The 922746-nt window shown below is 70.7% G+C and carries 785 protein-coding genes, 9 tRNA genes, 29 pseudogenes and 1 riboswitch (2 of these 824 running past the window's edge); of the genes and pseudogenes, 486 read left to right on the plus strand and 337 right to left on the minus strand.

The window, feature by feature from the left end; genetic code table 11:
* The 3 genes from PCA76_RS06080 to PCA76_RS06090 form a co-directional block, all read right to left on the minus strand.
* A protein-coding gene (locus tag PCA76_RS06080; RefSeq protein ID WP_272615907.1) for a ferredoxin crosses the window boundary here: on the minus strand, positions 1-9 show its beginning. Its footprint begins 195 nt before the window's first position; 9 of the gene's 204 nt are visible here — the first part of the coding sequence; it begins with the start codon at positions 7-9; the stop codon falls past the left edge of the window.
* Positions 10-20: 11 nt separating this feature from the next.
* Entirely contained in the window at positions 21-1232 is a 1212-nt protein-coding gene (locus PCA76_RS06085; RefSeq protein WP_272615908.1) for a cytochrome P450, read from the minus strand.
* A 101-nt stretch (positions 1233-1333) separates the two neighbouring features.
* Positions 1334-2032: a response regulator transcription factor gene (locus PCA76_RS06090; protein ID WP_272615909.1), complete on the minus strand. Its 699-nt coding sequence runs from the start codon at positions 2030-2032 to the stop codon at positions 1334-1336.
* A gap of 271 nt (positions 2033-2303) precedes the next feature.
* On the opposite strand from PCA76_RS06090, the gene PCA76_RS06095 reads away from it, so the two are divergent.
* Positions 2304-4784 carry a M14 family metallopeptidase gene (locus PCA76_RS06095; RefSeq protein WP_272615910.1) on the plus strand — a complete coding sequence of 827 codons (2481 nt, stop codon included), beginning with the start codon at positions 2304-2306 and terminating at the stop codon, positions 4782-4784.
* Between the two features lie 91 nt (positions 4785-4875).
* On the opposite strand, the gene PCA76_RS06100 is transcribed toward PCA76_RS06095, so the two are convergent.
* Complete coding sequence (locus tag PCA76_RS06100) at positions 4876-6555, minus strand: Na+/H+ antiporter (protein ID WP_442930207.1); 1680 nt, start codon at positions 6553-6555, stop codon at positions 4876-4878.
* A gap of 421 nt (positions 6556-6976) precedes the next feature.
* Between PCA76_RS06100 and PCA76_RS06105 the strand changes: the two genes are divergently transcribed.
* On the plus strand, positions 6977-9961 hold the full coding sequence (locus PCA76_RS06105) for a glycoside hydrolase family 3 protein (protein ID WP_272615912.1): 2985 nt from the start codon (positions 6977-6979) through the stop codon (positions 9959-9961).
* A gap of 72 nt (positions 9962-10033) precedes the next feature.
* Here PCA76_RS06105 and PCA76_RS06110 read toward each other — a convergent pair whose 3' ends face one another.
* The 5 genes from PCA76_RS06110 to PCA76_RS06130 all read right to left on the minus strand — a co-directional run bounded on the left by PCA76_RS06110 (position 10034) and on the right by PCA76_RS06130 (position 13387).
* Positions 10034-11245, minus strand: coding sequence for a DUF1996 domain-containing protein (locus PCA76_RS06110; protein ID WP_272615914.1), 1212 nt, complete (start codon positions 11243-11245; stop codon positions 10034-10036).
* Positions 11246-11377: 132 nt separating this feature from the next.
* Complete coding sequence (locus PCA76_RS06115) at positions 11378-12043, minus strand: hypothetical protein (RefSeq protein WP_272615915.1); 666 nt, start codon at positions 12041-12043, stop codon at positions 11378-11380.
* Between the two features lie 187 nt (positions 12044-12230).
* The gene (locus tag PCA76_RS06120; RefSeq protein ID WP_272615916.1) at positions 12231-12632 is read right to left on the minus strand and encodes a nuclear transport factor 2 family protein; all 402 of its coding nucleotides are present in this window, start codon (positions 12630-12632) and stop codon (positions 12231-12233) included.
* A 115-nt stretch (positions 12633-12747) separates the two neighbouring features.
* Positions 12748-12969, minus strand: a complete 222-nt coding sequence (locus tag PCA76_RS06125; RefSeq protein ID WP_272615917.1) for a hypothetical protein — start codon at positions 12967-12969, stop codon at positions 12748-12750.
* 127 nt (positions 12970-13096) lie between these two features.
* Complete coding sequence (locus PCA76_RS06130) at positions 13097-13387, minus strand: amphi-Trp domain-containing protein (protein ID WP_272615919.1); 291 nt, start codon at positions 13385-13387, stop codon at positions 13097-13099.
* Positions 13388-13549: 162 nt separating this feature from the next.
* Here PCA76_RS06130 and PCA76_RS06135 point away from each other — a divergent pair, with 162 nt between their 5' ends.
* A complete protein-coding gene (locus tag PCA76_RS06135) occupies positions 13550-14764 on the plus strand; it encodes an FUSC family protein (RefSeq protein WP_272615920.1) in 1215 nt (404 codons plus the stop codon).
* A gap of 17 nt (positions 14765-14781) precedes the next feature.
* On the opposite strand, the gene PCA76_RS06140 is transcribed toward PCA76_RS06135, so the two are convergent.
* Positions 14782-15207, minus strand: a complete 426-nt coding sequence (locus tag PCA76_RS06140) for a VOC family protein (RefSeq protein WP_272615921.1) — start codon at positions 15205-15207, stop codon at positions 14782-14784.
* Positions 15208-15373: 166 nt separating this feature from the next.
* Here PCA76_RS06140 and PCA76_RS06145 point away from each other — a divergent pair, with 166 nt between their 5' ends.
* Positions 15374-17206 carry a glycoside hydrolase family 15 protein gene (locus PCA76_RS06145; RefSeq protein ID WP_272615922.1) on the plus strand — a complete coding sequence of 611 codons (1833 nt, stop codon included), beginning with the start codon at positions 15374-15376 and terminating at the stop codon, positions 17204-17206.
* Positions 17207-17215: 9 nt separating this feature from the next.
* On the opposite strand, the gene PCA76_RS06150 is transcribed toward PCA76_RS06145, so the two are convergent.
* On the minus strand, positions 17216-18043 hold the full coding sequence (locus PCA76_RS06150; RefSeq protein ID WP_272619209.1) for a DUF72 domain-containing protein: 828 nt from the start codon (positions 18041-18043) through the stop codon (positions 17216-17218).
* Between the two features lie 125 nt (positions 18044-18168).
* Here PCA76_RS06150 and PCA76_RS06155 point away from each other — a divergent pair, with 125 nt between their 5' ends.
* Positions 18169-19185, plus strand: a complete 1017-nt coding sequence (locus tag PCA76_RS06155) for a glycosyltransferase (RefSeq protein ID WP_272615923.1) — start codon at positions 18169-18171, stop codon at positions 19183-19185.
* Between the two features lie 3 nt (positions 19186-19188).
* Here PCA76_RS06155 and PCA76_RS06160 read toward each other — a convergent pair whose 3' ends face one another.
* Complete coding sequence (locus tag PCA76_RS06160; protein WP_272615924.1) at positions 19189-20052, minus strand: sigma-70 family RNA polymerase sigma factor; 864 nt, start codon at positions 20050-20052, stop codon at positions 19189-19191.
* A gap of 151 nt (positions 20053-20203) precedes the next feature.
* Between PCA76_RS06160 and PCA76_RS06165 the strand changes: the two genes are divergently transcribed.
* Positions 20204-20668 carry a carboxymuconolactone decarboxylase family protein gene (locus tag PCA76_RS06165; protein WP_272615925.1) on the plus strand — a complete coding sequence of 155 codons (465 nt, stop codon included), beginning with the start codon at positions 20204-20206 and terminating at the stop codon, positions 20666-20668.
* Positions 20669-20813: 145 nt separating this feature from the next.
* Positions 20814-21530 (plus strand): Clp protease N-terminal domain-containing protein, encoded by a 717-nt coding sequence (locus PCA76_RS06170; protein ID WP_272615926.1) that lies wholly within the window; start codon positions 20814-20816, stop codon positions 21528-21530.
* 10 nt (positions 21531-21540) lie between these two features.
* Here the strand turns inward: PCA76_RS06170 and PCA76_RS06175 are convergent, their stop codons facing one another.
* The gene (locus PCA76_RS06175; protein ID WP_272615927.1) at positions 21541-22056 is read right to left on the minus strand and encodes a hypothetical protein; all 516 of its coding nucleotides are present in this window, start codon (positions 22054-22056) and stop codon (positions 21541-21543) included.
* A 143-nt stretch (positions 22057-22199) separates the two neighbouring features.
* A complete protein-coding gene (locus tag PCA76_RS06180) occupies positions 22200-22397 on the minus strand; it encodes a DNA repair protein (protein WP_272615928.1) in 198 nt (65 codons plus the stop codon).
* Positions 22398-22567: 170 nt separating this feature from the next.
* On the opposite strand from PCA76_RS06180, the gene PCA76_RS06185 reads away from it, so the two are divergent.
* Positions 22568-23230, plus strand: coding sequence for a GNAT family N-acetyltransferase (locus PCA76_RS06185; protein WP_272615929.1), 663 nt, complete (start codon positions 22568-22570; stop codon positions 23228-23230).
* 232 nt (positions 23231-23462) lie between these two features.
* Here PCA76_RS06185 and PCA76_RS06190 read toward each other — a convergent pair whose 3' ends face one another.
* From PCA76_RS06190 to PCA76_RS06205, 4 genes are all read right to left on the minus strand, one after another.
* On the minus strand, positions 23463-24161 hold the full coding sequence (locus tag PCA76_RS06190) for a TetR family transcriptional regulator (protein ID WP_272615931.1): 699 nt from the start codon (positions 24159-24161) through the stop codon (positions 23463-23465).
* A complete protein-coding gene (locus tag PCA76_RS06195) occupies positions 24124-24618 on the minus strand; it encodes a thiol-disulfide oxidoreductase DCC family protein (RefSeq protein WP_272615932.1) in 495 nt (164 codons plus the stop codon). The genes PCA76_RS06190 and PCA76_RS06195 overlap by 38 nt, the downstream gene beginning before the upstream one ends.
* Positions 24615-25184 (minus strand): hypothetical protein, encoded by a 570-nt coding sequence (locus PCA76_RS06200; RefSeq protein WP_272615934.1) that lies wholly within the window; start codon positions 25182-25184, stop codon positions 24615-24617. Before PCA76_RS06200 ends, PCA76_RS06195 begins: the two co-directional genes overlap by 4 nt.
* A gap of 73 nt (positions 25185-25257) precedes the next feature.
* Positions 25258-26712, minus strand: a complete 1455-nt coding sequence (locus tag PCA76_RS06205) for a glycoside hydrolase family 3 protein (RefSeq protein ID WP_272615935.1) — start codon at positions 26710-26712, stop codon at positions 25258-25260.
* Between the two features lie 170 nt (positions 26713-26882).
* Between PCA76_RS06205 and PCA76_RS06210 the strand changes: the two genes are divergently transcribed.
* Positions 26883-28058 carry an ROK family transcriptional regulator gene (locus PCA76_RS06210; protein WP_272615936.1) on the plus strand — a complete coding sequence of 392 codons (1176 nt, stop codon included), beginning with the start codon at positions 26883-26885 and terminating at the stop codon, positions 28056-28058.
* A gap of 124 nt (positions 28059-28182) precedes the next feature.
* Here PCA76_RS06210 and PCA76_RS06215 read toward each other — a convergent pair whose 3' ends face one another.
* Both PCA76_RS06215 and PCA76_RS06220 read right to left on the minus strand, forming a co-directional pair.
* Positions 28183-29199 (minus strand): ABC transporter permease subunit, encoded by a 1017-nt coding sequence (locus PCA76_RS06215; protein ID WP_272615938.1) that lies wholly within the window; start codon positions 29197-29199, stop codon positions 28183-28185.
* Positions 29196-30203, minus strand: coding sequence for an ABC transporter ATP-binding protein (locus tag PCA76_RS06220; protein WP_272615939.1), 1008 nt, complete (start codon positions 30201-30203; stop codon positions 29196-29198). The genes PCA76_RS06215 and PCA76_RS06220 overlap by 4 nt, the downstream gene beginning before the upstream one ends.
* Before the next feature lie 131 nt (positions 30204-30334).
* Here PCA76_RS06220 and PCA76_RS06225 point away from each other — a divergent pair, with 131 nt between their 5' ends.
* Positions 30335-31177 (plus strand): ABC transporter ATP-binding protein, encoded by an 843-nt coding sequence (locus tag PCA76_RS06225; RefSeq protein ID WP_272615941.1) that lies wholly within the window; start codon positions 30335-30337, stop codon positions 31175-31177.
* Positions 31178-31200: 23 nt separating this feature from the next.
* Entirely contained in the window at positions 31201-32097 is an 897-nt protein-coding gene (locus PCA76_RS06230) for a ribokinase (RefSeq protein WP_272615943.1), read from the plus strand.
* An 11-nt stretch (positions 32098-32108) separates the two neighbouring features.
* On the opposite strand, the gene PCA76_RS06235 is transcribed toward PCA76_RS06230, so the two are convergent.
* On the minus strand, positions 32109-33041 hold the full coding sequence (locus PCA76_RS06235) for a helix-turn-helix domain-containing protein (protein ID WP_272619212.1): 933 nt from the start codon (positions 33039-33041) through the stop codon (positions 32109-32111).
* A gap of 166 nt (positions 33042-33207) precedes the next feature.
* On the opposite strand from PCA76_RS06235, the gene PCA76_RS06240 reads away from it, so the two are divergent.
* Positions 33208-33666 carry a rhodanese-like domain-containing protein gene (locus PCA76_RS06240; protein WP_272615944.1) on the plus strand — a complete coding sequence of 153 codons (459 nt, stop codon included), beginning with the start codon at positions 33208-33210 and terminating at the stop codon, positions 33664-33666.
* 36 nt (positions 33667-33702) lie between these two features.
* Here PCA76_RS06240 and PCA76_RS06245 read toward each other — a convergent pair whose 3' ends face one another.
* From PCA76_RS06245 to PCA76_RS06260, 4 genes are all read right to left on the minus strand, one after another.
* Positions 33703-34431 carry a hypothetical protein gene (locus tag PCA76_RS06245; protein ID WP_272615945.1) on the minus strand — a complete coding sequence of 243 codons (729 nt, stop codon included), beginning with the start codon at positions 34429-34431 and terminating at the stop codon, positions 33703-33705.
* A gap of 46 nt (positions 34432-34477) precedes the next feature.
* Positions 34478-34867 carry a DoxX family protein gene (locus tag PCA76_RS06250; RefSeq protein ID WP_272615946.1) on the minus strand — a complete coding sequence of 130 codons (390 nt, stop codon included), beginning with the start codon at positions 34865-34867 and terminating at the stop codon, positions 34478-34480.
* Complete coding sequence (locus tag PCA76_RS06255) at positions 34864-35346, minus strand: DUF6232 family protein (protein ID WP_272615947.1); 483 nt, start codon at positions 35344-35346, stop codon at positions 34864-34866. The genes PCA76_RS06250 and PCA76_RS06255 overlap by 4 nt, the downstream gene beginning before the upstream one ends.
* A 99-nt stretch (positions 35347-35445) precedes the next feature.
* Positions 35446-35925 carry a DUF6232 family protein gene (locus tag PCA76_RS06260; RefSeq protein WP_272615948.1) on the minus strand — a complete coding sequence of 160 codons (480 nt, stop codon included), beginning with the start codon at positions 35923-35925 and terminating at the stop codon, positions 35446-35448.
* A 98-nt stretch (positions 35926-36023) separates the two neighbouring features.
* On the opposite strand from PCA76_RS06260, the gene PCA76_RS06265 reads away from it, so the two are divergent.
* Positions 36024-36797 carry an enoyl-CoA hydratase/isomerase family protein gene (locus PCA76_RS06265; protein WP_272615949.1) on the plus strand — a complete coding sequence of 258 codons (774 nt, stop codon included), beginning with the start codon at positions 36024-36026 and terminating at the stop codon, positions 36795-36797.
* A 12-nt stretch (positions 36798-36809) separates the two neighbouring features.
* Here PCA76_RS06265 and PCA76_RS06270 read toward each other — a convergent pair whose 3' ends face one another.
* Complete coding sequence (locus tag PCA76_RS06270) at positions 36810-37835, minus strand: helix-turn-helix transcriptional regulator (protein ID WP_272615950.1); 1026 nt, start codon at positions 37833-37835, stop codon at positions 36810-36812.
* A gap of 186 nt (positions 37836-38021) precedes the next feature.
* Between PCA76_RS06270 and PCA76_RS06275 the strand changes: the two genes are divergently transcribed.
* The 3 genes from PCA76_RS06275 to PCA76_RS06285 all read left to right on the plus strand — a co-directional run bounded on the left by PCA76_RS06275 (position 38022) and on the right by PCA76_RS06285 (position 41587).
* Positions 38022-39644 (plus strand): acetolactate synthase, encoded by a 1623-nt coding sequence (locus tag PCA76_RS06275; RefSeq protein ID WP_272615951.1) that lies wholly within the window; start codon positions 38022-38024, stop codon positions 39642-39644.
* Between the two features lie 165 nt (positions 39645-39809).
* Positions 39810-40781, plus strand: coding sequence for an ATP-binding cassette domain-containing protein (locus tag PCA76_RS06280; RefSeq protein ID WP_272615952.1), 972 nt, complete (start codon positions 39810-39812; stop codon positions 40779-40781).
* Positions 40778-41587 (plus strand): ABC transporter permease, encoded by an 810-nt coding sequence (locus PCA76_RS06285; protein WP_272615954.1) that lies wholly within the window; start codon positions 40778-40780, stop codon positions 41585-41587. Before PCA76_RS06280 ends, PCA76_RS06285 begins: the two co-directional genes overlap by 4 nt.
* A gap of 68 nt (positions 41588-41655) precedes the next feature.
* Here the strand turns inward: PCA76_RS06285 and PCA76_RS06290 are convergent, their stop codons facing one another.
* The 3 genes from PCA76_RS06290 to PCA76_RS06300 are packed head-to-tail and all read right to left on the minus strand — an operon-like array spanning position 41656 to position 42794.
* On the minus strand, positions 41656-42072 hold the full coding sequence (locus PCA76_RS06290; RefSeq protein ID WP_272615956.1) for a PLD nuclease N-terminal domain-containing protein: 417 nt from the start codon (positions 42070-42072) through the stop codon (positions 41656-41658).
* 27 nt (positions 42073-42099) lie between these two features.
* The gene (locus tag PCA76_RS06295; RefSeq protein WP_272615957.1) at positions 42100-42405 is read right to left on the minus strand and encodes a DUF202 domain-containing protein; all 306 of its coding nucleotides are present in this window, start codon (positions 42403-42405) and stop codon (positions 42100-42102) included.
* Positions 42402-42794 carry a YidH family protein gene (locus PCA76_RS06300; RefSeq protein ID WP_272615959.1) on the minus strand — a complete coding sequence of 131 codons (393 nt, stop codon included), beginning with the start codon at positions 42792-42794 and terminating at the stop codon, positions 42402-42404. The genes PCA76_RS06295 and PCA76_RS06300 overlap by 4 nt, the downstream gene beginning before the upstream one ends.
* Before the next feature lie 41 nt (positions 42795-42835).
* Between PCA76_RS06300 and PCA76_RS06305 the strand changes: the two genes are divergently transcribed.
* From PCA76_RS06305 to PCA76_RS06320, 4 genes are all read left to right on the plus strand, one after another.
* A complete protein-coding gene (locus PCA76_RS06305; protein ID WP_272615960.1) occupies positions 42836-43633 on the plus strand; it encodes a GNAT family N-acetyltransferase in 798 nt (265 codons plus the stop codon).
* On the plus strand, positions 43630-44043 hold the full coding sequence (locus PCA76_RS06310; RefSeq protein WP_272615961.1) for a hypothetical protein: 414 nt from the start codon (positions 43630-43632) through the stop codon (positions 44041-44043). The genes PCA76_RS06305 and PCA76_RS06310 overlap by 4 nt, the downstream gene beginning before the upstream one ends.
* Before the next feature lie 187 nt (positions 44044-44230).
* The gene (locus PCA76_RS06315; RefSeq protein WP_272615962.1) at positions 44231-45010 is read left to right on the plus strand and encodes an electron transfer flavoprotein subunit beta/FixA family protein; all 780 of its coding nucleotides are present in this window, start codon (positions 44231-44233) and stop codon (positions 45008-45010) included.
* Between the two features lie 14 nt (positions 45011-45024).
* Positions 45025-45984 carry an electron transfer flavoprotein subunit alpha/FixB family protein gene (locus PCA76_RS06320; RefSeq protein WP_272615964.1) on the plus strand — a complete coding sequence of 320 codons (960 nt, stop codon included), beginning with the start codon at positions 45025-45027 and terminating at the stop codon, positions 45982-45984.
* Between the two features lie 98 nt (positions 45985-46082).
* Here the strand turns inward: PCA76_RS06320 and PCA76_RS06325 are convergent, their stop codons facing one another.
* Together PCA76_RS06325 and PCA76_RS06330 are read right to left on the minus strand one after the other, a co-directional pair.
* Positions 46083-46916 carry an anti-sigma factor gene (locus PCA76_RS06325; protein WP_272615965.1) on the minus strand — a complete coding sequence of 278 codons (834 nt, stop codon included), beginning with the start codon at positions 46914-46916 and terminating at the stop codon, positions 46083-46085.
* Entirely contained in the window at positions 46870-47472 is a 603-nt protein-coding gene (locus PCA76_RS06330) for an RNA polymerase sigma factor (RefSeq protein WP_272615966.1), read from the minus strand. Before PCA76_RS06330 ends, PCA76_RS06325 begins: the two co-directional genes overlap by 47 nt.
* Positions 47473-47704: 232 nt before the next feature.
* Between PCA76_RS06330 and PCA76_RS06335 the strand changes: the two genes are divergently transcribed.
* The 7 genes from PCA76_RS06335 (at position 47705) to PCA76_RS06365 (ending at position 54316) form a co-directional block, all read left to right on the plus strand.
* Positions 47705-48535: a DUF4397 domain-containing protein gene (locus PCA76_RS06335; protein ID WP_272615968.1), complete on the plus strand. Its 831-nt coding sequence runs from the start codon at positions 47705-47707 to the stop codon at positions 48533-48535.
* Positions 48532-49194 carry a class F sortase gene (locus PCA76_RS06340; protein ID WP_272615969.1) on the plus strand — a complete coding sequence of 221 codons (663 nt, stop codon included), beginning with the start codon at positions 48532-48534 and terminating at the stop codon, positions 49192-49194. Before PCA76_RS06335 ends, PCA76_RS06340 begins: the two co-directional genes overlap by 4 nt.
* Before the next feature lie 115 nt (positions 49195-49309).
* Positions 49310-50638 carry a cysteine desulfurase family protein gene (locus PCA76_RS06345; RefSeq protein WP_272615970.1) on the plus strand — a complete coding sequence of 443 codons (1329 nt, stop codon included), beginning with the start codon at positions 49310-49312 and terminating at the stop codon, positions 50636-50638.
* Positions 50639-50745: 107 nt separating this feature from the next.
* The gene (mnmA, locus tag PCA76_RS06350; RefSeq protein ID WP_272615972.1) at positions 50746-51819 is read left to right on the plus strand and encodes a tRNA 2-thiouridine(34) synthase MnmA; all 1074 of its coding nucleotides are present in this window, start codon (positions 50746-50748) and stop codon (positions 51817-51819) included.
* 49 nt (positions 51820-51868) lie between these two features.
* The gene (locus PCA76_RS06355) at positions 51869-52873 is read left to right on the plus strand and encodes a methionine synthase (RefSeq protein WP_272615974.1); all 1005 of its coding nucleotides are present in this window, start codon (positions 51869-51871) and stop codon (positions 52871-52873) included.
* Between the two features lie 36 nt (positions 52874-52909).
* Entirely contained in the window at positions 52910-53275 is a 366-nt protein-coding gene (locus PCA76_RS06360) for a VOC family protein (protein WP_272615975.1), read from the plus strand.
* Positions 53276-53305: 30 nt separating this feature from the next.
* On the plus strand, positions 53306-54316 hold the full coding sequence (locus PCA76_RS06365; protein ID WP_272615976.1) for an ADP-ribosylglycohydrolase family protein: 1011 nt from the start codon (positions 53306-53308) through the stop codon (positions 54314-54316).
* A gap of 180 nt (positions 54317-54496) precedes the next feature.
* On the opposite strand, the gene PCA76_RS06370 is transcribed toward PCA76_RS06365, so the two are convergent.
* The gene (locus PCA76_RS06370; protein ID WP_272615977.1) at positions 54497-55042 is read right to left on the minus strand and encodes a type II toxin-antitoxin system PemK/MazF family toxin; all 546 of its coding nucleotides are present in this window, start codon (positions 55040-55042) and stop codon (positions 54497-54499) included.
* Positions 55043-55354: 312 nt separating this feature from the next.
* Here PCA76_RS06370 and ligA point away from each other — a divergent pair, with 312 nt between their 5' ends.
* The 7 genes from ligA to PCA76_RS06405 all read left to right on the plus strand — a co-directional run bounded on the left by ligA (position 55355) and on the right by PCA76_RS06405 (position 66359).
* Complete coding sequence (ligA, locus tag PCA76_RS06375) at positions 55355-57490, plus strand: NAD-dependent DNA ligase LigA (RefSeq protein WP_272615978.1); 2136 nt, start codon at positions 55355-55357, stop codon at positions 57488-57490.
* 157 nt (positions 57491-57647) lie between these two features.
* A complete protein-coding gene (locus PCA76_RS06380; protein WP_272615979.1) occupies positions 57648-59753 on the plus strand; it encodes a GGDEF domain-containing protein in 2106 nt (701 codons plus the stop codon).
* Complete coding sequence (locus tag PCA76_RS32780; RefSeq protein ID WP_272619214.1) at positions 59657-60385, plus strand: EAL domain-containing protein; 729 nt, start codon at positions 59657-59659, stop codon at positions 60383-60385. Before PCA76_RS06380 ends, PCA76_RS32780 begins: the two co-directional genes overlap by 97 nt.
* A 157-nt stretch (positions 60386-60542) precedes the next feature.
* A complete protein-coding gene (gene gatC, locus PCA76_RS06390; protein ID WP_007456314.1) occupies positions 60543-60848 on the plus strand; it encodes an Asp-tRNA(Asn)/Glu-tRNA(Gln) amidotransferase subunit GatC in 306 nt (101 codons plus the stop codon).
* Positions 60849-60924: 76 nt separating this feature from the next.
* Positions 60925-62400, plus strand: coding sequence for an Asp-tRNA(Asn)/Glu-tRNA(Gln) amidotransferase subunit GatA (gene gatA / locus PCA76_RS06395; RefSeq protein WP_272615981.1), 1476 nt, complete (start codon positions 60925-60927; stop codon positions 62398-62400).
* 13 nt (positions 62401-62413) lie between these two features.
* Positions 62414-63913, plus strand: coding sequence for an Asp-tRNA(Asn)/Glu-tRNA(Gln) amidotransferase subunit GatB (gatB, locus tag PCA76_RS06400; protein WP_272615983.1), 1500 nt, complete (start codon positions 62414-62416; stop codon positions 63911-63913).
* Positions 63914-64001: 88 nt separating this feature from the next.
* Positions 64002-66359, plus strand: a complete 2358-nt coding sequence (locus PCA76_RS06405) for a transketolase-like TK C-terminal-containing protein (RefSeq protein WP_272615985.1) — start codon at positions 64002-64004, stop codon at positions 66357-66359.
* A gap of 21 nt (positions 66360-66380) precedes the next feature.
* Here PCA76_RS06405 and PCA76_RS06410 read toward each other — a convergent pair whose 3' ends face one another.
* The 3 genes from PCA76_RS06410 to PCA76_RS06420 form a co-directional block, all read right to left on the minus strand.
* The gene (locus tag PCA76_RS06410; protein WP_272615986.1) at positions 66381-67967 is read right to left on the minus strand and encodes a metallophosphoesterase; all 1587 of its coding nucleotides are present in this window, start codon (positions 67965-67967) and stop codon (positions 66381-66383) included.
* A gap of 61 nt (positions 67968-68028) precedes the next feature.
* On the minus strand, positions 68029-69201 hold the full coding sequence (locus PCA76_RS06415; protein ID WP_272615988.1) for a PQQ-dependent sugar dehydrogenase: 1173 nt from the start codon (positions 69199-69201) through the stop codon (positions 68029-68031).
* Between the two features lie 92 nt (positions 69202-69293).
* Positions 69294-71111 (minus strand): SpoIIE family protein phosphatase, encoded by a 1818-nt coding sequence (locus PCA76_RS06420; protein ID WP_272615989.1) that lies wholly within the window; start codon positions 71109-71111, stop codon positions 69294-69296.
* Positions 71112-71297: 186 nt separating this feature from the next.
* Between PCA76_RS06420 and PCA76_RS06425 the strand changes: the two genes are divergently transcribed.
* Complete coding sequence (locus PCA76_RS06425) at positions 71298-72224, plus strand: 2-hydroxyacid dehydrogenase (protein ID WP_272615991.1); 927 nt, start codon at positions 71298-71300, stop codon at positions 72222-72224.
* Here PCA76_RS06425 and PCA76_RS06430 read toward each other — a convergent pair.
* A complete protein-coding gene (locus PCA76_RS06430; RefSeq protein ID WP_272615992.1) occupies positions 72218-72610 on the minus strand; it encodes a PH domain-containing protein in 393 nt (130 codons plus the stop codon). The genes PCA76_RS06425 and PCA76_RS06430 overlap by 7 nt on opposite strands.
* A gap of 1326 nt (positions 72611-73936) precedes the next feature.
* On the opposite strand from PCA76_RS06430, the gene PCA76_RS06435 reads away from it, so the two are divergent.
* The gene (locus tag PCA76_RS06435) at positions 73937-75223 is read left to right on the plus strand and encodes a GGDEF domain-containing phosphodiesterase (RefSeq protein WP_272615994.1); all 1287 of its coding nucleotides are present in this window, start codon (positions 73937-73939) and stop codon (positions 75221-75223) included.
* An 18-nt stretch (positions 75224-75241) separates the two neighbouring features.
* On the opposite strand, the gene PCA76_RS06440 is transcribed toward PCA76_RS06435, so the two are convergent.
* Entirely contained in the window at positions 75242-76261 is a 1020-nt protein-coding gene (locus PCA76_RS06440) for a LacI family DNA-binding transcriptional regulator (protein WP_272615995.1), read from the minus strand.
* Between the two features lie 111 nt (positions 76262-76372).
* Between PCA76_RS06440 and PCA76_RS06445 the strand changes: the two genes are divergently transcribed.
* Together PCA76_RS06445 and PCA76_RS06450 are read left to right on the plus strand one after the other, a co-directional pair.
* Positions 76373-78823, plus strand: coding sequence for a glycoside hydrolase family 2 protein (locus tag PCA76_RS06445; RefSeq protein ID WP_272615996.1), 2451 nt, complete (start codon positions 76373-76375; stop codon positions 78821-78823).
* A 202-nt stretch (positions 78824-79025) separates the two neighbouring features.
* Positions 79026-79562, plus strand: a complete 537-nt coding sequence (locus PCA76_RS06450; RefSeq protein WP_272615998.1) for a hypothetical protein — start codon at positions 79026-79028, stop codon at positions 79560-79562.
* A gap of 75 nt (positions 79563-79637) precedes the next feature.
* Here the strand turns inward: PCA76_RS06450 and PCA76_RS06455 are convergent, their stop codons facing one another.
* The 6 genes from PCA76_RS06455 to PCA76_RS06480 are packed head-to-tail and all read right to left on the minus strand — an operon-like array spanning position 79638 to position 84637.
* On the minus strand, positions 79638-80381 hold the full coding sequence (locus PCA76_RS06455) for a copper homeostasis protein CutC (RefSeq protein WP_272616000.1): 744 nt from the start codon (positions 80379-80381) through the stop codon (positions 79638-79640).
* Complete coding sequence (locus PCA76_RS06460) at positions 80378-81397, minus strand: asparaginase (protein WP_272616001.1); 1020 nt, start codon at positions 81395-81397, stop codon at positions 80378-80380. Before PCA76_RS06460 ends, PCA76_RS06455 begins: the two co-directional genes overlap by 4 nt.
* Complete coding sequence (locus tag PCA76_RS06465; protein WP_272616002.1) at positions 81394-82263, minus strand: amino acid ABC transporter permease; 870 nt, start codon at positions 82261-82263, stop codon at positions 81394-81396. Before PCA76_RS06465 ends, PCA76_RS06460 begins: the two co-directional genes overlap by 4 nt.
* Complete coding sequence (locus PCA76_RS06470; protein ID WP_272616004.1) at positions 82260-82904, minus strand: amino acid ABC transporter permease; 645 nt, start codon at positions 82902-82904, stop codon at positions 82260-82262. The genes PCA76_RS06465 and PCA76_RS06470 overlap by 4 nt, the downstream gene beginning before the upstream one ends.
* Positions 82905-82920: 16 nt before the next feature.
* Positions 82921-83889, minus strand: a complete 969-nt coding sequence (locus tag PCA76_RS06475) for a glutamate ABC transporter substrate-binding protein (RefSeq protein WP_272616006.1) — start codon at positions 83887-83889, stop codon at positions 82921-82923.
* A gap of 19 nt (positions 83890-83908) precedes the next feature.
* Positions 83909-84637 (minus strand): amino acid ABC transporter ATP-binding protein, encoded by a 729-nt coding sequence (locus PCA76_RS06480; protein WP_272619216.1) that lies wholly within the window; start codon positions 84635-84637, stop codon positions 83909-83911.
* Positions 84638-84800: 163 nt separating this feature from the next.
* On the opposite strand from PCA76_RS06480, the gene PCA76_RS06485 reads away from it, so the two are divergent.
* Positions 84801-85961, plus strand: a complete 1161-nt coding sequence (locus PCA76_RS06485) for an ROK family transcriptional regulator (protein ID WP_272616008.1) — start codon at positions 84801-84803, stop codon at positions 85959-85961.
* A 123-nt stretch (positions 85962-86084) separates the two neighbouring features.
* Here the strand turns inward: PCA76_RS06485 and ilvD are convergent, their stop codons facing one another.
* Positions 86085-87932 (minus strand): dihydroxy-acid dehydratase, encoded by a 1848-nt coding sequence (gene ilvD / locus PCA76_RS06490; protein ID WP_272616010.1) that lies wholly within the window; start codon positions 87930-87932, stop codon positions 86085-86087.
* 128 nt (positions 87933-88060) lie between these two features.
* On the opposite strand from ilvD, the gene PCA76_RS06495 reads away from it, so the two are divergent.
* From PCA76_RS06495 to serA, 5 genes are all read left to right on the plus strand, one after another.
* Entirely contained in the window at positions 88061-90415 is a 2355-nt protein-coding gene (locus PCA76_RS06495) for a putative bifunctional diguanylate cyclase/phosphodiesterase (RefSeq protein ID WP_442930245.1), read from the plus strand.
* A 188-nt stretch (positions 90416-90603) separates the two neighbouring features.
* Entirely contained in the window at positions 90604-92487 is a 1884-nt protein-coding gene (locus tag PCA76_RS06500) for an acetolactate synthase large subunit (protein ID WP_272616014.1), read from the plus strand.
* The gene (ilvN, locus tag PCA76_RS06505; protein WP_124815780.1) at positions 92487-93002 is read left to right on the plus strand and encodes an acetolactate synthase small subunit; all 516 of its coding nucleotides are present in this window, start codon (positions 92487-92489) and stop codon (positions 93000-93002) included. Before PCA76_RS06500 ends, ilvN begins: the two co-directional genes overlap by 1 nt.
* Positions 93003-93095: 93 nt before the next feature.
* Entirely contained in the window at positions 93096-94109 is a 1014-nt protein-coding gene (gene ilvC / locus PCA76_RS06510; RefSeq protein ID WP_272616017.1) for a ketol-acid reductoisomerase, read from the plus strand.
* Positions 94110-94607: 498 nt separating this feature from the next.
* Positions 94608-96206: a phosphoglycerate dehydrogenase gene (gene serA, locus PCA76_RS06515; protein WP_272616020.1), complete on the plus strand. Its 1599-nt coding sequence runs from the start codon at positions 94608-94610 to the stop codon at positions 96204-96206.
* 75 nt (positions 96207-96281) lie between these two features.
* On the opposite strand, the gene PCA76_RS06520 is transcribed toward serA, so the two are convergent.
* Complete coding sequence (locus PCA76_RS06520; protein WP_272616022.1) at positions 96282-96638, minus strand: hypothetical protein; 357 nt, start codon at positions 96636-96638, stop codon at positions 96282-96284.
* A 344-nt stretch (positions 96639-96982) separates the two neighbouring features.
* Positions 96983-97825, minus strand: coding sequence for an FAD:protein FMN transferase (locus tag PCA76_RS06525; protein WP_272616024.1), 843 nt, complete (start codon positions 97823-97825; stop codon positions 96983-96985).
* Between the two features lie 224 nt (positions 97826-98049).
* Between PCA76_RS06525 and PCA76_RS06530 the strand changes: the two genes are divergently transcribed.
* Complete coding sequence (locus PCA76_RS06530; RefSeq protein WP_272616026.1) at positions 98050-99081, plus strand: 3-isopropylmalate dehydrogenase; 1032 nt, start codon at positions 98050-98052, stop codon at positions 99079-99081.
* 163 nt (positions 99082-99244) lie between these two features.
* On the plus strand, positions 99245-100342 hold the full coding sequence (locus tag PCA76_RS06535; protein ID WP_272616028.1) for a branched-chain amino acid aminotransferase: 1098 nt from the start codon (positions 99245-99247) through the stop codon (positions 100340-100342).
* A gap of 155 nt (positions 100343-100497) precedes the next feature.
* On the opposite strand, the gene PCA76_RS06540 is transcribed toward PCA76_RS06535, so the two are convergent.
* The 4 genes from PCA76_RS06540 to PCA76_RS06555 form a co-directional block, all read right to left on the minus strand.
* Positions 100498-101250 carry a tyrosine-protein phosphatase gene (locus tag PCA76_RS06540; RefSeq protein WP_272616029.1) on the minus strand — a complete coding sequence of 251 codons (753 nt, stop codon included), beginning with the start codon at positions 101248-101250 and terminating at the stop codon, positions 100498-100500.
* Positions 101251-101305: 55 nt separating this feature from the next.
* Entirely contained in the window at positions 101306-101764 is a 459-nt protein-coding gene (locus PCA76_RS06545) for a PRC-barrel domain containing protein (RefSeq protein ID WP_272616031.1), read from the minus strand.
* A gap of 209 nt (positions 101765-101973) precedes the next feature.
* Complete coding sequence (locus PCA76_RS06550; RefSeq protein WP_272616032.1) at positions 101974-102504, minus strand: carboxymuconolactone decarboxylase family protein; 531 nt, start codon at positions 102502-102504, stop codon at positions 101974-101976.
* 2 nt (positions 102505-102506) lie between these two features.
* The gene (locus tag PCA76_RS06555) at positions 102507-103067 is read right to left on the minus strand and encodes a peroxiredoxin (RefSeq protein WP_272616034.1); all 561 of its coding nucleotides are present in this window, start codon (positions 103065-103067) and stop codon (positions 102507-102509) included.
* Between the two features lie 336 nt (positions 103068-103403).
* On the opposite strand from PCA76_RS06555, the gene cimA reads away from it, so the two are divergent.
* Positions 103404-104987 carry a citramalate synthase gene (cimA, locus tag PCA76_RS06560; protein ID WP_272616036.1) on the plus strand — a complete coding sequence of 528 codons (1584 nt, stop codon included), beginning with the start codon at positions 103404-103406 and terminating at the stop codon, positions 104985-104987.
* Between the two features lie 147 nt (positions 104988-105134).
* On the opposite strand, the gene PCA76_RS06565 is transcribed toward cimA, so the two are convergent.
* The gene (locus PCA76_RS06565; RefSeq protein WP_272616038.1) at positions 105135-106148 is read right to left on the minus strand and encodes an endonuclease/exonuclease/phosphatase family protein; all 1014 of its coding nucleotides are present in this window, start codon (positions 106146-106148) and stop codon (positions 105135-105137) included.
* A gap of 335 nt (positions 106149-106483) precedes the next feature.
* On the opposite strand from PCA76_RS06565, the gene PCA76_RS06570 reads away from it, so the two are divergent.
* From PCA76_RS06570 to arfB, 7 genes are all read left to right on the plus strand, one after another.
* Positions 106484-106993 carry a hypothetical protein gene (locus tag PCA76_RS06570; protein ID WP_272616039.1) on the plus strand — a complete coding sequence of 170 codons (510 nt, stop codon included), beginning with the start codon at positions 106484-106486 and terminating at the stop codon, positions 106991-106993.
* Between the two features lie 363 nt (positions 106994-107356).
* The gene (locus tag PCA76_RS06575; RefSeq protein ID WP_272616041.1) at positions 107357-108406 is read left to right on the plus strand and encodes an AAA family ATPase; all 1050 of its coding nucleotides are present in this window, start codon (positions 107357-107359) and stop codon (positions 108404-108406) included.
* Positions 108403-109428 (plus strand): DUF58 domain-containing protein, encoded by a 1026-nt coding sequence (locus PCA76_RS06580; RefSeq protein ID WP_272616043.1) that lies wholly within the window; start codon positions 108403-108405, stop codon positions 109426-109428. The genes PCA76_RS06575 and PCA76_RS06580 overlap by 4 nt, the downstream gene beginning before the upstream one ends.
* Positions 109425-110384, plus strand: a complete 960-nt coding sequence (locus PCA76_RS06585; RefSeq protein ID WP_272616044.1) for a VWA domain-containing protein — start codon at positions 109425-109427, stop codon at positions 110382-110384. The genes PCA76_RS06580 and PCA76_RS06585 overlap by 4 nt, the downstream gene beginning before the upstream one ends.
* Positions 110385-110422: 38 nt before the next feature.
* Positions 110423-111277 (plus strand): S1C family serine protease, encoded by an 855-nt coding sequence (locus PCA76_RS06590; RefSeq protein ID WP_272616046.1) that lies wholly within the window; start codon positions 110423-110425, stop codon positions 111275-111277.
* A 110-nt stretch (positions 111278-111387) separates the two neighbouring features.
* The gene (locus tag PCA76_RS06595) at positions 111388-111684 is read left to right on the plus strand and encodes a hypothetical protein (RefSeq protein WP_272616047.1); all 297 of its coding nucleotides are present in this window, start codon (positions 111388-111390) and stop codon (positions 111682-111684) included.
* A gap of 247 nt (positions 111685-111931) precedes the next feature.
* Positions 111932-112357 carry an alternative ribosome rescue aminoacyl-tRNA hydrolase ArfB gene (gene arfB, locus PCA76_RS06600; protein WP_272616049.1) on the plus strand — a complete coding sequence of 142 codons (426 nt, stop codon included), beginning with the start codon at positions 111932-111934 and terminating at the stop codon, positions 112355-112357.
* A gap of 200 nt (positions 112358-112557) precedes the next feature.
* Here arfB and PCA76_RS06605 read toward each other — a convergent pair whose 3' ends face one another.
* Both PCA76_RS06605 and PCA76_RS06610 read right to left on the minus strand, forming a co-directional pair.
* Positions 112558-113424, minus strand: a complete 867-nt coding sequence (locus tag PCA76_RS06605; protein ID WP_272616050.1) for a 3-methyladenine DNA glycosylase — start codon at positions 113422-113424, stop codon at positions 112558-112560.
* Positions 113425-113458: 34 nt separating this feature from the next.
* Complete coding sequence (locus PCA76_RS06610; RefSeq protein ID WP_442930208.1) at positions 113459-114997, minus strand: hypothetical protein; 1539 nt, start codon at positions 114995-114997, stop codon at positions 113459-113461.
* A gap of 174 nt (positions 114998-115171) precedes the next feature.
* Here PCA76_RS06610 and PCA76_RS06615 point away from each other — a divergent pair, with 174 nt between their 5' ends.
* The 4 genes from PCA76_RS06615 to PCA76_RS06630 all read left to right on the plus strand — a co-directional run bounded on the left by PCA76_RS06615 (position 115172) and on the right by PCA76_RS06630 (position 116600).
* Complete coding sequence (locus tag PCA76_RS06615) at positions 115172-115975, plus strand: fumarylacetoacetate hydrolase family protein (protein ID WP_272616051.1); 804 nt, start codon at positions 115172-115174, stop codon at positions 115973-115975.
* A gap of 108 nt (positions 115976-116083) precedes the next feature.
* Positions 116084-116155, plus strand: a tRNA-Gln gene (locus tag PCA76_RS06620).
* A gap of 136 nt (positions 116156-116291) precedes the next feature.
* Positions 116292-116364, plus strand: a tRNA-Glu gene (locus tag PCA76_RS06625).
* A gap of 163 nt (positions 116365-116527) precedes the next feature.
* Positions 116528-116600 (plus strand) — tRNA-Glu (locus PCA76_RS06630).
* Positions 116601-116791: 191 nt separating this feature from the next.
* Here PCA76_RS06630 and PCA76_RS06635 read toward each other — a convergent pair.
* The gene (locus tag PCA76_RS06635) at positions 116792-117478 is read right to left on the minus strand and encodes an IclR family transcriptional regulator (protein WP_007456408.1); all 687 of its coding nucleotides are present in this window, start codon (positions 117476-117478) and stop codon (positions 116792-116794) included.
* Between the two features lie 49 nt (positions 117479-117527).
* Between PCA76_RS06635 and leuC the strand changes: the two genes are divergently transcribed.
* The 4 genes and pseudogenes from leuC to PCA76_RS32615 all read left to right on the plus strand — a co-directional run bounded on the left by leuC (position 117528) and on the right by PCA76_RS32615 (position 122560).
* Complete coding sequence (gene leuC / locus PCA76_RS06640; RefSeq protein WP_272616055.1) at positions 117528-118973, plus strand: 3-isopropylmalate dehydratase large subunit; 1446 nt, start codon at positions 117528-117530, stop codon at positions 118971-118973.
* A 14-nt stretch (positions 118974-118987) separates the two neighbouring features.
* Positions 118988-119575 (plus strand): 3-isopropylmalate dehydratase small subunit, encoded by a 588-nt coding sequence (gene leuD, locus PCA76_RS06645; RefSeq protein WP_272616056.1) that lies wholly within the window; start codon positions 118988-118990, stop codon positions 119573-119575.
* 172 nt (positions 119576-119747) lie between these two features.
* Positions 119748-120446 (plus strand): HU family DNA-binding protein, encoded by a 699-nt coding sequence (locus tag PCA76_RS06650; RefSeq protein WP_336298050.1) that lies wholly within the window; start codon positions 119748-119750, stop codon positions 120444-120446.
* Positions 120447-121868: 1422 nt separating this feature from the next.
* A pseudogene (locus PCA76_RS32615) lies at positions 121869-122560 on the plus strand (endonuclease/exonuclease/phosphatase family protein).
* Here the strand turns inward: PCA76_RS32615 and PCA76_RS06665 are convergent.
* The 5 genes and pseudogenes from PCA76_RS06665 to cofC all read right to left on the minus strand — a co-directional run bounded on the left by PCA76_RS06665 (position 122537) and on the right by cofC (position 128255).
* Complete coding sequence (locus tag PCA76_RS06665) at positions 122537-123415, minus strand: NUDIX hydrolase (RefSeq protein ID WP_272616060.1); 879 nt, start codon at positions 123413-123415, stop codon at positions 122537-122539. The pseudogene PCA76_RS32615 and the gene PCA76_RS06665 overlap by 24 nt on opposite strands.
* Positions 123403-124922, minus strand: a pseudogene (locus PCA76_RS32620) (CYTH and CHAD domain-containing protein). Before PCA76_RS32620 ends, PCA76_RS06665 begins: the two are co-directional and overlap by 13 nt.
* Positions 124923-124946: 24 nt before the next feature.
* Positions 124947-127307 carry an RNA degradosome polyphosphate kinase gene (locus PCA76_RS06685; protein WP_272616064.1) on the minus strand — a complete coding sequence of 787 codons (2361 nt, stop codon included), beginning with the start codon at positions 127305-127307 and terminating at the stop codon, positions 124947-124949.
* 54 nt (positions 127308-127361) lie between these two features.
* Complete coding sequence (locus tag PCA76_RS06690; RefSeq protein ID WP_030335323.1) at positions 127362-127559, minus strand: cold-shock protein; 198 nt, start codon at positions 127557-127559, stop codon at positions 127362-127364.
* 49 nt (positions 127560-127608) lie between these two features.
* Positions 127609-128255: pseudogene (gene cofC, locus PCA76_RS06695) on the minus strand (2-phospho-L-lactate guanylyltransferase).
* A 127-nt stretch (positions 128256-128382) separates the two neighbouring features.
* Here cofC and PCA76_RS06700 point away from each other — a divergent pair.
* From PCA76_RS06700 to PCA76_RS06720, 5 genes are all read left to right on the plus strand, one after another.
* Positions 128383-129120 carry a lysophospholipid acyltransferase family protein gene (locus PCA76_RS06700; protein WP_272616065.1) on the plus strand — a complete coding sequence of 246 codons (738 nt, stop codon included), beginning with the start codon at positions 128383-128385 and terminating at the stop codon, positions 129118-129120.
* Entirely contained in the window at positions 129117-130124 is a 1008-nt protein-coding gene (locus tag PCA76_RS06705) for an NAD(P)H-dependent glycerol-3-phosphate dehydrogenase (protein WP_272616066.1), read from the plus strand. The genes PCA76_RS06700 and PCA76_RS06705 overlap by 4 nt, the downstream gene beginning before the upstream one ends.
* A 7-nt stretch (positions 130125-130131) precedes the next feature.
* Entirely contained in the window at positions 130132-131250 is a 1119-nt protein-coding gene (locus tag PCA76_RS06710; RefSeq protein WP_272616067.1) for a cystathionine gamma-lyase, read from the plus strand.
* Between the two features lie 8 nt (positions 131251-131258).
* Entirely contained in the window at positions 131259-132047 is a 789-nt protein-coding gene (locus tag PCA76_RS06715) for a putative protein N(5)-glutamine methyltransferase (RefSeq protein WP_272616068.1), read from the plus strand.
* A 342-nt stretch (positions 132048-132389) separates the two neighbouring features.
* Positions 132390-133439 carry an ROK family protein gene (locus tag PCA76_RS06720; protein ID WP_272616069.1) on the plus strand — a complete coding sequence of 350 codons (1050 nt, stop codon included), beginning with the start codon at positions 132390-132392 and terminating at the stop codon, positions 133437-133439.
* 97 nt (positions 133440-133536) lie between these two features.
* On the opposite strand, the gene PCA76_RS06725 is transcribed toward PCA76_RS06720, so the two are convergent.
* Complete coding sequence (locus PCA76_RS06725; protein WP_272616070.1) at positions 133537-133737, minus strand: DUF397 domain-containing protein; 201 nt, start codon at positions 133735-133737, stop codon at positions 133537-133539.
* Positions 133738-133742: 5 nt separating this feature from the next.
* Complete coding sequence (locus tag PCA76_RS06730) at positions 133743-134588, minus strand: helix-turn-helix domain-containing protein (RefSeq protein WP_272616071.1); 846 nt, start codon at positions 134586-134588, stop codon at positions 133743-133745.
* A 279-nt stretch (positions 134589-134867) separates the two neighbouring features.
* Here PCA76_RS06730 and PCA76_RS06735 point away from each other — a divergent pair, with 279 nt between their 5' ends.
* Complete coding sequence (locus tag PCA76_RS06735) at positions 134868-135086, plus strand: hypothetical protein (protein ID WP_272616072.1); 219 nt, start codon at positions 134868-134870, stop codon at positions 135084-135086.
* Positions 135087-135281: 195 nt separating this feature from the next.
* On the plus strand, positions 135282-136382 hold the full coding sequence (locus PCA76_RS06740; protein WP_272616073.1) for a D-alanine--D-alanine ligase family protein: 1101 nt from the start codon (positions 135282-135284) through the stop codon (positions 136380-136382).
* 44 nt (positions 136383-136426) lie between these two features.
* Here PCA76_RS06740 and PCA76_RS06745 read toward each other — a convergent pair whose 3' ends face one another.
* Both PCA76_RS06745 and PCA76_RS06750 read right to left on the minus strand, forming a co-directional pair.
* Positions 136427-137110 carry a DUF3515 family protein gene (locus PCA76_RS06745; protein ID WP_442930209.1) on the minus strand — a complete coding sequence of 228 codons (684 nt, stop codon included), beginning with the start codon at positions 137108-137110 and terminating at the stop codon, positions 136427-136429.
* Positions 137111-137119: 9 nt separating this feature from the next.
* A complete protein-coding gene (locus PCA76_RS06750; RefSeq protein WP_110562464.1) occupies positions 137120-137353 on the minus strand; it encodes an Lrp/AsnC ligand binding domain-containing protein in 234 nt (77 codons plus the stop codon).
* A gap of 153 nt (positions 137354-137506) precedes the next feature.
* Here PCA76_RS06750 and PCA76_RS06755 point away from each other — a divergent pair, with 153 nt between their 5' ends.
* Both PCA76_RS06755 and PCA76_RS06760 read left to right on the plus strand, forming a co-directional pair.
* Complete coding sequence (locus tag PCA76_RS06755; RefSeq protein WP_272619220.1) at positions 137507-138439, plus strand: thiamine-phosphate kinase; 933 nt, start codon at positions 137507-137509, stop codon at positions 138437-138439.
* 29 nt (positions 138440-138468) lie between these two features.
* Positions 138469-138930 (plus strand): GNAT family N-acetyltransferase, encoded by a 462-nt coding sequence (locus PCA76_RS06760; protein WP_272616075.1) that lies wholly within the window; start codon positions 138469-138471, stop codon positions 138928-138930.
* A gap of 188 nt (positions 138931-139118) precedes the next feature.
* On the opposite strand, the gene rpmB is transcribed toward PCA76_RS06760, so the two are convergent.
* The gene (gene rpmB, locus PCA76_RS06765; protein ID WP_007456456.1) at positions 139119-139310 is read right to left on the minus strand and encodes a 50S ribosomal protein L28; all 192 of its coding nucleotides are present in this window, start codon (positions 139308-139310) and stop codon (positions 139119-139121) included.
* A gap of 286 nt (positions 139311-139596) precedes the next feature.
* Here rpmB and PCA76_RS06770 point away from each other — a divergent pair.
* Positions 139597-141209: pseudogene (locus tag PCA76_RS06770) on the plus strand (DAK2 domain-containing protein).
* Positions 141206-143404 (plus strand): ATP-dependent DNA helicase RecG, encoded by a 2199-nt coding sequence (gene recG, locus PCA76_RS06775; protein ID WP_272616076.1) that lies wholly within the window; start codon positions 141206-141208, stop codon positions 143402-143404. The pseudogene PCA76_RS06770 and the gene recG overlap by 4 nt, the downstream one beginning before the upstream one ends.
* 181 nt (positions 143405-143585) lie before the next feature.
* On the opposite strand, the gene PCA76_RS06780 is transcribed toward recG, so the two are convergent.
* Positions 143586-144539 (minus strand): cell wall anchor protein, encoded by a 954-nt coding sequence (locus PCA76_RS06780; RefSeq protein ID WP_272616077.1) that lies wholly within the window; start codon positions 144537-144539, stop codon positions 143586-143588.
* Positions 144540-145007: 468 nt separating this feature from the next.
* On the opposite strand from PCA76_RS06780, the gene rsmD reads away from it, so the two are divergent.
* The 9 genes and pseudogenes from rsmD to PCA76_RS06825 all read left to right on the plus strand — a co-directional run bounded on the left by rsmD (position 145008) and on the right by PCA76_RS06825 (position 152957).
* Positions 145008-145571 (plus strand): 16S rRNA (guanine(966)-N(2))-methyltransferase RsmD, encoded by a 564-nt coding sequence (rsmD, locus tag PCA76_RS06785; protein WP_272616079.1) that lies wholly within the window; start codon positions 145008-145010, stop codon positions 145569-145571.
* Positions 145568-146050: a pantetheine-phosphate adenylyltransferase gene (gene coaD / locus PCA76_RS06790; protein WP_272616080.1), complete on the plus strand. Its 483-nt coding sequence runs from the start codon at positions 145568-145570 to the stop codon at positions 146048-146050. The genes rsmD and coaD overlap by 4 nt, the downstream gene beginning before the upstream one ends.
* Before the next feature lie 225 nt (positions 146051-146275).
* Positions 146276-146773, plus strand: a complete 498-nt coding sequence (locus PCA76_RS06795; RefSeq protein WP_272616082.1) for a hypothetical protein — start codon at positions 146276-146278, stop codon at positions 146771-146773.
* A gap of 110 nt (positions 146774-146883) precedes the next feature.
* Complete coding sequence (locus PCA76_RS06800; RefSeq protein WP_272616083.1) at positions 146884-147447, plus strand: YceD family protein; 564 nt, start codon at positions 146884-146886, stop codon at positions 147445-147447.
* 5 nt (positions 147448-147452) lie between these two features.
* Complete coding sequence (gene rpmF, locus PCA76_RS06805) at positions 147453-147626, plus strand: 50S ribosomal protein L32 (protein WP_030335284.1); 174 nt, start codon at positions 147453-147455, stop codon at positions 147624-147626.
* A gap of 114 nt (positions 147627-147740) precedes the next feature.
* Positions 147741-148727: a phosphate acyltransferase PlsX gene (locus PCA76_RS06810; protein ID WP_272616087.1), complete on the plus strand. Its 987-nt coding sequence runs from the start codon at positions 147741-147743 to the stop codon at positions 148725-148727.
* Positions 148724-149431: pseudogene (rnc, locus tag PCA76_RS06815) on the plus strand (ribonuclease III); the annotation flags it as partial. The gene PCA76_RS06810 and the pseudogene rnc, both read left to right, overlap by 4 nt.
* Positions 149432-149657: 226 nt before the next feature.
* Positions 149658-150515: a bifunctional DNA-formamidopyrimidine glycosylase/DNA-(apurinic or apyrimidinic site) lyase gene (mutM, locus tag PCA76_RS06820; protein WP_272616088.1), complete on the plus strand. Its 858-nt coding sequence runs from the start codon at positions 149658-149660 to the stop codon at positions 150513-150515.
* Positions 150516-150737: 222 nt separating this feature from the next.
* Positions 150738-152957 (plus strand): MMPL family transporter, encoded by a 2220-nt coding sequence (locus PCA76_RS06825; RefSeq protein ID WP_272616090.1) that lies wholly within the window; start codon positions 150738-150740, stop codon positions 152955-152957.
* 563 nt (positions 152958-153520) lie between these two features.
* Here the strand turns inward: PCA76_RS06825 and PCA76_RS06830 are convergent.
* Positions 153521-154363, minus strand: a complete 843-nt coding sequence (locus PCA76_RS06830; RefSeq protein ID WP_272616092.1) for an endo alpha-1,4 polygalactosaminidase — start codon at positions 154361-154363, stop codon at positions 153521-153523.
* Positions 154364-154479: 116 nt separating this feature from the next.
* A complete protein-coding gene (locus PCA76_RS06835) occupies positions 154480-155652 on the minus strand; it encodes a CAP domain-containing protein (protein ID WP_272616093.1) in 1173 nt (390 codons plus the stop codon).
* Positions 155653-156024: 372 nt separating this feature from the next.
* Here PCA76_RS06835 and PCA76_RS06840 point away from each other — a divergent pair, with 372 nt between their 5' ends.
* The 3 genes from PCA76_RS06840 (at position 156025) to PCA76_RS06850 (ending at position 160812) form a co-directional block, all read left to right on the plus strand.
* Positions 156025-156219, plus strand: a complete 195-nt coding sequence (locus PCA76_RS06840; protein ID WP_007456482.1) for a hypothetical protein — start codon at positions 156025-156027, stop codon at positions 156217-156219.
* Positions 156220-156577: 358 nt separating this feature from the next.
* Complete coding sequence (gene smc / locus PCA76_RS06845) at positions 156578-160192, plus strand: chromosome segregation protein SMC (RefSeq protein WP_272616101.1); 3615 nt, start codon at positions 156578-156580, stop codon at positions 160190-160192.
* Complete coding sequence (locus PCA76_RS06850; protein WP_272616102.1) at positions 160192-160812, plus strand: HAD family hydrolase; 621 nt, start codon at positions 160192-160194, stop codon at positions 160810-160812. Before smc ends, PCA76_RS06850 begins: the two co-directional genes overlap by 1 nt.
* A 7-nt stretch (positions 160813-160819) precedes the next feature.
* On the opposite strand, the gene PCA76_RS06855 is transcribed toward PCA76_RS06850, so the two are convergent.
* The 5 genes from PCA76_RS06855 to PCA76_RS06875 form a co-directional block, all read right to left on the minus strand.
* Positions 160820-161350 carry a DinB family protein gene (locus PCA76_RS06855; protein WP_272616104.1) on the minus strand — a complete coding sequence of 177 codons (531 nt, stop codon included), beginning with the start codon at positions 161348-161350 and terminating at the stop codon, positions 160820-160822.
* A gap of 45 nt (positions 161351-161395) precedes the next feature.
* Positions 161396-161890 (minus strand): universal stress protein, encoded by a 495-nt coding sequence (locus tag PCA76_RS06860; protein WP_272616105.1) that lies wholly within the window; start codon positions 161888-161890, stop codon positions 161396-161398.
* Between the two features lie 9 nt (positions 161891-161899).
* Complete coding sequence (locus PCA76_RS06865) at positions 161900-163519, minus strand: MDR family MFS transporter (protein ID WP_272616106.1); 1620 nt, start codon at positions 163517-163519, stop codon at positions 161900-161902.
* A 144-nt stretch (positions 163520-163663) separates the two neighbouring features.
* The gene (locus PCA76_RS06870) at positions 163664-164104 is read right to left on the minus strand and encodes a MarR family winged helix-turn-helix transcriptional regulator (protein WP_272616107.1); all 441 of its coding nucleotides are present in this window, start codon (positions 164102-164104) and stop codon (positions 163664-163666) included.
* Positions 164105-164114: 10 nt separating this feature from the next.
* Complete coding sequence (locus tag PCA76_RS06875; RefSeq protein ID WP_272616108.1) at positions 164115-165842, minus strand: alkaline phosphatase D family protein; 1728 nt, start codon at positions 165840-165842, stop codon at positions 164115-164117.
* A gap of 83 nt (positions 165843-165925) precedes the next feature.
* Between PCA76_RS06875 and ftsY the strand changes: the two genes are divergently transcribed.
* The 9 genes from ftsY to PCA76_RS06920 all read left to right on the plus strand — a co-directional run bounded on the left by ftsY (position 165926) and on the right by PCA76_RS06920 (position 177142).
* Entirely contained in the window at positions 165926-167110 is a 1185-nt protein-coding gene (gene ftsY / locus PCA76_RS06880) for a signal recognition particle-docking protein FtsY (RefSeq protein ID WP_272616109.1), read from the plus strand.
* Positions 167111-167116: 6 nt separating this feature from the next.
* Entirely contained in the window at positions 167117-167980 is an 864-nt protein-coding gene (locus PCA76_RS06885) for an aminoglycoside phosphotransferase family protein (RefSeq protein WP_272616110.1), read from the plus strand.
* A gap of 276 nt (positions 167981-168256) precedes the next feature.
* The gene (locus PCA76_RS06890; RefSeq protein WP_272616111.1) at positions 168257-169660 is read left to right on the plus strand and encodes an ammonium transporter; all 1404 of its coding nucleotides are present in this window, start codon (positions 168257-168259) and stop codon (positions 169658-169660) included.
* A gap of 25 nt (positions 169661-169685) precedes the next feature.
* Entirely contained in the window at positions 169686-170024 is a 339-nt protein-coding gene (locus PCA76_RS06895) for a P-II family nitrogen regulator (RefSeq protein WP_172862163.1), read from the plus strand.
* Positions 170025-170038: 14 nt separating this feature from the next.
* Entirely contained in the window at positions 170039-172315 is a 2277-nt protein-coding gene (locus tag PCA76_RS06900; protein ID WP_272616112.1) for a [protein-PII] uridylyltransferase, read from the plus strand.
* 168 nt (positions 172316-172483) lie between these two features.
* Positions 172484-173650: a sensor histidine kinase gene (locus PCA76_RS06905; RefSeq protein WP_272616113.1), complete on the plus strand. Its 1167-nt coding sequence runs from the start codon at positions 172484-172486 to the stop codon at positions 173648-173650.
* The gene (locus PCA76_RS06910) at positions 173647-174303 is read left to right on the plus strand and encodes a response regulator transcription factor (RefSeq protein WP_272616114.1); all 657 of its coding nucleotides are present in this window, start codon (positions 173647-173649) and stop codon (positions 174301-174303) included. The genes PCA76_RS06905 and PCA76_RS06910 overlap by 4 nt, the downstream gene beginning before the upstream one ends.
* Positions 174304-174427: 124 nt before the next feature.
* The gene (gene ffh / locus PCA76_RS06915) at positions 174428-175993 is read left to right on the plus strand and encodes a signal recognition particle protein (RefSeq protein WP_272616115.1); all 1566 of its coding nucleotides are present in this window, start codon (positions 174428-174430) and stop codon (positions 175991-175993) included.
* A gap of 69 nt (positions 175994-176062) precedes the next feature.
* On the plus strand, positions 176063-177142 hold the full coding sequence (locus PCA76_RS06920; protein WP_272616116.1) for an amidohydrolase family protein: 1080 nt from the start codon (positions 176063-176065) through the stop codon (positions 177140-177142).
* Positions 177143-177359: 217 nt separating this feature from the next.
* Here PCA76_RS06920 and PCA76_RS06925 read toward each other — a convergent pair whose 3' ends face one another.
* Positions 177360-177962 carry a TetR/AcrR family transcriptional regulator gene (locus PCA76_RS06925; protein ID WP_272616117.1) on the minus strand — a complete coding sequence of 201 codons (603 nt, stop codon included), beginning with the start codon at positions 177960-177962 and terminating at the stop codon, positions 177360-177362.
* A 128-nt stretch (positions 177963-178090) separates the two neighbouring features.
* Between PCA76_RS06925 and proS the strand changes: the two genes are divergently transcribed.
* From proS to PCA76_RS06985, 12 genes are all read left to right on the plus strand, one after another.
* Positions 178091-179497, plus strand: coding sequence for a proline--tRNA ligase (gene proS, locus PCA76_RS06930; protein WP_272616119.1), 1407 nt, complete (start codon positions 178091-178093; stop codon positions 179495-179497).
* Between the two features lie 254 nt (positions 179498-179751).
* On the plus strand, positions 179752-180399 hold the full coding sequence (locus tag PCA76_RS06935) for a DUF402 domain-containing protein (protein ID WP_272616120.1): 648 nt from the start codon (positions 179752-179754) through the stop codon (positions 180397-180399).
* 229 nt (positions 180400-180628) lie between these two features.
* On the plus strand, positions 180629-181153 hold the full coding sequence (gene rpsP, locus PCA76_RS06940; protein ID WP_272616121.1) for a 30S ribosomal protein S16: 525 nt from the start codon (positions 180629-180631) through the stop codon (positions 181151-181153).
* 1 nt (position 181154) lies between these two features.
* Positions 181155-181388: an RNA-binding protein gene (locus tag PCA76_RS06945; protein WP_013284588.1), complete on the plus strand. Its 234-nt coding sequence runs from the start codon at positions 181155-181157 to the stop codon at positions 181386-181388.
* Positions 181388-181954 carry a ribosome maturation factor RimM gene (gene rimM, locus PCA76_RS06950; protein WP_272616126.1) on the plus strand — a complete coding sequence of 189 codons (567 nt, stop codon included), beginning with the start codon at positions 181388-181390 and terminating at the stop codon, positions 181952-181954. Before PCA76_RS06945 ends, rimM begins: the two co-directional genes overlap by 1 nt.
* 10 nt (positions 181955-181964) lie before the next feature.
* On the plus strand, positions 181965-182738 hold the full coding sequence (gene trmD / locus PCA76_RS06955; protein WP_272616127.1) for a tRNA (guanosine(37)-N1)-methyltransferase TrmD: 774 nt from the start codon (positions 181965-181967) through the stop codon (positions 182736-182738).
* A gap of 142 nt (positions 182739-182880) precedes the next feature.
* Entirely contained in the window at positions 182881-183237 is a 357-nt protein-coding gene (gene rplS / locus PCA76_RS06960) for a 50S ribosomal protein L19 (protein WP_074317771.1), read from the plus strand.
* A gap of 181 nt (positions 183238-183418) precedes the next feature.
* Positions 183419-184288 (plus strand): signal peptidase I, encoded by an 870-nt coding sequence (lepB, locus tag PCA76_RS06965; RefSeq protein WP_272616129.1) that lies wholly within the window; start codon positions 183419-183421, stop codon positions 184286-184288.
* Between the two features lie 10 nt (positions 184289-184298).
* A complete protein-coding gene (gene lepB / locus PCA76_RS06970) occupies positions 184299-184934 on the plus strand; it encodes a signal peptidase I (RefSeq protein ID WP_272616130.1) in 636 nt (211 codons plus the stop codon).
* 54 nt (positions 184935-184988) lie between these two features.
* A complete protein-coding gene (locus PCA76_RS06975; protein ID WP_442930246.1) occupies positions 184989-185522 on the plus strand; it encodes an NUDIX hydrolase in 534 nt (177 codons plus the stop codon).
* Positions 185516-186328, plus strand: a complete 813-nt coding sequence (locus tag PCA76_RS06980) for a ribonuclease HII (RefSeq protein ID WP_272616134.1) — start codon at positions 185516-185518, stop codon at positions 186326-186328. The genes PCA76_RS06975 and PCA76_RS06980 overlap by 7 nt, the downstream gene beginning before the upstream one ends.
* On the plus strand, positions 186325-186648 hold the full coding sequence (locus PCA76_RS06985; protein WP_007075222.1) for a DUF2469 domain-containing protein: 324 nt from the start codon (positions 186325-186327) through the stop codon (positions 186646-186648). The genes PCA76_RS06980 and PCA76_RS06985 overlap by 4 nt, the downstream gene beginning before the upstream one ends.
* A 64-nt stretch (positions 186649-186712) precedes the next feature.
* Here the strand turns inward: PCA76_RS06985 and PCA76_RS06990 are convergent, their stop codons facing one another.
* Positions 186713-187855 carry a sulfite oxidase gene (locus PCA76_RS06990; protein WP_272616142.1) on the minus strand — a complete coding sequence of 381 codons (1143 nt, stop codon included), beginning with the start codon at positions 187853-187855 and terminating at the stop codon, positions 186713-186715.
* Between the two features lie 99 nt (positions 187856-187954).
* Positions 187955-188587, minus strand: a complete 633-nt coding sequence (locus tag PCA76_RS06995; protein ID WP_272616143.1) for a class I SAM-dependent methyltransferase family protein — start codon at positions 188585-188587, stop codon at positions 187955-187957.
* Between the two features lie 144 nt (positions 188588-188731).
* On the opposite strand from PCA76_RS06995, the gene PCA76_RS07000 reads away from it, so the two are divergent.
* Complete coding sequence (locus tag PCA76_RS07000) at positions 188732-189346, plus strand: murein hydrolase activator EnvC family protein (protein ID WP_272616145.1); 615 nt, start codon at positions 188732-188734, stop codon at positions 189344-189346.
* Here the strand turns inward: PCA76_RS07000 and PCA76_RS07005 are convergent.
* Positions 189340-189732 (minus strand): nuclear transport factor 2 family protein, encoded by a 393-nt coding sequence (locus PCA76_RS07005; protein WP_272616146.1) that lies wholly within the window; start codon positions 189730-189732, stop codon positions 189340-189342. The two genes, PCA76_RS07000 and PCA76_RS07005, sit on opposite strands and share 7 nt — an antisense overlap.
* Before the next feature lie 80 nt (positions 189733-189812).
* Between PCA76_RS07005 and PCA76_RS07010 the strand changes: the two genes are divergently transcribed.
* Positions 189813-190580: a helix-turn-helix domain-containing protein gene (locus PCA76_RS07010; RefSeq protein WP_272616147.1), complete on the plus strand. Its 768-nt coding sequence runs from the start codon at positions 189813-189815 to the stop codon at positions 190578-190580.
* A 7-nt stretch (positions 190581-190587) separates the two neighbouring features.
* Here the strand turns inward: PCA76_RS07010 and PCA76_RS07015 are convergent, their stop codons facing one another.
* The 5 genes from PCA76_RS07015 to PCA76_RS07035 all read right to left on the minus strand — a co-directional run bounded on the left by PCA76_RS07015 (position 190588) and on the right by PCA76_RS07035 (position 196354).
* Positions 190588-191769: an aminotransferase class V-fold PLP-dependent enzyme gene (locus tag PCA76_RS07015; RefSeq protein ID WP_272616148.1), complete on the minus strand. Its 1182-nt coding sequence runs from the start codon at positions 191767-191769 to the stop codon at positions 190588-190590.
* A 43-nt stretch (positions 191770-191812) separates the two neighbouring features.
* Positions 191813-192814, minus strand: a complete 1002-nt coding sequence (locus PCA76_RS07020; protein WP_272616150.1) for a tyrosine recombinase XerC — start codon at positions 192812-192814, stop codon at positions 191813-191815.
* 367 nt (positions 192815-193181) lie between these two features.
* Positions 193182-194438 carry a DNA-processing protein DprA gene (dprA, locus tag PCA76_RS07025; protein ID WP_272616152.1) on the minus strand — a complete coding sequence of 419 codons (1257 nt, stop codon included), beginning with the start codon at positions 194436-194438 and terminating at the stop codon, positions 193182-193184.
* On the minus strand, positions 194435-195955 hold the full coding sequence (locus PCA76_RS07030) for a YifB family Mg chelatase-like AAA ATPase (RefSeq protein ID WP_272616154.1): 1521 nt from the start codon (positions 195953-195955) through the stop codon (positions 194435-194437). The genes dprA and PCA76_RS07030 overlap by 4 nt, the downstream gene beginning before the upstream one ends.
* Positions 195956-195994: 39 nt before the next feature.
* Positions 195995-196354, minus strand: a complete 360-nt coding sequence (locus PCA76_RS07035) for a YraN family protein (protein WP_272616156.1) — start codon at positions 196352-196354, stop codon at positions 195995-195997.
* Between the two features lie 299 nt (positions 196355-196653).
* On the opposite strand from PCA76_RS07035, the pseudogene PCA76_RS07040 reads away from it, so the two are divergent.
* The 8 genes and pseudogenes from PCA76_RS07040 (at position 196654) to PCA76_RS07075 (ending at position 205698) form a co-directional block, all read left to right on the plus strand.
* A pseudogene (locus PCA76_RS07040) lies at positions 196654-197653 on the plus strand (hypothetical protein).
* A gap of 353 nt (positions 197654-198006) precedes the next feature.
* Positions 198007-198951, plus strand: a complete 945-nt coding sequence (gene rpsB / locus PCA76_RS07045) for a 30S ribosomal protein S2 (RefSeq protein WP_272616159.1) — start codon at positions 198007-198009, stop codon at positions 198949-198951.
* A 134-nt stretch (positions 198952-199085) separates the two neighbouring features.
* Positions 199086-199913, plus strand: coding sequence for a translation elongation factor Ts (gene tsf / locus PCA76_RS07050; RefSeq protein WP_272616160.1), 828 nt, complete (start codon positions 199086-199088; stop codon positions 199911-199913).
* Positions 199914-200074: 161 nt separating this feature from the next.
* Positions 200075-200842: a UMP kinase gene (pyrH, locus tag PCA76_RS07055; protein ID WP_247667234.1), complete on the plus strand. Its 768-nt coding sequence runs from the start codon at positions 200075-200077 to the stop codon at positions 200840-200842.
* Positions 200843-200924: 82 nt separating this feature from the next.
* Positions 200925-201482, plus strand: a complete 558-nt coding sequence (gene frr, locus PCA76_RS07060; protein WP_272616161.1) for a ribosome recycling factor — start codon at positions 200925-200927, stop codon at positions 201480-201482.
* A 343-nt stretch (positions 201483-201825) separates the two neighbouring features.
* Complete coding sequence (locus PCA76_RS07065) at positions 201826-203244, plus strand: phosphatidate cytidylyltransferase (protein ID WP_272616162.1); 1419 nt, start codon at positions 201826-201828, stop codon at positions 203242-203244.
* A gap of 104 nt (positions 203245-203348) precedes the next feature.
* Positions 203349-204506, plus strand: a complete 1158-nt coding sequence (rlmN, locus tag PCA76_RS07070) for a 23S rRNA (adenine(2503)-C(2))-methyltransferase RlmN (RefSeq protein ID WP_272616164.1) — start codon at positions 203349-203351, stop codon at positions 204504-204506.
* 31 nt (positions 204507-204537) lie between these two features.
* Positions 204538-205698 carry a DivIVA domain-containing protein gene (locus PCA76_RS07075; RefSeq protein WP_272616166.1) on the plus strand — a complete coding sequence of 387 codons (1161 nt, stop codon included), beginning with the start codon at positions 204538-204540 and terminating at the stop codon, positions 205696-205698.
* A gap of 84 nt (positions 205699-205782) precedes the next feature.
* On the opposite strand, the gene PCA76_RS07080 is transcribed toward PCA76_RS07075, so the two are convergent.
* On the minus strand, positions 205783-206004 hold the full coding sequence (locus tag PCA76_RS07080) for a DUF2631 domain-containing protein (protein ID WP_272616168.1): 222 nt from the start codon (positions 206002-206004) through the stop codon (positions 205783-205785).
* Between the two features lie 197 nt (positions 206005-206201).
* On the opposite strand from PCA76_RS07080, the gene PCA76_RS07085 reads away from it, so the two are divergent.
* Positions 206202-207782, plus strand: a complete 1581-nt coding sequence (locus PCA76_RS07085) for a Rieske 2Fe-2S domain-containing protein (RefSeq protein ID WP_272616170.1) — start codon at positions 206202-206204, stop codon at positions 207780-207782.
* Between the two features lie 64 nt (positions 207783-207846).
* Here the strand turns inward: PCA76_RS07085 and PCA76_RS07090 are convergent, their stop codons facing one another.
* Complete coding sequence (locus PCA76_RS07090) at positions 207847-209451, minus strand: phytoene desaturase family protein (RefSeq protein ID WP_272616172.1); 1605 nt, start codon at positions 209449-209451, stop codon at positions 207847-207849.
* 119 nt (positions 209452-209570) lie between these two features.
* Positions 209571-210413 carry a YhjD/YihY/BrkB family envelope integrity protein gene (locus tag PCA76_RS07095; RefSeq protein ID WP_272616174.1) on the minus strand — a complete coding sequence of 281 codons (843 nt, stop codon included), beginning with the start codon at positions 210411-210413 and terminating at the stop codon, positions 209571-209573.
* A 51-nt stretch (positions 210414-210464) separates the two neighbouring features.
* Between PCA76_RS07095 and PCA76_RS07100 the strand changes: the two genes are divergently transcribed.
* From PCA76_RS07100 to ispG, 5 genes are all read left to right on the plus strand, one after another.
* Positions 210465-211016: a GNAT family N-acetyltransferase gene (locus tag PCA76_RS07100; RefSeq protein ID WP_272616176.1), complete on the plus strand. Its 552-nt coding sequence runs from the start codon at positions 210465-210467 to the stop codon at positions 211014-211016.
* A 456-nt stretch (positions 211017-211472) separates the two neighbouring features.
* Positions 211473-215444 carry a CARDB domain-containing protein gene (locus PCA76_RS07105; RefSeq protein WP_272616178.1) on the plus strand — a complete coding sequence of 1324 codons (3972 nt, stop codon included), beginning with the start codon at positions 211473-211475 and terminating at the stop codon, positions 215442-215444.
* Positions 215445-215597: 153 nt separating this feature from the next.
* Complete coding sequence (gene dxr / locus PCA76_RS07110) at positions 215598-216809, plus strand: 1-deoxy-D-xylulose-5-phosphate reductoisomerase (protein ID WP_272616180.1); 1212 nt, start codon at positions 215598-215600, stop codon at positions 216807-216809.
* Positions 216809-218059 carry a M50 family metallopeptidase gene (locus PCA76_RS07115; protein ID WP_272616182.1) on the plus strand — a complete coding sequence of 417 codons (1251 nt, stop codon included), beginning with the start codon at positions 216809-216811 and terminating at the stop codon, positions 218057-218059. The genes dxr and PCA76_RS07115 overlap by 1 nt, the downstream gene beginning before the upstream one ends.
* A 9-nt stretch (positions 218060-218068) precedes the next feature.
* Entirely contained in the window at positions 218069-219241 is a 1173-nt protein-coding gene (gene ispG, locus PCA76_RS07120; protein ID WP_053652478.1) for a flavodoxin-dependent (E)-4-hydroxy-3-methylbut-2-enyl-diphosphate synthase, read from the plus strand.
* 109 nt (positions 219242-219350) lie between these two features.
* Here the strand turns inward: ispG and PCA76_RS07125 are convergent, their stop codons facing one another.
* Positions 219351-219947: a PadR family transcriptional regulator gene (locus tag PCA76_RS07125; RefSeq protein ID WP_272616184.1), complete on the minus strand. Its 597-nt coding sequence runs from the start codon at positions 219945-219947 to the stop codon at positions 219351-219353.
* 112 nt (positions 219948-220059) lie between these two features.
* Here PCA76_RS07125 and PCA76_RS07130 point away from each other — a divergent pair, with 112 nt between their 5' ends.
* Together PCA76_RS07130 and PCA76_RS07135 are read left to right on the plus strand one after the other, a co-directional pair.
* A complete protein-coding gene (locus PCA76_RS07130; RefSeq protein WP_272616186.1) occupies positions 220060-221283 on the plus strand; it encodes an MFS transporter in 1224 nt (407 codons plus the stop codon).
* Between the two features lie 57 nt (positions 221284-221340).
* Positions 221341-222180, plus strand: a complete 840-nt coding sequence (locus tag PCA76_RS07135) for a GNAT family N-acetyltransferase (RefSeq protein ID WP_272616187.1) — start codon at positions 221341-221343, stop codon at positions 222178-222180.
* A gap of 235 nt (positions 222181-222415) precedes the next feature.
* Here PCA76_RS07135 and PCA76_RS07140 read toward each other — a convergent pair whose 3' ends face one another.
* Positions 222416-223441: an IS30 family transposase gene (locus PCA76_RS07140; protein ID WP_272611387.1), complete on the minus strand. Its 1026-nt coding sequence runs from the start codon at positions 223439-223441 to the stop codon at positions 222416-222418.
* 189 nt (positions 223442-223630) lie between these two features.
* A complete protein-coding gene (locus PCA76_RS07145) occupies positions 223631-224185 on the minus strand; it encodes a hypothetical protein (protein ID WP_272616189.1) in 555 nt (184 codons plus the stop codon).
* A gap of 1333 nt (positions 224186-225518) precedes the next feature.
* On the opposite strand from PCA76_RS07145, the gene PCA76_RS07150 reads away from it, so the two are divergent.
* Positions 225519-229034, plus strand: a complete 3516-nt coding sequence (locus PCA76_RS07150; RefSeq protein WP_272616191.1) for an ABC transporter ATP-binding protein/permease — start codon at positions 225519-225521, stop codon at positions 229032-229034.
* 61 nt (positions 229035-229095) lie between these two features.
* Here the strand turns inward: PCA76_RS07150 and PCA76_RS07155 are convergent, their stop codons facing one another.
* From PCA76_RS07155 to PCA76_RS07170, 4 genes are all read right to left on the minus strand, one after another.
* Entirely contained in the window at positions 229096-230160 is a 1065-nt protein-coding gene (locus PCA76_RS07155) for an NADH:flavin oxidoreductase/NADH oxidase (RefSeq protein WP_272616192.1), read from the minus strand.
* A 68-nt stretch (positions 230161-230228) separates the two neighbouring features.
* Positions 230229-231533, minus strand: coding sequence for a dicarboxylate/amino acid:cation symporter (locus PCA76_RS07160; protein ID WP_272619222.1), 1305 nt, complete (start codon positions 231531-231533; stop codon positions 230229-230231).
* A 271-nt stretch (positions 231534-231804) separates the two neighbouring features.
* Complete coding sequence (locus PCA76_RS07165) at positions 231805-232398, minus strand: DUF998 domain-containing protein (protein ID WP_272616193.1); 594 nt, start codon at positions 232396-232398, stop codon at positions 231805-231807.
* Positions 232391-233356, minus strand: a complete 966-nt coding sequence (locus PCA76_RS07170) for a glutathione S-transferase family protein (RefSeq protein WP_272616195.1) — start codon at positions 233354-233356, stop codon at positions 232391-232393. The genes PCA76_RS07165 and PCA76_RS07170 overlap by 8 nt, the downstream gene beginning before the upstream one ends.
* A gap of 106 nt (positions 233357-233462) precedes the next feature.
* Here PCA76_RS07170 and pcaF point away from each other — a divergent pair, with 106 nt between their 5' ends.
* From pcaF to PCA76_RS07230, 12 genes are all read left to right on the plus strand, one after another.
* Positions 233463-234668 (plus strand): 3-oxoadipyl-CoA thiolase, encoded by a 1206-nt coding sequence (gene pcaF / locus PCA76_RS07175; RefSeq protein WP_272616196.1) that lies wholly within the window; start codon positions 233463-233465, stop codon positions 234666-234668.
* 159 nt (positions 234669-234827) lie between these two features.
* Positions 234828-235640 carry an SAM-dependent methyltransferase gene (locus PCA76_RS07180; RefSeq protein ID WP_272616197.1) on the plus strand — a complete coding sequence of 271 codons (813 nt, stop codon included), beginning with the start codon at positions 234828-234830 and terminating at the stop codon, positions 235638-235640.
* A 4-nt stretch (positions 235641-235644) separates the two neighbouring features.
* The gene (locus tag PCA76_RS07185; RefSeq protein ID WP_272616198.1) at positions 235645-237810 is read left to right on the plus strand and encodes a putative bifunctional diguanylate cyclase/phosphodiesterase; all 2166 of its coding nucleotides are present in this window, start codon (positions 235645-235647) and stop codon (positions 237808-237810) included.
* Positions 237807-238307, plus strand: a complete 501-nt coding sequence (locus tag PCA76_RS07190; RefSeq protein WP_272616200.1) for a DUF456 domain-containing protein — start codon at positions 237807-237809, stop codon at positions 238305-238307. Before PCA76_RS07185 ends, PCA76_RS07190 begins: the two co-directional genes overlap by 4 nt.
* Before the next feature lie 66 nt (positions 238308-238373).
* The gene (locus PCA76_RS07195) at positions 238374-239120 is read left to right on the plus strand and encodes an MBL fold metallo-hydrolase (RefSeq protein WP_272616202.1); all 747 of its coding nucleotides are present in this window, start codon (positions 238374-238376) and stop codon (positions 239118-239120) included.
* A gap of 298 nt (positions 239121-239418) precedes the next feature.
* Positions 239419-241005, plus strand: coding sequence for an amino acid permease (locus PCA76_RS07200; RefSeq protein ID WP_272616204.1), 1587 nt, complete (start codon positions 239419-239421; stop codon positions 241003-241005).
* A 126-nt stretch (positions 241006-241131) separates the two neighbouring features.
* Positions 241132-242496 carry a glutamine synthetase family protein gene (locus tag PCA76_RS07205; RefSeq protein WP_272616206.1) on the plus strand — a complete coding sequence of 455 codons (1365 nt, stop codon included), beginning with the start codon at positions 241132-241134 and terminating at the stop codon, positions 242494-242496.
* A 117-nt stretch (positions 242497-242613) separates the two neighbouring features.
* Complete coding sequence (locus tag PCA76_RS07210; protein WP_442930247.1) at positions 242614-243960, plus strand: aldehyde dehydrogenase family protein; 1347 nt, start codon at positions 242614-242616, stop codon at positions 243958-243960.
* A 5-nt stretch (positions 243961-243965) separates the two neighbouring features.
* Positions 243966-244733, plus strand: coding sequence for a 3-oxoacyl-ACP reductase (locus tag PCA76_RS07215; protein WP_272616208.1), 768 nt, complete (start codon positions 243966-243968; stop codon positions 244731-244733).
* On the plus strand, positions 244730-245524 hold the full coding sequence (locus tag PCA76_RS07220; RefSeq protein ID WP_272616210.1) for a gamma-glutamyl-gamma-aminobutyrate hydrolase family protein: 795 nt from the start codon (positions 244730-244732) through the stop codon (positions 245522-245524). Before PCA76_RS07215 ends, PCA76_RS07220 begins: the two co-directional genes overlap by 4 nt.
* Positions 245484-246035 (plus strand): pyridoxamine 5'-phosphate oxidase family protein, encoded by a 552-nt coding sequence (locus PCA76_RS07225; protein ID WP_272616212.1) that lies wholly within the window; start codon positions 245484-245486, stop codon positions 246033-246035. The genes PCA76_RS07220 and PCA76_RS07225 overlap by 41 nt, the downstream gene beginning before the upstream one ends.
* A 192-nt stretch (positions 246036-246227) precedes the next feature.
* Positions 246228-249887: a SpoIIE family protein phosphatase gene (locus tag PCA76_RS07230; protein WP_272616215.1), complete on the plus strand. Its 3660-nt coding sequence runs from the start codon at positions 246228-246230 to the stop codon at positions 249885-249887.
* 28 nt (positions 249888-249915) lie between these two features.
* On the opposite strand, the gene PCA76_RS07235 is transcribed toward PCA76_RS07230, so the two are convergent.
* Positions 249916-250230, minus strand: a complete 315-nt coding sequence (locus PCA76_RS07235; RefSeq protein ID WP_272616216.1) for an STAS domain-containing protein — start codon at positions 250228-250230, stop codon at positions 249916-249918.
* 95 nt (positions 250231-250325) lie between these two features.
* Between PCA76_RS07235 and map the strand changes: the two genes are divergently transcribed.
* Entirely contained in the window at positions 250326-251183 is an 858-nt protein-coding gene (gene map / locus PCA76_RS07240; protein ID WP_272616218.1) for a type I methionyl aminopeptidase, read from the plus strand.
* Entirely contained in the window at positions 251180-251893 is a 714-nt protein-coding gene (locus PCA76_RS07245) for a VIT1/CCC1 transporter family protein (protein ID WP_272616220.1), read from the plus strand. The genes map and PCA76_RS07245 overlap by 4 nt, the downstream gene beginning before the upstream one ends.
* Positions 251894-251899: 6 nt before the next feature.
* Here the strand turns inward: PCA76_RS07245 and PCA76_RS07250 are convergent, their stop codons facing one another.
* From PCA76_RS07250 to PCA76_RS07280, 7 genes are all read right to left on the minus strand, one after another.
* Positions 251900-252637: a nucleotidyltransferase domain-containing protein gene (locus PCA76_RS07250; protein ID WP_272616222.1), complete on the minus strand. Its 738-nt coding sequence runs from the start codon at positions 252635-252637 to the stop codon at positions 251900-251902.
* 209 nt (positions 252638-252846) lie between these two features.
* Positions 252847-253347 carry a nitroreductase/quinone reductase family protein gene (locus PCA76_RS07255; protein WP_272616224.1) on the minus strand — a complete coding sequence of 167 codons (501 nt, stop codon included), beginning with the start codon at positions 253345-253347 and terminating at the stop codon, positions 252847-252849.
* Positions 253348-253466: 119 nt separating this feature from the next.
* On the minus strand, positions 253467-256250 hold the full coding sequence (locus PCA76_RS07260) for an FtsX-like permease family protein (protein ID WP_272616225.1): 2784 nt from the start codon (positions 256248-256250) through the stop codon (positions 253467-253469).
* Positions 256247-256981, minus strand: a complete 735-nt coding sequence (locus PCA76_RS07265; protein WP_272616227.1) for an ABC transporter ATP-binding protein — start codon at positions 256979-256981, stop codon at positions 256247-256249. Before PCA76_RS07265 ends, PCA76_RS07260 begins: the two co-directional genes overlap by 4 nt.
* On the minus strand, positions 256978-257580 hold the full coding sequence (locus PCA76_RS07270; RefSeq protein ID WP_272616228.1) for a PadR family transcriptional regulator: 603 nt from the start codon (positions 257578-257580) through the stop codon (positions 256978-256980). Before PCA76_RS07270 ends, PCA76_RS07265 begins: the two co-directional genes overlap by 4 nt.
* A gap of 52 nt (positions 257581-257632) precedes the next feature.
* Positions 257633-258070, minus strand: a complete 438-nt coding sequence (locus PCA76_RS07275; protein ID WP_272616229.1) for a ferritin-like domain-containing protein — start codon at positions 258068-258070, stop codon at positions 257633-257635.
* The gene (locus PCA76_RS07280; protein ID WP_272616231.1) at positions 258067-258594 is read right to left on the minus strand and encodes a hypothetical protein; all 528 of its coding nucleotides are present in this window, start codon (positions 258592-258594) and stop codon (positions 258067-258069) included. The genes PCA76_RS07275 and PCA76_RS07280 overlap by 4 nt, the downstream gene beginning before the upstream one ends.
* Before the next feature lie 154 nt (positions 258595-258748).
* Between PCA76_RS07280 and rimP the strand changes: the two genes are divergently transcribed.
* The 17 genes and pseudogenes from rimP to PCA76_RS07365 all read left to right on the plus strand — a co-directional run bounded on the left by rimP (position 258749) and on the right by PCA76_RS07365 (position 276523).
* Positions 258749-259438 (plus strand): ribosome maturation factor RimP, encoded by a 690-nt coding sequence (gene rimP / locus PCA76_RS07285; protein ID WP_272616233.1) that lies wholly within the window; start codon positions 258749-258751, stop codon positions 259436-259438.
* Positions 259435-260478, plus strand: a complete 1044-nt coding sequence (nusA, locus tag PCA76_RS07290) for a transcription termination factor NusA (protein WP_272616234.1) — start codon at positions 259435-259437, stop codon at positions 260476-260478. The genes rimP and nusA overlap by 4 nt, the downstream gene beginning before the upstream one ends.
* A 16-nt stretch (positions 260479-260494) precedes the next feature.
* Entirely contained in the window at positions 260495-260827 is a 333-nt protein-coding gene (locus tag PCA76_RS07295) for a YlxR family protein (RefSeq protein WP_336298051.1), read from the plus strand.
* A 93-nt stretch (positions 260828-260920) separates the two neighbouring features.
* A pseudogene (infB, locus tag PCA76_RS07300) lies at positions 260921-263949 on the plus strand (translation initiation factor IF-2).
* Between the two features lie 90 nt (positions 263950-264039).
* Complete coding sequence (locus tag PCA76_RS07305) at positions 264040-264336, plus strand: DUF503 domain-containing protein (protein ID WP_272616236.1); 297 nt, start codon at positions 264040-264042, stop codon at positions 264334-264336.
* 126 nt (positions 264337-264462) lie between these two features.
* Positions 264463-264954 (plus strand): 30S ribosome-binding factor RbfA, encoded by a 492-nt coding sequence (rbfA, locus tag PCA76_RS07310; protein ID WP_272616238.1) that lies wholly within the window; start codon positions 264463-264465, stop codon positions 264952-264954.
* Positions 264951-266009, plus strand: a complete 1059-nt coding sequence (locus tag PCA76_RS07315; protein ID WP_272616240.1) for a DHH family phosphoesterase — start codon at positions 264951-264953, stop codon at positions 266007-266009. The genes rbfA and PCA76_RS07315 overlap by 4 nt, the downstream gene beginning before the upstream one ends.
* 109 nt (positions 266010-266118) lie before the next feature.
* Entirely contained in the window at positions 266119-266526 is a 408-nt protein-coding gene (locus tag PCA76_RS07320; protein ID WP_272616242.1) for a hypothetical protein, read from the plus strand.
* On the plus strand, positions 266526-266735 hold the full coding sequence (locus PCA76_RS07325) for a DUF6186 family protein (RefSeq protein ID WP_203151123.1): 210 nt from the start codon (positions 266526-266528) through the stop codon (positions 266733-266735). Before PCA76_RS07320 ends, PCA76_RS07325 begins: the two co-directional genes overlap by 1 nt.
* A gap of 554 nt (positions 266736-267289) precedes the next feature.
* A complete protein-coding gene (locus PCA76_RS07330) occupies positions 267290-268603 on the plus strand; it encodes an MATE family efflux transporter (RefSeq protein WP_272616243.1) in 1314 nt (437 codons plus the stop codon).
* Positions 268604-268633: 30 nt separating this feature from the next.
* A pseudogene (truB, locus tag PCA76_RS07335) lies at positions 268634-269589 on the plus strand (tRNA pseudouridine(55) synthase TruB).
* A gap of 76 nt (positions 269590-269665) precedes the next feature.
* Positions 269666-270595 (plus strand): bifunctional riboflavin kinase/FAD synthetase, encoded by a 930-nt coding sequence (locus tag PCA76_RS07340; RefSeq protein ID WP_272616245.1) that lies wholly within the window; start codon positions 269666-269668, stop codon positions 270593-270595.
* Positions 270596-270793: 198 nt separating this feature from the next.
* Positions 270794-271063 (plus strand): 30S ribosomal protein S15, encoded by a 270-nt coding sequence (gene rpsO / locus PCA76_RS07345; RefSeq protein WP_030337594.1) that lies wholly within the window; start codon positions 270794-270796, stop codon positions 271061-271063.
* 226 nt (positions 271064-271289) lie between these two features.
* Positions 271290-273683: a polyribonucleotide nucleotidyltransferase gene (locus tag PCA76_RS07350; protein ID WP_272616248.1), complete on the plus strand. Its 2394-nt coding sequence runs from the start codon at positions 271290-271292 to the stop codon at positions 273681-273683.
* 47 nt (positions 273684-273730) lie between these two features.
* Complete coding sequence (locus PCA76_RS07355) at positions 273731-275128, plus strand: M16 family metallopeptidase (protein WP_272616250.1); 1398 nt, start codon at positions 273731-273733, stop codon at positions 275126-275128.
* Between the two features lie 71 nt (positions 275129-275199).
* A complete protein-coding gene (gene dapB / locus PCA76_RS07360) occupies positions 275200-275967 on the plus strand; it encodes a 4-hydroxy-tetrahydrodipicolinate reductase (RefSeq protein ID WP_272616252.1) in 768 nt (255 codons plus the stop codon).
* Positions 275968-276037: 70 nt separating this feature from the next.
* Positions 276038-276523: a GNAT family N-acetyltransferase gene (locus PCA76_RS07365; RefSeq protein ID WP_272616254.1), complete on the plus strand. Its 486-nt coding sequence runs from the start codon at positions 276038-276040 to the stop codon at positions 276521-276523.
* A 45-nt stretch (positions 276524-276568) separates the two neighbouring features.
* On the opposite strand, the gene PCA76_RS07370 is transcribed toward PCA76_RS07365, so the two are convergent.
* Positions 276569-277153, minus strand: a complete 585-nt coding sequence (locus tag PCA76_RS07370) for a GNAT family N-acetyltransferase (RefSeq protein WP_272616256.1) — start codon at positions 277151-277153, stop codon at positions 276569-276571.
* Between the two features lie 35 nt (positions 277154-277188).
* On the opposite strand from PCA76_RS07370, the gene PCA76_RS07375 reads away from it, so the two are divergent.
* Positions 277189-278463, plus strand: coding sequence for a glycosyltransferase family 87 protein (locus tag PCA76_RS07375; RefSeq protein ID WP_272616257.1), 1275 nt, complete (start codon positions 277189-277191; stop codon positions 278461-278463).
* Here the strand turns inward: PCA76_RS07375 and PCA76_RS07380 are convergent.
* Positions 278362-278913, minus strand: a complete 552-nt coding sequence (locus tag PCA76_RS07380; RefSeq protein ID WP_272616258.1) for a GNAT family N-acetyltransferase — start codon at positions 278911-278913, stop codon at positions 278362-278364. The two genes, PCA76_RS07375 and PCA76_RS07380, sit on opposite strands and share 102 nt — an antisense overlap.
* 79 nt (positions 278914-278992) lie before the next feature.
* Here PCA76_RS07380 and PCA76_RS07385 point away from each other — a divergent pair, with 79 nt between their 5' ends.
* The 5 genes from PCA76_RS07385 to PCA76_RS07405 all read left to right on the plus strand — a co-directional run bounded on the left by PCA76_RS07385 (position 278993) and on the right by PCA76_RS07405 (position 284407).
* Positions 278993-280222: a winged helix-turn-helix domain-containing protein gene (locus PCA76_RS07385; RefSeq protein WP_272616260.1), complete on the plus strand. Its 1230-nt coding sequence runs from the start codon at positions 278993-278995 to the stop codon at positions 280220-280222.
* Positions 280223-280286: 64 nt separating this feature from the next.
* Positions 280287-280799, plus strand: a complete 513-nt coding sequence (locus tag PCA76_RS07390) for a DUF2752 domain-containing protein (protein WP_272619227.1) — start codon at positions 280287-280289, stop codon at positions 280797-280799.
* Between the two features lie 152 nt (positions 280800-280951).
* Complete coding sequence (gene thyX, locus PCA76_RS07395) at positions 280952-281692, plus strand: FAD-dependent thymidylate synthase (RefSeq protein ID WP_272619229.1); 741 nt, start codon at positions 280952-280954, stop codon at positions 281690-281692.
* A 47-nt stretch (positions 281693-281739) separates the two neighbouring features.
* Positions 281740-282666, plus strand: a complete 927-nt coding sequence (dapA, locus tag PCA76_RS07400; RefSeq protein WP_272616261.1) for a 4-hydroxy-tetrahydrodipicolinate synthase — start codon at positions 281740-281742, stop codon at positions 282664-282666.
* Positions 282667-282718: 52 nt separating this feature from the next.
* A complete protein-coding gene (locus PCA76_RS07405; RefSeq protein WP_272616262.1) occupies positions 282719-284407 on the plus strand; it encodes a ribonuclease J in 1689 nt (562 codons plus the stop codon).
* A gap of 65 nt (positions 284408-284472) precedes the next feature.
* On the opposite strand, the pseudogene PCA76_RS07410 reads toward PCA76_RS07405, so the two are convergent.
* Both PCA76_RS07410 and PCA76_RS07415 read right to left on the minus strand, forming a co-directional pair.
* A pseudogene (locus tag PCA76_RS07410) lies at positions 284473-286165 on the minus strand (YbjN domain-containing protein).
* Complete coding sequence (locus PCA76_RS07415; RefSeq protein ID WP_272616263.1) at positions 286162-286641, minus strand: YbjN domain-containing protein; 480 nt, start codon at positions 286639-286641, stop codon at positions 286162-286164. The pseudogene PCA76_RS07410 and the gene PCA76_RS07415 overlap by 4 nt, the downstream one beginning before the upstream one ends.
* Positions 286642-286754: 113 nt before the next feature.
* Between PCA76_RS07415 and PCA76_RS07420 the strand changes: the two genes are divergently transcribed.
* Complete coding sequence (locus PCA76_RS07420; RefSeq protein WP_272616264.1) at positions 286755-289214, plus strand: DNA translocase FtsK; 2460 nt, start codon at positions 286755-286757, stop codon at positions 289212-289214.
* Positions 289215-289286: 72 nt separating this feature from the next.
* Here PCA76_RS07420 and PCA76_RS07425 read toward each other — a convergent pair whose 3' ends face one another.
* Positions 289287-289532: a hypothetical protein gene (locus PCA76_RS07425; protein ID WP_272616265.1), complete on the minus strand. Its 246-nt coding sequence runs from the start codon at positions 289530-289532 to the stop codon at positions 289287-289289.
* Positions 289533-289614: 82 nt separating this feature from the next.
* Positions 289615-289929, minus strand: a complete 315-nt coding sequence (gene sugE / locus PCA76_RS07430) for a quaternary ammonium compound efflux SMR transporter SugE (RefSeq protein WP_272616266.1) — start codon at positions 289927-289929, stop codon at positions 289615-289617.
* A 61-nt stretch (positions 289930-289990) separates the two neighbouring features.
* Positions 289991-290063: riboswitch (guanidine-III (ykkC-III) riboswitch) on the minus strand.
* Positions 290064-290155: 92 nt separating this feature from the next.
* On the opposite strand from sugE, the gene PCA76_RS07435 reads away from it, so the two are divergent.
* The 7 genes and pseudogenes from PCA76_RS07435 (at position 290156) to pspM (ending at position 296505) form a co-directional block, all read left to right on the plus strand.
* A complete protein-coding gene (locus tag PCA76_RS07435; RefSeq protein WP_272619231.1) occupies positions 290156-291079 on the plus strand; it encodes an ornithine cyclodeaminase family protein in 924 nt (307 codons plus the stop codon).
* 89 nt (positions 291080-291168) lie between these two features.
* A complete protein-coding gene (gene rimO / locus PCA76_RS07440; protein WP_272616267.1) occupies positions 291169-292677 on the plus strand; it encodes a 30S ribosomal protein S12 methylthiotransferase RimO in 1509 nt (502 codons plus the stop codon).
* 77 nt (positions 292678-292754) lie between these two features.
* On the plus strand, positions 292755-293345 hold the full coding sequence (pgsA, locus tag PCA76_RS07445; protein ID WP_272616269.1) for a CDP-diacylglycerol--glycerol-3-phosphate 3-phosphatidyltransferase: 591 nt from the start codon (positions 292755-292757) through the stop codon (positions 293343-293345).
* Positions 293346-293487: 142 nt separating this feature from the next.
* A complete protein-coding gene (locus PCA76_RS07450; protein ID WP_272616271.1) occupies positions 293488-294051 on the plus strand; it encodes a CinA family protein in 564 nt (187 codons plus the stop codon).
* A 152-nt stretch (positions 294052-294203) separates the two neighbouring features.
* Entirely contained in the window at positions 294204-294644 is a 441-nt protein-coding gene (locus PCA76_RS07455; protein WP_272616272.1) for a helix-turn-helix domain-containing protein, read from the plus strand.
* A gap of 181 nt (positions 294645-294825) precedes the next feature.
* Positions 294826-295698: a PspA/IM30 family protein gene (locus tag PCA76_RS07460; RefSeq protein WP_272616274.1), complete on the plus strand. Its 873-nt coding sequence runs from the start codon at positions 294826-294828 to the stop codon at positions 295696-295698.
* Between the two features lie 23 nt (positions 295699-295721).
* Positions 295722-296505, plus strand: a pseudogene (pspM, locus tag PCA76_RS07465) (phage shock envelope stress response protein PspM).
* A gap of 30 nt (positions 296506-296535) precedes the next feature.
* Here the strand turns inward: pspM and PCA76_RS07470 are convergent.
* Both PCA76_RS07470 and PCA76_RS07475 read right to left on the minus strand, forming a co-directional pair.
* A complete protein-coding gene (locus tag PCA76_RS07470; protein WP_442930210.1) occupies positions 296536-300234 on the minus strand; it encodes a hypothetical protein in 3699 nt (1232 codons plus the stop codon).
* 74 nt (positions 300235-300308) lie between these two features.
* On the minus strand, positions 300309-301118 hold the full coding sequence (locus PCA76_RS07475) for a DNA-formamidopyrimidine glycosylase family protein (RefSeq protein WP_272616277.1): 810 nt from the start codon (positions 301116-301118) through the stop codon (positions 300309-300311).
* Between the two features lie 486 nt (positions 301119-301604).
* Between PCA76_RS07475 and PCA76_RS07480 the strand changes: the two genes are divergently transcribed.
* Positions 301605-302492: a hypothetical protein gene (locus PCA76_RS07480; protein ID WP_272616279.1), complete on the plus strand. Its 888-nt coding sequence runs from the start codon at positions 301605-301607 to the stop codon at positions 302490-302492.
* A gap of 26 nt (positions 302493-302518) precedes the next feature.
* Here PCA76_RS07480 and PCA76_RS07485 read toward each other — a convergent pair whose 3' ends face one another.
* Positions 302519-302761, minus strand: coding sequence for a CPCC family cysteine-rich protein (locus tag PCA76_RS07485; RefSeq protein ID WP_272616280.1), 243 nt, complete (start codon positions 302759-302761; stop codon positions 302519-302521).
* Between the two features lie 162 nt (positions 302762-302923).
* On the opposite strand from PCA76_RS07485, the gene PCA76_RS07490 reads away from it, so the two are divergent.
* Positions 302924-303487, plus strand: coding sequence for a hypothetical protein (locus PCA76_RS07490; RefSeq protein ID WP_272616281.1), 564 nt, complete (start codon positions 302924-302926; stop codon positions 303485-303487).
* 28 nt (positions 303488-303515) lie between these two features.
* On the opposite strand, the gene PCA76_RS07495 is transcribed toward PCA76_RS07490, so the two are convergent.
* On the minus strand, positions 303516-308180 hold the full coding sequence (locus tag PCA76_RS07495) for an Lhr family helicase (RefSeq protein ID WP_272616282.1): 4665 nt from the start codon (positions 308178-308180) through the stop codon (positions 303516-303518).
* 179 nt (positions 308181-308359) lie between these two features.
* Here PCA76_RS07495 and PCA76_RS07500 point away from each other — a divergent pair, with 179 nt between their 5' ends.
* The 10 genes from PCA76_RS07500 to PCA76_RS07545 all read left to right on the plus strand — a co-directional run bounded on the left by PCA76_RS07500 (position 308360) and on the right by PCA76_RS07545 (position 318970).
* Entirely contained in the window at positions 308360-308746 is a 387-nt protein-coding gene (locus PCA76_RS07500) for a hypothetical protein (RefSeq protein ID WP_272616283.1), read from the plus strand.
* 183 nt (positions 308747-308929) lie between these two features.
* Entirely contained in the window at positions 308930-311764 is a 2835-nt protein-coding gene (locus tag PCA76_RS07505; protein ID WP_272616284.1) for a Na+/H+ antiporter subunit A, read from the plus strand.
* Between the two features lie 291 nt (positions 311765-312055).
* Complete coding sequence (locus tag PCA76_RS07510; protein WP_272616285.1) at positions 312056-312535, plus strand: Na(+)/H(+) antiporter subunit C; 480 nt, start codon at positions 312056-312058, stop codon at positions 312533-312535.
* Positions 312535-314040: a Na+/H+ antiporter subunit D gene (locus PCA76_RS07515; protein WP_272616286.1), complete on the plus strand. Its 1506-nt coding sequence runs from the start codon at positions 312535-312537 to the stop codon at positions 314038-314040. The genes PCA76_RS07510 and PCA76_RS07515 overlap by 1 nt, the downstream gene beginning before the upstream one ends.
* Positions 314037-314648 (plus strand): Na+/H+ antiporter subunit E, encoded by a 612-nt coding sequence (locus tag PCA76_RS07520; RefSeq protein ID WP_272616287.1) that lies wholly within the window; start codon positions 314037-314039, stop codon positions 314646-314648. The genes PCA76_RS07515 and PCA76_RS07520 overlap by 4 nt, the downstream gene beginning before the upstream one ends.
* Entirely contained in the window at positions 314645-314908 is a 264-nt protein-coding gene (locus PCA76_RS07525) for a monovalent cation/H+ antiporter complex subunit F (protein WP_272616289.1), read from the plus strand. Before PCA76_RS07520 ends, PCA76_RS07525 begins: the two co-directional genes overlap by 4 nt.
* The gene (gene mnhG / locus PCA76_RS07530) at positions 314908-315267 is read left to right on the plus strand and encodes a monovalent cation/H(+) antiporter subunit G (protein ID WP_272619233.1); all 360 of its coding nucleotides are present in this window, start codon (positions 314908-314910) and stop codon (positions 315265-315267) included. Before PCA76_RS07525 ends, mnhG begins: the two co-directional genes overlap by 1 nt.
* Positions 315268-315449: 182 nt before the next feature.
* A complete protein-coding gene (locus tag PCA76_RS07535) occupies positions 315450-316805 on the plus strand; it encodes a hemolysin family protein (protein WP_272616291.1) in 1356 nt (451 codons plus the stop codon).
* On the plus strand, positions 316802-317866 hold the full coding sequence (locus tag PCA76_RS07540; RefSeq protein ID WP_272616292.1) for a hemolysin family protein: 1065 nt from the start codon (positions 316802-316804) through the stop codon (positions 317864-317866). Before PCA76_RS07535 ends, PCA76_RS07540 begins: the two co-directional genes overlap by 4 nt.
* A gap of 174 nt (positions 317867-318040) precedes the next feature.
* A complete protein-coding gene (locus PCA76_RS07545; protein WP_272616293.1) occupies positions 318041-318970 on the plus strand; it encodes a sporulation protein in 930 nt (309 codons plus the stop codon).
* 147 nt (positions 318971-319117) lie between these two features.
* Here PCA76_RS07545 and leuE read toward each other — a convergent pair whose 3' ends face one another.
* Both leuE and PCA76_RS07555 read right to left on the minus strand, forming a co-directional pair.
* The gene (gene leuE / locus PCA76_RS07550; protein ID WP_272619235.1) at positions 319118-319789 is read right to left on the minus strand and encodes a leucine efflux protein LeuE; all 672 of its coding nucleotides are present in this window, start codon (positions 319787-319789) and stop codon (positions 319118-319120) included.
* Complete coding sequence (locus PCA76_RS07555) at positions 319789-321030, minus strand: bifunctional pyridoxamine 5'-phosphate oxidase family protein/GNAT family N-acetyltransferase (protein WP_272616295.1); 1242 nt, start codon at positions 321028-321030, stop codon at positions 319789-319791. The genes leuE and PCA76_RS07555 overlap by 1 nt, the downstream gene beginning before the upstream one ends.
* A gap of 34 nt (positions 321031-321064) precedes the next feature.
* On the opposite strand from PCA76_RS07555, the pseudogene PCA76_RS07560 reads away from it, so the two are divergent.
* The 9 genes and pseudogenes from PCA76_RS07560 to rny all read left to right on the plus strand — a co-directional run bounded on the left by PCA76_RS07560 (position 321065) and on the right by rny (position 330738).
* Positions 321065-322403 (plus strand): annotated as a pseudogene (locus PCA76_RS07560) (aminotransferase class I/II-fold pyridoxal phosphate-dependent enzyme).
* Positions 322404-322733: 330 nt separating this feature from the next.
* On the plus strand, positions 322734-323438 hold the full coding sequence (locus tag PCA76_RS07565) for a UdgX family uracil-DNA binding protein (RefSeq protein WP_272616297.1): 705 nt from the start codon (positions 322734-322736) through the stop codon (positions 323436-323438).
* Between the two features lie 68 nt (positions 323439-323506).
* Positions 323507-323860, plus strand: coding sequence for a hypothetical protein (locus PCA76_RS07570; protein WP_272616298.1), 354 nt, complete (start codon positions 323507-323509; stop codon positions 323858-323860).
* A 323-nt stretch (positions 323861-324183) separates the two neighbouring features.
* Positions 324184-325518, plus strand: a complete 1335-nt coding sequence (locus PCA76_RS07575; RefSeq protein ID WP_272616300.1) for an MFS transporter — start codon at positions 324184-324186, stop codon at positions 325516-325518.
* Positions 325519-325523: 5 nt separating this feature from the next.
* The gene (locus tag PCA76_RS07580) at positions 325524-325724 is read left to right on the plus strand and encodes a DUF3046 domain-containing protein (RefSeq protein WP_030489422.1); all 201 of its coding nucleotides are present in this window, start codon (positions 325524-325526) and stop codon (positions 325722-325724) included.
* 184 nt (positions 325725-325908) lie between these two features.
* The gene (recA, locus tag PCA76_RS07585) at positions 325909-326955 is read left to right on the plus strand and encodes a recombinase RecA (protein ID WP_272616303.1); all 1047 of its coding nucleotides are present in this window, start codon (positions 325909-325911) and stop codon (positions 326953-326955) included.
* Positions 326956-326969: 14 nt separating this feature from the next.
* Positions 326970-327671, plus strand: a complete 702-nt coding sequence (locus PCA76_RS07590) for a regulatory protein RecX (RefSeq protein WP_272616305.1) — start codon at positions 326970-326972, stop codon at positions 327669-327671.
* A 16-nt stretch (positions 327672-327687) separates the two neighbouring features.
* A complete protein-coding gene (locus PCA76_RS07595; protein ID WP_272616307.1) occupies positions 327688-328401 on the plus strand; it encodes a 3-keto-5-aminohexanoate cleavage protein in 714 nt (237 codons plus the stop codon).
* 570 nt (positions 328402-328971) lie between these two features.
* Positions 328972-330738 (plus strand): ribonuclease Y, encoded by a 1767-nt coding sequence (gene rny, locus PCA76_RS07600; RefSeq protein ID WP_272616308.1) that lies wholly within the window; start codon positions 328972-328974, stop codon positions 330736-330738.
* Between the two features lie 70 nt (positions 330739-330808).
* Here rny and PCA76_RS07605 read toward each other — a convergent pair whose 3' ends face one another.
* The 4 genes from PCA76_RS07605 to PCA76_RS07620 are packed head-to-tail and all read right to left on the minus strand — an operon-like array spanning position 330809 to position 334214.
* A complete protein-coding gene (locus tag PCA76_RS07605; RefSeq protein ID WP_272616310.1) occupies positions 330809-331777 on the minus strand; it encodes an amino acid ABC transporter permease in 969 nt (322 codons plus the stop codon).
* On the minus strand, positions 331774-332481 hold the full coding sequence (locus PCA76_RS07610; protein ID WP_272616311.1) for an amino acid ABC transporter permease: 708 nt from the start codon (positions 332479-332481) through the stop codon (positions 331774-331776). Before PCA76_RS07610 ends, PCA76_RS07605 begins: the two co-directional genes overlap by 4 nt.
* A gap of 41 nt (positions 332482-332522) precedes the next feature.
* Positions 332523-333401 (minus strand): glutamate ABC transporter substrate-binding protein, encoded by an 879-nt coding sequence (locus PCA76_RS07615; protein WP_272616312.1) that lies wholly within the window; start codon positions 333399-333401, stop codon positions 332523-332525.
* Positions 333402-333458: 57 nt separating this feature from the next.
* The gene (locus PCA76_RS07620) at positions 333459-334214 is read right to left on the minus strand and encodes an amino acid ABC transporter ATP-binding protein (protein WP_272616313.1); all 756 of its coding nucleotides are present in this window, start codon (positions 334212-334214) and stop codon (positions 333459-333461) included.
* Between the two features lie 195 nt (positions 334215-334409).
* Between PCA76_RS07620 and selD the strand changes: the two genes are divergently transcribed.
* Together selD and PCA76_RS07630 are read left to right on the plus strand one after the other, a co-directional pair.
* On the plus strand, positions 334410-335399 hold the full coding sequence (gene selD / locus PCA76_RS07625) for a selenide, water dikinase SelD (protein WP_272616314.1): 990 nt from the start codon (positions 334410-334412) through the stop codon (positions 335397-335399).
* Positions 335400-335645: 246 nt separating this feature from the next.
* The gene (locus tag PCA76_RS07630; RefSeq protein ID WP_272616316.1) at positions 335646-336125 is read left to right on the plus strand and encodes a hypothetical protein; all 480 of its coding nucleotides are present in this window, start codon (positions 335646-335648) and stop codon (positions 336123-336125) included.
* Between the two features lie 51 nt (positions 336126-336176).
* Here the strand turns inward: PCA76_RS07630 and PCA76_RS07635 are convergent, their stop codons facing one another.
* Positions 336177-336425 (minus strand): DUF2277 family protein, encoded by a 249-nt coding sequence (locus PCA76_RS07635; protein ID WP_272616317.1) that lies wholly within the window; start codon positions 336423-336425, stop codon positions 336177-336179.
* A gap of 382 nt (positions 336426-336807) precedes the next feature.
* Here PCA76_RS07635 and PCA76_RS07640 point away from each other — a divergent pair, with 382 nt between their 5' ends.
* Genes PCA76_RS07640 through fxsT form a run of 5 tightly spaced genes read left to right on the plus strand, consistent with a single transcriptional unit; the run spans position 336808 to position 345768 of the window.
* Entirely contained in the window at positions 336808-339114 is a 2307-nt protein-coding gene (locus tag PCA76_RS07640) for an FxsB family cyclophane-forming radical SAM/SPASM peptide maturase (protein WP_272616318.1), read from the plus strand.
* Between the two features lie 7 nt (positions 339115-339121).
* A complete protein-coding gene (locus PCA76_RS07645; protein ID WP_272616319.1) occupies positions 339122-339922 on the plus strand; it encodes an aminoglycoside N(3)-acetyltransferase in 801 nt (266 codons plus the stop codon).
* A gap of 52 nt (positions 339923-339974) precedes the next feature.
* Complete coding sequence (locus PCA76_RS07650) at positions 339975-340634, plus strand: TIR-like protein FxsC (protein WP_272616321.1); 660 nt, start codon at positions 339975-339977, stop codon at positions 340632-340634.
* Complete coding sequence (locus tag PCA76_RS07655) at positions 340631-341902, plus strand: TIR-like protein FxsC (protein ID WP_272616322.1); 1272 nt, start codon at positions 340631-340633, stop codon at positions 341900-341902. The genes PCA76_RS07650 and PCA76_RS07655 overlap by 4 nt, the downstream gene beginning before the upstream one ends.
* Complete coding sequence (fxsT, locus tag PCA76_RS07660; protein WP_272616323.1) at positions 341899-345768, plus strand: FxSxx-COOH system tetratricopeptide repeat protein; 3870 nt, start codon at positions 341899-341901, stop codon at positions 345766-345768. The genes PCA76_RS07655 and fxsT overlap by 4 nt, the downstream gene beginning before the upstream one ends.
* Before the next feature lie 72 nt (positions 345769-345840).
* Here the strand turns inward: fxsT and PCA76_RS07665 are convergent, their stop codons facing one another.
* The gene (locus PCA76_RS07665) at positions 345841-346749 is read right to left on the minus strand and encodes an alpha/beta fold hydrolase (protein WP_272616325.1); all 909 of its coding nucleotides are present in this window, start codon (positions 346747-346749) and stop codon (positions 345841-345843) included.
* A 220-nt stretch (positions 346750-346969) separates the two neighbouring features.
* On the opposite strand from PCA76_RS07665, the gene miaB reads away from it, so the two are divergent.
* Positions 346970-348463, plus strand: coding sequence for a tRNA (N6-isopentenyl adenosine(37)-C2)-methylthiotransferase MiaB (miaB, locus tag PCA76_RS07670; protein WP_272616326.1), 1494 nt, complete (start codon positions 346970-346972; stop codon positions 348461-348463).
* Positions 348464-348512: 49 nt separating this feature from the next.
* Here miaB and PCA76_RS07675 read toward each other — a convergent pair whose 3' ends face one another.
* From PCA76_RS07675 to PCA76_RS07685, 3 genes are all read right to left on the minus strand, one after another.
* The gene (locus PCA76_RS07675; protein ID WP_272616328.1) at positions 348513-349877 is read right to left on the minus strand and encodes a pectate lyase family protein; all 1365 of its coding nucleotides are present in this window, start codon (positions 349875-349877) and stop codon (positions 348513-348515) included.
* A gap of 234 nt (positions 349878-350111) precedes the next feature.
* Entirely contained in the window at positions 350112-351701 is a 1590-nt protein-coding gene (locus PCA76_RS07680; protein ID WP_272616329.1) for a cellulase family glycosylhydrolase, read from the minus strand.
* Between the two features lie 760 nt (positions 351702-352461).
* Positions 352462-353670, minus strand: coding sequence for a DUF349 domain-containing protein (locus PCA76_RS07685; RefSeq protein ID WP_272616330.1), 1209 nt, complete (start codon positions 353668-353670; stop codon positions 352462-352464).
* 150 nt (positions 353671-353820) lie between these two features.
* Between PCA76_RS07685 and PCA76_RS07690 the strand changes: the two genes are divergently transcribed.
* Genes PCA76_RS07690 through dapF form a run of 3 tightly spaced genes read left to right on the plus strand, consistent with a single transcriptional unit; the run spans position 353821 to position 356430 of the window.
* A complete protein-coding gene (locus PCA76_RS07690; protein ID WP_272616331.1) occupies positions 353821-354651 on the plus strand; it encodes a hypothetical protein in 831 nt (276 codons plus the stop codon).
* Positions 354636-355571 (plus strand): tRNA (adenosine(37)-N6)-dimethylallyltransferase MiaA, encoded by a 936-nt coding sequence (gene miaA / locus PCA76_RS07695; protein WP_442930248.1) that lies wholly within the window; start codon positions 354636-354638, stop codon positions 355569-355571. The genes PCA76_RS07690 and miaA overlap by 16 nt, the downstream gene beginning before the upstream one ends.
* 7 nt (positions 355572-355578) lie before the next feature.
* Entirely contained in the window at positions 355579-356430 is an 852-nt protein-coding gene (dapF, locus tag PCA76_RS07700; RefSeq protein ID WP_272616333.1) for a diaminopimelate epimerase, read from the plus strand.
* Between the two features lie 85 nt (positions 356431-356515).
* Here dapF and PCA76_RS07705 read toward each other — a convergent pair whose 3' ends face one another.
* On the minus strand, positions 356516-357982 hold the full coding sequence (locus tag PCA76_RS07705) for an NAD-dependent malic enzyme (protein WP_272616335.1): 1467 nt from the start codon (positions 357980-357982) through the stop codon (positions 356516-356518).
* A 183-nt stretch (positions 357983-358165) separates the two neighbouring features.
* On the opposite strand from PCA76_RS07705, the gene hflX reads away from it, so the two are divergent.
* Both hflX and PCA76_RS07715 read left to right on the plus strand, forming a co-directional pair.
* Positions 358166-359620, plus strand: a complete 1455-nt coding sequence (hflX, locus tag PCA76_RS07710) for a GTPase HflX (RefSeq protein WP_272616336.1) — start codon at positions 358166-358168, stop codon at positions 359618-359620.
* A 50-nt stretch (positions 359621-359670) separates the two neighbouring features.
* Positions 359671-361395 carry a hypothetical protein gene (locus PCA76_RS07715; protein WP_272616338.1) on the plus strand — a complete coding sequence of 575 codons (1725 nt, stop codon included), beginning with the start codon at positions 359671-359673 and terminating at the stop codon, positions 361393-361395.
* 74 nt (positions 361396-361469) lie between these two features.
* Here the strand turns inward: PCA76_RS07715 and lexA are convergent, their stop codons facing one another.
* A complete protein-coding gene (gene lexA / locus PCA76_RS07720; protein WP_272616339.1) occupies positions 361470-362255 on the minus strand; it encodes a transcriptional repressor LexA in 786 nt (261 codons plus the stop codon).
* Between the two features lie 539 nt (positions 362256-362794).
* Here lexA and nrdR point away from each other — a divergent pair.
* Both nrdR and PCA76_RS07730 read left to right on the plus strand, forming a co-directional pair.
* Positions 362795-363298 (plus strand): transcriptional regulator NrdR, encoded by a 504-nt coding sequence (nrdR, locus tag PCA76_RS07725; protein ID WP_272616340.1) that lies wholly within the window; start codon positions 362795-362797, stop codon positions 363296-363298.
* A gap of 29 nt (positions 363299-363327) precedes the next feature.
* Complete coding sequence (locus PCA76_RS07730) at positions 363328-366231, plus strand: vitamin B12-dependent ribonucleotide reductase (RefSeq protein WP_272616341.1); 2904 nt, start codon at positions 363328-363330, stop codon at positions 366229-366231.
* Between the two features lie 309 nt (positions 366232-366540).
* Here the strand turns inward: PCA76_RS07730 and PCA76_RS07735 are convergent, their stop codons facing one another.
* Entirely contained in the window at positions 366541-367092 is a 552-nt protein-coding gene (locus PCA76_RS07735) for an FAD-dependent monooxygenase (protein ID WP_272616343.1), read from the minus strand.
* 72 nt (positions 367093-367164) lie between these two features.
* On the opposite strand from PCA76_RS07735, the gene PCA76_RS07740 reads away from it, so the two are divergent.
* Positions 367165-368100, plus strand: a complete 936-nt coding sequence (locus PCA76_RS07740; protein WP_272616346.1) for a DUF2332 domain-containing protein — start codon at positions 367165-367167, stop codon at positions 368098-368100.
* 13 nt (positions 368101-368113) lie between these two features.
* Here PCA76_RS07740 and PCA76_RS07745 read toward each other — a convergent pair whose 3' ends face one another.
* Both PCA76_RS07745 and PCA76_RS07750 read right to left on the minus strand, forming a co-directional pair.
* Positions 368114-369055, minus strand: a complete 942-nt coding sequence (locus PCA76_RS07745; protein ID WP_272616348.1) for a MerR family transcriptional regulator — start codon at positions 369053-369055, stop codon at positions 368114-368116.
* Between the two features lie 34 nt (positions 369056-369089).
* Positions 369090-370364: an MFS transporter gene (locus PCA76_RS07750; RefSeq protein ID WP_272616349.1), complete on the minus strand. Its 1275-nt coding sequence runs from the start codon at positions 370362-370364 to the stop codon at positions 369090-369092.
* A gap of 212 nt (positions 370365-370576) precedes the next feature.
* Between PCA76_RS07750 and PCA76_RS07755 the strand changes: the two genes are divergently transcribed.
* From PCA76_RS07755 to PCA76_RS07765, 3 genes are all read left to right on the plus strand, one after another.
* The gene (locus PCA76_RS07755; RefSeq protein ID WP_272616350.1) at positions 370577-371566 is read left to right on the plus strand and encodes an asparaginase; all 990 of its coding nucleotides are present in this window, start codon (positions 370577-370579) and stop codon (positions 371564-371566) included.
* Between the two features lie 34 nt (positions 371567-371600).
* On the plus strand, positions 371601-371855 hold the full coding sequence (locus PCA76_RS07760) for a DUF5522 domain-containing protein (RefSeq protein WP_272616351.1): 255 nt from the start codon (positions 371601-371603) through the stop codon (positions 371853-371855).
* A gap of 111 nt (positions 371856-371966) precedes the next feature.
* Positions 371967-372515: a hypothetical protein gene (locus PCA76_RS07765; RefSeq protein ID WP_272616352.1), complete on the plus strand. Its 549-nt coding sequence runs from the start codon at positions 371967-371969 to the stop codon at positions 372513-372515.
* Positions 372516-372748: 233 nt separating this feature from the next.
* Here PCA76_RS07765 and PCA76_RS07770 read toward each other — a convergent pair whose 3' ends face one another.
* Positions 372749-373438 carry a metal-dependent transcriptional regulator gene (locus PCA76_RS07770; RefSeq protein ID WP_272616353.1) on the minus strand — a complete coding sequence of 230 codons (690 nt, stop codon included), beginning with the start codon at positions 373436-373438 and terminating at the stop codon, positions 372749-372751.
* 101 nt (positions 373439-373539) lie between these two features.
* On the opposite strand from PCA76_RS07770, the gene PCA76_RS07775 reads away from it, so the two are divergent.
* The 3 genes and pseudogenes from PCA76_RS07775 to PCA76_RS07785 all read left to right on the plus strand — a co-directional run bounded on the left by PCA76_RS07775 (position 373540) and on the right by PCA76_RS07785 (position 378209).
* Positions 373540-374400, plus strand: a complete 861-nt coding sequence (locus tag PCA76_RS07775; RefSeq protein ID WP_272616355.1) for a sulfurtransferase — start codon at positions 373540-373542, stop codon at positions 374398-374400.
* Positions 374401-374448: 48 nt separating this feature from the next.
* Complete coding sequence (locus PCA76_RS07780) at positions 374449-375630, plus strand: acetoin utilization protein AcuC (RefSeq protein ID WP_272616356.1); 1182 nt, start codon at positions 374449-374451, stop codon at positions 375628-375630.
* A pseudogene (locus PCA76_RS07785) lies at positions 375627-378209 on the plus strand (bifunctional acetate--CoA ligase family protein/GNAT family N-acetyltransferase). The gene PCA76_RS07780 and the pseudogene PCA76_RS07785 overlap by 4 nt, the downstream one beginning before the upstream one ends.
* A gap of 10 nt (positions 378210-378219) precedes the next feature.
* Here the strand turns inward: PCA76_RS07785 and PCA76_RS07790 are convergent.
* The 4 genes from PCA76_RS07790 to sigB form a co-directional block, all read right to left on the minus strand.
* Complete coding sequence (locus tag PCA76_RS07790; protein WP_272616358.1) at positions 378220-378627, minus strand: VOC family protein; 408 nt, start codon at positions 378625-378627, stop codon at positions 378220-378222.
* Entirely contained in the window at positions 378624-379121 is a 498-nt protein-coding gene (locus PCA76_RS07795) for an SRPBCC family protein (RefSeq protein ID WP_272619237.1), read from the minus strand. The genes PCA76_RS07790 and PCA76_RS07795 overlap by 4 nt, the downstream gene beginning before the upstream one ends.
* A 5-nt stretch (positions 379122-379126) precedes the next feature.
* Positions 379127-379504 (minus strand): ArsR/SmtB family transcription factor, encoded by a 378-nt coding sequence (locus PCA76_RS07800; protein WP_272616359.1) that lies wholly within the window; start codon positions 379502-379504, stop codon positions 379127-379129.
* A 124-nt stretch (positions 379505-379628) separates the two neighbouring features.
* Entirely contained in the window at positions 379629-380645 is a 1017-nt protein-coding gene (gene sigB, locus PCA76_RS07805; RefSeq protein ID WP_272616360.1) for an RNA polymerase sigma factor SigB, read from the minus strand.
* A 231-nt stretch (positions 380646-380876) separates the two neighbouring features.
* Here sigB and PCA76_RS07810 point away from each other — a divergent pair, with 231 nt between their 5' ends.
* On the plus strand, positions 380877-381665 hold the full coding sequence (locus PCA76_RS07810; RefSeq protein ID WP_272619239.1) for a sporulation protein: 789 nt from the start codon (positions 380877-380879) through the stop codon (positions 381663-381665).
* A 115-nt stretch (positions 381666-381780) separates the two neighbouring features.
* On the opposite strand, the gene dtd is transcribed toward PCA76_RS07810, so the two are convergent.
* Complete coding sequence (gene dtd, locus PCA76_RS07815) at positions 381781-382203, minus strand: D-aminoacyl-tRNA deacylase (RefSeq protein WP_272616361.1); 423 nt, start codon at positions 382201-382203, stop codon at positions 381781-381783.
* 88 nt (positions 382204-382291) lie between these two features.
* Entirely contained in the window at positions 382292-383776 is a 1485-nt protein-coding gene (locus PCA76_RS07820) for a DUF7782 domain-containing protein (protein ID WP_272616362.1), read from the minus strand.
* 95 nt (positions 383777-383871) lie between these two features.
* Here PCA76_RS07820 and PCA76_RS07825 point away from each other — a divergent pair, with 95 nt between their 5' ends.
* Positions 383872-384462: an HhH-GPD-type base excision DNA repair protein gene (locus PCA76_RS07825; protein WP_272619241.1), complete on the plus strand. Its 591-nt coding sequence runs from the start codon at positions 383872-383874 to the stop codon at positions 384460-384462.
* 9 nt (positions 384463-384471) lie between these two features.
* On the opposite strand, the gene PCA76_RS07830 is transcribed toward PCA76_RS07825, so the two are convergent.
* Together PCA76_RS07830 and PCA76_RS07835 are read right to left on the minus strand one after the other, a co-directional pair.
* A complete protein-coding gene (locus PCA76_RS07830; protein ID WP_272616363.1) occupies positions 384472-384783 on the minus strand; it encodes a hypothetical protein in 312 nt (103 codons plus the stop codon).
* Positions 384784-384796: 13 nt separating this feature from the next.
* The gene (locus PCA76_RS07835; RefSeq protein WP_074318059.1) at positions 384797-385084 is read right to left on the minus strand and encodes a hypothetical protein; all 288 of its coding nucleotides are present in this window, start codon (positions 385082-385084) and stop codon (positions 384797-384799) included.
* A gap of 104 nt (positions 385085-385188) precedes the next feature.
* Between PCA76_RS07835 and PCA76_RS07840 the strand changes: the two genes are divergently transcribed.
* Positions 385189-385548: a DUF3099 domain-containing protein gene (locus PCA76_RS07840; protein WP_272616364.1), complete on the plus strand. Its 360-nt coding sequence runs from the start codon at positions 385189-385191 to the stop codon at positions 385546-385548.
* Positions 385549-385628: 80 nt separating this feature from the next.
* Here the strand turns inward: PCA76_RS07840 and PCA76_RS07845 are convergent, their stop codons facing one another.
* Positions 385629-386528, minus strand: a complete 900-nt coding sequence (locus tag PCA76_RS07845) for a carbohydrate kinase family protein (protein WP_272616366.1) — start codon at positions 386526-386528, stop codon at positions 385629-385631.
* Positions 386525-387468: pseudogene (locus PCA76_RS07850) on the minus strand (pseudouridine-5'-phosphate glycosidase). Before PCA76_RS07850 ends, PCA76_RS07845 begins: the two are co-directional and overlap by 4 nt.
* Positions 387469-387549: 81 nt before the next feature.
* Between PCA76_RS07850 and PCA76_RS07855 the strand changes: the two are divergent.
* The 3 genes from PCA76_RS07855 to PCA76_RS07865 all read left to right on the plus strand — a co-directional run bounded on the left by PCA76_RS07855 (position 387550) and on the right by PCA76_RS07865 (position 390373).
* The gene (locus tag PCA76_RS07855) at positions 387550-387768 is read left to right on the plus strand and encodes a DUF3039 domain-containing protein (RefSeq protein ID WP_088946800.1); all 219 of its coding nucleotides are present in this window, start codon (positions 387550-387552) and stop codon (positions 387766-387768) included.
* A 40-nt stretch (positions 387769-387808) separates the two neighbouring features.
* A complete protein-coding gene (locus PCA76_RS07860; protein WP_272616369.1) occupies positions 387809-388471 on the plus strand; it encodes a trimeric intracellular cation channel family protein in 663 nt (220 codons plus the stop codon).
* A 168-nt stretch (positions 388472-388639) separates the two neighbouring features.
* Positions 388640-390373: a DEAD/DEAH box helicase gene (locus PCA76_RS07865; protein WP_272616371.1), complete on the plus strand. Its 1734-nt coding sequence runs from the start codon at positions 388640-388642 to the stop codon at positions 390371-390373.
* Between the two features lie 845 nt (positions 390374-391218).
* Here PCA76_RS07865 and PCA76_RS07870 read toward each other — a convergent pair.
* Positions 391219-391452, minus strand: a complete 234-nt coding sequence (locus PCA76_RS07870) for a DUF7455 domain-containing protein (RefSeq protein ID WP_272616373.1) — start codon at positions 391450-391452, stop codon at positions 391219-391221.
* A gap of 245 nt (positions 391453-391697) precedes the next feature.
* Entirely contained in the window at positions 391698-393296 is a 1599-nt protein-coding gene (locus PCA76_RS07875) for an RNA polymerase sigma factor (protein ID WP_272616375.1), read from the minus strand.
* A gap of 289 nt (positions 393297-393585) precedes the next feature.
* Between PCA76_RS07875 and PCA76_RS07880 the strand changes: the two genes are divergently transcribed.
* On the plus strand, positions 393586-394407 hold the full coding sequence (locus PCA76_RS07880) for an inositol monophosphatase family protein (RefSeq protein WP_272616377.1): 822 nt from the start codon (positions 393586-393588) through the stop codon (positions 394405-394407).
* Positions 394408-394445: 38 nt separating this feature from the next.
* Here PCA76_RS07880 and PCA76_RS07885 read toward each other — a convergent pair whose 3' ends face one another.
* Positions 394446-394961 carry a LytR C-terminal domain-containing protein gene (locus PCA76_RS07885; protein ID WP_272619243.1) on the minus strand — a complete coding sequence of 172 codons (516 nt, stop codon included), beginning with the start codon at positions 394959-394961 and terminating at the stop codon, positions 394446-394448.
* Between the two features lie 433 nt (positions 394962-395394).
* Between PCA76_RS07885 and PCA76_RS07890 the strand changes: the two genes are divergently transcribed.
* Together PCA76_RS07890 and PCA76_RS07895 are read left to right on the plus strand one after the other, a co-directional pair.
* Positions 395395-395691, plus strand: coding sequence for a DUF4193 domain-containing protein (locus PCA76_RS07890; protein WP_007075406.1), 297 nt, complete (start codon positions 395395-395397; stop codon positions 395689-395691).
* Between the two features lie 116 nt (positions 395692-395807).
* On the plus strand, positions 395808-396605 hold the full coding sequence (locus tag PCA76_RS07895) for a hypothetical protein (RefSeq protein ID WP_272616386.1): 798 nt from the start codon (positions 395808-395810) through the stop codon (positions 396603-396605).
* A gap of 22 nt (positions 396606-396627) precedes the next feature.
* Here PCA76_RS07895 and PCA76_RS07900 read toward each other — a convergent pair whose 3' ends face one another.
* Entirely contained in the window at positions 396628-397158 is a 531-nt protein-coding gene (locus tag PCA76_RS07900; RefSeq protein ID WP_272616388.1) for a DUF3093 domain-containing protein, read from the minus strand.
* A gap of 90 nt (positions 397159-397248) precedes the next feature.
* Here PCA76_RS07900 and dut point away from each other — a divergent pair, with 90 nt between their 5' ends.
* From dut to PCA76_RS07920, 4 genes are all read left to right on the plus strand, one after another.
* On the plus strand, positions 397249-397785 hold the full coding sequence (gene dut, locus PCA76_RS07905; RefSeq protein ID WP_272616389.1) for a dUTP diphosphatase: 537 nt from the start codon (positions 397249-397251) through the stop codon (positions 397783-397785).
* A 25-nt stretch (positions 397786-397810) separates the two neighbouring features.
* A complete protein-coding gene (locus tag PCA76_RS07910; protein WP_272616390.1) occupies positions 397811-398470 on the plus strand; it encodes a DUF3710 domain-containing protein in 660 nt (219 codons plus the stop codon).
* 114 nt (positions 398471-398584) lie between these two features.
* A complete protein-coding gene (locus PCA76_RS07915; protein WP_272616391.1) occupies positions 398585-398965 on the plus strand; it encodes an OB-fold nucleic acid binding domain-containing protein in 381 nt (126 codons plus the stop codon).
* Between the two features lie 25 nt (positions 398966-398990).
* On the plus strand, positions 398991-399674 hold the full coding sequence (locus tag PCA76_RS07920) for a DUF3159 domain-containing protein (protein ID WP_272616393.1): 684 nt from the start codon (positions 398991-398993) through the stop codon (positions 399672-399674).
* 60 nt (positions 399675-399734) lie between these two features.
* On the opposite strand, the gene PCA76_RS07925 is transcribed toward PCA76_RS07920, so the two are convergent.
* Both PCA76_RS07925 and PCA76_RS07930 read right to left on the minus strand, forming a co-directional pair.
* Positions 399735-400424 (minus strand): potassium channel family protein, encoded by a 690-nt coding sequence (locus PCA76_RS07925; protein ID WP_272616394.1) that lies wholly within the window; start codon positions 400422-400424, stop codon positions 399735-399737.
* A gap of 3 nt (positions 400425-400427) precedes the next feature.
* On the minus strand, positions 400428-401093 hold the full coding sequence (locus tag PCA76_RS07930) for a potassium channel family protein (protein WP_272616395.1): 666 nt from the start codon (positions 401091-401093) through the stop codon (positions 400428-400430).
* A 163-nt stretch (positions 401094-401256) separates the two neighbouring features.
* Between PCA76_RS07930 and PCA76_RS07935 the strand changes: the two genes are divergently transcribed.
* The 4 genes from PCA76_RS07935 (at position 401257) to dxs (ending at position 407867) form a co-directional block, all read left to right on the plus strand.
* The gene (locus tag PCA76_RS07935; protein WP_272619245.1) at positions 401257-403341 is read left to right on the plus strand and encodes an APC family permease; all 2085 of its coding nucleotides are present in this window, start codon (positions 401257-401259) and stop codon (positions 403339-403341) included.
* Positions 403334-404611: a class I SAM-dependent RNA methyltransferase gene (locus PCA76_RS07940; protein WP_272616397.1), complete on the plus strand. Its 1278-nt coding sequence runs from the start codon at positions 403334-403336 to the stop codon at positions 404609-404611. Before PCA76_RS07935 ends, PCA76_RS07940 begins: the two co-directional genes overlap by 8 nt.
* A gap of 8 nt (positions 404612-404619) precedes the next feature.
* Entirely contained in the window at positions 404620-405780 is a 1161-nt protein-coding gene (locus PCA76_RS07945; RefSeq protein WP_272616398.1) for an anhydro-N-acetylmuramic acid kinase, read from the plus strand.
* Between the two features lie 140 nt (positions 405781-405920).
* Positions 405921-407867, plus strand: coding sequence for a 1-deoxy-D-xylulose-5-phosphate synthase (gene dxs / locus PCA76_RS07950; protein ID WP_272616399.1), 1947 nt, complete (start codon positions 405921-405923; stop codon positions 407865-407867).
* Between the two features lie 185 nt (positions 407868-408052).
* Here the strand turns inward: dxs and PCA76_RS07955 are convergent, their stop codons facing one another.
* Positions 408053-409246, minus strand: coding sequence for a hypothetical protein (locus tag PCA76_RS07955; protein WP_442930211.1), 1194 nt, complete (start codon positions 409244-409246; stop codon positions 408053-408055).
* A 338-nt stretch (positions 409247-409584) separates the two neighbouring features.
* On the opposite strand from PCA76_RS07955, the gene PCA76_RS07960 reads away from it, so the two are divergent.
* Together PCA76_RS07960 and PCA76_RS07965 are read left to right on the plus strand one after the other, a co-directional pair.
* Positions 409585-411357, plus strand: a complete 1773-nt coding sequence (locus tag PCA76_RS07960; protein WP_272619247.1) for a hypothetical protein — start codon at positions 409585-409587, stop codon at positions 411355-411357.
* The gene (locus tag PCA76_RS07965) at positions 411357-413153 is read left to right on the plus strand and encodes a hypothetical protein (RefSeq protein ID WP_272616402.1); all 1797 of its coding nucleotides are present in this window, start codon (positions 411357-411359) and stop codon (positions 413151-413153) included. Before PCA76_RS07960 ends, PCA76_RS07965 begins: the two co-directional genes overlap by 1 nt.
* On the opposite strand, the pseudogene PCA76_RS07970 reads toward PCA76_RS07965, so the two are convergent.
* Positions 413154-415042, minus strand: a pseudogene (locus tag PCA76_RS07970) (hypothetical protein).
* A gap of 127 nt (positions 415043-415169) precedes the next feature.
* On the opposite strand from PCA76_RS07970, the gene PCA76_RS07975 reads away from it, so the two are divergent.
* Both PCA76_RS07975 and PCA76_RS07980 read left to right on the plus strand, forming a co-directional pair.
* Positions 415170-416450 carry an outer membrane protein assembly factor BamB family protein gene (locus PCA76_RS07975; protein WP_272616403.1) on the plus strand — a complete coding sequence of 427 codons (1281 nt, stop codon included), beginning with the start codon at positions 415170-415172 and terminating at the stop codon, positions 416448-416450.
* Complete coding sequence (locus tag PCA76_RS07980; RefSeq protein ID WP_272616405.1) at positions 416447-417733, plus strand: outer membrane protein assembly factor BamB family protein; 1287 nt, start codon at positions 416447-416449, stop codon at positions 417731-417733. The genes PCA76_RS07975 and PCA76_RS07980 overlap by 4 nt, the downstream gene beginning before the upstream one ends.
* Here the strand turns inward: PCA76_RS07980 and PCA76_RS07985 are convergent, their stop codons facing one another.
* Positions 417734-418891: a peptidase C39 family protein gene (locus tag PCA76_RS07985; RefSeq protein WP_272616406.1), complete on the minus strand. Its 1158-nt coding sequence runs from the start codon at positions 418889-418891 to the stop codon at positions 417734-417736.
* A gap of 143 nt (positions 418892-419034) precedes the next feature.
* Here PCA76_RS07985 and PCA76_RS07990 point away from each other — a divergent pair, with 143 nt between their 5' ends.
* From PCA76_RS07990 to PCA76_RS08005, 4 genes are all read left to right on the plus strand, one after another.
* Positions 419035-419703 carry a response regulator transcription factor gene (locus PCA76_RS07990; protein ID WP_272616408.1) on the plus strand — a complete coding sequence of 223 codons (669 nt, stop codon included), beginning with the start codon at positions 419035-419037 and terminating at the stop codon, positions 419701-419703.
* Complete coding sequence (locus PCA76_RS07995; RefSeq protein ID WP_272616409.1) at positions 419700-420875, plus strand: sensor histidine kinase; 1176 nt, start codon at positions 419700-419702, stop codon at positions 420873-420875. The genes PCA76_RS07990 and PCA76_RS07995 overlap by 4 nt, the downstream gene beginning before the upstream one ends.
* A gap of 160 nt (positions 420876-421035) precedes the next feature.
* Positions 421036-421443, plus strand: coding sequence for a VOC family protein (locus PCA76_RS08000; RefSeq protein WP_272616410.1), 408 nt, complete (start codon positions 421036-421038; stop codon positions 421441-421443).
* Complete coding sequence (locus PCA76_RS08005; protein ID WP_272616411.1) at positions 421440-421859, plus strand: VOC family protein; 420 nt, start codon at positions 421440-421442, stop codon at positions 421857-421859. The genes PCA76_RS08000 and PCA76_RS08005 overlap by 4 nt, the downstream gene beginning before the upstream one ends.
* Positions 421860-421982: 123 nt before the next feature.
* Here PCA76_RS08005 and PCA76_RS08010 read toward each other — a convergent pair whose 3' ends face one another.
* The 3 genes from PCA76_RS08010 to PCA76_RS08020 are packed head-to-tail and all read right to left on the minus strand — an operon-like array spanning position 421983 to position 423417.
* Positions 421983-422609 carry a dihydrofolate reductase family protein gene (locus tag PCA76_RS08010; RefSeq protein ID WP_272616412.1) on the minus strand — a complete coding sequence of 209 codons (627 nt, stop codon included), beginning with the start codon at positions 422607-422609 and terminating at the stop codon, positions 421983-421985.
* Complete coding sequence (locus PCA76_RS08015) at positions 422606-423082, minus strand: SRPBCC domain-containing protein (RefSeq protein WP_272616414.1); 477 nt, start codon at positions 423080-423082, stop codon at positions 422606-422608. Before PCA76_RS08015 ends, PCA76_RS08010 begins: the two co-directional genes overlap by 4 nt.
* Entirely contained in the window at positions 423079-423417 is a 339-nt protein-coding gene (locus PCA76_RS08020; protein ID WP_272616415.1) for an ArsR/SmtB family transcription factor, read from the minus strand. The genes PCA76_RS08015 and PCA76_RS08020 overlap by 4 nt, the downstream gene beginning before the upstream one ends.
* Positions 423418-423645: 228 nt before the next feature.
* Here PCA76_RS08020 and PCA76_RS08025 point away from each other — a divergent pair, with 228 nt between their 5' ends.
* Complete coding sequence (locus tag PCA76_RS08025) at positions 423646-424149, plus strand: levansucrase (RefSeq protein WP_272616416.1); 504 nt, start codon at positions 423646-423648, stop codon at positions 424147-424149.
* 140 nt (positions 424150-424289) lie between these two features.
* Here the strand turns inward: PCA76_RS08025 and PCA76_RS08030 are convergent, their stop codons facing one another.
* From PCA76_RS08030 to PCA76_RS08045, 4 genes are all read right to left on the minus strand, one after another.
* Entirely contained in the window at positions 424290-426359 is a 2070-nt protein-coding gene (locus tag PCA76_RS08030; protein WP_272616417.1) for a 3-hydroxyacyl-CoA dehydrogenase NAD-binding domain-containing protein, read from the minus strand.
* Positions 426356-427549 carry a thiolase family protein gene (locus PCA76_RS08035; protein WP_272616419.1) on the minus strand — a complete coding sequence of 398 codons (1194 nt, stop codon included), beginning with the start codon at positions 427547-427549 and terminating at the stop codon, positions 426356-426358. The genes PCA76_RS08030 and PCA76_RS08035 overlap by 4 nt, the downstream gene beginning before the upstream one ends.
* Before the next feature lie 284 nt (positions 427550-427833).
* On the minus strand, positions 427834-429192 hold the full coding sequence (locus PCA76_RS08040; RefSeq protein ID WP_272616421.1) for a ribonuclease D: 1359 nt from the start codon (positions 429190-429192) through the stop codon (positions 427834-427836).
* Between the two features lie 255 nt (positions 429193-429447).
* Positions 429448-430020, minus strand: a complete 573-nt coding sequence (locus tag PCA76_RS08045) for a DUF3000 domain-containing protein (RefSeq protein WP_272616423.1) — start codon at positions 430018-430020, stop codon at positions 429448-429450.
* 150 nt (positions 430021-430170) lie between these two features.
* Here PCA76_RS08045 and hemE point away from each other — a divergent pair, with 150 nt between their 5' ends.
* The 3 genes from hemE to hemQ are packed head-to-tail and all read left to right on the plus strand — an operon-like array spanning position 430171 to position 433382.
* Positions 430171-431268 (plus strand): uroporphyrinogen decarboxylase, encoded by a 1098-nt coding sequence (gene hemE, locus PCA76_RS08050; protein ID WP_272616425.1) that lies wholly within the window; start codon positions 430171-430173, stop codon positions 431266-431268.
* Between the two features lie 6 nt (positions 431269-431274).
* Positions 431275-432684, plus strand: coding sequence for a protoporphyrinogen oxidase (gene hemG / locus PCA76_RS08055; protein WP_272616427.1), 1410 nt, complete (start codon positions 431275-431277; stop codon positions 432682-432684).
* The gene (gene hemQ, locus PCA76_RS08060; protein ID WP_272616428.1) at positions 432681-433382 is read left to right on the plus strand and encodes a hydrogen peroxide-dependent heme synthase; all 702 of its coding nucleotides are present in this window, start codon (positions 432681-432683) and stop codon (positions 433380-433382) included. The genes hemG and hemQ overlap by 4 nt, the downstream gene beginning before the upstream one ends.
* 179 nt (positions 433383-433561) lie before the next feature.
* Here hemQ and PCA76_RS08065 read toward each other — a convergent pair whose 3' ends face one another.
* The 3 genes from PCA76_RS08065 to PCA76_RS08075 form a co-directional block, all read right to left on the minus strand.
* Positions 433562-434659 (minus strand): lytic polysaccharide monooxygenase auxiliary activity family 9 protein, encoded by a 1098-nt coding sequence (locus tag PCA76_RS08065; RefSeq protein WP_272616430.1) that lies wholly within the window; start codon positions 434657-434659, stop codon positions 433562-433564.
* 118 nt (positions 434660-434777) lie between these two features.
* Positions 434778-435278 carry a GNAT family N-acetyltransferase gene (locus PCA76_RS08070; protein WP_272616432.1) on the minus strand — a complete coding sequence of 167 codons (501 nt, stop codon included), beginning with the start codon at positions 435276-435278 and terminating at the stop codon, positions 434778-434780.
* A complete protein-coding gene (locus PCA76_RS08075; protein ID WP_272616433.1) occupies positions 435253-435513 on the minus strand; it encodes a Prokaryotic metallothionein in 261 nt (86 codons plus the stop codon). The genes PCA76_RS08070 and PCA76_RS08075 overlap by 26 nt, the downstream gene beginning before the upstream one ends.
* 312 nt (positions 435514-435825) lie before the next feature.
* On the opposite strand from PCA76_RS08075, the gene PCA76_RS08080 reads away from it, so the two are divergent.
* Both PCA76_RS08080 and PCA76_RS08085 read left to right on the plus strand, forming a co-directional pair.
* Positions 435826-436572 (plus strand): lytic polysaccharide monooxygenase, encoded by a 747-nt coding sequence (locus PCA76_RS08080; protein WP_272616434.1) that lies wholly within the window; start codon positions 435826-435828, stop codon positions 436570-436572.
* A gap of 236 nt (positions 436573-436808) precedes the next feature.
* Positions 436809-437243: a DUF305 domain-containing protein gene (locus PCA76_RS08085; RefSeq protein WP_272616436.1), complete on the plus strand. Its 435-nt coding sequence runs from the start codon at positions 436809-436811 to the stop codon at positions 437241-437243.
* Between the two features lie 37 nt (positions 437244-437280).
* On the opposite strand, the gene msrB is transcribed toward PCA76_RS08085, so the two are convergent.
* Positions 437281-437685: a peptide-methionine (R)-S-oxide reductase MsrB gene (msrB, locus tag PCA76_RS08090; protein WP_272616437.1), complete on the minus strand. Its 405-nt coding sequence runs from the start codon at positions 437683-437685 to the stop codon at positions 437281-437283.
* Positions 437686-437732: 47 nt separating this feature from the next.
* Between msrB and ligD the strand changes: the two genes are divergently transcribed.
* The 3 genes from ligD to PCA76_RS08105 all read left to right on the plus strand — a co-directional run bounded on the left by ligD (position 437733) and on the right by PCA76_RS08105 (position 440452).
* Positions 437733-438770 (plus strand): non-homologous end-joining DNA ligase, encoded by a 1038-nt coding sequence (gene ligD / locus PCA76_RS08095; protein WP_272616438.1) that lies wholly within the window; start codon positions 437733-437735, stop codon positions 438768-438770.
* Positions 438771-438925: 155 nt separating this feature from the next.
* Positions 438926-439114: a hypothetical protein gene (locus PCA76_RS08100; protein ID WP_272616439.1), complete on the plus strand. Its 189-nt coding sequence runs from the start codon at positions 438926-438928 to the stop codon at positions 439112-439114.
* A gap of 87 nt (positions 439115-439201) precedes the next feature.
* Positions 439202-440452, plus strand: coding sequence for an HNH endonuclease signature motif containing protein (locus PCA76_RS08105; protein ID WP_272616440.1), 1251 nt, complete (start codon positions 439202-439204; stop codon positions 440450-440452).
* Positions 440453-440458: 6 nt separating this feature from the next.
* Here PCA76_RS08105 and PCA76_RS08110 read toward each other — a convergent pair whose 3' ends face one another.
* The gene (locus tag PCA76_RS08110; protein WP_272616441.1) at positions 440459-441853 is read right to left on the minus strand and encodes a hypothetical protein; all 1395 of its coding nucleotides are present in this window, start codon (positions 441851-441853) and stop codon (positions 440459-440461) included.
* Between the two features lie 122 nt (positions 441854-441975).
* On the opposite strand from PCA76_RS08110, the gene PCA76_RS08115 reads away from it, so the two are divergent.
* The 8 genes from PCA76_RS08115 (at position 441976) to PCA76_RS08150 (ending at position 451259) form a co-directional block, all read left to right on the plus strand.
* Positions 441976-442590 (plus strand): YdeI/OmpD-associated family protein, encoded by a 615-nt coding sequence (locus PCA76_RS08115; protein WP_272616442.1) that lies wholly within the window; start codon positions 441976-441978, stop codon positions 442588-442590.
* A gap of 61 nt (positions 442591-442651) precedes the next feature.
* On the plus strand, positions 442652-443131 hold the full coding sequence (locus PCA76_RS08120; protein WP_272616443.1) for a DUF2975 domain-containing protein: 480 nt from the start codon (positions 442652-442654) through the stop codon (positions 443129-443131).
* A complete protein-coding gene (locus PCA76_RS08125; protein ID WP_272616444.1) occupies positions 443131-443346 on the plus strand; it encodes a helix-turn-helix domain-containing protein in 216 nt (71 codons plus the stop codon). The genes PCA76_RS08120 and PCA76_RS08125 overlap by 1 nt, the downstream gene beginning before the upstream one ends.
* Entirely contained in the window at positions 443343-443507 is a 165-nt protein-coding gene (locus PCA76_RS08130; RefSeq protein WP_272616445.1) for a hypothetical protein, read from the plus strand. The genes PCA76_RS08125 and PCA76_RS08130 overlap by 4 nt, the downstream gene beginning before the upstream one ends.
* 130 nt (positions 443508-443637) lie before the next feature.
* Positions 443638-446820 carry an ABC transporter permease gene (locus PCA76_RS08135; RefSeq protein WP_272616446.1) on the plus strand — a complete coding sequence of 1061 codons (3183 nt, stop codon included), beginning with the start codon at positions 443638-443640 and terminating at the stop codon, positions 446818-446820.
* Positions 446817-449525 carry an FtsX-like permease family protein gene (locus PCA76_RS08140; protein ID WP_272616447.1) on the plus strand — a complete coding sequence of 903 codons (2709 nt, stop codon included), beginning with the start codon at positions 446817-446819 and terminating at the stop codon, positions 449523-449525. Before PCA76_RS08135 ends, PCA76_RS08140 begins: the two co-directional genes overlap by 4 nt.
* Position 449526: 1 nt before the next feature.
* On the plus strand, positions 449527-450522 hold the full coding sequence (locus PCA76_RS08145; protein ID WP_272616448.1) for an ABC transporter ATP-binding protein: 996 nt from the start codon (positions 449527-449529) through the stop codon (positions 450520-450522).
* Between the two features lie 11 nt (positions 450523-450533).
* On the plus strand, positions 450534-451259 hold the full coding sequence (locus tag PCA76_RS08150; RefSeq protein ID WP_272619249.1) for an ABC transporter ATP-binding protein: 726 nt from the start codon (positions 450534-450536) through the stop codon (positions 451257-451259).
* A gap of 112 nt (positions 451260-451371) precedes the next feature.
* Here PCA76_RS08150 and PCA76_RS08155 read toward each other — a convergent pair whose 3' ends face one another.
* On the minus strand, positions 451372-451824 hold the full coding sequence (locus PCA76_RS08155) for a GNAT family N-acetyltransferase (protein WP_272616449.1): 453 nt from the start codon (positions 451822-451824) through the stop codon (positions 451372-451374).
* Between the two features lie 73 nt (positions 451825-451897).
* Between PCA76_RS08155 and PCA76_RS08160 the strand changes: the two genes are divergently transcribed.
* Positions 451898-452410 (plus strand): potassium channel family protein, encoded by a 513-nt coding sequence (locus tag PCA76_RS08160; RefSeq protein WP_272616450.1) that lies wholly within the window; start codon positions 451898-451900, stop codon positions 452408-452410.
* Here PCA76_RS08160 and PCA76_RS08165 read toward each other — a convergent pair.
* Both PCA76_RS08165 and PCA76_RS08170 read right to left on the minus strand, forming a co-directional pair.
* On the minus strand, positions 452337-453878 hold the full coding sequence (locus PCA76_RS08165) for an alpha/beta hydrolase (RefSeq protein WP_272619251.1): 1542 nt from the start codon (positions 453876-453878) through the stop codon (positions 452337-452339). The two genes, PCA76_RS08160 and PCA76_RS08165, sit on opposite strands and share 74 nt — an antisense overlap.
* Positions 453879-453966: 88 nt before the next feature.
* Positions 453967-455082 (minus strand): ATP-dependent DNA ligase, encoded by a 1116-nt coding sequence (locus PCA76_RS08170; RefSeq protein WP_272616451.1) that lies wholly within the window; start codon positions 455080-455082, stop codon positions 453967-453969.
* Between the two features lie 135 nt (positions 455083-455217).
* Between PCA76_RS08170 and PCA76_RS08175 the strand changes: the two genes are divergently transcribed.
* The gene (locus PCA76_RS08175) at positions 455218-455430 is read left to right on the plus strand and encodes a hypothetical protein (protein ID WP_099851492.1); all 213 of its coding nucleotides are present in this window, start codon (positions 455218-455220) and stop codon (positions 455428-455430) included.
* 131 nt (positions 455431-455561) lie between these two features.
* The gene (locus tag PCA76_RS08180; protein WP_272616452.1) at positions 455562-455984 is read left to right on the plus strand and encodes an SRPBCC family protein; all 423 of its coding nucleotides are present in this window, start codon (positions 455562-455564) and stop codon (positions 455982-455984) included.
* Here the strand turns inward: PCA76_RS08180 and PCA76_RS08185 are convergent.
* On the minus strand, positions 455959-456453 hold the full coding sequence (locus PCA76_RS08185) for a GNAT family N-acetyltransferase (protein WP_272616453.1): 495 nt from the start codon (positions 456451-456453) through the stop codon (positions 455959-455961). The two genes, PCA76_RS08180 and PCA76_RS08185, sit on opposite strands and share 26 nt — an antisense overlap.
* On the opposite strand from PCA76_RS08185, the pseudogene PCA76_RS08190 reads away from it, so the two are divergent.
* Positions 456434-456937: pseudogene (locus PCA76_RS08190) on the plus strand (DUF1990 family protein); the annotation flags it as partial. The gene PCA76_RS08185 and the pseudogene PCA76_RS08190 overlap by 20 nt on opposite strands.
* A 35-nt stretch (positions 456938-456972) precedes the next feature.
* Here the strand turns inward: PCA76_RS08190 and PCA76_RS08195 are convergent.
* On the minus strand, positions 456973-457893 hold the full coding sequence (locus PCA76_RS08195; protein ID WP_272616454.1) for a DNA-3-methyladenine glycosylase family protein: 921 nt from the start codon (positions 457891-457893) through the stop codon (positions 456973-456975).
* 493 nt (positions 457894-458386) lie between these two features.
* On the opposite strand from PCA76_RS08195, the gene PCA76_RS08200 reads away from it, so the two are divergent.
* The 5 genes from PCA76_RS08200 to PCA76_RS08220 are packed head-to-tail and all read left to right on the plus strand — an operon-like array spanning position 458387 to position 467917.
* Positions 458387-460267 carry a stealth family protein gene (locus PCA76_RS08200; protein ID WP_272616455.1) on the plus strand — a complete coding sequence of 627 codons (1881 nt, stop codon included), beginning with the start codon at positions 458387-458389 and terminating at the stop codon, positions 460265-460267.
* Positions 460257-462248, plus strand: a complete 1992-nt coding sequence (locus PCA76_RS08205) for a PIG-L family deacetylase (RefSeq protein WP_272616456.1) — start codon at positions 460257-460259, stop codon at positions 462246-462248. Before PCA76_RS08200 ends, PCA76_RS08205 begins: the two co-directional genes overlap by 11 nt.
* Positions 462245-463894: a stealth family protein gene (locus PCA76_RS08210; protein WP_272616457.1), complete on the plus strand. Its 1650-nt coding sequence runs from the start codon at positions 462245-462247 to the stop codon at positions 463892-463894. The genes PCA76_RS08205 and PCA76_RS08210 overlap by 4 nt, the downstream gene beginning before the upstream one ends.
* Positions 463891-466134, plus strand: coding sequence for a glycosyltransferase (locus tag PCA76_RS08215; RefSeq protein ID WP_272616458.1), 2244 nt, complete (start codon positions 463891-463893; stop codon positions 466132-466134). The genes PCA76_RS08210 and PCA76_RS08215 overlap by 4 nt, the downstream gene beginning before the upstream one ends.
* Positions 466135-466159: 25 nt before the next feature.
* Positions 466160-467917 (plus strand): stealth family protein, encoded by a 1758-nt coding sequence (locus PCA76_RS08220; protein ID WP_272616460.1) that lies wholly within the window; start codon positions 466160-466162, stop codon positions 467915-467917.
* A 77-nt stretch (positions 467918-467994) separates the two neighbouring features.
* Here PCA76_RS08220 and PCA76_RS08225 read toward each other — a convergent pair whose 3' ends face one another.
* From PCA76_RS08225 to PCA76_RS08260, 8 genes are all read right to left on the minus strand, one after another.
* On the minus strand, positions 467995-468642 hold the full coding sequence (locus PCA76_RS08225; protein ID WP_272616462.1) for a hypothetical protein: 648 nt from the start codon (positions 468640-468642) through the stop codon (positions 467995-467997).
* A 203-nt stretch (positions 468643-468845) separates the two neighbouring features.
* Positions 468846-469628 (minus strand): anti-sigma factor family protein, encoded by a 783-nt coding sequence (locus tag PCA76_RS08230; protein WP_272616463.1) that lies wholly within the window; start codon positions 469626-469628, stop codon positions 468846-468848.
* Positions 469625-470317: a sigma-70 family RNA polymerase sigma factor gene (locus PCA76_RS08235; protein WP_272616464.1), complete on the minus strand. Its 693-nt coding sequence runs from the start codon at positions 470315-470317 to the stop codon at positions 469625-469627. Before PCA76_RS08235 ends, PCA76_RS08230 begins: the two co-directional genes overlap by 4 nt.
* Positions 470318-470441: 124 nt before the next feature.
* Positions 470442-471299, minus strand: a complete 858-nt coding sequence (locus PCA76_RS08240; protein ID WP_272616465.1) for a spermidine synthase — start codon at positions 471297-471299, stop codon at positions 470442-470444.
* 18 nt (positions 471300-471317) lie between these two features.
* The gene (locus PCA76_RS08245) at positions 471318-472277 is read right to left on the minus strand and encodes a hypothetical protein (protein ID WP_272616466.1); all 960 of its coding nucleotides are present in this window, start codon (positions 472275-472277) and stop codon (positions 471318-471320) included.
* Between the two features lie 114 nt (positions 472278-472391).
* Positions 472392-474866: an AAA family ATPase gene (locus tag PCA76_RS08250; protein ID WP_272616467.1), complete on the minus strand. Its 2475-nt coding sequence runs from the start codon at positions 474864-474866 to the stop codon at positions 472392-472394.
* On the minus strand, positions 474866-476014 hold the full coding sequence (locus PCA76_RS08255) for an exonuclease SbcCD subunit D (RefSeq protein WP_272616468.1): 1149 nt from the start codon (positions 476012-476014) through the stop codon (positions 474866-474868). The genes PCA76_RS08250 and PCA76_RS08255 overlap by 1 nt, the downstream gene beginning before the upstream one ends.
* A gap of 75 nt (positions 476015-476089) precedes the next feature.
* The gene (locus PCA76_RS08260; protein WP_272616469.1) at positions 476090-477844 is read right to left on the minus strand and encodes an ATP-binding protein; all 1755 of its coding nucleotides are present in this window, start codon (positions 477842-477844) and stop codon (positions 476090-476092) included.
* A 234-nt stretch (positions 477845-478078) separates the two neighbouring features.
* Here PCA76_RS08260 and PCA76_RS08265 point away from each other — a divergent pair, with 234 nt between their 5' ends.
* The gene (locus PCA76_RS08265) at positions 478079-478597 is read left to right on the plus strand and encodes a SigE family RNA polymerase sigma factor (protein WP_272616470.1); all 519 of its coding nucleotides are present in this window, start codon (positions 478079-478081) and stop codon (positions 478595-478597) included.
* Between the two features lie 20 nt (positions 478598-478617).
* Positions 478618-479427, plus strand: a complete 810-nt coding sequence (locus tag PCA76_RS08270) for a hypothetical protein (protein WP_272616471.1) — start codon at positions 478618-478620, stop codon at positions 479425-479427.
* On the opposite strand, the gene PCA76_RS08275 is transcribed toward PCA76_RS08270, so the two are convergent.
* A complete protein-coding gene (locus PCA76_RS08275) occupies positions 479365-480111 on the minus strand; it encodes a pyrimidine reductase family protein (RefSeq protein WP_272616472.1) in 747 nt (248 codons plus the stop codon). The two genes, PCA76_RS08270 and PCA76_RS08275, sit on opposite strands and share 63 nt — an antisense overlap.
* A gap of 150 nt (positions 480112-480261) precedes the next feature.
* On the opposite strand from PCA76_RS08275, the gene PCA76_RS08280 reads away from it, so the two are divergent.
* The 6 genes from PCA76_RS08280 (at position 480262) to PCA76_RS08305 (ending at position 486917) form a co-directional block, all read left to right on the plus strand.
* Positions 480262-480825 carry a plasmid pRiA4b ORF-3 family protein gene (locus tag PCA76_RS08280; protein WP_272616473.1) on the plus strand — a complete coding sequence of 188 codons (564 nt, stop codon included), beginning with the start codon at positions 480262-480264 and terminating at the stop codon, positions 480823-480825.
* Between the two features lie 321 nt (positions 480826-481146).
* Positions 481147-482436, plus strand: a complete 1290-nt coding sequence (locus tag PCA76_RS08285; RefSeq protein WP_272616474.1) for an ABC transporter substrate-binding protein — start codon at positions 481147-481149, stop codon at positions 482434-482436.
* 109 nt (positions 482437-482545) lie between these two features.
* Positions 482546-483517: a carbohydrate ABC transporter permease gene (locus PCA76_RS08290; RefSeq protein ID WP_272616475.1), complete on the plus strand. Its 972-nt coding sequence runs from the start codon at positions 482546-482548 to the stop codon at positions 483515-483517.
* Between the two features lie 10 nt (positions 483518-483527).
* Positions 483528-484370, plus strand: coding sequence for a carbohydrate ABC transporter permease (locus PCA76_RS08295; protein ID WP_272616476.1), 843 nt, complete (start codon positions 483528-483530; stop codon positions 484368-484370).
* The gene (locus PCA76_RS08300) at positions 484367-485788 is read left to right on the plus strand and encodes a GH1 family beta-glucosidase (protein WP_272616477.1); all 1422 of its coding nucleotides are present in this window, start codon (positions 484367-484369) and stop codon (positions 485786-485788) included. Before PCA76_RS08295 ends, PCA76_RS08300 begins: the two co-directional genes overlap by 4 nt.
* Before the next feature lie 82 nt (positions 485789-485870).
* Positions 485871-486917 carry a LacI family DNA-binding transcriptional regulator gene (locus PCA76_RS08305; protein ID WP_272616478.1) on the plus strand — a complete coding sequence of 349 codons (1047 nt, stop codon included), beginning with the start codon at positions 485871-485873 and terminating at the stop codon, positions 486915-486917.
* Positions 486918-487073: 156 nt separating this feature from the next.
* Here PCA76_RS08305 and PCA76_RS08310 read toward each other — a convergent pair whose 3' ends face one another.
* Entirely contained in the window at positions 487074-488294 is a 1221-nt protein-coding gene (locus tag PCA76_RS08310) for an acyl-CoA dehydrogenase family protein (RefSeq protein WP_272616479.1), read from the minus strand.
* Positions 488294-489373: a phosphotransferase family protein gene (locus tag PCA76_RS08315; RefSeq protein WP_272616480.1), complete on the minus strand. Its 1080-nt coding sequence runs from the start codon at positions 489371-489373 to the stop codon at positions 488294-488296. Before PCA76_RS08315 ends, PCA76_RS08310 begins: the two co-directional genes overlap by 1 nt.
* A 149-nt stretch (positions 489374-489522) precedes the next feature.
* Here PCA76_RS08315 and PCA76_RS08320 point away from each other — a divergent pair, with 149 nt between their 5' ends.
* The 3 genes from PCA76_RS08320 (at position 489523) to PCA76_RS08330 (ending at position 492451) form a co-directional block, all read left to right on the plus strand.
* Entirely contained in the window at positions 489523-490224 is a 702-nt protein-coding gene (locus PCA76_RS08320) for an amino acid-binding protein (protein ID WP_272616481.1), read from the plus strand.
* Between the two features lie 63 nt (positions 490225-490287).
* Positions 490288-491247, plus strand: coding sequence for a hypothetical protein (locus PCA76_RS08325; RefSeq protein ID WP_272616482.1), 960 nt, complete (start codon positions 490288-490290; stop codon positions 491245-491247).
* Between the two features lie 139 nt (positions 491248-491386).
* Entirely contained in the window at positions 491387-492451 is a 1065-nt protein-coding gene (locus PCA76_RS08330) for a GNAT family N-acetyltransferase (protein ID WP_272616483.1), read from the plus strand.
* Between the two features lie 11 nt (positions 492452-492462).
* Here the strand turns inward: PCA76_RS08330 and PCA76_RS08335 are convergent, their stop codons facing one another.
* From PCA76_RS08335 to PCA76_RS08345, 3 genes are all read right to left on the minus strand, one after another.
* Positions 492463-492861 carry a VOC family protein gene (locus PCA76_RS08335; RefSeq protein ID WP_272616484.1) on the minus strand — a complete coding sequence of 133 codons (399 nt, stop codon included), beginning with the start codon at positions 492859-492861 and terminating at the stop codon, positions 492463-492465.
* Between the two features lie 67 nt (positions 492862-492928).
* Positions 492929-494494, minus strand: a complete 1566-nt coding sequence (locus tag PCA76_RS08340; protein WP_272616485.1) for an aldehyde dehydrogenase family protein — start codon at positions 494492-494494, stop codon at positions 492929-492931.
* A gap of 266 nt (positions 494495-494760) precedes the next feature.
* A complete protein-coding gene (locus PCA76_RS08345; RefSeq protein WP_272616486.1) occupies positions 494761-495285 on the minus strand; it encodes an isochorismatase family protein in 525 nt (174 codons plus the stop codon).
* Positions 495286-495502: 217 nt separating this feature from the next.
* Here PCA76_RS08345 and PCA76_RS08350 point away from each other — a divergent pair, with 217 nt between their 5' ends.
* The 5 genes from PCA76_RS08350 to PCA76_RS08370 all read left to right on the plus strand — a co-directional run bounded on the left by PCA76_RS08350 (position 495503) and on the right by PCA76_RS08370 (position 500818).
* Positions 495503-498403 carry a glycoside hydrolase family 9 protein gene (locus tag PCA76_RS08350; RefSeq protein ID WP_272616487.1) on the plus strand — a complete coding sequence of 967 codons (2901 nt, stop codon included), beginning with the start codon at positions 495503-495505 and terminating at the stop codon, positions 498401-498403.
* Between the two features lie 95 nt (positions 498404-498498).
* A complete protein-coding gene (locus tag PCA76_RS08355; protein WP_272611387.1) occupies positions 498499-499524 on the plus strand; it encodes an IS30 family transposase in 1026 nt (341 codons plus the stop codon).
* 116 nt (positions 499525-499640) lie between these two features.
* On the plus strand, positions 499641-500006 hold the full coding sequence (locus tag PCA76_RS08360; RefSeq protein ID WP_272616488.1) for a hypothetical protein: 366 nt from the start codon (positions 499641-499643) through the stop codon (positions 500004-500006).
* Between the two features lie 23 nt (positions 500007-500029).
* Positions 500030-500188, plus strand: coding sequence for a hypothetical protein (locus PCA76_RS08365; RefSeq protein ID WP_272616489.1), 159 nt, complete (start codon positions 500030-500032; stop codon positions 500186-500188).
* Between the two features lie 102 nt (positions 500189-500290).
* Positions 500291-500818: a DUF488 domain-containing protein gene (locus PCA76_RS08370; protein WP_272616490.1), complete on the plus strand. Its 528-nt coding sequence runs from the start codon at positions 500291-500293 to the stop codon at positions 500816-500818.
* Positions 500819-500827: 9 nt separating this feature from the next.
* Here PCA76_RS08370 and PCA76_RS08375 read toward each other — a convergent pair whose 3' ends face one another.
* The 3 genes from PCA76_RS08375 to bioB are packed head-to-tail and all read right to left on the minus strand — an operon-like array spanning position 500828 to position 502531.
* On the minus strand, positions 500828-501334 hold the full coding sequence (locus PCA76_RS08375; protein ID WP_272616491.1) for a GNAT family N-acetyltransferase: 507 nt from the start codon (positions 501332-501334) through the stop codon (positions 500828-500830).
* Positions 501335-501338: 4 nt separating this feature from the next.
* Positions 501339-501530 carry a biotin synthase auxiliary protein BsaP gene (gene bsaP, locus PCA76_RS08380; protein WP_272616492.1) on the minus strand — a complete coding sequence of 64 codons (192 nt, stop codon included), beginning with the start codon at positions 501528-501530 and terminating at the stop codon, positions 501339-501341.
* Between the two features lie 5 nt (positions 501531-501535).
* Positions 501536-502531 carry a biotin synthase BioB gene (bioB, locus tag PCA76_RS08385; RefSeq protein WP_272616493.1) on the minus strand — a complete coding sequence of 332 codons (996 nt, stop codon included), beginning with the start codon at positions 502529-502531 and terminating at the stop codon, positions 501536-501538.
* Between the two features lie 158 nt (positions 502532-502689).
* Here bioB and PCA76_RS08390 point away from each other — a divergent pair, with 158 nt between their 5' ends.
* From PCA76_RS08390 to PCA76_RS08405, 4 genes are all read left to right on the plus strand, one after another.
* Positions 502690-503826 carry an 8-amino-7-oxononanoate synthase gene (locus PCA76_RS08390; protein WP_272616494.1) on the plus strand — a complete coding sequence of 379 codons (1137 nt, stop codon included), beginning with the start codon at positions 502690-502692 and terminating at the stop codon, positions 503824-503826.
* 173 nt (positions 503827-503999) lie between these two features.
* Complete coding sequence (gene bioD / locus PCA76_RS08395) at positions 504000-504725, plus strand: dethiobiotin synthase (RefSeq protein WP_272616495.1); 726 nt, start codon at positions 504000-504002, stop codon at positions 504723-504725.
* Between the two features lie 54 nt (positions 504726-504779).
* Entirely contained in the window at positions 504780-506360 is a 1581-nt protein-coding gene (locus PCA76_RS08400; RefSeq protein WP_272616496.1) for a sensor histidine kinase, read from the plus strand.
* A complete protein-coding gene (locus tag PCA76_RS08405; protein ID WP_272616497.1) occupies positions 506360-507037 on the plus strand; it encodes a response regulator in 678 nt (225 codons plus the stop codon). Before PCA76_RS08400 ends, PCA76_RS08405 begins: the two co-directional genes overlap by 1 nt.
* A gap of 37 nt (positions 507038-507074) precedes the next feature.
* Here the strand turns inward: PCA76_RS08405 and PCA76_RS08410 are convergent, their stop codons facing one another.
* The 5 genes from PCA76_RS08410 to PCA76_RS08430 all read right to left on the minus strand — a co-directional run bounded on the left by PCA76_RS08410 (position 507075) and on the right by PCA76_RS08430 (position 511597).
* The gene (locus PCA76_RS08410; RefSeq protein WP_272616498.1) at positions 507075-507845 is read right to left on the minus strand and encodes an ABC transporter permease subunit; all 771 of its coding nucleotides are present in this window, start codon (positions 507843-507845) and stop codon (positions 507075-507077) included.
* The gene (locus tag PCA76_RS08415; RefSeq protein WP_272616499.1) at positions 507842-508774 is read right to left on the minus strand and encodes an ABC transporter ATP-binding protein; all 933 of its coding nucleotides are present in this window, start codon (positions 508772-508774) and stop codon (positions 507842-507844) included. Before PCA76_RS08415 ends, PCA76_RS08410 begins: the two co-directional genes overlap by 4 nt.
* A gap of 89 nt (positions 508775-508863) precedes the next feature.
* Positions 508864-509706 carry a polysaccharide deacetylase family protein gene (locus tag PCA76_RS08420; protein WP_272616500.1) on the minus strand — a complete coding sequence of 281 codons (843 nt, stop codon included), beginning with the start codon at positions 509704-509706 and terminating at the stop codon, positions 508864-508866.
* A 10-nt stretch (positions 509707-509716) separates the two neighbouring features.
* Positions 509717-510919 carry a cytochrome P450 gene (locus tag PCA76_RS08425; protein WP_272616501.1) on the minus strand — a complete coding sequence of 401 codons (1203 nt, stop codon included), beginning with the start codon at positions 510917-510919 and terminating at the stop codon, positions 509717-509719.
* 9 nt (positions 510920-510928) lie between these two features.
* Positions 510929-511597, minus strand: a complete 669-nt coding sequence (locus PCA76_RS08430; protein ID WP_272616502.1) for a class I SAM-dependent methyltransferase — start codon at positions 511595-511597, stop codon at positions 510929-510931.
* 151 nt (positions 511598-511748) lie between these two features.
* Here PCA76_RS08430 and PCA76_RS08435 point away from each other — a divergent pair, with 151 nt between their 5' ends.
* Positions 511749-512642, plus strand: a complete 894-nt coding sequence (locus PCA76_RS08435; protein WP_272616503.1) for a hypothetical protein — start codon at positions 511749-511751, stop codon at positions 512640-512642.
* Between the two features lie 92 nt (positions 512643-512734).
* On the opposite strand, the gene PCA76_RS08440 is transcribed toward PCA76_RS08435, so the two are convergent.
* From PCA76_RS08440 to PCA76_RS08450, 3 genes are all read right to left on the minus strand, one after another.
* Entirely contained in the window at positions 512735-515650 is a 2916-nt protein-coding gene (locus tag PCA76_RS08440) for a M36 family metallopeptidase (protein ID WP_272616504.1), read from the minus strand.
* Positions 515651-516129: 479 nt separating this feature from the next.
* Positions 516130-516711, minus strand: a complete 582-nt coding sequence (locus tag PCA76_RS08445; RefSeq protein WP_272616505.1) for a TIGR03086 family metal-binding protein — start codon at positions 516709-516711, stop codon at positions 516130-516132.
* Positions 516712-516792: 81 nt separating this feature from the next.
* Positions 516793-517395 carry a TetR/AcrR family transcriptional regulator gene (locus PCA76_RS08450; RefSeq protein WP_210913457.1) on the minus strand — a complete coding sequence of 201 codons (603 nt, stop codon included), beginning with the start codon at positions 517393-517395 and terminating at the stop codon, positions 516793-516795.
* A gap of 380 nt (positions 517396-517775) precedes the next feature.
* Here PCA76_RS08450 and PCA76_RS08455 point away from each other — a divergent pair.
* The 3 genes from PCA76_RS08455 (at position 517776) to PCA76_RS08465 (ending at position 518041) form a co-directional block, all read left to right on the plus strand.
* Positions 517776-517848 (plus strand) — tRNA-Gly (locus PCA76_RS08455).
* Positions 517849-517882: 34 nt separating this feature from the next.
* Positions 517883-517953, plus strand: a tRNA-Cys gene (locus tag PCA76_RS08460).
* A 13-nt stretch (positions 517954-517966) separates the two neighbouring features.
* Positions 517967-518041: transfer RNA gene (locus PCA76_RS08465), tRNA-Val, on the plus strand.
* A gap of 60 nt (positions 518042-518101) precedes the next feature.
* On the opposite strand, the gene PCA76_RS08470 is transcribed toward PCA76_RS08465, so the two are convergent.
* Both PCA76_RS08470 and PCA76_RS08475 read right to left on the minus strand, forming a co-directional pair.
* The gene (locus PCA76_RS08470) at positions 518102-518596 is read right to left on the minus strand and encodes a winged helix-turn-helix domain-containing protein (RefSeq protein ID WP_272619253.1); all 495 of its coding nucleotides are present in this window, start codon (positions 518594-518596) and stop codon (positions 518102-518104) included.
* A gap of 93 nt (positions 518597-518689) precedes the next feature.
* Positions 518690-518878: a hypothetical protein gene (locus tag PCA76_RS08475; protein ID WP_272616506.1), complete on the minus strand. Its 189-nt coding sequence runs from the start codon at positions 518876-518878 to the stop codon at positions 518690-518692.
* 93 nt (positions 518879-518971) lie between these two features.
* On the opposite strand from PCA76_RS08475, the gene PCA76_RS08480 reads away from it, so the two are divergent.
* The gene (locus PCA76_RS08480; RefSeq protein ID WP_272616507.1) at positions 518972-519553 is read left to right on the plus strand and encodes a TetR/AcrR family transcriptional regulator; all 582 of its coding nucleotides are present in this window, start codon (positions 518972-518974) and stop codon (positions 519551-519553) included.
* A 73-nt stretch (positions 519554-519626) separates the two neighbouring features.
* Positions 519627-520583, plus strand: coding sequence for an NADP-dependent oxidoreductase (locus PCA76_RS08485; RefSeq protein WP_272616508.1), 957 nt, complete (start codon positions 519627-519629; stop codon positions 520581-520583).
* 48 nt (positions 520584-520631) lie between these two features.
* Here the strand turns inward: PCA76_RS08485 and PCA76_RS08490 are convergent, their stop codons facing one another.
* On the minus strand, positions 520632-521612 hold the full coding sequence (locus PCA76_RS08490; protein WP_272616509.1) for an ArsR/SmtB family transcription factor: 981 nt from the start codon (positions 521610-521612) through the stop codon (positions 520632-520634).
* Between the two features lie 70 nt (positions 521613-521682).
* On the opposite strand from PCA76_RS08490, the gene PCA76_RS08495 reads away from it, so the two are divergent.
* Entirely contained in the window at positions 521683-522498 is an 816-nt protein-coding gene (locus tag PCA76_RS08495) for an isocitrate lyase/PEP mutase family protein (RefSeq protein WP_272616510.1), read from the plus strand.
* A gap of 135 nt (positions 522499-522633) precedes the next feature.
* Here PCA76_RS08495 and PCA76_RS08500 read toward each other — a convergent pair whose 3' ends face one another.
* Positions 522634-522876, minus strand: a complete 243-nt coding sequence (locus tag PCA76_RS08500; protein ID WP_272616511.1) for a DUF6458 family protein — start codon at positions 522874-522876, stop codon at positions 522634-522636.
* A 147-nt stretch (positions 522877-523023) separates the two neighbouring features.
* Between PCA76_RS08500 and PCA76_RS08505 the strand changes: the two genes are divergently transcribed.
* The 4 genes from PCA76_RS08505 to PCA76_RS08520 all read left to right on the plus strand — a co-directional run bounded on the left by PCA76_RS08505 (position 523024) and on the right by PCA76_RS08520 (position 525030).
* Positions 523024-523096: transfer RNA gene (locus PCA76_RS08505), tRNA-Gly, on the plus strand.
* A 48-nt stretch (positions 523097-523144) separates the two neighbouring features.
* Positions 523145-523219: transfer RNA gene (locus PCA76_RS08510), tRNA-Val, on the plus strand.
* Positions 523220-523313: 94 nt separating this feature from the next.
* The gene (locus PCA76_RS08515) at positions 523314-523961 is read left to right on the plus strand and encodes a TOPRIM nucleotidyl transferase/hydrolase domain-containing protein (RefSeq protein WP_272616512.1); all 648 of its coding nucleotides are present in this window, start codon (positions 523314-523316) and stop codon (positions 523959-523961) included.
* 76 nt (positions 523962-524037) lie between these two features.
* The gene (locus PCA76_RS08520) at positions 524038-525030 is read left to right on the plus strand and encodes an NAD-dependent epimerase/dehydratase family protein (RefSeq protein WP_272616513.1); all 993 of its coding nucleotides are present in this window, start codon (positions 524038-524040) and stop codon (positions 525028-525030) included.
* Positions 525031-525049: 19 nt separating this feature from the next.
* On the opposite strand, the pseudogene PCA76_RS08525 reads toward PCA76_RS08520, so the two are convergent.
* Positions 525050-526023 (minus strand): annotated as a pseudogene (locus PCA76_RS08525) (Acg family FMN-binding oxidoreductase).
* A gap of 305 nt (positions 526024-526328) precedes the next feature.
* Between PCA76_RS08525 and PCA76_RS08530 the strand changes: the two are divergent.
* Positions 526329-526967 (plus strand): response regulator, encoded by a 639-nt coding sequence (locus tag PCA76_RS08530; RefSeq protein WP_272616514.1) that lies wholly within the window; start codon positions 526329-526331, stop codon positions 526965-526967.
* A gap of 9 nt (positions 526968-526976) precedes the next feature.
* On the opposite strand, the gene PCA76_RS08535 is transcribed toward PCA76_RS08530, so the two are convergent.
* Positions 526977-528653 (minus strand): sensor histidine kinase, encoded by a 1677-nt coding sequence (locus PCA76_RS08535; protein WP_272619255.1) that lies wholly within the window; start codon positions 528651-528653, stop codon positions 526977-526979.
* 97 nt (positions 528654-528750) lie between these two features.
* Positions 528751-529746, minus strand: coding sequence for an Acg family FMN-binding oxidoreductase (locus PCA76_RS08540; protein ID WP_272616515.1), 996 nt, complete (start codon positions 529744-529746; stop codon positions 528751-528753).
* A gap of 250 nt (positions 529747-529996) precedes the next feature.
* Between PCA76_RS08540 and PCA76_RS08545 the strand changes: the two genes are divergently transcribed.
* A complete protein-coding gene (locus PCA76_RS08545; RefSeq protein WP_336298053.1) occupies positions 529997-532342 on the plus strand; it encodes a heavy metal translocating P-type ATPase in 2346 nt (781 codons plus the stop codon).
* Between the two features lie 53 nt (positions 532343-532395).
* Here PCA76_RS08545 and PCA76_RS08555 read toward each other — a convergent pair whose 3' ends face one another.
* The 3 genes from PCA76_RS08555 to PCA76_RS08565 form a co-directional block, all read right to left on the minus strand.
* Positions 532396-533253: a universal stress protein gene (locus tag PCA76_RS08555; protein WP_272616516.1), complete on the minus strand. Its 858-nt coding sequence runs from the start codon at positions 533251-533253 to the stop codon at positions 532396-532398.
* Positions 533254-533263: 10 nt separating this feature from the next.
* Positions 533264-535657 carry a phosphoketolase family protein gene (locus tag PCA76_RS08560; protein ID WP_272616517.1) on the minus strand — a complete coding sequence of 798 codons (2394 nt, stop codon included), beginning with the start codon at positions 535655-535657 and terminating at the stop codon, positions 533264-533266.
* A gap of 379 nt (positions 535658-536036) precedes the next feature.
* Positions 536037-536897 (minus strand): universal stress protein, encoded by an 861-nt coding sequence (locus PCA76_RS08565; protein WP_272616518.1) that lies wholly within the window; start codon positions 536895-536897, stop codon positions 536037-536039.
* Between the two features lie 154 nt (positions 536898-537051).
* On the opposite strand from PCA76_RS08565, the gene PCA76_RS08570 reads away from it, so the two are divergent.
* From PCA76_RS08570 to PCA76_RS08600, 7 genes are all read left to right on the plus strand, one after another.
* Positions 537052-537288: a helix-turn-helix domain-containing protein gene (locus PCA76_RS08570; RefSeq protein WP_272616519.1), complete on the plus strand. Its 237-nt coding sequence runs from the start codon at positions 537052-537054 to the stop codon at positions 537286-537288.
* Entirely contained in the window at positions 537288-537866 is a 579-nt protein-coding gene (locus PCA76_RS08575; protein WP_272616520.1) for a Clp protease N-terminal domain-containing protein, read from the plus strand. Before PCA76_RS08570 ends, PCA76_RS08575 begins: the two co-directional genes overlap by 1 nt.
* A 93-nt stretch (positions 537867-537959) precedes the next feature.
* Positions 537960-538964, plus strand: coding sequence for a diacylglycerol/lipid kinase family protein (locus tag PCA76_RS08580; protein WP_272616521.1), 1005 nt, complete (start codon positions 537960-537962; stop codon positions 538962-538964).
* A complete protein-coding gene (locus PCA76_RS08585; RefSeq protein WP_272616522.1) occupies positions 538957-539958 on the plus strand; it encodes a YihY/virulence factor BrkB family protein in 1002 nt (333 codons plus the stop codon). The genes PCA76_RS08580 and PCA76_RS08585 overlap by 8 nt, the downstream gene beginning before the upstream one ends.
* Positions 539959-540027: 69 nt before the next feature.
* Entirely contained in the window at positions 540028-541518 is a 1491-nt protein-coding gene (locus tag PCA76_RS08590; RefSeq protein ID WP_272616523.1) for a phosphatase PAP2 family protein, read from the plus strand.
* 7 nt (positions 541519-541525) lie between these two features.
* Positions 541526-542329: an endonuclease/exonuclease/phosphatase family protein gene (locus tag PCA76_RS08595; protein ID WP_272619258.1), complete on the plus strand. Its 804-nt coding sequence runs from the start codon at positions 541526-541528 to the stop codon at positions 542327-542329.
* 87 nt (positions 542330-542416) lie between these two features.
* Positions 542417-543406: a hypothetical protein gene (locus PCA76_RS08600; RefSeq protein ID WP_272616524.1), complete on the plus strand. Its 990-nt coding sequence runs from the start codon at positions 542417-542419 to the stop codon at positions 543404-543406.
* A gap of 164 nt (positions 543407-543570) precedes the next feature.
* Here PCA76_RS08600 and PCA76_RS08605 read toward each other — a convergent pair whose 3' ends face one another.
* Together PCA76_RS08605 and PCA76_RS08610 are read right to left on the minus strand one after the other, a co-directional pair.
* Positions 543571-544359, minus strand: a complete 789-nt coding sequence (locus tag PCA76_RS08605; protein ID WP_272616525.1) for an alpha/beta fold hydrolase — start codon at positions 544357-544359, stop codon at positions 543571-543573.
* An 83-nt stretch (positions 544360-544442) separates the two neighbouring features.
* Positions 544443-545405 (minus strand): TIGR03557 family F420-dependent LLM class oxidoreductase, encoded by a 963-nt coding sequence (locus PCA76_RS08610; RefSeq protein ID WP_272616526.1) that lies wholly within the window; start codon positions 545403-545405, stop codon positions 544443-544445.
* A 376-nt stretch (positions 545406-545781) separates the two neighbouring features.
* On the opposite strand from PCA76_RS08610, the gene PCA76_RS08615 reads away from it, so the two are divergent.
* Positions 545782-547143 carry a cellulase family glycosylhydrolase gene (locus PCA76_RS08615; protein WP_272616527.1) on the plus strand — a complete coding sequence of 454 codons (1362 nt, stop codon included), beginning with the start codon at positions 545782-545784 and terminating at the stop codon, positions 547141-547143.
* Between the two features lie 55 nt (positions 547144-547198).
* Here PCA76_RS08615 and PCA76_RS08620 read toward each other — a convergent pair whose 3' ends face one another.
* The 7 genes from PCA76_RS08620 to PCA76_RS08650 form a co-directional block, all read right to left on the minus strand.
* Positions 547199-547519, minus strand: coding sequence for a DMT family transporter (locus tag PCA76_RS08620; RefSeq protein WP_272616528.1), 321 nt, complete (start codon positions 547517-547519; stop codon positions 547199-547201).
* Between the two features lie 275 nt (positions 547520-547794).
* Positions 547795-549045: an RNA polymerase sigma factor gene (locus PCA76_RS08625; RefSeq protein WP_272619260.1), complete on the minus strand. Its 1251-nt coding sequence runs from the start codon at positions 549043-549045 to the stop codon at positions 547795-547797.
* A gap of 3 nt (positions 549046-549048) precedes the next feature.
* Positions 549049-549432, minus strand: coding sequence for a YciI family protein (locus PCA76_RS08630; protein ID WP_272616529.1), 384 nt, complete (start codon positions 549430-549432; stop codon positions 549049-549051).
* 110 nt (positions 549433-549542) lie between these two features.
* Positions 549543-551678, minus strand: coding sequence for an alpha-galactosidase (locus tag PCA76_RS08635; RefSeq protein WP_272616530.1), 2136 nt, complete (start codon positions 551676-551678; stop codon positions 549543-549545).
* Positions 551675-552589 carry a carbohydrate ABC transporter permease gene (locus PCA76_RS08640; RefSeq protein WP_272616531.1) on the minus strand — a complete coding sequence of 305 codons (915 nt, stop codon included), beginning with the start codon at positions 552587-552589 and terminating at the stop codon, positions 551675-551677. Before PCA76_RS08640 ends, PCA76_RS08635 begins: the two co-directional genes overlap by 4 nt.
* On the minus strand, positions 552586-553542 hold the full coding sequence (locus PCA76_RS08645; RefSeq protein ID WP_272616532.1) for a carbohydrate ABC transporter permease: 957 nt from the start codon (positions 553540-553542) through the stop codon (positions 552586-552588). The genes PCA76_RS08640 and PCA76_RS08645 overlap by 4 nt, the downstream gene beginning before the upstream one ends.
* Before the next feature lie 21 nt (positions 553543-553563).
* Positions 553564-554892 (minus strand): ABC transporter substrate-binding protein, encoded by a 1329-nt coding sequence (locus tag PCA76_RS08650; RefSeq protein WP_272616533.1) that lies wholly within the window; start codon positions 554890-554892, stop codon positions 553564-553566.
* A 284-nt stretch (positions 554893-555176) separates the two neighbouring features.
* Here PCA76_RS08650 and PCA76_RS08655 point away from each other — a divergent pair, with 284 nt between their 5' ends.
* The 4 genes from PCA76_RS08655 (at position 555177) to PCA76_RS08670 (ending at position 560098) form a co-directional block, all read left to right on the plus strand.
* The gene (locus PCA76_RS08655; protein ID WP_272616534.1) at positions 555177-557180 is read left to right on the plus strand and encodes a beta-galactosidase; all 2004 of its coding nucleotides are present in this window, start codon (positions 555177-555179) and stop codon (positions 557178-557180) included.
* Positions 557181-557216: 36 nt separating this feature from the next.
* Positions 557217-557993 (plus strand): DeoR/GlpR family DNA-binding transcription regulator, encoded by a 777-nt coding sequence (locus PCA76_RS08660; protein WP_272616535.1) that lies wholly within the window; start codon positions 557217-557219, stop codon positions 557991-557993.
* Positions 557994-558118: 125 nt separating this feature from the next.
* Positions 558119-559021, plus strand: a complete 903-nt coding sequence (locus tag PCA76_RS08665) for a HEAT repeat domain-containing protein (protein ID WP_272616536.1) — start codon at positions 558119-558121, stop codon at positions 559019-559021.
* A gap of 126 nt (positions 559022-559147) precedes the next feature.
* Positions 559148-560098: a sporulation protein gene (locus PCA76_RS08670; protein WP_272616537.1), complete on the plus strand. Its 951-nt coding sequence runs from the start codon at positions 559148-559150 to the stop codon at positions 560096-560098.
* A gap of 64 nt (positions 560099-560162) precedes the next feature.
* On the opposite strand, the gene PCA76_RS08675 is transcribed toward PCA76_RS08670, so the two are convergent.
* Positions 560163-560534: a hypothetical protein gene (locus PCA76_RS08675; protein WP_124775572.1), complete on the minus strand. Its 372-nt coding sequence runs from the start codon at positions 560532-560534 to the stop codon at positions 560163-560165.
* Between the two features lie 392 nt (positions 560535-560926).
* On the opposite strand from PCA76_RS08675, the gene PCA76_RS08680 reads away from it, so the two are divergent.
* Complete coding sequence (locus PCA76_RS08680) at positions 560927-561349, plus strand: hypothetical protein (protein ID WP_272616538.1); 423 nt, start codon at positions 560927-560929, stop codon at positions 561347-561349.
* A gap of 78 nt (positions 561350-561427) precedes the next feature.
* On the opposite strand, the gene PCA76_RS08685 is transcribed toward PCA76_RS08680, so the two are convergent.
* The gene (locus tag PCA76_RS08685) at positions 561428-563722 is read right to left on the minus strand and encodes a HelD family protein (protein WP_272616539.1); all 2295 of its coding nucleotides are present in this window, start codon (positions 563720-563722) and stop codon (positions 561428-561430) included.
* A gap of 146 nt (positions 563723-563868) precedes the next feature.
* Between PCA76_RS08685 and PCA76_RS08690 the strand changes: the two genes are divergently transcribed.
* Positions 563869-564504, plus strand: coding sequence for an SGNH/GDSL hydrolase family protein (locus PCA76_RS08690; RefSeq protein WP_272616540.1), 636 nt, complete (start codon positions 563869-563871; stop codon positions 564502-564504).
* Between the two features lie 71 nt (positions 564505-564575).
* Here the strand turns inward: PCA76_RS08690 and PCA76_RS08695 are convergent, their stop codons facing one another.
* Positions 564576-565718, minus strand: a complete 1143-nt coding sequence (locus tag PCA76_RS08695; RefSeq protein ID WP_272616541.1) for a LolA family protein — start codon at positions 565716-565718, stop codon at positions 564576-564578.
* A gap of 95 nt (positions 565719-565813) precedes the next feature.
* Between PCA76_RS08695 and PCA76_RS08700 the strand changes: the two genes are divergently transcribed.
* Both PCA76_RS08700 and PCA76_RS08705 read left to right on the plus strand, forming a co-directional pair.
* Positions 565814-566470: a response regulator transcription factor gene (locus PCA76_RS08700; protein WP_272616542.1), complete on the plus strand. Its 657-nt coding sequence runs from the start codon at positions 565814-565816 to the stop codon at positions 566468-566470.
* 74 nt (positions 566471-566544) lie between these two features.
* A complete protein-coding gene (locus PCA76_RS08705; protein WP_272619262.1) occupies positions 566545-567927 on the plus strand; it encodes a sensor histidine kinase in 1383 nt (460 codons plus the stop codon).
* A gap of 286 nt (positions 567928-568213) precedes the next feature.
* Here the strand turns inward: PCA76_RS08705 and PCA76_RS08710 are convergent.
* A pseudogene (locus PCA76_RS08710) lies at positions 568214-569814 on the minus strand (tetratricopeptide repeat protein).
* A gap of 57 nt (positions 569815-569871) precedes the next feature.
* Entirely contained in the window at positions 569872-570333 is a 462-nt protein-coding gene (locus PCA76_RS08715; protein ID WP_272616543.1) for a MarR family winged helix-turn-helix transcriptional regulator, read from the minus strand.
* Positions 570334-570382: 49 nt separating this feature from the next.
* On the opposite strand from PCA76_RS08715, the gene PCA76_RS08720 reads away from it, so the two are divergent.
* Positions 570383-570904 (plus strand): VOC family protein, encoded by a 522-nt coding sequence (locus PCA76_RS08720; protein ID WP_272616544.1) that lies wholly within the window; start codon positions 570383-570385, stop codon positions 570902-570904.
* Between the two features lie 24 nt (positions 570905-570928).
* The gene (locus PCA76_RS08725; protein WP_272616545.1) at positions 570929-571813 is read left to right on the plus strand and encodes a hypothetical protein; all 885 of its coding nucleotides are present in this window, start codon (positions 570929-570931) and stop codon (positions 571811-571813) included.
* Between the two features lie 69 nt (positions 571814-571882).
* On the opposite strand, the gene PCA76_RS08730 is transcribed toward PCA76_RS08725, so the two are convergent.
* Positions 571883-572062 (minus strand): DUF4236 domain-containing protein, encoded by a 180-nt coding sequence (locus PCA76_RS08730; RefSeq protein WP_030333600.1) that lies wholly within the window; start codon positions 572060-572062, stop codon positions 571883-571885.
* 247 nt (positions 572063-572309) lie between these two features.
* Here PCA76_RS08730 and PCA76_RS32785 point away from each other — a divergent pair, with 247 nt between their 5' ends.
* The 7 genes from PCA76_RS32785 to PCA76_RS08760 all read left to right on the plus strand — a co-directional run bounded on the left by PCA76_RS32785 (position 572310) and on the right by PCA76_RS08760 (position 577732).
* Positions 572310-572387, plus strand: a complete 78-nt coding sequence (locus PCA76_RS32785) for a putative leader peptide (RefSeq protein WP_349881247.1) — start codon at positions 572310-572312, stop codon at positions 572385-572387.
* Between the two features lie 86 nt (positions 572388-572473).
* A complete protein-coding gene (locus tag PCA76_RS08735; RefSeq protein ID WP_272616546.1) occupies positions 572474-573505 on the plus strand; it encodes an ABC transporter substrate-binding protein in 1032 nt (343 codons plus the stop codon).
* Positions 573502-574347: an ABC transporter ATP-binding protein gene (locus PCA76_RS08740; protein ID WP_272616547.1), complete on the plus strand. Its 846-nt coding sequence runs from the start codon at positions 573502-573504 to the stop codon at positions 574345-574347. The genes PCA76_RS08735 and PCA76_RS08740 overlap by 4 nt, the downstream gene beginning before the upstream one ends.
* On the plus strand, positions 574340-575200 hold the full coding sequence (locus tag PCA76_RS08745) for an ABC transporter permease (protein ID WP_272616548.1): 861 nt from the start codon (positions 574340-574342) through the stop codon (positions 575198-575200). The genes PCA76_RS08740 and PCA76_RS08745 overlap by 8 nt, the downstream gene beginning before the upstream one ends.
* Before the next feature lie 11 nt (positions 575201-575211).
* Complete coding sequence (locus PCA76_RS08750) at positions 575212-576546, plus strand: LLM class flavin-dependent oxidoreductase (RefSeq protein ID WP_272616549.1); 1335 nt, start codon at positions 575212-575214, stop codon at positions 576544-576546.
* On the plus strand, positions 576543-577112 hold the full coding sequence (locus tag PCA76_RS08755) for a flavin reductase family protein (RefSeq protein ID WP_272616550.1): 570 nt from the start codon (positions 576543-576545) through the stop codon (positions 577110-577112). The genes PCA76_RS08750 and PCA76_RS08755 overlap by 4 nt, the downstream gene beginning before the upstream one ends.
* Positions 577109-577732: a malonic semialdehyde reductase gene (locus tag PCA76_RS08760; protein WP_272616551.1), complete on the plus strand. Its 624-nt coding sequence runs from the start codon at positions 577109-577111 to the stop codon at positions 577730-577732. The genes PCA76_RS08755 and PCA76_RS08760 overlap by 4 nt, the downstream gene beginning before the upstream one ends.
* Before the next feature lie 67 nt (positions 577733-577799).
* Here the strand turns inward: PCA76_RS08760 and PCA76_RS08765 are convergent, their stop codons facing one another.
* On the minus strand, positions 577800-579512 hold the full coding sequence (locus PCA76_RS08765; RefSeq protein ID WP_272616552.1) for an exo-alpha-sialidase: 1713 nt from the start codon (positions 579510-579512) through the stop codon (positions 577800-577802).
* Positions 579513-579873: 361 nt separating this feature from the next.
* On the opposite strand from PCA76_RS08765, the gene PCA76_RS08770 reads away from it, so the two are divergent.
* From PCA76_RS08770 to PCA76_RS08780, 3 genes are all read left to right on the plus strand, one after another.
* On the plus strand, positions 579874-582216 hold the full coding sequence (locus tag PCA76_RS08770) for a beta-galactosidase (protein ID WP_272616553.1): 2343 nt from the start codon (positions 579874-579876) through the stop codon (positions 582214-582216).
* A 192-nt stretch (positions 582217-582408) separates the two neighbouring features.
* Positions 582409-583188, plus strand: a complete 780-nt coding sequence (locus tag PCA76_RS08775; protein WP_272616554.1) for a DeoR/GlpR family DNA-binding transcription regulator — start codon at positions 582409-582411, stop codon at positions 583186-583188.
* Between the two features lie 150 nt (positions 583189-583338).
* Entirely contained in the window at positions 583339-586113 is a 2775-nt protein-coding gene (locus PCA76_RS08780; RefSeq protein WP_272616555.1) for a discoidin domain-containing protein, read from the plus strand.
* Between the two features lie 85 nt (positions 586114-586198).
* Here PCA76_RS08780 and PCA76_RS08785 read toward each other — a convergent pair whose 3' ends face one another.
* Genes PCA76_RS08785 through PCA76_RS08795 form a run of 3 tightly spaced genes read right to left on the minus strand, consistent with a single transcriptional unit; the run spans position 586199 to position 591839 of the window.
* On the minus strand, positions 586199-588406 hold the full coding sequence (locus PCA76_RS08785; RefSeq protein WP_272616556.1) for an RICIN domain-containing protein: 2208 nt from the start codon (positions 588404-588406) through the stop codon (positions 586199-586201).
* A complete protein-coding gene (locus tag PCA76_RS08790) occupies positions 588388-590721 on the minus strand; it encodes a family 20 glycosylhydrolase (RefSeq protein WP_272616557.1) in 2334 nt (777 codons plus the stop codon). Before PCA76_RS08790 ends, PCA76_RS08785 begins: the two co-directional genes overlap by 19 nt.
* 44 nt (positions 590722-590765) lie before the next feature.
* A complete protein-coding gene (locus PCA76_RS08795; RefSeq protein WP_272616558.1) occupies positions 590766-591839 on the minus strand; it encodes a right-handed parallel beta-helix repeat-containing protein in 1074 nt (357 codons plus the stop codon).
* Between the two features lie 374 nt (positions 591840-592213).
* On the opposite strand from PCA76_RS08795, the gene PCA76_RS08800 reads away from it, so the two are divergent.
* From PCA76_RS08800 to PCA76_RS08810, 3 genes are read left to right on the plus strand one after another with little or no spacing between them, the layout of a single operon-like run.
* Positions 592214-593233 carry a 1-phosphofructokinase family hexose kinase gene (locus PCA76_RS08800; RefSeq protein ID WP_272616559.1) on the plus strand — a complete coding sequence of 340 codons (1020 nt, stop codon included), beginning with the start codon at positions 592214-592216 and terminating at the stop codon, positions 593231-593233.
* The gene (locus PCA76_RS08805; protein ID WP_272616560.1) at positions 593209-594105 is read left to right on the plus strand and encodes an SIS domain-containing protein; all 897 of its coding nucleotides are present in this window, start codon (positions 593209-593211) and stop codon (positions 594103-594105) included. The genes PCA76_RS08800 and PCA76_RS08805 overlap by 25 nt, the downstream gene beginning before the upstream one ends.
* A 9-nt stretch (positions 594106-594114) precedes the next feature.
* Positions 594115-594957 (plus strand): class II fructose-bisphosphate aldolase, encoded by an 843-nt coding sequence (locus PCA76_RS08810; protein WP_272616561.1) that lies wholly within the window; start codon positions 594115-594117, stop codon positions 594955-594957.
* Positions 594958-594984: 27 nt separating this feature from the next.
* Here the strand turns inward: PCA76_RS08810 and PCA76_RS08815 are convergent, their stop codons facing one another.
* Together PCA76_RS08815 and PCA76_RS08820 are read right to left on the minus strand one after the other, a co-directional pair.
* Positions 594985-596175 (minus strand): ROK family transcriptional regulator, encoded by a 1191-nt coding sequence (locus PCA76_RS08815; protein WP_272616562.1) that lies wholly within the window; start codon positions 596173-596175, stop codon positions 594985-594987.
* A 102-nt stretch (positions 596176-596277) separates the two neighbouring features.
* Positions 596278-598710 carry a family 20 glycosylhydrolase gene (locus PCA76_RS08820; protein WP_272616563.1) on the minus strand — a complete coding sequence of 811 codons (2433 nt, stop codon included), beginning with the start codon at positions 598708-598710 and terminating at the stop codon, positions 596278-596280.
* Positions 598711-599082: 372 nt separating this feature from the next.
* Here PCA76_RS08820 and PCA76_RS08825 point away from each other — a divergent pair, with 372 nt between their 5' ends.
* Genes PCA76_RS08825 through PCA76_RS08850 form a run of 6 tightly spaced genes read left to right on the plus strand, consistent with a single transcriptional unit; the run spans position 599083 to position 603771 of the window.
* On the plus strand, positions 599083-599847 hold the full coding sequence (locus tag PCA76_RS08825) for an ABC transporter permease (RefSeq protein WP_272616564.1): 765 nt from the start codon (positions 599083-599085) through the stop codon (positions 599845-599847).
* Positions 599844-600626, plus strand: a complete 783-nt coding sequence (locus PCA76_RS08830; RefSeq protein ID WP_272616565.1) for an ABC transporter ATP-binding protein — start codon at positions 599844-599846, stop codon at positions 600624-600626. The genes PCA76_RS08825 and PCA76_RS08830 overlap by 4 nt, the downstream gene beginning before the upstream one ends.
* Positions 600623-601624 (plus strand): aliphatic sulfonate ABC transporter substrate-binding protein, encoded by a 1002-nt coding sequence (locus PCA76_RS08835; RefSeq protein ID WP_272616566.1) that lies wholly within the window; start codon positions 600623-600625, stop codon positions 601622-601624. Before PCA76_RS08830 ends, PCA76_RS08835 begins: the two co-directional genes overlap by 4 nt.
* Before the next feature lie 28 nt (positions 601625-601652).
* Complete coding sequence (locus PCA76_RS08840) at positions 601653-603065, plus strand: sulfatase family protein (RefSeq protein WP_272616567.1); 1413 nt, start codon at positions 601653-601655, stop codon at positions 603063-603065.
* Complete coding sequence (locus PCA76_RS08845; RefSeq protein WP_272616568.1) at positions 603062-603451, plus strand: YidH family protein; 390 nt, start codon at positions 603062-603064, stop codon at positions 603449-603451. Before PCA76_RS08840 ends, PCA76_RS08845 begins: the two co-directional genes overlap by 4 nt.
* Positions 603451-603771: a DUF202 domain-containing protein gene (locus PCA76_RS08850; protein ID WP_272616569.1), complete on the plus strand. Its 321-nt coding sequence runs from the start codon at positions 603451-603453 to the stop codon at positions 603769-603771. Before PCA76_RS08845 ends, PCA76_RS08850 begins: the two co-directional genes overlap by 1 nt.
* Before the next feature lie 59 nt (positions 603772-603830).
* Here the strand turns inward: PCA76_RS08850 and PCA76_RS08855 are convergent, their stop codons facing one another.
* The 4 genes from PCA76_RS08855 to PCA76_RS08870 all read right to left on the minus strand — a co-directional run bounded on the left by PCA76_RS08855 (position 603831) and on the right by PCA76_RS08870 (position 614507).
* Complete coding sequence (locus PCA76_RS08855; RefSeq protein WP_272616570.1) at positions 603831-606464, minus strand: discoidin domain-containing protein; 2634 nt, start codon at positions 606462-606464, stop codon at positions 603831-603833.
* 75 nt (positions 606465-606539) lie between these two features.
* Positions 606540-608810 carry a family 20 glycosylhydrolase gene (locus PCA76_RS08860; protein ID WP_272616571.1) on the minus strand — a complete coding sequence of 757 codons (2271 nt, stop codon included), beginning with the start codon at positions 608808-608810 and terminating at the stop codon, positions 606540-606542.
* 32 nt (positions 608811-608842) lie between these two features.
* Entirely contained in the window at positions 608843-611629 is a 2787-nt protein-coding gene (locus PCA76_RS08865) for an alpha-L-fucosidase (RefSeq protein WP_272616572.1), read from the minus strand.
* 91 nt (positions 611630-611720) lie between these two features.
* Complete coding sequence (locus PCA76_RS08870) at positions 611721-614507, minus strand: glycosyl hydrolase family 95 catalytic domain-containing protein (RefSeq protein WP_272616573.1); 2787 nt, start codon at positions 614505-614507, stop codon at positions 611721-611723.
* Between the two features lie 263 nt (positions 614508-614770).
* On the opposite strand from PCA76_RS08870, the gene PCA76_RS08875 reads away from it, so the two are divergent.
* Together PCA76_RS08875 and PCA76_RS08880 are read left to right on the plus strand one after the other, a co-directional pair.
* Entirely contained in the window at positions 614771-615625 is an 855-nt protein-coding gene (locus tag PCA76_RS08875; protein ID WP_272616574.1) for an amidohydrolase family protein, read from the plus strand.
* A 50-nt stretch (positions 615626-615675) separates the two neighbouring features.
* Positions 615676-616347: a FadR/GntR family transcriptional regulator gene (locus PCA76_RS08880; RefSeq protein WP_272616575.1), complete on the plus strand. Its 672-nt coding sequence runs from the start codon at positions 615676-615678 to the stop codon at positions 616345-616347.
* A gap of 169 nt (positions 616348-616516) precedes the next feature.
* On the opposite strand, the gene PCA76_RS08885 is transcribed toward PCA76_RS08880, so the two are convergent.
* Entirely contained in the window at positions 616517-617248 is a 732-nt protein-coding gene (locus PCA76_RS08885) for a FadR/GntR family transcriptional regulator (RefSeq protein ID WP_272616576.1), read from the minus strand.
* 137 nt (positions 617249-617385) lie between these two features.
* On the opposite strand from PCA76_RS08885, the gene PCA76_RS08890 reads away from it, so the two are divergent.
* From PCA76_RS08890 to PCA76_RS08925, 8 genes are all read left to right on the plus strand, one after another.
* A complete protein-coding gene (locus PCA76_RS08890) occupies positions 617386-619014 on the plus strand; it encodes an ABC transporter substrate-binding protein (protein WP_272616577.1) in 1629 nt (542 codons plus the stop codon).
* 105 nt (positions 619015-619119) lie between these two features.
* The gene (locus PCA76_RS08895; protein ID WP_272616578.1) at positions 619120-620076 is read left to right on the plus strand and encodes an ABC transporter permease; all 957 of its coding nucleotides are present in this window, start codon (positions 619120-619122) and stop codon (positions 620074-620076) included.
* Complete coding sequence (locus tag PCA76_RS08900) at positions 620076-622034, plus strand: dipeptide/oligopeptide/nickel ABC transporter permease/ATP-binding protein (protein ID WP_272616579.1); 1959 nt, start codon at positions 620076-620078, stop codon at positions 622032-622034. Before PCA76_RS08895 ends, PCA76_RS08900 begins: the two co-directional genes overlap by 1 nt.
* Complete coding sequence (locus tag PCA76_RS08905; protein WP_272616580.1) at positions 622031-623110, plus strand: oligopeptide/dipeptide ABC transporter ATP-binding protein; 1080 nt, start codon at positions 622031-622033, stop codon at positions 623108-623110. Before PCA76_RS08900 ends, PCA76_RS08905 begins: the two co-directional genes overlap by 4 nt.
* A complete protein-coding gene (locus PCA76_RS08910; RefSeq protein WP_272616581.1) occupies positions 623107-624045 on the plus strand; it encodes a dihydrodipicolinate synthase family protein in 939 nt (312 codons plus the stop codon). Before PCA76_RS08905 ends, PCA76_RS08910 begins: the two co-directional genes overlap by 4 nt.
* Before the next feature lie 2 nt (positions 624046-624047).
* Positions 624048-624998 carry an ROK family protein gene (locus PCA76_RS08915; RefSeq protein WP_272616582.1) on the plus strand — a complete coding sequence of 317 codons (951 nt, stop codon included), beginning with the start codon at positions 624048-624050 and terminating at the stop codon, positions 624996-624998.
* Complete coding sequence (locus PCA76_RS08920; protein ID WP_272616583.1) at positions 624995-625675, plus strand: N-acetylmannosamine-6-phosphate 2-epimerase; 681 nt, start codon at positions 624995-624997, stop codon at positions 625673-625675. Before PCA76_RS08915 ends, PCA76_RS08920 begins: the two co-directional genes overlap by 4 nt.
* Positions 625676-625774: 99 nt before the next feature.
* Positions 625775-626740 (plus strand): acetylxylan esterase, encoded by a 966-nt coding sequence (locus PCA76_RS08925; protein WP_272616584.1) that lies wholly within the window; start codon positions 625775-625777, stop codon positions 626738-626740.
* 42 nt (positions 626741-626782) lie between these two features.
* On the opposite strand, the gene PCA76_RS08930 is transcribed toward PCA76_RS08925, so the two are convergent.
* Positions 626783-627238, minus strand: a complete 456-nt coding sequence (locus tag PCA76_RS08930) for an RrF2 family transcriptional regulator (protein WP_272616585.1) — start codon at positions 627236-627238, stop codon at positions 626783-626785.
* A gap of 7 nt (positions 627239-627245) precedes the next feature.
* Positions 627246-628232: a helix-turn-helix transcriptional regulator gene (locus tag PCA76_RS08935; protein ID WP_272616586.1), complete on the minus strand. Its 987-nt coding sequence runs from the start codon at positions 628230-628232 to the stop codon at positions 627246-627248.
* Between the two features lie 202 nt (positions 628233-628434).
* On the opposite strand from PCA76_RS08935, the gene PCA76_RS08940 reads away from it, so the two are divergent.
* Complete coding sequence (locus tag PCA76_RS08940; protein ID WP_272616587.1) at positions 628435-629211, plus strand: glucose 1-dehydrogenase; 777 nt, start codon at positions 628435-628437, stop codon at positions 629209-629211.
* Positions 629212-629326: 115 nt separating this feature from the next.
* Here PCA76_RS08940 and PCA76_RS08945 read toward each other — a convergent pair whose 3' ends face one another.
* Positions 629327-629758, minus strand: coding sequence for an SsgA family sporulation/cell division regulator (locus PCA76_RS08945; RefSeq protein ID WP_007457244.1), 432 nt, complete (start codon positions 629756-629758; stop codon positions 629327-629329).
* A 294-nt stretch (positions 629759-630052) separates the two neighbouring features.
* Here PCA76_RS08945 and PCA76_RS08950 point away from each other — a divergent pair, with 294 nt between their 5' ends.
* The gene (locus tag PCA76_RS08950) at positions 630053-630694 is read left to right on the plus strand and encodes a TIGR02611 family protein (RefSeq protein ID WP_272619264.1); all 642 of its coding nucleotides are present in this window, start codon (positions 630053-630055) and stop codon (positions 630692-630694) included.
* Positions 630695-630744: 50 nt separating this feature from the next.
* Positions 630745-630816 (plus strand) — tRNA-Val (locus PCA76_RS08955).
* 77 nt (positions 630817-630893) lie between these two features.
* Here PCA76_RS08955 and PCA76_RS08960 read toward each other — a convergent pair.
* Genes PCA76_RS08960 through PCA76_RS08970 form a run of 3 tightly spaced genes read right to left on the minus strand, consistent with a single transcriptional unit; the run spans position 630894 to position 633873 of the window.
* Complete coding sequence (locus tag PCA76_RS08960; protein ID WP_272616588.1) at positions 630894-632114, minus strand: tyrosine-type recombinase/integrase; 1221 nt, start codon at positions 632112-632114, stop codon at positions 630894-630896.
* Positions 632114-632311, minus strand: coding sequence for an excisionase family DNA-binding protein (locus PCA76_RS08965; RefSeq protein WP_272616589.1), 198 nt, complete (start codon positions 632309-632311; stop codon positions 632114-632116). Before PCA76_RS08965 ends, PCA76_RS08960 begins: the two co-directional genes overlap by 1 nt.
* Positions 632308-633873: a replication initiator gene (locus tag PCA76_RS08970; RefSeq protein WP_272616590.1), complete on the minus strand. Its 1566-nt coding sequence runs from the start codon at positions 633871-633873 to the stop codon at positions 632308-632310. The genes PCA76_RS08965 and PCA76_RS08970 overlap by 4 nt, the downstream gene beginning before the upstream one ends.
* Positions 633874-635239: 1366 nt before the next feature.
* Here PCA76_RS08970 and PCA76_RS08975 point away from each other — a divergent pair.
* Together PCA76_RS08975 and PCA76_RS08980 are read left to right on the plus strand one after the other, a co-directional pair.
* Positions 635240-635521 carry a hypothetical protein gene (locus tag PCA76_RS08975; protein WP_272616591.1) on the plus strand — a complete coding sequence of 94 codons (282 nt, stop codon included), beginning with the start codon at positions 635240-635242 and terminating at the stop codon, positions 635519-635521.
* Between the two features lie 298 nt (positions 635522-635819).
* Entirely contained in the window at positions 635820-636347 is a 528-nt protein-coding gene (locus tag PCA76_RS08980) for a hypothetical protein (protein ID WP_272616592.1), read from the plus strand.
* Between the two features lie 58 nt (positions 636348-636405).
* On the opposite strand, the gene PCA76_RS08985 is transcribed toward PCA76_RS08980, so the two are convergent.
* Together PCA76_RS08985 and PCA76_RS08990 are read right to left on the minus strand one after the other, a co-directional pair.
* The gene (locus tag PCA76_RS08985; RefSeq protein WP_272616593.1) at positions 636406-637638 is read right to left on the minus strand and encodes a hypothetical protein; all 1233 of its coding nucleotides are present in this window, start codon (positions 637636-637638) and stop codon (positions 636406-636408) included.
* Positions 637635-638204 carry a DUF4365 domain-containing protein gene (locus PCA76_RS08990; protein ID WP_272616594.1) on the minus strand — a complete coding sequence of 190 codons (570 nt, stop codon included), beginning with the start codon at positions 638202-638204 and terminating at the stop codon, positions 637635-637637. Before PCA76_RS08990 ends, PCA76_RS08985 begins: the two co-directional genes overlap by 4 nt.
* Positions 638205-638678: 474 nt before the next feature.
* Here PCA76_RS08990 and PCA76_RS08995 point away from each other — a divergent pair, with 474 nt between their 5' ends.
* Positions 638679-639848 carry an LAGLIDADG family homing endonuclease gene (locus tag PCA76_RS08995; RefSeq protein ID WP_272616595.1) on the plus strand — a complete coding sequence of 390 codons (1170 nt, stop codon included), beginning with the start codon at positions 638679-638681 and terminating at the stop codon, positions 639846-639848.
* A gap of 987 nt (positions 639849-640835) precedes the next feature.
* Here the strand turns inward: PCA76_RS08995 and PCA76_RS09000 are convergent.
* The 5 genes from PCA76_RS09000 to PCA76_RS09020 all read right to left on the minus strand — a co-directional run bounded on the left by PCA76_RS09000 (position 640836) and on the right by PCA76_RS09020 (position 643438).
* A complete protein-coding gene (locus PCA76_RS09000) occupies positions 640836-641333 on the minus strand; it encodes a hypothetical protein (protein WP_272616596.1) in 498 nt (165 codons plus the stop codon).
* A 379-nt stretch (positions 641334-641712) separates the two neighbouring features.
* Positions 641713-641898: a hypothetical protein gene (locus PCA76_RS09005; RefSeq protein WP_272616597.1), complete on the minus strand. Its 186-nt coding sequence runs from the start codon at positions 641896-641898 to the stop codon at positions 641713-641715.
* Between the two features lie 313 nt (positions 641899-642211).
* On the minus strand, positions 642212-642445 hold the full coding sequence (locus PCA76_RS09010; protein WP_272616598.1) for a hypothetical protein: 234 nt from the start codon (positions 642443-642445) through the stop codon (positions 642212-642214).
* 238 nt (positions 642446-642683) lie between these two features.
* Positions 642684-643109, minus strand: a complete 426-nt coding sequence (locus PCA76_RS09015) for a hypothetical protein (RefSeq protein WP_272616599.1) — start codon at positions 643107-643109, stop codon at positions 642684-642686.
* A 113-nt stretch (positions 643110-643222) separates the two neighbouring features.
* Complete coding sequence (locus PCA76_RS09020; RefSeq protein ID WP_272616600.1) at positions 643223-643438, minus strand: winged helix-turn-helix domain-containing protein; 216 nt, start codon at positions 643436-643438, stop codon at positions 643223-643225.
* A 657-nt stretch (positions 643439-644095) separates the two neighbouring features.
* On the opposite strand from PCA76_RS09020, the gene PCA76_RS09025 reads away from it, so the two are divergent.
* Positions 644096-644269 (plus strand): hypothetical protein, encoded by a 174-nt coding sequence (locus PCA76_RS09025; protein ID WP_167362340.1) that lies wholly within the window; start codon positions 644096-644098, stop codon positions 644267-644269.
* Positions 644270-644727: 458 nt separating this feature from the next.
* On the opposite strand, the gene PCA76_RS09030 is transcribed toward PCA76_RS09025, so the two are convergent.
* Positions 644728-645222, minus strand: a complete 495-nt coding sequence (locus PCA76_RS09030) for an excalibur calcium-binding domain-containing protein (protein ID WP_272616601.1) — start codon at positions 645220-645222, stop codon at positions 644728-644730.
* Positions 645223-645782: 560 nt separating this feature from the next.
* Between PCA76_RS09030 and PCA76_RS09035 the strand changes: the two genes are divergently transcribed.
* Positions 645783-646007, plus strand: a complete 225-nt coding sequence (locus tag PCA76_RS09035) for a hypothetical protein (RefSeq protein WP_272616602.1) — start codon at positions 645783-645785, stop codon at positions 646005-646007.
* Positions 646008-646176: 169 nt separating this feature from the next.
* Here the strand turns inward: PCA76_RS09035 and PCA76_RS32790 are convergent.
* Together PCA76_RS32790 and PCA76_RS09040 are read right to left on the minus strand one after the other, a co-directional pair.
* Positions 646177-646311: pseudogene (locus PCA76_RS32790) on the minus strand (helix-turn-helix domain-containing protein); the annotation flags it as partial.
* Positions 646312-647022: 711 nt separating this feature from the next.
* Complete coding sequence (locus PCA76_RS09040; RefSeq protein WP_272619830.1) at positions 647023-647325, minus strand: hypothetical protein; 303 nt, start codon at positions 647323-647325, stop codon at positions 647023-647025.
* Between the two features lie 549 nt (positions 647326-647874).
* On the opposite strand from PCA76_RS09040, the gene PCA76_RS09045 reads away from it, so the two are divergent.
* The gene (locus tag PCA76_RS09045; protein ID WP_272616603.1) at positions 647875-648711 is read left to right on the plus strand and encodes an IS5 family transposase; all 837 of its coding nucleotides are present in this window, start codon (positions 647875-647877) and stop codon (positions 648709-648711) included.
* 39 nt (positions 648712-648750) lie between these two features.
* Here the strand turns inward: PCA76_RS09045 and PCA76_RS09050 are convergent, their stop codons facing one another.
* Both PCA76_RS09050 and PCA76_RS09055 read right to left on the minus strand, forming a co-directional pair.
* Positions 648751-649329, minus strand: a complete 579-nt coding sequence (locus tag PCA76_RS09050) for an HD domain-containing protein (protein ID WP_272616604.1) — start codon at positions 649327-649329, stop codon at positions 648751-648753.
* The gene (locus PCA76_RS09055; RefSeq protein ID WP_272616605.1) at positions 649326-650453 is read right to left on the minus strand and encodes a helix-turn-helix domain-containing protein; all 1128 of its coding nucleotides are present in this window, start codon (positions 650451-650453) and stop codon (positions 649326-649328) included. Before PCA76_RS09055 ends, PCA76_RS09050 begins: the two co-directional genes overlap by 4 nt.
* A 404-nt stretch (positions 650454-650857) precedes the next feature.
* Here PCA76_RS09055 and PCA76_RS09060 point away from each other — a divergent pair, with 404 nt between their 5' ends.
* Together PCA76_RS09060 and PCA76_RS09065 are read left to right on the plus strand one after the other, a co-directional pair.
* A complete protein-coding gene (locus PCA76_RS09060; RefSeq protein WP_272616606.1) occupies positions 650858-651037 on the plus strand; it encodes a hypothetical protein in 180 nt (59 codons plus the stop codon).
* Positions 651038-651248: 211 nt separating this feature from the next.
* On the plus strand, positions 651249-651422 hold the full coding sequence (locus tag PCA76_RS09065; protein ID WP_272616607.1) for a hypothetical protein: 174 nt from the start codon (positions 651249-651251) through the stop codon (positions 651420-651422).
* Between the two features lie 515 nt (positions 651423-651937).
* Here PCA76_RS09065 and PCA76_RS09070 read toward each other — a convergent pair.
* Both PCA76_RS09070 and PCA76_RS09075 read right to left on the minus strand, forming a co-directional pair.
* Positions 651938-652540, minus strand: a complete 603-nt coding sequence (locus tag PCA76_RS09070) for a TetR/AcrR family transcriptional regulator (RefSeq protein ID WP_272616608.1) — start codon at positions 652538-652540, stop codon at positions 651938-651940.
* A gap of 75 nt (positions 652541-652615) precedes the next feature.
* Entirely contained in the window at positions 652616-653509 is an 894-nt protein-coding gene (locus PCA76_RS09075) for an SDR family oxidoreductase (protein ID WP_272616609.1), read from the minus strand.
* A gap of 648 nt (positions 653510-654157) precedes the next feature.
* Here PCA76_RS09075 and PCA76_RS09080 point away from each other — a divergent pair.
* A complete protein-coding gene (locus PCA76_RS09080; RefSeq protein WP_272616610.1) occupies positions 654158-654733 on the plus strand; it encodes an ArsR/SmtB family transcription factor in 576 nt (191 codons plus the stop codon).
* Positions 654733-656061 carry an MFS transporter gene (locus tag PCA76_RS09085; protein ID WP_272616611.1) on the plus strand — a complete coding sequence of 443 codons (1329 nt, stop codon included), beginning with the start codon at positions 654733-654735 and terminating at the stop codon, positions 656059-656061. Before PCA76_RS09080 ends, PCA76_RS09085 begins: the two co-directional genes overlap by 1 nt.
* 110 nt (positions 656062-656171) lie before the next feature.
* On the opposite strand, the pseudogene PCA76_RS09090 reads toward PCA76_RS09085, so the two are convergent.
* The 5 genes and pseudogenes from PCA76_RS09090 to PCA76_RS09115 form a co-directional block, all read right to left on the minus strand.
* Positions 656172-657239: pseudogene (locus tag PCA76_RS09090) on the minus strand (IS256 family transposase); the annotation flags it as partial.
* Between the two features lie 126 nt (positions 657240-657365).
* Positions 657366-658346 carry a zinc-binding dehydrogenase gene (locus PCA76_RS09095; protein WP_272616612.1) on the minus strand — a complete coding sequence of 327 codons (981 nt, stop codon included), beginning with the start codon at positions 658344-658346 and terminating at the stop codon, positions 657366-657368.
* Between the two features lie 882 nt (positions 658347-659228).
* Positions 659229-659999 (minus strand): transposase, encoded by a 771-nt coding sequence (locus PCA76_RS09100; protein WP_336298054.1) that lies wholly within the window; start codon positions 659997-659999, stop codon positions 659229-659231.
* Positions 660000-660489: 490 nt separating this feature from the next.
* Positions 660490-660819, minus strand: coding sequence for a hypothetical protein (locus PCA76_RS09110; protein WP_272616613.1), 330 nt, complete (start codon positions 660817-660819; stop codon positions 660490-660492).
* A gap of 24 nt (positions 660820-660843) precedes the next feature.
* Positions 660844-661191, minus strand: coding sequence for a hypothetical protein (locus tag PCA76_RS09115; protein WP_272616614.1), 348 nt, complete (start codon positions 661189-661191; stop codon positions 660844-660846).
* A 339-nt stretch (positions 661192-661530) separates the two neighbouring features.
* On the opposite strand from PCA76_RS09115, the gene PCA76_RS09120 reads away from it, so the two are divergent.
* Positions 661531-661887, plus strand: coding sequence for a hypothetical protein (locus tag PCA76_RS09120; protein ID WP_272616615.1), 357 nt, complete (start codon positions 661531-661533; stop codon positions 661885-661887).
* A gap of 2 nt (positions 661888-661889) precedes the next feature.
* On the opposite strand, the gene PCA76_RS09125 is transcribed toward PCA76_RS09120, so the two are convergent.
* The gene (locus tag PCA76_RS09125) at positions 661890-662963 is read right to left on the minus strand and encodes an IS630 family transposase (RefSeq protein WP_272616616.1); all 1074 of its coding nucleotides are present in this window, start codon (positions 662961-662963) and stop codon (positions 661890-661892) included.
* A gap of 646 nt (positions 662964-663609) precedes the next feature.
* On the opposite strand from PCA76_RS09125, the gene PCA76_RS09130 reads away from it, so the two are divergent.
* From PCA76_RS09130 to PCA76_RS09170, 10 genes and pseudogenes are all read left to right on the plus strand, one after another.
* Entirely contained in the window at positions 663610-663990 is a 381-nt protein-coding gene (locus PCA76_RS09130) for an NUDIX hydrolase (RefSeq protein ID WP_336298074.1), read from the plus strand.
* Positions 663991-664053: 63 nt separating this feature from the next.
* Positions 664054-664488: pseudogene (locus PCA76_RS32795) on the plus strand (transposase); the annotation flags it as partial.
* A 153-nt stretch (positions 664489-664641) separates the two neighbouring features.
* Complete coding sequence (locus PCA76_RS09135) at positions 664642-665175, plus strand: RICIN domain-containing protein (protein ID WP_272616617.1); 534 nt, start codon at positions 664642-664644, stop codon at positions 665173-665175.
* A 1156-nt stretch (positions 665176-666331) separates the two neighbouring features.
* Positions 666332-666646 carry a hypothetical protein gene (locus tag PCA76_RS09140; protein ID WP_272616618.1) on the plus strand — a complete coding sequence of 105 codons (315 nt, stop codon included), beginning with the start codon at positions 666332-666334 and terminating at the stop codon, positions 666644-666646.
* A complete protein-coding gene (locus PCA76_RS09145; RefSeq protein WP_272616619.1) occupies positions 666565-667560 on the plus strand; it encodes an outer membrane protein assembly factor BamB family protein in 996 nt (331 codons plus the stop codon). Before PCA76_RS09140 ends, PCA76_RS09145 begins: the two co-directional genes overlap by 82 nt.
* 16 nt (positions 667561-667576) lie before the next feature.
* Positions 667577-668086, plus strand: coding sequence for a hypothetical protein (locus PCA76_RS09150; RefSeq protein ID WP_141908475.1), 510 nt, complete (start codon positions 667577-667579; stop codon positions 668084-668086).
* A gap of 304 nt (positions 668087-668390) precedes the next feature.
* Positions 668391-668554 (plus strand): annotated as a pseudogene (locus tag PCA76_RS09155) (IS701 family transposase); the annotation flags it as partial.
* A 378-nt stretch (positions 668555-668932) separates the two neighbouring features.
* Positions 668933-669842: pseudogene (locus PCA76_RS09160) on the plus strand (IS701 family transposase); the annotation flags it as partial.
* Between the two features lie 676 nt (positions 669843-670518).
* Positions 670519-671718, plus strand: coding sequence for a low temperature requirement protein A (locus tag PCA76_RS09165; RefSeq protein ID WP_272616620.1), 1200 nt, complete (start codon positions 670519-670521; stop codon positions 671716-671718).
* 262 nt (positions 671719-671980) lie between these two features.
* Positions 671981-672319 carry an ArsR/SmtB family transcription factor gene (locus PCA76_RS09170; protein ID WP_272616621.1) on the plus strand — a complete coding sequence of 113 codons (339 nt, stop codon included), beginning with the start codon at positions 671981-671983 and terminating at the stop codon, positions 672317-672319.
* A 696-nt stretch (positions 672320-673015) separates the two neighbouring features.
* Here PCA76_RS09170 and PCA76_RS09175 read toward each other — a convergent pair.
* The 3 genes from PCA76_RS09175 to PCA76_RS09185 form a co-directional block, all read right to left on the minus strand.
* The gene (locus PCA76_RS09175) at positions 673016-673210 is read right to left on the minus strand and encodes a hypothetical protein (RefSeq protein WP_272616622.1); all 195 of its coding nucleotides are present in this window, start codon (positions 673208-673210) and stop codon (positions 673016-673018) included.
* A gap of 23 nt (positions 673211-673233) precedes the next feature.
* A complete protein-coding gene (locus PCA76_RS09180) occupies positions 673234-673722 on the minus strand; it encodes a hypothetical protein (protein ID WP_272616623.1) in 489 nt (162 codons plus the stop codon).
* Positions 673723-674168: 446 nt separating this feature from the next.
* Complete coding sequence (locus PCA76_RS09185; RefSeq protein ID WP_272616624.1) at positions 674169-674297, minus strand: hypothetical protein; 129 nt, start codon at positions 674295-674297, stop codon at positions 674169-674171.
* 610 nt (positions 674298-674907) lie between these two features.
* Between PCA76_RS09185 and PCA76_RS09190 the strand changes: the two genes are divergently transcribed.
* The 3 genes from PCA76_RS09190 (at position 674908) to PCA76_RS32800 (ending at position 677181) form a co-directional block, all read left to right on the plus strand.
* On the plus strand, positions 674908-675480 hold the full coding sequence (locus PCA76_RS09190) for an RNA polymerase sigma factor (protein ID WP_272616625.1): 573 nt from the start codon (positions 674908-674910) through the stop codon (positions 675478-675480).
* Entirely contained in the window at positions 675477-676622 is a 1146-nt protein-coding gene (locus tag PCA76_RS09195) for a hypothetical protein (RefSeq protein ID WP_272616626.1), read from the plus strand. The genes PCA76_RS09190 and PCA76_RS09195 overlap by 4 nt, the downstream gene beginning before the upstream one ends.
* A 160-nt stretch (positions 676623-676782) precedes the next feature.
* Complete coding sequence (locus tag PCA76_RS32800; RefSeq protein WP_442930249.1) at positions 676783-677181, plus strand: DUF7919 family protein; 399 nt, start codon at positions 676783-676785, stop codon at positions 677179-677181.
* An 836-nt stretch (positions 677182-678017) separates the two neighbouring features.
* Here the strand turns inward: PCA76_RS32800 and PCA76_RS09205 are convergent.
* On the minus strand, positions 678018-678383 hold the full coding sequence (locus PCA76_RS09205) for a winged helix-turn-helix transcriptional regulator (protein WP_272616628.1): 366 nt from the start codon (positions 678381-678383) through the stop codon (positions 678018-678020).
* A 98-nt stretch (positions 678384-678481) separates the two neighbouring features.
* Between PCA76_RS09205 and PCA76_RS09210 the strand changes: the two genes are divergently transcribed.
* Positions 678482-679117, plus strand: coding sequence for an NAD(P)-dependent oxidoreductase (locus tag PCA76_RS09210; protein ID WP_272616629.1), 636 nt, complete (start codon positions 678482-678484; stop codon positions 679115-679117).
* The gene (locus PCA76_RS09215) at positions 679117-679539 is read left to right on the plus strand and encodes a nitroreductase family deazaflavin-dependent oxidoreductase (RefSeq protein WP_272616630.1); all 423 of its coding nucleotides are present in this window, start codon (positions 679117-679119) and stop codon (positions 679537-679539) included. The genes PCA76_RS09210 and PCA76_RS09215 overlap by 1 nt, the downstream gene beginning before the upstream one ends.
* A gap of 210 nt (positions 679540-679749) precedes the next feature.
* Here PCA76_RS09215 and PCA76_RS09220 read toward each other — a convergent pair whose 3' ends face one another.
* From PCA76_RS09220 to PCA76_RS09235, 4 genes are all read right to left on the minus strand, one after another.
* Positions 679750-680298 (minus strand): aspartyl/asparaginyl beta-hydroxylase domain-containing protein, encoded by a 549-nt coding sequence (locus PCA76_RS09220; RefSeq protein ID WP_272616631.1) that lies wholly within the window; start codon positions 680296-680298, stop codon positions 679750-679752.
* A gap of 1321 nt (positions 680299-681619) precedes the next feature.
* A complete protein-coding gene (locus PCA76_RS09225; protein WP_272616632.1) occupies positions 681620-681781 on the minus strand; it encodes a hypothetical protein in 162 nt (53 codons plus the stop codon).
* A gap of 83 nt (positions 681782-681864) precedes the next feature.
* Positions 681865-682020 carry a hypothetical protein gene (locus tag PCA76_RS09230; protein WP_244200224.1) on the minus strand — a complete coding sequence of 52 codons (156 nt, stop codon included), beginning with the start codon at positions 682018-682020 and terminating at the stop codon, positions 681865-681867.
* Between the two features lie 279 nt (positions 682021-682299).
* A complete protein-coding gene (locus tag PCA76_RS09235) occupies positions 682300-683223 on the minus strand; it encodes a trypsin-like serine peptidase (protein WP_272616633.1) in 924 nt (307 codons plus the stop codon).
* A gap of 547 nt (positions 683224-683770) precedes the next feature.
* On the opposite strand from PCA76_RS09235, the pseudogene PCA76_RS32630 reads away from it, so the two are divergent.
* Both PCA76_RS32630 and PCA76_RS09245 read left to right on the plus strand, forming a co-directional pair.
* Positions 683771-684176, plus strand: a pseudogene (locus tag PCA76_RS32630) (transposase); the annotation flags it as partial.
* A gap of 223 nt (positions 684177-684399) precedes the next feature.
* Positions 684400-685857, plus strand: a complete 1458-nt coding sequence (locus tag PCA76_RS09245; RefSeq protein WP_272616635.1) for an SMI1/KNR4 family protein — start codon at positions 684400-684402, stop codon at positions 685855-685857.
* A gap of 36 nt (positions 685858-685893) precedes the next feature.
* On the opposite strand, the gene PCA76_RS09250 is transcribed toward PCA76_RS09245, so the two are convergent.
* Both PCA76_RS09250 and PCA76_RS09255 read right to left on the minus strand, forming a co-directional pair.
* Positions 685894-686250 (minus strand): nitroreductase/quinone reductase family protein, encoded by a 357-nt coding sequence (locus tag PCA76_RS09250; RefSeq protein ID WP_272616636.1) that lies wholly within the window; start codon positions 686248-686250, stop codon positions 685894-685896.
* Positions 686247-687026, minus strand: a complete 780-nt coding sequence (locus PCA76_RS09255; protein ID WP_272616637.1) for an SDR family NAD(P)-dependent oxidoreductase — start codon at positions 687024-687026, stop codon at positions 686247-686249. The genes PCA76_RS09250 and PCA76_RS09255 overlap by 4 nt, the downstream gene beginning before the upstream one ends.
* A 161-nt stretch (positions 687027-687187) precedes the next feature.
* Between PCA76_RS09255 and PCA76_RS09260 the strand changes: the two genes are divergently transcribed.
* Positions 687188-687793 (plus strand): TetR/AcrR family transcriptional regulator, encoded by a 606-nt coding sequence (locus PCA76_RS09260; protein ID WP_272616638.1) that lies wholly within the window; start codon positions 687188-687190, stop codon positions 687791-687793.
* Between the two features lie 334 nt (positions 687794-688127).
* Here the strand turns inward: PCA76_RS09260 and PCA76_RS09265 are convergent, their stop codons facing one another.
* Both PCA76_RS09265 and PCA76_RS09270 read right to left on the minus strand, forming a co-directional pair.
* Entirely contained in the window at positions 688128-688469 is a 342-nt protein-coding gene (locus PCA76_RS09265) for a hypothetical protein (protein WP_336298055.1), read from the minus strand.
* 147 nt (positions 688470-688616) lie between these two features.
* A complete protein-coding gene (locus tag PCA76_RS09270; RefSeq protein WP_272616639.1) occupies positions 688617-689480 on the minus strand; it encodes an SDR family oxidoreductase in 864 nt (287 codons plus the stop codon).
* A gap of 320 nt (positions 689481-689800) precedes the next feature.
* Between PCA76_RS09270 and PCA76_RS09275 the strand changes: the two genes are divergently transcribed.
* Positions 689801-690667: a helix-turn-helix transcriptional regulator gene (locus PCA76_RS09275; RefSeq protein WP_272616640.1), complete on the plus strand. Its 867-nt coding sequence runs from the start codon at positions 689801-689803 to the stop codon at positions 690665-690667.
* A 192-nt stretch (positions 690668-690859) separates the two neighbouring features.
* Here the strand turns inward: PCA76_RS09275 and PCA76_RS09280 are convergent.
* Both PCA76_RS09280 and PCA76_RS09285 read right to left on the minus strand, forming a co-directional pair.
* Positions 690860-691278 (minus strand): annotated as a pseudogene (locus PCA76_RS09280) (site-specific integrase); the annotation flags it as partial.
* A complete protein-coding gene (locus PCA76_RS09285) occupies positions 691278-691493 on the minus strand; it encodes an excisionase family DNA-binding protein (protein ID WP_272619268.1) in 216 nt (71 codons plus the stop codon). The gene PCA76_RS09285 and the pseudogene PCA76_RS09280, both read right to left, overlap by 1 nt.
* Positions 691494-691717: 224 nt before the next feature.
* On the opposite strand from PCA76_RS09285, the gene PCA76_RS09290 reads away from it, so the two are divergent.
* Both PCA76_RS09290 and PCA76_RS09295 read left to right on the plus strand, forming a co-directional pair.
* On the plus strand, positions 691718-692590 hold the full coding sequence (locus PCA76_RS09290; protein ID WP_272616642.1) for an SDR family NAD(P)-dependent oxidoreductase: 873 nt from the start codon (positions 691718-691720) through the stop codon (positions 692588-692590).
* Between the two features lie 19 nt (positions 692591-692609).
* On the plus strand, positions 692610-692942 hold the full coding sequence (locus PCA76_RS09295) for a MerR family transcriptional regulator (RefSeq protein WP_272616643.1): 333 nt from the start codon (positions 692610-692612) through the stop codon (positions 692940-692942).
* Between the two features lie 351 nt (positions 692943-693293).
* On the opposite strand, the gene PCA76_RS09300 is transcribed toward PCA76_RS09295, so the two are convergent.
* Positions 693294-693929, minus strand: coding sequence for a response regulator transcription factor (locus tag PCA76_RS09300; RefSeq protein ID WP_272616644.1), 636 nt, complete (start codon positions 693927-693929; stop codon positions 693294-693296).
* A gap of 108 nt (positions 693930-694037) precedes the next feature.
* Positions 694038-694703, minus strand: a complete 666-nt coding sequence (locus tag PCA76_RS09305; protein WP_272616645.1) for a hypothetical protein — start codon at positions 694701-694703, stop codon at positions 694038-694040.
* A gap of 139 nt (positions 694704-694842) precedes the next feature.
* Between PCA76_RS09305 and PCA76_RS09310 the strand changes: the two genes are divergently transcribed.
* Positions 694843-695331 (plus strand): hypothetical protein, encoded by a 489-nt coding sequence (locus PCA76_RS09310; protein ID WP_272616646.1) that lies wholly within the window; start codon positions 694843-694845, stop codon positions 695329-695331.
* A gap of 3 nt (positions 695332-695334) precedes the next feature.
* Positions 695335-695634 (plus strand): annotated as a pseudogene (locus tag PCA76_RS32805) (WXG100-like domain-containing protein); the annotation flags it as partial.
* Here the strand turns inward: PCA76_RS32805 and PCA76_RS09315 are convergent.
* A complete protein-coding gene (locus PCA76_RS09315) occupies positions 695586-696449 on the minus strand; it encodes a hypothetical protein (protein ID WP_272616647.1) in 864 nt (287 codons plus the stop codon). The pseudogene PCA76_RS32805 and the gene PCA76_RS09315 overlap by 49 nt on opposite strands.
* 656 nt (positions 696450-697105) lie before the next feature.
* Here PCA76_RS09315 and PCA76_RS09320 point away from each other — a divergent pair.
* From PCA76_RS09320 to PCA76_RS09345, 6 genes are all read left to right on the plus strand, one after another.
* Entirely contained in the window at positions 697106-704284 is a 7179-nt protein-coding gene (locus tag PCA76_RS09320) for a hypothetical protein (RefSeq protein WP_272616648.1), read from the plus strand.
* Positions 704285-704407: 123 nt separating this feature from the next.
* Complete coding sequence (locus PCA76_RS09325; RefSeq protein WP_272616649.1) at positions 704408-705235, plus strand: hypothetical protein; 828 nt, start codon at positions 704408-704410, stop codon at positions 705233-705235.
* Positions 705236-705346: 111 nt separating this feature from the next.
* Positions 705347-706147, plus strand: coding sequence for a hypothetical protein (locus tag PCA76_RS09330; RefSeq protein WP_272616650.1), 801 nt, complete (start codon positions 705347-705349; stop codon positions 706145-706147).
* A 34-nt stretch (positions 706148-706181) separates the two neighbouring features.
* Complete coding sequence (locus tag PCA76_RS09335) at positions 706182-708890, plus strand: right-handed parallel beta-helix repeat-containing protein (protein WP_272616651.1); 2709 nt, start codon at positions 706182-706184, stop codon at positions 708888-708890.
* An 8-nt stretch (positions 708891-708898) separates the two neighbouring features.
* Positions 708899-712915 carry a type VII secretion protein EccCa gene (gene eccCa, locus PCA76_RS09340; RefSeq protein ID WP_272616652.1) on the plus strand — a complete coding sequence of 1339 codons (4017 nt, stop codon included), beginning with the start codon at positions 708899-708901 and terminating at the stop codon, positions 712913-712915.
* A 7-nt stretch (positions 712916-712922) separates the two neighbouring features.
* Positions 712923-714281: an EsaB/YukD family protein gene (locus PCA76_RS09345; RefSeq protein WP_272616653.1), complete on the plus strand. Its 1359-nt coding sequence runs from the start codon at positions 712923-712925 to the stop codon at positions 714279-714281.
* A gap of 18 nt (positions 714282-714299) precedes the next feature.
* On the opposite strand, the gene PCA76_RS09350 is transcribed toward PCA76_RS09345, so the two are convergent.
* A complete protein-coding gene (locus PCA76_RS09350) occupies positions 714300-714821 on the minus strand; it encodes a helix-turn-helix transcriptional regulator (protein ID WP_272616654.1) in 522 nt (173 codons plus the stop codon).
* Here PCA76_RS09350 and PCA76_RS09355 point away from each other — a divergent pair.
* The 6 genes from PCA76_RS09355 to PCA76_RS09380 all read left to right on the plus strand — a co-directional run bounded on the left by PCA76_RS09355 (position 714764) and on the right by PCA76_RS09380 (position 731020).
* A complete protein-coding gene (locus PCA76_RS09355; RefSeq protein ID WP_272616655.1) occupies positions 714764-719656 on the plus strand; it encodes a beta strand repeat-containing protein in 4893 nt (1630 codons plus the stop codon). The two genes, PCA76_RS09350 and PCA76_RS09355, sit on opposite strands and share 58 nt — an antisense overlap.
* A 28-nt stretch (positions 719657-719684) precedes the next feature.
* The gene (locus PCA76_RS09360; protein ID WP_272616656.1) at positions 719685-720005 is read left to right on the plus strand and encodes a WXG100 family type VII secretion target; all 321 of its coding nucleotides are present in this window, start codon (positions 719685-719687) and stop codon (positions 720003-720005) included.
* A 23-nt stretch (positions 720006-720028) separates the two neighbouring features.
* On the plus strand, positions 720029-720340 hold the full coding sequence (locus PCA76_RS09365) for a WXG100 family type VII secretion target (protein ID WP_272616657.1): 312 nt from the start codon (positions 720029-720031) through the stop codon (positions 720338-720340).
* A 122-nt stretch (positions 720341-720462) separates the two neighbouring features.
* Positions 720463-720777 carry a YbaB/EbfC family nucleoid-associated protein gene (locus PCA76_RS09370; protein ID WP_272616658.1) on the plus strand — a complete coding sequence of 105 codons (315 nt, stop codon included), beginning with the start codon at positions 720463-720465 and terminating at the stop codon, positions 720775-720777.
* 34 nt (positions 720778-720811) lie between these two features.
* Positions 720812-723022, plus strand: a complete 2211-nt coding sequence (locus PCA76_RS09375; RefSeq protein WP_272616659.1) for a hypothetical protein — start codon at positions 720812-720814, stop codon at positions 723020-723022.
* 42 nt (positions 723023-723064) lie between these two features.
* Positions 723065-731020 (plus strand): hypothetical protein, encoded by a 7956-nt coding sequence (locus tag PCA76_RS09380; RefSeq protein WP_272616660.1) that lies wholly within the window; start codon positions 723065-723067, stop codon positions 731018-731020.
* A 41-nt stretch (positions 731021-731061) separates the two neighbouring features.
* On the opposite strand, the gene PCA76_RS09385 is transcribed toward PCA76_RS09380, so the two are convergent.
* The 9 genes and pseudogenes from PCA76_RS09385 to PCA76_RS09420 form a co-directional block, all read right to left on the minus strand.
* Positions 731062-731505, minus strand: a complete 444-nt coding sequence (locus PCA76_RS09385; protein WP_272616661.1) for a hypothetical protein — start codon at positions 731503-731505, stop codon at positions 731062-731064.
* Positions 731506-732267: 762 nt separating this feature from the next.
* Positions 732268-732387: pseudogene (locus tag PCA76_RS32810) on the minus strand (zf-HC2 domain-containing protein); the annotation flags it as partial.
* A gap of 43 nt (positions 732388-732430) precedes the next feature.
* On the minus strand, positions 732431-734275 hold the full coding sequence (locus tag PCA76_RS09390; RefSeq protein WP_272616662.1) for a S8 family serine peptidase: 1845 nt from the start codon (positions 734273-734275) through the stop codon (positions 732431-732433).
* 162 nt (positions 734276-734437) lie between these two features.
* Entirely contained in the window at positions 734438-734845 is a 408-nt protein-coding gene (locus PCA76_RS09395; protein WP_272616663.1) for a hypothetical protein, read from the minus strand.
* Positions 734846-734871: 26 nt separating this feature from the next.
* Positions 734872-735225, minus strand: a complete 354-nt coding sequence (locus PCA76_RS09400; RefSeq protein ID WP_272616664.1) for a zf-HC2 domain-containing protein — start codon at positions 735223-735225, stop codon at positions 734872-734874.
* A gap of 16 nt (positions 735226-735241) precedes the next feature.
* Positions 735242-736828: an RICIN domain-containing protein gene (locus PCA76_RS09405; RefSeq protein ID WP_272616665.1), complete on the minus strand. Its 1587-nt coding sequence runs from the start codon at positions 736826-736828 to the stop codon at positions 735242-735244.
* 154 nt (positions 736829-736982) lie between these two features.
* Entirely contained in the window at positions 736983-737594 is a 612-nt protein-coding gene (locus tag PCA76_RS09410) for a sigma-70 family RNA polymerase sigma factor (protein ID WP_272616666.1), read from the minus strand.
* Positions 737595-738290: 696 nt separating this feature from the next.
* Positions 738291-739631: a carbohydrate-binding protein gene (locus PCA76_RS09415; RefSeq protein ID WP_272616667.1), complete on the minus strand. Its 1341-nt coding sequence runs from the start codon at positions 739629-739631 to the stop codon at positions 738291-738293.
* A gap of 130 nt (positions 739632-739761) precedes the next feature.
* Complete coding sequence (locus PCA76_RS09420) at positions 739762-740616, minus strand: DUF1963 domain-containing protein (protein ID WP_272616668.1); 855 nt, start codon at positions 740614-740616, stop codon at positions 739762-739764.
* Between the two features lie 505 nt (positions 740617-741121).
* Here PCA76_RS09420 and PCA76_RS09425 point away from each other — a divergent pair.
* From PCA76_RS09425 to PCA76_RS09450, 6 genes are all read left to right on the plus strand, one after another.
* On the plus strand, positions 741122-742243 hold the full coding sequence (locus PCA76_RS09425) for a carboxypeptidase-like regulatory domain-containing protein (RefSeq protein WP_272616669.1): 1122 nt from the start codon (positions 741122-741124) through the stop codon (positions 742241-742243).
* Between the two features lie 294 nt (positions 742244-742537).
* Complete coding sequence (locus tag PCA76_RS09430; protein WP_272616670.1) at positions 742538-743566, plus strand: hypothetical protein; 1029 nt, start codon at positions 742538-742540, stop codon at positions 743564-743566.
* A gap of 135 nt (positions 743567-743701) precedes the next feature.
* Positions 743702-744463: a cyclase family protein gene (locus tag PCA76_RS09435; RefSeq protein ID WP_272616671.1), complete on the plus strand. Its 762-nt coding sequence runs from the start codon at positions 743702-743704 to the stop codon at positions 744461-744463.
* Positions 744464-744476: 13 nt separating this feature from the next.
* Entirely contained in the window at positions 744477-746135 is a 1659-nt protein-coding gene (locus tag PCA76_RS09440) for a thiamine pyrophosphate-binding protein (RefSeq protein WP_272616672.1), read from the plus strand.
* Positions 746136-746244: 109 nt separating this feature from the next.
* Entirely contained in the window at positions 746245-747354 is a 1110-nt protein-coding gene (locus tag PCA76_RS09445) for a low temperature requirement protein A (RefSeq protein ID WP_272616673.1), read from the plus strand.
* Between the two features lie 140 nt (positions 747355-747494).
* On the plus strand, positions 747495-748901 hold the full coding sequence (locus PCA76_RS09450) for a glycoside hydrolase family 6 protein (RefSeq protein ID WP_272616674.1): 1407 nt from the start codon (positions 747495-747497) through the stop codon (positions 748899-748901).
* A gap of 147 nt (positions 748902-749048) precedes the next feature.
* Here the strand turns inward: PCA76_RS09450 and PCA76_RS09455 are convergent, their stop codons facing one another.
* Positions 749049-749600, minus strand: a complete 552-nt coding sequence (locus tag PCA76_RS09455; RefSeq protein ID WP_272616675.1) for a hypothetical protein — start codon at positions 749598-749600, stop codon at positions 749049-749051.
* Positions 749601-750041: 441 nt separating this feature from the next.
* On the opposite strand from PCA76_RS09455, the gene PCA76_RS09460 reads away from it, so the two are divergent.
* Positions 750042-750485, plus strand: a complete 444-nt coding sequence (locus PCA76_RS09460) for a hypothetical protein (protein ID WP_272616676.1) — start codon at positions 750042-750044, stop codon at positions 750483-750485.
* A 343-nt stretch (positions 750486-750828) separates the two neighbouring features.
* Here PCA76_RS09460 and PCA76_RS09465 read toward each other — a convergent pair whose 3' ends face one another.
* On the minus strand, positions 750829-751632 hold the full coding sequence (locus tag PCA76_RS09465; RefSeq protein WP_272616677.1) for an SGNH/GDSL hydrolase family protein: 804 nt from the start codon (positions 751630-751632) through the stop codon (positions 750829-750831).
* Positions 751633-751841: 209 nt separating this feature from the next.
* Between PCA76_RS09465 and PCA76_RS09470 the strand changes: the two genes are divergently transcribed.
* Positions 751842-752273 (plus strand): Imm32 family immunity protein, encoded by a 432-nt coding sequence (locus tag PCA76_RS09470; protein ID WP_272616678.1) that lies wholly within the window; start codon positions 751842-751844, stop codon positions 752271-752273.
* A 210-nt stretch (positions 752274-752483) separates the two neighbouring features.
* On the opposite strand, the gene PCA76_RS09475 is transcribed toward PCA76_RS09470, so the two are convergent.
* Positions 752484-752792, minus strand: a complete 309-nt coding sequence (locus tag PCA76_RS09475) for a DUF6959 family protein (RefSeq protein WP_272616679.1) — start codon at positions 752790-752792, stop codon at positions 752484-752486.
* A 766-nt stretch (positions 752793-753558) separates the two neighbouring features.
* Here PCA76_RS09475 and PCA76_RS09480 point away from each other — a divergent pair.
* Positions 753559-753954: a VOC family protein gene (locus PCA76_RS09480; RefSeq protein ID WP_442930212.1), complete on the plus strand. Its 396-nt coding sequence runs from the start codon at positions 753559-753561 to the stop codon at positions 753952-753954.
* A gap of 233 nt (positions 753955-754187) precedes the next feature.
* Entirely contained in the window at positions 754188-754613 is a 426-nt protein-coding gene (locus PCA76_RS09485; protein ID WP_272616681.1) for a hypothetical protein, read from the plus strand.
* A gap of 122 nt (positions 754614-754735) precedes the next feature.
* Here the strand turns inward: PCA76_RS09485 and PCA76_RS09490 are convergent, their stop codons facing one another.
* On the minus strand, positions 754736-755254 hold the full coding sequence (locus tag PCA76_RS09490) for a MarR family winged helix-turn-helix transcriptional regulator (protein WP_272616682.1): 519 nt from the start codon (positions 755252-755254) through the stop codon (positions 754736-754738).
* A 31-nt stretch (positions 755255-755285) separates the two neighbouring features.
* Here PCA76_RS09490 and PCA76_RS09495 point away from each other — a divergent pair, with 31 nt between their 5' ends.
* A complete protein-coding gene (locus PCA76_RS09495; RefSeq protein ID WP_272616683.1) occupies positions 755286-756362 on the plus strand; it encodes a bifunctional NAD(P)H-dependent oxidoreductase/GNAT family N-acetyltransferase in 1077 nt (358 codons plus the stop codon).
* A 226-nt stretch (positions 756363-756588) separates the two neighbouring features.
* Here the strand turns inward: PCA76_RS09495 and PCA76_RS09500 are convergent, their stop codons facing one another.
* The 7 genes from PCA76_RS09500 to PCA76_RS09530 form a co-directional block, all read right to left on the minus strand.
* A complete protein-coding gene (locus PCA76_RS09500; protein WP_272616684.1) occupies positions 756589-757488 on the minus strand; it encodes an ROK family protein in 900 nt (299 codons plus the stop codon).
* A 98-nt stretch (positions 757489-757586) separates the two neighbouring features.
* Entirely contained in the window at positions 757587-759047 is a 1461-nt protein-coding gene (locus tag PCA76_RS09505) for an argininosuccinate lyase (protein WP_272616685.1), read from the minus strand.
* A 27-nt stretch (positions 759048-759074) separates the two neighbouring features.
* Complete coding sequence (locus PCA76_RS09510; protein WP_272616686.1) at positions 759075-759965, minus strand: creatininase family protein; 891 nt, start codon at positions 759963-759965, stop codon at positions 759075-759077.
* Entirely contained in the window at positions 759953-761701 is a 1749-nt protein-coding gene (locus PCA76_RS09515) for an ABC transporter permease (protein WP_272616687.1), read from the minus strand. Before PCA76_RS09515 ends, PCA76_RS09510 begins: the two co-directional genes overlap by 13 nt.
* Entirely contained in the window at positions 761698-762771 is a 1074-nt protein-coding gene (locus PCA76_RS09520; protein WP_272616688.1) for an ABC transporter ATP-binding protein, read from the minus strand. Before PCA76_RS09520 ends, PCA76_RS09515 begins: the two co-directional genes overlap by 4 nt.
* Positions 762772-762833: 62 nt before the next feature.
* Positions 762834-763886: an extracellular solute-binding protein gene (locus PCA76_RS09525; protein ID WP_272616689.1), complete on the minus strand. Its 1053-nt coding sequence runs from the start codon at positions 763884-763886 to the stop codon at positions 762834-762836.
* A gap of 282 nt (positions 763887-764168) precedes the next feature.
* Positions 764169-765317: an ROK family protein gene (locus PCA76_RS09530; RefSeq protein WP_272616690.1), complete on the minus strand. Its 1149-nt coding sequence runs from the start codon at positions 765315-765317 to the stop codon at positions 764169-764171.
* Between the two features lie 523 nt (positions 765318-765840).
* Between PCA76_RS09530 and PCA76_RS09535 the strand changes: the two genes are divergently transcribed.
* Positions 765841-768576 (plus strand): sugar-binding protein, encoded by a 2736-nt coding sequence (locus PCA76_RS09535; protein ID WP_272616691.1) that lies wholly within the window; start codon positions 765841-765843, stop codon positions 768574-768576.
* A 104-nt stretch (positions 768577-768680) separates the two neighbouring features.
* Here PCA76_RS09535 and PCA76_RS09540 read toward each other — a convergent pair whose 3' ends face one another.
* Both PCA76_RS09540 and PCA76_RS09545 read right to left on the minus strand, forming a co-directional pair.
* Positions 768681-769343, minus strand: a complete 663-nt coding sequence (locus PCA76_RS09540; RefSeq protein WP_272616692.1) for a response regulator — start codon at positions 769341-769343, stop codon at positions 768681-768683.
* Positions 769331-770491, minus strand: coding sequence for a sensor histidine kinase (locus PCA76_RS09545; RefSeq protein ID WP_272616693.1), 1161 nt, complete (start codon positions 770489-770491; stop codon positions 769331-769333). The genes PCA76_RS09540 and PCA76_RS09545 overlap by 13 nt, the downstream gene beginning before the upstream one ends.
* A gap of 130 nt (positions 770492-770621) precedes the next feature.
* Here PCA76_RS09545 and PCA76_RS09550 point away from each other — a divergent pair, with 130 nt between their 5' ends.
* The 7 genes and pseudogenes from PCA76_RS09550 to PCA76_RS09580 all read left to right on the plus strand — a co-directional run.
* The gene (locus PCA76_RS09550; protein WP_272616694.1) at positions 770622-771023 is read left to right on the plus strand and encodes a DUF6069 family protein; all 402 of its coding nucleotides are present in this window, start codon (positions 770622-770624) and stop codon (positions 771021-771023) included.
* Positions 771020-771493, plus strand: coding sequence for a hypothetical protein (locus PCA76_RS09555; protein ID WP_272616695.1), 474 nt, complete (start codon positions 771020-771022; stop codon positions 771491-771493). Before PCA76_RS09550 ends, PCA76_RS09555 begins: the two co-directional genes overlap by 4 nt.
* Positions 771494-771742: 249 nt before the next feature.
* Positions 771743-772630 carry an ABC transporter substrate-binding protein gene (locus tag PCA76_RS09560; RefSeq protein WP_272616696.1) on the plus strand — a complete coding sequence of 296 codons (888 nt, stop codon included), beginning with the start codon at positions 771743-771745 and terminating at the stop codon, positions 772628-772630.
* Positions 772627-773595: an amino acid ABC transporter permease gene (locus PCA76_RS09565; RefSeq protein WP_272616697.1), complete on the plus strand. Its 969-nt coding sequence runs from the start codon at positions 772627-772629 to the stop codon at positions 773593-773595. Before PCA76_RS09560 ends, PCA76_RS09565 begins: the two co-directional genes overlap by 4 nt.
* On the plus strand, positions 773592-774356 hold the full coding sequence (locus tag PCA76_RS09570) for an amino acid ABC transporter ATP-binding protein (protein ID WP_272616698.1): 765 nt from the start codon (positions 773592-773594) through the stop codon (positions 774354-774356). Before PCA76_RS09565 ends, PCA76_RS09570 begins: the two co-directional genes overlap by 4 nt.
* Positions 774356-775972 (plus strand): N-acyl-D-amino-acid deacylase family protein, encoded by a 1617-nt coding sequence (locus PCA76_RS09575; RefSeq protein WP_272616699.1) that lies wholly within the window; start codon positions 774356-774358, stop codon positions 775970-775972. Before PCA76_RS09570 ends, PCA76_RS09575 begins: the two co-directional genes overlap by 1 nt.
* A gap of 38 nt (positions 775973-776010) precedes the next feature.
* A pseudogene (locus PCA76_RS09580) lies at positions 776011-776601 on the plus strand (serine hydrolase); the annotation flags it as partial.
* A gap of 47 nt (positions 776602-776648) precedes the next feature.
* On the opposite strand, the gene PCA76_RS09585 reads toward PCA76_RS09580, so the two are convergent.
* The 4 genes from PCA76_RS09585 to PCA76_RS09600 form a co-directional block, all read right to left on the minus strand.
* Positions 776649-777668: a LysR family transcriptional regulator gene (locus PCA76_RS09585; RefSeq protein WP_272616700.1), complete on the minus strand. Its 1020-nt coding sequence runs from the start codon at positions 777666-777668 to the stop codon at positions 776649-776651.
* Between the two features lie 95 nt (positions 777669-777763).
* Entirely contained in the window at positions 777764-779578 is a 1815-nt protein-coding gene (locus PCA76_RS09590; RefSeq protein WP_272616701.1) for a glycoside hydrolase family 15 protein, read from the minus strand.
* 70 nt (positions 779579-779648) lie between these two features.
* Positions 779649-780125 (minus strand): hypothetical protein, encoded by a 477-nt coding sequence (locus PCA76_RS09595; protein ID WP_272616702.1) that lies wholly within the window; start codon positions 780123-780125, stop codon positions 779649-779651.
* Position 780126: 1 nt separating this feature from the next.
* Positions 780127-780297: a hypothetical protein gene (locus PCA76_RS09600; RefSeq protein ID WP_272616704.1), complete on the minus strand. Its 171-nt coding sequence runs from the start codon at positions 780295-780297 to the stop codon at positions 780127-780129.
* Positions 780298-780737: 440 nt separating this feature from the next.
* Here PCA76_RS09600 and PCA76_RS09605 point away from each other — a divergent pair, with 440 nt between their 5' ends.
* The 3 genes from PCA76_RS09605 (at position 780738) to PCA76_RS09615 (ending at position 781910) form a co-directional block, all read left to right on the plus strand.
* Positions 780738-781097: a hypothetical protein gene (locus PCA76_RS09605; RefSeq protein WP_272616706.1), complete on the plus strand. Its 360-nt coding sequence runs from the start codon at positions 780738-780740 to the stop codon at positions 781095-781097.
* Between the two features lie 87 nt (positions 781098-781184).
* A complete protein-coding gene (locus PCA76_RS09610) occupies positions 781185-781331 on the plus strand; it encodes a hypothetical protein (protein ID WP_272616708.1) in 147 nt (48 codons plus the stop codon).
* 144 nt (positions 781332-781475) lie between these two features.
* Entirely contained in the window at positions 781476-781910 is a 435-nt protein-coding gene (locus PCA76_RS09615; RefSeq protein WP_272616709.1) for a VOC family protein, read from the plus strand.
* Positions 781911-781964: 54 nt separating this feature from the next.
* On the opposite strand, the gene PCA76_RS09620 is transcribed toward PCA76_RS09615, so the two are convergent.
* The 3 genes from PCA76_RS09620 to PCA76_RS09630 form a co-directional block, all read right to left on the minus strand.
* Positions 781965-783419 (minus strand): alkaline phosphatase PhoX, encoded by a 1455-nt coding sequence (locus tag PCA76_RS09620; RefSeq protein WP_272616711.1) that lies wholly within the window; start codon positions 783417-783419, stop codon positions 781965-781967.
* A 172-nt stretch (positions 783420-783591) separates the two neighbouring features.
* A complete protein-coding gene (locus PCA76_RS09625) occupies positions 783592-786708 on the minus strand; it encodes a hypothetical protein (RefSeq protein ID WP_272616713.1) in 3117 nt (1038 codons plus the stop codon).
* A gap of 56 nt (positions 786709-786764) precedes the next feature.
* Positions 786765-787808 carry a LacI family DNA-binding transcriptional regulator gene (locus PCA76_RS09630; protein ID WP_272616715.1) on the minus strand — a complete coding sequence of 348 codons (1044 nt, stop codon included), beginning with the start codon at positions 787806-787808 and terminating at the stop codon, positions 786765-786767.
* A 195-nt stretch (positions 787809-788003) separates the two neighbouring features.
* On the opposite strand from PCA76_RS09630, the gene PCA76_RS09635 reads away from it, so the two are divergent.
* From PCA76_RS09635 to PCA76_RS09665, 7 genes are all read left to right on the plus strand, one after another.
* Positions 788004-789929: a glycoside hydrolase family 127 protein gene (locus tag PCA76_RS09635; RefSeq protein ID WP_272616717.1), complete on the plus strand. Its 1926-nt coding sequence runs from the start codon at positions 788004-788006 to the stop codon at positions 789927-789929.
* A gap of 21 nt (positions 789930-789950) precedes the next feature.
* Complete coding sequence (locus PCA76_RS09640) at positions 789951-791246, plus strand: ABC transporter substrate-binding protein (protein WP_272616719.1); 1296 nt, start codon at positions 789951-789953, stop codon at positions 791244-791246.
* A gap of 6 nt (positions 791247-791252) precedes the next feature.
* Positions 791253-792257, plus strand: a complete 1005-nt coding sequence (locus PCA76_RS09645; RefSeq protein WP_272616721.1) for a carbohydrate ABC transporter permease — start codon at positions 791253-791255, stop codon at positions 792255-792257.
* Between the two features lie 14 nt (positions 792258-792271).
* The gene (locus PCA76_RS09650) at positions 792272-793081 is read left to right on the plus strand and encodes a carbohydrate ABC transporter permease (RefSeq protein WP_272616723.1); all 810 of its coding nucleotides are present in this window, start codon (positions 792272-792274) and stop codon (positions 793079-793081) included.
* Positions 793082-793168: 87 nt separating this feature from the next.
* The gene (locus PCA76_RS09655) at positions 793169-795655 is read left to right on the plus strand and encodes a glycoside hydrolase family 127 protein (RefSeq protein WP_272616725.1); all 2487 of its coding nucleotides are present in this window, start codon (positions 793169-793171) and stop codon (positions 795653-795655) included.
* 49 nt (positions 795656-795704) lie between these two features.
* On the plus strand, positions 795705-797168 hold the full coding sequence (locus tag PCA76_RS09660; RefSeq protein WP_272616727.1) for a family 43 glycosylhydrolase: 1464 nt from the start codon (positions 795705-795707) through the stop codon (positions 797166-797168).
* A gap of 40 nt (positions 797169-797208) precedes the next feature.
* A complete protein-coding gene (locus tag PCA76_RS09665; RefSeq protein WP_272616729.1) occupies positions 797209-800517 on the plus strand; it encodes a galactose-binding domain-containing protein in 3309 nt (1102 codons plus the stop codon).
* 92 nt (positions 800518-800609) lie between these two features.
* On the opposite strand, the gene PCA76_RS09670 is transcribed toward PCA76_RS09665, so the two are convergent.
* Entirely contained in the window at positions 800610-801266 is a 657-nt protein-coding gene (locus PCA76_RS09670) for an HAD family hydrolase (protein WP_272616731.1), read from the minus strand.
* A gap of 145 nt (positions 801267-801411) precedes the next feature.
* Here PCA76_RS09670 and PCA76_RS09675 point away from each other — a divergent pair, with 145 nt between their 5' ends.
* The gene (locus PCA76_RS09675; RefSeq protein ID WP_272616733.1) at positions 801412-801939 is read left to right on the plus strand and encodes a SigE family RNA polymerase sigma factor; all 528 of its coding nucleotides are present in this window, start codon (positions 801412-801414) and stop codon (positions 801937-801939) included.
* Positions 801936-803378, plus strand: coding sequence for a hypothetical protein (locus tag PCA76_RS09680; RefSeq protein ID WP_272616734.1), 1443 nt, complete (start codon positions 801936-801938; stop codon positions 803376-803378). Before PCA76_RS09675 ends, PCA76_RS09680 begins: the two co-directional genes overlap by 4 nt.
* Positions 803379-803433: 55 nt before the next feature.
* Here PCA76_RS09680 and PCA76_RS09685 read toward each other — a convergent pair whose 3' ends face one another.
* The 4 genes from PCA76_RS09685 to PCA76_RS09700 all read right to left on the minus strand — a co-directional run bounded on the left by PCA76_RS09685 (position 803434) and on the right by PCA76_RS09700 (position 808309).
* The gene (locus tag PCA76_RS09685; protein ID WP_272616736.1) at positions 803434-804153 is read right to left on the minus strand and encodes a VOC family protein; all 720 of its coding nucleotides are present in this window, start codon (positions 804151-804153) and stop codon (positions 803434-803436) included.
* 499 nt (positions 804154-804652) lie between these two features.
* A complete protein-coding gene (locus tag PCA76_RS09690) occupies positions 804653-805846 on the minus strand; it encodes a hypothetical protein (RefSeq protein ID WP_272616738.1) in 1194 nt (397 codons plus the stop codon).
* 524 nt (positions 805847-806370) lie between these two features.
* Positions 806371-807381: a mechanosensitive ion channel family protein gene (locus PCA76_RS09695; RefSeq protein WP_272616740.1), complete on the minus strand. Its 1011-nt coding sequence runs from the start codon at positions 807379-807381 to the stop codon at positions 806371-806373.
* A 313-nt stretch (positions 807382-807694) separates the two neighbouring features.
* On the minus strand, positions 807695-808309 hold the full coding sequence (locus PCA76_RS09700; protein WP_272616742.1) for a class I SAM-dependent methyltransferase: 615 nt from the start codon (positions 808307-808309) through the stop codon (positions 807695-807697).
* 204 nt (positions 808310-808513) lie between these two features.
* Here PCA76_RS09700 and PCA76_RS09705 point away from each other — a divergent pair, with 204 nt between their 5' ends.
* Positions 808514-809068, plus strand: coding sequence for an alpha/beta hydrolase (locus PCA76_RS09705; protein WP_272616744.1), 555 nt, complete (start codon positions 808514-808516; stop codon positions 809066-809068).
* Between the two features lie 143 nt (positions 809069-809211).
* On the opposite strand, the gene PCA76_RS09710 is transcribed toward PCA76_RS09705, so the two are convergent.
* Positions 809212-810687 carry an arabinofuranosidase catalytic domain-containing protein gene (locus PCA76_RS09710; RefSeq protein ID WP_272616746.1) on the minus strand — a complete coding sequence of 492 codons (1476 nt, stop codon included), beginning with the start codon at positions 810685-810687 and terminating at the stop codon, positions 809212-809214.
* Positions 810688-810905: 218 nt separating this feature from the next.
* Here PCA76_RS09710 and PCA76_RS09715 point away from each other — a divergent pair, with 218 nt between their 5' ends.
* Entirely contained in the window at positions 810906-811919 is a 1014-nt protein-coding gene (locus PCA76_RS09715; RefSeq protein ID WP_272616748.1) for a LacI family DNA-binding transcriptional regulator, read from the plus strand.
* Between the two features lie 10 nt (positions 811920-811929).
* Here PCA76_RS09715 and PCA76_RS09720 read toward each other — a convergent pair whose 3' ends face one another.
* The 5 genes from PCA76_RS09720 to PCA76_RS09740 form a co-directional block, all read right to left on the minus strand.
* Positions 811930-813642, minus strand: coding sequence for an amylo-alpha-1,6-glucosidase (locus PCA76_RS09720; protein ID WP_272616750.1), 1713 nt, complete (start codon positions 813640-813642; stop codon positions 811930-811932).
* Between the two features lie 32 nt (positions 813643-813674).
* Positions 813675-814499, minus strand: a complete 825-nt coding sequence (locus tag PCA76_RS09725) for a carbohydrate ABC transporter permease (protein WP_272616752.1) — start codon at positions 814497-814499, stop codon at positions 813675-813677.
* On the minus strand, positions 814496-815335 hold the full coding sequence (locus PCA76_RS09730) for a carbohydrate ABC transporter permease (RefSeq protein WP_272616754.1): 840 nt from the start codon (positions 815333-815335) through the stop codon (positions 814496-814498). Before PCA76_RS09730 ends, PCA76_RS09725 begins: the two co-directional genes overlap by 4 nt.
* Positions 815336-815485: 150 nt before the next feature.
* Entirely contained in the window at positions 815486-816724 is a 1239-nt protein-coding gene (locus PCA76_RS09735) for a sugar ABC transporter substrate-binding protein (RefSeq protein WP_272616756.1), read from the minus strand.
* Positions 816725-816737: 13 nt separating this feature from the next.
* Positions 816738-816902, minus strand: a complete 165-nt coding sequence (locus PCA76_RS09740; RefSeq protein ID WP_272616758.1) for a hypothetical protein — start codon at positions 816900-816902, stop codon at positions 816738-816740.
* 121 nt (positions 816903-817023) lie between these two features.
* On the opposite strand from PCA76_RS09740, the gene PCA76_RS09745 reads away from it, so the two are divergent.
* Positions 817024-818859: an RICIN domain-containing protein gene (locus PCA76_RS09745; protein ID WP_272616760.1), complete on the plus strand. Its 1836-nt coding sequence runs from the start codon at positions 817024-817026 to the stop codon at positions 818857-818859.
* Between the two features lie 99 nt (positions 818860-818958).
* Positions 818959-820521 (plus strand): arabinofuranosidase catalytic domain-containing protein, encoded by a 1563-nt coding sequence (locus tag PCA76_RS09750; RefSeq protein ID WP_272616762.1) that lies wholly within the window; start codon positions 818959-818961, stop codon positions 820519-820521.
* An 81-nt stretch (positions 820522-820602) separates the two neighbouring features.
* Here the strand turns inward: PCA76_RS09750 and PCA76_RS09755 are convergent, their stop codons facing one another.
* Entirely contained in the window at positions 820603-821952 is a 1350-nt protein-coding gene (locus tag PCA76_RS09755; protein ID WP_272616763.1) for an extracellular catalytic domain type 1 short-chain-length polyhydroxyalkanoate depolymerase, read from the minus strand.
* Positions 821953-822230: 278 nt separating this feature from the next.
* On the opposite strand from PCA76_RS09755, the gene PCA76_RS09760 reads away from it, so the two are divergent.
* The 3 genes from PCA76_RS09760 (at position 822231) to PCA76_RS09770 (ending at position 826587) form a co-directional block, all read left to right on the plus strand.
* Positions 822231-823190 (plus strand): PaaX family transcriptional regulator, encoded by a 960-nt coding sequence (locus tag PCA76_RS09760; RefSeq protein ID WP_272616765.1) that lies wholly within the window; start codon positions 822231-822233, stop codon positions 823188-823190.
* 416 nt (positions 823191-823606) lie between these two features.
* Complete coding sequence (locus PCA76_RS09765) at positions 823607-825073, plus strand: endo-1,4-beta-xylanase (protein ID WP_272616767.1); 1467 nt, start codon at positions 823607-823609, stop codon at positions 825071-825073.
* 128 nt (positions 825074-825201) lie between these two features.
* Positions 825202-826587, plus strand: coding sequence for an RICIN domain-containing protein (locus PCA76_RS09770; RefSeq protein WP_272616769.1), 1386 nt, complete (start codon positions 825202-825204; stop codon positions 826585-826587).
* Positions 826588-826656: 69 nt separating this feature from the next.
* Here PCA76_RS09770 and PCA76_RS09775 read toward each other — a convergent pair whose 3' ends face one another.
* Complete coding sequence (locus PCA76_RS09775) at positions 826657-827427, minus strand: FadR/GntR family transcriptional regulator (RefSeq protein ID WP_272616771.1); 771 nt, start codon at positions 827425-827427, stop codon at positions 826657-826659.
* A 147-nt stretch (positions 827428-827574) separates the two neighbouring features.
* Here PCA76_RS09775 and PCA76_RS09780 point away from each other — a divergent pair, with 147 nt between their 5' ends.
* The 8 genes from PCA76_RS09780 to PCA76_RS09815 all read left to right on the plus strand — a co-directional run bounded on the left by PCA76_RS09780 (position 827575) and on the right by PCA76_RS09815 (position 835624).
* A complete protein-coding gene (locus PCA76_RS09780) occupies positions 827575-828837 on the plus strand; it encodes an ABC transporter substrate-binding protein (RefSeq protein ID WP_272616773.1) in 1263 nt (420 codons plus the stop codon).
* Positions 828838-828841: 4 nt separating this feature from the next.
* A complete protein-coding gene (locus PCA76_RS09785) occupies positions 828842-829822 on the plus strand; it encodes a carbohydrate ABC transporter permease (RefSeq protein ID WP_272616775.1) in 981 nt (326 codons plus the stop codon).
* Positions 829822-830649 carry a carbohydrate ABC transporter permease gene (locus PCA76_RS09790; RefSeq protein ID WP_272616777.1) on the plus strand — a complete coding sequence of 276 codons (828 nt, stop codon included), beginning with the start codon at positions 829822-829824 and terminating at the stop codon, positions 830647-830649. Before PCA76_RS09785 ends, PCA76_RS09790 begins: the two co-directional genes overlap by 1 nt.
* Before the next feature lies 1 nt (position 830650).
* Positions 830651-831868: a mandelate racemase/muconate lactonizing enzyme family protein gene (locus PCA76_RS09795; protein WP_272616779.1), complete on the plus strand. Its 1218-nt coding sequence runs from the start codon at positions 830651-830653 to the stop codon at positions 831866-831868.
* 120 nt (positions 831869-831988) lie between these two features.
* A complete protein-coding gene (locus PCA76_RS09800) occupies positions 831989-833014 on the plus strand; it encodes a zinc-dependent alcohol dehydrogenase (RefSeq protein ID WP_272616781.1) in 1026 nt (341 codons plus the stop codon).
* Positions 833011-833772 carry an SDR family NAD(P)-dependent oxidoreductase gene (locus PCA76_RS09805; protein WP_272616783.1) on the plus strand — a complete coding sequence of 254 codons (762 nt, stop codon included), beginning with the start codon at positions 833011-833013 and terminating at the stop codon, positions 833770-833772. Before PCA76_RS09800 ends, PCA76_RS09805 begins: the two co-directional genes overlap by 4 nt.
* Positions 833769-834647 carry an amidohydrolase family protein gene (locus PCA76_RS09810; RefSeq protein WP_272616785.1) on the plus strand — a complete coding sequence of 293 codons (879 nt, stop codon included), beginning with the start codon at positions 833769-833771 and terminating at the stop codon, positions 834645-834647. The genes PCA76_RS09805 and PCA76_RS09810 overlap by 4 nt, the downstream gene beginning before the upstream one ends.
* Complete coding sequence (locus PCA76_RS09815) at positions 834644-835624, plus strand: aldo/keto reductase (RefSeq protein ID WP_272616787.1); 981 nt, start codon at positions 834644-834646, stop codon at positions 835622-835624. Before PCA76_RS09810 ends, PCA76_RS09815 begins: the two co-directional genes overlap by 4 nt.
* 110 nt (positions 835625-835734) lie before the next feature.
* Here the strand turns inward: PCA76_RS09815 and PCA76_RS09820 are convergent, their stop codons facing one another.
* The gene (locus PCA76_RS09820; RefSeq protein WP_272616789.1) at positions 835735-839283 is read right to left on the minus strand and encodes a ThuA domain-containing protein; all 3549 of its coding nucleotides are present in this window, start codon (positions 839281-839283) and stop codon (positions 835735-835737) included.
* A 521-nt stretch (positions 839284-839804) separates the two neighbouring features.
* On the opposite strand from PCA76_RS09820, the gene PCA76_RS09825 reads away from it, so the two are divergent.
* The 6 genes from PCA76_RS09825 to PCA76_RS09850 all read left to right on the plus strand — a co-directional run bounded on the left by PCA76_RS09825 (position 839805) and on the right by PCA76_RS09850 (position 847856).
* The gene (locus PCA76_RS09825) at positions 839805-841316 is read left to right on the plus strand and encodes a sugar ABC transporter ATP-binding protein (protein ID WP_272616791.1); all 1512 of its coding nucleotides are present in this window, start codon (positions 839805-839807) and stop codon (positions 841314-841316) included.
* 55 nt (positions 841317-841371) lie between these two features.
* Positions 841372-842346, plus strand: coding sequence for an ABC transporter permease (locus tag PCA76_RS09830; protein WP_272616793.1), 975 nt, complete (start codon positions 841372-841374; stop codon positions 842344-842346).
* A 2-nt stretch (positions 842347-842348) separates the two neighbouring features.
* Positions 842349-843332 (plus strand): ABC transporter permease, encoded by a 984-nt coding sequence (locus tag PCA76_RS09835; protein ID WP_272616795.1) that lies wholly within the window; start codon positions 842349-842351, stop codon positions 843330-843332.
* 12 nt (positions 843333-843344) lie between these two features.
* Positions 843345-844526, plus strand: a complete 1182-nt coding sequence (locus PCA76_RS09840; protein WP_272616797.1) for a substrate-binding domain-containing protein — start codon at positions 843345-843347, stop codon at positions 844524-844526.
* A 6-nt stretch (positions 844527-844532) separates the two neighbouring features.
* Positions 844533-845384 carry a sugar phosphate isomerase/epimerase family protein gene (locus PCA76_RS09845; RefSeq protein WP_272616799.1) on the plus strand — a complete coding sequence of 284 codons (852 nt, stop codon included), beginning with the start codon at positions 844533-844535 and terminating at the stop codon, positions 845382-845384.
* Between the two features lie 111 nt (positions 845385-845495).
* Positions 845496-847856, plus strand: a complete 2361-nt coding sequence (locus PCA76_RS09850) for an RICIN domain-containing protein (protein WP_442930250.1) — start codon at positions 845496-845498, stop codon at positions 847854-847856.
* A gap of 63 nt (positions 847857-847919) precedes the next feature.
* Here PCA76_RS09850 and PCA76_RS09855 read toward each other — a convergent pair.
* Positions 847920-848888 (minus strand): annotated as a pseudogene (locus PCA76_RS09855) (family 43 glycosylhydrolase); the annotation flags it as partial.
* A gap of 60 nt (positions 848889-848948) precedes the next feature.
* Positions 848949-849974, minus strand: coding sequence for a LacI family DNA-binding transcriptional regulator (locus tag PCA76_RS09860; RefSeq protein WP_272616803.1), 1026 nt, complete (start codon positions 849972-849974; stop codon positions 848949-848951).
* A 410-nt stretch (positions 849975-850384) separates the two neighbouring features.
* On the opposite strand from PCA76_RS09860, the gene PCA76_RS09865 reads away from it, so the two are divergent.
* The 4 genes from PCA76_RS09865 to PCA76_RS09880 are packed head-to-tail and all read left to right on the plus strand — an operon-like array spanning position 850385 to position 854648.
* Positions 850385-851701 carry an ABC transporter substrate-binding protein gene (locus PCA76_RS09865; RefSeq protein ID WP_272616805.1) on the plus strand — a complete coding sequence of 439 codons (1317 nt, stop codon included), beginning with the start codon at positions 850385-850387 and terminating at the stop codon, positions 851699-851701.
* Positions 851698-852669: a carbohydrate ABC transporter permease gene (locus PCA76_RS09870; RefSeq protein ID WP_272616808.1), complete on the plus strand. Its 972-nt coding sequence runs from the start codon at positions 851698-851700 to the stop codon at positions 852667-852669. Before PCA76_RS09865 ends, PCA76_RS09870 begins: the two co-directional genes overlap by 4 nt.
* Entirely contained in the window at positions 852666-853490 is an 825-nt protein-coding gene (locus tag PCA76_RS09875) for a carbohydrate ABC transporter permease (RefSeq protein ID WP_272616810.1), read from the plus strand. The genes PCA76_RS09870 and PCA76_RS09875 overlap by 4 nt, the downstream gene beginning before the upstream one ends.
* A 3-nt stretch (positions 853491-853493) precedes the next feature.
* Positions 853494-854648: a serine hydrolase domain-containing protein gene (locus PCA76_RS09880; RefSeq protein ID WP_272616812.1), complete on the plus strand. Its 1155-nt coding sequence runs from the start codon at positions 853494-853496 to the stop codon at positions 854646-854648.
* Positions 854649-854887: 239 nt separating this feature from the next.
* Here PCA76_RS09880 and PCA76_RS09885 read toward each other — a convergent pair whose 3' ends face one another.
* Positions 854888-856201, minus strand: a complete 1314-nt coding sequence (locus PCA76_RS09885; RefSeq protein WP_272616814.1) for a prolyl oligopeptidase family serine peptidase — start codon at positions 856199-856201, stop codon at positions 854888-854890.
* 496 nt (positions 856202-856697) lie between these two features.
* Between PCA76_RS09885 and PCA76_RS09890 the strand changes: the two genes are divergently transcribed.
* Positions 856698-858251, plus strand: coding sequence for a pectate lyase family protein (locus tag PCA76_RS09890; RefSeq protein ID WP_272616816.1), 1554 nt, complete (start codon positions 856698-856700; stop codon positions 858249-858251).
* A 119-nt stretch (positions 858252-858370) separates the two neighbouring features.
* On the opposite strand, the gene sodN is transcribed toward PCA76_RS09890, so the two are convergent.
* The 4 genes from sodN to PCA76_RS09910 form a co-directional block, all read right to left on the minus strand.
* Positions 858371-858775 (minus strand): superoxide dismutase, Ni, encoded by a 405-nt coding sequence (sodN, locus tag PCA76_RS09895; RefSeq protein ID WP_272616818.1) that lies wholly within the window; start codon positions 858773-858775, stop codon positions 858371-858373.
* Between the two features lie 156 nt (positions 858776-858931).
* A complete protein-coding gene (locus tag PCA76_RS09900; RefSeq protein WP_272616820.1) occupies positions 858932-859606 on the minus strand; it encodes an HAD family hydrolase in 675 nt (224 codons plus the stop codon).
* Between the two features lie 64 nt (positions 859607-859670).
* Positions 859671-860477, minus strand: a complete 807-nt coding sequence (locus PCA76_RS09905) for an inositol monophosphatase family protein (RefSeq protein ID WP_272616822.1) — start codon at positions 860475-860477, stop codon at positions 859671-859673.
* Between the two features lie 22 nt (positions 860478-860499).
* On the minus strand, positions 860500-860949 hold the full coding sequence (locus tag PCA76_RS09910) for an iron chaperone (protein WP_272616824.1): 450 nt from the start codon (positions 860947-860949) through the stop codon (positions 860500-860502).
* Positions 860950-861067: 118 nt separating this feature from the next.
* On the opposite strand from PCA76_RS09910, the gene PCA76_RS09915 reads away from it, so the two are divergent.
* Positions 861068-861232 (plus strand): hypothetical protein, encoded by a 165-nt coding sequence (locus PCA76_RS09915; protein ID WP_272616826.1) that lies wholly within the window; start codon positions 861068-861070, stop codon positions 861230-861232.
* Complete coding sequence (locus PCA76_RS09920) at positions 861229-861618, plus strand: hypothetical protein (protein WP_272616828.1); 390 nt, start codon at positions 861229-861231, stop codon at positions 861616-861618. The genes PCA76_RS09915 and PCA76_RS09920 overlap by 4 nt, the downstream gene beginning before the upstream one ends.
* Positions 861619-861658: 40 nt before the next feature.
* Here PCA76_RS09920 and PCA76_RS09925 read toward each other — a convergent pair whose 3' ends face one another.
* The 3 genes from PCA76_RS09925 to PCA76_RS09935 are packed head-to-tail and all read right to left on the minus strand — an operon-like array spanning position 861659 to position 864494.
* Positions 861659-862375, minus strand: coding sequence for an NADPH-dependent F420 reductase (locus PCA76_RS09925; protein ID WP_272616830.1), 717 nt, complete (start codon positions 862373-862375; stop codon positions 861659-861661).
* 45 nt (positions 862376-862420) lie between these two features.
* Positions 862421-863452: an LLM class flavin-dependent oxidoreductase gene (locus PCA76_RS09930; protein WP_272616831.1), complete on the minus strand. Its 1032-nt coding sequence runs from the start codon at positions 863450-863452 to the stop codon at positions 862421-862423.
* Positions 863445-864494, minus strand: coding sequence for an LLM class flavin-dependent oxidoreductase (locus PCA76_RS09935; protein ID WP_272616833.1), 1050 nt, complete (start codon positions 864492-864494; stop codon positions 863445-863447). The genes PCA76_RS09930 and PCA76_RS09935 overlap by 8 nt, the downstream gene beginning before the upstream one ends.
* Positions 864495-864600: 106 nt before the next feature.
* Here PCA76_RS09935 and PCA76_RS09940 point away from each other — a divergent pair, with 106 nt between their 5' ends.
* From PCA76_RS09940 to PCA76_RS09950, 3 genes are all read left to right on the plus strand, one after another.
* Positions 864601-865092, plus strand: a complete 492-nt coding sequence (locus PCA76_RS09940; RefSeq protein ID WP_272616835.1) for a MarR family winged helix-turn-helix transcriptional regulator — start codon at positions 864601-864603, stop codon at positions 865090-865092.
* A gap of 155 nt (positions 865093-865247) precedes the next feature.
* Positions 865248-867233, plus strand: a complete 1986-nt coding sequence (locus PCA76_RS09945) for an ABC transporter ATP-binding protein (RefSeq protein ID WP_442930213.1) — start codon at positions 865248-865250, stop codon at positions 867231-867233.
* Positions 867234-867498: 265 nt separating this feature from the next.
* Positions 867499-867879: a hypothetical protein gene (locus tag PCA76_RS09950; protein ID WP_272616837.1), complete on the plus strand. Its 381-nt coding sequence runs from the start codon at positions 867499-867501 to the stop codon at positions 867877-867879.
* Position 867880: 1 nt separating this feature from the next.
* Here PCA76_RS09950 and PCA76_RS09955 read toward each other — a convergent pair whose 3' ends face one another.
* The 3 genes from PCA76_RS09955 to PCA76_RS09965 form a co-directional block, all read right to left on the minus strand.
* Positions 867881-868546 carry a class I SAM-dependent DNA methyltransferase gene (locus tag PCA76_RS09955; RefSeq protein WP_272616839.1) on the minus strand — a complete coding sequence of 222 codons (666 nt, stop codon included), beginning with the start codon at positions 868544-868546 and terminating at the stop codon, positions 867881-867883.
* 8 nt (positions 868547-868554) lie between these two features.
* Positions 868555-869043, minus strand: coding sequence for a nitroreductase/quinone reductase family protein (locus tag PCA76_RS09960; protein ID WP_272616841.1), 489 nt, complete (start codon positions 869041-869043; stop codon positions 868555-868557).
* Between the two features lie 261 nt (positions 869044-869304).
* A complete protein-coding gene (locus tag PCA76_RS09965) occupies positions 869305-870069 on the minus strand; it encodes a hypothetical protein (protein WP_272616843.1) in 765 nt (254 codons plus the stop codon).
* A gap of 349 nt (positions 870070-870418) precedes the next feature.
* On the opposite strand from PCA76_RS09965, the gene argS reads away from it, so the two are divergent.
* Positions 870419-872137, plus strand: coding sequence for an arginine--tRNA ligase (gene argS, locus PCA76_RS09970; protein ID WP_272619272.1), 1719 nt, complete (start codon positions 870419-870421; stop codon positions 872135-872137).
* A 19-nt stretch (positions 872138-872156) separates the two neighbouring features.
* Here argS and PCA76_RS09975 read toward each other — a convergent pair whose 3' ends face one another.
* From PCA76_RS09975 to PCA76_RS09985, 3 genes are all read right to left on the minus strand, one after another.
* A complete protein-coding gene (locus tag PCA76_RS09975) occupies positions 872157-872498 on the minus strand; it encodes an ArsR/SmtB family transcription factor (RefSeq protein ID WP_272619274.1) in 342 nt (113 codons plus the stop codon).
* A 224-nt stretch (positions 872499-872722) separates the two neighbouring features.
* A complete protein-coding gene (locus PCA76_RS09980) occupies positions 872723-873916 on the minus strand; it encodes an endo-1,4-beta-xylanase (RefSeq protein ID WP_272616845.1) in 1194 nt (397 codons plus the stop codon).
* Positions 873917-874364: 448 nt separating this feature from the next.
* On the minus strand, positions 874365-875195 hold the full coding sequence (locus tag PCA76_RS09985) for a PIG-L family deacetylase (RefSeq protein WP_272616847.1): 831 nt from the start codon (positions 875193-875195) through the stop codon (positions 874365-874367).
* Positions 875196-875399: 204 nt separating this feature from the next.
* Here PCA76_RS09985 and PCA76_RS09990 point away from each other — a divergent pair, with 204 nt between their 5' ends.
* Positions 875400-876311 carry an alpha/beta fold hydrolase gene (locus PCA76_RS09990; protein ID WP_272616849.1) on the plus strand — a complete coding sequence of 304 codons (912 nt, stop codon included), beginning with the start codon at positions 875400-875402 and terminating at the stop codon, positions 876309-876311.
* Between the two features lie 9 nt (positions 876312-876320).
* Here the strand turns inward: PCA76_RS09990 and prfH are convergent, their stop codons facing one another.
* On the minus strand, positions 876321-876956 hold the full coding sequence (gene prfH, locus PCA76_RS09995; protein WP_272616851.1) for a peptide chain release factor H: 636 nt from the start codon (positions 876954-876956) through the stop codon (positions 876321-876323).
* Entirely contained in the window at positions 876953-878140 is a 1188-nt protein-coding gene (locus PCA76_RS10000) for an RNA ligase RtcB family protein (RefSeq protein ID WP_272616853.1), read from the minus strand. Before PCA76_RS10000 ends, prfH begins: the two co-directional genes overlap by 4 nt.
* 171 nt (positions 878141-878311) lie before the next feature.
* Here PCA76_RS10000 and PCA76_RS10005 point away from each other — a divergent pair, with 171 nt between their 5' ends.
* Both PCA76_RS10005 and PCA76_RS10010 read left to right on the plus strand, forming a co-directional pair.
* The gene (locus PCA76_RS10005; protein WP_272616855.1) at positions 878312-878842 is read left to right on the plus strand and encodes an adenylate kinase; all 531 of its coding nucleotides are present in this window, start codon (positions 878312-878314) and stop codon (positions 878840-878842) included.
* A 260-nt stretch (positions 878843-879102) separates the two neighbouring features.
* Entirely contained in the window at positions 879103-879489 is a 387-nt protein-coding gene (locus PCA76_RS10010; RefSeq protein ID WP_272619832.1) for a hypothetical protein, read from the plus strand.
* 55 nt (positions 879490-879544) lie between these two features.
* Here the strand turns inward: PCA76_RS10010 and PCA76_RS10015 are convergent.
* Together PCA76_RS10015 and PCA76_RS10020 are read right to left on the minus strand one after the other, a co-directional pair.
* A pseudogene (locus PCA76_RS10015) lies at positions 879545-880162 on the minus strand (ice-binding family protein); the annotation flags it as partial.
* 302 nt (positions 880163-880464) lie between these two features.
* Positions 880465-881118, minus strand: coding sequence for a class I SAM-dependent methyltransferase (locus PCA76_RS10020; protein ID WP_272616857.1), 654 nt, complete (start codon positions 881116-881118; stop codon positions 880465-880467).
* 129 nt (positions 881119-881247) lie between these two features.
* Here PCA76_RS10020 and PCA76_RS10025 point away from each other — a divergent pair, with 129 nt between their 5' ends.
* Positions 881248-882003: an SDR family oxidoreductase gene (locus PCA76_RS10025; RefSeq protein ID WP_272616859.1), complete on the plus strand. Its 756-nt coding sequence runs from the start codon at positions 881248-881250 to the stop codon at positions 882001-882003.
* A 9-nt stretch (positions 882004-882012) separates the two neighbouring features.
* Here the strand turns inward: PCA76_RS10025 and PCA76_RS10030 are convergent, their stop codons facing one another.
* Both PCA76_RS10030 and PCA76_RS10035 read right to left on the minus strand, forming a co-directional pair.
* A complete protein-coding gene (locus tag PCA76_RS10030; protein WP_272616861.1) occupies positions 882013-884244 on the minus strand; it encodes a hypothetical protein in 2232 nt (743 codons plus the stop codon).
* 233 nt (positions 884245-884477) lie between these two features.
* On the minus strand, positions 884478-884684 hold the full coding sequence (locus PCA76_RS10035) for a hypothetical protein (protein ID WP_272616863.1): 207 nt from the start codon (positions 884682-884684) through the stop codon (positions 884478-884480).
* On the opposite strand from PCA76_RS10035, the gene PCA76_RS10040 reads away from it, so the two are divergent.
* From PCA76_RS10040 to mmsB, 18 genes are all read left to right on the plus strand, one after another.
* A complete protein-coding gene (locus PCA76_RS10040) occupies positions 884683-885858 on the plus strand; it encodes an FUSC family protein (protein WP_272616865.1) in 1176 nt (391 codons plus the stop codon). The genes PCA76_RS10035 and PCA76_RS10040 overlap by 2 nt on opposite strands.
* Positions 885859-885922: 64 nt before the next feature.
* The gene (locus tag PCA76_RS10045; RefSeq protein WP_272616867.1) at positions 885923-886450 is read left to right on the plus strand and encodes a hypothetical protein; all 528 of its coding nucleotides are present in this window, start codon (positions 885923-885925) and stop codon (positions 886448-886450) included.
* A gap of 73 nt (positions 886451-886523) precedes the next feature.
* Positions 886524-887366 carry a DUF4097 family beta strand repeat-containing protein gene (locus PCA76_RS10050; protein ID WP_272616869.1) on the plus strand — a complete coding sequence of 281 codons (843 nt, stop codon included), beginning with the start codon at positions 886524-886526 and terminating at the stop codon, positions 887364-887366.
* A 31-nt stretch (positions 887367-887397) separates the two neighbouring features.
* Positions 887398-888375, plus strand: a complete 978-nt coding sequence (locus PCA76_RS10055; protein ID WP_272616871.1) for an ATP-binding cassette domain-containing protein — start codon at positions 887398-887400, stop codon at positions 888373-888375.
* Entirely contained in the window at positions 888372-889160 is a 789-nt protein-coding gene (locus tag PCA76_RS10060) for an ABC transporter permease (RefSeq protein WP_272616873.1), read from the plus strand. The genes PCA76_RS10055 and PCA76_RS10060 overlap by 4 nt, the downstream gene beginning before the upstream one ends.
* Positions 889161-889737: 577 nt before the next feature.
* Positions 889738-891417 (plus strand): ribulokinase, encoded by a 1680-nt coding sequence (gene araB, locus PCA76_RS10065; RefSeq protein WP_272616875.1) that lies wholly within the window; start codon positions 889738-889740, stop codon positions 891415-891417.
* Positions 891414-892106, plus strand: a complete 693-nt coding sequence (locus tag PCA76_RS10070) for an L-ribulose-5-phosphate 4-epimerase (protein WP_272616877.1) — start codon at positions 891414-891416, stop codon at positions 892104-892106. Before araB ends, PCA76_RS10070 begins: the two co-directional genes overlap by 4 nt.
* 130 nt (positions 892107-892236) lie before the next feature.
* Positions 892237-893241: an ABC transporter substrate-binding protein gene (locus tag PCA76_RS10075; protein WP_442930214.1), complete on the plus strand. Its 1005-nt coding sequence runs from the start codon at positions 892237-892239 to the stop codon at positions 893239-893241.
* A 188-nt stretch (positions 893242-893429) separates the two neighbouring features.
* Positions 893430-894971, plus strand: coding sequence for a sugar ABC transporter ATP-binding protein (locus tag PCA76_RS10080; RefSeq protein ID WP_272616879.1), 1542 nt, complete (start codon positions 893430-893432; stop codon positions 894969-894971).
* Positions 894968-896038 carry an ABC transporter permease gene (locus PCA76_RS10085; RefSeq protein WP_272616881.1) on the plus strand — a complete coding sequence of 357 codons (1071 nt, stop codon included), beginning with the start codon at positions 894968-894970 and terminating at the stop codon, positions 896036-896038. The genes PCA76_RS10080 and PCA76_RS10085 overlap by 4 nt, the downstream gene beginning before the upstream one ends.
* Positions 896035-897024, plus strand: coding sequence for a galactofuranose ABC transporter, permease protein YjfF (gene yjfF, locus PCA76_RS10090; RefSeq protein WP_272616883.1), 990 nt, complete (start codon positions 896035-896037; stop codon positions 897022-897024). The genes PCA76_RS10085 and yjfF overlap by 4 nt, the downstream gene beginning before the upstream one ends.
* 26 nt (positions 897025-897050) lie before the next feature.
* Positions 897051-898553 carry an L-arabinose isomerase gene (araA, locus tag PCA76_RS10095; RefSeq protein ID WP_272619278.1) on the plus strand — a complete coding sequence of 501 codons (1503 nt, stop codon included), beginning with the start codon at positions 897051-897053 and terminating at the stop codon, positions 898551-898553.
* A 342-nt stretch (positions 898554-898895) separates the two neighbouring features.
* Positions 898896-900995 (plus strand): RICIN domain-containing protein, encoded by a 2100-nt coding sequence (locus PCA76_RS10100; RefSeq protein WP_272616885.1) that lies wholly within the window; start codon positions 898896-898898, stop codon positions 900993-900995.
* A 411-nt stretch (positions 900996-901406) separates the two neighbouring features.
* Positions 901407-902393: a LacI family DNA-binding transcriptional regulator gene (locus PCA76_RS10105; protein ID WP_272616887.1), complete on the plus strand. Its 987-nt coding sequence runs from the start codon at positions 901407-901409 to the stop codon at positions 902391-902393.
* Positions 902394-902637: 244 nt separating this feature from the next.
* Positions 902638-904293, plus strand: coding sequence for a glycoside hydrolase family 27 protein (locus tag PCA76_RS10110; RefSeq protein ID WP_272616889.1), 1656 nt, complete (start codon positions 902638-902640; stop codon positions 904291-904293).
* 314 nt (positions 904294-904607) lie between these two features.
* On the plus strand, positions 904608-905750 hold the full coding sequence (chvE, locus tag PCA76_RS10115; protein WP_272616891.1) for a multiple monosaccharide ABC transporter substrate-binding protein: 1143 nt from the start codon (positions 904608-904610) through the stop codon (positions 905748-905750).
* An 80-nt stretch (positions 905751-905830) separates the two neighbouring features.
* Positions 905831-907369: a multiple monosaccharide ABC transporter ATP-binding protein gene (mmsA, locus tag PCA76_RS10120; RefSeq protein ID WP_272616893.1), complete on the plus strand. Its 1539-nt coding sequence runs from the start codon at positions 905831-905833 to the stop codon at positions 907367-907369.
* On the plus strand, positions 907366-908616 hold the full coding sequence (gene mmsB / locus PCA76_RS10125) for a multiple monosaccharide ABC transporter permease (protein WP_272616895.1): 1251 nt from the start codon (positions 907366-907368) through the stop codon (positions 908614-908616). The genes mmsA and mmsB overlap by 4 nt, the downstream gene beginning before the upstream one ends.
* A gap of 270 nt (positions 908617-908886) precedes the next feature.
* Here the strand turns inward: mmsB and PCA76_RS10130 are convergent, their stop codons facing one another.
* Positions 908887-910266 (minus strand): CBM96 family carbohydrate-binding protein, encoded by a 1380-nt coding sequence (locus tag PCA76_RS10130; RefSeq protein WP_272616897.1) that lies wholly within the window; start codon positions 910264-910266, stop codon positions 908887-908889.
* Positions 910267-910488: 222 nt separating this feature from the next.
* On the opposite strand from PCA76_RS10130, the gene PCA76_RS10135 reads away from it, so the two are divergent.
* The 6 genes from PCA76_RS10135 (at position 910489) to PCA76_RS10160 (ending at position 918512) form a co-directional block, all read left to right on the plus strand.
* Positions 910489-911769, plus strand: coding sequence for an MFS transporter (locus PCA76_RS10135; protein WP_272616899.1), 1281 nt, complete (start codon positions 910489-910491; stop codon positions 911767-911769).
* Positions 911766-912749, plus strand: coding sequence for a hypothetical protein (locus PCA76_RS10140; protein WP_272616901.1), 984 nt, complete (start codon positions 911766-911768; stop codon positions 912747-912749). Before PCA76_RS10135 ends, PCA76_RS10140 begins: the two co-directional genes overlap by 4 nt.
* A gap of 118 nt (positions 912750-912867) precedes the next feature.
* On the plus strand, positions 912868-914394 hold the full coding sequence (locus tag PCA76_RS10145) for an alkaline phosphatase D family protein (protein ID WP_272616903.1): 1527 nt from the start codon (positions 912868-912870) through the stop codon (positions 914392-914394).
* Between the two features lie 14 nt (positions 914395-914408).
* Positions 914409-915725 (plus strand): hypothetical protein, encoded by a 1317-nt coding sequence (locus PCA76_RS10150; protein WP_272616905.1) that lies wholly within the window; start codon positions 914409-914411, stop codon positions 915723-915725.
* A 179-nt stretch (positions 915726-915904) separates the two neighbouring features.
* A complete protein-coding gene (locus PCA76_RS10155) occupies positions 915905-917071 on the plus strand; it encodes a peptidoglycan DD-metalloendopeptidase family protein (RefSeq protein WP_272616907.1) in 1167 nt (388 codons plus the stop codon).
* A gap of 64 nt (positions 917072-917135) precedes the next feature.
* A complete protein-coding gene (locus PCA76_RS10160) occupies positions 917136-918512 on the plus strand; it encodes an N-acetylmuramoyl-L-alanine amidase (RefSeq protein WP_272616909.1) in 1377 nt (458 codons plus the stop codon).
* An 83-nt stretch (positions 918513-918595) separates the two neighbouring features.
* On the opposite strand, the gene PCA76_RS10165 is transcribed toward PCA76_RS10160, so the two are convergent.
* From PCA76_RS10165 to PCA76_RS10175, 3 genes are all read right to left on the minus strand, one after another.
* Positions 918596-918853 (minus strand): winged helix-turn-helix domain-containing protein, encoded by a 258-nt coding sequence (locus PCA76_RS10165; RefSeq protein WP_272619280.1) that lies wholly within the window; start codon positions 918851-918853, stop codon positions 918596-918598.
* Positions 918854-919388: 535 nt separating this feature from the next.
* Positions 919389-919970 (minus strand): TetR/AcrR family transcriptional regulator, encoded by a 582-nt coding sequence (locus PCA76_RS10170; RefSeq protein ID WP_272616911.1) that lies wholly within the window; start codon positions 919968-919970, stop codon positions 919389-919391.
* 52 nt (positions 919971-920022) lie between these two features.
* Positions 920023-920694 carry a hypothetical protein gene (locus PCA76_RS10175; RefSeq protein ID WP_272616913.1) on the minus strand — a complete coding sequence of 224 codons (672 nt, stop codon included), beginning with the start codon at positions 920692-920694 and terminating at the stop codon, positions 920023-920025.
* A gap of 120 nt (positions 920695-920814) precedes the next feature.
* Here PCA76_RS10175 and PCA76_RS10180 point away from each other — a divergent pair, with 120 nt between their 5' ends.
* Together PCA76_RS10180 and PCA76_RS10185 are read left to right on the plus strand one after the other, a co-directional pair.
* Positions 920815-921477, plus strand: a complete 663-nt coding sequence (locus PCA76_RS10180; RefSeq protein WP_272616915.1) for a M23 family metallopeptidase — start codon at positions 920815-920817, stop codon at positions 921475-921477.
* 73 nt (positions 921478-921550) lie between these two features.
* Positions 921551-921781 (plus strand): DUF2188 domain-containing protein, encoded by a 231-nt coding sequence (locus tag PCA76_RS10185; protein ID WP_272616918.1) that lies wholly within the window; start codon positions 921551-921553, stop codon positions 921779-921781.
* Between the two features lie 113 nt (positions 921782-921894).
* Here PCA76_RS10185 and PCA76_RS10190 read toward each other — a convergent pair whose 3' ends face one another.
* On the minus strand, positions 921895-922746 hold the 3' portion of the coding sequence (locus PCA76_RS10190; RefSeq protein ID WP_272616920.1) for a DUF4331 family protein. It continues 171 nt past the right edge of the window; 852 of the gene's 1023 nt are visible here — the last part of the coding sequence; its start codon lies off the right edge, out of view — the gene reads right to left on this strand; the stop codon is at positions 921895-921897.

The following is a 922746-nucleotide window of genomic DNA, read 5'->3' on the forward strand; positions in this document are numbered from 1 at the left end:
CAACGTCATCTCGGTGCCTCTCACCAGGTGACCGGCAGGGACTTGAGGCCGTAGGCGACGCCTTCCATGGCGAACTCGACCTCCTCGAACGGCACCGCCAGCGCCAGGGTCGGAATGCGCTTGTAGAGGGTGCCGTAGACGACCTGCAACTCCACCCGGGCGAGCGACTGCCCGAGGCACTGGTGGGCGCCGTAACCGAACGCGTGGTGCTGACGGGCGGGCCGCCGCAGGTCGAGCCGCTCCGGGTCTGGAAACTCCTCGGCGTCCCAGTTGGCGCCGGACAGGTCGAAGATGACGCCGTCACCGGCCTTGATGACCTTGCCGTGCAGCTCGATGTCCTCGTTGGCGATGCGTCGGATCCCGGTGTGCACGATGGTCAGATAGCGCAGTAGTTCCTCGACCGCGTTGGCCACGAACTTCGGGTCGTCGTTCTCTCGCAGCAGGGCCAGCTGGTCCGGATTCCGCAACAGCGCGAGAGTGCCCAGGGAGATCATGCTCGCGCTGGTCTCGTGGCCGGCGATGAGGATGGCCATGGCCATGGTGATGGCTTCCTGAGGGGTCATCTCCCCTACTTTGACCCGACCCGCCATCTCCGACAGCACGTCGTCGCCGGGGTCGGACAGCCTGCGCTGGAACAGGTCGCCGATGTATCCGCCCAGCGCCTGGGCGGCCTCCTGAGCCTCCTCGGGCGTCGCCTCATGGCTGACCAGCTTGTGGCTGGTGGTCTGGAAGAGCTCATGATCCTCGTACGGCGCGCCGAGGATCTCGGTGATGACCATGGTGGGTACCGGCAGACCGAGTGCCTGAACCAGGTCGGTCGGGTTCGGACCAGCGAGCATCTCGTCGATGAGATTGTCGAGGACCTCCTGGATCCGCGGTCGCAGTGCCTCCACCCGCTTGACCATGAAGGGAGCGTTGACCGTGCGGCGCAGACGGGTGTGCTCGGGCGGGTCCGTGTTCGTGATCAGCGCGGGGTGGTGCGGGGCGCCCGCCGCACGGCTGCGGGTCATGTGCGGATAACCGGGGCGCTTCTCGTTGATGCTGAGCCGTGGGTCGTTCAGCAGGGCGCGCTGGTCGGCGTGGCGGGTGATGAACCACGGTGTGCTGCCGTCCCAGATCCGCACCTTCCCGACCGGGTTCTCCCGGGTCATCGCGAGGATGGTGGCAGCGGGGGCGAAGGGGCACGCCGACTCACGCGCCGTCGGGTATTCGGGCACTGTGGTTTCCGACATGGGTCTCCTCGGATCGTCACGCGCAGACTGGTGACCCATGCAAACAAAGGGCGCTGACGGAACCTGGACGCGAACCTGACGGATCCCTGACGTGACTCAGGTCACTGTGGGGTGCCGAGCCAGTACCCGAATCCCCGGTGGGTGTGGATCAGATGGGGCGGCGTCTCGTCCACCTTCTGCCGCAGTCGGGACACCAGCCGTTCGATGGCGTTGACGCCGCGGGCTTCGCTCCAGACCTGCCAGGCCATCTGCTCCTTCGACAACACCCGGCCAGCATTGAGCAACAGGTGACGCAGGAGCCGGTACTCCGCAGGGGTGACGTCGAGCACCCGATCACCCCGCCACGCCCGGCAGGCGACCTCGTCGAGCAGCAGGTCACCGTGCCGCAACACGGTTCCCGATCGCGTGTTGGTCCTGTCGCGCAGAAGCACCTGCACGCGGGCCAGCAGCTCCGCGCTCCGGCACGGCTTGGTGATGTAGTCCTGGACCTCGGTGCCGAGCGAGGGCACCAGAGCCTCCAGAGACTCGCAGGTGGCAAGGCACAGGACCGGGGGACGGTCGGTGAGGGTCGGACGATCACGGGCGAGGGCTTGAACATCGGGGATCTCCACGTCGACCACGATCAGATCGACGTGATGCTCCCCGAGCAGTCGCAGCGCGGCGGCACCGGTCGCGGCAGAGGTGACCAGATAGCCCGCAAAGCTCAACTGGGCCGTGAGCGAGGCACGCAGGTCCGGGTCCGGAGCCACCACGAGTAGGCGGAAGTCGTATGGAGACCTCGCTGTCTGGACCACGCGCATGGTGCGGACCCACCTTTCCAAGACACCGTCCCTCGGCGGGTTGGCGTCGCGCAATGCCTCAAGTAATGCTCAAATTCGGTTCACCTGCGCCAATGCCGCCGAAAACGCACATACGCTCACCGAACTCGGCTCGCGCACGGCCCTCCCAACCCTTCTCGCAATGCCAACCACCGTCGTACCCAGGCCCAACGTACGCGAGTAACCACCGTCTGTCCTTTTTGGATAGCTGGCGAGTACGTCAATCACACCTCGCAAGCAGAAGGAGGGGAGAATGCGACACATACAACGGCGCATCGCGTTTCTGGCGCTGCCCGCCCTGGTGGCGGGCGTCCTCGTGGCGACCGGGCCCGCGGGCGCGGATCCCACGGAGTCGACCGCCACGGCCGGTTCCGGACGATCCCAGCTTGAGGATCGGGAGCAGGTAAGCCTCGTACACATCAAGCTGGCCGGCGCCGACATGCTGGACAAGGTGGTCGCCGCCGGCTTCGACATCGAGCACGGCCTCAAGCGGGTGCCGACCGGCATCGAAGGTGAGGCGGTGGTCACCGCCGAGCAGATCACTGAGCTGAAGGCGATGGGTGTCGAGGTCCTCGGCGATGACGTGGGCTTCGCGTGGAGCGACGAGGCCGACGGCGGCATCCAGGGCGCTGCCGCGCGGGCCGTCCAGGCTTCGAGCCACGAGGCGGCGGTACGCATCGCTCGTGCCGACTGGTTCACCACCAAGGGCCAGGGCTTCCTCTATGTCGAGGCACGCACCACCGAGGGACAGCAGGCAGACCCGATCGTCGGGATGCAGCTCGAGAACGACTCGGGCAAGGGCACCCCGTTCGGCTTCGCGCGGACGATGAGCCGGTTCGTGGACTCCGGGCAGTACATGTTCCACCGGAACCTGTTCAAGCTCGACGCGCGTCCGAACCAGATCCGGGTCACGAGTTCCACCGGTGGCGTCGGCACCGGTGTCGTCTCCAACTGGCTCGAGGACGCCCCGCCGCCGTTGACGGCGAACCCGTCCTACAAGTCGGACTTCGTGGACGGCTACCGGCACCCGCAGCAGCTCTACAGCCGCGCCAAGGAGATTGCCCGCCAGTACCCGGACATCGCCGAGATCGTCTACCTGCCGAACCAGACGAACGGCTACCAGCGCAAGGCGCAGGCCACGATCGGCGGTACCGGGCAGGCGGCGGTCGTCGTCAGCTCGGCGGCGTGGGGCCACGAGGGTGGCAACGACGTCACGGTCGAGTTCGCGGACCGGCCGGGGGCGGACCTCCCGCTCGCGGTGGAGGTCGCGGGCAAGGCGGTCCGCGTCCTCCTCGCGAAGGACGCCTCCGGTGGGCTGACGAGTACGGCCACCCAGGTGGCGGACGCACTGCGGACCCAGTCCCAGGGTCTGATCGACCGGTCGCACCCGTATCGCACCAACGCGGGCACCGGCATCGTCGCGCCGACGGCCGGCCCGATCGCGCTGACCGACCTCCTCGACCAGAAGCGCGCCGGCGCACCGGAGGGCGAGGTGCCGCGAGGCCCGGTGACGATCCCCGTCCTGCGGATCGGCAAGCACCGTGACGGCAAGAAGCCCGGTGTGCTGATCCAGGCCCAGGACCACGCCCGCGAGTGGGTGCCGGCGACGACCAGCCTGGAGTCGGCCGAGCGTCTGGTGCACAACTACCGATCCGACCGGGAGACGAAGAAGATCGTCGACAACACCGACGTCTTCTTCATCCTCTCCAACAACCCCGACGGGGCGAACTACAGCTTCTACAACTTCGCCTCGCAGCGTAAGAACATGACGAACCACTGCCCGGACGCGAACGCCGATCCGGCGCAGCGGAACTCCTGGGGCGTCGACCTGAACCGGAACTACCGGGTCGGGTCGGGCCACGACGGTTACGCGGGAGGGTCGACGAGCTGCGTCAGCGGCACCTACCAGGGGCCGGAGGAGCTGTCCGAGCCCGAGTCGAAGAACATCATCTGGCTGGTCGAGAAGTACTCGAACATCAAGTTCATGATGTCGGTGCACTCCAACGGCGGTCAGTTGTTCTGGCAGCCCGGCGCGTACATCGCTGACGGACGGATCACGACGCCGCGCCCGCCGCTGGGTGACGAGGCGTTCTACTGGCAGTCGGCCGCCAGGATCCTGTCGCAGGTCAAGGCGCACCGGGAGACCGTCGTCACGCCGGAGAACGTCGGCGGCTCGTCCGACGTCCTCTACTCCTCGGCGGGCAACGTGCGCGAGGACCTGTACTACACCTACGGGATCTACGCCTTCGGCTGGGAGGTCGGCGGCTCCGTCTACAACCCGGCCACCGGCGACTGGCAGGGCGGTTCGTTCCAGCCAGAATGGGTGGGCAATCCCGACCTTGTCAGCGGCCACGCCGAGACGATGGAGTACGCCAACGGGATCATGGAGATGTTCCGGGTCGCGGCGGACTGGGGCAAGGACAAGAAGGACCCGACGTCCCGGCTCATCCCCGGCGACGGGAAGTACCGCGGGCCCGTCGACGTGCGCTTCGAGACAAGCGAACCGGCCACCATCTACTACACGACGGACGGCAGCCGGCCCACGCTCCAGTCGCCACGCTATGCGGCGACCGAGTTCCGTGAGCCGGGGCAGGTGTTCCACGTGACCGAGACGACGACGTTCCGTTGGTTCTCGGTGGACAGCGCCGGCAACATCGAGAAGAACTACGACCCGACGAAGAACGACAAGCGCAACAACTACCGCACGGCGACGATCAAGATCGCCAAGAAGTAGCGCTCATCCCGTGATCATTGCCTCGTCAGTGGGGTCCACGCACTGGCGAGGCAATGATCACGCAGAACGCTGAGGGTGCCGCCGCGACGCGTCAGCTGGATGCCCGCTTCGGGAGCAGAAGTTCCTCGTGATCGAGTTCACGCTCCAGAACGCGGAGTTCCTCGTCGGGCAGCCGGCCGGAGTCGCGCCAGCGCACGAGCTCCTCGCGCTGCGCGTCGATGGTGGTCCGCCGGACACGAAGCGCCGTCTCGTACTGCGGCGAGGTGGGCATCTCGGAGGACTCGCTCTGCTCCAGAAGGTCGAGCCGGCCGCGGTAGCGCGCCAATCGGGCCAGCAGCTGTGTGCGGGTGGTGTTGACGGCGACCTTGCTGTCCGGCTCGTCGGCGGCAACTTCGTCGAGGCGGGCCAGGGCGGCCTCGACCGCAGCCGATCGGGCCTCGTTGCGTACGCGGGCCTGGTCGGTCTCGTTGGCGCGCAGGCCCAGCCTCCGCACGAGGGGCGCGAACGTCAGGCCCTGCCCGACGAGTGTCACCAGGACGACCACGAAGGTGCAGAACAGCAGGAGGTCACGGTCGGGGAAGGGCGCGCCGCTGGTGGTGGTCAGCGGAAGGGTGAAGATCGCGGCCAGGCTGATGACGCCACGTGTGCCCGACCAGCTCAGCGCCACCACTTCGCGGGGGGAGAGCCGGCGGGCGTTGCGGTCCGTGCGCGCGACCTGTCGAGCACTCGCTGGCTCGTCGGGATCGTCCTGCTCCGATACGCCGCCCAACCGGGTGTGCAGTGACCGGGGGAGGGACTGGGTCAACACCAGCCACGCGGGGCGCAGCAGCAGCACCGCGCCGACCGAGATCGCGACGGCGATGACGATGGTCGACGTGTCGTACTGCCGCAGGCCCTTGACGACCTCGGGAAGCTGCTGCCCGATCAGCAGGAAGACGAAGCCTTCGAGGAGGAAGTCGACCAGCCGCCACACGGCGCTGGTCTGCAGCCGGGCCGCCCCGGACCCGAGCTGGGGCGTCTGGTGGCCGACGATCAGCCCGGCGATCACCACGGCGAGCACCCCGGAGACGTGTAGCTCCTCGCCCAACAGGTAGGCCACGAAGGGTGTCGCGAGCGAGATGGCGTTGGACATCAAGGGGTCTGTGGTGAGCGGTCGGGCCAGACGTACCGCCCAGGCCACGGCCGCCCCTACGGCTACCCCACCGACGGCGGCCAGCACGAACTTCGCAACGGCCCCCGGGAATGAGAACTCGCCACCCACGGCGGCGGCCACCGCGACGCTGAGCATCGTCAGCGCGGTGGCGTCGTTCAGCAACCCCTCGCCCTGGATGATCGTGACCATCTTCGGCGGCAGGTTGACCCGGCGGCCCACCGCCAGGGCGGCCACCGGGTCGGGCGGCGCGATAGCGGCGCCGACCGCGATTCCGGCAGCCAGTGTCGCGCCGGCGACGAACAGGTGGAACCCGACTCCGACGAGGAGCCCGGTGAGGAGCACCAACAGGACGGACAGGCTGACCACGATGCGCAGGTTCCGGCGGATGTCCAACAGCGAGGAGTCCAGGGCGGCGCTGTAGAGCAGCGGCGGCAGCACGACCATGAGCACAAGGTCGGGATCAAGCTCGACGTTGGGGCCGGGGAGCAGCGCGTACGCGATGCCGATGAGCGGCAGAAGCGCCGCCGCCGGGAGGCCGGTGTGGGCGGCCACCCACCGCACGGCGACGATGACCGCGACGGCGGCGAGCACGAACAACAACATCGAGTGGGTGCTCACCTGGTTACTTCTCCCTGGAGCGGCGCGAGTCGCGAGATTCTTCGGGTCGACTGCGGGCTCGCGGCCGAGCCGGCCAGTCGCATCCGATCGGTGACACCCGTCAAGGCTGTTAGTGCCGGGCAGCGCGGCCTGCAGCGCTGACGAGCCTACCCGTTTGATCAAACGGACCGCTCGTCGGCGGCCGGGGGAGAGCGCCACCGCGCTTCGCCCGGTGCGAAGCCGCCGGACGATCGCGCTGGTGCCATCTATCGGCGCACGTCTATAGTTGCGCGCATCACAACAATCATGGCCGTGGTTACGCGGCCAGATCGTCGAAGCGCTTCGACGATCCGTCGTTCAGGCCCGTCAGCCGGGTGTCGAGCCTGGCCACGCCGGTCTCGGCGCCCACTGGGCGCCTGTCGTACGACATGAGGAGAACCACATGCGGAACAGGCGCCTCCGGCGCGGAATCACCGCGCTCGCGCTCGCCCTGCTGGCCCTGCCGGCCGTTCCCGGCACTGCGCTCGCCGAGCCCACCTACCCGTTCCGAGATCCACACCTGCCCGTGAACGCTCGGGTCGACGATCTGCTCGGGCGGCTCACCCAGGACGAGAAGATCTCGTGGCTGCATCAGTACCAGCCGGCCATCCCCCGGCTGGGCATCGGCTTGTTCAAAACCGGCACCGAGGCGCTGCACGGGGTGGCCTGGTCGACCGACATCGACAACAACGGCGCGGTGGTGAAGGCCCGCGGTACGTCCTTCCCTCAGCCGGTGGGCATGGCCAGCACCTGGAACACCGACCTGATCCAGCAGGTCGGTTCGGCCGTCGGAGACGAGGCACGCGGCTACCACGCGCAGAACCCCCGAGTCTGGGGTCTCAACCTCTGGGCCCCGGTGGTCAACCTGCTGCGCGACCCCCGCTGGGGGCGCAACGAGGAGGGCTACTCCGAGGACCCGCTGCTCACCGCCGCGATCTCCACCGCGTACGGCTCGGGGATGACCGGCGGGGACCCCGACCACCTGAAGAGCGCCCCGACCCTCAAGCACTACCTGGCCTACAACAACGAGGTCCGTCGCGACGTGACCTCGTCGAACGTGCCCCCTCGGGTGCTCAACGAGTACGACCGCGCCGCGTTCAGGCCGGCCATCGCCGCCGACGCGGCGACCGGGGTGATGGCCGCGTACAACCTGGTCAACGGTCGTCCCGCGACGGTGGACCCGGACCTGGCCACGGTGGTGCGCGGCTGGACCGACCAGCCGCTGATGAACGTCACGGACGCTTGGGCGCCGAACAACCTCGTCGCCTCCCAGGGGTACTACGCCACCCAGGCCGAGGCGAACGCCGCGATCGTCAAGGCCGGCCTCAACAGCTTCATCACCGATGACACGAACGCGCAGCCGACCATCACCGCCATCAAGCAGGCGCTCGCGACCGGCCTGCTCACCGAGCGGGACATCGACGCCCGGATCCGGGAGATCCTGAACGTGCGGTTCCGGTTGGGTGAGTTCGACCCGGGCGGCGGCCGGCACGGCGGCATCACCCCGGATGTCATCAACAGCCCGGAACACCAGCGACTCGCCCGGCAGGCCGCCGGAGAGGCCATGGTGCTGCTGAAGAACTCCCGGCAGGCACTGCCGCTGGACCCGGCGCGAACCCGCAAGGTGGCCGTGCTCGGTCCGCTGGCCGACACTCTCTACTCGGACTGGTACGGCGGCGACCTGCCGTATCAGGTGACTGCGCTCGATGGCATCCGTGAGCGGCTGGGCGGCTCTGCCAGTGTCACCGGGCTCGACGGCGCGGACCGGATCGCCCTGAAGGACGCGGCCACCGGCCGGTACGTCACGGCCACCGGCACCACCGACGCCGACCCGGTCACCGCCACCGGTGCCACCGCGTCGCTCGCCGCCCAGTTCGACGTGGTGGACTGGGGCCAGGACGTGGTGACGCTGCGCAACGCCGCCAACAGCCGATACCTCGGCTACAACTGGGGGCCGTTCCTCACCCGCGACGAGCAGCCGAACGGCTGGTATGTCCAGCAGCAGTTCAAGGTGGAGCCGCAGGCCGACGGGACCGTGGTGTTGCGCTACGTCGGCTACGAGACCAAGGAGAGCTGGTTCGGCGCCGAGACGTACGTGACGGTCGGCGACGATGGTGCCCTCAAACTCGGCGCGTCGACCCCGGCCGCCGCGACCCACTTCAGTCGCGAGGTGGTCAGCAGTGGGATCGACCGTGCCGTCGCGGCGGCCAAGGCGGCCGACACCGCCGTGCTGGTCGTCGGCAGCAACCCGTTCATCAACGGACGCGAGGCGCACGACCGGACCTCCACGGCGCTGAGCGCCGGCCAGGAGGCGCTGGTCAAGGCCGTGGTCAAGGCAAACCCGCGGACCGTGCTGGTGCTCCAGACCAGCTACCCGGTCACCATGACCTGGGAGCAGGAGCACGTCCCGGCCATCGTCTGGACCACCCACGCGGGCGCCGAGACCGGGCACGCTGTCGCCGACGTCCTGTTCGGCGACCGCAACCCATCCGGCCGGCTCACCCAGACCTGGTACCGCTCGGACGGGCAACTGCCGCCGGACCTGCTGGAGTACGACATCATCTCGTCCGGACAGACCTACCTGTACGACACCGCGAAGCCGCTCTACCCGTTCGGCCACGGGCTGTCGTACACCCGTTTCCGGTATGGCCAGCTCCGCACCGGCGCACAGTCGGTCGCGGCCGACGGCACCATGACGGTCAGTGTCGACGTGACCAACGTCGGCAGCCGGGCCGGGTCGGAGGTGGTCCAGCTCTACACCCACCAGCGCACCTCGCGGGACAGGATGCCGATCCGCCAGCTCAAGGCGTTCCAGCGGGTGCACCTCGCACCCGGGCAGACCCGGACCGTGACGCTGCGACTGCCGGCCGCCGACCTGGCGCACTGGGACGTCACCCGCAGCCGGTGGGTGGTCGAGTCGTCGACCTACGACCTGTCGGTCGGCGCGTCCGTCGAGCACATCCGGGCCCGGACCGAGGTTCGGGTGCGCGGCGAGACGATCCCGGCCCGTGACCTGTCCCGGCCCACCAGGGCGGAGAACTTCGACCGGTACGCGGGGGTCCGGCTGGTCGACGAGACGAAGGCTCGCGGTACGGCCGTCGGTGCCACCGCCGCCGGCCAGTGGATCTCCTTCGCCGGTTCCGCCCTGCGCCCTGGTGTCCACACCTTCACCGCGAATGTCGCCAAGGCCGGCGCGGACGCTGGCACGATCCAGATCCGGCTGGGCTCGCCCACCGGCCGGCTGCTGGGTACGGCCACCGTGCCCGGCACCGGTGACGACTACCGGTATGTCAGCGTCAGCACCGACCTGGCCCGGGTTGCCGGCACCCACGACGTGTACCTGGTGTTCGAATCCGCGCTGCGGCTGGCCGACTTCTCCATCAGGTGACCGGAACCCACGGCCGGGTCGATCGTCGACCCGGCCGTGGGCCGGCCCCGAGGAGCGCTGCTGATGTGTCGCCTACTTCTGGTACCCGTAGTTGTCGCAGGTCCGGCGCCCCTGGACGCAGTTCCTGGTGCGCTTGTTCATGGTGTTGACGTCCCACATCACGAACGCGTCGCCGTGCATCGACGAGGCGCTCTTACCCTCCCTGTCGGAGGCGAGGTAGTAGCCCGCCGGGGTGCCCTTCGCCGGGTACTGGATGTCGAAGGTGATCGCCGGGATCCTGACCGGGTGGCTGGTCGGGCAGCCGTTGCCGCTGCCGTACGCCACATGGTCCTTGTGGTTGGGGCTGTCCAGGTTCTTGCCGTCCCAGCAGTCGGGGAACTGCATCATGAAGTGCAGCGTCGCGTTCCCACCACAGATGGGCCAGTTGCCGTTGGTGCTGCGGGCCACGCCGTCGAGGTCGCCGGGGCCGTAGAAGGCGCAGTAGAACTGGCCGCTCGTACCGCGCGGTGTGGGCTTCTTCTTCTTGGCGTCGCCGGAGATCATGCGCAGGCCGTTGGGCATCGGCATCTGACCGGTCGAGTTCTTGGCGAGCGAGCGGTAGTAGACCCGGAAACCCGTGGTCTCGACCGGCCTGCCGGTCGCGTTGTCATAGAGCGTGGGCACCCAGTAGGCCGAGTGGTCCTGGACCGGCTTGCAGGAGGTGGCCGTGAACTTCGTCAGGTCCCCCGCGACGGTGTTCGCGTCGACGGCCTTGTTGCCGACGAACGAGTGCATGTGTGAGGCGCCCGGGAGGCCGGGGGCGACAATCGGGTCGTCCGGCAGTCGATGGCTGTACTGGCAGTCCGCCCGGAACTCGGGGAGGTTGCCCACGCCGGCCGGGACGGGGTCGATCTTCAACGCCTTGTACGCGTCGGCCTGCGCCGTCCAGACCGCGCGGTCGACCGGGACCCAGCCGGTTGCGGGGATCTTCGGCGTGGCAGCGGTCGACGGCGTCGCGGGTGTCGACGGGGTCGTGGACGTCGACGGCGTCGCGGAGGCCCACGGCGCCGCGCCGGGCGACTCTGCCTGTGCGGCCGACGGCGACGTGTATTCGAGGGCGTTGGCCGCGTTCGACGGTTCGGGCTCGTCGGCGGCGGTGGCCAGGTACACGCCGCCGGCCGCGACGACGAGCACGACGGCCACGCTCGCGGCCATGCCCAACTTGTTGCGGGCGAACCGGCCCGCGAGACCAGGACGCGACGGCGGCGGGCTCGCGTCCGGTTCGTGGAACGAGGCGTACGACACGGGTCACTCCCAACGAGCAGACGGCAGGCTGACCCGGACGGCCACGGCCGCCGTATGGTAGGCGTTTCCCGCCCGTACGCCCAAGGTCCTTAAACCACCCTTAAGGTCGCGGACCCGGAGCGCGCTTCCCGTTCAACGCGGTGGCGAGACGTACAGCCCGGTCCTGCACCCCATCTCGCCCGGCTCCAGCCAGATCTGGTCGTACCCCGGTAATTCAATGGCTCCGCCGGGAGTCCGGACCAGCAGGAGGCACTCCCGCTCGGCGGGTACGCCCACCGCGGCGACGAGGGCATTCTCGTGGGTGACCGTGTCGACGGTGATGTGCTGCTCGGGAAATGCGGCCCGCACCGCGCCCGCGAGGGTGTCGGGTGTGGCGGTGCGCAGAACTGCGGTGAGACGGTCACGCGCATCGGGTGGCAGCGTCGGGAACGGCACGGCGGTGGGCACCGGAGGCGTCGCCACCGGCGGGCAGTCGATCTCCTCGATCCTTGTCTGGCGAAAGAGTTCGAGCAGGTAGCGGTAGCAGCGCGTGGCCTGGCCCGCGGAGTTGCCGAAGTCGCCGAAGGACGCCCCGTAGTCCTCTTCCACTGTCACCACGAACCGGACGTCGATGGTGGCCTGCTCGTCTCTGGCAGTCCGACCCGACCAGGCCAGCGGCTCACGTCGGACGTTCGAATTCTCGCCCTCCGCCGCGTTGAGGATCTCGGTCGCGGCGATGTACTCGGCGTCCCGCACCCGACTGTGATGAAGGTCCTTGGCGAGGAGCTTCGCTTCGGTGGCGGCGAGGTCCCGCGCCATCGAGTCACCATCGCGGTATTCCGAGCATCCGGCCGACACCAGACAGAGCACCACCGCAGCGCAAGCCAGAGGCGTGGATCCGAGGCGTCGGCGGGTGTGGTGACGAAAGGTCATGACGTCGAGCATGCCGGCCGCCGGTGGCGACAGGATGAGTGCTCGTACTCATCCTGCTGGCGTGCCGATCCCGTCAATCGAACAGGCCGGCCGGGGGTACGTGGTGGCCCTCCTTGGCGTGCGAGTAGTCGCGGGCGTCGGCCACGAGGCCTGCCTCGTCGAACCTCAGCACCGTACAGCCGGAGATCGTCACGGGTTGATCCTCGACGGACGTCACGGCCCAGTACTCAACGGTTGCGACATCGCCGTCGACCCGCGGCTCGGCGAACCACACCTGAGCGGGACGCGACTCGGCGGCGAAGGCGTCCTCCAGATAGGTCCGAAGCCCGGAGCGCCCACGGTACGGCCGGAACATGGAAGCCCAGTGGTCACCATGCTCGCCCTGCAGGGCGACGATCGCGTCCACGTCCCTGGTTGGCCAGGCATCGGCCCACGTCCTGGCCCACCGGCGCGCCGACTCTCGAATGTCCACCATGGCTCATCGCCTCGATCCTGGTCATGGTCGTGGGCACCTGGATGTTACGGACCATCGCTCCCGCTGGCCGCCGGACCCGGTCGGGTCCGGCGGCTACGTCCGTCAGCCGGTCTGACTACTTGTTGGAGGTCAGGGCGACCAGGGCCTGGGCGGTACGGAAGTACGGGTTGCGACCGAGGTCGGCGACGGTGGTGATGTTGAAGGCCTCCTTGAGCAGCTTGGCGTCGCCCTCGCTGACCCCGGTGAGAGCGTTCACCGGGCAGTCGACCAGCTCGGCGAGGCTCTTGTCCTGGTAAGCCTTGACGACCAGCTTGGAGAAATCGGCGGCGACGGTCATGTGTGCTCCTTCGATCATTGCGGGTGGGCATTCCGCCCAGGAGTGGAAATAGATCATCAATGCTCGCGTCGCTCGGGCTACGCCACCGACATCGATGGCCGCCGCGCGACGTGTCGTCGCGGTGAGGTCACGCCTCCGGCGTCGCCTCGACCTGCTCGTCCTCGCCGGTGGGCTTCTCCACCTCATCCGCCGCCTGCACGGGTGCCGGGACGGTCCAGGAGAACTCGATCTCGACGGACAGCTCCGTCTCGTTCTCGCGCTCGATCTCCAGCTCGCACCGCACGGTGTCGGCGACGGTCACCGCACCTGCGGCGCCGTAGAAGATGCGCCCATCAGACTCCAGCTGGTTCGCCAGTTGGCGCAGCCAGGCTGCCAGGTCGGCGCGCGGCACGGTGCGGGCGTCCTCGTAGATATCCATGCCGGCCATGCTGGCACTCCACAAAGGATGGTCGGGTGGACGGGTGCAACGGCGTGCGCGCCGAGTCCGTGATATGGATCTTGTGGGGCGAGGTGCGGAGCGGCTCACACATTTCGACGCTTCCCGCCGGATAGGTTCGCCTCGGGTGGGTAAGCGGCGCGGATGCCCGCGAAGCAGGAGCCGGCAGCCGGCACCGACCCGGCCCGGGACAGGCCGCATTGGGCCGGCCGAGCGTGGGCCGGCCTGCGCGAGCGGGTGCGGCACGCGCTGCGCGCCCGCGTCTGGCGGTTGCGCCTCTTCTGGCTGCTCGCCGTGCAGGCCGGTGTCGCGGCGGCGCTCGCCTGGTTCGTGGGGTACCAGTTCCTGGACAATCCCACCCCGGTCTTCGCGCCCACCGTCGCGGTCGGCATCGTGGCCGCCGCGATGGGATCACGCCTGCGGCGCACCGTCGAGCTGCTGATCGGGGTGGTCCTCGGGCTCGCCGTCGGTGACACGCTCATGCCGCTGTTCGGCATCGGAGCCTGGCAGACGGGCGTGGTCGTCGTGCTGGCGATCATCGTCGCCGTGTTGTTCAAGGGCGGTGGTTCGCTGCTCACCCAGGCCGGCGGCACCGCGGTGCTCATCGCCACCCTGGAACCGCCCGTGCGTGACCTGTCCGTCCCCCGCTTCGTCGACGCCGCGGTCGGAGGATTGATCGGGCTGGCGGTCGGTCTGCTGCTGGTGCCCATCCACCCGCAGCGGACAGTGCGTCGGTTGGCCGAACCGGTCATCGACCCGGCGGTCGCCGCCCTGCACGACCTGGCCGCAGCGCTACGCCGTCGGGATCTTGGCGGCGCCGAGCAGAGCCTGGCCACACTGCGGCAACTCGGCCCCCGGCTGACCGCACTGGACGAAGGGCTCGACGCCGCCCAGGAGGTGGTGCGACTGGCGCCGATACGCTGGCGTGAACGCCCGTCCCTGGCCTACTACACCAATGCCGTCCGACATCTGGAGCGCAGCCTGTACAGCTGCCGGGCCATCACGAGGCGACTCACGAGAGCACTCAAGGACGATGAGCCGATACCGGAGGAGTTTCCCGCGGCCATCGACCTGCTGGCCGCCAGTGTGCAAACCCTGAGATCCGCGATCCGCGCCCACGCGGAGCCGCGGGAGGTGCGCCAGGAGATCCTGACGGCCATCGAGTTGGTCGGGAAGGCCCAGGGGCCGGCCGCGCGGGATCCCACCCGCCCGCACACCCACCGGTTGGGCTACTCGGGCATGATCGCCGCAGGCGAGTTCCGCACGGCCGCCCACGACCTGCTCATGGCCAGCGGGTTGGACGCCGACGGAGCGGCAGCGCTGGCGAGGCAGGCGGCGGAGGGGAACGAGCGGGACTGAGTCGGTGGCACGGCACGTCAGATCGCCTTCAGCGCTGCGAGGACGTCCAGGTAGTGCGGGTTCTTCATGACGCCCAGCACGTTGCCGAACGGGTCGACGACCGCTGCGGTGATGAACCCCTCGTCCCCGTGTGGAGTGATCGGCTGGTACTCCGTGGCTCCCATCGCCAACAGCCTCTCGACGGTGGCGTCGAGATCGTCGACGTGCCAGTGCATGACCGCGCCGCCAGGCCCCGTCGCGGCACCGGGCGGCGCGTACCTGCGGTCGATGATGCCCAGCTCGGCCTGGTAGTCGCCGATGCGGAACTCGGTGTAGGCCGGGCGTCCGTCGGGCCCCGGGCGCATGAAGTACGCCTCCGTGCCGAGGAAGTCCGCGTACCACGCGGTGGCTGCCGCCACGTCGTCTGCCCAGATGTTGAGTGTGGCAAATCCTCGCAGGCTCACCGGATGTCCTCTCGTTGATGTCTTCGGTGTCGACGCTATCGACGATTGCGGAAGGTGCGCTTCCGCAATGGCCGGCGAGTTCACCATCAGGCCGGACGTCGATGGCGTGTAATCCGCCGTGCCCCGGGTAGTCGCGGCCGTTGCCACGACAACGGTGGGAGACGGCGTGCAGACGACCTATCCGGCGGTCGAGGATCACGGTCTGATCGGTGACCTGCAGACCGCCGCGCTGATCAGCAGAGACGGCTCGGTCGACTGGTTCTGTGCGCCCCGCTTCGACTCGCCGAGCGTCTTCGGCGCGCTGCTGGACAGCCGCAAGGGCGGCCATTTCCAGCTCGCACCCGACGGTATCGAATACTCAAGCAAGCAGCTCTACCTTCCCGGTACGCCGATCCTGATCACCCGCTTCCACAGCGCCGACGGTGTGGGGGAGTTGTTGGACTTCATGCCCGTCACCGGCGAACGCGCCACCGATCAGCACCGGTTGATTCGGCTGGTCCGGATGGTCCGAGGGAGCATGCGGTTCCGCTTCGACTGCCGCCCACGGTTCAACTATGGGCGAGATCCGTACGAGCTTGAGGTGCACCCCGAGGGCGACGTCTTCCGGAGCCCGACTCTGACCCTCACCCTCGCCGCCTTCAAGAACGTGGAACGGGCGTTCGACGCGGGGGACTTCCAACGCGATGATGAGGGCGTGTCCGCGCGGTTCACACTGCACGGGGGTGACATCGGCGGGGTCGTCCTGGAGACTGCCTGCCCCCATGCACCCCGAGCGCTCACCACCGATGAGGCGTGCGATCTTCTCGCCCAGACCCGGGACTACTGGCGGCGGTGGGTGGGCGGGTCCCGCTACACCGGCCGCTGGAGGGAGGTGGTCGAGCGGTCGGCGATGACGCTCAAGCTGATGACGTACGCGCCGACCGGCGCCCTGGTCGCCGCACCCACCGCGGGGCTACCGGAGCAGATCGGCGGTCAACGGAACTGGGACTACCGCTACACCTGGGTCCGGGACGCGTCCTTCTCCGTGCACGCGCTGCTCCGCCTGGGCTTCACCGCCGAGGCCCAGAAGTATCTGCTCTGGCTTGAAGCGCGCATCCGTGACGCCCGGGACGGCGATCTGCCTCTCCAGGTCATGTACCGGATCGACGGCTCACCGCACCTTGAGGAGGAGGTGCTGGGCCACCTGGAGGGGTACCGCGGGTCGGCGCCGGTGCGAATAGGGAACGGCGCGGCGGGCCAGCTGCAACTCGACATCTACGGCGAGGCGCTCGTCGCGTTGGACCTCGCTGACCGCAACGGGCTGATCGCACCGTACGAGGGGTGGCGGAAGACGGCGGGGCTGATGGACTGGCTCTGCGAGCACTGGGACCAGCCCGAGGACGGCATCTGGGAGACCCGGTCCGGTCGGCAGGATTTCACCTACGGGCGAATGATGTCCTGGGTGGCGCTTGACCGTGCCATCCGCATCGCGCAGCGCCGGGGGCGCCCCAGCGATGTTTCCCGGTGGACCGCCCAGCGTGACGCCATCTACGAGCAGGTCATGACCCGTGGGTTCCACCCGGAGCGTCGCGCGTTCGTGCAGCACTACCGCACCGACATCCTGGACGCGTCGCTGCTCGCGATGGCCGGGCTCGGCTTCATCGCGCCGACCGACCCGAGGTGGGAGTCGACGCTACGGGCGATGGACGCCGAACTGGTCTCCGACAGCCTGGTCTACCGCTACGACCCGACCGCCTCGCCGGACGGCCTCGCCGGCACCGAGGGCACCTTCAACATGTGCACCTTCTGGTACGTCCAGGCGCTCGCCCAGGCCGGCCGGCTCGACGACGCACGGTTGACCTTCGAAAAGATGCTCACCTACAGCAGTCCGATCGGCCTCTACTCCGAGGAGATCGCCCCGACCGGTCAGCAGATCGGCAACTTCCCGCAGGCGTTCAGTCACCTCTCGCTGATCAGCACGGCGACCCACCTCGACGACCTGCTCGACGAGCAGAGCTGACCGCCCGGGTCAGAACAGCGTCAGGGGCTCGACCGGTATCGGCTCGGGCAGCGCGTCAAGCTCGGGTACGCGTGCCCGTACCTCGTCGTGGAACCGGCGAGCGAGCACGGGCGCGTCCGCGTTGTCCGGGGTGTGGATGAACATCGTCGGCGAGCGTCCCTCGCGTAGCCAGGCGACGGTGACGTCGACCCACCGTTGCCACCCCTCGACCGTCCGCGCCGGGTCGTCCCGGCCGAGGTAGCGGACGATTGGCCGGTCGGTCAGCGCGAGCGACCGGAGCGGCACTCGCGGCTTCTTGGTCCAGGCGTCCCGTTCCGCGTCGCTGGTCGGTCGGCCCGCGAAGAAGGCGGTCGTGTCGAAGGGGATCCACTCGGCCGACGCGGCGGTGAGGGTCGCCTCGAGTAGCCGGGTCGCGCGGGCGTCGGTGAAGAACGCGGGGTGGCGGACCTCCACCGCGTACCGGTGCGACGGCGGGAGTTGATCCAGGAAGCGGCTCAGGGTCGGGACGTCGGCGGGAGCGAACGAGCCGGGCAGTTGGATCCAGAGGGCGTGGGCGCGCGGGCCGAGCGGCTCGATCGCGTCCAGGAAGGCACGCAGCGGTTCGCCGACGTCGGTGAGTCGGCGTTCGTGTGTGATGACCTTCGGAAGCTTGAGGACGAACCGGAAGTCGGGATCCGTCTGTGCGGCCCACGACGCCACGGTGTCCCGGGCCGGGGTCGCGTAGAACGTCGTGTTTCCCTCCACGGCGTCGCACCAACCGGCGTAGTGCCGCAGGCGCTCCGCGGGCGGCAGCGGATGCGCCAACAGGCGACCCTGCCATAACCGGTGGGTCCACATCGCGCATCCCACGTGAAGACGCATGGCCGCCCCTCCCGTCGGTGAACCGCGCCTGACCGCAGCCCACCGTATACGCGTCACCGGACGCGACCGGACCGACGGTGCGGCAGGTAGGGTCCGGCGCCATGCGTGTCCTGTTCGCCAGTCTTGCGTCCGTCGGTCACACCTATCCGCTGATTCCGCTGGCGATCGCCGCCCGGGAGGCCGGTCACGAGGTGCACTTCGCCGCCGGTCCGGCGGTGCACGCGCCGCTCGCCGCGAACGGCCTACGACCGTTCCGCCCCGGCGACGCCTTCTACGAGATGTATGCCGAGGATCTCGAACCGGAGTTGGCGCGGCTCCGCCCCGACCTGGTGGTGCATGAGTGGGGGCTGCCGGGGGCGGCCATCGCCGCTCATCGGGCCGGCATCCCGGGCATCTGGCACGGGTTCGGCCGATTGTTCCCCGACGGCATCGGCCTCGAACTCCCCACGAGGAACACCGAGGTCACCGGTCGGCCGCACGTCGACATCTGCCCGCCTTCCCTTCAGGACAGGCACTTCCTCGCCACGGAACGCCGGATCGCGCTGCGACCGGTCCCGTTCTCGACACCGGCCCCGCTGCCCGGGTGGGCGAGCCATCGGACGTCCCGACCGTTGCTCTATCTGACCCTCGGCAGCGCGTTCGGCACGCCGGAGCTGCTCAGCACGGCCATCGCCGGGTTGGCGACGCTGGACGCGCAGGTGATCGTCGCGGCAGGCCAGGTGCCCGTGGAGCAGCTTGGCGAGATCCCGGACCAGGTGAGCGTGTATCCATGGGTGCCGCAGGCGGAGCTGCTGCCGCACGTCGACGCCGTCGTGCACCACGGGGGCAGCGGCACCACCCTCGGCGCGCTCGCGGTTGGCGTACCGCAGCTGCTGTTGCCGCAGGGGGCCGACCAGTTCGCCAACGCCGATGCGGTCAGCGCCACGGGTGCCGCCCTGCGTCTCCTTCCCGACGAGGTGAACGCTGACGCCGTCGCCGAGCAGGTCCACAGGCTGCTGCCGCAGCACGGCAACGCCGAGCATCGCGACGCGGCCCGCGTGATCGCCGAGGAGATCGGCCGCATGCCCGCACCCGCCGCCGTCGCCCGCCGGCTACCGGAGTACGCCGAGACCGCTTGAACCTCAGTCCGCGAACAGCAGTGTCGCGAGCTGCGCCGGGTCGGCCACCACCTCGATGCCGATGATCCGGTCGGTGACGATGAAGCTGATCGCGATCCGGACGCCGCCGCCGAGTGCCACGACCGCACCGGGCAACCCGTCGACGTACGCCGGCACGGCCGCCTGGGCGCGGCCGTTGAAGAAGCCGGCGATGGCGGCCGAGCCGCGCGTCTCGACGGCCGGCCCCAGGGCCGCGGCCACCGCGTCGGCGCGCATGACGACGTGCGGGTCCAGCAGACTGACCAGGTCGTCGAAGCGGCCCTCGCGGGAGGCGGCGAGAAACGCCTCGACCACCCGCCGCTGGCGGGCCGGATCGGCCTCCCGGACCGTCCCGTCCTGGTGCACCCTGCGTCGGGCCCGGCTGGCGATCTGGCGGACGGCGGCCGGGGTGCGGTCGACCACGGTGGCGATCTCCTCGAACGAGACCGCGAACATGTCGTGCAGTACGAACACGAACCGCTCGGTCGGCGCGAGGGTGTCGAGGACGACCAGGAGCGCTCGCCCGACCGACTCGGCCAGCAGGGTCTCCCGTTCCGGGTCGACCGGCCCGTCGCCCGTCGGGTCGGGCTCCGGGCCGGCGCTGTCCCACGGCTGCTCCGGCCGGACGCTTCGCGTGCGCAGCCGGTCCAGACAGACCCGGCCGACGGTGGTCGTCAGCCAGCCGGGCAGATTGTCGATGCTGGCGGCGTCCGCCCGGCTGAGCCGTAGCCAGGTGTCCTGGACGGCGTCCTCGGCCTCGGTGCCGGAGCCCAGCATCCGCTGGGCCACCGCCCACAGCCGTGGCCGGTTCCCCTCGAAGCGTCGGGCCAACTGGTCGGCCTCGCTCATGACCTCTCCACCTCCGGACGCAGGTGAGTCGTCCTGTGACCGCCGTCATATCTGTCACGCCGTCGGCTCGCCCTGCGACATCCCAGTGACAGCAACCGGGACGTCGCGCCGCGACGAACGCCGGGCAGCCTAACAGGACGGAACGATAGGAATGGTCATCGAACCGCGCATCCAGAACCCCGCCAACCTGCTGCCGGACGCCGTGAAGGCGATCAATCTGCTCTACAAGGCCGCGCATTCGGCCGGGGTGCCGGACAGCACTCTGGAGCTGGTGCACCTGCGGGCCAGCCAGATCAACGGATGCAGTGCCTGCGTCGACGCGGGTGCCCGGAGTGCCCGGAAGGCCGGTGAGACCGAGGAGCGGTTGTTCGCGGTCGCCGTCTGGCGGGAGACCCCGTACTTCACCGAGGCCGAGCGGGCGGCGCTCGCGCTCGCGGAGGCCGCCACCCGGCTCGCCGACAGGGCCGACGCCGTGCCCGACGACATCTGGGCGGAGGCGGCCCGGCATTTCGGCGAGAAGGAGCTTGCCGCGATCGTGCTCTGGGTGGCCACCACCAACTTCTTCAACCGGATCAACGCCACCACCCGCCAGCCGGCTCCGCAGACGTGGGGCTGATCAGGCCGTTGATGCCCCGAGCGTGATCACTTGGTGCTCGGTAGTTGGCGCGGGCCCTCGCTGACTGCTGAGCGTCAAGTGATCATTCTTGAACAATCGTCAACTTAAGGTTGACGGACCGGCGGCGTCAACCTATGGTTGACGCATGACGGAACCTATCGAGATGAGCAACACGGTCAAGCTCGACGACCTGATCCAGGCGATCAAGAAGGTGCACCACGACGCCCTCGACCAGCTCACCGACGCGGTCATCGCCGCCGATCACCTCGGCGAGGTCGCCGATCACCTGATCGGGCACTTCGTCGACCAGGCCCGGCGTTCCGGCGCCTCCTGGACCGACATCGGCCGCAGCATGGGGGTCACGAAGCAGGCCGCCCAGAAGCGCTTCGTGCCGAAGGCGACCGACGCCGCGGCGCTCGACCCGAACGCCGGCTTCGGCCGGTTCACCCCCCGGGCCCGCAACGTGGTGGTGGCCTCGCAGGAGGAGGCCCGTGCCAGCGGAAACGCCGAGATCGGCCCCGAGCACCTGGTGCTGGGCCTGCTGGCCGAGCCGGAAGGGCTGGCCGCCACAGTGATGGCTGGTCGGGGCGCTACCGCCGAGGCGGTGCGGGAGACGGTCGGCGCCGCCCTCCCGCCACCGGCCGACCAGGTCCCGGACCTCATCCCGTACGACGCGCGCGGCAAGAAGGCGTTGGAGTTGACCTTCCGGGAGGCGCTGCGCCTCGGGCACAACTACATCGGCACCGAGCACATCCTGCTCGCCCTGCTGGAGCAGGAGGACGGCGCCGGCGTGCTCACCAACCTGGGCCTGGAGAAGGCGGCGGTCGAGGCCGACCTGGCCGCCGCGCTCGCGCCGAAGTGACCTCCGACGGTCAGGGGGTCGGGAAGCCGTAACGCAGGGCGTGCTCCGGATCGGCCGGGTCGATCTGGCGTACGCCCGCGTCGGCGAGCCGCTTGTTGACCTCGTCGAGTTGGTCGCGTACCAGTCGGGCCTCCTCCTCGGTGACCCGGCCCCGGTGCGGCCTGCCGGCGTGGTCCAGCGTCCCGTAGTCGATCTTTTCGGTGCTCTTGCGGGCCTTCGGTGGGCGGACCCGCTCGGCCGTCCTCAGCAGCTGCGCCATCGGCACGTCGGTGGCCATCGCGTCGAACTCGCTGGCGGTCAGCACCACCTGACGAGGCTCACCGCCGCCGTGCCGGTCGTGGATCTCCACCACCGCCACGTCCAGGGCGGCATCGTCGATGTTCTCCACCTCGCCCGGGGTGGCGTCCAACTGCACGGGCCCGGCGACCAGGTCCGGGTGCTCCAGCACGACGATGCGGACCACCTCGTCGTCCTGCTGCAGAACCGTGCCGGTGAAGTCGGAGACGTGGATCGTCTTCTTGCCCATGCGCGGAGCTTCTCCTGTCGTAGGCCGGGATTCCGGACCACAAGAAATTACCCGACAGGTGTGCGAAAGCCGCCGCTGGACCTCCTCCGGTGTGTCGCCCAGCTCGTGAACGTCAGAGGCTGCGATCGGGTTACGCGTTGGTGTCAGTGGGTGTTGAGGCGGTGCCTGCTGGAGCTGCCGGCGGGCAGCTTGTTCAGTCCGGCCCACGACAGGGCGTTGGTGCCGCCGGCCGCCCGGGGGTTCCGATAGCGCGGCTGGGGCGGGTTGCCTCCGACGGTCTCGGCCGCCTGCCAGAGTCGCTCGGGGTCCTGCTGGTAGTGGTCGTTCGGCTGAATCGGCATGGCCCTACCGTCCCAAACAAAGGTGTCCAGGTATGGAAATACATATGACGGTCGATCGGGACACCTGGTTCCTGCACCCCCGGCCCTCCCGGCCCTGGAGGATCGTCCGCCCGGTCGGGCCGCCCGGCGTACGGTGATCCACGACGGGCCGGGGTGACGGGGAGGTGCGCATGCTCGACCGGCGGCTCCACCTGCACCTGGCCACCTGGCTCGGCCAGTGGCCGGCCAGGCCGGGGCTGCACGTGGTCCCCTCGTACCGGCGGGCCATACCGGCCTGGGACGGCCGACTTCGCCCCGCACTCGCCGTGGACACCGGGCAGAGCACCGTGCTCTCCGTGGCGCCGGACCGGGTTGCGGCGATCCGCGCGCTGGCCGGGCGCCCGACGGGCCAGTTGCTCGCCGCGTTGCCAGAGGCGGTCGGGCTGCCCGACTGGTGCGTACACGACGGCCCCTTCCGATGGAGCGTGGCACCCGCGCCGTTGCCCGACGTGGGGGAGTGGACCGAGCCGACGGCTCCGGGGCTGCCACCCTGGCTGCGGCTCTTCGACCGGCCGGTGCTGGTGGTCCGTGACCCGGACGGCACCTACCTGGCCGGTGCCGGGATCAAACGGCACGACGCGTACGGGCACGAGTTGGCCGTCGGCACCATTCCGGCTGCCGAGGGGCGCGGCCTCGCCCGTCGACTGGTGGCACAGGCCGCGCGGCGGGTGCTCGACGAGGGTGCGGTGCCCACCTATCTGCATGAGCGGGACAACCACGCCTCGGCCCGGGTCGCTGCCGCGGCCGGTTTTCCGGATCGGGGTTGGCGCGCGTACGGGGTCTATCCGCGCTGAGCGGGCCACCGAACCGGCACAGAGCGCGGACCGTGGATCCCGGGCCGGATCCACGGTCCGCAACCTCCCCCCAGGCCCCGGTTTCGGGTGTACCGGCCGCGCTCTGTGCGGGCCGGTACGTGTCGATCACGCTACGTATCGAACAGGTTCGGGGCAAGGTCCGAGCTGTCGGTTCGGAGTGTCGAAAAGTGGACTTGACCTGCTGCTTCGCCGGTTGAGGGCGTCGGCCGGGTCAGTGACGTAGCGTGCGAATGAGGTCGAGCACCTGTCGGGTCACGGGGCGGAGGACCCGGAGCCGGGACAGCGCCACGAGCCGGTCGATCAGTGGCACGACCCCGTCGATCAACTGGCGGGTCTTGGCCTGGCCCGGCGATCGGTCGTGCACCCAGTAGAGGATCACGCCCATGTACGCGAGCCAGAGCAGCTCGGGTAGCTGTGGGCGCAGCTCGGCGTCGACCTTGGCGGTCGAGCCCGTCAGCACCTCGGCGAAGAGCTCGATGGCCGCCTGTCGGGGGCCGGAGGACTCCGCGGAGAAGGGGCTCAGCGGGGAGGTGGGCTCGGCCGCCGTCTTGAAGAAGGTCGCCGCGAATCCGTGCGACGGCGTCAACACGTCGACCCCGGCGTGCAGCACGCCCGCCAGCCGGGGACCGAACGCCTCCTCCCGATCGAGCACGGGCTGCGCGGCGGCTCGGTGCTCGACCTGGGACTGGGCGTAGAACTCCTGGATCAGGTGGTCCTTGGAACCGAAGTAGTAGTAGGCGTTGCCGACCGCCACGCCGGCCTCCTGCGCGATCGCCCGCATGGTGGTCTGGGCGTAACCGCGCTCGCGGAACAGCCGCATCGCGGTGTCCCGGATCAGCTGCCGGGTCTGCTCGCCTCGGGCGGTGGCAGGGTCACCCGCAGTGGTCGTCGGCGCAGGCTGCTCGGTCATCGGGGTCACCGTATCCCGCCAGTTCGTCTGTCGGCTCGGCCCAGGGGTCGCGGACCCGCTCCCGTATCGCCGAGGCGGCGGCCACCGTCTGCCGGGCGAGCGGCAGCAGGTGCGGTCGGGCCAGCCGCTCGGCCGTGGACCGATGGTCGGCCAGCGCCCAGAGGCAGGCGAACCAGGCGCCGTCGCCCGCGTACACCTCGCCCGTGTCGGCGATCACGGTGAGGTCGCGCAGCGTCGCGTCGTGGTTCAGGGCGGGGAAGCGCCGCCGGGCCTCGGCGGACCCGGCCGGCACGAACTCCAGGGGTACGAGCTGGGCGCGGGACGCCAACCATCGGCGGGCGGCGCGGCAGAGCGGGCAGGCCGCGTCGAACAGGACGGTGAACCCCCGGATCCCACCGCCGGAGTGTGCGGTGGGATCCGGGAGCCGACCGACGCCATCGGCCGGTGGCACGGTCATCGGGTCGGTGGGTTGATCGGCGGTCCGGCGCTCGGCTGTGGTCCGGCCGGCTGTGGTCCGACCGGGTATGCGCCGGCTGGCTGTGGTCCGACCGGCTGTGGTCCGGCCGGGTATGCGCCGACCAGCTGCGATCCGTGGGGAGCGGACGGCATGGGGAGCCGGCCGATCGGGGCGATGGGAGGGTGGGTGGCGAGCTGGCGGAGTCGGTTTCGGCGGTAGCGGCCCAGTGCGAAGACGTTGAAGAAGTGCAGCGCGCCCAGCACGAGGAGCACGAAACCGATCTTGAGAGACAGCTCCTCCATTGCCTGGCTGGTGGAACGCACCGGGTCGGGGTGCTTCATCGCCACCGTGACGTAACCGAAATTGAGCAGGTAGAAGCCGACCACCAGGAGGCTGTTGACCGCTCGGGCGAGCCGTTCCTCGGCGAACACCTCCTCGAGAAAGACCTGGCCGTTGCGCGACAGTGCCCTGGCCACCCAGATGGTCAGGCTGACGCTGACCGCGAGGTAGATCACGTACATCCAGACCTTGATGTCCATGCGGACGCCCTTCTTGAACGTGTTCAACTACCGACGGTGTCAGCGTAGGGCAGGTTTTGAACATGTTCAAGAGTGGGTCACAGGCGACTGTGGACGCCGCTCAGCCGGAAAGACCGAGCGCCTCGGCAGCCGCCCGCCCGTTGGCGTGGCTCGCGCCGTACGTGGTGACGAAGGCGCGTACGCCCGTGGGGCGCCACTGTGCCGGCCAGCCCATCTCCACCACGGTCACCGGATGCTGGGCAGCCAGCCCGGTGACCAGGTCCGGGCCGCCGGGCAGGCGGTGCAGGTGCCGCCCGACCAGCACGATGGGACGGTCACCGGCCAACCCACGCAGCGTCGCCGCGTCGGTGTCGGCGGCGATCACGCGGATCTCCTGCGTCCCGTTCAGGTGTGGACCGAGACCCCACGGCACCCGGCCCTCGGCGATCGTCGACTCGGTGTGCAGCTGCACCACCAGTGGGCGGCCCAGGCCGGCGAGCACCCCGTCCACCCGGACCGCTCGGCGCGCTGCCGCGTACCCCAGCTCGGCGTCTCCGGTGGCCGACGACCTGACGGCGGCCCGGGTCCAGGCGGCGAGCTCGGCGGCGCGGCCGGCTGCCTGCTCGACCCGCGCGGTCGTCAACCGGCCGTCGGTGAGGGCGTCGACGATCTCGGCGGCCACCCGCTCGACCAGTTGGGCGTCGACCTTCGCGCCGATGCAGAGCAGGTCGGCGCCGGCGTCCAGGGCCCGGACCGCGGCCGGCCCGACCCCGCCGGCAGCCACCGAGGCGCCCTTCATCTCCAGCGCGTCGGTGATGACGGCGCCGGTGAAGCCGTACTCGGTGCGGAGCAGGTCGACCAGGACGGCCCGGCTGAAGGTGGCCGGGTCGGCGCCGGTCAGCGCCGGCACCCGGATGTGCGCGGTCATCACGGCACGCGCCCCGGCGGCGACGACCGCCGCGAACGGCGGCAGGTCCCGCTGGCGTAGCAGGCCCAGCGGAGCGTCCACTGTGGGCAGCTCGTGGTGGGAGTCGGAGACGGTGGCGCCGTGGCCGGGGAAGTGCTTGGCGCAGGCCGCCACTCCGGCGGCCTGCAACCCGGTCACGGCGGCGGCCGAGTGGGCAGCCACCCGCACCGGATCCGCGCCGAAGGACCGGGTGCCGATCACCGGGTTGTCGTCGGCGGTGTTGACGTCCACCGTCGGGGCGAGGTTGACGGTGATGCCGAGCGCGGCCAGCTCGGCGCCGATCGACTGGTAGACCCGTCGGGTGAGCGCCACGTCGCCGATCGCGCCGAGGGCGGCGTTTCCGGGGTACGGGCTGCCGGTGGCGTGCGCCAGCCGGGTCACGTCGCCACCCTCCTCGTCGATGGCGATCAGCGCGTCGGGGCGGCCGGCGCGTAGCGCGGCGGTGCTCGCCGCCACCTGGGCGGGGTCGTGCACGTTGGTGCCGAACAGGGTGTGCCCGGCCAGCCCGTCGGCCAGCAGGTCAACAGCCCAGTCCGGTGGGACCGGTCCCGGGTACGCGGCGAGCAGCGTGCCCAGCGCCAGCCGGCGCAGTCCTGGATCCAGCCCCACGTGATCTTCCCCCTTCGGTGCCCCAGCGGGTGCGAAACGTCGTACCGGTGGTGGTGTTCGCCCTGCCGAGTCGGCCGAGCGACCTAGCTCCGGGTGGCCGATACGCTACGGCTACCCGTTTGCAGGGCAGTTTACAGTTAGCAAAGTTTACTAAAACTAGAGGACGTGTCATGAGTGCGACCCGGCTGCCCGGCACCCCCCGCCTGTTGCGGGCGCTCAACGACCGTGCCGCGCTGGAACTGCTCCTCGAACGCGGCCCGCTGACCAGGGCCCGCCTCGGCGAGCTGACCGGGCTGTCGAAGGTCACCGCCTCGCAACTGGTCGAGCGGTTGGAGGAGCGCGGCCTCGTCACCAGGGTCGGTGAGCAGGCCGGTGGCCGGGGGCCGAACGCCCAGCTCTACGCGGTCCGCCCAGCCAGCGCGTATGTGGTCGGCGTGGACGTCGGGCCGGACCGGGTGGTGGCCGCGTGCGCCGACATCACTGGTGAGGTCATCGGCCGGGTGGAGCAGTCGACCCGGGACACCGACGACCCGGTGGGCGTGGTGCACAACGCCGTGGTGCAGGCCGCGAGCAGCGCCCAGGCGCAGCTGAGCAGCGTCCGGCGGATCGTGCTCGGCACGCCGGGCCTGGTCGACCCGGGCACCGGCGACATCACGTTCGCCTTCAACCTGCCGCGTTGGCACAGCGGCCTGCTCGCCGCGCTGCGCGACGACCTGCACACCCCGGTGGTCTTCGAGAACGACGTCAACCTGGCCGCGGTGGCCGAGGCGCAGTCCGGCGCCGCGCAGGGGCTGGCGGATTTCGTGCTGGTCTGGGTGGGCGCCGGTGTCGGCCTGGCGATCATGCTGGGTGGACGGTTGCACCACGGCAGCAGCGGCGCGGCCGGTGAGATCGGCTACCTGCCGGTGCCCGGTGCGCCCATCCCGCGCGACGTCTCCCGCCGCGCCAAGCCGGCCTTCCAGCAGTTGGTCGGCGCGGACTCGGTGCGCGCGGTGGCCCGCGAGCACGGCTACCCGGACGCCGACGCCGCCGAGGCGGTCCGCGCAGCCGTCGCGGCCGGTGACGACGGCGGCCCCATGCTCGACGAGCTGGCCCGTCGGCTCGCGCTCGGCGTGGCCAGCACCTGCGTGGTGCTCGACCCGCCGCTGGTCGTGCTCGCCGGCGAGGTGGGCCAGGCCGGTGGTGCTGCGCTCGCCGACCGGGTGCAGCAGGAGGTCGCCGCCATCACGCTGGTCCAACCTCGGGTGGTGCCGACCGGGCTGACCGAGGAGCCGATCCTGCACGGCGCGCTGCGCACCGCACTCGACGCCGTGCGCGACGAGGTGTTCGGCTCCACCGTCGGCTGAGCCCCCTGCGGCGGTCATGTGAAGAAATACTTCACCGCACGTTGGCGAGTTGCAAGCTCTTGCCGTACTCCCTCCGGTCCACCGGGCAGCCCGCAGCTGGGCGGGCGGCCCGGTGGAGCGCGACTCAGATCAGGTCGCGTCGGCGGAACACGGCGAACGCCGCCGCGGTCAGCCCGCCGGTGAGCACGAGCAGCACCAGCAGTGCCGGTCCCCAGGTCAGGCTGTAGAAGCTCTCGCAGTAGCCGTTGCCGAAGTTGCCGGCACAGACCTGCGGGTCGAAGAAGCGCGCCTCACCGGTGAGCCACGCGCCGATGTGGCTGGAGAGCATCAGCTGGTCCGGCCGCCGAGCGTCGACGATCTCCAGGACCAGTCGACCCCCCAACTCCCACACCACCGCGTACGCGGCCGCCGCCCCCAGCGCCGCCGACGTGTGCCGACCCAGCGTCGCGATCGCGAAGCCCAGCGCCGAGGCCAGCAACACCAGCACCAGGCCGCGGCCGTGCACCGCACCGAGTGAACGCCAGAAGTCACCATCCAGCCGGCCAGGCAACCCGGCGGTCTGCCCGATCACCCAGAACGTGGCGAGGTAGGCCAGCGACGCCAGCAGGGCCAGGACCAGCACCGTGCCGAGCAGGGTGCACAACTTGGCCGCGAGCACCGTCAACCGGCGCGGTCGCCAGAGCAGCAGGTTCACCACGCCACCGGAGTTCAGGTCGGCACCGATGTAGGAGGCGCCGACCAGAAACCCGAACAGCACCAGGAACGCGATGAGGAAGTAGAGCAGCGGGAGGGCCTGCTGGCCGAAGCTGAACACCCCCGGCAGGAAGTCGGCCGCGATCGGCAGCCGATCTTGCCGAATAGGGTCGATCTCCGAGCAGTCGGCGGGGAAGTACTCGCTCACGTCACTCGACGGGATCGTGCCGTTCTGGCGCGCCAGGCACTCCCGGTGCGTGGCCTCCAGGCTCTGCCGTGCCTCAATGGCCTGCGCCCGCGCCGAGCTCAGCTCGGACGCGTTCGGCTTGTGGGAGCCAGCCAGCGTGGTCGCCGCTGTCACGGCGAACGCCAACGCCAGCAGGACGACCATGAGCTGTACGAAGCGACGCGCGGACAGCCGCTCCAACTCGGCACGAAGCAGGTTCACGCGTCCACTCCCCGATCGAGATCGATCACAGCTTCGCCCTGATCGCCGTACGGCAGCGCCGAGTCGTCGACCTGCCGGGGGACCGACGGACGCTCGTACGCCCCCGTCAGCTCCAGGAAGACGCTCTCCAGATCCGGCCGGAGCGGCGTCAGCTCGCCCACCCACAGCCCCTGCTCGCCGAGCACCCGGCTCACCACCGTCGGGTCGCTCACCCCGCTCACCACCAGCGCCCCACCGTCCACGACCGCTGTCAGCTCGGCCGCGTGCAGCAGCTCGACGGCGCGCTCCGGCTCGGCCACCCGCACCAGGAACTCATGCCGGTCGTGACCCGCCAGCACCTCGTCGACCCGGCCGGTCGCCACCCGCCGCCCCCGCGAGATGATCGTGACGTGGTCGCAGATCAGCTGGATCTCGCCCAGGATGTGACTGGACACCAGCACGGTCACCCCGGTCGCCGCCAGCGACCGCATCAGATCCCGCATCTCCCGGATGCCCGCCGGGTCCAGCCCGTTCGCCGGCTCGTCCAGGATGAGCAACTGCGGGTCCTTCAGCAGCGCGGACGCCACCGCGAGGCGCTGCTTCATCCCCAGCGAGTAGGCCTTCACCCGCTCATCGCCCCGGTCGCGCAGGCCCACCAGATCCAGCGCCTCGTCGACCCGCGAGACCGGCACCCCACCGGCACGGGCCAACAACCGCAGCGTGCGGTAACCGGTGAAGTTGCCGAAGAACTGCGGGCTCTCGACGATGGCGCCGACCTGGCCCGCCACCCGGGGCAGCAGCTCCGGCGACGGTTCGCCGAGCACGGTCATCCGCCCGCTGTCGGCGCGTACCAGCCCGAGCAGGGCGCGCAGGGTGGTGGTCTTGCCGGAGCCGTTGGGGCCCAGAAAGCCGTGGACCTGGCCCGCCTCGACCAGCAGGTCGAACCCGTCCACTGCCACCCGCCGGCCGTTGCGCATGCTGTGGAAGGTCTTGCGCAGACCCTCGATCTCGATGACCGCGCTCATCCGCGCGGCTCCGTACCTCGACGGGGCATGAGCCGTCCTTCGGTTGTGGTGATCAACGACACGGCGCTTCACCCTATGGCTGAGGCGCCGCCCATGGGGGGCGCCCCGTCGCTGCGTGGTTGGATGGTGCGGTGACTGGTGACCTGATCCCCGGCGCTGCCGGCGCCGCGCCTGCCGCCGCCCCCGTGGACCCGGATCTGGTGGTCAGCCTCGACGGCGTCGGTGTACGCCGGTCCGGCACCGCCCTTCTGCAGGACCTGACCTGGCGGGTCGAGCTGGACGAGCGTTGGGTCGTGCTCGGCTCCAACGGTGCCGGCAAGACCACACTGCTCAACCTCGCCGCGGGCCGGCTGCACCCGACCACGGGTGTCGCGCACGTGCTCGGCGAGCGGATCGGCCGCACCGACGTCAACGAGCTGCGTACCCGGATCGGGCTCTCCACCGCCGCGCTCGCCGAGCGGCTGCCCGCCGACGAGCAGGTCAGCGACGTGGTGGTGACCGCCGCCTGGTCGGTGGTCGGCCGCTGGCGGGAGAGCTACGAACGCGGCGACGAGGTGCGGGCGCGGGCGCTGCTGAGTCAACTCGGCATCGGCGGCCTCGCCGAGCGCCGCTACGGCACCCTCTCCGAGGGCGAGCGCAAGCGGGTGCAGATCGCCCGTGCCCTGATGACCGACCCGGAGCTGCTGCTGCTCGACGAGCCCGCCGCCGGGCTCGACCTGGGCGGTCGGGAAGACCTGGTCGCCCGGCTGGCCGAGCTGGCGCACGACCCGGACGCCCCGGCGATGGTGCTGGTCACCCACCACGTGGAGGAGATCCCGCCAGGGTTCACCCACGCGCTGCTGCTGCGGGAGGGCGCGGTCGTCGCCCAGGGCCTGCTCGCCGAGACGCTGACCGGTGACAACCTCTCCAAGACCTTCGGCCTCCCGCTGGTGGTCGAGCGGGTGGGCGATCGCTACACCGCCCGGGCCGCCTGAGCCCGGACAGAGCGGAGACGGCCGTGCCGCAGACCCGGGTCGCCGTGGTGGGCAGCGCCAACATGGACCTGGTGGCGATGGCACCCGAGCTGCCGCGACCGGGCGAGACCATGCTCGGCACCGACTTCGTGATGGTCCCCGGCGGTAAGGGCGCCAACCAGGCCATCGCCGCGGTGCGGGCCGGCGCCGACTGCGCCTTCCTCGGCGCGATCGGCTCGGACGCCTTCGGCGTCACCCTGAAGGCCCGCATCACCGCCGCCGGGGTGGACACCAGCCAGCTGCGCGTGGTCTACGGCACCTCCGGGGTGGCGCTGGTGATGGTCAACGCCCAGGGGGAGAACGCCATCATGGTGACCCCCGGCGCCAACGACACGCTGGTCGGCCTCACCGAGGAGGAGCTGGCCACGGTGCGCGCGGCGGACGTCCTGGTCGCCCAGCTGGAGATCCCGGTGCCGACCGTGACAGCCGCCGCGGTGGCCGCCCGCGCCGCCGGCACCCGGGTCATCCTGAACGCGGCCCCGGCCCGGGATCTCCCGCCCGAGCTGCTCGCCGCCGTGGACGTGCTCGTCGTCAACGAGGGGGAGGCGCAGGCACTTGCCGGCCGCGGTCGGGAGGAGCCCCGGGCGCTGCTCGACCTGGCCCCTCGGGCCGTGCTCACCCTCGGCGGCGAGGGCGCCTGGTACGTCGACCGGGACGGCACCGAAGTGCACGTGCCGGCGGTACGGGTCGAGGTGGTCGACTCCACTGCCGCAGGTGACGGGTTCACCGCCGCGCTGGCCGTCGGCTGGGGCGAGGGGCGCGACCTGGTCGACGCGGTGCGCTGGGCGTCGGCGGCCGGCGCGGCCTGCGTACGCAAGCTCGGCGCCTCGGTGGCGCTACCCCAACGCGCCGAGATCGACGAGCTGTACGCGCCGGCCTGACCACACCCGCGCTACGCCGGTCGGCCCGTGCCGGTGCGGAAGGCCCGGCGGTACGCCGACGGCGAGGTCAGCATGACCCGGCCGAAATGGTGGCGATAGGTGACCGGCGTGTCGAAGCCCACCGCCCTGGCGACCTGCTCGACCGGGGCGTCCGTCTCCTCCAACAGGGCCAGGCTGGCGCGGATCCGCTGGTCGATCAGCCAGCGGATCGGGCTGGTCCCGGTGGCACGGGCGAAGTGCCGTAGGTAGGTGCGGGGCGACATGTGTGCCTGCCCGGCGAGCTGGGCCACGGTCAGCGGCGTCGCGAGACGTGCGAGCGCCCAGTCGATGCTGCCGGCGATCCGGTCGTCGTCCGGGTCGGCCGGCACCGGCGCCTCGACGAACTGGGCCTGCCCGCCGTCGCGGTGCGGCGGGATCACCAGCCGCCGGGCGACCGCGTTGGCGATCGCCGCGCCATGGTCGCGCCGGATCACGTGTACGCAGAGGTCCAGCCCGGCAGCGCTGCCGGCGCTGGTGAGCAGGTCGCCGTCGTCGAGATAGAGCACGTCCGGGTCGACCTGCACCCTCGGGTAGCGCCGCGCCAGCAGCTCCGCGTACCGCCAGTGGGTCGTGGCCCGCCGGCCGTCCAGGAGCCCGGCGCCCGCCAGCGCGAACGCGCCCGAGCAGATCGACATGATTCGGGCACCGCGCCGGTGCGCCCGCCGGAGCGCGGTCACCAGCTCGGGTGACGGGTCACCGGTCACGTCCGGCACGCCGGGCACGATCACCGTCCGTGCCACCGCCAGCTCCGCCAGGCCGTACGGGGTGTGCAGGCTGGCCCCGCCGACCACCGGCACCGACCCCGGCCGCTCGGCGCAGACCACCAGGTCGTACCAGTCGACGTCGAATTCGGGCCGGGGCAGCCCGAAGACCTCGGTGACGATGCCGGTCTCGAACACCGACATCCCCGGGTACGCGAGCACGGCGACGCGGTGCGCGGCTGCCGGCCGTCGGGGTGCCGGCAGCAGGCGCGGGCCGGTGGTGGTGGCCGGGATCGGCATGGCGGGATGTTAGCGCAGGACGTCGTTCCCGCCACTCGCCCCGATGCGGCGGACTGGCGAGGATCGGTGCATGACCTTCACCTTCGCGGTCCCGCCGGCCGATTCGGCCGCCGCCGCCGCCCACTTCCTCAGCCGGCTCAGCGTCGAGACCGACGTCAGTGACGTGCATGCCGATTTGTCCGCCCGTACCCCGGGTCTGGTGGTGGTCGATTCCCGGGGCGCGGCGGCCTGGACACAGGGGCACCTTCCGGGCGCGGTGCACCTGCCCACCGCCGAGATCGCGACCCGGGCCGCGGAGTTGATCCCGTCCGGCTCGGCGGTGGTCACCTACTGCTGGGGGCCGGGCTGCAACGGCGCGACCCGCGCAGCGTTGGAGTTCGCCCGGCTCGGCCACCCGGTCAAGGAGATGCTCGGCGGGTTCGAGTACTGGGTGCGGGAAGGGCTGCCGGTGGTGACGGAGACCGGGCTGACCCGGCGTCCGGTGGACGACCTGACCGCGCCGACCGCCACGATCACCTGCGACTGCTGATCCGACTGCCGATCAGAGGCGCGGGCAGGCGAGGGCTCAGCCGGCGGGTTCGTCGCTGAGTTTCTCGCCGCGCCGGCGCAGCATGCCCAGGCCGGGGATGCCGGCCACGGCGAGCTTGAGGTCGCGGGTGACGTCCAGCAGGTCGTGTAGATCGGGCCCGACCCGGTCGAGGGTGGCAAGGATCGGCAGGATGTCGGCGGTCAGGTGTTCCTTGAGCTTGGGCAGCTCGTCGATCAGGTGGATCGCCGCGGTGATCTCCTCGTGGCTCAGCTCCTCGACGAACCTCCCGGCCATCGGGGCGGCCCGCCGCAGAGCCGGCTCGTACGCCGAGAGCAGCTCGGCCGCTGTGGCGGCGGCCTCCGCAGCGGTGCCCACGGTGACGGCGGCCCGGCCGGCCACGGTCTCGGCCTCGGTGACCACCGTGCCGGCGACCCGGGCGACCTGCTCGGCCTCCCGGACGACCACGGCGGCGGCAGTGGCCACCTCGGTGGCCGTGTCGATGGCGGTCGTCGCGGCGGCGCTGATGACGGCCACCTCGCGGACCGCCCCCTCGGCGTCGGTGAGCACCTGATCCGTCCGGTCCAGGGTCGTCTCGATCCGATCCACCACGCCGTTGATCCGGGCCAGCAACGCCTCCACCCCGTCCAGCACCGCGAACGCGCGGGCGGGCACTGCGGCGAACGAGGCGGCCGAGCCGAGCGTCTGGTCGAGAGCGGAGCGGGTCAGGCCGACCAGGGCGGCCGGTGTGGGGAGGGGAATCGCCATGGGATCAAGTGTGCGTCGGCCGCGCCGCAACCGCTCGACGGAGTTGTCAGCGTGGCGCTGAGCCGGTCGTGTCGGCGCGGGCGACGCGCAGGGCCCACCAGATCAGTGGCACCTGCATCGGCACCCGGCCGTAGGCGATGGCACGCCTCGCCGGCCGCCGGTGCCGCCAGTCCACCGCCATCTTCACGTTCGCCGGCAGCACGGCGATGAAGAGAGCGGCTGCGGCCTGACCGCCGGCCCGTCGGGTGGCCGGGTTCGCCACCGCCGCCGCCACCGCCAGTTCGGCGACCCCGCTGGCGTACGTCCAGAATCGAGCGGGGCCGGGCAGCGCGCTCGGCACGATCGGGTCGTAGAAGCTGGGGCGCAGCAGGTGGGTGACGCCGGCCGTGGCGAGCAGCCCGGCCAGCGCGACGGCCTCGCCGCGACGGGTGGTCATCGATGGTCCCCCTGCTGTTCGACGGCGCGTTGCACGGCCCGGTAGATCTGCCCGAACCGTAGCGCGTCCGGGGTGCGCACCAGCAGATCCTCCCGGCCGTGGTGCTGCACCCACAGCTCGTGCACATGGTTGCCGCGCTCGTAGGAGCGGTCCAGCCAGCCCAGGGGGATCTCCAGGAACGGGGTCAACGCCAACGCCCCCACCGCGCAGGCGGCGAGGATGATCAGCGCCAGCTTCCAGTTGCCCCGGTCCTGTGCCGACCAGGCCAGCGACAGCACGCAGACCACCGCGACCAGCGGCGGCAGCGAGAGCAGCAGGACCAGGACACCGCGACCCAACACCCGGCCCCGCACGGCGAGGGACGTGGGCCCGCGCGCGTGCCAGACGAACGTCACGTCGGACAGGGCGATCACGTGACCGCCCGCCCGGATCGACTCGGAGGTCACCTGCACCGCGTCGTCCCGGTAATAGAGGGTCATCACTAAGCCTAACCACCGGCAGGCAACCCTCGCCTCGCAGAGGCAAGCACCTTGGCGCCCTGCTGTGGGACGAGCCGATCAGGCCCGACCCGGGGGTGGCTAGCGGCGGATGCCGGGGCGGGCCGGTTGGCTGTGCTCGACCGCGCGCTGCACCGCCCGGTAGATCTGACCGAAGCGCAGCGCGTCGCCGGTGTGCAGCAACCGCACCGGCTGGCCGCGCCAACGGGCCCAGATCTCCAGTTGGCGGCTGCCCCGGGCGTACGAGCGGTCCATGTGTTCGAAGAGGAAGTCGGCGACCGGCCCGACGGCCAACCCGACCAGCACCGACGCGCCGACGATCGCGATCGTCACGGTGGGCGAGCGGTGCAGCCAGACGGCCACGCCGATGCCCAGGACCGCCGCGACCAGTGGACCGGCCAGTGCGGCGCCGATCGCGCCCCGCCCCACGAGCACGCGCCAGGATCGGGTGCCGCGGCGGTGCCAGATCATGGTGATGTCGGCCAGCGCGTAGCTGCGGCCGTCGACCGAGATGGTGGTGGAGGTGACCTGCACGGACCTGTCGTCGAAATACGTGATCATTGCTGGACTCCCGCCCACGGGGCTGACACCACACTACTTACCCAAACGAGCCGGGTCGTAAGGTTGGCACGCGACTTCGACGAGGAAGTGAGGGCAGCGTGGGCGAGTTCGTTCGGCTGGAGATCAAGGACGGCATCGGCACCATCCGGCTGGAGCGGCCGCCGATGAACGCGCTCAACACCCAGGTGCAGGAGGAGTTGCGGGCCGCCGCCACGGCGGCCACCGCCGACCCCGACGTCCGCGCCGTCATCGTGTACGGCGGGGAGAAGGTCTTCGCCGCCGGTGCGGACATCAAGCAGATGGCGGAGATGTCCTACGTGGACATGGCCGACCGGGCCGCGAACCTGTCCAGCGCGCTCGGCGCGATCGCCCGGATTCCCAAGCCGGTGGTCGCCGCGATCACCGGGTACGCCCTCGGTGGTGGCTGCGAGCTGGCGTTGGCCTGCGACTGGCGGGTGGTCGCCGAGGACGCCAAGCTCGGCCAGCCGGAGATCAAGCTGGGCATCATCCCCGGCGCGGGCGGCACTCAGCGGCTTGCCCGCCTGGTCGGCCCGGCCCGTGCCAAGGACCTGATCATGTCCGGGCGGATGGTGGACGCGCAGGAGGCGCTGCGGATCGGCCTCGCCGACCGGGTCGCCCCAGCGGCCGAGGTGTACGACACGGCCGTCGCGCTGATCACTCCGTACCTCACCGGGCCTGTGCAGGCGCTGCGCGCGGCGAAGCTGGCGGTCGACGGCGGCCTGGACATGGACCTGAACTCGGGCCTGGCCTGGGAGAGTCAGCTCTTCGCGGCGCTGTTCGCCACCGACGACCGTCGTGAGGGCATGGCGGCCTTCGTCGAGAAGCGCAAGCCGGGCTTCACCGGCCGCTGACCGACCCGAGGGTCAGACCCAGCCGCGCCGGACCGCTTCCATCCCGGCCTGGAAGCGGGTCTCGGCACCGACCAGGGCCATGATCCGGTGGACGTGCCGGTGCACGGTTCGGACGCTCCAGCCCAGGGTGCGGGCGATCCGCTCGTCGGTGGCACCGCCGGCCAGCAGGCCGACCAGTTCGATGTCGCGGTCGGTGAGCCGGTCCGGGTGTGCCTCGGCGGTCGGGTTGCTCGCGCCGGGGGCCGGGTCGACCGGTCCGTTCCGCCCGCTGCCGATGGACCGGTTGATGGCGACGGCCCGCTCCCAGAGCGCCTCGAACAGCCCGCCGACCGCGTCCAGCAGCGACGACGGGTGCACCAGGTATGCGGTGTCGGTCAGCTGCCCGGCCGCCATGACGGGGATGACCGCGAACCTGTCGTCGCAGAGCAACATCTTCATCGGCACGTTGCTGGCGACCCGGGCGCGTTCGCCGGACTGGATGCCCCGCCAGATCTCCGCCATCCGCCCCGGGATGGCCAGCGCCGACCGGTCGTAGATCACCCGATAGGTCAGGCCACGGTCGGCGAGCTGCTGGGTCTCCTCACTGTTGCCGCTGGCTGGATTGTCCAGATAGGGCGGCCGGTCCATGCCGCGGATCTGCACCCGCGCCTCACGTTGCAGTCGGACGAGGGTGGCCCGGAGGTTCGCGGCGCCCTCGATGACCTCGACCAGCTCCGCCGGGTGCCGGCCCGGCCCCTCGCGCCGTCGGATGTCCTTGGCCAACTCGTCGGCGTGGCTACGGAGGCGAAGCAGGTCGCGCTCCTGCTCGGCGATCAGGAAGTTGGCGACCTGGTCGGGTGACGTCGCCGCGTAGCGGGCGGGACGTCCGGGTAGCCGGCTGGCCAGACCGCGGTCGACCAGGCGGCTCAGCGTGCGGGTCAGCTGTGCCCGGGAGAGCGCGACGTCGCCGAGGAGATCGCTCAGGGTCGCCTGCCGGCGCCGGGCCAGCGCCTCGTACACGAGCCCTTCGGGCTCGGGCACGCCCACCGCATGCCACATCCGAAGCCTCCGTCGGAAACCGGCCAGCTGTCCGAAAAATGAATGTCCCGGGACATTGTCCGCCCTTTCGCGCCCGTGCCAAGATCGCCCCTCGACGTACGCCGAATTCGTGTCACGGGGCCACGGTCGGGGCTGCAGGTGACTGGCCGGTAACCTGTGATTCCGGCCACGGACGATGGGAGCGACATGACGGAGCGGATCGAGGGTCACGGCGGCGAGTTGGCGCTCGCGGCACTACGCGCGCACGGCGTACGGGAGATGTTCACGCTGTCCGGCGGGCACGTCTTCCCGCTCTACGACGCCGCGTACAAGAGCGACTTCCCGATCTACGACGTCAGGCACGAGCAGTCCGCGGTCTTCGCCGCCGAGGCGGTGGCCAAGCTGCAGCGTCGCCCCGGCCTCGCCGTGCTCACCGCCGGCCCCGGAGTCACCAACGGCATCTCCGGTATGACCAGCGCGTTCTTCAACGCCTCCCCGGTGCTGGTGCTCGGGGGCCGCGCGCCCGCGTTCCGCTGGGGCTCCGGCAGCCTGCAGGAGATGGACCACCTGCCGCTGGTCGCCCCGGTCACCAAGTACGCCGAGACGGTGTTCAGCACCGACGACATCCCGCGCGCGGTGGGCGCCGCGCTCAACGCCGCGCTCACCCCGCACCGCGGCCCGGCCTTCCTCGACTTCCCGCTCGAGACGGTCTTCTCGATCGCGGAGGCCGACCTGCCCGCCGTGACGGGCGTCGACCCGGTCGTGCCGGACCCGGAGGAGGTCGGCCGCGCCGCGATGCTCATCGCCGGGGCGCAGCGACCGGTCATCATCGCCGGCTCCGACGTGTACGCGGGCGACGCGGTCGCCGCACTGCGCGAGGCCGCCGAGGCGTTGCAGGTGCCGGTCTTCACCAACGGCATGGGTCGCGGTTCGCTCCCACCGGAGCACCCGCTCGCGTTCGCGAAGGCCCGCCGGGCCGCGCTCTCCGGCGCCGACGTGGTCGTGGTGGTCGGCACCCCGCTGGACTTCCGGCTCAGCTTCGGTGACTTCGGTGACGCCAAGGTGGTGCACATCGTCGACGCGCCCACCCAGCGGGCGACGCACGTGCAGCCGGCCGCCGCTCCCGCCGGTGACCTGCGCCTGATCCTCTCCGCGCTCGCCGACCACGCCGGCGACCGGGCCGACCACGCCGACTGGATCGCCGACCTGCGGGTCACCGAGGACGCGGCGAAGGCTCGGGACGCCGCGGAGATGGCTGCCGAGACCGACCCGATCCGCCCGGCCCGGATCTACGGCGAGCTGCGCCGGGTGCTGGCCCGCGACGCGATCACCATCGGTGACGGCGGCGACTTCGTGTCGTACGCCGGGCGGTACCTGGAGCCGGCGCAGCCCGGCACCTGGCTGGACCCGGGCCCGTACGGCTGCCTGGGCACCGGCATGGGCTACGCCATGGGGGCCCGGGTCAGTCACCCGGACCGGCAGATCTGCGTGCTGATGGGCGACGGTGCCGCAGGCTTCTCGCTGATGGACGTCGAGTCGCTGGTCCGCCAGAAGCTGCCGGTGGTGATCGTCGTCGGCAACAATGGCATCTGGGGGCTGGAGAAGCACCCGATGCGGGCCATGTACGGCTACGACGTGGCCGCCGACCTGCAGCCGGAGCTGCGCTACGACACGGTGGTCAGCGCGCTCGGCGGGGCGGGGGAGACGGTCGCGAAGGCCGCCGACCTGGGTCCGGCCCTGCAGCGGGCGTTCGACGCCGGAGTGCCGTACCTGGTCAACGTGCTCACCGACCCGACCGACGCGTACCCCCGGTCGTCGAACCTGGCCTGAGTCGCACCCGCCGCCGTCGCCCCCCAGCGGGCGGCGGCGGTCGCGTCTCTGCGCAGCTAAATCAGCGGAATCTTAGCGCCAGCCGTCGTACCGTCGTCCCGGGATCGGCGGGATGTCAGCCTGTCGCCCATGGTGGCCCCACCACCGGAGACGACAGGAGCTGCGATGGACTACGCGATCCGGGCCGAGGGCCTGGTGCGGCGTTTCGGCGTCACCACCGCCCTCGCCGGCGTCGATCTGGCGGTTCCGACCGGGACCGTCTTCGGACTGCTCGGGCCGAACGGCGCCGGCAAGACCACCGCGGTACGGGTGCTCGCCACCCTGCTGCGCGCCGATGAGGGGCACGCCACGGTGGGCGGGTTCGACGTCGTGCGCGACGCCCACCGGGTGCGCCAGCTGATCGGTCTGACCGGCCAGTACGCCTCGGTCGACGAAACCCTGACCGGCGCGGAGAACCTGCTGTTGATCGGCCGACTGCTCGGGCTGAGCAGGTCCGACGCCAAGCAGCGCGCCCGCCAACTGCTCGCCGACTTCCAGCTCAGCGACGCGGCGGATCGGGCCGCCAAGACCTTCTCCGGTGGGATGCGTCGCCGACTGGACCTTGCCGCCAGCCTGGTGGGTCGACCGCAGGTGCTCTTCCTCGACGAGCCGACCACCGGCCTGGACCCGCGCAGCCGCAACGACCTGTGGGACATGGTCCGCACCCTGGTCTCCGACGGTGTGACGGTGCTGCTCACCACTCAGTATCTGGACGAGGCCGACCAGCTCGCCGGGGAGATCGCCGTGGTGGACCACGGCCGTGTGATCGCCCAGGGCACGCCGGAGGAGCTGAAGGCCAAGACCGGCGGGCAGACCCTCACCGTACGGCCGGTCGACATGACCGACCTGGGCACCGTGACCGCCATCGTCGGCGAGGTGTCCGGTGTGACCCCCGAGGTGACCCAGACCGCCGCCACCGTCGCCGTGAACGATCCGGGTGTCCTGCGCGCGGTGGTCAACCGCCTCGATGCCGCCGCGATCCCGGTCGCCGAGCTGGCGCTACGCGGTGCCAGCCTGGACGAGGTCTTCCTCTCGCTCACCGGCCACCGGGCCGAGGATTCGTCGGCCAAGTCCGATCTGGAAAGGACTCCGGCATGACCTCTGCCACCCTCCCCGCCCGGCTGGCACCGGCCCGCCGGCTCAGCCCGGCCGCTGGGCTGCGGCACACCTTCACGCTGGCCTGGCGCAGCCTGGTGCAGATCAAGCACAACCCGATGGAGCTAGTCGACCTGAGCATTCAGCCGGTGATGTTCGTGCTGCTGTTCACCTACGTCTTCGGCACCGCCATCGCCGGATCGTCCAGTGAGTACCTCACCTTTATGCTGCCCGGCATCATGGTGCAAAATGCGCTCTTCGCCACCATGACGACCGGGTTCGGGTTGAACAACGACCTCACCAAGGGCGTGTTCGACCGGCTCCGGGCGCTGCCCATCGCCCGGTGGGCGCCGCTGGCTGGCCGGATCCTCGCCGACACCGTCAAGCAGGCCTGGTCGATCGCGCTGCTGCTGGGTGTCGGGTCGATCCTTGGTTTCCGGGTCGGCAACGGGCTGCTCGGGGTGGTCGGGGCGTTCGCCTTGCTGCTGGCGTTCACGCTGGCCGTGTCCTGGATCTCGGTGCTGGTCGGCGTCCTGGTGAGCGAGCCGGACAAGGTGCAGATCTTCGGCTTCACGGTGATCTTCCCGCTGACGTTCACCAGCAACATCTTCGTGCCGACCGACCGGATGCCGGGCTGGTTGCAGAGCTGGGTCGAGGTCAACCCGGTGACCGTGGTGGCCGACGCGCTGCGCGGGCTCCTGGTCAGTGGTCCGGTAGCCAGCCCGGTGCTCCAGACACTGCTCTGGGGCTCCGGCATCGCGGTGATCTTCGCGCCGTTGGCGGTGCGCGCGCTCAGGCGACGAGTGTGACCCGCTGCACCTCGTCCAGCTGATCCAGGCGCGCCTCCCGGCCGTCCACGGCATGACGGGCGGCGTGCTCACACCTCCGGGCGGTCACCCTCGCGTGGCGGCTCGCCGTCGCGGTGGCGCAGGTCGTCCTCGCGCCGGCGGAGGTCCTCCTCCCAGCGGCGGAAGAGCTCCTGGTCCTGCTGCTTGGCGCGGTCCTGCACGGAGCGCAGGAACTCCGGGTCGTCGTCGGGGGCGAGTGGCCGGGGGCGCTGCCGCTCGGCGGGGCCGGGGACTCCCGGCCAGCCCTTGCGGGCGCCGGAGCTGGGCTGCCGGCCGGCGAGGAACCAGGCGATCGAGCCGACCAGCGGGAAGAACAAGATGATCAGCACCCAGGCGATCCGGGGCAGGGCGCGAATCTGGCCCTCCTCGGCGGAGAGGCAACTGATCAGTGCGCAGACGGCGAGGACAATCTGCACCAGGAAGAGGAGTACGCCAAGCCGGGCCATGCACCCATGATGACTCACCGGATCGCGTCACCCTAGTCCGCGAAGAACCAGCAGCACTCCCAGTAGTGCGAGCCCCATGGTGCCGAGCGCGACCAGTGGCAGTGTCCGGCCGCCGGTGCGGGCTGAACCGGTGCCGGTGCCCCGGGGCCAGCAGAGCACCAGCAGGGCGCCCCACAGCAGAACGGTGACGCCGGCGACCAGTGCCCCGACCGGGTCTCCGGCCGACGCCAGCCGGACGGTGAGCGCGGTCACCACGGTCAGCGTCAGCAGGGTGCGCCGCCAGGCCAGCCGGGTCCGCTCCGGTTGTAGCCCCGGGTCGCGTCCGGCGCTCACCGTCCCCCGATCGCCCGGACCAGCACCGCGATCACCAGCAGCACCGCGCCGGCACCGACGGCGAGGGCGAGGACGGCGGGGAAGCGGGAGGCGGGCAGCTCCTCACCGAGCCGGATGGCCCGCTCGGTACGCGCCCAGTGGTCCACGGCGCGGACCGCGACGACGCCGCCGAGCAACAGCAGCACGACCGCGATGATCTCCCGCAGGTGGTTGACCGCCAGCGGTGGCAGGAACTGCGCGGCGGCCAACCCGCCGCCGACCAGCGCCAGGCTGGTACGCAGCCAGGCGAGGAAGGTCCGCTCGTTGGCCAGCGAGAACCGGTAGTCCGGTGTCTCGCCGACGGCCCGCAAATCCGCCGGGTCGAACCAACGCCTGATCGCCTCCCACACGGTGCCGATTATCCGCTTCCCCTCCCGCTTAGCCTGGGTCGGTGACTGATCTCGACGTGATGACGCTGCGCACCGCCTACGACAACCAACTCCGTCCGGACATCCCCGACCCGGTCCCGGCCGGGGTGACGGTGGAGCGGGACGGGCCGTTGGTCCGGATCGTCGGGCTCGACGCTGGCGGGTTCCTCACCTACCGCGACCTGGGCGGGCTGACCGGCGACGCGTTGGACGAGCTGGTCTCTCGGCAGGTGGAGCTGTTCCGCCAGCGCGGCCAGTCGGTCGAGTGGAAGACCTACGCGCACGACGAACCCGCGGACCTGGCGGACCGCCTCCGCGCCGCCGGCTTCGTGCCAGAGGACCCGGAGACCGTCGTGGTCGGGCCGGTCGCCCCGTTGGCCGCCGCGCTGCCGGTCGCCCCCGAGGGGGTACGCCTTCGTGAGGTGACCTCCCGGGCCGACCTGGAGCGGATCGCCGCCATGGAGGAGGAGGTCTGGCAGGCGGACCGCTCGCACCTGGTGTGGGGGCTGGCGAAGGAGATCGACGCCGACCCGCACTCGATCACCGTGGTGGTGGCCGAGGCGGGGGAGACGGTGGTGAGCGCCGGTTGGGTGCGCTTCCCGTCGAACACCGGATTCGCCACCCTGTGGGGTGGGTCCACCCTGCCGCAGTGGCGTCGCAAGGGCATCTACCGTGCGCTGGTCACCTACCGGGCACGGCTGGCCGAGCAGCGGGGCCGGACGCTGTTGCAGGTCGACGCCTCCGAGGACAGCCGACCGATCCTCCAGCGACTCGGCCTCGTCCCGATCACCACGACGACCCCGTACGTCTACACTCCGTGATCATGGAGCAGCGGTTGACGGACGAGGAGCGGCTGACCCTCAAGACCGGTGCCTTCGGTGCTGTCTTCCTGGTCTCCAACGCCGACCCGGGGGTGCTGGGGGTGATCCGGGAGAGCATCGCCGCGTCCGGCGCGCTCGCCGACGCCAGCGGAACGGTCAAGGAGGCGCTGACCACCGGCCCGCTGCCGCGGCTTCCCCGGGACTCGCAGTTGGAGATCGAGTCGGTGGTGCTGCCGGCGCTGCGTGAGGCGGTGCGGATCCTGAGCGAGAAGTCACCGCCGGACGTGGAGGCGTACCGCTCGGTGGTGTTGACCGCGGCGGACCGGGTGGCCCGGGCGCACGACGGGGTTGCGCCCACCGAGGCGGCGGCCATCGAGCAGATCCGGGGCGCGTTGTACGAGCTGGCCTGATCGTTGACCGGTCGGTGAGCTGTGTCACTCTGTGTGCCTCGGGAGTGCAACCTACTGGCAGGTAACATTGCGTCGTGGGCAACTGCACAGCAGCCCGCGGTTGACCTGGCGTCGACCGACGCGCGACGCTGCGCCCCATACCGGGCGAGCGAATCGCCACACCACACAGGAGGGTCGTCGAAGCGCGATGAATATCGTCGTACTCGTCAAGCAGGTGCCTGATTCGGGCGCGGACCGCAACCTGCGCAGTGACGACAACACCGTCGACCGCGGTTCGGCGAACAACGTGATCAATGAGATGGACGAGTACGCCATCGAGGAGGCGCTGAAGATCAAGGAGGCGCACGGTGGCGAGGTCACCATCCTGACCATGGGTCCGGACCGGGCGACCGAGTCGATCCGCAAGGCGCTCTCCATGGGCCCGGACAAGGCCGTACATGTGGTGGACGACGCCCTGCACGGCTCCTGCGCCGTCGCCACCTCGAAGGTGATCGCCGCCGCGCTCGGTCAGCTGAATGCCGACCTGGTGATCTGCGGCGCCGAGTCCACCGACGGTCGGGTCCAGGTCCTGCCGCACATGATCGCCGAGCGACTGGGCGTCGCGGCGCTCACCGGCGCCCGCAAGCTCACCGTCGACGGTGCCACGCTGACCGTCGAGCGGCAGACCGAGGAGGGGTACGAGGTGGTCACCGCCTCCACCCCGGCCGTGGTCTCCGTCTGGGACACCATCAACGAGCCGCGCTACCCCTCCTTCAAGGGCATCATGGCCGCCAAGAAGAAGCCGGTGCAGACGTTCTCCCTGGCCGACCTCGGCGTCGCGTCCGCCGAGGTGGGCTTCGATGGTGCCACCAGCGCCGTCATCGAGCACACCAAGCGCCCGCCGCGCTCCGGCGGTGCCAAGATCACCGATGAGGGCGAGGGCGGCGTCAAGCTGGTCGAGTTCCTCGCCACCGAAAAGTTCGTGTGAGAGCGGGTCTGGACATGTCTGAGGTTCTCGTCGTCGTCGAAGCCACCAAGGAATTCGGCGTCAAGAAGGTCACCCTGGAGATGCTCACCCTCGCCCGCGCGCTGGGCACCCCGAGCGCGGTGGTGCTCGGCGGAGCTGGCGCCGCGGAGGCGCTGAGCGGCAAGTTGGGCGAGTACGGCGCGGAGAAGATCTACGCCGCCGAGGGTGACGAGATCGACGGCTACCTGGTGGCCCCCAAGGCCACCGTGCTGGCCGAACTGGTCAAGCGGGTGCAGCCGGCCGCCGTGCTGCTGGCCTCGGCCCAGGAGGGCAAGGAGATCGCCGCGCGGCTCGCCGTCAAGCTCGACAACGGCATCCTGACCGACGTGGTCGGCCTGGACGCCGACGGCACCGCGACCCAGATCGCCTTCGCCGGCTCCACCATCGTCAAGTCCAAGGTCACCAAGGGCCTGCCGCTGGTCACCGTCCGGCCCAACTCGGTCACCCCCTCCCCGGCGGCGGCCACCCCGGCGATCGAGCAGCTCACCGTGTCGGTCACCGACACCGACAAGCTGGCCAAGGTCGTCGAGCGGGTCGCCGAGCAGAAGGGCTCCCGCCCCGAGCTGACCGAGGCCGGCGTGGTCGTCTCCGGTGGTCGTGGTGTCGGTAACGCCGACAACTTCAAGCTGGTCGAGGAACTGGCCGACCTGCTCGGCGGCGCCGTCGGCGCGTCCCGGGCGGCTGTCGACTCCGGCTTCTACCCGCACCAGTTCCAGGTGGGCCAGACCGGCAAGACGGTCTCCCCGCAGCTCTACGTCGCGCTCGGCATCTCCGGTGCCATCCAGCACCGGGCCGGCATGCAGACCTCGAAGACCATCGTCGCGGTCAACAAGGACGGCGAGGCGCCGATCTTCGAGCTGGCCGACTTCGGCGTGGTGGGCGACCTGTTCAAGATCGTCCCGCAGGCCGCGGAGGAGATCCGCAAGCGCAAGTGACCCTGCGACAAGAACAGTGGCCGCCCACGTACCGTGGGCGGCCACTTCTTTTCGTAAAGAGCTGATCGGCGGGCCGGGGAGCTGATCCGGCCCGCCGATCAGCCCGTCAGGGTGCCCCTCAACAGGCTGTCGCCGGAGTGCCGGGTGTTGTTGTCGAATTGCTCTGCGGAGACGTCGACCACCGAGTAGCTCTTGAGGTCGACATTCGGAGGTAGGGGCAGGAGGGCATCCGAGCCGCCACCGAGGGTGCCGACCGAGAACATCTTCATCGTCGTCGGATTGATGAGCCAGACCTCGTAATACCCCGGGACGCTCGGGAGATTCGCCACATGCAGATGTAATTGGCCGTCCTGGAGAATCCGGGCGTCACCCTTGGCCGCTGGTGGCGTCGATCCGTACGCCGCCAGCGGCGCGCTCGCCACCACCACCTGCGTCGGAGTGGGTGCCGGGTCGTCCGGTCGCAGCACGGAAACCGTGCCCACCACACCGACCGCCGCGGCGGCGGCCGCGGTCACCGCGGAGGTAGCCCAGCGGGACCAGCCACGGCCCCGGCGGGACCGGCGCGCCGAATCCAGCCGGCTGACCGACGACTCGGCCGTCGTGCCGGTGGTCGACTCGACGGTCGTGCCGGGGGCCCGCACGGCCGTCGCGGTGCTGATCTGCTCGGGCACCTGCTGCCGACGGGTCTCGGTCAGCGACGGCAGGGCCTCCGCCGCTCTGACCTGGGCGGCGATGCCCTGCCAGACGTGCTCCGGCGGGTCGGGCAGGTCAGTCAGACCCTGCGTCTCGGCGCCGAGCCCAGCCACCCGCTGGAGGGTCGCCAACTCCAGGCGGCAGTGCGCGCAGGTGCCGAGGTGGGTGCTCTCCCCGTTGTCCGCCTCGCTCTCACCGAGCGCCAGAAAGACCAGCCGGTCGTGCTCCAGGTGCTGCACCGTCCACCTCCCATCTGCGTTTCAAGCTCGCCATGCCGCGCCGGATGTGGCTCTTCACGGTGCCCAACGGCACTCCGGTCACCGTGGCTATCTGCTGGTGTGTCAGGTCGTCGTAGAAGGCCAACTCCAACATGCGCCGCTGGTCGTCCGGGAGACGGGCCAGCTCGTCGGCGATCACCAACCGGTCCACCACCCGATCCGGGTCGGGGCTGGTCTGTGCCGGCTCGGGCAGCTGCCGGACCGTCTCCACCACCCGGGTCTCCCGGGCCGACGCGCGCATCCGGTCGATCACCTTTCGCCGGCCGATGCCGAGCAGCCAGCCGATCAGCGAACCCTTGGCTGGATCGAAGGTGTCCCTTCCCAGCCAGGCGGCAACGAACGTCGCCTGGGTCACGTCCTCGGCGTCGGCGCGGTTGGCCAGCATGGAGGTGGCCAGGTGGAGCACGGCACGGCCATACCGGTCGTACGCCTCGCGGAGCGCCACCTCGTCACCCGCGCGGAAGCGGAGGTCGAGGTCGTCCACCGGAGGGTCCGGTTCTTGTTGGAGGGCCGTCATCGGGCGGCTCGCCTTCGATGGGGCATACCCGACTGTAGCTGCCACAGCCTTCGCCCCACTCTCCCGGTCGATGTCATCTCACCAGCTCTTCGTCTCGGGAGCCCGATCCGGATGCGGTCCGGGCCGGAAAAAGAAATCGCGTCGAGAGCGCATCCACCCGTCGTGCAGCCGGCGTAACCCGTTCTGCAAGCCAGGCCTGACGAATCAGCAGTAATCACCAGGAGGCAGACACATGCAGCTCTCGTACTTCCGTCGGGTCGCCGCCGGCGGCGCCGTCGCCGCGTTGGCCTTCGCCGGCGTCGGCGCGTTCACCGCCACCCCCGCGTACGCCGCCACGTCGAAGGTCTCCGTCGTGCACGGCATCCCGGACACCCCGGTCGACGTCTACGTCAACGGCAAGAAGACGCTGGACAACTTCAAGCCCGGCGACGTCGCCGGCCCGCTGAACCTGGAGGAGGGCGACTACGACATCGCGCTCACCAAGCCGGGCGAGCCGATCGGCAGCGCGATCCTCAAGGTCGACAACGCGGCCGTGCCGGGCGGTGCGAACATCAGCATCGCGGCACACCTCGACGCCGCCGGCAAGCCGAAGATCACTCCGTTCGTGAACGACGTCTCGAAGGTCGACGCCGGCAAGGCCCGGTTGATCGTCCGGCACACCGCCGCCGCCCCGGCGGTGGACGTACGCGCCGGCGGCACCCCGGTCTTCAAGGGCCTCACCAACCCGAACGAGGCCAAGGGCGACGTCGACGCGGGCAGCGTGAAGGCGGACGTGGTGCTGGCCGGCACCGACACCGTGGCCATCGGCCCGGCGGACCTCAACCTCAAGGAGGGCACCGCGACGATCGTCTACGCGATCGGCTCTGCCGAGGGCAAGACCCTCGACGTGGTGGCCCAGACCATCACCGGCCTGCACTCCGCCCCGGGCGGCGTGCCGAGCGGTGACGGCGGTCAGGCCGGCACGGGCGTGAACACCTGGTGGTTCGTGCTCACCGGCGCCGGCGTACTCCTGCTGCTCGGTGGTGGGGTGCGGATGGCGACCGCGCGGACCGGTCGCAAGTGACGGTGCGCAACCGCGGCGCGCTGGCGGCCATGGCCGCCGGCGTTGCCGCGCTCACCGTCGCCACCCTGGTGGCCTGCGGTTCCCAGCCAGCCGAGGACGTCGGCGCGGAGGAGGCGAGCACCCTGGCCACCTCCACCGCAACCCCGCCGTCCAGCGGCGGCGACCCGGCGGTCCCGGTGACCGCCGGTGAGCTGCCGGCCGACGCGAAGATCGTCCCCCCGGTAGGGCTGGTGATCCCGGAGATCGGCGTCACCGCCACCGTCAACCCGGTCGGCATCAACGAGCGGACGAACGAGTTCGAGGTGCCGCCGAGCGTCGACCAGATCGGCTGGTACCGCTACGGTCCTGGCCTGGAGGCTGACGCCGGCTCGGTGGTCATCGCCGGTCACGTGGACAGCGCCAAGCAGGGCAAGGGAGCGTTCTTCCGACTGCGGGAACTGGACCAGGGCGACACCCTGACCGCGACCGGCAGCGACGGCGAAGCCCGGCGGTACCGGGTCGTCGCCCGGGAGGAGTACGCCAAGACCAAGATCCCGTTGGACCGCTACTTCGCCCGGGACGGCAAGCCGCGGCTGACCCTGATCACCTGTGGCGGGCCGTTCGACGCCAAGGCTCGCAAGTACCGCGACAACATCGTCGTCACCGCGGTGCCCGCCTGAGCGGGTCCGCCGGCACCGTGCCGGGGCGGGGAGTCCCGCCTCGGCACGGCCTGCCGTTCACCGGAGTCCCCTCCGGCATCCGGTCCCCAAGGTGTCGGCCGTAGGCTGAACGGTGATGGCTTACCTGGATCACGCGGCGACGACTCCGATGCTCGATGAGGCACTGGAGGCGTACGTCGCTACCGCCCGCGAGGTCGGCAACGCGTCCTCCCTGCACGCGTCGGGTCGCCGTGCCCGCCGCCGGGTCGAAGAGTCGCGCGAGCGGGTGGCCGCGGTCCTGGGTGCCCGGCCCTCTGAGGTGATCTTCACCGGTGGCGGGACGGAGAGTGACAACCTCGCGGTCAAGGGCATCTTCTGGGCCCGCCGGGGAGCCGGCCCCGACCGCCGACGAGTGGTCTCCAGCGCCGTCGAGCACCACGCGGTGCTCGACGCGGTCGACTGGCTTGCCCAACACGAGGGCGCCGAGGTCGGCTGGCTGCCGGTGGACGCCGCCGGCCGGCTCGACCCGGCGGACCTGCGCGCCGAGTTGGCCGCGCACGCCGACCGGGTGGCCGTGGTCACCGCGATGTGGGCGAACAACGAGGTGGGCACCGTCCAGCCGGTCGCCGAGCTGGCCGCCGTCGCAGCCGAACACGGAGTGCCGTTCCACACCGACGCCATCCAGGCGGTCGGTCAGGTGCCCGTCGACTTCGGCGCCAGCGGGGTCTCCGCGCTGACCGTCACCGGGCACAAGATGGGCGGCCCGACCGGCGTGGGCGCCCTGCTGCTCGCCCGGGACGTGGCGGCCACGCCACTGCTACACGGCGGCGGCCAGGAACGCGACGTACGCTCCGGCACCCTGGACACCGCCGGCATCGTCGCCTTCGCGGTCGCCGTCGAGACGGCGGTGAAAGGCCAGCAGGAGTACGCGGCCCGGGTGGCCGCGCTCCGCAACGACCTGATCGAGCGGGTCCGCCGGGCGGTGCCCGAGGTGATCTACAACGGTGATCCGGACGACCGGCTGCCCGGCAACGCGCACTTCTCCTTCCCGGGCTGCGAAGGCGACGCCCTGCTGCTCCTGCTCGACGCCCAGGGGATCGCCTGCTCGACAGGCTCGGCCTGCTCCGCGGGTGTGGCCCAGCCGTCGCACGTGCTGCTGGCGATGGGCGCGGACGACGACCGCGCCCGCTCCTCGCTGCGCTTCACCTTGGGCCACACCAGCACCCAGGCCGACGTGGACGCCCTGATAGCGGCCCTCCCCGCAGCGGTGGACCGAGCCCGCCGAGCCGCCGCCCTCCGCACCCCCGCTAAACCCACCCCCGCTAAACCCACCCCGCGCAGCCCGCCCTGCCCCCGCCCCGCCCGCCCGCGCCTGCCGCGCGCCCTGCCCCGCGCCGCGCCCTGCCCCCGTCGATCTAGGGCAAATCGTCGTTGGATGATCTCTGACCACAACGATTTGCCCTAGATCGACGGAGGTCGGCGGGTGGGGCGCGTGGGGCGGGGCGCGTGGGGCGCGGGGTGGGGTGGGGTGGGGTGGATAGGGTTGGGTTGGGTTGGGGAAGGGAGTGCCTGGTGAGGGTATTGGCAGCTATGTCGGGCGGGGTTGACTCGGCCGTGGCGGCGGCGCGGGCGGTGGCGGCCGGGCACGACGTGACCGGTGTGCACCTGGCGCTGGCCCGCAACCCACAGACCTATCGGACCGGGGCGCGCGGCTGCTGCACCCTGGAGGACTCCCGGGACGCCCGGCGGGCCGCCGACGTGATCGGCATCCCGTTCTACGTGTGGGACATGGCCGACCGCTTCCACGAGGACGTGGTGGACGACTTCGTCGCCGAGTACGCGGCCGGCCGTACGCCGAACCCCTGCCTGCGCTGCAACGAGAAGATCAAGTTCGCGGCGGTGCTGGACCGGGCGGTGGCCCTGGGTTTCGACGCGGTCGTGACCGGGCACCACGCCCGGCTCGGTTCGGACGGGCTGCTGCGGCGCAGTGTCGACGTGGCCAAGGATCAGTCGTACGTGTTGGCCGTGCTCACCCGCGAGCAGCTGGACCGTTCGGTCTTCCCGCTGGGCGACTCGACCAAGGCGCAGGTCCGCGCGGAGGCGGCCGAGCGTGGCCTTGCGGTGGCCGACAAGCCGGATTCGCACGACATCTGCTTCATCGCCGACGGTGACACCCGCGGCTTCCTGGCTGGCCGCCTCGGCGAGGCACCCGGCGACGTGGTGGACGCCAGCACCGGCGCGGTGGTCGGCAGTCACAGCGGCGCGTACGCGTACACGGTCGGGCAACGTCGCGGGCTGCACCTGGACCGGCCCGCCCCGGACGGTCGGCCGCGCTACGTGCTCTCCATCACGCCGAAGACCAACACGGTGACCGTCGGCCCCGCCGAGGCGCTTGAGGTGTCCGAGGTCCGCGCCGTTCGTCCGGTCTGGACCGGGGGCGCGCGTCCGGACGCGCCGGTCGAGTGCGAGGTGCAGTTGCGCGCACACGGCGACGTGGTGCCGGCGACCGTCGCCCTGGACGGCGACCTGCTGCACGCCGAGCTGCGCCGGCCCGTACGCGGTGTCGCCGCCGGTCAGGCCGTGGTGGCGTACCGGCCGGACCCGGCCGGGGACGTGGTCCTCGGCTCGGCGACCATCAGTGGCTGACCGCGCGGTCGCCGCACTGCCTGCGCGTACGCCGGGATAGCCTTCGGCCGTGACAGATCAGGCGTGGCCCTGGCCGGCCGGCGCGGCAACCGGAATTGGTTCGCTGCCCGGCACCGACATCGCCGAGGCCCAGCGGGTGGTCCTCGGCGAGCTCCCCGAGCTGCCCCACCTGCCCGAACTGCCGGCGCGTGGCCCCGGCGCCGACCTGATCGGCCGCAGCGCCGGGCTGTTGGTCGAGCTGCCCGTCGAGGTGTACGCCGGGCGGTGGCAGGTCGCCCCGCGTCCGGGCCGCGACCTGCGCCGGGCCCGTGACCTGATGGAACGCGACCTGGACCAGCTCGCCGAACAGGCCGAGGAGTACGCCGGGCCGATCAAGGTGCAGGCCGCTGGCCCGTTCACGCTGGCCGCCTCCCTGGAGTTGCCGATCGGTGGCCGCCTGTTGCGCGACCCCGGCGCGGTCCGCGATCTGGCCGGCTCCCTCGCCGAGGGGCTGCGCGCGCACGTCGCGGCGGTGGCCCGGCGGCTGCCTCGGGCTTCGGTGTTGCTCCAGTTGGACGAACCGTCGCTGCCGACCGTGCTGGCCGGGCGGGTGCCGACGGAGAGCGGGCTGGGCGCGTACCGGGCAGTCGATCCGGTGGACGCGGCCGCGCTGCTGCGCACGGTCGTCGAGGCGGTCGGCGTGCCGACGGTGGTGCACTGCTGCGCCCCGGACGTGCCGCTGGAGCTGATCCGCTCCACCGGTGCCGTCGCGGTCGCCCTCGACCTCGACCTGGTCACCAAGCTTGACCCGCTGGGGGAGGCGATCGACGCCGGCCTCGGGTTGCTGGCCGGGGCCGTGCCGACCCGGCCGCCGTCGGCCGGTGGCGCGCCGACCTCCGCGCAGATCGCCGATCGGGTACGCCAAATCTGGGACCGCCTCGGCTTCCCTCGTCGACAGTTGGCCGAGCAGGTGGTGGTCACCCCGGCCTGCGGTCTCGCCGGTGCCACCCCGGAGTACGCGCGGGCGGTGCTCGCGGCGTGCCGTGACGCCGGGCGGCGGTTCGCCGAGGACTGAGGTTTTCTGTCGTACGCGGTGGGCAGGATGACGGTCATGATTGGACAGCTGCGTTCAGTGGTGATCGACTGCCCGGATCCGCGGGCGCTGGCGGCGTTCTACGCCGAGTTGCTCGGGGTGCCTCTCTCCGAGGGTGACTCCGACGACGACTGGGTGGTGCTGGGTGGCCCGCCCGGGCACCAGCCGCGCCTCGCCTTCCAGCAGGCGCTCGATCTGCGACCGCCGGCCTGGCCGGACCCGGAGCGCCCCCAGCAGTTCCACCTGGACGTGACGGTTGACGACATCGAGAGCGCCGAGAAGGCCGCGCTCGCGCTCGGCGCTCGGCGGCTGCGCGGTGAGGGCGAGGGTTTCCGGGTCTACGCGGATCCGGCCGGCCACCCGTTCTGCCTCTGCTGGGACTGAGCCTGGCGTGAATCACGGTGGCCGGGCATCATGGCCGCCGTGATCCACACCCCCACGCTGCGTGCCTCCGGCTCGCTCTTCGGCCTCGCCTACGGTGATGCGCTGGGCAAGCCGACCGAGTTCCTGACCGTCGCCGAGATCGAGCACCGGTACGGCCCGACCGGTCCGCGTGAGCTGTCCGGCGAGCCTGCGCTGGTCACCGACGACACGCAGATGGCGCTGGCGGTGGGTTGGGCGCTGCACGAGGCACCCTCGTTCACCCCGGAGGTGGTGGAGCCGCTGCTGCGTCGGCGCTTCGTCGCCTGGTCGGTCAGCCCGGACAACAACCGTGCCCCGGGGATGACCTGCCTGCGCGCCTGCGCCGAGCTGAGCCGTGGGCTGCGCTGGCAGGAGGCGACCGTGGCCGGGTCGAAGGGGTGCGGGGCCAACATGCGGGTCACCCCGGTCGGGTTGCTCGACGTGGATCTGGACACGCTGGCCGGGTTGGCCCAGTTGCAGGCCGGGTTGACCCACGGTCACCCGACCGGGCTGGCCGCCAGCGAGCTCACCGCGTACGCGGTCTTCGCGCTGCGCGCGGGTGCCCCGCTGCCCGAGCTTCCCGCGATTCTCACCGAACGGGCGCTGACCCAGCGGGAGGTGTACCGGGAGCAGTGGCTGGGTGACCTCTGGCAGCGCCCCGGGGTCCGTAGCGCGGAGGAGTTCATCGCCCGAGGCTGGGACGAGTGCCTGCTGGCGCTGGGTCGACTGACGGCCGCGCTGGGGGAGCCGGACGACGGCGGTGACCCGTGCCGGGCCACCGGGGAGGGCTGGATTGCCGAGGAGGCGCTGGCCACCGCGTTGCTCTGCGCCGTACGGCATGCCGTCGACCCGGTCGCGGCACTGGCCCGGGGCGCGACCACCGCCGGCGACTCCGACTCCATCGCGGCCCTGGCCGGCGCCTTCGTGGGCGCGGCCCTCGGGATGGCCGCCTGGCCGTCCGGGTGGGCCGACCGCATCGAGTACGCGGACCAGCTCGCCGCGCTCAGCGCCGCCTGGGACTGACCCGCCGGCCCGTGATCGACTCGGTTTCCTGAAAGGTGGGGTATTCCTGGGCCTGGATACCCCGGTTTCCGGGAACCCGAGTCGATCATGGACAGGGGTGGGCCACAAGTGGCCCAGCCGTGGCGGGTTGGCCCTGCCGGGTGCCTGTGGCGGGTCGGCCCCGCGGGTTGCCGTGCCGGGTTAGCTGGTGGGCAGGTGGCGCAGGCTGCGGACGCGCCGCCAGAGGTCGGCGTCGCACCGGCCGGCGCGATCGGCGAAGGCGGCCGAGCTGATCCGGGTCGGCTCGGTGAGGCTCAGGTAGCTGTCGTGCTCGGCGTCGGGATCCCAGTCCCGGGTGGGGATCCGTACGTGGTCGTCCCGGTCGCTCTTGTCCTGGCTGGTGATCTTCAGGACGTCGGCGCCCCGGGAGTCGGCGCGTAGCACCAGACAGGGACGCACCTTCGACCCGGTGCCGTCGGCGTACGGGACGTCGGCCCACCAGATCTCGCCGGGTGCCGGGGCGTCGCCGTGTCGAGCGGTGTCGCGCGAGCGGGGCTTGGCGGTCGAGCCTTCGGCGCCGCGCGGCCGGGGCGGGGCCGGACGACGGCCGCCGGTGCGGGAAGTGGTGCCCCGACCCGGTCGGGTTCCGGGGCGCCGGTTCGCGACCCGGTGTCGCCAGCTGTTCCACGCCCAGCCAGCGGCAACCGCCAGCAGGATCGCCACCGCCCAGAGCAGTGCGTCCGGCATCGCTATCTCCGCCTCCCTGCGGCCCACCGGCCGCCATCGTCCGGCGATCCTCGCACGCCGCCGCCCGCGCCGCCCGCCAACCACACCGCGGCAGCCCCACCGCCCCGAGGCACTCCACCGCCTTCCTTGATCACTTGATGCTGAGCAGCTGGACCGGCTCGTCGACGACTGCCGAGCATCAGGTGATCACGGGAACTCGGCGGAGGGTGACGTCGCTTCCGACGCGGGTGGGCGACGGATTGTCCCACCGGCCCGATACCGTGCCGGAGTAGCGTGATCAGGGAGGTCGCAGGCGTGTCCGAAGGTGGCGGGGTGTCCGAGGAGCAGGTCGGTCAGCAGGTCAGCCCGGCTCAGGAGGCGGCGGCCGGCGCCGAGCCGACGCCGCAGGCGCGGGAGCGGCACGCCACGCTCAGCCGTGAGCTGACCGAGCATCAATATCGTTACTACGTGCTGGACGCGCCGACCATCGCCGACGCCGAGTTCGACAAGCAGCTACGCGAGCTGGAGGCACTGGAGGAGGAGTTTCCGGCACTGCGTACGCCGGATTCGCCGACCCAGCGGGTGGGCGGCACGTTCTCGACCGACTTCACCCCGGTCACCCACGCCGAACGGATGCTCTCGCTCGACAACGCCTTCGCCGACGAGGAGCTGGCAGCGTGGGCCGAGCGGGTCGAGCGGGACGCCGGTGGCCTGGTGCCCTACCTCTGTGAGCTGAAGGTCGACGGGCTCGCGATCAACCTCACCTACGAGGCCGGCCGGCTGGTCCGGGCGGCCACCCGGGGTGACGGCCGCACCGGTGAGGACGTCACCGCCAACGTGCGCAGCATCCGGGACGTGCCCGGCCAGCTCACTCCCTCGGCCGACTTCCCGGACATCCCCGAGCTGGTGGAGGTCCGGGGCGAGATCTACTTCCCGATCGCCGAGTTCGCCGATCTCAACGCGAGTCTGGTGGAACAGGGCAAAGCGCCGTTCGCCAATCCCCGCAACGCCGCTGCGGGCAGCCTGCGGCAGAAGGACCCACGCGTCACCGCGTCCCGGCCGCTGCGCCTGGTGGTGCACGGCATCGGCGCCCGTCGTGGGTTCCAGCCCACCGCCCAGTCCGAGTCGTACGCGGCGCTCAAAGCGTGGGGGCTGCCAACCAGCGACCGGTGGCGGGTCGTGCCGGATCTGGCCGGGGTGGCGGAATACATCGCCTACTACGCCGAGCACCGGCACGACGTCGAGCATGAGATCGACGGCGTGGTGGTCAAGGTCGACCCGGTCTCCATCCAGGGCCGGCTCGGCTCGACCAGCCGCGCCCCGCGCTGGGCGATCGCCTTCAAATACCCGCCGGAGGAGGTCACCACCAAGCTGCTCGACATCGACGTCAACGTGGGGCGTACGGGGCGGGTCACTCCGTTCGCGGTGCTCGAACCGGTGCGGGTGGCCGGCTCCACCGTCGCGCTCGCCACCCTGCACAACGCCCGTGAGGTCGAGCGCAAGGGCGTGTTGATCGGCGACACGGTGGTGCTGCGCAAGGCCGGCGACGTGATTCCCGAGGTGCTCGGTCCGGTGGTCGATCTGCGGCCCGCCGACGCACGTCCGTTCGTCATGCCGACCAACTGCCCGGCCTGCGGCACCCCGCTCGCGCCGGCGAAGGAGGGCGACATCGACATCCGTTGCCCCAACACCCGCAGTTGCCCGGCCCAGCTGCGCGAGCGGGTGTTCCACCTCGCCGGTCGCGGTGCCTTCGACATCGAGGTGCTCGGTTACAAGGGCGCGGCGGCCCTGCTGGACGCGGAGACCATCGCGGACGAGGGTGACCTGTTCCAGCTCGACGCCGAGCAGTTGTCCCGGTCCCCGTTCTTCATCAACAAGGACGGCAGCCTGGGCAGTAACGCAGTCAAGCTGCTGGACAACCTCGCGGTGGCCCGGGAGCGTGACCTGTGGCGGGTGCTGGTGGCGCTCTCCATCCGGCATGTCGGCCCCACCGCCGCGCAGGCGCTCGCTCGGCATTTCCGCTCGATGGAGGCCATCGACGCGGCCAGCGAGGAGGAGCTGTCCTCTGTCGACGGGGTCGGGCCGACCATCGCGGCCAGCATCCGGGAGTGGTTCGCCGTGGACTGGCACCGCGAGGTCGTCCGCAAGTGGGCCGAGGCAGGCGTACGGATGGCCGAGGAGGCGGTCGACGAGGGGCCGCGCCCGTTGGAGGGGCTGACCGTGGTGGTGACCGGCACGCTCGCCGGCTTCTCCCGGGACCAGGCCGCCGAGGCCGTCCAGACCCGCGGCGGCAAGGTCAGCGGGTCGGTCTCCAAGAAGACGAGCTTCGTGGTCGTGGGGGACAACCCCGGGTCCAAGGCCGACAAGGCGGCCAGCCTCAAGGTGCCGGTGCTCGACGAGGACGGGTTCCGGGTGCTGCTGGACGCGGGTCCGGACGCCGCACGGGAAGTCGCCCAGCTGGCCGGCTGATCCCGCCGAGGGCTTGACGCGGCGACTAGCCGCGTATACCAACTTAATTACGACTACGACCGATTCGTGACTGTCATACCGGGAAACCGGGGGCCGAGGGCGTTTCATTGGGTCACGGCGTGCGCACCGGCACGCCGACTGTCGGTCGGGAGGTGTGGTGGAGGTCGCCGATCCACGCAACTCGCTCCCCCCGGGACGGGTGGCACCGTTCGCCACCTTCGTCGTCGGCATCCTGGTGGTCGCCGCGCTGACCGCCGCCGTTCCACTCGCGACGCTCCCGGGTGAGGTGTCCCGACTGCCGGTGGCGTTCTGGACGATGGCGGCGCTCGCCGTGGTCTGCGACGCGCGCCCGTTCGTTCCGCCGGGGCGCCGGCAGACCTCCGCCGTGTTCCCGTCCACCTGCTTCACCTTCGCGATCCTGCTCGGCTGGGGCCTCGGCCCGGCGGTGGTGGTGCAGGCGCTGGGGGTGATCGTCTCGGGCTGGCGGATGCGGCACGCACCGTGGCGGACGGCGTTCAACGTCGGCCAGTACGCGTGCGCCCTCGCCGCCGCCTACGGGGTGATCCAGCTCGGGTCGGGCGCCATCTTCTCCGGCGGTCGGCTGCACTGGACCGACGTGGCTGCCGTCGGCGGCGCCACCCTGGCCTGGTTCGTCGTCAACTATGGGCTGGTCAGCTGGGCGGTACGGCTGCGCTTCGGTGACCGGTGGTGGCCCACCCTCCGCCAGGGCCTCGGCTTCGAGTTGCTCTCCACCGGCTCGCTGCTGCTGCTCGCCCCAGTGCTGGTCGCCGCCGCGCGTGTCAGTGCGGCGCTGATCCCGCTGGTGCTGGTGCCGCTCTTCGCCGTCTACCGGATGGCCCGGCTGACCGTCGAGCAGCAGCACCTCGCCGCCGCCGACCCGTTGACCGGGCTGCCCAACCGCAAGGCGTTGCTGGTCGAGGTGGCCGAGCAGGTGCACCTGCACGCCGAGCGGACGGCCCGCGGCGAACCCGACGGCCAGTTGGCGCTGCTGCTGATCGACCTGGACCGCTTCAAGAACGTCAACGACGCCCTCGGGCACGCCGTGGGCGACCGGCTGCTGGTCGAGGTCAGCGCCCGGCTCTCCGACGTGCAGCCGCGACCGCAGATGATCGCCCGGCTCGGGGGCGACGAGTTCGCCATCGTCATGACCGGGCTGACCGACGTCGGTCAGGCGCGGGAGTTGGCCGACCGGGTGGTCCAGGCACTGGACGAGCCGGTGCCCCTCGACGGGCTGCCGTTGGACGTGGGCGGGTCGATCGGGATCGCCCTCTTCCCGGAGCACGGCGAGGATTTCGCCACCCTGATGCGCCACGCCGACGTGGCGATGTACGACGCCAAGCACCGTAACGACACGGTGGCTGTCTACGCGCCGGAGTCCGACCACAACTCCGCCGAGCGACTCGGTCTCCTCGCCGACCTGCGCCGGGTGCTGGAGTCCAGCCCGTCGGCCGAACTGTTCGACGCCGAGCAGGCGGGTCAGCGCCACGCCGAGGGCGCACCCGAGCAGGTCCAGCATGCCGAGCACGGCCAGCACGGCCAGCACGGCCAGCACGGTCAGGACGCCGAGCAGGGCGAGCACGGCGAGCAGGCTGACGCTAACGGCCGGGACGGTGTGCCGGGCGAGGTGGCCGGCGCGGAGCGGATGGTCGACGTACCCCTCGCCGTGACGGCGGAGGTGCGCGGCGGTGACGGGGCGGCGCTGCCCACCGGTGCTCCGGCCGAGGCCGCGCCACACGCGGACCCGGCGTCGGTGATCGCCACGACACCGCGGGCCGGCGGCCGGTGGTGGGGACGCCGTCGGCGCAACGACGCCGAACTGGTGCACGCCGATGAGCTGATCAACCGGATCGCCACCGGGGCCGACCCGATCCGGGGCCGCAACACCCGTGCCACGGTCACCGGCACCCGCCCGGGCCCGGCCGGGGGCGGCGCGCCGGGGGCGGGAACGGTCGGTGGTCATCGAACGGAAGCGCGGTGGCCGCGATGGGCGACGGCGGCCCCGGGTCTCGGAGCGACGTCGGGCCGGGCGCACCAGGGCAACCGCTCGAACCGACCGGGTGGGCGCACGCGGACGGTGAGCCGGCCGACGACGCCGGAGAGATCACCATGTACTACCAGCCGCAGATCGCGATCGCGACCGGCGAGGTGGTCGGTGTCGAGGCCCTCCTGCGGTGGCGGCACCCGCGGCGGGGCATGGTCGACCCGGAGGAACTCATCCGGGTCGCCGAGCAGAGCGCCGTGATGCGGCTGCTCACCCGTCGGGTGGTCGACGACGTGGTCGAGCAGCTCGCCAAGTGGTCAGCGGCCGGTATCGGCCTGCGCGCGGCGTTGAACGTCAGCGTGCGCGACCTGCACACCGGCGAGATCGCCGACCAGATCGCCGACCGGCTGGCCCGCTACGGGGTGCCGGCCGAGCGGCTGCAGGTGGAGATCACCGAAGGTGCGTTGATGGCCGACCCGCGCCGGGTGCTGGCCACCATCTCGCGGCTGCACCGGATCGGGGTGGGCATCGCGCTGGACGACTTCGGCACCGGTTACTCCTCCCTGCAGCACCTGCGGCGGTTGCCGCTGTCCGAGGTGAAGGTGGACCGGTCGTTCGTGCTCGGCATGGCGGACGACGCCGACGACGCGGCGATCGTCCGGTCGATGATCGAGCTGGCCGGCGCTCTGGGGCTGCGGGTGGTCGCCGAGGGCGTCGAGGACGAGCGGACCTGGCGGATGCTGCACGCCGCCGGCTGCGACGCCGCTCAGGGCTGGTTCTACGCCCGGCCCATGCCCGCCGAGGAACTGGTCACCTGGCTGGCCCGGTACCGGCCGGTTCGCCCGACGGGCGGGCACCCGCAAGCGGACGCGGCGCGTCGACCCACCCGCTGACCCGCCCGCCAACACGGCACGAGGGCCGGCGAAGGGGGAGTCGGGGACGCGGCACCGGAGCGGAACAATAGACTCGCTCCGGTCACCGCGCGTCACGCTCCACCCATCGCGCGGCCGGCACACCGCCCGACCAGCAGGACATCAGAAGGGGGCACGGATGGCCGCCATCTCCCGCGAGGAGGTCGCGCACCTGGCGCGCCTGTCGCGGCTCGCCGTCACCGAGGAGGAGCTGGACACGTTCGCCGGCCAGCTCGACGTGATCCTCCAGGCGGTCGCCCAGGTCGGCGAGGTCGCTGCCGCGGACATTCCGCCGACCTCGCACTCGGTGCCGCTGACCAACATCTTCCGCGAGGACGTGGTCACGCCGTGCCTGACCCCGCAGGAGGCGCTGTCCGGCGCGCCCGACGCCGAGGACCAGCGGTTCCGCGTACCGCGGATCCTGACCGAGGATGTGGCCTCATGAGCGAGCGTGAGCGAGCGAATCATCGATGCAGCGCGCTGGTGCCTCATGGCGTCGCGGAGCGAAGCGGAGTGACGGCATGAGCGATCTCACCAGAATGACCGCGACGGAGATCGCGGCCCTGGTCGCCGGCGGCGAGACCTCCGCCGTCGAGGTGACCCAGGCGCACCTGGACCGGATCGCCGCGGTCGACGACCGGGTGCACGCCTTCCTGCACGTGGACACCGACGGCGCGCTCGCCGCGGCCCGCGCGGTGGACGAGCGCCGGGCCGCCGGCGAGGACCTGGGCCCCCTCGCGGGTGTGCCGGTCGCGGTCAAGGACGTGCTCGCCACCCGGGGTGTGCCGACCACCGTGGGGTCGAAGATCCTGGAGGGCTGGCGCCCGCCGTACGACGCGACGATCGTGCAGCGGTTGCGCGAAGCCGGCACGGTGATGCTCGGCAAGACCAACATGGATGAGTTCGCGATGGGCTCCTCCACCGAATACTCGGCGTACGGCGCGACGCACAACCCGTGGGACCTGAGCCGGATCCCGGGTGGCTCGGGTGGTGGCAGCGCCGCCGCGCTGGCCGCGTACGAGGCGCCGCTGGCGATCGGCTCGGACACCGGCGGCTCGATCCGCCAGCCCGGCGCGGTCACCGGCACCGTGGGCGCGAAGCCCACCTACGGCGGCACCTCCCGCTACGGGCTGGTCGCGTTCTCCTCGTCGCTCGACACCCCCGGCCCGTGTGCCCGGACGGTCCTCGACGCGGCCCTGCTGCACCAGGTGATCGGCGGGCACGACCCGCGTGACTCCACCTCGATTCCGCAGCCCGTGCCGGACGTGGTGGCGGCGGCGAAGCTCGGCGCGACCGGCGACCTGACCGGTGTGCGGCTCGGCATCGTGACCGAGTTCGTCGGCGAGGGCGCCGAGCCGGGTGTCATGGCCGCGTTCCGCGAGTCGGTGGACGCCCTCGCGAAGCTGGGTGCGGAGATCGTCGAGGTGTCCTGCCCGACGTTCGCGTACGCGCTGCCGGCGTACTACCTGATCGCGCCGAGCGAGTGCTCCTCCAACCTGGCCCGGTTCGACGGCGTCCGGTTCGGCCTGCGGGTCGGCGACGACGGCAACCGGTCGCTGGAGGAGGTCATGTCGCTGACCCGGGAGGCCGGCTTCGGCCCGGAGGTCAAGCGCCGCATCATGATCGGCACGTACGCGCTGTCGTCGGGTTACTACGACGCGTACTACGGGCAGGCGCAGAAGGTCCGGACGCTCATCACCCGGGACTTCAACGCCGCGTTCGAGCGGGTCGACGCGCTGATCTCGCCGACCACCCCGTCGGTGGCGTTCCCGATGGGCGCACGGACGGCCGACCCGTACCAGATGTACCTGGCCGACCTGTACACCATCCCGACCAACCTGTACGGCGGGCCGGGCATCTCGGTGCCCTGCGGCATCTCCGAGGGGCTGCCTGTCGGCCTGCAGGTGATGGCTCCGACGATGGCCGACGACCGGATGTACCGGGTGGCCGCCGCGCTGGAGTCCGCCATCGGCACGTTCACCCCACCGGCACTGTGAGGCAGGAGCCCAGATGACGACGACGCTGCCCGCGTACGACGAGGTCGTTGCGCGTTACGAACCGGTGATCGGCCTGGAGACCCACGTCGAGCTGGGCACGAACACCAAGATGTTCTGTGGTTGCCCGACCGACTTCGGTGGCGAGCCGAACACCCGGGTCTGCCCGGTGTGCCTGGGCCTGCCTGGTTCGCTGCCGGTGGCCAACAAGGCGGCCATCGAGGCGATCATCCGGATCGGCCTGGCGTTGAACTGCTCGATCGCCGAGTGGTGCCGGTTCGCGCGGAAGAACTACTTCTACCCGGACATGCCGAAGAACTTCCAGATCAGCCAGTACGACGAGCCGATCTGTGTCGACGGTTACCTGGACGTCGAGGTCAACGGCGAGACGGTGCGGATCGAGATCGAGCGGGTGCACCTCGAGGAGGACACCGGCAAGACGCTGCACGTCGGTGGCGCGACCGGCCGCATCCACGGCGCGACCGAGTCGCTGGTCGACTACAACCGGGCCGGCATTCCGCTGGTCGAGATCGTCACCAAGCCCATCCCGGGCACCGGCGCGCTCGCCCCCGACGTGGCCAAGGCGTACGTCACCGAGCTGCGGGACGTGATCCGCACCCTCGGCGTCTCGGACGTGCGGATGGAGGAGGGTTCGCTGCGCTGCGACGTGAACACCTCGCTCAACCTGCCGGGGCAGGAGTGGGGCACCCGCACCGAGACCAAGAACGTCAACTCGCTGCGCTCGGTGGAGCGGGCGGTCCGCTCGGAGATGTTGCGGCAGGCTTCGGTGCTCGACGCGGGCGGCCGGATCACCCAGGAGACCCGGCACTTCCACGAGGACACCGGCGACACCACCTCCGGGCGCTCGAAGGAGACGGCCACAGACTACCGGTACTTCCCGGAGCCGGACCTGGTGCCGATCGCCCCGGACCCGGCCTGGGTCGCCGAGCTGAAGGCCGCCCTGCCGGAGCTGCCCCGGGTGCACCGGCGTCGGCTGCAGCAGCAGTGGGGGCTCTCCGACCTGGACATGCAGTCGGTGCTGAACGCCGGTGCGGTCGAGCTGATCGAGGCCACCGTGGCCGCCGGCACGACTCCGGCCGCGGCCCGCAAGTGGTGGCTGGGTGAGCTGTCCCGCCGGGCCAACGAGAGCGGCGTGGAGCTGGCCGAGATCGGTGCGACTCCGGCGCAGGTCGCGGAGCTGCAGGGGTTGGTCGACGCCGGCAAGCTCAACGACAAGATGGCCCGCACGGTGCTGGAGGGTGTGGTCGATGGTGAGGGCTCGCCCACCGAGATCATGACCAGCCGGGGCCTGGAGGTCGTCTCGGACACCGGCGCGCTGACCGCGGCCGTGGACGAGGCGATCGCCGCCAACCCGGGCATCGCCGACAAGATCCGCAGCGGCAAGGTCGCGGCGGTCGGCGCGCTGGTCGGCGCGGTCATGAAGACCACACGCGGTCAGGCCGACGCGAAGACCCTGCGGGAGCTGATCCTGGAGCGCCTCGGCGTCGAGGGCTGACCGGCACACCGCACCCCCGGCCGCCTCGGGCGGCGTGATCCGCACCCCCTCGCGAGGGCGTCAACGGCGACGCCTGGATGGAGCCACCGTGACCCAGCACGACCTCGATGTCCTCGGCGAGATCCAGCGGCGGGTGCTCTGGCTCGCCACCCGGATCGTGGACGCGGCCAACCACGACCGGGCCACCGGCGACGGTGTGAAGGTCGGCGGCCATCAGGCGTCCAGCGCGTCCCTGGTCACGGCGATGACCGCGCTCTGGTTCGCGCATCTGGACGCCGAGGACCGGGTCGCGGTGAAGCCGCACGCGTCCCCGGTGTTCCACGCCATCCAGTACCTGCTCGGCAACCTGGACCGCTCCTACCTGCCCCGGCTGCGGGCCCGTGGCGGTCTCCAGTCGTACCCGTCGCGCACGAAGGACCCGGACGAGGTGGACTTCTCCACCGGGTCGGTCGGCCTGGGCGCGGCGGCGCCGCTCTTCGCCGCCGCCACCCGGCGGTACGTCGACGCGCACTTCGGTGCCCGCCCGCACTCGCGGTTCGTGGCGCTGATCGGTGATGCCGAGCTGGACGAGGGCAACATCTGGGAGGCGGTCGCCGACCCCGCCACCACCGGGCTGGGCAACGTCATGTGGCTGGTCGACTTCAACCGCCAGTCGCTGGACCGCGTGGTGCCGGGCATCCGGATCAACCAGTGGCGGGGTCAGTTCGAGGCGGCCGGCTGGCACGTCGTGGAGGTCAAGTACGGCCGCCGGCTCGCCGAGGCGTACGCCCGACCGGGTGGCGAGGCGCTGCGCGACTGGATCGACGCGATGCCCAACGAGCAGTACCAGTCGCTGTTCGGGCTGGCCGGTCCGGCGCTGCGCAAGCAGTTCCTGGACGGCGCGCCAGCCGGCATCGACGAGCTGATCGGCCACGTCGACGACGAGGAGTTGGGCCCGCTCGTCACCGACCTGGGCGGGCACGACCTGCAGGCGATGCTCGACGCGTACGCCCAGTGCGACGCGGTCACCGACCGGCCCAGCGTCGTCTTCGCGTACACCGTGAAGGGTTGGGGGTTGCCCATCGCCGGCAACCCGCGTAACCATTCCGCGCTGCTCAGCTCCGAGCAGGTCGACACGCTGCGCGCCGCGCAGGGGTTGACCCGCGAGACCGAGTGGGACCGCCTCGACCCGGCGTCACCGGCCGGGATCCGGGCCGGCGCCCGCCGGGAGGCGCTGTCCCGCGCGCCCCGCGAGCGCGCGTTGGGGGTCACCGTTCCGGAAAGCACGGGAGTACGCGCAACCAAGCCGATCTCCACGCAGGAGGTCTTCGGTCGGGTGCTGGTGGACCTGGCTCGGGACCGGGAGGTAGGCCGCTACCTGGTGACCACCGCCCCGGACGTGGCCACCTCCACCAACCTGGCCGGCTTCATCAACAAGACCGGGGTGTTCGCCCCCACCGAGCAGCGATCCTGGACCGAGGACCGGATGCTGCGCTGGACGGAGAGCCCTTCCGGGCAGCACATCGAGCTGGGCATCTCGGAGATGAACCTGTTCCTCCTGCTCGGCCAGCTCGGCCTGTCCTGGGACCTGTCCGGGCAGCCGCTGCTGCCGGTGGGAACGGTCTACGACCCGTTCGTGCTGCGGGGCCTCGACGCGTTCCTGTACGGCACGTACTCCGGCTCACGGTTCGTGGTGGCCGGCACCCCGTCGGGCATCACCCTGGCTCCCGAGGGTGGCGCCCACCAGTCCACCATCACCGCGTCGGTCGGCCTGGAGCTGCCCGGCGTGACCTTCGTCGAGCCGGCGTACGCCGGCAGCCTGGACTGGCTGCTCTGCGACGCGCTCGGGCAGATCGCCGGCGGATCGTCGCCGGCCGCGACCGCCGCGCCGGCCGAGGACGGGGCGTACTACTTCCGGCTGAGCACCCGTCCACTGGACCAGGCGCCGTTCGAGGCGGCCCGGGCCCGGCTCGGCGATGCGGTGCTGCGCCGACAGGTGGTCGCCGGGGCGTACCGGCTGGTCGACGCGCATCAGGCGTACCCGCACCTGGCCGACGCCCCGGTGGTGCAGCTGGCCGCCTCCGGCGCGGTGCTGCCCGAGGTGCTGACCGCTGCGGCGGAGCTGGCCGAGGAGGGCGTCGCCGCGCACGTGGTCGACGTGACCTCGCTGGATCGGCTCTACCGGGCCTGGCAGCGCACCCTGCGTCAGGGCGTGCGGACGGCCACCGTGCCCAGCGTGCCGGGCGCGCTGCGGTCCGCGTTCGCCGATCGGGTGCCGGTGGTGACCGTGCACGACGCCGCGTCGCACGCCATGGCCTGGCTCGGCTCGGCGGTCGGCGCGCCGGCGGTGCCCCTCGGGGTGGACGAGTTCGGCCAGTCCGGCACCGTCTCCGAGCTGTACGAGTTGCACGACCTGCTGCCCGGCAGCATCGTCAACGCCGCCCTGGCCGCCATCGCCCTGCGCTGACCCCCGACTTCCGGCCCGCGTTCAGCTGGTCGGGGTCGGGGTCGGGGTCGGGGTCGGGGTGCCCGAGGGGGGCGTTGCGGCGGTGGGGTTCTCCACCACGTGCCGTTCCAGGTTGACCTGGGCCTGCCCGGTGCCGCCCACGGTTATGTCGTCGTACGCCTGGAGCATCTTCTGCTGGTCGAAGTAGAGCACGCTCATCGACAGTGGCGTCGGATTCTCGCCCTCCAGGCCACGCAGCCCGGCGCCGCCGGTGGAGCCCTCCACCATCAGCGTGGTGGGCTGCTGCCCGGGCGTCTGCGGCAGCTTGGAGATCTGCCGGGCGTGGGTGTGCCCGGCCAGCACCAGTGGGCAGGTGCCGGCGAGCGGTGCTGCCGACGCCGGGTCGTGCACGAGAGCGATGTTGACCGGTCGCGGCGAGCTGCGGACCGTCGCGGCGAGCTGGTTGCCGACCCCGATCACCTGATCGGCCACCTCCTGGGTCAGCCCGCTGCCAGCGGGGGAGGTGTTCTTGTCCGGGGTGAAGCGCGGGTCGCCGATGCCGGCGATGGTCAGCCCGGCGACAGTCGTCGTCGAGTTGTTCAACACGATCGCGTTCGGCTGCCGGGCCACCGCGGCGGCGGTCCGGCCCGAGTCGTGGTTGCCCCGGATGAAGACGTACGGCTTCTTGAGCAGACCGATCGAGCCGACGAAGGACGCCTCCGGTTCGCTGCCCCAGTCGGTGATGTCCCCGGTGTCGACCACCACGTCGATGCCGAACTGCTCCACGACCGTCCGGATCAGCTGCCAGCCGGTCGGGTTGAGATGCATGTCGGAGACGTGCAGGACCCGGGTGGTGCCCGGGGCCGGCTCGTACACCGGGAGCGCCGACACCGTGGTGTAGAGCTGGCTGACGTTGCCGACGAGGCGTTGCAACTGCTCGGCGTACTTCGTGTAGTCGTTGGCGATCCGCCGGGCGTCACCGACGATGGCCGGCGCGTTGACCAGCAGCCCCTCGTAGCGTGGCTCCTCGATCGCCTGGGGACGCAGGGTGGCCGCCGCCGTGCCGAGGCTGCCGGCGGTGATCAGCAGCGCCAGCCCGCCCGCCCAGGCGGTCCGTCGGACGTTACGGAAGATCAGCCCAGCCAGGATCAGGGTGACCAGCACCGACGCGCCGAGGGTCCGCAGGCCGAGCCGCATCACACCGGAGCGGACGTCCTCCACGGCGCTCTGGCTGGCCCGGCTGATGCTGGCGGGATCGTCGAGCAGCGCCTCGGTGCGCCCCTGGTCGAGGGCGCCCAGCCGTACGGTGAGGTGGGTCGGCCCGTCGTGGCTGTCGAGCAGCAGCGCGCCGAGCGGCGGTATGTCGACGGTGGTGCCGCCGTCACGGGCGGGGGAGATGCTGAGGTTGGCCCGGAACGGCCCGATGTCGGTGTCCACCTGACCGCCCGCCAGCACCCCCAGCACCGCCCCGGCGAGGGCCACGGCGAGCACGGCGACGATCAGCCCGATGCGGCGCAGCGGCCCGGCGGACCCGACCCGCCAGCCGGTCGGGCGTGGCCGATCACCGCTGGTCACCGGGTCGCCCCGGTCACCGGCGTCGTCGTGCTGCTCGTCGCGCTGCCCGTCCATGCTGAAAGTCTGACCTGCCCGTCGGAAGATCTTGGCGAACCTGAACGGATGGTGACGAACGTCAGCTCCGGCCGCCGTCGCCGCCGGCGAAGACCACCCGCAGGAGCCGGTCGTCGTCGCCCGCCGGGGTGCCCCGCCCGTCGTGGTTGGAGGTGCTCACCCAGAGCGACCCGTCCGGTGCCGCGGCCACCGCGCGCAGCCGGCCGTACCGGTTGGTGAGCAGTTCACTGGGCTGACCGAGCAGCGTGCCGGTGTCGGTCAGCTCCAGCACCCAGAGGCGCTTGCCGCGCAGGCAGCCGGTGACCAGCAGCCGGTCCGTGGCGGCCAGACCGGAGCAGGACGCGTCCGCGGTCGCCCACTGCGTGATCGGGTCGGTGAACCGCTTGTCACCGGCACGACCCTCGACCTCGGGCCAGCCGTAGTTGCCGCCCTTGGTGATCTGGTTGATCTCGTCCCACGTGTTCTGGCCGAACTCGACGGCGTACATCCGCTTGGCGGCGTCCCAGGCGAAGCCCTGGACGTTGCGGTGGCCCAGTGACCAGACCGGGGAACCGGGATACGGATTGCCCGCGGCGGGCTTGCCGTCCGGGGTGATCCGCAGGATCTTGCCGCCGAGGCTCTTCACGTCCTGGGAGAGGGGGCGCTGCCCGGCGTCACCCGTGCTGACGTAGAGCTGCCCGTCCGGGCCGAAGCCCAACCCGCCACCGTTGTGCACATTGGCCTTGGGGATGCCGGTGAGGATCGGGGTGGGCTGCCCGCCGAGTTGCAGCCGGGCGACCCGATTGTCCTGCTCGGCGGTGTAGTAGACGAAGACCGTCCGGTCCTGGGCGTAGCCGGGGGAGACGGCGATGCCGAGCAGGCCACCCTCACCCGCCGCCGCCACGTCGGGGATCGTCTGCACCGCGCGGACCCGCAGGCCGTCCGGCCCGGATTCGGGGCCGACCTGCACGATCCGGCCGTTGTCCCGTTCGGTGACCAGAGCGCCGCCGTCCGGCAGGAAGGCGATGGCCCAGGGCACCCGCAAACCCTTGGCGAGCACGGTCGCCACCGCCTGCTGGCCGGCGCCGCCGGGGCCTGCCGACGCGGACGGGGTGGGCAGGTTGGGCGGCTCACCGGCCGGGTCGGGCTCCGGTTCGCCGAAGCTGCAACCGGCGGTGAACAGCAGCGCCGCGCAGGACGCCGCGAGGGCCACGCGGAGGCGGCGGGTGCGAGGGTACGGGGGACGGGCTCTCACCCGGCCCAGGGTAGCCCGCCGAACGGCCCGGCCGGGCCCGTCGGGATCCGACGCGTGCCGGTGACACCGGCGGGTGGTCCCCGGCGGACCGCTCACCGCGCCCGTACGGCCAGCAGTGCGGTGTCGTCCTCGCGGTGGCGGATCGAGGCGAGCAGCAGGTCACACAGCTCGTCGAGGGGCAGCGTGTCGGCGCCGGTCAGCCGGTCTGCCAGCTCGGCCAGCCCTTCGTCGATGGATCGGTCCCGTCGCTCGATCAGCCCATCGGTGTAGAGCAGCAGGGTGTCGCCGGTGGCCAGGCTGGTCGACTGGCTGGTCCGTGGCGACGGCCGGGCCAGGCCGAGCAGCGGCTCCGGCGTCGCCTCCAGGGCCTCGACCGCCCCGTCGGCGCGGACCACCAGGGCTGGCGGGTGCCCGGCGTTGGACCAGGTCACCGCGTGGACGCCGGCGCTCTGCGGACGGATCCGGACCAGGGTCGCGGTGGCCGCGATCGGCAGCCGCAGGCCACGAATCGCGCCATCCAGGTTGCTCATCAGCGCCCCGACCGTGTCCGGCCGGCCGAAGGCGTTGCCCCGCACCAGGTTGCGCAGCTGGCCCATGGTCGCCGCCGCCTCGATGTCGTGACCGGCCACGTCCCCGATTGCCACGATCACGTCGCCGTCGGGCTGGACGAAGGCGTCGTACCAGTCACCGCCCACCTCCACCCGGTCGGCCGCCGGCTGGTAGCGGGCCGCCAGCTCCAACTCGTTCAGGACCGGCAGCCGCGGCAGCATGCTGTGTTGCAGAACCTCGGCGACGTGCCGCTGCTCGCCGTACATCGAGCTGTTGCCGATGGCCTGGCCGGCCCGGCGGCCGATGTCGACCGCGGTGAGCAGGTCGCGGTCGTCGAACTGCTGACGTTGGGAGTCGTTGACGAGGGTGATCGCGCCCAGCACGGTGCCGCCGGCGCCCGGCACCGGCACGCTCAGGTAGGAGGCGATGCCCAGGCGACCGGCGATCGACGCCATCTCCGGGTGTGTGGTGCCCCTCGTCACGTCGGCCAGGGACGCCACGCTGCCGAGTCGGGGCTGGCCGGTCCGCAGCACCGCCCGGACCATCGACTCTGGGCTCAGCCCGGTGCGCAACAGCTCACCGAAGCGGTCGACGTCCGCCGCCCGGGCCGGGTCGCGGTGCACCGAGACCACCTCGCGGGGCAGGCCGGTCGGCCCGATCAGGGTGAGCAGGCACCAGTCGGCGAGCAGCGGAACCATGGTGGCGCCGAGTCGGCGCAGCGCGATGTTCACGTCCAGTGTGCCGGCCAGCGTCTCGCTCACCCCGGCCAGCAGCTCCAGTCGCTCATGGGCCTGCACGACCCGGCGCCGTGCCTCCTGCGCGCCGTCGAGCGCGATCCGCAGTCGCAGCTCCGATGAGCAGGCGGCTGCCAGGTCGGCCAGTGTCCGCAGCTGCGCGGCGGTCCAGGCGCGGGGCTTGCTGTCGATGGCGCAGAGCGAGCCGAGCACCCGGCCGGAGAGGTCGGTCAGCGGCATCCCGGCGTACGCGACCACGCCGAGGTCGTCGATGGCCAGGTTGTGCCGGACGCGCGGGTAGAGCCGGGCGTCCGGCAGCACCATCGGCACCTCGGTGTCCACCACGTGCTGGCAGAAGGAGTGGCTCAGCGGGGTCTGCCGGCGCTCCGACCAGGGGTCCGGCAGCCCGACCGCGCCCGGAAAGAACTGCCGGTCGGCGGAGACCAGGGACACCAGCGCGACCGGCACGTCCAGCAGGTCGCTGACCAGCCGGGCGAACCGGTCGAACGCCTCGTCCGGGGCGGCGTCCAGCCCGGTGTCGGCGAGCGCGCGCAGCCGCGCCGGGTCGCTGAGCGCCGCAGGTGGGGCGATCGGACGCCGGGCGGTGGCGGGGGAGCCGTCGGTCATCGAGCACCTGTCTGCCGGGGCGGAGGCCGACCGGCCCTCCGATCCTTCGTTATACCTCGTCCAGGCCCTGGCCGAACATCGGTGTGCTGAGTCTCGCCTGCACCGGCTCGGCGCGCCATCCCCCGGGACGTCGGTTCGCCGCCGTGCCCGCGCCGGCTGCCGCGTCGGGGACTATCGTCGGCGGACGTGAAGGTATGGATCCCGCACCGCGCCGGCCTGAACCTCATGGGCGAGCTGCCCCCGAACGTGACGGTGGAGGTTGCCGAGCACGCCGACCAGTTGCCCTCGGAGGTGACCGACGTCCGCGTCTGGGTGCCACCGTTCCTGAGCGGGACGGACGCGACGGCGTTGCTCCATCAGCTGCCCGACCTGGCGGTGGTGCAGTTGCTCTCCGCCGGGGCCGACGCCTGGGCCGGCCGTACGCCGCCGGGTGTCACGCTCTGCGACGCTCGTGGTGTGCATGACCCGTCGACTGCCGAGTGGGTGGTCACCGCGATCCTCACCCAGTTGCGGGCGTTCCCGGCGTTCGTCCGGGCGCAGGCCGAGCGGCGCTGGGCGTTCGAGGGGAACGCCCCGACCGACGAGCTGACCGGTAAACGGGTGCTCATCATCGGAGCCGGGTCGATCGGCACCGCGGTGCGCGACCGGCTCGCGCCTTTCGAGGTGACCTTCACCCTGGTCGCGAGGTCGGCCCGCCCGGAGCAGGGGGTGCACGCCGTCGAGGAGTTGCCCCGGCTGCTGCCCGAGGCGGACGTGGTGGTGGTGCTGGTGCCGCTCACCGACCAGACCCGTGGCCTGATCGACAAGGATTTCCTGGCCGCGATGCCGGACGGGGCGCTGCTGGTCAACGCCGCCCGGGGGCCGGTGGCGCACACCGAGGCGCTCGTCGCCGAGCTGGGCACCGGTCGGATCTCGGCGGCGTTGGACGTCACCGATCCGGAGCCGCTGCCCTCCGACTCGCCGCTCTGGGCGATGCCGAACGTGCTGCTCACCCCGCACGTGGCCGGCTCGGTGCGCGGCCTACTGCCGCGGGCCTACCGGCTGGTCGGCGATCAGGTACGCCGGTTCGCCGCCGGGCAGCCGCTGATCAACACGGTGGTCGACGGCTACTGACCGGGGGACTCGGCCGCGTCGTCGGGCAGCGTCTGGCCGGTGACTGAGATCAGCCGGGGCAGATCCTCCCCGCGGACGGCCGGCAGCGTGAGCTGCTGGCCGTCGTCGAGCCGGGCGACCGCCCGTCCGCGCTCGTCGGTGGCCAGCTCGAGGACCTGGTCCCAGTCGATCCGGCGTTGCCCCGCCAGTGCCCGTACGCGCAGCTCCCGCGCGTCGGCGTCGGTGCCGGCCCGCCAGGCCCACACCGCGACGGCGAGCGGAACGAGCAGCACCGGCAGCAGGTAGGTCCGGGCGTTGGCCAGCGGCAGGGCACCGAAGAAGGCGATGACCGCGGCGACCAGGATGGCTTGGTTGAACCGGAAGCGGACCGTGTCGGGCTTACTCACCCTCCGATGATCCCACCCCCGGCCGGTTCGGCTCGCGGCGGGCGGTGCCGCCGGGGTGCCGCACGCCGTACAGTGACACAGGTCTTTGTCTCTTCCAGATGACCGAGAAGTAACCGATCCGGCCGTCGATCGTTACCAACTTTTGAACAGCGGACCCGCAACGTCCGATGTCCCGCACCGTCGCACCGCCCCCGTGCCCCCTCACGAAGGCGACCGCCGTGCTCCTCGCGTACCCGTTCCGCGTCCTCGTCCCCCGCCGTGCGGCACCGGAGGCCGCCACGTCCACGGCGGTGGCGCTGCTCCTGCTCGCTGGTGCCGCCGAACTGGTCCCGACCTCGGTGGTGATCGCGCTGGCCGCCGGGGCCGGCGCCACGCTCGCCGGGGTGCGACTCTCCCGGCTGGCCACCCGGCGCCCCACCGATCCGTCGCCGCGTGCGGCGGGCGTGCTGCTCGACGCGGCGGTGGTGGCGGCTGGTCTCGCCGCCGTCGTGCTGCCCCTGACCGACATCGGGCACACCGTCGCCGTGCTCGCCGGGTCGCTGGTCGTGGCGGCCCTCTCCGTGACCGGCCTGTGCCGGCTCCCCGGCCGGACGCGGTCGTCGGCCGGGGTCCGGCTGCGTTGGCTTGTCGAGTCGACCGGCCCGGCCGTCGGTCTGGCCCTCGCCGGCTGGCTGCTGCTGCCGCCCCGTGACGGCCTGCCGGCCCCGGCCCGGCTGGTGGCCGCGTTGGCGCTCGGCGGGCTGGGCATGGCCGCGCTCACCGCGTTCGCGGGGCCACGGCGACGCTCGGGCGCGGCGGTGTGCCGGGGCGGCGTCCTGCTCACCCTGGGCGGGCTGGTGCTGCTGGCCACGCTGCCGGCTGGGCGGGCGACGCTGCTGGCCGTACCCCCGCTGGTGTTCGGGATGCTGCTCGTCGCGGTCGGTGCGGCCGACGCGGCGGACGTGGGCGACGCGGAGCCGGCGGAGCCGATCGCTGCGGCCTGGCCCCGGTCGGTGCTGCCGGCGGCGGTGCTCTTGCTGGCGACGGGCCTGCACCTGGGTGCCGGCCGCGCCCCGGATCGGACGAGCGTGTTGTTGGCCCTGGCGGCGGTGCCGCCCCTGGTGTTGCGCGAGCTGCTGCGAGCGGGTGATCCGCCCACCCCCGAGCGGCGCGCGGCGCATCGCCGCCGTGCCGGCGCCGCGATCCGGCATCGCCGTGCGGCGCAACCACGCTGGCTGGGTACGTCGGATCCTCCACCCGCTCCGCCCGAACACCGCCATCCCGACCGTGCCGGTGACCTGGATGACCCGGCCACCGCGAACGGTGTCGGCTCGACCTGGTCGTCTGATGGCGACGCGGCCTGGGCGGCGCTCAACCGGCGGCCCGTTCCGGGGAGGCGGTGGTCCGGGCGACCGGGCGGCCCTGCTGGACGCCCTCGCCGCGATCGGCGACGTGCCGGTGCCGACCGGTGCGCTGCTGCTGGTGGACCTGCACGGCACCGACGGGATCGGCCCGACGGCCCGGGAGGACGTGCTGGCCGAGGCGGTGCATCGCGTCCGCGCGGTCATCGCACCCGACGATCTGGTCACCGGGTGCACGGCTGCCGGCTTCGCCGTGGTCACCGCCGCCGGCCCGGTGCTGGCGTACGCGCTGGGCACCCGGCTGTTGACCGTGCTCACCCCGCCCTACCGGCTGGCCGGTGCGGTGCTGCGTGTCCAGGCGAGCATCGGGTTGGCCGAGGTGAGCGGTGCCGGGCCGGCGGACGTGCTCCGCCAGGCCGAGCTGGCTCGACGACGGGCCGTGCAGCTGGGCCGGGATCGGGTCGAGTGGTACGACGCGTTCCTGGAGGAACAGCTGGTTCGCCGGCTCGACCTGGAACGCGAGCTGCCCGGTGCGGTGGCGCGCGGCGAGTTGGATCTCGTCTACCAGCCGGTGGTCGACCTGGTCGACGGGCAGCCGGTGGGGGCGGAGGCGCTGCTGCGCTGGCGCAGCCCGGTGCTCGGCACGGTGCTCCCGGCCGAGCTGCTGCCGGTCGCGGAGGACCTGGACCTGGTCGGCGAGTTGGAGTGGTGGGTACTGGATCGGGCCTGCCGGCAGTTGTCCAACTGGTCGGTGGGCGCCCGCGAGCTGTGGATGGCGGTCAACGTCACGACCCGGGAGCTGACCACCCCCGACTTCGTCCAGCGGGCCGCGGCCGTGCTGGCCGCGTACGGGGTGCCGCCGGAGCGGCTGGTGGTGGAGGTGAGCGAGCCGAGGGTCGCCGGTGACCTGCCGACCGTGGTGGCCCGGCTGGCCGGGCTGCGGTCGCTGGGCGTACGCACCGCGTTGGACGACTTCCGGGCCGAGCACGCCTCGCTGGCTCAGCTTCGCCGGTTGCCGATCGACCTGCTCAAGGTGGGCCCGGAGTTGGTGGGCGCGCGGCCGGACGGGCAGCCGCCGCTGATCGACGTGGTGGTCAACGTCGGTGAGCGGCTCGGTGTCGAGATCGTCGCCGAGGAGTTGGAGTCGTCGACCCAGGTCGAGGGGGCGCGTCGGGGCGGCTGCCGGTACGGGCAGGGGTTCGCGCTGGCCCGCCCGGCGACGGCGGAGCGGGTCGAGGCGTACTTCGAGGAGTTTCCGTCGGCGTCCCGCTGAGCTGACAGGTTAACCGGTTCACCTATCTCGGGGAGGTGCGGTGCTGCCCCGCGGGGTGAGGTGGGGCGTCTCGTCCTGCACCCGGCTCGCGGGTTGTCCGCCGATGACGGCGAGCAGTTGCCGGGCGGCGTGCGCGCCGTACGCCGGGATGTCCCGGCCCAGCGCGGTCAGCGGCGGATGCACGAGGCGGCACAGCGGTGAGTCGTCCCAGGCCACGATGGACAGATCGCCCGGCACGGTGAGCCCCATCTCCTGGGCGACGGACAGCCCGGCGATGGCCATCACGTCGTTGTCGTAGATGACCGCGGTGGGCCGGTGGGCGGAGCTGAGCAACCGGCGGGTGGCCCGACCGCCCTCCTCGCCGGTGTAGTCGGACCAGACGGTGACCGCGTCGACCAGGTCGAGCCGCTGGCAGACCGCCGCGAAGGCGTCGGTGCGGATCTCGGTGTGCCGCAGGTCGGGCAGGCCAGCGACCCGCGCGATCCGTCGGTGCCCGAGCGCGACCAGGTATTCCACCGTCTCGGTCAGCGCGGCGGTGTCGTCGGACCAGAGGCTGGCCAGGTCACCGGTGCCACCGGGCCCGCCGATCACCACCGCCGGCAGTTGCAGCTGCTCGAGTGCGGGGATGCGCCGGTCGTCGGTGCGCAGGTCGCAGACGAGCACCCCGTCCACCCGACGTTCGCCCCACCAGCGCCGGTAGACCGCGATCTCGGCGTCGTGGTCGGCCACCACCTGGAGGGTCAGCGCGTACGAGCGGGCGGAGAGTTCGGCCTCGACACCACTGATCAGCGCCATGAAGAACGGCTCGATGCCGAGTATCCGGGCCGGTCGGCACAGGGCCAGTCCGACTGCCCCGGCGGTGGCGGCGGAGAGGGCGCGGGCGGCGCTGCTCGGGCTGAACCCGATCTCCGTGGCGATGCTCAGGATGCGCTGCCGGGTGGCCTCGGAGACGCCGGGCTGCCCGTTCAGCGCGTACGAGACGGCGCCCTTGGAAACCCCGGCGCGTCGGGCCACGTCGGCGATGGTCGGCCGCTTCACCGGCGTGCTCCTCCACTCTCCGGCCGTTGACAGTCCGGATTCCGAACCGTACGGTGGCTCAGCTTATCCGGTTCAGTCAACGTCTTTCGATGCAGAAGGTGCGGTGAAACCTTGAGCCGACAGGCACTCTACGACGGTTGGACCCTGCGGGCGGCACCCGGAGCGCAGGTGCCGGCCGAAATCGCCGGGCAGGCCGTGCCGGCGACCGTGCCCGGTTGCGTGCACACCGACCTGCTCGACGCCGGGCTGATCCCCGACCCCTACCTCGACGACAACGAACTGGCCCTGGCCTGGATCGGTCGCACCGACTGGCACTACCGGACGAGCTTCCGGCGCCCGGCCGGCGACCACGACCGGGTCGACCTGGTCTGCGCCGGCCTGGACACCGTGGCCACGGTCACCGTCAACGGCGCTGAGGTCGGCCGCACCGAGAACATGCACCGCGGCTACCGGTTCGACGTCCGGCCGCTGCTGCGCGACGGCGACAACGACCTGCTCGTCGCGTTCGACTCCCCGTACCGCTACGCCGAGGCGCAGCAGGAGCGGCTCGGCGACCGGCCCAACGCCTACCCGGAGCCGTTCCACTTCATCCGCAAGATGGCCTGCAACTTCGGCTGGGACTGGGGGCCGACCCTGGTCACCGCCGGCATCTGGCAGGAGATCAGCCTGCACGCCTGGTCCACCGCCCGGCTGGCCACCGTCCGCCCACTGGTCACCATGGACGGCCGTGACGGGCGGGTCGAGCTGCACGTCGAGGTCGAGCGTGTCGCGGACGTCCCGCTGACCGTCCGGGCCGCCGTCGCCGACGCCCGCGCCGACGTGGTCGTCCCGGCCGGGCAGAGCACGGCCGTCCTGACCCTCACCGTCCGCGAGCCCGCGCTCTGGTGGCCCCGGGGGTACGGGGAGCAGGTGCGCCACCCGATCGAGGTGACCCTGCACGCCCCGGACGGCGACACCCTCGACAGCTGGTCCCATCGGATCGGCTTCCGCTCGGTGCGACTGGACACCACTCCCGATGAGCACGGCACCCCGTTCGCGCTGTCGGTCAACGACGTGCCGGTGTTCGTACGCGGGGTCAACTGGATCCCGGACGACGTGTTCCCCACCCGGATCACCCGGGACCGGCTGGCCGAGCGGTTCGACCAGGCCGCAGCGGCCAACATCAACCTGCTGCGGGTCTGGGGCGGTGGCCGGTACGAGTCGGCGGACTTCTACGACCTCGCCGACGAGCGCGGGCTGCTCGTCCAGCAGGACTTCCTCTTCGCCTGCGCGGCCTACCCGGAGGAGGAGCCGTTCGGCAGCGAGGTGGCCGCCGAGGCCGCCGAGCAGGTGACCCGGCTGGCGCCGTACCCGTCGTTGGTGCTCTGGACCGGCAACAACGAGAACATCTGGGGCTGGCACGACTGGGACTGGCAGCAGGCCCTCGCAGGGCGCACCTGGGGGCGCGGCTACTACCTCGACGTGTTGCCCCGGATCGTCGGCGAGCTGGACCCGACCCGCCCGTACTGGCCGGGCAGCCCCTGGTCGGGCACCGAGGCGATCCACCCCAACGACCCGGCGCACGGCACCACGCACATCTGGGACGTGTGGAACACCGACGACTACACCAAATACCGGGAGTACGTGCCGCGCTTCGTCGCCGAGTTCGGCTACCAGGCCCCACCGGCGTACGCGACCCTGCGTCGGGCACTGAGCGACGAGCCCCTGGCGCACGACTCACCGGGCATGGCTCACCACCAGAAGGCGGCCGACGGTGACGGCAAACTCCAGCGGGGCCTGGACGCGCACCTGCCCGCCCCGGCGGACTTCGACGACTGGCACTACCTGACGCAGCTCAACCAGGCCCGCGCGATCCAGTTGGGGGTGGAGCACTTCCGTTCACACCGGGGCATCTGCGCGGGCACCATCGTCTGGCAGCTCAACGACTGCTGGCCGGTCACCTCCTGGTCGGCCGTCGACGGCGACGGCCGCCGCAAACCCCTGTGGTACGCGCTGCGCCACGCGTACGCCGATCGGCTGCTCACCGTGCAGCCCCGCGACGGCGGCCTGGCCCTGGTCGCGGTCAACGACGGCGGCACGCCCTGGCACGCGTCAGCCTCGGTGACGCGGCTGACCCTCACCGGTGAGCCACGGGCGAAGACGACGATGGAGCTGGCCGTTCCCGCGTACTCGGCGGTGACGCTGGCGCTGCCGACGGAGCTGAGCCGGCCGGAGGAGTCCCGGCGTGAGCTGCTGGTCGCCGAGGCGGGCCAGAGCGCTGAGCGTGCGCTCTGGTTCTTCGCCGAGGACCGGGACGTGGACTGGCCCGCGGCCGCGTGGGAGGCGACGGTCGAGTCGTTCGACGGTGGGCAGCGGGTCCGGGTCACGGCCGCTACGGTGCTGCGCGACCTGACGCTCTTCGCGGACCGGTTGGACCCGACAGCTTCCGTGGACAAGGCCCTGGTCACCCTGCTGCCAGGCGAGTCGACGACCTTCACCCTGCACGCCGACGCCCCGCTGGACGCCACAGCCCTCGCCGCCCGCCCGATGCTGCGCTGCGTGAACGACATCGGACGCGGCTAGCTCGCGCCTCATGATCGTGCTCGATCCAGGAAGTAGTGGTCTCCGTCGGCGAGGGAGGCCACTATTTCCGTGTTCGAGCACGATCAGAGTGCTCACGAGACGGATAGGGCAAGATCTACCGCGTCACGGGCCGCTGCTCAAGAAAGCGGCTGACGGGCAGGCGACGACAGTCGTCGAGCCACGCGGTATCCCGGGGAGCACAATGATCACCGAACATGTCCGAGATGCGGCCGCGACGGCGTTCGTCTTCGGGTTCTTCGCCACCAGTTGGTTCGGCTGGGCTCAGGAAGCGCCCCCGAAACCCTGGCGGCCGGTGCTCATCGCCGGTTCGGTTCTGTCGCTGTTCACCGCCGTCGCCGGAGCGCTCCTCGCGTGGAGTCACTGGTCGGACGGTACGGCGTTCGACGCCGACACCAGCCGGACCTTCGGCATCGTCGTCGGTGTCGAGTTCGCGGCCGCCGCCGTCGGTGCCGGGTTGCTCGCCCTGCTGAAGCGCCGTGAGCTGACCGCCCCCTGGATCGCCCTCGTCGTGGGCGTGCACCTCTTCCCGGTGGCGGCGCTGATCGACTACCCGCTGATCCATCTGGTCGCCGCGCTGGTCACCGTGGTGGCGCTCGCGGCGGTCCCGGTGGCTCGGGCCCGCGCCGTGGCGGTGAGTGCGGTGGTCGGGCTCGGCACCGGCGTCGTGCTCCTGGTCGCCGTGGTGTCCTCGCTGCTCATCGCCCTGATCGCGTACTGAGATTGGCACGAGCGGTGGGCCTGAAGGAGATGGCAGCCTCCTCCAGTCCCACCGCTCGTCAGAGCGCGCGGCGGGTCAGGCGCGAGCGGCGGCGAGCACCTGGCCGACCAGGGCACCCGAGGTGCCCGATCGCTCGTACTCGGGCCGGTTGAGGCTGCCGCCCATCAGCGGTGCCGGGTTGCGGTGCACGGCCGGGCTGTCCGAGCTGACCAGGGCCGCGAAGTGGTACTCGTCGGCGCCCGTCGCCTCGACGATCCGGGCGATGTTGCGCGGGGTGATGCCACCACCCGGCATGATGACGATCCGCCCGGCGGCCCGGCGCACCAGGTCGGCGATGAGCGGAGCACCCTCCAGCACGCTGACCTCCTGGCCCGAGGTGAGCACCCGGTGCACGCCCAACTCGATGAGCTGCTCCAGTGCGGCGTGCGGGTCGCGGGTCATGTCGAACGCACGGTGGAAGGTGATGCTGGCGTCGCCAGCGGCGGCGATCAGACGACGGGTGGTCGGCACGTCGACGTCACCCTCGGCGGTCAGCGCGCCGATCACGATGCCGGGCGCGCCGGCCGCGACCGCAGCCCGTACGTCCCGCTCCATCGCCTCGATCTCGAACGGCGAGTAGATGAAGTCGCCGGCCCGTGGCCGGACGATCACGTGCACCCGGATGCGGGTGACGGCGCGCAGGGTCGTCTCGATGGTGCCCAGGCTGGGGGTCAGCCCTCCGTCGAAGAGCGCGGAGCACAACTCCACCCGGTCGGCGCCCGCCTCCTCGGCGGCGACCGCCCCCTCGACGCTGTCGATGCAGATCTCGAATGTGTTCATGACTCTTCCTTTTCGCTGCGGGACGATGCCGCTTCGGTACGAGACGGTGCCGCGGTCCAATCGATGACGGCGGTGACGGCGCCGACTGGTTCGCCACCGCCGAGCACCGGCACCCGGCGCAGCGCGTCGGCGCCACCCACCGGTACGCCGACCGCGTCGAGGGCGGCGAGCGCGATGGCGGTGGTGGCGCGGGGTGAACCGTCGATCACCTTCACCGCCACCGCGTGACCGTCCGGGGCGGCCACCGCGAGCACGCCCTCCGCACCCCCCTTGGCGAGCACGCCGGGCAGTGCCCGCATCAGGTCGGTGTTCGGGTGGCCGTGCCAGCCGCCCACGTACTCCGGGTGTTGGCGCATGGCCTGCGCGACAAGCGCCTCGTCGGTGCCCGCAGGCGCGGTGACCAACGCCTGGAACGTGCGGGCCAGGCCGGTCAGCGGCAGGCCGAACAACGGTGCGCCGCAGCCGTCGACCGCGTGGTGCGCGAGCGGCGTGCCGGCCAGGCGGGCGACGATGGCGGCGGTTTCCCGCTGGAGCGGATGGTCGGGGTCGAGGTAGTCGTGTGTGCTCCAGGACCGGGCGACGCAGGCGACGAGCATCGCGGCGTGCTTGCCGGAGCAGTTCATCCGGATCCGGTCGCGCTGCCCGCCGGCGCGGATCAGCCGGTCCCGGGTCGGTTCGTCCTCCGGCCAGTCCACCGGGCAACCGAGCGCATCCTCGGTGAGGCCGGCACCGGTCAGCATCGCCCGGACGACCTCGACGTGCCGGTCGTCGCCGGTGTGGCTGCCGGCGGCGAGGGCCAGCGCGGGGCCGGTCAGCTCGTCGCCCGCCACGACCCGACAGGCCAGTGCCTGCACCGGTTTGAGGGTGGAGCGGGGAAGCACCGGCTCGTCGGGTACACCGGCGGCGAGAACGACCTCGCCGTCCGGCGCGAGCACCACGACGCTGCCGTAGTGCCTGCTCTCGACGAAGCCGTTACGGACGACCCGGGCCAGTTCGGCGTAGCGGAAAATGGTCACCGGGTGCTGTTCCCTTCGATGAGCGGCGGGGGCAGATCAGCGGTCCGTCGTCCGCGCCGGCCGCCGAAGCGGCCGTTGCGGGCCTGGAGTACGCGGGCGAACTTCGACAGCGAGGCGTTGACCACCAGGTAGATCAGCGCCACCACCAGGAACGTCTGGATCAGCAGGTGGGTGTACGAGGAGAGCACCTGGCCGCTGTAGAGCAGCTCGGTGTAGCTGACCACGAAGCCGAGCGAGGTGTCCTTGAGCAGCCCGACGAGCTGGCTGACCAGGGACGGGGTGAGCTGGAGCAGCGCCTGGGGCAGGACCACCAACGCCATCACCTGCCCGCGGCGCAGCCCGACGGCGAGGCCCGCCTCGGTCTGCCCCCGGTCCAGGGCCAGGATGCCGGCCCGGAAGATCTCCGCGAACGCCGCCGAGTTGGACACCACCAGCGGCACCACGAGCTTCCAGAACAGCGGGAAGTTCATGCCGTACTGCGGCAGCGCGAACAGCGTCACGTAGATCAGCAGCAGCGTGGGGACGGTCCGGAAGATCTCCACGTACGCGCCGGCCAGCCACCGCAACGGTCGGTGCGTCGACAACCGGCCGAGCGCCAGCAGCAACCCGAGCGTGGCGCTGAGCACGGCCGTCGCGGCGGCGGCACGCACCGTGGCCCACAGGCCGTTGAGCAGGTACCGCCAGATCGGCCAGGTGGTGAAGGGTTCCCACCGGGCGGCGGTCAGCTCGCCGTGGCTGGCGAACTGGTACACGGCCCCGACCGCGGCGCCGGCCAGGAGGATGGCGCCCAGCACGGTGGCGATCCGGATCCGCCGCCGGGCACGGGGGCCGGGCTCGTCGAAGAGGATCTGTTGGGTCTGGTTCATCGGACGATCGCCAGCCTTCGTTCGAGCAGGCCGGTGACCTGACCGATGATCAGCGCCAGCAGCATGTAGGCGAGGCCCGCGCCGGTGAAGACAGCGATCGGCTGAGCCTCGATGAGGTTCACGGTGTTCGCCGCCTGGGTCAGCTCGACCACCCCGACGGCGGCGGCCAGCGACGTGTTCATCAGCAGCGCGATGCAGATGTTGCCGATCGGCTGGATCACCGCCCGCAGTCCCTGCGGCAGGATCACGTGCCGCAGGGACTGGCCGAAGGTGAGCCCGATGGCGCGCGCCGCCTCGGCCTGGCCGACGCCGACCGTGTTGATCCCGGCGCGGATCGCCTCGGCCAGGTACGCCCCCTCGTACACGGCGATGACGATCGCGGCCGAGGTGAACAGCGGGAACGTGATGCCGATGGTCGGCAACGCGAAGACGAAGAGCACCAGCAGGGCCAGCAGCGGCAGGTTCTGGAACACCTCGACGTACGCCGTGCCGATGGCGCGCAGCAGCGGCACGGGGGCGATCCGCAGGGTGGCCACGACGATGCCCAGCAGCATCGCGCCGACCGTGGTCACGACGGTCAGTTCGACCGTCGTGACCAGGCCGTGGCCGAGCTCGCTCAGGTGGGCGGTGAGGGCGTCCATCGGTACGAGAGGATTCTCAGGAGCCGTCGGCGGAACCGAGGGCGGGCGGGGTGGGCGCCCCACCCTCCACGACCGAGCCGAGGGTGCCTTCCCAGACCTTCGCCCACGTGCCGTCGGCCTGGATCTTCTTCAGCCAGTTGTTGACGAACTCCTTGAACTGCGTGTCCTCCCGGTTGAGGCCGATGCCGTACGCCTCGGTGGTGAACGGCTCGCCGACCACCTTCATCCCCGGGTTCGCCTTGGCGCCCGAGGCGAGCAGCGTGAAGTCCTGCACGTACGCGTCGCCGCGCTTCTGCAGCAGAGCCTGCAGCGCCTGCGGGTCGGTACCGAAGGCGATCTGCTTCGAGCCGGGAGCGGCGGAGGGCAGCGCGGTGACCGCGGGGGTGTTCGCCCCGACGATGACGGTCTTGCCGGCGAGGTCCTTGACGCTCTTGATCGAGGTTTCGTCCTTGCGGACCCCGACCGCCAGGCCGGAGGTGAGGTACGGCCCCGCGAAGGCGACCTGGGTGGCCCGCTGCGGGGTGATCGTGTACGTCTGGAAGACCGCGTCCACCGACTTGGCCTGGAGCATGGCCTCCCGGGTCTGGGTGCCGATGGTCGTCGTCTTCACCTCGGGCTTGCCGATGATGTACTTCGCCAGCAGCTTCGCCATGTCGGCGTCGAAGCCCTCGATGGTGCCGCTGACCGGGTTCTGCTGGGCGAGCAGCGGCGCGTCCAGGGATCCGCCGATGTTCAGGTAGCCGCGCTTGCGGATCGCGTCCATGGCCGAGCCGGCCGGGATGTCCGCGTCGGTGGCGACCGGGGCGGCGTCGTACACCGACTGGGCGATGACGCCGTCGCCGCCCAGGCCGGTGTTGCCGGGCAGCGTCGGAGCGCTGCTGCCGCTGTCGCCGCCGCAGCCGGTCGCGGCGAGGGCCACCGCCACCGCGGTGGCGGTGAGGGCGAGCGAGCGCCGCCCGGTGAAGCTCATCTTGAGGATTGACATGACACCCTCCCGTTGGGGGCTAGTGCTGGAGGATCTTGGACAGGAAGTCGCGGGCCCGCTCGGTGCGCGGAGCTGCGAAGAAGTCGTCGGGAGCGCCGGATTCGACGATGCGGCCGTCGTCCATGAAGACGACCCGGTCGGCGGCGCGGCGGGCGAAGCCCATCTCGTGGGTCACCACGATCATGGTCATCCCCTCGGCGGCGAGGGAGACCATCACGTCGAGCACCTCGTTGACCATCTCCGGGTCGAGGGCCGAGGTCGGCTCGTCGAAGAGCAGCACCTTCGGCTGCATCGCCAGGGCTCGGGCGATCGCGGCCCGCTGCTGCTGCCCGCCGGAGAGTTGGGCCGGGTGGTGGTCTGCCTTGTCGGCGATACCGACGCGCTCCAGCAGGGTCATCGCCTGCTGTCGCGCCTCGGGCCGGGCGATCCTGCGGACCCGGGTGGGGCCGAGAGTGATGTTGTCCAGCACCGTCTTGTGGCCGAAGAGGTTGAAGGACTGGAAGACCATGCCGACATCGGCGCGCAGCCGGGCCAGCGCGCGGCCCTCGGAGGGCAGCGGCTCACCGTCGATCTCGATGCTGCCCTCCCCGGCGGTCTCCAGCCGGTTGAGGCAGCGGCACAGGGTCGACTTGCCGGAGCCGGAGGGCCCCACCACGACGACCACCTCGCCGGCGGCCACCGTGAGGTCGATGTCCTTGAGCACGTGCAGCGGACCGAACCACTTGTTCAGGCCGCGTACCGACACCATCGGTCGGTCCGCAGCCGTCGTCCCCGGTGCCACCAGACGCACCCACTTTCTTCGACAACCAAACTAAGTCGGCTTCATTTCGAACCAACAGCGCCATCTAAAGGTAGCCAGGAAACTAAGTCAACCGGTTGCTTGAACAAACTGTGGATGCTAAGAACCTGACGTGACGATTGACGACGCGCCACGCGAAGCCCTCCGGGGCGGCCCCCGGGAGCTCCTGCGCTGGGTGGCCACCGGAGCGGCCGTCAGTCGTGCCGACCTGTCCCGGCTCTCCGGGCTGTCTCCCTCGACCGTTTCCCAGCGGGTCGAGTCGTTGATCAACCAGGGGTTGCTGGAGGAGACCGGTGCCGGGCGGTCCCGGGGCGGGCGACGGCCACGCCAGCTCGCCGTACCCACCGGTGGCGCCGTGGTCGGCGCCATCGATCTCGGTGCGCATCACGCGCGGGTCGGCACACTGGACCTCTCCGGGCGGGTGGTCCAGGGCCGCACCCTGCCGGTCCGCATCGAGGACGGCCCGGAGGCGGTGCTCGGCGCGCTGCTGAGCGAGGTCGCCACGCTGGCGAGCGGTGGCGGATCCGCGGCGGGCATGCTCCGGGGCGTCGGTATCGGCATCCCCGGCCCGGTGCAGCACGCCACCGGTCGGATCGTCAGCCCCTCCCGGATGCCCGGGTGGAACGGCTTCGACGTCGCCGCGTTCTGCGCCGGCCGGGTCGAGGCACCGGTCATCGTGGACAACGACGCCAACCTGATGGCGCTCGGCGCGCACCGCACCGCGCATCCCGAGTTGGACCACGCCGTCTACATCAAGGCTGGCACCGGAATCGGCTCCGGTGTCATCTCCAGTGGACGGCTGCACCGGGGCGCGCAGGGATCGGCCGGGGATATCAGCCACTGCCGGGTGGTGGCTGATCCCGCGCCACCCTGCACCTGCGGCAACGCCGGTTGCCTGGAGGCGGTGGCCAGCGGCGCGGCCCTGGTCACCGCGCTACGTGACCAGGGTGTGCCGGTCGACGACCTGACCGGCGTGATCCGCCTGATCGACGACGGCGACCGCCATGCCACGGCGCTCGCCCGGCAGGCCGGCCGGGCCATCGGCGAGATCCTGGCCGTCGTGGTCAACTTCTTCAACCCGCAGGTGGTGGCCATCGGCGGCCGGCTCGCCGACTGCGAACCCCTGCTCGCCAGCATGCGGGCCACCCTCTACGAGCGGTGCCTGCCGCTGGCCACCCAGACCCTGCTCATCGAGCGGGTCGACAGCGGCCAGGACATCGGCATCACCGGTGCCGCCCACCTGGTGATCGACCATGTCGTAGCGGCCAGCTGACCTCGCCACCGCGATCGTGGCGCGCATGACCGATACGAGATCGCTGATACCGCGGTGTCCGGGCGGACTTGATACCCCGGTATCGCTGATCCCGTGTCGATCACGCAGGCGCAGCCGGGTGCCTTACTCCGGGACGCGGCGGTAGGCGCCGTCGCTGGCTGAGGTGGCCATCGAGGCGTACGCGCGCAGCGCCGCCGACACCGGGCGCTGCCGGTCGGTCGGGGTGTACGGCTTGTCGCGCTTCTCCTCGGCCACCCGACGCGCCTCCAACTCGTCGGACGGCACGTTCAGCTCGATGGTGCGGCCGGGGATGTCGATGACGACCTCGTCCCCGTCGCGGACCAGGGCGATCAGCCCACCGGAGGCCGCCTCGGGGGAGACGTGCCCGATGGAGAGCCCGGAGGTGCCGCCGGAGAAGCGGCCGTCGGTGAGCAGCGCACAGGAGCGGCCCAGCCCACGTCCCTTGAGGAACGAGGTGGGGTAGAGCATCTCCTGCATGCCGGGGCCGCCCTTGGGTCCCTCATACCGGATCACCACCACGTCCCCGGCGACCACCTGCTTGGCGAGGATCGCGGTCACCGCGTCGTCCTGCGACTCGTAGACCTTCGCCGGCCCACGGAAGGTCAGGCAGTCGTCGGGCACGCCGGCGGTCTTCACCACGCTGCCCTCGGGTGCCAGGTTGCCGTGCAGGATGGCCAGCCCACCGTCGGCGGAGTAGGCGTGCTCGCGGTCCCGGATACAGCCGCCCGCCGCGTCGGTGTCCAGCGACGACCACCGGTTGGTGGTGGAGAACGGCTCGGTGGTGCGCACCCCGCCCGGGGCGGCATGGAACAGCTCGACGGCAGTCGGTGTCGGGGAGCCGCCGCGCACGTCCCAGTCGGTCAGCCACTGCGCCAGCGAGGGGGAGTGCACGGCGTGCACGTCCCGGTTGAGCTGCCCGCCCCGGTCCAGTTCGCCGAGGATCGCCGGGATTCCGCCGGCGCGGTGCACGTCCTCCATGTGGTAGTTCGGCGAGTTCGGAGCGACCTTGGCCAGGCACGGCACCCGCCGGGAGATCGCGTCGATGTCGGCGACGCCGAAGTCCATCTCCGCCTCACGCGCTGCGGCGAGCAGGTGCAGCACCGTGTTGGTGGAGCCGCCCATCGCCACGTCCAGGGCGACCGCGTTCTCGAAGGCGGCCTTGGAGGCGACCGTGCGGGGCAGCACCGAGTCGTCGTCGCCGTCGTACCACCGCTTGGAGATCTCCACGACGGTGCGGCCGGCCTCGACGAAGAGGGACCGGCGCGCGGCGTGGGTGGCCAGCGTCGAACCGTTGCCGGGCAGCGCCAGCCCGATCGCCTCGGTGAGGCAGTTCATCGAGTTGGCGGTGAACATCCCGGAGCACGAGCCGCAGGTCGGGCAGGCGGAGCGTTCGATCTCACCGAGCTGCTCGTCGGTGACCGCCTCGTTCGAGGAGGCGATCATCGCGTCGATCAGGTCGATCTTGCTGTGCACGACGCCCTCGATCGCCATCGTCTTGCCGGCCTCCATGGGACCACCGGAGACGAAGACGGTCGGGATGTTGAGCCGCAACGCGGCCAGCAACATCCCAGGGGTGATCTTGTCGCAGTTGGAGATGCAGACCAGGGCGTCCGCGCAGTGCGCGTTGACCATGTACTCCACCGCGTCGGCGATCAACTCCCGGCTGGGCAGCGAGTAGAGCATGCCGCCGTGGCCCATCGCGATGCCGTCGTCGACAGCGATGGTGTTGAACTCCCGACCCACCCCGCCGGCCTCCGCGACCGCGTCGGCCACCAGGCCACCCATGTCCTTGAGGTGTACGTGACCGGGCACGAACTGGGTGAAACTGTTGGCGATGGCGACGATCGGCTTACCGAAATCGTCGTCGGTCATCCCGGTGGCCCGCCAGAGGGCCCGGGCGCCGGCCATCGTCCGACCGTGTGTGGAGGTCCTCGACCGCAGCTCAGGCATGCGTACCAGCATGACACCGCCGCCGCGCCAACCCTCCCGGGTGTACGCCGTGTCCCAACAGATGCACACCCAGCCCCCCACGGCGAGCGCGCATCCGGCACTCTTGGAGCGTGCATCTCCCCCCGGGCATGGTCGCTGTCGCGGCGCTCAGCGGGCTCGTCGCCGTGGTGGCCGTCGTGCTGCTGACCGTGGTCGCCCGACGGCGCACGGGGCCGCGCCGACCGGCGCACCTGCTGCTCGCCGCAGCCGCCGGGGTCGCTCTGCTCAGCCTGCTGGGAGGGGTGGTCGCCGCACTCGGCGCGCACGACCACTGGGCCCACGAGCAGGGGCAGCGGACGAGTTGGGCGACCGTGGTGGCGATCGGCACGGCGGTGAGCGGGCTGGCCTTCGCCGCCGGTCTGCTCCGGCTGCCCGGGGTGGCCGCCACGGCGGCGGGGACGGCCCGGCTCGCCCTGGACGGGTTGGTCATGGCGGCCGCGCTGTGGTTCGTCGGCTGGGTGCTCTTCTCCGAACCCACCCGGCTGCTCGGTGCCGCGACCCCGGTGGCCTGCCCGGCGATCCTGCTCGCCACGGTGAGCGCCGCTCTCGGTGCCGGGCTCGCCGTGATCGTCGTCTTCCGGGCCGCCGCTCCACGTCGACGGCTCGCCGCGCTGGGCGCCGGCATCAGTGCGGTGACCTGCGGCGGCCTGGGTCTCAGCGCCGGGCTCTGCCAGGCCGGGCCGACCATGGCGCTGACCGGTGCGACAGTGCTCGCCGCCGGCCTGCTGACCGTGGCGCTCGCGGTACACCGGGCCGACCGGCCCGGCCAGGTCGAGCTGGACCTGATCGGTCGCGACGGCGAGTACGCGATCGCCCCGATGCTGGCGATGGCCGCCTCGGCGATGTACCACCTCGTCCAGGACGGCCGGTTCACGGCGGCGGGCATCGTGGCCGGCAGCGTGGAGGGCTTCGCCCTGGTGGCACGGCAATACCTCACCCTCCGCGACGTCCGGGGGTACGCGGACCGCCTGGCCGAGCGGGAGGCGCACTTCCGCGAGCTGGCGCACACCGATCCGCTGACGTCGCTGGCCAACCGGCGCGGGCTGCTCCGCACGCTTCATCAGAGCGCCGCGGCGCGCACCCCGTGTGTGCTGCTCGGTCTCGACCTGGACGGCTTCAAGCACGTCAACGACATGCGTGGCCACGACGTGGGCGACGCCGTGCTGGCCGAGGTGGGCCGACGGCTGCGGGGCAACCTACGCCCCGGCGACGTGGCGGCCCGGCTGGGCGGCGACGAGTTCGCCGTACTCATGCAGGGCCGGCCGGTCGAGGCGGACCGCGTCGCCGAACGGTTGCTCGGGGTGCTCAACCGACCGTACGACCAGCAGGAGGGCCCGGTCTTTCTGTCGGTGAGCATCGGGGTGGCCGGGTGGGCCGGCGAGCCGGACGTGGAGCTGCTGCTGCGCCACGCCGACCTGGCCCTGCGCTACGCCAAGCAGCGCGGCAAGAACCGGATCGAGCGGTACGACGCCGCGTACGACCAGCTGTTGCGTCGGCGTACGACGGTGGAGCACGAGCTGCGCGGTGCCATCGACCGCGACGAGCTGCGGTTGGCGTTCCAGCCGGTGGCGTCGCTGCCGTCGGTGCGGCCGGTGGGCGCCGAGGCCCTGCTCCGCTGGCACCACCCCGAGCTGGGCAACGTCCGTCCGGACGAGTTCATCCCGCTCGCCGAGGAGTGCGGCATGATCGCCTCGCTCGGTGCCTGGGTGCTGCATCAGGCCTGCTACCAGCTCTCCCGTTGGCTGGCGGACGGGCACGACGTGTGGGTGTCGGTCAACGTCTCACCGCGCGAGCTGCACGCCCCGGAGTACGTGGTCCAGGTGGCCGAGGCGCTGCGCGCCCACCACGTGCCGCCGCAGCGGCTGGTGCTGGAGGTCACCGAGCACGCGGTCGCCACCGACCTGGACGAGCTGATCCGACGGCTGACCGCCCTGCGGTTGACCGGTGTCCGGATCGCGCTGGACGACTTCGGGGCCGGCTATTCGTCGCTGGGGCAGTTGCGCCGGCTGCCAATCGACATTCTGAAGATCGACCACAGCCTGGTGGCCGAGCACGAGCCGGTCCACCCGGTCGGTCAGGACGGCCCGGCGTTCGCGCCGATGGTCGACATCGTGATGCGACTGGGCCACCAACTGGGGCTTGAGGTGATCGCCGAGGGGGTGACCAACCCGACCGAGCTGGCCGCGGTGGTGGCCGCCGGCTGCCGGTTCGGCCAGGGCGCGCTCTTCGGCTGGGGGGTGCCCGCCGAGCACCTGGAGGCGATGTTGGAGGCGGCCACCTCACCAGGTGCGCGGCCTGCTCCGCTGCCCACGCCGCGCCGGGTTCCGGGTGGTTCCGGGCAGCTCAACCCGCCTGCCGATGGCGCGTCGTCGGCCAACGCGCCGACCTCCGTTAACCAACATGTGGGATCAGTTGACTCATCGCGTGAGATGCGTCAGGCTTAGCCGCATGTCGTCGTACCGGTCGCTGCGAGTACTTACCTGAGCGCACTCTCCCTCGTTGAGAGTGCGCTGGCCCCGTGCATCTGCACGAGGGCCGTTTTTATTGCCATCGGAACCTGGCGAGGCGGGCCCCGCCCGTGTCGCAACGCTTGACTAGCCACCAGCCACTCCAGCCGAAGGCCAGAACCGCCATGACGAAACCCACGCCCGAGACCCTCGCCCACACCGCCCGCCGGGCCCGCGCGGCCGCCGACCCGGCCGTCGACGTCGACCCCACCGCCGCACGTGGCGCGGCCACCCCGGCCGTCCCGGCGGTACGGCCCTCCGCTCCGGCCCAGGTTTCCGGGGCCGGCTCGCTTGTGCGGTCCCTCGAGGCGCTCGGCGTCGAGGTCCTCTTCGGCATCCCGGGCGGCGCGATCCTGCCGGCGTACGACCCGCTCTACGACTCCACCGTCCGGCACATCCTGGTTCGGCACGAGCAGGGCGCGGGGCACGCGGCGACCGGGTACGCGCAGGCCACTGGCAAGGTCGGCGTCTGCATGGCCACCTCCGGCCCGGGCGCGACGAACCTCGTCACCCCGATCGCGGACGCGTACATGGACTCGGTGGCGATGGTGGCGATCACCGGGCAGGTGGCCAGCCCGTCGATCGGCACCGACGCCTTCCAGGAGGCGGACATCCAGGGCATCACCCTGCCGATCACCAAGCACAACTTCCTCGTCCAGACCGCCGAGGAGATCCCGCGGGTGCTGGCCGAGGCGTTCCACCTGGCCAGCACCGGCCGGCCCGGCCCGGTCCTGGTCGACATCCCCAAGGACGTGCTCCAGGCACCGACCACCTTCGCCTGGCCGCCCGTCCTGGACCTGCCCGGATACCGGCCGACCCTGCACCCGCACGGCAAGCAGATCCGGGAGGCCGCGCGGCTGATGGCCGGTGCCCGCCGTCCGGTGCTCTACGTGGGTGGCGGGGTGCTCAAGGCCGGGGCCACCGACGGGCTGCGCCGGTTGGCCGAGCTGACCGGCATCCCGGTCGTCACCACGCTGATGGCGCTCGGCGCGTTCCCCGACTCACACCAGCAGCACCTGGGGATGCCCGGCATGCACGGCACGGTCGCCGCCGTCTACGGCCTGCAGAAGGCGGACCTGATCGTCGCGCTGGGCGCGCGGTTCGATGACCGCGTCACCGGCAAGTTGGACTCGTTCGCCCCGGACGCGACAGTGGTGCACGCCGACATCGACCCCGCCGAGATCGGCAAGAACCGGCACGTCGACGTGCCGATCGTCGGAGACGCCAAGCACGTCATCGACGAGCTGCTCGCCGCGGTGACCGTCGAACGGTCGGCGGGGCGCACCACCGACCTGGGTGACTGGTGGACCCAGCTGGACGACCTGCGCAACCGTTACCCGCTGGGCTACGACGAGCCGGCCGACGGCACGCTCTCCCCGCAGTACGTGATCAAGCGCCTGGGCGAGATCGTCGGCCCCGACGCGATCTTCGTGGCCGGGGTGGGCCAGCACCAGATGTGGGCGTCCCAGTTCATCTCCTACGAGAAGCCGAACACCTGGTTGAACTCCGGCGGCCTCGGCACGATGGGCTACGCGGTGCCGGCGGCGATGGGCGCCAAGGTCGGCAAGCCGGACACGGTGGTCTGGGCGGTGGACGGTGACGGCTGCTTCCAGATGACCAACCAGGAGTTGGCCACCTGCGCGTTGGAGGGCATCCCGGTCAAGATCGCCGTGATCAACAACGGCAACCTCGGCATGGTCCGGCAGTGGCAGACACTGTTCTACAACGAGCGCTACTCCAACACCGAGCTCGGCACCCACAAGCACCGCATTCCCGACTTCGTCAAGCTGGCCGAAGCGCTGGGCTGCGTCGGGCTGCGCTGCGAGAACGCCGCCGACGTGGACAAGACCATCGCCGCCGCCATGGAGATCAACGACGCCCCGGTGGTGATCGACTTTGTGGTCGGCAAGGACGCGATGGTCTGGCCGATGGTCGCCGCCGGCACCAGCAACGACGAGATCATGTTCGCCCGTGGCGTCCGCCCGGCCTTCGACGAGGATGACATCTGATGACAATGCACACTTTGTCGGTGCTGGTGGAGAACAAGCCCGGCGTACTCGCCCGGGTTTCGGGCCTGTTCTCCCGGCGCGGGTTCAACATTGACAGCCTCGCCGTGGGCGAGACCGAGAACCCGGACGTCTCCCGGATCACCATCGTGGTCAACGCGGAGTCGTCCCCGTTGGAGCAGGTCACCAAGCAGCTCAACAAGCTGGTCAACGTGCTCAAGATCGTTGAACTGGATCCGCAGGTCTCGGTTGCCCGGGAGTTGCTGCTGGTGAAGGTTCGCGCCGACCGGTCCGCGCGGTCGCAGGTGCTGGAGACCGTCAACCTGTTCCGCGCCCGGGTGGTCGACGTCGCACCGGACACGCTGACCATCGAGGCCACCGGCACCCCGGACAAGCTCGACGCGCTCCTGCGCGACCTCGAGTCCTTCGGCATCAAGGAAATGGTCCAGTCCGGGCTGGTGGCGATCGGGCGCGGCTCGCGTTCGATCACCGCCGGTCCCGCGCTGCGGGCCGCCTGACCCGCCGCCGGTCGGCCCCAGCGGGCCGTCCCGGAATCCATCCGCACAGACCACGACGGGCCGCCCCGGCCGTCGTACGAAAGGGAAGTTCTCATGAGCGTTGAGGTGTTCTACGACGACGATGCCGACCTCGGCCTGATCCAGGCCAAGAAGGTCGCGGTGATCGGCTACGGCAGCCAGGGCCACGCCCACGCGCTGTCGCTGCGTGACTCCGGCGTCGACGTGGTGATCGGCCTGCCGGAGGGCTCGAAGAGCCGTTCCAAGGCCGAGGAGCAGGGCCTGCGGGTGGTCACGCCGGCACAGGCCGCCGCCGAGGCCGATGTGATCATGGTGCTCGCGCCGGACACCGCCCAGCGCGCCCTCTACACGGAGTCGATCGCGCCGCACCTCGCCCCCGGCAAGGCGATCTTCTTCGGCCACGGCTTCAACATCCGGTACGGCCTGATCAAGCCGCCGGCCGAGGTGGACGTGGCGATGGTCGCGCCCAAGGGCCCCGGCCACCTGGTCCGCCGCCAGTACGCCGACGGCAAGGGCGTGCCCTGTCTCGTCGCCGTCGAGCAGGACGCCAGCGGCAACGCGCTCGCGCTCGCCCTCGCGTACGCCAAGGGGATCGGTGGCACCCGGGCCGGCGTGATCAAGACCACCTTCACCGAGGAGACCGAGACCGACCTCTTCGGCGAGCAGGCGGTGCTCTGCGGCGGCGCCTCGGCGCTGGTGCAGACCGGTTTCGAGGTGCTCACCGAGGCGGGCTACGCCCCGGAGGTCGCCTACTTCGAGTGCCTGCACGAGCTGAAGCTGATCGTCGACCTCATGTACGAGGGCGGCATCGCGAAGATGCGCTACAGCATCTCCGACACCGCCGAGTACGGCGACCTCTCCCGTGGCTCGCGCATCATCGACTCCCGGGTAAAGGACGAGATGCGCAAGATCCTGGGCGAGATCCAGTCCGGCGAGTTCGCCCGCGAGTGGGTCGCCGAGGACGAGGCCGGCCGGCCCAACTTCACCAAGTGGCAGGCCGAGGGTGCGGCGCACCCGATCGAGGAGACCGGCAAGAAGCTGCGCGGCATGATGAGCTGGGTCGACCGCCCGATCACCGAGACCGCCTGACCGCCCGGCCCAACCGGACGACATTTCCCGACGGTCCGGGCCGGTGCTCTCCCAAGCGCCGCGCCCGGGCCGTCCGGCATGCCACCTGTCGAGGCGCCGCCCGCCCGCAGGCCGGGCTGAACGGGCAAGATCCGCACAACAGCAGGAATGTTGGCCCCTCAGGCTCCCCTGAGGCAGCACTTTCCCTGCTGTTGCGCGGATCTTGGCACGGCGGGCAGGCGCGAGCGCGCCCACGGCCGGTGCGCGCGAGCGCGCGGGCACGACATCGACGTCTTGGCGCAGCGACCGTATCGGTCAGGTGAACGGCCGATGTCCGCCGTCCGACCCCGCGTGTGAGGGCCCTCACCCCGCAGACCGGAACACGTCGACCAACGAGGCCCCTACGATCGCGGGTAGGTGCGCAGCCGGCACCTGACGGCCACGGCACGGATCAGCGCGGGGCGCAGTGCGGCACCCCGTCGGCCGGGCCGATCGCATACACGACCTCTACGAGGACCGATGACTCCTGTCGTACTGATCGCCGAAGAACTCGCCCCCGCCGCCATCGAGGTGCTCGCCCACGACTTCGACGTCCGCCACGTCGACGGCACCGACCGTCCGGCTCTGCTCTCGGCGCTCTCCGAGGCTGACGCCGTCATCGTGCGTAGCGCGACCCAGATCGACGCCGAGGCGGTCGCCGCCGCGCCGCGACTCAAGGTTGTCGCTCGGGCCGGCGTCGGGCTGGACAACGTCGAGGTGCCGGCCGCCACCGCGCGGGGCGTGATGGTCGTCAACGCGCCCACCTCCAACATCGTCTCCGCCGCCGAGCAGGCCGTCGCGCTGCTGCTCGCTGTTGCCCGCAACACCGCGAGCGCCAGTTCCGCGCTCAAGGCGGGGGAGTGGAAGCGGTCGAAGTACACCGGCGTCGAGGTGCAGGGCAAGACCGTCGGCGTGGTCGGGCTCGGTCGTATCGGGGTGCTCTTCGCGCAGCGCATCGCCGCGTTCGGCACCCGGCTGATCGCGTACGACCCGTACATCCAGCCGGCTCGTGCGGCGCAGCTCGGCGTCCGCCTGGTCGGGCTGGAGGAGCTGCTGCGGGAGAGCGACTTCATCTCCATCCACCTGCCCAAGACGCCGGAGACGGTGGGCCTGATCGGTGAGAAGGAGCTGGCGATCGTCAAGCCCGGCGTTCGCATCGTCAACGCCGCCCGTGGTGGGCTGGTCGACGAGCAGGCGCTCGCGAACGCGATCGCCGAGGGTCGGGTCGCCGGCGCCGGTGTCGACGTCTACAGCAAGGAGCCGTGCACCTCGTCCCCGCTGTTCGCCTTCGACAACGTGGTGGCCACCCCGCACCTGGGTGCCTCCACCCACGAGGCGCAGGACAAGGCCGGTCTCGCCGTGGCCAAGAGCGTCAAGCTGGCGTTGCAGGGCGAGTTCGTCCCGGACGCGGTCAACGTGCAGGCCGGCGGTGTGGTCGCCGAGGACGTCCGGCCGCTGCTGCCGCTGGCGGAGAAGCTCGGCCGGGCGTTCACCGCGGTCGCCGGTGGGATTGCCGCCAGCGTCACGGTCGAGGTACGCGGCGAGATCGTCAGCCACGACGTGTCGGTGCTCAAGCTCGCCGCCACCAAGGGCCTGTTCAGCTCGGTGGTCGAGGAGCAGGTCACCTACGTCAACGCCCCGCACCTGGCCGCCGAGCGTGGCGTCGAGGTCACCCTGGCCACCGTGGCCGAGACGGCCGAGCAGCCCACCCTGGTGACGGTACGCGGAGCGCTGCCGGACGGCCGCACGGTCAGTGTCTCCGGCACGGTGACCCACTCCGGCACTCGGGACGTCCTGAAGCTGACCGAGGTGGACGGCTTCGATGTGGAGATCGGCGCTGAGGGCATCCTGCTCTTCCTGCGCTACGCCGACCGGCCCGGCGTCGTCGGCACGGTTGGCACCCTGCTCGGCGAATCGGGCATCAACATCGCCGCCATGCAGGTGGCTCGGCGTGAGGCGGGCGGCGAGACGCTGATGACGCTCACCGTCGACCAGGCGCTCGGCGCCGACCTGCTCACCTCGGCCGCCGACTCGATCGGCGCCACGGCGGCCAGCGCCGCGGACCTGCGCGACGAGTAGTAGACGAGAAGCACCGTGGGGGGCCTGGCGATTCGCCGGGCCCCTCGTCATTTCCCGCCCGTGCCGCCGGTCAGGTCAGCCGGGCAGTCGGGCCGGGGGTGGGTAGACCGAGCCGTCCTGCGGGTCGAAGAGCATCAGCCCGTGCTCGCCGGCCAGTCGCTCGATGTCCAGCAGCACCTGATCCGCGCAGGTCGGGTGCAGGTTCAGCTCGACATGGTCGTGGGCGGCGTGCAGTGGCGCCACCGCCCACGGGCTGTCCCGGCCGGGGTGACGGTCCGGATAGGAGGCGGTGATCGCCCGGTAGAAGCTGACCACCCTCGGGTCCGGGTAACGGTCCACGTGTCGCCCCTGCCGGCAACCGTTGACTGCTGTCCGCACGTCCTCGGGCGTCGCCCCGTCTTCCAGGGCCCACACGCTCAGATCGAAACTCACGGCGGATAGCGTGCCATCCGCCGTTCACCATGTCGAAACTGCCTCACCGCCGGTTCCCGCACTCTCCGGTGACGACGGTCCGCTGTGGAGACTCTTGCGTAGAGTTGCGTCGATTCGCTAGCGTACGCACTGCGGTCACTGGCCGAGTTCGAGGCGCCGGCCCGTCTTCGGGTGGCGCGGTCGACGTCCGGCCCGACCGGTCCGCACCCCTCGGTTGTGCGAGCCACGCGCACTCGTCGCTGACCGGCCCCCACGGTCGTTGCCGAGATTGTGGGGGCCGATCGCATGCCCGACCGAGGTGCGAATCGCCCTGGGGAGACGGGCTCGGTGCGTTGACGTTCCGCTCAGCGCCGGTGTGCGAAGAGCGCGCGATAGTCGGAGTTGCCACGGAACCACGCCAGACCGGTGGGGCCGGCGGCGTAGAGCGCGGTGGCGTAACCGTCCGCGATCGTGAGGTCGGGGCCCACGACGGTGGCGGCGACGAGGTGGTCGGCCGGCTCGCCGGTGTGCGGGTCCACCACGTGCCCCTGCCGCCCGGTCACCCCGGAGGTGCCGACCGCGCCAGCGGTCATCTCCAGCACCAGCGGCGCGCGCTCCGGTGCGGTCGGGTGGTGCACCGCGACCCGCCAGGGCCCACCGTGCGGCGCGTGGCCCCGGACGACGAGGTCGGCGCCGGTGAGTACGGCGTAGTCGTGGATGCCGGCGGCACGAAGCCTCTCGGCGGCGCGTTCCACCGCCCAGCCGCCGAGTAGACCGCCCGGGTCGAAGCCGCCGGGCACCGCCCAGGCGTCGAACCACCCGTCGGTGGCGGCGCGCATGGCCGAGCAGCGGTCCACGAGGTCGGCGAGCGGCGGGTACGAATCGGGGCTGATCTCGCCTCGGCGCAGCCGGGAGACGAGGCTCTCGGGCCGGTTGGGGCTGTAGGTGAGGTCGATGGCGCGCAGTTCCGCGACGCTGTCCCGCAGTGCCTCGCCCACGCCCCGGCGCCCGAGCCACTCGGGGGCGTTGAGGAGGAGGGTGTACTCGGCGGTCGCGGTGCGTACGGTGTGCTGCACCGCGATCCGGCCCTCGGTGGCGGTGGCCGGGTCGATTCGGTGCCTGCGGCTGCCGAGTCGGAGGTCCGGCCGGCGGTTGCGAAACGCGGACGGGTCCGGCCAGCGGGTCCGCGGCTGCTCGTCGATGCGCATGGCATCTGCCCCCTCGCATGTGGCGCCGCGTCGTCGCGACCCCGATCAGCGGGCCCCCTGACCCACTGACCACCACGGTATGCAGCGGAGATGATCGCCCCATGAGTCTCAGCTGAGAGGGTGCTGTGCATCCGCCAGTCCCAAATACTGGAAGCCGCGTACCGGGAGGCGGGACGGGGACGTACCGTTGCCCGGACGGAACCGTTGAACAGAGGAGTGCGGTCGTGGCGCGGATCGCGGTGGTGGCCGGGGACGGCATCGGACCCGAGGTGGTCGCGCAGGCCCGCAAGGTCCTCGACGCGGTGCTACCCGACGTGCAGGCCACCGAGTACGACCTCGGTGCCGCCCGCTGGCACCGTACCGGAGAGGTGCTGCCCGACTCGGTGCTGGCCGAGCTGGCCGGGCACGACGCGATCCTGCTCGGCGCGGTCGGTGACCCGACGGTTCCGCCGGGTGTGCTCGAGCGGGGGCTGCTGCTCAAGCTGCGGTTCGCCTTCGACCAGTACGTCAACCTGCGCCCGTCCCGGCTCTGGCCCGGGGTCGCCGGCCCGCTGGGCAACGTGAAGCCGGGCGAGGTCGACCTCGTGGTGGTGCGCGAGGGCACCGAAGGTCTCTACGCCGGGGCCGGCGGCTCGCTGCACCGGGACACCCCCGCCGAAGTCGCCACCGAGGAGAGCCTGAACACCCGGCACGGCGTGGAGCGGGTGATCCGCGACGCGTTCGCCCGCGCCGGCCGCCGGGAACGGCGCAAGGTCACCCTGGTGCACAAGACCAACGTGCTCACCCACGCCGGCTCGCTCTGGGCGCGTACCTTCGACGCGGTCGCCGCCGAGCACCCGGACATCGCCACCGAGTACCAGCACGTCGACGCGGCGGCCATGTTCCTGGTCACCCAGCCGCAGCGCTACGACGTGGTGGTCACCGACAACCTCTTCGGCGACATCCTCACCGACATCGCCGCCGCCGTCACCGGCGGGATCGGGTTGGCAGCCAGTGGTTGCATCAACCCCGAGGGCGCGTACCCGTCGATGTTCGAGCCGGTGCACGGCTCGGCGCCGGACATTGCCGGGCAGGGCATCGCCGACCCGGTCGCTGCGGTGCTCTCCGCGGCGCTGCTGCTGGAGCAACTCGGCCACGCCGAGTCCGCGGCCCGGGTCAACGCGGCAGTCGCCGCCGAACTGGCCAGCCGGACTCCAGGCGTAACGCTGCGTACCGAAGAGGTCGGCGACCGGCTCGCCGCCCACGCCGTAGCCTGACCGCCCCGGCCCGACCGGCGCCTGGTCCCGCGTCGGCCTGACCTGGCAATTCGTCGCGGCCGCCCGGCGTTACCCGCTGAACGACCGTTCGGGGTAAGTTTCTGGGCACAGCCATGTCGGTGTGCGGTCCCGCATGCCGTTGTCCCGCAGGGAGGTCAGCGCGATGAGCGGTGGTGACAAGCTCGACTTCGAGATCCGTCCGAATCCCGCGCCGGTATCCGCCGCCGATCGGGCCGCCCTGCTGGCCAACCCCGGGTTCGGCCGCGTCTTCACCGACCACATGATCACCGTCCGCTACGCCGACGGCAAGGGTTGGTACGACGCCCGGGTGGAGGCGCGCGGCCCGATCCCGATGGACCCGGCCAGCGCGGTGCTGCACTACGCGCAGGAGATCTTCGAAGGGCTGAAGGCATACCGGACGGCCGACGGTGGCGTGACGATGTTCCGGCCGGACGCCAACGCCGCCCGCTTCGCCGCATCGGCGCAGCGGATGGCGATGCCGGTGCTGCCGCCCGAGGTGTTCGTCGACTCGCTGCACAAGCTCATCGAGATCGACAGGGAGTGGATTCCCACCGGCGAGGACGGCAGCCTCTACCTACGGCCGTTCATGTTCGCCAGTGAGGTCTTCCTCGGCGTCCGCCCGGCCAACGAATACCTCTACATGGTGATCGCCTCACCGGTCGGGGCGTACTTCACCGGTGGGGTCAAGCCCGTCACCGTCTGGGTCTCTCCGGACTACACCCGGGCCGCGCCCGGCGGCACCGGCGCGGCCAAGTGCGGCGGCAACTACGCCGCGTCGCTGGCGGCCCAGGCGGAGGCCATCGAGGCCGGCTGCGACCAGGTCGTCTTCCTGGACGCGGTGGAGCGCCGGTTCGTCGACGAACTGGGCGGCATGAACGTCTTCTTCGTCTACGACGACGACACGGTGGTCACCCCGCCGCTGACCGGCACGATCCTGCCGGGCATCACCCGCGACGCCATCCTCACGCTGGCCGGGGCCGCCGGGCACCAGGTCGAGGAACGGCCGGTCACCTTCGCCGACTGGCAGGCCGACGCTGCCAGCGGTCGCCTGCGCGAGGTGTTCGCCTGCGGCACCGCCGCGGTGGTCACCCCGATCGGCGGCGTCAAGTTCCCCGACGGCGAGTTCCTCATCGGTGGCGGCGAGCCCGGCCGGGTCACCATGGCACTGCGCCAGCAGTTGGTCGACATCCAACGCGGCAAAACCCCCGACACCCAAAACTGGGTACAACGAGTCCTCTAACCCCCGCCCCCGCCCTCCCCGCCCCCGCCCCCGCCCCCGCCCCCGCCGTCGATCTAGGGCATATCGTCGTGGATGGAGATCCACTGACAGCGCTTTGCCCTAGATCGACGAGGTTAGGGACGGGGGAGGGGGAGGGGGACGGGGAGGGGCGAGGGCTAGGGGAGGGGCTTGTGGAGCAGGTGGTTGCGGAGTGCGGCTAGCTGCTCGTCGGTTACTCCCGCGTGGCGTAGGTACGCCTCGATCGAGCCGTGCCCTTCGCGCAACTCGTCCAGGAAGATCTGCATCGCCTCGGCGGGTGAGGCCAGGAACGGTGCCGGCAGCTGCGCGCCGTCCGGGTCGATGGCCGCCAGCCAGGCACTGAACCGCGCCGACGCCTCGCTGCTCAGCGCGTAGTCCGCGACGATGTCCGCGTCGTCGACGCCGAGCACGGCGAGGGTCAGCGCGCAGACGATGCCGGTGCGGTCCTTGCCGGCGACGCAGTGCACCACCACCGGGGCGTTGGCGGAGTCGGCGATCAGCCCGACCGCCTCGGCCAGCCCGGCGGTGCCGGTCTGTGCCAGGTCGGCGTAACGGTCCGCGAGGTATCGGGCCAGGCTGGCGCCCTCCTCGTGCGGCGTACCCGACCAGTCGTCGTGCTCCGGGTGGATGTGCCGGTAGGTCAGCCCCTGGTACGCCGGCACCCGACCGTCCCGCTCCACCTCGGTGGGGCGGCGCAGGTCGATGACGGTGCGGATCCCGATTGCGGCGAACGCATCCCGGTCCTGCTCGGTGAGGCGGTGCAGCGAGTCGGAGCGGTAGAGCCGGCCATGGCGTACGGAACGGTCGCCGTGACCGAGGTAGCCACCGACGTCGCGGAAGTTGAAGGTGGCGGGCAGCGAGATCTGGCGGTTGTCGTCGATGGCGTCCACGCTGACACGGTAACGGCCGGCGGGGCCACGCCCCACCGGCCGTCGGGCCGAACAGTTACCGTGCCGTGCCGGGTGGGAGCGCGCCGTACGTCTCGTCGTAGTAGCCGCCCAGCTGATCCCGGTAGCTCGGGTCGCTGTGGCTGGTCTCGTCGTACTCGGGGGCGGCCTTGATCTGGTCCCGGGTCCGGTCGACGGAAACGGTGCGCTGGTCGTGGTCGACAAGGTTGACGGTGCCGGCCGGCAGCATCACCTTCTTGCCGAAGATCCACGGGCCGGTGTCCACGACCAGGTAGCTGCCGTCCACCTCGTGGCTGGCGCTGTCGATCTTGCCGATTCCACCGTCGGTGGCCTCGACCTTGTAGCCGACCAGGTCAGCGTCGGCCACCCCGGCGTGGTCCCGGTAGCGCCAGGGGTCGAAGATCCCGGCGGGCGCACCGCCGGGCACGGTGCCCTGGTCGCCGCCGCGCAGCGGGTCCGGCCCGGCGTGAGTGGCGTGCGGATCGATCCTGTCCATGCCGTTCACTCCTGACTGTCGCCGATCGTCTCGGCGTCGGTGGGTGCGTCCCCGCAGGAGCTACCCGGCCGTCGGGGCCCGGAAACGGCGAGAGCCTGAGGCCGCGGTACGGCGAGAGGCCGCGGTGCGGCGAGAGCTTCAGGCTGCGGTACGGCGACGGGCCGACGCCGCGAGCTGCGGCATCGGCCCGTCGGGGCGTACGTACGTGCTCAGGCCAGTGCGGCCTCGGCGTCCAGGGTGACCGCCGCGGCGTGCACCACGGCGGAGATCCGCAGGGCCTCGTGCATCTGCTCCCGGGTGAAGCCGCTGCCGCGCAGCGCCTTCTCGTGCGAATCCAGGCACACACCGCAGCCGGTGATCGCCGACACGGCGAGGCACCAGAGTTCGAAGTCGCCCTTGTCCACACCGGGCCTCGCGATGATCTGCATCCGCAGTCGGGCCGGCATCGAGGCGTACTGGTCGTCGCCGATGAGGTGCTTGGCCCGGTAGTAGATGTTGTTCATCGCCATGATCGCCGCGGCGCCCTTGGCCGCCTCGACACCCTCCGGCCCGAGGTGCCCGAGCGCCTCGGCCGCGATCTCCCGCAGCACCACCGGGTTGCGGGCGGTCACCGCACAGGCCAGCGCGGTGCCCCAGGTCTGCACCGGAGTCAGCATCGAGGTGCCGACCGTGGAGCCCAGGTTGAGCTTGATGTCCTTGGCGTACTCGGGCAGGGCCGCCTTGATCGCGTCAAGACCCATGGTCAGACCCCGGCTGAGGCGAGGAGCGCGTTGGCGTCGAGGGTCTCGCCGCCCTTGTTCCAGTTGCACGGGCAGAGCTCGTCGGTCTGCAGCGCGTCGAGCACCCGCAGCACCTCGGCGACGTTGCGGCCGACCGAGCCGGCGGTGACCATGGCGAACTGGATCTCGTTGTTCGGGTCGACGATGAAGGTCGCGCGCTGGGCCACGCCGTCTTCGCCGAGCACGCCGCACGCGGCGGACAGCTCACGCTTGATGTCGCTGAGCATAGGGAACGGCAGCTCCCGAAGGTCCGGGTGATCCTTGCGCCACGCGTAGTGGACGAACTCGTTGTCCACAGACGCCCCGAGGACCTGTGCATCCCGGTCGGCGAACTCGCCGTTGAGCCGACCGAACTCGGCGATCTCCGTCGGGCAGATGAAGGTGAAGTCCTTCGGCCAGAAGAAAACCACCCGCCACTTGCCCTCGTGGGACTTGTGGTTGATCGTCTCGAACGCCTTGTTGGCGTCCAGCGATACGCAGGCGGTGAGTTCGTACTCAGGGAAGCGGTCACCGACAGTGAGCACAGGTCCTCCTTCTAGGCGGCACGGTGGCCGTAACTAGATCCGTTCCAGATGCTTCCGCACTGCTGTTTTCGCCGGTAGGCGGCCTGATGGTGTGTGAACCCGATCACGAGGGACGGGACCTGACCGAAGCTGGACGACGGCCGGGCTGAAAACACCCTCCGTTACCGTCCCGCTATGTGGATTGGTCCTCCCAAATTCCGGTGAAGGGTGGAAGAGTGGCGATCGTGACCAGCACCGTCCTGATTATTGCGACCTAGCGCGCCGGCCCCCTCCGCCGAGCGCGCAGACCTCCCGCATCCGCGGGAGGTCTTTTTGTTGCTCCGAGAAAGGATCCTGATGACGTTCCAGGTCTACGACACGACGTTGCGCGACGGCGCTCAGCGCGAAGGGCTCACCTACTCGGTGGTCGACAAGCTGGCGGTGGCCCGGCTGCTCGACGAGTTCGGCGTCGGCTTCATCGAGGGCGGCTGGCCGGGTGCGGTGCCCAAGGACACCGAGTTCTTCCGCCGGGCGCGAACCGAACTGGACCTGCGGCACGCCGTACTGGTCGCGTTCGGCTCCACCCGCAAGGCCGGTGTCGCGGTCGCCGACGACCCCCAGGTGCGCGCCCTGCTGGACGCGCAGACCCCGGCGGTGGCGCTGGTCGCCAAGGCCGACACCCGGCACGTCGAGCGCGCGCTGCGTACCACCGGCGCGGAGAACCTCGCGATGATCCACGACACCGTCAACCACCTCGTCCGGGAGGGCCGACGGGTCTTCGTCGACGGCGAGCACTTCTTCGACGGCTACCGGCACGACCCCGCGTACGGCGCGGCCGTTGTGCAGACCGCGTTGGCCGCCGGCGCCGAGCGGATGGTGCTCTGCGACACCAACGGCGGCATGCTGCCGTCCCAGGTGGGCGCCGTGATCGTCGATCTGACCGACAAGCTGGGGGTCGACGCCGGGCTGCTCGGCATGCACGCCCAGAACGACACCGCCTGCGCGGTGGCCAACACGATCGCCGCCGTGGAGGCGGGCGTCCGCCACGTCCAGGGCACCGCCAACGGGTACGGCGAACGCCCGGGCAACGCCGACATCTTCGCGGTCGTCGCCAACCTTCAACTCAAGCTGGGCATGCCCGTCCTACCGGAGGGCTGCCTGGCGCAGATGGTGCGGGTCTCGCACGCCATCGCCGAGATCGCCAACATCGCCCCCGACACCCACCAGGCGTACGCCGGGGCCGCCGCCTTCGCTCACAAGGCGGGGCTGCACGCGAGTGCGATCAAGGTAGACCCGTTGCTCTACAACCACGTGGACCCGTCGGTGGTGGGCAACGACATGCGGATCCTGATCACCGAGATGGCCGGCCGGGCCAGCGTCGAGCTCAAGAGTCGCGAGCTCGGTCTGGACCTGGCCGGCAGTCCGGATGCGTTGACCCGGGTCACCAAGCGGGTCAAGGAGTTGGAGGCGGGCGGCTGGTCCTTCGAGGCCGCCGACGCCTCCTTCGAGCTGCTGGTCCGCTCCGAACTGCCGGAGGGCGGCCCGGTCCGACCGTTCACTCTGGAGTCGTACCGGGTGTTGGTCGAGCACCGCGAGGACGGCGCGGTGGTCTCCGAGGCGACCGTCAAGATCCGGGTACGTGGTGAGCGGGTGATCGCCACCGCCGAGGGCAACGGCCCGGTCAACGCGCTCGACGAGGCGCTGCGGGTGGGGCTGGCCCGGCACTACCCGCAGCTGCGCGACTTCGAGCTGGCCGACTACAAGGTGCGCATCCTGGAGGGCAGCCACGGCACGGGCGCGGTGACCCGGGTGCTGCTGGAGACGGCCGATGGCACCGGCCAGGACTGGACCACAGTAGGCGTGCACCCCAACGTGGTCGAAGCCAGCTGGCACGCCCTGGTCGACGCCCTCACCTACGGCCTGGCCCCCACTCCCGTCTAACCCCCACCCCCACCCCCCCCCCACCCTCCCCAGCTCCCGCCCCGCGATCTTGCACTTTATGTCGTCGGTATAAGTCTTCTGCCCGCCATGTCGGGACAGTAAGTGCAAGATCGCGGGGCGGGAGCGGGGCAGGGGCGCGGGGCGGGGTTAGGGGGTTGGGAGGGTGAGGGTGGCCAGGACGGGGCGGTGGTCGCTGCCGGGGAGGGCGAACACTCTTACCGAGCGGACCGCGATGCGCCGGTCGACCAGTACGTGGTCGATGGTGACCGGTGGGATGAGGTCGCCGTCGTATGGACCCCAGGTGCCGGTCAAGCCCTTCCCGGTGGCGTCGGCGGCGTCGACGTAACCGGTGCGCAGCAGGGCCCGCAGAGGGCTGTGGTCGAGGGTGGCGTTGAAGTCCCCGGCGAGGATCTGCAGGCCACCGTTCGGGGTGGCCGGTGGTTGGGCGGTCAGGTCGGTACGCCAGGCGTCGACCTGGTCCAGCGCGTACGGCGCTGAGGGGTGGGCCGACTCGACCCGGACCGGAGGTGCGCCGGGGACGGCTACCGTCCCGTACGCCTGGGTGAAGCCCCAGCCGTTGAGGTTGCGCCGGACGCCGACGTCGGTGACCGGCCACCGCGAGTAGAGCCCCGAGCCGGGTGTGCCGATCTCCGCGTGCAGCTGCCGGTGCGGCAGTAGCCGGTCGAGGCCGAGCTGATCCAGGGCGGCCTGCGCGTCCGGCGTGAACTCCTGCACGGTGAGCACGTCCACCTCGTACCGCCGGACCAGCTCGACCAGCGTCCGCGCGTCGCCGGAGCCGGCGAGCAGGTTCGCGGTGAGCAGCCGCACGGGCCGCCCGGCGGTCGTCGGCTGCGGGGCGGCCAGCGCCCGGGGTACGACGGCGCCGAGCAGCGCCACCGCCGCCAGGGCCGCGACCGCCGCCGGACACCAGCGCCGCAGGGCGAGTGTGAGGGCCAGGGCCAGCATGCTGAATCCCGCGACGTACGGCGTGAAGGCGAGCGCCTGTACCAGCGGCCCGCGGTCCAGGCCGACCAGTCGGACGGTGGCCCAGAGGGCGGTTGGTGCGACTGCCAGCCAGCAGAGCGCCGTGCCGAGCCGAGCGCTCCGGTACCACCCGGGCGTGGGCGTGGAGGTGAGCGAGGACGGCCCGCCGACAATCATGGCGTGATCTTAGCGGGTCCCTCGAAACCATTTCATGAATGGTGATGCGCTCACATTTCACAATTATCTGACGGTTGATTGACAGCTCGGCAAAGCGAGATCACCTATTGACTCCCGGCTTTTTTCGGTGCTACGTTCCATCTGGCTCAACGACGCAACTCTGAGTAGTAATGCCAGCTCAGAGGGGATGCAGACCGTGGAGAAATCAACCTCACCGGGTGCAAGTGAGTGGGCTTTTCCCCGCCCCGCTGTCGTCGTCCGCCTATTTATGGGCAGTCATCCGTCCCGCCCCGCGGGTCGGCCGAATTCGCACGGTCACACAAGGGGGACCTGTCATGAGCACATTCTTCCGACGTAAGGTGGCGGCGGTAACGTTCGCCGTCCTGGCGCTCAGTCTCGCCGGTGGGGGCATCGCTATCGCCCAACCGTCGGCGAAGGCGCCGCAGGAGGCCGTCCAGCCGGCGGCACGCAGCACGAACTCCCAACCGCCGGTCACCGCCGAGTCGGCGCGTATGGCGAAGGCCGCGCTGAAGGCCAACTCGACGCTCGTCGCCACCACCACCACCAACATCGTCGTCGTCAACTCCAACGGCACCAAGGCACGCGGCGTCGGCACCGTCATCAAGTACGGTGTCGGCCAGTACGAGGTCCAGTTCGGTCACATCGTCACGGCTGGCGTTTTCGTGGCCACTGTCGGGCGGGCTGACGCCTGCTGCATCCCGCCGGCTGGCGAGATCTCGGTCGCACCCCGGCTCAGCACGCCCAACGCGGTCTTCGTGCAGACCCGCACCTCGGCCGGCACTCCGACCGACCTGGGCTTCCACCTGGTCGTCCACCTTTCCTGACCGAGCCGACGTCCGGCCCTCGCGCTTCGTGCGCGAGGGCCGGACCCTGTCTGCTCGCCGTCGCCGGGCACTCTGGCCGCACCTCGGCCAGCTCCGGTTTTGATCCACTCGGCTTCCTGGAAGTCGGGATGTCCCGGGCATGTGGACACCCCGGTTTCCGTGACACCGAGTCGATCAAAGTCCTCGGTCGCGGCCTGCCGGTCGTGGTCGCCCTTGGCCCGTCGTGGGACGGTTGTGCTCGCCTCGACGGGCTCGCGCCGGTCGTCACCCTTCCGCGCGGCTCATCCCCGTTCGGGCTACTCCGGGCCCGTTCGGGCCGCACAATCCGACGTTTGCTGGGCCTGTGCCAGGGAAGCAAGCACCGTGACGGACATCTCGGACACCCTGGCCAGCATGCCCAGCTCGGTCGATCCCGAGCCGACCGGCGTCGAGCTGGAACAGACCCTCTTCGAGGTCAAACGCGTGATCGTCGGGCAGGATCGCCTCGTCGAACGCCTGCTCACCGCTTTGATCGCCAACGGGCACTGCCTCCTGGAGGGTGTCCCCGGCGTGGCCAAGACCCTGGCCGCGCAGACCCTCGCCACCGTGGTCGGCGGCACCTTCTCGCGAATCCAGTTCACCCCGGACCTGGTGCCCTCCGACATCGTCGGCACCCGGATCTACCGGGCCTCGAAGGAGACCTTCGACATCGAGCTGGGTCCGATCATGGCCAACCTGGTGCTGGCTGACGAGATCAACCGTGCCCCGGCGAAGGTCCAGTCGGCGCTGCTGGAGGCGATGGCCGAACGGCAGGTCTCGATCGGCGGGCGCAGCTGGCCGGTCCCGCAGCCGTTTCTGGTGCTGGCCACCCAGAACCCGATCGAGTCCGAGGGGGTCTACCAGCTCCCGGAGGCACAGCGCGACCGGTTCCTGATGAAGGTGGTGGTCGACTACCCCAGCGACGCCGACGAACTGGCCATCCTCTACCGGATGAGCACCGACCGGCCGAGCCCGCGCCGGGTGCTCGACGCGCAGCGGCTGCGGGACCTCCAGATTCACGCCGAGAGGATCTTCGTCCACCACGCGTTGGCCGAGTACGTGGTGCGGCTGATCCTCGCCACCCGTGACCCGGGCCGGTTCGGGCTGCCGGAGATCGCCCCGCTGTTGGCGTACGGGGCCAGCCCCCGGGCGACCCTGGGCCTGGTCGCGGCCGCCCGGGCGCAGGCCCTGCTGCGCGGGCGGGAGTACGTGCTGCCCGAGGACATCCGGGATCTGGCCGTCGACGTCCTCGCCCACCGGCTGGTGCTCTCCTTCGACGCGGTGGCCGACGGGGTGTCAGCCGAGAGCGTCGTGCGACGGCTCGTCGACGCGGTGCCACCGCCCAGGCTGGCCAGCGGACACCCGCTACAGGCGCCGGATCTGGCGGCGGCATGAGACGCGTGCACGTCGCGCCGGCCGCCGCGCCCGGCGACCCCGGCCTGGCCGAGCTGGCGCCGGACCAGCGGCTGCGCCGCCTGGAACTGACCGTCACGCGCCGACTGAATGGTCTGCTGCACGGCCAGTACCGCGGCCTGCTGCCCGGACCGGGCAGTGAACCCGCCGGCAGCCGCGAGTACCGGCCGGGCGAGGACGAGGTCCGACGGATGGACTGGGCGGTGACAGCTCGCACCGCCGTGCCGCACGTCCGTCAGGTCGACGCCGACCGGGAACTGACCACCTGGCTGCTGGTCGACGGCAGCGCCAGCATGGAGTTCGGCACCGCCGAGTTGGACAAGCGGGAACTGGCGGTGGCCGCGGTCGCGGCGGTCGGCTTCCTGACCGCGGGCGTCGGCAATCGTCTGGGCGCCCAGGTGCTGCGGGCCGACGGGGTACGCCGCTTTCCGGCCCGCAGCGGGCGTACCCATCTGCTTGCTCTGCTTCGCACGCTGCTCGCCGCCCCGCGCGCGACCGCGCCCGACGGTCGACCTGGGCGCGTGCCGGCGGCCGCGCCGCCGGATCTGACGGACGGGCTCGACGCGCTGCACCGGGTCGCCAACCGGCGCGGGTTGGTCGTGGTGGTCTCCGACTACCTCGACGGCCTGCCCGACGATCCCGGCCAACCAGCGCCCTGGGAGCGGACCCTGCGTCGGCTGGCCGCCCGGCACCAGGTGCTGGCGATCGAGGTGACCGACCCGCGTGAGCTGGAGCTACCGGACGTCGGCCTGATCACGCTCGTCGACCCGGAGACCGGGCAACGCCGCGAGGTGTGCACATCGGACCGTCGGCTGCGCGAGCGGTACGCCGAGGCCGCCGCCGCCCAGCGGGATCAGGTCCACGAGGCGTTGCGCCGCAGCGGAGCCACCCACCTGGCGCTGCGCACCGACGGGGACTGGAGCGCGGACATCGTCCGGCACGTACACGCCCAACGTCGGCTGGCCGCCGCGCCGGTCGGCCAGCCACGGGGAGGTGCCGCGTGATCTGGCAGTCGCCACTGCGACTCTGGCTGCTGCTCGGCGTGCTCGTCCTGGTCGTCGCGTACCTGGTCATGCAGCGCGGACGCAGCCGGTACGCGGTCCGCTTCACCAACCTGCGGCTCCTGGACCGGGTGGCGCCGGAACGGCCCGCCTGGCGTCGACACGTACCCGCCGGGCTCTTCCTGGCCATGCTGGCGCTGCTCGTGGTCGGTTTCGCCCGCCCCAGCGCCGAGGTCCGGGTGCCCCGGGAACGTGCCACGGTGATGGTGGCGGTGGACGTCTCCACGTCGATGCTCGCCACCGACGTGGAACCGGACCGGTTGGCCGCGGCGAAGCAGGCGGCTCGGCGCTTCGTCGAGGGCCTGCCCGACGAGTTCAACGTCGGTCTCGTCGCGTTCGCCGGCAGCGCCGCCGTGCTGGTGCCGCCGGGCACCGACCGGGACGCCCTCGACGAGGGGATCGACCGGCTCGCCGAGGGGATTACCGGCGTGCAGGGCACCGCGATCGGCGAGGCCATCAACACCTCACTCGGCGCGGTCAAGAGCCTGGACAGCGAGGCCGCGAAGGAGACGCCGCCGGCCCGGATCATCCTGCTCTCCGACGGCGCCAACACCTCCGGGATGGACCCGATGGAGGCGGCGGCGGAGGCGGTGAAGGCGGAGGTGCCGGTGCACGCCATCTCCTTCGGAACACCGTCCGGGTTCGTGGACCGCGGTGGACGGCCCATCCAGGTGCCGGTCGACGGGCAGACCCTCAAGGCGGTCGCCGAGGAGACCGGCGGCATGTTCCACGAGGCCAGCACCAACGACGAGCTGCGCGCGGTCTACGACGACATCGGCAGCTCGGTCGGCTACCGCACCGAGCGGCAGGACATCTCGGCCCGGTTCATCGGCCTTGGCCTGGTGTTCGCGATGGGTGCCGCCGCCGGTTCGATGCGCTGGTTCTCCCGGCTGCCCTGACCGCCGCACACAACCGACGTCGACCGTGAGGAGTACGCATGGCAGTGCAGACCGGACTGGGCGAACCGCGCGGGCCCTGGTTCATCTCACCGGAACTCGACCCGGACGGGCGCGGGTGGTGGGACACGCCCGAGCGTGACCCGGGCGGGCGACGGCCCCGACGGCTGCTCGCCGCGCTGGCGGTGGTGGCGGTCTCCGCCGTCTCGGGCGCCGTCGCCGGTGGCGTGGTGGCCGGCCGGGACGGGGCTCCGGGCCCGGCCGCGGCGTCCGCCGCTCCGGTGCCGGCCGAGTTGGTCACCGCGGCCGCGCGGACCGTACCCGGGGTGGTGTCGGTGCTGGCCGGAGGCGGAACCGGCGGCTCCGCGACCGGCTCGGGCTTTGCCGTGGACGACCAGCAGCACCTGATCACCAACGATCACATCCTGGCCAAGGGGGGTGGCGGGCCGGTGACCGTGGAGCTGCCCGACGGCCGACGGTTCGCCGCCGAGGTGGTCGGACGGGAACCGCGCAGCGACCTGGCGGTGCTGAAGGTGCCGGCATCGGCCGGTCTCACCCCGTTGCCGATGGCCAAGCCAGGTGCGACCCGGGTCGGTGAGCCGGTGCTCGCGGTGGGCTCACCGCTCGGTCTGGCCGGGACGGTCACCGCGGGCATCGTCAGCGCGTTGGACCGCGAGGTGCGGCTGGGCAACAACCGGCACAGTGCGGTGCAGACCGACGCGTCCATCAACCCCGGCAACTCGGGTGGGCCACTGGTCAACGCCCGGGGGGAGGTGGTCGGGGTGAACACCGCCATCGCCACCATCGACGGAAACGGTTCGATCGGCATCGGATTCGCCATCCCGATCGACCAGGTGCAGCAGACCGCCGACACGATCATCGGCAAGGGTGGCTGAGCTGCTCGAACGGCCTGGCAGCGGGCAGTGACAACGCTGCCTCTGTCAGATATCCGGCCCCGCAGCATCGGGCCATGGAAATATTACGCTGGGTATGGATACTGGCGGAGGTGGAGCGTCCTCTTCTCACGGTCCTCCTGCTGGTGGGCCTGATCATCGGATGTGCAGTGGGGTCGGCGTACGCCCGGGCACGACGCGGGTGGAACGATTACCAGACCGTCAAGAAATCGGTGCCGGGCGCCCGTCGAGGCGCCTGGTCGCTGATCCGTGGGGTCACCGTGAAAGCCGGGGTGATCGCGCTGCTGCTCTTCGGCGCGGTCGCGTACGCGGCGGTCGGCTCCGACAAAGAGACCGCCGGACCGGCGCCCAGCCAGTCCCCGACGCAGAGTGAGCCCCCGCACCGATGACCCCCTCCGCGGGTGAGCCCCGCCTCAGATAGCGAGGTTCTCCGCGCGAACGGGGCCACTCCAAACCGCCGCGCCGATCTTGCAGTTTCGGTCGCCGAACTGCGTGGAATGCCCCTTACGTCGAGGCAGCAATCGCACGATCGCGGGGCTCACTTGGTAGCCCACCGCAACTGCAGGATCGGCGAGCGGGGCGGGTTGATGGACAGCCGCTCCACCTGATGAACGGCGTTGGCGTTAGCCTCGGGGCGTGGACGACGGACTGCGGGTGACCGACCGGTGGGTCGTCCCCGCCGGGGAGCTGCGGGAGCGCTTCTCCCGCTCGTCGGGGCCGGGCGGGCAGGGCGTGAACACCGCGGACTCCCGGGTTGAGCTGAGCTACGACCTGGCCAACTCGCCGGCCGTGCCCGAGTGGCTGCGGCCGCGGGCGCTGGCCAGGCTGGCCAACCGCCTGGTCGACGGGGTGCTGACGATCGCCGCCAGCGAGCACCGGGCCCAGCTGGCCAATCGGGAGGCGGCCCGCGCACGGATGACCGCACTGCTGCGGGAGGCCGCCGCGCCCCCACCTCCGGCCCGCCGAGCGACCCGCCCGTCTCGTGGGGCCAAGGAACGCCGGCTGGCCGAGAAGAAACGCCAGTCCCAGCGCAAGCGCGACCGCCGCGCCGACGACGACTAGCCCCAACGCCGTGGCGGGCGACAAAGTGCCCGTACAGGCCATACCCCCATGCCCGACGCGGGGCCAGCCTCGCGATCTTGCAGTTACTGCCTCGACATAGGGAACATTCCACGCATCTCGACGACCGAAACTGCAAGATCGGCGTGGGGTGGGGTGGGGTGGGGTGGGGTGGGGTGGGGGTGAGGGTGGGGTGGGGTGGCTTAGGCGGGGATGGCGGCGAGGAGTCGGGCGCGCAGTACAGCGGCACGGTCGGCGAACGCGCGTTGGGCCGCTGCGTACTCCGCCCGACCCTCCGGAGTCTCCACCCGCACCGGCGGATAGCCGAGTGCGGCCAGGTCGTACGGGCTGGCCCGCATGTCCAGCGTGCGGATCTCCCGGGCCAGGTCGAACGTGTCGGCCACCAGTTCCGAGGTGACCAGCGGGGACAGCTTGTACGCCCACTTGTACAGATCCATGTTGGCGTGCAGGCAGCCCGGCTGTTCGAGTGCGTGCTGCGACTCCCGAGTCGGGGTGAGCAGGTTCAACGGCCGGGCCGGCGGTGTGAAGAACCGGAACGCGTCGAAGTGGCTGCACCGTACGCCCCGCTCGTCGACGACCTCGGCGGTCTGCTCCGGGGTCAGCCGCAGCGGCCAGGCGTTGTGTCGCAGCTCCTCACGGGTCTGCCGGTAGACCATCGCCCACTCGTGCATCCCGAAGCAGCCGAAGTGCGGAGCCCGTCCACCGGTGGCCGCCAGTAGGGAGCGGATCCAGGCGATCGATTCGCCGCGGCGCGCGCGTACCGCATCGGTGTCGAGGGTGACCCCGGCGGCGGTGGCGCGGTAGTCCCGGCCGAACTCGGCCGGATCGGCGTCGCGCAGCTCGACCCGGGCCCCCGGATGCCAGCGTCGTAGCTGGGCCGGGCGGTGCGAGTAGTAGGTGAACAGGAAGTCGGCCACCGGATGCCGCTCACCGCGCCGTCGGCGGGCCAGGTGCGGGGTCAACCAGACGTCCACCCGCTCCTCGTGGGCCCGCCGGCGGGCCTGCCACTGCGCCACGTCGAGCACGGCAGGGGCGAGGGCGGCGGTCACGCACCCAGGGTACGACCGCCGCCCACCCCGCCGGTCAGGGCATCTGCACCCGAACACCGGCCGAGAACACACCGCTGCGCAGCTCCAGCTGCTGGGGCGGGTCCCGCCCGTCGACGGTGAAGACCAGCGGGAGCACCATCCGAGTGCCCGCTGCCATCGGGTCGGCGAAGACGTCCCGACCCAGGTTGGCCGTCCGTGTGGCCGGCTCGTCGGTGCTCACCCAGCGCCCGCCGGGCAGGTACGCCCGTTGCAGCTGGCCGTGCCAGGGCTGATGGTCGCCGGTGACGTTGCGCACGCCCACGGTGGCCTGACAGCGTCGGCCGTTCGCTGGTGCGGCACCGCCACCAGCGTTCCCGGCGGTGCCGGGCGCGCCGCAGGACATCCGGTAGACGGTGAACTCGAACGCCGACTCGCGCAGCGGCACGCCCACCGGCCCGCTGACTCCGGTGCCGCTCCACGCGCCGCTGGTGGGCTGTTTCTGCGTGTCGATCGCCGAGACCTGCCGGGTCGCCGTCCATCCCGCGGTGCCGACGACGCCGGCCAGCACCACCACGGCCGCACCCACCAACAGCCAGACCGGCGGGGTACGCCGACGCCGCACCGTGCTCGGGGCTGCCGGGCGTGGATAGATCGTCCCGCCGCCACCGTCTGATCCGCCGCTGCTGGCCAGTGCGGCAGCCGTCACCCGACGACCGCGCCGACGACGCCACACCCACACCAGGGCGGCGCTGATGAGCAGCAGGACCGCCAGTCCGGCGAGCAGCACCGGGTACCGGCGCCAGGGCGGCGCCTCGGTGACCTCGGCTGCCGGTACTGCGGCGGCCTTCCAGGTGGCCGTGGCGCAGTCGTACGGCCGGCTGCCGTCACTGGTGAACGCGCACGCCGGCGCGGTCAGCGGTTGGCCAGGCGCGGTCGCGGCGAGCGCGGTGCCCAGCGTGGTGGTGCTGTGTGCCGGCAGCCGCAATCGCCAGGTCACCTCGGTGGTGGACCCGTCTGCTCGAGTGGACCGGCCGCCGGCGCTGATCGCGGTCGGCGACGAGCCGGGCGGCAGCTCCTGACGCACGGTGGTGTCGACCGGCGCGTTGCCCACGTTGCGCACCTGGATCCGGTACCTCGGTGCCGGGCTGCTCTCCGGGGCGACCGCCACCGTGACCTGTTGCGGGGGCGCCGACGCCGGTGGCCGGGTCGGTGGTGCCACCGCCGGTGGCGCCGAGGGCGGGGTGGGTTCGGCCACCCGCGCGACCACGGCAACGGGTGGTTGCGTGGCCTTGGCCAGCGGGGCCATCGGGACCCCGGGCGTCGCGGCGGCCGTTTGTGTCACCCCGGCCGTTGGTGGCGTGGCAGCCGTTGGCGGTGTGGCGCCCGGTGGCCGCGTGACCGCCGGTGGTGTCGTGGCTGCCGGTGGTGTGGCTGCCGGTGGTCTTGTGGCGGCCGGTGGTCGTGTGGCGGCCGGTGGTCGTGGCGCGGCCGCCGCCTCCGGGGCCGCCGTCGGCAGGGCCGGCACGGCGGCGAGGATGCCGAGGCAGTGCACAAACACTGCGAGGGCTCTGTGGTGTCGTGTCGATGCAGGCATACGAACGAACCTCCGGAGCCGACGCTAGGGGCGACCCGGCTCCGTGCGGGTACGAAGTCGGGAAGCGCGCCCCGCTCACCCGCAGCCCCGATAGGGTGCCGCGCGCTGACGTGTTGAGCACACCCGACGGCCGGTCCTGGCCGGTGCGGGTGTCGGCGGGGCTAGATTGGCCGGGTGCGTATCGCTCGTTTTGCCCATGCCAAGGGAATGTCGTTCGGTGCCGTCGAAGGCGAACCGGAGGCCGGGCCGCAGGGCCTGACCATCGCCGAGATCGAGGGTCACCCGTTCGGCAAACTGTCCTTCACCGGGGCCCGTTGGGCCCTCTCCGACGTCCGGCTGCTCTCGCCGATCCTGCCCAGCAAGGTCGTCTGCGTCGGTCGCAACTACGCCGACCACGCCGCCGAACTCGGCAACGAGGTGCCCAAGGAGCCGCTGCTCTTCCTCAAGCCGTCCACCTCGGTGATCGGCCCCCGCGACGCCATCCGACTGCCGATCTTCTCCAAGCAGGTCGAGCACGAGGCCGAGCTGGCGGTCGTGATCGGAGCGCCGGGCGCGCGCCGCGCCGACCGCGCCGCCGCCGAACGCGCCATCTTCGGCTACACCTGCGCCAACGACGTCACCGCTCGGGACCTCCAGCGGTCGGACGGGCAGTGGACCCGGGCCAAGGGCTTCGACTCGTTCTGCCCGATCGGCCCGTGGATCACCACCGGTCTGGACGTCTCCGACCTGGAGATCCGGTGTGAGGTGGGTCGCAATCCAGAGGAGATGGAGGTACGCCAGCTCGGCCGGACGAAGGACATGGTCTTCGACGTGGTGGGCCTGGTGTCGTACATCTCGCACGTGATGACATTGCTGCCCGGCGACGTCGTTCTCACCGGCACTCCCGCAGGGGTTAGCCCGCTCGTCGAGGGGGATACGGTCACCGTGCGGATCGAGGGCATCGGAGAGCTCACCAACCCGGTGGTTCCCGTCGCCTGATCCGTCTGATGCCCCTGTTTCCGCAGCTCGCAGGCGGTTCGGGGGGATCGGATTTGGCCTGTCGGCACCGGGAGGGTAAAGTTCACTCCCGGCACCGCAAGGGGCCAATGGGGTATGGGGTAATTGGCAGCCCGACTGATTCTGGTTCAGTTAGTCTAGGTTCGAGTCCTGGTACCCCAGCGCTGCTGGAATTCGCGAGAAGTCCAGACGCTGGATTCTGACGGAGTTTCGACTCCGCCCCTCCGGGGGCGGAGGGTGGTCTCCGGTAGAGTGCAGCTCCTCCGCCCGTCAGGGTGGGGGAGCAAGAAGTAGTTCTGGCCCCGTCGTCTAGTGGCCCAGGACGCCGCCCTCTCAAGGCGGTAGCGCCGGTTCGAATCCGGTCGGGGCTACATTGTGCACAGCCCGTCTCACCTGGTGAGGCGGGCTGTTTCGTTGTCTGTTTCTTCCGCGCCGCCGCGCTGCTGCGGGCCTGTACCCCGCGCTCACCCCAACCGACGGTGCCGCTAGACTACAGCCGCACCGCCCGCGAGGGCGGTGAACGGAAATAGTTCTGGCCCCGTCGTCTAGTGGCCCAGGACGCCGCCCTCTCAAGGCGGTAGCGCCGGTTCGAATCCGGTCGGGGCTACAAACCAAAGGCTCGTCTCGCAACGCGAGACGAGCCTTTCTGTCCCCTGCCCTCCTGCCCCCGCCCCACCCCCTTCCCCCGTTGATCATGAAGTTATTGCCACCTGCCTCGGCGTGTCTTGGCAACAACTTCATGATCAACGCGGGGAGAGGTTGGGGAGGGAGGGGGAGCGCGGGTGGGGTGGGGTGGGGTTAGAGGCCGGAGAGGCGTTGGCCGGCTCTTACTACTGCCATGGCGTGGCGTTCGCCGGGGCGGCGGCCCAGGCGCTCGATCGGGCCGGAGATGCTGACTGAGGCGATCACACGGCCGGTGCGGTCGCGGATCGGGGCAGAGACGCTCGCCACACCGGCCTCCCGCTCGGCGACGCTCTGCGCCCAGCCTCGACGGCGTACCTCGGCCAGGGTGCGGCCGGTGAACTTGCTGCGCGGCAGTAGCGGCATCACCGCCTCGGGCGGCTCCCAGGCGAGCAGGATCTGGGCGGCCGAGCCGGCGGTCATCGGCAGCACCGAGCCGACCGGAACAGTGTCCCGTAGTCCGCTGGCACGCTCTGCCGCCGCCACGCAGATCCGCTCGTCGGCGCGGCGCAGGTAGAGCTGTGCGCTCTCACCGGTGGCGTCGCGCAGCGCGGCCAGCAGCGGCTCGGCGGCGGTCAGCAGAACGTCCGGTGCGGCGTTGGCCAGCTCGCCCAGGCGGGGGCCGGGGCGCCATCTGCCCTGTGTGTCCCGCACCAGCATCCGGTGAATCTCCAGAGCCTGTGCCAGCCGATGCGCGGTGGCTCGGGGCAGCTTGGTGCGTTCGACGAGTTCGGCCAGGCTGGCGCCGTCGACGCAGGCGGCCAGGATGACCACCGCCTTGTCGAGAACGCCGACACCGCTCATACTGTGTCCCACAAGCCGAAACTTACCTCCCAGAATTTAGGATGTCCAGATGGTGGGAGTCACTCCTGAGCCGAGGACCCTGGCCGAGAAGGTCTGGGACGCGCACGTCGTACGGTCCGCCGCTGGTGAGCCGGACCTGCTCTTCATCGACCTGCACCTGCTGCACGAGGTGACCAGCCCGCAGGCATTCGACGGGCTGCGGCTCGCCGGGCGCCCGGTGCGTCGTACCGACCTGACCCTCGCGACCGAGGACCACAACACCCCGACCGGGTACGCCGACCCGGCATTCCGCCTCCGCCGTGGTGACCTGCTCACCATCGCGGACCCCACGTCGCGTACGCAGATCGAGACGCTGCGCCGCAACTGCGCCGAGTTCGGGGTGCGGCTGCACCCGCTCGGCGACGACAACCAGGGCATCGTGCACGTGATCGGCCCGCAGCTCGGCCTCACCCAGCCGGGCATGACGATCGTCTGCGGCGACTCGCACACCGCCACCCACGGCGCGTTCGGCGCGCTCGCCTTCGGCATCGGCACCAGCGAGGTGGAGCACGTACTCGCCACCCAGACGCTGCCGCAGAGCCGGCCGAAGACGATGGCCGTGAACGTCACCGGCAGCCTCGCTCCCGGCGTCACCGCCAAGGACCTGGTGCTCGCTCTGATCACCCAGGTCGGCACCGGCGGGGGCCGCGGGCACATCGTCGAGTACCGCGGTGAGGCGATCCAGGCCCTCTCCATGGAGGGGCGGATGACCATCGCCAACATGTCCATCGAGTGGGGTGCCAAAGCCGGCATGATCGCGCCGGACGAGACCACCTTCGCGTACCTCAAGGGTCGACCGAACGCGCCGCAGGGCGCGGACTGGGACGCGGCGTTGGCGTGGTGGCGGACGCTGCCCACCGACGAGGGCGCGCGCTTCGACGCCGAGGTGACCCTGGACGCCAGCCGGATCACCCCGTTCGTCACCTGGGGCACCAACCCCGGCCAGGGAGCGCCGCTGAGCGCGCCGGTGCCGGACCCGGAGGAGTTCGCCACCGACTCGGAGCGCGCCGCCGCCCGCCGCGCTCTGGAGTACATGGATCTGCGCCCCGGCACGCCGCTGCGGGAGCTGCCCATCGACGTGGTCTTCGTGGGCTCCTGCACCAACGGTCGGCTGGAGGACCTGCGGGCCGCCGCCGACGTGCTGCGTGGCCACCAGGTGGCCGACGGCGTCCGGATGCTCGTGGTTCCCGGTTCCGCCGCCGTGCGGGAAGCCGCCGAGGCTGAGGGGCTGGACAAGGTCTTCGCGGACGCCGGGGCCGAGTGGCGGTTCGCCGGCTGCTCCATGTGTCTGGGGATGAACCCCGACACGCTGAAGCCGGGCCAACGATCCGCCTCCACCTCGAACCGCAACTTCGAGGGCCGTCAGGGCCGGGGTGGGCGTACCCACCTGGTTTCCCCGCCGGTCGCCGCCGCCACCGCCGTGGTCGGCCGGCTGGCCGCCCCCGCCGACCTGTAGAAGGGACCGAGGAGATGGACCAGTTCACCACCCACACCGGCACCGCCGTGCCGCTTCGGCGGTCCAACGTGGACACCGATCAGATCATCCCGGCCGTGTACCTCAAGCGGGTGACCCGGACGGGTTTCGCCGACGGGCTGTTCAGTGCCTGGCGGGAAGATCCGACATTCGTGCTCAACGATGAAACCTATTCCGGGGCGTCGATCCTCATCGCCGGCCCGGAGTTCGGCACCGGCTCCTCCCGGGAGCACGCCGTCTGGGCACTGCGGGACTGGGGCTTCCGGGCGGTCGTGGCTCCGCGCTTCGGTGACATCTTCCGCGGCAACGCCCTCAAGGAAGGTCTGTTGCCGGTCGAGTTGGAATTGAAAGCCGTCGAAGAATTGTGGGACCTCGTCGAGGCGGATCCGACCACCCTGGTGACCGTCGACCTGACCGCCCGCCAGCTCCGGGCCGGGGACGCCAGCTGGTCGTTCCCGCTGGACGACTTCAGCCGTTGGCGCCTGCTGGAAGGCCTCGACGACATTGGACTCACCCTCCGGCACGCCGCCGACATCGACTCCTACGAGGCGCGCCGACTGCCGTTCCTGCCCTCCGTGGCATAGCCGTACGCCCCATCGCGCAGCGGATTTCACCCCCATCGGTCCAACCGGTGGGGGTGAATCCGTTACGACACAAGGGATTTTTTCTACCGAATGTTTGTGTCCCGGCAGCACAGGGCATAACGTGCGCGCAGAATGGCTCGCGACGAGTCAGTTGCACAATCGGGAGGAAGTCGTGAACAAGGCCGAGCTCATCGAGGCGCTCGCCGTTCGCCTGGGGGACCGGAAGACGGCGACGAACGCCCTAGAGGCGGTCCTCACCGAGGTCCAGGCGGCGGTCACCAAGGGCGAGAAGGTGGCAATCACCGGATTCGGAGCATTCGAAAAGCGTGTGCGTGGCGCGCGAACAGCGCGCAACCCGCGTACCGGCGAGGCGGTGAAGGTCAAGAAGACATCTGTCCCGACCTTCCGCGCCGGCGCCGGATTCAAGGAGATGGTGGCCAGCGGCAAGGTGCCGAAGGCCACGGTGGCGTCGAAGAAGACCGCCACCACCACCGCCACGGCCAAGGCGGCCGGCACCAAGGCGGCGGGCACCAAGACGACTGGCACCAAGGCGGCCAGCACCAAGGCGGCGGGCACCAAGGCGACCGCGACCAAGGCGGCCAGCAAGAAGACCGCCCCGGCCAAGGCGACCAAGACCGCCACGGCGACCAAGGCGGCCAGCAAGAAGACCGCCCCGGCCAAGGCGAGCAAGAGCACCACGGCGACCAAGACGGCCGCCAGCAAGAAGACCACCGCGGCGGCGAAGAAGACCACCGCGGCGACCAAGTCGTCCGCGGCGAAGAAGACCACCGCGGCGGCGAGCAAGAGCACGGCGGCCAAGAAGGCGCCGGCGAAGAAGGCTCCGGCCAAGAAGGCGGCCAGCAAGCGCTGACCGACCTCTACGAAAGGGCGTCCACCCGTTGGTGGGCGCCCTTTCGGCGTACGGGAACCGTTGACCCCGGTCGGCTCGCTCGCGCAGAATCGCCGTGCCGGCCACCTCCGCCGGCCCGCCGACGGAAATGGGGCGCCGGTGCGCTACCGCCAGCTCACCACCGGAACGCTCGCGCTGGGCGTCATTCTCCTCATCGACGTGCTGCGGGTCTGGCTGCCCGGCATCATCACCATCTTCGGCCAGGCGGCGTCCACGCCGGCCGAGCTGATGGGAGCGTTCGCCCTCGGCTGGTTCGTGCTGGCGATGGGCGCACCCGCAGTGGTCCGCCGGGTCGGTGCCCGCCCGGTCACGGTCGCCGCCGCTGTTGCGCTCGCCGTCGCCCGGCTCATGCTCACCGCCGCGCCCGGCGGGCGTACGCAGCTCTGGCTGGCCACCGCCGGCTTGCTCGCCGGGCTGGTCTGGCTGGTCGGCGTCGCCGCCGACACCGACCGACCGATCCCGGGGCTGGCGTTGGGGTTCGCGGTCAACGCGGCCCTGCACGCGGTGCTGGACACCTTCGACCTGGTCTGGCGGGGCGACTGGGTGGCCTGGCTGCTCAGCTCCGTTGCGGTGGCGCTGTTCCTGCTCGGCACGGCGCGGTCCGCCCGGCGGGTGGGCGCCGGTGGCACCCCTACCGGTCCCGCTGGCACGCGAGCCTGGCTGCTGGCCGGGCCGGCGCTGCTGCTTACCGGAATGGTGGCGCTCTCCCCGGCGCTGGCCCGGACCGGGATGTCGTACCTGGTCGCCGGCGACGGGGTGGCGCGTTCGCCGTTGTTTGGCCTGGCACCGGTACCGGTGGCGGTTGCCGCGTTCCTGTTCACCGCGTTGACCCGTCCGCCCCGGCGGTGGGGCCGAGCGTACGGGCCGGTGGCACTGTTGGCCGGCGCGGTGCTGTTCGCCCTCAACCGGGGCGACCTGCTCCTCCCGGCCATCCTGCTCGCCGCCGTCGGTCTCGGCGCCTGCCTCGCCCTGACCGACGACGCCAGCCTGAACGCTGGCACCGCCGAGGCGGCCAGCGACACCGCTAACGCCGGCACCGCCAGCGACAGGGCGGGTGACCGGCGGTTGGCGGCCCGCCGGGGGTACGCGGTCGCCGCCGGCATGCTCGTCTTCGCGCTGGGGGCGGTCGGGTACTACTCCGCCTACGACCTCGGCTACCCCAACGCGGCGGTGCCCGTGGTGGTGGCCGGGCTGGTCGCCGTCGTGGCGTTCGTCGCCCGTCCCGTCGTCGACCGGGTCCCCGGGCCGTTTCCGCCGCTACGGGCCGTCGCCGCGGTCACCGCGCTGGCCCTGCTGGCACCGGTGCTCGCCGACGAGGTGCCGGTGGCCAGCAACCGGGACGGCCCACCGGAACGGCTGACCGTGGTGGCGTACAACATCCGGATGGGCTTCGGGCTGGACGGTCGGTTCGACCTGCCCGGGCTCGCCGAGGCCGTCGGCCGGCAACGGCCCGACGTGGTGCTGCTCAGCGAGGTGGACCGGGCCTGGCTGCTCAACGGTGGGCACGACACCCTGGACCTGCTGGCCGACCGGCTCGGTATGCCGTACGTCTTCGGGCCTGCCGCCGACCCCGTCTGGGGTGACGCGGTGCTCAGCCGTTGGCCGGTGAGCGATCCGCGGACCCTCCCGCTGCCGGCCGTCGGTGCGCCCACCGGTGCGCAGGCACTCGCCGTCACGCTGGACCTCGGCGACGGCGTCCGCGCCGCCGTGGTCAGCACCCACCTGCAACCTCCGCCGGGGCGGGGCCCGGTGGTCCAGGCCCGCGCGGTCGCCGACTTCGCCATTCGGTACGCGGCCGGCCGGCCCTGGTGGTGGCCGGCGACCTGAACACGGAGCCGGGCGACGAGGCGTTCGGGCAGTTCATCAACGCGGGCCTGGTCGACGCGTTGGCGGCGGCCCGGCCGCTGGCGACCAGCCCGGCCGACGACCCGCGCGAGCAGATCGACCACATCTTCGTCTCGCCCGGTCTCACTCCCAGCGACCCGGTCGCGCCGCGCAGCACGGCCAGTGACCACCTGCCGGTCGCGGTGACCCTGACCCCTTCCGCCGCGCTACAGGCGGTCGGCGGCCAGTAGCCGGTCGGCGGTGAAGGCGAGCAACCAACCGCCGCCCTTGGGGGTGGTGAAGTCCGCGTCGGCGCGGCCGGTCAGCCGCTCCAGGGCACCCGGCAGCACCTTGCCCTGGCTGCACACCGCCACCTGCCCACCGGCGGTGGCCAGCTCCAGCAGCCGGGCGGCGGTGGCCAGGATCCGCTCGTCGCTCTGCTGGCCGGGCTGTGGCTCGTCCAGGTCGCCGCAGATCTCGATCGGCAGGTCGAGCAGCGCGGCGGCCGGGTCCAGGGTCTGCACGCACCGTCGCGGTGACGCCGACACCAGCCGGGCCGGCCGGATCAGGGCGACCAGTTCGGCCAGCGTGCTCGCCTGGGCCCACCCCTCGGCGTCCAGGGGCCGCCCGACGTCGGGGCCGGACCAGGTGGCCCGCTTGCCGGCGTGCGCGTGCCGGACCAGCGCGACCGTCGCGGTCACCGACGGCAGCGCGGCGAACGCCGCCAGCACCTCGGCATCGTGGGGGTAGCTGACCAACTGGATCGCGTCGTCCACCGCGAGCCAGCGCATGTCGTCCACCTCGGTGCCCGGTTGGAAACCGCCGCTGGCCACCGCGAGCATGGACCAGTAGTCGACCAGCTTGGCCTGCCCCTCGCTGCGGTACCGCACCGACGGCAGCCGGACCTGCGGCACGCCCCGCACGTCGGCCTCCTCGGCCACCTCGCGGACCGCCGCCGCCAGCGCGTGCTCGCCCGGCTCCAGCTTGCCCTTCGGCAGCGTCCAGTCGCCGTAGCGGGGGCGGTGGACCACACAGACGCGTACGCCATCGGGGGACGGCCGCCAGGCCACCCCGCCCGCCGCCCGGATGCCGGTCACGGCAGCCAACTGGTCCGCCGCCGCCGGGTGGCCCGGTGCCAGGCGGCCGGGAAGAGATCCCGCATCCGGCGTACCGACTCCCGATCCCGTTCGGCCAGCCGCCCGGCGGTGACCGCCAGCTCGTGGTCGCCCGGCCGCTCGGCGGCGATCTCCAGCCAGGTTTCCGCTGCCACTGCCGCATCCTGGTGCTCGCCGAGCACGTCCTGCACACGGGAAAGGGCACGGGACAGCCGGCGTGCGCCTTTGCTGACCGTCGGTGCCACCGCGTTGACCGCGTACCGGGCCTGCTTGCCCTCCTTGCGAACGGCGTGCCAGCGTTCGTCCGGCGACCGTGCGTCGAGCCCGGCGACGCCGTCCGGCCCGGCCAGCCGCCCCCAGGGCCGGGCCACCAGCGCGGGCAGCGCCTCCGCCCGGGGGCAGCCGACGCGCTGGTGAGCCGGGGCGCGCGGGCGGCCGCCACCAGAGTGTCCACCAGGGCCAGGTAGCGCGCGGAGCGCAGCGCTTCGTCGATGGCGGTGAGCGCCAGCCGTTGCCGGTCGGCGAGCACCTCGTCCAGCCGGTCCACCGCGCCCTGGTCGAGAGGGCTGAGCGGATCGGCGCTCGCGGTGCGGCGCAGCCGTTCGCGCAGCACCTCGGCGTCGCGGGCCGCGCCGAGGACACCGGCCAGCCACCGCAGCTCGGTGCGCAGCGGACGGGACCAGGTCTTGCGGATCAGCGGCTTGAAGGTGCGCAGATCACTGCGGAGGCGTCGACAGGCCACCCGCATCTGGTGCACGGCGGTGTCGCCACCGGCGGCCGGGGCACGCAGCCGGACCAGCGGATCGTGCGCCAGCAGTCGCCGGATCTCCTTGCGGACCGCCTCGGTCACCACCTCGCCGGCGGTCGGCTCGGCGGTCAGCCCGGCGGGCGCGATCAGGTCCGGATCGGCCTGCGCCGTCGCGCCCAGCGCCCGTACGTGCTTCGGGGTGAACGACCCGCCCTGGGCGCCCGATTCGCGTAGCACCGCGCCGACCCGGTCGAGCAGCTTCCGGTCGCCGGCCTTGAGCTCCACCTCCAGCTCGCGGAACGTGCCAGTGGTGGCGCCGGAGTCGTCGAGCACGGTCACCCGGTCGTCCACCACCTCGGCGAGCACCGAGTCGGCCTTGTCGCACACCTCGTACGCGTGCCGGACCGTCCGGACCACCGTCACCGGGGCCAGCGGTGCCCCCCGGTGGAGGACGGTGACCAACTCCACCAGCTCCGGTGGCGGCTGCCCCTTCGGCCCGGGGCGGGAGATCTCGTGCCGGACGCCCGGCGTCCCGGTCGGCAGCTTCACCGTCCAGGGCAACTCGTCGCCCCGGCGGTGGCGCAGCGAGGCACCGGCGCGGGCCAGCCGCAGGTCCACGGTGTCGAGGTAGCGGGCGACCAACGTCGCCGGTGGCAGCGCCCGGATCCGACCTCCGGCCGGGGCCGTGGCGGCCAGGTCCGGCAGCACGTACGCGTCGTCCACCTCGTACTTCTGCTCCTCCTCGACCATCAGCTCAGCCTATGCGCTGATCGGTCAGCTGGCCCTGCCACCGACGCGGTGCAGCAGCAGTTCCTGCAGATGCGTCCGGGCGGTGTCGTCACCGCCGGTACGCCGGGTCCAACTGCCGTCACCGGCCAGGTCGAACGCGTCCACGTCGGGGCTCATCGCGGCGGTCAGCATGTGGTCCAGCTCGGCGCGGGCGACCGGGTCACTCACCCGCACCAGCGCCTCCACCCGACGGTCGAGGTTGCGGTGCATCAGGTCGGCCGAGCCCATCCAGAACTCGGCCTCGCCGTTGTTGCCGAACCGGAAGACCCGGGAGTGCTCCAGGAAACGGCCGAGGATCGAGCGGACCCGGATGTTCTCCGACAACCCCGGCACCCCGGGGCGCAGCGTGCACATGCCACGGATGAGCAGGTCGACGTGCACACCGGCCTGGGAGGCTCGGTACAGCGCGTCGGTCACCCCCTCGTCGACAAGTGAGTTGACCTTGAACTGGACCAGGCCGGGCATGCCCAGCCGGACGTGGGAGATCTCCCGCTCGATCCGCTCGATGAGGCCACTGCGGATGCCCTGCGGGGCGACCAGCAACCGCCGGAACGCGGTCTGCCGGCTGTAGCCGGTGAGCACGTTGAACAGGTCGGTGAGGTCGGCGCCGATTTCCGGGTCGGCGGTGAGCATGCCGAAGTCCTCGTACATCCGGGCGGTCTTCGGGTGGTAGTTGCCGGTGCCGATGTGGCAGTAGCGGCGGATCTGGTTGCCCTCCTGGCGGACCACCAGCGCGGTCTTGCAGTGCGTCTTCAGGCCGACCAGGCCGTACACCACGTGGCAGCCGGCGCGCTCCAGCGTGCGGGCCCAGCCAATGTTGGCCACCTCGTCGAAACGAGCCTTCACCTCCACCAGCACCACCACCTGCTTGCCGGCGGCGGCCGCGTCGACCAGCGCGTCGACGATCGGGGAGTCGCCGCTGGTGCGGTAGAGGGTCTGCTTGATGGCCAGCACGTCCGGGTCGGCGGCGGCCTGCTCGATGAAGCGCTGCACGCTGGTCGCGAACGAGTGGTACGGGTGGTGCACGAGGATGTCCCCGTCGCGCAGGGTGGAGAAGACGCTGCGCGGCACCTCCCCCTCGGCGAGCCGGGGGTGGGTGGACGGCACGAACGGCGGGTCCTTGAGGTCCGGCCGGTCGGCCTCGCCGTAGACCTGCCACAGAGCGGAGAGGTCCAGCAGCCCGGGCACCCGCTGCACGTCCTGGTCGTTCATGTCCAGCTCGCGGACGAGTAGTTCCAGCATGTGGTCGGAGATGGACGCGGCCACCTCCAGGCGGACCGGCGGGCCGAACCGCCGCCGGGCCAGCTCCCGCTCCAGAGCCTGGAGCAGGTCCTCGTCGCGGTCCTCGTCGACCTCCACCTCGGCGTTGCGGGTGACCCGGAAGAGGTGGCACTCGACCACCTGCATGCCACTGAACAACTGGCCGAGGTGCACCGAGATCAGGTCCTCCACCGGCAGCATCCGTACGCCCGGCTGGTCCCGGTCCACCCGGACGAAGCGGGGGACGTTATTGGGCACCTTCACCCGGGCGAACAGCTCAGAACCGCCGTCGGGGTCGCGAACCGCCACCGCCAGGTTCAGCGACCGCCCCGAGATGTACGGGAACGGGTGCGCCGGGTCCACCGCGAGCGGGGTCAGCACCGGGAAGATGTGCTCCCGGAAATAGGTGCGCAACCGCTCCCGCTCGGGGTCGCCCAGATCGGCCCAGCGCAGTATCCGGATGCCCTCGTCGGCCAGCTTGGGCAGCACATCGTCGACGAAGCAGGCGGCATGCCGCGCGCCCAGTTCGGCGGTGCGCTCGGCGATCAGCGCCAGCTGGGTACGCAGAGGCAGGCGGTCCCCGCCGCGTACCGGCAGGCCGGCGGAGAGTCGCCGCTTCAGCCCGGCGATCCGCACCATGTAGAACTCGTCGAGGTTGCTGGCGAAGATCGCCAGGAACTTGGCCCGTTCCAGCAGGGGGGTCCGCTGGTCCTCGGCCAGGGCGAGCACCCGGGCGTTGAAGTCGAGCCAGGAGAGCTCCCGGTTGAGGAACCGGTCCTCCGGCAGCGGAGTGGCCGCCGGCGGTTCCTCGTCCTCGTCCTGGGAGCCGGTCGGCAGATCGCTCGGCAGGACCTGATGGACGTCACCGGCGGCCGGGCCGTCCGGGTCGGTGGTCGGCTCGGAGTCGAGGACCTCGTCCAGTCCGGAGGAGGCGGCGCCCGGGTCGTCGGCGAGGGTGTCGGCGCGGGCGGCGCCGGCCCGCTCCGCGCGGGAGGGCCGAAAGCGGCCGTCGGTGCCGCGGACGCGGGAGCCGTTGCGGAGGTCGGTGGCCGGCGGGCGGGCGGGGTGCTCGCGAGGGGTGCTCACCTGCTCATAATCACCCGATTCCGGTAAACGCAAAATGAACTTGGGCCCGCCGGCTCAGATCATCGTCGGCAATGTCACTCGGACGACCTCGCCGTCGGGATCGGTGTCGATGCGAACCCGCTGGCCGAGCCGGAGCAGCCGCAGCCCGGAGGCGTCGAAGGCCCGGGCGGGGAAGCGCATCTCGGTGCCGTCGTCGAGCAGCAGGACACCGCTGCGCGTCGCCGCGTCGTAACTGGCCACCGTGCCCTGCATGCTGGCAACGTACACCCGGGGGGTCAGGTTGCGACGCGGGCCGGACGGGTCAGCCCGCGGAGCGGGCCGGGCGGCCGGCGGCGACGAGCGCGGCGGTGCGCGGCCCCAGCCCGAGCCGGGCCGCGGCGGTCAGGTCCGCGGCGGTGTCCACGTCCCGGCGCAGGCTGGGCCAGTCTCCGCTGAGCGGCAGTGCCCCACTCGCCGCGTGCGCGACCGCCGAGCCCACCCCGAAGCGGGGATCCAGCGGTACGCCCGGTGGGGCGGTGAGCAGCACTGTGCCGCCGCCGGGTGCGTCCGGCACGAACCGGCGTACCGCTGGTCGGCCGTTCTGCGCCGCGAGCAGTGCGCCCGCCAGCTCGGCCGGGCGCAGCGCCGGCAGATCCGCGGTGAGCCCGGCCACCCAGGCGGCGATGGCCCCGGCCGCGCCGTGCCGGAAGGCGGCGTTCAGGCCGGCGTCCGGCCCGTCGGGGAGCACCCGCGCGCCGGCGACCCGAGCCGCCGCCGCCACCCGGGCGTCGTCCGTGACCACCAGGGCCTCGGCGACCGCGGGCAGGCCAGCACCGCGCGGAGCGTGTCGGCGGCCAGCGCCAGCGCCAGCTCCTCGTGCGGTACGCCGGACAGCGCGCCCCGCAGCCGGCTCTTGGCCGCGGTCAGATGCTTCACCGGCACCACCACGGCCCACCTCGGCTGACTCACGCCCGCAATCCTGCCAGCCGGACGGCGGGACCCTCACTGGCCGTACCGGGGGCGAGCAGGCATGATTTCCGCTGCGGGTGTCGCGGGCGGGGTTTCGCGGCGGGTTGGGGCGCGACGAGGAGGCACAGTGGCACGGCGGAGGCTGGGGTTCTGGCAACGGTTCGCCGTGGTGCTGGTCAAGCCCGTGATGACCGTGTGGACCCGGCGTACCTGGCGTGGCCAGGAGCACCTCCGCCGCGACGACGGCGTGATCATCGTGGCGAACCACATGTCGCACGCCGACCCGCTGGTCTCCGCGCATTTCATCTACGACTCCGGGCGCTGGCCGCAGTACCTGGGCAAGGCCAGCGTGTTCCGGGTGCCGGTGGTCGGCTGGATCCTGCACCGGTGCCGACAGATCCCGGTCGAGCGGGGCAGCGTCGACGCGGTCCGCTCACTGGACGCCCTGGTCGCCGCGCTCGATCAGGGCGGCGCCGTGGTGATCTACCCGGAGGGCACCATCACCCGACAGCCGGAGCTGTGGCCGATGAAGGCCAAGACCGGCGCCGCCCGGCTGGCCCTGGCCACCGGCGCCCCCGTCGTACCGGTGGTGATGTGGGGGCCGGAGCGGATCTTCGACCCACGGACCAGCCGCGTCAACCTGCGCCCCCGGATTCCGGTGACCGTTGTCGCCGGGGAACCGATCGACCTGAGCCGGTGGGCGGACGACCAGCCGACCCGGGCCACCCTCGAAGAGATGACGGACACCATCATGTTGCGGCTGCGGGACATGCTCGCCGAGATTCGTGGCGGCACCCCGCCGCCGCTGTGGGAGCGACCGGACCGGTCCTCCGCCGGGCACGAGCAGCAGGGTGACAAGGCATGAACGGGCACGTCGCGGTGCTCGGTGCCGGTTCCTGGGGCACCGCGTTCGCCAAGATCCTCGCCGATGCGGGGCGGGACGTGACGGTGTGGGCCCGTCGTGCGCCGGTCGCCGAGAGCATCCGGGTCGAGCGCCGTAACCCGGAGTACCTGCCCGACCTCCTGCTGCCGGCCCGTGTCACCGCCACCGCCGACGCCGCCGAGGCGATCACCGGCGCCGAGGTGGTGGTGCTGGCTGTGCCGTCGCAGACCCTGCGCGGCAACCTCGCCGAATGGGCCGGGTACCTGCACCCGGACTCCACCCTGGTGTCGCTGATGAAGGGCATCGAGCTCGGCACGACCAAGCGGATGAGCGAGGTCATCGTGGAGACCGCCGGGGTCGCCGCGAACCGGGTGGTCGTCGTGTCCGGTCCGAACCTGGCCCCGGAGATCGCCGCCGAGCAGCCCGCCGCGACCGTGGTCGCCGGGACCGACAGCCACCGCACCGTGCTCGTGCAGTCGTCGATCCGGACGCCCTACCTGCGCCCCTACACCAACGACGATGTGATCGGCTGCGAGCTGGGCGGGGCCGTCAAGAACGTGATCGCCCTGTCGTACGGCATCGCCACCGCGATGGGCTTCGGCGACAACACCCGGGCCATGCTGATGACCCGAGGGCTGGCCGAGACGGCTCGGCTGGGTGTGGCGCTGGGTGCGGACCCGATCACCTTCGCCGGCCTCGCCGGCATGGGCGACCTGGTCGCCTCCTGCTCGTCCCCGCTGGCCCGCAACCGCACCTTCGGGGAGCATCTGGGCCGGGGGGAGACGCTGGAGCAGGCCCAGGCCGCCACCCGGCAGACCGCCGAGGGCGTGAAGAGCTGCCTGGCCATCCGCGACCTGGCCCGGGCGCACGGTGTGGAGATGCCGATCACCGAACACGTCGAGCGGATCTGCCACGAGGGGATGGACCCGCGCCTCGCCGTGGAGGCACTGATGAGCCGGACCGCCAAACCCGAGTCGTACGAGTGAGGATCCGATGAGCGATCTGGGAGACGGCACCCGCTGCGTACGCGCCGGGCTGCCCGCGCCGGCACCGGGGGACCCGTTCCTGCCGGGGCCGGTCTTCGCCGCGCCGTACCACCTTGACCCGTGGGAGGGCCCGGCCGGCTCGCCGAACGGCTACGGCCGCCCCGACAACCCGACCCGGCGGCTGCTGGAGGCGGCCGTGGGCGAGTTGGAAGGCGGTGACTGTCGGGTCTTCTCCACTGGTCAGGCGGCCATCACCGGGATGCTGCTCACCCTGTTGCGCCCGGGGGACACCGTGGTGCTGCCCGCCGACGGATACTTCTCGGTCCGGGCGTTCGCCACCGACGTGCTGGAGGCCATCGGCGTCCGGGTGCTCTTCGTGCCGACCGTGGGGCCGTACCCGTCGCTGGAGGGCGTCCGGCTGGTGCTGGTGGAGACCCCGGCCAACCCGGGCCTGGACGTGGTCGACGTGGCCGCCCTGGCCGAGCGGGCGCATGCCGCTGGCGCGCTGCTCGCCGTGGACAACACGACGGCCACCCCGCTCGGCCAGCGCCCGCTGGACCTCGGTGCCGACCTGGTGGTCGCCTCCGGCACCAAGGCACTCACCGGCCACTCCGACCTGCTGTTGGGCTACCTGGCCAGCCGGTCCGCCGAGCTGATCGAGGCGGTGACGGCCTGGCGCGCCACCACCGGGGCGGTCCCAGGGGCGTTCGACGCCTGGCTGGCCCATCGGTCGCTGGCCACCCTCGACCTGCGGCTGGCCCGGCAGAGCGCGAACGCCGCCGCGATCGCCGACCTGCTCGCCAGCCGGTCGGACGTGACCGGCCTGCGCTGGCCGGGGCGGCCGGACGACCCCGCGTACCCGGTGGCCTCGGCGCAGATGCGCCGGATGCCCGGGGTGCTCTCGTTCGACCTGGGCGACGCCGACCGGGTGGCCCGCTTCATCGAGGCCGCCCGACTGGTGGCGGCGGCCACCTCCTTCGGTGGCCTGCACACCACCGCCGACCGGCGGGCGCAGTGGGGCGACGACACCTCGCCCGGCTTCGTCCGGTTCTCGTGCGGTGCGGAGGACACGGCCGACCTGGTGGCCGACATCGCCGCCGCCCTGGACGCGGCCGGGCCGGCTTGAGGGGACCCATGGCATCACCGTTCCCCACCGACCGAGCCGCCCTCGTGGGTCGGCTGCGTGCCGCCGGCTGCGTCTACGCCGAGGACGAGGCCGAGCTGCTGCTGGCCGCTGCGGACACCCCGGCGGCGTTGGCTGACCTGACCGACCGCCGGGTGGCCGGTGAACCGCTGGAGTACCTGCTCGGCTGGGCCGAGTTCTGCGGGCTGCGGATCGCCGTCGACGCGGGCGTCTTCGTTCCGCGTGGGCGGACCGCGCTGCTGGTCGAGGTGGCCGCCGAACTGACCGGCCCGGCCCCGGCCGTGGCCGACCTCTGCTGCGGCTCCGGGGCCACCACTGTCGCGCTGGCGCACCGGCTCGCGCCGCGCTGGCTGGCGGCCGCCGACATCGACCCGGCGGCCGTGGCATGTGCGCGCCGCAACCTCGCCGGGCTCAACGCCGAGGTGTACGAGGGTGACCTCTTCACACCGCTGCCCCGGCAGTGGCGGGGTCGGCTGGACCTGGTGGTCGCCAACGCCCCCTACGTGCCGACCGACGCGGTGGCGCTGATGCCCCCCGAGGCGCGGCTGCACGAGGCCCCGGTGGCGCTCGACGGTGGTCCGGACGGGCTTACCGTGCTGCGCCGGGTGGCCGCCACCGCGGGCGACTGGCTGGCACCGGGCGGGCACCTGGTGGTGGAGGTCAGCGTCGGGCAGGCGGAGGCGCTCTGCGCGGCGCTCAGCGCGGCCGGGCTGGTGCCGGGCGTGCGGCACGACGACGACCTGGACGGCACCGCGGTGACCGCCCGCCGCCCCGACTGAGCCCGCTCGCCACGGGCCCGCCGCCCGCAGCCGTGTTCCCGGGCACGCCGCGTCGCGCATCCCGCCGCATCGGCCCGCCCCTCCTCTGAGGCCACGGGGTTGGCCGTACCACTTGCTCGCCCTTTGCTCTGCTTCAACGGAGGCAACAGAAAGATGCCGTCAGTGTTGCGCCGGTTGAAGCAGAGCAAAGGCGGGACCGAGCGGCGATGCAGCGGCCAAACGGGACGTGAAGCGCGGTGCCAGCGGGTACCTCTGCCATCTGGTTGGGCGGCCGGGCATGGCGGGGGGAGAGGGCTTGGCACTAGCCTCGGCTCACACTCATGACGGCGGGAGGCGGTTTCGGTGGGCAGCGCAGGGGTGCCGGTGGTCGTCGGGCTGGACAATGGCGGCACCAGCAACAACGCCACCGTGCTGACGGTGGACGGCCGGTTCCTGGTGGACGGGCTGCTGGAGATCCCCAGCGAGGTGCGGTCCGGGCCGGAGGCGGCGATCGAGGCACTGGCCCGGGCGCTGGACGGCGCCCTGGCGCAGACCGGTGTGCCGCGTGACCTGGTCCGGGCGGTTGGGCTGGACACTCCCGGCCCGGCCAGCGCCGACGGCGTCATCTCGTCGCGGGGTTCCACCAACTTCTCCCAGCCGGCCTGGCGGGGCTTCGACGTGCGGGGCGCGCTGGAGCGACGGCTCGGCCTGCCGGTGGTCTACCACAACGACGGCAACGCGGCCGCGCTCTACGCCCACCACGTGTACTTCGGCACCGACGCGATGAAGCGCTCGTCGGTCTCCGCGATCGTCGGCACCGGCCTCGGTGGCGGCGTGGTCGAGAGCGGCCGGGTGATCGCTGGCGCGGCCGGCATGGCCGGGGAGCTGGGTCATGTGCACATCCCGCTGAACGGGCTGCTCGGCCCTGGGCAGCCGGAGCCCACCTGCGCCTGCGGCTTCACCGGGGACGTCGAGAGCGTCGCCTCGCTGACCGGCATCGAGCGCAACCTGCTGCCGTACTGGCTGACCCGCTTCCCCGACCACCCGCTCGCCGCCGAGCCGGTTGCCCGGGCGGCCAAGCTGGTCCGCGGGTACGGCGAACGGGGGGACGCCCTCGCGCGGGACCTCTTCGCCCAGCAGGCGATGGCGTTGGGCCGGCTGTTCACCGTGGCGGCGAACTTCACCGACCCGCACGCGTACTTCGTCGGTGGTGGGGTGGTGGAGGCGGCACCGGAGTTCCGCGACTGGTTCCTGGCGACGGTCCGCGAGCACACCGTGCTCCGCGAGGAGCAGGCAGCGGTTGCCACCTTCGCGCTGGTACCGGAACGGGACATGGCCGGTGCCCGGGGCGTGGCGATCGCCGCGCTGGAGGCGCTACGCGCCGCCCCGGAGCCCGGCCCGCTGGTCGCCTGAGCCTGATTCCGCCCCGGCCCGCCGCGCCCTCGTCGGCGGCGCGGCGGGCGGGCCGACCGGGCGGCAACCCGGCCTGGTCAGCGGCGTGACGGCCTGGTCAGGAGCGGGGTGGAGCCTGGGCGAACGCGGCCCAGGCGGCCGTTGCGAACAGCAGGGCCGGGCCGGTCGGGTCCTTGGAATCGCGGACGGCCACCAGCCGCGGTATCGCGGCCACCTCCACGCAGGCGCCCTCGTCGCCGCTGCGGCTGCTCTTGCGCCACGCCGCCGCGGCCAAGGCCGCTGTGATCATCGGTGTCATCGGTCCTACCGTCCCTTCAGGACTGACAGGAGCATCTCGCGGCTGTCCGCCGGGCTGAGCGCCACGCTTCGGAGATGCTCCATGATCTTGGTGCAGGTACGCGTTTCCCCGGCCCGGTCGAGGATCATCTGACCTGCGACGGTCTCCACCGAGGCGATGATCGGGTCTTCCGGGTCGGCGAACTCCAGGATGTGCAGCGAACCCCGGGTGCCCCGGTGGTAGCCGGCGGAGAGCGGGATCACCTGGACGCCGATGTTCGGCAATTCGGCCATCTTGACGAGGTGGCGCAGTTGCCCGTCCATCACCGACTTGTCACCGACCGGGCGCAGCAGCGCGCCCTCGTCGATGATCGCGTCGAAGATGGGCGGCCGGTCACCGGTGAGCCGCTGTTGTCGGTCGAGCCGGACCTTGACCCGCTGCTCCACCAGGTCGTCGCCGAGGGTGTGCGGCCCGCCGCGCATCACGCCACGGATGTAGTCGGCGGTCTGTAGCAGGCCGGGCACCACCGAGGGCTCGAAGTTGGCGATTGCGGTCGCCTCGGCCTCCAACGCGATGAAGTCGATGGTGCGCGGATCCAGCAGGTAGGAGTACGACACCCACCAGCCCGGCTTGCGGGCGTCCTTGGCGAGCTGCACCGCCGCCGCCACCTCCTCGGCACCGACCCCGTACGACGTGAGCAGGGCGCGCACGGTGGCCGGGGTGATCAGGGTCTGGGCGTTCTCGTACCGGGAGAGGGTGCTGCGGGTGCTGTTGATCTCATCCGCCGCAGTCTCCAGTGTCAGTCCGGCGGCTTCCCGGTGGTGGCGCAGGGCGATGCCGAGCCGACGAGCACGGGCAGTCTTCGGAGCCATGCATCGATGGTCGCACACATTTGCGGGAACGTCTGCATGAGAGAACGTCGATGAGAGTTGCATTCACGGCTGTATACGTGTCAATCTGTCATCACGTCCTCACCGCCGGTTGTCGTGGCGACGGTGGTGGTGAGCGACCGGAGGGGATGGGGCACGCGGCGATCGGGTTTCTCCCCCGTACCCGATCGTCGCGTGCCGCCGCCATCCCGGCCCGCCGGAAGGAGACGACGTGCGAACCGGTCCGGAGCCCCCCGCCGCCGTGCACTCGGACGGCCTTCGATGACCCGCTTCCTCGTGGTGCTCACCGACGTGCGTCCCGTCGAGGGCGTCGACCGCAACGAGCGGATCACGCCGGAGCGGCGCCGCCAGGTGGTCGGCGCCAGCAGTCGAGAGGCCGCCGACCGAATCGCCGGAGCGTTCATGGCGCTGGGCATGGTGCGGGCCGGCCGGCAGCGGGTGAAGGTGATCGCGGTGGGCCGCCGGCACGCCCGCGACTGAGTAGGCCCAGGTCACCGGCCTGCGGCACGGCTACAGTCCGATCACACACCGTATAACCTCTGTTGACCGATTCCCGTGTCGCGCTGTGGCTCGCCGGGTATCGCCTCGCCCTACCGCCACGCACAGTAAGGTCAACCGGGTGAGCGCCACCGGCGAGCACGACCAGCCGCAGTCGCGTACGAAGAGGTGACCGGAGTGACCACCCCAGGCAAGACCCGCGTGGCAATCGTCTTCGGCGGCCGCAGCCCGGAGCACGGCATCTCCTGCGTCAGCGCCGGCAGCGTGTTCGGTGCGCTCGACCCGGACGAGTTCGAGGTGGTGCCCGTCGGCATCACCCGGGCCGGCCAGTGGGTGCTGACCAGTGGAGACCCCGCCCAGCTCGCGATCAACGCCCGTGAGCTGCCGGAAATCACCGCCGACTCCGGCGACGACATCGTGCTGCGCGCCGACCCCACCGGCAACGGGCTGATGGTGCTCGACCCGACCGAGGGTCCCCGGGTGCTGGCCGACGTGGACGTGGTCTTCCCGGTCCTGCACGGCACGTACGGCGAGGACGGCACGATCCAGGGGATGCTGGAGATGGCCGGCATCCCCTACGTCGGGGCGAACGTGTTCGCGTCCGCCGCCGCCATGGACAAGGAATTCACCAAGAAGCTCTGTGCCGTCGAGGGCATCCCGGTCGGCACGTACGCCGTGCTGCGCAATGGGATGACGCTCAGCGAGCAGGACAAGGAGCGGCTCGGCCTGCCGGTCTTCGTCAAGCCGTCCCGGGCCGGGTCCTCGTTCGGCGTCAGCAGGGTCAGCGACTGGGCGCAGCTGGACGCGGCGGTCGCCGCCGCCCGGCAGTTCGACCCGAAGGTCATCATCGAGGCCGCGTTCATCGGCCGTGAGGTCGAGTGCGGTGTGCTGGAGGGCGAAGCCGGTGGCGCGCCCGAGGCGTCCGTGCTGGCCGAGGTGCGAGTCGTCGCCGACCACGACTTCTACGACTTCGAGGCGAAGTACCTCGACGACTCCTGCGAGTACGACGTTCCGGCCAACCTGCCGGACAAGGTGACCCGCCAGGTGCAGGAGTACGCCGTCCGCGCGTTCACCGCGCTGGACTGCGCCGGCCTGGCCCGGGCCGACTTCTTCGTCACCGACGAACTGGACGTCTACCTCAACGAGATCAACACGATGCCCGGGTTCACCCCGACGTCGATGTTCCCGCGGATGTGGGCGGCCTCCGGCCTCGAATACCCGAAGCTGGTCAACCGGCTGATCCGCACCGCCCAGCGGCGCGGCGTCGGCCTGCATTGAGCCACTCGGCCCCGCCCGCCTACCTCAGTCGGCGCGGGGCCGGCTCAGCGCTGGCAGCCGGACGGGATGGCGCCGCCGGAGGGCACGGTCGCCACGATCTTGCTGGAAATCGTCGGCACCCACTGCAACGCCTGCTCGTACGCGCGCGGAACCCGCACCGTGATCAGCGTCTCCCGGTCGACCGTGCTGAGCACGGCCCCGTCGGCCTGTTCGGCCAGATGCCAGCAGACCCGGTTGACCGTCCAGACCTCGTCGGTGGCGGGGAAGGTCGGCTCGGCGCCGCCGCAGGCCACGGTGAGCGCCGGGTCGCCATACGCGGCGTTCTGCTCCGGGCCGGCGGTGACCGGCCGCTGGGCCAGGTCGCGGATGCTCGCCGGAAGCTGGGAGAGCAGGGCCCGGCAGACCGTGGCCGGACGGGCGGCCAGGGCCGGGGCGGCCATCTCCACCGGGGCGGTGGACTGCACCCGGGCGGTGGTCGCGGAGGGTGTCGGCGCGGCGGCCGGTGCGTCCGGGGTGAGCTTGGTGAAGGCCAGCACGGCCACCAGCAGCGTGATCGGCAGCGCGATCACCGTGGCCAGCAGGGCGGCGCCGCGAATGGTCCGGTCTCGGCCGGCCGGCGCGGCGGCGGCTGGGTCGGCCGGTTCGCGGATACCGTCAGCCGGCTCGCGCGTCCCGTCGGCCGCGCCACGCGTCCCGTCGTCGTCCAGACCAGCGGAGGAGGTCGTCATCTCGTCCACTTACAGTCGCACCACCGAACACGTGAGGGTGCGAGTGATGCCGGGCACCATCTGCACCTTGCTGACGATGAGTTTGCCCAGCTCGTCGACGGTGTTCGCCTCGGTGAGGACGACCACGTCGTACGGCCCGGTGACGGCGTCGACGCGCACCACGCCGGTGATGTCCGCGATGAGACCCGCCACGTCACGCGCGCGGCCGACCTCGGTCTGGATGAGGATGTACGCCTGTACCACGACTCGACCTCCGTCCGTCGCCGCCCGGGAGCGGCCCGAAGGGTGAAACTACCTTACGGAGCAGGTCGGATCCCTATCGGTGGTCAAGGAGCAGCGGTGAGCGAGCACGGCGGAGCCGGGCAGCACGGGCGGAACGCCGGCAGCGGCGCCAGTGTGTCCGCGATCGGGGAGTTCGGGCTGATCGGGCGGATCACCTCCCGACTGTCGTACGGACCGACGACCCTGCTCGGCCCAGGCGACGACGCGGCGGTGGTGGCCGCGCCGGACGGCCGGGTGGCGGCCTCCACCGACGTGCTGGTCGACGGGCGGCACTTCCGGCGGGACTGGTCCTCGGCCCGTGACGTCGGGCACCGGGCGGCGGCGGCCAACCTGGCGGACGTCGCGGCGATGGGCGCCACGCCGACCGCCCTGCTTGTCGCTCTCTGCATGCCGGCCGACCTGGACACCGGCTGGGCGGAGGAGTTGGCCGATGGGCTCTCCGCCGAGGCGGCGACGGTCGGCGCGAGCGTCGTCGGCGGGGACATGTCGGCCAGCCCCACCCTGACCGTCGCCGTCACCGCGCTGGGCGACCTGGAGGGCCGCCCGCCCGTGCTGCGCTCGGGTGCCCGTCCCGGGGACGTGCTCGCCCTGGCCGGGCGCACCGGGTACGCGGCAGCCGGGCTGACCGTGCTCACCCGGGGCTTCCGCACCCCTCGGCTGCTGGTCGAGGCGTACCGGCGGCCGCAGGTGCCGTACCAGGCCGGCCCGCAGGCTGCCCGGCTCGGCGCCACCTCGATGATCGACGTGTCGGATGGGCTGCTCGCCGACCTCGGGCACGTGTCGGCGGCCAGCGGGGTGGCGATCGACGTACGCCGGAACGCGTTCGAGGTGCCCCGGCAGATGGCCGATGCGGCGCAGGCACTCGGCGTCGACCCGTACACCTGGATCCTCGCTGGTGGCGACGACCACGCGCTGGCCGCGACCTTCCCCCCGGCGGTGGTGTTGCCACCGGACTGGCGGCCGATCGGCCTGGTCACGGACGGTGGTGGCGTGACGGTCGACGGTGCGCCCTACGACGGCCCGACCGGCTGGGACCACTTCCGGTGAGGTCCGGAGCCCGCCGTATTCTGGATACCGTGAGTGAGATCGAGATCCGGGTGGTGCGGTTCGACGCATCGGTGGCGCAGCAACTGATCCATGCCGCAATGGCCGACCTCGGTGCCCGCTACGGCGGCTCCGGCGACGACACCCCGGTGGACGCGACCGAGTTCGAGGCACCCGACGGCGCGTTCCTCGTCGCCTATCTGGCCGGCGAGCCGGTCGGCTGCGGTGGCTGGCGCAGCCACGGCGCCGACACCGCGGAGCTGAAGCGGATGTACACGGCCCCGGCGGCACGTGGGCGGGGCGTGGCCCGCACGGTGCTGGCGGCCGTCGAGCGCTCGGCCCGCGAGCACGGCCGCAAGCGGATGGTCCTGGAGTGCGGCGACAAGCAGCCCGAGGCGATCGCCATGTACGGCTCCGCCGGTTACGAGCGGATTCCGAACTTCGGCTTCTACAAGGACGAGGAAGGCTGCGTCTCCTTCGGCCGCGCCCTCTGACCTGCGGGTCTCCGGCGGGGCCTGTGTTGATCGACTCTGTTTTCCTGCCGTCGGGCTATCCGCAGCGCCGGATGCCCGGGGTTCAAGGAAACCGAGTCGATCAAGCGGCGGCGGCACGCGGACACGACAGAGCCGGCGGACCTCAGGGTCCGCCGGCTGAGCCGTACGAGAAGGTGGGTGCTACCGCGTCAGGCGCGGGTGACCTTGCCGGCCTTGATGCACGAGGTGCAGACCTGCAACTTCTTGGTGTTGCCGCCACCGGCCGGGGTACGCACCGACTGGATGTTCGGGTTCCAGCGGCGGTTGGTCCGCCGGTGCGAGTGGGACACGTTGTGGCCGAAGCCCGGTCCCTTGCCACAGACGTCGCACACGCTAGCCACGGGATACTCCTGGGATTGATACGTTCATGAGGTCGCCGGCAGGTGCTGCCCGGGCAACCTGGTCAGGTTACCCGATGACTCGCCGACCCGGCCAACCGGCCTGGTCCGGCGGTCGCCCGTGCCCCGGCTCGCGCCTGGTCGTGGGCCTGTCCGCCCGACGGTGGACCGGCCCGGCGGCAAGGCTACCGGAGGCGCCCGTCCCCGCCACGAGCACCGGCGGACCGGGGCGGGGAGGACACGCCGGACGAGTCCGACGGGTGTCGGTGTGCGCCAGTAGGCTTCTGCCGTGCTGGACACCCTCGACGCCGCCGCGGTCCGCCGCTGGTGCGCGAGCGGATTGGCCGCGCTGAAGCGGCACCAGGGTGAGATCGACCAGCTCAACGTCTATCCGGTGCCCGACGGCGACACCGGCACCAACCTGGTGCTCACCCTCACATCGGCCCAGCAGGCCCTCGCGATGAATCTGGACACCCTGCCCGACAGCGGGCCGACCGCGCACGGGCACGCGCTGCGGCTGATGGCCCAGGGCGCGCTGCTCGGCGCGCGGGGCAACTCCGGGGTGATCCTGTCGCAGATCCTGCGTGGTTTCGCCGACGAGGTCGCCGTGGTGCCAGCGGTGCACGGCCGGGAGTTCGCCGCCGCGCTGCGGTCCGGCACCGCCGCCGCGTACACCGCGGTTGCCCGGCCGGTCGAGGGCACCCTGCTCACCGTGGTCGCGGCAGCCGCCGCCGCGCCGAACGGGCGGACAGCGGCGACCTGCCGGCGGTGGCCCGCGTCGCGGCCCGGGCCGCGGCCGAGGCGCTCGCCCGCACCCCGGAGCAGCTGCCGGCGCTGGCCCGCGCGGGCGTGGTCGACGCGGGCGGCCGAGGGCTCTGCGTGCTGCTCGACGCCCTGGTCGAGGTGCTCACCGGGGAGAGCGTCGCCCGGCCCGCGCCGACGCCGCGCTCCGCCCGCCCGGCGGCCAGCGTCGCACGGGAGACCGGTTCCGACGAGTACGCGTACGAGGTGCAGTTCCTGCTCGACGCCGGGGCCGAGGCGGTGGCCGGGATGCGGCGGGCGCTGGACGCACTGGGGGACTCACTGGTCGTCGTCGGCGACGGGCGTGAGCCGGAGGGCACCTGGAACGTGCACGTGCACGTCAACGACGTCGGGGCGGCGGTCGAGGCGGGTGTCGCCGCCGGCCGCCCGTACCGCATCTCGGTGACCCGCTTCGCCGACCAGCCCGAGCCGCCCCCCGTCCCGGTGGCGGACGGCCGCGCCGCAGTGGTGGTGGCCACCGGTGGCGGCATGGCCGAGCTGTTCGCCGCGGAAGGGGCCACCGTGGTGCCGGGCAACCCGTCCACCGGTGAGCTGCTGGACGCCGTCCGCAGCACCGGTGCGGCCCGGGTGGTGGTGCTGCCCAACGACGCCAACACCGAGGCGGTGGCGAGCGCGGCGGCCCGCGAGGCCCATCGGCACGGCATCAAGGTGAGCGTGGTGCCCACCCGCTCGCCCGTGCAGGCGCTCGCCGCCCTCGCGGTCCGCGACGGCGACCGCCGCTTCGAGGACGACGTGATCGCGATGGCCGAGGCGGCTGGCGCCTGCCGTTACGCCGAGGTCTGCCATGCCAGCCGGGAGGCGCTGACCGTGGCCGGCCCGTGCCGTCCCGGCGACGTGCTGGCGCTGGTCGAGGGCGAGGTGCACCTGATCGGCACCGACCTCACCGACACGTGCGCCGCCGTGGTCGACCGGATGCTCGGCGGCGGTGGCGAGATGGTCACCCTGCTGGCCGGCGCGGACGCTCCGGCCGGGCTCACCGATGCCGTCCGCGCGCACGTCGCGAGGCGCTGGCCGTTCGTCGAGGTGCACACGTACCCGGGCGGCCAGCCGTTTTATCCGCTCCTGGTAGGGATTGAATGAGCGAACCAGCCACGGTGGACACTCCGCTGAAGAAGCTGGTCGGGGACAAGACGGCCAAGGCATTGGCCTCGCACCTCGACCTGCACACCGCGCGTGACCTGGTCTACCACTTCCCGCGTCGCTACGACGAGCGTGGCGAACACACCGACATCCGCTCGCTGGACGTCGGCGAGCAGGTCACCGTGCTGGCCCAGGTGCAGCGCACCGCGGTGCGCCCGATGCGTCAGCGGCGGGGCAACCTGCTGGAGGTGACCGTCGGCGACGGCTCCGGCGGGATGTTGACGTTGACCTTCTTCGGCAACCAGGCGTGGCGCGAGCGGGAGCTGCGCCCCGGTCGGTGGGGGCTGTTCGCCGGCAAGGTCACCGAGTTCCGGGGCAAACGGCAGCTCAACGGCCCGGAGTACGTCCTGCTCGGCGAGGGCGGTGACGGCGAGGCGGCGGTCAGCGACGAGATCGAGGAGTTCGCCGGGGCGCTGATCCCTGTCTACCCGGCCGCCGCCGCCGTGCCGACGTGGGTGATCGCACGCTGCGTGCGGGTCGTCCTGGACACGTTCACCCCGCCGGACGATCCGTTGCCGAGCAGCGTGCGGGCCAGCCGCAAACTGGTCGGGCTGGGCACCGCCTTGACGGAGATCCACCGGCCGTCCAGCAAGGAGGAGCTGCACCGGGCGCGGCGGCGACTCAAGTGGGACGAGGCGTTTGCCGTCCAGTTGACCCTGGTGCAGCGCAAGCACCGGGCGGCCGACTGGCCGGCCCGGCCCCGCCCGCCGCGCCCGGGCGGGCTGCTGGACGCCTTCGACGCCCGACTCCCGTACGAGCTGACGGACGGTCAGCGCGATGTCGGCGTGGAGATCGCCGCCGACCTGGCCGCCCCGCACCCGATGCACCGGTTGTTGCAGGGTGAGGTGGGCTCGGGCAAGACGGTGGTGGCGTTGCGGGCCATGCTCCAGGTGGTCGACGCGGGCGGGCAGGCCGCGCTGCTGGCGCCCACCGAGGTGCTGGCCGCCCAGCACCACCGCGGCATGCTCGACCTGCTCGGGCCGCTCGGTCGGGCCGGTGAGCTTGGTTCCGCCGAGCACGCCACCCGGGTCGAGCTGGTCACCGGCTCGCTGGGCGCGGCGGCCCGACGGCGGGCGCTCGGCGAGGTGGCCAGCGGCGCCGCCGGCATCGTGCTCGGCACCCACGCCCTGCTCTACGAGGGGGTCGACTTCGCCGATCTCGGCCTCGTTGTCGTCGACGAGCAGCATCGCTTCGGCGTGGAGCAGCGCGACGCTCTGCGGGCCAAGGCCGACCAGCCGCCGCACACGCTGGTGATGACGGCCACCCCGATCCCGCGCACGGTGGCGATGACCGTCTACGGCGACCTGGAGGTCTCCACCCTCTCCCAGCTGCCCCGGGGTCGGTCGCCGATCGCCTCGCACGTGGTGCCGGCCGCCGAGAAGCCGGCCTACCTCGACCGGGCCTGGCGTCGGCTGCGCGAGGAGGTAACCGCCGGCCATCAGGCGTACGTGGTGTGCCCGCGCATCGGCGATGGTCCGGCGTCGGAGGAGGAGCCGCCGCCGGTGGACGACAACGGTCGTCGCCCGCCGCTGGCGGTGACCGAGGTGGCACCGCTGCTGGCCGAGGGGCCGCTGCACGGGCTGCGGATCGGGGTGCTGCACGGTCGCCTGCCGGCCGACGAGAAGGACGCGGTGATGCGCTCCTTCGCCGCCGGTGACCTGGACGTCCTGGTGGCGACCACCGTGGTCGAGGTCGGCGTGGACGTGCCGAACGCGACCGTGATGATCGTGCTGGACGCCGACCGCTTCGGTGTCTCCCAGCTGCACCAGTTGCGGGGCCGGGTCGGTCGGGGTGCCGCCGCCGGGCTCTGCCTGCTGGTGAGCGAGGCCGCCGAGGGCTCGTCGGCGCGGGAACGGTTGGACGCGGTGGCGTCCACGAGCGACGGTTTCAAGCTCGCCGAGCTGGATCTGGAGCAGCGCCGCGAGGGCGACGTGCTGGGCGCCACCCAGTCCGGGCGCCGCTCGCACCTGCGGCTGCTGTCCCTGCTCCGCGACGCCGACCTGATCCGCGACGCCCGCGCCGAGGCGATAGCCGTGGTCGAGGAGGACCCGGAGCTGGCCCAGCAGCCGGCGCTGGCCGCCTCGGTAGCCGCACTGGTCGACGAGGAACGCGCGGAGTACCTGGAAAAGGGCTGAGCCCCGCCCGGATACGAGGCGCCTGGGCCGGTGATCCACTCCGGTTTGATGAAACCGGGGTATCCCCGCCGAGGTCATACCCCGGTTTCACTGACCTTGAGTCGATCACGCACACCATTACATGCCTGAGGGCGCGCCGACCGGTTGGTCGACGCGCCCTCAGTTGTCAGAGCGGGTTGTCTCAGGCGGTGAAGCGCACCCGACGACGACGGGCCATCACGAACAGGACAGCACCGGCCGCGAGCAGCGCCACGGCGCCGACGATGATGCCGCCGGTCGCAGCACCGGTCAGCGGCAGGGCCGGCTCATCCTTGTCGCAATCGGCCGGCTGCTCCCAGGCGATCGGCGTGGTGTCGTCGAGGCCCTCGGCGGCCGGCGTGACGATGAGACCCTTCGTCGCGTCGAAGGAGACGGATCCGGTCTCGCCCGGCTTGACGGTCAGCGTCTTCGCCTCGCCCTTGTTCGGGGTCAGCGTGAGGACGACGGTCTCACCGTCCGCGGGGTTCTCGATGGTGAAGGTCAGCTTGTCGCAGGTCGACTCAACGGTGCCCACCGGCTCGGCCGGAGGCGTGGTGGCAGTCGGGGTCGGGGTCGGGCTCTGGGTCGGAGGCTGACTCGGCGACGGAGAGACGGTGGTGGGGCTGGGGGTCGGGGACGCCGTCGGAGTGGCGGTCGGGGTCGGGCTGCTCGGCGAGGGCGTGGGCTCCGCCGCGCAGGTGCCCGCCGGGGTGGCGGCCACCGTCCGCTCCTCGGTCACGATCCGGTTGGGGCGCTCCCACCGGGCCTCGACGGTCAGCTCGATCTTCGGCTGCCGCTCGGCGAAACGGTGGCTCTGGGTGGAGGTGAGGACACCCTCGCCCTTGGCCGGGAGGGTGGCGTCCTTCGCCAGGTCGCCGCCGCTGAACTCGGTCGGGACGGTCGACACGAGCTTGGTGATCGTCGCGTCGATGTTCTCGCTGTTGCTGACCTTCCAGGTCACCGTGACCTGACCGTCGGAGGCCAGGCAGTAGGTGCCGGAGGGCTCGGGGTGGTGGGCGCTGGCGGGGGACGCGACGGCACCGACGCCGGCGAGGCCGATCAGCGCGCCCGCGGCGATGGCCGCGAGGCGCCGGAACGGAGACTTGGGAGGGTTCACGCCTGCTCCTGATGAGGGGGGTACGGATCGCGTGGCGGGAGGGTCGGGAGCCATCGCGACCGGGGGGTCGCCTGCTCACCGGGGTATCGCGCGACGCGGTGGTGTTCCCGCGGCGAAAGCGGGGACAGGGGGTGACTGTACTGACGGGTGGTTAATGAGGGGAGTTCAGATCATTGCCATCGGGCAATGTAGTAAATTCGTGATCTTTGATATACCCAAGGTGTCAGTCCGGTCACCGGGGACGGCCCGCCCTCGCTGAGATCCACAGTGGATATCAGCCCGTCGGCGCTGGTCACGCCCTCCGTGGACCCGCGCGGCGGCGTGCTTGCGGCAGCGGTACCCGGTACGTGGCCCGGGGTGAGCGGAGCCGCCGTGCCACCGCCAGCCGGCAGGCTCGTCGGATACGCGCCGTGGTGACGGGGGCCGCGCCCCATCGCGTAGCGTCGCGGGCATGAGCAGGAGGAGACGGTGACCCGGATCGTGGCCGGGACGCTCGGTGGCCGGCGGATCGCCGCGCCTCCCGGCGCCGGTACCCGACCCACCTCCGACCGGGTCCGCGAGGCGCTGTTCAGTGCCGTCCAGACCGAGGTCGACCTCGACGGCGCCCGCTTCGCCGACCTGTACGCCGGCTCCGGCGCGGTCGGGCTGGAGGCGCTCTCCCGGGGGGCCCGGCACGTGCTGCTGGTCGAGTCCGACCCACGAGCGGCCCGGGTGATCCGGGAGAACGTGGCCGCCCTGCGCGCCGGCCCGGCGGCCCGCCTGGTCGCCGGCAAGGTGGCGACGGTGCTGGCCGCCGGTCCGGGCGACGAGCCCTACGACGTGGTCTTCGCCGATCCGCCGTACGCGGTGCCGGACGCGGAGATCACCGCGCTGCTGGCCGCGCTGGTGGACGGCGGTTGGCTGGCGCCCGACGCGCTGGTGGTGGTGGAGCGGTCCACTCGCACGAGGCAGTTCGACTGGGTGGAGGGGATCACTGCCGAGCGCAGTCGCCGTTACGGCGAGACCACCCTTTGGTACGGTCGCCGATCATGAGACGTGCGGTGTGCCCCGGTTCGTTCGACCCGGTCACCAACGGACACCTCGACATCATCGGACGAGCCAGCCGGCTCTTCGACGAGGTGATCGTCGGCGTACTGATAAACCAGTCGAAGAGTGGCCTCTTCACCGTCGAGGAGCGGATCGACATGCTCCGCGAGGTGACCTCCTCGTACGGAAATGTGCGGGTCGAGTCGTTCCGAGGGTTGCTGGTGGACTTCTGCAGGGCCCAGCAGGCCAGTGTGCTGATCAAGGGTCTGCGGGCGGTCAGCGACTTCGACTACGAGTTGCAGATGGCTCAGATGAACATCGGGCTGGCCGGCGTCGAGACGCTCTTCATGCCGACCAACCCGCTCTACTCGTTCCTCTCCTCAAGCCTGGTCAAGGACGTGGCCAAGTGGGGTGGCGACATCTCCGCGCACGTCCCTGACCCGGTCCGCGAAGCCCTCCAGGCCCGCCTCGGCCCCCGCCCCTGATCTCCGATCCCCACGATCTGACACCTCCGGTCGCTCCAACGCCCCTTTTGCGGCAGATTGACGCAGCAGTGGGCGCCAGATCGGCGCGGAGTGACGATGTCGCGACGCGCCGGGTCGGGGTGGATGGGGCGCGTGTGGGGCGAGCACGACATGATTGGTGGCGCGGGGAACGGCCGTAGCCCGCATCATGGAGGTCGGCCGACGAACGACAGGAGTGAGGTACCGGTGGACCCGCTCGATCGCATCGACGAACTGATCGCCATGGTGGAGCAGGCCCGCTCCGTCCCGATGTCGCGCAACAACTGCATGGTCGACCGGGGTGAGATGATCGCGGTCCTCGACGAGATGCGCGCCGACCTTCCCGCCGACCTGCGCCGCGCTGCCGCACTCCTCGAGGAGCGCGACAAGATCATGGACGCAGGCAAGCGCGAGGCCGACCGGATCATCAGCGAAGGTGAGGCAGAACACGCCCGCCTTGTCTCCGTGAACGAGATCACCGTGTCGGCCGAGCACGAGGGTGCCCGGATCATCGGGGAGGCCCGGGCCGAGGCGCAGCGCCTGCGTGAGGAGGTCGACGACTACGTCGACACCGCGCTGGCCAACTTCGAGCAGTTCCTCACCCGGGCGCTGGCCTCGATAGAGCGTGGCCGGGACAAGATGCACGCACTGCGGGAGATCGGCACCTTCGCTGGGGATGAGGCGGAACGCCCGCTACCCTTCTGAGCGGCACCTCACCAGCCGACATTCTCGGGCGGGGGTCGCCCCCGGTTCGACGGTCGGGCGGTCGCCCAGGTAACCTTTTTTGTCGGCCTCTCACCGGCCGGAGTCTGACTATGCCCAAGCGCTCGCCATCGACACTCAACCCCAAGTCGCCGCTGGTCCTCGACACGAGGGACCTGCCGCGTCGACCTGGCGCGTTGCGTGAAGTCCAGCGGGTCGTGCCGGCACCGGCGGACCTCGGTGTGGAGTTGATCGGCGTGCCGGCGGGCGCGGACCTCGACCTCGATCTGAGGTTGCAGTCGGTGTCCGAGGGCGTGCTCGTCTCCGGGACCATCACCGGTCCCATCCGGGGCGAGTGCGGCCGTTGCCTGCGCGAGATCAACGACTCGATGGGCGTGACGATCCAGGAGCTGTACGCATATGAGGACAGCACCACGGACGCCACGACCGACGAGGACGAGGTGGGCCGGATGCAGGGCGATCTGATCGACCTGGAGCCGGCGCTGCGGGACGCGTTGGTGCTCACGCTGCCGACCAACCCGCTCTGCCGGGAGGACTGCCCAGGGTTGTGCCCCGAATGCGGGGCCCACTGGGACGATCTGCCGGCCGACCACAGTCACCAGCAGATCGACCCGCGTTGGGCGGGCCTGTCGCAACTGACCGTTACAGAGGAGTAAGAACCGTGGCCGTCCCGAAGCGCAAGATGTCGCGCAGCAACACCCGGTCCCGCCGGGCGAACTGGAAGGCGACCGTGGTCGCGACCGTCGCGTGCCCGCAGTGCAAGTCCCCGAAGCTGCCGCACGCCGCCTGCTCCGTCTGCGGCACCTACAACGGCCGCCAGGTTCTCGAGGTCTGACCTGGACGCCCAGTGACGCCCCCGACCTCAGGTCGGGCGGCGCGCGGACCCTGGCATTCGCCCGGTGCTCCGGCTCCTTCCGACGCCGTCCGGCCCACTCCGGCCGGCGTTCCGGTGGAGCCGGGCACCGCGCGGATCGCCGTTGACCTCCTCGGCGGGGACGACGCTCCCGCCGTCGTGGTTGACGGCGCTCTGCGGGCCATGCGCGCCGACCCTGACCTGCACCTGCTCCTCGTCGGCCCGACCGAGGTCGCCGACGAGTTGATCGCTGCCCTGGATCCGGCGCAACGCGCCCGGATCACGGTGCGGCCCGTTCGCGATGTCGTCGGCATGGCCGATTACCCCAGCGCCGCCCGCGCGGAGAGCACCGTCCGGGCAGCGGTCACCGCCGTCCGCGACGGGACCGCCGACGCCCTCGTCTCCGCCGGTGCCACCGGTGCCACCGTCACCGCCGCCGTACTCGGCCTCGGCCGCTGGCCGGAGATCCGCCAACCCGCCCTGGTCGCCACCCTGCCCGCCGTAGCCGGGCCGGTCGTCCTGCTCGACGTTGGCGGCTCCCTGGAACCCCGCCCGGCCACTCTCGCCCGCCACGCCGTGCTCGGCGCCGCGTACGCCGAGGTGGCGCACTCGATCGCCGCGCCGCGCGTCGGGCTGCTCTCGGTCGGCACCGAGGCCGGCAAGGGCGACCGGGTCCGCCGGGCCACCGACCCGTTGCTCGCCGTCGAGCCGCTGCCCGGTGGGGCGCGCTACGTCGGCCTGGTCGAGGGGTACGACGTGACCCACGGCGGGCGCGCCGATGTGGTCGTCACCGACGGCTTCACCGGTAACGTGCTGCTCAAGGCCATCGAGGGCGCGTACGCGATGGCTGGCGGCCCACCCGCCGAGGGCGGCGCGCCCCGCGCGGCCGCCCTGCTGGGCGTTGCGGGGACCGTGGTCGTCTGTCACGGTTCCGCCCTTGCCGCCGACGTCGCCTCCGGCATAGCCCTCGCCGCTCACCTGTGGCGGCGGCGCGCCACCGATCTGGTCTCCGCGTTGCTGGACGGCAACGCCGCGACGGACCGCACCGACCGTTCCACCGACACCGAGGTACGCACATCATGAGCAACGACAAGCGGCGGCGGGCGTCCGTCGGTCACCTGGAAGCCGCGTTCGGCGTGAGCCTGGAACCCGAGCTGCTGCAGCGCGCGCTGACCCACCGCTCGTACGCGTACGAGAACGGCGGGCTGCCCACCAACGAGCGGCTGGAGTTCCTCGGCGACTCGGTGCTCGGCGTGGTGATCACCACGGCGCTCTTCCACAACCACCCGGACCTGCCCGAGGGGCAGTTGGCCAAGCTGCGCGCCAGCGTGGTCAACATGCGGGCGCTCGCCGACGTGGCCCGTGGCCTGGGCCCGGACGGCCTCGGCGCGTACCTGCTGCTCGGCAAGGGCGAGGAGACCACCGGTGGCCGGGACAAGGCGAGCATCCTCGCCGACACGCTCGAGGCGCTGCTCGGCGCGATCTACCTCCAGTACGGGTTGGACACCACGGGGATCGTCATCCACCGGCTCTTCGACCCGCTGATGGCCGAGTCGGCTGGTCGGGGCGCCGCACTGGACTGGAAGACCAGCCTGCAGGAGCTGACGGCGGCGCTCGGGCTCGGCGTCCCGGAGTACCGGATCGAGGGCACCGGCCCCGACCATCTCAAGACGTTCACCGCCTGGGTCGTGGTGGCCGGCAACCGGTACGGCGGCGCCGAGGGGCGCAGCAAGAAGGAGGCCGAGCAGCGGGCCGCCGAGGCTGCCTGGCGGACGCTCGCCGAGCAGAACGGGCGGGCCGCGGACGCCGGCCAGACCAGCCCGAGCGGCGACGACCGCCAGGACGGGCGGACCGACCGGGACGGTGCGACCGACCGGGACGGTGCGGCCGACCGGGATGATCCGTTCGGGCCGCTGGAGCGTGCCGAGCGGGCGGCCGAGGCCGAGCAGGCCGACCACCTGGCGCAGGCCCTGCCGGCCGGGGGTGCCGACGGCCACGAGACGGGGTTGCGGCGTGCCTGAGCTACCCGAGGTGGAGACCGTCCGGCAGGGGCTGGCGCAGTGGGTCGTCGGCCGCCGGATCACCTCGGTCGAGGTCCGGCACCCGCGCGCGGTTCGCCGGCACGTCCCGGGCGGCGTGCACTTCGCCGACGTGCTCGCCGGTCGGACCGTGCTGGACGTCCGCCGTCGCGGCAAGTACCTGTGGCTGCCGCTGGACAGCGGCGACGCGATCATCGGGCACCTCGGTATGTCCGGTCAGCTGCTGCTCCAACCACCCGGCACCCCGGACGAGACCCATCTGCGGGTCCGGTTCCGGTTCGCCGACGACGGGCCGGAGTTGCGCTTCGTCGACCAGCGCACATTCGGCGGGTTGTCGGTGAGTGAGGGCGGTGCCGAGCTGCCGGACGAAATCGCGCACATCGCCCGCGACCCGATGGACCCGGAGTTCTCCGACGCGGCGTTCGTCGCCGCGCTGCGAGGCCGGCACACCGAGGTGAAGCGGGCCCTGCTCGACCAGACCCTGATCTCCGGGGTGGGCAACATCTACGCCGACGAGGCGCTCTGGCGCGCCGGGCTGCATGGCGGCCGACCCACCGACGCGCTGACCGGCCCGGCCGCGCAGCGCCTGCTCGGCCACGTCCGTGACGTGCTCGCCGAGGCGATCAGGGTGGGCGGAACCAGCTTCGATGCCCTCTACGTCAACGTCAACGGGGAGAGCGGCTACTTCGACCGGGCGCTGAACGCCTACGGCCGCGAGGGCGAGCCGTGCCGTCGGTGCGGCGCGCCGATCCGCCGCGAGGCGTTCATGAACCGGTCCTCGTACAGCTGCCCGCGCTGTCAGCCCCGGCCCCGGGGTTCCCTTCGGGGATGACCCGGAGTCGGCTCCGGGTCGGTGCCGGCGGGTCGCGGCCAGCCGCTCCGGGCTGGACCCCCGGCGTACGTCCGAATGGGGGTTGATGCCCGCCGAACGGACCCCCCGCGCCCGATGCGGCGATTCCGGGGAGGGCCGGGGCGGATCCCCGATGTGACCGTCTCGTCACGCACCTAACGTCAGCACCGTTGACAGGGGGTTGACGTGACAGGGGGACCCGAGATGGGGACAAGACCGGTGACGGTGCGGCTGGCGCGGTGGAGCGCCGAGCACCCGTGGCGGGCGATCGCACTGTGGGCCGTGTTCGTGGCGGTGTGCTTCGTGGGCGGCAACGCCGCCGGCCTCAACGAGGCCACCAGCGGCGACCAGGCGATCGGCGAGGCGGGGCGCGCCAGCCTCATCGTGGACGCCGGCGACTTCAACGACCCGGCCGTGGACAACGTCCTCATCACCTCCCGCGGCGGTTCGTTGGACCAGGCGGCGGCGAAGGCGGCGGCCGACGACGCGGCGGCCCGACTGCGTACGGTCGCCGGGGTCGCCGAGGTGGGCCAGCCGGTCACCGCCCGGGACGGCTCGGCGCTGCTGCTGCCGGTCACCATGTCCGGCGACCCGGAGACCGCCTCGGACCGGGTGCAGCCGTTGCGCGACGTCACCGCCAACGTGCAGGCCGCGCACCCGCAGCTGCGCGTCGAACAGGTCGGCGGACCGTCGATCGGCCAGGCCCTCGACGACACCCTGGGCAAGGACTTCAAGCGCGCCGAACTGCTCAGCCTGCCGGTCACCCTGGCGATCCTGATCCTCGCGTTCGGCGCACTGATCGCGGCCAGCGTGCCGGTGCTGCTGGCGTTGTCCTCGGTCGCCGCCGCGATGGGTCTGTCCACCCTCGCCTCGCACCTGGTGCCGGCCACCGACACCACGGCCCCGGTGATCCTGCTGATCGGCATGGCGGTCGGGGTCGACTACTCGCTGTTCTACATCCGTCGGGAGCGGGAAGAACGCGCCAAGGGCCGATCCGGCCTCGACGCGGTGGAGATCGCCGCGGAGACGTCCGGACACGCCGTGGTGGTCTCCGGCCTCGCGGTGATGATCTCGATGGCCGGGCTGCTGCTCGCCGGCGACGTGGTCTTCTCGTCCCTGGCGGTCGGCTCGATCCTCGTGGTCGCCGTCGCGGTGACCGGTTCGCTGACCGTGCTGCCCGCCCTGCTGGCGAAGCTCGGCCGCTGGGTCGACCGGCCGCGGGTGCCGCTGCTCTGGCGGCTGACCGCGCCGCGCACCGGCCGGCACGGCGGCCCACGCTCGCCCCGGCTCTGGCCGGCGGTGCTCCGACCCGCGCTGCGCGCCCCGGTGGCCACGCTGGTCGTCTCGGTCGGGCTGCTGCTCGCGCTGGCCGCGCCCGCGCTCGGCATGAAGTTGAAGTTCCCCGGCATGGAGGACCTGCCGCGCACCACCCCGGCCATGCAGGCGTACGACCGGCTCACCGTTGCCTTCCCGAGCACCGGCACCAATCACGTGGTGGCCGTCCAGGCGCCGGCCGAGCAGGCCGAGCGGGTGCGCGCCGCCCTCACCGACCTGTCCACCCGGGCCGCCGGCGATCCGTTGTTCGCCCCGGCCGAGGCGGACGGCCCCAAGATCGAGGTGTCGGCCGACCGGCGGGTGTCGGTGTTGGACGTCCCCACCCCGTACGCCAGTCGGGACGACCGGTCGGTGCAGTCGCTGGAGAAGCTGCGCGGGGACCTGGTCCCGGCCGAGCTGCGCGGCATCCCCGGCATCGAGTACGCGGTCGGCGGCAGCGTGGCCGACAGTGCGGACTACGCGTCCCACGTCCGCGACAAGTTGCCGCTGGTGATGGGCTTCGTGCTGGTGCTGACCTTCCTGGTCATGGTGCTCACCTTCCGGTCGGTGGTGATCGCGGCGAGCTCGATCGCGCTGAACCTGCTCTCCGCCGGTGCCGCGTACGGGCTGCTGGTGCTGGTCTTCCAGGGCGAGTGGGCCCAGGGGCCGCTCGGCTTCACGTCGATGGGCGCGATCGTGTCCTGGCTGCCGCTGTTCCTCTTCGTGGTGCTCTTCGGCCTCTCGATGGACTACCACGTCTTCGTGGTCAGTCGGATCCGCGAGGGGATCCGGGCCGGCATGCCCAACCGCGACGCCGTGTCGTACGGGATCACCTCGTCGGCCGGGGTGGTGACCAGCGCGGCGATCGTGATGGTCGGCGTCTTCTCGATCTTCGCCACGCTGAGCACGATCGACATGAAGCAACTCGGCATCGGCCTGGCAGCGGCGATCCTGTTGGATGCCACGATCATCCGGGGTGTGGTGCTGCCGGCGCTGATGACCCTGCTCGGCGACGCCAACTGGTGGGCCCCGCGCTTCCTGCGCCCCCGCCCGACACCCGCCCCCACCGATCCGCCCGCCCCCGCCCCGGAGCTGGTGTCAGTGCCCTGACCCAAGCCCCCAACCCCGCCGCCCGCGCACCCCGCGCACCCCGCCCGCGCGCCCCGCCCGCGCGCCCCGCCCGCGCGCCCCGCCCGCGCCGTCCGCGCGCCCCGCCCGCGCGCCCCGCCCGCGCCGTCCGCGCGCCCCGCCCGCGCGCCCCGCCCGCGCCGTCCGCGCGCCCCGCCCGCGCCCAACCTCCGCGTCGATCTAGGGGAAATCGTCGCTAGTGGATCTCCATCCACGATGATTTTCCCTAGATCGACGCGGAGGAGGCGGGGGACGCGGGGGACGCGGAGGAGGCGGGGGACGCGGGGGACGCGGAGGAGGCGGGGGACGCGGGGGACGCGGAGGAGGCGGGGGACGCGGGGGACGCGGAGGAGGCGGGGGACGCGGGGAACGCGGAGGAGGCGGGGGACGCGGGGGACGCGGAGGAGGCGGGGGACGCGGGGGACGCGGAGGAGGCGGGGGACGCGGAGGAGGCGGGGGACGCGGGGGACGCGGAGGAGGCGGGGGAGGCGGGGGACGCGGGGAGGCGCGGGGAGGGCGGGGAGGCGGGGACGGGGAGGCGGGGGTTAGGGGAGGGGGCAGGCTTGTCGCCACGCATTCAACGTGCGGTCCTTGCGGATCGACGCGAAGCCGTAGCCGACGGTGGTCACGCAGAAGTCGTCGGTCGACCCGGTGTACTCGACGTGGAAGACCGGCTTGCCGTCGTCGGCGAACGGCAGCAGCTTGGCGCACTGGTTCAGCCGGACGCACTCCTCGTTGACCGCGAAGTCGAAGTCCGGGGCCAGCGCGGCGAGCTGCGGCACATCGTTGAGCAGCCCGGGGGAGAGGCTCAGGGAGCGGGCCAGCTGGGCCAGCCGGCGGTTGAACAGCAGCTGGTCGTCGAAGTCGAGCGGGAAGCCGGTGCGAGACGCGTACCCGTCGGCGTCGGCGAACGCGACCGCGCCGAAGCCCTTGCCCCGGCAGAGCCGGAACCGGTCGGCCAGCACCGGCTCGAGCGCGTCCCAGCCCCGGACGTCCAGCCACCGGCTGTCGGGGCGGCGCCCGGCCGAGCCCTGTACGACGGCCGGGATCCGGCTGGCGTCCGGGTCGGCGGCGCGGATCGACCCGACGTGCACCTGGCAGATCAGCCGGCGGTCCCGGGAGCGCAGCTCGGCGGTCTGCGCGGCGGTGGTGGCCACCGGGTCGAGCAGGAAGACGTCCGCGTCTGTCGCCGCGTCGAGGGGGCCGCTGAGCTGCCACTGCCACTGCCAGTGGCGAGCCTGGGCGGCCGGCCACGCGGTGGGCGCGCCGGGCGGGGTCAGCTCGGCTCGGCACCCGTACGCCGGTACCACCAGGACGAGTGCGACGCCGGCAGACAGGACGCGGCGCAGTGGGCGTACGGCGGCGCGTCTCCGCGGCCGGTTCCGCATCGGCAGCTCCCGGGTCCCGGACGGCCCGTCGCCGCCCTCACCGGTACGCCGCCCCCACGCTCCGGCCCGACGTACCTCACCGGGTCAACGAGCGCGGGGGCGTGCACGACGCGCGGTCAGCGCGGCGCCGCGAAGACCTGCGTCCAGTACGGTCCGTTGCTGCTGGCGATGCCGACGCCGATCTCGGTGAACGCGCAGTTCAGGATGTTGGCCCGGTGGCCGGAGCTGTTCATCCAGGCGTCCATCACCGCAGCCGGGGTCTTCTGGTTCCAGGCCACGTTCTCGCCGTACGTGCGCCAGGCGTAGCCGACGCGGTCCAGCCGGACGCCGCTGTTGCTGCCGTCGCTGCCGGTGTGCGACATGTTCTGGTGGTCGGCCTGGTCCTGGCTGTGCCGCTGGGCGGCGGTCATCAGCTTGTCGTCGATGCCCAGCGCCTTGCAGCCGGCCTTGGCTCGCTCGGCGTTGACCAGGTTCACCACCTCGCGGGCCTGGGCGCTGACGGTGCCGCTGGAGCCGCTGGAGCCGCCGGTCGTGCTCGGCGCTTTGCTGCGCTCGACGCTGCGTCGCGACGCGGCGGTGGTCCGCGATGGCGTCGGGGTGGGCTTGACCACCTTGCTCGGCGATGGGCTGGGCTGCGCCGGGGTGGGCGTGGCGGACGGGGAGGGAGCGGCGAGGGTGTCGAGGGCCGGCTGTTCGGTCGGCACCGCCGACGCGGCGAAGGTGTCGTCGACGGCCGTCGGCTGACCGGTCCCCTGGTCACCGCCGGGGAGGGCGAGCGCGCCGACGCCGAAGCTCACCACGAGAGTGGCCGCCGCGGCGGCGCCGCCGATCATCAGGGGCCGGCGCCAGCGGCGCGGGGAGCGGTGCCGACCATCGCCGGTTCGGCCGGTGACGCCGGCACCGGCGTGCCAGCCCTCGGTCGTCTCCGGGTCAGCGTCAGCGTCGGTGTGCCAGCCGCCGGTGGTCGCCGGGTCGGCGTCGGTGTGCCAGCCGCCGGTGGTGTTCTCGACCGGGTGGCTGTTTCCCCGGATGCCGGTCTCGCCGTCCGGCTGGTGGGCCGGCCAGGCGGCGGTGTGGGCGTCGGTCGACCCGGCAGGACCTGTCGGGTTCGACTGCGGGCCGGTGGGCTGCTCCCGGTGCCACTCGTCGCCGGGCTGGTCGGGTTCGTCACCGAACAGGTAGGCCGAGCGGGGCTCCGGGCGGTCGTGCAGCCAGTTCGGCTCGTCGGTCGGCCGCTCGGCGCGCCGGGGGGCGCCGTTCGGGTCCATCGGGTCGCTCCAGCCGTACACGCCTATGCCTCCACTGGGTCGGTTGCGGGCCGGGGTGACGCTACGGCGCGTCCGCGACGTGCGGCAATGTGGCTAAGGAAGAGTTAAGGGGAAGTCGGACGCGAGGGTGCGGACTTCCGCGGATCCGGGCGTAGAGTAAAGGTGTCCGGACAGAGCGTGTCCGTGCCTTGAGGCAGCCCCCCGACAAGTGGACAGGTCGACGTGGAGATGATCTACGGCCTGCGAGAACTTGACGAAGGAGGGGTTTGCGGCTCAATATATAGGTGTCGCCAGTCGCGCCCGGTCATGCCCAGATACAGCCTGGAATGACAGCCGCGTACAAATGGGCGCGCGTTGGCCGGCCTTTCCGGCAGCGCATATCAAGGAGTCAGCATGGCGAAGGCCCTCTACGGCCACGTAGGTGCAGCGCCCGACCGGCGTCTGCTCGACGAGGTCACCCGACTGCGTGCCAGGGTTCAGGCACTGGAGTTCGAGATCACGCGTCTGCGTGCCGACAATGATCGGCTCGCGGCGGCTGCGGCGGAGGCGGACGATCTTCTCCGTCTGGCCGAGCCGGCGCTGACCTGATCTCCGTATCAAAAAACTGAATCGCACCATCGCAAAAATGCGCGCCGACACGTCTGTGCCGGCGCGCAACACTGTCCGGCCCCCTTTCGGCGCCGACGATTCATGATCTTGCTTTCGGTCGCGCGGGAACCCTGTCTGCGGTATCCGAATAGCGCGCCGACCGATAGCCGATCATGAACGACGCTTGTGTTTGTCGCGGCCGGCAGAACACCAGTGCGGTCGCGTCTCGCGCCCTCGACGTACGCGACCCGGGGCGGGTCGCGTGCCGGCCCGTTCCCACCACCGGGTTAGTCTGCGAGTTCACCCAGGTCCCCACAGCCGGCGACGGTACGGCGGCCACCGGACGAGGATCGAGAAGGTGTATCTCAAGAGCCTGACGGTGAGAGGGTTCAAATCCTTCGCCTCCGCCACGACGTTGAAGCTGGAGCCCGGGATCACCTGCGTGGTGGGCCCGAACGGCTCGGGCAAGTCCAACGTCGTCGACGCCATCGCCTGGGTTCTCGGCGAGCAGGGCGCCAAGGCGCTGCGCGGCGGCAAGATGGAGGACGTCATCTTCGCCGGCACCGCCGGCCGGGCGCCGCTGGGACGCGCCGAGGTCACCCTCACCATCGACAACACCGACGGCGCGCTGCCGATCGAGTACACCGAGGTCTCCATCACCCGCCGGATGTTCCGCTCCGGCGAGAGCGAGTACGAGATCAACGGCAACTCCTGCCGGTTGCTCGACATCCAGGAACTGCTGTCCGACTCCGGCATCGGCCGGGAGATGCACATCATCGTCGGGCAGGGCCGCCTCGACGGCATGCTGCACGCCAAGCCGGAGGACCGCCGGGCGTTCATCGAGGAGGCGGCCGGCGTCCTCAAGCACCGCAAGCGCAAGGAAAAGGCCCTGCGCAAGCTCGATGCGATGCAAGTGAATCTCAATCGCTTGACCGACCTGACGGCCGAACTGCGCCGCCAGCTCAAGCCGCTGGGCCGGCAGGCGGAGGTGGCCCGCCGCGCCGCCGCCATCCAGGCCAACCTGCGTGACGCCCGGCTGCGCCTGCTCGCCGACGACCTGGCCACCCTGCGGAACACCCTCGACCGGGAGATCGCCGACGAGACGGCACTGCGGGAGCGGCGTGAGCAGTTCGAGGGCGAGCACGCCGAGGTGCAGGGCCGGCTCGGTGAGCTGGAAGCGGCGCTGGCCGAGGACGCGCCGCTGCTCGCCGCTGCCCAGGACACCTGGTACAAGCTGTCCGCCCTGCAAGAGCGCTTCCGCTCGATCGAGCAGTTGGCCCGGGAGCGGCTGCGGCACCTCAGCGCCAGCGGCGACGACGAGCGGCCCGGCCGGGACCCGGAGCAGCTGGAAGCCGAGGCGGAACGGGTTCGTGAGCAGGAGGAGGAGCTGCGCGGGGCGCTCACCGACGACCAGATCCGGCTGGCCGAGGCGGTCGAGCACCGTCAGGAGCTGGAGCGGCAGCTCGCCGCCGCCGAGCGGGAGTTGGTCGCCGCGGCCAAGGCCATCGCGGACCGGCGGGAGGGGATGGCCCGGCTCACCGGCCAGGTCAACTCGGCCCGGACCCGGACCACCAGCGCCAGCGAGGAGATCGAACGGCTCGCCGTCGCACACGCCGACGCGCTGGGCCGCGCCGAGCAGGCGCAGGCTGACCTGGACGCGGTCGCTGCCCAGTCCACCGAGGCCGACCGGGACAACGCGGACCTGGACGCCCGGCACGCCGAGGCGGTCGCCGTGCAGGAGCGGGCGCAGGCCACCGTGCGATCGCTGGCCGACGCCGAGCGGGCGGCGGAGAAGGACGCCGCCACCTGGAAGGCGCGGGAGGAGGCGCTCGCGCTGGGTCTGCGGCGCAAGGATGGCGCGGGGGCGTTGCTCGCCCGTGCCGGCGACGTGCCCGGCCTGCTCGGCAGCCTCGCCGGGCTGCTCACCGTCGCGCCGGGCCACGAGGCCGCGCTGGCCGCCGCGCTCGGCGGCCTCGCCGACGCGGTCGCCGTCAGCGGGGTGGACGAGGCCGTCGAGGCGATGCGGCTGCTGAAGATCTCCGACGCCGGCCGGGCCGGCCTGCTCGTCGGCAGCCCGGCGGGACCTGGCATGACCGGCTCCGCCGACGCGCTGCGCCCGAAGTTGCCCGACGAGGCCCGGTGGGCCCCAGACCTGGTGGAGTGCAGCGCCGAGCTGCGTCCGGCGGTGCACCGGGCATTGCGGGACGTGGCGCTCGTCGACGATCTGGCCGCTGCGGCCGAGTTGGTCGCCAGTAATCCTGAGCTGCGGGCGGTCACCCCGGACGGTGACGTGGTCGGGGCGTACGCGGCGGCGGGCGGCTCGGCCAAGGCCCAGAGTTACATCGAGGTGCAGGCGGCCGTCGAGGAGGCCCGCACCAACCGGCTCGTCGCCGAGCGCTCCGGCGCGGAGCTGCGGGACCAGCTCGTCGAGGCGCGCGCCGAGGTGGCTGCCGCCAAGGAGACCGTGCAGCACGCCGCCGCCGAGAAGCGCGAGGCGGAGAGCCACCGCAACGCCGCCGCCCGCCGCCTGGCCGAGCTGGGTGCGGCGGCCCGCTCCGCGAAGGCGGAGACCGACCGCCTCGGTGAGTCCCGAGCCCGCGCCGAGGCGGCCCGCCAGCGGGACCTCACCACGCTCGACGAGTTGGAGGAGCGGCTGCGGCTGGCCGAGGAGACCCCGGTCGACGCCGAGCCCTCCGCCGAGGAGCGGGACCAACTCGCCGCGATGGTGCCGCAGGCGCGGCAGAACGAGATGGAGGTTCGGCTCGCCGTGCGTACCGCCGAGGAGCGTGTCTCCTCGATCGCCGGCCGAGCCGACTCGCTGGCTCGGCAGGCCAGCGCGGAGCGGGCCGCCCGGGAACGCGCCGCGGCCCGGCGGGCCGCGCGCACCCGGGGCGCGGGCATCGCCCGGGCCGTCGCCGGTGGCGCCCGAGAGGCGCTCACCCGGCTCACCACCTCGATCGCGACGGCCGAGGAGCACCGCGACGCGGTCGCCCTGGAACGCGCCGCGCGTGAGGCAGAGCTGCAGGAGGTACGCGGGGCAGCCAAGCGTCTCGGTGCGGAGCTGGAGCGGCTGACCAGCCAGGTGCACCGCGACGAGGTAGCCCGCGCCGAGCAACGGCTGCGCATCGAGCAGTTGGAGGCGAAGGCCGCCGAGGACTTCGGGTTGGACGTGGAGACCCTGGTCGCCGAGTACGGCCCCACCCAGCCCGTCCCTCCCACCCAGGTCGACGTCGCGGCGGCCGAACGCGACGGCCTGCCCGTGCCCGAGCCCGTGCGCTACGAGCGGCCGGTGCAGGAGAAGCGGGCCGCCAAGGCGGAACGCGAACTGGCCCTGCTCGGCAAGGTCAACCCGCTCGCGCTGGAGGAGTTCGCCGCGCTGGAGGAGCGCTTCAAGTTCCTCTCCGAGCAGTTGGAGGACCTCAAGGCCACCCGTCGGGACCTGCTCACCGTGGTGAAGGACGTGGACGAGCGGATCCTGGAGGTCTTCGCCAGCGCATTCGAGGACACCGCGCGGGAGTTCGAACAGGTCTTCACCGTGCTCTTCCCCGGAGGCGAGGGCCGGCTGATCCTCACCGACCCGGATGACCTGCTCACCACCGGAGTCGAGGTGGAGGCCCGCCCGCCGGGCAAGAAGATCAAGCGGCTGTCGCTGCTCTCCGGTGGCGAGCGGTCGCTGACCGCGGTGGCCATGCTGGTGGCGATCTTCCGCGCCCGGCCCAGCCCGTTCTACATCATGGACGAGGTGGAGGCGGCCCTGGACGACGTGAACCTGGGCCGGCTGATCACGTTGCTGGCACAGTTGCGGGAGAAGAGTCAGCTGATCGTCATCACGCACCAGAAGCGGACGATGGAGATCGCCGACGCGCTCTACGGAGTGACGATGCGCAGCGGGGTCACCCAGGTGATCAGTCAACGGCTCAACCGGGCCGACGAGGACGACCAGCGGCACGGCCGCGGCGAGGAGAACGGGTAGTGGCTCGGGAACGCGCGACGGCGCTCCTGCTGGATCTGGACGGCGTACTGCGCCGGTTCGACCCGGCGGTGGCCGCCGGGGTGGAGCGGGAGTACGGCCTCGCCGACGGAGTGCTCACCGAGATCGCGATGCAGTGGGGTCGGCTGCAGCCGGTGCTCACCGGCCAGGTCAGCCACGCCGACTGGGTGAGCAGCGTGTCCGACGCGCTCGCCGAGCCGGCCGGTGGCCCGGACCAGGCCCGGGCGGCGGTGGAGCAGTGGCAGCGCTACCGGGGCGAGGTGGACACCGAGGTGCTCGACTTCGTCCGGGAGGTGCGCGCCGCCGGGATCAAGGTCGGTCTGGGCACCAACGCCACCGACCTGCTCGACGCCGACCTGGCCGCCCTGGGCCTGGTCGGCGAGCTGGACGTGGTGGTCAACTCGTCGACGCTCGGGGTGCACAAGCCCGCCCCGGAATATTTCCAGGCCGCCTGCGTGGCCCTGGCCACCCCACCGGCCCGGGTCCTGTTCGTCGATGACGAGGACTGGGCCGTGCGGGGCGCCCGGTCCGCAGGGCTGTCGGCGCACCGGTGGGGCGGCCACGCCGACCTCCGCTACCTGCGGGCGGCCCTGAACTACTGAGCGCCGGTCAGTCGCCGGTGACGCCGTCGATGCGTTCCCGGATCAGGTCGGCGTGACCGTTGTGCCGGGCGTACTCCTCGATCATGTGGACGTACGCCCAGCGCAGGCTGAAGGTGCGGGTCCCGTCGCTGCGGGTCAGCAGGAACGTCTCGTCCAGGGACCGTCCCTCGGTCGCCGCCCGTGCCGCTTCGACCTCGGCTCGGAAGGCGGCGAAGGCGGCCTCCGCGTCGGCGCCCGCCGCAGCGTGGAAGTCGGCGTCGTTGTCGGTGGCGTAGTCAAAGAGGTCGGGCAGGTCCTGGCCGGCGAAGCGCTGGCGGAACCAGGAGCGCTCGACGTCGGTCATGTGCAGGACCAACCCGAGAAGGCTCAGGCCGGAGGGCTCGACGCTTGCCGTGCGCAACTGCTCGGCGGTCAGACCGGCGCACTTGTGCAGCAGGGTGTCGCGGTGGTAATCGAGCCAGCCGTCCAGCATGGTGCGCTCATCAGCGACCAGGGGCTCGTGGCTGCGGTCGATCTCCGGTGCTCTCCATGTCGTCATCGGGTCATCCTGCGATGTGGGTACGACAGTCGCGACCGGGTTTTTTCAGGGCACCACGACGACGGGCCAGCGGCCGGCGCGGACCAGACGGGTGGCGACCGACCCGACCAGCCGGTGACCGGCCTGCTCGGAGGCGCCCACCACCACCATGTCGGCCTGGAACTCGTCCGCCGCCGTGCGCAGCTCGGCGTACGCGTCGCCGCGCCGGCACAGGAAGGTCACCCGCAGGCCCAACTCCTCGGCCCCGCGCCGGCACTCCCGGCGCAGCTCGTCGGCCAGCTCGTCGTGGGTCCGCTGCACCGCGCCGGCGTCCATCCCGGGCACCAGGGCGGTCAGCCCGCTCGCCGAGCTGACGAAGACCACCACGAGGGAGGCGCCCTGCCGGCGGGCCAGGCCGGCGGCGTACGAGCCGGCCCGCTCGGAGGTGCGGGTGCCGTCCACGCCGACCATGATCACCCGAGGGCCGTCCGTGCCCCTTTCGAAGGGCAGCGGACGGGTCCTGGGGCCGAACTCCTCGCGGTCCGGTGCTCCCACGCTCATGGTGCTACCTCACCTCTGCTCGCCGGTACGGACCATGGCTGCGCCAGCGCCGGCAGCGACGTTCGATTCCCGCTCGACCTCGCCGGAAACCGGGTTGCCGTTGTGCTGCCGCAGCGGCACCTCCTTGATGAAGCTCACCGCGATCAGCGCGATCAGCGCGAAGGGGGCGGCGGCCAGGAAGATGTCACCAGCGCCGTGACCGTACGCGCTCTCCACCACCGCCCGTAGCGGGCCGGGCAGGGTGTGCACGTCGGGCAGGACACCACCGCTGCCCGAGCTGGACGCGGGGATGCCGAGCCGGGCCAGGCCCTCTGAGGTGTAACCCGTGACCTTGTGGGCGAGCACCGCGCCGAGCACGGAGACGCCGATCGCGCCGCCCAGGCTGCGGAAGAACGCCACCGTCGAACTGGCCACGCCGAGCTCGTGCGTGCCGACGGTGTTCTGTACGGCGAGGACCAGGTTCTGCATGGTCATGCCCAGGCCGATGCCGACCAGCGCCATGTAGACGCTGAGCAGGGTGAAGCTGGTGTCGGCCCGGAGCGTGCCCATCAGTGCGAAGCCGGCGGTGAGCAGCGCCGTACCGATCACCAGGAACCGCTTCCAGCGGCCGGTACGGGTGATGATCCGGCCGCTCAGCGTCGAGGACACCAGCAGGCCGAGGATCATCGGGAGGGTCATCAGGCCGGACATGGTCGGGCTCTGGCCGCGGCTGATCTGGAAGTACTGGCCGAGGAAGACCGAGGCGCCGAACATGCCCACGCCGACAGCGATGCTGGCGACGACGGCCAGGGTGATGGTGCGGTTGCGGAACAGCCGGGGCGGGATCATCGGCTCGGCGGCCCGGGTCTCCACCCGGATCGCCAGCGCGGCGAGCACCAGGGCGCCGACCACCATGACGGCGCTCTGCCAGGAGGCCCAGGCGAACTGGCCGCCGGCGAGCGAGACCCAGATCAGCAGCAGCGAGACGGCCGCGGTGATCAGGGTGGCGCCCCACCAGTCGATCTGCGCCTTCCGCTTCACGACCGGCAGGTGCAGGGTCTTCTGGAGCACGACCAGCGCGGCGATGGCGAACGGCACACCGACGTAGAAGCACCAGCGCCAGCCGAGCCAGGAGGTGTCCACGATCACGCCGCCGATCAGCGGGCCGCCGATGGTGCCGACGGCCATCACGGCACCGAGGTAGCCGCTGTAGCGGCCCCGCTCGCGCGGAGTGATCATGGTCGCCATGATCACCTGGGCCAGCGCGGTGAGACCGCCGGCGCCGATGCCCTGGAGTACCCGGCAGGCGATCAGCTCACTGGTGCCCTGCGCGGCACCGGCCAGCACCGAACCCAGTACGTAGATCCCCAGGGAGATCTGGACCAGGAGTTTCTTGCTGGTCAGGTCGGCGAGCTTGCCCCAGATGGGGGTGGTCGCGGTGGTCGCGAGCAGGGCCGAGGTGACCACCCAGGTGTACGCGGACTGACCGCCACGCAGTTCGGTGATGATCCGCGGCAGCGCGTTCGAGACGACCGTGGAGGAGAGGATCGCGACGAACATGCCCAGCAGCAGGCCGGAGAGGGCCTGCAGAATCTGCCGGTGGGTCATGTCGACGCCGGTCGCCCGGGTGGGCGCTGTCGCCTGGCTCATCGTTGCTGCCTCCGGGTGGAGTCGAGGTGGACCGGCGGAGCCGCTGAGCGGCGATCGCCTGAGAGTTGCCTGAGGCAACCATAGGTTTTGGTTGCCCAAAGCAACAACTTGTCGGAGGGGAGGAACATTCCAGGTCGGCGGGGGTCACTTCCGGGTGTCGTTGAACCGGCCGAGAAGCCGGGCGAACTCCTCGACGTCCCGGGCCGGCCAGTCGTTCAGGGTCCGCAGAAACTCTCCCACCCGTGCCGACCGGGCGGCATCGAACCGGCGCTGGCCCTCCTCGGTGAACCTGATCTTCGCGGCCCGCCGATCGCTCGGATCGGGGTCGCGGCGGACCAGACCGAGCGCTTCCAACCCGTTGATCTGCCGGCTCAGCGTCCCCTTGCCCACACCGAGCCGCGCCGCCAACTCGGTCAACCGGATCGAGCCGCTGCGTCGCAACCAGAGCAACAACCCGTAGGTGTTCGGCTCAAGGTTCGGGTGTACCTCCCGGGCGATCTCCCAGGAAACCGCCCGCCCACGACGCAGCAGAGCGGTCAACTCGTGCTCGACCGCCCGGATTGGTTCCGGCAGGTGCTCATCCACGGCGTAGAGACTACGGCGAGGTCGGTTGACCGGTGCCCGAGAGTCGGCGTCGCATCACCGGGCGTAGGTGGCCGTCCTTGGTGGTGCCCTCGATGGTCACGTCCGCCCCGCGCCCCTCGTGGGTCAGGGTGGCGACCGCGTTGCCGAAGTAGGGGCCGGCCAGCTTGCGCCAGCGCAACCCCGGACGGCGTACCCCCGCGGAGCGAGCCAGCGCCCGAGTGGCGCCAGCCGGACCTGGCGACCAGCCCAGCCGCATCAGCGGACGGATACCGGCCGGCACCTGGTTGTGGATCGGCGAGCAGGTGAGCTGGTGCACGGGAGTGACCACCGCCGGGTCGGCGAACCGGGCCCGGGCCACGTACGAGTGGTGCACGTCCCCGGAGAGCACACTGATCGACGCTGGCGGGGCGTACGCCGGACCGGCGCCGACCCGCGCGCCAGACTGCCGCGGGGTGCCGGTGCCGATCCGGGCGAAGGTCTCCGCGAGTCCCTCGAAGGAGCGCCGGAACGCCGCCCAGTGCTCCAGGTCCAGAGCGCGGCGCAGCTTCTCCGCCCCGCGTGCGACCCACGGGCGGCGCGATTCGGCGAGCTTCTCGTTCCACGCCTCGATGTGATGGATGCCCTGCGGCAACAGCCAGGGCAGCGAGGCGCCGACCACCAGGTGGTCGTAGACCCCGTGCGCCTGGTCGAGGAACCAGGACCACTCACCCGGCGGCAACATCGCCCGTTGGCCCGGCTCCAGGACCCGGCTGCACCGGTTGTCCAGCATGACCAGCCGGGTCCGGCCCAGGTCCAGGGCGTAGCTCCACTGATATTGCACGGCCCGCCAACGTTCGGTGTCGTGCGCAAGGTCCGACTCCTGGTCGACCCGGTGCCCGAACTCGCGCAACACGCTGGTCGCGTCCTCGGCGGCGGCGACCTTGGCGAAGACCGGGTCGGCGGCGATCTCGTCGGGGGAGAGGTTGCCCAGGTGCTGGTAGACCCAGTACGAGGCGAGCCCGCTGCCGATCCGCTCCTGCCACCACGGCTGTTCGCGGACCTCGGCACGCCACGCCGCCGACGTGTTCCAGTCGTCGATGATCTCGTGGTCGTCGAAGATCATCACGCTCGGCACGGTGGAGAGCAGCCAGCGGATCTCCGGATCACGCCACGACTCCAGGTAGAGCTTGGTGTACTCGTCGAAACTCACCACCTGGTCGGCCGGGGCGCCCTTCGGACGCCGACGACGCCGACGCAGCAGCCGCCGCACCGTGGGCGAGGTGACGTCGGCGTACACCTGGTCGCCGAGCAGCACCAGCAGGTCAGGCTGCGGGTTCGACTCCGGGTCGGCCATCAACCGCCGGGCGTACGCGTCCAGCGCGTCCGGCGGCAGCTTTCGGGTGGTGGCGTGCTGGGTGGTCTCCCGGCACGAGCCGAAGATCAGGTTGACCGGCTGGTCCCGGTCGTCGGCCGCCCGGGTGCGGATCACGCTCGGCGGAAAGCCGCTGCTCGGCACCGGCCAGACCAACTCGTCGTCGACCAGCACCTCGTAGGTGGTCTCGCTGTCCGGAGTGAGCCCCTCCACCACGACGAGGGCGTAGTGGTGGTCGTACGCCGAGAAGGTGGGTGCGGTGCCGGTGGCGCCGCTGGCGGTGCGGACGGTGACCACGGCGGGCGCTGCCGTCTCCACCCAGATGGTTGCCCGGGTGTCCACCACTCGCCGCAGGAGTGGGCCGATGAGGAGGTGTGCGGCGGGCATGCGGCCGAGCCTACCGCCGGTTCCTGGCACCGGCCGGGTGCGGTGGCTGGGACGCCGCCGCCCGCATCTGACAGGATTCCGGCATGGCCGAATATCTCGTCCTCGTATTGGTCCTGCTCGGTGTGCTGATCGCCGGCACAGTCGGGCTGGTCGTGCCGCGATTGCGGCGGCGGCCCGAGCCTCCGTTGCCACGCACCGAGGTCGACACCAGGGCTGAGGAAGATCTCGCCGGCCCGCCGGTCGAGGCAACGGAGTCCGATCTGTCCACCGGCGTCCTGGTCGAACCGCCGCCGGTGATCGAGGCGCCCGCCGTGGAGGTGCCCGAGCCGACCGCCGGGCGGCTGGTCCGGCTCCGCTCGCGGTTGTCCCGCTCGCAGAACGTCTTCGGCAAGGGCCTGCTCGGTCTGCTCGCCCGCGACCACCTCGACGAGGACGTCTGGGAGGAGATCGAGGACAGCCTGATCACCGCCGACGTCGGCGTCGACGCCACCCGGGACATCGTCGACCGGCTCCGTGAGCGCACCAAGGTGCTCGGCACCCGCTCGGCCTCCGAGCTGCGGGCACTGCTCGCCGCCGAGTTGGTCAACGCGCTCGACCCGAGCCTGGACCGGTCGTTGCGGACCGCCCCGAAGGACGGCGTGCCGGCGGTGGTCCTGGTCGTCGGCGTCAACGGCGCCGGCAAGACCACCACCTGCGGCAAGATCGCCCGGGTGCTGGTGGCCGACGGCCGCACGGTGCTGCTCGGCGCCGCGGACACCTTCCGGGCCGCCGCCGCCGACCAGCTGGAGACCTGGGGCTCGCGCGTCGGTGCGGAAACCGTCCGTGGGCCCGAGGCCGCTGACCCGGCCAGCGTCGCCTTCGACGCGGTCAAGCGCGGCATCGACACCGGCGTGGACACCGTGCTCATCGACACCGCCGGCCGCCTGCAGAACAAGGTCGGCCTGATGGACGAGCTGGGCAAGGTCAAGCGCGTGGTGGAGAAGCAGGGCCCGATCGACGAGACACTGCTCATCCTGGACGCCACAACAGGGCAGAACGGCCTGGAACAGGCCCGGGTCTTCACCGATGTGGTCAACGTGACCGGCGTGGTGCTGACCAAGCTCGACGGCACCGCCAAGGGCGGCATCGTGATCGCCGTGCAGCGCAAACTCGGCATCCCCGTGAAGCTGGTCGGCCTCGGCGAAGGCAAGGATGACCTGGCCCCGTTCGACCCGGCGCAGTTCGTTGACGCGTTGCTGGGGACCGAGGCCACCGGACGGGACGCGTAGTCTCGGGTGACCAGTGACAACCGCGCGTACGCGGGCTGGCGTGAGCCCGGCCACCCTTCGCAGCGCCTCGGGAGACCGTACGTGACTTCGCAGGAGATCCCGCTGCACGGCGGCAACGTGAGCACCGTTGTCCGCGTCGGTGACACGGTCCGCCGCAACGCCGGGCCGTGGACACCGTCCGTGCACGCCCTGCTGCGGCACCTGGAGTACGTCGGGTTCACCGGCGCCCCACGGGCGCTCGGCATGGACGAGCGCAACCGTGAGGTGCTGTCGTACCTGGAGGGGGAGTGCGGAGAATATCCGCTCGCTCCGCACTGGGTGACCGACGAGGCGCTGGTGACCGTCGCCACCATGCTGCGGATGTTCCACGACGCGCAGTACGGCTTCACCCCGGCCCAGGGGGCGGTCTGGCGTTCGTTCGGACCCCCACCACCGGACACCGAGGTGATCTGCCACCACGACGCCGCGCCGCACAACGTGATCTGGCGGCCGGACGGCACCCTCGGGCTGATCGACTTCGACCTCGCCTCGCCGGGAGCGCGGATCTACGACGTGGCGTACGCGGCCTGGACGTGGGTGCCGATCTTCGCGGACCGGGACTCGATCACGCTGGGTTGGAAGCACCCGGACCGGCCGCGCCGGCTACGGCTCTTCGCCGACGCGTACGGGCTGATCCCCCGGGACCGGCACCGGCTGATCCGGACCATCCGCAAACGGATCGTGGACCACGTGGAGGGGATCCGTCGAATGGCCGCCGCCGGTGAGCCGGCGTTCGTCCGGATCGTGCACAAGGGCCACCTGCGCCGACCGATGCGCGACCTGCGGCTGCTCGACTACGAGCGGCACGCCCTGGAGAACGCCCTCCGCTGAGAGCGGACCAGTCGATGCTCGGCCGGTCCCGTCAAGCGCACCGGTCGATGGGTCTGGCCGGTCAGCCATCGACCATCGCCATCTGGGCGATCCACCCCTGTCCATACCGCTCACTGTGCGGAGTTCGTGACACGTACGAAACAACCCGTCACGCAACGGAAACCCGCACGGGACCCTGGGTGAAACAGCCGGCCGCGAAGCTTCCGCGCAACCGGCCTACGGGCGACGCTGCCCCGGAAAGCCGCGAAGGAGGACTTCACCCTTTAGGAGGCCAGCGTGCCTGAAGCACCGACGATCGACGGCGCCAATACCACGTGGCTGCTGGTTTCGACCGCGCTCGTGCTGCTCATGACCCCGGGACTGGCGCTGTTCTACGGCGGCCTCAACCGGGCCAAGGGCGTACTCAACATGATGATGATGAGCTTCTCCGCCATCGGGCTCATCTCTATTCTGTGGTGGTTCTACGGATTCAGCGTCGCCTTCGGGGCTGACGTGAACGGACTCTGGGGCGACCCCGGCACGTACCTCGGCACCAAGACCTTCCTCGCCGAGACCGACCTGTGGGGTGCCACGGCGGAGAACCCCAGCGGCATCGGGATTCCGCTCTACGTGTTCATGGCCTTCCAGATGGTCTTCGCGGTGATCACCGTCGCGCTGATCAGTGGTGCCATCGCCGACCGGGCCAAGTTCGCCGGCTGGCTGCTGTTCGCCTTCGGCTGGGCCACCCTGGTCTACTTCCCGGTCGCCCACTGGGTGTGGGGCGGCGGCTTCATCGGCGCCGACATCCACGCGCTCGACTTCGCCGGTGGCACCGCGGTGCACATCAACGCCGGTGCGGCGGCCCTGGCCGTGGCCCTGGTGCTCGGCAAGCGGCTCGGTTGGCCGCGTGAGGGCATGAAGCCGCACAACATCCCGCTGGTCGCGCTCGGCGCGGGTCTGCTGTGGTTCGGCTGGTTCGGGTTCAACGCCGGCTCGGAGTTGACCGTCGACTCGGTCGCCGGCCTCGCCTTCATCAACACCCAGCTCGCCACGGCGGCGGCGGTGCTCGGCTGGATCGCGGTCGAGTGGATCAAGTCGCGTAAGCCGACCATGGTCGGTGCCTCGTCCGGCGCGGTTGCCGGCCTGGTCGCCATCACCCCGGCCTGTGGTTTCATCGCACCCTGGGCCGCGGTCCTGCTCGGCATCGTCGCCGGCATCGTCTGCGCGCTCGCCGTCAGCCTCAAGTACAAGCTCGGCTACGACGATTCGCTCGACGTGGTCGGCGTGCACTTCGTCGGCGGCTGGATCGGCTCGCTCTGGCTCGGCCTCTTCGCCACCAACTCGGTCAACGCGGCGATCAGCGACGTGGTGGGTGCCTCCGACGGTCTCTTCTACGGCGGCGGCCTCACCCAGCTCGGGCGGCAGGCCCTTGCCGGCCTGGTCGTCACCGTATGGTCGTTCGGCGTCGCCTGGGTGCTCGCCTTCGTCATCGAGAAGACGATCGGCTTCCGCGTCAAGGGTGAGGACGAGGTCGAGGGCATCGACATCGCCGAGCACGCCGAGAGCAGCTACGACCTGTCCCCGGCGGGCGGCGGCACGGGCAGCGCGTTCGCGATGGCCGGCATCGGCACCCCCGGTGGCGGTGGTGCCAAGCCGGAGGCGGACTCCGCCGAGCCGGTCAGCGAAAAGGTCGCCGGTTAACGTTCCTGGGATGGAGGGGTTGGACATGAAGCTGGTGACCGCGGTCATCAAGCCGTACCAACTGGACGCGGTGAAGGAGGCCCTGCACGCCCTCGGGGTGGCCGGGCTGACCGTCAGCGAGGTTCAGGGGTACGGGCGGCAGAAGGGGCACACCGAGGTCTACCGGGGTGCCGAGTACACGGTCGAGTTCCTGCCCAAGATCCGGGTTGAGGTGCTCACCGACGAGATCGACGTCGACAAGGTCGTGGACGCCATCGTCGGGGCAGCCCGTACGGGCAAGATCGGCGACGGCAAGGTCTGGGTCACCGGTGTCGAAGAGGTCGTCCGGGTACGTACCGGCGAGCGCGGCCTAGACGCACTCTGACCTCGACGACTGACATGACCTCGTTGATCAAGAAGAACGCGTCAGGACACGCCGTTGACGGCGACGCGAACCTCTTGATCAACGAGGTCGTCGGCGTTCCCGGGGGGATCGGGGAGGCGGCTCGGTTGTCGCGGGCTGCGGCTTACGACTCGTTCTTGCGCGGGTTGTTGCCTGCTCGGGAGGGCGTGGCACTGCTGGCTGTCGGGGGGTTGGGTCGGCGGCAGTGCGCCCCGTACAGCGATCTCGATCTGGTTCTGCTGCACGCGGGTGTGCCGGGCACGGACGAGTTGGCCGCCTCGATCTGGTACCCGATCTGGGACGCGGGCCTACGGCTCGACCATTCGGTACGCACCGTCGCCGAGGCGCTCTCGGTGGCCCAGGACGACGTCAAGGTCGCCCTCGGGCTGCTCGATGCCCGGCTTGTCGTGGGCGACCAGGCGCTGGCCGACGCGCTGATCCGCACCGCCGCCGATCATTGGCGGCGCACCGCCGTACGTCACCTGCCCGGCCTGCGGGAGGTCACCGAGGCCCGCTGGCAGGCGCACGGTGAGCTGGCGTTCCTGCTGGAGGGCGACCTCAAGGAGGCCGCCGGTGGCCTGCGCGACGTGGGTCTGCTGCGGGCGATCTCCGCCGCCGGCATCACCGACGCGCTGCGGCCGGCCGTGCACGCCGCCCACCTACGCCTGCTGGACACCCGCGACGCCCTGCACCAGCAGGTCGGCCGGCGGATCGACCGGTTGGTCGCCCAGGAGCGCGACGGAGTGGCCGCGCTGCTCGGTCTAGAAGACGGCGACGCCCTCCTGCGCCGGGTCGCCGGTGATGCCCGCACGGTCAGCCACGCTCTGGACGACGCCTTCCGTGCCGCCGACCGGTTGCGCTCCGGCCGGTCCCGAGGCGGCAACGGTCGCCCCGCGCGCCGCCCGGTGGCCCGCGACGTGGTCGAGCACGACGGCGAGCTCGTGCTGGCCCGGACGGCGATCGGGGCACGCCCCGACCCGAGCCTCTCGCTGCGGGTGGCCGCCGCGGCGGCCACGACCCGACTCCCGATCGCCCGGGCCACCTGCGAGTGGCTGGCGGCCTACTGCCCGCCACTGCCCGCGCCCTGGCCGGCCGAGGCCCGGGCCGCACTGACCACCCTGCTCGGCGCCGGTCCCGGTCTGGTGCCCGCCTGGGAGACCTGCGACCGGTACGGGCTGGTCGACGGCTGGCTGCCCGAGTGGACCCGGCTGCGCAGCCTGCCCCAGCACAACCCGGTGCACCGCTACACCCTCGACCGGCACCTCGTGCAGACCGCCCACGAGGCCAGCCGGCACGCCCGCGAGGTGGAACGCCCCGACCTGCTGCTCCTCGGTGCTCTCCTGCACGACATCGGCAAGGGCCTCACCGGTGATCACAGCACCGTCGGGGTGCCACTGGCCCAGGCGGTGGCGACCCGGGTCGGTCTGCCGCCCGCCGAAGTCGAGTTGATCGGCACGCTGGTCCGGTTGCATCTGCTGCTGCCCGACGTGGCCACCCGCCGGGACCTGTCCGACCCGGTAACCATTGCCTCGGTGGCCGAGGCGGTCGGTGACACCGGCACCCTCGACGTGCTGCACGCGCTGGTCCGCGCCGACGCGGCGGCGACCGGGCCGGCGGCCTGGTCGGACTGGAAGGGCCGACTCGTCGCCGAGCTCGTCGCCCGGGTCCGCACCGCACTGGACACCGGCGTACTGCCCGAACCGCCCGCCCCGGACCCGGCGCTGCTGGCCGGGCCACTGCCGGTCGTCCACCTGACCGGGGACCGGGTGTCGGTCGCCGCGGCCGACCGGCGTGGCCTGCTCGCCACGGTTGCCGGCTGCCTGGCCCTGCACCGACTGGAAGTGATCTCCGCGGATGCCTCGGTGGTGGACGGCCGCGCCCTGGTCGAGTGCCGGGTGCAACCCCGCTACGGCCTCGAGCCGGACCCGGTCCCGCTCCGCGCCGACCTGCGTCGGGCGGTCGGCGGTGATGTGTCGGTCACCCAGCGCCTACGCGGCCGTGCGCTCGCCGCCCGTGGCGGCGGCGCTGCTCCCCGGGTGGTCTGGCACCGCGAGGCGGCCACCGACGCGGTGCTGCTGGAGTTGCGTGCCGCCGACGCCGCCGGGTTGCTCTACCGGGTCGCCTGCGCGCTCGACGACGCGGGTGCCCTGGTCCGCGCGGCCCGCATCTCCACTCTCGGGGCCGACGTGGTGGACGCCTTCTACCTGGTGGGCGGTTGGCCGGACGACGAGGCCCGAGCACGCCTGGAGGCCGCAGTCCTCGCCGCCGTCTGACGCGTCGATCTTGCACTTTGTGTCGCCATTATGCGGCTTTCGCGCGCTACGCCGGGACACAAAGTGCAAGATCGCGGGAGTTGGGGGTGGGGGTACGTCTGGGGGCGTAGGTGCGGTCACGCTCGTGGACGGACGTCGGGGCGCGTCGGCGCGGGCAGAATGACGGCCATGTGGCGCAGCGGACAGCGGGGGTGGCAGGGGGCGGCGGCAGACGTCGCGCTCGCCCTGGTGCTGCTCGGGTTCGGGCTGCTCGCCACCGGCCTGGCCGGGAACAACCAGCCGGGGTCGAGGCCGGTGGACGCCGCCTGCCGCGCGCTGATCGCGGTCGCCGCGCTCGCCCTGCTGGCCCGGCGGCGCGCCCCGGTCGCCACCCTCGCCGCCGTCGCCGTGGCCATCTCGACGTACCTGGTGCTCGGGTACCCGTACGGGCCGATCCTGCTCACGTTCCTGATCGCGGTGTACACCGTCGCCGCCCGGCTGCCGGTGCGCCCGGCGGCGCTGGCCACCGCCGGGGCGTTCGTCCTGTTGTTGCCGCACGTCTTCTTCTCCCGCGGCCCGGCCCCCGGGTGGACGGGAGTGCTGCCCGCGTCGGCCTGGGCGGTCGTACCGTTCGCGGTGGGGGTGGTGGTGCGGGTCAACCGGGAGGCTGCCGCCCGTGACCGTGTCGAGCAGGCCCGTAGTCGCGCCGAACAGGCCCGGCGTCAGGCCGACGAGGAGCGGTTGCGCATCGCGCAGGAGGTGCACGACGTGGTGGGCCACGGGCTGGCCGCGATCAGCATGCAGGCGGAGATCGCCCTGCACCTGCTGCCGAAACGGCCGGAGCAGGCGGAGACCGCGCTGACCGCGATCAGTCGGACCAGCCGGGAGGCGCTGGACGAGCTGCGGGTCACCCTGGGCGCGGTACGGCGGGGTGCGGACCGTGGGCCGGTGCCCGGTCTGGCCCGGCTTCCCGCGCTGCAAGATCGGCTCGCCGGGGCTGGGCTCGCCGTGGAGCTGCGGGTGTCCGGTGATCATCGAGAGTTGCCGGTGCTGGTGGACCTTGCCGCGTACCGGGTGGTGCAGGAGGCGTTGACCAACGTGCTGCGCCATGCCGAGGTGGCCAGCGCCGAGGTGACCGTCGACTACCGCGCCGACGACGTGACCGTCGAGATCGTCGACCGGGGCAGCCTCGCCGCCCGGGGCGGGCTGGATTCGGCCGACGACGAGACCGCCGGGCACGGCCTGGCCGGGATGCGGGAGCGGGTGACCGCGCTGGGTGGCCAGTTGGCCATCGGGCCGCGGGCCGACGGCGGGTTCCGGGTGTACGCCCGGCTGCCCGTGGAGCCGGTCGCGTGATCCGGGTGCTGATCGCCGACGACCAGGACCTGGTCCGGCTCGGTCTGCGCGCGCTGGTGGAGAGCGAGGACGACCTGGCGCTGGCCGGCGAGGCGGCCGACGGGCTGCTGGCGGTCGAGCTGGCGCGTCGGGAACGCCCGGACGTGGTGCTGATGGACATCCGGATGCCCGGCATCGACGGCATCGAGGCGACCCGACGGATCGTCGCGGACCCGGACCTGACCGGTACGCGAGTGGTGGTGCTCACCACCTTCGAGCTGGACGAGTACGTCTTCGACGCGCTGCGGCACGGCGCGAGCGGGTTCCTCACCAAGGACACCCGGCCGGCCGAGCTGCTGCGCGCGATCCGGCTGGTCGCCGAGGGGGAGGCGCTGCTGTCGCCGTCGGTGACCCGCCGGGTGGTGCGGGAGTTCGCCACCCGGCCGTCCCGGGTGCTTCGTCCGCACCCCCGTCTGGACGCGCTGACCGACCGGGAGCGCCAGGTCGTCGGCCTGGTCGGCGAGGGCCTGAACAACGAGGAGATCGCCGCACGGTTGGTGGTCAGCCCGGCGACCGCGCGGACCCATGTCAGCCGGGCGATGGGCAAGCTGGGAGCCCGGGACCGGGCCCAGCTCGTCGTCTTCGCGTACCAGTCGGGGTTGGTATCGGGTTGACCGCGTCGGCGGGCCGGGCCGGGCGACAGCGGCCCTGCGGCCGGGCGGTTACCCTAGCGGTGGCCGGACTCCGCAGTGCCGGCCGCGTTGTGCCCGCCGGAACACTGACAAACGGGATGTTCGCGTGTTTGACACCTTGAGTGACCGCCTGTCCGGGATCTTCACCAAGCTCCGCGGCAAGGGGCGGCTCACCGACGCCGACATCGACGCCACCGCGCGCGAGATCCGCCTCGCGCTGCTGGAGGCGGACGTCGCGCTGCCGGTGGTCAAGGGCTTCATCGCGGCCGTCAAGGAGCGGGCGCGCAGCTCCGAGGTCTCGCAGGCGCTGAACCCGGCCCAGCAGATCATCAAGATCGTCAACGAAGAGCTGATCAACGTGCTCGGCGGTGAGGGGCGACGGCTCCAGTTCGCCAAGCAGCCGCCGACGGTGATCATGCTGGCCGGCCTCCAGGGTTCCGGTAAGACGACCCTCGCCGGCAAGCTGGCCCGCTGGCTCAAGAGCCAGGGGCACCAGCCGCTGCTCGTCGCCGCCGACCTCCAGCGCCCCAACGCCGTCGGGCAGCTCCAGGTGCTCGGTGGCCGGGCCGGCGTCGAGGTGTACGCCCCGGAGCCCGGCAACGGCACCGGTGACCCGGTGCAGGTGGCGCGGGCATCGATCGAGCACGCGAAGCGGGCGGCCCGCGACATCGTCATCGTCGACACCGCCGGCCGGCTCGGCATCGACGCCGAGATGATGCAGCAGGCCGCCGACATCCGTGACGCGGTCCAGCCGGACGAGGTCATCTTCGTCATCGACGCGATGGTCGGTCAGGACGCCGTTCGCACCGCCGAGGCGTTCCGCGACGGCGTCGGGATCACCGGCGTGGTGCTCTCCAAGCTCGACGGCGACGCCCGCGGTGGTGCCGCGCTGTCGGTACGCGAGGTGACCGGGCAGCCGATCCTGTTCGCCTCCACCGGAGAAAAGTTGGAGGACTTCGACGTCTTCCACCCCGACCGGATGGCCAGCCGGATCCTCGGCATGGGCGACGTCCTCACTCTGATCGAGCAGGCCGAGCAGGCCTTCGACTCCGATCAGAAGGAGAAGATGACCGCCAAGCTGATGGGCGGTGAGCAGTTCACCCTGGAGGACTTCCTCGACCAGCTCATCGCGGTGCGGCGGATGGGCCCGATCGCCAACGTGCTGGCCATGATGCCCGGCATGGGGCAGATGAAGGACCAGATCGCCGACCTGGATGACACCCACTTCGACCGGGTCACCGCGATCATCCGGTCGATGACCCCGGGTGAGCGGACCAACCCGAAGATCATCAACGGCTCCCGCCGGGCGCGTATCGCCAACGGCTCCGGGGTCACCGTGATGGATGTCAACCAGCTGCTCAACCGCTTCGCCGACGCGCAGAAGATGATGAAGCAGATGGGCGGCATGATGGGCCTGCCCGGTGGCGGCCGGCGTAAGGCGACCAAGAGCCCCAAGAACAAGCGCAAGGGCACCAAGGGTGGCGGTCGGCCGCGTACCGGGGCCGGAGCCGGAGCCGGCCTGCCGGGCGGCTTCCCGGGCGGAATGCCGCAGCTCCCGCCGGGAATGGACCCGAACGACCTCGCTGGTGGACAGGGCCTGCCGCCCGGCTTCAAGCTTCCGAAGATCGACTTCAACAAGCTTGGCAAGGGCGGCGACAACCGTCCCCGCTGACGCGTGTCGGTGAGGGCGGACGACGGGCTCCTCGCGCACGAAGGAGCTTGATCGGGTAGGACTGTGCGCATGGCTCTTCACGTGCGCGGTGTGCTGCTCCCCGACGACGAGGTACGGGATCTCTGGCTGGTCGGCGACCGGGTGACCTTCACCCCGGTGCCGGGTGCGGAGACGGTCGTCGACGGTGGTTTCGTCCTGCCGGGGCTGGTCGACGCGCACTGCCACCTCGGCATCGCCCGTGGTGGCGCCCCGATCACCTCGCTCGACCAGGCCCGCGAGTTGGCCCACGTCGACCGGGACGCCGGGGTGCTGGCGATCCGCGACGCCGGCTCGCCGTACCCGTACCCCGAATTGGACGACGATCCGGACCTGCCGCGACTGGCCCGCGCCGGCCGCCACGTCGCGCCGCCGAAGCGCTACCTGCGCGACATCGGCGTGGAGGTCGACGCGGCCGAGGTGGCGTCCACGGTGGCCGCGCAGGCGCGGGCCGGCAACGGCTGGGTCAAGCTGGTCGGCGACTGGATCGACCGGGGCGTGGGTGATCTGTCGCCGGCCTGGGACGCGGACACCCTCACCGCCGCCGTCCAGGCCGCGCACGACGCCGGGGTACGCGCCGCGGTGCACACCTTCTCCGAGTCCGCTGTCGAGATCATGGTGCGGGCCGGTGTCGACTCGGTGGAGCACGGCACCGGGTTGAGCCTCGACCTGATCGACGAGATGGCCCGCCAGGGCACCGCACTGGTCCCCACGATGATCAATATCGCCACCTTCGGGGGTATCGCCGAACAGGCGCGGGACAAGTTCCCCGGGTACGCCGAGCACATGCTCGCACTGCGGGACGGCTTCCCCGAGGTGGTGCGCGCCGCGCACGAGGCGGGCGTGCCGATCTACGTGGGCACCGACGCCGGTGGCGGCATCGACCACGGGCTGGCCGCCGAGGAGATGCTGCTGCTGCACGAGCGGGCCGGCATGGCACCGATCGACGTGCTCGCCGCCGCCTCCTGGGGCGCCCGGGAGTGGCTCGGCTTCCCCGGCCTGGTCGAGGGTGGCCTCGCCGACCTGACCGTCTACCCCGAGGACCCCCGCCGCGACCTGCGCGTCGTCCGCGCGCCCTCCCGCACGATCCTCCGCGGCCGCATCGTCCGCTGACCCGCTGACCTGTGTCGCGCCGCGCTGGCCTGTGTCGCGCTGGTCCGCGCTGGTCCGCGCCGCGCAAGATCGCGCTCGATCCAGGAAGTAGGGGCCTCGGCGTCGTGGGATGCCACTACATCCAGGATCGAGCGCGATCTTGCAGGGGTGGGCTCGCTGGGGAAGGTTCCGCGCAACATCAGGGATGTTGCTGCCTCCCGCGCGCGGGGCGTGGGGGTCAGAGGGCCGGGCGGGCCGCGGCGCTGAAGAGGCGTACGGCGAGGTCGGCCAGGGCCGTGGCGGTCTGCTCGATCGGGTCCTGGGGAAGCACGATGTGGCTGACCACCAGGCGGACGATGGTGTCGGCGGCGAAGGCGAGTGCGGCCGCGTCCGCCCCGGGCAGGTGGTCGCCGGCCCACTCGATCAGCGCGCCGGACGCCTCGGTGAGCACCACCTCGGCCCGGGTGGTGAGGTACGGCAGCAGCTCGTCCGACCCGCCTCGGGCACTGGTCAGGATTGCCTTGACCAGCGGGTTGTCGGCCGCTGCGGCGAGGGTGTGCGCGATGGCCGCGTACGCGCCGGCCCGCACGTCGGTGCCGTGGGCGAGCAGCGCGGCACGGACGTCGCCGACGAAGCGGTCCACCTCAGCTCGGGCGAGGGCCTCGGCGAGCCCCGCTTTGCTACCGAACTCGTTGTAGACGGTCTGCCGGCTCACCCCGGCCGTGGTGGCCACCCCGCCCATCCGGACCGCGTCCCACCCGGCGGCGATGGTCCGCGCGCGGGCGGCGTCCACGATCGTGTCCCGCAGCCGCTGGCGCGGCGAGTCCGTCGAGGTAACCATGGTGGTCGAATTCTACGGGTGCACCGTCGACCCGCCAGCGCCGTCACGACCGCTGCGCGAAGCGGGCGACACGGCGCGGCGACTCCCGGACGCGGTGTCCCCCCGCGTGGCGCATAGGATGTGCGGTCATGGCACGCGTGCTCACTCCCCGTGCGGAGGATTTCCCCCGCTGGTACCAGGACCTCATCGCCAAGGCAAAGCTGGCCGACAACGGCCCGGTTCGCGGCACGATGGTCATCCGACCGGCCGGCTATGCCATCTGGGAGCGTATGCAGCTCGAGATGGACGCCCGGATCAAGGCGGCGGGAGCCGAGAACGCGTACTTCCCGCTGTTCATCCCGGAGAGCTACCTCAAGCGCGAGGCGCAGCACGTCGAGGGCTTCTCGCCGGAGCTGGCGGTCGTCACGCACGGTGGCGGCAAGCCCCTCGCCGAGCCGGTGGTGGTGCGCCCCACCAGCGAGACGGTGATCGGCGAGTTCATGGCCAAGTGGATCGACTCGTACCGGGACCTGCCGCTGCTGCTCAACCAGTGGGCGAACGTGGTCCGGTGGGAGCTGCGCCCGCGGATCTTCCTGCGTACCAGCGAGTTCCTCTGGCAGGAGGGGCACACCGCGCACGCCACCCGTGAGGACGCCCGTGCGTACGCGCGGCGGATCCTGCACGAGGCGTACGAGGACCTGATGGTCAACGTGATCGGCATCCCGGTCGTGGTGGGCCTGAAGACGGCGCGTGAGCGGTTCGCCGGCGCGACGGCCACGTACACCTGCGAAGGCATGATGGGCGACGGCAAGGCGCTCCAGCTGGGCACCAGCCACGAGTTGGGCCAGAACTTCTCCAAGGCGTTCGACATCAGCTACTCCTCGGCCGAGGGCGGCCGCGAGCACGCCTGGACCACCTCCTGGGGCACGTCGACCCGGATGCTCGGCGGCCTGATCATGGCGCACGGCGACGACAACGGCCTGCGCGTGCCGCCGAGGCTGGCGCCGATCCAGGCGTACGTCATGGTGGTCAAGGATGGCGAGGGTGTCGCCGAGGCGGCGGCCAAGCTGCGCGACAGCCTGCGCGACGCCGGTGTCCGGGTCGCGCTCGACGACCGGACCGACACTCCGTTCGGCCGCCGGGCCGTCGACGCCGAGCTGCGTGGCTATCCGGTACGCGTCGAGGTCGGCCCCCGTGACCTGGTTGCCGGCAACGCGGTGGTGGTGCGTCGCACCGACGGGTCGAAGTCCCCGACGCCGGTGGCCGACGTGGTTGGCGCGGTGCTGGCCGCGCTGGAGACCGACCAGCAGGTGCTGCACGACCAGGCGCTGGCCAACCGCGAATCGCGCACGGTGGAGGTGGCCACCCTCGCCGAGGCGATCGAGGCCGCCGCAACCGGCTGGGCGCGGGTGCCGTGGTCGGCGGTCGGCGTGGCCGGCGAGGCCGAGGCGAACGGTCAGGGCGTCACGGTGCGCTGCCTGCTGCGCGCCGATGGTTCGGTGCCGGATTCCGAGGACGAACCCGACCTGATCGCCATCCTCGCCCGCGCCTACTGAAGTGCGCCCCTAGCGAACACCCCCGCGATCACCCCCCGCCCCCGCGATCGCCCCGCCCCCGCCCCCGCCGCCCTCCGCCGCCCCCCCGGCCTCGTCGATCTAGGGCACACGGTCGTTAGTTGATCTCTGTCAACAACGATATGCCCTAGATCAACGGGGTGGGGGTGCGGGGAGGGTGCGCGGGGAGGGGTGGGTGCGGCGGGGTGGGTGCGGCGGGGTGGGTGCGGCGGGGTGGCGTGGGAGGGGTGTGTGGGGTGGGGTTTGGGGTTGGTCGGCTGATTTTGCACCGGAACGTGCGGCACGGTCGGATCGGGTGGGTACGGCCGGGCCGCGTGGTCAGCGACGACGACCGGGGCCTGCTGATCTGGATCGCCCGGGACTCGCCGGTGGCCCACGAGGTCACCGAGGCGGGGCTGGGGATGCGGGCGATGCCGTTCGCCCAGTGGATCTCGTCGACGTACCGGTTGGCGGGCGGGCGCTGGGACGGCCCGCCGCTGCTGAAGTTCCTGCCCACCGGGGCGGCGCACTCCGTCTGGTGGTTCCGGGACGCGCGGGGCCGGTTCGCCAACTGGTACGTCAACCTGGAAGAGCCTGGTGTCCGCTGGGACGACGGCCCGGTGGCCGGCATCGACGTGGTTGACCAGGACCTGGACGTGGTGGTGCGCCCGGATCTCAGCTGGGACTGGAAGGACGAGGACGAGTTCGTCGAGCGGCTCGCCTTCGGTGACGACTACTGGGTGACGGACGAGAAGGCGGTTCGCGCCGAGGGGGAGCGGGTGATCGCGCTCGCGGAGGCCGGCGAGTTCCCGTTCGACGGCACCTGGTGCGACTTCGCACCCCCGCCAGACTGGGACGTACCGGATGAACTTCCACCGGGATGGGACCGTCCGCCGGTGCGTTGAGAGGTGTTCCAGGTCACCGGTGACGCGGTGTCCGGGTCCGATGCGTGCGATCGGCATCGAGTCTGGCAGAATGGGTCGCTGGTATCCGGCGCGCGTCCGGCGCCCTCTAACCCGGGCACGTCGCTAGTCCACCGAGTAGTCTCCGGCCCAACCCCACGGGTCCGGTCGGCGCTCACCCATGCACACCGCCCGTACGGGCTGGTGAGATCGCAACAGGAGCGAAACAACTGTGGCCGTAAAGATCCGGCTCCTGCGGATGGGCAAGATCCGCAACCCGCAGTACCGCATCGTCATCGCCGACTCGCGCACCAAGCGTGACGGTCGGGCGATCGAGTTCGTCGGGATTTACCAGCCCAAGGAAGACCCTTCGATCATCGAGGTCAAGTCGGAGCGGGTCCAGTACTGGCTGTCCGTCGGCGCTCAGCCGAGCGAGGCGGTGCAGCGGCTGCTGGAGCTGACCGGTGACTGGCAGAAGTACAAGGGTCTGCCGGCCCCGCCGCCGCTGTTGGTCGCCCCCGAGCGGGCCGACCGCAAGGCGGCGTACGAGGTTGAGGCGAAGGCCGCCGCCGGGCTCGCCCCGGAGACCCCGGCCAAGCCGGCCAAGAAGGCCGCCAAGGCTGCTGAGGCTCCGAAGGCTGAGGATCCGAAGACCGAGGCTGAGGCTGAGGCTCCGAAGACCGAGGCTGCGGCTGAGGCTCCGAAGGCTGACGCTTCTGCTGACGCCCCGGCCGCCGCTGCCGGTGAGCAGGCCTGACATGCCTCTGCGTCCGGCGTTGGAGCACCTGGTCAAGGGAATCGTCGACCACCCGGACGACGTCCGGGTGCGGATGGTCGATTCCCGTCGGGGCAAGCGGCTCGAAGTCCGCGTGCACCCCGAGGACCTCGGCACTGTGATCGGGCGGTCCGGTCGGACCGCCAAGGCGCTGCGCCAGGTGATCGGCTCCATCGGCGGGCGCGGGGTACGCGTCGACATCGTCGACTCGTACTGATGCAACTCGTCGTTGGCAGGATCGGCAAGCCGCACGGCATCCGCGGTGAGGTCACCGTGGAAGTGCGGACCGACGAGCCCGAGGCACGGTTCGCCCCCGGCACAGTGCTGCGCACTGAGCCGGGGGCGACACCCCCGACGGCCGCGACCGCGCCTGAGGATGAGCCCGGGGTACCGTTCCGGGTTCCGGCGGAGCTGACCATCGAGGAAGCCCGCTTCCACCAGGGCCGGATGTTGGTCGCGTTCGACGGCATCCCGGACCGCAGCACCGCCGAGGCGCTACGCGGGACGCTGCTCGTGGTGGACAGCGCCGACGTGGCCCCGCCGGATGATCCCGAGGAGTTCCACGATCACCAGCTGGTCGGGTTGGCCGTGGTGACCCTGGCCGGCGAACGGCTCGGCGAGGTTGCCCGGATCGACCACGCACCCTCCTCCGACCTGCTGGTGCTGCGGCGCCCCGAGGGGCGTACGGCGTTGATCCCGTTCGTCCGGGCGATCGTTTCGGAGGTCGACCTCGCCGGTGGACGTGTGATCGTCGACCCGCCAGCCGGACTGCTCGACCTTTAGGACCACCCCCATGCGCGTCGACGTCGTGTCGATCTTTCCGGAGTACTTCGCCCCGCTGGACCTGTCGCTGATCGGGCGGGCGCGGGCCAACGGCGTACTCCAGCTTGCCGTGCACGACCTGCGGACCTGGACCCACGACGTGCACCGCACGGTCGACGACACCCCCTACGGCGGTGGTCCGGGGATGGTGATGCGCCCGGAGCCGTGGGGTGAGGCGCTGGACGCGCTCGCGCCGGCCGAGGCCCCGCCGCCCCGGCTGCTGGTGCCGTCGCCGGCCGGTGCCCCGTTCACCCAGGCGATGGCGTACGAGTTGGCCGCCGAGTCGCATCTGCTCTTCGCCTGCGGGCGCTACGAGGGGATCGACCAGCGCGTGCTGGCGCACGCCGCCACCCGGATGCCGGTCACCGAGGTCTCGCTCGGTGACTACGTGCTCTTCGGCGGGGAGGTCGCGGTCCTGGTGATGCTGGAGGCGGTCACCCGGCTGCTGCCGGGGGTGCTGGGCAATGCGGGCTCGCTGGACGAGGAGTCGCACGCGCACGGGCTGCTGGAGGCGCCGATCTACACCAAGCCGCCGAGCTGGCGTGGGCACGACGTGCCGGAGGTGCTCCGCTCCGGTGACCACGGCAAGATCGCTCGCTGGCGGCGCGAAGAGGGTCTGCTGCGGACTGCCGCCCGACGTCCGGACCTGCTCGCGGCGCTGCCCGCCGATCGGCTCGACAAACGGGACATCGCTGCCCTGGACCAGGCCGGATTTCAGCCACCGGCGGGGGATGTGGCAAAGTAGGGGGGTTGCCGCATCCGTCCGCGCCCGCGGGCGGCTGCGAGGATTCCCGATCGGGGTCGGCACGCCGGCACCACCCGGGGATCAGAACCACCCACCCGCGCACCGAATGACGGTGCGCCGTGAGCCTTACGAGGACGCAGCGATGAACATCCTGGACGCCCTTGACGCCCAGTCGAAGCGGACCGACCTTCCCGACTTCCGGGCCGGTGACACCGTCAAGGTGCACGCCCGAGTCGTCGAGGGCAACCGGTCCCGTGTCCAGATCTTCCAGGGCGTCGTGATCCGTCGCCAGGGTGACGGTCTGCGCGAGACCTTCTCGGTCCGCAAGGTCAGCTTCGGTGTCGGCGTCGAGCGGACCTACCCGCTCAACGGCCCGGGCATCGACCGGATCGAGATCGTGACCCGTGGTGCCGTGCGCCGCGCCAAGCTGTACTACCTGCGCGAGCTTCGCGGCAAGAAGGCCAAGATCAAGGAGAAGCGGGAGAAGCAGCCCAGCTGACTTCCCGCTCGCCACGCCGCCCGAGCTGCGCGTATGCCGTACCGCCCAGACCGCACTACCCTGGTCGTACGGGCGCAGCGAGGCGGCAGGCCCACCCCTGTGGTGGGCAGCTGTCCACTACCGCCCGTGGGGCCTCGACGAGGCTCCCGGGCGGTGGTGTTTCTGCGGACCGGGGAGTGGCGTGGTGCAGACGCTTGACGAGGACGGCACCGTCGATCCGTGGCGCCGACGGGCCCGGCGTGGCCGCCGGCAGATGCCCCTCTGGCAGGAGCTTCCGCTGCTGCTGGTCGTCGCGTTCTGCCTGGCGGTGCTGATTCGCACGTTCCTGCTTCAGGCGTTCTTCATCCCGTCCGGCTCGATGGAGGACACGCTCCTCATCGGGGACCGGGTGCTGGTCAACAAGGTCGTCTACGACGTCCGTGACCCGGTGCGTGGCGAGGTGGTGGTCTTCCGGGGCACCGACCGCTGGGCACCGCAGGTCGACGAGCAGCCGGCGCCGGGCTTCGCCGGCAAGCTCACCCGGACTGTCGGCGATCTGGTCGGCGTGAGCCGCCCCGGTGAGAAGGACTTCATCAAGCGGGTGATCGGCCTCCCCGGCGACCGGGTCAAGTGCTGCGACAGCCAGGGTCGGGTGACCGTCAACGGCACGCCGCTCAACGAGCCGTACGTCCTGCGGAACTCTCCACTGGACCTGCCGCCCAACCCGTCGGAGTGCCGCTCCCGGCGCTTCGACGAGGTCGTCGTACCGCCCGGTCAGATCTTCGTGATGGGCGACCACCGTGAGGTCTCCCAGGACGCACGCTGCCAGGGCCCGGTGCCGATCGACAACGTGGTCGGCCGGGCCTTCATGGTGGTCTGGCCCTCGTCGCGGTGGAATCCGCTGTCGGTGCCGTCGACGTTCGACGACGTGTCCGGGCCGGCCACGGCATCCTCCGGCGCACCCCCGGTGCGACCCACCCCGCAGGGCGGTGCGCTGCTGATTCTTCCGTTGGCAGCCGCACTACGGGGTTACCGCGCGTTCCGGACGGTGCCGTCCAGTCGGGCAACGTAGGCTCCTTGGCGTGATTGACGAGCAGACCGACAAGCCGCGCAGCTCCTTCTGGAAGGAGCTGCCGATCCTGCTGGGTGTGGCGATCCTGGTCGCGGTGCTGGTCCGCGCCTTCGTGCTGCAGACCTTCTTCATCCCCTCCCCGTCCATGGAAAACACTCTCAAGATCGATGACCGGGTGTTGGTCAACAAGCTGGTATACGACTTCCGATCGCCGCATCGCGGTGAGGTGATCGTGTTCAAGGCTCCGATCGAGTGGAGCGGCAACCCCGACGGTGAGGACTTCATCAAGCGGGTCATCGGCACCCCCGGCGACCACGTGGTCTGCTGCGACCCGCAGGAACGCCTGATGATCAACGGCAAGTCGCTGGACGAGCCGTACATCTTCTCGATGGACGGGATCCGCGACAAGCCTGCCGACCAGGAGTTCGACATCACCGTGCCGGAGGGCCGGCTGTGGGTGATGGGCGACCACCGCTCGGCCTCCGGTGACTCGCTGGAGCACTGGCAGCAGTCCGGGCAGAACATCACCGAGGCCACCATCCCCGAGGATGACGTGGTCGGGCGGGCGTTCACCGTCTTCTGGCCGTTCAACCGGGCCACCTGGCTGACCGTGCCGGATCAGTACGACGGTATTCCCAAGCCGTAGACCGACGGGGGCGTGGGCGATCCGCCATCGGTCTGGCAGGCTGGGGCGGTGAACGTGAGCGCGAGGAGTGAGCTTGCGAGCCCCGCAGTCGCGAACAGCAGCAACCGTGTCTACACCCCTCGACGCGCGGCTCGCGTGCTGCTCGTCGACGCGGCCGGCCGGGTCCTGCTGTTCGAGGGCTTCGACCCGGCACGACCCGGGCACCGCTACTGGTTCACCCCGGGCGGCGGGCTCGACCCGGCGGAGTCCCCGGCCGCGGGCGCGGCTCGGGAGTTGGCCGAGGAGACCGGCCTGCGACTCGACCCGGCCGAGTTGGGTGAGCCGGTCTGGTCCGACACGACCGAGTTCCCGTTCGACGGCACCTGGTACCGCCAGGAGCAGGACTTCTTCCTCTTCCGGGTGCAGTCCTGGCAGGTGGACACCGCAGGCTTCAACGACATTGAGCAGCGCAGCATCGCCGGCCACAACTGGTGGCTGCCCGACGAACTGGCGGCCAGCGGTGAGCGCTTCTACCCGTCCGAGTTGCCCGCCCTCCTGACCCGGCTGGGGCAGTCGAGGACACCCGATCAGGGTGGGGCGCCGTGCTGACCCCGCCGCGCACCGTCGTGCGGCGCGAGGCCGGGCTGTACGCCCTGGAACGGGCGCTGCAGCGGCGCGGCTTCCGGCACGTCGCCGGTGCCGACGAGGCGGGTCGGGGCGCCTGCGCCGGTCCGCTGGTCGCCGCCGCGGCGGTGCTACCCGAAGGTCGGCGTGGCGAAATCGAGGGCCTCGCCGACTCGAAGCTGCTCACCCCGGCGAGCCGGGAACGGGTGTACGCGGAGGTGGTGGACCGCGCACTCGCGTACGCCGTGGTGGTCATCCCTGCGGAGGAGGTCGACGCCCGGGGTCTGCACGTGTGCAACCTGGCGGCGATGCGCCGGGCGCTCGCCTCGCTCACCACGCGCCCGGAGTACGTGCTGACCGACGGCTTCGGCGTGGACGGCCTGGGTGTGCCCGGGCTGGCGGTGTGGAAGGGCGACCGGGTGGCCGCCTGCGTGGCCGCGGCCAGCGTGCTCGCCAAGGTCACCCGTGACCGGATGATGGTGGAGATGGACGGGGTGTTCCCGGCGTACGGCTTCGCCGAGCACAAGGGCTACATCACCCCGGAGCACTCCGCGGCGCTGCGGGAGCACGGGCCGTGCCGGGAGCACCGGTTCTCGTACGTCAATGTCGCCGCGGTCTCCGGCCGCGACGGCCGGCCGCCGCGCGCCCGACGGCCCGGCGGCCACAGCACGCAAGAGCCGATGGAGCGCTTGTGGGCGTCAGGGGGTACCGTCGGCGTGGCGTTGGGCGAGCAGCTTCGGCCTCCGACGTCGGTGGGGGAAGATGTGGCCATGGAAGGCGGAGTGCGATGAGCGCGGAAGATCTCGAGAAGTACGAGACCGAGATGGAGCTGCAGCTCTACCGGGAGTACCGCGACATTGTCCGCCAATTCTCGTACGTGGTGGAGACGGAGCGTCGGTTCTACCTGGCCAACCAGGTCGACCTGCACGTGCGCAACTCCGACGGCGAGGTCTACTTCGAGGTCGAGATGCACGACGCATGGGTGTGGGACATGTACCGTCCCGCCCGCTTCGTGAAGAACGTCCGGGTGATGACCTTCAAGGACGTCAACGTCGAGGAGCTGGAGAAGCCCGACATCTCGCTGCCCGCCGACTCCGGCTTCGGCGGCTGACCGCGCCCGAGCCGGCCAGCCGCACCACGGGCCCCCCACCCGTGGCGTAGCACCTGCCGGACGATCACTCGGCCGGCACCACGACCTCGACCCGCTGCACCAGGTTGTTGGCGAAGCCGCCCCGGTTCCACGGCTGCTCCACCGGCTGGGTCCGCCCGGACGCGTCGGTCGCCCGCGCGCCGAGGACGTACCGACCGGGCGTCGCGACCCACTCGTGTCGCCAGCGCCGCCAGGCGAAATCCCCACCCTCCGCCGGGTCCAGCTCGGCCGGTGCCCAGCTCTCCCCGCCGTCGGTGGTGACCTCCACGGCAACCACCGGCGCGTGCCCCGACCAGGCCCGACCGTCCAGGGTGCACGGTCCCGGCCGCAGCACCCGGCGACGGGACATGAAGTCGGGAAAGCCGGGCGGTCGGACCAGCGCACGCGGCTCGATCCGCGTGACCGGCACGCCCGGGTCGTCGGCGTCCCGGCGCACCCGGTAGGCCACCGCGTTCTGGTACCCCTCGAACGGTTCGGTCCGAATCTCGATGGAGTGCACCCACTTCACGTGCGCCATGCCGTACCAGCCCGGCACGATCAGCCGCAGCGGCGCGCCGTGCTGCGGCAGCAGGGGAGCGCCGTTCATCTCGTACGCCAGCAGCACCTCCTCGCGCAGCGCGTCGGCGACCGGCAGCGCCCGCTGGTAGTCCTGCTCAATCCCGCGCTCGACGCCGTGATCGGCGCCCGTGAAGACCACGTCGATTGCGTCCGGCCCGAGGCCCGCCTCGCGCAGCAGCGGCGCCAGCGGGGTGCCGGTCCACTCGGCGTTGCCGACCGCCTCGACCAGCCACGGCTGGCTGACCGGTCGGGGGTGCAGCAGGGCTCGACCGTTGCCGGCGCACTCCAGCGTCACCTGGTGGGTGACCCGCGGCCGCTCGCGCAGCTCGGCAAGCGTGACCGTCAGCGGCCGGTCCACCGCGCCGCCGATGGTCAGCGTGTGCCTCGCCGGGTCGAGCTCCGGGATGTCGTAGTGGATCAGCAGGTAGTGCAACCCAGCCGGCGTGACGTCGTAGCGCAGCGCCTCCAACGGGATGCCGTGGTTACGGGCGGCGAGTTGCAACTCCTCGGCGCTGATCGCCTCGTCCGGCTCCGCGAGCCGCGACGGGCCGCTCACCTCGGCCACCGTCGGCCCGTTCGGGGGCGGCGTCCGGTCGTCGACAGTGGTCATGCGGGCCTCCCGGTCCAAACGGCGGCACCCGCCGTACGCGGCCCAGCCTAGGCCCTCGGCGACGGCCCGAAAACGGCCCGGCGGCACGGCTGGGTGGGGTCAGCGGGGGAGGAAATGGAACATCGTCACCCCGGAGGGCAGCCGCCGGGGATGGCCGAGGTGCCGGTGTACGCCGACACCCACCTGTGCCGCCGGGGTGCTGGCCGCGATCTGCGCGAACCCTTCCTGCGCGAACCAGTCGCAGATGACCGGCACCAGATCGGGCTCGCGCCGGTGCCGCGTCCAGATCACCGTGCCGCCGTTCGCGCAGAGTGCGGCGCAATGCCCGACGGTGGCCCTGACGTCGGCGTCCGACACGTTGCCGAACACCCCGCAGAGCAGCACCAGGTCGGCCGGGACCAGATCGGCGTACGCGTCGGTCAACGCGGCGTCGCCCACCACCACCTGCACCCCGGTCAGCCCGGCCGCCCGCGCGGCGTCCTCGGCTGTCGCGGCGTTGCGCCGGTCCAACTCGACCAGGCGGGCGGTCACCTCCTCGCGGCGCGGGTGCGTTGCGAGCACCGGGATCAGGTCCCGACCCTGACCGGCGCAGGCGCTGACCATCCGCAGCGGCCCGGCCGGCGCCCGGTCCAGGGCCGCCCGGACCTGCTCCTGCACCTCGGTCAGTCGGGCGGCCAACGCCGACCCCGGCTGGTCGTAGTCCTCGTGCCAGGAGAGCCAGTCCCGAGTCATCGGCCCAGCATAGGCAGCGCCCACCAACCCCTGGACATAACAGATCATCGAAGCCTTCGGGTGGTCGTCCACAGGTCCTCCGGTCATCCACAGCTCGGTCTGCCGGGCTGGCGGACGACCCGGCTCTGGCCGAAGGCTGCCGTCATGCGACCGCCATCCGCGCCGTGCGTCGGCTCGATCCGCCGTACCGTGCTGCTCTGCACCGCGTTGCCACTCGCGCTGACCGTCCAGCTCTGCGGGCTGGCCGTGCTGGTCGCCGCCGTGCCCGGCAGTCCACCGTCGGGCGCGGTGCCGGTGCCTGTCGCGGCGGGCGTCGGGCCGGGGCGGTTCCGCTGGCCGGTCGACGGGCCGCCTCGTCCGGTGCGCCGCTTCGACCCGCCGCCCCGGCCGTGGCTTCCCGGCCATCGGGGTGTCGACCTGGCCGCCCCGGCCGGAGCGGTGGTCCGCAGCGCCGGCCCGGGCACCGTGCTCTTCGCCGGTCTGGTGGCCGGCCGCCCGGTGATCACCGTGGGGCACGCCGACGGGCTGCGGACCACCCACGAGCCGGTCCGACCAGCCGTGCGCCCCGGACAGCCGGTCGCCGCCGGCGCACCACTGGGTGAGCTGCTGCCCGGGCATCCGGGTTGTCCAGCCGAAGCGTGCCTGCACTGGGGCCTGCGCCGGGGCACGGAATATCTGGATCCGCTGGCACTGCTCGGCCTCGGTCCGGTGCGACTGTTCCCGGTCGGCGGTGCCGGTGCCAGGGGATTCCGTCAGTGATGAGCAGGTTCCCACCACGTCACATTGGCGGCTGCGTGGGCCACCGGTTCGATGATTTCCCATATCTCTGCGATGGACCCGTCGGCGATGCGCAAGACGTCGACGACCACGATCTCCGGTCCCCCGTCGGGCAGCCGGCGTCGCGAGTGCACCACGACGTGGTCACCGTCGGCCAGCAGGTGAAGGATTTCGACCTGCATGCCGACGGTCGGGCCCAGCAGCGCGGCGCGGACTGCGGCGAGCCATTCCGCCCTGGTCGAGGTTGTCGAATCCGGTCGGTGGTGGATGAAGTCGTCGCTGAGGGACGAGGCGAGCGTGTCGACGTCGCCCTTCTCTACCAGCCCTGCCAACGCCTGCTGGACGATGCTCTTGTTCTCAGTGGTCATGGACCCAAGTGTTTGCCCGGCCCGTTCGGCTGTCGATGAACTCGCACTTCATGGCGTCCGTCGCGACGATGAGTACGCTCATGATCGTGTATACGGTCGGGCAACTCCTGCGGCAGTGGCGGCAGCGCCGGGGGATCAGCCAACTCGACCTGGCGATCGCCGCGGATGTCTCGGCCCGTCACGTCAGCCTGGTCGAGACCGGCAAGTCCAAGCCGAGCGCGGACATGATCCTCCGGCTTGCCGACCAACTCCACGTGCCGCTGCGGGATCGCAATCAGCTGTTACTCGCCGCCGGCTTCGCGCCCCGATACACGGAGCGTCCGCTCGACGACACCGCCCTGTCGGCTGCCCTCGACGCGGTCCGCAGGGTGCTTCGGGCGCACGAGCCGTATCCGGCGCTGGTCTTCGACCGCCGGTGGAACATCGTGATGACCAACCGCGCGGTCGACCCGTTCTTCGCGCACGTCGCACCCGACCTGTTGCGGCCACCGGTGAACCTCGTTCGGCTGGGCCTGGACCCGCGCGGGCTCGCTTCCATGGTCGTCAACCTGGCAGACGTGCGTGCGGTGTTCCGCAGCCGGATCTCGCGCCAGCTCGCCACCGCTCCCGACGCGGAGCTCAGCGCACTCTACGAAGAACTGCTGAACCCTCTGCCCGAGGACCCGACGGGCCAACGGGTCGACGCCGACGTGGTGATCCCGATGATCCTCCGAATCGGCGGACGAGAGCTGCGGCTGTTCTCGACCATCACCACCTTCGGCACCCCGATGGACATCGCGATCGACGAAATCGCGATCGAGTCCTACTACCCGGCAGACCCGGAGAGCGCCGCCTACTTCACGGGATAGCGCACTGTCAGCGCTGGGCGAGCAGTGCGGGCAGCCGCACGGCCAGCCGTTCGTACTCGTCGACGGTGTTGTAGACCTGACCGGTGAGCCGCAGCCACCCCCGGCCGGTCCAGCTCATCACCGCCACCTCGGCGGCGAGTCGCTCGGCGATCCGCGTCTGCAACGCCCGCGCCGCGTCGATGGTGGTGGCCATGCCAGCCGGCAGCGGCATGATGCGCAGAGACACCGCCGGCCCGCCGGGGTCGGGCAGTTGGGCGGGCGGCACCCCCAGAGCGTCCCCCACCACCCGCTGGCCGTACGCGGCGAGCGCGGCGTTGTGCGCCTGCACCCGGTCGACGCCGAGGCTCCGCAGCGTGAACAGGCCCGCCGGGGCGGCCAGCCAGGACGTGTAGTCGAGGGTCGCCTGCCATTCGACCCGGGCCGGGAAACCGGACTCCTGCTCCCAGGAGACCACCAGTGGCTCGATCCGGTCCCGCCACTGCGGCGCCACCGCCAGCAGGGCGGTCCCGCGCGGGGCGTACGCCCACTTGTGCAGGTTGCCCACCCAGAAGTCGGCGCCGATGCTGGCCACCGGTGTGGGCAGCATGCCGGGGGCGTGGGCGGCGTCCACCAGGACCGGCACGCCGTGTTCGTGGGCCACCCCGACGATGGCGGCGGCCGGGAAGAGCCTGGCGGTGGCCGAGGTGAGCTGATCGACGACGAGCAGTCGGGTCCGCCCGGGGCGCAGGCCGGCGCGGATGATCTGCACGAGCTGCTCGTCGGTGGCGTCCAGTGGAATCGGCAGGACCCGGCTGACCGCCCCGGTACGACGGCACTCGCGCTGGATGGCCAGGCTCACCGCCCCGTACCCGTGGTCGGTGCTGAGCACCTCGTCGCCGGGTTGCAGGCCCATCGACTGGAGCACCACGGCGACGCCGGTGGTGGTGTTACCCACCAGGGCGCTGCCGTCGGGGTCGGCGCCCAGGAACCCGGCGAGGTGCCGGCGGGTGTGCGCGATCCGGTCGACCAGCCCCTGGGTGAAGAAGCGCAGGGGGTTGGCCTCCATCTCGTCGCGCAGCCGCTGCTGGGCTCGCTGCACACTGATCGGGACCGCGCCGAACGACCCGTGGTTGAGGTGGCTGACCGCCTGGTCCAGTGAGAAGAGCAGGCGGGCGCCCGGGATCGGCTCAGGGGGCTGCGGGACGGTCACCCGATGATCGTAACCGCCGGGTCTCTCGCCCTCCGGCCCTTGATCAGGCGCGCGGATGGGCCTGGCGGTAGGCGGCGCGCAGCCGCTCCACCGAGACGTGCGTGTAGATCTGCGTGCTGGCCAACGACGAGTGGCCCAGTAGCTCCTGGACGGCACGCAGGTCCGCACCGCCCTCCAGGAGGTGGGTGGCCGCGGAGTGGCGCAGACCGTGCGGACTGGTCCGGGGCAGGCCAGCAGCCTCGGCGTACGCACCGACGATCTGACGCGCGGTCGTCGGGTTGAGCCGACCACCCCGGGTACCAAGTAGCAGCGCGTCGCCGGAGCGGGCGCCCACCATTGCCGGGCGGCCCCGGCGTAACCAGTCGTCCAACGCCCGCTGTGCGGGCACCCCGTACGGCACCGAGCGCTCCCGTCCGCCCTTGCCGAACACTCGGATCACCCGCCGGCCGTGGTCGACGTCGCCGACATCCAGCCCGCAGGCCTCGCTGACCCGTACGCCGGTGGCGTAGAGCAGTTCGAGCAGCACCCGGTCGCGCAGCGGCACTGCCTCGGTCGTGGCCTCTTCCGTTGCGTTCGATCCCGGTCCCGCTGGTGGTGATTCCGCAGTCGGCGCCTGCCGGGCTGGCGCCTCGACCAGAGCGGCCGCCTGGTCGGCGCGCAGAACGCTGGGCAGCTCCCGGTGTGCGCGCGGGCTGGCCAGCGCGGCGCCCACGTCGGCGGGGAGCAGCCCGGCCCGGTGCGCCCAGGCGCTGAACGCCCGCGCCGACGCGGCCCGCCGGGCCAACGACGTGCGGGCCGCACCGGTGGTGCGCTGCCGCGCCAGCCAGCTACGCAGCACCGACAGGTCCAGGTCGGGCAGGTCGACGCAGCCCATCCGGACGGCGTGGTCGAGCAGGGAGACGAGATCGGTGACGTACGCGCGGACGGTGTGCGCCGACCGGTTACGAACCCGGGACAGGTGCTCGGCGAAGTCGTCGACCGCCTCACGCAGCGCCGGCGGTAGTGCCTGGTGCATGGCCCGGGTCCCCCGGTCCGGCCGGCTCATCGCGGTGGCACCGGTCGTAGCGGTCGCGCCCGGGTGCTGGCCCGTCGATCGGCCCAGGCACCCTCACCAACAGCTGACACGGCACCAGAGTACGGCCGATCGTTGTGCGCGACCGGCCGCGACGGGTGCCGGTGTTCGTCGGCCCGACTAACGGCGGTTGGTCTTCTTGATCAGGAGTATGACCAAGCCGCCAATGAGTGCGGCGGAGGTTACGAGACAGCACAGCGTGGCGATGTGCCACGGCTTGATAGCACCCATGACCGCGCACGGTACCGATAACACCGCCTGTCGGGGTGCCCGCCCGCTGCAGAGATCCCCTCGCTGCCCTCGGCGCCGAGGGGGCGGCGTGACCATTCGCGCAAAGGGGCTAGACGAGGGGTCGTCCCCCGCCAGCACCCTGGGCTGACCCGGACGTTTTCGCCGCCGACGGCGCAGAGGCCCCGCGCTTCGGTTTGGCGGGCGGGGTGAGGGTGTAGCCGTCGTCGCGACGGACCACCATGGACAACTCCTCCAGCAGGGACAGCTTGCGCAGCGCGGTCCGCAGGTCGACACCGGCGCGGGCGGCGAGCCGGTCCACGTCCATCGCCCCCCTGCGCGGCAACGCCTCCAGCAGCGACCGCGCGTCGTCGTCGAGCGTGTCGGCCGCCCGCTGCGGTCCTCGTGCCGGCGGGGCCAGGTCCGCGCCGATCCGGCCCACCTCCTCGAGCACCTGCGCCACGCCGGTGACCAGCCGGGCCTTGGTGGGGAACTCGCGGAGTAACTCGTGCGCGCCGACGGACATCGCCGAGGTCACCGGCCCCGGCACCACCATGGCCACCCGATTGGTGAAGATGGCTCGCCGAGCGGTCTGCGTCGCGCCGCTGCGGGCCGACGCCTCCACCACGACGGTCCCCAGGGTGCCTCCGGCGATCACCCGGTTGCGGATCAGGAAGCGGGGCCGCAGCGGCTCGGCACCGGGCGGCCACTCGCTGACCAGCAACCCGGTGTCGGCGATCCGGTCGAAGAGCGCGGCGTTGCCCATCGGATACGGCCGGTCCAGTCCACAGGCGAGCACCGCGACCGTCAGGCCGCCCGCGTTGAGGGCACCCCGATGGGCGGCAGCGTCGATGCCGAACGCGCCACCGGACACGACCGTCCAGTCCCGCTCGGCCAGCCCGTACGCCAGCTCAGTGGCGACGTGCTGGCCGTAGCCGGTGGCCGCCCGCGCCCCGACCACGGCGACCGAGCGCTCCAGGGCCTCGCCCAGCGGCCAGCTTCCGCGTACCCAGAAGCAGAGCGGTGGGGCGGTCTCACCGTCCACCCGGCGGGTGACGTCCGGCAGGTGCAGCGTGGCCAGGCCAGCCACCCGGGCTGGCCACTCCTCGTCGTCCGGCGTGACCAGCCGGGCACCGAGCCGGTCCGCCCGGTCCAACGCCTCCGCCGCCACCGCCCGGGCGTCACCGGCCGCCGACCGGGCGGCCACCGTGGTGTGCAGCCAGCCGTCCGGGCTGCCGCCGTCGAGCAGCAGGTCCAGGGTCGCCACCGGTCCGAGCCGTTCGACCAGGTGGTGCACCGCGCGGGTGCCCGGCTCGGCCAGCCAGGTCAGGGCGACCCGAGCAAGCCTGCGTTCCTCGTCGGCGCTCACGTCGCCTCCCCCGTTCGTAGTTGGATCGCTTCCCGGACGTCGTTCAGGTCTGGCCGGTCCCGGCCGTCCAGGTCAGCGATGGTCCAGGCCATCCGGATCACCCGGTCGAAGCCGCGTGCCGACAGCGAGCCGGAGTCGAGCCGGCCACGCAGTTCGGCGGTGACCTTCGCGGGCAGCCGCCACGGCGGTCGGCGCAGGAGCGGACCGTCCACCTCGGCGTTGAGCCGCCGGCCGAGACCGGCCCAGCGGGTGGCCGCCGCCTGTCGGGCCGCCGCAACCCGGGCGGCGACCGTCGCCGAGGGCTCGGCGTCACCGTCGGGTGCCATCAGCTCCGCCGCCCGCACCGGCATCAGCCGCACCTGCACGTCGATCCGGTCGAGCAGCGGCCCGGAGAGCCGGCCCAGGTAGCGGCGGCGGGCCAGCGGGGTGCACTCGCAGTGCGCGTCGCCGGCCGGCTTGGCACAGGGGCAGGGATTGGCGGCCAGCACCAACTGGGTCCGGGCCGGGTAGACGGTGCCGCCCCCGCTGCGACTCAGGTGGATGCGGCCGTGTTCCAAGGGCTGGCGCAGTGCCTCCAACGCGCCCTTGGTGAACTCGGGGGCCTCGTCGAGGAAGAGCACGCCGCGGTGCGCCAGCGACACCGCCCCGGGTCGGGCCAGCCCCGAGCCCCCACCGACCAGCGATGGCACCGTCGCGGTGTGGTGCGGTGCCTGGAACGGTGGGCGACGCAGCAGTTGACCGCCCGGTGGCAACAGCCCGGCGACCGAGTGCAGGGCGGTCACCTCCAGCGCCGCGTCGTCGTCCAACTCGGGCAGGATCGACGGCAGCCGTTCGGCGAGCATCGTCTTGCCGGCACCCGGCGGGCCGAGCAGTGCCACGTGGTGCCCGCCGGCGGCGGCGACCTCCAACGCGCGCCGGCCCATCTGCTGCCCGGCGACCTCGGCGAGATCCGGCCCACCGACCATCGGTGCCGGGGTGGCCGTTGGCGGCTCGATCAGCGGGGTCCCGTCACGAACGAAGGCGACCAGGCGGTGCAGGGTGTCCACCGCGCGCACCCGTACCCCGGGGATGACCGCGGCCTCGGCGGCGTTGCCGACCGGAACGATCACGCGACCGACGCCGGCCTGGGCTGCGGCGGCGACCATCGGGAGCACGCCGCGCACCGGCCGGACCGTCCCGTCCAGCCCCAACTCGCCGAGGACCACCACCCCCTCCAGTGGGAGCAGAGGCAGCTCACCCGAGCCGCCCAGCAGCGCCGCGGCGATGGCCAGGTCGAAGGCCGAACCGAATTTTGGCAGCGTGGCGGGCAGCAGGTTGAGGGTGATCCGCCGGTTGGGCCAGCGCTGGCCGGAGTTGACTACGGCCGCGCGCACCCGGTCGCGGGCCTCGTGCAGGGCGGTGTCCGGCAGACCGGAGATCACCACCGCCGGTAGGCCGGCGGCCAGGTCGGCCTCCACCTCGACCAGGTGGCCGGTGACCCCGACCAGGCCCACGCAGAGCACCTTCGCGTAGCTCATGGCGCGGCACCGCCAGCTCGACGTCCCGGTCCGCGCATGTCAGAACGCGCCCTTGAGGTGGTCGACCTGCGCCGGACCGGCATCGGGCAGCCGCACCGACAGCACGTCGAAACGCACCTCCTCGGCGGTCGTGCCGGTCTCGGTCAGCCAACGCGCGGCGAGCCCACGCAGCCGGCGGGCCTTGGCCGGTACGACAGCCTCGGCCGGTGTGCCGAAGTCATCGCCCCGGCGGGTCTTCACCTCGCAGAAGGCGAGCACCGGCCCGTCCCACGCGATGATGTCGATCTCCCCGGCCGAGCAGCGCCAGTTTCGGGCGATGGGGCGCAGCCCCGCCTCGGTCAGGTGCCGGGCGGCGCACCGCTCGCCGTACGCGCCAACCGCCTGGTTCCGCTTAGTCATGGACGGCACGGTGCCCGCCAGGGTGCGATCGCCGCGACCCCGGCGATGGCCCGTCTGTGGACAAAGGGTGTCCTGTGGACAACCGAACGATCAAGCCGGCGCTGTGCTACCGACGCCGTCCCACCCCACGGCGATCTTGCAGTATCGGTCGCCGGAATGCGTGGAATGTCCCCTACATCGGGGCAGTAAGTGCAAGATCGCGGACAGGGGCTGGCCGGGGAGCGGTGGAGGGGGGAAGGCGTGGATCGTCGAGCACCGGTCCCACCAGGCGCGAGACACGGACCAGGACGCGCGCTGAAATGGCGCGGGCGCAGCCGGTCGCATACGGTGCCTGACGTGGACGGACGACGGAGCTTTCCGGAAGATCAGGAGTCACGCTGGTATCCCGACGAGCAGGGTCGCGGGTACGGCGAGTCAGATTGGCGTGGCGCGGGCGACCCGCGGTACCGGGACGGCGAGATCCCCGAGCAGCGTGGCGCCGACGAGGCCCGCTCCGTCGAGGACACCGGCGTTGGCCGGCGCCGCGAGCCGGACTCCAGTCGCTTCAGCGCCCTGGACGCCCAGCCCGGCCGGTTCGGTGCGAGTGAGGGCGACTCGGGACGGTTCGGCGCGGTGGATCCCTTGAGTGACGCCCGGCCGGAGGTCGACGGTTACCGGGCGACGCGTTCGCGGCGGGCGGACCGGGACCCCTCGGAGATTTCCGGTGAGCTGCCGGGACGCCGGGCCGCGCGGGAGTCGACCGGGACGGCTTCCCCGCTGGCCACCGGCGCGTCCGAGGCCACCCGCGACGCCTCGCTGGCGGCCGACCCGCTGGCTGGCATGCTCGCCGACCAGACCCGGCCCGCCGTGCTCGGCGGGTACCCGATCATCGAGCCGACCCGGGGCGGCGGCGAGACGCCGCACCCGCTGGAGATGCCGACCGGCCCGATGCCGGGGATCGGACCCCGCACGGACCTGCCCGCGACGGAGCCGACGGTGTACCCACCGGCCGCCGATGGCGTCTACCGGACCCGTCGACCTGTGTTGGCCGTACTCTTCGCGCTCTTGGTGTTGATCTTCGAGATCCCCGCGCTGCGGGTGCTGCTGGCCGGCGCGACCGGTGATCCGGTGGACGCCGGGAACGTGGTCGTGGGCATCGCCCTCGTCGCTGGGCTGCCGATCTTCGCGACCGGGCTGTATGGGCTACGAACCGGTGGTTTGGCGCTTTCCGACGGTGGACGGGGCTGGCTGCGCCCACCGACGGCCTACCTGACCGTCGGCCTGGTGCTCTTCCTCGCCGCAGCGCTCGCCGCCGGCTGACCCGCCGCGCCTTGATCGACTCGGTTTCCGTGAAGTCGTGGTGTCCGGACCAGTGCGACGCACCGATTTCCAGGAAGCCGAGCCGATCAGCCCAGGAAGCCGTGCCGCGACACGCTGCGGCGCCGCGCCCCGCGCGCACCCCGGGGCAGCTGAACGGGGGAGGGGCGTACACTGGCCAACTGGCGACCGCCTTGCGCGGTCGACCTCGCGCGCCCTCTTCACGAATCGTCGTGGAGCGACGGCCTCCCTGGTCCCGATCTTGATCGGGTCCACCATGGGCCGGCGATCAGGCGCCAGGACGCCCGGCCACCGGCCGGGCGTGACAACCAGGGACCTTGAGGAGTACCCCAACCATGGCCGTCGTGACCATGCGCCAGCTGCTGGAGAGCGGTGTCCACTTCGGGCACCAGACCCGGCGCTGGAACCCGAAGATGAAGCGCTTCATCATGACCGAGCGCAACGGCATCTACATCATCGACCTGCGCCAGACCCTCGAGTACATCGAGAAGGCGTACGAGTTCGTGCGTGGGACCGTCGCCGAGGGCGGCAGCATCCTGTTCGTCGGCACCAAGAAGCAGGCCCAGGAAGCGATCGCCGATCAGGCGACCCGGGTCGGCCAGCCGTACGTCAACCACCGCTGGCTCGGTGGCATGCTGACCAACTTCCAGACCGTGTACAAGCGGCTCCAGCGGATGAAGGAGCTGGAGGGCCTGGGTGACCTCAGCGGCACTGCCGCCGGTTACACCAAGAAGGAGACCCTGCAGCTCTCCCGCGAGAAGATCAAGCTGACCCGCACCCTCGGTGGTCTGCGGGACATGCAGAAGCTTCCCGCCGCGGTCTGGATCGTCGACACCAAGAAGGAGCACATCGCCGTCGACGAGGCCCGCAAGCTGGGCATCCCGGTGATCGCGGTGCTGGACACCAACTGTGACCCGGACGAGGTCGACTTCCCGATCCCGGGCAACGACGACGCGATCCGGTCGGCCGAGCTGCTGACCAAGGTCGTCGCGGCCGCCGTCGCGGATGGTCTGATCGCGCGTTCCAGCCGTCGTCGTGGCAACGACGAGAAGCCCGAGGGTGTCGCGAGCGACGAGCCGCTGACCGAGTGGGAGCGCGAGCTGCTCGAGCCGAAGAAGGCCGACGAGGCCGCCCCGGCCGAGCAGCCTGCCGCTGCCGCCGCCGCCGAGCAGCCCGCTGCCCCGGCCGAGCAGCCCGCCGCTGCCGCCGAGCAGCCCGCCGCCCCGGAGCAGCCGGCGCAGGTCGCCACCGAGCAGCCGGCGACCGCTACCGCGGAGTGATTGCACCGTCGCTGCCCCGCCGTCCGTTTTTTCGAACGGGGGGCAGCGACGGTACTCCGGGCACGATTCGCCCGGATCCGGGTAACCGGCACCTCTGACCATCCACACGCCGCCTCAACATCGAAGAGAGAGCCATGTCCCAAATCACCGCCGCGGACGTCAAGAAGCTCCGCGACCTCACCGGCGCCGGCATGATGGACAGCAAGAAGGCGCTGACCGAGGCCGAGGGCGACTTCGACAAGGCCATCGAGATCCTGCGCGTCAAGGGCGCCAAGGACGTCGGCAAGCGGGCCGGCCGTACGGCCGCCAACGGGCTGGTCGCCCACTCCGGCAAGGCGCTGCTCGAGGTCAACTGCGAGACCGACTTCGTCGCCAAGACCGAGTCGTTCATCGCGTTGGCCCAGCAGCTGGTCGAGCACGGCGAGCGCGCCGGCGTGAACAGCGCCGAGGAGCTGCTCGCCACCGAGCTCGACGGCAAGGTCGTCGCGGACCTGATCCAGGAGCAGTCCGCCAAGATCGGCGAGAAGCTGGTGCTCAACCGGTTCGCCCGGGTCGAGGGCACCACCGCCGTCTACCTGCACCGCAAGGCCCAGGACCTTCCGCCGGCCGTTGGTGTGCTGGTGTCGTACACCGGCAAGACCGACGAGGCGGGCGACGCCGATGCCCGTGGTGTGGCCATGCAGATCGCCGCGATGCGGCCGAAGTACCTCACCCGGGACGAGGTTCCGGCTGAGGTCGTCGAGTCCGAGCGGCGCATCGCCGAGCAGACCGCCCGCGAGGAGAACAAGCCCGAGGCGGCCCTGCCGAAGATCATCGAGGGTCGGGTGAACTCCTTCTTCAAGGACTACGTCCTGATCGAGCAGTCGTCCGTGTCTGACAACAAGAAGTCGGTGAAGCAGCTGCTGGCCGAGGCCGGCATCGAGATCACCCGCTTCGTGCGGTTCGAGGTCGGCCAGGCCTGAGCCGCCACCGGGCGCCGCGGGCGCCCGTGGGCAGGAGACGTCGATGAGGAGGCCGCCGGTGTACGTGTCAGGCACCGCGGCCTCCTCGTCACATAGGGTCGGCAGCGGCAGGTTCGCGGTACGCGCCGCACGGGGCGTGCGCGTGGGGAAGGGCGGGGCGGATGACGCAGGTTGTGAGTGACCGAACGCTGGCGGTGGACGATCCGACGGCACCGCCGCTGGGGCGTGCCCGGCGGGTGGTCCTGAAGCTCTCCGGTGAGGTGTTCGGTGGCGGCGCGATCGGCGTCGACCCGGACGTCGTCCAGGCCATCGCCCGGCAGATCGCCACCGTGGTCCGCCGCGGCGTGCAGGTCTCCGTCGTGGTTGGCGGCGGCAACTTTTTCCGCGGCGCGGAGCTGCAGAAGCGCGGAATGGACCGGGCCCGCGCCGACTACATGGGCATGCTCGGCACCGTGATGAACTGCCTCGCGCTTCAGGACTTCCTGGAGAAGGAAGGCATCGAGACCCGGGTGCAGAGCGCCATCACCATGGCCCAGGTCGCCGAGCCGTACATTCCGCTGCGGGCGATCCGGCACCTGGAGAAGGGCCGTGTGGTCATCTTCGGCGCCGGCGCCGGGATGCCGTACTTCTCCACCGACACGGTGGCCGCCCAGCGGGCTCTGGAAATCCGTGCCGACGTGGTGCTGATGAGCAAGAACGGCGTGGACGGCGTCTACACCGCCGACCCCCGGATCGACCCCACCGCCAGCAAGCTCGACTCGATCACCTTCTCCGAGGCGCTGCGCCGCAACCTGCGGGTGGCCGACGCGGCGGCATTCAGCCTCTGCATGGAGAACGGCCTGCCGATGCTGGTCTTCGGTGCGCAGGGTGACGACACCATCATCCGCGCGGTGGGTGGCGACAAGATCGGCACCCTGATCACCGCCTGAGTCCCGCCAACGGCGACGACAGCGGTGGTCTGACGACTTTCAGCAGAGCCCACGACGAGCACAGAAGGAGGCGAGGAGACCGGTGATCGACGACACCCTCCTCGAGGCCGAGGAGAAGATGGAGCGTGCGGTTGAGCACGCCAAGGAGGAGTTCGGCGCCATCCGCACCGGTCGCGCCAACCCCGCCATGTTCTCGAAGGTCATCATCGACTACTACGGCACGCCCACGCCGCTGACGCAGATGGCGTCCATCGCGATCCCTGAGCCGCGGATGGCCATCATCAAGCCGTACGACAACTCGCAGATCAATGCGATGGAGAAGGCGATCCGCGACTCGGACCTCGGGGTGAACCCGAACAACGAGGGCACTCAGCTGCGCATCCTGCTTCCGCAGATGACCGAGGAGCGCCGCCGCGACATGATCAAGGTGGCCCGGCACAAGGGCGAGGAAGCCAAGGTGGCGATCCGTAACGTCCGCCGCCGTGGCAAGGAAGAACTGGATCGGATCGTCAAGGACGGCGAGGCTGGCGAGGACGACGGTCGCCGCGCCGAGAAGGAACTCGACGACCTGACCCAGCGCTACGTGGCCAGCATCGACGACCTGGTCAAGCACAAGGAGACCGAGCTGCTCGAGGTGTGATCGTCCGCCCGCTTGCCGGGTGAGATGCTCCGAGGCCCGGCCCCCACGCGGGGGCCGGGCCTCGTGCCGTTATCCGGATGCTGCCGGTCGTCTCGGCCACCTGCTCACCGGTGTACGCGTCGGGCAGCGTGGGCCGGTGGCCTGGGCGACGTCCGTCGCCGTGCCTCGTCCGCCGTGCCCGCGCGGCGGGTGCAGTAGGCTCGGCAGGATTCCCGGCCACCGGACGGTGAACACCGGGAATCGACCGACCGTCGGGGCGGTCAATCGGAGGAACATCGCACGTGTAGGGGATGCTTGTGGTCTTGCGTCATGTGGTGGTTCTCGTGCCCCGTTGCGGTGCGTGATGTCCCACCCCGACCCCTACGGCAACGAGCCTCGCGGCTGGGACCGTCCGGAGAGCCCTGTGACACTGCCCTGGCCCGATCAGGACCTGGATGCCGGCCAGTGGAGCCGCCGTCCGGCTGCCGGCCCTGAGCTGTACGCCGACCCGCACACCCGGCCGTACGCCGACCCACGCCCGACGGACCCGTACGACGAGAATGGCCGGGCGGTCCGTCCGGACGACCGGGACCGCTTCGACGACCGCGACCGGCACGATCGTTTCGACGACCGCGACCGGTACGAGGAGGACCGCAACCAGCCCGGCCGGTACGACGATCTGGGTCGCGGCGACCAGTACGCCGACCGCCTGCCCGACACCGCCGACGGTCCGGCCCGGTTCGACGGCCCGGACCGAGGGCGCTTTGACGAGCCCGCCCGTTTCAACGGCCCGGAGCACCCGGCCCGAGACTTGCCCGCCCGCCTCGACGACCCCGGTTATCCGACCGAGCAGCTCGCGCCCGTTCGGGCCGAGCTGGCGCCGGACGATGCTGCGGCGACCGGTCGACGGTCGAGAGGTCGACGCCGGGCCAGCGCCGATCGACCCGCCACCCAGCAGTTGGGCAACGGACGGGCCGGCCGTAACCTCCCGGCGGCGATCGGGGTGGGGCTCGGCCTCGGCGCGCTGATCGTGGTGCCGCTGGTCTTCTACCCGTTGGCGTTCCTGCCGGTGATCGCCCTCGCGATCGCGATCGGCATCTGGGAGATGGCCCGGGCGGTCCGGCGCAGCGGCGCCCACCCACCACTGGTGCCGTTGATCGCCGGTGGCGTGCTGACCGTGGGTCTGGCCTGGTTCGCCGGTCCGGACGCGCTCAGCCTGGGGCTGCTGGTCACCGTGCTGGGCACCATGATCTGGCGGCTGGGTGACGGTCCGGCCGGCTTCCAGCGGGATCTCACCGCGGCCACCCTGATCGCCGTCTACGTGCCGTTCCTCGGCGGGTTCGCGGCGCTGCTGGCGGCGGCCCCCGACGACGGTCGGCTACGCATCCTGGCCACCCTGATCGCGGTGGTCCTCTCCGACACCGGCGGGTACGCGGCCGGCGTCACCTTCGGTCGACACCCGATGGCCCCGTCGATCAGCCCGAAGAAGTCCTGGGAGGGTTTCGCCGGCTCGGTCACCGCGGCGGCTTTGGGCAGCGCGCTGCTGCTGTGGCTGATGTTCGAGGTGGCCCCCTGGTGGGGTGCGCTGTTCGGGGTGGCCGTCTCCTGCGCGGCGGTCCTCGGCGACCTGGCCGAGTCGATGATCAAGCGGGATCTCGGTGTCAAGGACATGAGCAACCTGCTGCCCGGCCACGGCGGTCTGATGGACCGACTGGACTCGATCCTGTTCGCGGTGCCGACCGCCTACCTGCTGCTGGCGGTCTTCGTGCCGGTGGTGAACTGAGGTATGAATCACGGCGTCCCGGTCATCCGACTCCGACGGTCGCGGCCCGTTCGACACCTCCGGACCAGCACCTGTCGCCGACGGCGTGACACACTGGACCAGCCATGACGAGCTTGCCCTTGATCCCCGCCATCTCGGTCGCCCCCGCCGCGCGCCGGGCCTCCATGCCCCCTCAGCACCTCGCTGACCTGGACCTGGCCGGCCGCCAGGCGCTGGTCACCGAGTTGGGTGAGCCGGCATTCCGCGCCAAGCAGGTCTCGAACCACTACTTCGGGCGGCTGGTCCGCGACCCGCAGGCCATGACCGACCTGCCTGCGGCGACCCGGGAACGGCTGTCCAGCCAACTGCTCCCCACGCTGCTCACCCCGGTGCGCGAGCTCGCGTGTGACGACGGCGCGACCCGCAAGGCGCTGTGGCGGCTGCACGACGGTGCGCTGGTGGAGAGCGTGCTGATGGGCTACCCGGACCGGGTGACCGTCTGCATTTCCAGCCAGGCGGGCTGTGGCATGGCCTGCCCGTTCTGCGCGACCGGCCAGGCCGGGCTGACCCGCAACCTGTCCACGGCCGAGATCGTCGACCAGGCGGTCTACATGGCCGGGGTGGCGGCCTCCGGCGTGGTCGCCGGCTCCCCGCCGCGGCTGTCGCGCGTCGTCTTCATGGGCATGGGCGAGCCAATGGCCAACTACTCCCGGGTCATCGCCGCCATCCGTCGCCTGGTCAGCCCGGCTCCGGAAGGGCTCGGCCTGTCCCAGCGGCACATCACCGTTTCCACGGTCGGCCTGGTTCCGGCCATCCGCCGACTGGCCAGCGAAGACCTCTCTGTGACCCTTGCGCTGTCGTTGCACGCGCCCGATGATGATCTGCGCGACGAACTCGTGCCGGTAAACCAGCGCTGGAAGGTAGCCGAGGTGCTGGACGCAGCGTGGGACTACGCCGCCCGGACGGGCCGTCGCGTGTCGATCGAGTACGCGATGATCAAGGACGTGAACGACCAGCCGTGGCGAGCCGACCTGCTTGGGCGGCTGCTGGCCGGCAAATTGGCCCACGTGAACCTCATCCCGCTCAATCCGACGCCGGGCAGCCGCTGGGACGCGAGCCCGAAGCCGGTTGAGCGGGAGTTCGTCCGGCGGTTGCGCGACGCCGGGGTGTCCACGACAGTACGAGACACCCGAGGTCGCGAGATCGACGGCGCATGTGGCCAGCTCGCCGCCGCCCAGGACAACGACACCAACACCGACCGCGCCGGAGAGGCACCGGCGTGACCGGGCGTGGCGAACGAGACCAGGAGACATAGTGGCGAGTCAGGGTCAGCGTTTCCGGCGCAAGGCGCTCCGCCGGGGATACAAGGTCGACGAGGTGGATGCCTTCCTCGACCGGGTCGAGGCGACACTCGACGGCCGACAGGTCGGCGCGCCGGTGGCCTCCCAGGAGGTCCACGACGTCGTCTTCCGGGTCCGGTTCAACGGCTACGACGAGTGGCAGGTCGACCTGCACCTGGACCGGGTCGAGCGGCAGTTGGCCGAGTTGGAGGAGCGCAACAGCGCCGCGCGCCCCGGCGACCCCCGAATGGCTGACCGGATGGGCCCACCGGACCGGATGGGGCCGCCGATGCGCGACGACCGGGGCATGGTTCCGCAGCCGATGCCGCCCCGGCCGATGCCCGCGCAGGCCGGTCCGCCCGCCGACCGCTACGGCCGTTACGACGAGCCGACCGGTGCCTTCGCCGGTGGGTACGACGCTCCCCGCGGCGGTTACGACGCGCCGCGAGGTCCGGGCGGCCCTGGCCCGATGGGCCCCGGCGGCCCGATGGGCCCTGGGCCGATGGGTGGCCACGGGGTTCCGCAGCGCGGCCTGCCGGCCGGCCCCACGGGTTACGGCCCCCCGGATGACCAGCGCTCGCCTGGTGGGTACGGCCCGGATGACCAGCGCGGTGGGTACGGCCCCGACGACCAGCGCTCGCCCGGCGGCTATCCGCCGGAGGAGCCGCGCTTCGACGGCTTCGAGGCCGGGCGGCACGGCCGCGCCGACATGACGGCCGAGATCCGGATGCCGGAGCGGGACCTGCGCGACATGCGCCGTGGCCCGGCCGGTCCGCCTCCGCAGCAGGGCATCGGTGGCCCGCCGATGGCCGGTCCGCCCGCTGTGGCCGGCCCGCCGATGGGTGGCCCGCCGATGGGTGGCCCGCCGATGGCCGGTCCGCCCGGCAGTGACCTGTACCGGGTCGACCAGATCCGCCGTAGCTTCCAGGTGCGTCGGTTCGGCAGCGGGTACGACCCCGACCAGGTGGACCGGTTCTTCGACACCCTGCTCGGCGGCATGCAGCGCCGCAACCCGATGCCGGTCGACCCGAAGGACCTGGACACGCTCCGGTTCGGCCTGGTGCCCGGTGGCTACTTCGAGGCTGAGGTCGACGCCGCGCTCAAGGACGTGCAGGACATCCTCTTCGGGCGCTGACCCGACGCGTACGGACGAGGGCCCGTCCCCCGGGTGGGGGCGGGCCCTCGGCGTTGTCGGTCGGTCGTCCGGCGGTCGGTCGGGTCAGGAGCGCAGACCGTTGCGCCGCAGCACGACGTCGCCGATCACAATGATCAGCAGCAGTGCGGCCAGGCCGATCAGCCAGATGTCCTCGACCTTGCCCTCGTGGTTGCCGCAGATCATCGCCAGCAGCGCCAGTGCGGACAGCACCGCGCCGATCTGCCCGGCCTTGCGGTGCCCGGGCTTGTGCTGGTCTGGCGACGTTACCGGCTCGCTTCCTGCCACTGTCGGTCCTTCCCTCGCGATCGGATCTTTGGTTAGTCTGGCACGCCTCCTGCTCGGTGCGGCGGGGTGGGGGTTTCCCGGCGTTCGGCCCTGCCCACCTGGGTCGAACGGCACTACGGGCGTCGCGGGGCGGCGGTCAGACTCACTCCGGTAGCGTTTGGCGTACACCTGATTGTCTGTTTGAGGGGGACTGTGCGGTGCGAGTGACCGGAACCGGGCACGCCAGCATGCGGATCGACACGGCCGCGGGCAGCATCCTGTGCGACCCGTGGGTCAACCCGGCCTACTTCGCGTCGTGGTTCCCGTTCCCCGACAATTCCCTGCTCGACTGGGAGACGCTGGGTCAGGTCGACTACCTGTACGTCTCCCACCTGCACCGGGACCACTTCGACGCGAAGCACCTGCGGGACTTCGTCTCCAAGGACGCCACCGTCCTGCTCCCGGAGTTCCCCACCTCGGAGATGGAGGACGAGTTCCGGGCGCTGGGCTTCACCAAGTTCCGGAAGGCGCCCAACGAGCAGGTGGTGGAGCTGCCCGGCGGCCTGAAGATCATGATTCAGGCGTTGACCAGCCCGACCGACGGGCCGATCGGCGATTCCTCGCTCTGGGTCGAGTACGACGGGGTGCGGCTGCTCAACCAGAACGACGCCCGCCCCACCGACCTGGGCGTCTTCGCCGAGTTGGGGCACGTGCACGCACATATGCTCCAGTTCTCCGGGGCGATCTGGTACCCGATGGTCTACGAGCTGCCGCAGGCGGCGAAGACCGCGTTCGGTAAGCAGAAGCGCGACCGGCAGTTCGACCGGACCTGGCGCTACATCGACGACCTGAAGGCGTCGCACGTCTTCCCGATCGCCGGCCCGCCGTGCTTCCTCGACGACTCCCTGTGGCAGTTCAACGACATCCACGGCGACGAGGGCAACATCTTCCCCGACCAGTCCGTCTTCCTGTCGGAGTACGCGAAGGTCGGCGGCACCAACGGCATCGTGCTGCTGCCGGGCAGCGTCGCCGAGGTCACCACCGAGGGCGCGACCACCACTCACCCGGTGCCGGTGGAGGAGTTCTTCGCGAACAAGGTCGCTCACCTGGAGGAGATGCGGGAGCGTAAGCGCCCCGTCATCGAGGCGGAGAAGGCGTCCTGGCGGCACCCCGAGGTGGACGTGCTCGGCCAGATGAAGCGCCGGATCGAGCCGCTCCTCGACGAGTCGATCTACCTGGCCAAGGGCGTCGGCGGTCCGGTCCGTTTCGACCTGGTGGGTTACGACGGCGAGAGCGTCGAGTCGATCGTGGTGGACTTCCCGGGCAAGGAGGTCCGGCCGTACGCCGACGAGAAGGTGCGCTACCGGTTCCGTACCGAACGGTCGTTGATCGAGCATCTGCTCTTCATCGACGAGGTCGACTGGGTCAACTCGCTCTTCCTGTCCTGCCGGTTCTCGGCGGCCCGGATCGGCCAGTACAACGAGTTCGTCTACGCGTTCTTCAAGTGCCTCTCGGAGGAGCGACTCCAGTACGCCGAGGGCTGGTACGACGAGCATGAGCGCTCCACCGACGCCGAGGACGTCACCCTGGGCGACTGGGTGGTGCAGCGGCGCTGCCCGCACCTGAAGGCGGACCTGACCCGGTTCGGCATCGTCGACGGTGACCAGTTGACCTGCCAGCTGCACGGCTGGAAGTTCGACCTGCCCAGCGGTCGGTGCCTGACGAGCGTCGGCCACAAGGTCCGCGCCCACCGGGTCGACGCGGAAACCCCCGCCCCCGCCGGCGAGGCCGTGATCTGACCCCCGTCGTCGATCATGAAGTTATTGTCGTGACTCGCCGCCACGGCAGGCGATAACTTCATGATCAACGGGGTTGGCGGCCCAGGTCCGACAGGATTCGGCGGGCGGCGTTGTGGCCGGCTGCGCCGATCACGCTGCCGGCCGGGTGGCAGCCGGCGCTGCCGGCGTACACGCCGTCGATTCCGGTGGCATAGGGCATCCGGTCGGTGAACGAGACCGTGTTGTCGACGTGGTGGATGTGCCCGCCGGTGATGCCGAAGTGCTCCTCGATGCCGGGCGGGGGCAGTGGCACCGCGTCGGCGATCAGGTCGCCGGTGCCGGGCGCGTACCGCTCGACGATCTCGATGAGCCGGTCGACGTAAGCGGGCAGCGCCGCGTCCCAGGTGGTGCCGGCCAGCTCGTAGGGGACCGACTGGACGAAGAGCGCCGACGAGTGGTGCCCGGCGGCGTCGGAGAGCGACGGGTCGACGGTGGTGTGCAGGTACCACTCGATGGTGGGCTCCGCCGGCAGCAGCCCGGCCTGCACATCCGCCCACATCGCGCGCAGCGCGGTCATCGGCGAGGTTGCCTCACCGCCGACCAGCGACGCGGACCCGGGCAGCAGGTGGATGGTCGAGCCGAACGGGCTCGGTGTGCCGACCGGCAGGCAGGAGAACTGCGGCAGCCCGGTGAGCGCCAGGTTGAGCTTGAGGGTGGTGCCGGGGCGGCGGACCGCCGCCATCCGTTCGCCGAGCGGCGCCGGGAGCGCACCGTCGGGCAAGAGGTCGATCAGCCTGTACGGGTCACACGCGCCGAGCACCACCCGGGCGGCGACCTGCCGCCCGTCGGCCAGCACCACTCCGCTCGCCGCGCCGCCGTCCAGGGTCACCGCGCGCACCGGCGTACCGGTCAGAATTGTCGCCCCGGCGGCGCGTGCGGCCTCGGCGAACGTGCGCGAGACGGTGCCCATCCCGCCTTCGGCGATCATCCAGGTGCCGTCCGAGCCGGGTAGCCGGCACATGTTGTGAACCAGGAAGTTGTGACCGGTGCCGGGGTCGTCCGGGCCGGCGTTGAGCCCGGACAGCCCGTCGGTGACCGCGTACATGCTGACCAGCAGCTCGGAGCGGAACTCGAACCGGGCCAGGTAGTCGGCTACCGAGCCCTGGACGAGGTCGACGAAGACCTGCCGCAGCGCCGGCCGGACGTGCCGCTCGGCGGTCTCCTCGGCGCTCAGCGGCTCCGCCAGCCAGGCCGGGGCGAGGTCTTCGCGCAGCGCGGCCAACTCGGCCTGCATGGCATCGTCGGCGGCCACGTCAGCGGGAGAGAAGAACTCGGCGAGCTGCGCCCGGGTGGCGGCGGTGTCACTGCCGAAGAGCAGGTACGGCGAGCCGAGGCCGCCCGGCGTGGGTAGGAAGTAGTGCGGGTCGCGGCGCAGCACCGGGATCCGCACGTCGAGCGTGGCGAGCAACTCCGGCGGCATCAGCCCGAGCAGGTACGAGCCGGTGGAGTGCCGCAGCCCCGGCACCTTCGGGAACGGGTTCTCGGTGCGGGTCGCGCCGCCGATCACGTCGGCGGCCTCCAGCACCAGGACGTCCAGGCCGGCGCGGGCCAGCAGGACTGCGGAGACCAGGCCGTTGTGCCCGGCACCGACGATCACGACGTCGGCCCGAGCCGGAATCTCACTGCTCATGCCGCCGCAGCCTAGTCCGCACCCCCGCCCCATGCCCGCCCCCGGCCCGGCCCGGCCCTCGCCTGGTGATCAAGAGGTTTGCGTCATGGGAGGCGCTTTCGGTGACGCAAACCTCTTGATCAACTCGGCTGGGGGGTGGTGCGGTGGGCGCGCCAACGGGAGAGAGCCAGGGTGGCGGAGTAGCCGGCCAGGACGATCACGTGGAACAGGTAGAGCCAGAGGAGTACGGCCACGCCGCCGCCGATCTCGTCGAAGCCACCGAACGGCACCCCCAGGTTCAACGGGAGCGAGGCGAACAGCACGAAGCCGTGCAGGAAGCCGGAGAGGTTCGCCGCGGTGAACGACCCGATCGCGAGCGTGGAGAGCCAGTCCGGCGAGGCCGGCCCGACCACCCGGAACACCCACATCAGCACCGGCGTGAGCACCAGCCAGACCCCCAGGAACGACAGCACCACGCCCAGTACGCCGAGCCAGCCGCCCTGCCGTACGAGACGGGTGGTGAGCGGCAGCGCCAGCAGGATCGACAGCAGCAGCGCGGGGGCCGGCGCGAGCAGCGGCAGCAGGAGCAGCCGGCCCCGCCAGCCGACCAGGTGCTCGTCGGAGCGGGAAGCGGCCACCGAGACGAATGCCCGACGCAGACCCTCGCCGTACAGCGACGCGGGCAGCAGTGCGGCCAGCGCCAGCAGCGGGGTCAACTCCACCCCGGCGTTGACCAGCGCGTCCACCGCCCGGGGCGCGCCGATCGCGGTGGGCAGGGCCTCGACGGCGTACGAGGTGAGCCGGCGTACGCGGTCGGCCCCGGCCAGCAGTGCGGTGAGCCAGATCGCCAGCAGGGCGACCGGCACCACCGCGATCGCCCCGTAGAAGGTGATCGCGGCGGCGTGCAGCGACAGGTCCCGCCCGCGCACCGGGCGGAACGCGGCGCTGGTGATCCGCTTCGCCCGATGCCATCCATTGCCCATCGGGATCTCTTTCCCTGTCGTCGGGGCCGTCACTCCTTAAGATCGCCGGTCATGACTGTTCTCACCACCGAACGCCTGATCCTGCGTGATTGGACCGCCGATCCGGCCGATCTGGCCCGGATTTACGACATCTACTCCCGCCCCGAGATCACGCGATGGCTGGGCGTGGCACCCGGGCTGCCGTTGACCGACCCGGGGCAGGCCGCCGACCGTCTGCGGATCTGGCGCGAACGGCATGCCGCCGACCATGGCCGGTACGGCACCTGGGCGATCGAGGTGCGGGACACCGGCCTGGTGGCGGGCACGGTGCTGCTCAAGCCGCTGCCGGGGCGGGACGAGGCGCGGCGTACCGACGACATCGAGGTGGGCTGGCACCTGCACCCGGATTCGTGGGGTCACGGCTACGCCACCGAGGCCGCCCGTGCGGTCATTGGGCGGGAGTTCGCCGCCGGCACCTCGGAGATCTACGCGGTCGTGTCGCCGGGCAACGAGCCGTCGATGGCGGTCTGCCGGCGACTCGGCATGGCGCACGTGGGCCGGCGCACCGACTGGTACGGCGGCGAGGACCTGGAGACCTTCGTCCTGGCGGCGCCAGACGCGTGACCGTTCCAGGATGACCTGACGCAAGATCCGCGCAACTTCGGGGAAGGTGTGGCCTCCGCTCGTCGGGAGGCGGCACCTTCCCCGAAAACTGTGCGGATCCAGACGCGGGGCGGCGGCCCCAGGGTGGGCATGTCCATCAATAATCACCACGGTCGAAGTGTTGACGCTCCCGTAGCACGTCAGTAACCTTTGGTCAAAGTCACGCAAGATTTCGACAAAGGCGTGCACGATTTCGCGCATGCTCCCGGAAGATTCAACGGGCCTCCTGGGGAGGCCCGTTGATGGTCGTACCCATCTGGTGTCCCCGGGTCGAGCGGTGCCCCCGCGCCGCCCGCACCTCGTCTCCTCGGGACGCCTCGACACCGGCCCGCTCCCGTCGGCCGGCGACGCACCGCCGCACACCCCACCCCGTGGTCAAGCCGCCGCGGCAACCGTCCCCCGACGACAAGGACAGTGATGAGACGAACGAATCTGTTCAGGATGGTGGCGGCCACCGCCGCGGCCACGCTGATCGCCACGGCCGGGGCGACCGCCCTCGCGAACCCGGCCGGTGCCGCCCGCCCCGCCGATGCGGCAGCCGCGCCGAGCAGCGGCTTCGCCCCGGCCGCCACCAACCTCGCTCAGGGCCGCCCCACCCAGGAGAGCGGCCACGCCGACGTCTACGACTCGTCGAAGGTCGTCGACGGCAACGCCGGCAGCTACTGGGAGAGCGTCAACAACTCGTTCCCGGAGTGGGTGCAGGTCGACCTCGGCTCATCGCAGAGCGTCAACCAGCTCGTGTTGAAGCTGCCGACCTCCGGTTGGGGGACCCGTACGCAGACGTTGAGCGTGCAGGGCAGCGCCAACGGTTCGTCGTTCACCGACCTGGTCGGGTCGCAGACGTACACCTTCAATCCGGCGAGCGGCAGCACGGTCACGATCAACGTCAGCCAGACCGCTACCCGCTACGTGCGGATCAACATCACCGCCAACAGCGGCTGGCCGGCCGGGCAACTGTCCGAGCTGGAGGTGTACGGCAGCGGCGGCACCACTCCGGACACCACCGCGCCGAGCGTGCCGGGCAACCTCTCGTTCACCCAGTCGGGCACCACCATCAGCCTCAACTGGGTCGCGTCGACCGACAACGCGGGCGGCAGCGGCATCGCCGGCTACGACGTCTATCGCAACGGCGCGTTCCTGCAGTCCATCGGGAACGTGACCACCTTCAACGACACGCAGCCAGCCACGGCGACCGTCTCGTACCACGTCCGGGCCCGTGACGTCGCGGGCAACGTCTCCGGCAACAGCAACACGGTGACCCGCACCGGCAGCGGTGACACCACGGCGCCGAGCGTCCCGGGGACGCTGTCGCACAGCACGTCGGGCAGCACGATCACGCTCAACTGGGGCGCCTCCACCGATTCCGGTGGCAGCGGCCTGGCCGGCTACGACGTCTACCGTGGCGGCAACCTGATCGCGACCCTGGGCACCGTCCTCACCTACCAGGACACCCAGCCGGCGACGGCGACCGTGTCGTACTACGTCCGCGCCCGCGACGGCGCCGGCAACCTGTCCGGCAACAGCAACACGGTGACCCGGACCGGCACCCAGCCTCCGGCCTGCACCAACGTGGCGCAGGGCAAGAGCATGACGGCGAGCGGCTCGACCTTCAGCTTCACCCCGGACAAGGCGAACGACGGTCAGCTCACCACCTACTGGGAAGGCGCGGCGAGCTACCCGCAGAACCTGACCGTGGCGCTGGGCGCGAACCACTCCATCAGCGGCGTCACCGTCAAGCTGAACCCGGACCCGGCCTGGGGCACCCGTACCCAGACCATCCAGGTTCTCGGCCGCGACCAGGCGTCATCCTCGTACACCAGTCTGGTGTCGGCGGCGAGCTACCAGTTCGTCCAGGGCACCAACGTGGTGAGCATCCCGGTCACCGCGACCACGGCGGACGTGCAACTGCGGTTCACCGGCAACACCGGCGCCCCGTCCGGTCAGGTGGCCGAGTTCGAGGTGTGCGGCATCCCGGCACCCAATCCGGACCTGGTCGTCAGCTCGGTGACCTGGTCGCCCACCTCGCCCAGCGAGGTAAGCCCGGTCACGCTCTCGGCCGTGGTCCAGAACATCGGCTCGGCGGCTGCCGGCGCCACCACGGTGAACTTCAGCCTGGCCGGAGCGGTCGTCGGCAGCGCCACGGTGGGCGCGCTCAGCGCGGGCGCCTCGACCACCGTGTCGTTCAACGCCGGTACGCGACCGATGGGCAGCTACGCCGTCTCGGCGGTGGTGGACCCGACGAACACGATCGTCGAGCAGAACAACGGCAACAACAGCTTCACCGCACCGTCGCCGCTGGTGGTCGCGCAGGCTCCCGGGCCTGACCTGCAGGTGCTGAGCATCGCCTCCAACCCGCCGAACCCGGCCGTCGGGGCGTCCGTCACCTTCACCGTGGCGGTCCGCAACCGCGGCACCACCGCGACCGGCGCGACCACCGTCACCCGGTTGGTGGTGGGCAGCACCACGCTCAACACCAACACCGCCTCGATCGCGGCCGGCGCGACGGTCAACGTGGCCGTCACCGGCAGTTGGACCGCCACCAGCGGCGGCGCCACCATCACCGCCACCGCCGACGCCACCAACGCGGTCACCGAGACCAACGAGACCAACAACGCGTTCAGCCAGGCCATCGTGGTCGGGCGTGGGGCGGCCGTCCCGTACGTCTCCTACGAGGCGGAGGCCGGCCGTTACCAGGGCACGCTGCTGGAGCCCGACCCGCTGCGCACCTTCGGCCACACCAACTTCGCCACCGAGTCCTCGGGCCGCAAGTCGGTACGACTCAACAGCACCGGCCAGTTCGTCGAGTTCACCTCGGCCAACCAGGCCAACTCCATCGTGGTACGTAACTCCATCCCGGACGCGCCTGGTGGTGGCGGTATCGAGGCGACCATCAGCCTCTACGTCAACGACGTCTTCTCCCGGAAGCTGACCCTGTCGTCGCGGCACAGCTGGCTCTACGGGAACACCGACGGGCCGGAGGCGCTGACCAACACCCCGCAGGCCGACGCCCGACGGCTGTTCGACGAGTCGAACGCGTTGCTGTCGCAGTCGTACCCGGCGGGCACCCGCTTCAAGTTGCAGCGCGACTCGGGCGACAACGCCTCGTTCTACATCATCGACATGATCGACCTGGAGCAGGTGGCACCGGCGGCGAGCCAGCCGGCCGGCTGCACCTCCATCACGTCGTACGGTGCGGTCCCGAACGACGGACTCGACGACACCGCCGCCATCCAGCGGGCGGTGACCGACGACCAGAACGGCGTCATCAGCTGCGTCTGGATCCCCGCCGGGCAGTGGCGTCAGGAGCAGAAGATCCTGACCGACGACCCGCAGAACCGGGGTACGCACAACCAGGTCGGCATCAGCAACGTCACCATCCGGGGCGCCGGGATGTGGCACTCGCAGCTCTACACGCTGACCGAGCCGCAGAACGTGGTGGGCGGCATCAACCACCCGCACGAGGGCAACTTCGGCTTCGACATCGACAAGAACACCCAGATCTCCGACATCGCCATCTTCGGTTCGGGCCGGATCCGGGGCGGTGACGGCAACGCCGAGGGTGGCGTCGGTCTGAACGGTCGCTTCGGTACGGGCACCCGAATCAGCAACGTCTGGATCGAGCACGCCAACGTGGGTGTCTGGGTCGGCCGCGACTACGACAACATCCCCGACCTCTGGGGGCCGGCCGACGGGCTGGAGTTCACCGGCATGCGGATCCGTGACACCTACGCCGACGGCATCAACTTCAGCAACGGCACGCGCAACTCGCGGGTGTTCAACTCGTCCTTCCGCACCACCGGTGACGACGCCCTCGCCGTCTGGGCCAACCCGTACGTCAAGGACCGCAACGTCGACATCGCCCACGACAACCACTTCGTCAACAACACCATCCAGTTGCCCTGGCGGGCGAACGGCATCGCCATCTACGGCGGCTACGACAACTCGATCGAGAACAACCTGATCTACGACACGATGAACTACCCGGGCATCATGCTGGCGACCGACCACGACCCGCTGCCCTTCTCCGGGACGACGCTGATCGCCAACAACGGGCTCTACCGGGCCGGTGGTGTCTTCTGGAACGAGGACCAGGAGTTCGGTGCCATCACGCTCTTCCCGGCCACCCGGGACATCGTCGGGGTCACGATCCGGGACACCGACATCTACGACTCGACGTACGACGGCATCCAGTTCAAGAACGGCGGCGGCAACATGCCGAACGTCGCCATCACCAATGTGCGGATCGACAAGTCCAACAATGGTGCCGGCATCCTCGCGATGAGCGGCGCGCGCGGCAACGCCAACCTGACCAACGTGACCATCACGAACTCGGGCGACGGCAACATCGTCATCCAGCCCGGTTCGCAGTTCGTCATCAACGGCGGCTAGTCCCCCGCTTGATCAACACGGTTTCCATGAAGTCGGGGTGTCCAGCTGCGGCGGACACCCCGACTTCCTTGAACCCGAGTCGATCATCGCCACCGGACGGCGAGGGCTGAGGCTCCCAGCGGGCGTGCAGCGGGGGTGGGGAACAATGGCCGCGTGACTTCCCCCCGCGACCTCGTCCTGCTCGGGTCCACCGGCTCGATCGGCACGCAGGCCATCGACATCGTCCGGCGCAACCCCGACCGGTTCCGGGTGGTCGCGGTCGGTGCGGGCGGCGGCAACGTCGAGCTGCTCGCCGCGCAGGCCCTGGAGTTGGGCGTCGAGGCGGTCGGGGTGGCCAAGGCGTCCGCCGCACAGGACCTCCAGCTCGCGTTCTACGCCGAGGCGAGCCGGCGCGGTTGGGCCACCGGCGACTTCAAGCTTCCCAAGATCGTGGCCGGCCCCGACGCGATGACCGAGCTGGCGCAGTGGCCGTGCGACGTCGTGCTCAACGGGGTGGTCGGTTCGCTGGGCCTCGCTCCTACGCTGGCCGCGCTGCGTGGTGGTCGTACCCTCGCGTTGGCCAACAAGGAGTCGCTCGTGGCCGGCGGCCCCTTGGTCAAGGCTGCGGTGACGCGGCCGGGGCAGATCGTCCCGGTCGACTCGGAGCACTCGGCGCTGGCCCAGTGCCTGCGCTCCGGGACGCGCGGCGAGGTGCGTCGGCTGATCGTCACGGCCAGCGGCGGCCCGTTCCGGGGCCGCGGCCGTGACGAGTTGACGCAGGTCACACCCGAGCAGGCGCTCGCACACCCGACCTGGAACATGGGGCCGGTCGTCACGATCAACTCGGCGACCATGGTCAACAAGGCTCTTGAGGTGATCGAGGCGCACGAGCTGTTCGACGTGCCCTACGCCGACATCACCGTCATGGTGCACCCGCAGTCGGTGATCCACTCGATGGTCGAGTTCGTCGACGGTTCGACGATCGCCCAGGCCAGCCCACCGGACATGCGGCTGCCGATCGCGTTGGGTATCGGCTGGCCGGACCGGGTGCCCGAGGCCGCCTCCGCCGTCGACTGGACGGCCGCGCACACCTGGGAGTTCGCGCCGCTCGACGACGAGGCGTTCCCGGCCGTCGCGCTGGCCAAGGCCGCCGGGGAAGCCGGGCGCTGCCGTCCGGCGATCTACAACGCGGCCAACGAGGAGTGCGTGGCGGCGTTCGTGGCGGGCCGGCTGCCGTTCCTCGGCATCGTCGACACCCTGGAACGCGTGTTGGAGGACGCTCCAGACTTCGACGAACCAGGTACCGTCGAGGACGTGCTCGCGGCCGAGTCGTGGGCGCGCGCGCATGCGCAGGAGATCATCGCGGGTTCGGTGGAAGGAGCTTGATGTCGTACCTGCTCGGGGTGGTCCTCTTCGCCCTGGCCATCCTCATCTCGGTGAGCCTTCACGAGGCGGGTCACCTGCTGACCGCCAAGGCGTTCGGGATGAAGGTCACGAAGTACTTCGTCGGCTTCGGCCCCACCATCTGGTCGTTCCAGCGGGGTGAGACCGAGTACGGCCTCAAGGGCATCCCCCTCGGCGGCTTCTGCAAGATCGTCGGGATGACTCCGCAAGACGACGACGTCGAGCCCGGTGACGAGTCGCGGGTGATGTGGCGCTACCCGGTCTGGAAGCGGACGATCGTGATGGCCGCCGGGTCGATCACGCACTTCGCGCTCGCCCTCGTCACGATCTGGATCCTCGCCGTCTCCGCCGGCCTGCCCAACCCGGACTTCCCGACGACCGACACGCAGGCCCGCGAGGAGCCCGCGGTCATCCAGCTCAGCCCGTGTGTAGTGCCGGAGAACGCCGTGCGCGCGTGCACGCCCGCCGACGCGGCCAGCCCGGCCGCCCAGGCGCAACTGCGCAACGGTGACCGGATCACCTCGATCAACGGCACCCCGATCGGCTCCTACGGCGATCTGCTCACCAAACTGCGCGCGCTCAAGCCGGGAGAGACCGCGCAGATCCAGTACGTCCGCGACGGGCAGACGGCAAGCACCAGCACGGTGCTCGCGCAGACCCAGCGTCCGCCGCTGGACAACCCGACCGGTGCCGCCGCGCCGGTGGCCGCCCTCGGCGTCGGCCTCGTCCCCACCACGCCCACCCGCGTGACGTACGGGCCGATCGGCGCCTTCGGCGCCACCGCCGACTTCACCGGTCAGTTGGCCGTCGGCACCGCCCAGGCGTTGCAGCGCCTCCCGCAGAAGGTCCCCGCCCTCTGGACCGCCCTCACCGGCGGCGAGCGGGACATCGACACCCCGATCAGCGTGGTCGGCGCCAGTCGACTCGGCGGCGAGGCCGTGGAGAACAACGCCTGGCTGGTCTTCTTCATGCTCTTCGTGTCGCTGAACTTCTTCATCGGCGTGTTCAACCTGCTGCCGCTGCTCCCGGTGGACGGCGGCCACATCGCCATCGCCTGGTTCGAACGGGCCCGCTCCTGGGTCTACGCGCGGATCGGCCGGGCCGACCCCGGCCGGGTGGACTACCTCAAACTGATGCCCTTCACGTACGCAGTGATCCTGATCGGTGGCGCGTTCACGCTGCTGACGATCGCCGCGGACGTCGTCAACCCCATCACGCTCTTCTCAAGGTGAGTGCCTGAAGTGACCGCTATCAGTCTCGGTATGCCCGCCGTGCCGCCCCCGCCGCTCGCTCCCCGTCGGGCCAGCCGCCAGATCATGGTTGGTTCGGTGCCGGTCGGTGGCGGTGCGCCGGTGTCCGTGCAGTCGATGACCACGACCCTCACCTCCGACGTCAACGCCACCCTTCAGCAGATCGCCGAGCTGACCGCGTCCGGTTGCCAGATCGTCCGGGTGGCCGTGCCGTCCCAGGACGACGTCGAGGCGCTGCCCGCGATCGCCAAGAAGTCGCAGATCCCGGTGATCGCCGACATCCACTTCCAGCCCAAGTACGTCTTCGCGGCGATCGATGCCGGCTGCGCGGCGGTCCGGGTCAACCCGGGCAACATCCGGCAGTTCGACGACAAGGTCAAGGAGATCGCCCGTGCCGCGGGGGCGGCGGGAGTGCCGATCCGGATCGGTGTCAACGCCGGGTCGCTGGACAAGCGGCTGCTGGCCAAGTACGGCAAGGCGACCGCCGAGGCGCTCGTCGAGTCGGCGCTGTGGGAGTGCTCGCTGTTCGAGGAGCACGGCTTCCGCGACATCAAGATCTCGGTCAAGCACAACGACCCGGTCGTGATGATCCGCGCGTACCGGCAGCTCGCCGAGCAGTGCGACTACCCGCTGCACCTGGGCGTCACCGAGGCCGGCCCGGCCTTCCAGGGCACCATCAAGTCGGCGGTCGCCTTCGGTGCCCTGCTGGCCGAGGGGATCGGCGACACCATCCGGGTGTCGCTGTCCGCCCCGCCGGTCGAGGAGATCAAGGTCGGCAACCAGATCCTGGAGTCGCTCGGCCTGCGCGAGCGGGGCCTGGAAATCGTCTCCTGCCCGTCCTGCGGGCGGGCACAGGTGGACGTCTACAAGCTCGCCGAGGAGGTCACCGCCGGTCTGGAAGGGCTGCCGGTGCCGCTGCGCGTGGCCGTGATGGGCTGCGTCGTCAACGGTCCGGGCGAGGCCCGCGAGGCCGACCTCGGTGTCGCCTCCGGCAACGGCAAGGGCCAGATTTTCGTCAAGGGGCAGGTCGTCAAGACGGTGCCCGAGGCGCAGATCGTGGAGACGCTGATCGAGGAGGCGCTGCGGATCGCCGACGAGATGGGCGCCGAGCTTCCCGAGGAGCTGCGCGGGCTGGTCACCGGCCCGACCGTCACCGTGCACTGATTTTCCAAGTGGAAAAAGCGGCCGTTCCCCACGGGGAACGGCCGCTTTTGTGGTGTCCCGGCCCGTCGGTGTCGGCGGGCCGGGTGTGGTGCTGAGGTGCGGCCCGGCGTCACTCGGATTCGGCGAGGATCGCGTACAGCTTGCGTCGGGTCTCGTCGAGCACCTGGGCGGCGCGCTCGCGCTGGTCGTCGGTGCCGTTCATCATCACCTGGCGCAGGGCGTTCATCGCCTGCGCGCCGGAGTCACGGATGTCGTGCCAGCTGCTCACCGTGCCCTGGGCGACGTCCGCCCAGGGCGGGGTCTGCGCGGCCTCGGTGGCCTCCGCCTGACCTGCCTCGGTGACCGTGAACCGCTTTCGCCCGCCGCCGGACTCCTCCGTGCTGGCGACGATCACGCCCTCGTCCTCCAGTAGTTGGAGGGTGGGGTAGATCGAGCCCGGGCTCGGCCGCCACGCACCGCCGGTGCGGGAGTCGATCTCCTGGATCATCTCGTAGCCGTGCATCGGCCGCTCGGTGAGCAGGGCCAGCACGGCACCCCGGACGTTGGGGCGTCGGCCCCGACCCCGTCCACGGCCTCGACCGCCCCAGGGGCCGCCGTGTCCGTGCTCGTGGCCATGGCCGCCATGCGGACCGGGCGGGACCGGCGGGAAGCCGAACCCACGCATCCGGGCCTCGTGCATCGGGTGGTGCTGTCGGTGGAACCTCATCGGGTTCTTCCTCTCTTCGTACTGTCGCTGATGCATCAACGATATATCGGCAATGCATCGCCGACAACCTCTTCTTTGCAAACCGTACGTACGTCTTGCTAGAGTGCCGATCATGCGCCTGCTTCCTCCGCCGGGCCCGGCCCGGGTCCTCACCCTCGGCACCCTGGTCAAAACCGTCGGGCGTGGGCTGTGGCTCGTCGCCAGCGCGCTCTTCCTCACCCGATCGGTCGGCCTGTCGGCGACCCAGGTGGGCATCGGGCTGACCATCTCGGCGCTGGTCGGTGTACTGGCCAGCACACCGAGCGGCTACCTGGCCGACCGCGTCGGCCCACGGGGTGTGCAGGTCGGCGCGCTGTTCGCCGCCGGGATGTTGACCACCGGCCTGATCGCCGTCCGGTCATTCCCCATGTTCGTGCTGGTGGGAGCCGCCACGGCACTCGCCGACGCGATCGAGCGCGGCGCCCGGGGCGCGCTGATCGCCGGAGCGATCCCCGCCGACCAGCGGGTACGCACCCGCGCCTACCTCCGGGCCACCACCAACGTCGGGATCTCCATCGGCGCCGTCCTCGGCGGATTCGCCATCGCCGCCGACACCCGCACCGGATACGTCGCGCTGATCCTGACCGCGGCGGCGGCGTCAATGGCCGCAGCGGCGGTCTTCCTCCGACTGCCCGCCGTCGCCCCGGTCGCCGCCCCGACGCACGGCCCCCGGCTGATCGCCCTGCGGGACCGCCCCTTCCTCGCCTTCACCCTGGTCGACGGGCTGATGTCCATGCACTTCAGCCTGCTCACCATCGCCCTGCCGCTGTGGATCGCCGGGCACACCCGGGCACCCGTCTGGATGATCTCCGCGTTGACGCTGGTCAACACCGTGCTGGTGGTGCTCCTCCAGGTACGCGTCGCGGGTAGCGCCGCCACCCTGCCCGGAGCCGCCCGCGCCGCCCGTCGAGCGGGCGTGGCCATCGCCCTTGCCTGCGTACTCTTCGCTGCCAGCGGTGCGCTGCCCACGGCCGGTGCCATCGGCCTGCTCGCCTGCGGGTCGCTCGCCCATGTGACCGGGGAACTGTGGCACTCCGCCGCCGGCTGGGGAATCTCCTTCGGGCTGGCGCCAGCGGACGCCCAGGGGCAGTACCAGGGGGCGTACGGCATGGGCTACGAACTGGGCAAGATGCTCGCGCCGGTAGTGGTCACCAGCCTCGCGCTCGGCTGGGGCGTACCGGGCTGGCTTGTGCTCGGTGCCCTGTTCCTCCTGCTCGGGGCCCTGGTGCCCCCGGTCGTCCGGTGGGCCGGGCGGACCCGGCCGATCAGCGAGCCCGCAGAGCCGGTGACCGTCTGAGAGCGGCCTCGTCACTCGACCGGCGGAGCGGGGGGTCGATCTGGCAGGCTGGTAGTCGTGCTGACGGTGCCGGTACGGCAACTGGGGGAATCGGAGCGCCGCGCGGTCGAGCGACTGCTCGACCATGACCCGTTCGCGGGCGCGCAGGTCGCCGAGCGCATCGCCGCGCGCGGACTCTCCTGGTGGAGGGCAGAGGGCAGGATCCTGGGGTACGGCGCACGGCGCAACCTGGAATCGCTCTGCTGGCTCGGCGGCAACCTGACCCCCGTGCTGGCCACCGACGCCGCGGTGGCCGCCTTCGCTGACCTGCTCGCCGGCGAGGAGCGGCTCTGCTCCTCCATCGTCGGCCGGGCCGATGCCGTCCTCGGGCTGTGGGACCGGCTCTCCGACACCTGGGGGCCAGCCCGAGACGTTCGCCCCAACCAGCCACTGCTCGCCGCCGACACCCTGCCCTCCGTACCGGCCGACCCGGAAGTCCGCCAGGTCCGCTCCGGCGAGGTCGACCGGCTCTTCCCGGCGGCGGTGGCCATGTACACCGAAGAGGTCGGCGTCTCCCCACTGGCCGAGGACGCCGGGCGCAGCTACCGCCGGCGGGTCAACGACCTGGTCCGAGCCGGTCGGGCGTACGCCCGCTTCGTCGACGGCAAGGTCGTGTTCAAGGCCGAGTTGGCCGTGGTGACCAAGCGGACAGCGCAGGTCCAGGGCGTCTGGGTGGCACCCGAGTGGCGAGGCCGAGGGATCGCCACCGCCGCCATGGCCGCCGTGGTCCGCGACGCGCTGCTGCGGGTCGCTCCCACGGTCAGCCTCTACGTCAACGACTTCAACCTCCCGGCCCGCCGGGTCTACGAACGCTGCGGCTTCCAGCCGATCGGCACCCTCGCCACGGTCCTCTTCTGACCGTTGGCTGCTGGGCTGCTGGGCTGCTGGGTTGCTGGGTTGCTGGGGCGCGCTGGGGCGCGCTGGGGCGCGCTGGGGCGCGCTGGGGCGAAGGCTGTTCGCTGCTGGGCGCGAGGTCTGCGTGCGGGTGGTCGCGGTGTAGTTGCCCGCTGCGGTGTGCTGGCTGCCGGCGCTGAACCCGGCCGCTTCGCTTCGGACCTGCAGATCTTGGACAGTTTCCGTTCGCGGGGCGGGCTCAACCGGTGGTTGCAACACTGAGTAGCTGGGTCATCTTCTCACCTGGGGTGGCCCAGCCTAGGGTCATGCGGGGGCGGTCGTTGAGTTCGTCGGCGACGTGGTCGAGGCCGGCTTGGTCGATGGTGGTGAAGTCGAATTGGCCTTTGGGGAAGTACTGGCGCAGCAGTCCGTTGGTGTTTTCGTTGCTGCCGCGTTGCCAGGGACTGTGTGGGTCGCAGAAGTAGACCGGGCAGTCGGTGGCGATGGTGAAGTCACGGTGTCGGGCCATCTCGACGCCCTGGTCCCAGGTTAGCGAGGCTCGTAACCGTTGCGGGAGCCAGGTCATCGCGGCGGCCAGCTGAGACACGACGTGTTCGGAGACCTTGCCCTCGGGCAGCCCGACCAGGATCACGAACCGGGTAGCGCGTTCCACCAACGTGGCGATCGCGGAACCACCGCACCCACCCCGACGGACTCCTTCGAGCAGGTCACCCTCCCAATGCCCCGGCACCGCCCGGTCGGCGACCTCGGCCGGCCGGTCAGCGATGCGCAGGTTCACCCAGGGCCGAGCCGAACGCACCGCCCCAGCGCTCGCTGCCCGACGGCGGCGAGCGGCGCGACCCGATCGCAACGCCACCTGCCGCGTCAACTCCGCGCGTAGATTGCCCCGCGCCTGCAGGTAGATCGCCTGGTAAATCGTCTCGTGCGACACCCACATCTCCGGCGTGTCCGGGAACTGCGCCCGCAGGCGGGCACTGATCTGCTGCGGCGAACGACGTCGCCGCAGCATATCCAGCACTATCTGACGCAACGGCCCGTCACCAGCCAACCGCGGCACCCGCCCGGAGCGGTTATGCCGCAGAAACGACGCCCACTGCGCCATCGACGGCTGATACCGCTGCCCGTAGCGCTCGAACCGGCCTACCTCCCGCGAGATCGTCGACACCGACCGCTCCAACCTGCGCGCGATCGACCGCAACGACTCATTCGCAGCCCGACCCAACCCGATCTGTTCCCGCTCCAGCGGGCTCAACCTCGACGCCATAACCACCCCAACGAAGATCACCGAAGGGTGTTGCAACCACCGGTTGAGCCCGCCCGGATAACGGAAACTGTCCAAGATCTGCAGGGTCGTCGCGACCTGCCAAGGAAACGCCGCTGGCCGGCACCCCGGGGTGGGGTGCCGGCCAGCGGTCGGTGTTCTGCGGTGCTGTTCTGCGGGTCGCGCGGTGGGTCAGCTGTTCCAGTGCTGGGCGACGAGGTCGGTGGCCTGCTGCTCCCACTGGGCGTAGGCGTCGGGGTAGGCGGAGACCTGGACGGTCTGCGCGGCCTGGGTCAGGGGCATGTCCTGCCACCCGTCGACCTGCTTGAGGCCCTTGAGGAATGCGGTGGTGGAGTAGGCGGGGTCGGTGATCTGTTCCGGGGTACCCCAACCGCTGGTCGGGCGCTGCTGGAACAGGCCCAACGAGTCGTGGTCGTTGGCGTCGCCGAGGTGGCCCAGGTTCTCCAACTTCGACTCCTGCAGACTCGTCGCGATGGAGATCACCGCGGCGCGCTCGGGCAGGCCGGCCTTCTTCGTGGCGGCGATGATCGCCTTGACGTTGGCGGTCTGCTCGTCGTTGAGGGTGATGCGGGACTGGTCGCCCTGAGGCGTGGCTGTCTGCACCGCGACCGCGACCGGCTTGGCGTCCGGGGTGGCGGCGTGGGCGGTGATCGGGCCGGCGAAGACACCGCCGGCGAACGCGAGACCAGCAACGGACAGCATGCTCTTACGAATGATCGTGTTCATGGGGGTTAGCTCCTTCGGGGGTAGGAACACCCGCCCGCCGATGGGGGTCGGTGGTGCGGGTGTGAGCACCTCGTCCGGCGCTGCACATACATGGGGGAAAGTCTTAAAGGTCGGTGCCTACGGGCCGGGGGTGGCGTGTGCCGCCGGTGGCGGTCTACGAGCGCGGGGCTCATGGCGCCGGGGCGGCGGCCTGGAGCGGTGGCTCATGGCGCCGGGGGTCGGCGGCCTACGGGCGGTGGCTCGTGGCGCCGGGTTCAGGTGTAACGACCGGGGGCCGGGGGTCATTCCGGGGGTGGCCCATCCATCGGCAGCCTCGTGGAGGCGGTGGCCGGGCGGTCGTGGGGACTGTAACGACCGGGCGGGGCCCGGCATTCCAACCCCGGGGGGATCGGCTTTCCAACCCCTGGGGGTGGGGTGGCGGGCCGGTGGTGCTGCGATCGTCAGAGTGTGTAACGACCCCCGGGCCGGCCATGATTCCGGCCCACGCGTGCGACCGGTCACAACCCAGGGGCAACGCAGACCGGACAAACCGCCCATGTGGCCCAACGAGCGCGCCCTCAGACCATCCAATCCGTCATGATCCACTCGACGTCCTTGATGTCGGGGTGTCCGGGGCTGCGCGATACCCCGACATCACCGAAACCGAGTTGATCACCGAACGCCGATCATGCTGCGGCGTAGCAAATGCGGACAAAAGCCCGATCGGGGCGTGCTGTCTCCGGCGTGGGTGATCCATCGCGGCTTGGACGATCGCCTTCTGGTCCGGCCGGGGGCGTCCCCGGGGCCGAGGGCATGACACGTGGCCGTGGCCGAGGGCGTGGCCGTGGCCGAGGGCGTGGCCGAGGGCGTGGCCGAGGGCGTGGCCAAGGGTGCGGGCGTGCGCGTGGCGTAGGGCGTGGGCGTGGCCGAGGGCGAAGGGTGCGGGCGTGGGCGTGCGCGTGGCGTAGGGCGTGGGCGTGGCCGAGGGCGAAGGGTGTGGGCGTGGGCGTGCGCGTGGCGTAGGGCGTGGGCGTGGCCGAGGGCGAAGGGTGCGGGCGTGCGCGTGGCGTAGGGCGTGGGCGTGGCCGAGGGCGAAGGGTGCGGGCGTGCGCGTGGCGTAGGGCGTGGGCGCGGGCTTGGGCTCGAAGGTTGAGGGGGCTGACGGCGTGGGTGAGGCGGCTGGCCGTCCAGCTCGATTGTTCGACCTAAGGGTGCGTCAGGGGGCGCTCGGCGTTGCGCGCTCGGGTTGTCAGACTTGGCTGACGCCCTGCTCAGGGCCGGGAAAATCGGTTGAGTTGACGGGTTGGCGCCGGCAGGCTGGGGTCTCCGCCACCCCACGTCCGGAGGACTTTCCATGCGCCTGCTCCGAGATCTGTGGGGCACCTCGACACGTCGTATGACGATCGTGGCCGTCCTGATCGTGCTCGGCGCAGCCGGTCAGGCGGGCGCGTCGGCGCTGGCCGGCGCGGTGCTGGTGCACCGCTCGGCCGGGTTCTTCGCTGTGCTGGCCGGGGCGCTGGTCGCCGTGGTCCTCACCGACCTCGCGGTGAGCCTGCTGATGGCTGGCCTGACCGCTGACTGGTCCGCCGACGTGCGCCGCCGGCTCTGCCAGGTGGCTTTCGGGCAGGACCTGCCCACCCTGGAGACCACTCCGGTGGGCGAGCTGCTCGACCGTATCGACGGGGATGTCTACCAGGTGGCGTCGGCGATCCGTAACCAGGGCACCCGGCTCGCCCAGGGCCTCTGCGTCGGCCTGTTGTCGATGGTCGTCGCGCTGGCCGTGTGGTGGCCGGCCGGGATCGCGATGCTGCTGCTCACGGTGGTGCTCGCGGTTGGACTGCGCCGGCCCACGGCGCGGATCGCCCCTGCTCGGATGGCTGAGGAGGAGGCGTGGTCCGACCTGGCCGCGGTGATGGAGGAGGCGGTGCACGGCCAGGACGACGTACGGACCAGCCTGGCTAGGCCGTACGTGTTGCGGCTGTACGCCCGGCGGGCCGCCGCCGTGCTGTCCCGGGGCAAGCGGGTCTGGGTGATGTCCGCCTGGGTGGCCACGGCCGCCACCGCGACGATCCGGGCTGGCATCGGCGTGGTGGTGCTCGGCGGGGCCTGGGCGTTCACCACCGACCGGGTCGACGCTGCTCGGCTCACCGCCATCTGGCTGCTCGCCCTGGCTTTCGGGGCCACCGCGGAACACGTCAGCCGGATGGTGCCGGAGATTCAGGAGGCCCTTGGCGCGTGGGCCCGGGTGCAGTTGCTCCATCAGGCCCGGCAGGAGCCCCTTGGCGGCGCCAGCCCGACCGAGGGTGACCTGCGCATCCGTGATCTGACGTTCGGGTACCAGGTGAGTGGCCCGGAGAGTGGCCGAGGTGCCGCGCTGCGCGGGCTCAGCCTCACCTTCACGCGCGGCCGCTCGTATGCGCTTATCGGGCGTACCGGTTCGGGTAAGTCGACTCTGGCGAAGGTGCTCACCAGGGCAGTCGACGTGCCGTCGGGAACGGTCTTCCTCGGCGGCACCGATCTGTGCGACCTCGACGTCGAGCAGCTGCGCCGCTGGGTGGCGTTGGTACCGCAGCGCACCGAGATCCTGGCCGGCACGCTCGCCGAGAACGTCGCGCTCTTCGACCCGGAGCTGCTCGACGCCGCAGCACAGGCGTTGAACGAGCTGGGCCTGGCCGGCTGGATCGCCGAGCTGCCGGAGGGGTTGGCGACCCGGCTGGGGGAGGGCGGGCACGTGCTCTCCGCCGGTCAGGAGCAGTTGGTGGCGTTCGCCCGGATCCTGGTCCGTGACCCGCATGTGGTGATCCTCGACGAGGCCACCGCGCGGCTGGACCCCGTCACCGAGGCACGGGTGCAGCGGGCCACCGAACGGCTGCTGCGCGACCGGATCGGGATCGTCATCGCGCACCGACTCTCCTCCGTGCGCCGCTGTGACGAGGTGGTGGTGCTGGCCGACGGCGCGGTGGTCGAGGCTGGCCCGCTGGAGACGTCGACGCGCTTCGCCGAACTGCTGGCGACGAGTCACGCCGCCGCGTACGCCGCGGCGGTGCCGGTTGGCCGCACCGGCGTCGGCACCGACCTGCTGGTCGGCCCCGACCCGGCCGACGCCTGGCCGACCGAGCCGGCGACCGCGCCGGTCGGGCTGGTCGGGTCGGTCGTGCCGACTCGTGCCGACCCGCCGCCACTGCCGCCCGTGCCGCCGGCCCGGACGCTGCGGGAGATCGTCCGACTCTGCACCAACGATCCCCGGTACGGGCTGGCCGCGATCGGGCTGTTCCTCGGGCTCAGCCTGCTGGGTCTGGACGGGCCGGTGCTGCCCTGGCTCTGGGCCGACCTGGTCGACGGGACGGGTAACCCGTACCTGCCGGCGGTGGGGATCGTGGCCGGGCTGCTGGTCACCCTGCCGCTGCCGTACTACACCCACGTCTGGTTCCCCCAGTGGTGGGTGCGGCAGATGCTGCGGATCGGCCTGCGCCTGGTGCACGGCCAGACCGGGCCGCGCCGGGTCAGCTCGCACACCCCGGCCGAGGTGGTGGCGCAGGGCGGCGACACCGAGCGGGTGGTCCAGCTCGCCGACAACGTGCTGGACCAGGCCGTGGCGCTGGTCCTGGTGGTCGCCATGACGGCGGTCACCGGCAGCGTCGTACCGGGGCTGTTCTTCCTCGGCACGATGGTGGTCTCCGGGCTGGCCGCGACGCTGTTCGGGCCGAAGCTCGAGCGTGCGGCCCGGGCGACGGTGGCGGCGCGGGCCGCCTTCGCAACGGCGCTGGTCTCCGCGCTCTCCGCAGCGCGGACGGTGAAGCTGGCCGGCGCGACCACGGCGGTGCTTCGCCACCTGGCGGCCCTGGACGTGCTGCGCAGCGACCGGCAGCGGCGGGAGATCTCGGTGCAGGTGTGGTCACGTTCCACGCCGTCGGTGGCCAGCGGGCTGTTGCCGATCGGCGCGTGGGCGCTCTACCTGAGTGGCGGACTCTCCGCCGGGGCGGTGCTGGTGGCCGTCTCGACCCTGGGCGCGGCCCGCTGGTTCGCCTGGACGACGGCGTCGTTGATCTCCCAGCTGCCCTCGGCGCGGGTCTGGACCCGACGCACGGTGGCGATGACCGGGGTGAACGCGTACTCCGCGGGGGTTTCGGCGGTCGACCTGGCCGCCGGGACGGCGCCCGCGCCGACGCCACCGCCCCGGCATGCGCTGCGCCGGCTGGAGTTGCGGGGCTTCGGGGTGGTGCACTCCGACGGTACGGTCGCCGTCCGGGATGTGGACCTGACCGTGCAGCGTGGGCAGTTGGTGCTGGTTGTCGGACCGGTGGGGTCGGGCAAGTCCTCGTTGCTGCGGGCGCTGGCCGGGATCGTGCACCACACCGGCGAGCTGGCCTGGAACGGCGACCCGGTCACCGAGCCGGAGCTGTTCCTGCGCCCCAACCAGGTCGGCTACGTCGGTCAGTTGCCTCGGGTGCTCTCCGGCACGGTGGCCGACAACATCGCACTCGGGCACCAGGTGGACGCGGCCGGGGCGGTCAGCACCGCTCAGCTCGACCATGACCTGGCCGCCGCTGGCGGTGGGCTGGGCCTGCTCATCGGGCACAAGGGCACCCGGCTCTCCGGCGGGCAGTTGCAGCGGTTGGCGTTGGCCCGGGCGCTGGCTCCGCGTACCGAATTGTTGGTCGCGGACGACGTGTCGTCGGCGCTGGACGTCACCACCGAGCTGGCGCTGTGGCAGGCGTTGCGCGGCCATGGGGTGACCGTGGTCGGCTCGACCGCGAAGCGCGCCGCGTTGGTCCGGGCCGACCACGTGGTGGTGCTGCTCGGCGGCACGGTGGCGGCCCAGGGCACCTGGCAGGACCTGGAGGGCGACTGGTCGCACCTGGCTGGTTGACGGTCGGGCGGCGGACGGTCGGGCGGCTGCACGGTGCGGCAGTCGCCCGACCGGCCCGGAATCAGGCGCGGGCGTACTGGGCGGGCCCGGTGTACGTGACGCCGAGCTTGGCGGCGGCCCGACGCGGCCAGTACGGGTCGCGCAGCAACTCCCGGCCGAGCAGCACCAGGTCGGCCTCGCCGCTGGCGATGATCTGCTCGGCGTGCTCGGGCTCGACGATCAGGCCCACCGCGCCGGTGGGTACGCCGGCCTCGCGGCGGATCTGGGCGGCCAGCGGCACCTGGTAGCCGGGGCCGAGCGGGACGCGCTGGTCCACGCTGACGCCGCCGGAGGAAGCGTCGACCAGGTCGACGCCCACGCCGGCCAGTTCGCCGGCGAGCACCACGCTGTCCTCGATCGTCCAGCCGCCCTCGACCCAGTCGGTGGCGGAGATCCGGGTCAGCACCGGGACGTTCTCACCGACCGCGGCGCGCACCGCGCGAGCCACCTCCAGGGTGAGCCGCATCCGGGCGGCCCGGTCGCCGCCGTAGGAGTCGGTGCGGTGGTTGGTCAGCGGGGAGAGGAACTCGTTGAGCAGGTAACCGTGGGCGGCGTGGATCTCCACGGCGGCGAAGCCGGCGGCCAGCGCACGTTCGGCGGCGGCCGCGAACGCGTCGACGACACCGGCGATACCGGCCTCGTCGAGGGTGGTCGGCGTCCGGTAGCCGGCGGTGAACGGCTCCGCACCGGGGGCGACGGGCGTCCAGCCACCGTCGGCGTCCGGCACACCGCCGCGTTCCGATGCCCACGGCCGATAGGTGGAGGCCTTGAACCCGGCGTGCGCGAGCTGCACGGCCGGCACCGCGCCGTGGGCGGCGACGAACCCGGTCACCGGCCGCCACGCGTCGACGTGCGCGCCGGACCACAGCCCGGTGTCCTGCGGGCTGATCCGGCCCTCGGGCAGTACGGCGGTCGCCTCGGTCAGCACCAGACCGGCGCCGCCGACCGCGCGGGTGCCGAGGTGGATCAGGTGCCAGTCGGTGGGCAGACCGTCCGGGCCGGCCGAGTACTGGCACATCGGCGCCATGGCGATGCGGTTGGGCAGGTTGACCGCGCGTAGGGCCAGCGGTGTGAACAGGGAGCTCATGTGGTCATCCTCTCGGAAACGTCGACGGACCCCTCGGCGCGGGGTCCGTCGACGTCGATATGCCGGGGTCAGGCGGGGACGGGGCTCAGCTCGTCCTGCCGGTCGGGTCGGGCGAGCGGGGCCGGCTCCGGGTCGGTCAGATCGCGGCGGCCGGCGGACTCGTACGCGACCCGGTCGAGGGTGCCCTCGCGGGCGGCGACCACGGTCGGCACCAGTGCCTGCCCGGCAACGTTGGTGGCGGTGCGGATCATGTCCAGGATCGGGTCGATGGCCAGCAGCAGACCGGCGCCGGCCAGTGGCAGGCCCAGCGTGCTGAGGGTCAGGGTGAGCATCACGATCGCGCCGGTCAGGCCGGCGGTGGCCGCCGAACCGACCACCGAGACGAAGGCGATCAGCAGGTAGTCGGTGACGCCGAGCTGCACACCGAACACCTGGGCCACGAAGATCGCGGCGAGGGCCGGGTAGATCGCGGCGCAACCGTCCATCTTCGTGGTGGCGCCGAAGGGCACCGCGAACGAGGCGTACTCACGCGGCACGCCGAGCCGCTCGACGGAGCGCTGGGTCACCGGCATGGTGCCGACCGAGGAGCGGGACACGAAGGCCAGCTCGATCGCCGGCCAGGCGCCGGCGAAGAAGCGCAGCGGGTTGAGGCGGCCGGCGAGGATCAGCACCAGCGGGTAGACCACGAACAGCACGATGGCGCAGCCGACGTAGACGGCGGTGGTGAACTTGGCGAGGGGGGCCAGCAGGTCCCAGCCGTACGAGGCGACGGCGTTGCCGATCAGGCCGAGGGTGCCGATCGGGGCGAGGCGGATGACCCACCAGAGCGCCTTCTGGACGATCTCCAGCAGGGAGCGGTTCAGCGCCACGAACGGCTCGGCGGCGTCGCCGACCAGCAGGGCCGCGGCACCGACCACGAGCGCGAGGAAGACGATCTGAAGGACGTTGCCCTCGACGAACGCGCCGACCGGGTTGGTGGGCACGATGCCGGTGAGGAAGTCGGTCCAGGAGCCGGTGTTCTTCGGCGGCGCCGCGCCACCCAGGTCGAGGGTCACTCCCTTGCCCGGGTTGACGAGCAGGCCGAGGCCGATGCCGATGCTCACCGCGATCAGCGCGGTGATGCCGAACCACATCAGGGTCTTGAGCGCGAGCCGGGCCGCGTTGGCCACGCCGCGCAGGCTGACCACGCTGACCACGATGGCGGTGAAGACCAGCGGCGGCACGGCCAGCTTGAGTAGCTGGATGAAGAGGCCACCGACGGTGTGCAGGGTGCTGGTCAGCCAGCTCAGGTCGTTGGTGCGGGCCAGGAAGCCCAGCGCGACGCCGAGCACGAGGCCGAGCAGGATCTGCACGGAGAAGGGAATCTTGCGCAGGCTGAAGGGCATGAGTACGTGTCCAATTGTCTGGTCTGATCGGGGCAGGCGTAGGAACGCAGCTAGCCCGGACAGATGCCGCTGGCCTGCAGTCGGAGATCGACATACAGGCGGACGGTGAGGCCCCAGACATTGGTCATCGCCAGACGACGATACGCCGATTGCCGCGCTCTGGAAGGGGCGCTAGGCGTGACGCTCCTTACGTCCTAGCGGCGGGCCAGCGCCAGGGCAGTGGCGGTGGCCAGGCCCCACAGCACCGCGAGCACGAGGATCAGCCGCTCCAGCACACCCACCACCGCGCCCCGACCCACGATGAGCATGGCCAGCCCCACCGTGGCGCAGAGCGGCAGGGCCAGCGCGGCGGCCCCGCCGGCGAGCCGACGCACCGCCGGCCCGGCCGGCCCGGAAAGGCGAGCGCGACCATGGCGAGGACCACCGCCGCGGTCGCCGCGATGCTCGCGCCACCGTGCACCAGATCCGCCGTCGTGGCCCGCTCGAACGGCGGCAGCGGACAGCCGGCGGAGCAGGTCACCGCCCCGGACACCGCGGTGAACACGGCACCGGTGGCGAGCAGCGCCGGCGCTGCCGCCCACACCCCGGGAGGCAGCGCCGCGCCGACCAGCAGCAACGCGCCGGCCAGGGCGAGGACCCCGATCCGGTACGTCGCGGCGTGGCCACTGCCGGCGATGCCCGCCTCGCTCACGTACCCGGTGAGACCCGGACCCGGACCGGCGACCACGGCGACCGTCACCGCGACCGCACCGGCCAGCGCGCAGCCGGCCGCGGCGGACCCGGCGACCCGGCGGGCGACGTCCGAGCCAGCCCTCGGCGCGGTCGTCGTGCCGGGCCGACCCGGCTCAGCCACGGCCGTGTGGCGTGCTCCAGCCGGACTCGTCAGGCCCGAGCGGCACGATGCCGCTCGGGTTGATCTCCCGGTGGGTGCCGTAGTAGTGCCGCTTGATGTGGTCGAAGTCCACCGTCTCACCGAAGCCCGGGGTCTGGAACAGGTCCCGGGCGTACGCCCACAGCACCGGCATCTCGGTCAGCTTGTTGCGGTTGCACTTGAAGTGCCCGTGGTACGCGGCGTCGAAGCGGACCAGCGTGGTGAACAGCCGCACGTCGGCCTCGGTGATCGCGTCACCCATCAGGTAACGCTGCCCGGCCAGCCGCTCGGAGAGCGCATCCAGCCGGGCGAAGAGAGCCCGGAACGCCTCGTCGTACGCCTCCTGCGAGGTCGCGAACCCGCACCGGTAGACGCCGTTGTTGACGTCGGTGTGGATCTCGGCCATCAGCGTGTCCATCTCCGGGCGCAGCTGGACCGGGTACAGATCCGGCGCGTCGGGAGCGTGCAGCCGCCGCCACTCGGTGGAGAGGTCGAGGGTGAGCTGCGGGTAGTCGTTGGTGACGACCCGGCCGGTCAGGCTGTCGACCAGCGCCGGCACGGTCACCCGGCCGGTGTAGTCCGGGTCGGTGGCCACATATGCCTCGGAGAGGAAGCTGACGCCCAGGACCGGGTCGAAGCCGTCCGGGTCGAGGGCGAACGCCCAGCCCCGCTCGTCCCGGATCGGATCGACGGTGCCCAGCGAGATCGCGTCGTCCAGGCCGAGCAGGCCGCGCACGATTCTCGCCCGGTGCGCCCACGGGCAGGCGCGGCACCAGATGAGCCGGTACCGGCCGGCCTCCAGCGGCCAGCGGCCCTGCTCGTCGGGGCCGCCGCCGGGCAGGGCGGTCGAGTCCGGGGTGACCCGGCCGGTGAACCGGTTGGGCTGGCGGACGAACGCGCCACCGCCGCTGGTCTCTGCGCTGAACTGTGCCCGGGTCATGCCGTCAACCTATCCGCTGCGCGCGCGGATATCCTGGCGCCCAGAAGCCCACCTGACCACGGTGGGCGGCCCCACCCCCGCCGTCTGCACCCCCTAAGGACTCGCGATGACCGTGGCATACCTGGTGGCCGGTGTCCGTACCCCGATCGGCCGGTACGCGGGCGCGCTGGCCGGCGTCCGCCCCGACGACCTGGCCGCGCACGTGATCCGTGAGCTGGTCGCCCGTCACCCGTCGGTGGACTGGGCGCGGGTGGATGACGTGGTGCTCGGCTGCGCCAACCAGGCCGGCGAGGACAACCGCAACGTGGCCCGGATGGCGGCGTTGCTGGCCGGCCTGCCCGAGGAGGTGCCGGGCACCACGATCAACCGGCTCTGCGGCTCCGGGCTGGACGCCCTCGCCACCGCCGCCCGGTCCGTCGTGGCCGGGGACGCGGAGCTGGTGATCGCCGGCGGGGTCGAGAGCATGAGCAGGGCGCCGTTCGTCATGCCGAAGGCGACGTCGGCGTACTCCCGCTCGGCCGAGGTGTACGACACCACCCTGGGCTGGCGGCTGGTGAACCCGTTGATGCGGGACGGGTGGGGGGTCGACTCGATGCCGGAGACGGCGGAGAACGTGGCCGCCGAGTACGGCGTCAGCCGGGCCGATCAGGACGCCTTCGCGTACCGCTCACAGCAGCGCGCGGCCAAGGCGCAGGCCGACGGCCGGTTCGCCGAGGAGATCGTGGCGGTGTCCGTGCCGGCCGGCCGTCGAGAGACCCGACTTGTCGAGGTCGACGAGCACCCCCGGGAGACGTCGCTGGAGAAGTTGGCCGCGCTGCCCACCCCGTTCCGGGAGGGCGGCACGGTGACGGCCGGCAACTCCTCAGGCGTCAACGACGGCGCGGTCGCGCTGCTGGTGGCCAGCGAGGCGGCGGTGCAGCGGTACGGCCTGACCCCGCTGGCTCGTATCGGCGGTGCGGCGGCGGCCGGCGTGCCGCCCCGGATCATGGGGATCGGCCCGGTGCCGGCCACCCGCAAGTTGCTCGACCGGGTCGGCGTCGAGCTGGGCGCGGTCGACGTGGTGGAGCTGAACGAGGCGTTCGCCGCGCAGTCCGTGGCGGTGCTGCGTGAGCTGGGACTGCCCGTGGACGCCGAACACGTCAACCCGAACGGCGGTGCCATCGCGCTGGGGCACCCGCTCGGCGCCAGCGGCGCGCGGCTGGCGCTGACCGCCGCCCTGGAATTGCGCCGTCGCGGAGGCCGCAGGGCTCTGGCCACCATGTGCATCGGCGTCGGTCAGGGCATCTCGCTCCTGTTGGAGTCGACCGACTGAGCGCGGAAAGAGCCTGAACGAGTCTCCCGACTCTGGAGTCGGCCGCCTAGAGTGGTCCACACCACACGACCCGCGGGTCGACCGGTGCTCGCGCGTGCCCGGGTACGCGGCGGCGTCGGTGCCGTCCCGCGCCGCGGCGATGAACTGGGGAGCACGCTGATGCCGGACGGACTGCCGACCGAGATCGATCTGACCAGGCCGAGCGCGGCCCGGGTGTACGACTACTTCCTGGGCGGGGCGCACAACTTCGAGATCGACCGGCAGTTGGCTGAGCAGATCGCCAGCATGACCCCGAATCTCGCCGCCACCATGCGTTCCGGCCGGGAGTTCCTGCGTCGGGCCGTCCGGGTGCTGCTCGACGCCGGCGTCGACCAGTTCCTCGACATCGGCTCCGGAATTCCCACCGTGGGCAACGTTCACGAGGTGGCGCAAGGGCTGAACCCCAAGGCCCGGGTGGTGTACGTCGACATCGACCCGGTGGCGGTCGCGCACAGCCGGGAGTTGCTCGCCGGCAACGAGTTGACCGGAGTCATCCACGCTGACCTGCGCGAGCCGGATCGGATCCTCGCCGAGACCCGGCAGCTCGGGCTGATCGACTTCAGTCGGCCGGTGGGCATCCTGCTGGCCGGGGTGGTGCACTTCATCCCCGACGGCGACCGGCCTGAGGAGATCCTGGCCACCCTGCGGGCCGCCGCCGCTCCGGGCAGCTTCCTGGTCGTCTCGCACTCCACCTTCGAGGACCAGCCACAGGAGATGCTGGACGCCCAGCGGCTCTCCGCACGGACGGACACCGAGATCACCCTGCGCTCCCGCGCGCAGGTCACCGGTTTCTTCGGCGATTGGACGGTCCTCGAACCGGGCGTGGTGCACATGCCGCTGTGGCGCCCGGACTCGCCGTCCGATGTGGACGAGCACCCGGAGCGGTTCGGCGCTTTCGGGGGCGTCGCCCGGTACGACCAGCCCGCCGGCTGATCCCGTGGCCGCCGTCCCGGACCCCGCCGGGGTCGACGCCGGCCGGGCCGACGCCCAGGGGTACGCCGCCGACTGGGCGCGCGCGGTACGCCGCCTCGGGTTCGTGCCGTTCAGCGCGGCCGAGACCGAGCGGCTGCTGCTGGTGCACACGATCCGGCTGGCGCAGGCGGTGCGGGCGGAGCCATTCACCGCCGGCCCTGCCGAGGAGGTCGGGCGGGCGCTGGTGGAGGCGCACCTCACCGAGCCGCAGACCCTGGACTGGACGCTGCACGCCCTCGGTGCGGCCTTCCCGCGCCAGGTGCTGGGCGTCGGTGACCGACCGCCGGACCTCGCCGACCGGATCGCGTCGGTGCAGGGCGGGCTGGCCGCCGGGTTCGCCCGCGCGCTGCGCGACCGCACCTTCAGCCAGCAGGAGCGAATCGCCCGCTCGGCCTGGCAGGCGCGCGACGAGGTCGAACAGGCGCTGCGCAACAGCGAGGCCCGGTTCCGGGCGGTCTTCACCGGCGCCGCGATCGGGATCGGCATCGCCGGCGTGGATGGTCGGATCATCGATGTCAACCAGGCGTTCGCCGACATGCTCGGCTACTCGATCGAGGAGTTGCGCGGGACCAACGTGGCGGCGCTGTTCCACGCCGACGACGCCGCCGGGATGTGGGAGCTCTACCGGGAGTTGACCGAGGGCAAGCAGGACGCGGCCCGGGTGGAGAAGCGTTACCACCGCAAGGACGGCAGTGTGGTCTGGACGGATCTGGCCGTCTCGCTGATCCGACAGGACGGCCGGCCTCGATTCACCGTCGCGATGATCGAGGACATCACCCAGCGGTACGAACTCCAGCAGCGGCTGCGATTCCAGGCGCTGCACGACCCGCTGACCGGTCTGCCCAACCGGACGTTGTTCTTCGAGACGCTGGGCCGGGTCCTCGACACGGCGGGCGCCGGGCAGCGGGTCGGGGTGTGCTTCCTCGACCTGGACGGCTTCAAGGCGATCAACGACAGCCTCGGCCACGACCTCGGTGACCGACTGCTGGTGATGATCGCCCGGAGGCTGGCCGCGTGCGTGGCCGACCGAGGCCACCTGGTCGCCCGGATGGGCGGCGACGAGTTCGTGATCCTCGTCGACGAAGGAGACGACATCGACGACGCGGTGGCCGTCGCGGAGGCCGCGCTGGCCGCCGTCGCCGCCCCGGTGCACGTCGGCAACCACCAGTTGGCCGTCTCGGCCAGTGTGGGCATCGTGCAGTGCCCGGCCGCGGAGACCACCGCGTCCGAGCTGATGAAGGCCGCGGACACCACGCTCTACTGGGCCAAGGGGGCGGGCCGGGGCCGGTGGGCGGTGTACGACCCGGAGCGCAGCGCCCGGGACATCGCCCGGTCGGCGCTGGTCGCCGGGCTGCCGGCCGCGCTGGACCGGGGTGAGTTCGTGCTGCACTACCAGCCGATCGTGTCGCTGCTGGAGGGCAGCATGCTCGCGGTGGAGGCGTTGGTCCGGTGGGAGCACCCGGAGCTGGGCCTGATCGGGCCGGACCGGTTCATCGGCCTGGCCGAGGAGACCGGTCTGATCGTCCAGCTCGGCGAGTGGGTGCTACGACGGGCCTGCCACGACGCCGAGCAGTGGCGGCGGGAGTTCCCCGAGGCCAAGCTGGTGGTCAGCGTCAACCTGGCCGCGCGGCAGGCCGACGACCCGGCAATCGTGGACACCGTGGCCGACGCACTGCTCACGACCGGGCTGCCGGCGGAGCTGCTTCAGCTGGAGCTGACCGAGAGCGCCGTGATGGGCAGCGCCGGTGAGCCCCTGCGCAGCCTGCACCGACTCGCCGCGCTCGGCGTCCGGTTGGCCGTGGACGATTTCGGCACCGGGTATTCGAACCTGGCGTACCTGCGGCGGCTGCCGATCCACTGCCTGAAGCTCGCCGGCCCGTTCGTCGAGGGCATCCGCGCCGACGGGTCCGACGTCGAGGCCGACCACCGCGACGAACGAATCGTCGACGCGTTGGTGCGGTTGGCGCACGCCCTGGAGTTGTGGGTCACCGCCGAGGCGGTCGAGACCGGGGTGCAGGCGGAACGGCTGCGGGCGCTGCGCTGCGACACGGGTCAGGGGCGATACTTCGGCGCCCCCGCCCCGGCCGAGACGATCACCGCGCGGCTGCGCGGCAGAGAGGTGACGCAGTGAGCGTGACGGACGCCTCGGCGGTGGTCACCGTGCTCGCCGGACTGGCCATCCTGGCCGGGTTGGCCGGCGTGGTGGTGCCCGGCTTGCCGGCGCTGCCGCTGTGCTGGGGTGGGGTGCTGATCTGGGCGATCTTCGGCGGTGCCGGCATGGGTGGCTGGGCAGTGTTCGCCGCTGCCACATTGGTCGCCGCGAGCGGCACCGTGATCAAGTACGCGTGGCCGGGGCGGAACCTGAAACGCACCGGCGTGCCGACGTCCACGCTGCTCGCCGGTGGGGTGCTCGGCATCGTCGGGTTCTTCGTGGTGCCGGTGGTCGGTCTGGTGCTCGGCTTCGTCGCGGGGGTGTGGGCGGCGGAGCGTCTGCGGCTCGGCGACTCCAGACTGGCCTGGCCGTCCACCAAGCAGGCGGTCAAGGCCGCTGGTCTGTCGATGCTGGTCGAGTTCGCCGGCTGCGTGGTTATCGCCGCGCTCTGGCTGGCTGGCCTGGTACTGACGTGACCCGCTGCCCTCGGTCGGACGAGTTCGGGGCGGTACGGCGGAGCCGAAACGGCTAAGGTCGCTCCCGTGCGCGTCGTGGTGCTTGGCGGTCTTGGCGCCTGGCCCTCCGCCGAGCAGGCGTGTGCTGGCTTTCTGGTCGAGCACCAGGGCTTTCGGCTGTTGATCGATCCTGGCTACGCGACTCTGCAACCGCTGCTGACCCGGGTGGCCGCCTCGGCGGTCGACGCGGTCTACGTCAGCCACGGCCATCCCGACCACTGCGCCGATCTGCAGCCACTGCTGCGGGCAAGGGTGTTGCCCGACCGGTCCGCGCCGGCCCTGCCGGTGTACGCGCCCACCGGCAGCCTCGGCCCGCTGTTGGCGATCGACGAGCCAGGGCTCATCGACACGGCGTATCGACTGCACGAGTTCACCCCCGGCGACGGCTTCGACGTCGGCCCGTTCACCGTGCGGACCTGGTCGTTGCCGCACTGGGTGCCGAACGCGGGGGTCCGCTTCGCCGCTGGTGGCACGGTGCTGGCCTACACCGGGGACACCGGGCCGAGCCCAGAACTGGTCGAGTTGGCCCGCGACGCCGACCTGCTGATCGCCGAGGCGACGTACGTCGACGAGATCCCGGACCGGCATGTCGGATTCCTGTCGAGCGCCGCCGAGGTGGGTCGCTACGCCACTGCGGCACGGACCAGAGCGGTCCTGCTGACGCACCTGTGGCCTGGCACGGACTCCGACGCGGCGGTCGCCGCGGCACGGCGGGCGTACGGCGGTCCGGTCGGTGTGGCCCGATCGGGCCTGGTGGTCGACCTGCCCTCCTGAGGTGAGGCTCGTCGTGGCGGGGTGGGGGCGCGGGGCACTTGTCGGGTACGGCGGATCGCCGTACTGAGAGAGAGGTTGTGCCCCGCGCCGCCGCGGTCCGGGCGGTCCGAGCGCCCGGGGGTGGCCCGTCGCGATCGGGCCTGGTCACGAGGTCAAGGATGCGGTCGGGGTGGCCGTAGTGGCAACACAATTAGCCGCGACGTCGGTGAGATTCCCACGGACTACGTATTGACCGCCTTGATCGGCCGGGACGACACTTTGCGCACTCGCACGCGGAACCACCTCAGGGAGGTGTGCAGTGGCAACGACCCCCGTGCCAACCGCCGAGCAACCGATGGACGACGACGCCCGACGGCTCGCCGAACTCGGCTACAAACAGGAGCTGCGCCGCAAGTGGAGTGGCTTCTCCAACTTCGCCATCTCGTTCTCGATCATCTCGATCCTGGCCGGCTGCTTCACCACCTTCGGTCAGGCGTGGAACAACGGCGGGCCGGTCGCCATCTCCTGGGGCTGGCCGCTGATCTCGCTGTTCATCCTCATCATCGGCTTCTGCATGGCGGAGCTGGTGTCGGCGTACCCGACCGCGGGCGGGATCTACTGGTGGGCGGCCACCATGGGTCGTCCGGTGCACGGCTGGTTCACCGGCTGGTTGAACCTGATCGGTCTGGTGGCGGTCACCGCATCGGTCGACTACGGCTGCGCGACGTTCCTCAATCTCACCCTGTCGGCGCTCTTCGACGGCTGGGCCGGGACGTTGCGTCAGGCGTTCGTCCTCTTCGTGATCATCCTGGTGCTGCACGGCCTGATCAACATCTTCGGGCACCGGATCATCGACGTACTCCAGAATGTCTCGGTCTGGTGGCACGTGGCCGGCGCGGCCGTCGTGGTGGCCATCCTGGTCTTCGTGCCCGACAACCACCAGAGCTTCCAGTTCGTGTTCACCGAGCGGTTCAACAACTCCGGCTTCGGTGACGGGGACATCGGCGGGCTGACGTTCTGGTTCTACGTGCTGCCCCTGGGTTTCCTGCTGACCCAGTACACGATCACCGGCTTCGACGCCTGCGCGCACGTCTCCGAGGAGACCCGGGGCGCCTCGCAGGCCGCGGCCCGTGGGCTCTGGCAGTCGATCTTCTATTCGGCGGTCGGCGGCTGGATCCTGCTGCTGGCGTTCCTCTTCGCGGCTACCGACGTCGAGGCGGTCAACGCCGCTGGTGGCTTCTCCGGTGCCATCTTCGAGTCCGCGCTCACCCCGGTCTTCTTCAAGATCGTCATCATCATCTCCACCATCGGCCAGTTCTTCTGCGGAATGAGTTGCGTGACGTCGATGAGCCGCATGGCGTACGCGTTCAGCCGCGACCGGGCGGTCCCGGGATGGCGACTCTGGTCGAAGGTCGACCGCAACGGCACCCCGGCGAACGCGATCATCGGTGCCACCCTGGCGGGGCTGGTGCTGACCCTCCCGGCGCTCTACGAGAGCTCGGCCGGCATCCCGATCGCCTTCTACGCGGTGGTCTCGGTCGCGGTGCTCGGGCTCTACCTGTCCTTCCTCATCCCGATCGCCCTGCGGCTGCGGATGGGCGACAGGTTCGTGCCCGGCCCGTGGACGCTCGGCCGCAAGTACAAGCTGTTCGGCTGGATCGCGGTGATCGAGATCGCGGTGATCGCGGTCTACTTCGTGATGCCGATCGTGCCCGCCGGGGTGCCCGGCAACGACGGGTTCACCTGGTCGGCGGTGAACTACGCGCCGCTCGCCGTCGGCGGGGTGCTGCTGGTGGTCGCCGTCTGGTGGTACGCCTCAGCCCGCAAGTGGTTCACCGGTCCGGTCCGTACCGTCGAGGAGCGTGCGCCGGCGGCCGACCCGGCGCCGGTCGACGGCCCGGTCTGACCCGCACCCGGCGGGACGGGCGCCGCTGCCATCCCGCCGGGTGGTCGTCGGGTTTGCCGCCCTCGCCACCGGGGGCATTGACGGTGATCCGGTTTGCCAGTAGACCTTGGTGATGGAGGCCCGCACATGAGGAAAGCGCCGCTCACGCTGGAACAACTGCGGGTCGCCGTCGCCGAGGGCGAGATCGACACGGTGGTGCTGGCCCTCGTCGACATGCAGGGCCGGTTGCAGGGCAAACGATTCCACGCGCCCTACTTCCTCGACCAGGTGGTGGCCAACGGCAGCGAGGGCTGCAACTACCTGCTCGCCGTGGACGTCGACATGAACACCGTCGACGGGTATGCGATGTCGAGTTGGGAGCGCGGCTACGGCGACTTCGCGATGGTGCCGGATTTCGACACGTTGCGTCGGATGCCCTGGCAGCCGGGCTCCGCGTTGCTGCTGGCCGACCTGACCTGGCTCGACGGCTCGGGTGACGTGGTCGCCTCGCCCCGGCAGATCCTGCGCCGCCAGCTGGACCGACTGGCCGAGCACGGGCTGACCGCGTACGCCGGCACCGAGCTGGAGTTCGTGCTGTTCCGCGACTCGTACGAGGAGGCGTGGCGGCGCGGCTACCGCGACCTCACCCCGGCCAACCAGTACAACGTGGACTACTCGCTGCTCGGCACCGCCCGGGTGGAGCCGCTACTGCGCCGCATCCGCACCGAGATGGCCGGCGCCGGGCTCACACCGGAGAGCGCCAAGGGCGAATGCAACCTCGGCCAGCACGAGATCGCCTTCCGCTACGACGAGGCGGTCGCCTGCGCCGACCACCACGTGATCTACAAGAACGGCGCCAAGGAGATCGCCGCCCAGGAAGGCGTGGCGATCACCTTCATGGCGAAGCCGAACGAGCGGGAGGGCAACTCCTGTCACATCCACTTCTCGCTGCGCGACAGCAGCGGTGGCTCGGCGATGCTCGGCGACGGGCCGGCGCACCTGTCGCAGACCGGGCAGCGGGTGCTCGCCGGGCTGCTGGCCACCATGCGGGAGTTCAGCCTGCTCTTCGCCCCGAACATCAACTCCTACAAGCGCTACCAGCCGGGATCGTTCGCCCCGACGGCGCTGCGGTGGGGAGTCGACAACCGCACCTGCGCGCTGCGGGTGGTCGGGCACGGGCAGGGCATGCGGGTGGAGAACCGGGTGCCCGGCGCCGACGTCAACCCCTACCTGGCGATCGCCGGGCTCGTCGCCGGGGCGCTGCACGGCATCGACCGGGAGTTGGAGCTGGGTGAGGAGTGCAGCGGCAACGCGTACGACGACCCGGAGGCCGAGCGCGTCCCCGGCACCCTGCGCGACGCCCTCACCCTCTGGGAGTCCTCGACTGTCGCCAAGGATGCGTTCGGCCCCGAGGTGGTGGCCCACTACGCCAACCAGGCAAGGGTGGAGCTGAAGGCCTTCGACGCGGCGGTAACGGACTGGGAGCTGACCCGTGGTTTCGAACGCCTCTGACATGCCCCGCCGCGTCGATCATGGACTCGTGGTGGGCGAAGTGCCGTATCAGGCGGCTTTTGTACGGCACCACAACTCCATGATCGACGGGCGTCTGGGGGTGGGGGCGTGACCCTTTTGGTGGATCCGGCTTCTGGGGTCGGGTTTCGGGAGGTGTTGGGGGCCTCGGTTGCGGAGGTGGATGCGGCGATTTCGCGGGCTGCGGCTGCGTTTCAATCGTGGCGGGCCGTCGCTCCGGGGGATCGGGCTCGGTTGCTGCGGCGGTTCGCCGCTGTCGTGGACGCGCACCTGGAGGAACTTGCCGCGCTGGAGGTCCGCAACTCCGGTCACACCATCGGCAACGCCCGGTGGGAGGCGGGCAACGTCCGAGATGTCCTGGACTACTACGCCGGGGCGCCCGAGCGGCTGACCGGGCGGCAGATCCCCGTGCCCGGCGGGTTGGACGTCACCTTCCACGAGCCGCTCGGCGTGGTCGGCGTGATCGTGCCCTGGAACTTCCCGATGCCGATCGCCGCCTGGGGGTTCGTCCCGGCCCTCGCCGCCGGCAACACCGTGGTGCTCAAACCCGCCGAGCTGACCCCGCTCACCGCGCTGCGGCTGGCCGAGCTGGCCCGCGAGGCGGGCCTGCCCGACGACGTGTTCATCGTCGTACCGGGTGCGGGCGGCGTGGTGGGGGAGCGGTTCGTCAGCCACCCGGCGGTCCGCAAGATCTGCTTCACCGGCTCCACCGAGGTCGGCACCCGGATCATGGCCGGCTGCGCCGCCCAGGTGAAGCGACTCACCCTGGAGTTGGGCGGCAAGAGCGCGAACATCGTGTTCGCCGACGCCGATCTGGAACGCGCCGCGGCGACCGCGCCGGGCGCGGTCTTCGACAACGCCGGCCAGGACTGCTGCGCACGGTCGCGGATCCTGGTCCAGCGTCCGGTGTACGACCGCTTCCTGGCACTACTCGAACCAGCGGTACGCGCCGTGCGGGTGGAGGACCCGTCCCGGGACACCGCCGAGATGGGTCCCCTGATCTCCGCGGCTCAGCGGGACCGGGTCGCCGGCTACCTGGCCGGGGCGAAGGTCGCCTTCACCGGTTCCTGCCCCGACGGCCCCGGGTTCTGGCACGCGCCCACGGTGCTGCTGGCCGACTCGCCGACCGACCGGCACTGGCGGGAGGAGATCTTCGGCCCGGTGGTGTCGGTGCTGCCGTTCGACGACGAGGCCGACGCGGTCCGGCTCGCCAACGACACGGAGTACGGCCTCTCCGGCTCGATCTGGACCCGGGACGTGGGTCGCGCCCTGCGCCTGGCCCGCGCCGTCGAGGCGGGCAACCTCAGCGTCAACTCGCACTCCTCGGTGCGCTACTGGACCCCGTTCGGCGGGATGAAGCGTTCCGGGCTCGGCCGTGAGCTGGGCCCGGACGCGCTGCACTCCTTCACCGACGTCAAGAACGTGTTCATCGCGACAGAGGAGTGACACCAGTGCAGGGACGGTTGCAGGACCGGGTGGCCGTGGTCACCGGAGCGGGCAGCGGCATCGGGTTGGCCACCGTTCGGCGGTTCGCCGCCGAGGGGGCCCGGGTGGTCTGCGTGGACATCGACGCGGCGGCCGGCGAAAAGGCGGCCGAGGAGTGCGGAGGCGAGTTCGTGGCCGCCGACGTGGCCGACGAGTCGGCGGTACGCGACCTGTTCGACGGGGTGGCGGACCGGCACGGCCGGGTGGACATCGCGTTCAACAACGCCGGCATCTCACCGCCGGACGACGACTCCATCCTGGACACGGGCCTCGACGCGTGGGAGCGGGTGCTGCGCGTCAACACCACGAGCGTCTACCTCTGCTGCAAGTACGCCATCCCGCACATGCGTCGACAGGGCAAGGGGTCGATCATCAACACCGCCTCGTTCGTGGCGTTGATGGGCGCGGCGACGTCGCAGATCGCGTACACGGCGAGCAAGGGCGGCGTGCTGGCGATGACCCGGGAGCTGGGTGTGCAGTTCGCCCGCGAGGGCATCCGGGTCAACGCGCTGTGTCCCGGCCCGGTGGCCACCCCGTTGCTGCTGGAGCTGTTCGCCGCCGACCCGGAGCGGGCCGCCCGCCGGCTGGTGCACGTGCCGATGGGCCGCTTCGGGCAACCGGAGGAGATCGCGGCGGCGGTGGCGTTCCTGGCCAGCGACGACGCCTCGTTCATGACCGCCGCGCAGTTCGTGGTCGACGGCGGCATCACGGGCGCGTACGTCACACCGCTGTGACCCGGCCGCTGATCGGGATCAGCGCGTACGTCGAACCCGCCGACTGGGCGGTCTGGCGGGGCGTACCGGCGGTGCTGGTGCCGGAGGCGTACGCACGGGCGGTGACGGCCGCGGGTGGCCGGGCGGTGGTGTTGCCTCCGGACGACGAGGACGGCGACGTGGTGGCCGCCCTCGACGGGCTGTTGCTGGCCGGTGGAGCGGACGTCGGCCCGGGGCGGTACGGGCAGCCGGCCGATCCGCGTACCGAGGACCGGCCGGATCGGGACGCCGGCGAGCTGGTTCTGTTGGCCGCGGCGCTCGCCGCCGAGTTGCCGGTGCTGGGGGTGTGCCGGGGGATGCAGTTGCTGGCCGTCGCCTACGGCGGTTCCCTGCATCAGCACCTGCCCGACGTGGTCGGTCATGACGCGCACCGTCCGGCCCCGGGGGTCTACGGGTCCCACGCGGTGCGCTTCGCGCCGGGAAGCCTGGCCGCGACGGTGTTGGCCGGGGTGGACCAGGTCAACTCGTACCACCATCAGGCGGTCGCCGATCCGGGCCGGCTCTCGGTCACCGGTTGGGCGGAGGACGGCGTGGTGGAGGCGGTCGAGGACCCGACCCTGCCGTTCGTGCTCGGCGTGCAGTGGCATCCGGAGAATGAGCCGGATCCCCGTCCGATCACCGCGCTGGTCCGGGCCGCCGGCTGGCGGGTCGACGGCGGGTGTGACGCAGGTCGCCCCCGACCCCTGGCGTCGCCGGTGGGAGGATCGACGCATGGGCAAGGTGTATCCGGAGATCGACGATCGACTGCGTGACTTCATTGCGGCCCAGCCGATGTTTTTCGTGGCCACCGCGCCGTCCGGCGCCGAGGGGCACGTCAACGTCTCACCGAAGGGCATGCGGGGCACGTTCGTGATCCTCGGCCCGCACCGGGTGGCCTACCTCGACTATCACGGCAGCGGGGCCGAGACCATCGCCCACCTGCGGGACAACGGTCGGATCACGCTGATGTTCTGTGCCTTCGACGGGCCGCCCAAGATCGTCCGGTTGCACGGCCGGGGCAGCAGCGTCGCGGTGACCGAGCAGGCGTTCGCCGACCGGCTCGCCGAGTTTGCCGCACCGCCGGATGTGCACGCCGTCCGGGCTGTGATCACCGTCGAGGTGGAGCGGGTCAGCGACTCCTGCGGCTACGCGGTGCCATTGATGGACTTCCGCGCCGAACGCGACCTGTTGCTCACCTCACACTCCCGCCGTACCAGCGACGACCTGGTGGTCTACCGGGCCACCAAGAACGCGGCGAGCATCGACGGGCTGCCGGTCTTCTGACTCGTCGGGGTGCTTCGGCAACCGTCACTCGACGTACCTGCACCCGCACTGTCCGGTGCCTGACGGCTCACGCGTACGTAAGCAGCGTCCAACTGTCGTGATGCGTTACGTTGCTGGTCCGCTGGGGTACAAGTCGGAGCACGGCTGGTGAAGATCGACGGTCGCGGGGGTATGGCCGGAGCGGGAGGCTGCATGAGCTCGGCCCAGGGGGGCGCGGACGTCGGGCAAGTTCCCGCGTCCGGCCGGGAAATCCCTCCGATGCTGGTGGCCGCGTTCGCGGCCGGTGGCGAGATGGGCGAGCGGCTGAGCCGCTTCGACTGGTCCGCCGGTCCGCTGGGCGAGCCTGGGGACTGGCCTCTGGCGCTTTCCAACGCGGTCGGCATGATGCTCGCCTCCAGCGCGCCGATCGTCATGTTCTGGGGCGACGAGCAGTTCGCCTTCTACAACGACGCCTACCGGCCGACCATCGGCAGCAAGCACCCGGACGCGCTCGGCCAACCGGCCCGCCCGACCTGGGCGGAGACCTGGACGGTGCTCGGCCCGCTGCTCGACGGCGTCCGGAGCACCGGGCGTTCCTATCGCGGCGAGGACCACCCCTTCCTGCTCGACCGGCACGGCTTTGTCGAGCAGACCTACTTCAACGTCTCGTACGACCCGATCCGGGGTGACGACGGCTCGGTCAGTGGCGTCTACTGCATCGTCAACGAGACCACCGGACGGGTGCTCGGCGAGCGCCGCCTGCGGGCACTGGCCGAGTTGGGTGCCGAGCTGACCGACATGGGCAGTGCCACCGAGCTTGGTCGGACCGCCGCCGGGGTGCTCGGCCGGCACGGGGCCGACGTGCCCTTCGCGTTGATCTACCTGGCCGACGACAGCGGCCAACTCACTCTGGCCGGGCACACCGGCACCGCCCCGGGCACCGTCGGTGTCACGTCGCAGCTGCTGGCCCAGGTGATCGCCGACGGTGCGCCCGCCACGGTCGAGGTGGCCGATCTGCTCGACCCGCCGCCGGTCGACGCCGCCGACCAGGCACTCGTGCTGCCCCTCACGGCGACCAACCAGACGGTCGGCGCGCTGGTCGTCGGCGTGGCCCGCCGGCTGCCGCTCAGCGACGAATACCGCGACTTCCTCGACCTGGTCGCGGCCCAGATCTCCCGCGCGGTCGGCACACAGCGGGCGTACGAGCAGGAACGGGCCCGCGCCGCCGAGTTGGCCGCGTTGGATCGGGCGAAGACCAACTTCTTCGCCAACGTCAGCCACGAGTTCCGTACCCCGCTGACCCTGGTGCTCGGCCCGCTGGAGGACATGCTGGCCGACCCGGCGCTACCCGCCGCCGAGATCGACCGGCTCACCATGATGCACCGCAACGCGCTGCGCCTGCTCAAGCTGGTCAACACCGTTCTGGACTTCTCCCGGCTGGAGTCCGGTCGGCTCGCCGCCCGCTACCAGCCCACCGACCTCGCCGGCTACACCGCCCGACTGGCCAGCACCTTCCGTTCGGCCACCGACCGGGCCGGGTTGCGACTGGTGGTGGACTGTCCGCCCCTGCCGGCGCCGATCTTCGTCGACCGGGACATGTGGGAGAAGATCGTCCTCAACCTGGTGTCGAACGCCGTCAAGTTCACCTTCGACGGCGAGATCCGGGTGCGGGTCCGGGCCGTCGCCGGCGCGGCCCGGCTGGAGGTCACGGACACCGGCGTTGGCATCGTTCCGGACGAGCTGCCGCACGTCTTCGAGCGGTTCCACCGGGTGCCCGGTGTGCGCGCACGCACCCACGAGGGCACCGGGATCGGCCTGGCGCTGGTCCGGGAGCTGGCCGAGATGCACGGCGGTGAGGTTGGGCTGACCAGCCAGGTCGATGCGGGCAGCACCTTCACGGTGACCGTCCCGTTCGGGTCGGCACACCTGCCCGCGGACCGGGTGGCGGCGTTCGGCACCCTGCTCGCCGGCGAGCCCGAGCAGGCCCGGCTCTACGTGGCGGAGACCGCACTGTGGACCGGCGTCGAGCCGGCAGCCGCGTTCGACAGCCGGCCGACGAAGGGCGCCCCGGCCGGCCGGATCCTGGTCGTCGACGACAATGCGGACCTGCGCGAGCACGTCTCCCGGCTGCTCTCCCCAACCTGGGAGGTGGTCACCGCGAGCGACGGGCTGATCGCCCTGCCGCTGGCCCGCGAAGGCGGGTTCGACTTGGTGCTCGCCGACGTGATGATGCCCCGACTGGACGGGTTCGGGCTGGTGACCGCGCTGCGCGCCGACCCGCGTACCCGACATGTGCCGATCGTGCTGCTCTCCGCCCGGGCCGGCTCCGCGGAGGCCGTCGCCGGCCTCTCCGTCGGTGCCGACGACTACCTCACGAAGCCGTTCTCCGGCCAGGAGTTGATTGCCCGGGTCCGGGCCAACGTCGAGCTGGGCCAGCTCCGTGGGCAGATCATCCGTCGGCTCCGGGCGCTGGCCGACGCGGCGGTGGCCGTGAACACCGCACGGTCCACCGGCGACGTGCTCCAGGTCGCCGCCCGGCATGCGCTCAGCCTCGCCGAGGCTGCCCGGGTGGTGGTCACCGCGGCCGGGGCCCGGTCCGAGGCGGACACCGGTGGTGCCACCGCCACCGACCCGTCCTTCGTGGCCGAGCTGACCGGCACCGCCGGTGAGCCGCTCGGAGAGCTGCAGGTCTGGCGGCAGGCCGGCGACGACGCGCAGGCCGACGAGGCCGCGTTGACCCAGCTGGCCCGGCTGGTCGGGGTGCGCCTGGAGAACGCCCAGCTCTACGAAGCCGAACACCGCATCGCCACCACGTTGCAACACAGCCTGCTGCCACGGTCACTGCCTCAGTTGCCCGGAGCGGTGCTGGCCAGCCTGTACCTGCCCGGTAGCGCCGACGTCGAGGTCGGCGGTGACTGGTACGACGCGATCACCCTCGATGACGACGAACTGGTGCTGGTCATCGGCGACGTGGTCGGTAAGGGCGTCCAGGCCGCCGCGGCAATGGGCCAACTGCGCAACGCGCTGCGGGCGTACGTGCTGGAGGGCTACGACCCGGGCGAGTCGCTGACCCGGCTCAACCGGCTGGTCGAGTCCACCGAGCGCCGCTCCTTCGCGACGGTGGTCTGCCTGCTGTTCAACCCGCGCACCGGCCGTCTGCGGTACGCGAGCGCCGGTCACCCGTCCCCACTGCTGATCACCGGAAGTGATGTCGCGTTCCTGCACGACCGTGCGCTCGGTCCACCCGTCGGCGCCATCCCCGACATGACGTACGAGGCGGTCGAGGGGGAGCTGACGCCCGGCAGCCGACTGTTGCTCTACACCGACGGGCTGATCGAGGACCGTCAGCTCGGCATCGACGCCGCGCTGGCCCAGCTTCGCGTCGACGCGGCGACCCCCAGCGAGCACGTGGTGGACCTGATCGACGCGGTGGTCGAACGGGTCGATGGGCGGCTGCGCCGCGACGACGTGGCGATCCTCGCCCTGGAGGCGGCGGAGCTGAACCGTTTCGCGTTGCGGCTGAGGGCGGACCCGACCCGGCTGAGCGTGCTGCGCAAACGCCTGGAGGACTTCCTTGTCGCGCACGCCGTCGGTGAGACGGACGTGTTCGACCTGACCGTCGCGGTCTCCGAGGCCGCCGCGAACGCCATCGAGCATCCGATCCACCCCGCCGAGGCGGTGATCAGCGTGGAGGTGGCCATCGAGGGTCGGACGGTGACGGCCACGGTGCGCGACAGCGGGCAGTGGCGCGAGTCGACCGACTCCGGTTTCCGGGGGCGTGGCCTGGCCCTGATCAAGGCGCTGGGCGACCTGTCGGTACGGCGTACCGATGAGGGCACCGAGGTGACGCTGCGTCGGCAGCTGCGGGACTGACCGTGCGCCCGGCGGCGGCCGGGGTGTCTCAGGCCGGGCTGAGCCAGCTCTGCTCGCCCAGGCCGGAGATCTCCAGCACCCGGCGGACCTGCCGGGACGGCAGGACGGTGAGCGTGCCTGGAAACTGCTGGGCGAGCCGGACCAGGGCGTGGATGGCGGCCGAGTCGAAGAACGTGACCGCGCTCAGGTCGAGGGTGATCTGCCCGGCGGGCTCGCGCAGTGCGGTCTGGAGCATGGTGTCGGCGGTCGCCATGTCGACCTCACCGGCCACCACCACGTGGAGGTGATCACCGTCGATCTCCGCGCTGGCGGAGAAGACAGGTGGTGCTCCCCCTTGATCCACGCAGACACCATGGCACAGCCGACCTGGCAGGGCAACAACCGGCCCGGAGCGGCCGTGGCGCGGGTCACCAGCGCCCCCGGCGATAGGCTTGAGGCATGACCGTCCGTCCGCCGCTGACACCCGGCACGCTCTCCCCGATGCGACCGGTGCCATCCCAGATCGCCCGACCGGAGTACGTGGGCAAGAAGCGTCCGCAGGAGTGGCGTGGCTCGCACGTGCAGACGCCGGAGACCATTGAGAAGATGCGGCTCGCGAGCCGGCTCGCCGCCCAGGCGACCCAGCTCGCCGGCGAGCACAGCAAGCCCGGTGTGACCACCGACGAGATCGACAAGGTGGTGCACGAGTTCCTCTGCGACCACGGCGCGTACCCGTCGACCCTGGGCTACAAGGGCTTCCCGAAGTCCTGCTGCACCAGCCTCAACGAGGTCATCTGCCACGGCATCCCGGACTCCACGGTGCTGCAGGACGGCGACATCATCAACGTCGACGTGACCGCGTACATCGGTGGGGTGCACGGTGACACCGATGCCACCTTCTGCGTCGGCGAGGTCAGCGACGAGGCCCGGCTGCTGGTCGAGCGGACCCACGAGGCGATGATGCGCGGCATCCGTGCGGTCAAGCCGGGTCGCCAGATCAACGTGGTGGGCCGGGTCATCGAGTCGTACGCCAAGCGGTTCGGCTACGGCGTGGTCCGCGACTTCACCGGCCACGGCATCGGCGAGTCCTTCCACAGCGGGCTCTACGTGCCGCACTACGACAGCCCGCGCCCCACGGACATCATGGAGCCCGGGATGACGTTCACCATCGAGCCGATGATCACGCTCGGCACCTACCAGTACGACATGTGGGACGACGGGTGGACCGTCGTCACCAAGGACCGCAGGTGGACGGCCCAGTTCGAGCACACCATCGTCGTGACCGACGACGGCCACGAGATCCTGACCCTGCCGTGACCGACACCCCAGCGGCCCTGCGCGAGGCGCACCACGCGGACGTCTCCGGCGGCTGGCTGCGCCCGGCGGTCTTCGGAGCGATGGACGGACTGGTCACCAACATCGCCCTGATCGCCGGTGTCGGCGGCGGCGGGGTGTCGCCACGAAGCATCGTGCTGACCGGCTCCGCCGGCCTGGTGGCCGGTGCGATCTCGATGGGGCTCGGCGAGTACACCAGCGTGCGTTCCGCCAACGAGCAGGTCGCCGCCGAGGTGGCCAAGGAGCGACGGGAGCTGGAACGGCACCCCGAAGCGGAGGCCCGGGAGTTGGCCGACGCGTGGGTGGCCCGTGGCCTTCCCCGGGATCTCGCCACCCAGGTCGCCGAAGCGGTACGCCGCGACCCCGAAGAGGCGCTGCGGGTGCACGTCCGCGAGGAGTTGGGCGTCGACCCCGACGACCAGCCCAGCCCGTGGACCGCCGCGATCTCGTCCTTCCTGTTCTTCTCGGTGGGCGCGTTGGTCCCGCTACTGACGTACCTGTTCGGCGCCACCGAGCTGTGGCTGGCACTCGCCGTCGGCGGGCTCGGGCTGTTCGCCGCCGGTGCGGTCGTGGCCCGCTTCACCAACCGGCCCTGGTGGACCAGCGGGCTGCGTCAGCTGCTGCTGGGCGCCGCGGCCGCCGCCGCCACCTACCTGATCGGCTCGCTGATCGGCGTGCAGGGCGGGCTGTGACGCCGGTCAGGCCGTGAGTAGCTCGTCGATCGTGCCGTCGACCCCACGACCACGGGCGGCAAGCTCCTCGGCCTGCCGGGCCAGCACCACACCGACCTCGGTCATGTCCGCGCCGGCCAACCCGGTGCGTCGCACCGCGTCCCCGGGGTCACGGAAGTAGGTGCGGCTCAGCAGACCGGTCACCGTGGCCGCCGCCAGCCGGGCCTCACCGAGCATCAGCAGGGCCTGGTCGGTCTCATACCACTCGGCGAGCCGGGCGGCCCGGGCGTGCGCCGCGCTGCCCCGGTACCAGGCCTGCCGAGCCGCGGTGCTGAACTCCGCCGGCCGGGCCCGGGCCAGCCGGCCGAGATGCTCGTCGCGCAGCGTCCGCAACCAGCCCGTCGGATCGTGCAACGCCTGCGTGGTGACGTACCGGTCGGCGGTCAGCGGCCAGAGCGGGGAGAGCACCCGCGCCTGAGTCAGGTAGTCCTCCGCGGCGGCCACGGTCAGATCGACCAGCACCCCGTCCACACGCCGGGTCGCTGGCGGCGGGCCGGTGCGGGGCCGGTAGGTGACCACCAGCATTCCCGCCTCGCGGTCCCCACCGCCGTCGTCGTCGCCGTGCGCCAGGGGCCCGTGCACCGCGACCGTGAGCACGTCGGCCGGGAACCGCCGTCGGACCGCTTCGGCGACCCGCTCCGCGACCGTCCACCGTCGATCGTCGAGGCCCCGGTCGACACCGGCCTGTTCGCTGTTCGCGCTCACCCGGCCCCCACTGTTCGCGACTGCGGGGCTCGCAACCCCGGCTCACTCCTCGCGCTCACCCGGCCCCCACTGTTCGCGACTGCGGGGCTCGCAACCCCGGCTCACTCCTCGCGCTCACCCGGCCCCCACTGTTCGCGACTGCGGGGCTCGCAACCCCGGCTCACTCCTCGCGCTCACGGGACCGCCTGCCTCCGCTACCGAGCGTCAGCCTAGCCAGCCGACGGGGGAGCGGCCGGCGCGCCGCGCCCGGTCGGCACCAGCCGGAAGATGCGGATCTCCCGGCCGCCGGCCCGCTGCACGTACGTGCGGTACGCGGGCCACTCGGTGACCAGCAACTGCCACAGCCGGTCCCGTTCGGCGCCGGTGGCCGGATCCGCGCGCACCGGAACCCGCAGACCCTTCACGTCCACCTCGGCGGCAGGATCGGCGAGCAGGTTCATCGCCCAGCTGGGCTGCTGGGTCTGCCCCCAGTTGGAGCCGATCACCACGTACGCGTCGCCGTCCGGCACGTAGAGCAGCGGATTGCTGCGAGGCTTGCCGGAGCGGCGGCCGGTCGTGGTGATCACCAGGGACGGGATCAGGCCGAGCGCGACCACCCGGCCCCGGGTGAGTCGACCGACCACCCGGTCGGCGGGGACCAGCAGGCGTGCGGCGGCGCCGAACCAGCGGTGATGACCGACTCGACGGGTGAGAGTTCCCAGCACTGACACGCGGACCAGTCTGCCGGCTGTCGGGCCTTGGCGGCACCCCCGTACGCGCCCGGATTGTCAACCGGCCGGCTCGCGCTGTGTGGCCAACGGCTGCCAGCCGGGTGGCTACGCCACCGGAGTCAGTCCAGCCGTCGTTCGATCGGCAGCCGGGCGCGGGTGAACAGGCCCGCCCCCAGCATCGCCACCACCGGCACCAGCACCAGGACCCCGAGCGCGGGCCACGGCACCAGAAACGGGTACGGGTCGGGTACCGGCCAGTCGGTGGCGTACTGCCGGTTGACCGAGAACAGCACGATCGCGGCGGTGCCGAGCCCGGCCACGATGCCGAGCACCGAACCGAGACCGGCGATGACCCCGGCCTGGCAGATCGCCAGCACCCGGCGTAGCGCTGGTGCCGCGCCGACGGCCGCGAGGGTGGTCAGCTCGGCGCGTCCCTCGGCGGCGGCGAGCGCGGTGGCGATTCCGGCCGCCCCCACCGTGATCAGCCCGGCCGCCGCCGCGAGCAGCAGGAGCAGCGGTGAGACGTCGCGGGGTGCGCCGCCGTACTCCACGGTCAGCGAGATCGTCCCGAAGGGCCGCAGGGCGGCGGCGAAGCGCTTCCGTTGGTCCTCGTCGGGCGGGGTCGTGGTGCCGATCACCCAGCCGGCCGGGGACGGGTTCAGACCCAGCTGGCGGGCCGCCGACGTGGACAGCAGCAGGCGGGGCTGGCCGGCAGCCTCGGGCAGCGCGTACCCGGGAAGGTCGCGGGCGGCCTTCGGCCGGTCCAGCCCGTCGTCCACCTGGTTGACGCGTACGGTCACCACGCCGTCGTGCAGGTAGCGCGGGTCGGTCACCACCACGCCTCCGGCGTGCAGCACCGCCGCCGCGGCGGCGGTCGTCGCCGGTTCCACGCCGGTGAGGAGCGGCAACGCGGTCCCGTCGTCGACCACGGTCTGCACGTAGCCGCCGAAGTAGTCCGCCTCGCGGATCCCGCAGCGCGGGTCGGCCCGGGCCTGCCGGCGGTGCGACTCGGACAGGGCGTCCTCCGGCTGCCAGGGGCAGACCTGCGCCGGCGGGAGCACCGGCGCGACGTCGCAGTAGTCGGTGCCCGCCGGCCCACAGCCCACCGCGTACACCGGGGCGACCGCGCCGACACCCAACTGGTCCCGGGCCGCGGCGGCGACCTGCGCCAGCGTGGGCTGCCGGGCCGACTCGTTTGGATTGACCAGCATGTGGCCGGTCGGCAGCGCCGGCCGGTAGGCGCGCATCTCGCGCTCGCCGTCGCTGGCCAGGTACGCACCGAGCGCGACGCTGCTGGCGACAGCGGCCATCACGGCGCAGATGGCCGGCGCCGCGGCGGCCCGATTGCGGCTGGCATCGCGCAGCGCGATCCGCGGCGCCAGCGGCAACACCCGGCCGAGGCGGGCGAGCGCCCCGATCAGCGTGGGTGTGCAGCACACCAGGCCCAGTTCGCCCAGGATCAGACCGGTGAGGATCACCGCCGGGGAGGTCTGCGTGGCCCCGAACGCCGCCAGTCCCGCGCCGCCGGCCACCAACGCCAGCCCGAGGGCCAACCACCGGGCCCGGGTCGTGGGTGGGGTGCGTCGGCCGGCGAGCCCGGCGCTGACGTCCTGCCGGGCGGCGGTCCAGGCCGGTGCCAGCGCGGCGAGCACCCCGGCCAGCACCGCGACCCCACCGAGCAGCACCAGTGCGGTCGGCCAGCAGCGGTAACCGCCGAAGCGGGCGCCGAAGACGTACTGCTCCACCAGCGGACGCCCGGCGAACGCCGCGCCGACGCCGACAAGCAGGCCGGCGGCGGCGCCCAGCACACCCAGCACCACGCCGTCGGCCAGCACGACCCGGCGAAGCTGAGCGGCGTCCCCACCGGCCACCGCGACCAGCGCCAGATCCCGCCGTCGTCGACGGACGCCGACCGCGAAGGCCGGCCCGACCAGCAGCACGACCTCCAGCAGCCCGAGACCGGCGATCAGCACGCCGGTGCTCAGGTCGCCGGCTTCGCTCGGGCCGATCGAGCCGAGCCACATCCGCTTCCGTTCGGACGTCGAGTCCTCCGGAGGACGCGGGGCGACCACCACCCCGCGATCGTTGAGCCGGGCCACCAGCGCGGCATCGACGGCGCCGGGCACGTCCGCCAGCCAGACGCTGTCCGGCTCGGGACCGGTCGGTGCCACGGCCCCCGGGTGCAGCGCCACCACCGCGCCGAGATCGTCCGAGAACTCGACGACCCCCACCACGGTGTACGCCCTGCTCCCGTCCGCGACGGCCACGGCGTGGCCGAGGCGCAGGTCCAGGCGGCGCAACGCCACCGGACTCACCGCGACCTCGCCGGGCTGCTGCGGCGCCCGGCCGGCCCGGAAGCGCACCAGCCCGCGGGCCAACGGGTCGTTGAGGTCCAGCACCCGCCCATCCACGTCCTCGTCGCGGTGTGGACCCCGCAGCGTCAGCGGAACGTGGGGGCGCACCTCGGTGACCCGACTGCCCGGCCCGAGCAGTGCGGTCACCTGCGCGGCGGTGACCCGGACAGCGGGGACGTGCTCGCCGTCTGACGTGTTCCAGCCGTCACCCCACTCGTCCTGTACCACCGGGTTGTCGGCGACCCAGCGCAGCTCCGCGTCGGCCACGCCGAGCCGGCGTTCGACGCGTTCCCGCGGGGTCAGGTCGGCCATGTCGTAGCTCGCCGCCAGGAAGGCCAGCACAGCCACCGGCAGGGCGATCATCGCGAGCACGAGGGCGGTCCGTCGCCGGGCCCGGCGTGACTCCCGTCGGGCGATCCGCAGCGCCGTCCGCCAGGAGCCGGTCAGTTCGGCGATCCGCCGACGGCCGACGTGGGCGGGTGGCGCGGTCGGCCGCGCCGGGGAGGTGTCGACCCCGCCAGGTTTCCGCAGGACACGCCGGATGGTCACCGCTCGCTTCCGGACAGCAGCTGGTCGACGCTGCTCAGCGGTGCCGTCGTGTCGACCAGCACGCCGTCGCGGAGGAACACCACCCGGTCGGCCCAGCCGGCGTGCCGCGCCTCGTGGGTGACCAGCACCCCGGCGGCGCCCGCGTCGATCCGGCGGCGCAGCAGGTGCAGCACCGCCTCACCGGTCTGCGAGTCCAGTGCCCCGGTGGGCTCGTCGGCGAGCACCAGCCGTCGCTCGCCCACCAGCGCGCGGGCGATGGCCACCCGCTGCTGCTGCCCGCCGGAGAGCTGGTCGGGGAAGCGGTCACCCAGCGCGGGCAGGCCCACCTCGGTGAGCGCGGCCATGGCCAGCGCCCGGGCGCGGCGTCCGCTGACACCGTCGAGTTCCAGCGGGAGCGCCACGTTCTCCAAGGCGCTGAGGCTGCCCAGCAGGTTGAGCTGCTGGAAGATGTAGCCGATCCGGCGGCGGCGCACCTGGGCCAGCCCACGACGGTCCAGTTCCCCGAGCGTCTGCCCCTCGACCCGTACCTCGCCGTCGGTCGGGCGGTCCAGCCCACCGGCGAGGGCCAGCAACGTCGACTTGCCAGAGCCGGACGGGCCCATGACGGCGACCAGCTCGCCGGGCCGAACGACCAGGCTGACGCCCCGCAGCGCGTGCACCGCCGCCGGTCCTGCGCCATGGGTGCGGTGGACGGCGCGTAGCTCCAGCACCGCGTCGTCCGACCCGCTCACCGTCGTGCCTCCTCGCCGGCCCATCGCGCCGCGTCACGCGCGGCGGCGTCATCCGGTCGGGGTGGGGGAGGTGCCGGACCGCTGGGCTGGTGCCGAACCAGACTGGTCTCGCAGTGGTCCAGCCAGCGCACCTCCGCCTCGGCCTGGAACACCATCGAGTCCAGCACGAGGCGCCAGGGGAGGTCCTCCGGCCGGTTGCTGCCGTACTTCAACCGGGTCAGCTCCTGCAGCGCCCGCATCGTCGCGCTGCGCTGGGCCTGCACCACCGAGCGGACGTCCACGCCGGGGGTGGTCAGCGCCAACGCCAGCTTGATCGCCAGCTCGTCGCGGGGCCGGTCGGTACGGCTGACCGGGGTGGCGAACCACAGCGCCAGGTCCGCCCGGCCCGCGTCGGTGATCTCGTACGGGCGCTGCCCGGCCTCGCTCTCCGGCAGCGGGCGCACCAGACCGTCCCGTTCCAGCCGGGACAGCGTGGTGTAGACCTGCCCGATGTTCAGCGGCCAGGTCGAGCCGGTCGACTCCTCGAACGCGGCGCGCAGCTGGTAGCCGTACATCTGGCCGCGTTCGAGCAGGGCGAGCAACCCGTGACGGATGGACATGGCAACGGAGTATGCATACCTGGTATGCGCACCGCAACCGGAGCGGCCCGGTTCAGGTCGGTCGACCGGGAAACGGGACAGTCAGCGGGGTCAGCCCGCCCGTCTTTCGCCACCGGGTGGCCCGTACGGCGTACTCGACAAGGGCGGCCAGCGCCTGGTCCCGGTCGGCGCCGGTGGTGGACGCCAGAGCTGCTCGCCAGTGCGCGGCCGTGCGCTCCTCGATCTCGGCGGCGAGCCGCAGAGCGCTTGCCCGGTCGGTGACCGGGAATGGCAGCGCGTACCCGGCGCGGTCCGGCGGCACGACACCGCCGGCAGTGCTGAGCTGCACCACCAGCGTGTCGCGTCGGCGTCGATGCGCGGTCTCGGCCTGGTGTGCCGCGTCCCGTGCCGCCCCGGTGAGCTGGACACCGATCCGCCCGTAGGCGTAGATGGCCGCGTACTCGGCGGACAGGGCGGAGGCGAGCGCCTCCCCGGCGGACGGCTGCCTCACTTCAGTGCCTCCTGGTGGGTGGCCCGGGCGGCGACGATCGACCCGAGCAGTGCCGCCCGCTCCGCGGGTGCCGCGGCGCAGGCGACGGTGGCCGACTGCTGGGCGGTCTTCTCCAGGGCGCGCAGGGCGGCGAGCGCGCCGGCCGGGTCGGCCGCCGGGGCGGTGGTCGGGGTGGCGGCGACCGCCGAGGGCAGGGCGACGCCGATCACCCGGGCCAGCTCGGTGGCGTGCGCGGTGTGCGCCTCGGCGATTGGGTCGAGTCGGCCGGCCAGCTCGGGGTGCGCGGTGGCGTTCGTCCGGTATTCGGCGGCCAGCGCGAGTGACTCGTCCACCATCGGCCGCAGCGGGTCCGGCGGTGGTGCTGGTTGATCGTCGCGGTCGAAAAGATCACAGCCGGTCAGCGGCGCCGTGGTGCCGCCGAGCACCAGCAGCGACCCGACGCTCAGGAGCTTTCGCCGGGAATGTCCGGATGCTTGGTCGCGCTGTGTCGTTCTGCCGTTCCCCACCGGGCAAGTCAACACCATGCGCGCCGGTCCGGGGGCCACCGGCGTCGGTGCGCCGCCCGGTCCGCCGCCGGGCAGGCGCGTTACGCTCTGCGCAGCCACCGGCGTGTCCGCTCCGGTGGCGTGCCGGCATGGCGAGACGACCGGTCGCCGTCGACCAGGGAAAGGTGCGGAGATGACGCAGCGTGGCCGTGCCACCAGGCCGACGGGTCGACCCCGCGATGGCGCGGGTCCCCGTGGCGGTGACCTCGCCGCGCGGCGTGCCCGCTTGCGGGACGTGATCGAGCCCGTGGTCAACGACGCCGGCTACGACCTGGAGGACCTGTCGGTTTCCCGGGCCGGTCGCCGGCACGTGGTGCGGGTGATGGTGGACGCCGACGGCGGGATCGACCTGGACGCCGTCGCGGACGTCTCCCGCGCCGTCTCGACCGCGCTGGACGCCGCGGAGGAGGCCGGTGGCGACATCGTCGCCGGGGAATACCAGCTGGAGGTCAGCTCGCCGGGCGTCGACCGGCCGCTCACCCTGCCCCGCCACTGGCGGCGCAACGTGGGCCGGCTGGTCAAGGTCACCGTCCGGGGCGCGGCCGCGCTGCCTGGCCAGCGTGGCGAGCAGCCCGCCGGTGACCGCCAGCTGACCGGCCGGGTGGTCGGGGCCGACGACGAGGGCGTGCAGCTGGAGACCGACGACGGCCGTGCCTCCTGGGCGTACGCCCAGCTGGGCCCGGGTCGCGTGCAGGTCGAGTTCACCCGGCTCGCCGAGCTCGGTGAGCCGGACGAAGAGTTCGACGACGCGGACGATTCAGACGAGATCGACGATTCAGACGACATCGACGACGAAGATGATGTGGAGGACGAGGAGAGGTGAACATCGACCTCGCGGCGCTGCGCGCACTCGAGCGCGAGCGGGAGATCCCGTTCGACACGATTCTCGCGGCGATCGAGACCGCATTGCTGACCGCTTACCGGCACACCGATGGCGCCGAGGCGCACGCCCGGGTGGAGATCGACCGCAAGTCGGGCGCCGCCCTGGTGTACGCCCAGGAGATGGACGAGGACGGCAGCCTGGTGCGGGAGTGGGACGACACCCCGCACGACTTCGGCCGGATCGCCGCCATGACGGCCAAGCAGGTGATCCTCCAGCGACTGCGGGAGGCCACCGACGAGGTGCACTTCGGTGAGTACGTGGGCCGCGAGGGTGACCTGGTCACCGGCGTGGTGCAGGCGCACGAGACGCGTACCGAGAAGGGCATCGTCAGCGTCGACCTGGGCAAGCTGGAGGGCGTGCTGCCGCAGTCCGAGCAGGTGCCCGGCGAGCGGTACGCCCACGGCGAGCGGGTCCGCTGTGTCGTGGTGCACGTGGCCAAGGGCATGCGCGGGCCGCAGATCACCCTGTCCCGGTCGCACCCGGCGCTGGTCAAGAAGCTGTTCGCGCTGGAGGTGCCGGAGATCGCCGACGGCACGGTGGAGATCGGTGCGATCGCCCGTGAGGCAGGTCACCGTACGAAGATCGCCGTGCGCTCCACCACCCCCGGTGTGAACCCCAAGGGTGCGTGTATCGGCCCGATGGGCCAGCGTGTGCGCGCCGTGATGAGTGAGCTGCACGGTGAAAAGATCGACATCATCGACTGGTCGGACGACCCCGCCACTTTCGTCGGCAACGCTCTGTCGCCGGCCAAGGCACTGCGGGTCGAGGTGGTCGACCTGGCCAACCGGGCCGCTCGGGTGACAGTTCCCGACTTTCAGCTCTCGCTCGCGATCGGCCGGGAGGGGCAGAATGCCCGACTCGCGGCCCGATTGACCGGTTGGCGAATCGACATTCGGTCCGATGCGGAGCAGACGGCACCGGCCGCGCGGGGGGCAGCTGATCACGTGCGGGAGCCGGGCGGCGCGATCTCGGGCAGCTAGGGGTAGACTTCCTCCAGTGGTACGACGCGCAAAGCCGGAGCGCACCTGTGTGGGTTGCCGGCAACGTGCGCCGGCCAGCGAATTGCTGCGGATCGTCGCGGTCAGGGACGAGGCTGGTTACAGTCTCCGGCCTGATCCGCTCCGCAGGCTGCCGGGTCGGGGAGCGAACATGCACCCGGATCCGGCCTGCTTCGCGCTGGCGGTGCGGCGCCGCGCCTTTGGGCGTGCGCTGCGAATCACCGAGGTCCTTGACCATGGTGTGCTGGCCGAGCACGTCGATGCGCCAACCACTACGTCCGGTCATCCCGATCGGGCGAGGGTCGCTAGCAGGGTAGGACGACCGACATGAGCACACGATGAAGTCCCTGAAATGACCAGGCTTCAAGTGCACGAGTGAGGTCGCTGCGGGTGCTGCCCGCACGACCTCGGAGTGAGGAGTGCAGTGGCAGGCAAGGCCCGCGTACACGAGCTTGCAAAAGAGCTCGGGGTCGAGAGTAAGACCGTTCTCGCCAAGCTGAAGGAAATGGGCGAGTTCGTGAAGTCCGCGTCCAGCACCGTCGAGGCGCCCGTCGCCCGCCGGCTGCGTAACGCATTCGTCGCGTCCGCCGGAGCTCCGGCACCGGCCGCCCCGTCGGCGCCCGCGTCGACGCCGGCTTCAACCACGACCCCGACGCCGTCCACGACCCCGGACGCGCCACGGGTTTCGGCACGGCCGATGCCGCCTCGGCGGCCGACCGCCCCGGCACCTGGCCCGAAGCCGAAGGGTCCGGTGCCCGCTGCACCGCAGCCCGCGGCTCCGGTCGCCAAGCCGGCGAGTGCCCACGACATCGAGGTGGCGGCCGCGGAGGCGCGTGCCGCCGCGCTGAAGGCTGAGCAGGAGGCCGCGGTCAAGGCCGCGCAGGCCGCCCGTCAGCAGCAGCGGGACAACCCCGTTCGCCGGGAGCCTCCGGCAGACGGCAGCAACCGCCCCGGCCCTCGGCCGGGTCCCGCCGCGATGCCCCCCGTCCCGGTTCGCCGGCAGCTCGTCCGAGCACGCCGGCTCCGGGTCCAGGTGCCCGGCCGGGCGGTCGCCCGCCGGCGCGCGGCGCCGGTAACAACCCGTTCGGTATCCAGGGTGGCCAGCAGCAGCGGCCCCCGGCTGCGGGCGCTGGTGGCCCCCGGCCCAACAGCCCGGCGGGCATGCCGCCGCGGCCGAGCCCGAACTCCATGCCGCCGCGGCCCAGCCCGGCGTCCATGCCGAGTCAGCGTCCGGCTGCCGGTCGTCCCGGTCCCGGTGGCGCTGGTCGTCCCGGTGGTGGCGGCGCAGGTCGTCCCGGTGGTGGCGGCGGCGGTGGCTTCCGTGGCGGTCCCGGCGGTGGCGCCGGTGGCGGTGGCGGTTACCGCGGCGGCCCTGGTGGCGGCGCGGGTGCCGGCGGTGGCGGTGGCTACCGTGGCGGCCCTGGTGGCGGCCCCGGTGGCGGTGCTCCCGGTGGCGGTTTCCGTCCGGGTGCTCCGTCCGGTGGTGGCGGTCGTCCGGGTGCGGGTGGTCGTGGCCGTGGCGGCGGCGCCGCGGGTGCCTTCGGGCGTCCGGGTGGCCGGCCGACGCGCGGTCGCAAGTCCAAGAAGCAGCGCAGACAGGAGTTCGACAACCTGTCGGCTCCGACCATGAGCTCGGGTGCTCCCCGGGGTCAGGGTCAGGTCGTCCGGCTGTCCCGTGGCGCCTCTCTGTCGGACTTCGCCGACAAGATCAATGCCAACCCGGGTTCGCTGGTCCAGGAGATGTTCAACCTGGGCGAGATGGTCACCGCGACCCAGTCCTGTTCTGACGACACCCTGCATCTGCTGGGTGAGCACCTGGGCTTCGACATCCAGATCGTCAGCCCGGAGGACGAGGACCGCGAGCTGCTCGCGCAGTTCAACATCGACCTCGACGCGGAGGTGGCCGAGGAGCGTCTGGTCAGCCGTGCGCCGGTGGTGACCGTCATGGGTCACGTCGACCACGGTAAGACCAAGCTGCTCGACGCGATCCGTAAGGCGAACGTCGTTGCCGGTGAGGCGGGTGGCATCACCCAGCACATCGGTGCCTACCAGGTGCACGTTCCGCACGACGGCGTGGACCGCGCGGTGACCTTCATCGACACCCCGGGCCACGAGGCGTTCACCGCCATGCGTGCTCGTGGTGCCCAGGTGACGGACATCGTGATCCTGGTCGTCGCGGCCGACGACGGCGTGATGCCGCAGACCATCGAGGCGTTGAACCACGCCAAGGCGGCCGACGTGCCGATCGTGGTCGCGGTCAACAAGGTCGACAAGCCGGACGCCAACCCGGACAAGGTCCGCCAGCAGCTGACCGAGTACGGCCTGGTCGCCGAGGAGTACGGCGGCGAGACCATGTTCGTCAACGTGGCGGCCAAGCCGGGCATCGGCATCGAGGAACTGCTCGAGGCTGTCCTGCTGACCGCCGACGCGTCGCTGGAGCTGACCGCTCCGATCGACGGGCCGGCCCAGGGTGTGGCCATCGAGGCGCACCTGGACAAGGGCCGCGGTGCGGTGGCGACGGTGCTGGTGCAGAAGGGCACCCTGCGGGCTGGCGACTCGATCGTCGCCGGTGGGGCGCACGGCCGGGTTCGGGCGATGCTCGACGAGAACGGCAACCAGCTCACCGAGGCCGGTCCTGCGCGTCCGGTCATGGTGCTGGGTCTGACCGCGCCTCCCGGTGCGGGCGACACGTTCCTCGCCGCGGCGGACGACCGTACGGTGCGGCAGATCGCCGAGCAGCGCCAGGCACGGCGGCGGGCGGCGTCCTTCGCCAACTCCCGCGGTCGGGCCACCCTCGAGACGCTCATGGAGCAGCTCAAGGAGGGCGAGAAGACGTCGCTCAACCTCATCCTCAAGGGCGATGTCTCCGGTTCGGTGGAGGCCCTCGAGGACGCGCTGTTCAACCTCGACATCCCCGAGGAGGTCCAGCTCAAGGTCCTCGACCGGGGCGTCGGCGCGATCACCGAGAGCAACATCATGCTCGCGAGTGCGTCGTCCGAGCCGGTCACGATCATCGGCTTCAACGTGCGGGCCTCGAACAAGGTCCGTGAGATGGCCGACCGCGAGGGCGTGGAGATCCGGTACTACACCGTCATCTACCAGGCCATCGAGGAGATCGAGGCGGCGCTCAAGGGCCTGCTCAAGCCGGAGTACGAGGAGGTCGAGCTGGGCAGCGCGGAGATCCGCGACGTCTTCCGCTCGTCCAAGATCGGCAACATCTCCGGTTGCATCGTCCGGTCTGGTGTCCTTCGCCGCAACGCGAAGGCGCGCCTGCTGCGGGACGGGGCGGTCGTGGCGGACAACCTCACGATCAGCTCGTTGAAGCGGTTCAAGGACGACGCCACGGAGGTCCGCGAGGGCTTCGAGTGTGGTCTGACCCTGGGTGGTTACAACAACGTCCAGGTTGGCGACGTCATCGAGACCTTCGAGATGCGGGAAAAGGTTCGCGCCTGATCCGGCAGTGACACGCTGATCAAGGGGTTTACGCCGACCGGCGTAAACCCCTTGATCATGCGGGGTGGCTTGGCGGTATCGTCCGGGGCGATGTTTACCGGAACCGCGGTCTTCGACCTGCTGCTGCCGGGCGACTCCCGGTCGCTCAAAGCCAAGAGATCATATGTACGGCCGATCGTGGCGGCGCTGCGCCGCTTCGAGGTGTCGGCCGCCGAGGTGGGAGCGCTCGACCTGCATGGTCGAGCGGAGATAGCGGTGGCCGTGGTGGCCGCCGAGACGGCGCACGTCCGCGAGGTGCTCGACTCCTGTGAGCGTCTCGTGGCCGGCCGCCCCGAGGTCGAGTTGCTGTCGGTCCGACGCCGGCTGTACGGCGTGGACGACGACTGACCGAGGTGCCGGCGGTGCCGGGCGACCGGTGCGGCCGCGAAGGTAGTGTTCGAGATGTTGGCCGGTCGGCCGGCGGCCCCCGGGTCGCCGGGTCGACCGGGAGCAGGACGCCGTGGAGGTGGCGAGATGTCTGATCCGGCCAAGGTACGCCGGCACGCGGAACGGGTGCGTGAGCTGGTCGCGTCGGTGGTGCGGAGCCAGATCAAGGACCCGCGGCTCGGGATGATCACCATCACCGACGCCCGGATCACCGCTGACCTGCGCGACGCGACGGTTTTTTACACGGTGCTCGGCGACGCGGTGGCCCAGGCGGACACCGCGGCGGCGCTGGAGAGCGCCAAGGGGCTGCTGCGCAGCACGGTCGGTAAGGCGCTCGGGTTGCGGCACTCGCCGACCCTCACGTTCGTCCTCGACGACGTGCAGGACCAGGTCAAGCACATCGACGACCTGCTCGCCGCCGCCCGCAACGCTGACGCCGAGGTGCAGCGGATCGCCGCCCAGGCGAAGTACGCGGGCGAAGCGCAGCCGTACCGGGTGGATGACGAGGACGACGAGACGGAGGAGGCCGACGAGGCCACCGACGTCAAGGAGACCCCGCGGGGTGGGGAAACGCGGTGACGAGCACCGCCAGCGCCCCGCTCGCCGGGGCTGCCGGGATCGGCCCCGCCGAGGCGGACTGGGCTGCGGCCGAGGCGCTGGTGCGGGCTGTCCCGCCGAGCGGTCGGGTACTGCTGATCTGCCACGTCAACCCGGACGGCGACGCGCTGGGCAGCATGCTCGGCTTCGGTCTGGGTCTGCGGCAGATCGGCGTACGCGAGGTGCAGGCGACCTTTCCCGGGCCGCCGGAGGTGCCCGAGCCGTTCCGTGGGTTGCCCGGTCTGGACCTGCTGGTTCCGGCGAGCGCCGCGGATCTGGCACCCGATCTGGTGATCTGCTTCGACGCGGCGAGCGAGTCGCGCCTCGGCGAGTTGGCGGGGCGGTTGTCGTCCGCGGGCGCGGCGCTGGTGCTTGATCACCACGCGTCCAACCCCGGCTTCGGCACGGTCAATCTGGTCGACCCGGGTGCCGCGGCGACGTCGGTGGTGGCCGAGCAGTTGTTGGCTCGGCTCGGTGCCGTGGTGGATCCGGCCATCGCCGAGTGCCTCTACGTGGCGCTGACCACGGATACCGGCTCGTTCCGGTTCGATGCGACCACTCCGGCGGTGCATCAGATGGCAGCCCGGTTGCTGGCCACCGGCATCTCGCCCGGTGACATCTCCCGGCGGGTCTTCGACACGCGGCCCTTCGGCGCGGTCCGCCTCTTCGGTGAGGTGCTCGGCCGGGCACGGCTGGAGCCGGCCGCTGCTGGCGGCCGAGGGTTGGTCTGGACCTCCGCCACCCTGGACGATCTGGCCCGGCACGACCAGCGGCCGTACGTGCTGGAGGCGCTGATCGATTCGGTGCGCTGCACCGCCGAGGCGGATGTGAGCTGTGTGTTGAAGCAGACCACGCCGGGCGAGTGGGCCGTGTCGATGCGCAGCAAGGGCGCGGTGGACGTCAGCCGGGTCGCGGTTGCGCTGGGCGGTGGTGGTCACCTGTTCGCGGCCGGGTTCACCGGTCGGGGCACCGTCGAGCAGGTGGTCGAGTCGATCCGTGGCCAGCTGGACGCTGCGCTGATCCGCCCCGGCAGCTGACGCTGACGCCGGCTATTCGCCTCCATCGATCTGCCGGTTAGGAAGATCAGGGTCAGCTCCGGGGAGTGTCGGTCTTCCCGCGCTCTGCGAGACCGGGAAGAATTGCGGGATGGAGCAGCCGCACGACCTCACCGTGGAGGCCCCCCGCGCCTGGGACCGGCCCGCCGTCTCCGTTCCCGTCCTCGTCTGCCTTTCGCTCGTCGGTGGCCGGTTCGCTTCGTTCTCCACCGAGGCGAATCTGTTCACCATCGGCACCGGCGGGGTGCTGATCTGGCTCGGTCTGAGCAATCGGGTGCCCCGCCGACCGGCGCCACGGCGTCTGGGCGCGGGGGCGGCCTGGTGGGCGGTGCCGGTGGTGGTCTTCGGGGTCTTCGAGGGCGTCACCTTCGTGATGGCGGCCGGCGATGACTTCCCCACCTTCTCCCGGCTGGCCGACCCTCTCCTGGAAGATCACCTGACCCGGTCGGCGGTCTGGTTCGCCTGGTTGGCCGCCTTCTGGGGGCTGGTGCGGCGATGATGCGAGCGCTCGCGATCGGCGGTTTCCTCACCGCGCTGGCCCTCTTCGCGGTGGTCGAGTGGATGGCCCGGCGGGAGGGTTCCCGGATCCCGACCCTGGGCGAGGTCTGCGCGTACGTGATGCGCTACGAGGTGGGCCCGGTGCCGGTGGGCCGGATCGGTCTGTTCGGGTTCTGGTGGTGGCTGGGCTGGCATTTCCTGGCCCGCTGAGCCGGGTTGCCACCTGTCCAGATGGCGGGAACCACGAGCAGCATGTGGACCTGAACGATAGCTTGGGAGATGGCCGGTGTCGCCTGGCGGCGCAGGTCATGGGCGGTGGTGCAACACCTCGCGCCGCTTCCCTCCAGGGTCGGACCGACCCGGGCTCACGCTGCCCAGCCGGCTGCTCCGGTAACCCCGGACCGCCGTGGGGCGCTCAGCACGACCGCCCGTGAGGGCCGCCGCGTGTCGGCGGCTCACACCCTGGAAGGAGCGCCACCATGCCGAACAAGCCCAAGCCCGAGACCACCGACGACGCCCGCGAGCAGGCCCGCCGCGCACTGCAGACCTCGATGGACACCCGTCAGTGACCCGGCCCGTCCGGCGGTGATGCCGCCGACGGTCTCCGTCGATCGCGTCACCGCCCGACCGGCCCTCTTCCGCGATCGTGTCGCGGGACAGGCCCACTGATCCCTCGTCGCCCGCCCAGGCAGCGTCATCGTCAGCGCTGGTAAGTGCTGCCCTTCCTTGCGATCCTTACGGGGGTCGTGACAGGATCGCCGACGATGAACACCAGCACGCTCGCTGCGTCCCCCCGGCGGATCGCCAGCCTCGCCCTGCCGGCCCTCGTGGTGCTCGCCGCCGAACCGCTCTACGTGCTGGTCGACACGGCCGTGGTCGGTCACCTCGGCCGGGTGCCGCTCGCCGCGCTCGCCATCGGCGGCACGGTCATGACGCTCACCGCATGGGTCGGCACCGTGGTCGCGTACGGCACCACCGGGCGCGCGGCCCGCCGCTTCGGGGCAGGTGACCGGGCAGCAGCGGTGGCCGAAGGTGTCCAGTCGTCCTGGCTCGCGTTCGGTGTCGGCCTGCTGATCGCGGTCGGCATGCAGTTCGGCGGAGGCGCGCTCGCGCGTACCCTCGCCGGGGGTGGTGGCGAGGTGGCCGACGCCGCCGCGCACTGGCTGCGGATCGCGGCCCTCGGCGCTCCCGGCCTGCTGCTCGCCGCCGCCGGCAACGGCTGGCTGCGCGGTGTGCAGGACACTCGCCGGCCGTTGGTCTTCGTGCTCGGCCCCAACCTGATCTCCGCGCTGCTCTGCCCGCTGCTGGTCTACCCCGGCGGGCTGGGCCTGATCGGTTCGGCGGTGGCCAACGTCGTCGCGCAGACGCTCTGCGGGGTGCTCTTCGCCGCCGCGCTGGTCGGCGAGCGGGTGTCACTGCGACCCCGGCCCCGCGTGATCCGCCAGCAGTTGGTGCTCAGCCGGGACCTGCTGATCCGTGGGCTGGCGTTTCAGGCCAGCTTCCTCTCCGCGACCGCCGTCGCCGCCCGCTTCGGCGCCGCCGCGGTCGGCGCCCACCAGATCGCTCTGCAGCTCTGGTTCTTCACCGCGCTGGTGCTCGACGCGCTGGCCATCGCCGCGCAGTCCCTGGTGGGCGCCGCGCTCGGCGCTGGCGACGACGCGGGTGCCCGGGCGCTCGCCCGCCGGATCGGGCTGCTCGGCGGCGTCTGCGGCGTCGGCTTCGCGCTGCTCATCGCCGCCGGCGCCGGCGTCGTACCGTCGTGGTTCAGCTCCGACCCGGAGGTACGCGAGCAGGCCATGGTGGCCTGGCCCTGGTTCGTCGTCATGCTGCCGCTGGCCGGGGTGGTGTTCGCCCTCGACGGCGTGCTGATCGGCGCCGGCGACGTGCGCTACCTGCGCAACCTCACGATCGTGGCGGCGCTCGGCGGCTTCCTGCCGGCCATCTGGCTGGCGTACGGGCTCGACCTCGGGCTGGGCGGCATCTGGGCCGGGCTCACCCTGTTCGTGGTGATCCGACTGGTCGCCCTGCTGCTGCGACTCCGCGACGGCAGGTGGGCGGTGACCGGCGCGGTCCGCTGAGCGGCCCCTCCTGGCGCTGCCGGTCCGGCGCTGGTCGCCCGGGTCACGCACGGGCGTGCCCACGCACTCCCGGGTACGGGCCATCTGGCAGGCTTGGCCGACGTGAGCACCGATGGTCTGATCGTGGTCGACAAGTCCGGCGGCATGACGTCGCACGACGTGGTGGCGCGGATCCGCCGATTGGCGAAGACCCGGCGGGTCGGGCACGGCGGCACCCTCGACCCGATGGCCACCGGTGTGCTGGTCATCGGCGTGGGCCGGGCCACCCGCCTGCTGACCTACGTGATCGGCGCGGGCAAGAGCTACGCCGGCACCATCCGGCTCGGACAGGCCACCGTCACCGACGACGCCGAGGGCGACGTGATCGCCACCGCGCCGGCCGGTCAGGTCACCGACGAGGCGATCCGGTCGGCGCTGGGCGCGCTCAGCGGCGAGGTCGACCAGGTGCCGAGCGCGGTCAGCGCCATCAAGATCGACGGGCAGCGCGCGTACAAGCGGGTCCGTGACGGGGAGAGCGTCGAGCTGCCCGCGCGGCGGGTCACCATCTCCCGGTTGGAGGTGCTGGCGATCCGCCGCACCGAGCCGGACGTGGTGGACGTGGACGTGGACGTGACCTGCTCCTCCGGCACGTACATCCGGGCCATCGCCCGGGACGCGGGCCTGGCGCTCGGTGTCGGTGGGCACCTGACGGCGTTGCGGCGGACCGCGGTGGGTGGCTTCACCCTCGCCGAGGCGGCGACCCTCGACGAGTTGGACCAGCGTGCCCCGGACGTGGTGAACCTGCCGCTGGACGCGGCGGCCGACCGGTTCTTCCCGCGCCGAGAGGCCACGGCCGAGGAGGCGCGGGTGCTCGCCCACGGCGGGCCGCTGGACCCGGCCGGCCTCACCGGCCCGTACGCCGTCTTCGGGCCGACGGGGGCCTGATCGCTATCGTCAGCGAGCGGGACGGGCGGGCTCGCGCGGAGATCGTGCTCGCCCCGGCCTGACGGCGGGGAGCAGGTCCGCCGGCCCGTGGCCGGCGGTGTCGACCCGCCGGTCGGCGGGACAGCAGGGAGGAACGGCATGCAGCGGTGGCGGGGGTACGACGCGGCGCCCGGTGGGTGGGGACGCTCGGTCGTCACCATCGGCGTCTTCGACGGCGTGCACAGGGGGCACCAGGCGACCATCGGGCACACCGTGGCCCGAGCCCGGGAGTTGGGCGTGCAGTCAGTGGTGGTCACCTTCGACCCGCACCCGGCCGAGGTGGTCCGCCCCGGTTCGCATCCGGCGGTGCTCACCGAGCCGGCCCGTAAGGCGGAGCTGATCGAGGAACTCGGCGTGGACGTGCTCTGCGTGGTGCCCTTCACCCCGGAGTTCTCCCGGCTGACGGCCGAGCAGTTCGTGCACGACGTGCTGGTCGAGCACCTGCATGCGGCGTTGGTGGTGGTCGGCCGCAACTTCCGCTTCGGGCACCGGGCGGCCGGCGACGTGGCGCTGTTGGAGCGGCTGGGTCAGACCTTCGGCTTCGGCGTGGAGGGCGGCCCGCTGGTCGCCGAGGACGGCACCGTCTTCTCCTCCACGTACATCCGCTCCTGCGTCGACGCGGGAGACGTGGGCGCGGCGGCCGCCGCGCTGGGTCGCCCGCACCGGCTGGAGGGCGTGGTGGTCCGCGGTGACCAGCGGGGGCGGGAACTCGGCTTCCCCACCGCCAACCTGCTCTGCCACCGGTACGCGGCGGTGCCCGCCGACGGGGTGTACGCGGCCCGGCTGATCCGCCGAGGGCAGCGTGAACTGCTGATGGCGGCGGTGTCGGTGGGCACCAACCCGACCTTCTCCGGCCGGGAGCGGCGGGTGGAGGCGTACGCGCTGGACTTCTCCGGCGACCTGTACGGCGAGCGCCTGGCCCTCGACTTCGTGGCGCACCTGCGCGGTCAGATCCGGTACGACTCGATCGAGCCGCTGATCGCCCAGATGGAACAGGACGTGACGCGCACCAGGCGCGCTCTGGCCTGATCATCGTGGGTGACCTGGCCGCCATCGAGGCCCTTCGCCGGGTGTTACCGGCGAGTGCTGGTAGTCTTGCCGGGACGTCGGGTGACCGGCGTGGGGCCTCGCGTGCCTGCTCGACGCCGCGGGTGCGAGGTACCGGTCCGTTCCCGGTCCACGGGACGACGGACACCTACTTGATCAACCCATCGAAACAGGGAGAACATGGCGCTCGACCAGGAAGCCAAGGCCAGCATCCGCGCGGAGTACGCAACCGCCGAGGGCGACACCGGTTCGCCGGAGGTTCAGGTCGCGGTCCTCACCAAGCGGATCGCCGAGCTGACCGAGCACCTGAAGGTGCACAAGCACGACCACCACAGCCGCCGTGGGCTGCTGCTGCTGGTCGGCCGGCGCCGTCGGTTGCTCAACTACGTCCAGAAGAAGGACATTGCGCGCTACCGGTCGCTCATCGAGCGGCTCGGCCTGCGCCGGTGACGTGACGGGGGAGTGGCCGACCGGCTGCTCCCCCGTACGGCGTCCCACTTGAAGAAACACGGGCCGCGCGACCACCCGAGAGGGAGCCGGTCAGCGTACCGGTCTCCGGTAGTGGCCCCCGGGAACCCGGCATCACGCCGGCCACCCGGGCGCTTCGATCGAAGACCGGCCGGCTGAGCAGCTCCCCGATGTCGTGGGCCCACGACGCGAAGGAGCACGACAGCACATGACCGAGACCAAACTCGGCACCGAATCCCGCACCGCCGTGATCGACAACGGGTCCTTCGGCACCCGCGAGATCACCTTCTCCACCGGCCGGCTGGCTCGCCAGGCCGCCGGTTCCGTCATCGCCCAGCTGGGCGAGACGGTCGTTCTCTCCGCCACGACCGCCGGTAAGCACCCGAAGGAGCAGTTCGACTTCTTCCCGCTGACCGTCGATGTCGAGGAGCGGATGTACGCCGCGGGCCGCATTCCCGGCTCGTTCTTCCGCCGTGAGGGTCGGCCCAGCGAGGACGCGATCCTCACCTGCCGGCTGATCGACCGGCCGCTGCGCCCGTCCTTCGTCAAGGGCCTGCGCAACGAGGTCCAGGTCGTCGAGACCATCCTCGCGCTCGACCCGCAGCACCCGTACGACGTCGTGGCGATCAACGCCGCCTCGATGTCGACCAAGCTGTCCGGCCTGCCGTTCTCCGGCCCGATCGGTGCGACCCGGGTCGCCCACATCGACGGCCAGTGGGTCGCCTTCCCGACCCTGGAGGAGCTGGCCCGCGCCACCTTCGACATGGTCGTGGCCGGTCGCACGCTCGAGGACGGCGACGTCGCGATCATGATGGTCGAGGCTGAGGCCACGCCGAACGCCGTCGCCCTGATCTCGGCCGGGGCCACCGCCCCGACCGAGGAGATCGTGGCCAGCGGCCTGGAGGCCGCGAAGCCGGCGATCCGTGAGCTGTGCCGCGCGCAGAGCGAGCTGGCCGAGGTCGCCGCCAAGCCGGTCACCGAGTTCCCGGTCTTCCTGGACTACCAGGACGACGTGTTCCAGGCTGTCGCCGACCTGGCCCGCAGCGAGGTGGCCGAGGCGATCACCATCGCCGGCAAGGCCGACCGCGAGGAAGCCCTGGACCGGGTCAAGGCCCGGGTCGCCGAGGAGCTGGGTGGTCGGTTCGAGGGTCGGGAGAAGGAGCTCAGCGCTGCCTTCCGGTCGCTGACCAAGTCCGAGGTGCGCAACCGCGTCCTGCGCGAGCAGGTCCGTATGGACGGGCGTGGCCCGCGTGACATCCGGGCACTGACCGCCGAGGTCGGCGTGCTGCCTCGGGTGCACGGTTCGGCGTTGTTCGAGCGGGGCGAGACCCAGATCCTGGGCGTCACCACGCTGAACATGCTCCGCATGGAGCAGATGGTGGACACGCTGTCCCCCGAGAACCGCAAGCGCTACATGCACAACTACAACTTCCCGCCGTACTCGACCGGTGAGACCGGCCGGGTCGGCTCGCCGAAGCGTCGCGAGATCGGCCACGGTGCCCTCGCCGAGCGTGCGCTGATCCCGGTGCTGCCGTCGCGTGAGGAGTTCCCGTACGCCATCCGGCAGGTGTCGGAGGCGCTCAGCTCCAACGGCTCCACCTCGATGGGTTCGGTCTGCGCGTCGACGCTGGGCCTGCTCTCCGCGGGTGTTCCGCTGAAGGCGCCGGTCGCCGGCATCGCGATGGGGCTCATCTCCGACGAGGTGGACGGCAAGACCCAGTACGTGACGCTGACCGACATCCTCGGTGCCGAGGACGCGTTCGGTGACATGGACTTCAAGGTCGCCGGTACGCCGGACTTCGTCACCGCGCTCCAGCTCGACACCAAGCTCAACGGCATCCCGTCGGACGTGCTGGCCGCCGCGCTGCAGCAGGCTAACGAGGCCCGGCAGGTCATCCTCGGGGTCATGAAGGCGGCGATCGAGGCTCCGGCCGAGATGTCCGACTACGCGCCGCGAGTCACCACCGTCAAGATCCCGGTGGACAAGATCGGCATGGTGATCGGCCCGAAGGGTCAGACCATCAACGCGATCCAGGACGAGACCGGCGCCGAGATCTCCATCGAGGACGACGGCACGATCTACGTCGGTGCCACCAACGGCCCGTCGGCCCAGGCGGCCGTCGACCGGATCAACGGGATCGCCAACCCGACGCTGCCGAAGCAGGGCGAGCGGTTCCTCGGCACGGTGGTCAAGACCGCCGCGTTCGGCGCGTTCGTCTCGCTCCTGCCGGGCCGCGACGGCCTGCTGCACATCTCCAAGGTGGGCGACGGCAAGCGGGTCGAGCGCGTTGAGGACTTCCTCAACGTCGGCGACCGGGTCGAGGTCGAGATCGCGGACATCGACGCCCGCGGCAAGATCTACCTCGACAAGGTCCGCCCGGAGGGCACCGAGGCGCCGGCCGCAGGTGAGGCCGCCGCTGGCGACCGGCCGGCTGGTCGGGACCGGGGCGACCGGGCTCCGCGTGACCGCGGCGACCGTGAGCGCGGTGGCGACCGGGGCGGGCGTGGCCCGGAGCGCGGCGAGGGCGGCAACGGCAACGGCGGCGGCGAGGGTGGTGGCGAGGGCGGCGAGCGTCCGCGCCGCCGGACCCGGAACAGCTGATCGTCGTACATCGCATCACCCACCCCTCGTCGAACCGGGAGCAGTACGTGAGTCGGGCCATCAGCGCGCCGTTTCCACCGGATCGACGGGGGGTGGCCGCGTCTCGGGACACCGGGGCGGGCCGCTCCGGCGGCACCGCCCGCGCGGTGACCCGAACGCTCAGCGACGACCCGCTGGGCGGCACGGTACGACGTACCGTGCTGCCCAGCGGCCTGCGCGTGCTCACCGAGGCGATTCCAGCGATGCGTAGCGTCTCGTTCGGCATCTGGGTGGCGGTCGGCTCGCGCGACGAGACCGGCCCGCAGGCCGGTGCCGCGCACTTCCTCGAGCACCTGCTCTTCAAGGGCACCCACAAGCGCACCGCACTGGAGATCTCCTCGCAGATCGAGGCGGTGGGTGGTGAGACCAACGCGTTCACCACGAAGGAATACACCTGCTACTACGCCCGCGTGCTGGACGAGGATCTGCCGCTGGCGATCGACGTGATGTGCGACCTCGTCGCCGACTCGCTGTTGGAGCCGGCCGACGTCGAGACCGAGCGCGGCGTGATCCTGGAAGAGATCGCCATGCACGACGACGAGCCCGGTGACGAGGTCCACGACCTCTTCGTCCAGGCCGTCTACGGCGACCACCCGCTGGGTCGGCTGATCTCCGGCACCGCGGAGACCGTCACGCCGATGACCCGGCGGCAGATCCAGAGCTTCTACCGGGGTCGCTACACGGCGCCGCAGATCGTCATCGCCGCCGCCGGCAACCTCGACCACGCCGCAGTGGTCAAGCTGGTCCGTCAGGCTGTGCGTGGCACCCCGCTGGACAGCGACCCGGCCGCCCCGGCGCCGCACCGCGCGGCGACCCCGGCGGTGCCGACCAAGGCGGCGACCACCCTGGTGGAGCCGAAGGAGACCGAGCAGGCGCACGTCATCCTCGGCTGCCCCGGCATCGACCGTCTCGACGAGCGGCGCTTCGCCCTCGGGGTGCTCAACAACGTGCTCGGGGGCGGCATGTCCAGCCGCCTGTTCCAGGAGATTCGCGAGCAGCGCGGCCTGGCGTACTCGGTCTACTCCTACGCCAGCCAGTACGCCGACAGCGGCCTGTTCGCCGTCTACGCCGGCTGCGCGCCGGGCAAGGTGGACGAGGTCCTGGCCCTGACCCGCGCGGAGCTGGCCCGGGTGGCCGCCGACGGGTTGACCGAGGCCGAGGTGGCCCGGGGCAAGGGGATGAGCAAGGGCTCGTTCGTGCTCGGCCTGGAGGACACCGGTTCCCGGATGAGCCGGCTGGCCAAGGGTGAGCTGCTCTACGGTGACCTGATGCCCGTGGACGAGCTGCTCCGTCGGGTCGACGAGGTCACCGAGGAGGACGTGAACGTCCTCGCTGGCGAGCTGCTCAGCCGGCCGATGTCGCTGGCCGTGGTCGGCCCGTTCGGCGCGGGCGACTTCGTCGTCTGAGGGCTGCCGCCGCTGGTCGGGGGGATGTCCCGGCCAGAGGAGCACGTCCCGATTGGGATAGGTTGTGCCCCGTGACTGACGAGCAGGAGAAGACCCCGGCCGAGCCGCTGCGGGTCGGCGTGTTCGGTGCCCGAGGCCGGATGGGTATCGAGGTCTGCAAGGCGGTCGACGCCGCCGACGACCTTGAGCTGGCGGCGTCGATCGACCAGGGCGACAGCCGTTCCGCCGTCTCCGGCGCCCAGGTGGTCGTCGACTTCACCACGCCGGACGTCGTCATGGACAACCTGGAGTGGTGCATCGACCAGGGCATCAGCGTGGTTGTCGGTACGACCGGCTTCACCGAGCAGCGCTTGGAGCAGGTGCGCGGTTGGCTGGCCCGCAAGACCGGGGTGGGCGTGGTCATCGCCCCGAACTTCGGCATCGGCGCGGTGCTGATGATGCAGTTCGCCGCGCGGGCCGCCCGGCACTTCGAGTCCGTCGAGATCATCGAGCAGCACCACCCGCGCAAGCTGGACGCCCCGAGTGGCACCGCCACCCATACCGCCCGGCAGATCGCCCGGGCCCGCGCCGAGGCCGGCCTCGGCCCGGTGCCGGACGCCACCAGGGACGAGGTGCCGGGTGCGCGCGGCGCCGAGATCGACGGGGTACGCGTCCACGCGGTGCGTGCCACCGGGCTCGTCGCCCACCAGGAGGTGCTCTTCGGCACCACCGGCGAGACGCTGACCATCCGCCACGACTCGTACGACCGGGCGTCGTTCATGCCGGGCGTGCTGCTGGCCGTCCGCGCGGTGCGCAACCGCCCCGGCCTCACGGTCGGCCTGGACGCCCTGCTCGACTGACCGTGCCGAGCCGGCGGGCGGGCCGGAAACCCAGTCGCTCCCGGGGCCGGGCCGCTCTTAGGCTGCCGCCATGATCGATGGTGGACATCTGGACCGTCTCGGCCGGCCGGTCACCCTGCGCCCGGTCGACGACGACAACTGGCGGGCGGTGGCCGATGTTGCCCCGCACGACGATCAGCGCCGGTTCGTGGCCGCGCTCGGCGCCCGCTACCTGCTGCTCAGCAGCCGCTCCGAGGTGTGGACCTCACTTGCCGTCTACGCGGACGAGACCGTCGTCGGCCACGTCATGTGGGGTGTGGACGACGACGGCTCGCACTGGATCGGCGGGATGCTGATCGACGCCGCCGAGCAGAGCCGCGGCGTAGGTCGAGCCACGGTGCAGACCCTGGCCCCCTGGCTGGCGGCCCGAGAGGGCAACCCACCGGTCCGCCTCTCGTACCATCCGGACAACACCCAGGCCGCCGCCCTCTACACCTCCCTGGGCTTCCACCCAACGGGAGCGGTAGACGACGAAGAGCTGGTAGCCGAAGCCAACGACGGCTCGGACACGGGCTGACCGACCCGGTGTGGCGGCCCGGCAGAGGCCGCCACACCGGTCGCGTCACTCGTCCGCGGGCACCTTCTCCGCCGGAACGCCCACGTGCAGGCGTACCTGCGGAACCAGCATGTCGTCGACGTCCAGCGCGCGGGCCGCGCCGTCGAGCTCCCACCCGGTGCTGGTGAGGAACTTGCGGGTCGCCTCGTCACCCTCGAACGCCCAGGCCACCGCCCGACTCAGGCCGTCCTCCCGCCACAGGTCGACGGCCGCGGCGAGCAGCCGGCTGCCGTGCCCGCGACGGCCCCAGCGCGGCTCCACCAGCAGGTCGGTCACCGCCGCCACATCCGCGCCGAGCGCGTCGGTCGGCTCACCCGGGGCCAACGCCTCGCCGTCGGCCGGGCCGGAGGCGGCGAACCCCACCAGATACGATTGCTCGGCCTGTTCGACGGCGACCAGCACCCGGTGCGCGCCCGAGGGCGGCTCCAGCACCGCGGCGCTCCACCGCCGGGCGAGGAACGCCTCGTCCAGGTTGTCGAGCACGTGCCGAGGAAGGATCCGGCGGTACGCGACCCGCCAGGTCGCGAGCTGGATGCGTGCGATCTCGCCGGCGTCCTCGGGACGCGCCGGGCGGACGTACCCGAGAGCCATGGGACGGAAGCCTACGCAGGGCGAGGGAGACGACGGTGGCGCAGGGTGCCAACAGGACGACCGTGCAGGTCGCCGGCGTGGTGGTGCTCGCCGCGGCGGTCACCGCGTTCCTCGCCGTCGCGGCCGTACGGCACGGCTTCTTCGACCTGAAGGTCTACTACGGCGCGTTGACCTGGTGGGTCCACGATGGCGGGGAGATCTACGACTACCTCAAGCCGGGCACCCAGTACGGCTTCACGTATCCGCCGTTCGCCGCGCTGGTGATGCTGCCGATGGCGTACCTGCCGTGGTCGGCCGCGATCGCGGTGAGCGTGCTCGCCAGCGTGGTCACCACCGCGGTGCTGATCTGGTGGCTGGTCGACCCGATCGCCCGCCGCGCCGGCTGGACCCCGTGGTTCGCCCTCGCCGTGGCGCTCTGCCTGGCCGCCGCGTTCGAGCCGATGCGGGAGACAGTCAACTTCGGCCAGGTCAACACGCTGTTGCTCTTCCTGGTGGCGGTCGACCTGCTGCGGCTGCTGCCGGCCGGCAACCGGTGGGCCGGGGTGGGCATCGGGCTCGCCACCGCGATCAAACTGACCCCGGGCGTCTTCATCGTCTACCTGTTGGTGACCGGGCGATGGCGGGCCGCGCTCACCGCCTGCGGCACGGCCGCCGGGGTGTCGCTGCTGGCCGGTGCGCTCTTCCCGGACGCGTCCCGGGAGTTCTGGACCGAGGCGCTGTGGAACACCGGCCGGGTGGGCGAGCTCGCCTTCGTCTCCAACCAGTCGCTGCGCGGGGTGGTCGCCCGGCTCGACCCCGAGCACCCGAGCACCGTGCTGTGGCTACTGCTGGTGCTCGGCACCCTGGCGCTCTGGGCCTGGCGGTCCCGGGCCGCCGTCGCAGCCGGTGACGAGGCCACCGGCCTGGCGCTGACCGGCGCGGTGATGTGCCTGGTCAGCCCGGTCACCTGGGTGCACCACCTGGTCTGGCTGCTGCCCGCGCTGATCCTGCTGGTCGACAACGCGATGGCCGCGCCGGCCGGCCGCCGACGGCGGGTCCTGCTGATCGCCGCGACCATCGGGTACGTGCTGCTGATCAGCCGGACGGTCTGGTTCTGGGAGAAGGACTTCAGCGGCGTCGACGGCTTCCTGGGCAGCAACGCCTACGTGTGGATCAGCCTGGCGCTGCTGGCCTTCCTGCCGATCCGCCGGTGGCTGACCCCGCACGGGTCAGCCGTCGAGGCGTCCGGCGTACCGCAGCTCGACCAGCCCGACCGGCGGGCCCCCGCCGGCGAGCGGCACCTGATAGGTCGACTGCTCACCGTCCGGTGACAGCCCGGCCCGCTCGGAGAACCGGCGGGCCCGCCGGTTGTCCGCCAGCACCCACAGCCGGTAGTCGGTCCAGCCCCGCTCGCTGAGCCCGGCCCGGGCGGCGGCCATGAGCGCGGCGGCGGTCCCGTCACCCCAGCACCCCGGCTCCACGTAGAGCGCCAACACCTCGCCGACCGTCGGGTCCAGGTCGTCCCGGTCCTGGTTGCGGCGGTACGGCCCGAAGGTGGTGAAGCCGACGACCAGCCCGTCCACTTCGGCGAGCAGGGTGGTGAACGGGTGCTCCGGATCGGCGGTGCCGACGTCGCGGCGGCGCTGCGCCCAGGCCACCACGTTCAGCCGCTCCAGCACCTCGTCCGGCATGAAGCCGGCGTAGCCCGCCTGCCAGCCGTGCACGTGCACCCGGGCGACCGCCTCGGCGTCGTCCGGCTCCTCCCGACGGATGGTCAGCATTGCACCGTTCTATGCCCCGTTGGTCGTCGCGTCCAGCTTCCCGCACCGGCGTCGTACCGATGAATTAAGGTCGCCGACGATGACCGCACCGGAATCACTCTCGATCGCCCAGGCCCGGCGGGTGGCGCTCGCCGCCCAGGGCTTCGCCGACCCTACGCCGGCCGGCGTGCCCACCCGCCGCCATCTGCGCCGGGTGCTCGACCGGGTCGGGTTGATCCAGATGGACTCGGTCAACGTGCTGCAACGCGCGCACTACCTACCGCTCTACAGCCGGCTCGGGCCCTACCCGACCACGCTGCTCGACCAGGCTGCCTACCGGCGCCCGCGTGAGCTGTTCGAATACTGGGGTCACGAGGCGTCGCTGGTCCCGGTCGAGCTGCACCCGATGCTGCGCTGGCGGATGGTCCGGGCCCACAGCGAGTCCTGGGGCGGCATGCGGCGGATCGCCCAGGAGCAGCCGGAGCTGGTCGCCTGGGTCCGCGACGAGGTGGCCGCCCGAGGTCCGCTGACCGCTGCGGAGATCGAGCACGACGCGCCCCGGGAAACCGGCAACTGGGGGTGGAACTGGTCGGCGGTCAAGCGGGCGTTGGAGTTCCTCTTCTGGGCTGGCGAGGTGGCCGCCGCGGAGCGCAGCACCTCCTTCGCCCGTCGCTACGACCTGCCCGAGCGGGTGCTGCCCGCGGCGGTGCTGGCCGCACCCACCCCGACCGACGCCGAGGCGTACCGCACGCTGGTCGCCCTTGCCGCACGGTCACTCGGGGTGGCGGCCGAGCCGGAGCTGCGCGACTACTTCCGGCTGCCCCTGGCCGGTGCCCGGCAGGCCGTCGCGGAGCTGGCCGAGGCGGGTGAGCTGGTGCCGGTCACCGTGGCGGGCTGGCGTCAGCCGGCGTGGTTGCACGCGTCCGCCCGGCTGCCCCGGTGGATCCGGGGCAACACACTGGTCAGCCCCTTCGACCCGCTGGTCTGGGAACGTGCCCGGACCGAGCGGCTGTTCGACTTCAGCTACCGGATCGAGATCTACGTCCCGGCGCCGCAGCGGGTCTACGGCTACTACGTGCTGCCCTTTCTGCAGGGCGACCGGTTCACCGCCCGGGTCGACCTCAAGGCCGACCGCAAGGCCGGGGTGCTGCTGGTGCCGGCCGCCTGGGTCGAGCCCGGCGTCGACCCGGGGGAGACCGCTGTGGCGCTCGCCGCCGAGCTGTACCGGCTGGCCGGCTGGCTCGGCCTGGACGCGGTGGCACCGCCGATGGCCGGCGACCTGGCCGGTCCGCTCACCGCCGCGTTGGCCAGCGTGTCCGGTGTACCGTGAGCGCGTGACGAGCGCTCCCGGTCCGGTCGACCAGCCGCAGCCCGCCCCCGGGGCGGTCCACACGATGCCGGCCGACGCGGGTCCGGACGGCTGGCCGCCGCCCCCGCCGGGTGGATACCCAGCGCCGGAGCCGGACCGGCTCACCCGGTTCGTGCTGCGGCTCTACGAGCGTTCGCCGCGCTGGGCGGTGCCGCTGGCCGCGGTCGGCTGCGTCGCCGTCGGGATGGCCTACGCGCTGGTCAGCAATCCGACCCACGCCGACCCGGACGCCGCGCCCACCTGTCTGCTCAAGTTGACCACCGGGCTGGACTGCCCGGGCTGCGGCGGCACCCGCGCCCTCTGGTACGTGCTGCACGGCGACCTGCCGGCCGCCGCCCGGCACCACTTCCTGTTCGTCTTCGCGCTGCCGTTCCTCGCGTACCTCTTCGTGGCCTGGGCGGGCAACCAGGCGTTCGGCTGGCGACTGCCCGAGCTGCGGATCAGCTCGAAGGTCATCGGCGGTTTCCTGGCCGCGTGGCTGGCCTTCTCGGTGCTACGCAACCTGCCCTGGGCGCCGTTCACCTCGCTCTACGTCTGACCCCCGCCCGACGCGGGGGCTCGGCCGTAGCTGCCACCAAGGCCCAGGGACTCGTCGGTTCCGACCTGCCGCCCGAGTGATCGACATTGCACGGGGCGTGCCTGAGTTGGGTCGGAAGGTGCCGCGCCACTACAGTCCCTGGAATGCCGGAGATGGTGCAGCCCCAGGTCAAGTTGATCGCGTGGACCCAGTTCGTGGCGCCGGACGACGTGCCGTGGTCGACCGACGCGGAGGGTGGACAGGCGCTCGCCGAGTTCGCCGGCCGGGCCTGCTACCAGTCCTGGAAGAAGCCGAACCCGGCGACCGCCACCAACGCCGGCTACCTCGCGCACATCCTCGAGGTCGGGCACCTCTCGGTGTTGGAGCACGGGTCGGTCACCTTCTACTTCACCGGGGTGTCCCGCTCCTTCACCCACGAGCTGATCCGGCACCGGCACTTCTCGTACTCCCAGCTCTCCCAGCGGTACGTCCCGGAGCGGGACGCTGCCATGGTCGAGCCGGCGGTCATCGCCGACGACCCGGAGCTGCACAAGAAGTTCGTCGAGGCCTCCGAGGCGAGCGTTCGGGCGTACACCGAATTGCTGGAGGGCCTTGAGCAGCGCTTCTCCGACGAGCCGAACCCGACGCTGCGCCGCAAGCAGGCGCGGCAGGCGGCCCGGGCGGTGCTGCCCAACGCCACCGAGACCCGGATCGTGGTCACCGGCAACTACCGGGCCTGGCGGCACTTCATCGCGATGCGGGCGACCGAGCACGCCGATGTGGAGATCCGTGAGCTGGCCATGGAGTGCCTGCGTCAGCTGCAGGGAGTCGCCCCGAACGTGTTCGCCGACTTCGTGATCTCCACGCTGCCGGACGGCACCGAGGTGGCGGCCAGCCCGCACGAGGCGTCCTGAGCCCTTCCCCGGCGGGCCCCGGCTGGTCGTCCGCTAGGTTGGGGGGTATGACGCACGACCACCCCGACGCCGCCGCCCGACCGGTGTCCCGCCCCTTCGGCCGGCTGCTCACCGCTATGGTGAGCCCGTTCGCCCCCGACGGCTCGCTCGACCTCGACGGTGTCGCCCGACTGGCGAACCACCTGGTCGACGAGCAGGGCAACGATGCGCTGGTAGTCAACGGCACCACCGGCGAGTCGCCGACCACCACCGACGCGGAGAAGGAACAGCTGATCCGGGTCGTGGTGGAGACCGTCGGCGACCGCGCCAAGGTGGTCGCCGGGGTCGGCACCAACGACACCCGGCACACCATCGAGTTGGCCGCCGCCGCCGAGAAGGCGGGCGCACACGGCCTGCTGGTGGTCACCCCGTACTACAACAAGCCGCCGCAGAGCGGATTGCTGCGGCACTTCACCGCGGTGGCCGACGCCACCGGCCTGCCGGTGATGCTGTACGACATCCCCCACCGCTCCGGCGTGCCGATCGACACCGAGACGCTGGTCCGGCTCGGCGAACACGGCCGGATCGTCGCGGTCAAGGACGCCAAGAGCGACCTGACCGCCACCAGCTGGGTGACCAGCCGGACCGCCCTCGCCTTCTACAGCGGCGAGGACGCACTCACCCTGCCGGCGCTGGCCGTCGGCAGCGTGGGCGTGGTCGGCACCTCGACGCACTTCACCGGGGCGCTGACCGTACAGATGATCGAGGCGTACGACGCGGGGGACATGCCGGCCGCGCTGGCCCTGCACCGGCGGCTGCTGCCGCTGTACACCGGCATCTTCCGCACCCAGGGCACCATCCTGGTGAAGGCGGGCCTGGCGTCGCTGGGCCTGCCGGCCGGCCCGGTGCGACCCCCGCTGGTGGACGCCACCGACGACGAGATTGCCCAGCTGCGCGCGGACTTCGCGGCAGCGGGCCTGGAGCTGCCCGAATGATCGAACGACACGATGGACGCCGAGTGACGGCGTCGCAGAATGAGGTGGACGCGTGACCGAGGCGCACATCGAGGCGGAACTACCCCCGCCGCTGCCGGAAGGTGGCCTGCGGATCATCCCGCTCGGCGGGCTCGGCGCCATTGGTCGGAACATGACCGTCTTCGAGTTCGACGGCAAGTTACTGATCGTCGACTGCGGAGTCCTGTTCCCCGACGTCGAGCAGCCGGGTGTGGACCTGATCCTGCCCGACTTCAGCCCGATCCTGGACCGGCTGGCCGACGTCCAGGCGATCGTGCTGACGCACGGCCATGAGGACCACATCGGGGCGGTGCCGTACCTGCTCGCCCACAAGCCCGACATACCGCTGGTCGGCTCACAGTTCACCCTCGCCCTGGTCGAGGCGAAGTTGGCCGAACGGCGGATCCAGCCGTACACGCTGACCGTGCGGGAGGGCGGCCGCGAGCGGCTCGGCCCGTTCGAGTGTGAGTTCTTCGCGGTCAACCACTCCATCCCGGACGCCCTCGCGGTGGCCATCCGCACCCCCGCGGGCCTGGTGCTGCACACCGGCGACTTCAAGATGGACCAGCTCCCGCTGGATGGCCGGATCACCGACCTGGCCGGCTTCGCCCGGCTCGGCGCCGAGGGCGTCGACCTGCTGCTCTCCGACTCGACCAACGCGGAGATCCCCGGCTTCGTCACCCCGGAGCGGGAGATCGGGCCGGTGCTCGACTCGATCTTCGCGAAGGCCAAGGGCCGGATCATCGTGGCCTCGTTCGCCTCGCACGTGCACCGCGTGCAGCAGGTCTTCGACTCCGCCGCGGAGCACGGCCGCAAGGTCGCGCTGATCGGCCGGTCCATGGTTCGCAACATGGGCATCGCCCGGGACCTCAACCTGCTCAACATCCCGGACGGCCTGGTCATCAGCATCGACGAGGCGACCACGCTGCCGCCGGACCAGATCGTGCTGATGTCCACCGGTTCGCAGGGTGAGCCGATGAGCGCTCTGGGTCGGATGGCCAGTGGAGACCACCGGCACATCACCATCGCCCCCGGCGACACGGTCGTGCTGGCGTCCTCGCTGGTGCCCGGCAACGAGACCTCGGTCTACCGGGTGATCAACCGGCTCGCACGGGCCGGCGCGGTGGTCGTGCACAAGGACGTGGCGAAGGTGCACGTCTCCGGGCACGCCCCCGCCGGGGAGCTGCTCTACCTGCTCAACGTGGTCCGGCCCAGCAACCTGATGCCGGTGCACGGAGAGTGGCGCCACCTGCGCGCCCACGCCCGGCTCGGTATCGAATCCGGGGTCGCCGCCGACCGGGTGGTCATCTGCGAGGACGGCGACGTGGTCGACCTGGTCGAAGGCCGCGCCAGCCTGGTCGGGCACGTGAAGAGCCGGTACGTCTACGTGGACGGCCTCGCCGTCGGTGACGTCAGTGAGTCGTTGCTCACCGAGCGGCGGATCCTCGGTGACGGCGGCTTCATCGCCACCACCGTGGTCATCGACTCGGTCACCGGCAAGGTGGTCGCCGGCCCGACGCTGTCCGCGAAGGGCTTCTCCGAGGACCCGGAGGCGTTCAACCCGGTGGTCCCGCTGGTCACCGAGGCGCTCAACCGGGCCGCGGCAGACGGCATCACCGACCCGCACCAGCTCCAGCAGATCGTCCGGCGGACCGTGGGGCGGTGGGTCAACGACAAGTACCGTCGTCGACCGATGATCGTGCCCACCGTCGTCGAGGTCTGAGCAACTCCCGCTGACGCCGGTCCACCCTCAACGGGGTGGGCCGGCGTCGCCGCGTTCCGGGGATGTCAGGGCAGCGCGGCGGCTGCCTCGGCGTACGCGACGCCGGTGGTGATGGCGGCGTCCACCAGCACCATGAGCTGAGCCGGGGTCACCCCGTGTGCCAGGTCCGTGGCCACGTCGCCGGCCAGCACCAACTCCTCGCCGAGGTCGTGTGCGTACGCCTTGGGCAGCAGTCGGTCGTGGTTCCACGCGTTGCAGAAGGCGTACGCCTCGGCGCGGCGGGCCGCCGGCAGCCGGCGGGCGGCCATGGCGCGCGCGTGCAGCACCTCACCGCGCTCACCGGCCCGCCGGAACTGGATCACCGCGCCACCCCACCGGCCGACCACCGTGTCGCCGTCTTCCACCAGGTACCGGTCGCCGCGCCCGTCCAGGACTGCGGTGATCATGTCGAGGGTCAGCGCCCCCAGCTCCCGCTCGCCCGACCCGGCCTCGTCGTCGGAGCGGTCGGCAACGGGCTCGTCGGGCTCGTCGTCATCGTCGGGTCTGTCAGGTCTGTCGTCGGCGGGCAGCGGGACCGGCGCCGCGAGCGGGCGCTCGGCGAGCCAGGCGGCCATCCGACCGGAGTGGTGGCCGGTGCCGTTGCGGGCGTCGAAGCTGCCGGCCAGCTCGCTGGCCACCCCGAGCAGCAGTGCGCCGAGCGTGGACACGTCCAGCTCGGTGGCTGGCCGCTCGCCGTACGCCGGGCGTGGCATCGCCCGACCGTCCAGCCCGGCCTCCACGGCCAGCCCACAGACCAGCGCCCCGGCGGCGGCGAACTCCATGGCGGCGAGGTCGTCGGTCGGGCGGTCCAACCGGGGCAGCTGCTCGGCCAGGACGCTCAGCCCGCGTTCCAGGTGCCCGCCCAGCGCGCAGAACCGCAGGTGCGCGGCGAGGTGGGGGAACGCGGCGCGCTCGCGCCGGTGTCGGCGGTACGCCCGCACGTGTGCCGCCGCGGCCCGCTCCGCCTCGTCGGCCCGGAGTGCGGGCAGCAGACCGGCGACCAGGTCCCGTTCGGGCTGGTCGGTGCAGGCCGCCGGGTCATCGTCGGATTCCCGTAGCTCGCTGAGCGCGGCTCGCCACTCGCCCCAGCCGGCAAGCAGTTCGGCGCGCCGGGCCGCCGCGCAGCCCGGGCAGCCGCCGGCCGGGCCGGGCCGCTTCCCGGACCACCGCTCGTACCAGTGCCGGGCCGTGGGCTCGTCGCCCAGGTGGTCGGCGATCCGGCAGTGCAGCTCCGCGACGGTCGGCGTGTCCGGACCGTCCGCGCCGACCCGGTGGGCGAGGTCGTGCAGCAGGGACCGGGTCTGGTCCAGCCCGACCCGGGGTGCCGAGCAGCGCCTCCACCGCGTAGCGCTGGTAGCGCAGCAGCAGTCGGGCCTCGGCGTCGGTGAGCAGTTCGGGCCGGTGGTCGGCGGCGGCCCGGCAGCGCCGGACCGGCTCGACCAGGCGCCACCGCTCCCCGTGCAGCAGGTACGCCTCGATCAGCGCGAACCGCGCGTCCATCCCGGAGCGGACGTCCCCGGCCGCGTCGGCGCGCTCGGCGAGCCGTTCCAGGGCCACCTGCCGCGCCGGCCCGTCGGGCAGGTCCCGAGCGTCGGCGAGCACGGCCACCAGGGCCGGCAGACGGCCCCCGGCGACCCGGCCGACGGGACCGGCGGGCGGCGCTCCGGGGTGGTCCGCCCGCTCGGTGCGGCTGCCCGTGAACTCGTCCCGGCCGGTCATGCCGGCACCGCGCCGGGCAGCCGACGGACCGCCACGGCGAGCTGGCAGCCGGTGGAGATGCCACAGTCGAGCAGTTGGTCGAGCTGGTGCGGGGTCACGCCGCGCTCCAGGTCGGTGATCACCTCGCCGTAGACCCGGGCCCGACCGGCGTCGTCGACGTGCACGAACGCCTTGGGCCAGAGCCGATCGTGGTTCCACGAGTTGCAGAACGCGTACAGGGCGGGCACCTGCTCGATTCCGAAGGTGGGGGCGACCATGGTGCGAACCTGGAGCAGCTCGCCGTCCCCGCCGAGGCGGAGGAACCAGATCATGTTGTCGTCGAAGTGGCCCACCAGTTCGCCGTCCACGGTCAGGCCGACGGACCGGCCGCGGGCGGCGAGCACCGCGGCGACCAGTTCACCGGTCAGTGGCCGTAGCGCACCGGGGTGCCCGGCCAGCGGATCGTTCGGATCGCCCTCGATTTCCGGCGACGCCATGGGGCATCCCTTCTGAGGCGGATATCACGACCGGCGGTGGGGTTCGTGTTGCGACGCGCGGACACGACCCGGAAAAGCGGGGATCTGCCCGGCACCACCGTTACCGTGACTCTATGGCGGGCCGTACCTCTCAGGCGAGCCGGCGGCGCGGCGCGTCGCCGCGCGGTGGCACCAACAGTCGTGCCCGTCAACCGGCGAAGAAGACTCGTGCGCCGGTTCGGCGTCGCACCGCGCCGGCCCGGCCCGGTCCGGCTGTCTACGTGGGCCGTGCAATCGGTGCACTGTGGATGGGCCTGGCACACGGCATGGGTTGGGCGGTCCGGGCCGCCGGTCGGCAGGCCGCCTCGGCCCGCGACCTCGACCCGGAGCACCGCCGTGACGGCGCCGGGCTGCTGTTGTTCGGGCTCGCACTGCTCACCGCCGTGGCGCTCTGGCTCTCCGGAGCGGGTCCGGTGGGCGCGCGACTGGCCGACTCGATCCGGCTGTTCCTGGGCGCGATCTCGGTGGTCGTTCCGGTGCTGTTGATGATCGGGGCGTGGCGGCTGATGCGTCAGCCGGCCGATCCGGAACACCGGGGCCGCGGGTTGATCGGCTGGGGCTCGTTGCTCGTGTCGACCGCCGCGCTGCTTCAGATCGGTCAGGACCCGGCCGGCCCGCTGCAGCGTGACTTCGCCGGCGGCCTGGTCGGCGCGGGCGTCGGTGGGCTGCTGGAGCGCGCGGTCACCGCCTGGGTGGCGGTGCCGCTGCTGATCCTGCTGCTGCTCTTCGGTCTGCTCGTGGTGACCGCGACACCGATCAACAAGATCCCCGAGCGGTTGGGACTGCTCGCGGGCGGGCTGGTCGCCCCGGCGGACGCCACCGAGGAGGAGTCGGACGAGACGGTCATCCGGCCGGCGCGCAAGCGGCCGGCGAAGCGGATGCCTCCACCGCTCGACCCGGACGACTTCGGAGACCTGGACGGCGCGGACCTCCAGGAGACCATGGTGCTGCCGCGCAAGTCGCCGGCGAAGGTGCCGGCGAGCCGCAAGCCACAGGTCGAGCCGCCGGAGCACTCGCCCGCGCCGACCCGGGCCGAGCAGCTCGCGTTGACCGGGCTGGCCGGGGACTACACCCTGCCGCCGGCCAACATGCTCAGTGCCGGGGCCGCCGCGAAGACCCGCAGCAAGGCCAACGACGAGGTGATCGCCGCCCTGACGGGCGTCTTCGACCAGTTCGATGTGGACGCCGCGGTCACCGGCTTCACCCGCGGCCCGACGGTCACCCGCTACGAGGTGGAGTTGGGGCACGGCGTCAAGGTCGAGCGCATCACCCAGTTGTCCCGCAACATCGCGTACGCGGTGAAGTCACCGGACGTGCGGATCCTCAGCCCGATCCCGGGTAAGAGCGCCGTCGGCGTGGAGATCCCGAACACCGACCCGGAGAACGTCGCGCTCGGCGACGTGCTGCGTTCGCGGGCGGCGACCAGCGACCACCACCCGATGGTGGTGGCGCTCGGTAAGGACATCGAGGGCGGCTACGTGGTGGCCAACCTCGCCAAGATGCCGCACATCCTCATCGCCGGGGCCACCGGCGCCGGCAAGTCGAGCTGCCTCAACACCCTGCTGGTGTCAGTCCTCACCCGGGCCACCCCGGACGAGGTGCGGTTGCTGCTGATCGACCCGAAGCGGGTCGAGATGACCGGCTACGAGGGCATCCCGCACCTGGTCACCCCGATCGTGACCAACGCCAAGAAGGCAGCCGAGTCGCTGGACTGGGTGGTCCGCGAGATGGACATGCGCTACGACGACCTTGCGGCCAACGGGGTTCGGCACATCGACGACTTCAACCGCAAGGTCCGCAACGGCGAGATCAAGGCCCCGCCGGGCAGCGAACGGGAGATGCGCCCCTACCCGTACCTGCTGGTGATCGTGGACGAGTTGGCCGACCTGATGATGGTCGCGCCGCGCGACGTGGAGGACTCGGTCGTCCGGATCACCCAGTTGGCCCGAGCCGCCGGGATCCACCTGGTCCTGGCCACCCAGCGCCCCTCGGTCGACGTGGTGACCGGTCTGATCAAGGCGAACGTGCCGTCCCGGCTCGCGTTCGCCACGTCCTCGCTCGCGGACTCCCGGGTCATCCTCGACCAGCCGGGCGCGGAGAAGCTGCTCGGCCGCGGTGACGGGCTCTTCCTGCCGATGGGCGCCTCCAAGCCGGTCCGCATCCAGGGCGCCTGGGTCACCGAGCGGGAAATCGCCGACGTGGTGAAGTTCTGCAAGGACCAGCGCGAGCCGGAGTTCCGTAAGGACGTGCTGGCCCCGGCGCAGGAGAGCAAGAAGAAGATCGACGAGGACATCGGCGACGACCTGGACCTGTTGGTGCAGGCGGTGGAGCTGGTGGTCACCTCGCAGTTCGGCTCGACCTCGATGCTCCAGCGCAAGCTGCGGGTGGGTTTCGCCAAGGCGGGCCGTCTGATGGACCTGATGGAGACCCGGGGAGTCGTCGGACCGTCCGAGGGGTCGAAGGCGCGCGACGTGCTGGTCAAGCCGGACGAGTTGGACGAGGTCCTGGTCGGCCTGCGCGGCGACGTGGACTGACCGACGGGTACGACCGACCCGGCGCGCACGACGGGCCCGCCGGTATCCGGCGGGCCCGTGGCGGCAGAGCGGTCAGTTGTTGAGCAAGGCGGCGACGACCACCACGCCGATGATCGCTGCGACGACGCTGGCCACGGCGGCGTACCAGCCCAGCGGCTTGTCGCCCAGCACCGCGCCGACGACGCCCGCGATGACACCGAGCACGCCGAAGATGATCGGGTTGAGCAGCAGGGCGAGGACCGCGAAGACGAAGCCCACGATGGTGAGGATCCGGGCGGCGTTGCTGCGGGGACGGGCCGTGCTCGGCATGTCAGCCATGTCTTCCTCCGGGTGAGAGCCTGTCGTGACGGATCGATCAATACCCACTGTGGGCGCTGGCCAGTCGTGCCGGTGCGGCACTTCAGTGGAAGATCTTCAGACCGATCACGCCCGCGACCACCAGCAGCAGGCAGAGGATTCGAGGCAGGCTCGCCGATTCGCCGAGCGCCAGCATTCCGATCAGTGCGGTGCCGACCGCGCCGATGCCGACCCAGACCGCGTACCCGGTGCCGACGGGAATCTCCCGGAGCGCGTACGCCAGCCCGGCCATGCTCAGGACCAGGGTCACCACGAACACCGCGGACGGGACCAGCCGGCTGAAGCCGGCGCTGCGGTCCAGGGCGATCGCCCAGGCCGTCTCCAGCAGTCCCGAGATCACCAGTACGAGCCAGGCCATCGTCCACCTCACGGAGAGCGCCCGGGGCTGCCGCGCCGGGACGAGTCGAGTCTGCACGTCACGCGGGGCGTCTTGGCCTGACCGGGTACGCCCACCACTCGTCCGGAGCGGCCACGAGCATCCGGGGCCACCGAGGCCGACGCTAGCACCGGCCCTGGCGGTGGGGCGGTGACTCTCACCACGGCCCGTTGACCTCGACCTGACTTCAACTTGCAGTATGGCAATCATGACCATGCTCTACGCCGACCCCGAGGTCGCCGCCGTGCTGGACGCCGCCACCACGGTCGACGCCATGCGCGCCGCCCTTCTGGCCGCGTACGAGGGACGCCTCATCGCCCCGCCCCGGGCCGCCGCCCCACTGAGCGGTGGGCGGATGGTGCTCACCGCCGGGCACCTGGTCGGCGAGTGGTACGGCTTCCGCTCGTACGACACCTTCGGCCACCAGCAGGGCGAGCAGTTGGTGGTGCTGCACGACGCCCGGACCGGGGCGATCCGGGCGGTCGCGGTCGGCGAGGAGTTGGGCTCCCGGCGTACCGGAGGTTTGGGAGGTCTCGCGGTCGACGCGCTGGCCCGTTCGGACGCTGCCACCCTCGGGGTGATCGGCTCCGGCCGGCAGGCGTGGACCCAGGTCTGGGCCGTCGCCGAGGTCCGCCCGTTGCGCGAGGTGGTGGTGCACAGTCGCTCCGCCGCTGGGAGGGACGCCTTCGCCGCCCGCGTCCGCGCCGAACTGGGCGTGCCGGCCCGCGCGGTGGCCGACCCGGGCTCGGCCGTGGCGGGGCGGGACATGGTGATCCTCGCGACCACCAGCCCGACCCCGGTGCTCTGCGCCGCCGACCTCAGCCCCGGCACGCACGTCAACGCGGTCGGCTTCAAGCAGCGCGACCGCAGCGAGTTCGGCACAGACCTGCTGGACACCGCCGATCTGCTGGTCACCGATTCGCTGGCCCAGGCGGCGGACTACCAGCCGCCGATGCTCGCGGCCACACCCCCGTACGCCGAGCGGTTGCGCGACCTGGGCGGCATCCTGGCCGGCGCGGTCCCCGGCCGGACCACCGCGGACCAGGTCTCGGTCTTCTGCTCCACCGGTCTGGCCGGCACCGAGGTCTTCCTGCTCGACGCGCTGACCCGCGTGGGCGCGGCGGCGCGTTGACCGGTTGGTGGGGCGGGCCGACCGACATGGTGTCGGCCGTCTCCGCAGCCCGCGTGCGTGGGCTTCCCCGGCCGGCCCGGTACCCTCGGATGGTGTCTGCCACCTCTCCTTCTCCCTCTGACAACGCCGAGGGCCGTCGCGTCGCTCTGCTCACCCTGGGCTGCGCCCGCAACGAGGTCGATTCGGAGGAGCTCGCCGCCCGGCTGCACGCCGACGGCTGGCAGGTGACCACCGACGGCGAGGGCGCCGACGTGGTGGTCGTCAACACCTGCGGCTTCGTGGAGAAGGCCAAGCAGGACTCCATCCAGACCCTGCTCGCCGCCGCCGGCACGGGCGCCAAGGTCGTCGCCGCGGGTTGCATGGCCGAGCGGTACGGCAAGGAGTTGGCCGACAGCCTGCCCGAGGCGCAGGCGGTGCTGAGCTTCGACGACTACCCGGACATCGCCGCCCGGTTGAACGCGGTCGTCGCCGGCGAGCAGGTCATCGCGCACACCCCTCGGGACCGACGTGAGCTGCTGCCGCTGACCCCGGTGAAGCGACGTGACACCGGGGTGTCGCTGCCCGGGCACGGCACCGTGGCCCGCACCGCCGTCGACACCGACGAGCACACCCCGGCGCACCTGCGCCAGGTGCTGCGCCGCCGGCTGGACACCGGCCCGGTCGCCTCGCTGAAGCTGGCCAGCGGCTGCGACCGCCGCTGCGCGTTCTGTGCCATCCCCGCCTTCCGTGGGGCGTTCGTCTCGCGTACGCCGGACGAGCTGCTCGCCGAGGCGGAGTGGCTGGCCAAGACCGGCGTACGGGAGCTGGTGCTGGTCAGCGAGAACTCCACCTCGTACGGCAAGGACCTGGGCGACCCCCGTGCGTTGGAGAAGCTGCTGCCGCAGCTCGCCTCGGTGAGCGGCATCGTCCGCGTCCGGGTGAGTTACCTCCAGCCGGCCGAGACCCGGCCCGGGCTGGTCGAGGCGATTGCCACCACCCCGGGCGTGGCCCCGTACTTCGACCTCTCGTTCCAGCACTCCAGCGAGCCGGTGCTGCGCCGGATGCGGCGTTTCGGCTCCACCGACCGGTTCCTGGAGCTGCTGGCGAGTGCCCGTGCGCTGGCTCCCGACGCGGGCGCCAGGAGCAACTTCATAGTCGGTTTCCCCGGCGAGACCCGCGCCGACATCGACGAGCTGGTCCGGTTCCTGACCGAGGCCCGGCTCGATGCGATCGGCATGTTCGACTACAGCGACGAGGATGGCACCGAGGCCGCCGGCCTGCCCGGCAAGGTCTCCGCCGCGACGATCAAGCGGCGTTACGACCGGCTCAGCGCGCTCGCCGACGAGCTCTGCTCGCAGCGGGCCGAGGACCGGCTCGGCTCGACCATCGAGGTGTTGGTCGACTCGATCGAGGACGGCGTGGTGGAGGGCCGGGCAGCGCACCAGGCGCCGGAGGTGGACGGCTCCACCACGCTGGTCGCCCCGGCCGAGGGCGGGGTCGACCTGACCGCGCTGCGCCCAGGTGATCTGGTCCGCGCGACGGTGACCGGCACCGAAGGGGTGGACCTGCTCGCTGTGCCGGATGAGATGATCTCGGCGGCGCCCGGCGCGGCACGGTGACGGCGGGCCCGAGCGGAGCGGGGGAGCCACGTGGTGCGGTGCCGGGAACGCCACGGCGGGCCGAGCGGGGTGCGGCGGTGACCGGGGCGACGGAGTCGACGCCGGCCCGGGTCGTTGCCGTGGTGCCCGTCCTCAACGCGGCCAACGCGCTGACCGCGCTGCGGCTGGTGCTGGTGCCGGTCTTCGGCGCCTCGGTGATCATGTCCGGGATGACCCATTCCGGCTGGCGGATGGCGGCTTGCCTGATCTTCGCGGTGGCCTCGGCGACGGACCTGGTGGACGGCTGGATCGCCCGCCGGTTCGGCCTGGTCACCTCGGTCGGCAAGGTCGCCGACCCGATCGCCGACAAGGCGCTCACCGGCGCGGCGCTGGTGCTGCTCTCCTGGTACGACCAGTTGCCCTGGTGGGTGACCGTGCTGATCCTCGTCCGCGAGCTGGGCATCACCGTGCTGCGGTTCTGGGTGATCCGGCACGGCGTGATCGCCGCCAGCCGCGGCGGCAAGGTCAAGACCGCGCTCCAGATCCTCGCCATCGCCTGGTACCTCTGGCCGATGCCAGCAGCCCTCGCCGCCGTCGGCCCGTGGATCATGGCCGCTGCCCTCCTGGTGACAGTCGCCACCGGCTTCGACTACATAGCCCAAGCCCTCCGCCTCCGCCGCCCCCGCTAACCCCCCGCCCCCGCCCGGGGCCGGTCTCCCCGTTGATCATGAAGTTATCGTCATGGGTGACGGCGTGTCGCGACGTCAACTTCATGATCAACGCGATCGGGCCGGCAGGGTTGGGGGTCGGTGGATGGGGAAGGACTTGTCGATGCAGCGGGACGCGGGTTCTGGGCGGCCGGCGGATGCCGCGGCGGACGATGCCGCGGCGGGCAGTGCGGCGGCGGGTGTGGTGCACCGGCTGGCGCAGCGGCACGAGACCCTGGCCACGGTCGAATCACTCACCGGTGGGCTGCTGGCCGCATCGATCGTGGACATCGCCGGGGTGAGCGGGATCTACCGGGGCGGCCTGGTGGTCTACGCCACCGAGTTGAAGGGCACCCTGGCCGGCGTACCCGCCGACCTGCTGGCCGAGCGGGGGCCGGTGGACCCCGATGTGGCGGCGGCGCTCGCCGAGGGTGGACGCCAGCGCTGCGGTGCGGACTGGGGGCTGGCCACCACCGGCGTCGCCGGCCCCGACCCGCAGGACGGCAAGCCCGTCGGCCTGGTCTACGTCGCGTGCGCCGGCCCGAACGGCGCTGAGGTCCGCCAGCTCGACCTGGGCGGCGGGCGGGAGCACGTCCGCGCGGCGGCGGTGGTCGGGGCGCTGCGGCTGCTCGCCGAGCGGATCTACGCCGCAGACGCCGCGGAAGCAGCAGGCGCCGTACGCCGGTGAGCCCCGTCCCGCAAGCTGACGGGCGGGGCGGGATGTCGCCCGGGCCCGCAACGGGTACGGTTGCGGGAAGGCTCCGACGTTCGGGGTCGGCGCGGTCCGCCGCGACCGGCTGCCCAGCGCCGGGCGCGAGGTATCCCTCAGGGGGAGGTGCGATGATCCTGCTACGCCGGGTGATCGGTGACGCACTGCGGGCGCGCCGGCAGGGGCAGCAGCGCACGCTGCGTGAGGTGTCCACCGCCGCCAACGTCAGCCTCGGCTACCTCTCCGAGATCGAACGCGGGCACAAGGAGCCGTCCAGCGAGCTGCTCGCCGCGATCTGTGACGCCCTCGGTGCCCGTCTGTCCGAGCTCCTGATCGAGGTGAGCGACACCGTGGCGCTCGCCGAGCAGATGCCCGAGGTGCTCGTCTCGATGCAGGACGAGCCAGCCGCTGCCACGGCCGTGCCCAAGCGCACCAACCGGGGTGTCCGCCAGGTCACCTCCGATGGCAAGGTCGCCGTCTCGGTCCGCCAGGATTCGCCGCTCAGGGCCACGCTGCGCAGCTCCCGCGTCCGCCCGACCGAGCGCGACCGGGACGTGGTCTGCGCCGCTTGACCATGGGCGGGCTGGCACCGGCCGCGTAGGGTTGCCCACAGGAGCTGCCGGTGCTGTCGACCGCCCGGTACGGATGCCTCGCTGGCGTTCGGCTGGGACGATGGAGTCCGGCCGGTCATGGCCGGTCGGTCCAACCGGCCCGGCCGTGGTGGAGCGACGCTACTGAGGGGATACCGCGGAGATGGCGAACCCGTTCGTCAAGGGTTGGAACTACCTGATGGCGCTCTTCGGTGCGAAGATCGACGAGCATGCCGATCCCAAGGTGCAGATCCAGCAGGCCATCGAGGACGCCCAGCGGCAGCACCAGGCGCTGGTGCAGCAGGCTGCCGCAGTGATCGGTAACCAGCGTCAGCTGGAGATGAAGCTGTCCCGGCAGATGTCCGAGGTCGAGCGGTTGCAGGGCAACGCGCGGCAGGCCCTGGTGCTGTCCGACCAGGCCCGGGCCAAGGGCGACGAGGCCGAGGCGGCGCGCTTCGAGCAGTCGGCGCAGACCCTGGCCACTCAGCTGGTCTCCTCCGAGCAGGCCACCGAAGACCTGAAGACCCTGCACGACCAGGCGCTGGGCGCCGCCGCGCAGGCCCGCCGCGCGGTCGAGAACAACTCGATGATCCTCCAGCAGAAGCTCGCCGAGCGCACCAAGCTGCTCAGCCAGCTGGAGCAGGCCAAGATGCAGGAGACGGTGGCCCGCTCGCTGGAGTCGATGTCGTCGCTGACCGCGCCCACCAACACCCCCTCGCTGGACGAGGTCCGCGACCGCATCGAGCGGCGGTACGCCAACGCGATGGGCCGCGCGGAGCTGGCCGGCAACTCTGTCGAGGGCCGGATGTTGGAGATCCAGAAATCGACGATCGACTCGGCTGGCTCGGCCCGGCTGGAGCAGATCCGGTCCAGCATGGCGGGGGAGCAGCTCGGCGGCGCGTCGCAACGACCGGGTGTGCCGCAGGCGGAGAAGGCCGGCCCGGCCACCGACCCGACGGCCGCCGCCCGGTTGGACGAGCTCCGCGCCAGCATGGCGCGCGAGCGGGGCACCGGCGACCCGACCGCCGCCGGCTGAACGACCGGACCGAGGAGGTCAGGGTGGCAGACGAGCGGACGCGGTACTTCCGGAGGCTGGGTCGGCTTCGCCGGTCGGCCCGACGATGGAGCGTGCTGGCCGGTGGGCTTGGCGGTGCGGCGGCGGTGCTGACCCCGTACGCCGGCCTCGGTCTGCCCGACGCGGCCTGGGCCGGCGCCGCGGGCAGTGCGGTGGCGCTCGCCGCCTGGCGCTGGATCGACGTGCGTGCCCTGGCCGCCCAGCCGGCACCCCCGCGCTCGACCCGGCCGAGGCCGCGGCCCGGTCGCGGGCCCGGTTGATCGCCGCCGTCGAGCGGCTGCCGGTCGGCCCGGGGGTGCTGGCCGAGGTCCGCCGGGTCCGCTCCCGGATCGCGCTGCGTGGCACCAGCGCGGGCGAGCCGTGGGCCCGACTGGACCGGGCGGCACTGACCCTGGCCGGGATGGCCCCCGGCTCGCCGGGCTGGCCGAGCCAGCGGTGCTGGAGGCGGCTGCCGCCGACCGTTCCCTGCGCGACCTGGCCACACGGGTGGCCAGCGTCGAACGGGCGCTGCGGCTGGCCCCGGCCGACGCCCGGCCGCCGCTGGCCGAGGCATACGCCGTGTTGACCGCCCAGTTGGAGGGCGGGGTCGCGGCCTACGAACGGCTGGTCGTCGCCGCCGCCAGCTATCTGGCCGAGGACGCCCGACCGGAGACCGCCCACCCGGCCGCCGACCGGCTCACCGAGGCAACGGACCTGCTGCACGGTGTCGCCGGGGCCCTGGCCGAGCTGCGCGCCGTCGGCACCCCGCTGCGCGCACCCACCCGCTGAGACCGCACAACAACGCACCCGCCCCGGCCGTCACGGCGGTGTCGTGACCAGGACCGGGCCGGTGTACGGCGAGCTGCCCACGACGTTGAACGACCGGATCCGGTAGTGGTAGGTCACGCCCCGGGCCAGCCCCGTGTTGGTGAAGCCGCGACCGGTCACCGTGAACGTGGCCACCTCCTGCTCGAACGCCGGGTCCAGAGCCCGCTGCACGATGAACCCGGACCCCGGGCCGGCGGGTGTGCTCGCCGCCCAGGCCAGGAGCACCGTCGCGGTGTCCGGCCCCGGTGCGCTGGCGGTGGCGCTCACCCCGCTCGGGGTGCCCGGCGCGGGTGGTGAGCTCACCGCGGCGACCGTCGACCAGGCGGAAGCGGCGCCCAGGTAGGTGGTCCGCACGCGGTAGTAGTACGTGGTGTCCGGTGCGACCGTGACGTCCAGGTGGTTGTCGCCGACGCCGATCGCCGTGGTGCCCGGTCCGCTGGTGAACGTCGGGTTGGTGGCCCGCTGCACGTCGATGCCGGTGGCGAACGACCGGTTCGCCCAGCGCAGCGCCACGCGCAGCGGCGCGGCCGGCGGGAGTGCCGCGACCAGGCCGCTCGGCGCGGCCAAATGCACCGAGGCGGGTACGCCGTTCGACCAGGACGAGTAGCTGACGGCGTTCTCCGCCCGGATCCGGTAGTGGTAAGTCACCCCGGGGGTGACGGTCGCGTCCGTGTACCGGGTGGCGGCAGCCGCGACGGTGATCGTGGTGACCTCGCCGCCGAAGGTGGCGTCGGTGGCCCGTTGCAGCAGGTGGCTGGTGGCGGGTGGTCGGCCGCCGTTGCTGGTCCAGGTCAGCGCGATCGCGGGTAGCGCGGTGGCGGAGCCGGGCACCGGCTTGGCGGTCAGCCCGGTCGGTGCCTTCGGCGCCACCCGCACCACCAGCGGCCGGGTCATTCCGCCGTCGCGGTGGCCGGCGAGCTGGCTGTGCCAGCGATATTCCCAGCCCAGGTTGACGAGTTGGTTGACCACCGTTGCGGGTCGACCGTCCGCCGGGCTGACCGGGGTCGACCCGGTCCGGGCCCCGGCCGGGCGACCCGGGTCGAGCAGCCGGACGCTGTCGCCCAGCTTGAACGGCAGCACCGGGGCGACCGGACGCAGCGCCACCACCACGTCCTCCCGGGGGTTGACCCGGACGATCTCCTTCCAGCCCAACTCCGTGCCGTGCGGGGGCCGCAGCGTGCCGTCCCAGCCCACCCGGTTGACCACCTGCACGTCGCAGCCGCCGAAATGCAGCGGTTCGGTCTGCCGGACGTTGCCACTGATCCGCCAGAGCTGGGTGCCGTCGGTGGGGGCGCCTACCGACACGGCGGGGTCGGTGGCGAAGAGCACCTCGGTGACCGGGTCGGTCGAACCGAGCGGCAGGGTCGTCGGGTTGAGCGGCCCGGCGTGCGGGTGTCCGACGCCGAGGCGGCCGGCCAACCGGCCGTGGTCGGGCTCGAAGACCTGCTCCGCGGCCTTGACCGTGATCGGCAGGGTCACCGGGCCGACGCCGGCCGCCGGGGTGAACGTCACCGAGGTGGCGTGCACCGGCACCGTCGTCTCCGCCGCGGTCCGGGTGCCGAAAGCCGGGTCGTACGCCGGCTGCGGCACGATCGGCGGGCGTTGGCTGGCCGCGTACGCCAGGGGCAGCCGCTCGCGCAGCCGGTTCAGGTCGTACGGCGGCGCGGGCGCCCCGCTGACCCGGAACTGGAGCAGGGTACGGGTGTTCGGGCCGTACCCCGGCTCGGTGGCAGGTGGGCCGCCCTCGGCGGTCCGGTCCGGTGCGTCGGTGTGCTGGTCGTAGCGAGGGTCGAAGCCGGGCAGCGGGGCCGGGGCGTCGTTGTACAGGATCAGCGTGCTGCCCGGCGGCACGGCGGAGAAGTCGACCAGCACGTCGGCCCGCTCACCCGGGCCGAGCAGCAGGGTGTGCCCGTCGACGTTCAGCACGGTCGGGTCGAGCCGGTCGTAGCGGTAGCCGATCGGTCGGTTCGGCAGCACCACCGGGGCGGGCAGCAGCCCGGCCTCGTTGCCGATCTGGATGAACTCCGGGCCGGCGGCACGCGGGTCCGGCACACCGCCGTCGCGTCCGTCAGTCGGCCAACCGGTCGGCCGGTCCGCCGCGCGCACGGCGGGCACCATCGGTACCTCACCGGCGTCGGCGTCGGCGACCGCGCCGTCGGCCGCCCACATCGCCGCGTCGGAGCAGGCGCGGTAGAGCTGGAGGTTGAGGCTGCGGTCCAGGCAGGCGTTGAGGATTCGGAACCGGTACGCGCGGGGCCGCACCTCCAGGTACGGGTAGGCGACGCCGTTGACGAGCGGGGTGTCGCCGTACGCCTCGGGGACCGCGGACGGGTGCGGCACTCCGGGGCTCAGCGGCGGCTCGTCCGGCGCGCCGACCGGGTCGTGGTGCGGGTTCGGGACCCAGCTGTCGGTGCGGGTGCCGTCCACGGCTGGGTTGTGCGACCAGGGGCCGTAGTCCCACCGGCCGGTGGGGTTGCGTCCACCGGCCCGGTACGGGTTCTGCCGCGGCTGGTAGACGTGCGGGTGCCAGAGGCTTCCCCGGGCGCCCCAGCGTTCCCGATCCCAGGTCGGGTCCTCGGCGGCGAGTTGGGTGTCGTCGGGCACGAACGTCTTGTCCTCGATCACCAGCGGCAGTTGGTCGGTCGGCAGCACGTCGTCGGCGACGAGTTGGTCCTCGGCGGGGTCGGTGAGCAGGTACAGCGCGAGCTGCCCGCCGTAGACGGTGAGCCGGGCCAGGCCGAGGGTGTTGTCGTGGAACCACATCAGCCGGCCGCTCTGCTCGTTCGGGTAGTAGAGCGTGGTGGCGCCGACGCCGGGCGGCGGCATGTCCGGCACGTGGGTCACGCCCACCCCGGTCGGGTACGGAGTGATCTCCCCGGCCGGGGTGATCCACTGCCCCGGGTTGCCGGCGCTGGTCCAGCCGGTCTGCGCCCCGGCCAGGTGTAGCACCGCCCGGTTCTGCGGGTACGGCGCCGGCCCGTCCAGCGGGCCGAGCCCGGCCCCCTGGATCGTGTCGTCGACCGGCAGGAAAAGCTCGCCGGCCCGGCCGGTGGGGAGCTGGTTGATGAATTTCACCCGGACCGGTCGGCCCCGACGGGCGAGGATCATCGGTCCGAGGTGCCAGGGCCGCTCCGGTGGTGCCACCAGGTTGTGGCCCGACGCGTCGGTGCCCAGGTTGAGCTGCCGGTAGCCGCGCAGCCGGGTGGCCGGCAGGTCCCGGTGCAGCCGCTGGGCGTACTCCTGTAGGCCGATCTCGTAGTAGTCGCAGCCCGGATAGCTGATCGTGTCCGGCACTGCCACCGGCAGGTGGCCGCCGAGGTCGGTGTGGCTCTGCTGGCCCGGAGTGGGCAGCGGGTCGACGAACTTGCGCAGCCCGGTCCCGGGCACCAGCCGCCCGCCGGGGTCACGCGCTGGGCGAGGGCTGTGTGCGAAGTTCGGCACGGGGCCGAAGCAGCGGGGCACCACGGCCGGGTCCAGGCTCTGCGCCCGGACGGTCTCCTCGGCGGTACGCGCGGCCGGCACGAACGCCTCCAGGCCGTTGGTGTCGCGGGTGGTCCGCTCGAAGAAGGTGGTGCGGAGTCTGCGGAAAATCGCCATGACTCTCCCCGGGTTCGGGGCACGAGGTCCGCCACCCCGGCGGGGCGGACCTCGGCACTCTGCTGACGGTCGGTGAGCACTCAACCGCAGCATGCGACTCCGACGGCCGGATAGGAATTACCCAATCGTCCGTATCTGGGACGGCCTCGGCAGGTGAGTGTCCCTGCTCAGCCCGGTGCAGGTGTGTCCGGACGCTCGGGCTGGCAGACCGGGCACCAGTAGGTGACCCGGTCGCCCAGCTCCTCCTTACGGATCGCGGTGCCGCAGCGGCGGCAGGGCTGGGCGCGGCGGCCGTACACGTAGCTGGTCTGCCCCCGGTGCAACGAGCCGGTGCTGCTCTGCGTCCACCGGCCACGGTTGGCGGCGAGCAGCCGCTGCGCGAGGGTCACCATGCCGGGCAGGTCGGGCACCGCGCCGACCGGCGTCCAGGGCGACACGCCGCGCAGGAACAGCACCTCGCACTTGTAGAGGTTGCCCACGCCGGCCAGGTTGCGCTGGTCGAGCAGCGCCTCGCCGATGGTCTGCGCCGGGTGGTCGGTGAGGCGACGGACCGCCTCGGCCGGGTCCCAGTCTGTGCCGAGCAGGTCGGGGCCGAGGTGGCCGACCAGTTGGTCCTCCTCGCTGGTCGGCACCAGGGTCATCTCGTGCAGGTGGTAGCCGACCGCGACCGCGCCGGGGCTGCGCAGCACCACCCGGATCAGGTGTGCGGGCCGGCCGCTCCAGCGTTCCCCCGGTGCGTACGCCCGCCAGGCGCCGTCCATCCGCAGGTGCGAGTGCAAGGTCCAGTGCGCCTCGTCCGGGGCGCTGAACCGCAGCAGCAGGTGCTTGCCCCGGCTGGCCGACTCGCGGACGGTCCAGCCGGCGAGGTCCGTGGTCGCCAGCTGCGGCACCCGGAAATCACTGCTGGTGATCCGCGCGCCGGCCAGCGCGCGGTGCAGCACGCGCGCGGTGTTCCAGACGGTGTCGCCTTCGGGCACGCTGCCATCCTCCCTCTTTTGAGCAGTATTCGCATGTGTCGCTATTTGTACTCAGGTTCCTCATGATCTCCTGACATGCGAGGGTCAGGGGGTTCTGAGGAGAATGCCCATGACGCGACCTCGTTGTCGTATTCCATCCGTCGCCCTCGTCGCCACCCTCGCCCTCCTGCTCACCGCCGCGCTCCTGCCCGCCACCAGCGGAGTCTCGGCCACCCCCGCCGCCGGCAGCCCGATCACCCTCACCGCCGCCGCGCCCGGCAGCGAACGGTGGAACGCCGACCTCTCAGTCGTCGACCGCGACGACGTCAACGTCCGACGTACCGCCGCCGGGCTACGGCTGAGTGCGGCTCGGGCCACCGGCCGCAGCGCGCGCAGCCCGCACAGCGCGGTCGCCGAGGGAATGCTCCTGAGCGCCCCCGCACCCTCGCCCGGCCAGCCACCAGGGTCCGCGCCGAGATCAACGCCTCGGTCCCGGCCGGGGCAAGCGTGGAGGCGCAGGTCCGCGGCTGGCGGGCCGCCGGCTGGACGGAGTGGCGGACAACCACCGCCGGCGCGGTCTTCGACCGGCCGGTCACCCGGGTGCAGACCCGGGTGGTGCTCACCGCACCCAATGGCGGCGCCACCGCGACGGTACGCGGCGTGCGGTTCACCGCCGACGCGACCGCCGCCGTCTCCGCCGCCACGCCCGGGCGCACCTACCGGGTGTACGCCACACGCATCGGGCTGGTCGGCGAACTGACCGCCAACGGCCGTACCGTGCAACCCCGGGACCACTTCGTGGCGCTACCGTCGCGGCGCGGCCTCTCCCCACTCAACACCGGCGACTACACCGTGCGGGTCTGCACGACCAATGGCTCCCGCTGCGAGTACGCCCCGGTCTGGGACGTCGGGCCGTGGAACACCCGCGACGACTACTGGAACCCCTCATCGGTACGCGAAAACTGGAAGAACCTGCCGCAGGGCCGGCCCGAGGCGCAGGCCGCGTACCAGTCCGGCTACAACGGAGGGCGGGACCAGTTCGGGCGTACCGTGCTCAACCCGGCCGGCATCGACCTGGCAGACGGCACCTTCTGGGACGGCCTGCGGCTGACCACCAACGCCTGGGTGGACGTCGCCTACCTGTGGACCGGAGGCGGGCCGCGTGGCGTGGTCGGTGACGGGCCGCTCAACATCCGCGCCGGGGCCAACACGTCATCCGCGATCCGTGGCCTCGCCGCCCGGCTGGCCCACGTGCCGATCCAGTGCTACGTCGTCGGACAATTGGTGGCCGGCCCCTACCGCACCACGAGCCGCTGGAACCGCCTGGCCACCGGGCAGTACGTCAGCCACGCGTACATCTCCAGCGTGTACGGCGGCAACGCGCCGGTCTGCTGAGCCGCACTCACCCCGTCGGGCGCCGGTCAGGGGCGCTCGTCGGGGCGGGCCGAGCGCACCATGTCCTGGTAGCGCGGGTGGCTGGCACCGTAGACGGCGTAGTTGAGTCGGGCGTGCGAGAGGCTCAGATCGCCGTTGGGGCCACCCCGGATCGCGTCGGCGTCGGCATCGGTCTGGCCGTCATCGGTCCAGAAACAGACCGGGCAGGTCCCCCCGCCGGTCCGGGATGCACAGCAGGGACAACCCACGGGAACCACATGTTCACCCACCGGGGAAGCATTCCACAGTCGAATAACAGCCGGATACCGGCAGGAGGCCCTCCGGGAACGCCCGAAGCAGGTCCGTCGGTCGACCGGTGGGTGGCGGATACGGGACAGCGCAGTGACCGACCGGCCCTCGCGCCGCCGGATGCCGTTGGGCAGACTGCGGTGGTGACAATCCGGAGTCTGCCCGCCGTCGGGGCCCTGCTGGTCGTCGTTGCTCTCACCGCCGGTTGCGGCAGTGACGACGACGGCCGGCCGAACGCGGCACCATCCGCCTCGTCCGAGTCGGCCCCCACCGGCCTACCGACCGGGGCTTCGCCCACCGCCAGCGAGGCGGCCCCGCCGGCTCCGCCGTCCGCCGCAGCGCAGGGGCCGACGGAGCGACGGCCGGCCAGCCCGCCGCCGGTGGTGCTTCCTCAGCGTCCGGCCGGTGCGCCCGGCGCGCAGCAGGTCGTCAACGCGTTCAAGGCAGCCGGTCTGAAGGTCCCCCATCCAAAGGACCGCTCAGTCGACTGCGGACCGGACGGGCTCGGCCTGGGCTGTTCCGAGCTGATCGCCACCGACGCCGTCACGGTGTACGTGTTTCCGGACGAGACCAGCGCCAGTGACATCGCGGAGACCTGGGGCGGCCAGTCGTACCGGCGGGGCGCGGTGGTGCTCAACTATCTGGGGGCGAAGACCTCCGCCGCCGATCGCCCCCGCTACGAGAAGGTGCTCAACGGCCTGCGCTGAGCCGGTGCGTTCGGCTGCGGCGGGTAGGTCAGCCGCGTAGGCGCAGGCCGCGAGGGGTGGCCCGGAAGCCTGCGGCGGTCAGCGCGTCGCGCAGGGGCGAGGAGTGCACCGCCTCGCCGTCGGCCCGCTCCACCGACATCGCCCCCAACGCCCCGGAGTGAACGGCGTCGGCCAGCGCCTTGCCGGCCGCGGCGAGCGTGTCGGTGTCGTCGGTGAACGAGAGCAGCGTCCGGCCGCCGCGTTCCACGTAGAGGACGAGGTCGCCGCCGACCTGCACGACCAGCGCACCTGCCTTGCGGCCGGCCCGGTGCCCGGTCGCCGGGGCAGCCCCGTCGCCGGAGTCGACCACCCGTTCCGGCCAGGGCAGCGCCGCGCCGTACGGGTTGGCCGGGTCGGTGGCGGCGAGCACGGTGGCGGGCGTGCCCCGGCCCCGGGCGCCGTCGGTCGGCTCGGCCAGTGCGCGCAGCCGGTCCACCGCACCGGGCACCGCGAACTGGGCCGCGCCCAGCCCTTCGACGAAGTAGCCCCGGCGGGCGGTGCCGCGCTCCTCCAGCGCGGACAGCACCGGGTAGACCGCCGAGAACCCGCCGACCACCTGCTCGGCCATCACCGCGCCGCGGGTGACCACGCCGTGCCGCTCCAGCAGCACGTCGGCCAGGGCGGCGGCCCGTCGCGTCGGGTCGACGTCCCGTTCCGGTAGGCGTGACCAGCGGCCGGCGACGGTCGGCGGGCCACCACGGGTGGGCAGCGCGACCCGACCGGGCCGCCGGTAACGGGTGCGCGGCGCGGACGGCCGCGACCGGTGCGCTCCGCCGGCGCCGAGCACAGCGCGCAGCGGGGCGAGGGTGTCGTTGGTGAGATGCCCGGCCCAGACCAGGTCCCAGATCACCCCGGTCAGGGCGGCGTCGTCGGTCGAGCCCACCCGGTCGGCCAGCGGTCGGAAGAACAGCGCCTGCCCGTCGCCGAGCGCGTCCAGCACCGCCTCGTGCAACGGGGTGCGGGTCAGCGCCTCGTCGGGTGGCGGCAGCAGCAGCGGGGCGGCGTCCGCGTACGCCAGGGTGACCCAGCCGTCGCCCCCGGAGATCGCCCCCGATCCCGCCCAGAGCACCTCCCCGCTGGCGCACAGCTCGTCGAGCTGGGCGGGGGAGTAGTCAGCGACCCGACCGGGCAGCACCAACCGCTCCAGGGCGGACGCCGGCACCGTGGCGCCCTGCAACTGCTCCACCGTCGCGGCCAGCGCCTCCACACCTCGGGCGGACGAGCCGACCTGCTGCCAGCGGGGCAGGAACGTGGCCAGCGCCCGGGGTGGCACCGGCTCGATCTCCCGGCGCAGCGCCGCGAGCGAACGGCGGCGCAGCATCCGCAGCACCTCGGCGTCGCACCACTGAGCGCCGGCCGAGTCCGGGGTGAACTCCCCGGAGACCACCCGCCCGGTGGCGCCGAGCCGGCGCAGCGCCTGCTCGACGACGAACACGCCGAGCCCGAAGCGGGCCGCGCAGCTGGCAGCGGCGAACGGCCCGCGGGTGCGCGCGTAGCGGGCCACCAGGTCACCGAGCGGGTCGGCCACCGGGGCGAGGTACGCCTCGGCCACCCCGACCGGCAGCGCCACGCCGAGGGCGTCCCGCAGTCGTGCGGCGTCCTCGACACCCACCCAGCGCTGCTCGCCGGCGATCCGGACCCGCAGCACCCGACGGGTGGCCTCCAGCTCGGTCAGCCAGGACTCCGGCACACCCCGCTCGGTCAACTCGGCGTCGCTCAGGTCACCGAGCACCCGCAGCAGCTCGACGACGTCTTCGGCGTCGCGGGGGCGGCGCTGCTCGGTCAGCCAGCGCAGCTGCCGATCGGTCTCGGCGAGCACGGCAGGGTCGAGCAACTCACGCAGGTCGACCCGGCCGAGCAACTCGCCGAGGAGCGTGGAATCCAGGGCGAGCGCGGCGGCGCGCCGTTCGGCGAGGGGCGCGTCACCCTCGTAGAGGAACGCGCCGACGTAGCCGAAGAGCAGCGACCGGGCGAACGGGGACGGCGCGCTGGTCTCCACCTCGACCAGTCGCACCTTCCGGGTGGCCAGGTCGCGCATCAGCCCGGCCAGCGCCGGCTGGTCGAAGACGTCCTGAAGGCACTCGCGGGCGGCCTCCAGGGTGACCGGGAAGTCCGCGTACTCGCGGGCGACGTCGAGCAGCTGCGCGGCGCGTTGCCGCTGCTGCCAGAGCGGCTGCCTGCGGCGCGGGTCGCGGCGGGGCAGCAGCAGTGACCGGGCGGCGCACTCCCGGAAGCGGGCGGCGAAGAGGGCGGAGGTGCCGACCGACTCCTCCACGAGCTGGGTGATCTCGTCCGGCTCGAAGACCACCACGTCGGCGCCAGGTGGCTCGTCGGCGGTGTCCGGAAGTCGCACCACGATGCCGTCGTCGGAGGGCATCACCTGGGCGTCCACCCCGTACCGTTCGGCCAGCCGGCGGGCCACCGCGAGGGCCCACGGCCCGTTGACCCGGGCACCGAGGACACTGTGCACGGCCAGTCGCCAGTCGCCCAGCTCGTCGCGGAACCGCTCGACCAGGATCGTCCGGTCGTCGGGCAGCGAGCGGGTCGCCTCCCGCTGCTCGCGCAGGTAGGCCATCAGGTTGCCGGCGGCCCACTCGTCCAGCCCGCCGTCGCGTAGCGCGGCCAGCGCCGCCTCATCGCTCTGCCGCAGCAGGGTGCGCACCCGGGCGCCGATGGCTCGGCCCAGCTCCACCGGTCGGCCCAGCTGGTCGCCCTTCCAGAACGGCATGCGCGCGGCCTGCCCGGGGGCGGGCGAGACCAGGACCCGGTCGGGGGTGATCTCCTCGATGCGCCAGGAGGAGGAGCCGAGCAGGAAGACATCGCCGACCCGGGACTCGTAGACCATCTCCTCGTCCAGCTCGCCGACCCGGGCGGCCCGCTCGGCGCCGGCCAGGAAGACCCCGAACAGGCCCCGGTCGGGGATGGTGCCGCCGCTGGTGACCGCGAGTCGCTGTGCGCCCGGACGGCCGGTGAGCAGGTCGGTGGCCCGGTCCCAGACCAGTCGGGGACGGAGTTCGGCGAAGGCGGTGGACGGGTAGCGACCGGAGAGCATGTCCAACACGGCGTGCAGCGCGGAGTCGGGCAGCTCGGCGAAGGGGGCGGCCCGGCGGACCAGAACGGCCAGGTCGCCGAGCGGCCACGGCTCCAGTGCCACCATCGCGACGATCTGCTGGGCCAGCACGTCCAGTGGATTGCGCGGGTAGTGCAGCTCCTCGATCGCGCCGGCGGTCATCCGCTCGGCGACCACCGCGCAGGAGAGCAGGTCGCCGCGGTGCTTGGGGAAGACCACCCCACGGGAAACGGCGCCCACCTGGTGCCCGGCCCGGCCGACCCGTTGCAGCCCGGAGGCCACGCTCGGCGGGGCCTCGATCTGCACCACGAGGTCGACCGCGCCCATGTCGATGCCGAGCTCCAGGCTGGAGGTGGCCACCACCGCCGGGAGCTGGCCGGACTTGAGCGCCTCCTCGATGTGCTTGCGCTCCTCCCGGGAGACGCTGCCGTGGTGGGCGCGGGCGATCACGGGTGCCGCGCCGGTGGCCGCACCGGACTGGGCCATCACCTCCGCCGGTGGCCGGCTGCGCAACGGGCCGGCGGGGCCACCCCAGCGCTGCGCGTCGCCTGCCGGGCCGTCGCCCGCCGGGCCGTCGCCCGCCGACAACCCCTCCGGTACGCCGACCAGGCCCTCGCCCGACGCGGCGGCCACCTCTTCGGCTGCCAGTTCGTTGAGCCGGGCGCAGAGGCGCTCGGCGCTGCGGCGGGAGTTGGTGAAGACGATGGTCGAGCGGTGCTGCCCGATGAGCGTGAAGACGCGCTCCTCCACGGCCGGCCAGATCGAGGCGCGGCGTGGCCCGGGGCCGCCGAGGTCGTCCTCCGGTGGCTGCTCCTGCTCGTCCAGGCGGGTCATGTCCTCCACCGGGACCTGCACGCTGACCTCGATGGTCTTCGAGGTGGCCGGCTGCACGACGTCGACCGGACGGGCGCCGCCGAGGAACTGCGCGCAGGCGTCGATCGGCCGGACGGTGGCGGAGAGGCCGATGCGCTGCGCCGGGGCGGGCAGCAGCTCGTCGAGACGTTCGAGGGAGAGGGCGAGGTGGGCGCCGCGTTTGCTGCCGGCCACCGCGTGCACCTCGTCGACGATCACCGTCTGGATGCCGCGCAGCGAGTCGCGAGCCGCGGACGTGAGCAGCAGGAACAGCGACTCGGGCGTGGTGATGAGGATGTCCGGTGGGGTGCGGGCGAAGGCTCGTCGCTCGTCGGCTGGTGTGTCGCCGGTGCGCATGCCGACGGTGATGTCGGGCGGTGCGACGCCCAGCCGGGTCGCCGCCTGCCGGATGCCGGCCAGCGGGGCGCGCAGGTTGCGCTCCACGTCGACGGCGAGGGCCTTGAGGGGGCTGACGTAGAGCACCCGGCACCGCTGGCGGGCCTCGGCCGGTGCGGGCTCGCGGGACAGCCGGTCCAGTGACCAGAGGAAGGCCGCGAGCGTCTTGCCGGAGCCGGTGGGCGCCACGACGAGGGCGTTGCGCCCGGCCGCGACCGATCGCCAAGCGCCGGTCTGTGCGGCGGTGGGCGCGGCGAAGGCGGCGTCGAACCAGGCGCGGGTGGCCGGACCGAACCCGGCGAGCACCGCGCCGGCGTCTGCGTCTGCCCCGGTCACCGGTCCATCGTGCTCCTCCGGTACGACAACCACGGCCGACCTCGCGACGGAATGTGCCGGACCAACGGCAAAAAACACGGAACGCGTGCTTAATACGTTAAGTCTCACTTAACTGCTTGCTTCCAAGGAGCAACATAAAGTAACTTCACCCGCAACGCGAACCGGGGTGGGGTGATGTGATGGCCGGCGAGCAGCGCAACGTCGCACCCGGCACCGACGTGCTGATTCGCAAGGTCGACGGCCACCTGGCCGCGCTGCGCGGCGGCCTGCACGGCCCCGAGCTCGAGCTTGCCGAACGCCTCGCCCGCTGCCTGCGGGAGCTGGTCCTCTGCACCGCCCAGGCCAGCGCCGCCGATCGGGGTCAGGTCCGTGTCGCCGTCCACTACTTCGTGCTGCGCCGGGAGAGCCGCGGTCGGTTGCTGTCGGTGCGGTCGCTGGCCGCCGCGGAGCGGGTGGTCGACCGGGTCGCACGCCAGCTCGGCCGCCCCGACCTGCTGAGCGAGCTGTGCCGCGACCGCCCCACGCCCGACGACGCGCTGCCCCTCGGCGACGCCCTGCTGCGCTGACCACGACGGTGCCGCGCGGTGCCCCCCGGTAGTCGGTCCTTCAGCGGCCATGGGCCGGGACGTCGCCGTCGACTATGGGACGAATTCCGGCAAAACCGCCCGAAGGGCGACGAACTGGCGTCTGATCGCTGCTAGGCGCCGCCACCGCTGCACGGGCGTCGGCCACCTCGATCGGGAGCCCGGGTGCTGGTACTGCTCATCCTCCACCTCGTGGCGGCCCTCGCTGCGCCCCTGCTCGTCAAATGGTGGGGTCCGCGCGCGTGCTACCCGCTGGCGCTGGCGCCGGCCGCCGCGTTCTGCTGGGCGGTGGCGCACACCCCGGCCGTCGGCGACGGCGGGGCGGTGGTCGAGACGTACTCGTGGATCGAGCAACTGGGCCTCGACATCGCGTTCCGGCTCACCACGCTGTCCTGGCTGATGACGCTGCTGATCGGCGGCATCGGCGCGCTGGTGCTGGTCTACAGCGCCCGCTACTTCAGCGCCGGCTCGACGGGGCTGGCGCAGTTCGCCGCGGTCCTGGTCGCCTTCGCCGGCGCGATGCTCGTCCTGGTCTTCGCCGACGACCTGCTGCTGCTCTACGTCGGCTGGGAGCTGACCACGGTCTTCTCGTACCTGCTGATCGGGCACAGCAGCGAACGGCGTTCCAGCCGGTGGGCGGCGGCGCAGGCGCTGACCGTCACCACGCTGGGCGGGCTCGCCATGCTGGTCGGGTTCATCATGCTGGGCGAGCACGCCGGCACCTACCGCTGGTCGGAGATCGCCGACCAGCCACTGCCCGGCGGCGGATACCTGGTGGCCGCCGTGCTGCTGATCCTGGCCGGCGCGTTGTCCAAGTCGGCGGTGCTGCCGTTCAACTCCTGGCTACCGGTCGCGATGGCGGCACCCACGCCGGTCAGCGCGTACCTGCACGCCGCCGCCATGGTCAAGGCCGGCGTCTACCTGGTCGGGCTGCTCGCGCCGGCGCTCGCCACGGTCGGCCCGTGGCGACCGGTGGTGCAGGTCGCCGGCGTGGCCACCATGCTGCTCGGCGGCTGGGCCGCGCTGCGGCAGACCGACCTGAAGCTGCTGCTGGCGTACGGGACGGTCAGTCAGCTCGGCCTGCTGATCGCGGTGACCGGGTCGGGCACCCCGGACGCCGCCCTGGCCGGCACCGCGATGCTGCTGGCACACGCCCTGTTCAAGGCGGCGTTGTTCCTGGTCGTCGGCATCATCGATCATGGTGCCGGCACCCGTGACCTGCGCGAGCTGTCCGGGCTGCGGCACTGGTCCCGGCCGCTGTTCGTGCTCGCGGTGCTGGCCGCGGCGTCGATGGCCGGTGTGCCGCCACTGGTCGGCTTCGTGGCCAAGGAGGCGGTGTTCGAGGCGTTCACCGACCAGCCGTTGCTCCTCACCGGTCTGGTCGTCGGGACAGTGCTCACCGTCGCGTACAGCGCCCGCTTCCTCTGGGGCGCATTCGCTGACCGGCCGGGCGTGGAACCGGTCCAGCCGGGCCGGATCGCCGCGTCGCTGCTGGTCCCGCCGGTGGTGCTCGTCGGGGTCAGCCTGCTCGCCGGCCTGGCCGCGAGCGTGCTGGACGGCCTGCTGCGCCCGTACGCCGATCTGCTCGGCGGGGTCGACGCGCACCTGGCGCTCTGGTCCGGACCGACCCCGGCGCTCGGCCTGTCCGCGGTGGCGCTCGCTGGCGGCGGCCTGCTCTTCGCCGTGCGCGGGCCGCTCGCCCCGGTGCTGGCCCGGCTGCGTTCGCCGGTGAGCGGCAACCAGGGATACGAGTGGGTCGTGGGCCGGTTCGACCGGCTGGCCATCGAGGTCACCGGAGCGACTCAGCGCGGCTCCCTGCCGCAGTATCTGGGCATCATCCTGGTCGTCCTGGTGCTGGTGCCCGGTGCGGCGATGCTCTCCGCCAGCCCGTGGCAGGCTCGGATCCGGCTCTGGGACAGCCTGCCGCAACCGGTGATCGTGTTGATCATCGCGGTGGCCGCGGTGCTGGCGGTCGGCGCCCGCCGTCGCCTGACCGCGATGCTGCTGGTGGGGATGACCGGTTACGGCACCGCGATGCTGTTCGTCCTGCATGGAGCACCGGACCTGGCGCTCACCCAGTTCCTGGTGGAGACCGCGACGATCGCGGTCTTCGTGCTGGTGCTGCGTCGCCTGCCGGAGCGGTTCTCGGCCCGGCCGCTGCGGCGCACCCGGTGGGTCCGTCGGGCGATCGGGGTGGCGGTGGGTGCCGTGGCGGCCGGTCTGGCCCTCGTGGCGGCCGGCGCCCGGCGGGCACCGGACGTCTCCGCCGCCTTCCCGGACCTGGCGGTGATCCATGGGTACGGCCGCAACGTGGTCAACGTGACCCTGGTCGACATCCGGGCCTGGGACACGATGGGCGAGCTGTCGGTGCTGGTGGTGGCCGCGACCGGGGTGGCCAGCCTGATCTTCGAGCAGTCCCGTACGGGGCCGCGACCGCGCCGGCCGGAGTCGGACCGGCGGGTGAACCGACCCGGTCGGCCGGTGTGGCTGCGTGGCGGCCCCACCCTGTACGAGGAGCGCCGCTCGATCGTGCTGGAGGTGGTCACCCGGCTGATCTTCCACACCGTCGTGCTGTTCTCCCTGTTCCTGCTCTTCTCGGGGCACAACGCGCCGGGCGGTGGCTTCTCCGGCGGTCTGGTGGCGGGTCTCGCCCTGGTGGTCCGCTACCTGGCCGGCGGCCGGTACGAGCTGACCGAGGCGGCGCCGATCGGCGCCGGGCTGATCCTCGGCGCCGGGCTGGCCGTGTCGGTGGGCAGCGGCTTGGTGGCGCTGCTGGTCGGTGGAGCGGTGCTGGAGAGCGCCAAGGTCGACCATCCCCTGCCGCTGATCGGCGACGTCCACCTGGTCACGTCGCTCTTCTTCGACATCGGTGTGTACCTGGTCGTGATCGGGCTGGTGCTGGACATCCTGCGCAGCCTCGGGGCCGAGGTCGACCGGCACATCGAGGCCACCGGAACGGGCACGGGTGGCCTGGCCGTCAACAAGGGGGAGCGGCCGTGAGCGCGAGGAGTGAGCCGGGTTTGCGAGCCCCGCAGTCGCGAACAGAGGTGGCACGGTGAGCGCGAGGAGTGAGCCGGGTTTGCGAGCCCCGCAGTCGCGAACAGAGGTGGCACGGTGAGCGCGAGGAGTGAGCCGGGTTTGCGAGCCCCGCAGTCGCGAACAGAGGTGGCACGGTGAGCGCGAGGAGTGAGCCGGGTTTGCGAGCCCCGCAGTCGCGAACAGAGGTGGCACGGTGAGCGCGAGGAGTGAGCCGGGTTTGCGAGCCCCGCAGTCGCGAACAGAGGTGGCACGGTGACGGCGGGCGGCGCTGGACCGACGTTGGTGCTGGTGCTGGCCGTCGCGGTGCTTGTCGGTTGCGGGGTGATCCTGTTGTTGGAGCGCAGCCTGACCCGGATCCTGCTCGGTGTGATCATGCTTGGCAACGGGGTCAACCTGCTGGTCCTGCTGGGCGGGCGGTCCGGTGGGGCGCCGATTGTCGGCACCGGCCCGGTGGAGCAGATGAGCGACCCGCTGCCGCAGGCGATGGTGTTGACCGCCATCGTGATCACGTTCGGGTTCACCGCGTTCCTGCTCGCTGTGGCGTACCGCAGTTGGTATCTCAGCGGCGACGACGAGGTGCCCGACGACCTGGAAGACCAGCAGATCATCCGCCGGGCCTTGCGTAACGAGGTGGGCGCCGTCGACCACGGTGGGGAGGGCCCGGACGACGACCCGGAGCAGGTCGATCCTGAGCCCGCCCGCCGTCGACTACGACGCGGGGACGAGGCGTGATGGGCGCGCTGGTGCCGCTGCCGGTGGTGGTGCCGCTGCTCGGTGCGGCGCTGACCCTGCTGCTGGCCGCGCAGCCCCGGCTCCAGCGCTCGGTCAGCGTGCTCTGCCTGAGCGGCACCTTCGTCGTGGCGGTGCTGCTGCTGGTCCAGGCGTACCGGTACGGGCCGGTGGTGGTGGCCGTCGGCGCGTGGTCGGCACCGGTCGGCATCGTGCTGGTCGCCGATCAGCTCGCCGCGCTGATGGTGGTGGTCTCCTCGGCGGTGACCCTCTGCGTGCTGCTGTACTCGATCGGTCAGGGGCGCAGCGAGACGAGCGAGACCACGCCGGTGGTGATCTTCCACCCGACGTACCTGGTGCTCACCGCGGGTGTCACCAACGCGTTCCTGGCTGGTGACCTGTTCAACCTCTTCGTCGGCTTCGAGATCCTGTTGGCTGCCAGCTTCGTGTTGATCACGTTGGGGGGCACCGAGACCCGGATCCGGACCGGGTCGACGTACGTGGTGGTCAGCATCCTCTCCTCGATGATCTTCCTGACGGCGGTCGGCCTGGTGTACGCAGCCACCGGCACGCTCAATCTGGCTCAGCTCGCCCAGCGCCTCGACGACCTGCCCGGCGACGTCCGACTGGCCCTGGAACTGATGTTGCTGCTGGCCTTTGCGATCAAGGCGGCGGTCTTCCCACTGTCGGCGTGGCTGCCGGACAGCTATCCCACCGCGCCCGCCCCGGTCACCGCCGTCTTCGCGGGTCTGCTCACCAAGGTCGGCGTCTACGCGATCATCCGTACCGAGACGTTGCTCTTTCCCGGTGGGCAGGCCGATGGGCTGCTCATGGTCGTCGCCGGGCTGACCATGGTGGTCGGCATCCTCGGCGCGGTGGCGCAGTCCGATCTGAAGCGGCTCTTCTCGTTCACCCTGGTCAGCCACATCGGCTACATGATCTTCGGCGTGGCGTTGAGCACCGCCGCCGGGCTCTCCGGCGCGATCTTCTACGTGGTGCACCACATCACCATCCAGACCACGCTGTTCCTCGTCGCCGGGCTGGTCGAGGAGCGCGCCGGCAGCACCGACCTGCGCCGCATCGGCGGGCTGGCCCGGGTGGCACCACTGCTCGGTGTGCTGTTCTTCGTCCCGGCCATGAACCTCGCCGGGGTGCCGCCGTTCTCCGGTTTCCTCGGCAAGCTCGGCCTGCTCCAGGCCGGGGTGGCGGTCGGCGGGCCGCTGCCCGGGGTGCTGGTCGCGGCTGGCACGCTGACCAGCCTGCTCACCCTGTACGTGGCGTCCCGGGTGTGGAACATCGCCTTCTGGCGTGCGCCCCGCCTGGCCACCAGCGAGCCGGCCGTCCGGCTGCCGAGGCTGATGGTCGGGGCCACCGTGGCCCTGGTCGCCATCGGGGTGGCGTTGACCGTGCTGGCCGGTCCGCTCTTCGACGTCACCGCCGACGCGGCGGCCGACCTGCGCCTGCGTACCCCGTACGTGCGTGCCGTGCTGCCGGACGGCGTGCCGTGACCGGCCCGCCCGAGACGGCGCGCGACGCCGCCGGGCCGGGGGCGTCCGGGCGCGGCCGGCCTGGGCGCTGGCGGGACCAGGTGGTGGCGCTCGGGTGGCTGCTGGTCGTCTGGAACCTGCTCTGGGGCGACATCAACTGGGCCAATCTGATCGGCGGCCTGCTGGTGGGCGGCGCGGTGCTGGTCTTCTTTCCGCTGCCGGCGGTCAGCTTCGGTGGGCGGCTGCGGCCCCGGGCGCTGCTGGTGTTCGCGGTCCGGTTCGCTGTGGAGCTGGTCAGCGCGAGTCTGCACGTCGCCCGGATCGCCGTGCAGCCCGGCTACCGGCCGCGCGGGGCGATCATCGCGGTCCAGTTACGGGTGCCCACCGACCTGAACCTGGCGCTCACCGCCGAGGCCGTCTCGTTGGTGCCGGGCACGCTGATCCTCGAGGTGGACCGGGACTCCGGAACGCTCTACCTGCACGTGCTGGACACCCACGGGCCGGCGGACCTGGACGTGGCCCGGGAACGCACCCACGCCGTCGAGCGGCGCATCGTCCGCGCGGTGGGCTCCAGCGCCGAACTGCGCCGCCTCGAGACCGACTCATCCGAGAAGGGAACCCGCCCGTGACCACGTTCCTGGCCGCCGTCCTCACCGTTCTGCTGTCGGTGACCGCGCTCCTCGCGCTGGCCCGCCTCTACCGTGGCCCGTCGCTGGTGGACCGGGTGATCGCCGCGGACATGCTGCTCGCCACCATGGTCGGCGCGGTCGGCGCCGAAGCCGCGGTGAATCGGCACGCCACCACACTGCCCGTGCTGGTGGTGCTCTCCCTGCTCGGCTTCGTGGGCTCGGTGTCGCTGGTCCGCTTCGCTGTCCGGGAGCAGCAGTGATCGCGACGATCGCGGACTGGCTCGGCGCCGGTTGTCTGGTGGCCGGCGCGCTGCTCGGCCTAGCCGCCGGGATCGGCGTGCTGCGTTTCCCGGACGCGCTGTCCCGCATGCACGCGGCCACCAAGCCGCAGGTGCTCGGGGTGCTCCTGCTGCTGCTGGGCATCGCGTTGCGGCTGCGGTCTCCGGCGGATCTGGGCATGATCCTGCTGGTGGCGGTCTTCCAGTTGGCGACCGCGCCGGTCGCGGCCCAGATGATCGGGCGGGCCGCGTACCGGTCGGGCCGGCTCGACCGGAGCCTGCTCGACGCCGATGAGCTGGCCGAACGCGGATCGGAAGGTGGGTCGGCGGGACCGGCGTGACGACCCGGGCGTGGCGGGTGAACCGGACGAAATGCTCCTTCGGCCCACCCCCAGCGGAGTCCCAGCCGACGCCGATAAAATAGAGGCATGATCGACTCCTCTGCCCAGGAGGGCAGCAGTAGCCAGCCGGGTCGTGCCCGGCATATCCCCGTATCGACGACCCCGGGAGCCCTGAGCAACCCGTGTTGATCGTCGTTGGTCTCCTTCTGATCATCGTGCTCACTGCCGCCACCGGATACTTCGTGGCGCAGGAGTTCGGCTACGTCGCCGTGGACCGGGGCAAGCTGCGCCAGCTCGCCGATGACGGCGATCCGGCCGCCGCCCGGGCCCTGACCGTCACCAGTCGCCTCTCCTTCATGCTCTCCGGCGCCCAACTCGGCATCACCGTCACCGCCCTGCTGGTCGGCTACGTCGCCGAGCCGTTCCTCGGCGGTGGCCTCGCCGACCTGCTCGGCGTGGCCGGCGTCAGCGAGGCGATCAGTTTGCCGCTGTCGGTGGCGTTGGCCCTGGTCATCGCCACCATCGTGCAGATGGTCCTCGGCGAGCTGGCCCCGAAGAACCTGGCCATCGCGCGGGCCGAGCAACTGGCCCGGGCGCTGAGCCGGTCCACCCTGATCTACCTGGCCGTCGCCGGGCCGCTGATCCACCTCTTCGACCGGGCATCCGTACGTCTGCTGCGCCGGTTCGGCATCGAACCGATCGAGGAACTGCCCAGCGGCGCCACCCCGGCGGACCTGGAACAGATCATCGCCGAGTCCCGCGAGGAGGGCAGCCTCGACGCCGAGATGTCCACGCTGCTCGACCGAGGTCTGGACTTCCGTGAGCTGACCGCCGGCGAGGCCATGGTGCCCCGGGTCGACGTGCACACCGTACGGGCGCACGAACCGGTCAGCCGGGTGGTCGAGCTGCTGGACACCGGCCACTCCCGCTTCCCGGTACGCGGTACGGAGGGCGTCGACGACCTGATCGGCGTCGTCGGCATCGCCGACGTGCTCGGCGTACCCCCGGGGGACCGGGCCACCACCCCGGTGAGTGCGGTGGCCGGGCCACCGCTGCTCGTACCGGAGACGTTGCCCCTGCCCACCGTCCTCGACCGCCTGCGGTCCGGGCACCGGCAGATGGCCTGCGTGGTCGACGAGTACGGCGGCTTCGCCGGCGTGATCACGCTGGAGGACATCGCCGAGGAGCTGGTCGGCCCGATCCGGGACGAGGACGACCCACCTGATCGGGCACCGGCCCGGCAGGACGACGGGTCCTGGGTGGTGCCGGCCCGCTGGCGGATCGACGAGGTCGCCGACAGCACCGGCATCGCACTGCCCGAGGCCCCGGAGTACGACACGCTGTCCGGGTTGGTGATGCGGGAGCTGGGCCGGGTGCCGGAGGTCGGTGACCGGCTGGAGATCATCCTGCTGCCCGAGGGCGCAGATGGTGAGGACAACGAGGCGGAGCCCCGAGCGCTGGTCGAGGTGCTGGCCGTGGACCGGCATGTGGCCGACTCGGTGCGGCTGCAACTGACCCGACCGGGGGTGACCGCATGAGCCCCGGGATCGCGCTGTTCAGCTCGGTGATCCTGCTGGCGCTGAACGCGTTCTTCGTGGCCGCCGAGTTCGCCCTGGTGGCCAGCAAGCGGTACCGCCTGGAGCAGGCGGCGGCGAACGGCGGCCGAGCGGCACGCGCCGCGCTGGACGGTGTCCGCGAGCTGTCGCTGATGTTGGCCGGCGCGCAGCTCGGCATCACACTGTGCACCCTGGGTCTCGGCGCGCTCGCCGAACCGGCGATCGAACACCTCCTCAGCCCACTGCTGCACGCGGTGGGCCTGCCAGACGCGGCCAGTCACATCGTCGCCCTGGTCTTCGCTCTCGCGGTGGTCACCTTCCTGCACCTGGTGGTGGGGGAGATGGCACCGAAGTCGTGGGCGATCACCGACGCCGAGCGCTCAGCGACGCTGCTCGCGCTGCCGTTCCGCGCCTTCGCCCGGGTGTCCCGGCCGATACTCTCCGCGCTCAACGCCCTGGCCAACGCGATCCTGCGGCTGTTCGGGGTCAACCAGCAGGATCAGCTCGCCCAGGTGCACGGCCCGGACGAGCTGCGAATCCTGCTGGAGCAGTCCCGTGAGCACGGGCTGCTCGGCGCCGAGCAGCACCAACTGCTGACCAGCATGTTGGAGTTGCAGGGCACGTCGGTGGCGCAGGTGATGGAACCGTTCGACACCATGGTCACCGTCCGTCGGGGCGACCCGGCCGAGCGGATCGAAGAGGTCAGCCGGGACAGCGGTCGGTCCCGGCTGGCGGTGCTGGACGAGGCGGGCGACGTCTGCGGCCTGGTGCACGTCCGGGAGGCCGTGCGAGTGGTCACCACCGGCCGCGTCGCCACCGCAGGGGAGCTGATGACGCCCGCGTTCACCTTGCCCGCGACGTCCTCGGTCACCGAGGCGGTCGCGGCGATGCGCGCCCGGCAGTCGCAGCTCGCGTTGGTGCGCAACGGCGGTGGCCCGGCCCGACCGGTCGGCTTCGTGGCCCTGGAGGACCTCCTGGAGGAGGTCATCGGCGAGTTCGACGACGAGACCGACACGGTGCCGCGCGGGCGGCGGTTGCGCTGAGTTGCCGACCCGGCCGCGCTGACGCGGTGCGGCCGGGTCGGCGGGGCAGCGCTGCTCGGCGGGGCAGCGTTGCTCGGTGCGGCTGGGTCGGCGCGGCGGGCTTGAGGTCACCTCGACGGGGTAGGCGCGGCTGGTGTGGGGCCGGCGGGGTCCCGTCCCGGGAGGGGGCGCGCGGTGCGGCTGACGGGGGTGTCCCGGGCGTCCGGCTGGACCGGGCTCACCGTGCAGACCACGCTCCCCAACCCGAGCACCCGACCGGGCCTGCGCCTGCCGGGGCGGGTGACCCTCGAGGCCGGGCCGGAGGACGTGCTGGTTCGGCACATCCGGCTCGGCCTCGTCACCACTGTCGAGCCGGACGACCCGGCCGCGGCCCGGCGCCTCATGCAGTTCCACCACCTGCCGATCGCCGGCCGGTTCGTCGTACCGGCCGGCCGGCGGCGGGCCGTCGACTTCGCGTTGCCGCTGCCGTGGGAGACGCCGGTGACGATCTTCGGTGGGGTGCCGCTGCTGAGCCTGCGGATGGGTCTGCGTACCGAGGTGTCCGTCGACCCCGATCTTGATCAGGGGGCCATGGTGCCGGTCTTCGTGCACCCGATCCCCACCCAGCAGCACGTGCTGGCGGCGCTGGACACGCTGGGTTTCATGATCCGCCAGGCCGGGTTGCAGGAGGGCGGGCTGCCCGGGGTGGAACACACCCTGCCGCTGCACCAGCGCTGGGGCTACTGGGTGGGGCCGCTCTACGCCGGCCCGATCACCGAGCTGGAGGTGATCTTCGTGACCAACTCGGCGGGCCTGGAGGTGATCCTCTGGATGGATCGCCGGCTGGCACTGGCCGGGATCACCCACCAGAGCATCAGCCGGTTCCGGCTCTGGCACGCGGACGCCGACCGGCGGGACTGGGTCGCCACCGTGGACGGGTGGATCCGCCGGGCGATCAACCGGCACGCCGCCGCGGCCGCGCACGCCGACTGGTCCGCGCAGATCACCGGGTCCGCCCACGTCAGCCGCCATCCCGACGAGCCGATCCGGCCCGGCTACGGACTAGGCGGCACCGCCGGAGGCGCAGGAATCGGCGGCGGCGGCTCCGGCGGCGACGGCACCTAACCCCACCCCCACCCCGCCCCCGCCCGCCCCCGTCGATCATGGAGTTGTGGTGGGATGAATATCCGGTATTGCGCCTTTTGCGAGGCACCACAAGTCCATGATCGACGCGGACAGCAAGGGGCGTGACGCGTTTCGGGGGTGGCGGGGTTAGCTGGCGCTTGCTGTGGCTAGCTTCAGGCTGAAGGCCAGGAAGAGTGCGGCTATGGCGGTGGTGCCTCCGGCGGCCAGGCGGCGGCGCTGGCGGAACTGGGTGGCCAGGAAGGTGCCCGCGAAGATCAACGCGGTCAGGTAGAGCGCGCTGGTCACCTGGGCGATCAGCCCGAGCAGCAGGAACGACAACGCCGGCCAGGCGTAGCCGGGGTCGACGAACTGGATGAAGAACGAGATGAAGAACAGGATCGCCTTCGGATTCAGCAGGCTGATCACCAACGCCTTGCGGAACGGGCTGCGCATCGCCGCCGGTTCGGCGGCGTCGATGAGCCGCGGCGTGCTCGGGTCGTTGCGGTCGCGCCAGCGCCGCCAGGCGCCGAGCAGCATGGTCACCCCGACGTAACCGAGGTACGCGGCACCCGCGTACTTGATCACCATGAACAGCGGCGGGTACGCCTTGAGCAGCGACGCCACTCCGGCGGCGGAGAGGAACATCAGCACACCGTCGCCGACGAACACCCCACCAGCGGCCCGGTAGCCGACCGCGACGCCCCGCTTGGCCGCGGTGGAGAGCACGAAGAGTGAGTTTGGTCCGGGCAGCAGGATGATGGCCACGGTGCCCAGTACGTACGTCCAGATGTCGGTGATCCCCAGCACGCCCGCCATCATCACGCCACCGATGCCGTTCGGCGAAGTCTTTCCCGCAGCCTGGCCTGTGCGTTCGGCCACTCGTCGACGGTCATCGCGTACTGGACGGTGTCCCGCCAGGAGCCGTCCGGGCGTTGCCGGTGCATCCGCAACACCCCTTCCCGGGAAGCGCCGAGACGTTCGATGGATGCCTGCGAGCGCTCGTTGCGGATGTCGGTGTGCCAGGCCACCCGCACCGCGCCCAGCTCGTCGAAGGCCCGGCCGAGCAGCAGTAGCTTGGCCTCGGTGTTGATCCCGGTACGCCACCACGGGCGGCCGAGGAAGGTGTGCCCGATCGCCACCGATCGCCGTTCCGGGTCGATCTCGTAGTACGAGGTGGTGCCGACCACCGCCCCGGTGGCCGCGCAGCGCTGCACCCAGGGCGCCCGCTCGCCGCGGTGCTGTGCGGCCAGCGCGGCGGCGACCACCTCGGCGGTGCCGGCCGGTTCGGTTGGTCGCGCGGCACTGAGGTGCCGCCAGACCTCTTCGTCGTCGCACGCGGCGTGCAGTTCGTCGGCGTGGGCCAGGTCCAGTGGCTCCAGCAGGACGTGCTCGCCGCGCAGCGGCACCGCGTCGTGCCACGGCGTACGGGCGGTCCGTAGTGGCGCCGGCAGCGGCGCGGTGACCCCGGCGGCCGGCTCGGGCGGGCCGGCGGTCAGCCGCAGCGGCAGCACCCCGGCCCAGTGCGGCAGGTGCAGGTCGGCCTCGTCCTCGCGGACGCCACCGGTGCGGGACCGGACCGCCACCTCGCGCAGCGGCAGCGCCAGTACGGCGGTCTCGGCCATCTCCCGCCGGCTGGGCGGGCGGCTGTCCGTGCTGCGCCCGGCGGCCACCTTCTCCACCAGTGCGGTGAGCATCGCGGTCTTCTCCCGCTCGTCGGTGACCAGTCGGGCGGTGCCGTGCGCGACCACCGAGCGGTAGTTGGCGCTGTGGTGGAACTGGGAGCGGGCGAGGACCAGCCCGTCGAGCAGGGTCACCGCCACGCAGACCGCCAGTCCGTCGCCTCGGGCGGCGAGCAGTGGCCGACTGCCGGTCGAGCCGTGCAGGTAGAGCGTGTCGCCGATGCGGACGTGCAGGGTGGGCAGCACGCGCGGCTCGCCGTCGACGGTGAAGCCGAGCGCACAGGTGTACGCCTCGTCGAGCACGGCGTGCGCGGCGGCAGCGTCGTAGCTCATCCGTTCGCGGGAACGCTTGGGGATGGTCCGAGCGGTGGGTGGGTACATGCTCGCCCCTTTGTTCTAGTACAATCTCTTATTTGTGTCAGCACGCTATCAGCCCACCGGTTCGACGGCTCTCGAGATTTCGGCCAGCATCGAGTCGGGCATCCGTACGGGCGCCCTGCCACCGGGGGCCGCCCTACCGCCCGTGCGGGCACTCGCCGTCGAGTTGGGCGTCAGCCCGGCCACCGTCGCCCGCGCCTACCAGGAGCTGCGCCAACGCGGCCTGGTCGCCACCGCCGGACGGCACGGCACCCGGGTACGCCCCCGCCCCCGGTGGCCGCCCGCCGCTCCGCGCTGCGCCCCCACCGTTGCCCGGCGCCCGAGACCTGTCCCGGGGCGAACCCGAACCCCGTCTGCTCCCGCCGCTCGGCCCGCACCTCGCGGCGCTCGCCACCGAGGCCGGCCCGTCGGTCGGCTACTCCGACGCCGGGGTGCTGCCCGAGCTGGCGGAGGCGGCCCGCGCCCGGCTGAGCGCCGACGGCGTACCGGCCGGGGAGCTCACCCTCACCGGCGGCGCGCTGGACGGCATCGAGCGGCTGCTCGGCGCGCACCTGCGCCCCGGCGACGCCGTCGCGGTGGAGGACCCGGGCTGGGCCAACCTGCTCGACCTTGTCGCCGCGCTGGGGCTGCGCCCGATCGGCGTACCGCTGGACGACGAGGGGCCGCTGGTGGCCGGGGTCGCCGCCGCGCTCGCCGCCGGAGCGCGGGCGCTGGTGGTCACCAGCCGGGCACAGAACCCGACCGGCGCCGCCGTCTCCGCCGCCCGCGCCGAGGCCCTGCGGGCGCTGCTCGCCGGCCGGCGGGACCTGCTGTTGATCGAGGACGACCACGCTGCCGAGCTGGCCCGCGTACCCCTGCATTCCCTGGCGGGCGCAACCGGGAGTTGGGCCTTCCTCCGCTCGGTGAGCAAGCCCTTCGGCCCGGACCTCCGGCTGGCGGTGCTGGTCGGTGACGAGACCACGGTGGCCCGGGTGACCGGGCGTACGCGGGTCGGCGCCGGCTGGGTCTCCACCGTGCTGCAACGGCTGGTCCTCGCCCTCTGGAGGGACCCGGCGGTCGCCGAGCTGGTGCAGCGGGCGGCGCAGAGTTACGAGCAGCGGCGCGAAGGGCTGCTGGCCGCGCTGGCCGAGCACGGCCTGACCGCACACGGCCGCAGCGGCATCAACGTCTGGCTGCCCGTGGCGGACGAGACCAGCGCGGTCACCGCGTTGCGCGACGCCGGCTGGGCGGTGGCCCCCGGCGCCCTCTACCGCATCGCCGCGCCACCAGCCCTCCGCATCACCGTCAGCCCCCTGACCACAGAGGATCTGACCCCCCTGGCGGCAGCCCTGGCGAAAGCCACAAACCCCACCCCACCCCGAGGCTTCCCCACCTAACCCGCCCCCCGCCCCCGCGATCTTGCGGTTTGTGTCGTTGATATGCCCTGAATGGCCTATTTATCCGGGCAAAAAGTGCAAGATCGCGAGGATTCGGGGCGGACGGGGCGGGTATGCGGGGCGCCGGAGGTGGGGGTTATGGCTTCAGGTGGGGCGCGTAAGGGAGTCTGGATCGCGGTTGCGGTGGCGATCATCATCATCGTCATCGTGCTCATCGCGATCGCTTCCGGTGGGGACGGCGGCGGTAACGGGTACTGACGCGGCGGGTGGGCCGGCGCTGCGCCGGGGCGTACCCGGCACCGAGCATCGAACAGGTATATAACAGTCGGCATGGCCGAGCAGACCGGGAACGCCCCGGGCGCCCAGCGGTTCATCCCGCCCGACGCCGACACCATCGACGACCTGCGCACCGCAGCCGGCGGCTGTCGGGGCTGCGAGTTGCACCGGGACGCCTCGCAGACGGTCTTCGGCCGGGGCGACGAGAGTGCCCGGGTGGTGCTGGTCGGCGAGCAGCCCGGCGACCTGGAAGATCAAAAAGGGCTGCCCTTCGTCGGCCCGGCCGGACGGCTGCTGCGCCGCGCGGTCGACGACGCCGGGCTGGACCCGGGTCACCTCTATTTGACGAACGCTGTGAAGCACTTCCGGTTCGAGCTGCGCGGCAAGCGGCGGATCCACCAGACCCCGGACCAGGTGCACATCACCGCCTGCCGACCCTGGTTGGTCGCCGAGTTCGCCCGGCTGCGCCCGGAGATCGTGGTGGTGCTCGGCGCGACCGCCGCCAAGGCGCTGCTCGGCCCGTCCTTCCGGGTCACCCGGCAGCGGGGCGAGCTGCTGCCCTGGCCGGAGTCGGCCCAGCACCCGAAGGACTTCACCCGGGTGCCGATCGACAGCGCCGGCGGGGTGGCCGCCGCGACGACGGCCCGGCTGCTGGCCACCATCCACCCGTCCGCCGTCCTGCGCGCCGACGATCAGGACAAGGCGTACGAGGGCCTGGTCGCCGACCTCACCGTCGTCACCCGCGCCCTGCCCGACTGACGCCGGGACCTGTCCACGCTTGCCGCGCCAGGATTGCGTGGCCACCCCCGGGCGGGTAGCAAGGGTCGATGGATGTCGACAGCGAGGCGAGTCGGGCCGGGGTGACCACCGGGCGTGGTGGTGGATGGAAGCGGTTCGTCGAGCGGGCGACCGGGTTGCAGATGATGGCCGTCTACTGGGTGCCGGCGGCACTCCTGATCGGTCTGCCGGTGCGCTGGCTCTTCGAGCGGCAGGAGTCGCTGGTCGAGGCCGTGCTGAGCACCGCGCTGAACGCCGCCTGCATCGGGCCCGCGGTGTACCTGAGCCAGCGAGTCGTGGGCGATACCCGGCGGGATCCTGAGGGGTACGCGCTCTGCCAGGCACTGCGCACCGGCAACGTGTGGTCGCCGCCGTCGGTGTGGCCGTCGCCGCGCTCACCCTGACCCGGATCGGCAGGCTGACACCCCTGCTCGCCACGTCGAACACACCAGGACCGCGTGCGTGAACAACTTCCAGGGGTGCCGACCGCCACCACGTCGCCGCCCACGCCCGCCCGATCCAAGATCCCAGCAACTTCAGGGAAAGTGCGGGGTCACGGCGCGCTGAGGCAGCAACTTCACCGAAGTTGCGCGGATCTCGCGGGCGGCGGGCGGCGGGCGGCAGGTCGGGGCGTGTCACGTATGCCGGTTCGGCCGTTGGCTAAACCCACTGCCGATGGTCGACGTGGGTGCGCGAGGATGGGTCACCACCTTCCTGAGGAGCGCCGATGGCCACCGACCTGACCGCGCCGCGTACCGCCGCCGGACCTGAGGTCTCGTCGATTCAGCGGCGTACCCTGCGGCTGCTCTTCACCACCCAGATCATCGGCGGGATCGGCGTGACCATCGGCATCGCCGTGGGCGCGCTGCTCGCGGCACGGATCGCCGGGACCGCGGTGGCCGGTGTCGCGCAGAGCGCCGGGGTGGTCGGTGCGGCGCTGCTCGCCGTTCCGGTCACCCGGATCATGGCGCGGCACGGCCGGCGACCGGGCCTGGTGGTGGCGTACGCGGTCGGTGCCGTTGGTGGCGTACTGGTGGTGTTGGCCGCGGCCACCCGCTGGGTGCCGCTGCTCTTCCTCGGCATGCTGCTCTTCGGCGGGGGAACCGCCGCGAACCTGCAGGCTCGCTACACCGCGGTGGACCTGGCTGAGCCGGCCCGACGAGGGCGGCAGCTCTCCCTGGTCGTCTGGGCCACCACCATCGGTGCGGTGGCCGCGCCGAACTTCGCCGCGTTGGCCGACCGGGCCACCACCGGCTGGGGGCTGCCCCCGCTGGCCGGCCCGTTCGCGTTCAGCTCGGTGGCGTTCGTGCTGGCTGCCGTCGTACTCCTCGGGTTGCTCCGGCCCGACCCGCTGCTCACCGCGCGGCGGCTCGCGGCGGCCGAGGCGCCGGCGGACGGTGGCGGTGGTGCGGCGACGGCCGCCGCGCCGGTCGGGGTGCGCGCGCCGCGTGGCGCCGGGATGCGTGCGGCCTGGTCGGTGGTACGCGGGCGGCCGGCAGCCCGGCTCGGCATCGCCGCTGTGGCGGTGGGTCACCTGGTGATGGTGGCGGTGATGGCGATGACCCCGGTCCGGCTCGGTGAGTCGCACGCTGACGCCGATGTGCTGCGGCTGGTCGGCATCGTGCTGAGTCTGCACATCGCGGGCATGTACGCGTTCTCCCCGGTGGTCGGCTGGCTCACCGACCGGCTCGGCCGACGGGCGGTGATCCTCGGTGGGGTCGGGCTGTTGCTGGCCGCCTGCGCGGTCGCCGGCACCGCCGGGCACGACACACCCCGGCTCTCGGTGGGTCTGGCCCTGCTCGGGTTGGGCTGGTCGGGGACGATGGTGGCCGGCTCGACGCTGCTGTCCGAGTCGGTGGCGGCCGATGTGCGGCCGAGCGTCCAGGGGCTGTCCGACCTGATCATGGGACTGGCCGGGGCCGGCGCCGCCGTGGTCAGCGGGTTTGTCATGCAGTTCGCCGGATATCCCGTGCTCACCCTGCTCGCGGCGGTCGCGGCAGTGCCCCTGGTGGCGCTAGCGTTGCGCCCGGTGCCGACCGGGGCACCGGACGAGGAGGGCTGATCACTGTGCGGCTGACCGACTTCTGGACGCGGCTGGATGAGGCGTTCGGGCCCGGCTACGCGGCCAGCATCGCCCGCGATCAGGTGCTGTCCCAGCTTGGCGGACGGACCATCGAGCAGGCACTGGCGTCGGGGGAGCAGACGCACGTGGTGTGGCGGGCGGTCTGTGCCGCGTACCCCGATCGAGTGCCCGCCCGACTACGCTGAGCAGCCTTTTCGCCGCTTCCGCGTGTCGCTTCTCGAGTCGTACACCTGTTCGGCTATTGTCCACAGCGGGGTGCTCGTCCACAGCTCGCGGCCCGTCGGCTGGTTTTCTGTCGGACCTAGCGCCTAGCGTGTCCGCGTGACGCGAAGCTCAGCAAAGACGCCGGCGAAGGCAGGGGTGGCAACCATGGCAGCAGGGCCTGACCGGGAGAAGGCACTCGACCTTGCTCTCGCTCAGATTGACAAGCAATTCGGCAAGGGCTCGGTGATGCGGCTGGGTGACCGGCCGGTCGTCCAGACCGCGATCATTCCGACCGGCTCCATCGCGCTCGACGTGGCGCTGGGCATTGGTGGTCTGCCGCGCGGCCGGGTGGTCGAGATCTACGGCCCGGAGTCCAGCGGTAAGACCACGGTGGCACTGCACGCGGTGGCCAGCGCCCAGCGGCTCGGCGGCATCGCGGCCTTCATCGACGCCGAGCACGCGCTCGACCCGGACTACGCGAAGGCCCTCGGCGTCGACACCGACGCGATGCTGGTCTCTCAGCCGGACACCGGCGAGCAGGCGCTGGAGATCGCGGACATGCTGATCCGCTCCGGCGCGATCGACATCATCGTGATCGACTCGGTGGCGGCTCTGGTGCCGCGTGCCGAGATCGAAGGCGAGATGGGCGACAGCCACGTGGGCCTCCAGGCCCGGCTGATGAGCCAGGCGCTGCGGAAGATCACCGGTGTGCTCAGCAACACCGGCACCACGGCGATCTTCATCAACCAGCTCCGCGAAAAGATCGGCGTGATGTTCGGCAGCCCGGAGACCACCACCGGTGGTCGGGCGCTGAAGTTCTACGCCTCGGTCCGGCTCGACGTGCGACGCATCGAGAGCCTCAAGGACGGCACCGACGTTGTCGGTAACCGCACCCGGGTCAAGGTCGTGAAGAACAAGGTCGCCGCGCCGTTCAAGCAGGCCGAGTTCGACATCATGTACGGCAAGGGCATCTCGCGTGAGGGCTCGCTGATCGACGTCGGCGTGGAGCAGGCGATCATCCGCAAGTCCGGCGCCTGGTACACGTACGACGGTGACCAGCTCGGCCAGGGCAAGGAGAAGGCCCGGGAGTTCCTGAAGGAAAACCCGGACGTGGCCGCCGAGATCGAGAAGAAGATCCTGGAGAAGCTCGGCGTCGGGGTCGGCGCGGGTGACGCCGCCGGTGGCCCGGAGCTGCCGCCGGTCGACTTCTGACCGGTCGCTGACCCATGGCAGGACGACGCGCTCGTACGGGGAGGGGCTGGGATGCCAGTCCGCCCCGTACGGGCGACGACGCCAGCGATCCGCCCCGCCCTCGGCGGGGCCGCCGGGGGCGGTCCGAGGAGGCCGACGCCGTCGAGTCCCCGGCACCGCCTCGCGATGAGTCGGAGGTGGCCCGCGAGATCTGCCTGCGGCAGCTTGCCGTCCGGCCACGCACCCGGGCCGAGCTGGCCGGGGCGTTGGCAAAGCGGGGCATCTCCGAGGAGGTGTCGGCTGAGGTGCTCGACCGGTATGACGAGGTCGGCATCATCGACGACGCCGCGTTCGCCCGGGCCTGGGTGTCCAGCCGGCACACCGGGCGTGGCCTGGCCCGGAGGGCGCTCGCCAACGAGCTGCGCCGAAAGGGCGTGGACGGCGAGGTTGCCACCGAGGCACTGGGTGAGCTGGACGAGGAGACCGAGGCGGACACCGCCCGGAGCCTCGTGGAGCGCAAGCTGCGCACTGCCCGGGGTGAGCCGGACGCGGTCTTCCGCCGACTGGTGGGCATGCTGGCCCGCAAGGGCTACCCGCCCGGCGTGGCGATCCGGGCAGTGAAGGACGCGCTTGCCGCGCAGAGCGCCGAGGCGGCCGAGTTCGCCGAGCAGATAGACGCCGACGCGCTCGCCGACGCCGAGGGCGAGCTGGACCGCGACAACCGCCTGGCCGAGTGAGCGACGGGCTGGGGGTGTGGGCCGGTTGCTGAAGGCGTGTCTGAACGGCGGTCGCAGCCGCGACGCCCACCCGGCCGTGCCGGTCACCCCGGCAGAGTTGGCCGCTGACGCGGCCCGCTGCGCGGCGCTCGGCGTCGCGGCCGTGCACGTCCATCCCCGCGACGCGTCCGGGGCCGAGTCGCTGCGCCCAGCGGTGATCGCCGACGCGCTCACCGCGATCCGTGCCGCCCGGCCGGGGCTGCCGGTGGGGGTGAGCACCGGCGCCTGGATCGAACCGGACCCGGCCGCCCGGGTGGCCGCCGTCCGGGCCTGGTCGGTGCTGCCCGACTTCGTCTCGGTCAACGCGCACGAACCCGGTGCCGAGGCGGTCGCCGCCGCCCTGCACGAGCGGGGTGTGCTCGTCGAGGCGGGGCTCTGGACGCTTGACGCGGTCGAGGCGTACAGGAGTTGGCGGGTGCCGGCCGGGCGGATCCTCGTCGAGTGCATGGCCGAGGAGGTGGTGGCCGCGCTGGTAGACGCCTCTCGGATCCTCGCCGCGCTGCCGGCGGACGCACCGCCGGTGCTGCTGCACGCCGAGGGCCCGGCGACCTGGACGGTCCTCGCCGAGGCGGTCCGCCGGGGTCTGGACGCCCGGATCGGGCTCGAGGACACCCTGTACCTGCCGGACGGCTCGCCCGCTGCGGACAACGCGGCGTTGGTGGCGGCAGCGGTGGCGGCCGGAGCCAGCTGACGTCGGGCCGGTGTCCTCAGTGAGACGGATGGGTCACACCCCGCTCGGCCGTCGGTCGTCGCCTGTCAACCGGCTGGGCGTGGGCTGAGCAGGCCCGACACGTCCAGGGGACAGTGCGCCTCGCGGAGTTTGTCCCCTCCTGTCCGGCACGATGTCAGCAGGCCGTGACGCGGTAACTTCTCTCCGTTCGGGGGGTTTGATCATGAGTCCTTGACCAGACCACCCCCGGAGACCTAGCCTCGCCATACAGGCTCACATTGCCCGACCAACGCAGGCTAAGTGCACAACATAGATGGCGTAACAGAACAGCATCACTTTGGCCGACTCCACGGCCTTTGGCGGTAGTTCCGGACAGGCCGGTCCGGAACGCCGCGACAACTGCACCCGGTCGCCGACGATGCCTGCGGGCACCGCCGGCGGAGAGAGCTACCCACGGCCAGTCGCTCCGGTCGGGCGTCCACAGCCGCAGGAGTGTGCCCCCGGCACGGTCGCTGCGGTCTCGACGTTAGGGGAGGCGGCCATGGCGGGGCGGCGGCACAGGTTCACCGGTAGACCCGACGGGGTCCCGGCATGAACGCCTTCGACGTCGTGCTCCTTGCGGCCGTCCTCGTTCTCGCGGTGGTGGTGATCGGGGCCGTGCTGGTCGGCATCCGGACACTGCGCCGGATGGGCGCTGCGCCGGCTCCGGAGGATCCCGCCTTCATCGCCGAGAAGGACCGCCAGGAGCAGTCGCTGGCCGCCCTGCGGACCGCGGCCGACGAGGCGAGCAGCACGATCGACGTGGCGAAGTCCGCGGCTGCGGCGGCCCGTACCGAGGCGGCGGCGGCGAAGGCGGAGGCGAAAGCGGCCCGCGCCGAGGCGCGCCGGGTTCTCGACGACGCCCGCGCCGAGGCGGACACCGTTCTGGAGCGCGCCCACAATCAGGCCGAGGCGGACGCCGAGCAGTTGCGGACGACAGCCCGGCGTAGCGGCGAGCGGGAGGTCGCGGTGCTCGCCGCCACCACCCGGGAGCAGGCCGCCGAGGTGGAACGTCGGGCTGCCCGGATGGACGAGCGGGAGCGGATGCACACCGAGGAGGTGGAGCGGTTCGCCGAGCGGGAGCGGCAGCTCACCGCGGCGAGCGCTGCCCTCGCGGCCAGGGAGTCCGCGCTCGCCCAGCGGGAGACCGAGCTGGCCGAGTCGGAGGAGCTGCGCCGCCGGGAGCTGGAGCGGATCGCCGGGCTCACCGCCGACTCGGCAAGACTGGAGCTGGTCGAGGCGATCGAGACGCAGGCCAAGCGCGAGGCGGCACTGCTGGTGCGGGACATCGAGTCCGACGCGCGCAACACGGCCGAGCAGCGGGCCCGGCACATCGTGGTCGACGCGATCCAACGGGTCGCCAGCGAGCAGACCGCGGAGAGCGTGGTCAGCGTCCTGCACCTGCCCGGTGACGAGATGAAGGGGCGGATCATCGGCCGCGAGGGGCGCAACATCCGCGCCTTCGAGTCGGTGACCGGCGTCAACCTGATCATCGATGACACCCCCGAGGCGGTGCTGCTCTCCTGCTTCGACCCGGTCCGTCGAGAGGTCGGTCGGCTGACCCTGGAAAAGCTGGTCCTGGACGGGAGGATCCACCCGCACCGGATCGAGGAGGTCTACGACCTGGCCCGGCAGGAGGTGGAGCAACTCTGCCTCCGGGCCGCCGAGGACGCACTCGTCGAGGTCGGCATCACCGAGATCCACCCGGAGCTGGTGACCCTGCTCGGCCGCCTGCGCTACCGCACCTCGTACGGGCAGAACGTGCTCAAGCACCTGGTCGAGACCGCGCACATCGCCGGCATCATGGCCGCCGAGCTGCGGCTCGACGTGCCCACCATCAAACGGTCGGCGTTCCTGCACGACATCGGCAAGGCGCTCACCCACGAGGTGGAGGGCAGCCACGCCATCATCGGCGCGGACCTGGCCCGCAAGTACGGCGAGCACGAGGACGTGGTGCACGCCATCGAGGCCCACCACAACGAGGTGCCACCGCAGACCATCGAGGCCGTACTGACCCAGGCCTCCGACGCCTGCTCGGGTGGTCGGCCGGGCGCGCGTCGGGAAAGTCTTGAGGCGTACGTCAAGCGTCTGGAGCGGATCGAGGAGATCGCGGCCAGCAAGATCGGCGTGGACAAGGTCTTCGCCATGCAGGCCGGCCGGGAGATCCGGGTGATGGTCAAGCCGGACGACGTGGACGACATCGGGGCGGCCGTGCTGGCCCGGGACGTGGCCAAGCAGATCGAGGAGGAGCTGACCTACCCGGGTCAGATCCGGGTCACCGTGGTCCGCGAGTCCCGGGTCACCGAGATCGCCCGCTGAGAGATCACGGCTGAGGCAGACGAAGGGCCAGTCCGGATACCGGACTGGCCCTTCGCCTGCGAGCGGAGTGTCAGACGCCTCCGGCGCCCTCGGCTTGGGACATGAGTGCCGTCGCCGGCGGATTCTGTGCCGGGGTGCCCGCGGTTTTGCGGCCCTTGGCGAGCCGCCGCTGAACGTACTGGGCGAGCTTCGACAGCGAGTAGTTCACCACGATGAAGAGCACGGCGATCACGACGTACACCTGGATCGGGTTGCCCAGCACGCCGATGATCTGCTTGCCGATGTTCAGGGTCTCCTCGTAGCTGATGATGAATCCCAGCGAGGTGTCCTTGAGGACCACGACCAGTTGGCTGATCAGTGCCGGCAGCATGATCCGGAACGACTGCGGCAGCAGGATCATCCAGGTGGTCTGTGCCGGGGACAGGCCGATGGCGCTCGCGGCCTCCGCCTGGCCGCCCGGCAGCCCCTCCATGCCGGAGCGGAGGATCTCGCCGATCACCACCGAGTTGTAGATGGTGAGGCCGATGACCAGATACCAGAGGTTGTCGAGGTAGAGGCCGAACTCGGGGAAGCCGCGGGCCACGAAGAAGATGGTGATCACGACGGGCAGGCCGCGGAACACCTCGACGCAGACGCGGGTGACCGCCGACAGCAGCGCGCTCAGCCCGCGCAGCAGGTACGCCACCGGCGTCGCCATACCGGTGAACCGGAGCCGGGTCAGGCTCTTGAGCTGGACCCGCAGCACGGCGAGCAGCGTGCCTACCACCAGTGCGGCCACGATGGCCAGCGCCGCCGCGAACAGGGTGTTCTTGAAGCCGAGGCCGATCCGATCCCACACCTGGGAGAAGTTCTCGTTGGAGGGGTCGATCAGCGGACCCCACAGCTCCATCGAGAGTTGGCCCTTGTCGTCCAGCGGCCGGTAGATCAGGAAGTACGCCCCGACGAGCAGGACCAGTCCGGCGACGAGGCTGCTGATCAGCGTGATCCGCCGCTGCCGGGGCCCGGGGACGTCGTAGAGGACGCTGGTCTGCTGACTCATCGGGCCACCGCCTGTCGCTTCTCGATCCGGTCCAGCAGGGCGCCGAGCGGCACGGTCATGATCAGGTAGCCGATCGAGATGCCGATGGCGACCGGGATGAAGGCGTAGCCCTCGGCTCCGGTGAGCTGATCGGCTGCTGCCGACAGGTCGCCGACCACCCCGAAGAAGCCGGCCAACGCCGAATTCTTGATCATCGCGATGATCACCGAGCCGAGCGGCACCACCGAGGCCTGCCAGGACTGCGGCAGCACCACGTGGCGCAGGTTCTGCCCGAAGGTCAGGCCCAACGACCGCGCGGCCTCCGCCTGGCCGGCGGGCACCGCGTTCACCCCGGACCGCAGCGCCTCGCAGACGAACGCGGCGGTGTACAGCACGAGGGCGATCAGCGCGAACCGGAAGTACGGCAGGTCGGTGCCGAGCCGGGCGAACAGCGAGTCGATCACCGGGATGCGGAGGAAGTCCGCGTTGGAGCCGAGCGCCGGCAGGCCGAACGCGGCGAAGAACATCACCACGGTCAGCGGCATGTTGCGGAAGACGTTCACGTAACTGGTGCCGAGCCCGCGCAGGGGCGGCACCGGCGAGATGCGGAGCACCGCCACGACGGCGCCCAGGATGAGGGCGCCGATCGCGGCAAGTATGCAGATCTGGAGGGTGAGCCAGAAACCACCCGCAAAGACGTCGAACTTGTCGATGAGCACGTTCACGGGTCGGTGTTCCTCCCCACCCTCCAGATCGAAGGATCAGATCAGTAGCGGTTGATGGTGGGCGCCGAGCCCAGTTCCGCGCCGAACTTGCCGGCGGTGTCGTCCCAGGCCTTCTTCCAGCTACCGTCGCCGACCGCCTTGTCCAGCGCGTCGTTGATGAAGCTGCGGAAGTCCGCGTCCTCCTTCTTCACCCCGATGCCGTACGGCTCCTTGGTGAAGTTGGTGCCGGCCAGCTTGAAGGAGGCCTCGTCCTTGGCGATGTAGCCGAGCAGGATCACGTTGTCCGTGGTCACGGCGTCGACCTGGCCGCCCTTGAGGGCGTCCCGGCACTTGTCGTAGGTGTCGAAGAGCACCAGCTGGGTGCCGACGTCCTTGACGTACGTCTTGATCGTCTCGGCCGGGGTGGAGCCGGTGACCGAGCAGACCTTCTTGGTGCCGTCCTTGAACGAGTCCGGACCGGTGATGGTGGTGTCGTCCTTCTTGACCAGGATGTTCTGGCCGGCCTCGTAGTACGGGCCCGCGAAGGCGATCCGCTCCTTGCGCTTGTCGTTGATCGTGTACGTCGCGGCGACGAAGTCGACGGTGCCGTTGACGATGACGTCCTCACGGACCTTCGACGGCGTCTCGACGTACTCGATCTTGTCCTCGGGGATGCCGAGCTCCTTGACGATGATCTTGGCGATCTCGACGTCGAAGCCCTCGGGCTTGCCGGACAAGCCCTTCTGGCCGAAGCCCGGCTGGTCGAACTTGGTGCCGACCTTGATCTTCTGGGCCTTGTTCAGCTTCTCCATGGTGCTGCCGGCGGTGAAGGACTTGCTGCCAGCACCGGTGCCCTCCCCGCCGTCGTCGTCACCGCAGGCGGTGAGGCCGAGCGCCAGAGCGGCGACCGCGGCGACTGCCGCAACGCGCTTCATACGCATACTTTTCTCCTTCTTCAACGGAGCCCACCGAGGTGCGGCACGCTCCACTACGGACGCCTAGTGCGTGAGGATCTTGGAGAGGAAGTCCCGGGCCCGCTCGCTGCGCGGGTTGGCGAAGAACTCCGCAGGCGGGGCGTCCTCGACCAGTTGCCCGTCGGCCATGAAGATGACCCGGTTCGCTGCGTGCCGGGCGAAGCCCATCTCGTGGGTCACCACGACCATCGTCATGCCGTCGCTGGCCAGCGAGGTCATCACGTCGAGCACCTCGCCGACCATCTCCGGGTCCAGTGCGCTGGTCGGCTCATCGAAGAGCATCGCCTTGGGCTGCATGGCCAGCGCCCGGGCGATGGCCGCCCGCTGCTGCTGGCCGCCGGAGAGCTGGGCCGGGAACTTGTCTGCCTGGTTGGCGATGCCGACCCGGTCGAGCAGGGCCAGGCCACGCTCGCGGGCGGCGGCCGGCTTCTCCTTGCGGACCTTGATCGGGCCGAGGGTGACGTTCTCCAGGATGGTCTTGTGGGCGAAGAGGTTGAAGGACTGGAACACCATGCCCACCTCGCTGCGCAGCTTGGCGAGGGGCTTGCCCTCGGCCGGCAGCGGCTGACCGTCGAAGGTGATGGTGCCGGAACTGATCGGTTCCAGTCGGTTGATGGCGCGGCACAGCGTCGACTTGCCGGAGCCGGACGGGCCGATGACCACGACCACCTCGCCCCGACCCACCGACAGTGAGACGTCGTCCAGCACGTGCAGCGGCCCGAACCACTTGTTGACCGCGTCCAGCACGATGAGCGGTTCGCCCGTCGTCACGTCGTCCACCGTCCCTGTCGTCTCCCCGGATAGGGGTCGGTTGACCCCCGGTGCGGCCACTGTAGGCGGCCTGATGTGGCAGAACGCAACCCAGCGGGTCACGGAGCGGTAACACCGGTCACGATCGTTGTCGGACGTCCGATTCCGGTCATCGTGCGAGGCACAACGGTGGCGATCGTGGCGCGGTGCCGAGATCATGGGGGGATGACCGAACCGGTACGGCTGACCAAGTACGCCCGCGGCGGTGGCTGCGCCTGCAAGATCCCGCCGGGGGAGTTGGAGATCATGGTGGCTGGTCTCGGCCCAGCCACCGGGACCGCGGAACTGCTGGTCGGGTTGGACCACGGGGACGACGCGGCGGTGGTGCGGCTGGACGAGCGGACGGGCATCGTCAGCACCGCCGACTTCTTCACGCCGGTGGTCGACGACGCGTACGACTGGGGCCGGATCGCCGCGGCCAACGCGCTCTCCGACGTCTACGCGATGGGCGGCACCCCGTTGATCGCGCTCAACCTGCTCTGCTGGCCGCGCGACGTGCTGCCGATGGAGTTGGCGGGCGAGGTTCTGCGCGGTGGCCAGGACGTCGCCCGGGAGGCCGGCTGTCACCTGGCCGGCGGCCACAGCGTGGACGACGACGGCCCGAAGTACGGCCTCGCGGTCACCGGCACGGTCCGACCGGAGGAGCTGATCACCCTCGACGCCGGGCGGGCCGGGGTGCCGTTGTCGCTGACGAAGCCCCTCGGGGTGGGTGTGCTGAACACCCGACACAAGACCACCGGCGAGAGCTTTCCGGAGGCGGTGGCAACGATGAGCGCGCTCAATCGGGACGCCGCTCGCGCGGCGGTTGCCGCCGGCATCCGTTGTGGCACCGACGTGACCGGGTTCGGTCTGCTCGGGCACGCCTCGAAGCTGGCCCGGGCCAGCCAGCTCACGGTGGCCATCGACATGGCCCGGGTTCCCTACCTGGCCGGCGCGCGGGAGGCGCTACGCGACGGCTACGTCAGCGGCGGCAGCCGGCGCAACCTGGAGTGGGTCACCCCGTGGACCGATTTCGGCGCGGCGGGTGAGGACGAGCGGTTGCTGCTGGCCGATGCGCAGACCTCGGGTGGCCTGCTGGTCGCCGGCGAGGTGCCGGGCGCGCCCGTGGTGGGTGAGTTGCTGCCCCGCGGCGAGCACCTCGTCGTCCTGCGCTGACCTCTCGGCGGCCGTCGTCGGACAGGCGATCGCCGTCGTCGAACACGCGGTGGCGGTGGTGCCGATCGCGCACCATACCCGATAAACTGTCACCTTCCCGCTACTCCGAGCAATGCTGCTCAGGGAAATTTTGCCCGGAATGGTCACAGACCGGTAACTTGCCCCCGGCTGGGGTCAAATGCCCCCCACCATCGTGTGTAAGGCCCGATCCGGAGGCCGGTGGGACGAACGCAGCGAGGAGGCGGAATGACCGAGCTGTGGAACTGGAGAATCGACGGGGTACGTCCCGTGGAGGTCTACCCGGCGCTGGCCGAGGCGCTTGGTCGGGTGGTGATGCCGCTGGCGGTGGCCGACCCGGCCCGGCTGCCGACGTACGCGGTGGTGTGCGACGTCTGGCAGGCGCCGGGCGAGTTCGCGACGGTCGTGGATTGCTACGGGGTGCCCGAGCAGCTCCCCGAGCACGCCAGCATCGCCGCGCTCGCTCGGATACTGGGGCGCAACTGCCTGCTGCGCGACGACACGCTCGACGCGGGCCGGCACCTGCTCGTCGCACCGGACGGCACGGTCCGTCCGGTGCACTTCGACGTGCGGGACACCGACGACGGCGAGGTGCTCAGCAGGCACCGGCTCTGCACGCTGGGCGACCCGGGTTGCCGGGGCTGGTCGCAGTGCCACCGCTCGCGCTGGGCACCCGACACGGTCGCCCCGGCGCTCGCCGCGGCCTGACCCGCCACGGGTCAGGCCCGGCCGGCCGGGGCCGCGCCGGCGACACGGTGATCAGCTGGAGGCGGTGGCCTGCCGGTCCGGGGTGCCCGTTCCGGCACCCCGCACCACCAGTTGGTCGAGCAGGGTGCGCGTCGCTTCGGCCACGGCGGCCACTGCGGCGTCGAACGCGGCGGCGTTGTGCGCGGCGGGCGCCCGGAAGCCAGAGATCTTCCGGACGTACTGCAACGCCGCCGCCTCGACGTCCGCGTCGGTCACCTGCGGGGTGAACGGCTCACGCAGCGTCTTGATGCTCCGGCACATGTGCGCTCCTCCTCTGCCGGCACCCGGGTTGCACCCGCGGTGCCGGTGTTTGTACCGACGGTGACACTGGGTCGATATTTGTCTATCCTGGTCACGGACCAGAGCCTTTCGAGCCATTCTCGCCGCTCGCGCTCCCAGCGCCCCGGGCCCCCGGAGACTCATTGTGGACCACGCCCCCACCCGCCCATCCCGTCCCGACCTAGTCGACCTCACACGTAGCCTGCACATTCCGTTGGAGCGGATCGCCGTCGAGCACGCCGATCTGGTCGAGGCGGTCCGCAGGCGCGTCGTCGCGAACGAATCCGTGCCGTCCGGCAGCGTCCCCGTCGCCGCCTTCAACTCGTCCATCTGAGCGATGGCCTGCCGGTGCGGTCCACCCGCAGTGGGCGGATCCTGCCGGCGGATCAGCCAGTTCGTGCTGAAGGTGCACAGCCGGTGCGACCTCAGCTGCGACCACTGCTACGTCTACCAGCACGCCGACCAGACCTGGCGTGGTCGACCGGTGCGAATGCCACCGGCCACGGTCCGGGCCGCCGCACGGCGCATCGCGGAGCACGCCCGCGAGCACGAGCTGCCGGTCGTGCACGTGGTGCTGCACGGGGGTGAGCCGCTGCTGCTGGGTGCTGCCGGGCTGCGCGAGGTGCTGGCCGAGCTGCGGACGGCGATCACGCCGTGGACGTTGCTCGACCTCCGCATGCAGACCAACGGCGTGTTGCTCGACGAGGAGCTGTGCCGGCTGCTCGTCGAGTACAACGTGCAGGTCGGTGTGTCGTTCGACGGTGACCGTGCCGCCAACGACCGTCACCGGGTCTTCGCCCACGGCGGCAGCAGCCATGACCACGTCCGGCGAGCCCTGGCCCTTCTCCGGCAGCCGGAGCACCGCGTCAGCTACGCCGGCATCCTCTGCACGGTCGACGTTCGCAACGACCCCGACCGGGTGTACGAGGCACTGCTGGCCGAGAGCCCTCCCCGGGTCGACCTGCTGCTGCCACACGCCACCTGGGACAACCCCCCGGAGCGCCCCGGGCCCCGGGCCACCCCGTACGCGGATTGGCTGGAACGGCTCCACCGGCGCTGGGTGGACGACGCGCGTCCCGTGTCGATCCGGCTGTTCGAGGCGTTGCGGCCCGGCGGCGGCGGCACCGAGGCGTTCGGCCTCGCGCCGGCCGACGTTCTGGTGATCGAGGCGGACGGCAGTTGGGAGCAGGTCGACTCGCTGAAGACCGCCTACCACGGCGCGGCCGGCACCGGGTTCGACGTGTTCGGCCATTCCGTGGACGAGGCCGCCCGGCACCCCGGGGTCGCGATCCGACAGGACGGTGTGGACGGGCTCTGCGCGACCTGCCGAGCCTGCCCGGTGGTCGACCGATGTGGCGGCGGCCTGTACGCCCACCGCTGGCGCACCGGCTCCGGCTTCGACAACCCCTCGGTGTACTGCGCCGACCTGCTCCAGCTCATCGACCGCGTAGACGCGTACCCGGAGCCCGCTTCCGCCGCGCCGAGCGAGTGGTCCGCCGCGTTGCCGGTCGACGAGCTGCTGGACGACCTGGCCACCGGGCACGGGTCGGCGCCGACGCTGGCGCTGCTCGCCGCCACCCAGCTCTCCATCACCCGGGCGCTGCTGGTGGCCTGCCGGGACATGGTCGGCCCCACAGCCGCCTGGGAGCTGCTCGTCCACCTCGATCAGGCGGCGCCGGAGGCGGTCCGGGCGGTCCTGGAGCACCCCTTCGTTCGGCCCTGGCTGGTGCATCGCCTCGACTCGTCGGCGCGGTCCCGCGTCAGCCCGGCGCTCGACCCGCTGCCGGCGCTCGCCGTCGCCGCGGCTCTCCGGGCGGGCGTTCCGGCCACGGTGCACGTCCCGGTGCGGGCCGATGCGATCACGTTGCCCACGCTCGGCGGCCTGCTGCTGCCCGGCCTGGGTGAGAGCGCAGAGGTGACCGTCCGGCCGGGTGAATTCCGGGTTCGGGGTGGGACCGCCGAGCGGACGGTGCTCCTCGATCCGGTCGAGCCGTCGGCCGGCTGGCGACCGACACGCGACGTGCCGGTTTCCGCTGGGCGGTTCCTCGTCGAGGACGGCGACCCGTACCGGGACTGCTACGGCCAGCCGGTGGCACCTCGCCTGGAGGCCCCGGCGGCGCGGGCGTTGGGCCGTACCCTGGCCGAGGCCTGGCAGGTCGTGCACCGGGACGTGCCGGCGCACGCGGCGGCGCTCGACGGCGGTCTGCGCGCCGTCGTGCCGCTGGCACCCGACCCGGCGCGACCGTTGCGGAGTGCGACCGCCCGGCACGCGTTCGGCGCGGTCGCCGTCACCACCGACCCGGACCCGGAGACGATGGCGGAGCTGCTCGTGCACGAGTGGCAGCACGCCAAGCTCGGAGCCGTGCTCGACCTGTACGACCTCGTCGAACCCGGGCAGGGCACCCGGATCCGGGTGCCCTGGCGTCCCGACCCGCGGCCACCCGAAGGCGTGTTGCAGGGGGTGTACGCACATCTGGCTGTCACCCAGGTGTGGCGGTCCCGGGCGGCCGCCGACGGCGGGGACGCGTCGGCGCACGCTGCCCGTTTCCTGGCCTGGACCCGGGACGGCGTCGACGCGCTGCTGGGCAGTCGGTCGCTCACCGCGGCGGGCGAGCGGTTCGTCGGGCAGATGCGTCACGCCCTGGAGGAGACCTGTGTCGGGTCCAGATGAGCAGGATATGTCCACACTGGGCCGTCCTCGCCTCGCCGACGACCTGCGGGCGTTGGGCGTCCGCCCGGGTGTGTGCCTCGTGGTGCACTGCGGCCTCCGGCGGGTGGGCCCGCTGGAGCACGGCCCCGCGACGCTCGCCGGCGCCCTGCGGGACGTCCTCGGCCCGGCGGGCACGCTGCTCGTGCCCACCCACACCGACGGCAACTCGACCACCTCCCGGGCACATCTGGCGGCCATCGCCGGCATGGATCGGGCGCAGCGCGACAGATACGAGGCGGCGCTGCCGGGCTGGGACCGCCGAACCACCCCCTCCCAGCGGATGGGTGCGCTCGCCGAGTACGTCCGGTGTGCCCCCGGCGCCGTGCGCAGCGATCATCCGCAGACCTCGTTCGCCGCGCTCGGCCCACGGGCCCGGCAGCTCACCGACGGCCACGACCTCACCTGCCATCTGGGGGAACGCTCCCCGGTCGGCGGCCTCTACGCGGCGGACGGGCAGATCCTGCTGCTCGGCCTCGGCTACGAGGCGTGCAGCGCCCTGCACCTGGCCGAGTACCGGCTTCCCTCGCCGCCGCCCGAGCGCGACTACCGCTGCTTCCGGCTCGTCGACGGGCGCCGGGTCCGCCTCGACTTCCGTGCTCTCGACCTGGACGATCGCGACTTCCCCACGGTGGGCGCCGCGCTCGACGACGCACCGTTCGTTCAGCACGGTCAGGTTGGTCGGGCGAGCGCCCGCCTGCTGCCCGCGCGCCCTGCGGTGGACTTCGCGGTCGGCTGGTTCGCCGCGAACCGCTTGGCGGCGCAACGTTGACGCGGGGATTACGCTGATGTTCCGGCCGCAGGGGGAGGGCGGAGGGGCAGCCATGAGCACAGTGGACGCACCCTCCAGAACGCGCGCCCCGCTCTTCTTCCTCAGCTACTCCAGAGCGCCGGTCGGCCGCGCCACCGGCAAGCCCGCCGAGTACGTCTCCCGGTTCTTCGAGGACCTCTCCGTCCATGTCAGTGAGCTGGTCGGCCCGGTGACCGGGGTGGACGCCGGCTTCCTGGACAGCTCCATCGCCGGCGGGGAACGCTGGAGCCCGGAGCTCCTCCAGGCCGCCGGCACCTGCCAGGTCTTCGTTCCGCTGGTGTCCAGCGCGCTGCTCGGCAGCGACTGGTGTGGCCGCGAGTGGGACGCGTTCTCCCGCCGACGGATCATCCCGCGGCACAGCTCCGCCTCCGCCCACGAAACGGCGATCGTGCCGGTCACCTGGTCGCCGACGAACGGCACAGCACTGCCTCGGGTGCTCCGCGACATCCAACGGTTCTCCCCGACCGCCATGCCGGATCCCGACATCGCGGTGCACTACCAGCGGGATGGGGTCTATGGCTTGCTGACCATGCAGTGGGAGAACGCGTACCGGGCGGTGGTCTGGCGGCTCGCGCAGCGGATCGTGGCCATCCACCGGTCGTACCTGGTGGAGCCCTGGGTGCCGGCGAGCGTGGACGAGCTGTGCAACCGGTTCGCCGAGGAGCCGGGATGAGCCCGCCGGCGGACCGGCGCCGATCGGCGGCGCGAGGGACGTACTTCTTCCTCAGCTATGCCCACTCGCCGCCGGCGCCGGGCGCCCGGGCCGACGCCGACGTCTGGGTCGGCCAGTTCTTCACCGACCTGGCCGACGAGGTGCGGCGCCAGGCGCGACCGGTGGCCGGCATGCGGATCGGCTTCTTCGACCAGCAGATCCCGCTGGGCGCCGACTGGAAGGCGGCACTCGCCGAGGCACTCGGTGACGCCGAGGTCTTCGTCCCGCTCTACTCGCCCGGCTACTTCAGTCGCCCGTGGGCGTTGGGGGAGCAGGAGTCCTTCCGGGCCCGGCTGGCCGCCGCCGGCCCGGCCCGGGCCACCGCTGGCCATCTCACCCCGGTGCTGTGGATCCCGTTCCACCCGTGGGAGACCCATCCGGAGCTGGACGGCGCCCTGGACCTGGGCCGGGACGTCCCGGAATACGCCGAGGACGGCCTTCGCGCGTTCTGCATGCTGGCCTCCTACCGGGCGCAGTACGAGCTTCTGCTGAGCCGGCTGGCGAGCCGGATCGTGCACACCGCCGAGCGGCGACCGCTGGGCCCGTCCCGGGCGCCCGGCCTCGACGAGGTCGTCCGCCCGGCGCCGACCGACCCCGACTTCGTCGTCGCCGTCCTGGCCCCGACCCAGGACCGTCTGCCGACCGACCGCGACCCCGCCGGCTACGCCGCCAAGAGCCAGCTCTGGCGGCCGTACGGGCGCCGCCAGGAGCTGCCCGTCGCCGAGTACGCGGCCAGCACCGCCGAGCGCCTCGGGCTGTCCGCCCGCACGGAGGACTTCGTGCAGGCCGCCGGGCTGCTCGATCGTCGACCGGCGGTGCTGCTGGTCGACCCGTGGATCGCGGCGGCGCCGGATGCGCCCGAAGTCCTCGCCCGCATGCTGCAAGGCCTGCGGGAGTGGGTCGTCCCGCTGGTGGTCACCGACGACGACGACAGCCAGGACGCCACCCGATGGGCGACGAAGATGACGCAGCTCCTGCACGACGCCGGTCTGCCCCAGGTGAAGCAGGCGTGCAGCATGCCGGAGTTCGCCGATCTGATGCCGGCGCTGGTCACCGAGGCTCGCCGCCAGTTCCTCAAGTACGGCCCGGTCGTCTCCTTCGAGCCACCGCCGGAGCCGGTGCCGAGCCTGCGCGACGGCCTGTCCGCCGCCGGCCCGACCGTTACGTCCGACCCCGCGTCCCCGCCTGATGATCCGGCCCCACCGCGTCCCCACGGAGAAAACCGATGAACAACGATCGCGAAGGCCAGGTCGTCACCTTCTACTCGTTCAAGGGTGGGACGGGCCGAACGATGGCGCTGGCCAACGTGGCCTGGATCCTCGCGGCCAGCGGTCGGCGGGTGCTTGTCGCTGACTGGGACCTCGAGTCACCCGGCCTGCACCGCTTCTTCCACCCGTTCCTCGATGCCGAGGCGATCCAGGGCACCAGCGGCGTGATCGACATGATCCGCGACTACGAGTGGGAGACGACCCGGGTCGACGACCGGCCGGATCGCTGGATGGAGCAGTACGCCCGGGTCGGACGGCACGCCTTCTCGCTGCACTGGAACTTCCCGAACGGCGGCGGCCTCGACTTCCTCTCCGCGGGCCGGCAGAACAGCGACTACGCCGTCTCGGTGAGCGGGCTGGACTGGGACAACTTCTACAACCGGCTGGGCGGGGCGCAGTTCTTCGAGGCGCTGCGCGCCGACATGAAGCGCCAGTACGACTTCACCCTGATCGACAGCCGAACGGGGTTGAGCGACGTCGCCGACATCTGCACCCTGCACCTGCCGGACACGCTGGTCGACTGTTTCACGCTCAGCGACCAGGGCATCGACGGCGCGGCCCGGGTGGCGCACTCGGTGCGGGACCGGTACCGGCGGCGGGACATCCGGGTCCTGCCGGTGCCGATGCGCGTCGACCAGGCCGAGAAGGAGCGGGCCGAGGCGGGTCGGCTGCTGGCCATGCGCCGGTTCGCCGGCTTGCCGGCGGGCATGACCGAGGCGGAACGGCGGCGATACTGGGCCGCCGTCGAGGTCCCGTACCGGCCGTTCTACGCGTACGAGGAGACACTGGCGACGTTCGGGGACCCGCCCGGTTCGCCGACGTCGCTGCTGGCCGCGTTCGAGACGTTGACCGGGATCCTCACCGATGGCGCGGTGACCGCGTTGCCGCTGATGGACGAGTCGGTGCGGGAGCGGGGCAAGGCTCGCTTCCGCCGACGTACCGAGGCGGTCGACGACCAGATCGTGCTCCGTTGCGCGCCGGAGGACGCCATCTGGGCCGAGTGGCTGGAGCGGGTGCTCAGCTCGGCCGGGTTGCGGGTGGTGGAGCCCACGGCAGCCGTCGGGTCCGCCGCCACGCCCGCCCCGCGCACGCTGACCGTGGTCTCGCCGGCGTACGTGGCAACGCCGTCCAGCGGTCTGCCCGACCGCGACACGAGCACCGGCTCCACGGCCCTTGCCGTGTACGTCGCCGACCTGCGCCCGCTGGCGGAGTTCCCTTCCCAGAGCTCCACCAACCTGGTCAATGTGAGCGCCGCGACCGCCGTGGAGCGGGTGTTGCGGCTGGTCGGCCGGCCGGTCCCGTCGTCAGCGGACGGTCCGGCGGGTGGGTCCGCCCGTTATCCCGGCGCCGAGCCGTTGATCTTCAACGCCCCGAACCGGAACGCCCGGTTCACCGGCCGGGAGGACGACCTGGCGCGACTGCGCGGGCAGTTGCAGAGCGGGGGCAGCGCGGTGGTGCTGCCGGTCGCCCTGCAGGGCATGGGCGGCGTCGGCAAGACACAGGTGGCTCTGGAGTACGTGCACCGGTTCAAGGCCGCGTACGACGTGGTCTGGTGGATCGTGGCCGACCCGCCGCAGTTCGTCGACACCGCCCTCGCCGACCTCGCCAACCGCCTCGGCATCCTCGCCGGGCCCACCCTGCCCGACACGGTCCGGTCGGTGCTGCAGGTGCTGAGCCGGGGCGAGCCGTACGAGCGGTGGCTCGTCGTGCTCGACAACGCGGAAGAGCTCGACCAGATCGAGCCGTTCCTGCCGCAGGGCCCCGGCCATGTCCTGCTGACCTCCCGCAACCGCGCGTGGGGTGATCGGGCGAACCCGATCCAGGTGGACGTCTTCGACCGCACCGAGAGCGTCGCGCACCTCGCCCAGCGGGTGCCCACGATCAGCGCCGAGGAGGCCGACCGTGTGGCCGAGGCGCTCGGCGACCTGCCGATCGCGGTGGCCGCGGCGGGTGCGTGGCTCGCCGACACCGGCACGTCGGTCGCGGACTACCTGCGGCAGATCGAGCGGCACGGCCCCAGCGCGCTCTCCGTGGAGGCCACCTGGGACCTGTCGCTGAACCGGCTGCTCGACCAGGCCCCTGCCGCGTACCGGCTGTTGCAGCTCTGCTCGGTGCTGGCCCCGGAGATCGCCCTCGAACTCATCTACAGCGACGAGATGGCGGCAGCCCTCGTGCCGTTCGACCCGTCGGTGTCGGAGCGGCTCGTACGCGGCGCCCTGGTGCAGCAGATCAACCGGCTGGCGCTGCTCAAACTCGACGTCCAGGGCGGCCGGGTCCAGGTGCACCGGCTGTTGCAGGCGGTGGTCCGCGACCGGATGACCGAGGACGAGATCATCGCCGCCCGACACCAGGCGCACCTGGTGCTGGCCGCGTCCCGGCCACGCGGCGACGTGGACGACCCGACCACCTGGGCCCGGCTGCGCATGCTCTGGCCGCACCTGGAGGTTTCCGAGGCGCTGACCTGCCCTGACGAGTCGGTGCGTCAGCTGCTGATCGACCGGGTCCGTTATCTATGGCAGCGCGGCGGCCTGGACCAGGCCGACGGGTTCAGCCAGGAGGTGGACGACACCTGGTCCGCTCGGCTCGGCGACGCGCAGGACGAGACCGAGACGACGGCGCTGGGACGACAGTTGCTGCACCTGCGGTTCAACCGGGCGAACATTCTGCGCAGCCTGGGCCGGTTCGACGAGGCCCGGGACCTGGACGAAGCGGTGCTGGCCGAGCAACGCCGGCTGCTGGGCCCGCTGCATCCGCACAGTCTGATGACCGCCGGAAGCCTCGGCGGTGACCTGCGGGCGCTCGGTCGCTACGCCGAGGCCCTGGAACGGGACCGGTCCACCTACGCCTCGTGGCTCCAGGTGTTCGGCGAGGACCACCCGCGGACGTTGAGCGCGGCCAACAACCTCGCCGTCTCGTACCGGCTGGTCGGCGACTACCGGTCCGCCCGCCGGTGGGACGACGAGGTGCACCAGCGGCGGCGCCTGGTGCTCGGCCCCACCCACCCGTACACCCTGGTCTCCGCCGTCCGCCTGGGCAGCGACCTGCGGGAAGCCGGCGAGTACGAGAGGTCGGCGACCCTGCTGCGCACGGTGTACGACGCGTACTGCGAGGTGCTCGGGCCGGACGACGGCCAGAGTCTCGCCGCCCAGGTCAACCTGGCGGTGTCACTGCGCAGCGCCGGTCGGGGAGCCGAGGCCGCGCCGATGTTCGAGACGGCCTACCGCGAGCTCGACGAACGCTTCGGGCCGGACAACCCGGACACGGTGGCGTGCCGGTCGAGCCGCGCGGCGAACCTGTTGGCCGTCGGCGACGCGGCCCGGGCGTTGACCGAGTTGATCGCCGTCAGCCAGGCGTACGAGGAGCAACTCCGGCTCGGCCCGGAGCACCCGCACACCCTGGCGACGCTGAGCAACATCTCCGCCGCCGAGCGCGCACTCGGCCGTCGATCGGAAGCCCGCGTATCGGCTGCCCGGGCGGCCGGCGAGTTGCGCAAGGTGGTCGGCCCCGACCACCCGCACACCCTCGCGGCAGAGGTGAACCAGGCGGTGTGCCTCGCCGAGGAGGGTGACTGGGAGTCGGCGCGGGACCGGCTGCGGGAAACCGCCGGCCGGCTGGCCGCGGTGATCGGTGCGGACCACCCCGACACGCTGCGCTGCCTCGGTGACCTCGCCCTGGTGTCGAAGCGGGCCGGCGACGGCGCTCCCGCCGAGGACGTCAGCAGCGTGGCGGACCGGCTGGCCGAGGTGATCGGCCCTGAGCATCCGACCGTGCAGACCCTGCGCGAACGGCGGTTCATCGTCCGGGTGATCGACCCGCACACGATCTGATCGGGTCGGCGGGCGGGCGGGTCGGGCAGGTGGCCCGCCCGCCCGCCGGTCTGGCCGTGCCGCCCCGCAGGCTCAGAGCCGTGGGCTGGTCGCGAGCTCCGGCGTGGCCAGCCAGCTCAGGGTCTGCGGCAGGATCTCCACCGCCCCGAAATGCGCGGCGCCGGGCTGCACCTGGACCTCGGCGCGCGAGATCTGCGAGGCGAGCCAGTGGGAGTGCTGCACCGGGGAGAAGCGGTCCTGGTCGCCGTGCCAGAGCCGGACCTCCGCACGGATGGCGCCGAGGTCGAACCCCCAGCCCCGCCGTATCGCCAACACGTCGTCGATCCAGCCCTCGGGGCCGTGCCGCAGCGCCTCGGAGTACATGTCGGTCAGCAGTCGGCGGATCGCGATGTCGTCGACGACCCGGATGTCCGCCTCGGGTAACTGGGGGCGGAGGAAGTCCAACAGCGTCATCGGATCCCGCCGGGCCTCCTCCGCGCGGACCTTCAGGTTGAGCGTGAGCTCGTCCAGGTCCTCGTCGGCCTGCCCGTAGTCCTCCACGTTCGTCTCGGCCATCCCGGCGTACCAGTCCAGGTCGGGTGCGCCGGCCGGTGCGAGCCCCACCAGCACGGCAGCCCGGGTGACCCGGTCGGGCAGCAGCGCCGCACAGGCCAGGGCGTGCGGACCTCCCCCGGACCGACCCACCACCGCGAACCGCTCGATGCCGAGGTCGTCGGCGATCGCCGCCACGTCGGCCGCGGCGTCGGCCACCCGCCGACCCTCGTGCCGGTCGGAGTCGCCGTAACCGGGTCGGTCGTAGCAGACGAGGTGCACGCCGAGGCGGTAGACGACGATGCCCCGGGGTCGGGGGCCGCTGCGGCTACCCGGTGTGCCGTGCAGCAGGAAGACCGCGGGCCCGTCCGGCGAACCGGAGGTCTCCACCGCGAGGTGCCGCCCGTCCGGCGTGGTGACGGTGCGCTGAGCCGCATCTTGTCGCGTCACGGTTGGCCTCCCGCGGGTCGTCATGTGCTCCCCCGTGAATGGAGCCGCGCATCGTCGGCGCCGAGTGCAAAGCCCCCGAAATCGCCCAGAACACATTCTTGTTGTGCAGCGTACTGCCCGTCGTGGATGCCCGCCATGGGCCGCCGGGTCAATGCCGGTGGGTTGGGGCCGCCGAACGGGCCGCTACCCTGGTAGCCCGAGGGGAAGGGGCACCAAGAGGGTGGCTAGGACCTACAACGTCGTGACGTACGGCTGCCAGATGAACGTGCACGACTCTGAGCGCATCTCCGGCCTGCTCGAACAGGCTGGCTACGTGCGCGCGGTGCCGGCCGACGACTCCCCGGACATCGTCGTCTTCAACACCTGCGCGGTGCGGGAGAACGCGGACAACAGGCTCTACGGCAACCTCGGTCGTCTGCGCCCGGTGAAGGACAAGCACCCCGGGATGCAGATCGCGGTCGGCGGCTGCCTCGCCCAGAAGGACCGGGGCGAGATCGTCCGCAAGGCGCCCTGGGTCGACGTGGTCTTCGGCACCCACAACATCGGCGCGCTGCCGGTGCTGCTGGAGCGGGCCCGGCACAACGCCGCCGCCGAGGTGGAGATCCTGGAGTCCCTCGACGTCTTCCCCTCCACGCTGCCCACCCGCCGCGAGTCCACGTACGCCGGTTGGGTGTCGATCTCGGTGGGTTGCAACAACACCTGCACGTTCTGCATCGTGCCCGCGCTGCGCGGCAAGGAGAAGGACCGCCGTCCCGGCGACATCCTCTCCGAGGTGCGCGCCCTGGTCGACGAGGGCGTGCTGGAGGTGACCCTGCTCGGGCAGAACGTCAACTCCTATGGTGTGGAGTTCGGTGACCGGTACGCCTTCGGCAAGCTGCTGCGAGCGTGCGGTGACATCGACGGGTTGGAGCGGGTCCGGTTCACCAGCCCACACCCGAAGGACTTCACCGACGACGTGATCGCCGCGATGGCCGAGACACCGAACGTCTGCCACTCGCTGCACATGCCGTTGCAGTCCGGCTCGGACGACGTGCTCCGGGCGATGCGCCGCTCCTACCGCTCCGAGCGCTACCTGGGGATCATCGAGAAGGTCCGGGCGGCGATGCCGGACGCGGCGATCACCACCGACATCATCGTCGGCTTCCCCGGCGAAACCGAGGCCGACTTCCAGCGCACCCTGGACGTGGTCCGCGAGGCCCGGTTCTCCTCGGCCTTCACCTTCCAGTACTCGAAGCGCCCCGGCACCCCCGCCGCGACGATGGACGACCAGCTGCCCAAGCAGGTCGTGCAGGAGCGCTACGAGCGGCTGATCACCACCGTCGAGGAGATCTCCTGGGCGGAGAACAAGCGCCTGGTGGGGGAGACCGTCGAGGTGCTGGTCGCGCTCGGTGAGGGCCGCAAGGATGAGCGGACGGGCCGGATGTCCGGTCGGGCCCGCGACGGTCGACTGGTGCACTTCGCGACCGAGGCCCCTGGTACGCCGTCGCTGGCTGGCCAGATCCGGCCGGGCGACATCGTGCACACCACGATCACGTACGCGGCGCCGCATCACCTCAACGCTGACGGAGCGCCGGTATCGCACCGGCGGACCCGGGCCGGCGACGCGGCCGAGGCGGGTCGCTCCCCGCGTACCCCTGGGGTGTTGCTCGGTCTGCCGACGATCGGCGCACCGCCGGTCGCGGCCGCACCCACCGCTGGCTGCGCCACCCACTGATCGTAGGGAAGGGCCCCTGGAGCAGGGGCCCTTCCCCGAACCGCTGCGCTCAGACGGTGATCCGGCCGGCGCCGGCGCCCGCCGTCACGATGGACTTGACGTTGCTCGCGGTGTCCAGCTGGTAGGAGTACGGGATGCCGGCGACGCTGCCGCCGGTCTGGCCCGTGGGTGAGTTGACGAAGTGGTTGTTGCGGGCGACCAGGCTGCCGGGCCCGGAGTCACCCTCACCGAGGTGGTACGGGTCGTCGACGTTCTCGAAGTAGTTGCCCTCGACGAGCACCCCGGCGTTCTCGGTGGACGCGACGCCGTAGCCACCGTTGGCCCGGTAGTAGTTGTTGTACACGTGCACCGGGTTGCCGAAGCGCACCCGGGGGTTGCGCTGGTTGCTGCCGTCGAACCAGTTGTGGTGGTAGCTCACCCGCAGGTGCCCGACGTCCTGGCTGGCGTTGTCGTCGCTGTGGCCGAGCAGCATGGTCTTGTCGTGGTTGAACACCCGGTTCCACGACACGGTGACGAAGTCCGAGCCGCGCTTGATGTCGACCGCGCCGTCGTACCCGTTGCTGAAGCTGTTGTGGTCGATCCAGATGTTGGTGGCCGACTCCTGGACGTTGATCGCGTCGTCGTTCCAGTCCCGGAAGTTCAGGTTCCGGATGATCACGTTGCGGTCACCGCTGATGTTGAGCCCGCAGCCGGCGATGGTCGCGCCGGAGTTGCCGAGGATCGTCTTGTTGGACCGGACCCGCAGCATGCCCGAGCAGGAGATGGTCCCGGACACCCGGATCACCGCCGCGCCGGTCGCGTTCAGCGCGCTGGTCAGTGCCGAGGCGTTGGTGACGGTCGTGGGCGCGGCGTTGCCGCCACCGGTGGTGCCGCCGTTCTGGGTGGCCCATCCCACCAGACCCGTCTGCGGCGGGTTGCTGGGCGGGGGTGTGCTCGGCGGCGGGGTGCTCGGTGGAGGTGTGCTCGGCGGTGGCGGGGTGGTCGGTGTGGTGCTGCCGGTGCAGGCGACGTTGTTCAGGGTGAAGCTGGCCGGGGCCGGGTTGCTGGAGTTGTTCCAGCTCGCGTTGAAGCCGAACGAGGTGCTGCCGTTGGTCGCCAGGTTGCCGTTGTAGTCGACGTTGGTCGCGGAGACCTGGCCGCCGCTCTGCGAGACGGTCGCGCCCCACGCCTGGTTGACCTGCTGGCCGGCCCCGTACGACCAGCGCAACGTCCATCCGGAGACCGGGTCGCCCAGGTTGGTGACGGTGACGTTGCCAGTGAACCCACCCGGCCACTGGCTGGCGACGGAGTAGGCGACCTGGCAGCCGGCGGCCGCCTGGGCGGACACCGAGGTCAGCAGACCGGCCGTGACGAGGGTGGCGGTGGCTGCGGCGGTGGTGGCGATCAGCGTCATTCGACGCCGTCCTGTGCGCATGCTGCTTCCTTTCGATGAGGCGGACGGACCATCGCGACGCCCATGCCCGTGGGCGGCGAATCTCGGCCGGGACCAGTGGTCCTCAGGCCCGCCAGTGCAGGTACGTGAAGGAAAGCGGCTCCCGCGCTCGCGCCAACCGATGTAGAGGCAAGCGCTTTCCCGATGAAAGCATAGAAGCATCTGAATGTAAATGACCGGGACGGCCGATGCCACGGCACCGGCCGTCCCGGCAGCTCAGCAGCTGGTGCCGTTGAGCTTCACCGATCCCGGCGCGCTGGCGGTGCCGTTGGCGGTGAAGCCCACGGTGACCGACCCACCCGCCGGCAGGGACGGGGCGTGCCCCGGGGCGGCGGCGGTGACCGTAGTCCCGGACTGCGTGACGGTGGCGTTCCAACCACTGCCCAGCGTCACCCCCGACGGCCAACTCCAGGTGGCCGACCACGGGTTCACCGCGGCCGAGCCGGTGTTCTTCACGGTCAGCTCGCCCTGGAAACCGCCCTGCCAGGCGTTGACCTGCCGGTAGGTGGCCGAGCAGCCGCCGGTGGGCGGGTTCGTCGGGCCGCCGGTCGGCGGCGGCGTCGTCGGACCGGTGCCGCCGGACGGCGCGATCAGGTACGGCTGGAGGATCGCCTGCTTGGTGGTGTTGATGGTGGTCCAGTCGTCCAGCGCGATGCCGCCGGTGTCACCCGAGTTCGGGTTCCACGACCAGTAGGTGAAGGACATCCCGGTGACCCCGGTGCCGGTGTAGGCCATCAACTTCTCCAGCCACACCCGGTCCTTCGGGTCGGCCAGCGTGCTGCCGAACTCACCCATCATGATCGGCGCGATGTTCTGCTTGTAGAGGTAACCCCAGTACTTGTCCCAGATCGCCGGCATGTTCGCCGGGTAGTCCGGAGCGTCGAACCAACTCTGCCGGTAGACCGAGGTGGCGTACTCATGCGGCGAGTAGACCAACCGGTTGGCCACGTTCAGCCGTACCGGGAACTGGCCGGCCTTCGACAGGTTCCCGCCCCACCAACCGCAGTCCTCGTCGTTGCTCGGGTCGTTGTCCCACACGTTGGAGAGGCCACCGCTGGGGCAGCTCACCCCCTCCACGAAGATCAACCAGTTGGGCTGGACGCTGAGGACGGCGTTCCCGGCCCGCTCGGCGGCGAGCCGCCAGTCCCGGGTGGTGTCGCCGCAGCCCCAGCACGCGCCGGTGGCCGCCGGGTTGGTGCCCTCGGCGTGCGGCTCGTTGTGCAGGTCGGCGCCGATCACCGTCGGGTTGCCCGCGTACCGCTGGGCGAGCATCTTCCAGTCGTTGATCCACGTAGCTTCGGAGACCGTCGACGTGTACCACAGCGGCGACTGCCCGGCCGCCGTCGGCCGGTGCCGATCCAGGATGATCCGCATCCCCTTGCTGCCGGCGTAGTCGATCACCTTGTCCAGGATCTGCAACGGGGAGAGCCCGACCAGATCTGGGTTCACGAAGTCGTTGACCCCGCTGGCGGTCGCGCCCGGCTTCAGCGCGTCGTTCGAGTACGGCACGCGCAGCGTGTTGTAACCCAGCCGCGCCATCGTGTCGAGCTGCCCCCTCCACGGGTTGCTCGACCACAACCCGTGGAAGGTCTTGTTGTCGGTCTCCATGCCGAACCAGTTGATGCCGGTCAGCCGGACCGTGGCGCCGGTGCTGTCCACGATCTGGTTGCCGTTGGTGTGCAGGTAACCTGTACCGGTGCCAGCGGCGACGGCCGGACTTGTGCTGACGGCGGCGGCGAGGAACACGCCGGCCGCGACGGTGGCGAGCGCGGTCAGCGCGCCGCCGAGAGCGGTGGGACGGAACATGCGAGCTCCACTTCGGAGGTCCGGCGCCGCCCGATGACGGGGCCGGCGGGCCGTCCGCACGTCACGGTCCCTTGAGGGGTACGCGGACAGTGCGCGACGGCCCAGGTCACGCGGACGTGGTCACTCGCGAAAGCTCACCGGCGATCCCTGACGGCGGCGTACCACCCTCAGTGCCCTCGCACCGGTGCCCGACCTGGCTCTGCCGCTCATTCTGATCAGCCGTCCTCAATGCGTCAACCAGCCATCCGGCTGCCCCACGCGCTTGGTCTCCGGCGTTGCTCTTGCGGCGTTGCTCTCCGGCGCTGGTCTTCCGCGTTGCTCTTGCGCGTTGCTCTTGCGCGCTGGACTCCTGTCCCGGCTCTCGGCCCCTGCTCCCGCAAGATCACGCTCGATCCTGGATGTAGTGGTATCCCAGCGCGTCGAAGCCACTACATCCAGGATCGAGCATGACCATGACCAGCGATGGCGTCCGAAGCCCGCCTTCAGAGGGCCCGCGCTCAGGCAAGCCGGCAAGATCTGCGCAACCTCAGGGAAGTTGCTGCCTCCGGCGCGTCTGAGGCAGCAACTTCGGGGATGTTGTGAGGATCTTGGCGCGGGGCGCGGGGCGCGGGGCGCGGGGCGCGGGGCGCGGGGCGCGGGGCGCGGGGCGACCGGGGCGACCGGGGCGACCGGGGCGACCGGGGCGACCGGGGCGAGAGCCTGGACACGCGGGAGCCCCCGGTCCCGCGAGGGGGACCGGGGGCTCCCGGAAGACGTCAGCTCAGCCGGCCTGCTCGGCGAGCTGGAGGAACTGCCGCTTGGCGGCGAGGGCCTGCTCGGCCTCCTTGATCCGGCGCGCGTCCCCGGCGGTCTGTGCCCGGGTCAGCCGGTCCTCGGCTTCCGCCACCTGCGACCGCATCTGGGCGAGCAGCGGGTTGTCTTCCTTGGTGGTGCGGCGCCAGGCTGACTCCATCACCTCGCGGACCTTGTCGTCGATGACGCGCAGCCGGCGCTCCAGCCCGGCGGCCGCCTCGCGGGGCACCCGGCCGGCCTCGTGCCACTGTGCCTGGATCTCCCGCAGCTTGGCCTGGGCGCCCTTCGGGTCGGCGTCGATGTCCAACGCCTCGGCCTCGGCGAGTAGGGCCTGCTTGCGCTCCAGGTTGCCGCGCTGTTCGTTGTCCCTCGCGGAGAAGACCTCACTGCGCCGGCTGAAGAAGGCATCCTGCGCGCCCCGGAAACGTTCCCAGAGCTTCTGCTCGGCCTCTTTGGAAGCGCGCGGCGCGGCCTTCCACTGGGTCATCAGATCCTTGAGCTGGTTGGCGGTGGCGGCCCAGTCGGTGGATTCCTGGAGCTTCTCCGCTTCGGCGACCAGATCTTCCTTCGCGGTCTGTGCCTGCTTGCGCTGCGAGTCCAGGGAGGCGAAGTGGGCGCCCCGGCGCCGGGTGAAACCGTCGCGGGCGGCGGCGAACCGCTTCCACAGCTCACCGTCGGCCTTCTTGTCGACCCCGCGGATGGTCTTCCACTCGTCGAGGATCTCCTTGAGCCGGTCCCCGGCGGTCTTCCAACCGGTGGATTCGGCCGCGAGCTTCTCGGCCTCCTCGACCAGCGCGGTCTTGCGGGCCAGGGCTTCGCCGCGAGCGGCGTCCCGGGCCGCGCGAGCTTCGCCGGCCTTCTCCTCGGCGAGGGTCGCCAGCTTGTCCAGGCGAGCGGCCAGCGCGTCGATGTCGCCGACCACGTTGGCCTCGGGCAGCGTGGTGCGGATCCGCCGGATCGTGCTCAACGAGTGCCCGGCATCCGCCGCACCCGACTTGAGTCGCGCTTCGGTCAGGTCCACCTCGGTCACCAGGTCGGCGAAGCGGCGCGCGAAGTGGGCCAGGCCCTCCTCCGGCGCTCCCGCCTGCCACGATCCGACCACCCGCTCTCCCTCGGTGGTCTTGACGTACACGGTGCCGTCCGCGTCCACCCGTCCGAAGGCAGTCCAGTCGCTCATGTGCCCATCCTCGTTCTCCCGGCGTCGAGGGAACGATCCCCCGTCGCCGCCACGGCGCAGCCAAGTTGCTTCCGGCATTGTCACAGGTCCGACCCGGTCCGCGTCGAGCGCCTATCGCCGACCGTGACCATACGGTGTCCTAGGGGCCGAATGACCGGATCAGCGCGGAGACGCACCGGGGATTCCCGCTACGGTGAACGGGTGCCACTGGTCGCCGCCGCAGTCTGCCCGCATCCGCCCCTGCTCGTGCCCGAGGTGGCCGGCTCCGCGGCCCCGGAGCTGGACGACCTACGGGCGGCCTGCGACGTCGCCGTACGCCGGTTGCTGGCCGCCGATCCGGACACTGTGGTGCTGCTCGGCACCGGCCCGGTGACCGGCCCGATCAGCAACCCGGCCACCGGCTCCCTGCAGCCCTGGGGCGTCGACCTGGATGTGCCGTTGGTCTCCGGCCAGCCCGACCGGGGTGCGGTGCTGCCGTTGAGCCTGACCATCGGCGCGTGGTTGCTGTCCCGGCACGACCCGCGCCCGCCAGCGACGGCGGCCGCGCCGACGCCCGCCGCGCCGGTGACCGCCGCGCCGACGGCCGCCGCGCCGGTGACCGCCGTTCAGGTGGCCGCCGACGCCGGCCTGGCCGAGCTGGCCGCGCTCGCCGACACGGTCAACGCCGCGGGCGACCGGGTGGCGTTACTGGTGCTCGGGGACGGGTCGGCCTGCCGGGGAGAGAAGGCTCCCGGGTACGACGACCCGCGCGCCCGCCCGTACGACCAGAGGGTTGCCGCGGCGCTGGCCGACGCGGACCTGGACGTCCTGCTCGATCTCGACCCGGTGTTGTCTGCGGAGCTGAAGGCCGCCGGCCGCGCGCCCTGGCAGGTGCTCGCCGGCGCGGCCCGCTCGGCCGGCCGCGGGTGGCGCGGTGAGCTGCTGCACGACGCGGCCCCGTACGGCGTCGCCTACTTCGTGGCGTCCTGGGAGCGGGTGTGATCAGCGGGGGACCCGGCACGGTCGTCGCGGTGGTCGGTCCGACCGCGGCGGGTAAGTCGGCGCTGAGCATCGCGTTGGCGCACGCCCTCGACGGGGAGGTGGTCAACGCCGACTCGATGCAGCTCTACCGGGGCATGGACATCGGCACCGCCAAGCTGACCCCGGCCGAGCGGGACGGGGTGCCGCACCACCTGCTGGACATCTGGGAGGTCACCGAGCCGGCGAGCGTCGCGGAGTACCAGCGGCTGGCCCGCGCGGCGGTGGACGATATCCTGGCCCGGGGGAGGGTGCCGCTGCTGGTCGGTGGGTCGGGGCTGTACGTGCGGGCGGTGCTGGAGCGTTTCGAGTTCCCCGGCACCGACGCGGTGCTGCGGGAGCGGCTGGAACGGGAGCTGGCCGAGGTCGGCCCGGCGCCGCTGTACGCGCGGCTGCGTGCCGCCGACCCGGTCGCCGCCGAGGGCATCCTGCCCGGGAACGGGCGGCGGATCGTCCGGGCTCTGGAGGTGATCGAGCTCACCGGTGCGCCGTTCACCGCGTCGTTGCCGCAGCCCACGCCGTACTACCCGTCGGTGCAGCTCGGCGTGGACCTGGACACCGGGCTGCTGGACGAGCGGATCGCGCTGCGGGTCGACCGGATGTGGGCCGACGGCCTGGTGCCGGAGACCCGTGAGTTGGTCGGGCGAGGGCTGCCCGAGGGGCGGACGGCGAGCCGGGCGCTCGGCTACCAGCAGGTGCTGCGCCTGCTCGCCGGTGAGTTGACCGAGGCGCAGGCGCACGACGAAACGGTGCGGGCCACCCGGCGTTTCGTCCGCCGGCAGCGGTCCTGGTTCCGGCGCGACTCGCGGATCCACTGGTTGGACTCGGCGACGCCGGACCTGATCGGGGCCGCCCTGCGCCTGGTGCCGGCTGCTGCGCGATGATGAGGGCGTGGAGTTCACCAAGGGCCACGGCACCGGCAACGACTTCGTCCTCCTTCCCGACCCGGACGGTCAGCTCGACCTGACCCCGGAGCTGGTCGCGGCGCTCTGCGACCGGCGGCGCGGCATTGGCGCGGACGGCGTGTTGCGGGTGGTCCGCGCGGCCAAGCACCCCGACGGTGCCGGGCAGGCCGGCGAAGCCGAGTGGTTCATGGACTACTGGAACGCCGACGGCTCGTTCGCCGAGATGTGCGGCAACGGTGCCCGGGTCTTCGTGCGCTACCTGCTCGACACCGGGTTGGCGACGCCTGCCGGCGCGGCGCTGCCGGTGGCCACCCGGGCCGGCGTCGTGCGCGCGCTGGTCGAGGGCGGCACGGTGTCCGTCGAGGTGCGCCGCCCCCGGCTGTACGACGGCTCCACGGCCACCCTCGGCGGTCTGACCCTGCCCGGCACCGCCGTGGACGTCGGCAACCCGCACCTGGTCTGCGTCCTACCGGCGGGCGTGGAGTTGTCCGCGCTGGACCTGACGACCGCGCCCGGGTTCGACCCGACGGTCTTCCCGACCGGGGTGAACGTGGAGTTCATCGTCGCGGGCGAGCCGGTCGACGACACCGACGGGCACAGCCTGATGCGGGTGTACGAGCGCGGCAGCGCCGAGACCCTGTCCTGCGGAACGGGTGCCTGCGCGGTGGGCGCCGTGGCCCTGCGTGACGCCGGCCGGGACACCGGAGTGATCGCCGTGGACGTCCCCGGTGGCCGCCTGATGGTCACGGTCACCGAGACTTCCTGCTGGCTGTCCGGCCCAGCCGTCCTGGTGGCGACGGGCGAGATCAACCCCGCCATCCTGCAGGCGTCCGCCTGAGCCCTCACCCCTGTTGATCAAGAGGTTTGCGTCATCCAGCGCCTCGCTGGTGACCGAAACCTCTTGATCAACAGGGGGAGTGCGGTCAGGGGGTTGCGCTCGCGCTGGCGGCGATCTCCGGGAGGTCGGCGGGGCCGGGGTCGGCGGCCGGCAGCGGGCTGGGGTTGTGCGCGGCGGCGCGGACGGCGGCGGCGACCGCCGGGGCGACCCGCGAGTCGAAGACGCTCGGCACGATCACCGTTGGGTTGATCTTGTCTTCGCCGACCACGTCGGCGATCGCCTGGGCGGCGGCGAGCGCCATCTCCTCGGTGAACTCCTCAGCGTGCGCGTCCAGCATGCCCCGGAAGACCCCGGGGAAGGCGAGCACGTTGTTGATCTGGTTCGGCTGGTCCGAGCGGCCGGTGGCGACCACGGCGGCGTACTTGCGCGCCTCCCGCGGGTCGACCTCCGGGTCCGGGTTGGCGAGCGCGAAGACGATCGAGTCCTTGGCCATCTGAGCGATGTCGTCGCCGGTGAGCAGGTTCGGGGCACTCACACCGATGAACACGTCGGCACCGCGGATCGCCCCCGGCAGGTCGCCCGAGTAGTTCTCCTTGTTGGTGTTGTCCGCCAGCCACTGCCAGGCCGAGTTGAGGTCGGTCAGCCCGCGGTGCAGGGCGCCCTGCCGGTCGTACGCGATGATGTCGCCGACGCCCTGGCGCAGCAGCAGCTTCATGATCGCGGTGCCGGCCGCGCCAGCGCCGGAGACGACCACCCGGACGTCCTTGAGCTGCTTGCCCACCACCCGCAGCGCGTTGGTCAGCGCGGCCAGCACGCAGATCGCGGTGCCGTGCTGGTCGTCGTGGAAGACCGGGATGTCCAACGCCTCGCGCAGCCGGGCCTCGATCTCGAAGCAGCGCGGCGCGGCGATGTCCTCCAGGTTGATCCCGCCGTACGCGGGCGCGATCGCCTTCACGATCTGCACGATCTCGTCGGTGTCCTGGGTGTCCAGCACCACCGGCCAGGCGTCCACCCCGCCGAAGCGCTTGAACAGCGCCGCCTTGCCCTCCATCACCGGCAGCGACGCGGCCGGGCCCAGGTTGCCCAGGCCCAGCACCGCCGAACCGTCGCTGACCACCGCGACGGTGTTGCGCTTGATGGTCAGCCGCCGGGCGTCCGCCGGGTTCTCGGCGATCGCCATGCAGACCCGGGCAACCCCCGGGGTGTACGCCCGGGACAACTCGTCGCGGTTGCGCAGCGCGACCTTCGAGGTCACCTCGATCTTGCCGCCGAGGTGCAGGAGGAACGTCCGGTCGGACACCTTGCGCACATCCACGCCGTCCAGGGCGGTCAGCGCGTCGACGACCTGGTCGGCGTGGCCGGCGTCGGCGGTGTCGCAGGTCAGGTCGACGAGCACGTTGGTCGGGTCCGAATCCACCACGTCCAGCGCCGTGACGATCGCCCCGGCCTCGCCTACGGAGGTGGTGAGGCGGCCGATCGAGGAGGCGTCCGCGGTCACGGCGATCCGGATGGTGATCGAAAATCCGGCGCTCGGCATTCGGGTGATGGCCACGGGATCCCTCCGTCACGGCTGGGCGGCCGCTCGGCCGCCGCCCGCATTTCTACCGGGTTGTCGCAGCCGACCAGCATTCGCCCCCACTTTTGGCGACCTTCACCATGGGCATATAGCAGGTGCGTTCGGCGTTGTGTCATGTCAGGATTACGTTCTACTTATCAAAACGGACAGGAGAACCGCTTGCGAGACCAGGAGAGCTTTGTCCCCGTCGAGGACGAGCTCGACGACGTCACCACCGGCGAGATGGAGCTGTCGGAGCGGCAGTCCCTCCGACGCGTCCCGGGCCTGTCAACCGAGCTCACCGACGTCACCGAGGTGGAATACCGCCAGCTGCGGCTGGAGCGGGTCGTCCTGGTGGGCGTGTGGACCGAGGGCACGGCGACCGACGCCGAAAATTCGTTGACCGAGCTTGCCGCGCTGGCCGAGACCGCCGGATCGCAGGTGCTCGAAGGGCTCATCCAGCGCCGCACCCGACCCGACCCGGCCACGTACATCGGCCGCGGCAAGGTCGACGACCTCGGCGCGGTGGTGCTCGCCACCGGCGCCGACACGGTCATCTGCGACGGTGAGCTGTCCCCGTCGCAGCTGCGCAACCTGGAGCAGCGCACCAAGGTCAAGGTTGTCGACCGGACGGCGCTGATCCTCGACATCTTCGCCCAGCACGCCAAGAGCAAGGAAGGTAAGGCGCAGGTCGAGCTGGCTCAGCTCCAATACCTGCTGCCCCGGCTGCGCGGTTGGGGTGAGACGCTCTCCCGGCAGACCGGTGGTTCCGGCCGGGGCGGCGGCGCCGGTGGCGGTGTGGGTGTTCGTGGTCCCGGTGAGACCAAGCTGGAGACCGACCGGCGGCGCATCCGCCACCGCATCTCCCGGCTGCGTCGCGAGATCAAGGACATGAAGACGGTACGCGTGACCAAGCGCGCCCGCCGTTCCCGCAACGCCGTTCCCGCGGTCGCCATCGCCGGCTACACCAACGCCGGCAAGTCCAGCCTGCTCAATCGTCTGACCGACGCGGGCGTGCTGGTGGAAAATGCGCTGTTCGCGACGTTGGACCCGACCACCCGTAAGGCCACCGCCTCGGACGGACGGATCTACACCCTGTCCGACACGGTCGGCTTCGTCCGGCACCTGCCGCACCAGATCGTCGAGGCGTTCCGCTCGACGCTGGAGGAGGTCGCGCAGGCGGATCTGGTGGTGCACGTCGTCGACGGCACCCACCCGGATCCGGAGGAGCAGGTCCGGGCGGTCCACGCGGTGCTCGCCGAGGTGAGCGCGGACCGGCTCCCCGAGTTGCTGGTGGTCAACAAGACCGACGCGGCCGACGAGGACACTCTGCTGCGGCTCAAGCGGCTCTGGCCGGACGCGATCTTCGTGTCCGCGCACTCCGGGCGGGGCATCGACGGGCTGCGCGCGGCGATTGAGGAGCGGCTGCCACGCCCGGCCGTCGAGGTCCGGGCCGTGCTGCCGTACGACCGGGGTGACCTGGTGGCCCGGGTGCACCGCACGGGCGAGGTGCTCAGCACGTCGCACCTGCCAGAGGGCACTCTGCTGCACGTCCGCGTCGGTGCGGAGCTCGCTGCGGAGCTGCTGCCGTTCGACGTCGAGCGGCAGGGGCAGGCGGCCAGCAGTCGGTCCTGAGCGGCCACGGCGTCATCCACCGGAAACGCGCGGCATGCGACACTGGCCGAATGCGCCGCGTTGTTTCCTCGGTCACGGTTGCCCTCGGCCTGCTGGGGGCGACCGTGGCGCTCGCCGGAGTCGCCGCGGCGGCTCCCGCTCCCGGGCTGTCCGGGCCGCACGCCGTCGATCCCGGTCAGAAGCGGTGCACGATCACCGACGAGCGTCTGCGGGAGCTGTCCGGGCTGGTCGCGACCAAGAGCGGCTTCATCGTCATCAACGATGGCACCGACGTCGCGGCGCGCAAACGGGTCTTCTTCCTCGACAGCAAGTGCAAGATCTCGAAGGAGCCGGTCCGGTACTCGGGGCAGGGCCCGTTCGACACCGAGGATCTCGCCCTCTCCAAGGACGGCAACACCCTCTGGATCGCCGACATCGGTGACAACACCACCTCGAAGGAGCGCCGCTCCCGCGTCGCGCTCTGGTCGATGCCGGTGACCGGTGCCAAGCAGCCGACGCTGCACCGGCTCTCCTACCCGGAGGCCAAGCCGCACGACGCCGAGGCGTTGCTCATGGGCGACGACGGCAAACCGCTGATCATCACCAAGGTGACCAGCGGCAAGGCCGAGATCTACACCCCGACGGCGGCCCTGAAGAACGGCGACACCGACCCGGTGCCGATGCGCAAGGTCGGCGACATCGCGCTGCCCCAGACGCAGACCGAGAACACACTCAACACGTTCGGCCGGATCGCCATCACCGGCGCGTCCCGATCGCCGGATGGCTCCCGGGTGGTCCTGCGCACCTACGCGGACGCCTTCGAGTTCGACGTGACCGGCGGCGACATCGTCGGCGCACTCACCACCGGCAAGCCGCGGGTGACGGCGCTGGCCGACCCGTTCGGTGAGGCCATCAGCTACACCCCGGACGGGAAGACGTTCCTCACCGTCTCCGACGCGGGCCGGTTCACCGAAGACGAACCCCTCGACATCCTCAGCTACACGCCGTCCAGCACGACCGCAGTGCCACTGGCCCCGGACGCGGGCGCCAAGCCGGCCGCCAAGAAGTCCTGGACCGCCGGGCTGGACCTCAACGACATCACGTACCTGGTCAGCGCGGTCGGGGTTCTCGGCCTGCTGCTGGTCGGCGCCGGCATCATCGGCATCGTCCGGGCCCGCCGCCGGCCACCGACCGTCGAGGCGTCCGACGCGTCGGACCCGGACGGCGAGCCGTTCGGTCCGCGCGCAGGTCGTGCCGTCGATGGTTCCCCGGCACCTGGTGACCGTAAAGATGGTGTCTACGGTGGCGGCGCGGTCTACGGCGGCGGTGCGGGTCGCGGCGGCCCGGCACCGGCGGGTGGTGCCGTATATGGCGGCGGCGGTCGCCCGGCGGTCGCCGACGGTGGCTACGGTGCGGCACGGCCAGACGGTGGTGGCGTGTACGGCGGCGGACGGCCTCCGGCCAGTGGCGGTGGACGCCCTCCGGCCGGTGGTGGTGGTCGTCCCCCGGCTGGTGCCGGTGGACGTCCCCAGGGTGGCGGCGGTGGCGGCGGTGGTGGTCGTCCCCAGAGCGGCGGTCGTCCGCAGGGCGGGGGCGGTCGTCCGGGCAGCGGCGTGTACGGCGGCGACGGTGGTCAGCCGCCCGGTACCGGTCGTGCGGAGCCGCCCCGGCGTGGTGGGCAGGAGCCGGACCCTCGGGGCCAGCGGCCCGGTCGTCGGCGTGACGACGATGCGCCCGTCGACCCGTACGGGCAGTATCCCGGGGGCGGTCGCGGCCATCGGGGCGACCGCTACTGACGGCCGTTGGTTGACTCACCCGCCCCTGACAACCGACGCGGGTGAGCGCCCACGGGCACTCACCCGTCGGCCGGTCAGATGCGGCGCAGCACCGCCACGACGCGGCCCATGATGGTGGCGTCGTCACCGGGGATCGGATCGAAGGCCGGGTTCTGTGGCATCAACCAGACGTGCCCGTCGCGCCGCCGGTAGGTCTTGACGGTCGCCTCGCCGTCGAGCATGGCGGCCACGATCTCGCCCGAGTCGGCGGTCGGCTGCTGCCGAACGACCACCCAGTCGCCGTCGCAGATCGCCGCGTCGAGCATCGAGTCGCCCTTGACCTGGAGCATGAAGACCTCGCCCTCACCCACCAGCTCGCGGGGGAGCGGGAAGATGTCCTCCACGGCCTGCTCGGCGAGAATCGGCCCACCGGCGGCGATCCGGCCGAGCATCGGCACGTACGCCGGGGTCGGCCGTTGTGCACGGGAGAGCTCGTCGTCGATGACCTCGCTGGGGGCACGGACGTCCACCGCGCGCGGCCGGTTCGGGTCGCGGCGCAGGAAGCCCTTCTTCTCCAGCTCCTTGAGCTGGTAGGCGACGCTGGACGGCGACACGAGGCCGACGGCCTCGCCGATCTCCCGGACGCTCGGCGGGTAACCGTGCCGCTCCACCCAGGTGCGAATGAACTCCAGGATGCGACGCTGGCGGGCGGTCAGGTCGACCGTCGCCGGGTCGGGGAAGCTGCTGACCACCGGGGTGACCGGGCGCACGGCGGGCTGACCCGTCCGGCTGCGCGCGGCACTGCGGCGTCGGGTGGCTGGCGGGCCCGCATCGGTGATCTGCTGCGGGCTCTTCGGCCGGCTGGCCCGGTCCTCGGTCACGTCCGTCCTCCCTGGTCGGCGCTGGGTGCCTCGTCGGCTCGTGGTGCGTGCGGTGGTGCCACGTTGTTCATGACCGTATAGGTGAGATCGGTCATTTTCAAACATCTGTACGACCTCTCACCGGCGTGTCGGGGTGAAAAACCGCTCCGGTCGTACGGATGTTCTGATAAATGGTACGTCAGGTAGCACTAGTGTTCGATCATCGGCTGTTTTCCGGACCACTCGAGCCTGCTGGCCGGTAACCCGGGAGGGGCGGCGGCGTTGGGTCTTCGGGCGTGCTGGTGGGGGCGGCCGACCGGATGGTCCGTGACGCGCCGGACACGCCCGCCAACTTGACCCGGCTTTCCCGGCGACATACGGTCAACCCCTAGATGTAGTAGTGACATGGGCGTAAGTTGCCTACAGGTTGGGTCCGACTACCGACCGCACTCTCGTAACGTTGATCACGGCGGGCGTCATCCGAGGATGGCACCGTCGTGGTGAGTCGTGCCCGGGGGTGTCCGGTGTGGTTGCAGTTGATCATTTTTAGGAGGTGGGCGATGCGGTGTCCGTACTGCCGACACGCTGACTCCCGGGTGGTCGACTCGCGGGAGGCCGACGACGGCCAGCTCATCCGACGGCGGCGGTCCTGCCCGGAGTGCGGCAAGCGGTTCACCACCGTCGAGGAGGCGGTCCTCGCGGTCGTCAAGCGCAGCGGGGTGACCGAGCCTTTCAGCCGTACGAAGATCATCGGCGGGGTGCGTAAGGCGTGCCAGGGCCGGCCGGTCGACGAGGACTCGATCGCGTTGCTGGCCCAGAAGGTCGAGGAGACCGTGCGGGCCAAGGGTGCGGCCGAGATCCCCAGCCACGACGTGGGGCTGGCGATCCTGGGTCCTCTGCAGGGCCTGGACGAGGTGGCGTACCTGCGGTTCGCCAGCGTCTACCGGTCCTTCGACTCGCTCGCCGACTTCGAGCAGGAGATCGAGACATTGCGGGTCGCCGCCCGCGCCCGGGAGGGCGCGGCGGAGGCCGGGGCGGCGGGACCCGCCGGCCGTACCAACTGAGATTTGTGTTTGACGAGGGGGCGGATGAGATGTCGGGGGATGGTGTGACGACTAGCAGGTCACGAAGCAAGGCCAACGCGGGTGCCGGGGTGAAGATCGAGCGGGTGTGGACGACCGAGGGGGTCCACCCGTACGACGAGGTCACCTGGGAGCGCCGCGACGTCGTGATGACGAACTGGCGGGACGGCTCGATCAACTTCGAGCAGCGTGGGGTTGAGTTCCCGGAGTCGTGGAGCGTCAACGCGGCCAACATCGTCACCACGAAGTACTTCCGGGGCGCGGTGGGGACCCCGGAGCGGGAGTGGTCGATCAAGCAGTTGATCGACCGGGTGGTCACCACCTACCGCACCGCGGGTGAGGAGTACGGCTACTTCGCCAGCCCGGCCGACGCCGAGATCTTCGGCCATGAGCTGACCTGGATGCTGCTGAACCAGGTGTTCAGCTTCAACTCGCCGGTCTGGTTCAACGTCGGCACGCCGTCGCCGCAGCAGGTCAGCGCCTGCTTCATCCTGGCCGTCGACGACTCGATGGACTCCATCCTCGACTGGTACAAGGAGGAGGGGCTGATCTTCAAGGGCGGCTCCGGCTCCGGGGTCAACCTGTCGCGCATCCGCTCGTCCCGTGAGCTGCTCTCCTCCGGCGGCAATGCCTCCGGCCCGGTCAGCTTCATGCGTGGCGCGGACGCCTCCGCCGGCACCATCAAGTCCGGCGGCGCGACCCGCCGGGCGGCCAAGATGGTCATCATCGACGTCGACCACCCGGACATCCAGGAGTTCGTGGTCACGAAGGCGCGCGAGGAGGACAAGATCCGCGCGCTGCGGGACGCCGGGTTCGACATGGACCTCGGCGGCTCCGACATCGTCAGCGTTCAGTACCAGAACGCCAACAACTCGGTCCGGGTCTCCGACGAGTTCATGTCGGCTGTCGAGAACGACAAGGGCTTCGACCTGCGCGCCCGGCTGGACGGTTCGGTGATCGAGACCGTCGACGCCAAGAACCTGTTCCGTTCCATCTCCCAGGCGGCCTGGGAGTGTGCCGACCCCGGTCTGCAGTACGACGACACGATCAACGACTGGCACACCTGCCCGGAGACCGGGCGGATCACCGCGTCGAACCCGTGCTCGGAGTACCTGCACCTGGACAACTCCTCGTGCAACCTGGCCTCGCTCAACCTGATGAAGTTCCTCCGCGCCGACGGTGGCTTCGAGGTGGAGAAGTTCGTCAAGTCCGTCGAGTTCGTCATCACCGCGATGGACATCTCGATCTGCTTCGCGGACTTCCCGACCGAGAAGATCGGCGAGACCTCCCGCGCCTACCGGCAGCTCGGCATCGGCTACGCCAACCTCGGCGCCCTGCTGATGGCCACCGGCCTGCCGTACGACTCGGAGCAGGGCCGCTCGGTCGCCGCGTCGATCACGTCCCTGATGACCGCCACCGCCTACCGCCGCTCGGCCGAGATGGCTGGTGTCGTCGGCCCGTACGACGGCTACGCCCGCAACGCCGAGCCGCACAAGCGGGTCATGCGCAAGCACGCCGCGGCCAACGACGAGATCAAGCCGACCAGCCCGGTGGCCACCGCGATCGTCCGCGAGGCGACCAAGCAGTGGACCCAGGGCAACAAGATCGGCGACAGGAACGGCTGGCGCAACGCGCAGGCGAGCGTGCTCGCCCCGACCGGCACGATCGGTTTCATGATGGATTGCGACACGACCGGCGTGGAGCCGGACCTGGCGCTGGTCAAGTTCAAGAAGCTGGTTGGCGGCGGCTCGATGCAGATCGTCAACCAGACGGTGCCGCGCGCCCTTCGCAGCCTCGGCTACCCCGAGGAGCAGGTCGAGGCGATCGTCGAGCACATCGCCGACCACGGCCACGTGGTCGACGCCCCTGGCCTGAAGCCGGAGCACTACCCGGTCTTCGACTGCGCCATGGGAGAGCGGACGATCGCCCCGATGGGTCACGTGCGGATGATGGCGGCCATCCAGCCGTTCGTCTCCGGCGCCATCTCCAAGACGGTCAACATGCCGGAGGCGGCCACCGTCGAGGACGTCGAGAAGATTTACTTCGAGGGCTGGAAGCTCGGCCTCAAGGCCCTGGCGATCTACCGGGACAACTGCAAGGTCGGCCAGCCGCTCTCGGTGGCCAAGTCGAACAAGGCCACCGAGCCGGCCGCCGTCGAGACCGCGTCGGCCGTGTCGGCCGCGCCGGTCGCGGTGGAGAAGGTCATCGAGTACCGGCCGGTGCGTAAGCGCCTGCCGAAGAAGCGCCCGTCCGAGACGGTCAGCTTCTCCGTCGGAGGTGCCGAGGGTTACCTCACCGCGTCGTCCTACCCGGACGACGGCCTCGGCGAGGTCTTCCTCAAGATGTCCAAGCAGGGCTCGACTCTGGCCGGGGTGATGGACGCCTTCTCGGTGGCCATCAGCATCGGTCTGCAGTACGGCGTGCCGCTGGAGACGTTCGTCAGCAAGTTCACCAACATGCGCTTCGAGCCGGCCGGTATGACCGACGACCCGGACGTGCGCATGGCGGCCTCGGTGATGGACTACATCTTCCGTCGCCTGGCACTGGACTTCCTGCCCTACGAGCGTCGCGCCGAGCTGGGGATCTTCACCGCCAGCGAGCGGGCCGCCCAGCTGCGGGCCGAGGCCGACGCGGAAGCCGCCGGGGTCACCGGTGCGGAGCTCACCGCGATGGCGTCCTCCGCGCCGGTGGAGGCTCCGGCCAAGCCGGAAGCCATCGCGCAGCCGGCCCAGGAGATGGCCGAGGTCGCCGCCGCCAAGCCGGCTCCGAACGTGGGTTCCAGCACCGAACTGCTGGAGGCCGTGATCGGCAAGGCCGCCGACGCGCCGCTCTGCTTCACCTGCGGTACGAAGATGCGCCCGGCCGGCAGCTGCTACGTCTGCGAGGGCTGCGGCTCCACCAGCGGCTGCAGCTGACGTACGCATCAGCGCTGCCCCGGCCTCCCGCATCGGAGGTCGGGGCAGCGCCGTTTCCAAGTTGCTGTCAACGCGCCGCCTGTCTCCGTCCCGGGTTGGCGCAGCGATCTTGCAGGTTCGGTCGCCGTTCTGCGCGAGATGCCCCTTAGGTCGGGGCAGCAAGTGCAAGATCGCGCAGGCGAGGGCGCAAGGCTCGTCGATCATGGAGTTGTGGTGCCTGTTAGGCGCAATGATGGGTGCTTTGTCACCCACCACAACTCCTTGATCGACGCTGAGTAGTTGTGAGGGACCTGCTTCGGCTACTGAGCATCAAGTAATCATGGTGTTGGGCGGTGGAACCGCGAGTGGGCTCAGGGCTGGGCTAACAGCGGGCCGTAGTTCGAGCGGAAACATCTGCTCGCCGAGGCGGCGTATCACCGTGTCGCGGAGCGTCGGCAGGAGGCCGGTGGCCTTGTCCCGGCGGTGCGTCTGGCTGAGCACCCATCCCGTACGCGGGCGGCGCCGCTCCACGTACCCGCGCAACGCGTCGGCTACCGAACCGGCGGCGGCCAACGACGAAGCGAGCACGACCGCGTCTTCCAGGGTCATTGCCGCGCCCTGGGCCATGTTCGGCGAGGTGGCGTGGGCGGCGTCGCCGATCAGCAGCACCGGCCCCCGGGACCAGGAGTCGAGCACGACCTCCTGGTTCGGCCCAGCGTGCAGGGTGTCGTCGTCGTAGTAGCAGTACGTCTGCTCGGCGCTGATCGGGATCGTCAGGAACTGCCTACCCCGCCCCAACTGCACCCACCCGGCCGGCTCGTCGTCGATGCGGGGAGCCACCCAGCCGAGGTTGCGGGCCGCCTGTTCCGGCCGACGCAGCACTCTACGAGGAGGGTGAGCTGGCGCACGCCAACGGGGGCTGAATTGCCGGGGAACGGCTGCGACCATGAGGGTATGACGACCGCTGAGGCGTACGCCGAGTTTGGCAGCCGCGAGGCGCGCGGGGTGTCGCCCACATACGAGCGCCTGTCGTACGCCGTCGCCCACGACGAGGCCCTGCTTGCCCTGCTCGACACGCTCCCGCCGGGCAAGCGGCAGCCGAATCTGCTGTTCGGCGTCGTCCGCTGGCTCGGTGGCCCGGTCGAGGACCCTGCGGCGTTTCACGAATACACGGCGGCGAACTGGCCGACCATCGAGGCGCAGATGCGAGTTCGGGCGACCCAGACGAACGAGAGCGGCCGCTGCGCGGTCCTGCTGCCGGTGCTCGCCGCGCTGCCGCAGCCCCTCGCCCTGCTGGAGGTGGGCGCGTCAGCTGGGCTCTGCCTCTACCCCGACCGGTACGCGTACCGCTACGGCGAACATCAGGTCGGCTCCGGTGAGCCCGTCCTGGAGTGCGCGGCGGTCGGGTTGGTGCCGCCGGCACGCATACCCCAGGTGGTGTGGCGGGCTGGCCTGGACCTCAACCCGCTCGACGTGACCGACCCCGACGGCGTGTCCTGGTTGGACGCGCTGATCTGGCCGGAGCACGAGCACCGGCGGGCCCGGCTGCGCGCCGCGACGGCGGTCGCCGCCGCCGACCCGCCGCTGCTGGTCCGCGGTGATCTGGTGGACGACCTGCCGGCGCTGGCGGCCCGGGCGCCGGCCGATGCGACGCTGGTGGTCTTCCACACGTCCGTGCTCTACCAGGTGCCGCCGCCGCGGCGGGAGGCGTTCGTCCGGCTGGTCCGTGAGCTGCCTGGGCACTGGGTGGCGAACGAGGCGCCCGAGGTGCTGCGGTATGACGGGTTGCCCGACCCGCCGAACGATGCGTCGCACAACGTCCTCGCGCTGGACGGCACACCGGTGGCCTGGACCCGAGGCCACGGCCAGGAGATGACCTGGTTCGGCTGACCGACCCGTCAGCTCAGGTGGGGGGTTGGGGCATCCGGGCGTGCAGGGCCTGGATGAACCAGACCACCGCCGGCGTGACCGCACCGCCGGTCGACCAGCCGTTGACCACTGACAGCAGGTCGAGGTAGCGGTCCCGGCGGGGGTCGTTCGCCACGCTCAGCCGGTCGAGCAGCCGCTGGCGCAGATCGGCGTCGTCGGGGCGGCCCTGGAGGCGCGCGTACCGGCTGGTGACCGCCGTGAGCACGGCATCGGCCCCGGGCCCGGTCGGATCGAGACCGGCCGCCAGGGCGGGAGCCACCGCGTCCCGGACGACCGCGACGGCGTCCGGGCGGGGCAGGCCCGGTACGTCGTGGTCGGCGGCGTGCTGCCGCGCCAACCGCCGCATACTCGCGCGGAAGGTGGGGTCCTGGCACAACTCGGCGAGCTCCAGCCACGCCTCGACCTGCTCGGTGGTGGGATCGTCGGGCAGCTCAGGCGTCATCGAGACGACGACGCCCGGGTACGTGGGCTGGTCGCCCAAGCCCTCGAAGACGGTGTTCAGGAAGTCGCCCACCAGGTGCCCCCGTTCGCGCGTGGTGAGCTGGGCCAGCCGGTGCAGGTCGTCGACCTCGGCCGGGCCCGACCCGCGCCTCGCCGCGACGGTGAGCACCGCCCGCCGCAGCCCCAACACCCGAATCTGGACCGCCAGCGCCTCGGCGTGCGCGGCGGCCACCTCGTGCAGGGGCACCTCGTGGTTCACCACCCGCCGGATGGTGGCCAGGTCCATGCCCAGGTCGCGCAGTGTGCGGACCAGCTCCAGCCGGGCGGCGGCGTCCGGGCCGTACTGCCGGTAGCCGGCCGGGCTTCGGTCGGTCGGTGGCACGATCCCGCTGTCGGCGTAGTACCGGATGGTCTTGACGCTCAGGCCGGTCCGCCGCGCCAGGTCGCCGATCGTGTACCGCGTATCACCGCTCATGCCCCCCACCCTCGCGTCTCCCCCCGGTGGAGACTCAAGCCTTCCCCGGCGGCGTGTCCCGCATCCGTCGCAGCGGGGAGCAGACCACGAAGAGGCACGCGGCCCAGGTGCCCAGCACGCACACCCAGAGCGCGCCGCGCAGCCCCAGCATGGTGCCGAGCGCGCCGCCGGTGAGCGCGCCGAGCGGGATCACCCCGAAACAGATCCAGAGGAACGCCGCGTTGACCCGGCCCAGGATCGCCGACGGTGTGATCCGCTGCCGGTACGACATCGCCGCCACGTTGAACAGCACCGCGTTGGCCGAGAACGCGGCCAGCCCGGCCCCGTAGAGCAGCATTCCCCAACCGGGCTGGGCCAGCGGCATGAGCAGGTAGAACGGACCCGGGACGGTCATCGCCACCCAGATCACCCGGGCCGAGCCGAGCCAGGCCGAGAGCCGAGCGGCCAGCACCCCGACCACCAGCCCACCGACGGCGCTGACCGAGAAGACCAGCCCCACCTGCACCGGGTTGGCGTGCAGCTCGCGGACCAGGAAGGTCACCTCGATCGAACCGGACGCCATCACGAAGAAGTTCGACCAGGTGGTGCAGGCCAGGATGCTGACCAGGAGCGGCTGTCGGCGGATGAAACCGAGCCCGTCGGTCAGCTCAACCCGCAGCGGCACGCGGGGTGCCGGCTCGCGGCGTACCGGGGCTTCCCGGATCAGGATCAGCGTCAGCGCGCTGACCAGGAAGGCGAACCCGTTGGTCAGGAACGTGCGGGCGGCGCCGACCAGCCCGATCAACGCGCCGCTGATCGTCGGGCCGACCAGTTCGGCGGCGTCCTGGCTGATGACGAGCTTGGCGTTGCCGTCGACCAGCAGGTCCGCCGGCACCAGCCGGGGCAACAGGCTCTTGTACGCCACGGTGAACAGCACGGTGAGCACCCCACCGAGCCCGACCACCGCGTACAGGAAGGGCAGGGTGAGGTGGCCGACCAGGGCGGCCACCGGCAGGGACAGCATGAGCGCGGCCCGACCCAGATCACACGCGATCATCAGCCGCCGCTGGTCGAGCCGGTCGGCGATGATGCCCGCCGGCAGCGAGAAGAGCAGGTACGGCAGCCAGGCCAGGACTGTCAACAGGGAGATCTGGAAGACGCTGGCGTGCAGGGTGTCCGCGGCGAGCAGCGGCACCGCCACGCTGGCGATCCGAGTGCCCAGCTCGCTGACCGTCTGACCGCCCCAGAGCAGCAGGAAGTTCCGGGTGCGCCACAGCGACGGGGCCGTTTCCGCCTCGACCGCCGAGGACTGCTCCACCTGCTGACTCACGGTCGCTGCCTGTCTGCGCGGGTCTGCGCCGCCGGCCGGCGGCTCGCGGACTCTACCGGCGCGCCGACCTGCCCGGCACGGAATATTCGCCGGCCCCGGCCGCGGTGCCCAGCACCCACACGGACCGGGCCACCACCGGCCGGCTCGGACCCCGGCATGGGTACGGTCGTCGGGCCGGCCGGCGATCGGGCGGCGAAACGGAGGCCCGACCAGTGTCCATCGCGCTCATCACCCTCGGCGGCACCATCGCGATGGGTGGCGTGGACGCCGGCCGCCCCGGTGTGGTCACGCGACTCACCGGCGCGGACCTCACTGCTGCCGTGCCCGGCATCGCCGAGTTGGGCGTACCCGTGGACGTCCGGGACGCCCACGCGGTGCCCAGCGCCAACCTCACCGGCCGCCTCCTGCTCGACGTGGTCGGCGAGGCGTCCCGGGCAGTGGCCGAGGGCGCGACCGGTGTCGTGGTCACCCAGGGCACCGACACCCTGGAGGAGACGGCGTTCCTGGCCGACCTGATCTGGCCGCACGCCGCCCCGCTGGTCTTCACCGGTGCGATGCGCAACCCCACGCTGGCCGGCGCCGACGGGCCGGCGAACCTGCTCGCGGCCCTACGGGTGGCCGCCGCGCCGCACACCCGTGACCTGGGCGTGCTGGTCGCCGTCAACGACGAGGTGCACGCCGCCCGATGGCTGCGCAAGACGCACAGCACCAGCACCGCCACCTTCGCCTCGCCCAACACCGGCCCTCTCGGCCAGGTGATCGAGGGGGAGGTGCGGGTGCTGACCCGGCCGGTTCGGCACGAGCCGCTGCCGCCGGTCGACCCGGACCGGCTCGACGCGACCCGGGTGGCCCTGTACGTGGTGACGATGGACGACGACGGCCTGCTGCTGAACGGCCTGGCCGACACTCACCACGCCCTGGTGGTGGCCGGCTTCGGGGTGGGACACGTGCCCTCCACGCTGGCGCCGCTGCTCGGGGACCTCGCCGAGCGGATACCGGTCGTCCTCACCTCCCGCGCCGGGGCCGGGTCGGTGCTGCGGCACACGTACGGGGCGGTTGGCTCGGAGACCGACCTGCAACGACGCGGCCTGCTCAACGGCGGGTTGCTCGACCCGTACAAGGCGCGGGTGCTGCTGCGGCTGCTGCTCGCCAACGGCGCCGGTCGGGACGAGGTGACCACCGCGCTGGCCCGGCACGGCTGAGCAGCAGCCACCGGCCGTCCCTAGACTGCTGCGGGTGACCGGAGAGCGACGACCCCTGGCCGGCCGGCCGCTCACCGAGCCGCACCCGTCCCGGCTGCCTCCCGAGCACCCCGACCGGGCCCGGATCCTCGCCGCGCACGCCGCCGCGCTGGCCGCCGACGAGGCCGGATACCTCGACCCGGCGAGCGGGTTGTTCGTGCTCAGCGCCGGCTTCCTGGCCCGGCGCGGCACGTGCTGCGGACGAGGCTGCCGGCACTGCCCGTACGTGGATGATCCACAGTCCGGATAGCGTCGGCGGGCCGGCGAAACGAGGGCTTCCGCCCGACACCCACACCCCGTACGGTGTCCGACGGACATCGGGCGGGCGCCTTCCGCCGTCGGTCGGCGAGAGGGTGGAAACGTGCGCGGGCGGATCGTGGTCGCCGGGCTGGCGGGGCTGCTGGTGAGCGGCTGCGCCGCCGAGGCCGATCCGGTGGCGGTGCCGCCCCCGGTGCCGATCGCGGTGGACGTGGCGGCGGCCTCCTCGGGCGGCGCCTGCCGGCTGCTGGACTTCACGGTGATCGAGCAACTGGTCAAGGTGCGCTTCGACGTGGCGGCGTCCAGCGAGCAGGGCGACACGCACACCTGCGTGGTCCGGGCCGGTGGCGCGCCGCTGCCGGAGCTGACGCTCAGCGTGACCGAGACCACGATCGACAAGGCCACCTTCGCCGCGGACGTGGTGCCCGACAAAGCGGCGAAGGTCACCGGGCTGGGCCAGCAGGCGTACAAGAGGACGACCGCTGCGGCGAGCGGCCACGGGCCAGTCGCCGAGGTGGGCTGGCTGGCCACCGACGGAAGGCTTGCCATGTTGAGCTGGACCGGTGCGCGTGGCAGCGCGCGCAGCGCGGTGGAGAAGCTGACCGCCGACCTGGCCGCACTGGCGAAAAAGGTGGACACCGGGGCGCTGTGACGCCGGGCCGGTTGCCTCGTCGATCTAGGGCATATTGCTGTCCACGGAGATCAACTCACGACCTTATGCCCTAGATCGACGATGGCTGGGGGCGGGACTCGCCGGGGCGGGGCGGGGCGGGGCGAGGTAGGCGACGGCTGCGGTGATCTTGCGGCTGATGCGCCGGGCCGACCCGGCCAGCAGCCGGTTGCCGGACTGGTGGCCGTGGCCGGTACAGCTCGGTTTGCGGTGAGTCAGTTGGCGGCGACGAAGACCCGGGAGGCGACCTCGCGGGGCAGCCGCACCCGGTCACCCGACCGGTCGATCGACACCCCGTCGCGCTCCTGCGCCACGGTCACCGTGGCACCCGGGTCGACACCGGCGGCGTGCAGTTGGCGCAACACGTCGGCGTCCTTCTGCACGCTCTCGCAGATCCGGCGCACCACGACCGGGCCGGAGAGGCCGGGGAAGGCCAGGTTGCGCTCGCTCTCAACGGCCTCGATGGCCTCCGCCGCCGGTGAGCCCAGCTCCTGCAGACCCGGGATCGGGTTGCCGTACGGAGAGCGGGTCGGGCGGTTGAGCAGGTCGTAGACCCGCTTCTCCACCGCGTCGCTCATCACGTGCTCCCAGCGGCAGGCCTCCTCGTGGGCCTCCTCGTAGGGCATCCCGATGACGTTGACCAGCAGCAGCTCTGCGAGGCGGTGCTTGCGCATCACCGACACGGCGCTGCCACGGCCCTGCGCGGTGAGCGTCAGGTGCCGGTCGCCCTCGACGGTGAGGAGGCCGTCGCGCTCCATCCGGGCGACGGTCTGGCTCACGGTGGGGCCGCTCTGCTGCAGCCGTTCGGCGATCCGGGCACGCAGCGGCGGCACCCCCTCCTCTTCCAACTCAAGGATGGTGCGTAGGTACATTTCGGTCGTATCGACCAGGTCGTGAGACTTCATAACGTCAGCGGCCCTCCGATGCACGATGCTACCTCGGGTGTTGTGCCGGCGACCGCCGCCGAACCGCGTGTGCCCGGCACGAATGGTGTTGGATGGTCGCCATGTCCGGTACCCAGGAGCCGCTGGTCGAGGTCGATCGGCTCGCCGCCGAGCTCGACCACGCCGATCCGCCAACCCTGCTCGACGTCCGCTGGCGGCTCATCGGCCCACCCGGCCACGACGACTACCTCGCCGGCCATCTGCCCGGCGCGGTCTTCATCGACCTGGACACCGCGCTCTGCGGGGCGCCCGGCGCCGGCGGTCGGCACCCACTGCCCGACCCGGCCGCGTTGCAGGCCGCGCTACGGGCCGCCGGCGTCCGTGCCGGTCACCCCGTGGTGGTGTACGACGGCGGGGACGGCCTGGCCGCCGCTCGGGCCTGGTGGACGCTGCGCTGGGCGGGGCACCGCCCGGTGCGACTGCTGCACGGTGGCTACCCGGCCTGGGTCGCCGCCGGCCGTCCCGTCTCCACGGACGCGCCCGCCCCGACGTCCGGCGACGTCGTGGTACGCCCCGGTGATCTTCCGGTGCTCGACGCCGGGCAGGCCGCCGCGCTGGCCGCCGCGGACGACGCCGTGCTGCTCGACGTACGGGCGGCGCCCCGCTACCGGGGCGAGGTGGAGCCCATCGACCCCGTCGCCGGGCACGTGCCGGGGGCGGCGAACCTGCCCGCCGGGGAGTACGTCGGCCCGGACGGGCGCTTCCTGGCCGCCGATCTGTTGAGCGAGAAATTCGCCGCCGCCGGGGTGACCGAGGCGCGGGCCGTCGGGGCGTACTGCGGATCGGGTGTGACCGCCGCGCAGGCGGTGCTCGCGCTGCACCTGGCCGGTCGTACGGACGCTGCTCTCTATGTTGGATCGTGGAGCAACTGGGTGGCGGACCCGGCCCGACCGGTCGACTCCGGGCCGACTTCTGCTCGCTGACCAGCGCGTGCGGTGGGCGGGCGACGGTCCTCGTGCGACGATGGGCTCATGTCCGACGACACGGTGGTGGTGTGGGACGAGTCGCTGCTCGCCTACGACATGGGTGACCATCCGCTTGACCCGGTCCGGGTGGAGCTGACCGTCGCGCTCGCCCGCGAGCTGGGCATCCTCGATCGGCCCGGGGTGCGCGTGGTCAAGCCGGAGCCCGCTGACGATGCCCTGCTCACCCGGGTGCACGACCCGGCCTACCTGGCGGCGGTGCGCGCCGCGCCGCGCGACCCGCTGTTCGCCGGGTACGGGCTGGGCACGTCCGACAACCCGGTCTTCGAGGGGATGCACGAGTCCAGCGCGCTGGTCGTCGGCGCGACGGTGGCCGCCGCCGAGGCGGTCTGGCGCGGCGATGCCCGGCGGGCGGTGAACGTGGCCGGCGGCCTGCACCACGCGATGCCGGCCCGGGCCTCTGGTTTCTGTGTCTACAACGACCCCGCGGTGGCCATCGCCCGCCTGCTCGACCTGGGCGCTGAGCGGATCGCGTACGTGGACGTCGACGTGCACCACGGCGACGGAGTGCAGGACATCTTCTGGGACGACCCCCGGGTGCTCACGGTCAGCCTGCACGAGACCCCGCTGGCGCTCTTCCCGGGCACCGGTTTCCCGGACGAGACGGGTGGGCCGGGCGCGCAGGGCACCGCGGTCAACATGCCGCTGCCGCCGGGTGTCGACGACACCGCCTGGCAGCGGGCGTTCCACGCGATCGTGCCGTCGGTGCTGCGCGCGTTCCGGCCGCAGGTGCTCGTCAGCCAGTGCGGTGCCGATGGGCACCGACTGGATCCGCTCGCCGACCTGAACCTGACGGTGGACGGGCAGCGGGCCACCTACCTGGCGTTGCGGGCACTTGCCGACGAGTTGTGCGAGGGCCGTTGGGTGGCCACTGGCGGCGGCGGGTACGCGCTGGTCGAGGTGGTGCCCCGGGCCTGGACGCACCTCTTGGCCGTGGCCACCGGTGACCCGATCGACCCGGCCACGCTCACCCCACCGGCGTGGCGGGATCTGGTCGCCTCCCGTCGGCTGGGCCGGGAGGTGCCGCTGCGGATGACCGACGACGCGGACCCGTCGTACGAGCCGTGGCAGCCGACCGGTGAGCCGAACGCGGTGGACCGGGCGATCGCGGCCACCCGTAAGAAGGTCTTCCCGCTGCTCGGGCTCGACCCGTACGATCCGCGGGACTGAGTCGGGCCGGGGGAGGGCCGCACCGGTGACGATCGTGGACCAGCCGGTGGACGTGCTGCTCAGCGACGGCAGCACTGTCCAGTTGCGACCGATCGACCCGGCCGACGCGCCGGGCATCGTGGCGATGCACAGCCGGTTCTCCGAGCGCACCCGCTACCTTCGGTATTTTTCGCCGTATCCGCGTATCCCCGAACGCGACCTGATCCGTTTCGTCACCGTCGACCACCACGACCGGGAGGCGTTCGTGGTGCTGGCTGCCGACCAGATCGTCGCGGTCGGCCGGTACGAGCGGCTCGGCCCGCAGGCCCCGGAGGCGGAGGTGGCCTTCGTGGTGGAGGACGCCTACCAGGGCCGGGGCATCGGCTCGGTGTTGATGGAGCACCTGGCCGACGCGGCCCGTCGTCACGACATCATGAGCTTCGTCGCCGAGGTGTTGCCGGCCAACGGGACGATGCTGCGGGTCTTCGCCGACTTCGGCTACCAGGTTCAGCGCGAGTACGCCGACGGTGTGGTGCACCTGAGTTTCCCGATCGCCCCCACCGAGGCCACGCTGGAGGTGCAGCGCGGTCGGGAGCACCGCACCGAGGCCCGCTCGATCGCCCGGCTGCTCGCCCCACGTGGCATCGTCGTCTACGGCGCCAGCGCCACCGGCCAGGGTGTCGGCGCGGCGGTGCTCGGGCACCTGCGTGACGGTGGTTTCACCGGAGCGGTGGTGCCGGTGCATCCGAGCGCGTCGACCGTGGCGGGCCTGCCCGCGTACCCGTCAGCGGTCGACGCCGGAATGCCGGTGGACCTGGCGGTGGTGGCGGTCCCACCGGAGGCGGCGACTGCGGTGGTCACCGACGCCGCCGCCGCGGGGTGCACGGCCTGGTGGTCATCTCGGCCGGCTTCGCCGAGGCCGGCGCCGAAGGCGCGGCCACCCAGCGGGCGCTGGTCCGCGCGGCGCACGCCGCCGGGATGCGGGTCGTCGGCCCGAACTGTCTGGGCGTGGCCAACACCAACCCGGCGGTACGCCTCAACGCCACCCTCGCCCCGGCCCTGCCGCCCGCCGGTCGGGTCGGCATCTTCAGCCAGTCCGGTGCGTTCGGGGTGGCGCTGCTCGCCGAGGCCGACCGGCGTGGGCTCGGGCTGTCCAGCTTCGTCTCGGCCGGCAACCGGGCCGACGTATCGGGCAATGACCTTCTTCAGTACTGGCAGGACGACCCCGGCACCGACGTGATCATGTTGTACCTGGAGACCTTCGGTAACCCGCGCAAGTTCGCCCGGCTGGCCCGGCGGATCGGCCGTGCCAAACCGGTCGTCGCGCTGGCCTCGCCGGCCCGCCCGGTCGGCGTGGGTGACACCGCCGGTCCGGACGGGGTGGCGGTGGCCGCGCTCTTCGCCCAGTCCGGGGTGATCCGGGTGGACACCGTGCCGGAGCTGCTCGACGTGGGTGTGCTGCTCGCCAACCAGCCGTTGCCGGTCGGCGGCCGGGTCGGTGTGGTGGGCAACTCGTCGGCCCTGACCGGCCTTGCCGCCACCGCGTGCGCGGGGCAGGGCCTCACCGTCGCCGACGGCTATCCCCGCGATGTCGGGCCGAGCGCCGGTGCCGCCGAGTTCGCCGCCGCTCTCGCGGAGACGGCCGGCGACGACCAGGTGGACGCCCTGGTGGTGGTCTTCGCCCCGCCGCTGCCCGGCCAACTGACCGAGGTGGACGCCGACGTGACCGCCGCGCTGCCGGCTGCCCTCGCGCTGGGCAAGCCGACGGTGGCGACGTTCCTGGTCGGGCGGCTGCCGCCGGGCGTGCCCGCGTACGGCGGCGTGGAGGAGGCGGTGCGCGCTCTGGCCCGGGTGCACCGGTACGCGGAGTGGCTGCGCCGCCCGTCCGGGGTGACGCCTGAGCTGCCCGGCATCGATCGAGCCGCCGCGCAGGCAGCGCTCCGCTCCGACGCCGCCGACCAGGGCGCGCTGCTGGCCGCGTACGGCATCGATGTGGTGGCCTCGGTGCCGATCGACTCGGTCGGCGCGGCGGTCGACGCGGCGGCGCGGTTGGGTTTCCCGGTGGCGCTCAAGGCGGCCGCCCCGGGTTGCGGCACCGACTCGACCTCGGCGCGGTCCGGCTCGACCTGCCGGACGAGCCGGCCCTCCGTCGCGCGTACGCCGAGTTGGCGGCGGCCTTCGGCGCGGACGCCCTGGTCCAACCGATGGTCCCGCCCGGGGTGGCGTGCGTGGTGGAGCTGGTGGAAGACCCGGCGTTCGGGCCGGTGGTCGGCTTCGGTCTCGGCGGGGTCGCCACCGAGTTGCTCGGCGATCGGGCCTGGCGGGCAGTGCCGCTGACCGACCGGGACGCCGCCGAGCTGGTCGACGAGCCCCGGGCGGCGCCGCTGCTGCGCGGACACCGGGGTGCCGTACCGGTCGACCGGGCGGCCCTGGCCGACCTGCTGCTGCGGGTGGGTCAGCTCGCCGACGAGCAACCCCGGGTGCGGTCGCTGACCCTCAACCCGGTGCTCGCCCGCCCGGACGGCATCTCGGTCCTGCACGCCCAGGTACGCGTCGGCGGTGTGGCCGCCCGACCGGACACCGGCCCCCGTCGCCTGTGAGTGCGTCGGGTCAGGCGCGGCTGGAGATCTGCTGGACGGCCCAGGCGTTGCCGTCCGGGTCGGTGAAGAAGACAAAGCCCACGTTGTCCAACGGGTGCGGCGTGGGGCTCGGGCTCGCGCCGAGCACCTGGATCTCACTGACCTCCACACCACGTTCGACCAGCTGCGCGTGGGCGTGCTCGATGTCGGGCACCACCAGTTGCAGGCCCTTGAGCGAGCCGGGCGGCATGTCCGGGACGGCGCCCTTGCCGATCACGATCGAGCAGCCCGAGCCGGGCGGGGTCAGTTGGATGATGCGTGCCTCGTCGCCGATCACCGTGTCGTGGTCCACCGTGAAGCCGAGCTGGTCCGCGTAGAACGCCTTCGCCCGGTCCAGATCGGACACCGGCACGATCACCACTTCCAACGTCCAGTTCATGATTGCTCTCCTCGTGTCGTCGTTGTCGAGTGCAGCAGCGCCGCGAGCCGTGTGAAGCTCTGCCCGACGCCGCGGGCCATCGGGTAGCGCAGCACGGTGTCCCGCCCCTCGGCGGTGGCGTAGAGCAGGGTGGTGGTGACTGTCGTTCGCCCGGCCAAGTCGGTGAACTCGTGGCTGACCAGGGTCTCGCCCGGGTAGGACTGGTCGTCGAAGAGCTCGGTGCAGACCAGCCGGTGCGGTGGCTCGACCTGCCGGTAGACCCCAGCCTGGACCATCCGGGCGCCTCCCGGGCCCAGCGACACGAACCGCCACCGCCCGCCGACCCGCAGGTCGACGTCGCATGCCGTGAGCCGCCAGCCGCGTGCGCCATACCAGCGGACCAGCAGCTCGGGTTGGGTGAAAGCGGCGAACACCAGCTGCGCCGGAGCCTCGAACAGCCGACGCAACACGATCTCCCGGTCGCCCGGGGTGTCCACGACGAGCGGATCGTCGATGCCGGTCACCTGCCCGGTCCGTCCGGTCGGGTGCGGCGGCGCTCGGTGTCGATCTGGTCGACGGCCTGGAGTTCGTCGAGCAGGGCGTCGAGGCGCTGGTAGCTCTCCGCCCAGTAGTCGCGGTAGTCGGCGAGCCAGGCCGTGGCCTCCCGCAGCGGGCGGGCTTCCAGTCGGCACGGCCGGCGCTGGGCGTCCCGCCCCCGGCTGACGAGGCCAGCGCGTTCCAGCACCTTGACGTGCTTGGAGATTGCCGGCTGGCTCATCTCGAAGGGCTCAGCCAGCTCGGTCACGGTCGCCGCGCCGACCGCGAGCCGGGCGAGGATGGCCCGCCGGGTCGGGTCGGCCAGCGCCGCGAAGGTCGCGTCCAACAGCTCTGCGCTCACCGTCCATAACCTCCTGGTTTCATAACCAGATGGTTTGTATCGCGGATCAGCGCCACCGTCAAGCACCTCGACACCATGGAAGGCCCCGGCGAACCGCCAGGGCCTTCCACGGGAACCGGGTGCGTCAGCAGGCGTACGCCTCCAGACGCTGGGCCCGCTCCGGGGCGCGCAGCTTCAGCAGCGTCACCTTCTCGATCTGTCGAATCCGCTCCCGGGACAGGCCGAACTCACGGCCGACCTCGTCCAGGGTGCGCTGCCGGCCATCGTCCAGACCGAACCGGAGCCGGATGACCGCCTGCTCCCGCTGAGACAGGGTGGCCAGCACGACGCTGACCTCGTTGCGCAACTCGCCCTGGGCGGCGGCGTCGCCCGGCTCCGTGCGCGGGTCCACCGAGGCCACGAAGTCACCGAGCGCGCTTTCGCCGTCGTCGCCCACGGCCTGATCCAGACTGACCGGCTCCCGGTCGTAGGAGATCAGCTCGATGACCTGAATCTCAGGGACCTCCAGTGCGCGGGCCACCTCCGCGACCGTCGGTTCGCGGCCCAGCGTCACCGACAGCTCGCGGCGGGCCCGGACCATCCGGTTGACCTGCTCGACCATGTGCACCGGGATGCGGATCGTGCGGGCCTGGTCGGCCATCGCGCGGGTGATCGCCTGCCGGATCCACCAGGTGGCGTACGTGGAGAACTTGTAGCCCTTGGCGTAGTCGAACTTCTCCACCGCGCGGATCAGACCGAGGTTGCCCTCCTGGATCAGGTCGAGGAACGCCATTCCGCGTCCGGTGTAGCGCTTGGCGATGCTGACCACCAGCCGCAGGTTCGCCTCCAACAGGTGGTCCTTGGCCGCCCGGCCCTCCGCGACGATCAGCTCCAGGTCGGCCCGCAACTCCGGGGAGACCGGGGTGCAGGTGGCCAACTTCTCGTCGGCGAACAGGCCGGCCTCGATCCGCCGGGCCAGATCGACCTCCTGTGCGGCGGTCAGCAGCTTCGTCCGGCCGATCCCGTTCAGGTACGCGCGAACCAGGTCGGTGGAGATGCCGCGCTCGTCGGTGGCGTCCAGGTCGGCGAGGACCTCGGAGGCGCCGTCGGTGTTCGTCGTGGTGGCCAGGCGCGTCCGGTGTTCCGTCATCTGCAGGACCATCTCTGTCTCTCCCCGTTTCCACGTCTGTGCCGTGTCTCCGGCCCAGTGGCGCCGGTGTGCACACAGCTTGGCGGGCGGGGCGTAAAACGGGAGTGAGGCGATCGGGCACCCGACAGGAATTGGGTCGGATCGCTGGTGCGGTGTGTCGTCCCGGTGTGTGGTTGCCCGCCACGGCTACGTTGCGGACGGTCGGCCACCTCTGGTCGGCGAGGACAAAAGTTGGAGGACGGTGTGGTCTTCAAGCGGCTCATGAAGGCGATGGGGGTCGGCGGCCCGTCGGTGGAGACGGTGCTGGCCAACCCGAACTGCCGCCCGGGCGGTCAGCTGGAGGGCCGCATCCAGGTGCTCGGCGGCGACCACCAGGTCGACATCGACCACGTGACCCTCGGCCTGGTCACCCGGGTCGAGGTCGAGAGCGGCGACAACGACTACGACACCACTCAGGAGTTCCACCGCCAACAGGTCACCGGCGCGTTCCGGCTGGAACCAGGGCAGCGCTACGACATCCCGTTCCGCTTCGACGTGCCGTGGGAGACACCGGTCACCGAGCTGTACGGGCAGCACCTGCACGGCATGACGATGGGCCTGCGTACGGAGCTGGAGGTCGCACGCGCCGTCGACAAGGGCGACCTGGACGCCGTGTCGGTGCACCCGCTGCCGGCGCAGGAGCGACTGCTGGACGCGTTGCTGCGGCTGGGCTTCCGGTTCGCACGCGCCGATGTGGAGCGTGGCCACATCTATGGCGTACGGCAGTCGCTGCCGTTCTATCAGGAAATCGAGTTCAGCCCGGCGTCGCAGTACGCCCGCTCGATCAACCAGTTGGAGGTCACCTTCATCGCCGACGCGCAGCAGATGCAGGTGGTGCTGGAGGTCGACAAGCGCGGCGGTGTCTTCACCGAGGGCCGGGACGCCTTCGGCCGCTTCACCGTCGACCACGCCACCGCCGACCGCACCGACTGGACCGCCGAACTCGACAACTGGCTCCGCCAGTCCCTAACCCGCCGAGGCCTCTTCTCCTAACCCCACCCCGCCCGCCCCACCCCGGCTTTCCTCGGTGATCATGAAGTTATTGCCCCGACACGCCGCTGCGGTGGGTAATAACTTCATGATCAACGAGGCGGGAGGCGGGGTGGGGTTAGAGGTCTAGGAGGAGGGTTCGGGGGCCTACGTTGGTGCTCTCGACGAGCATGTGGGCGCGGAAGCGGCCGGTCTCGACCGGTGCGCCGCGCTGGCGCAGCGCATCGACGACTGCCGTCACCAACGGCTCGGCCACCTCGGCGGGGGCGGCGGCTGTCCAGCTCGGACGGCGGCCCTTGCGGGCGTCTCCGTAGAGGGTGAACTGGCTGACCACCAGGATCGGCGCACCGGTATCGGCGGCCGACCGCTCGTCGTCCAGGATGCGCAGCTCGTGAACCTTCCGGGCCATCGTCTGAGCGGTCTCCACGCTGTCGGTGTGGGTCACCCCGAGCAGCACCAGCAGGCCGTTCTCGATCGCGCCGACCACCTCGCCGTCCACGGTCACGCTCGCCCGTCCGACGGTCTGCACCACCGCACGCATCAGCAGACCACCGCCGTGCGCGCCGCAAAGGCCGCCGCAAAGGCCGCCGCGGAACCCGCCGCAAAGCCCGCCGCCGGTACGACTCGCATCAGGTGGTCACCGGCTCGATGAAGCCGCGCTCGACCAGGTGCGCCACGATCGGGCCCGCGGCCTCGGCCATCTCGTCGGGCTCGACGTCGTGCGCCGCGGCGAGCAGGGCGAGCTGATCGCGCAGCGGGAGCCGGCCGTCGGCGCCACCGACCAGTGCCAGCACCAGCGGGTCGATCTCCTCGGTCCAGCGCGGGCCGTGCGGCATCGCGAGGACCTGCCGGTCCACCGCCCAGCCCTCGTCGCCCATGGTGGCCTCCTGCCGCAGCTGGAGGCCCTCGGCGGCCCGGTAGCGCTCGGCGAGCAGCGCCTCGGTGTCGCGTACCTTGAGGAAGTCCTGGCGGTCGAACCAGGCGGCGATCTGATCGCCCAGCGGCGGCTGCACCCGCTGGCGCAGGTCCTCCACGCGGACCACCGGGTCGGCGTGCCCACCTCGGCGCAGCGACACGATGCCGAAGCCGATCCCCTCCACCTTGTGCGCGTCGAACCAGTCCAGCCAGGCGGCCATCCGCTGTGGGTCGGCGGTCTCGCCGACGTCGGTGAGCCACAGGTCGACGTACGCCATCGGGTCGGCCACCTCGCGCTGGATCACCCAGGCGTCCAGGCCGGTCCCGGCGAACCAGCCGGCCACCCGCTCGTCCCACTCCTCACCGGCGACGTGCACCCAGTTCGCCAGGTACTGCATGGTGCCGCCCTCGGTGAGCAGGCCGGGGGCGGCGGCGGCCAGTTCGGCGCCGATCGCGTCACCGACCCGGCCGGAGTCGCGGTAGACGTGCGTGGTGGTGCCCGGGCCGACCACGAACGGCGGGTTGCTCACCACCAGGTCGAAGCGCCGCCCGGCCACCGGCGCGACCATGTCGCCGCGCAGCAGCTCCCAGTCCTGGCCGTTGAGGGCGGCGGTGGTCGCGGCGAAGCGCAGCGCCCGCTCCGAGAGGTCGGTGGCGGTCACCGATCTGGCGTGGGTGGCCAGGTGCAGGGCCTGGACGCCGGAGCCGGTGCCCAGGTCGAGTGCGGTGTCGACCGACCGGCGCATGGTCGCGCCGATCAGGGTGTGGGTGGCCCCGCCGACGCCGAGGACGTGCTCGGCGTGCAACGGTCGGCCCGGCCGTGCGCTGGCTGGCACGTCGGCGAGCACCCACCAGTCGTCCCCGTACGGCTCCAGGTCGACGCCGGCACGCAGGCCGTCGCCGTACCGCTCGACCAGCCCGCCGGCCAGCGCCTCCGCCAGGCTCAGCGGCGCCAGCGCGGCGGCCACCGCCGCCTCCGGCTCGGTCTGGTCGCAGATGAACACCCGGATCAGGGTGCCGAGCGGGTCGCCGTCCTCGGTGGCGCGCAGCGCCGCCCGGTAGTCGTTCCGGGAGACCGCGGCGGTTGCCTGCGCGCCCAGCCTCTCGGCGATGCCGTTGCCGGTGAACCCGGTCCGGGTCAGCGCGGTCCGCAGCGCGTCGACGCCGGCGGGGGAGAGCAGCATGTCGTGTTCGTCCACGCCGTCATCCTGCCTCCCGTTGCGTCCCGGCTCGGCGCCACCCGCCGGAAGACGTCGGAGCGTCGGTGTCCGCCCGGCTCGCTGAGCCAGGCAGGATGGTCGGCATGACGCTTGTGCTGCCCATCGACCCGGAGGCCAACCGGCTGCTGGAGCGCAGCCCCCTGGCCCTGCTCCTCGGCATGGTTCTCGATCAGCAGGTGCCGATGGAGAAGGCGTTCTCCTCGCCGTACGTGTTGGCGCAGCGGCTCGGGCATGACCTGGACGCGGCGGAGTTGGCCGGGTACGACCTGGAGGCCCTGGTCGCGCTCTTCGCCCAGCCGCCCGCGCTGCACCGGTTTCCGAAGGCGATGGCGGCCCGGGTGCAGGAGGTCTGCCAGGTCCTGATGGAGCGCTACGACGGCGACGCGGCGCTGCTCTGGGCCGACGTCGCCGACGGGCCGGAGCTGCTGCGTCGGGTCTCCGGGCTGCCTGGCTTCGGCAAGCAGAAGGCGCAGATCTTCGTGGCTCTGCTCGGCAAGCGGTTCGGGGTGACCCCGCAGGACTGGCGGGAGGCGGCCGGCGGGTACGGCGACCCCGGCGCGTACCGGTCCGTGGCCGACGTCACCGACGTCGATTCGCTGCGCCGGGTGCGGGAGTACAAGCAGCAGTCGAAGGCGGTAGCCAAGGCGAAGGCCGCCGAGGGCTGAGCCGGTCGCTCAGGCGGCGGTGGGGTGCGCCAGCGAGGCCAGCGCGCGCCGGACGTCGGCGAGCGAGACGGTCGCGGAGTCGTCCAGGTCGGCCAGGCCGGCGTCGATCCACTGGCGCATCAGCGTGGTGACCCCGATGCCCCGGGCGTCGGCGGCGGCCCGCACCCGCTCATAGGTGTCCAGCGGCAGCCGGACTGATCGGCTCACCATCGGCACGTCGGTGTCGGGGGTGGGGAGATCCACCGTCGGGCTCTCATCGATCAGCTCGGCGATCCGGTCGTCGCCGCTGTGGAACTGCTTGGTCGCGTCGTTACGGTGCATCGTCACGGCCTCCTCATCGGCGTGATCTCCGCACGGCCTCGTCGTAGCGCTTGGACTCGACGTCGCTCAGCTCGCGGGCGGAGAGGATGTCCCAGTCGTTGTCGGTGCCATCGGCCTCGGCGAGCAGCACCGCCAGTCGGCGGCCCCGGCGGGCGGCGGCGTAGACCACCATCACGTCGTCGCCCAGGTGGCGGATGACCCGTCGGGCGCTGTGCAGCGCCTCCCAGACTTCCCCGGGCGTGACGTCGTAGACCCTCAGGTTGGCCAACGCCTCGTCGGTGAAGCTGAACCTGCTGCCCACGTCGCGGAGCGTACCACGAACGTAACACGTAGCGGGATGATTCGAATTTCGCTGATCACGGTCGTGCGGTGACAGGATGAGGCGTAATCCCCTTGAGGAGGTCCATGGTGAAGCGTCAGGCTTACCAGCCGATTCTGATCACCGACGCCTCGCGCAGCCAGGACGATCAGCTCAACAGTCGCCAGCGCCGTTATGTGCTGATGATGGGCATCCGGGTGGTGTGCATCATCGCCGGCGCGATCCTGGTCGGTGCGAACGCCCCACTGCTCTGGCTCTGGCTGCCGCTGTGCGGCCTCGGCATGGTGCTCATCCCCTGGCTGGCCGTGCTGCTGGCCAACGACCGGCCGCCGAAGGAACAGCACCGGCTGGCCAACCGCTTCCACCCCCGCCAGCAGGACGACACCCCGCCGATGAGCCTCACCGCGGAGGAACGCCCGCACAAGGTCATCGACGCCGAACCCTGACCCGCGAGCGGGCCAGGGTTCGACCGGTCACGGCTGTGGCTGCCGTGCGCCGACGGTTACGGCTGTGGCCGTGCCCTCGGTTACGGCTGTGGCCGTGCGCCGACGGTGGAGACGGCCAGCGCCCCCAGGTCGGTGGCGCGGCTCAGTGCCGCGGTCGGGGTGGCACCGGCGAGCCAGGCGGTGAGCAGGCCGGCCGCGAAGGCGTCGCCCGCCCCCGTGACGTCCACCACCGCCACCCGCCGGGCCGGCGCCACACTGACCGCCGCGGTGCGGTCGACCCAGACCGCGCCGGCCGCGCCGCGCTTGACCACGACCCGCCGGGCCGTCGCCGACAGCGCCCGCCCCTGCGCCGCCGGGTCCAGCCCGCCGGCCAGCACCGTGGCCTCGTCCGCGTTGACCAGCAGCAGGTCGACGTCGCGTACCCAACTCAAAAACGCCGCCGCGCCCACTCGCCGCAGCGGCGCCGCGGAGGCCGCGTCGACGCTGGTGGTGAGCCCGCGCTCGCGGGCGGCGGCCAACGCCCGCAGCCCCGCGCCGCGCGACCCGGCGTCCAGGAGGGTGTACGCGGACAGGTGCAGATGCCCAGCGTCGGGCACCGCCGCGAGGGCCTGCTCGACGTGCGGGGCGCTCAGCCGTAGGTTCGCGCCCCGCTGGCTGACCATGGTGCGCTCGCCGTCGGTGGCCAGCACGATCACCGTTCCGGTCGGTACGCCCTCGACCCGCTCGACCGCGCAGTCGACGCCCATGTGGTCGAGTTCGGCGAGGCGGTCCCGCCCCGCGTCGTCGTCACCGACCGCGCCGACGAGCGTGACGTCCACCCCCTGCGCGGCGATCCAGGCGGCGGTGTTGGCCGCCTGGCCGCCTCCACCGATGCTGATCTCGGCTGCGGTGTCCGATCCGGCCGCGAGCGGCCCGGACAGCACCGCGACCACATCGGTGATCACATCTCCGACCACGACCACCCGCGGCCGGTGAGTCATGCCGAAACGGCGGTGGTGCGGGCGGCCGCGGCGACCGCGATCCGCGCGGCCAGGTCGGCGTTGCGCAGGATGATCCGGACGTTCACCGCCAGGCTGGCGCCCTCGGTGGCCGAGTGGAAGTGCGACAGCAGGTAGGGGGTGACGGCCTTGCCGGTCACGCCGTCCCGACCCAGCCGGGCCAGGCCGTCGGCGAGGGTCCGGTCGTGCAGCTCTGGGTCGAGCTGCTCGTCGACTGGCAGCGGGTTCGCGACGAGCAGACCGCCGGCGTGCACGGACTGCTGGTCGCGGGCGGCGAGGACGGCGGCGACCTGCTCCGGCGAGTCCACCGACCAGTCCAGGTCGAAGCCGCCGTCGGTGAGGTAGAAGCCCGGGAACCGGCGGGTCTGGTAACCGACCACGGCGACCCCGAGGGTTTCCAGCCGCTCCAGCGTCGCGCCCACGTCGAGGATCGACTTGACCCCGGCGCAGACCACCGCGATCGGGGTCCGGGCCAGGGTGATCAGATCCGCCGACTCGTCGAAGGTCTGCGCGGCCTCCCGGTGCACCCCGCCCAGGCCGCCGGTGGCGAACACCCCGATCCCGGCCGCCGCGCCACCGCGCTGGTCGCGGCGACCGTGGTGGCGCCGTCCGCGCCGGTCGCCGCCGCCACCGCCAGGTCGCGGACGGAGAGTTTGGTCACCCCGTCGACGGTGGCCAGCCGGGTCAGCTGCGCATCGTCCAGACCGACCACCAGCTCACCGCCGATCATGCCGATCGTCGCCGGCACCGCCCCGGCGTCCCGAACCGCCTGCTCGATCTCCCGGGCTACCTGGAGGTTCTGCGGCCGGGGGAGGCCGTGCGAGACGATGGTGCTCTCCAGGGCGACGACAGGCCGCCCGTCGTGCAGGGCATTGGCCACGTCGGTGCCGTAGTTGATGCGAAAGTCAGTCACGTTTGGCAACGGTACGGGGTGGGCCCTCGGCCGGGCTCAAGTGGACCCAGCCGTGATGACCTGCCAAACTTGTCGGTCGGAGGTGCACACGTGAGCACAGAGGTTCTCGAGCGTCCGGAGCTGAAGGACGCCGACACCGGTCCCGAGATGTTCCACTACGTCCGCAAGGAGAAGATCGCCGAAAGTGCCGTCATGGGCACCTACGTCGTCGCGCTCTGCGGTGAGACGTTCCCGGTCACCAAGGCTGCCAAGCCGGGCTCGCCGGTCTGCCCCAAGTGCAAGGAGATCTACGACTCGTACCGCGAGTGAACCTCGGCCGGTGTTCCGGCCGGCGACGTAGCCTGCGGCGGTGACCACCTCCACCGCCCTGCTCCTCGCCGACCTGACCGGCGTTGCGGTGTTCGCCGCATCCGGGGCCTCGGCGGCGGTCGCCAAGCGGCTGGACCTGTTCGGAGTCGCTTTCGTCGGCTTCGTGGCCGCCCTCGGCGGCGGGATCTTCCGGGACCTGGTCATCGACGAGGTGCCGCCGCTGGCCTTCGCCGACTGGCGGTACGTGGCCACCGCCGCGATCACCGCGCTCGCCGTCTTCTGGCTGCACCCGCAACTCGCCCGCCTGCGCACCACCGTCCTGGTGCTGGATGCGGCGGGCCTGGCGCTGTTCACCGTGACCGGCACGCTCAAGGCGCTCGACGCCCGGGTGCCGGCGGTCGGCGCCTGCCTGATCGGCATGCTCACCGCGATCGGCGGCGGTCTCGGCCGCGACCTGCTCACCGCCGAGATCCCCGTGGTGCTGCGCCGGGAGATCTACGCTCTGGCCGCGCTGGCCGGCTCGGTCATGGTGGTGCTGCTGTACGTCACCGGGCAGACCAGGCCCGTGCCGCTCACCGCCGCCGCCGTTCTGGTCTTCGGGCTACGCCTGATCGCGCTGCGTCGGCGCTGGTCCGCCCCGGTGGCCGCGCTGCGCCCGCCGCGTACCGACGGGGCGGATCCCCGCACCGACCGGGAGTGGTGAAGCGGTCGACAGATGTGACCAGCGTGGTGTCGCCTGGGCCGTGGGCCCGGCGCTGGTTATGCTGAGTCGGCCTTCGCGGCAGCTTCTGCGCGGAGGCGTTTTCATGGGCGGCGGTATTCGTGGCCCTCGCCCGGGGTCCGCCGTCGTGCGGTCGGAGAGGAGCTTCGCGTGGCAGCCCGGACGCCGGTGCTTGAGACGTTCCCGGCACTACGCGCCTGGCAGCGCAAGGCCCTGGTGGAATACCTGCGCCGGCGCACCGACGACTTCACCGCGGTCGCCACACCGGGAGCAGGCAAGACCACCTTCGCCCTGCGGATCGCGGCCGAACTGCTCGGTGACGGCACCATCGAGGCGGTCACCGTGGTCGCCCCGACCGAGCACCTGAAGAACCAGTGGTCCGACGCCGCGGCCCGGGTGGGCATCCAACTCGACGCCGCCTTCCGCAACGCCGACCTGCACTCCGCAGCCGACTTCCACGGTGCGGTCGTCACCTACGCCCAGGTGGGGATGGCCCCGCAGGTGCACCGGCGGCGCACCATGACCCGACGCACCCTGGTCATCCTCGACGAGATCCACCACGCCGGTGACTCCCGGTCCTGGGGTGACGGGGTCAAGAACGCCTTCGAGCCCGCCGTACGCCGGCTGATGCTCACCGGGACGCCGTTCCGCTCCGACGACAACCCGATCCCGTTCGTGAGCTACGAGCGGAGCGGAGACGGGCTGCTGCGCTCTCGCGCCGACTCGGTGTACGGCTACGCCGACGCGCTGCGCGACGGGGTGGTCCGGCCGGTGCTGTTCCTGGCCTACTCCGGGGAGACCCGCTGGCGGACCAACGCGGGGGAGGAACTGGCCGCCCGCCTCGGTGAGCCGATGACACAGGACCTGGTGGCGCAGGCGTGGCGCACCGCCCTGGACCCGGCCGGAGACTGGATGCCGCAGGTGCTGCGGGCCGCCGACGCCCGACTCACCGTGCTGCGGAACGCCGGAATGGCCGACGCCGGTGGCCTGATCATCGCCACCGACCAGCAGACCGCCCGCTCGTACGCGAAGCTGATCGAGCAGGTGACCGGCGAGAAGGCCTCTGTGGTGCTCTCCGACGACCTGGGCGCGTCCGCCCGGATCGCGACGTTCGCGGCGTCCGAGCAGCGGTGGCTGGTCGCGGTGCGGATGGTGTCCGAGGGGGTCGACATCCCGCGACTCGCGGTCGGGGTCTACGCCACCAGCGCCAGCACGCCGCTCTACTTCGCCCAGGCGATCGGCCGGTTCGTGCGTGCCCGCCGGCCCGGGGAGACCGCGTCGGTCTTCCTGCCCAGCGTGCCGCACCTGCTCGGGCTGGCCAGCGAGATGGAGACCGAGCGGGACCATGTGCTCGGTAAACCCAAGGACTCCGACGGGCTCGACGACGACCTGCTGGAACGGGCACAGCGCGACGACAAGGCCAGCGGCGAGTTGGAGAAGCGGTTCGCCGCGCTCTCGGCCACCGCCGAGCTGGACCAGGTGATCTTCGACGGTGCGTCGTTCGGCACCGCCGCGCAGGCCGGCACCCCCGAGGAAGAGGAATACCTCGGCCTGCCCGGCCTGCTCACCGCCGACCAGGTCTCCCTGCTGCTGACCAAGCGGCAGGCCGCACAGCTCGCTGCCCAGCGCCGTCGTACCGTCGACGGGGCCGCTCAGCCGGCCGCTGCGCCCACTGCGGCGCCACCGGCACCCATGAGCGCCGCCCAGCGTCGAGTGGCGCTCCGGCGCCAGCTGAACGCTCTGGTGGCCGCCCGACACCACCGCACCGGCCAGCCCCACGGCAAGATCCATGCCGAGTTGCGCCGACTCTGTGGCGGCCCGCCGAGCGCCCAGGCCACGATCGAGCAGCTAGAGGAACGCATCGCCACCGTGCAAACCCTCTAGAACCGCCCACCTCTAGGCCCGCCTAACCCTCCCCGCCCAGCCGCACCCGCGGGTGAGGTGCCCCGACCCGGCCAACGGGCCGTCCACTGATCGCCTCGTCCGGGCCAAACGCGTCGGATGGTGCCGTGGGGTGGGGGCGGCCACCGCATCGGGGGTGCCGTCACGCGCACGCGAAAGTTGGCTGACCGGCCCGGGCTGCGCCTTGGGGCGTGGCGTGCGCCCGTGCTTGGGGCGTGGTCGGTGTCCGTGCGTGTGTGCTTGGGCTGTGGTCGGTGCCGTGCGTATGTGCTTGCGGTGTGGTCGGTGTCCGAGCTTGCGGCGTGATCCACTCGGTTTCCTTGAAAACGCGGTGATCGAGCGAGGTGGAAAGCGCGACTTCCGCGAAACCGAGTGGATCACGGGGCGGCACCGAGGATTGCCTGCCCGAGACGGCTGCGGAATTCTTCAGCGGGGTGTCCCGACCTCAAGATCGCGCAACATCCAGGTTGTAGTGGTGTCGGCGCGTCGGTGATGCCACTACATCCTGGTTCGAGCGTGACCTTGGCAGCGGTGGGCGCCCAAACCCCGCTCCTGGTCTCTCGGGGGCGGTGTTCGTCGTCAAGATCCGCGCAGTATCGGGGATGTTGCTGTCTCTCGCGTGTCGGAAGCAGCAACATCGGGGTAGTTGCGTAGATCTTGGCGCGGGGCGCGGGGCGCGGGGCGCGGGGCGCGGGGCGCGGGGCGCGGGGCGCGGGGCGCGGGGCGCGGGGCGCGGGGCGCGGGGCGCGAACAGCCGAATGGGGACAGAGAAAGCCGGTCGGAGGCACCCTCGGGGTGCCTCCGACCGGCTATGTCGCTTTGCGGATCTAGTTCGCCATCAGATCGGCGCCACGCCAGCTGAAGTCGGGCTCCGTTGCGAACCGCTCGGTGATCTTCACGAGATCCTCCGCGTACTTGTTCGCGTGGTGCCCGCAGAACACCAGCTCACTCCCACCCGTCAGAGTGATCCGGAGCTTCCCGGCAGCATTGCAGCGGTCGCACCGTTCATCGGCGGCTGGGGACGCCACCGTCTCGGGCGGCGGCGTGAGGGTCGAGTTCATCGCCTTCCTCCTCTGGTCGTCACCGATGAACAATCTCTTCGGTCGTTGCTCACCTATCGTGCAACACCCTTACTAGGCACTGCCTTCCCTGTGTGCCCGCGGGGGACCGAGGTCACACCTGGCAGGGACAGTGTGCCGTGCACCCAGGGTGCCACGTCAACGATCACATTCGTGCATCCGGACGATCTCCATCTGGTGTTGCACACCAGGTGGTCAAAACGACACGTTCGGTTGACGAAACCCGCTCAGTCCAGGTAATCCCGGAGGACCTGCGACCGGGACGGATGACGCAGCTTGGACATCGTCTTGGACTCGATCTGCCGAATCCGCTCCCGGGTCACCCCGTAGACCTGGCCGATCTCGTCCAGCGTCCGCGGCTGGCCGTCGGTCAGGCCGAAGCGCAGGCGTACCACACCCGCCTCACGCTCGGAGAGCGTCTGCAGCACCTGCTGGAGCTGGTCCTGCAGGAGCGAGAACGAAACCGCGTCGACCGCGACCACGGCCTCGGAGTCCTCGATGAAGTCACCGAGTTGGCTGTCGCCCTCGTCGCCGATGGTCTGGTCCAGAGAAATGGGCTCCCGGGCGTACTGCTGGATCTCCAGCACCTTCTCCGGTGTGATGTCCATCTCCTTGGCCAGCTCCTCCGGAGTGGGCTCACGGCCCAGGTCCTGGAGCAGCTCGCGCTGTATGCGGCCGAGCTTGTTGATGACCTCGACCATGTGCACCGGGATGCGGATGGTGCGGGCCTGGTCGGCCATCGCGCGGGTGATCGCCTGCCGGATCCACCAGGTGGCGTACGTGGAGAACTTGTAGCCCTTGGTGTAGTCGAACTTCTCCACCGCGCGGATCAGACCGAGGTTGCCCTCCTGGATCAGGTCGAGGAAGGCCATTCCGCGCCCCGTATACCGCTTGGCCAGCGACACCACCAGTCGGAGGTTCGCCTCCAGGAGGTGGTTCTTGGCCCGCTCGCCGTCACGGGAGATCCAGCCCAGGTCACGGACCATCTCCCGGACGAGCTTCTCCTCGCCCTCGTCGGCCGCGCGCAGCCGCTCGGCGGCGTAGAGCCCGGCCTCGATCCGCTTGGCCAGCTCCACCTCCTGCTCCGCGTTGAGCAGCGGAACCTTGCCGATCTGCTTCAGGTACGCACGGACCGAGTCGGCGGAGGCGGTCAGCTCGGCGTCCCGCCGGGCCTGCTTGAGGGCCTCGGACTCCTCGTCGTCCCACTCGAAGTCGTTGTCGGTCGCCGAGGCGGCGGCGTCGGTCTCAGCAGCCTGGGCCAGCTCGGCCGGCTCCTCGACCACCACGTCCTCGATGACGGCGGCCAGCTCCTCCGGGTCGATCTCGCCCTCGGCGCCCTCGCCCTTGGCCTTGGTGCCGGCCTTGGCGCCAGCGGCGGCGACCGTCGCCTTGGTGGCCCGGGTCGACTTGGTGGCCTTCGCCGGCGTGGCGGCGCCCTCAGCGGGGCTGCCGGTGGCCTTGCGTGCGGCGGCCACCTTGCGCGGTGCCGGTGCCGACAGCGCATCGTCGGAGCCGGGGGCCTGCTTCGGGGCCGGCGCGGCGGCCTTCTTGGTGGTCTTGGCGGTGGTGGCCCGGGACGCCGGCGTGGTCGAGCGGGCCGCGGCGACGCGGCGGCGGGTGCTCGCCGAGCCGTCCACCACCACGGTCACTCCCGCCTCGGAGAGCGCCCGCAGAATCTTCTTGGCCTGGGCCGGCGTCACCTCGGCGGACTCGACGGTGCGCGCGAGCTGGGCCGACGTGAGCTGGCCACCGGCGCTCTGAGCGTGGGCGATCAGGGTGTCGGTGAGCGAGCGAACGTCGGCGCCGGTCTGGCGGGGTTCTGTCACGAATGACCTTCCGGAGGCGAAGAGCGGGCACGGCGGGGTCGTCCGGCACAGCGTGGGTCAACCGTAGCCGGGCGATGTGGTTGAGGGACCCCCGTGTCCCGGACCGGCGATGTTCGGCGGTCCGTGGCGCGTGGGCAGGGGTGAATTGTAACGCCGTCCGCCGCGATCTTCCTGCGCCGCACTGCATAACGGCGGTGGGACCGCCGATTCGGCGCTGATGTGGACTTTGTAAGGATGATACTCGCGCGTGACCCGGAACACCCCGGTCGTGCGGGAAGGGGACGTTGGAATGGACCGCTCGGCGCCGTCACCTCGGGAACTTTTGGCGATAGCGCTCGATGTCGCGCGGGATGCGGCGGCCACCGCGTACCGGATGCGGGTCGAGGGTGTTTCGGTGGCCGCGACCAAGAGTACGGTCACCGACGTGGTCACCGCCGCCGACCGGGCGGTCGAGCGGCAGGTGCTCGACGCGCTGAAGCGGTTGCGGCCGGACGACGCGGTGCTCGGCGAGGAATACGGCACGGGGGACACCGGGCCGGCCACGCCGGGCGGGGTGCGCTGGATCGTCGACCCGATCGACGGCACCGTCAACTACCTCTACGGGCTGCCGTACAGCGCGGTGTCGCTGGCCGCCGAGGTGGACGGGGTGGTGGTCGCCGGGGTGGTGCGCAACGTGAGCACCGGCGAGGAGTGGACGGCCACGGTCGGGGGCGGTGCCTGGCGCGACGGTGCCCGGCTGAGCTGCTCCGGCGAGACCGACCTGGGACAGGCGCTGGTCGGCACCGGCTTCGGCTACGACGCCGGACGCCGCACGCACCAGGCCCAGGTGGTGGCCGGGCTGATCGCACACGTACGGGACATCCGCCGGCTCGGTGCCGCCGCGCTGGACCTCTGCCTGGTCGCGGAGGGCCGGCTCGACGCGTACTTCGAGAAGGGCCTCGCGGCCTGGGACCTGGCGGCGGGCGGACTGGTGGCCGCCGAGGCGGGTGTCCGAGTCGCCGGCCTGGCGGGTCGGGCACCGGGGCCGGACCTGGTGGTCGCGGCCCCGCCCGCGCTGTTCGCGCCCCTGCACGACCGACTGGCCGAGCTGGACGCCGCCGGTGGCCCCTGATCGACCGCCCCCCCGTTTGGGGGAGGTCGGTTACGCCGTCACTTGGCGACCGGGGACGGGCAGGAGCCCTTGGGCGCCTGCGGAGCGCCGATGTCACCGAGGGACTGGTTGACCTCGGTCGTGGTGGCGAGTTGCTGGAAGCGATTGCCCAGCACCACGTCCACGACGTCGTCGGTGCGCGCCGGGTCGTAGCCCGGCTCGGCGTTGTTGAGGAAGTACGCCTGCAGCAGGTGCGCGGAGCCGACACCCTTGGGGCCGTACCGCAGGATCGCCACGTCGTCGATCCCCTTGGGGGCGTTACCGACCTTCATGACCTGGAACTTGCGGTTGCGGAAGTCGTCGGCGACGCTGCCGGCCCGGCCGGGCTCGTCGGTCGCGTTCAACACGTTGATCTTGACGTCCTTGGGCTCGTGCAGAGTCACGTCGGCCAGCGGCCAGCCCTCTGGGCAGCTCTCGGCCGTGCCTGCCTTCCCCTGGCTGTCCCGGACGATCGCGGTGACCACGAATGCCAGGGCCAGCACCCCCAGCAGGCCGACGACGACGAGTGCTCGCACTCGCGCAAAACTCATCTGGGCGCTCCCGGGACCTCAGGTGGGTGGCGGCGGCCGGCACCGATCGGACTGGCCGCCGGCCGTCGAATACGCCGCTGAGGTTAACGGTTGTCCGGCCGTCGCGTGGAAACAGCCCGACATGCCGGCGCGCCGACCGTGAACCAGGTACTACTACCCCTATCTTCGTGTCGCCTGAATCACATTGGGAACAACTTCGCGTGCGGGGGCGTACATCTCAGCCGCAAGGGCGGTATACATGCCTCGCCCAAGGGGGGGTAAGGTTCCGCGCTCGCAGGGGAGTTGCCTCAGCGAGCTCGACCCGTTCGGTCCTCGGGTCGGGTGCCCGACACAAGTGGTGGCCGGCCAACGGAACCGAAACAGCGTCGTCCGGCGTTACAACCGGAAGCGACAACATCGATATGGGAGAGTGAAACCGATGGCCACCGACTACGACGCCCCGCGTCGCGATGAGGTCGACCTCGGCGAGGACAGCCTGGAAGAGCTCAAGGCCCGGCGCGTCGACTCACAGTCGGGCGCGGTGGACGTCGACGAGGCCGAGGTGGCCGAGAGCTTTGAGCTGCCCGGTGCCGATCTGGCCGACGAGGAGCTCACGGTCAAGGTGCTTCCGATGCAGCAGGACGAGTTCCGGTGCGCCCGCTGCTTCCTGGTCCATCACCGTAGCCAGCTGGCGGTCGAGCGTAACGGCGAGTTGATCTGCCGCGAGTGCGTCTGACAACCGCGACACCGGCGGCGGCCTCCTGAACGGGGCCGCCGCTGCCGGTGTAGGCGTGCGGTGGTGGTGGGTACCTGCTTGACTCGTAGCGGCCAGCCACAGCACCGGGAGGTCCGATGAGCGATCGAGGCGGCACCACCGACGGCGGCGCGGACGACCTCGGCGCCACCGTCGCGGCGTTGACCGCGGACGACATCGAGCCCGCCCGACGCCGTCAACTGCTGACCCGGATGGTCGGGCAGGCCCGTGCCCGGGGCGTCGCCGACCTGTTCAAGCCCCGTGCCGCCATGCGTTGGATGGTCGACGCCGTCGCCGACGTCGCCCCGCATGTACCCGTGCGGGACCTGGACGCTCTGCGCCGGCACTTCCCCGGTCTGGACGACGCCGCCCTGGCCGACAGGCTCATCCGCAACGCGTCCCGAGCCACCGCCGCGATCGGCGCGGCCGGTGGGGGAGTCGCCGCCGTCGAGTGGACGGTCGCCCCGACTCTGCTCTCCGCCCCTGTGCTGCTCGCCGCCGAGACCGTGGCCGTGGTGGCCGTGGAGCTGAAACTGGTCGGTGAGCTGCACGAGATCCACGGTGTGGCGCTGCCGGACGGCGGCAGCCAACGGGCGGTCGCCCTGGTGCACTCCTGGGCCACCCAGCGTGGGGTCAACCCGATGGTGCCAGGCGTGGGAGTGGGCGCGGTGCTCGGCACCGCCGCCCGCAAGGAACTGCGGGACATGCTGCTGCGGCGTTTCGGTCGTAACCTCACCACGCTCGGGCCGTTCCTGACCGGCGCGGCGGTGGCGAGCTTCCTCAACCGTCGGGCCACCCAGCAGATGGCCGATCACCTTCAGGTGGACCTGCGTCGGCGGGGCATTGCCCGGCCCGCGCCACCGGCGGCCCTGCCAGGCCCGCCGACCGGCACCTGACGGGCGCGTACGACGTGGTCGGTCAGGCCGGCTCGCCGGCCGGCGGGTCGACGCGTGGGCGGATGGCGTCCCGCGCGGTCAGCACCGCCTCGGCCAACTCGACCGGGTTCCGCGTGCTGACCACCCAGAACGGGGTCGGATCGGCCGGATCGTCGAGCACCACCTGCACGGCGCCGCTGATCCACGGGCGCTGCACCACGAAGGCGAGCGGGTCCGCGCCAACCCCGAGCACCTCACGGCGACCCTCGACGTCCAGCGGCACCACGTCGGCCACGAAGCGCACCGGCAGGCGGGCATCGTCCACCCGCAGCTCGGAGTCGGCGACACCGACGCGGATCCGGCCCAGCCACCACAACCCGGCCGCGGTGAGCGGCAACAGCACGGCGAACGGCAGCCAGGTGCGGACGCCGGAGGCGCCCATCCAGATCTCGACGGCCAGCAGTGCGGCGGCCACCAGCCCGGCCAGCCACAGCCACCAGGGCAGATCCAGCCGTTCGGCGTACGCCGTGCGGACGGCGACCGGCGGCTGATCGGCGGATGGGGAGGGCGACATGCTCACTCCTGCGAGGGTACGGCGCACGGCGGCTCGACGAACCGGCAGGATGGCAGGGTCACCCCGAGAACCGGACCGAAGAGGGGACCTGTGACCGACGTCGTACCCGTGCCCGTGCAGCTGCTCGACTCCGAGCTGCCGCTGCCCACGTACTCCCATCCCGGCGACGCCGGTGCCGACCTGGTGGCGGCCGCGGACGTGGAGCTGCCGCCCGGCGGCCGCGCCCTGGTGCCCACCGGTGTGGCCATCGCGCTGCCGGAGGGGTACGTGGGCCTGGTCCATCCCCGTTCCGGTCTGGCGGCCAGGCTCGGCGTGACGGTGCTCAACGCGCCCGGTACGGTCGACGCCGGCTACCGGGGTGAGATCCTGGTCAACCTGATCAACCATGATCGGGATGTGCCGGCGAAGATCTCCCGCGGCGACCGGATCGCGCAGCTCGTGGTCCAGCAGGTCGCACGGGCGCGGTTCGAGCCGGTGGCTGAGCTGCCCGCGTCCCGGCGCGGGACCGGCGGGCACGGGTCCACCGGTGGGCACGCCGGGCTGGTGCCGTCGCCGGCGGGCCAGGACCGGGTCGAGCAGCGGCCGGACGACGCGGGCCGCGGGCAGACGGAAGAGGTGGCAGGGTGAGTGTGAACAGCGGAGGGCAGGCGCAGTGATCTTCTCCCGAAAGCGGGCCGATGCCGAGGGGCACACCCGTGACGAGCGGGCCACCGAAGTCCCGGACCGGGGCGATGCGGCGCCGACGCTGGTGCGCGGCCCGTACGACATCGCCGAGAGCTACGACGATGTGCAGCGGCTCGACCTGGGCAGCCTGCACATCCCGGCGATCGCCGACGTCGAGGTGCGGGTGCAGGCCGACCCGCAGGGTGTGATCCAGCAGGTGGTGCTGGTGCACGGGGACAACGCGCTCCAGCTGGGCGTCTTCGCCGCCCCCCGGTCCGAGGGGATCTGGGATGAGGTGCGCGAGGAGATCCGCCAGTCGCTGCTGCGTGACGGCGCGAGCGCGCAGGAGATCGACGGCGAGTACGGCCCGGAGCTGCACGCCCAGGTGCGTACCCCGGACGGCCCGACCAACCTGCGGTTTGTCGGTATCGACGGGCCGCGCTGGATGGTCCGCGGCGTATTCCAGGGCCCGGTGGCCACCGATCCGGCTGTGGCCGGGCCGCTCGTCGAGTGCCTGGACGGCCTGGTGGTCGACCGCGGCCAGGAGGCGAAGCCGGTCCGCGAGCCGCTGCCGCTGCGACTGCCCCAGGAGATCGCCGACCAGGCCGACGCCGAGGCGGGCGACGCCGCCGAGCCGCGCCAGGTCTGACCCGCGCGCACCGGCCCGCCGGAACCAGCCCCGTCGGCGTACGCTGGCGGCACGGTTCCGGCGTCGCCGGGGCCGGCCGGGGTCGGTGAGCGTGGAGAGGGTGACGCGGAGGTCATGACGACCGACGAGAGCCGGGTGTCGCTGCGGCGCATCCTGCAACGGTTCACCGCCAGCGAGGCCGAGATCGATGCGCAGGAGCTGCGTCGGGAGAGCGCCGAGTGCGGCGGGATCCCGGCCCAGCAGTGCTCCCGGGGTCAGCTGGTGTCGGTTGCTGGTCGGCTGCGCACGGTGGTCTACACGCCGCGCACCAACCTGCCCACCCTCGAGGCCGACCTGTACGACGGCACCGACGTGGTCACCCTGGTCTGGTTGGGTCGACGGCACATCGCCGGGATCGAGCCGGGCCGGCACCTGACCGCGCGTGGCCGGGTGGCGATGCGCGATGACAGCAAGGTCATTTACAACCCTTACTACGAGCTGGACTCGCCGAAGTGACGGCGCTGCGGACGGAAGGCCGGCGATGACGACGGGACAGGACCGGGCGGCACAGCCGGAGACCGGCCCTCAGGACGAGGAGCGACTGCCGACGATCGCCGAGCAGATGGCCGATCAGCTCGGCGGCTGGCGAGGGCTGGTCGAGTCCAGCATCCCGGTCGTGGTGTTCGTCATCGCCAACATCATCGGCGAGCTGCGGCCGGCGGTGATCGCCTCGGTGTCCATCGCCGTGTTGATCGCCGGGCTGCGGCTGGCTCAGCGCCGACCGATCCGGCACGCCATCAACGGGCTGTTCGGCGTGGGCGTCGGAGCGGCCATCGCCTGGCGCACCGGCGACGAGCGCGATTTCTACCTTCCCGGCATCCTCTACGGCATCGGCTACGGGATCGCCCTGCTGATCTCGGCGGTCATCCGGCAGCCGCTGGTGGGCTGGATCTGGTCGGTGCTGGTCGCCAAGGGCCGTTCGGAGTGGCGGGACGACCCGAAGCTGGTGCGCGTCTTCACCCAGCTGACCGTGCTCTGGGGCGTGGTCTGGTTGGCCAAGGTGGGCGTGCAGGCCGGGCTCTACCTGGCCCACCAGGACACCGCGCTGGGCGTGGCCCGGCTGGCGCTGGGCTACCCGCCGTACGCGCTGCTGCTGCTGATCACGGTCTGGACGGTGCGCCGGGTCACCCGGGAGCCGCAGCCGACCCCGCTGCCCGGCGCCTGAGCGGGGCCGGGCCACCAGGACCACCCCGCACGCGCCCGCCGGTAGCGTGAACCCGTCGGCTCAGCGTGAACCGCGGGTCCGCTCGACGCTGTCCGCTCCGAGGATCACCGCGCGGACCTCGTCCTCCACCTCGGCGGTGCAGACGAAGATCAGCTCGTCGCCGGCCTCGATCGGGTCGTCCGGGCTGGGCACCAGGACCCGCTTGCCACGCAGGATCGCCACCAGCGCGGAGTCGCGGGGCAGCGGCACGGCGTGGATCGGCTGACCGACGTAGGGCGCGGTCGGTGGCAGGGTGATCTCGACCAGGTTCGCCTCGCCCTGCCGGAAGGTCATCAGCCGGACCAGGTCGCCGACGGTGACCGCCTCCTCGACCAGTGCGGCCATCACCCGCGGTTTGCTCACCGCGACGTCCACGCCCCACTGCTCGGTGAACAGCCACTCGTTCTCGGCCCGGTTGACCCGGGCGACCACGCGGGGCACCGCGAACTCGGTCTTGGCCAACAGCGACAGCACCAGGTTGGTCTTGTCGTCGCCGGTCGCCGCGACCACCACGTCGCACCCGGCGATGTTGGCCTCTTCCAGGCTGGACAGCTCGCAGGCGTCGGCCAGCACCCACTCGGCGGCCGGCACCCGGTCCGGACGCAGCATCTTGGGTTGGCGCTCGATCAGCATCACCTGGTGGCCGTTGTCGATCAACTCCTGGGCGATCGAGCGGCCCACGTTGCCCGCGCCCGCGATGGCGACCCGCATGGCTCAGTGCCCTCCTTCCGGCGGCGTCGCCGCCACCGACGTGACCGTCGCCACGATGTCATCGCTGACCAGCATGAACACCTGGTCACCCTCCTGCACGACGGTCGAGCCGGTGGGCAGCGTGCCGATGCCGAAGCGGATCAGATAGGCCACCCGTGCTCCGGACGCCTCCTCCAGCGTTCGCACCGAACGGCCGATCCAGTCCTTGTGCACCGGCACCTCGACGATCGACACGGTGCTCGTGGAGTCGCGGAAGATCTCCACGTTGCCCTCCGGCACCAGGTGCCGCAGCATCCGGTCGGCCGTCCAGCGAACGGTCGCCACGGTGGGGATGCCCAGCCGCTCGTAGACCTGCGCCCGGCGCTGGTCGTAGATGCGGGCAGCGACCCGGGACACGCCGAACGTCTCGCGGGCCAGCCGGGCCGAGATGATGTTGGAGTTGTCGCCGCTCGACACCGCCGCGAAGGCGTCCGCGCGCTCGATGCCAGCCTGTCGCAGCACCTCGCCGTCGAAGCCGGCCCCGGTCACGGTGATTCCGGCGAAGTCGGGACCGAGCCGGCGGAAGGCGTCGGCGTCCTGGTCGATCACCGCCACCGAGTGCCCTCGGGACTCCAGGCTGTGGGCGAGGGTCGATCCGACCCGACCACATCCCATGATCACGACGTGCACGCTGTCCCTCCCAAGGTGCGTACCGCTTCCGTTGCCGGTGGCCTTCGAGTGCGAGCCTGCCACGTCCCGGCGGACAGCGGGGACCGACGGTACCCCGCCGCTGCGAGCAGCGGTGATCGCCCACCCCCGCGCTCCCACCGTGGTGGTCGTACTCTTGGCGTTCGTGGCCAGTCCCACCTCGCTGCTGAAGCGGCTTCTCCTCGGTCGACCGTTCCGGTCCGACCGGCTTCAGCACACCCTCCTGCCGAAGCGCATCGCGCTGCCCGTGTTCGCCTCCGACGCGCTGTCCAGCGTCGCGTACGCGCCCGACGAGATCCTGCTGACCCTCTCCATCGCCGGCGCCTCGGCGTTCCTGTTCTCCCCGTGGATCGCGCTGGCCGTGGTCGTGGTCATGCTCACCGTGGTGGCGAGCTACCGGCAGAACGTGCACGCCTACCCCTCCGGTGGTGGCGACTACGAGGTGGCCACGGTCAACCTGGGCCCGAAGTTCGGCGTCGGGGTGGCCAGCGCGCTGCTGGTCGACTACGTGCTCACGGTGGCGGTGTCGGTCTCCTCCGGGGTGGCCAACCTCGGCTCGGTGGTGCCGTTCGTGGCCACCCACAAGGTCCTGATCGCGGTCATCGCGGTGGTGCTGCTGACGGCGGTCAACCTGCGCGGGTTGCGCGAGTCCGGCACAGCGTTCGCCATCCCCACCTACGGCTTCGTCATCGTGATGCTCGGGATGCTGCTCACCGGGCTGTTCCGGGTCTTCGTGCTGGGCGACGACCTCCGTGCGCCCAGCGCCGACCTGGTGATCCAGGCCGAGCACAGCGTGACCGGGTTCGCACTGGTCTTCCTGCTGCTGCGGACGTTCAGCTCGGGCGCCGCCGCGCTCACCGGCGTCGAGGCGATCTCCAACGGCGTGCCGGCGTTCAAGGCCCCGAAGAGCCGCAACGCCGCCACCACGCTGCTGCTGCTCGGCACCATCTCGGTCAGCATGCTGGTCGGGATCATCTGGCTGGCCCGGCTGACCCACCTGCAGTTCGTCGAGGACCCGGCCCTGCAGATCGTCTCCGGCCCCGACGGCTACGTGCAGAAGACGGTGACCACCCAGCTCGGCGAGACGGTCTTCGGGTCCGGGTCGATCCTGCTCTACGTGCTGGCCGGAGTGACCGCCCTGATCCTGTTCCTGGCCGCGAACACCGCGTTCAACGGTTTCCCGGTGCTCGGCTCGATCCTCGCCCAGGACCGCTATCTGCCCCGCCAGTTCCACACCCGGGGCGACCGGCTGGCCTTCTCCAACGGCATCACCTTCCTCGCCCTCTTCGCGATCGTGCTGATCGTCGGCTTCCAGGCCGAGGTGACGAAGCTGATCCAGCTCTACATCGTCGGGGTCTTCGTCTCGTTCACCGTCTCCCAGGCCGGCATGATCCGGCACTGGAACCGGCACCTGAGGACCGAGCGGGACCCGGAGGCACGCCGCCGGATGCACCGCTCGCGGGCGATCAACACGTTCGGCATGGGCCTGACCGGCACGGTGTTGGTGATCGTCCTGGTCACCAAGTTCCTGCTCGGCGCCTGGATCGCGATCGCCGCGATGGCGGTGATCTACGTGCTGATGCTGGCCATCCGCCGGCACTACGACCGGATCGCCGTCGAGCTGACCCCGCCGGACGAGGGCCGGGCCGTGCTGCCCGCCCGCAACCACGCGATCGTGCTGGTCAGCAAACTGCACCAGCCGACGCTGCGGGCCATCGCCTACGCCCGGGCCACCCGCCCGGACACGCTGACCGCCGTGACCGTCAACGTGGACGAGAAGGACACCCGGGACCTGCAGGCCGACTGGGAGCGGCGGGAGATGGCCATCCCGCTCACCGTCATCGACTCGCCGTACCGGGAGATCACCCGTCCGATCCTGGACTTCGTCGCCTCCACCCGCCGCAAGTCACCCCGGGACGTGGTCACCGTCTTCATTCCGGAGTACGTGGTCGGACGCTGGTGGGAGAACCTGCTGCACAACCAGAGCGCCCTGCGCCTCAAGGGCCGGCTGCTCTTCGAACCGGGAGTGATGGTGGTGAGCGTGCCGTGGCAGCTCGCGTCGACAGCGAACAAGAACCTGGAGCGGCTGGACGCGACGCTGTCCCGGACCCCGGCGCGGGGGCCGCGGGGCACGGTGCCGCCGGTGGTCTCCGCCCCGCCGGTGGTCTCCGCCCCGCCGGGCGAGGGTGGCCCGGTGGACAGTGGCACGGTCGGGAACGGCCGTGACTGAGCCGGGCGGGCAGCGGACCGTGACCGCTCCGGCGCCGTCGGCACCCGAGCGTGGCCTCGCCGAGGCGGAGCGCGTCGAGCTGACCGTCGACGCTGTCGCCCCCGGCGGGCACTGCGTGGCACGGGTGGACGGACAGGTGATCTTCGTCCGGCACGCGCTGCCCGGTGAACGGGTCATCGCCGAGGTCACCGAGGTGCACCGGGGGTTCGTCCGGGCCGACGCGGTGACGGTGCTGGAACCCTCACCGGACCGGGTCGAGCCGCCCTGCCCGTACGCGAAGCCAGGCGCCTGCGGCGGCTGCGACCTGCAACACGTCGCCCCGGACGCGCAACTGGCCTGGAAGACCGCCGTGGTGCGCGAACAGTTGGTCCGCCTCGGTGGGCTGACCGACGTCGAGCTGGACCGGCTCGGCGTCCGGGTCGAGGCGCTGCCCGGCGGGCTGCTGGGCTGGCGCTCCCGGGTCCGCTACGCGGTGGACGCCGCCGACCGGGCCGGCCTGCTCAAGCACCGTTCGCACGAGGTGGTGCCCATCGACCGCTGCCGGATCGCCCACCCGGCCATCCAGCAACTGCCGGTGCTCACCTCCACCGGTGCGAGCTGGCCGGCCGCCGAGGCGGTGGAGACCGTCGCCAGCACCGGCGGGGACGTGACCGTCACCGAGGTCCGCGACGGGGTACCCACCCCGGTCAGCGGCCCGACCGAGGTCCGCGAGGTGGCCGCCGGACGGGACTGGACGCTGCCCGCGTCCGCGTTCTGGCAGGTGCACCCGGCCGCGGCGGACACCCTGTCCACGGCGGTGCTGGAACTGCTCGACCCACAGCCGGGCGAGATCGCCTGGGACCTCTACGGCGGCGCCGGGCTGTTCGCCGCCGGGCTGGCCACCCGGATCGGTGCGACCGGCCGGGTGACCCTGGTGGAGGCCGCGGCGCAGGGCGTCGCCGCCGCCCGGCAGAACCTTGCCGACCTGCCCTCCGTCGAGGTGGTGTCGGCCCGGGTGGAGACCGCGCTGGCCCGCCGACGGATCACCGGCCCGGTCGACGTGGTGGTGCTCGACCCGCCGCGCTCCGGCGCGGGCGCTGAGGTGGTCCGCGCGCTGGCCGCCGCCGGCCCCCGGGCGGTCGCGTACGTGGCCTGCGACCCGGCCGCCTTCGCCCGGGACGTGCGCACCTTCACCGAACTCGGTTGGCGGCTGGCAGCGCTGCGCGGCTTCGACCTGTTCCCGATGACGCAGCACGTCGAGCAGGTCGGGCTGCTGCTTCCGCCGGAATGAGTGACCCGATGACGGTCGTCGGGCTGATGTCGGGGACGTCGTACGACGGGGTCGATGTCGTCGCGGCGGAGTTCGACGTCGAGGGGGACACCCTGTGGCTGCGGCCGTTGGGTCACCGTGGCCTGGACTACGACGAGCGGCTGCGTACCGAGATCACCGCGCTGTTGCCGCCGGCGGCCACCAGCATCGAGGCCGTCTGCCGGCTCGACAACCGCCTTGGCGAGGTCTTCGCCGAGGCGGCGGCGGTCGGCCTGGAGTTGGCCGGTGGGCGGGCCGACGCGGTGGTTTCGCCCGGTCAGACGGTCTTCCACTGGGTGGCCGACGGAGTGGCGCTGGGCACCCTGCAACTGGGCTCGGTGGCCCGGGTGGCCGCCCGGGTCGGCGTACCGGTGCTCAGTGACCTGCGCTCGGCGGACATCGCCGTCGGTGGGCAGGGCGCGCCGCTGGTGCCGGCCTTCGACGCGTTGCTGCTCGACGGCGCCGCCGGGCCGCGCGCGGCGCTGAACCTCGGCGGCATCGCCAACCTCACCGTGGTCGCGCCGGGAGCTCCGGTGCTCGGGTACGACGTGGGCCCGGCCAACGCCCTGCTGGACGCGGCCGCCCAGCGCTTCCTGGGCCGGCCGTGTGACCTGGACGGCGAGCGGGCGGCGGCCGGCCGGGTGCATCCCGGGCTGCTCGCCGGGCTGTTGGCCGAGCCGTACTACGCGGCGGCGCCCCCCAAGTCCACCGGCAAGGAGCTGTTCCACGTCGGCTACCTGGACCGGCATCTTGCCGCGCTCGGCGAGCCCGTCCCGGTGGATGACCTACTGGCCACGCTCACCGAGCTGACCGCGCGGGTGGTGGCCGCCGAGTGCGACCGGCACGCCGTGGTCGAGGTGATCGCCGCCGGTGGTGGTGTGCGCAACCCCACCCTGCTGGGCCGGCTCGCAGCCCTGGGCGCCGACCGGTGGCGGCTGCGCGGCGTCGACGAGTTGGGCGTCCCCGCGCAGGCCAAGGAGGCGTACGCCTTCGCGCTGCTCGGCTGGCTGTCCTGGCACGGGCTGCCCGGGTCGATCCCGTCGGTGACCGGCGCCACCCGGAGCGCTGTGCTCGGCTCGTGGACACCGGCCGGTCCGGCGTACCCGGGTATCCCGACCAACCCGCCGCGCCGGCTGCGGATCCGGGCCTGACCAGGCGCGCCGTCGGTCGTCCGGGTGCCCTCCTGTCGCTGCCTGACCGGGTGCTCAGCCGCCGGCCCCGAGCCCGGCCCGGACGCTCGGGGCTCCGGCCCGGACTGCGGAACACCGCACGGCCGATAGACTCTCCGGTCATGAGTGTTGAAGAGGACACGGCCAACCACGGCCGGCTGCTGGGGACGGTACGCGGTCCGCAGGACGTCAAGCGGATGTCCGTCGAGGAACTGGAGGTCCTCGCCGCCGAGATCCGGGACTTCCTGATCGCCAAGGTCTCCCGCACCGGCGGGCACGTGGGGCCCAACCTCGGTGTGGTCGAGCTGACGCTGGCCATGCACCGCGTCTTCGACTCCCCCCGGGACCGGCTTCTGTTCGACACCGGCCACCAGTCGTACGTACACAAGATCCTCACCGGGCGCCAGGCCGGCTTCGACAAGCTCCGCCAGCGCGGTGGCCTCTCCGGCTACCCCAGCCAGGCGGAGAGCGAGCACGACCTCATCGAGAACTCGCACGCCTCCACCGCGCTCTCCTACGCCGATGGCCTGGCCAAGGCGTACGCCCTGCGGGGTGAGGCCCGCAGCGTCGTCGCCGTGGTCGGCGACGGTGCGCTCACCGGCGGCATGTGCTGGGAGGCGCTGAACAACATCGCCACCGCCGGCAACCCGCTGGTGATCGTGGTCAACGACAACGGCCGCTCGTACGCCCCGACCATCGGCGGGCTGGCCGACCACCTCTCCTCGCTGCGGCTCAACCCGGGCTACGAGAAGGTCCTCGACACGGTCAAGGACGCCCTCGGCTCCACGCCGCTGGTCGGCCGACCGATGTACGAGGTGCTGCACGCGGTCAAGAAGGGCATCAAGGACGCGGTCGCACCGCAGGCCATGTTCGAGGACCTCGGCATCAAGTACGTCGGCCCGGTGGACGGGCACGACGTGGCGGCTGTCGAGGCGGCGCTGCGCGCGGCGAAGAACTTCGGCGGCCCGGTGATTGTGCACGCGGTCACCCGCAAGGGCTACGGCTACCGCCCCGCCGAGGAGGACGAGGCGGACTGCCTGCACGGCCCCGGCAGCGCCTTCGACGTCGAGACCGGTGCGCTGCTGGCGGCCCCGTCGGTGAAGTGGACGCACGTCTTCGCCGACGAGCTGCTGGCCGTCGCCGACGAACGCCCGGACGTGGTGGGCATCACCGCCGCGATGGCCGAGCCGACCGGCATCGCCAAGCTGGCCCGCAAGTACCCCGAGCGGGTGTACGACGTGGGCATCGCCGAGCAGCACGCCGCCACCTCAGCGGCCGGGTTGGCGCTGGGCGGCCTGCACCCGGTGGTCGCCGTCTACGCCACCTTCCTCAACCGCGCCTTCGACCAGGTCCTGCTGGACGTGGCGATGCACAAGCTGCCGGTGACCTTCGTGCTGGACCGGGCGGGCATCACCGGCCCGGACGGCCCCAGCCACTACGGCATCTGGGACATGTCGGTCTTCGGGGTGGTGCCCGGGCTGCGGATCGCCGCTCCCCGCGACGCCGCCACGCTGCGGGAGGAGCTGCGCGAGGCGGTGGCCGTCGACAACGGCCCGACCGTGGTCCGCTTCCCGACCGGTGCGGTCGCCGCAGACCTGCCGGCGCTGCGCCGGGTTGGTCCGGTCGACGTGCTGGCCGAGTCGGCCCGTACCGACGTGCTGCTCGTCGCCGTTGGCTCCTTCGGCCAGTTGGGCATGGAGGTGGCCGCCCGGGTCGCCGAGCAGGGTTACGGCGTCACCGTCGTCGACCCCCGCTGGGTCCGCCCGGTCCCGGCCGAGCTGGTCGAGATGGCCGCCAGCCACCGGCTCGTCGTCAGCGTCGAGGACGGCGTCCGGGTCGGCGGGGTCGGCGACGCGCTCGGCCAGGCGATGCGCGACGCCGACGTCCGGGTGCCGCTCAAGGACCTGGGCGTACCGGCCGACTGGCACCCGCACGGCACCCGCGCGCAGATCCTCGCCGACCTGGGCCTGACCGCGCAGGACGTGGCCCGCAACGTCACCGGCTGGATCTCCGGCCTGGACGCCAGCCCGGACCGCCTCACCCCCAGCGACGCGGCCGCGCAGAACTGACGAGAACCAACGACGGCGGGCGCCCCCTTCGGGGGACGCCCGCCGTCGTCGTAAGCCCGTCCCCGACCCTCCTTGCTGCCGCGATCTTGCACTTTCGGTCGCCCCGATGCGTGCTTTGCACTATTTGCCGAGGCAGAAAGTGCAAGATCGCGGGGGGAGAGGGTGCGGGGGAGGGGGAGTGGGGGTTAGTGCGGTGTTATGGAGCGGTAGTGGGTTTTGTCGGTGCCGGCGAGGCTGAACGTCACGGTGCGCTCGGGTGCCGGCACCACCGCGAGGCCGGGACGCTCGACCAGCAGCGGGGTGCCCGGTGGGACAGAGAGGGAGCTGTCTCGCGTGGCCCGCCAGCTGAGCACCACCAGCGGCTGACCGGGCACCGGCAACTGGTACGCCTGCAACGGGGTGGCCCGGTCGGCGGGCGAGACGACCGGGGCGCCGCCGTCGGCCGGCCGGTAGACCACCGCGGTCATCGATCCAGCGTCGGTGTCCCAGCTGAGTTGCTGCAACTCGGCTGCCTCGCCACCGCCGAGGGCGACCTCGCCGAGCGAGCGGACCGTGAGCTTCGCCATCGGCCAGGATGTCGGCACCGAGCGCGGAGCATCCCGGTCGCCGATCCGGCGCGGGATGCTGCCGAACGGCCCCCGGTCGCCGGCCAGCACGCAGGTGTCCAGGCCGGTGAGTGCCCGCCGGCCGGTGCCCGACTCGTCGCGGACCAGCGGGTAGCGCGGATCCACGGTGCCGGTGCCCAGGTCGAGCAGCCGGTCGGCGGCCCGCCCGCGGGGCAGCGACTCGGTGGTACGCAGGGTCGCGGTCACCGCGACTGCCGTGCAGGACGGCACGTTGACCGGCGCGCTGAGGCCGTCCGCGACGGTCAACGTCCGGTCCTGTGGCCCGACCAGGGTCTGCACCCGGGCGGAGACCAGGTAACGCCGACCGCCGGCGGTCTGCACCGGCAGCACGTCGGAGTAGACGAGGTAACCCGGGTCGGTGTACTCGGTGGCGCGGGTGACCGCGTACCGATCGCCGTCGCGGGTGAGTTGCAGCAGCCAGGAGGCGCTCTCGCCGGGCACATCGGCGGCCACGAGTGCCACCGGGGCGCCGTCGACCCGACCGGAGAAGAGGATGCCGGACGAGGGCAGGTGCGCGCGGTCATCGGCCGGCGAGCGCCAGTCACGGACCGCCCTGGTGACCGCCGCTGTGGCCGTGGCGTCGCCCGACAGATCGCCTCGGGGTGGCCACACTGCCAGCGCGCCGTCCAGGCTGTCGTACCCGACTCGCAGGTCCTGTGCCTTCCGGTCGGCTACCGGACCGCAGGCCGTGGCGGCCAGCAGTGCGCTCAACAGCACGGGAAGCGCCCTGCCGTACCGACGGCTTGGAGTCACCTGGCCCGCCCCCGATCGCCTCGCCGTCGCTGTGGGAAAGCGCCATAGTACGAGATGTCCGATGCGGGGCCTCAGGTGGCTGTCCCCGAACCCACCACATTGGACACCACCGGGGCTTTAGTGCGTTTTCATTGCTCCGGTAGACTCCGCCGACTGTGACGCCTGCCGAGTCCCGCGCCCTGCCCGCGCCGCACCCGGAGGCGGCAGCCGGCTCCGACGAGATCGTGAGCTATCGCACACCGGTCGACCTCCTCGCCGGCCCTGCCGCGTTGACCGGCTCCTCCACCGCACCGACCCAGCCCGAGGCGCGGGCCGAAGCCGAAGCGTCGGCCGAGGATGTGGCGGCCGTACCGAAGCAGGCGTGGTGGCGTCGGTGGACTCGGCGGCGGCAGCACCTGGCGGTGGGCGGGCTGTTCCTCATCGCCGCGGTCTGGGTGACCGGCCGGATCTGGCTGGACCCGTCCGGCCGGGTGGCCTCGCTCTACACCGGTGACCCGGCCCAGGTGCAGTTCTTCCTCGCCCACTCGGTACGTGTGGTGCTGCACGGCGAGTACCCGTTCTACACCGAGCAGTTCAACTATCCCGACGGCGTCAACCTGATGGCCAACACGGCCGTGCTGGCGCTGGGCATCCCGATGGTCCCGGTGACACTGCTGTTCGGGCCGGCGGTCTCGTTCGTGGTGCTGGTGACGCTCGGCCTCGCCGGCACCGCCATGGCCTGGTACCTCATGCTCTCCCGCCACCTGGTGCGTACTCCGCTCGCGGCCGCGGTCGGCGGTTGGTTCTGCGGGTTCTCGCCCGCGATGCTCTCGCACGCCAGTTGGCACCCGAACATCATCAGCCAGTTCCTGTTGCCGTTCATCGTGTGGCGGGTGCTGGTGCTCACCCGGTCCCGCCGGCCGGTTCGTGACGGTGCGCTGCTCGCCCTGCTGGTCGCCGCGCAGGCGTTCATCAACGAGGAGATTCTGCTGTTCACGGCGCTGGCGTGCGGCGTCTTCCTGTTGGCGGTGCTCGCCCAGGAACCGGCCCGCTGGCGGGCGGCGTGGCGGCCCCTGGGCGTCGGCGTGGTGAGCTGCGCGCTGCTGGCCGGGGCGCTGCTGGCGTACCCCCTGTACGTGCAGTTCGCCGGGCCGATGGCCTACCACGGGCTCAGCGACGCGGTGCAGGACTACGGCAACGACATCGCCGCCTTCTTCGCTCCCGGCTCGCCCACCCTGGGCGGCAACCAGCGCGCCAACATCAACCTCGCGCCGAACTACTCCGAGGAGAACGCCTTCTTCGGCTGGAGCCTGTCGATGCTCGCCATCGGCATCGTGGTCTGGCTGCGCCGGGAGCTGATCGTTCGGGCGCTCGCGGTGACCGGCCTGCTCTTCGCCGTGCTCTCCCTCGGCGAGCGGGTCTCCTGGTGGGACCGGGATCTGGTCACCGGCCCGTGGGAGTCGCTGGTCCACCTACCGCTGCTGGACGCGGTGGTGCCGACCCGGTTCGGGCTGATCACCAGCGTGGTGATCGGTCTGCTGCTCGCGCTCGCCGTCGAGCGGGCCTGGGCGCTACGCCCGGCCGACCGGCGCACCGTACGGGTGCTCACCGCCGCGGGCCTGGCGTTCGCGCTGCTGCCGATCGCCCCGATGCCGCTGCGGATGGTCTCCCGGCCGCCGGTGCCGGACTTCATCACCGCCGACCGCTGGCGGGCGTACGTCGGGCCGGACCAGACGCTGGTGCCGATCCCGGTGCCCAGCATGGGCAACACGCACGGCATGCGGTGGGCGGCGGCCACCAACCTGGACTTCAAGATTCCCGGTGGTTACTTCCTCGCACCCCGAAACGGCAACACCGGTGACGCGGGCCGGTTCGGCGGGCGGCCCAGCGGGGTGGGCCAGATGCTGGAGGAGGTGGCGACCACCGGCCGGACGCCCAAGCTCGACGACCGGCAGCGCCGCCGTTTCACCGACGAGCTGCGGCACTGGCGGGCGGCGATCCTGGTGCTGCCGGTACGGCAGCACAACGCGGAGCCGCTGCGCCGTACCGTCGAGGAGATGGTCGGCCCGGGCCGCCAGGAGTTGGATGTCTGGGTCTGGGACGTCCGGGCGCTCACCGACCGCTCGGTCTGATGGCGACCGGGACGGCGTCCCCGGCGACGTCGCCCCCGGCAGCGGCCAGCACGTCCCGGCCGGCCTGGCTTCGCGACGTGCTGGTGGTGGCCGGCTATCTGGGGCTCGCCGTGGTGTTGACCAGCGCCCAGTGGGGTCACCCGTGGCGGCTGTTCCACCAGGCGGGTGACCAGATCCTCTTCGAGTGGATGCTGGCCCACGCGGCTCACGCCGTGGTCGAGGGGGAGAATCCGCTCTACAGCGCCGGGTTGAACGCGCCCGACGGGGTCAACCTGATGGCGAACACGTCGGTGCTCGGCCTGGGTGTCCCGCTGACTCCGGTCACCGTGCTCTTCGGCTCGCAGGTGGCGTTCTGCGTGGCGGTCGTCTGCTGCCTCGCCGGCACCGCCGCCGCCTGGTACGTGCTGCTGCGCCGCCGGTTGGTCGGCACCCGGTCAGCGGCGGCGGTCGGCGGGCTGATCTGCGGCTTCGCCCCGGGCATGATCGCTCAGGCGGGCGCGCACCTGCACATCGCCGCACAGTTCCTGGTGCCCGCGATCCTCGCCCTGGTGTTCCGGCCCGCCTCGGAGGCGGCGCACGACGGCGTGTTGCGGCCCGGCGTCGGCCTCGGGCTGCTGCTCGCCTGGCAGGTCTTCATCGGCGAGGAGGTGCTGGTCTTCCTGGCGCTCGCGGCCGGGGTTTTCGCGCTGGGCTACGCGCTCGCCGATCGGGTGGCCGCCCGGCGGCTCGCGCCGGCCCTCTTCGGTCGGCTGGCGGTGGCGGCCGGGGTGGCGGCGGTGCCGCTGGCGTACCCGCTGTGGTTTCAGTTCCATGGCCCGCAGCACTACTCGGGCATGGCGTTCGCCACACACGGCTTCCAGTTGGACGCTGCGTCCTTCACGGCGTCGGCCCGGCAGACCGTGCTCGGTGACGACTGGCTGCCGGGGTTGCTCTCGCCGAACCCGACAGAGGAGAACTCGTTCTTCGGCCCAGGGCTGTTGGTGCTCGCCGTGGTGATCGTGATCTGGCAGTGGCGACGACCACTGGTCCGGGCGCTGGGCGGTCTTGGCGTGGTCTTCGCCCTGCTGTCGCTCGGCAACGAACTGCGGGTGGACGGCCACGCCACCGGCATCCCCGGGCCGTACCGGCTGGTCGCCGCACTGCCGCTGCTCGACCTCGCGGTGCCGGCCCGGTTCGCGTTGGTCTGCATACCGGTGCTGGGTGTGCTGGTGGCGCTGTCCCTGGACCGGGTCCGGGTCGCACGCGGGCCGACGGCTGCGCCGGGCCTGCCGGTGCGGCTGCTGTGGGCCGGCGCGGTCGCCGCCGCGTTGCTGCCCCTGATCCCGACGCCGATCCGTGTGGTGCCGGTCGCGCCGGTGCCGGCGTTCGTCGCCGACGGTGGTTGGCGTCCGCTGGTGCCGCACGGCCGGACGGTGGTCGCGGTGCCTCCGGTCACCGGCGCGGCGCGCAGCCCGGCGATGCTCTGGTCCGCCCGGACCGGTCTGGCGTTTCCCGCGCCCGGCGGTTATTTCATCGGCCCCAGCGGCCCGGACGACCCGGCGGCCCGCTGGGGCGCGCCGGACCGGCCCACGTCGGTGCTGTTACGCCGGGTGGCCGAGACCGGCGTGGTGCCGGTGCTCACCGACGAGGATCGCCGCCAGGCCGTCGAGGATCTGCGGCACTGGCGTGCCGCAGTGGTGGTGCTCGGCCGGCTGGAGCACAGTGACCCCGTCCGCCGAACCGTCGACGACCTGATCGGCCCAGGTCGACCGGTCGACGGCGGGTGGGTGTGGGACGTCCGGGACCGCGTCGGCTGACTACTTCACCAGGGCGCGGACGTCCCAGACCCAGACGTCGTCGACCCGCTGCGGCGGCCCGAGCAGACCGGTGACCAGCTCGCGCAGCACCGCCTCGCGCGGGTGCGCCCCGAGCACCACCACCGACGCCCGCCAGAACCGCAGATCCTCGACGGCCTGGCGGCGGTTCTCGTCGGTGAGCACCGGCACCGCACCACGGTCCATGGTGGAGTAGATGAGGCTGCTGGTGGGCCGGTTCGGTGCGCCGAAGACGCCCTCGCCCAGCTCGTTCGGGCCGATGAAGTAGCCGCCGGGGACGGGGAACTCCTGCCCGGTCAGCGCGCTCCAGCGCAGCGTCGGCAGGCCGTGCACGTTGCTCGGGATCGGCACCGGCACGAGGGTCCGGCCCGCCGGCACGTACGGCCGCCAGCCGCCCGCGCTGATGAAGTGCGGCGGCGGGTCGATCTGCTGGGCGGGCAGCGGCCGGGGAAGAGCGGCAGGACGGCGAGGGCGACCGCCGCGTACCCCACCGGGCGCAGCCACCGACGGCGCACCGGGGCCGGCGCGGAGGCGGCCTGCTCGTCGGACGTCGCCGGGTCTGGTTCGCCCGCGCGCTGGGCCGGCACCCGCGGCCGGTCGGCCACCGGGCGCCCCTGGCGGTACGCGGCGTCCCAGGTCAGCGCGAGCAGTACGCCCACCGCGGCGGCGACCACCAGCGTCAACCGGGTCGGCATCATCATCTCGACCAGCGGCAGGTCATCCGACACGTACGACCACGGGCCGCGCACACCCGTCTCCACGCCGTTGAAGCGCACCCACGGCCCGATCGCGGCCACGCTGAACACCACGATGAGCACCGCGACGATCCGGGTGGCCAGCGACCGGCGCACGAGCAGCACCAGAGCCACCAGCGAGAGCAGCACCAGCGGCCAGCCGAACCAGGTGTTCTGCTCGGTCAGCCCGATCGTCTTCTCCACCGCCGGGTCACCGGCCCAGGTGTCCCGGGCGAACGTGACGAAGGCGACCAGGTCCTCGCCCCAGTTGTGGAAGACGCCGCCCTGTAGCCCCCGGTAGGACTGCGGGCCGTTGAACTGGAACCAGATCGGGTACGCCGAGAGCACCAGGGTCAGACCACCGGCGACGCCGAGCCCGGCGAGGAACGTGCCGGCGGCGGCCCGCGTGGCCCTCGGACGTTGCACGGCGTACGCCAGCACGACGACCAGGCAGGCCAGCGCGGTGAGCAGCAACATCTCCTCGTTGATGAAGATCTGGTACGTCACCAGCGCCCCGAGCACGAGCCCGTTGCGCCGCCACCGGCCCGGCTCAGCCAGGCGCAGCACCCGCACCACGATCAGCGGCAGCAGGAAGTTGGACACGAAGTTGGGCTGGCCGTTGGCGTGGTGGATGATTCCCGGCGCGAAACCGAGGAACGCGCCGCCGACGAAGGCCGCCGCTCGGGAGCGCACCAGGTGGCGGGAGAGCATCCAGTAGCCGGTGCCGGCGGTGGCCGCCAACGCCCCACCCAGGTAGAGCGCGTACATCACCTGGGGGCCGAGCAGCATGGTCAGTGGGGCCAGCGGCAGGGTCACCCCGAGCAGCGAGGTGTTGGCCATCATGTTCACCCCGTCGGGGGCGTTCTGCTGGGCCGTGAACAGCGGGTTCTCCAGGTGCCGCACCGAGTACGCGCCGTGCGCGAACAGCCACTCGAACCAGCTGTGGTCGGTGGGCAGGTGCGAGGAGACCCGACCGGTGACGTCACCCCAGTAGTTGAGGCAGACGAAGATGCCCAGCAGCACATAGGCTCCGAGGGCCAACAGATCGGCTCGGGCCGGGCGGCGTCGAGGCCTCCGTGTCGGCTCGACCTCGGCCGGGTCGGCGTTGGTCACGGAATTCAGCGAAGGGTCTACCACCGGCACAGCCACGACGCGCCATCGTACAGGCGAGGGCGCGTCGCTTGTGCCGGGCCGGTGCGCCAACGGTCGGTTTGCCGGACATCAACCCGTCGGCGAGCCGTACGCGGTGACGGAAGGGCGATTGTTGTCGATCATCGATCTGGGCGAGGTCCGGGACGAGCCGGCAGTGGTGCCGCCGCGTCGCCGGCCGCGCGCCGCTGGCCGCCCGCTGCGCAGCTCCGCCGTGCTGCTGCTCGCCCTGGTGGTGCTGGCCGCTGCGACACCGCCGCCGCAACGGACGGTGAGCGTGGTGCCGGCAGCGCGGGGTGCCACGGCGTACCTCGCCGCGGACGGCGTCTTCGTGGTCGACCCGCCGACACCCAACGAGGACCGCTTCCTGACCGCGTACGCCCAGCCGTCGCCGGGCGCCGGCGCGGATCTGCGGCGGCGGTGGCAGGTTTCGCTGGTCCGCTACGGGGACTACCTCGACGTCCAGGTCGAGCGGGGGCTGGTGCTGGCGATGGGGGTCAGCGCCGCGAACGGCGTGTTCCAGACCACCGCCTACGACGCCGAGACGGGCCAGCAACGTTGGCGGCAACCGGGTGCTCCCCAACCGATTGCCGACGGCGGCCTGCTGCTGGCGGATCTCCCGGGAGACGGGGCGGGCGCGATGAGCCGGGTCGAGCCCGACAACGGCCGGGTGCTCTGGTCGGTGCCCGTTCCGCCACCCGGGTACCCGGGTTATCACGTGGCCGGCGGCCAGGTCGACCGGTTCGTGCTCGTGCAGCCGACCGGCGAAGTGCAGGTGCACGACGCCGGGACCGGCCGCCTGTTGCGCAGCGTCGACACGCTGTCCGGCGACCGGTCGGCGTTCCAGCGGGTGCACGTCGTCGACGATCTGCTGCTGCTCGTCCCGCCCGGCAGTACCCGGTTGGTGAGCTACGGGCTGGCCGGGCTGGAGCCTCGGTGGACGGCCGAGGTGCCGTTGGTGTCCTTTGTGGTTGGTTGCGGCGACCTGATCTGCGTGCTGCAGCAGACCGGCGGCCTCCAGGTCCTCGATCCGGCCACCGGAGTGGTGCGCTGGTCGGACCCGGGCGAGGAACTGCTGGCCGACGTCCGGCACGACCGGCTGCTCATGGCCGGGGCCGGCCAGCGGTACGCGGTGCGGGACGCGGCGACCGGGCGGTCTCGGGCCGAGTTGGGTGAGTGGGACCTGGTGCCGGTGCTCGGGCGCGACGATCCGGTGATCGGGGTGCGGTCGGGGGACGACGGCCGACTGGTCGTCGGCGAACTGGACCTGGTGGCCGGCCGATCGCGCATCATCGACGTGCTGCCGGACGTCGCCGGCAGTTGCCAGGCGTCCCTCCCGATCCTGCTCTGCCGACGCCTCGACGGCTCGACCGCGCTGTGGCGGTTGCCGCGGTGACCGGCCCGGTGATCGACCTCGGTGAGCTGCGGCACGGGCAGGACCCGGACCCGCTGCCCCGCCCACCCCGGGCCAATGGCCGGCAGCTGCGCTGCGCGCTGGCGCTGCTGCTCGTACTGCTCACTCTCGCCTCCGCCGCCGTGCCGCAGCCCCGACGGGCCGCGGTGACGTTGCCGGGCTCGGCCGGGGCTGACGTCGTGGTCCTCGGCGACCTGCTCGTGGTCATCGATGCGACCAACGCGCAGAAGCCGCAGCGGCTGGCCGCGTTCCGGCTGCCCGGCGGCGACCCGGTCTGGCAGGCGTCGCTGCCAATGGTGGCCCGGTACTGGGGAGTCTCACCACTGGCGGGGATGCTGCTGGCCACCGGGTACGAGATAGGCCCGGAGGGCCAGGGCACGCTCACGGTGGCGTTGGACCTGGCGACCGGCGCGTACCGGTGGCAGCAGCCGGGCAGCGCCAACAGGTTGGCCGACGGCAACATGCTGCTGCAGTCCGGCGACGATGACGAGCCGGTCAGCCTGCGCGCGGTTGATCCCTGCTGTGGCACCGTGCGCTGGCAACTGACCGACGCCGCCGACTACGTCAACGTCCGGGACACCGACGACGGGGTGGACCGGCTGGTGCTCAACCGGGTGGACGGGCCGACCGAGGTACGTGACGCGATCACCGGTGCGGTGCTGGCCCGGGCCGACCTGCGTCCGCCCGGCGGCGGGACGCTCGGGTACGTGCAGGTGGTGAACGAGCTCCTGCTGACCGTCGGTGGGGTACCGGCCACGGTGACCGCGTACGGGTTGGACCGGCTGGACCGACGCTGGAACAGCCCAGCCGGCCAGGTCGATTTCGTGGAGGACTGCGGCCCCGTCCTGTGTCTGCGGACCCGTTCCAACGGGCTGTGGGCGGTCGACCGCGTGACCGGCGAGGCGCGGTGGAGCAGCGACCGCTGGGACTGGGTGTCCCCACACGGCGGACGGCTGGTGGCCAGCACGGTGAACAGCTCGGGCGCCGCCCTGCAGCAGCTCGCCGTGCTCGATCCGATGACCGGTCGAGTGTTGGCCGAGCTGGGTCGTTGGGAGCTGGCCCAGTTCGGCCTCGACGGCCCGCTGATCGGCGTGCGCCGGCGCCCGGACGGCGGGCTGCTCGTCGCGAAGCTGGATGTCCGGGCCGGGGAGGTTCGCATGCTGGACGTGCTGCCGGATGCCACCGGGGAGTGCCAGGCGATCGTCGACCAACTGCAGTGCCGGCACGTGGACGGTTCGTTCAAACTGTGGCAGTTGCCCGACTGATCACCAGTTGGGCTGGGCGGGCGGCGGGGGCAGCGGCACCGACGGGGGTCGCAGCACGTACGTCACACCGCCGCTGCCGCGCTGCCAGACCGCCTCGAACCGCTGCCGGGGCACGGTACGGCGGACCGAGTCGTCGTCCGGGGCGTACGGGTCGTTGAGCACCGGGTCGCCGTCGGCGGTGAAACCGACCAGCACCATGAGGTGTCCACTGGTGTCGTAGGCGAGCCCCGGCACCTCGTCGGCGCGGAACGCGGCGGAGACGATCAGGGGGATACCGGCGGCGATGAATGCCTCCGCCTCGACCAGCGATCGCAGCCGGGTGACGAACGCGTCCACCCCGTGCAGGCCGGCGTACGCGGTGTTGAACGGCCAGTTGCCGGCCCCGGCGTACGCGTGGTCGTAGCAGTGCCGGGCGGCGTGCACCACCACCGGACGCGGGCCGGACGGGTCCACCCAGGCGTAGTGCTCCGGCGCCGGCTCGGCACCCCAGTACGCGAGCACCATGGAGGTACAGGTGGGGCTGCACCAGGAGTCGCCGCCGCCACCCCACTGCGGGTACTGGCCGGCGTGCAGCCGCTGCGAGTAGCGGGGCACGTCCAGCACCCGTCCACGGGCAGCGGCGGAGTCCGCGTCGTACCCCGGCTGCTCGGTCGGGCCGGTCGGGGTGGGGCCGGTGGCGACCGCGCCGACGCTGCGCAGCACTGGACTGGTCGGGCTGCCGGTCGGCCGGCACAAGGTCACCCGCGCCTGCCAACCGCTGACCGTCGCCCCGGTCACGATCAGGGTGTCGGTGTCGACTCGGGCGTCGCCGTCGCGCTGCCCTGGTACCGAGGTGCGTCGCACCGAGTGGTCGTCGGCCGCCCAGCGGGCCAGCCGGTACCAGTCGGTGGCGGGGGCGTCACCGTGCCAGCCGCGCAGTTCGACCTCGATCCAGCAGCCGTCCGGGCTGTCGGCGGTCCAGGACGGCACCACCTCGGCGACCGGAAAACCGACCCGCACCGGCGGTGACGTCCAGGTGCCCCGCTCGCCGGCGCCTTCGAGAACCAGCCCTCGATCGGTGACGAGCAGGCCGTCGCCGCCGCCGGCCGTCGTCTCGGCCGGCAGGTGAAAGCCTCGGTAGGCGATGTCCCGCCGGGTGAGTGGTGCCGCGATGCTCATGTCCGGTCCGTCCGTCGCTCGGTGCCGCCGGACAGCATCGCGTACGCCGCAATGGCCCGCAACGTCGACCGGCGCGGGCGGCGAGGGACGATGGTTGCCGGCCGGCACTAGGTTGGCGGTGGTCAGCAGCGAGGAGGCCGGGGATGCGGGTACTGGTGGTGGAGGACGAGCGCAACCTCGCCGACGCGATCGCACGCGGGTTGCGCAAGCGGGGGATGGCGGTCGACGTGGCGTACGACGGCGACGCCGGCCACGAGGCGGCGTTCGTCACCCGGTACGACGTGGTGGTGCTGGACCGCGACCTGCCGGGCGTGCACGGTGACCAGATCTGCGCCGACCTGGCCGCCTCCGGCGCGCTGACCCGGGTGCTGATGCTCACCGCGAGCGGCACGGTGGCCGACCGGGTGGAGGGGTTGCAACTCGGCGCGGACGACTACCTGCCGAAACCGTTCGCGTTCGACGAGTTGGTCGCCCGGGTGCAGGCGCTGGGCCGGCGGGCCACCCCCGCCGCGCCGCCGGTGCTCGAACTGGCCGACCTGGTGCTCGACCCGGCCCGCCGGGTGGTCACCCGCGCCGGGGTGCCGGTCGACCTCACCAACAAGGAGTTCGGGGTGCTCAGCGAGCTGCTCAAGGCGCGCGGCGCGGTGGTCTCCAGCGAGGAACTGCTGGAACGGGTCTGGGACGCGAACACCGACCCGTTCACCACCATCGTCCGGGTCACCGTGATGACGCTGCGCAAGAAGCTCGGTGACCCGCCGCTCATCGAGACGGTGGTCGGCGCGGGTTACCGCACCGCCGAGGTGGGCGCATGAGCCGCCGGTTGCGACCCACCCTGCGGCTGCGGCTGACCCTGCTCAACGGGGTGCTGCTGATCGGCGCGGGAGCGATCCTCGTGGTGCTGGCCTGGCTGCTGGTCCGCGACGCGCTGCGACCCACCGACGAGTTGCTGCCCGGCACGATCGTGCTGCTCTCCGACGGTCGGCAGATGGACGCCGCCCAGTGGCAGCGGCAACTTGTCGACGCCGCCTCCGGGGAGTTGCTGGCCAAGGGCCTGGTCGCGCTGTTGGCGATCAGTGTGGTCGGGGTGGCCGGCGCGTACGCGGTGGCCGGTCGGGCGTTGCGCCCACTGCACCAGGTCACCGCGACCGCGCAGCGGCTCGGCGAGGCGACCCTGGACCAGCGGATCGGCTACTCGGGCGCCGACGACGAGGTGGCCGAGCTGGCCAAGACGTTCGACGCCATGCTGGACCGGATCGCGTCCGCGTTCGAGGCGCAGAAGCGCTTCGTGGCGAACGCCTCGCACGAGCTGCGTACCCCGCTCGCCGTGATGCGGACCGAGATCGACGTGACGCTCAGCGACGACGACGCGGACGCCGCCGAGTACCGCCGAATGGCGACCGTGGTCCGCGACGCGTCCGAGCGGGCCAACGGCCTGGTGGACGCGCTGCTGGTGTTGGCCCGCAGCGAGGCGCAGGCCGGGCGGCAGCTGGGCCGGCGTACCGAGTGTGACCTCGCGGCGGGCACCGTGAACGCGTTGTCGGCGATGCGCCGCGAGGTGGAGCGGATCGGGCTGCGGGTACAGACGTCGCTGGAGTCCGCGCCGGTCGTCGGTGATCCGGGGTTGCTCGACCGGTTGGCCGGCAACCTCATCGAGAACGCGGTCCGCTACAACCACCTGCACGGCCGGCTCTGGGTGCGTACCGGCACCGACGGCGACCGCTCCTGGCTCGTCGTGGGCAACACCGGTTTCGAGGTGGACCAGGCCGACGTGCCGGGGCTGTTCGAGCCGTTCCGGCGTGGCGGCCGGGAACGCACCGGCGCCCGCGGCTCGGGTCTGGGGCTGTCCATCGTCCGGGCGGTCTGCACGGCTCACGGCGGCACGGTACGGGTGATCGCGCAGCCCGGCGGTGGCCTGGAGGTGACCGTCACCCTGCCGTCGGCGGACGCCCCGGCGCTGAACGGCTCGGTGCCCGCGACCGGCTGAACGGGGTTGCGTCCGGTCCTCAGCCGATGAAAAGATCACTCTGTCAGCTCGAGATCGAAGGGGGGTGCGTCGATGTCCACCATGTCTGGCTCCGCGCCCCGGGTCTTCCTCGGCTGACTCCCGGTGGCGGAGCGTCCCATCCAACACGGAGGGAACACCCGTGTATCCACGGATCCGCAACATCAGTTTCGACTGTCACGACACGTACGCCCTGGCCGGCTTCTGGTCGGCGGTGCTCGGGTACGCCCGGCACTCCGAGGACGCCCCGGGTGATCCGGAGGCGGTCCTGCTGCCGCAGGACGAGACCACGCCGGACCTGTTCTTCCAAGAAGTGCCGGAAGACAAGGTGACCAAGAACCGGCTGCACATCTGCTTGGAACCGGTCGATCGGACCCGGGACGAGGAGGTCGAGCGGGTGCTCGGCCTCGGGGCCACGATGGTCGCCGACCGACGGCACGCCGACGGGACGGGTTGGGCGGTGCTCGCGGACCCGGAGGGGAACGAGTTCTGCGTGGTCCGCAGCGCCGGGGAGCGTGTCCCTACCACCACTGTGGAGGACCAGCTGTGAGTTCGATCATTCATAACATCAGCATCGATTGCCACGACACGTACGCGCTGGCCGGCTTCTGGTCGCAGGTCTTCGACTGCCCACGGCAGCCCGACGACTTCCCCGGTGACCCGGAGGCGATGCTCCTGCCGCCGGGCGGCCCGGAGGTGCTCTTCATCGCCGTGCCCGAGGACAAGGCGGTGAAGAACCGGCTACACCTCGACCTGCAACCGGCCGACCGGACCCGGGCCGAGGAGGTCGAGCGACTACTCGGCATCGGCGCGACGCTCGTCGCCGATCACGTCAGCCCGACGGGCGGGGGTTGGGTGGTGCTCGCCGACCCGGAGGGCAACGAGTTCTGCGTACTCGGCAATGTGGCCGAGCGGGCGGCGGCAGCGGCGGCGCGGGCCGCGGCGGGAGTTGCCGAACCGGCCTGACCGCCGGCGTACGGCACGGGGCCCCGGCCGCCTTCCGGCGGCCGGGGCCTCGTTACCACGCTGCCGGGGCGGGGACATGACCGAGATTCAGGCAGTAGTCGGGCCGCATCGTGGACGTGGTGACTAGACGAAGGCGGTGACGCCCTCGTATTCCGCAACCGGGGCAGCGCCGACATGCTCGTACTCGAGCAGGAGCAGGCCGTTCGCCGTCACTTCGTGGTGAACGGGTCGGAGGCCGACGGGTGCGCTCGGGTGGTCGAGTAGCCGCCGTCCGGAACCGGCCACGGTGGGGGCGACGACGAGTCGGAGTGTGTCGACGAGACCGGCCGACAACAGGGCCTTGCCAAGTCGCGCACTGCCGTGGATCTGGAGTTCCCGTCCTGGCTGCGCCTTGAGCTTCCCGACGGTGTGGATCGGGTCGCCGCGGAGCACCGTCGTCGGGTGCCAGCTACCCTCTGCCAGGGTGTTGGTTACGACGTACTTCGGTAGTGAGTTCATCCGTTCGGTGAACGGATCGTTCGGGTCGGTGATCAGCGGCCAGTCGCGAGCGAACGCCTCGTAGGTTCGCCGCCCGAGCAGCAGACCGTCGGCGAGACCTAGCCAGTCAGAGGTGCGCCGAACGAAGAGTTCGTCCAGGTAGGGCACGAGCCAGCCGCCCCGGGTGAAGTCGTCGCTCGTATCCTCGGTCGGCGAGCCAGGACCCTGGCTGACCCCGTCGAGAGTCACGAACTCGGTAAGGGTGATCTTCATAGCGCACCCTGGCTTTCGGCGAGCCCGGCGAGTTGTCCGGTGACCGAGCCCCAGCCGTCCGCGAAGCCGAGATTCTCGTGACGGACGCGAGCGGCGGGATCACCGTGGCGGACGATGATCCGGTAGTCCGTGCCGTCCGGATGATCTCTCATGGTGATCTCCGCGGTCATGGGGACCGGGGTAGGGTTCGCGGGCCGCCAGGCGCTGTCGATCACGTTCGTGAACACGATCCGCTCGAGATCGTCGACGACGAGGAAGCACGCATCGAGGTGCGGGACGAACTCCACCCCGTCGTCGCTCAGTCGAGTCACGAGCGCGCCACCGGGCCGGACGTCCAAGCGATCGACGCGGCACAGGGCCGGCGCCGGGATCCACCACTTCTCGAAGCGAGACGGGTCGGTCCAGGCGCTCCACACGGCGGCGCGAGGGGCGCGGATGACCCGCGCCAAGGTCAGGTCCAGGTCGGGATTCATTGCTGGTTCTCCTGCTGATCGGTGACGAGGCGTTCGAGGCGATCCGTGCGCTCTTCCCAGATCCGGCGCTGCTCCGCGAGCCAGTCGTCGATGACGGCGAGGCGCTCGCGGTTGAGCACGCAGGTGCGCACCCGGCCGGACTTGGTCGTGCGGATCAGTCCGTTCGACTCGAGCGTCTGCACGTGCTTCATGAACGAGGGAAGGGTCATCGGAAACTCGCGGGCGAGATCGCCAACGCTCGTCGGACCGTGGCCAAGGCGTCGGATGACCCAGCGGCGGGTCGGGTCAGCGAGGGCGACGAACACGCCGTCGAGCTGCGGCGAATACTGTGCCATGCGGCTAAGTGTTGCGTGAGATGACACTTAGCGCAAGGGCAAAGTATTGGCGTCCCCCTGGAGTGCCCTGCCGTGACGGCGGCGGCCGGGGCCTGCCGCCGCCCCGAAAAGCCTGGGTCGGAACCCTGCTTGACCCGGTGTCCGGTCCATGATCGACAGGGGCGGCGGGGCGGGCCGCGGTGGTGTTAGATGAGCGGCCAGGGCAGCGGGTGAAAGGCGTGTGGGCAGATGGGCACGACGGCGACAGAGCCGGTGCAGGCGTATCTCACCGCGACCGGTGAGCGGCTGCGGGCCGACGGCTGCGAGGTGACGATCGAGGACTGGGGCGGCGTGCCGGTGCTGGTCGGCTACCGGGGCGACTTCAAGCTGCGGTGGATGGCGACCAAGCTGCACCTGTTCACGATCGCCGCGCCCGCGGCGCTGGTCACGGCCGCCACCCTGGAGGCGTTCAGCACCTCGGCAATGGACTACGTACTGGCCCGCAAGGGGCAACTGCGCGGCTTCCAGAACGGGGTGGCGGTGATCCCCGCACTGGTCGGCACCCAGATCGAGCCGGCGGCCTCGGCCTGGGCGCAGGAGAAGCAGCGGGTGAAGTTCGCCGCGCTCGCCCGACCGGTGGCAGTGGACGCCGGCACCGGCGTGGCCGCCGCGTACCGCGGCAACCCGGCCCTCGGCATCATCTACGCCGCCCACCTGCGCAGCAAGCTGAACGCGTACTTCCCGGTCGCCTGACGCGAAGCGGTCCCTGACGCACGGCACGGGGCCCGGTCACCAACGGGTCAGGAGCGCTGCTCGACGTGACAAGCGAACGCGGTGGCCGGTCCATCCACGAGGGACGGTCCGACCACCGCGACGGTGGCGCTGCGATCTTCTCAGGCGGGCAGGCTCGCCGCCCCACGCGGCAGGAACCGCTGGCCGGTGACCCGCTCGGAGGTGCCGGTCCGATCCAGGTACGGCGTGACGCCGCCCAGGTGGAACGGCCAACCGGCGCCGAGGATCATGCACAGGTCGATGTCCTGCGCCTCGGCGACCACACCCTCGTCCAGCATCAGCCGGATCTCCTGCGCGAGCGCGTCGAGCGCGTTCTGCCGTACCTGCTCGGCGGTCAGCGGCTCGTCACCGACGACGAGCAGCTTGGCGACCTCGTCGTTGACCTGGTCGTCGACCACGATCGGCTGGCCCGAGTCGGCGATCCGCTTCAGGTTCTCGCTGACGCCGTACCGGTCCGGGTACGCCGCGTGCAGGGTGCCGCCCACGTGGTACGCCACGGCCGGACCGACCAGTTGGAGCAGGGCGAGCGGGCGCATCGGCAGGCCCAGCGGGTCCAGTGCGCTGTTCGCCACGTCCAGCGGGGTGCCCTGGTCGACGGCGGCGAAGACGGTGCCCAGGAAGCGGGTGAGCAGCCGGTTCACCACGAACGCCGGGGCGTCCTTGACCAGCACCGAGGACTTCTTGAGCTGCTTGCCGACCGCGAACGCGGTGGCCAGCGTGGCGTCGTCGGTGCGCTCGCCCCGGACGATCTCCAGCAGCGGCAGCACCGCCACCGGGTTGAAGAAGTGGAAGCCGACCACCCGCTCGGGGTGCTCCAGCTCGGCGGCCATCTCCGTGATCGACAGCGAACTGGTGTTGGTGGCGAGCACCGCCTCCGGGGAGACGATCTTCTCCAGCTCGGCCCAGACCTGCTTCTTGACGCCCAGGTCCTCGAAGACCGCCTCGATGACGAAGTCAGCGTCGGCGAAGGCGCTCTTGTCGACCGTGCCGCTGACCAGGCCGTACAGCTTGGCGGCGGTGCCCTTGTCCATCCGGCCCTTGGTGACGGCCTTCTCGATCTGGGTGTGCACGTAGCCGACACCCTTGTCCACCCGGGACTGGTCCAGGTCGGACATGACGACCGGCACCTGGAGACGCCGGGCGAACAGCAGCGCCAGCTGGCTGGCCATCAGGCCGGCGCCGACGATGCCGACCTTGGTGATCGTGCGGGCCAGACCCTTGTCCGGTGCGCCGGCCGGGCGCTTGGCCCGCCGCTGCACGAGGTCGAAGGCGTACAGGCCGCTGCGCAGCTCCTCGGAGAAGACCAGGTCCGCGAGGGCCTCGTCCTCGGCGGCGGTGCCGGCGGCGAAGTCGCCGTCCTTCGCCGTCTCCAGCAGATCGAGGGCCTTGTACGCGGACGGGACCGCGCCGTGCAGCCGCTGGTCGAGGGTCTGCCGGGCGAAGTAGAGCACGCCCGCCCACATGTCCTTGTCGACCTCGGGCCGGGTCACGGTGACCTGACCCCGGACCACGCCGGCGGCCCACTCCAGGGATCGCTCCAGGAAGTCGGCCGGCTCCAGCAGGACGTCCGCGATGCCCAGCTCGGCAGCCTGCTTCGGCTTGAGCATCTTGTTCTGCATGAGCGGGTTCTGGATGATCACCTGGGTCGCGGCGGGGATGCCGATCAGGTTCGGCAGCAGCTGGGTGCCGCCCCAGCCGGGCACCAGACCGAGGGAGACCTCGGGCAGGGCCAGAGCCGCCGCACCACCGGAGAGCGTCCGGTAGTGGCAGTGCAGCGCCAGCTCCAGGCCGCCGCCCATCGCCGCGCCGTTGACGAACGCGAAGGTGGGGACGGTGCTGTCCTTGAGTCGGGCGAAGACCCGGTGGCCGAGCCGGCCGATCTCCAACGCCTGCGCGCGGTCGGCGAGCTGCGGCAGGCCGACGATGTCCGCGCCCACGCAGAAGATGTACGGCTTGCCGGTGACCGCGATGAACGCCGGGTCGGCGGCGAGCGCGGCGGTGATCGCCTCGTCCAGGCTGGTCAGACCGCCCGGGCCGAAGGTGTTCGGCTTGGTGTGGTCGAAGCCGTTGTCCAGCGTGATCAGGGCGGCGGGTCGGTCCAGCCCTGGCACGCTCACCTGGCGCAGCAGCGCCTTGGTGACGACCTCGTTCGGTGCGGCGAGTGCGCTCACTTAGCTCCCTCCCAGTGGGGGTTCTCCCAGATGACCGTGCCGCCCATGCCGATGCCGATGCACATCGCGGTGACGCCGTAGCGGACCTCGGGGTGCTCGGCGAACTGGCGGGCCAGCTGGGTCATCAGCCGTACGCCGGAGGAGGCCAGCGGGTGACCGATGGCGATCGCCCCGCCCCACGGGTTGACCCGCGCGTCGTCGTCGGCGATGCCGAAGTGGTCGAGGAAGGCGAGCACCTGCACGGCGAACGCCTCGTTCAACTCGAACAGGCCGATATCGTCGATGCTGAGCCCGGCGAGACGCAGTGCCTTCTCCGTCGACGGGATCGGGCCGATGCCCATCACCTCGGGCTCCACGCCCACGAACCCGAACGACACCAGCCGCATCGCCACGGGCAGGCCCAGCTCGCGCGCGGTGGCCTCGTCGGCGAGCAGGCTCGCGGTGGCGCCGTCGTTCAGGCCGGCCGCGTTGCCCGCGGTGACCTTGCCGTGCGGACGGAACGGGGTCTTCAGGGTGCCGAGCTTCTCCAACGACGTGTCCCGCGGAGCCTCGTCCACGGTGGCCAGGCCCCAGGCGCCCTCGGCGTCGCGGATGGACATCGGCACCAGGTCGTCCTGGAGCTTGCCGTTGGCGTACGCCTTGGCGGTCTTCTGCTGCGAGGCGAGCGCGAACGCGTCGGTGCGCGCCTTGGTGATGTGCGGGACCAGGTCGTGCAGGTTCTCCGCGGTGGAGCCCATGACCAGCGCGGACGGGTCGACCAGCTTCTCCGCGACGATGCGCGGGTTGGGGTCGACGCCCTCACCCATCGGGTGGCGGCCCATGTGCTCGACGCCGCCGGCGATGGCGATGTCGTAGGCGCCAATCGCGATGCCGCTGGCCACGGTGGTCACCGCGGTCATCGCGCCGGCGCACATCCGGTCGATGGCGAAGCCGGGCACGGTCTTGGGCAGACCGGCCAGCAGGGCGGCGGTACGGCCGATGGTGAGGCCCTGGTCGCCGATCTGGGTGGTGGCCGCGATGGCGACCTCCTCGACCCGCTCCGGGGGTAGCTGCGGGTTGCGACGCAGCAGCTCACGGATGCAGCGGATCACCAGGTCGTCGGCGCGGGTGTTGGCGTACATGCCACCCGCCTTGCCGAACGGGGTACGGACGCCGTCGACGAAGACGACATCTCGAACTTCACGGGGCACTTGAGCCTCCTATTCGACCGTGATTCGGCCTTCACGCCGGCAGGCGGCACTCGGATCGAATGAGGGTCGCCGACACGGGCACGTTCTCCCGAATGCTACTCGCCAGTAACCAACCCCGTCCGCACCCCCCGTTGTGGCCCACCCCACACCACCCCGCGCCGACCCCACTCCCACTCCACTGCCGCCCCCGCTGTTGATCATGAAGTTGTTGTCACGACACGCCGGTCCGGACGGCAATAACTTCATGATCAACCCGGTGGGTGGGTGGGTGGGTGGGTGGGTGGTCAGGGGAGGGATGGGTCAGGGAGGGTGGGGGTGGGGGTGGGGGGTTCTGGGGACAGTGCGGGGGTCAGGTGTGGGACGAGGAGGCCGATCTGCCATTCGCGGGCGTTGAGGCCGCGCAGCGTCTCCGCGACCGTCTCCTCGGTGAGCTTCTCCGGCGGGGTCCAGGCCAGCCGGCGGACCGAATCCGGGGTGATCAGGTTTTCCGGCGGCAGGTTGTGCTCACCGGCGATGCGGACCACCACCTCCCGGCAGCGGGCCAGCCGACCGGCCGCCACCGGGTCGCGTTCGGCCCAGCGGTGCGGCGGGGGCGGCCCCTCCACAGCCGGCGTGACCGGCAGCGAGTCCTCCGGCAACTGCCGGGCGTCGTCGAGAGCGGCGAGCCAGGTGCGGGCCAACCGACGGACCGACCGACCGCCGAAACCGGGCAGGGTCAGCAGGGTCTTCTCGTCCTTCGGGTCCAACTCGGCCGCAGCGATGATCGCCGAGTCGGGCAACACCCGACCGGGCGCGGCGTCCCGCCGGGACGCGATCTGGTCCCGGGCGTACCACATTGAGCGGACTCGGGCCTGCGCCCGCGCTCCCCGCAGCCGGTGGATGCCGGAGGTGCGCCGCCAGGGCTCCGCGCGGACCCGGGGCGGGCGTGCCCCGGTGCGGACCAGCGCGGCGAACTCCTCCGCGGCCCACTCCGACTTGCCCTGTCGGGCCAGCTCGGCGTCGAGTGCGTCGCGCAGGTCGGTGAGCAGCTCCACGTCGAGAGCGGCGTACGTCAGCCATGACTCGGGCAGCGGTCGGCTCGACCAGTCGGCCGCCGAGTGGTGCTTCTCCAGCGTGAACCCGAGCAACTGCTCGGTCAGCGCCGCCAGCCCGACCCGCTCGAATCCCGCCAGCCGAGCGGCGAGTTCGGTGTCGAACAACCGGCGTGGGCGCAACCCCACCTCGGCCAGGCAGGGCAGATCCTGGCTGGCCGCGTGGAGCACCCACTCGGCCTCGCCGATCGCCGCGTCCAACGCGCTGAGGTCCGGCAGGGGCAGTGGGTCGATCAGCGCTGTACCCGCGCCGGCCCGGCGTAGCTGCACCAGGTACGCGCGTTGGCTGTAGCGGTATCCGGAGGCCCGCTCGGCGTCCAGGGCGACAGGGCCGGTGCCCGCGGCGAAGCGGGCCACGACCTCGGCAAGCTCGGCTGGCGCGGCCACCGGATCAGGGGTGCCGTCACGCGGGGCGATCAGCGGAACGGGCCCACCGTTGGCCGGGTCGGCCCCCTCCCCCGCCGGCTGCGGCTGGGCCGACTGCGGGTGCTGGGGTGCGTTTCCCGGAAGTTCCTCGGCGGGCCGACGGCGCAGGGGTGGTTCGTCGGTCACCTGACAACCCTAGTGCGCGCGGTGATCCGGCGGGTGCAGCCGGTCCGGCGTGTGTCGGTCAAGTGTCCGCAAGGTGTCCTTCGGGAATGCCGAACAAAGCCCGAAAGTGCGAGTTCGGCCGGTCTGCCAAACCGCTCACTCCGGTCGATCATGGAGTTGTGGTGCCCCGCAAATGCCGCGCCGAGGAATATCTCGCCCACCACCACTCCATGATCGACGCCAACAGAGGGGTGGGGCGGGGGGGGGGGGGGGGGGTCAGGCTGCGCCTGCGGGGCGGCGGTCGGACAGGGCCGTGACCCCGGGTGGCGGCAGGCCGGCCGTGGAGGCGAGCAGTGTGCACCAGCCGAGCAGGTGTGGGGTCAGGTCATCGTCGACCGGCGTCCACGAGGCGCGGATCTCGATGTCGCCGACGGTCGGTGGGCCGGCAAGGTCGCCGAACCGGGTCGACATGGTCTGCGTCACCGTCCCGCCAATCGCCCGGTGGCCGGCGTCCTGGGCGTCCAACGCGTCGGTCAGCCACGTCCAGCCCACACCGGGCAGCAACGGGTCGGCGGCCAGGTCGACCTCCAACTCGGCGGTCACGTAGGTGACCAACCGCAGGGTGCCCTGCCACGCCTCGTGGCCGACCGGGTTGTGCAGCAGGATCAGCCGCCCGCTCGCCACCTCGTCGCCGTCGCGCAGCACGGTCGCGGAGAGCGCGAACGCGTATGGGGCCAGCCGCTGGGGAGCGCCGACCTCCTCCAGGGTGATCTCCGGCCGGGGCGCCGCCGACTGCAGGCCGGCGACCGCGCGGGCGAACGTCTCCGGGAGCGCGATCGGGGGGGCCATGTCGGCAGCCTATGCCGACGCCTGGCCACCGCTTCGGCGGCGCGCCGACGCTCACCGAGGGGGCCCCTGCTCCGACGCGGGCGTAAGGAACGGTGCCCTTCCTCTCACCCCCACCCGGATGGGGGTGGTGGGCGTGGCACGATTGCGGCGATGACCACGGACACCACGGGCACTGTCGCCCGAGACGGAGAACCCCGCCCCGGCGGACCAGCCGACTCGCCCTTCATCAGGGCCTGCCGACGCCGGCCCAGCCCGCACACCCCGGTCTGGTTCATGCGCCAGGCCGGCCGCTCCCTGCCGGAGTACCGGGAGATCCGAGCGAGCGTGCCGATGCTGGAGTCCTGCCGTCGCCCGGATCTGGTCACCGAGATCACCCTCCAGCCGGTCCGCCGCCACAAGGTGGACGCGGCGATCCTGTTCAGCGACATCGTGGTGCCGGTCGCCGCTGCCGGGGTCGACCTGGACATCGTGCCGGGCACCGGCCCGGTGGTCGCCGAGCCGATCCGCACCGCCGCCGACGTGGAGCGGATCCGCCCGATCACTCGCGACGACGTCTCGTACGTGGACGAGGCCGTCCGGCAGTTGGTGGTCGAGCTGGGCGACACCCCACTGATCGGTTTCGCCGGTGCGCCGTTCACCCTGGCCAGCTACCTGGTCGAGGGCGGGCCGTCGCGCACCCACGCGAAGACCAAGGCGCTGATGTACGGCGATGAGGAGCTGTGGCACGCGCTCTGCGGCCGGCTGGCCGACGTGACGCTGGCCTTCCTGCGGGTGCAGATCGATGCCGGCGTGTCCGCCGTTCAGCTGTTCGACTCGTGGGCCGGCGCGCTCTCCGAGGCCGACTACCGCCGTTTCGTGCTGCCGCACTCGACCGCCGTGCTGAGCGGGCTGGTAGACGCCGGGGTGCCACGGATCCACTTCGGGGTGGGCACCGCCGAGCTGCTCGGCGCGATGGGCGAGGCCGGCGCGGACGTGGTCGGCGTCGACTGGCGTACCCCGCTGGACGTGGCCACCGGCCGGATCGGCCCGGACAAGGCGGTGCAGGGCAACCTGGACCCGTGCGTGCTGCTCGCGCCGTGGCCGGTGGTGGAGGCCGAGGTGCGCCGCATTCTGGAGCAGGGCAAGGCCGCCCCGGGGCACGTGTTCAACCTCGGCCACGGTGTGCTGCCGGAGACCGACCCGGAGATGCTGACCCGCGTGGTCGCGCTGGTGCACGAGCTTTCCAGCCGCCGGGCCGACCAGGGCTGAACGGCGATGCGGCAGCCCTGGCGGGTGGCGGTGGTCGGCGGCGGGATCGCCGGGCTGGCCGCCGCGGTCCGCTTGCGCGACCGCGCACCGGCCGGCACCGAGATCACGGTGTACGAGCAGTCCGGTGCGCTGGGCGGCAAGCTGCGCACCGGGGAGTTGGCTGGCCAACCGGTCGAGTTCGGTGCCGAGTCGTTCCTGATGCGCGACCCGACGGGCGCCGAGAGCGCGGCGGTGGCGTTGGCCCGCCGGCTGGGGCTGGCCGATCGGATCGTGCACCCCACGGTGGGGCAGGCCGCGCTGGTCATCGACGGAGGGCTGCGCCCCATCCCGGGCGGCACCCTGGTGGGCGTACCCGGTGATCTGGAACGGGTCACCACGGTCGCCCGCCCGGTCGCGGACGCCGACACCGACGGCGGTCGGCCGCTGGTCGGGCCCGACGCGGACGTCTCGGTGGGTGCGCTGGTCCGGTCCCGCTTCGGTGACGAGGTGGTCGAGCGGCTGGTCGACCCCATGTTGGGCGGCGTGTACGCGGGCCGCGCCGACGATCTTTCGCTGGTCACGACGATGCCGGCGCTGGCCCGTGCGGCCCGGGTGGAGCACACCCTGACCGGCGCGGTCCGGGCCGCGCAGGCCGCCGCGCCGCGTGCGCCCGGCGCTCCGGTCTTCGGCACCCTGGTCGGTGGGCTCAGCACCCTGGTCGAGGCGGCGGTGACGGCCAGCGGCGCGACGGTACGGCGGGACGCCGCCGTCCGCGAGTTGACCCCGACCGACACGGGTTGGCGGCTCACCGTCGGCCCGACCCGTGACCCCGAGCAGGTCGACGTGGACGCCGTGGTGCTGGCGGTGCCAGCCCGACCGGCGGCCCGGCTGCTCGCTGGTCCGGCACCGGTTGCCGCAGCGGGTGTCGGCGAGTTGGACTACGCGAGCGTCGCGTTGGTGACCCTGGCGGTGCCGCAGCCGCGACTGCCCGAGCTGTCCGGGTTCCTGGTGCCCAGCACCGAAGGGTTGCTGATCAAGGCCGCGACCTTCTTCACCACCAAGTGGGGGCACCTGCGCCGACCGGACGGGTTGGCGTTGGTGCGTGCCTCGGTCGGCCGGTACGGCGAGGAGGCGCATCTCCAGCGCCCCGACGCCGACCTGGCGGCCACCGTGCATCGAGAGCTCTCGGCGGTGCTCGGCACCCCGCTGCCGGCCCCCGTCGACGGGCACGTGCAGCGATGGGGCGGTGCGCTGCCCCAGTACGCCCCGGGGCACGCCGACCGGGTCGCCGCCGCGCGGACGGCGTTGCGGGCTGCGCACCCCACCCTGGTCCTCGCCGGCGCCGGCTACGACGGCGTCGGTATACCGGTCTGCGTCCGCTCCGGCGAGACGGCGGCCGAAGAGATCATCACAGCACTGGGAGGATCGGCGAGATGACCGAGCAGACCAACGCAGCCCGTTTGCGGGAGCTGAACGACAGCATCCGCTACACGATGTGGTCGGTGTTCCGGGCCAGCGCCCCGCTGCCGTCGCTGCGGGACAACGTCACCGGTGAGGTCGTGTCCCTCTTCGAGGAGCTGGCCGGCAAGGACGTGGTGGTCCGGGGCGTGTACGACGTCTCCGGTCTGCGCGCCGACGCGGATGTGATGATCTGGTGGCACTCCGCGTCCAGCGACGCGTTGCAGGACGCGTACCTGCGGTTCCGTCGGACCACGTTGGGTCGGGCGCTGACCCCGGTCTGGTCGCAGATGGCACTGCACCGGCCGGCGGAGTTCAACAAGAGCCACATCCCGGCGTTCCTGGCCGGCGAGGAGGCCCGCCCCTACATCTGCGTCTACCCGTTCATCCGCTCCTACGAGTGGTACCTGCTGCCCGACGCCGAGCGCCGCGAGATGCTGGCCGAGCACGGGAAGTTGGCCCGCGGCTACCCGGACGTACGGGCCAACACGGTCGCCTCGTTCGCGCTGGGCGACTACGAGTGGATGCTCGCCTTCGAGGCCGACGAACTGCACCGGATCGTCGACCTGATGCGTGACCTGCGCGCCTCCGGCGCCCGCCGGCACGTCCGCGAAGAGGTCCCCTTCTACACAGGCCGCCGCCGCTCCGTATCCGAAATCGTCAACTGCCTGATCTGACCCCCCGCGCGCACCGCGCCTCCCGCCCGCGATCTTGCACTTCCGGTCGCTGGATTGCGGCTTATGCCCTGTTCGCCGGGGCAGAAAGTGCAAGATCGCGGGGGCGGCGCGCGGACCCACCACTGGATTTCCCTCCGTCCGGTGCCGCACCCCCGCCCGGGTGCGGCACCGGACGGGGATCAACTGGTCGTCGTGCAGGAGACCAGGGGAACCGGGTTGCTGCCGTTCCACGATCCGAGGAAACCGAACGTGGTGCTCGCTCCGGCGGCGAGGGTGCCGTTGTGGCTGACGTTGCGCGCCGTGACCAGCGTGCCGTTGGTGCTGACGGTGGTGTTCCACGACGAGGTGACCTGTTGGCCGTTGCCGTAGTTCCAGCTCACCGACCAGCCCCGGGTGGGTGAACCGCCAGCGGTCACCTTCACCTCGGCCTGGAAGCCGCCGGTCCACTGGCCGGTGACCTGGTACGTCGCCGTGCAGGCCCCGGCCGGCGGCGGGGTGGTCGGCGGCGGGGTGGTCGGCGGGGGCGTGGTGGGTGGGGGAGTCGTGGGTGGCGGGGTGGTCGGCGGCGGCGTGGTCGTCCCGCCGAAGGTGACGTCGCTGCACAGGTAGTACGACTGGTCCAGGTGGCTGGCCTGCCAGACGGTGTAGACGATGTGCCGCCCCGTGCGTCCCGAGGCGCTGACCGGGATCTGGATGGAGACGCCACCGGTGTCCGGGTTCCACTGCGAGGCCGGCGTGTTGCCGATCTGGCCGGCCAACTCCAGGTCGTCCCAGCCGAGCGGTTCGGTGAGCGCGTTGAAGCCCTGCTTGGTCACGTACACCCGGATGTAGTCGGCGCCGTGGCTGGCCTGGTCGAAGAAGCGGAGCCGGAAGTTGTTCGACACCGAGGTGGTCTTCCAGGCGCCGATGGTGTCCAGCGCGTTGTAGCGAGGGCTCTGGGTGCGCCCGCCGCTGCACAGCTGGCCGTTGGGGACGGCGCTCTGGTGGTTGCCGCCCACACCTTCGCGGAACAGGCCGTTCCAGTTCCACATGGCGGCCGGGTCGGCTTGCCAGGCCTGCCAGCACATCGGGTCCTCGGTGGCCATCCGGGGATTCTGGAAGTCGCTGCCCCAGCGTTGCCAGCAGCTGTAGTTGCGCGAGGCCGGGTCGACGACCGACCCGTGCGCGGAGGCGGGCTGAACCAGCATGGTGGTCAGCGCGGTCGTCAACAGGAGCGTGATGGCCGCCGCGATGGCGAACAACCAGAGCACGCGTGGAGATCGAGCGAGAGTGGACATGGAGCCCCCGGGGGGATGAGGTCGGACGACGACGCCCGGACTGCCGGGAGATGCCCGCTCCCGTGCCTACTCGCTGGCTCCCGCGATGGCTCTGCCCGGCACGATGCCAGACGAATCGTCAGACGTCAATGGCTTCGCGCCGCATCGGGGTGTGCGGGATGCCGTCCTCGACGTAGTCCGGGCCGCTGACCGCGAAGCCGTGCCGGGTGTAGAACGGGACCAGGTGCGACTGGGCCTCCAGCACGCAGGGCCGGTTGCCCACCACCTCCAGCGCCGCGGTCATCAGCCGACCGGCGTGCCCGCCGCCCCGCGCCGCCGGTGCCACCACCACCCGACCGATCCGGGCGGTGCCGTCCTGGTCGGCCAGGATCCGCAGGTACGCCAGCGGCGCGCCGCCGTCGGTCAGCCAGAGATGCCTGGTGCCCGGCTCCACGTCCCGCCCGTCGAGTTCCGGGTACGGGCAGTGCTGCTCCACCACGAACACGTCGATGCGCAGCTTGAGCAGGTCGTGAAAGGTGCGGGCGTTCAGGTCGGCGAAGGAGGCTGTCCGGATTTCGGTGGTCTGCTGGGGCACCCGCCGATGGTAGGCGCGGTCAGGCCGGGCGTGCGCCGACGGCATCGCGGATCTCGGCGCCCACCGTGCCCTCGACGGCGCGGGCGCAGTGGCCGCAGCAGAAGAAGCGGCCGTTGACCTCGACGCCATGCCCGACGATCTTGACTTGGCAGTGCTCGCAGATCGGTGCCATTCGGTGGATCGCGCACTCGAACGAGTCGAAGGTGTGCACGTCACCGCTGACGGTGTGCACCTCGAACGCCATCCAGTAGTCGTTGCCGCAGACCTCGCACGCTGCCACGGAAAACCCCCAATATCAGGACAAGTGCCTACAGAATCTCTCAGTTCGCCATGGCAACGGGGGGAAACGTCGATGCCCAGGAGTCTGAGCGGCGTGTCGGCGTCGGCGTGTTGTCCGTAGCGCTGGGTGACACCAGCGGCGTCTGGTTGGACGACGAATCAGCCGACCAGGTCGACGACCGCGGCAGTCCGCTCCGACTCTGACGAGAAAACTCGCCACCATCGATGGATTTATCGATAGAAGTCTTTACTGTTAACAATGTTTAAATTACCTTGAGGGGCACCCACCGGACCTGGAGAAGGAGCTGCCCCGATGCGTCGAAGAATGACCGTCCCGCTGGTGGCGGCGGGTGCTGTCGCCGCCACCCTCACCGTCGCCGCCCCCGCGCAGGCGCACGGCTACGTCTCCGCCCCGCCCAGCCGGCAGGCGCTCTGCGCGCAGGGCCGGGTGCCCGACTGTGGGCAGATCAAGTACGAGCCGCAGAGCGTCGAGGGGCCCAAGGGCCTGCGCAGCTGCAACGCCGGAATCGCCCAGTTCGCCGTCCTCAACGACGACGGCCGGGGCTGGCCGGCCACCTCGGTGGGCAGCTCGCTGACCTTCACCTGGGTGAACACCGCACGGCACGCCACCAGCAACTGGGAGTACTGGATCGGCAACACCCGGGTCGGCGTGGTCAACGGCAACGGCCAGCAGCCGGGCGCCACGGTCTCGCACAACGTCAACCTCGGCGGCTTCTCCGGCCGGCAGAAGATCCTCGCGGTGTGGAACATCTCCGACACGGCGAATGCCTTCTACTCCTGCATCGACGTGCAGATCGGCGGGGGAGGCGGGCCGACGCCAACCCCCACCCCCACCCCGACCGCCTCACCCACTCCACGGCCCACGCCGACCCCCACGCCCACCACTCCCGCCCCGGGCGGTAGTTGGACCGCGGGCCGGGCGTACCAGGTCGGCGAGCAGGTCACCTACGGCGGGCAGACGTACCGCTGCCGGCAGGCGCACACCGCGATCGCCGGGTGGGAGCCGCCGAACGTACCGGCGCTCTGGCTTCAGGTCTGACCGCACGGGTGCGGCCCCTGGCCGCACCCGTGTCGCCATCCTCGCGGAACGGAGCACCCGGCATGCCCCGTCGTACCCCTGTGGTGTCCCTTGTCATCGCTGTGCTGCTCACCGGCGCCTGCGCCGGGTCGCCCACGTCGAGTCCGTCAGTCGCGCCACAACCAGCTCCCGCGTCCCCGGCCGGGTCGGCGGCGGCCGGGTCCGTGGTGGCCGATTCCCCGGCCGACGGGGCCTCGATGAGCGGAATCGACGTGGTGTTCCTGAGCACGATGGTCGGGCACAGCGAACGCACCCTGCAGATCGTCCGGCTGGCCCGGGACCGGGTGCGCGGCGACGAGCTGCGGACCCTGGCCGCCGCCATCGAGGTGACCGAGGCCGACGAGCTGTCCGCCATGCGCGGCTGGTTGCCCAAGACCGGGCCGGGCGCCAGCGCGGCCGCACACCACCATGACGGGCACGGTGACGACACCGCGCTCGACCGGCTGCGGACCGCGCCGGACGCGGACGTCGACCGAGTGCTGCGCGAGGTGCTCGCCGACCACCAGCGATCGGCGGCCGACCTGGCCCGAGCCCAGGTCGGCGTCGGTCGCAACGAGCGGGTCCGCGACCTGGCCCGGCGGATCGAGCAGTCCCGGACCGCCGAGGTCGAGCTGCTCGCCAGGCCAGGCTGAGCCGGGGTACGCCGCTGGTGCGCCCAGGCCGCTCAGGTCAGGGGGATTCCAGTCGGATGGAGACCGAGTTGACGCAGTGCCGGGTGTCCTTCGGGGTGAAGCCCTCACCGTGGAAGACGTGCCCGAGGTGACTGTCGCAGCGCGCGCAGCGGATCTCCGTACGGGGCATGCCGAGGCTGCGGTCCTCGATTTCCTTGACCCGTCCCGGGATGGCGTCGTCGAAGCTCGGCCAGCCGCAGTGGGAGTCGAACTTCGTGTCGCTGGAGAAGAGCTCCAGCCCGCAGGCGCGACAGTGGTAGACCCCCTGGGTCTTCGTGTCCACGTACTCGCCGGTCCACGGGCGTTCGGTGCCGGCCTCCCGCAGAATGTGGAACTCCTCGGGGGTCAGGCGGACACGCCACTCGTCTTCGGTCTGGGGCAGCTCGTTGTCGTCAAGACTCACCCGTCAACGGTACGTCGAACGTCGGGGGCTTGGCATAAGGTCGCGGGATGGGTGGCACCAAGGCAGCGGTCGCCGAGGTCGAGGTGGCCGGGCACACCGTACGGCTGAGCAGTCCGGACCGGGTGATCTTCCCGCTGCGGGGCTTCACCAAGGCGGACGTCTTCCACTACTACCTCGCGGTCGGCGACGGGATCATGCGCGCCCTGCGGGACCGGCCCACCACGCTGCAACGCTTCCCCGAGGGCATCGAGGGTGAGGCGTTCTTCCAGAAGCGCGTGCCCACCCGGGGCGTGCCACCCTGGGTGACGACCGCGGAGATCACCTTCCCGAGCGGTCGGAGCGCGGCGGAGCTCTGCCCGGTCGATCTCGGCCACGTGGCCTGGGCGGCGCAGATGGGCACCATCGTGTTCCACCCGTGGCCCGTGCGCGCCGGTGACGTCGACCGGCCCGACGAGCTGCGCATCGACCTGGACCCCCAGCCCGGCACCGACTTCGCCGACGCGGCGCGGGCCGCAGGGGAGGTCCGCGCTCTCCTCGACGAGCTGGGCGTGCCCGGTTGGCCCAAGACGTCCGGTGGTCGGGGCGTGCACGTCTACCTGCGCATCCAGCCGCGTTGGACGTTCACCGAGGTGCGCCGGGCCACCATCGCCCTCGCCCGGGAGCTGGAGCGCCGCCACCCCGACCTGGTCACCACCGCCTGGTGGAAGGAGGAGCGCGGCAGCCGGGTCTTCGTCGACTTCAACCAAATGGCCCGGGACCGCACGATCGCCTGCGCGTACTCGCTGCGGGCCAACGCGCGGGCCACCGTCTCGACCCCGGTCACCTGGGACGAGCTGCCCGACGTCGACCCGGACGACTTCGACCTGCGTACCGTCCCGGCTCGGCTGGCCGAGCGCGGCGACCCGCACGCGGGCATCGACGACGCCCCGTGGGACATCACCCCGCTGCTGGAGTGGGCCGACCGGGACGCCGCTGCCGGTCAGGGCGACCTGCCGTACCCGCCGGACCACCCGAAGATGCCCGGCGAGCCCAAACGGGTCCAGCCCAGCCGCGCCAAGCGCACCCCCGGCGACGCCAACGCTTGACCGGCGGGCCCGCTTGAGCATGACAGCTAGGGGCCGGCCGGGCCGGTGTCGTGTTGTGCTCTGGGAGCCGTCAGGCCAGGAATCTGTCGAAGAGCTGTCAAGGCACTCCAGTAGTTGTCGGAGTGGGCGGACAGCGCCGCTGTCATCGTCAACGTGTGGACCTGGTTGGTGTAGCGGAGATCCGGGTGATGCTCGGGAATGTGTCGCGGCAGCGCGCCTCGGTGATCGCCAATCAGCGGAACTACCCGGAACCGGTCGCCGTGCGGGCGATGGGAAAGGTCTGGCGGAAGTCGGACGTCGAGGTGTGGATCAAAAAGCACCGGCCGGAGTCCGCGACGGGCTGATCATCAGCGGCGATAAATCCTCTGCATCGTGGCCTGGCGATGCCTGGACGAACCGAATCTGTCGTACGTGTGTTCTAAAGTCTGTCTGTGATCGATGAGTTGGCGCGTGCGGAGAGTGCGGTGGCAGCCTGCACCGACACCGCCGCCTGGGCCCTCTCCGAGCGCGATCTGATCGCGACGATCGACGCCACGCACCGGCTGCAACAGCGCTTGGCGGCCGTGCAGTTGGCGGCGGTCCGCGAGTTGGACGGTCGAGGCGCCGCCGTGACGCAGGGCGCGTCCTCGACGACGGTGTGGTTGCGCCACCGCCTTCGGCTCGACGTCTCCGCCGCCCGTCGGCTGGTCGGCCTCGCGGCCTCGCTTGACGTGGCCCCGCCCGCCGTGCGCGACGCCCTGGCGAGCGGGGCGGTCAGCGTGGAGCAGGCCCGGGTCATCGCCGACACGGCCGCCGCGGTGTCGGTCTCGGCGGGCGCCGAGATCGCCGACAAGGCGGTTGGCGTGCTGGTCGAGTGGGCCGCGCAGTTCGACCCCACCCTGCTGCGCCGGATGGGCACCCGGATTCTCGATCACGTCGCTCCCGACCTCGCCGACGCCGCCGCCGCGGCGGCCTTGGCCGCCGAGGCCGCCCGGGCCGCCCGCGATCGGCACGTCACCATCTCCGAGCAGACCGGCGGGCGGCTTCGGCTCAGCGGCACCCTCGACGCGGAGGCCGCCGCGCTGCTACGCGCCGTCATCGACCCGCTCAGCGCACCCGCCGGGCCCGACGACACCCGCTGTGCCGGGCAACGTCGCCACGACGCCCTCGCCGACGTGTGCCGGCTGGCGCTACGTGTCGGTCAGCTGCCCGAGAACGGCGGCGACCCGGCCCAGCTCGTCGTCACCACCGACTACGACGGCCTGACGCGGCAGTTGGGCGCCGGCACCCTCGACGTCGGCCTGCGGCTCACCCCCGACACGGTGCGTCGGCTCGCCTGCGACGCGGCCATCCTGCCCGCCGTGCTGGGTGGTGCCGGGCAGGTGCTCGACGTGGGCCGCCAACGCCGCCTCGTCAGCGGCCCACTGCGTCGGGCGCTGGTGCTGCGCGACGGCGGTTGCGCCTTCCCGGGCTGCGATCGGCCACCCCGCTGGTGCGCCGCCCACCACCTCCGGCACTGGGCCGACGGCGGCCCGACCAGCCTCGACAACGCGGTGCTGCTCTGCGGCCACCACCACCGGCACATCCACCAGACCGAGTGGGCGGTTCAGTTGGGCCACGACGGCCACCCGGAGTTCGTCCCGCCGGCCTGGCTCGATCCGGACCAACTCCCGCGCCGCAACCACTACCACCGACGAACGTAGCCAGTCCTAGTCCTCGTTTGGCAGTTGGTCGGGTGACCGCCGACCCAGGAGCACGGCCGGGTTGCCATCGCCCGCTCCGTCGGCGAGCGTCGCAGCGTCGGTGAGGACACTGTGCATTACCGGCACCGGCAGGTGTGGGTTGGCGGCGGCTGCTCCGGCAGTTTCCGGATCGTCGAACAATTCGAGCACGCGACTCGGCGACAGGCGGGGGTCACCGGCCGTCGAATTCCGCACCTCCGGACGCGGGTCGTGGCTGAGCCGCTCGATGAGCTGCGGTGCTGCCTCGGGATCGCGGACCACCAGGGCTCGGGCCCATGGGTCCGGCGACTCTGCCAGCCGGGCCAGTCCGACCCGCTGAAAGCTGGGGTGGTCAAGAAGGCGGCCTCGGGTCGCCGTCGTAGCCTCCAGGTAGGTGTTGAGCACCGTTTCGTGGGCGACGCCCGAGTGGCGCTCGCACAGCAGGAGCCGGACGGCGAAGTCGTCGTCGTTTTCCAGTGCGGCGATGTGGTCGGCGGTGAGGTGGGGATTGCAGGCGACACTGCGACGTAGCCCGATGTGCGCCGAGCGCACGCAGCGGCTCTGGATCTCCGGATCGCGGGTCTTGGTCGCCCAGACGGCCGGTCGGATCCGGTCGTCACGTCGGACGTGGTAGTCGATTGCCGCGCGTTGCTCCTCACTGAGCTCGGGGCGCATCGACACGGCGAGCCGGACCGTGGGTGACGGGTCCACCGCCAGTCGGGCGACGAGGTCGGGACGCAGGTCGGGATCGGCGGCGGCGGTGCTGCGCACCCATTCGTTGTCGGCGCTGGCCTGGGCTTCGAGGTCCCGACGGTCCGGCGGTGGCTCGTCGGCCGGTGCCGTTCGTGATTCGCCCGGCCACAGCCGGGCGCGCAGTTCCTGCGGCACCCACGGCGAGTCGACCATGATCAGGTCCAGCATTGGATGCCGTTCGAGAAGCCGCTCGTACGCCCAGACGGGTAGCACCGCCGGTTGCGTCCACGTCGACGCGAGGAGCGAGATCGGCCCCTCGGCGAGCGCCCACAGCACAGAGCGTTCCGGGTCCTCGACCAGCGTGGCCCGCTGTTCGGGTGTGACGTGCAACGCTTGCGCCAGTACCTTGCGCACCTTGTGGTCGGGATGGTCGACCAGTGCCTCGAACTGCTCGTCGGTCCATTCCAGACGGAAGGCCAGGGCGAACTCCACCTCCCGGAGGTGCTCCTCGACAAGCTGCCGCAACAGGTCGGCGGGGATGGCGGGGTTGCGGACCAGGCCGTGTAGCCGAGCCCGTGCCGGATTGTTGTAGTGGGCGAGGAACGCGTCGTTGACGTACAGCGGGACCTCCAGGGTTGGGCCATCAAGGACCTGCGAGAGGCCACCGTAGAAGGAGAACGCGCAGCTCAACAGGGCCGCCCGGCCGAGTGTCTTCTGTCGCTGCCAGCGGTAGGCTCAGACTGGCCAGCTCAACGAGTCGGACGGGCCGACCGGCGGAGCCGCGGCACCGGCGCAGCGGTTAGCCTGCCGTCATGGCGAGCGCAGAGCTGGATGAATTGATCGTCGCGGACGCCGACGCCCTGCGCGTGTGGTTGTCGGCCAACCACACCACGTCGCCCGGCGTCTGGCTCGCCCTGACCAAGAAGGGCGGCACGGTCACGACGTTGACCTGGCAGCAGGCGGTCGACGAGGCCCTGTGTGTCGGCTGGATCGATGGGCAGGCCCGCAAGCGGGATGAGGAGTCATCCTGGATCCGGTTCACCCCGCGTCGGCCCCGCAGTTCCTGGTCCCAACGCAACGTCGCGCACGTGGCCCGGCTGGAGGAGCAGGGGCGGATGCTGCCGGCGGGCCGCGCCGCGGTGGAAGCCGCGAAGGCGGACGGGCGGTGGGCGGCCGCCTATGCCCCGCCGTCGGAGGCCGAGGTTCCGGCCGACCTCCTCGCCGCCATCGCCGCCGAGCCCGCCGCCCAAGCCATGCTCGACGTGCTCACCAAGGCCAACCGGTTCGCTCTCATCCACCGCCTCAACGCCGTCAAACGGGCGGAGACCCGCGAGCGCAAGATCGGCGAATTCGTTGCCATGCTGGCCCGCCACGAGACGATCTACCCCCAGAAGGCGAGGCCGGTGTCCGGGCCGACGCTGCCGTAAACGGGGGCGAGGCCCCGACGAACCGATTGACTTTCGATAGGTAACGAGCGAAACTCGATGCATGGTTACGGAGCATCGAGCGGTTGCCGCTCTCAGAGTTTTCCTGGTGGTGCTGTTCGGGGTCCTGGTCGTGTTCCAGACCCTCTCGCTGCCCGGGCAGTTCGCGTACATGGCCCAGGAGTCACCGGAGGACGCCTACCTCCGGTGGCCGGCGACCGCCGTGACGGTGTTCTGGGTCTTGTGCGTCCAAGTGGTCATCGTGGCGACGTGGCAGTTGCTCAGCCTGGTCAAGAACGACCGCATCTTCACCGAGGCGTCCCTGAAGTGGGTGGACGCGATCGTGTGGGCCATCGCCGCCGCGTGGGTGGTGCTCGTGGGTGTCTTTCTCTGGGTCGGGTTCAACGCGGATGACCCGGGAGTGCCCCTCCTGCTGTTCCTGCTGACGGTGGGCGTCACCGTGCTGGGGCTCCTCATGGTGGTGATGCGTGCGCTGCTGCGGCAGGCAACCACGCTGCGGACCGACATGGAAGCGGTGATCTGATGCCCATCGTCGTCCGCATCGACGTCGAGTTGGCCAAGCGCAAGATGAGCGTCGGTGAGTTCGCCGAGCGTGTCGGGCTCACGCCGGCCAACGTGGCGGTGCTGAAGAACGGCCGTGCCAAGGCCGTCCGCTTCAGCACTCTGGAAGCCATGTGCCGGGTGCTCGACTGCCAGCCCGGAGACCTGCTCGAGTGGGTTGACGAGGAGACCCCATGAGGTACGCCCTGACAGCCGTCGCCATTCTCGCCGTCGCGCTCGGTCTCGCCGGGATCGCACACGGGGAGGCCGACGACTCGCCGGGCCTCCAACTCCTTGGCGTCGCGCTGGTGATCGGCGCGGTCGCGTTCGGCATCCGGAACTTTCGAGGCGGCGGCTAGCCGCCCAGGCGCTCGGGCCGGCCATGAGCTGACCCTCCCGTAATAACGATCAAGTAACGGGCGCGAACCTTTCCCGGTGGGTGACCTGTCTTGATGGTCGTCGGCCCACCAGGGCCAGGGGAGGCGTCGGATGAAGCTGGTGTGGAGGCGGGCCCGCGAGGCGCGCGGACTCTTGGTTGCGGCGGTGATCGCCGCCCTCGTCGCCGTCGCGTTGGTCACCGGGCTGTCCGACTACAACCGCCGGGCGGTGGACGCCGGGCAGCGGGCCCTGGTCGCCGCCTCGCCGGCCGAAGAACGCGGCCTGTTGGTCAGTGGCTCAGGTGGGCGCGACGCGGCCGAGTTCGCCACCCGGGACCAGGCGGTCCGAGCCGAGTTCGTCAACGGGCTCGCGGGTGCCCCGGTCAGCGTCGCCGCCGCCCGCTACGGCACCGGCCGGGAGCTGACCGGAGATCTCGGGCAGGTCACCCGTCCGGAGGACGAACCGGTCTTCGCCAGCCTGGCCACGCTCGAGGACCTCGCTGGCCATGCGGAGCTGACCAGCGGAGCCTGGCCCCGCGCCGGGACGAACCCGATCGAGGTGAGCCTGCCGGAGCGGGTTGCCGGCGCGCTTGGCCTGACCGTCGGCGAGCGTGTCCCGGTGCGCGACCGTGCCACCGAACGGCGCAGCGAACTGCTGCTCGCCGGCACCTGGCGGCCCCGCGACCCGGCCGACGCGTACTGGCTGCTGGCCCCCGGGGTGGGGGCGGGCAGCGTCGGGTCGGGCACCTCGTACGGGCCGTTCGTGCTCGACCCGGCCGACTTCGCGGCCACCTTCGCGGGTTCGGTGTCGGTGTCCTGGCTGGCCGTACCGAACCTCAGCGGCGTCGACACCGCCGACCTGCCCGCCGTGCGGGAAGCCCTCACCGAGGCCGCCTCGGCGGTGCCCGAGGCCGCTCAACTGGGCAGCTCCGGGCAGACGGTGACGAAGATGGAGCAACTGCTGGACCGGATCGCCCGCGCCGACCTGGTGGGCCGTTCCTCGCTGGCCACCCCGCTGTTGCTCATCCTGGTGCTCGGTGGGTACGCGCTGGTCCTCGTCGCCGCACTGCTGCACGAGGACCGTCGCCCGCAGACGGCGCTGCTGCGCGCCCGCGGCGCTGCCCGCCGGCAGTTGGCCGGCCTGGCGGCCCGCGAGGCGACGCTGGTGGTCGCCCCGGCCGCCGTGCTCGGGCCGTTGATCGCCAGCGTGGTGCTGCGGTACGTCCGACCCGGTGGGTCGGACGACCTGTCCACCGTCGGCGGCAACACCACCCTGGTCTGGGCGGCAGCAGCGGCTGCGGCCGGCTGCCTCGTCGCCATGGTCCTCCCGACGCTGCGCAACGCCGGCACGTACGTGGCCGACATGGCCGCCCGGTCCCGGCCGAACCGGGCGGCGAGCGTCCAGCGCGCCAGTATCGACCTGGTGCTCGTGGCGCTCGCCGTGCTCGCCTGGGTGCAGCTACGCCGGTACGCCTCCCCGCTGGCCGGCTCAGGCGGCCGACTCGGGCTCGACCCGCTGCTGGTCGCCGCCCCGACGCTCGGTGTGCTGGCCGGCGCCGTGCTGGCGCTGCGGATTCTCCCGCCGCTCACCCGGTTCGCCGAGCGGTTCGTCGACCGACGTCCCTGGACGGCCACCATGTTCGGCATGTGGCAGGCCGGTCGGCGTCCCCACGCCGGCCCGGTGCTGCTGCTCGCCCTCGCCGTCGGTGGCAGCACCCTGGCCTGGTCCCTGATCAGCACCGGCGAGCGGTCCCAGGTCGAGCAGGCCGGGCACACCGTCGGTGCAGACCTGCGGATCACCGAACGGACCGGGACCGCCCCGCCGACCCGGGCAGGCCAGCTCGCCGCGCTGCCGAGCGTCGAGCGGGTGCTACCGGCGTGGCGGGACGAGATACGGGTCGGCCGGGAGGACCTCCAGGCGACCGTGATCGGTGTCGACCCGGCCAGCGCCGCCGGGGTCGTCCGTCTCGCCGACCGCCTGAGCGACGGACCCGCGTCGACGCAGTACGAGCGGATGGTCGGAGCGCGGGGAGCCTTCGCAGGCGTCGAGTTGCCCGGGGGCGCGCGGGCGATCACCGGCACCGTCCGTACCCCGGTGAGCAACGCGAGCCGGCCGGTTCAGGTCGCGGTGACGCTGTTGGTCACCAGCTCCGACGGGCTCGCCCTGCGGCTGCCGGCGGCCAACTCCGCCAGCGACGGCCGGGCCACCCGGTTCACCGTGCAGCTGCCCGAGGCGCGCGGGGCACGGCTGCGGCTGACCGGGTTCGAAGCGGACGGCGGGCTGGCGGCCGGCAACGCCTACCGACTCCAGCTCGACGGGCTGACGGTGGTCAACGCCGACGGCACCACCGCGCCCGCCGGGCTGAGCGGTGACTGGACGATGACGGCCCCCCGCGAGCAGCCCACGCGGGTGCGGACCACTCCCACCGGGTTCGCCGCGGTCCACCCGGTGGACGTGATTCCTGGCGGGCAGTTCCGGTACCAGCCGCCGACCCGGTTCACGATCGTGCCGGGCGGGGAGAGCAAGCCCATTGCAGTGCTGATGACCCCCGGGGTCCGCGAGGCACTGAGCCTGCGCGTCGGCGACACCGTCGACCTGACGCTCTCCGGGGCGACGCTGCCGGTCCAACTGGTCGGCGAGCTGAGTGCGGTGCCGACCACCACCGGGGAAGGCATACTGCTGGACCTGCCCGCGGCGGTCGACACGCTGGTCCGGGGCAGTGGCGCGATGCGACCGGTACCGGAGTGGTGGATCGGCGCCGACGACGCGACGGCCGCCGCCCAGGCGGCCGGCGAGCTGCCGGGCGTCACCGTGCTCAACCGGGAAGCGGTGTACGAGTCGTCCGCCGACGACCCGTACTGGCAGGGCTCACGTACCGGAATGCTCGCCGCCGCGCTCGGCGCGGTGCTGCTCGCCCTCGTCGGCCTGATGGTGGACGTGTGGGCCACCGCGCGGCACCGGCTCAGCGAGTTCGCGGTACTGCACACCCTCGGCGCCACGCCCCGCCTGCTGGCCCGGGCGCTGTTGGCCGAACAGACCTTCCTCGCCGGCATCGGCGTGGGGGTCGGGCTGTTACTCGGCGCCGCCGTCGGCGCAACCATGGCCCCACTGGTCATCCTCACCCCGGCCGCCGGCCGACCGACCCCGCCGGCGACGTTCGCGTTGCCCTGGGTGCCGATCGGCCTGACCGCGGTCGGTCTGCTGCTGGCGGCGCTCGCCTTCAGCGCGTTCATCGCCACCGGCATCCGTCAGCGGGTGGCCGCGGTGCAACTGCGAATCGGGGGAGAACGATGAGCGTCGGCGCGGCCGTCCGGCGGGTCCGGACGTACGGCGGGCAGTTCCTGCTCCTGGCGGTGCTGACCCTGGTGGTCACGTTGCTGATCAGCGGGGTGCCCCGGCTGGTCAACCGGCTCGCCGAACAAGGGCTGCGGGCGCAGCTGACCAGCGAGCCGGCCGCCCGCAGGGACATCTCCTACACCACCGGGGAGGTGACCGCGACCTCCAAGAACACGGCGATGGGCGGCGCCGCCGAGCGGTTCGAACGCCTGGCCGCGGAGATGCCGCCGCAGGTGCGCTCGGCGGTGACCGAGCGGTGGTACAACGTGGATGCCACGCCGCGCCGAGTGGTCGGGCCGGACCTCGCGGCCCGCAACCTGCTGGTCGACCTGGGTCTACGGGGCGTGCCCGCCATCCAGGACGCCAGCACCCTCGTCGAGGGGGCGTGGCCGAGCGAGACGTACGTTCCCGACCGGCCGATCGAGGTGGCGCTCGACGTCGACGTGGCCGGCAAGCTCAACCTGCGCCCCGGCAGCGCACTGCGCATCGGCAACACTGATGCCAAGGGCACCCTGCTCGACGCCGCTCCGATGGTGGTGTCCGGACTGTTCCGGCCCGCCGACCGCGCGAGTGGCATCTGGGAGGTGTTGCCACAGCTGCTGCGGATCGGCGAACCGACCGGGGACGGCCAGCCGTTCGTCATCGTCGGCGTGGTCGCGCAGTCGGCCCTCAACAAGCGGGCCGCAGAGGGCTGGCCGACCCAGTCGAACTGGCGATACCGACTGGGCGCCGACCGGATCGACGCACGCGAGCTGGACCAGATCATCGACGGTCTGCAGACGATGCAGCGCACCCGGCCGCAGGACCTCACGTTGACCCAGGGCGTCGACGTCCCGTTGCGCGCGTTCGCTGCCCAGGTCGATGCCGCCCGCACCCTGCTCGCGGTGATCGGTGCCGGCGTACTGGCCACCCTGGCCGGGCTCATCGTGCTCGCGGCCAGCCTCGCCACCCGACGGCGCCGCTCGGAGTTCGTGCTGCTGCGGGCCCGTGGTGGCGCGGCCACCGCCGGTGCTCGGCGTAGCCTCGCCGAATCGCTGCTGGTGGTGCCGGTCGCCGCCGCGCTGGGCTGGTGGCTGGGCACCCTGTTCCCCGGCGAGCCGGACCCGACCACGCCGTACGTCATCGGGGCGACCGTGCTGGTCACGCTGGCACTGCCGGTGGCGACGCTGGCCGTACCGGCCGGCGGAGCGGCCCGTAATGACCTGGTCCGGGTGCGGCCATCGGCCCGTCGGCTCACCGTCGAGGTCTCCCTGCTGCTGCTGGCCGGGTTCGCCGCGGTGCTGCTACGCCGGCGCGGCCTCACCCTCGGTGAGGTGGACCCGCTGCTCGTGTCGGTGCCGGTACTGCTCGCGGTCGCCGCGGCGGTGCTCGCCCTGCGGGCGTACCCCTGGCCGTTGCTTCTGGTCAGCCGGCTTGCCGCGCGGACCCGGGGCAGCGTCGCCTTCCTCGGCACGGCGCGGGCCGGTCGGTCGGCGGTCGCCGCTCCGCTGGTCGTCGTGGTGCTGGCGATCGGTACCGCGGCGTTCTGCGCGGTCGTCGCCGCTGGCGTGGACGCGAGCCGGGAACGGGCCGCCGAGCAGATCGTGCCCGCCGACGCGGTGATCCGCGGGGAGCGCTTCGCACCCGACACCATCGACGAGCTGGGTCGCCTACCGGGCGTCCGGGCCGTCACGCGGCTCCTGTACCAGTCTGATGAGCGACTGGCGGCCGACGAGATCGGCACCGACGCGCGTGTCGCACAGACATCCGTGCTGCTGGTCGACGGCTCGGGATTGGACGCGGTGGCCCGCGAATCGGGGGTGAACCTGTCGGTCCCGGCCGCGCTGCGCACCGCCAAGCCCGAAGCCGGGCCGCTGCCGGCGATCGTCTCCCCGGCGGTCGCCGCCGACCTGGCCAAGGCTGGGCTGGACCGTTCCGCCTTCATTTCCGTGCAGGGCCAGCGATACGAGTTCCGGGTGGCCGGCACCGAGGAAGGTTTCCCGCTGCTGCCGGCACGTGGAAGCCGCTTCGTGATCCTGCCCTGGCAGGCGCTGCCGACGCGAAACACCACACCCGTGCCGACCAGCCTGCTGGTCGCCGGAGACTCGCTGGACGCGCAGGCGCTCCGCCGGGCCGGCGACGAGGGGCAGGAGCGCTATCGGCGCGCTGGAGCGGTGACCGGTCGGGAACGGCCCACCGGGGTCACCGTCGACACCCGGACGGACGTCCGCCGGGATCTCGGCACCGACGGGGCGAACGGCGTGCTGGCCTTCGGGTTCGTGGCCGGCGCCGTCGGCGGCACCGTGCTCGGGCTGCTGGCCATCGCGTTCACCGTGCTGGCCGGCGCGCGCGCCCGGGGTCAGGTGCTGTCCCGGCTGCGTACCCTCGGCCTGTCCCGACGACAGTGGCGAGGGCTGCTGTTGGTCGAACTGACCCCGCTGGTCGCGGTGTCGGTGCTGACCGGTGCACTGGTCGGCGCGGTGCTGCCAATGCTGCTCAACCCGGTGCTCGGCCTGTCCGCGTTCACCAGTGGTGTGCCGGTCCGGGTGGCCTTCGAGCCCACTCTGGTCGCCGCGGTGCTCGCGCTCGGGGCGGTCGCCCTCGGCTTCGCGGTCGCCGTGGAGGCCCTGAACAACCGCCGGTTGCGCCTCGGTGAGGTGCTTCGGCTCGGAGAGGAGAGCTGAGATGACCGCTACCGCCCAGACTCCACTGGTGCCTGACCTGGCCGCCCTGCAACAGCGGGCCGCGCAGCGCGCCGCCGAACGGGCCGGCGGGCAGGACCGCCTGCGCGGACACATCGTCTGCGACGGCCTGGTGCGCATCTTCAAGACCGAGGGGGTGGAGGTGGTCGCCCTGCAGGGGCTCGACCTGGTCATCGACCGGGGCGAACTGGTGGCGATCGTCGGCGCCTCCGGCTCGGGCAAGTCGACCCTGCTCAACATCCTCTCCGGCCTGGACACGCCGACCGCCGGCATCGCCCGCGTGGCCGACTACGACCTGCTCTCGCTGTCCACCAAACGGCGGCTGAGCTACCGGCGGGAGCTGGTCGGGTTCGTCTGGCAGCAGACCGGCCGCAACCTGCTGCCGTACCTCAGCGCACTGGAGAACGTCGAGCTGCCGATGCAGCTGGCCGGCAAACTCAGCGGCAAGGCCCGCCGGCAGCGGGCCCGGGAACTGCTCGACATGGTCGGCGTGGGCTACTGCGCCGACCGGCGGCCGGGGCAACTCAGCGGCGGCGAGCAGCAACGCTGCGCGGTCGCCGTGGCGGTCGCCAACGACCCGGAGGTGCTCTTCGCCGACGAGCCGACCGGTGAACTGGACGAGGCGACCGGCGCGGACGTCTTCGCGGCGCTGCGCGCCATCAACGCCGAGCTGGGCGTGACCATCGTTGTCGTCACCCACGACCACGCCGTGGCCACGCAGGTCCGCCGAACCGTCGCGATCCGCGACGGCCGGACCGCCTCCGAGGTACGCCGGACCGCTCGGATCGACGCGGCCGGCAACACCGAGCTGATCAGCGAGGAGTACGCGGTGCTGGACCGGAACGGCCGGATGCAGCTACCGGCTGCGTTCGTCGACGCGCTCGCACTGAAGGAGCGGGTCCGGCTCGACCTGGAGCCGGACCACGTGCAGGTACGGCCCGGCGACCGGGCCTCGGACGAGCGGGGGGCACGGGCGTGAGCCGTCGGAACATGGTGGTGACCGGCGCGGCCGGGTTCGGCGGTGTGCCGGCAGCACACCCGGCCGAGGTGGTCCGGGTCAGTGGCGTGAGCCGGACCTTCGGCCGGGGCGAGCACGCCGTGCACGCGGTGCAGGGCGTCTCGTTCACGGCCAACCGCGGCGAACTGGTCGCCATCCGGGGCCGGTCCGGAGCCGGCAAGACGACGCTGCTGAACCTGATCGGCGGGCTGGACCGGCCGGACAGCGGTCAGGTGGTGGTCGCCGGGCACGACGTGACCTCGGCCGGCGAGGCCGAGCTGCTGAAGCTGCGCCGGGGCACCGTCGGCTTCGTGTTCCAGACCTTCGGGCTGGTGCCGATCCTCTCCGCCGCCGAGAACGTGGGCGTGCCGTTGCGGCTGGCGCAAGTGCCGGCCGTGGAGCGGGAGCAGCGGGTCGCGGTGCTGCTGGAACTGGTCGGCCTGGGCGGGCACGCGGCGCAGCGCCCGTACGAGCTCTCCGGTGGACAGCAGCAGCGGGTCGCGGTGGCCCGAGCCCTGGCCAACGAGCCGGACCTGCTCATCGCCGACGAGCCCACCGGCCAGCTCGACTCGGAGACCGGCCGGTCCATCATGGACCTGCTGCGCGCGGTGGTGCACGCCCGTGGCATGACGGCGCTGGTGGCCACCCACGACCCGGCCCTGATCGACCTCGCCGACCGGGTGCTGAACCTGCGCGACGGCCGCCTGGTCGACGGCTGACGCTGCCCGACGGCCGCCCCATGCCGGGGGCGGCCTCGCGGCGGCCCTTGGCTGCGGCCTACCGGCGGTCGTCGCCGGCTCGCTCCTGGCGGCGAACCTGGCCCGGCACCGGTCAGAGCGCGAGCTTCATGCCCTCGTGGCTGGCCACGAAGCCGAGGCCCAGGTAGAAGCGGTGCGCGTCCTCGCGGGACTTGTCCGTGGTGAGCTGCACCAGCGCACAGCCCCGCTGCCGGGCCCGGTCGACAGCCCAGGTCATCAAATCCCGACCCAGCCCCTGGCCGCGCCGGTCGGAGCGGACCCGGACCGACTCGATCAGGGACCGCTCGGCGCCGTGCCGGCCGAGCCCCGGGATGTAGGTGATCTGGAGGCAGCCGACCAGGTCGCCGTCCTGCTCGGCCACGATCAACAGGTTGCGCGGGTCGGCGGTGATGTCCGCGAACGCCCTCTCGTAGGCCGCGTCGACCTCGGTGAAATCGCGGGCCTTGCCCAGGACGTCGTCGGCGAGCAGGGTGATGACGGCGGGCAGGTCGGCCCGGACCGCCTCCCGGTAGGTCACATCGGTCATACCGTGAGCCTGGCACAGCGAAACCGGCGGATGGGTCTGTGCCACTTGCGGGCAACGGGCAGCATGGGGCGTCATGGAGCTAGTGCTGCTGCCGTTCCGATGGATATACCGGGCGTTGGTGTGGTTCGCGAACTCGCCCCGCACGCTCATCACCTCGTACCTGCTGATGATCGTGGTGGCCGGGGTCATCTACGGGGAGGTCGAGCAGCGCAGCCCGGCCGACGCCGTCTGGTGGGCAGTGGTCACCGCCTCCACCGTCGGGTACGGCGACATCTCGCCGACCACCTGGGCGGGCCGCACGCTGGCCGCGCTGCTCATCTCGACCATGGTGTTGCTGGTCATCCCGCTGATCACCGCGCACTTCGCGAGCCGGCTCATCGTCGACGACAACGCCTTCGAACATGAGGAGCAGGAGCAGCTCAAGGCCGACGTGCGCCGGATCCGGGCGCTGCTGGAGGAACTGGCCACCCGGCAGGGGATCGAATTGCCCCCGCTGCCGTCGACGCGACCGGTCAGCGGGCCGGGCAGCGCTTCCCCTCCGGTGGCACGATCAGGTCGAGCAGATAGGCGTCGACCGCGTTGGTGATGCAGGAGGTCTGCGGGTAGGCGGTGTGCCCCTCGCCCTCCCAGGTGAGCACCCGGCCGACGCCCAGCATCGAAGCGAGCCGTGGGGTCTGCTCGTAGGGCGTCGCCGGGTCGCCGGTGGTGCCGACCACCACGATCGGCGGCGCGCCGTTCGCCTTCCCGGTCGGGTACGGGTCACGCCCGCCCGGCCACTCGACGCAGCTCAACATGCCAACCGCGAGAGCCGGCCCGAACAGCGGATATTTCGTGCGCCACTCGGACTGCAACTGCCGGATCTGCTCCCGGCTCGGCTTCTCCGTCTCGTCGGCGCAGTTGATGGCCAGGTTGGCGTCGAACAGATTCGAGTAGTGCCCGTCGTCCGCCCGGCCGGCGTACGCGTCGGCGAGGCGGAACACGTCCTTCGGATCGCCCTCGGCCAGCCGGTCGATCGCCTGGGCCAGCTCCTGCCAACCGGATTCCGTGTAGAGCGAGGAGATGACCGCGTAGAACACCCAGCCGGCGGTGGCCTCCCGCCCGTCGGCGCCGCGTACCGGGGAGACCTTTGCCTTGTCGATGGCCGAGGTGACCGCGGCGCGCGCGTCTGGAGCGATCGGGCAGCGGCCGGCGTTCGTCGCGCACCAGCGGGTGAAGTTGGTGAAGGCCCGCTCGAAGCCGCGGGCCTGGCTCTCCGAACCCTCCACCAGCCGCTGCTGCGGGTCGACCGCGCCGTCGAGCACCAGCGCCCGCACCCGCTGCGGGTAGAGCTGGGCGTACGTGGCGCCGAGCAGGGTGCCGTAGGAGTATCCGAGGTAGGTGAGCTTGTCGTCGCCGACGGCGGCGCGGACCGCGTCCATATCGCGGGCGGCCTGCTCGGTGCCGTACAGCGGCAACTGGTCGCCGTACCGATCGCCGCAGCCGCGCCCGATCCGCTGGTTCAGCCCGGCAAAGCCGTCGAACGCCGACGGGCTCGCTGGGTCCGGGTCGGAGCCGAAGCTGGCGTCCAGATCGGCATCGGAGATGCACTTCACCGGGCTGGACCGGGAGACCCCGCGCGGGTCGAAGCCGACAATGTCGAAACGCTCGGTGATCGAGGTGGGAAGCCCGCCGAACTGGGGGCCGAAGGAGAGGTAGACGGCGGTGTCGACGCCGGAGCCACCCGGGCCGCCCGGGTTGACCACCAGCGAGCCGACCCGGTCGCGCTGCTTCGTGGACCGGGCTCGCAGCAGGGCGATCTCGAAGGTCTGCCCGGCGCCCGGGCCAGCGGTCGCCCCACCGCCGGTGCCCCAGTCGCGGGGCACCGCGATCCGGGCGCACTCGTAGCGCATGTCCGGTGCTCCGCGCCCGACCAGCTCGTCGGGCACCTCCGGGCAGGACCGCCAGGTCGGCGCGCTACCGGCCGGCGCTGCCGCACCCTCCACCTCGGTGCGCGGCGCGAACGCCGGCAGCGTGCAGCCGGCGGTGAGCAGCGCGGCCACGGCGAAGGCGGCCAGATTGCGACGGACCCGGCGACTGGTCGCCCTCCGAGGCTGGTCGACGGTGCGGGTCACGTGGTCCTCCGAGGTCGAGTCGACGGCCAGGTTACGCCGGGCCGGTGGCGGGCCGGTCCACGGTGGCCGCCGGGTCGCCGCGCAGCACCTGGTCCACATCGAAGCGGATCGGGCGGTCGAGCTGGTCGTAGCGGCAGGATCGGGGATCGCGGTCCGGGCGCCAGCGGACGAACTGGGCCGTGTGCCGGAACCGTTCGCCTTCCATCGCGTCGTAGCCCACCTCGACCACCAGCTCCGGGCGCACCGGCTCCCACTCCAGGTTCTTCGTGCCGGTCCACCGGCTCACCCCACCCGGGATGCGTTGGCCGCGCTCGTGGTCGCCGTGCACCCACGGGTGCGCGCCGCCGGTGTCCCGGTAGGGCGCCAGCTCGTCGAGCAACTCCGCGCGGCGGGCCATGCTGAACGACGCGCTCACCCCCACGTGATGCAGGACCCCGGCGTCGTCGTACAGGCCGAGGAGCAGCGAACCCACCACCGGGCCGGACTTGTGCCAGCGGAAGCCGGCGACCACCGCGTCCGCGGTGCGGGCGTGCTTGACCTTGAACATCAGCCGCTTGCCCGGCTCGTACGGCAGATCGGCCGGCTTGACGATCAGGCCGTCCAGCCCGGCGCCCTCGAAGACGTCGAACCAGCGGCGCGCGGTGTCGGCATCCGTGGTGACCTGGGTGACGTGCACCGGCGGGCGCACCCCGGCCAGCGCCTCGACCAACCGCTCCCGGCGGCGCGGGTAGGGCTGGTCGAGCAGTGCCTCGTCGCCGATGGCCAGCAGGTCGAACGCGACGAAGTCGGCCGGTGTGGTCTCGGCGAGCATCTTCACCCGGGACGCGGCCGGGTGGATGCGCTGGGCCAGCAGCTCGAAATCCAACCGGGGCTGGCCGCTAGGCCCGTCGCGCCGGATGACGATCAACTCACCGTCGACCGCGCACCGCTCGGGCAGCTGCCGGCGGGCCTGCTCGACCACCTCGGGGAAGTAGCGGGTCATCGACTTGCCGCCCCGGCTGGCCAGCTCGACCTCGTCGCCGTCGCGGAACACGATGCACCGGAACCCGTCCCACTTGGGCTCGTAGGTCACGCCGGGTGTGGTGGGCAGCTTGGGAACGCTCTTGGCCAGCATCGGCTCGACCGGCGGGTTTATCGGCAGGTCCACGGCGACAAGTCAATCAGACGGTGCCGACAGTCGTGAGGCAGATCACCGTGGGCGACGGGGTGGCGTGTCCGTCGGCGCGCCGCTCGTCCCGACCGGGCGAATTGGATAACCGCAGGTCAGAGCTACTTTCGCCAGGTGTCCGAGTGGGTCTGTGACTGCTGCGGGCGGTGGCGGGTGAGCGTCGAGCTGATCCGGGGCCGCTACCGCTACCGGCTGACCCGCCGTTACCCGGAGCGGTTCGGCGGCGGCCGGAACGTGCTCGGCGAGGTCGGGTCGGTGCCGGAGCTGGAAGAGCTGCTGCGTCGGCGTACCCCATTGAGCCTGGCCGACCTGCGCGAAGCCGCCTGATCCCGCTCGCCGGCGGGCCCGCGGCCCGGCTGATGACCGGCTACCCGGTGGATGCCGGCGTCACGATCCACCCGGCAGCCTCGTCTGCATGCGTGGCGGGCGCCGGACGGTGCCGCCGGGAAGGGGACGCGATGCGGTTCGAAGCCGGTACGGAGATCGCTGCCGACGTCGAGCAGGTGTGGGCGGTGCTGGTCGACGTGGGGCGCTGGCCGGAGTGGACGGCCTCGGTGTCCCGGGCCGAGCGGGGGGAGCCGGGCTCCCTCAGCGTCGGCGCGACTGCCCGGTTGACCCAGCCGAAGCTGCGGCCGGCGGTGTGGCGGGTCACCGAACTGACCGAGCAGCGCGAGTTCGTCTGGGTCTCCGACGCCCCGGGTGTGCGGACCACGGCGGAGCACCGGCTGCTGCCGCTGACCGACGGGCGTACCCGGGTCGAGCTGGCAATGAGCCAGTCCGGGCCGCTGGCCGGCCTGATCGGCTGGCTGTACGGCGGCCTGTTCCGTCGCTACCTGCGCCTGGAGGCCGACGGCCTCAAGCGTCGGAGTGAGCGGGGTTGACGGCCGGCTTCTCCAGCACGGCCAACCGGATGCCGTTCGGGTCCGGGCGGTACGACACGATCCGGTAGCCGTGCCGTTGGTAGAGCCGCAGGTTGCGGGCGCTGTCCGCCCCGGTGAACAGGGTGAACAGGGTCACCCGGTCGGTGCAGGCCGCCTCGATCGCGGTGAGCAGTCGACCCCCGAGACCTCGCCCCTGGTGGTCCGGGGCGACCGACAACCGCCCGACGTGCGCGGTGTCGCCGTCCAGGGTGGCCCGCACGGAGCCGACCAGCCGGTGCCCGAGCCGTGCGGCGAGCACGGTGGTCGAGCCGGTCAGCACCGCCCGGACCTCGTCCAGTGTCTCGGTCAACGGCGGCAGGAACGGGTCGGTGTAGTGCTGTGCTTCGGTCAGGTACGCGGCGCGCTGCACGGTGAGAATCTCGCCGGCGTCCGCGACACCGGCCGGGACGATGCTGACCTCGACGCTCATCGGGGCAGCACACCACAACCGTCACCGGCGCCGACCGGCGGCCCGCCCGAGCCGGCCGTACCCTGGCGCGTGTCCGGCCGAGGTCGAGGGGGAAACGGTGGTCGAGCTGACGTACCCGGAGGTGGGGGCGACCCGGCACGGGCCGCTGCCCGGCGGATACCACCACCTGCGCCACCGGTACCCGATGCCAGCGGGCTGCTTCGAGGCCGCGGCCGAGGCGGTGCTGAGCTGGCGGTTGCACCGCGCCGCCGGGGTCCGGATGCGCGCCGACGCCCCACGCGCCACCGAGGGTGTGCTGGTTACGGCCGGTCTCGGCGTGGGCCCGGCCCGCATCTGGGGGCCCTGCCGGGTGATCTGGAGTGAGGAGTCACCGACGCTGGCCGGCTTCGGCTACGGCACCCTGACCGGGCATCCGGAGCGGGGCGAGGAGGCGTTCCTGGTCGGCCGGGACGACGACGGCGCGGTCTGGTTCGAGGTACGCGCGTTCAGCCTTCCGCTGAGTACTGACCGCTGCGGCACTCAGAACCGGGCGAACGAGCGGATCGGCGCGCGCGGGCCGTACTTCGGCGCTCGGAGACCGGCGGCCTCCAGCAGCAGACAGACCCGGCCCCGGTGCCCCCGGAACGGCTCCAGCAGGGCCAACATCCGGGCGTCGTCGCCCCTCGGCTCGCCCGCGAGCGCCCAGGCCACCGTGTTCGGGATGTGGTAGTCGCCGACGCTGACCGCGTCCGGGTCCCCGTACGCGATCCGGACCACCTCGGCGGCCGTCCACGGGCCGATGCCGGGGATCGCGGTGAGCCGGCGGGTGGCCTCGGTGGCGTCGTCGCTGCGTTCCAGGCGGTCGGCGAGCGCTGCGGCGCGACGCAGCGTGTCGGCCCGGCGCTGCTCCACCCCGAACGGGTGGAACACCCAGTACGGAGTGGCGGCCACCGCGGCGGCCTCGGGCGGCAGGAGCAGCGGCTGCAACGGACCGGGCGCCGGCTCCCGGAAGTGCCGCACGGTCGCCGCGTAGGCCCGGTACGCCTCCTTGCCGGTGACCTTCTGCTCGAAGATCGCGCGCAGCAGCCGGGGGAAGACCTGCCCGGTCGTGGGCATCCGCAGCCCCCGGTGCTCCCGGGCCAGCCGGGCGACCAGCGGGTGCGCCCCGGCCAGCTCGGCGAAACCGGTCAGGTCGTCGCGCAGCCCGGCGATCGCGTCGGCGCGGGCCAGGACATGCTCGGCGCCCGGCCCGTAGCCCTCCGCGAGCAACTCGCCCCCGGTTGGCCGCAGCGCGAGAGTGGCCGGTCCGTCCGGGGTGCGGGACGCCCACCAGAAGGTGCCGGCGGCCACGCGCGCGCACGGGTCGTACGGGCTGAAGGTGAGCGCGCGGACCGAAGCGGCCAGCCGGTAGCCGACCGGTGGGTGCAGCACCCTGGTCGCGGCGGGTTCGGTCTCGGTCACGCCGCTACTCTGCCAGGTCACGGTGCGGACCTGACGGCCGCCGTACTGGTCCCGTGGTCGGTTGGGGAGGATCTCGAGGGCACGTTCAGGCGGCCGTATCGGCGTCGGAAACCACCCGAACAGCCAGGATTCTTCCGGCGAACCAGTGCAGAACGTCTTTATGCCACCAGAGGTTGTGGGCCGGGTATCGATCATGTGGTTGTTTGATGGCCTGCAGGTAAACGCACTGTCCCGGGCCACCTGCGGCGGCCACCATCGTCCCCACTCGCGGGAGACCGTGGTCCGGCCCGGAGATCGGTGTCCGCCCCCCTCCGCTCCACGCGGCGTGCGGTCGGCGCCGGATCGCCATGCAGTGCCAACGGGGGATCTGTGGAAAGGCAAGCAGTGATGGCTGCACGAGTGTGTGTCGAATCAGTGCGAGTGGGGTTTCGGGCCGCCGCTATCCAGCACCAGGGCTGACGGTGGCCGCCGATGAGGTGGCCGTCCCGAGCGGATGGCCCGGCGCATGATCGCCCTGAAGGTCTACCGACTTCTGCCATCGCCGGTACGGCGGCGCCTGCTCGGTATGTTGCCCGCCCACCGGCGGATCGGCATGGTGCAGACGCTCTCCCGGCCGCGCGGCGGCGACACCGTGCATCCCTTGGGTGCCCGGGTGACCGTGCCCGACGGTGGCGTCCGAACCAAGGCCGAGGTGGTCGCCACGGCTACGCCGTTGGAGCAGTGGCATCGCAACCTCACCGCTGTCACCACCGCGCTGCACGCGGCCGGCATCGAGTACCACTGCATCCGTAACGATGACCATCTGCGCAGCACCGTCGCAGTCCTCGACGACCAACGGCCGGCGGTGCAACGCCTCATCCGCTCCGCGCCGGAGCTGTCGGGAGCCAACGTCCGGGTGGTGCAGGTCCAGCCCGGTCGGGACCAGCCGGACGCCGCCCCGACCGAGGTGTTCCAGGTCTGCTTCCCGGTGACCGACGCCCGGGCCGGTGTGGTCCTCGGCGCCCAGTTCGCCTGCGAGATCGAGTTCTGGAGCCGGCGCGGGGACATGGTCCGTGCGCCTCGACGCAACGGGGTCGTCGACGAGGCGCCCGCCCGGGCACAACCGGTCCGGGTGGCCGCGGCACTGATGAGTCACTTCGTGCCCGAGGCCGACGACCACACCTACGGCACCCGCCGAGACCTGGCCGTCCGGGCACCGGACCGCATTGGCTTCCCGATCGACGCCGTCTACACCTGGGTGGACGGCTCCGACCCGCAGTGGCAGAAGCGGAAGTCGACGGCGCTCGGCGCCCCCGACGGCCCGCTGCACGCGGTCGCGGCGAACTCGTCGCGCTACCACAACCGCGACGAGCTGCGGTATTCGATGCGCTCGCTGCACAGCTTCGCGCCCTGGCTGCGGCGGATCTTCCTGATCACCGACAGTCAGTTGCCGAGCTGGCTCGACCCGAGCCATCCGATGATCACGCTCATCTCACACGCCGAACTCTTCGCCGACCTCGGCGGCCGGTCGTCGTACAACTCGCACGCCATCGAGTCCCGACTGCACCGGATCGATGGTCTGGCCGAACACTTCCTCTACCTCAACGACGACGTGTTCCTCGGGCGTCCGCTGCTGCCGAACCACTTCTTCCACGCCAACGGGATCGCGAAGTTCTTCCCCTCGCCGGCGCAGTTCGGCCTGGGCGAGGCGAAGTCGGAGGATCCGCCGGTGAAAGCCGCCGGAAAGAACAACCGTCGACACATCCAGCGGCAGTTCGGCGTGACCATCACGCAGAAGATGAAGCACACCCCGTTCGCGCTGCGACGCAGCATCATGCAGCAGATCGAGGGCCGGCTGCCGGAGGAGGTGATGGCCACCGCGCGGCACCGGTTCCGTCACCACGGCGACCTGTCCATCCCGTCGTCACTGCACCAGTACTGGGCGTTCCTGACCGCGCAGGCGGTTCCCGGCGACATCGAGTACGAGTACGCGGACCTGGGCCACCCCTCGACCCCCGCCCGACTGGCCGAGTTGCTGGCCCGCCGGCACCGCGACGTCTTCTGCCTCAACGACACCGATTCCGATCCACGGTCGTTCGAGGAGCAGGAGAAGATGTTGGCCGACTTCCTGCCGCGCTACCTGCCCTTCCCCGCCCCGTTCGAGCTGCCAGACGACGTGGTGGCGGAGCGGCGGGCCGTGGGCGCCGGAGAGCTGTGGCGGCGGTCGTACCGCCCGGTGCTGGATGCCCGTCGGGCCGCTCCGGTCGACGCGCCGACCATGCCGAACAACATGCTCAACACGGTCACCGACTTCAAGGCCGTCCTCGAACCGAGAGAGCGGCCCTACCCAGGCCGCCGAGGACCCGATCCAGTTGGGGAGCGACGTGACGGCTGACCGCCGGCACCTAACCGGCCGTCCCCGGTCCATGGCGGTCGTGGCCCACCAGGACGACGACCTTTACTTCCTGAACCCGCTGCTCGTCAGTCAGCTGCGACACAGCCAGACACACCTGACTGTCTGCCTGACGGCTGGTGAGGCGGATGGACGCAACGCCCCCGCTGGGTCGGTGGCACATGCCGCGCTGCCGGTGGACTTCGAAGGCTTCGCCGCCGCCCGGTTCAACGGGCTTCGTTCGGCGTACGGGGAGATGGTTCTCGGCGATCGCGACGCCAAGTGGCGCCGCGAAGCAGTCACCGTGGGCTCGGCCATCGAGGCTGATCTGTCGACGCTGGTCGACGCCCCCCGGATTCGGCTGGTGTCGCTCAACCTCTGGTGTGCGCCGCCCCCCGGCTCGCCGGTCGGCGCCGGCCCGCTGCCACGGCTGTGGACCGGCGAGGCCACCGTCACACCCACCATGGTCCCGCTTGGATCGCCGGTCTCCGGGACATTTGGCTACTCCCGGGAGAGCATGATCGAGGCGCTGCTGCACCTGCTGCGCGACGTCGAGCCGACGCTGCTGTGGACGATGGACCCGGATCCCGATCGCCAACCGCACAACAAGGAAAATCCACAACACGCCGACACCGGCGAATACTCCGACCACATCTTTCACACCGTCACTGGGCTGTTCACCCAGGAGGCGGCCCGTCGGTGGTTTGCCGAAGGCGGTGGCAGGGCCACAACCGTCGAGGCGTTCCGCGGCTACTACGTCCGACGGTGGCCGTCCAACCTGAGCCCCGAGGCGCGGGCACTCAAGCAGCGGTACAAGGACGTCTACGGGTGGGCTGACGGTCGCCCCGCAGACAGTCCTGTGGGCCGCGGTGACCGCAAGGTCGGTGGCGACGCGATCGGCGCCGGGAACGCCTCCGGCACCACGTTGCGCTACCCCGGCTCGCGGGCGTGGGCGGTACCGAGCGCGAATGGCCGGCTGTCGGCCTTCGCCGTACGGGGCGGCCAGGTAATCCAGTGGCAGCAGGCCGGTTCCGGCGCGTTCGCGCCGGGTCGGGTGGTTCCTGGTACCGGGCTCCTACCGCATGTCGCCGCGCTGGCCGCCCCGAACGGCGGTTGGCGGCTGTTCGCGGTGTGGCAGGGGCTCACCGCAGAGCCCGATCAGCACATCCGCGACATCCGGACGATCGTGCTCCCGGCCGCTGGCGAGTATGCGGACGTCCGCTGGGAGTCGCTCGGCAACCCCAACGGGCGGAGCGCTCCGGTGAAGCGGCGGAACACCGGCATGCCGCAGGCCGTCGCATTGCCGGGCGGGGGCATCCTGCTGCTGGCCAGGAACAGCGGCAAGGGTCTGAGCGGCCGGCTGTACGACGGGACGTCCTGGACGCCCTGGCAGGACCTCGGTGGCCGGGAGACCCAGGACGGCCTGACTGTGGTAGCGCTGGACGATCACACCGTGGAGGTGCTGGCTGCAGGTCGCACCGGGACCGCCCGTTGGCAGGTCTCCGTGCCGGAACTCACCGCCGAGTACACCCTGCTCGAGACGGAGCCACCGGCCGGCCCGCCGGCCGTCGTACGGCTGCCCGACGGCGATCGGCTGCTCCTGTTCCGGCGCCGAAACTCGGCGTCGGTGTTGTCGTACCGTAGCCGGTCCGCCGGCCGAGGATGGGACCTGTCGACGGCCGTCGACCTCGGCGGTCACGGCGGTCCCGGCCCGCTGACCGCCCGGTTCGTGCCCGGGGAGGGCGCGATCCTGGTGGCGGTCCGCGACGACGAGTCCGGCTCCAGCGTCACCTGGCTGGATCCGGCCGGGCCGACGCCCTGCCGCTGGCTCCGCGAGTCGACGCCGATCGTTGGCGGCCACGCCCTCCAGGTGGACGAAGGCGGCCGCCCCGTCGTCCTGGCCGTGTCGACAGCGGGCGGTCTCCTCGCCTCGCGACCGGACCGAAACGGATCGCCCTTGTACTCGATGAAGGAAGTGCCGTGAACAACACGCCGGTGGTACCGCAGCGCTCGGTCGCGCCTTCCCGTGCCGTCGACGAGGCCGGGTCCGTGCCGGCGGGCGGCGATGCGCAAGGCCGTGCCACGCTGCACGAGGTCCTCGTCGACGGTGGACGTCGTACCGCGCACGTGCACGCGGACCTGACCCCGATCCTGGGGCGTCAGCTGAACGTCGACGCGGTGAGCGGTGTGCTGGATGAGCACGGGGTGGACTACTTCCTCGTTCGGGGCATGGACGACCGGACGCCGGTGATCGGCGTCAGCGAGGTCGATCGGGTGGCCGCGCTGGGCGCGTTGGAGAAGCTCGGCGGGGTTGAGACCTGCTACGTGAGCCAGATCCTGCCCCGGCCACCGATCGTCGGCGGGCTCACGGACGCGTCGGAGGCGCCGGCCTGGACCGAGCTGTACGCCGCGCAGGCGATCAAGCTGACCTGGTTCCGCGTCGACCCCAGCCTGAAGCTGATTCTGGGCCCGGCGTACGGCTGCGACATCGAGTTCTGGAAGCCCGACCGAGCGGCCGGCGTTCTTCGCTCGCCCCGGCCCAACCGGATGATGCGGGCGGTGGCACTGGACGGCACTCCCGTACAGGTGGGCGAGCACCGGCTGACCCGCCTCGTGTCTCCGGTGAAGTGGCATCCGCCCCGACGTAGCCGCCCGGAGTTCGACCGCTTGCTCCCGGACGACATCGACTTCCCGATTGACGTGGTCTACACCTGGGTGGACGGCGCGGATCCACAGTGGCAGCAACGCCGCGCGGGTGTCCGTGGCGAGTCGCTGCACGCCGAGGCGGCAAGCGAGTCGCGGTACATCAACCGTGACGAGTTGAAGTACTCGTTGCGATCACTGCACCTGAACGCCCCGTGGGTCCGCAACATCTACATCGTGACCGACCACCAGCGGCCGGCCTGGCTCGACCTGAGCGCCGGCAACATCTTCCTGGTCAACCACGACGAGATCTTCGCGGTCAAGGACGCCCTGCCGACCTTCAACTCGTGCGCCATCGAGAGTCAGCTGCACCGCATCGACGGACTCGCCGAGCACTTCCTGTACCTCAACGACGACATGTTCTTCGGTCGTCCGCTGGCACCGCAGACGTTCTTCTTGGCAAACGGCAACACCAAGTTCTTCCTGTCGCAGAACCGAATCCCGCTCGGTGAGATCAGCGAGCTGGACTCCCCGGTGGACGCGATGATCAAAAACAATCGGGCGCTGATCGAGAAGCGGTTCGGCCGAACCCTCACCCAGGGCACACAGCATGTGCCCTACCCGTTGCGGCGCAGCATCCTGGCGGAGATCGAGCGCGAGTTCCCGATCGAGCACGAGGCCACCATGCGCAGCCGGTTCCGCAGCGCCAACGACCTGACCATCACCTACTCGCTGCACCACTACTACGCGTTCCTGACCGGCCGCGCGCTGCCCGGCCACGTCAACTATGGCTACGTCCAGCTCGCGGTACCCGACCTCGAAGCTCGGCTGCGACGAGCGGAGGTGCGGCGGGACTGGGACACCTTCTGCATCAACGACGCCTACTCGACGTTTGCCCAGCTGCAACACCAGATGACCATCCTCGAGCCGTTCATGGAGGCGTACTTCCCGGTCCCGAGCCCCTACGAGCTGAGGATCTCCGGGTGAAGTTCGCCTTTCTGATCCACAACATGTACGGCGTCGGCGGCACCAACCGGGCCGTGCTGAACCTCGCCACCGCCCTGGTAGGCCAGGGGCACGAGGTGGAGATCGCCTCGGTGTTCCGTCGAGTCGACCGGCCGATGTTCGCCATCGACGACCGGATCGCGCTCGTGCCGCTCGTCGACACCCGCCTGCGGCGCCCCGACCGGGCGGACCCCCAACTCCGGGAGCCGTCCCTGCTGATCCCGAAGAGCGAGGAGTTCCACAGCCAGTACAGCCGGCTCACCGACGAGCGGATGATCGGCTACCTACGTTCGACCGTGGCCGACGTGATCGTGGGTACCCGGCCGGGCCTCAATATCGCGGTGGCGCGGCATGGCCCCGACCATGCGGTCCGCGTGGCGCAGGAGCACATGACGCAGGATCTGATCGACGACGCGCTGAAGGCCGAGATCGGGCTCTCGTACGACCGGATCGACCTGGCCTTCACGGTGACCGAGGCGGACGCCGCCGCGTTCCGGTCCGGCAATCCGGTGCCACACACCCGCGTCGAGGCGCTGCCGAACAGCGTTCCCCAGCCCACCGTGCCGCCCGCCGACGGCTCCAACCGGATCGTGGTCAGTGCCGGGCGGCTCGACCCGATCAAGCGGTACGACCGGCTCATCGCCGCCTTCGCGCGGGTCGCGGGCGACCACCCGGACTGGAAACTGCGGATTTACGGCGATGGCCCGCAACGCCCCGCGCTGGTCGCACAGGTTCGCGAGTTGGGGATGTCCGACCAGGTCCAGTTGATGGGCCGGCGCGAGGACATGTCCACTGAGTGGGTCAAGGGTTCGATCGCCGCAGTTTCCTCCGAGCGAGAGTCGTTCGGCATGACCATCGTCGAAGCGATGCGGCTCGGCCTCCCGGTCGTCAGCACCGACTGCCCGGTCGGCCCCCGCGAGATCATTCAGCACGGGGTCGATGGTCTGCTGGTCCCGATGGAAGACATCGGCGCGTACGCCTCGGCGTTGCGGACGCTGATGCACGACGACGATCTCCGGGCCCGGCTGGCCAAGCTGGCGCCGGTAAATGCGGCGCGTTTCGACCCGGAGACGCTCGCCGACGCCTTCGCCCGGCAGTGCAGCGCCGTGCTTGCCGAGCGAGGCCCGGCACCCAACGGGTCCTCGCGGGTCGCCCGGTCGGCCAAGGGGCCACGGAGCGGCCGTTCGGTGCTAGCTCGTGGCAATGAGCTGATCCGGGAACCCGATCTGGTCCGTCTATTGGGCGACCCGCTGCTGCGCGGGATCGCCGGCAGCGATCTGGTCCGCCGGGCGAGCATGGGTGCGCTGGTCCGCCTCTCCCGGATCCGGCAGGCCCGGGCCACCTCTGCCCGGTTGCAGAAGGCGATCCGCCGACGGGCTGCGGCACCAGCCGCTGGGCCGAGAGTGGACTGTCGGGTGCTGCCTGACCATGGCCTGAGCTTGAGCGTCGACGCCCCGGGTCTCGCTCCGGGCGCGCACCTGTTGCTGCGCGACCGGGACAGCGGGCACAAGGTGCGGGTGCCACTGGAAGTGCAGGACGACGCGGTACACCAGGTAGCGGTGCTGCCCGCCGACACGTTGTCGGAGGGCCGCTGGAATGCGTACCTGCAGCCGCTGACGGGAGCACGCGTCCGACTGTGCCCGGACCGCATCGACACCCGGGTGCTCGCCGGCGGTCACCAACCGGCGGATGATCCGGCCGGTGGGTACGGGGTCCGTTCGCACCTCCCGTATCGCACGGCGGACGGCTTTCTGGCGGTGCGCAGCTGGGCGCGAGAGGTACACGCTGAGGTGCGGCGGGTCGTACTCAGTGGCGAGCGGGTGTCGATCGAGGCAGTCTGGTGGGGTTTCGGCACCCCTGCGCAGGCCGTGCTGCGCCGACGCGGCCACCACGAAGGCGCTGTCTCCGTGCCGGTAGTACGGACCCGTACCGGCCACCTGCGTATCGACGTGGCCGTCAATGAACTGGCCGCACATCGGCTGGGCCGTTACGAGGACTGGGATCTGTGGCTGCGGCAGGCCGGCACGGATCGCGAGGTCCGGGTGGGTCTGCTCGTCGACGACGTGGTCGACAAGAAGCTCGTCTACAACTACCCGGAGATCTACCTGGTGGACGATCCAGGGCTGGATCTCGTCGAGGAGGACCCGGTGTCACTGCTGCGGGTCCGCCCGTACTACACCCGCGACAGCGAGCTGTCGATCGTCGTGGTCGACCGTCCGTGAGTACGGACGTAGGGAAGGACAAACGGTGACCGAGCAGAGGCCCACGCCGTCAGACGAGTCGGCGCTCGCCGAACCCTCCGGGCTGGTGGAGGTCTACCGTCGGGTGCTGAGCCCGCAGACCCGGCGTGCCATCGCGACGAAGGTGAGCCCTCGGGCCCGCCACCAGTTGAAGCAGTGGGTGGCTCGGGCCGCGCGGGACGGCAACATCTCCGAGCGGCGGGGCGAACGTCTGGCACGCCGCCAGCCGGAGTTGGTGGCCGGCGCGGACCGGGTGGTCGTCACCGCCGATCGAGGGCCCCGGGTGGCCCGGACCGGCGCGTCCGTCACACCCCTGCGAGCGCGGCTGGAAAATCTGCAGACGGTGACGGCTGCGCTCGACGAGGCCGACGTACCCCACTTCCGGGTACGCGGCGGCTCCCACCGCTCGTCGGTTGTCGCGGTCGACGCCGAGCACCGCGCCCGGGCGTACGCCGCCCTCGCCGCTGCCTGCGGTCGGGTTCCCGGCTACGTCTCCGTGCCGGACGGCACCGGCCAGCCGGCTGCCGGGTTCGAACCGAAGACCTGGGACCGCCTGGCGGACGTCCCGGTGCTCCGGCTGACCTGGTACTGGACGGATCCCCGGCGCCGGTTGGTCCTGGGCCAGGCGTACGGGTGTGACGTCGAGTTCTGGACCCGGGAGGGCGACACGCTCGTCGCACCGCGGCCCAACCCGGTCGCCGAACAGGTGGTGGCCACGGCGCCGATGGTCCTCGTACCGGAATGGCGGTTCACCGGGCTCGCGCCCGCCAGCGCCCCCGCGAGCGCGTGGACCTGTCCGGAGTTCGCCGCGCCGCGCCCCGACGACGTCCCGTTCCCGGTCGACGTGGTCTACACCTGGGTCGACGGCGCCGACCCAACCTGGTTGCGCCGACGGGCCGAGGTGGCCGGGGTGCCGTACCACGCGGAGGCGGCGAGCGCGGCCCGTTTCCTCAGCCGCGACGAGCTGCGCTATTCGCTGCGGTCGCTGCACCTGTTCGCGCCCTGGGTGCGCAACATCTACCTGGTGACCGACGACCAGGTGCCGGCCTGGCTGGACCCGTCCGTGCCGGGGCTGCGGGTGGTCAGCCACCGGGAGATCTTCAGCGACCCGACGGCGCTGCCGACGTACAACTCGCACGCCATCGAGAGCCAACTGCACCACATCGACGGGCTCTCCGAGCACTTCCTGTACTTCAACGACGACGTCTTCCTCGGCACCGAGGTGCTGCCCCAGGACTTCTTCCTGGCCAACGGCATCTCGCGGTTCTTCCCCTCGCCGGCGCTGGTGCCGCCGGGCCCGCCCACCGCCGGGGACATCCCGTCGTCGGCGGCCGGGAAGAACAACCGGGCGTTGATCGCGGAGCGGTTCGGCACGGTGCTGACCCAGAAGATGAAGCACATGCCGCACGCGTTGCGCCGCAGCGTGCTCCAGGAGATCGAGCAGACGTTCCCACAGCAGTTTCGCCAGACCGCGGCGAGTCAGTTCCGCAGCATGGACGACCTGTCGGTCGCCTCCTCGCTGCACCATTACTACGCGTTCCACACCGGTCGTGCGGTGCCGGGGAACCTGCTCTACACCATCGCCGAGCTGTCCCACCCCGACACGCCAGCCCGGTTGGCTCACCTGCTGGCGCGCCGGGACCGGCAGGTGTTCTGCCTGAACGACGCGTTCTCCGTCGAGGAGGACCTCGCCGCCCAGTTGGCGCTGCTCACGCCGTTCCTGGAGACGTACTTCCCCGTGCCGAGCCCGTGGGAACGAGCCTGACCCGCCCCGCGTACGACGGCGGCCGGCCGCGCCCTCCCCGGCGACGACCGACCACCGTGTCCTTGTGGCGAACGGGCTCAGTACGAGTAGCCCGAGCCTCCGGCGTCGTTCGAGCCGCTGTCCGCCGGCGGTGCGACCGCCTTCGGCGTCGAGGTGGGCAGGCAGCTGAGGTTCTTCTTGCCGTCCGGCTGGACCACGAACCAGGTGCCACCAACAGCCTGGCCCTTCCACTGGCCGGGCTTCTTGTCACCGATGTAGCGGTACACCGGCCAACCGGCGATGGTGAGCTGACGGGTGCCGTCCTGGCGGGTCACGCTGCTGACCTTGTCGTCGGAGACGCCCTTGAGTTCCGGGTTGCCGTCGGTCAACGCCGGGGGCCACACGTCGGCGCACTTGTCGACACAGTTCGACGAGGGCGGGTCGGCGGTGTCCTTGTCGAAGCGGTACAGGATCCAGCCGTCCTGGTCGGTGACCACCTTGCCCATCCGGGCGACACTCTTGCCGACCAACTTCTCGGTCAGGTCGACGTTCGCGGGCGGCGCGTCGGCGGCCGGCGCCTCCGCGGATGCCGAGGCCTCGGGTTCAACCGTCGCGGTGGGCTCGGCCGCGGCGACGGCGACCGGCTCAGCCGCGCTCGAGTTCGCCCCGTCGTAACCTGCGGGAGCGCAGGCCGTTAGTGCGACCATCGCGCTCGCGACGATGACGGTCCGCTTCATCTTTGCCACGTGCCCTCCTCATTCTTGACAGTTCACCCATAGGTACGGCGAGCGGGCTGTCAAGGTTGAAGTAGCAACAGTGGTCAATTTCACTTCTCTTGATTGAACCGATTCGGGTGGCCATGCGTACGCCCCCGCAGGGGGTACCTCCCGTAACGACAGATCGGCACCGGTCATTGTGACAATGACCGGTGCCGATGCGGTACGAGAGCCTACAGGGGCACCGTGACCAGCGGGCTCGCCACACCGTTGGCATCCACCGACTGCACCTGGAGCTGCTTGATGTCATCCACCAGGGCCGACGTCGACGCACTCAACTCAAGGCCCTGCGGTCGGTTGTTGGTGCCATAACCACTACTCGGCACCGACCAGGTCGAGATGACCTCGGTGCTGGCGTTCTTCCGCACCACCACCAGCCGGCAGGTGCGTGGGCCGGGCAACTTCCGCAGGCTGAAATTGATGCGCGTGCCGTACTCCCGTTTCACCAGGAACATGGTGGTCTGCACACCGGTGGTCGGGTCGGTGGCCTCGACCTGGTCGCCCTCCTCCTCGGTGCCGCCGACGCCGGGGCCGCTCGGCGGGGCCGTCGGCCCGCTCGTCGCCGGGTCGAGCGGTGCGCTCGGCGTCGAATCGGCGAGCACCCCCGGCGCCGGATCGTTGCCGGTCACGCTGACGAAGCCGTACCCGGTCAGACCGCCGAGGACCACCACCGCGGCGGCGGTCGCGAGCATCTGACGAAACCGGGTACGCCGCCGGTCGGCCCGGACCGCACCCAGCGTCCGGTCCAGCAGCGCCGGGTCGGTCGCGGTCTGCTCCAGCGCCATCATCGTCTCGCCGTCGATGTCGGACAGCAGCCCGACAACCGGCACCATCGTCTCCAACTCGGCCGCACACGCCCAACAGGTGGCGAGATGCTCCTCGAACCGCTCAGTGTCCTGCTCGTCGAGCACGCCGAGCGCGTACGCCGCGACGTCCATGTGGTCCGGCCGGCTCATTCTGTCACCCCCCGCTCCTGCAGAGCCGTGCGCAGCGCGCGCAGCGCGTAGTAGACCCTCGACTTGGCCGTGCCAAGCGGGAGCCCCAACTCCTCGGCGGCCTCCGGCACCGTCCGCCCTCGGAAGTACGTCGAAATCAGGATTTCCCGGTGCGACTGGCTGAGCGTACGCAGCGCGTCCGCCACCGTCATGGTGCGCAGCACCCGGTCGGTGCTGTCCGACTCGGCGAACGCGGTCAGATCCCGGTCGTACGTCTCCGGCGGCCGGGCCTCCTGGCTGCGGTGCTCGTCGATGGCGATCCGACGGGCCACCGTGACCAGCCACGGCCGCAACGAACCCTGCCCCTGTGTGCCCAGGCGGTGCGCGTTGCGCCAAGCCCGCAGCAGCGTTTCCTGGACGATGTCCTCCGCGCGCTGCCGGTCCCCCCCGGTAAGGCGCATGACGAACATCAGCAACGGACCGGCGTGCTCGGCATAGAGCAACCGGATCAGCTGGTCGGAGTGGTTCGCCTCGGTTGACGTCGCCTGATGGCGCCCGGGCGCCGGTCGCGGCGTCACCGGACCATTCTGGCGAGACGACGCGCGCGCGTCGACCCCCCGGGCAGACGAGGTCGGCCGTGACGAGGACCGCGCCGACAACCAGTCCGCGCGGACCGCGTCGCCATGCCAACCGGCCGCCACCGCATGCATGCAGACCTCCGGGTATCCGTTACCAACGCCAGCCCACGAGGTGGGCCGCCCGGTGGTACGCACCACCGCCCCGAACGGATCAACAAACGGCGAAAAAAGTTCCGCGCCGCTGCCCGGTGGACGGTCAGCGGCGTACCGAGAACAGGCCCGGCGGCGGGGGATCGGAGCCGGTGGCATCGGCATCCCGGACCACCTGCGCGCCGCTGGCGAAACGGTCCAGCTCGTCGCCGGCCACCACCCGGCCGGGGAACCAGTCGCCGGCTGCGCGCCGGCTCAGCTCGGGCACCGGCGGTGTGACCCGACCGGCGACCAGCACCAGATTTCCGTACCGGCGGCCCCGCAGCACCGCCGCGTCCCCCACGAGACAAGCCTGCGGCAACACCGCGCGGACCGTGGCGACCTGCCCCCGGGCGTGCCGCAACGGCGGGCCGTCGGCCACATTCGCCAGATACCAGCCCTCGGGGCGGAGCACCCGGGCCACCTCGGCCACATACTCCAGCGACGTGAGGTGGGCCGGGGTGCGGGCGCCGGCGAACACGTCGGCGACCACAACGTCGTAGCTGGCGTCGCGGGTGGAGGCCAGCACGGCCCGCGCGTCCTCCACACGGACCCGCAGCCGGGTGTCCGACGGCCACGGCAACGCTCGACGGACCAGTTCCACCAGAGCACCGTCCACCTCGGACACCCGCTGGGTGGAACCGGGCCGGGTGGCGGACACGTACCGGGGCAGGGTCAGGGCGCCCCCGCCCAGGTGCAGCACCCGCAGCGGCTCGCCGGCCGGTGCGATCAGGTCCACCGCGGCGGCCAGCCGCCGCACGTACTCGAACTCCAGGTGGGTGGGGTCGGTCAGGTCGACGTGCGACTGCGGCGCGCCGTCCAGCAGCAGCGTCCACGAACCGGCCCGGTCCGGGTCCGGAACGAGCTCGGCCTGCCCGGTGTCCACCTGCTCGACCACCCGGTCGCCCGCCCGTTTGCGTCCCATCGCAACCAGTATCCGCGTTCAGCGGGCCGCGCGGGCCGCAGCGGTCAACGCGCGGTGCAGCAGCCGGGAATCGCCCAACAGGGCACGCAGCCGGCGCTCCAGGCCGGCGATCGGGATCAGATTCTGTGGGGCCCGCGGATCCTTGTACGGGGTGGAGGCGAAGCGGGGCAGGGTGACCAGCGACAGGTCGGCCAGCTCGATCGCCGCCTCGACGGGCAGGTCGGCCGAGCACTCCACCCGGACGATGCCCGCCCACGGCGCGCCGATCGCCACCGGCAGCCGCAAATACCACGACCAGCCACCCCAGGCGGTGCCGAGCCGGAACACCGGCGAGCGCTCGCCCGACGCCAGACCGGTCACCACCGCGGTCAGCCGGGCATCGAGGTACTGGCTGTGCTGGGTCTTGATGTACCCGAGTGTGCGCGGCAACTGCCGGCGACTGCGCAACGGGCCGTCCACCACCAGCAGGTCATCGTCGACCCGAGCGGCGTCGGACACCGCCACCTCCAGCGCAGTCAGCGGGCCCTGCACGGCGGCCGGCAGCTTCGCCAGCTCACCGGTGCCACCCACCCGGTGCACCGGGTAACGGATCTGGCCCGCCACCACGTCCTGCGCCGACGGGCTCGCCGTGAACAGCCCCCGGGCAACCCTGGTCCCGGCCAGCTGCGCCGCACCCCGACCCAGGTCGCACCGCACCACCCCGGCCGCGTACGAGGCGGCCAACCCGGGGAACGACCCGCCGTCGGTCTCGGCCGTCCAGATGCTCGCGTCGATCCGGCGAACCCCGTCGACCATCAGCACCACGTCGGGCGCCCGCACCCCCGGGCGTACGCCGATCGCCCGCCAGTCCACGGCGGGCAACTCCACGTCCGCGTCGACCTGCGCGCTGCTCGGCGAGGCCGGCCCGGAAGCGGACGCCTCGAACGACGCGCCGTACGCCGGATCCCACGAGTCGACGAAGAAAGCGGCGTCGCTCACCGAACTAGCCTTTCGTTCGCGACTGCGGGGCTCCGCTGCGCTGCACTCCTCGCGCTCACCGGGCCCGCCTTTCGTTCGCGACTGCGGGGCTCCGCTGCGCTGCACTCCTCGCGCTCACCGGCCCGTCCGCTCTACGCGCGCCGACCGGGCATCCTTGCGCACCTCGAAGCGGACCGGGATCCGCTCGGCCAACGCGGGCACGTGCGTGACCACGCCGACCATCCGGTCGCCCCGGGCGGCCAGGTTTTCCAGGGTCGCGGCCACCGTGTCCAGGGTGGCCGCGTCGAGTGTGCCGAAGCCCTCGTCCAGGACGATCGACTCCAGGCTCGCCGCCGTGGTCGACATCCCGGCCAACTGCTCGGAGAGCGCCAACGCCAGCGCCAGCGACGCCTGGAACGTCTCACCCCCGGAGAGGGTGCGGACGCCCCGGCGCAGCCCCGCGTCGTGGTGGTCGACCACGAAGAACTCGCCCTTGTCGTGTACCAGCTCGTACTGGCCGGAGGAGAGCTCCCGCAGGATCCCCGACGCGCCGTCGACCAGCAGGTCCAATGCCTCGGCCAGCAACCACCGCTCGAAGTTGTTGGCCCGCAGGTGCCCCGCGAGCGCCCGCGCCACCTGCGCCTCCCGCTCGTGCCCGGCGCGCTGCTCGCGTAGCGTCCCGGCCTGCTCGCGGCGCTCCCGCAACCGCCGCCGGTCGGCGTCGGCCCGCTCCACCGCCACGGTCGCGGCGTGCACCGGGTCGTCACCGACCGGTACGTCGGCTACGGCGAACAAACCGGCGATGTCCCGCTGCACCGCGTCGGCCACCGACTCGGCCTCGGCAACGGCGACGGCCCGTCCGGCCCGGTCGGCGCGCCGGCGGTCCGCCTCGGTGGTCGCCCAGCCGGTCAGCGCGGCCCACGCGGCGGCCACGTCGTCCCGATCGGTCGCGGGTGGGCCGAACCGGGCCAGCCCGTCGCGGGAGGTGTCGAAGGCCCGCCACGTCGCCCGCAGCCGCTCCTCGGCGGCGTCCACCCCGGCCCGGGCCTGGCGAACGGTCTCGCGGCCGGCCCGGACCGCGGTCGCCGCCTCCTCCAGCGCGCGCCGCAACCGGGCGTGCTCGGCCAACTCCCGGCGCAGCACGGCCGGCTCGGCCACGCCAGCGAGTTGCCCGTCCAGTTCGGTGAGTCGGGCTTCCAACTGCTCCTGCCGGGCCCGCGCCTGCACCAGCAGCCGCTCCAGGTCACGCGCCGCCGCGTCCCGCTGCTGCACGGTCGCCTGCGCGGCCTTGGTCGCGGCCCGCGCCGCCTTGCCGGCCGCCGTGGCGGCGGCTACCGCCGAGTCGGCCGGCACCGCCGGCACCTCGGCCACCGGCTGCTCGCAGACCGGGCAGGCCGCGCCGGGGTGCAGGTGCACCCGCAGGCTGACCGCCAGGTCGGTGGCCTTCGCCTCCTCGTGTGCCCGGAAGGCCGCCTCCAGCTCAATGTCGGCGCGCTCGGCGTCCGCGCGGGCGGTGCCCAGCGCGACCACCGCGGCGGCGTGCTCGTCGTTCGCCGCGCTCACCGTCGCGCGGACCGTGTCGGCCTCGCCGGACAGCCGGTCCCGATCGTCGTACGCCCGCAGCAGCAGTCGCACCGCGCTCTCGTCGCCGGCGCCAGCCAGCTCGCCGCGCAGCTTCTCCTCCCGCTCCTCGGCCAGGGACACCCCGGCCGCCGCCGCCTCGGCCTCGGCCCGCGCCGCGGTGATCGCTCGGGCCACCTCGGCCACCCCGCCCGGCGCGCGCACCCCGGTCAACACGGTCAGCTCGTCGTCGAGGGCCGTCAGCGCCGCCGCCGCCTCCCGCGCGGTGGCCCGGGCCTTCGCCAACTCCGGCACCGCGACGGTCACCGCGGCCGCCAGCTCGACCATCCGGTCGACCCGGGCGTCGGCCTCGGCCAGCGCCTCGTCGTCCACGCCGGTCAGCCCGGCGAGCAGCTGATCGACCGCGTCGAGTCGAGCGTCCGCCTGCGCGGCGCGCGCCGTCGCCCGCTTCTGCACGTCCTCGTAGACACCGAGCCCGAGCAGGTTGACCAGGATCTGCTGGCGCGTCGCCGGCTTGGCGTGCAGGAAGTCGGCGAACTGCCCCTGCGGCAGCACCACACAGCTGGTGAACTGCTCGTACGGCAGCCCCACCGCCTCCAGCACCGCCTGCTCCATCTCGGCGGGAGTGCCGGCCACCACCTCACCGAGGTCGTCCGGGCTCAATCCGGTGTCCAGTTTGGTCACGTCGAAGCCGGCCGGCATCAGCTGCAACCCGGCGTTCGCGGTCTTCACGTTGCCCCGGCCGTCCCGGCGTACCACCCGGGTGGCCACGTAGCGGGCCCCGCCGGACTCGAAGACCAACCGCACCCGGGCCTCGGTCGCCGACGGCGCGAGCGCGTTCGCCAACCCCCGGGCGCCACCCCAGCGGGGCACCATGCCGTAGAGGGCGAAGCAGATGGCGTCCAGCACGGTGGACTTGCCCGAACCAGTCGGACCGATCAGCGCGAAGAAGTCGGCGTCGGTGAAATCGACGGTGGTGTCGTCCCGGAAGACCGTGAACCCGGCCATGTCCAACCGTATGGGACGCATCAGTGCTCGACCTCCTCGAAGAGCTCGTCGAAGAGCTCCCGGACGCCCTCGTCGGCATGGCCCCGGCTGTCCAGGTAGTCGGCGAACAACTCCCGGGGCGAACGCCCCGAGCGTTGCGCGATGCGGGCGCCGCTGCCCGCCGCGGCCAGCAACTCCGGGTCGATCCGGATCTCCAGCGCCCGGGGGAGCAGCTCCTGGATCTCCTCGCGCAGGCCGGCGCGGGGTTGCTCCCGCACGTACACCCGCAGCCAGGCGTCCGGCGCCTCGATCTCGGCGAGCTGGGCCAGGGTGCCCCGCACCGTCCGCAGGGCGCTCGCCGCGGTCACCGGCACCTCACGCACCCGGGCGGCGGTGCTGGCGGTCACCTCGACAAGCGTCACCGAGGGGACGTTTTCCTGCTCACCGAAGTCGACCGCCAGCGGGCTGCCGCTGTAGCGCACCGGGCAGGGGCCGATGACCCGCTGCGCCCGGTGCAGGTGGCCCAACGCCACATAGTGCGCGGTGGCCGGGAAGACGGTGGCCGGGACGGCGTAGCCCAGCACGGTGTGCGCGTCGCGCTCGCCGCCGCCGGTGGTCGCGCCGGTCACCGTCAGGTGCGCGGTGACCAGGTGCACCCGGTCCGGTTCGGTGAAACCCTCGGTCAGTCGTCCCAGCACCCGGCCCAGGTGGTCGGCGTACGTCTGGTTGGTTTCCGCGGCGGTCAGCTCGTACATCTCCAGCGCGCGCACCGCGTACCGCTGCGACAGGAACGGCAACGCGGCCAGCCGCCACCGCTCGCCTCCGGCGGTGGTGCCATCGATCACGTGCTCGTCCGGATTTTCCCGCACCCCTCCGCGCAACGTGATGCCGGCGGCATCAGCCCACGGCCGCAGCGCGTCCAGCGCGGGGCCGTTGTCGTGGTTGCCGCCGATCGCGACCACATCCGCGCCGGTGCGACGCAGCGCGGTCAGCGCCCGGGTGACCAGGCGGGTCGCCTCCGAGGTGGGCGCGGCGGTGTCGTAGAGGTCGCCGGCGACGATCACCAGATCCGGCTCTTCGGCGCGGGCGATGTCGATCACCCCGGCCAGGACGGCCTTGTGCTCCTCGGCCCGGGACTGCCCCTTGAGCACCTTTCCCACGTGCCAGTCGGAGGTGTGCAGGATCTTCATGGCTGTGCTCGCCTTCCGTTCGCGACTGCGGGGCTCGCAAGCTCACTCCTCGCGCTCACCTGTGCCGGCCCCTACCTAGAACGGGATGTCGTCGTCGGTGCTGCCGCCACCGGAGCCCACCACGGCGAACGGGTCGGCGGACTGGGTGATCGAGCGCAGCGTCTCCGATGGTGCCCGGCCCGCCTCGGAGACCCGGGTGGCCCAGGCCGGGAACGGGAACTCCAGACAGAGCGGCACCGGGATGTCCGGCTGGTTGACGAACATGGTGCCCGGCTTGGCCAGCAACGCCCGCTGTCGCTGCGCGGGCGGGAGGAAACCGTATTCCGGGCGGGAGGCCTCGGCCGGGTCGAGCCGACCGACCACCCGGATCGCCGAGTTGGTGACGATCCGCCGCTCCACCTCGCTCGCCGTCTGCTGCGCGCCGATCAGGATCACCCCGAGCGAGCGGCCCCGCTCGGCGATGTCCAGCAGGACCTCCTTGATCGGGGAGGAGCCCTCCCGCGGGGCGTACTTGTTGAGCTCGTCGAGGACGACGAAGAGCAACGGCTTGGCGGTGCCGGACTTCTCCTTGCGCTCGAACTCGCTCTTGAGCGTCACGCCGACCACGAACCGCTGGGCGCGGTCCGGAAGGTTGTGCAGGTCGACCACGGTGACCTGCGCGGACTCGCTGGTGTTGATCGAGTGCGGGCGGCGGGTGGCGAGGTCACCGCGGATCAGCCGGGCGAGGTCCTTCTTACTGCCGATCAACCGTCGCGCGAACGCGTTGACGGTGCCCAGACCGACCGCGCTGCCCGCCCAGTCGGAGCGGGTCTCGTCGTCGTTGAGCTGGTCGACGATGTGGTCGACGAGATCGCCGTAGGAGCCGAGCCGCACCCCGTCGATGCTCACCCCGCCGTCGGCGGGCTGGGCGTAGCGGGCCAGGTGCGCGGCCACCGAGTGGACCACCATCGTGTACTGCTGGCGCTCGTCGTCGGCGTCGGCGAAGACGTACGGCAGCAGGCGGTCGGCGCAGAACTCGCTCAGCGTCCAGTAGAACGAATCCACCCCGGTGAGCCGGCTGCTCACATCCGGCGTGCCGGCCGCGTCACCGACCCGGGGCGGCGCGTACACCCGGACGTCGGGGAAGGCGCCGGCGCTCAACCCGAGCTTCGCGTACGACGCGCGGGTGGGCTCGTCGAGGCGGGTGTTGGGGTGGTCCAGGAAGAGCAGATCCTCACCCTTGACGTTGAAGATCAGCGCCTTGGCGTTGACCGCGTCGCCACCCAGCACCCCGGAGCGGAAGACCGAGTAGAGCAGGAAGGTGGCGAAGCTGGTCTTGGTGGCCACCCCGGAGATGCCGGAGATGGAGACGTGTGCGCCCCGGCTGCCGTCGAGGAAGTCGGCGTTGAGGTAGACCGGCACGCCGTCGCGACCCATCCCCATCGGGATGCGCCGCTCCATCCGGTCGAAGTGCAGCGCGCGCGCCCGGGCGTCACCCTCGGCCCGGTGCACCACCGCACCCGGGGTCGGCGGCACGTAGAGCTCCGGATCGACCCGCGTCGTGGTGATCTCGGCCGCCTCCTGCACCTGCGCGGGCAGCGTGCCATCGGCGATGGCGAACACGTCGGAGTCGAACTGGGCGCCCTCGTGCCGAGCGCGGACCTGGGTGACCACCCCGGCGATCGTCACCGGCTCCCGATTGGGCAGCTCGCGCCGGGTGACCACCACGTCGTCGAGCTGGAGGTAGCTGCCGGGCGCCACGGCCGTCCAGAACTGCAACGGGGTGGCGTCGGCGGTGCCCAGCACCCGCCCGACCGCCTCGCCAGGACTGTCGAGGTCGGCGTCGGTCATCGGGCGACTCGGGTCGGTCGGGCATCACGGTCGGCGCGCATGCCCTGCATCCTGCCCGAGGAGTACGACAGGTCGCCACGCGACGCGGCGGACGACACCATGCGCCGTCACACTCATGACGCTGGGTGCTCAACCGAGCGCATGAGGTGGGCGAGGGAGGTGTCGACGTGCACCGCGCAAGGCTGGGACTCAACCCGCAGGGCGTTGGTCGCGTTACCTAGGCATGGAGCATGGATGAATAGCGACTTCGGCGCCTTCGTCGCGACGAGCGGCCCGCGACTGCTCCGCTTCGCCGTTCTGATCACCGGGCAGCGGGCGGACGCTGAGGACCTGCTGCAGGAGGTGTTGGAGCAGGCGTACCCGCGCTGGCACGCAGTCCGACAGCGGCAGCCGGAGGCCTACCTGCGTCGCGCGATGACCAATCGGCTCGTCAGCCGGTGGCGCTCGCCGTGGAACCGACGTCGGGTCGCAGGCGTTCCGGACGCGGTGCCGCAGCAGGATGAGACGACCCGGGTCGACGACCGGGAGCTGCTGCTGGCGGCGTTGCGCGAGCTTCCGCCGCGGATGCGGGCAGTCGTGGTGCTCCGGTACTGGCTTGGCTTCTCCGAGGCGGAGACAGCCGCCGAACTGGAATGTTCCGTGGGCTCGGTGAAGAGCCAGGCTTCCCGTGGTCTGCACCGCCTGCGGGCCCGGCTGGAGGCCGTCGGCGTTGCCCCACTCGACCTCGACCTCGCAGAGGAGAACCATGCGTGACCAACTCGCAGAGGAGAACCATGCGTGACCAAGAGGTGGCCAGCCTGTTCGACCGCGCTGTCGCGACCGTGGAACTGCCGCCCGGTCTCGCCCAACGGGTCGTCACGAGAAGCCGGGCGCGTCGCCGTCGGCGTCTGCTGCTGTCGGGCGGCACGGCGGCTGTGCTGGTCGCCGCCGGGGCGCTCGTGCTCCCGCCGCTGGGGCCGGTCGGTCGCGGTGGCGAGGGCGGTGGCACCGGACCGAGCGCCGCTTTCGACGTCCCGGCCGGAATCGTCGGTGCTGACGGTCGACCCGTGACGCAGGCGCAGATCGTGGCGGTCGGCCGGGTCGGGACGGAGACGCTCGTGCTGATCCGACGGGAACCACGCGCCGAGGAGCGGGCCGCCGGGGGACAGGCGGCTGAGGTCGTGGTCGCCCCGGACACGGGCGAACCGCGCCGGTTGCTCGACCACCTCTCGTATGACCTGGCCTGCGTCGACGGAGACACGGTCTGCGCGGCCGTCCGCTCCACCGGCAGTGGGCTGGGTGTGGCCGTGGCCCGTCGCTCCGGCGGCCGGCTCTACGTCCTGGTCCAGGCGCCGCAGGGGCGTGCCGTCGAGGTCGTTGCCAACGGCGTGCCGCATCCGCTCGGCGCGGCGCCGCGGGCGCGGTGGTCGAGGTGGCCGCCGCCGAGCCGTACGAAGAGGTGCAGGTCTGGGCGAGCACCGAGGACGGCCGGCGCTACCAGATCCCGTGGGCTCCCGGGGCGGTGCTCGTCGACTGAGCTCTCACCGGCGGGCGTGGCGGAGCATGAGGGTGCCGTCCTCGGCGGCGAGCACGTGTCGCAGTAGCAGGTGCCGGGGGGGTGCGGCGTCGCCGGCGGTGATTCGGCCGGGGCCGGGCCCCGCGAGCAGTGGTGCGACGGTGAGGCACAGCTCGTCCACCAGATCGGCGGCGGTGAGCGCGCCGAACAGGTGTGGGCCGCCCTCGCAGAGCAGTTGGGTCAGGCCGCGTCGGTGCAGCTCGGCGAGGCCGGCGGCCAGGTCGACCCGCCCGGTGCCGCAGCGCAGCAGGTCGACGACGTCGGTCAGTCCGGGCGGCGGGTCGGCGTCGGCGTGGGTGAGCACGATGGGCCGGACCGGCGCGTCGGCGAAGGCGGCCTGCGCCGGGTCCAGGTCGAGCGAACCGGAGACGACCACCAGTGTCGGGTATTCCGCCAGCCCGTGGTCACGGCGCCAGGCACGGCGGGTCTCGTTCAGCCGGACCGCCCGGTACTCCTCGTGGCGAAGCGTGCCGGCCGCCACCACCAGCGCGTCGCAAACCATCCGTAGCAGGCCGAACACCCGCTTGTCCGGCTCGCCGGACAGTCCGGCGGAGTAGCCGTCCACGGTGACCGCGCCGTCCAGGCTGGCGACGAAGTTGACCCGTAGTCGGGGCTTGTCGGCGCGGCCGTAGAGGGCCGTCAGCGCGGTGTCGTCGAGGGGCTGCGTCGACGGCTCGGGCCAGAGCCGTCGAATCGGAATTCCGACGGTCATTCGCCGGCCGGACCGGTGACCGGAGGGGTCGGTTCGGCGGTACGGTGCTGGCAGTCGCACCAGTTCCGGCCCGGGCAGTCGTCGTGTCGCCGGGCCCGGCACGCTCGGCAGATCATGCTCGCAGCCTAAGCCGCGGGAGGACAGGACAGCATGCCGCGTCAGATCTTCCAGCTGAAGATGTCCCTCGCGGGTGTCCGCCCGCCGGTGTGGCGTCGGGTGCTCGTCCCGGCCGGCTACACACTGGACCGGCTGCACCGGGTGGTGCAGCACGCGATGGGTTGGCGGGACTGCCACCTGCACTCGTTCGAGATCGACGCCATGCAGTACGGCGAGCCCGACCCGGACGGGGAGTTGGCGCTGCACGACGAGTTGGACGTGCGGTTGGACGCCGTGCTCGGCAAGGGCAGCCGATTCTCCTACACGTACGACTTCGGCGACTGGTGGGAGCACGACCTGGTCGTGGAGGACGCGCTGACGGTCGACCCGGACGAGCGGTACCCGGTCTGCCTGGACGGCGAGCGGGCCTGCCCGCCGGAGGGTATCGGCGGGCCGTTGGGTTATCAGGCGCTCCTGGTCGCGCTCGACGACCATGCCGGCCCAGCCGACCTCGCCAACCCGCGGCACGCGATGCTGCGCGACTGGGCGGGCTCCACCTTCGACCCGTCCCGCTTCGACCCCAACCGCGCAACCACCCTCCTCCGCCGCTTCTGCTGACCCGGCCCCGGGCCACCGGGGGGCCTTGTTGATCAAGAAGTTTGCGTCAGCAGGCCCGCGATTCCTGACCGAAACCTCTTGATCACCAGGGGTGCGGCGGGGGCGTGTGGGGGTGTTGGTGGGGTGGGTGCGGCGGAAGTGATCAGCGGTAACGATCTGGGAACGCTCCCATCGCCCTATTGACACTCCTGTTACCCGCCGGCAATCTCATGGGAGCGCTCCCGGAGGTGGCATGGGTCACTCACGCATCCCCCGGCCTGGCGCGATGAGCACCCCCCACCACACCCATCCAGCCTCACCACCGGAAAGAGGGGTCAGCGCATGAGTGTCACCACGCGGCGTACCCGCCTGGCGGCCGCTGCCCTGGCCGCGATCACCGCAATCGGCGGTCTCGCGGCCTGCGGCAACGACGACGACAAGCCGGCTGCCGGCGAGAAGCCGGCCAAGCTGGTCGTCGACACCTTCGGCGAATTCGGCTACGAAGATCTTGTCAAGCAGTACGAGAAGGACACCGGCATCAAGGTCGAGCTGCGCAAGACCGCGCAGCTCGCGGAGTACCGGCCGAAGCTGGTCCGCTACCTGGCCACCGGCAAGGGCGCGGCGGACGTCACCGCTCTGGAAGAGGGCATCCTCAACGAGTTCAAGCCCAACGCGCGCAACTGGGCCGACCTCAACCCGCTGGTTGCCGACCACTCGAAGGAATACCTGCCCTGGAAGTGGGAGCTGGGCAAGGCGCCGGACGGTCGGCTGATCGGCCTCCCGACCGACGTCGGCAGCCTCGCCGTCTGCTACCGCAAGGACCTGTTCCAGGCTGCCGGTCTGCCCACCGAGCGCGACCAGGTGTCGGCGCTCTGGCCGGACTGGAAGGGCTTCCACGACGCCGGTCTGAAGTACAAGCAGGGCAGCGGCGGCAAGGCGTTCATCGACTCGATCACCGCCGTCTCCAACGGCGTGATGTTCCAGGGCAACGGTGACCTGTTCTACGACAAGGAAGACAACATCATCGCGGACACCAGCCCCGCGGTGAAGAACGCCTGGGACACCGCCACCTCGATGGCGGACATCTCCGCCAAGGCGCAGACCTGGTCGCCGGAGTGGTCGGGTGGCTTCAAGCAGGGCACCTTCGCGGCCACCTTCTGCCCGTCCTGGATGCTCGGCATCGTCTCGGAGAACTCCGGTGCGGCCAACAAGGGCAAGTGGGACGTGGCGTCCGTGCCGGGCGGCGGCGGTAACTGGGGCGGCTCGTGGCTCGCGGTTCCGGCGCAGAGCAAGTACCCGAAGGAGGCGGCGAAGCTCGCCGAGTACCTGACCAACGCCAAGAGCCAGGTGGAGGCCTTCAAGGCCAAGGGCCCGCTGCCCACCAACCTGGAGGCGCTGAAGAACGAGGCGTTCATCGGCTACACCAACGAGTACTTCAGCAACGCGCCGACCGGCAAGATCTTCGGGGAGAGCGTCGCCAAGATCCAGCCGACCCACCTGGGCCCGAAGCACCAGGCGGTCAAGGAGAACGCGCTCGAGCCGGCCCTGCGGGCGTTCGAGAGCGGGCAGGCCGACAAGGCGAAGGCCTGGGAGCAGTTCACGAAGGATGCCAAGACTCAGGGTGCCTTCTGAGTGATCCCCTGCCGGTGGCGTTCGGGGCTTCCCGGACGCCACCGGCCGGTCCCCTCCGCGTAGCGCCCTGCGCGAGGGCCCCCGGGCCTCGCCGGAAAAGGAAATTCGCATGAGCCTGTCGGCTACGACGGCACCGCCGTCGCCAGCAGCACCGCCTTCTCCCGACCTCCCTTCCCGGCAGCGCCGGGGAAGGTTACTCAACCACCTCGACGTCAAGTACTCGCCGTACCTCTACATCGCACCGTTCTTCCTGATCTTCGGCGCGTTCGGGTTGTACCCGATGGTGCGTACCGCCTGGATGTCGCTGCACGACTGGGACATGATCGGCGAGCACTCGTTCATCGGCTTCGACAACTACACCCGGCTGTTCTCCGACGAGTACTTCTGGAACGCGCTGGTCAACACGTTCGGCATCTTCGCCCTGTCGACCATCCCGCAGCTGTTGCTCGCCCTCTTCCTGGCGAACCTGCTCAACCGGACCTTCCTGCGCGCCAAGACCTTCTTCCGGATGGCCATCTTCATGCCGAACGTGGTGTCGGTGGCCGCGGTCGCGATCGTCTTCGGGATGCTCTTCCAGCGGGAGTTCGGCCTGTTCAACTGGCTGCTCGGCCTCGTCGGTGTCGATCCGGTCGACTGGGACGGGCAGCGGTGGAGTTCCTGGTTCGCCATCTCCTCGATGGTCAACTGGCGGTGGACCGGGTACAACACCCTGATCCTGCTCGCCGGCATGCAGGCGATCCCGAAGGACCTCTACGAGGCCGCAGAGATCGACGGCGCCGGCCCGTGGCGGCAGTTCTGGCAGATCACCCTGCCCATGCTCAAGCCCACCTTCACCTTCGTGGTCATCCTGTCCACGATCGGCGGCATGCAGCTCTTCACCGAGCCACTGCTCTTCGCCAACGGCAACATTCTCGGCGGCAGTCAGCGGGAGTTCCAGACGCTGGCCATGTACATGTACGAGATGGGCATCTCGAACCTGAACACCGCCGGCTACGGAGCCGCGGTCGCCTGGGCGATCTTCATGATCATCGTGGTGGTGTCGCTGTTCAACTTCCTACTCGTCCGCCGCTCGGCGAAGTGAGGAGAGATCGATGATCTCGGCTTCCCAGCGCCTGTGGCGCACCAGTCCGCTGACCTACGTGGCGCTCGTCCTGGCGGCGCTGCTGTCGATCTACCCGTTCTACTACATGCTGGTGATCGGCAGTCGCAGCCTGGACTCCATCAACGATGTGCCGCCGCCGCTGACCCCAGGTAACGCGTTCGGTGACAACTTCGGGCGGGTGCTCGACAACGACGCCGCCAACTTCCTCACCGGCATGATGAACTCGATCATCGTCTCCTCGGTGGTCACCCTGTCGGTGGTGCTCACCGGTTCGCTGGCCGGGTTCGCCTTCGCCAAGCTGCGCTTCCGGGGCAGCAACGCTCTCCTGCTGGCGATCATCGTCACCATGATGATCCCGACCCAGATGGGGCTCATCCCGCTCTGGGGCATGATGCAGGACCTGAGGTGGTACGACACCCTCTACGCGGTCACCGTGCCGTTCCTGGTCAGCGCCTTCGGCGTGTTCATGATGCGGCAGTACGCCAGCCAGGCCATCTCCGACGAGCTGATCGAGGCCGGCCGCGTCGACGGGGCGAGCACGTTCCGGATCTACTGGAGCATCGTGCTGCCCGCACTGCGTCCCGCCGCCGGCGTGCTCGGTCTGCTGACCTTCATGGAGACCTGGAACTCGTTCATCTGGCCGTACGCCATCCTCACCCCGGAGAACCCGACCCTGCAGGTCTCGCTCTCCTTCCTCTCGTACGCGTACTACACCGACTACTCCCAGGTGTTCGCAGCCACGGCGATCGGCACCATCCCCCTGGTTATCGTCTTTCTCGTGTTCGGCCGCCAGATCATCGGCGGGATCATGGAAGGTGCCGTCAAGTCGTGAGCAACCCCGCCAGCCCACCCGCCGTCGACGTCCTCGACGAGCGCCCCGGGCTGACCTTCCCACCCGGATTCCTGTGGGGGGCCGCCACTGCGGCGTACCAGATCGAGGGGGCGGCGGCCGAGGGCGGCCGTACCCCGTCGATCTGGGACACCTTCAGCCACACCGACGGTCGGGTCGTCGCCGGGCACACCGGCGACGTGGCCTGCGACCACTACCACCGGCTCGGCGGGGATGTCGCCCTGATGGCCGAGCTGGGTCTGAAGTCGTACCGTTTCTCGGTCTCCTGGAGCCGGGTGCAGCCCGGCGGCACCGGAGCGGCCAACCCACAGGGCCTGGATTTCTACCGGCGACTGGTCGACGACCTGTTGGCCAACGGCATCGAGCCGTGGCTCACCCTCTACCACTGGGACCTGCCGCAGCCCCTGGAGGACGCCGGCGGCTGGCCGGCCCGGGACACCGCGGCCCGCTTCGCCGACTACACGACGCTGGTCGCCGACGCGCTCGGTGACCGGGTGCGCTACTGGACCACGCTGAACGAGCCGTGGTGTTCGGCGTTCCTCGGCTACGGCTCCGGCGTGCACGCCCCCGGCCGCACCAACGGGGCGGATGCGGTCCGCGCCGGGCACCACCTCATGCTCGGTCACGGCCTGTCCGTCCAGGCGCTGCGGGCCGCCCGGCCGGGCGCCGAGGTGGGTGTGACGGTCAACCTCTATCCGGTCGACCCGGCCAGCGACGCCCCCGCCGACGTGGACGCGGCCCGGCGGATCGACGGGTTGGCCAACCGGTTCTTCCTCGACCCACTGCTGCGCGGGTCGTACCCGGAGGACCTGGTGACCGACCTCAGCGCGGTGACCGACTTCGACCACGTGCACGACGGCGATCTGGCCACCATCTCCACGCCGCTGGACGTGGTCGGGGTCAACTACTACAGCCGGCACGTCGTCGCCGCCCCGACCGGCGGCGGCGAGGCGGCGTCGGCCCCCTCGTGCTGGCCGGGCAGCGAGGACATCCGGTTTGTGACCCGGGGCGTCCCGGTCACCGACATGGGCTGGGAGATCGATGCTCCCGGCCTGCTCGAGACGCTGCGCCGGGTGCACGACTACACCGATCTCCCCCTGTACGTCACCGAGAACGGCTCCGCGTTCGTCGACACGGTGGTCGACGGGCAGGTCGACGACGTCGACCGGTTGGCCTACTTCGACGCCCATCTGCGCGCCGCGCACGAGGCGATCAACGCCGGGGTGCCCCTGCGGGGCTACTTCGCCTGGTCGCTGATGGATAATTTCGAATGGGCCTGGGGTTACACGAAGCGGTTCGGCATGATCCATGTCGACTACGACAGCCAGGTCCGCATCCCCAAGTCCAGCGCCAAGTGGTACGCCTCGGTGATCCGGCGCAACGGTCTGGCCGCACAATAGGCTCGGGCCAGCCATCAGGACGGCCCCGGCGTCCACCTCCCGCAGGTGGCGCCGGGTCCGTCCGCCGTCGGAGGAGCAGACGATGACAACGCAGCGCACCCGGTCGCTCGGGCGCCCGACCCTCGATGCGGTCGCGGCGCGTGCCGGCGTCGGGCGGGGCACGGTCTCCCGCGTGGTCAACGGCTCGCCCCAGGTCAGCCCGGAGGCCCGGGCCGCGGTCCAACAGGCCATCGCTGAGCTGGGGTACGTGCCGAACCGGGCCGCCCGTGCGCTCGTCACCCAGCGGACCGACTCCGTCGCGCTGGTGGTGTCCGAATCCGGGGAGCGGGTCTTCACCGAGCCGTTCTTCGCCTCGATCGTGCGGGGGATCAGCTCCGGGCTGCTGGAGACGCCGATGCAACTCTGGCTGGCCATGGCGCAGTCGGCGGTGGAGCGGGAGCGGGTCGAGCACCACCTGACCAACCAGCACGTCGACGGCGTACTGCTGCTGTCGTTGCACGACTCCGACCCACTGCCGACCCTGCTGGAGGAGCGCGGCCTGCCCGCCGTGCTCGGCGGTCGGCCCGCCCGGATGCTGCAACCCGGCGCTCAGCCGGCCTGGTTCGTCGACGTGGACAACGTTGGCGGGGCCCGGCAGGCGGTCGAGTACCTGGCGAGGCAGGGGCGGCGACGCATCGCCACCATCGCCGGGCCGCAGGACATGGGCGCCGGCCTGGCCCGGTTGACCGGCTACACCGAGGCGGTCAAGGCCACCGGAGCCGGCGTCAACCCCGACCTGATCGCGTACGGCGACTTCAGCGAGAGCAGCGGTGTGGCCTGCATGCGCCGGCTGCTGGACGCCTGCCCGGACCTGGACGCCGTCTTCGTCGCGTCCGACCTCATGGCGTTCGGTGCCCTGCGTACCCTGCGCGAGGCCGGCCGGCGCGTGCCCGAGGACGTCGCGGTGATCGGCTTCGACGACGCGACGATCGCCCGACAGGCGGAGCCGCCGCTGACCACGGTCTTCCAGCCGGTGGAGGAGATGGGCCGGCAGATGGCCCGACTGCTGGTAGCCCGCATCCGCGGCGAGGACCTCCCGGCCCCACACATCCTCCTGGACACCCAACTGGTCCACCGAGCCTCCGCCTAACCCACCCCACCCCACCCCGCCCCGCGCCCGCGCCTCCCCCGTTGATCATGAAGTTATTGCCGCGACTCGCCGACGCGGGTGGCAATAACTTCATGATCAACCGGCGGGGTTGGGGTGGGGGCCGGGTGGGGGCGGGGGACAGGGGTGGGGCAGGGGTCAGGTGGGGGTGGGGGTCCAGCGGCGGAGTTCGCGCTTGGCTAGCGAGTTGCGGTGGACCTCGTCGGGGCCGTCGGCCAGGCGCAGGGTGCGGGCCTGTGCCCAGAGGGCGGCCAGTGGGGTGTCCTGGCTGACGCCGGCGCCGCCGTACCCCTGAATGGCCTTGTCGATCACCCACTCCGCCATCGCCGGGGTGCCGATCTTGATGGCCTGGATCTCGGTGTGTGCGCCCTTGTTGCCGACGGTGTCCATCAGCCAGGCGGTCTTGAGCACCAGCAGGCGGGCCTGCTCGATGCGCACCCGCGACTCGGCGATCCACTCCCGGACCACGCCCTGCTCGGCCAGCGGCCGGCCGAACGCGATCCGCTCGAGCGCCCGCTTGCAGAGCAGCTCCAATGCTCGCTCAGCCATTCCGATTAATCGCATGCAGTGGTGGATCCGGCCCGGACCCAACCGGGCCTGGGCGATGGCGAACCCGGTGCCCTCGGCGCCGATCAGGTTCTCCGCCGGCACCCGGACGTCGGTGAAGTCGATCTCCGCGTGCCCACCGTGTGAACCATCGGTGTAGCCGAAGACGGTCATGCCACGGCGTACGGCCACACCGGGGGTGTCCCGGGGGACCAGGACCATGCTCTGCTGGCGGTGCCGGTCGGCGCCCGGGTCGGTCTTGCCCATCACGATGAAGATCTCGCAGCGTGGGTCCATCGCACCCGACGACCACCACTTGCGTCCGTTGATCACGTACTCGTCGCCGTCACGGGTGATCCGGGTGGCGATGTTGGTGGCGTCGGAGGAGGCGACGTCCGGTTCGGTCATGCAGAACGCGGAGCGGATCTCGCCCTCCAGCAGCGGCATGAGCCACCGCTTCTGCTGCGCGTCCGAGCCGAACTCGGTCAGCAGCTCCATGTTGCCGGTGTCCGGTGCCGCACAGTTGAGCGCCTCGGGCGCCAGGTGCGGGCTGCGTCCGGTGAGTTCGGCGAGCGGAGCGTACTGCAGGTTGGTCAGGCCGGCGCCGTAGCGCGGGTCAGGCAGGAAGAGGTTCCACAGGCCGCGCCGGCGGGCCTCCGCCTTCAGCTCGGCCAGCACCGGGGTACGCGACCACGGGTCGCCGGCGGCCACCTGCTCGGCGTGCACGGCCTCGGCCGGGTAGACGTGCTCGGTCAGGAACCGGGTGAGCTCGTCGCGCAGCTCCTCGGTCCGCGTGTCGTATGAGAAGTCCATCACCGCTCCCTGGCGGCGGTCAGCCCGTGCGCGACCAGCGGTGCCACCATCTCGCCGATCCGGTCGAAGCCCTCGCCGAGCGTCTGCCCGAGCGTGTGGCGGTAGTGGATGCCCTCGCAGATGACCGCGAGCTTGAAACAGCCCAGCGCCACGTGCCAGTGCAGCGGCCCGACGTCCACGTCGCTGCGCCCGGCGTACCGGTCGATCAGCTCGGCGCCGGTGGGGAAGCCTGCGCGCGGGCCGAGCCCGTCGGCGACCGGGTTGCCGGCGGCGGTGTCGCTGCCGCCCAGCACATCCCAGTACGTCAGCAGCAGCCCCAGGTCGGCGAGGGGGTCACCGAGGGTGGCCATCTCCCAGTCGAGCACCGCGTGCACGGCCACCGGGTCGGCCGAGGCGAGGAGGTTGTCCAGCCGGTAGTCGCCGTGCACGATCCGGCCGGCGTTCGCGCCCTCCGGGGCGGTCGCCGCGAGCAGGTCACGTAGCTCGTCGATGCCGGGCAGTGGGCGGCTGCGCGAGCGGTCGAGCTGCCCGGCCCAGCGGCGGACCTGCCGGGCCAGGTAGCCCTCGGGGCGGCCGAAGTCGCTCAGCCCGACCGTGGACGGCTCGACACTGTGCAGCGCGGCGAGCGTGTCCATCATCGCCATGGCAAGGGCTCGGCGCCGTTCGTCGCCCAGCGGGTCGGTCTGTGCGCGGGTGCGGAACACCTCGCCGGGCATCCGCTCCATGAGGTAGAACGGCGCGCCGATCACGTCCGGGTCGGCGCAGAGCAGCAGCGCGCCCGGCACTGGCACCTCGGTCGGGGCAAGCGCCGAGATGACCCGGAACTCGCGGGCCATGTCGTGCGCGGTCGCCAGCACGTGCCCCAGCGGGGGGCGGCGCAGCACGACTTCGCGGTCGCCGAGGTGCAGCAGGTAGGTGAGGTTGGATTTGCCGCCCGCGATCAGGTGGGCACGCAGTGGCCCGACGGCCAGCTCGGGCCGGTGCTCCGCCAGATAGTCGGCGAGTCGGTCCAGGGCGAGCCCTGCGGGGGAGACTGGAACGGCCTCCGGCCGCGACGCATCGACGGCCGGATCGCTCATCCGACTAGTTGATGGCAGGCCGCTCACGTTGTCAAGGTCAGATTTTCCCCTCGGGACATGGCCCTGCAACAGGGACGAAATGGTCAACGTCCAGGCTGGGACCAGCCTGCCGGCCGCTTTTCGCCGGCCCGCCGAGCGGAGGGACAGACATGTTGCTGCGAGTTCGGGTCACCCTGCCGGACCGTCCGGGCACGCTGGGCCAGGTCGCTCGTACGTTGGGCGTCTCCGGCGCGGACATCGTCCAGGTGGTGGTCCTCGAACGACTCGGCGGGCGCGCGGTGGACGACTTCACGGTCGTCTGGCCGGGCGCGGCGCGGGTGGAGCGGCTGCTTGCTGGCCTTGCGGCGATTCCGGGCGTGCGGGTGGACGGTGTGTGGCGGGCGATCGGCGCGCCCACCACCACCGGCCAGGACGCGGAGCTGTTGGCCCAGGTCGCGGCCAACCCGGCCGACGGGCTGGCCACCCTGGTCGACGCGGTGCCCGGGCTGCTGGCAGCCGACTGGGCCGTCGCCGCCGTGGTGCCGGTCGACTGGGCCTCGCGGACCGGGGGTGGCGGGGCGACCGTGGGGCACGCGAGCTGGCGTGCTCCCGTACCCCTGCGGTTGCCGGAGGTGACCCCGCTGCGCGGTCGGTCGACGACCACGCCCGACGGCACCCACCACGCCATCGCGCCGTTCGGCCGGGCGGGCCTGGTGCTGGTGGTGGCCCGCGAACACAGCGAGACCCTCTCCGCGGCCGCGTTTCACAGCACCGAGGTGGACCGGCTCACCCAGCTCGTCCGGGCCAGCGCGGTGATCCTCGGTGACCGGCTGGACCTGGTCGGCGCGCCTCCGGTGGTCGCCAGCCCCTGAGTCGCTACCCGTCGGGAGAACGGTGGTCCGCGGGTCCGGAACTCGTTGATCTAGTCTCGTCAAGTGGACTTCTCTCCTGCGTCAGCGGCCAAGCGCCGTGCCGGGACCCAGATGGAACCCACCTACGCCGACTTCGGCACCGAGCCGCCACGCCTCGGGAACGTCACGATCACCGGCGTCCACCGGTCGTCGGCCGCGGGCGATCACCTGGCCCTCGGCTCCGGCGGCTCCGTCGATCTGGAGTTCGACGTGCCGGACCCGGCCGTCGTCCGCGAGGCGTGCGTCACCCTCGTGGCGCTGACGTCAATGCTCTTTGAGGGGCCCGGATACGCCCCGCTCACCGTTCGCCTCAACGGCAGGTTGCTGGCCGACCGGCTGCGGATCCCGAACGGCGGCGGACTCCCGCAACGGCTGGTTTTCGCGGTCCCGGCCGAGGAACTGGTGGCCGGCCGGAACACGGTGCGGATCGAGAGCGGTAACGACGCCCGGAGCATGTTGTGGTTGTACCGGGTGACAATCGACCCGATGAACGCCCACGATCAGGCGGGACTGGCCCTCGTACGGCAGGCGATCGCCGCGCCGGTGCTGCGGTACGCGAGCGACGTCGGCGAGGTCACCATCTTCGTCGACCGCGGCGAGCAGGCCGTCCTCGACCAAGTGGCCTGGGCGGATGCGTCCGGCACCGAGTACGCGATGACGTTCGAGCAGCAGCAGGCCGCCTTCTACGGCTGGATCCGGCAGCCGGGTGGGCGGCCGAGGGAGTTCCGCGGCCGGCTGATCGAGCGCGGCCCCGTGGCCCGGAGTGCCCGGCGCTTCACCACTGAGGAGGGCTGGGGCGGTGGATGGCACCGCTCCGGTGACCTGCTGGTCGCGGTGGGTGTGCCCGGCCACCCGGTCACCAGGCTGAACTGGCGCGACCTCCGCGGCAACAACGGCACAGTCGCCTTCGGCGACGGCGGGTTCCTGGGGACCTACCAGCGGGTCGGGGAGGGCCCCATCGGCTACCGCGGCCGTCCGGCATAGGGCGGATCCGGTCGGCCCCGTGGTCTGGCTCTGCCGGTCCTGTCCAGCGGGACATCCTCCTGAGCGAAACCCGTCACCGCCGAGCAACAGGGTGGCAACAGCGGGGGACGAGGGTGGTACCCGGGGAAGGGAGCCAACCATGACGTTGTGGCGGATCAGGGCCACCGTGGACGACCGGCCGGGTTACCTGTCGGTGCTCACGGCGAGCCTCGCACTGCGCGGGGTCAACATCCTCACCGTGCAGGTGCAGCCCACCGAGCAGGGCGCGGTGGATGACTTCCTGGTCGACGCGCCGGACGCGCTCGACGGGGCCGAGCTGGTTGCCGCCGTCGAGCGGGGTCGGGGCCGGGACTGCTGGGTGGCGCGCAGCGAGGCGCGCGGCCTGGCCGACCAGCCCACCCGGGTGCTCGGGCTGGCCAATCGGCTGGTCCGTGACCCGGACGCAGCGGGCGAGGCGCTGCGGACCATGCTCGGCGCCGACTCGGTCAGTTGGCGACCCGCGTCGATCGGCGTCGAACGGGGAATCACCGGCGCCACCATGCTGCTGGCCGACCCGGCGGGGGGTTCGTTCGCGCTGCACCGGGCCGCGCCCGCCTTCACCCCGGCGGAGTACGCCCGGGCGCAGGCCCTGGTCGAGCTGGCCGCCACCGTGGTCCGTCGGGCCGCCGAGCAGGTCACCCTGGTGCTGCCCGACGGTGCCGAGCTGGCCGTCCGGCCGGCCTGCGCGGCTGACGTGTCGGGCGTACAGGAGCTGCACGAGGTGTGCTCACCGCGCAGCCGGCACCGGCGTTACCTGGGCGGGGCGGCGTTGCCGCAGCCGGCCCGACTGCGTCGGCTGCTGGAGCCGAGTCGAGGGCTGTCCCTGATCGCCACGACCACCGGCTCCGACGGCGCGGCGGAGTCGGTGATCGCCATGGCGAACCTGGTCGGCGAGGGCGACGAGGCCGAGGTGGCGCTGCTGGTGCGTGACGACTGGCAGCGGCGCGGGCTCGGCTCGGCGCTGCTGCGCCGGCTGGCCCAGCATGCCGACCGGGCCGGGTACGCGGCGCTGGTGCTGCACGTCCAGGCCGAGAACACCCCGATGCTGCGGACGCTGCAACGGCTGGGCCGGCCCGGCTCCGCAGAGCGCGACGGCGCGCTGCTCACCCTCACCGTCCCGCTCGTCGCGGAAAGGAAGGGCACCCTATCGACGCCTGGTGCGTAGGGCGGGCCCTCTCACCGCGTCGGGGGTTCGCGGCGGCCGGACACGCAGAACCGGTTGCCCTCCGGGTCGGCGAGCACCACGTACGGGGGTTCGGTCGGGTGCGGGTCGGTGGGATAGTGCCGCCAGTCCACCCGTTGGGCGCCGAGCGCGAGCAACCGGTCGAGTTCCTCGTCGAGGCTGCGCTCGCCGGCGTCCAGGTCCAGGTGGAGCCGGGGGAACTCCTGTGCCGGGCTTTTGCTGAGGTCCATCGCGATGGCCATGCCCGGCACCCCTGGCGGCGGTTCCAGCACGATCCATTCGTCGCCGTCGAATCGGGGTGCGCGGCGGCGGTAGTCGAGGGCCGCGGCCCAGAACCTTCCCGCCCGCTCGGCGTCGGACACGCCCAGGGAGAGCTGCTCGATCATCGCCATCTTGCGACGGTACGCCGCCGGCCCCCTGTCACACGCGCCAGGCGTTGACAGGGGGTCGGCGAGGACCTCAGGTGGCGGGGTAGCTGCTGTAGTCGGGGAAGTTGCCGTAGAGCCGGCTGTCGCCGCCGACGGTGACGGCGTGTACGAGCAGGTCGCCGCCGACGAACGCGCCCTTCCAGGAGGCGCCCCGGCCGCCGAACGGCTCGTCCCGGTCACCCCGTGAGCGCGGCTTGTTGATGCCCACCTTGAACGCCTGCAGGTCCACCGCGAGCTTGCCGGCCTCGTCGGTGTCGTCGCAGGCCAGCGACGCCACCAGTGCGCCGTTGGAGGCGTTCATCGCGGCCAGCAGCTCGTCGGTGGTGTCCACCACGACGATCGTGTCGACCGGCCCGAACGGCTCGGCGTGCATCAGCCGGGACCGGCCGGGCGGGGCGAGCAGCACCGACGGCGCCACGTACGCCGAGGTGTCCTGCCCGGGCAGGAACGGCGCGCCGGTCAGCTTGCCCCGGTGCAGTGGTACCGCGCCGCCGCGAACCGCCTCGTCGACCTTGCGGCGCAACTCGTCGGCCTTGGCGGCGCTGATCAGCGGCCCGAAGTCCAGCTCGGGCAGCGGGTCGCCGGCGGCCCAGTCGTCGCCGACGGCGAGCGGGTGGCCGAAGCGGACCGAGCGCACGACCGGCAGGTACATGTCGAGGAACTCGTCGACCAGGTCACGTTGCACCACGAACCGGGGGTACGCGGTGCAGCGCTGCTTGCCGTACTCGAAGCCCTTCTTGAGGTGCGTGGCGAGCAGGTCCCACTGGGAGAAGTCCCAGATGCCCCAGGCGTTGAGACCCTCCTGCTCGATGAAGTGCCGCTTGTCGCTGTCGAGCAGCGCGGCGGCCACCTTGCCACCGTTGGAGCGTCCGCCGACGAACGCGACCGCTCCGATCTCGGGCGCCCGGACCAGCACCTCGGACAACTCCTCGCCGCCGCCGGAGACGAGGGTGGCGGGAAGGCCGGCTCGGCGCATCAGCGCGTGCGCGACGGTCAGGCAGACCGCGCCACCCTGGGACGGGGTCTTGGCGATAACCGCGTTGCCGGCCAGCAGCTGGACCAGCTCGGCGTGCACCAGGACGCTCATCGGGTAGTTCCACGAGGCGATGTTGCTGACCGGGCCGGAGAGCGGCTCGCGACCGTCGGCGAGCATCCGGTCGATCTCGCCCGCGTACCAGCGGACGCCGTCCAGCGCCCGGTCCACGTCGGCGCAGGCGAGCCGCCACGGCTTGCCGATCTCCCAGACCAGCAGCAGCGCGAGCAGGTCGCGGTGGGCGGTGAGCGAGTCCAGTGCGTCGGCGACCCGGGCCTTGCGGTCGGCGAGCGGGGTCTGGGCCCAGGCGCGGTGCGCGGCGGCGGCGTGCGCGACCGCGGCGCGGGCGGTGTCGGCGTCGAGCCGGGGCAGGTTGATGACGACGGTGTTGTCCACCGGTGTGCGGACCGGGGTGGGCTGGCCGACCGCCCGCCAGTCGCCCTCGACCAGGTTGTGCAGGGTGGTGACGCCGTCGACCTCGGCGCCGAACGCCTCCGGGGTGGCGGCCACCGCGCGGGCCAGGACGTCGGACCAGGCGGTGCCGTCGGCGAGTCGTAGTGCCATCGCGTTCTCCTCAGGGTTGACCGGGGAGCGGCGGCGTCGATGGCACCACTGATGATCCGTACTGTCTCGCGCCGGGTAGCGGGTCAGCAACAGTACGTTTGTATGGCTGGACGCCGCCGCGTTGCTCGGCCGGACAGCTCGCTCGGTGGCGACTCGCCCGACCTGCGACGACGCCCCCCAATCATTGATGAACATCGATGATGTGACCTAGCCCCCGGACGCCGTCGACCGGTTACCCGTCAGTACGGATCGACGGCGGGCGCGGATCAACCGCCCAGTGCGTCGACCGCCTCGGCGGTGGTGCAGACCGTGCCCAACGCGCGGAAGATGTTGTTCACCGCGAACTCGTGCGCGTCCGTCCGGAGCCCGCTCATCGCATCCTGCGGCAGGACCATCCGGTAGCCGATCTCGTAGCCGATCCGGGCGGTCTGTTCCACCCCGTAGTTGGTGGCCACGCCGGCCACCACCAGCGTGTCGACGCCCCGCTCGCGCAGCGTCGCGTCCAGGCCGGTGTCCTGGAAGGGGCCCCAGGTGCGCTTGGTGATCTCCAGGTCGCCGGGCTGCGGTGCGACCTCCGGGACCAGTGTGTTGCCGGCCGACTGCGGATCGGTGCCGGGCCGTTCGAACCGCACCACCACGACCAGCGCCCCGGCGGCCCGTGCGGCGTCGGCGAGCGTGACACAGCGGGCCACCACCTCGGTGCCGGAGTGCGGGGCGAGGGGCTGATCGACCATCTGTCGCTGCAAATCGATCAGAACGATGGCGGTACGGGCTGGTTCCAGGGGTTCCATGGCATAACCGTAACAACGTCGGATTCAGTCACCGTCGGCGCGCGTGGACGCTTCCCAATCGACGGCGCTCGCATTACATTGTCGGTTATCCATGGGAGCGCTTCCACGGCGCTGCCTCTGGTCACGCCGCCACCCCACGCAGTCGCCGGTGGCCGTGCCATCCGACGCCGTCCCGCGTCGGCGCGGCCGCCGGTGGCGCCACCCACAGGAGCCCGCCATGCGCCACCCCACCCGGCCGGCCTCCGGCCGCCCCGGCCGCTTCCCGGCCGCCGACCAGCCCTGGCCGCGGCGACTGCTGGCCACCGGCGTCGCCCTGCTCACCGGGCTGTCCCTCGCCGTCACCGTGCCGCCGTCCGGGCCGGCGTCCGCCGCGCCAGCGACCTACAACTACGCGGAGGCGTTGCAGAAGTCGCTGTTCTTCTACGAGGCGCAGCAGTCCGGTCGGCTGCCCGACTGGAACCGGGTCTCCTGGCGTGGCGACAGCGCCCTCACCGACGGCGCCGACGCCGGCCTGGACCTCACCGGCGGCTGGTACGACGCCGGCGACCACGTCAAGTTCGGCTTCCCGATGGCGTTCAGCGCCACGATGCTCGCCTGGGGCGCGGTGGAATACCGCAGCGGTTACACCGCATCCGGGCAACTGCCACACCTGCTCAACAACCTGCGCTACGTCAACGACTACTTCATCAAGGCACACCCGTCGGCCAACGTCCTCTACGGGCAGGTCGGCAAGGGCGACGACGACCACAAGTGGTGGGGTCCGGCCGAGGTGATGGCGATGGCGCGGCCCGCGTACAAGATCGATGCGAGCTGTGGCGGCGCGGACCTGGCGGGGGAGACGGCCGCCGCGATGGCAGCCTCCTCGATGGTGTTCCGGCCGACCGACGCGGCCTACGCCGACCGGCTGCTCGGGCACGCCCGGCAGCTCTACACCTTCGCCGACACGGTGCGGAAGTCCTACCACGAGTGCATCACCGACGCGACGAGCTTCTACCGGTCGTGGAGCGGCTGGCAGGACGAGCTGGTCTGGGCCGCCATCTGGCTGCACCGGGCCACCGGCGAGGCCAGCTACCTGGCCAAGGCCGAGAGTGAGTACGACAAGCTCGGCACCGAGAACCAGTCCACCACCCGCTCCTACAAGTGGACCATCGCCTGGGACAACAAGCAGTTCGGGGCGTACGTACTGCTGGCGAACCTGACCGGCAAGCAGAAGTACGTCGACGACGCCAACCGGTGGCTGGACTACTGGACCGTCGGGGTGAACGGGCAGCGGGTGCCGTACTCGCCCGGCGGGATGGCGGTGCTCGACTCCTGGGGTGCGCTGCGCTACGCCGCCAACACCTCCTTCGCCGCGCTGGTCTACAGCGACAAGACCACCGACACCACCCGCAAGGCGCGCTACCACGACTTCGCCGTCCGGCAGATCAACTACGCGCTCGGCGACAACCCGCGCAACTCCAGCTACGTCATCGGGTTCGGCGCCAACGCGCCGCGCAACCCGCACCACCGCACCGCGCACGGCTCGTGGTGGGACAGCCAGACCGTGCCCGTCGAGACCCGGCACACCCTCTACGGAGCGCTGGTGGGCGGCCCGTCCGCGGCCAACGACGCGTACAGCGACAGCCGGTCGGACTACGTGATGAACGAGGTGGCGACCGACTACAACGCCGGCTTCACGTCCGCGCTGGTCCGGCTGACCTCCGAGTACGGCGGCACGCCGCTCGCCAACTTCCCGGTCGCCGAGACGCCGGACATCGACGAGCTGACCGTGGAGACCACGGTGATGCAGGCCGAGCCACGGGCCACCGGGCTCAAGGCGATCGTCTACAACAAGTCGGCCTTCCCGGCGCGCGCGCTGACCGACGGCCGCTTCCGCTACTACTTCCGGCCCGACGGCACCGGCCCGGTGCAGGTCACCGCCGGTTACACCCAGGGCTGCCCGTCCCCGACGACCGCCAAGCAGTTCAGCGGCGACATCTGGTACGTCGAGGTGGACTGCACTGGCTACACCATCGCCCCGGCCGGCCAGTCGCAGCACCGGATGGAGGTCCAGTTCAAGGTCGGCGTGCCGGAGGGCGGCACCTGGGACCCGACCAACGACCCGTCGTACCAGGCGACCGCCGGACCGAACCGCAAGGTTCCGCTCTACTCCGGCACCACCCGTGTCTGGGGTGACGAGCCGGGGCCGGCCGTGCCGGACACCACCGCGCCCACCGTGCCGGGTAAGCCGGTGGCGTCGCAGTTGGCGCCGAGGTCCGTCACCCTGACCTGGGCGGCGTCCACGGACAGCGGCGGCAGTGGGCTCGCCGGGTACGAGGTCCGCGAGTTCATGGTCGGCAACGACGTGGTGGTGATCCGCCCCGTCACCGGCACCTCGCTGACCGTCTCGACGCTGTTGCCGGAGCGGACGTACGAGTTCTCCGTCGTCGCCCGCGACGGCGCGGGCAACACGTCGGCGGCCTCACCGGTGCTCAGCGTGACAACGCCACCGGCTGGCAGCGCCGACACCACCCCACCGAGTGCGCCCGGCACCCCGGTGGCCTCGGCGGTCACCTCCACCGGGGTCAGCCTGAGCTGGGCGGCGTCGACCGACAACGTCGGTGTCACCGGGTACCGCGTCTACCGGGAAGCGGGCGCCACCGACGCGCTGGTCGGCTCGCCGACCGGCACCACCCTGGCGGTGTCCGGGCTGACCGCGTCGACGGCGTACCAGTTCTACGTGCTGGCCGTGGACGCGGCCGGCAACACCTCCGCGGCGTCCGCGCCGGTCGCGGTGACCACCGCGCCCCCGCCGGTCGGCGGCACCTGCACGGTGGGGTACGCCAGCAACGACTGGAGCACCGGCTTCACCGCCACGGTGACGATCACGAACACCGGCACCAGCGCGATCAACGGCTGGGCGCTGCGGTTCAGCTTCACCGGTGGGCAGACCGTCAGTCAGGGGTGGTCGGCGACGGTCAGCCAGACCGGCGCGGCGGTCACCGCCACGAACCTGTCCTACAACGGCACGATCGCTGCGGGCGCGTCGGTCAGCTTCGGCTTCAACGGCGCCCACAGCGGCACCAACCCGAAACCGACCGCCTTCACCGTCAACAACGCCACCTGCGCGGTGGCCTGACCCGCGCCGCACTCGAGATCTTGGACAGTTTCCGTTGGCAGGGCGGGCTCAACCGGTGGTTGCAACACCCTTCGGTGATCTTCGTTGGGGTGGTTATGGCGTCGAGGTTGAGCCCGCTGGAGCGGGAACAGATCGGGTTGGGTCGGGCTGCGAATGAGTCGTTGCGGTCGATCGCGCGCAGGTTGGAGCGGTCGGTGTCGACGATCTCGCGGGAGGTAGGCCGGTTCGAGCGCTACGGGCAGCGGTATCAGCCGTCGATGGCGCAGTGGGCGTCGTTTCTGCGGCATAACCGCTCCGGGCGGGTGCCGCGGTTGGCTGGTGACGGGCCGTTGCGTCAGATAGTGCTGGATATGCTGCGGCGACGTCGTTCGCCGCAGCAGATCAGTGCCCGCCTGCGGGCGCAGTTCCCGGACACGCCGGAGATGTGGGTGTCGCACGAGACGATTTACCAGGCGATCTACCTGCAGGCGCGGGGCAATCTACGCGCGGAGTTGACGCGGCAGGTGGCGTTGCGATCGGGTCGCGCCGCTCGCCGCCGTCGGGCAGCGAGCGCTGGGGCGGTGCGTTCGGCTCGGCCCTGGGTGAACCTGCGCATCGCTGACCGGCCGGCCGAGGTCGCCGACCGGGCGGTGCCGGGGCATTGGGAGGGTGACCTGCTCGAAGGAGTCCGTCGGGGTGGGTGCGGTGGTTCCGCGATCGCCACGTTGGTGGAACGCGCTACCCGGTTCGTGATCCTGGTCGGGCTGCCCGAGGGCAAGGTCTCCGAACACGTCGTGTCTCAGCTGGCCGCCGCGATGACCTGGCTCCCGCAACGGTTACGAGCCTCGCTAACCTGGGACCAGGGCGTCGAGATGGCCCGACACCGTGACTTCACCATCGCCACCGACTGCCCGGTCTACTTCTGCGACCCACACAGTCCCTGGCAACGCGGCAGCAACGAAAACACCAACGGACTGCTGCGCCAGTACTTCCCCAAAGGCCAATTCGACTTCACCACCATCGACCAAGCCGGCCTCGACCACGTCGCCGACGAACTCAACGACCGCCCCCGCATGACCCTAGGCTGGGCCACCCCAGGTGAGAAGATGACCCAGCTACTCAGTGTTGCAACCACCGGTTGAGCCCGCCCAGTTGACGGAAACTGTCCAAGATCTGCGGCCGTGTACGCACACTGTCGTACCCGGGAGGACGTTGCCGGGCGGACGCGGACCGGACTGCGTCCGGACAGGGTGGTGACATGACTGTTACCGCACGGACGTTCACCATCGCCGGCCTCGTCGTCGGCGCCGCGGGCATCGGCGTGCTGTGGGCCGCCGGGGTCGAGTTCCCCATCGCCGTACCGCCCGGGATGATCATTCTGCTGGCTGGCGCCCTCTTCGTCGCGCTCGCCCCGTGGCGCTGGTCGCCCGCGGTGGGCGCGCTCCTGGGCCTGTTCGTGGCCGTCGGGTTCGCGATCAGCCCGACCGGGGTGGACAACCTGCTCGGGCGGCATGGAGCCGACGTGGCGACCGGACAGGTGATCCAGTTGGTCGGGGTGCTGACCGCGCTGGTCGCCGGGGTGCTCGCCGCCAACGCCACCCGGCGGGTGCCTCAGCGCCGCTGACCCCGGCGACTCAAGGTCAGTCGGTGCGGTCGTCGGCGAGCAGGTCCACCCGGCTCGGTGCCTGCTCCGTGGGGGTACGCCAGCAACGACTGTCCTATAACGACGCGCTAGCGCCGGGAGCGTCGGTGAGCTTCGGCTTCAACGGCACCAACCCGAAACCGACCGCCTGCACCCTCGCCTGACCGAGATCTTGGACAGTTACCGTTCGGCGCGAACGGTAACTGTCCAAGATCTTGCCGCGTGGGCGAGGGATAACCTGTCGCGATTCGGGGCAAGCCAGCCTCGTGGCGGAGTTGCTGACCGTCGGGCACGGCACAGCCGACCGGGTGCGGCTGGGGGAGTTGCTGACCGGGGCCGGGGTGGCCCTGGTGGTGGACGTGCGGAGGTTCCCCGCCAGCCGCGCCAACCCAGACGTCCGGCGGGAGGAGCTTGAGTGGTGGCTGCCCGAGTACGGGATCGACTACCGCTGGGAGCCGGGCCTGGGCGGACGCCGACACATCCCGGCCGGTGAGCCCGAGCCGGACACCTGGTGGAGGGTCGCGGCGTTCCGGGCGTACGCCGCGTACACCCGTACGCCGGAGTTCGACGTGGCGCTGACCGGGGTGCTGGCTGACGCGGCCCAGCGGACCACCGTGGTGATGTGCAGCGAGAGCCTCTGGTGGCGCTGCCACCGCCGGCTGATCGCCGACGTCGCGGCTCTCGGTCGCGGGACGCCGGTGGCGCATCTCCTCCCGGACGGGCGGCTCAGCCCCCACCAGCCCGCCGAGGGCGCTCACCGACTCCCCGATGGGCGCCTGTGCTGGGACGGTTGAGGCTCCCGCTCACTCCACGAGGTCGTCGGCGAGCAAATCCATCAGCAGGCCGTCGTGCCAACGCCCGTCGGCGCCGCGCTCGTAGCGGCGCAGCACGCCCACCGGCCGGAAACCCACCTTGGCGTACGCCCGGATGGCGGCGCTGTTCGCCGCGGCCGGGTCGATGGTGAACCGGTGGTGGCCGTACTCGTCGATCAGGTGCCGGGCCAGGGTGCGGATGGCGTCACCGCCGAGGCCGGCACCTCGCACCGCCGGGTCGAGGAAGACGTCCATGCTGGCGTGCCGGTAGTCCGGGTCGGGCTCGGCGTGCCACTGGATGGCGCCGACCACCCGGCCGTCGTGCTCGATCGCGTACAGGTGCAGGTCGTCGTCGCCCAGGTCGGCGCGGACGGAGTCGGCCAGGTCGTCGCCGCCGCGCCACCACCGACGTACCTCCGGGTCGGCCCGGATCGCCGCGAGGACGGGTACGTCGTCGACCGTCGCCGGTCGCAGTGTCACCGCCCGCCCGCGCAGCACCGGCTCAGCCCCGGATCTCGCCGTGCTCGACGCAGACCGCCGACCAGCCCACCGGCAGCACCTGCACCTTCATCCGGCGCCGGCACTGGTGGCAGAACCGGGGCGGCTCCAACTGGCGAGCCGACGCGCAGGCCGCGTGGGTGGCGGCCGTCGCCGACTCACCACACCGGTCGCACCACAGCTCGGTCGTCGTCATGGTCGTCACAGCGTGGCGGAGAGGGCCTTGACCGGCATCTTCAGCTCGACCAGCAGGTCCAGGTCGGCGGTCGCCGGTCGACCCAGCGTGGTCAGGTAGTTGCCGACGATCACCGCGTTGATGCCGCCGAGCAGACCCTCGCGGGTGCCCAGGTCACCGAGGGTGATCTCCCGGCCGCCCGCGTACCGCAGGATGGTGCGCGGCATGGCCAGCCGGAACGCGGCGATGGCCCGCAGCGCGTCCTTGCCCTCCACCACCGGCTGGTCGCCCAGCGGCGTGCCGGGCCGGGGGTTGAGGAAGTTGAGTGGCACCTCGTGCGGGTTGAGCTCGGCGAGCTGCGCGGCGAACTCCGCCCGCTGCTCGATGGTCTCGCCGAGGCCGAGGATGCCGCCGCAGCACACCTCCATGCCGGAGTCGCGGACCATCCGCAGCGTCTCCCAGCGCTCCTCCCAGGAATGCGTGGTGACCACGTTCGGGAAGTGCGACCGGCAGGTCTCGAGGTTGTGGTTGTAGCGGTGCACGCCCATGTCGACCAGGTCGTCGACCTGCTCCTGGGTGAGCATGCCCAGCGACGCGGCGACCTGGATGTCGACCTCCGCCTTGATGGCGGCGACGCCCTCGCGCATCTGCTTCATGAGCCGGGCGTCCGGGCCGCGCACCGCGGCGACGATGCAGAACTCGGTCGCCCCGGTCTTGGCGGTCTGCTTCGCCGCCTCGACCAGCGACGGGATGTCCAGCCAGACCGAGCGCACCGGGGAGGTGAACAGACCGGACTGGGAGCAGAAGTGGCAGTCTTCCGGGCAGCCGCCGGTCTTGAGCGAGACGATTCCCTCGACCTCGACCTCCGGGCCGCACCAGCGCATCCGCACGTCGTGGGCGAGCTGCAGGGCGGCGGGCAGGTGCTCGTCGGGCAGGTTGAGCACGGCGAGGATGCCGGCCTGGTCGAGGCCGACACCGTCACCCAGGACCTGGGTCCGGGCCTGGTCGAGGATCTCTGGCATGGCTCGTACCCTACAAGGCCCCTCGATCAGCCGGAATGACCTGGCAGCCCGTCGACCCCCCTCGCACCGAGTGGATCCGTCGGGCCGATGGTGGCGGGTGGTAATTTCGCCCGGCAGGTGTCGGGCTGACCGGCGCGGACAGCGGTGAAGGGGTGACGGTGGCGGATTGGCTGGCGGCGCTCGACCGCCGCGCGGATTTGCGGGCGAAGGCCGGGCTGACCCGGCGACTGCACCCGCGTCCGGCCGACGACGGGATGACCGATCTGGCCGGCAACGACTACCTCGGCCTGGCCACTCACCCGGAGGTCACCGCCGCGGCCATGGCGGCACTGTCGGCGTACGGGCTGGGGGCGACCGGGTCGCGCCTGGTGCGTGGTTCCACGGACGCCCACCAGGCGTTGGAGGTCGAGCTGGCGCAGTGGCTGGGCACCGACCGTGCCCTCGTCTTCTCCTCCGGCTACCTGGCCAACCTCGGTGCGCTGCGGGCGCTCGTCCAACCTCGCACGCTGCTCGTCTCCGACGCGCACAACCACGCGTCCCTGATCGACGGCTGCCGCATCTCCGGTGCGGAGACGGTGGTCACCCCGCACGCCGACGTGGACGCGGTCGCCGCCGCGCTCGTGGCCGCTCCGGGCCGTCCGGCGGTGGTGGTGACCGAGTCGGTCTTCTCGGTCGACGGTGACCTCGCCCCGCTGGCCCGTCTGCACGCGGTGGCCCGCCGCCACGGCGCGCTGCTGCTGGTCGACGACGCGCACGCGCTCGGTGTGACCGGTCCGGCCGGCGCGGGCGCGGTGGCCGCCGCCGGGCTGGCCGGCGAACCGGACGTGGTGGTCACCGCCACCCTGTCCAAGGCGCTCGGTGGTGCCGGTGGAGTGGTCGCCGGCCCGGCTGAGTTCGTCCGGCATCTGGTCGAGACCGGGCGCACGTTCATCTTCGACACGGCGCTGCCACCGGCGGTCGCCGCCGGTGTGCACGCCGCGCTGCGGCTGGCCCGGGTCGGCGACGACCTGCGCTCGGAGCTGTCCGACCGGGTGGGGTTGGCGGTCGGCCGACTGCGCGCCGCCGGGCTGACCGTCTCCGCGCCGGACGCGGCGGTGATCTCGGTGACGGCCCCGGGGCCGGAGGCGGCGACGGCCTGGGCCGCCGACTGCCGGGACCGGGGCGTCGCGGTGGGCTGTTTCCGGCCGCCCTCCACCCCGGACAACCGCTCCCGCCTGCGGCTCACGGTCAGCGCCGGGGTGCCCCGGGCGGCGTTCGAGCGGGCCCTGGACGTCATCGTCGAGTGTGCGCCGTGAGCGCGAGGAGTGAGCCGGTTTTGCGAGCCCCGCAGTCGCGAGCCGAGGTGGTGTTGTGAGCGCGAGGAGTGAGCCGGTTTTGCGAGCCCCGCAGTCGCGAGCCGAGGTGGTGTTGTGAGCGCGAGGAGTGAGCCGGTTTTGCGAGCCCCGCAGTCGCGAGCCGAGGTAGCGCCGTGAGTGGGTGGGAGGGGCCGGTTCTGGTTACCGGGACCGACACCGAGGTCGGCAAGACGGTGGTGACCGCGGCGATCGCGGCCGCCGCGCAGGCTGCCGGGTTGCGGGTGGCCGTGGTCAAACCGGGCCAGACCGGTACGGCCGGCGGTGAGCCCGGCGACGTGGACGTGGTCAACCGGCTGGCTGCCCCGCTGACCGGCCGGACCCTGGCCAGTTATCCGGACCCGCTCGCCCCGCTGGCCGCGGCCAGGGTCGCCGACCTGCCGCCGTTGGAGTTGTACGCGGCGGTGGACGCCGTCCGTGACGAGGCGGACAAGCACGACCTGGTGTTGATCGAGGGCGCGGGTGGGTTGCTGGTTCCGATGGGGCTGCGTCCGTCGGGTGAGCTGTGGACGATGGCCGACCTGGCGGTGTCGCTCGGCGCACCCGCGGTGGTGGTCGCCCGCGCCGGGTTGGGCACGCTCAACCACACCGCGTTGACCCTGGAGGCACTCGACCGGCGTGCCGTGCCGGCCGGCGTGGTGATCGGCGCGTGGCCGACCAGACCGGAGCTGGTGCACTGGACCAATCTCACCGATCTGGTGCCGAACCTGCTCGGCGCGTTGCCCGACGGCGCCGGCGCGATGGACCCCGGTGTGTTCCGGCGCTCCGCGCCGGGTTGGCTCACTCCGGCCCTGCACGGTGTGCTCGACGACTGGCGGGTCTGGGCCGAGGAGAGCGGCTGAACACCTGACTTTCGTCGGTGTCCGCGCAGGTCGAGCGTGGGTAGCCTGACCGCCGTGCGGATCCTCGACTCCTCGCCGCAAGGTCGGTGGGACCGGCGGCGTCGCCTGCTGTTGGACGCGCTGCTCTGGGCGGTGGTTGCCGCCCCGGTCGGCTACGCCGAGGTCACCCCGCCCTATTCGCGGTACGCGTTGCCGCTGCTGGTCGGCAAGCTGTTGCTGCTTGGCGCGGCGGTGGTGGTGGCGCGTCGAGGCGGACCGTTGGTCGCCCTCGTGCTGGTGGTGCTCGGTTCGGTTGTCGATGGCAACTTCGTGTTCGCCATCCCGGTCTTCAGCTACCTCGCTGGGCGGCGCAGCGCCAGCGCGGGCCCGGCGGCCGTGGTCTTCGTCTTGATCGCGGCCGGCGGCACGGCGCTCAATCTGGGGCTGCTCGGCACCGGGCCGGCCACCTGGTTCCTGCTCGCCTCGGTGCTGCTCTTCGCCGCGGTGTTCCCCTGGTTGGTCGGCCGGTACCGGCGACAGCAGCAGGAGTTGGCCGACGCCGGTCGCCGGCACGTCGATGCGCTGACCCGCGAGGAGCGCGGTGCCGCCGAGCGGATCCGGCTGCGGGAACGGGCCCGGATCGCCGGTGAGATGCATGACTCGCTCGGTCACGACCTCAGCCTGATCGCGTTGCGGGCCGCCGCTCTGGAGGTCGCCGCGGACCTCGACGACCGGCACCGGGCGGCGGCGGGGGAGTTGCGGGCCAGCGTATCCGCCGCCACCGAGCGACTACACGAGATCATCGGGGTGCTCCGTGAGGAGGGTGGCGCGTCGGTGCGTCCAAGCGGGGAGACCGTCGCGGACCTGGTCGACGGTGCCCGGGAGGCCGGCATGGCGGTACGGATGGACGCTGCCCCGGCGGTCGCGGAGCTACCGGCGATGACCGACCACGCGGCCCACCGGATCGTCCGTGAGGCGCTGACCAACGCCGCCCGGTACGCGCCGGGCGCCCCGGTCGACGTGCGCCTCACCCGCGACGGTGACCGGGTCGAGGTGACCGTCGTCAACGGTGCTCCGCCGGCGGGGCCGCTGCCCGCCCCGCCGTCGCAGGGCAGCGGGCTGCTCGCACTCGCCGAACGGGTCCGCCTCGCCGGTGGGACGCTCGATGCCGGCCCTCGCGCCGACGGTGGTTTCGCCGTACGGGCGGCGTTGCCGGCCACCGCGCCGCCGTTGGAGGCGATCGGGTCGGCGGGCCCTGGGTTGGGCCGAGCGCCACGGTCCGGCGGCGGTGAGTCCGGTCCGATGGAGCGGCCCGTGGACGCGGAGCGGCGGCTGCACGACGCCCGCCGACGAGTCCGGCGCAGTCTGCTCGTGGCGCTCGTGGCGCCGGCCGGCTTCGCTCTGGTGCTCTCCTTCGTCTACTACCCGGTGGCTACCGCCGGGACGGTGCTGGACCGGGCCACGTTCGACCAGATGCGCGTCGGCACGCTCCGGTCGGAGCTGACCGGGCTGCCCCGGCGACAGGTGGAACGGCCCACGGCGGTGGACCGGGACGACTGCGAGTACTACACCGACGGCAACTTCCCCCTCGCGGAGCCGACCTGGCAGCTTTGCTTCACCGATGGCCGGTTGGCCAGCAAGGAGTGGATCGCGTAGTGAACACCGATACGGCCGGGGCGCCACCGGTCCGCGTGGTCCTGGCTGACGACGAGGCGATGATCCGGGCCGGCGTCCAAGCCATCCTCGCCACCGATCCCGGCATCGAGGTGGTCGCCGAGGCCGGTGACGGACGCGCGGCGGTGGAGCTGGTCCGTGCGCACCGTCCTCGGGTCGCGCTGCTGGACATCCGGATGCCGCGACTGGACGGGTTGGCTGCCGCCGCCGAGATCCGCCGGGTCGTGCCGGAGACCGCGACGATCATGCTGACCACGTTCGGCGAGGACGACCACGTGGCTCGGGCACTCGGGCACGGCGCCAGCGGGTTCCTGCTCAAGGCCGGCGATCCGCGTGAGTTGCTCGCCGGTGTGCACGCCGTCGCCGACGGCGGCGCGTACCTGTCGCCGAGGGTGGCCCGCCGGGTGATCGAGTTGGGCGCCGGGCGGTTGGCTCGCCGGCCTGCCGCCCGGGACCGTACGGCGGGGCTGACCGAGCGCGAACGGGAGGTGCTCGCCCTGGTCGGGGCGGGGCTGTCCAACGCCGAGATCGCCCGCCGACTGCACCTGGTGGAGGGCACCGTGAAGAGCTACCTGACCAGCATCTTCACCCGGCTGGACGTGCGCAACCGGGTGCAGGCGGCGATCCTCGCGTACGAGGCGGGGCTGGTCGACGGCTGAGCGGGGGCCTGCACGGCCCCCGCTCAGCCCGCACGACTTACGCGTCCCGACGGCGTAGCGCGGCCCGACCCAGCAGCAGCGCGGCGCCGGCCCATCCGGCGAGCAGGAGCAGCCCGACCAGGCTCGGGTACGGCTCGGTGTCGCCGGCCAGGAAGTGTCCGCCGGCCACGCCGGGGAACACGTCGGCGATCCGGTTCAGCACCTCGATGTCCGGCTCCTGAAGTGACAGCGGCACGATCATCAGGGTGGCGAGGAGCACGGTGATCGTGAGCACCGCACTACGCAGCGTGGCGCCGAGGCCCAGGGCGAGCACGCCGACCAGCGCCAGGTAGGTCGCCACCGCCACGATGTCGCCGATCGTGCCGGCGGCCGGGGCGCTGCCCCACTCGCCGAGTACCGGCCGGGCGACCAGGGCGCCGACGCCGCCGAGCAGCAGCCCGAGGGCGAAGGTGACGGCACCGGCGACCACGGCCTTGGCCAGCAGCACACGACCGCGCGACGGGGTGCACTGCAGCGTGCTCCGGATGGTGCCGCTGGTGAACTCGGCGGTGATCGCCATCAGACCCAGCGCCAGCACCACGTACTGGGTCAGCTCGACCGAGTCGATCAGCACGCTGCCGACGGTGACGATCCCTCGGTCGTCGACCGGGTCGTCGTTGGTGTTGTCGTTGGCGGCGTAGATGGCCAGCTGGCCGGCGCTCGCGGCCATCACCAGCAGACCGGCCAGCGCCGTCCACCAGGTGCTCCGCACCGAGGAGAGCTTGGTCCACTCGGCGGCCACCGCGCCACCACGATTGTTGGTGCTCATCGTGCCCCACCTTCGGTCGCGCCACCCGCGTACTCGACGCTGTCGGCGGTCAGCTCCATGAACGCCTGCTCCAGCGACGCGCCGTGCGGGCTCAGCTCGTGCAGTCGTACCCCCAGCTCGTACGCCAGGTCCCCGACCCGGTCCGCGGTGGTGCCGGTGACGGTCAGCTCGTTCCGGTCGGCCGCCTCGACGGTCGCGCCGGCGGCCGTGAGGCGCGCGGCGAGGGTGGCCAGCCCGTCCGGGTGCGGGCTGCGGACCCGAACCGCGACCGTGCTGCCGGCGATCACGTCGTCGATCGGCGCGTCGGCGAGCAGTCGTCCCCGGCCGATCACCACGAGCTGGTCGGCGGTGAGCTGCATCTCGCTCATCAGGTGGCTGGAGACGAAGACCGTCCGTCCCTGGTCGGCCAGCGAGCGCATCAGCTGCCGTACCCAGCGCACGCCGTCCGGGTCGAGGCCGTTCACCGGTTCGTCGAACATCAGCACCGGCGGGTCGCCGAGCAGCGCGCCGGCGATGCCGAGCCGCTGGCCCATGCCGAGGGAGAGGGTTCGCCCCGCTTTGCTGGCGGCTCGCCCGTCCAGCCCGACGGTGTCCAGTACCTCGTCGACTCGCTGGGTGGGGATGCCGTTGCTGCGGGCCATGGCCAACAGGTGCGCCCGGCCGGACCGGGCCGGGTGGATGGCCCGGGCGTCGAGCAGCGCACCCACCTCGTGCAGCGGCCGGCGCAGCTCCCGGTACGCCCGCCCACCGACGAGAGCCTGCCCGGCGGTGGGGCGGTCCAGCCCGAGGATCATCCGCATGGTGGTGGACTTGCCGGCGCCGTTGGGGCCGAGAAAGCCGGTGACCCGGCCGGGCGCGATGTCGACGGTCAACGCGTCGACCGCGACGGTCGCCCCGAACCGTTTCGTCAACCCACGTAAAGTGATCATGCGCTGACGCTAGGCGCGCGGGCCGCTGCTCCACTGCGCCCGATCGGCACCACCCGACCCTGACTTTCGTCATGCCCGTGACAGGAAAGTCACCGTACGTATTCCGTCAGGAGAGCCGGGGTGAGTCCGGCCCGGTGGATCGCCTTCAGTGCTGCGAGCAGGTCGTCCATCAGCGCCGGTCGGAAGTGCATCAGCAGAATGTCGCCGGGCTGGACCACCTTCTCCGGGGTCTGGTAGCGCACCTTCCCCTCGTGGACGGTCTCGGTCCAGTGGAAGACCGCCTTCGCGCCGCAGTCGTGTGCGGCCTTCAGCGTGGTGCTGTCATGCTCGCCGAACGGTGGCCGGAACAGGGTGGGCCGCTTGCCGAACAGCCCCTCCAGCTTGTCGGCGGCACCGCAGATCTCCTGCTTCTGGTAGTCGTACGACCGGCCGGCCAGCGAGTTGTGCGTGATGGTGTGGTTTTCCACGATCCCGCCCACCGCCTCGATCTGCCGAAAGTAGTCGGTGTGCTCCGCCGCCGCCGGTGAGTTCAGAAACATCGTGACCGGGATGCGCGCCTCCCAGATGAAGTCGATCAATCCCGGCGGGCGGGCCAGCCCACCGTCGTCGATGGTGATGAAGGCGACCTTCTGGTCGGTCGGCAGGCGGTGCCAGAACGGGGCCGCACCGGTCGCGGGCAACTGCATCGGTTGCGGTGGCGGCGCCTCGGGGAAGGTCGGTACCTGGGACAGGTACCACTCCAGGCTCCCGGCAGCGGGCTCCGCCGTCGCGGACGGCGAGGTCGACGGCCTGGGGAGCGGGGCGGACGGGGTCGGCTGGGCAGTGGTGATCCGCCGGGCGTGCAACGTCGGGTTGGCTGTGCAGGCACTCAGCGTCAGGAGGGCCAGAAGCGGGACGACGGCGAGGATCCGACGAACAGGGGTCGCTGACACGCCCGGAAACCTACCGAGGTGATGTCAGCATCCGGTCAGGCGGTGCGCCGTACGGGCGGCGGACGACGAAGGCGTCGGGCATCCGGAAGGTGAGATTGTCCGGGCACCAGGGCGGACGGACCACCCGCACCCCGTCCAGCAGCGGAGCGGCCTCGGCCACCACCACCGCTGCCTCCATGCGGGCCAGCACGTCACCGACACAGCGGTGCGCCCCCGCCCCGAATGCCAGGTGCCGGCGCGACCCGCGCTGGCCCGGGCGGAACTCGTCGGGGGACTCGACGATCGTGGGGTCGCGGCCCGCGCGGCCCAGCCACAGCACGAGGCTGCTGCCCGCCGGCACCGCCGTCCCGCCCAGCGTGCTGTCCGTCGCCGCCACCCGCCGCCAGGTGACGATGGGCGGTTCCAGCCGCAGCCCCTCCTCCACCACGTCGGCCACGGCGACCTCGCCGGTGCGCAGGCCGGCCCGTACCGCCGGCTCGTCGGCCAACCGGTGCAGCAGCAGGGTGAGGAACTGCGAGGTGGTCTCCTGACCGGCGACCAGCAGGAAAAAGAGCGCGCCGACCACCACGTCCGGCGGGTTTCCGGCCGCGCGCATGTCGGCGGCCAACCCGCCGCCGGTGGCCGCGAAGTCGCGCAGTACGCGGTGGAACCGGCCCACCTCGACGGCGAGTGCCACCTGTCGGTCGGCGTCCAACGGTGCCCAGAACAACTCCAGCGCGGCGCGGGCGAACTCCTTGACCGCGCCGACCGGCGCGTCCGGCAGCTCGACCAGCCGCGCCAGCACCAGCAGCGGCAGGTCGGCGGCGAGGTCCGCGTACAGGTCGACCGGCTCACCGGTGTCGAGCGTGGCGCCGAGCCGGGCGACCCGGTCCCGAACCAGCGCGGTGAGCCAGGGCCGCTGCGCGGCGACCCGGGTGGGGTGCAACGCGTCCGCGACGATCGCCCGGATCTGCGGATGGCTGGCGCCCGAGTTGTTCGCCAGGGTCGGCGGCAGCCGGAACCGGTGCTCGGCGAGCACCCGCAGTGCGGTCACCGGCATCGGTGTCACCGCGTCCAGCGCGTTGTCCGGCCGGTAGGTGACCGGGTCGGCGAGGACCTGACGCACCAGCGCGTGCCGGGTGACGACCAGGTGGGTGCCGCCGACGTGGTCCGGCACCCGGGCCACGTCCGGCCATGCGGGGTCGGCCACCTGCGCCCAGCTGCGGAACAGCACCCGGACACGCTAGCCGGAGGCCCCCGGCAGGCCGGCCCGCAACCGCCAGACGGTGGTGCGCTTCACCCGGACGCTCTCCAGAGCCTCCGGCACCGGCACGTCGTACGCCGCCAATTCGTCGAAGCGGTCCCTGGGCAGGAACGCGCGGCCGGGGTCGCCAACCAGCGCCGGTGCGCCGGCCCGGGCGGCGCGGAGCAGGAACCGCAGCACCCGGCGGGCCATCGCGTCGCTGTAGAAGACGTCGCCCGCGAGCACCACCTCGGCGTCCCCGGCGTCGCCGTCGAGGATGTCGCCGAACTCGGCGTCGACGCGTACCCCGTTGGCCTCGGCGTTGAGGGCGACCGCCGCCACCGCCAGCTCGTCCACCTCGACGGCCCGCACCGACGCCGCGCCGGCACGGGCGGCGGCGATGGCCACCAGGCCGGAGCCGGAGGCGAGGTCGAGCACCCGGCGGCCGGCGACCAGCTCCGGGTGGTCGGTCACGTAACGGGCGAGCGCCTGCCCGCCGGCCCAGGCGAACGCCCAGAACGGTGGCGGCCGGTCGCTGGAGAACTCGCCCTCGGTCAGCTCCCACAGCCCGATCGGCTCGTCCGCCTGGTGCAGCCGCACCTCGGGGACGAAGGGAACCGGGGCCAGCCGGGCGTGCAGCCGGACGAACGTGCTGGAGAGCTCGGACACGACGCCGATTGTCCCAGCGGCCCGAATCTCGGCGTGTCGCGGGGGAGCGGTGACCGGTTCACCACGGTCGGTGAAAAGCCGCCCTCTCCTTGCCGTCCGGTGCGAACACACCCGTCTGGTCGGGTCGACGCGCCGCTCCTAGCGTTGCCCAGTGGAGGCAACCGAACGAAGGGCGGCGGTGGTGGTGACGGTGTGGCGGAATGCGCTGCGGGTAGGGGTGGTGCTGGCCTGTCTGAGCGGGGTGGAGCTGGCATTGGTCGCTCCGGCACAGGCGGCGTTCACCACCGAGCTGAGTGGGCTGCCGGCCCAGTTCACCGCCGGTGAGCAGGTGCGCACGGTGTCCGCCGTCGTCTCGCGGACCGACCAGCGCGGCGGCTGCGTGAAGGTGCGCTGGTCGATGGTGCTCAGCGTCCAGGGCCTCCGACTCGACCAGGTGAAGATGGATCGGGTGGAGGACACCGGGGACTTCCCCCTGGAGATCCAGACCGATGGCGACGTGGCCCGGCTGACCGACCGGCAGCTCGACCCGGGCACGCTCTGCCGGGACCGCACGGTCACCGCCCGCTATCGGTTGGCCTTCGCCGAGGACGTCACCCAGGGACGGGTCACGCTCGCCGCTGAGGCGTACGACGCCAACGCGCGCCTGCTGGCCCGGCAGACGGCCACCCGTTCGGTGGTGGGTGTGGGCGGCACCCCGACCCGTACGCCGAAGCCGACCGCCACGCAGGCGCGGCCCACTGCGACGGCGAGCGAGTCGGCCGAGGCGGAGAGCACCGAGGCGGAGGAGCCGGTCGGGGGCCAGACGTACGACGCCGCGCCGCCTCCCGCAGCCGGTGCTGGACGCCCGGTCTCCCAGTCTGGTGGGTTCGGCGTGGTGCCGGCCGCGTTCCTGCTCGGTGGGCTGCTGCTCTCGCTCGGGTTGGGGCTGCTGCTGCGGCTGCGCCACCTGACCCGGGCTGCGGCCGGCACCGCCGACGACCCGCCGGTGGACCGGACCTGGGAGCGCCCGGCCCCACCCGACCGGTGGCATCCAGCCCGCCGCTGAGCGAGGGCCGGCGGAGCTTGTTGGGCCGGCAGGGCCGGCGGAGCCTGTTTGGGCCGGTGGGGCCGGCGGCAGGTCCGCCGGCCCCACCGCTGTCACTTCGAGAACGCCTGGAACTCGGCGATCCTGACCTGGCTCCGAGCCGGGCTCGCGGTCGCGCAGTCCGTCGTCGTGGCCGGGTCGTCGTCCTGCTCGCCCGCGTAGTGCGGGCCGCCGGTGCACTGGCTCGCCAGCACCTCGAGCCGCAGGTGGGTGGCGACGGTGCTGGGAACCGCGAACGTCCGGAGGTTGATGTCCCGGCTGTACGCCCGGTACGCCCCACCGGGGAACGCGTCGCCCGCGCTGGTGTAGATGCGCTGCCAGCGCGCCGGGTCGGCGCAGTCGGTGGTCTTCGCGTTGCAGGCCGACACCGCGAACGAGCGCAGCGCGGTGAGCGCGTTCTGGCTGCCGGTGTCGGCGTCGCCGGTGATCGCCGGGCGCAGCATCGCGCTGACGTTCACGCGTTTGACCACCTGCGCGGCGTCCCCGGGCAACGCCACGGTGAGCTGCCGGCCGGCGACCCCGTCGAGGGATGCCCAGTTCGTCGCCTCGGTGTCGTCGACGATCCGGTCCAGGTTGACCCCGTCGCCGGTGACCGTGGCGCCGGACGCCGTGGATGCCAGGTTGCGGCTCAACCGCAGGTCCACGTACCCGTCCTGGCCGGCCTTGGCGACCGTGCTGAGCCGCTGGTGCCCGAAGCCGGGGGCCACAGCGAGCAGGTCGTACGTGCCGGCCACCAGCTCGACGGTGTCCGGGATCGGCGTCGCCGGGTCGGTGTCGGCCACCGGCACGGCCCGCGCCTCGTACGCCCCTACGTACACCCGGATCGGCGCGTCGGCGCTGTCCCCGCGCGGGCGCAGGGTGAGCGTCGCGTTGCCACCGCGCGGCGAGGCGAAGCTCGGCGTCGGGTCGGTGTCGCCGGCACCGTTGGTGACGGCGTCCCGGCCCATCCCGGAGCGGGCGAACTCGGCCCAGATCAGGTCCTGGTTGGCGCCGCCGAAGCGGAGCAGATCGGCGGTGAGCATGTTGTCCCGCATGTCGAGCATGCTGACCTGGCTGGCGGCCTGGAGCAGGAACGAGTCGAAGACCAGTTGCGACCAGCGTCGGTTGCCGGGGCACTGGTCGGCGGCGACCTTCCCCTGTGCGCAGTCGAGCTGCCGCTGTGGGGTGCCGAGGCCGTACCGCTTGACCAGCGCGGAGCGGACCCGGAAGTTGGTGGCACCCCAGATCTCCCCGTCGGCGTGCACGGCGGGGCCACCGGTGTTGTAGCCGATGTCGGAGTAGTTGAGCGGGCTGCGGCTGAGGTCGTAGTTGCGGATGCCGCTGACCAGGTTGCCGGTGACGTAGCCGCCGGTGACGAAGGGCGTCTCTCCGGGTGCGCGCAACCCGTGCTGGAAGAGGTATTCGGCGGCGAGCAGGTCGCCCCACGACTCACCCATCGCCCCGCCCTGGTGGCCGCCGATCCCGCTGTCCGGGCCGGCGATCATCCGGTTGGTGATCGCGTGGGTGTATTCGTGGCCGATCACCGTCATGTCGTAGTCGCCGTCCACGCACGGCGGGTAAGGTCCGCCGGCCTGCGGCTGCCACAGGTACATGTTGGTGGTCGGCGGCAGTCCGTCGCGCGGGGTGCCCTGGTTGGCGTTGTTCCGGTTGCCGGTCAGCGCGCCCTGCTGAGCACGGCCCTGCTCGGCGTCACCGCCCAGCCCGGAGGGGGTGAGGTTGACCGCCTGGAGGTTCCACGCCGACTCGGTGAAGCCCAACTGGTACGACCAGTCGTGCAGCCGGTTGTGCATGGCGAAGAGGTTGGCGATCGACGCGTCCGCGTCGTTGCGCTGGGCGGAGGTGAACACCTCCGGGTTGCATCGGGCCTGGTGCCACTGGTCGGTGAAGGGATATTCGTAGCGGCGTTCCGGGCTGGTGGTGGCCGGGACGATCGGGGTGCCCGCACCCCAGGAGAGCACCGTGTTGGCCGAGTTGCCGCGCGAGGTGAAGGTTGGCGTGCCGGTGGCCGCGTCGACATCCCACGGTTGGCCGGTGGCCGGGTCGCGGAAGGCTGCCTGGCAGCCGGGTGACGGGTCGCCGCACCAGCGCACCCGGGGGTCCTGCCCGGGGCCGAGGTCGCGGGGCGGGGTGGCCGGGAAGACCGCCCAGCTCGGGTTGTCGGAGTCGAAGTCGACGAGGTCCTCACGGACCAGCACCTGCCCGCTGATGCCGTCCACGTAGCTGGTGAACGCGGCCGGGTGGTCGGTGTCCGCGCCGATCATGGTGACCTCGTAGGCGGCCCGAGGCCCGTCCAGCGGGGTGGGTACGGCCACCGGTCGGATGGTGTGACTGGCCACCGCGCTGGCGGTCAGCTTGGCGTCGGCGAGCGCGGCGGCGTACGCCTGCTCGGCGGTGCGGGTGGCCGGTGCGGGGGCGCCGGTGTTCCGGGCCAGCGAGGAGCTGACCGAGAGCACCGTGCCGTCGGCGACCGCGACGGTGACGAGGCCGTCCGGCCCGGCGGGCAGGTCGCCGAAGCGTTGCCGGAGGGTGACCACGGCACCGCTGCCGATCGGCCGGACCAACACCCGTTCCATGCTGGCCACTGCGGTGGCGTCCATGCCGAACAGGTCGCGGTTGGCGCTCAGGTAGGCGCGGGCGGCGGCCTCCGGGTCGGAGGGCAGCCCGGTTGCGAGGGGGGTGCGACCGGGTCCGAGAGCCTGCGGGGTGCCGAGCCGGTTCCACCGGACGTCGGGGTCGGCGGCGCGGGCCAGGCCGCGCTGGCGGGCGTCGGGTGCTGCCGTACCGCTGCGGTTGTCGGCGTCGGCGGGCGCGTGCCCCTCGGCAAATGGTCCGGACCGGCGCTCGGTAGACGCTGGGCCGCCGGTGGGGCCGCGGTGCTCACGCCGGTGGGGAGTAGCGCGGCGACCGTCGCCGTCGTCGCCAGGACGGCGATGAGCCGGCGTCGACGCCGGCTCATCGGGGGTGACCACTCCGGTTGTGGCACGGGACCTCCTCGTGGGAGCGGGATGGCCGGCGGTCGCCGGCCGTCGCTGCGCGGTGACGCATGTGCATCTGTGGATATCAGTCGATCGTGGTGGCGGCAAGGTCTGGGGTCGCCGACACGCCAACAGATCGAGATAAATCGTCTTTACAAAACCATTCCCTTGTAAAGGGGCGACGCGGTTGCCGCAGTCGGTGCAGGACGCGAGACCAGAGGTTGGCCATGGCCGTCGATGTCGATCTGACCGTCGAGCCCGCCGCCTGGCGGGACCCGCGCAAGCCGCTCTGGCCGCTGGCGCTGCTGCGCGGTGTGGACCGCGACGCGCTCTCGCTGGCCGCCGCGTACCGTCTTCGGCAGCCTCCGCTCGGCCTGGCGGTTGGAGACCAGCCGCTTCCGGGCGCGGGCCAACGTCGAACGCCGGAGCTGACGACGCTGCTCGTGCTCAGTCGCCCGGCATGCTGCGCGGGGTCAGTCGCCCGGCGCCCAGTCGGGGTCGCGGCCGAAGGCGGCCAGCAGGCGGTCCTGCTCGTCGACGTCGTCGGACACCTGCACCCCGGTCTGGACCAGCTTGTTGCGCCGGTAGTTCTCCATCTGGCCGGCGAACCATTGAGCGGCGAGGTGCACGGCGTTCGGGTCGAGCCGCGGCTGGGCTCCGATCGCCACCGCCACGTCCCAGCCGTGGATGAGGTGCTCGGCGAGGAGCTGCTGGAGGTATTCGGCGGCCGGGGCGTCGCCACCGGAGAGGTGCACGGTGCGGTCGATCGTCCCGGGATGGGTGGCCGCGATCTCGGCCTGAGCGGCGGCCTCCCGCGCCGCCGCGATCGGGTCGGCGCCGAGCAGATCGCCGTCGAGCCGGTCGCCGACCTCGTCGATGGTCCGGCCCGCGAGTAGCGGAACGCTCCACCGGTCCTCATTCACCACGTGGTTGACCAGCGCGCGTACGTCCCAGTCCGGGCAGGGCGTCGGGTCGGACCACTGGCCGGCCTCGACCTGGTCCACCCGGTCGATGAATTCGGCCAGGCTCCGGCGGTACGCCTCCAGTAGATCCATGCTGCCGATTGTTCCGGTCGGCGGGGCGGGCGGAGCCGTTTTGCCCGGCCTGGGGTGGGTGATCGCTGGCGGGCTGCCCGCTCAGTCCAGGTCGGTCAGGTCCAGGCCGAGCTCCCGGGCGGTCACCAGCCGGACCCACTCGCCGAACTGGCGGCGGGAGATCACCCGGTCGTGCACGGCGAGTTGTACGGCAAGGCCGTCCATCACCGCGCTGATCCGCCAGGCGGCCCCGTCCGGGTCGGCGCACTGGAAGGTGCCGTCGGCCACCCCGGCCGAGATCACCGCGGCCAGGTCCTGCCGCCAGCGCAGGTCGAGCCGGCGGGAGACCTTCTCCAATTCCGGGGTACGCAGCGATTCGGACCAGCCGTCGATCCACATTGACCAGGAGGTCGCCCGCCCTGCCGGGGTGTAGAGCTTGAGGATCCGGCGGAGCTTGGTCAGCGGTGGGGCCGAGGAGCGGGTCACCGCGTCCAGTCGAGCCAGATCCTGCTCGACCGCGTACGCGAAAGCCTGCGCGAGCAACCGCTCCTTGGTGGCGAAGTGGTAGAAAACCAGCGCCTGGCTCACGCCGGCGGCCTGCGCCACGTCCGCTGTTCGGGTGTTGGCCAGACCGCGCTCGACGATCACGTCACAGGCGGTGCGCAGCAGGGCATCCAGGCGGATTTCGGCCGCACGTCTCGTCACGACCGTTACCGTAGCCCATCCGACCGAACACGAACAGTTACCACCGCGGCCTGATCCGCGATGCGACAGTCGGAAGCCGGACAATTCCTCATGGTGCTGTCGGTCGTTCTGCTGAGAGCGTTCACCGAGGTCTGCCACCATGGGCTGGCCTGCGCAAACGTCCGTCGGCCGGAGGGCGACGTATCGCTGGCCAGCGATGCCGGAGTGTGGCGGCTGGCAACGGACCGGGACACCAGACCAGCCCCCTAGGAAGCCTGCGGGTGGTGGTCCCGGCCGTGCCTTCCCGACGGGGTGGGACGCGCCGGGGAGACCCCGAGTTGGCAGTCATTCACCGGCTCGGCTAAAGTTCTCATCCGTCACCCGGGAACGTCCGGGGGCGTGCGGACGTAGCGCAGCTGGTAGCGCATCACCTTGCCAAGGTGAGGGTCGCGGGTTCGAATCCCGTCGTCCGCTCGGAGCTGCCGCCACGTATGACGGGGGCAACCTCGGTGGGGTGGCCGAGAGGCGAGGCAACGGCCTGCAAAGCCGTCTACGCGGGTTCAAATCCCGTCCCCACCTCGGCAACAAGCACGGGCGATTGGCGCAGTGGGAGCGCGCTTCCTTGACACGGAAGAGGTCACTGGTTCAAACCCAGTATCGCCCACCAGCACGAAACGGCTCGTTACCGGAAGACCGGTGACGAGCCGTTTTGCGTACGGTGCGGGCCTCAGTCGACGCTGAGCCGGTAGCCGATCCCGCGTACGGTGTGCACGCGCACCTCGTCACCGGTGGCACGCAGTTTGCGGCGCAACCGCTTCACGGCCGAGTGCAGAACCGCCGTGTCGCCGAGGTACGCGCAGCCCCAGACCGACTCGAAGAGCCTCTCGTACGTCCAGACTCCGAGCGGTGCGGTGGCGAGGTGCGTGAGCAGGTCCCGCTCCAGTCGGGTCAGCGGCAGCGGTTGTCCGCGCCAGGTCACCAGATGGTCGAGCGGGTCGATCGTGAGGTTGCCGAGGCTGATGTGACCGGCCGCGTTGGCGGCGGCTGGAGCGGCGGCGGCTGCGGTTGGATCCGGGGCGGGGGCGGTCGCGGGGGTGGCAAGCGGGGCCGGTGCGCCGATCAGGGGCGGGCCGATCATGGCTTGCAGTTCGGCGAGGTTGGTGCAGATCACCAGCGTGCCGAGGCCGTTGAGGCGTCGGACCATCCGCTCGCGCACCGACATGTCGGCGCTCACGCAGAACACGAGGGACACGTCGTCGACCACTGCTCTCCTTTGCTGCCGCCAGTGAAAGACAACGCTGTCTGACTCCCATAGTCAATGGTTTCCGTCAGGCGGCGACTCCCCTGCGGGTTGGTTCAGAGGGTCAACACCCGTGGTTTCGGTGATGTGCAGGCCGGGTGGCGTGGGAACCGCCGCAGCCTCCCTGATCGCCACGGTCATGATCGGCAGACGGGCGACCTCGCCGGCGCCGCTGACCGCCCACCACGCCATGATCTGGCTCATAATGCGGGTCTCACCTGGGGAAATGGGGCGCTCCGGGTGCCTGTGATGGGCGGTACTTTGTCGAGCGTTCCAGATAGGGGGTAGCGTTCAGGTATGGCACGTACCCGTGAGTTCGACCTCGACGCCGCGGTCACCGCTGCCATGGAGGTGTTCCGGACCAAGGGCTACGAGGGCACCTCCATGCGCGACCTCGCGGAGGCGACCGGCTTGGGCAGCGGCTCGATCTACGCCGCCTTCGGCAGCAAGGACGGCCTCTACCTGGCGGTGCTCGACCTGTACCGGCAGCGTTACGCCGCACCGATGGTCGATCTGCTGCGCTCGGGCAACGACGCGCGAGCGGTCATCCGTGAGGTGTTCATCGGCACGGTGGACGACATCACCGGCGACGGCCAGCACCTCTCCTGCCTCATCGTCGGCGCGTCGATGGAACGGGCACACCAGGACGTGCGGGTCGCCGAGCGGCTCCGCTCGACCACCCAGTCCCTGGAGCTGGCGCTCTACGACCTCCTCGCGGAGGCGCAGTTGCGGGGCCAGATCACCTCGGACCGCAGCGCCAGCGACCTGGCCGGCTTCCTGGTGACCAGCCTTCAGGGTCTGCGGGTGATGGGTGCCATCAACCCGGACCGACCGGCGCTGACGCGCTACGCCGAGGTCGCGCTCACCTGCCTGGACTGAGCACGCGCCGGCCTTCTGTTCCACATCGAGTGGCCACTGGTCTGGCCTGGCCCCGAATCACGAGGAGTCGAGAATGAGAGCGGTCGGACTGCTGCGCTACGGCGGCCCGGAGGTGTTGCGGGTGGTCGAGCTTCCGACGCCGCACGCTGGCGCCGGCGAGGTCCGCATCCGCGTACGCGCGGCGGGGGTCAACCCCGCGGACACCCTGATCCGGGCCGGTATGACGCCGGTGCGGATCCGCGGGGCCGGGCCACTCCTACCCGGTCAGGACGTCGCCGGCACGATCGACGAGGTCGGTCCCGGCACCAGCGGTGCTCTCGCGCCGGGCGACCCGGTGATGGCCATGATCAACCCGACCCGGGAAGCCGGAGGCGGGTACGCCGAATGGGTCGTGCTTCCGGAGTCCTGGGTGGCGCCCACACCTGCCGGCGTGTCCTTCGCCGAGGCGGCCACCCTGCCGTTGAACGGGCTGACCGCCCTGCACGCGCTGGACCAGCTACGGCTGTCGCCCGGCAGCACCCTCGCCGTGACCGGTGCGGCCGGCGCCGTCGGCGGGTACGCCGTACAGCTCGCCAAAGCCGCCGGTCACCGGGTGCTGGCCGACGCGGCGCCCGGTGACGTCGACCTGGTCGCCGCGCTCGGGGCTGACGTGACGGTGACCCGAGGCCCGGGTGTCGCCGACCGCTTTCGAGAGCACGCCCCGGACGGCGTGGATGCCGCTGTCGACACCGCGCTGATCGGCGGCGCGCTGCTGCCGGCGGTCCGCGACGGTGGTGCCGTCGCGCTGCTACGCGGTGGCCCCGACCCGGTGCTGCTGGCCCAGGCTGACCAACGGGGGATCGCCATGGTGGCCGCGTACGTGCACGAGTACGACGGGCGCCGCGACAAACTCGACCTGCTCCGACAGTTCGCCGAGGAGGGTGCGTTGACCCTTCGTGTCGCCGGCCGGTTCCCGTCGGAGGAGGCGGCCCGCGCGCACCAACTCCTGGAGGCCGGTGGGGTGCGCGGCCGGCTGGTCATCGATTTCTGATTCCGTCGACGGCACCACCGGAGCACGCTGACCCACCCGCGTGTGCCGCTACCCGGTCGCGGAGAGCAGCGCCTCGGCGAGGTCGGTGCGGGCGCTGAGCAGCGTCCGGCCCCGCCGGTGGGTCACCACCAGGCCGGCCGCGCGTAATGCGGTGAGGTGTTGGGAGACCCCGGCGGGCGACATGTCGCTACGCCGGGCCAGCTCGGTGGTGCTGACCGGCGAGGTCAGTTCGGTGAGCAGTCGGGCCCGCCCGCGACCGATCACGGCGGCCAGTGCTTCCGGGACGCCGTTCGGGCGTTCCCAGAGGGTGCCGAGCCCACGGGCGGGATAGGCGAGCTGCGGCGCGTCCCCTGCGGACACGCTCGCCACCGACGGCCACACGAAGACGGACGGGACCAGCACCAGGCCCGGGCCGCCCGTGACGTCCGGCGCCAGGCAGTGCCGCTGCGCGACGCGCAGGGTGTCGTCCTCCCACCGGACCTGCTGGTGCAGGTCGTTGAGGAGCACCGCCGCGCCGTCCTCGGCGAGGACGCGGGCGCGGGCGGTGATGTCCGCGTCGAGCAGCAGCCGCAGCCGTGGCCAGTGCGGGGCCAGGGCGATCCGCCAGTACGCCGCGATCTCCTCGGTCAGCCGGCGCAGCCCGCCCGGCGGGTCGGCGTACAGGGCCGTGAGCGCTGGCCTTCGGTCGCCCGGGTACAGGTCCAGATGCGTGCGGACGGTGTCGGCCGGGGTGGCGCGAAGTGCGGCCAGTTCGGTTGCCAGGTCCGGGATGAGGCCGGCGGGCGGCGGGGTGAGGAAGTCGGCCAGGTAGCCGGGCCGGGTCGGCACCAGTTGCCAGAGCAGCCCGCCGTCCTGGCCGACCAACCCCGCCTCGACCAGCGGTGGACGGACCCGGCGTACCCAGGGCAGGTGGACGGCGTGGTCCCCGGGGTCGCGTAGCACCCGGACGCTCGCGGCGACCTCCCACAGGCAGGAGACGGCGAACCGAATGCGGGCGACCGCCCCCGCTGACAAGCTGATGGCGACCACGGCACCCCCGGTGGATTCAGCTGGGACTGAAACATTACTGCGGCGGCGGTGGCCGATCGAGACTTGCCGGGTGAGCGAACAACACACCCGAGCTGAACTGTTCCGATCCCTGCACACCCCCGGGTCGCCGCTGGTCCTGGTCAACGCCTGGGATGCCGCGAGCGCCCGCATCGTGGCGGCCGCTGGCGCCCGCGCGGTGGCCACCACCAGCGCCGGCGTCGCCTGGAGCCTGGGTGCGCCCGACGGCGACGTCCTCGGCCGCGACGCGGCCGTCGACCTGGTCGGCCGGGTCACCGCCTCGGTGTCGCTGCCGGTCACCGCGGACATCGAGTCCGGGTACGGGGCGACACCGGCGGAGGTCGGCGTGACCACCCGCGCGATGCTCGACGCCGGTGCCGTCGGCGTGAACGTCGAGGACGCCCGACATGAGGCCGGCCCGCCGTTGCGCGATGTGCCCGACCAGTGTGCCCGGATCGGCGCGGTGCGGGCCGCGGCCGACGCGGCGGGCGTGCCGCTCTACGTCAACGCCCGGATCGACACATACCTCAGCGGCGCCGGGGACCTCGACGAGACCGTGGCCCGGGCCGCTGCCTATCTCGCGGCCGGCGCAGACGGCATTTTCGTGCCCGGGGTGGTCGACCCGGTGACCATCCGCGCGCTGGTGCAGGCGGTGCCGGCGCCGCTGAACGTGCTCGCCGGGCCGGGCGCGCCGACGGTGGGGGAGCTGGCCCGGCTGGGGGTGGCCCGGGTGAGCCTCGGCTCGTCGGTCGCGGAGGCCGCGTACACGGTTGCCCGCCGGGCGGCGGATGAGGCGCTCGGCGCGGGCACGTACGGCGCGCTGGCGGACGCCCTCGACTACGGCACGCTCAACGCGCTGATGCGGTGAGGGCTGCGCCGCGCCCGGAGGCGGTGCCTCCTGCGGCGCGGGGGCACGGGTGCGACGAGCCGGCCGCCTTCATCGGGGCGGCCGGCTCGGCATCGGGTGATCCGCCGGCTCCGCCAGCGCTCGAGAGTGGTCCTGTCACAGCGGCGGGGCGATGTCCCGCCGCTCCTCGACCTGGCGGTACTCCACCGGCTGCTCGGTGGTGGTGACCACGGAGCGGCGGCGACCCCAGATCAGCGTGGTCATGATCAGGCCGAGTACGCCGGCACCCATCAGGATCCAGCCGACCACGTCGAGGTTGATGCCGCCGACGCTCGCGTCCAGCGCGAAGGTGAGGATCGCGCCGAGCGCGATCAGGAAGATGCTGGTGCCGATACCCACGACAGCCTCCTTAAGGGGGTGTGGTGTGCTGTCGAGGCATTCATTACCCCGGCGCGGGCCAGCGCAACCGCCGCCGCCCAGGGTGCCGCGCCAAGCGATCTTGGCGTCGGGTAGAGTTCACCTGTCGCCGACGCTTGTCGGGGACGTGCGGACGTAGCGCAGCTGGTAGCGCATCACCTTGCCAAGGTGAGGGTCGCGGGTTCGAATCCCGTCGTCCGCTCGCGATTCACCCCGACGGGGCTCGGCCGCCGGTTCGGGCGGTCACCACGGGCGATTGGCGCAGTGGGAGCGCGCTTCCTTGACACGGAAGAGGTCACTGGTTCAAACCCAGTATCGCCCACCAGAGCAGAACGGCTCGTTACCGGATACCCGGTGACGAGCCGTTTCCGTTCACAATCCGATGGCGGTCCTCATCGGAGGTTGCGAGACTCTGACCTGTGCGAGAGCCGGACCGTTTCCGCAACTCGGTGCGCGCGTGGGCGGCCGGCGGTGCGGACGCCGCGGCAGCCGCCACAGTGGCCCGGGGGTTGGCCGGGGACCTGCGCACGGTCGTGCTCGTCGAGGGGTTCAGCGACCAGTGCGCGGTGGAGGCGCTGGCCGAGCGGCGTGACCGCGACCTGGCCGGCGAGGGCGTGTGCGTCGTGCCCATCGGCGGCGCGATGGGCGTCGCCCGGTACCTGCGGCTTTTCGGTGCGCAGGGGCTGGCGCTGACCGTACGAGGGCTCTGCGACGAGGCCGAGGAGGGCTTCTTCCGACGCGGACTGGAACAGGCCGGCTTCGGCGGCGACCTGACCCGCTCGGCGATGGAAGCGCTGGGCTTCCACGTGTGCGTGACCGACCTGGAGGACGAGCTGATCCGTGCGCTCGGCAGCGACGGTGTCGAGCAGGTCATCGACGCCGAGCGCGATCTGGCCAGGTTCCGGACCTTCCAGAACCAACCCGCGCAGCGCGGGCGGACGATCGAGCGGCAACTGCGCCGCTTCATGGGCACGATGAGCGGCCGCAAGGCCCGGTACGCTCGCGCGCTCGTGCGCGCCCTCGACCCGAGCACCATTCCACGGCCGCTGGATCAGCTGCTCACCTGACGCTTCTGCCACGGGCAGATCCGCTCCCGGCGAACAGGGGTGCCGTCCGTGAACCCGCGCCGGCAGGGTGGAGCGCATGAGACTGCTGGTGCTGGGCGGTACGGGTTTCGTGGGCGGTGCGACGGTCACCGAGGCTGTGCGTCGCGGCTGGTCGGTGACGGTGTTCAACCGCGGGTTGCACGGCACGGTGCCTCCCGGCGTACACCGGTTGCGGGGTGACCGCACCGCGTCGGACGGCCTGGCGGCCCTGGCGGGCGGCGAGTGGGATGTGGTGGTGGACACCTGGGACGGTGCGCCGCGCGCTGCCCGGGACGCCGCCCGCACCCTCACCGACGCGGTCGGGCACTACGTGTACGTGTCGAGCGGTTCGGTCTACAGCGACCCGGCCGCACTCGGGCTGAACGAGGACTCCCCGGTGGTGGACGCCGACCCGGACTCCGTCGACGGCGACTACCCGCAGCTCAAGTCCGGTGCCGAGCGCGCCGTGCGGGAGGTCTTCGGTCGCCGCGCGCTGGTCGCCCGTGCCGGACTGATCCTTGGCCCGGGGGAGGACATCGGCCGGCTGCCCTGGTGGCTACGGAGGGTGGAGCGGGGCGGCGACGTGCTCGCCCCCGGGCCAGCCGACCTGCCGGTGCAGTACATCGACGTACGCGACCTGGCGGGGTGGATGCTGGACGCGGGCGCCCGACGGCTGGGCGGCACCTTCAACGCGATCGGTCGTCCCGGGCAGACCACGATGGGCGAGCTGCTCGGCGCGTGTGTGGCTGCCACCGGAGCCGAGGCCCGGCTGCGCTGGACCGATCCGGCGCCGATCCTCGCCGCCGGTGTGGAGCCCTGGAGCGACCTGCCGATCTGGCTGCCGATCGGTCACCCGTACCGGGGGTTGCTGGAGCGGGACGTGACCCGCGCCTTCGCCGCCGGGCTGACCTGCCGGCCGGTGGCAGAGACAGTTGACGACACCTGGCGGTGGCTACGCGAGGTCGGTCCGGTCCCGCCCCGCGCGGGGCGACCGCAGCGCAGCTCGATCGGGCTGGACCCGGCCCGAGAGGCCGCCGTGCTCGCCGGCTGACCGCGCCCGCCGTCTGAGTTCAGGCCGGCACCACCGGCAGGTCCAGCACCTCCTCGACGCGGCGGCGGGGGGTCGGTCGGCCCGGCTGGCCGTACCCGATCCGCAGCACCATCTGCGGCGTGCCGAACCGTCCCAGCGACAGTCGCAGCTGCTCGCGGGCAGTGGGCACCTCGATCGGCTGGGAGAGCATCGACACGCTGAGCCCGGCGTCGGTGGCGGTGAGCAGCAGCCGCTGCAGGGCCTGCCCGGCAATCACCTGGTCCACGGCGGTGTTGCCGACCGAGCCCAGCACACCCACCAGGGGCTCCGGCTCGAAGTCCCGGCCCGGGGCCCGGTCCAGCCCGCCGAAGCCACGCGTCGGCAGCACATCCTGCGGCTCGCTCTGCGGCCCCCGGCCGAGGTGGGCACGCCGTCCGGCGCGGGCTCCCGGCGCAGCCACTGCTCGCGCTCGGTCCGGTACGCGGGGTCCCGCTCCAGCACCCGATGGGCGCTGCGGGCGATCTCACCGAACGCGGCAACCGCGCTCACCCCGATCAGCAGCTCCAACCAGCACTGCTCGGCGCGGGCCGCCTCGCCGAGACGCCACCGGGCGTCGGCCGGCACCGGGTCCGGCCAGAACGGCATGCGGTTGCTGAACCGGCGGGGGATGGCCGCGTACAGGCTCTGCTCGGCGGGGGAGGGTCGGCGCGGGATGTCCGGCACCAGCCGGGCCAGCAGGTCCGGCTCGGCGGGGTCGGGGCGCAGCCGCACCTGGGCCGGGACACCGGCCACGGCCAGTGCCACCCGCAGGTTGAACAACGCGGCGCCGCAGGCGATCCGGACACCCCACCCGCTCGGGTCGGTCGCCGGCAGCCGGCGGGTCGGGTCGGCCAGCACCTCGATGCCGCCGTCGCGCAGCCGCAGCCGCCACGGTTGGGTGTTGTGCAACGACGGTGCCCGGATGGCGTCCACGGCGGCGGCCCGCAGGTGGGCCGCGGTGTACCCGATGTCCATGGCGGTGCTCCTCTCCCGGTGCCCGGCGGCGGGGTGGTGCCACTCCGTCCGGTGAACCTTCATGGTCGGTCCGACGGGCGGCCGCCGAGCAGGGCCGGACGTCCCGACCCGCCGGGCCCGACCGCCCCCTGAACAACGCGCCGATCTTGCAGTTTCGGTCGCCGAGATGCGTGGAATGTCCCCTAGGCCGAGGCAGCAAGTGCAAGATCGCGGAAGGGGGCAGGGTGGACCGACGTCGGGGAGGGGTTTTGGGTCGGGACCTTTGGCCCGTGCGGCGGGGCACGGGAACCGGGTAGAAACGAAGGATGATCCGCGTGTTCCTCCTCGACGACCACGAAGTCGTCCGCCGTGGCCTGGCCGACCTGTTGCAGAGCAGCGGCGACATCGAGGTGGTCGGCGAGTCCGGCTCCGCGCAGGAGGCGGCCCGCCGCATCCCGGCGTTGCGGCCCGACGTGGCGATCCTCGACGCACGGCTGCCCGACGGCAACGGCATCGACGTGTGCCGCGACGTCCGCGCCGTCGACTCGTCCATCAAGGGCCTGATCCTCACGTCGTACGAGGACGACGAGGCACTGTTCGCGGCGATCATGGCGGGTGCCGCCGGGTACGTGCTCAAGCAGATCCGTGGCACCGACCTGGTCGACGCGGTGCGCCGGGTGGCGGCCGGGCAGTCCCTGCTCGACCCGGCGATCACCGCCCGGGTGCTGGAACGTATCCGCAACGGCGTCGAGCAGCCCCGCGAGCTGAAGTCGCTCACCGAGCAGGAACGGCGGATCCTGGAGTACGTGGCGGAGGGGCTGACCAACCGGGAGATCGCCGGGCGGATGTTCCTGGCGGAGAAGACGGTGAAGAACTACGTCTCCAGCGTGTTGGCCAAGCTGGGTCTGGAGCGCCGCACGCAGGCCGCCGTCCTGGCCACCCGCCTGCTCGGCAAGACCCCCTGACCCGAGCGGTCAGTCGCGCAGCGGCACGGCCCAGCGCAGCTCGGTGCCGTGCGCCTCGACGGGGCTGATCGTGAAGGTGCCGCCGAGGCGGTCGGCGCGTTCGCGCAGGTTGACCAGACCACCCCGGGCGGCGGCCGGGTCGCAGCCCACCCCGTCGTCGGTGACCGTCACGCTCACACAGCCGGCGTCGAGGCGTACGGCGACGTCGACGCGGGTGCACTGCGCGTGGCGGACCACGTTCGACAGCGCCTCGCGCAGCACGGCGGTGAGGTCCGGGCGGATGGTGTCCGGGACGGCGCTGTCCACCGGGCCGGTCACCTCCAGGTGCGGCTTGAAGCCCAGTGACTCCGCGGCCACCTCGATCGCCTCACGGATCTCGGTGCGCAGCGCGGCGGTCATCGGCGTACGCAGCTCGAAGATGGTCCGGCGGATGTCGCGGATGGTGGCGTCCAGGTCGTCGACGGCCGCGTTGATCCGCTTGGCCACCTCCGGGCGGGTCACCATCGGTGCGGCGCTCTGCAGTTGCAGGCCGGTGGCGAAGAGCCGCTGAATCACCACGTCGTGCAGGTCGCGGGCGATGCGCTCGCGGTCCTCCAGGACCACCAGCAACTCCCGTTCCTCCTGGCCGCGCGCCCGTTCCATGGCCAGCGCCGCCTGCCCGGCGAAGCTGCCCAGCAGTGCCACATCCTCCTCGCTGGCAGCACCGCCGCGCTCCGGCCGGTGTGCCACGATCAGCACGCCGTGCAGGGTCTCGGCGGTGCCGAGTGGCGAGATCATCGCCGGGCCGGTGTGCAGCAGCGACGGCCATGGCGCGGCGTGCGCCAGATCGTCGACCTGGTCGTGCCGGCCCTCGGCTACCGCCGCGCCGAAGCTGGTGTCGGCGGCGGGCAGGACCGCGCCGACCAACGCCCGGGCCTGCTCGTCGGCGCCGTCGGCCACCTCGACGGTGAACTGCTCGTCCTCGGTGTCGTAGAGCAGCACCAGCGCCAGCTCGGCCTCCGACACCTCCCGGGCGCGGCGGGCGACCAACGCCAACGCGTCGGTACGGCGTACCTCGCCGAGCAGCACCGTGGTGATCTCGGCGGTGGCGGCGAGCCAGCGTTCCCGTCGGTGCGCCAGGGCGTACAGGCGGGCGTTCTCGATGGCCACGCCGGCGGCGGCGGCGAGCGCGACGACGATCTCCTCGTCGTCATCGGTGAACTGCGCGCCGCCCTGCTTCTCGGCCAGGTAGAGGTTGCCGAACACCTGCTCCCGGATGAGCACCGGCACGCCCAGGAAACTGTGCATGGGCGGGTGGTTGGCTGGGAAGCCGTAGGAGAGCGGGTGCTGGGTGATGTCCGGCATCCGCAGCGGCCGTGGGTCGTCGATGAGCAGGCCGAGCACGCCCCGCCCGTGCGGCAGGTCGCCGATCTGCTCGTGCTGCTCTCCGGTGATGCCGTGCACGATGAAGTCGTGCAGCAGCCGGTCCGGGCCGACCACGCCCAGCGCGCCGTACCGGGCGCCGACCAGCTCGCAGGCCGCCTGCACGATGCGCTGCAGGGTGGTGCGCAGATCCAGGTTGGTGCCGATGCCGACCACCGCGTCGAGCAGGGCGCGCAGCCGCTCCCGGCTGGTGACCACCTCGCCGACCCGGACCAGCATCTCCTGCAGCAGCTCGTCGAGGCGCACCCGCGACAGGGGGCTCAGCCCGAGCGACGGGGTCGCTGGCGATTCCCGAGGGGGTTGCGGCGCGTTGCTGGTCACCGGGCGATGGTAGCGCCGGTGACCTTCTGAGCCAGAACCGTCATCCCTGCTCGCCGCGGACCGCCGACGTGTCGACCACCTGCGCCGTGGCCAGCCGCGGGGTGTGCGGCGGACCCGCATGCGTCGGGTCCGCGATGCCCAACCGCAACGCAATGTACGGGAAGCCGATCCCGGAGAGCATCTGACGCAAGGTCTGCCGGGTGCCCGGCACCTCCACCACCGCGCTGAGCGGCACCACGGACACGCCAAGCCGAGTGGCGGTCAGCCAACCGGCGGAGAGCGCCTCGCCGGCGCGCAGCCAGCTGTCCCGCTCGTCCTCGTCGCCGTGCAGCATCGCGTACACCGCCATGCGGTCGTGGCCGGGACCCACCGGGAGGCTGCCGGGGCGGCCGAAGTCGCGGCCCGGCACGGTGGTCTGCGCAGGCTGCTCGGGCAGCACCTCGGCGGGCAGGCCGGTGCCCTCACCGGCCCGGCTGGTCCAGTACGCCAGCTCGGCGCGCAGCTCCGGATCCTCGGCCTCGACCGTGTCGGCGTGCCCGGCGGTGGCGGCCAGCTCCAACATCTCGTCGCGGTCGAGGATCTGCAACCGACAACCCTCGGCGGTGACCGCCCGGGTGATCTCCTCGATCGCGGTGGTCGGCACCGGCTCGTCGCTGACCGGCCGCCGGTCGGTGTGCCGGATCTGCATGCACTGCACCATGCGCATGGCGTCCGGGTCGGCCGTGGTGTGGGTCAGGTCGGTCAGCCGGGCCAGCAGCTCGGTGTCGCCCGGGTCGGGCAGCCGCTCCACCACGGCGCGCCACCCCTCGGCCGCCAGCGCCAGTCGGGCGTGGTGCAGGGCGGTGCCGCAACTGATCGCGAGCAGCCGGCCCTCCGGGTCGGTGGCGGCGAGCTGCCGGTCGGCGACCGAGCGCAGCTCCAGCGCGTCGGGCAGCACCCGCCAACGCCACGGCTGGGTGTTGTGCACCGAGGGGGCGTGGCCGGCGGTGGCGGCGGCCTCCGCCAGCGCGGTGGTCAGCTGACTTTCCTGACTCATGGTCACGACCTTTCCGTCTCTGCTCATCGTGCCTCACGACGCGGTGCTGCACCGGGTTGCCGCCCCATCCTGTGGCATCCGGTGCCGTCGCGCAGGGGTCGCAGGTCCCGACCCCGCCGGGTCGTTACGCCCACCGCCCCGACCCGCCGCCCTTCCGGGCATCGTGCGGTCCGCCGCAGATGGTTGCCGCTTGGCTGGCGAAATGCCTCGTGTCCGGCCGGTGGCGGCCCAGTGCTGCGACGATGCGCAGGTGAGGGCGGAGTCGACCGAGTGTGTGCCGGAGCAGCCGGCCCGCCGCCGTACCCGCCGCTGGTGGGCGTGGGCGCCGCTGGTCGGTCTCACCGCCGCGGTGCTGGCGGGTGCGGTGCTGCGGATCGCCGGCCGGGCCGGCGCGGCCGACCTGATCTGGGCGGCCGTCACGGTGGTCGCGCTGCTGCCCGCCGTCTGGTCGATGTTGCGGGCGTTCTGGCACCGGCACTTCGGCGTGGACGTGATCGCCGTGCTCGCCCTGGCCGGCGCGCTCGGGGTCGGGGAGTACCTGGCCGGGGCGGTGATCGCGGTGATGGTGGCGACCGGACGGTCCTTGGAGGCGTACGCGCAGCGCCGGGCCACCCGCGACCTGCGGGCCCTGCTGGAGCGCGCTCCGCGTACCGCGCGTCGGCGTGGGCCTGACGGCGCGATCGAGGTGGTGCCGCTGGACCAGGTGGCGGTGGAGGACCGGTTACTGGTTGGCCCGGGGGACGTCGTGCCGGTCGACGGGACCGTCGACGACGCGGCCACCCTGGACGAGTCGGTGGTGACCGGGGAGTCGCGGCTGGTCCAGCGGACGGCCGGTGAGGCGGTGGCCAGCGGCGTGGTCAACGCCGGAGCCGGGTTCGGCATGCGGGCGACGAAGAGCGCGGCGCAGAGCACCTACGCCGGAATCGTCCGGCTGGCCGAGGAGGCCACCGCCCACAAGGCCCCGATGGTCCGGTTGGCGGACCGGTACGCCGCCGCGTTCGTGCCGTTCACGCTGGTTCTGGCCGGGTTGGCGTGGCTGCTCTCCGGCGACGTGGTCCGGGCGGTGTCGGTGCTGGTGGTGGCCACCCCCTGCCCGCTGCTGCTGGCCACCCCGATCGCGATCGTGTCCGGGCTGTCCCGGGTGGCAAGGCGGGGTGTGCTGGTCCGCGACGGTGGTGCGCTGGAGCTGCTCGGGCGCGCCCGTACCCTGCTGGTGGACAAGACCGGCACGCTCACCGCCGGGCGCCCCCGCGCCGCCGAGACGGTGGTCGCCCCGGGCGGAGACCGGGACGAGGTGCTGCGGCTGGCCGCCTCGGTCGAGCAGCTCTCCCCACACGTGCTGGCCACCGCGCTGGTCCGGCAGGCCCGCGAGCGAGGGCTGGCGCTGACCGAGCCGACCGGGGTCACCGAGGAGCCGGGCCGGGGGGTCAGCGGTCGGGTCGACGGGCGACTGATCCAGGTCGGCCAGTTCACCGGCGAGTTGCCCGACTGGGCGGACCGGACGCGGGCCCGCACCGAGCTGGCGGGCTGGTCCACGGTGTGGGTCAGCGACGACGACGGCCCGCTCGGCGCGATCCTGCTGGAGGACCCGGTGCGCCCCGACGCCCGCCGAACCGTACGCCGGCTGCGCGCGGCGGGGCTGCGGCGCATCGTGATGGTCACCGGTGACCGGCCGGCCACCGCCGCTCAGGTCGCCGAGGCGGTCGGCGTGGACGACGTACTCGCCCGCTGCACGCCGCAGGAGAAGGTGAACCGGGTACGGGCCGAAGCCGACCGGGCGGTCACCGTGATGGTCGGCGACGGGGTGAACGACGCACCGGCACTGGCTCAGGCGCACGTGGGCGTGGCGATGGGCGCGACGGGCGCGAGCGCGTCGGCGGACGTGGCCGACGCGGTGCTCACGGTGGACCGGCTGGACCGGCTCGCCGACGCGGTGGAGATCGCCCGGTACGCCCGGCGCATCGCCGTGCAGAGCGCCACCGTCGGGATGGGGCTGGCGGTGCTGGCGATGTTCGCGGCGGCGGCCGGGCGGCTGCCCCCGGTCGCTGGCGCGTTCCTGCAGGAGGGCATCGACGTGCTGGTCATCCTCAACGCGTTGCGGGCACTCGGCGGTGGGTTGCGCCGTCGTGACGTCCCACCGCGCACCCGGGAGCTGCTCGCCCGCTCCGCCGGGGAGCACCAGGCGGTACGCGACGTTCTGGCCGGGCTGCGCGACACCGCCGACCTCGTCGCCACCGATCCGGCCTCGCCGAGGTGCCTGCCGGCGGTACGGGAGACGCACCGCCGGTTGACCGACCAGGTGTTGCCGCACGAGGCCGCCGAGGAGCGGGAGCTCTACCCCGCGCTGGCGTCCCCGCTGGGCAGCGGTGAAGCGACCTCGACGATGAGTCGGGCGCACGTGGAAATCCGCCGCCAGGTCGACCTGCTCGGTGCCCAGCTCGCGCAGACCGAGGATGGTCGGCTACGCCCGGACCAGATCCCCGACCTGCTGGCCACCCTCTACGGGTTGGACGCCGTGCTCCGCCTGCACCTGGCTCAGGAAGAGGAGGAGTTCTTCTCCCTCGACCCGTCCGACTCGGCACCCGCGCGGCGGTGACCCCTGGCCCGGGGGGCCGTACCCGCTGGTACGGCGCCCCCGGCCAGCGGACGTCAGCGTTCCCGGACCACTGCGACCGGGCAGTGGGCGTGCTGGATCAGCTGCTGGCTGACCGAGCCGAGCAGCATCCCGGCCAGCCCGCCCCGGCCCCGGCTGCCGACCACCACCAGCCGCGCGTCGCGGCTCGCTTCGATCAGCATCGCCGCCGGGCTGGTCGGGACCAGGTCGACGGCGATGGTCAGCTCGGCGAACGTCCGCCGCCACGGTTCCAGCGCCTGCTCCACCGCAGCCCGTTCATCGGGCACCCCGGCCTCGGCGTTGGGGCCCGGTGTCCACGCGTGCAGGACGCGTAGCGGCACCTGCCGCTGCGCTGCCCGTTCGGCCGCGAAGCCGAGCGCTACCAGCGACGGTTCCGAGCCGTCAACGCCGACCGCCACCGGGCCGGCCGACGCGTCGGCCGGGGCGCGGCCGGCCCCGTCGCGGACCACCACGACCGGGCAGTGTGCGTGCGCGGCGACCGATACCGCCGTCGACCCGGCCAGCAGGCCACCGAATCCGCCGTGGCCCCGGCTGCCGAGCACCAGCACCCCGGCCTCGGCCGAGCGTTCCTGCAACACCAGGGCTGGCGGCCCGTCGTACACCTGGCCGGTGATTGTCAGCCCGGGGTGCGCGGCGGTGGCGTCCGTCGCGGCCTTGCGGACCAGGTCCTCGACCTGCCGGCGGGCGGTGTCGTCCGGCCAGACCCCGGGCGCCACGCCCGGGCCGACCCAGCCGGCCACGGTCAGCCATTCGAAGACGTACGCCAGCCGCACGGGTTGGCCGCTGTGCCGAGCTTCCTCCAGCGCCCAGTCCAAGGCCACGGACGCGTCGGTGGAGCCGTCGTAGCCGACCAGGATCTCCGCATCGCGCACGTTGTCCTCCTCAGGGATTGGTGGGGTCGGTTTCGCGGACCCAGCGCCACTCGGCGACCTGGGGGTCGTCCTCGCCGTACTCGCGGGTGTAGTCGCGGGCCGCCTGTCGGGCGTCGACCATCTGCTGACGCAGGTGCGCGGCGCGCGCGCCCAGCCCGGGCACCCGGTCGATGACGTCGATGACCAGGTGGAAGCGGTCCAGGTCGTTGAGCATCACCATGTCGAACGGGGTGGTGGTGGTCCCCTCCTCCTTGTAGCCGCGCACGTGCAGGTTCTCGTGGTTGGTACGTCGGTAGGTGAGGCGGTGGATCAGCCACGGGTAGCCGTGGTACGCGAAGATGATCGGCCGGTCCGGGGTGAAGATGGTGTCGAACTCCTTGTCCGGCAGGCCGTGCGGGTGTTCGGTGTCCGGCTGGAGCCGCATCAGGTCGACCACGTTGACCAACCGGACCTTCAGCTCCGGCAGGTGCTGGCGCAGCAGTTCGGCGGCGGCCAGCGTCTCCAGGGTGGGCACGTCCCCGCAGCAGGCGAGCACCACGTCCGGCTCGCTGCCGCCGTCGTTGCTGGCCCACTCCCAGATCCCCAGGCCACGCCGGGTGTGCTGGATCGCCTCGGTCATGGTCAGCCAGTTCGGTGAGGGCTGCTTGCCGGCCACCACCACGTTGATGTAGTGCCGGCTGCGCAGGCAGTGGTCCATCGTGGCGAGCAGGGTGTTGGCGTCCGGTGGCAGGTAGACCCGCACCACCTCGGCCTTCTTGTTGACCACGTGGTCGATGAAGCCCGGGTCCTGGTGGGAGAAGCCGTTGTGGTCCTGGCGCCAGACGTGGCTGGAGAGCAGGTAGTTCAGCGAGGCGAGTGGCTGACGCCAGGGGATGGCCCGGGTCACCTTCAGCCACTTGGCGTGCTGGTTGAGCATCGAGTCGACGATGTGGATGAACGCCTCGTAGCTGGTGAACACGCCGTGCCGGCCGGTCAGGAGATAGCCCTCCAGCCAGCCCTGACACAGGTGCTCGGAGAGCACCTCCATCACCCGGCCGTCGGGGGAGAGGTGGTCGTCGTCGGGCACCGTGGCGGCCACCCACGCCCGGTCGGTCACCTCGAAGGCGGCGCCCAGCCGGTTGGAGGCGACCTCGTCGGGGCCGAACAGTCGGAACGTCTGCGGGTTGGCGCTGATGACGTCGCGGATCCATGGGCCGAGCACCCCGGTCGCGCCGGCCATCGGCGTGCCCGGTTCGGGGACCTCCACGGCGTAGTCGCGGAAGTCGGGCAGGTCCAGGTCGCGCAGCACCAGGCCGCCGTTGGTGACCGGGTTGGCGCTCATCCGCCGGTCGCCGTGCGGCGGAAGCGTCCGCAACTCGTCCACCGGTGCGCCGGTGGCGTCGAACAGCTCCTCCGGCCCGTAGCTACGCAGCCACTGCTCCAGCTCGGCCAGGTGCGCCGGGTTGTCGCGTACCCCCGACAAGGGCACCTGGTGGGCGCGGTAGGTGCCCTCGACCTGGGTGCCGTCGACCTCGCGCGGGCCGGTCCAGCCCTTCGGCGTCCGCAGGATGATCATCGGCCAGCGGGGACGCTCGACGACACCCCCGGAGCGGGCTCGCCGCTGGATCTCGGCGATCTCGTCCAACGCGCGGTCCATCGTCGCGGCGAGGGTCCGATGTACCTGGGCGGGGTCGTCGCCGGCCACCACGTACGGCTGGTAGCCCGATCCGCGCATGAGGTCGAGCAGGTCGGTCTCGGGGATCCGGGCCAGCACGGTCGGGTTGGCGATCTTGTAGCCGTTGAGGTGCAGGATGGGCAGCACCACGCCGTCGCGGGCCGGGTTGAGGAACACGTTGGAGAGCCAACTGCCGGCCAGCGGCCCGGTCTCCGCCTCGCCGTCGCCGATCACGCAGGCCACCACGAGGTCCGGGTTGTCGAACGCGGCCCCGTAGGCGTGGCTCAGGGCGTACCCCAGCTCGCCGCCCTCGTGGATCGAACCCGGCACGTCCGCCGCGACATGGCTGGGGATGCCGCCCGGGAACGAGAACTGCCGGAACAGCTTGGACATCCCGGCCTCGTCGCGCGCCACGTCGTGGTAACGCTCCGACCAGGTGCCCTCCAGCCAGGTGTTGGCCACGATGGCCGGGCCTCCGTGCCCGGGGCCGGTGACCAGCATGGCGTTGAGGTCGCGCGCCACGATCACCCGGTTGAGGTGCGCGTAGATCAGGTTGAGCCCGGGACTGGTGCCCCAGTGACCGAGCAGCCGCGGCTTGATGTCGTCGACGGTCAGCGGCTCCCGCAGCAGCGGGTTGCCCAGCAGGTAGATCTGCCCGACGGTGAGGTAGTTCGCGGCGCGCCAGTAGGCGTCCAGCCGACGCAGCTCGTCTTCGGTCAGGGGACTGTGCAGGTCAACAGCGGGGTCCATGCTGCGTAAGCCTCTCGCGAAATCGGGGACGTCGCATCCGGTGTCCCGGGCTTTCCCGGCCACGTCCAGCTTCGTCGCCTTCGGGAGGATGGATCAGGGCCGTTGGTCCCCACTGGTGAGGAATGCATGCCCCGTTCGGCGCGATGGAGGCCAGTCCGCGAACGACGATGGACGAGGCCGGGGAGTGATCGAGCAGCGAGGCTCGCGTCCGACGAACCAAGCGCGGTCACGACCAGCGCCCCCGGGGGTGTGTCCATCCGGCCCCACCTCCCCGCGCCGCCACGTCTTCCTGACCGAGGGTAGTCGCGTCGGTGCGCTGGCGGGGTCGGATCGGCGGTGCGTGAAGGCCGCCGGGAACCCGGTTCCGCTCCGCTCCGGGTCAGGTCCGTCGGTTCCGCGCCGGGCGGGTGTCGGGCCCGGTCAGCGGCATCTCGGCCAGGCCGCGGACGACGACCACCGGGGCTGGGGAGTGGTAGAGCAGGGACTGGGCGACGGCACCCAGCATGGCTCGGCCTGGCTCGTCGCCGCGGGCGGCGACCAGTGCCACCTGCGCTGAGCGGGACATGTCGACGAGCACCTGACCGGGATCGCCGCGGACGACGCGGCATTCGGTGGGCACCGCGCTGTTGCGGCTGGTGTGCTGGGCCAGCGCCTCGCTGAGCTGCTCGGTGACCGCGTCGGTGTCCTCGTCGAACTCCACCACCCGCAGTGCCAGCAGTCGGGCGTCCCTGCGGGCGGCGCACTGCACGGCCCACTGCAGAGCGAGGTGTGAGCTGGGCGAGCCGTCCACCCCGACCAGCACCGGGCCCTGTGGCGGCGGCTCGCGGCGGACCACCAGCAGAGGGCAGCCGGACCGCGCGGCCAGCTGCACGGCCGGCGTCTCGGCCGGCACGCACTGCCCACTGCCGGCCATTCCGCTGTCGCCGACGGCGAGCAGGAAGGCCGCCTCGGACCGGCGGATGAGGGTGGGCAGCAGGGCGCTCTCGACGATCTCGCCGCGTACGGTGAGCCCTGGCTCGGTCTGGTGGGCGAGTTGGGCCGCCTGGGTGATCAGTTGTTCGGCCCGGTCGCGGGGTGCGGCGACGGTGTCCGCGGCGAAGGCCGCGTGCCAGTCGAAGGTGTGCAGCAGGTGCAGTGGCCGGTCGTTCCCGGCGGCCTCCTGCGCGGCCTGTTCGACGACCGGAAAGTCGAGATCCGACCCGAGGCCGACCAGCACCTCCGCGTCGGCGGATGCCGCCATCCGATATCACCTCCCGGGCGTCGCGCCCGGCACGACCAAGCTGTCCCTGACCGAGGGTAGTCCGATGGGCGTGGTGGCGGGCCGGTTCGGGCGGCGCCCCACCGCTCGTCAACTGACGTTGACAGGACTGGCCCTGTCAACGTATGTTGACGGCATGAGTCAGGCGACAGAACTCGCGGCGGCAGCCGGCAGCACCGACCCCCGGGTCGGGCTGCGCGCCGTCCGCGCGCTGCGCCGGCTGCTCGAGCGACTTGAGGTGGTCCAGGTCGACAACGCCCGTCGACAGGGCTGGTCCTGGCAGGACATCGCCGACGCGCTCGAGGTCAGCCGGCAGGCGGTGCACAAGAAGCACGCCGGGCGACCGGCGGTCAACTCATCCTGGGAGGCGTGATGTTCGAACGGTTCACCGACCGGGCGCGCGACGTGGTGCGACGGGCGCTGGAGGAGGCGCGGGTTGAGGGCCAACGGCCGGTCGGCACCGAGCACCTGCTGCTCGCCCTGCTCGCCGACGACGCCGGTCTGGCCAGCCGGGTGCTCAGCGACGTCGGGGTGCGCGCCGACGACCTGCGCGAGCGGGTCCGGCGGCACACCACCAGCGGCGGCGCCGGTCTCGGCGACGCGGACGCGGCGGCCCTGCGGGAGATCGGCATCGACCTGGCCGCGATCGTGGCCCGCATCGAGCAGTCCTTCGGCCCAGACGCGCTGCGCGAGGCCGTGCCGGCACCGCGCCGCCGCTGGGGGCGTAGGCGGTACCTCGGCGGGCCGTTCTCACCCCGGTCCAAGAAGGCGCTGGAACTGTCGCTGCGCGAGGCCCTGCGCCTGCGCCACCGCCACATCGGCACCGAGCACATCCTGCTCGGGGTGCTCCGAGAGGGGCACGGGCTGGGCGCGTTGGTGCTCACCGAGTCCGGGGTCGACCTCGACGACCTGCGCCGGCGGGTGGAGACCGCGCTACGCGCGGCGGCCTGACGGGTGCGACCGTGTTGAAACCTGTCTGTGGCACTTCCGACGCTGGCCGCTCGCCGGGTCGCTGAAGCCGTCCGAGTGCTGCACACTGGCGCCGTGGATGCTGGACACGACAGGCGGCCCGCGGGCGGCGACGGCGGGCTGCGCTCCGCCGTGGTGGTCAACCCGGTGAAGGTCGACGATCTCGACGAGCTGCGCCGCACGGTCAACGACGCCCTCAGCGTCGCCGGCTGGCCCGAGCCGCAGTGGTATGAGACGACCGTCGACGACCCGGGCCGCGGTCAGACCGAGCAGGCCGTCAAGGCCGGCGTGGACCTGGTCTTCGCCTGCGGCGGCGACGGCACCGTGATGTCCTGCGTCAGCGGGCTGGTCGGCACCGACGTGGCCCTCGCCGTGCTGCCGCAGGGCACCGGCAACCTGCTCGCCGCCAACCTGGGGCTCTCCACCGACCTGGCCGCCGGTCTGCAGGTCGCCATCGAACGGGGCCGACGGCTGCTCGACGTCGGCGCCGTCGAGGACCAGTACTTCACCGTGATGGCCGGCATGGGCTTCGACGCCCAGATGCTCGAGGCCACCTCCGAGACCACCAAGGCCCGCATCGGCTGGCCGGCGTACGTGATGGGCGCCGCCCGCCACCTGCGGGACCGGCCGATGCGGGTGCAGATCCGCATCGACGACCGCCCGCCGGTGCGCCGCCGAGCCCGCTCGGTCCTGATCGCCAACGTCGGCCGCCTCCAGGGCGGCGTGCACCTGCTCACCGAGGCCGAACCGGACGACGGCTGGCTCGACGTCGCCGTGCTCACCCCACGCAACCTGCGGCACTGGCTCGCGCTCGGCTGGGCCGTGCTCCGCCGCAGCGGCCAGGTGCCACAGTTGGAGGTGTTCCGGGGCCGACGCGTGGTGGTCACCAGCAACCGAGCTCAACCCCGGGAGCTGGACGGCGACCTCATCTCCCCGGGCCGCCAGCTGGAGGCGGAAGTCCGCCCTCAGGCGCTCTGGCTCTGCGTCCCTCAGCCCGAGGACGCCCGCGACCTGGCCGACGATGCGCGAAGCGCCGGAGAGCGGGGCGAGCAGCTGATCGAGGAAGCGCGCCGTGAGTAGCACCCGCATCGTGCCAGAGACCCGGCTGATGGCCGACGAGGAGCTGTCCGCCGACGACGCCTGGCACACACTGCGCCGTCAGGGCGGCTGGCACCTGTTGCGCGACGCCTTCATCCGCTTTCGCTACGGCGACGGGTTCAGCCACTCCCGCGCCTTCGGGCTGCAACTCTGCCTCGCAGTGGTGCCGTTCCTGATCGCCCTCACCGGCCTGATCAGCGAGCTGGGCGTCGAGGAGGGCGGCCAGGTGGTCGCCGACACCGTCCTGGCGGTCACCCCCGGGCAGAGCGCGCAGATGGTCGGCGAGTTGCTCGGCGAGGGCGAACGCGTCGAGGACGCCGGGGAGTTGGCACTCACCCTCGGCCTGCTCACCGGTCTGTTCGCGCTGACCACCACGATGGCCCAGATCGAGCGGGGCGCCAACCGCATCTACGGTGTCGAGCGGGACCGCCCCGCGCTGCGGAAATATCTCCGCGCGGCCGTGCTGGCCGTCACCGCCGGCCTGCCCGCGCTCGCCGGCTTCCTGATCCTGGTCGGCGGCGGCGCGATCGGCGCCTCGGTACGCGAGCACAACGAGTGGGGTGCGCTCGCCAACGGGATCTGGGACGTGGTCCGCTTCCCGCTGAGCCTCGGGCTGACCGTCGTCGCCGTCGCCGTGCTGTTCCGGCACGCGCCACGCCGCAACCAGCCCGGCCTCTCCTGGCTGTTCTTCGGCGCCGGCATCGCCACGGCCCTGTGGTGGCTGGCCAGTCTGCTGCTCGCCGCCTACGTGCGCTTCAGCGACGATTTTGGGCAGACCTACGGCGCGTTGACCGGCATGATGGCGCTGCTGCTCTGGGCCAACCTGACCGGGATGGCGCTCTTCGGTGGGCTGTCGTTCGCCGCCCAGCTGGAGGCGGTGCGCATCGGCGTGCGGGAGCCCGCCCAACCGGACCTCTGGAAGCCCGACACCGACCGCGCCGAGCTACTCGACACCGGGGACATGACGGCGCTCTAGGCGCCCCTTGGTGTATGCGCCGCGCGGATCGGGTAAAACGCCTCGCCAGACAGACAAGGGAGGTGCGGGGTGACCGCGGTCAAAGAGGTGGCACGGCGTCCGATCGGTCATTTCGCCGAGCGGAGCGTCGCTGGTCTGGTGGCCGTCACCGGCGCGGGGGTGGCGTTCGGGCTGCTGTTGCTGCTCGTCCGGGTGCGGTGGGGCCTCCTGGAGGACGCCGACCACGCCGCCGCCGAGTGGTTCAACGGGCTCGTCGCCCCGCACCATGCACTCGTCACCGTCCTTGAGGCGGTGACCGACCTGGGCGGCCGGCCGATCCTCATCTGGTTGGTCACCATCGCCGTGGTCGGGCTGCTGATCCGGCGCCAGCCACGACTCGCCGTCTACCTGATCATCACCGGGGTCGGCGGCCTGATCCTCGACCCGTCACTGAAGACGCTGGTCGGCCGGCTCCGCCCGGTCGTGGACGTGCCGATCGCCAGCGCCCCGGGCAACAGCTTCCCGAGCGGGCACGCACTCGGCTCGTTCGTCGCGTACGGGGCTCTGCTGCTGGTGTTCCTGCCGGCGATGGCGCCCCGCTGGCGCAAGCCGGCGATCGTCGGCGTCGGCGTGCTGGTGGCGCTGATCGGCCTGACCCGGATCGCGCTGGGCGTGCACTACGTCTCGGACGTGCTGGCCGGCTGGCTGCTCGGCGCCGCCTGGCTGGGCATCACCGCGTACGCCTTCCGCCTGTGGCGGCGCGAGCGGGGGCGCCCGGTGCCGCCGCTGACCGAGGGCCTGGAGCCGGAGGCCGGGCACGACATCGCTCCCGCCCCGGCGGAGGAGCACGTGTTGGCCCACCCTCGCTCGGCGGTGGCCGAGCTGCTGGTCGGCTGGGTGCTCGTGTTCGGGGCGCTGTACGGCTTCGGCACGTACGTCAGCTACCACGCCAAGGGCACCTTCTTCGACACCCTCGACACCGAGGTGCCGCGCTGGTTCGCCGAGCGGCACACCGAGGCGCTGACCGAGGTGAGCTGGTGGTGGAGCAAGTTCGGTGACACCCACGCGATCCTGATCATCTCGCTGGTGTTCTGCCCGCTGGTGCTGGCGGTGTGGCGGCGCTGGCGGCCGGTGCTCTTCGTGGCGCTGGCGATGGTGGGTGAGCTGACCCTCTTCCTCGCCTCGGCCCGGGCCGTCGACCGGCCACGCCCGGCGGTGGAGAATCTCGACGGGCAGATGCCCACCTCGTCGTTCCCGTCGGGGCACATCGCGGCCACGATCTGCGTGTGGCTGGCGATCACCGTCATCGTGTTTCCGCGTACCGACCGGTGGTGGCGTTGGATCTTCGTGGCGCTGGCCGTGATCATGCCGGTCGGGGTGGCCACCTCCCGCATGTACCGGGGGATGCACCACCCGACCGACTTCATGGGCGCGATCCTGCTCTCCGCGCTCTGGATCGGGCTGCTCTACCTCGTCATCCGCCCGAACGCCGACCTGAAGGAAGGCAACCAGCCGGCCATCGAGTCGGAGGACGTGGACACCCTCGACGATGAGCTGGCGCGGGCCGGCCGAGCCGACTGAGCGCGCTGTGCTGCGGGTGATGACCTGGAACATCCGTACCGGCGGTCGGGATCGCGGCGGCCCTGACCGGCTGGATCAGGTGGTCCAGGTCGTCAACGAGCAGGCGCCGGACGTGCTGGCCCTCCAGGAGCTACGCGGCTTCGACCGAGGTGGGCTCATGGCCGAGGTGGCGGGTCGGGTGGGGATGACTCCCCACCTGGCCCGGTCCTGCTTCGGGCAGCCGGTGGCGGTGCTGGTCCGGCCGCCGTACCGGGTGATCGACGCGGGGACGCTGCGCCGCCCGTTCCACCACGCCGCCGCCCGCGTCGTGGTGGCCACCCCGGCAGGCCCGTTCACGGTGCTCGGCACCCACCTCTACCCGTACTCCGGGGGACGGCGGCGACTGGAGGTCGACTGGCTGGTCGCCGCGACGCGACGCGCCGAGGGACCGCTCACGCTGGTCACCGGTGACCTCAACTCGCTCGACCCGACCGTCGACCACACCGCACAGTTGGCGGGCATGCCGGCCCTCTACCGGCGACGACACCTGCGCCGGGGCGGCGACGCCGTGGACACCCGCGCGATCGCCCGGTTGCTCGGCGCCGGCCTGGTCGACCTCTGGCCGTCGGTCAACGTCAGAGCACCGGAGGCCGACGGACTCACCGTGCCCACCCGGCTCGGCGGGGCCGAGTTCGCCGGGATGCGGCTGGACTACCTGCTCGGCACCCGCGCGTTGGCGGAGCGGGTCCGCGACTGCCGGGTGATCCGGGGCGGAACGGCGGACACAGCCTCCGACCACTATCCGCTGCTCGCCACCGTCGACCTTCCCTGAAGGAAGGGCTCCCACTCAACGCCTGGCGTTGTCGCCGGGTGCGACCGGCACCCCGAGACGTGGCGCGGGACGGTTACCGTGCCCACCGTGACCGAGCGTCCCACCGTCCGCTCTCTGCCCGGGCCTCCGGCCGCGCCAACGGTGGCGCGTCCGCCCATCGGCCCGCCGGCCACGAACACTGTGGAGCCCGCCGCCGTCGCGCTCCCGCTCGTCGCGGCCGTCGCGCGAGGTGTGGCGCTGGTCGTGGTGCTGCCGGTACGCCTGCTCTGGGAGTTGATCGCGGCTGCCGGCCGGCTGCTGCACCGGTGGCTGCTCAGCCCGGTTGGCCGGTTCCTGCGCCGTTGGCTGCTGATCCCGTTGGCCTGGGCCCTGCACCGGCTGGTCTGGTTCCCGCTGGTCTGGTGCGCCCGCAACCTGCTCTGGCTCCCGTTGACCTGGGCGGCCCGCACCCTCGTCTGGCTCCCACTGGTCTGGCTTGGTGCCGCGCTGGTCGCGTTGGCGTCGACGGTGGGGCGGTCGGCTCGGAGGCTGCTCTGGGAGCCACTGGTCCGGTTGGCCCGCAAGGTGCTGCGTCCGTCTCTCCTCGGTCTGGGCCGCGTGCTGGCCTGGATCGCCGACCACGTGTTCCTGCGGCCGCTGCGGTGGTTGGGCGCGGCGCTCACGCCCGCCGGCCGCCTGCTGTGGCGGGGTGTCGTCGTGGTCGCCGGGGCGCTGAGTGCCACGCTCATCGGGCTGGTTCGGGGGGTCTGGTGGGTCGTCGTGGGGTTCGGCCGGCTCGTCGCCGCCGCGGTGCTCGCTGCGTGGGAGGCGGCCGGTTGGGTGCTGCGGCTGCTCTACCGACTGTTGCTGCGCCCGATCGGGCGAGGGCTGAGCTGGTCGTGGCGGCACACCGTGCTGCCGTTGGTGCGGGGTGTCCGGTGGGTCTGGTCCGTGACGGTCGTGCCGGTGGCGCATGGCGTCCGGGCAGCCTGGCGGGCCACCGTTGCGCCTGCGGCCCGCTGGTTCCGCCGTTCGGTGCTCGACCCGGCCCGGCTGGCCTCCCGGGAGGTGCTCAACGCCCTGGGCGTGCGCCGCTGACCGGCCGCCGGGCCGGGCCTGACGATCGGGCTGGGCGGCTCACAGCACCAGGTTGAGGAGGACGGTGAGCACCACCGAGGCGAGGATCGAGAAGAGGATCATCAGGAGGCAGCCGATGCCACCGCCGAGCGGGCGGATCTCCGTGTTGCCAAAGCGCATGGGGTTCACCTGTCCGTGAGTGCGGGATGGGGGGCGAGCAGGTGGCGGATCGCGTCCGCCACCACCGTCGGATCGGTCGTTGCCACGTTGTGCGGTGCACCGGGAACGACCACGAGGTTGGCGTCCGGCACCAGCTGGGTCGCCTCGTTCCGCCACCGTGGCGGCACGATCGGGTCGCGTCCGCCGGTCAGGACCAGGGTCGGCGCGGCAATCTCGACCAGGTCCGCCTCGATCGCGTTGTGGACCGAGTGCGACAGCGTCGCGAAGACCCGCCACGGCCGGGCGTTCCAGATGTCCCGCGCCAGGACGGGCGCCTGCAGCGGTGCCTCGCGGACGTTGTCCACCAGCCAACGGCCGAACAGGGCGCGACGGGTCCGCGCGGCCGGGTCGCTGGTCGGCCCGGCCAGCACCAGCGCGCGTACCGCATCCGGGTGGGTTGCGGCGACCGAGGCGGCGACCTCGGCGCCGAACGAGTGCCCCAGCAGACAGACCGGCGGCATTCGGTACGCGGACAGCCAGGCGGCCAGGTGATCGGCGTGCCTGCGCACGTCGTACGCGCCCCGGGGGCGTTCGGTCAGCCCGAAGCCGGGCAGGTCCGGTACGTACACCGGATGGGTGGTGGAGAGCGCGACGGCCAGCGGGGTGAGGTAACGGTGCGAGACCGCCAGGCCGTGCACCAGCACCACGGGCGGCGCCCCGGTCCCCGGGTCCGCACTGCGCCGGGTGTGGGTGCGTAGTCCGTCGACGAGCTGCCACTCGCTGGTCAGTCCGGCGGTCGGTCGGGGCGCGGCCATCGCGAGCCGCAGCTCCGCCAACCCGAATCGGCCGGCGCGAGTGAGTCGGGTCGACCCGCGCGACCGACGGCGCAGACCTCGGCTCACAGCTCGCGCAGCCGGGGTAGTAGCTGCTCCTGCGCCCAGTCCAGGAACATCGGCTGGGTCTCGCCACCCACCTGCACGATCGCGACGTGGGTGAAGCCGGCGTCGACGAACTTGCGGAACGCCTCGACGTGCGCCTCGACGTCGGGGCCGCAGGAGATGCCCTCGGCGACGTCCTCCTCCCGGACGAACTGGGTGGCGGCGGCGAAGGACTCCGGGCCGGGCAGGTCGGCGTTGACCTTCCACCCCATCCCGAACCAGCGGAACTGGTCGTGCACGATCTTGCGGCATTCCGCCTCGTCGGGGCCGTAGCAGATGGCCACCTGCCCGTAGCGGGGCTGGCCGGCGCCCCCGGCGTCGTCGTACATCTCGATGATGCGCCGGTCGGGTTCGGTGGAGATGATGCCGTTGCCGTACTCGGCGGCCAGCGTCGCGGACTGTCGACCGGACGCGGCGACGGCCATCGGCACCGGCCGTTCCGGGCGGTCCCAGATGTAGGCGTCGGGCACGTCGAAGTGGTTGCCGGAGAAGGTCAACGTCTCCCCGTTGAGCAGCGGCCGGATGATCTGCAACGCTTCCTCGAACATCTCGTGCCGCTGCTGCACGTGCGGCCAGCCGCCGACCACGTGCTCGTTCAGGTTCTCCCCGGCGCCCAGACCGAGCGTGAACCGACCGTCCGAGAGCGCCCCGATCGTGCTGGCCTTCTGCGCGACCACGGCCGGGTGGTAGCGGCGGATCGGGCAGGTCACGAAGGACATCAGCTGCGCGCGGGAGGTGGCGTGGGCGACCGCGCCGAGCACCGACCAGGCGTACGGGGAGTGGCCCTGGGAGTCCAGCCAGGGGTAGTAGTGATCGGACATCACCAGCTGGTCGAAGCCGGCCGCCTCGGCGCGTACCGCATGGTCAACCAGTTGCTTCGGACCGGCCTGCTCGCTCATCAGGGTGTAGCCGACGCTGACCATCCTGGTATCCCCTTTCACTGACGGATCGTTCCCGGGATACCCAGGTCGGCAGCGGTCAACCCTCCCGTCCGGTTCGGCACTGGTGGTGCTTGACGGATCGCGGCGACCTGCCTACCGTCGCTCTTAACCGGTTAAGAGCCGGGTGTGGCGCACATCCTGTGGTGGGGATGATCGCCCCGCGACGGCCCGCGTTCTCGTGGGCCGTTGCGGCTGTCCGGAGCCCGGGTCTGCCAACTGAACCGGTTGCGAGGACCCATCCATCGTCCTACGCTGATGCGTGCGCGCCGGGAGTTGGGCGCGGCTGCCGGGCTGCAGCCGCCTTCCCTTGTCACGTCCCACCCCTGTCGGGCACCGGGGGTTCTCCCTGAGGAAGGCCATGAAGACTCGACTCTCCGCCGCCGGCGCGACCCTGCTCGCGTTGCTCGTCGCCGTGCTGGCGTTCGGCCAGCCGGCGCACGCCGCGGCAGGTTTCTCCGTCGCGGGCGGCAAGTTGTACGACGCCAACGGCACCGAATTCATCATGCGCGGCGTCAACCACGCGCACACCTGGTACCCGCAGCAGACCAGCTCGTTCGCCGACGTCAAGGCGCTCGGCGCGAACACCGTGCGGGTGGTGCTCTCCAGCGGCGACCGGTGGACCCGCAACACCAACGCCGACGTCGCCAACGTCATCTCGCTCTGCAAGGCCAACCGGCTGATCTGCGTGCTGGAGGTGCACGACACCACCGGGTACGGCGAGCAGAGCGGAGCGATCACCCTCGCCCGCGCCGTCGACTACTGGCTCAGCCTCGCCGACGTCCTCGCCGGCCAGGAAAGATACGTCATCGTCAACATCGGCAACGAGCCGTACGGCAACCAGAACTACGCCTCCTGGGCCACCGACAACGCCAACGCGATCAAGCGCCTGCGCACCGGCGGGCTGACCCACACCATCATGGTGGACGCGCCGAACTGGGGGCAGGACTGGTCGTTCACCATGCGCGACAACGCCGCGTCGGTCTTCGCCGCCGACCCGGCACGCAACACCGTCTTCTCCATCCACATGTACGGGGTGTTCGACACCGCGGCGGAGATCAGCGACTACCTGGGCCGATTCCGCGCCGCCGGGCTGCCCATCGTGGTCGGTGAGTTCGGCTTCAACCACTCCGACGGGGACCCGGACGAGGACACCATCCTCGCGTACAGCCAGGCGAACGGGATCGGCTGGCTGGGCTGGTCATGGAGCGGCAACGGCGGTGGCGTGGAGTATCTGGACCTCGCCACCGCCTTCAACCCCGCCAACCTGACCACCTGGGGCCAGCGGCTCTTCAACGGCGCCAACGGCATCCGACAGACCGCCCGGCAGGCCAGCGTCTTCGACAGCATCCCCCCGCCGACCACGCCCCCGCCCACGACGCCCCCGCCCACCACCCCGCCACCGACCACGCCCCCGCCGTCTGGTGGGTGCACCGCGACGTACACGATCGTCAACTCGTGGCAGGGCGGCTTCCAGGGTGAAGTGCGGGTGACCGCCGGCGCCAGAGCGATCACCGGCTGGACCACCGGGTGGACCCTCTCCAACGGTCAGAGTGTCACCCAGTCCTGGAATGTGGCCCTCACCAGCAGCGGAAACACGGTGACCGCGCGCAACGTGGACTACAACGGACGGCTGGCCGCCGGTGCCAGCACCAGCTTCGGCTTCATCGGCAGTTGGAACGGCACCAACGTCACGCCGGCGGTGAGCTGCACGGCGAGCTGACTACCGGACCGGTGGTCGGGTCCGCGATGGACCCGGCCACCGGAACCCATCCTGGTCAGTGCTCCCCGGCCAGGTTGACGATGGCCACCCCAGCGATGATCAACGCGATGCCGGTGAGCTTGGCCAGCCCGACCGGCTCGCCCAGGAACGCCGCCCCGATCGCCACGATGGTGGCGGTGCCCAGGCCCGACCAGAGGGCGTACGCGACGCCCACCGGGATCTCCTTGACGGCCTGGGCCAACAGAAGAAACGCGACCAGGTAACCGGCGATGCAACCCAGCGTCGGCCAGAGGCGGCTGAACCCGGCAGTGCTCTTGAGCAGACTGGTCGCCAACACCTCGGCAAGGATGGCAATCCCCAGCAGTACATACGCCATGCGGTACTCAGTCCTCATCGCCCAACGGGAAACTCGTCGCTCGTCAGGCTAGCGCCGCCGCCCGCCGCCGCCCGCCGCCGCCCGCCGCCGCCCGCCGGCGTGGTCCGGCTCCAGTCCTCGTCGATCTAGGGCGTATCGCTGCTAGTGGATCTCGAACCACGACGATATGCCCTAGATCGACGAGGGTGGGTGGGTGGCGTGGCGTGGCGTGGCGTGGCGTGGTGCGCGCGCGTTGGGAGGTCCAGATGTTGTCCAATCGGCCGTGCTGGGCACGGTTATGGAAGGTGGCCTAGTTGGGCGGCCCTCATGGTGAGGTAGCGCTGCTCGGGAAGGCTGCTCGTCCGCTGGGCTGCGACTCGGTAGTCGGCGATCGCACGGGCAGTGTCACCGGCCATTTCGTGCAGGTGCGCGCGGGCGGCGGGTAGCCGGTGGTGTCCCGCCAGTCGGGGGTCGTCGGCCAGTGCGTCGAGGGCGGCGAGGCCGGCCGTCGGGCCGTACACCATGGCGGTTGCCACGGCTCGGTTGAGAGCCATCACCGGGCTGCCAGCGAGCCGTTCCAACACCCCGTAGAGCGCCAGGATCTGCGGCCAGTCGGTCTCACCGGTGCTGGGCGCCTCGTCGTGCAGGGCGGCGATGGCGGCCTGCACCTGGTAGGGACCGATCGGCCCACGCGGCAGCGCCCGGGTGACCAGTGCGACGCCCTCGGCGATCGCCGCCGCGTCCCAGCGGCTGCGGTCCTGATCGGCCAGTGTGATCAGCTCGCCAGAGGGCCCGGTCCGCGCCGGGCCGCGCGCCTCGGTGAGCAGCATCAACGCCAGCAGTCCGGCCGATTCGCTGTCGTCGGGCAGCAGCGTGTGTAGCGCGCGGGTCAGCCGGATCGCCTCCGCCGCGAGGTCGATCCGGCGCAGGTCCGGGCCGGCGGTGCTGGTGTGCCCCTCGGTGAAGACCAGGTAGAGCACCTGCCGGACGGCCGTCAACCGGTCGGCCCGCTCCGCCGGCTCGGGCATCCGGAACGGCAGCCCGGATGCGCGGATGCGGTGCTTGGCCCGGCTGATCCGCTGTGCCATGGTCGCCTCGGGCACCAGGAACGCGCGGGCGATCTCGGCGGTGCTCAGCCCGCCGACGGCGCGCAGGGTCAGCGCCACGGCCGACGTCGGGGCGAGCGCCGGGTGGCAGCAGAGCATCAGCAGGACCAGGGTGTCGTCCCGCTCGGCGGTCAACTCCTCGTCCGCGGCCGGTGCGTGCTGTCGGTCGTCCGGGTCCCGGCGGGCGACCAGGTCCTCCCTGCGGCGTCGGGCCTGCTCGCCGCGAATCAACTCGATCATCCGGCGGTAACCGACCTGGATCAGCCAGCCGCGTGGGTTTGCCGGTAGCCCGTCGACCGGCCACTGGCTGACGGCGGCCAGCAGCGCCTCCTGCACCGCGTCCTCGGCGGTGGCGAAGTCACCGAAACGACGGGCGAGCACGCCGAGGACCTGCGGCGCCAACTCGCGCAGCAGGTCCTCGATGCGGGGATCGGTGGTCAGCCCTCACAGCTCCTGGGGTGGTGCGGACATCACCGGGTGCACCTCGATCGGCATGTTCAGCGGCCGGCCGCCGGGGCCGGGTGCGGTGGAGATGTACGCGGCCAGCTCCACCGCCCGCTGCGGGCTGTCGCAGTCGACGATCCAGAAGCCGGCGAGGAACTCCTTCGTCTCGGCGAATGGCCCCTCGGTGACCACCGGCGTCCCGCCCTCACCGGCGCGGACGATCCGGGCCTGCTGTGGGCCGCCGAGGCCCTGCCCGTCGACCCACTCCCCGGCGGCGGTGAGCTTGCTGTTGACCTCGCCCATGAACGCGATGTGCGCCTGGACCTCCTGCGGGGTCCAGGTGTCGAGGCCCGGGAAGTCGGTCCCGGCGGCGCTGAACTGCATCAGCAGATGTACTTCATGGTTCGCTCCTCACGCCTGCGCACCCTCGTCGGTGCTCTCACCCTGAGGTAGAAGCAGGCGGCACCGTTCTCGACACTCCGACCGAAGAATTCTTAGCCGACCTCGGTGACCTCCAGCACCAGGCTCTGCTCCGGGTGCAGCGCGGGCAGTTGCACACCCACCCGGGCCAACGCCGCTCCGCTGAGCGTGACACCGCTCGCCAGCCAGGGCGGCGCGGAGCGGTCGATGGTCGCCGGGGGCGGTACGTCCGACACCGGCCGCACCCGGTAACGCCGGTTCAGGTCGAGGCCGGGAAGCCGTACCGCGCCCGGGGTCTGCGTCACCGAGGTGGCCAGCCGTGCCACCGCGTACACCGCCCGGGTGTGGTCGTGATCGACCACGCCGTGCGCCCAGACGGCCGGGTCCGGGTGGTCGACCCGGACCACCCGGCCAGCGTGCAGCAGTGAGCGCAGCCGCTTGTGCAGTGCCACCCAGGCGGCCAGTTCGGTCTGCTCGGCAGCGCTGATCGACGCGATGTCCCACTCGATGCCGTGGTGGCCGAAGAGCGCGGTCGCGGCCCGGAAGCCCAGGTCGTGCACCCGGTTGGTGGTGTGCGAGCGTTCCGGGCCGACGTGCGTGCCGACCAGCTCAGGTGGCAGCAGCAACCCGGTCCAGCGCTGAATGCTGAGCCGTTCCAGGGCGTCGTTGCAGTCGCTGGCCCAGACCCGGTCGGTGCGGGCCAGGATGGCCAGGTCCACCCGGGCGCCGCCCGACGAACAACTCTCGATCTCCACGCCGGGGTGCCGGCGGCGCAGCTCGTCGAGGAGCCGGTAGACCGCGAGGGTCTGCCCGTGCACTCCGGGGCGGCCGTGATGCCCGGCCTCGGTGAGGTCCCGGTTGTGGTCCCACTTGAGGTACCTGATGCCGGGATGGTCGGTGAGCAGTGCGTCGAGGCGTTCCAGCAGGTAGTCGTACGCCTCCGGGCGGCCCAGGTCGAGTACCTGCTGGTTGCGCCAGGCCGGCGGCAGCCGCCCCGGTACGGCCAGCAGCCAGTCGGGGTGCACGCGGAACAGGTCGGAGTCGGGGTTGACCATCTCCGGCTCGACCCACAGGCCGAACTCCAGGCCCCGACCGGTCACGTGGTCGATCAGCGGATGCAGGCCGTCGGGCCACACGCCCTCGTCGACGTACCAGTCGCCGAGCCCGGCGGTGTCGTCGCGCCGGCCCCGGAACCAGCCGTCGTCGAGCACGAACCGTTCCACACCGATCTGCGCGGCCCGGTCGGCGAGCGCCCGCAGCCGGTCCAGGTCGTGGTCGAAGTAGACCGCCTCCCAGACGTTGAGGGTCACCGGGCGGGGGGAGCGCGGGTGCCCGGGCCGGGCCCGCAGATGCGTGTGCAGCACGTCGCTGAGCCCGTCGAGCCCGGTGTCGGACCAGACCGCGTAGAGCAGGGGAGTCTCGTACGACTCGCCGTGACCGAGCCGGATCTCGCCCGGGGCCAGCAACTCGCCGCCGCCGAGGGTCGACTCGCCGGTGGGCCGACGCTCGGCGAAGGTGACATGGTCGCCGCTCCACGCGGTGTGCACCGCCCAGACCTCGCCGTGGCCGAAGCCGAACCCGGCGGTGCCCGCCACCAGCAGCAGGGTGGCGTCGTGCCCGGTACGCCCGTGCCGGCCCTCGCGGACCCAACTGCCCTGCTGCCATGGATGCCGCTGCGGGGACCGTTCCCGGCACCACCGGCCGGTCAGGTCGAGCAACTCGGTGGCGACCGCCGGCACCGGCAGCACCGGGGTCAACTCCCGCAGCTCGTATTCGCCGTCGCCGTCGTTGCGCAGCCGGTGGCGGATGGTCAGCAGGCCGTGTGGGTCCAGCGCGATCTCGATGGTCAGGGCCAGACCGGCGGCCGGGTCCGACGCCCGCACGGTCACCCGTGCCGCGCCCGGGTCGATGTCGTCCACGTCGAGTCCGTCGAGGCGGAAAGAAGTGGACCAGTCCCGGCCGTCGCGGTGCCCGGCCAGGCCCGGCCGGCCGCTCCAGCCGGCGCTCGGCTCCGGCAGCAGCGACAACACGGTGGGCTCGTCGAAGCTGCTCGGCACCACCGGCGGTACGGTCGCGTCCGCGAGCTGGCGCAGGCCCTCGTCGTCGAGGTCGCCGACGTCGCCGCCCCAATGCACGACCCGGGGCAGCCCCGGGCCGCCCGCGTCGAGCACCAGACTGGTCCGCGCGCGGCGCAGGTGCAGGATGGTCATCCCTTTGAGGCTCCCAAGGTCAGGCCCCGGACGAAGTGCCGCTGGAGCATAAAGAAGATCACCAGGGTGGGGATCGCGACGAGCACGCTGCCCGCCGAGACCAGGTTGTTGTCGGTGAAGAACTCGCCGCGCAGGTTGTTGAGCGAGCTGGTGACCGGGAACTTGTCGCCGGTACGCATCAGGACGGTGGCCCAGAAGAACTCGTTGTAGATCCAGGTCACCTCCAGGGTCGCCAATGCGGCCAGGGCCGGCCGGCACAGGGGCATGGTGACCTGCCAGTACTGTCGCCAGATGCTCGCCCCGTCGACCATCGCCGCCTCGTACAGGTCGCGGGGCAGCGCCTTCATGTAGTTGCTGAGAACGAAGACGCAGAAACCACACTGGAAGGCGACATTGATCAGAATCAGGCCCCAGTAACTGTCGTAGAGCAACTCCGAGTCGCTCATGAACTCCGGCAACGGCACCTCGGTGAACAGCCGGAACAGCGGGATGAGCAGCGCCTGCTGGGGTAGCAGGTTGGCCGCGGTGAACACCCCGAGCAGCACGATGTTGAGCTTCCAGCTGAACCGCGCGATGACGAACGCCACGCACGAGGCGAGGAAGAGGGTCAACAGCACCGCCGGCACGGTGATGTACACCGAGTTGAGGAAGTGTTGGCCGAACTCCGCCGTCTTCCAGGCGGTGACGTAGTTGTCGAAGGTCCAGCCGCCGAACGAGACGTAACCGTTGGCGGCGGTGTAGTCGTACGAGCGCAGCGAGGTCAGCACCGCCCAGGCGATCGGGAAGAGCCAGACCAGCGCGACGACGATGAGGAAGCCGTGCAGCAGCACCCGCAGCGGGGTCAGCTTGCGGCGGCGCGGCTGCGCGTCGGGTCCGCCCTCGGGACGCCGGGTGGTGGTCGCGGTGCTCATTCCCGGTTCTCCCTCATCACGGTCGCCAGGTAGATGGTGATGAAGACCAGCGAGACGATCAGCATGATCGTCGCCAGTGCCGAGCCGAACCCGATCCGGCTCGCCTCACCCACCACGTTCTGGGTGACCAGCGCGGAGATCAGCTCCAAACCGTTGCGGCCCTTGTTGACGACCCAGACCAGGTCGAACGCACGCAGCGACTCGATCACCGTCACCACGAGCACGATGATGTTGATCGGCCGTAGCACCGGGAACACCACCCGGAAGAAGGTCCGGCTCTCCGACGCGCCGTCGACCGCGGCGGCCTCCCGCAGTGACGGGTCGACGCCCTTCAGCCCGGCCAGGTAGAGCAGCATGATGTAGCCGACGTGCCGCCAACCGGAGGCGATCAGGACCGCCCAGATGTTGACGCTCGAGTCGCCGTACCAGTCGATGCTGCTGCCGAAGACGGCGTTGATCAGCCCTTGGTCGCGGGAGTAGAGCAGCTGCCAGACGAAGCCGATCAGCGCCAGCGAGAGCACCACCGGCAGGTAGAGCGCTGTCTGGTAGAAGCGGCCGCCGCGCAACTCCTTGTCGAGCAGGACGGCCAGGAACATGCCGAACGGGGTGGCGACCACGAACAGCGCCGCCAGCCAGAGCAGGTTGTGCTGGATCGCCGGCACGAACGGCGGGTAGATGTTCACCACGTCGCTGTAGTTGCGGACGCCGACGAACTCGATCTCGTTGATTGGGCCGATGCCGTCCCAGTTGGTGCCGGAGAGCAGCACGGTGGCCGCCGCCGGCAACCAGACCAACCCGGTGACGAGCAGCAGCGGAACGAGCACCATCAGCGTGATGACCACGCGGTCGGTGCGGGACAGGAGCCGTAGCCGCCGGCGACGACCACCCGTGGAGGTGGTCGAGGCCGGCGGCGGCACGGCGCGATCCGCTTGGATCAGGGGCAGGTCGGACACGATGTCCTTCCCCTTCCGCCGTCAGTCAGTGAAGATCGACTTCTTCTGGTTCTCAATGGACGAGGTGAGCCCGCCGATGTCCTTGGGGTTCTTGATGAACTGCTGGAGCGCCGGGATGATCACCGTGGAGGCGAAGTCCGGCCGGGTGTCCCGGTCGAGGAACTGGGCAACCTCGGTGGCTGAGCCGACCAGCTCGGCCGCCTTCTTCTGCAGCGCCGTGTAGCCGCTGACGTCCGCGCCGGTGTTGGCGACCAGCGTGGCCGGGTCGTTCTTGACCGTGATGTCCGCAGCGGCCTTGCCACCCACGTACTCCAGCAGCTTCTCGGCGTTGGCCTTGTTCTTGGGCTTGCGGGCCATCATGTAACCGTCGATCGGTGCGTCCAGCGCCTTCGCTCCGATCGACGGGTCGATCTCCGGGAACGTGAAGAAGTCGAGGTCGCTCTGCTCCTCGTTGCTGAACTGCTGGCCGACGAAGAGACCGAGCATGTACATGCCGCTCTTCTTCTGCTGCAACGACTGCGCAGCCTCCTGCCAGGTCCGGCCGAGGCTGTCCGGCTGGTGCAGGGGGAGCAGGCCGGCCCAGGTGTCGAAGACCTTCTTGACCTTGTCGGAGGTCCAGGCCTCCTTGCCGGCCATCAGGTCGATGTGGAACTGGTAGCCGTTGATCCGCAGGTTGAGGATGTCGAAGGTGCCCATCGCCGGCCAGCCGTCCTTGTCGGCGAAGGCGATCGGGGTCAGGCCGTCCTTCTTCATCTGCGTGCTGAGCGCGGTGAGCTGGTCCAGGGTCGTGGGCACCTGGTAGCCGTACTGCTGCCACACCGACTTGCGGTAGAACATCGCCCACGGGTAGTAGGACGAGGGTACGAAGTACTGCTTGCCGTCGTCGCCGGTGGATGCCTTCTTGAAGGCGTCGGAGAAGCCGGAGAGCTTGCCCCACACGTCGCTGATGTCACCGGCCAGGCCCTTGGCGGCGAAGAAACGCATCCGGTAGCCGGCGAACCACATGAAGACATCGTCCGGCTTGCCCTGCAGGTAGTTGTTGATGTTCTCCTGGTACGTGTTGTGGTCGACCGTGTTGATCGCGGGCTCGACGCCGGACGAGGTCTTGAACCCGTCCATGACCTTGGCGATGACGTCCTTCGGCTTCGGGTCGGACTGGTTCGAGCCGACCGACACGTTCTTCGAGTCCGATGCGGAGCCGGAGTCGTCGCCGCAGCCGGCGAGCAGACCGGTGCCGAGCAGTGCGCCCGTGCCGGCCGCGCCGGCCAGCAGCGAGCGTCGGTTGATGCCGGCAACGGAGGGCGGTACGAGCCGAGCCAGGTACTCGGCTTGGGATTGGGGACGGGACATCTGTGCCTCCTGCGGATGAAGAGGTGCTACGCCCGAGGGCCGTCAGGGGTGGTGAAGGCGGATCCGGCGTCGTGATCACACATCGGGATCCACCGAGAATCCACATTGGCGAACACGAACGGCCATTGGGGCCTCAAGCTACCCCTCAGTCAGGCGCTGTCAAGAGGGCCGTTCGCCTTAGATAACCCAGTCGTGACACGCCTGTTATGTAGTAAACGTTGGAAGAGAAATCGATGTTGGAACCTGTTGACTTACGTGTCCTGGCAGGTGCACCCTCAGCTCTCATGCGGCGATGGCACGGTGACGGCATCTATTTCGGCGGCGACTACAACCCCGAGCAGTGGCCCGAGCAGACCTGGTCGGAGGACGTCGAGCTGATGCGCCGGGCCGGGGTCAACCTGGTCTCCGTCGGCATCTTCTCCTGGGCCCTGTTGGAGCCCGCCCCGGGCCGGTTCGAGTTCGGCTGGCTGGACCGGGTGCTGGACCTGCTGCACGAGGGCGGCATCCAGGTCGACCTGGCCACCGCCACCGCCAGCCCACCGCCCTGGCTGGCCCGGGCGTACCCGGAGACCCTGCCCCGTCGGGCCGACGGCGCGATCCTCTGGCCGGGCGGACGACAGGCGTACTGCCCCAGCTCGCCGGTGTTCCGCGAGCGGTCGCTGGAGCTGGTGCGAGCGGTCGCCGGCCGCTACGCCGCGCACCCCGCCGTGGTGATGTGGCACGTCTCCAACGAGCTGGGCTGCCACAACGTGCACTGCTACTGCGACGTCAGCGCCGAGGCGTTCCGAGGCTGGCTACGCGAGCGCTACGGCGACCTGGACCGGCTCAACGACGCCTGGGGCACCGCGTTCTGGAGCCAGCGCTACGGCGACTGGACCGAGATCAACCCGCCGCGCACCGCGCCGACCTTCGCCAACCCCACGCAGCAGCTCGACTTCCTGCGCTTCTCCTCCGACGAGCAGCGCGCCCAGTTGCGCGCCGAACGTGCGCTGCTGAAGACCCTGGTCCGCCAGCCGGTCACCACCAACTTCATGATCGGCACCGGGATCAAGCACATGAACTACCACTCCTGGGCCGACGACGTGGACCTCGTGTCCAACGACCACTATCTGACCGCCGCCGACCCGCAGTCGCACCTCGGGCTGGCGCTCGCGGCGGACCACACTCGCGGCGTCGCCGGCGGCGACCCGTGGCTGCTCATGGAGCACTCCACCAGCGCGGTCAACTGGCAGCCGCGCAACGTGGCCAAGCTGCCCGGGCAGCTGCGCCGCAACAGCCTCGCGCACGTCGCCCGTGGCGCCGACGGGGTGCTGTTCTTCCAGTGGCGCGCCTCCCGGGCCGGTGCCGAGAAGTTCCACTCCGCGCTGGTGCCGCACGCCGGGCCGGACACCAAGGTGTTCCGCGAGGTCTGCCAACTCGGCGCGGACCTCAAGGCGCTGGCCGAGGTACGCGGCAGTCGGGTCGACGCCGACGTGGCGATCCTGTTCGACTGGGAAGCGTGGTGGGGGGTCGAGTTGGATTCGCATCCCAGCGCCGACGTCCAGTACGCCGACCGGCTCAACGCCCTCTACGGCGCTCTGTGGCGGGCCGGCGTGACCGCCGACATCGTCCACCCGTCGGCCGACCTCGGCGGCTACCGGCTGGTCCTCGCACCGACCCTCTACCTGGTTCGGGACGCCGACGTCGAGGCACTGCACCGGTACGTCGAGGGTGGTGGCACCGCGGCGGTCACCTACTTCAGCGGCATCGTTGACTCCAACGACCACATCCGGCTGGGCGGCTACCCGGGCGCGTTCCGGGAGCTGCTGGGCGTACGGACCGAGGAGTTCTTCCCGCTGCGCGAGGGCGAGCAGGTCCGGCTGGACGACGGCAGCACCGCTGACGTGTGGACCGAGTGGCTGCACCCCGACGGCGCCGAGGTGCTGGCGTCGTACACCGATGGGCCCCTGCCGGGCGTGCCGGCGCTGACCCGGCATCCGGTCGGCGCGGGCGCGGCCTGGTATGTCGGCACCCGGCTGGACGAGCCGGCCACCGACCGGCTGGTCGCCCGGCTGCTCGACGAGGCCGGCGTCCGCCCGGCGGCGTCGGCACCGTCCGGTGTGGAGGTGGTACGCCGACGCGACGCCGAACGAAGCTGGCTGTTCGCGATCAACCACACCGACAATGAGGCACGGCTCCCGGTGAACGGCGTCGAGCTGTTGACCGGAGCACGATGCGCCGGTGAGCTGACGCTGCCGGCCGGCGAGGTGGCGGTCATCCGTGAGGATCGCACCGACGACCCGGCCTGATCCGACGACAGTCACGGCGCGAAGGAGGTTTCCCAGATGCTCGCCCAGCAGCGGCAGACCGCCATCCTCGATCTGATCCGCCAACGCGGCGGTGTACGGGTGAGCCAGCTGGTCAGTCGGTTCGGCGTGTCCGACATGACGATCCGGCGCGACCTGGAGGTGCTGGCCGAGCGCGGCCTGGTGGACAAGGTGCACGGCGGCGCGACGCTCGCCGGACCGGGTTCGGCCGAAGAACCCGGCTTCGCCGCGAAGTCGATCCGCCAGCAGGCGGAGAAGCGAGCCATCGCCGAGCGGGCGGCGACCATGGTGGAGCCGGGGATGGCCATCGCGCTCTCCGCCGGCACCACCACCGCCGCGCTTGCCACCCTGCTCTCCGACGTACGGGGGCTGACCGTGGTGACCAACTCGATCCCGGTGGCCGACGCGCTCTACCAGAACCCGCGCGCCGACCAGACGGTCGTGTTGACCGGCGGTATCCGCACCCCGTCGGACGCGTTGACCGGGCCGGTGGCCGAGGCGGCGATCAGCGCGCTCAACGTCGACCTGCTCTTCCTCGGCGTGCACGGTCTCAGCCCACGCACCGGGTTCACCACGCCGAACCTGCTGGAGGCCGGCGTCAACCGGTGCCTGATCGCCGCGGCCCGCCGGCTCGTGGTGCTCGCCGACCACACCAAGTGGGAAACCATCGGCATCGCCACCATCGCACCGTTGGAGGCCGCCGACGTGCTGATCACCGACGTCGGGCTGCCCGGGGATGCACGCACCACGATCGGCGAGCAGGTCGGCGAGTTGGTGGTCGTGGAGCCTGACTAGATGATCGACTCGGGTTCCTGGAAACCGGGGTATCCCAGTCGCATGGACACCCCGGTTTCCAGGAAGCAGAGTCGATCAGCTCCGGGGAGCTGCTGTCTCGGATCGCCAGTTCGGGTGAGGTGGCCGTGCGGCTGGCAGTCGGGCGGTGCGCCGATCCGGATGCCGTGGTGCGGGCGGTCGCCTGCGACCTGCTCGGCGTGGTGAGTGGCGTGCGTGAGGACGTACGCCGGGATGTGGTGGGAGCCCTGGTTACCTTGGCAGCTCGTGAGTCCGACCCGGCGGTGCACCTCGCTATGGCGCGTGCCGGGGGTGCCACCTGCGACCCCCGCGCCCTACCAGTTCTGCTCACTCTCGCCGGCAGCCCCGACACCGACGTACGTCTGCAGGTCGCGGTCGCGTTGTCGACGGTGCTGCTCGACGATCACCCGCCCGAGGCCGGCGTGACGGCATTGATCGTCCTGTGTGGCGATCCTGACGCTGAGGTACGCGAGTGGGCCACGTTCTCGCTCGGTTGGTCGACCACCGCAGACGGGTATGCGGTCCGGCAGGCGCTGTGGGACGGCACCCGCGACCTCGACCCGGGGGTGCGGGAGGAGGGTGCCCGAGGGCTGGCGCGGCGACGTGATGCGCGGGCGCTTCCGCTGGTACGCGAGTTGCTCGCGCACGACGAGGTCCACACGTTCACCTTCCAGGCCGCCGCGTACCTGGCAGACCCATCGGTGCTGCCGCTGCTGGAAGGGTTCGATCCCACCGCGGATGGCGTCGCCGAAGCTTTGCGGGAGTGTGACCCCGTGCTCCGTGCCGAGCGTGACGAGTCGGCGTCGCGGCTTTTGAACGCGGTCCACCTGCGTCGACCCGATCTGCAGGTCGCGATCTTCGGCAAACGGTGTGACCTCGGCCTGTACCTTGATGTAACCGACGGTTCGGACATCTCTGGCCACTGGTTCGTCGACGGACTACTCAAGCGCGCCGGGGGCGACCCAGACCGTGCGGCGGAGCTGGCGATCGCGGATGTGACCCTGACCTGATGCGCGCTCGACTGGCGCGACGCGCGCGACACTTCACAGCCACCTCACAGGGGTGCTGGATAGGGTGCCGTTCGAGTCAACGTCCGACTCCAACCTGGAGCGGTCGGCTGTCGCACAGGAGTTCCGATGGTTTTCAAGAAGATGTTGAGCGCGTTCGGTGTGGGCGGTCCGAGTGTGGACACCGTGCTGACCAACCCCAACACCAGGCCCGGTCTGACCCTCGACGGGCAGGTCAACCTCGTCGGTGGCGACGCCGAGGCAGCCATCGAGCAGGTGGTGATCGGCCTGGTCACCCGGGTCGAGGTCGAAGGACACGACACCGAGTACGCGGGCACGATGGAGTTCCACCGGATGGTGGTGAGCGGCCCGCTCCAGCTCGCCCCGAAGCAGCAGCTCTCGATCCCGTTCCAGCTGCCGGTGCCGTGGGAGACCCCGATCACCGACGTGTATGGCCAGCGCCTGCACGGCATGACGATGGGCCTGCGCACCGAGCTGGCGATTGCCCGCGCGGTCGACAAGAGCGACCTGGACCAGGTGGCGGTGCACCCGCTGCCGGTGCACGAGCGGATCCTGGAGGCGTTCCAGCAGCTCGGTTTCCGGTTCAAGCACGCCGACCTGGAGCGCGGTCACATCCGGGGTGTCCAGCAGACGCTTCCGTTCTACCAGGAGATCGAGTTCTTCGCCTCGCCGCAGTACGCGAGCACGATCAGGGAGGTCGAGCTGACCTTCGTGACGAGCCAGCGCGGCGTGGAGGTCATCCTGGAGTGCGACAAGCGCGGCGGGTTCCTCAGCGCCGGCCACGACGCCTTCGGTCGTTACCAGGTGGCGCACACCGATGCTGACCGGGTGAACTGGGCGCAGGTTGTCGATGGCTGGCTGCGCGAGACCACGTCCCGCTACGGCACCCTGCGCTCGCAGTACAGCCCGAGCCACGGGCACGGTCACAGCCGCGGGCACGGGATGGGTGGCATGGTGGCTGGCGCCGCGCTCGGCGTCGCTGGCGGCATGATCGCCGGCGAGATGATCGAGGACGCGTTCGAGGGCGATTTCGGCGGCGATTTCGGCGGCGACGAGTAGTCGTCCAGAGACGACGGTGGCCTCCGGGAGATTCTCCCGGAGGCCACCGCGCGCTGTGAACCGGTCAGTGCCGGGCCTTGCGCTCCTCGCTGCTGCGCCAGTTGCTGCCTGCCTTGGCGAGGCCACGGCTACCGAGGTAGCCAAGCGTCAGCAGGGTGATCAGGAACCAGGCGTTGTCGGCCCGGAAGATGTCCACCCCTGCGGAGTTCTTCCCGACGACCTGCGACGCGCCCAGTACGGCGGCCACCGCGATCAGGTAGATCCAGAACTCGGTGGTCTTGAATGCCTGCTTGGTTTCCGTACCGGGTGCCTGCATGTCGTTGCGACGCCCGTCGTGCATGACCGGCATCTGCTGCGTGTCCCGCATCGCGGCGGGATTCTGCGGGTCGTTCATCGGCCGGTTCATCGGCCTGGTGGAAGCAGCCTGCGTGCTCATCTGGTCCTCCTCAGGATGCGATGAGTCGTACTCTGCGTTCCCTCGCCCCGCTACCGCGTTTCGGCCACGGCACGGTTCGCAATCACGGCGGGGACACCCCCCGACTACCCGAGGCCCGGGAGCAGGTAACACCGATCGTCGGCCGGAAATTCGGCGGCGGTGGGGGAGGACAGTGTGTCAGCGCAGGTTGTTGGGCATCGTGCGGCTCAACCAGGAGGTCCGCGTCGTCGGTGCTGACGCCGTCATCACCTTCGGGTCGTGGCGCGTTGCCAGGCTCCGGACGTCCGGTCCCCGCCATTACGTCGGGTTCCCACGGGGTTCCGGTCGGCCGGGTTTGGCCTACCGGTGGCCGGGCACGCAGTCAGTTCCACAGCTTCTGCGAGGTGATGATCGTGCGTGAGGACGACATGCGGCAGGATGCCGCCCGCCAGGCCGAGGATCGGATCGCTGGCGGCGTGTACGGCAAGGGCGCCATCGACGAGGTGACGTTGCCCCGCACCGATGTGCAGAGCGAGATCCAGCGCGACGACCCGGACGATCCGGCGAAGGTGCGGGTCGATCCGCAGGTGCTGCGCGACGGCGGCCCCGTCGGGGGGCAGGGCGCAGTGACCACCACCGGTGGCACCGCCGGTCCGGCGAGCGTGCGCCGGGTCGCCCGGCAGCCGGAGCGGCACCGGGGCAAGGTCGCCCCGACGACGACCGGCGACGCCACCACCGGCGGCCTGAGCACTCCGATGAGCGGTGGCACCAGCGACCAGTCCACGTCCGCGACTGGTCCGGGCAAGACCGTCCGGGACAGGTCCATCAGCGACTGACCCGCCGAGCGATTCTGCCGCGCCGCCCCCGCCGAGCGACCACTCGGCGGGGGCGGCGCGGTTTGTCGGGGCTGAGGGTCAGTCGCGGGGGCGCAGGATGCCCAGGCGTTGGGTGGCACGGGTGAGCGCGACGTACAGGTCGCTGCGCCCGCGCGGCGACTCGGCCACCATCCGGTCCGGGTCGACGACCAGCACCGAGTCGAACTCCAGACCCTTGGCCTGCGCGACGGTCAGCACCACCACCCGGCTCTCCAGCTCCGGATGCTCGCCCACGGCGGCCTCCGGCAGGGCGGCGGTGACCGCCGTGCCCAACTCGCCGACCCGGCCGGCCGGCACGAGCACGCCGAGCCGGCCCTCGGTCAGCCCGGCCGCCTCCCGGGTGGCTGCCGCGACAAGTTCCGTCGCCAACTGCTCGTCGGGCACCGTCCGGTCCCACGGGGGTACGCCGCTCTCCCGCACCGAGCGCGGCGGTCGCAGCGCCGGGTCGATCTCGGCCAGCACGTCGGCGGCGACCGCCATGATCTCGGCGGGGGTGCGGTAGCTGACCGTGAGCTCGGTCAGCCGCCACCGCTGCGCGACGTACGGGGCGAGGGCGTCCGCCCAGGAGGGCGTGCCGCTGAGTGCGCCGGTCTGTGCGACATCCCCGACGATCGTCATCGACCGGCTCGGACAGCGGCGCATCAGCAGCCGCCAGGCCATCGGCGACAGTTCCTGTGCCTCGTCCACGATGACGTGGCCGAACGCCCAGGTGCGGTCGGCGGCGGCACGCTGCGCGGTGGTCAGCCGGTCGGCCTCTTCCTGCCGTTCCAGCAGCCGGTCCGCGTCGATCAGGTCGGTCACGCCGAGGATCTCGCCACCTTCGGCCTCGTCCTCGACGTCGATCGAGCGGGAACCCCGGGCGATTTCGAGCACACCCTCGGCGTACTCCCGTTCCATCACGCGGATGCGATCCCGCCGGGCGGCGGCGGCCCGCTCGTCCTCGCCGAGCAGTTCGGCAACCTCGTCCAGCAGCGGCACGTCGGCCGGCGTCCAGCCACCCGGCTCGCGGTGCAACAGCGCCCGCTCGCCGTCGGTGAGCATCGGCGCGGCGGCGGCGATCCGGTCCGGGTCGGCGTACAGGTCGGCGAGCAGGCGCTGCGGCGTGAGCACCGGCCACAGCCGGTCGAGGGCGGCCCGGATCTCCGATTCGTCGCGCAGCTCCCGGCGGATCTCGGCCCGGTCGGCCTCGTCGAGCAGGTTCTCCCCGCCCAGCGGGTCGGCGCCGATCCGTTCGGCCACCTGGTCGGCGAGCGCGTGCACGATCTCCACGTCGAACAGCGCGCGGGCCAGGTTGTGTGGCCGGTCGACGCGGCGTACCCGGTCCCGGGCGGTGCGCACGGTCTCCGGGTCGAGCGTCAGCGCCTCCCGTTCGACCTCGATCTCCAGCGGCTCGTCGGGCACCCACTGCCGGTCCCGGACGGCCAACGCCAGGACCTCGGCCAGCACCGCCCGGCCCTTGAGGGCGGCGGTCTCGGCCGGTTCGGTCCGCTGGGCGTTCACCCCGGGAAAGAGATCGCTCTGGGTACGCAGCAGCACGCCGGTCTCGGCCAGCGTCGGCAGCACCTGGGAGATGTAGCGCAGGAAGGTCGCGTTCGGGCCGACCAGCAGCACGCCCCGGCTGGAGAGTTCACGGCGGTGCGTGTAGAGCAGGTACGCCGCCCGGTGCAGCGCGACCGCGGTCTTGCCGGTGCCCGGGCCGCCCTGGACCACCATGACGCCGGGCAGTTCGGCGCGGATGATCTCGTCCTGTTCGGCCTGGATGGTCTCGACGATGTCGCGCATCCGGCCGGTACGGCCCGCGTTGAGCGCGGCGAGCAGCGACGCCTCACCGGTCAGGTCCTCGTGGGCGCCCGGGGAGGCCGAGTCGATGTCGAGCACCTCGTCGTTGAGGCCGGTCACCTTGCGCTGCCGGGTGCGCAGGTGCCGGCGGCGGCGTACGCCCTGGGAGTTGGCGGCGGTGGCGAGGTAGAACGGGCGGGCGGCGGGAGCCCGCCAGTCCATGAGCAGCGGGTCGTAGTCACCACTGGTGTCGAAGATGCCGATCCTGCCGATGTAGTGGCGGGAGTCGTCATCGCCGTCGAGACGGCCAAAGCAGAGCCCGTTCTCCACGGCGGAGAACTGCTCGACCTGATCGGCGTACATCGCTACCGAGCTGTCGCGCTGCGAGCGGTCCTGCAGGGTGCCGCCGGTGTTGCGCAGCTCGGCGGTGAGCCGGTGGGCGGCCTGCTCACGCAGCCCGTCCAGCCGGTCGTAGAGCATCGAGACGTACTCCTGCTCGCGACCGATCTCGTCGTCGAGCGGCAATTCGCCGGAACCGCCGGAGTGCCTTGACAAGCCGTCTCCCTAAAGATTAGAATCCTTTGCAGGAACGGCTTTAAGCCGTTCTTTTTTGTGCCCTCGAACTGTTGAAGATAGCGCGTTCCGCCGGTTCTCACCAAGCCGGGCAGGTCGGCGCGCCGGTGATCGCGAGGTGGCGGCGGATGATCCTGCGGACCGGGCAACGGGTGGTCTTCATCGGGGACAGCATCACCGATTGTGGTCGACGCGACGTCGCCGCGCCCTACGGCAGCGGATATGTGAGTCTCGTGCGCGCCATGGTCGACGCCCGGCACCCCGAGTTGGAGCTGGAGTGGGTCAACCGGGGTGTGGGCGGCGACACGGTGCGGGACCTGGCCGTCCGCTGGGATGACGACGCCATCGCGGAGCGCCCCGACTGGCTCTCCGTGCTGATCGGCATCAACGACATCTGGCGACGTTACGGCGACCGACCGGATGAGGCCGTCGGCATCGAGGAGTACGAGCGCACCCTGCGCGACCTGCTGCGTCGGGCGGTCGACGCCACCGGCTGCCGACTGATCCTCGGTGACCCGTTCTTCATCGAGGCCGACCGGAGCGTCCCGCAACGCGCCGACACCGACCGGTACGGAGCGGTCGTGGCGGGGCTGGCGACCGAGTTCGACGCGGTGCACGTGCCCAACCAGGCGGCGTTCGACCGGGTGCTGGCGGTGAGTCCGGCGACGCGTTGGGCCGACGACCGGGTCCACCCGTACCTGCCCGGCCACGCGGTTCTCGCCGACGCGTACCTCAGCGCCCTCGGCGTGACCGCCGCCCACTGACTGCGCCGCCGGCCGGAGAAGACGACGCGCCGGGCCGACCGTCAGGTCGACCCGGCGCGAACATCGGTGGATCAGCCGCGAGCGGCCTGGTAGAGCCGCTCCGGGGTGACCGCGCCGGCGAGCACCCGGCCGTCGTCGGTGAGCAGCACACTGAACAGCTTGCCGGTGAGCAGCCGACCGCTGCCCCAGTCACCACTGACCGCGGTCAGCCCGCCGAGCAGCTTGGACACGTCCACGTCCGGCAAACCGCCAGCCGGTGCGGCACCAGTCGCCGGCGTGGCCGGCTTCGCGCCGGTCGGCTTGCCGCCGAGGGGCCCGTCGAGGCGGGCGACCAGCACCGTGGTCCAGCCGGAGCCCACCGGGCGTACCTGCGGATCACCGGCGGGTGCGACGTGGCCGGGCTTGCCCGCGGCCGGCCGTTCGGCCTTCTCCTCGTTGACGGTCACGCCGGGCGGCGGGTTGAAGGTGAACTGGTCGGCGTCGGGGCGGCGGTAGTCGACCTGGGTGAAGGCCACCTCGAACGCCGGCTGGTCGCTGCCCTTCGCGAGGACCTCGAAGCGCAGCGGCACGTGCTGCTTGGCGTCGATGGCGATCCGCAGCTGGTGCACCAGCGAAGCACCGTCGCGCGGTTGGAGCACCAGCTCGTACGCGTCCTGGCCGGCCACGGTGGCCGAACGGCCGAGGCTGACCTCGGTGCTCGGGTCGATCGCGCCCAGTGCCAGGTCGGCGGCCTGCTGCGGAGTGGCCGGCATGCTCGGCATCGCCTCGGCAGCCGGCTTTCCGGCCCCGGCGTCACCGAGCGTGCGGTGGGTGGCGGTGTTGGTACGGCTCTGCCAGGTCCAGAGGTCCTGGCCGTTGCGGATCACGTCCTGCTCGCCGAGGGTGTCCAGCAGTGCGACTCGCTGCCGCTCGGGGCCGGAATACCAGACCCGCAGGGTGTGCGTACCGGTCAGCAGGGTGGTCAGCTCGTTGCCGGGGAGTAGCCCGGCGAGCGGCGGCAGGCCGAGGTCGGCGCGCTGCACGACGGTCCCGGACAGCCCTTCCAGCCTGGAGGTCTGTAGATCGACCAGGAGCTGGGCGGCGGTACGTGGCGGCAAGCTCGGCTCGGCCTCGGCGGCGAACGTGCCGATCGCCGCGCCTCCGCCGATGACGGCGACGGCGGCGGTGGCCGGGACCAGCCAACGAAGGACGGGACGGCTTCTCAGGACGGACATGGTGGCACCTCCTGCCGCCATCCTGCCCCCTCGGGCCTGTGAACGTGCTGAGGACGCCGAACCGCCACGATTGACCCGGGTGGCACCCTTGAGCTGTGCGGTTGCTGGTGGTGGAGGACGAGGCCCGGTTGGCGGCTGCCCTGCAACGTGGTCTGCAGGCGGAGGGGTTCGCCGTGGATGTGGCGGGGACCGGCCCGGCCGGCCTCGACGCGGCCCGGCACGGCGGGTACGACGCGATGATCCTCGACGTGATGCTGCCCGGCCTCTCCGGCTACGAGCTGGTTCGGCGGCTGCGAGCGGAGCAGCACTGGTTGCCGGTGCTGATGCTCTCCGCCAAGGACGGCGAGTACGACCAGGCCGACGGCCTCGACTGCGGCGCCGACGACTACCTGACCAAACCCTTCTCGTATGTGGTGTTGCTGGCCCGGCTACGGGCGCTGCTGCGCCGGGGCGCGCCGGAACGCCCGACGGTGCTGGCGGTCGGTGACCTGCGGCTGGACCCGGCCCGCCGACGGGTGACCCGGGACGACGCCGAGGTGGCGTTGACCGCGCGGGAGTTCGCGTTGCTGGACTACCTGATGCGCAGGCCCGGTCAGGTGATCTCCAAGATCGAGTTGTTGGACCATGTCTGGGACGCGAGCCTGGAGACCGCGCCGAACGCCGTCGAGGTGTATGTCGGCTACCTGCGCCGCAAGCTCGGCCGGGACCGGCTGGAGACCGTCCGGGGTGCCGGCTACCGGCTGGCGACGTGACCGCCGACGGCCCGATGCCCGCTCGCCGGGCCTGGCACGGCTGGATGCCGGTGCTCGGGCTGCGGGGGCGGCTCATGGCGATCGGAGTGTTCGGCCTCGCGGTCGGGCTGGCCCTGGGTGGGGTGGTGCTGCTCGGCGCTCTCGGCTTCGTGCTCCAGCGAACGGTCGACACCGAGGCGTTCCGGACCGCGGACGCGGTGGCCCTGCTCGCCGCCGAGGACGCGTTGCCCGACCCCCTGCCGGTGGCCGGCGGACAGGTCCGCGTGCAGGTCGTCGACGCTCAGGGGCGGATCAGAGCCGCCTCGATCGACGCTGACCGGCTGGTGCCGATGGTTCGCCCGGAGCGGCTGGAACGCGACCGTCGGCAGCGGCTGGAGGTGCCGGCTGAGCGAGTCGGGCTCGCCGGCCCGGTCCGCGTGGTCGCCGTACCCGCCGGCACCGCGGCCGACCCGCTCACCGTGCTGGTCGCCCGCTCGATGGCCGACGTGCGGCACAGCACCCACGTGGTCCGGGTCATTCTGCTGGTGGCGTTCCCGCTGCTGGTGGCGGGGCTGGCCGGGGTGGCGTGGCGGGTGGTGGGCGCGACTCTGCGGCCGGTCGAGGCGCTCCGTCGGGGTGCCGAGGAGATCACCGGACGGGCCGGCACCGGCCGACTCCCGGTGCCCGCATCAGCCGACGAGATCCACCGGTTGGCGGTCACCCTCAACGGCATGCTGGACCGGCTGGAATCCGCCCGGGTCCGCCAGCGGGCGTTCGTCTCCGACGCCGCACACGAGCTGCGCAGCCCGTTGACCAACATCCGGACCGAGCTGGAGGTGGCCGAGCGCCTCGCCGACCGGACGGACTGGACGGCGGTGACCGCCAACCTGCTCGCCGACACCGACCGGCTGAGCCGGTTGGTCGACGATCTTCTGCTGCTTGCCCGCCTGGACGAAGCTCCACCGGCCCGGTGGACCGGCCCGGTGGAGTTGGGTGCGCTGCTGGCCGAGGTCGCCGCCCGCTACCCGTCGCCGCCGGTGCGGGTGGCGCTCCCGCCGGGCCCGATCTGGACGACCGGCAACGTGGAGGAGCTGCGTCGCGTGCTGGCCAACCTGGTCGACAACGCGGTCCGGCACGCGTACGGCAGCGTCGTGGTCGCCGCCGAGGCGGCGCGGTGGACGGGCGTGCCTGGCGCCGGGGCGTACCACCTGGTGACGGTGACCGACGACGGCCCGGGTATTCCGGCGGCGGACCGGGAGCGGGTGTTCGACCGGTTCACCCGGCTGGATGACGGACGGGCCCGCGACGACGGGGGCGCCGGCCTGGGGCTGGCCATCGTTCGGGAACTGGTCCGACGCGCGGGCGGCAGCATCAGCCTGACCGACGCGGAGGAGCAGCAGGGGCTACGGGTGTGTCTGCTGCTGCCGGTGTCGCCGGCCGAGGAGGTCCGCCCTGAGCCGACAGTTGACGCGTTGTGATCGCGACGGGGCCCCCACCGACCTGCCCGTAGCCCCTTTGCTCTGCTTCAGCGGAGGCAACAGGCACGCTTCGTGGTCCTCGTCGAGATGCTGCCGAATCGGCTGATGCGATATTTCTGCTGCTTATGAGTGGTGTTTCCTGGAGTGAAGCAGAGCAAAGGCTGAACGGGGACATACAGCCAGCTGGCTGGTTATGACGCGTTGTGACGGAGAGGCCGTCGGCGGGCAGGTCACGGTAAGTGAGGCAGCCCGCGTGCGCTGGCCGGCAGGTCAGCGTCTGTCCGGATCAGCGGCGGCGGGTGCAGACCTGCGGGGACCTGGCCACGGTGTCGGTGGACCAGGCGACGGCGACGGTGAAGCAGAAGTCGTTGGTGCGGTTGAGCGCGTAGATGACGAAGCTGGTGCTGCCGGCGGGCAGTGTCGCGAAGATGTTGTGGTCCTGGCCCGTGCGGCCACCCGCGATGACCACCGGGCCCTCGCTGCCGGCCGGGTAGGTCCAGTTCAGCGCGATGCTGTCCCGGGTGTCGCGCAGGGTCACCGCGCTGGGCGGGCTGCCGGGCGGCGCCGCGGCGCCGGCCGACGTGGGCGCGGCACCACCCGAGGTCGGCGCGGTGGTGGCCGGTGCGCCGGCGGCGGGGAGCCGCTTGTCGGCGGCGGGGTCGGCTCGTCGTCGTTGCCGACCCGGGCCACCCCGGCGATCACCGCCGCCGCGCCGAGCAGCACCACGACCACGCCGGCCACCAGCACCGGCACCAGCCGGTTGCGCTGCGTCGGCGGCGCCCGGTGCACGGGCACCGGCAGCAGCCGGGACGGCGTGTACGGCTCGAGCGACGTGTACGAGCCAGGCGGCGTGTACGGCTCGGACGGAGCGGCGGGTCGGCGTAGCCGGTACACCCCGGACTGTTCCTCCGTGCCGCCGACCAGCCCGACCACCGACGGGGGCACCGGGGTGTCGGTGGGGTGCGGCGTGGGCTCGTCGACCGGTTCGGGTGGCCACCTCGTGCCCGTCGACCCGACTGGTTCGTCGGCTGGCGTTCGGGGGTTCGGAACCGCCCCGCCGGCCGCCGCCGGGCCGGCGTGGTGTGGCGGAGGCGTCGGCGGGTGGTAGCCGGACTGGGACGGCCCATCGTCGTGCGGGGGGTTGCGAGCGGCCGGCACCACCGGCGCGTCTCGGGCCATGGGTGGGTTGTCGGCGCAGACGTGGTCGGGATTGGCCGCCGCCCGGGCCAGAGCTGCCACCTGCGCTGCCAGCGGGTCGTCAGCGGGCAGGTGCTGCCGGCACAGCTCGCGGGCCAGGGCCAGGTTGTCGTGTGCCTCGGCGAACTGCCCGCAGTCCCGTTGCATCGCCCCGAGCCGCGCCAGCATCTTGATGCCGCTCGGGTGCCCGTCGCCGTACACCTCGCGGTGCAGCTCCCAGGCGTCCTGGAGCCGGTCGCGGGCCACCGTGCACTGGCCGCGGGCGTACTCGACGGTGGCCAGGTCGGCGTGGGCGGCGAGCACCCGCAGCGACTCCGGGCCGTCCTGCGCGGTCAGCTCGATGATGACTTCCTGGTAGAGCCGCGCCGCTCGGGAGTGGCTGCCGACCCGGTGCAGCACCGCGGCCAGGGTCGCGGCGGCGGCCACCGTGCGCGGGTCGGAGCGACCGTGCAGTCGGGTGGTGGCCGCGTACGCGAAGGCGGCCCATCCCCGGGCCGAGTGCGGCTCACCGAGGGCGACGAGCACCCGCGCCTGGAGGCTGGCCGCCTCGGCCAGCTCGGGGGTGGCGTTGGCCGGGCGGGGGTCGGCGTCGGTGAGCGCGTCGGAGAGCAGCTGCTGCGCGCCGGCCAGATCGCCGGATGACACGAGGTGGTGCGCCTGATCAGTCAGTTCACCGAAGCCGGAAGACACGCCCCATCGTGCTCATCTGACGACGGTAAGTACAAGACCCGCGCCGGTGTCGATTGGTCAGGATCCGGTCAGGTGGTCGGCCAAGGTCTCGCTGATTCGGCGCAGTTGGTCGACCTGAGCCGGGCTCAACGCGTCGAACAGGTGCCGGCGTACCCCCTCGACGTGGCCGGGCGCGGCGGCCGCGAGGGTGGCGAAACCCTCGTCGGTGAGCAGCGCGACCTGCCCACGCCGGTCGGTGGGGCATTCCTCGCGACGCACCCATCCGGCTGCCTCCAAGCGGGCGACCGCGTGTGAGAGTCGGCTGCGTGACGACCCGACGGCCTCGGCCAGGTCGCTCATCCGCAGGCGGCGACCGGGGGACTCGGAGAGCCGGACCAGGATCTCGTAGTAGGCGTGCGGCATGCCCGCGTCGCGTTGCAGCTCGCGGTCGAGCGTGTCCATCAGCGCCCGGGAGGCGGCGAGATACGCGCGCCAGGTGCGCTGCTCGTCGGAGTCGAGCCAGCGGGTCATGACCGCCATCATACTCGCAATAGTTGAACGCTCAACTAAAACGCGCTAGCCTTGCGTCATGGGAATCCACAGGCTCAACCACGCGGTCCTCTACGTCAGTGACCTCGCCCGCAGCGTCGCGTTCTACCGGGACGTGCTCGGCTTCCGCCCGGTGGCGATGACCCCGGACGGCTTCCGGGGCGCCACCTTCCTCCAGGCCCCCGACTCCACCAACGACCACGACCTCGGCCTGTTCGAGATCGGTGCCGGTGCCGGGCGTTCGACCGCCGGCCGGGCCACCGTCGGCCTCTACCACCTCGCCTGGGAGGTGGACACCCTCGACGAGCTTGCCGCCACCGCCGAGCGGCTCACCGCCGCCGGTGCCCTGGTCGGCACCTCCGACCACGGCACGACCAAGAGCCTCTACGGGAAGGACCCGGACGGTCTGGAGTTCGAGGTGGTCTGGCTGATCCCCGCCGACCTGCTCGACGACGCCGCGCTGGCCGCCCGCAAGCAGATCGGTCGGCTCGACCTGGACGCCGAGCGGCAGCGCTACGGCGGGCAGACCCGGGGCGGGGTGGGGATCTCCGTCCCGGCCTGACCGGTCGTACGGTAGAACGGACCGATGCCGACCGACCGGACCACTGATTTCCTCCGCGAGCTGCTGGTTCGCCAGCTGACGAGCTGGCTGCCCGCAGCCCTGCACCGCTCCCGGCGGGCCACCATCGCACTCGCGGGCGTCGACGCGGGCGGTGCGGAGGCCGCGCTGCGGCTGGTCGCCGCGCACGGCGACCAGGTGCGCGGCCGGCAGGTGACCGTGCTGGTGCTGGCCGACGGCGCCGCCGACCTGCCGGCCCGACTCGGCCCGATCGAGGCGGAGCTGCCCGCCGAGGTCACCGTGCACCTGCTGCCCGGTGCCCCTTACCGGCTTCCGGTCGCGGTGAAGGCCGCCGGAGCGGCCGGCGCCCCGCTGTTCTCCTTCGTGGACCTGCCCGGCGCGGTGACGCCGAAGCTGCTCACCGCCGCGACCAACGGTCGCACCGGGGAGCTGCTGCTGCACACCGGCGGGAGCGCCCGAGACGCGCTCATCTCCGCCGGTTTCCCCCTTGTCGCCGAGGTGGCACCGGTGCTGCCGGACGGCGAGACGGCCGGTGTGATCGCGTTCGGCAGCCGCTCCGACCGGAGCCTTGAGGCGGTCCGTGACGCGCTCTGGGCGATCGGCGCGGACCTCGACGTGCGCTACGGCGACCCGCTCGACCCGACGGGCACCACGGTCGACGTGGCCGGCGATCCTGACCTCGAACCACTGGCCCGCGAGCTGCTGGCCGAGCTGCGTGCGGGCGGGTCGCGGCCGGTCACCGAGCTACGCCGGCACACTCTCACCGCGACCGTCTACCGTGCCGCCGACGCCAACCGGGCGCTCGCCGACCTGCTCGACGCGGGTGACGTGCGGCGCGACCGCGAGTCCGGCAGGCTGGCCGGCGACGAGATCATCACACTGGCGCGCTGAGCGCCCCACCCCACAGACGCCGAGCGGGGTGCCGGTGAATCACCGGCACCCCGCTCGACTCCCGGGATGCTACGACCGGGACTTGTCCTGCTTCCAGGACAGCGGACCCGGCAGGTCGACCCGGTGCGCCCGCGCCTTGGAGTTCCAGGACCAGCGCCCGATCTTGATGCTCCACGAGGAGAAGCCGTTCTCGGTGAAGTTCAGGATGATCGGACCGTACTTCTTGCGCTTGCGAAACATGAGGCCCATCGGAGGACTCCCCTCGTCACCGTTCCCTGCCGTGTCGAGATCGAACATTCCCGCACCGGCAACATTTGAAACCCTCTCAATGTCCGCTCTGGACGATGACTGTCGCGCACCTGAATCCCTATTCAACAGATAGGTGTTGCGCCAAGGTAAACGCTGCTAGGAGCGCTTCGTAACATAGGCAGCGATACAAGTCTCACCTTCTGGAAGACCGTTGACCGGTCGATCCCGCCCCCGGCAACATGAGGTCATGTCGCAGCGGGATGAGCTTCTCCTCACCGCTCGTGTGCACGTCGACCTGGTCCGGCACGCGAGCGCGCTCTGTTGAGCTGACCGGTTCATCCGGCTCGGCTCCAGCGCCGCACTCCCACCCGGCGTCCTTGTTCCCATCGTGGACAGATCAGGAGACTTCTCATGTCCCCACCCCGTCGCGCCCTCCTGCGTACCCTCGCCATCGCTGCCGCACTGGCTCTGCTCACCGCTACCGCCGGCTGCGGCGGCGACGCCGCAGCCGGCGGTAGCCAGGCCAACGAGCTGCGTTACCAGGGCTCGGTCGGTCAGGTCACCCTCCCCGAACTCGCCGCCGACCTCGGCTACCTCGGCGACGTTCGGCTCAACTGGATCGGCAACGTCACCGGCGGTCCGCAGGACATCCAGGCCACCGCCACCGGGCAGAGCGACTTCGGCGGCGCGTTCAACGGCGCCATCGTCAAGCTCGCCGCCGCCAACGCCCCGATCACCGCCGTGGTCAGCTACTACGGCTCCGACGCGCAGAGCTTCCAGGGCTACTACGTGCTCGACGACAGCCCGATCCGTGGCCCCCGCGACCTGATCGGCAAGAAGATCGGCATGAACACCCTCGGCGCGCACGCCGAGGCTGTGCTCAAGACCTGGCTCGCTCGCGGCGGGCTCACCCCCGCCGAGATCAAACAGGTCGAGCTGGTCGCCCTGCCGCCGGTCAACACCGAGCAGTCGCTGCGGCAGAAGCAGATCGACGTCGCGGTGCTCGGCGGGGTGATCCGGGACAAGGCGATCGCCGGCGGCGGCATCCGCACCATCTTCACCGACTACGAGCTGCTCGGCGCGTTCAGCGGTGGCACGTACGTCTTTCGCGACGACTTCATCAAGCGCAACCCGGAGACCGTCAAGGCGTTCGTCGGCGGCGTCGGCAAGGCCATCGAGTGGGCCCGCACCCAGCCCCGGGAGACCGTGGTCGCCCGGATGCGGGACATCATCACCAAGCGGGGCCGCAACGAGGACCCGTCACTTGTCGCGTACTGGAAAAGTAGCGGCGTCGCCGGCCGCGGCGGCGTGATCGACGAGCAGGAGTTCGGCACGTGGATCGACTGGCTCGCCGCCGAGGGTGAGCTCAAGGGCGACCGGCCGAAGCCAGGCGACATCTACACCAACCGGTTCAACCCCTTCGTGGACGGCGGCGGCGCGTGAGCACCGACAAGATCCTCTTCGACCGGGTGACCAAGACCTTCCCGGTCCGCGCCACCCGGCGCGGCACCGCCGGCGCGGTCACCGCGCTGGACCAGGTGACCCTCGGGGTACGTCCCGGCGAGTTCCTGGTCGTCGTCGGCCCCAGCGGCTGCGGCAAATCCACCCTGCTCGACCTGCTCGGTGGGCTCACCCAGCCGACCGCAGGGCAGGTGCTCGTCGACGGCCGGCCCGTCACCGGCCCCGGCCTGGACCGGGGCATCGTCTTCCAGCAGTACGCGCTGCTGCCCTGGCGCACCGCCGCCGGCAACGTCGCGTTCGGGCTGGAGGCCAAGAGAGTGCCCCGGGCCGAGCGTGCCGCCCTGATCGAACACCACCTGGACCTGGTGGGCCTGCGCGGCTTCGCCGACCGCTACCCGCACGAGCTGTCCGGCGGGATGAAACAGCGGGTCGCCATCGCCCGCAGTCTCGCGTACGACCCGGACGTGCTGCTGATGGACGAGCCGTTCGCCGCCCTGGACGCGCAGACCCGCGACTCGTTGCAGGACGAGCTGGTGCGGATCTGGGCCCGCACCGGCAAGACCATCGTGTTCATCACCCACGGCATCGACGAGGCCGTGTACCTCGGTCAGCGGGTGGCGGTGCTGACCTCCCGGCCCGGACGACTGAAAGAGGTCATCGACATCGACCTCGGCGACCGGGACGCGGTGGAGGACGTCCGCTCCACCGACGCGTTCCGCCACCACCGGCACCAGATCTGGACCCTGCTGCGCGATGAGGTGCGCGCCGCCCAGGCGGCCGAAGGCACCGGCGTCAGCCACACCGAGGAGGCCCGCGTTGGTTGACATCGCCGAACGTCACACTCGACTCGTACCCGCCGTGCCCTCGGCGGCGGCCGAGCGCGCTGGTCCCGGCCTGGCCGGTCGGCTGCTCGGCGTCGGCGGGAGGGTGCTGCACCGCACCGTCGCCATCGCTGCGCTGGCCGCGATCTGGGAGGGCGCACCCCGGCTGGGGCTGGTGGACCGGGTCTTCCTGCCCCCGCTGTCCGAGGTGCTGGTGGCCTGGTGGGAGTTGCTGCGCAGCGGGCAGCTCGCCGAGCACGTCGGGGCGAGCCTCACCCGGTCACTGGCCGGGCTCGGCCTGGCGGTGCTCACCGCCATCCCCCTCGGGCTGCTGATCGGCTGGTACCGGCCGCTCGCCGAGCTGCTCAGCCCGCTGCTGGAGGTGTTCCGCAACACCGCCGCGCTGGCCCTGCTGCCGGTGTTCGTGCTCATCCTCGGCCTGGGGGAGACCTCCAAGATCGCCCTGGTGCTGTACGCGTGCTCCTGGCCGATCCTGCTGAACACCATCGCCGGCGTGAAGGGCGTCGACCCGCTGCTGATCCGATCGGCCCGCTCGATGGGGCTCAACCACCTGCGGCTGTTCCAGAAGGTGATCCTGCCGGCTGCGGTGCCGACCATCTTCACCGGAGTCCGGCTGGCCGGGGCGTACTCGATCCTGGTGCTCGTCGCGGCCGAGATGGTCGGCGCGAAGGCCGGCCTCGGCTACCTCATCAACTACGCGCAGTACAACTTCGCGATTGCCGACATGTACTCCGGGATCATCACGATCTCCGCCATCGGCCTGGTCGTCAACCAGCTCCTCGTCGCCCTCGAACGCCACTTCTCCACCTGGCGCGTCGACGTCTCCGCCGGATAGGACAGACACCAATGACTCGTACCCTGCACCTCAACGCGTTCCTGATGGGCGTCGGCCACCACGAGGCCGCCTGGCGGCACCCCCGCACCGACCCGCGTCGGGTCACCGACGTGCGGCACTTCCAGGAGTTGGCCCGCATCGCCGAGCGCGGCACCCTCGACTCGCTCTTCCTCGCCGACGGGCTCTCGGTCGGGCCGAACCCCCGGCACAACATCCAGGCCGTCTTCGAACCGCTGACCCTGCTCGCCTCGCTGGCCGCGGTGACCGAGCACATCGGTCTCATCGCGACGGTCTCCACCACCTACAACGAGCCGTTCCACGTCGCCCGCAAGTTCGCCTCACTGGATCATCTCAGTGGCGGCCGGGCCGGCTGGAACATCGTCACCTCCGCTCAGGAGCGGGAGGCGGTCAACTTCAACCGGGACAGCCACCCCGCGCACGCCGACAGGTACCGCCGGGCCGCCGAGTTCGTCGACGTGGCGGTCAAGCTCTGGGACAGCTGGGAGGACGACGCGCTGGTCTTCGACACCGGCGCGGGGGTGTTCGCCGACACCGAGCGGGTGCACGAGGTGGCGCACCGGGGGCCGGAGTTCCAGGTCCGCGGCCCGCTGAACATCCCTCGTGGGCCGCAGGGACGACCGCTGCTCGTGCAGGCCGGCTCGTCGCCGGACGGAATCGCTTTCGCCGCCCGCTACGCCGAGGCGGTCTTCACCGCCCAGCAGACCCTCGCCGACGGGCAGGGCTTCTACGCCGAGCTGCGTCGGCAGGTCACCGCCGCCGGCCGGGACCCCGACCTGGTGAAGGTCCTGCCCGGCATCGCGCCGGTGATTGGCGGCACCGAGGCCGAGGCGCGGGCGCTCGCCGCCGAGTTGGAGGAACTGATCGTCCCGGACTACGCGCTCGCCCAGCTCTCCGGCATGCTCGGCATCGACCTCGCCGGCCTGCCGCTGGACGGGCCGCTGCCGGAGCTGCCGGCCGCCGGGACCGTGCAGGCCCACCAGAGCCGCTACCAGCTCGTCACTGAACTGGCCCGTCGGGAACGGCTCACCATCCGGCAGCTCATCGGCCGGCTCGGCGGCGGCCGGGGCCACCGGGTCGTCGTCGGAACGCCGGAGCAGATCGCCGACCAGATCGAGCTGTGGTTCACCGAGGGCGCCGCCGACGGCTTCAACATCAGGCCGCCGCACCTGCCTGGCGGGCTTGCCGACTTCGTGGACCACGTCGTGCCGGTGCTGCGCACCCGCGGGCTGTTCCGCACCGAGTACACCGGGCAGACCCTGCGCGAGCACTACGGCCTGCCTCGACCGGCCAGCGCGTACGCCGCGTCGGCCCTGGTGTCGGCGTGACCACCGTCGAGCGTCCGACGACGGACGCCGCCGAGCTGCAACCGGTGGACCGGGATCTGTTCCGCGCGCTGCTGCGCCGGCAGGCCACCAGCGTCACGGTGGTCACCGCCGTCGCCCGCGCCACCGACCCGGTCTGCCTGGGCGGGATCGGCGCGCCGATCCGAGCTGGGTTCACCGCCACCTCGTTCACGTCGGTCTCCCTGGACCCGCCGCTGGTCTCGTTCTGCCTCGGCGTCGACTCGTCGAGTTGGCCGGTGCTGGCCCGCGCCGAACATGTCGCGGTGCACCTGCTGAGCGCGGGGCAGCGGGACGCCGCGGCGGTCTTCGCCACCAGCGGCATCGACCGGTTCACCGCGTACCCGTACTGGACGCCAGGGCCGTTCGGGGTGCCGCTGCTGACCGGAGTGCTGGCTCGGCTGCTCTGCCGGGTGGTGCGCCGGGTGCCGGCCGGCGACCACACGCTGGTGATCGCCGAGCCGTTGGCACTCGGCGACGGCGGGAACGGTGCGCCGCTGGTGCACCACCAGGGCGGCTACACCACCGCGGTTCCCTTGGTCCCGTCGTGACGGCACCAACCACATCGGACCTGCTCGCGTTGGATCGGGCGGCCCAGGACCTGTTGTTCAGGGCGGCGCGCACGGCCAACACGTTCACCGACGAGCCGGTCACCGATGATCAGGTCGCGGCGATCCACGACCTGATCCGGTACGGGCCGACCGCGTACAACGGGCAGCCGCTGCGGGTGCTGCTGCTGCGCTCGCCAAAGTCCCGGGCGCGGCTGCTGCCGTACCTGTCCAGCGGTAACCGGGCCAAGACGGCCAGCGCCCCGCTGACCGCGCTCCTCGCCGCCGACGTGGACTTCCACGAGCGGCTGCCCGAGCTGTATCCGCACCGCCCGCAGGCCCGGGACTGGCTCGCGGACCGGGAGGCGCGAGCCGAGCAGGCCCGGTTCAACGCGACCCTCCAGATCGGTTACCTGATCGTGGGTGTACGCGCGGCGGGTCTCGCCGCAGGCCCGATGGCGGGCTTCGACGCCGGAGGCGTCCAGCGGGAGTTCTTCCCCGACGGTCGCCACGAGGTGCTGCTCCTGCTCAACCTCGGGCATCCGGGCCCGGATGCGTGGCACCCCCGCCTGCCCCGGCTGGACACCGGGGAGGTGATCCGCACCCTGGACGACGCCGGGTGAGCCTGACAACGACGGGACCGTCCCCGGTGCCAGCGCAGCGCCGGCACCGGGGACGGGGGTTTCCGGGTCAGGCCCCCTTGACCCAGTCGAGGGTGAAGCGGGCGAAGAAGATGCCTCCGGTGCCACCCACCTCGTACAGGTTGCCGATCGTCCCGTCGGACAGCACGGCCATCGTGGAGTAGCCCGCGCCGCCCGGCTTGACCAGCGCCTTGGCCGGCCAGCTGGCGCCGTCGTCGGTGGAGAGCCGGACGGTGAGGTCGTTGCGCGAGGTCGGGTTCGCGTTGTTGCTGAACAGCGCGGTCCGCGTCCGCACCGGCGCGCCGTTCGTGCCCACCTCCGACGGACGCAGGTAGGACACCTCGTCGGCGTTGCAGAGCGGATCGGTCAGCACGGCGCTGGCCGTGGCCGGGCCGAACGTCACGCCGCCGTCGGTGGACGTGGAGTAGAACCGGCTACGGGTGCTGTTGTGCCGCATGTTCTGCACGATCGCCCCGGTGCCGCGCTCGATCGCCTTGCTCTCGTTGATGTTCCCGCCGGCGGGTCCACCGCGCCGCCACGTCGCGCCGTTGTCGTCGCTGTAGATGTTGCCGGTCTGGGTGAGACCGGCCGCGTCCCGGTAGACGAACGGCTGGATCAGGCGCCCGGAACTGCTCTGGATGCCGTGACCGGAGGAGAAGAACGCCTGCTGCCACGTCGCCACCTTGATCGTCGGGTTCAGCTCCACCGGGGCACTCCAGGTGGCGCCGTTGTCCCTGCTGGTGATGTATTGCAGGTGCAGGCTGTTCGGGTCGTTGGCGGTGTTGAGACCGGACGAGCCGGACCAGAAGCTGATGCCCGGCTTGGGGGAGTAGGTGTAGAAGCAGTAGACGACGCCGGTCTTGCGGTCCACCAGCAGACTGGGGTCCCCGGCTCCCTCGCTGATGGTGGCGGGGGCGTGGATGATGCGCGGCTGATCGAAGGTCCGGCCGCCGTCGGTGCTGCGGGTCATGGCGATCTGGATGTTGTTGGTGCCGCCACCCAGGTCGTACTGGCCGTTGACCCGGGCGTCGGCGACGGCGATGACGGTGCCGTTGTTGGTGACCGCCATGCCGGGGATGCGTACCGAGGCGGCGGTGCCGTCGTAGCGCCCGCTGGCACCGTTGAGGTTGCGGATGACGCTCTGCGTGGTCAGCACCGCCGTGTTGTTCATTTGGGGGGTGCCGGCGGTCAGGCCGCACCCGGCGGTACCCCGCAGGGTGGTGTCGAAGCCGGGGGCGGTGACCCGCAGGGTGTACGCGGTGCCGGCGCCGACCGTCCAGTAGTGCAGGTAGTTGCTCCCGGCGGCGATGGTGCGGGTCCACGGCGATCCGGTGCGCCCCGGCCACGTGACGGTGAAGTCCCGGGCGGTCGTGGTGCGGTTCTCCAGCGCGAGCTGGAGCCGGCCGGCGGTGCAGTCGTAGCTGGTCAGCGCGGACATGCCGGTGCCACAGTGGAAGATGCCGGCGGAGGTGTCGTCCAACCCGGTCGGGGTGATCGTCCGCAGGGTGTACGCGGTGCCCGCCGGGAGGGTCCAGTACAGCTCGCTGCTGCTGCTGCCGGCGGCGACCGTCCGGGTCCAGGGGGAGTTCGTGCGGCCCGGCCAGGTGACGGTGAAGGTCTGCGCGGTGGTGCTGCCGTTGGTGAGCAACAGGTTGAGCCGGCCGGTCGTGCAGTCGGCGCTGGCGGTGGCGCTCACGCCGGCGGGGGCGGCGTGAGCTGGCGTAGCGGGCAGGATCGCGGCCACGCCGAGGACGGCGGCCACGACCGCTATCACTCGGCGCGGTAGTGCTCGGACAGGAGACACAGGATTCCTTCCGGGGGCGGGGGTGCGAACGGGGGAAGTCAGCCATAAGACGTCGGATATCTGACGTCGTGACGCTAACCGGACGCAGCGCGGATCGTCAATAGATCAACCCGCAGGGGGGCGGGGAGGTACTGATGTCCTGGATGGACGGTATCGCCAGCGGGGTGCCTGATAAAAGGTGCTGGATCGAGCGCAGATATTTACATCATGTTGCGTCGTCTGGCAGGCTCGAATACATCGACCACCTTCGTCATTCCGGCGATCGGGCCCGTCCCCGGCCCGTGACCGCCGCCGGCGATGCCTGTCCGAAGGAGACTCCATGGAACGGCGCCAACTCCTCACCCTCGGTGTGCTCAGTCCGTTTGCGGCGATGCTGACATCGGGCGGCCCGGCCAGTGCTGCGGCCGCGGCGCAGACCTTCGGGTTCTCTACCGACGGCAGCAACTTCCTGCTCGACGGCCAGCCATTCCAGATCCGCAGCGGCGAGATGCACCCGGCCCGCATCCCGGTGCAGTACTGGCGGCACCGGATCCAGATGGCCAAGGCGATGGGCATGAACACGATCGCCATCTACGTGATGTGGAACCACGTCGAGGAACGGCCCGGCGTCTTCGACTTCACCACCGATCGGCGCGATATCGCCGGCTTCATCAGGCTGTGCCAGGCCGAAGGGATGTACGTCCTGCTGCGCCCGGGCCCCTACGTCTGCGGCGAATGGGACCTCGGCGGTATACCGCCGTACCTGCTGAGGAACACGGGCATCAGGTTGCGGGTCCGCACCGCCTCCGACCCGAACTACATGGCGGCGGTCACGCGCTACGTCAACGCGCTCGCCGCGCTCGTCAAGCCGCTCATGGTGGCCAACGGAGGACCGATCCTGATGGTCCAGATCGAGAACGAGTACGGGTCGTACGGCAACGACGTCGTCTACCTCGAAGAACTGCGTCAGCTGTGGCTGCGGGCCGGGATCACCGGACCGTTCTACACGGAGGACGGCCTCGGCCAGGTGCAGGGCAACCGTACGGTCGTCACCGGCGGCGCGATCGCGCTCAGCGGTGGTGACGCCGCGGCCATCGCCGCGGCACGCCAGTCCTTCCCGACCGTTCCGGCCATGTCCGGCGAGCTCTACCCGGGCTGGTTGACCCACTGGGGCGACGGCGGCTTCGCCGGATCCAACACCGACATCTCCACGCAGTTGCGGGGCCTGATGGCAGGCAAGCTGTCGTTCAACCTCTACATGATTCACGGTGGCACGAACTTCGGATACTCAGCCGGTGCGAACGCCGCCGACAACGGGTCCGGCTACCAGGCGGACATCACCAGCTACGACTACGGGGCACCGATCAACGAACAGGGCGGCCCGGCCCGCCTGTACCCCGCCTACCGCGAGATCATCGGCACGGCTCTCGGGGTGACGCTGCCGGCCGTACCGGCGCCGATTCCCACCATCGTGCGTACCGGCAGCCAGGCGGTGGTGCCGGCGCCGTACGCCTCGCTGTGGGACAACCTGCCGGCCGCGCTGCCGACGCAGACGAATCCACAACCCATGGAGATGTACGGCCAGAACTCCGGCTTCATGCTCTACCGCCGTGTCCTGTCCGGCTACACCCGGGGCACGCTGGACATCAGGTCGGTGCGTGACTACGCGACGGTGTTCCTCGACGGCGTCTACCAGGGCGGCCTGTCCCGAAGCAACCTCGCGGCGGCCTACACGACTCCGCTCGGGATCACCGTGCAGGACGTGCCACTGCCGTTGAAGACCTCGGCGAGCGGCAGTCCCACGCTCGACATCCTGGTGGAGGGCATGGGTCGGAACAACTACGGCCAGGCCCTCGTCGACCGCAAGGGCATCACGGAGCGGGTGTCGCTGGTCGACGCGGGCACGTTGACCGGCACGTTGACCGGATGGCAGACCCACCTGCTGCCTATCGACGAGGCGTTCGTGGCCGGGCTCAGGCCGGTGATCGGCAACAGCTCGCGGCCCGGCATCTTCTTCAAGGCCACCGTGAACCTCACCCAGACCGGCGACACGTACCTCGACATGTCCCGGTGGACCAAGGGCGTGGTCTGGGTCAACGGGCGCAACCTGGGCCGCTACTGGAAGGTGGGGCCGCAGCAGCGGCTCTACTGCCCGGCGCCGTGGCTGCGGGTCGGCGCAAACGAGATCGTCGTCTTCGACCTGCATCAGGTGCAGGCGCAGCCGATCACCTTCGAAGCCACGTTGAGTGGGCAGTCGGGCGCCATCCGCCACACGGTGGTCAACCGGGCCAGCGGCAAGGCCCTCGACGTGCCGGACCTGTCCCGGGTCACCGGCGTGCAGTTGATCCAGTGGACCCCCAACGGCGGGACCAACCAGGCGTGGTTGATGGCTGGCGCGGTGGGTGGCGTCACCACGATGACCAGCGTCAACTCAGGCTTGCTCGCGGACGTCGAGGCCGGCTCCACGGCGGAGGGGGCGCGGGTCATCCAGTGGACCGCGACCGGCGGCGGCAACCAACAGTGGCGGGTCGTCACCGCCTCCGGCGACTTCGTGAAGCTCGTCAACGTGCAGACCGGCAAGGTCCTGGCCGTGGCCGGCGGGGCGACCACCAACGGGGCCGCGATCGTGCAGCAGAGCGACACCGGTAGCGCCTCCCAGCACTGGCGGCTCACTCCGGCCTGATGCCCGTGGGCGACACGGCGACGACCTGGCCGGTGGTGCGGCCGGGGGCGGTGAGGACCGGTCGGGTGACCACCTTCGGCGCGGCGGCCGAACAGGTCGCCTACCGGCCCTCGCCGCCGTGGCGCGGTACGGGACCTTGCACCAGGGATGCAAGGATGGCCGCATGGGCAGGCCAAACGACCGGAGTGAGACGTGAACCAGCACGAGCGGTGGCACCGGCTCCTGGAAATGGTCGCGGCCGAGGGTCAGCTCGACATCGAGTCCACCGCCCGTGAGCTGGGCGTGAGCACGGCGACCATCCGACGTGACTTCGACGAGCTCGCTACCCAGCAACTCGTGACGCGCACCCGGGGCGGCGTGGTCGTCACCAGCGTGTCCTACGACCTGCCGCTGCGGTACAAGGCGGTGCGGCAGGCGTCGGAGAAGCTGCGGATCGCCGCGGCCGCCGTCGCACTGATCCCACCGCGCAGCACGGTAGGGCTCAACGGGGGCACCACGACGACCGAAGTGGCACGGGCGCTCGCGCTGCGCACCGACCCGAACGGGCAGCTGCCGGCGAACACGGTGGTGACCAACGCGCTGAACATCGCCAACGAACTCATCGTGCGGCCGCACATCCGGGTGGTGCTCACCGGCGGGACCGCCCGCCCGCAGTCGTACGAGCTGGTGGGCCGCATCGCCGAGACGATGCTCGCGTCCGTGGCGCTGGACGTGGTCGTGCTCGGGGTGGACGCGATCGACCACCAGCACGGCGCCAGCGCGCACAACGACGACGAGGCGGCGATCAACCACGTCATGGTGACCAGCGCCGCGCGGACGATCGTGGTGGCTGACGCCTCGAAGCTGGGCCGCCGGAGCTTCAACCGGATCTGCCTGCTCGGCAACATCGACACCCTGATAACCGACAAGGCGGCGGACCCGGAGCAGGTGAGTCTCATCGAGCAGGCCGGGGTGAAGGTCGTACAGGTCTGACGGGCGTGTAGCCGGGTACCAGCAAAATGGAACCCGATGCGAAATCACGGCCGACTTCTTGCATCTTAGGTCAAGCAGGTGCAGCATCCCTGCTTATCGGCCTTCGTGAATGTCAGGGCCGCATCGTCCTCACCACACCGGGAGAAAACGATGATCTGGTCATCGCTGCCCGCGCACCGCCCCCGCACCGGCGTCCGAGCCGCCATCGTGGTCCTCATCCTGCTCGCCGCGATGCTGCAAGCCGTACCCGCCGGCGCGAGCACACCGGGACGCGCGACCGGCCTCACGCGGGCCGGGAACACGTACACCATCGCCACCAGCACGGCGGCCCGCATCCGGCTCACCCTGGTACGCGCGGACATCTTCCGCGTCTGGGCCGCACCGGACGGCACCTTCACCGAGCCGGCCGCGAACGAGATCACCGTGCGGACCGACTTCGGCGGGGTCGCCAGCACGCTGACCGACGAGGGCACGGCCTTCCGCATCGCCACCCCGGTGCTGGTCATCCGGATCAACAAGGACCCCCTGACGATGCAGGTCCACCGCCCGGACGGGCGGCCGATCTGGCGGGAGTCGCAACCGCTGGACTGGTCCGCCGGCCGTACCACGCAGCGCCTGGCGCGCGACGCGGACGAGCAGTTCTACGGCACCGGACTGCGCCTGGGGGAGTGGGCGCTCCGCGACAAGACGGTGCCGATCGCCGTGGACAACCGGTGGCGGGAGAACGCCAACGCCAGCCCGGCGCCCTTCTATCTGTCCACCAACGGCTACGGCGTCCTGCGCAACACGTGGGCGCCCGGCTCCTACGGCTTCACCGCCCCGGTGGCCACCACGCACAACGAGGAACGCTTCGACGCGTACTACTTCGTGGGCGATTCGCTCAAGTCGGTGCTCGGCGCGTACACCGACGTGACCGGCAAGCCTTTCCTGAGCCCGATGTGGGGCCTCGAACTCGGCAACGCCGACTGCTTCAACGCGTCCAACCCGGCCTACCAGGGCGACCACAACCGGGCTGGGCACCAGCGGACTCCCGACGTGCTGTCGTACGCGCGGGAAGCCCGGGCCAAGGACATGCCTTCCGGGTGGTTCCTGCCCAACGACGGATACGGCTGCGGCTACACCGACCTGCCGTCGACCGTCGCCGGCGCCAAGGCACTCGGCTTCCAGACCGGTTTGTGGACCTCCACCGGGCTCGGGACCATCGACTCGGAGGTCGGCACCGCCGGCACGCGCGGCGTGAAGACCGACGTCGCCTGGGTCGGCGGCGGGTACCGCGACGCGTTCCGTGGTGTCCAGCAGGCGGTGGACGGTATCGAACGGAACTCTGACGCCCGCCGCTACGTGTGGACCGTCGACGGCTGGGCCGGCACCCAGCGCAATGCCGTGGTCTGGACCGGTGACACGTACGGCCGGTGGGACGACATGCGGTGGACCGTGCCGGCCGTCGCCGGCGCCGGGTTGTCCGGCTTCAACTACGCCACCGGCGACGTCGACGGAATCTTCGGTGGCAGCCCGAACACCTACGTACGGGACCTGCAGTGGAAGTCGTTCACGCCGGCGCTGATGACGATGTCCGGCTGGGGTGCGACCAATCCGGCACCCGGCTACCAGGACAAGCAACCCTGGCGCTTTGCCGAGCCGTACCTGTCGATCAACCGCCGGTACCTGCAGCTCAAGATGCGGCTGATGCCGTACCACTACACGATGAGCCGCGTGGCCAGCGTGACCGGCGTGCCAGCGACCCGGGCCCTGGTGCTGGAGTATCCCAACGACCCGGTCGCCCGCGGCAACGCCACGGCGGGGGAGTTCATGGCGGGCGACGCGTTCCTCGTGGCGCCGGTGGTCTCCGACACCGAGTTGCGCGACGGCATCTACCTGCCGGCCGGCACCTGGACCGACTACTGGACCGGGCGGGTGTACCAGGGGCCGCTCACGCTGAACGGGTACGCCGCACCGCTCGATCGGCTGCCCCTGTTCGTCAAGGGCGGTTCCATCGTGCCGATGTGGCCGCAGATGAACTACACCGGCGAGAAACCGGTCTCCACACTCACCTACGACCTGTATCCGCGCGGCGCGTCGAGCTTCACGCTCTACGAGGACGACGGCATCACCCGCGCCTACCGTGACGGTGCCTATGCCACCCAGCAGGTCGGGATGACGGCACCGACATCCGGCACCGGAACGGTCACCGTGGACGTGGGCGCCTCCACCGGCACGTACGCCGGTAAGCCGTCGTCGCGCTCCTACGAGTTCAGCGTGCACCTGGCGGGCGCTCCGCGAGCGGTCACGGTCGCCGGCCGGACGCTTCCGCCGCTGAGCACGCGCCCGGCCTACGATTCGGCGAGCAGCGGATGGTTCTACGCGGACGGGGTTCTGTGGATCAAGGCCGGGTCCCGGAACACCGCGTTCCAGACTCGGATCGACGGCGCCGTGCTGCCGGTCGCCGGCACCAGTACGACGACGCCGCCGATCCCGGCCGACGGCTGGCGCCTCGTGTACGCCGACAGCCAAGAGACCAGCGCGGAGAACGGCGCGGCCACCAACGCCTTCGACGGTGACCCGGCCACCTTCTGGCACACCGCCTGGTCGTCCACGGCGGCACCCCTGCCGCACGAGATCCAGATCGATCTGGGTGCCACGTACCAGATCGATGGGCTGCGGTACCTGCCACGGCAGGACGGCGGAGTGAACGGCCGGATCGGCCGCTACGAGGTGTACGTGACCGACAGCCTGAGCAACTGGGGCACGCCGGTGGCGTCCGGGACGTTCGCCGACACGTCGACGCAGAAGGTGGTGCCGCTCAGCGCTGCCCGCAGCGGCCGGTACGTGCGTCTGCGGGCACTGAGCGAGGCCGGTGCCCGGGGGCCCTGGACGACGATGGCCGACCTGGCGATCACCGGGACCGCGGTGGCGTCGGGGAACTGACCCCGAGCGGCCGTGGCCCGTCGGGCAGGAGTCGACGTCCTGTCCGACGGGCCATGGCCAGACCCGAGACCGAAAACCGTGCGGACTAGGACAGCGACCACTGCTGACGGGTCGCGCCGCTGGCGGTCCGCTGGATGATGTCCGCTCCGTTGTCCGTGAGCGTTCCGTCGAGGTCGAGCACTCGACCGCTGTTGCGGTTCGTGATGGTGAAATGGGTACCGACCCGCGTGATGCGCCACTGCTGGTTGGCCGAACCGGTGTATGTCCACTGGATCACGTCGGCGCCGTCCGCGGTGGAGTTGCCGGTCACGTCGAGGGACCGACCGCTTCGACGGTTGACGATCCGGTAGTACCCGTCCCCGACGCTGACGATCGACCACTTCTGGTGCAGGCCGCCGTTGTCGGCCCACTGCACGGCGTCGCCGCCGTCACCCGGCGCGGCAACCGCGACCTCCATGACCTTCCCACTGGCCCGGTTCGTGAACGTGAAGTTCGCGTTCGGGTCGAACGAGCCGTTCAGGGCGTCGAGTTCCTTCAGGCTGAACCGCGTCGTCATGATGTACGGGTAGCTCGTGTCGGCCGGGTCGAAGTATCCGTAGGACGTAAGCACGAACGTGCCGTCGGGAAGCACGACGTTGCCCGCGTAGCCGGTGTCGCCGCTCTTGGCCGAGGGCGTGAAGTCCTCCAGCAACCGGACCCGGTACTGGCCCTCGCGGGAGTTGACCAGGTCGTCGTAGGTCCCGACCCAGGCCACCCAGTCGCCGGCCACCCATGCGCCGGTGTTGCTCACGCTGTTGCGGATGATGTCGCGGAAGGTGATGACGAGCCGGCCGGAGGCCGGGTCGTACGTCGCGGCATGACGTTCGCCCATGAGGGCGCCCTGCATCTCGCGCGGCTCGGTCCAGGTGTTTCCCTCGTCGTTCGAGAACGCGACCATTGCGTTCGTGCGCTTGTTCTGCGCCCGGGCGAGCAGCGCGAGTTGGCGACCGTCAGGCGAGCGGATGATCTCGATCTCGCAGAGGCCCGCGTACTTCTCGATGGTGTTGTGCGCGGCGAGGAGCCGGGCCGGCGTGCTCCAGACGGCGTTGCCGCTGGCGTCGAAGGTCAGGTACGTCTTCCAGTTGTTGTATCCGCCGTCGTGGAAGATGCCCATGTACCGGAAGTCCCAGGATCCGTCGGCCTTCTTGAGGCGGACCAGGGTGGCGTGGGCCACGAATCCGGCGAAGCCGGCGTCGGCGAAATGGTGGGTGAACTCGGACCAGGACTGGCCGTTGTCGTCGGAGTAGGCGGTCTTGAACCCTCCGGGGCTCGCCGGCAGGCCGCTGACCAGCAGCAGTCGGGTCGCCCCGGTCGGCTTGACCACCTTGTAGAGGGTGGGGGTCTCCTTGCTGGTGGCCCAGCTCGCCGGCGTGGGAAGCCGACCGGTCCAGGTGCGGCCACCGTCGTCGCTGCGCTTCAGGATGATCTGGCCGGTGCCGTGGCCCATGGGGTACACGGTGAAGATCGTGCGTCCGTCGTCGAGCAGGACGGAGTCGGGGTGTCCGAGGTACTGCCCCGCCTGGCGGTCGGTGAGCACCTGGCGGCGCGTGTCGTCCTTCAGATCCAGAAACGGGATCGTGTAGTCGATGCGCATGCTGAGGTCACTGGTCTCACCCGCCGGGAGCGCGGTGCCGTACACGCGCACGTAGTCGAGGTCGCCGCTGTAGTGCCACTGGGCGCCCTGCACGTCGACGTTGCGGCCGATCCACATCCCGTTGAGGTCGCGGACGTTCGCGAAGAACGCGGTCGAAGGGTGTGTGGCGCGCACCGTTCCGTCGACGTAGAGGCGGGTGCCCTCGGATCCGACGGTCAGGATGGCGGTGTGCCAGACGCCGTCGTTGTAGGGGCCGCCGGTGGACGTCACCTGGGTGGCGTAGGCCCCGTTCTCCCTGTTCTCGAAGTAGACCGATCCGCCGTTGAGGGAGAACGACAGGTTGCTGGACTCGTCTGCGGTGTGCGAGGCGCTGAAGAAGCTCTTCGCGACGGCGGAACTCGTGGACCGGAACCGGACCGCGATCGCCCCCTGGGTCAGGTTCGCAACGCTGGACACGTCGCCGGACTTGTCGACGAAGGTGCTAGTGCCATTGAACGCCTGATTGACCGCGTAGTTCAGCGTCGCGGTGGCCGCGGCGTGCCCTGGGGTCGCCGGCATCAGCAGGCTCAGCAGAAGCATCAGCGCGACTGTTGCGGCGGTGCCGGCCCGGGTCGCCGGGCGGCGTGCCCTCGACCGGGCGTTCATCGGGTGACGGTCCATTGCTGATCGGTACCTCCGCGGTAGGTCGACTGGACGACGGCGGCGCCGTCAGTGGTCGCGGCGTTGGCCACGGTGAGCGCCTTGCCGGAATTCCTGTTGATGATCTTGTAATGCGCTCCGACCGGAATGACGCTCCACAGCTGGTTCGTGCCGCCGTGGTACGTCCACTGGACGACGCTCGCACCGTCGGCGGTGGAGGAGCCGGACACGTCCAACGCCTTGCCGCTGCTGCGGTTGACGATGCGGTAGTAGCCGCCGCCGGCCTCGGCGAGAGTCCAGCGCTGATGCGCCGCACCGTTGCTCGACCATTGGATGGCGCCACCGCCGTCCCCACTGCCAGCCGGCACCTCGAGAACCTTGGTGCTGTTGCGGTTGACGACGCGGTACTCCGTCGACGGGTCGAACGCGGCGGTCGGGGCTGCCGCCGTGGACACCTCGACCTTGTCCGCCGTGACCGCGGTACCGGACGAGCTGGCGTTCCTGGTGTTCAACACCCGCAGCCGCAGGACGTGCGGGCCCTGCGCGAGCAGTCCACTGCTGAAGACCAGGGCCTGGTCCACCCGCGTGGCGGCGTACAGGTCGACCACGGTTTCCGGGCCGCCGTCGACCGAGACGGCCGCCCGCCCGTGGTTCGCGGCTCTGGCGGCGAAGAGCTTGATCTTGTTTCCGGTGAATCGCACCTGGTAGGCGCTGTCGAGCGTGCTGCTGTAGTGGTCGTCACCCTGGTACTGCCGGGCGCCGTTGGTTCCGTACTGCCAGGTGCCCGAGTAGCTGAACTGGTTGTCGCCGGTCCCCGTGGTGTTGTCGTTGACCTGGACCACGCTCGGCACCCCCGGTGCGTCCCCGATCGCGTCCACGCGGGAGAAGAACGCCTCCACGGTGCTCGATCGTGGGCCGCCCCACAGACGCTCGGCGAGGACCTCGGTCGGCCGCGTGGCGTACTGGTCGAACCACTCGTCGGTCTGGTGTTCCACCGCGTCCGACCAGCGGGCGATCTGGTAGCCGTTGACCTTGGCGTTCTGGTCCGGAGCCCAGCTCTCGTAGACGTTCTTCGAGTTGACGTAGAGGTTCAGGCCGGGAGTCACGTACAACGTGCTCTCCGGAACGCCGACCACCGTGTACCCCAGGTTGTAGAAGTAGTTCAGCGACCCGGTGTACGGCGTCAGGACGATGTTGGTCGCCGGCTTGATGCTCGTCTGCTGGCCGTTCGTTTCCCACCAGTTCCACAGCTGGGCCGTCTTGCCGTACGACCGCACCTTGTCGTTCATCAGGTTCATGAACTCGGTGAAGACGTCACCCGGGTAGGGAAAACCCCGTGCCTGCGCGTAGTTGACCAGCTCCGGGCAGCTGTTCTTGGCGCTGTCGTTCTGGTATTCGTCGCCGCCGATGTGGAAGTAGGGGCCGTCGAACAGCGGCACGAACTCCGACAGCAGGTTCATGACGAACGTCCGGGCGGAGTCCTTCGTCAGGTTGAGCGTCCAGCCGCCGTTCGACCCGCCCGGCCAGGGCGCGTAGTCCATCGACGAGCAGGTGAACCGCATCGTCGGGTCGTAGGTCGTCATGGCGGTCGCGTGGCCCGGCAGGTCGATCTCGGGAACGATGGTGATGTGGTACCGCTTGGCGACATCCTGCAGCCGGCGCAGGTCGGCCTTGCTGTAGGACTGTGCCGAGGCCAGACCGGGGTAGCGGTCGCTGCGCAGCCGGAAGCCGTTCCATTCGGTGAGGTGCAGGCGCAGCGTGTTCAGACGCAGCCACGCCATGCGGCGGAGAAGGTTCTCGAGGTAGTCCATCTCGTAGAAGTGCCGGCCGACGTCGAGCATCACCCCCCTGTCCCGGTACTGCGGGTAGTCCCGGATCGATCCCGCCGGAACGGTGGTCGCCGTCGCGCTCTGCTTGATCATTTGCAGCAGGGTCTGGGTGCCGTAGTACACGCCGGCCGCCGCGTTGCCACGGACCACGACGTTCGAGCTGGCCGTCAGCAGGTACCCCTGGTCGCCGATGCCGGTATCGGTGGTGGCCAGGGTGAGCAGGATGTCGCCGGTCGCGGGCGCCGCCGACGAGATGACCGGTACGTCGACACCGCTGATCGCGCCGAGGTCGACGCGCAACGAGGTCGCCGCCGCCGACAACTGGGCGGTATGGGCGGGGTCCACCAGGATCCGGGAGGTCGCGGTCAGCGTGTAGACGCCGGTGCCGCCGGTCCACTCCCGGACGCTCGGCGCGACCTGGGGCACCGGATTGGCCGCGTGCGCCGCCGACGGTACCTGGAGCCCCACGCTGGCCAGCAGGGTGGTGAGTAGGAGAAGAAGACGCATCTGGTGGGAAGAGAACACTGTCGTGTACCTCCGGTCGGGAACGCTCAGAGCGGCAGAAGATCCTTGACGTTGCCCTGCAACAGGGGCAGATTGCCGCTGTTGGCCTGTGTGCCCACCAGGTGCACGGGAGTCGCGCCGGTGCACCTGACGGTGAGATTGGACAGGGTGCAACCGGACAGCATCCAGCGGGTGCCCAGCAGGTTCGTGGCGCGGATGTCGCTGTACCAGAGGGTGTTGCCGGTAAAGGTCGGTGGCAGCAGGCCCTCGACGACCACGCCGGTGCCGGGGTCGCGGTCAGCTCCCCCGATCGGGAACGACAGCGCGGTGGTCCAGCGCACGGGGACGCCGCCGTTGGAGTGATTGAAGGTGTTGCCGGTCAGGCTGCCGTGCCCCCAGTTGTCACTGGTGAGCGTCCCGTACGGGCTGGTCTGCGCGAACGAGTAGTAGGCGCCGTAGCATCCGACGACGATGTTGCCGTTGATCGTCCAGTTCCCGGACGAGTTCCAGACCGCGAGTCGGCACGATGTGAAGCTGTTCGCGGTCAACTGCGAGTATTCGCTGCGGTCGGCCAGCGAGACACCGAAGTAGCAGCGGTGGAAGGCATTGCCGCTCACCTTGAGCCGGTAGCCGAAGTAGTCGTCCGCCGTCGATCCGGTTACCGCGAGGCCGGCGCCGCGCCAGTTCGTGAAGTCGCAGTCCAGGATCCGTACGCCGGTGCTGCGGCTGATCCGGACGCCGACGTGCGCGAACTGCGGTGCTGAGCCGACCGGGCTGGTCTGGCGGCCGAGAAAGTGGACACCGCTGATGGTGACGTTGCTGCGGCCCACGATGGACAGGGCACCGGTCTGGTCGTTGGCGACGGTGACCGTCGCACCGTTGCCGACGATGAGGCAGTGGTCGGGCAGGGTGACGGAGGCCGACAGGGTGTACGTGGCACCGGGTGCGAGCTGTACCTGAGGCGTACGGGCGAGGACGGCGTTCCAGTCGTCGGCGACGCCGAGAACCGGCAGGGACGTCGAGGCGATCGCGGCATCCGCCCGGCCGGGCGGTGCGACGGCGGCGAGGGCACCGGCGGCGCTCGCCACAGCGACCGCGCGGCGGGAGATTCGTGTGGTCATAGTTGTCCTTTGGACAGCAGGAATGTCCTACGTCAGATGTCGGACGAACTTACGAGCCTTATCGACACTCGTCAAGGGATCGCGTGCCGGCACCCGCCTCTGCAACTTTCTGCAAGCTCTGCGTCGTGCCGAGGCGCGACGAGCCGACTCCGGTGCCGGGCGTTCCGGCCAGGTTCAGGACGCCGAGCGTGGGGGATGCACCTTGACGGCAGTGAGGTCAGATCCTAGGGTCTGCAACATACTGATTGATTCCGGCGCAGAGATGTCACGATAGATCATGCATGCTCGTGGGGCCGGCATCTTCCGGAGGAGGCGGCGGATATGAAACGACATCGGTGTGCCGCGCTCCCGCCGACCGCCGCCGGATCAGCCAGATGACCGCCGAAGCCCTGCCAAGGGCCCGGGGGCGCGGTGACCTGATCGTCTCGGTGGCGCTCAATCCGGCCCTGGACATCACCTACACCGTTCCCGAACTGGTGCCCGACACGTCGCACCGGGTGACGAGCGTGGTCGCCCGTGCCGGGGGCAAGGGTCTGAACGTTGCCCGGGTCCTGCGTCAGCTGGGCGCCGAAACCCTGGTCCTCGGCCTGCTCGGCGGTGCCGCTGGCGAGCACATCGAGGCCGAACTGGCGGCGTCCGGCATGCCGGCGCAGTTCACCCGCGTCGACGGTGAGACCCGCCGGACGGTGACCGTCCTCGCGCAGGGCACGGCGACGGTCCTCAACGAACCAGGCCCGCACGTCACCCCGGCGCAGTGGGCGGCGTTCCGGGAGGCGTTCGCCGAGCGGGCCCGCGTGGCGCGGGTGGTGGTGCTGTCCGGCAGCCGGCCACCGGGCGTCCCCGAGACCGCGTACGCCGACCTCGTCACCATCGCGCGGGCCGGCGGCGCAGAGGCCATCGTGGACGCCGAGGGCCCCGCGCTCCGGCACGCGCTGGCCGCGGCACCGGCACTGGCGAAACCGAACGCCCACGAGGCGGCGGACCTGCTCGGCCGCCCGGTACGCACCCGCGACGACGCCGTGGCGGTGGCGCACGAACTCGTCCGACTCGGCGCCAGCGCGGGCGTCGTCTCCCGTGGCGCGGACGGGTTCGTGGCGGTCAGCGGCGGCACCGCCTACAGCGCCCGCGCGCCCGAACGGGTGTCCGGCAACCCGACCGGCGCTGGCGACGCCCTCGCGGCCGTGCTCGCGTACGGGCTCGTCACCCGCGCGCCGTGGCGGGATGTCCTCGCCCGAGGCGCGGCCGTCTCGGCGGCTGCCGTCGCCTGCCGGTGGGCGGGCGAGTACGACGACGCCGTGGCTTCCCGACTGCTGTCCCGAACCACTGTGGAACAACTGGATGAGCACCGCACCAACAGAGAGCAGGAACCGTGTCGTACGTCGCCTCCGAGATAGCCTCCCAGCCCGAGACGTGGCGTCGCGCCGCGGACCTGGTCGCCCAACCGGGCGTGGCGCGGGCCCTGCCCCAGCCCGGTGAGCGGGTCGCCGTGGTCGGCTGTGGCACGTCGTACTTCATGGCGCAGAGCTTCGCGACGCTGCGTGAGTCGGCGGGCCAGGGTGAGACCGACGCCTTCGCCGCCTCGGAGTTCCCCGCCGGGCGACGGTACGACCGCGTGGTCGCCATCACCCGCTCCGGCACCACCACCGAGGTGATCCGGCTCCTCGAGCAGTTGCCGCCCGGCAGCCGTTCGACCGTGCTCACGACCGATGCCGACCGGCCGGTGAGCCGGCTCGTGAGCGACTGCGTCGTCCTGGACTTCGCCGACGAGCAGTCAGTGGTGCAGACCCGCTTCGCCACGACCGCGCTCGCCGTCTGGCGTGCCGGTCTCGGGGAGGACCTGACCGTGCCGATCGCCCAGGCGCGGGCCCAGCTGAACACGCCACTCGACCCGGCCGTGGTCGGTCGGGACCAGTTCACCTTCCTCGGCACCGGCTGGACGGTGGGGCTGGCGCACGAGGCGGCCCTCAAGCTGCGGGAGGCGGCACAGATGTGGGCCGAGTCGTACCCGGCGATGGAGTTCCGGCACGGTCCGATCAGCGTGGTGGACCACCGGTCCGTGGTCTGGATCTTCGGGCCGGTGGTGCCCGGCCTCCGCGACGATCTGGCCGCCACGGGCGCGATCGTGGTGCACGAGGACGTCGACGCCATGGCGCACCTCACCACCGCGCAGCGGCTCGCGGTCGAGCTCGCGGTCCGTCGCGGCCTGGATCCGGACCAGCCTCGGCTGCTCACCCGAGCCGTCGTCCTGACCGCGCCGGCCGCCTGAGGACCGCTGATGCCCCTCGTTCCCACCGCCGACCTGGTGGCGGCGGCCCGTGCCGCCGGCACCGGCGTGCTCGCGTTCAACGTCATCACGATCGAGTACGCCCAGGCGATCGCCGCCGCGGCGGAGCGTGCCGGCCGGCCCGCGATCCTGCAGATCAGCCAGAACGCGGCGCGTTACCACTCGGGCCTGTCGGCCATCGCCGCGGCGACGGCCGAGGTCGCCTGGACGTCCAGCGCGGCCCTGTCGCTGCACCTGGACCACGTCGACGACATCAGCCTGCTGGAGCAGGCCCCCGACGCCGGCTTCAGCTCCGTGATGGTCGACGCGTCCGCGCTGGCGTACGCCGCCAACGTGGCCACCACTCGTAAGGCGACCGACTGGGCGCACGACCACCAGCTGTGGGTGGAGGCGGAACTCGGCTACGTCGGCGGTAAGCCGGACGCTCCGGCGAGCGCGCACACCGCCGGCGTCCGCACCGACCCGTCCGAGGCCGCCCGGTACGTGGCCGAGACTGGCGTCGACGCCCTGGCCGTCGCGGTGGGCAGCTCCCACGCGATGGCCGACCGAACCGCCTCGCTGGATCTCGACCTGGTGGCGGCGATCCGCGACGCCGTACCCGTGCCCCTGGTCCTGCACGGTTCCTCCGGCGTGCCGCTGGAGCAGATCCGCGCCGCGGTCGGTCGTGGCATGGTGAAGATCAACGTCGGTACGGCCCTCAACGTGGCGTTCACCGACGCGGTCCGTGGCGCCCTGCCGGAATCCCGCGACCCGCGCCGGTACCTCGCAGCGGGCCGGGACGCGGTGACCGGGGTGGTCGAGCGCCTGCTCATGCTCCTTCCCGCGGCACCGTAGCCGGAAGGCGCGCCGTGGGTGCTGGTCCTACGCCGTGGGCAGGGCCGGCAGGGGTTCGGACATGTTGAGCCGCAGGGCCGCCGCGACGGCGCCCAGGGCACCACCCTCGTCGCCGAACTGGGCCGTCACGACGTCCAGGCGGCGCGTGTGTCCGGGGATTGCCAGCTGGCCGATCGCCGCCCGGACCGGTTCGAGCACCGCTTCGCCGGCATGGGCGAGGGTGCCGCCGATGGCGACCTTGCCCGGGTCCAACTGGACCACCATTCCTGACAGGACCCGGCCGAGCAGCAACGCGGCGTGCCGCACCACGTGCTCGACGATCGGCTCGCCGGCACGTGCCCGCGCGGCCAGATCGGCCGGGTCCGCGACCGTCACACCACGGCGGGCGCACTGCTCGATCAGCGCCGACGGACGGATCAGCAGCTCCAGGCAGCCACGGCCACCACACGGGCAGGGATCGCCGTCGGGCTCGACGCTGACGTGGCCGATCTCGCCGGCCGCGCCGTTCGCGCCCCGGGCGAGCCGGCCGTCGACGATGAGCCCGCCGCCCACGCCGTCGCTCCACCGGACGTAGATGGCGTCCCGCACGTCACGGGTCGCTCCCCAGGTGCCTTCGGCCAGCGCGGCCAGCCGGGAGTTGTTGTCGGTGACGACGACGACGCCGTACCGGTCCTGGATTCGGGTGCTGACCTGCTTCGCGGCCACCGAAGGGCTGCTGCCACCGGCCGGACGACCCCGACCGGCCACCAGGCCGGGCAGGCCGAGACCAATGGCCTCCAACGCGCGCAGGTCGATGTCGTGCTCCTGCACGAGATCGTCGATCAGCTTGATCGCCGCGTTGGCGCGCCGGGCCGGCCCCGCCGTCAGCGTGACGGGGCGGCTGCCCCGGGCCAGGATGTCGTGGCCCAGGGTGGCGACGATGACGGTGATCGTCGCGCGCCCGAGGTCGATGCCGACGATGCGGCCGGCGGACGGGTTGAGGCTGACGGTCGTGGACGGCCGTCCCCGGCCCCGGTGGCCGGACAGCGCCGGCTCGCGTTCGACGACCACACCGCGGGCGATGAGGTCGCCGATGATGTCGAACAGCGTGGTGCGCGACAGCCCGGTCAGCCGGATGAGGTCGGCCCGGCTGAGCGGGCCGGCGCTGCGGAGCTGGGCCAGCAGGGCCTCGGTGTGCGCGAGCCGCACGCGTTGCATGGCATCCGGGCGTTCGATCACGGCACCATCATGACCGATACCTGCTTTCGCGATTCGTTCCGGCAGCGTACGGGCGTGGTGGCCGCCGCCGTCACCGGGCGAGGTGACGGCGGCGGCCGGCGGTCAGGCGGCCCGGACGGTGACGGTCAGCGCCGCCTGGACGGGGGCCAGTCCGGCCGAGCGCACCGACAGCGTCCCGGTGTACGTTCCCGTCGTGCCGAACGTGCGTCGGGACACCACGGTGAACGCGCTGTTGATCTGCATGGCCGGAATGCTCGGCTCGCGCGTGGCGGTCGGCGTCAACGACTCCACCCGGCCGTCACTCCAGGTGACCGTGGCGACCAGGTCGGTGGAGCCGAGCCCGGGGGCGGTGACCGTCCAGGCGGCGCCGACCGGTGCGCCGACGGCCACGGTGGCCGGCCGGCCGATCGCCTGCTTGCGCCACGCCACGTCGGCGGTGGGGAAGAAGTTGACGCCCTGGACCGTCAACCGACCGCCGGCCACCGACAGGCGCGTGGTGAAGTCGGCGTAGCTGCGCTGCGCCTGCGGCGTCCAGCCCACCTCGGCGGTGGCGATGAGGCGCGGAAAGCTGTAGTACTGCGCCTGGCTGACGCGGCGGATGAACTCGCCCCAGAGTGCCGATTCGACTCCGAGCACGCTGGTCTCGGCGATGTTCGGGATGAAGGTGCCCGGGTCCCAGTTGTAGTGCCGGTCCAGCCCGCACGGCCCGCCGCAGGCCCAGCTGCCGCCGAGCGGCTGGCGGGAGTCCTGTTTCTGCGGCACGTACGTGTGGGGGGCGGGGGAGAGGATGACCTGGGCGCCGCGGCCGGTCACGGCGTTGGCCACCGCGGTGCGGTCGCCGTTCCAGTACTGCACGACGGCCTTGTTCGGTGGCAGCGTCGTGCCGGCATATTCGTTCCAGCCGACCACGGTCTTCCCGAGCGAGGCGACCGTCGCGCTGAAGGCGTTCACCATCGTGGTGTAGTTCGCGTGGCTGGTGACGTGGGCCTCGTCGGCGCCGATGTGCAGGTAGGGCCCCGGGGTCATGGCGGCGATCTGGGTCAGGACCTGCGTGACGAACTCGTACGTCGCCGTGCTGGTGGAGTCGAACGTCGAGTAGCCGACGTTGCCGGTGCCGTTGGCCGGGGCGGTCTGCTGCCCGGCGGCCGGCTTCGGCTGGGCGCCGGTCGTGTTCAGCTGCGGGATGGCGTGCAGCGCCGCGTTGGTGTGCCCCGGCATGTCGATCTCCGGTACGACGGTCATGCCGTTCAGGCCGGCGTAGCGCACGATCTCGGCGTAGTCGGCCTTGGTGTAGAAGCCGGTGACACCCAGCTCGGTGCCCATCAGCTGGCCGTTGTCGTTGTAGGTCATGGCGGTGCGGCCGCTGACCGCGGTGAGCAGGCCGTAGTCGATGCCTGCCGGGTTGCTCGCCGGGTTGTCGACGGCGATCCGCCAGCCCTGGTCGTCGGTCAGGTGCAGGTGCAGACGATTGATCTTGTATTGGGCCGCGCCGTCGATGTACGCCTTGATCTCGTTCATCGGGTAGAAGCTGCGGGCGACGTCGAGCATCATCCCGCGGTGGGCGAAGCGTGGGTAGTCGGAGATGGTCACCGTCGGCACCGTCCACGTGGCGCTGACGACGGTGTCGGACTCCACCCACTGGGGGAGGAGTTGCCGCAGCGTCTGCACACCGTTGAGTGCGCCGTTGGCCGTGTCGGCGCTGATCTGGACCTTCGCGGTGGTGACGACGAGCCGGTAACCCTCGGCGGCCTGCCCGACGGGCCCCTTGCCGGCACCGACCTCGACGACGATGGGCGCGGGCGCGGTGCTCTGGGTGACCACCGGCAGGGCGTACCCGGTGGCCGGGCGTAGCAGGCCGGCGAGGTAGGTCGCGGGCGCGGTCGCCTGCGACCCGACCGCGACGATGGGCGTGTTCCGGGCCAGGGTGTACGGCGTGCCGCCGTTTTCCGTGATCGACACCGGTTTGGGCAGCAGGCCCAGCGAGGGCGCGGGTGCCGGTGCCGTGTCGTTCCAGATCTCGAATTCGGAGATCGAGTAGCCGTAACCCGCCCACCGCTGGTGCCCCTGCATCCGCACGTGGGACACCGGCTGCGACGAGTTCACCGCGATGACGTCCGTGCGGGGGCAGGTGTCGCGCTGGAGGCGGGTGACGTCGGTCCAGGTGGTGCCGTTGGCAGAGGTCTGCAGGGTGAAGTCGCGGGCGCACGCGTTGGGCCAGGTCAGTACGACGTGGTCGACCGTCGAGGGGGACGCCAGCCGTACCTGCACCCAGTTGTCGTCCTGGTACTTCGACGACCACCGGGTGTTGCGGTCACCGTCGTTGACGTGCGCGGCCACGAAGTCGGCTCGGTCGAGTTCGACGCTCGACGCGGTGGCGGTGCCGGTCCGGGCCAGGTTCACCGGCGCGGCGGCGGCCACGGTCGGCGTGCCGGAGGTGACCGGCGCGACGAGGGTCGTTGTGATCACCACGGCGACGTGCGCCGCGATCAGCCGACGTCTCGGTCGGGTGGCGGGGCGGGAGCGCGGAATCGACATGGGACTCCTTCGTCCGTCGCCCGGGTCGCCGGGCGGCTGGGGTGGCTCGATACGCCGCAGTCTGTCCACGCCCATCAATTTAGTCAATGGCTCACACATTAATCGGGAGACGCGGTGGGGCGTTGTCGCCGTCACGTTGCCGCCCTAGGCTGTGGATGCCAGACATCCGACGTCTTACAAAGTCGCGACGGCGCGCTCAGCTCGGTCATTTTAGTCCGAAGGGTTGACAGGATTCATCGTGTCGCCAAGGATTCGCTTACCTTGAGCCGCCTGCCGGGAAAGGGGCACCCCCATGTCCGACCTGGTCTACGGAGGACCTCCGTGCCGATAGACGTTGAACCGCCCCCCACCCGCAGGCCGGAAACCACCCGCGTGGCGTCGCCGCCACGCCGCGCCGTGCCGCTGCTGGTGTGGAACGTGATCGCCGTCGTGCTCGGCCTCGGCATCTGGACCGTGCTCGCCCGGGTCGGGGTGTCGGGCCTTCCCGGGCCGCAGGCGGTCGCCGTCCGTGCCGGTGAACTCGCGATGGACGGCACCCTGCTCGACGACAGCCTCGCCAGCCTGCGCCGGGTGCTCATCGGATTCGCGCTCGGCAGCGCCCTCGCGGTGCCGGTCGGCTTCCTCATGGGCTGGTACCGCACGGCCCGCGGCCTGATCGAGCCCTACGTGCAGTTCTTCCGGACGATCCCGCCCCTGGCCGTCATCCCGCTGGCCATTCTGCTCATGGGCATCGGCGAGACCCCGAAGATCTTCGTCATCTTCCTCGCCGCGTTCCTCTCCTGCGTCGTGTCGACATTCCAGGGCGTGGTGAGCGTCGACGCCACCATGATCAACGCTGCCCGGGTGCTCGGTGCCAACGACGCCGTGGTGTTCCGCCGGGTCATCGTCCCCGCCTCCACCCCGTTCATCCTGGTCGGCATGCGCGTCGGCCTCGGGGCGGCCTGGGCGACCCTGGTGGCCGCCGAGCTGATCGCGGCGCAGGAGGGCCTCGGCTACCGCATGCAGCAGGCGCAGATCTACTACGACCTGCCGAGCATCTTCGTCGGCCTGATCACCATCGGCGTGCTCGGCCTGATCATGGATCGGCTCCTGCTCGCCGCGGAGAAGCGCCTCACCGGATGGCAGGAACGCCGATGACCGAGAAGATCTCCTTCCGCTCCACCGCCCGCACGTTCGACGTGGGCGGCACACCGTTCCACGCGCTGCAGAACGTCGACCTGGACATCGCCGACCGCGAGTTCGTCACCGTGGTCGGCCCGTCCGGGTGCGGCAAGTCGACGCTGCTGAACATCGCGGCCGGCCTGATCGAACCCACCGGCGGTGAGGTGCTCGTCGACTCGCGGCCGGTGCGTGGGCCCGGCCCGGAACGCGGCGTCATCTTTCAGCAGTACGCCCTGTTCCCCTGGCTGACCGTGCGCCAGAACGTCGAGTTCGGTCTCCGGATCGCCAAGGTCGGGCGGGCCGAGCGGCGACGACGGGCGCAGCACTTCATCGACCTCGTGGGCCTCACCGACTTCGCGGACGCGCTGCCCCGGATGCTGTCCGGCGGCATGCGGCAGCGGTGCGCCATCGCCCGCGCGTACGCCGTCGACCCCGGCGTCCTCCTCATGGACGAACCCTTCGGCGCCCTCGACGCCCTCACCCGGGTGCAGATGCAGGATCAGCTGCTGGCCACCTGGGGCTCCGAGCGACGGACCGTCATGTTCATCACCCACGACGTCGACGAGGCCGTCTACCTCGCGAACCGGGTCGTCGTCATGGCTGCCAGGCCAGGCCGGGTGCACGAGGTCATCGACGTCGACCTGCCGTACCCGCGTACCGAAGCCGTCCGCCTCTCACCGGAATTCTCCCGGATCCGTAATCGGGTCTGGCGCGCCGTCTACCACCAGACCCCTCAGGAAGGTGCATCACAATGAGCCCTCTCTCCCGTCGCGCCGTGCTGGCCGGCCTCGCCGGCCTCGGCACCGCCGCAGCCCTCGCCGCCTGCGGCGACGACGACCAGCCCGGAGCTGGCGGCTCCGCCAGCGAACCGGTGAAGCTCGGGTACATCGCCGACTTCACCGGTTCGAGCCTCATGGCGATCGCCGACGACAAGAAGCTGTGGGCCCAGCACGGTCTCAAGCCGGACCTGAAGGTCTTCACCAACGGGCCCCTGCAGGTGCAGGCGCTCGGCGCCGGCGACCTCGACTTCGGCTACCTGGGTCCGGGCGCGATGTGGCTGCCGGCCTCCGGCAAGGCCCGGGTCATCGCCATCAACTCGCTCGGTTTCGCCGACCGGCTCATCGCACAGCCGGGCATCACCTCCATCGCCGCGCTCAAGGGCAAGAAGGTAGGCGTGCCGGAAGGCACCTCCGGCGACATGATCGTGCGGCTCGCCCTGCAACGCGCCGGGCTCTCCATCGACGACGTCCAGAAGGTCACGATGGACCCGAGCACGGTGGTCACCGCGTTCGGGTCGGGCCAGATCGACGCGGCCGGCATCTGGTACCCGCTGATCGGCACGATCAAGAAGCGGGTGCCGAACCTGACGGAGCTGGCCAAGAATGACGACTTCTACCCGGCCATCAGCTTCCCGTCGGCCTATGTCGGGCGCAACGACGTGGTGACCGGCAAGCCGGAACTGGTCAAGAAGGTGCTCGCGGTGCTGCGTGCCGCCAACGACGAGCGGGCGGCCGACGTGGACCGGGCGGCCGAGGTCACCGCGAAGTTCCTCAAGTCGGCCCCGATCGACCAACTGCGCGCCGAAGCCACCAACGCCCGGTTCCTGCCGTCGGCGGAACTCGCCGCCAAGTCCCAGGACGGCACCGTCGCGGGCTGGCTCACCAGCCTCAACGGCCTCTTCAAGGACCTCGGCAAGCTGCCGAACGCGGTCGACCCGAGCACCTACTACGACGCCGCCGCGTACGCGTCCTGAGCCGGGTCGCGTGAGAGAGGATCAGCACGTGCGGCCCAACATCGTCTTCATCATGGCCGACGACCACGCCGCGCACGCGGTGGGCGCCTACGGAAGCAAGATCAACGAGACGCCGCACATCGACCGCCTTGCGGCCGGCGGTGCCCTGTTGGAGAACTGCTTCTGCACCAACTCGCTGTGCGCGCCCAGCCGGGCCACCATCCTCACCGGCACCTACAACCACGTCAACGGCGTGCAGACGTTGTCGACCGAGTTCGACAACCAGCAGCTCGTCTTCCCGGAACTGCTGCGCCGCGCGGGCTACCAGACGGCCCTGGTCGGCAAGTGGCACCTCGGGCACGGCCGCGAGCACGACCCCCGCGGTTTCGACTACTGGGAGGTCGTGCCCGGCCAGGGCCGCTACCGCGATCCCGTCTTCATCGGAATGGACGGCACCGAGCAGGTCCGCCCGGGCTACTGCACCAACATCATCACCGACCTGGCCGTCGACTGGCTCGACCAGCGCGACCCGCAGCGACCCTTCTGCCTGTTGGTCCACCACAAGGCGCCGCACCGCAACTGGGAACCCGATGAGAAACACCGCGACATGTACGTCGATGACGTAGCGGTGCCAGGCTCGTTCGACGACGACCACTCCGGGCACGCCGCTGCCACCCGAGCCGCCCGGATGCGGGTGGACCGGGACCTGACCGCCAACGACATCAAGGAGATGCTGCCGCCGCACCTGGATCCCGACGAGGCCGCACTCTGGACCTACCAGCGCTACATCAAGGACTACCTGCGCTGCGTCGCCAGCGTCGACGACAACGTCGGGCGCCTGCTCGACTATCTCGACGAGCACGGGCTGACCGACGACACCATCGTTGTCTACACGTCCGACCAGGGCTTCTTCCTGGGTGACCACGGCTGGTACGACAAGCGGTTCATGTACGAGGAATCACTGCGGATGCCGTTCCTCATCCGCTACCCGGCGGAGATCCCGGCCGGCTCCACCACCGGAGCGCTCGCCATGAACGTCGACTTCGCTCAGACGTTCCTCGACTACGCCGACGTGCCGGCCGACTCCCGGATGCAGGGGCGCTCACTGCGACCGCTCCTGCGGGGCGAGGACGTCGACGACTGGCGGCAGTCGGTGTACTACCGCTACTGGGAGCACGACGACGACGAGCACCACGTGTGGGCGCACTACGGCGTACGCACCCACGACCACAAGCTGGTCTTCTACTACGCCGACGGGCTGGGCCTGCCCGGCACCTCCGCCACGGCGCAGGAGCCGGAGTGGGAGCTGTTCGACCTGCGGGCCGACCCGTGGGAGATGCGCAGCGTCTACGACGACCCGGCGTACGCGCAGATCCGGGCGGCGCTCGTCGAGGAACTCGCCCGCGTCCAGCAGGAGTGCGGCGACGCCCCGTGGCAGCCCTCGGCGCCGGTCCACGGGTGACGGACGAGTCAGCCAGCCGGAGCGAGCGGACGGAGGGACCAGCCGACCGCCGCTGGCCGCGCCGGGTCTACGGGGTGGGCACCGAGCCGGACCCGCGGTTCACCCTCGCCAACGAACGTACGTTCCTCGCGTGGCTGCGGACCGCTCTGGGTCTCATGGTGGCCGCCGCCGCGGTCAAGGCATTCGGTACGGACGGCTCGCAGTGGACGGCGGTCGTGCTGGCGGTGCTCGCCGTCGGGGTGGCCGCCGAGGCGTTCCCCCGCTGGATCCGCAACGAGCGGGCGCTGCGGCTGCAGTTGCCGCTGCCGTCCACGCCCGTCGCGGTCGTGTCGGCGGTGGGGGTGATCGCGGCCGGCATGACGATCGCCGTGGTGGTGCTCATCTGATGGATCCACCGCGACTCGCCGACCGGGGAGCGCAGGCCGAACGCACTCTGCTCGCGTGGCTGCGTACGGCGCTGGCGACGGCCGCCGTGCTGGTTACCGTCGGTCGGGAGTTGGTGCCGCATCATCCGTTGGCGGCGGGGCTCGTGCTGGCCTGCGCTCCACTCGCCGTCTCGGTGGCCGCACTGGCCCGACGTCGGTATCGCACCGTTGAGCAGCCCACCGGGCCCGGCCACCCGGAGGGCGCCGCTCTGCTGGCCGCTGGCAGCACGCTGGTGGTGGCGGGCGGCGTAGCTGTCCTCGCCTCCGTCCTCGCCCGGTGAGGCGGGAGGTGCTGCCGTCCCGGGGCGACACTGGTGCGCCCCGTGACGGCAGAGCTCGGTCAGGCCGTCGATCCGTACAGGTTGATCTCGGCGGCGGAGGCGTACCCGGCTCCGTTCGCGGCGCGGGTGGTGCGCAGGCGTACGTGCCGGGCCGTGGTGGGCGCGAACACGGCCGACTTCAGGGTGCTGCCGGAGCCGAAGGTGCCGGCGGCGATCTGTGTCCAGGTGGTGCCGTCGGTACTGGTCTGTATCTGGTAGTCGGCGATGGTGCCGTTGGTGCCGCCGTCCTGGCGGGGGAGGTAGTCGAGTCTGTCGATGCGGAAGGTGCCGCCGAGGTCGATGCTGACCTGGTGCGGCATGGCGGCGACACCGCCGACGTAGCGGGTGTGCCAGATGGTTGCGGGATTGCCGTCGATGGCGTTGGCGGCGACGCCGTTCTCGCCGACGGTCTCGACGCTGTCCGCCGTCGCGGTCCAGCCGCTGCGGGGCAGCAGAGTGCCGCTTCCGCCGCCGATCGCCTCGTCGGTCGGCGCGGCCTGGAAGACGGCCACCTCGAACGGCGCCAGCGTGATGGTCACCGGTGCCGCCGGACCCGACACGAAGCTGGCGCGGCGCCCGTCGCGCTCGGTGAACTTGTACCGCTGGTGGGTCCCGGCGGGCAGTTCGAAGACCGTCTGCGGGTTGACCGTGATGGTCTGCGCGGCCGCCGACGGGTTGCGCAGCATCAGCATGCCCTTGGACGAGCCCGCCGAGGAGTTCCAGGCGGCCGTGCCGTAGACGGCGCCCGCGGCCGGGTCACCGCCGACCCAGTGCACGTCGCTGAGCAACCCCTGGTTGGCGCGGGCCCATTTGGCGTTGGCCGCCACGGTGTCCCAGAACCAGGCCGCGCCCGGCCGGCTCGCGTCGACGAGCGTGTTGCGCACGTACAGCTCCTGCAGGCTCAGACCGAGCGCGAAGTAGGCGCGGATGTCCTGCGAGACCTCGGCCTGGACGCTGGGCTTGGTCAGGTCGTAGTCGGCGGTGAACTGCGGTGTGCGGTCGGAGAAGATGATCCCGTGGTTCATCAGGCTCGGAATCGGGAACAGCGGGTTCTGCACGGCGGCGTTGCGGAACGTCTCCGAGTCGCGGTAGTTGACGTAGCGCTGCTGCGCGCTGCCCGCACCCACCAGTGACGCGTCGTGCCCGTCGCGCCAGATGGAGTCGGTGTACCAGAGCCAGTACGGCGAGCCCCAGGTGCCGACGGTCGCGTTGACGAACACGTCCTTCTGGTGCGCCCGCAGGTCGGTGGTCAACCCGAGTAGGGCCTCGTAGTCGGCGATGTAGTTGGCGTTCGGTCCGGACTGGTAGAGCCCGCCGCCGATGCCGTCGAGCTTGAAACCGCGTACCCCCTGGTTGTCCATCATGTCGAAGGCGACCGACCGGAACCGGTCGTAGTAGCGGCTGCCGCCGAGCTTGAACTGGCCGCCGCTGTGGGTCTCCAGCCGCTGGTCGGCCGGCTTGCTCGCGTTGATGGCACTGCGGGTGGCGGCGCTGGTGCCGTACCCGCCGAACGGTGACATCCACACCGACATCGACGCGCCGTACTGCGCGGCGGCGGCCTTCTGCGGCGCGAAGCCGGTGGGGAACTGGGTCGGGTCGAACGACCACACGTTCAGATTCGTCTCGTTGACCTGTGGCGAACGCAGGTAGTCCCAGCCGTCGTCGACCCAGAAGCTGTCGATCGTTGCGCCGCGGTTCTTCAGCTGGGTGCCGAACAGGTTGACGGCCCGGGTCAGCTCCGCGCTGTTGATCACCTCGCCGGGGGGTTTGAGGTCCAGCCAGCTCTGGTAGTGCAGGAACGTCCGGCGGTCGTGAGCCCGTTCGCGTTGCAGGTAGTACTGGAACGAGCGGCGTAGCTGCCCCGCCGGCGAGACACCGGTGGAGGCCGTGTACACCCACGAGGCGCCGGCCGTGAGGTCCCCGACGCGCGGCACCGCGATGTCGATGGTGGACCCGTTCACGGTCGCCTTCGCCATCGGGTTCTCGATGCCGACGAACACCGTCTCGCTGCCGGCCGTGCCGTGCACCACCGGGCTGCCGTCATCGCTACCGAGCACCCGTGCGTTCGCCAGGCCGAGCTCCACCAGGCGCAGGGACGTCACGTCGAACGTGCCGGCCACCGAACGCACCGTGAAGCTGTGCTGCACGGAGTTGGCCCCGCCGCGCAGCCGTACCTGCCACTGCACGTCGAGCGTCCGCGCGCCGCTTCCGTACCGGAAGGTGGTGGTGACCGCCTTGCCGGCGAAGCGTTCCGCCAGCCGTGCCGATGCCGCGTTCGCCGGCAGGTCGCTGACCACGGGGGCGGCGGAGACCGTCGTGTTGGCTGTCGTGATGGTGCTGCCGTCGGCCAGGGTGAGGGTGAAGAGCCCTCGGAGGCTCATCGGCACGGTGACGTTCGCGGCCCGGTTGTCGAACCGGGTCAGCGACACCGTACTGCCGAGCACGCTCCACGTGGTCGACAGCGCCGCGTTGGCCAGGGTGAAGCTGCCGCCGGACAGCGACGCCGTCGCCGCGCCCGGTTGGACGCCGGGAAAGACCAGTCCGGAGGCGTCGGTGTAGGTCGGATCCGCCGGGACCGCCGCCCCGGCCGGGGCCGGATGGCCCCCGACCGTGGCGACGGCACCGGCGACCAGAGCCAGAACGATGGTAGGCACGACGAGCCGCCGCGGCCGTGCTGTCGACGAGGTTGGCAGGGGCATGGGGTGCTGCATCGTGCCTCCATCGGTGGTTCAGGCGGTGGGGGTGCTCCAGCGCTGGTTGGCGCCGTTGGTGCAGGGCCAGAGGATGAGGCGAGTGCCGTTGGCGGTCGCGCCGCCGTTGGCGTCGAGGCATTTGCCACCGGTGCGGTAGCTGCTGGTGGCCGTGTCGTAGGTCCAGCGCTGGTACGTGGCGGTGGAACAGGCACGGATCACGATCGCGGTGCCGTCGGTGAGGCTTCCGTTCGCCGGCTCCAGGCACTTGCCCAGGGCGGTGAGGGTGCCGTCGTTGCGGTGGGTCCACGTCTGGTTGCCGCCGCTGTTGCAGTCCCAGAGGTTGACCGCCGTGCCGTCGGTGGTGTTGCTGCCGGGGACGTCGACGCAGCGGCCACTGGCGGTGCCGGTGATGGCGCCCTTCTTCGGCCCGTAGACCTCGAACTCCCAGAGCGAGTAGCCGAAGGTGGTGGCTCGTTGGGTGCCCTGCATGCGCACGTACCGGGCGGTGGTGTTGAGGATGTGCTCGTCGGTGCCGCCGTCACCGGCGGTGACGGTCACGGCGGTGGTCCAGGTGGTGCCGTTGGTGGAGGTCTGGATCTGGTACGCGCGGGCGTAGGCGGCCTCCCAACGCAGTGCCACGCGGGACAACTCCTGGCTGCTGCCGAGGTCGACCTGGATCCAGCTCGGGTCGGTGTAGGCCGAGGACCAGCGGGTGCTGATGTCGCCGTCCACGGCCGCCGAGGCCGGGAAGTTGGCCGTCTCGGTCGACGACGCGGTCACCGGCCGGTTGGTCGCCAGGTTGCCGGTCGCCACCGCCGGGCCGCCGGGAGCCCGGCCGATCCGGTCGATGATCGTGCTGAAGGCGGTGTACGCGGCGACCGGCTTCGGCGAACCCCAGGTCTGCTGGGCGACCACGCGCAGGATGGTCCGGATGCCCGCCGCGATCTGGTCCTCGGTCTCCGCGTCCGGGTAGTCACACCAGATGTGCAGCACCGTGCCCAGGTTGCGGGACGTGTCGCCAACGGTGGTGTTGCCCTGGAACCGGTCCGGGGTCCAGGTCTCGTAGGCCCACGTCACGTTCGGCTTGCTGATGGCGGGGACGTAGTAGGTGGGGTCCCACGCCTGGTTGGAGATGGTGTGCCCGCGGTCCAGCAGAGCCTGCGGGGTGATGCCGTAGTTGTACCAGACCTCGACGTGGATGTTGGATGCCGGCCGGATGGTGCCGTCGGTGCCGATGCCGTCGTTCCACATGCGGGTGGTCTTGCCGCCGGCGCGGACGATGTCGTTGGCCCAGTTGATGAAGCCGTAGTAGGCGTCCTTCGCGATGGCGTTCGCCCCGTAGGTCGCGCGGGCGTACGTCAGCAGTTGCGGGTAGGCGGCGTAGTTGCCGACGTACTCGTCCGCGCCGATGTGCCAGTACCGGCCGGGGAACAATGGCAGGAACTCGGTGATGAGGTCGCGGGTGAGGGTGTAGGCGCCCGGCTTCGACAGGTCGAGGTAGTAGGGGTTGCGATTGCCGCTGGTGTCCGCGAGTTGCAGGTCCGGGTGGGCGGCCAGGATGGTGTTCATGTGGCCGGGCATGTCGATCTCGGGAATGACTTCGATGTGGTACTGGGCCGCCAGGGCGATGAGGTCGCGGATCTGCTGTTTGGTGTAGTACTGCTCCGACACCACCTCCGGGTGGGTGGTGCTCTCCAGCCGGAATCCGAACGTGTCGGACAGGTGCAGGTGCAACCGGTTCATCTTCAGGTAGGCGAGCTCCTTGACGTGCCGACGGAGCCAGTCGACGGTGAAGTACTTGCGACCAACGTCGACCATCATGCCGCGTTCGGACTTGGTCGGGGCGTCGGTGGTCGTGCCGGCGGGCACCGTGCTGGACTGCTTGAGCAGTTGCAGCACCGTCCGGGTGCCGTAGAAGGCGCCGGCGTCGGTCGAGCCCTGGATGGCGATGCTCGACCCGACCGTCATGGTGTAGCCCTCGGCGGGTTGGCTGCCGCCCAGGGTCAGCCGGATGTCACCGGTGGCGGCGGTTCCGGTGGTGACCGGGACGGTGCGGCCGGTCAGGTCCCGCAGGTCCGCGGCGAAGGTGGCGGCGTCGTCGTTGAGTTGGGCGGTGTACGCCGGATCGACCACGATGCGGGTCGCGGTGCCGAAGGTGTAACTGCCGGTGCCCGCCGTCCACTGCTTCAGCGCCGGGATCACCTGCAGGTCACCCGGTACGGCCGAGGCCGGCGTGGCCGGCACGGTCAACAGTGCGGCGGCGAGCACCCCCACCGCTCCGGCGATGCTGATACGTCGAAGACGCATGAAACGCTCCCATCGGGGAAAGGGCCGGGAAATCAGCAGGACGCCGGGTTGGCGCTGCTGTCGGTCGCGTACGCGGTGAGCGTCGCGACCTGCGGGACACCGCGCGCGGCAGTGATGCGCAGCCGCAGCCGGTCGCTGGTCACGGCGGCGGACAGCGGCACGATCCGCTTGTATCCGACCGTTCCGGCGGCAGCCACCTGCTGCCAGGCGCCGTTGACCCAGGCGTCCACGGCGAACGCTTCGATGCGTTGGCCGTTGCCGACCGACTCCTGAAGCAGGACCCGGTCGAACGTGCGTGCCCGGCAGGCGGTCAGGTCGACCGTGCCGGTGGTGGTGTCGCCGGTAGGCGACCAGTACGTGCCCAGGGCCGTGTCGGTGAGGGCGGCGTGGGTGCCGGTGGCACCGGACTTGGCGAACAGCTCCCGGGCGTATCGGCCGCGCTGGGCGGTGCCGAACCCGTCGAGGGCGGTCACGTCGGCTGCGTCGATCACACCGGCCTGATTCGGCGGGACGTTGAGCAGCAGGTTGGCGTTGCGGCCCACCGCGTTCTCGTAGAGCCGCAGGAGGGCGTCCGGCTGCTTGACCGAGCCGTTCTGGTCTGCGCGCCAGAACCAGCCGGGCCGGATCGACACGTCCGCCTCAGCCGGATACCACGACAGGTACGTGATCGTGCCCAGGTTGCGTCCGATCAGCGCGCTGGAACCCAGGTCGCTCGACGCGGCGCCACCCAGCAGGTCGTCGTCGCGGTTCAGCGCACCCGGATCGGCGCCCTTGAACGGCAGCGTGCTCCACTCGTCGGCGCGGAACGCCCCGGACTCCGAGCCGATCCACCGCACGTCCGGGCCGTTGATCGCGATCGTGGCGTTGGGTTGCAGGGTCCGGATCAGGCGGTACCAGTCACCGACCTGGTACGGCTGGGGGTACGCGGTGTACGGATTGGCGCCGTCGAACCACACCTCGGCCATCGGCCCGTACTCGGTGAGCAACTCGTAGAGCTGGTTGAGGAAGTAGGCGTTGTAGTCGTCGGCGTTGTACGCGTACGTCTGCGTCGGGTTGCGGGTGTCCCCGGCGACGAGCGTCGGGATGGTCACCGACCGTTTGGCGCTGCCGTTGCCGAAGCGGTCGCCGCCGCGCCGGCCCGGGATCTCCGCGCCGTCGGCGGGGGAGAGGTAGAAGCCCACGGCGAGACCGGCGGCGCGGGCGGCGTCGACGGTGGCGCGCAGGATGTCGCTCTGGCTCGTGCGGCCCCACCAGGGGCTGGTGCGCACCGAGTGAGCGCTGTACCGCGACGGGTAGAGCAGGAACCCGTCGTGGTGCTTCACGGTCAGGATGACCTGCTTGAAGCCGTTGCGCTTGAGCACGTCGATCCACTGTGTCGGGTTGACCGTGGTGGGGTTGAACTGAGCCGGGTCCTCGTTGCCGCTGCCCCACTCGGCGCCGGTGAAGGTGTTCATGCCGTAGTGCAGGAACGCGGTCAGCTCACGCTGCTGCCAGGCCACCTGGCCCGTGGTGGGAACGACCTGGGCGGCCTTCTGCCGGATCCGGTCGAGGGTGTCGCAGGGGTCGACGGCGATGACGTTGGCCGGGGTGACCGGGCCGCTGGTGCCGGGGTTGCCCGCGCAGCCAGCCGGCGGCGGTGTGCCACCGCAGACCGGAGCGTCGAGTTGGAAGTCGGCCGGGCTGGCGGCGCCGGTCATCGAGGCGAGTGCGATCGCGTCCAGCGTGCCGTGCCAGCCGCGGTTCCTCGTGCCGGCATCGTTGCCGAAGGTCAGCAGACCCTGCGAGGCGTTGGCCGCGGCGACCGGCGTGGTGACGGTGGTGCCGACCTGGCAGCCGTTGACGTACGCGACGAGACGGGCTGCGGAGTCGCTGACGTACTCGTAGGCCAGTGCCACGTGTGTGTCCTGCGTGTCGGACAGGTTGGGCCCGCTCTGCCTGGTGTCGTGGTACGGCGCGTCCGGCCCGTACATGCCGAACTCGGTCGTGTTCTGCGAGCCGCTGGCGTAGCGGTAGTAGCCGCCGCCCGCGAGGCTGAGCACCGTGTCGAAGGTGATGGTGGCACCGCTCTGGCGGCGCACCAGCGCCTCGGCCAGCAGGCTCTTGTTGACGTATTTAGCGCTCGTCACCGGGACCCGTGGGGAGAACCCGATGCCGGTTCCGCCGCCGGTGAGCGTGACGGCCGAGCCGCCGATCGCCTCGCTGCCGGCCAGTCGGGTGAGCTGCCCGTCGACCAGTTCCCCGGTCGAGGGGGTGTAGCCGGTGGTGGAGGTGAACGTGCCGCTGAAGCCAACGTCGAGCAGTGGTTGGTAGTCGACGGCGGCGACGCGCCACTGCTGGTTGGCGGCGGTGGTGCAGGGCCAGAGGATGAGGGTGGTGTTGTTGGTGGTGCCGCCGCCGTTGGCGTCGAGGCAGGTGCCGGTGGCCTGGTTGCGCAGGGTTTTGGTGGTGGTGTCGTAGGTCCAGCGTTGGTTGGTGGCGGTGCCGCAGGTGGTGATGGTGGCGGGGGTGCCGTTGGTGGTGCCGGCGGGGGCGAGGCATTTTCCGCGGTTGCGGATGGTGTTGTCGGCTTGGCGGGTCCAGATCTGGTTGGTGGCGCCGGTGCAGTCCCAGAGGATCAGGGCGGTGCCGTCGGTGGTGGCGGCTCCGGGTACGTCGACACAGCGACCGCTGGCCACCCCCGTGATCGTGCCGTCCCCCGGGGCCGCGGCGGCCGGTGCCGCCGGTTGGGTGAGCTGGATCAGGCAGGTGGCGAGCAGGGCCAGGGTGGCCAGGGCGGCGCCGCTTGCGTGCGCGCGGCGGCGGCGCAGGGTGGGGGTCATGGGGATGTCCTCTCTGGGAACGGGTCAGGGAGGGGCGGTGCGGGGGTGGGGGTGACCTGCGGGCACGGCCAGCCGGCGGCGGGGGCCGGTGTCACATCAGCCACTGCTGGTTGGCGGCGGTGGTGCAGGGCCAGAGGATGAGGGTGGTGTTGTTGGTGGTGCCGCCGCCGTTGGCGTCGAGGCAGGTGCCGGTGGCCTGGTTACGCAGGGTTTTGGTGGTGGTGTCGTAGGTCCAGCGTTGGTTGGTGGCGGTGCCGCAGGTGGTGATGGTGGCGGGGGTGCCGTTGGTGGTGCCGGCGGGGGCGAGGCATTTTCCGCGGTTGCGGATGGTGTTGTCGGCTTGGCGGGTCCAGATCTGGTTGGTGGCGCCGGTGCAGTCCCAGAGGATCAGGGCGGTGCCGTCGGTGGTGGCGGCTCCGGGTACGTCGACGCAGCGTCCGCTGGCCACCCCGGCGATCGTGCCGTCCGTGGTGGACACCGCCTGGTAGCGGTGGCCGGCCACGGCGGCGAAGGTGACCTGGTTGCCCGACCGGGTCACCGCCACGGTCTGGTTGGTGGTCAGGTCGACCAGCGGTGCGGTGGCCAGCATCGGGTTACGCACCGTCAGGTTGCCGCTGTTGCCGGCGGTCAGCGTGATCCGGCTGGTCAGCCGGTTACGCCACTCCGCGTCCACGGTGACGTTGCCACGCGCCTTGAGGCCGCTGACCGACCCGGTCGGCCACGCCACCGGGACGGCCGGCAGGACGTCGACCACGCCCTGCTGGCTCTGCAGCAGCATCTCTGCCATTCCGGCGGTGGCACCGAAGTTGCCGTCGATCTGGAATGGCGGGTGGGTGTCGAAGAGGTTGGCGAGCGTGCTGCCCTTGAGCTGTTCGCTGAGCATCTTGTGGGCGTGGTCGCCGTCGAGCAGCCGAGCCCAGAAATTGATCTTCCAGGCCTTGCTCCAGCCGGTGCCGCCGTCGCCTCGCGCCGTGAGGGAGACCCTGGCGGCGTTGGCGAGGGCAGGGGTGGTCAGCGGCGATATCTGCCGACCCGGGTGCAGCGCGTACAGGTGCGAGACGTGTCGGTGGTCGTTCGTCGGGCTGTCCCAGTCCGCCTTCCACTCCTGCAACTGGCCCCAGGAGCCGACCCGCAGGCCGGGGTCGAGCTTGTTCACGGTCGTCTGCCACTGCGCGCGCAGGGTGGCGTCGACGCCGAGCGTGGCGCTCGCCTCGATGGTGTTGGTGAGCAGGTCCCACACGATCTGCTCGCTCATCGACGCGCCGGCCGAGAAGTCACCCTGCTCCGGTGAGTAGCTGGGCGACACGACCAGCTTGCCGTCACGCGGATCGACGTGCAGGTTGGCCCGCCAGAACTCGGCGGCCTCCTTCATCGCCGGGTACGCCTGGTCGCGCAGGAACGTCGTGTCGCGGGTGAAGCGGTAGTGCTCGTAGAGGTGCTGGCACAACCAGGCGGCGGCCTCCGGGAACCAGAAGGCGGTGGCCCAGTCCTGGACGCCGGTGAAGCCGTACGGGTTGGTGCTGAGGTGGGTGACCCAGCCGGTCGTACCGTAGATGTTCTGCGCGGTGACCTGGCCGGGCGCCCGCAGCGCGTCGATGAAGTCGAACAGCGGCGTGGCGGTCTCGGACAGGTTCGTGGTCTCCGCCGGCCAGTAGTTCATCTGGACGTTGACGTTGGTGTGGTAATCAGCCTGCCAGGGCGGGCTGTTGGAGTTGTTCCAGATGCCCTGGAGGTTGGCCGGCAGGGAGCCGCCGCGCGAGGACGAGATGAGCAGGTACCGGCCGAAGGAGAAGTACAGCGACTCCAGCGCGCGGTCCTGGGCCCGTCCGGCGGCACCGGTGTAGGCCGACCGCAGGTCGTCGGTGGGGATGTTCGGCATCTGCCCGCCCACGTTGAGCCGGACGCGGTCGAAGAGCTTCTTGTAGTCGGCCAGGTGGGCTGTGCGCAGCGCCGCGAACGTGGAGGTCGCCGCACCGTCGACCGCCTGGGTGACCTGCGCGTGGGGATCCACGCCGCGATAGGCGGGGTAGGTGTCGGCGTACGACGTGGCGGCGGACAGCACGATGAACGCCGAGTCGGCGCCGGCGACGGTGACCCGGTCGGCGCCGTCGGTCCGTGTGCCGCCGGTGGTCACCACCCGGTACTGGGTCTCGTGGATCAGCCCGTTGCCGGGCAGCGCGCCCCGCACGGTGATCCGGCCGTTCGCCACCGTGACGGTGCTGCCAGGCTGTGCCGAGACGGGACGCAGGACGAAGGAGACCTTCCCGGCCTGGCTGGCCGACAGTCGGGCGACGATCACGTTGCCTGGGTAACTGGCGAAGTACTCGCGCTGGTAGGTCACCCCGTCGTGGGAGTACCCGACGCGGGCGGTGGCCTCGGCGAGGTCCAGCTCGCGCCGGTAGCCGCTCACAGTGGCGGGCGTGCCGGACATGTCGAGGTACATGTCGGCGAGGTTCTGGTACGAGCCGAATCCCGTCGCCGGCTGGCCGAGCGCGGTGGCGACCGCGCCGGGCGCCATCCGTCCGTCCCGGTCGATCTGGGCCTGCACGCCTGCCAGGGCTCCGGGCCGGGGTGACGTCCAGTTGCCGTGGTTGTATCCGGTGGTGCCGGGTCCGCCCGTCCACAGTGACTTCTCGTTGAGCTGCAGGCGCTCGGTCTGGATGCCGCCGAAGACCATGGCGCCGAGCGCGCCGTTGCCCAGCGGCAGCGCGTTGCTCTCCCAGTTGGCGGCGGGTTCGTCGTACCAGAGCGCCAGCCCGGGGTCGGCGGCGGCTTCGGCCGGAGTGGAGCTGATGGATACGGATGTCAGGGACGCTCCCACGAGAAGGGCCGCGGCTGCGGCGCGCAGGATCGTTCGGATACCGCCGATGACAGGCATAGGGCCTCCTCTATGCCACGGGAGTTAACGTGGGATGTATATTTTTGTCAATGGTCCGAACGTAGAAGCCTGGCGAGGTCCCCTGCGGGGAAGATCGCTAACCCTGATAGTGGAAGGACAGCTCACCGCAGCTATTGCCTGAGCGCTCGACACCTGTTAGACATCCGATGTCGGAGCTATGACCCTCGGAAACATCCGATGTGTACGGGAGGTGCGGTGAAGCCTCTGCTGGTGATCGGCGGCCATCCTGCAGCGGCGCCCGGGTGCTGACCGTCGACGCGCACCATCACCTCTGGGAAGATCCGCCCGCTTACGCCTGGCTCGAGGACGATCGGATGCGGTCGGTCCGCCGTCCGTTCACAGTGGCCCAGTGGCAGGCGCAACTGCGCGCGGCCCAGGTCGACTGCTCCGTTCTCGTGGAGGGCGGGCGATGCGACGAGACGGAGTCGGATGACCTTCTCCGGTGGGCGGCCGAGGCGCCGCAGATCGCCGGTGTGGTGCTGTGGGCGGACCTGACCGGCCCCGGGTTGGAGGCCCGCCTCACCAGGCACCTCCGGCGCCCCGGCGGCGGACGGGTGGTCGGCGTCCGCGCTCAGATCCAGGCCGAGCCGGACCCGGATTACCTGGACCGCCCGGACGTGCACCGTGGCCTGCGTGTCGTTGCGACGGCCGGGCTGGCCTTCGACCTGGTTGTTCGGGTGGACCAGTTGCCTGCCGCAGCCCGGACCGCGGCGGCGCTGCCGCACGTCCGCTTCGTTCTCGATCATCTCGGTAAGCCGGAGATCTGGGCTGGTGCGGAGGGATTCAACCGGTGGTGCGGACCGTTCGCGGCGCTGGCCGGGCTGCCCAACGTCACGGCCAAGGTGTCGGGTCTGGTGACGGAGGCGGACTGGGCCTCGTGGCGCGCCGCCGACCTGCGACCGTTCGTCCGCGAGGCGATCGTACGATTCGGACCGGACCGCTTGATGTTCGGCTCGGACTGGCCGGTGTGCCTGCTCGCGGGTAGCTACGGCCGGGTCCGGGCCGCGCTGCACCAGGTTTTGCCGCCGCTGTCCGACGCAGCCTCCCAGGCGATCTTCGGAGGCACCGCCGCGCGCGTCTACCAGCTGGGGGTGTAACGCTCGCGATCACGGCAACGGCACTACCCTGAACATTTGCGGAGGCAACGATGGCGCTCACCGACGAGGCGATCGGCAAGATCAAGACGATGATCACGTCGGGTGAGCTCGGCCCTGGCGATCGACTGCCCAAGGAAGCGGACCTGGCCCGGCGGCTCGGTCTGTCCCGCAACTCGCTGCGCGAGGCGGTGAAGGCGCTGTCCATCATCCGCATCCTGGATGTCCGCCAGGGTGACGGCACCTACGTCACCAGCCTTGCCCCACAGTTGCTGCTCGACATGCTCAGCTTCGTCGTGGACTTCCACCTCGACGACACCGTGCTGGACTTCCTTGAGGTCCGGCGCATCCTCGAGCCCGCCGCCACGGCGTTGGCCGCTCAGCGCATGGGTGCCGAGGAGATCGCCGCTCTCCAGGTGGTGCTCGACAGCCTCGGTGACACCAGCGACGTCGAGGCACTGGTCGCCAACGACCTGGAGTTCCACCGGCTGATCGCTGTCGGCTCCGGAAACACGGTGCTGTGCTCGCTGCTCGACGGGCTCTCGGGGCCCACCACCCGGGCCCGCATCTGGCGCGGCGTCACCCAACAGGGCGCCGTCACCCGGACCCGCGAGCAGCACCAGGCGATTGTCGACGCGATCACGGTCGGGCAGGCCGATCTTGCGCGTTCCTGGGCGACTGTGCACGTCGCCGGCGTCGAGGAGTGGCTCCGCCGGGCGCTGTGACCGACCGTGGCCGCTGGCCGGCCTCGCTGTCCTACTTTCCGAACAGCTCGACCGTCAGCGGCGCAACCAGTGGGTGTCACCCGTACCCGTCATGCCGGCCCAGCCACGTGACGACATGGCGTGGGTCGCGAGTCCTCTCGCGGAGTCCGTAGCTGGTGATTGTGGCGATTCAGGACTGTACGACGCGCGCGATGCTCGCCCGGATGGGCGCGTAGTGGTCGGCGATGGCGGCGCGCAGGCCCGCCGCGTCACCGGCCGCGGCGGCGTCCACGATTGCCCGGTGCCGCTGCGCGGTGATCACCCGGTCCTCCGGCTCGGTGCGCAGCGTGGGGGCCACGATGGCCTGTACCTGCCAGAACGCCTCGGTCAGTTGGAGGATCAGGTCGTTGCCGAGGGGTTCCAGCAATTTCACGTGGAAGGCCCTGTCGACATCGAGGAAGTCCTTCCCCTGGGCGGCCAGGTTCTCCATCTCGTCGACGAGTGCGGAGAGGGCCGTGCGCTGCTCGCCGTCGAGGACGGCGATGACCTGGGTCGACAGCCCCTGCTCGAGGGTCTGGCGGACATCGACGACCTGCCCCAGCACGTGGTGGTCCTCCTCGCCGCTCAGGAGGCCGCGAAAGGTCAGGCTCTCCACGAGGGCGGCTAGGGACATGCGGCCGACGAAGGTCCCGTGACCGTGCCGCACCTCGACGATGTCGAGAGCGGAGAGGATCTTGACGGCCTCGCGCACGCTGGAGCGACTGGCACCGACCGCCTCGCACAGCTCCGCCTCGGTGGGAAGGAGGTCGCCGGGCTTGAGGCGGTTGCGCAGGATGTACTCCTTGATCTTGGTCGCGACCTCCTGCCGACGGGGACCTGGGCGCTCCGAACCGCGTAACGGGGATGCGTCAATGGTCGTCATCTGCCACTTGCCCTTCCTTCACGAATCTGACACGCTCACCCTATCGGCATCAGATGTCAGACGTCAGACCCCATTATCTTCGAATCCCTCAGCGCGAGCGTCACGCGAGCGCATGAAGAGCCTATGGAGGCAGCTACGTGAGCACCACCATTAAGCCATCGGAGAGTTGGCGCTTCCCCCCGCGCCGGCTCCGCTCGCTGGCCGTCGCGTCCACCGCGGCAACCCTCGCGCTCGGACTGGCCGCGTGCAGCGGCGGCCCGGCCTCGACCAACGCCGTCGAGGGCGGTAACGGGGGGAAGAGCTCGATCGAGACCACCCTGGCGTTCACCCTCTCTAGCGGGTTCGATCCCGCGAACGCCTCGTCGGCGGTCGCGACGGCGGTCAACCAGCACATCTTCGAGGGTCTTGTCGATCTAGACCCGGTCACCCGGGAACCTTACCGTTCCCTGGCCAAGGAAGACCCGGTGGCCAGCGCCGACGGGCTCTCCTACTCGGTGGCCGTGCGTGACGGCGCGAAGTTCTCCGACGGCACCCCGGTCACCGCCGAGGACGTCGCCTGGTCCTTCGAGCGCGTGCTGAAGCCGGCAGACCCCAAGGCTCCGCCGCTGATGCAGGGGTTCGTGTCGTTCATCGACTCGGTCACCGCCAAGGACGCGACGACGGCCGAGTTCAAGCTGAAGTACCCGTTCGCGCTGTTCGCCGAGCGGATCTCCGTCATCAAGATCGTTCCGAAGGCGAAGACCGGCGACGCGGCCGCCTCGAAGGCGTTCGACACCGCACCGATCGGCTCCGGCCCGTTCAAATTGGACAGCGCGTCCAAGGAGTCGGGCATCAAGCTGAGCAAGAACCCGAACTACGGCGGGTCCCGTCCCGCCAAGGTCGACACGATGACGTGGAACACCACCTCTGAGGCGTCGGCGCGGGTGTCCGACCTGCAGGGCGGCCGGGTCCAGGCCATCGAGTCGGTGCCCTACCTGAACGTCGACTCGCTCAAGGGCAAGTACACCGTCGAGGCGAAGCAGGCCTTCAACCAGGTCTTCCTCATGTTCAACTCGTCGGCGGCGCCGTTCAGTGACAAGCGGGTGCGCCAGGCCCTGCACTACGCCATCGACACGGACGCGGTCATCAAGACCGCGCTCAACGGCTACGGCACCGCGGCGACGAGCTACCTGGACGAGGGCAACAAGGACTACCAGAAGGCCGCCACGGTCTACGACCACAACCTGGACAAGGCCAAGGCCCTGCTCAAGGAGGCCGGTGTCTCGAACCTGTCGTTCCAGCTCGACACCACCGACAACTCCGTGGTGAAGGATGTCGCCCCGCTGGTCATCGAGCAGTGGAAGAAGATCGGCGTCAACGCCAGCCTCAACACGGTGCCCTCGTCGGCGATCTACGGTGACATCGTTCCGAAGGACACCTTCCGGGTGCTCATGGCCACCGGAGACCCCAGTGTCTTCGGCGTCGACACCGACCTGCTGATGCGCTGGTTCTACTACGGCGAGACCTGGCCGGGGCAGCGTTACCGGTGGAACGCCGCGGACCGCAAGACCATGACCGAGCTGCTCGACAAGGCGGCCCAGACCTCCGACGAAGCGGCCCGCAAGGCGCTGTGGAAGCAGGCTCTGGACATGGTGGCCGAGGAGGCCGCGCTGTACCCGATCCTGCACACCAAGGTCGTCACCGCGTACGACCCCGCCAAGCTCGACGGCTTCTCGGGCGCGGCGACCACCGGCCTGTACTTCCTGGGCGCCAGCCGAAAGGGCTGACCCCGCTTCGGGGGCCCGACCCCGGCCCCTCCGCGTCCCGCCCAGCCCGTGCCACCCTCGGGCTGGGCGGGACGTCCCGGCGGCCCTCGACGAGAGAAAGACACCATGCTGAGCGTTCTGAGCCTGGTCGCGCGACGACTCCTGACCCTGATACCCCTGGTGCTGGGCATCACGCTGTTCGTCTTCGTGATCATGCAGTTCTCCCCGATCGACCCCGCGCTGTCCGTCCTGGGTGATCAGGCCACTCCCGCGCAGGTCGACGCGTTCAAGGCCGCCAACGGTCTGGACGACCCGCTGCCCCTGCGCTACCTGCACTTCCTGGGTGACCTGCTCCGGGGCGATCTGGGCATGACGTTCCCGCCGTCCGTCCCGGTCGCCGACAAGATCGCCACCGCGCTGCCGCTGACGATCCAGCTGACGGCCCTCGGGGTCGTCGGCGCGCTGATCATCGCGTTGGCCCTCGGCATCCCCGCGGCGCTGTACCGGGACCGCTGGCCCGACCAGGTCATCCGGTTCGTCTCGATGGCCGGGATCGCCATGCCGTCCTTCTGGCTGGCCCTCCTGCTCATCCAGGAGCTCTCGGTCCGGCGTCCGGTCTTCCCGACCGGCGGCTACGTCAACCCCACCGACTCGGTGTCTCTCTGGCTGCAGTCCCTCGCCATGCCCGCGCTGGCTCTCGCCGTGCCCGTCGGGTGCACGCTCGCCCGGATCGTGCGTACGTCGATGGTCGAAGAGCTCGACAAGGACTACGTCCGTACGGCGATCGGCGCCGGACTGCCGCCTCGGGTGGTGGTCGGACGCAACGTGCTGCGCAACGCGCTCGTCAACCCGCTCACCGTGCTGGGCCTGCGGATCGGCTACCTCATCGGCGGCACGGTCATCATCGAGGCCATCTTCTCGCTGCCCGGCATGGGCACCCAGATCATGAGCGCCGTCCAGCAGAACGACACCGCCCTCGCGCAGGGAACCGTCCTGACGATCGCCCTCGGCTTCGTGTTCGTGAACCTGATCGTCGACATTCTCTATCTCTTCGCCAACCCTCGTCTGCGCGGAGGCCACTGATGCGCCGCACACTCACCGCTCGGTTGTCGCAGCCCGGCATGGCCTTCAAACGGCTCAGCCTCACCGCCCGGATCGCGCTCAGCTTCGTCCTGCTCATCGTCGTGGTGGGCATCTTCGCGCCGCTGCTGCTGCGGCACGACCCCGCGCAGGCCGGCCTCGGCCCGGCGCTGACCGGCCCGAACGGCGACTACTGGTTCGGCCTGGACAAGCTCGGGCGCGACGTCTTCTCCCGGCTGGTGGCCGGCACCCGGCGTTCCCTGATCGTCGGTTTTGGCGCCGCCGGCATCGCCCTGCTGTTCGGCGCGATCCTCGGCGCGGTGGCGGGAACGAGCCGGACCGCGGTCGACGAGGTCGTGATGCGCTGCCTCGACGTCGTCATGGCGTTCCCCGCCATCGTGCTCTCCGCGCTGCTGATCATCTCGTTCGGCAAGAACAGCCTCGTGGTCCTCGTGGTCGCGATCGGCTTCGTCTTCATTCCTTCGGTCGCGCGCATCGTGCGCGCCAACGTGCTCTCGCAGTACCGCGAGGACTACGTCGCCGCCGAACGGATCATTGGTGCGCGGCGACTGCACATCCTCTGGCGACACGTCCTGCGCAACTGCGCCGCACCGATCCTCGTCTTCGTCACCGTCCTGGTGGCCGACTCGATCGTCTTCGAGGCGTCCCTCTCCTTCATCGGCGGCGGGCTGGCACCCCAGGAGGCCGCCTCCTCGTGGGGCTCGGTCATCGCCTACGGCAAGGAGATGGTGCAGATCGGCGGATGGTGGGCCACCTTCTTCCCCGGCGTGCTGATCCTGCTGACCGTGCTCGCCCTGAACGTGCTCTCCGAAGGAATGTCGGACGCCTGGGCCGCCCCCGCGGCACGGCGCGCCACCGCTTTGTCGGCCGGCGACGCACAGGAGGAGGCGCAGCCCGGCTCCGGTGAGGTGGTGCAGCTGCCCGGTCTGCCCGAGGCGGCGCAGCGGCTGCGCGAGCGCGCCCGTCCGCTCCCGGAGGGTGAACCCGTCCTCGAGGTCCGGAACCTGTCGATCGGGTTCGAGGGACGCCACCGGGGAGTCGACATCGTCGACGACCTGACCTTCGACGTCCGCCCCGGCGAAGTCCTCGGCCTGGTGGGGGAGTCGGGTTCGGGCAAGTCCCTGACCTCGCTCGCCGTGATGGGCCTGCTGCCGCAGGGCGCCCGGGTACGCGGGGAGGTCAGCTTCCAAGGCACGGACCTGCTGAAAGTGAGCGCCAAACGGCGTCGCGCCCTGATGGGTCGCGAGATCGCGATGGTCTACCAGGACGCCCTCTCGGCCTTGAACCCCTCGCTGCGCATCGGTCCCCAGCTCGCCCAGATGATCCGCCGTGGCGGCACCCGGTCGGCCAAGGAACTGATGGAACTGGTGGGCCTGGACCCGCGGCGCACCCTGGCCGCGTACCCCCATGAGCTCTCCGGCGGGCAGCGGCAACGCGTGGTGATCGCCATGGCGCTGTCCCGGGATCCGCGCCTCATCATCGCCGACGAGCCGACCACCGCGCTCGACGTCACGGTCCAGGCGCAGGTCATGGAGCTGCTGCTGCGGCTGCGCGGCCAGTTGGGCTTCGCGCTGATCCTGGTCAGTCACGACCTCGCGCTGGTCAGTGACGTCGCGGACCGCGTCGTGGTGATGTACGGCGGACAGATCGTCGAGAGCGGTGTCACCGCCGACGTGGTCGGGGCGCCGGCGCACCACTACGCCCGTGGCCTCCTCGGCTCCGTGCTCTCCCTGGAGGCCGGCGCGGAACGGCTCACCCAGATCCGCGGCGTGGTGCCGTCGCCGGCCGACTTCCCGGCGGGATGCCGGTTCGCCGATCGCTGCCCCATGGCCACCGAGGTCTGTCGGGAGACGGTGCCCCGCCTGGAGGGCGCCCCCGACCACCGGTACGCCTGCCACCACCCGGCCGTCACCGTCAGGGAAGAGGAGCTGGCCCGATGAGTGCGTCAGTCCCGCGCGAGTCGATCGTCGAGCTGCGCGACGTACACGTGGTTCACCGCACCCGCGGGGGCGGCCTCTTCGGCCGCGAGCGGGTGTACGCCCTCACCAGCGCGGACCTCACCGTTCGTGCCGGCGAGACCATCGGTGTCGTCGGCGAGTCCGGCTGCGGCAAGTCCACCATGGCCAAGGTGCTGGTGGGGCTACAGCGGCCGACGAGCGGCACGGTCTCCTTCGCCGGCAAGGACGTGTGGTCGATGAGCGCGGCGGAACGCCGCCAGCACATCGGGGCCGGCGTCGGCATGATCTTCCAGGACCCCGCCACGTCGCTGAACCGGCGCATGCCGGTCCGCGACATCCTGCGCGACCCACTCGACGTGCACCGTCGCGGCACCCGCAGGCAGCGCGAGGAGCGGGTCGCGGAGCTGATGGCCCTGGTGGGACTCCCCAGGTCGGTCGCCGACGTCCTGCCGAGCCAGCTCTCCGGTGGTCAGCGTCAGCGGGTGTCCATCGCGCGTGCCCTGGCCCTGGAGCCGGGGTTGGTCATCGCCGACGAGCCCACCAGCGCCCTCGACGTGTCGGTGCGCGCGCAGATCCTCAACCTGCTCCTGGACCTCAAGGACCGCCTCGGACTGGCCATGGTCTTCGTCTCCCACGACATCCAGACGGTCAAGCGGATCAGTGACCGTGTGGTCACGATGTACCTCGGCCGGATCGTGGAGCAGACACCCGCCGTCGGGCTTCCGGAGGCCGCTCAGCACCCGTACACCCGGGCGCTGTTCTCCGCCACGCCGGGTCTGCTGTCGCCGCTGGATCCCATCCCGCTCGTCGGCCCCGTCCCGCTCGCCACCCGGCCGCCCAGTGGATGCCCGTTCCGCACCCGGTGCTGGAAGGCCACCGACGTCTGCGCCACCGAGATGCCGCCGATCGAACCGGGCGGCGACGGCGACTCCGGAGGCGCCCACGAGTTCCGGTGCTACCACCCCGTTCCCGCTGGATCCAGCAACACAGAGCTGGTCGAACTCGCCAGAGCAGCGACCGGCCGCACCACCCCCCTACATGTCGAGGAGTCAGCGTGACCACCCCAGCCCCGCGGTTCGCCGGAGTCGTGCCGCCGGTCGTCACCCCCCTGACCGAGGAGGGCGCGGTCGACGTCACCTCCCTCGAGCGGCTCGTCGAGCGGATGCTCGCCGCCGGCGTCGACGGCATCTTCGCCCTCGGCAGCTCCGGCGAGACCGTGTTCCTCACCGACAGCCAGCGGGACCAGGCTCTCGAGACCGTCGTGAAGACCGTCGGAGGTGCCGTACCCGTCATCGCCGGCTGCATCGAGCCGACCACGCGTCGGGTCCTCGACCGGGCCGACGCGTCGACGCGCCTGGGCGTCGACGGTCTGGTGGCCACCGCACCCTTCTACGCCATCGTCGGCCCCCACGAGATCGAGCGGCATTTTCGGTCTCTCGCCTCGTCGGTCGAGCTCCCCCTGCTCGCGTACGACATTCCCGTCTGCGTGCACACCAAGCTCTCCCCGGACCTGCTAAGCCGGTTGGCGGCGGAGGGCGTCCTCGCCGGCGTCAAGGACTCCAGCGGCGACGACGTCGCCTTCCGCCAGCTGGTGCTGGCGATCGCGGAGTGCGCGCCGAACGCCGGCTTCAGCCTGTTGACCGGGCACGAGGTGGTGGTCGACGCGATGATGCTCGCCGGCGCCTCCGGCTGCGTCCCCGGGCTGGGCAACGTGGACCCGGCCGGCTACGTGCGACTCCACCGGGCCTGCGTCAACGGCGACTGGGATGCCGCCCGCGCGGAGCAGGACCGCCTCACCCGGCTGTTCCGGATCGTCGACGCGGCCGACCCGGCGACGGCGGCAGGGGCGACCCGGGGCGTGGGCGCGTTCAAGACCGCCCTGGCCCTGCTCGGTGTCATCGACAGCAACGCGGTGTCGCTTCCCCTGCGACCGCTCGACGCCGACGAGGCGAGCCGCGTGCGTATCCAGCTGGAACTGGCGGGGCTCCTCTAGCCATGTCCGAGGCACCCAAGCCCCGGGTCGTCGCCGGCGAGGCGGTCGCCGCGCTCGACATCGGGGGCACCAAGACGGCCGCCGCCATCGTGACGCGCCACGGCGAGGTCGTCGACCGGGTCACCGCCGCCACCCCCGGTAGGGCCGGGGCGACCGCCATCCTCGATACCGCAGCCGATCTCGTTGATCGTCTGCGGGCGAGGGCGACGGGGACACACATCCGTGCCCTCGGAGTCGGCAGCGCCGGGGTGGTCGACCACCGAACGGGTCGGGTGCTCTCGGCCACCGACGTCCTGGCCGGTTGGGCCGGCACGGACCTGAGCGGGCGACTGCGAGAGCTGCTGGGTCTGCCCGTCGCCGTCATCAACGACGTGCACGCGCACGCCCTCGGTGAGGCGCGGCACGGCGTGGCGGCCGGCTACGAGACGACGCTCTTCATCGCGGTCGGCACCGGCATCGGTGCCTCGTTCGTCGTCGGCGGCACCGTGCTGGCCGGCGCCCACTCCGCGGCCGGCCACGCCGGCCACCAACCCTCGCCGTACGCCGGGCAGCTGCCCTGCACCTGCGGCGGGCAGGGACACCTGGAGGCGATCGCCTCCGGGCCCGGCCTCACCGAGGAGTACGTGCGGCGTACCGGCCAGCCGGTCGACGACCTGCGAGCGGTGGCCGCGCGTGCCGCGGACGGCGACGCGACGGCCCGGGAGGTGGTCCTGTTGGGCGGGGCCGCCGTCGGCTCGGCTGTCGGCGGGCTGATCAACATGCTCGACCCCGGTGCCGTCGTGGTCGGCGGCGGGGTCACCGGACTCGGCGAACCCTGGTGGCAGGCACTTCGGGACGCAGTGCGGCGGGAGACGTTGCCCAGCCTAGACGACGTGCCCGTCCTGGCCTCGACCCTCGGGTCGGACGCCCCACTGATCGGCGCCGCCTCACTCGCCTGGGAGGGCATCGCATGAACGCGCTGATCGCGCAGCTCCGTCACCGCCTGGTCGTCTCCTGCCAGGCGTATCCCGGTGAGCCGATGCGCACCCCGGACACGATGCGCCGGGTCGCTCTCGCCGCCGCCCAGGGCGGAGCCGCCGGCATCCGCGCCCAGGGTCTCGCGGACATCGCGGCCATCCGGCCGGCCGTCGACCTACCACTGATCGGGCTCTGGAAGGACGGGGACGACGACGTCTTCATCACTCCCACGCTGGCCCACGCGCTGGCCGTGGCGCGGGCCGGCGCGCACGTCGTCGCGCTCGACGGCACCGCGCGGCCCCGGCCGGACGGACGAACACTCAAAGAGACCATCGCCGCCGTCCACGACCTGACCGGGGCTCTGGTGATGGCCGACTGCTCCACCCTCGCCGAGGGGGTCGCCGCCGCCGCGGCGGGCGCCGACCTGGTTGGCACCACCCTGGCCGGCTACACCGCGTACACGAGAAAGCAGCCCGGCCCGGACCTGGACCTGGTCGCTCAGCTCGCCACCGCGATCGACGTGCCGGTTGTCGCGGAGGGCCGGATCCACACCCCGGCCCAGGCGGCGCAGGCGCTGCGGGCCGGGGCGTGGGCGGTGGTGGTGGGCACCGCGATCACCCATCCCACCACCATCACCGGCTGGTTCGCGTCGGCGATGGCGTCCTCCCGGTAGCGGCTGAAGCACGACCCGGGCGCCGACGGTCCGGCTCGGACAGGCGCGTCGGCGGCACCCCCTACCCACTGACCATCAAGGCGTCACGGAGGCCATGCTGTGGCTTTGAGCGATCTCACCCTGGCCGACTGCTGGGCGTACCGACCAGACCTGGCTGTTCCGGAGGACCTGGACGCCTTCTGGGAGCGGACGCTGCGTGCCGACGGACCGGCGGCGGCGGCGTACGAGCCCGTCGACACGGGTCTCACCCAGATCCGCACCTGGTCGGTCACCGTCGCCGGCTACAGCGGCGAGCCCGTGCACGGCTGGCTGCACCTGCCGGCGAATGCCACCGGGCCGCTGGCCTGCGTGGTCGAGTACCTCGGGTACGGCCGTGGCCGTGGCCTGCCCCACGAGAAACTGTTCTGGGCCGCGGCGGGCTTCGCTCACCTGATCATGGACACCCGGGGTCAGGGCTGGAGCGCCGCGCCGGGCGCCACCGCCGACCCGCACCGGTATCCGGCCGGCACCGTTCCGGGCTTCCTCACCCGCGGCGTCACCCGACCGGAGGACTTCTACTACCGCAGGCTGATCACCGACGCGGTCCGGTTCGCCCGGGCTGCCCAGGAGCATCCCGCCGTCGACCCCGACCGGGTCGCCGTCACCGGCATCAGCCAGGGCGGCGGCCTCTCGCTGGCGGTGGCCGCGCTGTTCCCGGGCGTGGCGGCGGCCATGCCCGACGTGCCCTTCCTGTGTGACTTCCCGCGCGCTGTCCAGGTCGCCGGTCAGGGCCCCTACGGCGAGGTCGCCGAGTATCTCGCGCTGTACCGCGACCGGAGCAGCCAGGTGTTCCGCACGTTGTCGTACGTCGACGCCGCCGTGCTCGCGCCCGGCGCAACCGCGCCCGCGCTGTTCTCCATCGCGATGATGGACCAGATCTGCCCGCCCTCGACCTGCTTCGCGGCCTACCACCGCTACGGCGGCGACAAGGAACTGCGCGTGTACGAGTTCAACGACCACGAAGGTGGCGAGGCGCAACAGCAGCTCGAACAGCTCGCCTGGCTGCACAAGCTCTTCGGCCGCTGAGGACAGAGGCGGCGACGGCCCCGATGGACACCCCGCCGCGGGTCAGCGTGGCTCCCACGCGTCGGGCAGCGCGGTGAGCTTACGGACGTGGGCGGGCAGCCGACCGCTGATGATCTCGGCGAGGCTCACCTCGTCGACCACGCGCCGCACCGCCGCGCGCACCGCCACCCACAGACCGGGCAGGTTCTCGGCCGAGCCCTCGTATTGGGTCTCCTCGGGGCGCAGGCCGCGTACCCCGGCCAGCGGGCCGTCCACGGCGCGCAGCACCGCGCCGACGGTCACCTCGCGCGGCGGGCGTGCCAACGTGTATCCACCCTCGGCGCCGCGCTGGGCGCGTACGACGCCGGCCCGGCGCAGATCCGCCAGGACCGCCTCCAGGAACTTGCGGGGCATGTCCTGCTCTTCGGCGATGGCCTGGGTGGACAGCAGCGAGGGGTACGCGGTGGCGAGGCTCAGCGCTGCCCGTACCGCGTAGTCGCCGCGCGCGGAGATCTGCACCCTGTCATCATGCCCGGCCGGTGCCCGCCGGCCCGCCGGGCGTCCCGGGTCGCCCGGCGTGGCCGCCGTTGGCCGGTTCGCCGAGGATGCCGGGGCGGAATCTACCGCCGTTGGCGCCCGTCGGCTCGACCGGCGGCCGGGGCCGGACCACTCGGGCGGCCGGTTGATCCCGTGCAGCCCGGAACGCGCCGGGGCTGACGCCGATCTCGCGGGTGAAGAAGCGGCCGAAGTTCGTGGGTTCGGAGAAGCCGAGGTGCCGGCCGATCTGGGCGATCGGCTGGTCGGTCGCGGCGAGGAGCCGGCCGGCCTGCAACGCGACCCGCTCGTCGATGACCTGCTTGGCGCTGCGACCGGTGACGGCCAGGCAGGCCCGGGTCAGGGTCCGCACCGAGCAGCGGAGCCCGGCGGCGTAGTCCTCCACCCGACGGGTGTGCGGGTAGCTGTGCTCCACGTCCCGGCGGAACCGGTGGAACGTCTCATCCTCGGGCCGGGACGTCGACCGGCCAGCAGTGGCCAGGGCCAGCCGCAGCAGCAATACGGCCAGTTGGTGGCGGAGCAGCGCGCGGGCGGTGAGGCTGTCGGGGTGCCGCTGGCAGTCCACCGCCAACTGGCTCACCTCGGTGATCACCGCGTCCTCGTCCTCACCAGCCAGTTGCCGCCAGGTCACCGCCGTGTCCAGGTCGATGTCGAAGCCGCGTAGCGCCTCCGGCTCCCAGGCGACAACGGTGGCGTCGAACTGCGGGCCGGCGCAGCGCAGCACCTGGCCGGCATGGACCCGCAGCAGCGTGCCGGGCCGGCACGGCAGCAGGTGAAAGTCGAGTTCCGCGTCGCCATGCCCACGCGTGGTGAGGATCAGCAGCTCACGCTCGACGATCACCGGCCGACGCCAGCCCGGAGCACTGGAAAGGTCGGCCAGCGCGAACGTGGCGATCTCGTCGGGTACGGAGGATGCCGTTCCGATCGATGGCGCGGGGGAGGGATCGGTGGAGACCATCGCCTGCGACGGTAGCCCGAACCGCAGGTCATCGCATCCCGATCGACGCGCGTAACGGAATCTGTGCGCCGGCACGGGCTTGTCGCCATCCCTGCGGCCGGGCTACGTTACCCGGCGGTAGCGCCGTCAGGTCCGCGGTCCGCCCGGCGTCCCGCCGGCAGCCCAACCGGTCGGCGGCCCGCCGACTCGCGATGGGATGGGCATGACGCAGCTGTTCTCGGTCGAAGGTAAGACGGTCCTGGTCACCGGCGGTTCGCGGGGGATCGGTCTGATGATCGCCCAAGGCTTCGTCCGGGCCGGCGCACACGTGATCATCTCGTCCCGCAAGGCCGACGTCTGCGAGGCGGTAGCCAAGGAGCTCTCCGCCGAGGGTCGCTGCGAGGCCATCCCCGCCGACCTTGGCGACGACGTCGGCGCCGAGGCGCTGGCCACCGCCGTGCGCGAGCGCTTTCCCCGCCTCGACGTGCTGGTCAACAACGCGGGCGCGACCTGGGGCGCACCGCTGGAGACCTACCCGGAGGCCGCGTTCGACAAGCTCTGGGCGGTCAACGTCAAGGCCGTCTTCCGGCTCACCACCGCGCTGCTGCCGGCGCTGCGCGCCGCCGCCAGCGCCGATGACCCGGCCCGCGTGATCAACATCGGGTCGATCGACGGCATCCGGGTGCCGTGGATGGAGGTGTACGCGTACTCGGCCACCAAGGCGGCCGTGCACATGCTCACCCGCAGCCTGGCCCATCAACTGGCCGGCGACCAGATCACCGTCAACGCGATCGCTCCCGGCCCGTTCGAGAGCAAGATGATGGCGTTCGCGCTGGACGACCCCGCGAGCCGGACCGCCATCGAGCAGCAGGTGCCGCTGGGCCGCATCGGGCGCCCGGAGGACATGGCCGGTACGGCCATCTACCTCTCGTCGCGCGCCGGCGCGTATCTCACCGGTGCGGTCATCCCCGTCGACGGCGGCATCACCACGCACGGCTGAGCACCGGCTCGCCCAGGGCGGGCGTGCCCGCGTACCCCAGGGTGTGCCGGGGCCGCGCGGACTCGGCAGATCCGCGCGGCCCCGGTTTGGCCGGTGTTGCCCGTTCGGGCGGTGGTCAGCGACCGGCGAGCAGCCGGTTCACCGCCGTGTCGACGTCCAGGTGCTCGGCCTCACGGCCGCGCGGGACGACGACGTAGGTCCGTCGAAGGAAACGCACCAGGACGCTGCGCGGCACCTCGAAGAGGGCGTTGCCGTCCGGTGACGAGAGGGCCAACGCGACGAAGTCGCCGCGCGGTGTGGCCCAGGGCCAGACCCGCACATCCCCGATGCCGGCTGGCTCGTCCAGGCCGGTGACCAGCAGTTCGCGGGCGAAAGACCAGCTCACCGCCTCGCCCCCGGCCGATTCGGCATGGAACAGGACATGGACCGCATACGGGTCAGCAGGGTCGTAACGCAGACTGGCACGCACCGGCAAGGCGGTGGCGTCAGGTGCGACGAGCCTTAGCGACGTCTCGACCTCTACGGTCGTCGGTCGAATGACACTCATGGACGTTCTCCCCCCGGCACCGCTGCGGAACGCGCGTGTCCCGCTTTTCCCATACTCAGGTGCTACTCCTGGCTACGCTCCGCCATACGCTGACTTCACCCAGTGGTGGGAAGGGGGACGGAAAGGCCGCGTGAATGTGAGGATTCATGTAGGATTTCCGGTTCTGCCCAGTGCGTGATCCCGCCCGGCATCGGGTGGTTCAGTCGTCGACTTACTCCGGTAACGTCCAGTCGGCCGTTGCAGTGACGGGCCCGAGCGACACTGGCGGGTGAAATGGTGACGAAGCGATCCTCAATGGATCCGGTGGCGACGCCCGGCCCGCCGAACGTCGCGGTCCGAGCAGCCGAAAGGCGGGGGTACGAAGTGCCGATGGAGCAGCCCGAACGGGCCGGTCGGCCGGCGTCCGACGCCGGTCGCCCGGGCGGCAGAAGCGCGGACCAGTCGACCGGCGGTCCGGGTGGCGATGGCGGCGCAGACCGGTCGTTCGGTGGCCCTGGACGTGGCGGCGGACTCACTGTCGTGCAGGACCCGCCGCGCCGCCCTCGCTGGCGGCAACGGATCTCGATGACCCTCGACCTCATCCGAGCCAACCCCACCGGCCGGATCGCCCTCAAGATCTTTATCGCGATCGCCGGGGCGCTCGTGGTGACCATCGGCATCGCCCTCATCCCGCTGCCCGGACCGGGCTGGCTGCTGGTGATCGCCGGGCTGGGCATCTGGGCCGTCGAATACCACTGGGCGCGCCGACTCCTCGGCTTCACCCGCCGACACGTTCACGGCTGGACGCAGTGGGTCACACGGCAGTCACTGGCAGTGCGAATCGTGCTCGGCTCCGTCGGCCTGATCTTCGTGGCCACGGTGGTCTGGCTGTCGCTCAAATACAGCCTCGGCATCGACGTGGTGGCCAAGGCGATGCAGCACCTCGCAACGCACTGACCCCGGATTTCCGGTCCGGTTCCACGATCGGGTAGAGTCAGTGGCGCTGAGGGCGATTAGCTCAGTGGGAGAGCGCTTCGTTCACACCGAAGAGGTCGCTGGTTCGATACCAGCATCGCCCACGCAGGTCAAAGGCCACTTCCCAGTCTTGGGAGGTGGCCTTTCTGCTTGTGTACAGCAGCTAAGTACAGCAACGGCGTCAGTGGCCGAGTGAATCGCCAAGGCGCTTGAGGGCGTCTCTAGTCGCCTTGTTTGATACCTGCGTGTAGATCTCCATCGTCACGGAGAAGCGGGCGTGCCTCAGCACCTGCATGGCGACTCTGGGATGGACGTCGAGGTCTGCGAGCAGCGTGGCGCAGGTGCGGCGGGCGTCGTGGACGGTGATCGGCTTGACGTTGGTCTTCTCGCACCTCGCCTGCCACGACCATTGGAAGTTGCGCGGCTCGATGGGTGTGCCGTAGCGGGTGGTGAATACGAGTCCGGCCTCGTGCCACGCCTTCCCGGCGGCTGCTTCGGCCTCATCGCGTTGCTGTTGTCTGAGCTTGAGAGCGGTCAGGCAGATGTCGGGCAGGGGGAGGGTGGCGTCGGATGCCTGAGTCTTGGTGTCGCGGTGCAGGAGCTGCCCACGCACGCGTTGCAGTTGGCGACCGATGGTCAGCTCCCCAGCGTCGAGGTCGACGTCCTCCCACGTCAGTCCCAGGGCCTCGCCTTTGCGCAGGCCGGTCACGAGGACCAGGGCATAGGCGGCGTAGAGCGGGTCCTCGTCTGCGCGGGCCGATTCGAGGAACTTGCGCGCCTCGTCGCTCGACCACGACTTGCCACGTCGACGGCGGACGGTGGCCAGGGTGACCGCCACGGCCGGGTTCTTGGTGATGAGGTCTTCGGCTTGGGCGTGGGTGAGGGCGGCCCGCAGTGCGGCCCGGATGTCGCTCACCGTGCGCGTCGAGGGGACGGCCTGACAGCAGCGGCCGAGGGCGCAGCAGCGGCGTTTCTCCTTGGGCCGTGCGGCGTCCTTGCCCTGCTCGCAGCACTGGCAGGTGCGGGCCACCTGGTTGATCCAGGTCTGCACGTCCCGCGACTGGAGCCGGTCCAGTCGCTTGCCGCCGAGGCCGGGGGAGATGTAGCGGCGAACGAACGTCTCGTAGGTCGCATAGGTCAACGGTGCGCGGTTCGGCTCGACGATCTCGTTCAGCCAGTAGGTGAGGAAGCTGCCAACCGTCGGAACGCTTGTCGCCACTGGCCCGGCCTTGGCCTGCTGGTGAAGCTTGATCCACTTGTCGTGGACGGCCTCGCGGGTCTTGCCGTAGACGTACTTCCGGGTGCGCCTGCCGTCCGGCTTGGTGACCCAGACGTAGGCGGCGAAGCCGTTGCGGTAGGGGAAGATGGAGCCTTCGCCGTTAGCTCGCGCGCGTCCGGGCATCAGGCTGCCTCCTGGCGTTCGACCTGCTCGCGGATGTAGTCGTCGACCCACTCCGGGAGGACGCGGCGGTACTTGCCGTCCTTGATAGAGCGCAGCTCGCCGGTGGCGATCTTCATCTTGACCTTGGAGATGCCGAAGCCGAGAAGGACGGCGACCTCGGCGGGCGAGTACCAGCGCGGGGTGAGATCACGGCTCATGCGGCGGCCCCGGTAAGCCAGGCTTCGTGGGCAAGCTCTTCCCGACCGATGCGTCTGGCCTGCCGGCGCTGCGCGGCGGCGGTGTTGGCCAGGAGTGCGTCGCCTTCGGTGAGCCATCCGGAGCCGGCGTAGGTGAGGGTGCCGATGGTGACGGTGCCGGGGGTGTGGTCGTCCTCTTCACGGCGGTAGGTGGCGCGGGTGTCGCGGAGCAGGCCGAAGGTGACGGAGTAGCGGCGGGCCTTGGTGAGGAAATGGCCGCCGAAACCGAGCATGTGCGCCCAGCGGCGCAGTCCGGCGTAGGCGTTCGGTTGGGTGTCAAGGCTGTCTTGACGGTCGCCGGCCGTTGTGGCGCCGCTGGCGGTGTCGGTGCCGGTGGGCCTGCCGAGGTGCCAGCAGGCGTCGATGAGGCGGGCGAGGTGGTCGCCTGCCGGATCGGCGTAGTCGTCGATGGTGGCCGGGGTGAGCCGGGTGAAGGAGCGCCCGGTGGATTCGGTGGCCTTGGTGGCGTACTTGGCCAGGTAGGCGGCCACCTTGCCGTCGGTCAACTCGCCGTCGGCGGCGTTGATCTGTCGCACGTCGACCTGCTCGCCCCAGGCCACCATCCAGCCCTGCGGCCGGTCAGGATGTGAAGGTGTGGTGACGACGATCTGCCGGGCGGCGGCATGGATTGCGGCGTCTAGGTCGTCGACGGTGATGCCGGCCGGTGGCGGAACGAGAGCATCCGGGTCAGGGTCGACACCGTCGAGCCGCAGCAGGACGTGGAAATGCACGGCTGCCCGGCGCTGCATCTCGGCGACCTTGCCGTGCGACACCCGCACCGGCGGCAACCGGCGCACCTTGCCGGAGCCGGTGACGACCTGGACGAAGGTGATGCCGCGACGTCGGCAGAGGGCGGCGAGGTGCCGTTCGATGGCCTGTTTGGTGCGCCGCCACAGTTCGCCGGAGAAGTAGTTCCAGACGGCCTGGTGATCGTGGTCGTAGCAGTCCAGGCACAACGGCTGCCCGAGCTGCGGGTCGTCGACGTCGTGGCGGGCGAAGCACGCCGCGGGCTGTCCGTGCTGGCAGGTGCCGGCGGCACTTCGGGCGCGGCAGGGAGCGGGCCGGCAGTCGCAGCGCTGCCGGGTGGCGCAGGTATGGCGGGCGACGTGCCGGTGGTGGACTGCGCCGAAGGACGGAGCGGTGAAGGTGGCGAAGACGACCGGGTGTCGGCCGACCGAGTCGGGTACGCCCTTGCCGCCGGTCAGGCCGCAGCGCACGACCTGGTAAGCGTCACCGGCGTAGACCCAGGCGCAGTCCGGGCACTGCGATTCGCGGCGGTTGCCGCACGCCTTGTAGAGCGCTTGGTCGGGCAGCTCGTCGGTCTGGAGTTGGCCGGTGATGCGGCCCGTGGTCGTCTCGACGGCTGCGATGGTGCCAGTGAGTCGGATTGGCCGGGCGCAGCCGCCGGCAGCGGCGGTGTGCTCAAGCCAGCCGGAGAACTCCGGGGTGGCGGCGCGGTGCAGGGCTTGGGCGTTCCGACCGACGGCGACGCCGGGCCGGTGCAGGGTGAGCGGGGTGGACACGGTCTTCTCCTCAGGGGGTGGCAGGGACGGGAGCCGAAGCACCACCAGCCGTGGACGTTGGTCCGCTGGTGGTGTTCGTCGTGTCTCCTGGCACCGCCGGGAGGGCGGCTGACGCCGGAGGGCGGGTTCGTGGTGGTGCCACGTCCCGCCGATGGTTGTGTCCTCTCGCGCTTGTCGAACTGATGACGAAGGCCGGCACGGGTGGGGAGCCTGGGAAGTCGGCATCCGACCGGTTGCCGCAGGCTGCCCCTACCCGTGTAGGTGTGCGAATCCGGGCCATCGTGGACGGCAGTGAAGCCGTGCTGGGCCGCTCAGGGGATTCGGATAACCGGCGCGGTGGCCGGTGCGATCGAGAGCCGGCGGGACGTGACCCGCATCAGCGGCAGGAAGGCCGCTCGGCATCTCCGAGGTCGAGTCCAGCGATCCGGCAGGAAGGCCACGCTGGCGTGCTCGACGAGCGCCAGAGTAGCACCGGGTACCGACACGTCAACCGCCGTGATGTCGCCGGATGGAGGTGGGGCGGCAGGCTGCCGGCGGTGTGGGAGGACTTTCTGTACGTCTATCAAGGCGGCCCTGAAGGGGCCGCACGCGCCGCCGCCTGGGCGCGCACCGGCCGCTGCCGCTGTCGCTCTGCGGCCGTCACGCCCGAACGCCCGGCGGCTGGCGCGGAGAGCGGGTGCCCGGAGAGCCGCCGCCGAACGACAAGCAAGCCCTCCGATGCGTGGGGTGGTTGGGCCGACAGCCGGCCGGGCCGCGCGGCCAGGACCCGCGCGGCGTAGGTGAGCGCACGCCGGCGGCGTCGGCGGGCTGGCGACTCGCGCGAGGTTGCGGTTAGTGCGCCTCCGGCGGGGGCGCTCCGGCTCCAGGACGGCCGGGCTAAGCCGGCGAGTCTCGGTCCGTGGTAGTTGCGGTAGTCCATCCCGTCTGCCCTCGACCCGGGCAAGCCGAGCAGACCGCCGCCCGACCCGCCAGCGTCCGAACGCGCGTCAAGTTCCGCTTTACATGGCGGGTCGGGCGGCGGCCCGCTCCCCAGCAGGGCGGGTCGAGGGCAGACGGGACGGCAGCTGGCCAGCCGCTAGTCTGGCAATGGCCGACGCGGTGAGACGGGTCCTTATCAGCGGGTCCCACCGCGCTTTAAGGACCGAAACAATCGGGAGGCTTTTGTCAGCATTCCTACTCTTCCTCGATCGCCCGCCTCCTTCTTTAGGTCAGATATCCAAGCTGCCTGACTCCGTAGCCACCCGTGCTCGGCGAGGTGTTCAAAGCCCTTCGGCATGCCCCCAGACACAGTGAACAGACGCCTAGGTGGCTCCTGTCCACGACGCTTCCATTGCAGGCCTGAAGCGTCGACAAAGTAGGCCTGCGCTTGCTGAATCTCACTGACGTCGCATTCGATATGGAAGGCGTGTCGACCGTTAGGCGCAAGGTCTGTCAGATGGTCGGTCGAGCTGCCTCCTGGAACGTCAACCACTGTGACGATATCGAGAACGGCGGCACTGCTCAGGTTGCGCAAAGTGACTTCCGTTCCACCGGCCCCGTCGTCGTTTATGGAGACGAGAACCATTCTTGCTTGCGCAGCCGCTCGGTCTTGGTCGTCGACTCGCCGCAGCCTTACTTCTCGAAGGAAAAGCAGGACCGTCGCGATTAGTGCAAGAGTTGACAAAATGGAGCCTATGACCGTGCCCCATGCTTGCATCCAGTCGGTGACTGATGGCGCGTCCTGTGTCGGCAATGAGCCCGAGGATTGCAAAGGGGCTGGTAGACCAGACGAATTTGACGGAATACAGGTAGGTGCCACCCCTCAAGCGTAGGCGAGTGGGCGACACCACTTCCCGCCCAGGGCGAAGCGGCAGCTCGTCAGTCGTATCCAGACCTCCCGCGCGACGGCAAAGTGCCCCATTTGGGTGTGTTGGACCGGCGTTGACGCGATTGGATATCATCAGTCCGTGGCTAATGTTGACTTCGGGAACGTTCCTACCTGGATTTCGGGCCTCGGAACAACCGGTGCCTTGCTAATTAACTCGATCCTCCTGCGTAAGGCTTTCAAGGAGCGAGGCGAGATGTTAGAGGAGAAGCGACGGGATCAAGCTAGCCTCGTTACAGCCTGGCTTGACCCGGACAGTCGTAGCATTAAAATCCGCAACGGCTCCGAAGCGGCAATCGACAACTGTTTCGTCTTCATCGATTCGCGCACCGGCGATAAGAAAGAGTTCGATCTAGTCGAGTATTGGGTCGGGGCCGTACCACCGAAGGCCACTAACGAGGTGGCCCCTCGGACAGAACAGCCCCGTCACTGGAAGCTCAACGGGGTGCAATTTCAGGACTCAAGGGGGAGGCTTTGGACCCGCGACTGGATGAATGGGTTACAGGAGCTAACGCCAACGCTTGCGGACAAGAAGCGTTGGCGGCGGGTCAGGGCATGGCTGGCGAAAGTCATTCCGTGGCTCCGCCCCAAGCCGATCGAACTGGAGTAGGTGGAGGGCGCTGTTGCACGCCTATGTCTGCGAGACGTCGCCGCTGAGGAGGCCGCAATCAGGGAGATTCGCCGAACAACTCTTCCGTAAAGGCTTGGTCGGTAAGCTGACTGGCGCTGGAAAGCCTCTCGCCCAACTCGTCGACGTGAGCTACCTCGGACAGAATCTCGGCGTTCAAAAGCCAGTACATATTCCCGTCGCGTTCGAGTTCCCCACTGACGGCGAGAATGAGATCCCCATCATGCGCGTTAACAGCACGATGATAATCCTCAGCATCACTCAATCGAACGCGGACCTTCCGCACCGTGCCCGAGATACTGTCCAGCCCGAAGACGCCAGGGCCGCCAAGATGCTTCTTAGTTAGGAGGTGAACCCGCCCGATTACTGTTTGCCGCACTACCGGTTCGCTCTCTGCGGCTAGGTGGGTTGCCGCCCGTGACAGCGCTTGGGCATCTACGCGAGTAAAGACAAAATGACTATCGGGGATATCGCCGAATAGGTCGGCACCTGAATCCCAGGTGATTGTGACGTCTCCGCCGTCTCCGTCGCGCGACAAGCTTTCAAGCGCCGAGGACAATTCAAAAGAAACCCCTCGACTAATGCCAGCATCAAAACCGCTTAGCGAGGAGGTGGTTCGGTAGTGTTCCACCGCTTCAGCCGTTGCTTCTAGCGCGGCAGCGAAGTGCAGGGTGATGTCTCTGCCGTGGGCTATCCTGCCGGACGTACTCAACCCCGATGTGATAGGGATGGCAGCATCGGTTGGTGCATAAGCGGTAACTATGTAGCTGCCGACTCCTGTTTGCCCCATCAAGATGGAATCTAAGAACCTGTTCGAGAACTGACCGAACCGGTTGCTGTACCGACGCGATCTTTCTACGTACGACTTTGCGCCTGCAACTAGAGCAAGCCGAGCCGCACTAACAAGTTCCTCTCCCTGCTTCCAGCGGATTGTTCCGGGCGGAGCGTCAGTTTCCTTACGGAACTGAAACTGGTCGGCCGTATCCACGATAATTCTTGGCTGGATGACTCGTCGCCACAGATCGCCGGCGTCAGTATTGCTTACTTCGCGGACTGCCGCAGACATCATCTGACTAAATTCCGGAGCCGCGCGATCAAGCGGAACGATCAAAGATCCTTGAAAACCACTAGGGTCATTAAGGCCTGGTGGAGCGAACCTCTTGTATTGCCCTCGACGGGCTCCAACAAGTTTCCAACCCGCTTCTTCAAGCAGCAACGTGAAGCGCTCTGGGTCGATTCGTTCAGGCGAGGGGAGAACGCCCGGATTTGTCACAGGTCCTCCCCTCTTTCGAGTTTGTCCATCATACCGCCAAGCACTTCAGCGTTGAAGATGTCCGCTGTGCGAATCTTCACGCTTGGCGACTTGATACTTGCATCGACCTGACGCCCTTTCAGGTTGATCCAGTAGCAGCAGTGCTCCAGCCGCATGAACTCATGGTTCGGTGTAGTCCAGCTCGCCTGACGGGGCGGTGAGGCCATCACAAGGCAGATACCCTGCACCCCCTTGCGGGGGAAGGCCAGCGCATCAAAATACTTCCGCTGCTTGAACTGGTAGCTGAAGGTCTGGTTGTTCGGGTCAGGCTTGAGCGTGGTGGTGTTCTTGAGCTGGACAGCTAGGGGAGTCTCCTCGCCGACCCCAATCTGAGAGGGAGGGCGGATCAACCAAGCGTCGAAGCCCCAGACGTCGCGGTCGACAGGCTGCATCGTGCATCCCGCTGTGGCTGCGACCGCCGCGACATAAGCCATCTGCAACTGCTCAAGCAGCGTGGTGAAGGTGCGCGCGTCGACCGGCTCGATGCGCTGAGTGGGCTGGGGGGGCACAGGCAGTGCGGCAGGCATGTGCAGACCAGGTGACCCTGCGGCGAGTTGCGACGTGGGAACGCCCCCTACCTCAGCCAAGGAACACCACCCACAGCCCTGTCGATGACTACGTTCCGCCCAGGCTAGATCACTCTCACGTAAGTTAGAAGGTCCTCGCACGTTGTGCAGCGTGGCGTCCTACCTGGATGCCCCCACTCTGCCGCCCGATCGCGGCTATGTTCCTCGGAGGCAGCACCGTGAGGCAGCGAGGAAGCAGCGAGACGGTCAACAGCAGATGACGGAACGCCGCAGCCATCAGTGTGTAGGCCATGCTCGGCGGTAAAGGACGGCGTCGGATGCCATCCAACAATGAGGTGTACCCGCGTTCGGGACGAAGGGGTCAACCTCCCTCAGCGGGGTGGCTCCCTGTCTGTCAGGCTGGCGGTACCTTGCGAGCGCGACCGGCCGCCGTGAGTCCCGGATTTGTCGCCGTCAGGCCCTAGCCTGCCGCATATGGCAATGAGTGCGGCGAACCGCGTCCTCACCGCAAACCGGGGGTGGGCGACACTGCAGGGCCTGCGGGTAGGCGACCAGGTCTTCCACCCCTCGGGAGTGGCGATCGACGTCACAGCGGTCGGCCAGGTGCAGGACGACCGCGACTGCTACCGAGTAGCGACGACCGACGGGCGCGCTGTCATCGTGGACGGCGATCACCTCTGGGAGGTGACCGACAAGAGGGCGGCACGTTCCCTGGGTCCCCGAGGGGCAACGCGAAAGTGGTTCGAGAAGCGGGTGCTATCGACACGGGAGTTGGTCGAATCAGGCTTGTCGCGCTACGTCGGTGGCGGACGGACCTCGGTGACGGACGGCAAGCAGTACGCCACCAACGAATACCGGTATGTGCTGCCAGATCAGAGGGCGCTGGTGTCTGACGACGGAGCGCTGCCCCTAGACCCGTACCTGCTCGGCGCTTGGCTCGGTGACGGCAACTCGTCCAGTGCATCCCTGACCGCGCACATTGCCGACGTTCCCCACTGGGTAGCGGTCATCGGCGCGGCCGGGTTCATGCCAACCGTACGTCCAGGTGGCGGAACGCCGGACACCCGCAGGATCGGCATCACCTGCACAGGCGGGAAGGGCCGTCAGGGCCGGTCCTTCATGGGCCGCCTCACCGAGCTCAGGCTCCGCCGCAACAAGCACGTGCCGGATGCCTACCTCTCGGCCGGCAGCAGGCAACGGGAGGCGCTGCTGCAGGGACTGCTGGACACCGACGGCACGGTGAACGCGACTCGGGGCCAGGTGGAGTTCTGCTCCATGAACGCTCACCTGGCCAGCGCAGTCTTGCAACTCGCCCGATCGCTGGGGTGGCGCGCCACGCTGCGCACGGGTCGCGCAACTCTGGCAGGCAGGGACTGCGGCGAAAAGTTTCGGGTCTTCTTCACGCCCGTGCGTACCGATCCCTTCGCGCCGTTTCGGCTGGCCCGCAAGCGTGATCGCGTCAAGGCACTGGACGGCGGGAAGGGTCGTTCAACCCTGTCCATCTCGGCCATAACCGTGGCGGAGCCCGTGCCGGTATGCGACATCCAGGTGACGGCCTTAGACGGGCTGATCGTGCTCGGTGACGACTTCGTTCCGACCCTCGCGAGCCCACCCTCATCGCGGTCGAAAGGTTCGTCCTGGTGAGTTGAGGACGAGGTGCTGTACGTCCAGCGAGGGGACGCCCCGGCTATGGCGCATCGAGGTCCCCTCGAATGGCGCCGAAGGTGGTAGCCGGGGTCCCGGGGCACACAGGGGGCACAAGACGCCGTGAAATGTCGTCAATCAGCGAACAACCATGACAGCCTGAGACGCCGGTTGAGCAGGTGTCGGACGGTGTCGCCGCTGGTAGCGGGATAGCGGCTCTTAGTTCCGCTTTAACGTCTGACACGGCTGACGGTGCTGCGGGCGTGGCACCCGCCCTGACGGCGGCCCACGTTACGGGTCCGGTAGCTCGTTCGGGTCTGCGATGAGCGCATCTAGCTGTTCGACACGTCGTCGGAGCACTCTGGCTGCGACCGGTGGCAAGGCACGCATGGCGAGGTCCAGGACCCGACGATGATCGAGGGGGTCTGGACAGCATGACGGCTGGCCACAACCTCGCGTCTCTGACCTCTGCTGCCGAGATGCGCGAACGTACAGCTTCCAGCCCTGTAGGGCCTCGGCGACCGCGCCAGGGTGTAGGCGTGACCGCTCGACCTCGGCAATGTCGGACTGACCTCGGCGAGGAATGCCAGGAACGACTGCGATCCGTTCTCCGGGCCGTGGTTGCCGACGTAGGCCTGCCCGGATCTGCCCTGATGATCTACGAGGCACGGCTCTTTCGGGTTGTCGACATGAGCTCATGATCCCACGGACCTCGGTCGTAGCGCGCCGGCCCGGCTCGGGGCAGGTCGACGAGGACCAGGGCCAGGCCGTCACCAGGCCGTCGGAGGTCGATCGTGAGTGACCAACGATCACCACTGGTGAGGACATCTGTCCAGGTAGCAGGACGTGTTCGGCCCGATCACCAGCCCGGCCGGGTCCGCCCTACCTGTAGTTAGTGAACTGCATGAGAAGGATCGCTACCCGCAGCAACATGCGGCCGTTCCTGTCCAGCCCACAGGGTGCACTCTGGGCTGTCTCCGGATCGGGTCAGGTTGGTGTGGCGGCCGAGTCGGCCAGCTCGGCCGGGGCGCTCCGCATCGGCTTGCGCGCCTTGAGTGTCGCGGTCATCGACCAGGCCAGCGCGACCAGCAGGGCCGCGATGGCGGCGGGAATAGTTCCCCACGGCAGGGCAAGCGTCGAAAGCGTCGCGGACTGCTGACCGTCGGCGAGCACCCGGGGTTGCTTGACCGACTCCGGAATGGCGACCTCCCATTCGTAGGCGCTGTTCGGTTCTTCGTCGATGGCCTTCCAGGACTCCTTGACATCGACTCCGTAGATCGGCCCTTGATGCCCGTGGCCGCCGCGAGTCCAGTTGCCGATGCAGCGGCTGTGCATAACCTCCAACCGGTCGTAGGTGACGTAGCAATGGTCCACAGTGGCCCGCGGCTGGTCACCGGGCCACAAGCCGGCCGTCCAGCTCAGCACTCCACCGAGGGTCAAGCCCACGATGACGACCGCGGCGAGCCGCACCCTGAACGGAATCATGAGCTCGTCCTCCTCGTCGCTGCGCCCGGTTGAGCGGGCAGTATCTCAACCGGCTGTCGGACTTGCTACCAGACCGCTGCAGCCTCAGACCGACGAGCCGGGGCTTGTAACCTGCGCATGGAGCCATCCGCAACCGCCGCGCCGGCAATCTATAGGTCTAGGACCACGACCAGGACCAGGAGTTGGGCGTGGGCTTCACCAGCCACGGTCGTGCGGAGTCAGCAAACAGTCTGCTGCGCGGCGATGACGGACGGAAGGAGCGACAGAGCGAGCGCGCGTGAGTTCACCTGACGATGTCTGCTGACACTGACCGACTACCGCGACCAGGCTCCCCCCGGCGGGGGTCGTCCCTTTCCACGGTTCGTGCTCGCTGCAGCTCCTACGCCCCCCACTCGCGGCGCACTGGAGGCTGCGGCGGATCCTCGTGCGGGGGATCTGTGTCTACGGTCTCGACCAGGTCCTCGGCCGGCGTGACTCGGGCGGGCAGCTCGCCGAACCTGACGTGCCGCAGGTGGGCGAACTCCTCGTCCGTTGACCGTTCGGTGTGCCCTCGATCCTCACCCATCGCCGACCTCCCTCGTCGGGTTCCATTGTCCCCCGCTGAGTCGATCTACGCGTTGGTGGCGACCTGTCGAGGTCGCGGGGTTACCGCCCGGGCCGGAGGGGTGACCATAGCCGGGTCGCCAGCGCAATGGCTGTCGACAGCAACGCTGACAGCAACTGTCCCGGACGGCCGCACGCTGGCGAAGGCGGACACGGACGACGTTCCGAGCTTGCGGCCGTTCCCGGACATGTACGGACGCGGTGCACAGAGCTTGTAAGCGAGTCGTCCGGGTTCGGCGCTGTGCTAGCGAGAGTTCCCCGTGCCCGCCGCGAGCTTACTGCTTGGCCCAGTGGCGAAAGACCTCCTGCACCGCGGTGTGCCAGGGGACCCCGCCGTCGTCGTAGCCTTTGCCCGGGGCCCCGGTTGTCGAGTTGACAACGAGGGCTGCGAGCGACGGTTCGCCGGCCTCGATACACAGGTCCGAAAGCTTGTCCAGCACGCGGCCCATATGGGTGCTGAGGGCCACTCCCGTCATGCCGATCGCTAGACCCAGCTCCTTGTACGTCACCAGCGAGCGACGGCGAGCTGCCAAAATTAGAGCCGCCCGCGCTTGAAGGGCCTGCTGTCCTGTCTCTGTCGATGCCACATGGACATACTGCCGCCGTGATCTTCGTATCGAAAGGGGTGGTCAGGGATCCATGGCCAAGATCCGGACTATGCGCCGAACGATCTAGGGGGTCAGGGAATGGCTGACTGGCCTTTTCGCTGCTCAAGGCATCTTTGCTCAACGCAGCGCAACTGCCTTCCTAAACCGTGTATCGGTCGAGCTGGCCCGGATGCACCCGGAACAGGCATTGTCCGTCCTCGGCTTCGACCCCGTGCGGTGCGGTTGAGACGACGAGTGCACCGTCATCTCGGTTGACGATGCTGCACAGGATGTGGACAGGTGCAGGCAGGCGAGCCTCAAGGCGCGAATTGTCAGCGGTGAAGACCGGGACCTTGTCGACGAAGTACCACGACGTGTTGTTGACGTCGACGAGGCGTACCCGCAGCCAGCCCGGGAAGTCGTGGCTGATCCACGAAACTGCTTCGCAGCGGAGGTGGGCTTCTTCGGGAGTCACGAACCGATCGTGCCGGGTTGCCTGCGGCGGTGGCAACATTGCCTGACGCCCGCCGTCGCCGACTCCGACTCCGACAGCAACGATCCCGAACAGCGATGTCGAGACGGGCACGGAGAGGGACGCTGCTTCGTGTGCAGATCCACTCGCAGACGAGCGCGGACGCGTAGTGCACAGAGCTTCCAAGCGAGGGATCGCGGTTGCGGCGGCTGGCTCTGCGGAGGGATCTACTCGGCGACGAAGACGCCAACGCCGGGAAGCGTTTCGGTCATCCCTTTGATCCGTAGTACCTGCATGGCGCGGTCGATCACCGGCTCGGTGACCCCGTAATGCTCGATCAACTCACGCCGACTGGGCAGCTTGGAGCCGGGCTGGAACTCGCCGGACTTGATGCGTTCGGAGAGGTCGTCGGCGATCTGCTCGTAGCGGTAACGCGGTGGCACGTGGCTCTCCTCGGTTGGCAACACGAGTAGACCACCTACGTCAGCCCTTGACTACCCAACGGTACCTGTGGGAGGTTGCCAAGGAGGTCGATTCCCTCGGTTGGCGCTGTGGGCCGTCCTCGCAGGCGTGGATGTTCGGCGCGTCCCCCGCGTTCGGGCATCCACGCCTCCGGATTGCTGCGGCACGAGGAGGCGGCAGTCCTCCCTTCGAATCGGGCAGCACGGCAGACCATGACGCGAACGGGAGCGGCGGGCCGGTGAAGCGAGTTTCGTACGACGAGTACGTGCTGGCAGTGGCACTCACTCTCGCTCGCCGTCACCGGCCGGTCTGGTCCTGGCGACACTGGCGGCGCATCTGCCACTGCGGAGGCAATCTGCCGTGCCGAAGCCGCCACCGCATCCCGATCAACCGCGGCCACTGGCCCAACCAGGACGGCCCGCAGTGACCACGCACCACCCGATCAAGCCAGCCTGGACGTGCGGCGGCTGTGCGCGGGAGTGGCCATGCCAGACCCGACGCCAAGAGCTGCGAGCCGAGTACGACCGAGCCCCGGTGTCACTAGCCCTCTACCTGGCCGCCCAACTCGTCGACGCCGCCCAGGACCTGTCCCACGTCCCCGCCGGCCACCTGCATTACCGCTTCCTTGGCTGGACCCGATGAGCATCCTGCGTCCCGGTGACGAGAAGTTCCACTACAGCGACGGCTCCCACAAATGGATCCCACCGGACCCGGACTACGACCAAGAGGTCTGGGACGAACAGGTCCGCCAACACAAGCACGGCCACCTCAGGAACGAGCGCCCGAAGGTCCGCATCCAGCGCCTCGTCTGACGCCAGCAGTACAGCAGCGAAGTACAGCAACCGTGCCAGCCGAACCGAGCTGATAAGCGCGCCAGCAAACCGTCTGACCTCGCATCAAGCCCGATCCGATCACGCTGCCGAGAGTTCACACCGAAGAGGTCGCTGGTTCGATACCAGCATCGCCCACTCTCAGTTTGTGCAGGTCAGAAGCTCGTTACCGCATTAGTCGGTAACGAGCTTCGCCGTATGTGCCGCTTACATTGGGAGCAGGTTGGGAGCAGCGGCTCTGGTTGGTTAGTCCCGCGGGCGGTGACAGGGCAGTCCGATGCCCCGATCGTTCGACCGCTTCGTCCAGGATGCCAGCAGCATCATGAGGGCTGCGACAAGTTGGGCATCGATCCTTTCCGGCGTCCGGTAGTGCCGTCCGGGCACCGGACAGAAGGAAGCCCCGACATTTTGGTTGGTCGGAGCTTCGTCGCGCCATGGCGCTACTCGCTGCCGATGCCGTCGCCGTCCCGGTCCAGTTTCCGCGAGTAGCCCGGGTCGCCCTTGTGGATCGGGTCGGCGCCTGCCTCCCGAACCTCTGTGCAGTTGGCGTAGTACACGTCGCCGTCCGGGGCTGGGCCAGTGTCGCCGTTGCCGCCGTCCGGTTCGCACGCCTCCCCGTCCCGGTCCAGTTCGGGTCGGAAGCCGGGCTCACCCGGGTAGAGGGGATCGGCTCCGGCGTCTCGTACCGCGTCACAATTTTTGTAGTACGGCGTTTTGGGTGGACTACTGGTGCGCAACGGCTGGGGTGCCGGTTTCCGGGCCGGCGCCGTCTTGGTGGGCGCGACAGCGACGGCGGTGGGTCGCAGCATCGGCACGGGGTCGTTGGTGTCGGCGTTCGTGGCGGTGATGCGCTGAACCTGAGCCGACGTGGACAGTTGAGGCTGACTCTGGGCGGCCGGCTTGTCGTCGCCGATGTTTGCCCCGCAGATGATCATGCTGACGATTCCAGGACCATGCCGGCGCCCTGCAGGCTCGCGCTGATACGCCCGCCGCCCGGCACCGGCCCGGTGTCGCCCGGCTTGTACATCGGGTTCATCTGCACACTGAGGCGCCCACTGGCCGGCGTCGACCACCGGCGGCCTGCCCTAGTGGGAAACTCACCGCCAGCCCCTCCGCCACCTTCTCCGCCTTCGATGATGCTGACGTAGAAGCGGTCAAGCCACTCCCCGTCGCTGGGACCTTCGGAGTGCAGGATCGGGCCTGTCTCGCTAAGTGATGGGGCCTCTGGCCAGGCTCCTATCAGGTCACGGCCACGTCAGGTGAGTGCACGAGCAGTCCTCCCGGCCACGGCCGACAGATCCCGTTCAAGACCCGAAGTCAGTTAGGGGGCGGGTCAGACCGGACCGGGAGGACTCTCTCGTCCATCCTCACTGTTAGTGGATGCCCTAGTTCGCCCAGACATCGTGGGCGAAGTACCGATCGAGTCGTGGTCGTTGTGGTGGCCGCGGTACGGCAGGTTGCGCAGCGGGATTCCTGCATGGCGGTGGCGAGGGCGATGACACAACCCCAGCGGGGTACGCCTTTGGCGACGCCGACGTCGACGATGGTGGCGGCGATGTCGAGCTGGTCGGTGTCCCAGGTTCCGGCGCCGGGCGGCTGCCCGGACCGGCGAACGCCGGGTGCGGTGGCGGTGCCGCACCCACCGGCGCCGCTGGCGGCGTCGGTGAACCACGCCGGGTGGTGCCGCCGGGCCCCCGGCCCCGCACGCCTCGGCGAGTGAGTGGCCGTCGGTGACGTCGACGACCGCCTCGCCCGGCCCGGCCGTAGGCGGCGACCAGGCGGGCGGCGAGCCGGACGCCGATGCTGCGCCCGGTGTCGGAGGTGGATGCGGGATTGCGGGGATCGTGCTGCGGTGTGTGCTCGCTCATGTGGTGTCGGCTCCCCGCCGCGGCCCGGCCGCCGTGCCGGGCGACCTCCCGCGAGACCACCGACGGGTTCCGGCTGATCAAGACCCCGATCTGCTTGTGCTCCAGGCCTTCGGCCAGGCCACGGGATATCTCGTCACAGTCAGTCAAGGTCAACATTGCGCGCACGGCGTAACATCCTGTCCCACCGAGCCAGCAAGATCAAATGCTACGACCAGCTGAACCTGCCTCGTCCACCACCGTACAAGCGCAGAAGAGGCACCCTCGCGAGAGGATGCCTCTTGCTGATTGCAGCGTTAGTCGTCGTTGGGACTCAGCGGATCGTCAGCGAACCCGTCGTTGATCCGTCGGTCAAAGCGGCGGGTGTAGAGGTTCAGGGTGGCCGACGGCTTCTCGGGGCCCATCACGGAGGGGCTCCCGGCCAGCTTCCGTGACTCAACGGACGCGGTCTGCCCAAGGTGTCACGCGTATGCCCAACTCGTGTATCCGCAGCTCCGAATGATCGTCTCGCTGTAGTCGCCGAGGCATGCCTGGAACTTAACCTCGGTGCCCTCTGGGAGGTCTCCGTAGGATCGCTGCGTGCAACCATCCCCCGCCCCGCTCGTGTCCCACTTATTTGGGGCTCGGACGCCGTCCAACCAGGCTATGACGACCACGGACCAGCCGTCCGAGTAGGCGTCACAAACCCACATCACATCGCCAGAGTGGTTCCATTCCCCATAGCCGGAGCCCCAGCCTTGGCCGTTGTAGCATCCGTAATACGTGCATGCGGTGGCGTCCGTCCCGGCCTGCGCGGGTGTGGCAAGCGCCGACGCCATCACCACCGCAGTCATCAACACCAGCATCGCCCGCAGCACCCGCCGGACCCTACTAGCCCCAGAGATTTGAGTTTTGTGAACCTTCACGCAACTGTCCTTTCCTGTCCGCGAGCCCTTGGTCAGAAATACCGCCCATCGTCCTGTTGGGACCAGGGTACCGACCGGCGGTCAGCAAGTCGTTGACGATGCGCGCCGAGTGCTTGACGATCCGCGCACGGATCAGCTGAGTAATGAGCAGCCGTTTACTCCACTTCGGCGGCCGACCCGACTTCTTACCCTTGGGCAGTAACGGCTCCAACGCCGCCCACGGCACGTCGGTCAGGTCGTGCCGCCTCGTTGCCGCTACGCTGGCCACGAGGTCTCCGGTGTTCACATCTTCTTGGTCGAAGAACGATCTACCGGAGACCTCGCTGTCTATCGATCACCGACACGCCGGTTGATCAAATTCGGGCGGTCAACCCTGCCCACTTCTGAAACACGGCCTAGCTTGGTTTTTAACCTGCGGGGCGGTGGCATCGACCCCGGCTAATCATGGGGACAGCCCTTGATCGATCATTCCTCTTGTCTAGGGAAGAAGATCGCAAACCAAGGGCTGTCTGGTGATCAGTGTGCATGATGCTGGGTTGACCGATGAGGTCGGGCGGCTGGCGGCGTTCCGGCGTGAGTTCCATCGTTGTCTGACTGGACGTTTGCTTTATCTTCGCGTCAGTAGCAGCCGATTTGCGTGTCGGCCTCGACGGGCGCAAGGTGTCCGACCTGACCGAGAAAGGATGCATCCCGGCCGATTCAGCCCTGACCGGAATCAGAGCATTCCGCAGGGCGATCGTGTCTGGCTCACTTTTACCCTGACATCGACGGACATGAAGTCCATCACGCCCGCGCCCCGCCGCCGTACGCCTGAGCCATGACCACACGGCGACCCTATCCGTCCGACCTGTCCGACGCCCGATGGACCCTGATCGCACCCCGTCTGACCGCCTGGCGACAGGCCCGCACCGACGCCGGCGTCAGCGGCCGCGCCCCCACCCACGACCTGCGCGACATCTTCAACGCCATCCTGTACGTCAACCGCACCGGCATCGCCTGGCGCTACCTGCCCCACGACTTCCCGCCCTACCGGACCGTCTACGGCTACTTCGCCGCCTGGAGCAAGGAAGGCATCTTCACCGAACTGAACTACCAGCTCACCGGACTCGTCCGCGACCACCACGGCCGCACCATCGAACCCACCGCGTCCATCATGGACAGCCAAAGCGTGAAGACCTCCACCAACGTCCCCCTGACCACCCAGGGCATCGACGCCGGAAAGAAGATCGTCGGCCGCAAACGCGGCATCATCACCGACACCCTCGGCCTGCTCCTCGCCGTCATCGTCACCGCCGCCAGCGCCAGCGACAACACCATCGGCATGGACCTACTCGACCGGGCCACCGCCACCTACCCCACCCTGACCAAGACCTGGGCCGACGCAGGATTCAAAAACCGCGTCGTCGAACACGGCGCCACACTCGGCGTCGACGTCGAGATCGTCACCAAAGACCCGCACGTCAAGGGCTTCAGCGTCGTCAAACGCCGATGGGTCGTCGAACGCACCATCGGCTGGCTCATGCACCACCGACGACTCGTGCGCGACTACGAAACCCGACCCGACAACTCCGCCAGTATGATCACCATCGCCATGATCGACAACCTCGCTATACGCCTCACCACCGAAACCACCCCAACCTGGCGAGACGACTAAAACCACAACACACGCAAAATACGTGAATCAGACGTCCGCTTAGTCCTGCGGCGGGGGTATGAGCCAGGCCAGGGGTTGTCCGCTGAGGGCGGCGTCGGCAAGACGGTGGGCGCTGGCGGTCTTTAGAGCGGCTCGTGAGCTGTCGATCCAGCGCTGCACGTTGTCGACGCCTTGGTGGCGGTACTCGACGGCTTGGACGAGGCATTCCAGCTTGTCAGCGTCACGAGCGACGACAGCTTCTAGTGTCTCGCCAGCTTCGTACTCGGCGACTGCGGCGGTGATGACTTCGGCGACGGCTGGGGGACAGGCGGCGACCTGGTCGGCGGTGACGGCGGTGTTGGGTACGGCGGTGAGATAGCGCTTGGCGATGTGTGGGATATCGGTGATTCGGGTTTCCTGGGTGTCGTGCAGGACGCAGAGCATTGACACTCGGGCTGCATCGGCGCCCTCCATGGCGGCGAGCATCATTCCGATGAGCGCCGTTCGGAAGGAGTGCTCGGCGATGGACTCGGGTTGCTTGACGCCGGCGAACCACCAGCCGGTCCGGGCGGCGCGTTTGAGGACGCCAGCTTCGAAGATGAAGTTCATCGCTCCGGCGGCGTCGTGATCGTCGGTCATCTGCCCGTCCCTGTGCCGGTGAGTCCGTCCGCCCGCATGCTGTAAACGATAGAGGTTAGTTCCTGCCGCGACTGCGCGGAGATCCGGTCGCTCTCCAGGAGCGGGACACTGCGGTCGAGGAGCGCCCGAGTCGCGGCAGGGTTGTCGAGAGCGAGACCGCGTCGTGCGGCCAGCAGAGCCCAGACGTTGTGGATGTTGAGGTCGACGAAGGGATGCTCTGGATAGAGGCGATGGACCAGGTGCCGAAGAAGGATTGAGCCATGCCAGTCAGCGAGCGCTTCGGGCATGAAGGAGTCGTCGCGGTGGCGGTACGGGATCTCGCCCACCCAGTAGGCCGAATAGTTGAGGGCTGCTCGCTCGCAGGCGTCGTCGGGGTGTGCGCGAGCGATGAAGTCTCGTAACGGTTCCGGGTCGCCCTGGTTAGCGAGGGACGTGACGACGGAGCGGGCGTCGGGCCACAGCGGTGACCAGGTGCGAAAGGTGGTCGTGCGGCGTGCTCGGGCGGTGGCCTGGGTGAGCCAACCTGCTGCTGCCTTGGTGGGGTCCATGCCGGCAAGGAAGCAGGCTTGCCGGTGCAGCAGCACGTTCCGATGCCGTCCGGCTGCGGCGCGATCGGCGAGCACGTGAAGGTGAGCGAAGAACGCACGTTGCTCGTCGACGGGCAGGGTCGGCCCGGACGCGACTGGACCCCGCCGGAGATGGGCGATGGGTAGCCCTCTGGCGAAGGTCGGTGTCTGCCCGAGGACGGCCCAGAGGATCAAGTCGTTCAGACGGTGGGTGAGTACGGACCAGCCCAGCGGCTGTTCGGCGATGTCGCAGCGGCCCACATGTTCCTTGAGGACGGCCGCGAGGATGAGATCCGCCTCGGCGGCGTCGTCAAGTGCTGCGAGCAGCAGTGTGTTCGCGCCGAGCCGTCCGAGCCGGCGTCGGACGGCGATCGCCTGCCCGAGCGGTACCGCGGTGAATGGCCGGCGCCCGGATTCCCAGCTCTGCACGGTCACGCGATCGACGTCCAGGTCGGCGGCGAGCTGCTCCTGCGTGAGCGGGATGGACTCCCGGATCAGCTTGAACAGGTAGCCGGTCACCTCGCCGCGATTTGGTGCTGATCGTCCGTGACCTTTCATGCGTCATCCCTACGTTGACCCGTGGTCGACGTTCCGCCGTGAAACCAACGCTGCGGCAGCTCATCTGGCCTGCTCACTCGTACTGCGGGTGAGTCCAACCGCCGTCGTCGTGATCGTAGCGTCGCAGTTACCGAACGTTCCAGATCCGGTCCCGTGGTTCGGGGTCGGTTATGGAGCGCTGCCCGGCGGAGGGAGCCAGTGATGCGGGACAGGACACCACCATGGCGACGAGTGACCTACGACCAGTACCTGATCGCTGCCGCGATGACCCTGGCACGACGACACCGCCCGGCATGGTCGTGGCCGAAGTGGAGGTGGATCTGCCGCTGTGGGGCCGACTTGCCCTGCCGTAGCCGACACCGCATTCCGATCAATCGGGGGCACTGGCCCGCCATGGAGGAGCAGTGAGCAACGACGCGGAGCGGCAAATCCTGGTCGTACACCTCCTCGCTAAGGACGGCCTGTGCACCGGTTGCCGGGCGTGGTGGTCGCGGCTCACGCCGTACCCGTGCTGGCAGGTGGACTGGGCGACCAGCCGGCAGGCGCGGTCGATGACGGCGGCGCTGCTCGGAGGCCGCGCATGACCACGCACGGCCCGGTGCTGCCGATCTGGAGTTGCGGCGGCTGCGATGCTCCCTGGCCCTGCCGCACACGGCAGCGCGAGCTACGCGCGGAGTTCGACGATGCTCCGATATCCCTGGCTCTGTACCTAGGTGCGCAGCTGGTGCGGGCATCTGAGGATCTGACCTGGGTGCCGGCGGGGGCGCTGCACAGACGCTTCCTCGGCTGGCTTCGGTGAGCATCCTGCGGCCTGGCGACCAGAAGTTCCACTACAGCGACGGCTCTCACAAGTGGATCCCACCGGACCCGGATTACGACCAGGAGGTCTGGGACGAACAGGTCCGCCAACACAAGCAAGGACACCTGAGAAACGTGCACCCGAAGGTGCGGATTCAGCGCCTCGTCTGAGGCCAGTGGTACAGCAGCGAAGTACAGCAACCGCGCCAGCCGAATCGAGCCGAGAAGCGCGTCAGCAGGCCGTCCGACCTCGCATCAAGCCCGATCCGACCGGCTTGCCGAGAGTTCACACCGAAGAGGTCAAGCCTCCAGCCTCCCGACTGGCTGGTGCCGGCTGTTGAACTGAGGCCTGCCGGCGCCAATCACGAGGCCAGCCCGCTTCGATGCACGGCTCTGGCTGTCGTCGCGGTGCCGTCGGTACGGATCCCGCGAGCTGAGACCCAGATCCCACTGGCGAACCTCTGAGCAGGGCTTCCTGAACGGTGACCTCTTCGGCGGACCCGAAGATGTCAGCCATGGTGTTCCCGGTCGTCAGTCGGGCGGCGTCCTCTTATGTCGATGAGCGTGCACGCCGCTCACGTGCTGGAGTGTGGTTGGCAACCGCCTTACCACGACGACGCCCAGCTACATCAATCGTCACGGGAAAGCGGCTTTGATCGGTAGTCACCCATTTAAGAAACGACGCACTAAGCAGTCAGGGAAGCAAGGATTATTTCTCGCGCTGCTCGGACCGTAGCCGCGAAGGCGGCCGGGTCCCGGCCGATACGTTCCGCGCCAGCGCGCATGACACCGGACAGCAACTCCACTGCGAGGTGCGGGTCGCCGACGTTGCGGAATTCGCCGCGCGCCATCCCGTCTCGGACAACGTGTTCCACCTCGACCACGATGGCGTGGAACGGGTTGTCCGGCCCCTTGGGCACTTCGGCGGCCGGCATGCGGGTGCCCGGCCGGAACATCAAGTGCATGGCCGGGTCCGTGAACGCCTCCAAGACCTCCTGGATGATTTCCAGCATGCGCTGCGCTGCCGGCTCCGCGGAACGCGCGGCGATTGCGGTCACCCGCTGGACCGTGGGCCGGCCTCTACGCTCGGTCAACGCCTGGACCAGGGCGCTTTTGTCGGTCGCATAGTTGTACAGAGTGTTGCGCGCGAGCCCGGCCCGGGCGGCGATGTGGCCCATGTTGATCGATTCGTAGTCGCGTTCGTGCAGCAATTGCCGTATCGCCTCGGCGAGGTCGGCCCACACCAGTTCGTGGTGCTCCTCGAGGTTGACTCCCCGGATACGCGGCATCCGATCATCCTCCTTCGATGGGGTCCCGTGCCCGCCCCGAGCGTGCCGTGCCCTCTGAGCAAGGGAGGTCGGTGACTACGCGGTGGCTTGCTTCGGGTAATGGCGGCGCAGGTTGGCGGCGAGAATGCGGTCGAGCGTGCGGTCGGACAGTATCCGGGTCAGGGGGATGATCATGGCGGCATCCCGGCCGGCGGTGTAGCGGGCACGCGGTCTGCGGGTCATCACGGCCTTCACGATGATTCGGGCGGCGGCATCGGCGGTCAGGCCCGATGCAGTGCCCGAGGTCATCAAGGCGTTGTTCGCCTGGACCAGACTGCCGTAGCGCTCGACCTGCTCTGGTGTCATCCGCGCGGCCAAGTCGTTCGCCGTGGCGACCCCGCGGGTGGCCATCTCCGTGCGGACGCCGCCGGGCTCGACCACGACCACGTGTACGCCCAGCGGCGCGACCTCCCGACGCAATGAGTCGCTGACCGCCTCTAGGGCGAACTTCGCGCCGGCGTACGCGCCGTAGGTGGCCATGGCGGCCCGGCCGCCGATCGAGCTGATATTGATCACTCGGCCCTTGCTGCGCAACAGGGCTGGCAGGAGCGCCTGGGTGACGGCGATGTGGCCGAACAGGTTGACCTCGAACACCCACCGCCACTGCTCCATGGGCAAAGCTTCGACCGGCCCGTTCACCTGGATGCCGGCGTTGTTGACAAGCGCGTGCAACTCGCGAGGGTCTGCGGCGACCCGGGCGGCGAGTGCGTTCACGTGCTCGGACTCGGTGATGTCAAGGATGACCGGTTCGACGCCGGCCGCCCGGATGGCGTCGCCATCACGATCGCGTCGCACGCCAGCCAGGACGTGGAATCCCCGGCGAGCCAGTTCGTGGGCGGCTGCCGCGCCCATGCCCGTGGAGGCTCCGGTCACGACGACTAGCTTCTGGGTTTCGCCGCCCGTACCCGTGTTCATTGCCTGCTTCGTCACGGCGTCTTACTCCTTTATGCGACGGCCTGTCGCGAACATTACGACGTTCTGTCGCCAAAGGCTAGCTACGGGCGTGCGTGTGATGGCCTTCACCTCGAGGGCCGCCCGTAGTTTCCAGACCAAAACAACGGTGAGCAGTTGATCTAGGCCCGCACCTGGAGTAACTACCTCAGGACGGCTGGGTTGCCGGACGCGTTTCGGCGTTTTCCGTGATCCCGGTACGTGGGAAGGGAGGTCAGCGCCGGTGTCGGCGGTGGTGCTCGTCGTTCTCGGCGGTGATGCGTGCGGAGGTCTCCTCACCGACCCGGACGTAGATGCCCAGAGTAGGCGAGGTGTCGGTGGCGGGACTTGGCTTGGAGTTCGGCGGCGCTGCGGCCCTGGCGGAGCCACACGACCAGCGTGGGCAGCCGAAACGAGAGCGACAGCCCGGGCGCCTCGACCGAAGCCTGGCCGGGCCACGATCGCAGGTCAATGAAACAAGTAGTCGAGATGAGCGCGCCGAACTCGGCTGAGGATGCGCAACGGACGGCATCATCACGAGTTCGCCGGTGCCCTTGGCGGCCCCATCTTGGGCGCAGTCGCTCCGGCTCGGTGGTACTCCGAAAACATAGCTTGGCCAAGAAGTGTTGGCCAAGCTATGTTGGCTCAATGTCGTCCGGCCAGAGGAAGCAACTCACCGACCCGCAGGCGCTACGCGCGCTCGCTCATCCCATCCGTCTCAAGCTGCTCGAACTGCTCACCGTCGACGGTCCGGCCTCCGGGCGAAAACTGGCAGATCGGACCGGCGAGTCCACGGCATCCATCAGCTATCACATCGGCCAGCTGGCCAAATGGGGTCTCGTCGAGCCCGCACCCGACCTGGCTGAAGGACGCGAACGGCCGTGGCGAGCAACCAGCCGAGGGATCACCTGGACAGCGACCGGTGACGGCTCACCAGAGTTCACCGCCGCCTCTCGGGCGCTGCGAGAGCAGTTCATCGCTCAGCGACTCGCCGCACTGGACGCCTACCAACGCCACCAGGACGACTTCGACACCGCCTGGCAGGAGGCGGCCTGGGTCGGCGAAGACATCGGTTACCTCGACCCCGACGAGCTTGTCGAGGTAACCGAGCGCATCAAAGCCCTCATCGGTGAGTACACCGCTGCCGCACGGCCCCGCAAGGCGAACACCCGCCGCGTCGCCTTCTTCGGATACGCCGTCCCCACGTACGACGGCCCGAGCTGATGCTGCACACACCGGGACTGCTCGCCCTGTTCGTCGCGAAGCTGCTGTCCACCTTCGGTTCCTGGCTCACCCTCCTGGCGCTGCCGTGGTTCGTTCTGGTGACCACCGGCTCGCCGGTGAAGATGAGCGCGGTTATGGCCGCAGAGTTCCTCGGCGTCGTGACACTGGGTCTGCCCAGCGGCAAGGTCGTGGCCCGGCTCGGTGTGCGGCACACGATGCTGATTTGCGACGGGGCGCGCGTACCTTTGATGGCGCTGATCCCGCTGCTGCATCAGACGGGATGGCTGAGTCTGCCGGTCTTGCTGGCGGTCTCGTTCAGTCTCGGTGTGTTCACTGCGCCTTATGTCTCCTCGCAGCGGCTCATCCTGGCCGACCTCCTCGGCCCGATACGGGGTACCGACGAAAAACTCCTCGCCCGCGCCAACAGCCTGATCGACGGTGCGACCAGAATCGCCGCACTCGCCGGACCCGCCCTCGGCGGCCTGCTCATCGCCCTGCTCGGACCAGCCCAGGTCCTCTGGATCGACGCCGGCACGTACCTCGTCTCCTTCGTCATCCTGGCCGCCTTCGTCCGGCCACCCGCCACCGTTGTGGCAGGCACGGACAGGGCGTCCTCTCGTACAAGCCACGAGCAGGCCTCCACGTTCACGGGCCTACACCACACGCTGCGCCACCGAGCACTTCGGCGCTTCGTGCTCGCCCTGACGTTGGTGACCATCTCGGTCCCCGCCATATTCATCTGCCTACCAGTGCTGGTCCTGAATGATCTGGGAGGCGACCCTCGAACGCTAGGGCTACTCATCGCGGCAAACGGCGCTGGCCTCGCCATCGGAAGCCTGGTAGCCGTCACCGGCCTGGGCCGGATGAACAACACCGCCCTCACCGGCGCCGCCATGCTGCAATGCGCCCCGCTGTGGCTACTACTCATCGACCAGACAATCGTCATGGCCAGCGGACTGTTCCTGGTAGGACTGGCCACGCCGATGCTGGCCGCAACGATCAACACACGCGTCACCCTACGCACCCCGGCACCTATCCGACCTCATGTGATGACCGCCGTGACGACCACCGAAAACCTGGGGGCATTCGTCGGATACACCGCCGCCGGACCGGCGATACAACTCAGCGGGCCACGCACAGTCTTCGCCGCGATAGCAACCCTGGCTGCCCTCGGCGCGATCACCTTCGCCATGGCCCTACGCGCCGACCACTCACGACCAGCCGTGCCGAGTCAGCGCCCTCACGAACTGCGGCAACACCGCCGCACGTCGGCGATACGCGAGCCTGCGGCTGACCCGAGCAACCCCGCCCCAACCAGCTACCCGTAGGAACCCGGTCCCCGCGCCGGGCCCTCGACATGCTTTCCAACGAGCACAGCCGCGAAAACCCGACCTCATCGAACATCGCCGACTAACCAACATTCAAATGAAAGACCGAGGTTAGTGGAGCAGATGACGGTGCGGATCTCCACGTCGTAGTCGAGGAACGGGATGAACTCGGCCCACGCGTTGTCCCCCAGGCGGATCACCGCCGGATACCGTCCGCCCCACTTCTCCGCCAGGTCCTCGAACGCCGCCCGGGGCGCAGCCGCGTTGACGGCGGTGTAGATCGGCTTGATGTCGTGTTTCAACTCGTCCCAGTACCTGCGCGAGGTGAGCCGGAACGTGTTGCGGATCAGATGGATGATGCAGGTCTGCACGATCGCGGCCACACGTTCGTCACCACGTCGGGGAGGCCTTTGAGGCCGTCGCAGACGAGGAAGAACACGTCCTTCACGCCCCGATTGCGCAGGTCGGTCAACACACTCATCCAGAACTTCGCGCCCTCACCACCGGTGCCGGCCCACAGGCCGAGGATGTCCTTTTCCCCGTCGAGGGTGACCCCGATCGCGGCGTAGAACGGCCGGTTCGCGATCTGCCCATCCCGAACTTTGACCACGATCGCGTCGATGAACACCGCCGCATAGATCTCATCCAACGGGCGGTGCGACCAGTCGGTCATCTCCTCGATCACCTTGTCGGTGATCCGCGAGATCGTCTCCTTACTGACCGAAGCGCCGTAAATCTCGGCAAAATGCGCTGAGATCTCCCCGGTCGTCAAAACCCTTGGCATACAACGACAACACGACCTCGTCGACCCCCGACAACCGGCGCTGCCGATTCCGCACGATCTGGGGCTCGAACGTGCCAGCCCGATCCCGTGGCACGTCAATCTGCACCGGCCCGGTGGTGTCGGTCAGCACCGTCTTCGACCGGCTGCCGTTGCGGATGTTGCCCGAGCCGGCGCCGTCGGGTTCGTGTTTGGCATAACCGAGGTGCTCGGACATCTCCTCGTTCAACGCGGTCTCCAAGACCGTCTTGGTCAACTGCCTGAGCAGCCCATCCGGACCGGTCAAGGACAGACCTTGTTCCTTGGCCGCCCGGACCAGCTCGGTGGCGGCCTTCGCCTCCGCCGACGGCTCCACCCGCTTCTTCCGTCCAGCCTGATCGTTCTGTGTCGCGGTCATCACGGCACCCTCCTCACCAGGCACAACGCCTGGCAGGTCAGGCCGGAAACACCTTTAGATCCACAGTCCCCCAGCACTGAAGCAGCGGCGAATCGGTTCCAGCGCCATCGGCATCGACGGCAGTCATCAGCTGGCCGTTCGGTCACCGACCAGCAACAGGGACTTGCCCACCGTCGTGCGCGCGGCAAGTGCACGGTGGGCGTCAGTGGCCTGCTCCAGCGGGTAGGTGGCGCCGATCGCCGGCCGCAGCCGTCCCTCCGCGGCGCGTTGCAGTGCCAGGCCTAGCAGTTCGCGCACGGTCTCCTGGTTCGGTGGGCCGTCCAGTAGCGGAGCGAGCACCGAAATGTCGCGGCGCGCGGCCGACTCGGGGTCCGGTGCGGCGAAGCCGTCGGCGGTGCCGTAGGTGACGAAGCGGCCGCCGTCGGCCACCGCGTCAAAGGTGGCCGTGCCGAGCGAGCCACCCGCCCCGTCGTAGGCCAGCGCGGCGCCGCCACCGGTCACCTCCCGCACCTGGCGGATCCAGTCCGACCGGGTGTAGTCGACGCCAACCTCCGCGCCCAGCTCGCGGGCCAGTGCCAGTTTGACGTCGCTGGATGCGGCGGCGACCACCCGGGCGCCGGCTTCGGCGGCCAGCTGCACCAGCAGCGATCCGGCTCCGCCGGCAGCCGCTGAGACAAGCACCCATTCTACCTTCTCCGGCGCGCCCAGCCGGTTCAGGCTGAGCGCGGTCACGCCGTCGTGCACCAGCGCGGCCGCCGCCTCGATGGCCAGCCCGTCGGGCACCGGCATGATCTCCTCGACGTCCGCGGCGACCCGTTCGGCGTAACCGGTGCTGGTCCGTACGACCACACGCCGACCGATCCATGCCGGGTCCACCCCTTTGCCGGTCTCCACGACCGCGCCCGCCCCTCCGCCACCTGGCACGTACGGCAATGTCCGCGGGAAGAAGTCCTGGCCCCAGCCGCTGCGTAGCAGGGTGTCGAGGAGAATGACGTCCGCCGCAGCCATGCCGACGACGACCTGGCCGGGTCCGGGCACCGGGTCGGGCAGATCCGCGGGGGACAGCACCTCCGGGCCGCCGAACACGGCCACCTGGATTGCGCGCATGTGCAGCATCCCTAACGTGAGACAGTGTCCTGGCCAGTGTTCAAGCTGAAGCCTGGTTGAGGTCAAGATGTCCCCTGAGGCGGCGAGACCAAGGCCACCACTATCCATTTGCAACTTTCGATGGTGATCGGGTGCACGCATCTGCCGCTGACAAAGCGCGGCGATCATGGGTGTGCACCCCGATCGACCGATGCAGCTGCGGGAGCCAGCCCTGCTGCCAATCAAGGCACTGGGCCGTCAGCTCACGACCGATCGGCGGTCGGCGGTCGGCGGTCCAGTGTGAGCCCGGTTAGGGGGCAGGTGGGGAGCAACAGGGTGCCCTGAACGGCCTTGAACTGCATCCAACGGCAATGAACGGCGCTCAACTGCACCCACCCCTGCCTGCGGCTCCACGTTGCCGCAGGTCAGAGTCGGTGCGGCGTCCTGTTTCACACCGAAGAGGTCGCTGGTTCGATACCAGCATCGCCCACCCTTAGTTTTCGCAGGTCAGAAGCCCGTTACCGGAGTCATCGGTAACGGGCCTCGCGGTATGTGCTGCTTACATTGGGAGCAGATTGGGAGCAGCGCGGCTGGTTCTCGGTTCGGGCCGCCCTGGACCGCCCGGCTGAGTGAGCTGATTTGCGGTCCCGAGCGGGCCTGCTGGCTGGTTGAGGAGCACCGGCGCCCACATCACGAGAGGGTGCCCCCGCGCTGTGGCTCACGGGCGGACTGATGGCCGTCGGTCCGGTGATCCGCCCACTCGCCGGTCCACATTGCGAGGTCGCGTACCCAACGCTCGGTGTTCTGCCGGGACTTGGCCGCCCACTTCGTTGCGTTCTTTGACGCGAAGTCGTCCAAGACCTGACGGTCAGTCGCGGTCCATGCGGGAAGCTGGGTGAGCCACTATTCTGCCTGCTCGGCGGTGTGGCCGCTACCAATCAGCCATGGGACGAGCAACGCGAGTTCGACCCATGCGGCGGCCTTGGTTGCCCACGCCCAGTCCACGATGCGTAGGCCGAGTGGGGTCACGATCAAGTTCGCCGGGTTGAGGTCGGAATGGATAAGTGTCTCGCCGTCCATCGCGGGGTGTGCGAACTCGAGCCGGGCTGCTGGGGTGAACCATGTCTCGCCGGGTGCCGGCGTCTCTTGAAGTGCTGTCAGTGCGGCTAGGAGCAGATTGAGGTCCGTGCTGCCGGGAGACAGGTCGGGGTGGGGACCGGGAAGATGCTCGGTCCCCACCACCAGCCAGCCATCGGATTCGAACTGCCACAGGACTGCGGGCGGGTGCCGGTCGATGGCCTGGGTTGCCGCCAGTTCGTAGCGCAGCGACCGAACGCTCAACTCGCCGGAGGCCGCCTTGACGAAGATCGGTCCGGCCGGTCCGGTGACCGTCGAGGCGATCTCGGCGTGGTTGCCACTGGACGCTGGGGTGATGGGAGCGGTGCCGTTCCAGGAGGCGAAGTGGGCCCGGTTCGGGAACCGGGTGACATCACCGACTTCGACCAACAGCCGGGCGGCGCCGGAGGGTCCGATGCCGTGCAGGTCCATCAGCGTGGTCCCGGTGGAAGCCACGAGTTCTTTCAGTTCCTTGTTGGCTTCCTTGGAACGCCGGTAGACGCGTTCGAGGTCACCGATCAGCTCCGCGGCGACCCGGCGCTGGGTCTTGCCGACCACGTCACGGGGCCGAACAGTGGCCAGCAGTGTCTTGGCCTGGGCGGCGGACAGACTCTTCTTCGCCGCGGTCGGTGTCGAACCGGCCGCCGCCGACGATGGTCTCGTCGCTGGTCATGACCTCGATTGTGGCAGAGCGCTTGTGCGGGTCCATCCCGATGACCACACGATCTGACGTGCCACTCAACGCTTCCTCCGATGCTCGATCCACCTGGGATGTCGAGCCGGGAGGGCAACGCTACTTTGAGCAGTGCAAACCCCTCTTGAGCCTCTCCCCGCTCTGGGGCGACGCCCGGGCCGCGCAGGCCAAATGAGAGCCACACGACCAGCGTGGGCAGCCGAAATGAGAGCGACAGCCCGAGCGCCTCGACCGAAGCCTGGCTGGGCCACGGTCGCAGGTCAATGAAACAAGTAGCCGAGATGAGCGTGCCTGGCGATAGCGAGAATTTTGCGCCGATTCGGTGGTCGGCTGGTCACCGGGTAGATCGGGTCATCAGGCGTCCCACGAGGGTTTTCGCCCAGGGGTGGTATCGCGTGTTCTGGAATGACCTTCGTGGTTCGGAAAAGGTTCGGCATCATATTCCAGGATGACCTCGGAACGCGGTCCGACCAGCTGGTGATGGTCGTTCGCGAAGCTGGTGGCGGCACCGGTGGCGAGCAGCGTCGTAGCTCCAGCATCAAGAACGTCGAACTGATGCCGCTTGGACACGAACTTCCGGCGCAGCACCGCCACCGGAGTTCCGTCCCCCAGGGTGACCGCGGCAGTACGCCGGAGCGGGGACAGCAGGGGCAGCAGGAGCCGGCCGGTGAAGATCGAGTGCATGGCGCCATCCTGGTCGATGAGCGATCAGCGACCGCACCAGGCCCGGGTTGAAGCGGTGCGGAGCAGCAGCCCGCTGACGAGCAGGGCCAGCACCGCCAGCAGCCCGCCCAGGATCCCCACGACGACAACGGGTTCGACCGGCGGCGTGATCAGCGACCCGAGGCGCGGCCCGAACAGCAGCATCGTCCCGGCACCACCGAGAAAGGCGAGCCCGACGCCCACGGCGAATCGCTGGGCCACCCGCCACGCGGTCGGGCCCCCGCGCCGGAGGCCACGGAGCAGGACACCGACGGCCACCGTGCAGCCACCCAGGGCGAGCCAGTTCCCGGCGCCGCCGACCTCGGCCAGGAGCGCGATGTCAACGGCAAGCACGTACACCACCAGAGCGCGAACAGCAGCACGCTGGCGCTGATGCTGGGCGGTCGCCGCCCGGTGGCCGCCGGGCCGGGGCGCAACGGCTCGCTGATCATCGCCGGATCATACGGACCGGTCACCAGGGAAAGCCTCGTGGCACCACATGACCGCTACGGGCCCACCCGCTCCTGACCGGCGTCCGAGGCCGTGAGCAGGCGGATGACCTGATCGACGTCGCGGTCACGGTCCTCCTCGGTGGCGGGCAGCGTCCCCCGCGCGACGTGCGCCAGCTACTGTCGCGTGTCTGAAGTAGTTTGACGTACGGACGTTGTCGTACCGGGCTGCCAGAGTGCGAACGTGGACGACGCGTTGACCGTGCTGGGGAGAGAGTTCGAGGCCGTTGAGGGCAGCTTCCTGCTGCGCCTGCGGGGCGATGCTCTTGTCTGGGACCGGGCAGCGTTCAGCCGGCTGGAGCAGGCGATGCGGATGGCCTGTCAGCAGCACGAAGGCCATGACGAGGTGCCGCGCTGGATGGCGGAGGGGTTCTATGAGGTCTCACATTTCGTGGCGGAGTGGACCAGCCACCCGAACTTCCCTCGGCCGGAGCCGGCGGAGTATTACCAGGACTGCCTGGAGCGGCTGCGGGACTTGGCGGACTGGTTCTTTCGCGGCTGGCATGCCTACCAGGAGCCGCATGTGTGGCGTGATCTCTGACGTCATGCGGACGGGCTACGTGTGGACTTCGCGAGAATCTCGTCGGCGGTCTTGGTCCAGCGCAACGGTTGGCAGCGTTCGTTGTAGCCGTCGATGAACGCGCGGATCGCGGCGATCAGGTCGGTGACGCTGGTGAAACTGCCGCGGCGGATGGCCTGCCGGCTGATGATCCCGAAGAAGATCTCGACCATGTTCATCCAGGAGGCGCTGGTCGGGGTGAAGTGCAGGGTGATCCGGGGGTGCTTGGCCAGCCAGGCTTTGACGTTCGGGTGGTTGTGTGTGGCGTAGTTGTCGCACACGACGTGCAGTTTTACCCGTGGGTGGGCCTTGGCGACCTGTTTGAGGAAGGCCAGGAACTCGGAGCTGGAGTGCCGTTCGTAGCCGGCGTCCGCGGTGATCTTCCCGGTGGCGACCTCCAGCGCCGCGAACAGGGTAGTGGTGCCGTGCCTGCGGTAATCGTGGGTACGGCGTTCCGCGGCGTCGAAGCGCATCGGCAGCAGCGGCGCGGTCCGGTCCAACGCCTGGATCTGCGATTTCTCGTCTACGCAGACCACGACCGCGTTAGTCGGCGGGTCGAGATACAGGCCGACCACGTCGCGGATCTTGGCTTCCAGCTGCGGGTCGGTGGAAAACTTGAACGTCTCCACGCGGTGCGGCTGTAATCCCCAGGCCCGCCAGATCCGGGCCACCTCAGCGAAGCTGACCGGCATCCCCGCCCTGCTCAACTGGTCCGCGAGCAGCCGCGCCGACCAATGCGTCACCGCCAGCTGCGACGGTGGCGGGTTCAGCGTCGATGCGATCACGGCCGCCTCGTCGATGCGGCCCGGCCGGCCTGAGCGTGGCAGATCGGCCAGCGCGACGATGCCGCCGGCCTCATACCGCGCCCGCCAAGCGATTACCGTCTGCCGCGTCATCCCGACCCGCCGTCCGATCTCCGCATTCGGTAGTCCCTCGGCAGCCAGCAACATCATCCGAGCCCGCTGCACATGCCCGGCCGGCGCAGCAGACGAGCGCGTCAACTCCCGCAGGCGCGCACCATCACCGGGACGAAGAACCAGCGCAACTGCGACAGACATGCCTCATTGTCGCCCACCACAACCGTCAAATCAATTCAGACACGCGACACTACGCATAACCGAGGTACGCGGTCAGGCGCTTGAGGACTAGCGCCTTCGCGACGATGGCCTCTTGAAGCAAGAAACAAGAAACACCTCATGATCCGAGAGGTCATCCACGGAGACGCATCGCTGCCACGACCCAGCCGACGTTTAGCCATCCCGCCGCCCTGGGGCCGTTTACGGGCCGTCTCCCACGTCTATTCTGCACTTGTCAGAAAGGCAGAGCCCAGGAGTCGAGATCGTGCTCAGCGCAACTGGCGAACCCCAGTTCGGAGAGTTGAACCTTTGCCAGTCTCACGGAGCCAGGACATGTGTGTCCTGTCCCGGTGGGGCTGCGGAGTCCCAGTGAGATTGGCGGCGGCGGACCAACTATCTGCTACCCGGCCCACTGAATCTGCTTATTGCCCGGGACAGCTAGGGGGCGCGGCTTGGGGACCAGGTTCGACCGATGCAGTTGATCTGCGAGCATCGTGCGATGGAGCGCTTGGATAGTCGGACCGTCTACACCAACGCCTGGATGACCGTCCGGGAGGATCGCATTCGCCGGCCAGACGGCCCGGCTGGCACTTAAGGGGGTGGTGGAGAAGCCGGATTCGCGCTGGTCCTGCCCCGCTGGGCTGAGGGCTTTTGGCTGGTCGAGCAGTTCCGCTACCCAGTTGGCCGGCGAGCCTGGGAGTTCCCTCAGGGCAGTTGGGGACACGAAGTCAGGGGCGGCGCCTCCGCGCTGGCTCGTCAGGAGTTGGCCGAGGAGACCGGATTGCGTGCGGAGACGGTCACCCATCTGGGGCACCCGTACGAGGCGTACGGCTTTTCCACCCAGGGCTTCGACGTCTACCTGGCCAGCGGGTTGACCGAGGGAGAGCCGGACCGCGAGGCGACCGAGCAGGACATGGTGCACCGGTCGTTCACCGACGCGCAGATCCGTGCCATGGTGTTGGCTGGCGAAGTCGTCGATGCGCCGTCGCTGGCTGCGCTGACCCTCTAGACAATGTCTCGTTGACCCCGCCGCTCGACTCACGGCAGACCGGCCTTCTGCTGGTGCCCGTAAAAAGGGGGCTCACCGACAAGTGCGGCGACGCCTGGTGGTGCGCAAGTTGGCGAGGCCACCGGCCGGTCTCGAGGCGGACTGAGCACGAAGATCCACATCGCTGTCGGCGGCTGCGGTCGCCCGCTGTGGCCCCTGCCCCGGCGAAGCCGGCGACAACCCCCAGCTCCTGGCGTTGCTGAACCAGATGGGGGTCAACGAACCCGGAACTGGTCGGCCTCGCAAACGCCCCGGCGTCCTGATCGCGGATAAGGGCTACGCCGACGACTCCACCAGCCGGGAGTTGCGCGAGCGGGGGATCCGGCACGTGATCCCCCAAACGATCGGACCAGGTCGACCGCCGGGCCGCCAAGGGCAGGGCCAGGGGGCGATAACCAGCCTTCGACAAGGTGACCTACCGCAAGCGCAACGTCGTTGGAACGCTGCTTCAATCGGCTTAACTAGTCGGCGTCGGGCGGCCCCTGCTGGTACCGGCCAGGAACGTGAGAAAAGCTCAAGAGTTCCTCAAGTTTACGGCTGACACCGGCCTGACCCGCGTTTAAGTGCAAGGGTCATCGAGATTTCGGAAACGGAGGATCGAAGCACATGAAGATGAATACGTTCAGGCGAGTAACTGCCCAGTTGGCGTTGACGGTGGTGACACTCGGTGCCGCGCTGGTGGTCACGGCGGCGCCCGCCCAGGCTCAGTTCGTGCAGGTCTATGCCAGCGACTCGAATCTCAGCAACTACGGCGCACCCGAAAGCCATCTCGTGGCTCTGGGCCGAGACGGCAATTACGGTGATGTCCGGCAGGACGGCCCGGACATCGGTTACGGGGAGTGGACGGTGTGGGACAATCCCCCCAATGGGCACACGATCCGGGAGTACCGGGAACCCTACCGCTGCCTCGACAGCAACCGTGCCGGTGACCTCTACGCGATGCGCTGCAACAACGGCGACTATCAGCGGTGGCACTTCGACTTCCTGGGCACGAAGCGTAACAAACACGGTCATACCTACAACGCGTACAAGATCGTCAACAAGGCCACCGGCCTTTGCCTGGACGCCAACCACCTCACCGGTTACACCCTCGGCTGCAACAGCGGGGACTGGCAGATCTGGTCCCTAGTCGACATCAACAACTGATGACACGAGTTCGGTGCTGAGAAAGCAATTCAGGTGACCGGTGCGTGCCTGTCAGAGGCAGCCGACAACTGCAGTGGGTTGGCCGGTTTCCGCGTTCGAATTGAGCGCCTGGTGCCCGCATGGCGCCAGGCGCTCAACCGATAGGAACGTGCCACGTGGCCGGCCTTTTCGACCCTGGCTTCGCCGCGAAACGGCTGACCACGGAGCGACACATGACCGGCCTGCTCGGCAAGCGTCCAGCCGTTGCGCCCAGCCCGGTCACGAGCCCGGGGTCGGGGAGCAGATGGGGAGCAACAGGGTGCACTGAACGGCCTCCAACTGCACCGAACGGCACCCAACGGCGCGTAGCTGCACCCACCCCTACCTGCGGCTCCACGTTGCCGGAGGTCAGAGCCGGTGCAGCGTCCTGTTTCACACCGAAGAGGTCGCTGGTTCGATACCAGCATCGCCCACTCTCAGTCTCTGCAGGTCAGAAGCCCGTTACCGGAGTGGTCGGTAACGGGCTCTGCCGTTTGTGCGGCTTAGATTGGGAGCAGATTGGGAGCAGATTGGGAGCAACGCGGCTGGTTCTGGGTTCGGGCGGCCATGGACCTGCCCGGCTGAGTGAGCTGATTTGCGGTCCCGCGCGGGCCTGCTGGCTGGCGCCCACATCACGAGAGGGAGCTGCCGCGCTGTGGCTCACGGGCTGACTGCTGGCCGTCGGTCCGGTGATCCGCCCACTCGCCGGTCCACATTGCGAGGTCGCGTACCCAGCGCTCGGTGTTCCGCCGGGACTTGGCCGCCCACTTCGTCGCGTTCTTAGACGCGAAGTCGTCCAAGACCTGACGGTCAGTCGCAGTCCAGGTGGGGAGCTGCGCTATCCACTGTTCTGCCTGCTCGGCGCTGTGGCCGCTACCGATCCGCCATGGGACGAGCAACGCGAGTTCGACCCATGCGGCGGCCTTGGTTGCCCACGCCCAGTCCACGATGCGTAGAGCCCGAAGGTGTCACGAGCCGCACTTGACCCCGGAGCCTCTGCGATCCCTCAGGCCGGCGTTGCCGGTAGGCGGGGGCCTGCCGTGATGCGCGCGCCGCATCCCCACCACGGCCTCGTCGCGCGGGACGAGGCGTTCCGGCGCTTGAACGACTCGCATTCGGTTCGTGAGACGCTGACCGCATGCCGTCCGCCGCCGTGATCGACCTGGACGCCACCGCCGACTCTGCCCCGCCCGGGACGAGGCGCTGGCTCCCGGCCCTGGTGGCCGTCGGCGTGCTGGCGTTCGCGGGCGGGGCCGAAGCTGCGGCACCGTTGAAGCCTTCGCTGGTCCTGCCGCCCGACGGTACCGTCGACGTCCGCTCCGACGGCCACACCGTCTTCGTGCGGCCCCGTCCGTCGTCGCTGCCTACGAGGTGCACGGCGGCCGGCAGCGGTGGGCCGTACCGGTCACCGGCGCCGCGCAGCTCGTCGCCGCCGAACGGGGCCGGGTGGTGATCGCCGAGGCCGAGCCGGCCACGCTCACCGCGCTGGACGCCGGCACCGGCGCGCCGGTGTGGCAGGTCGGCGGCTACGCACCGGTCCTGCACGGCACGACCGGCGCCGACGGTGTCGTCGTCGCCGACCTCCGCGGCACCCGTGCCGACCGGCCTGACCTGGCCGGCATCGACATCCGCACCGGTACGGTGCGCTGGACCCTGCCAGCGGCGCCCGGCACCACCCGGGCCATCGCCCCGGTCGGCTCCGACGCGGCCGACCTGCGCGTCACGATCGCCGAGCTCGACGCCAAAGGGGTACTGCGGGTGCATCGCGCCGACACCGGCGCGCTCGTGCGGACCGTCACGCTTGAGCGGCCCGGGAAGGTCGACGGTTTCGACGTTGCCGCGGAGCGGGTGCTGGCGTACCGGGCCGACCAGGGGCAGCTGGTGGGCAGCGCCGTGTTCGACCTGACGACCGGCCGGCAGCTGTGGCAGCACCCGGCCGAGCCGGACGGTGTTCAGCTCCAGTGGTGCGGCGGCGGCCTGGTGTGCCGCACCGGCGCCGACGGCGTCACCGCGCTGGACCCGGACACCGGCGGCGTGCGGTGGCGGCTGGCCGGCTGGACCGCGCTGGGCCCGCTCGGCGACGGCCGCATGCTCGCCACCCGGTCCACGCCGGGCGGCCTGGTTCTCGACGCCGCGACCGGGCGGGTCGACGTGCGCTTCGACGGCTGGTCGGTGCTCGGCAGTACCGCCGCCGGTGACCTCCTGGTCACCGCCGCCCGGACGCCGCTGATCGGCGCGCTCGACCCCGCGACCGGAGCGGTGCACGTGCTGGGCCGGGCCGCCTCCCCGCCGACGAAATGCATCACGACCGCGACGCTCATGGCCTGTTGGAGCGGCCGGGTCTCGATCTGGAACCCGGCCGCCTGAGGAGAGAGGCAACGCTGTGCGAGCAATCCCGCTGTTCGTCGTGGCACTGGTGCTCTGCGGGTGTACTGCACCAGCCCCGCCCGCCGCCGGCCCGGCCTCGCCGGCCGGGTCGGCGCCGGTGCCGTCGTCGCCGGCCGCGTCGCCGCCGGTGCCGGCCTTCCAGCAGAGCCTGCCCGGCAGCGCCCGGCGCGAGTGCGTCGCGGTGCCCGGCGACGCCACGCTGGTGCGCTCGGGCGACTTCATCGCCGGGGACTTCGTGGAGTACCGCAGGCAATGGCATCCTGACCTCGGCCCCGACCTGGGCAAGCTGTTCTGGCTGCCGGCCCGCCCCCAGCTCAACGCCGCGCTCACCGTGACCGCGACCTCCGGCGGCCGCACCGAGACCTACAGCGCCGGCTCGCTGGCGACCAACGACGCCGGGCAGGCGATGTACCCCAGCGGCATCCCGTTGCCGGCCGCCGGAACGTGGAAGCTCGTCGCGCAGGCCGGCGACGGGTGGGGGTGCTTCGAGCTGACACTGCTCTGACCGGCGTTCGGCGCGCGACCGGGCCCAGCTCAGCGGACAACACCAACGCCAGTCAGCTCCGATCCCAAATGAACGGCTACCTCAAAGACGGGGCGCTCAACAGCTACCACGTCCTCTGCGCCAGGGCCATCGCCGACATCACCCGGGGCCGTGGCCTGGACAAGCGGGCGGCGCTCATCGCCATCACCACCGCGATCACCGAAAGCAGCCTGCACAACTACACCGAGCCCAACGACCTCGACAGCCTCGGACTGTTCCAGCAACGCCCCTCTCAGGGCTGGGGCACCCCCGCGCAGGTCACCGCATCGCGGGGGCGCGGTGGGCGATCGAGGAGTGCTTCCAGCCGGCCAAGAACGAAGCCGGCCTCGACGAATACCAGGTCCGCGACTGGCGAGCCTGTACGCCCACATCACCCTGTCCATGGACGCCCACGCCTGGCTGTCGGTGGCCCGATCCCTTACGGCATAAGGGGATCCAGTCCCGGCGACGACATGATGATCGGCTACACCGTACCGGAGATCCGAAGACTGCTCACCGCACTCGTAGTGCGATCAGCCCACCCACCAGAGCACGTCTGGGCCTGGTCCCACTGGCGCCTTCGACGCCAACAACAAGCCCGAACCTGCCACTACCGACGACACGGCTACCCCTGACCAACTGCCGTTGCAGTACTAATACTCCAGCCGCAGATGCCTGATCCGGAGTTTCGGCAGCTCACCGGCATGAGCGACGGTCGAGTTGTGCCGGCCGCGTAGCTGTGGGTGTCGATGCTATCGGCAGGTGGGTGACGTGATCGCACCGTCTGTCTGTTGTGGCTGGTCGCAGCGCGGGCAGGCTCCCGTGCTTGTGTTGATCGATGAAATTGTGGGCTGGCGGGCAGGTCTGGATGATCTGTTGGCGCGGTTCGCGCACCGGTTCGGGCGTGCAGAACCGCGCCGCCAGGCGCTGACATACTTGGTCGGGTTGCTGTCGCCGCTGGCCAGCAAGAACGGCTGGACCCTGGCCGAGGCCGCCGGAGATACCACGCCGGACCGGATGCAACGACTGCTCAACCGGTCCGCGTGGGACCCGGACGCTGTTCGCGACGACCTGTTCGCCTACGTGACCGAGCACCTCGGCCATGACGACGGGGTGCTGATCGTCGACGAGACCGGCTTCCTGAAGAAGGGCATCAAGTCGGCCGGGGTGCAGCGTCAGTACTCGGGCACGGCCGGGCGGACGGAGAACTGCCAGCTCGGGGTGTTCCTGGCCTATGCCAGCCCGGCCGGGCGCACGCTGATCGACCGGGAGTTGTATCTGCCCCGCGGCTGGTGCGACGACCTCGTCCGCCGCACCGAAGCCGGCATCGCCGCGACCGTCGAGTTCGCCACGAAACCCGCGCTGGGCCTGCGGATGATTCAACGCGCCATCACCGCCGGACGTCCTCGCCGCGAATGCGCCGGCCCTGGCGTGGAAGCGCCGTAGCTGCGGCGACGGCGCCAAAGGGCCACGGCTCTACGACTGGGCCGTGGCCTCCCTGCCCGGCACCGCCGACGGATACGGCCACTGGCTGCTGATCCGCCGCAGCATCACCGACCCCACGGACCTGGCTTACTACCTGTGCTTCGGCCCCGCCGGCACCCAGGACGAGGACCTGATCCGCATCGCCGGAACCCGCTGGGCGGTCGAGGAGTGCTTCCAGACCGCCAAAGCCGAGGTAGGTCTGGATCATTACCAGGTCCGTCGGTACGACGCCTGGTACCGCCACATAACACTCGTTCGGGATCCGGCGATCCTGGCCCAGCACCTCACCAGCTATCTGAGGGGTTGCGACGCCAGCCGAGCGGCCTTCGCGCAGCACCGAGTAGACCGCCGCGCCCAAGAGGCCGCCGCCGCGCGCCGAACAGGCCCGCCTTCGGATCAACGCGAGACACGGTCACGCGGCATGCTGTATCAGCTGGAAGGCGCAGAGTTGGTCGCCATGGTGCCCGATGCCGCCTCGGCGTCACCATTCGATCGGCAGACTTCCCGTTGCACTTTCGGAGCAACGGATGGGCGGGGGCGACGGCTCCGTAATCGCCGCTGCGCTCGCGACGGCGCCCGGCTCCGCCGGGCTGTGGTGGTACTGCGGGACTGGCTGCGCAACCGGCGGGAGCGAGGCCGCTTCAGCGACGTCACCCAAGTGATCGAGAAGGTCGGGCCCGCCGGTGCTGCCGCGCCCTGTAGTCGTTGCCCGCCGCCTATGGGCCCTGCCTGGAAGCCGCGTAGCACGTCGGTCAGCCAGCCGTCGGCTTTTCGGGAGAGGACGGTACTGGGCGCGGTGGCAGCCCTCGTCGGCCGTCAGGCCATTTAGTCATCGCGGGTGCGTCTTATCCGTGGGCGCCGCGGCAACGTGGTACGACTGCTTCAGCGACTAGCCGACGAAGCGAGCGGGCCGGGTGACGAGGAATAGAGTGGCCAATCTGCTGCGCAGGCGTGAGAGTCCGCAGCGGCCGACCTTCCTGGAACTGTTCTTCGATCTCGTCTACGTCTTCGCGCTCACCCGGATTGTGCACGAGTTGGTGTTGGACTACACCAGGGGTCACGTCGCGGAGCGGTTGACCACCTCCCTTGCGGAGAACGGCGAGACTCTGCTGCTGCTTTTGGCCCTCTGGTGGATCTGGACCCAGACGGCATGGGTGACCAGCAGATTCGATCCGTTCCAGCCGCCGATCCAGTTCGTTGTCGTAGCGACGATGTACGGGAGCCTGCTCCTGGCGGTCGCGATTTCAGGGGCTCTCGCCGAGACTGGCCTGCTCTTCGCGAGCACCTATGTCGCGATCCAGGTGGGCCGCACCCTCTTCTTCGTAGGCATCGTGCGCGGTCATAATCTGCGCCGCGTCAATATGTTGGCGCTCATTTGGTTCGGCGCGTCGGCCGTACCGTGGCTCGCCGGAGCCTTCGCTCCCGAGGTGACGCGCAACTCGCTGTGGACGGTGGCTCTGGCAATCGACTACCTGGGGGCCAGACTCGGCTGGCCGGTACCGGGGCTGGGTCGCTCGCGGGTGTCCCCGTGGGCCGTCGCGGGCGAGCACTTGGCCGAGCGCTACTGGCAGCTTGTCATTGTCGCGCTAGGCGAGACGATCCTGACCTCCGGATCGAGTCTTCTCCGCGGTCCGATCGTGGCTGAACGAACGATGGCCCTTACCTTGTCGTTCCTCACCACGGTGTTGCTGTGGCGGATCTACTTCTATCGAGCCGGCCAAATCCTGGGCGAGGCCATCGCGGCATCCGCCGACCCCGGCCGGCTCGGTCGGTTGGCCGAGTTCGCACACCTGCTCATGGTGTCCGGCATCCTCGCCAGCTCAGCCGGCTCCGAACTCGTCCTCATAGATCCATCCGGAGACGCCAAACCCGCCTGGGTCGGAGCCATCCTCGGAGGGCCTGCGCTCTACCTCGCCGGGCGCTCAGTATTCGAGTACGTGGCCTTCGCCCGAGTGTCCTGGCCGCGGCCGATCGGGATCCTCGTCCTCGCGGCCATGGCACCGATCATGGTCGGCCTACCGCCCCTCGGGGTCGCTGCAGCAGCAGTCGCGGTCCTGCTCGGCGTTGCCGTCTCTGACACGACCCGAGCCCATGGACGTCCACTGGAGGAGGCCTCGCCGCCACGCTGACGCGTACCCGGCACCCCACCAAACAAGTCGATTCGCCGGTGACATTTCAGATCGTCCTGCCCTCAAGGTCGGCGGGCGTCGGCTTCCACAGCGATGCCGGGCCTGGGCCGACATCGGCAAGTAGACCACCGACTGGGGCGGCGTTACCCGACAGTCACAGCCGCGCGACGCGCAGCGCGCCTTGTCTGCGGCACGAGCGCGGGCCCTACTGATCCATAGTATTCCTTGAGAAGAATATTCCTTTTCGGGAATACTTCTTCCTATGGACGCACTCCTCACCACACTGGCCGACCCGGCTCGCTGGCGGCTCGTGAGCCTTTTGGCCGAGCGGCCCCGCTCGGTCGGCGTCCTCGCCCAGCTTGCCGAGGCGCGCCAGCCGCAGACGACCAAGCACCTGCAGACCCTCGAGCGCGCTGGCGTCGTCACGTCCCAGCGCACCGGCCAGCGCCGTATCTACGCGCTCCGGCCCGCTCCTCTGCGGGACCTGGCGGCTGCGCTCAGCCGGCTCGCCGACACTGCGGACCAGGTCGGTGGCCCGCGCGGGACCTACGACCGCTGTGGGCTCAGCCTCCAGGGAGAGCGGCTCGCCGCGGAGGGCTGACGGACCGGCGGGAGTTGGCGCCTAAATCAGCTAGCGAAAACACCCGCAGGGACGACAATTACGCCATGATCGACTACCGATGCTCGGGCTGCGGCCAGCGCTGTGCGACCTCTCTACCAGAACACGCCGATGAGCGCTGCTACCTCTGTGCTGCCAAGGCCACCTGGGAGTCGCTTCCGCCAGAGACGCAGCGTGCGATCGATGCGGCCCTCACTCGTGGAGTGATACCTGGTCTCCTCGCGATGCGAGAAGCGGATCCGCCGATCCTGCTGCCCCAGGCCATGGACGTACTCCAGTTCCGCTCCAACGCCGGGCCGAGTGACACATCGGCTACCGAGTAGCCGCCTTACCCCTTGGGTACGAGCGATTCTCGACAGGTGGTATCTACCCCAGCCCCTGGAAAGGACCCAGCGAACTTGCGTGGGTGGCCCACTATCTGCCGGGCGTCGGCGCTTCTACCGCCGACCGGGCTCGTTGGGAGGCAGCCAGCGCGGGGCCGGACGAAGCCCTGTGAACGGACAGATCCACTCCGGTTCCGATGCCGTGATCACCTGCACGCGATCATCGTTGATGCCGACTGCGTGCGACAGCGCGGTGGGGCGCGGGAGATCGGCCACCTTGCATCACCGTGCGAGACGTCGTGCCGCTTTGCCGCCGCCCGCAGCGCTGCCATAGTGGCGTGCCCGGGGTAGTCGATCAACGTGGGTAGCACCGACGGTGGTAACAGTCCCAGTAGCTGGCAATTCGCTGGCCGTTGAGCGCCACGAACGGCGCCACCCACAGTTGGATCAAGCCGACCACCCGCTCCAGCCGCCGATGCCGTACCCGGCCACCGTGGTGTCGGGCCGCACGGACATGCGAATCGGCGGTGACCGTCCGGGTGAGGGTCACCGCCGATTGCGTGGTCGAACCGGTCAGGCGTCCGAGCAGGCGGTGTCCAGCTCCTTGATGGCGGCTTCCAGGGCCTTCTTGCTGGGCTTGGCGTCGGCGGACTTGTTGTACGCGTCGCTCAGGCCCATCATCTCGTTCTGGATTTTTTCGGAGGCGGCGGTGACTGCCTCGTTGGCGCCCATCGAGTGCGCCAGGATCGCGACCGAGCCGGCGGCCCACTGGGCACTGACCGCGAAGTGCCCGGCTGGCGGACCGATCTTCTCGGCCTTGGTGACCTTAGCCGCGTTGTCCTTGATGTCCTTCTTGATGTCGGCGCAGGCCTTCACTGTGGCCGCGTCGTTGGCCGCGGTGCTGGTCGCGGTGGTGGCCGCACCGCCGGTCGGGGCGGCGCTCGAGGCCGCCGGGGACGGCGAGGTTGCGGTGCCCTCCGATTCGGGCTGCGGATCGCAGCCGGACATCGCGATCGCCGCCGCAACGGCCATGCCAGTCAGGACGAGTCGAGTTCGGTTCATCGATGTTTCCCCCATGATCTTCATGTTCGGCGCACGCTACCAGCCCCGGTCGAACGGGTGGGATCAGTTAGTGGGCCGACGAGCACCGAGCCCGAGGTCTGGAGCTGGATGCGAGGCGCGTCGTGACTGGACGACGGGTGCCGCGCAGTGCTCGCAGGTGTCGGTCTGCGGGCGGCGAAGATTGGTCTGCGTCGAGAACGTCCCCGACCGGACCGATTCCGGGCAGAGGTAGCCGAGGTGCAGTCGCACCCATGGAGTGCGGGTCAATGCGACCGACGGATGGTTCCGATCGGCGTCGTGGAAGGGTGCCCACCGGTAGTCCACGATGGTGCGCAGGATCGTTCGTTCACGCTCGGAGGTGTGGTCGAACGCTGAGATCCGTGCAGCCGCCGGGTGCTGGCCGGTCCTGCTATCGCCGGAGCAGGTGCCGTGTTCAGCACCGTGTGTCAGCCGGGTGGTGCGGCCGGTCCGTCGGCAATGAAGCAGTCCAGACTGAGGTCGATGTCGCCCTTCCAGTGCACGTTGTGGAAGGGGGCGTCGCCGAGTGTCGGGTGGGGGCCCGTCCTGCTACTCAAGGATCGAGGGCTTCGCTACGGGCCGTGACCATCGCGGCTTCGACTGGCCGGTGCGAATCGTGGATCGGGGGAGCAGTTTGGGAGCAGCGCGGCGCCCTGAACGGACTTGAGCTGCGCCCAACGGCGTCCAAGGTTTCCTCAACTGCCCCGACCCTTGCCCTGCGGCTCCAGGTTGCCGCAGGTCAGAGTCGGTGCGGCGTCCTGTTTCACCGCGGAGTGCTCCGCGGTTCTACGCAGCGGTCGACAGCGCTCCCACCGAGCAGGACCGGCTGCGTCGCGAGCACGGGCCGCTGGTGGAGAGTGCGGACCCTTCGGTGGCGCTCTCTCTGGGGTTGGGTGGGGACTGAGCGACGCATTCGGGTCCTCGGGCCGGCGTAGGCGGTAACACCTGGCGGAGTTATTCACCGTTGGCGTGAAGGGTTGCAGCCCATGCCGAGCTAAACGGCGACCTGGTCCCGCGTCAGCCGAAGCTGGGCCCGCAGCCGCAGCCGCAGATCGCCTCTGAGAGGTCGCTATTGGGCGACCGCTTGCCGTCGGACCTCGGCGCCTGAACACTTCCCCGCCTGATCGGCAATGTCAGGGTGAAGCGCGGACTTTGCCGAGGAGGGCCATGGCTTCGGATGCAGATTTGATAGGTCGGTCGCTGGATGGCGATGTCGACGCCTTCGTAGAGGTGGTCGAGCGTCATGAGGCCGCCGTCGGTTCGTACCTCGTTCGCCGGGCGGGGCGGGATGCGGCTGAGGACCTCCTGGGTGAGGTTTGGGTTGCGGCGTTCGAGTCGCGGCGATCGTACGACCGGTCGTACAACGATGCGCGGCCGTGGCTGTACGGGGTGGCATTGAATCGCTTGCGGCGCTACTGGCGGTCCCGGCCGGCCGAAGACCTGGTCGCGGACGTGCCGGACGTGGCTACTGGATGGGATCCGTGGTCGGCGGTGGACCTCGGCGTGGACGCCCGGGCGGTGCTCCGGTCGGCCCTGACGCGGCTCAAACCCGAAGAGCGGGAGGTCCTGAGGCTCGTCGCCTGGGAGGACCTGACGGCAGCCGACGCCGCGCGGGCACTCGGCATACCGGCCGGCACCGCGCGGCGGCTGCTGAGCCAGGCCAGGACGGCATTGCGCGACGCGCCGGGGGTGTCCGCGCTTCTGAAGGACCGCAACAGCACGAAGGAGAGACACCGATGACCGACGAGCTCGATCTGGTCGGTGCGTTGGGCAGCGCAGAACCACTGCGCCCGGAGGCGTATCAGCGGGCGCGGGCGGTGCTGCGGGCGGCTATGGCCGACCCCGGAACCGTGCGGCTGCTGGGCGCGATATCAGCGGAGGACACGACTATGGAGGCGACTTCAACCATGGAAACGACGACAACCACGCGGGACCACGAATCCAGCCCGGCGATTCAGCGCCGCCGCCGGATCGGTATCGCGGGCCGACTGGGCATCGGCGCCGGGGTGGGGGTTGCCGCCGCGGCGGCAGTCGTCGCTGTGGTGCTCAACTCGCCGGCGACCGGGGGCATCGAGGCCGGCAAGGATTCGTCGGGCGCCACCTCGGGCTCGACCACCGTCGACGGGTCCGCCGAGCGCGCGCCGCTGATGACCCTGGCCGGGTCCATCAAGACGGTCACCCCGTCGGCGGGCGACGCGTGGCTGGTGAAGGCGACGCAGGTCCACGGCACCAAGACCATGCAGGTCGTCTACACGCTGTACACCGACGGTCACGCGATCTATACGGGCAACAGCGTGAAGGACATCAAGCGTGCGATCGCCCGTCACCAGGACCAGATGACGGACGGCGGCTACGCTCCGCTCCTCAAGGCTGCCGTCGCCGCGGCGGACAGCAGCCCGGCCGACGGCCGGACCCAGATGCTCAAGGCAGCCAAGGATCCGCTGGTGGGCCTCGACCCCGCAGCGCAGAAGGCGGTGTGGGACAAGCAGCAGGCGGCCGCCCAGGTGATTATCAAGCAGAAGGGCGGCAACGCCGAGCCGAAGCCGTACAGCCCTCAGGCCGTTCAGCGGCACTTCGACAACGCCCTGTGGACGTACAGCACCCAAGCGCTGTCCGCCGGCGACGGCAACACGCAGGTCCGGGCCGGTGTGCTGCGTCTGCTGTCCACCATCTCCGCGGTCAGCGTCAAGGACTCGACCACCCACGGCAAGGCCACGCTGACGATCACCGCCGGCCCCGAGGTGTTCGGCGGCGATGCCGCCGAGGTGCTGACCATCGATGCCAAGACCGGCATGCTGGTCAAGGGCGTCTCCACCGTGCCGGGCCTTCCCGAGTCCTCCACGACGTACGAATCCTCCCGTGTGACGAAGGCCGATCTGTAGGCCGGGAGCTCCCACCCACCAGCATTCCGGCAGACGGGCGTAACGCGCCCGGCGTTCGATAACGGTGCGGGCCGCCCAGAGGCGGCCCGCACCGTCGTTTTTTTGGTTCGCACGGCCCGCGCCTGACTGCGATGATCGACGCGTGACGTAAATCCCGTACCTGGCGCCCTACGACTACTACCCGGGCGCCCCGGACGCCATTGCCATTGGTTGGCTGGATTCGAGCATGCCCTTTATTGCAGGAGCCTGCCCGCGAGACGTTCGAGATCGCTTGGTGAGGCTCGGCGCAAAACCAGCGCGGCTCATGCGTGGCTACCACTACTGCCAGTTCTGCCGAGCAGCGGTCGAGCCTCCGCGCGTGATTCGGGCCGACATTCGGCTCTACGAAGCTCCCGATGTTGCGCGCGGGAATGGCGAAATCTGGCTCACCGGTGTGGACGGGACGAACTTCGCTGCACCGGCGCTGGTCGGCCACTACGTTGAAGAGCATCGCTACCTGCCACCTGATGGCTTCATCGAGGCGGTTCGGACCGGTGTCCCCACCCCCGGCGTCGCATAGTGGCGATCAGGCTTCTGCCGGACTCGGCTGGCAAGTGAAGGTCAGCCGCGCCGGCACCGCAAAATGCCCGTTGACCTCTCCACCTAGCCTCGCTGGTGCCAACCACTGGGCCGGCAACTCGCGATCCGTCGGCGGCCCGGTGCGAGCCCGGTTTGGGGAGCAGGTTGGGAGCAGCGGGGCGCCCTGAATGGCCTTGAACGGCGTGCAACGGCATCGAACGGCGCTCAACTGCACCCACCCCTGCCTGCGGCTTCACGTTGTCGCAGGTCAGAGTCGGTGCGGCGTCCTGTTTCACCGCGGAGTGCTCCCCGGTTCTGCGCGGCAGTCGACTGCGCCCTATGTCGCCTGGCAGGGGAGTGTGCGCAGGTCAAGACGGTAAGGAGCCGGTGGTTGGCCCGGCCTTGCAACTGGGAGCAGATTGGGTGCAGGTTGGCGAAGAGGTCTCCACGCCCGAAGTGCTCATCGACGCCGGACAGAGACTAGGGCTTTGACCTGTGGTGATGCGGTCGAGCGGTGCGGCGTGACCTCCCAGTAGAGGTCGAAGTGGTCAGGCGTCGCTGCTCCCGGGATGGCTGGCGCCGGCCGGCGTCTCGGGTCACCTAACGCCACGCCTGCAGGTGTGCTGCAGGCCGATGTGAAGCGTTGTGGGTGAGCTCGCTGGAGCCGCCGTAGTTCTCTCATATGAGACGCCGATCCCACGGGCAACGTCCTGACCAGTCCCTTCAGGCAGGCGACCTCTTCGGTGAGCCCGAAGAGGTCAGCCAATTTGCTCCCGTCGTCAGTCGAGCGGCGTCCGCTCATGCCGAGTTGCGGATGCTTGGTGCCGAGAAGAAGCGTTACCCGTGAGCCGATGCTTCGCGTGCGTCGAGGAGTTCCTCCCAGTGTTCCTGAGCCCAGGCGCATGCGGCCGACATCGGCTGGAGGAGGCTGCGGCCCAGCGTGGTCAGTTCGTACTCGACGCGACGCACCGGCTCGGGGTGGCTGGTGCGCTTGATCAGGCCGTCGCGTTCCAGTGTCCGTAGTGACTTGGTGAGCGCTTTCGCGGTGATGCCACGCAGGGGAACTCGAAGCTCGGAGAAGCGCTGCGGCCCGCGCTCCAGGCACCGGACGATCATGCCGGCCCACTTGTCGCCGATTCGGATCGGCGACAGATCGGAGGGGCAGACCGGGTCGAACATTTCGGGGTCCAGGGGCGTTGCCACGGCCCCACGGTAGTCGGTATCCGATCGGTAACCGCGTGCCCGGATACGGTCTGCGGCGGCGTCGGCGATCGGGCCGGCCCAGGGAGGCGAGGTATCGGATGAGCAAGATCGTGGTTTTCGGTGCGGGCGGCCGGGCCGGACGGGCGGCCGTCGCCGAGGCGCGCCGACGTGGTCACCAGGTCACCGCAGTGGTCCGCGACCCAAGCAGGCACGGCGGCTCATCGGCCGACGGCGTGCAGCTGGTGGCCGGTGACGTGACCGACGGGGACAGTGTCGCCCGGGTCGCCGCTGGACACGATGCCGCGATCAGCGCCGTCTATGACGCCGCGGCGCAGCCCGACACCTTCTACACCGTCGCCGCCCGCGCCCTGCTCGACGGACTGGCCCGCGCCGAGGTGGCGCGGCTACTGGTGGTCGGCCTGGCATCGGTGCTCAAGACCAAGCACGGTGTGGCGCTCATGGATACGCCCGGCTATCCGCAGGAATATCGCTCGTTCTACCTCGCCCACGCCGCCGGCACGCAGGTGCTGCGTACCGCGGCCACCGGGGTGGACTGGCTGGTCGTCAGCCCTGCCGGCGACTTCGACCACGGCGGCAAACGCTTCGAGCGGTACCGTACGGCGATGGCCGACGCGGCCAGTCGGGTCTCGTACGCTGACTTCGCCGTCGCGCTGATCGACGAGGTCGATACCCCCACGCACCACCGGACGCACCTGGGCGTCGAGGCCGCCTGATGGCCGAGGATATCTCTGACAGCCCGAACCCCTGGGTGGCCGAACACATCCGCCGTTTCGTGGAGACCAACGGCAACGCCCGGACCGGCATGAACGACCTGTTGCTGACCACGCGTGGCCGCAGGTCAGGAAAGCTGCGCCGGACCGTGCTGGTCTACGCACGAGACGATGATTGCTACGTTGTCGCCGCGTCCAACGCGGGAGCCGACCGGCACCCTGCCTGGTACCTCAATCTCGTCGCCGATCCCGACGTCACCGTGCAGGTCGGGGCGCAGGCCTTTCCAGCGCGGGCGCGGACCGCCACGGCCGAGCAAAGGCCGAGACTGTGGCAGCTGATGATTGCGATGATGCCGTCCTACCGGGAGTACGAGAAGGCGACCGCGAGAGACATCCCCGTGGTGCTCATCCAACCTTCTCGGTGATTTGGCACCCTCACCACCAGCATCGCTTTCGGCCACGCCAGCATCGCCCGCCTCCCGCCCTCGCCTGAACCACATGCTCATGCCGCACACTGCGCTGCATCGAGCGTGATGCCCAGGGGGTGCTGCAGCGCCCGCACGGCAGTCGGAGGGGTTCCCGGGACGGGACGGGAGGATGAGACGGGGCCGTGGAGTGCTCTGGTGTTGCCTGGCTCATCCGCCGCGCCGTACGAAGCCGGCCACCGAGGCCGGAAGTTCATCCTGCGGCATGTCCTCGCAGCCGGGACGGACGAAGTCAAACAGGAGCACAACGCGGTCACTGGTGCCGTAGTTCCACGCCTCATGCGTGACGGTGTCGTCGAAGACGAAGGTTTCACCCTCGCGCCACTGTCGAGTCTCGTCGCCCACTCGCAGCGCGCAGTCCTGCGGCACGACGAGTCCGAGATGCGCGCGGTAAACGGTGGTAACCCATCCCTGATGTGGCTTGATGTGGGTGCCAGGAGCCATCCGGGAAAACCCAGCGGTCGTCAGGTGAGGGACCTTCGTCAACGCGGAGGCAGTGTTCGGGCATGCCTCCAGCGCCTCCTCGATCCGCTCACCGAAGGCGACAAGTCCGTAGACACTCCAGCCCTGGCCGTACATCTCGCGTTGGACCCACGGCTGGTAGGTCTCAAGCGGGAGAGCAAGGCATTCATCTCGAATGCCATCCCACCGTGCCCGAAGGTCGGCTAGGAAAGGGAACTGCCGCTGGTCCACGAACATGGGAAACCAGGATGCCCCAAAGTCGGGTGGTGTGGGCTACGACGCCGCTTCGTGGAGCAAAATCACGGTGGGCCTTGTTCGCACCTCCGCCTGCAGGCGCACGCTCATGCCGCGATCCGCGCGACTGCAGCTGAACTGTTGGGCCTCGGTTGAGCCGTTTCGGGAGCCCACTCACGATGAGCGGGCTCCCCGGAGCCTGGCCCGGCTCGAACGGTGCTGCCATCTCTGGATCAGTGACGTGCGGTACCGGCACCGCACGTTGGGCAGGCCGGCCTCCGAGGTTAGTGCGTCCAAGCCCTGGTAGGGGAGTTCGTATACCTCGCCGGTTGTTCCTGCTCCCCATTCCGGTTGGCCCGGCCGTCAGCCATGGCCGAAGCTGCGGGGAGGTGGCGGCTCCGATTGCCGTAGCTCAGGCCAGCGTCCGCGATCTGACGAGGAACGACTGCGGGACTATCCACCGCCGGTCGACCGCCGCAGCCCAGTTACGAGCCGGGGATCGGGGGAGCAGATGGGGAGCAACAGGGTGCACTGAACGGCCTTCAACTGCACCGAACTGCACCCGACGGCCCGCAACTGCACCCACCCCTGCCTGCGGCTTCTCATCTCCGCAGGTCAGAGCCGGTGCAGCGTCCTGTTTCACCGCGGAGTGCTCCGCAGTTCTGTGTAGCGGTCGACAAGGCTCTATGTCGCCTGGCAGGGGAGTGTGCGCAGGTCAAGGCGGTAAGGAGCCATTGGTTGGTCTGGCCTTGCATCTGGGAGCAGATTGGGTGCAGGTTGGCGAAGAGATCTCCGCGCCCGAAGTGCTCACCGATGCCGGACAGAGACGAGTGCTTTGACCTGCGGTGATGGAGATCGAGCGGTGCGGCGTGACCTCCCAGTGGATACCGAAGAGGTCAAGCCTCCAACCTCCCGACTGGCTGGTGCCGGCTGTTGAACTGAGCCTGCCGGCGCCAATCACGAGGCCAGCCCGCATCGACGCACGCCACTGGCGGTCGTCGCGGTGGCGTCGGTAGGGATCCCGCGAGCTGAGACCCAGATCCCACTGTCGAACCTCTGAGCAGGGCTTCCTGGACGGTGACCTCTTCGGCAGGCCCGAAGGCGTCACCGTCGTGGGTCGCACCGGCGCCGACGATGCACTCAATTGTCGATGACGGCGCACTTGATCTTGCGACGAGCGGGCGGCTGATCACGGCACCATGGGGGTGCAATTTCGCCGGTAGCTACCGTCAGCGGCGTGGTTGCCGACGGTCTTCCATCACCCGGCATTTGGGCTTCATGCCGACCGACCTGGCGAGGCAGTGCCTCATCGGTCCGGGCGTCATCACACTGTTTTGCTGGCCCAGTAGTCCCGGTCGGGCAGTAGGACCCATTGGTCTGTGGGGCCGGTGATGCATCGGGCGTTGACAGGACGCAGGTCTTGCTTGAACGGCCGGCCCATCCACTTGGGCAGCGGCAGCATCGGCTCGACGATCTCCCCCTGCACGGACTGAGCACATCGAGCCGATCGAGCTGCGTGACGTGTGGTACAACTCGGCCGGCGACGGCTGGTCGCCTGCCGAGCTGGCGTCAGCTCAGAGGTTCGACCTTGCGGTTGCCCAGGGCGGAGGTGAGTCGCACCGGGACCACCGACTCCTTGGCGATTGCTGGGCACTCCTTGCCGGCCGCCTCGGGTAGCAGTCCGACGCGGATCCGGAGGCGCACCGCCGTTTCACTCTCTGTCACTTCCGGCTCGGCGCCGTAACAGGTGGCGGGTCCGGCCGTCACGGTGACCTCGAGGGTTCGATCGTCGACACTGCGCCAATCGCGCCACTGAACAACCTGCGCGTCGATTAGGTCGCTCCGGGTCGGCAACGCTTCCGGCCGTGTCGGTCCGGTCGGCGCTCGGACGCCTGACGTGTCGCTGCCGGGCTCGGCTGCGGAGCCGCAGGCGCTCAGTGCGGCCACCACAGCCAGCAGCCAGGCAGCCAGTGGAAGTGGTGGCCGCATTCTCATCGGTTCAACTTACCAATCAGCGTTGGCGGCGTTCATCGCGTCGACGACAGCCTGGTCGAAGTATGGCCCCTTGTTGACGCCTTCGCTGTTCACCGTGGACATGACCGAGCGGACCGAGCCGAGTCCGCTGGCGTTGTCGTAGTTCCAGGTCCACGGTCCGCCCGAGGAGCCACCTCCGAAGTTGCAGGTGATTTTGGATTTGTTGTCCAAGATGCTGTTGTCGGTGGCAGTGCCCCAGCAAGCCCACATGACGTTGCCGCCGTCACGGTTGCTCGGATATCCGAAGATCGACGTGTCGAACTCGGTGCCACCGTTGTAGACCAGGCCGTGCCCGCCGATGGTGTTGACGACTGTCGTGTTCCAGTCGCCGCCGGAGTAGGTGGTCACGAAGCCGACGTCCCGGTTGAGGTTGCTGTTGTTGATCCACTCGTTGAAGGTCCGCAGCCAGTACGCCTGGAAGCGGCCGACCGGGTCGTGGTCGGTGTTGAAGGCGTTGTATCCCGGCACGAAGACGAGGTTCTGCAGCCAGGTGCCGCCCTGTCCGTCATGGACACAGTGACCGGCGGTGATCAGCACCCGCTTGGACGAGGTGTTGATTGCTGACGCCGAGCACCACGAGCCACTCTCGTAGCCACCGATGAACAACTTGCCATTGGTGATCGAGAAGTTCGTCACCGGTGGCGGGGCGTTGGTCACGCTCTGCGAGATCTGGGCGGCCACCGGCTTCGCCGCGACGGCGGCCGTCTTGCTGGCCACGGCGCGGGCCTTGTTCTCGACCCATTCCGCATCTCCGGGGGCATCCAGCGGCTTGGCTGCCTTCATCCGTTCCGGCGTCCAGTACGCCAGCACCTCGGGGTCTCCGCCGGTGCGATCGAACGACTTCAACTGTGTGGGCGTGTAGTTGCGCACCGCTTTGTCGCCCGGCAGCCGCACCGGGGCAGGCGCACTGCTGGTGCTCAGATCGGAGCCGCTGATCCGAGCCGGCGAGGGGTTCGCCCCGGCGGGAGCGCCCGCGGGAGCGGTGAGTAAGGCGATTGTTGCGACGGCCGCAGCCAGTGCGGCGGCCCCCAGGCGTCTCAGGCTTCTCGGACAACGGATTTTGCTTGACGAATCCATCCGGCTGACTCCCCCTGTTCAGCAACCGTTTCCGGTGCTCTCGAAGCCGTCTTCATGCCGCTCGGCGACGGCTGCCATCGAGAGGTGAAGGTACCGAAGGAATCGTTCTGCATCTATGCCATTCCATGTGCCGTAAGTACGCGAGGAGCTACCGAGAGAGATCGAATCAGTGCGACCTGCATACACAGGCACCAATGTGTTTTTGGACACAACCTCGTGCCGGCGGTCATGTATGCCACCGGCGGCCGATGTGCTCGACGACCCGCACCCGCACCCGCAGCCAGGCCGGTGAGCCGGTATGGGAAAGGGATCTTCGGAATTAAGCGGGTTCACCCCCGATTCGTCACGATCAACGTGTTCAACCGGCACGGCCGTCGACGCGCTCGGGTTGATCATCGCGGTGGTGGTGACCGCCGCGAGCGTCACCGACACCGTGATCGGCGTCCGCCTGCTGGACAAGGTCGTCGAACACACCCCGACGGTCACCCGGGCCTGGGTGGACGCCGGGGTTCAAGCACGACTTGGGCATCCACGGCGCCCTGCTCGGTGTCGGCGTCGAGGTGGTCAAGCGCTCCGACACCAAGCCCGGGTTCGTGCCGGTCGCGAAGCGGTGGGTAGTCGAGCAGGTCAACGGCACGTTGATGCTGCACCGGCGCCTGACCCGTGAGTACGAAAGCCGGCCGAAGTCGTCGGTGTCGCGCACCCGGTGGGCCTCGGCGGCCAACCTGATCCGCTGGCTGACCGGCACCAGCACGCCGTCCTGGCGGTGAACAGCGTTGAAAACGACCACCATCCTCGATCTCATCGCCGCTCGTGAGACCGTCGCGTGCGCTGCCCTCGACGAGCTGCGTGAGCAGCACCCGCAGGGTGACTTGCCTGAGTTTGGATGGGTTGGGGCGGTTGGCGCGCGGCCCTTGGGCGTGAACGCATCTGTCCGTGCCTACCTGCATGGGCGCCACGATCTTGGTCGCGCGCAGCTGACATAATCCCGGCGTGACCCAGATCGACGAGGTTCTGCACCATCTGGGTAAGGCGTTCGTGGCGGGCCTGACGGAGCCCGGCTACCAGCTAACCACCGTGCACCGGCATGGCAGTCAGAGTCAGACCTACACCATGGCCGGTGAACCGGCGTTGCTCGGCCGCTGGAACAACCTGGACCTCAACAATGCCAAGGCGGCGCTGCCCGGGGTTGCCGGTGGGGGACTGGTCGTCGAGATGATCGGTGATCCGAGCGGGCCCTACACAATCCACTGGTCGCGGGACGTACCGTCGTTGCCGGCCCGGATCGTCCTCGACGAGGACTACCGTCTGCCCGGACATGAACTGCCGCCAGCCCGTGAACCTGGCACCACCGATACCGGCGTCACCGATCCGGCGGTCCTTGCCGAGGTCGAGCGGCTGGTCGGCGAGTTCACCGCACGGCATCATTCGCAGGGGTACGCAACCGGCTACTCCGAGCAGGAGATCCTCGCCGCCGAACAGCACCTCGGGCTACGGCTGCCGGAGGATCTGCGGGCCCTCTACCGGCTGATCCATGACGACAGCGGCGAGTCGGGACTGCTCGACCCGTTCGTTCTCGCACCCTTGGACGTGCTCGTCGAGTGGAACCGGAAGAACTACCCCGGTTACCACGACGGTCCGTTCGACGACGCGATGATCTTCGACTGCATGCCGGCCGGGCATGTGCGGCGCGTGTCCTCGAGCAACGGCTGGGTGACGTTCGCCCGCGACTACGGCATGAACTTCGCGGCCGTCGATCTCGATCCGGGACCGCTGGGCCGCATCGGTCAGGTGGTCACGCACGGGCGAGACGTGTGGGCGCCGGTCGAATACGTCGCCGCCTCGGTCACCGACCTGCTCCGCCGCGCGATCGCGACTCTTGACAACGAGCGCCCCTCACCGCCCGACCCCGAGATCAGGGCGGACAAGACCGCAGACCTGCCGGTGACGGCGCAGGGCGTTGTGCTCCGCACGGAAGCCCCGGTCTCCTTGGCTGAGTTCGAGCCCTTCACCAACCTTCGATCTTTAGTGATACGTGGAAAGGTCCCACGCGTCGACCTGACTCGTGCCGCCGTGCTGCAGATCGAGCGCCTGCACGTGGAGGCGGCCCGATGGGAACTTGGCGCGCTGCCGCCGAGCCTCATTGACCTCACCTTGAGCGGCAACGACGAGCCGACGCCGGTCGCCGAGCTGGCCACCCTGCCGAACCTGGTCCGTCTAGATCTCTCGGGGGCCGCGGTGTCGGACATCGACGTGATCGCGACGTTCCCTGCGCTGCGAGTGTTGACCCTCGACGGCCGCCAGTGGACGGAGCTGCTGGCCTCCGGCTGGAAACCGGCCCAGCTGGCTGCTGCCGGGTTGGGCGGATCTGCCGGGGTGAGTGACGCTGCCCGCTGGTTACAGGCATTCGGACGCGAAAGCAGCTTCTACACCGTCACCGGCGATCTTTGAATCGTCTGAGCCAGGCTGAACAGCGCCATTGACCGCTCAGGGCCGACGACAGTGCGGCGCTGCCTCACCGCATGCGGGGCGGCTCAGTCGAAGTCGATTCGCATCAGCCTGCTGGCGGCCCAGTCCTCCAATCGGGTCGGCCTGAAGGTTCGCGTACCAGCCGGTCGCGCCTCCGCCCGCTCCGCTGCAAAGATAGGTTGCGCCGTTGGCGCGATAGAAGAAGATTTCAATGCGGTGGGATCGTCCGGTACGCCGCCCGGTGGTGGTGATGTCCACGATTCGTTCGCGGGTTCCGGCCGCGGGTGTGATCTCGATGGCGCGCCTGATCTCGGGCGGCAGGTGCGCAAGTGGATCAGGCGCGCCGCGCTCACCACGCTGGTCTGCAAATTTCATGCGGCTTCTTTCTGTAAAGCGGGGCCGAGGAGCAGTCCGCCGTCGATGACATACTCGGCGCCGGTGATGAAGGCCGCGTGCGGCGAAATGAGGAACAACAGCAGCGCAGTGATGTCGGCGGGCTGCCCCAGTCGCGGGACGGCGAACGGCTCGGGCGAGTAGAAGTCGGCGATCGGGGCGGCGCTGCCGGCCGCCGGCTCGGTGATGAACGGGGTGGCGACAACGCCGGGGTGGATGGCATTGACGCGGATGTTGTCGCGGCCCAACTCAAGGGCAGCGGTCTGAGTGAGCCCTCGGACCGCCCACTTGCTGGCGACATAGGGCGCGTAGAAGGCAGTGCCGCCGATGCCCATGGTGGAGGCGATGTTGACGATTACTCCTCCCCCCGCGCGCCGCAGCGCCGGTGCGGCCGCCTTGATGCCGAGGAAGGTGCCGGTGAGATTGATGTCGAGGATGCGAGCCCACGTAGCCCGGTCGGTGGACTCGATGAGGGCCGGCGGGTTCTGCACCCCGGCGTTGTTGACCAGGACAGTGAGCGCACCGAAGGCCTTCTCGGTCTCCGCGATGGCGGCGGCCCACGACTCCTCCTGGGAGACGTCGAGGCGGACGAAACGCGCCCCGCCTCCCAGCTCGGCAGCGAGGCCGGCGCCGCGCTCGGCATCGATGTCGCCGATGACGACGTTGGCGCCCTCGGCGTGCAAGGCGCGAACGTGGCTGGCTCCCTGCCCACCGGTGCCGCCAGTCACGAGAACGCTCTGATTGGCGAAGCGGCGCATCTGATCCTCCGAGTACGTACGAGGGACGACAACCCGTAGAACCGGGTGGTGAGTCGCGCGACTCACCACGCCGAAGCTACGCCGCCGGGAGTAGTGAGTCAACCCACTCACCTCGCTATGATGGGCGTATGACCCCAGCGCCGTCGGCTTATCACCAGCGCGTGGCGCAGGAGAAGCGCGCGCTCATCGTGCAAGCCGCTACTGAGCTTTTCCTCGAGTTGGGCTACGACCGGGCATCACTAGCGCGTGTTGCCGAGAGCGCCGGGGTGTCGAAAGCGACGCTTTTCAAGCAGTTCCCGACTAAGGCGGCATTGTTCGATGCCATCGTCATCGACTCGTGGGCCGAGAACGACGTCGCAGACGTGCCGCCCGCCGGTGACCTGACGGCCGGCCTGACGGTGCTCGGCCGGCGCTACGCGACGCTGTTGAGCCAGCCGGAGATGACGGACCTGTTCCGCATCGTCATCGCCGAACTGCCACGCTTTCCCGAACTGGCCAAGGCGCATTTCTCACGCGGCAAACTGCCATACTTCGAGTCCGTCCGGATCTACCTCTTGACCGAGCGCGACGCGGGGGCTGCGGACATCGCTGATCCGGAGATGGCCGCTACGCAGTTCCTCGGGATGATCTCCAACTATCTGTTCTGGCCGAGTCTGGTGCTCCCGGACTGGACGGTGACCCCTGCCCGCACGACCGCGGTTGTGGACGAAGCCGTCCGCACCATGGTTGCGCGGTATGGCACCGATGTTGACCGCCCGGGCCCGTGAGTTCGTTACCGCATCTGCCGCCGACCGTGCGCGCTGAGCCTCGGCGCCCCGGTCGCGTTGACTAAACGTCGGCCTCGCACTGCTCGATGAAGACGTGCCGAAGCGGAGCCCCAAGGCCGCCTGGGCGACGCCAGGGCCACCGCCCCGGGATCGGGGGAGCAGGGTGGGAGCAACCGGGTGTCCTGAACGGCGTTGAACTGCGTCCACCGGCATCGAACGCCTCAACTGCACCCACCCCTGCCTGCGGCTCCACGTTGCCGCAGGTCAGAGTGGGCTGCTGGGGTGAACCACGTCTCGCCGGGCGCTGGCATCTCTCGAAGTGTTGGCAGTGTGGCTAGGAGTAGATCGAGGTCCGTGCTGCCGGGTGACAGGTCGGGGTGGGGACCGGCAAGATGCTCGGTCCCCACCACCAGCCAGCCATCGGATTCGAACTGCCACAGGACTGCGGCGGGTGCCGGTCGATGGTCTGGGTTGCCGCCAGTTCGTACTGCAGCGACCGAACGCTCAACTCGCCGGAGGCCGCCTTGACGAAGATCCACCCGGCGGGTCCGGTCACCGCCCAGGCGATCTCGGCGTGGTTGCCACTGGAAGCCGGGGTGACGTCGAAGTTTCCGCCGACCCGTCCGGCGATCCCTGCCGTGACACTCTCCGGCAGAGCGGTCCAGTCGCTGCGCATCGGTTCTCTTCGCTGCTACCTGCCCGGCTGAGGCGGGTTCGGCGGACAGCAGGGGCCGCGACGGCCTGGCGTAGGTCCGAGTCGCGCACCTGGCCAGTAAACCCCTCAATTCCGCGATGTTCACCGTCCGAGAACTCCGAAGAGCGGCTAGGCCTGCAGAGCCGATGCGACGTTGGAGGACATGGGAGTGGTGGGTCGACCCAGGAGGGTGGACAAGTCGCTCGTGATGTAGTCCAAGGTGCCGTGAGAGATCGCGACATCAGCGTCGACGATGAGCTCTACCACGGGTTCGGGCAATCCTGCCTGCTGCAGGACCTGTCGGTACTGCTCGGCGGGAAGGTCGGTGTAGGTGAGCGGTGTGCCCGACTGCGCTGCTGCCTCGGCTGCGAGTTCGGAGAGGGTCCAGGCGGTATCGCCGGTGAGGTCATAGACCTTCCCGGCCTGATCGTCGCGGGTCAAGATGATGGCTGCGGCTTCGGCAAGGTCCGCTCGGCTTGCCGCGGCCATCCGGCCATTGCCCGCGCTGCCGACGAGGGTGCCGCTATTGATGGCATTGCGGAGTGCGGCCGTGTGATTCTCGGCGTACCAGCCGTTCCGCAGGATGGCAGCGGGCAGTCCGGATGCGGCGATGGCCTGCTCGGTGACCCGGTGGACGGGTGCCAATCCCATGGTGTTGGTGGGGGCGTGAGTCACTGATGTGTAGGCGAGGAGGCCTACTCCGGACTCGATTGCCGCGTCGATCACCGCCTGGTGCTGCCGAGTACGCGTGGCATCTGGACCTGTGGGAGCGGACACCAGCAGAACCTTGTCAGCGCCCGCGAAGGCTGGCCGCAGGGTCTCGGGCTGGTCGTAGTCCGCGAATCGGACATCAACTCCCAGGGTGGCCATCGCTGCTGCCTTGGCGGACTCTAGGTCGACGGCAACAATCTGACCGGCGGGTACTCCCTGGAGGAGCAGGTGGTTGATGACCTGGTGTCCGAGCTGGCCTGCGGCTCCGGTTACGGCAATCATGATTGGGTTCCTTCTGGTAGTGGGATGGCACACATGGCAACCAGGTTCGATTCGCTCTCGCCGAACCAGTTGGTGCAGTCGGAAGCGATGACGTTGCTCTTCAGACTGTGTCCAGCACGGACCTGCTGAGCGCCTCGCCCGCTGGGTTTCCGCCAAGGAGTGCGGGCCCGGTCTTGGATCTCGGCCTCGGGGACCGGCAGTTCGACCTGGTGGTCATGCTCCACGAACGTAGGGCGCTCGTTCGGCTGGGACCAGGGGCGGAACATCCTGTGAGCGGGAGTACCAGTCGCTTCCATCCGTCGACTGCGACAATGGGCTTGATGAGTGCATCAGGAGAGCTGGCAGCGATTCTGCGGGTGTGGCGGGAACGTCTCTCACCGCAGATGGCAGGTATGCCGGCGGCCGCCTCCCGGCGGACCAAAGGACTGCGCCGCGAAGAGCTCGCCGTGCTGGCGTCTGTGTCCGTCGACTACATCGTGCGCCTGGAGCAGGGACGCTCCTCCGCACCTTCAGCGCAGGTGTGTGTCTCGATCGCCCGGGCGTTGCAGCTCAGCGACACCGAACAGGAACACTTGTTCCGTCTTGCCGGGCACGCCACCGGCGGCGGACGAATTAGCCAGATAGTGCCCGCGAGTATTCGCCGACTGGTGGAGCGCACCAGCGAACGCCCCGTGGCCGTCTTCGACGCGATGTGGAACCTTCTGCTCTGGAATTCCTTATGGGCGGCGTTGCCAGGTGACCCCTCCCCGGTGCGCGAAGCTGACCGCAACCTGTTGTGGCTGCACTTCACCAGCCCTTCCGACTGCCACCTGCACGGCCCCGGGAGCGCCGAAACCCTCGACGCCTCCCTGGTCGCCGACCTGCGCCGCAGTGCGGGGCGTTACCCCGACGATCCCCAGCTACAACAACTCGTCGTCCGGCTGAATGAAACAAGCACACAGTTTCGTGAACTCTGGTTGCGTCATGAGATCGACGAACACGGCCCGACCATCAGAAGGGTTGTTCATTCGGAGGTCGGGACCCTTGACTTGGATTGCGACATTCTTAGCACCCAACGCCATGACCTGCGGATCATGATATACACCGCCGAACCTGGCAGCGAGTCCGAGAGCAAACTCGCGCTACTGGGAACCATCGGCCGTCAGCCGGCGCCGGGCTCTTCGGAATTCTCGCTAGCTGAGCCCTGATCCACCGGTGCTGACCGCTGCGGTGCGCTTGGCATATAACGAGAATGCCGCTCCTGAGCAGGCAGGATGTCGATTGCGTCGTCAACGCCCCACTGCCCAGAAGGGACACCTCGTAAGTGAGACCTTCTGATGCGATCCGACCGGTCTTCGATAATCCCAACCTCACCTGCGTCGGGTCGAGGGGCATGTCGTTCGGGCGGCGTCCTTGCCCTGGGCACAGCGATGCGGGTGCGGGCCACCTGGTTGATCCAGGTCTACACGTCCCGTGACTGGAGCCGGTCCAGCCGCTTCGACCCGAGGCCGGGAGCAATCTAGCGGCGGACGAACGCCTCGTAGGTCGCATAGGTCAACGGCGTGCGGTTCGGCCCGGTGATCTCCGACAGCCAGTAGGTGAGGAAGCTGCCAACCGTCGGAACGCTGGTCGCCACCGGCCCGGCCTTGGCCTGCTCATGAAGTTCGATCCACTTGTCGTGGACGGTCTCGCGGGTCTTGCCGTAGACGTACTTGCGGTCACGTCGACCGTCGGGCTTGGTGACCCAGACGTACGCGGCGAAGCCGTTGCGGTAGGGGAAGATGGAGCCTTCGCCGTTGGCTCGTGCACGTCCGGACATCAGGCAGCCTCCTGACGCTCGACCTGCTCGCGGACGTAGTCGTCGACCCATTCGGGGAGGATGCGACGGTACTTGCCGTCCTTGATAGAGCGCAGCTCGCCGGTAGCGATCTTCATCTTGACCTTGGACATGCCAAAGCCAAGAAGGACGGCGACCTCGGCGGGCGAGTACCAGCGCGGAGTGAGATCACGGCTCCGGCGGCCCCGGTAAGCCAGGCTTCGTGGGCCAGTTCTTCCCGGCCGATGCTGGCCTGCCGGCCACAGGACTGCGGGCGGATGCCGGCCGATGGCCCGGGTTACCGCCAGTTCGTAGCGCAGCGACCGAACACTCGCGGTGTCGATCGCGCGTAAGGCTGGTTGTTTACGGTGAGCTCTCGCGAGGTTGAGTGGCTAAGTTTTGGCTTGCCTTCGAGCGCGCTCGAATCCGTAACGTCCGGGTCATGAACACGGCAAGTGGAACCAAGACATGGATCATCACCGGGGCGAGCTCGGGCCTCGGCCTAGCGCTGACCGAGGCTGCTCTGCAGGGGGGCGAGCAGGTGCTCGGGACGGCGCGGCGAGTGGATCGGTTCGATGCGCTGAAAGCGCGCTATGGAGATCGATTGATCGCGGTCGAACACGACGTGCGAGACACCGAAGCGGCTGCCGGGGTCGTGCAGCGCGCGATCGACACCTTCGGGCGCATCGACGTGCTCGTCAACAACGCCGGTGCCGGCCAGGTCGGGGCTGCCGAAGAGGTCACCGATGGCGAGCTGCGGGACATGCTCGAACAGCACTTGTTGGGCCCGGCCGCCTACGTGCGAGCAGCGCTCCCGCACATGCGGGACAACCGCTCGGGCGCGATCGTGCAGATGAGCAGCCAGGGCGGACGGATGTCATTCGCCGCTGTCGGCAGCTACTCGGCCGGCAAGTTCGCATTGGAGGGCTGGTCCGAAGCCCTCGCAAGTGAGGTCGCGCCGTTCGGTATCAGGGTGTTGATCGTGGAACCGAGCCGCTTCCGCACCGAGTTCAACGCATCCGGCGTGCTCCGCGCCGCGCGACAGCACGCGGCGTACGACGAGGTGATCGGTGCGGTGCGTGAGAACATGACCGGGGCCGACGGCATCCAGGAAGGCGACCCCGACAGCGCCGCCGCCGCGATCCGCGACGTGCTCGAAGCCGCGGATGCGCCACTGCGGCTGCCTCTCGGGGCGGAGGCGGTCAGCAACCTCACGCGCGTCTACCAGCGCGCGCTGGACGACCTCCAGCGATGGGCTGCGGTGAGCAGGTCAACGGACTTCCCCGGCATGCCCCCGGCCGTCCGTGCGTTCTAACCGCCCTACCATGTCACCCATGGCAACTGAAGCGCTGGTCAAACGCATCCTTACCACCGTCGACGATCCCTCCACGTCGGTGATCGATGCGGTCCACGGGCTTCTGGACAACTCCACGATCGACGCGTCGGCGGCGCCGAAGAGCGTCGCCGAAGCCGCCGACTTCGTCGGCCTCTCCACGCACACCCTTCGCTACTACGAACAGCGAGGCCTCGTGCTCCCCGCCCGCAACTCCTCGGGCCACCGCGAGTACTCCACCGCCGACTTGCGACGCCTTGTCTTCCTCGCCCGGATGCGCCTGTCCGGGATGACCATGCAGGATCTCAACCGCTACATCGGGCTCCTCGAGTAGGGCGCGAGCACCATCCCCGAACGGCGGCGAATAATGATCGAGCAGCGCGACCGCATCCGGCGATACCTGCGCGAACTCAGCCTCGCGCTGGAGACCACCGAGTACAAGCTCCGCGCCTACGACGGACACCCCGAGGACTGACGGCAGCACTTACCCCTGACCGGCAGAACCCCCCGCGATCAGGTAGCTCGACGACTGACGGGCGGTCCGGGTGATTCAGGTCCGGCACGATCATGGCCTCGAAGCGGGCACGGTGCTGCAGCCCGACCCGCACTTAAGGCGTGTCTCAACGCTGGTCAGAGCCGCTCGGTGATGCCGTCCCCCAATGCAACAGAGCCGTTCTGGCGGACCTCAGGCGGCGGCCCGGCTCAGGGGCTGCTTCTGTTGGTAATGGCCCAGCTCGATCGCGGCACGCGTCAACTCGGCCTTGTTGCTGACGTTGAGCTTCGCGCGAATCCGCTTGGCGTACGTGTTGACGGTCGCCGGTGACAGCCCCATACGGGTGGCGATCTGCGCGTGCGTGAAGCCGGAGGCGATCAAGCGCAGCGTCTCGATCTCGCGTGGCGCCAGGCCACTCGGCTCCTCGCCACCGCCGCGGGCCAGCTCCTCCTGGAAGCGGCCGACCAGCCGGGGGCAGACGTAGAACCCGCCGCCCGCGATGACGTGCAACGCCTCGCGGATGTCCCGCTGCTCGGTGCGGTGGCCAACGCAGCCGCGTGCTCCGGCGCGTACCGCTGTCAACAGGCCGGTGCGCCGCCAGCCGGCGCTGACCAGCGGCGAGCCCAGCGACGCGGCCAGGGAGATCTCCGCGGCGTCGGCGTACTCCGGCAGGTCCAGGACCACGACGTCGTATAGCCCAGCCATCTCCAGGAGCTCCTCGACCGTCGCGACGGCGGCGGTGACGCGCATGTCGGCGGCGTCGGACGCGAGCTTCTCCAGGCCGGCCAGGGAAACGGGCTGCTCCGACACGACGGCGACTTCGAACACCCCGGGCTCCTTCGACTCGGCTACGCCCGCGCTGTCGCGCGGCCGCCCTAAGACGGACGATGTCGGGTCGCGGTTCACGCCGGGGGCAGAAAAGTGCTGCCGAGCGGGTCAGTCCGTGGGCGGTGCGGAGTTGATGTCGGCCGCGGCGTAGATCTGGGCGGTGTTGTTGAGCTTGGCGACGTACTGGCCGACCAGCTCGAGCACGCCACCGACGCCCTGTAGCAGCTGGTACTGGTTGTACTGGATCTGCTCGGTCTGCTCGGGGTGCGGGTCCTTGACGCTCGCGTAGTACTCGTCCGGGCCGGGGGACCACGCGGCGTAGTGGTTGCCCCCGATGGGGTCACCGGCGTGCTTGGAGACCTGAGTGGCCGCATAGCTCGGGGCGTAGAAGATCCAACTGGCCCGCTGCATGACGCTGTCGCGGAACTTCTCGAACTCGTCGATCTCGGTCTGCGTCAGCTTGAGGATTCTGTTCTCGGCGTCGTGGAGATCGCCGGTGCTGACCTGCCAGTCGCTGAGGTCAGGCTCGGGTACCGAGCCGTCGGCGGCCGGCAGCGGCGCGCCCTCCTCGGTGACGGGCTTGCCGTCGCTGTTGACCCATCCACCCTTACCGTCGGACTGCGGGATGTCGCGGCCGTACTGGTCGACCGGATTGCCTTCCGAGTCGACGTAGCCGCCCTTTCCGTCCGACTTCGGCGGCGTGAAGACGATCGAGGAGTCCTTGCCGTCGACGCTGCGGGCCTCCTGCCAGGTCTGCGTGAGATCGACGGGCACGGCGTTGGTTTCCATACCGCACTGTTGCGCGCGGGTGCGGACAGGTTCAACGTCCCTGAAGTGGGGCCTCGAAGACTGGCCGCATGCGCGGCTAGCGTCTCGGCGACGGGGTGGACCAGGACGCAGCAGGGGTGACGAGTTGGCCGATTACAACCTGACGTCGACCGAGATCAACGTGTCACCGCAGACGATGCACCGGTACGCCGCGCAGCACATGAAGGTCGTCATGACCAACCTCGTCGAGCACTGGGACGCCGTCGGCAAGACCTGGGAGAGCCTCAAGCTCGGCTGGATCGGCGACAGCGCCGAGGCCGCTGACGAGTTCAACGCCCGGCTCAAGGACATCCAGGAGCGGCTGTTCGGCGTGCCGAGCGCCGACGGGCAGACCGTCGAGACGCCGGGCCTGCTCGACAAGGTGCGCTCCGGGGTCGTCGTCGCAGCGGCGAACTACAACAACGCCGAGCACTCCGTCACCGACATGTGGGACGCCTTCTGCGCCCAGATGCGGCAGGAGGCTGAAAGCACTGGTGAGAGCGCGCCGCCGCCGAGCGAGGACACCACCCTCGACCCGATCAAGGCGGACTACTCCGCCAACCCCTACCCGTGGCACAAGCCGGAGCAGAGCTGATCCGTGGGCGATTCGAAGGACGGACGTCCGGATCCCGCGGCGCTGCGCCAGCTCGCCAAGGACTGGCGGGCGGAGGGCGACTGTCTGGAAACCCTCGGCGACAACGTGCTGGCCGCCTACAACGACGTCAAGTGGACCGGGTTCGCCAGCCTGTCCGCGGACATCGCGACGAACATCGTCGACGTCAAGCTGCGCAAGATGAAGGAGGCGGCACACGAGTTCGCGAAGTTCCTCGACGAGTACGCGGACAAGGTTCAGGAGCAGATCGACAAGGAGAAGGCCCGTACGATCATCGAGATCGTGCTGGCCATTCTGGGCATCCTGACCATGGGTCTCGGCGCTGTCCTCGGCCCCATGCTCGCGGCCCTCGGCCGCCTGCTGGCCGGCCTGCTCTCCGCCATGAGCCAGGTCCTCGGCAAGATCGTCACCGCGGTCATCGACGTCGCCATCGGCATGCTTGTCTGGGGCTCGCTGCAGGTCGCCATGGAGTTCGGCACGACGGCAGTGGTCTCCAGCATCATGGGCGTGCCCGCCGAGTACACCGCCAGCATCGCGATCAGCACCGTCATCGCCGGTGTCATGGGCGGTCTCTTCTCCATCCGGGGCGTCAACAACGTGCCGGTCAAGGGCCCGGGCGCCGGCGCCAAGCCCGGTCCGATCCCCAATCCCGCACCCACACCCAAGGGCGGCTCCAGCACCGACGTGTCCACGAACGGCACGCTGGTCACCGGGCCGAAGCCGTACCCGAACACCACCGTGGACAGCACCGCGGTGAGCATCGACGGGGTTGGCGCGAGCGCTACCAACATCGCCCCGCCGGTCATCCCCGGCGCCGGCCGCGGCGCCCCCGTCACCGGCGTGGGGGACCAGCGGGTCCACTCCGGCGCAGGTTCGGTGGGCAGCGCCGGGCGTACGGTCGAGCACGCCAACCCGCAGGCCGCCCCCCGCACCGGAGAGACCATCACCACCCCGGCGACGCCGATGCCGCAGACCACCGCCGCCGCGCCCGGTGGCGCCACCACCGGCAAGGCCATCAGCGCGCCACCCGGTCCGGGGAAGGCCGGCACCTTCGAGGTGCAGACCGCCCCTCCCGGCACCGTCGCAAGTCGGCCGCCCACGGTGTCGGGAGCCGACACCCCGCCAGTTGCCAACCTCGATCGCGGCGCCAACCTGGACCGGGTGCCGCCGCGGGTCTCCACTGGTGGCGAGGTCCCCCCGGTCGCGTCGGCGGGCGGCCGCGGCAGCATGGACCTGGGGCAGGTCTCGCCGCTCACGCCCGTGCCGTCCCGTCCCGGCAGTGTCGACCTCACCATCTCCGGGCACGGCGACCTGACCGCGACGCCGCAGCCGAAGACGAGCTTCGCGGGCGCCGACGTCGCCGCCTCGTCAGTCGACACGCACGGGCCGGGCCGTACTGTCACGCCGGACAACCGCGCGGCGGCCATCGCGGGCGGCCGGGATGCGGTGACCGACGTGCCCGCCACGTCCACCGGCGGGAACGTCGTCAACCCGGCCACCGGCCGCCCGGGTGCCTCCGACACGACCCTCACCTCGCCGCATCTGTCCGAGAACGTGCCCGCGGGCACGGCCCCCGGCCCGGCGCGGTCAACGCCACGCCGCCCACGGTGCCGGAGCACGAGGCGGCTGCCGGCGCGCATGCGGCGCGCGGCGGGTCGACTGCCGAAGGGGCGACAACCGGGCAGGGCCGCGGACTGCACTACACGGCGACGAGCGGCCCGCGGCTGTGCCGCACGGCGTCAACCTGCCGCCCGCGATGCGCCCCGGTGCGCTCCCGGACCTGCCCGCCGGCACCCACTTCACCGCGCCGCCCGCGCGCGTGGTCGGTGCCGAGCATCTGCCGTCGGCCACGCCGGGCCGGTTCCCGGACGCCCCCGCGCACGATCCCGGTCGCGGCCCGGCCCCGGTCCGCGATGCGGTGTCGTCGACGCCCGGCAACACCACGGGCATGAACGCCGGGCACGCGACCGCGCCACCGCGCGAGGCCGGCACCTTCGCACCCGGCACCGCGCGGGCCGGCGAGGTCGTTCCGGCCCGCGACATTCCCGCCGGCACCGATGCGCCGCGGCCGGCGGATGCCTCCGCCACCCCGCGCAGCAGCACGGACCTGACGTCGACCGCGGCATCGCCGCGCACGGGCAGCCCGCAACGCGCCACCGACGTCGGCCTGTCCACGGTGCGGCCCGTCGACTCCGGTCCGGACGCCAGCGCGGCGCGTCCGGCCGATGCCAGGACGCCGACCGGACGCGCCGGCTCCGGCCCGCACGTCAGCGCGCCCCGACCGGCCGACGTCGAGGCGTCGACCGGGCGCCCGGTCGAGCCGTCGTCGCGGCCCGGCACGGCCGAGGTTCCGACCGGGAAACCGCCCCGTCGGTCGGTGGCGGAGCCCCCGGTGTCGGAGTCGTCGGCGACGGCGCGGGTCGATGCCGGGCAGGGCAAGTCGTTGGAGGAGCGGTTCGAGGCGTTGGGTGGTCCTGGGTCGAAGGGGTCGAAGGGTTCGGATTCGGCGTCGATCAGTGGGTTGGAGCAGCGTTTGGAGGCGTTGGGTGCTGGCCGGTTCCCGGACGTCCCGGCGCATGGCCCGGGTGCCGGGCAGGGCAAGTCGTTGGAGGAGCGGTTCGAGGCGTTGGGTGGTCCTGGGTCGAAGGGGTCGAAGGGTTCGGATTCGGCGTCGATCAGTGGGTTGGAGCAGCGTTTGGAGGCGCTGGGTGCTGGCCGGTTCCCGGACGTCCCGGCGCATGGCCCGGGTGCCGGGCAGGGCAAGTCGTTGGAGGAGCGGTTCGAGGCGTTGGGTGGTCCTGGGTCGAAGGGGTCGAAGGATTCGGATTCGGCGTCGATCAGTGGGTTGGAGCAGCGCTTGGAGGCGCTGGGCGCCGGCCGGACCGCGGACCTCCGGGCGGATGACCCCGGTCCCGCGCCGGGCAGCGATGGCCGGAGTTCGATGTCGACGCCGGACGCGTTGACTGCGTTGCGAAGCGAGGAGCTCCAGGTCCCGAAGACCGCGCCGAAGGACGCCGAGCTGCCGGAGTTCCCGGCTGTGCCGACCGGCACGGAAAGGCACCGAGAGCTCGTCGAAGACTTCGGCAAAGCGGCCGGGTTGCCGCGGCAGGAGATCGACGAGCTGCTGACGAACCTGGATGCCAGGTACGGCGACAGGGTGCTGAGCAAGGGCACCGATGAGGCCGCGACCCGTGAGCTGATCAAGGACATCGGCGTACGGGCGGGGATGGACCCGAGCGTGGCCCGCGGCTTCGCCGAGCGTGCGACATCACCGAACACCGCCACCGCGCAGGTGTCCCGCGCCGAGTTCCGAGCCGAGATCAGGGCGTTCGCGGATGACAACCGGATGATCGAACGTCTGGTCAACATGCGTGTCGGACGGGCCGAGGACGTCGGCGTCACGATGACGCAGGGCATCCGTAAGGAGCTGACCCAGGCACTGCGGGCCGGCGACGACGCGACATCAGCCAAGATCACCGGTGACCTCGACCGCGCCGTCGAGGCCCGCACAACCATGGCGGAGGCGACGCGCGACAAGTCCGTGGCGGACCTGGAGGGCCGGGTGAAGGAGCTCACTCAGTGGCGCGCGGACCGGGAGGCCATCGCCGCCTCGGACGCCGCCGCGGAGAAGGCCGCCCAACAGAAATTCACCCAGGACTTCCGCGAGGGACCGCTCGCCGAACTCAAGTATCGTGTCGGCGCCGCGGATGGCGCGAGCCCGGCGAAGGCCATGAACCTCCGCTCGCCTGCGGAGCCGACCCGGGTCGAACCGCCGGTGCGGCAGCGACACGACGACATCGTGGCCTCCGAAAAGGAGTGGTCGCAGTACCAGCGGGACCCGCAGGGCGGTGAACCGGAGCTCCAGCTCGAGACGCCACCGCATCAGCGGGAGTTCGACGAGCTGCTGGCCTCGGCCGATGACCTCGGTGCCAAGGCCGGGCTGTCGCCCGCTGAGATCACCCAGATCCGCGCGGACATTCAGGCGCGCTACCGCGAAACCCTTTCGCTGGACGAGGCGAAGCGGACGCTGCTGGAGAACACCGCCGTACGGGCGGGAATGGACCCGGATCGTGCGGCGACGCTCGCCGCGCGCGACATCGACGGTGGCATCAGTGGTCGCCACGCGCGGCAGGTCTACGGCGACGAACTGGCGAAGCTGGCGAACGGCAACCACCTCATCGACCGCTATGTGCGGCTGCTCGACGACGACTTCCGGCGCTTCGGGCTGCCGTTCGACGACGCGGCGCGGGAGCGACTGACGCTCGGGTTGCGGCAGGGGGACGAGGCCGGGGTCAGGGAGGTCACCGACCCGCTGGACGAAGCGCGGACCGTCGCGGACCAGCGTGCGACCCGGATCCGGGACCAGGAGCAAGAGGATCTCCAAGGGCGGCTCGAGGCGCTGGGGAAGCCCAGCGAGCGGCCCGCAACGGCGGCGAAGGTCGAACCGGTGGAGCCCACGACGACGTCTGCGGCGACCCGTACGCCTGAAGAACTCGAGGCCCTGGCTACCGTGCAGGAGGCGTTCCGCCGGGACGTGCTGCCCGAGCTGCACGCCGGCACCACGCTCAAGCCCTCGCCCGGTCCGCGGTCCGAGCCGTCCGTCTCGGACCGCATGGGCCGCACCGACGAGATCACAGACCCGGAGATCCGGGCGCGGGACGAGGAGCAGCAGCGGCAGGTGCAAGAGTTGACGCCGCCGGCAGACGTGTCCGAGCTTCCGGTGCTGCCCACGGTGCCGAACAACGTTGAGAGGCTCGACTCGCTGCGAACCTTCGGCAAAGGGCTGGCCGAGGACGCGGGGCTCGACGACGCCGCCACCACGCAGCTGCTGAGAAACATCGAGGACCGGTGGGGCTCGTCGGTCCTGGACGACACCAGCGCCGCCGCGGCGCGCAGGACGCTGGTCGAGGAGATGTACGGCCGCTACGACCTCACACCGAACAAGGTGCGCACCCAGGACCTCGTCGGCGGTGACGCCGAGCTGCGTGAGCTGGCTCGGGCGGGCTTCCGCGCCGAGCTCAGGTCGGAGCAGGAGACGAAGAGCCTGGGCGACCGGCTCGCCGACCTCACGATGCCGAACGGCTACAACCTCGCCGATGACTTCGTGAACAGCGCCCGGGCCAGGCTGGCGGAGGCGTACCGCTCGGGCGACCCGGACGCGGCCGGCCAGGTGCACCTGGACATCGCGGAGAAGATTTCTGAAATCACGGCGAAGCAGCACGCCGACGAACTGGCTGCGCGGGCGATCCAGCAGACCGAGGTGAACCGGGGCGCCTTCGGCAAGGTGATGGACGACCTCACCGCACGGATGAACGCGGAGGACGTCAAGCCGCTGCCCGGCAAGCAGACCCGGCCCGAGAGCATCCTGCCGGAGGGGCCGGACGACGGCCTCCTCATGGCGAAGCCGCAGCCTCGCGACCCGAACACCACGCCGGCGACCGCGAGTCGTGCTGACGTGCCTGATGATCCGCCGCGGCGCGGGACGGATTCACCGACGCCGGTCGAGCAGGCCGAGAAGAACATTGAGGACCGGAACCTCGCTGCCGCCGCGGCTGAGCGCGACCTGCACGCGGCCGGCCTCGACCCGGACAGCCGATTCCGGGCCGGGGTGGCTGAGTTCCGTACGGCCAATCCTGAGGCGCGCTTCGACGTGGACGCCGTCCGAGCCGAATATGACGCCCGCATCGTCGATGCCTGGCGCGACAAGCCGGAGGCCGACTCGTGGCGCCCTCACGTCGCCGCGGTGGCAGCCGCTCTGCCGCAGATCATCGCGCAGGCCGTCAACGGGGGCGTGCCGACCGCGACCGTCGACGTGGACGAGCCGGTCGTGACTGTCGCCGACGCGGAGTTCTCTGTCACGCTGAACGCGGTGCGGGACCCGGAGTCGATCCCGTCCGCGGTCCGCGACCTGTTGCGGGACCGGTGGATTGGCGACCCGGCGCGATTCGCCCGGGAACTGGAAGCGGCCGAAATGGCCGACGACCTCTTTACCCGTGCGGTGCAGGTGGTGGACTACGACCACGGCCTGGACCTGCCCACAAGCGTGCTGGAAGGGATGCGCCGCACAGTCGTCGCGGATGTCCTGCACCACCACGACGTCATCCGGTACCAGGGCGACGACGCACGCTTCGCCGAGGACGGCGGCCGCGAGGCGGTGTGGGAGGCGTACCAGGACCGGCAGTTCACGAGCATCAAGGCCGACGTGAGCCTGGCGGGGAAGGCCTGGACGGCGGCGCAGAGCGCGGCGGAGCAGTTCCACCGACTGGTCGGCGTCGGCACGGCGGACGCGCTGAATCGGGACCTGTCGGACGTGTCCCTGCGCGCCCTCGGCGAGCGGTTCGCCGCCGAGCAACTCGCCCTGCACGGGAATCACTTCTACGGCTTGGAGGACCTACAGCACCAGGCGTTCCAGGAGCGACTGGACCCGCTGCTGCACCCGGTGGACGAGATCGCGGCGCTGACCGACGCCGAGCGGGCGAGGCGCTGGCAGCAGGAGACGAGTTCCCTGCAGGCGCAGTACGCCCACCGCCTGGAGACGGCCCGGCTGGCCGAGCGGCACCGCCCGGACCTGGTCGGTGACTTCGACACCGTGCTCGCCGAGGCCGTGGCGGAAACCGAGCGCACCGGCGTGGCGACGCTCGACGGGCTGCGCCCGGGAGTGCTCGACGCGTTCCGGGCGGACTTCGTCACCACCGGCCGGCGATGGTTCGAGGAGGTGTTCGGCCCAGCGGTCACGGCGGGTGTGCGCGGGTACGACGCGCTCTTCGTCGACGCCGAGGCCCAGTGGCGCCACCAGTACGAGCACCTGCGCACCAGCATCCGTCAGGAAGCCTTCGTGCACCTGCAGTCGCACCGGCACGACGCCGCGTTGGACGCCGCGGTGGCGAACCACCGGGCGGCGTCCGCGGATGCCGGCCGGGATCCGCTGCCGGAGTCGGCCTACGCGACAGCCCGGGAAGAGTTCCTCGACGCCGCTGAGGCGAAGCTGCGTGCGACGGTGAAGGAGCAGCTCGACCCGTTCGCGAAGAGTCAGGCCGCACACTGGGACGCCGTCGCCGCTGAGATCGAGCGGGATATCGCGCGCTATTTCGACGACGAGAAACTGCGCGAGTACGCCGCCCGCGCCGCGACGGCCGATGCCGACCCGGGCGTCCCGGCCGTGTCCGAGTCGGCGGGGACACCCGGGACCGCCTACGACAGTGCGGCGGGACCGATCCTCGAAGCCGTACGCGCCGGGGTGTCGGCGGCGCTGCACCGCGACGGCCGGGATGTCCCGGCCGACGTCCGCGATCGCATCGCCGGCGAGATCGAGGCGGTGCTGCACGAGGCGGGCACCGCGGCCCGAACGCGCGCCGAGCGGGGCGGCAACACCGAGATCGCGGTCGCGGCGGCCGTCGCCGAGTTGGCCGAGCGTACGGCAGGCCTCGCCGAGTCGGTGCCCGCCCGTCTCCTGCACCATGCGCAGGTCGGCGCCGAGCTGCACCACGCCGAACGTGCCTTCGAGGGCCTGCTGGCCACCCGTGACGCGTTGCCGTCGAGCGTGGTCGCGACGCTGTCGGTCGCCTTCGCGCACGAATGGCTGACCCGCTACGACAGGCTCTTCCGGGGCGGAACGAGCCAGGGTGAGGCCGCCGCGACCGAGACCGGCCTGCGGGATCTCGCAGAACGGGTGCGCATCGAGCTGCCGAACCACGACCTGCTCAGCCCGGCCGCCCTGCGTAAGGCGCTGCTCGACGCGGCCGCGACGCTGCCCGGCGGTTCCGCGGCTGTCGGTTCGGGCCTGTTGCTGCGCCAGCCGGGCGCCCCGCCGGTGAACGGGATGGCCATGGTCGCGGACTCCTTCGTCCCGATTCCGGGGGAGCAGCGTGTCATCGTGGCTCCCGGCGCCGACCTCGCCGGGTTCCTCACCGAGGTCACCGGCCGTGTCACCGACCCCGCACAGCGTGCCAAGATCGTTGTGCATGCCCCGACGGTGCCCGAGGCGGTGCTCTGGACGCTGGGCAACCGCTACGGCGTCACTGTCGCGTACACCGAGCGGCCGACCGACGCGCGGCAGGCCCGTCGGGCGGTGCCGGTCACCGCGGACGGTACGCCGACCCTGCAGCGCTGGGCGGAACACTGGCTCGTCCGCCCGGCCACCCAGGAGTCCCCGCCGCCGTACGGGCTCCGGCAGGGCAGCCGCTCCGGGCTGTTCGAGCTGCCCGAGGGCTGGGTGCTGGAAGACCTGCCGCAGCGGGTGTGGGCACGGCCCGCCGGGTCGCCCGATCCGGAACTCGCCACACGGGTCCGCTCGGGTTCCGAGGGTGGGGACGCGTCGATAGTTGTCGGCGTACCCGGCGTCCCAGTCCCCGAGGCCGTCGCGCGGGCCGGTCTCGACCTCATCGAGCGCCTTCCGGTCGAGCCGGGGCGGCAGGGGGTGCAGTGGCTCAGCCCGCTCCCCGAGGTGCGGCGTCCGGCCGTGCCGATGCTCGAGAGCGCGCCGGAGCTGGACGCGACGTCGGGTGGGCTGTCCGGCGTACCGACAGTCGACACGCACGCCGGTCCGGCTCACGACGCCCTGGCCACGCTCCGGGTCGCGGGTTACGGGGACGCCGCGGCAGCGTTCCTGGCCGAGCCGGACGCGACGGCGCGCGACCTGATACTGCTCGACCTGCTCGGTGCGGGCGACGCCGTCCGCGGGGTCCTGCCGGAGCTCCATCTCGGCCTGGCGAACCCGGATCGCTCCGATGTGGCGCTGGCGGCGGTCCTCGGTTACGCCCAGACGGCGCTGCGCGGCGAGCCGGTGCCGGCCGCCCGGGTCCTAGGCGCGGCGAATGGCCTGTCGGCCGGGACGAAGACCCCGCTGATGAACGCCCTCCTGTCCCTCGCGGGCCCGACGAGCGAGAACCCTGCGGTGCTGGCCCGCTTCGCCGAGCTGGTTTTCGACTGCCGGTGAAGGGGGAGCCCGCGAGGGCGTACCGCCGGGTCCCCCGTTCGCGGGGGTTGGCCGCGCCCCCACGGGCCGCGCGACGATGCGCGGGCCCGTTCACCGGACCGGCACCCGAGGGGGACGAGGAACATGGACAGCATCGACGACGGCGCCCACGTCCATCGAGCGCTGCGGACGGACGTCCCGGCCCTGGGCGAGGTGATGCCACCCGTGCTGGACCTCACGGCCGCGGCCGGGCCGCTGTGGGCCGCCGCCACCGACGACTACGACGAGGCTGCGGTGGCGGCGGTGCTCGCCGCCCCGGGCACGTCCGCGATCTGGCGCTCGTGGCGTTTCGCCGCCGACGCGGCCGGCGGTCCTGGGACCCGCGTCTACGTGCTTGAGGCGGAGGAACCGGAAGCCGCCGCCGCGGCGGTGCGTTCGGCACTGGCCGAGGCAGGCCCTGACACCACCCTGCTGATCGAATTCGCGACCGGCGACCCGGCGCCCCCGGCGGCCCACGCGGCGCTCGGCTCCTCCGCGCTGCTGTGGGCGTTCGACGCCGACCAGCCGGTCCAGGTGGCGCGGGTTTTCGACGGCGTCGACCCGTATGCCGGGCCGTACTTCGACCAGGGGCATCCGCGGCTGGAGGGCCCTGAGCGCGACGCGGCGCTCGGGTTCCTCGAGAGCGGCCAGACGTTGTTGCTGACGCCGCAGACCCAGGACGATGTTGTGGACCCGCAGCGCGGTCCCGTCGTACCGGCAAACTTCCGCACCGACGGCACCTGGATCTGGACCGACGCCGTCGCCTACTACCTGCGCGAGCACGGCATCGCGCCGGACGAAGGGCTGCTCACGCACGCCCGCGAGGCCGGCTTCGTGGCGGCCGAGGCGGGTGCCGTCGGGCTGCACCGCGCGCTGTCGTGCCTGTTCCTGCCACGGAAGGTCGAGCCGGCCGAGGAGGTCGGCGCCGCGTAGCGGTACGGGAGCGGAGAAAAATCGGATGGGTGTGAACCCCCATGCCCCGCGAGCCGTCTCAGTGCGTCACGGACGCCGAGCGAAGCGCGAAAGACCAACATGACTGGACCTGTGAGCACGGATCCCGCGGCCGAGCAGCCGGTGCGCCGGGCGACGGTGGCGGCGCCGCCTGCACCGGAGCATCGGGCGTCGGCAGAGGTCAGCCAGCGGCGCGAGTTCGTTCGCGCGTTCGTGGAGCATGCCGCGGAACGCCCGGCGAGCGAGCGGGTGACCGTACGCCTGCCCACCCTGATCACCGTGACCGCCGCAGTGGCGGTCGGCGCGCTCGTCGTCGGCGTGTTCTGGCACCTCATCCGGCCGATGACCCCGCAGCAGAAGGCGGCGGCGAAGGGCACCACGGTCGCACCCAGCGTCCGGCCGACCGGCATGTTCGACGCGGTGGCCGGCTGGGACTGCGAGGCAGCGGCGGACCGCGGGTTCGATGCCCGTGGCCGAACCGGGGTGTGGCGCACGATCGGCAAGGGTGGCTGGTCGCAGGGCGGCTGCCACGGCACCGCCGTGACGCTGCCGCAGCCCGGCAGCAGGGACGGCCGTGCGGCCACCGGGCAGTCGGCGACCTGGTGGTTCACCCCCGGCCCGAACATCCGATCCTGCGCCGTCAGCGTCTACCTGCCGAAGACCGGCTCGGCGCTGGTCAGTAAGGCGACGTACACGGTCGGAGCCGGCGCGACGGGCACGCCGTTCGCGAGTTTCACCCTCGATCAGGAGGCGAACGCCGGCAAATGGTTCGACGCGGGGACCTATCCCGTGCACCAGAACCAGCTCGCGGTCAGCCTCGACGCCTCGAACACCTCTGGTGCGAGCAACGCCCGTGTGGTGTTCGGACAGGCGCGGGTGAGCTGTGGGTCCTGAGTCCCTCGCCGCGGGAGCCGCCGCCCGTTCGCCCATGACCGGCAAGATTGAACGGGTTTCCACACGTGCGTGGAGTCGGCACAAGACGATCGGCGCGGCCGTGCGGGCCGCCAAGCCCGGTGCGGTGGTCGCGGTCTCCCCGGGCACGTATCGGGAGTGCCTGGTCCTGGACCGCGACGTCACCATCGTGGCCGAGGACGAGTCGGCAACGGTCGAGCTGATCGCGCCGGAGGGACCCGCGGTGCAGCTCCGCGGCGGTTCAGCCACTCTGCGTGGCCTCACGATTCGCGGCAGCCGGACGGGAACCGCCGCCGTGGTGGTCTCGGCCGGCCGCCTTGAGCTGACGGACAGCCGGGTCAGCGGCGGATTCGTCCACGTGGCCGGCAGTTCGGCGGCCAGGCTCAACGGCTGCACGGTCGAGGAAACCTCGACGTGTGCGCTCAACGTGGCAGACGGCGCCCGGCTGGAGGCCTACGACCTGCGCGTCACCAACGTCTCCGGCGTCGCGGTGGCGGCGGGCGGCTCGTCGTACCTGGCGCTGTCCGGCGCGGTGCTCAACGGCATGCGGGGTGTCGGCGTGCGCGTCGGCGAGACCGCCACGGCTGTGCTGGAGCGCTGCGACATCGGCTCGGCCGAGGACGCGGGCGTGGAGGTTCGCGAAAGCGCGGGCCTGCGCCTGCTCGACAGCCACATCCACGACATCGAGGGCGACGGTGTACGCGTCCTGGGCAGCGCCGGCTTCGGCGCCGACTGGTGGCCCGAGCTGCACCCCGGCCGGCCCGACGACCTGACTCCCGCCGAGCCGGGCACGACCGGGGGAGTCGTGGTGCGGCGGTGCGAGATCCGCCGCACCGGAGCCGCCGGCCTCGTGACAGGTGGCGAGTCGGTGACACTCGTCGACGACACGCTGATCGACCGAGCCGGCAGCGCGGGTGTGCTGGCCGCGCACGACAGCCGGGTGGTGGCTCGCTCGGTGCGCGTCACCAACAGCACCCAGACCGGCGTGGCGCTGCGCGACAGCGCCCAGGTGCGATGGCGTGGCGGCTCGCTGACCGGTTCGAAGGCCAACGGCGTCTTCGCGGTCGGCGACAGCCACCTGCAGTTGCGCGACGCGGAGGTGCGCGAGAGCGGCTTCACAGCTGTCCATCTCACCGGGAGTGCGTCGGTGACGCTGCTGGGCGTCGCTGTCGCCACGACCGCCGAGCTCGGCATCCGTGCCTCCGGCCGTTCGGTGCTCTACGCGAAGGGCACCGGCATCGACCGCGCCGACCTCACCGGCGTGCAGGTCGACGACGTGGCCGACGCGGTCCTGCGCGACGTGACAGTCACCAACTGCCGCACAGGTGTTCGCGTGGACACACCGCACCGCCCTCTGCTCGCCGACTGCACCGTGCGCGACATCGCCCTGACCGGCGTGGAGATCGCGACCGGTTCGGCGCCCACGCTGGTGCGTACCACTGTGGCGAGCTGTGGGGCCGCGGGCGTCTTCGTGGACGTCGACGCCGAGCCGGTGCTCGACGACTGCCGGATCGAGACGATCGGCGGCAGCGGTCTCGCGGTGTGGACGGGCGCCCGCCCCACGCTGCGACGGGTGACGATCGCCGACGTCAAGAAGAACGGCCTCTACTTCGGGCCCGGTGGGCACGGCGAGGCGGAGGACGTGACGATTTCGCGTACGGGTTACCCGGCGCTCTACGTCGGCGACGCGGCGGACCCCGTCCTGCGCCGCTGCGTCGTGCTCGACTGCGACGAGGACGTCAGCCTGGGTGAGGACGCCGAGCCCGTCTTCGAGCAGTGTCACAGCGAGCGGGTCGGTTCGGCGGTGTGGCCGGCGACCGCGGAACCAATGCCCGCCGCACCGCAGACCCCGCGAAAGGCACCCGGGGCCGGCACCCCGCCGGAGGCCGAGGCGTCGGAGGACACGCTGAAGCCGCTCCTCGGTCAGCTGGACGAGCTCATCGGTCTGGTCAGCGTCAAGCGGGACGTGGGCACCATGGTCAAGCTGATGCATCTGGTGAAGCGCCGCCGCGAAGCCGGGCTGGCGCCGCCGCCCATGTCCCGCCACCTGGTCTTCGCCGGCAATCCCGGCACGGGCAAGACGACCGTCGCCCGCCTCTACGGCCAGTTGCTGGCGGCGCTGGGCATGCTCACCAGCGGCCATCTCGTCGAAGTCGACCGGGGCACGCTGGTCGGCGAGTACGTCGGCCACACCGCCCCCAAGACGCAGGCCGCGTTCCAGCGTGCGCTCGGCGGTGTCCTCTTCATCGACGAGGCTTACGCCCTGGTGTCCGAGGGACAGAGCAGCGACTTCGGCAACGAGGCAATCTCGACGCTCGTGAAGCTGATGGAGGACCACCGCGAGGAGGTCGTGGTCATCGTGGCCGGCTACCCCGACCAGATGGGCCGCTTCATCGGCGTCAACCCCGGTCTGTCCTCGCGGTTCTCCCGCACGCTGACGTTCGCCGACTACAACGAGACAGAGCTCGTGCAGATCGTCGACAAGCACGCGGGGGACCACGACTACCGGCTGTCGGACGAGGCTCGCGCGCGCCTGACCGAATACTTCAAGACCGTCGACCGCGGTGAGGGCTTCGGCAACGGCCGCTTCGCCCGCAAGGTCTTCCAGGAGATGACCGAGAACCACGCCGGCCGCATCGCCGAGCTCGACGACCCGAGCGACGAGCAGCTGAGCACCCTGGAGGCCGCCGACCTGACCGACGTCGCATTCGACGTCAGAGGCTGAGGAGCCCGATGAGCCGCCTGGCGTTCCACCGGCCCGCCCGGATGCTGCTGCCGCAGCTTCCCTCCCAGCAGGTCACCCTCCCGAACCCGCCGGAGCCTCCCAAGGAGAACCCGGGCAACAACGCGTGGAGCGTCGTGCTGCCGCTGCTGTCCAGCGTCGGCATGGCCGCCTACATGGTGACGTTCGGCAGACCCGCCCTGATCATCATCGGCGTGCTGTTCTTCTTGACCTCCACCGGCGCGGTCATCGGCATGCGGATGTCGCAGCGCAGCGCCAACGGCAAGCAGGCCCGCAGGGCCCGTGTCCGCTACCGGCGCCACCTCGCCCTGGCCCGCGACGAGGCGCGCGAGGTCGCGAACGCCCAGCGCGCGGTTTCGATGCTCGCCGACCCCGACCCGCACCGGCTCTGGTCGATCAGCGCCAACCGGCACCGGGTGTGGGAGCGGCGGCAGAGCGACAAGGACTTCCTACGGGTACGCGTCGGCCACGGCACGGTCCGGCTGGCCACGCCGATGGGCCTGGACCCCGGAATGGATCCGCTCGGCGACTACGACTGGGACTCGTTGCAGGCCGCGCACCGGCTCATCGACCGGATGGGCCACGTCGAGAAGCAGCCGATGATCATCGACGTGGGCCGTGCCGGCGTCATCAGCGTCGTGGGCGACCCGACGCGGACCGACACGCTCGCCCGCGCCATGCTCACCCAGATCGGGGTGCTGCACGCGCCGGACGACGTCACCATCGCCGTCGAGACCTCCGGTGCCGAGCACTGGGAGTGGACCAAGTGGCTGCCCCACACCTTCGAGCCCGACGCGAAGGGCGAGAGCGGCACAGTGTCGCTGGTCGCCGAGGACCCCGAGGTGCTCGGCGCCTTCCTCGCCGGTGAGCTGGCCAGGCGCAATGAGCAGGTGATGAGCCGGCGCAACATGCTCAGCAGCGAGCGCCTCGGGGACGCCAAGCAGCGCCGCCTGGTCGTGCTCTTCACCGGGTTCGCGCCCTTCTCCGACTGGGGCCGCTCAGACCTGATGAACGCCCTGCTGCAGGCTGCCGGCCCGCAACTCGGCATCACCCTGGTCTTCCTCAGCGAGAAGGACCGGGACGAGCCGAGCCGCGTCGACCTGCGGATCCGCTTCGACGACGAGGGCAACATCGTGACCGAGGGGCACCCCGACACGGTGGTCACGCCCGCGCACCGGTGCAAGCCCGACCATCTCACCCCGCAGTTCGCCGAGCTCATCGCCCGCAACCTCGCCCCGCTGCGGCTCAGCGACGAACGGGAGCAGGTGCTGACCCGTACCCGCTCACTCAGCGAGATGGTGCTGGGCACCGACCCCGGCCGCGCCGACCTGACCAGCCGCTGGGTCAAGGCGGGCGACCCGCGCATGCTGCGCGTCCCGATCGGCACCGACGGCGACGGCCAGACAGTCGTACTGGACATCAAGGAGTCCGGCCAGGGCGGTTCCGGACCCCACGGGCTCATCGTGGGTGCAACCGGCTCCGGCAAGTCGGAGCTCCTCCGTACGCTCGTCACCGGCCTGGCGCTCACCCACTCGCCGGAGCTGCTCTCGTTCGTCCTGATCGACTTCAAGGGCGGTGCGGCGTTCGCGCCCCTCAAGGAGCTCCCGCACGTCTCGGGCCTGATCACCAACCTCGCCGACGACGCGGCGATGATCGATCGCGTCCTGGCCGCCCTCATGGGGGAGCAGCAGCGCCGTCAGCGCATCCTGCGCGACGCGGGAAACTTCGACACGGTACGCGAATACCAGATCCGCCGCGCCGCGGGCGCCGCCGGCCCTGATGGGGAAACCCTCGAACCGCTGCCCACGTTGCTCATCGTGGTCGACGAGTTCGGCGAGCTGCTCTCCGGGCGTCCCGAGTTCGCCGAGCTGTTCGTGCAGATCGGCCGGGTCGGCCGGTCGCTGGGCATGCATCTGCTCATGGCCACCCAGCGGCTCGAGGAGGGCAAGCTGCGCGGCCTCGATTCGCACCTGTCGTACCGGATCTGCCTGCGCACGTTCTCGGCGGCCGAGAGCCGGACGGTGATCGGGACGACCGACGCGTACAAGCTGCCGCCGGTCCCCGGGTCCGCGTACCTGAAGGTTGATGAATCGGTCTACCAGCGGTTCCGCGTCGCCCACGTCTCCGCGCCCTACGTCAGCGCGGAGGACCGCCTCGCCAGCATGACCGCGGGCGACACCTCCATCGTGCCGTTCGACCTGCGCTCCGACGCGGTCGTCGTCGAGCGTGAGAGCGACGAGCTTGCGCGGCTGGCCGCCCGGCCCGGCCCCACCGAGTTGCAGGTCCTCGCCGACCGGCTGCAGTCGATCGCCAGCCCCGCGCACCAGGTGTGGCTGCCGCCGCTGCCCGCCGCCCTGGCCCTCGACCACCTCATCGGGCGGCCGGCACCCAAGGCCGGCCGCGGCTACGCCGCCCGCGTGTGGCCGCTCGCCGGGCGTCTCGCCGTGCCGATCGGCCTCATCGACCTGCCACTCAAGCAGGACCAGGAGACGCTGGTCATGGACTTCGGCGGCGTGCACGGGCACCTGGCCGCGGTCGGCGCTCCGCGTACCGGCCGCAGCACGTTCCTGCGCACCGTCATGATGTCCGGGATGCTCACCCACACCCCGGACGAGCTGCAGTTCTACTGCATCGACTTCGGCGGTGGCACGCTGCACCCGTACGCCGCCGCGCCGCACGTCGGCAGCGTGGCCGGGCGCAACGAACCCGAGCTGGTCAATCGCATGTTCGCCGAGATCCGCGGGCTGATCGTGCAGCGCGAGCGGGAAATGCGCGAGCTCGGCGTCGAGTCGATCGCCGAACTGCGCGAGCGCCGCCAGGCGGGGCTGTTGCCCGACGGGCTGCGCATGGCCGACGTCTTCCTGATGATCGACAACTGGGGGGCGCTGCGGGCCGAGTTCGAGAGCGCGGAGGCGTACATCACCGAGATCGCCGCGCGTGGCCTCGGCGCCGGCGTGCACCTGGTGCTGACGTCCGGGCGCTGGAACGACATCCGGCCCGCCCTGCGCGACAGCATCGGCACCCGCATCGAGCTGCGGCTCAACGACCCCACCGAGTCGGACGTCAACCGCCGGCTCGCCGCGAAGATCCCGGCCAACATGGCCGGTCGCGGAGTCAGCGCGCCCGGCGTCTTCTTCCACCTTGTCCTGCCCCGCCTCGACGGCATCGACTCCGTCGACGGGCTGCGGGAGGCGCAGGACGAGGCGCTCGCCAAGATCTCCCAGCACTGGAACGGCCCGGTGGCGCCGCCCGTCCGACTGCTGCCGCAGCGCGTGCTGGTCGACGAGTTGCCGCCGCTGGCCGGTGACGCCGTGCCGATCGGCCTCGCCGAGCACGACCTCTCCCCGGTCGGGCTCGACCTCATGGGCAGCGATCCGCACTTCCTCATCTACGGCGACGCCGGGTCGGGCAAGAGCTCACTGCTGCGCACCTGGCTCACCGGGCTCACCGAGCGGACCTCGCCGTACGACATGCGCGTCGTGCTCTTCGACTACCGGCACGCGCTCATGGACGCCGTGCCGGAGGAGCACCTCGGGGCGTACGCCGGTGACGCCGGAACCGCCCAGGTGTACGTGCAGCAGGTGGTGGAGAAGCTCAAGGAACGCGTACCCCCGCCGGGCATCACCCCCGCGCAGCTGAAGGCGCGCGACTGGTGGGAGGGCACCGAGATCTATGTCGTCGTCGACGACTACGACCTGATCGTCGGCCCGCAGAGCGTGCTCACGCCGTTCCTGCCGTTCATCCCGCAGGCCCGCGAGGTGGGCCTGCACCTGGTCCTCGCCCGCCGCGTCGCCGGAATGGTCCGCACCGGCATGTCCGACACGCTCACCACCCGCATCCGCGACATGGGGTGCGGTGGCCTCATCCTCTCCGGCGACCCCAAAGAGGGCGTCGTCCTCGGCGACGAACGCGCGGCGCAACGGCCCCCGGGCCGCGGCGTGCTCGTACGCCGGGGCCAGCCCAACCGCCTCGTCCAGATCGCAGTCACCGAAACCACCCAGGGGTAGACCCGTCATGGCCAACGAACAGACCCGCGTCACCGTGGTCGGCACCTACCGCAGCGCCGACGTCGCCCTCCCGTCGCTGAGCCCGCTCGGCGAGTTCACCGCGCGGCTCGCCGAGGTGTGCGGCCAGGACAGCAACGACCAGCTCCCACCCGTCTGGACCCTGTCGCGCCCCGACGCCGGTCCACTCGCCCTGGACACCAGCCTGTTGCAGGCCGGCGTCGTTGACGGTGAGGTGCTCTACCTCTACGACCTGGCGGGTAACCCGGTCGACGCCCCGATCGTCAAGGACATCGAGGAGATCGTTGCCGAGGAGACCGAGGAACTGCGGCTGCGCTCGGCGCATCCCGGTCCGGTGGTCATCGGCATCGGCCTGCTGTTCCTGCTGGCCGCGGCGGTGCTGGTCGGCCTGCGCTACAACGCCGACACCGGGGCGGCGATCGGGCTCACCACGGGCGGGCTCGTGCTGCTCGGAATGGCGTGGGGCGTGCGCCAGAAGGAATCGGCCACGCCGCCGCTGCTCGTCCAGCTCATGGCGCTGACCGCGGTACCGGCCATGAGCGCCGCCGGCGCCCTCATCGCGCAAGGCCTCACCTTCTCCGGCTGGGCCGGCGCCGCGATCGGCGCCAACACCGCGATGCTCATGGCCATCGCCATGCTCGGCGACGTCCTCCTCGTGGCGATCGAGCTCTCTTTCGCCGCCGGAGGCGGCCTCGTGGCGCTGACCATGGGCCTCGGAGCCGACGCCGTCGAATCCAGTGCCGTCGTCGCGGCCTTCGCCATCGGCATGCTGGCGGTGTCGCGTCGGCTGGCCGCCACCGTCACCGCCTGGGGCCAGAAGTTGCCACGCGGCCGACAGTCTTTCGCCGAGGCCACCACCGGGCTCGTGGACCGTTCCGCCTGGATCACCGCGGTCGTCATGGGCGGGCCGGTTGTCGCGCTCTGCGTCACGTTGCCGCTCTTGGCGCTCTCCGGGCGTACTCTTGCTGTCCTCCTTTCGGGGATCTGTTGCCTGGCCCTGTTCGCCCGCGGCCGGAGCGCCGCCTTCACCGCCGAGCTGTGGATGCTCGGCGTTGCGACCGCCGCCGGTGGTTTCGGCCTGCTGGCCGCGCTCGTCATGTCGATGGGCGGCGCCGCCGCGTCGGCGGTGCTCGTGGGCGTCGGGCTCACGGCAGTGCTGTTCGGCATCGGCATGAGCGTGCTGGTCCCGCCGCGCAAGCGGCACACCGGTTCCGGCCCGAAACCGCCGATCCGCCGCAGCCGCTCGGAGGTCGTCGGCGCCGGGGCTGCGATGGCGATCGCACCCCTCACGATCGGCGTCTTCGGCGCCTTCGGCCACCTGGTAATGGTGGGCCGGACGCTGTTCTGAGAAGTTCCGTCCCGATGCTCAGCGGTCCACGGGCAGGAGGTGGCCGAGTTCGATCGCGCGGCGGGTCAGCTCCGCCTTGTTGCCGGCGTTCAGTTTCGCGCGGATGCGCTTCGCGTACGTGTTCACCGTCGCCTGCGACAACCCCATCCGCGTCGCGATCTGTGAATGGGTGTAGCCCGAAGCGATCCACCGCAGCGTCTCCGCCTCGCGTGGCGCCAACGCGCCCGGCTCCTCCGCCGACACCTGGGAAAGCTCATCCGGCAGCCGATCCGCGAGACGTCGGCACAGGTAGAACCCACCCTGGATGGTCACCCGCATCGCCTCACGCACGGCGTCCTGATCCGCTTGCCGACTCACGCAGCCGCGCACGCCCGCGAGAATCGACTCCATCAGGCCGGTGCGCCCCGGCCATTCCGCGCAGACCAGCACCGGGCCGTGCGCCATTGTCCGGGTGATCAGCTTGCTCACCGTGGGCTCCGGCCGTGCCACATCCAGCACCACCAGGTCGAAACTGCCCACCAGCTCCTCGACGTCGGCCACCGCGACCTCCACCATCCGGTCCGGGTCGTCCCCGGCCAGCTTCTCGAGACCGGCGCGCCAGATCGGCTGCTCCGCCACCACAGCGACTTTGTACACGGGGCTCCTCCACGCACTTCCCCGGTGTGTCACCGGAGATCTCCCCTGAGACGTACGCGAGGGCCTCTCGGTTCGAGGACGCCGGCGACAAATGTCGGACGTCCCCGAACGGATGTCTTGTTCCCGTTCCCGGCCGGCTCATAGCCTCTGTCGCTGTCCGGACGGTCGACCGCAGGAGTGTGCCGGTGCCCACCCAGAACCTCGCCGACGGCACCGTTGTGGAATACGACGCCGAGGGCCGCCTCGTCCGCCAGGAGCTCCCCGACGGCACGGTCTTCGACCGTTTCACCTCTGATGGCAAGCCGACGCATGGGACGTTGCCGGACGCGGGTCAGGTGTCGATTTCGTACGGCGGTGATGGTGGTAGCACGTGGAGCTATGCGGACGGGACGATTGTTTCGCGTAGTGCTGATGGTGGTGTGGTTGGTCAGGTGACCGCGGATGGTGCGGTTTTTGACGCGTTCACTTCTGATGGCAAGCCGACGCATGGGACGTTGCCCGACGCGGGTCAGGTGTCGATTTCGTACGACGGTGATGGTGGCAGCACGTGGAGCTATGCCGACGGGACGATTGTTTCGCGTAGTGCTGATGGTGGTGTGGTTGGTCAGGTGACCGCGGATGGTGCGGTTTTTGACGCGTTCACTTCTGATGGCAAGCCGACGCATGGCACCCTCCCGGGTGGTGATGGTGCCGGTGCGCAGCAGGTTTCTATCTCGTATAACGGTGATGGTGGCAGCACGTGGAGCTATGCCGACGGGACGATTGTTTCGCGTAGTGCTGATGGTGGTGTGGTTGGTCAGGTCACGTCGGATGGTGCGGTCTTCGACCGTTTCACCTCTGATGGCAAGCCGACGCATGGGACGTTGCCCGACGCGGGTCAGGTGTCGATTTCGTACAACGGTGATGGTGGCAGCACGTGGAGCTATGCGGACGGGACGATTGTTTCCCGTAGTGCTGACGGTGGTGTCGTCGGTCAGGTGACCGCGGATGGTGCTGTCTTCGACGCGTTCACTTCTGATGGCAAGCCGACGCATGGCACCCTCCCGGGTGGTGATGGTGCCGGTGCGCAGCAGGTTTCTATCTCGTATAACGGTGATGGTGGTAGCACGTGGAGCTATGCGGACGGGACGATTGTTTCGCGTAGTGCTGATGGTGGTGTGGTTGGTCAGGTGACCGCGGATGGTGCGGTTTTTGACGCGTTCACTTCTGATGGCAAGCCGACGCATGGCACCCTCCCGGGTGGTGATGGTGCCGGTGCGCAGCAGGTTTCTATCTCGTATAACGGTGATGGTGGCAGCACGTGGAGCTATGCCGACGGGACGATTGTTTCGCGTAGTGCTGATGGTGGTGTGGTTGGTCAGGTCACGTCGGATGGTGCGGTCTTCGACGCGTTCACCTCTGATGGCAAGCCGACGCATGGGACGTTGCCCGACGCGGGTCAGGTGTCGATTTCGTACAACGGTGATGGTGGCAGCACGTGGAGCTATGCGGACGGGACGATTGTTTCCCGTAGTGCTGACGGTGGTGTCGTCGGTCAGGTGACCGCGGATGGTGCTGTCTTCGACGCGTTCACTTCTGATGGCAAGCCGACGCATGGCACCCTCCCGGGTGGTGATGGTGCCGGTGCGCAGCAGGTTTCTATCTCGTATAACGGTGATGGTGGCAGCACGTGGAGCTATGCCGACGGGACGATTGTTTCGCGTAGTGCTGATGGTGGTGTGGTTGGTCAGGTCACGTCGGATGGTGCGGTCTTCGACGCGTTCACTTCTGATGGCAAGCCGACGCATGGCACCCTCCCGGGTGGTGATGGTGCCGGTGCGCAGCAGGTTTCCATCTCGTACAACGGTGATGGTGGCAGCACGTGGAGCTATGCGGACGGGACGATTGTTTCCCGTAGTGCTGACGGTGGTGTCGTCGGTCAGGTGACCGCGGATGGTGCTGTCTTCGACGCGTTCACTTCTGATGGCAAGCCGACGCATGGCACCCTCCCGGGTGGTGATGGTGCCGGTGCGCAGCAGGTTTCTATCTCGTATAACGGTGATGGTGGCAGCACCTGGAGCTATGCCGACGGGACGATTGTTTCGCGTAGTGCTGATGGTGGTGTGGTTGGGCAGGTGACGTCGGATGGCGCGGTCTTCGACGCGTTCAGCGGAGACGGTAGGCCGACGCACGGGACGGTCAACGGCCAGCAGGTAACCATCAGCTACAACGCCGATGGCACGAGCACCTGGACCTACGCTGATGGGACGAGCTCGGTCCAGGATGCGGACGGCGACCCGCTCCGTCAGACCTCCGCCGACGGTGCCTCGTTCGACGCCTTCACCGCTGATGGCAGGCCCATCCATGGCACCGTCGGTGGGCAAGAGGTCAACATCGCTTACAACGCTGACGGCACGAGCACCTGGAGCTATGCCGACGGCACGGTCTCCTTGCAGAATGCCGACGGAGATCCGGTTCGCCAGACGACGGCGGACGGCGCGGTCTTCGACCGCTTCAACGATCAGGCCCGGCCGACGCACGGTACGGTCGGCGGCCAGTCGGTCGACATCTCGTATGCGGCCGACGGCGCCAGCACCTGGACCTACGACGACGGCAGCACGATCCAGCGCAACCCCGACGGTGACGTCGTGCGGCAGACGACCGCCGACGGCGCGGTGTTCGAGCGGTTCGACGCGGACGGGAAGCCGATCCAGGGCACGGTGGGCGGCCAGGCCGTCGACATCACGTACAACGGTGACGGTTCCAGCATCTACAACTTCGCCGACGGGTCCGCGGTGGAGCGCAACGCGAACGGTGACCTGATCCGGCAGCGCACGGCAGACGGCGCGGTGTTCGACAAGTTCACGTCTGACGGCAGGCCGACGCACGGCACCATGCCGGGTGCCGGTGGCGGTACGCCCCAGGACGTCGACATTTCCTACAACGGTGACGGTTCCAGCACCTACCGGTTCGACGACGGCAGCAGCGTCGATCGCAACGCCGACGGTGACGTACTGCGGATGACCACCCCCGAGGGGGCGGTGTTCGATCGGTTTACCGTGGATGGGAAGCCGACGCACGGCACGGTGGGTGGTCAGGCCGTCGATGTCGTTTATGACGGTGATGGTGGCAGCGTCTGGACGTACGGTGATGGCACCACGGTGACCCGTAATGCCGACGGTGACGTGGTGCGTCAGGTGACGGCTGATGGTGCGGTGTTCGATCGGTTTACCGTGGATGGGAAGCCGACGCACGGCACGGTGGGTGGTCAGGCCGTCGATGTCGTTTACGACGGTGATGGTGGCAGCGTCTGGACGTACGGTGATGGCACCACGGTGACCCGTAATGCCGACGGTGACGTGGTGCGTCAGGTGACGGCTGATGGTGCGGTGTTCGATCGGTTCACCGCGGATGGGAAGCCGACGCACGGCACGGTGGACGGCCAGGCCGTTGACATCGCCTACGACGGTGATGGTGGCAGCGTCTGGACGTACGGTGATGGCACCACGGTGAGCCGTAATGCCGACGGTGACGTGGTGCGTCAGGTGACGGCTGATGGTGCGGTGTTCGATCGGTTCACCGCGGATGGGAAGCCGACGCACGGCACGGTGGACGGCCAGGCCGTCGACATCGCCTACAACGGCGACGGCAGCAGCATCTGGACGTACGCGGGTGACGGCGCCAAGGTCTTTCGGAGCCCGGACGGAACTGTCGTCCGGCAGGAGTTGGCCGACGGCTCGGTCTACGACCAGTTCAACTCCGGCGGCAAGCCGACCCACGGCACCGTCGGCGGCCAGGCCGTCAGCATCAGCTACGCGAACGACGGCACCAGCATCTGGACGTACGAGGGCGACGGCACCAGGGTCCACCGCGATCCCGACGGCAACGTCACGAAGCAGATCCTGGCCGACGGGACGACGTACGACAGTTTCGACGCCGACGGGCGGCCGGTCCACGGCACGGTCCCGGCCAGGGACGGCCAGCCGGCGCAAGAGGTGTCCGTCATCTATGCCCCGGACGGGTCGAGCACCTGGAAGTACGGTGACGGCACGATTCTCAAGCGCAACGGCGCGGGTGACGTGACGTTGATGCAGTCCGGCGGTTGGACGTTCGCCGCCTTCGACTCGCAGGGCCGGCCGACCGCGGGCAAGGAGGACGACAGCGGCAACACGGTGAAGATCGTCTACGCGCAGGACGGCACCGGCGTGTGGACCTACAGTGACGGCACGATCGTCACCCGCGACGCCAACGGCGATGTGAAGACGATGCAGTCGAACGGCTGGACCTACGACGAGTTCGACGCTGGCGGTCGCCCGACGCACGGGTACGACGGCAAGGGCAACACGGTCGACATCACGTACAAGGCCGACGGGATCATCGAGTCGAAGTTCGGCGACGGCACCGTGGTTGGTACCGACAAGGACGGCAAGCCGATCTACCAGATCGTCAACGGGGAGCGGGCGGACTACGCCATCGAGATCCCGAAGCTCGGCGCCGCGATCAAGACGATCGCGGGGGAGCGGGACCTCATCGAGAGCAATCTCAAAACCCTGAAGTCGTTCTTCGAGGACATGATCGGCACCGTCTGGGTGAGCCCGTCCGGAGCCAAGTACCAGGAACTCGTCAAGGACATGGGCAAGTTGACGACCGACACCAAGGGCCTACTGGACGACGCGATCCTGGCGATGCAGAAGTCGTACGACAACTACGTCGGCGCCGAGGGAACGAACACCCAGAACATGACGAACACCAAGTCCTGACAGACAAGAGCCGACGGAAGGAATGGCAATGGACCACATTCTCGTAACACCGGAGATGATTTCCGACGCGGCGGTGAGCTGCGACAGCACCGCTTCCGACATCGATGGCGAGTTGGCGGCGCTGCGCTCGTACGTCGTGAACCTCCAAGCGACCTGGCACGGTGTGGCGTCGGATCAGTTCAACATCCTGATGCACGACTTCGACGTGTTCGGCAAGATGCTGCACGACGCGCTCACCGACATCGCGTCCGGCCTGCGTGGCAACTTCACCAACTACGTCGACGCGGAGCAGGCCAACGTCGCCAGCCTGGTCGCGGTCAACGGCGACATCCCCGGCGCCCGCCTCTAAAGACCCAGGATCAGGAGCGAACCATGGCAGACCCCACCACCAGCAACCTTCGCGTCCCCGCGGAGCTTGAGCTCGCCGGCCAGCAGCTCAACACCAAGGCGACTGAGATCGTCGGTCAGCTGGATTCTCTCATCGGCAAGCTGGTACCCCTGCAGGACACCTGGGAGGGCCCCGCGCAGTCGTACTACCAGGGCCTGCAGAACGAGTGGAACGTTGCCGCGGACGGCCTCTTCGGCCCGACCGGCGTGCTGGGTCAGATCGCCGCGGCGATGAACGTGTCGTGGAACAACTACGCCGACAGCGAGTGGGCCAACGTGCGTACCTGGAAAAACTGAGCCCGACGCGAGGCCGCCGCCGGGATCCGGCGGCGGCCTTCGCATGTCCCCCTTCGGGGACCTGGCAGCTGATCCCGCGTCTCGTGGGAGCGTGCCGTGAACCTTGCCGAAGGAGGAACGTGATGGCGTCGAACGAGCTGGATCTGATGCTTGAGCGGGCGCGGACAGTCTCGGAGCAGATGGCGAGCATGCGGGACCGCCTGACCGAAAGTGAGGTCGTCGGCACCTCCCATGACGGTGCGGTGGCCGTGACCATGACCGCGAATGCCGAGTTCCGCAACGTTCGGCTCGCCCCCGACCTGCTGGAGCGCGGCGGCCACGAGGAGATCGAGGAACTCGTGCTGGAGGCCCTCAAGGACGCCGGTGCGCAGCTGCGCCAACTGACTGAGCAGCGAATGGGTCAACTGACCGAGGCGCTCTCGGTGCTCGGCCAGTAGCGGCGAAAGAAGGGCAGCGGAGGGGAAGACCGGCATGGGTGTGCTCGAAGACTGTCTCCAGTTCTTCAACGTCGCGGGTCCGGGCAAGGTGCTGCTACGGACCGGCTCGGCGGCGGCGCCGCTGGACGCGCGACTGACCGACCTGATCGCAACGACGGTGACCTCCGGCGATGTGTCGGTCTTTCTGCCGATCGACCAGGCGCCGTCGGCCGGCGTACGCGATCACCTGCGCGGCCTTGTGAACAAGGGCTTGGACGTGGTGGTGGCGTTGGTCGATTCTGGGACCGCGACGCTGGTCACCGACCCCGAGACGCTGCTCAACGTGCAGAGTGACCTCGGTGTGGCGCTGCACGCGCCGCTGGACGCCGTCGCGCTGGGCCGGTTGCCGGAGGAGCGGATCTTCGCGTCCGGTCCGGACGGCCGGGAGGCCCCGGTCGGCGCGTTTGCCGAGACCTACCGGCTCATGCCGGAAAGCACCACGGCTCAGCGGACCGCCCTGGAGAACCTGGAGACGTCGCTGGTCCCGGCGTCGATCGAGCGGTTGGGGGAGTGGCTGGCGAACAATCCGGCACCTGCCGGCTCCTGGCCGGGCGACCTCTCCACTGTCGCCGCCGCCCACTACGCCCTCTTCGACGCGCTGCCCGGCGGCGAGATCGATCGGCTGCTGGACTCGCCCCGCCCGGTCTCGCTCGGCATGCTCGAGGACCTGCTGCAGAGCCGGCTGACGCACCTGGGCGCGGACACGGTGTGGTCCGAGGTGGCCGAGGGACGCGCCGCCGCGGCGCTGATCAACGGCTGGGCTGACGGCGACGCGCACCCGCGCGCCTTCTGGCTCGTCCGCTCTCCGGCCGACGGGCAGATGTACTGGGCGGACCCGCTGACGCACGGAACTCTCCTGCCCGCCCACCCGGACGGCTCTCTGAACGAGCACACCGCGATCCTGGAGCGACAGCAGTCCACGGCGCTGCTGGTCGACAATCTCGGCAACCCGTACATGCCGGTGCTCGAGGCCGCGACCGAGACCGCACCGCTCGTCTCCATGCACGCCCGGCCGCAGGGGGAGTCGCTGCTCGTCGGCGCCTGGCCGGAGGGCGCCCGCACGGCCATCCGCCGGCAGATCCTTGAGGTGGTCGGCGGCTACGACGGTCCGGTTATCGCCGTGGACGTACGTCGAGGGCGGCCCCTCGACGGACGATCCACTCTGGACGGCGAGCTGAAGACGGCACTGAACGAGTCGCTGAAGCGTTCCGCCGGACCCCCGGTCGTGGTGGCGACCGAGCACAACGACGACCTCATGTGGTTGGTCCGCAACCAGTACGGCGGTGTGACGGTCGTGCCGAGCACCAACAAGCTCGGCGATCTCGAGGGCTGGACGGTGCACGGCGAGGGCCTGCCGGAGCACTACTCGGTGTTGTCCAGCGGCGCCCTCGACCACGCAGGTCAGCTTGCCTCCAGGACGCCCGTGGCGCAGGCGCCTCAGGCGCTGCGCGAATTTCTCGCGTCGCCGAGCTGGCCGGACGCCGAACGCTACATCCGGGAGAACCGGGTCGAGCTGCTGATGCCGGAGTCGCTCGACGCCATGCGGGCGCTTGTCGACACGTACCGGACGCGGGCCACGGCCGTCGGCCCCGACGGTCTCCTGCTCAAGGACCACCCGTTCTTCGTGCCGGATCGAGCGCTGCCGGCGTTCGGCGTCGTACTGGAGGTGGCATCGCGCGCGTCCACCGACCTCCATGCCGCGCCGATCGCCCCGACGGACCCTTCGCTGCTGGCCGAGCGGGTGCCGCAGGCGACGCCCACTGACGAGTCGCTGCTCTTCGGCTATCTCAGCAACCGGCCGGTGCTCGGGTCGCAGGGCCCCTTCCAGGACGGTCTGCTGTGGCTGCGTCAGCTCGTCCAGGCGATGCTCGACGAGGGCGTCACCCGGCTCGCCCCCGGCGCCGTCCTCGACGTGCTGGCCGGCAAGGGCGAGCTGGAGGGGGAGCGGGCCGCGCGTAAGCCGGGCGCACCCGAGTTGTACCGCGCGCACGCCACCGTCACCGAGGCGCTCCTGCGCACCATCGACCCGGATCGCTGGGGCGGCGGCGTCTCGCCGCACGACCTGGTCACCGCTATCGACTGCCTGACCGGCCAGGACCGGGTCGGCTGGCACTACATCATCAAGCAGGAGGTGCAGCCGCGTGTCCCGGCCTCCGCGCAGGAAGACCTCAGGCACCTCCTTGAGGACATCGCCACCTGCTACTGACACACGGATCCGGCACCACGACCTTTGGCAGGAGTACGCCTGATGGCTGGCAACATTCCGGCGATCTGTCTCGAGGGCTACACCCCCGTCCCCTCGGGCCTGCACCTCGGCATCGACCCCACCGCCGAGGTTCCCACCCGGGTGCTCGAAGCGCCGGAGCTGCCCGGCATCGTCCAGGTGCACCTCGGTGACGGTTCCCTGGGCGCCACCCGCATCGGTGACGCCCTGGCCCGGGAGCACGTGGGGACTATCGCCCGGATGGTGCAGACCCTCGCCCCGGATGTGACGAGGTCGGTCACCCGTGCCGGGGTCGACGCCTGGACGGGGCTCGGGCTCCCCGTGCGGCTGCCCGGCCGTACGGACCTGCTCGATCCAGCCGATCAGTACGTGCTGCCGGTCGACGCCGCCGGCGGGGTGACGGATCCGCTCCTCGCGACGGGCGTGGTCGTGCTGCCGAAGCAGCACCTCGCGGATACCCTCACCACTGCGGTCCGCACCGGTGTCGGGCCGGTTCACCCCGCGATGTCCGGGCAACTGCGCTTCGACGGCGACGTCGCCTGGATCGGCCTACCTGCCGCGATGGTGAACCCCCGCCACGCCGACCTCACCGAGGTACCCCCCACCGGCGAGACCGGCCGGGTCACCAGCTTCCCGGCCCTGCTCACCCACCTCGAGACGCTGCGGCCGGGGGAGCGGGCCGTCGTGGACGTGACCTCCGCAGCCGGGGCGCCGCCGCAGGCCTACCACGTGATCGCGGCCGCTGACGGCCTGTCCGTGCTGCGGTTCTCCGGCGGGACCGCTACCGCCGAGCCGCTTCCCCGCACCTTCGACACGATGACAGTCACCATGCCGGGGCAGCTCGGCCGTTCGGCGGCCAGCCTCGCCACGCTTGTCGCGCAGCTGCCGCCGATCAACCTGGCCGACCTCGCCGCCTGCGTCACCGGCGTCCGCAACCTCGCCCGTGATCTGTACGGCAGTGTCCGCACCGGGCAGGCTGCCGACGACCTGGCCACGCTCCCCGGCACGCTGACCCGTTCCCCCGACCCGTCGCCCGACCCCTTCGCCGCGGTGACCGACAGGCAGTGGGGCGCGTTCGACTCGCTGTCGACCGTGTCGCAGGCACTGCGCGGCGCGCCGACGGGGAGCCGGGGAGCGACGGTGTTCGCCCTGGTGGGGCGTCCCGGCTCGATCGGCCACGCGGTGGCCTTCCGAGACACCGCCGACGGTCTGCGCGCTGTCGATTTTCGGGCCGGTGAGGTGGGCAGGGTCCGTCCCGCCGACGAGGTCGCCAGCGACCTCGTCGACGCGCGCATGCTGCTCGTGGACGGCAACGGACAGGTCACCGCTGTCGCGACCGCGGTGGAGTCGGCGTCGACGGTGCGGGCGCTGGTCGACTCCGGCCTCGTCGGCCCCGACGGCGTCCGTTACGCGGGCCGGCAGTCGACGAAACACGGCAAGAGCAGCGGCAGCGGTGGCCGGGAAGACAACGGCGGCGGTGACCGTAACAAGCGGCGGCACGAGTCCGACAGCGACGGGCAGAAGGCCCCCACCAAGCGTCCGGCGACAGTCGACGCCAATGTCATGGCGCAGATCCGGACCATTCTGACCCGCTTCTCCCTGGACTTCGGCAGGCTGCCGCAGCAGGGTCGCTCGACGGACCAGGTGAACTTCCGGTATGCCCGCTCCTACAAGAACTCCGCAGCCGATGCGGTTGGCCAGTCGCTGCGGCACCTGTCACTGGCGCTCTACGACGCCGGACAACAACTGCGCGACGCGAACAGGGCCACCATCGCGTCCAGCGACCGCGACTTCGAAATGCAGTCGATGATCATCAACGGCCGGCTGGTCATCGCCTCGAACAGCGACACGACGACGCGGCTGCTGGGCGAGCGGGCCAGCAGCCTGCCCCGACACCCGATCCGCACCCTGATCCACGAACGTGGTCGGGCCCGTTACAAGGGACAGGAGCGCATCGAGGCGCAACGCCGTCTCACCGACGCGGTCGGCAAGCTCGACGGGTCCGCCGACGTGGCAGGTTCGCGCCCCGCGAACGCGGTCACCGACATCCTCTCCTCCGAGGGGCGGACGGTGACGGTGGACGCGTCGGACCGCGAGGCGGTCCGAAACGCGCTCACCTCGCCGGACTTCCGGAACGCGATCATTCTCCTCCGGCACAGCCCCGAGCCCAACATGCACGCTGAACAGAAGCTCATGGTCGCTGTCGACCGATCCGGGCTGACCCGCGAGACGATCCGTGGCGACTTCGCGATCCATGGGCGTATGCGGCCCTGTCTCGCCTGCCTGCTCGGCTTGGAGCACCTGAACGGCACGCACGGCGTCCAGCACAACACCAATCCGGGTGCGGCCTACGATGCGGCCTTCGAGAGCTTGCTGCGTCACCGGCCACAGGTCGCCACCGATCCACATCAGCCGCAGGCGCAGGGGCACTGGGTGCTGAGCCGGCTCGAGGAAATGCTCGGCGGGGACTTCCGGACCAACTACTCCGCCTGGTCCAACGAGCAGGCGCCGGAGGGGTCCGTCCAAGGCCCCGAACCGCAGTACGGCCTACAGAGCGTGGGGGAGCGGCCACACGACCGCCGCAACTACGAGACCCCGTCGACAAGCGGTGACGAGCGCACGTTCGTGGATTTCGAGCCGACCATGGCCGGTGACATCCGCACCGTACGCCAGGACCTGCGCAACGACCCGGACGCGCTGCGGCTCAGGGAGCTGAGCGAGCAGTATGTGGCCACCCGCAAGACGAACACCCAGCTACCGCGCGAATGGACCGAGATCGTCCGGCGGCTCAACACACGTCTGGAGAACGCCCGGGCGATCAGCGAGTACACGCCCGGGATCAGTGAGGCCACCGTCTCCAAGCACGCCAAGCAGGCTGAGCGGCTGCTCCAGGCTTCCGGCGGTGACCTCACGCCCGCCGTCGAGGAAGCACTCTGGCAGGAACTGCGGGACGTGATCCCGAGCGAATGGCGCAATGATTCGACGCGCCGCAAGCCCAAGAACGTCACGCCGGCGATGAGGCAGATTCTGGCCCAGATGAAGGCCTGGGGCGTCAAGGCCGCCCAGGCCGGCAAGAGTGCCGAACTCGGCCTCTCGGGGACCTCGGCCACCCGGCTCTGGGGCGACCTTCCCGACGTCGAGCGGCGGACGCCGACGGCGCTGCGGGAGGACACCACCGCCGCCCCGGTGGCCCAGGGAGGGCTGAGCACCACCCTGGCCTACCGTCCCGCCCCGAGCGCGTCCGAGATCGCCGCCCAGGAGCGGTTCGAGCGGCAGCTCACCGACTTCTACGAGGTCGACGGTATCCGCTGGTACGAGTGGGAGGGCCAGTACTACCAGCACGTGGTCGGCACCACCGGCCAGATGGAGTCTCGATGGGCCACCAGCGCACAGGCTGCCCGGATCCGCCTGGTCCTTGATGGCCAACAGGCGGAGTCGTCAGCCATGGGGGCGGCCCGGTTCGGCAGCGCTTCCGGCTCGGGCTCCGCTACCGGTAACGGCTCCGGCTACGCCCGGGCCTTCCCGGCTACCCCCGTCAGCGCCGGTCGCGGGCCGGTGACCACCGCCTCTTCCGGCCTGCGCATGACGGCGCAGCCGGTCACCGCGTCGCCGCGCCAGGTGTCGGAGCCGTCGAGCGTGCGAGACACGACGGCCGACACCGGGTATGTCGCCGGTTCCGACACCAGCTCCGAGCACGGCGGTACCGCCACGACCGGGCCTGTCGCCACTCAACAGGCCCCCCAGGCCCCGGCGCCGCAGTATGTCCGGGGCCGCGACTACTACGTCGGCGACAACTGGGTCGCCCGCGGCCCGCAGGCGAACGCGTGGGAGCAGACTTACACCCGCCCCGACCGTCCCGGTCGGCGTTATCGGCCGATCCTGGGCAGGAGCAACTATTATCAGCTGCGCGAGAGCGGGAGCAATCAGTGGCAGCTCTTCAAGGTCGGCAAGAGCGGCAATTACTTCGTCAAGCACCTCGCCGCCCCGGTCACCACGTTGGAGCCGCTGATCGGCGAGCCCACCACGACACCTCTGGCGCAGGGCAACGGAGTGGTGTTCGGTGTGCCCGGGTCGGAAATCGTTCGGGAACTGTCGGATGTGCGGCTGCCGGAGGGCGGTTTCGTCGTCCTCGGAGAGGGCTACCGCAACGATGCCGGCGACACCGTTCGTGGCGGCATCCGCAGCAGTGGCACCGCCTACGCCACGGCCGGCACGATCAGCGCGCAGATCCCGGCGGGCACGGCCGCGGCCGACATCATCGCCTGCGAGATCGTCAGCACCGGGACGCTGCGGGAGCTGTTCCGGCAACGGCCCGAGATGACAGTCGTGGGTGCCGACACCGAGGTTTTCGTCGTGCAGGCGCCGGAGGGCTCCACCGCGCCGGCGAAGGTTTTCACGGCCGAGACCGTCTGGGTGGACGGACGGCCCCAGCTGGTGCAGACCGGCGCGAACCAGTTCCGGGCCTACCGACCGGGCATGTCGCCCGACGCGGAACCGGAGGCGCTCGGCCACTATCTGCCGGGCACCGGCGTGCCGACCAGGGAGGAGATGGCCCGTGCGGTGGAGGCATCGCGGGCCTTCCACCAGTTGCCCTCGGGCGTCGCGCTGCACCTCGGCCCGTCGCAGTCCCCGGTCGACCAGATCGTACGGACCTTGACGACCATCGGGTTGGAGGACCCGAAGCCGGGCTTGAAGCGAGCCCGGCCGCTGGTCGACGACAACAGTGTCTTCAACCGCGACCTGCGCGCGCTGCTGGAGCGGCAGATCGACCACGGTGAGCACCTTGCCGGCTCCCTGAAGAACCTCGGCAAGCTGGGCTTCGTCAAGGCGACGCTGGACGACCGCCTGCATGTGCGCAAACACCGCATTGAACTGCACCGTGCGATCAGCGGCCTGCGCGGGGCGCTCGCGAGCATTCCCGCTCCCCGCACCGGCGCCACCGTCAACCCGGTGCTGGACCAGCGGGCGGCCGAGGAACGGGCCGCGGACATCGCCGGAGCGATCGAGGGCTACGCGCACGTCGCGGAGGAGATCGCGAAGCACATGCGCGAACTCGTCACCGACGCTGCGGTGAAGGCCGCCGTGCGAGGCGAGGCCAGCAACACCAGGAAGGCCCTGGAACAGGTGATCGGCATGGTCGAGGGCTCGCTTGGATGGACCGCCAGCGTCTTCGTGCCCACCGGACTGGCCGCGGTGCCGGCGGCGGTCGGTTTCGTCGGCAAGGGTGCCGGCATCATCGCCCTGCGGGAGTTCGAGAAGTACCAGGCGAACGAGTTCCAGAAGAAGAACAGCAGCACGAAAGCGCTCCTGCTGGCGGACATCCAGCCTGCCCTCATGGCGAAATCCATCGCCGCCTCGTACCAGAGGGGCTTCGAGCTCTTCCTGGCGGCGGCGGGCTTCGCCGGCGCCTACGTCCCGGGCTGGCCGGTGATCTCCGCAGGTCTCACCAAGATCTTCAAGGGCTTCTTCGAGGAACGCGCCAAGATGCTCGAGAAGCAGATCGCCGAGATGAAGGCGGCTCAGCACGGGGCGACGATCCCGGAAAAGGAGATCTACCGCCGGCTCGGCGATCGGCTCTGGACGGAGCTACGTAACGAACTCAAGCTGAAGCTCAAGAACGTCGGCACCGTCCAGCAGATCGTCACCGCCGCCAAGGGCGAGCCGGAGTTGATGGGCCTGATCAACATCGGCACCGACTTCGCCGTCCAGCTCGGCCTTGGCGTGGTGTTCACCCTGTTCCCGCCGAAACCCGCCGTGAAGATCGACGGTGAGGACCTGCGCAATGTCATTCTGGACGTGATCGGCAACCGGAACCCGGCCGACAAGATCGTTCCGTCGACCTCCACCGCCCTGGTGCCGGACGAGGCCATACCCGCCTCGGTGCCGCAGACCGACGCGCGTGGACGGTCGATTCTCGCTTACAAGGCGTCGAAGTCGAAGCCGGATGCGCCCTACGTGAAGATCAACGTGCACGGCACCAACCTCTGGGGCACTCTCGCCGGCACGCGTTTCACGCCGCAGGAGCCGGACGCGGGCGCGTTCGTGCCCAGGGAGACCTGGCGCGACCGGGTGATCGGTAACGACCACTACATCGAAACGGTACGCGACCCCGACACCGGAAGCGTCGGACAGAGCACGCGGGTGGACGGAACGTGGCACAAACCGTGGGCGGACAAGTACCACTACCTGTTCGTGCATTCCGAGGACGGAACGTGGGAGTGGGCGCACGCCTTCTCGCCGACCGGCCGGCTCGACAGCGACGAGTTCAGCCTCAGAGCCGAGTTGGAGCGCAACCAGCAGTGGCTCAAGCCCTTCACGTTCGAGCCGCCCGCGGCGCTCGCCGTCGACTTCGGGGCGCGCAAACTCGAGCCGACGCTGAACTCGGGGGCGCTGCGGCAATTCGTCGACAACGTCGCGTGGAAGGCCGCGGATCTGTCGCGCACCTACGGGCCGCGCGTTCCCCTGAAGATCCACGTAGAGGGTGGGAGCAACGGCCACAACGCGCTGCGAGCCGGAATCGACAAGCTCAACGGCCTACCGGAGCAGGCCGTCGGCGCCGGTCTGACGCGTGCCGAGGCGGTACGTGCGCCGCTCGTAACCATGTTGGGCGAAGCGCTCGGCCGCTTCCGCTACCTGCACCCGGGGCAGGCCGACCAGCTGCCCAACGCCGAGGATCTGGTCGCCTCGGCGTCGACCCGCGGCTCGCGGTTGGACGCCTCGAAGCTGCCCGACGGCCTGCTGAAGCAGGACGCTGGTCTCGACGACGACGCCCTCCACCGGCAGACCCGGGTGTGGTTCGAAGAGCTCACTGTCGCCGTGCCGGGTTCGCCCGCGTCGGCGCAGGGCAGCCTCGGCTCCTCTTTCCACGAGTCCGACCTGGATGCCAAGCCGAACTGGCTGGTTGACGCCCAGGAGAAGATGCCGCACCCGCAGAATGCCCCGGCGAACCTGGTCAGCGACACCGGCGCCCTGGTCGCCAAGGGCGCGCCGCCCCGAGATCTGCTCAAACTGGCCGAGAACAATCCGGGGCAGGTCTACTTCTGGCTCAGCACAACGGCCCGCCAGGCCCCCACATCGACGCAGATCACCGAACTCAATGAGGTGCTCGAACAGTTCGCGCAGGGCCGCACCCAGGTCACGGTCTTCACGAAGGGCGTGGTCAGCGACGAGCTGCTCGATGCGATCGCACCCTACGGCGGCGCACTGGTCAACTCGGCGCCGGCCGCCGCCGGTGGGCTCAGCGTCAGCCTGGACAATCCCTGGCACGTCCAGCCCGCGGATCGCACGGTGCCCCGTAGCCAGCGCCCCGACCAGCCCAGCCCCAAGCTCGACGACAAGCTGGCGGGAGCCGTCGCGAAGCTGCACCGGGACCCGGGGATCCCACGCGCCGACGAGGAGTTCGGCGAGTTCGTCTGGGGTGGCCTGTCCGTACGCGAACAGTACGACCGTCTCCGGTCGGCACCCGCGACCTATCTCACCCAGGCCAACAAGGCGCTGGCCGAGGGGATGGCGCAGCGGGTCAAGACCAGCATGCGAGCCGGCATCGTGGACCCGCTGCTGACGTTCGGTGCCGAGACCGACGTGGTGCCGCGCTACCACGAGGCGACCATGGAGGAACGCCCGAAGGCGGTGATCTCGAGCGTCTACGAGTTGGCAGATGCGGGGGTCAAGGCCGACGTCCCGATCACCGAGAAGTTCCAGACGCTCGTCGAGGCTACCGGCCGCGGCGCGACCGACGTCAGCGCGCGTAACCAGTTCGACTTCACCTCGGCACTGCTCAAGGCTGTCGACCTGGCCCGTGCCGGGCAGTTCACCAACGTCGCGGCGTGGGTCGCCGAGAACAAGCCACGCCTCGACGCCACGATGAAGCGCACCTGGGTCGACGCGCTGGGCGACGTCATCAAGGATCTGGGTAGCGCCGGGAAGGCGGGCGAGGCGCAGCAGCTCGAACGTGTCCTCGGAGCTGTCTACGACTGTTGATCGGCGGGGTCCGGGCCGTCACGCTGCGGCTCGGACCCCGGTCAGCTGCCGTTCGGCCCGAGGTTCGCGCCCTCGCTCTTCGACAGGTACACCGTCACCACTGTGGTGCGGTCACTGCGTAGCACCACGAAGTGCGAGACGTCGGCGATCGCGACTGGCGCCGTGCCGGCGACCTCCTGCACCTTGCCGGCCCCGCCAGTCCAGTTGACCACGGGCCACCGAGTGCCGTCGAGGCTGTAGCCGTACAGCCGGTAGCCGACATCCTTCTGCAGGCCGGTCACTGTCGCCCGCACCTGCACCGACCCGTTCACCTGGGTAAGCGATACCGCCAACTCGGCGTGACTGTCCACATCCGTCGCCGATGCCGCGGCGCTGACGACGATCGGCACGCCGGGTGCGGTCGACTCATTGCCGTCGCGCAGCAGCGCCCCCACGGCCAGACCCCCCAGCGTCACAGTGGTGGCCAGCATCCCGATGGAGGTCACCAACGCTCGCGTACGCCCGGCTGGCCGGGGCTGACCGACCACCGCGGGCGTGGGTGTAGCGGGCGCAGGCGACTCGGCGGCGGGAGCAGCGTCGACCACAGGCGCGGGCCGCGCACCCGGAGCGACAGTCGCGGCGGGCGCGGGCCCAACGGCCGGAAGCGACGGCCGGGGCCGCGACACACGCGTCGCCGGGGCGGTCGGGCTCGGTGCCGGGCGCGCGGCAACGGCAGCTGACGGCAGGGGAGGCGCGGCGGGCATGCCGGCAGGCGATGGGGCAGGTCGGCCCGGTGATGGTGCGGGCAGGCCAGGTGACGAGGCGGGCAGGCCAGCAGCCGGCGGGGCGGATCGGGCAGGCGGCGTGGCAGAGCCGTGGCGCCCGGTCGGTTCGGGGGCAGGCGCGGAAGGCGGCGGCGTCGACGTGCTGTGCGGGGATCCTGTCGCCGCACGGTGTCCCGGCGCCACAGGCGAACCGGCCGGTGCGGTAGCGGACCGCGCTTCGGGCGCAGCGGCGACGGCTGGAGGGCTTGCGGCAGGTGTGTCCGCCGCCTCGACGCGACCGAGCCGGTGCGTCCAGGGCAGACGCCGCGGGCGACGGGACTCGTCCCCCGGTTCCTCGATCGGCGCGAAGTGCTCCGGGAACGCCGGCGGTGTTGCGGTGCCGAGGGCCCCGTACGCGTTGACAAGCGTCTCCCGCTCGTCGGTCAGCAGCGCCAGCACACCGAGCACCTCGCACAGCCGGTCCGCCTCGACGCGGCACGCGGCGCACGCGTCGAGGTGCTCACGTACCCGCGCGGAGAACGTCTCGTCGAGCACGTCGAGGTGATAAAGGCCCAGCAACTCCTCGACGTGCCCGGCATCGTCGACCACCCGCCTCACATCCACGGTTCGCTTACTGCCTGTCGTGGGCCTCCAGGCATGGCGGTCGTCATTCCGCGCTCTTGTCCGACTTCGCTCCCACCGATGCCTCGCGGTCCGCCGTCGACGCTTGTGGAGTGCCCGTGCCCCGCTCGGACGAACCGGGCGAGACCGGGACGCCGGCCTTCGCCTCGGGATTGAACGAGGTCGGAGTTGGTGAGGTCGGCATCGCGGGGTCGCCGTCCCTCGTACCCGGCCGTGCTCCCGGGGTGATGTGGGCCGTGTCCCGCTGGGCGCTCGGCCTGACCGCTGGCGGACGCGTGGCAGGCGGCGGAGTGTCGTCGCCGGCCGGCGGCTCGACGGCCTCCTCCTCGGGCACCGCCTCGTCCCGCAGCAGCCGGCGGATGCGGACGACCAGCAGGACTGCCGCGGCAAGGGCGACAAGCGTCACCACGATGAGCAGGGCTGACCGGCCGCCGGTGGCTCCGGAGGTGATCCGGGCGAGACTCTGCTCGTCGGATTCGGGGGACACGGCCTCCTCCGGCAGCACCTTGGTCACCGACTCGGCCGGATTGATCATTCCCGCGCCGAAGCGGCCGTCGAGGGCGGTTCCGCTGCCGATCTTGTCGGCGGTCGCCTGGAGCCGGTGGGCGACCTGCTGAGCGGTCAACTCCGGGTACGCGCTCCGGACGAGTGCGGCGGTGCCCGCGACGAAGGCCACGGCGTAGTGGGTGCCGCTGCCCGTCATCGAGCCGGTACCGGTGATGCCGGTGCTGGTGACGTTGACGCCCGGCGCCACGACGTCCACGCCGCCCTTGCGGTAGTCGTCGGCGCCCTGGCCGTCCACGCCCACCCCGCCGACGCGCAGTCGGCCGTCGCCGGTCGCGGCGTCCGCCTCAGCCGGGGTCGAACGGCGGGCGGCGCCGAGTACGACGACGACGTCGTGCTTCAGCGCGTCCGCGATGGCGTCCGCGACGCCCTTGTCGGCGGCGTCCACGTAGGGTCCGAGCGCGATGACTGTGGCGCCGGCCCCGATGGCCGCGTTGATTCCGGCGGCGGCGTCGGCGGCCCGCACCTTCGTGCTGGTGTCCGCTATCCGGATCGGCAGGACCGTGGAGTCCGGCGCAACCCCTGTGATACCGCCACCGGAGCCGGGCTGTGCGGCGATGAGCCCGGCCATGGCGGTCCCGGTGCCGAGACAGTCAGTGTCACCACGGCCGCTACCGGTGACGATGTCCGAGCCGACGGCGACGTGCCCGGTCAGCTGCGGCAGGCTGCCGTCCGCGCCGGAATCGACAACCGCGACGAGCTGACCCTTGCCCCGGCTCTGCGGCCAGGCCTGGTCGGCGGCGAGCCGTAGCTGGGCCCAGCTGGAGGTGCTGCTGGACGCGGCAGCGGTCGCACACGGCCCTCCCTTGCCGTTCTTGCTCGTCTGGCCGCCTTTCGACGGGCTCTTGGCCGGCGTGGGCGTGGTGGTCCCCGTCGCGGTCCCGCCGGCCGGGGGGGCCTTACGGGATGCCGATGGCGTGGGCGTCACCCCCGGCTTGGGGATCACTGTGGCCGTCGGCGACTTGTCGGGCAGTACGCCGTACTGCACGCCGCCGCCGACGGCGTCCCAGGGCAGGATCAGGATCCAGCCGGCGTTGAGCCTCGCCGGGTCCACGAGTACGCCGCCGTCGGGCTGTGGCCGTCCGGAGTTGAGGTTGAACAACTCGGGGGAGCGGGCACTGTCGCCGACAAAGCGCTCGGCGATCTCGCTGAGGTTCTCCTTCGCGCCGTTCTGCGACGAGGTCACCGTGTAGTACTTCACGTAATCCTCGTCGGCGTGCGCGGCGGTCGCGGTGAGGCTGAGCAGCGCTACCACCGCGCTCACGGCCAAGCCCGCACGAAGTGCCGATCGAGTGATCAAGGACATGCGTCTCACCTTTGTCGTAGCCGTCCGGGATTGAACCGGATGGTGTCGCCGGGCATCTCAGGGACCGGCTCATCTTCCGGGGCGTACCTATGCAATTTCGGCATCTACAGCACTGGCGACGGCGCTTCCGACCCACTTGCCGGTCACCGGCGGGTCGGCGGTTCAGTCGGGCTGCCCGGAGACCGGGGCGCCGGCGACGCCGGGCAGGTAGACCGACACCACCACCCCGCCGGCCTCCGGCGAGACCGTGAAGAACGACAGCTCCTTCAGACGTACGCCGCTCAGCTCGCCGGTGACCTCGTGCACGGGCGAGGTGCCCGTCCAGCGGCCCACCGGTCGGCTGTCCCCGTCGGAGGTGACCGCATAGAGCACGTACCGCGTGCCGGAGCCCAGCCCGCTGACCGTGGCCCGGATCGTGACACCGTCCTCGTGTTCGGTGAGAAAAACCGACGCCGACGCGCCGGATCTCGTGTCGCTGGCCTTGGCCGCGACTGTCGCCACGGCCGTCGCGTCGTCTGTCTCGGGACCGCGCACGATCGCGCCGAGCCCGAGCCCGGCGAGGACCAGCACGAGAACGAGCAGGCCGCTCGCGCGGATCAGCCGCAGCCGGCGTGAGGCCGTCCGCGGCCTGCCAGGGCGGCTGCCCGGCCTTTCGGACCGGCCCGCGGGCGCGCATCCGGCGGGACGGCACTCCGGTCGCCGCCGGTCGGGTGCGGCCGGGCAACGACGTGAGCCGTCGATCGGTCGTCGGCGGGGACCGGAGCCCCGCCGACGACGTCACCGAGCAGGGCCAGGGCGGCCAGGGTCTCGACGACCCCGTCCGCCTTGGCCCGGCACTCGGCGCATGCCGCCAGGTGGCGATGGATGACGTCGCTCTGCGCCGGGTCCAGTTCACCCAGGTGATGCAAGCCGAGGAGATCGTCCCCGACGTGTTCGTCCGACACCGTCATCCCTCCCTCCGGGCGATTACTTGACGAGCATCCAGAACTGGTCTCGGTTGACTGTCGGCATCCGGTCGTACTGTTCGACGTAGTAACCGTTCCAGGTGCCGGCGTTCTGCGGGCCGAGATCGTCGCCGAGCAGCTCCATCACCCTGCCGGACTTCCGGTTCTCGATGGACACCTTGCCGTCGCCGGCGTCGGCGATCTTCCACTGCTGCGTCGTGGAGTTGGGGTCCTTGGTGGCGACGACCACCTTCGCGTAGTTGTCCGTGGACCCGTTCTCGATGGCGAGCGCCTGTCGGGTGAGGTCATTGATGAACATGACATACCCGTCGGTCTTCGCCTTCTCGATTCGCCAGTACTGGTCCTTCGTGTTCCGATTGTTCCAGAGCTGAATCCGGGTCCCGGAATTCGGCTTAACATCGTCGCCCGGCAGATCGAGCGTGGCTGCTGCCCAGGCACTGCGGATCTGGTAGCGGGCATTCGGATCGAACGGGAACGTCGCGGGCTTCGCCGGCGCCTTCGTGGTCACCTTCGGCGCGGGTGCCGATGCCGACGCGGACGCCGACGGCGAGGCCGAGGGCGACGGCTTGCTGGGCGAGACGCTCGGCGTCGGCCTGCTCACAGTGGTGGTCAGCCGAGTGTCCTTCTCGTACACGCTGATGTAGGTGGCGACCTCGTCGGCCAGCTGCGGGACGTTGGCGCGGGGCAGGCCGTTGGCCCGCCGGATCACGTCGATGCCCCACTGGTACGCCCCGAGTGCCAGCGTGTACGCGTCCCCGCCGCTGAGCCCGACGAACTGGTTGGTCATGTCGCACATGGCGGCGCCCATGGCGAGGATCGCGTCGTCCGGGTTCCAGCGGGAGGCCGCCGAACCCGGCTTGTACTGATCCCACATGCTGTCGGAGAACTGGGCGATTCCGGCAGCGCCGGTGGGCGAGCGCAAGTTCGTGTTGAAGCCGGACAGGGCGCGTAGCTGCGCGGCGATCCGGGCGGGGGTGACGGTGGGGCAGACCCGCCCGGCCGCGTTGACGGCGCTGACCAGTGTGGCCGGTACGGCCATGGGTTGATCGGTCGACGGGGAGACCGCCACCACGGCGGCCCTGCCGAGGCGGAACTGCGGCTGATCGGCGTACCAGTTGGTGTAGGCGGTGACCTTGTCGACGTGGGCCTCGGCGGCCTTCGGCACGCCCTTCGCCTTGATCACTGCCTGCAGCCCCACCTTGTCCGCGGCCATGGCAGCGGCCCAGAGGTCGCCGTCGACGTCCGCCGCCCGCAACTGGCCAACGACCTCGCATGTGCGGTGCGCCATGGCCAGGACACTTGCCGCAGGGTCGGTGCGACTGGCGTCGGCCGACGGCCGCCACTTCGACCACGTCGCGTCGTCCATCCCGGCCAGGCCCTTGTTGGCGCCGTCGGAGCCGAACGCGGTAGCGGCCATCACCTGGGCCGCTACCTTCGGCGGTGTCAGTGCCGGGCAGGACAGGGCGGCGGCGACGAGGGACGGCACGTCCTCGTCGGCTACCGGGCGCCCCACCAGCTTCTCGTTGTCGGCAACCGCCGGGACGACATCGAAAGCCAGTGCGCCACAGAGGACGATGGTGAGCGTCAAGGCCACCACTTCCGCTTGGCCCCGGGTCGTCGCCATCACCCGCCGCCATCGCGACCGTAAGGCAGCGCGTTGAGTCATCGGTCCACCCATCTGCTCGGTTGAGCCTGCATCAGAGGTTCGTGCGCAACGAAGACGGATCCCGGTCGTCGCCGGTTCACGATTCGGTGGGCTTCTTTGCGGCATCCGCGCGCATCGAGCTGTCGTCCGGACGGATCATGAAACCACGTCCGGCGAGAGCCTCGCGCAGTGCCCGGAGCGCGTAGAAGGTGCGGGATTTCACCGTTCCGGCGGGAACGTCCAGGATCTCGGCGACCTCGGCCACCGACCGTTCCTGGAAGTAGATCTCGACGAGCGTGATCCGCAGCCGCTCGGGCAGCGAGTTGAGCGCCGCACGCACCTCCTGTGCGTCCAGCGCCCGCTCGATCGGGTCCTCGGCGTGGGCGTGGGCGTCGATGTGCTCGTCCGAGAGCTCGGCGGGCCGCGCCTGCGCGGCTCGAATCTCGTCGATGAAGATGCGCTTCGCCACCGTGAAGATCCAGGCGCGGCTCCACCGTCCGTCGGCGTTGCGGGCTTCCGGGTTGCGCCAGGCCCGCAGCAGCGCCTCCTGCACGATGTCCTCGGCCCGGTGAACGTCCCCGTTGGTCAGCCGGGTCAGAAAGTTGAGCAGCACCGGGCCGTGGACCTGCTGCAAGTAGCGCAGCGCGGCCACGTCAGCGCCGTCGGGTGCGGCGGGTGACAGGCCGGAACATGAGGCACTTTCAACCATTCGATTACTTATACACGTCAACTGACAAGCCCGCGCATCCAGACGATGTACCGAGCGGGCATCCAGGAGGGACGGCCTTCCCGACCGAAGGGGACGTTGCCCCCGCCTTCCTTCCGGGGACACGCTCCGTACCACAATGATCTATGCGTCGGCTTGAGGCGGTCCTCGACGGCCGTCGCAGAACGACAGGGTGGTAACCGCGGTAGGGGGTGGTGGGCCAGCAGCCGGCCGGGCCGCGCGGCCACGAGCCCGCGCGGCGTAAGGGAGCGCACGCCGGCCGTGACTCAGCCGGATTCCCAAGCTGACAGTTCAGTTGGATCAGGACCAGTTCACCCGCTCTAGCTGGTTCGGGCGGACCCGGAACTGAGTGGCTCCGTCCTCGGCTTCCACGTGGTCGGGAGCAGTGCTAACGACAAGGACCTGGTCCTCCTGCTGACCGACGACATGGCACCTCACGAACGCCTGCCAGGTCGGTCGGTCACCGCCTGGTGGCGCGCGGCTGTCTGGGGCACACAGGAGAGCACGAGACACTGTCAAACGTTGTCGATCAGTGAGTAGCCCTGGCAGCCCGCGAGGCCCTGTGAGCAGGTGCCGAGCGCAGTTCCCACTGGTGGGCCGATGACGGCTCGCAGTTCCGCTTCAACGTCTGACCGGCCTGCCGGGAGTGGCTGACGCCACTCCCGGCGTCATCATCCGTCAGCGGCCCTGCAGGCGCTTCACGTTGTCGCCGAAGGTCCACCCCTTCGACCCGTCCCAGTTCGCCGACCAGGTCATCAGGCCCTTGAGGCCGGGCACGGAATTCCATGCTTGCGTGACCAGCGACGTCGACATGTAGCCGCCGCCCGCCCCGTTCTGCGCGGGCAGGCCCGGGACCTGCTTGTCGTACGGCACGCGGATGGTCGTGCCCTGGATGGTGAGGCCGTTGTTCAGGCACTGCGTCTGCACGGTGAAGCCCTGAACGGTGCCTGCCGGGTACGAGTCGCCGGCGCAGCCGTACATGCTGCCGTTGTAGTACTGCATGTTCAGCCACCAGAGCCGGCCGTTGTCCACGTACTTCTTGATGATCGGCAGGTACGAGCCCCAGATCGAGCCGTAGACCACGCTGCCGCCGGTGACGTAGGCCGTCTCCGGTGCCATGGTCAGGCCGAAGTTCGACGGCATCCGGGCCAGCACGCCGTCGATGATCCGGATCAGGTTGGCCTGCGACGTCGACAGGGTGTTGATGTTGCCGCTGCCGGTCAGGCCGGTCTCGATGTCGATGTCGATGCCGTCGAAGTGGTAGGCCGTCAGGATCGGCACGATCGTCGCGATGAACCGGTCGGCGACCGCGGTGGAGCTCAGGTCGATGCCCGCGGCGGCCCCGCCGATCGACATCAGGATGGTGGCGCCGGCCGCTTTGGCCTGGCACATCTCGGCCGGGGTGGCCACCTTCACGCCAGCGTCCATGCCGTTCTCCCAGAGGACAGTGCCGTCCGAGCGGATCACCGGGAACGCCGCGTTGATCACGTTGTAGCCGTGCTGGTTGAGCCGGCTGTCGGTGATCGGGATCCAGCCGAGTCCGGGGTGTACGCCGTTGGAGGCGCCGTCCCAGTTCTCCCAGTAGCCCTGCAACACCTTGCCGGTGGGCCGCGACTTCACCGCGCAGGTCCCACCGGTGGGCGGCGGTGTGGTCGGTGGTGGCGTGGTGGGCGGAGGCGTGGTGGGCGGCGGGGTCGTCGGCGGCGGCGTGGTGGGCGGCGGAGTGCTTCCCGAGCACGCGCCGAGGTCACGCCACAGCGACGGGGTCGCGGCGGGGTTCCAGCCGGCGCCGGGGTGCGCGGTGTGGGTGACCAGAGCTTGGTAGAGCCGGCCGCCGTAGGTGACCTGGGCACCCGCCTGGTAGGTGGGGCCCTCAGCCCAGGCCGGGGCGGTGCAGGCGACCATCGGGACGGCGTTGGCCGAGGGCACGGCCGCCATGCTGCTGGGGACGAAGGCGACGGCGGCCGTGACGGTCATCGCCGCCCCGGCGATCACTGCGAAAATCCGACGGCTTCTCATGGCTCACTCCCCAGGCTTCGACGACCCGCGACCTCCACATATTGACGTTCGTGACGTTTAATATCAAGGCTTGTTTACAGATCCCGGGAAGTTGGGGAGTGCGGTGACGTGCGCCGCCGGCCGCGTCAGATCACGCTCCGTCCAGGTGGACGTAGACCCGGTCGAAGCGCAGTTCGGCCAGATCCTGGCGCGGAATCACCCAGCTGATGAGGTTCTGCTCCCCGCCGTTGACCATGTCGGTGCCATCCGCCGAGGCCAGCAGAACCCAGTCCTCGTCCTTCGGTGGTTCCGTGCCGGGGACCGGCGGCCGTGCGCCGCCGTGGGAAGCCGTCGGATCGGCGGCCCCTAAGGCTGCGTCAATGGGACCGTTGTTGAGCTCGATGGGAAAGCCGCCCAACTGCACCCCTCTTTCGCCGAGCGGGTATTCCTGCGAGTCTTCCCACGCCCTGGCCAGGTCCTTGCCGTGCGGATGCTCGGGGGTGTTGCTGTCGTAGGCAGGGTGGAGGGGGTGATAGGGGACGATCGTCAGACGCAGACTCTCCACGGGCCACGGGCCATCTTCGTCTTCATCGTCGTCATCGTCTTCGTTCTCGTCATCGTCTTCATCGATCCAGGGTCGCTCGGCGACGGCTGCTCCGGCGGGGACATACACCACTGTGCCTCTGAAGTCGCAACACGCGTCGCCGTCGTCGTTGGAGAACAGCAGCAGCTGACCGTCGGAGGGCAGGGGCAGGTCTGTCGCCTCGGCAGGCAGGGCCGCGCAATCGATCGAGGCGACAAGAGTGAACGGTGGGTGGGGCACGTCGGCCGGAAGCCACGGGTTGCCACCCCACCGGCCCGCCACCGGCCCGTCTCCCCAAGGGAGGAGCGTCGCAAACGGGCGAAGGCCGCTAATCCATCGTTCGACATCGGCTGGCGGGATGCCCTGCTCGGCCGCCTTGGCGCGGAACGGATCGATGAACTTTTGCGAGTACGTGAAAATCATGCGCGGCAGTGTAGAGATGAGCCCCGACAGACCAGGGCGACGGTGGCGAGGCGGTCGCCCGACACCAGGAGGCGGTCAGGTCGGACGGGATGGCGGCAGTGGCCTGTTGAGCATCAGGCCGCACAACTGATCGACACCGCACAGGCGTACCTCCAGGTCGGTGACCTCTGCGGGCCGTCCGCGCCCTCGCCGAGGCCGACCGGATCGCGCCGGCCAGCACAGGCGAGGCTCCTGGTCGGGGCATCGGGTTGTGGTTGATTTGCTGTCCTACCCGGAGCCTCGCCCGTATTGATCACCAGCGCCCTGTGCACCCCGGCTGACCTGCAAGATCAGGCTAAAAGCCGCACACAACTGTCAGCGACGGATCGGGGTATCGGTTCAGAGTGGGTCCCCCTGCGAGAGGCCGGGTAGAGGGCCCGCGAGTCGCGCAACTCACCCCCGGCAGGGCATAGTGTCCCGCGGCGTCATCGGCCGATGTCGCTGCCCGTGGAGAGGGTGGTAGGAAGTGACGACGCGCTTACGTGCCCGATGGGCCCGGGCCGCCGCATTGATCGCGCTGACCGGGGGGACGCTCGCGGTGTCCGCGGCACCCGTGGCGGGCGCCCCGGTGCCCATCAACATCCTGAGCGTGTCGGCGGAGAACGTGAAGCCCGGCGACAAGGTGCGCGTTCAGTTCCGCGTCACGAACAACGCGAGCAGGGCCGAAACGGCCATCGTGGTGGTTGGTGGCGGCCTGCAATGCACCACCGGCTGCCGGGCGGAGCCGAAGCTCAAACCCGGTCAGAGCCAGGACTTCCAGGCCACCGTTGTCGCGCCCCAGGTGAACGCGGGCGAGACCCTCGGTCTCAACATCTCGGTCGCCGTACGGCTCGGCGGGCAGAACAGCTTCGACTACAAGATGGTCTACATTCACGGGTCGGGCACGTCACAACCCGGTGCGGACAAGCCCTCGTCCGAGGTGGACGGGGTGTCCGGCCAGGTCCGCGACAGCAGCGGCAAGGCGATCGGCGGCGTGGCCCTGACCGTCCGGGACAGCGCCGGGCACGAATACCGTACGACGAGCGACCGGAGCGGCCGGTTCTCGATCAAGTCGGGCGCCGGCAAGACGATCGCCGAGGGCCCGATCACGGTCGTCGCGGCCCTGGACGGCTATCGCACCACTCGCACGACCGTGCGGGGCTCCGCCGGTGATACCGCGAGCGTGCGGCTGACCTTGGCCGCCGTGGCCGCGCCCGCCACGACCCCGCCCTCGCCCACCGCACCGGCGGCAGCGGACGAGGCTCCCGAGCCGGAGGCCAGCGTAGCCGCGGCGGCAACCCCCGCCCTCAAACCTGTCAGCGACGAGAGCAGCGGTTCGCTGCCGTACATCCTGGGCGGCCTGCTGGTCGCCGCCGGCCTGGGCGTACTGGCCCTGATGGTGAACCGCCGCCGGAACACGCCGGACGAGCCGGCTCCGCACGCGGCGACTCAGCTGACGCCACCGGCCGGAGCGGGTATGAGCGACGCACCGACCGCGGTGCTGTACACGAGGCCGACGGCCGACGGGTTCCCCGGCCCATACGGCAGGCCCCCGCAGGGCGGCATTCAGCAGATCAGCCACGACCCATACGGCGGGCCGGCCCTCTAACCCAGCTACGGGACCCATGATGACGGTTGACCGGTGGGGGCGGCGGCACGCGTACGGCCGAGCGATCGACACCCCGGCGCATCTGCACGCGTCGGAGTTCGGCGATGCCGCAGCCCGCGATGCTGCGCTGGACCATCTCCGAGGCACGGTGCTGCACCAGGGTTTCCCCTCGGCACCATGGCGGCTGCCCAGTGACGGCAATCGTCACCGGGCAACCGCCGACAGAGCACTTCCGGTGGGGACGTCAGCGTGCTTCGGTAGATACACCACCACCGCGCACCACTGGGAGCAGCGATGACCAGGATCGTTCGGAGCAGATTCCTGGCCGGCCTCACCGCCGGCGCCCTCACCGCGTCGCTGGGCCTGCCCGGCGTCGCCACGGCCGCGCCGAAGCACCGGAGCGCCCCGGTATGCGCGCTACGTTCACTGCCCTTACCGGCGGACATGGACGGTCGAGCCGAGGCGGTCGACCCGACCGGCCGGTTCGTCGTCGGCCTCGGCTACCGAATCACCGACGACGACTTCCAGCCACTACTGCTGCTCTGGGCCGCACCGCCGATCCGATCCGCGCCGGGGGTCTGGAACGAACCTCGCCTCACCGTCGTCGCCATGGGAGCGGCGCAGGAAGTCAGAGACATCAACCGGTACGGCGTTGTCGTCGGCAACGCTGTCGTCGACAACTCCTACCGCCCCTGGCGCTACCGCAACGGCCACTTGGAGTGGCTACCCGTCCCGACGATGGTCTCCGGCACCTGGGCGCTGGGAATCAACGCTCGCGGCGACATCGTCGGCCAAGGCGCCGTCGAGCAGACCGAGACGACCCTGGCGCTGCTCTGGCCCGCCGACCGGCCGGGCACCGTCGAGGTGATCGACGCCCCGGCCTATGCCAGCGCGCGGGAGATCTTGGATGACGGCACGATCGTCGGCAACGCCGCCGACTTCGGCTGGGTACGCCATCCTGACGCAAGGATCGACCGGCTCACCGCGCCCGGCGCCCAGTGGTCAGGGGTCTCCGCGGCCCAGGGGACCTGGGTGGTTGGCCACATCGGTACCGGCGGCGGGGACAGCGCAATGGTGCGCTGGGACCTGCGGACCGGCGTGGCGACCGCAGTGAACCCGGCGCTGGTATCGATGCAGGGCGTCAACATCCGGGGCACAGTGCTCGGCGACCGAGCCGTCGACCACGGCGACCGGCTCGTCGCCCTGGGCGGCGCTATCCCCGGTGTCCTGGACACCTTCGGCTGGGCAATCGCCGACAACGGGCTCGTCGTGGGCTCCACCAACGGCTCTCGACTGCGCCCGGCGCGCTGGACCAACTGCTGAAACTTGCTGCAGTACGACGAGAGCCCCGAGGCCCTTGAGTACCGGCAGAGTCTCACCCGTCGCGGCGGTCAGCGCCGATGACACGCCCCGTTCGAGGGTCCATCGTGGAGTGAAAGCGCGGTGTACCGTCGCCGCATGACGGTGCTGCAGGAGTTTGTCGCCGCTCTTTCCAGCGGCCGGATCCAGGTTGTCGACCTCACCGCTCCGCTCTCGGACCAGACCCCGATCCTGGGTCTGCCCGAGCAGTTCGGCCAGACCTGGCCGTTCCGGCTCAGCGAGATCAGCCGGTACGACGACCGCGGTCCGGCCTGGTATTGGAACAACTTCTCCACCGGCGAGCACACGGGCACCCATTTCGACGCCCCGGTGCACTGGGCCACCGGTCAACAGGGCGCGGACGTGTCACAGGTCCCGGTGAGCCAGCTGATCGCCCCGGCGGTGGTGATCGACCACGCCGCCGATGCCGCCGGCGACCCTGACTTCCTGCTCGAAATCGAGCACGTCAAGGCGTGGGAGGCGGAACACGGTGCCCTGCCCGCCGGTGGCTGGCTGCTCTACCGCACCGGCTGGGACGCGTACGGCGACGACCCGGAGCGGTACGCCAACGCCGGGCGTACCCCGGGCATCTCCGTCGAGTGCGCCCGCTGGCTGGCCGAGGAGTCGCCGATCCAGGGCGTCGGGGTGGAGACGGTCGGCACCGACGCGGGCGCCGCGCATTCGTTCGACCCGCCGTTCCCGTGCCACTCGTTCCTGCTCGGCCAGGAGAAGTACGGCCTGACCCAGCTACGTAACCTGGCGCGGTTGCCGGCGACCGGCGCGGTGGTGATCGCCGGACCACTGCCGATCGTCTCCGGGTCCGGCAGCCCGTGCCGGGTCCTCGCGCTGGTCGAACGGTAGGACCGGGCCACAGATGCGGGTAGCCGAGGTGGTCGGGCGGGTTCTGTACGGACACGGCGCACGGTGCGTCTTCGGGGTGGTCGGCAGCGGCAACTTCCATGTCACGAACGCGCTTGTGGGAGCCGGCGCCCGGTTCGTGGCGGCGGCCCACGAGGGCGGCGCGGCGAGCATGGCGGACGGGTACGCCCGCACCTCCGGGACGGTGGGCCTGCTCTCGGTGCACCAGGGTCCGGGCGTCACCAACGCGCTGACCGGCCTCACCGAGGCCGCGAAGAGCCGTACCCCGATGGTGGTCCTGGCCCCGGAGGCGACCGCGCCCCGATCGAACTTCTTCATCGACCTGCCGGCGCTCGCCGCCGCGGTCGGGGCCGACTTCCATCGGGTACGCACGACGCACGCGGCCGAGGACGCGGGCGCGGCGTACCGGGCCGCCGCCCGGGGCGCGACGGTGGTGCTGGGCCTCCCGTTGGAGGTGCAGCGCACCGTGATCGAACCGTGGTCCGGCATGGTCCCTGCGGTCGTGCCGACCTCGGCCACCGCCCCGCAGGTCGAGCCGTTGCTGGCCGCGCTCCAGGCCGCACGTCGACCGGTCTTCATCGCGGGTCGGGGTGCCCGGGCGGCCCGGGAACCGCTGACCCGGCTCGCCGACGCGTGCGGCGCGCTGCTCGCGGTCTCGGCTGCGGCGAAGGGACTGTTCGCCGGGGACCCGTGGAACATCGACGTGGCCGGCGGCTTCGCCACCCCGCTCGCCGCCGAGCTGATCGGCGCGGCGGACCTGGTCGTCGCGTGGGGCAGCACGCTGAACATGTGGACCACGCGGCACGGCGAACTGATCCCGCCCTCCGCCGTCGTCGTCCAGGTAGACCACGACCCGGCCGCGTTCGGGGTGAACCGCCCGGTTGACCTGACGGTGGCCGGCGAGGTGGCTGCGGTCGCCGAGGCGGTGCTCGGTCGGCTGGGCGCCGGCTCCGCGGGGCCCGTGGACGCCAGGGCCGGCGGCTGGCGTACCCCGGAGCTGGCACAACGGATTCGCGACCACGGCCGGTGGCGGACGGTCCCGTACCGGGACGAGGGTGGGTCGGCGCGGGCCGGCGCCCCGGCGACGATCGACCCGAGGACGCTCTCGGCCGTCCTGGACGACCTGCTGCCGCCGGACCGGACGGTGGTGGTCGACTCCGGCAACTTCATGGGTTACCCGTCAATGTGGCTCGACGTGCCGGACGTGGCCGGATTCTGTTTCACCCAGGCGTTCCAGTCGGTCGGGCTCGGCCTGGCCAGTGCGCTCGGCGCGGCGGTCGCCCGGCCGGACCGGCTCACCGTCGCCGCGGTCGGCGACGGTGGCTTCGTCATGTCCGCGACCGAACTGGTCACCGCCGTCCGGCTGGCGTTACCCCTCCTCGTGGTGATCTACGACGACGCGGCGTACGGCGCCGAGGTGCACCACTTCGGCCCGGACGGGCACCCGTTGGAGACGGTCACCTTCCCCGAGACCGACCTGGCCGCGATCGCCCGTGGTTACGGCTGCGAAGGGTTGACCGTCCGGACCGTCGACGATCTCGGGCCGGTACGCCGCTGGCTCGATGGTCCCCGTACCCGGCCGTTGGTGGTCGACGCCAAGGTCTGCGCCGCGCGCGGCTCATGGTGGCTGGAGGAGGCGTTCCGTGGCCACTGAGCCAACGCCGTGCGTCCGGCGACGCGGGCGGCGTAACCGGAATCAGAGCTGACACAACTCCTCTGGCGGCCGGCTCGTTGGTGCAACAAGGGGCGGACGGAGGCGGACGATGGCGGCGGGGCAGGGTGCCGAACTGCTGCGTCCTCCCACCAGTTCGGGCCGCGCGACGTTCCTGGAGCTCTTCTTCGATCTGGCCTTCGTGGTGGCCCTCACCCGGGTCTCACAACGATTCGCCGGCTTGAGCGATGACACTGGCTGGGCGCTCGTCACAGGGTTCGGACGTACCCTCCTGCTCTTTCTGGCGCTCTGGCTGATCTGGTCGCACACCGCCTGGATCACCAGTCGCTACGAACCAGAGCGGCCGATCATCCAGGCCGTCGTGGTCGGCACCATGTTCGCCGGCCTGATTATGGCGGTGACGCTGCCACGCGCTATGGAGGAACGAGCGCTGCCGTTCACGGCCGCATACTTGATGGTGATGGTGGTGCGGCCGCTGGTGGTCGCCGCCGCGCTGCGTGGCCACCCGCGACGGCTGGTGCCGTTCCGGCTTGCCGCGTGGGCGTCGGCGAGCGTGCCTCTGTGGCTGGCCGGCGCGTTGGGTCCGGACCGACTTCGCCTGCAGCAGATGTTTCTGATTGCACTCGGTGAGTCGATTCTGGTCATCGGCGTCGTTTTCAGCGGTGCGGACTATTCCGCCGGGCGGGCGGCCGCCTTCGCGGTCGCGTTCGCCACCAGCGCGCTGCTCTGGCGGATCTACTTCCACCGCGCAGGTCTGCTGCTGAGCGATGCGTTGGATCGGGCGGTTATGCCCGGCCGGCTGGGTGCCGCGTCGGAACGGACGCATCTGCTGATCGTGCTCAGCGTGCTCGTCACGTCGGTCGGATACGAGCTGGTGATCGATCATCCGTTTGGGCAGCCGCGGCCCAGTTGGCTTCTGTTCGTGGTAGGCGGTCCGATGCTCTTCCTCGTCGCCCGTATGCGGCTGGAGTACGAGATCTTTGGCCGCGTCTCCCGTTCCCGCATGATCGGATTGGTGGCCCTGCTGCTGTTCACGCCGGCGTTGGCCCGCTGGGCGCCGATGGTCGGGCTGAGCGTGGTGGCCGGAGTGCTGGCCCTGGTCGCGCTGCTCGACGCGCTGCGGAGTTGGGGACAGCCGCTGGAGGTTCCCGCCTCGCCGATCGGGCGGGAGGCATCCGACGTTCGCGACTCCGAGGCGTGACCGCGCGGCCGTGGCGGACCTGCGACCAGGTGGAGATGCGCGAGTCTTCACATCTTGGCAGCGGCGCGCGCCTCCGCTACCGTCCATGGGAACGCTCCCATGAACTTAGATACATCTATGTGATCTGGAGGCAACACGTCGTGCCTACCCTCTCCTCGCTCCGCCGCAGATCGGCGGCCATCAGCGTGGCGGCCGTCGCGGCCGCCACCGCCGTCGGCTTCTGCCTCACCGTCGGCAGCGCCGCCGCCGGCACGCTGTCCGGATCGCTCTACCGCGACCCGAGTTCGGCCGTCGTCCGCTGGGTCGCCGCCAACCCCGGCGACTCGCGTACCGCCGTCATCCGCGACAAGGTCGCGAGTCAGCCGCAGGCCCGCTGGTTCGCCAACTTCAACCCCTCGACCGTGCAGTCCGAGGTCTCCGGGTTCATCGGCACCGCCAACGCGGCGCAGCAGATCCCGGTGCTCTCGGTGTACGAGATCACCAACCGGGACTGCGGCGGGGCCAGCGCGGGTGGGGCCCCGGACCTCAACCAATACCAGACGTGGGTGTCCAACTTCGCCCGCGGCCTGGGCAACCAGACCGTCATCATCATCCTGGAAACCGACTCGCTCGCCCTGCTGACGTGCCTGAGCGGCGGTGAGATCAGCGCGCGCAACCAGGCGATCACGACGGCCACCCAGACCATCAAGTCGGGCAACCCCAACGCCAAGGTGTACCTCGACGGCGGCCACTCCACCTGGAACAGCGCGGGTGAGACGGCCAACCGGCTCCGCGCGGCCGGCGTGCAGTACGCCGACGGCTTCTTCACCAACGTGTCGAACTTCAACTCCACCTCCGGCGAGGCGAACTTCGGCCGGGCGGTCATCTCCGCCCTCAACGGCATGGGCATCTCGGGCAAGCGCCAGGTCATCGACACCAGCCGCAACGGGGGCGCCAGCGGCGACTGGTGCGCCGACGACAACACCGACCGGCGGATCGGGCAGTACCCGACGACCAACACCGGCGACAGCAACATCGACGCGTACCTGTGGGTGAAGCCGCCGGGGGAGGCGGACGGCTGCCGCTACACGGCCGGTTCGTTCCAGCCCGACCTGGCCTACAGCCTGGCCAACGGCGCGCCCAATCCGCCCACGACGACCCCGCCGACGACCGCGCCGCCGACGACCGCGCCGCCGACCACCGCTCCCCCTACCACGACCCCGCCGACGACCACGCCGCCGACCGTTGCTCCGCCGAACACCTCGCCGCCGACCGGTGACGGCTGCTACGCGGACGTCGCGGTCAACCAGTGGGCCGGCGGCTTCACCGCGAGCGTGACGGTCACCGCCGGAAAGTCGGACATCAACGGCTGGACCGTGACCGTCACCCTGCCCAGCGGCGCGGCAGTCACCGGCACCTGGAACGCCCAGGCCAGAGGCACCGGCGGAACCGTCCAGTTCACCAACGCGAGCTACAACGGACGGGTCCTCGGCCGGCAGTCGACCAACTTCGGCTTCCAGGGCACCGGCACCGGCCCGGGCGTGATGGCCACCTGCGTGACCGGCTGACCCACCCCGATGCCGCGGCCCGGCGCGGAGGACCCCTCTTCGCGCCGGGCCGGGCCGGCGGTGACCGGTGGCAACCGGTCGGGCAGGCGACGGCCGGACGGCGGTACGCCTCTCGGGGTTCACCGCTGTCCGGGTCGAGTCACGTCGTCAGCCTGCGGTGACCGGCACCGCGATAACGCCCTGCACCAGGTGCAGGGTCATGTGCGGGTAGTGGGCCCGGATCTTCCCGGCGTCGCGCTGCGGGTCGTCGGTGCCCACTTCCACGTACTGGCCGGGCTCCGCGCCGACGTTGCGCAGCTGGACGCCTCGCCGCTGCCAGTAGTCGAAGTCGACGCCGATGTCCGCCACCCACTCGTCGAGAGCCACCTTGGAGTACCGGGCGTCGGTGAACCGCACCGCCACGGCGGGCACCAGCGCGCGGACGGCGGCGTCCAAGCCAGGGGTGGGGATGCGCTGCACCAGCAGGAGTCGGGCGGGCAGGTCGACGGCGACCCCGGCGTAGGCCCTGGGCCAGCGCAACGAGGCCGCGTTGCCGACCACCGTGGCGGCATCCATCACCTCCTGTTGGCCCGGCCATTCGGGCAGGCCCGGCCAAGGTGTGGCCGTTGGGCGTGGGGGCTGTAAGGGCGTCGTCGGCGCGGCGGTGGCGGCGGTGCAGGCAGCGAGCGCCAGCAGCAGTGGGACCAGGCGACGGGGCATGGGTCAGACCTCCTCGGACGGCCACCGGAAGAGCCGCCAATCGGGCATTAAGGAAATAACATCCGGTCGAGATGAGACGAACGCCCACCCCGACCGGTTCCCTCGTCGGAGCGAGGTCAGCTCTGCTGCGAGTACGCAAGGGTCGACGTCAAGTCGTCAACCTAGACGCGCCGCCAGCACGGGGGTGGTGGCCGCTGTCGACATCACTCACGGTGCGTTCACCGTCGTCGTCGGCCACAGCCGTGCGGCCGGGCAGCGAAGACCTGCACCGCAAGCAGGTCCAGATGCTGGAGGACATGGTCGGTTGGCTGGGACATTTGTTCCGGGTGACCCGATGCTGATCATGGCCGACTGTCATCATCAAGCGTCTGATCGACGGATGGCCCGCGGTGGCCTGCTTCGTAGAGTCAGCGGCGATCACGATCAAAGACGGGGGACACCATGAACCAGAAGCTCCAGGCCCGCGCGTTCGAGCGGGTGGCGCCGACCCTGCAGCCGGGGGAACGGCCGATCACGGCGACCCGAGCGATGGTCGGGAGCTTCTCGGCCAGTCGGCTCGGGACGGTCGTCAGGCAGGGGCTGATCCAGGCGGCTGCCGGAGCGACGGGCGCCGCGCTGGCGCGGACCAAGAAGCAGTTCCTCGTGCTCACCGACCGGCGACTGATCTTTCTGCCGCAGACCTTCCTCGGCGGGCCCGGTACAGGTGTTCTCGGCGAGGTGTCCCGGGAACACGTCGCGCTCGCCGAGGCGAAGATCGGCGTTGTGAGCCTGCTGCGCCTCGCCTTCGACGGTGCGGGAGACGGCGTCACTCTGACGTTCCCTCGGGTGGACAAGAAGAACGCCGAGGCCCTCGCGGCAGCCTTGGCGCCGGTGCCGACAGCCTGATCGGGCTCGGCCCGCGTCGGCCTGGCTGGTGGCGTGCTGGCCAGCGACCTGCCGGGTCAGACCAGCGCCGGGTAGTACTCCAACGTGACTTGATCTCCGGTGCGGAGCCGGGCTGCTGGGCGGCGAGCATGGCCAGGGTGATGAAGCGGTGCCAGCCAGACCCACCGCGGACGTGGTAGTGCTCCAGGCCGACCTGGCCTTTGCCGGCCTGGAGCAGCTCCTCAATGGACTAAGCGGCGGTCGGCGCTCTCGTCGCCGACCGGAACCGGACCGGGCGGATACCCGGTGAGGGTCGACGGAAGGTGCCGGGCGCGCGGGGCAATGCCCCGCGCGCCCCCGGACGTCAGCCGGCGACGGAGCGGAAGGCCGGGTAGTAGCCGCTGGATTGACCGGCTGCGGTCGGGTGGTAGGAGATGCCGAGGTTGGCGAAGTTTAGGGCGTGCAACCACTTCGCGCCGTAGCTGCACAGCTGATGTCCGACGAACTGCGACCGGACGTCAGCGAAGGTGAAGCCGGCGGCCACGGCGGCACTTCGGGTGATGTCATCCACCAGGTTGATACCCTCGTTGATCTTCGCTCGCGAGGTGGCACTGAGCCCGACACACGTCGTGCCCAGTTGGTAGAAGACCGGGTAGCCGACGACCACGACCCGGGCAGAGGGCGCTCGGGTGCGAATTCCGTTGTAAACGGTGCGCAGCAGGTTGGTGAGGTCGGCCCTGGCCTTGTCCTCGGCGGCCTGCACGGCGGTCACGCAGTCGGTGGTCCCGTAGAGCACGCAGGTGGTCATGATGTTGGCGAATCCGACATCGTTGCCGCCGACCGTGACGCTGACCAGGGTCGTGGTGGCACTGAGCGCGCCGAGCTGCGTGTTGATCACACTCGCGGTGGTGGCGCCAGAGCAGGCAACCGAGCGGTACGACGCGGGCCGCACATTGGTGGCGTACAGCGCCGGGTAGGCGTTGGTGCTGCGCTGACAGGAACCGCTCTCGGCGGTGTAGCTGCCAGCGCCCACCCCGGAAGAGTAGGAGTCGCCGAGGGCGACGTAATGGTCGCCGGGAGCAGCCTGGGCAGGCGCTGCCAGAGTGAGGGTGGCGCCCAGGGCCGTGACCAGGCCTAGGGCGAGGGTTGCCAGACGGGATCTCCGCACGTCGTGCTCCGGTGGTGGTAGGAGGTTCGGTGCGAAATAGATATCACTAAACATTGATGTTGGAAAGATCTTCTTCTGAGTCATGCGGATGCGACGCGGTCGACAGTGGCCGCGGCCCGGGTTGCGCCTCGCCGGCACGGGGCTCGGCGCCGACTCCGACGCTCAAAGCTGAAAGTTGCTGGACAAGCGGGGGAGCCTACGGTTGCGGGATGAGGCTTGACTACTACTCCGCCGCCGAAGGCGTCGACATCGCGAGTGACCGGGCAGACCTCTGTCACCTCGCTGACCTGGTGGCAAGCGGAGGCGAGCTGAGCCTTGCACCGTCCGCTCAGCCGCGGCGCCTACGGGGTGTCCTCATCGATGAGACACCGGGCCCCGTCGCAATCCGTGTCGACGATCGCGGGTATCTCACCATCCATGGTGGAGCGGAGAGTCGGTCGCTTCTCGCCGACCTGCTACGCGATGTAGCCGACATGGACGACGGTGGCCACGTTCACCTGGAGTACTTCGAGGGCCACCATTTCCTGTCACCGGACAGCGTGCCGCTCATCGTCAACAGTCCGCATGGCGGGATGCCGGGGCGCTCAGTCGACCAGGATGCAGCCGGTGAACCCGAGCGCCGGAGACGCGCTGACAAGTAGCCGAGATGAGTTCGTCTATCGGCCGCGCAACCTCTATGAGCATGGCGTCCACGACGTTGTAGCGGGGGAGGACGCGCTTCGCCTGGCTGGTGTAGTGGTACCCATCGGCTCGGCGGCCACCGTTGGGCAGTTGGCAGTACTCCCGCCGGAGTTCTTCGTATCGCTCCGTCAATAGCGGCGCGCCGCCCAGTGCAACGTTGCGGAGTCCACTCAAGTGCCCTCTCCGGTCGGTCCAGACGATCGCTCCCCGGGGTACGGGAGCTGGATTCCGCGCTCGACGAGGACGGCTTCGTAGAAACGAAGGATCTGCGTTAACTCCTCGACCACGTAATCGAGATCGTCCAGCGCCTCACCACCGCCCTCGCTAAGCCGCAATGTGCTGGCCGCCGCGGCGAGTTGACGCTGCATCTCGGCAAACGTGTCGCCCTGGACGTGTATCCCCGGGAAGGCGCGGCCCGCCAGGTGAGTTACCGCCGTATTCCCGTCATGCGCCAGCACCTGGGCCCGCTCGTCATCCACCGAGCGATGGTCGCATCACGAGCCGGGCCACTCTCAACGAGTGGCGGTAGCCCGTCTCTCCCAGGGGCGGCGCAGGTGGGCGCGGGCGAGGCGGAGCTGGGTTCTGGCGGCGAGGATCCTCAGCTTCGATTCTTGGGTCGGAACAGACGGGCCGTGCGCTCGGCAGCTCAACGTCGGTCGGGCGGTTGGGATGGCCCTTCCGATCAGCTCTCGGTCGCGTATCGGCTGCCACCGACGGTTGCTACCCTCACGCGGGCTACGGACCGTCGATCGGACGGGCTCGGCGTTGCGATACCGTCAAGGTGCCCACACCGGCGTCGAGTAGTCCGCGTGCGTAAGCGGTCGATGGTCCGTAGGGCGCCCCACGAATCCAGGGAGATACCGATGCCGGAGCCTGAGCCCGTTCAAGACGCCCACTCGGCGGATGCCGACACCTCAACCACGGCCGAGACCGACTCGCCTGCCGTTCCCGCAAATCGGGCTGCCCGACGTGCAAAGGGCAAGGTCGCCTCGCCTCAGCCGTATGGAAAGGGTCAGCACCTCGGCGGCCGGGGCTCGGTCCAGAGCCCGCGCCAATGGGGTAACCGGCGAAGCGGCTGATCCGTTGGTGGAGCCCTTTGTCAGCACACGGCTCCCGATGTCCGCAGGCCGACCCAAAGACGGCAGCACCCTGGCTCGCTCTTTTTGGCCCGGCGGCGTCCGAAACAAGTAGGCACCCCCCTGTGTCGCAAGGCGGCCAGCAGGACGCTTTCCCGCGTACGCTGCCGTGGTGCAGATCGACTTGGTCGCCCTGATCGTCGACGAGTACGACCCGGCGATCGCGTTCTTCACCGAGGTACTCGGCTTCGACCTCGTCGAGGACTCCCCATCGCTGACCAATGACGGTCGACCCAAGCGGTGGGTCGTCGTCCGACCGCCGAGCGGCCAGACCGGGATCCTGCTCGCTCGCGCCGACGGAGAACACCAACGCGTCGCAATCGGTAACCAGGTAGCCGGCCGGGTCGGGTTCTTTCTCCGCGTCGACGACTTCGACGCCGCTTACCGGCGGATGGTCGAGGCCGGTGTCACCTTCGTCCGGGAACCGCGGACCGAGCCCTATGGTCGGGTCGCGGTCTTCCTCGACATCGCCGGCAACCGGTGGGACCTGCTTGGGGCCAGCTGACATCGCCCCACTTGCCAGTGCGCGCCAAGGTCACCCATCCTCATCGGCCGCGCGGTCGTGCGACTTTGCCGCGAATAGTGCGCGCCTGGCCTGTCCGTCCGGCTGAAGTCCGAGGCATTGGCGCGACTGATGACGGAGGGGTGCCTTTGTGCCACCAAACGTTGGAATGCGACAGCCATTCGTGCGGAAAGAGGCAGCGCTTTCCCGAGGGTCAGTGCCGGTAGGGTCAGCGCGTGAGTAGATCTTCCGGACAGGCCGGGAACTTCCGCACCCTGTACCACGGGCAGGCCGCAACTGGCGCCGCATCGAGTTACGGCCTGTTCCTGATTCGCCGATCGGGTTTATGGGCTCAGCATTGGGCATCGATCAATGCGGGAAGGCTGCCTGTCCCACCACCGCCGCTGGTAGACCTCGCACATGAGACAGTCATCATGCTCTCGGTAGGGACCCGCCCTGTCCTGGGCTACGACGTCACGATCGAGGACGTGACCGTGCGGGAAATGACTCTGGTGGTGACCGGCGTCGAGAGGCGCCCCGTGGACGGTGTGGCGCTGGACATGGCGTGTTCACCGGTGCACATAGTGGCGGCGCGATTCGGACCCCAGACCTTCGAGGACATGCTGCTGAACCTGCGTATCAAGCCTGCAGAAATTACTTGATCTGGTGCAATTAGAACGCCACGCAACGAGGCTGCAGACGCGTCATCAGGGCGAGCAGGTCGTGAACCTGGGGCTGCCGTCACTCTCGTCTAAGGCAGCAAAGGCTGCCGAGATGAGCGTGTTTACCCATCGACGATCATGTCGACCGGTTGCCGTTTGGGTGGTAGGTCGTCGCCGGCTTGGGGTTCTTCCAGCTTCCGGGCGATCTGTTCGATGGCGATGAGGTCTTCTGGGGCGAGCCGGTCGATGAAGTGGCGTCGTACCGACTCGACGTGGGCCGGTGCGGCGTTCTCGAGTGCGTCCAGCCCTTGCGCGGTGAGTACGAGGAAGCAACCTCTGCCGTCGGCCGGGTCTGGTGTGCGCCTCAAGAGACCGCGCGCCTCCATCCGGGTGGCGTGCCGGGACAGCCGACTGCGTGACCAGCCCATCTTGTCGGCCTGCTCGCCCAGGCTGCTGGTGTGGTCGGTCCGCTCCGACAGGGTGCTCAGAACCTCGTAGTCGGGTTCGGAGAGCCCGATCGTGGCCAGGTCGCGCGCCGTGCCGGTCTGGACGGCGACCACTACGCGCAGGAACGCCCGCCACGCTCGTTCCTCGTCAGGGTTCAACCAGCGTGTGGTCCCGGTCAGCGGTCTCGTTGACATGTAAACAATCTAGCACCTACACTTCGTTTCCATGTTAACGAAACCGGTCCGTGTCCTTGTACTGGTGTGCAGCACCCGCCCAGGCGCCCTCGGTCCTCTGGTGGCACAGTGGCTGACCGAAACGATCACCCCTCGTGCCGCGGAACTCGGCGTCGAGGTTGTACCGGTGGCCCTCGGCGATCTGAACCTGCCGTTCCTGGACGAAGAGGAACACCCGTCGTCGGGTGTCTACCAGCACGAGCACACGCGTCGGTGGAGCGCGATCGTCGACGCGGCGGACGGGTTCATCGCGGTCACGCCGGAATACAACTACGGGATGCCAGCGACCCTGAAGAACGCGCTGGACTACCTCGGCCGCGAATGGGCATGGAAACCGATCGGTTTCGTCAGCTACGGCAACACGTCGGCGGGCACCCGGTCGGTTCAGCACGCCAAGCAGGTGGTGACCACGCTGCGTCTGGTTCCGTTGGGCGCCACGGTCGCGATCCGCATTGGTGACGCAACGGAGAATGGGCGACTGCGGCCCGACGCCGCCCGCGACACGGCGGGTATCGGCCTGCTGGACGAACTGGTCCGGGTCGCCAACGCCCTACGGCCACTGCGCGAACGCGCACAAGCCGGTGCCCTGCCCGGCCCGCTGCCAGCGTCCTACACGAGACGGCTGACCCCCGACGACGCGCCCCAGGTCACGGTGCTGCAGCGGTGCTGCTGGGTGGACGAGGCCATCGTCAACGACACCATGGCCATACCGGCCCTGCACGAGTCGCCGGAGGAGGTGCGCGAGTGGCTGGCGACCTGGCACACCACGGGCATCTGGCTGGACGGCCGACTACTGGGCATGGTTCGAACGCGTCGCGTCGACACCGACTGGCACGTGGGTCGGCTCGCCGTCGTGCCTGACCTGCGGGGCCAGGGGCTCGGCCGGTGGCTGCTGCGCACCGCCGAAGCCGCCGCCGACCCCGATTGCCGTCGCCTCCTGCTGGTCACCGGCGCCAAAAGCCTGCGTAACATCGACCTTTACCACAGCGAGGGATACCAGTCGGTGCCACTCGCCAGCCCTGACGGAACCACCTGCCTCACCAAGGACATACCCGTTAGGCAGCCCTGACGCCTCCGGCCTGTTGAACCCGCGCGGTCCGGTGCACGCTCATGCCGCTGACCAGGCGCGGTGACCGTGCGGGCTCTAGTGCGGGCCCAAACCTGCGAGGGCAGCGCCGAGAGCGGGTGTCCGACGACCGACGGACACCCGCCCTCGCCAACGACGGGAGCACCGCACCGGCCCCGGGAACATTTCGGTCAGGAGCAGACCCCGGGATGGGAACGACCGGCGGCGCTCAGACGGGCGCGGGCAGGGCCTCCATGGCCATGGCGAGCGAACCGAGCAGCGCGGCGTCCTGCGCGAAGGCCGACAGGACGATCTCCGGCCGGTACGGCAGCGCGTGGGTGAGCCGCTCGATGAGCAACTCCCGCACCACCTCGTTGCCCGCGACGCTTCCTACCAGCACGATCCGCTGTGGGTCGAGCAGGAGACAGCAGGTGACGAGTTGGCGGGCCAACTCATCGACGCGCTGACGCAACTCCTCCCGGGCCCGGCCGGGCTGCGCCGCGGCGGCGCAGAGCGCGGCGGCCTGGCCGGACAGCCCCAGCCGCTGCGCCAGCTCGTCCAGGGCTCGACCGGAGAAGGTCGTCTCCAGCATCGGCTCCAGGCCCGGGGGCCAACTGTTGTCGGTCAGACCGTAGGCGATCTCCCCGGCCGCGCCGTGGTAACCGGCCATCACCTCGCCGCCGACCGTCACCGCCGCTGCCACCCCGGTCCCGATGCCGATCACCAGGCCCGGATCGATGCCTCGCAGCGCCCCGAGGCGCAGCTCGGCGTAGGCGGCCGCGTTGAGGTCGTTCGACACCCGTACGGCGGTCAGCCCGAGATGGGAGCGGACCGCGTCGCCCAACCGCAGCTGCTCCCAGCCGGGTACGTTCGGCGCCAGTTCGATGTCATGGTCGTGGACCACCCCGGGGGAGGCGATGCCGGCCGCCACGAGCGTGCCGCCGGTCAGGTCCACGAGTTCCCGCGCCCGGTCGAGAGCCCGGGTGAGGGCCTGCTGCGCGCCCTGCTCGGCGTGCGTGGGCAGTCGCTCGGAGACGAGCAGGCGACCCTCGGCGTCGCCCACACCGATCGCCATCTTCGTGCCGCCGAAATCGACGCCGAGCAGCCGCGGGTTTGCCGATTGTTCCATGGTGATGTCAGATCGCCCTTCGGGCCGTCGGTCCAGGTTGTGCCGCGGTCGCGGCGACACAACATTCTCGTTCACACGGTGCTGTGTCTGTTGCCCAGTCACCGGCCCACCCTCGCCGCGACAGCCTCCGCCAGCGCCTCGTCGGCACGGACCAACCGGTCTCGGAACGCATCCACCCGCACCGTTACCTCGGCCAAGATGGTACGCAACTGCGCCACCTGTTCCCGTACGGCCGCTTCTCCCGGCCCGTCGGCCTGGGCCCGGCGGAGCACGAATTCCGGGCGGACCGCGGCGGCCAGCAGGTCCCGGATCGCGGCCTCGCCGAGCTGGTCGGCCAGACCGAGGTCGGCGGCGGTCGACCGGACGTCCTGTTCGGTCCAGGTGGCCGGCGGACCGGTCCGCACCAGGCGGCCGAGCAGCGAGTGGGCGCCCCGGAACGGTACGCCGTGGCGGGCCAGCGCGTCGGCCGCGGCCGTCGTGGTGGCGCCCGAGGCGACGATCTCCTCGCCGGTCGGCGGACGCAGCGGATCCAGCTCCGCGATCAGCCCGCCGAGCAGGGAGAAGAACCGGTACGCCCGGTCGTCGCCATCCCAGAGCCGGGCCTGCACGTCGGTGGTGGCGTTGTTGGAGTCCTCCCACCAGGCGGCGCCAACGTTGTTGAGCACGCTGACGGCGTCGGCCGCCGCGGCGCCGGCCATCGAGACGAGGTGTTCCAGCACGACCGGGTTGCGCTTTTGCGGCATGATGCTGCTGCCCTGGGTGAACGAGCCGGGGGTGACGACCCAGCCCCAGCTCAGCCAGTCCATCAGGGTGCGGGCGAGCCGGGCGCCCGTGGCGAGCGCCTGCGCGTTGAGGGTGGCGACCCGGACGAGGTGGTCGGCACCGGCCACCGCCTCGTACGAGTTGACGATGAGCCGCTCGAAGCCGAGCAGGTCCGCCAGGCGGCGGGGCGAGATGTCCAGGTCGGTTCCGGCGAAGGCGCAGGAGCCCAGGGGCGAACGGTTCATCTCGTCCAGCAGGTCGGCGTAGGCGACCCCCTCGCCGGCCAGCGCCTCGGCGTAGCCGGCGAAGACATGCCCGATGCTCGTCGGCTGGGCGGGGCGACGGTGGGTGTAGCCGGTGATCACCACATCGGCGTGCCGGTCGGCCCGGTCCAGCACCGTCCGGCCGGCCGCCAGCACCGAGTCGAGCACCTGAAGGAGCTGATCGCGCAGCACCATCCGGAAGACCCCGGCGTCGAGATCGTTACGGCTGCGGGCGAGCTGCACGCTGAGCTGGGACACCTCGACCTCGCAGGCGGCGGCGAGGCGCTTCTCCAGCGTGTAGTAGACGTCCTCGACGCTGCCGTCATAGTCGAGGTCGTCGGGCCGGTCCTCGGCGAGGATGAGCAGCCCGCGCAGCATCATTGCGGCGGAGTCGGCGGGGATCAGCCGCTGCTCGGCGAGCATGACGACGTGGGCCTGGCTCGCCTTGACCATCGCGGGGTACAGGTGGGCGACGTGATGCTCGAACACGACGCGAAGGTGATGCTGCTGGTAGATGGTCAGTGCTGGGGTCATCACGGTCTCCCAAGGCGGTGCGTTGTCCTACAGGTGGCGAGCGGGGTCATCCGAAAGCCTGGTCCGACCGGTCCCGTCAGGCCGGTCGGACCAGGCGGCCTGGTCCGACGAGGCGGGCCGGTCCGCCCCGGGCGGGCCGGGTAGCGGCGCGGCCAGCCACGCCTCGATCACCTCACGCAGCCGTGCGCCGGCAAGCTGGCGGATCCGTTGCCCGGCCGACTCGTTGGCCAGCGAGACATGACCCGACCAGCCCTGCCACGGGTCGGGCCGCGACTCCACCAGCACGTACGGGTAGGTGGTGGCCAGCTTCGGCTTCGGCGGCAGGTCCGGCGTGGCGCCCAGGTGCACCGTCGCGGGGTCGAAGCCGAGCACGGCCGAGGTCTCGTACGCTCCGCCGTGCCCCCGGGCCGGCAGGGCGCCGAAGATCTCGCCTGTCTCGTCCGGGCTGACCAGCTGGAACCAGTTGGCGAGCAGCAGGCTCGCCAGGTGCCGGCCGGAGACCCACTCCATCGCGGCACGGACCGTGGAGAGGTTGGCGTCGTGACCGTTGACCACGAGGAGCCGGGGGAAGCCTGCCTCGACGATGCCGGCGAGCACGTCGCTGAGGTACCCGACGGCGATCTCGGGTCGCAGCGCCACCGTGCCCGGCCAGGGCCGGGTCTGGCCAGGGCAGGCGGCGTACGGTGCGGCCGGGAAGAGCACGGCCCGGGCGGACCCGGTGGCCAACTCCCCGGCGAACCCCTCGGCGAGGAGCAGGTCGGTGCCGAGTGGCAGATGCGGGCCGTGCCACTCGACGGCGCCGACCGGCAGCACCGCGAGGTCTGCCGCCTCGGCCACGTTGGCTAACGCGTGGCCGGGGACCCGGGTGATCGGCAGCAGCCCGCCCTCGGCCCGCCAGCGTTCGATCAGTTCGTCCACTGGACGGCCTTCCTGGTCGCGGTGCGGCTGCTCTCCAGCCGGCCGGAGAACCACATCACCACGAAGATGAGCAGCACCTGGAGCATTCCGTACGCCGCCGCGGTACCGAGTTCGAAGGAGTACATCCGGTTGTTGATCGCCACCGAGATCGGCACCGTCGACGAGGTGTAGATCAGTACCGAGGCGACGAACTCGCCGACACCGTGCACGAACGCCAGCAGTCCGCCGGCGAGAACGCCGGGCAGCATCAGCCGTAGGGTGACGGTGTAGAAGGCCCGCAGCCAGGAGGCACCGAGGTTGCGGGCGGCCTCCTCCAGCGACGGGTCGATCAGCGCCAGCGCCGCCGAGCTGGACCGGAAGACGATCGGCAGGAATCGCACGAAGTAGGCCAGCGGCAGGATCCAGAAGGTACCCACCAGGACCTGCCCAAGACTGAACGCGTTGCCGGTGCTGAATGCCGAGATCAGGTTGATCGCGACGACCGTCCCGGGCAACGCCCACGCGATCATCACCGCCACGTCGAGCAGACCCCGCCCGACGAACCGCAGCCGTCGTACCGCGTACGCGAGGAGTACGCCGATCCCGACGCAGCCGATGACCGCGATCAGGCTCATCTGCACCGAGTTGAGGATCGGCTGGAACGCCTTGGGGTCGGAGAAGATCGTGACGAAGTTGTCGAGCGTGTACGTCGTCGGCAACACCTGGGTCGTCCAGGAGCGGTCCTCCGAGAAGGCCACGAGTGCGATCGTGGCGACCGGTGCGAGCAGGATGATCGTGGCAAGCACCGAGGCGAGCGGGGCCAACCAGCGACCGATCGGATTGTTGATCTCCCGCCGGGTCGCCGAGATCCCCTTCGACTGCGACTGGTAGCTGCGCCGACCCTCGTACCAACGCATCGCCAGCAGGAAGATGATGGAGACGATTCCCAGCACGGAGGCGTACGCCGAGGCCATCGGCAGGTCGCCGTTGGTGCGGTTGATGTAGATCTGCATCGTCATGGTCTGGCTGACGTTGAACAGCAGCGGCGCGGTGTAGGACGCCAGCGAGGTCATGAAGACCAGCAGCGACGCCGAGACCAACGCCGGGGTGAGCATCGGCAGCATGACGGTCCGCCAGACCCGCACCCGGCCGGCGCCGAGGTTGTACGCCGCCTCCTCGACCGAGGGGTCCATCCCGGCCAGCGCCGCGGCGGCGGCCAGGTAGAAGAACGGGTACATGGTGAACGTGTGCACCACGAGCACCCCGGCGATCCCGTCGAAGGCGAGGATCGGCTTGTCAGTGCCGAAGAGCGCCTGCAACCCACGCGGCAGGATGCCGATGTTGCTGTAGAGCAGTTGGAACGACACGGCGCCGATCAGCGGCGGCAGGGCCGCCGGCACCAGGATGAACGCCTCGAGGAGCCGACGGCCACGGAAGGTGAACCGCTTGAGCAGGAAGGCCATCGAGACCCCGACGACGCCGCAGAGCAGCACGCTCCCCGCCGAGATGAACAGCGAGGTGAACAGGGACTGCCGGGCCACCCCGGAGGAGCGGAGGAATTGGAGGTAGTTCTTCGTACCGTCGGCACTGATGCTCTCGGCGAAGGTGGCGAACATCGGTTGTACGACATAGCCCCAGAGCACCAGGACGAGGGGCAGCACGAGCAGGTAGGGGAACCACCGTGAACTGGCGCCGCCGCCCAGGCGCCGGCCGAGTCCGACCAGCCAGCCGGGGGCGGGTAGGGAACGAACGGTCACGGTTGGACCACCCAGAGCCGTTCGGGTACGAGACGCAGGCCCACGACGTCGCCGAGCTGGATGCCGACCGGTGCGTCGATCACCGCCGCCATCACCTCGGTACCGTCGACGTCGACGCTGAGATGAGTTGCCATTCCGGTGAACTCGATGTGGCTGATCCGGCCGCGAAGTGCCGACTCCTCGTCCGGGCCGGCGATCGCGATGTGCTCCGGCCGGGCCGACACCAGCGCGGTGTCTCCCTCGGCGAGGCGGTGCCCCACGGCGGCGCCCACGTCGAGCGTCACGCCGCTGGGGAGGCGTACCTCCACCCGGGTCTCCCCGGCGCCGACCACCGGCAGGCTCAGTACGTTGCTGCGTCCGATGAAGCGCGCCACGAACGCGTTCGCTGGCTGGTAGTAGATCTCGTGCGGAGAGCCGACCTGCTGGACCCGGCCGGACTGCATGACGGCGATCCGGTCCGACATCGCCATCGCCTCGGCTTGGTCGTGCGTCACGTAGAGGCTGGTGATGCCGCTTTCCCGCTGGATCCGGCGGATCTCGGTACGTGTCTCCTCGCGGAGCTTGGCGTCGAGATTGGACAGCGGTTCGTCGAGCAGCAGGGTGCGGGGCCGGATGACCAGCGCCCGGGCCAACGCGACCCGCTGCTGTTGACCGCCGGAGAGCGCGTCGATGCGCCGGTCGCCGTACCCGGTGAGGTGCACCTGGGCGAGCGCCTCCTCGACCCGGCGGGCCCGGTCCGCGCGGGGGACCCGGCGGACCTTCAGCCCGTACGCGACGTTCTGCGCCACCGACATGTGCGGAAAGAGCGCATAGTTCTGGAACACCATGCCGGTGTCCCGTCTGTTCGGCGACCAGCGCGTCACGTCGTCGTCGCCGAAGTGGATGTGCCCGGAGGTCGGGAAATAGAACCCCGCCACCATCCGTAGGGTTGTGGTCTTGCCGCATCCGCTCGGTCCGAGGAGGGTGAAGAACTCACCAGCTCCGATAGTGATGGTGACGTTGTCGACCGCCGCTGCGTCGCTCGACGTGTCGAAGCGCTTGCTGACGGTCGCCAGCCGGACATCGATCATGTTTCTGGGTCCTTCCAGGACGGAGCCGGGTCGTGCCGTGGCACGACCCGGTCCCTGTCAAATCAGCCCTTGTCCTTGATCTCCGCGTTCCAGTGGTTGATCCAGGCCGTCTCGTTCTTGCCGATCACGTCCCAGTCGACGTCCATCGGCTTGAGGTTGAGCTGGGCCAGCCACTCCGGCTGCTGGGAGATTTCCACCGCAGGGATCTGGAAGTAGTCCTTGGCGAGGGTGGCCCGCAGCGAGTCGTCGAAGAGGAACTCGAGGAACTTCTCGGCACCGGCCTTGTTGCCGCCCTTGACCGCGGCCACCCCGTCGACGAGCACCGGGGCGCCCGAGGCCGGCATGACGTAGCCGAACGGCATCTTCTTGTCGGCCTGCAGCAGAACGTCCTGCAGGTTCCAGGCGCTGACCACACCCTGCTCACGCGACATCTTCAGGTACAGGTCGGCGGGGTTGGCGGCGTACTCGACGGTGTTGGTGTCGAGCTTGCGCAGCCAGTCGTAGCCGGGCTGCGGGTTGGACCCGTCGGCCGAGAGGCGCTGGATCATCGAGGAGTAGATCGAGCGCATGGTGCCGGAGGCAGCCACGTCCCGGATGATGATCTTGTCTTTCCACGCCGGGTCGATCAGGTCGTCCCAGTCCTTCGGCGCCTGCTCCGCGGTCAGCGCCTTGTTGTTGTACATGATGACCTCGGGCAGCAGGATCTCACCGAACCAACGGCCCTGCGCGTCCTTGTACCGTGCGTCCATCTTCGCGGCGAACGAGGGCTGCCAGGAGGCCAGCAGGTCTTCCGTGGCGCCGGAGGCGAGACCCTGCTGGGTGCCGCCCCACCACACCGAGGCCTGCGGGTTGGCCTTCTCGGCACGGACCCGCTCCAGCACCTCCTGGGCGCCCATGTTGAGCACCTCGACCTTGCCCTTGTACTCGGGGTTCTTCGCGGTGAACTGCTCGACGACGTAGTCGGTGACCGACTTGTCGCGGGCGCTGTAGATGACGAACTTCTCGGCCGACGCGTTCGCGGACGAGCCGGTGTCGCCGTCGTCGCTGCTGCCGCAGCCGGCGGTGGCAGCCAGCATCGCGCCAAGCGCGATCGCCATGACCCAGGGACGTCTCATTGGTACCTCCACTCAGGGGGGATCTACGGGAAGGTTCTGATAGAAGTTCTTGGATCGAACTCGTTGTGCCGAAATGCGGTGGTTCGCCGGTCCGGATACGGCGTCGGAGATCGGGCCGTGCCCGGAGCGGGGTTCGGGGGTTCCGCCGGAGCGGGATGCGTCGCGGCGCGCCGCAGCCGGTTGTTCGGGGTACGGACGCAGGGCGCCGCGACAGGCGGCGGATGAGGGTGGTCGGGGGGCGGGGGCGGTGCGGGGTCGTTGGTCGTTGGTCGGTGGTGGTGGTCAGGGCAGTGAGGGCAGGGGAACCGCGGCTGACAGTGCGTAGCTGATCGCTCCGTGCAGCACCGCCTGGTCGCCGAGGGTGGCCCGGCGTACCTCGGTGGGGGCCGGGGTCTTGGCCGAGAGCAGTCCCTGGAGCTGTTCGAGCGCGGCGTCGTCGAGCTCGGCGGCGGCGCCGCTGAGCAGCACCATCCCCGGGTCGATCACGCAGACGCAGGAGAGGATGAGTCGGGCCCAGGCGTCGAGAACCTCGTCGAGGTAGTCGCGGGCCGGACGCGACGCGACGGCGAGCTGGATCAGCTCCCGTACCGGCGACTCGGGTCGCCGCCCTGGGTGCAGGGCGACCACCCGCTCGGCGATGGCGTTCACCGACCATCGGGCCTCGAACTCGCCCACGCCGCTGTAGCTGCGCTTTGGTGCGGCGTCCAGTGGCAGGAAACCCACTTCGCCCGCCGCTCCGCTGGCGCCCCGGCGGACCTTGCCGTCGAGTACGAGCCCGGCGCCGATGCCGTCCGCGACGTGGATCAGCAACAGGTTGGCGACGTCCGCGCCGGCACCGGCGACACACTCACCGGCGGCCATCAGGTTGACGTCGTTGTCGACGACGACAGGCACGCCGAGTCGCTGCTGAACCGACTCGCCGATCGGCCACGCCTCGACCAGCCCCACCGATGGCGCGAGGCGTACCGCACCATTGGTGGAGACACCCGGCACCGCAATGGCGACGCCACGCAGTGACGGCAGGTTGTCGCCGACCAGGTCCAGGACGAACGCGCAGATGGTCTCGACCACATCGCCACTGAACCGCGCGGTGCGATGCGCGATGAGCGCACCCTCGCTGTCGGCGATCTCGCAACTGATCCGGGATGGTTCGAGCGAGACCGCGGCGACGAGTTCGGCACGCGGATTGAACTCGAGCATCTCGCGGGGACGGCCGGTGGTGGGGGCACCCGGTCCTCGTTCGATGAGGTAACCCTCGGCGATGAGCTCCCGCACGAGCGCGGTCACCGTGGCCGCCGGGAGTCCTGTCATCTCGGCGAAATCCACGCGGGACAGCAATCGCGCCTGCCGGGCAGCCAGGATCACCGAGAGACGCTTGATCTCACGGGACCGTTCACGGCTGACCGGGCTGGTCGGTGCTTTGTCGGACACAGTTATTTCCTACTGAGAAAAAACGGTGGCGTCAAGTAACGAGATCATCTCGGCCTCCGGCGAGGGAAAACGTAGATCCACAAGGGACAACGGCGACGTGGTCTCCGTCCGATCGGACTAATCCGGCCTCAGGGCAGAAGTCGCGCGCCCCGAAGGTGGACAAACAGCACCGATTGCCAAAGTGGAGCGCGAGTCCATGGGGCCTGAACAGGCCACATTGTTTCTTCAAAGAAGGAAGAAAGTCGCCCCGGACTATTGACTTGCCGCCGACAAGATCCCTAGCGTTACCGGCCGAAGGCCTTCGGTGGATCCACCCCTACCACTGTGCGTACCGCTCACTAAGTGACGGTGGGCAGGCACCACTACCCCCGCTGTCGAGCGACCCGCACGCGTGGAGGCCGTTTCCGGCCTCCAGTGGACAGCTGTTCACGCTTCAGGCCCGGCAGAGCCAACTGCCAGGAGATCTCTGCCGGGCCTGCAACCGTCCCCCAGCAGCACCCGCCCCCACACGAAGAGGTATGCCATGAAATGGCGCACCACGGCGTCGATCGCCCTGTGCGGTCTGCTCTCGCTAGGCCTGGCCAGTCCCGTCCAGGCCGGCTCCAAGGGCTCATCGCCCAAGCACACATCCCCCAAGAAGCCGTCCGAGAAGCCGATCAAGCCGGTCGACCTGGACATCATGTTCATCGGCGCGCACCCCGACGACGAGGCCGGCCAACTCGGCACGTTGGGATACTGGAACGAGTATCACGGCATGAAGGCCGGCGTCATCACCACCACCCGCGGCGAGGGCGGCGGTAACGCCACCGGCCTGGAGGAGGGCCCCGAACTCGGCATCCTCCGGGAGGCTGAGGAGCGCCGGGCGGTGGGCTGGGCCGGCGTCGAAAACGTCTACAACTTGGACGCCCTCGACTTCTGGTACACCGCCAGCGCTCCCCTGACCGAGGAGGTCTGGGGCTACCAGGAGACCCTCTCCCGCATCGTGCGGGTGCTGCGGACCACCAAGCCCGAGGTCATCCTCACGATGAACCCCTCGGCTACCCAGGGCAACCACGGTAACCACCAGAAGGCGGCCATGCTGGCCGTCGAGGCCTTCTACGCCGCGGCCGACCCGAAGGCGTTCCCGGAGCAGATCAAGAAGGAAGGGCTCAAGCCCTGGCGGGTCTCCCGGATCTTCCAGACCGGTGGCAGCGGCACCACCGGCACCAACGGCCCCGCCTGCGAGACCACGTTCACGCCGGGTGAGGCCAGCAGCGTCATCTTCGGCACCTGGCAGGGCTACGAGTCGGCGCGTCACGACGGCAACCGGTGGAACACGGTCCAGACCTGGGCCCGCCGGGAGTACGCGTCGCAGGGCTGGGGCAACAGCTCCTTCCCGACGACCAACCCGGCCAGCATCGGCTGCAACCGGTTGAGCCTGATCGACACCCGCACCCCGTACCCGGACCCGAACGTGGGCGCCGGCACCGGTGCGCTCCAGGGTGCCAACCTCCGTGCCCCCGGTGGACTGCCGCTCGGCACCGAGATCCACGTGCGTCCGCAGAACTGGGAGGTCCTCGCCGGACAGACCATCCGCGTCGACACGGTTCTCTACGCCGAAAAGGCCATCCCCGGCGCCACCGTCTCCTTGCAGGTTCCGGCCGGCTGGAAGGTCAGCGGCAACGGCAACGTTGGCACGCTCACCCCGCACAAGGAGGTCGTGAAGAGCTTCACGGTCACCCCGCCCGCGCAGCTCGAGGTGGGTACGCGATTCCGGATCAACGCCACGCTGACCAGCAAGAAGGACGGCAGTGGCACCAGCAGCGGGCTGGTGCAGGCGACCGCTCCGGTGCGGGGCACGCTCGAACCGCTGGAGGAGATCGCCGACTTCCGCGAGTGGGCCGTACGTAACAAGACCCAGCAGCTCGACGCTCTCATCGAGTCCCTGCTGAACATCCCCAGCGGTGGCACCCGCAGCGTCAAGGTCAACCTGACCAACCACAGCAGCCGGGCACAGTCCGGCGCCGTCAAGCTGAACCTGCCGGCCGGCTTCTCGGCGGCCGAGCAGCAGCTGCCGTACAGCGGACTGCAGCCGGGCGCCCGCAGCTCGGTGACCTTCACGGTCACCAACACCGACACGTCGCTGCCGACCGCCAACCGGGCGCCGGACAACGGCGCGTACCGGGTGGGGATCGAGACCAGCTACAACGGTGGCAGCGCCACCGAGCCGGGTGTGTTCAACCTGGTGCCGGTCACCACCATTCCGAGGGCCAGCACCGCGCCGTCGGTCGACGGCACGGCCTCCCCGGGTGAGTACACCGGCGAGGTCGTCGACATCTCGACGCGCTGGGAGGGCACCGCCGCTCCGGCGTCGGACATCTCCGGCACCGCCCAGCTCACCTACACCGACGACGCCCTGTACGCCGTCTTCAACATCACCGATGACGTACTCGGGACCCTCCTGCCCGCGGAGGACTGCAAGCGCCCGCGCCGTAACGACAACATCGAGTTCGGCATCGACCCGCGCGGCAACTCGGCCAACACCTCCACCGTGTTCAACGTGGCGCTCTTCCCGGCCACCAACGACCCGGCCAACGGCAACCCGCCGTGCTTCGCCCGGGAGCGGGACAACCACCAGGGCGGACCGGAGACCGCACCGGGTCTTGAGATCGCCTCTGTCGTCACCAACAACCCCTACACGGGGTACCGGATCGAGGTCAAGGTTCCGTTCAGCGTGCTGCCGGACACCATCGACCCGAGCCGGATGGGGATGAACATCCTGGTCAACGACTCGGACACGCAGGACCTGTCCGCGCAGACCCGGGTTGGTTGGTCGACCTGGAGCGGAGTGCGGGCCGACCCGTGGCGCTGGGGCGTGGCGACCCTGCCAGGTCTGACGGCGCGGCCGTCGGCGCCCAAGGCTCCGATCATGCCCGACACCGCTGCGCAGAGCGTCGACTCGCCGCAGACCATCCTGCAGTCCGCCTCGGACGGGGTGGCACCGGGTGGTTACGCGGCGCTGGCGGACAACACCGTAAAGATCAAGAAGGTCACCCAGACCAGCTCGAAGGTCTCGGTGGAGCTCAAGGTGAAGCAGTCCGGCACCGCCCGGGTCTTCATCTGGGACGGGGAACGGGTCGTGGCGCAGACCACGGCCAGCCTGAGCAAGGACCGCACCCTCGTCCTGCCGCTGAACGGGGCCCTTCCCGCCGGCTCGTCGCTGCTCGTCTCGTACGAGCGCGGCGGCGCCACCACCGGTCTCGCCCAGCAGCTGCGCTGATCGAACCGCTCACCGCGTCGACCTGACGCACAACCCTGATGGGCCGGGCCGCGAGGCCCGGCCCATCATCTACCCCGCGAATGGGCGGAGCACCGGGGATTTGGTCAAGCGAGCCGGCCGTCGTGGGCGAGCAGGGCGATCTGGGTGCGGTTGTCGAGGTCCAGCTTGGTCAGGATGTGCGAGACGTGGGCCTTCACCGTGGTCACGCTCATCAGCAGCTCGGTGGCGATGTCGGCGTTGGAGCGTCCGTGCGCGATGGCCAGCACGACGTCGCGTTCCCGGGGTGTGAGCAGGGCCAGCCGGGTGCGCGCCTGCTCGTAGGACTCGGCCCCGGACGCCACCCGCTGCATGAGGCGGCGTGTCACGCCCGGCGACAGCATCGGGTTGCCGGCCGCGACGGAGCGGACCGCCTGGCTGATCCGCTCCGGCGGGGTGTCCTTGAGTAGGAAACCGCTGGCGCCGGCCCGCAGGGCCCGTACCACGTGCTCGTCGGTGTCGAACGTGGTGAGCACGATGATCTCGGGTGGCCGGGGGCGGCGGCGCAGGCGCTCGGTGGCGGTGATGCCGTTGACGCCGGGCATCCGGATGTCCATCAGCACCACGTCGGGCATGTGCCGGTCCACCGCGGTGATCGCCGCACCGCCGTCGGCGGCCTCGCCCACGACGACGATCCCGTCGGCGCCGTCGAGCATCATCGTCAGCATTCCCCGTACGAGGGGATCGTCGTCGACGATGACGACCCGGACCGTACCCGTCACGTCGGCCACGGCAGCCACGCGGTGAGGTGGAACCGACCCGAGGCGTCGATGTGGTGGGTGACGCGACCGCCGGTGAGGGCGGCCCGTTCGGCGAGACCGATCAGGCCGGCGCCGCCGTCCCCGGTCGCACCGCTGTCGGGCGTGGTCGGGTTGCTTACCGCGATGCTCAGGCCGGAGCCGGGCGCGCCACCGACAGCGAGCCGGACTGGCTGCCCGGCGGCGTGCTTGCGGGCGTTGGTCAGCGCCTCCTGCGCGATTCGGTAAGCGGTGCGGCCGACCGTCGGGGAAACCTCGACCGGCGGGCCGAGCGGGTCGTCGACCTCGATCTGCTGCCCGGCGGCCCGCGCCTCCTCGACCAGGCGCGGCAGGTCGGCGAGAGTCTGCCCGGGTGGTGCGTCCGCCGACGACTCGGCATCGTCGCTGCGCAGCAACGTGATGACCTCGCGCAGCTCGTCGAGGGCGTGGTGTGCGCTGGCGCGGATCACCCCGGCGGCGGCGCTGAGCCGCTCGGGCGGCGCGTCCGGCCGGTATTCCATTGCGCCGGCGGCCGCTGCCAGCAGCGACAGCCGGTGGGCCAGCACGTCGTGCATCTCCCGGGCGATCCGGCTGCGCTCGGCGGCCCGCGCCTCGACGACCCGCCGTTCCTGCTCCTGCTCAGCCCGCCAGGCCCGGTCCCGCAGCGCCGCCAGCAGGGCGTGCCGGGCCTGCGCCCAGGTGCCCCAGCCCAGCAGGGCCGCGTACGCGGCCGTCATCAGCACCAGCCGCCACCCGTACGGCAGGCTGGGCATCGGCCGCCACACCGCCTGCACCGCCTCGCCCGCCACGCCGACCGCCGCCACCACCGCGGCCTGCCGGAACGGCCGGTTGCGGGCGGTGAACAGCACCGCGAAGCTCGCCACCGGGGTGGCCACCGGCGACAGCGCCACCAGCAGGCCCGCCAGCACGCCAGCGACCTCCGGGCGGCGGACGACCACCGGGACGAGGGCCAGGGCGGCCACCGCCAGCGCGACATCGGCGCGGACCAGGGCGGTCGACTCGGAGCGGGTGGCAGACCACAGCACGGTCGCGATGAGCACGCCCATCGCCACGGTCGCCACTCCCACCGGGACGGAACGCCACGCCCGCGGCGGGTCCACGTCGCACGTCGCCGCATCCACAAGCGCAGGCTACTGGGCTCGCGTGGGGCCGGACCACCTCCTTTGGTAGTACGCGGCGCCGCCGACGGATGTACGCACCGCGGCGTCCGGACCGACGCGCCCGACCCGGGCCGGTCCACAAACTCGGGGCATGACGAACAACCTTCTCCTGCGCCGAGCCGCGGTGGCGGCCGGTGCGATCCTGGTGGCGGCGGCCGAGTTCGCGATCCTGCACTCGGCGGCCGGCGTCGACCTCGCGGTCGGCACCGGAAACTCGATCCAGCAGATCACGGTGGCCGCGGTCGTCGTGGCCGCCGCGGTCGCGGCACTGGCCGGTTGGGCGCTGCTCGCGGTGCTGGAACGCCTCACCAACCGGGCCCGCGTCTGGTGGACCTCGATCGCGGTCGTGGTTCTGCTGCTGTCGTTCCTGGTCGGGCCACCGAGCGGCGTCGGCGGGGGAGCGAAGGCGACTCTCGTGCTGCTACACCTGAGCGTCGGCGTCGTCCTCATCCTCGGCCTGCCCCGGCCGCGCCCGGAAGGGCTGAACCGATGACCGCGCTGACCATACGCAAGCAGGACGGGGCCTTCGTCCTCGACTCCGGTGCCGGGCCTCGCGCCTCGCTGCGTACCGGCTGGACCTGGCGGTGCGGCGAGATCCGCACCGACGCGGGCCTCTGGACGGTCGAGCCGACCGACCGCCGACGCATCGGGTTCACCGCCACGGCCGAGCACGGCACCGCGGTGCGGCTCGACCCGCGCCGGTCGCACGTGCCGGGGCCCGGCGGGGTGGCGCGCTGGGCGCCCGGTCGCTGCGGTGGTGATTTGGTACGCGACGGGCACCGGCTCGGGGTGCGCCTCCCCGGCCGACTCGGCGGGCCGATCCGCGTCGACGTCACCGGCGAATGGGCCGAGGTGGAACTGGTGGCGCTCACTGCCTGCTTCGCGCTGATGAGTCGACGGCGGCAGCGCACCCTGATCACGATGGCGGTCGTCAGCACCGCCGGTCGCGGCCCGATGGGTTGACGCGAGCGTGTCCGGCAGAAGGCTACGACGAGGACGAGTAGTCGGTGGATCCGGCAGGCTCGGGATGGGTTGGGCGATGGGCGTGCGGCAGCGTGCGGTGATCGTTGCTGCCGCAGGACTGGCGAAGCGGGACCTGGAGGGCTGACCCAGCACCGACTTTTTCGATGCTTACCATGCAGAGCACTCAGGCTGTTCACGCTGGCTGATCCCGGATAGGGTCCCGCCAGTCGCCCAGCCAGGAGGTTTGCCGTGCTCAGGAAGCGTGCGCTCCACGTCGTCATCGGCCTCGTCACCATCTCGATCGCTTCCACGGGTTGTGGCCGCTCGACGAGCGGGCAGACCCCGCAGTCCGGCGGCACCGCGTCCGTCGCTGCCGACGCGAAGGCCGCCGACCTCGTGCCGGCCACCATCAAGGCGAGGGGTGCCCTCCGGGTCGCCACCGCCGAGGGCTACCCACCGATGGAGATGTACAAGAAGGGCACCCAGGATCTGATCGGCGTCGACCCGGAACTGGCGGCGGCCGTCGCCGGGAGGCTCGGCCTGAAGCTGGAAATGACCAACGCCAGCTTCCCCGGTCTCATCCCCGGCCTACAGGCCGACCGCTGGGACCTGGCGATGTCCTCGATGAGTGACACCGAGGAGCGGCGCAAGGCGGTCGACTTCGTCGACTACTTCCAGGCCGGTGGCTCGATCATGGTGGCCAAGGGCAACCCCGCCGGCGTCAAGGACCTCGCCGACCTGTGCGGCCGCACCGTCGTGCTGGCCAAGGGCAGCTCCAACCTCGCCATCGGCGAGGGTCAGAACGCCACGTCCGCCAAGAAGATGACGATCTCGCAGAGCGAGGACGCGCCCACCGGCCTGCTCCAGATCGATGCCGGCAGGGCCGTCGCCACCATCGTCGACTACCCGGTCGCCAAGATGCTCGCCCAGGAGAGCGGCAAGTACGAGGTGCTGGAGGCCCAGTACGAGGCCGGACCGTGGGGCATCGCGATCGACAAGAAGGACAGCCAGTTGCGCGACGCGGTGCAGCGGGCGCTCCAGGAGCTGATCGACAGCGGTGAGTACACGAAAATCCTGGAGACGTGGGGCGTGACGGGCAGCGCCATCCAGGCGGCCACCGTCAACGGCCAGAAGTGAGCACGCCCCTGGACCGTACGGCTGACGAGCGGGTACGCGCCGCGGACCCGGCGCCCGCAGGGCCGGACACCCCGCAGGCCAACCGGATAAGCCACCCGGTCCGACCGGGGCGATGGCTGGCCGCCGGGGTGGTCGCACTCGTCCTGGTCTGGCTGGGGTGGTCCATCGCCGTCAACCCCAACCTGCACTGGGACATCGTCGTCGACTACCAGTTCGACCGGGTCATCCTGGAAGGGCTGTGGGTCACCATCCAACTCACGGTCGTGTCGATGCTGATCGGCGTGGTCCTCGGCGTGGCGGTGGCCCTGATGCAGATCTCCGACAGCCGGATCCTGCGCACCGGGGCCACGGCCTACGTCTGGTTCTTCCGGGGCACGCCACTCCTGGTCCAGCTGATCTTCTGGTTCAACATCGCGCTGATCTTCCCGGAGATCGGTCTCGGCGTTCCGTTCGGCGGCCCGAAGCTGGTGACCTGGGAGACGAACGCCCTTGTCACGGGCTTCGTCGCGGCGCTGCTCGGGCTCAGCATCAACGAGGGCGCCTACATGAGCGAGATCGTCCGTGCCGGACTCCGCGCCGTCGATCCCGGCCAGCAGGAGGCCGCCGCGGCCCTCGGCATGTCCCGCCCGAAGATCATGAGGCGAGTGGTGCTGCCACAGGCGATGCGGATCATCGTCCCGCCCACCGGCAACCAGTTCATCTCGATGCTCAAGACCACCTCGCTGGTCTCGGTGATCGCCGGTGCTGACCTGCTCACTGTCGCCCAACGGCTCTACCTGACCAACTTCGAGGTGATCGCCCTGCTCATCGTCGCGTCCATCTGGTACCTGGTCCTCACCACCGTTGCCAGCGTCGGCCAGTACTTCCTGGAACGCCGGTTCAGCCGGGGCTTCGGGACCACCGTCCCCAGCACGCTGCGCGGACGCATCGGCCGCAACCTGCGCTTCACCGGGAGCGCGCGATGACCGCGCCGATGGTGCGGTGCCGGCAGGTACGCAAGAGCTTCGGCCCCCTCGAGGTGCTGCGCGGCATCGACCTGGTCATCGAGCGCGGCCAGGTGGTCTGCGTGGTCGGCCCCTCCGGGTCCGGCAAGTCCACCCTGCTGCGCTGCCTCAACCACCTTGAGGAGCCGCAGGCGGGCCGGATCTACGTCGATGACGAACTGATCGGGTACGAGGAGCGCGGCGGGCGGCTGCGACCGCTGCCGGACGCCCGGTTGCGCCGGCAGCGCGAGTCGATCGGCATGGTGTTCCAGCGGTTTCACCTCTTCCCACACCGCACCGCGCTGGGGAACGTGATGGAGGGCCTGATCGCCGTGAAGGGCGTCCGGGTGGCCGACGCCCGCAAGCGCGCCGGTGACCTGCTCGACCGGGTCGGGCTCGCCGACCGGGCGCACCACTACCCGGCGCAGCTCTCCGGCGGGCAGCAGCAGCGGGTGGCCATCGCGCGGTCCCTGGCGATGTCGCCGAAGCTGATGCTCTTCGACGAGCCGACCTCGGCGCTCGATCCCGAACTGGTCGGCGAGGTGTTGGAGGTGATGAAGGACCTGGCGGCGAGCGGCATGACGATGATCGTGGTGACCCACGAGATGGGCTTCGCCCGCGAGGTCGGCGACCACCTGGTCTTCATGGACGACGGCCTGATCGTCGAGGAGGGCCCGCCGCGGGATGTTCTCGCCGCGCCGGCGCACGAACGGACCCGCGCGTTCCTGTCCAAGGTGCTGTGATGGAGCTCGACCTGCTGGTCACCGACGGTGAAGTCATCGACGGCAGCGGCTCGCCCGCCCGCAGCGTCGACGTGGGGGTGCGGGACGGCCGGTTGCTGCTGCTGCCACCGGGCAGCCGCAGCGCCGCCACGGTCGTGAACGCCCGCGGCCTGGTCGTCACCCCGGGCTTCATCGACGTGCACACCCACTCCGACCTGCTCGCCGGCGACGACGAGCAGCGAGAGACGCTGCGCCTCGCGCCGCTGCGCCAGGGCGTCACCACCGAGATCTGTGGCAACTGCGGGATCAGTCCCTTCCCGGTCCCGGCAGGGCAGGCCGAGATGGTGCGAGACCTGGTCGCCGCGACGTTCGGCCCGCCTGCGGCGACCTACGCGTCCTTCGCGGAGTTCGCCGCTGCGCAGGGCGCGGCTCGGCGCAATCACCTCGCCACCCTGGTGGGCCACGGCACGCTCCGCGCCGCGGTCGTCGGCTTCGCGCAGCGCCGGGCCACCGCCGACGAGCTCCGGCACATGTGCGCGCTGCTCGACGAGGCGCTCACCGCTGGCGCGGCCGGACTCTCCACCGGCCTGATCTACTCGCCGGGGGTGAACGCGGGCACCGACGAGGTCATCGCGCTCGCCCGGGTCGCCGCCGCGCACGGCAAGCCGTACGTGACGCACCTGCGCGACGAGATGTCGCAGGTCGAGTCGGCGCTGGAAGAAGCGATCGAGATCGCCACCGCGGCCGGGGCGGCGTTGCAGGTGTCGCACCACAAGACGGCCGGGCGACGTTCCTGGGGCGCGACGGTGCGCACCCTGGCCCGACTCGAGCGGGCACGGGCCGAAGGGCTGGACGTCCTCTGCGACGTCTACCCGTACACCGCCGGGAGCACGGCACTGCACGCCCTGCTCCCGCCCTGGGTCATCGCCGATGGCGTGCCGGCGATGCTCACCGCCGTCCGAGAGGCGACGGTCCGGGACCGCATCCGCGCGGACCTGGCCGCCGGGCTGCCCGGTTGGGAGAACACCGTCGGCAACGGCGGCTGGGACCTGATCAGGGTTGCGTCCGCCCCGACCAGCCCGGAGGTCGAGGGGCACACCATCGCCGACCTCGCCGCCGCCCGCGGCGTCGACCCCGTCGACTGGGTCTGCGACCTGCTCGCGGCCGAGGCCGGCAACGTGACCATCCTCAGCCACTCGATGCGGGAGGACGACGTGCGGCGGGTACTCGCCAGCCCGCTGGCCATGCTCTGCTCCGACGGCGTGCCCAAGCCGGGGCGGCCCCATCCGCGCTGGGCGGGCAGCTTCGCCCGGGTGCTCGGCCACTACGTCCGTGACGTGGGCCTGCTGAGCCTGACCGAGGCCGTGCACAAGATGACCGGGATGCCCGCCCACCGTTTCGGCCTGACCGGGCGGGGTCTGCTCGCCGACGGGTACGCGGCGGACCTGGTCGTCCTCGACCCCGCCGAGGCCGCCGACGGCGCGACCTACGACGACCCGCTCGCGCCGCCGCGTGGCGTCCGCTACGTCGTGGTCGACGGCCGGGTCGTCGTGGACGGCGACCGGGTCACCGAGGCCCGACCGGGTCGGGTGCTGGCCGTAGCGGACCGCGCGCCTGCCACGCCGAGGCGGACGTGACCGCCGACGGCCCGGCCGCCCCCACGCGCGTCGGTGCGATGGTGCGACGGCTGGACGACGGGCGCATCCTCTCGCTCGACCCGGACCTCGTCCTGCCGCTCGCCAGTGTCGGCAAGCTGCTGCTACTCGGCGAGGTGGCCCGCCGCCTCGCCGACGGGACCCTCGCCCCCGACCATCCGGTCGACCTGCTCGACGACGACCGGGCACTCGGCGGAACCGGCCTGCTCGGCCTGCTCTCGCCGCGACGGTGGACCGTCGCCGACCTCACCACCGCGGTAGCCACGGTGAGCGACAACGCGGCCACGAACGCCCTGCTGCGGCTGGTGACCCTCGACGCCGTGCAGGACCTGGCCCGCCGCAGCGGCCTTCGGGACACCACTGTGCACGACCGGATCCGGGCCACCCGCGGCCCGGACGTACCACCGACGTTCGCAACCGGCACCGCCCACGACCTCTGCGCTCTCCTCGCGGACGTGGCGACCGGAACCTGGCAGGGTCAGCGGGCGTCCGGACTGCTGCGCGGGTGGCTCGCGCAGAACACCGACCGCACGCTCGTCGCCGACACCATCCGCCACGACCCCTGGTCGGTCGCCGGCGTCCAGGTGATGAACAAGACCGGCACCGACACCGGGGTACGCGCCGACGCCGGCATCGTCGTCGGCCGGCGCACCGTCGTCTACGCCGTGGTCGCGGCCTTCCCGTCCGGCGCGGAACGGGCCGCGGTGGGGGAGCTGCGGCGGTGGGGCACGGCCGTAGACCGGCTCGCCGGCACCCGCGGCCACCGCTCCATGAGCTCCTGACTGAGCCCTGCCGCGGCGTCGGTCAGCCGGTCCACGAAACTGCCGACCACCGGGTTCGGGTTGCCGGGGCGCAGCGCCACCCCGATCTCCCGGTGCAGGTTGGCGTGGGCGAGCGGCTGGACCGCCACCTCGCCGGGGTCGCGCAGACCCAGCGACGGCACCAACGCGACGCCGACACCGGCCCGGACCAGGCCCAGCACCACCTCGTAGTGGTCGCTGCGGCAGCGGATCCGGGGCTGGAATCCCTCGGCGCGCGCCGCCAACTCCAGCACGGAGACCTCGCCCTGCACACCGAGCGTGGTGATCCACGGCTCGTCGGCCAGGTCGGTGAGCCGCAGCCGCCGCCCGGCGAGCGGGTGGCCGGCCGGGAGTACCACCAGTTGTGGATCAATCATCAGTGAAGAGACCTTGGCGCCGGGGGAAATCTCCGGGGCGGGACTCAGCGGATGGTCGAACACCACCACGAGGTCAAGCTCGCCCTGGTTGAGCTGGGGGAGCAGGTCGGACGGCTGCCCCAGGATCAACGCCAACTCGACCTGAGGGTGGTCGGCGGTGAAGCTGGACAGAGCGCGCGGCAGCAACTCCGTGCCGGCGGTGGCGAAGAAGCCGATCCGCAGCAGGCCCCGCCGGCCGTCCCCATGGGCCGACAGCTCGTCGCGGGCGGCTGACATCAGATCGATGATCTGCTGCGCGTAGTCGGCCAGCCGCTGACCCGCCACGGTGAGCCGCAGGCTTCGCGGCCCTCGGTCCACCAGCGCCACCCCGGCCTCCTGCTCCAGAGCGGCGAGCTGGTGGGAGACGGCGGACGGGCTGAGCCGGAGCTGCTCGGCGGCGGCGACGATGGTCCCGTGCCGGGCGATCTCCAGCACAACCTGCAGGCGCGCCGTGTTGAACATGCGTGGACCGCCTTTCCTGCTCCCAACGGCCTGTTGAGAATACGCACGATCACCAGCGCCGGGCCGCGTTGGTCGGCGGCCAGGCGGATACCGGATCAGTGGTCGGGGGAGTCTCGGATGGCGAGTGCGGCTTGGATGAGCGCGGCGTGGGTCAGCGTCTGCGGGTAGTTGCCGAGGTGGCCCCCCGTCGCGGGGTCCACCTCTTCGGCGTAGAGGCCGAGTGGGCTGGCGTAGTCGAGCATGGCCTGGAACAGTTCGACGGCCTCGATGCGGCGCCCGGTGCGTGCGAGGCCCTGAACGAGCCAGAATGAGCAGGGCAGGAACGCGCCTTCGGTGCCGGGTAGGCCGTCTCGTCCCGGCGGGTAGCGGTAGAGGAGCGGACCACCGGCGGAGAGCCTGTCCCGAATGGCGTCGATGGTGCCGCGTACCCGGGGCGACCCGATGTTGTCCATGCCGAGCAGCGGCAGGACGAGCAGGGCCGCGTCGAGATCCTGGGAGCCGTAGCTACGGACGTAGCTGGCCGCCGTCGGGTCGAAGCCGTGAGTCCGAACCTCGGCGGCGATGGCGTCACGGGATTTCTGCCAGCGTCGGCGCTGGCGGTCCCGCAGGGGGTGAGTGTCGGCGATGGCCAGGGCACGGTCCAGGGCGAGCCAGCCCATGAGCTTGGAATGGACGTGTTGGGCGGGTTCGCGGACCTCCCAGATACCGGCGTCGGGCTCCTGCCAACAGCCGGCGACCACGTCGGCGAAACCGCGCACCGACCGCCACGTCTCGGCGTAAAGGCGGTGTCCGGCCTGAGCGAACGCCCAGGCGGCGTCGATCACCCAGCCGTAGCCGTCGAGCTGGTGTTGGCTGGCGGCGCCGTTGCCGATCCGTACCGGCAGGCTGTCGAGATAGCCGGGCCAGTTGGTTAGTTCCCGCTCCGCTGGTACGCGGCGGCCGTGCAGGGTGAGCAGTGCCGGTAGGCGTGGCCGCTGCAGCCGGCTGGCGTGCAACAGCCACGCGAGGAACCCGCGGGCCTCGTCTGTCTTGCCGAGGCTGAGGAAGGCGCTGACGCCGATGCTGGCGTCGCGGGGCCAGACATAGCGGTAGTCCCAGTTTCGTACCCCGCCGAGATCCTCGGGCAATGACGTGGTGGGTGCGGCAACCGGGGCTCGCGAGGGCGAGTACGTCAGCAGACGCAAGGTGAGCAGGCTTCGTACGACGTGTTCGCGGAAAGGCAGCGTCTCGTCGATTTCCGCGGCCCAGGCCCGCCATCGGGCTTCGTCCTCGCTGAGCAGTTCCCAGACGGCTCCCGGCTCGACGTGGATGAGCGGTTCGCGGTGGGCCACGGCCAGTACGAGGGTGACGGGACGGCCTGGTATGACCGTGATCGAGGTGGGCCGACCCGGTTCGATGCTGAGTTCGGGCGTGCTGCCCAGCGAAACCGCGAGCGGCCCCCACTCACACACGAGGGCCTGGCGCCGGTGGTGGACTCGGGGCCTGCGGTGCCGTGCGCCGAGGCGGGGGTCGAACTCCACGACGACGTCGACCGCTGCTTGCTCGGCCGACAGACGCCGCACGATCAGTGTCGTGGGCAGCAGGCGGCCGCTGACCTCGGCCACCATGGCCTCGGTGAGGCTGAGCCGGCCGCTGCCCACCGCCCAGGTGGTCTCCAGGGTGGCGGTGTGCTGCCGGTAACGTCGCTCGACGACCACTGCTGGCCGGGAGGGTCCAACCCGGAACGTTCCCGCCTGCGGGCCTCCGACCAGCCGGCCGAACAGGGGCTCGCCGTCGAAGCGGGGCACGCAGAGCCAGTCCATCCCGCCGTCACTCGCGACCAGGGCAGCGGTGCGTGTGTCACCCAGCAGGCCGTAGTCGCTGATCGGCGCCGAGGGCCGGGGAGACGTCGTGTCGGGCGCACCGGTCATGGAGATCGCTTCCCAACGAGTCGCACTGGTGAACACAGCCCATCAGGCGGGGATACCAGTGAGGTGCGGGTCACTTGGCTTGGAGGAGCAGTCCGAGACAGACCCCGTAGATGACGTGGACGACAGCCGTGACCACGGGGGTCTGGATGCCGTAGTTGAGGGCGAACAGGCCGGGCGGCTCCAACACGGCCGTGCTGGCCGGCCCCGCCCGCTGCGAGGCCATGCGCGGGTGGACACCTGGAAGCAGCGGCAGAATCACCGTCAGCGCAATCCCGACGTGCAGCATCCCGAACAACCCTCCGATCCACCAGGTGGCGCGGTGCAACAGGGCGAACGCGGCCGCGTAACCGAGGGCGAAACCCTGACCGACGCAGAGGTGAAGGAGGAACCCGACGACTCGGGCCCGATCCGGGTCCTCGGTGACGAGGGTCCCGAGCACCAGGGGAAGGTCGAGCCGAGTGAGGCCGGCCAGTTGAGCGGTTATCATCGCCGCGGTGAGCGCCGCGGTGGCGACCAACCCGAACAACGCCCATCCGGCCCAGTCCATCTCAGCAGTGGTTGACGTCGCGGGCGTTTGCAGTCGGTACGGCGGCGCAGGTGCCGCGGACGCCAGCCCTCCCGACGTCGGCCTCGGTCAGCCGCGCACGTAGGCGGGTGTGAACAGCCGAACAGCCGCTGCCGGCCGTCGACACCGGGCGCGCCGAGGTGCTCTCGGTCATCGGTCCACCCTCCAGCTGGACAACGTGAAGACCCTACGGGCCTGGGCCGGACACCCGTCCCACACAACACGCGACGAGAGTGCCGCCCGGTTTATCACCATAAGCCACCGGCCCTGTCCCCCTGGCCTGCTCACCGAGACGCCCGTCAAAAGGCAGGCGACGCTCGCTCATGTCGAGGACAGTCCGCCCGGGTTCTGTCGGCGAGAGCCGGTTCGCCGCTCTTCGAGGGCTGGTTCGCGACCCGGTGCGTTCCTGGGCTCCATCAGCACGCCGAGCAACCCGTGGCCGTACTGCTCGGTTGCGGTGGCAGGAACCGAGCAATCTGGTATCCCTATGGCAGCATCGGGGTCGTCTGACACGCCCTACCGACGAAGTGATGGTGTTCGGCGGATCTGGCGCCGCGTGCTGGGCCAGACCCTTTGCGCAAAGAAGGAGGACGCATGGCACGGGGGCGAGTCCTGGTGATCGGTCTCGATCCCGTCAGAATCCCTGGCTGGGATCCTGAGCCGGTCGTAGCGGCGATCGCGCGTGGTCAGGCTCGGTTTGACGATCATCACATAGAGGCCGACATGTGCTTGGTGGTACCCGACGACAACGCCGAGGAAGCGATCGTCGAGGCGCTGACCAGGCAGGACTACGCCTGCGTGGTGGTGGGGGGCGGTATCCGCAAGCATGAGCCGTTGCTCGAGTTCTTCGAGAAGGTGGTCAACCTTGTTCGGCAGCATGCTCCCGGGGCGGCCATCGCATTCAATAGCAGCCCCGAGGACACTGCCGAAGCCGCACTGCGGTGGCTGCAGTAGGCCAGGTGGACAGCCCGCGCAACGAGCGCGGCAGCATCCCGGCGGATACAGTCAACCGCCATCAATCCCCTGATCGAGGAGCCCCCCGTGTCGGTCCAGGCATTTCTCTACGTCATCGCCGTCATCCTGATCGTGCTCGCCGCCCTGCCACTGCCGACCCGGGGTGTCTCGTTCGCGCTTCTGGGTGCCGCCTGCGCCCTGCTCGCCTATGCCTGGCCGGTGATCACCGACTGACTTGTCGGTGGTGAGTCGTCGTCAGTGCCGTCGGTGGCCGGCAGCCAGAGCACAAAGGCGCTGCCGGCGCCCGGCCGCGTAGTCAGCGCTCAACGGCGCAGAACGGGACTCACCCGCACCCACGACGACCTCTATGGTGGACCGATGGCGTCGGTCAAGCAGGTCCAAGTCACTTTCGACTGCGCAGAACCTGAGCGCGTCGCTCGCTTCTGGTGCGAGGTGTTGGGTTATGTCGTACCGCCGCCACCGAGCGGTTTTGCTACCTGGGACGATTTTGATCGCGCCCTGCCGCCTGAGCAACAGGGCGCGGCGTTCGCCTGCATCGATCCCACCGGTGTGGGTCCGCGGCTGTTCTTCCAGCGGGTTCCCGAAGGCAAGGTCGTCAAGAATCGGCTGCATCTTGACGTGCGGGTCGGCACTGGGCTCGTGGGCGACGAGCGCCTGGCCGTGCTTGAGGCCGAATGCGCACGACTGGTCCCGCTCGGCGCGGCACGCGTGCGACTACTGCTTGCCGATGACGACAACGAGTCGTGCCTCGTGATGCAGGACATCGAGGGCAACGAGTTCTGTCTCGACTGAGGAGGGTGGGGGGCAGGCGGATTGCCTACCCCCACCGGTCGATCTGGTTCTGTGTCAGCCGAGGTGCTTCTCCCACGGGCCGGTGATGGCCAGGGTGAGGCCGGGGTCCTGCATGTTGACGAAGAGCACCGTGCCGTCGGCGCTGAAGGTCGGCCCGCAGAACTCCGAGTCGTTGAGCTGGTTGCGGGCGATCGCGTACGTTGGGCCGCCCGGCACCGTGCTGAGCACGTGGGAGGCGCCCGCGCCGTCCTCGGCGAGCACGAGGCTTCCCCACGGGGTGACGGTCACGTTGTCCGGGCCGTCGAAGGTGAGGTCGTTGTACTTGACCGGCGTCCCCTCCTCGGCGGCGGCCTGGTGCGGGAAGTAGGTCACCAGCTGGATGGTCTGGGCCTCGTAGTTGTAGAACCAGACCATGCCGTCGTGCGGGGCCGCGTCCGTCGGCAGGTCACCCTCGTCCCAGGCGTAGGAGTTGACGACGTACACGCCGTCGTCGGTGCCCCACACGCCCTCGAACTTGCGTCCGCGGGTGACCTGGCCGTCGGTGAACTGCTCGCGCACGGACCTGGTCCGCGCGTCGCGGTCAGGCACCTCGATCCACCGTACGGGGAAGGGGCGGCCCAGCTGGGCCGAGGTCAGGTAGGCGACGTCCGGCAGCACCGAGCCGTCTTCCATGATGATCTGCATCGCGGCGAGGACACCGGCGTTCGGTGCGAGGTGGGTGAGCACCCCGGGACCCAGCTTGACGCCGCGCGGCGCCGTCCAGCGGTAGAAGAGGCCGTTGGGCTCGTCGGCGTCCTCGGAGAGGTAGACCCTGGTGCGGTCCTTGTCGACCGCCAGAGCTTCGTGGGAATAGCGGCCCAGGCACTTGATCGGCCTCGGGTCGGCGCTGCCGTCGGCCCACACCTCGAAGACGTAGCCGTGGTCCTTCTGGTAGACGCCGGAGCGGCCGTCCTCTTCCCAGGTGTCGCCGGCCCGGTCCTCGGTCTCCTCGCAGGTGAGCCAGGTCCCCCAGGGGGTCGGCCCGCCGGCGCAGTTGGAGATGGTGCCGGAGAGGGCGACGAACTCACCCAGGTTCCGGCCCGCACGGTCCGTCTTGATCACGGTGCAACCGCCGGCGTCGACGGCGCCCGCGTCGTAGACCGTTCCCTTGACGTGCGGTACGCCGAACTCGGCTCCCGGGTCGATCTCGTGGTTCTGGATCAGGGTGTAACGGCCGTGGCCGGCGTCGTAGACGGCCATGCCGTCGTGGTCCGACGGGGTCGTGCCCTGGCCGCGGTCGAGCCGGGTGACGCCGGTCCGGGTAACCACGGTGTAGCTGAAGCCCTTGGGCAGGGCCAGGATCCCAGCGGGGTCGTCAACGAGCGGCGGGAAGGGCACGGGGCCGGCCTTGACCGGCGGGTGCGGCCGGCCCGGGCTGGCCTGGGCCAGGGACGGCAGGCCGCCGGCGACGGCAAGGCCCACGCCGGCGGCGGCGCCACCAGCGAGGAAGGTACGACGAGAGGAAGGCACGGGGATCAGCTCCTGGTCAGGACAAGTGCGACGTTTGACAGCCAACTCCTGCGGACAGTCACCGACACGTCACCTGTGAGATCGAGCGGTGACATCGAAGTGAAGAATCAGGGCCATTCACGCATTGCCACGAATGCGGTGCCGGCGCCCGGAGGCACCGGCACCGCGGGTGTCAGTTGGCGTGGGTGAGGCGCGTGGTGATGCGCAGCCCGGTGATGGTGTCGTTCATCCAGGGCACCCGCTCGCGGTGGAGCCCTGCGGTCATCTGGTCCGCCCAGACCTCGTACCGCTGGAGCAGCGCGGCGGCGCGGGACCGCGCACTGGTGACCAGGCAGTCCCCGAGGGGGTCACCGGGCAGGTTCGACGAGTCGACCGCGGGCTCGCAGGGCAGCTTGAGGCTGACCTGGTCGCGCAGTGGACGGCTGGGGTCGGGTGAGCACGGCGCGCTCTCGCAGAGCGCGTAGTTTCCGCCCGCCTTCGCGTAGGCGTTGCCCACCTTGGCATCCGTCGGCATGTTCACCGGAATCTGGTACTGCCCGAACAGGTTCGCGGACAACACATCGTCCGAGTCCAGTGCGTTGGGCAGGCCCAGCCGGGTGTACGCCTGGAGCAGTCGCGCCGACGTGTTCATCTTCTTGAGCGCGCTGGGCACCGGCCCGCTGACCTGGGTGCTGACGTCCCGAACCCGGTCGTACATGGACTTCTGCCGGGTCTGGAGGAAACCGCGCAGGGTGGGCGTCAGTGAGGCGTCCAGCGCCGTGTTGTCCACGGCCGTCGCGGCGATCGCGAAGGTGGATCGTCCGGACGGCCACTTCTGGGTCAGGCCCTGCTCGGGCGTGGTCTCGCTGTCGCAGTTGAACTGCTCGCAGTCGATCTGGTAGACCTGCTCGGTGGGCCAGGTGTAGTCGGCGGTCCGCGAGTTCTGCCACGCTGCGGTGGAGTTCAGCCGGAACCGGCTGTGGATCTGGAGCCGCAGCTTGCCGTAGTAGCGGATCACCCCGGTGTCATAGCCGGTCGTGCGGGTGTGGACCCAACTCGGCGTGTAGCAGTAGCCGACCTCGGGCAACTCCCGTACGCCCGCCGGTGGCTCGCCAGCACGCGGTGTGTACGCGTACTGGAGTGCCCGCACCACGTTCGACATCAGGTCGTAGCGAACGTTGCTGGGCCGGTCGATCTGCCTGGTGCCGCTACAGGAGACCACCGTCGCCTCGTCGGCCTTCGCGGGCGCTGCGGCGAGCGGCTTGTCCGTGTCCCAGAACAGGTCGTAGGTCTTGGGCGTCTTCACCTGTACGCCGTTGGCGTCCGGCTCCCAGCGGACCTGGACCTCGTTGGTCCGGAAGGCGGCCAGCGCGCTCGACAACTCGTTGGTTGCCGCGACGTACTCGTTGAGCAGCCCCGTGATCAGGCTGTTGGCGTTGCCGTCGACCGGCTGACCGAAGCTGGCCGCGAGGTCGGCGATGCGCGTGCCCTCGGCCTCGATCTGCGCCGGGCGGCCGACGCTGACCTGGGCGGCGTAGGTCGGGTTCTGCAGCATCAGCATGGAGTACGCCTGCGCGCCGAGGTTCCACACCGTCGGGTTGCCGACCGGCGTCGCCGGTTCGACCATCGAAGGGTCGCGTCCGCTGGCGAGGCGGGCCAGGTAGTTGATCGACCGGGCTTCGCCGAAGCTGTTGAGCACGGTGGTCGGGTCGAGCGCCGGGTTGTCCGCGTCGGTCTTGGGCACCACGAAAGCGGCGCCGCTGGCCAACTGCGTGGAGGTCAGGTGAAACTCGTTCTCCGGACCCACGAACTCGCTGTACGTCGGGATCGGCTGGCCGAAGTTCTCCTGGTAGCCGATGTACTGGTTGATGTCGGCGCGGGCGTCGTGCAGGGTGGCGTCGCCGATCGCGGCCAGCACGGTGGCGGCGATGTCCTCCAGGCGCAGGCCGAGCTGAGCGACCTGCTGCTGGACGAGGGTGATCTGCGCCGTGTTGCCGGCGATGGCCGCGTTCAGCTTGTCGAACTGGGCCATCATGTTCGCGTACACCGTGTTGATCTGAGCCTCGACCCGCGCGAAGCTGGCGCGCATCTCGTTGCCGAGGGCGCGCACTTCGTCGCGCAGCGCCTTGACCTGGGCAAGGATCTGCTGGTCCAGCGACGGGGCGCTGCTGCCGAAGAGCCCGACGATCGACATCACCGCACCGAAGACGTTGCCGGTCATCGCCAACGTCGCGGTGCTGAAGATCGAGCCCGCCAGGCCCCGGCCCGTGATCGCCGCCGCGTACTTGGAGATCGCGCTGATCGTGGTGAGGACCGCCTCGCCGATCACCTTGGACTTCTTGCCGGCGTCGGGGTCGGCGAACCCGATGATGGTGGAGACCATGCCCACCCCGGCTTTGATGTCGGAGATCGTCTGCTGCCGCCCCTTGTCGCGATCCTCGGCGGCCTTCTTGGCCGCCGCGGTGCACTCGGCGCTCGGTGGGCCCTCGGGTGGACACTTGCGGTTGTTGTCGCCGATTTCGAGACGGATCTCCACGCTCAGGCCGAGCAACTGCGCGTGCAGAGACCCGAGCTGCTGCTTGGCCGCCGCGACGTACGCAACCGGGTCGCCCTGGAGCGCGAGGATCGCGTCGAGGTCCACGAGCGACAGCCCGGGGTCGCCCTTGAGTTCGTCGTAGGTGCTGGTCACGTCGACGCCGAACGGCGCGCCGAGCACGGCGTTCCAGGCGGTGGCGATCGGTGCGCTGGCTGCCCCGGCCTGGCGGACCGCGGACCACACCCCGGTGAGCGCGTCGTCGCGGCCGCGCAGCCACTGGGCGGTGCGCAGCGCGCCGGACGCGAGCTCTTCGCGGGTGTCCCATGGCTCGACCGCCTTGCCGATCACGGCGCCGATCAGGCCGTTGATCTCCGGCGAGGTCCGGGTGTCGCCGCCGGGCGCGCCGATGAGGACGTCGACGGATTTGAGCACCAGGTCCTGCTCGGGCACCAGCAGGTCGAACGCGGTCAACGAGCTGTCGAGCAGTTGCTTGCGCGCCGTGAGCTGGGTCTGTGCCTGTTCGGCCGTGGCGTTCGGGTGCAGCCGGTGCCACTGGACGAACTCGGCCGACAGCACTGCGGTCTTGATCCGATCGGCACCCCGGATGTGGATCTCGGTTACCTGGCCGAAGGCCCGTTCGGTGAGCGTCGCCTGGGGGATGGAAACGGGACTGGCCGCCGCGGGTGCGGCGACGAGTGCGCTTGCCGCCGTGACCGCGATCATCGCCACGACAGCAGCCCCGCACCTCGTACGCGAGGGTCGTTTTGGTGTCATGGCGCGAACGTATTCAGCAACCTGAAGCGGGGCTGAAACGGTGCTGATTTGCCAGCTCAGGAGGCCGCGCGCTCCTGACTCGCCGGCACCGGGCCGGTGGATTCGCGGATGACCATGCGGCACGGTTGGCGCAGCACACCGGAGGGGCGTTCGCCGCCGAGTGCCGCGAACAGGTGCGCCACGGCGGTGGCGCCGAGTTGTTGCAGGTTGAGGTCGACCGTGGTGAGCGGGATCCGGCAGTCGGCGGCGAAGTCCTCCCAGTTGTCGTAGCCGACGACGGCCACGTCGTCGGGGATGCGACGCCCGTGCTCGAGCAGCGTCTCGACCGCCCCGGTCGCGATCTGGTCGTTGCCGCAGAAGATCGCGTCGACGTCCGGGTCGGCGGCGAGCAGCATCCGGGTGGCCTGACGACCCCAGCGCTGGGACCACTCGCCGTGGCGGGGGCCGCCGCCGATGAGGGGAAGCCCTGATTCGTCCAGCACCCGGCGCAGGCCGGTCACCCGGTCGCGGGCGGCCCGGTAGCTCTCCGGACCGGTGATGTGCCCGATCCGACGCCGGTTGAGTGAGACCAGGTGCTCGGCGGCGAGTCGGGCGCCGCCCTCGTCGTCGGCGATGAGCGAGAGGTCGTCGGGGTCGGTGGACTCGGCGTAGACGTAGACCACCGGGACGGGAATGTCCCGGGTTATCGAGGGCCGGAAGTCGTTGCTGTCGCCCAGGATGATGAACCCGTCGACCTGCCGGGCCAGCAGCGTACGGATGTAGTGCTGGCGGCGGATCGCGTCGCCCCGGGCGTCGCAGAGCAGTACCGACATCTGTTCGTTGCCGAGTGCGTTCTCCACCCCCAGGAGGATCGGGATGGAGAACCGGCCGCCGAGTTCGTCGGTGAGCAGCCCGATGGTGCGGGTGCTGCCGGAGATCAGCCCGCGTGCGAGCACATTGGGTTGGAACGACAGCTCGGTTGCGGCACGCAGCACCCGTTCCCGGGTGGCGGGTGCGACCTCGCCACGTTGGTTGAGCGCCTTCGACGCGGTGGCCACCGAGACGCCCGCCCGGCTGGCCACGTCGCTGAGGGTCACTGACTCTGATCGTCGCCTGCCCACGAAAGCCTTTCGAAACCTATTGAGATCCGGACGCCTGCAACGGGCAGTCTAACGGCTCGCCGGAACGCCGTCATGGGTGGCGGATGTCGTCGATATGTAACGACTTTGGCATCTTGCCGAAAACCTTTTCGTAGACCAGGGTGAGTGCACACAGGAGTGCTTCCGCCCACGTCGACTCACCGGCGAAGGAGCTACATGTCAGTCACGTCTGCCGCCGCTGACCCCACGGGTGGCCGTCCCGTGATCCCGTCGCGAGGATCGCTGCGCCCGCTCGGTCTGGGCGAGGCGCGGATCATCGGTGGGTCCTGGGCCCTCCGGCAGCAGGTGAACGGCGGCACAACGCTCGACCACGGCAGATCGTGGATGGACAAGCTCGGCTGGACCGGAAACTTCACCACCGCCAAGGACGGCCGGGGGTCGCAGGAGCGACGCGGCCGCGAATTCTCCGACTCCGAGGTCTACAAGCTCATCGAGGCGATGTCCTGGGAGGTCGGCCGGGGCGCAGACCGGTCCCGCGACCGTGAGGTGGTCGAGCTCACCGCGATGCTCGCCGCGGCCCAGGCATCGGACGGCTACCTCAACACCGCCTTCGGCCAGCCCGGCCAACGCCCCCGCTACAGCGACCTGGGCTCGGGGCACGAGTTGTACTGCACCGGGCATCTGGTGCAGGCCGCCGTCGCGCGGACCCGCACCACCGGACCGGATGATCTGCTCGGGATCGCCCGCCGCGCAGCCGACCAGGTCTGCGACACCTTCGGGTCGGACGGTGTGTGGGGGCTCTGCGGGCACCCACAGATCGAGCCGGCCCTGGTCGAGTTGGCGCGGCTCACCGGTGAACAGCGCTACCTCGACCAGGCCGCGTTGTTTCTGCAGCGGCGGGGTCACCGCAGCCTGCCCATGCAGCAGTTCGGCTGGTCCTATTCCAGCGACGACATCCCGGTGCGGGAGGCCGAGGTGCTTCGTGGGCACGCGGTCCGCTCCCTCTACCTGACGAGCGGCGCGGTGGACGTGGCCGTCGAGACCGGCGACCGGGAACTGCTCGACGCGGTGATCCGGCAGTTCGACCGAACCGTCTCTCGGCGTACGTACCTGACCGGTGGGATGGGGTCACGGCACGCGGACGAGGCGTTTGGCGACGACTTCGTCCTGCCCGCCGACCGGGCCTACTCGGAGACCTGTGCCGGCGTGGCCGCCGTCATGGTCGCCTGGCGCCTGCTGCTCGCCACCGGTGCGCCGCGCTACGGCGACCTGATCGAACGGATCCTCTACAACGTGCTCGCCACCGCGATCAGCGACGACGGCACCTCCTTCTTCTACGCCCACACCCTGCACCAGCGAACACCGACCCGGAACCTTCCGCCGGACCAGGAGCAGCTCGACTTCGCGGGCGGTCCGCGCGCGCCCTGGTTCGAGGTGTCCTGCTGCCTGGGCAACCTGGGCCGCATCCTCGCCACGTTGGCGACCTATCTGGCCAGCGCCGACGAGCGCGGGCTGCAACTGCACCAGTACGCCGACGCCGACGTGCGTACCTGCCTGGCCGACGGTCGTCGGATCGGCATCCGGATGCAGACCCGGTATCCCGACGACGGCATCGTCTCCGTGCGTGTCACCGAAACCGACGGCGGCCCGTTCGCCATCACGATGCGGGTGCCGCGCTGGGCCGACGGCGCGGTGCTCGTCGACGGCGATCAGCGTCGTCCGGCCGCTCCGGGCACCGTCGAGGTGACCCGGGTGTTCGAGGTCGGCGACGAGTTCCGGCTGGAGTTGCCAATGCGTCCGAGATGGACGTTTCCCGATCCCCGTATCGACGGGGTACGCGGCTGTGTGGCGGTGGAACGCGGACCGGTGGTGCTCTGCGCCGAGTCCGTCGATCAGGACCAGGCCGATCTGGACCTGCTCCGCGTCGACACCTCGACCGAGCCGCAGGAGGTGGCCGACGGCGCTGTCGTCGCCGGCTACACCGAGCCGCCCGTTTCGGACACCTGGCCCTACGCATCCGATCGTCCGGTGTCAGGCGCAGCCGACCCCGGGTCGGTGCGCCTGGTGCCTTACCACCGCTGGGCCCGCCGGGGTTCGTCCACCATGCGGGTCTGGCTGCCGAGGGACAACCACACCACCTGACTGTCAGCCAAGGAGAATCCTGTGCAGCGAAGAATTGGAGTCCGGACGGCACGTGTCGTCACCGCGGCGTTCCTGGTCGTCGCGATGGCCGCCTGCAACAGCGGCGGTGATGACCAGGACCCGGCTGCGGGCGGCCCGGCGGGGGTGGACGACGGCAGCACACTCACGCTCTGGACCCGCGCGGCCACCGAGTCGGTGTCGAAGGCCTACGCCGAGGCGTACAACAAGACGCATCAGAACAAGATCGAGGTGACGGCGTACCCGGGGGAGGAGTACCCGGCGAAGCTGGCCTCGGCGGCCGGCGCGCGGGCGTTGCCCGACCTGTTCGCCGCCGACGTGGTCTTCTCCGCCCAGTACGCCTCGCAGGGGCTGTGGCAGGACGTCACCGACCGGTTCGCCGCCTCCGGTTTCAAGGGCAAGGTGGCACCGGCGCACGTCGACGCCGCGACCTGGAAGGGAAAGAACTACGCGGTGCCGCACACCATCGACATGTCGGTGCTGCTCTACAACAAGGATCTCTACCAGCGGGCCGGCCTCGATCCGGAGCGCGGCCCGACCACCCTCGCCGAGTACGCCGAACACGCCAGGAAGATCGACAAGCTGGGAGGTGACATCAACGGCACCTACTTCGGCGGCAACTGCGGTGGGTGCGTCGAGTTCACCTTCTGGCCGTCGGTCTGGGCCGCGGGTGGCGAGGTGATCGACGCCGAGGGCCGCAACGCGAAGGTCGACTCCAAGGAGATGGCGGACGTCTTCGCCCTCTACCGCAAGCTGTACGACGAGGGGGTGGCCGCGCCGGCGTCCAAGGACGAGGCCGGCCCCACCTGGCTCGGCGCACTACAGAACGGGAAGGTCGGTATCGCCCCCGGCCCGTCGGTCTGGCTCGGCCTGATCGAGTCCGCCGGGGTCAAGATGGGGGTCGCGCCGATCAGTGGTATCGCCGGCGGTGAGTCGACGTTCGTCGGCGGTGACGCCATCGGCATCAGCGCCAGCAGCAAGAAGGCCGCCCAAGCCTGGCACTTCCTCCAGTGGACGATGTCCGACGAGGCGCAGGTCGAGGTGATCGCGAAGAACAAGGGCGTGCCGACCCGTACCGATCTCGCGGCCAACAAGTACTCCTCGGCCGATCCCCGGATCGTGATGATCAACAACCTGATGGCCAAGGGCAAGACACCGTACGCGCAGAACTTCAACGCGTCCTTCAACGATCCGCAGAGCCCCTGGCTGGCAACCGTCCGCGGGGCGCTGTTCGGTTCGGCCGCGAGTGCCCTGACCGAGGGGAACTCGGCGATCACCAAGTCCCTTCAGCAGAGCTGACCACCGGTGGCCCGGCCGACGCCCCGCGACGACCGGGCCACCACCCGACCGGAGGAACAGATGGCCACGACGGTGATCAACCGGCCGGACGTCGGCACCGGCGCACCGGGCTCCACGTCCCGACCGCCCAGTCGGCGACGCAGGCGGCGACTGGCGCTCGTCGGTGCCCTCTACGCCGCCCCCAACGCGCTGATGGTCAGCCTGTTCTTCGTCGTGCCGTTGGTGCTGGTGATCTGGATGTCGCTGCACCGGTGGCCGTTGCTCGGGGCGCCGTCGCTGAACGCCCCGGAGAACTTCACCGACATCGCCGACAACGACCTGATCCGCGACGCCATCTGGTTCACCGTCAGGTACACGGTCTGCATGACGGTGCTGCTGTTCGCCGTCGCACTCGGGCTGGCGCTGCTCGTGCAGCACCGCCGGCCCGGGGTCGGCTTCTTCCGTACCGCGTTCTTCATGCCGATGGCAGTCGGTTTCGCCAGCGCCTCGCTGCTCTTCCTCGGGCTGCTCAGCGACGAGATCGGTCCGGTCAACACCATCCTGTCCCGGCTCGGGTTGATCGACGGCTACGTCTCCTGGACCAGCGGCAGTGCCGGCTCGGCCCTGGGCTCGGCCATCGTGCTCGTGCTGTGGCGGTTCGCCGGGTTCAACATGCTCATCCTGTTGACCGGGTTGCAGGCGATCCCGAACGAGGTGTACGAGGCGGCCAGGATCGACGGGGCGAATCGGTGGCAGACCTTCCACCGGATCACCCTGCCGCTCATGCGACCCACCATCGCCCTGGTGCTCACCATGATGACGACGGGATCGCTGCTCGCCTTCGACCAGTTCTGGATCCTCACCCGGGGCGGCCCGGACAACAGCACCACCTCGCTGGTGATGGTGATCTACCGCGAGGCGTTCATCCGGTTCGACCTCGGGTCGGCGGCGGGGATCTCGGTGGCGCTGCTCGCGGTGCTCGTCGTCTTCAACGTCATCCAGCTCGGCGTCCTGCGCCGCCGGTCCCAATGAGCGAGAGGCCAGCGATGATCGGCTCAAGCACCACCTCGCGGTGGGGTTACTACGTCACCGGCACGGCGCTGGCCATCCTGTTCCTGTTTCCGCTGCTGTGGAGCGGGTGGGCCTCTCTGCGCACCGACAGCGGCTTCAGCCTCGAGAACTACGACCGGCTCTTCACCTCGGACAACGGCATCCGCCCGCAGCACGTGTTCAACAGCGTGGCGGTGAGCGCGCTGACGGTCGCCGGCACCCTCCTCGTCGCCACGCTGGGCGGGTACGCCTTCGGGCGGTTCCGGTTTCCCGGGCGGGACGTGCTCTTCCTGCTGACGCTGGGGATCCTGATGGTGCCGTACGCGACGATTCTGATCGCGCTCTACGTGCTGCTCGGTTGGATCGGTCTGGAGGACTCGCTGGTCGGGCTGAGTCTGGTGCTGATCATGTTCCAGCTTCCGTTCTCCATCTTCATGATGCGCAACTCCTTCGAGGCGGTGCCGAACGAGCTGGCCGAGTCGGCTGCGATCGACGGCTGCAACAGCTTCCAGGCGCTGATCCGAATCATGCTGCCGGCGGTCCGACCGGGTCTGATCACCGTTGGTCTCTTCGCCTTCCTCACCTCCTGGAGCGAGTTCTTCGCCCCGCTCATCCTGCTCAACTCCACCGACCGGTTCACCACCATGCTTGCGGTGGTCAACATGCGTACGGCCAGTCACGGCTCCATCGACTACGCGGCGTTGGAGGCCGGCGTGGTCGTGATGGCGGTGCCGTGCCTGCTGCTCTTCGGCTTCATGCAGCGCAGTTACGTCCGGGGCTTCGTCTCCGGCGCACTCAAGGGCTGATCAGGCACCCGCTCCCACTCGGAAGGGGCGGACCCTACCTCAGTAAATCGATCATTCTCGATCTTTGCCCACGAGAAGGTGACGCGAATGCCCACACCCCCCGTCTCCCGTCGCAGCCTGCTCCAGAGCGGAGCCGCCATCGCCGCCGGTCTCGCCACGGCCGGCGCACTCCCCGCGCGGCCCGCCGCCGCCGACCGCGCCGACACCGGCGTCTCCGCGTACGCGTTCCCACTGTCGGCGGTACGGCTGCTCAGCGGCCCGTTCCAGGCCAACACCGCCCGCACCCACACCTACCTGAAGTTCCTCAACGCCGACCGGCTGCTGCACATGTTCCGCCTCACTGTCGGGCTGCCCTCGTCGGCCACCCCGTGCGGCGGCTGGGAGTCACCCACCACGGAGCTGCGCGGGCACTCGATCGGTCACGTGCTCACGGCGCTCGCCCAGGCGTACGCGAGCACCGGCGACACCGCGTTCAAGACCAAGGGCGACTACCTGGTCGCCGAGCTGGCCACCTGTCAGGACCGGGCGTCGTCCGCCGGATTCAATCCCGGCTACCTGTCGGCGTACCCGGAGAGCTTCATCGACCGGGTCGAGGCCCGCCAGCAGGTCTGGGCTCCGTACTACACGCTGCACAAGATCGTGGCGGGGCTGCTCGACATGTACCAGCTCGCTGGCAACGCGCAGGCGCTCCAGGTGCTGCTGCGCAAGGCGGCCTGGGTGAACCTGCGCAACGGCCGACTCAGCTACGCGACACGGCAGAACATGCTCGACACCGAGTTCGGTGGCATCGGCGAGACCATGACCAACCTCTACCAGGTGACAAACGATCCGAGCCACCTGACCGCCGCGCAGTACTTCGACCACGCCGAGGTGCTCGACCCCTTGGCCGCCAACACCGACGCGCTCAACAACTACCACGCCAACACCCAGATCCCGAAGGTCATTGCGGCCATCCGCGAGTACCACGCCACCGGCACCACCCGGTACCGCGACATCGCTGTCAACTTCTGGAACATGGTGGTCAACCGGCACAGCTACGCCATCGGCGGCAACTCCAACGGCGAGTACTTCAAGCTGCCCAACCGGATCGCCAGCGAACTGTCCGACAGCACCTGCGAATGCTGCAACTCCTACAACATGCTGAAACTGACCCGACAGCTCTTCTTCACCAGCCCCGGCCGGGCCGACTACTTCGACTTCTACGAGAAGGCCCTGTTCAACCACCTGCTGGGTGCGCAGAACCCAAACTCGGCGAACGGCCACCACAGCTACTACACGCCGTTGCGCGCCGGCGGCATCAAGACGTACAGCAACGACTACAACGACTTCACCTGTTGCCACGGCACCGGCATGGAGACCAACACCAAACACGGCAACAGCATCTTCTTCCATTCCGGCATGACGCTCTACGTCAACCTGTTCATCGCCGCCGAGCTGACCTGGCCGGGGCGCGGCATCACCGTCCGGCAGGACACCACGTTCCCGCAGGCCGCGTCGACCCGACTGACCGTCACCGGCTCGGGCGTCATCGACCTGCGGATCCGGATCCCGTCCTGGGCCACCGGAGCGCAGTTGCGGATCAACGGCGCCGCCTCCGGTGTCACGGCCACCCCGGGCAGCTACGCCCAGATCAGCCGGACCTGGGCCTCCGGCGACGTCGTCGACCTCACCCTGCCGATGGCCCTGACCCGGGAACCAACGCCGGACAACGCCAGCGTGCAGGCGGTCCGGTACGGGCCGATCGTGCTCGCCGGGCAGTACGGCACCACCAACCTCAGCAGCCTGCCCACGCTCAACCCGGCCAGCCTCACCGCGACCGGCACACCGTTGCAGTACACCGCGACCGCGAGCGCCGGCGCGGTGACCCTGCTGCCCTTCTACCAGACCCACGGCCAGCGCTACACCGTCTACTGGAGCGTGCTCGACGTACCACCGCCGGTGCCATTCGTCGCCCACTACCTGTTCAACGAGACGTCCGGCGCCAGCGCCGCCGATGCCACCGGCAACGGCCGTACCGCCACCCTGGCCGGCGGTGCGAACTGGACCACCGGCCGTACCGGCAACGCGGTCAACCTCAACGGCACCGGCGCGTACGTCGCGGTGCCGGCCGGCATCCTGGCCGGAGCGACCGCGTTCACCCTGACGACCTGGGTACGGCTGGACGCCGCGGCGAACTGGGCGCGGCTGTTCGACTTCGGCACCGGGACCGGGGCGTACCTCTTCCTGACCCCGCGCAGCGGCTCCGGCACCGCCCGGTACGCCATCACCAGCGGCGGCGCCGGTGCGGAGCAACGCATCGACGCCCCGGCGGCGCTGCCGGTCGGCGCCTGGACCCACCTGGCGGTCACCCAGACCGGCAACCTCGGCGTGCTCTACGTCAACGGGGTCGAGGTGGCCCGCAACGCCGCCCTGACCCTGCGCCCGGCCGGCCTCGGCAGCACCGGCCAGAACTGGATCGGCCGCTCCCAGTACGGCGGGGACCCCTACCTGGACGCCGCGGTGGACAGCTTTCGGATCTACAGCCGTGCCCTGACCGCCGGTGAGGTGGCGAACCTGCACACGACCGGCCAGTAACCCGGTCCCGCCCCCATCCCTCTCACCCACCACCCCACCCGGAGGAGCCATGTCCAGAAGACGCTGGTTTGCCGCCATCGCCGCGGCGACCGTCGCCACCGTGCTGACCGGGGTCGCGCTGACCCCGGTCGCCCACGCCGCCAACCCGATCATCACCAACATCTACACCGCCGACCCGGCCCCGCTCGTCGTCGGCAACACCATGTACATCTACGCCGGTCGGGACGAGGCGGCGGCCGGCAACAACAACTTCGTCATGCGCGAGTGGCGGGTGCTCTCCTCGACCAACGCCGCCACCTGGACCGACAACGGCGCGCGGGCGAACATCGGCACCTTCGCGTGGGCGGGCGCGGACGCCTGGGCCGGCGAGGTCGAGCCGCGCAACGGCAGGTACTACTGGTACACCTCGATCAACGGCAACGGGCCCGGCTGGATGGACATCGGAGTCGCGGTCGGCGACAGCCCGCTCGGCCCGTTCACCGACGCCAAGGGTGGGCCGCTGATCAGCGACAGCACCGCCAACTCCTCCGGGCTCAACATCGACCCGACGGTCTTCGTCGACGACGACGGCCAGGCGTACATCTACTGGGGCGGTTACTGGGGTGTGCGAGCGGCCCGGCTCACGTCGAACATGATCGAGCTAGATGGCCCGGTGGTCACCCCGAGCGGCCTCACCAACTACTGGGAGGCGCCGTGGATGTTCAAGCGCAACGGCCTCTACTACATGATGTACGCGGCCAACGACACCGGCGGCTGCGTCACCTCGTCGAGCTACGCCTGCCAGCGCTACGCCACCGCGACCAACCCGATGGGTCCGTGGACGCACCGGGGCGTCGTGCTCGGGCAGGTGTCCTCGACCACCAACCACGCCGGCATCGTCCAGTTCAACGGTGAGTGGTACATCGTCTACCACAACGCCAACGCCCCCGGTGGCGGCAACTTCCGCCGCTCTGTCGCGGTGGACCGGCTGTTCTTCAACGCCGACGGCACCATCCAGCAGGTCACCCAGACCACCACCGGTCCGCCCCCGAACCCCGGCGGTGGCGGTCCGACCACGCCGCCACCCGGCCAGCCGCCGACCGGCACGAACCTGGCGTCGTCCGCGACCCGCTCCACGTCGTACGTGTCGACCTGGGAGAACCTCGCCGCGATCAACAACGGCGGAGTGCCGGCCAACTCGCAGGACCGAAGCAACCTGGCGTACGGCAACTGGCCCGAGCAGGGCACCCAGTGGATCGAGTACCAGTGGCCGTCGGCCCGGACGGTGAACCGGACCGCCGCCTACTGGTTCGACGACAACCAGGGCATCGACGTGCCCGCCTCCTGCCAGGTGCAGTACTGGAACGGCAGCGCCTACGTCAACGCGCCGAACCAGTCCGGCTGCGGGGTCGCCGGCAACGCGTACAACGTCACGACGTTCACCTCGGTCAGTACGACCCGGCTGCGACTGACCTTCACGTCGAGGACTGGATTCTCCACCGGCGTCCTGGAGTGGATGGCCTTCCAGGCCTAGCCGGCCGCCCCCGTCCCCACCGTCCCCTGGAGGTGTCGAAGTGTCACCCGTCCCCACGCGCCGCCGCAGACCGCTGGCGTTCGCCGTCACCACCGTCCTCGCCGCCACGCTGCTCTCCGTACCCGCGACCCCGGCGGTCGCCGCGCAGACCATCGGCTATCCCACCTTCTCCGGCCCGGCGGTCCCCGCGCCGCCGGTCGGCTACAGCACCGGCAACACCATGCAGTCCATCTACAACGCCGAGGCCGGCGGCACCGACTTCTGGATGGACCGGCTGCTCGCCCGCCCCGGCAACGACCCGGCGGGCACCTGGCTGATGACCCGGGGTCGCGGGCTGTTCATGACCACGCACACCCCGTCGGTGATCGGCTTCGGCGGTCAGGTCGCCTACTGGGACAACATCAGCAGTCAGAACGCCTACTCGGTGGCCATCACGCCGGGCACCTTCGCCGAGCAGGTGAGCGGCCGGTGGCAGTCGCCCAGCCACTGGAGGGGAGTCTTCACCAGCGGGTCCATCCGGGTGGAGATGTCGAAGTTCATCACCCACAACAACGTCGCGGTGACCAACCTGACGCTCGTCAACAACGGCTCGGCCAGCTCGACCCTGCAACTGCGGGCCACCTCGCCGTACGCCACCGCCGGCAGCGGTGGCGAGTTGACCGGCAGCCGGCAGGTGAAGAACAAGCTCACCACGATCTACCCCCGGCTGGCCGGGGACGGGTTCACCGTCAGCAGCGGTGGGCTGAACCGGTCGGTGACCCTCGCCGCCGGGCAGAGCCTCACCACCAAGGTGGTGATGGGCTTCGTGACGAACGAGATCCCCGAGTCGCTGACCGAGTACAACACCTACCGGGGATACGCCCCGTCGACCGCGTTCGCCACGCACGTCCGCGACTACAACCGGTGGTGGGCGGAGAACATCCCCTACATCGACGTGCCCGATCCGGCGATCAAGAAGAACATCTACTACCGCTGGTGGCTGATGCGGTACAACTACCTCGACGTCGACATCCCCGGGCAGGACTACCAGTTCCCGGTGTCGATCGAGGGGGTCACCGGCTACAACAACGCGATCGCGCTGACCCAGCCGATGCACATCGACGACCTGAAGTATCTGCGGAACCCGATCTACTCGTACGGGCCGTGGTTGTCGGTCGGGCAGTCGTCGCGTAACGGCCGGTTCATGGACAACCCCGGCGACCCGGAGAACTGGTCCAACAGCTACACCCAGTACATCGCCGAGGCGGCGTGGCGGTCGTACCAGATCCACGGTGGGCAGCCGGCCATCGCCGGCAACCTGGCCCGCTATGCCGAGGGTGACGTCAAGGGGCAGTTGGCGACCTACGACACCAACAACAACGGCCTGATCGAGTACGACTGGGGCGCGATGACCGGCAACGACGCCGACGCGGTGTCGTTCCACTGGCGTGCCGGCAACCTCGACCGGGCTGAGTCGGCGTACGTCTACAGCGGTGCGATGGCGGCAGTGCAGGCGTACACGCTGCTGGGTAACACGACGAAGGCGAACGAGATGCAGGCCCTCGCCGACCGGGTCCGAAACGGCGTGATCAACGTGCTCTGGAATCCGAACCGGCAGCTGCTGGAGCACAAACATGTCTCCACCAACACCCACGTCCCGTGGAAGGAGATCAACAACTACTACCCGTACTCCGTGGGTCTGATGCCGAACACCGCCCAGTACCGGGAGGCGCTGCGGCTCTACGACGACCCGGCCGAGTATCCGATCTTCCCGTTCTTCACCGCGAACCAGCGGGACAAGGCCGCGGCGGCTGCCGCCGGGCAGCCCGGCAGCAACAACTTCTCGACCATCAACTCCACCGTGCAGTTCCGGCTCTACTCCTCGGTGCTGCGCAACTATCCCAACCAGTGGATGTCGGCGGAGGACTACAAGAAGCTGCTCTACTGGAACACCTGGGCCCAGTACGTCGGGGGCAACACCCAGTGGCCGGACGCCAACGAGTTCTGGGCCGACTGGAACTCCGGCAGCCGCACCATCGACTACCGGTCCTGGATCCACCACAACATCCTGGGCAGCAGCAACTGGACGGTGATCGAGGACGTCGCCGGCCTGCGCCCGCGTACCGATGCCCAGATCGAGTTGTCCCCGATCAACATCGGCTGGACCCACTTCGCGGTCAACAACCTGCGCTACCGCAACACCGACCTCAGTGTCGTCTGGGATGACCCGGCCGACGGGGTGACCCGTTACGCCGGCGTCCCGCAGGGCTACTCGGTCTACCTCAACGGCATCCGGGCCTTCACCGTCGACCGGCTGACCCGGGTGCTCTACAACCCGGCGACCGGCGCGGTCACGTTCCCGAGCGGTGCGGGCACGGTCACCTACAGCGCCGCGGTGTCCGGCCTGCAACTGCCGCAGCAGGTGAACCAGAACAGCGCCCGCATGGTGGACATGTTCGCCAAGGCTGGCGCCGATCTCACCGCGACCATCCCCAACCTGGCCCAGGGCGCGACCGGGACCGCCTCGTACACCGCCTCCGGCACCTCCACCGGCGCGGCGCTGGATGGATTCCCGATCAACGAGCCCCTCTGGGGCAGCTACGGCTCACCGAACAGCTCCGACTGGTACGAGATCAACTTCGGCCAGTCGCGGGCGGTCGACGAAGCGCGGATCTACTTCCGCAACGACCGTGCCACCAACCGGTACCGAGCACCCGCGTCCTACACCGTGCAGTACTGGAACGGCACGGCCTGGGTGAACGCCGCCGCCCAGGCCAGGACTCCCAGCGTCGCCCAGGCCAACTACAACCGGGTCCAGTTCACCGCGGTCAACACCCAACGGCTGCGGGTGCAGTTCACCCACGCCGCCGGGTACAGGACCGGCCTGACCGAGATCAAGGTCTACAACCGGGGCGGCACCAACCCCAATCCTGATCCCGATCCGGGCGGCAACCTGGCCGGTGCCGCCGTGCCGACCGCCTCGTACACCTCTGGCTGGGAGAGTGTCGCGGCAATCAACGACGGCGCTGAGCCACCGTCGTCGAACGACACCGTCAACCCCCGGTGGGGCACCTGGCCCAACACCGGTGAACAGTGGGCGCTGTTGACCTGGCCGTCGGCGCAGACCATCACGTCGGCGCAGGTCTACTTCTTCGACGACAACGGCGGGGTACGCCTGCCCGCCTCCTGGAAACTGCAGTACTGGACCGGCAGCGTCTACGCCGACGTACCCGGCACCAGCGGCTACCCGACCACGATCAACCAGTACAACCAGGTCACCTTTCCGAGCCTGAGCACGACGCGTTTGCGGGTGGTGCTCCAGAGCGGCGCGGGGTCGGTCGGACTGCTGGAGGTGAAGGCATTCGACTGAACTGACGGCACCCCGACGCGGGTGGCCGGCGGCGTACTCGTCTGCGCCGGCCACCCGCGTCGAGTGCCGGAACGCGACGGGCCACCACTCGGCTAGCCGCTCGCCGCGTTGTGCTTCGCCACCAGGCCCGGGAGTTCGTCCAGCGAGTCGATGCGGAACAGGCACTGCTCGGACACGGCGGGGATGTCGAGGATGTGACCCCAGGGACTGCGCCGGATCAGGCACGTCTTCATACCGGCCTCCCGGGCCGGGCGCGCATCGTTGTCGGGCCGATCGCCGACGTAGAGGATCGAGGACGCAACGCCACCGCCTTCGCGGACGACCCGCTCGAAGAAGGCCGGCGACGGCTTCGCCACGCCCCAACCGTGCGACGTGCCGATCACGTCCACGGGAAGGTCCAGAGCGCGGAGGATCGTCTCGGCATGAGCTGGCTGGTTGCCGGCCAAGCCCACGACCAGGCCCTGATCCTTCAAGGACGTCAGGCACGGCCGCGCGTCGGGATAGAGGTCCTCCTCGCCGAACGATTCCGGCTTGTCAGCGGCGGCTCGACGCTCAAGCTCGACCGCGAGGTCGAAGTCGGGCCGGAAAGCCCGGAACGTCTCCTGATAGTCCAGACCTCTGGCGATCACCGCGCCGAACACCGCCGAAAGCGTGTGTCGTGGAACGCCGAGCCAGTCTGCCCAGGCCTCGAACTCGCGGGACTCGTCGAGAATCGTCCCGCCGACATCGAAGAAGATCGCGTTTATCACTTGCGTCCTCCGTCACGGTCGCGCTGCTGGTGGAGCATAGACGGAACGCTGTCCGACCAAGGTGCCCACTCAACCCGAGCGCCGCAGATCGCGTCTCACTCTGCATCCGCCCGTGAACCCGAGGCGGACGTGACCTGGAGGTGGCGTGAGCCGGTACGACGACGACGAGTTCCGGCTGTTCGTGCAACGACAGTGGGGGTCGTTGCTCCGAACCGCCTACCTGCTGACCGGCGACCGGGGGACAGCCGAGGACCTGGCGCAGTCGGCGTTGGAGAAGACCCATCGGCGCTGGGGGCGGATACTGCGCAGGGACGCCCCTGAGGTCTACGTACGCCGGGTGATGGTCAACACGGCGATCTCCTGGCGGCGTCGGCGGAGGCCACTGGAGGTGCCGCTGCTGACCTCCGACAGCGCGCCGACGTCGGACGCGTACGCGCAGGTGGAGGAGCGGCAACTGCTCCTCGCCGCGCTGCGGCGGTTACCACCCCGGACCCAGGCGGTTCTGGTGCTGCGCTACTTCGAGGACCTCAGCGAGGCGGACACCGCCCAGGTTCTCGGCTGCTCCATCGGCTCGGTGAAGAGCCAGGCCTCGCGCGGGCTGGCCCGGCTGCGGGTCGAGTTCGCCCCGACCGCCCCGCAGTCCCCGGTACGGCTCGAGGAGGAACTGGCATGAGCGAGAGCTTCGCGCATTCGACGCTCAGCCCTGCGCTGCGGCAGGCCGCGCATGGTGTCGACGTACCCGAGGACCCGTGGTCGGGGTTCGCCCGGCGCGAGCGACGGCACCGGCGGACGCGGCTGATCCGGGCGGCGATGGCCGCCGTGGTCGCGGTGACGCTCGTCGGGGTCCAGACCAACGTGGTGCCCCTGCCCGGGTGGGCGCCGGGCATCGCGGTCGCCGCCGCCCCGACTGCGCTGCTCGACGCGCCGCCCCGGGGCACGCTGGCCGGCGACCATGCCTGGCTGGACACGCTGCGGGCGCGGATCAGCACCGATCCGCCAATAGGTACCGACAACCCGTTGGGTGGCTGGATCCCGGACGGGATCTGGAAGGTCGCCGATCGCGACCGGATTCGTCTGCTCTACGGCAGTGACCAGCCGGGCCAACGGGTCGCGCTGGTCGCGGTGCCGCTGCGGTCCGGCCTGCTGACCAGGGAGATGCTGGTCTGGTACGTGGGTCCGGCCGGGGCCGGCGCCCAACAGATGCGTTACGGCGGGCACAGCGAGGGTGTCGACAGCCCGGTGATGACCCTGATGCAGGCCGAGTCCGACCGGGGCGGATTCGCGGTCGTCGTCGGGCCGGCCGAATCGACCGTGATGATCAGTGGTGACCCTCGGTACACGCCGAAGGGCACCCTGGAGTACCAGAACCTCGCCAGGGCGGACGGCAGTGGGGTCGGTTTTGCCGTCCTGCCCCCCGCGCCGCTTCGGAGCGAACCCGTCGTCCGGGTCAGCCGTGGCAACCAGGTGCTTTTCCTGGGCGGTCTGGGCGGTGGCCCGTACGCCGGGATCGATCCCACCGGGCCGGAGATGGACGCCCTGCTCACTGCCGCCCGCCGGGGTGCCCGAGGTACGCCACTGGACGACGCCAATCTGCGCAGCTACATCGAATTGGCACTGCTCGACAGTCGCCTCCCGGCGGCCGGGACGACAGCACGGGTGCGGTGGTCGGGCAGGGAGCACGGCCACGCCGCCGCGCTGCTCACCGTGCAGCCTGCCGACGGCGGGGTGATCGCGTACGCCGTGCACGGTGACGAGCGGACCGGCTGGTGGACCGACCTGCGACTGCTGCTGCCGGCCAAGGGCGTCGACCAGCGACCGATCGGCTGGCGGATCCGGGCCGACGACGGCACCCGCACGCCGACGGACCAGGTGCGGGTGATCGCCCCTCCGGACGCGGCGCGCGTCACGGTCACGGCCGGCAGCGCACCCCCGGCCACCGTCACCCTCGACGCGTCGAACGCCGGCACCATCCGGATACCGCCGGACCGGCCGGCCACCCTCACCGCGTACTCCAAGGACGGCGGTGTCCTCGGAACCACCCCGTTGCCGCCGGTCGAGGCCGACATGGCGGGCTTGCCGGGCGACAGCCCGGCTACCCGGGTGACTCCCTGACGAACCGGAAGCGCGGCCGAGCCGTCCGACGGCGGCTCGGCCACGCCGCGTCGGCTCAGCGCAGTGCCGCTGCGAGGTCGGCGGCGGTTTCGAACGTGGGCGCTGCCCGTTCGGTCTCGTCCGCGCTGAGCGCGACACTATCGACGCGGGCCAGCATTTCCGTTGCAGTCTCGTGGTCGTGCAGGACCATGGCCAGTTCGGCGCGGTAGACGAGGACCTCCACCTGTTCGACCGGGTCGTCGTCCGCTTGCGGTCGGGCCAGCGCGCTGTCGAGGATTCGGACGGCCTGCTGGACGTCACCCCTGGAGTCGCCCTGCACGACGGCGTTCGCCAGGGCTTTGGCGAGCCGCCCGGCAGACGTCGTCGCCGGCGTACGCGTGGTGGCGGCCTTCTGAACGACGCGGATCCAATTGCCGCCCGGGTCGATGATGCTGAATCCGCCCACTCCGTCGTAGTTCTTTCGCGCCCGGGGTCGCGTCATCCGCGGGGTCCCGGACACCAGCACCTTGCCGTACGCGGTCCGCATGCCCTCAGCGAACGCCCGGTGCAGTGCCCCGATGTCCGAGGTGAGTACGAGGCAGGAGCCGTAGGACTGCTCCGGGTCGAACCCGGCGATCTCGAAGAAGTGCAGATGCAGATCTTCGCGTCGCAACGCCACGTACGGGCTGGGCTTGCGCTGCTTGTGCGTGGCGTTGAATCCGAGAACCTCGTAGAAGGTGGCGATGTCGTCGATGGACGCGCAGGGCAGCAGGGGAACGGTCACCTCGTTGGTCATGGCTCCTTCCTAGGTGTCGCGGGGTACCCGTCGCACATGGAAAAAGCCGATCATCGCCTTCAGCCGTCCGATCGGGCGAGGCGTCGCTGGTTCGCGGAGCCCTCGGCGGCCAGCGGCCGCAGGACGGAGGGGCCGGCCCCCAGTACCAAAGGCCAGCGAGGTTCAGCAGCTCCGGATCGACCGCGGGTAGCGGCGCCACGGCGCCGGGGTCCGCGGCTCCCGCTCGGCGACCGTCCGCACCAGGTCAGCGGCGGTTCGCTGGGTAGACGAACGCCCGGTCGAAGTCCGCCGTCGTTCGCCACCGCCCGTCGGCGTGCGTCGCGGTTTGTTACTCCGTTGGGCGTGCACCCACGCCCCGTCCCGGCCCGCGGTGGTCTGCGCCACCGTGATGGCCAGCCTCACCGCGTGGACCAGCCCACCGATGACATCGCCCTGCTGGCGATCCGCGCCGCCGAGGGCAACCGCGACCGGGTCCTGATCCCAGCGCTGACCAGGGCCGTCAGCCGGCTTCGTGGTTCCGCTCCGGCTCAGACCTGTCTCTGCGCGGTGACCCGGACTCGCCGCTCGGTCCCGGTCTGGCCTTGCCGGTCGGTTCCGGCCCACCCTGCTCGCCGGTCAGCTCCGCGTCGGGATGATAGCGGTACGCCGCTTCCCGTACCGCCGAGTCGGACTCTAGTCCGGCGCCGAGCGCGCCGCCGACCATCGCCAGCGAGCTGGCCAGCCAGCCCAGCTTGACCTGGTGGGCGACGCCGACCGGTCGGCCGGTGGATGCAGCGAGCAGGTCCCAGGGGACGAGGGTGATCGCCCCGATGATAGTCAGCGCGGCGAGCGCCACGTACAGCGCGAGGACGCCGATCACCACGGTGAGCACGGTGACCACGTTGAAGAGGACGACCTGCTCCCGGGCACCCGGGTCGCGCGGAACCCGCTCCCAGAGGCGCGCGCCGAGCACCATGGTCAGCACCACCGCCAGGACGGAGCCGGCCGCGAGCAGGGCGAGCCGCAGGTTGCCCAAGGCCGCCGACAGCTGCCAAATATCGGCGCTCACCAGGGCGAGGACGGCGGTCGCGAATGCACCGACCAGCAGCCGGGAGAGCCGGACGGCCAGCCGCCACGGCCGGTTCGCCCGGAGCATGCCGAGCAGCAGCCGCAGGTTGCCGCCGATCACCCCGGCCAGCAGGCCGATGCCGGACGCCTGGTGGTTCACGCGCGCGCCGAGTTCCTTGGCCCGCCGTCCGGTGGCCAGGCTCCGGCGGCGCGGGCCGGCCCGTACCGGCTCGCCGACCGCGTCGGTATCGCCGAGCAGTGCCGCGAGGAGCCGGTCCCCGGCCTCGGCCATCCGCCGGGCCATGGCGACGGGGCCGAGCGCGGGCATGGAAAGGACCGCGACGCCGTGGGTGGTGCTGGCGTGCGCGACCACGGGCCGCCGCGCGGTCTGCAATGGCAGGTCCGTCACACAGAGGACCAGACTCCAGCCCTCGTCCAGCATCCGGCGCCGGGTTGCCTCGATGAGCTGACCGAGGTCGGCCGGCCCTTCGACGAGCCGTGCCACCTGGAGGCGTACCGCCCAGTCGACCTCCGGGACGCGGCTGCGGAGCCGGTCGGCGAGCTCCGCAGCGGCCTCCCGCGCCAAGTCGGCCGCGGCCCCGGGGGCGGCCACGACACCCACGACGACGGACCCGCGCCCGGTCACCACACTCCCGGAGCCGGCCCGGCCGCTCCCCCGGGCGTGGCGCCGGTCCGTGGCGCCGTCGTCAACACTCGAGGTCGTCCTTCAGGATGCTCATCGCCATCTTCAGCCGCTCGATGTAGAGCGGCAGCAGATCCTTCTTGATGGCCGCCCCGGGCCGGCTCGTCCACCGGGTTCAGGGCGTACGTCCACTCGATAGAGGTGTTCGTCCGGCGCACGCCTGGGGTGTTCCAGCCGGTGATGGCGCTGCTGGTCACGATTGCCGGCGAGTGTCCAAATCTGGAAAAGTTGTGGCTCAGGTCGACGTCGATGACGTACTCGAAAACCTGGCCGATGGGAGCGTTGACGGTACGGGTGACCCGGACGAAGTCGTCCCCTACCTCGGTGCAGTCCCGGTCGACGCCCATCGCTGCCTCCCGTCCCTTTCGCTCTGGTCCAGCTAGTCCCCGCTAGGCGCCGACTCATTCATCGGCGGCAGCTCACCGGTGTGCTCGTCGCGGACCCGGCGGCCACGCCGGAACCGACGGTCAGGGCTGGTACTGGCTGCGGGTGCGGGGCAGCCATTGGGGGTGCTTGTCGCGCAGGTAGCGGATCAGTCCCTCGCGTAGGTCGCAGCGCAGGTCCCAGGCGCTGGCGCCGTCCGCGGCCGAGGCCTGCACCTGGATGACCACCGCCTGCGGGGTGGCGTCGACCATCTGGAGCACCCACCGGTTTCGATCCCACAGCGGTGAGGACTCGACCAGTCGGTGTGCCTCCCGGCGCAGGTCGTCCAGGTCGGCGGTGTGGTCGACATGTAACTGGATCTTGCCAATCACCCGCGACTCGTTCCGGGTCCAGTTTTGGAACGGCCGCTCGGTGAAGTAGGTGGTCGGCAGGATGAGCATCCGGTCATCCCAGAGCCGGATCACCACGTTGGTCAGCTTCACCTCCTCGACCCGGCCCCATTCACCGTCCACCACCAGCACGTCGCCGACGTGCAGCCCGTCGGCGAAGGCGACCTGGATGCCGGAGAACGCGTTGCCGAGCGCGGTTCGGGCGGAGAGGCCGATCACCGCGCCGACCACCCCGGCCGAGGTCAGAATGGAGATGCCGAAGAGGCGTACCGGCCGGAAGGTGATCAGGATCAGGCCGATCGCGACGATCGTAACCACGGCGACGGTGAGCCGCCGCACGGGGCGGATCTGGGTCCGGGCCCGCCGGACCCGCCGGCTCGTGACCGGATCGCTCGGCAGGCGGCTGAACGCGACCGCCTCGGCGACGTGCAATGCCTTGACCACCAGCCACGCACCGGCGACGACCAGGACCAGCAGGATGGCGTGCCGCAGATAACGCTGCCACTCGGCCGGTCCGGGCGGCAGCGCGTAGTACAGCGCCCCGACCAGCAGGAACGCGGCCGCCGGGCGGCGGCAGGCGTGCCACAGCGGCTCCAGCAGCCACCTATAGCGGCCACGGGCACCCCGGCGGACCAGCACGCCGGAGACCAGGTCCACGACCACGGCTGCCGCCAGCGCGGCCAACACGATCAACGCGGTACGCATCAGAAGCCGTTCACCGTGATCCCGATGCCGCCTCTCCTGGGCTCCCGACCGTACTCGCCGCGTTCAGGGTGCCATTAGATCCGGTGGGAAGCGTTGGATATCGGGAATGCCAAACGGCCGTGACCGACGTCCGGCGGCTGCCGAACGAGACGGCCGGCCTGCCCGCAGGCTCCCTGCGAGCAGGCGCAGGATGAGTGACCGGCCCCCTGTGGCCGGTCGGCGCGGTTGTGTTCGGTCCGCCGGAGCGGTCTCTGCGGCATCATCCCTGGCCATGACAGATGCACGGATCTGCCGTGATCCGAGCGGTCCGCGCTCACCTCGCCCCGTCCACTGCGACCGCCGCGATGGCGGCATGCGGCCGATGAATGCCGTCGCTGGGACGCGGTAGGCGTTCGACCTCCAGGAAACCGGCCCGGCCGAGTCGCTCGGAGATCTCGTCGATGGGCCAGCGGTAGGCGGTCACGACCTTGTGGTCGAAGGCGGCGACCTCGTCGGCCTCGAAGACGCCCAGCACCAATGTTCCGGCCGGAGCCATCGCTCGCCGGAACTCGATGAGCACGCCGTCGAGTTCCTGCGGCGGCAGATGGATCAACGAGTACCAGGCCAGGATGCCGTCGACGGAGTTGTCGGGGACGTCCAGGCGTTCCAACGACCCGAGGTGGTACTCGACGTTCGGGTGGGCCGCCCGTGCATGGGCGATGAACTCGGGGACCAGGTCGATCCCTGTGGCGTCGACGCCGAGCGAACGAAGGTAACCGGTGAGATGGCCAGGCCCGCACCCGAGATCCAGCACCGTGCCGGGCCGACTCGCCAGATGTCGCCTGATGAAGGCGAGGTCGTCGGGATCTACCTGCTCGGTGGTGCCGAAATGCCCAATGTAGAGCTCTGCCATGGACCCGTATGCCTGCCGGACCTTCTCCCTGTTCACCGCCGAACTATACGAGCTCACTGCTGCTCGTCGCCGTAGATGAGGACCAGGTACTTGGCCATATCTCATACCCCATCGGTTGCCGGCCCCTCTGCGGTGGTCTCTACTATCACGACGAGCCGGGGCGGCTGCAGATCGACAGCCGGGACAAGGTCCCAGGCCCGATGATCCGGGAATCATCGCAGGCTGCACAGGAGGATCGTCGTGGCGGGAACTCCGCAGATCTTGTTCATCCAGGGCGCCGGCGCCGGCACCTACGACGAGTGGGACAACAAGCTGGTCGACAGCTTGAGGCGGGAGCTCGGGGACGGGTACGAGGTCCGCTACCCGCGCATGCCCGACGAGGACGACCCGAGCTACGCCACGTGGAGCGCGGCCATCCGGCGGGAGATCGCGGCGGTGGCCGACGGGGCGGTCGTCGTGGGCCATTCAGTGGGCGGGACGATCCTCGTCAACGCGCTCGCTGAGCGGCCACCGGAGCGGGAGCTCACGGCCATCGTGCTGATCGCCGCCCCGTTCGTCGGTGCGGGCGGCTGGCCCGGCGACGGGTTCGAGTCGCCGTACGACCTCGGCGCGACGCTGCCGCGAGGTGTGCCGGTGCACGTGTTCCATGGACTCCAGGACGAAACTGCTCCACCGTCGCACGCGGACCTGTACGCCGGCGTCATTCCGCAGGCACAACTGCACCGGCTGCCCGGCCGCGATCACCAGCTGGACAACGACTTGAGCGAGGTCGCGACGGTGATCGGACGCGACTAGCCGGTAGCGAGTTGTCTGTGCGGCCTGTGTCGGGCGCACCTCGGGAGCAGCGGCGATGGCATCGGTCCTTCAGGCGATCGCCGTTCGTGCCGGCTCCGCGGGCCTGGCGGAGCCGGCACGAACGACCTGGTGGTACGGCGTGATCAGCTACGGGTGGACCACTGCTGGTTCTGTTGTCCGTTGCAGGCCCAGAGGATGAGTTTGGTGCCGTTCACGGTGGCGGCGCCGTTGGCGTCGAGGCAGAGCCCGGATTGGACGCCGGTGATGGTGCCGTTGGCGTTGAGGTTCCATTGTTGGTTGGTGCCGCTGTGGCAGTCCCAGATGATCGCCTGGGTGCCGTTGGTGGTGCCTTGGCCGTTGGCGTCGAGGCACTTGTTGCCGGACGTCTGGAGTTGTCTGGTGGCGGTGTAGGTCCAGCGTTGTGGTGTGCCGCCGGTGCAGTCCCACAGTTGCACCTGGGTGCCGTTGGTGGTGGTGCCGTTCGGTACGTCGATGCAGCGGCCGGACTGTCCGCCCACGACCTGGACGTTCTGCTGCGGGTTGCCGCCGCTGGCTGGGGCGTACGCGGCGGCGTTGATGTTGGCTTGGACGGCGTTCTCGGTGGCCGCCGACGGGTAGCCGGAGGTCAACACGCCCTCGAAGAAGGTGCCGCGGCCGGTGATGCTGTTGTCGCCACCGATGCCGAGGAGGATGGCACCCTCCTTCTTCATGGGGTGGTAGCCGTTGGGGCGCGGCCCGTCGAAGTAGGTCGTCAGGCTGCCCGACTGCGCGTTCCCGCCCCGGATCGCCCAGTGGTTCGGCTCGCCCTTGACCATGGCTGTGACGAAGCGGTGGTTGATGGACGCGATGTTGTTGTAACCCGCGTTCACCCCGGAGAACAGCCCCCACTCCAGGTCAGCCATGATCCAGGGGCCGCTACCCGCACCGTAGCCCCACTGCTTGTTGGCGCCGAAGTAGACGGTCTCCATGATGGCGCGCTCGTCGGCGAGGCCGTTCGTCTGGGCGTTGCCATAGTCGAAGCAGCACCACTGGTTGTAGTGCGTGCCGTCGACGACCGCGTAGATGCCCTCGGGTTGGTCGCCGGTCGCGACGCCGTTGGTGTTGTTGTTGCGGTAGCCGGTGCCGGGCGCGATGTAGACGCCGTAGGCCTTCTGACCGCCGATCGTGATCGGGGCCGCCTTCGCGTCGGCGAGGTTGTCGAATCCGCCGGGAGCGGGGCCGGAGAAGCCGCCGGGAGGCGCCTGGGTGAGGCGGTTGTTCCGACCGGACTGGTCGTAGATGACGGTGATGACGCAGCTTGTGTTGGCACAGAACGAGTCCTGTGCGGCGGCGTTGGCGAGCCCTCCCGCGCTCAACACACCGATGTCCTGGGTGGCATTGTTCGACGAGCGTCGGACCTGGTAGAGCGGGCCGTTGTACGCGCCGTACAGCGCGCGGGTGGTGCTGTGCGCGGCTACGCAGGGCGTGCCACCCGAGGCGTAGATGTCACACGGTCCCGTGCCGGCGGCGTGGGCGACGCCCGGCGTGTCCGAGACCACGTAGATGCCAGCGCCGACGACGAGGACCAACAGGGTCCCCGCGGCGGCCAAGAGGCGGCTCAGCCTTCTCTTCACGTTCATCGAATCCTCTCCGACATGCGGTGGTGGTGGGGTGGGTCAGAGCTTGCGAGCAACGTCATACGTCGTACCAATGACATTAACGGTGGTCCATGTCTTCGCGCTACCTGTAACGGCTGTGGAGCCATGACGGATCCAAGGGCCAGATTCAGGACGGATATGCTCGTCAGCGGGCATGGCGCGTCCCCGTGTCGGGGCAAGAATCGATTCGAGGGCGGTCTATGAACATCGGGGAGATCGCCCGCCGGGCGGGGGTGTCCCGCAGCACCGTGTCCTACGTGCTGAGCGGGAAGCGGACCGTGTCCGAGGCGACCCGGCAGCGGATCCAGGCGGTCATCGACGAGCTGGACTACCGACCGAACGCCAGCGCCCGCGCTCTGAAGGAGGGACGCACCCGCACCCTCGGGCTGGTGATCCCTCCGGCCAGCCAGCGGTTGACCGACATGCAGTTGGGCTTCGTCGCCAGCGTCGTCGAGGCGGCCGCCCGCCATGACCTCGATGTGCTGCTCTCTCCGTCCGGCGGCGACCATGACCGGTCGTTCGAGCGGATCGTCACCGGGCGTCGGGTGGACGGTGTGGTCCTCATGGAGATCCGGTTGAAGGACGACCGGGTGACTCGGTTGACCAAGGCCGGCCTGCCGTTCGTCACGATCGGGCGGACCGCCGAGCCGCACGGGATGAGCTGGATCGACATCGACTACGCCGGGCTGATCGCCAGGTGCGTGCACCACCTGGCCGATCTGGGGCACCGGCATGTGGCACTCGTGAACCGCTCCGCGGAGTTGGTGGCCGCGGGTTACGGCCCCAGCCATCGGGCGCTGGCGGGTTTCCGGGCGGCGGCGATGGAGCGGGGCGTGACCGGCGTGGAGGTCTGCTGCGGCGACGACACGGTCTCCGGCGAGGCGTGCGTGGAAGAACTGCTGGCGACACATCCGGACGTCACGGCGGTGGCCACCATCAACGAGGCCGCGCTGCCCGGAATGCAGCGCGCACTGACCAGTGCCGGGCTGTCAGTGCCGGGCGACTTCTCCGTCACCGGCGTCGCCGCCCAGCACTGGGCGGAGGATTTCCGGCCGCCGTTGACCGCTGCGGATGTGCCGATGGTCGAGATGGGCGCCGAGGCGGTGTCGTTGCTGCTGGAGATCATCGCCGCGCCCGGAGCGGTGCCCCGCCACCGGCTGTACAACCCGCCCATCTCGTTGCGCTCCAGCACCGGTCCGGTCCGGGGCCGCTGAGCCCGTGCGGCTACCCACCCGCGACTCGCCGCTCCTCCTGGGCGGCAGCGAGGATGAGATAGCTGCTGGCAGTCCAGGTGTACGCGCGGTCCCTGAGCCCAGCGCCGGTTTCGGCGTCGAAGTTCTCCGCGAAGCCGGACTTCTCACACAAGGCGAGGAATCGTCGGCTGATGTCGTCGGCGATCCTGGTCTGCCCGGCCCGGCGCAGACCGTCCTCGACCAGAACGGTGGAGGGTGCCCAGATCGGGCCACGCCAGTAGCCGTCGGCCACGTAGTGGGCCGAGTCCGTCGGCTCGGTGGCCAGCCCGTGCGTGGTCAGGTGCGTCTCGGCGCCCCGGGCCAGAGCGGCGGCGACCGGGGTGGGCAGGCCGGCCCCGAGGGCGACGGGCATCAGGTCGAGCAGGCTGCGGCTCGCCCGCCGATGCCCGGTGCGAGGGTTGCGGGCGGTGAAACGTTCGCCGTCCCACAGGTCCCGGAGCATGGCGCCCTGGATCCGGTCGGCCTCCCGGGACCACTGGTCGGCGGGTTCGCCCAGCTCGGCGGCGAGGTCCGCCAGGCAGCGAAGCTGCGAGACCAGGAACGCGGCGAGGTCGGCCGTCTGGAGAACCCGGTCGCCGTCGAAGGTGGTCGCGTTGTCCCAGCCGCTGTCGTTGCCGTGCTGGTAGTGGGGCAGATCGTGGCCGGGGGCTCGGCGCGCGTCGAGCCAGAACCTGGTCCACCGGGCGAGCCGGTCGTACGTCTGCGCCAGCGCCGCCCGGTCCAGCGGCTGAGGAAGGCGTCGGCGCAGGTGTCGTAGAGCCCAGCCGTGAATGGGGGGCTTGACGTAGTTGTGCAGGACCTCGGAGTGGGCGATCGAGTCGGGTAGGGCGCCGGACTCATCCTGGTGGTCGAAGGGCAGGTGGAACTGGTGCCAGGCCAGCTCCGGCTCGCCGCTGGCCAGGGCGATCGCGTTGAAGCAGTGGTCCCAGCTCCACACCTTGTCCATCCAGTGCTTGGACATGAGGACGGCCGGGCGGGTGACGAAGCCCGCCGGAGCGACGGTGGCCGACCACAGGACGTACGCGGCCAGCTCGGCGGCCGGGGTGTCCGCGCCGCGCCACGGCGCGATCGCGTCGACGAACGCGGTGAACTCGGTGATCCGGTCGCGGCACAACTGCTCGAAGGTGACCGATCCGGTGTACGGGCGGCGGGCGGTGGCGTACTCCTCGATCGCGATCTCCCAGGGTTGGTCCCCGGGGAGGTCCAGGGACCGGTCGGCGGTGCCGAGCGCCTCCGCGCCGTCGGTCCGCTGAAGAGCACCGGTGAGCACCGTGATCCGGTAGCGGCGACCGGTCTCGTACGAGGTGAACACGTGTGACCCGTCGACCGGGTCGACGTACAGGTAGGTGCCGCTGAACGGGGTGAGGGTGCTCGCGGCTGCGGCCACCCGCAGGCCGAGCCGTCGGCCCCGGATCCGCAGGGTGTCCGGCCCGTCGTAGACGGCCTCGATCCGGTCGGTGCCACTGCGCCAGGTCAGCAGCGCGGGCGTGGCGACGACTGTGGTACCGGCGACCGTGGGGGTGAGGCGCAGTACGGGATGCAGCCCGGTCTGGTGGGAGACCAGGTGCAGATCGTCGGCGTACGTCTTCTCGGCAACCACCGGAGAGATGTTGAACCAGGATCCTCGGTAGCTGAACGGGATGTCCTGGATGGGAAACTCCGGACCGGACGGGGAGACGGTCATGGGTGGCGGGTGCCTTTCTGTCGTACGGGTGGTCAGTCCTTGATGGCGCCGGCGGTCACGCCCATCGAGACGTACCGCTGGGCCAGGATCAGCAGCACGGCGGCGGGAATGGAGGCGACGACAGCGGTGGCCATGATGGCGTTCCACTGCTGGTTGTTGTTGCCGATGTAGTGGTAGATGCCGAGAGTGATCGGCTGATGGTCGCCGCCGCCGGCGAGGGTCGAGGCGAAGATGAAGTCCGACCAGGACCAGAGGAACGCGAACAGCGACACCGTGACGATCGAGTTGCGGCTGACCGGCAGCACGACCGACCAGAAGGTCCGCAGCCGACCGGCGCCGTCGACCACGGCGGCCTGGAGCAGCTCGTCGGGAATTCCGGACATGAACGCCGTGAAGATCAACACGCCGAACGGCACCGCCAGTGTCGTGTCGGCCAGGATCAGGCCGGGCAGCGTGTTCAGGACGCCGAGATTGAGATAGATGGCGTAGAAGCCCATCGCCATGATGATCCCCGGGATCATCTGCGCGATCAGCAGCATGAAGCTCAGCGCCGGGCCGCCGGGCGGCCGGAGCTTCGCCAGCGCGTATCCGGCGGGGGCCGCCAGCGCCACGGTCAGCGCCACCGTGCCGAGGCCGACCAGAAAGCTGGTGCCGAGGTACGGCAGTTGTTGGTCGAGCACCGCGCGGTAGCCGTCCAACGTGCCGTTGGTCGGAATCAGGTGCGGGGGACTGGCCCGCATGTCCTGGTCCCGGGTGAACGACACGTTGATCATCCAATAGACCGGAAAGAGCATCAGCCCGGTCAGCACCAGGCCGATGCCGGTCTTCCACCAGGCCCGAGGCGTTGAGGTGGTCATCGTAGGTGCTGCCTCCGCTCGATCCGGATGTAGACGAGCCCGGCGATGAGGGCCATTACGATGAGCAGGTTGCCGATGGCCGCACCCGGGCCGAACTCGGGCAGCAGGTTGCCGAAGCCGAGCCGGTACGACCAGGTGGCGAGCGTTGCCGAGGAGCCGATCGGGCCACCCCTGGTCATGATCCAGATGATGTCGAAGACCTTCAGCGTGTAGATCAGCCCCAGCAGCAGCGTGATCGTGGAGACGGGACGCAGCAACGGGAAAGTGATCGACCAGAACCGTTGCCATCCCGTCGCGCCGTCGAGCGCGGACGCCTCGTACATCTCGGCGGGGATCGCCTGCAGTCCGCTGTACAGCACCACCAGGTTGAACGGGATGCCGATCCAGACGTTCGCGATGATCACCGAGGTGAGCGACCAGCCCGGCGAGGTGAGCCAGTTGACCGGGCTGATCCCCACGACGCCGAGCGCCGCGTTGACCAGACCGGAGTCGCTGTTGAGCAGCCACGACCAGGTCGACGCCGAGACGATCAGCGGCAGCAGCCACGGTATGAGGATGAGCGCCCGCAGCGTGCGCGACAGCGGGAAGTGCTGGTGGAAGAAGAGCGCGAGGGCCATGCCGATGCTGAACTGGAAGGCGAGCGACGCGGCGGTGAAGATCAGGGTGTGCGCCAGCGTCGGCCCGAAGGCCGGGTCGGTCAGGACCGTCCGGTAGTTGTCGAGGCCGGCGAAGGGCGCGTCGCCCTGTACGAACGAGCGAACGGTGTACTCGCGCAGGCTCAACTCGACGTTGCGGTAGAGCGGGTAGGCGTAGAAGGCCGTCAGGTAGACGGTCACGGGTGCCAGGAAGCCCCACGCAAGCCATCGGCCGGGCCGGCGTACGCGGGACGGGGGAGGCCCGGGTGGGGCGGCCGTCGCCGCCCCACCCTGGTCTCGTGCGGTGGTGGAAGTCTGTGTCGTGGACGGCATGGTGGCGGTGGGGCGCGCTTACCTGGTCGTCGCTGCGGTCTGCGCTGCGGTCAGCGCCTCGCGCGGTGACTTCCCACCGCTGAGGGCTGCCTGCACCGCGGTCCACAGGGACTCGGAGATCTTCGGGTACTTCGTGCCGAGGTTGTCGCCGGTGCGGCCCTTGGCTGCCCGGACCGCCTCCACCCAGACCTTGAGCTTGGGGTCCGCAGCCGCCTGCCGCTCCTGGACGGCGGCGACGGGTGCGACGTAGGACAGCGTGGTGTCGGTGGTGAGCAGGTTCTCGGCGTTGGTCAGACAGGCGACGAGCTTCTGCGACGTGTCGTACCGGCCAGTGTTCTTCTGCACGGGGATGGAGACGAACTCACCGCCGGTGGGCGCCGGCGCCGGGCCGCCCGCGCTGGCCGGGATCGCGATGGTGCCGTACGGGAAGCGGAGCTTCTCCGCGTTGGCCAGTTGCCAGGTGCCGTTCTCGGCGAACGCGTAGTCGCCCGTGGCGAACTCCTGCCAGCTCGTGGTCTGGGTGTTGTTGATGACGGAGTTCGGGGCGTGGCCCTGCTTGAGCCAGTCCGTCCAGAGCGCCAGCGCGGACACCGCCTGCGGCGAGTCCAGACTGGTCAGTTGGGCTCCCGATCCCCAGAACCAGGGCAGGAACTGGAAGCTGCCCTCCTCGGTGCCGATCGCGGAGAAGGTGATGCCCTTCTTCCCCGCGGCCTTGACCTTGGTCAGCGCCCCGGTCAGGGAGGTCCAGTCCTTGATCGTGACCGGGTCGACGCCGGCAGCCGTCAGCAGATCCTTGTTGTAGTAGAGGGCGAGGGTGTTCGCCCCGATCGGCACCCCGTACGTCTTGCCCGCGCTCTGGCCGGCGCCGAGTAGGTTCTTCTCCATGGCCGAGACGTCCAGCTTGTTGTCGTCGGTGGTGGTGAGCGCGCCGGCCTCGGCCAGTGTCGAGATGACCGGGTTGTCCACGATCAGTACGTCGGGCGAGTTTCCCTGCTGCGCGGCGAGCAGCGCCTTGTTGGTCAGGTCCGTGGTGTCGTAGCCGGTCCGCTCGACGGTCACCCCCGCGGAGGTGCCGCACTTCTTGAGCAGTGCGACCCATTCGGAGTCGTCCGCGAACTGCGGGTACGGGTCCCAGACGAGGTAGGCGCCGCCGCCGGTGGGGCCGTCGGCGGACGATGAGCAGGCACTGCCTGCCGCTGCGGCGAGCGCTATCACGGCGACGGCGGCCAGGCGCCGCCGACGACTGAGTCCTGTCATGTGTTGCCTCACTTCAGTCGATCGTCAGGTGGGGATGTGCGGGTTGACCGTCGCGGGCCGGATGCGGTCCGACCATGAGGCGAATCGATTCGACGAACCGGTTCGCCCGAAGATAGGTCCGTCCATGCTCGCCGGTCAAGGGATGGTCGGCCAAGCCGATGGTCTTGCTGGGAAACACGGACTTCATCGTGTCGTCACTCCATTGACACGGTTGACTTTCCGGTCCTACGATCCGTGCGAATCGATTCGCAAGCGCCGCCTCCGGAGAGCGTCCCCCACGCCCCACCAAGGAGCCGCCCGTGAAAACCCCGTCCCGCGGCAGGTCAGGACGAGCCCGCCCGCTCGTCACCCGACTCACGGTCGGCCTGCTCGCCGCCGCTGCCGCCGTAACCGTCGCCGCGTCTCCGGCCCAGGCCGCCGACGAGTCGATCAGCGTCAACTTCTCCACGACCAGCGGTACGCCGACCTACCGCGCGTCCGGCTGGATCTACGGCATGACCGAGAACGCCAGCGGCCCGGCTGACCACTTCTACCGGGACGTCAAGTTCCAGTACATGCGCGCCGGCGGCGCGCAGCTCGCGGGGAGTGGCTGGGTCGGCGGAACCTACGACCGCCGCTGGAACTCCACCCTCGCCCAGGCGCGCCGGACCACCGCTCTCGGCGGTCAGTTCATCCTGCTGCCGCACGACCTGTGGGGCGCGGACGGTGCCGGCATCTCCCGCTTCCCCGGCGACAACGGCAACTGGACCGACTACGACAACTTCCTGACCCGCCTCATCAACGACGTCCGGGCGTCCGGGCTGTCCGTGCAGTGGGACATCTGGAACGAGCCCAACATCACCCCGTTCTGGAACCGCCCGATCTCCCAGTACCTCGAACTGTGGCGCCGCACCCACCAGCGCATCCGAGCCGAGTTCCCCAACCAGCTCATCGTCGGGCCGAGCTGCGCCTGCGTACCGTCGACCACGCACACCTTCTGGAACCAGTACCTGGACTTCATCCGCTCGACCAACACGGTCCCGGACATCATCAGCTGGCACTCCCTGCCGGGTGACCCGGTCGCCAACGTTGCCGCCGCCAACGCCACCCTCGATTCGCGCGGCATCGCTCACCCCCGTCCGTACCAGATCAACGAGTACGGCGCGCCCGACGAGCAGAACCCGGCCGACGGCGCCTGGTACATCGCGCGTCTGGAGCGGGCCCGGGCGGACGGCCTACGGGCCAACTGGGCCAGCGGCGGCAGCCTGCACAACGACCTCGGCAACCTGTTGATCCGCAACTCGGCCGGCCAGCACCAGCCGAAGGGCGAGTGGTGGGCCTACCGGTACTACGCCTCCCAGACCGGGCAGGTGGTGGCGGTGACGGCCAGTCCGTCGTACGACGCCTTCGCCACCAAGGCGACCGGCACGGCGAAGGTCCTGGTCGGTGGCGGGCGTACCACCGGGAACCTGACCGTCAACCTGCAACGCCTGGACACGACCAGCGGCATCGTGCAGAACAACCAGGTGCGGGTGCTCACCCAACGCATCCCCCACAACGGGGGCGGCGCCGTGCAGGGGCCGATCACGGTCTCGAACAGCGTGGTCGGCGTGTCCAACAACAACGCCACCGTGACCCTGGCGTACGCCAATCAGACCGACACCTACACCGTCACCCTGCTGCCACCGTCGGACGGTGGCTTCCAGTCGGTCGCGGTGGCCCAGCACTCCCAGCAGTGCCTGGACAACCCCGGCCTGAGCACCGCCGACGGCAACGTCCAGCAGCAGAACTACTGCGACGGCGGTGACCAGCAGCTCTGGAACTTCCGCCCGGTCGCGGGCGTGGCCAACACGTACACGGTGGTCAACCAGCAGAGCGGCAAGTGCCTCGACGTCAACGGTGTGTCCACCGCGGACGGCGCGGCCGTGCACCAGTGGGCCTGCCTGAACGGCCTCAACCAGCAGTTCACCCTCCGCAAGGTGACGTACGCCGGCAACGACTCGCACGACTACCAACTCGTGGCCCGGCACAGCGGCAAGTGTGTCGACGTCAGCACGGTCTCCACGGCGGCACGGGCGCCGGTCCACCAGTGGACCTGCATCGCGGCCGGCCAGGGCAGCCCCCTCAACCAGACGTGGCGGGTCCTGGGGCGATAGGCGTCGCGAGGGACCGTGGCGTTGGCCGTCCGCCCGCCGGCCAGCACCGCGCCCCGCCGTAATCCCATTCATCGAACGTCGACTCCGAGGAGCCACCTCGTGCGAACTCCGTCCCCTGGGCCAGGAAAAGCCCGCCATCTCTTCCCGAGACGCCATCACGTCCGGCGTCTGGCCCTCCTGGCTGGCGCGCTGGTCGGCGTTCTCGTTGGCGTCGGCGCCACACCCGGTTCCCCGTCCACCGCCGCCGAGGCCACCGTCGCGGCACCGCTGGTGGCGGCTGCCATCGTGCCGGGGCAGAGCGCCCCGATCGTCGGTACGCCATCCGGTCGCTGCCTCGAGGTCCCCAACTCCAGCACCGTCAACGGCACCCAGACGCACCTGTGGGACTGCAACGGCAGTGCCGGCCAGACCTGGACCTGGACATCGAGCAAGCAGCTCACGGTGTACGGCAACAAGTGCCTGGACGCCTCCGGCCAGGGCAGCGCCAACGGCACCCTGGCGATCATCTGGGACTGCAACGGCCAGACCAACCAGCAGTGGAACGTCAACAGCAATGGCACCATCACCGGCGTGCAGTCCGGGCTGTGCCTCGACGCCAGCGCCTACGGCACCGCGAACGGCACCAAGGTCCACCTGTGGGCGTGCCACGGGGGCACGAACCAGCAGTGGACCTCACCGACCACCCCGCCGCCGACCGGTACGCGCCCGTGCGACATCTACGCCTCTGGCGGCACCCCGTGCGTAGCAGCGCACAGCACGACGCGGGCGCTCTATGCGGCGTACGCCGGAAATCTCTACCAGGTCCGACGCTCGTCGGACAACACGACCCGCAACATCGGGCTCTCCGGCGCGGGCGGCACCGCCAACGCGGTGACGCAGGATTCCTTCTGTGCCGGCACGACCTGCGTGATCACGGTCGTCTTCGACCAGTCCGGGCGCGGAAACGACCTCTGGTACCAGGGATCGAGCGTGGTTCCAGGCTCCCCGCAGAGCAGGCCGGCGACCGCGACGTCGGAGTCTCTGACCGTGGGCGGCGCCAAGGCGTACTCGCTCTACATCAACCCCGGCAACAGCTACTGGCGCGACGGGCACCTCACCGGCGTGCCGACCGGGGCCGCTCCCGAGGGTATGTACATGGTGACCAGCGGCACCCACGTCAACAACGGCTGCTGCTTCGACTATGGCAACAGCGAGACGACGAGGAAGGCCGACGCCGCCGGGGCGATGGACGCCATCAACTTCGGCACACAGTGTTGGTTCGGCGGCTGCTCCGGCACTGGGCCCTGGGTGCAGGCAGACCTCGAGTGGGGCCTCTTCCCCGGTGGCAGCCAGACCTGGAACACGAACCAGCGATCCTTCACCAGCAAGTTTGTCACCGCGACACTCAAGAACAACGGCACGAGCCGCTTCGCCATCAAGGGGAGCAACGCCCAGTCCGGCAGCCTCTACACGCTGTGGGACGGCTCGCTTCCGCCGGGATACAGCCCGATGAGGAAGCAGGGCGCGATCATCCTGGGCAGTGGTGGTGACTGCTGCAAGCCCGACGGCGGCGCGAACCTGAGCGCCGGCACCTTCTACGAGGGGGCCATGGTCGCCGGCTACCCGTCCGACGCGACCGAGAACGCCGTACAGGCCAACGTGGTGATCGCCGGTTACCGCTGACCCCGGCAACGCCCGAACGAGTCGTGCGCCGGTCACCACCTCGTGGGGACCGGCGCACGACTCGCGTGGACGTCGGCCCGGTCAGGCGACCGTGCAGGACGCGCCGTTGAGGGTGAACGCGCTCGGCCGCGCGTTGTTACCGGTGTGGGTGGCCTGGAAGCCGATGCTCACCGATCCGTTGGCGGGAATGCCGGCGTTGTAGGAGACGTTCCGGGCCGTCACCTGCCCCGAGTTCGGCGAGTACGAGGCGTTCCAGCCCGAGGTGATGGTCTGGCCGCCCGGCAGGGTGAAGACCAGGGACCAGCCGTTGACGGCACTGGTGCCGGTGTTCGTGACGGTGATGTTCTCGGTCAACCCGGTGTTCCAGGCGTTGACGTCGACCGTCACCCGGCAGGCGCCGGAAGCCGGCGGTGGGGTGGTCGGGGGCGGGGTGGTCGGCGGTGGCGTCGTGGGGGGCGGGGTGGTCGGAGGCGGGGTGGTCGGCGGTGGCGTCGTCGGGTTGGTCAGTCCGAAGAACGCGATGGCGGACGCGGCCATGCCGCTGCCGGGCAGACTGTGCCCGGCGCCCTGGATGCTGTACGCCTCGACCTGAACGGTGCCGCTGGTGTCGGCGTACCTGCGCCGGTTCCAGTTCGCCTGGGGCGTGTCGGTGGAGGTGGGTGTCTGGCTCAGCCCGAACACGTTGGTCCACTGCTCGATCGTCTCCTGCAACAACGAGTACGGCACGAGCGTGTCGTTGGAGCCGTGCCAGACCTGCACGCGCGGGCGAGGACCGGAGTAGCCGGGGTATGCCTGGCGGACCGCGTCGCCCCACTGCTGCGGGGTCCGGTTCATGTTTCCGCCAGTGCACTGGCTGCTGGTCGGTGGGTAGTCCGCCGCGTTGGCGAAGCAGTTGTACGGCACTCCCATGAACGCGGCACCGGCCTTGAACAGGTCGGGATAGAGGGCCAGCATGTGGTTGGTCATCATGCCGCCGGAGGAACTGCCGGTGGCGTAGACCCGGTCCGGGTCGGCGGCATACTGCCGCTGAACGTATTGGATCATGGAGACGATCGACACGGGGTCGCTGCCACCGCCGCGGCGCTTGGCGGCGTCCGACCAGACGTCGAAGCAGTTGCCGAAACCGGCCTGCTGGGTCGCGGATGGGTAGATCACGATGAATCCGTACCGGTCGGCCAGGCTGGCGAACTCGCTACCGGAGTAGAAGCCGGGGCCCGACCCTCCGCATCCGTGCATGGCCACCACGGTTGCCGGCCTGGCCGGGCGGTTGTCCGGCACGTAGACGTGCATGCGCATCCGGCCGGGGTTGTCGCCGAAGCTGGTCACCTCGGTCAGCGACGCCGCGTACGCAGGTTTGAACGTGGGGACCACCAGGCCGAGTGTCGCCAGTGACGCAGCCAGGGCGAGCAGCAGTTTCCTTCTGATTCTCAACGGACGACTCCTTCGATTGCCTGTGCAGGCTGGGATTGGTCGCGCGATCCGGTCGCGGGTGCGCCCGACTCCCGCGGTGATCGCGCAATGCCCGCTACCTGTGGCTCGCCCTGCCCGGCTCCGTGTCGCATCGCGTAGCAGTTAGTGTTCCCCTCGGCCCGACAAGTGTCAATCGAAGACGTTCTATTGACTGGCCGGCGTTCCCCGCCTCGGCGAGGCCGGCTCGTCGGCGGTCCGTCTACAGTCGTCACACCGTCCCTGAGGAGCACGGAGCGCCTGTGGCAAGCCCGTTCGACATCGACGAGATATATCCGGACGACGGAGACCACCCGCTCCGGCTGCCCCGGCGGCAGGTCGGCAACTCGCCGCAGGGTGTCGCGGTGACCCTGCTGGCGGACTACACCCTGCGGACTCGTGCCGACCTTCCGTCCGCTGCCATCGTCGCGCTGCTTGCGGAAACCGGGGTGACTGCGGCCGGCGCGCGTACCGCGATCAGCCGGCTGGCCCGCCGTGGCGTACTGGAAGGCGGCCGAGTTGGACGGCGTAGTTCCTACCGGCTCAGCCGCGCCGCCGCCGCCAACCTCTCCGCCGGGGGCAACTGGATCCTCGTCTCCACCACCTCGCCGGCGCGGTGGGACGGGTGCTGGACGATTGTCGCGTTCTCGCTGCCCCAGGACCACAGTACGCAGCGACGGGCCCTGCGGGCTCAGCTCCGCTGGCTCGGATACGCGCCGTTGTACGACGGGCTGTGGATCTCGCCGCACGAGCTGACCCCTCCGGCTCGGGCGCAGCTCGACCAGCTCACCCTCGGTGCGGTCACGGTGTTCCGCGGACGACAGGCTGACCTCGACTCGACCAGCCACCGTGCCCCGATCGAGGCCTGGGACATCGAGGCGATCAGCCGGAGCTACGAGGCGTTCCTCCAGCGCTGGAGACCGCTGTTGCCCCGGGTGGCATCCGGGCAGGTCGATGGAGCAGCCGCGGTGCGGGCGCGTACCGAGATCATGGACACCTTCCGGCGCTTCCCCGTCCTCGATCCGCAGCTGCCCGTGGAACTCCTCCCGGAGGGATGGCTCAGGCGGCCAGCACGAGAGCTGTTCGAGGCCGTCTACGACGGCCTCGCCGCGCCCGCCGAGCGACACGTCCGGGCCGTCGTCGCGCGCTGTGCCGACGGCGCGCAGCCGGGCATCGAGGCCCACACCACCGCCGACATCCTCGCCGGAGTCGCACCGACGTGAGCCGAGCCGAGCAGGGGCAGGGCGGTTCCGCCGACGGGTGTTCGTGAGCCGGCGATCACTCTCGGACATTGACTGTGAACGATAACAAGACCGTCGTGGTGTGGGTGGTTCGTTACGTCTTGACGAACGGCATGTTATCGCTCACTCTCGATGGAGAGGACGACGGCTCCTGTGGCTCACCGGGCGAGCCCCACCGGTCGCACCTCGGATCGCGGCGTTCCCCCAGGGCATGCGGACGTCGCCTCAGGACTTCCCGCAGATGCAGGCGACAGCCTGCTGGACTGCGTGCGCCGTGTGCGGGCCCAGGATGACCGTCCCGGAATCCTCGGCCACGTCGGCGCCGGCCGTCCCGAACGGTTTGTCCTGAGCGAAGTGGCACATCACCACCACCGATGCAACCACTGAAAAGGAACCACATGAAACCCAAGAGAACTCTGCTAGCGACCGCGACCCTCGCCGTCGCACTCACCGCGGGCATGACGGTGGCGTTGGCCCCCATGGCCAGTGCCGGAACGACCCTGAAGGCGTCGGCGGCCGAGAAGGGGCGCTACTTCGGCGCCGCCGTCGCGACGGGCAAGCTCTCCGACAGCCAGTACGTCGGAATCCTCAACAGCGAGTTCAACAGCGTCGTGCCCGAGAACGAGATGAAGTGGGACGCGACCGAGCCGCAGCAGAGCCGGTTCAGTTACACCGGCGGTGATCGACTGGTGAGTCACGCTCGGGCCAATGGCATGAGTGTGCGGGGTCATGCGTTGTTGTGGCATGCGCAGCAGCCGGGTTGGGCGCAGGGTATGTCCGGTAGTGCGTTGCGTAACGCGGCGATCAATCATGTTACTCAGGTGGCGACGCATTTTCGGGGGCAGATCTATGCCTGGGATGTGGTGAATGAGGCGTTCGCTGACGGGGGTGGTGGCGGGCGGCGTGATTCGAACCTGCAGCGCACCGGTAATGACTGGATCGAGGCGGCGTTCCGTGCGGCGCGGGCGGCTGATCCGGGTGCGAAGTTGTGTTACAACGACTACAACACTGATGGGGTCAACGCGAAGTCGACCGGTATCTACAACATGGTGCGGGATTTCAGGTCTCGTGGTGTGCCGATTGACTGTGTGGGGTTCCAGTCGCATCTGGGCACGTCGCTGGCGGGGGATTATCAGGCGAATCTGCAGCGTTTCGCTGATCTTGGCGTCGATGTGCAGATCACCGAGTTGGACGTGATGACCGGCGGCAATCAGGCCACCATCTACGCCTCGGTCACCCGCGCGTGCCTGGCCGTCTCGCGGTGCACCGGCATCACGGTGTGGGGTGTGCGTGACAGCGACTCCTGGCGTGGATCCGACGACGCCCTGCTCTTCGATCGTTCGGGCAACAAGAAGGCCGCGTACACCTCGGTCCTCAATGCCCTCAACTCCGGCTCCAACCCGCCCACCACGCCCCCGCCGGGCACTCCGGTGGACACCAGCGCCTGGTACGTGCTGCTGAACCGGAACAGTGCCAAGGCGCTGGACCTGAACAACCAGGCGACAAATGACGGCGCGCGGATCAGCCAGTGGACGCGCAACAACGGCGCCAACCAGCAGTGGCAGTTCGTGGACTCGGGGGGTGGCTACTACCGGCTGAAGTCCCGGCACTCCGGCAAGGTGTTGGACGTCTACAACTTCTCCACCGCTGACGGCGCGGCGATCGTGCAGTGGAGCGATGGCAACGGCACGAACCAACAGTTCCGGGTCGCCACGTCGGCCGACGGTTACCTGCGACTGATCAACCGCAACAGCGGCAAGGCCGTCGAGGTGCAGGGCGCGTCCACCGCCGACGGGGGAAACATCGTTCAGTACACCGACTGGGGTGGCAGCAACCAACAGTGGCAACTCGTCCGCATCGGATAGCACTCCGGTGGCCGCATCTCGCCCGCACAACACCCCAACGTGCTGACGCCACCACCAGACGCCGGCACACACGCCAGGGCACGCACGTGCGTTCTGCTCGTGGGTGACCCCGATCGAAGGAGTGGACCATGAAGGCCATCGGTGAGGCTCGTCCCGCCTCTCCACCGAGACGTCGCTGGCGGTCGGGGTTGGCCGCGGCGGCGGCCGCGGTCATGGCAGCCGGCACACTGGTCGCGGTCAACGCGGCGCCTGCGGCGGCGGCAACCGTGGACACCAACGCCTGGTACGTCCTGGTGAACCGGAACAGCGGCAAGGCGCTGGACCTGTACGGCTCGGCCACCAACGACGGCGCACGGATCAGCCAGTGGACGCGCAACAACGGCGCCAACCAGCAGTGGCAGTTCGTGGACTCGGGGGGTGGCTACTACCGGCTGAAGTCCCGGCACTCGGGCAAGGTCCTCGACGTCAGCAACTTCTCGACCGCCGACGGTGGCGCGATCGTGCAGTGGGCCGACCTCAACGGAACGAACCAGCAGTTCCGGCTGGCCGACTCGGACGGTGGCCACGTCCGGCTGATCAGCCGACACAGCGGCAAGGTCGTGGAGGTGCAGGGAGCCTCCACCGCCGACGGCGGAAACATCGTGCAGTATTCCGACTGGAACGGCACCAACCAGCAGTGGCAACTCGCCCGCACGGACGGCGGTAACCCGCCGCCGTCGGGTGGGAACGGGTGCGGCAAGGCGCCGACGCTGTCCAGCGGCACGCACACGATTCAGAGCAACGGCAAGAGTCGCTCCTTCATCCTGCGGGTGCCCGCCAACTACAACAACAGCAACCCGTACCGGCTGATCTTCGCGTTCCACTGGCGAGGCGGCACCATGCAGGAGATCTCCTCCGGTGGCACCAGCGGGACCGCGTGGTCCTACTACGGGCAGCAGGAGCAGTCGAACAACAGCGCGATCCTGGTCGCGCCCCAGGGGTTCGGTAACGGGTGGGGTAATGCCGGCGGTGAGGACATCACCTTCGTCGACGACATGATCAAACAGATCGAGGGCGGCCTCTGTGTCAACCCGGCGCAGCGGTTCGCCCTCGGCTTCAGCTGGGGCGGTGGCATGAGCTACGCCGTCGCCTGCGCGCGGGCCAACGTCTTCCGGGCCGTCGCGGTCATCTCCGGAGGGCAGATCAGCGGGTGCAGCGGTGGTACGCAGCCCATCGCGTACTTCGGGCTGCACGGCATCTCGGACAACGTCCTGAGCATTTCCCAGGGGAGGGCGTTGCGCGACACCTTCGTCCGGAACAACGGTTGCACCGCCCAGAACCCGCCCGAGCCGGGGGCGGGTAGCCGCGCGCATATCACGACCACCTACTCGGGCTGCCGGTCCGGGTACCCGGTGCAGTGGGCCGCGTACGACAACGGGCACATGCCCGGTCCGGTGGACGGCACCTATGCCGAGAGCGGCATCACGACCTGGACCAAGGGTGAGATCTGGAGGTTCTTCGCGCAGTTCTCCTGACCCCCGTCGCCGGCGCTGACGCCGGGCCGCAGCGCCTGCTCCCGCACCTGGGGTGGGCGCTGCGGCCCGTCAGCGTTGCAGGCGTACCGGCTTGCCCGAACCGCTGCGGCGGACCAGCCAGGCCTCGGTGATGTGGGTGAACATCGCCTCGGCGGCGCCGTCGGAGTCATGGGCGGCGATGCGCTCGTAGATGCGCCGGTGGCCCTTGTTGGACGCCACGCACAGCGAGCGTTCGGTGCGGCCCATGTAGCGGGCGGTGTTGATGACCTGGCTCTCCAGCGCCCGTACGACGCCGCGGGCGATGCGGTTGCCGGACGCCTGCATGACCGCGTCGTGAAAGGCCCGGTCGTGCTCGTGGTAGGTGACGTGGTCGTCGACGAGTTCGTCCATCCGGTCGACCATGGCGCTCAGCCGGTCGATGGTCTCCGCGTCGGCGAGGCGGGCAGCGACGTTCGCCATGTCGGACTCCAGCACCCGCCGGGTGACGACGAGGTCGTCGAGGATGGCGAGGCTGTCGTCCTCGGCGATGGTGGCCGCGAGGACGAGCTCATCGAGCATGTCCCAGTTCGACGGTGGAGTGACCATGGTGCCGGCACCCTGGCGGACCTGCACCAGCCCCTTCTCCTGAAGGATCTTCACTGCTTCTCGGACGACGGTCCGGCTCACGGAGAAGGTCTCGCAGAGGATCGGCTCGGGGGGCAGGGAGGTCCCGGACGGGTGTACGCCGCGGACGATGCGCTCCACCAGTTCGGCGGTGACCGCCCTGGCGAGGTTGGTCGGTCGACGCACCCACTCCGGGGCGACCGGGCTGTTCAGGGCTGCCTCCTGCGATGGCGTCATGTCCCCCTCCGAAAGGCTCGCCGTGGCACGACGTCTGGCTCAGTGTACGGCCGACTATTGACGTCACACGTCATACGAGTTACGTTCCGATCAACATTGGCGAGACGGCATGTCCGTCGGCCACCCCACTTTCAGAGGTGACAACTGATGAGACAGCGCGCTAGATGGTCGGCCGTCCTCGTTGTGGGACTGGCCTTGGCCGGCTGTGGAAGTGCCACCGGCTCGGGCTCGTCGAGCGGGTCGGACGGCAAGTTGGTGGTGTGGGACTGGAAGTCCGGTGAGGCATTCGCGGCATCGTATCTGGACAAGGCGAAGGCCGACTTCAAGAAAAAGCACCCCGACGTCGCGGTCGAGTTCGTCGCGCAGCCCTTCGACCAGTACTACACGCTGCTCGGTGCGGCGATCCAGTCCGGCAAGGGCCCGGACGTCATGCTGTTCAACGGCGGTGGCCAGATCCGTGACCGGGTGGACGCGCTGGTGCCGCTCGACGACTACGTGGCCGACGACAAGCAGCGCTTGGCTGGTTGGGACGCGTTCACCAAGGACGGCAAGGTCTACGCCGGCCCGGTGACGTTGCAGGGTCACCCCATCTACTACAACAAGGCGATCTACGAGAGGGCCGGACTCGACCCGGCGAGCCCGGCCACCACGTGGGACAAGTTCGTCGCCGACTGCGCCGCCATCGCCAAGGCCGGCGCCAAGTGCTTCGCCCTCGGCAACAAGGAGGGTGTCGGCATTCAGTTCTGGCTCTCGAGCCTGGCGTCGGCCACCCTCACTGCCCAGGAGTACGACGCCTGGATCGCCGGCAAGCGCGACTGGAACTCGCCCCACGTCAAGCGGATCTTCCAGCTGTGGAAGGAAGCCGGCGACAAGGGCATGAACAGCGACGGGGCCAACTCGACCGCGATGTTCAACGACTCGTTCGCGCTCTTCCAGTCCGGTAAGGCCGCCCACGTCATGGGTCTCATGTCGGACGTGGGGCACTGGAAGGCATTCAACGAGTTCCTGCCCGGCGACAAGCTTGGCGTCATGAAGGCTCCGGTCGTCACCGCCGGCACCACCCCGAGCCTCCCGTACGACGGTGGCATCGGCTACGGGGTCGCCAAGTGGACGAAGGACCCGAAGGTGGCCGCCGACCTGGTGCGCTCCCTGACCTCGACCGACGCGCTGAAGGCCTTCTACGCCGATGCTGGCGCGATCGCCGCCGACACCACGATCGACGTGTCACAGGGCGGCACGGCTGTCGCCACGATCGTCTCCGATCTCAAGGGCGGTAAGCCGGCGCTGCACGTGGCGCTGTCCTCGAAGACGCTGGACCTGATGGGCCGGCTCTCCCAGCAACTACTCAGCGGTTCGATCACCGTCGACGAGGTGGTGAAGCAGTTGGCCGCCTCCGACCAGGCGGGCTGACCTCGTGCCGATCGGAAACACGCAACCGTCGGTCCGTCCGGCTCAGGCCGGACGGGCCGGCGGGGCGGCGGCCACATTCTCCGTACACCGGGGAGGCGCACGTCCCCGTCGCGCCGGCAACGGCCTGCGGGCCGAACGCTTCGCCCCCTACGTCCTGGTCGCTCCGGCCGTCCTGATCATCGTGGCGCTGCGGCTCTACCCGCTGCTCCTCGGAGTCAACTTCTCCTTCACCGGCGACGGTGAGCAGAACGGGACGGCGGTCGGATTCGGCAACTACCGTGAGCTGTTCGCGGATCCGCTGTTCCGGACCGCACTGGGCAACGTCGGGCTGCTGGTGCTGCTGCTTCCGGTGGCCGTGGCGATCCCTGGTCTGCTCGCGACGTTCATCTACCTCCGGGTGCCCGGCCACCGCTTCTACCGCAGCGTCTACTTCTTTCCCGCGGTGCTCTCGCCGGTGATCGTCGGTGCGATCTTCAACCTGTTGCTCGCCTTCGACGGCCCGGTCAACGCCGTCCTCGGGTCGGTCGGCGTCAGCCCGGTGGACTGGCTCGGTGACCCGGACGTCGCGATGTTCATCGTGGTGGGTGTGCACATCTGGGCCACCTTCGGAATGGCCCTGGTGGTGTTCCTCGCCGGCTTCGCCACTCTGGACGCCGCGCTCCTGGACGCTGCCCGGGTGGACGGGGCGTCGCTACGCCAGGTCGTCTGGCATGTGATCATCCCGAGCCTCTCGCGCACCATCCAGTTCGTCTTCGTCACCACGATGATCGGGATGCTGACCTCGATGTTCGGGCTCCTCTTCGTCATGACCAGCGGCGGCCCGGAGGGATCGACGTACCTGCCGGAGTACTACATCTGGATTCAGCAGGGCCAGATGAACCGGCCCGCGCTCGCGTCGGCCGCGTCGACGATCCTCTTCGTGATCATGCTCGTGGTGGGACTGCTGCAGATCAAACTTCTCGAACGATCGGGAAGGGAGGATTGATGTCTCGCGTCCGTCTGGGCTGGTGGTTGGTCGCCATCCCGATGTCACTGCTCGCGCTGGCGACGATCTACCCCCTGCTGTTCACCGCCAACGTCGCGATGAAGACGCGCCGTGACTACATCCTCGACCGGTTCTCCCTGGCCGACACTCTGCGCTGGGAGAACATCAGCACGGCGTGGAACAGCGTCGGCATGGGCCGCTACTTCGTCAACTCGCTGCTCGTGGTGACGTCGTCGGTGGTTCTGCTGCTGCTGCTCGGGTCGATGGCCGGCTTCGCCCTGAGCCAGCTGCGGTTCCGGGGCTCGTCGGCGTTGTTCCTGGGCTGCCTCGCGGGACTCTTCATCCCGTTTCAGGTGATCATGGTGCCGCTCGCCCGGATAATGGCCGACACCGCGCTCATCGACACGTACCCCGGCCTGGTCCTGGTCTATGTGGCCCAGTTCCTGCCCTTCACCGTCTTCCTGATGACGAGTTACTACAAGGGCATCCCGCCGGAGATCATCGACGCCGCCCGGATCGACGGCAACACCGTGTACGGCGTGTATCGCCGGATCATGCTGCCCCTGGGCACCCCGGCGCTGCTGTCGGTCGGCATCCTCAACGCCCTGTTCTGCTGGAACGACGTCCTCATGGCGCTGGTGATGATGCCCTCTGCCGATCACCGGACGCTCATGGTCGGCGTGACCTCGTTGCGGGGGCAGTACTCCGACAACATCCCCACCTTCGCCTCCGGGGTGCTGATCGCCGCGATACCCGTCCTGTTGGTCTACCTGTTCCTCCAGCGCCAAATTGCCGACGGCGTCGCCGCCGGTTCCACGAAGGGTTGACATGCGGATCACGGGATATCGGACGCTCACCACAGTCCAGGAATGGGGGCGTCCCGTCGGCGATGCCAACGGAGTGTTCTCCGACGGGGTGGTCCCGGTGTCGATCGTCATCGTCGACACCGACGAGGGCATCTCGGGAGTCGGCCTCGGGCCGCACGTCGAGATCGAGCGGATCTTCGCGGCCATCGAGGGCGAGGACCCCCGCGCCGTGACGACCCTGTACGACCGCATGTTGCGGCACACCTTCAAGGCCGGCCACGCGGGCCCGGTGTTCGGCACCATCGGCGCCCTGGACACCGCACTCTGGGACATCAAGGCGCAGGCTGCCGGTGAGCCGCTGTGGCGGCTGCTGGGCGGTCGTGACCGGCGGGTTTCCGCCTACGCCTCCGGCCTGGACATCGGGCTGACCGACGATGAGCTCGTCTCGGAGTACGAGGTCTACGCCAGCCACGGCCTGCGGGCCGCCAAACTCAAGGGCGGCCTCGACATCGAGCGCGACCGGCACCGCCTCAGCCTGGTCAAGGAGGTCCTGACCGAGGCCGGGCACGGTCGGCGGCCGGGTCTGATGCTCGACGTGAACGAGGTATGGACCCGCAAGCAGGCCGTCCGGCACGTCTGCGAACTCGAACGCACCCTGGACCTCATCTGGATCGAGGAGCCCGTCCGGCGCTGGGATGCCGAGGGCCTTGCCGCCGTCAGCCGAGGAGTGAACGCGTCGGTCGCCACCGGGGAGAACCTCACCGGGCTCGAACAGTACCGTCCGCTGATCGCCGCCGGCGCGATCGACGTCGTCCAGATGGCTGCCGTCTGGGGGGTCACCCACTTCCTGCGGGCGTCCGCCCTGGCTCACGCCCACGACCTGCCGGTCAGTCCGATCGGCAACAGCCCGGTGGGGCTGTTGCACGCCGCGACCTCGGTGCCGAACCACCTGACCAGCGAGCTGCAGGACCTGCATCCACCGGTCGGTGTCTCCATCGACCTGCACGTCGAGGACGGCGCCTTCATCCTCGGCGACGCACCCGGGCTCGGTGTCCGGATCGACGAGGAGCGCATCCGGACACCGAGCCCGCAGGCGCAGACCGCCGAGAGCCCCAACGTCCGGCCGGAGCGGGCCGGACGGCGGTTGCTGGCCGGGGTCGACGGGGTCATCCCCGCCCGGCAGGTGCCCGTCGTGGCGCTGAACTCCCACAACGACGTGTCGCCCACCGCGCGGCACTGAGACAGCAGCGCGAGCTGACCGCCAGCACCATCGGAAGCGCGGGTGCACCGCCACGGCGGTGCACCCACGACCATGCCCGGTCGGCACGACCGATGTGCCGACCGTCGAGACGGAGGATCGATGAAGGCAGTCGTCTACCGGGGGGCACGACACCTCGGGATTGAAGAGCACGACCCGGTGCCGCCGGGTCCTGGCCAGGTGCGGATCGAGGTGGCCTACACCGGGATCTGCGGCACCGACCTGCACATCTACCACGGGGACATGGATGCCCGGGTCGGCGACTCCGCCATCATCGGGCACGAGATGTCCGGGCGGATCGCGGCCGTTGGCGAGGACGTCACCGGTTGGAGCGTCGGCCAGGCCGTCACCGTGATGCCGACCCGACCGTGTGGACAGTGCGCTGCCTGCCAGCGCGGGAACTCCCACATCTGCCATGCCATGACCTTCCTCGGTATCGACGCGCCGGGCGCCATGCAGTCCTACTGGAACGTGCCGGCGGAACTGGTCCTGCCGCTCCCCGAGGAACTGCCGCTCGACCACGCGGCGCTCGTCGAGCCGGTCGCGGTCGCCGTACACGACGTCCGGCGAGGGAACGTGACCGCCGACGACCAGGTGGTCGTGGTCGGCGGTGGGCCGGTCGGCGTCCTCATCGCCACCGTCGCGCAGGGTCGCGGCGCGCGGGTCCTCCTCGTCGAGCCGGACCCGTTCCGACGCGAGGTGGCGGGCGGGATCGGGATCGACGTCGTCGACCCGGGATCAACCGATGTCGTGGCGCTGGTCGACGAGCGCACCGACGGTGCGGGCGCGGACATCGCCTTCGAGGTGTCCGGCTCCGCCGCCGGTGTCACCACGGCGGTCGACGTGCTCACCACCCGCGGCCGGCTGGTGATGGTGGCGATCCACCCCAAGCCCCGGGAGGTCAACCTGCACCGGTTCTTCTGGCGCGAGCTGGAACTCCTCGGCGCCCGGCTGTACCAGCGCGACGACATGGTCGAGGCGATCCGGCTGGTCGCCTCGGGTGCGATCCCGGCGCGACAGCTCATCTCCCGGGTCGAGCCGGTCGAGGCGGCCGCCGCCGCCTTCACGGCACTCGAGGGTGGCGGCGTGATGAAGGTGCTGCTCGATCTGCGGGAGGGCAACCAGTGACGGCCCTGTTCGACCTGTCCGGACGTACCGCCGTCGTGACCGGGGCCCGGCGCGGTATCGGCCTCGCCATGGCCGAGGCCCTGGCCCTGGCCGGTGCCGACATCGTCGGCGTCTCCGCCCAGCTCGAACCGGATGGAAGCGAGGTCGAACGCCGGGTGCGGGCCGCCGGCCGCCGGTTCACCGGGCTGCGGGCCGATCTCGGCGACCGGGCCGCCGTGCACCGGTTGGCCGGGGACCTCATCGCTCTCGGGCCCGTCGACATCCTGGTCAACAACGGCGGCACGATCGCCCGTACGCCGGCCGCGGAGCACCCGGACGAGATGTGGGACCACGTGATCGAGGTGAACCTCAGCAGCCAGTTCGTCCTGAGCCGCGAGATCGGCCGAACGATGGTCGAGCGTGGCCAAGGGAAAATCATCTTCACCGCGTCGCTGTTGAGTTTCCAGGGCGGCGTCACCGTTCCCGGCTACGCCGCGTCGAAATCGGGCGTGGCCGGGCTCACCAAGGCGCTGGCGAACGAGTGGGCGGCCCACGGGGTGAACGTCAACGCCATCGCCCCCGGTTACATCGCCACCGACAACACGCAGGCGCTGCGCGACGACCCCGACCGCAACCAGGCGATCCTCACCCGGATCCCGGCCGGCCGCTGGGGCCGCGCCGACGATCTGGGGGGTGCCACGGTGTTCCTGGCGTCGGCCGCGTCGGACTACGTCAACGGAATCGTGCTGCCCGTCGACGGCGGCTGGCTGGGCCGATGACGGGCGAACAAGCGCCCGGGCGGGCCGGGATCGTCGACGCACACCACCACCTCTGGGTCCGCGCACGGCACCCACAGCCATGGATCGACCCCGTGACCATGGCGGCCATCGACGCGGACTTCGAACCTGCCGATCTCGCGCCCCTGGCCCGCGCGGCCGGGGTCAGCGCGACCGTGGTGGTGCAGTCCATCGCCTCGGAGGCGGAGACGGTGGACCTGCTGACCATGGCGGCCGAGGACACCCTCGTCCGCGGCGTCGTCGGCTGGGTCGACCTGACCGCCGCCGACGTCGCCAACCGCATCCGACGTCTGCGGGCCGCGCGGGGCGGGGAACGCCTCGTCGGCATCCGCCACCTCGTGCAGGGCGAGACCGACCCGGCGTACCTGGACCGGCCGGACGTCCGTCGGGGGATCGCGGCGGTGGGAGCCGCCGGCCTGGTCTTCGACCTGTTGGTCCGCCAGCACCAGCTACCCATGGCCGCCCGTCTGGCCCGTGACCTTCCCGAGGTGAGCTTCGTCCTCGACCACCTGGGCAAGCCCGCGCTGGGCCGTCCGGAGATGGCCGAGTGGGCTCGCGGGCTGCGGGCGTTGGCGGCCTCGCCCAACACGACGGCGAAGCTCTCCGGACTGGTGACGGAAGTGGAGCGGTCGGCCTGGACGACGGGGGACCTCCGACCGGCCGTCGAGGGCGCGCTCGACACGTTCGGACCGGACCGACTGATGTACGGCTCGGACTGGCCGGTCTGCCTGCTCGCCAGCTCGTACCGGCGATGGGTCGAGGCGCTGGCGGAGTTGCTGGGCGACCACGACGAGGCCGACCAGGCGCTGCTCTGGGGAGACACGGCACGCCGCGTCTATCGGTTGGAGGCGTCGTGAGGGTGCGAGCACTGCCGCGTCGTCCTGAGGTGCGTCTCACCGAGCTGGGCTTCGGCGCGGCCCAGGGCGGCAACCTGTACCGGGCCATGACGGACGAGGAGTTCGCGTCGGCGGTTGACACCGCGTGGGAGGCGGGCGTGCGGTACTACGACACCGCGCCGCACTACGGGCTCGGTCTGTCCGAGCGCCGGCTCGGCGCCGCGTTGCGGCACCGTCCGCGCGACGAGTACGTCGTGTCGACGAAGGTCGGGCGACTCCTGGTGCCGTCGCCGCAGGACGCCCACCTGCGGGACTCCGACGGGTTCGATGTTCCCGCGAGCCACCGGCGGGTGTGGGACTTCAGCCGGGACGGCGTCCTTCGCTCGATCGAGGCCAGCCTGGACCGGACCGGGCTGGACCGGATCGACATCGTCTACCTCCACGACCCAGACGACCACTGGGAGCGGGCCGTCAGTGAAGCCGTGCCGACCCTGGTCGACCTGCGTGACCAGGGCGTGGTGGGTGCCATCGGCGCCGGCATGAACCAGTCGGAGATGCTGGCCCGGTTCGTGCGGGAAGCCGACGTCGACGTGATGATGTGCGCCGGGCGGTACACCCTGCTGGAGCAGGGTGCGGCAACTGACCTGCTGCCCGTTGCCGAGAGTCGCGGGGTGGGCGTGGTCATCGCGGGCGTCTACAACTCGGGGCTGCTGTCGCGGGACCGGCCGTCGGCTGACGCCCTCTACAACTACCAGCAGGCCCCGGCGGAGCTGATCGAGCGGGCGCGGCGGATCGCGACGGTCTGCGAGACGTACGGCGTGACCCTGCCGCAGGCGGCACTGGCCTTCGTCCGCCGGCATCCGGCCGTGGTGTCGACGGTGGTCGGCGTACGCAACGGGTCCCAGGTCGCCGAGGCGGTGCGACGCTCGGAGGCTGTCGTGGCGGAGGAACTCTGGGACGCGCTGGCGGCGGCGGGGCTGCTCGCCACGGTGCCCTAGGACGAGGCTCTCCTTCTCTGCCTCACGACGACGTCCCGGCCGGGACCGGCTCCGCTCATCGGATACCGGTCCCGACCGGGGACGTCATTCGCTACGGCGACAGCCGCGGGTCACACCGCGGTGAACCGCCACTGCTGGTTGGCCGCACTGTGGCAGGTCCACTGCAACAGTCGGGCGCCGTCGGTGGTGGCGGCGCCGTTGACGTCGACGCAGAGCCCGCTCAGCACATTGCGCACCGTGTAGACCCCGGAGGTTCCCGTCGCGGTCGCGGTGAACTTCTGCTGGTTGCCGTTGTTGCAGGTGGCCTGCTGGAGGAAGGCACCCGCCGCCGTCGAGCTGCCGATCACCTCGACACACTTGCCGCTGTGCACGGCCTTGAGGTAGACCGCACCGCTTCCGGCGTCGACGGCCTGCCACTTCTGGTTGTTGCCCCCGGTGGCCGCCCACTGGGTGATCTGGGCGCCGTCGGCGGTGGAGACACCGCTGACGTCCATCAGCTTGCCGCTGTGCAGCGCCGTGACCGTCCAGGTCTTTCCCGCTAGGCCACCGCCGGTGGCGGGTACGCCGACGCCGGCACCGCCGAAGGTGTGCGAGTCGAGATCGAACCAGTTGGTCGAGCTGCCCTTGAACACCATGTAGAGCGTCTGCGTCCCGGACAGGGCGGCGACACTCACCGGTGTCGTGGACTGGTAGTTGTCCCAACCACCGGTGCTGGGCACGGTTGTCGTGGCCAGCAGCGTCCCGCTCGGCGAGCCGGCTCGCAGCTCGATCGAGCCCCCACCGGACGGCGACGACAGGCGGTAGCTGACGGTCGTGATGCCCGACAGGCTCATCGGGCTGAACGCGATCCAGTCGTTGTTGGCGATGTCGCCGACGCGCTTGCCGCTCTCCGCTCCGGACTGCTCGACGACCCGGGTGCCGGACTGGCTGCTGTAGTACTCGGCCTGCTTGTGCTTCGGTTGGAGGATGACCTGCGACGTGCCGGTGAGCGGGGCCGAGCCCCCCGCACCGCCACCGTCGGTGTATCGCGCGTTCAACACGTAGAACAGGTTGGCGCCGTCGGGGTGCCCGCCGAGCAGGTCGGTGGAGATGGTGCCCGAGCAGCCCGGGTACTCGGTGGTCTCGTGTGCGTGGTCGTCGTGACCCAGCGCCGGGTTGAGGACCACCTTGCTGCAGTCGATCGTCCCGCCGTCGGGGTCGGAGACACTGATCGAGTACGACACCTGGTCGCCGAAGGTGAGCATGCCTCCGTTGGACGGTGTGGTGATGGTGACCACCGGTGCGCTGTTGCCGACGGTGATCTGGACGTTGGCGAAGCCCGTCTTGCCGGTGTTGTCGGTGACCTTCAACTGCGCGGTGTAGTTGCCGTTGGCCGTGTAGACGTGCGACGGGTTGGCCGCCGTGGAGGTGGTGCCGTCGCCGAACGTCCACTGGTAGCTGAGGGTGTTGCCTGGGTCCGGGTCGGCCGTGCCCGCACTGCTGAACTGGACGGTGAGCGGGGCGGTGCCACTGGTGGGCGTGCCGACGGCCTTGGCGATCGGCGACCGACCGCCCTGGATATAGTCGATCCGGTAGAGCCCGGAATCGCTGTTGCCGCCGCCGAAGTTGGTGCCCCACTCCAGCAGGTAGAGCGAGCCGTCCTTGCCGAACTCCATGTCCATGGGCTTGTTGAACCCGCCACCGGGTAGGAACGGGTTGGTGCGGGTCACCGCCGAGGAGGAGTCGAAGTGCACCTCCTTGACGAAGCTGCGCGACCACTCGTAGAAGAAGTGCACGCCGTCGTAGTAGGGCGGGAACTTCGTCGCGGACGGGTTCGACGCGTCGTACCGGTAGACCGGGCCGCCCATCGGCGCCGAGCCGCCGGAGCCGAGCTCCGGGAAGGTCGGCGAGGTGCCGTAGCCGTACCACATGTTGGGTGCGACGACGGGCCGCAGGCTGGTCAGGCCGGTGTTGTTGGGCGAGTTGTTGACCGGTGCGTTGCAGTTGAACTTCGCGCCGACGACGCCGGTGTCCGGGTTGAACGGCGCGTAGGGCTGGTTGTCACCGTGGCAGAACGGCCAACCGTAGTTGCCGGCCGACTTGATCACGTTGAGCTCGACCAGGCCTTCGGGGCCCCGGTTGGTGGTGGGCGGGTTGCGGTCCGGCCCGTAGTCGGCCAGGTAGACCCAGCCGTTGGCCGGGTCGATCGAGAACCGGAACGGGTTGCGGAAGCCCATCGCGTAGATCTCCGGGCGGGTCTGCGCGGTGCCCTGGGCGTAGAGGTTGCCCGTCGGGATGGTGTAGCTGCCGCTGGCTCCGGGGCGGATGCGCAGCAGCTTCCCGCGTAGGTCGTTGGTGTTGCCAGCGGTCCGGGCGGCGTCGAGGTTGGCCTTGCCCGACCGCCAGTCCAGCGGCGCGTAGCCCTGCCAGTTGGGGTCGAGGTTCGGCGGTGTGTCGTCACCGGTGCCGATGTAGAGGTTGCCGTCCGGACCGAAGTCGATGTAACCACCGGTGTGACCGGGCTCCGGGAACGTCCGGTCACGGTACGCAGGGATGTCGATGATCGTCACACCGCTGGACATGTTCAGCGTGTCACCGCTGAGGGTGTAGCGAGAGACGCGGTTGACGTCGGTCGAACTGCTCGCCGGTGAGTGGTACAGGTACACGTACCCGTTGGTGGCGAAGTTGGGGTCCAGCGCCATGCCGGTGAGGCCGTCCTCGCCTCCGGTGTAGACACTCAGCGTGGCGGCGGTCACGGTGCTGTTGGTGGAGGGCTTGAAGATCTTCACCTGCCCGCCGCGCTGGACGTAGAGCACCCGCCCGTCCGGGGCCACGGCCATCGCCATCGGGTCGACGGTGTTGTCGTCGAGGGTGCGCTTCTCGAAGTTGCCCCAGACGGTGCCACCGCAGTCGCCAGCGACGTTGCCGGCGGCCCACCGGACGCCACCCAGGACGTGGTTGCGGAAGTTCGTCTCGCTGTAGGAATCGATCGCGTGGCCCATCGCGGTGGCCCACACCCGCCCGCCGCCCGCGTTGCGACACCAGGAAATCGGATGGTCCGGGCCCATCGCCCGGGACCCCGGGTTGTACGTGCGCTCGTCGGCGGTCACCAGCACGTGCACGTTGCCGCGTGGGTTGGTGTCGAAGTTGTACCACTCCTCGCTGCGGGTCCAGCGATCCGGCAGGCCGGCCGTCGACGGGTGCTGCTTGTCGGCGACGATGGCGGTGCCGGCCAGCACACCGGGGGAGTGCTCAGGCATGTGGGCGCCGCCGTTGACGGTCTGGTCCCACCACGGGTACTCGGCCTCGATGCCCATGTCGGTGGCGTTGTGGACGCCGACGATGCCCTTGCCGCTGGCGAGGTAACCCTCCACCGCCTGGCGTTGGGCTGCCGAGGTCCAGACCATGCCTGAGGTCTGGAACATGATGATGACGTCGAAGGTCGCCAGGTTGGCGGCGGTGAAGACGCTCGCGTCCTCGGTCTGCACCAGTTCGAAGTTGTTCGCTGCCGCCTGTTGCTGGAACATCGAGATCCCGGCGGGGATCGAGTCGTGCCGGTAGCCGGCGGTCTTGGTGAACAACAGGGCCCGGAAGGCCGGAGCGGCTGACGCTGGCGGTGCGAGTCCGAGCGCCAGTAACAGGCCGGCGATCACCGAGATGAGCAATGTGTTGCGACGCATGCCGTCTCCTAGGTTGGGCGGGCGTAGGGATTGCGACCACGGGCCTACGACGCGTCAGGTTGACCCTGGACACGCGCGGGGACACGGGCGCGCTGGTCTGTCCTCATGCCGTTCGCCGCAACGGCAGTCAGACCTGCGGGACGTCACACAGCGTGATGGTGGCTGTGGTTCTCGTCCCGTGGTCCACGAGGTCAGGATGAGCTAGCAATCGATGACTGTCAATTCGTGAACTAACGTCCGACGTCCTGCCCGGTGGACGGCGTCCGTGCCCGGCTCCCTCGCTGCGGCACCGCCTGTCGATCCCGGCCCGACCTGGCAGTCAGGCTTGATCGAGCATTGCGGACCCGCATCCAAACATCTATCTTCATACGTGTGATGTTTCATGGGTGTCAAGAGAATGTTTTCGACGCGCGAACGTAAGTCGCCGCTGTTCCTACGAAAGTTTGATGTCCAGCGCCTCAAAGCCGCCGTAGTGTGGCATTTAAATGTGTCTATGACTACTGTCTGTGAGGGCTCTCGGGATGTCAGATCCACCGCCGACGCCGCTTCTCACCCTTCGGGGCATCGGCAAGTCCTTCCTCGGCGTACGCGTTCTCGACGGTGTCGACCTCGATGTCGCGCCGGGCGAGGTGCACGCCGTCGTCGGTGAGAACGGCGCCGGGAAGTCCACCCTCATGAAAATCGTCTCGGGCGGGTACGCCCCGGACGAGGGCACCGTCGAGTTCGCCGGTGCACCGCGCGCGTTCCGTGGTCCGCGCGACGCGCAGCGGGCCGGCGTCGGCATCATCCACCAGGAGTTCAACCTGCTCCCGGAGCGCACCGTCGCGGAGAACGTCTACCTGGGGCACGAGCCGGTCCGCCGCGGACTTGTCGACCGTCGGGGCATGCTCGACCGCACCAGGCGGCTGCTCGCCTCGATCGGGGAGACCACGTTGCCGGCCGACGCCCGGGTGGGGCAGCTCGGTGTCGCACAGCAGCAGGTTGTCGAGATCGCGAAGGCGCTCGCCCTGGACGCGCGGCTGCTCATCATGGACGAGCCGACCGCCGCGCTGGCCGACCACGAGGTCGAGCTGCTCTACGGGTTGGTGCGCCGGCTCCAGGATCGCGGCATCGGCCTGCTGTACGTCTCACACCGGCTCGCGGAGGTCTTCGACCTGTCCGGCCGGATCACGGTCCTCAAGGACGGCCGTCGGGTCACCACCGTCGACACCGTGGACACCACCGCTGACGAGTTGGTGCGGCACATGGTCGGCCGTGAACTGTCCAGCTACTACCCGGACCGGGCCGCCCCCGAGGACCGCGGTCCGGTGCGGCTCACCCTCCGCGACGCGGGAAACCGGAAGCTGCGGGACGTGAGCCTTCAGTTGCGCGCCGGCGAGGTGCTCGGTGTCGGCGGCCTACAGGGCTCCGGGCGCTCGGCGCTGGCCCGTGCGCTCTTCGGGGTGTCCCCGTTCACGACCGGCGACGTCACGCTCGACGACCGGCCGGTCCGGCTGCGTTCGCCACGCACCGCGATGCGAGCCGGCATCGCCTACGTCACCGAGGACCGCAAGGGCGAGGGGATCGTTCCCCGACAGTCGGTGCTCGACAACGCGCTGCTCGCCAGCCGGGCCGTGTTCGCTGCTCGGTCCGGCCGTGCCGCCCGGACCGTCCGGGCGCGCGAGTTGCTCGCCGCCGTGGAGGTCCGCGGCGCAGGCGACGATCAGGAGATCCGCTTCCTGTCCGGCGGCAACCAGCAGAAGGTCGTGCTGGCCCGATGGCTCGCGCTCAACCCACGGATCCTGCTCTTCGACGAACCGACCCGGGGCATCGACGTGGGCGCGAAGTCAGCCATCCACGACCTCGTCCGCCGCCTCGCCCGCGACGGCGCGGCCGTGCTGATGATCTCGTCCGATCTGCCGGAGCTGTTGGGGATGAGCGACCGGATCGTCGTCCTGCGCGACGGCCGCATCGCGGGAGAGTTGCCCGCCGGCGCGACCGAGGAGGACGTCATGGCCCTGGCGGTCGGGACCGTGCGGGAGGCCGCCCAGTGAGCGCGAGGAGTGAGCCGGGTTTGCGAGCCCCGCAGGCGCGATCGGAGATGGCCCAGTGAGCGCCCTGTCGCTGCTGCCGGCCCGCCGACCCGTACCGGGCGTGTTCGTGGCCCTGACCCTCACCCTGGCGATCGGCTGGCTGGTCGTCCTGGTCGACGGCGGTCAGCTCTTCAACCAGTCCACGACGGTGAGTCTGCTGCACGTCGCCGCCGGCCTCGGGCTCGTCGCCGTCGGTCAGACCCTGGTCATCCTGGGTGGCTCGCTCGACCTCTCCGTGGCGTACGTGATCAGCCTCAGCACTCTCGTCGCGGCCGAGACGATGAACGGCAGCGACGGCGCGCTGCTGCCGGCGATCGGCCTGGCGCTCGCCGTCAGCGCCGGCGTCGGGCTGCTCAACGGGCTCCTCGTCACCAAGCTCCGGGTCAACGCGTTCATCGCGACCCTCGGTGTCGGGCTGCTCCTCAAGGGATACCTCGACAACGGCTACGACGGCCCGGCCGGCACCACCTCACCCACGCTCGTGCAGTCTCTCGGCTACCAGCGCGTCGGCCCGGTGCCGCTGTCGTTCCTGCTGCTGGTCGCCGTGACCGCGGCGGCCTGGTTCGCGCTCACGCGAACCCGCTTCGGTCACCATCTTGTCGCCGTCGGCGGTGACCCGGAGGTGGCCCGGCTCTCCGGCGTCCGCAACGACCGGATCCTCGTCACCGCCCACGTGTTGTGCTCGATGTGCGCCGGGCTCGCCGGCATCTACCTCGCCAGTCGGCTCGGCTCGGGCGCGCCCCGGGTGGGCACCGAGGGCCTCTACGACCTGGAGTCGATCGCCGCGGTGGTGATCGGGGGGACTGCCCTCGCCGGTGGGCGCGGCGGCGTCATCGGCACGGTCGGTGGGGTGCTGCTGCTCGCCAGCATCGACGCCATCTTCAACCAGCTCGAGGTCGACGCCTTCTTCAAGCAGGTGATCCGGGGCGCCATCATCATCGCCGCGGTCGCCGTCTACGCCCGCAGGGCCACGCGAAAGGCGGCTGCCTAGCCATGCAGACCGTTCAGCGCCGTTCGCTGCCGCTGCGTCTCCCGCGGGTCCGCCCCGGTGGCGTCCTGCCGATCCTCCTGATTCTCGCGGTGCTGGTGGTGCTCGTCGGCGTTCGGCAGCCCGACTTCCTCGCCCCGCCGTCGCTGATGTCCTTCCTCGGTCGTTCGGCGCCGGTCATCCTGCTCGCCGCCGGCCAGTACTTCGTGATCGTCTCCGGTGAGTTCGATCTCTCCGTCGGTTCCCTGGTCACCGCGCAGGTGGTCGTCGCCGCCCGGCTGATCGACGGCGATCCGACGCGCACCTGGCCGGTGGTGGTGCTCCTGCTCGCCTTCGGAGCGCTCGTCGGGCTGGTCAATGGGCTGATCACGACCCGCCTGCGGGTGCCGTCGTTCATCACCACCCTCGGCATGTTCCTGATCCTCGTCGGCGCGGTCTACCTGTGGTCCGACGGCGCCCCGAAGGGTGGGCTCTCCGAGGAGTTCCGGCGGTTCGGTCGGCGGGCCTTCGAGGACGTGCCGCTGCTCGGCCGCGTGCCGTACGCGCTGGTGGTCCTGGTGGTCCTGGCGGCGGTGGCCGTGCTGCTGATGCGGTCCGACTTCGGTCGGACGCTGGTCGCCGTCGGCGACAATCCGCGCACCGCCGAGATGAGCGGGGTGCGCGTCTGGCGTACCCGGACGATCGCCTTCATCCTCAGCGGGCTCGCGGCGGCGGTGGCGGCGATCCTCCTGGGCGGCTACAGCGGCGTCTCGTTCCAGGCCGGCGCGGGCCTGGAGTTCGGTGCGATCACCGCGGTCGTCCTGGGTGGCGTCGCGCTGGGCGGGGGTCGCGGCTCGGTCGTCGGCGCGATGCTCGGTGCGCTGACCCTCGAACTGCTGTTCGCCCTCATGAATTTCTACGGCGTCTCCGGCGCCCTCAGGTCGACCGTCCAGGGCGGCATCATCCTGCTCGCCGTGGCGGTCTCGGCAACGCGTTCTTCATCGAGATAAAGGGGAACCATAGTGCGACGTTTCATGGCGGCACTGGCCGCTGTCACCCTGCTGTCCCTTGCCGCCTGTGCCACCGATGATCCCGCTGCGAGCCCCTCGGGCAGTGCCCCCGCCGCTGGGTCGGGCACCGGTGACCAGTCGAAGTTCTTTGTGCAGGCCGACTACGACGCCGAGCTCGCGCTGCTCGATGCCGCCCCGACGGGTCCGGCCGACAAGCCGTGGGAGCAGGTGCTCAACCCGACGATGGTGGACACCGCCACGTTCAAGAAGAGCGGTCCGCACAAGATCTGCTTCTCCAATGCGGCGCTGAACAACCCCTGGCGACAGGTCGGGTTCAAGACCATGCAGGCCGAGGTCGAGGCGCAGCGCAGTCGCATCAAGGAATTTGTGCACGTCGACGCCGAAGGCAAGGACCAGAAGCAGATCGCGGACATCAACGACCTGCTCGGCAAGGGCTGTGACGCGCTCATCGTCTCGCCGAACACCACCGCCACGCTGACCCCGGCTGTGGAGGCGGCCTGTAAGGCGGGGCTGCCGGTCGTCGTCTTCGACCGTGGTGTCAACACGAAGTGCCCGGTGACGTTCATCAACCCCATCGGGGGTTACGGGTTCGGTCACGTCGGAGCCGAGTTCGTCAGCCAGAAGATGAAGCCCGGCGGTAAGGTCCTCGCCCTGCGGATCCTGCCCGGTGTGGACGTCCTGGAGACCCGCTGGTCGGCGGCGAAGGTGGCGTTCGACAAGGCGAAGGTCGACGTCGTGGGGGTCGAGTTCACCGACGGCGATCCGGCCAAGACCAAGAAGATCGTCGACGACTACATCCAGCGGTACGGCACGATCGACGGTGTCTGGATGGACGCCGGAGCGGTGGCCGTCGCGGCGGTCGAGGCGTTCCAGGACGCGGGCAAGCCTGTTCCGCCGATGAACGGCGAGGACCAGCTCGACTTCCTGAAGATCTGGAAGGACAAGAACCTCACCGCGATCGCGCCGACCTACCCGACCTACCAGTGGCGTACGCCGATCATCGCCGCGCTGCGGATCCTCGACGGCCAGCAGGTGTCCAACCCGTGGAAGCTGCCGCAGCCGACCGTCAGCCAGGACAACCTGGACCAGTACCTCGATCCGAGCATGCCGCCGCTGCACTACGCGATGTGCGGCTGCACCGACCTGCCGGGTTATCCGCAGCGCTGGAAGTAGGGTCCGGTGTACGCCATCGGCGTCAACCCCTGGGTGTGGGCCTCGCCAGTCGACGACGAGGCCCTGACCGAGCTGATCCCACGGATCGCCTCGTTCGGCTTCGACGCGGTCGAGCTGCCGATCGAGCAGCCCGGTGACTGGGACCCGGTCCGCACCCGGGACCTGCTGGCGGCCCACGGCCTCGTCGCCGCCGGCGTCTGCGCGGTCACCCCGCCCGGACGGGACCTGGTGAACGCCGCACCGGCCGTCGTGGAGTCGACCGTCGCGTACCTCATGGGGTGTGTGGCGAGCGCGGCGGCCGTGGGCGCGCCGTGCGTCGGCGGTCCGGTGTACGCCTCGGTCGGCCGCACCTGGCGGATGTCACCGGCGGCTCGCGCGGCCTGCTACGCGGACTTCCGGCGGGCCTTGACGCCGGTGGCCGAGCAGGCGGGCGAGTCGGGCGTGAGCATCGGTGTCGAGGCGTTGAACCGCTACGAGACGAGCGTCGTCAACACGATCGAGCAGACGGTCGAGCTGATCGACGGTCTGCCTCCGAGCGTCGGCATCATGATCGACACGTATCACATGAACATCGAGGAGGCCGACCCCTACGCGGCACTCTCCGTCGCTGGCCGGCACATCAAGCACGTCCAGGTCAGCGGCACCAACCGGGGCGCTCCCGGTGCCGACCACTTCGACTGGCCCCGCTTCTTCACCTTCCTGCGGGACACCGGCTACCAGGGCGCGATCTGCATCGAGTCGTTCACCGCGGAGAACGAGACCATCGCCACCGCCGCGGCGATCTGGCGTCCGTTGGCCCCCTCGCAGGACCGTCTCGCCACGGACGGCCTGCGCTATCTCCGGGAGATCCTCGGGTGACAGCAGCGGGCAGCACCTCCGCCTCGTCGAGGCGTTCCGCCCACCCCCACCCCTCTCTCATGTGAGGAGCACCGTCCCGTGTCCGTCTCGTCCATTCCGCCGCTGCGCCGAATGCTGGCCGGCGCCGCCGCGACAGCGTTGACCGCTCTGGTCGCGGTGACCGGCTCGGCGTCCCCGGCCCTCGCGGCCACCACCACCCTCTACGCGTCGCCCTCCGGCACCGGCACCAGTTGCTCCGCCAGCCAACCGTGCTCCCTGACCGCCGCCCACGCCGCGGTGCGGGCGAGTAACAGCGCGATGTCCGGTGACATCGTCGTGGAACTGGCCGACGGCGTGTACCGCCTCTCGTCGCCGCTGCGACTGACCGCCGCCGACTCGGGCAACAACGGCTACCAGGTGATCTGGCGGGCCGCCGCCTCCGCCCGTCCGACGATCACCGGCGCCCGGGCGGTCACCGGGTGGTCGCTGGTCGACTCCGGGAAGAACATCTGGCGAGCCAACGTCGGAGCCGGGCTCGACAGTCGTCAGCTCTACGTCAACGGGGTCATCGCCACGCGGGCGCGCACCGCCGTGAACCGGTCCGACTTCACCTTCTCCACGACCGGCATGCGGTTCAGCAACAGCGCTCTGAACTACCTCAACAACCTCGGTAACCAGAACCGGGTCGAGGTGGAGAGCGTTGGCTCGTTCACCGATCGGTACTCGCCGGTGCAGAGCATCAGCGGGAACCTCCTCACGATGCAGCAGCCCGCGTGGAACAACAACACCTTCGGGTTCGACACGCTCTCCAGCCCTCACCGCGCGGGTCCCTTCTACCTGACCAACGCGTACGAGTTCCTGGACTCACCGGGGGAGTGGTACGTCAACCCCGGCAACGGCCAGCTCAACTACATCCCGCTCGCGGGGCAGAACATGAGCACCGTCAGCGTGGAGTTGCCGCAGCTGCAGTCCCTGGTCAACGTCGGCGGCACCTACGACGCGCCCGCGCACCACATCTCGTTCAGCGGGATCACCTTCACCGGCACCAGTTGGCTCGGCCCCAGCAGCAGCAACGGCTTCGCCGACCAGCAGACCGGTGCCCACATCACCGGCACGTGGGCCCGTCCGTCGGACGCGCTGACCTCCTGCCAGGAAGGCTGCCCGCAGTTCGAGGCCACCCGGCCGAACTGGACCCAGATGCCCGCCGCCGTGCAGGTCTCCGCGGCCAACACCATCACCTTCAGTGACTCCCAGTTCGTCAACCTCGGGCAGACGGCCATCGGCATCGGCAACGACGCCAACGCCCACGCCAGCGGCGTCGGCCTGGGCACCAGCAACATCACCGTCACCCGCTCCGAGATCGCCCGCAACTCCGCCGGTGGCATCGTGGTCGGCGGCGTACGCGCCGACGCCCACCACCCCAGCGACCAGCGGATGGTCAACCGGAACATCACCGTGAGCAACAACCGGGTGCACGATCTCGGCCTGGAGTACCGGGGCGTCGTCTCGATCCTGACCACCTACGTGAACACCGCGCTGATCTCGCACAACGAGGTCTACAACATGCCGTACACCGGCCTGTCGGTCGGCTACGGCTGGGGCGCCAACGACGCCGGTGGCAGCAACCACTACGCGAACCGCGGCCTGTACAACTACCAGCCGCGGTACTCGACGGCGACCACCGCGGCCAACAACCAGGTCATCGGCAACTACGTGCACGACGTCATGCAGCAGATGACCGACGGCGGGTGCATCTACACGCTGTCGGCGAACCCGGGCGGGGCCGTCAACGAGAACTACTGCCTGCGGACCAACGGCTGGTTCGGGCTCTACTTCGACGAGGGCTCCCGCTACTACACCGCCCGTAACAACGTGTTCTCCTCCACCGGCACCTGGGCCACCGCCAACTACTGGTACGCGGAGAACATGGGCAACTTCACCGTCACCAACAACTGGTCGACCAACGGCAGCACGAACGTGACCAACGGCGATCGCGGCAACGTCGTCTCCGGCAACGTGACGGTCGCAGGAGGCAACTGGCCGTCGGGTGCGCAGACGGTCATCAACGCCGCCGGCGTCCAGAGCGGCGGCAGCACCAACCCGCAGAACGTGCAGATCGTGGGCGTCCAGTCGGGTCGTTGCGCCGAGATCGGCGGATCCAGTCAGACCAACGGCACGCAGGCCCAGATCTGGGACTGCCTCGGCGCCACCAACCAGCGGTGGACCTCCACCGCCAGCCGGCAGCTCATGGTCTACGGCACCAAGTGCCTGGACGCCTCCGGCCAGGGCACCAGCAACGGCACCACGGTGGTGATCTGGGACTGCAACGGTCAGGCCAACCAGCAGTGGAACATCAACGCCAACGGCACCATCACGGGCGCGCAGTCGGGTCTCTGCCTCGACGCGAACGGCGCCGGGACGGCGAACGGTACGAAGTTGATCCTCTGGGCCTGCAACGGCGGCACGAACCAGCAGTGGCAGCTGCGTAGCTGACCTGGGAGCTGGACACCGACAGGTCCGGGCCGGGGCGAATCGCCTCAGCCCGGACCTGCGCGGTTACTGCTCCTCGACCGCCCTCGCCGTGTCCACGACCAACCCGGTCGAGGCCTCGTAGCGGACCGGAATGGGATCGGTGAGTTCGCCGACGAACCTCTGGTCGACATGGTCGAGGAAGCCGATGAGTGACCAGCCGTCAGCGGGTCCGGGGACCAGCCGGGGCGCGTACAGGTGTGGGTGCGTGAACGGCCGGGCGGACGCGATGTCCCACGGGCCGAGGACGGTGTCGCCGGGCGCCACCCAGATCCGGTGGTCGTCGCGCCGGGCGCTGCCGGTGGCGTCGGTGGAGAACAGCAGCAGGGGCTGGCCGTCGATGACCGCGACCTGGGGCACCTCGAGGTGGCCGAACCCGGCCGGTGTCGACAGCGGTGGCTGGACGGTCCAGGTGACGAGATCTGGGGAGGTGGCGTGGCCGACGACGCCACGGGTGTTCGCCGGCCCCGTGTTGGCGCGCGCGGTGATGAGCATGTGCCAGCCCTCGCCGTCGGGATCGGGGAACACCCACGGATCACGCCAGGCCTGTTCGTACCACTGGTCCTTGTCGAGCAGTTCGTACCAGGTCGGGTCGGCCTGGACGATTGGCTCGGTGCCGTGCCGCTGCCAGGTGGTCAGGTCGTCGGAGACGGCGAGGCCGATGCGCTGGACGAGACCGTCCTCGGCGCGGCCGACGCCGGTGTAGAACAGGTACCACCGTCCGTCCGGCCCGCGGACCGTGCAGCCTGTCCAGGTCGCCAGGTCGTCCCAACTGGGAGCGTCGGCGGGGACCACGGCGTCGGCGACCAGGCGCCACGAGTGCAGGTCCGTCGAGACGGCGTGGCCGATCGTGGCGCGGCGGTGGCGGCGGTGCGGGTCGTGCAGGGCGCGGGACGCGCGCAGGAAGAACACGTGCCAGAGGCCGTTTTCGTCCCGCGCGTACCAGCTGTCCCACACCCAGTGGTCGGGTAGGCGAAGCATGGCCGGAAACCTAGCACTAAACCGTTTTAGCGGCGGACAAGGCCGGCCCCGCCGGGACGGTTCCTCAGCCTGTGGTCACCCGGCCGGAGGTGCCAGGGACCGGCGTCGGCGCAGGGGCATCGGAACGAGCGACGACTCGGTGGCGCCGCCGTCCAGGAGCAGTTCGACGGCACGTCGTCCCATCTGCTCGTGCGGCAGCGCCGTGGTGGCCAGGCTGGGACGCAGCCAGGCGGCGATCGGGTCGTCGTCGAACGAGATCACCGAGATGTCCTCCGGGACGGTCAGCCCCGCCTCGCCGAGCGCCTGGTAGGCGCCAAACGCCAGCCGGTCGTTCATGCAGATGATCGCGCTGGGTCGCGTCGGCCTGTTCAGCAGACTGCGCATGGCGGCGTAGCCGTGCTCGGGCAACCACTCGGTGCAGAAGCACTCGGCCAGGAGGGTGACGTCAGCTTCGCCCAGCGCCTGCTGGATGCCGTGCAGACGTGCCCGGGCGGCGAGGGAGACCTCCGGGTCGTCTTCCTTGAGCCGGTTACGGCCGATGAGCGCGATCGCGTCGCGGTGGCCAAGTTCGACCAGGGCGCTGGCAACGGCGCGGCCGGCCCGTTCGTCGTCGGGCAGCACGCTTGGCAGGCCGTCGTCACTCGTGGCGTTGAGCAGCACCACCGGGCCGCCGAGGATGGCCGGGGGCACCGTCAGCCGTCGGGTGGCCATCGCCGCGTAGATCACCCCGTCGACCTGTCGGTCGAGCACGGCCTCGATGGCGTACTGCTCGAAGGTGGCGTCGCCCTGCGTCTCGGTGATGAGGAGTACGTGGTCTCGTTCGCGGGCCGCGTCGAGGGCACCACGAATGAGGTCGCCGGCGAACCGGGTGGTGGCGACGATGTCGGAGACGAACGCGATGGTGGCCGTCTTGCGGGTGCGAAGGCTGCGCGCGGCGAGGTTGGGCCGGTAGCCGAGCTCCTCGGCGGCGGCGAACACGCGCTGGTGTGCTTCGGCCGAGAGCCGGGTGCCCTCCCTGCCGTTGAGCACCATCGAGGCGGCGGTCTTGGACAGCCCGGCTCTCCGCGCGACATCGGCCAGGGTTGCTCTGTTGCGGCCCATCAGTCCTCCGAATCAGGCGCGGTGCCAGAGGCGCCGCTCCCGCCCATCATGAGGCGTCGCCGCCGGAGGTCCAGCGCCGGTCACGCCGGGCGTGGTGTGAACCCGACGTTTCCGCACCGTTGCCAAGTTGTCCTTGACAGCTTCCCGCGCCACGCGCATGCTCTGCTAAATCAGTTTAGCGACCACTTCTGGCGCATCCACAGGCGCCTTCGGTGGCCGTGCCGGGTTCGTTGTGATGACGGTACGGGTGCGGCGCTCGGGCGACTGGTCACGACGTACGTGTCGTGGCTGTCACCCGATCGCGGTGGCCCGGTGGAGCCGTCGCGCGGCCATGGGTCGCGGGACGCGCGGAGATGTCAAGGAGTCATGAAATGGCAGAAATGCTGACAAAGTTCCCGCGACGGAGAACGGTGATCCTCGCATCGCTGCTGGCGATCGGGATGACCGCGACGGCCTGCAGCGCGCCGGGGGAGGACCGGTCGTCCAACCCGGAGTCCGACGCCGCCGTCAAGACCGACCTCGGGACCGCTCCGGTCACGCTGGAGATGTACGCCGAGACCGGCTTCCCCCTGGCCAAGGCGCTGGCGGACGAGTTCTCCAAGCAGCACTCGAACGTCACCTTCAACATCCGTGAGGACCAGTTCACGGTGATCGTGGAGAACGCGCCGCGCGTGATGGCGTCGGACAACTCGCCCGACATCATCCGGCTACCCACCATGGTCGACCTGGTCAAGGACGACCTGCTCAAGAACCTCGACCCGTACTTCACCGCGTACGGCTGGGACAAGTTCCCGGCCTCGCAGCTCATGCAGCTGCGCGTCGGTGACAACACCCGGGGCACCGGTTCGCTGTACGGGATGGGGCTCGGCTACAGCGTCACCGGCGTGTTCTACAACAAGAAGCTGGCCACTCAGATCGGCATGACCCAGCCGCCGGCCACCGTCGCCGAGTTCGAGCAACTGCTGGCGAAGGCGAAGACCGCCGGCGTCCAGCCGATCATGCAGTTCAACAAGAACACCGCGGGCATCAACTTCCCGCACCAGGCGCTGCAGAACCAGTTCGGCGACCCGACCCAGGTCGCCGACTGGATCTTCCAGAAGCCGGGGGCCACGTTCGACACCCCGGCCGCTCTGAAGGCGACCCAGGCCATCCAGAAGTGGGCCCAGGCCGGCTACTTCCCGAAGGACGCCAACGCGCTGGACTACGCGGGCATGGTGGGTGAGTTCCAGAAGGGCAACGGCCTGTTCATGTTCAACGGCGACTGGGAGTCGGCCAACCTCGACAAGGCGATGTCCGGCAACGTGGGCTTCTTCCTCTTCCCCACCGAGTCCGCCGGCGGCAAGCACGTGGCGATGTCCGCCCCCAACACCTTCGGCGTCTCCGCGAAGGCCAAGAACCCGGACGCCGCCGCCTTCTTCCTGAACTGGGTCCACACCAACGCCAAGGCGCGCGAGATCGCGGTCACGGTCGGAGGCTCCAGCCCGGGCGGCCCGAGTGATCTGCCGGTGCCGGCCGCCGCCCCGAACACTGTCCTGGCGGAGACCCTGAAGGCGTCGCAGCAGCTCGGGGCCGAGAACGGTGCGGTGGACTTCACCGCGAACGCGACCGGTGGCATCTTCGCCGCCGCGATCACGCCGGAACTGCAGAAGCTGGTCGCCGGCCAGCAGACGCCCGAGGGGTACGTGAAGGCGGTCCAGGCCGAGTACGCGAAGGAACTGTCCCGATGACGTCTGCCCTCGGCAGCGCACCAACCGGGCGTGACGATCGGGTGTCGTCAGCGGATCGTCCCGCCCGTCCGATCCCCGCGCGGGCTCACCGACTTCGGTGGGCCCGCGCGGCCGGGACCGGCTGGTTGTACGTCCTGCCCGCCCTGGTGATGTACGCGGTGTTCGTCCTACGCCCCCTCGCGATGACCATTCAGTACTCGTTCTACGACTGGAACGGGATCGGGGTGGCCCGCTGGGCGGGCCTGGACAACTACCTCACCGTGTTCACCGACAGCGACCTGCTGAAAATCATCGGCAACGCGGTCATCCTGATCATCTTTTTCAGCTTCATCCCTGTCGCACTTGGGCTGTTGGTGGCGAGCATGGTTCGCCGGATCACCACCGGCGCGTTCGGGACCGTCGTCCGAACCATCCTGTTCCTGCCGCAGGTCATCCCTCTGGTGGCGGCAGGCATCGCGTGGAGCTGGTTGCTCTCGTCGAACGGCCTGATCAACCAGGTGCTGCGCGCGGTGGGCCTGGGCGGCGTGGCCCGTGCGTGGCTCGGCGACTTCGACACGGCGCTGCCTGCCGTGGGTGTGATCGGGGCCTGGGTCCTGCTCGGCCTCTGCACGATCCTGCTGGTCACCGGTATGAGCAAGATTGATCCGGCGCTCTACGAGGCCGCTCGCCTGGACGGTGCCGGACCAGTGCGCGAGTTCCTCGCCGTCACCCTGCCCAGCCTGCGCCAGGAGATCGGGGTCTGTCTCACCGTGACGATCATCGCCGCGCTGGCCAGCTTCGACATCGTCTACATCTCCACCAGCGGCGGCCCCGGCCTCCAGACCACCGTGCCTGGTCTGGAGATCTACCGACTGGCCTTCTCGCAGCGTCAGGTCGGGCTCGCCTCGGCGCTCGCCGTCGTGCTCATGCTGCTGGTGCTGGCGTGCGTGCTGCCGATCCAGCGACTCTTCCGAGGGGAGAAGCCGTGAACCTGAGCCGACGTGAACAGGTGACCGGCCGGGTCTTCCTGATCGCCCTGATCCTCGTCACCCTGCTGCCGTTCGTGAGCATGCTCTCGGCGGCGTTGCAGCCCCGAGGCACCGTGCCCAGCGGCTTGGCCTGGCCGTCCGACCCGCAATGGGGAAACTTCGCCGACGCCTTCACGGCCGCCAACATGGGTGCGCTGCTGCGCTCCAGCCTGCTCATCGTGGCCGGTGTCGTGCCGGTGTCGGTGCTCATCGCCACCATGGCCGGGTTCGGGCTCGGTCAGCTGCGGGTGCCCGGCGGCCGACTCGTCTTCGGCCTTCTCCTGCTCGGGTTGACCCTGCCCTTCGAGGCCGTGGTCACGCCGCTCTATTACCAGATGCAGGATTTTGGCCTCCTCAACACCCGCTGGGCCATCATCCTGCCGCTGATCGGCCTGTACATGCCGTTCGCGGTGTTCTGGATGCGGGCGCACTTCACCAATGTGCCGGTTGAGTTGTCCGAGGCGGCCCGGGTGGACGGCAGCAGCACGTGGCAGCTGTTCTGGCGGGTCCAGGTGCCACTCGCCCGGCCGGCGATCGCCTCGCTGACGATTCTCATGTTCCTCTGGACGTGGAACCAGTTCCTCCTCGCCATCGTCCTCGTCGACGACGCCACCAAACGCACCATGGCCGGGGCGCTCGGGGCGTTCCAGGGCCAGTGGGGCACCGACCTGGTGCTGCTGTGCGCCGGGTCGCTGCTGATCCTCACCCCCACCCTCATCGTGTTCCTGATCTTCCAGCGACAGTTCATCAAGGCCCTGATCCAGGGATCAGTGAAGGGGTAGGCAGTGGTTACCGAGCCGCAGATCCACGGCGACGTCGACGAACGCTACGGGCCCGTCGCCGACGTCTTCCGCGACAACTTCACCTCTGGGGGAGAGGTCGGCGCCGCGGTCACCGTCTACGTACGGGGCCGCAAGGTCGTCGACCTGTACGGCGGGGTCGCCGACACCCGCACCGGGCGGCCCTGGGACGTGCACACGCCGGTCGTCGTCTTCTCCTGTACCAAGGGAATCCTGGCGATCTGCGCCTACCTGCTGGTCCAGCAGGGCCGGCTCGACCTCGACGCTCCCGTGACGCGCTACTGGCCGGAATTCGGACAGCACGGCAAGGGGGACATCCCCGTCCGCTGGCTGCTCACGCACCAGGCCGGCCTGCCCGCGCTGGACCGACCCCTGACCCTCGACGAGGTCCTGGCCTGGGACCCGGTCATCAAAGCCATCGAGGCGCAGGCACCGTTGTGGCAGCCGGGCACCGCGCACGGCTACCACTCGATGACCTACGGCTGGCTGATCGGAGAGGTGATTCGCCGCATCACCGGCCAGCTACCCGGCGAGTTCTTCCGGGACACCGTCGCGGACCCGCTCGGCCTGCACACCTGGCTCGGGCTCCCCGCCGCCGAGAGCGACACCGTCGCATGGAACCTGGCGCCACCTCCGGACGCCGACCCGTTCGTGGACCCGGTCGCCGAACGAGGAATCACCATGGGCGGCGCCTTCGCCTTTCCCGCCGACAGCGAGGGCCTGGTCAGTTTCAACGACCCCGCCATCCGGGCCGCCGGCGTCCCCGGCGCGGGCGCGGTGAGCACCGCGGAGGGCCTGGCCCGCCTCTATGCGGCCTGCGTGTCCGACATCCAGGGTGGGCCCCTGCTGGCGGCCGCATCGGTGGACGACGCGGTCGTCGTCCGTTCGCGCGGCCAGCAGCGACATGGCCCCCCGGACACCGGGCAGCGCTGGGGCAGCGGCTTTCTGCTGCACTCGCCGCCGGCCCGGCCACTGCTGGGCGAGCGCAGCTTCGGCCACGATGGCGCTGGCGGGAACCTGGCCTTCGCTGACGCCCAGCATGAGGTGGGATTCGGCTACGTGGTCAACCAGATGCGCGGAATGGGCGACGAGCGCGCCAACCGGCTCACCGCCGCCGTCAGCACCTGCCTCGACGCCTGAGAGAGGCCAGGCCCCGCAGGCCCGGCCCCGCAGGCCCCCAGGCCAGTGCCGCCCCGGTGATCATGAAGCTATTGCCATCGATCACGGCGTGTCACGGCAATAACTTCATGATCACCGAGGCGGCCCGCCGGTGGTGAGCCCGACTCGGGCGACGCTCGCCGGTAACCCGTCAGCGCGATGAGATCGCGCCGCCGGATCGAGGCGATGCGTCGCCCGGCCCCGCACCGTGTGCTGCGGCGTCAGGGCTTCGTCTGGCCGAGCAGCCAGCGCAGGATGCTGCTGTCCTCGTAGGTCGGGCCGAACGCCGCGTGGTAGTCCGGCGACGAGAACGCCCCGTCGGCGTACTCGGTGTAGCGAACGAGGTCAGCGGCCTGCTCCGGGCTCTTGCCCCGGGCCTCGTACGCCTGCCGCAGCAGTGTCGTGGAGTTCCTCGCGCCCGAGACGTTGAGGAGGTGATCGTGTTCGCCGTGCGTGATCCAGACCGGCACTTCCGCCGTCGCGATGGCGGTTGCCTGCGTGGCGTTGACCGGGAAGCCGCCGGTCACCAGCCCGCCGGCGAACAGGTCCGGCCGCTTGGCGAACGCCGCCCACAGCAGCTGGGAGCCGTACGACACCGTGGTCGCGTACACCCGGTCGGTGTCCACGGCGAACTGGCCGACGAACTGGTCGAGCAGCTTGATCAGCAGGTCGGCCTCGGCGGCCCCACCGACACGCTGATGCTGGGGCGCCAGGACGATCACGTCCTCGGAGGTGCCGGTCCAGCGTGGTTGGAGCCATGCGGTCGCCGGGATGTCGGCGGCGAGTTGGACACCGAGGTTGTCGCCGTCCCAGCCCATCCCGTGGCCGGGGAGCACGACCATGAGCGGGTACTTGCGGCCGGGCTGGTAGTTCTTCGGCAGGTGGTAGTGGTACGGCAGCACCATCCCGCCACTGAGGAATGAGCCGTAGGTGAACTCGTCGACCAGTTGGTTGACGGGCTTCTCGGTGACCGGACGGGACTCGCGTGGGGTGGCCCTGGCGAGCACCGGCCCCTTGCCGGACCCGCGGCCGGGCTGGCCGTGAACGTCCTTGCGTTGCACCACCCGGGTCGGCAGCTCGGGATTGACCTTCACGGTGCAGAGGAAGGTCGGGCACTTGGAGACGATGACCGTCGAGCCGCCCGTGTCGGCGGGGTCGAGCTCCACGATGACGTACCTGCCCGGTGCCGACCGATGGTCGGTGCGCGTGCCCGGTACGCCGTTGGTGTAGGTGTGTGTGATGGTCCGGTCGGCGAGCTTCGGCAGGTCCTCGATGGGGTTGAATCGGAAGTTGTAGATGGTGTCGGTCACCGAGAACGTGGCGGTGTCGAGGGTGCGGGGATTGACCGCCGTGCCGTACTCGATCGCCACCGCGGAGACCTTCTGACCGTACGTGTAGACGGTGGTGATCGGGGTGATGCTGCGGATGCCGTCGCCAGTGCCCTGGCTGCCGTTCGCGCTGCCGTAGGCCGTGCCGGAGGCGCCGGCCAGAACGAGGGCGGCGACGAGCGGAGTCAGTCCTTTTCGCAGTCTCATGCGAGTCCTTTCTCGGGACGGTCGCTCAGTCAGCGATCTCCGGGGGAGGGTCGGGGCGGTCGCTAAACTGATTTAGCAGAGCATCGATGGCGGGTCCGGCCGTGTCAATACCGAACCGGCAACAGGCCGGAAACCTGGCGTACGGGTCCCCGGACGGCCCTGCCCGGCTTCAGTGGGATGCACTGACTGTCCCGTGAGCACTGCAAAAAACCTGCAAGCGCTAACCCTTGCCTTCGGGGAAACCGCTTTCCTACCATTGCGTTACATCGATGTTTCATTCACGAGCCGGGCGATCGCACATCGAGCAACGCCGCCGGGGGCGGGCCGCCTGCGTGGCGAATCCCTGCGCCTACCAGGGCGAGAGAGATGCCGGGAGATTTTCGGCGATTGATGAGCGTCAATTCCTGAGTGGTCGAGAGTGTTCCCGACCGATCAGGCGTGCGGTCGCAAGGACCGCCACAGGCAAACGACCTTTCGAATGCGAAGGTGAGGCGAGATGAGACGACCAGTCGCGTTGCGACTTCAGGCAGCACTGGGCACGGCAGCCGTTGGGATCGCGATCGGGGTGGCCCTGCCGACCCCCCAGGCGTCGGCGGCGGCCGGCAGCGCCACCGGCTACGCCACCCAGAACGGCGGGACCACCGGCGGCGCGGGCGGGCAGACGGTACGGGCCACCACCGGAACAGCGATCCATGCGGCGCTGTGCGGTCGGGCCAGCAGCAGCACCCCGATCACCATCGAGGTCACCGGGACCATCAACCACGGCAACACCAGCAAGGTGTCGGGTTCGAGCTGTAACACCGCAGCGGGCGTGATCGAGCTCAAGCAGATCAGCAACGTCACCATCATCGGGGTCGGCAGTGGAGCCGTCTTCGACCAGCTCGGCATCCACATCCGCGACTCCAGCAACATCATCATCCAGAACGTGACCGTCCGGAACGTCAAGAAGTCGGGCTCGCCCACCTCCAACGGTGGGGACGCCATCGGTATGGAGAGCACGGTCCGCAACGTCTGGGTCGATCACGTCACCCTGGAGGCCTCTGGCGGGGAGTCGGAGGGGTACGACGGCCTCTTCGACATGAAGGACAACACCCAGTACGTGACGCTGTCCTACAGCATCCTGCGCAACTCTGGTCGCGGCGGCCTCGTCGGGTCCAGCGAGAGCGACCTCTCGAACGGCTTCATCACGTACCACCACAACCTCTACGAGAACATCGACTCCCGTACGCCGCTGCTACGCGGCGGCACGGCCCACATCTACAACAACCACTACGTGAGCCTGCACGAGTCCGGCATCAACTCCCGGGCCGGGGCCAAGGCCAAGGTGGAGAACAACTACTTCCGCGACTCCAAGGACGTCCTCGGCACCTTCTACACCAACGAGCGCGGCTACTGGCAGGTCAGCGGCAACGTCTTCGACAACGTGACCTGGTCCACCGCCGGCAGTGAGAACTACCCTGCCGGCCCCAACCCGACGTCCAACACCACCGTCAGCATCCCGTACTCGTACACCCTCGACGGGGCGAGCTGCGTGCCGGACATCGTTCGTCAGACGGTGGGCGCCAACACGGGCCTGAAGGTTTCGAACGGCAGTTGCTCGCCGCAGACCCCGCCGCCCACCACGCCCCCGCCGACCACGCCCCCGCCCACCACGCCACCGCCGACGACCACCCCGCCGCCCAGTGGGACCAACCTCAGTCTCAGCGCCGGTGCCGACGGCTCCAGCAAGGCCAGCGGGACGAGCTACGGCAACGTGAAGGACGGCAGCCTCAGCACCTACTGGTCGCCGGCCGGATCGACCGGATCGATCTCGATCAAGTGGGGCTCCGCCACCCGGGTGTCCCGAGTGATCATCCGCGAGCCGTCGGGAACCCAGGGTTCCATCGGGTCCTGGCAGCTCGTCAACCACGACACCGGGGGCGTCCTGGCCTCCGGTAGTGGCGCGGGCTCCATCAGCTTCTCCGCGACGTCGCTGACCAAGATCACCTTCAAGATCGACAGCTCCGGCGGTTCGCCACGAGTCGGTGAGTTCGAGACGTACGCCAGCTAGCAGCCGGCGCGGGCGGGAGCGGCAGACACTGTCGCTCCCGCCCGCGTGCGCGATGCCATGCGGTCCTTTTGAAACGCGGTGTGCCGAACCGGGCGGCACGCACCAGCCGGTTCCGCGGATCAGCTCTGCTTCGTCTCCCAGAAGATCTTCGAGATCTCCTCGATCTTCTCGAGAAGTCGCTCCGCGACCGCCGGGTCGGCGGATCCCTTCGCGCCGCCGGCGCCGGCCAGCTTGGTGGCCTCGTTGAAGAGGCCGTGCAGCTGGGGGTACTTCTCGAAGTGCGGTGCCTTGAAGTAGTCGGTCCACAGGACCCAGAGGTGGTGCTTGACCAGCTCGGCGCGCTGCTCCTTGATGAGCAGCGATCGGGTCCGGAACTCCGGATCGTTGCTGGCCTGGTACTTCTCAGAGATCGCCTTGATTGACTCGGCCTCGATGCGGGCCTGCGCCGGGTCGTAGACGCCGCAGGGGAGATCGCAGTGTGCGCTCACAACGGTGCGCGGGCGGAGAACGCGTGGCAGGTACATCAGAATCCTTCCGAGAACAGTGCTGAGGTGACGAGCTTCTGGGCGTGACAGCTCGGCTGCCGGTCCGTCTCCCGAGCCGCTACGTGATCCACAACGGGACGCTAGGACCTGAACCGCACTTCATGTCAAGCGCCGCGACCGCTGACTCATGCTCATTCAGCGAGACTGCGCGTGCCGAGCCAGTCTGGCCAGGAGTGTGTCCAGGGAGAGATCCGCCGCGCTGCGCAGCACAAGGTCCGCGGCCGTGAAGCGGGCGTGGTCCGCGTGGGGGTTCGGCACCGCGACGCAGCGAAGCCCAGCGGCCTGCGCCGCCGCCACGCCGTGAGCGGTGTCCTCGAACGCGACCGCCTGATCCGCGGGCAGCCCGAGCCGATCCAGCGCCAACAGGTAGACCGCTGGATCCGGCTTGTGCGCGGGCACCTCCTCGCCGGTGGCCAGCACCTCGAACCGCGCCCGCAGCCCCGCCCGGACCAGCAGGGCACCGACGTGGGTGATCGGGGAGCTGCTCGCCACCGCGAGCCGCAGCCCCAGCTCCGTGGCCCGGTCCAACCACCCGACAATGCCGGGAGCGGGCTTCAGCGCCGAGTTCAGTTCCGCTCGGTACGCCATCCGCAGCGCATGGCTGGACGTGCGGTCGTAGGCCGGCCCGACCGCCGCTTGGAGCGCCGTGTACCGAGCCTCGTTCGCGTCGCCGCCGTGGTCGGCGAAGAAACCCGTCGGGTCGAGCTGCAGGCCGTGCCGCCGCCACTCCCAACGCCAGCTCTCCAGCAGCGTGGTCTCCGTGTCCATCAGCAGACCGTCGAAGTCGAGGATCAGCGCCTTGGTCGTCACAGCGGCCAGTATCCGGTCCTGGCCGCCGCGTGTGCCAGCTGCTCTGGTGGTCGGACGGCGGGCCTCAATCCCTCCTGGCGCGCTGTTTGCGGATGAGAGTCAGCAGCGCGGCATGCGTCCGCTCGTCCGCGGCCACGACGAGTCCGTCCCCACCCGCGTGCAGCGGCTGGCCGTCGATCCCGGTGACCACACAACCGGCCGCCTGACAGAGGGCGATTCCGGCCGCGAAGTGGACACTGTCGCGCAGGTGGTGGCCATCCGTGACGTAGGCGGCGCGGCGACCGGCGGCGACCCAGGCCACGGCCAGGCTGGTGGAGACCACGCGCGGTCGGAACTGTTCGATGAAGCCGTCGTCAGCCAGCAGGTGGGCGGCCAGGAAGACGCTCCTGTTGGGGAACGGCGGGTCAAGATTGACGTCGATCAGCGTCGACTCGGCCGACGGGGCGAGTCGCTCGTCCTCCCCGGCGCGCCGGACAAACGCGGCGATGCCGTCGGTCCAGAACACCTCGTTGGTGAACGGGTCCGCCGAGGCGGCCACGGTGACGGGTGTCCCGGTTCGCAGGGCGACGTTGACGGAGGCCAGCATGGTCCGCGCGGCATAGTTCAACGTCCCGCACAGCGGGTCGACCAGCCACATACGTCCGTTGCCGCCGGTGCCTGTCCGCCCGCTCTCCTCACCCAGCACGACGTCGTCGGGACGCGCCGCGCGCAGGACGTCGAGGACGGCCTTCTCAGCCTCGACGTCGGCGGTGGTGGCGAAGTCGCCAGCGGTCTTCATGAAGCGCGTCAGCGACGTTCCGTATTGAGAGCGGACAACTGCGGCTCCGGCTTCCGCCGCTTCGATGGCCAGTGCATGGTCTGTGATCGACATGCACGAACCATAGGAGCCGCGCTCAGGACACCGCAGCCCGCACCAGTTCGATGACCTTCTTCTCCACCGTGGGGCTCCACGTCTGCAGCGCGTACGCCACCGGCCACAGGTCCCCGTCGTCGAGGTTGGCCGCGTCCTGGAAGCCCAGGGTCGAATACCGGTAGTTGAATTTGCCGGAGTCCTGGAAGAACACCACGATCTTGCCGTCCGCGTTCGCGTAGGCGGGCATTCCGTACCAGGTCTTCGGCGACAGATCCGGAGCGGCAGCGGTCACCGCCACGTGGACGCGCTCGGCGAGCGCACGATCCTCCGGCTCCATCTGCGCGATCCTGTCGAGGATCGCCTGCAGCCCGTCGGCCTTCTTGGCACCCTTCTTGCCCTCGGCGCGCAGTTCGGTGGCGCGCTCCTTCATCGCGGCGCGCTCCTCGGGGCTGAAACCGTCGGACTCGGTCGTGGAGGTCTTCGCGGGCATTCTCGGGCTCCCTCTCGTTGATCAGGTCCGGCGCAACGCCGGCTACCTGGGACAAGGCTAGGCCGGACGACACCCCCGAGCTTCTTGATTCCTGACCGGTCCGGGGAGGGTCTCGGCCTTGGTTCTTCCACCCCCGCGACTTGCTGCGGCGTACTTCGACGCCATCGAGATCCTCTGCCGGGTGACCCCGAAGGGCTGGTACGCCGAGCGCGGCACCGCCCGCGCAGCGGTGCGGGATGGCATCGCGGCCGGCGCGGACGCTGGTGGGGGAGAGGGCCCATGAACTTCAGTGCGAACGTGCGCTCGGCGTTTCGGCGCGGCGAGACCGACGCCGTGGTGCGCATGAGCGAGGCCGAGATCGAGCGTGCCCAGGCGGCCGGCGACCCGGCGGGCGAGGTGGAGGCCAGGTACAGCCTTGCCAGGGTCGCCATCCGCGGCGGCGACCTGCCGGGCGGAGACGCCCGAGCCCGGGAGGCCCTTGAGGTCGCACTGCGCTCCGGTGACCGCAGCCTGGAGGAACGGCCGAGGCATGTGCTGGCCGCCGTCGCGCGCATGTCTGGCGATCTGCTCGGCGCCCGGGATCTGTACCGGGAGAGCATCGCCCTCAACGAGGCGCGGCGAGGCGTACGCAGAAGGTCAGCTCCTCGAACCGCGTGCGGCCTTCACTGACGATCGGCGCTGACGCGACGGCCGGATTTCGCCCCTGGATCTAGGCCGCCTCGTGTGCTGTCGAGGCTCGGGCAGAGGCGATGGTCCGTCCACGCTCGGACTCGGGAAAGCGGTCGAGCATGGCACGCACCTCGTCAGCGCTCACGTTGGCGCCGAACAACTCGCTGCCCGGTTCGAGCCGGATGCCCTCGGCGAGAAGGCCGGCGACGACCGGATCGAAGCCGAGCGCGTCCACAAGGGTCGCGACTGTGGTGAGATCAGTGGCGCTGTCGCCAGCGATCGCAATGGCCTTGCGGCCCGGTGTTCCCGCTGGCCGCGACTCGTCCTCAAGGTCGTGGTAACCCATGTGGTTGAACGCCTTGACGACGCGCGAGCCAGACAGGAATGCCTGGACGATCTCGCTGGACGAGGTACTCGGGTCGGTGAGGTCGTCGCGGATACCGTCGATCTCCCACCAGTAGTTCATGGCGTCGACGACGAGCTTGCCGTGCAGTGCGTCGGCGGGAACGCTGCGGTACTTGCCCAGTGGAAGGGCGAGGATGACGATGTCGGCGTCGGCTGCCGCGTCGACCGTCGTGGTGGCTGCTGCCCCGGGGGCGAGCACCTCGACGGTGAGGGCGATCTTCGCCGGGTCGCCGGAGCCGGCGACCAACACCCGGTAGCCGGCGGCGACGGCGAGTCGGGCGAGCACCGTGCCCACCTTGCCGGCCCCGAGGACACCGAGGGTCTGGGGCCGGCTCCGGTCGTTGTCGTTCATGTCGTCCTTTCGGTCCTGGTCTTGAAGTGCGCCCGTATGCGCTGGTCAGGCGGCCAGGATGTCGCGGACCATGGGGATCACCTTGGAGCCGTACAGTTCCACGGCACGCATCCGGGCGCTCACCGGTTGCGCTCCGGCCGAGTAGATGAGGTCGAACCGACCGACGCCGAGGCTGCGGATCGCGCGGGCCATCCGCCGGGCCACGGTCTCCGGTGAGCCGATGTAGAGCGAGCCGTTCTCCACCTCGGAGTCGAACTCCTGGCGGCGGATCGGGGGCCAGCCCCGCAGTGCGCCGATCCGGTTGCGCATGACGCGGTAGTGCGGCCAGTACACCTCCTTGGCCTCCTCGTCGGTGTCGGCGATGAAGCCGGGCGAGTGCATCCCGACCGGGTGCGCGGTCGTACCGAGCTGCTCGGCGGCCCTCCGATAGAGGTCCATGTAGGGCGCGAAGCGCTCGGGCGCGCCGCCGATGATGGCGAGCATGAGCGGAAGGCCGTACTGGGCGGTGCGGACGACCGACTGCGGTGAGCCACCCACGCCGACCCAGGTGCTCAGGTGACCCGACTCCGTCTTGGGGAAGACGTCGGCGTTCTCCAGTGGGGCACGCAGGGTGCCGCTCCAGGTGACCGGCTTCTCGTCGAGCAACTTCACGAACAGCTCGATCTTCTCCTCGAACAGCGTGTCGTAGTCACGCAGGTCGTAGCCGAAGAGGGGGAACGACTCGGTGAACGAGCCGCGACCGAGGATGACCTCGGCCCGACCGTTCGACAGCGCGTCCACGGTGGCGAAGCGCTGGAACACCCGGACCGGGTCGTCCGAACTCAGCACCGTCACGCCGGAGGCCAGCCGGATCCGCGACGTACGGGTGGCGATGCCGGCCAGCACCGTCTCCGGCGTCGACACCGAGTACTCCGGCCGGTGGTGCTCGCCTAGGGCGATGACGTCGACGCCGAGCTGGTCGGCGAGCACCGCCTCGTCGACGACCTGCCGGATCGCGGCGGCGTGGGAAACGAGCTTGCCGGCATCGTCCTCCGGTACGTCGCCGAACGTGTCGAGGCCGAACAAGAGGTCAGACATGGGTGGGCTCCTTCGCCAGCAGCTCCCGGACCCGCGGCGCGACCTCACTGCCCAGCAGTTCGATGGTGCGCGCGCGTGCCTCGCGGGGCAGGTGCATGATGTCGTACTTCAGGTCGAAGCGGTTCAGCCGCAGGTCGCGGGCGACCGTGGCGATCTTCTGCGCCACCGTCTCGGGTGACCCGACGAAGAGCGCCCCGTGGTCGATTTCGGCCTCGTAGCGTGTGCGGTCCGGTTTGTAGAAGCCGCGTTCCTCGGCGAGCGCCGCCACGACCGGCTGCCAGTATCGCCACCACGTCTCCACCGCCTCCTCGTCGGTGTCTGCGACAAGGCCGAGAGAGTGCTGCCCGATTGGCTGCGGGGTATGCCCGAACTGTTCGAGCGCCTTGGTGTAGAGCTCGACGTGGCCGGCGAACCGCTGGGGTCGCCCGCCGATGATCGCGAGCATGAGCGGAAGTCCGTGCCGGGCGGCGCGGACCACCGAGTTCGGGCTTCCCCCGACGCCGATCCACGTCGGGATGCCGCCCGGCTGCATCCGTGGATGCAGGCGCTGCTCGACCAGGGCACTTCGCACGGTGCCGGACCAGGTGACCGGTTCGTCCCGCTGAAGCCGCAGGAAGAGGTCCAGCTTCTCCTCGAACAACCGCTCGTAGTCGGTCAGGTCGTAGCCGAACAGTGGGAACGACTCGGTCGCCGACGCGCGTCCGAGAACCATCTGGGCGCGCCCGTTGGACACGGCGTCGAGGGTGGCGAACTCGTGGTAGAGGCGTACCGGATCATTCGTGCTGAGCACGGTGACCGAGGTGCCGAGGCGGATCCGCTCGGTCGCCGTCGCGGCTGCCGCGAGCAACACGGGTGTCGCCGAGTCGTTGTGGCCCTCCCGGTAGTGCTCACCGAGGCTGAACACGTCGAGTCCGACCGACTCGGCGAGCCGCGCCTCGTCCACGAGCAGCCGTACGGTCTCAGCGTCGCTCAGGACCCGGCCGCCGTCGGTGGCCACCTCCCCGAACGAGTTGAGCCCCAGTTCGAAGCCCGCTGCTGTCATCGTCTCCTCCTCGTGCTCCCCGCCGGCGACCCGCGAGCGGCCCTACCGGTTGACGTGTCAATGATGCTAACTTGGCGATTGACACGTCAATTCCCGGGAGAGTGACATGACGGAGACCACACCCGGTCGGCGCGGAGGACGCCAACTCCCTACCGCGGAGGAGCTACGGATCTGGCGGGACTTCATCGAGACGACGCAGGCGCTGGGTGCACGGCTCGAGTCCCGCCTGCAAGGCGACTCCGCGCTCTCGACGGGGGACTACGCCGTGCTGCTCGCCCTCAGTGAGGCGCAGGACAAGGCGATGCGTTCGTCCGAACTCGCGTCACGCATTGGTTGGGAGCGGAGCCGGCTCTCCCACCATCTGGGGCGGATGGAGCGGCGCGGCCTCGTCCGCCGCCAGGAGTGCGCAACCGTTCCCCGAGGGTCGGAGGTGCTGCTCACGCCGGCCGGGGCCGAGGCGTTCGGGGGAGCCACTTTCCCGCACCTGCGCGCCATTCGGGAGTTCTTCGTCGACGCCCTCTCGCCGGAGCAGGTCCTGGCGGCGGGCGAGATCGCCGCAGCGTTGAGAGCGCACCTGGACGTCCTGCGCAAGGAGTGATCACAGGGCACCTCCCGGCCAACCTCAATCTCATGACTGCGAGTGTGCAAGTGATTGCCTAGAGCTACCGTCGGGTGGTCCAATCCTCCAGAAACCCGCCGCTGTCTGCCCGCAGGTGAGGTGGCGACGGCTCCACCACCCCTGGAGGTACGTCCATGATCGAGACTGCCACGGCAGAGGCCGGCCGCACTCCACCACACCAACCCGGCGCTGGCCGGACGGAGTCGGTGTTGCCGGAGCTGCGGGAGATGTGGTGGGAGACGGGTGTGCGGGCGCGGGCGGAGGCCGGTGTCTTCGCCGTGTTCGCGGAGCTGCCCGGGCTCGTGCGGACAGCGCTGGGCATCAGTTGGCGCGCGGACCGACTCCGTACCGGCGTGGTGGCCGCCGCGACGGTCGGGGCGGGGGTGATGGCGGCCTTCGGGTTGCTGGCCACGCAGCGGGTTCTGGTGGAGTTGTTCGCTGGCGGGCCGACGGCGGACAAGGTGCGGGCGGCGCTGCCCGCACTGGCCGTGCTGGCGGCGGCGGTCGCGCTACGCGCGGGGATGGGCATCGCCACGGGGTACGCGCAGAACGGTTTGACGCCGAGGGTGAGCCGCGAGGTGGAGCGGGGTCTGTTCGAAGTGTCCACGGCGGTGCGCCTGGAGGCGTTCGACGCCGACGCGTTCGCCGACGACATGGAACGCGCCTCCCGGGGCACCGAGTCGACGATCGCGCTGGTGCAGGCGTCGATGAACCTGCTCGCCGGGCTGGCCGGGCTGCTCGCCGTGGCGGCCGCCGTCATCATCATTCACCCGCTGCTGCTGCTGGCCCTGCTGGTCGCCACGGTGCCCAACGCGTGGGCATCGTTGCGGGCCGGGCACCTGCGATACCAGACGTACACCACCGGGTCGGTGCGCAGGCGTCGACTGTGGTTGCTGCACAAGCTGATGGCCGAACGTGCCTCGGCCCCGGAGTTGCGCTCGTACGGGCTGCGCGGGTTCCTGCTCGATCAGTACGACCGGGTGATGCAGGTGGAGACCGACATCCAACTCGCGCTCGCCCGCCGGGTCACCACGACAACCACGGTCGGGGCGATCATCGGTGGCATTGCCACGGGCACCGTCTACGCCCTGCTCGGGCTGCTGCTCCTGGACGGGCAGATTCCGCTCGCCGCCGCGGCGACCTGCGTCATCGCGGTGCAGTCCGCGCAGCGGTCCCTGGCCATCGCCACCTTCCAGGTCGACCACGTCTACACCCAGGGCCAGCACTTCGGTGACTACACGGGCTTCATGACCAGGGCCGACGCCTACCTGCCGGACACCGCACGACCCGCGGCCACTGCCAGTCCCGAACGGCTGCGCGAGTTGACCGTCAGCGAGGTGAGCCTGCGCTACCCCGACCGGGACAACCCGGCCGTCGACGGCGTCACGTTGACGATCACCGCCGGGCAGACGGTCGCCTTCGTCGGGGAGAACGGCTCGGGGAAGACGACCCTCGCCGCGATGATCGCCAGCCTCCGCGCCCCCACCGAGGGCAGCATCGAATGGAACGGCCGACCGTTGTCGGACTGGGACGTCAACGGGCTGCGGGCCCGGACCGCGGTGGTGACGCAGGAATACCACAAATGGCCGTTCACCGCGGCGACGAACATCGCCATCGGTGACGTCGACACCGAGGCCCGGCAGGACCTCATCGAGGCCGCCGCCGCCCGCGCGGTCGCGCACGACATGATCAACGAGCTTCCGCACGGGTACGAGACGCTGCTCGACCGGACCTTCGCGCGAGGACAGGACCTCTCCGGCGGGCAGTGGCAGCGCATCACCGCCGCCCGCGGGTTCCTGCGCGACGCCGAACTGCTGATCATGGACGAGCCGTCGTCCGCGCTCGACCCCCGCGCCGAGGACGCCCTGTTCCAGGCCATCCGCGATCGTAGGGGTCGAGCCACCACGATCCTCATCACCCACCGGCTCGCGAACGTCCGCCACGCTGACCGGATCTTCGTCCTTCACCACGGACGGCTGGTGGAGGCCGGCACCCACGACGACCTCGTCGCCACCGGTGGCCGGTACGCCGAGTTGTTCGCCCTCCAGGCCGCCGGCTACGACGCCAACCCCGTCGAGCACCCCCAGCCTCCGCACCAGGACACCCCGACCTCTCGTTGAGGAACGACGCAAGGGGGAAGGGCAACTGCTGGCCGTAATACGGCTCTGACCTGCGGCTTTGTCAGAATCGAGCAGTGGCATTCCCGGTCTCCGAGTGGTACGACTGAAGCATCGACCGACCGGTTGGCGCGGTGGTCAGTAGGAGGTACGGGGCCATGTGTCTCACCAGCACCACGTCCCTGCACCGACCTGTCCGGATGACCGCCACGACCGTCACGCCGGTGTTCGGGTTCGATGCCTCATCGCCGGGGCCGGGGAGACCGTCGTGACGCGCCCGGAAGACGCCGAGAACTTGGCTGCCTACAACCGTGGCCTCGGCGCGGGACGCATCGAGCAGCGTCTGCAGGGGCACGATGAACACCTGCGGCAGATCAACGGTTCGATCGACTCGATGACCAGGGCGCTGCATGCCCTCACCGAGGAGTTGCGTGCCAACGTCGCCTTGTTCAGCGCCACTGTGACCTCGGATCGCCGGGACGACAGCGAGCGGGAGAGGATCGCTGCCGTCCGGGTGGAGGAGGCGGGCATCGTCGAGTCACAGAGGACGGTCCGGTGGACGGCATGGCAGCGGTGGTTCGCCGTCGTCGGCGCGATCATTCTGGTCGTGAACTTCGGCTTGGGCCTGTGGGTCGCCCTCAGCCGTTGACTCAGGGGGCTTTGGCCAGCAGGAACGCCTGGTCGTCCCGCTCCGTGCCCCGAGCACGCCGCACCAGGCGGCACTCTTCGCGCAGGCCGGCGGCCTCGATCTCGGAGGCGACCTGGTCCGCCGTGTAGCGATAGCGCTCAAGCTGGATCTCGTGGCCGAACCGGCGGTACGCCGGCGACACGTCGCGGGTGCCTTCGCCGGCCTGAAATCCGACGAGCAGGTGGCCGGATGGGCGAAGGACGCGGGCCGCCTCCGCGAAGACGCGCGCCTGCCCGGCGGGAGGTGTGTGGATGGTGGAATACCACAGCAGCACGCCGGCGAACTGGTCGTCCGGGTAGGGGAGGGCGGTCAACGAGCCCGCGGTGAACATCAGGTCGCGGTGGTCCCGTCGGGCCCTGGCGACCATGCCCGGAGACAGATCGACTCCCCGCACCAGACACCCGCGCTCGGTGAGATACCTGCTCATCCGGCCAGGGCCGCATCCGGCGTCGAGAACCCGCAGGTCGCCTCCCGACGTCACCGCCTCGACGAACGCGTCGATCATGGCGAGGTCGAGGGGTGCCTCGGCGCGCGTGTCCGGCAGGTAGGTGGCGTAGTCCTCGGCCACCGTGTCGTAGGCACGTCGCACGCCACGGAAGTCGAGCGCATCGGCAGGCGAGGAAGTCACGAGTCGCATCATTGCATCGGGGAACTGCCACCCGGTCTGGGCTCCAGCACCACCACCGCGGTTTCGGACGGCCTTCGCGCCGCGTGGACGTCGAGGTTCGTCTCGACCTCGCGCCAGCGTGCCCACAGTCGCAACCGCTCGTCGCCGGTGGCGGCGCGACCGCGTACCAGCCGCCTCCCGCCGACCAGATCGACGGACGCGTCCGGATGTGCCCGCAGGTTGAGCCACCAGGCCGGCTCACCCTCACCCCACCCGTTCATCGCCAACGAGAACAGGTTCGGGCCATCCTCCAGGTACCCGAGGATGACGCTGCGTTGCTGACCGGTGCGGCGGCCGGTAGTGGTCAGCCGCAGCGTGCCCCAGCCGGTCGTGCGCGGTCGCCACAGGCCGACCCGGCCGCCAGAGACCCGGTAGAGGCTTCGATGCACTGACCAGGCCAGACGGATGAACCAGCGCGGCGGAAGCCGCGACGTCTTCGCCCCTTGACCGTCCGACATGATGACCTCCTACATCGCGAGGTGCTGTGGTTGCGGTGGCTAGCGGCCCACGTCAACTCAGTCTCCGGGTGTGAGCGCGGCCCACGCCCCGTTGTCCATGATCCGACCCAGAACCCCCGTCGATCATGGAGGTGTGGTGCCCATTTTGGTGCTATGGCGGCTGCTTTGTCGCCCACCACAACTCCATGATCGGCGAGGCAGGGCGGGTTGACGAACAGCCGCTCCACCGGACTGGGCTCGACCAGGCCGAGGCGTCGCGGACTACCGCTGCCAGGCGTCGATGGTTCGTACGCCGTCGCGGACGACCCGGTCCATGATGGCGGGGTTGCCGCTGGCGCCCTCCCAGCCCTGGTCGTCGAACACCGTCACCGTGGTGTCGACGCGCGCCACGGCGATCTGGCTGGACGCCTTGCCGCCGGTGCGTTCCCCGTTCAGGCTCGTCTCGGCCCACGTCCGGCCCAGCAGCAGGGTCTCGTCGCCGACGCCCGGCAGAGCTTGCACCTTGACGGTGACCGGGTTCCCGGACTGGTCAAAGGAGGGGCACGCTTGCACGGCGGTGCGCAGACGTGCCATGTACGCCGAGGCGCCGTCGCCATCGAAGGTGAAGATGGTTTGGTGGATCATCCCCTGCGGCACGTTGGCAGCCGTGTCCTCGGCCGACTTGTAGGTGACGGTCATCGCGGCGCTCGCGGTGACCTGTCGGCCTCCGGTGCCGAACTCGTTGGCACACAGCTTCGGCAGGGCGTCCTCGACAGGCGTCGTCCGTCGGGGAGACTTCCGCAACTCGGGCGGCAACTCGACGAAGGCCGACGTCGGGATGGTCGCCGGGGTGCTCGTGCTCGCCGGTGGTCGGTCTGTCGGGTTCGCTGATGCCGATGCGGTCGTCGGTCCCGCAGTCGACGGGGCCGAGCCGGGTGGGTCCTCAGTAGTGGTGCAGGCGGCGGCAAATGCGATGCCGCCGACCAGCGGAATCAGCGCAAGCACCCTTCGCGTACGGGCGGGCGGTAGCGGTCGGTATCGGCTCATGATCACCCCTCGGCTGTGCCGAAACAGTTCCCTACGACGCGCCGTCCGAAACGGACACGCGCAGCCGGCGGAGGCCGACCGGACCCCGGGAATCGGGGTGTCGCCACACCGGCCGGGCCGCTAGGCTGCCCCGCATGACCAGCGTGATCGCCCAGTGCACCGGACCGTCGTGTGACGTCCAGGTCGGTGCACGGCGACGCCGGCGATCCGTCGCCCGCCCGCGCTGACCTGTTTCCTGCGACCGGCGGATCGAGCCGCCGGTCAGTCACTGGTCGTCCTCGGTCCGCTCGCATCTCCCCCATTCAACGGCTCACGTGACAGCGTGGGTCCGAGTGAGATCGGCGTACTCATGGATCTTGAAAGGTTGTTGTCCGACCGGTTGGCGCCGGCGTTCGCGGCGGTGGCGGGCGGCCCGGTCGACCCGCTCGTGCGGCGGTCACCGCGCGCGGATTTCCAGTCCGACGCGGCGCTGGCGCTGGCCCGGCGGCTCGGTCGTCCGCCGCGCGACATCGCCGCCGCGGTGCTGGAGCATGCGGTGCTCGACGACGTCTGCGTGTCGGCGGAGGTCTCCGGACCGGGCTTCCTCAATCTGACCGTTGCCGACCGGACACTGGCCGACCTGGTCTCCGGGCTGGCTGGCGACGCCCGGCTCGGGGTGCCGTCGACGGCGGCGCCGCAGACCGTGGTGGTCGACTATTCAGCGCCGAACGTGGCGAAGGAGATGCACGTCGGGCATCTCCGCTCCACCGTCATCGGCGATGCGGCGGTACGGCTGCTGGACTGGCTGGGGCACCGCGTGGTCCGGGTCAACCACCTGGGCGACTGGGGGACACCGTTCGGCATGCTGATCGAGCACCTGGCCGACCTCGGCGAGGCCGGGGCCGCGCACGAGTTGTCGATGGGCGACCTGGACACCTTCTATCGGGCGGCCCGGGTGAAGTTCGACGCCGACGAGGCGTTCCGGGAACGGTCGCGGCTGCGGGTGGTCGCGTTGCAGGGTGGCGACGAGCGGACGCTGCGGCTGTGGCGGCTGCTGGTGGCGCAGTCCGAGCGGTACTTCCTGACCGTGTACGACCTGCTCGACGTGACGTTGTCCAGGGACGACTTTCGGGGCGAGAGCGCCTACAACGACCTGCTCGCGGGCGTCGTCGACGACCTGGACCGGTTGGGTCTGCTGATGCCCAGCGGCGGGGCCGACTGTGTCTTTCCGGCCGGGTTCACCGGCCGGGACGGCGAGCCGTTGCCGCTGATCGTGCGCAAGAGCGACGGTGGGTACGGCTACCCGGCCACCGACCTGGCCGCGCTGCGCCAGCGCGTCGGCGAGTTGGGCGCGACCCGGCTCTTGTACGTCGTCGGGCTGCCGCAGCGGCAGCACTTCGCGATGGTGTTCGCCGTTGCCCAGGCGGCCGGTTGGCTGTGCCCGCCGGCCCGGGCCGAGCATCTGGGCTTCGGTTCGATCCTCGGCGCCGACGGGCGGATGCTGCGCAGCCGTGCCGGCGGGTCGGTGAAGCTGGTCGGGCTCCTGGAGGAAGCGGTCGCCCGCGCCACCGAGCTGGCCCGGAGCAGAAACCCGGAACTGGACGCCGAGGCCGCCGCCGAGATCGGTCGCGCCGTGGGCATCGGCGCGATCAAATACGCCGACCTGTCCACCGATCGGACGAAGGACTATGTCCTGGACTGGGAGCGGATGCTCTCCCTGGACGGCAACACCGCGCCCTACCTCCAGTACGCGTATGCCCGTATCCGGTCGGTGTTCCGGCGCGCCGGAACGGCCGCGCGGCAGGACACGCCCATCGTGCTCGCGCAGCCGGTGGAGCGGGCGCTGGCGGTCGAGCTGCTCGGCTTCGGCGGGGTGGTCGGCGAGGTGGAGCGGAGCCTCGAGTTCCACCAACTCGCCGGTTACCTGCACCGGCTCGCGACCACGTTCAATGCGTTCTACGAGCGCTGCCCGGTGTTGCGTGCCCCGGACGAGCTGCGGGAGAGCCGGCTGCTGCTGGCCGAGCTGACGGCACGGACCCTGCGGCAGGGGCTGCACCTGCTCGGCATCCGAACCCTTGAGCGCATGTGAGGTGTCAGCCGACGCTCGCTCAGCGGGCCTTCTTCGTGGCCCGCTTTCGGGGCGGCGTCAACAGGTCGGCGATCTGCGCGATCGCGGAGGGCACCAGGCGGTAATACGCCCAGACCCCGCGCTTGTCGCGCTCGAGCAGGCCGGCCTCGGTGAGGATCCGAAGGTGATGACTCACGGTCGGCTGGGAGAGGTTGAGCGCCGCGGTGAGGTCGCTGACGGACGCCTCACCTTCCGGCGCGGACTGGATCAGGCTGAGCAGCCGGAGTCGAGCCGGATCGGCGAATGCCTTCAGCACCCCCGCGAGTCGCTCGGCATCGGCCCGCTTGATTGGATCGCCGGTCAGCGGCGAAATCGCAGGCATGGCAGTTTTCGCAGTTCCCACGCCTGCCATAGTTACACCAACTGCATCGATATGCCGGTAGAACCGGCACCAGTAATCCGATGGCGTCCGTACGGCTGCGCGAGACGACCGAACGTGAGTCGAACGTCGACGTCTGTGGTGATGAACAGGCCGTGTGGGGCTTCGCGAAGCCCCACACGGCCTCACGGCTGTGTCCGCGCCGTCGGATCAGCCGAGCCCGCGGGTCAGCGCCGGGGTTTGGGTGCGATGCGCGGCAGGACGTACGGCGGTCCAGCGAAGATCAGGTCAGACTTCAGCTCGTGGTACGCCCGCTTGGGTTGGTAGTTCTCGTCGTAGATGGTGGCCAGGCCCTCCGGCGGGTCGTCGAACCAGTCCGGCACCCAGGAGTGATTGTCGCTGAAACCCCAGACCGTGTACGACAGGCAGCTTCGTACGGCGAGGCACGCCTTCATCAGCACGCTGAAGTTGGCTGCCGACGCCTGCAGCCGAGGGTTGATCTCCTCCGAGTTGCCGGACTGGACGCCCTCCGTCATCTGGCTGCGGACGTCGACCTCGGTGAACGCGGTGGCGACGCCGAGCCCGCTGAACTTCTTCAGCGCGGCGGTCACCTGGAGGGTGTCGTAGTTGCCGTACTGGGTGCCCAGGTGCCCCTGGGAGCCGACGCCGTCGATCGGGACGCCCTGGGCGCGCAGTCCCTTGGTCATGTCGTAGACGAACTGGGTCTTGTCGTCCGCCGGGTTGCCGGAGCCGAACGCCTCGATGTTGTAGTCGTTGTAGAACAGCAGTGCCCTGGGGTCGGCGGCCCGCGCCCAGCGGAACGAGTCGGCGATGTAGCCGGGCCCGAGGTTCTGCGCCCAGAAGCCCTTGTAGTGCAGGGTCGACGGGGTGTCCCACGGGTCGCTGACCGCCTCGTTGACCACGTCCCACTGCCAGATCTTGCCCTTGTAGCGGTTGACGACGGTCGTGATGTGCTTGCGCAGCAACTCGCGCAGCTCCTGCTTGCTGATGGAACCGTCGGCGACGCCACTGGTCAGCCAGCCGGGCAGCTGGTTGTGCCAGACCAGCACGTGACCGCGCACGCTCTGCCGGTTGCGCTTGGCAAACTCGACGAGCTGGTCGGCCGCCGCCCAGTCGTAGGTGCCGCGGGTCGGCTCCAGGCTCTCCCACTTCATCGCATTCTCGGCCGTGACCGAGGAGAACTCGGAGGAGGCCAGCTTGCGGTACTGCGGGTCGCTGGCGTCGTTGAGCGCCTCACCGCTCACGGCGGTGCCGATCTGGAGGCCGTGGCGCTGACCGAGGGCGGCGAGGCTCTGCGCCGTGGGGTCGTACGGCCGACTCGCGGTGGCCGGCACGGTGTTCAGCGCCGCAACGGTCGCGACGGCGACCACGCCGACGGTCGTCCACTGTCTCAGCTTCATCTGCCTTCCTTTCCACATCATCGATAGACATTTGTCGATCAAAAAGTTGCGGGTCCGGCTGCTGGCGGGTGGGGAGCGGGATCGGGCGCCCGGGTTGTGGCTGATGGTGGGCGGGCCGGTAGTTCCGGCCGGAAACCGGAAACTTGCTCGAAACGTTAAAGGTGTCGATGTCTCGGCGTCAACGCTGAAAACTTCCGGAAATTGGTCATATGAGCTGCGGAACCCCTCGCGCGCTGCCCGCGAAACTTTCGAGGGTCGATCGCGGCAGCCGGGTCGTTCCGTTTGTCGTCAACGGCGAGCGCCTGCATCACACGCTCGCCCACGGTGACGTCATCTCGAAGTCCACCGCAGGGACGTGCCTCGGCACCGGTTCTCCGACCACGCCGCTCTGGCGTCGACACGGTGGCCGACGATGCCTGGCGTCGCTACGGAGACTGATCCAAGCCGATCAGCGCAGACCAGCGAAGAGGTCGTCCTCGGGTGTCGGCGCGCCGGTCCGGTCACCGACCCGGACGAAGGTCTCCACACCCATCAGCTCGGTGAACCGATCCCGGCCCAGTTGCAGGAAGAAGATGTTCTCGGTCTGACTGGCATGAGTGGCCAGCGCGTCGAACTTCTGTGCGCCGTAGCTGCTCGTGTCCACCCAGGTGGTGATCTCGTCGTCGGGCAGGCCGAGCTGCGGCACCGGCTCCGCCGCCTCGTCCGGCTCGGCCCAGTCGACGCCGAGTTCCCGCATGATCCGGCCGAACTCCTCGAACGCCGTGCTCGGCACGGTGGTCCAATACACCTTCGCCGGAATGTCCGTCATCTCGACGGCGGCCATGGTGATCCGATGAGCCTGGATGTGGTCCGGGTGGCCGTAGAAACCGTTCTCGTCGTACGTGACGATGACGTCTGGTTGGTACTGCCGGATCAGCTCCGCGAGCCGGCCCGCCGCCTCCGTGACCGGCGTCGTCCAGAACGCTCCGGGCTGGTCGTTGGTCGGCCAGCCCATCATCCCGGAGTCGGCGTAACCAAGGGTCTCCAGGTGGCTGACCTTCAACACCGCGCAGCTCGCCTCCAGCTCGGCCTGGCGCATCGCCACGACAGCGGCCGGGTCGTGCCCCGCGTCACCCGGCTTGACCCCACCGGGGCCGTCACCGCACCGCCCGTCGGTGCAGGTCACGAGCACCGTCGTGATCCCCTCGGCGGCATAGCGGGCAAGGACGCCACCGGTGCTCGTCGCCTCGTCGTCGGGGTGGGCGTGCACCGCCATCAGGGTCAGAGGTCGCTCAGCCATGCCATCACCCTACGGTCGTTTCTCGCCCAGGGGCGCGGTGGGCGGGGTAGCGACCGTCACCGGCGGCGCTAACGAGGCGGGCATCATAGCCAGCTCGCGAGAGGCCGAGCGGGCGTTGCGCAAAGCGCGATCAAGGTCCGTGGCAGGCCTCTACATTCATGCCTGCCAGCACATCCGAGCGGTGCGGGACGCAAGGAGAGGTCAATGGCGAAGGCTGGTGCAGGGGCGTCGTTCGCGGATGTGCGACAGATCGACGCCGGAGTTCTGAACATCGGGTACGTGGACGCCGGGCCACCCGACGGCCCCGCCGCGATCCTCCTGCACGGCTGGCCGTACGACATTCACAGCTTCGTCGACGTCGTACCGCTGCTCACCAAGGCCGGCTACCGGGTCGTCGTGCCGTACCTGCGGGGCTACGGCACGACCCGATTCCGGTCCGACGACACCATGCGAAACGGCGAACCGGCGGCCATGGGGCTCGACCTCATCGCCCTCATGGACGCGCTGAAAATCGACACAGCGAAGCTGGCCGGTTTCGACTGGGGTGCGCGTACGGCCGATGTCGTGGCCGCGCTGTGGCCCGAGCGCTGCCGAGGGCTGGTCTCGGTCAGCGGCTACCTGATCGACGGCCAGGAATCAGGCAAGGTGCCGTTGCCGCCGAAGGCGGAATTCGCGTGGTGGTACCAGTACTACTTCGCCACCGAACGCGGGCGGGAAGGCTACGACAAGAACCGGCGCGACTTCGCCAGGCTGATCTGGCACACCGCGTCGCCCAGGTGGATGTTCGACGACGCGACGTTCGACCGCAGCGCGGCAGCGTTCGACAACCCCGACCACGTCGACATCGTGATCCACAACTACCGGTGGCGGCTGGCCCTCGCCGCCGGCGAGCCACAGTACGACGAGGTGGAGAAGCGCCTGGCCGCGAAACCGAAGATCACGGTGCCCAGCATCTCCCTGGAAGGAGATGCCAACGGTGCGCCCCACCTGGAGCCCACCGTCTACGGCAAGCAGTTCGCCGGGCAGTACGAGCACCGGACCGTCGGTGGCGGTGTCGGGCACAACCTGCCGCAGGAGGCATCCCAGGCATTCGCGGACGCGGTGCTGGAGGTCTGACCCGGCCCGCTAGCCTCGGCGGCCCGGCCGCTGGGGCTCCGGACGTTCCACCCGCACGGGGTCGCCGCGTACGAGCTCGTCGTGGATGTGCCACCGGGCGGTGGTGACGGCACGCCGCGCCGCCTCGTCGCCGTGCTCGATCCGTTGCCGCAGCAGTTGCAGGGCGATACGGCGGTTGAGGCTGAACTGCCGCTCCTCGTCCACCACGACGACGATGCCCGAGGGGCGGTGCGTCGCCCGTACCGCCGTGCTGGCCTTGTTCCGGTGCTGGCCACCCGGCCCGCCGGTACGGCAGGCGACGATGTCGACGTCCGCCTCGGCGAACGTCGTCGACTGGGCGTCGCGTTGGGGCGGCTGGGCGGTGACGTACCAGTTCTTCCGGCCCGTGCTCGCCCGGTACGGGCTGGGGGCCTGCCAGCACAACGTTCCGGTCCACGAGGCGGCGAACGCCTCGGCGTCGGCTCCGGTTATCTCGATGAGCGCCGATCGGTACGTGCCGGAGCGGTCACCGGGCACCACCTGGACCTGTTCGATCGTCAGACCTCGTCGGGTGCCGTCTCCGTTCAAGCGGTGCAGCAGTTGGGCCAGGGCCCAGGCGCATTCCTGCGGGCCACGGCCGGCGGACAACAGCAGGAGCGCGCTCACGACCGGCCTCGCCCGCCGCGGTGGCCCCGCCGCTCCGGGCGTGGTGTGGACCCGAGCTCGGGCGTCTTGTAGGTGACCAGAGGAGTCGTGCTGACCACCGGCGTGGCCAACTGGTGCTCGACGAGGTCGGCGATCACCTGCTCGATGCGCTTGTACGCCGTGGGCGCCTCCTCGAAGAGCAGTTGACGGTCGCCGCACACCACCAGCGAGCCCACCGGCGTGCGGCGTAGCTCCTCGACCGTGTGCTTGGCCCGGCCCCGTCGCAGGGCGTCGGCGCGAGACATCTTGCGGCCAGCGCCATGCGCCACGGAATAGTTGGCGTCCGGACCGGCGTGGGCGGCCACCAGGTAGGACGACGTGCCCCTTGTGCCGGCGACGAGGACGTCGCGGCCGTCACCCGGCGCGGCGCCCTTGCGGTGCAGGTAGACCCCGTCGCGCACCTCGACCAGGTTGTGGCACTGATCGACGATCGGTGGGGTGGGCTCGGCCCCCAGGGCGTACGCGACCCGGGCGGCCAGCACCCGGCGGTTGAGCGATCCCCAGCGCACGGCGTCGTCGTGCATCGTCAGGTAGGCGGCGGGATCGGGGGCGGCGCCGGCGCCGTGGACCTCGGTGTGCGCCCGCAGGATCCGCTCGCCCAGACCGCGGGAACCGCTGTGGACGATGAGCACGAGATCGCCGGCGTCGAGCCCGAGTCGACTCGCATGGGTCGAGTCGACGATCGTGTCGACGCGTGCCAGCTCGACGAAGTGGTTGCCTCGGCCGACCGTCCCGAGGCCGTCCAGGTGACCGGCCGGAACGTCATCCTGGACGACGGACCAGGCGGGGTCGTCGGCATCCTGCTCCGGGTCCAGGGCGCGGTCGAGGTCGGGGAACCGGGAGGCGAGCCGCTCCGGTACGGCACGCTTGAGCTTGACGGGGAACACGGCGATGCCGCAGCCGATGTCGGAGCCCACCAGGAACGGGTACAACACCGTCGACGCCAAGGCCGCACCGATGGGCGCACCCTTGCCGGGGTGCAGGTCCGGCATCGCGGCAACGTGGATCATGCCGTCGAGGGCGGCTACCTGCTGACACTGCGCGAGCGCATCGGACTCGATCCAGCTCGCGGGCGAGGCGAACACCGTGACCGTGGCTGGGGTGGACGTGGGCAGGGGCTTACGAGGGGCGTGGTGCGGGGACAAGGTTGCTCACTTCTCGCTGAGAACGCAGGAACGGACGGCGGCGCGGCCCCGGGGAGGCGTCACTCGGGGGCGCGGAGCAGGGGTGGTGTCCGTCAGTACGTCATGGACGTCACTCTCGCGGAGCACGTCGGGAACGACAAGCGATTTTTCCTCGCGACGTACGCTGCCGCGATGAGCGCACCGCGTCGCATCCTCGTCTACGGCGTGTACGGCTCCGGCAAGTCCACCCTCGCGGCGCGCTTGGCCGAACACCTCGGACTGCCCTGGTATCCGGTGGACGATCTGCTCTGGCAGCCGGGCTGGGTCGAGGTGCCGGTCGCCCAGCAGCGCAGCCGGATCGAGGGGATCTGCCGACGGGACCGCTGGATCATCGACGGGGCGTACCACGGCTGGCGGGACGTACCGATGGCTCGTGCCGACCTCGTCGTCGGCCTCGACTATCCACGGTGGTGTTCCTACGGACGGTTGCTACGGCGCACCGTCCGCCGGGTGGTGACACGCGAGGAGATCTGCAACGGCAACCGCGAATCACTGAGCAGCGTGCTGTCCCGGGACTCGATCCTGGTGTGGCACATCACCGCGTTCGGCCGGGCTCGACGGCGGATGCGGGCCTGGCAGGCCGACCCGTCCGCGCCGCCCGTGGTGTTACTGCGCTCCCCGGCGGACCTCGACGACTGGCTGGCCGCCCTGCCCCGTAGCTGAAGCCGCGCGACCTGGCGCACACGCCGTCGGCCCACCCCTGCTGGGGGTGGGCCGACGGCGGACCGATGGTCGGTCCTGGAGTGGCCCGGCCGGCATGGTCACCGGCCGGGCCACCGATCAGGACTCCTGACGTCGACGCCGGGCGAGGAAGAACACGAGCGCGCCCAGCGCGACCATGACACCTCCCGTGCCTGTCATGGCCGGGACCACGCCACCGCCGGTCACCGGCAGGATGGGGGTCTTGCCGCCCGGGCTACCGGGTGCGCCAGGGCTACCGGGCGCTCCGGGGCTACCGGGCGCTCCGGGGCTACCGGGCGCTCCGGGGCTACCGGGCGCTCCGGGGCTACCGGGCGCTCCGGGGCTACCAGGCGCTCCGGGGCTACCAGGTGCGCCGGGGCTACCGGGTGCGCCAGGGCTACCGGGTGCTCCCGGTGCGCCGGGGCTGCCTGGTGCGCCTGGGCTGCCAGGTGCTCCGGGGCTGCCGGGTGCTCCGGGGCTGCCCGGTGCTCCGGGGCTACCGGGCGCTCCAGGGCTGCCCGGTGCGCCGGGGCTGCCGGGCGGACCGGACGGTCCGGCTGGGCCGGTGGGCCCGGGAGGACCCGTCGGTCCGGGCGGGCCGGTCGGCCCAGCGCACACCGGTGCGGTGATGACGTTGGTGTCGAGCGTGACGGCGGCGGTTCGTGCCAGCGCGCGGCCCTGGAGGGTCGCGCCCGTGGCCAGCGTGATCGCTGCCTGAGCCATGATGGTGCCCACGAAGGTGGTTCCCGTGCCGATCGTCGCCGAGCTGCCGATCTTCCAGAACACGTTGCAGGCCGAAGCACCGTTGGTCAGGACGACGCTGCTGTTCGACGCCGTCGTCAGCGAGGAGTCGACCTGGAAGATGAACACGGCCGCCGGGTCGCCCTGACCGTTGAGCGTCAATGCCCCGGTCAGCTGGGCGGCCCCGATCCGATAGACCCCGGCGTTGAGCGTGTTGCCACCGAGTTCCGCGGGAAGGTTGGTGAACGGAGTCCGACCGGCGGCGTCGTTGAAGGCGATGGTCAGGTCGCTCTGGGCCTGGAGAGCGACCGCGTCGCCGAGGTGGACCTCGCCGCCGATGGTTGCCGTTCCGAAGCCCGACGCGGTGTTGCCCGGGAACCGCCCAAGGCTCTGGGCCAGGAAGCTGGGACCGGTGTTCGTGGGTTCGGCTCCGGCCAGGACGGAGAAGTCAGCGGCCGTCCCCAGGTTGACCGGTGCGTCCGCAGCGCTGGCCGCAGTGGAGTTGAAGAGCAGCAAGCTGGCCGCCATGGCGGCCGCTGCGGCCGCCGCGAGCGCCGGCATGACCGCTCGCCGCCGTAGACGAAGATTGGGTTTAGCTGTCACAGAACACCCTCCGTGGGTACTACTCGCAGGAAAACGTCTCGCGAGCCGTGTCCTGCGCGACACGTCCTATATGACGCCGAGAAGCGTGGTGACCACCACATCACGCCGGCCATGCATATGGGGCCAAAACGGGACAATCCGGGAACCCGTCGATGCAAAAAGGACGGCTCTTCGCGTTCCTGTTCGCTGGTTTCGCGTTTCCTGCATTCGGGGGGAGTTGCGGCAGCGGACCGGCCTGAACGGCCGGGTGGCCCCAGTCCCTATCGCAGGGCAGTCGGGGTCGGTCTGATTGCCCGTCCAAGAACGCAGGGCGAGGACGGGCTGTTGCTGGAGGCCGGGAAACGGAACCGGCGCAGGTCCTCGATCACGAACCCTTCCACCCTGATCGCCGCGACGGTGTCGCGGTTGGTGTGGCAACCGGCGAAGAACTTCGGCCACAGTGTCGCGTCGACAAGTCGTTGGGTTCGGTGCAGACCGCTGGGCCTCTCGGCGGCGACGTGCTCGAAGAAACGTAGCTGGCCGCCGGGGCGCAGCACCCGGCTGACCTCGGCCAGCGCACCCGCCTGATCGGACACGGTGCACAACACCAACGCGACCACGGCCGCGTCGAACTCGCCGTCCCCGGCGGGCAGCGTCTCGGCCAGACCGTCGATGACCGTGATCGGAACCGGCGCGGTCGGCGCCACGCGCTCGGCGGCGGCACGTAGACGTCGTTCCGGCTCGACCGCGACGACCTCGGTCACTCCCGGCGGGTAGTGGGAGAACATCCGCCCGTTGCCCGCGCCGATCTCGATCACCCGGCCGGACAGGCCGGCGACCAGGTCCCGCCGAAACTCCGCGGTGCCGGCGCGGTCCATGGCGACGCTGAGCCGCTCGTAGACCCTGGCGAACACCGGGTGGGATACCGCGGCCACGTCGACCTCCGGGGGTTGGGGTCATCTCGTCGAACTGTTCTGCGGCGATTGTCCCGCATCAGCGCACGGATTCCGTCTTACTGGTTGGCAGCACGACTCAACCCAGTGCAGACAGGACGTGGTTCGACCATGAAGATCGTCGTCATCGGGGGCAGTGGCCTCATCGGTTCCAAGCTCGTGAACAGCCTCGGTGCGCAGGGCCACGAGGCGGTGCCGGCATCGCCGAAGACCGGCGTGAACACACTGACCGGTGAGGGAGTGGCCGAAGCGCTGACCGGTGCCGACGTCGTCGTCGACGTGTCGAACTCGCCGTCGTTCGAGGACGCCGCCGTGCTGAAGTTCTTCGAGACGTCCACCCGAAACCTCCTCGCCGCTGCGGCGGACGCCGGGGTGGGCCACTACGTGGCGCTCTCTGTCGTGGGCTCCGACCGGCTTCCGGACAGCGGCTACATGCGGGCGAAGGTCGCCCAGGAGAAGCTGATCCGCGCGTCCGGGATCCCGTATTCGCTGGTGCACGCCACGCAGTTCTTCGAGTTCGTCCAGGGCATCATCGACGCCGCCACGGACGGCGACACCGTGCACCTCGCGCCGGTGCTGATCCAGCCGATGGCCGCGGACGACGTCGCCGCCGCGGTGGCCGAGGTCGTGGTCGGCGCGCCGACGAACGCTGTGGTCGAGGTCGCTGGCCCGGAGCAGTTCCGCCTCGACGAACTGGGCCGGTCCATCCTCGGGGCCCAGCAGGACCCTCGTTCGGTGCAGGCCGACCCCGGCGCCCGGTATTTCGGTGCCACGGTGGGCGAACGCTCGCTCGTCCCGGCCGACGGCGCGCGCATCGCCGGTACGCGCCTCGACGACTGGCGTACGCGGGCGAGCCGCGGTAAGTGACCCAACCCGCTACGTCGGTGTGACAGGCGGATCGGCTCGTTCACCGAGGCGCTGCACCAACTCCCGCACCATCTCGGTGAACGGCTCGTCGGATTCGTCCGGCCAGTGCCCGTGGATGGGCGGGGGGACGCTGTCGCTGGCTGGCGTCACGACGTCGTCGGGATCGCGCTGTCGGCGATCCACAATGGCGGCCGGGTCGCTGGTGGTGGCCGGCGCGGGTGACCGGTGGGCGGAGAAGATCCAGCCGCCGATGGGGTCGGAGTCGCGCCACAGGTTCACCCAGCGCCAACCGACCCGGCGGCCGATCTCGTGCAGTGCGGCGTCGTCGACGTAGGCGGGGAAGAGTCGCGCGTAGAGCCGGCGCAGGGGTGACCCGTGGGTGAGCAGGGCGACCCGACTGGCGACCTGCGGCGGCAACTGGAGCACCGTGGCGGCGAGCAGGACCGAGCCGTGGCTGTGTCCGGTGAGCAGCACCGGATGGCCGCTCTCGACGAGGTAGGTGATTCGGCGGGTCAGCTCCGGCACGGCGCGTTCGGCGTAGCAGGTTGGTGCGAAAGGGTGGGCGGCCCGAGGCCAGAAGGTGCCAAGGTCCCAGAGGACGCCGACGTGCCGCCGGTACGGGACGGTCCGGTAGGCGAAGACACCACCGATGATCAGGCCCAGGATGATGGCCGCGATCACCCAACTGCCGAACGCGATGCCGAAGGTGACCGCGTCCGCCGGCAACCCCGCGTTCCGCTCGATGACGTCGCCCGGGAAGTGCCCCAGGAGGCCAATGGTGGTGGTGGCCGTGCCGAGCCCGGAGAGGCAGCCGTAGAGCACGGCCAGCGGCACCAGTTTCTCCGTGAACCGAGCCCGCGCTATCGCATCTCGGACCTGCCGCAGTCGGGGCCTGGCCTCCGCCGGTGGGTCCGGGTAGTCGCACGCGACGATCGCCGCCGCAGCCCGGCGCCGACCGCGGCGGGAGATCAGGATGACGAGGCCCGCGACGATCAGCGTGACCAGCACCGCGCGGAAGAAGCCGAAGATCGCCCAGGTGTATGCCCGGGGCGGACCGGTGGCGATGCCCTCCCCGGTCGGCACGTCGCGATCCAGGAAGTCCGCCATCCGGTAGACCAACTCGGCGGAGTACGCCACCGCCAGGCTGACCCCGGCGGCCGCGATCACGAGCGCGCCCAGCCCGAACAGCGGGGTGGCGCCTCGCTCCCGGTTCCGGCGCCAGAGCAGCACCACGGACAGGGCGACCAACAACGTCGTCTGGGCGATGAACAACCCGGCCAGGGTCGCGTCGTAGCCGGGCAGCCCGCGCCCCTCGTGCCACGGCTGTGGGCTGGCCAGCAGGTAGGCCAGGACGACGATGGTCAGGACGATGGCAGCGGTCCGGAGCGTACGGGTGATTCCGTCGAGCCGTCGATCGTCAGGGGCCCGATCGATCAGCGGGGGCGTGCAGAGCAGGCCCACGCAGCCCGTCAATGTCACCCCGGTGGCCACCGTCAACGCGATCGTGGCCGCCGTGGCGCCGCCGGCGGCCCGGGCCAGGAGCAGCGTGAGGTCCAGCGTCGCGAACGCGGCGGCGACGTGGATGGAGCGCAACCGGCCCACCAGCGGTTCGGCGTTCCACTGACCGACCGTGCCGAGTCGAGACACGGAGCCGGACTGATCGGGCGCGCGGAACGCGTCGAACGTCCGCCCCGGGCGGTTGCTGATCCGCCAGATCAGGCCGATCGCGGTGGCCGGGACCAGCGCGAGCACCGCCAGGCGCGGTCCGACCGGCCGTTCGTTCAACCAGGACAACCAACTGCGCCCGGTCGGGCAGCGCGGCGAGGACAGGCACTTCCAGCCGATCAGATCCAGGGCGACACCGGCGATGGCGAGCACGTACAGCACGGTGAGCGTGAGCGCCAGCACCCGGCACAGAGACTTGACCGTGGCCGCGGAGCCGGGATTCGCCGGGCGCATCCAGATCGCTACGTTGACCAGCATGAACGGCAGCAGGAAAACCACCGCGAGGGTGCGGGCCGCGCTTCCGGATGGCAGGTCACCCCAGCGGTACGCCTCCAGCGTCACCCCATGCGCCCCGGTGGTCTCCGAACACCGGGGGCGCGGCCGGTAGAAGCCCCCACTGCGGTCACCCGCGACCTGCGCCGTCTGCTGCAGGCCCAGCACCTCTCCGGCGCTCGCGCCGGACACCCCGTGCACCCGCAGCTCGACGACCTCGCCGGAGGTGTCTGGCCCGCTCAACCGCGTTGATCCATCCGACGTCCCCCCGGGGCGTGCCGCCAGCCCCTTAACCCGCGATCCGCCCGAGGCCAACCCCGCCATCAGGTGCCGGTGCCGCCACCCGACGGCGGCAGACCGCGGTCTACCCGAATCGGACGGCCTCAACCGTGGCGTACGCCGATCTGGGCTGCCCTCGCCAGCCCTTATTTCGACGACCCGCAGTTCGCGCGGCGCCCGTACGACCCGTGGTCCGCCTACGGCCAGTCGAAGACCACGGGGTCCTGCTCGCGGTCGGCATCGCTCGGCAGTCGGCGAAGGACGGGATCATGGTGAGGCACCGGTTCGGCGATCTTGTAGAGCCAGGCGCGTACGGCGCCGCCGTGCTCGTGCCGGTGCCGGCTCTGTCGGTCCGTCGGCGGTGGGGAGGACTGATCCGACCATGGCGGGGTAGCTTCCGCCATGGTCGCTGCCGGTCGGCGCGGAGCACACGGGGGCGCTTCGGCCGTTGTCCGGCTCGGGGACCGCGTGGTGGACACGCTGCGCGATCGGTTCCGTCGGGTACGGGCCATCGGCGGCCTCGCCGTGCAGGCTGGCCTTGCCGCGGCGCTGGCCTGGGTGGTGGCGCACCAGCTGTTGCACATATCGCAGCCGGTCTTCGCGCCGATCTCCGCCGTCTCCACTCTCGCCGCGTCTGTTGGTCAACGGCTGCGCCGTACCGTCGAGCTGATCATCGGTGTCACCGTCGGGGTGCTGATCGGCGATCTGTTGCTCCTGGTGATCGGCACCGGGTGGTGGCAACTCGCCCTGATCGTCGTGCTGGCGATCGTGGTCGCGTTGTTCCTCGCGGGCAGTGCGGCGGTGGTGATCCAGGCTGGTGCGACGGCGGTGCTCATCGCCACGCTCAGCCCGTCCATCAGTGATCTGGAGACCCCTCGGTTCCTGGGCGCGCTCGTCGGGGGAGGGGTGGCACTGCTGGTCACCGCCGTGCTGCTACCGCTGAACCCGCTGCGGGTGCTCAACCGCGCCGCGCGGCCCGTTTTCGATCTCATCGGCGCCCAGCTCGACGCGACCGCCGACGCGCTGGCCGAGCGTGATGCCGCTCGTGCGCGTACCGCCCGGGGCGAGCTGTGGCAGAGCAAGGGCGCGCTGACAGGGTTCGTCGAGGCGACTCAGGGCGCCCGGGAGGCCAGCACCCTGTCGCCGGTGCACTGGCACGATCGGCACGGGCCGGTGGGCCGGTACGCGCAGGCGGCCGAGCCGATCGACCGGGCGATGCGTAACAGCGGAACCCTGATCCGTCGGTCGGTGACGTTGATTGAGGACGACGAACCGGTTCCGGAGCCGTTGCCGAGGGCGGTGGCCGATCTTGCCGAGGCCGTCCGGTTGCTGAAGCGGCAGTTCGCCGCCGGTACCGAGCCGGAGCGGGCACGGGAGCAGGCGCTGCGGGCGGTCCAGACGGCCGGTCATGCGTACCGGGAGGGGGTCGGCTTCTCCGGTGCCGTCGTGGTGGCGCAGGTCCGTACGACTGTCAGCGACCTGTTGGTGGCCTCCGGGCTGACTCAGGAGGAGGCGAATCGCCTGGTCCGGCGCACGTTCGGTGCCCTGCGAGTGCCCTCCGATCCGCAGCAGGACTGACCTTTGGCACCGCCATGAGCCATGGGGGTTGCAACCTGAGCCAAAATGGTGCCATGATGGTGCCATGGAGCTGAGGTCATACGTCGAGAACCTGCGTAACGAGTTCGCCGTGGCTGCGGAGGGCGTCGATCCGGAGGCCCGCATGCTGGCCGAACGGCTCTTCGCGCAGCTGGAGTCGGCAACCCGTCTCACGTTGCTCGAGGCGCTGTCTGACGCGGCTGACGAGATCACACGCGAACTCGCGCCGGGTTCGGTGCACGTCCGGTTGCGTGGGCGCGAGCCGGACTTCGTGGTGGCGCCGGCCAGCCCGCCGGTCAATGAGGAGGTGGGCGAGGCCAGCGGCCCGCCGACGCTGTCGGTGCCGGTGCTCGCGCCCGACGGTGACGACGGCGGCACCTCGCGGATCAACCTCCGGCTCCCCGACCACCTGAAGGCCAGCGTCGAGGAGGCCGCTGGGCGCGCCGGCCTTTCGGTCAACGCATGGCTGGTGCGAGCTGTCGCCGGTGCCATCGGGGCAGGCGAAACGGAGCGGCGTCCGCCCCGCCGGGCAGAGCCGCGCTCCGGCCAGCACTTCACCGGCTGGGCCCGCTAACTCCCCGTACCCCCTCTTCCTTCACGCCGCTGACCAGCGGCGACATTCGCCGACCACCTTCCGGGAGACCACCATGCCTATTTACGAAACGCCAGAGCCCATTACCGTCCAGGTCGAGCTGCCCGTCGGGGATGCCTGGATCAGCGCGACCGACCGCACCGACACGGTGGTGACGGTGCGGCCCCGCGACCCGTCGAGCAAGGCCGACGTGAGTGCCGCTGAGCAGACAACCGTCGAGTACGCCGCCGGGCAACTGGTGATCAGGGTGCCGAAGAGTTGGCGCCGCTACGGCTTCGGCCCCGGGCCGTCGGTCGATGTCCTGATCGAGCTACCGAGCGGGTCGCGGGTGCACGCCGAGTCGTCGTGGGCGGCGTTCCGCTGCGAGGGGCGGCTCGGCGAATGCCGGATCAAGACCGGGAGTGGGATCCGGCTCGACGAGACCGGGCCGTTGGACATCGACAGCAGCCACGGCGAGGTCGCGGTGGAGCGCGTCACCGGTTCCGCCCGGGTGAAGGCGTCGTCCGGCAAGGTGCGCATCGGCACGGTCGACGGCCCCACCGAGATCAAGAATTCCTCCGGCGACTGCTGGATCGGCCAGAGCGGCGGAGACGTCCGGGTCAACACCGCGTACGGCGACATCACCGTCGACGCGGCGCTGGCCTCGGTGACGGCGCGCACCGCCTACGGCAACGTCCGGCTGGGCGAGGCCGTCCGGGGGTCGGTCGACCTGAACACCTCGTACGGGGCCATCGAGGTCGGCATCCGTCGCGGGACCGCGGCCTGGCTCGACGTCAGTTCCAAGCACGGCCGCGTGCACAACGCCCTCGAGACGACCGACAGTCCGGCGCAGACCGACGAGACGGTCGAGGTCCGGGCGAACACCGCCTACGGCGACATCTTGATCCGCCGCGCCTGATCCGCGACCAGAGACCATTGAAGAGGAGACCATGACCAGCCCCATGAAGCCCGCGATCGTCGCCACCGACCTCCGGAAGTCCTACGGTGACAAGGTCGTCCTGGACGGCATCGACCTCATGATCACCGAGGGCACGATCTTCGCGTTGCTCGGCCCCAACGGCGCCGGCAAGACCACCACCGTGCAGATCCTCTCCACCCTGATCAACGCCGACGGCGGTAACGCCCGGATCTTCGGCCACGACCTGACGCGAGAGCCCAACGCGGTACGCGAACTGATCGGCGTGACCGGCCAGTTCTCCGCCGTCGACAACCTGCTCACCGGCCGGGAGAACCTGAACCTGATGGCCGACCTGTGCCATCTGGACAAGGCGGCCGGCCGGCGACGGATCGCCGACCTGCTCGACCAGTTCGACCTGACCGAGGCGGCGGGTAAGCCGGTGTCGACGTACTCCGGCGGCATGCGCCGGCGACTCGACCTCGCGATGACCCTGGTCGGCGAGCCCCGCGTCATCTTCCTCGACGAGCCGACCACCGGCCTCGACCCGCGCAGCCGCCGGGCCATGTGGCACATCATCCGCGCTCTCGCCGCTGAGGGCGTGACCATCCTGCTCACCACCCAGTACCTGGAGGAGGCCGATCAGCTCGCCGACCGCGTCGCGTTCCTCGACCACGGCCGACTGATCGCCGAGGGCACCCCGCGTGAGCTCAAGCGGCTCATTCCGGGCGGCCACGTCGTGTTGCAGTTCGCCGACCAGGAAGAGCTCGACTCGGCGGCCCGGACGTTCGCGGCCGCCACCCGCGACGACGCGGCACTCACCCTCCAGGTGCCGAGTGACGGCGGGGTCGGGTCGCTGCGATCCCTGCTCGACCAGCTCGACCGCGCCTCGATCAGCGTGGCCGGACTCTCCGTGCACACCCCCGACCTCGACGACGTCTTCCTCACCCTCACCGGCCAGCCCGACACCCAGGCCAGCCGACCCGACCACGAAAGGGCTCCCGCGCGATGAGCACCGTCTCCCTCGCCGTCCGCGACTCGAGCACCATGCTGCGGCGCAATCTCCTGCACATGCGGCGCTACCCGTCGATGACCTTCCTGCTCATCGGCATCCCGGTCATCATTCTGTTGCTCTTCGTCTACGTCTTCGGTGGCACGCTCGGCGCCGGCCTCGGACCGTCCGGCGACCGCTCCCAGTACGCCAACTACGTCACCCCCGGCATCCTGCTCATCACGGTGGTCAGCGCGGCGCAGGGCACCGCCATCTCGGTCGCGATGGACATGACCGAGGGCATCATCGCCCGGTTCCGAACGATGGCGATCTTCCGACCGTCGGTCCTCACCGGGCACGTACTGGGCAGCCTCATCCAGACCCTGCTCAGCCTCGCGGTCGTCACCGGCGTGGCGCTGCTCGTCGGGTTCCGGCCCACGGCCAACCCGGTCGAGTGGCTCGCCGCCATCGGCGTCCTCGCCATGATCACCTTTGCGCTCACCTGGCTGTCGGTGGCCCTCGGCCTGGTGAGCGACAGTGTCGAGACGGCCAGCAACCTCCCCATGCCGCTGATCCTCCTGCCGTTCCTCGGCAGCGGCTTCGTCCCCACCGACTCCATGCCGACCCCGGTGCGGTGGTTCGCCGACTACCAGCCCTTCACGCCCGTCATGGAGACCCTTCGCGGCCTGCTCCTCGGCACCGGGATCGGCGCCAACGGGATCATCGCGGTCGTCTGGTGCGTCGTCATCACCGTGCTCAGCTTCTTCTGGGCCAAGTCCCTGTACAACCGCAATCGGGCCGCCTGATCCCGAGAGGCGCTCGACGTCCCGCCAGCGCGACGCACCGGCGGCCCGGCCCCTGTGGGCCGGGCCGTCGGTTGTCCGTGCCTCGGTGCACGACGCGCGCAGTCGCGCCGAGGCGACCTTTCAGACGTCGAATGTTATCGATAACACGACCCTGGCGCCTGGCCGGGTGCGACGCCCGCCGGCCTCCGGACCGCTCAGACCTGAGCCCGGTGGCGGTCGACTGCCGTTCCGTTGATCCGATCATCCGGGTGGCGCAGCCCTGTTGATGTTATCGCTGACATCCCCGCCGACCGACGAGCGGTCGTGATCGGACGGTCACCCCAGCGCCGCGTGGGACGCAGGGCCGCTCGCGCCGCCTGTCGAGGCGGTGTCGGGTCGGCGGCGGGGCCATCGGCGACTCCTTCCGTCGCTGCACACGGCGGTCGGTTCCCGAATGGCGCAATTTGCACCAGTCCGACATCGACGCGCCCGAGCCGGCCCCGGCTTCTGCGTTCCGTTACGGAGCTGTTGCGGGTAGATGTCTTGACGAGGCTTGATGTGAGCGTTAACACTATCCCCGTTAACGGTGGAGGTGAACATGAACCGTGTGGACGGAGCTGACGACCGCTACGTCGTCGGTGTCGACTTCGGCACCCTGTCCGGGCGCGCTCTGGTGGTCCGTGTCGGCGATGGTGCCGAGTTGGGGACCGCGGTGCACGAGTACTGCGACGGCGTCATCAGCACGACGCTTCCGGGAGGCCGAGCGCTGCCCCCGGACTGGGCCCTGCAGAACCCGGAGGACTACCGCGACGTGCTGCGGTACGCCGTCCCGGCGGCACTGTCAGCCGCAGGGGTGGACCCCGCCGCGGTCGTCGGCATCGGCATCGACTTCACCGCCTGCACGGTGCTGCCGACCGACGCCGAGGGCACTCCGCTGTGCGAGGATCCCGAGCTGCGCGACCGGCCGCACGCCTGGGTCAAGCTGTGGAAGCACCACGCCGCGCAGCCGCACGCCGACCGGATCAACGCGCTGGCCCACGAACGGGCAGAACCGTGGATCGGTCGGTACGGCGGCAAGATCTCCGCCGAGTGGCAGTTCGCCAAGGGACTCCAGATCCTGGAGGAGGACCCCGAGGTCTACCACCGGGCCGAGCGCTTCATCGAGGCAGCCGACTGGATTGTCTGGCAGCTCAGCGGCACCGAGACCCGCAACGTCTGCACCGCCGGTTACAAGGGCATCCTGCAGGACGGCCAGTATCCTTCCGAGGGCTTCCTGACCGCGCTCAACCCGGGCTTTGGCGACTTCGTGGCCAAGCTGGACGGTCCGTTGCTGCCCCTCGGTGCCCGGGCCGGCACGCTCACCGCGTGGGCCGCGGGGTGGACGGGCCTGCCGGAGGGGATCGCGGTGGCCGCCGGCAACGTCGACGCGCACGTCACCGCGGCGTCCGCGCAGGCCGTCGAGCCTGGTCGGCTCGTCGCGATCATGGGTACCTCGACCTGCCACGTGGTCAACGGCGCGCAGCTCGCCGAGGTGGCCGGGATGTGCGGTGTCGTGGACGGCGGCATCAGCCCCGGCGCATGGGGTTACGAGGCCGGCCAGAGCGGTGTCGGCGACATCTTCGGCTGGTTCGTCAAGCACGCCGCCCCGGCTGGCGTCGCCTCGCACGAACAGCTCACCGAGTTGGCCGCGAGCCAACCGGTCGGCGCGCACGGACTGATCGCGCTGGACTGGTGGAACGGCAACCGCTCCCTGCTGGTCAACCACGACCTCAGCGGGATGATCGTCGGAATGACCCTGGCCACCCAGCCGCAGGACATCTACCGGGCGCTGCTGGAGTCAACCGCCTTTGGCACGCGGATGATCATCGATGCGTTCGTCGAGGCCGGGGTCGCGGTGAACGACCTGGTGATCGCCGGGGGTCTCACCAACAACGACCTGCTGATGCAGATCTACGCCGACGTGACCAAGCGGCCGCTGAACATCATCGCCTCCGCGCAGGGACCGGCACTGGGCTCGGCGATCCACGCCGCCGTCGCCGCAGGTGAATATCCCTCGATCCAGGAAGCGTCGCAGGTGATGGGTCGGGTGCACGAGGCCGTCTACCGACCGGATCCCGAGCGGGCACGCGCCTACGACGCCCTGTACGCCGAGTACCGGACGCTGCACGATCACTTCGGTCGCGGCGGCAACGACGTCATGCTCCGCCTGCGCGCGATCCGGAACGCGGCGGTCGAGACCGCAGCCGCGCACGAGCCCGCGCTGGAGGTGGTCGCGTGACCGCCCAGGTGACCCGACAGATCGACGATCTGCGCGAGACGGTCGCCCGTCTGCACGCCGAGCTCACCCGGTACCGCCTGGTCGCCTGGACGGCCGGCAACGTCTCCGCGCGGGTTCCCGGCCAGAACCTCATGGTGATCAAGCCGAGTGGCGTGGGCTACGACGATCTCACCGCGGAAACCATGGTCGTGTGTGACCTCGACGGTGTCCTCGTCGAGGGGGATCTCGCCCCGTCCAGCGACACCGCCGCCCACGCCTACGTCTACCGGGCCATGCCCGAGGTCGGTGGGGTCGTGCACACGCACAGCTCGTACGCCACCGCCTGGGCCGCGCGAGGGGAGGCGATTCCCTGCCACCTCACCGCCCAGGCCGACGAGTTCGGCGGGGAGATCCCGGTGGGTCCGTTCGCCCTGATCGGCGGCGACGACATCGGAAAGGGCATCGTCGGCACGCTCGCCGGGCACCGCTCACCCGCGGTGCTGATGCGTAACCACGGCGTCTTCACCATCGGCCGGGACGCCCGCGCGGCAGTCAAGGCCGCGGTCATGTGTGAGGACGTTGCCCGCACGGCGCACCTGGCTCGCGCACTCGGGCAGCCGGTGCCGATGGCGCAGGCAGACATCGACGCTCTTTATGACCGCTACCAGAACGTCTACGGTCAACAACCAGTCCCACCGGCGGGTTCCTGACCGCTTGCCGGCCATGCCGGAGCCCGTCGGTCTGCACCACCGAAGTAGCAGCACGCACCACCCGCGTATGCCGCTCCTGCACCTCGGCGGTCTGGCGCGGTCACCCACCACACCGAGCCAAGGAGATCTGATGAGAAAGATGCGAACGCAGTCCGCTCCGTGGCGCGCTGCCGCGGTCCTCGCCAGCGTGCTGCTCGTCGGCAGCGTGGCGGCCTGTGGCAACAGCGACACCGGCGGCGGCGGCACCAAGGACGACGGCAAGATCACGATGGGCTTCTCGCAGGTCGGCGCGGAGAGCGGCTGGCGTACCGCGAACACCATCTCGATCAAGGAAGCCGCCACGGCGGCGGGGATCGAGCTGAAGTTCGACGACGCGCAGCAGAAGCAGGAAAACCAGATCAAGGCGATCCGCAACTACATCCAGCAGAAGGTCGACGTGATCGCCTTCTCGCCGGTGGTGGAGTCCGGGTGGGACACCGTGCTCAAGGAGGCCAAGGACGCCAAGATCCCGGTCATCCTGACCGACCGCTCGGTCGACTCGGCCGACAAGACCCTCTACAAGACCTTCCTCGGCTCGGACTTCGTCAAGGAGGGCCGGCTCGCGGGTGAGTGGCTGGTCGAGCAGAAGAAGACCGCCTCGGGTCCGGTGAACATCGTCGAGCTGCAGGGCAGCACCGGCGCGGCACCGGCGAACGACCGCAAGAAGGGCTTCGCCGAGGCGATCGCCGCCAACCCGAACCTGAAGATCATCGCCTCTCAGACGGGCGACTTCACCCGGGCCGGCGGCAAGCAGGTCATGGAGCAGTTCCTCAAGGCCAACCCGAAGATCGACGTGCTGTTCGCGCACAACGACGACATGGGCCTGGGCGCGATCGAAGCGATCACCGCCGCTGGCAAGGTGCCGGGTAAGGACATCACCATCATCACGGTCGACGCTGTCAAGGACGGCATGCAGGCTCTCGCCGACGGGAAGTTCAACTTCATCGCGGAGTGCAGCCCGCTGCTCGGCCCACAGCTGATGGATCTGGCGAAGAAGGTCAAGGCCGGCGAGGAGGTGCCTGCTCGGATCGAGACCGAGGAGACCACCTTCACGTCTGAGCAGGCCAAGGAAGCTCTGCCCAACCGCAAGTACTGATCGACGCTGGGGGTCGCCGCGTTCGCGTGGCGGCCCCGCTGCGTCGCGCCATCACCCGCAACGGACCGGGCATGGCCAGCGACCACCCCGTACTCCACCCGCCCGAGCGACCCGCAGGGACGACCGGGCGGGCGCCGCGGGAGCGTAGCGGCCCTTCCGTGTCGACAACCCAGAAGAGGTCTGATGGGATGACGGATAGCCGTCCGGTCCTGACGATGACCGGGATCAGCAAGTCCTTCTCCGGGGTGCGCGCACTCCACAACGTCAACTTTCAGCTCCTTCCCGGCGAGGTGCACGCCCTGATGGGCGAGAACGGCGCCGGCAAGTCGACCCTCATCAAGGTGCTGACCGGCGTCTACGACACCGACGAGGGCACGATCACCCTCGACGGCGAGCCGGTGTCCTTCACCGGGCCGATGCAGGCGAACGCCGCCGGGGTGAGCACCGTCTACCAGGAAGTCAACCTCTGCACCAACCTGTCGGTGGCGGAGAACATCTTCATCGGCCGTGAGCCCCGGTTGCTGGGTGCCGTCCGCTGGGGTGAGGTCCGCCGCCGCTCCCGTACGCTGCTGGCCCGCCTCGACCTCGACCTCGACGTGAGCGCGCCGCTCGGCTCATACTCCCTGGCGATCCAGCAGATGGTCGCCATCGCCCGCGCGATCGACATCCAGGCCCGGGTGCTGATCCTGGACGAGCCGACGTCCAGTCTCGACGCCAGCGAGGTGGCGCAGTTGTTCCGCATCATGCGGCAACTGCGCGACGAGGGCATCGCCATCCTGTTCGTGACCCACTTCCTCGACCAGGTCTACGAGATCGCCGACCGCATCACCGTGCTGCGCAACGGTGGGCTCGTCGGCGAGTACCAGACCGCCGAGCTGCCCCAGCTCTCCCTGGTCGAGAAGATGATCGGTAAGGAACTCGACGTCCTGGAGGGCATCGAGGAGCACTCCCGCCGGGATCTGGCCGCGTTGGAGGAGGGCACCCCCCTGGTGGCGGTGTCGAACTTCGGCCGGGCGGGGGCGGTCGAGCCGTTCAGCCTCACCATCCACGCCGGCGAGGTGGTCGGCCTGGCCGGGCTGCTGGGCTCCGGGCGTACCGAGGTGGCGCGGTTGTTGTTCGGGGCCGACCGGACGGACGGTGGTCAGGTCGCACTCGACGGCGCGGCGAGCAGCCTGCGCACCCCTGCGCAAGCCATCGACCAGGGCTTCGGCTTCTGTTCGGAGAACCGCCGTGCCGAAGGCATCGTCGCCGATCTGTCGGTCCGCGAGAACATGATCCTGGCCATGCAGGCCGCCCGCGGCTGGCTGCGGCCCATCCCGCGTCGTCGCCAGGACGAGCTGGTCGACAAGTACGTCAAGGCACTCAACATCCGGCCCGCGGACCCGGAGGTGCCGGTACGCAACCTCTCCGGTGGCAACCAGCAGAAGGTGCTCCTGGCCCGGTGGCTGATCACCGAGCCACGACTGTTGATCCTCGACGAACCGACCCGGGGCATCGACATCGGCGCGAAGACCGAGATCCAGAAGCTCGTGACGCAACTGTCCGACGGCGGCATGGCGGTGCTGTTCATCTCCGCCGAGCTGGAGGAGGTGCTGCGTCTCAGTCACAAGGTGGCCGTGATGCGGGACCGACAGATGGTCGCGCAGCTCGCCAACGACGAGAGCCTCGACGCCGACCGCATCATGCAGACCATCGCGAGTGGATCCCACCGGGAGGAGGCAGACCGATGAACGACACCATGGGCCGCTACCGGACGGTGGTCGGTCACCGGCTGTTCTGGCCCACCGCCGTGCTTGTCGTCATGCTCGCCGCGAACACGATCTACCGGCCCGGGTTCCTGTCCATCGAGCTCAAGGACGGGCACCTGTACGGCTCGCCGATCGACATCCTGCGGCTGAGCGCGCCCCTGATCCTCGTCGCACTGGGCATGACCCTGGTCATCTCGACCGGCGGCATCGACCTGTCGGTCGGCTCGGTGTGCGCGATCAGCGGCGCGATCGCCTGCATGTACATCAGCAAGCAGACCGACCAGAACAGCCTCGCCGTGGTGCTGACCGCCCTGGCGATGGCGTTGGGGGTCGCGCTCGTGCTCGGCGCCTGGAACGGGGTGCTGGTGGCCGTGATCGGGATCCAACCGATCATCGCCACCCTGATCCTGATGGTGGCGGGTCGGGGCCTCGCCCAGCTGATCACCCAGGGTCAGATCATCACCATCAACTCCGAGCCGTTCCGGGCGATCGGGCTGGGCCACCTGCTGACCCTGCCGCTGGCCATCTTCATCGCCCTCGCCGCGGCACTGCTCGTCGCGGCGTTCACCCGCCGCACCGCACTCGGCATGATCGTCGAATCGGTGGGCGGTAACGCCGAGGCGAGCCGACTCGCCGGCATCCGGTCCGGCCGGGTCATCTTCCTCGCGTACGTCCTCAGCGCCGTCTGCGCCGCGGTCGCTGGTTTCATGATGACGGCCAACGTCTCCAGTGCCGACGGCAACGCCGTGGGCCTCTGGGTGGAGTTGGACGCCATCCTCGCGGTCGTCATCGGCGGTACGTCCCTCGCCGGCGGCCGGTTCTTCCTCAGCGGCACCATCCTCGGCGCGCTGATCATCCAGACCCTGACCACGTCGGTGTACGCCATGAACATCTCACCGCAGACGTCGCTGCTGTTCAAAGCGGTCGTCGTGATCGCCGTCTGCCTCATCCAGGCGCCAGCCTTCCGGGCCCGGTTCACCCGCCGTAGGCGTAACACCCCGCCGCCCGCCGCCATCGCCGACAAGCCCAAGGAGCAGGTGCCGGCATGACCACTGGATCGCTCACCGCTGGCCGTGCCAGGTTCCGGCTGCCGAGGCGGCAGATACCGGTCCTGGCCACGCTCGTCCTGCTGCTGGTCATGTACGGCATCGGGGTGTCGCAGTACCAGGCGTTCTCCAACGTGCAGGTCATCTTCAACGTCTTCATCGACAACAGCTTCCTGCTCGTCGTCGCGGTGGGCATGACCTTCGTCATCCTCACCGGCGGCATCGACCTGTCGGTCGGGTCGGTCGTCGCCATGACGGCCATGGTGTCGGCCTGGCTGCTCCAGGAGGGGCTGCCGGCGGCACTGGTGCTCGTCATCGCCCTGCTGATCGGCCCGACGCTCGGTCTGCTGATGGGCTGCGCCATCCACTTCTTCGAGATCCAGCCGTTCATCGTCACGCTCGCCGGGATGTTCTTCGCCCGGGGTATGTGCACGTTGATCTCGGGTGCGTCCATCCCGATCACCGACGGCTTCTGGACCAGGATGTCGCAGGAGCGGATCGGTAATCCCCAGGGCAACTTCGTGTCGATCAGCGTGCTGATCGCCTTCGTCGTGGTCGCCATCGCCGCGTACACGCTGGCCTACACCCGGCTGGGGCGCAACGTGTACGCCATCGGCGGCAACTCGCAGTCGGCACTGCTGATGGGTCTGCCGTTGGGGCGTACCCGGATCGCCGTCTACACGATCAGCGGCCTGTGCTCCGCGATCGGTGGGATCCTGCTGTCCTTCTACACCCTTTCCGGCGCGCCACTGATCGCCGTGGGCATGGAGCTGGATGTCATCGCCGCCGTCGTCATCGGGGGCACCGTGCTCACCGGCGGCGCGGGTTACGTCTTCGGCACGGTGCTGGGCGTGTTGGTCCTGGGCGTCATCCAGACCCTCATCACCTTCGACGGGAGCCTCAACTCCTGGTGGACGAAGATCGTGATCGGCGGTCTGCTCTTCGCGTTCATCCTCCTGCAGCGCCTCATCGGAATCCGTTACAAGTGAACACTCCTCTCGTGGAAGGCAACTCCATGGCACCACACACCGAACCCGAGATCTGGTTCCTCACCGGCAGCCAAGGCATGTACGGCGAGGAGACGCTCCGGCAGGTCGCCGAGCAGTCCCGTCAGATCGCGGCCGCGCTCGACGACTCGCCGCAGATCCCCGCCCGAGTGGTCTGGAAGCCCGTCCTGACCAACAGCAGTGAGATCCTGCAGGTCTGCCGGGACGCCGCCGCCCAGGGCGCCATCGGGGTCATTGCCTGGATGCACACCTTCTCTCCGGCGAAGATGTGGATCGCCGGTCTGGACGCGCTGCAGACGCCACTGCTGCACCTGCACACCCAGGCCAACGTTCTGCTGCCGTGGAACGACATCGACATGGACTTCATGAACCTGAACCAGGCCGCTCACGGCGACCGCGAGTTCGGGTACATCCAGACCCGTCTCGGTGTGGCCCGTAAGACGGTGGCCGGGCACGTCAGCGACCCGCGGGTGACCACCCGGGTCGGGGCGTGGGCGCGCGCGGCGCTCGGCTGGTCGGCGATGCGGTCGCTGCGCCTGGCCCGCTTCGGCGACAACATGCGCGACGTCGCGGTGACCGAGGGAGACAAGGTCGAGGCGGAGCTGCGCTTCGGGGTGTCGGTCAACACCTACGGCGTCAACGACCTGGTCAAGGTGGTCGGCGAGGTCACCGACGCGCAGGTGGACGACCTGGTCAAGGAGTACGAGGACACCTACCGCATCGTCGGCGAGCTGCTGCCCGGGGGTGATCAGCACGACTCGTTGCGGTACGCCGCGCGCCTGGAGATCGGCATGCGCACCTTCCTGGACACGGGCGGGTTCCGGGCCTTCACGACGAACTTCGAGGATCTCGGCGGCCTGCGTCAGCTGCCGGGCATCGCCGTGCAGCGGCTGATGGCGGACGGCTACGGCTTCGGCGGTGAGGGCGACTGGAAGACCTCGGTCCTGGTCCACACCCTCAAGGCGATGTCGGTGGGCGTGAGCGGCGGCACGTCGTTCATGGAGGACTACACCTACGACCTCACTCCGGGTGCGGAACTGGTGCTCGGCGCCCACATGCTCGAGGTCTGCCCGACCATCGCGTCCGACGTACCCAACGTGGAGATCCACCCACTGAGCATCGGCGGACGGGAGGATCCGGTCCGGCTCGTGTTCGACGCCGCGCCCGGCCCGGCCGTGGTGCTCGGCCTGGCCGACATGGGGGAGCGCTTCCGGCTCGTGGCCAACGAGATCGACGTGGTGTCTCCGCCGCAACCGCTGCGCCGGCTGCCGGTGGCGCGGGCCGTCTGGCGTCCGCGACCCGACCTGCCCGGTTCGGCCGAGGCGTGGATCACCGCTGGCGCACCGCACCACACGGTGCTGTCGCAGGCGGTGGGCGTGGAGGAGCTGCACGACCTGGCGGAGATGAGCCGGACCGAGCTCGTCGTCATCGACGCCAACACGGAGCCCCGCCGCTTCGCCGACGAGATCCGCTGGAACCAGGCCTACTACCGCCTGGCCCGCGGCTTCTGACCCGCGCGGCTGAGCCGCGTCCATGACGGGTGGTCCGTCCCTGCCTGCATCCCTCGGGCAGGGGCCGGCCACCCGTTCGCGTGCCCGCCTAGCACGACCATGAGCCGATCAGGTTACGTCTTGACTAAGGACGTGTTATCGCTCACAGTCTATAGCTAAGACGGTCGATGTCTGTGGCTGGCCCGGCCGCGGTCGCACTTCTTCCCCGTGCGCGACACATCAGTGCCGCGAACCACGGGGAGCGATGTTAACGATCACATTCGGCGATTCGGCCAGCTCGGCACGCCGCCCGGTGCCGCAGATGCCGACCCAGACCGTTCGGTTCGCAGTCGAAGGAGGATCATGGTTGCCATCGGTCGGGTTCCCTGGATAGCGCCATCCGCGCGGGGGCGTGGGTGGCTGTCGCGGGTCGTCGCCGCCGCGGTCGCGGTGGTGGTCGGCAGCGCTTTGGCGGCGGTCGCGCCGACGGCCGCGTCAGCGGCGACGGTGGACACCAACGCGTGGTACGTGTTGGTGAACCGCAACAGCGGCAAGGCGCTGGACGTGTACAACCAGGCGACGAATGACGGTGCGCGGATCACGCAGTGGGCGCGTAACGACGGTGCGTGGCAGCAGTGGCAGTTCGTGGATTCCGGTGGCGGCTACTACCGGTTGAAGTCGCGACATTCGGGCAAGGTTCTCGACATCTACAACTTCTCCACCGCGAACGGTGCCGCCGTGGTGCAGTGGGCTGACGGCAACGGAACCAACCAGCAGTTCCGGTTGGCGGATTCGACCGGCGGCTACGTGCGGCTGATCAACCGCAACAGCAACAAGGCGGTGGAGGTGCAGAGCGCCTCGACGGCCGATGGCGGCAACGTGGTGCAGTACGACGACTGGGGTGGCAACAACCAGCAGTGGCAGCTCGTCCCTGTCGGCGGCAGCAACCCCGGCAACCCCGGCACGTCGTACTCGAACCCGACGGTGTGGCAGGACTTCGCCGACGTCGACATCATTCGGGTGGATAACGTCTACTACATGTCGGCGTCCACGATGCACTACTCACCGGGCGCTCCGGTGCTGCGCTCGTACGACCTGGTCAACTGGGAGTTCGCCGGTCACTCCGTGCCCCGGCTGGACTTCGGGTCGAAATACGACATGAGCGGCGGCCGGGCCTACGTCGACGGAATCTGGGCCTCGACGTTGAACTACCGGCCGAGCAACCGGACGTTCTACTGGGCGGGGTGCATCGACTTCGCGCAGACCCACATTTACACGGCGTCCGCCGTCGACGGCACCTGGAGTCGGCACACGACAATCCCCAACTGCTACTACGACGCCGGCATGCTGATCGACGACAACGACACCATGTACGTGGCGTACGGCAACGGCGCCATCAGCGTGGCCCAGCTCTCCGCCGACGGGCGGTCCCAGGTCCGTGCCCAGCAGGTGTACACCACGCCGTCGAGCATCGGCACCCTGGAGGGGGCCCGGTTCTACAAGCGCAACGGCGCCTACTACATCTGGCTCACCCGCCCGGCCAACGGCCAGTACGTGCTGAAGTCGACCAACGGGCCCTTCGGCCCGTACGAGCAGCGTCAGGTGCTGCTCAACCTGCCCGGCCCGATCTCCGGCGGCGGTGTGCCGCACCAGGGTGGGCTGGTGCAGACCCAGAACGGCGACTGGTACTACATGGCTTTCGTCGACGCGTACCCCGGTGGTCGGATGCCGGCCATGGCGCCGATCAGCTGGACCAGCGACGGCTGGCCCGTGTTGCAGACGGTCAACGGCGCGTGGGGCAGCTCGTACCCGAAGCCGAACCTGCCCGCGCCGCCCCGGGCGGTGAAGCCGCTCACCGGCACCGACACGTTCGCCGGCACCACCCTCGGCCCGCAGTGGGAGTGGAACCACAACCCGGACAACAGCAAATGGTCGGTGAACAACGGGCTGAGCCTGCAGACCGCCACCGTCACCGGCGACCTGTACGGCGCGCGTAACACGCTGACGCACCGGATCCAGGGGCCCAGCTCCACGGCCACCATCGAGTTGGACTACTCCACCATGCGCGACGGTGATCGCACGGGCCTGGCGGTGCTGCGCAACTCGTCCGCCTGGATCGGGGTCCGGCGGGACAACGGGTCCACGCGTCTGGTCATGCAGAACGGCCTCACGATGGACGGCAACTGGAACACCACCAGCACCGGCAGCGAGGTGGCGAGCACCGCCGTCTCCGGTGGCCGGATCTGGTTGCGCGCCAACGCCGACATCAGACCCGGGTCCGGCCGGCAGGCCCGCTTCTCGTACAGCACGGACGGGGTCACCTTCACCTCGTTCGGCAACGCCCTGACCCTGGACAGCAATTGGCAGTTCTTCATGGGCTACCGATTCGCCATCTTCAACCACGCCACCCAGGCGCTCGGCGGCGCGGTCACGGTGCGCCGGTTCGATCTGACGACACCGTGACACCAGTCACACAGCGACCGGTCTGACCGGTGGCGCGGGCGGGCGCATGCCCACCCGGCACGACGGCCCGCACCACCGGTCATGTCCTCGCCGGCCTGTTCCACGCTCTGTCCGGGAGCGTGGAACAGGCCGGGGTGCCACCATGGCCCGTGCCGCACACCGGCATGGCCGCGTACTCGGCGGGGAACGCGTTGTGTGGCATCGGTACCTCCCACGGTCCCGGCAGAGGCGTGCCGTGTTCGGGGCGCTAGCTGGCGTAGACTGGCGGCGATCCAGCGCTGGTCACCTGGGATTCAGCACCGGCGTGGTGGCTGAGCGAGGGGGATCGGGCCGGGCCGCTCCAGTCGACGTCGACGGGCCGCGGGCCGGAGACGTAGCGGGGGGAGTGCAATGGCCGTCCACGGTCCCGCGATGACAGACGTCGCCCGTCTGGCCGGTGTCTCCCATCAGACGGTGTCGCGGGTGCTCAACGGGCACCCCAACGTTCGTGAGCAGACCCGGTTGAGGGTACGGGCGGCGATCGCCGAACTCGGCTACCGCCCGAACGGCGCGGCTCGCGCCCTGGTGACCGGTCGGTCGCAGGTCATCGGCGTGGTCGCGCAGAACACGACGCTCTACGGTCCGGCGTCATTGCTGGCCGCGTTGGAGCAGACCGCCGCCGCGGAGGGTTTCGCGGTCAGTGTCGGCAGCGTCCGGAACCTGGACCACCGATCCATCTCGGCCGCTGTCGAGCGGCACCTGTCGCACCGGGTCGCCGGCATCGTGGTCATCGCACCGGTGGAGTCGGCCGGTGAGGCGCTGGAACGACTGCCCAAGGACGTCCCGCTGGTCACGGTCGACGGTGACCCGAGTGGGCCGGTTGCGTTGGTGACGGTCGACCAGGTGGCGGGCGCGCGGGCGGCGACCCAGCATCTGCTCGACGCGGGGCATCGCACGGTCTGGCATGTCTCGGGGCCGTCCGACTGGTTCGACGCCGTCGGCCGGATCGACGGTTGGCGCGAGGCACTGCTGGCGGCTGGGGTGGTTCCACCGCCGCTGATGCCGGGGGACTGGTCCGCAGCCTCGGGTTACCGGTCTGGGCAGATGTTGGCGCGGATGCCGGAGGTCACCGCCGTCTTCACGGCCAACGACCATCTCGCGCTGGGCGTGCTGCGGGCGTTGCACGAGTTCGGCCGGCGGGTGCCGGACGACATCAGCGTGGTCGGTTTCGACGACGTGCCAGAGGCGGCGTACTTCATTCCGCCACTGACCACCGTCCGTCCGGACTTCGACGCGGTGGCGCGGGCAAGCCTGCAGATGCTCCTGACCCAGATCGAGTCGGGCACCGGTGGGGCGCTGCGGCAGACCATCGCCCCGGCCCTGGTCGCCCGTGAGAGCGTCGGGCCACCGCGCCGCTGACAGCGGCGCACCATCAGTCCGCGTCAATTTTCTGGCCCCTCGCGGCTGATAAGACGCATCTCAATCGAGGTCCGGCAAGGCCGATCGATGCTGAGCAATGTGACGGCGGGAAGGTATTGAACCTCATGAAATGTCGCCGTAACATGATGGACGTCTCTGTTAACGCTAACAAAAATTGGCGTCCAACTATCGGCCCAGCAACCAGATCGTAGTTACGGGCGGGCGCCACCGACAAGGAGGCTCGATGAACCGCATCACTCGAGGTCGTCGCTGGGGGAGCGTACTGGCGGCCGGACTGCTGCTCGCCGGCGCTCTGGTTGGCCTCCGCGCCCCAGCGGCGCAGGCGCTGGACAACGGGGTGGCCCGCACGCCGCCCATGGGATGGAATTCGTGGAACTCATTTGGCTGCAACATCAACGAAGCGCTGATCCGGCAGTCCGCGGACGCGATCGTCAGCAGCGGGATGAGGGACCTGGGTTACCAGTACGTCGTGGTCGACGACTGCTGGTTCAACCCGAACCGGGACGGCTCCGGCAACATCCAGGGTGACCCGGGTCGGTTCCCCAGCGGGATGAAGGCGCTCGGCGACTACCTGCACGCCCGGGGCCTGAAGTTCGGCCTCTATCAGGTGCCGGTCGACAAGACCTGCGCACAGTACTTCGGCTCCTACCCGGGAGCGACCGGCAGTCGGGGACACGAGGCGCAGGACGCCCGCCAGTTCGCCGCCTGGGGCGTCGACTTCCTCAAGTACGACTGGTGCTCGCCGGAAGGCAGCATCGACGAGCAGGTCACCACCTTCGCCCGCATGCGTGACGCGCTGGCCGCCACCGGTCGACCGATCGTCTACAGCATCAACTCGAACAGCATCCACGCCAAGACCGGCCCCCAGCGCAACTGGGGCGACGTGGCCAACATGTGGCGTACCACCGAGGACATCACCAACGCGTGGAACACCGGCCAGACCAACGGTTACCCGATGGGCATCCAGAACATCATCAACGTGACCGTGCCGCTGGCGTCGTACGCGCGGCCGGGCGGCTTCAACGACCCGGACATGATGGAGATCGGCCGGGGTGGCATGAACGACACGGAGATGCGCAGTCACTTCGCGATGTGGGCGATCATGGCGTCGCCGCTGATCGCCGGCAACGACGTGCGCAACATGGATTCCGCCACCCAGACCATCCTCAAGAACGGCAACCTGATCACGATCAACCAGGACTCGCTCGGACTGCAGGGGACGCAGGTCTCGTTCGACGGCACCCGTCGGGTGCTCGCCAAGCGGCTTGCCAACGGTGACGTCGCCGTGGCGCTGTTCAACCAGGGCGCGTCGACGACGACGATCTCGACCACGGCCGCTGCCGTCGGCAAGTCCGGGTCGTCGTTCACGCTGGTCGACTCGTGGTCCGGTGCCACCAGCTCCACCAGCGGGGCGATCAGCGCCAGCGTTCCGGCGCACGGCACGGTGGTGTTCCGGGTCAGCGGTGGCGGGACGACCCCGCCGACGACTCCGCCGCCGACCACGTCGAGCGCGTTCGCCAGTGCCGCCTCCGGCCGCTGCCTCGACGTTCCGGCGAGCAACACCACCAACGGCACCCAGCCGGTGATCTGGGACTGCAACGGCGCTGCCAACCAGCGCTGGACCATCAGCGGTCAGACCCTGCAGTCGCTCGGCAAGTGCCTGGACGCGCCCCTCAACGCCACGGCCGGTGCCCGGGCGCAGATCTGGGACTGCAACGGTGGGGCCAACCAGCGGTGGACGATCAACTCGAACGGCACGATCAGCGGTGCGCAATCCGGGCTCTGCCTCGACGTCAACAACAACGGCACCGTCAACGGCACCACGGTGCTCCTCTGGACCTGCACCGCGGCGGCGAACCAGCGGTGGTCCCAGCGGTAGCCGACCGGGTCCGCCGGCCGACCAGGTCGCGGCAGCCCACCTGATCAGGCCCGCAGTGCTGGTGCCCGTGGACGACAGCCGTCGCTCGCGGGCGCCAGCCGGTGGGGCCTCCGCCGACGGTGGTGGAATCGTGGCGATCTCGTGCTTCCGGAAGGATCGCCCTCTGGTTACGCTCGCCTGCGTGGCTCCGTTACGAGACCGTGACACCGGTATTTCGGATCAGGTGTTGACGCAGTCTATGTGAACGCTAACACTACCCGAAAGGTGACAGTTGGCCCCGGCAGTCGGCGGGGGAGTCCAGAGAGGAGAAGCCCGTGGGCAGGAAATTCCTGGTTGCTCTCGGCGGCGCGGTGTTGGCGCTGAGTTTGGCGGCATGCAGTGGCGAGGGTGCGGGCAGCGGTGGCGACACCAGCGGTGACAAGCCCGGGGACCTGACCATCGGTGTGTCGATGCCGACCCAGACCTCGGAGCGGTGGATCGCCGACGGCAACGCGGTGAAGTCGAAGCTTGAGGCCAAGGGCTACAAGGTCGACCTCCAGTACGCCGGTGACGACATCCCCACGCAGTCCCAGCAGGTCGACCAGATGATCACCCAGGGCGCGGATGTCCTGGTCATCGCGGCGATCGACGGCACGGCGCTCAGCAGCCAACTGCAGGCTGCCGCCGACGCGAAGATCCCGGTCATCTCGTACGACCGGCTGATCCGAGGCAGCAAGAACGTCGACTTCTACGTCAGCTTCGACAACTACAAGGTCGGCGTCGCCCAGGCCACCTCGCTGCTCGTCGGCCTCGGTCTGCAGAACAAGGACGGCTCGAAGGGCACGGCCAAGGGCCCGTTGAACGTCGAGCTGTTCGCGGGCTCGCTCGACGACAACAACACCCAGTACTTCTTCGGCGGCGCGATGGACACGTTGAAGCCGTTCGTCGACGACGGCACCCTGAAGGTCAAGTCCAAGCAGACCACCATCGAGCAGGTGGCCATCCTGCGGTGGCAGCAGGAGACCGCGCAGAAGCGGATGGAGAACCTGCTCACCTCCAGCTACAACGACGGCTCGAAGGTCGATGGCGTGCTGTCGCCGTACGACGGCATCTCCCGCGGCATCATCACCGCCCTGCAGAACGCCGGCTACGGCACCGCGAGCAAGAAGATCCCGGTGGTGACCGGCCAGGACGCGGAGATCGCCTCGATCAAGCTGATCAACGACGGCGTGCAGAGCTCCACGGTCTTCAAGGACACCCGCCTGCTGGCCGACCAGGCCGTGAACGCTTCCGAGGCGTTCCTGCAGAAGAAGGAGCCGCAGGCCAACGACACGAAGACGTACAACAACGGCGTCAAGGTCGTCCCGGCGTACCTCCTGCCGATCGTCACGGTCTACAAGGACGACATCAAGACCGCGCTGATCGACTCCGGCTACTGGACGGCGGAAGAGGTCGCCGCCGGTCAGGCCAAGAAGTAACCCACTCGTCGGGCCCGGCGATCGCCGCCGGGCCCGACGCCTGGGCGTACCACGTCCAGACCTGACGGAGGACAGTGACCATGGACGACACCATCCTCGAGATGCGTCGTATCACCAAGACGTTCCCGGGCGTGACCGCGCTGGAGGACGTCACCCTCGCCGTACGCCGCGGGGAGATCCACGCCATCTGCGGTGAGAACGGCGCCGGCAAGTCCACCCTGATGAAGGTGCTGTCCGGCGTCCACCCGTCCGGCTCGTACGACGGCGAGATCCTCTTCGACGGCAAGCCGATGCAGTTCCGGGGCATCCGGGACAGCGAGGCCAACGGCATCGTCATCATCCACCAGGAGCTTGCCCTGGTGCCGTTCCTGTCGATCGCGGAGAACATCTTTCTCGGCAACGAGCGGCGCGGTCGCGGCGGGCTGATCGACTGGAACCTGGCCAACGCCGAAGCGGCTCAGTTGCTCGCGTCCGTCGGGCTGCACGAGAACCCCGTCACCCCGGTCATCCAGCTCGGCGTCGGCAAGCAGCAATTGGTGGAGATCGCCAAGGCGCTGTCGAAGAAGGTGCGTCTGCTCATTTTGGACGAGCCGACCGCCGCCCTCAACGACATCGACTCGGCCCACCTGCTCGACCTGTTGCGGGCACTCAAAGAGCAGGGCATCACCTGCATCATGATCTCGCACAAGCTCAACGAGATCACCGCGATCGCCGACTCGACCACCGTCATCCGCGACGGGCGCGCGGTCGAGACCCTCGACATGACATCCGACGAGGTGACCCAGCAGCGGATCATCCGGGGCATGGTCGGGCGCGACCTGGACAGCTTCTACCCCGACCGCGAGTCGTCCCCCGGCGAGGAGGTCCTCCGGATCGAGGACTGGACGGTGCGGCACCCGGTCCAGGACCGGATGGTCGTCGAGGGCGTCGGCCTGTCCGTACGCGCCGGTGAGGTCGTCGGCATCGCGGGTCTGATGGGGGCCGGGCGGACCGAGTTGGCCATGAGCGTGTTCGGTCGGTCGTACGGGCGCGACATCCGTGGCCGGCTCTTCGTGCACGGGCGTGAGGTGCACGCGCGCACCGTCGCCGAGGCGATCGACAACGGAATCGCCTACGTCACCGAGGACCGCAAGCGGTACGGCTTGAACCTCATCGACGACGTCCGGCGCAACGTCTCCGCCGCCGCCCTGGACCGGCTTTCCCGCCTGGGCTGGGTGAACGGCAATGAGGAGATCAAGGTCGCCGAGGCGAGCCGACGGGAGATGAACATCCGGACGCCCAGCGTCATGGCGGTGGTCGGCAAGCTCTCTGGCGGCAACCAGCAGAAGGTCGTGCTGTCGAAGTGGCTGTTCACCGACCCGGATGTCCTGATCCTGGACGAACCCACCCGGGGGATCGACGTCGGCGCAAAGTTTGAGATCTACACGATCATCAACCGGCTGGTTGCCGCAGGCAAGGCGGTGATCGTGATCTCCTCCGAGCTGCCGGAGCTGCTGGGCATGTGCGATCGCATCTACACCCTCTCCGCCGGCCGGATCACCGGCGAGATGCCGGTGGATGAGGCGACCCAGGAGAGCCTCATGGAGCTGATGACCAAGGACAAGGAGCTCGTCGCGTGACCAGCATCAAGACCCCCTCGACGGAGCGCCCGACGCCCCCGGACAGCACACCCGCCGCCGCCCTGCACAGCGGGACGAGCGACCTGCGGGCGCTGGTGTTGAACAACCTGCGGCAGAGCGGGATCTACGTCGCCCTGGTCGTCATCGTGGCGCTCTTCGCGCTCCTGACCGACGGGGTGTTGCTGAGCCCCGGCAACATCACCAACATCGTCCTTCAATACTCGTACATCCTGGTGCTCGCGATCGGGATGGTCATCCTGATCATCGGCGGGCACATCGACCTGTCGGTCGGATCAGTCGTCGCGCTGACCGGAGCGGTGTCCGCCGTCCTGGTGATCCAGCAGGGCTATCCCTGGTGGGTGGGCGTCCTGGCCGCGCTGGCCGTCGGCGTCGCGGTCGGTGCCTGGCACGGGTTCTGGGTGGCGTACGCGGGCATTCCCGCCTTCATCGTGACCCTGGCCGGCATGCTGCTGTTCCGGGGCCTCACCCTGCGGGTGCTCGACAACATCTCGCTGTCGCCGTTCCCGGCCGAATACCAGAAGGTCGCGGCGGGCTTCCTCAACGGGCTGCTCGGCGGGCAGGGTTTCGACGCCTTCACGGTGCTGATCGGTGCCCTCGCCGTGGCCGGGTACGCGGTGAGCGGCTTCCGCACCCGCGTGGCGCGCATCCGCTACCAGCAGCCCGTCGAGTCGTTCCCGTTGTTCGTCGCCCGGGTCGTGGTGGTCGGCGCCGTCCTCATGTACTTCGCGTGGCAGTTGGCGCACGCCCGAGGGCTGCCGATCGTGCTGATCATTCTGGCGGTCCTCGTGCTGGTGTACGGCCTGCTCACCCGGCGTACCGTGTTCGGTCGCCAGGTCTACGCGATCGGCGGCAACCTGTCGGCGGCGGCGCTGTCCGGGGTGAAGGTCCGCACCGTCAACTTCTGGATGTTCGTCAACATGGGCTTCCTGGCCGCGGTGGCGGGCGTCATCTACTCCTCGCGGTCGAACGGCGCCCAGCCTGCCGCCGGCAACATGTTCGAGCTGGACGCCATCGCGGCGGCCTTCATCGGCGGCGCGGCGGTCACCGGTGGGGTGGGCACCGTGGTGGGCGCGATGGTCGGCGGTCTGATCATGGCGGTGATGAGCAACGGCATGCAGCTGATGGGCATCGACCAGTCGACCCAGTCGGTGGTGAAGGGCCTCGTCCTGCTCGTCGCGGTCGCCTTCGACGTCTACAACAAGCGCCGGGCCGGTACGGCCCGCTGACGTCGCGACAGCACGACCGTGGCCCCTGCCCGCCTCGCGGGCAGGGGCCACGCGTCGCTCGGCGGTGCCGGTCGTTCAGTAGTGCCGCGGACGGCCACACGGACCCGCCTTGGGCGATGCCCGCAGATCTTGGACAGTTTCCGTTCCGCGAAAACGGAAACTGTCCAAGATCTCGCGTTGGCGATGTAGCGGATCGGCGCGTGTGGCGTCGCAGGGCTGCGGCGGGAGACGATCCCGCTGCGCCGCGGACGACGCAGCGGGATCACGCGGTCAGTGGCAGTTGCCGGTGCCGCTGTCGGTGTAGGTCTGCCCCGCCACCGGCACGAACTGCCAGTCGTAGCTGCCGGAGTGCAGGGTGAACTTCAGCACCCCCCACGCCGAGCTGTTACGCGCCTCGCTGTTGGGCTGGATGGTGCCGAAGCTGTAGTGACCCGCACCGCCCATCCCGGCGACGAAGCTGCGCATACCCCGGCTGGCGTCGGCGCCACCGGCCGGGTTCATCGGCCCGAACCGCTCGTACACGTGGTTGTGCCCCCACACCACGACGTCGGCGTTGTAGTCGTAGAGCGCCTGGTACAGGGGACGCGTCGACGTCGACGGCGCGTGGTTGGAGCTGGACGTGAACAGCGGGTGGTGCCAGTACGCCAGCGTGCACGGCTTGCTGTTGGCGGCCAGGTCCGCGCGCAGCCACGCCTCCTGGGTCGAGCCGGCCGACATGCTGATGTTCGAGTTCAGCGACACGACGTGCCAGTTGCCGAGGTCGAACGAGTAGTAGCCGCGGCCGCTCGGGCCGGCTGTCGTACCGAAGTAGTTGTAGTACCCGGTCGCGCCCGACGTGTTGTAGTCGTGGTTGCCCGGCGACGGGCGGGTGCGTGACTTGTGGCGACCCCAGGTGGGCTCGTAGTAGCTGTTGAACTGCGACGCGGTGCCGCTGTCGTAGACGTTGTCGCCGGTGGTGAAGACCGTGCCCGGGATGGAGTCGAGCAGCGTCGCGGTGGCGCTGTCGCCGGAGCCGGAGTCGGCGATGTCGCCAGCACCGACGAACACCGGGTCCCCGGACGGTGGCGGCGTCGTGGTGCCGGTGGTGACCACCAGTTGTGGGGCGTCGGCTCCGCTCTCACGGGTGTCGTAGTAGGCGCCGTCACCGCTGGTCGAGGTCGCACCGAAGCTGTACGTGCCGTTGCCGGTGACGGCGGCCGTGACGTCGACCTCGTACCAGGTGTTGCCGCTGACCGCGCCGATGGTGCCGAGCGTGGCCCCGTCGATGGTCGGCTGGTTGTTCCAGGTGGTGCCGGTCTCCGACCACGTCGTGTTGGACATCCGGCGGAACGTGCCACCGGCGTCGCTGCCGCTGTTGCCGCTGATCGTGCGCAGTCGCAGCTTGGCGCCGGTCACCGTGCCACTGACCCCGCTCACGGTGAAGCGCAGGAACGAGCGCCGCACGGGTGAGTTGTCGACCACGACCTGGGTGGACGTGCCGTAGTTGGTGGAGGCCGCGTCGCTCTGGACGTAGGTGTCGGCGACCGGCGTGAACGTCGCGCTCGCTGCCGACGCGGCATCAGCGCCGCCAACGACGACGGTGGCGGTGGCGGCGACGAGCACCGCGACCGCCCCCACCGTCACCGACGGACGGGGGAATCGAATGTCCATTCAGGACTCCTCATCTTGCGGGTATGCAGCGCAAGGAATGTAGGAAGGTCGATGGGCCGGTGGGCGACGGGTGGATGAACAGTGCGTCCCGGCAGGCGAACACCTCGATGTTGGGGGCCCTTTCACTCGCCGCTCGCTCAGCTGCCACACGCGGTCCGTTGTGCTCTCTCCGATGAGTACGGACGATGGCTGACCGTCAGCCGCCGATCCGAGGAGATGCGCGTGTATCTGTCGACCGTCTCTCGGCCGGTCCCCGACCCGCCCGAATCTGGTCCACGCCGCCGACGGTTCGCTCTGGTCAGCGGCAACGTCGTCGCGCTCGGCACGGTCAGTCTGATCACCGACGTCTCCGCCGAGATGGTGGCCGCGGTCCTGCCGCTCTATCTGGTGCTGGGCCTGCAACTCAGCCCGGTGGCGTTCGGTGTGCTCGACGGCGTCCACACCGGCGCCACCGCGCTGCTGCGGGTCGTCGGTGGGTTCGCCGCCGACCGGTTCCGGCGGCGCAAGCTGATCGCCGGCATCGGCTACACACTCTCGGCGGCCGCGAAGCTCGGTCTGCTGCTCGCCGGCCGGTCGATACCGGCGATCGGCGCCGTCATCGCCGTCGACCGGCTCGGCAAGGGCGTGCGCAGCGCGCCCCGCGACGCGCTGATCACGCTCTCCACACCACCCGAGGCGCTGGGTCGCGCGTTCGGGGTGCACCGGGCGATGGACAGCGTCGGCGCGTTCCTCGGGCCGCTGGCCGCGTTCGCGGTCCTGCTGGTCGTCGGGCAGTCGTACGACGCGGTCTTCGTCACCAGCTTCTGCATCGCCGCCCTGGCCGTCGTCGTGCTCGTGCTCTTCGTCCGCGAGCACGCGCCCGGCGAGCCGACGGACCGCCCGGACGACGCGAAGGTCTCCGTCCGCGAGGCGTTCGGCCTGCTGCGCAGCGGGCCGGCCCGTCGGCTGGTGCTGGCGGCGGCGCTGCTCGGTCTGTCCACCATCGGTGACGGCTTCGTCTACCTGCTCCTGCAACGCCGTGAGGATCTCGGCCTGCGCTGGTTTCCGCTGCTCGCGGTGGGGACCAGCCTGGCCTACCTGGTGCTCGCCGCGCCGCTCGGCGTTCTCGCCGACCGGATCGGCCGGCTTCCCGTGGTGCTCGGCGGCTACACCGCCCTCGGAGCGACGTACCTGCTGCTGGCCGGCCCGGTCGACGGTTGGCCGCTGATCGCGCTGACGCTGGCGCTGTACGGCTCGTTCTACGCGGCCACCGACGGCGTGCTCATCGCGCTCGCCGGCCCGGTGCTGCCAGTGCGGCTGCGGACCACTGGAATCGCGCTGGTCCAGACCGGGCAGGCCCTGGCGTACCTCGTCTCCTCCGTTCTGTTCGGTCTCGCCTGGCAGGCGTGGGGGCCGGAGAACGCGATCCGTGCGGCGGCCGGTGCCGTCGCCTGCGTCCTGGTCGGCACGCTGCTCCTGTTGGTTTCTCCGTCCCGTCTCAGCACTCGGAAGGTGCCCCGATGACCGCGATGTCGACCCGAGCGAAGCTCGGCGTGGTGGTCGCCTCGGCCGTGTTGCTGGGCAGTGTGGCGGCCGGCTACGTGGCCACGGCCGCGGAGCCTGCCCGCACACCGGCGTCCAGTACCGGCGACCAGGCGGTCACCCTGGCACCCGGCCCGCGCCTGCTGGCGATAACGGACCGGCACGTCTCCACCGTCGCGACGGCCGACCCCGCCGGACCACGTACGGTTTCCGGCCTGGAATGCCTCCGGGTGTACGCCGCGGCCGGCACCGGTGTCTGCCTGAAACCGGAGACGGCGTGGTCGTACCAGGTCGTCGTGCTCGACGCCGCGCTGCGCCAGACGCGGGCGGTCAGCGTGCCGGGTCTGCCGAACCGGGCCCGGGTCTCCGCCTCCGGCCGGATGGTCTCCTGGACGACGTTCGTCGGTGGCGACTCCTACACCTCCAGCGGCTTCTCCACCCGCACGGGGATCCTCGACGTCACCACCGGTGCCACGGTGGCCTCACTCGAAGGGTTCGCGATCACGCGAGACGGCCGGAGCTACCGCAACCCGGACGTCAACTACTGGGGCGTCACCGTCACCGCCGACGACAACCGCTTCTACGCGACCATGTCGACCGGGGGCAGGAGGTACCTCGTCCGGGGCGACGTCGCCGCCCGTACGGTCGAGACGCTGAAGGAGAACGTCGAGTGCCCGTCGCTGTCACCGGACGGCACCCGGGTCGCGTTCAAGGAGGCGATCGACGCCGACCCGGCGAAGGGCTGGCGCCTGTCGGTTCTCGACCTGGCGACCATGCGGGTCACGCCCACGGCGGAGACCCGCAGCGTCGACGACCAGGCCGCCTGGCTGGACGGGGGGACGCTGGCCTACACGCTGCGCCAGGACGACGGCCAGCCCGACGTTTGGAGCGTCCCGGCGGACGGCTCCGGTACGCCGAAGCTGACGATCCCCGGCGCGGAGTCCCCGTCGCCGCTCACCTGAGGGCCAGACCCACTCGGGGGTCAGGACACCTGACTGCCTTGGTGCGGACAACATCCCGTCATGTCGGCTTCCGCGCCAGACCCATCGCCGTTCATCGACGTTCCCGAGGGTATGGCGCATGACAAGGCTCAGCCGTCGCATTTTCGTCCTCAGTGGACTGGTTGCCGCCGGCGCCGCGGTGACACCCCGCCAGGGTGCCCGCGCCGCGGTGCCGTACCCCTTCAAGCTCGGTGTGGCGTCCGGTGATCCGGCACCCGACAGTGTGGTCCTCTGGACCCGGCTGGCACCGTCACCGCTCAACGCCGACGGGCAGGGCGGCATGGCCAACGCCGACGTGACCGTCGAGTGGCAGGTGTCGACCACCGACCGGTTCACCTCGCTGGCCGCCTCCGGCTCGGTGGTCGCCCGTTACGCCGACGCGCACTCCGTACACGCGATCGCGGGCGGGCTCGCCGCCGACTCCGACTACTACTACCGGTTCCGGGCACAGGGTCAGATCTCCCCGGTCGGGCGTACCCGGACCGCCCCGGCGCCCGGCACCTTCGGCCGTGACCTGGTGATGGCTTTCGCCTCCTGCGCCCACTACGAGGCCGGCTACTACACCGCGTACCGGCGGATGGCCGAGGAGAACCCCGGACTGATCCTGCATCTCGGCGACTACATCTACGAGGGTGGCGTCAACACCTCCGCGGTGCGGCAGCACGTCGGCGCCGAGATCGTGTCCCTGGCCGACTACCGCCGCCGATACGCGCTCTACAAGTCCGACCCGGACCTGCAGGCGGCACACGCGGCGGCACCCTGGCTGGTGGTGCCCGACGACCACGAGGTGGAGAACAACTACGCCAACATGGTCCGCAACGACAGCAGCCCGACGCTGACGGCAGCACAGTGGACCGCCCGACGGACCGCCGCGTTCCGGGCCTACTACGAGAACATGCCACTGCGCCCGACCTCCGCCGCGAACGGCAACAGCATCCCGCTGTTCCGGCGCGTGCGGTGGGGACAGCTCGCCACCTTCCACATGCTCGACACCCGGCAGTTCCGCGACGACCAGGCCTGCGGTGACGGTTGGAAGGTCTGCGCGGACGCGGACCTGGCCTCCCGGTCCCTGACCGGCGCGACCCAGGAGGCGTGGCTGCTCGACGGGCTGGCCCAGCGCTACGGCACCTGGGACATCCTCGGGCAGCAGGTCTTCTTCGCCCGCCAGTTCGACGCGGCCGGGGCGGCGAGCATGGACGCCTGGGACGGCTACCGGGCCTCCCGTAGCCGGATCCAGACCGGCTGGCAGCAGCGCGGGGTGCGCAACCCGCTGGTGCTCACCGGCGACGTGCACAAGGCGTGGGCCAACGACCTCAAGGCCGACTACGCCAACCCGTCCTCCGCCACGATCGGTACCGAGCTGGTCTGCACCTCGATCAGCTCGACCGGCAACGGCAGCGGCAGCACGACCATCCCGAACGCGGCCACCAACCCGCACCTGAAGTTCCACTCGGACCGGCGCGGCTACGTGCGTACCACGATCAGCCGCAGCCAGGTCCGAGCGGACTTCCGCGCGGTGAACACGGTGACCGAGCACGGCGCGGCGGCGTCCACGGTGCGCTCGTTCGTCATCCTCGACGGCCAGCCCGGCCTGCAGGCCGGGTAAGGGAGAGAGCCACCATGACCGCAATGACCGCACTGCTCACCGCGTCCCTGCTGGTCCCGAACGTGGTGCCAGCCCCGACCGCCATGACCGCTGAGGCGGTCACCTGGACCACCGCGAACAGCGTCGCCACCGGCGACCAGGACCTGCCCTCCATCGCCATGAACCGCAACGGTCACGTCGCGGTGGTGTGGGAGGACGACCGGGACAGCACCGCCCCCGAGGACGACACCCACAGCGAGATCTACCTGCGGCTGTTCCGCGACGGCACACCCGCGTACGAGCTGAAGCTCTCCGGTGGGGGAACCAGCGGGGCCGCCTGGCGACACATCAGCCCCGACGTGGCGCTCGACGACCGGGGCAACGCGGTGGTGGTCTGGGCCGCCGACGGCGACGGCAACGGCGTCTACAACATCCAGTACCGGGTGGTCTCGCCGAGTGGCGCGGTACTCGGCTCGGGGCAGGCCAACGCCAGCGACGCCGGGCAGCAGATCTGGCCGAAGGTCGCTGTCGACCCGGATGGCGCGCCGACCAACGCCGCCGCCGTCGGTTTCACCGTGGTCTGGGAGGACGTGCAGGGGACGGCTCCCGCCACCGTCAAGGCCGCCGGCTTCACCGCAGCCACCACGAAGGCGTACGAGGTGACGGCCTCGCAGACGACGGGAACGCACCACCGTCCCGACGTGGCGGTGTCCGCCGACGGCGAGGCGCTGGTGGTCTGGGACGAGGACGCCGACGCGAACGCCTCGTACAACATCGGTCTGACCCGGCTGGCCCGGTCCAACGGTGCCGTGGTCCTGTCCCGGCGGACCGCCAACGCGCAGAGCGGCGGGCAGCAGCGGCGTGCCTCGGTCGCGGCGAACTTCGCCGGTGACTTCACCGTCGGGTGGGAATCGGACCACACCGGCACCCGGGGTGTCTGGACCCGATCGTTCACCGCGGCCGGCGCGGCGCGGCACGGCGAGGTCGAGGTCTCCACCGGGACCGGTGCCGTCACGCCGGGTGTCGGCATCGACGACCAGAACAACGTCGTGGTGGGCTGGACGGTGTCGGGCGCCAACCCGGACGTGTGGGCGCGTGGCCTCAACCCGGACGGTACGTTCGCCGGACGGCTGGCCGCCCAGGCGCTGAGCCAGACCACGACGGGTCGCCAGGAGCACATCGCCGTCGCCGCGTCTCCCTGGGGAGAGGTGAGCGTCTGCTATACCGACGACAACGACGGAAACGCCTTCGACCAGGTTCTTCTCGGCCTGGGGGCGACGAACTCCACCTGGCTCATGTCCGCCGACGAGCTGCGCCGGCTGAAGGCGCGGGCTGGTACCACGGCGAACTGAGCCGACCGGCTGCACGGAGCAGGGGCCGCGCGAAATCGGGCATGTAGAAAACCTTCGATGAGTGCGTTGACTTCGACGGATTGCTACATAACAATCAGCATCAATATTTACGCCTGTCGTTGTAGCGCTCGATCAGCTCCGCTTCGGCGGGCACGCCGCGCATCGAAAGTGAGGGCACGATGAGACACGGTCGACGATTGGCCGGCGGCGCAGCCGCGGCCCTGTTGATGGTCACGAGCCTGATCGGGGCGGCGCCCAGCGCCGTCGCCGCGGCCGTCACCCCCGCGCTCACCGCCGCGGTGACCGCCAAGCTGCTCGGCTCCGCCGAGCTGTCCACGGCCGACGCGCGACGGGACACCCGGATCACCGTCAGCCGCACCAGCGGTCGGTGGGCGTTCGGCACCGCCGTCGCTCTCGCGCCCCGACAGGAGGACGCCCACCCGACCGGGTCGATCTTCATCGCCCGGTCCGAGCCCGCCGGGTGGCGGATCGCGTTCGACGGCGAGGCCGCCTTCGGCGAACTGTCCGCCGAGTCGCCGCTGACGACGGCCCAGGAGAGAAGCGTGCTCACCACCACGCCGACCCCGATGTACGCGGGCGGCGACTACCGGACCGGGATGGCCCTGCCGTTCGGTGTGGGCCAGACGTGGACGCTCACCAGCGGGCCGCACGGCTGGGGCGGAAGCGAGTCGCCGTACAGCTCGGTCGACCTGGCCGGTGGTGACCAGGTGGTGCGCGCGGCGCGGGCCGGCGCGGCGTACACGATGTGTCAGGGATGGATCCGGGTCATCCACGACCGGGGCTACTCGACCGACTACTACCACCTGTGGAACAGCATCTCCGTCAACGGCGCCAGCGTCGGCCAGGGTGCCGTCCTGGGCAACACCGGCACCGACGTCACCTGCGGTGGAGCCGCCTACGGCCGGCACGTCCACTTCGGGCTGCGGCAGAACAGCGCGTACGTGCCGATCGCCGGCCACGACATCGGCAAGTGGGTGCTGGCCAACGGCGCCGCCGCCTACCAGGGCGGGGCGCGGCACGGGTCGGCGTGGGCCGGTGCGGGGGCGGGTCTCTACAACTACGGCGCGCTCGGCTTCAACCAGGGAGTGGTCGACGCGAACGGCGGTGGGGCACTGACCCGACGCGCCGGGCCGGGGACCGGCTACGGGGCACTGGGCTCGCTGGCCGACGGCGCCACCGTCACCATCTCCTGCTCCGCCAACGGCACCTCCCACACCGGGCGGTACGGCACCACGGCGCTCTGGAACCGGTTGAGCGACGGCAGTTGGGTGTCCGACGCCTACCTGTCGACCGGTGTGAACGGTCCGATCAACGGCTGGTGCTGACGAGTTCGACCGCAGAGGTTGGCGGCTCACCGGCCGCCAACCTCAGTCACCGCAAGGAGTGCTCATGTCCGTTCGCACCTCCCACCGAGGCCGGCTCCTGCTCGCCCTGACCACCGCCCTGACCGGAGTCGTCGCGGTCGCGTCACCAGCCGTCGCCGACCCCGGTGGGACGCCAGTGCCGGCCGCCCCGCTGGCCGCCGCGTTCGACACCGCCGCCGCGCGGTACGACGTCCCGCGCGACCTGCTGGTGGCACTGGGATACGCCGAGTCGCGCCTGGACATGCACGCCAGTGCGCCGAGCGCGGCGGGCGGCTACGGGCTCATGCACCTGGCGAACAACCCCGGCGTGCGCACCCTGGACGAGGCGGCCGCGCTCACCCGGCTCAGTCCGGGCGCGCTGCGGACCGCACCCGCGGCGAACGTTCTCGGGGCGGCCGCCGTGCTGCGCTCGTACGCCGATCAGGCCGGCCTCAGCGCCACGGCCCGGGACGACGTGAACGGTTGGTACGCGGCGCTCGCCCGCTACGGTGGCGCCCACGATCCGTCGGTCGCCCGGCTCTACGCGGACACCGTCTACGACCTGCTGCGCGTGGGATTCACCTCGGCGCGCGGAGAAACGGTGGTCGGCCGGCCGGTCGCGCCACGCAGGGGCGGCCTGGAGCGGGCCGCTGTGCTTGGAGGGGTCGGCACCCTCAGCACCGACTACGGGCCGGCCGCGTGGGCGCCGGCCAGCACGAGCAATTACACCGTGGCCAGTCGACCGGGCAGCCACCCGGTGAACCGCATCGTCATCCACATGACGCAGGGCGCGTACGCCGGTGCCATCAGTTGGTTCCAGAACCCGGCCGCCAAGGCGAGCGCGCACTACACCTTCCGATCCTCTGACGGGGCCGTCACCCAGTCGGTACGGGAGAAGGACATCGCCTGGCACGCCGGCAACTGGACCTACAACACCGAGTCGATCGGCATCGAGCACGAGGGGTACGTCGACAACGCCGCCTGGTTCACCGACGCCATGTACCGCGCCTCCGCCGCGCTCACCCGCAGCCTCGCCACCAAGTACGGGATACCCAAGGACCGGGCGCACATCATCGGGCACCGTGAGGTCCCCGGCGCCACCCACACCGACCCCGGCCCGAACTGGAACTGGACCTACTACCTGCAACTGGTGAACGGAATCACCGGCATCGGCTCCGGCACGGTGAACACCGAGTCGGCCAACCTCAACGTGCGTTCCGGGCCGGGTGCCAGTTACCCGGTTGTCGGCTCGGTCGCGGACGGCGCCACCGCTGCCATCTACTGTCAGGCCGTCGGGAGCGCGGTCACCGGCCCGTACGGCACGACCGCCATCTGGAACCGGATCGGCACCAACCGTTACGTCTCCGACGCCTACCTGCTGACCGGCTACGACGGATACATCCCGAACGTGCCGCGCTGCTGACTCGCGGACCCGTCGGGCAGCCACCCACCTGGCTGTGTACAGCGAAGCGTCCCGGACCCTGGCAGGTCCGGGACGCTTCAGCGTCAGCCGTTTTCCTTCACGTACACACCGGAACCGGGCAGTGACTCCGTGAGCCCTTGCATCTTCAAGATCAGGAAGACACGGTCAGCGACGAAGCTTGAGACTTCGTACTGCTCGCACAGCTCCGCCCGGCTCGGCAGGCGCGAGCCCGGCGGAAATTCTCCGGACTTGATCCTGTTGGTCAAGTCCTCGGCAACGCGCTGGTAGGCGTACTGCGGCGGCACTGGTGTTCCCCTATCGGTCGGCGCCTTCCACTCAATCACCCATGGGGAGTGCTTGACTACCGATGGATAGCCATGGCAGGTTTCCGGTAGCGCCCCTATCGGTCGGCAACTGACGGGGTGCACGGATAGCGGTCCGGCCACTTGATCAGGGATCGGTGGCCGGACCTGCCCCTCTGGAGGTGGAGCCGTGGCTATGGACGACGGGCCCTTGACGCCAGCGCTGGTCGTCTGGACTGCTCAGCGGGTGATCATTCAGCATCGTGAGCCGCCGAGCGAGCACCGGACCAAGGGCCGCTGCACGCAGTGCCAACCCGGCGGGTGCGGGATGCTTACGTGGGCGCGGGACACGCTCAAGGCGCACCGCAGGTGATCGAGCGGGAGTTGCCCCGGTCGGTGTGGGTGCCGACGCTCGCCCGACAGACCATCAGGGAGCACCGCGTGCAGCCGTCGTGCCGGCGCTGCCGGCCAGACGGGTGTCCGGAGCTGCGGTGGGCGCGCGACCGGTTGAAGAAGTACCGGCTGGCCGGGAACCGGACACAGCGATCTTAGAAGCCCTCATATGTGCAGCCGCTCACGCTTCCGCCGACGCACCGAAGAGCAGGTCGAGGTGGGCATCCAGCGCATCCAGCGCCTGCTCGGCGGTGTACTGCCCGCCCAGCAGGTAGACACCGAGCCCTTCCATCAGCGCCAGCAGGCCGGCCGCGGCGGCGTCACCACGGCCGTCGGGTAGGACGCTGGCGATGAACTCGGTGAGCTGCCTGGTGCCCTCGCGGAGGCTGGACGCGGCGGCCGGACGCACCGCCGTGTAGGCGAGGAACGCGAGCGCCACCCGTCCGTCGTCGCGGGTCCCCTCATCGAGGGGCAACAGTGCGCCGATCATCGTACGCAGCAGCAGCCGAGGCGGGGGGTCCGCGCCCAGTCGCGCGATCGCCTCGGTGACCCTGATCTGGCTGCGCTCCCGCACCACGCTCAACGCGAACGCCATCATCTCGTCCTTGGTGCGGAAGTAGTGCTGGACCATCCCGGCCGACACACCGGCCTCGGCAGCCACGTGTCGGAGGCTGACGCCCTCCAGGCCCTGATCCGCGGCAACCCGCATCAACGCGCCCGCGATGAGGGTGCGTCGCTCCTGGTGATCGACCTTCTTGGGCATGGCCTCGATCGTTGCACAGTGGGTGACCCGGACATGTCGCCAGCGGCGGCGGTTACCGGCTGACGGTGGTGCTCGCGGGGGTGCCCCGGGCGCTGCGCAGGAGGCCGTCCGGGTCGTCGGCGTACAGCCGCAGCTCGTTCGTCGGCGCGGACCCGCCCCTCGGCAGGTCGAAGCTGAGCGGCCGGCGGAGCAGGACGTCGATGCTCGTCTGGCTGCCGACCGAGACGGACACCACCCGACGGTCGCCCTCCTGCTCGACCTGCACCGATCTGCTGGAGGGTAGCGAGCGGTAGCGCTTGCGTAGCGCCTCGATGTCCGTCCAGGGGATCCAGATGTCGATGCCCGAGCTGAGGCGCACGCGTAGGCCCCGGTCACCCACGACGTGTGGATGGATCGTCATGCTGGCGAAGAGCCCGATCATCCAGAGCAGACCCCAGATGCCGAGGCCAAGCACGATCCAGCGGGCAGGCCGCCATGGCACCACGTGTGTGACGACGACATCGAAGATCGGAATCTCCACGATCGACAGGCCGATGAAGATGCCGAGGATCGGCTTGACCACACCGAGGTAGCCGAACGGCTCGTCCCCAGGCGCCAGCGGCCGGGGCCTGCGCAGCGCCCACACGTACAGGCTGCGCCACATCGCGGCCTCGGCCTCTGCCGCGCGGCGCAGCAGCGGGAACAGGCGCGCCCTGGTCGATGCCTTCGGGTCTCTCACGGGCATCGGGGCCTACCTCCATAGCAATACGACTGCATTGCATCCCACCGTAGCGCCTTTACGATGCGACTGCAATGTCACCCTGCGGGTGCGCGACCCGGAGCCGAGGCGTTGCCGGCATCTGCCATGCTCGGGCCGGTGACGACCGGCCGCCCGACCAGAGTCCCCACCCACCGCCGCACCCGGGGCCGTACCGCCCGCGTCCTCCTCGTGCTCGTCGCGGTGGCGGCCGTCCTCGGCATCGCACTGGTCGTCGTACCGATGCTGCGACCGGCGGGGCCGCGCCCGCTCTTCCAGCTACCGGTCAGCTGCGGCGAGACGTGGCAACTCGGCACCTACCCCGGCCATGACGACTTCGACGTCGATCTTTTTCCCACTGACGGCGAGGCGTGGGGTCGCCCGGTGCTCGCGTCGTACGCCGGCACGGTCACCGAGGCGGGCATCAACGGGTCGCTGGGCGGCCGTACCCCGGACAACCCGGACGGCCCACGGGGGCGTGGCGGGGGTTACTGGGTGAAGATCGACCACGGTGGCAAGTGGGAGACGCAGTACCTGCACATGCTCGAACCTCCGCTGGTCGAGGTCGGTCAGCAGGTCGCCCAGGGTGACCAGATCGGGCGGCTCGGCAGCACCGGCAACTCCGGCGCACCACATCTGCACTACGAGCAGCGGCGCGGCTGGGACAAGGTCGAGACCCACTTCGACGGGGTGCCGTCGGGCATCACCACCGACGACCGCGAATACACGGTCAAGCGGACGAGCGACAACTGCCGTCCGGCCGTCTCCTGAGGACGGCGGTTTGTCCGGCACTGATCTGGGCACTGATCCGGGGGACAGATTCAGACGCAGGGAGGAGCCGGCCATGGCCAAGGGTGACGTCGACACGTACCAGGAAGACGGGCAGTGGAAGAACAAGCCGGAGGGCAACGAGCGCGCCAGCAGCACGCATGACGTGAAGGCCGACGCGCAGGCCCAGGGCCGCGAGATGGCGGCCGACCGTGGCGTCGAACACGTGATCAAGAAGCAGGACGGCACGATCGGGGAGAAGAACACCTACCCGCGTAGCCGCGACCCCCGTGACATTGCGGGCTGACCGCCCCGCTGCCTGCGGACTGACCTCTTCGGCCTGGCCGAGGAGGTCAGTCCGCTTCTTGGCGAACAGGACGTTGATGTTCGGGATCGTCTCCCCTGGCTGGGCCGGTCAGTTCAGGCCGGGACCACGTACGGGAACGTGTTGGCACGCGCGGCCTTCGTGACGTCCGAGGTGAGGCCCGAGGTGGTGCCGGTGTTCAGGACCAGGGAGAACATCACCTCGGGCGCGTTGTCGGCCATGGTCCGCCCGTTGCGGATCGCGAAGCCGTAGTTCGCGGCTGTGCCGACCTTGTACGACAGCACGTCGGGGTAGAGCTGCCGGGCGACGCTCCAGCCGTACGCCGGGGGGTCCGGTGCGGTGCCGTTCGCCGCGACGACCCCCGCGACCGCGGTGGCGATCTCCTCTCCGTCTTCGGCGAGGTCCCTGCTGGGGTGTCGGAAGTTGGCGGGGTCCGAAAAGTCGGTGTCGTGGGGCCAGAAGATCGGCCACATCATCGGGTGGCCGGCACGGTTGATCTGGCGCCATCCGCCGGCGTCGGTGGCGAGCAGCGTGCGACACCACACGCCGATCTCGGTGCCGTCGCGCAGCAGCGGCTCGTCATGGGAGACCTCGAGGACGATCGACTCGACGGTCGTGCCAGCGAAGCTGTTCTTGGCCTGGTCGACCCGCCACGCGGAGCGATCCACCGTTGAACCGTTCTTGACCGCGCCGTTGATGGTGGCGAGTTCGTCGAGGTCGACGAAGAACGGGTCGGTGATCCGCCCGGCCCAGATCCGGACGTTGCCGCCGGTCGACACGTCGCCGGTTCGCCCCTCGGCGATGGGAGTGCCCATCGCGGCGTCGTCCCGGGCGTCCGCCCCGGTGAGCTCGTACAACTGGAGGGCCTGCTTGCCGTCGCCGTCCGGCTCGCCGAAGGCGAATCGGTAGGTCAGATCCTCCATCTCCGCGCCGTTGAAGTGAATCTT

This window comes from Micromonospora sp. LH3U1, assembly GCF_028475105.1.
Taxonomy (GTDB): domain Bacteria; phylum Actinomycetota; class Actinomycetes; order Mycobacteriales; family Micromonosporaceae; genus Micromonospora.

What these genes read in the sequence shown, in the direction of transcription:
- PCA76_RS06085 (WP_272615908.1), bottom strand. Translation starts at nt 1,232, where the DNA reads ATGTCGGAAACCACAGTGCCCGAATACCCGACGGCGCGTGAGTCGGCG.
- PCA76_RS06090 (WP_272615909.1), bottom strand. Translation starts at nt 2,032, where the DNA reads ATGCGCGTGGTCCAGACAGCGAGGTCTCCATACGACTTCCGCCTACTC.
- PCA76_RS06095 (WP_272615910.1), top strand. Translation starts at nt 2,304, where the DNA reads ATGCGACACATACAACGGCGCATCGCGTTTCTGGCGCTGCCCGCCCTG.
- PCA76_RS06105 (WP_272615912.1), top strand. Translation starts at nt 6,977, where the DNA reads ATGCGGAACAGGCGCCTCCGGCGCGGAATCACCGCGCTCGCGCTCGCC.
- PCA76_RS06115 (WP_272615915.1), bottom strand. Translation starts at nt 12,043, where the DNA reads ATGGCGCGGGACCTCGCCGCCACCGAAGCGAAGCTCCTCGCCAAGGAC.
- PCA76_RS06120 (WP_272615916.1), bottom strand. Translation starts at nt 12,632, where the DNA reads ATGGTGGACATTCGAGAGTCGGCGCGCCGGTGGGCCAGGACGTGGGCC.
- PCA76_RS06125 (WP_272615917.1), bottom strand. Translation starts at nt 12,969, where the DNA reads ATGACCGTCGCCGCCGATTTCTCCAAGCTGGTCGTCAAGGCTTACCAG.
- PCA76_RS06130 (WP_272615919.1), bottom strand. Translation starts at nt 13,387, where the DNA reads ATGGATATCTACGAGGACGCCCGCACCGTGCCGCGCGCCGACCTGGCA.
- PCA76_RS06135 (WP_272615920.1), top strand. Translation starts at nt 13,550, where the DNA reads ATGCCCGCGAAGCAGGAGCCGGCAGCCGGCACCGACCCGGCCCGGGAC.
- PCA76_RS06150 (WP_272619209.1), bottom strand. Translation starts at nt 18,043, where the DNA reads ATGTGGACCCACCGGTTATGGCAGGGTCGCCTGTTGGCGCATCCGCTG.
- PCA76_RS06155 (WP_272615923.1), top strand. Translation starts at nt 18,169, where the DNA reads ATGCGTGTCCTGTTCGCCAGTCTTGCGTCCGTCGGTCACACCTATCCG.
- PCA76_RS06160 (WP_272615924.1), bottom strand. Translation starts at nt 20,052, where the DNA reads ATGAGCGAGGCCGACCAGTTGGCCCGACGCTTCGAGGGGAACCGGCCA.
- PCA76_RS06165 (WP_272615925.1), top strand. Translation starts at nt 20,204, where the DNA reads ATGGTCATCGAACCGCGCATCCAGAACCCCGCCAACCTGCTGCCGGAC.
- PCA76_RS06170 (WP_272615926.1), top strand. Translation starts at nt 20,814, where the DNA reads ATGACGGAACCTATCGAGATGAGCAACACGGTCAAGCTCGACGACCTG.
- PCA76_RS06175 (WP_272615927.1), bottom strand. Translation starts at nt 22,056, where the DNA reads ATGGGCAAGAAGACGATCCACGTCTCCGACTTCACCGGCACGGTTCTG.
- PCA76_RS06180 (WP_272615928.1), bottom strand. Translation starts at nt 22,397, where the DNA reads ATGCCGATTCAGCCGAACGACCACTACCAGCAGGACCCCGAGCGACTC.
- PCA76_RS06185 (WP_272615929.1), top strand. Translation starts at nt 22,568, where the DNA reads ATGCTCGACCGGCGGCTCCACCTGCACCTGGCCACCTGGCTCGGCCAG.
- PCA76_RS06190 (WP_272615931.1), bottom strand. Translation starts at nt 24,161, where the DNA reads ATGACCGAGCAGCCTGCGCCGACGACCACTGCGGGTGACCCTGCCACC.
- PCA76_RS06195 (WP_272615932.1), bottom strand. Translation starts at nt 24,618, where the DNA reads ATGACCGTGCCACCGGCCGATGGCGTCGGTCGGCTCCCGGATCCCACC.
- PCA76_RS06210 (WP_272615936.1), top strand. Translation starts at nt 26,883, where the DNA reads ATGAGTGCGACCCGGCTGCCCGGCACCCCCCGCCTGTTGCGGGCGCTC.
- PCA76_RS06220 (WP_272615939.1), bottom strand. Translation starts at nt 30,203, where the DNA reads ATGAGCGCGGTCATCGAGATCGAGGGTCTGCGCAAGACCTTCCACAGC.
- PCA76_RS06235 (WP_272619212.1), bottom strand. Translation starts at nt 33,041, where the DNA reads ATGTCGGTGTTCGAGACCGGCATCGTCACCGAGGTCTTCGGGCTGCCC.
- PCA76_RS06240 (WP_272615944.1), top strand. Translation starts at nt 33,208, where the DNA reads ATGACCTTCACCTTCGCGGTCCCGCCGGCCGATTCGGCCGCCGCCGCC.
- PCA76_RS06245 (WP_272615945.1), bottom strand. Translation starts at nt 34,431, where the DNA reads ATGGCGATTCCCCTCCCCACACCGGCCGCCCTGGTCGGCCTGACCCGC.
- PCA76_RS06250 (WP_272615946.1), bottom strand. Translation starts at nt 34,867, where the DNA reads ATGACCACCCGTCGCGGCGAGGCCGTCGCGCTGGCCGGGCTGCTCGCC.
- PCA76_RS06255 (WP_272615947.1), bottom strand. Translation starts at nt 35,346, where the DNA reads ATGACCCTCTATTACCGGGACGACGCGGTGCAGGTGACCTCCGAGTCG.
- PCA76_RS06260 (WP_272615948.1), bottom strand. Translation starts at nt 35,925, where the DNA reads ATGATCACGTATTTCGACGACAGGTCCGTGCAGGTCACCTCCACCACC.
- PCA76_RS06270 (WP_272615950.1), bottom strand. Translation starts at nt 37,835, where the DNA reads ATGTGGCATGCGGTGGGCGTGCCCGAGCCCGAAGGGCTCGTGTACGAG.
- PCA76_RS06275 (WP_272615951.1), top strand. Translation starts at nt 38,022, where the DNA reads ATGACGGAGCGGATCGAGGGTCACGGCGGCGAGTTGGCGCTCGCGGCA.
- PCA76_RS06280 (WP_272615952.1), top strand. Translation starts at nt 39,810, where the DNA reads ATGGACTACGCGATCCGGGCCGAGGGCCTGGTGCGGCGTTTCGGCGTC.
- PCA76_RS06285 (WP_272615954.1), top strand. Translation starts at nt 40,778, where the DNA reads ATGACCTCTGCCACCCTCCCCGCCCGGCTGGCACCGGCCCGCCGGCTC.
- PCA76_RS06290 (WP_272615956.1), bottom strand. Translation starts at nt 42,072, where the DNA reads ATGGCCCGGCTTGGCGTACTCCTCTTCCTGGTGCAGATTGTCCTCGCC.
- PCA76_RS06315 (WP_272615962.1), top strand. Translation starts at nt 44,231, where the DNA reads ATGAATATCGTCGTACTCGTCAAGCAGGTGCCTGATTCGGGCGCGGAC.
- PCA76_RS06320 (WP_272615964.1), top strand. Translation starts at nt 45,025, where the DNA reads ATGTCTGAGGTTCTCGTCGTCGTCGAAGCCACCAAGGAATTCGGCGTC.
- PCA76_RS06330 (WP_272615966.1), bottom strand. Translation starts at nt 47,472, where the DNA reads ATGACGGCCCTCCAACAAGAACCGGACCCTCCGGTGGACGACCTCGAC.
- PCA76_RS06335 (WP_272615968.1), top strand. Translation starts at nt 47,705, where the DNA reads ATGCAGCTCTCGTACTTCCGTCGGGTCGCCGCCGGCGGCGCCGTCGCC.
- PCA76_RS06345 (WP_272615970.1), top strand. Translation starts at nt 49,310, where the DNA reads ATGGCTTACCTGGATCACGCGGCGACGACTCCGATGCTCGATGAGGCA.
- PCA76_RS06360 (WP_272615975.1), top strand. Translation starts at nt 52,910, where the DNA reads ATGATTGGACAGCTGCGTTCAGTGGTGATCGACTGCCCGGATCCGCGG.
- PCA76_RS06365 (WP_272615976.1), top strand. Translation starts at nt 53,306, where the DNA reads ATGGCCGCCGTGATCCACACCCCCACGCTGCGTGCCTCCGGCTCGCTC.
- PCA76_RS06370 (WP_272615977.1), bottom strand. Translation starts at nt 55,042, where the DNA reads ATGCCGGACGCACTGCTCTGGGCGGTGGCGATCCTGCTGGCGGTTGCC.
- gatC (WP_007456314.1), top strand. Translation starts at nt 60,543, where the DNA reads ATGGCCGCCATCTCCCGCGAGGAGGTCGCGCACCTGGCGCGCCTGTCG.
- gatA (WP_272615981.1), top strand. Translation starts at nt 60,925, where the DNA reads ATGAGCGATCTCACCAGAATGACCGCGACGGAGATCGCGGCCCTGGTC.
- gatB (WP_272615983.1), top strand. Translation starts at nt 62,414, where the DNA reads ATGACGACGACGCTGCCCGCGTACGACGAGGTCGTTGCGCGTTACGAA.
- PCA76_RS06410 (WP_272615986.1), bottom strand. Translation starts at nt 67,967, where the DNA reads ATGGACGGGCAGCGCGACGAGCAGCACGACGACGCCGGTGACCGGGGC.
- PCA76_RS06420 (WP_272615989.1), bottom strand. Translation starts at nt 71,111, where the DNA reads ATGACCGACGGCTCCCCCGCCACCGCCCGGCGTCCGATCGCCCCACCT.
- PCA76_RS06435 (WP_272615994.1), top strand. Translation starts at nt 73,937, where the DNA reads ATGGCGACGCGGCCTGGGCGGCGCTCAACCGGCGGCCCGTTCCGGGGA.
- PCA76_RS06450 (WP_272615998.1), top strand. Translation starts at nt 79,026, where the DNA reads ATGATCACCGAACATGTCCGAGATGCGGCCGCGACGGCGTTCGTCTTC.
- PCA76_RS06455 (WP_272616000.1), bottom strand. Translation starts at nt 80,381, where the DNA reads ATGAACACATTCGAGATCTGCATCGACAGCGTCGAGGGGGCGGTCGCC.
- PCA76_RS06465 (WP_272616002.1), bottom strand. Translation starts at nt 82,263, where the DNA reads ATGAACCAGACCCAACAGATCCTCTTCGACGAGCCCGGCCCCCGTGCC.
- PCA76_RS06470 (WP_272616004.1), bottom strand. Translation starts at nt 82,904, where the DNA reads ATGGACGCCCTCACCGCCCACCTGAGCGAGCTCGGCCACGGCCTGGTC.
- PCA76_RS06475 (WP_272616006.1), bottom strand. Translation starts at nt 83,889, where the DNA reads ATGTCAATCCTCAAGATGAGCTTCACCGGGCGGCGCTCGCTCGCCCTC.
- PCA76_RS06480 (WP_272619216.1), bottom strand. Translation starts at nt 84,637, where the DNA reads ATGGTGTCGGTACGCGGCCTGAACAAGTGGTTCGGTCCGCTGCACGTG.
- ilvD (WP_272616010.1), bottom strand. Translation starts at nt 87,932, where the DNA reads ATGCCTGAGCTGCGGTCGAGGACCTCCACACACGGTCGGACGATGGCC.
- PCA76_RS06495 (WP_442930245.1), top strand. Translation starts at nt 88,061, where the DNA reads ATGGTCGCTGTCGCGGCGCTCAGCGGGCTCGTCGCCGTGGTGGCCGTC.
- PCA76_RS06500 (WP_272616014.1), top strand. Translation starts at nt 90,604, where the DNA reads ATGACGAAACCCACGCCCGAGACCCTCGCCCACACCGCCCGCCGGGCC.
- ilvN (WP_124815780.1), top strand. Translation starts at nt 92,487, where the DNA reads ATGACAATGCACACTTTGTCGGTGCTGGTGGAGAACAAGCCCGGCGTA.
- ilvC (WP_272616017.1), top strand. Translation starts at nt 93,096, where the DNA reads ATGAGCGTTGAGGTGTTCTACGACGACGATGCCGACCTCGGCCTGATC.
- serA (WP_272616020.1), top strand. Translation starts at nt 94,608, where the DNA reads ATGACTCCTGTCGTACTGATCGCCGAAGAACTCGCCCCCGCCGCCATC.
- PCA76_RS06525 (WP_272616024.1), bottom strand. Translation starts at nt 97,825, where the DNA reads ATGCGCATCGACGAGCAGCCGCGGACCCGCTGGCCGGACCCGTCCGCG.
- PCA76_RS06535 (WP_272616028.1), top strand. Translation starts at nt 99,245, where the DNA reads ATGAGCGGTGGTGACAAGCTCGACTTCGAGATCCGTCCGAATCCCGCG.
- PCA76_RS06545 (WP_272616031.1), bottom strand. Translation starts at nt 101,764, where the DNA reads ATGGACAGGATCGATCCGCACGCCACTCACGCCGGGCCGGACCCGCTG.
- PCA76_RS06550 (WP_272616032.1), bottom strand. Translation starts at nt 102,504, where the DNA reads ATGGGTCTTGACGCGATCAAGGCGGCCCTGCCCGAGTACGCCAAGGAC.
- cimA (WP_272616036.1), top strand. Translation starts at nt 103,404, where the DNA reads ATGACGTTCCAGGTCTACGACACGACGTTGCGCGACGGCGCTCAGCGC.
- PCA76_RS06565 (WP_272616038.1), bottom strand. Translation starts at nt 106,148, where the DNA reads ATGATTGTCGGCGGGCCGTCCTCGCTCACCTCCACGCCCACGCCCGGG.
- PCA76_RS06570 (WP_272616039.1), top strand. Translation starts at nt 106,484, where the DNA reads ATGAGCACATTCTTCCGACGTAAGGTGGCGGCGGTAACGTTCGCCGTC.
- PCA76_RS06580 (WP_272616043.1), top strand. Translation starts at nt 108,403, where the DNA reads ATGAGACGCGTGCACGTCGCGCCGGCCGCCGCGCCCGGCGACCCCGGC.
- PCA76_RS06590 (WP_272616046.1), top strand. Translation starts at nt 110,423, where the DNA reads ATGGCAGTGCAGACCGGACTGGGCGAACCGCGCGGGCCCTGGTTCATC.
- PCA76_RS06610 (WP_442930208.1), bottom strand. Translation starts at nt 114,997, where the DNA reads ATGCCTGCATCGACACGACACCACAGAGCCCTCGCAGTGTTTGTGCAC.
- PCA76_RS06635 (WP_007456408.1), bottom strand. Translation starts at nt 117,478, where the DNA reads ATGAGCGGTGTCGGCGTTCTCGACAAGGCGGTGGTCATCCTGGCCGCC.
- leuC (WP_272616055.1), top strand. Translation starts at nt 117,528, where the DNA reads ATGGTGGGAGTCACTCCTGAGCCGAGGACCCTGGCCGAGAAGGTCTGG.
- leuD (WP_272616056.1), top strand. Translation starts at nt 118,988, where the DNA reads ATGGACCAGTTCACCACCCACACCGGCACCGCCGTGCCGCTTCGGCGG.
- PCA76_RS06690 (WP_030335323.1), bottom strand. Translation starts at nt 127,559, where the DNA reads ATGCAGGGCACGGTGGCCAGTTACGACGCGGCGACGCGCAGCGGTGTC.
- PCA76_RS06705 (WP_272616066.1), top strand. Translation starts at nt 129,117, where the DNA reads ATGAACGGGCACGTCGCGGTGCTCGGTGCCGGTTCCTGGGGCACCGCG.
- PCA76_RS06710 (WP_272616067.1), top strand. Translation starts at nt 130,132, where the DNA reads ATGAGCGATCTGGGAGACGGCACCCGCTGCGTACGCGCCGGGCTGCCC.
- PCA76_RS06715 (WP_272616068.1), top strand. Translation starts at nt 131,259, where the DNA reads ATGGCATCACCGTTCCCCACCGACCGAGCCGCCCTCGTGGGTCGGCTG.
- PCA76_RS06725 (WP_272616070.1), bottom strand. Translation starts at nt 133,737, where the DNA reads ATGACACCGATGATCACAGCGGCCTTGGCCGCGGCGGCGTGGCGCAAG.
- PCA76_RS06730 (WP_272616071.1), bottom strand. Translation starts at nt 134,588, where the DNA reads ATGGCTCCGAAGACTGCCCGTGCTCGTCGGCTCGGCATCGCCCTGCGC.
- PCA76_RS06735 (WP_272616072.1), top strand. Translation starts at nt 134,868, where the DNA reads ATGACCCGCTTCCTCGTGGTGCTCACCGACGTGCGTCCCGTCGAGGGC.
- PCA76_RS06745 (WP_442930209.1), bottom strand. Translation starts at nt 137,110, where the DNA reads ATGACGACCTCCTCCGCTGGTCTGGACGACGACGGGACGCGTGGCGCG.
- recG (WP_272616076.1), top strand. Translation starts at nt 141,206, where the DNA reads ATGAGCGAACCAGCCACGGTGGACACTCCGCTGAAGAAGCTGGTCGGG.
- coaD (WP_272616080.1), top strand. Translation starts at nt 145,568, where the DNA reads ATGAGACGTGCGGTGTGCCCCGGTTCGTTCGACCCGGTCACCAACGGA.
- PCA76_RS06800 (WP_272616083.1), top strand. Translation starts at nt 146,884, where the DNA reads ATGCCCAAGCGCTCGCCATCGACACTCAACCCCAAGTCGCCGCTGGTC.
- PCA76_RS06825 (WP_272616090.1), top strand. Translation starts at nt 150,738, where the DNA reads ATGGGGACAAGACCGGTGACGGTGCGGCTGGCGCGGTGGAGCGCCGAG.
- PCA76_RS06830 (WP_272616092.1), bottom strand. Translation starts at nt 154,363, where the DNA reads ATGCGGAACCGGCCGCGGAGACGCGCCGCCGTACGCCCACTGCGCCGC.
- PCA76_RS06840 (WP_007456482.1), top strand. Translation starts at nt 156,025, where the DNA reads ATGGCGAAGGCCCTCTACGGCCACGTAGGTGCAGCGCCCGACCGGCGT.
- PCA76_RS06855 (WP_272616104.1), bottom strand. Translation starts at nt 161,350, where the DNA reads ATGACGACATGGAGAGCACCGGAGATCGACCGCAGCCACGAGCCCCTG.
- PCA76_RS06860 (WP_272616105.1), bottom strand. Translation starts at nt 161,890, where the DNA reads ATGAGCGTGGGAGCACCGGACCGCGAGGAGTTCGGCCCCAGGACCCGT.
- PCA76_RS06865 (WP_272616106.1), bottom strand. Translation starts at nt 163,519, where the DNA reads ATGAGCCAGGCGACAGCGCCCACCCGGGCGACCGGCGTCGACATGACC.
- PCA76_RS06875 (WP_272616108.1), bottom strand. Translation starts at nt 165,842, where the DNA reads ATGCCCGCCGCACACCTCCTCATCGGCCCACTCCTGCGGCGAGTGGTG.
- ftsY (WP_272616109.1), top strand. Translation starts at nt 165,926, where the DNA reads ATGGCCGAATATCTCGTCCTCGTATTGGTCCTGCTCGGTGTGCTGATC.
- PCA76_RS06895 (WP_172862163.1), top strand. Translation starts at nt 169,686, where the DNA reads ATGAAGCTGGTGACCGCGGTCATCAAGCCGTACCAACTGGACGCGGTG.
- PCA76_RS06900 (WP_272616112.1), top strand. Translation starts at nt 170,039, where the DNA reads ATGACCTCGTTGATCAAGAAGAACGCGTCAGGACACGCCGTTGACGGC.
- PCA76_RS06905 (WP_272616113.1), top strand. Translation starts at nt 172,484, where the DNA reads ATGTGGCGCAGCGGACAGCGGGGGTGGCAGGGGGCGGCGGCAGACGTC.
- PCA76_RS06920 (WP_272616116.1), top strand. Translation starts at nt 176,063, where the DNA reads ATGGCTCTTCACGTGCGCGGTGTGCTGCTCCCCGACGACGAGGTACGG.
- PCA76_RS06925 (WP_272616117.1), bottom strand. Translation starts at nt 177,962, where the DNA reads ATGGTTACCTCGACGGACTCGCCGCGCCAGCGGCTGCGGGACACGATC.
- proS (WP_272616119.1), top strand. Translation starts at nt 178,091, where the DNA reads ATGGCACGCGTGCTCACTCCCCGTGCGGAGGATTTCCCCCGCTGGTAC.
- PCA76_RS06945 (WP_013284588.1), top strand. Translation starts at nt 181,155, where the DNA reads ATGCCTCTGCGTCCGGCGTTGGAGCACCTGGTCAAGGGAATCGTCGAC.
- rimM (WP_272616126.1), top strand. Translation starts at nt 181,388, where the DNA reads ATGCAACTCGTCGTTGGCAGGATCGGCAAGCCGCACGGCATCCGCGGT.
- trmD (WP_272616127.1), top strand. Translation starts at nt 181,965, where the DNA reads ATGCGCGTCGACGTCGTGTCGATCTTTCCGGAGTACTTCGCCCCGCTG.
- rplS (WP_074317771.1), top strand. Translation starts at nt 182,881, where the DNA reads ATGAACATCCTGGACGCCCTTGACGCCCAGTCGAAGCGGACCGACCTT.
- PCA76_RS06985 (WP_007075222.1), top strand. Translation starts at nt 186,325, where the DNA reads ATGAGCGCGGAAGATCTCGAGAAGTACGAGACCGAGATGGAGCTGCAG.
- PCA76_RS06990 (WP_272616142.1), bottom strand. Translation starts at nt 187,855, where the DNA reads ATGACCACTGTCGACGACCGGACGCCGCCCCCGAACGGGCCGACGGTG.
- PCA76_RS06995 (WP_272616143.1), bottom strand. Translation starts at nt 188,587, where the DNA reads ATGACTCGGGACTGGCTCTCCTGGCACGAGGACTACGACCAGCCGGGG.
- PCA76_RS07000 (WP_272616145.1), top strand. Translation starts at nt 188,732, where the DNA reads ATGCGACCGCCATCCGCGCCGTGCGTCGGCTCGATCCGCCGTACCGTG.
- PCA76_RS07005 (WP_272616146.1), bottom strand. Translation starts at nt 189,732, where the DNA reads ATGACCACTGAGAACAAGAGCATCGTCCAGCAGGCGTTGGCAGGGCTG.
- PCA76_RS07010 (WP_272616147.1), top strand. Translation starts at nt 189,813, where the DNA reads ATGATCGTGTATACGGTCGGGCAACTCCTGCGGCAGTGGCGGCAGCGC.
- PCA76_RS07020 (WP_272616150.1), bottom strand. Translation starts at nt 192,814, where the DNA reads ATGAGCCGGCCGGACCGGGGGACCCGGGCCATGCACCAGGCACTACCG.
- PCA76_RS07030 (WP_272616154.1), bottom strand. Translation starts at nt 195,955, where the DNA reads ATGAGCTACGCGAAGGTGCTCTGCGTGGGCCTGGTCGGGGTCACCGGC.
- PCA76_RS07035 (WP_272616156.1), bottom strand. Translation starts at nt 196,354, where the DNA reads ATGACTAAGCGGAACCAGGCGGTTGGCGCGTACGGCGAGCGGTGCGCC.
- rpsB (WP_272616159.1), top strand. Translation starts at nt 198,007, where the DNA reads ATGGCCGTCGTGACCATGCGCCAGCTGCTGGAGAGCGGTGTCCACTTC.
- tsf (WP_272616160.1), top strand. Translation starts at nt 199,086, where the DNA reads ATGTCCCAAATCACCGCCGCGGACGTCAAGAAGCTCCGCGACCTCACC.
- pyrH (WP_247667234.1), top strand. Translation starts at nt 200,075, where the DNA reads ATGACGCAGGTTGTGAGTGACCGAACGCTGGCGGTGGACGATCCGACG.
- PCA76_RS07065 (WP_272616162.1), top strand. Translation starts at nt 201,826, where the DNA reads ATGTCCCACCCCGACCCCTACGGCAACGAGCCTCGCGGCTGGGACCGT.
- rlmN (WP_272616164.1), top strand. Translation starts at nt 203,349, where the DNA reads ATGACGAGCTTGCCCTTGATCCCCGCCATCTCGGTCGCCCCCGCCGCG.
- PCA76_RS07090 (WP_272616172.1), bottom strand. Translation starts at nt 209,451, where the DNA reads ATGAGCAGTGAGATTCCGGCTCGGGCCGACGTCGTGATCGTCGGTGCC.
- PCA76_RS07095 (WP_272616174.1), bottom strand. Translation starts at nt 210,413, where the DNA reads ATGGGCAATGGATGGCATCGGGCGAAGCGGATCACCAGCGCCGCGTTC.
- PCA76_RS07100 (WP_272616176.1), top strand. Translation starts at nt 210,465, where the DNA reads ATGACTGTTCTCACCACCGAACGCCTGATCCTGCGTGATTGGACCGCC.
- PCA76_RS07105 (WP_272616178.1), top strand. Translation starts at nt 211,473, where the DNA reads ATGAGACGAACGAATCTGTTCAGGATGGTGGCGGCCACCGCCGCGGCC.
- PCA76_RS07115 (WP_272616182.1), top strand. Translation starts at nt 216,809, where the DNA reads ATGTCGTACCTGCTCGGGGTGGTCCTCTTCGCCCTGGCCATCCTCATC.
- PCA76_RS07125 (WP_272616184.1), bottom strand. Translation starts at nt 219,947, where the DNA reads ATGAGGTTCCACCGACAGCACCACCCGATGCACGAGGCCCGGATGCGT.
- PCA76_RS07130 (WP_272616186.1), top strand. Translation starts at nt 220,060, where the DNA reads ATGCGCCTGCTTCCTCCGCCGGGCCCGGCCCGGGTCCTCACCCTCGGC.
- PCA76_RS07140 (WP_272611387.1), bottom strand. Translation starts at nt 223,441, where the DNA reads ATGGCGTCGAGGTTGAGCCCGCTGGAGCGGGAACAGATCGGGTTGGGT.
- PCA76_RS07145 (WP_272616189.1), bottom strand. Translation starts at nt 224,185, where the DNA reads ATGAACACGATCATTCGTAAGAGCATGCTGTCCGTTGCTGGTCTCGCG.
- PCA76_RS07150 (WP_272616191.1), top strand. Translation starts at nt 225,519, where the DNA reads ATGCGCCTGCTCCGAGATCTGTGGGGCACCTCGACACGTCGTATGACG.
- PCA76_RS07155 (WP_272616192.1), bottom strand. Translation starts at nt 230,160, where the DNA reads ATGAGCTCCCTGTTCACACCGCTGGCCCTACGCGCGGTCAACCTGCCC.
- PCA76_RS07170 (WP_272616195.1), bottom strand. Translation starts at nt 233,356, where the DNA reads ATGACCCGGGCACAGTTCAGCGCAGAGACCAGCGGCGGTGGCGCGTTC.
- pcaF (WP_272616196.1), top strand. Translation starts at nt 233,463, where the DNA reads ATGACCGTGGCATACCTGGTGGCCGGTGTCCGTACCCCGATCGGCCGG.
- PCA76_RS07180 (WP_272616197.1), top strand. Translation starts at nt 234,828, where the DNA reads ATGCCGGACGGACTGCCGACCGAGATCGATCTGACCAGGCCGAGCGCG.
- PCA76_RS07205 (WP_272616206.1), top strand. Translation starts at nt 241,132, where the DNA reads ATGAGGAAAGCGCCGCTCACGCTGGAACAACTGCGGGTCGCCGTCGCC.
- PCA76_RS07225 (WP_272616212.1), top strand. Translation starts at nt 245,484, where the DNA reads ATGGGCAAGGTGTATCCGGAGATCGACGATCGACTGCGTGACTTCATT.
- PCA76_RS07230 (WP_272616215.1), top strand. Translation starts at nt 246,228, where the DNA reads ATGAGCTCGGCCCAGGGGGGCGCGGACGTCGGGCAAGTTCCCGCGTCC.
- map (WP_272616218.1), top strand. Translation starts at nt 250,326, where the DNA reads ATGACCGTCCGTCCGCCGCTGACACCCGGCACGCTCTCCCCGATGCGA.
- PCA76_RS07270 (WP_272616228.1), bottom strand. Translation starts at nt 257,580, where the DNA reads ATGTCCATCCGTCACGGGTTGCTCGCCCTGCTCGAACGCGGCCAGATG.
- PCA76_RS07280 (WP_272616231.1), bottom strand. Translation starts at nt 258,594, where the DNA reads ATGGTGTTGACTTGCCCGGTGGGGAACGGCAGAACGACACAGCGCGAC.
- rimP (WP_272616233.1), top strand. Translation starts at nt 258,749, where the DNA reads ATGACGCAGCGTGGCCGTGCCACCAGGCCGACGGGTCGACCCCGCGAT.
- PCA76_RS07305 (WP_272616236.1), top strand. Translation starts at nt 264,040, where the DNA reads ATGTTTACCGGAACCGCGGTCTTCGACCTGCTGCTGCCGGGCGACTCC.
- rbfA (WP_272616238.1), top strand. Translation starts at nt 264,463, where the DNA reads ATGTCTGATCCGGCCAAGGTACGCCGGCACGCGGAACGGGTGCGTGAG.
- PCA76_RS07320 (WP_272616242.1), top strand. Translation starts at nt 266,119, where the DNA reads ATGGAGCAGCCGCACGACCTCACCGTGGAGGCCCCCCGCGCCTGGGAC.
- PCA76_RS07325 (WP_203151123.1), top strand. Translation starts at nt 266,526, where the DNA reads ATGCGAGCGCTCGCGATCGGCGGTTTCCTCACCGCGCTGGCCCTCTTC.
- PCA76_RS07330 (WP_272616243.1), top strand. Translation starts at nt 267,290, where the DNA reads ATGAACACCAGCACGCTCGCTGCGTCCCCCCGGCGGATCGCCAGCCTC.
- PCA76_RS07340 (WP_272616245.1), top strand. Translation starts at nt 269,666, where the DNA reads ATGCAGCGGTGGCGGGGGTACGACGCGGCGCCCGGTGGGTGGGGACGC.
- rpsO (WP_030337594.1), top strand. Translation starts at nt 270,794, where the DNA reads ATGGCGCTCGACCAGGAAGCCAAGGCCAGCATCCGCGCGGAGTACGCA.
- PCA76_RS07350 (WP_272616248.1), top strand. Translation starts at nt 271,290, where the DNA reads ATGACCGAGACCAAACTCGGCACCGAATCCCGCACCGCCGTGATCGAC.
- PCA76_RS07365 (WP_272616254.1), top strand. Translation starts at nt 276,038, where the DNA reads ATGATCGATGGTGGACATCTGGACCGTCTCGGCCGGCCGGTCACCCTG.
- PCA76_RS07370 (WP_272616256.1), bottom strand. Translation starts at nt 277,153, where the DNA reads ATGGCTCTCGGGTACGTCCGCCCGGCGCGTCCCGAGGACGCCGGCGAG.
- PCA76_RS07380 (WP_272616258.1), bottom strand. Translation starts at nt 278,913, where the DNA reads ATGCTGACCATCCGTCGGGAGGAGCCGGACGACGCCGAGGCGGTCGCC.
- PCA76_RS07385 (WP_272616260.1), top strand. Translation starts at nt 278,993, where the DNA reads ATGACCGCACCGGAATCACTCTCGATCGCCCAGGCCCGGCGGGTGGCG.
- PCA76_RS07390 (WP_272619227.1), top strand. Translation starts at nt 280,287, where the DNA reads ATGCCGGCCGACGCGGGTCCGGACGGCTGGCCGCCGCCCCCGCCGGGT.
- thyX (WP_272619229.1), top strand. Translation starts at nt 280,952, where the DNA reads ATGGTGCAGCCCCAGGTCAAGTTGATCGCGTGGACCCAGTTCGTGGCG.
- dapA (WP_272616261.1), top strand. Translation starts at nt 281,740, where the DNA reads ATGACGCACGACCACCCCGACGCCGCCGCCCGACCGGTGTCCCGCCCC.
- PCA76_RS07415 (WP_272616263.1), bottom strand. Translation starts at nt 286,641, where the DNA reads ATGGCGTCGCCGGAAATCGAGGGCGATCCGAACGATCCGCTGGCCGGG.
- PCA76_RS07420 (WP_272616264.1), top strand. Translation starts at nt 286,755, where the DNA reads ATGGCGGGCCGTACCTCTCAGGCGAGCCGGCGGCGCGGCGCGTCGCCG.
- PCA76_RS07425 (WP_272616265.1), bottom strand. Translation starts at nt 289,532, where the DNA reads ATGGCTGACATGCCGAGCACGGCCCGTCCCCGCAGCAACGCCGCCCGG.
- sugE (WP_272616266.1), bottom strand. Translation starts at nt 289,929, where the DNA reads ATGGCCTGGCTCGTACTGGTGATCTCGGGACTGCTGGAGACGGCCTGG.
- PCA76_RS07435 (WP_272619231.1), top strand. Translation starts at nt 290,156, where the DNA reads ATGACCATGCTCTACGCCGACCCCGAGGTCGCCGCCGTGCTGGACGCC.
- rimO (WP_272616267.1), top strand. Translation starts at nt 291,169, where the DNA reads ATGGTGTCTGCCACCTCTCCTTCTCCCTCTGACAACGCCGAGGGCCGT.
- PCA76_RS07450 (WP_272616271.1), top strand. Translation starts at nt 293,488, where the DNA reads ATGCAGCGGGACGCGGGTTCTGGGCGGCCGGCGGATGCCGCGGCGGAC.
- PCA76_RS07455 (WP_272616272.1), top strand. Translation starts at nt 294,204, where the DNA reads ATGATCCTGCTACGCCGGGTGATCGGTGACGCACTGCGGGCGCGCCGG.
- PCA76_RS07460 (WP_272616274.1), top strand. Translation starts at nt 294,826, where the DNA reads ATGGCGAACCCGTTCGTCAAGGGTTGGAACTACCTGATGGCGCTCTTC.
- PCA76_RS07470 (WP_442930210.1), bottom strand. Translation starts at nt 300,234, where the DNA reads ATGCTGCGGTTGAGTGCTCACCGACCGTCAGCAGAGTGCCGAGGTCCG.
- PCA76_RS07500 (WP_272616283.1), top strand. Translation starts at nt 308,360, where the DNA reads ATGGCCGGCGAGCAGCGCAACGTCGCACCCGGCACCGACGTGCTGATT.
- PCA76_RS07515 (WP_272616286.1), top strand. Translation starts at nt 312,535, where the DNA reads ATGGGCGCGCTGGTGCCGCTGCCGGTGGTGGTGCCGCTGCTCGGTGCG.
- PCA76_RS07540 (WP_272616292.1), top strand. Translation starts at nt 316,802, where the DNA reads ATGAGCCCCGGGATCGCGCTGTTCAGCTCGGTGATCCTGCTGGCGCTG.
- leuE (WP_272619235.1), bottom strand. Translation starts at nt 319,789, where the DNA reads ATGATGGCGGGCGTGCTGGGGATCACCGACATCTGGACGTACGTACTG.
- PCA76_RS07555 (WP_272616295.1), bottom strand. Translation starts at nt 321,030, where the DNA reads ATGTACCCACCCACCGCTCGGACCATCCCCAAGCGTTCCCGCGAACGG.
- PCA76_RS07565 (WP_272616297.1), top strand. Translation starts at nt 322,734, where the DNA reads ATGGCCGAGCAGACCGGGAACGCCCCGGGCGCCCAGCGGTTCATCCCG.
- PCA76_RS07570 (WP_272616298.1), top strand. Translation starts at nt 323,507, where the DNA reads ATGGATGTCGACAGCGAGGCGAGTCGGGCCGGGGTGACCACCGGGCGT.
- PCA76_RS07575 (WP_272616300.1), top strand. Translation starts at nt 324,184, where the DNA reads ATGGCCACCGACCTGACCGCGCCGCGTACCGCCGCCGGACCTGAGGTC.
- recA (WP_272616303.1), top strand. Translation starts at nt 325,909, where the DNA reads ATGGCAGCAGGGCCTGACCGGGAGAAGGCACTCGACCTTGCTCTCGCT.
- PCA76_RS07590 (WP_272616305.1), top strand. Translation starts at nt 326,970, where the DNA reads ATGGCAGGACGACGCGCTCGTACGGGGAGGGGCTGGGATGCCAGTCCG.
- rny (WP_272616308.1), top strand. Translation starts at nt 328,972, where the DNA reads ATGAACGCCTTCGACGTCGTGCTCCTTGCGGCCGTCCTCGTTCTCGCG.
- PCA76_RS07605 (WP_272616310.1), bottom strand. Translation starts at nt 331,777, where the DNA reads ATGAGTCAGCAGACCAGCGTCCTCTACGACGTCCCCGGGCCCCGGCAG.
- PCA76_RS07615 (WP_272616312.1), bottom strand. Translation starts at nt 333,401, where the DNA reads ATGCGTATGAAGCGCGTTGCGGCAGTCGCCGCGGTCGCCGCTCTGGCG.
- selD (WP_272616314.1), top strand. Translation starts at nt 334,410, where the DNA reads ATGACCGAACCGGTACGGCTGACCAAGTACGCCCGCGGCGGTGGCTGC.
- PCA76_RS07630 (WP_272616316.1), top strand. Translation starts at nt 335,646, where the DNA reads ATGACCGAGCTGTGGAACTGGAGAATCGACGGGGTACGTCCCGTGGAG.
- PCA76_RS07635 (WP_272616317.1), bottom strand. Translation starts at nt 336,425, where the DNA reads ATGTGCCGGAGCATCAAGACGCTGCGTGAGCCGTTCACCCCGCAGGTG.
- PCA76_RS07645 (WP_272616319.1), top strand. Translation starts at nt 339,122, where the DNA reads ATGTCCACACTGGGCCGTCCTCGCCTCGCCGACGACCTGCGGGCGTTG.
- PCA76_RS07650 (WP_272616321.1), top strand. Translation starts at nt 339,975, where the DNA reads ATGAGCACAGTGGACGCACCCTCCAGAACGCGCGCCCCGCTCTTCTTC.
- PCA76_RS07655 (WP_272616322.1), top strand. Translation starts at nt 340,631, where the DNA reads ATGAGCCCGCCGGCGGACCGGCGCCGATCGGCGGCGCGAGGGACGTAC.
- fxsT (WP_272616323.1), top strand. Translation starts at nt 341,899, where the DNA reads ATGAACAACGATCGCGAAGGCCAGGTCGTCACCTTCTACTCGTTCAAG.
- PCA76_RS07675 (WP_272616328.1), bottom strand. Translation starts at nt 349,877, where the DNA reads ATGCGCACAGGACGGCGTCGAATGACGCTGATCGCCACCACCGCCGCA.
- PCA76_RS07680 (WP_272616329.1), bottom strand. Translation starts at nt 351,701, where the DNA reads ATGTTCCGTCCCACCGCTCTCGGCGGCGCGCTGACCGCGCTCGCCACC.
- PCA76_RS07685 (WP_272616330.1), bottom strand. Translation starts at nt 353,670, where the DNA reads ATGAGCGACTGGACTGCCTTCGGACGGGTGGACGCGGACGGCACCGTG.
- PCA76_RS07690 (WP_272616331.1), top strand. Translation starts at nt 353,821, where the DNA reads ATGACCGGATCAGCGCGGAGACGCACCGGGGATTCCCGCTACGGTGAA.
- PCA76_RS07715 (WP_272616338.1), top strand. Translation starts at nt 359,671, where the DNA reads ATGCGCCGCGTTGTTTCCTCGGTCACGGTTGCCCTCGGCCTGCTGGGG.
- nrdR (WP_272616340.1), top strand. Translation starts at nt 362,795, where the DNA reads ATGCGGTGTCCGTACTGCCGACACGCTGACTCCCGGGTGGTCGACTCG.
- PCA76_RS07730 (WP_272616341.1), top strand. Translation starts at nt 363,328, where the DNA reads ATGTCGGGGGATGGTGTGACGACTAGCAGGTCACGAAGCAAGGCCAAC.
- PCA76_RS07740 (WP_272616346.1), top strand. Translation starts at nt 367,165, where the DNA reads ATGACGACCGCTGAGGCGTACGCCGAGTTTGGCAGCCGCGAGGCGCGC.
- PCA76_RS07745 (WP_272616348.1), bottom strand. Translation starts at nt 369,055, where the DNA reads ATGAGCGGTGATACGCGGTACACGATCGGCGACCTGGCGCGGCGGACC.
- PCA76_RS07770 (WP_272616353.1), bottom strand. Translation starts at nt 373,438, where the DNA reads ATGAAGTCTCACGACCTGGTCGATACGACCGAAATGTACCTACGCACC.
- PCA76_RS07775 (WP_272616355.1), top strand. Translation starts at nt 373,540, where the DNA reads ATGTCCGGTACCCAGGAGCCGCTGGTCGAGGTCGATCGGCTCGCCGCC.
- PCA76_RS07780 (WP_272616356.1), top strand. Translation starts at nt 374,449, where the DNA reads ATGTCCGACGACACGGTGGTGGTGTGGGACGAGTCGCTGCTCGCCTAC.
- PCA76_RS07790 (WP_272616358.1), bottom strand. Translation starts at nt 378,627, where the DNA reads ATGAACTGGACGTTGGAAGTGGTGATCGTGCCGGTGTCCGATCTGGAC.
- sigB (WP_272616360.1), bottom strand. Translation starts at nt 380,645, where the DNA reads ATGGTCCTGCAGATGACGGAACACCGGACGCGCCTGGCCACCACGACG.
- dtd (WP_272616361.1), bottom strand. Translation starts at nt 382,203, where the DNA reads ATGCGTGCGGTGGTGCAGACCGTCGGACGGGCGAGCGTGACCGTGGAC.
- PCA76_RS07825 (WP_272619241.1), top strand. Translation starts at nt 383,872, where the DNA reads ATGGTCGGCATGACGCTTGTGCTGCCCATCGACCCGGAGGCCAACCGG.
- PCA76_RS07830 (WP_272616363.1), bottom strand. Translation starts at nt 384,783, where the DNA reads ATGCACCGTAACGACGCGACCAAGCAGTTCCACAGCGGCGACGACCGG.
- PCA76_RS07840 (WP_272616364.1), top strand. Translation starts at nt 385,189, where the DNA reads ATGGTGAAGCGTCAGGCTTACCAGCCGATTCTGATCACCGACGCCTCG.
- PCA76_RS07845 (WP_272616366.1), bottom strand. Translation starts at nt 386,528, where the DNA reads ATGACTCACCGGCCGCGGGTGGTCGTGGTCGGAGATGTGATCACCGAT.
- PCA76_RS07870 (WP_272616373.1), bottom strand. Translation starts at nt 391,452, where the DNA reads ATGAACTCGACCCTCACGCCGCCGCCCGAGACGGTGGCGTCCCCAGCC.
- PCA76_RS07880 (WP_272616377.1), top strand. Translation starts at nt 393,586, where the DNA reads ATGGACCGCTCGGCGCCGTCACCTCGGGAACTTTTGGCGATAGCGCTC.
- PCA76_RS07890 (WP_007075406.1), top strand. Translation starts at nt 395,395, where the DNA reads ATGGCCACCGACTACGACGCCCCGCGTCGCGATGAGGTCGACCTCGGC.
- PCA76_RS07895 (WP_272616386.1), top strand. Translation starts at nt 395,808, where the DNA reads ATGAGCGATCGAGGCGGCACCACCGACGGCGGCGCGGACGACCTCGGC.
- PCA76_RS07900 (WP_272616388.1), bottom strand. Translation starts at nt 397,158, where the DNA reads ATGTCGCCCTCCCCATCCGCCGATCAGCCGCCGGTCGCCGTCCGCACG.
- PCA76_RS07915 (WP_272616391.1), top strand. Translation starts at nt 398,585, where the DNA reads ATGACGACCGACGAGAGCCGGGTGTCGCTGCGGCGCATCCTGCAACGG.
- PCA76_RS07920 (WP_272616393.1), top strand. Translation starts at nt 398,991, where the DNA reads ATGACGACGGGACAGGACCGGGCGGCACAGCCGGAGACCGGCCCTCAG.
- PCA76_RS07925 (WP_272616394.1), bottom strand. Translation starts at nt 400,424, where the DNA reads ATGCGGGTCGCCATCGCGGGCGCGGGCAACGTGGGCCGCTCGATCGCC.
- PCA76_RS07945 (WP_272616398.1), top strand. Translation starts at nt 404,620, where the DNA reads ATGACGGTCGTCGGGCTGATGTCGGGGACGTCGTACGACGGGGTCGAT.
- dxs (WP_272616399.1), top strand. Translation starts at nt 405,921, where the DNA reads ATGAGTGTTGAAGAGGACACGGCCAACCACGGCCGGCTGCTGGGGACG.
- PCA76_RS07965 (WP_272616402.1), top strand. Translation starts at nt 411,357, where the DNA reads ATGGCGACCGGGACGGCGTCCCCGGCGACGTCGCCCCCGGCAGCGGCC.
- PCA76_RS07985 (WP_272616406.1), bottom strand. Translation starts at nt 418,891, where the DNA reads ATGAGCATCGCGGCACCACTCACCCGGCGGGACATCGCCTACCGAGGC.
- PCA76_RS07990 (WP_272616408.1), top strand. Translation starts at nt 419,035, where the DNA reads ATGCGGGTACTGGTGGTGGAGGACGAGCGCAACCTCGCCGACGCGATC.
- PCA76_RS07995 (WP_272616409.1), top strand. Translation starts at nt 419,700, where the DNA reads ATGAGCCGCCGGTTGCGACCCACCCTGCGGCTGCGGCTGACCCTGCTC.
- PCA76_RS08010 (WP_272616412.1), bottom strand. Translation starts at nt 422,609, where the DNA reads ATGAAGATCACCCTTACCGAGTTCGTGACTCTCGACGGGGTCAGCCAG.
- PCA76_RS08015 (WP_272616414.1), bottom strand. Translation starts at nt 423,082, where the DNA reads ATGAATCCCGACCTGGACCTGACCTTGGCGCGGGTCATCCGCGCCCCT.
- PCA76_RS08020 (WP_272616415.1), bottom strand. Translation starts at nt 423,417, where the DNA reads ATGGCACAGTATTCGCCGCAGCTCGACGGCGTGTTCGTCGCCCTCGCT.
- PCA76_RS08025 (WP_272616416.1), top strand. Translation starts at nt 423,646, where the DNA reads ATGGGCACGACGGCGACAGAGCCGGTGCAGGCGTATCTCACCGCGACC.
- PCA76_RS08045 (WP_272616423.1), bottom strand. Translation starts at nt 430,020, where the DNA reads ATGGCCCCCCCGATCGCGCTCCCGGAGACGTTCGCCCGCGCGGTCGCC.
- hemE (WP_272616425.1), top strand. Translation starts at nt 430,171, where the DNA reads ATGACCACGGACACCACGGGCACTGTCGCCCGAGACGGAGAACCCCGC.
- hemG (WP_272616427.1), top strand. Translation starts at nt 431,275, where the DNA reads ATGCGGCAGCCCTGGCGGGTGGCGGTGGTCGGCGGCGGGATCGCCGGG.
- hemQ (WP_272616428.1), top strand. Translation starts at nt 432,681, where the DNA reads ATGACCGAGCAGACCAACGCAGCCCGTTTGCGGGAGCTGAACGACAGC.
- PCA76_RS08065 (WP_272616430.1), bottom strand. Translation starts at nt 434,659, where the DNA reads ATGTCCACTCTCGCTCGATCTCCACGCGTGCTCTGGTTGTTCGCCATC.
- PCA76_RS08070 (WP_272616432.1), bottom strand. Translation starts at nt 435,278, where the DNA reads ATGCCGTCGGCGCACGCCCGGCCTGACCGCGCCTACCATCGGCGGGTG.
- PCA76_RS08080 (WP_272616434.1), top strand. Translation starts at nt 435,826, where the DNA reads ATGCGTCGAAGAATGACCGTCCCGCTGGTGGCGGCGGGTGCTGTCGCC.
- PCA76_RS08085 (WP_272616436.1), top strand. Translation starts at nt 436,809, where the DNA reads ATGAGCGGAATCGACGTGGTGTTCCTGAGCACGATGGTCGGGCACAGC.
- ligD (WP_272616438.1), top strand. Translation starts at nt 437,733, where the DNA reads ATGGGTGGCACCAAGGCAGCGGTCGCCGAGGTCGAGGTGGCCGGGCAC.
- PCA76_RS08115 (WP_272616442.1), top strand. Translation starts at nt 441,976, where the DNA reads ATGGCGAGCGCAGAGCTGGATGAATTGATCGTCGCGGACGCCGACGCC.
- PCA76_RS08120 (WP_272616443.1), top strand. Translation starts at nt 442,652, where the DNA reads ATGGTTACGGAGCATCGAGCGGTTGCCGCTCTCAGAGTTTTCCTGGTG.
- PCA76_RS08125 (WP_272616444.1), top strand. Translation starts at nt 443,131, where the DNA reads ATGCCCATCGTCGTCCGCATCGACGTCGAGTTGGCCAAGCGCAAGATG.
- PCA76_RS08130 (WP_272616445.1), top strand. Translation starts at nt 443,343, where the DNA reads ATGAGGTACGCCCTGACAGCCGTCGCCATTCTCGCCGTCGCGCTCGGT.
- PCA76_RS08135 (WP_272616446.1), top strand. Translation starts at nt 443,638, where the DNA reads ATGAAGCTGGTGTGGAGGCGGGCCCGCGAGGCGCGCGGACTCTTGGTT.
- PCA76_RS08140 (WP_272616447.1), top strand. Translation starts at nt 446,817, where the DNA reads ATGAGCGTCGGCGCGGCCGTCCGGCGGGTCCGGACGTACGGCGGGCAG.
- PCA76_RS08145 (WP_272616448.1), top strand. Translation starts at nt 449,527, where the DNA reads ATGACCGCTACCGCCCAGACTCCACTGGTGCCTGACCTGGCCGCCCTG.
- PCA76_RS08150 (WP_272619249.1), top strand. Translation starts at nt 450,534, where the DNA reads ATGGTGGTGACCGGCGCGGCCGGGTTCGGCGGTGTGCCGGCAGCACAC.
- PCA76_RS08155 (WP_272616449.1), bottom strand. Translation starts at nt 451,824, where the DNA reads ATGACCGATGTGACCTACCGGGAGGCGGTCCGGGCCGACCTGCCCGCC.
- PCA76_RS08160 (WP_272616450.1), top strand. Translation starts at nt 451,898, where the DNA reads ATGGAGCTAGTGCTGCTGCCGTTCCGATGGATATACCGGGCGTTGGTG.
- PCA76_RS08180 (WP_272616452.1), top strand. Translation starts at nt 455,562, where the DNA reads ATGCGGTTCGAAGCCGGTACGGAGATCGCTGCCGACGTCGAGCAGGTG.
- PCA76_RS08185 (WP_272616453.1), bottom strand. Translation starts at nt 456,453, where the DNA reads ATGAGCGTCGAGGTCAGCATCGTCCCGGCCGGTGTCGCGGACGCCGGC.
- PCA76_RS08200 (WP_272616455.1), top strand. Translation starts at nt 458,387, where the DNA reads ATGGCCCGGCGCATGATCGCCCTGAAGGTCTACCGACTTCTGCCATCG.
- PCA76_RS08230 (WP_272616463.1), bottom strand. Translation starts at nt 469,628, where the DNA reads ATGAGCCGGCCGGACCACATGGACGTCGCGGCGTACGCGCTCGGCGTG.
- PCA76_RS08235 (WP_272616464.1), bottom strand. Translation starts at nt 470,317, where the DNA reads ATGCATGCGGTGGCGGCCGGTTGGCATGGCGACGCGGTCCGCGCGGAC.
- PCA76_RS08240 (WP_272616465.1), bottom strand. Translation starts at nt 471,299, where the DNA reads ATGGGACGCAAACGGGCGGGCGACCGGGTGGTCGAGCAGGTGGACACC.
- PCA76_RS08250 (WP_272616467.1), bottom strand. Translation starts at nt 474,866, where the DNA reads ATGCGTCCCATACGGTTGGACATGGCCGGGTTCACGGTCTTCCGGGAC.
- PCA76_RS08255 (WP_272616468.1), bottom strand. Translation starts at nt 476,014, where the DNA reads ATGAAGATCCTGCACACCTCCGACTGGCACGTGGGAAAGGTGCTCAAG.
- PCA76_RS08260 (WP_272616469.1), bottom strand. Translation starts at nt 477,844, where the DNA reads ATGACCGACGCCGACCTCGACAGTCCTGGCGAGGCGGTCGGGCGGGTG.
- PCA76_RS08265 (WP_272616470.1), top strand. Translation starts at nt 478,079, where the DNA reads ATGAATAGCGACTTCGGCGCCTTCGTCGCGACGAGCGGCCCGCGACTG.
- PCA76_RS08270 (WP_272616471.1), top strand. Translation starts at nt 478,618, where the DNA reads ATGCGTGACCAAGAGGTGGCCAGCCTGTTCGACCGCGCTGTCGCGACC.
- PCA76_RS08275 (WP_272616472.1), bottom strand. Translation starts at nt 480,111, where the DNA reads ATGACCGTCGGAATTCCGATTCGACGGCTCTGGCCCGAGCCGTCGACG.
- PCA76_RS08280 (WP_272616473.1), top strand. Translation starts at nt 480,262, where the DNA reads ATGCCGCGTCAGATCTTCCAGCTGAAGATGTCCCTCGCGGGTGTCCGC.
- PCA76_RS08285 (WP_272616474.1), top strand. Translation starts at nt 481,147, where the DNA reads ATGAGTGTCACCACGCGGCGTACCCGCCTGGCGGCCGCTGCCCTGGCC.
- PCA76_RS08290 (WP_272616475.1), top strand. Translation starts at nt 482,546, where the DNA reads ATGAGCCTGTCGGCTACGACGGCACCGCCGTCGCCAGCAGCACCGCCT.
- PCA76_RS08295 (WP_272616476.1), top strand. Translation starts at nt 483,528, where the DNA reads ATGATCTCGGCTTCCCAGCGCCTGTGGCGCACCAGTCCGCTGACCTAC.
- PCA76_RS08305 (WP_272616478.1), top strand. Translation starts at nt 485,871, where the DNA reads ATGACAACGCAGCGCACCCGGTCGCTCGGGCGCCCGACCCTCGATGCG.
- PCA76_RS08310 (WP_272616479.1), bottom strand. Translation starts at nt 488,294, where the DNA reads ATGGACTTCTCATACGACACGCGGACCGAGGAGCTGCGCGACGAGCTC.
- PCA76_RS08315 (WP_272616480.1), bottom strand. Translation starts at nt 489,373, where the DNA reads ATGAGCGATCCGGCCGTCGATGCGTCGCGGCCGGAGGCCGTTCCAGTC.
- PCA76_RS08320 (WP_272616481.1), top strand. Translation starts at nt 489,523, where the DNA reads ATGTTGCTGCGAGTTCGGGTCACCCTGCCGGACCGTCCGGGCACGCTG.
- PCA76_RS08330 (WP_272616483.1), top strand. Translation starts at nt 491,387, where the DNA reads ATGACGTTGTGGCGGATCAGGGCCACCGTGGACGACCGGCCGGGTTAC.
- PCA76_RS08335 (WP_272616484.1), bottom strand. Translation starts at nt 492,861, where the DNA reads ATGGCGATGATCGAGCAGCTCTCCCTGGGCGTGTCCGACGCCGAGCGG.
- PCA76_RS08340 (WP_272616485.1), bottom strand. Translation starts at nt 494,494, where the DNA reads ATGGCACTACGACTCGCCGACGGCACCGCCTGGTCCGACGTCCTGGCC.
- PCA76_RS08345 (WP_272616486.1), bottom strand. Translation starts at nt 495,285, where the DNA reads ATGGAACCCCTGGAACCAGCCCGTACCGCCATCGTTCTGATCGATTTG.
- PCA76_RS08350 (WP_272616487.1), top strand. Translation starts at nt 495,503, where the DNA reads ATGCGCCACCCCACCCGGCCGGCCTCCGGCCGCCCCGGCCGCTTCCCG.
- PCA76_RS08355 (WP_272611387.1), top strand. Translation starts at nt 498,499, where the DNA reads ATGGCGTCGAGGTTGAGCCCGCTGGAGCGGGAACAGATCGGGTTGGGT.
- PCA76_RS08360 (WP_272616488.1), top strand. Translation starts at nt 499,641, where the DNA reads ATGACTGTTACCGCACGGACGTTCACCATCGCCGGCCTCGTCGTCGGC.
- bsaP (WP_272616492.1), bottom strand. Translation starts at nt 501,530, where the DNA reads ATGACGACGACCGAGCTGTGGTGCGACCGGTGTGGTGAGTCGGCGACG.
- bioB (WP_272616493.1), bottom strand. Translation starts at nt 502,531, where the DNA reads ATGCCAGAGATCCTCGACCAGGCCCGGACCCAGGTCCTGGGTGACGGT.
- PCA76_RS08410 (WP_272616498.1), bottom strand. Translation starts at nt 507,845, where the DNA reads ATGAGCACCAACAATCGTGGTGGCGCGGTGGCCGCCGAGTGGACCAAG.
- PCA76_RS08415 (WP_272616499.1), bottom strand. Translation starts at nt 508,774, where the DNA reads ATGATCACTTTACGTGGGTTGACGAAACGGTTCGGGGCGACCGTCGCG.
- PCA76_RS08445 (WP_272616505.1), bottom strand. Translation starts at nt 516,711, where the DNA reads ATGGATCTACTGGAGGCGTACCGCCGGAGCCTGGCCGAATTCATCGAC.
- PCA76_RS08470 (WP_272619253.1), bottom strand. Translation starts at nt 518,596, where the DNA reads ATGTCGGTGCGCGAGCGGATGGTCCGACGCCTCAACGGCCTCGGCACG.
- PCA76_RS08475 (WP_272616506.1), bottom strand. Translation starts at nt 518,878, where the DNA reads ATGAGCCAGATCATGGCGTGGTGGGCGGTCAGCGGCGCCGGCGAGGTC.
- PCA76_RS08480 (WP_272616507.1), top strand. Translation starts at nt 518,972, where the DNA reads ATGGCACGTACCCGTGAGTTCGACCTCGACGCCGCGGTCACCGCTGCC.
- PCA76_RS08485 (WP_272616508.1), top strand. Translation starts at nt 519,627, where the DNA reads ATGAGAGCGGTCGGACTGCTGCGCTACGGCGGCCCGGAGGTGTTGCGG.
- PCA76_RS08520 (WP_272616513.1), top strand. Translation starts at nt 524,038, where the DNA reads ATGAGACTGCTGGTGCTGGGCGGTACGGGTTTCGTGGGCGGTGCGACG.
- PCA76_RS08530 (WP_272616514.1), top strand. Translation starts at nt 526,329, where the DNA reads ATGATCCGCGTGTTCCTCCTCGACGACCACGAAGTCGTCCGCCGTGGC.
- PCA76_RS08540 (WP_272616515.1), bottom strand. Translation starts at nt 529,746, where the DNA reads ATGAGTCAGGAAAGTCAGCTGACCACCGCGCTGGCGGAGGCCGCCGCC.
- PCA76_RS08560 (WP_272616517.1), bottom strand. Translation starts at nt 535,657, where the DNA reads ATGGACCCCGCTGTTGACCTGCACAGTCCCCTGACCGAAGACGAGCTG.
- PCA76_RS08565 (WP_272616518.1), bottom strand. Translation starts at nt 536,897, where the DNA reads ATGGCGGCATCCGCCGACGCGGAGGTGCTGGTCGGCCTCGGGTCGGAT.
- PCA76_RS08570 (WP_272616519.1), top strand. Translation starts at nt 537,052, where the DNA reads ATGAGTCAGGCGACAGAACTCGCGGCGGCAGCCGGCAGCACCGACCCC.
- PCA76_RS08575 (WP_272616520.1), top strand. Translation starts at nt 537,288, where the DNA reads ATGTTCGAACGGTTCACCGACCGGGCGCGCGACGTGGTGCGACGGGCG.
- PCA76_RS08605 (WP_272616525.1), bottom strand. Translation starts at nt 544,359, where the DNA reads ATGGCCGCGCCCCGACCGACCGCCGGACTGACCAGCGAGTGGCAGCTC.
- PCA76_RS08610 (WP_272616526.1), bottom strand. Translation starts at nt 545,405, where the DNA reads ATGGTCAGCGTCGGCTACACCCTGATGAGCGAGCAGGCCGGTCCGAAG.
- PCA76_RS08615 (WP_272616527.1), top strand. Translation starts at nt 545,782, where the DNA reads ATGAAGACTCGACTCTCCGCCGCCGGCGCGACCCTGCTCGCGTTGCTC.
- PCA76_RS08620 (WP_272616528.1), bottom strand. Translation starts at nt 547,519, where the DNA reads ATGGCGTATGTACTGCTGGGGATTGCCATCCTTGCCGAGGTGTTGGCG.
- PCA76_RS08630 (WP_272616529.1), bottom strand. Translation starts at nt 549,432, where the DNA reads ATGCAGTTCAGCGCCGCCGGGACCGACTTCCCGGGCCTCGACACCTGG.
- PCA76_RS08635 (WP_272616530.1), bottom strand. Translation starts at nt 551,678, where the DNA reads ATGACCATCCTGCACCTGCGCCGCGCGCGGACCAGTCTGGTGCTCGAC.
- PCA76_RS08640 (WP_272616531.1), bottom strand. Translation starts at nt 552,589, where the DNA reads ATGAGCACCGCGACCACCACCCGGCGTCCCGAGGGCGGACCCGACGCG.
- PCA76_RS08650 (WP_272616533.1), bottom strand. Translation starts at nt 554,892, where the DNA reads ATGTCCCGTCCCCAATCCCAAGCCGAGTACCTGGCTCGGCTCGTACCG.
- PCA76_RS08655 (WP_272616534.1), top strand. Translation starts at nt 555,177, where the DNA reads ATGCGGCGATGGCACGGTGACGGCATCTATTTCGGCGGCGACTACAAC.
- PCA76_RS08660 (WP_272616535.1), top strand. Translation starts at nt 557,217, where the DNA reads ATGCTCGCCCAGCAGCGGCAGACCGCCATCCTCGATCTGATCCGCCAA.
- PCA76_RS08670 (WP_272616537.1), top strand. Translation starts at nt 559,148, where the DNA reads ATGGTTTTCAAGAAGATGTTGAGCGCGTTCGGTGTGGGCGGTCCGAGT.
- PCA76_RS08675 (WP_124775572.1), bottom strand. Translation starts at nt 560,534, where the DNA reads ATGAGCACGCAGGCTGCTTCCACCAGGCCGATGAACCGGCCGATGAAC.
- PCA76_RS08690 (WP_272616540.1), top strand. Translation starts at nt 563,869, where the DNA reads ATGATCCTGCGGACCGGGCAACGGGTGGTCTTCATCGGGGACAGCATC.
- PCA76_RS08695 (WP_272616541.1), bottom strand. Translation starts at nt 565,718, where the DNA reads ATGTCCGTCCTGAGAAGCCGTCCCGTCCTTCGTTGGCTGGTCCCGGCC.
- PCA76_RS08705 (WP_272619262.1), top strand. Translation starts at nt 566,545, where the DNA reads ATGGCGATCGGAGTGTTCGGCCTCGCGGTCGGGCTGGCCCTGGGTGGG.
- PCA76_RS08715 (WP_272616543.1), bottom strand. Translation starts at nt 570,333, where the DNA reads ATGGCGGTCATGACCCGCTGGCTCGACTCCGACGAGCAGCGCACCTGG.
- PCA76_RS08720 (WP_272616544.1), top strand. Translation starts at nt 570,383, where the DNA reads ATGGGAATCCACAGGCTCAACCACGCGGTCCTCTACGTCAGTGACCTC.
- PCA76_RS08725 (WP_272616545.1), top strand. Translation starts at nt 570,929, where the DNA reads ATGCCGACCGACCGGACCACTGATTTCCTCCGCGAGCTGCTGGTTCGC.
- PCA76_RS08730 (WP_030333600.1), bottom strand. Translation starts at nt 572,062, where the DNA reads ATGGGCCTCATGTTTCGCAAGCGCAAGAAGTACGGTCCGATCATCCTG.
- PCA76_RS32785 (WP_349881247.1), top strand. Translation starts at nt 572,310, where the DNA reads ATGTCGCAGCGGGATGAGCTTCTCCTCACCGCTCGTGTGCACGTCGAC.
- PCA76_RS08735 (WP_272616546.1), top strand. Translation starts at nt 572,474, where the DNA reads ATGTCCCCACCCCGTCGCGCCCTCCTGCGTACCCTCGCCATCGCTGCC.
- PCA76_RS08750 (WP_272616549.1), top strand. Translation starts at nt 575,212, where the DNA reads ATGACTCGTACCCTGCACCTCAACGCGTTCCTGATGGGCGTCGGCCAC.
- PCA76_RS08770 (WP_272616553.1), top strand. Translation starts at nt 579,874, where the DNA reads ATGGAACGGCGCCAACTCCTCACCCTCGGTGTGCTCAGTCCGTTTGCG.
- PCA76_RS08780 (WP_272616555.1), top strand. Translation starts at nt 583,339, where the DNA reads ATGATCTGGTCATCGCTGCCCGCGCACCGCCCCCGCACCGGCGTCCGA.
- PCA76_RS08785 (WP_272616556.1), bottom strand. Translation starts at nt 588,406, where the DNA reads ATGGACCGTCACCCGATGAACGCCCGGTCGAGGGCACGCCGCCCGGCG.
- PCA76_RS08790 (WP_272616557.1), bottom strand. Translation starts at nt 590,721, where the DNA reads ATGCGTCTTCTTCTCCTACTCACCACCCTGCTGGCCAGCGTGGGGCTC.
- PCA76_RS08795 (WP_272616558.1), bottom strand. Translation starts at nt 591,839, where the DNA reads ATGACCACACGAATCTCCCGCCGCGCGGTCGCTGTGGCGAGCGCCGCC.
- PCA76_RS08800 (WP_272616559.1), top strand. Translation starts at nt 592,214, where the DNA reads ATGACCGCCGAAGCCCTGCCAAGGGCCCGGGGGCGCGGTGACCTGATC.
- PCA76_RS08810 (WP_272616561.1), top strand. Translation starts at nt 594,115, where the DNA reads ATGCCCCTCGTTCCCACCGCCGACCTGGTGGCGGCGGCCCGTGCCGCC.
- PCA76_RS08820 (WP_272616563.1), bottom strand. Translation starts at nt 598,710, where the DNA reads ATGTCGATTCCGCGCTCCCGCCCCGCCACCCGACCGAGACGTCGGCTG.
- PCA76_RS08830 (WP_272616565.1), top strand. Translation starts at nt 599,844, where the DNA reads ATGACCGAGAAGATCTCCTTCCGCTCCACCGCCCGCACGTTCGACGTG.
- PCA76_RS08835 (WP_272616566.1), top strand. Translation starts at nt 600,623, where the DNA reads ATGAGCCCTCTCTCCCGTCGCGCCGTGCTGGCCGGCCTCGCCGGCCTC.
- PCA76_RS08850 (WP_272616569.1), top strand. Translation starts at nt 603,451, where the DNA reads ATGGATCCACCGCGACTCGCCGACCGGGGAGCGCAGGCCGAACGCACT.
- PCA76_RS08860 (WP_272616571.1), bottom strand. Translation starts at nt 608,810, where the DNA reads ATGCGTCTTCGACGTATCAGCATCGCCGGAGCGGTGGGGGTGCTCGCC.
- PCA76_RS08865 (WP_272616572.1), bottom strand. Translation starts at nt 611,629, where the DNA reads ATGACCCCCACCCTGCGCCGCCGCCGCGCGCACGCAAGCGGCGCCGCC.
- PCA76_RS08870 (WP_272616573.1), bottom strand. Translation starts at nt 614,507, where the DNA reads ATGCCTGTCATCGGCGGTATCCGAACGATCCTGCGCGCCGCAGCCGCG.
- PCA76_RS08880 (WP_272616575.1), top strand. Translation starts at nt 615,676, where the DNA reads ATGGCGCTCACCGACGAGGCGATCGGCAAGATCAAGACGATGATCACG.
- PCA76_RS08885 (WP_272616576.1), bottom strand. Translation starts at nt 617,248, where the DNA reads ATGACGACCATTGACGCATCCCCGTTACGCGGTTCGGAGCGCCCAGGT.
- PCA76_RS08895 (WP_272616578.1), top strand. Translation starts at nt 619,120, where the DNA reads ATGCTGAGCGTTCTGAGCCTGGTCGCGCGACGACTCCTGACCCTGATA.
- PCA76_RS08900 (WP_272616579.1), top strand. Translation starts at nt 620,076, where the DNA reads ATGCGCCGCACACTCACCGCTCGGTTGTCGCAGCCCGGCATGGCCTTC.
- PCA76_RS08905 (WP_272616580.1), top strand. Translation starts at nt 622,031, where the DNA reads ATGAGTGCGTCAGTCCCGCGCGAGTCGATCGTCGAGCTGCGCGACGTA.
- PCA76_RS08915 (WP_272616582.1), top strand. Translation starts at nt 624,048, where the DNA reads ATGTCCGAGGCACCCAAGCCCCGGGTCGTCGCCGGCGAGGCGGTCGCC.
- PCA76_RS08920 (WP_272616583.1), top strand. Translation starts at nt 624,995, where the DNA reads ATGAACGCGCTGATCGCGCAGCTCCGTCACCGCCTGGTCGTCTCCTGC.
- PCA76_RS08935 (WP_272616586.1), bottom strand. Translation starts at nt 628,232, where the DNA reads ATGGTCTCCACCGATCCCTCCCCCGCGCCATCGATCGGAACGGCATCC.
- PCA76_RS08940 (WP_272616587.1), top strand. Translation starts at nt 628,435, where the DNA reads ATGACGCAGCTGTTCTCGGTCGAAGGTAAGACGGTCCTGGTCACCGGC.
- PCA76_RS08945 (WP_007457244.1), bottom strand. Translation starts at nt 629,758, where the DNA reads ATGAGTGTCATTCGACCGACGACCGTAGAGGTCGAGACGTCGCTAAGG.
- PCA76_RS08950 (WP_272619264.1), top strand. Translation starts at nt 630,053, where the DNA reads ATGGATCCGGTGGCGACGCCCGGCCCGCCGAACGTCGCGGTCCGAGCA.
- PCA76_RS08960 (WP_272616588.1), bottom strand. Translation starts at nt 632,114, where the DNA reads ATGCCCGGACGCGCGCGAGCTAACGGCGAAGGCTCCATCTTCCCCTAC.
- PCA76_RS08965 (WP_272616589.1), bottom strand. Translation starts at nt 632,311, where the DNA reads ATGAGCCGTGATCTCACCCCGCGCTGGTACTCGCCCGCCGAGGTCGCC.
- PCA76_RS08990 (WP_272616594.1), bottom strand. Translation starts at nt 638,204, where the DNA reads ATGCCTGCCGCACTGCCTGTGCCCCCCCAGCCCACTCAGCGCATCGAG.
- PCA76_RS08995 (WP_272616595.1), top strand. Translation starts at nt 638,679, where the DNA reads ATGGCAATGAGTGCGGCGAACCGCGTCCTCACCGCAAACCGGGGGTGG.
- PCA76_RS09000 (WP_272616596.1), bottom strand. Translation starts at nt 641,333, where the DNA reads ATGATTCCGTTCAGGGTGCGGCTCGCCGCGGTCGTCATCGTGGGCTTG.
- PCA76_RS09005 (WP_272616597.1), bottom strand. Translation starts at nt 641,898, where the DNA reads ATGGGTGAGGATCGAGGGCACACCGAACGGTCAACGGACGAGGAGTTC.
- PCA76_RS09025 (WP_167362340.1), top strand. Translation starts at nt 644,096, where the DNA reads ATGAGCATCCTGCGTCCCGGTGACGAGAAGTTCCACTACAGCGACGGC.
- PCA76_RS09030 (WP_272616601.1), bottom strand. Translation starts at nt 645,222, where the DNA reads ATGATCATCTGCGGGGCAAACATCGGCGACGACAAGCCGGCCGCCCAG.
- PCA76_RS09035 (WP_272616602.1), top strand. Translation starts at nt 645,783, where the DNA reads ATGACACAACCCCAGCGGGGTACGCCTTTGGCGACGCCGACGTCGACG.
- PCA76_RS09045 (WP_272616603.1), top strand. Translation starts at nt 647,875, where the DNA reads ATGACCACACGGCGACCCTATCCGTCCGACCTGTCCGACGCCCGATGG.
- PCA76_RS09050 (WP_272616604.1), bottom strand. Translation starts at nt 649,329, where the DNA reads ATGACCGACGATCACGACGCCGCCGGAGCGATGAACTTCATCTTCGAA.
- PCA76_RS09055 (WP_272616605.1), bottom strand. Translation starts at nt 650,453, where the DNA reads ATGAAAGGTCACGGACGATCAGCACCAAATCGCGGCGAGGTGACCGGC.
- PCA76_RS09070 (WP_272616608.1), bottom strand. Translation starts at nt 652,540, where the DNA reads ATGCCGCGTATCCGGGGAGTCAACCTCGAGGAGCACCACGAACTGGTG.
- PCA76_RS09080 (WP_272616610.1), top strand. Translation starts at nt 654,158, where the DNA reads ATGTCGTCCGGCCAGAGGAAGCAACTCACCGACCCGCAGGCGCTACGC.
- PCA76_RS09085 (WP_272616611.1), top strand. Translation starts at nt 654,733, where the DNA reads ATGCTGCACACACCGGGACTGCTCGCCCTGTTCGTCGCGAAGCTGCTG.
- PCA76_RS09095 (WP_272616612.1), bottom strand. Translation starts at nt 658,346, where the DNA reads ATGCGCGCAATCCAGGTGGCCGTGTTCGGCGGCCCGGAGGTGCTGTCC.
- PCA76_RS09110 (WP_272616613.1), bottom strand. Translation starts at nt 660,819, where the DNA reads ATGCACTCGATCTTCACCGGCCGGCTCCTGCTGCCCCTGCTGTCCCCG.
- PCA76_RS09125 (WP_272616616.1), bottom strand. Translation starts at nt 662,963, where the DNA reads ATGTCTGTCGCAGTTGCGCTGGTTCTTCGTCCCGGTGATGGTGCGCGC.
- PCA76_RS09135 (WP_272616617.1), top strand. Translation starts at nt 664,642, where the DNA reads ATGAATACGTTCAGGCGAGTAACTGCCCAGTTGGCGTTGACGGTGGTG.
- PCA76_RS09140 (WP_272616618.1), top strand. Translation starts at nt 666,332, where the DNA reads ATGCCGTCCGCCGCCGTGATCGACCTGGACGCCACCGCCGACTCTGCC.
- PCA76_RS09170 (WP_272616621.1), top strand. Translation starts at nt 671,981, where the DNA reads ATGGACGCACTCCTCACCACACTGGCCGACCCGGCTCGCTGGCGGCTC.
- PCA76_RS09180 (WP_272616623.1), bottom strand. Translation starts at nt 673,722, where the DNA reads ATGAACCGAACTCGACTCGTCCTGACTGGCATGGCCGTTGCGGCGGCG.
- PCA76_RS09190 (WP_272616625.1), top strand. Translation starts at nt 674,908, where the DNA reads ATGGCTTCGGATGCAGATTTGATAGGTCGGTCGCTGGATGGCGATGTC.
- PCA76_RS09195 (WP_272616626.1), top strand. Translation starts at nt 675,477, where the DNA reads ATGACCGACGAGCTCGATCTGGTCGGTGCGTTGGGCAGCGCAGAACCA.
- PCA76_RS09210 (WP_272616629.1), top strand. Translation starts at nt 678,482, where the DNA reads ATGAGCAAGATCGTGGTTTTCGGTGCGGGCGGCCGGGCCGGACGGGCG.
- PCA76_RS09215 (WP_272616630.1), top strand. Translation starts at nt 679,117, where the DNA reads ATGGCCGAGGATATCTCTGACAGCCCGAACCCCTGGGTGGCCGAACAC.
- PCA76_RS09220 (WP_272616631.1), bottom strand. Translation starts at nt 680,298, where the DNA reads ATGTTCGTGGACCAGCGGCAGTTCCCTTTCCTAGCCGACCTTCGGGCA.
- PCA76_RS09250 (WP_272616636.1), bottom strand. Translation starts at nt 686,250, where the DNA reads ATGAAATTTGCAGACCAGCGTGGTGAGCGCGGCGCGCCTGATCCACTT.
- PCA76_RS09255 (WP_272616637.1), bottom strand. Translation starts at nt 687,026, where the DNA reads ATGCGCCGCTTCGCCAATCAGAGCGTTCTCGTGACTGGCGGCACCGGT.
- PCA76_RS09265 (WP_336298055.1), bottom strand. Translation starts at nt 688,469, where the DNA reads ATGCGCAGCGACTGGACCGCTCTGCCGGAGAGTGTCACGGCAGGGATC.
- PCA76_RS09270 (WP_272616639.1), bottom strand. Translation starts at nt 689,480, where the DNA reads ATGATTGCCGTAACCGGAGCCGCAGGCCAGCTCGGACACCAGGTCATC.
- PCA76_RS09275 (WP_272616640.1), top strand. Translation starts at nt 689,801, where the DNA reads ATGAGTGCATCAGGAGAGCTGGCAGCGATTCTGCGGGTGTGGCGGGAA.
- PCA76_RS09290 (WP_272616642.1), top strand. Translation starts at nt 691,718, where the DNA reads ATGAACACGGCAAGTGGAACCAAGACATGGATCATCACCGGGGCGAGC.
- PCA76_RS09295 (WP_272616643.1), top strand. Translation starts at nt 692,610, where the DNA reads ATGGCAACTGAAGCGCTGGTCAAACGCATCCTTACCACCGTCGACGAT.
- PCA76_RS09320 (WP_272616648.1), top strand. Translation starts at nt 697,106, where the DNA reads ATGCGCCCCGGTGCGCTCCCGGACCTGCCCGCCGGCACCCACTTCACC.
- PCA76_RS09325 (WP_272616649.1), top strand. Translation starts at nt 704,408, where the DNA reads ATGGACAGCATCGACGACGGCGCCCACGTCCATCGAGCGCTGCGGACG.
- PCA76_RS09335 (WP_272616651.1), top strand. Translation starts at nt 706,182, where the DNA reads ATGACCGGCAAGATTGAACGGGTTTCCACACGTGCGTGGAGTCGGCAC.
- eccCa (WP_272616652.1), top strand. Translation starts at nt 708,899, where the DNA reads ATGAGCCGCCTGGCGTTCCACCGGCCCGCCCGGATGCTGCTGCCGCAG.
- PCA76_RS09345 (WP_272616653.1), top strand. Translation starts at nt 712,923, where the DNA reads ATGGCCAACGAACAGACCCGCGTCACCGTGGTCGGCACCTACCGCAGC.
- PCA76_RS09360 (WP_272616656.1), top strand. Translation starts at nt 719,685, where the DNA reads ATGGACCACATTCTCGTAACACCGGAGATGATTTCCGACGCGGCGGTG.
- PCA76_RS09365 (WP_272616657.1), top strand. Translation starts at nt 720,029, where the DNA reads ATGGCAGACCCCACCACCAGCAACCTTCGCGTCCCCGCGGAGCTTGAG.
- PCA76_RS09370 (WP_272616658.1), top strand. Translation starts at nt 720,463, where the DNA reads ATGGCGTCGAACGAGCTGGATCTGATGCTTGAGCGGGCGCGGACAGTC.
- PCA76_RS09375 (WP_272616659.1), top strand. Translation starts at nt 720,812, where the DNA reads ATGGGTGTGCTCGAAGACTGTCTCCAGTTCTTCAACGTCGCGGGTCCG.
- PCA76_RS09380 (WP_272616660.1), top strand. Translation starts at nt 723,065, where the DNA reads ATGGCTGGCAACATTCCGGCGATCTGTCTCGAGGGCTACACCCCCGTC.
- PCA76_RS09390 (WP_272616662.1), bottom strand. Translation starts at nt 734,275, where the DNA reads ATGTCCTTGATCACTCGATCGGCACTTCGTGCGGGCTTGGCCGTGAGC.
- PCA76_RS09400 (WP_272616664.1), bottom strand. Translation starts at nt 735,225, where the DNA reads ATGACGGTGTCGGACGAACACGTCGGGGACGATCTCCTCGGCTTGCAT.
- PCA76_RS09410 (WP_272616666.1), bottom strand. Translation starts at nt 737,594, where the DNA reads ATGGTTGAAAGTGCCTCATGTTCCGGCCTGTCACCCGCCGCACCCGAC.
- PCA76_RS09415 (WP_272616667.1), bottom strand. Translation starts at nt 739,631, where the DNA reads ATGAGAAGCCGTCGGATTTTCGCAGTGATCGCCGGGGCGGCGATGACC.
- PCA76_RS09420 (WP_272616668.1), bottom strand. Translation starts at nt 740,616, where the DNA reads ATGATTTTCACGTACTCGCAAAAGTTCATCGATCCGTTCCGCGCCAAG.
- PCA76_RS09430 (WP_272616670.1), top strand. Translation starts at nt 742,538, where the DNA reads ATGACCAGGATCGTTCGGAGCAGATTCCTGGCCGGCCTCACCGCCGGC.
- PCA76_RS09435 (WP_272616671.1), top strand. Translation starts at nt 743,702, where the DNA reads ATGACGGTGCTGCAGGAGTTTGTCGCCGCTCTTTCCAGCGGCCGGATC.
- PCA76_RS09440 (WP_272616672.1), top strand. Translation starts at nt 744,477, where the DNA reads ATGCGGGTAGCCGAGGTGGTCGGGCGGGTTCTGTACGGACACGGCGCA.
- PCA76_RS09445 (WP_272616673.1), top strand. Translation starts at nt 746,245, where the DNA reads ATGGCGGCGGGGCAGGGTGCCGAACTGCTGCGTCCTCCCACCAGTTCG.
- PCA76_RS09455 (WP_272616675.1), bottom strand. Translation starts at nt 749,600, where the DNA reads ATGCCCCGTCGCCTGGTCCCACTGCTGCTGGCGCTCGCTGCCTGCACC.
- PCA76_RS09460 (WP_272616676.1), top strand. Translation starts at nt 750,042, where the DNA reads ATGAACCAGAAGCTCCAGGCCCGCGCGTTCGAGCGGGTGGCGCCGACC.
- PCA76_RS09470 (WP_272616678.1), top strand. Translation starts at nt 751,842, where the DNA reads ATGAGGCTTGACTACTACTCCGCCGCCGAAGGCGTCGACATCGCGAGT.
- PCA76_RS09490 (WP_272616682.1), bottom strand. Translation starts at nt 755,254, where the DNA reads ATGTCAACGAGACCGCTGACCGGGACCACACGCTGGTTGAACCCTGAC.
- PCA76_RS09495 (WP_272616683.1), top strand. Translation starts at nt 755,286, where the DNA reads ATGTTAACGAAACCGGTCCGTGTCCTTGTACTGGTGTGCAGCACCCGC.
- PCA76_RS09500 (WP_272616684.1), bottom strand. Translation starts at nt 757,488, where the DNA reads ATGGAACAATCGGCAAACCCGCGGCTGCTCGGCGTCGATTTCGGCGGC.
- PCA76_RS09505 (WP_272616685.1), bottom strand. Translation starts at nt 759,047, where the DNA reads ATGACCCCAGCACTGACCATCTACCAGCAGCATCACCTTCGCGTCGTG.
- PCA76_RS09520 (WP_272616688.1), bottom strand. Translation starts at nt 762,771, where the DNA reads ATGATCGATGTCCGGCTGGCGACCGTCAGCAAGCGCTTCGACACGTCG.
- PCA76_RS09525 (WP_272616689.1), bottom strand. Translation starts at nt 763,886, where the DNA reads ATGAGACGTCCCTGGGTCATGGCGATCGCGCTTGGCGCGATGCTGGCT.
- PCA76_RS09535 (WP_272616691.1), top strand. Translation starts at nt 765,841, where the DNA reads ATGAAATGGCGCACCACGGCGTCGATCGCCCTGTGCGGTCTGCTCTCG.
- PCA76_RS09550 (WP_272616694.1), top strand. Translation starts at nt 770,622, where the DNA reads ATGACGAACAACCTTCTCCTGCGCCGAGCCGCGGTGGCGGCCGGTGCG.
- PCA76_RS09555 (WP_272616695.1), top strand. Translation starts at nt 771,020, where the DNA reads ATGACCGCGCTGACCATACGCAAGCAGGACGGGGCCTTCGTCCTCGAC.
- PCA76_RS09570 (WP_272616698.1), top strand. Translation starts at nt 773,592, where the DNA reads ATGACCGCGCCGATGGTGCGGTGCCGGCAGGTACGCAAGAGCTTCGGC.
- PCA76_RS09575 (WP_272616699.1), top strand. Translation starts at nt 774,356, where the DNA reads ATGGAGCTCGACCTGCTGGTCACCGACGGTGAAGTCATCGACGGCAGC.
- PCA76_RS09585 (WP_272616700.1), bottom strand. Translation starts at nt 777,668, where the DNA reads ATGTTCAACACGGCGCGCCTGCAGGTTGTGCTGGAGATCGCCCGGCAC.
- PCA76_RS09590 (WP_272616701.1), bottom strand. Translation starts at nt 779,578, where the DNA reads ATGACCGGTGCGCCCGACACGACGTCTCCCCGGCCCTCGGCGCCGATC.
- PCA76_RS09595 (WP_272616702.1), bottom strand. Translation starts at nt 780,125, where the DNA reads ATGGACTGGGCCGGATGGGCGTTGTTCGGGTTGGTCGCCACCGCGGCG.
- PCA76_RS09600 (WP_272616704.1), bottom strand. Translation starts at nt 780,297, where the DNA reads ATGACCGAGAGCACCTCGGCGCGCCCGGTGTCGACGGCCGGCAGCGGC.
- PCA76_RS09605 (WP_272616706.1), top strand. Translation starts at nt 780,738, where the DNA reads ATGGCACGGGGGCGAGTCCTGGTGATCGGTCTCGATCCCGTCAGAATC.
- PCA76_RS09615 (WP_272616709.1), top strand. Translation starts at nt 781,476, where the DNA reads ATGGCGTCGGTCAAGCAGGTCCAAGTCACTTTCGACTGCGCAGAACCT.
- PCA76_RS09625 (WP_272616713.1), bottom strand. Translation starts at nt 786,708, where the DNA reads ATGACACCAAAACGACCCTCGCGTACGAGGTGCGGGGCTGCTGTCGTG.
- PCA76_RS09635 (WP_272616717.1), top strand. Translation starts at nt 788,004, where the DNA reads ATGTCAGTCACGTCTGCCGCCGCTGACCCCACGGGTGGCCGTCCCGTG.
- PCA76_RS09650 (WP_272616723.1), top strand. Translation starts at nt 792,272, where the DNA reads ATGATCGGCTCAAGCACCACCTCGCGGTGGGGTTACTACGTCACCGGC.
- PCA76_RS09655 (WP_272616725.1), top strand. Translation starts at nt 793,169, where the DNA reads ATGCCCACACCCCCCGTCTCCCGTCGCAGCCTGCTCCAGAGCGGAGCC.
- PCA76_RS09660 (WP_272616727.1), top strand. Translation starts at nt 795,705, where the DNA reads ATGTCCAGAAGACGCTGGTTTGCCGCCATCGCCGCGGCGACCGTCGCC.
- PCA76_RS09680 (WP_272616734.1), top strand. Translation starts at nt 801,936, where the DNA reads ATGAGCGAGAGCTTCGCGCATTCGACGCTCAGCCCTGCGCTGCGGCAG.
- PCA76_RS09685 (WP_272616736.1), bottom strand. Translation starts at nt 804,153, where the DNA reads ATGACCAACGAGGTGACCGTTCCCCTGCTGCCCTGCGCGTCCATCGAC.
- PCA76_RS09695 (WP_272616740.1), bottom strand. Translation starts at nt 807,381, where the DNA reads ATGCGTACCGCGTTGATCGTGTTGGCCGCGCTGGCGGCAGCCGTGGTC.
- PCA76_RS09710 (WP_272616746.1), bottom strand. Translation starts at nt 810,687, where the DNA reads ATGAACGTGAAGAGAAGGCTGAGCCGCCTCTTGGCCGCCGCGGGGACC.
- PCA76_RS09715 (WP_272616748.1), top strand. Translation starts at nt 810,906, where the DNA reads ATGAACATCGGGGAGATCGCCCGCCGGGCGGGGGTGTCCCGCAGCACC.
- PCA76_RS09720 (WP_272616750.1), bottom strand. Translation starts at nt 813,642, where the DNA reads ATGACCGTCTCCCCGTCCGGTCCGGAGTTTCCCATCCAGGACATCCCG.
- PCA76_RS09725 (WP_272616752.1), bottom strand. Translation starts at nt 814,499, where the DNA reads ATGACCACCTCAACGCCTCGGGCCTGGTGGAAGACCGGCATCGGCCTG.
- PCA76_RS09735 (WP_272616756.1), bottom strand. Translation starts at nt 816,724, where the DNA reads ATGACAGGACTCAGTCGTCGGCGGCGCCTGGCCGCCGTCGCCGTGATA.
- PCA76_RS09765 (WP_272616767.1), top strand. Translation starts at nt 823,607, where the DNA reads ATGAAACCCAAGAGAACTCTGCTAGCGACCGCGACCCTCGCCGTCGCA.
- PCA76_RS09770 (WP_272616769.1), top strand. Translation starts at nt 825,202, where the DNA reads ATGAAGGCCATCGGTGAGGCTCGTCCCGCCTCTCCACCGAGACGTCGC.
- PCA76_RS09775 (WP_272616771.1), bottom strand. Translation starts at nt 827,427, where the DNA reads ATGACGCCATCGCAGGAGGCAGCCCTGAACAGCCCGGTCGCCCCGGAG.
- PCA76_RS09780 (WP_272616773.1), top strand. Translation starts at nt 827,575, where the DNA reads ATGAGACAGCGCGCTAGATGGTCGGCCGTCCTCGTTGTGGGACTGGCC.
- PCA76_RS09790 (WP_272616777.1), top strand. Translation starts at nt 829,822, where the DNA reads ATGTCTCGCGTCCGTCTGGGCTGGTGGTTGGTCGCCATCCCGATGTCA.
- PCA76_RS09795 (WP_272616779.1), top strand. Translation starts at nt 830,651, where the DNA reads ATGCGGATCACGGGATATCGGACGCTCACCACAGTCCAGGAATGGGGG.
- PCA76_RS09800 (WP_272616781.1), top strand. Translation starts at nt 831,989, where the DNA reads ATGAAGGCAGTCGTCTACCGGGGGGCACGACACCTCGGGATTGAAGAG.
- PCA76_RS09810 (WP_272616785.1), top strand. Translation starts at nt 833,769, where the DNA reads ATGACGGGCGAACAAGCGCCCGGGCGGGCCGGGATCGTCGACGCACAC.
- PCA76_RS09820 (WP_272616789.1), bottom strand. Translation starts at nt 839,283, where the DNA reads ATGCGTCGCAACACATTGCTCATCTCGGTGATCGCCGGCCTGTTACTG.
- PCA76_RS09825 (WP_272616791.1), top strand. Translation starts at nt 839,805, where the DNA reads ATGTCAGATCCACCGCCGACGCCGCTTCTCACCCTTCGGGGCATCGGC.
- PCA76_RS09835 (WP_272616795.1), top strand. Translation starts at nt 842,349, where the DNA reads ATGCAGACCGTTCAGCGCCGTTCGCTGCCGCTGCGTCTCCCGCGGGTC.
- PCA76_RS09850 (WP_442930250.1), top strand. Translation starts at nt 845,496, where the DNA reads ATGCTGGCCGGCGCCGCCGCGACAGCGTTGACCGCTCTGGTCGCGGTG.
- PCA76_RS09860 (WP_272616803.1), bottom strand. Translation starts at nt 849,974, where the DNA reads ATGGGCCGCAACAGAGCAACCCTGGCCGATGTCGCGCGGAGAGCCGGG.
- PCA76_RS09870 (WP_272616808.1), top strand. Translation starts at nt 851,698, where the DNA reads ATGACGTCTGCCCTCGGCAGCGCACCAACCGGGCGTGACGATCGGGTG.
- PCA76_RS09885 (WP_272616814.1), bottom strand. Translation starts at nt 856,201, where the DNA reads ATGAGACTGCGAAAAGGACTGACTCCGCTCGTCGCCGCCCTCGTTCTG.
- PCA76_RS09890 (WP_272616816.1), top strand. Translation starts at nt 856,698, where the DNA reads ATGAGACGACCAGTCGCGTTGCGACTTCAGGCAGCACTGGGCACGGCA.
- sodN (WP_272616818.1), bottom strand. Translation starts at nt 858,775, where the DNA reads ATGTACCTGCCACGCGTTCTCCGCCCGCGCACCGTTGTGAGCGCACAC.
- PCA76_RS09905 (WP_272616822.1), bottom strand. Translation starts at nt 860,477, where the DNA reads ATGTCGATCACAGACCATGCACTGGCCATCGAAGCGGCGGAAGCCGGA.
- PCA76_RS09910 (WP_272616824.1), bottom strand. Translation starts at nt 860,949, where the DNA reads ATGCCCGCGAAGACCTCCACGACCGAGTCCGACGGTTTCAGCCCCGAG.
- PCA76_RS09920 (WP_272616828.1), top strand. Translation starts at nt 861,229, where the DNA reads ATGAACTTCAGTGCGAACGTGCGCTCGGCGTTTCGGCGCGGCGAGACC.
- PCA76_RS09925 (WP_272616830.1), bottom strand. Translation starts at nt 862,375, where the DNA reads ATGAACGACAACGACCGGAGCCGGCCCCAGACCCTCGGTGTCCTCGGG.
- PCA76_RS09930 (WP_272616831.1), bottom strand. Translation starts at nt 863,452, where the DNA reads ATGTCTGACCTCTTGTTCGGCCTCGACACGTTCGGCGACGTACCGGAG.
- PCA76_RS09935 (WP_272616833.1), bottom strand. Translation starts at nt 864,494, where the DNA reads ATGACAGCAGCGGGCTTCGAACTGGGGCTCAACTCGTTCGGGGAGGTG.
- PCA76_RS09940 (WP_272616835.1), top strand. Translation starts at nt 864,601, where the DNA reads ATGACGGAGACCACACCCGGTCGGCGCGGAGGACGCCAACTCCCTACC.
- PCA76_RS09945 (WP_442930213.1), top strand. Translation starts at nt 865,248, where the DNA reads ATGATCGAGACTGCCACGGCAGAGGCCGGCCGCACTCCACCACACCAA.
- PCA76_RS09960 (WP_272616841.1), bottom strand. Translation starts at nt 869,043, where the DNA reads ATGTCGGACGGTCAAGGGGCGAAGACGTCGCGGCTTCCGCCGCGCTGG.
- PCA76_RS09965 (WP_272616843.1), bottom strand. Translation starts at nt 870,069, where the DNA reads ATGAGCCGATACCGACCGCTACCGCCCGCCCGTACGCGAAGGGTGCTT.
- argS (WP_272619272.1), top strand. Translation starts at nt 870,419, where the DNA reads ATGGATCTTGAAAGGTTGTTGTCCGACCGGTTGGCGCCGGCGTTCGCG.
- PCA76_RS09975 (WP_272619274.1), bottom strand. Translation starts at nt 872,498, where the DNA reads ATGCCTGCGATTTCGCCGCTGACCGGCGATCCAATCAAGCGGGCCGAT.
- PCA76_RS09980 (WP_272616845.1), bottom strand. Translation starts at nt 873,916, where the DNA reads ATGAAGCTGAGACAGTGGACGACCGTCGGCGTGGTCGCCGTCGCGACC.
- PCA76_RS09985 (WP_272616847.1), bottom strand. Translation starts at nt 875,195, where the DNA reads ATGGCTGAGCGACCTCTGACCCTGATGGCGGTGCACGCCCACCCCGAC.
- PCA76_RS09990 (WP_272616849.1), top strand. Translation starts at nt 875,400, where the DNA reads ATGGCGAAGGCTGGTGCAGGGGCGTCGTTCGCGGATGTGCGACAGATC.
- PCA76_RS10005 (WP_272616855.1), top strand. Translation starts at nt 878,312, where the DNA reads ATGAGCGCACCGCGTCGCATCCTCGTCTACGGCGTGTACGGCTCCGGC.
- PCA76_RS10025 (WP_272616859.1), top strand. Translation starts at nt 881,248, where the DNA reads ATGAAGATCGTCGTCATCGGGGGCAGTGGCCTCATCGGTTCCAAGCTC.
- PCA76_RS10040 (WP_272616865.1), top strand. Translation starts at nt 884,683, where the DNA reads ATGGTCGCTGCCGGTCGGCGCGGAGCACACGGGGGCGCTTCGGCCGTT.
- PCA76_RS10035 (WP_272616863.1), bottom strand. Translation starts at nt 884,684, where the DNA reads ATGGCGGAAGCTACCCCGCCATGGTCGGATCAGTCCTCCCCACCGCCG.
- PCA76_RS10045 (WP_272616867.1), top strand. Translation starts at nt 885,923, where the DNA reads ATGGAGCTGAGGTCATACGTCGAGAACCTGCGTAACGAGTTCGCCGTG.
- PCA76_RS10050 (WP_272616869.1), top strand. Translation starts at nt 886,524, where the DNA reads ATGCCTATTTACGAAACGCCAGAGCCCATTACCGTCCAGGTCGAGCTG.
- PCA76_RS10055 (WP_272616871.1), top strand. Translation starts at nt 887,398, where the DNA reads ATGACCAGCCCCATGAAGCCCGCGATCGTCGCCACCGACCTCCGGAAG.
- PCA76_RS10060 (WP_272616873.1), top strand. Translation starts at nt 888,372, where the DNA reads ATGAGCACCGTCTCCCTCGCCGTCCGCGACTCGAGCACCATGCTGCGG.
- araB (WP_272616875.1), top strand. Translation starts at nt 889,738, where the DNA reads ATGAACCGTGTGGACGGAGCTGACGACCGCTACGTCGTCGGTGTCGAC.
- PCA76_RS10075 (WP_442930214.1), top strand. Translation starts at nt 892,237, where the DNA reads ATGAGAAAGATGCGAACGCAGTCCGCTCCGTGGCGCGCTGCCGCGGTC.
- PCA76_RS10080 (WP_272616879.1), top strand. Translation starts at nt 893,430, where the DNA reads ATGACGGATAGCCGTCCGGTCCTGACGATGACCGGGATCAGCAAGTCC.
- PCA76_RS10085 (WP_272616881.1), top strand. Translation starts at nt 894,968, where the DNA reads ATGAACGACACCATGGGCCGCTACCGGACGGTGGTCGGTCACCGGCTG.
- yjfF (WP_272616883.1), top strand. Translation starts at nt 896,035, where the DNA reads ATGACCACTGGATCGCTCACCGCTGGCCGTGCCAGGTTCCGGCTGCCG.
- araA (WP_272619278.1), top strand. Translation starts at nt 897,051, where the DNA reads ATGGCACCACACACCGAACCCGAGATCTGGTTCCTCACCGGCAGCCAA.
- PCA76_RS10100 (WP_272616885.1), top strand. Translation starts at nt 898,896, where the DNA reads ATGGTTGCCATCGGTCGGGTTCCCTGGATAGCGCCATCCGCGCGGGGG.
- PCA76_RS10105 (WP_272616887.1), top strand. Translation starts at nt 901,407, where the DNA reads ATGACAGACGTCGCCCGTCTGGCCGGTGTCTCCCATCAGACGGTGTCG.
- PCA76_RS10110 (WP_272616889.1), top strand. Translation starts at nt 902,638, where the DNA reads ATGAACCGCATCACTCGAGGTCGTCGCTGGGGGAGCGTACTGGCGGCC.
- mmsA (WP_272616893.1), top strand. Translation starts at nt 905,831, where the DNA reads ATGGACGACACCATCCTCGAGATGCGTCGTATCACCAAGACGTTCCCG.
- PCA76_RS10130 (WP_272616897.1), bottom strand. Translation starts at nt 910,266, where the DNA reads ATGGACATTCGATTCCCCCGTCCGTCGGTGACGGTGGGGGCGGTCGCG.
- PCA76_RS10140 (WP_272616901.1), top strand. Translation starts at nt 911,766, where the DNA reads ATGACCGCGATGTCGACCCGAGCGAAGCTCGGCGTGGTGGTCGCCTCG.
- PCA76_RS10145 (WP_272616903.1), top strand. Translation starts at nt 912,868, where the DNA reads ATGACAAGGCTCAGCCGTCGCATTTTCGTCCTCAGTGGACTGGTTGCC.
- PCA76_RS10150 (WP_272616905.1), top strand. Translation starts at nt 914,409, where the DNA reads ATGACCGCAATGACCGCACTGCTCACCGCGTCCCTGCTGGTCCCGAAC.
- PCA76_RS10155 (WP_272616907.1), top strand. Translation starts at nt 915,905, where the DNA reads ATGAGACACGGTCGACGATTGGCCGGCGGCGCAGCCGCGGCCCTGTTG.
- PCA76_RS10160 (WP_272616909.1), top strand. Translation starts at nt 917,136, where the DNA reads ATGTCCGTTCGCACCTCCCACCGAGGCCGGCTCCTGCTCGCCCTGACC.
- PCA76_RS10170 (WP_272616911.1), bottom strand. Translation starts at nt 919,970, where the DNA reads ATGCCCAAGAAGGTCGATCACCAGGAGCGACGCACCCTCATCGCGGGC.
- PCA76_RS10175 (WP_272616913.1), bottom strand. Translation starts at nt 920,694, where the DNA reads ATGCCCGTGAGAGACCCGAAGGCATCGACCAGGGCGCGCCTGTTCCCG.
- PCA76_RS10180 (WP_272616915.1), top strand. Translation starts at nt 920,815, where the DNA reads ATGCTCGGGCCGGTGACGACCGGCCGCCCGACCAGAGTCCCCACCCAC.
- PCA76_RS10185 (WP_272616918.1), top strand. Translation starts at nt 921,551, where the DNA reads ATGGCCAAGGGTGACGTCGACACGTACCAGGAAGACGGGCAGTGGAAG.